Origin of the sequence: Streptomyces sp. NBC_00012, from assembly GCF_045040875.1 — a bacterium.
GTDB lineage: Bacteria > Actinomycetota > Actinomycetes > Streptomycetales > Streptomycetaceae > Streptomyces.
This window is the reverse complement of record NZ_CP108309.1, coordinates 3,662,280-4,574,841: the sequence shown is the minus strand read 5'-3', so window position 1 is coordinate 4,574,841 and position 912,562 is coordinate 3,662,280. Positions and strand designations below refer to the sequence as shown.

The 912,562-nt window shown below is 70.6% G+C and carries 834 protein-coding genes, 24 tRNA genes, 3 rRNA genes, 1 other RNA gene, 11 pseudogenes and 3 riboswitches (1 of these 876 running past the window's edge); of the genes and pseudogenes, 446 read left to right on the top strand and 427 right to left on the bottom strand.

The genetic code is table 11. The features are described from left to right. Positions 1 to 50 precede the first annotated feature (50 nt). A complete protein-coding gene (locus tag OHA19_RS21015) occupies positions 51 to 521 on the top strand; it encodes a hypothetical protein (RefSeq protein ID WP_405714412.1) in 471 nt (156 codons plus the stop codon). Positions 522 to 664: 143 nt separating this feature from the next. Beyond that, a complete protein-coding gene (locus OHA19_RS21010; RefSeq protein WP_405714414.1) occupies positions 665 to 2,695 on the top strand; it encodes a hypothetical protein in 2,031 nt (676 codons plus the stop codon). A gap of 29 nt (positions 2,696 to 2,724) precedes the next feature. Here OHA19_RS21010 and OHA19_RS21005 read toward each other — a convergent pair whose 3' ends face one another. The 3 genes from OHA19_RS21005 to OHA19_RS20995 are packed head-to-tail and all read right to left on the bottom strand — an operon-like array spanning position 2,725 to position 3,856. Further along, positions 2,725 to 3,135 (bottom strand): VOC family protein, encoded by a 411-nt coding sequence (locus tag OHA19_RS21005; RefSeq protein ID WP_405714416.1) that lies wholly within the window; start codon positions 3,133 to 3,135, stop codon positions 2,725 to 2,727. After that, positions 3,042 to 3,719 carry a hypothetical protein gene (locus tag OHA19_RS21000; protein WP_405714418.1) on the bottom strand — a complete coding sequence of 226 codons (678 nt, stop codon included), beginning with the start codon at positions 3,717 to 3,719 and terminating at the stop codon, positions 3,042 to 3,044. Before OHA19_RS21000 ends, OHA19_RS21005 begins: the two co-directional genes overlap by 94 nt. Continuing rightward, positions 3,716 to 3,856 carry a DUF6126 family protein gene (locus tag OHA19_RS20995; protein WP_362450296.1) on the bottom strand — a complete coding sequence of 47 codons (141 nt, stop codon included), beginning with the start codon at positions 3,854 to 3,856 and terminating at the stop codon, positions 3,716 to 3,718. The genes OHA19_RS21000 and OHA19_RS20995 overlap by 4 nt, the downstream gene beginning before the upstream one ends. Before the next feature lie 172 nt (positions 3,857 to 4,028). On the opposite strand from OHA19_RS20995, the gene OHA19_RS20990 reads away from it, so the two are divergent. From OHA19_RS20990 to OHA19_RS20980, 3 genes are all read left to right on the top strand, one after another. Next, positions 4,029 to 5,126 carry an LLM class flavin-dependent oxidoreductase gene (locus tag OHA19_RS20990; RefSeq protein WP_405714421.1) on the top strand — a complete coding sequence of 366 codons (1,098 nt, stop codon included), beginning with the start codon at positions 4,029 to 4,031 and terminating at the stop codon, positions 5,124 to 5,126. A gap of 23 nt (positions 5,127 to 5,149) precedes the next feature. Continuing rightward, positions 5,150 to 5,803: an FMN reductase gene (locus OHA19_RS20985; RefSeq protein ID WP_405721638.1), complete on the top strand. Its 654-nt coding sequence runs from the start codon at positions 5,150 to 5,152 to the stop codon at positions 5,801 to 5,803. Positions 5,804 to 5,923: 120 nt separating this feature from the next. Further along, positions 5,924 to 6,349, top strand: a complete 426-nt coding sequence (locus OHA19_RS20980; RefSeq protein WP_405714423.1) for a universal stress protein — start codon at positions 5,924 to 5,926, stop codon at positions 6,347 to 6,349. Between the two features lie 97 nt (positions 6,350 to 6,446). Here the strand turns inward: OHA19_RS20980 and OHA19_RS20975 are convergent, their stop codons facing one another. Continuing rightward, on the bottom strand, positions 6,447 to 6,857 hold the full coding sequence (locus OHA19_RS20975; RefSeq protein WP_405714425.1) for a hypothetical protein: 411 nt from the start codon (positions 6,855 to 6,857) through the stop codon (positions 6,447 to 6,449). A gap of 117 nt (positions 6,858 to 6,974) precedes the next feature. On the opposite strand from OHA19_RS20975, the gene OHA19_RS20970 reads away from it, so the two are divergent. The 4 genes from OHA19_RS20970 to OHA19_RS20955 all read left to right on the top strand — a co-directional run bounded on the left by OHA19_RS20970 (position 6,975) and on the right by OHA19_RS20955 (position 11,241). Next, a complete protein-coding gene (locus OHA19_RS20970) occupies positions 6,975 to 7,880 on the top strand; it encodes a hypothetical protein (protein ID WP_405714427.1) in 906 nt (301 codons plus the stop codon). Positions 7,881 to 7,995: 115 nt separating this feature from the next. Continuing rightward, positions 7,996 to 8,946, top strand: a complete 951-nt coding sequence (locus tag OHA19_RS20965; RefSeq protein ID WP_405714429.1) for an NADP-dependent oxidoreductase — start codon at positions 7,996 to 7,998, stop codon at positions 8,944 to 8,946. Between the two features lie 62 nt (positions 8,947 to 9,008). Then, positions 9,009 to 9,260 (top strand): DUF2630 family protein, encoded by a 252-nt coding sequence (locus OHA19_RS20960; RefSeq protein ID WP_405714431.1) that lies wholly within the window; start codon positions 9,009 to 9,011, stop codon positions 9,258 to 9,260. Positions 9,261 to 9,282: 22 nt separating this feature from the next. Beyond that, positions 9,283 to 11,241 (top strand): FUSC family protein, encoded by a 1,959-nt coding sequence (locus OHA19_RS20955; RefSeq protein WP_405714433.1) that lies wholly within the window; start codon positions 9,283 to 9,285, stop codon positions 11,239 to 11,241. A gap of 33 nt (positions 11,242 to 11,274) precedes the next feature. Here the strand turns inward: OHA19_RS20955 and OHA19_RS20950 are convergent, their stop codons facing one another. Continuing rightward, the gene (locus OHA19_RS20950; protein ID WP_405714435.1) at positions 11,275 to 11,676 is read right to left on the bottom strand and encodes an RNA-binding S4 domain-containing protein; all 402 of its coding nucleotides are present in this window, start codon (positions 11,674 to 11,676) and stop codon (positions 11,275 to 11,277) included. 61 nt (positions 11,677 to 11,737) lie between these two features. Then, positions 11,738 to 13,372: a hypothetical protein gene (locus OHA19_RS20945; RefSeq protein ID WP_405751127.1), complete on the bottom strand. Its 1,635-nt coding sequence runs from the start codon at positions 13,370 to 13,372 to the stop codon at positions 11,738 to 11,740. A 371-nt stretch (positions 13,373 to 13,743) separates the two neighbouring features. Here OHA19_RS20945 and OHA19_RS20940 point away from each other — a divergent pair, with 371 nt between their 5' ends. Then, positions 13,744 to 15,390, top strand: coding sequence for a VWA domain-containing protein (locus tag OHA19_RS20940; protein ID WP_405751124.1), 1,647 nt, complete (start codon positions 13,744 to 13,746; stop codon positions 15,388 to 15,390). Here OHA19_RS20940 and OHA19_RS20935 read toward each other — a convergent pair. Next, positions 15,324 to 16,544 carry a sensor histidine kinase gene (locus OHA19_RS20935; protein WP_405714440.1) on the bottom strand — a complete coding sequence of 407 codons (1,221 nt, stop codon included), beginning with the start codon at positions 16,542 to 16,544 and terminating at the stop codon, positions 15,324 to 15,326. The two genes, OHA19_RS20940 and OHA19_RS20935, sit on opposite strands and share 67 nt — an antisense overlap. Continuing rightward, complete coding sequence (locus OHA19_RS20930; protein ID WP_405721640.1) at positions 16,541 to 17,194, bottom strand: response regulator transcription factor; 654 nt, start codon at positions 17,192 to 17,194, stop codon at positions 16,541 to 16,543. Before OHA19_RS20930 ends, OHA19_RS20935 begins: the two co-directional genes overlap by 4 nt. Positions 17,195 to 17,374: 180 nt before the next feature. Here OHA19_RS20930 and OHA19_RS20925 point away from each other — a divergent pair, with 180 nt between their 5' ends. From OHA19_RS20925 to metG, 4 genes are read left to right on the top strand one after another with little or no spacing between them, the layout of a single operon-like run. After that, a complete protein-coding gene (locus OHA19_RS20925) occupies positions 17,375 to 17,683 on the top strand; it encodes a trypco2 family protein (protein ID WP_405751121.1) in 309 nt (102 codons plus the stop codon). A gap of 20 nt (positions 17,684 to 17,703) precedes the next feature. Next, positions 17,704 to 21,756 (top strand): trypsin-like peptidase domain-containing protein, encoded by a 4,053-nt coding sequence (locus OHA19_RS20920; protein ID WP_405751118.1) that lies wholly within the window; start codon positions 17,704 to 17,706, stop codon positions 21,754 to 21,756. After that, positions 21,753 to 22,211, top strand: coding sequence for a DUF4913 domain-containing protein (locus OHA19_RS20915; protein WP_405714446.1), 459 nt, complete (start codon positions 21,753 to 21,755; stop codon positions 22,209 to 22,211). Before OHA19_RS20920 ends, OHA19_RS20915 begins: the two co-directional genes overlap by 4 nt. Before the next feature lie 42 nt (positions 22,212 to 22,253). Next, on the top strand, positions 22,254 to 23,867 hold the full coding sequence (metG, locus tag OHA19_RS20910) for a methionine--tRNA ligase (RefSeq protein ID WP_405714448.1): 1,614 nt from the start codon (positions 22,254 to 22,256) through the stop codon (positions 23,865 to 23,867). A gap of 188 nt (positions 23,868 to 24,055) precedes the next feature. Here the strand turns inward: metG and OHA19_RS20905 are convergent, their stop codons facing one another. From OHA19_RS20905 to OHA19_RS20890, 4 genes are all read right to left on the bottom strand, one after another. Further along, entirely contained in the window at positions 24,056 to 24,871 is an 816-nt protein-coding gene (locus tag OHA19_RS20905) for a L,D-transpeptidase family protein (protein ID WP_405714450.1), read from the bottom strand. Positions 24,872 to 25,242: 371 nt separating this feature from the next. Further along, positions 25,243 to 25,740, bottom strand: a complete 498-nt coding sequence (locus tag OHA19_RS20900; RefSeq protein ID WP_405714452.1) for a hypothetical protein — start codon at positions 25,738 to 25,740, stop codon at positions 25,243 to 25,245. Beyond that, positions 25,737 to 27,188 (bottom strand): ATP-binding protein, encoded by a 1,452-nt coding sequence (locus tag OHA19_RS20895; protein WP_405721643.1) that lies wholly within the window; start codon positions 27,186 to 27,188, stop codon positions 25,737 to 25,739. The genes OHA19_RS20900 and OHA19_RS20895 overlap by 4 nt, the downstream gene beginning before the upstream one ends. An 89-nt stretch (positions 27,189 to 27,277) precedes the next feature. Beyond that, positions 27,278 to 27,973, bottom strand: coding sequence for a response regulator transcription factor (locus tag OHA19_RS20890; RefSeq protein ID WP_405714454.1), 696 nt, complete (start codon positions 27,971 to 27,973; stop codon positions 27,278 to 27,280). 135 nt (positions 27,974 to 28,108) lie between these two features. On the opposite strand from OHA19_RS20890, the gene OHA19_RS20885 reads away from it, so the two are divergent. The 4 genes from OHA19_RS20885 to OHA19_RS20870 are packed head-to-tail and all read left to right on the top strand — an operon-like array spanning position 28,109 to position 31,747. Further along, positions 28,109 to 28,765: a hypothetical protein gene (locus OHA19_RS20885; protein ID WP_405714456.1), complete on the top strand. Its 657-nt coding sequence runs from the start codon at positions 28,109 to 28,111 to the stop codon at positions 28,763 to 28,765. Next, on the top strand, positions 28,762 to 29,841 hold the full coding sequence (locus OHA19_RS20880) for a peptidoglycan-binding protein (RefSeq protein ID WP_405714458.1): 1,080 nt from the start codon (positions 28,762 to 28,764) through the stop codon (positions 29,839 to 29,841). Before OHA19_RS20885 ends, OHA19_RS20880 begins: the two co-directional genes overlap by 4 nt. After that, the gene (locus OHA19_RS20875) at positions 29,838 to 30,557 is read left to right on the top strand and encodes an ABC transporter ATP-binding protein (RefSeq protein ID WP_405714460.1); all 720 of its coding nucleotides are present in this window, start codon (positions 29,838 to 29,840) and stop codon (positions 30,555 to 30,557) included. The genes OHA19_RS20880 and OHA19_RS20875 overlap by 4 nt, the downstream gene beginning before the upstream one ends. Then, entirely contained in the window at positions 30,554 to 31,747 is a 1,194-nt protein-coding gene (locus OHA19_RS20870) for an ABC transporter permease (protein ID WP_405714462.1), read from the top strand. The genes OHA19_RS20875 and OHA19_RS20870 overlap by 4 nt, the downstream gene beginning before the upstream one ends. Before the next feature lie 85 nt (positions 31,748 to 31,832). On the opposite strand, the gene aspS is transcribed toward OHA19_RS20870, so the two are convergent. After that, positions 31,833 to 33,659, bottom strand: a complete 1,827-nt coding sequence (gene aspS, locus OHA19_RS20865) for an aspartate--tRNA ligase (RefSeq protein ID WP_405714464.1) — start codon at positions 33,657 to 33,659, stop codon at positions 31,833 to 31,835. A gap of 173 nt (positions 33,660 to 33,832) precedes the next feature. On the opposite strand from aspS, the gene OHA19_RS20860 reads away from it, so the two are divergent. After that, entirely contained in the window at positions 33,833 to 35,935 is a 2,103-nt protein-coding gene (locus tag OHA19_RS20860) for a SpoIIE family protein phosphatase (protein ID WP_405714466.1), read from the top strand. Between the two features lie 36 nt (positions 35,936 to 35,971). Here the strand turns inward: OHA19_RS20860 and OHA19_RS20855 are convergent, their stop codons facing one another. From OHA19_RS20855 to OHA19_RS20845, 3 genes are all read right to left on the bottom strand, one after another. Further along, the gene (locus tag OHA19_RS20855) at positions 35,972 to 37,045 is read right to left on the bottom strand and encodes an AI-2E family transporter (protein WP_405714468.1); all 1,074 of its coding nucleotides are present in this window, start codon (positions 37,043 to 37,045) and stop codon (positions 35,972 to 35,974) included. An 84-nt stretch (positions 37,046 to 37,129) separates the two neighbouring features. Next, entirely contained in the window at positions 37,130 to 38,086 is a 957-nt protein-coding gene (locus OHA19_RS20850; protein WP_405714470.1) for a pirin family protein, read from the bottom strand. Between the two features lie 198 nt (positions 38,087 to 38,284). Further along, complete coding sequence (locus tag OHA19_RS20845) at positions 38,285 to 38,725, bottom strand: SseB family protein (RefSeq protein WP_072487501.1); 441 nt, start codon at positions 38,723 to 38,725, stop codon at positions 38,285 to 38,287. A 170-nt stretch (positions 38,726 to 38,895) separates the two neighbouring features. Between OHA19_RS20845 and OHA19_RS20840 the strand changes: the two genes are divergently transcribed. The 5 genes from OHA19_RS20840 to OHA19_RS20820 all read left to right on the top strand — a co-directional run bounded on the left by OHA19_RS20840 (position 38,896) and on the right by OHA19_RS20820 (position 46,717). After that, positions 38,896 to 40,722, top strand: coding sequence for an acyl-CoA dehydrogenase (locus tag OHA19_RS20840; protein WP_405751116.1), 1,827 nt, complete (start codon positions 38,896 to 38,898; stop codon positions 40,720 to 40,722). 120 nt (positions 40,723 to 40,842) lie between these two features. Continuing rightward, on the top strand, positions 40,843 to 41,454 hold the full coding sequence (locus OHA19_RS20835) for a Uma2 family endonuclease (RefSeq protein WP_405751114.1): 612 nt from the start codon (positions 40,843 to 40,845) through the stop codon (positions 41,452 to 41,454). A 74-nt stretch (positions 41,455 to 41,528) separates the two neighbouring features. Continuing rightward, positions 41,529 to 42,200, top strand: a complete 672-nt coding sequence (locus OHA19_RS20830; protein ID WP_405714475.1) for a hypothetical protein — start codon at positions 41,529 to 41,531, stop codon at positions 42,198 to 42,200. 61 nt (positions 42,201 to 42,261) lie between these two features. Further along, positions 42,262 to 43,560, top strand: a complete 1,299-nt coding sequence (locus tag OHA19_RS20825) for a M18 family aminopeptidase (RefSeq protein WP_405714477.1) — start codon at positions 42,262 to 42,264, stop codon at positions 43,558 to 43,560. A 196-nt stretch (positions 43,561 to 43,756) separates the two neighbouring features. Then, on the top strand, positions 43,757 to 46,717 hold the full coding sequence (locus tag OHA19_RS20820) for a BTAD domain-containing putative transcriptional regulator (RefSeq protein WP_405751112.1): 2,961 nt from the start codon (positions 43,757 to 43,759) through the stop codon (positions 46,715 to 46,717). A 39-nt stretch (positions 46,718 to 46,756) separates the two neighbouring features. Here the strand turns inward: OHA19_RS20820 and OHA19_RS20815 are convergent, their stop codons facing one another. Continuing rightward, a complete protein-coding gene (locus OHA19_RS20815; protein WP_405714481.1) occupies positions 46,757 to 48,583 on the bottom strand; it encodes an NHL domain-containing thioredoxin family protein in 1,827 nt (608 codons plus the stop codon). Positions 48,584 to 48,647: 64 nt separating this feature from the next. Here OHA19_RS20815 and OHA19_RS20810 point away from each other — a divergent pair, with 64 nt between their 5' ends. Further along, complete coding sequence (locus OHA19_RS20810; RefSeq protein WP_405714483.1) at positions 48,648 to 49,139, top strand: LURP-one-related/scramblase family protein; 492 nt, start codon at positions 48,648 to 48,650, stop codon at positions 49,137 to 49,139. 46 nt (positions 49,140 to 49,185) lie between these two features. On the opposite strand, the gene OHA19_RS20805 is transcribed toward OHA19_RS20810, so the two are convergent. Next, entirely contained in the window at positions 49,186 to 49,977 is a 792-nt protein-coding gene (locus tag OHA19_RS20805; RefSeq protein WP_405714485.1) for a carbon-nitrogen family hydrolase, read from the bottom strand. 192 nt (positions 49,978 to 50,169) lie between these two features. On the opposite strand from OHA19_RS20805, the gene OHA19_RS20800 reads away from it, so the two are divergent. After that, on the top strand, positions 50,170 to 50,994 hold the full coding sequence (locus OHA19_RS20800; protein ID WP_405714487.1) for a maleylpyruvate isomerase family mycothiol-dependent enzyme: 825 nt from the start codon (positions 50,170 to 50,172) through the stop codon (positions 50,992 to 50,994). A 75-nt stretch (positions 50,995 to 51,069) separates the two neighbouring features. On the opposite strand, the gene OHA19_RS20795 is transcribed toward OHA19_RS20800, so the two are convergent. Both OHA19_RS20795 and OHA19_RS20790 read right to left on the bottom strand, forming a co-directional pair. Continuing rightward, complete coding sequence (locus tag OHA19_RS20795) at positions 51,070 to 52,380, bottom strand: nitrate/nitrite transporter (protein ID WP_405751110.1); 1,311 nt, start codon at positions 52,378 to 52,380, stop codon at positions 51,070 to 51,072. Then, complete coding sequence (locus tag OHA19_RS20790) at positions 52,377 to 53,084, bottom strand: GntR family transcriptional regulator (protein WP_405714491.1); 708 nt, start codon at positions 53,082 to 53,084, stop codon at positions 52,377 to 52,379. The genes OHA19_RS20795 and OHA19_RS20790 overlap by 4 nt, the downstream gene beginning before the upstream one ends. A 225-nt stretch (positions 53,085 to 53,309) precedes the next feature. Here OHA19_RS20790 and OHA19_RS20785 point away from each other — a divergent pair, with 225 nt between their 5' ends. Further along, positions 53,310 to 54,209, top strand: coding sequence for a D-alanyl-D-alanine carboxypeptidase family protein (locus tag OHA19_RS20785; RefSeq protein WP_405714493.1), 900 nt, complete (start codon positions 53,310 to 53,312; stop codon positions 54,207 to 54,209). 71 nt (positions 54,210 to 54,280) lie between these two features. On the opposite strand, the gene OHA19_RS20780 is transcribed toward OHA19_RS20785, so the two are convergent. After that, complete coding sequence (locus tag OHA19_RS20780; protein WP_405714495.1) at positions 54,281 to 54,715, bottom strand: VOC family protein; 435 nt, start codon at positions 54,713 to 54,715, stop codon at positions 54,281 to 54,283. A 121-nt stretch (positions 54,716 to 54,836) separates the two neighbouring features. Then, on the bottom strand, positions 54,837 to 55,766 hold the full coding sequence (locus OHA19_RS20775) for a class I SAM-dependent methyltransferase (protein ID WP_405714496.1): 930 nt from the start codon (positions 55,764 to 55,766) through the stop codon (positions 54,837 to 54,839). Positions 55,767 to 56,043: 277 nt separating this feature from the next. Here OHA19_RS20775 and OHA19_RS20770 point away from each other — a divergent pair, with 277 nt between their 5' ends. Continuing rightward, entirely contained in the window at positions 56,044 to 56,208 is a 165-nt protein-coding gene (locus OHA19_RS20770) for a hypothetical protein (protein ID WP_405714498.1), read from the top strand. Between the two features lie 47 nt (positions 56,209 to 56,255). Here the strand turns inward: OHA19_RS20770 and OHA19_RS20765 are convergent, their stop codons facing one another. Continuing rightward, positions 56,256 to 56,435, bottom strand: coding sequence for a DUF397 domain-containing protein (locus OHA19_RS20765; protein WP_405714500.1), 180 nt, complete (start codon positions 56,433 to 56,435; stop codon positions 56,256 to 56,258). After that, positions 56,432 to 57,286, bottom strand: coding sequence for a helix-turn-helix domain-containing protein (locus OHA19_RS20760; protein WP_405714502.1), 855 nt, complete (start codon positions 57,284 to 57,286; stop codon positions 56,432 to 56,434). The genes OHA19_RS20765 and OHA19_RS20760 overlap by 4 nt, the downstream gene beginning before the upstream one ends. Positions 57,287 to 57,560: 274 nt before the next feature. Between OHA19_RS20760 and OHA19_RS20755 the strand changes: the two genes are divergently transcribed. Then, positions 57,561 to 58,070 (top strand): ATP-binding protein, encoded by a 510-nt coding sequence (locus OHA19_RS20755; RefSeq protein WP_405714504.1) that lies wholly within the window; start codon positions 57,561 to 57,563, stop codon positions 58,068 to 58,070. Here the strand turns inward: OHA19_RS20755 and OHA19_RS20750 are convergent. From OHA19_RS20750 to pdhA (OHA19_RS20740), 3 genes are read right to left on the bottom strand one after another with little or no spacing between them, the layout of a single operon-like run. Next, on the bottom strand, positions 58,057 to 59,469 hold the full coding sequence (locus OHA19_RS20750; RefSeq protein ID WP_405751107.1) for a dihydrolipoamide acetyltransferase family protein: 1,413 nt from the start codon (positions 59,467 to 59,469) through the stop codon (positions 58,057 to 58,059). The genes OHA19_RS20755 and OHA19_RS20750 overlap by 14 nt on opposite strands. Before the next feature lie 10 nt (positions 59,470 to 59,479). After that, on the bottom strand, positions 59,480 to 60,460 hold the full coding sequence (locus OHA19_RS20745; protein WP_266689878.1) for an alpha-ketoacid dehydrogenase subunit beta: 981 nt from the start codon (positions 60,458 to 60,460) through the stop codon (positions 59,480 to 59,482). Positions 60,461 to 60,462: 2 nt separating this feature from the next. Continuing rightward, positions 60,463 to 61,644 (bottom strand): pyruvate dehydrogenase (acetyl-transferring) E1 component subunit alpha, encoded by a 1,182-nt coding sequence (gene pdhA, locus OHA19_RS20740; protein ID WP_405751104.1) that lies wholly within the window; start codon positions 61,642 to 61,644, stop codon positions 60,463 to 60,465. 340 nt (positions 61,645 to 61,984) lie between these two features. Between pdhA (OHA19_RS20740) and OHA19_RS20735 the strand changes: the two genes are divergently transcribed. The 3 genes from OHA19_RS20735 (at position 61,985) to OHA19_RS20725 (ending at position 64,360) form a co-directional block, all read left to right on the top strand. After that, the gene (locus tag OHA19_RS20735; protein WP_405721645.1) at positions 61,985 to 62,644 is read left to right on the top strand and encodes a response regulator; all 660 of its coding nucleotides are present in this window, start codon (positions 61,985 to 61,987) and stop codon (positions 62,642 to 62,644) included. 108 nt (positions 62,645 to 62,752) lie between these two features. Further along, on the top strand, positions 62,753 to 63,181 hold the full coding sequence (locus tag OHA19_RS20730; RefSeq protein WP_405751101.1) for a pyridoxamine 5'-phosphate oxidase family protein: 429 nt from the start codon (positions 62,753 to 62,755) through the stop codon (positions 63,179 to 63,181). A 162-nt stretch (positions 63,182 to 63,343) separates the two neighbouring features. Next, entirely contained in the window at positions 63,344 to 64,360 is a 1,017-nt protein-coding gene (locus tag OHA19_RS20725) for a phosphotransferase (RefSeq protein ID WP_405753292.1), read from the top strand. 107 nt (positions 64,361 to 64,467) lie between these two features. On the opposite strand, the gene OHA19_RS20720 is transcribed toward OHA19_RS20725, so the two are convergent. After that, a complete protein-coding gene (locus OHA19_RS20720; RefSeq protein ID WP_405714512.1) occupies positions 64,468 to 66,090 on the bottom strand; it encodes a protein kinase domain-containing protein in 1,623 nt (540 codons plus the stop codon). A 292-nt stretch (positions 66,091 to 66,382) separates the two neighbouring features. Between OHA19_RS20720 and OHA19_RS20715 the strand changes: the two genes are divergently transcribed. The 6 genes from OHA19_RS20715 to OHA19_RS20690 all read left to right on the top strand — a co-directional run bounded on the left by OHA19_RS20715 (position 66,383) and on the right by OHA19_RS20690 (position 74,312). Beyond that, the gene (locus OHA19_RS20715; protein ID WP_405714514.1) at positions 66,383 to 68,023 is read left to right on the top strand and encodes a protein kinase domain-containing protein; all 1,641 of its coding nucleotides are present in this window, start codon (positions 66,383 to 66,385) and stop codon (positions 68,021 to 68,023) included. 257 nt (positions 68,024 to 68,280) lie between these two features. Next, positions 68,281 to 69,024, top strand: a complete 744-nt coding sequence (locus OHA19_RS20710) for a hypothetical protein (RefSeq protein WP_405751099.1) — start codon at positions 68,281 to 68,283, stop codon at positions 69,022 to 69,024. Between the two features lie 117 nt (positions 69,025 to 69,141). Beyond that, complete coding sequence (locus OHA19_RS20705; protein WP_405714518.1) at positions 69,142 to 69,756, top strand: PadR family transcriptional regulator; 615 nt, start codon at positions 69,142 to 69,144, stop codon at positions 69,754 to 69,756. A 234-nt stretch (positions 69,757 to 69,990) separates the two neighbouring features. After that, positions 69,991 to 70,770, top strand: a complete 780-nt coding sequence (locus tag OHA19_RS20700) for an ABC transporter ATP-binding protein (RefSeq protein WP_405714520.1) — start codon at positions 69,991 to 69,993, stop codon at positions 70,768 to 70,770. Then, positions 70,767 to 73,628 carry an FtsX-like permease family protein gene (locus OHA19_RS20695; RefSeq protein WP_405751096.1) on the top strand — a complete coding sequence of 954 codons (2,862 nt, stop codon included), beginning with the start codon at positions 70,767 to 70,769 and terminating at the stop codon, positions 73,626 to 73,628. The genes OHA19_RS20700 and OHA19_RS20695 overlap by 4 nt, the downstream gene beginning before the upstream one ends. 135 nt (positions 73,629 to 73,763) lie before the next feature. Continuing rightward, complete coding sequence (locus OHA19_RS20690; RefSeq protein WP_405751093.1) at positions 73,764 to 74,312, top strand: bacterial proteasome activator family protein; 549 nt, start codon at positions 73,764 to 73,766, stop codon at positions 74,310 to 74,312. A gap of 244 nt (positions 74,313 to 74,556) precedes the next feature. Here OHA19_RS20690 and OHA19_RS20685 read toward each other — a convergent pair whose 3' ends face one another. From OHA19_RS20685 to pdhA (OHA19_RS20655), 7 genes are all read right to left on the bottom strand, one after another. Beyond that, a complete protein-coding gene (locus tag OHA19_RS20685) occupies positions 74,557 to 75,543 on the bottom strand; it encodes an NAD(P)H-quinone oxidoreductase (protein ID WP_405714525.1) in 987 nt (328 codons plus the stop codon). Positions 75,544 to 75,731: 188 nt separating this feature from the next. Next, on the bottom strand, positions 75,732 to 76,874 hold the full coding sequence (locus OHA19_RS20680; RefSeq protein WP_405714527.1) for a potassium channel family protein: 1,143 nt from the start codon (positions 76,872 to 76,874) through the stop codon (positions 75,732 to 75,734). Further along, on the bottom strand, positions 76,832 to 78,682 hold the full coding sequence (locus OHA19_RS20675; protein ID WP_405714529.1) for a molybdopterin molybdotransferase MoeA: 1,851 nt from the start codon (positions 78,680 to 78,682) through the stop codon (positions 76,832 to 76,834). Before OHA19_RS20675 ends, OHA19_RS20680 begins: the two co-directional genes overlap by 43 nt. A 239-nt stretch (positions 78,683 to 78,921) precedes the next feature. Beyond that, positions 78,922 to 79,779: a DUF6457 domain-containing protein gene (locus tag OHA19_RS20670; RefSeq protein WP_405751090.1), complete on the bottom strand. Its 858-nt coding sequence runs from the start codon at positions 79,777 to 79,779 to the stop codon at positions 78,922 to 78,924. A gap of 109 nt (positions 79,780 to 79,888) precedes the next feature. Continuing rightward, entirely contained in the window at positions 79,889 to 81,370 is a 1,482-nt protein-coding gene (locus tag OHA19_RS20665; RefSeq protein WP_405751088.1) for a dihydrolipoamide acetyltransferase family protein, read from the bottom strand. After that, a complete protein-coding gene (locus OHA19_RS20660) occupies positions 81,370 to 82,401 on the bottom strand; it encodes an alpha-ketoacid dehydrogenase subunit beta (protein WP_405714535.1) in 1,032 nt (343 codons plus the stop codon). Before OHA19_RS20660 ends, OHA19_RS20665 begins: the two co-directional genes overlap by 1 nt. Then, positions 82,398 to 83,552 (bottom strand): pyruvate dehydrogenase (acetyl-transferring) E1 component subunit alpha, encoded by a 1,155-nt coding sequence (pdhA, locus tag OHA19_RS20655; RefSeq protein WP_405714537.1) that lies wholly within the window; start codon positions 83,550 to 83,552, stop codon positions 82,398 to 82,400. Before pdhA (OHA19_RS20655) ends, OHA19_RS20660 begins: the two co-directional genes overlap by 4 nt. Positions 83,553 to 83,815: 263 nt before the next feature. Between pdhA (OHA19_RS20655) and OHA19_RS20650 the strand changes: the two genes are divergently transcribed. Continuing rightward, positions 83,816 to 84,322, top strand: a complete 507-nt coding sequence (locus tag OHA19_RS20650) for an Lrp/AsnC family transcriptional regulator (protein ID WP_405753290.1) — start codon at positions 83,816 to 83,818, stop codon at positions 84,320 to 84,322. 51 nt (positions 84,323 to 84,373) lie between these two features. On the opposite strand, the gene OHA19_RS20645 is transcribed toward OHA19_RS20650, so the two are convergent. Next, complete coding sequence (locus OHA19_RS20645) at positions 84,374 to 84,967, bottom strand: TetR/AcrR family transcriptional regulator (protein ID WP_405714539.1); 594 nt, start codon at positions 84,965 to 84,967, stop codon at positions 84,374 to 84,376. 123 nt (positions 84,968 to 85,090) lie between these two features. Between OHA19_RS20645 and paaN the strand changes: the two genes are divergently transcribed. After that, positions 85,091 to 86,791 carry a phenylacetic acid degradation protein PaaN gene (gene paaN, locus OHA19_RS20640; protein ID WP_405751086.1) on the top strand — a complete coding sequence of 567 codons (1,701 nt, stop codon included), beginning with the start codon at positions 85,091 to 85,093 and terminating at the stop codon, positions 86,789 to 86,791. A gap of 143 nt (positions 86,792 to 86,934) precedes the next feature. Here paaN and OHA19_RS20635 read toward each other — a convergent pair whose 3' ends face one another. From OHA19_RS20635 to OHA19_RS20625, 3 genes are all read right to left on the bottom strand, one after another. Further along, the gene (locus OHA19_RS20635; protein ID WP_405753288.1) at positions 86,935 to 87,573 is read right to left on the bottom strand and encodes a TrmH family RNA methyltransferase; all 639 of its coding nucleotides are present in this window, start codon (positions 87,571 to 87,573) and stop codon (positions 86,935 to 86,937) included. 128 nt (positions 87,574 to 87,701) lie between these two features. After that, entirely contained in the window at positions 87,702 to 88,955 is a 1,254-nt protein-coding gene (locus OHA19_RS20630) for an HTTM domain-containing protein (protein WP_405714543.1), read from the bottom strand. Beyond that, positions 88,952 to 89,713: a DUF5819 family protein gene (locus OHA19_RS20625; RefSeq protein WP_405714545.1), complete on the bottom strand. Its 762-nt coding sequence runs from the start codon at positions 89,711 to 89,713 to the stop codon at positions 88,952 to 88,954. Before OHA19_RS20625 ends, OHA19_RS20630 begins: the two co-directional genes overlap by 4 nt. Before the next feature lie 115 nt (positions 89,714 to 89,828). On the opposite strand from OHA19_RS20625, the gene paaA reads away from it, so the two are divergent. The 6 genes from paaA to OHA19_RS20595 all read left to right on the top strand — a co-directional run bounded on the left by paaA (position 89,829) and on the right by OHA19_RS20595 (position 94,630). Continuing rightward, positions 89,829 to 90,845, top strand: coding sequence for a 1,2-phenylacetyl-CoA epoxidase subunit PaaA (gene paaA / locus OHA19_RS20620; RefSeq protein WP_405714547.1), 1,017 nt, complete (start codon positions 89,829 to 89,831; stop codon positions 90,843 to 90,845). Continuing rightward, the gene (gene paaB / locus OHA19_RS20615) at positions 90,842 to 91,132 is read left to right on the top strand and encodes a 1,2-phenylacetyl-CoA epoxidase subunit PaaB (protein WP_266731391.1); all 291 of its coding nucleotides are present in this window, start codon (positions 90,842 to 90,844) and stop codon (positions 91,130 to 91,132) included. The genes paaA and paaB overlap by 4 nt, the downstream gene beginning before the upstream one ends. Further along, a complete protein-coding gene (gene paaC / locus OHA19_RS20610) occupies positions 91,129 to 91,830 on the top strand; it encodes a 1,2-phenylacetyl-CoA epoxidase subunit PaaC (protein ID WP_405751083.1) in 702 nt (233 codons plus the stop codon). Before paaB ends, paaC begins: the two co-directional genes overlap by 4 nt. Then, positions 91,824 to 92,330: a 1,2-phenylacetyl-CoA epoxidase subunit PaaD gene (gene paaD, locus OHA19_RS20605; protein WP_405714552.1), complete on the top strand. Its 507-nt coding sequence runs from the start codon at positions 91,824 to 91,826 to the stop codon at positions 92,328 to 92,330. The genes paaC and paaD overlap by 7 nt, the downstream gene beginning before the upstream one ends. Next, entirely contained in the window at positions 92,331 to 93,389 is a 1,059-nt protein-coding gene (locus tag OHA19_RS20600) for a 2Fe-2S iron-sulfur cluster-binding protein (RefSeq protein ID WP_405714554.1), read from the top strand. Positions 93,390 to 93,493: 104 nt separating this feature from the next. Then, the gene (locus OHA19_RS20595) at positions 93,494 to 94,630 is read left to right on the top strand and encodes an acyl-CoA dehydrogenase family protein (protein ID WP_405721657.1); all 1,137 of its coding nucleotides are present in this window, start codon (positions 93,494 to 93,496) and stop codon (positions 94,628 to 94,630) included. 193 nt (positions 94,631 to 94,823) lie between these two features. Here OHA19_RS20595 and OHA19_RS20590 read toward each other — a convergent pair whose 3' ends face one another. The 4 genes from OHA19_RS20590 to OHA19_RS20575 form a co-directional block, all read right to left on the bottom strand. Then, positions 94,824 to 95,168, bottom strand: a complete 345-nt coding sequence (locus OHA19_RS20590; RefSeq protein WP_405751081.1) for a rhodanese-like domain-containing protein — start codon at positions 95,166 to 95,168, stop codon at positions 94,824 to 94,826. Positions 95,169 to 95,214: 46 nt separating this feature from the next. Further along, positions 95,215 to 96,297, bottom strand: a complete 1,083-nt coding sequence (locus OHA19_RS20585; protein ID WP_405714557.1) for a J domain-containing protein — start codon at positions 96,295 to 96,297, stop codon at positions 95,215 to 95,217. 58 nt (positions 96,298 to 96,355) lie between these two features. After that, on the bottom strand, positions 96,356 to 97,807 hold the full coding sequence (locus OHA19_RS20580; protein WP_405751078.1) for a DUF2252 domain-containing protein: 1,452 nt from the start codon (positions 97,805 to 97,807) through the stop codon (positions 96,356 to 96,358). A gap of 148 nt (positions 97,808 to 97,955) precedes the next feature. Beyond that, a complete protein-coding gene (locus tag OHA19_RS20575; RefSeq protein ID WP_405751075.1) occupies positions 97,956 to 99,098 on the bottom strand; it encodes a hypothetical protein in 1,143 nt (380 codons plus the stop codon). Between the two features lie 88 nt (positions 99,099 to 99,186). Between OHA19_RS20575 and OHA19_RS20570 the strand changes: the two genes are divergently transcribed. Next, the gene (locus tag OHA19_RS20570) at positions 99,187 to 99,648 is read left to right on the top strand and encodes a MarR family winged helix-turn-helix transcriptional regulator (protein WP_405714563.1); all 462 of its coding nucleotides are present in this window, start codon (positions 99,187 to 99,189) and stop codon (positions 99,646 to 99,648) included. Between the two features lie 267 nt (positions 99,649 to 99,915). On the opposite strand, the gene OHA19_RS20565 is transcribed toward OHA19_RS20570, so the two are convergent. Further along, positions 99,916 to 99,998: transfer RNA gene (locus OHA19_RS20565), tRNA-Leu, on the bottom strand. 317 nt (positions 99,999 to 100,315) lie between these two features. Here OHA19_RS20565 and OHA19_RS20560 point away from each other — a divergent pair. The 7 genes and pseudogenes from OHA19_RS20560 (at position 100,316) to OHA19_RS20530 (ending at position 109,714) form a co-directional block, all read left to right on the top strand. Further along, positions 100,316 to 101,185, top strand: coding sequence for an FhaA domain-containing protein (locus OHA19_RS20560; RefSeq protein WP_405714565.1), 870 nt, complete (start codon positions 100,316 to 100,318; stop codon positions 101,183 to 101,185). Positions 101,186 to 101,195: 10 nt separating this feature from the next. Continuing rightward, the gene (locus OHA19_RS20555) at positions 101,196 to 101,711 is read left to right on the top strand and encodes an FHA domain-containing protein (RefSeq protein WP_072487556.1); all 516 of its coding nucleotides are present in this window, start codon (positions 101,196 to 101,198) and stop codon (positions 101,709 to 101,711) included. A 129-nt stretch (positions 101,712 to 101,840) separates the two neighbouring features. After that, the gene (locus tag OHA19_RS20550; RefSeq protein ID WP_405751073.1) at positions 101,841 to 103,352 is read left to right on the top strand and encodes a Stp1/IreP family PP2C-type Ser/Thr phosphatase; all 1,512 of its coding nucleotides are present in this window, start codon (positions 101,841 to 101,843) and stop codon (positions 103,350 to 103,352) included. A 22-nt stretch (positions 103,353 to 103,374) separates the two neighbouring features. Further along, positions 103,375 to 104,784: an FtsW/RodA/SpoVE family cell cycle protein gene (locus tag OHA19_RS20545; protein ID WP_405714570.1), complete on the top strand. Its 1,410-nt coding sequence runs from the start codon at positions 103,375 to 103,377 to the stop codon at positions 104,782 to 104,784. Then, positions 104,781 to 106,238, top strand: a complete 1,458-nt coding sequence (locus OHA19_RS20540) for a penicillin-binding transpeptidase domain-containing protein (protein WP_405714572.1) — start codon at positions 104,781 to 104,783, stop codon at positions 106,236 to 106,238. Before OHA19_RS20545 ends, OHA19_RS20540 begins: the two co-directional genes overlap by 4 nt. Positions 106,239 to 106,405: 167 nt before the next feature. Continuing rightward, on the top strand, positions 106,406 to 108,388 hold the full coding sequence (gene pknB / locus OHA19_RS20535) for a Stk1 family PASTA domain-containing Ser/Thr kinase (RefSeq protein ID WP_405751071.1): 1,983 nt from the start codon (positions 106,406 to 106,408) through the stop codon (positions 108,386 to 108,388). 82 nt (positions 108,389 to 108,470) lie between these two features. Beyond that, a pseudogene (locus tag OHA19_RS20530) lies at positions 108,471 to 109,714 on the top strand (IS30 family transposase). 252 nt (positions 109,715 to 109,966) lie between these two features. Here OHA19_RS20530 and OHA19_RS20525 read toward each other — a convergent pair. From OHA19_RS20525 to OHA19_RS20500, 6 genes are all read right to left on the bottom strand, one after another. After that, positions 109,967 to 110,695 (bottom strand): class E sortase, encoded by a 729-nt coding sequence (locus OHA19_RS20525; protein ID WP_405714576.1) that lies wholly within the window; start codon positions 110,693 to 110,695, stop codon positions 109,967 to 109,969. A gap of 27 nt (positions 110,696 to 110,722) precedes the next feature. Beyond that, positions 110,723 to 112,039, bottom strand: coding sequence for a class E sortase (locus OHA19_RS20520; RefSeq protein WP_405753287.1), 1,317 nt, complete (start codon positions 112,037 to 112,039; stop codon positions 110,723 to 110,725). Between the two features lie 218 nt (positions 112,040 to 112,257). Then, positions 112,258 to 112,896, bottom strand: coding sequence for an aminodeoxychorismate/anthranilate synthase component II (locus OHA19_RS20515; protein WP_405751069.1), 639 nt, complete (start codon positions 112,894 to 112,896; stop codon positions 112,258 to 112,260). Further along, positions 112,893 to 113,075: a hypothetical protein gene (locus OHA19_RS20510; protein WP_266914546.1), complete on the bottom strand. Its 183-nt coding sequence runs from the start codon at positions 113,073 to 113,075 to the stop codon at positions 112,893 to 112,895. The genes OHA19_RS20515 and OHA19_RS20510 overlap by 4 nt, the downstream gene beginning before the upstream one ends. A 56-nt stretch (positions 113,076 to 113,131) precedes the next feature. Beyond that, entirely contained in the window at positions 113,132 to 113,857 is a 726-nt protein-coding gene (locus OHA19_RS20505) for a class E sortase (RefSeq protein WP_405751067.1), read from the bottom strand. Between the two features lie 26 nt (positions 113,858 to 113,883). Continuing rightward, positions 113,884 to 114,651 (bottom strand): DUF881 domain-containing protein, encoded by a 768-nt coding sequence (locus OHA19_RS20500; RefSeq protein ID WP_405714584.1) that lies wholly within the window; start codon positions 114,649 to 114,651, stop codon positions 113,884 to 113,886. 140 nt (positions 114,652 to 114,791) lie between these two features. Here OHA19_RS20500 and crgA point away from each other — a divergent pair, with 140 nt between their 5' ends. Continuing rightward, complete coding sequence (crgA, locus tag OHA19_RS20495) at positions 114,792 to 115,046, top strand: cell division protein CrgA (protein ID WP_093548084.1); 255 nt, start codon at positions 114,792 to 114,794, stop codon at positions 115,044 to 115,046. 329 nt (positions 115,047 to 115,375) lie between these two features. Here crgA and OHA19_RS20490 read toward each other — a convergent pair whose 3' ends face one another. Together OHA19_RS20490 and OHA19_RS20485 are read right to left on the bottom strand one after the other, a co-directional pair. After that, on the bottom strand, positions 115,376 to 116,278 hold the full coding sequence (locus tag OHA19_RS20490) for a rhomboid family intramembrane serine protease (protein WP_405721660.1): 903 nt from the start codon (positions 116,276 to 116,278) through the stop codon (positions 115,376 to 115,378). Positions 116,279 to 116,434: 156 nt separating this feature from the next. Further along, the gene (locus tag OHA19_RS20485) at positions 116,435 to 116,962 is read right to left on the bottom strand and encodes a peptidylprolyl isomerase (protein WP_405714586.1); all 528 of its coding nucleotides are present in this window, start codon (positions 116,960 to 116,962) and stop codon (positions 116,435 to 116,437) included. Positions 116,963 to 117,397: 435 nt separating this feature from the next. Between OHA19_RS20485 and OHA19_RS20480 the strand changes: the two genes are divergently transcribed. Then, the gene (locus tag OHA19_RS20480; protein WP_405751064.1) at positions 117,398 to 118,132 is read left to right on the top strand and encodes a DUF5324 family protein; all 735 of its coding nucleotides are present in this window, start codon (positions 117,398 to 117,400) and stop codon (positions 118,130 to 118,132) included. 162 nt (positions 118,133 to 118,294) lie between these two features. Here the strand turns inward: OHA19_RS20480 and OHA19_RS20475 are convergent, their stop codons facing one another. Next, positions 118,295 to 120,670, bottom strand: a complete 2,376-nt coding sequence (locus tag OHA19_RS20475) for a protein kinase domain-containing protein (protein WP_405714590.1) — start codon at positions 120,668 to 120,670, stop codon at positions 118,295 to 118,297. Between the two features lie 2 nt (positions 120,671 to 120,672). Then, positions 120,673 to 122,868: a protein kinase domain-containing protein gene (locus tag OHA19_RS20470; RefSeq protein ID WP_405751062.1), complete on the bottom strand. Its 2,196-nt coding sequence runs from the start codon at positions 122,866 to 122,868 to the stop codon at positions 120,673 to 120,675. A 222-nt stretch (positions 122,869 to 123,090) separates the two neighbouring features. On the opposite strand from OHA19_RS20470, the gene OHA19_RS20465 reads away from it, so the two are divergent. Beyond that, positions 123,091 to 123,696: a hypothetical protein gene (locus tag OHA19_RS20465; RefSeq protein WP_405714596.1), complete on the top strand. Its 606-nt coding sequence runs from the start codon at positions 123,091 to 123,093 to the stop codon at positions 123,694 to 123,696. A gap of 100 nt (positions 123,697 to 123,796) precedes the next feature. Here OHA19_RS20465 and OHA19_RS20460 read toward each other — a convergent pair. Beyond that, positions 123,797 to 123,869, bottom strand: a tRNA-Ala gene (locus tag OHA19_RS20460). 170 nt (positions 123,870 to 124,039) lie between these two features. On the opposite strand from OHA19_RS20460, the gene OHA19_RS20455 reads away from it, so the two are divergent. Next, on the top strand, positions 124,040 to 124,588 hold the full coding sequence (locus OHA19_RS20455; RefSeq protein WP_405714598.1) for a helix-turn-helix domain-containing protein: 549 nt from the start codon (positions 124,040 to 124,042) through the stop codon (positions 124,586 to 124,588). Between the two features lie 82 nt (positions 124,589 to 124,670). Next, a complete protein-coding gene (locus OHA19_RS20450) occupies positions 124,671 to 126,047 on the top strand; it encodes a serine/threonine protein kinase (RefSeq protein WP_405714600.1) in 1,377 nt (458 codons plus the stop codon). A 99-nt stretch (positions 126,048 to 126,146) separates the two neighbouring features. Here OHA19_RS20450 and OHA19_RS20445 read toward each other — a convergent pair whose 3' ends face one another. Continuing rightward, positions 126,147 to 127,490: a hypothetical protein gene (locus OHA19_RS20445; protein WP_405714602.1), complete on the bottom strand. Its 1,344-nt coding sequence runs from the start codon at positions 127,488 to 127,490 to the stop codon at positions 126,147 to 126,149. 373 nt (positions 127,491 to 127,863) lie between these two features. Further along, complete coding sequence (locus OHA19_RS20440) at positions 127,864 to 127,998, bottom strand: DLW-39 family protein (RefSeq protein WP_003958712.1); 135 nt, start codon at positions 127,996 to 127,998, stop codon at positions 127,864 to 127,866. Positions 127,999 to 128,307: 309 nt separating this feature from the next. Between OHA19_RS20440 and OHA19_RS20435 the strand changes: the two genes are divergently transcribed. Next, positions 128,308 to 128,679, top strand: a complete 372-nt coding sequence (locus OHA19_RS20435) for a DUF6344 domain-containing protein (protein WP_405714604.1) — start codon at positions 128,308 to 128,310, stop codon at positions 128,677 to 128,679. Between the two features lie 479 nt (positions 128,680 to 129,158). Here OHA19_RS20435 and OHA19_RS20430 read toward each other — a convergent pair. The 9 genes from OHA19_RS20430 to dnaA all read right to left on the bottom strand — a co-directional run bounded on the left by OHA19_RS20430 (position 129,159) and on the right by dnaA (position 141,998). Continuing rightward, a tRNA-Ile gene (locus tag OHA19_RS20430) sits at positions 129,159 to 129,232 on the bottom strand. A 73-nt stretch (positions 129,233 to 129,305) separates the two neighbouring features. Next, the gene (locus tag OHA19_RS20425) at positions 129,306 to 129,914 is read right to left on the bottom strand and encodes a DUF3566 domain-containing protein (RefSeq protein WP_405714606.1); all 609 of its coding nucleotides are present in this window, start codon (positions 129,912 to 129,914) and stop codon (positions 129,306 to 129,308) included. 93 nt (positions 129,915 to 130,007) lie between these two features. Continuing rightward, a complete protein-coding gene (gyrA, locus tag OHA19_RS20420) occupies positions 130,008 to 132,629 on the bottom strand; it encodes a DNA gyrase subunit A (RefSeq protein ID WP_405714608.1) in 2,622 nt (873 codons plus the stop codon). Positions 132,630 to 132,675: 46 nt separating this feature from the next. After that, positions 132,676 to 134,781, bottom strand: coding sequence for a DNA topoisomerase (ATP-hydrolyzing) subunit B (gyrB, locus tag OHA19_RS20415; RefSeq protein WP_405714610.1), 2,106 nt, complete (start codon positions 134,779 to 134,781; stop codon positions 132,676 to 132,678). Positions 134,782 to 135,193: 412 nt separating this feature from the next. Next, on the bottom strand, positions 135,194 to 135,766 hold the full coding sequence (locus OHA19_RS20410) for a DUF721 domain-containing protein (RefSeq protein ID WP_405714611.1): 573 nt from the start codon (positions 135,764 to 135,766) through the stop codon (positions 135,194 to 135,196). After that, positions 135,763 to 136,893 (bottom strand): DNA replication/repair protein RecF, encoded by a 1,131-nt coding sequence (recF, locus tag OHA19_RS20405; RefSeq protein WP_405714613.1) that lies wholly within the window; start codon positions 136,891 to 136,893, stop codon positions 135,763 to 135,765. The genes OHA19_RS20410 and recF overlap by 4 nt, the downstream gene beginning before the upstream one ends. A gap of 85 nt (positions 136,894 to 136,978) precedes the next feature. Next, positions 136,979 to 137,857 carry a phosphogluconate dehydrogenase (NAD(+)-dependent, decarboxylating) gene (gnd, locus tag OHA19_RS20400; protein ID WP_358946868.1) on the bottom strand — a complete coding sequence of 293 codons (879 nt, stop codon included), beginning with the start codon at positions 137,855 to 137,857 and terminating at the stop codon, positions 136,979 to 136,981. 131 nt (positions 137,858 to 137,988) lie between these two features. After that, positions 137,989 to 139,119 (bottom strand): DNA polymerase III subunit beta, encoded by a 1,131-nt coding sequence (gene dnaN, locus OHA19_RS20395; RefSeq protein ID WP_072487582.1) that lies wholly within the window; start codon positions 139,117 to 139,119, stop codon positions 137,989 to 137,991. A gap of 1,073 nt (positions 139,120 to 140,192) precedes the next feature. Next, positions 140,193 to 141,998, bottom strand: coding sequence for a chromosomal replication initiator protein DnaA (gene dnaA / locus OHA19_RS20390; RefSeq protein WP_405714618.1), 1,806 nt, complete (start codon positions 141,996 to 141,998; stop codon positions 140,193 to 140,195). Between the two features lie 380 nt (positions 141,999 to 142,378). Here dnaA and rpmH point away from each other — a divergent pair, with 380 nt between their 5' ends. From rpmH to OHA19_RS20345, 9 genes are all read left to right on the top strand, one after another. Beyond that, the gene (gene rpmH / locus OHA19_RS20385; protein ID WP_030930485.1) at positions 142,379 to 142,516 is read left to right on the top strand and encodes a 50S ribosomal protein L34; all 138 of its coding nucleotides are present in this window, start codon (positions 142,379 to 142,381) and stop codon (positions 142,514 to 142,516) included. An 18-nt stretch (positions 142,517 to 142,534) separates the two neighbouring features. Beyond that, on the top strand, positions 142,535 to 142,906 hold the full coding sequence (gene rnpA / locus OHA19_RS20380; RefSeq protein WP_405714620.1) for a ribonuclease P protein component: 372 nt from the start codon (positions 142,535 to 142,537) through the stop codon (positions 142,904 to 142,906). Continuing rightward, positions 142,903 to 143,262 carry a membrane protein insertion efficiency factor YidD gene (yidD, locus tag OHA19_RS20375; protein WP_405714622.1) on the top strand — a complete coding sequence of 120 codons (360 nt, stop codon included), beginning with the start codon at positions 142,903 to 142,905 and terminating at the stop codon, positions 143,260 to 143,262. The genes rnpA and yidD overlap by 4 nt, the downstream gene beginning before the upstream one ends. A 3-nt stretch (positions 143,263 to 143,265) precedes the next feature. Continuing rightward, the gene (yidC, locus tag OHA19_RS20370) at positions 143,266 to 144,528 is read left to right on the top strand and encodes a membrane protein insertase YidC (protein WP_405714624.1); all 1,263 of its coding nucleotides are present in this window, start codon (positions 143,266 to 143,268) and stop codon (positions 144,526 to 144,528) included. A 14-nt stretch (positions 144,529 to 144,542) separates the two neighbouring features. Next, positions 144,543 to 145,052, top strand: coding sequence for a R3H domain-containing nucleic acid-binding protein (locus OHA19_RS20365; protein ID WP_266731337.1), 510 nt, complete (start codon positions 144,543 to 144,545; stop codon positions 145,050 to 145,052). Positions 145,053 to 145,162: 110 nt separating this feature from the next. After that, entirely contained in the window at positions 145,163 to 145,879 is a 717-nt protein-coding gene (rsmG, locus tag OHA19_RS20360; RefSeq protein WP_072487588.1) for a 16S rRNA (guanine(527)-N(7))-methyltransferase RsmG, read from the top strand. 290 nt (positions 145,880 to 146,169) lie between these two features. Next, entirely contained in the window at positions 146,170 to 147,246 is a 1,077-nt protein-coding gene (locus OHA19_RS20355) for a ParA family protein (protein ID WP_405721663.1), read from the top strand. After that, positions 147,243 to 148,343, top strand: coding sequence for a ParB/RepB/Spo0J family partition protein (locus OHA19_RS20350; RefSeq protein ID WP_405714627.1), 1,101 nt, complete (start codon positions 147,243 to 147,245; stop codon positions 148,341 to 148,343). Before OHA19_RS20355 ends, OHA19_RS20350 begins: the two co-directional genes overlap by 4 nt. 300 nt (positions 148,344 to 148,643) lie before the next feature. Next, on the top strand, positions 148,644 to 149,261 hold the full coding sequence (locus tag OHA19_RS20345; protein ID WP_405714629.1) for a GNAT family N-acetyltransferase: 618 nt from the start codon (positions 148,644 to 148,646) through the stop codon (positions 149,259 to 149,261). Positions 149,262 to 149,361: 100 nt separating this feature from the next. Here the strand turns inward: OHA19_RS20345 and trxA are convergent, their stop codons facing one another. The 7 genes from trxA to OHA19_RS20310 all read right to left on the bottom strand — a co-directional run bounded on the left by trxA (position 149,362) and on the right by OHA19_RS20310 (position 158,999). Continuing rightward, positions 149,362 to 149,691: a thioredoxin gene (gene trxA / locus OHA19_RS20340; RefSeq protein ID WP_405714631.1), complete on the bottom strand. Its 330-nt coding sequence runs from the start codon at positions 149,689 to 149,691 to the stop codon at positions 149,362 to 149,364. A gap of 47 nt (positions 149,692 to 149,738) precedes the next feature. After that, positions 149,739 to 150,701, bottom strand: coding sequence for a thioredoxin-disulfide reductase (trxB, locus tag OHA19_RS20335; RefSeq protein ID WP_405714632.1), 963 nt, complete (start codon positions 150,699 to 150,701; stop codon positions 149,739 to 149,741). Between the two features lie 133 nt (positions 150,702 to 150,834). Next, positions 150,835 to 151,791 carry an anti-sigma factor family protein gene (locus tag OHA19_RS20330; RefSeq protein ID WP_405714634.1) on the bottom strand — a complete coding sequence of 319 codons (957 nt, stop codon included), beginning with the start codon at positions 151,789 to 151,791 and terminating at the stop codon, positions 150,835 to 150,837. Then, positions 151,788 to 152,489, bottom strand: a complete 702-nt coding sequence (sigM, locus tag OHA19_RS20325) for an RNA polymerase sigma factor SigM (RefSeq protein WP_405714636.1) — start codon at positions 152,487 to 152,489, stop codon at positions 151,788 to 151,790. The genes OHA19_RS20330 and sigM overlap by 4 nt, the downstream gene beginning before the upstream one ends. A gap of 163 nt (positions 152,490 to 152,652) precedes the next feature. Then, entirely contained in the window at positions 152,653 to 154,365 is a 1,713-nt protein-coding gene (locus tag OHA19_RS20320; protein WP_405714638.1) for a protein kinase family protein, read from the bottom strand. A gap of 127 nt (positions 154,366 to 154,492) precedes the next feature. Further along, positions 154,493 to 156,652, bottom strand: a complete 2,160-nt coding sequence (murJ, locus tag OHA19_RS20315) for a murein biosynthesis integral membrane protein MurJ (RefSeq protein WP_405714640.1) — start codon at positions 156,650 to 156,652, stop codon at positions 154,493 to 154,495. 49 nt (positions 156,653 to 156,701) lie between these two features. Then, positions 156,702 to 158,999: a DUF6049 family protein gene (locus OHA19_RS20310; protein WP_405714642.1), complete on the bottom strand. Its 2,298-nt coding sequence runs from the start codon at positions 158,997 to 158,999 to the stop codon at positions 156,702 to 156,704. A gap of 183 nt (positions 159,000 to 159,182) precedes the next feature. Between OHA19_RS20310 and OHA19_RS20305 the strand changes: the two genes are divergently transcribed. Beyond that, positions 159,183 to 160,625 carry a CCA tRNA nucleotidyltransferase gene (locus OHA19_RS20305; protein WP_405714644.1) on the top strand — a complete coding sequence of 481 codons (1,443 nt, stop codon included), beginning with the start codon at positions 159,183 to 159,185 and terminating at the stop codon, positions 160,623 to 160,625. A gap of 139 nt (positions 160,626 to 160,764) precedes the next feature. Here OHA19_RS20305 and OHA19_RS20300 read toward each other — a convergent pair whose 3' ends face one another. From OHA19_RS20300 to OHA19_RS20290, 3 genes are all read right to left on the bottom strand, one after another. Next, positions 160,765 to 162,033, bottom strand: coding sequence for an MFS transporter (locus OHA19_RS20300; RefSeq protein WP_405751058.1), 1,269 nt, complete (start codon positions 162,031 to 162,033; stop codon positions 160,765 to 160,767). A gap of 124 nt (positions 162,034 to 162,157) precedes the next feature. Continuing rightward, positions 162,158 to 163,240, bottom strand: coding sequence for an inositol-3-phosphate synthase (locus OHA19_RS20295; RefSeq protein ID WP_266731319.1), 1,083 nt, complete (start codon positions 163,238 to 163,240; stop codon positions 162,158 to 162,160). Positions 163,241 to 163,302: 62 nt separating this feature from the next. After that, positions 163,303 to 164,010, bottom strand: a complete 708-nt coding sequence (locus tag OHA19_RS20290) for a PadR family transcriptional regulator (RefSeq protein WP_405714647.1) — start codon at positions 164,008 to 164,010, stop codon at positions 163,303 to 163,305. A 399-nt stretch (positions 164,011 to 164,409) separates the two neighbouring features. Here OHA19_RS20290 and OHA19_RS20285 point away from each other — a divergent pair, with 399 nt between their 5' ends. Next, complete coding sequence (locus OHA19_RS20285) at positions 164,410 to 167,121, top strand: transglycosylase domain-containing protein (RefSeq protein WP_405714649.1); 2,712 nt, start codon at positions 164,410 to 164,412, stop codon at positions 167,119 to 167,121. A gap of 103 nt (positions 167,122 to 167,224) precedes the next feature. Next, on the top strand, positions 167,225 to 168,724 hold the full coding sequence (locus OHA19_RS20280; RefSeq protein ID WP_405751056.1) for a glycosyltransferase family 87 protein: 1,500 nt from the start codon (positions 167,225 to 167,227) through the stop codon (positions 168,722 to 168,724). Between the two features lie 81 nt (positions 168,725 to 168,805). Here OHA19_RS20280 and OHA19_RS20275 read toward each other — a convergent pair whose 3' ends face one another. From OHA19_RS20275 to OHA19_RS20265, 3 genes are all read right to left on the bottom strand, one after another. After that, on the bottom strand, positions 168,806 to 169,837 hold the full coding sequence (locus tag OHA19_RS20275; protein ID WP_405714653.1) for an alanine racemase: 1,032 nt from the start codon (positions 169,835 to 169,837) through the stop codon (positions 168,806 to 168,808). 134 nt (positions 169,838 to 169,971) lie between these two features. Continuing rightward, entirely contained in the window at positions 169,972 to 171,090 is a 1,119-nt protein-coding gene (locus tag OHA19_RS20270) for a lipid II:glycine glycyltransferase FemX (protein WP_405714655.1), read from the bottom strand. A gap of 235 nt (positions 171,091 to 171,325) precedes the next feature. After that, a complete protein-coding gene (locus OHA19_RS20265; protein WP_358940793.1) occupies positions 171,326 to 171,640 on the bottom strand; it encodes a hypothetical protein in 315 nt (104 codons plus the stop codon). 276 nt (positions 171,641 to 171,916) lie between these two features. Between OHA19_RS20265 and rpsF the strand changes: the two genes are divergently transcribed. From rpsF to rplI, 4 genes are all read left to right on the top strand, one after another. Next, positions 171,917 to 172,207, top strand: a complete 291-nt coding sequence (gene rpsF / locus OHA19_RS20260; protein ID WP_072487610.1) for a 30S ribosomal protein S6 — start codon at positions 171,917 to 171,919, stop codon at positions 172,205 to 172,207. A 74-nt stretch (positions 172,208 to 172,281) separates the two neighbouring features. Continuing rightward, positions 172,282 to 172,884 carry a single-stranded DNA-binding protein gene (locus OHA19_RS20255; protein ID WP_329820054.1) on the top strand — a complete coding sequence of 201 codons (603 nt, stop codon included), beginning with the start codon at positions 172,282 to 172,284 and terminating at the stop codon, positions 172,882 to 172,884. A gap of 43 nt (positions 172,885 to 172,927) precedes the next feature. Continuing rightward, positions 172,928 to 173,164, top strand: coding sequence for a 30S ribosomal protein S18 (gene rpsR / locus OHA19_RS20250; RefSeq protein WP_003967857.1), 237 nt, complete (start codon positions 172,928 to 172,930; stop codon positions 173,162 to 173,164). A gap of 18 nt (positions 173,165 to 173,182) precedes the next feature. Continuing rightward, on the top strand, positions 173,183 to 173,629 hold the full coding sequence (rplI, locus tag OHA19_RS20245) for a 50S ribosomal protein L9 (protein WP_405714658.1): 447 nt from the start codon (positions 173,183 to 173,185) through the stop codon (positions 173,627 to 173,629). Positions 173,630 to 173,770: 141 nt separating this feature from the next. On the opposite strand, the gene OHA19_RS20240 is transcribed toward rplI, so the two are convergent. Further along, the gene (locus OHA19_RS20240) at positions 173,771 to 175,108 is read right to left on the bottom strand and encodes an MATE family efflux transporter (RefSeq protein ID WP_405714660.1); all 1,338 of its coding nucleotides are present in this window, start codon (positions 175,106 to 175,108) and stop codon (positions 173,771 to 173,773) included. Positions 175,109 to 175,585: 477 nt separating this feature from the next. Here OHA19_RS20240 and dnaB point away from each other — a divergent pair, with 477 nt between their 5' ends. Continuing rightward, positions 175,586 to 177,046, top strand: coding sequence for a replicative DNA helicase (dnaB, locus tag OHA19_RS20235; protein WP_206433546.1), 1,461 nt, complete (start codon positions 175,586 to 175,588; stop codon positions 177,044 to 177,046). A gap of 86 nt (positions 177,047 to 177,132) precedes the next feature. Continuing rightward, positions 177,133 to 178,509, top strand: a complete 1,377-nt coding sequence (locus tag OHA19_RS20230) for a serine hydrolase domain-containing protein (protein WP_405714662.1) — start codon at positions 177,133 to 177,135, stop codon at positions 178,507 to 178,509. A gap of 46 nt (positions 178,510 to 178,555) precedes the next feature. Here OHA19_RS20230 and OHA19_RS20225 read toward each other — a convergent pair. The 5 genes and pseudogenes from OHA19_RS20225 to OHA19_RS20205 form a co-directional block, all read right to left on the bottom strand. Next, a pseudogene (locus OHA19_RS20225) lies at positions 178,556 to 179,805 on the bottom strand (winged helix DNA-binding domain-containing protein). Beyond that, a complete protein-coding gene (locus OHA19_RS20220) occupies positions 179,697 to 180,149 on the bottom strand; it encodes a GNAT family N-acetyltransferase (protein WP_405714663.1) in 453 nt (150 codons plus the stop codon). The pseudogene OHA19_RS20225 and the gene OHA19_RS20220 overlap by 109 nt, the downstream one beginning before the upstream one ends. Before the next feature lie 69 nt (positions 180,150 to 180,218). After that, the gene (locus tag OHA19_RS20215; RefSeq protein ID WP_405714664.1) at positions 180,219 to 180,686 is read right to left on the bottom strand and encodes a MarR family winged helix-turn-helix transcriptional regulator; all 468 of its coding nucleotides are present in this window, start codon (positions 180,684 to 180,686) and stop codon (positions 180,219 to 180,221) included. A gap of 166 nt (positions 180,687 to 180,852) precedes the next feature. Further along, positions 180,853 to 181,722 carry a GNAT family N-acetyltransferase gene (locus OHA19_RS20210; protein WP_405714666.1) on the bottom strand — a complete coding sequence of 290 codons (870 nt, stop codon included), beginning with the start codon at positions 181,720 to 181,722 and terminating at the stop codon, positions 180,853 to 180,855. 5 nt (positions 181,723 to 181,727) lie between these two features. Further along, positions 181,728 to 182,255 carry a DUF2269 domain-containing protein gene (locus OHA19_RS20205; RefSeq protein ID WP_405714668.1) on the bottom strand — a complete coding sequence of 176 codons (528 nt, stop codon included), beginning with the start codon at positions 182,253 to 182,255 and terminating at the stop codon, positions 181,728 to 181,730. Between the two features lie 366 nt (positions 182,256 to 182,621). On the opposite strand from OHA19_RS20205, the pseudogene OHA19_RS20200 reads away from it, so the two are divergent. Then, positions 182,622 to 183,758 (top strand): annotated as a pseudogene (locus tag OHA19_RS20200) (globin domain-containing protein); the annotation flags it as partial. Positions 183,759 to 183,844: 86 nt separating this feature from the next. Here OHA19_RS20200 and OHA19_RS20195 read toward each other — a convergent pair. From OHA19_RS20195 to OHA19_RS20180, 4 genes and pseudogenes are all read right to left on the bottom strand, one after another. Continuing rightward, positions 183,845 to 184,324, bottom strand: a complete 480-nt coding sequence (locus OHA19_RS20195; RefSeq protein WP_405714670.1) for an NUDIX domain-containing protein — start codon at positions 184,322 to 184,324, stop codon at positions 183,845 to 183,847. A gap of 63 nt (positions 184,325 to 184,387) precedes the next feature. Continuing rightward, positions 184,388 to 185,293, bottom strand: a pseudogene (locus OHA19_RS20190) (LysR family transcriptional regulator). Between the two features lie 256 nt (positions 185,294 to 185,549). Next, on the bottom strand, positions 185,550 to 186,674 hold the full coding sequence (locus OHA19_RS20185; RefSeq protein ID WP_405714672.1) for a cystathionine gamma-lyase: 1,125 nt from the start codon (positions 186,672 to 186,674) through the stop codon (positions 185,550 to 185,552). A gap of 82 nt (positions 186,675 to 186,756) precedes the next feature. After that, positions 186,757 to 187,134 carry a phage holin family protein gene (locus tag OHA19_RS20180; RefSeq protein WP_405714674.1) on the bottom strand — a complete coding sequence of 126 codons (378 nt, stop codon included), beginning with the start codon at positions 187,132 to 187,134 and terminating at the stop codon, positions 186,757 to 186,759. A 68-nt stretch (positions 187,135 to 187,202) separates the two neighbouring features. Here OHA19_RS20180 and OHA19_RS20175 point away from each other — a divergent pair, with 68 nt between their 5' ends. From OHA19_RS20175 to OHA19_RS20160, 4 genes are all read left to right on the top strand, one after another. Next, entirely contained in the window at positions 187,203 to 187,520 is a 318-nt protein-coding gene (locus OHA19_RS20175; RefSeq protein WP_072488196.1) for a cupin domain-containing protein, read from the top strand. Positions 187,521 to 187,668: 148 nt separating this feature from the next. Next, the gene (locus OHA19_RS20170) at positions 187,669 to 187,875 is read left to right on the top strand and encodes a DUF5326 family protein (RefSeq protein ID WP_405714676.1); all 207 of its coding nucleotides are present in this window, start codon (positions 187,669 to 187,671) and stop codon (positions 187,873 to 187,875) included. 242 nt (positions 187,876 to 188,117) lie between these two features. Next, positions 188,118 to 188,888, top strand: a complete 771-nt coding sequence (locus tag OHA19_RS20165) for an IclR family transcriptional regulator (protein WP_405714678.1) — start codon at positions 188,118 to 188,120, stop codon at positions 188,886 to 188,888. Positions 188,889 to 188,989: 101 nt separating this feature from the next. Further along, on the top strand, positions 188,990 to 189,427 hold the full coding sequence (locus tag OHA19_RS20160) for an SsgA family sporulation/cell division regulator (RefSeq protein WP_405714680.1): 438 nt from the start codon (positions 188,990 to 188,992) through the stop codon (positions 189,425 to 189,427). Positions 189,428 to 189,506: 79 nt separating this feature from the next. Here the strand turns inward: OHA19_RS20160 and OHA19_RS20155 are convergent, their stop codons facing one another. Next, on the bottom strand, positions 189,507 to 190,829 hold the full coding sequence (locus OHA19_RS20155; protein ID WP_405714682.1) for a YibE/F family protein: 1,323 nt from the start codon (positions 190,827 to 190,829) through the stop codon (positions 189,507 to 189,509). Between the two features lie 70 nt (positions 190,830 to 190,899). Further along, positions 190,900 to 191,033, top strand: a riboswitch (TPP riboswitch). Between OHA19_RS20155 and thiC the strand changes: the two genes are divergently transcribed. After that, entirely contained in the window at positions 191,026 to 192,840 is a 1,815-nt protein-coding gene (gene thiC, locus OHA19_RS20150; RefSeq protein ID WP_405751052.1) for a phosphomethylpyrimidine synthase ThiC, read from the top strand. Its footprint overlaps the riboswitch before it by 8 nt. An 84-nt stretch (positions 192,841 to 192,924) precedes the next feature. Here the strand turns inward: thiC and OHA19_RS20145 are convergent, their stop codons facing one another. The 3 genes from OHA19_RS20145 to OHA19_RS20135 all read right to left on the bottom strand — a co-directional run bounded on the left by OHA19_RS20145 (position 192,925) and on the right by OHA19_RS20135 (position 196,276). After that, the gene (locus tag OHA19_RS20145) at positions 192,925 to 193,749 is read right to left on the bottom strand and encodes a hypothetical protein (protein WP_405714686.1); all 825 of its coding nucleotides are present in this window, start codon (positions 193,747 to 193,749) and stop codon (positions 192,925 to 192,927) included. A gap of 182 nt (positions 193,750 to 193,931) precedes the next feature. Then, positions 193,932 to 194,990 carry a metallophosphoesterase gene (locus OHA19_RS20140; protein WP_405714688.1) on the bottom strand — a complete coding sequence of 353 codons (1,059 nt, stop codon included), beginning with the start codon at positions 194,988 to 194,990 and terminating at the stop codon, positions 193,932 to 193,934. A 173-nt stretch (positions 194,991 to 195,163) separates the two neighbouring features. Beyond that, the gene (locus OHA19_RS20135) at positions 195,164 to 196,276 is read right to left on the bottom strand and encodes a LacI family DNA-binding transcriptional regulator (protein WP_266731277.1); all 1,113 of its coding nucleotides are present in this window, start codon (positions 196,274 to 196,276) and stop codon (positions 195,164 to 195,166) included. A gap of 370 nt (positions 196,277 to 196,646) precedes the next feature. On the opposite strand from OHA19_RS20135, the gene hisC reads away from it, so the two are divergent. From hisC to OHA19_RS20110, 5 genes are all read left to right on the top strand, one after another. Continuing rightward, positions 196,647 to 197,726 carry a histidinol-phosphate transaminase gene (gene hisC, locus OHA19_RS20130; RefSeq protein WP_405714691.1) on the top strand — a complete coding sequence of 360 codons (1,080 nt, stop codon included), beginning with the start codon at positions 196,647 to 196,649 and terminating at the stop codon, positions 197,724 to 197,726. Positions 197,727 to 198,018: 292 nt separating this feature from the next. Next, positions 198,019 to 199,527 carry a cytochrome ubiquinol oxidase subunit I gene (locus OHA19_RS20125; RefSeq protein ID WP_405751050.1) on the top strand — a complete coding sequence of 503 codons (1,509 nt, stop codon included), beginning with the start codon at positions 198,019 to 198,021 and terminating at the stop codon, positions 199,525 to 199,527. Between the two features lie 18 nt (positions 199,528 to 199,545). Further along, the gene (gene cydB, locus OHA19_RS20120; RefSeq protein ID WP_405714695.1) at positions 199,546 to 200,547 is read left to right on the top strand and encodes a cytochrome d ubiquinol oxidase subunit II; all 1,002 of its coding nucleotides are present in this window, start codon (positions 199,546 to 199,548) and stop codon (positions 200,545 to 200,547) included. 107 nt (positions 200,548 to 200,654) lie between these two features. Further along, on the top strand, positions 200,655 to 204,200 hold the full coding sequence (gene cydD, locus OHA19_RS20115) for a thiol reductant ABC exporter subunit CydD (protein ID WP_405751047.1): 3,546 nt from the start codon (positions 200,655 to 200,657) through the stop codon (positions 204,198 to 204,200). 58 nt (positions 204,201 to 204,258) lie between these two features. Beyond that, positions 204,259 to 205,965, top strand: a complete 1,707-nt coding sequence (locus tag OHA19_RS20110; RefSeq protein ID WP_405714699.1) for a GAF domain-containing sensor histidine kinase — start codon at positions 204,259 to 204,261, stop codon at positions 205,963 to 205,965. 137 nt (positions 205,966 to 206,102) lie between these two features. Here OHA19_RS20110 and OHA19_RS20105 read toward each other — a convergent pair whose 3' ends face one another. The 6 genes from OHA19_RS20105 to OHA19_RS20080 form a co-directional block, all read right to left on the bottom strand. Then, positions 206,103 to 206,969: a Cof-type HAD-IIB family hydrolase gene (locus OHA19_RS20105; RefSeq protein WP_405714701.1), complete on the bottom strand. Its 867-nt coding sequence runs from the start codon at positions 206,967 to 206,969 to the stop codon at positions 206,103 to 206,105. Between the two features lie 120 nt (positions 206,970 to 207,089). Then, the gene (locus OHA19_RS20100; protein WP_405714703.1) at positions 207,090 to 207,989 is read right to left on the bottom strand and encodes an LLM class flavin-dependent oxidoreductase; all 900 of its coding nucleotides are present in this window, start codon (positions 207,987 to 207,989) and stop codon (positions 207,090 to 207,092) included. A gap of 145 nt (positions 207,990 to 208,134) precedes the next feature. Then, a complete protein-coding gene (locus OHA19_RS20095; protein WP_405714705.1) occupies positions 208,135 to 208,677 on the bottom strand; it encodes an RNA 2'-phosphotransferase in 543 nt (180 codons plus the stop codon). Between the two features lie 169 nt (positions 208,678 to 208,846). Then, complete coding sequence (locus OHA19_RS20090) at positions 208,847 to 209,824, bottom strand: MerR family transcriptional regulator (protein ID WP_405714707.1); 978 nt, start codon at positions 209,822 to 209,824, stop codon at positions 208,847 to 208,849. Continuing rightward, the gene (locus tag OHA19_RS20085; RefSeq protein WP_405714709.1) at positions 209,821 to 211,602 is read right to left on the bottom strand and encodes an SDR family oxidoreductase; all 1,782 of its coding nucleotides are present in this window, start codon (positions 211,600 to 211,602) and stop codon (positions 209,821 to 209,823) included. The genes OHA19_RS20090 and OHA19_RS20085 overlap by 4 nt, the downstream gene beginning before the upstream one ends. Beyond that, a complete protein-coding gene (locus OHA19_RS20080) occupies positions 211,599 to 212,450 on the bottom strand; it encodes a M24 family metallopeptidase (protein ID WP_405714711.1) in 852 nt (283 codons plus the stop codon). Before OHA19_RS20080 ends, OHA19_RS20085 begins: the two co-directional genes overlap by 4 nt. A gap of 51 nt (positions 212,451 to 212,501) precedes the next feature. Here OHA19_RS20080 and OHA19_RS20075 point away from each other — a divergent pair, with 51 nt between their 5' ends. The 7 genes from OHA19_RS20075 (at position 212,502) to OHA19_RS20045 (ending at position 217,721) form a co-directional block, all read left to right on the top strand. Further along, positions 212,502 to 212,660 carry a hypothetical protein gene (locus OHA19_RS20075; protein ID WP_405751045.1) on the top strand — a complete coding sequence of 53 codons (159 nt, stop codon included), beginning with the start codon at positions 212,502 to 212,504 and terminating at the stop codon, positions 212,658 to 212,660. A gap of 79 nt (positions 212,661 to 212,739) precedes the next feature. Continuing rightward, entirely contained in the window at positions 212,740 to 213,777 is a 1,038-nt protein-coding gene (locus tag OHA19_RS20070) for an ABC transporter ATP-binding protein (protein WP_405721667.1), read from the top strand. After that, positions 213,767 to 214,675 (top strand): ABC transporter permease, encoded by a 909-nt coding sequence (locus OHA19_RS20065; RefSeq protein ID WP_405714713.1) that lies wholly within the window; start codon positions 213,767 to 213,769, stop codon positions 214,673 to 214,675. Before OHA19_RS20070 ends, OHA19_RS20065 begins: the two co-directional genes overlap by 11 nt. Continuing rightward, complete coding sequence (locus OHA19_RS20060) at positions 214,672 to 215,583, top strand: ABC transporter ATP-binding protein (protein ID WP_405714715.1); 912 nt, start codon at positions 214,672 to 214,674, stop codon at positions 215,581 to 215,583. The genes OHA19_RS20065 and OHA19_RS20060 overlap by 4 nt, the downstream gene beginning before the upstream one ends. A gap of 30 nt (positions 215,584 to 215,613) precedes the next feature. Then, the gene (locus tag OHA19_RS20055) at positions 215,614 to 216,333 is read left to right on the top strand and encodes an ABC transporter permease (RefSeq protein WP_405714717.1); all 720 of its coding nucleotides are present in this window, start codon (positions 215,614 to 215,616) and stop codon (positions 216,331 to 216,333) included. Positions 216,334 to 216,625: 292 nt separating this feature from the next. Then, entirely contained in the window at positions 216,626 to 217,324 is a 699-nt protein-coding gene (locus OHA19_RS20050) for a hypothetical protein (protein WP_405714719.1), read from the top strand. 310 nt (positions 217,325 to 217,634) lie between these two features. Further along, positions 217,635 to 217,721, top strand: a tRNA-Ser gene (locus tag OHA19_RS20045). Between the two features lie 84 nt (positions 217,722 to 217,805). Here OHA19_RS20045 and OHA19_RS20040 read toward each other — a convergent pair. The 9 genes from OHA19_RS20040 to OHA19_RS20000 all read right to left on the bottom strand — a co-directional run bounded on the left by OHA19_RS20040 (position 217,806) and on the right by OHA19_RS20000 (position 227,778). Continuing rightward, complete coding sequence (locus OHA19_RS20040) at positions 217,806 to 218,609, bottom strand: HAD family hydrolase (protein ID WP_405714721.1); 804 nt, start codon at positions 218,607 to 218,609, stop codon at positions 217,806 to 217,808. After that, entirely contained in the window at positions 218,606 to 219,895 is a 1,290-nt protein-coding gene (gene serS / locus OHA19_RS20035; protein WP_405714723.1) for a serine--tRNA ligase, read from the bottom strand. The genes OHA19_RS20040 and serS overlap by 4 nt, the downstream gene beginning before the upstream one ends. A 743-nt stretch (positions 219,896 to 220,638) precedes the next feature. After that, positions 220,639 to 221,574: a prephenate dehydratase gene (pheA, locus tag OHA19_RS20030; protein ID WP_405714725.1), complete on the bottom strand. Its 936-nt coding sequence runs from the start codon at positions 221,572 to 221,574 to the stop codon at positions 220,639 to 220,641. A 27-nt stretch (positions 221,575 to 221,601) separates the two neighbouring features. Continuing rightward, a complete protein-coding gene (efeB, locus tag OHA19_RS20025; RefSeq protein ID WP_405751042.1) occupies positions 221,602 to 222,921 on the bottom strand; it encodes an iron uptake transporter deferrochelatase/peroxidase subunit in 1,320 nt (439 codons plus the stop codon). 17 nt (positions 222,922 to 222,938) lie between these two features. Beyond that, positions 222,939 to 224,924: a copper resistance CopC/CopD family protein gene (locus OHA19_RS20020; protein ID WP_405751040.1), complete on the bottom strand. Its 1,986-nt coding sequence runs from the start codon at positions 224,922 to 224,924 to the stop codon at positions 222,939 to 222,941. A 14-nt stretch (positions 224,925 to 224,938) separates the two neighbouring features. Then, positions 224,939 to 225,388 carry a copper chaperone PCu(A)C gene (locus OHA19_RS20015; protein WP_405714731.1) on the bottom strand — a complete coding sequence of 150 codons (450 nt, stop codon included), beginning with the start codon at positions 225,386 to 225,388 and terminating at the stop codon, positions 224,939 to 224,941. After that, entirely contained in the window at positions 225,385 to 226,038 is a 654-nt protein-coding gene (locus tag OHA19_RS20010) for an SCO family protein (RefSeq protein WP_405714733.1), read from the bottom strand. Before OHA19_RS20010 ends, OHA19_RS20015 begins: the two co-directional genes overlap by 4 nt. A 45-nt stretch (positions 226,039 to 226,083) precedes the next feature. Next, positions 226,084 to 226,827, bottom strand: a complete 744-nt coding sequence (locus OHA19_RS20005) for a YcnI family protein (RefSeq protein WP_405714735.1) — start codon at positions 226,825 to 226,827, stop codon at positions 226,084 to 226,086. Between the two features lie 147 nt (positions 226,828 to 226,974). Beyond that, positions 226,975 to 227,778 (bottom strand): hypothetical protein, encoded by an 804-nt coding sequence (locus OHA19_RS20000; RefSeq protein WP_405751037.1) that lies wholly within the window; start codon positions 227,776 to 227,778, stop codon positions 226,975 to 226,977. Between the two features lie 345 nt (positions 227,779 to 228,123). On the opposite strand from OHA19_RS20000, the gene OHA19_RS19995 reads away from it, so the two are divergent. Beyond that, on the top strand, positions 228,124 to 228,762 hold the full coding sequence (locus OHA19_RS19995; RefSeq protein WP_405714739.1) for an ATP-binding protein: 639 nt from the start codon (positions 228,124 to 228,126) through the stop codon (positions 228,760 to 228,762). A 60-nt stretch (positions 228,763 to 228,822) separates the two neighbouring features. Here the strand turns inward: OHA19_RS19995 and OHA19_RS19990 are convergent, their stop codons facing one another. Continuing rightward, positions 228,823 to 230,286, bottom strand: coding sequence for an aminopeptidase P family protein (locus tag OHA19_RS19990; protein WP_405751035.1), 1,464 nt, complete (start codon positions 230,284 to 230,286; stop codon positions 228,823 to 228,825). A 151-nt stretch (positions 230,287 to 230,437) separates the two neighbouring features. Next, a complete protein-coding gene (locus OHA19_RS19985; RefSeq protein ID WP_405714742.1) occupies positions 230,438 to 231,826 on the bottom strand; it encodes a PP2C family protein-serine/threonine phosphatase in 1,389 nt (462 codons plus the stop codon). Positions 231,827 to 232,459: 633 nt separating this feature from the next. On the opposite strand from OHA19_RS19985, the gene OHA19_RS19980 reads away from it, so the two are divergent. Beyond that, the gene (locus OHA19_RS19980; RefSeq protein WP_405751033.1) at positions 232,460 to 233,137 is read left to right on the top strand and encodes a bifunctional DNA primase/polymerase; all 678 of its coding nucleotides are present in this window, start codon (positions 232,460 to 232,462) and stop codon (positions 233,135 to 233,137) included. Positions 233,138 to 234,087: 950 nt separating this feature from the next. Here OHA19_RS19980 and OHA19_RS19975 read toward each other — a convergent pair. The 3 genes from OHA19_RS19975 to OHA19_RS19965 all read right to left on the bottom strand — a co-directional run bounded on the left by OHA19_RS19975 (position 234,088) and on the right by OHA19_RS19965 (position 236,701). Then, complete coding sequence (locus OHA19_RS19975; protein ID WP_405751030.1) at positions 234,088 to 235,053, bottom strand: DUF5926 family protein; 966 nt, start codon at positions 235,051 to 235,053, stop codon at positions 234,088 to 234,090. A 125-nt stretch (positions 235,054 to 235,178) separates the two neighbouring features. Next, complete coding sequence (locus tag OHA19_RS19970) at positions 235,179 to 235,814, bottom strand: ATP-binding protein (protein ID WP_405714748.1); 636 nt, start codon at positions 235,812 to 235,814, stop codon at positions 235,179 to 235,181. 53 nt (positions 235,815 to 235,867) lie between these two features. Then, the gene (locus OHA19_RS19965; protein WP_405714750.1) at positions 235,868 to 236,701 is read right to left on the bottom strand and encodes a glycerophosphodiester phosphodiesterase; all 834 of its coding nucleotides are present in this window, start codon (positions 236,699 to 236,701) and stop codon (positions 235,868 to 235,870) included. 254 nt (positions 236,702 to 236,955) lie between these two features. Between OHA19_RS19965 and OHA19_RS19960 the strand changes: the two genes are divergently transcribed. The 5 genes from OHA19_RS19960 (at position 236,956) to OHA19_RS19940 (ending at position 241,321) form a co-directional block, all read left to right on the top strand. Continuing rightward, positions 236,956 to 238,440 carry a S1C family serine protease gene (locus OHA19_RS19960; protein ID WP_405751027.1) on the top strand — a complete coding sequence of 495 codons (1,485 nt, stop codon included), beginning with the start codon at positions 236,956 to 236,958 and terminating at the stop codon, positions 238,438 to 238,440. A 125-nt stretch (positions 238,441 to 238,565) separates the two neighbouring features. Next, a tRNA-Ser gene (locus OHA19_RS19955) sits at positions 238,566 to 238,650 on the top strand. Positions 238,651 to 238,772: 122 nt separating this feature from the next. Continuing rightward, positions 238,773 to 238,847, top strand: a tRNA-Trp gene (locus tag OHA19_RS19950). A 54-nt stretch (positions 238,848 to 238,901) separates the two neighbouring features. Then, entirely contained in the window at positions 238,902 to 239,039 is a 138-nt protein-coding gene (locus OHA19_RS19945; protein ID WP_405751025.1) for a hypothetical protein, read from the top strand. A gap of 689 nt (positions 239,040 to 239,728) precedes the next feature. Beyond that, the gene (locus OHA19_RS19940; protein ID WP_405714756.1) at positions 239,729 to 241,321 is read left to right on the top strand and encodes an ABC transporter substrate-binding protein; all 1,593 of its coding nucleotides are present in this window, start codon (positions 239,729 to 239,731) and stop codon (positions 241,319 to 241,321) included. 99 nt (positions 241,322 to 241,420) lie between these two features. On the opposite strand, the gene OHA19_RS19935 is transcribed toward OHA19_RS19940, so the two are convergent. After that, positions 241,421 to 242,299: a bifunctional DNA primase/polymerase gene (locus OHA19_RS19935; protein WP_405714758.1), complete on the bottom strand. Its 879-nt coding sequence runs from the start codon at positions 242,297 to 242,299 to the stop codon at positions 241,421 to 241,423. 345 nt (positions 242,300 to 242,644) lie between these two features. Between OHA19_RS19935 and OHA19_RS19930 the strand changes: the two genes are divergently transcribed. From OHA19_RS19930 to OHA19_RS19895, 8 genes are all read left to right on the top strand, one after another. Next, on the top strand, positions 242,645 to 242,956 hold the full coding sequence (locus OHA19_RS19930; protein ID WP_405714760.1) for a hypothetical protein: 312 nt from the start codon (positions 242,645 to 242,647) through the stop codon (positions 242,954 to 242,956). 237 nt (positions 242,957 to 243,193) lie between these two features. Further along, the gene (locus tag OHA19_RS19925) at positions 243,194 to 244,435 is read left to right on the top strand and encodes an acyl-CoA dehydrogenase family protein (RefSeq protein ID WP_405753286.1); all 1,242 of its coding nucleotides are present in this window, start codon (positions 243,194 to 243,196) and stop codon (positions 244,433 to 244,435) included. 14 nt (positions 244,436 to 244,449) lie between these two features. Beyond that, positions 244,450 to 245,421, top strand: coding sequence for a bifunctional MaoC family dehydratase N-terminal/OB-fold nucleic acid binding domain-containing protein (locus OHA19_RS19920; protein WP_405753284.1), 972 nt, complete (start codon positions 244,450 to 244,452; stop codon positions 245,419 to 245,421). 1 nt (position 245,422) lies between these two features. Beyond that, positions 245,423 to 246,541, top strand: a complete 1,119-nt coding sequence (locus OHA19_RS19915) for an acyl-CoA dehydrogenase family protein (protein WP_405714762.1) — start codon at positions 245,423 to 245,425, stop codon at positions 246,539 to 246,541. Next, positions 246,538 to 246,933: a MaoC family dehydratase gene (locus OHA19_RS19910; protein ID WP_405714764.1), complete on the top strand. Its 396-nt coding sequence runs from the start codon at positions 246,538 to 246,540 to the stop codon at positions 246,931 to 246,933. Before OHA19_RS19915 ends, OHA19_RS19910 begins: the two co-directional genes overlap by 4 nt. After that, complete coding sequence (locus OHA19_RS19905; RefSeq protein WP_405714766.1) at positions 246,930 to 248,096, top strand: lipid-transfer protein; 1,167 nt, start codon at positions 246,930 to 246,932, stop codon at positions 248,094 to 248,096. Before OHA19_RS19910 ends, OHA19_RS19905 begins: the two co-directional genes overlap by 4 nt. A gap of 183 nt (positions 248,097 to 248,279) precedes the next feature. After that, positions 248,280 to 248,969 carry a SigE family RNA polymerase sigma factor gene (locus OHA19_RS19900; protein WP_405714768.1) on the top strand — a complete coding sequence of 230 codons (690 nt, stop codon included), beginning with the start codon at positions 248,280 to 248,282 and terminating at the stop codon, positions 248,967 to 248,969. A gap of 154 nt (positions 248,970 to 249,123) precedes the next feature. Next, on the top strand, positions 249,124 to 250,773 hold the full coding sequence (locus tag OHA19_RS19895; RefSeq protein WP_405714770.1) for a long-chain fatty acid--CoA ligase: 1,650 nt from the start codon (positions 249,124 to 249,126) through the stop codon (positions 250,771 to 250,773). 84 nt (positions 250,774 to 250,857) lie between these two features. On the opposite strand, the gene OHA19_RS19890 is transcribed toward OHA19_RS19895, so the two are convergent. Further along, entirely contained in the window at positions 250,858 to 254,724 is a 3,867-nt protein-coding gene (locus OHA19_RS19890; protein ID WP_405751022.1) for a PAS domain-containing protein, read from the bottom strand. A 180-nt stretch (positions 254,725 to 254,904) separates the two neighbouring features. After that, positions 254,905 to 255,369, bottom strand: coding sequence for an SSI family serine proteinase inhibitor (locus OHA19_RS19885; protein ID WP_405751020.1), 465 nt, complete (start codon positions 255,367 to 255,369; stop codon positions 254,905 to 254,907). A 229-nt stretch (positions 255,370 to 255,598) separates the two neighbouring features. Here OHA19_RS19885 and OHA19_RS19880 point away from each other — a divergent pair. Then, positions 255,599 to 255,689: transfer RNA gene (locus tag OHA19_RS19880), tRNA-Ser, on the top strand. 229 nt (positions 255,690 to 255,918) lie between these two features. After that, positions 255,919 to 255,991, top strand: a tRNA-Arg gene (locus tag OHA19_RS19875). A 104-nt stretch (positions 255,992 to 256,095) separates the two neighbouring features. On the opposite strand, the gene OHA19_RS19870 is transcribed toward OHA19_RS19875, so the two are convergent. The 17 genes from OHA19_RS19870 to OHA19_RS19790 all read right to left on the bottom strand — a co-directional run bounded on the left by OHA19_RS19870 (position 256,096) and on the right by OHA19_RS19790 (position 266,968). Next, positions 256,096 to 257,349: a tyrosine-type recombinase/integrase gene (locus OHA19_RS19870; protein WP_405751017.1), complete on the bottom strand. Its 1,254-nt coding sequence runs from the start codon at positions 257,347 to 257,349 to the stop codon at positions 256,096 to 256,098. After that, positions 257,349 to 257,546 carry a helix-turn-helix domain-containing protein gene (locus OHA19_RS19865; RefSeq protein WP_405751015.1) on the bottom strand — a complete coding sequence of 66 codons (198 nt, stop codon included), beginning with the start codon at positions 257,544 to 257,546 and terminating at the stop codon, positions 257,349 to 257,351. The genes OHA19_RS19870 and OHA19_RS19865 overlap by 1 nt, the downstream gene beginning before the upstream one ends. 463 nt (positions 257,547 to 258,009) lie before the next feature. Continuing rightward, positions 258,010 to 259,485 (bottom strand): ATP-binding protein, encoded by a 1,476-nt coding sequence (locus OHA19_RS19860; protein WP_405751012.1) that lies wholly within the window; start codon positions 259,483 to 259,485, stop codon positions 258,010 to 258,012. 3 nt (positions 259,486 to 259,488) lie between these two features. Next, complete coding sequence (locus tag OHA19_RS19855; RefSeq protein ID WP_405751010.1) at positions 259,489 to 260,349, bottom strand: bifunctional DNA primase/polymerase; 861 nt, start codon at positions 260,347 to 260,349, stop codon at positions 259,489 to 259,491. An 82-nt stretch (positions 260,350 to 260,431) separates the two neighbouring features. Next, positions 260,432 to 260,578 (bottom strand): hypothetical protein, encoded by a 147-nt coding sequence (locus OHA19_RS19850; RefSeq protein ID WP_405751008.1) that lies wholly within the window; start codon positions 260,576 to 260,578, stop codon positions 260,432 to 260,434. Between the two features lie 268 nt (positions 260,579 to 260,846). Further along, on the bottom strand, positions 260,847 to 262,997 hold the full coding sequence (locus OHA19_RS19845) for an ATP-binding protein (protein WP_405751005.1): 2,151 nt from the start codon (positions 262,995 to 262,997) through the stop codon (positions 260,847 to 260,849). Between the two features lie 43 nt (positions 262,998 to 263,040). Beyond that, positions 263,041 to 263,361 (bottom strand): hypothetical protein, encoded by a 321-nt coding sequence (locus tag OHA19_RS19840; protein WP_405751002.1) that lies wholly within the window; start codon positions 263,359 to 263,361, stop codon positions 263,041 to 263,043. A 77-nt stretch (positions 263,362 to 263,438) separates the two neighbouring features. Beyond that, positions 263,439 to 263,630, bottom strand: a complete 192-nt coding sequence (locus OHA19_RS19835) for a hypothetical protein (protein WP_405750999.1) — start codon at positions 263,628 to 263,630, stop codon at positions 263,439 to 263,441. Between the two features lie 16 nt (positions 263,631 to 263,646). Then, complete coding sequence (locus OHA19_RS19830) at positions 263,647 to 264,009, bottom strand: DUF6251 family protein (RefSeq protein WP_405750996.1); 363 nt, start codon at positions 264,007 to 264,009, stop codon at positions 263,647 to 263,649. Then, the gene (locus OHA19_RS19825) at positions 264,006 to 264,191 is read right to left on the bottom strand and encodes a hypothetical protein (RefSeq protein WP_405750993.1); all 186 of its coding nucleotides are present in this window, start codon (positions 264,189 to 264,191) and stop codon (positions 264,006 to 264,008) included. Before OHA19_RS19825 ends, OHA19_RS19830 begins: the two co-directional genes overlap by 4 nt. 145 nt (positions 264,192 to 264,336) lie before the next feature. Beyond that, on the bottom strand, positions 264,337 to 264,507 hold the full coding sequence (locus OHA19_RS19820) for a hypothetical protein (protein WP_351251463.1): 171 nt from the start codon (positions 264,505 to 264,507) through the stop codon (positions 264,337 to 264,339). 69 nt (positions 264,508 to 264,576) lie between these two features. Next, positions 264,577 to 264,765, bottom strand: coding sequence for a hypothetical protein (locus OHA19_RS19815; RefSeq protein WP_405750990.1), 189 nt, complete (start codon positions 264,763 to 264,765; stop codon positions 264,577 to 264,579). 17 nt (positions 264,766 to 264,782) lie between these two features. Next, positions 264,783 to 265,112 (bottom strand): RRQRL motif-containing zinc-binding protein, encoded by a 330-nt coding sequence (locus OHA19_RS19810; RefSeq protein WP_405750987.1) that lies wholly within the window; start codon positions 265,110 to 265,112, stop codon positions 264,783 to 264,785. Next, on the bottom strand, positions 265,112 to 265,987 hold the full coding sequence (locus OHA19_RS19805) for a protein spdB (protein WP_405750984.1): 876 nt from the start codon (positions 265,985 to 265,987) through the stop codon (positions 265,112 to 265,114). The genes OHA19_RS19810 and OHA19_RS19805 overlap by 1 nt, the downstream gene beginning before the upstream one ends. After that, entirely contained in the window at positions 265,984 to 266,145 is a 162-nt protein-coding gene (locus OHA19_RS19800) for a hypothetical protein (RefSeq protein ID WP_405750982.1), read from the bottom strand. The genes OHA19_RS19805 and OHA19_RS19800 overlap by 4 nt, the downstream gene beginning before the upstream one ends. Continuing rightward, positions 266,142 to 266,408 (bottom strand): DUF6284 family protein, encoded by a 267-nt coding sequence (locus OHA19_RS19795; protein WP_405750980.1) that lies wholly within the window; start codon positions 266,406 to 266,408, stop codon positions 266,142 to 266,144. Before OHA19_RS19795 ends, OHA19_RS19800 begins: the two co-directional genes overlap by 4 nt. A gap of 89 nt (positions 266,409 to 266,497) precedes the next feature. After that, positions 266,498 to 266,968, bottom strand: coding sequence for a transcriptional regulator (locus OHA19_RS19790; protein ID WP_405750977.1), 471 nt, complete (start codon positions 266,966 to 266,968; stop codon positions 266,498 to 266,500). Positions 266,969 to 267,400: 432 nt separating this feature from the next. On the opposite strand from OHA19_RS19790, the gene OHA19_RS19785 reads away from it, so the two are divergent. Continuing rightward, complete coding sequence (locus tag OHA19_RS19785; RefSeq protein WP_405750974.1) at positions 267,401 to 268,174, top strand: GntR family transcriptional regulator; 774 nt, start codon at positions 267,401 to 267,403, stop codon at positions 268,172 to 268,174. Next, a complete protein-coding gene (locus OHA19_RS19780) occupies positions 268,171 to 268,710 on the top strand; it encodes a GNAT family N-acetyltransferase (RefSeq protein ID WP_405750972.1) in 540 nt (179 codons plus the stop codon). The genes OHA19_RS19785 and OHA19_RS19780 overlap by 4 nt, the downstream gene beginning before the upstream one ends. Before the next feature lie 266 nt (positions 268,711 to 268,976). Here OHA19_RS19780 and gap read toward each other — a convergent pair whose 3' ends face one another. From gap to OHA19_RS19765, 3 genes are all read right to left on the bottom strand, one after another. Then, a complete protein-coding gene (gap, locus tag OHA19_RS19775) occupies positions 268,977 to 269,975 on the bottom strand; it encodes a type I glyceraldehyde-3-phosphate dehydrogenase (protein WP_405714804.1) in 999 nt (332 codons plus the stop codon). Positions 269,976 to 270,082: 107 nt separating this feature from the next. Beyond that, positions 270,083 to 271,036 carry a GlxA family transcriptional regulator gene (locus tag OHA19_RS19770; RefSeq protein ID WP_405714806.1) on the bottom strand — a complete coding sequence of 318 codons (954 nt, stop codon included), beginning with the start codon at positions 271,034 to 271,036 and terminating at the stop codon, positions 270,083 to 270,085. 72 nt (positions 271,037 to 271,108) lie between these two features. Beyond that, positions 271,109 to 271,654: a hypothetical protein gene (locus OHA19_RS19765; protein WP_405714809.1), complete on the bottom strand. Its 546-nt coding sequence runs from the start codon at positions 271,652 to 271,654 to the stop codon at positions 271,109 to 271,111. 166 nt (positions 271,655 to 271,820) lie between these two features. Between OHA19_RS19765 and OHA19_RS19760 the strand changes: the two genes are divergently transcribed. The 6 genes from OHA19_RS19760 to OHA19_RS19735 all read left to right on the top strand — a co-directional run bounded on the left by OHA19_RS19760 (position 271,821) and on the right by OHA19_RS19735 (position 279,621). Next, a complete protein-coding gene (locus OHA19_RS19760) occupies positions 271,821 to 272,708 on the top strand; it encodes a DUF2797 domain-containing protein (protein ID WP_405750970.1) in 888 nt (295 codons plus the stop codon). Between the two features lie 62 nt (positions 272,709 to 272,770). After that, positions 272,771 to 273,649 (top strand): amidohydrolase family protein, encoded by an 879-nt coding sequence (locus OHA19_RS19755; RefSeq protein WP_405750967.1) that lies wholly within the window; start codon positions 272,771 to 272,773, stop codon positions 273,647 to 273,649. Positions 273,650 to 273,733: 84 nt separating this feature from the next. Then, a complete protein-coding gene (locus OHA19_RS19750; RefSeq protein ID WP_405714817.1) occupies positions 273,734 to 274,471 on the top strand; it encodes a response regulator transcription factor in 738 nt (245 codons plus the stop codon). Then, positions 274,464 to 276,029, top strand: a complete 1,566-nt coding sequence (locus OHA19_RS19745; protein ID WP_405714820.1) for a sensor histidine kinase — start codon at positions 274,464 to 274,466, stop codon at positions 276,027 to 276,029. Before OHA19_RS19750 ends, OHA19_RS19745 begins: the two co-directional genes overlap by 8 nt. Positions 276,030 to 276,055: 26 nt before the next feature. Further along, positions 276,056 to 277,399: a glycosyltransferase gene (locus tag OHA19_RS19740; protein WP_405750964.1), complete on the top strand. Its 1,344-nt coding sequence runs from the start codon at positions 276,056 to 276,058 to the stop codon at positions 277,397 to 277,399. Then, a complete protein-coding gene (locus OHA19_RS19735) occupies positions 277,396 to 279,621 on the top strand; it encodes an ArnT family glycosyltransferase (protein ID WP_405750961.1) in 2,226 nt (741 codons plus the stop codon). Before OHA19_RS19740 ends, OHA19_RS19735 begins: the two co-directional genes overlap by 4 nt. A gap of 3 nt (positions 279,622 to 279,624) precedes the next feature. Here the strand turns inward: OHA19_RS19735 and OHA19_RS19730 are convergent, their stop codons facing one another. After that, positions 279,625 to 280,488 (bottom strand): endonuclease/exonuclease/phosphatase family protein, encoded by an 864-nt coding sequence (locus OHA19_RS19730; protein ID WP_405714827.1) that lies wholly within the window; start codon positions 280,486 to 280,488, stop codon positions 279,625 to 279,627. A 131-nt stretch (positions 280,489 to 280,619) separates the two neighbouring features. Between OHA19_RS19730 and OHA19_RS19725 the strand changes: the two genes are divergently transcribed. Further along, a complete protein-coding gene (locus OHA19_RS19725) occupies positions 280,620 to 282,149 on the top strand; it encodes an MFS transporter (RefSeq protein WP_405714829.1) in 1,530 nt (509 codons plus the stop codon). Between the two features lie 94 nt (positions 282,150 to 282,243). After that, the gene (locus OHA19_RS19720) at positions 282,244 to 283,002 is read left to right on the top strand and encodes a TetR/AcrR family transcriptional regulator (RefSeq protein WP_405714832.1); all 759 of its coding nucleotides are present in this window, start codon (positions 282,244 to 282,246) and stop codon (positions 283,000 to 283,002) included. A gap of 71 nt (positions 283,003 to 283,073) precedes the next feature. On the opposite strand, the gene OHA19_RS19715 is transcribed toward OHA19_RS19720, so the two are convergent. The 4 genes from OHA19_RS19715 to OHA19_RS19700 form a co-directional block, all read right to left on the bottom strand. Continuing rightward, entirely contained in the window at positions 283,074 to 283,544 is a 471-nt protein-coding gene (locus OHA19_RS19715) for a PPOX class F420-dependent oxidoreductase (protein ID WP_405714835.1), read from the bottom strand. 57 nt (positions 283,545 to 283,601) lie between these two features. Then, positions 283,602 to 284,417 carry a YceI family protein gene (locus OHA19_RS19710; protein ID WP_405750958.1) on the bottom strand — a complete coding sequence of 272 codons (816 nt, stop codon included), beginning with the start codon at positions 284,415 to 284,417 and terminating at the stop codon, positions 283,602 to 283,604. Between the two features lie 178 nt (positions 284,418 to 284,595). Next, positions 284,596 to 287,109 carry an MFS transporter gene (locus tag OHA19_RS19705; RefSeq protein ID WP_405714841.1) on the bottom strand — a complete coding sequence of 838 codons (2,514 nt, stop codon included), beginning with the start codon at positions 287,107 to 287,109 and terminating at the stop codon, positions 284,596 to 284,598. Between the two features lie 23 nt (positions 287,110 to 287,132). Then, positions 287,133 to 287,654: a MarR family winged helix-turn-helix transcriptional regulator gene (locus OHA19_RS19700; protein ID WP_405714844.1), complete on the bottom strand. Its 522-nt coding sequence runs from the start codon at positions 287,652 to 287,654 to the stop codon at positions 287,133 to 287,135. Between the two features lie 566 nt (positions 287,655 to 288,220). Between OHA19_RS19700 and OHA19_RS19695 the strand changes: the two genes are divergently transcribed. Beyond that, positions 288,221 to 288,433 carry a hypothetical protein gene (locus tag OHA19_RS19695; protein ID WP_388583602.1) on the top strand — a complete coding sequence of 71 codons (213 nt, stop codon included), beginning with the start codon at positions 288,221 to 288,223 and terminating at the stop codon, positions 288,431 to 288,433. A 65-nt stretch (positions 288,434 to 288,498) separates the two neighbouring features. Here OHA19_RS19695 and OHA19_RS19690 read toward each other — a convergent pair whose 3' ends face one another. The 10 genes from OHA19_RS19690 to OHA19_RS19645 form a co-directional block, all read right to left on the bottom strand. Beyond that, positions 288,499 to 289,296 (bottom strand): hypothetical protein, encoded by a 798-nt coding sequence (locus OHA19_RS19690; protein WP_405750956.1) that lies wholly within the window; start codon positions 289,294 to 289,296, stop codon positions 288,499 to 288,501. Positions 289,297 to 289,363: 67 nt separating this feature from the next. Continuing rightward, on the bottom strand, positions 289,364 to 290,224 hold the full coding sequence (locus tag OHA19_RS19685; RefSeq protein ID WP_405714850.1) for an RNA polymerase sigma factor SigF: 861 nt from the start codon (positions 290,222 to 290,224) through the stop codon (positions 289,364 to 289,366). Between the two features lie 236 nt (positions 290,225 to 290,460). After that, complete coding sequence (locus tag OHA19_RS19680) at positions 290,461 to 291,306, bottom strand: RNA polymerase sigma factor SigF (RefSeq protein WP_405714852.1); 846 nt, start codon at positions 291,304 to 291,306, stop codon at positions 290,461 to 290,463. Between the two features lie 199 nt (positions 291,307 to 291,505). Further along, on the bottom strand, positions 291,506 to 291,799 hold the full coding sequence (locus OHA19_RS19675; protein WP_266731157.1) for a Dabb family protein: 294 nt from the start codon (positions 291,797 to 291,799) through the stop codon (positions 291,506 to 291,508). 9 nt (positions 291,800 to 291,808) lie between these two features. Further along, complete coding sequence (locus tag OHA19_RS19670) at positions 291,809 to 291,973, bottom strand: hypothetical protein (RefSeq protein ID WP_356089745.1); 165 nt, start codon at positions 291,971 to 291,973, stop codon at positions 291,809 to 291,811. Between the two features lie 230 nt (positions 291,974 to 292,203). After that, positions 292,204 to 293,262, bottom strand: a complete 1,059-nt coding sequence (locus OHA19_RS19665; protein ID WP_405750954.1) for an FAD-dependent oxidoreductase — start codon at positions 293,260 to 293,262, stop codon at positions 292,204 to 292,206. Positions 293,263 to 293,363: 101 nt separating this feature from the next. Beyond that, positions 293,364 to 293,448, bottom strand: a tRNA-Ser gene (locus OHA19_RS19660). 45 nt (positions 293,449 to 293,493) lie between these two features. After that, entirely contained in the window at positions 293,494 to 293,922 is a 429-nt protein-coding gene (gene tadA / locus OHA19_RS19655; RefSeq protein ID WP_405714859.1) for a tRNA adenosine(34) deaminase TadA, read from the bottom strand. A gap of 90 nt (positions 293,923 to 294,012) precedes the next feature. Next, positions 294,013 to 294,594: a hypothetical protein gene (locus tag OHA19_RS19650; protein WP_405714861.1), complete on the bottom strand. Its 582-nt coding sequence runs from the start codon at positions 294,592 to 294,594 to the stop codon at positions 294,013 to 294,015. Between the two features lie 197 nt (positions 294,595 to 294,791). Further along, entirely contained in the window at positions 294,792 to 295,001 is a 210-nt protein-coding gene (locus OHA19_RS19645) for a hypothetical protein (RefSeq protein ID WP_405753282.1), read from the bottom strand. Between the two features lie 103 nt (positions 295,002 to 295,104). Here OHA19_RS19645 and upp point away from each other — a divergent pair, with 103 nt between their 5' ends. Continuing rightward, complete coding sequence (gene upp / locus OHA19_RS19640) at positions 295,105 to 295,740, top strand: uracil phosphoribosyltransferase (protein ID WP_342285244.1); 636 nt, start codon at positions 295,105 to 295,107, stop codon at positions 295,738 to 295,740. Positions 295,741 to 295,872: 132 nt separating this feature from the next. Here the strand turns inward: upp and OHA19_RS19635 are convergent, their stop codons facing one another. Both OHA19_RS19635 and OHA19_RS19630 read right to left on the bottom strand, forming a co-directional pair. Beyond that, a complete protein-coding gene (locus OHA19_RS19635) occupies positions 295,873 to 296,466 on the bottom strand; it encodes a LytR C-terminal domain-containing protein (RefSeq protein WP_405753281.1) in 594 nt (197 codons plus the stop codon). A 181-nt stretch (positions 296,467 to 296,647) separates the two neighbouring features. Beyond that, complete coding sequence (locus tag OHA19_RS19630; protein ID WP_072488263.1) at positions 296,648 to 296,944, bottom strand: type II toxin-antitoxin system VapB family antitoxin; 297 nt, start codon at positions 296,942 to 296,944, stop codon at positions 296,648 to 296,650. A gap of 102 nt (positions 296,945 to 297,046) precedes the next feature. Between OHA19_RS19630 and OHA19_RS19625 the strand changes: the two genes are divergently transcribed. Then, positions 297,047 to 298,654, top strand: a complete 1,608-nt coding sequence (locus OHA19_RS19625) for a helicase HerA-like domain-containing protein (protein ID WP_405750951.1) — start codon at positions 297,047 to 297,049, stop codon at positions 298,652 to 298,654. A gap of 21 nt (positions 298,655 to 298,675) precedes the next feature. Here OHA19_RS19625 and OHA19_RS19620 read toward each other — a convergent pair whose 3' ends face one another. Next, positions 298,676 to 299,362, bottom strand: coding sequence for an HhH-GPD-type base excision DNA repair protein (locus tag OHA19_RS19620; RefSeq protein WP_405750949.1), 687 nt, complete (start codon positions 299,360 to 299,362; stop codon positions 298,676 to 298,678). Between the two features lie 210 nt (positions 299,363 to 299,572). Between OHA19_RS19620 and OHA19_RS19615 the strand changes: the two genes are divergently transcribed. Further along, the gene (locus tag OHA19_RS19615) at positions 299,573 to 300,388 is read left to right on the top strand and encodes a DUF4157 domain-containing protein (RefSeq protein ID WP_405714870.1); all 816 of its coding nucleotides are present in this window, start codon (positions 299,573 to 299,575) and stop codon (positions 300,386 to 300,388) included. Positions 300,389 to 300,451: 63 nt separating this feature from the next. Here the strand turns inward: OHA19_RS19615 and OHA19_RS19610 are convergent, their stop codons facing one another. Beyond that, positions 300,452 to 301,774 (bottom strand): hypothetical protein, encoded by a 1,323-nt coding sequence (locus OHA19_RS19610; protein ID WP_405714872.1) that lies wholly within the window; start codon positions 301,772 to 301,774, stop codon positions 300,452 to 300,454. A 210-nt stretch (positions 301,775 to 301,984) separates the two neighbouring features. Here OHA19_RS19610 and OHA19_RS19605 point away from each other — a divergent pair, with 210 nt between their 5' ends. The 7 genes from OHA19_RS19605 to OHA19_RS19575 all read left to right on the top strand — a co-directional run bounded on the left by OHA19_RS19605 (position 301,985) and on the right by OHA19_RS19575 (position 310,885). After that, positions 301,985 to 302,611: a response regulator transcription factor gene (locus tag OHA19_RS19605; RefSeq protein WP_405714874.1), complete on the top strand. Its 627-nt coding sequence runs from the start codon at positions 301,985 to 301,987 to the stop codon at positions 302,609 to 302,611. A 248-nt stretch (positions 302,612 to 302,859) separates the two neighbouring features. After that, positions 302,860 to 304,914: an HYR domain-containing protein gene (locus OHA19_RS19600; protein ID WP_405714876.1), complete on the top strand. Its 2,055-nt coding sequence runs from the start codon at positions 302,860 to 302,862 to the stop codon at positions 304,912 to 304,914. Positions 304,915 to 304,978: 64 nt separating this feature from the next. Next, a complete protein-coding gene (locus OHA19_RS19595; RefSeq protein ID WP_405714878.1) occupies positions 304,979 to 305,827 on the top strand; it encodes a DUF4255 domain-containing protein in 849 nt (282 codons plus the stop codon). Further along, positions 305,824 to 307,857 carry an ATP-binding protein gene (locus OHA19_RS19590; RefSeq protein ID WP_405714880.1) on the top strand — a complete coding sequence of 678 codons (2,034 nt, stop codon included), beginning with the start codon at positions 305,824 to 305,826 and terminating at the stop codon, positions 307,855 to 307,857. Before OHA19_RS19595 ends, OHA19_RS19590 begins: the two co-directional genes overlap by 4 nt. A gap of 122 nt (positions 307,858 to 307,979) precedes the next feature. Then, positions 307,980 to 308,759: an alpha/beta fold hydrolase gene (locus OHA19_RS19585; protein WP_405714882.1), complete on the top strand. Its 780-nt coding sequence runs from the start codon at positions 307,980 to 307,982 to the stop codon at positions 308,757 to 308,759. Next, positions 308,756 to 310,036: a cytochrome P450 gene (locus tag OHA19_RS19580; protein ID WP_405750946.1), complete on the top strand. Its 1,281-nt coding sequence runs from the start codon at positions 308,756 to 308,758 to the stop codon at positions 310,034 to 310,036. The genes OHA19_RS19585 and OHA19_RS19580 overlap by 4 nt, the downstream gene beginning before the upstream one ends. A 153-nt stretch (positions 310,037 to 310,189) precedes the next feature. Continuing rightward, positions 310,190 to 310,885: a DUF433 domain-containing protein gene (locus OHA19_RS19575; RefSeq protein WP_405714886.1), complete on the top strand. Its 696-nt coding sequence runs from the start codon at positions 310,190 to 310,192 to the stop codon at positions 310,883 to 310,885. Here OHA19_RS19575 and OHA19_RS19570 read toward each other — a convergent pair. Both OHA19_RS19570 and OHA19_RS19565 read right to left on the bottom strand, forming a co-directional pair. Further along, positions 310,882 to 311,769 (bottom strand): hypothetical protein, encoded by an 888-nt coding sequence (locus OHA19_RS19570; RefSeq protein ID WP_405714888.1) that lies wholly within the window; start codon positions 311,767 to 311,769, stop codon positions 310,882 to 310,884. The genes OHA19_RS19575 and OHA19_RS19570 overlap by 4 nt on opposite strands. Beyond that, entirely contained in the window at positions 311,769 to 314,930 is a 3,162-nt protein-coding gene (locus OHA19_RS19565) for a hypothetical protein (protein WP_405750943.1), read from the bottom strand. The genes OHA19_RS19570 and OHA19_RS19565 overlap by 1 nt, the downstream gene beginning before the upstream one ends. Before the next feature lie 388 nt (positions 314,931 to 315,318). Between OHA19_RS19565 and OHA19_RS19560 the strand changes: the two genes are divergently transcribed. The 13 genes from OHA19_RS19560 (at position 315,319) to OHA19_RS19500 (ending at position 327,424) form a co-directional block, all read left to right on the top strand. Then, entirely contained in the window at positions 315,319 to 316,869 is a 1,551-nt protein-coding gene (locus OHA19_RS19560; RefSeq protein ID WP_405750941.1) for a phage tail sheath family protein, read from the top strand. Between the two features lie 77 nt (positions 316,870 to 316,946). Next, on the top strand, positions 316,947 to 317,390 hold the full coding sequence (locus OHA19_RS19555) for a phage tail protein (RefSeq protein ID WP_072488539.1): 444 nt from the start codon (positions 316,947 to 316,949) through the stop codon (positions 317,388 to 317,390). Further along, positions 317,390 to 317,845, top strand: a complete 456-nt coding sequence (locus tag OHA19_RS19550; protein ID WP_405714894.1) for a hypothetical protein — start codon at positions 317,390 to 317,392, stop codon at positions 317,843 to 317,845. Before OHA19_RS19555 ends, OHA19_RS19550 begins: the two co-directional genes overlap by 1 nt. After that, positions 317,842 to 317,985 carry a DUF6760 family protein gene (locus tag OHA19_RS19545; RefSeq protein ID WP_093896703.1) on the top strand — a complete coding sequence of 48 codons (144 nt, stop codon included), beginning with the start codon at positions 317,842 to 317,844 and terminating at the stop codon, positions 317,983 to 317,985. Before OHA19_RS19550 ends, OHA19_RS19545 begins: the two co-directional genes overlap by 4 nt. Before the next feature lie 29 nt (positions 317,986 to 318,014). Beyond that, positions 318,015 to 319,718, top strand: a complete 1,704-nt coding sequence (locus tag OHA19_RS19540) for a hypothetical protein (RefSeq protein WP_405750938.1) — start codon at positions 318,015 to 318,017, stop codon at positions 319,716 to 319,718. Positions 319,719 to 319,749: 31 nt separating this feature from the next. Then, complete coding sequence (locus OHA19_RS19535) at positions 319,750 to 320,187, top strand: phage tail protein (protein WP_072488542.1); 438 nt, start codon at positions 319,750 to 319,752, stop codon at positions 320,185 to 320,187. 5 nt (positions 320,188 to 320,192) lie between these two features. Continuing rightward, positions 320,193 to 320,993 (top strand): peptidase M23, encoded by an 801-nt coding sequence (locus OHA19_RS19530; protein WP_405714897.1) that lies wholly within the window; start codon positions 320,193 to 320,195, stop codon positions 320,991 to 320,993. Then, entirely contained in the window at positions 320,993 to 322,993 is a 2,001-nt protein-coding gene (locus OHA19_RS19525) for a VgrG-related protein (protein WP_405714899.1), read from the top strand. The genes OHA19_RS19530 and OHA19_RS19525 overlap by 1 nt, the downstream gene beginning before the upstream one ends. A 36-nt stretch (positions 322,994 to 323,029) precedes the next feature. After that, positions 323,030 to 323,323, top strand: a complete 294-nt coding sequence (locus tag OHA19_RS19520; protein WP_405750935.1) for a PAAR domain-containing protein — start codon at positions 323,030 to 323,032, stop codon at positions 323,321 to 323,323. A 6-nt stretch (positions 323,324 to 323,329) separates the two neighbouring features. Further along, the gene (locus tag OHA19_RS19515) at positions 323,330 to 323,743 is read left to right on the top strand and encodes a GPW/gp25 family protein (protein WP_124720016.1); all 414 of its coding nucleotides are present in this window, start codon (positions 323,330 to 323,332) and stop codon (positions 323,741 to 323,743) included. Continuing rightward, a complete protein-coding gene (locus OHA19_RS19510; protein WP_405714903.1) occupies positions 323,740 to 325,698 on the top strand; it encodes a putative baseplate assembly protein in 1,959 nt (652 codons plus the stop codon). The genes OHA19_RS19515 and OHA19_RS19510 overlap by 4 nt, the downstream gene beginning before the upstream one ends. A gap of 5 nt (positions 325,699 to 325,703) precedes the next feature. Next, positions 325,704 to 326,237 (top strand): phage tail protein, encoded by a 534-nt coding sequence (locus OHA19_RS19505; protein WP_405714905.1) that lies wholly within the window; start codon positions 325,704 to 325,706, stop codon positions 326,235 to 326,237. 443 nt (positions 326,238 to 326,680) lie between these two features. Beyond that, positions 326,681 to 327,424: a discoidin domain-containing protein gene (locus tag OHA19_RS19500; RefSeq protein ID WP_405714907.1), complete on the top strand. Its 744-nt coding sequence runs from the start codon at positions 326,681 to 326,683 to the stop codon at positions 327,422 to 327,424. A 110-nt stretch (positions 327,425 to 327,534) separates the two neighbouring features. On the opposite strand, the gene OHA19_RS19495 is transcribed toward OHA19_RS19500, so the two are convergent. The 6 genes from OHA19_RS19495 to OHA19_RS19470 form a co-directional block, all read right to left on the bottom strand. Next, a complete protein-coding gene (locus OHA19_RS19495; protein ID WP_405714909.1) occupies positions 327,535 to 328,881 on the bottom strand; it encodes a diaminopimelate decarboxylase in 1,347 nt (448 codons plus the stop codon). 133 nt (positions 328,882 to 329,014) lie between these two features. Continuing rightward, the gene (locus tag OHA19_RS19490; RefSeq protein WP_405714911.1) at positions 329,015 to 330,775 is read right to left on the bottom strand and encodes a PucR family transcriptional regulator; all 1,761 of its coding nucleotides are present in this window, start codon (positions 330,773 to 330,775) and stop codon (positions 329,015 to 329,017) included. A gap of 28 nt (positions 330,776 to 330,803) precedes the next feature. Then, entirely contained in the window at positions 330,804 to 332,039 is a 1,236-nt protein-coding gene (locus OHA19_RS19485; protein WP_405714913.1) for a cytochrome P450, read from the bottom strand. Between the two features lie 21 nt (positions 332,040 to 332,060). Then, complete coding sequence (locus tag OHA19_RS19480) at positions 332,061 to 333,455, bottom strand: NAD(P)/FAD-dependent oxidoreductase (protein ID WP_405750933.1); 1,395 nt, start codon at positions 333,453 to 333,455, stop codon at positions 332,061 to 332,063. Then, positions 333,445 to 333,681, bottom strand: coding sequence for a ferredoxin (locus tag OHA19_RS19475; RefSeq protein WP_405714916.1), 237 nt, complete (start codon positions 333,679 to 333,681; stop codon positions 333,445 to 333,447). Before OHA19_RS19475 ends, OHA19_RS19480 begins: the two co-directional genes overlap by 11 nt. A 133-nt stretch (positions 333,682 to 333,814) precedes the next feature. Beyond that, positions 333,815 to 334,489, bottom strand: a complete 675-nt coding sequence (locus OHA19_RS19470; protein WP_405714918.1) for a hypothetical protein — start codon at positions 334,487 to 334,489, stop codon at positions 333,815 to 333,817. Positions 334,490 to 334,665: 176 nt separating this feature from the next. On the opposite strand from OHA19_RS19470, the pseudogene OHA19_RS19465 reads away from it, so the two are divergent. The 3 genes and pseudogenes from OHA19_RS19465 to OHA19_RS19455 form a co-directional block, all read left to right on the top strand. Then, positions 334,666 to 334,797 (top strand): annotated as a pseudogene (locus OHA19_RS19465) (carboxylesterase family protein); the annotation flags it as partial. Next, positions 334,774 to 335,289 carry a carboxylesterase family protein gene (locus tag OHA19_RS19460; RefSeq protein ID WP_405753280.1) on the top strand — a complete coding sequence of 172 codons (516 nt, stop codon included), beginning with the start codon at positions 334,774 to 334,776 and terminating at the stop codon, positions 335,287 to 335,289. The pseudogene OHA19_RS19465 and the gene OHA19_RS19460, both read left to right, overlap by 24 nt. Next, positions 335,286 to 335,477 carry a hypothetical protein gene (locus tag OHA19_RS19455; protein WP_405714919.1) on the top strand — a complete coding sequence of 64 codons (192 nt, stop codon included), beginning with the start codon at positions 335,286 to 335,288 and terminating at the stop codon, positions 335,475 to 335,477. The genes OHA19_RS19460 and OHA19_RS19455 overlap by 4 nt, the downstream gene beginning before the upstream one ends. Before the next feature lie 63 nt (positions 335,478 to 335,540). On the opposite strand, the gene OHA19_RS19450 is transcribed toward OHA19_RS19455, so the two are convergent. Next, complete coding sequence (locus OHA19_RS19450; RefSeq protein WP_405714921.1) at positions 335,541 to 336,782, bottom strand: mannosyltransferase family protein; 1,242 nt, start codon at positions 336,780 to 336,782, stop codon at positions 335,541 to 335,543. 211 nt (positions 336,783 to 336,993) lie between these two features. On the opposite strand from OHA19_RS19450, the gene OHA19_RS19445 reads away from it, so the two are divergent. Next, positions 336,994 to 337,326 carry a hypothetical protein gene (locus OHA19_RS19445; RefSeq protein WP_405714923.1) on the top strand — a complete coding sequence of 111 codons (333 nt, stop codon included), beginning with the start codon at positions 336,994 to 336,996 and terminating at the stop codon, positions 337,324 to 337,326. 48 nt (positions 337,327 to 337,374) lie between these two features. Here OHA19_RS19445 and OHA19_RS19440 read toward each other — a convergent pair whose 3' ends face one another. Next, positions 337,375 to 337,872, bottom strand: a complete 498-nt coding sequence (locus OHA19_RS19440; RefSeq protein ID WP_405714925.1) for a SigE family RNA polymerase sigma factor — start codon at positions 337,870 to 337,872, stop codon at positions 337,375 to 337,377. A gap of 1,154 nt (positions 337,873 to 339,026) precedes the next feature. On the opposite strand from OHA19_RS19440, the gene uppS reads away from it, so the two are divergent. Then, positions 339,027 to 339,716: a polyprenyl diphosphate synthase gene (gene uppS / locus OHA19_RS19435; protein ID WP_405721690.1), complete on the top strand. Its 690-nt coding sequence runs from the start codon at positions 339,027 to 339,029 to the stop codon at positions 339,714 to 339,716. 98 nt (positions 339,717 to 339,814) lie between these two features. Beyond that, positions 339,815 to 341,224 (top strand): oxygenase MpaB family protein, encoded by a 1,410-nt coding sequence (locus tag OHA19_RS19430; RefSeq protein WP_405721692.1) that lies wholly within the window; start codon positions 339,815 to 339,817, stop codon positions 341,222 to 341,224. 18 nt (positions 341,225 to 341,242) lie between these two features. Here the strand turns inward: OHA19_RS19430 and OHA19_RS19425 are convergent, their stop codons facing one another. Together OHA19_RS19425 and OHA19_RS19420 are read right to left on the bottom strand one after the other, a co-directional pair. Then, positions 341,243 to 341,980, bottom strand: coding sequence for a response regulator (locus OHA19_RS19425; protein ID WP_405714929.1), 738 nt, complete (start codon positions 341,978 to 341,980; stop codon positions 341,243 to 341,245). Beyond that, the gene (locus OHA19_RS19420; protein WP_405750930.1) at positions 341,977 to 343,218 is read right to left on the bottom strand and encodes a sensor histidine kinase; all 1,242 of its coding nucleotides are present in this window, start codon (positions 343,216 to 343,218) and stop codon (positions 341,977 to 341,979) included. The genes OHA19_RS19425 and OHA19_RS19420 overlap by 4 nt, the downstream gene beginning before the upstream one ends. Positions 343,219 to 343,361: 143 nt before the next feature. Here OHA19_RS19420 and OHA19_RS19415 point away from each other — a divergent pair, with 143 nt between their 5' ends. From OHA19_RS19415 to OHA19_RS19400, 4 genes are all read left to right on the top strand, one after another. Beyond that, positions 343,362 to 344,585 carry a serine hydrolase domain-containing protein gene (locus OHA19_RS19415; protein WP_405714932.1) on the top strand — a complete coding sequence of 408 codons (1,224 nt, stop codon included), beginning with the start codon at positions 343,362 to 343,364 and terminating at the stop codon, positions 344,583 to 344,585. 53 nt (positions 344,586 to 344,638) lie between these two features. Then, on the top strand, positions 344,639 to 345,862 hold the full coding sequence (locus OHA19_RS19410) for a serine hydrolase domain-containing protein (RefSeq protein WP_405750927.1): 1,224 nt from the start codon (positions 344,639 to 344,641) through the stop codon (positions 345,860 to 345,862). Positions 345,863 to 346,193: 331 nt separating this feature from the next. Further along, positions 346,194 to 346,478: a hypothetical protein gene (locus OHA19_RS19405; RefSeq protein WP_405714936.1), complete on the top strand. Its 285-nt coding sequence runs from the start codon at positions 346,194 to 346,196 to the stop codon at positions 346,476 to 346,478. Beyond that, positions 346,460 to 346,873, top strand: coding sequence for a DNA-binding protein (locus tag OHA19_RS19400; protein WP_405714938.1), 414 nt, complete (start codon positions 346,460 to 346,462; stop codon positions 346,871 to 346,873). Before OHA19_RS19405 ends, OHA19_RS19400 begins: the two co-directional genes overlap by 19 nt. A 134-nt stretch (positions 346,874 to 347,007) precedes the next feature. Here OHA19_RS19400 and OHA19_RS19395 read toward each other — a convergent pair whose 3' ends face one another. After that, a complete protein-coding gene (locus OHA19_RS19395; RefSeq protein WP_405750924.1) occupies positions 347,008 to 348,135 on the bottom strand; it encodes a plasmid pRiA4b ORF-3 family protein in 1,128 nt (375 codons plus the stop codon). A gap of 145 nt (positions 348,136 to 348,280) precedes the next feature. Continuing rightward, positions 348,281 to 348,368: transfer RNA gene (locus tag OHA19_RS19390), tRNA-Ser, on the bottom strand. Positions 348,369 to 348,510: 142 nt separating this feature from the next. Between OHA19_RS19390 and ffs the strand changes: the two genes are divergently transcribed. The 6 genes from ffs (at position 348,511) to OHA19_RS19360 (ending at position 357,493) form a co-directional block, all read left to right on the top strand. Continuing rightward, positions 348,511 to 348,607: signal recognition particle sRNA small type (ffs, locus tag OHA19_RS19385), an RNA gene on the top strand. Between the two features lie 106 nt (positions 348,608 to 348,713). After that, on the top strand, positions 348,714 to 350,966 hold the full coding sequence (locus OHA19_RS19380; protein ID WP_405750922.1) for a DNA polymerase III subunit gamma and tau: 2,253 nt from the start codon (positions 348,714 to 348,716) through the stop codon (positions 350,964 to 350,966). A gap of 173 nt (positions 350,967 to 351,139) precedes the next feature. Further along, positions 351,140 to 352,390 carry a phosphoribosylamine--glycine ligase gene (gene purD / locus OHA19_RS19375; RefSeq protein ID WP_405714944.1) on the top strand — a complete coding sequence of 417 codons (1,251 nt, stop codon included), beginning with the start codon at positions 351,140 to 351,142 and terminating at the stop codon, positions 352,388 to 352,390. 311 nt (positions 352,391 to 352,701) lie between these two features. After that, entirely contained in the window at positions 352,702 to 354,630 is a 1,929-nt protein-coding gene (locus OHA19_RS19370) for a hypothetical protein (protein ID WP_405750920.1), read from the top strand. A gap of 265 nt (positions 354,631 to 354,895) precedes the next feature. Next, positions 354,896 to 356,359, top strand: a complete 1,464-nt coding sequence (locus OHA19_RS19365; RefSeq protein ID WP_405714948.1) for a N,N-dimethylformamidase beta subunit family domain-containing protein — start codon at positions 354,896 to 354,898, stop codon at positions 356,357 to 356,359. 222 nt (positions 356,360 to 356,581) lie between these two features. Beyond that, the gene (locus tag OHA19_RS19360; protein ID WP_405714950.1) at positions 356,582 to 357,493 is read left to right on the top strand and encodes a phosphoribosylaminoimidazolesuccinocarboxamide synthase; all 912 of its coding nucleotides are present in this window, start codon (positions 356,582 to 356,584) and stop codon (positions 357,491 to 357,493) included. Between the two features lie 65 nt (positions 357,494 to 357,558). Here OHA19_RS19360 and OHA19_RS19355 read toward each other — a convergent pair. The 8 genes from OHA19_RS19355 to OHA19_RS19320 form a co-directional block, all read right to left on the bottom strand. Next, positions 357,559 to 357,631: transfer RNA gene (locus OHA19_RS19355), tRNA-Gly, on the bottom strand. 22 nt (positions 357,632 to 357,653) lie between these two features. Then, on the bottom strand, positions 357,654 to 358,265 hold the full coding sequence (locus tag OHA19_RS19350; RefSeq protein WP_266689664.1) for a response regulator transcription factor: 612 nt from the start codon (positions 358,263 to 358,265) through the stop codon (positions 357,654 to 357,656). After that, on the bottom strand, positions 358,262 to 359,587 hold the full coding sequence (locus OHA19_RS19345; RefSeq protein WP_405753279.1) for a sensor histidine kinase: 1,326 nt from the start codon (positions 359,585 to 359,587) through the stop codon (positions 358,262 to 358,264). Before OHA19_RS19345 ends, OHA19_RS19350 begins: the two co-directional genes overlap by 4 nt. Before the next feature lie 19 nt (positions 359,588 to 359,606). Further along, positions 359,607 to 360,446, bottom strand: coding sequence for an ABC transporter permease (locus OHA19_RS19340; RefSeq protein WP_405714952.1), 840 nt, complete (start codon positions 360,444 to 360,446; stop codon positions 359,607 to 359,609). Next, positions 360,446 to 361,459, bottom strand: coding sequence for an ABC transporter ATP-binding protein (locus OHA19_RS19335; RefSeq protein ID WP_405750917.1), 1,014 nt, complete (start codon positions 361,457 to 361,459; stop codon positions 360,446 to 360,448). The genes OHA19_RS19340 and OHA19_RS19335 overlap by 1 nt, the downstream gene beginning before the upstream one ends. Positions 361,460 to 361,591: 132 nt before the next feature. Continuing rightward, positions 361,592 to 361,664 (bottom strand) — tRNA-Gly (locus OHA19_RS19330). 98 nt (positions 361,665 to 361,762) lie between these two features. Beyond that, positions 361,763 to 361,834: transfer RNA gene (locus OHA19_RS19325), tRNA-Gly, on the bottom strand. Between the two features lie 133 nt (positions 361,835 to 361,967). Continuing rightward, positions 361,968 to 362,303: an Lsr2 family protein gene (locus OHA19_RS19320; protein WP_405714956.1), complete on the bottom strand. Its 336-nt coding sequence runs from the start codon at positions 362,301 to 362,303 to the stop codon at positions 361,968 to 361,970. A gap of 383 nt (positions 362,304 to 362,686) precedes the next feature. On the opposite strand from OHA19_RS19320, the gene purS reads away from it, so the two are divergent. The 3 genes from purS to purL are packed head-to-tail and all read left to right on the top strand — an operon-like array spanning position 362,687 to position 365,870. Then, complete coding sequence (gene purS, locus OHA19_RS19315) at positions 362,687 to 362,947, top strand: phosphoribosylformylglycinamidine synthase subunit PurS (protein WP_037695153.1); 261 nt, start codon at positions 362,687 to 362,689, stop codon at positions 362,945 to 362,947. Further along, complete coding sequence (purQ, locus tag OHA19_RS19310; RefSeq protein WP_072488574.1) at positions 362,944 to 363,624, top strand: phosphoribosylformylglycinamidine synthase subunit PurQ; 681 nt, start codon at positions 362,944 to 362,946, stop codon at positions 363,622 to 363,624. The genes purS and purQ overlap by 4 nt, the downstream gene beginning before the upstream one ends. Next, positions 363,621 to 365,870 carry a phosphoribosylformylglycinamidine synthase subunit PurL gene (gene purL / locus OHA19_RS19305; protein WP_405714959.1) on the top strand — a complete coding sequence of 750 codons (2,250 nt, stop codon included), beginning with the start codon at positions 363,621 to 363,623 and terminating at the stop codon, positions 365,868 to 365,870. Before purQ ends, purL begins: the two co-directional genes overlap by 4 nt. 94 nt (positions 365,871 to 365,964) lie before the next feature. Here purL and OHA19_RS19300 read toward each other — a convergent pair whose 3' ends face one another. Next, a complete protein-coding gene (locus tag OHA19_RS19300) occupies positions 365,965 to 367,470 on the bottom strand; it encodes an MFS transporter (protein WP_405714961.1) in 1,506 nt (501 codons plus the stop codon). 146 nt (positions 367,471 to 367,616) lie between these two features. On the opposite strand from OHA19_RS19300, the gene OHA19_RS19295 reads away from it, so the two are divergent. From OHA19_RS19295 to purM, 5 genes are all read left to right on the top strand, one after another. Then, complete coding sequence (locus tag OHA19_RS19295; RefSeq protein WP_405714963.1) at positions 367,617 to 368,255, top strand: TetR/AcrR family transcriptional regulator; 639 nt, start codon at positions 367,617 to 367,619, stop codon at positions 368,253 to 368,255. A gap of 72 nt (positions 368,256 to 368,327) precedes the next feature. After that, on the top strand, positions 368,328 to 369,128 hold the full coding sequence (locus OHA19_RS19290; protein ID WP_405714965.1) for a sterol carrier family protein: 801 nt from the start codon (positions 368,328 to 368,330) through the stop codon (positions 369,126 to 369,128). Positions 369,129 to 369,165: 37 nt separating this feature from the next. Beyond that, positions 369,166 to 370,014, top strand: coding sequence for an META domain-containing protein (locus tag OHA19_RS19285; protein ID WP_405750914.1), 849 nt, complete (start codon positions 369,166 to 369,168; stop codon positions 370,012 to 370,014). A 396-nt stretch (positions 370,015 to 370,410) separates the two neighbouring features. Beyond that, entirely contained in the window at positions 370,411 to 371,937 is a 1,527-nt protein-coding gene (purF, locus tag OHA19_RS19280) for an amidophosphoribosyltransferase (protein WP_405714969.1), read from the top strand. Between the two features lie 60 nt (positions 371,938 to 371,997). Further along, the gene (purM, locus tag OHA19_RS19275) at positions 371,998 to 373,071 is read left to right on the top strand and encodes a phosphoribosylformylglycinamidine cyclo-ligase (RefSeq protein WP_405714971.1); all 1,074 of its coding nucleotides are present in this window, start codon (positions 371,998 to 372,000) and stop codon (positions 373,069 to 373,071) included. A 186-nt stretch (positions 373,072 to 373,257) separates the two neighbouring features. On the opposite strand, the gene OHA19_RS19270 is transcribed toward purM, so the two are convergent. After that, positions 373,258 to 373,515 (bottom strand): DUF3073 domain-containing protein, encoded by a 258-nt coding sequence (locus tag OHA19_RS19270; RefSeq protein ID WP_072488579.1) that lies wholly within the window; start codon positions 373,513 to 373,515, stop codon positions 373,258 to 373,260. Between the two features lie 314 nt (positions 373,516 to 373,829). Further along, positions 373,830 to 374,921, bottom strand: coding sequence for a Leu/Phe/Val dehydrogenase (locus OHA19_RS19265; protein WP_405714973.1), 1,092 nt, complete (start codon positions 374,919 to 374,921; stop codon positions 373,830 to 373,832). A 175-nt stretch (positions 374,922 to 375,096) separates the two neighbouring features. Here OHA19_RS19265 and OHA19_RS19260 point away from each other — a divergent pair, with 175 nt between their 5' ends. Both OHA19_RS19260 and bldC read left to right on the top strand, forming a co-directional pair. Continuing rightward, positions 375,097 to 375,942: a hypothetical protein gene (locus tag OHA19_RS19260; protein WP_405714975.1), complete on the top strand. Its 846-nt coding sequence runs from the start codon at positions 375,097 to 375,099 to the stop codon at positions 375,940 to 375,942. A gap of 523 nt (positions 375,943 to 376,465) precedes the next feature. After that, positions 376,466 to 376,672, top strand: coding sequence for a developmental transcriptional regulator BldC (gene bldC, locus OHA19_RS19255; RefSeq protein ID WP_003949541.1), 207 nt, complete (start codon positions 376,466 to 376,468; stop codon positions 376,670 to 376,672). A gap of 493 nt (positions 376,673 to 377,165) precedes the next feature. On the opposite strand, the gene OHA19_RS19250 is transcribed toward bldC, so the two are convergent. The 3 genes from OHA19_RS19250 to hrpA all read right to left on the bottom strand — a co-directional run bounded on the left by OHA19_RS19250 (position 377,166) and on the right by hrpA (position 381,660). Further along, positions 377,166 to 377,399, bottom strand: coding sequence for a DUF6274 family protein (locus tag OHA19_RS19250; RefSeq protein ID WP_405714977.1), 234 nt, complete (start codon positions 377,397 to 377,399; stop codon positions 377,166 to 377,168). Positions 377,400 to 377,537: 138 nt separating this feature from the next. Then, a tRNA-Asp gene (locus tag OHA19_RS19245) sits at positions 377,538 to 377,612 on the bottom strand. 127 nt (positions 377,613 to 377,739) lie between these two features. Then, positions 377,740 to 381,660 carry an ATP-dependent RNA helicase HrpA gene (gene hrpA, locus OHA19_RS19240; RefSeq protein ID WP_405750912.1) on the bottom strand — a complete coding sequence of 1,307 codons (3,921 nt, stop codon included), beginning with the start codon at positions 381,658 to 381,660 and terminating at the stop codon, positions 377,740 to 377,742. Between the two features lie 156 nt (positions 381,661 to 381,816). Here hrpA and OHA19_RS19235 point away from each other — a divergent pair, with 156 nt between their 5' ends. From OHA19_RS19235 to OHA19_RS19225, 3 genes are read left to right on the top strand one after another with little or no spacing between them, the layout of a single operon-like run. Beyond that, positions 381,817 to 382,215 carry a hypothetical protein gene (locus OHA19_RS19235; RefSeq protein ID WP_405714981.1) on the top strand — a complete coding sequence of 133 codons (399 nt, stop codon included), beginning with the start codon at positions 381,817 to 381,819 and terminating at the stop codon, positions 382,213 to 382,215. A gap of 58 nt (positions 382,216 to 382,273) precedes the next feature. Further along, a complete protein-coding gene (locus OHA19_RS19230) occupies positions 382,274 to 383,089 on the top strand; it encodes a DsbA family protein (RefSeq protein ID WP_405750909.1) in 816 nt (271 codons plus the stop codon). Beyond that, entirely contained in the window at positions 383,086 to 383,943 is an 858-nt protein-coding gene (locus tag OHA19_RS19225; protein ID WP_405714985.1) for a cytochrome c biogenesis CcdA family protein, read from the top strand. The genes OHA19_RS19230 and OHA19_RS19225 overlap by 4 nt, the downstream gene beginning before the upstream one ends. A 38-nt stretch (positions 383,944 to 383,981) precedes the next feature. Here OHA19_RS19225 and OHA19_RS19220 read toward each other — a convergent pair. The 3 genes from OHA19_RS19220 to OHA19_RS19210 form a co-directional block, all read right to left on the bottom strand. Then, a tRNA-Phe gene (locus tag OHA19_RS19220) sits at positions 383,982 to 384,058 on the bottom strand. Between the two features lie 22 nt (positions 384,059 to 384,080). Then, a tRNA-Asp gene (locus tag OHA19_RS19215) sits at positions 384,081 to 384,155 on the bottom strand. Positions 384,156 to 384,191: 36 nt separating this feature from the next. Then, positions 384,192 to 384,264: transfer RNA gene (locus tag OHA19_RS19210), tRNA-Glu, on the bottom strand. Between the two features lie 248 nt (positions 384,265 to 384,512). On the opposite strand from OHA19_RS19210, the gene OHA19_RS19205 reads away from it, so the two are divergent. From OHA19_RS19205 to OHA19_RS19185, 5 genes are all read left to right on the top strand, one after another. Beyond that, positions 384,513 to 384,863 carry a metallopeptidase family protein gene (locus OHA19_RS19205; RefSeq protein ID WP_206433537.1) on the top strand — a complete coding sequence of 117 codons (351 nt, stop codon included), beginning with the start codon at positions 384,513 to 384,515 and terminating at the stop codon, positions 384,861 to 384,863. A gap of 183 nt (positions 384,864 to 385,046) precedes the next feature. Continuing rightward, positions 385,047 to 385,637, top strand: coding sequence for a hypothetical protein (locus OHA19_RS19200; protein WP_405714988.1), 591 nt, complete (start codon positions 385,047 to 385,049; stop codon positions 385,635 to 385,637). Between the two features lie 240 nt (positions 385,638 to 385,877). Next, the gene (locus OHA19_RS19195) at positions 385,878 to 388,058 is read left to right on the top strand and encodes a DEAD/DEAH box helicase (RefSeq protein ID WP_405714990.1); all 2,181 of its coding nucleotides are present in this window, start codon (positions 385,878 to 385,880) and stop codon (positions 388,056 to 388,058) included. A 196-nt stretch (positions 388,059 to 388,254) separates the two neighbouring features. After that, positions 388,255 to 389,775: an amino acid permease gene (locus OHA19_RS19190; RefSeq protein WP_405714992.1), complete on the top strand. Its 1,521-nt coding sequence runs from the start codon at positions 388,255 to 388,257 to the stop codon at positions 389,773 to 389,775. A 91-nt stretch (positions 389,776 to 389,866) separates the two neighbouring features. After that, positions 389,867 to 389,939, top strand: a tRNA-Lys gene (locus OHA19_RS19185). Positions 389,940 to 390,050: 111 nt separating this feature from the next. Here the strand turns inward: OHA19_RS19185 and OHA19_RS19180 are convergent. Then, positions 390,051 to 391,445 (bottom strand): FAD-binding oxidoreductase, encoded by a 1,395-nt coding sequence (locus OHA19_RS19180; RefSeq protein WP_405750906.1) that lies wholly within the window; start codon positions 391,443 to 391,445, stop codon positions 390,051 to 390,053. Between the two features lie 227 nt (positions 391,446 to 391,672). Next, the gene (locus OHA19_RS19175; protein WP_405714997.1) at positions 391,673 to 392,092 is read right to left on the bottom strand and encodes an SHOCT domain-containing protein; all 420 of its coding nucleotides are present in this window, start codon (positions 392,090 to 392,092) and stop codon (positions 391,673 to 391,675) included. Positions 392,093 to 392,336: 244 nt separating this feature from the next. Between OHA19_RS19175 and OHA19_RS19170 the strand changes: the two genes are divergently transcribed. The 6 genes from OHA19_RS19170 (at position 392,337) to OHA19_RS19145 (ending at position 398,144) form a co-directional block, all read left to right on the top strand. Further along, the gene (locus OHA19_RS19170; RefSeq protein WP_405714999.1) at positions 392,337 to 392,558 is read left to right on the top strand and encodes a hypothetical protein; all 222 of its coding nucleotides are present in this window, start codon (positions 392,337 to 392,339) and stop codon (positions 392,556 to 392,558) included. A 63-nt stretch (positions 392,559 to 392,621) separates the two neighbouring features. After that, entirely contained in the window at positions 392,622 to 393,833 is a 1,212-nt protein-coding gene (locus OHA19_RS19165; protein WP_405715001.1) for an SPFH domain-containing protein, read from the top strand. A gap of 155 nt (positions 393,834 to 393,988) precedes the next feature. Then, positions 393,989 to 394,062, top strand: a tRNA-Met gene (locus OHA19_RS19160). 192 nt (positions 394,063 to 394,254) lie between these two features. Then, positions 394,255 to 395,415: a PP2C family protein-serine/threonine phosphatase gene (locus OHA19_RS19155; RefSeq protein ID WP_405715003.1), complete on the top strand. Its 1,161-nt coding sequence runs from the start codon at positions 394,255 to 394,257 to the stop codon at positions 395,413 to 395,415. A 283-nt stretch (positions 395,416 to 395,698) separates the two neighbouring features. After that, a riboswitch (cyclic di-AMP (ydaO/yuaA leader) is annotated at positions 395,699 to 395,851 on the top strand. Positions 395,852 to 395,862: 11 nt separating this feature from the next. Next, the gene (locus OHA19_RS19150; RefSeq protein WP_405715005.1) at positions 395,863 to 396,957 is read left to right on the top strand and encodes a M23 family metallopeptidase; all 1,095 of its coding nucleotides are present in this window, start codon (positions 395,863 to 395,865) and stop codon (positions 396,955 to 396,957) included. A gap of 242 nt (positions 396,958 to 397,199) precedes the next feature. Next, entirely contained in the window at positions 397,200 to 398,144 is a 945-nt protein-coding gene (locus tag OHA19_RS19145; RefSeq protein WP_405715006.1) for an aldo/keto reductase, read from the top strand. Between the two features lie 120 nt (positions 398,145 to 398,264). On the opposite strand, the gene OHA19_RS19140 is transcribed toward OHA19_RS19145, so the two are convergent. The 4 genes from OHA19_RS19140 to OHA19_RS19125 form a co-directional block, all read right to left on the bottom strand. Continuing rightward, a complete protein-coding gene (locus tag OHA19_RS19140; RefSeq protein ID WP_405753278.1) occupies positions 398,265 to 399,881 on the bottom strand; it encodes a PrsW family intramembrane metalloprotease in 1,617 nt (538 codons plus the stop codon). Between the two features lie 101 nt (positions 399,882 to 399,982). Beyond that, positions 399,983 to 400,831, bottom strand: coding sequence for a tRNA (guanosine(46)-N7)-methyltransferase TrmB (trmB, locus tag OHA19_RS19135; protein ID WP_405721701.1), 849 nt, complete (start codon positions 400,829 to 400,831; stop codon positions 399,983 to 399,985). A gap of 4 nt (positions 400,832 to 400,835) precedes the next feature. Further along, entirely contained in the window at positions 400,836 to 402,092 is a 1,257-nt protein-coding gene (gene lhgO, locus OHA19_RS19130) for an L-2-hydroxyglutarate oxidase (protein ID WP_405715008.1), read from the bottom strand. Between the two features lie 233 nt (positions 402,093 to 402,325). Then, positions 402,326 to 404,047 (bottom strand): sporulation protein, encoded by a 1,722-nt coding sequence (locus OHA19_RS19125; protein ID WP_405750903.1) that lies wholly within the window; start codon positions 404,045 to 404,047, stop codon positions 402,326 to 402,328. A 1,216-nt stretch (positions 404,048 to 405,263) separates the two neighbouring features. Between OHA19_RS19125 and OHA19_RS19120 the strand changes: the two genes are divergently transcribed. Together OHA19_RS19120 and OHA19_RS19115 are read left to right on the top strand one after the other, a co-directional pair. Next, the gene (locus tag OHA19_RS19120) at positions 405,264 to 407,375 is read left to right on the top strand and encodes an asparagine synthase-related protein (RefSeq protein ID WP_405750900.1); all 2,112 of its coding nucleotides are present in this window, start codon (positions 405,264 to 405,266) and stop codon (positions 407,373 to 407,375) included. Positions 407,376 to 407,440: 65 nt separating this feature from the next. Further along, the gene (locus OHA19_RS19115; RefSeq protein ID WP_405750897.1) at positions 407,441 to 411,202 is read left to right on the top strand and encodes an ATP-binding protein; all 3,762 of its coding nucleotides are present in this window, start codon (positions 407,441 to 407,443) and stop codon (positions 411,200 to 411,202) included. On the opposite strand, the gene OHA19_RS19110 is transcribed toward OHA19_RS19115, so the two are convergent. Further along, complete coding sequence (locus tag OHA19_RS19110; protein WP_405750894.1) at positions 411,189 to 413,177, bottom strand: sigma-70 family RNA polymerase sigma factor; 1,989 nt, start codon at positions 413,175 to 413,177, stop codon at positions 411,189 to 411,191. The genes OHA19_RS19115 and OHA19_RS19110 overlap by 14 nt on opposite strands. A 708-nt stretch (positions 413,178 to 413,885) precedes the next feature. Continuing rightward, complete coding sequence (locus OHA19_RS19105; RefSeq protein ID WP_405750891.1) at positions 413,886 to 414,869, bottom strand: TetR/AcrR family transcriptional regulator; 984 nt, start codon at positions 414,867 to 414,869, stop codon at positions 413,886 to 413,888. Positions 414,870 to 415,208: 339 nt separating this feature from the next. On the opposite strand from OHA19_RS19105, the gene OHA19_RS19100 reads away from it, so the two are divergent. Beyond that, positions 415,209 to 416,687 (top strand): NAD(P)/FAD-dependent oxidoreductase, encoded by a 1,479-nt coding sequence (locus OHA19_RS19100; RefSeq protein WP_405750888.1) that lies wholly within the window; start codon positions 415,209 to 415,211, stop codon positions 416,685 to 416,687. A gap of 187 nt (positions 416,688 to 416,874) precedes the next feature. Continuing rightward, positions 416,875 to 418,674: a SpoIIE family protein phosphatase gene (locus OHA19_RS19095; protein ID WP_405715022.1), complete on the top strand. Its 1,800-nt coding sequence runs from the start codon at positions 416,875 to 416,877 to the stop codon at positions 418,672 to 418,674. Between the two features lie 29 nt (positions 418,675 to 418,703). On the opposite strand, the gene OHA19_RS19090 is transcribed toward OHA19_RS19095, so the two are convergent. After that, positions 418,704 to 420,032 (bottom strand): MFS transporter, encoded by a 1,329-nt coding sequence (locus OHA19_RS19090; protein ID WP_405753277.1) that lies wholly within the window; start codon positions 420,030 to 420,032, stop codon positions 418,704 to 418,706. A gap of 155 nt (positions 420,033 to 420,187) precedes the next feature. Here OHA19_RS19090 and OHA19_RS19085 point away from each other — a divergent pair, with 155 nt between their 5' ends. From OHA19_RS19085 to rrf, 4 genes are all read left to right on the top strand, one after another. After that, the gene (locus OHA19_RS19085; protein WP_405715024.1) at positions 420,188 to 420,745 is read left to right on the top strand and encodes a MarR family winged helix-turn-helix transcriptional regulator; all 558 of its coding nucleotides are present in this window, start codon (positions 420,188 to 420,190) and stop codon (positions 420,743 to 420,745) included. Between the two features lie 684 nt (positions 420,746 to 421,429). Continuing rightward, positions 421,430 to 422,955: ribosomal RNA gene (locus OHA19_RS19080) — 16S ribosomal RNA — on the top strand. A gap of 309 nt (positions 422,956 to 423,264) precedes the next feature. Continuing rightward, a 23S ribosomal RNA gene (locus OHA19_RS19075) occupies positions 423,265 to 426,389 on the top strand. A gap of 76 nt (positions 426,390 to 426,465) precedes the next feature. After that, positions 426,466 to 426,582, top strand: a 5S ribosomal RNA gene (gene rrf, locus OHA19_RS19070). The 16S, 23S and 5S rRNA genes sit together here, the layout of an rRNA operon. A 77-nt stretch (positions 426,583 to 426,659) precedes the next feature. Here the strand turns inward: rrf and OHA19_RS19065 are convergent. The 5 genes from OHA19_RS19065 to OHA19_RS19045 all read right to left on the bottom strand — a co-directional run bounded on the left by OHA19_RS19065 (position 426,660) and on the right by OHA19_RS19045 (position 430,952). Next, positions 426,660 to 427,325 (bottom strand): response regulator, encoded by a 666-nt coding sequence (locus OHA19_RS19065; RefSeq protein ID WP_405715026.1) that lies wholly within the window; start codon positions 427,323 to 427,325, stop codon positions 426,660 to 426,662. After that, a complete protein-coding gene (locus OHA19_RS19060) occupies positions 427,322 to 428,623 on the bottom strand; it encodes a sensor histidine kinase (RefSeq protein WP_405715028.1) in 1,302 nt (433 codons plus the stop codon). The genes OHA19_RS19065 and OHA19_RS19060 overlap by 4 nt, the downstream gene beginning before the upstream one ends. 32 nt (positions 428,624 to 428,655) lie before the next feature. Beyond that, positions 428,656 to 429,477, bottom strand: a complete 822-nt coding sequence (locus tag OHA19_RS19055; protein ID WP_405750885.1) for an ABC transporter permease — start codon at positions 429,475 to 429,477, stop codon at positions 428,656 to 428,658. Beyond that, entirely contained in the window at positions 429,474 to 430,418 is a 945-nt protein-coding gene (locus OHA19_RS19050) for an ATP-binding cassette domain-containing protein (RefSeq protein ID WP_405750882.1), read from the bottom strand. Before OHA19_RS19050 ends, OHA19_RS19055 begins: the two co-directional genes overlap by 4 nt. An 84-nt stretch (positions 430,419 to 430,502) precedes the next feature. Further along, complete coding sequence (locus tag OHA19_RS19045) at positions 430,503 to 430,952, bottom strand: hypothetical protein (RefSeq protein WP_405715034.1); 450 nt, start codon at positions 430,950 to 430,952, stop codon at positions 430,503 to 430,505. A gap of 150 nt (positions 430,953 to 431,102) precedes the next feature. Between OHA19_RS19045 and OHA19_RS19040 the strand changes: the two genes are divergently transcribed. Beyond that, positions 431,103 to 432,362, top strand: a complete 1,260-nt coding sequence (locus tag OHA19_RS19040; protein ID WP_405750879.1) for a sensor histidine kinase — start codon at positions 431,103 to 431,105, stop codon at positions 432,360 to 432,362. Then, positions 432,347 to 432,994 (top strand): response regulator, encoded by a 648-nt coding sequence (locus tag OHA19_RS19035; protein WP_405715038.1) that lies wholly within the window; start codon positions 432,347 to 432,349, stop codon positions 432,992 to 432,994. Before OHA19_RS19040 ends, OHA19_RS19035 begins: the two co-directional genes overlap by 16 nt. A gap of 21 nt (positions 432,995 to 433,015) precedes the next feature. On the opposite strand, the gene OHA19_RS19030 is transcribed toward OHA19_RS19035, so the two are convergent. The 8 genes from OHA19_RS19030 to OHA19_RS18995 form a co-directional block, all read right to left on the bottom strand. Next, complete coding sequence (locus tag OHA19_RS19030) at positions 433,016 to 434,572, bottom strand: type IV secretory system conjugative DNA transfer family protein (protein WP_405750877.1); 1,557 nt, start codon at positions 434,570 to 434,572, stop codon at positions 433,016 to 433,018. 1 nt (position 434,573) lies between these two features. Further along, entirely contained in the window at positions 434,574 to 435,995 is a 1,422-nt protein-coding gene (locus OHA19_RS19025) for an ATP-binding protein (RefSeq protein ID WP_405715042.1), read from the bottom strand. A gap of 87 nt (positions 435,996 to 436,082) precedes the next feature. Beyond that, entirely contained in the window at positions 436,083 to 437,633 is a 1,551-nt protein-coding gene (locus OHA19_RS19020; RefSeq protein WP_405715044.1) for an SCO6880 family protein, read from the bottom strand. After that, positions 437,630 to 438,985, bottom strand: a complete 1,356-nt coding sequence (locus tag OHA19_RS19015; protein ID WP_405750874.1) for a hypothetical protein — start codon at positions 438,983 to 438,985, stop codon at positions 437,630 to 437,632. Before OHA19_RS19015 ends, OHA19_RS19020 begins: the two co-directional genes overlap by 4 nt. Then, positions 438,975 to 439,841, bottom strand: a complete 867-nt coding sequence (locus tag OHA19_RS19010; RefSeq protein WP_405750872.1) for a hypothetical protein — start codon at positions 439,839 to 439,841, stop codon at positions 438,975 to 438,977. Before OHA19_RS19010 ends, OHA19_RS19015 begins: the two co-directional genes overlap by 11 nt. A 178-nt stretch (positions 439,842 to 440,019) precedes the next feature. Continuing rightward, positions 440,020 to 440,328 carry a hypothetical protein gene (locus tag OHA19_RS19005; protein WP_018101695.1) on the bottom strand — a complete coding sequence of 103 codons (309 nt, stop codon included), beginning with the start codon at positions 440,326 to 440,328 and terminating at the stop codon, positions 440,020 to 440,022. A 302-nt stretch (positions 440,329 to 440,630) separates the two neighbouring features. After that, a complete protein-coding gene (locus OHA19_RS19000) occupies positions 440,631 to 441,269 on the bottom strand; it encodes a DUF402 domain-containing protein (protein ID WP_405715050.1) in 639 nt (212 codons plus the stop codon). Between the two features lie 96 nt (positions 441,270 to 441,365). Beyond that, on the bottom strand, positions 441,366 to 441,800 hold the full coding sequence (locus OHA19_RS18995) for a DUF6892 domain-containing protein (RefSeq protein ID WP_405750869.1): 435 nt from the start codon (positions 441,798 to 441,800) through the stop codon (positions 441,366 to 441,368). An 86-nt stretch (positions 441,801 to 441,886) separates the two neighbouring features. On the opposite strand from OHA19_RS18995, the gene OHA19_RS18990 reads away from it, so the two are divergent. Continuing rightward, positions 441,887 to 445,996 carry a hypothetical protein gene (locus OHA19_RS18990; RefSeq protein WP_405750867.1) on the top strand — a complete coding sequence of 1,370 codons (4,110 nt, stop codon included), beginning with the start codon at positions 441,887 to 441,889 and terminating at the stop codon, positions 445,994 to 445,996. A gap of 276 nt (positions 445,997 to 446,272) precedes the next feature. On the opposite strand, the gene OHA19_RS18985 is transcribed toward OHA19_RS18990, so the two are convergent. From OHA19_RS18985 to OHA19_RS18950, 8 genes are all read right to left on the bottom strand, one after another. Then, on the bottom strand, positions 446,273 to 446,842 hold the full coding sequence (locus OHA19_RS18985; RefSeq protein ID WP_405750864.1) for an immunity 49 family protein: 570 nt from the start codon (positions 446,840 to 446,842) through the stop codon (positions 446,273 to 446,275). 242 nt (positions 446,843 to 447,084) lie between these two features. Further along, the gene (locus OHA19_RS18980; RefSeq protein WP_405753276.1) at positions 447,085 to 447,831 is read right to left on the bottom strand and encodes an immunity 49 family protein; all 747 of its coding nucleotides are present in this window, start codon (positions 447,829 to 447,831) and stop codon (positions 447,085 to 447,087) included. 116 nt (positions 447,832 to 447,947) lie between these two features. Then, a complete protein-coding gene (locus tag OHA19_RS18975; protein WP_405750861.1) occupies positions 447,948 to 448,709 on the bottom strand; it encodes a hypothetical protein in 762 nt (253 codons plus the stop codon). Positions 448,710 to 448,711: 2 nt separating this feature from the next. Next, the gene (locus tag OHA19_RS18970; protein ID WP_405750859.1) at positions 448,712 to 450,589 is read right to left on the bottom strand and encodes a hypothetical protein; all 1,878 of its coding nucleotides are present in this window, start codon (positions 450,587 to 450,589) and stop codon (positions 448,712 to 448,714) included. After that, positions 450,586 to 451,011 carry a DUF6507 family protein gene (locus OHA19_RS18965; protein WP_405715058.1) on the bottom strand — a complete coding sequence of 142 codons (426 nt, stop codon included), beginning with the start codon at positions 451,009 to 451,011 and terminating at the stop codon, positions 450,586 to 450,588. The genes OHA19_RS18970 and OHA19_RS18965 overlap by 4 nt, the downstream gene beginning before the upstream one ends. Before the next feature lie 328 nt (positions 451,012 to 451,339). Continuing rightward, positions 451,340 to 451,573, bottom strand: coding sequence for a DUF397 domain-containing protein (locus OHA19_RS18960; RefSeq protein WP_405715060.1), 234 nt, complete (start codon positions 451,571 to 451,573; stop codon positions 451,340 to 451,342). Between the two features lie 91 nt (positions 451,574 to 451,664). After that, on the bottom strand, positions 451,665 to 452,684 hold the full coding sequence (locus OHA19_RS18955) for a GNAT family N-acetyltransferase (RefSeq protein ID WP_405715063.1): 1,020 nt from the start codon (positions 452,682 to 452,684) through the stop codon (positions 451,665 to 451,667). After that, the gene (locus OHA19_RS18950; protein ID WP_405715065.1) at positions 452,684 to 452,884 is read right to left on the bottom strand and encodes a DUF397 domain-containing protein; all 201 of its coding nucleotides are present in this window, start codon (positions 452,882 to 452,884) and stop codon (positions 452,684 to 452,686) included. Before OHA19_RS18950 ends, OHA19_RS18955 begins: the two co-directional genes overlap by 1 nt. 153 nt (positions 452,885 to 453,037) lie before the next feature. Between OHA19_RS18950 and OHA19_RS18945 the strand changes: the two genes are divergently transcribed. Further along, entirely contained in the window at positions 453,038 to 453,475 is a 438-nt protein-coding gene (locus tag OHA19_RS18945; RefSeq protein ID WP_405715068.1) for an ATP-binding protein, read from the top strand. Positions 453,476 to 453,579: 104 nt separating this feature from the next. Here OHA19_RS18945 and OHA19_RS18940 read toward each other — a convergent pair whose 3' ends face one another. The 8 genes from OHA19_RS18940 to OHA19_RS18905 form a co-directional block, all read right to left on the bottom strand. Next, positions 453,580 to 454,842, bottom strand: coding sequence for a DUF4185 domain-containing protein (locus OHA19_RS18940; protein ID WP_405750857.1), 1,263 nt, complete (start codon positions 454,840 to 454,842; stop codon positions 453,580 to 453,582). Positions 454,843 to 454,898: 56 nt separating this feature from the next. After that, entirely contained in the window at positions 454,899 to 455,888 is a 990-nt protein-coding gene (locus tag OHA19_RS18935) for an alpha/beta hydrolase (RefSeq protein WP_405715071.1), read from the bottom strand. Positions 455,889 to 455,905: 17 nt separating this feature from the next. Next, complete coding sequence (locus OHA19_RS18930) at positions 455,906 to 456,868, bottom strand: hypothetical protein (protein WP_405721707.1); 963 nt, start codon at positions 456,866 to 456,868, stop codon at positions 455,906 to 455,908. Between the two features lie 73 nt (positions 456,869 to 456,941). Next, positions 456,942 to 457,940, bottom strand: coding sequence for an LGFP repeat-containing protein (locus OHA19_RS18925; protein WP_405753274.1), 999 nt, complete (start codon positions 457,938 to 457,940; stop codon positions 456,942 to 456,944). Between the two features lie 97 nt (positions 457,941 to 458,037). Next, positions 458,038 to 458,511, bottom strand: coding sequence for an RICIN domain-containing protein (locus OHA19_RS18920; protein ID WP_405715073.1), 474 nt, complete (start codon positions 458,509 to 458,511; stop codon positions 458,038 to 458,040). Between the two features lie 127 nt (positions 458,512 to 458,638). Next, on the bottom strand, positions 458,639 to 460,240 hold the full coding sequence (locus tag OHA19_RS18915) for a serine/threonine-protein kinase (RefSeq protein ID WP_405750854.1): 1,602 nt from the start codon (positions 460,238 to 460,240) through the stop codon (positions 458,639 to 458,641). After that, a complete protein-coding gene (locus tag OHA19_RS18910; RefSeq protein ID WP_405753272.1) occupies positions 460,237 to 461,052 on the bottom strand; it encodes a serine/threonine protein kinase in 816 nt (271 codons plus the stop codon). The genes OHA19_RS18915 and OHA19_RS18910 overlap by 4 nt, the downstream gene beginning before the upstream one ends. A 607-nt stretch (positions 461,053 to 461,659) precedes the next feature. Next, the gene (locus OHA19_RS18905) at positions 461,660 to 462,403 is read right to left on the bottom strand and encodes a DUF4232 domain-containing protein (protein WP_405715077.1); all 744 of its coding nucleotides are present in this window, start codon (positions 462,401 to 462,403) and stop codon (positions 461,660 to 461,662) included. Positions 462,404 to 462,631: 228 nt separating this feature from the next. Here OHA19_RS18905 and OHA19_RS18900 point away from each other — a divergent pair, with 228 nt between their 5' ends. The 7 genes from OHA19_RS18900 to OHA19_RS18870 all read left to right on the top strand — a co-directional run bounded on the left by OHA19_RS18900 (position 462,632) and on the right by OHA19_RS18870 (position 473,039). After that, entirely contained in the window at positions 462,632 to 464,653 is a 2,022-nt protein-coding gene (locus OHA19_RS18900) for a hypothetical protein (RefSeq protein ID WP_405750851.1), read from the top strand. A gap of 154 nt (positions 464,654 to 464,807) precedes the next feature. Further along, on the top strand, positions 464,808 to 465,209 hold the full coding sequence (locus OHA19_RS18895; protein WP_405750848.1) for a hypothetical protein: 402 nt from the start codon (positions 464,808 to 464,810) through the stop codon (positions 465,207 to 465,209). Further along, positions 465,206 to 467,080, top strand: a complete 1,875-nt coding sequence (locus OHA19_RS18890; RefSeq protein WP_405750845.1) for an alpha/beta hydrolase — start codon at positions 465,206 to 465,208, stop codon at positions 467,078 to 467,080. Before OHA19_RS18895 ends, OHA19_RS18890 begins: the two co-directional genes overlap by 4 nt. Positions 467,081 to 467,903: 823 nt before the next feature. Further along, complete coding sequence (locus OHA19_RS18885; RefSeq protein ID WP_405753271.1) at positions 467,904 to 470,210, top strand: alpha/beta hydrolase; 2,307 nt, start codon at positions 467,904 to 467,906, stop codon at positions 470,208 to 470,210. Next, complete coding sequence (locus OHA19_RS18880; protein WP_405715087.1) at positions 470,207 to 470,809, top strand: hypothetical protein; 603 nt, start codon at positions 470,207 to 470,209, stop codon at positions 470,807 to 470,809. The genes OHA19_RS18885 and OHA19_RS18880 overlap by 4 nt, the downstream gene beginning before the upstream one ends. Positions 470,810 to 471,028: 219 nt before the next feature. Continuing rightward, positions 471,029 to 472,039 carry an NlpC/P60 family protein gene (locus OHA19_RS18875; protein ID WP_405715089.1) on the top strand — a complete coding sequence of 337 codons (1,011 nt, stop codon included), beginning with the start codon at positions 471,029 to 471,031 and terminating at the stop codon, positions 472,037 to 472,039. Positions 472,040 to 472,304: 265 nt separating this feature from the next. Continuing rightward, entirely contained in the window at positions 472,305 to 473,039 is a 735-nt protein-coding gene (locus OHA19_RS18870) for a phosphatase PAP2 family protein (protein WP_405715091.1), read from the top strand. 116 nt (positions 473,040 to 473,155) lie between these two features. Here the strand turns inward: OHA19_RS18870 and OHA19_RS18865 are convergent, their stop codons facing one another. Beyond that, positions 473,156 to 474,775: an FAD-binding oxidoreductase gene (locus OHA19_RS18865; protein ID WP_405715093.1), complete on the bottom strand. Its 1,620-nt coding sequence runs from the start codon at positions 474,773 to 474,775 to the stop codon at positions 473,156 to 473,158. Between the two features lie 109 nt (positions 474,776 to 474,884). Continuing rightward, positions 474,885 to 475,073 carry a hypothetical protein gene (locus OHA19_RS18860; protein WP_405750843.1) on the bottom strand — a complete coding sequence of 63 codons (189 nt, stop codon included), beginning with the start codon at positions 475,071 to 475,073 and terminating at the stop codon, positions 474,885 to 474,887. Between the two features lie 134 nt (positions 475,074 to 475,207). Here OHA19_RS18860 and OHA19_RS18855 point away from each other — a divergent pair, with 134 nt between their 5' ends. Continuing rightward, entirely contained in the window at positions 475,208 to 476,182 is a 975-nt protein-coding gene (locus OHA19_RS18855) for a hypothetical protein (RefSeq protein ID WP_405750840.1), read from the top strand. A gap of 144 nt (positions 476,183 to 476,326) precedes the next feature. Next, complete coding sequence (locus tag OHA19_RS18850; protein WP_405722194.1) at positions 476,327 to 476,506, top strand: hypothetical protein; 180 nt, start codon at positions 476,327 to 476,329, stop codon at positions 476,504 to 476,506. A gap of 45 nt (positions 476,507 to 476,551) precedes the next feature. On the opposite strand, the gene OHA19_RS18845 is transcribed toward OHA19_RS18850, so the two are convergent. Next, positions 476,552 to 476,893, bottom strand: coding sequence for a metal-sensitive transcriptional regulator (locus OHA19_RS18845; protein ID WP_405750838.1), 342 nt, complete (start codon positions 476,891 to 476,893; stop codon positions 476,552 to 476,554). Between the two features lie 200 nt (positions 476,894 to 477,093). Here OHA19_RS18845 and OHA19_RS18840 point away from each other — a divergent pair, with 200 nt between their 5' ends. Then, entirely contained in the window at positions 477,094 to 477,714 is a 621-nt protein-coding gene (locus OHA19_RS18840) for a DUF47 domain-containing protein (protein WP_072488031.1), read from the top strand. A gap of 5 nt (positions 477,715 to 477,719) precedes the next feature. Further along, on the top strand, positions 477,720 to 478,718 hold the full coding sequence (locus tag OHA19_RS18835; RefSeq protein WP_317866297.1) for an inorganic phosphate transporter: 999 nt from the start codon (positions 477,720 to 477,722) through the stop codon (positions 478,716 to 478,718). Between the two features lie 234 nt (positions 478,719 to 478,952). Here the strand turns inward: OHA19_RS18835 and pstB are convergent, their stop codons facing one another. From pstB to OHA19_RS18775, 12 genes are all read right to left on the bottom strand, one after another. Continuing rightward, a complete protein-coding gene (gene pstB, locus OHA19_RS18830; RefSeq protein ID WP_388661928.1) occupies positions 478,953 to 479,729 on the bottom strand; it encodes a phosphate ABC transporter ATP-binding protein PstB in 777 nt (258 codons plus the stop codon). A 28-nt stretch (positions 479,730 to 479,757) separates the two neighbouring features. After that, positions 479,758 to 480,843 (bottom strand): phosphate ABC transporter permease PstA, encoded by a 1,086-nt coding sequence (pstA, locus tag OHA19_RS18825; protein WP_405715102.1) that lies wholly within the window; start codon positions 480,841 to 480,843, stop codon positions 479,758 to 479,760. Next, positions 480,840 to 481,835 (bottom strand): phosphate ABC transporter permease subunit PstC, encoded by a 996-nt coding sequence (pstC, locus tag OHA19_RS18820; RefSeq protein WP_405715104.1) that lies wholly within the window; start codon positions 481,833 to 481,835, stop codon positions 480,840 to 480,842. The genes pstA and pstC overlap by 4 nt, the downstream gene beginning before the upstream one ends. Positions 481,836 to 481,991: 156 nt before the next feature. Then, on the bottom strand, positions 481,992 to 483,125 hold the full coding sequence (gene pstS, locus OHA19_RS18815) for a phosphate ABC transporter substrate-binding protein PstS (protein WP_405715106.1): 1,134 nt from the start codon (positions 483,123 to 483,125) through the stop codon (positions 481,992 to 481,994). A gap of 234 nt (positions 483,126 to 483,359) precedes the next feature. Beyond that, positions 483,360 to 483,809, bottom strand: a complete 450-nt coding sequence (locus OHA19_RS18810) for an NUDIX hydrolase (RefSeq protein ID WP_405715108.1) — start codon at positions 483,807 to 483,809, stop codon at positions 483,360 to 483,362. Then, entirely contained in the window at positions 483,806 to 484,801 is a 996-nt protein-coding gene (locus OHA19_RS18805; protein WP_405715110.1) for a CHAD domain-containing protein, read from the bottom strand. Before OHA19_RS18805 ends, OHA19_RS18810 begins: the two co-directional genes overlap by 4 nt. Further along, positions 484,788 to 487,040, bottom strand: coding sequence for an RNA degradosome polyphosphate kinase (locus OHA19_RS18800; RefSeq protein WP_405715112.1), 2,253 nt, complete (start codon positions 487,038 to 487,040; stop codon positions 484,788 to 484,790). The genes OHA19_RS18805 and OHA19_RS18800 overlap by 14 nt, the downstream gene beginning before the upstream one ends. A gap of 271 nt (positions 487,041 to 487,311) precedes the next feature. Then, on the bottom strand, positions 487,312 to 488,271 hold the full coding sequence (locus tag OHA19_RS18795; protein WP_405715114.1) for an ABC transporter permease subunit: 960 nt from the start codon (positions 488,269 to 488,271) through the stop codon (positions 487,312 to 487,314). Then, a complete protein-coding gene (locus tag OHA19_RS18790) occupies positions 488,268 to 489,173 on the bottom strand; it encodes an ABC transporter ATP-binding protein (protein WP_405715115.1) in 906 nt (301 codons plus the stop codon). The genes OHA19_RS18795 and OHA19_RS18790 overlap by 4 nt, the downstream gene beginning before the upstream one ends. After that, the gene (locus tag OHA19_RS18785; protein WP_266416296.1) at positions 489,170 to 489,580 is read right to left on the bottom strand and encodes a GntR family transcriptional regulator; all 411 of its coding nucleotides are present in this window, start codon (positions 489,578 to 489,580) and stop codon (positions 489,170 to 489,172) included. The genes OHA19_RS18790 and OHA19_RS18785 overlap by 4 nt, the downstream gene beginning before the upstream one ends. A 101-nt stretch (positions 489,581 to 489,681) precedes the next feature. Further along, on the bottom strand, positions 489,682 to 490,605 hold the full coding sequence (mshD, locus tag OHA19_RS18780; protein ID WP_405715118.1) for a mycothiol synthase: 924 nt from the start codon (positions 490,603 to 490,605) through the stop codon (positions 489,682 to 489,684). A gap of 58 nt (positions 490,606 to 490,663) precedes the next feature. Further along, complete coding sequence (locus OHA19_RS18775) at positions 490,664 to 490,816, bottom strand: hypothetical protein (protein ID WP_405715120.1); 153 nt, start codon at positions 490,814 to 490,816, stop codon at positions 490,664 to 490,666. A gap of 489 nt (positions 490,817 to 491,305) precedes the next feature. Here OHA19_RS18775 and OHA19_RS18770 point away from each other — a divergent pair, with 489 nt between their 5' ends. After that, positions 491,306 to 493,150 (top strand): bifunctional metallophosphatase/5'-nucleotidase, encoded by a 1,845-nt coding sequence (locus OHA19_RS18770; RefSeq protein WP_405715122.1) that lies wholly within the window; start codon positions 491,306 to 491,308, stop codon positions 493,148 to 493,150. A gap of 99 nt (positions 493,151 to 493,249) precedes the next feature. On the opposite strand, the gene OHA19_RS18765 is transcribed toward OHA19_RS18770, so the two are convergent. Beyond that, entirely contained in the window at positions 493,250 to 493,408 is a 159-nt protein-coding gene (locus OHA19_RS18765; RefSeq protein ID WP_405715124.1) for a hypothetical protein, read from the bottom strand. A 367-nt stretch (positions 493,409 to 493,775) separates the two neighbouring features. Then, positions 493,776 to 494,267, bottom strand: coding sequence for an ATP-binding protein (locus OHA19_RS18760; protein WP_405715128.1), 492 nt, complete (start codon positions 494,265 to 494,267; stop codon positions 493,776 to 493,778). A 245-nt stretch (positions 494,268 to 494,512) separates the two neighbouring features. Here OHA19_RS18760 and OHA19_RS18755 point away from each other — a divergent pair, with 245 nt between their 5' ends. The 4 genes from OHA19_RS18755 (at position 494,513) to OHA19_RS18740 (ending at position 497,382) form a co-directional block, all read left to right on the top strand. After that, complete coding sequence (locus OHA19_RS18755) at positions 494,513 to 495,364, top strand: Scr1 family TA system antitoxin-like transcriptional regulator (protein ID WP_405715130.1); 852 nt, start codon at positions 494,513 to 494,515, stop codon at positions 495,362 to 495,364. A gap of 13 nt (positions 495,365 to 495,377) precedes the next feature. Then, positions 495,378 to 495,572: a DUF397 domain-containing protein gene (locus tag OHA19_RS18750; protein ID WP_189545603.1), complete on the top strand. Its 195-nt coding sequence runs from the start codon at positions 495,378 to 495,380 to the stop codon at positions 495,570 to 495,572. Between the two features lie 310 nt (positions 495,573 to 495,882). After that, on the top strand, positions 495,883 to 496,254 hold the full coding sequence (locus tag OHA19_RS18745) for a hypothetical protein (RefSeq protein WP_405715132.1): 372 nt from the start codon (positions 495,883 to 495,885) through the stop codon (positions 496,252 to 496,254). Between the two features lie 228 nt (positions 496,255 to 496,482). After that, the gene (locus tag OHA19_RS18740) at positions 496,483 to 497,382 is read left to right on the top strand and encodes a phosphatidylinositol-specific phospholipase C (protein ID WP_405715134.1); all 900 of its coding nucleotides are present in this window, start codon (positions 496,483 to 496,485) and stop codon (positions 497,380 to 497,382) included. Positions 497,383 to 497,574: 192 nt separating this feature from the next. Here OHA19_RS18740 and OHA19_RS18735 read toward each other — a convergent pair. Next, a pseudogene (locus tag OHA19_RS18735) lies at positions 497,575 to 497,948 on the bottom strand (nitroreductase family protein). A gap of 121 nt (positions 497,949 to 498,069) precedes the next feature. Here OHA19_RS18735 and OHA19_RS18730 point away from each other — a divergent pair. Continuing rightward, positions 498,070 to 499,362: a hypothetical protein gene (locus OHA19_RS18730; RefSeq protein WP_405715136.1), complete on the top strand. Its 1,293-nt coding sequence runs from the start codon at positions 498,070 to 498,072 to the stop codon at positions 499,360 to 499,362. Between the two features lie 83 nt (positions 499,363 to 499,445). Here the strand turns inward: OHA19_RS18730 and OHA19_RS18725 are convergent, their stop codons facing one another. The 6 genes from OHA19_RS18725 to OHA19_RS18700 form a co-directional block, all read right to left on the bottom strand. Then, complete coding sequence (locus OHA19_RS18725; protein ID WP_405715137.1) at positions 499,446 to 500,873, bottom strand: sensor histidine kinase; 1,428 nt, start codon at positions 500,871 to 500,873, stop codon at positions 499,446 to 499,448. After that, the gene (locus OHA19_RS18720) at positions 500,870 to 501,598 is read right to left on the bottom strand and encodes a response regulator transcription factor (RefSeq protein ID WP_405715139.1); all 729 of its coding nucleotides are present in this window, start codon (positions 501,596 to 501,598) and stop codon (positions 500,870 to 500,872) included. Before OHA19_RS18720 ends, OHA19_RS18725 begins: the two co-directional genes overlap by 4 nt. Before the next feature lie 47 nt (positions 501,599 to 501,645). Then, positions 501,646 to 501,831: a hypothetical protein gene (locus OHA19_RS18715; protein ID WP_405715141.1), complete on the bottom strand. Its 186-nt coding sequence runs from the start codon at positions 501,829 to 501,831 to the stop codon at positions 501,646 to 501,648. 46 nt (positions 501,832 to 501,877) lie between these two features. Then, entirely contained in the window at positions 501,878 to 502,996 is a 1,119-nt protein-coding gene (locus OHA19_RS18710) for a S1C family serine protease (RefSeq protein ID WP_405715143.1), read from the bottom strand. A gap of 191 nt (positions 502,997 to 503,187) precedes the next feature. After that, positions 503,188 to 504,225 carry a LacI family DNA-binding transcriptional regulator gene (locus tag OHA19_RS18705; RefSeq protein ID WP_405715145.1) on the bottom strand — a complete coding sequence of 346 codons (1,038 nt, stop codon included), beginning with the start codon at positions 504,223 to 504,225 and terminating at the stop codon, positions 503,188 to 503,190. Between the two features lie 24 nt (positions 504,226 to 504,249). After that, positions 504,250 to 505,053 (bottom strand): response regulator transcription factor, encoded by an 804-nt coding sequence (locus tag OHA19_RS18700; RefSeq protein ID WP_405715147.1) that lies wholly within the window; start codon positions 505,051 to 505,053, stop codon positions 504,250 to 504,252. Between the two features lie 276 nt (positions 505,054 to 505,329). Here OHA19_RS18700 and OHA19_RS18695 point away from each other — a divergent pair, with 276 nt between their 5' ends. The 4 genes from OHA19_RS18695 to OHA19_RS18680 all read left to right on the top strand — a co-directional run bounded on the left by OHA19_RS18695 (position 505,330) and on the right by OHA19_RS18680 (position 508,844). Then, the gene (locus OHA19_RS18695) at positions 505,330 to 506,235 is read left to right on the top strand and encodes an alpha/beta hydrolase family protein (protein WP_405715149.1); all 906 of its coding nucleotides are present in this window, start codon (positions 505,330 to 505,332) and stop codon (positions 506,233 to 506,235) included. Between the two features lie 40 nt (positions 506,236 to 506,275). Continuing rightward, a complete protein-coding gene (locus OHA19_RS18690; protein WP_072488004.1) occupies positions 506,276 to 506,530 on the top strand; it encodes a MoaD/ThiS family protein in 255 nt (84 codons plus the stop codon). Between the two features lie 10 nt (positions 506,531 to 506,540). After that, positions 506,541 to 508,022 carry a hypothetical protein gene (locus OHA19_RS18685; protein WP_405750836.1) on the top strand — a complete coding sequence of 494 codons (1,482 nt, stop codon included), beginning with the start codon at positions 506,541 to 506,543 and terminating at the stop codon, positions 508,020 to 508,022. A gap of 132 nt (positions 508,023 to 508,154) precedes the next feature. Then, on the top strand, positions 508,155 to 508,844 hold the full coding sequence (locus OHA19_RS18680) for a DUF2993 domain-containing protein (RefSeq protein WP_405715153.1): 690 nt from the start codon (positions 508,155 to 508,157) through the stop codon (positions 508,842 to 508,844). An 88-nt stretch (positions 508,845 to 508,932) separates the two neighbouring features. On the opposite strand, the gene OHA19_RS18675 is transcribed toward OHA19_RS18680, so the two are convergent. Further along, positions 508,933 to 509,325 (bottom strand): SgcJ/EcaC family oxidoreductase, encoded by a 393-nt coding sequence (locus tag OHA19_RS18675; RefSeq protein ID WP_405750834.1) that lies wholly within the window; start codon positions 509,323 to 509,325, stop codon positions 508,933 to 508,935. Between the two features lie 339 nt (positions 509,326 to 509,664). Between OHA19_RS18675 and OHA19_RS18670 the strand changes: the two genes are divergently transcribed. From OHA19_RS18670 to OHA19_RS18655, 4 genes are all read left to right on the top strand, one after another. Further along, the gene (locus tag OHA19_RS18670) at positions 509,665 to 509,772 is read left to right on the top strand and encodes a putative leader peptide (protein WP_350983699.1); all 108 of its coding nucleotides are present in this window, start codon (positions 509,665 to 509,667) and stop codon (positions 509,770 to 509,772) included. A 159-nt stretch (positions 509,773 to 509,931) separates the two neighbouring features. Further along, positions 509,932 to 510,777 carry a sulfurtransferase gene (locus OHA19_RS18665; RefSeq protein WP_405715157.1) on the top strand — a complete coding sequence of 282 codons (846 nt, stop codon included), beginning with the start codon at positions 509,932 to 509,934 and terminating at the stop codon, positions 510,775 to 510,777. A 50-nt stretch (positions 510,778 to 510,827) separates the two neighbouring features. Then, entirely contained in the window at positions 510,828 to 511,115 is a 288-nt protein-coding gene (locus OHA19_RS18660; RefSeq protein WP_018490348.1) for a DUF1416 domain-containing protein, read from the top strand. 148 nt (positions 511,116 to 511,263) lie between these two features. Continuing rightward, positions 511,264 to 511,521 (top strand): DUF3099 domain-containing protein, encoded by a 258-nt coding sequence (locus OHA19_RS18655; protein WP_266730944.1) that lies wholly within the window; start codon positions 511,264 to 511,266, stop codon positions 511,519 to 511,521. A 10-nt stretch (positions 511,522 to 511,531) separates the two neighbouring features. Here the strand turns inward: OHA19_RS18655 and OHA19_RS18650 are convergent, their stop codons facing one another. Continuing rightward, positions 511,532 to 511,894, bottom strand: coding sequence for a DsrE family protein (locus OHA19_RS18650; protein ID WP_124717294.1), 363 nt, complete (start codon positions 511,892 to 511,894; stop codon positions 511,532 to 511,534). Between the two features lie 106 nt (positions 511,895 to 512,000). Between OHA19_RS18650 and OHA19_RS18645 the strand changes: the two genes are divergently transcribed. The 6 genes from OHA19_RS18645 to OHA19_RS18620 all read left to right on the top strand — a co-directional run bounded on the left by OHA19_RS18645 (position 512,001) and on the right by OHA19_RS18620 (position 516,958). After that, positions 512,001 to 512,828, top strand: a complete 828-nt coding sequence (locus OHA19_RS18645; RefSeq protein WP_405715160.1) for a hypothetical protein — start codon at positions 512,001 to 512,003, stop codon at positions 512,826 to 512,828. Further along, complete coding sequence (locus tag OHA19_RS18640) at positions 512,825 to 513,649, top strand: hypothetical protein (protein ID WP_405715162.1); 825 nt, start codon at positions 512,825 to 512,827, stop codon at positions 513,647 to 513,649. Before OHA19_RS18645 ends, OHA19_RS18640 begins: the two co-directional genes overlap by 4 nt. Then, positions 513,646 to 514,512 carry a hypothetical protein gene (locus OHA19_RS18635; protein ID WP_405750831.1) on the top strand — a complete coding sequence of 289 codons (867 nt, stop codon included), beginning with the start codon at positions 513,646 to 513,648 and terminating at the stop codon, positions 514,510 to 514,512. Before OHA19_RS18640 ends, OHA19_RS18635 begins: the two co-directional genes overlap by 4 nt. A gap of 325 nt (positions 514,513 to 514,837) precedes the next feature. Beyond that, the gene (locus tag OHA19_RS18630) at positions 514,838 to 515,410 is read left to right on the top strand and encodes an FABP family protein (RefSeq protein WP_405715166.1); all 573 of its coding nucleotides are present in this window, start codon (positions 514,838 to 514,840) and stop codon (positions 515,408 to 515,410) included. 39 nt (positions 515,411 to 515,449) lie between these two features. Continuing rightward, positions 515,450 to 515,935: a Fur family transcriptional regulator gene (locus OHA19_RS18625; protein ID WP_405715168.1), complete on the top strand. Its 486-nt coding sequence runs from the start codon at positions 515,450 to 515,452 to the stop codon at positions 515,933 to 515,935. 57 nt (positions 515,936 to 515,992) lie between these two features. Beyond that, positions 515,993 to 516,958 carry a YgfZ/GcvT domain-containing protein gene (locus OHA19_RS18620; RefSeq protein WP_405715170.1) on the top strand — a complete coding sequence of 322 codons (966 nt, stop codon included), beginning with the start codon at positions 515,993 to 515,995 and terminating at the stop codon, positions 516,956 to 516,958. Between the two features lie 10 nt (positions 516,959 to 516,968). Here the strand turns inward: OHA19_RS18620 and dtd are convergent, their stop codons facing one another. Next, positions 516,969 to 517,418, bottom strand: coding sequence for a D-aminoacyl-tRNA deacylase (dtd, locus tag OHA19_RS18615; protein ID WP_405715172.1), 450 nt, complete (start codon positions 517,416 to 517,418; stop codon positions 516,969 to 516,971). A gap of 117 nt (positions 517,419 to 517,535) precedes the next feature. On the opposite strand from dtd, the gene OHA19_RS18610 reads away from it, so the two are divergent. From OHA19_RS18610 to OHA19_RS18595, 4 genes are all read left to right on the top strand, one after another. Continuing rightward, complete coding sequence (locus tag OHA19_RS18610; RefSeq protein ID WP_405715174.1) at positions 517,536 to 518,150, top strand: ABC transporter substrate-binding protein; 615 nt, start codon at positions 517,536 to 517,538, stop codon at positions 518,148 to 518,150. Between the two features lie 46 nt (positions 518,151 to 518,196). Next, positions 518,197 to 519,180 carry an asparaginase gene (locus OHA19_RS18605; RefSeq protein ID WP_405715176.1) on the top strand — a complete coding sequence of 328 codons (984 nt, stop codon included), beginning with the start codon at positions 518,197 to 518,199 and terminating at the stop codon, positions 519,178 to 519,180. 76 nt (positions 519,181 to 519,256) lie between these two features. Then, positions 519,257 to 520,507, top strand: a complete 1,251-nt coding sequence (locus OHA19_RS18600; RefSeq protein WP_405715178.1) for a GNAT family N-acetyltransferase — start codon at positions 519,257 to 519,259, stop codon at positions 520,505 to 520,507. Between the two features lie 164 nt (positions 520,508 to 520,671). Further along, positions 520,672 to 521,319, top strand: coding sequence for a TetR family transcriptional regulator (locus OHA19_RS18595; RefSeq protein ID WP_405715180.1), 648 nt, complete (start codon positions 520,672 to 520,674; stop codon positions 521,317 to 521,319). 10 nt (positions 521,320 to 521,329) lie between these two features. Here the strand turns inward: OHA19_RS18595 and OHA19_RS18590 are convergent, their stop codons facing one another. Both OHA19_RS18590 and galE read right to left on the bottom strand, forming a co-directional pair. Then, positions 521,330 to 521,854, bottom strand: a complete 525-nt coding sequence (locus OHA19_RS18590) for a DUF2199 domain-containing protein (protein WP_405715182.1) — start codon at positions 521,852 to 521,854, stop codon at positions 521,330 to 521,332. A gap of 61 nt (positions 521,855 to 521,915) precedes the next feature. After that, positions 521,916 to 522,938, bottom strand: a complete 1,023-nt coding sequence (galE, locus tag OHA19_RS18585; RefSeq protein ID WP_405750828.1) for a UDP-glucose 4-epimerase GalE — start codon at positions 522,936 to 522,938, stop codon at positions 521,916 to 521,918. 104 nt (positions 522,939 to 523,042) lie between these two features. Here galE and OHA19_RS18580 point away from each other — a divergent pair, with 104 nt between their 5' ends. Beyond that, positions 523,043 to 523,405 (top strand): DUF4180 domain-containing protein, encoded by a 363-nt coding sequence (locus tag OHA19_RS18580; protein WP_405750825.1) that lies wholly within the window; start codon positions 523,043 to 523,045, stop codon positions 523,403 to 523,405. 79 nt (positions 523,406 to 523,484) lie between these two features. Here OHA19_RS18580 and OHA19_RS18575 read toward each other — a convergent pair whose 3' ends face one another. The 3 genes from OHA19_RS18575 to OHA19_RS18565 all read right to left on the bottom strand — a co-directional run bounded on the left by OHA19_RS18575 (position 523,485) and on the right by OHA19_RS18565 (position 525,851). Further along, a complete protein-coding gene (locus tag OHA19_RS18575; protein ID WP_405715188.1) occupies positions 523,485 to 524,405 on the bottom strand; it encodes an aldo/keto reductase in 921 nt (306 codons plus the stop codon). A gap of 72 nt (positions 524,406 to 524,477) precedes the next feature. Beyond that, positions 524,478 to 525,008, bottom strand: a complete 531-nt coding sequence (locus OHA19_RS18570) for a hypothetical protein (RefSeq protein WP_405750822.1) — start codon at positions 525,006 to 525,008, stop codon at positions 524,478 to 524,480. A 453-nt stretch (positions 525,009 to 525,461) separates the two neighbouring features. Next, complete coding sequence (locus OHA19_RS18565) at positions 525,462 to 525,851, bottom strand: hypothetical protein (protein WP_405715192.1); 390 nt, start codon at positions 525,849 to 525,851, stop codon at positions 525,462 to 525,464. Between the two features lie 89 nt (positions 525,852 to 525,940). On the opposite strand from OHA19_RS18565, the gene OHA19_RS18560 reads away from it, so the two are divergent. Continuing rightward, on the top strand, positions 525,941 to 526,564 hold the full coding sequence (locus OHA19_RS18560) for a TetR/AcrR family transcriptional regulator (RefSeq protein WP_405750819.1): 624 nt from the start codon (positions 525,941 to 525,943) through the stop codon (positions 526,562 to 526,564). A gap of 260 nt (positions 526,565 to 526,824) precedes the next feature. Here the strand turns inward: OHA19_RS18560 and OHA19_RS18555 are convergent, their stop codons facing one another. Beyond that, positions 526,825 to 527,919 carry a MerR family transcriptional regulator gene (locus OHA19_RS18555; RefSeq protein ID WP_405750817.1) on the bottom strand — a complete coding sequence of 365 codons (1,095 nt, stop codon included), beginning with the start codon at positions 527,917 to 527,919 and terminating at the stop codon, positions 526,825 to 526,827. A gap of 464 nt (positions 527,920 to 528,383) precedes the next feature. Between OHA19_RS18555 and OHA19_RS18550 the strand changes: the two genes are divergently transcribed. From OHA19_RS18550 to OHA19_RS18535, 4 genes are read left to right on the top strand one after another with little or no spacing between them, the layout of a single operon-like run. Continuing rightward, positions 528,384 to 529,139, top strand: a complete 756-nt coding sequence (locus tag OHA19_RS18550) for a TnsA-like heteromeric transposase endonuclease subunit (RefSeq protein WP_229867164.1) — start codon at positions 528,384 to 528,386, stop codon at positions 529,137 to 529,139. After that, positions 529,139 to 531,406: a transposase gene (locus tag OHA19_RS18545; RefSeq protein ID WP_405750815.1), complete on the top strand. Its 2,268-nt coding sequence runs from the start codon at positions 529,139 to 529,141 to the stop codon at positions 531,404 to 531,406. Before OHA19_RS18550 ends, OHA19_RS18545 begins: the two co-directional genes overlap by 1 nt. Beyond that, a complete protein-coding gene (locus tag OHA19_RS18540) occupies positions 531,384 to 532,637 on the top strand; it encodes an AAA family ATPase (RefSeq protein ID WP_189545638.1) in 1,254 nt (417 codons plus the stop codon). The genes OHA19_RS18545 and OHA19_RS18540 overlap by 23 nt, the downstream gene beginning before the upstream one ends. Beyond that, positions 532,634 to 533,869 (top strand): TniQ family protein, encoded by a 1,236-nt coding sequence (locus tag OHA19_RS18535; RefSeq protein ID WP_189545639.1) that lies wholly within the window; start codon positions 532,634 to 532,636, stop codon positions 533,867 to 533,869. The genes OHA19_RS18540 and OHA19_RS18535 overlap by 4 nt, the downstream gene beginning before the upstream one ends. A gap of 130 nt (positions 533,870 to 533,999) precedes the next feature. Here the strand turns inward: OHA19_RS18535 and OHA19_RS18530 are convergent, their stop codons facing one another. Then, positions 534,000 to 534,452 (bottom strand): transposase family protein, encoded by a 453-nt coding sequence (locus OHA19_RS18530; protein WP_189545640.1) that lies wholly within the window; start codon positions 534,450 to 534,452, stop codon positions 534,000 to 534,002. Positions 534,453 to 534,888: 436 nt separating this feature from the next. On the opposite strand from OHA19_RS18530, the gene OHA19_RS18525 reads away from it, so the two are divergent. Beyond that, on the top strand, positions 534,889 to 535,797 hold the full coding sequence (locus OHA19_RS18525) for a hypothetical protein (protein ID WP_405750810.1): 909 nt from the start codon (positions 534,889 to 534,891) through the stop codon (positions 535,795 to 535,797). Positions 535,798 to 536,073: 276 nt separating this feature from the next. Here the strand turns inward: OHA19_RS18525 and OHA19_RS18520 are convergent, their stop codons facing one another. After that, on the bottom strand, positions 536,074 to 536,469 hold the full coding sequence (locus OHA19_RS18520; protein ID WP_229867165.1) for a hypothetical protein: 396 nt from the start codon (positions 536,467 to 536,469) through the stop codon (positions 536,074 to 536,076). A gap of 64 nt (positions 536,470 to 536,533) precedes the next feature. After that, positions 536,534 to 537,130: pseudogene (locus OHA19_RS18515) on the bottom strand (IS701 family transposase); the annotation flags it as partial. Positions 537,131 to 537,394: 264 nt separating this feature from the next. Between OHA19_RS18515 and OHA19_RS18510 the strand changes: the two are divergent. From OHA19_RS18510 to OHA19_RS18490, 5 genes are all read left to right on the top strand, one after another. Then, positions 537,395 to 538,042 (top strand): hypothetical protein, encoded by a 648-nt coding sequence (locus tag OHA19_RS18510; RefSeq protein WP_189545645.1) that lies wholly within the window; start codon positions 537,395 to 537,397, stop codon positions 538,040 to 538,042. 205 nt (positions 538,043 to 538,247) lie between these two features. Beyond that, the gene (locus OHA19_RS18505; protein WP_229867168.1) at positions 538,248 to 538,430 is read left to right on the top strand and encodes a hypothetical protein; all 183 of its coding nucleotides are present in this window, start codon (positions 538,248 to 538,250) and stop codon (positions 538,428 to 538,430) included. A gap of 596 nt (positions 538,431 to 539,026) precedes the next feature. Further along, positions 539,027 to 539,470 (top strand): helix-turn-helix domain-containing protein, encoded by a 444-nt coding sequence (locus tag OHA19_RS18500; RefSeq protein ID WP_405715196.1) that lies wholly within the window; start codon positions 539,027 to 539,029, stop codon positions 539,468 to 539,470. Positions 539,471 to 539,497: 27 nt separating this feature from the next. Next, complete coding sequence (locus OHA19_RS18495; protein ID WP_405750808.1) at positions 539,498 to 540,157, top strand: hypothetical protein; 660 nt, start codon at positions 539,498 to 539,500, stop codon at positions 540,155 to 540,157. A gap of 161 nt (positions 540,158 to 540,318) precedes the next feature. Continuing rightward, positions 540,319 to 540,663 (top strand): DUF2516 family protein, encoded by a 345-nt coding sequence (locus OHA19_RS18490; RefSeq protein WP_405715200.1) that lies wholly within the window; start codon positions 540,319 to 540,321, stop codon positions 540,661 to 540,663. On the opposite strand, the gene OHA19_RS18485 is transcribed toward OHA19_RS18490, so the two are convergent. From OHA19_RS18485 to OHA19_RS18475, 3 genes are all read right to left on the bottom strand, one after another. Continuing rightward, the gene (locus OHA19_RS18485; protein ID WP_405750806.1) at positions 540,645 to 541,994 is read right to left on the bottom strand and encodes a PP2C family protein-serine/threonine phosphatase; all 1,350 of its coding nucleotides are present in this window, start codon (positions 541,992 to 541,994) and stop codon (positions 540,645 to 540,647) included. The two genes, OHA19_RS18490 and OHA19_RS18485, sit on opposite strands and share 19 nt — an antisense overlap. A gap of 434 nt (positions 541,995 to 542,428) precedes the next feature. Continuing rightward, complete coding sequence (locus OHA19_RS18480; protein ID WP_405750803.1) at positions 542,429 to 543,487, bottom strand: C40 family peptidase; 1,059 nt, start codon at positions 543,485 to 543,487, stop codon at positions 542,429 to 542,431. 246 nt (positions 543,488 to 543,733) lie between these two features. Then, positions 543,734 to 544,510 (bottom strand): class I SAM-dependent methyltransferase, encoded by a 777-nt coding sequence (locus OHA19_RS18475; RefSeq protein WP_405750800.1) that lies wholly within the window; start codon positions 544,508 to 544,510, stop codon positions 543,734 to 543,736. A 214-nt stretch (positions 544,511 to 544,724) separates the two neighbouring features. Here OHA19_RS18475 and mshA point away from each other — a divergent pair, with 214 nt between their 5' ends. From mshA to OHA19_RS18460, 3 genes are all read left to right on the top strand, one after another. Continuing rightward, positions 544,725 to 546,077: a D-inositol-3-phosphate glycosyltransferase gene (mshA, locus tag OHA19_RS18470; protein ID WP_405715208.1), complete on the top strand. Its 1,353-nt coding sequence runs from the start codon at positions 544,725 to 544,727 to the stop codon at positions 546,075 to 546,077. After that, a complete protein-coding gene (locus OHA19_RS18465; RefSeq protein WP_405750798.1) occupies positions 546,070 to 546,624 on the top strand; it encodes a YbjN domain-containing protein in 555 nt (184 codons plus the stop codon). The genes mshA and OHA19_RS18465 overlap by 8 nt, the downstream gene beginning before the upstream one ends. Positions 546,625 to 546,831: 207 nt before the next feature. After that, entirely contained in the window at positions 546,832 to 548,574 is a 1,743-nt protein-coding gene (locus OHA19_RS18460) for a glycosyl hydrolase family 28-related protein (RefSeq protein ID WP_405750796.1), read from the top strand. Between the two features lie 25 nt (positions 548,575 to 548,599). Here the strand turns inward: OHA19_RS18460 and OHA19_RS18455 are convergent, their stop codons facing one another. Beyond that, entirely contained in the window at positions 548,600 to 549,610 is a 1,011-nt protein-coding gene (locus OHA19_RS18455; protein ID WP_405750793.1) for a phosphotransferase family protein, read from the bottom strand. Positions 549,611 to 549,796: 186 nt separating this feature from the next. Here OHA19_RS18455 and OHA19_RS18450 point away from each other — a divergent pair, with 186 nt between their 5' ends. Both OHA19_RS18450 and OHA19_RS18445 read left to right on the top strand, forming a co-directional pair. Then, positions 549,797 to 550,594, top strand: coding sequence for a hypothetical protein (locus tag OHA19_RS18450; RefSeq protein WP_405750791.1), 798 nt, complete (start codon positions 549,797 to 549,799; stop codon positions 550,592 to 550,594). Positions 550,595 to 550,709: 115 nt separating this feature from the next. Then, a complete protein-coding gene (locus OHA19_RS18445) occupies positions 550,710 to 551,051 on the top strand; it encodes an SCO0607 family lipoprotein (RefSeq protein ID WP_405715217.1) in 342 nt (113 codons plus the stop codon). A 19-nt stretch (positions 551,052 to 551,070) separates the two neighbouring features. Here the strand turns inward: OHA19_RS18445 and OHA19_RS18440 are convergent, their stop codons facing one another. Together OHA19_RS18440 and OHA19_RS18435 are read right to left on the bottom strand one after the other, a co-directional pair. Further along, the gene (locus OHA19_RS18440; RefSeq protein ID WP_405715219.1) at positions 551,071 to 551,313 is read right to left on the bottom strand and encodes a hypothetical protein; all 243 of its coding nucleotides are present in this window, start codon (positions 551,311 to 551,313) and stop codon (positions 551,071 to 551,073) included. After that, on the bottom strand, positions 551,310 to 551,558 hold the full coding sequence (locus OHA19_RS18435; protein ID WP_124717261.1) for a hypothetical protein: 249 nt from the start codon (positions 551,556 to 551,558) through the stop codon (positions 551,310 to 551,312). The genes OHA19_RS18440 and OHA19_RS18435 overlap by 4 nt, the downstream gene beginning before the upstream one ends. A gap of 136 nt (positions 551,559 to 551,694) precedes the next feature. On the opposite strand from OHA19_RS18435, the gene OHA19_RS18430 reads away from it, so the two are divergent. After that, on the top strand, positions 551,695 to 552,345 hold the full coding sequence (locus tag OHA19_RS18430) for an AAA family ATPase (RefSeq protein WP_405750789.1): 651 nt from the start codon (positions 551,695 to 551,697) through the stop codon (positions 552,343 to 552,345). After that, positions 552,342 to 552,755, top strand: coding sequence for a hypothetical protein (locus OHA19_RS18425; RefSeq protein WP_405715223.1), 414 nt, complete (start codon positions 552,342 to 552,344; stop codon positions 552,753 to 552,755). The genes OHA19_RS18430 and OHA19_RS18425 overlap by 4 nt, the downstream gene beginning before the upstream one ends. 26 nt (positions 552,756 to 552,781) lie before the next feature. Here OHA19_RS18425 and OHA19_RS18420 read toward each other — a convergent pair whose 3' ends face one another. After that, a complete protein-coding gene (locus OHA19_RS18420; protein WP_405715225.1) occupies positions 552,782 to 553,384 on the bottom strand; it encodes a hypothetical protein in 603 nt (200 codons plus the stop codon). Between the two features lie 59 nt (positions 553,385 to 553,443). Beyond that, the gene (locus OHA19_RS18415) at positions 553,444 to 553,749 is read right to left on the bottom strand and encodes a hypothetical protein (protein ID WP_405750786.1); all 306 of its coding nucleotides are present in this window, start codon (positions 553,747 to 553,749) and stop codon (positions 553,444 to 553,446) included. 267 nt (positions 553,750 to 554,016) lie between these two features. Between OHA19_RS18415 and OHA19_RS18410 the strand changes: the two genes are divergently transcribed. Continuing rightward, complete coding sequence (locus OHA19_RS18410; protein WP_405715229.1) at positions 554,017 to 554,694, top strand: GAP family protein; 678 nt, start codon at positions 554,017 to 554,019, stop codon at positions 554,692 to 554,694. 105 nt (positions 554,695 to 554,799) lie between these two features. Here the strand turns inward: OHA19_RS18410 and OHA19_RS18405 are convergent, their stop codons facing one another. Next, positions 554,800 to 555,558 carry a phosphoglyceromutase gene (locus OHA19_RS18405; RefSeq protein ID WP_405715231.1) on the bottom strand — a complete coding sequence of 253 codons (759 nt, stop codon included), beginning with the start codon at positions 555,556 to 555,558 and terminating at the stop codon, positions 554,800 to 554,802. A gap of 229 nt (positions 555,559 to 555,787) precedes the next feature. Here OHA19_RS18405 and OHA19_RS18400 point away from each other — a divergent pair, with 229 nt between their 5' ends. Further along, positions 555,788 to 557,110 carry an MDR family MFS transporter gene (locus OHA19_RS18400; RefSeq protein WP_405715233.1) on the top strand — a complete coding sequence of 441 codons (1,323 nt, stop codon included), beginning with the start codon at positions 555,788 to 555,790 and terminating at the stop codon, positions 557,108 to 557,110. Between the two features lie 149 nt (positions 557,111 to 557,259). Here OHA19_RS18400 and OHA19_RS18395 read toward each other — a convergent pair whose 3' ends face one another. After that, positions 557,260 to 557,409, bottom strand: coding sequence for a hypothetical protein (locus OHA19_RS18395; RefSeq protein ID WP_266689495.1), 150 nt, complete (start codon positions 557,407 to 557,409; stop codon positions 557,260 to 557,262). A 224-nt stretch (positions 557,410 to 557,633) separates the two neighbouring features. Further along, positions 557,634 to 558,311: a phosphate signaling complex protein PhoU gene (gene phoU, locus OHA19_RS18390; RefSeq protein ID WP_124717249.1), complete on the bottom strand. Its 678-nt coding sequence runs from the start codon at positions 558,309 to 558,311 to the stop codon at positions 557,634 to 557,636. A 198-nt stretch (positions 558,312 to 558,509) separates the two neighbouring features. Here phoU and OHA19_RS18385 point away from each other — a divergent pair, with 198 nt between their 5' ends. Then, on the top strand, positions 558,510 to 559,787 hold the full coding sequence (locus OHA19_RS18385) for a sensor histidine kinase (RefSeq protein WP_405715235.1): 1,278 nt from the start codon (positions 558,510 to 558,512) through the stop codon (positions 559,785 to 559,787). Further along, positions 559,784 to 560,464: a response regulator transcription factor gene (locus tag OHA19_RS18380; protein WP_072487966.1), complete on the top strand. Its 681-nt coding sequence runs from the start codon at positions 559,784 to 559,786 to the stop codon at positions 560,462 to 560,464. Before OHA19_RS18385 ends, OHA19_RS18380 begins: the two co-directional genes overlap by 4 nt. A 78-nt stretch (positions 560,465 to 560,542) precedes the next feature. Here the strand turns inward: OHA19_RS18380 and OHA19_RS18375 are convergent, their stop codons facing one another. Next, positions 560,543 to 561,205 (bottom strand): DUF461 domain-containing protein, encoded by a 663-nt coding sequence (locus tag OHA19_RS18375; protein ID WP_405715237.1) that lies wholly within the window; start codon positions 561,203 to 561,205, stop codon positions 560,543 to 560,545. Positions 561,206 to 561,844: 639 nt separating this feature from the next. Between OHA19_RS18375 and OHA19_RS18370 the strand changes: the two genes are divergently transcribed. From OHA19_RS18370 to OHA19_RS18335, 8 genes are all read left to right on the top strand, one after another. Further along, complete coding sequence (locus OHA19_RS18370) at positions 561,845 to 562,327, top strand: CarD family transcriptional regulator (RefSeq protein WP_006380568.1); 483 nt, start codon at positions 561,845 to 561,847, stop codon at positions 562,325 to 562,327. Between the two features lie 377 nt (positions 562,328 to 562,704). Next, positions 562,705 to 563,451: a 2-C-methyl-D-erythritol 4-phosphate cytidylyltransferase gene (ispD, locus tag OHA19_RS18365; protein WP_405715239.1), complete on the top strand. Its 747-nt coding sequence runs from the start codon at positions 562,705 to 562,707 to the stop codon at positions 563,449 to 563,451. Continuing rightward, positions 563,441 to 563,944 (top strand): 2-C-methyl-D-erythritol 2,4-cyclodiphosphate synthase, encoded by a 504-nt coding sequence (gene ispF, locus OHA19_RS18360; protein WP_405715241.1) that lies wholly within the window; start codon positions 563,441 to 563,443, stop codon positions 563,942 to 563,944. Before ispD ends, ispF begins: the two co-directional genes overlap by 11 nt. A 114-nt stretch (positions 563,945 to 564,058) precedes the next feature. Further along, a complete protein-coding gene (locus OHA19_RS18355) occupies positions 564,059 to 564,781 on the top strand; it encodes a GNAT family N-acetyltransferase (protein WP_405715243.1) in 723 nt (240 codons plus the stop codon). 487 nt (positions 564,782 to 565,268) lie between these two features. Then, a complete protein-coding gene (locus tag OHA19_RS18350; RefSeq protein ID WP_405715245.1) occupies positions 565,269 to 565,673 on the top strand; it encodes a PPOX class F420-dependent oxidoreductase in 405 nt (134 codons plus the stop codon). Positions 565,674 to 565,756: 83 nt separating this feature from the next. Further along, complete coding sequence (gene cysS / locus OHA19_RS18345; protein ID WP_405715247.1) at positions 565,757 to 567,160, top strand: cysteine--tRNA ligase; 1,404 nt, start codon at positions 565,757 to 565,759, stop codon at positions 567,158 to 567,160. Between the two features lie 85 nt (positions 567,161 to 567,245). Then, positions 567,246 to 568,202, top strand: coding sequence for a 23S rRNA (guanosine(2251)-2'-O)-methyltransferase RlmB (gene rlmB, locus OHA19_RS18340; RefSeq protein ID WP_405715249.1), 957 nt, complete (start codon positions 567,246 to 567,248; stop codon positions 568,200 to 568,202). Positions 568,203 to 568,342: 140 nt separating this feature from the next. After that, complete coding sequence (locus OHA19_RS18335; protein ID WP_405715250.1) at positions 568,343 to 569,971, top strand: DoxX family membrane protein; 1,629 nt, start codon at positions 568,343 to 568,345, stop codon at positions 569,969 to 569,971. A gap of 83 nt (positions 569,972 to 570,054) precedes the next feature. Here the strand turns inward: OHA19_RS18335 and OHA19_RS18330 are convergent, their stop codons facing one another. The 3 genes from OHA19_RS18330 to OHA19_RS18320 all read right to left on the bottom strand — a co-directional run bounded on the left by OHA19_RS18330 (position 570,055) and on the right by OHA19_RS18320 (position 572,574). Beyond that, on the bottom strand, positions 570,055 to 570,765 hold the full coding sequence (locus tag OHA19_RS18330) for an NDP-sugar synthase (protein WP_405715252.1): 711 nt from the start codon (positions 570,763 to 570,765) through the stop codon (positions 570,055 to 570,057). A gap of 34 nt (positions 570,766 to 570,799) precedes the next feature. Continuing rightward, complete coding sequence (locus tag OHA19_RS18325; RefSeq protein WP_405715254.1) at positions 570,800 to 571,213, bottom strand: hypothetical protein; 414 nt, start codon at positions 571,211 to 571,213, stop codon at positions 570,800 to 570,802. A gap of 224 nt (positions 571,214 to 571,437) precedes the next feature. Next, positions 571,438 to 572,574: a sn-glycerol-3-phosphate ABC transporter ATP-binding protein UgpC gene (locus tag OHA19_RS18320; protein WP_358952922.1), complete on the bottom strand. Its 1,137-nt coding sequence runs from the start codon at positions 572,572 to 572,574 to the stop codon at positions 571,438 to 571,440. A 179-nt stretch (positions 572,575 to 572,753) separates the two neighbouring features. Here OHA19_RS18320 and OHA19_RS18315 point away from each other — a divergent pair. Together OHA19_RS18315 and OHA19_RS18310 are read left to right on the top strand one after the other, a co-directional pair. Beyond that, a tRNA-Thr gene (locus OHA19_RS18315) sits at positions 572,754 to 572,827 on the top strand. 304 nt (positions 572,828 to 573,131) lie between these two features. Then, positions 573,132 to 574,937, top strand: coding sequence for a CocE/NonD family hydrolase (locus OHA19_RS18310; RefSeq protein ID WP_405750783.1), 1,806 nt, complete (start codon positions 573,132 to 573,134; stop codon positions 574,935 to 574,937). A 158-nt stretch (positions 574,938 to 575,095) separates the two neighbouring features. On the opposite strand, the gene OHA19_RS18305 is transcribed toward OHA19_RS18310, so the two are convergent. From OHA19_RS18305 to OHA19_RS18295, 3 genes are all read right to left on the bottom strand, one after another. Then, on the bottom strand, positions 575,096 to 576,295 hold the full coding sequence (locus tag OHA19_RS18305) for a Glu/Leu/Phe/Val dehydrogenase dimerization domain-containing protein (protein WP_405750781.1): 1,200 nt from the start codon (positions 576,293 to 576,295) through the stop codon (positions 575,096 to 575,098). Next, positions 576,292 to 577,926: a thiamine pyrophosphate-binding protein gene (locus tag OHA19_RS18300; protein ID WP_405750778.1), complete on the bottom strand. Its 1,635-nt coding sequence runs from the start codon at positions 577,924 to 577,926 to the stop codon at positions 576,292 to 576,294. Before OHA19_RS18300 ends, OHA19_RS18305 begins: the two co-directional genes overlap by 4 nt. A 126-nt stretch (positions 577,927 to 578,052) precedes the next feature. Further along, a complete protein-coding gene (locus OHA19_RS18295) occupies positions 578,053 to 578,754 on the bottom strand; it encodes a TetR/AcrR family transcriptional regulator (protein ID WP_405750775.1) in 702 nt (233 codons plus the stop codon). A 29-nt stretch (positions 578,755 to 578,783) separates the two neighbouring features. Here OHA19_RS18295 and OHA19_RS18290 point away from each other — a divergent pair, with 29 nt between their 5' ends. After that, positions 578,784 to 579,173 carry a hypothetical protein gene (locus tag OHA19_RS18290; RefSeq protein ID WP_405750773.1) on the top strand — a complete coding sequence of 130 codons (390 nt, stop codon included), beginning with the start codon at positions 578,784 to 578,786 and terminating at the stop codon, positions 579,171 to 579,173. Next, the gene (locus tag OHA19_RS18285) at positions 579,127 to 579,432 is read left to right on the top strand and encodes a hypothetical protein (RefSeq protein ID WP_405750771.1); all 306 of its coding nucleotides are present in this window, start codon (positions 579,127 to 579,129) and stop codon (positions 579,430 to 579,432) included. The genes OHA19_RS18290 and OHA19_RS18285 overlap by 47 nt, the downstream gene beginning before the upstream one ends. A 78-nt stretch (positions 579,433 to 579,510) precedes the next feature. Here OHA19_RS18285 and OHA19_RS18280 read toward each other — a convergent pair whose 3' ends face one another. Further along, positions 579,511 to 580,902 carry an NAD(P)/FAD-dependent oxidoreductase gene (locus OHA19_RS18280; protein WP_405750769.1) on the bottom strand — a complete coding sequence of 464 codons (1,392 nt, stop codon included), beginning with the start codon at positions 580,900 to 580,902 and terminating at the stop codon, positions 579,511 to 579,513. 51 nt (positions 580,903 to 580,953) lie between these two features. Next, positions 580,954 to 581,628, bottom strand: coding sequence for a rhomboid-like protein (locus OHA19_RS18275; RefSeq protein ID WP_405750766.1), 675 nt, complete (start codon positions 581,626 to 581,628; stop codon positions 580,954 to 580,956). A gap of 95 nt (positions 581,629 to 581,723) precedes the next feature. Between OHA19_RS18275 and OHA19_RS18270 the strand changes: the two genes are divergently transcribed. After that, positions 581,724 to 582,200, top strand: coding sequence for a GNAT family N-acetyltransferase (locus tag OHA19_RS18270; RefSeq protein WP_405715270.1), 477 nt, complete (start codon positions 581,724 to 581,726; stop codon positions 582,198 to 582,200). Positions 582,201 to 582,290: 90 nt separating this feature from the next. Further along, on the top strand, positions 582,291 to 582,971 hold the full coding sequence (locus tag OHA19_RS18265) for a pentapeptide repeat-containing protein (protein ID WP_405715272.1): 681 nt from the start codon (positions 582,291 to 582,293) through the stop codon (positions 582,969 to 582,971). Positions 582,972 to 583,031: 60 nt separating this feature from the next. Here the strand turns inward: OHA19_RS18265 and OHA19_RS18260 are convergent, their stop codons facing one another. The 3 genes from OHA19_RS18260 to OHA19_RS18250 all read right to left on the bottom strand — a co-directional run bounded on the left by OHA19_RS18260 (position 583,032) and on the right by OHA19_RS18250 (position 585,576). After that, positions 583,032 to 583,529, bottom strand: a complete 498-nt coding sequence (locus tag OHA19_RS18260; RefSeq protein WP_385818348.1) for a hypothetical protein — start codon at positions 583,527 to 583,529, stop codon at positions 583,032 to 583,034. Positions 583,530 to 583,669: 140 nt separating this feature from the next. Further along, entirely contained in the window at positions 583,670 to 584,299 is a 630-nt protein-coding gene (locus OHA19_RS18255; RefSeq protein ID WP_266730825.1) for a response regulator transcription factor, read from the bottom strand. Beyond that, positions 584,296 to 585,576, bottom strand: coding sequence for a sensor histidine kinase (locus OHA19_RS18250; protein WP_405753269.1), 1,281 nt, complete (start codon positions 585,574 to 585,576; stop codon positions 584,296 to 584,298). Before OHA19_RS18250 ends, OHA19_RS18255 begins: the two co-directional genes overlap by 4 nt. 316 nt (positions 585,577 to 585,892) lie before the next feature. On the opposite strand from OHA19_RS18250, the gene OHA19_RS18245 reads away from it, so the two are divergent. The 4 genes from OHA19_RS18245 to OHA19_RS18230 all read left to right on the top strand — a co-directional run bounded on the left by OHA19_RS18245 (position 585,893) and on the right by OHA19_RS18230 (position 589,715). Next, on the top strand, positions 585,893 to 586,450 hold the full coding sequence (locus tag OHA19_RS18245) for a heme-binding protein (protein WP_405715276.1): 558 nt from the start codon (positions 585,893 to 585,895) through the stop codon (positions 586,448 to 586,450). A gap of 44 nt (positions 586,451 to 586,494) precedes the next feature. Then, positions 586,495 to 587,091, top strand: coding sequence for an ankyrin repeat domain-containing protein (locus OHA19_RS18240; protein WP_405750762.1), 597 nt, complete (start codon positions 586,495 to 586,497; stop codon positions 587,089 to 587,091). After that, a complete protein-coding gene (locus tag OHA19_RS18235) occupies positions 587,088 to 588,239 on the top strand; it encodes a hypothetical protein (RefSeq protein ID WP_405715280.1) in 1,152 nt (383 codons plus the stop codon). Before OHA19_RS18240 ends, OHA19_RS18235 begins: the two co-directional genes overlap by 4 nt. 66 nt (positions 588,240 to 588,305) lie before the next feature. Then, a complete protein-coding gene (locus OHA19_RS18230; protein WP_405715282.1) occupies positions 588,306 to 589,715 on the top strand; it encodes a M1 family metallopeptidase in 1,410 nt (469 codons plus the stop codon). A 27-nt stretch (positions 589,716 to 589,742) separates the two neighbouring features. On the opposite strand, the gene OHA19_RS18225 is transcribed toward OHA19_RS18230, so the two are convergent. Both OHA19_RS18225 and OHA19_RS18220 read right to left on the bottom strand, forming a co-directional pair. Then, positions 589,743 to 591,323, bottom strand: coding sequence for a M4 family metallopeptidase (locus OHA19_RS18225; RefSeq protein ID WP_405715284.1), 1,581 nt, complete (start codon positions 591,321 to 591,323; stop codon positions 589,743 to 589,745). Positions 591,324 to 591,624: 301 nt separating this feature from the next. Further along, entirely contained in the window at positions 591,625 to 592,200 is a 576-nt protein-coding gene (locus tag OHA19_RS18220) for a TerD family protein (protein ID WP_072487943.1), read from the bottom strand. Between the two features lie 183 nt (positions 592,201 to 592,383). Between OHA19_RS18220 and arfB the strand changes: the two genes are divergently transcribed. Then, complete coding sequence (gene arfB / locus OHA19_RS18215; RefSeq protein WP_405715286.1) at positions 592,384 to 592,818, top strand: alternative ribosome rescue aminoacyl-tRNA hydrolase ArfB; 435 nt, start codon at positions 592,384 to 592,386, stop codon at positions 592,816 to 592,818. A 57-nt stretch (positions 592,819 to 592,875) separates the two neighbouring features. Here arfB and OHA19_RS18210 read toward each other — a convergent pair whose 3' ends face one another. Further along, a complete protein-coding gene (locus OHA19_RS18210) occupies positions 592,876 to 593,382 on the bottom strand; it encodes a flavin reductase family protein (RefSeq protein ID WP_405715288.1) in 507 nt (168 codons plus the stop codon). 439 nt (positions 593,383 to 593,821) lie between these two features. On the opposite strand from OHA19_RS18210, the gene cdgB reads away from it, so the two are divergent. Then, on the top strand, positions 593,822 to 595,465 hold the full coding sequence (cdgB, locus tag OHA19_RS18205) for a diguanylate cyclase CdgB (RefSeq protein ID WP_405715290.1): 1,644 nt from the start codon (positions 593,822 to 593,824) through the stop codon (positions 595,463 to 595,465). Between the two features lie 152 nt (positions 595,466 to 595,617). Beyond that, positions 595,618 to 596,571 carry a carbohydrate-binding protein gene (locus OHA19_RS18200; protein ID WP_405715292.1) on the top strand — a complete coding sequence of 318 codons (954 nt, stop codon included), beginning with the start codon at positions 595,618 to 595,620 and terminating at the stop codon, positions 596,569 to 596,571. Between the two features lie 73 nt (positions 596,572 to 596,644). On the opposite strand, the gene OHA19_RS18195 is transcribed toward OHA19_RS18200, so the two are convergent. From OHA19_RS18195 to OHA19_RS18175, 5 genes are all read right to left on the bottom strand, one after another. Further along, positions 596,645 to 597,496, bottom strand: coding sequence for a ketose-bisphosphate aldolase (locus OHA19_RS18195; protein ID WP_405715294.1), 852 nt, complete (start codon positions 597,494 to 597,496; stop codon positions 596,645 to 596,647). Between the two features lie 62 nt (positions 597,497 to 597,558). Continuing rightward, on the bottom strand, positions 597,559 to 598,563 hold the full coding sequence (locus tag OHA19_RS18190; RefSeq protein WP_405715296.1) for a 1-phosphofructokinase family hexose kinase: 1,005 nt from the start codon (positions 598,561 to 598,563) through the stop codon (positions 597,559 to 597,561). 171 nt (positions 598,564 to 598,734) lie between these two features. Continuing rightward, positions 598,735 to 599,889, bottom strand: coding sequence for an N-acetylglucosamine-6-phosphate deacetylase (gene nagA / locus OHA19_RS18185; RefSeq protein ID WP_405715298.1), 1,155 nt, complete (start codon positions 599,887 to 599,889; stop codon positions 598,735 to 598,737). After that, the gene (locus OHA19_RS18180; RefSeq protein WP_405715300.1) at positions 599,889 to 600,821 is read right to left on the bottom strand and encodes an ROK family protein; all 933 of its coding nucleotides are present in this window, start codon (positions 600,819 to 600,821) and stop codon (positions 599,889 to 599,891) included. The genes nagA and OHA19_RS18180 overlap by 1 nt, the downstream gene beginning before the upstream one ends. Before the next feature lie 119 nt (positions 600,822 to 600,940). Further along, positions 600,941 to 601,849 (bottom strand): SIS domain-containing protein, encoded by a 909-nt coding sequence (locus OHA19_RS18175; protein WP_405715302.1) that lies wholly within the window; start codon positions 601,847 to 601,849, stop codon positions 600,941 to 600,943. 344 nt (positions 601,850 to 602,193) lie between these two features. Here OHA19_RS18175 and OHA19_RS18170 point away from each other — a divergent pair, with 344 nt between their 5' ends. Beyond that, entirely contained in the window at positions 602,194 to 603,414 is a 1,221-nt protein-coding gene (locus tag OHA19_RS18170; protein ID WP_405721722.1) for an extracellular solute-binding protein, read from the top strand. A 39-nt stretch (positions 603,415 to 603,453) separates the two neighbouring features. Next, the gene (locus OHA19_RS18165) at positions 603,454 to 603,711 is read left to right on the top strand and encodes a DUF3263 domain-containing protein (RefSeq protein WP_405715304.1); all 258 of its coding nucleotides are present in this window, start codon (positions 603,454 to 603,456) and stop codon (positions 603,709 to 603,711) included. Between the two features lie 37 nt (positions 603,712 to 603,748). Here the strand turns inward: OHA19_RS18165 and OHA19_RS18160 are convergent, their stop codons facing one another. Beyond that, complete coding sequence (locus tag OHA19_RS18160) at positions 603,749 to 604,558, bottom strand: hypothetical protein (RefSeq protein WP_405715306.1); 810 nt, start codon at positions 604,556 to 604,558, stop codon at positions 603,749 to 603,751. A 9-nt stretch (positions 604,559 to 604,567) separates the two neighbouring features. Beyond that, positions 604,568 to 605,053 (bottom strand): hypothetical protein, encoded by a 486-nt coding sequence (locus OHA19_RS18155; protein ID WP_405715308.1) that lies wholly within the window; start codon positions 605,051 to 605,053, stop codon positions 604,568 to 604,570. Positions 605,054 to 605,240: 187 nt separating this feature from the next. Between OHA19_RS18155 and otsB the strand changes: the two genes are divergently transcribed. Next, on the top strand, positions 605,241 to 606,146 hold the full coding sequence (gene otsB / locus OHA19_RS18150; protein WP_405715310.1) for a trehalose-phosphatase: 906 nt from the start codon (positions 605,241 to 605,243) through the stop codon (positions 606,144 to 606,146). Between the two features lie 63 nt (positions 606,147 to 606,209). Here the strand turns inward: otsB and OHA19_RS18145 are convergent, their stop codons facing one another. Continuing rightward, positions 606,210 to 607,637 (bottom strand): trehalose-6-phosphate synthase, encoded by a 1,428-nt coding sequence (locus tag OHA19_RS18145; RefSeq protein WP_405715312.1) that lies wholly within the window; start codon positions 607,635 to 607,637, stop codon positions 606,210 to 606,212. A gap of 67 nt (positions 607,638 to 607,704) precedes the next feature. Beyond that, on the bottom strand, positions 607,705 to 608,661 hold the full coding sequence (locus tag OHA19_RS18140) for a glucosyl-3-phosphoglycerate synthase (RefSeq protein ID WP_405753268.1): 957 nt from the start codon (positions 608,659 to 608,661) through the stop codon (positions 607,705 to 607,707). A 152-nt stretch (positions 608,662 to 608,813) separates the two neighbouring features. Beyond that, positions 608,814 to 608,940: riboswitch (SAM riboswitch) on the top strand. 17 nt (positions 608,941 to 608,957) lie between these two features. Between OHA19_RS18140 and thrC the strand changes: the two genes are divergently transcribed. The 4 genes from thrC (at position 608,958) to groL (ending at position 613,207) form a co-directional block, all read left to right on the top strand. After that, positions 608,958 to 610,268 carry a threonine synthase gene (gene thrC / locus OHA19_RS18135; RefSeq protein WP_405750759.1) on the top strand — a complete coding sequence of 437 codons (1,311 nt, stop codon included), beginning with the start codon at positions 608,958 to 608,960 and terminating at the stop codon, positions 610,266 to 610,268. 30 nt (positions 610,269 to 610,298) lie between these two features. Further along, on the top strand, positions 610,299 to 610,577 hold the full coding sequence (locus OHA19_RS18130; RefSeq protein WP_093895830.1) for a MoaD/ThiS family protein: 279 nt from the start codon (positions 610,299 to 610,301) through the stop codon (positions 610,575 to 610,577). Between the two features lie 421 nt (positions 610,578 to 610,998). Then, positions 610,999 to 611,205: a cold-shock protein gene (locus OHA19_RS18125; RefSeq protein WP_003967346.1), complete on the top strand. Its 207-nt coding sequence runs from the start codon at positions 610,999 to 611,001 to the stop codon at positions 611,203 to 611,205. Positions 611,206 to 611,584: 379 nt separating this feature from the next. After that, positions 611,585 to 613,207, top strand: a complete 1,623-nt coding sequence (gene groL, locus OHA19_RS18120) for a chaperonin GroEL (RefSeq protein ID WP_124717206.1) — start codon at positions 611,585 to 611,587, stop codon at positions 613,205 to 613,207. A 125-nt stretch (positions 613,208 to 613,332) separates the two neighbouring features. Here the strand turns inward: groL and OHA19_RS18115 are convergent, their stop codons facing one another. The 3 genes from OHA19_RS18115 to OHA19_RS18105 all read right to left on the bottom strand — a co-directional run bounded on the left by OHA19_RS18115 (position 613,333) and on the right by OHA19_RS18105 (position 616,420). Further along, the gene (locus tag OHA19_RS18115; protein WP_405715316.1) at positions 613,333 to 613,845 is read right to left on the bottom strand and encodes a hypothetical protein; all 513 of its coding nucleotides are present in this window, start codon (positions 613,843 to 613,845) and stop codon (positions 613,333 to 613,335) included. Positions 613,846 to 614,134: 289 nt separating this feature from the next. Then, positions 614,135 to 615,376, bottom strand: a complete 1,242-nt coding sequence (locus OHA19_RS18110) for a hypothetical protein (RefSeq protein ID WP_405715318.1) — start codon at positions 615,374 to 615,376, stop codon at positions 614,135 to 614,137. 150 nt (positions 615,377 to 615,526) lie between these two features. Continuing rightward, complete coding sequence (locus OHA19_RS18105) at positions 615,527 to 616,420, bottom strand: hypothetical protein (protein ID WP_405715320.1); 894 nt, start codon at positions 616,418 to 616,420, stop codon at positions 615,527 to 615,529. Positions 616,421 to 616,854: 434 nt separating this feature from the next. Here OHA19_RS18105 and OHA19_RS18100 point away from each other — a divergent pair, with 434 nt between their 5' ends. Further along, positions 616,855 to 617,319 (top strand): RICIN domain-containing protein, encoded by a 465-nt coding sequence (locus OHA19_RS18100; protein WP_405715322.1) that lies wholly within the window; start codon positions 616,855 to 616,857, stop codon positions 617,317 to 617,319. Positions 617,320 to 617,602: 283 nt separating this feature from the next. Continuing rightward, entirely contained in the window at positions 617,603 to 618,325 is a 723-nt protein-coding gene (locus OHA19_RS18095; protein ID WP_405715324.1) for a GNAT family N-acetyltransferase, read from the top strand. A gap of 53 nt (positions 618,326 to 618,378) precedes the next feature. Here OHA19_RS18095 and OHA19_RS18090 read toward each other — a convergent pair whose 3' ends face one another. Beyond that, positions 618,379 to 619,848: an MFS transporter gene (locus tag OHA19_RS18090; protein WP_405715326.1), complete on the bottom strand. Its 1,470-nt coding sequence runs from the start codon at positions 619,846 to 619,848 to the stop codon at positions 618,379 to 618,381. A gap of 24 nt (positions 619,849 to 619,872) precedes the next feature. On the opposite strand from OHA19_RS18090, the gene OHA19_RS18085 reads away from it, so the two are divergent. Beyond that, positions 619,873 to 620,343 (top strand): MerR family transcriptional regulator, encoded by a 471-nt coding sequence (locus OHA19_RS18085; protein ID WP_405715328.1) that lies wholly within the window; start codon positions 619,873 to 619,875, stop codon positions 620,341 to 620,343. Between the two features lie 35 nt (positions 620,344 to 620,378). On the opposite strand, the gene OHA19_RS18080 is transcribed toward OHA19_RS18085, so the two are convergent. Together OHA19_RS18080 and OHA19_RS18075 are read right to left on the bottom strand one after the other, a co-directional pair. Beyond that, entirely contained in the window at positions 620,379 to 620,597 is a 219-nt protein-coding gene (locus OHA19_RS18080) for a ferredoxin (RefSeq protein ID WP_405715330.1), read from the bottom strand. Positions 620,598 to 620,602: 5 nt separating this feature from the next. After that, positions 620,603 to 621,793: a cytochrome P450 gene (locus tag OHA19_RS18075; RefSeq protein WP_405715332.1), complete on the bottom strand. Its 1,191-nt coding sequence runs from the start codon at positions 621,791 to 621,793 to the stop codon at positions 620,603 to 620,605. Between the two features lie 112 nt (positions 621,794 to 621,905). Between OHA19_RS18075 and OHA19_RS18070 the strand changes: the two genes are divergently transcribed. Next, entirely contained in the window at positions 621,906 to 622,502 is a 597-nt protein-coding gene (locus OHA19_RS18070) for a TetR family transcriptional regulator (protein WP_405715334.1), read from the top strand. Between the two features lie 74 nt (positions 622,503 to 622,576). Here OHA19_RS18070 and OHA19_RS18065 read toward each other — a convergent pair whose 3' ends face one another. After that, positions 622,577 to 624,187 carry an adenosine deaminase gene (locus OHA19_RS18065; protein WP_405715336.1) on the bottom strand — a complete coding sequence of 537 codons (1,611 nt, stop codon included), beginning with the start codon at positions 624,185 to 624,187 and terminating at the stop codon, positions 622,577 to 622,579. Between the two features lie 192 nt (positions 624,188 to 624,379). Here OHA19_RS18065 and OHA19_RS18060 point away from each other — a divergent pair, with 192 nt between their 5' ends. Next, positions 624,380 to 624,850: a hypothetical protein gene (locus OHA19_RS18060; protein ID WP_405715338.1), complete on the top strand. Its 471-nt coding sequence runs from the start codon at positions 624,380 to 624,382 to the stop codon at positions 624,848 to 624,850. After that, a complete protein-coding gene (locus tag OHA19_RS18055; RefSeq protein ID WP_405715340.1) occupies positions 624,847 to 625,185 on the top strand; it encodes a winged helix-turn-helix domain-containing protein in 339 nt (112 codons plus the stop codon). The genes OHA19_RS18060 and OHA19_RS18055 overlap by 4 nt, the downstream gene beginning before the upstream one ends. Here the strand turns inward: OHA19_RS18055 and OHA19_RS18050 are convergent. Further along, positions 625,172 to 625,381, bottom strand: a complete 210-nt coding sequence (locus OHA19_RS18050; protein ID WP_405750757.1) for a DUF397 domain-containing protein — start codon at positions 625,379 to 625,381, stop codon at positions 625,172 to 625,174. The two genes, OHA19_RS18055 and OHA19_RS18050, sit on opposite strands and share 14 nt — an antisense overlap. Beyond that, positions 625,362 to 626,201 carry a Scr1 family TA system antitoxin-like transcriptional regulator gene (locus tag OHA19_RS18045; RefSeq protein ID WP_405750754.1) on the bottom strand — a complete coding sequence of 280 codons (840 nt, stop codon included), beginning with the start codon at positions 626,199 to 626,201 and terminating at the stop codon, positions 625,362 to 625,364. Before OHA19_RS18045 ends, OHA19_RS18050 begins: the two co-directional genes overlap by 20 nt. A 114-nt stretch (positions 626,202 to 626,315) precedes the next feature. Between OHA19_RS18045 and OHA19_RS18040 the strand changes: the two genes are divergently transcribed. From OHA19_RS18040 to OHA19_RS18030, 3 genes are all read left to right on the top strand, one after another. Next, on the top strand, positions 626,316 to 626,564 hold the full coding sequence (locus tag OHA19_RS18040; protein WP_405715346.1) for a hypothetical protein: 249 nt from the start codon (positions 626,316 to 626,318) through the stop codon (positions 626,562 to 626,564). Beyond that, positions 626,554 to 626,787 (top strand): hypothetical protein, encoded by a 234-nt coding sequence (locus OHA19_RS18035; protein WP_405715348.1) that lies wholly within the window; start codon positions 626,554 to 626,556, stop codon positions 626,785 to 626,787. Before OHA19_RS18040 ends, OHA19_RS18035 begins: the two co-directional genes overlap by 11 nt. A 221-nt stretch (positions 626,788 to 627,008) precedes the next feature. Then, positions 627,009 to 627,614 carry a Uma2 family endonuclease gene (locus OHA19_RS18030; RefSeq protein ID WP_405715350.1) on the top strand — a complete coding sequence of 202 codons (606 nt, stop codon included), beginning with the start codon at positions 627,009 to 627,011 and terminating at the stop codon, positions 627,612 to 627,614. Between the two features lie 72 nt (positions 627,615 to 627,686). Here OHA19_RS18030 and OHA19_RS18025 read toward each other — a convergent pair whose 3' ends face one another. From OHA19_RS18025 to OHA19_RS18015, 3 genes are all read right to left on the bottom strand, one after another. Then, positions 627,687 to 629,213 (bottom strand): PTS transporter subunit EIIC, encoded by a 1,527-nt coding sequence (locus tag OHA19_RS18025; protein ID WP_405715352.1) that lies wholly within the window; start codon positions 629,211 to 629,213, stop codon positions 627,687 to 627,689. Positions 629,214 to 629,261: 48 nt separating this feature from the next. After that, the gene (gene murQ, locus OHA19_RS18020) at positions 629,262 to 630,227 is read right to left on the bottom strand and encodes an N-acetylmuramic acid 6-phosphate etherase (RefSeq protein WP_405750751.1); all 966 of its coding nucleotides are present in this window, start codon (positions 630,225 to 630,227) and stop codon (positions 629,262 to 629,264) included. A 69-nt stretch (positions 630,228 to 630,296) separates the two neighbouring features. Next, complete coding sequence (locus OHA19_RS18015) at positions 630,297 to 631,214, bottom strand: MurR/RpiR family transcriptional regulator (protein WP_405715356.1); 918 nt, start codon at positions 631,212 to 631,214, stop codon at positions 630,297 to 630,299. Between the two features lie 142 nt (positions 631,215 to 631,356). On the opposite strand from OHA19_RS18015, the gene OHA19_RS18010 reads away from it, so the two are divergent. Continuing rightward, positions 631,357 to 631,725, top strand: a complete 369-nt coding sequence (locus OHA19_RS18010) for a hypothetical protein (protein ID WP_405715358.1) — start codon at positions 631,357 to 631,359, stop codon at positions 631,723 to 631,725. Beyond that, positions 631,722 to 632,018, top strand: coding sequence for a DUF4031 domain-containing protein (locus OHA19_RS18005; RefSeq protein ID WP_405750749.1), 297 nt, complete (start codon positions 631,722 to 631,724; stop codon positions 632,016 to 632,018). The genes OHA19_RS18010 and OHA19_RS18005 overlap by 4 nt, the downstream gene beginning before the upstream one ends. A 39-nt stretch (positions 632,019 to 632,057) precedes the next feature. On the opposite strand, the gene OHA19_RS18000 is transcribed toward OHA19_RS18005, so the two are convergent. The 4 genes from OHA19_RS18000 to OHA19_RS17985 all read right to left on the bottom strand — a co-directional run bounded on the left by OHA19_RS18000 (position 632,058) and on the right by OHA19_RS17985 (position 637,772). Continuing rightward, complete coding sequence (locus tag OHA19_RS18000; protein ID WP_405715362.1) at positions 632,058 to 633,290, bottom strand: Cmx/CmrA family chloramphenicol efflux MFS transporter; 1,233 nt, start codon at positions 633,288 to 633,290, stop codon at positions 632,058 to 632,060. 102 nt (positions 633,291 to 633,392) lie between these two features. After that, entirely contained in the window at positions 633,393 to 634,076 is a 684-nt protein-coding gene (locus OHA19_RS17995; protein WP_405750747.1) for a hypothetical protein, read from the bottom strand. A gap of 226 nt (positions 634,077 to 634,302) precedes the next feature. Further along, the gene (locus tag OHA19_RS17990; RefSeq protein WP_405750744.1) at positions 634,303 to 635,394 is read right to left on the bottom strand and encodes a hypothetical protein; all 1,092 of its coding nucleotides are present in this window, start codon (positions 635,392 to 635,394) and stop codon (positions 634,303 to 634,305) included. A gap of 101 nt (positions 635,395 to 635,495) precedes the next feature. Further along, entirely contained in the window at positions 635,496 to 637,772 is a 2,277-nt protein-coding gene (locus OHA19_RS17985; protein WP_405715368.1) for a heavy metal translocating P-type ATPase, read from the bottom strand. Positions 637,773 to 638,019: 247 nt separating this feature from the next. On the opposite strand from OHA19_RS17985, the gene OHA19_RS17980 reads away from it, so the two are divergent. Beyond that, positions 638,020 to 638,709 carry a copper homeostasis protein CutC gene (locus OHA19_RS17980; RefSeq protein WP_405715370.1) on the top strand — a complete coding sequence of 230 codons (690 nt, stop codon included), beginning with the start codon at positions 638,020 to 638,022 and terminating at the stop codon, positions 638,707 to 638,709. 185 nt (positions 638,710 to 638,894) lie between these two features. Here the strand turns inward: OHA19_RS17980 and OHA19_RS17975 are convergent, their stop codons facing one another. After that, positions 638,895 to 641,018: a HelD family protein gene (locus tag OHA19_RS17975; protein ID WP_405715372.1), complete on the bottom strand. Its 2,124-nt coding sequence runs from the start codon at positions 641,016 to 641,018 to the stop codon at positions 638,895 to 638,897. 373 nt (positions 641,019 to 641,391) lie between these two features. On the opposite strand from OHA19_RS17975, the gene OHA19_RS17970 reads away from it, so the two are divergent. Further along, a complete protein-coding gene (locus tag OHA19_RS17970; protein WP_405715374.1) occupies positions 641,392 to 641,583 on the top strand; it encodes a hypothetical protein in 192 nt (63 codons plus the stop codon). Positions 641,584 to 641,652: 69 nt separating this feature from the next. Next, on the top strand, positions 641,653 to 642,081 hold the full coding sequence (locus OHA19_RS17965; RefSeq protein ID WP_405715376.1) for a hypothetical protein: 429 nt from the start codon (positions 641,653 to 641,655) through the stop codon (positions 642,079 to 642,081). A 21-nt stretch (positions 642,082 to 642,102) separates the two neighbouring features. Here the strand turns inward: OHA19_RS17965 and OHA19_RS17960 are convergent, their stop codons facing one another. The 3 genes from OHA19_RS17960 to OHA19_RS17950 all read right to left on the bottom strand — a co-directional run bounded on the left by OHA19_RS17960 (position 642,103) and on the right by OHA19_RS17950 (position 647,027). Then, positions 642,103 to 643,746 carry a DNA repair helicase XPB gene (locus OHA19_RS17960; RefSeq protein ID WP_405715378.1) on the bottom strand — a complete coding sequence of 548 codons (1,644 nt, stop codon included), beginning with the start codon at positions 643,744 to 643,746 and terminating at the stop codon, positions 642,103 to 642,105. 131 nt (positions 643,747 to 643,877) lie between these two features. Further along, positions 643,878 to 644,420 (bottom strand): hypothetical protein, encoded by a 543-nt coding sequence (locus OHA19_RS17955; RefSeq protein WP_405715380.1) that lies wholly within the window; start codon positions 644,418 to 644,420, stop codon positions 643,878 to 643,880. Positions 644,421 to 644,558: 138 nt separating this feature from the next. After that, positions 644,559 to 647,027 (bottom strand): helicase C-terminal domain-containing protein, encoded by a 2,469-nt coding sequence (locus OHA19_RS17950; RefSeq protein ID WP_405750742.1) that lies wholly within the window; start codon positions 647,025 to 647,027, stop codon positions 644,559 to 644,561. A gap of 249 nt (positions 647,028 to 647,276) precedes the next feature. Between OHA19_RS17950 and OHA19_RS17945 the strand changes: the two genes are divergently transcribed. Beyond that, positions 647,277 to 648,353, top strand: coding sequence for a hypothetical protein (locus tag OHA19_RS17945; RefSeq protein ID WP_405750739.1), 1,077 nt, complete (start codon positions 647,277 to 647,279; stop codon positions 648,351 to 648,353). Between the two features lie 22 nt (positions 648,354 to 648,375). Here OHA19_RS17945 and OHA19_RS17940 read toward each other — a convergent pair whose 3' ends face one another. From OHA19_RS17940 to OHA19_RS17925, 4 genes are all read right to left on the bottom strand, one after another. After that, positions 648,376 to 649,368 (bottom strand): ABC transporter substrate-binding protein, encoded by a 993-nt coding sequence (locus OHA19_RS17940; RefSeq protein WP_405715386.1) that lies wholly within the window; start codon positions 649,366 to 649,368, stop codon positions 648,376 to 648,378. 100 nt (positions 649,369 to 649,468) lie between these two features. Further along, on the bottom strand, positions 649,469 to 650,353 hold the full coding sequence (locus tag OHA19_RS17935; protein WP_405721728.1) for an ABC transporter ATP-binding protein: 885 nt from the start codon (positions 650,351 to 650,353) through the stop codon (positions 649,469 to 649,471). Between the two features lie 11 nt (positions 650,354 to 650,364). Further along, positions 650,365 to 651,447 carry a FecCD family ABC transporter permease gene (locus tag OHA19_RS17930; RefSeq protein ID WP_405715388.1) on the bottom strand — a complete coding sequence of 361 codons (1,083 nt, stop codon included), beginning with the start codon at positions 651,445 to 651,447 and terminating at the stop codon, positions 650,365 to 650,367. Beyond that, entirely contained in the window at positions 651,444 to 652,454 is a 1,011-nt protein-coding gene (locus OHA19_RS17925; protein WP_405715390.1) for a FecCD family ABC transporter permease, read from the bottom strand. Before OHA19_RS17925 ends, OHA19_RS17930 begins: the two co-directional genes overlap by 4 nt. Positions 652,455 to 652,598: 144 nt before the next feature. On the opposite strand from OHA19_RS17925, the gene OHA19_RS17920 reads away from it, so the two are divergent. Continuing rightward, positions 652,599 to 653,213, top strand: a complete 615-nt coding sequence (locus OHA19_RS17920; RefSeq protein ID WP_405715392.1) for an HAD family hydrolase — start codon at positions 652,599 to 652,601, stop codon at positions 653,211 to 653,213. A 68-nt stretch (positions 653,214 to 653,281) separates the two neighbouring features. Here the strand turns inward: OHA19_RS17920 and OHA19_RS17915 are convergent, their stop codons facing one another. The 4 genes from OHA19_RS17915 to OHA19_RS17900 all read right to left on the bottom strand — a co-directional run bounded on the left by OHA19_RS17915 (position 653,282) and on the right by OHA19_RS17900 (position 655,856). Further along, positions 653,282 to 654,133, bottom strand: coding sequence for a serine hydrolase domain-containing protein (locus tag OHA19_RS17915; protein ID WP_405715394.1), 852 nt, complete (start codon positions 654,131 to 654,133; stop codon positions 653,282 to 653,284). 221 nt (positions 654,134 to 654,354) lie between these two features. Continuing rightward, positions 654,355 to 654,645, bottom strand: coding sequence for an ATP-binding protein (locus tag OHA19_RS17910; RefSeq protein WP_405750736.1), 291 nt, complete (start codon positions 654,643 to 654,645; stop codon positions 654,355 to 654,357). Positions 654,646 to 654,949: 304 nt separating this feature from the next. After that, positions 654,950 to 655,195 carry a hypothetical protein gene (locus OHA19_RS17905; protein ID WP_405750733.1) on the bottom strand — a complete coding sequence of 82 codons (246 nt, stop codon included), beginning with the start codon at positions 655,193 to 655,195 and terminating at the stop codon, positions 654,950 to 654,952. Positions 655,196 to 655,631: 436 nt separating this feature from the next. Beyond that, positions 655,632 to 655,856, bottom strand: coding sequence for a hypothetical protein (locus OHA19_RS17900; RefSeq protein WP_329590327.1), 225 nt, complete (start codon positions 655,854 to 655,856; stop codon positions 655,632 to 655,634). 250 nt (positions 655,857 to 656,106) lie between these two features. On the opposite strand from OHA19_RS17900, the gene OHA19_RS17895 reads away from it, so the two are divergent. Beyond that, positions 656,107 to 656,490, top strand: coding sequence for a cold-shock protein (locus OHA19_RS17895; RefSeq protein ID WP_037692759.1), 384 nt, complete (start codon positions 656,107 to 656,109; stop codon positions 656,488 to 656,490). Between the two features lie 23 nt (positions 656,491 to 656,513). Here OHA19_RS17895 and OHA19_RS17890 read toward each other — a convergent pair whose 3' ends face one another. The 4 genes from OHA19_RS17890 to OHA19_RS17875 are packed head-to-tail and all read right to left on the bottom strand — an operon-like array spanning position 656,514 to position 660,044. Further along, a complete protein-coding gene (locus OHA19_RS17890) occupies positions 656,514 to 657,407 on the bottom strand; it encodes a 1,4-dihydroxy-6-naphthoate synthase (RefSeq protein WP_405750730.1) in 894 nt (297 codons plus the stop codon). Next, the gene (locus OHA19_RS17885; RefSeq protein WP_405715401.1) at positions 657,388 to 658,092 is read right to left on the bottom strand and encodes a futalosine hydrolase; all 705 of its coding nucleotides are present in this window, start codon (positions 658,090 to 658,092) and stop codon (positions 657,388 to 657,390) included. The genes OHA19_RS17890 and OHA19_RS17885 overlap by 20 nt, the downstream gene beginning before the upstream one ends. A gap of 29 nt (positions 658,093 to 658,121) precedes the next feature. Beyond that, a complete protein-coding gene (locus OHA19_RS17880; protein WP_405715403.1) occupies positions 658,122 to 658,601 on the bottom strand; it encodes a DUF2771 domain-containing protein in 480 nt (159 codons plus the stop codon). A gap of 27 nt (positions 658,602 to 658,628) precedes the next feature. Continuing rightward, positions 658,629 to 660,044: an MFS transporter gene (locus OHA19_RS17875; protein ID WP_405750727.1), complete on the bottom strand. Its 1,416-nt coding sequence runs from the start codon at positions 660,042 to 660,044 to the stop codon at positions 658,629 to 658,631. A 478-nt stretch (positions 660,045 to 660,522) separates the two neighbouring features. Between OHA19_RS17875 and OHA19_RS17870 the strand changes: the two genes are divergently transcribed. The 4 genes from OHA19_RS17870 to OHA19_RS17855 all read left to right on the top strand — a co-directional run bounded on the left by OHA19_RS17870 (position 660,523) and on the right by OHA19_RS17855 (position 667,248). Further along, positions 660,523 to 661,458 carry a DUF3027 domain-containing protein gene (locus OHA19_RS17870; protein ID WP_405715407.1) on the top strand — a complete coding sequence of 312 codons (936 nt, stop codon included), beginning with the start codon at positions 660,523 to 660,525 and terminating at the stop codon, positions 661,456 to 661,458. A 487-nt stretch (positions 661,459 to 661,945) separates the two neighbouring features. Next, positions 661,946 to 665,155 carry a sacsin N-terminal ATP-binding-like domain-containing protein gene (locus tag OHA19_RS17865; protein WP_405753267.1) on the top strand — a complete coding sequence of 1,070 codons (3,210 nt, stop codon included), beginning with the start codon at positions 661,946 to 661,948 and terminating at the stop codon, positions 665,153 to 665,155. A 303-nt stretch (positions 665,156 to 665,458) separates the two neighbouring features. Then, positions 665,459 to 666,340, top strand: a complete 882-nt coding sequence (locus OHA19_RS17860; RefSeq protein WP_405715409.1) for a calcium-binding protein — start codon at positions 665,459 to 665,461, stop codon at positions 666,338 to 666,340. Between the two features lie 134 nt (positions 666,341 to 666,474). After that, positions 666,475 to 667,248, top strand: a complete 774-nt coding sequence (locus OHA19_RS17855; RefSeq protein WP_405715411.1) for a DUF5707 domain-containing protein — start codon at positions 666,475 to 666,477, stop codon at positions 667,246 to 667,248. A 66-nt stretch (positions 667,249 to 667,314) separates the two neighbouring features. Here OHA19_RS17855 and OHA19_RS17850 read toward each other — a convergent pair whose 3' ends face one another. Together OHA19_RS17850 and OHA19_RS17845 are read right to left on the bottom strand one after the other, a co-directional pair. Then, the gene (locus OHA19_RS17850) at positions 667,315 to 669,795 is read right to left on the bottom strand and encodes an HAD-IC family P-type ATPase (protein WP_405715413.1); all 2,481 of its coding nucleotides are present in this window, start codon (positions 669,793 to 669,795) and stop codon (positions 667,315 to 667,317) included. 138 nt (positions 669,796 to 669,933) lie between these two features. Beyond that, positions 669,934 to 670,221 (bottom strand): DUF2530 domain-containing protein, encoded by a 288-nt coding sequence (locus tag OHA19_RS17845; RefSeq protein WP_405715415.1) that lies wholly within the window; start codon positions 670,219 to 670,221, stop codon positions 669,934 to 669,936. A 211-nt stretch (positions 670,222 to 670,432) separates the two neighbouring features. Here OHA19_RS17845 and OHA19_RS17840 point away from each other — a divergent pair, with 211 nt between their 5' ends. After that, on the top strand, positions 670,433 to 671,887 hold the full coding sequence (locus OHA19_RS17840) for an NCS2 family permease (RefSeq protein ID WP_405715417.1): 1,455 nt from the start codon (positions 670,433 to 670,435) through the stop codon (positions 671,885 to 671,887). Here the strand turns inward: OHA19_RS17840 and OHA19_RS17835 are convergent. After that, entirely contained in the window at positions 671,880 to 672,095 is a 216-nt protein-coding gene (locus OHA19_RS17835) for a ribbon-helix-helix protein, CopG family (RefSeq protein ID WP_072485765.1), read from the bottom strand. The two genes, OHA19_RS17840 and OHA19_RS17835, sit on opposite strands and share 8 nt — an antisense overlap. A gap of 145 nt (positions 672,096 to 672,240) precedes the next feature. Here OHA19_RS17835 and OHA19_RS17830 point away from each other — a divergent pair, with 145 nt between their 5' ends. Both OHA19_RS17830 and OHA19_RS17825 read left to right on the top strand, forming a co-directional pair. After that, positions 672,241 to 672,681 carry a MarR family winged helix-turn-helix transcriptional regulator gene (locus OHA19_RS17830; protein ID WP_405715419.1) on the top strand — a complete coding sequence of 147 codons (441 nt, stop codon included), beginning with the start codon at positions 672,241 to 672,243 and terminating at the stop codon, positions 672,679 to 672,681. A gap of 84 nt (positions 672,682 to 672,765) precedes the next feature. Beyond that, positions 672,766 to 674,100, top strand: coding sequence for an MFS transporter (locus tag OHA19_RS17825; RefSeq protein ID WP_405715421.1), 1,335 nt, complete (start codon positions 672,766 to 672,768; stop codon positions 674,098 to 674,100). A 75-nt stretch (positions 674,101 to 674,175) separates the two neighbouring features. On the opposite strand, the gene OHA19_RS17820 is transcribed toward OHA19_RS17825, so the two are convergent. Then, positions 674,176 to 674,760 (bottom strand): Uma2 family endonuclease, encoded by a 585-nt coding sequence (locus OHA19_RS17820; protein ID WP_405715423.1) that lies wholly within the window; start codon positions 674,758 to 674,760, stop codon positions 674,176 to 674,178. A 100-nt stretch (positions 674,761 to 674,860) separates the two neighbouring features. On the opposite strand from OHA19_RS17820, the gene thpR reads away from it, so the two are divergent. Next, entirely contained in the window at positions 674,861 to 675,436 is a 576-nt protein-coding gene (thpR, locus tag OHA19_RS17815) for an RNA 2',3'-cyclic phosphodiesterase (protein ID WP_405750725.1), read from the top strand. Positions 675,437 to 675,575: 139 nt separating this feature from the next. On the opposite strand, the gene OHA19_RS17810 is transcribed toward thpR, so the two are convergent. Both OHA19_RS17810 and OHA19_RS17805 read right to left on the bottom strand, forming a co-directional pair. Further along, positions 675,576 to 675,914, bottom strand: coding sequence for a hypothetical protein (locus OHA19_RS17810; protein WP_405715427.1), 339 nt, complete (start codon positions 675,912 to 675,914; stop codon positions 675,576 to 675,578). Between the two features lie 64 nt (positions 675,915 to 675,978). Beyond that, positions 675,979 to 676,755, bottom strand: a complete 777-nt coding sequence (locus OHA19_RS17805) for an alpha/beta fold hydrolase (protein WP_405715429.1) — start codon at positions 676,753 to 676,755, stop codon at positions 675,979 to 675,981. Positions 676,756 to 676,860: 105 nt separating this feature from the next. On the opposite strand from OHA19_RS17805, the gene OHA19_RS17800 reads away from it, so the two are divergent. Then, positions 676,861 to 677,388 carry a PadR family transcriptional regulator gene (locus OHA19_RS17800; RefSeq protein WP_405715431.1) on the top strand — a complete coding sequence of 176 codons (528 nt, stop codon included), beginning with the start codon at positions 676,861 to 676,863 and terminating at the stop codon, positions 677,386 to 677,388. An 81-nt stretch (positions 677,389 to 677,469) separates the two neighbouring features. Here the strand turns inward: OHA19_RS17800 and OHA19_RS17795 are convergent, their stop codons facing one another. After that, positions 677,470 to 678,465, bottom strand: coding sequence for an aldo/keto reductase (locus tag OHA19_RS17795; protein WP_405750722.1), 996 nt, complete (start codon positions 678,463 to 678,465; stop codon positions 677,470 to 677,472). A 160-nt stretch (positions 678,466 to 678,625) separates the two neighbouring features. Further along, positions 678,626 to 680,698, bottom strand: coding sequence for an N-acetylmuramoyl-L-alanine amidase (locus OHA19_RS17790; RefSeq protein WP_405721733.1), 2,073 nt, complete (start codon positions 680,696 to 680,698; stop codon positions 678,626 to 678,628). 424 nt (positions 680,699 to 681,122) lie between these two features. Here OHA19_RS17790 and OHA19_RS17785 point away from each other — a divergent pair, with 424 nt between their 5' ends. Together OHA19_RS17785 and OHA19_RS17780 are read left to right on the top strand one after the other, a co-directional pair. After that, positions 681,123 to 681,629 carry a hypothetical protein gene (locus OHA19_RS17785; RefSeq protein WP_405715435.1) on the top strand — a complete coding sequence of 169 codons (507 nt, stop codon included), beginning with the start codon at positions 681,123 to 681,125 and terminating at the stop codon, positions 681,627 to 681,629. A gap of 124 nt (positions 681,630 to 681,753) precedes the next feature. After that, positions 681,754 to 683,817, top strand: coding sequence for a serine/threonine-protein kinase (locus tag OHA19_RS17780; protein ID WP_405715437.1), 2,064 nt, complete (start codon positions 681,754 to 681,756; stop codon positions 683,815 to 683,817). Positions 683,818 to 683,854: 37 nt separating this feature from the next. On the opposite strand, the gene OHA19_RS17775 is transcribed toward OHA19_RS17780, so the two are convergent. Further along, positions 683,855 to 684,262, bottom strand: coding sequence for an Imm1 family immunity protein (locus tag OHA19_RS17775; protein WP_405750718.1), 408 nt, complete (start codon positions 684,260 to 684,262; stop codon positions 683,855 to 683,857). A 101-nt stretch (positions 684,263 to 684,363) separates the two neighbouring features. Between OHA19_RS17775 and OHA19_RS17770 the strand changes: the two genes are divergently transcribed. The 3 genes from OHA19_RS17770 to OHA19_RS17760 all read left to right on the top strand — a co-directional run bounded on the left by OHA19_RS17770 (position 684,364) and on the right by OHA19_RS17760 (position 686,459). Next, positions 684,364 to 684,981 (top strand): hypothetical protein, encoded by a 618-nt coding sequence (locus tag OHA19_RS17770; protein ID WP_405715441.1) that lies wholly within the window; start codon positions 684,364 to 684,366, stop codon positions 684,979 to 684,981. Positions 684,982 to 685,059: 78 nt separating this feature from the next. Continuing rightward, positions 685,060 to 685,644, top strand: a complete 585-nt coding sequence (locus OHA19_RS17765) for an isochorismatase family protein (RefSeq protein WP_405750717.1) — start codon at positions 685,060 to 685,062, stop codon at positions 685,642 to 685,644. A 164-nt stretch (positions 685,645 to 685,808) separates the two neighbouring features. Beyond that, the gene (locus OHA19_RS17760) at positions 685,809 to 686,459 is read left to right on the top strand and encodes a hypothetical protein (protein ID WP_405715445.1); all 651 of its coding nucleotides are present in this window, start codon (positions 685,809 to 685,811) and stop codon (positions 686,457 to 686,459) included. An 82-nt stretch (positions 686,460 to 686,541) separates the two neighbouring features. On the opposite strand, the gene OHA19_RS17755 is transcribed toward OHA19_RS17760, so the two are convergent. Then, on the bottom strand, positions 686,542 to 687,480 hold the full coding sequence (locus OHA19_RS17755; RefSeq protein WP_405750714.1) for an oxidoreductase: 939 nt from the start codon (positions 687,478 to 687,480) through the stop codon (positions 686,542 to 686,544). A gap of 104 nt (positions 687,481 to 687,584) precedes the next feature. Here OHA19_RS17755 and OHA19_RS17750 point away from each other — a divergent pair, with 104 nt between their 5' ends. Further along, positions 687,585 to 688,205 (top strand): TetR family transcriptional regulator, encoded by a 621-nt coding sequence (locus tag OHA19_RS17750; RefSeq protein WP_405721736.1) that lies wholly within the window; start codon positions 687,585 to 687,587, stop codon positions 688,203 to 688,205. Positions 688,206 to 688,247: 42 nt separating this feature from the next. Here OHA19_RS17750 and OHA19_RS17745 read toward each other — a convergent pair whose 3' ends face one another. After that, positions 688,248 to 689,012 carry a class I SAM-dependent methyltransferase gene (locus OHA19_RS17745; protein WP_405715449.1) on the bottom strand — a complete coding sequence of 255 codons (765 nt, stop codon included), beginning with the start codon at positions 689,010 to 689,012 and terminating at the stop codon, positions 688,248 to 688,250. Positions 689,013 to 689,390: 378 nt separating this feature from the next. Between OHA19_RS17745 and OHA19_RS17740 the strand changes: the two genes are divergently transcribed. Both OHA19_RS17740 and OHA19_RS17735 read left to right on the top strand, forming a co-directional pair. Then, positions 689,391 to 689,981 (top strand): TetR/AcrR family transcriptional regulator, encoded by a 591-nt coding sequence (locus tag OHA19_RS17740; RefSeq protein WP_405721738.1) that lies wholly within the window; start codon positions 689,391 to 689,393, stop codon positions 689,979 to 689,981. 35 nt (positions 689,982 to 690,016) lie between these two features. Next, positions 690,017 to 690,643: a helix-turn-helix domain-containing protein gene (locus tag OHA19_RS17735; protein WP_405715451.1), complete on the top strand. Its 627-nt coding sequence runs from the start codon at positions 690,017 to 690,019 to the stop codon at positions 690,641 to 690,643. A 12-nt stretch (positions 690,644 to 690,655) separates the two neighbouring features. On the opposite strand, the gene OHA19_RS17730 is transcribed toward OHA19_RS17735, so the two are convergent. Together OHA19_RS17730 and OHA19_RS17725 are read right to left on the bottom strand one after the other, a co-directional pair. Beyond that, a complete protein-coding gene (locus OHA19_RS17730; RefSeq protein WP_405715454.1) occupies positions 690,656 to 691,285 on the bottom strand; it encodes a histidine phosphatase family protein in 630 nt (209 codons plus the stop codon). Between the two features lie 21 nt (positions 691,286 to 691,306). Then, positions 691,307 to 691,993 (bottom strand): GDSL-type esterase/lipase family protein, encoded by a 687-nt coding sequence (locus OHA19_RS17725; RefSeq protein ID WP_405715456.1) that lies wholly within the window; start codon positions 691,991 to 691,993, stop codon positions 691,307 to 691,309. Positions 691,994 to 692,051: 58 nt separating this feature from the next. Here OHA19_RS17725 and OHA19_RS17720 point away from each other — a divergent pair, with 58 nt between their 5' ends. From OHA19_RS17720 to OHA19_RS17710, 3 genes are read left to right on the top strand one after another with little or no spacing between them, the layout of a single operon-like run. Further along, positions 692,052 to 693,041, top strand: a complete 990-nt coding sequence (locus OHA19_RS17720; RefSeq protein ID WP_405750712.1) for a WD40 repeat domain-containing protein — start codon at positions 692,052 to 692,054, stop codon at positions 693,039 to 693,041. Positions 693,042 to 693,086: 45 nt separating this feature from the next. Then, positions 693,087 to 693,620, top strand: coding sequence for a GNAT family N-acetyltransferase (locus OHA19_RS17715; protein WP_405750709.1), 534 nt, complete (start codon positions 693,087 to 693,089; stop codon positions 693,618 to 693,620). Positions 693,621 to 693,662: 42 nt separating this feature from the next. Continuing rightward, entirely contained in the window at positions 693,663 to 694,070 is a 408-nt protein-coding gene (locus OHA19_RS17710; protein WP_405715462.1) for a DUF4259 domain-containing protein, read from the top strand. Here the strand turns inward: OHA19_RS17710 and OHA19_RS17705 are convergent, their stop codons facing one another. The 8 genes from OHA19_RS17705 to OHA19_RS17670 all read right to left on the bottom strand — a co-directional run bounded on the left by OHA19_RS17705 (position 694,071) and on the right by OHA19_RS17670 (position 701,479). Further along, positions 694,071 to 694,682: a Uma2 family endonuclease gene (locus OHA19_RS17705; RefSeq protein ID WP_405750705.1), complete on the bottom strand. Its 612-nt coding sequence runs from the start codon at positions 694,680 to 694,682 to the stop codon at positions 694,071 to 694,073. 146 nt (positions 694,683 to 694,828) lie between these two features. Beyond that, entirely contained in the window at positions 694,829 to 695,947 is a 1,119-nt protein-coding gene (gene serC / locus OHA19_RS17700) for a phosphoserine transaminase (protein WP_405750703.1), read from the bottom strand. Positions 695,948 to 696,043: 96 nt separating this feature from the next. Beyond that, positions 696,044 to 697,252 (bottom strand): cytochrome P450, encoded by a 1,209-nt coding sequence (locus OHA19_RS17695; protein ID WP_405715468.1) that lies wholly within the window; start codon positions 697,250 to 697,252, stop codon positions 696,044 to 696,046. Continuing rightward, positions 697,249 to 698,529, bottom strand: coding sequence for a cytochrome P450 (locus OHA19_RS17690; RefSeq protein WP_405715470.1), 1,281 nt, complete (start codon positions 698,527 to 698,529; stop codon positions 697,249 to 697,251). The genes OHA19_RS17695 and OHA19_RS17690 overlap by 4 nt, the downstream gene beginning before the upstream one ends. Then, entirely contained in the window at positions 698,526 to 699,179 is a 654-nt protein-coding gene (locus OHA19_RS17685; protein WP_405715472.1) for a GTP-binding protein, read from the bottom strand. The genes OHA19_RS17690 and OHA19_RS17685 overlap by 4 nt, the downstream gene beginning before the upstream one ends. Next, positions 699,160 to 699,525 carry a DUF742 domain-containing protein gene (locus OHA19_RS17680; RefSeq protein WP_360539716.1) on the bottom strand — a complete coding sequence of 122 codons (366 nt, stop codon included), beginning with the start codon at positions 699,523 to 699,525 and terminating at the stop codon, positions 699,160 to 699,162. Before OHA19_RS17680 ends, OHA19_RS17685 begins: the two co-directional genes overlap by 20 nt. Next, a complete protein-coding gene (locus tag OHA19_RS17675) occupies positions 699,522 to 699,950 on the bottom strand; it encodes a roadblock/LC7 domain-containing protein (protein ID WP_405715475.1) in 429 nt (142 codons plus the stop codon). Before OHA19_RS17675 ends, OHA19_RS17680 begins: the two co-directional genes overlap by 4 nt. Beyond that, a complete protein-coding gene (locus OHA19_RS17670) occupies positions 699,947 to 701,479 on the bottom strand; it encodes an ATP-binding protein (protein ID WP_405715476.1) in 1,533 nt (510 codons plus the stop codon). Before OHA19_RS17670 ends, OHA19_RS17675 begins: the two co-directional genes overlap by 4 nt. Positions 701,480 to 701,791: 312 nt before the next feature. Between OHA19_RS17670 and OHA19_RS17665 the strand changes: the two genes are divergently transcribed. Beyond that, on the top strand, positions 701,792 to 704,656 hold the full coding sequence (locus OHA19_RS17665) for an FAD-binding and (Fe-S)-binding domain-containing protein (RefSeq protein WP_405715478.1): 2,865 nt from the start codon (positions 701,792 to 701,794) through the stop codon (positions 704,654 to 704,656). Positions 704,657 to 704,683: 27 nt separating this feature from the next. On the opposite strand, the pseudogene OHA19_RS17660 reads toward OHA19_RS17665, so the two are convergent. Further along, positions 704,684 to 704,893, bottom strand: a pseudogene (locus OHA19_RS17660) (VOC family protein); the annotation flags it as partial. Positions 704,894 to 704,898: 5 nt separating this feature from the next. Here OHA19_RS17660 and OHA19_RS17655 point away from each other — a divergent pair. Both OHA19_RS17655 and OHA19_RS17650 read left to right on the top strand, forming a co-directional pair. Continuing rightward, a pseudogene (locus OHA19_RS17655) lies at positions 704,899 to 705,294 on the top strand (MarR family transcriptional regulator); the annotation flags it as partial. A gap of 373 nt (positions 705,295 to 705,667) precedes the next feature. After that, positions 705,668 to 706,063 carry a hypothetical protein gene (locus OHA19_RS17650; RefSeq protein WP_405715480.1) on the top strand — a complete coding sequence of 132 codons (396 nt, stop codon included), beginning with the start codon at positions 705,668 to 705,670 and terminating at the stop codon, positions 706,061 to 706,063. 93 nt (positions 706,064 to 706,156) lie between these two features. Here the strand turns inward: OHA19_RS17650 and OHA19_RS17645 are convergent, their stop codons facing one another. Next, the gene (locus OHA19_RS17645; RefSeq protein WP_405715482.1) at positions 706,157 to 707,059 is read right to left on the bottom strand and encodes a LysR family transcriptional regulator; all 903 of its coding nucleotides are present in this window, start codon (positions 707,057 to 707,059) and stop codon (positions 706,157 to 706,159) included. A 163-nt stretch (positions 707,060 to 707,222) separates the two neighbouring features. On the opposite strand from OHA19_RS17645, the gene OHA19_RS17640 reads away from it, so the two are divergent. Then, positions 707,223 to 708,203 carry an EamA family transporter gene (locus tag OHA19_RS17640; RefSeq protein ID WP_405715484.1) on the top strand — a complete coding sequence of 327 codons (981 nt, stop codon included), beginning with the start codon at positions 707,223 to 707,225 and terminating at the stop codon, positions 708,201 to 708,203. Positions 708,204 to 708,228: 25 nt separating this feature from the next. Here the strand turns inward: OHA19_RS17640 and OHA19_RS17635 are convergent, their stop codons facing one another. Next, positions 708,229 to 708,867, bottom strand: a complete 639-nt coding sequence (locus tag OHA19_RS17635; RefSeq protein ID WP_405715486.1) for a hypothetical protein — start codon at positions 708,865 to 708,867, stop codon at positions 708,229 to 708,231. A 304-nt stretch (positions 708,868 to 709,171) separates the two neighbouring features. On the opposite strand from OHA19_RS17635, the gene OHA19_RS17630 reads away from it, so the two are divergent. Further along, on the top strand, positions 709,172 to 709,603 hold the full coding sequence (locus OHA19_RS17630) for a DUF3592 domain-containing protein (RefSeq protein WP_405715487.1): 432 nt from the start codon (positions 709,172 to 709,174) through the stop codon (positions 709,601 to 709,603). Positions 709,604 to 709,631: 28 nt separating this feature from the next. Here the strand turns inward: OHA19_RS17630 and OHA19_RS17625 are convergent, their stop codons facing one another. Then, complete coding sequence (locus OHA19_RS17625; protein ID WP_405715489.1) at positions 709,632 to 710,150, bottom strand: hypothetical protein; 519 nt, start codon at positions 710,148 to 710,150, stop codon at positions 709,632 to 709,634. 195 nt (positions 710,151 to 710,345) lie between these two features. On the opposite strand from OHA19_RS17625, the gene OHA19_RS17620 reads away from it, so the two are divergent. The 9 genes from OHA19_RS17620 to OHA19_RS17580 all read left to right on the top strand — a co-directional run bounded on the left by OHA19_RS17620 (position 710,346) and on the right by OHA19_RS17580 (position 721,367). After that, positions 710,346 to 711,143 carry a TIGR03084 family metal-binding protein gene (locus tag OHA19_RS17620; protein ID WP_405715491.1) on the top strand — a complete coding sequence of 266 codons (798 nt, stop codon included), beginning with the start codon at positions 710,346 to 710,348 and terminating at the stop codon, positions 711,141 to 711,143. 14 nt (positions 711,144 to 711,157) lie between these two features. Then, on the top strand, positions 711,158 to 712,897 hold the full coding sequence (locus tag OHA19_RS17615; RefSeq protein WP_405721741.1) for an acyclic terpene utilization AtuA family protein: 1,740 nt from the start codon (positions 711,158 to 711,160) through the stop codon (positions 712,895 to 712,897). Between the two features lie 54 nt (positions 712,898 to 712,951). Further along, a complete protein-coding gene (locus OHA19_RS17610; protein WP_405715493.1) occupies positions 712,952 to 714,550 on the top strand; it encodes an acyl-CoA carboxylase subunit beta in 1,599 nt (532 codons plus the stop codon). Between the two features lie 118 nt (positions 714,551 to 714,668). Then, complete coding sequence (locus tag OHA19_RS17605) at positions 714,669 to 716,618, top strand: biotin carboxylase N-terminal domain-containing protein (protein ID WP_405715495.1); 1,950 nt, start codon at positions 714,669 to 714,671, stop codon at positions 716,616 to 716,618. Further along, a complete protein-coding gene (locus tag OHA19_RS17600) occupies positions 716,615 to 717,775 on the top strand; it encodes an acyl-CoA dehydrogenase family protein (protein ID WP_405750700.1) in 1,161 nt (386 codons plus the stop codon). The genes OHA19_RS17605 and OHA19_RS17600 overlap by 4 nt, the downstream gene beginning before the upstream one ends. A gap of 47 nt (positions 717,776 to 717,822) precedes the next feature. Beyond that, positions 717,823 to 719,445 (top strand): 4-coumarate--CoA ligase family protein, encoded by a 1,623-nt coding sequence (locus tag OHA19_RS17595; RefSeq protein ID WP_405715499.1) that lies wholly within the window; start codon positions 717,823 to 717,825, stop codon positions 719,443 to 719,445. Further along, positions 719,442 to 720,188: an enoyl-CoA hydratase family protein gene (locus OHA19_RS17590; protein ID WP_405715501.1), complete on the top strand. Its 747-nt coding sequence runs from the start codon at positions 719,442 to 719,444 to the stop codon at positions 720,186 to 720,188. Before OHA19_RS17595 ends, OHA19_RS17590 begins: the two co-directional genes overlap by 4 nt. After that, positions 720,176 to 720,769 (top strand): TetR/AcrR family transcriptional regulator, encoded by a 594-nt coding sequence (locus OHA19_RS17585; RefSeq protein ID WP_266730638.1) that lies wholly within the window; start codon positions 720,176 to 720,178, stop codon positions 720,767 to 720,769. The genes OHA19_RS17590 and OHA19_RS17585 overlap by 13 nt, the downstream gene beginning before the upstream one ends. 13 nt (positions 720,770 to 720,782) lie before the next feature. Beyond that, positions 720,783 to 721,367 (top strand): hypothetical protein, encoded by a 585-nt coding sequence (locus tag OHA19_RS17580; RefSeq protein ID WP_405750698.1) that lies wholly within the window; start codon positions 720,783 to 720,785, stop codon positions 721,365 to 721,367. A gap of 37 nt (positions 721,368 to 721,404) precedes the next feature. Here the strand turns inward: OHA19_RS17580 and OHA19_RS17575 are convergent, their stop codons facing one another. After that, positions 721,405 to 722,514: a citrate synthase 2 gene (locus OHA19_RS17575; protein ID WP_405715504.1), complete on the bottom strand. Its 1,110-nt coding sequence runs from the start codon at positions 722,512 to 722,514 to the stop codon at positions 721,405 to 721,407. Positions 722,515 to 722,734: 220 nt separating this feature from the next. Here OHA19_RS17575 and pdxH point away from each other — a divergent pair, with 220 nt between their 5' ends. Both pdxH and OHA19_RS17565 read left to right on the top strand, forming a co-directional pair. After that, entirely contained in the window at positions 722,735 to 723,367 is a 633-nt protein-coding gene (gene pdxH, locus OHA19_RS17570) for a pyridoxamine 5'-phosphate oxidase (RefSeq protein WP_405721743.1), read from the top strand. A gap of 353 nt (positions 723,368 to 723,720) precedes the next feature. After that, positions 723,721 to 725,076, top strand: coding sequence for a PAS domain-containing protein (locus OHA19_RS17565; protein ID WP_405715506.1), 1,356 nt, complete (start codon positions 723,721 to 723,723; stop codon positions 725,074 to 725,076). Between the two features lie 155 nt (positions 725,077 to 725,231). On the opposite strand, the gene OHA19_RS17560 is transcribed toward OHA19_RS17565, so the two are convergent. Genes OHA19_RS17560 through OHA19_RS17545 form a run of 4 tightly spaced genes read right to left on the bottom strand, consistent with a single transcriptional unit; the run spans position 725,232 to position 728,849 of the window. Next, positions 725,232 to 726,467: an ABC transporter permease gene (locus tag OHA19_RS17560; protein WP_405715508.1), complete on the bottom strand. Its 1,236-nt coding sequence runs from the start codon at positions 726,465 to 726,467 to the stop codon at positions 725,232 to 725,234. Next, positions 726,464 to 727,267 carry an ABC transporter ATP-binding protein gene (locus tag OHA19_RS17555; RefSeq protein WP_405715510.1) on the bottom strand — a complete coding sequence of 268 codons (804 nt, stop codon included), beginning with the start codon at positions 727,265 to 727,267 and terminating at the stop codon, positions 726,464 to 726,466. The genes OHA19_RS17560 and OHA19_RS17555 overlap by 4 nt, the downstream gene beginning before the upstream one ends. Next, positions 727,264 to 728,304 (bottom strand): peptidoglycan-binding protein, encoded by a 1,041-nt coding sequence (locus tag OHA19_RS17550; RefSeq protein ID WP_405750695.1) that lies wholly within the window; start codon positions 728,302 to 728,304, stop codon positions 727,264 to 727,266. Before OHA19_RS17550 ends, OHA19_RS17555 begins: the two co-directional genes overlap by 4 nt. 14 nt (positions 728,305 to 728,318) lie before the next feature. Then, the gene (locus OHA19_RS17545; RefSeq protein WP_405715513.1) at positions 728,319 to 728,849 is read right to left on the bottom strand and encodes a hypothetical protein; all 531 of its coding nucleotides are present in this window, start codon (positions 728,847 to 728,849) and stop codon (positions 728,319 to 728,321) included. Positions 728,850 to 728,976: 127 nt separating this feature from the next. Here OHA19_RS17545 and OHA19_RS17540 point away from each other — a divergent pair, with 127 nt between their 5' ends. Then, positions 728,977 to 729,765: a response regulator transcription factor gene (locus OHA19_RS17540; protein ID WP_405715515.1), complete on the top strand. Its 789-nt coding sequence runs from the start codon at positions 728,977 to 728,979 to the stop codon at positions 729,763 to 729,765. Further along, positions 729,762 to 730,946, top strand: a complete 1,185-nt coding sequence (locus tag OHA19_RS17535; RefSeq protein WP_405715517.1) for a sensor histidine kinase — start codon at positions 729,762 to 729,764, stop codon at positions 730,944 to 730,946. The genes OHA19_RS17540 and OHA19_RS17535 overlap by 4 nt, the downstream gene beginning before the upstream one ends. A 25-nt stretch (positions 730,947 to 730,971) precedes the next feature. Here OHA19_RS17535 and OHA19_RS17530 read toward each other — a convergent pair whose 3' ends face one another. Next, entirely contained in the window at positions 730,972 to 731,727 is a 756-nt protein-coding gene (locus OHA19_RS17530; RefSeq protein ID WP_405715519.1) for an SIS domain-containing protein, read from the bottom strand. A gap of 216 nt (positions 731,728 to 731,943) precedes the next feature. Between OHA19_RS17530 and OHA19_RS17525 the strand changes: the two genes are divergently transcribed. Further along, on the top strand, positions 731,944 to 732,636 hold the full coding sequence (locus tag OHA19_RS17525; protein ID WP_405715521.1) for a metal-dependent transcriptional regulator: 693 nt from the start codon (positions 731,944 to 731,946) through the stop codon (positions 732,634 to 732,636). Positions 732,637 to 733,409: 773 nt separating this feature from the next. Further along, complete coding sequence (locus OHA19_RS17520; protein ID WP_405721746.1) at positions 733,410 to 734,303, top strand: alpha/beta fold hydrolase; 894 nt, start codon at positions 733,410 to 733,412, stop codon at positions 734,301 to 734,303. 143 nt (positions 734,304 to 734,446) lie between these two features. On the opposite strand, the gene OHA19_RS17515 is transcribed toward OHA19_RS17520, so the two are convergent. From OHA19_RS17515 to OHA19_RS17505, 3 genes are read right to left on the bottom strand one after another with little or no spacing between them, the layout of a single operon-like run. Continuing rightward, positions 734,447 to 736,090 (bottom strand): transporter, encoded by a 1,644-nt coding sequence (locus OHA19_RS17515; RefSeq protein WP_405715523.1) that lies wholly within the window; start codon positions 736,088 to 736,090, stop codon positions 734,447 to 734,449. Continuing rightward, positions 736,087 to 736,935, bottom strand: a complete 849-nt coding sequence (locus OHA19_RS17510) for an ABC transporter ATP-binding protein (RefSeq protein WP_405715525.1) — start codon at positions 736,933 to 736,935, stop codon at positions 736,087 to 736,089. The genes OHA19_RS17515 and OHA19_RS17510 overlap by 4 nt, the downstream gene beginning before the upstream one ends. A gap of 59 nt (positions 736,936 to 736,994) precedes the next feature. Continuing rightward, complete coding sequence (locus OHA19_RS17505) at positions 736,995 to 737,648, bottom strand: bifunctional DNA primase/polymerase (protein WP_405715527.1); 654 nt, start codon at positions 737,646 to 737,648, stop codon at positions 736,995 to 736,997. Positions 737,649 to 738,001: 353 nt separating this feature from the next. Here OHA19_RS17505 and OHA19_RS17500 point away from each other — a divergent pair, with 353 nt between their 5' ends. Then, positions 738,002 to 739,384 carry a transcriptional regulator gene (locus tag OHA19_RS17500; RefSeq protein ID WP_405715529.1) on the top strand — a complete coding sequence of 461 codons (1,383 nt, stop codon included), beginning with the start codon at positions 738,002 to 738,004 and terminating at the stop codon, positions 739,382 to 739,384. Between the two features lie 184 nt (positions 739,385 to 739,568). After that, positions 739,569 to 741,167, top strand: coding sequence for a hypothetical protein (locus OHA19_RS17495; RefSeq protein WP_405715531.1), 1,599 nt, complete (start codon positions 739,569 to 739,571; stop codon positions 741,165 to 741,167). A 63-nt stretch (positions 741,168 to 741,230) separates the two neighbouring features. Here OHA19_RS17495 and OHA19_RS17490 read toward each other — a convergent pair whose 3' ends face one another. Then, complete coding sequence (locus OHA19_RS17490; protein WP_405715533.1) at positions 741,231 to 742,511, bottom strand: ABC transporter substrate-binding protein; 1,281 nt, start codon at positions 742,509 to 742,511, stop codon at positions 741,231 to 741,233. Between the two features lie 117 nt (positions 742,512 to 742,628). On the opposite strand from OHA19_RS17490, the gene OHA19_RS17485 reads away from it, so the two are divergent. Beyond that, positions 742,629 to 743,132: a hypothetical protein gene (locus OHA19_RS17485; protein ID WP_405715535.1), complete on the top strand. Its 504-nt coding sequence runs from the start codon at positions 742,629 to 742,631 to the stop codon at positions 743,130 to 743,132. A gap of 28 nt (positions 743,133 to 743,160) precedes the next feature. Then, complete coding sequence (purU, locus tag OHA19_RS17480; RefSeq protein WP_405715537.1) at positions 743,161 to 744,039, top strand: formyltetrahydrofolate deformylase; 879 nt, start codon at positions 743,161 to 743,163, stop codon at positions 744,037 to 744,039. Positions 744,040 to 744,104: 65 nt separating this feature from the next. On the opposite strand, the gene OHA19_RS17475 is transcribed toward purU, so the two are convergent. Together OHA19_RS17475 and OHA19_RS17470 are read right to left on the bottom strand one after the other, a co-directional pair. After that, on the bottom strand, positions 744,105 to 745,454 hold the full coding sequence (locus tag OHA19_RS17475) for a zf-HC2 domain-containing protein (RefSeq protein WP_405715539.1): 1,350 nt from the start codon (positions 745,452 to 745,454) through the stop codon (positions 744,105 to 744,107). Next, positions 745,451 to 746,026 (bottom strand): RNA polymerase sigma factor, encoded by a 576-nt coding sequence (locus OHA19_RS17470; protein WP_405715541.1) that lies wholly within the window; start codon positions 746,024 to 746,026, stop codon positions 745,451 to 745,453. Before OHA19_RS17470 ends, OHA19_RS17475 begins: the two co-directional genes overlap by 4 nt. A 384-nt stretch (positions 746,027 to 746,410) precedes the next feature. On the opposite strand from OHA19_RS17470, the gene OHA19_RS17465 reads away from it, so the two are divergent. Together OHA19_RS17465 and OHA19_RS17460 are read left to right on the top strand one after the other, a co-directional pair. After that, on the top strand, positions 746,411 to 746,773 hold the full coding sequence (locus tag OHA19_RS17465) for an STAS domain-containing protein (protein WP_405715543.1): 363 nt from the start codon (positions 746,411 to 746,413) through the stop codon (positions 746,771 to 746,773). A gap of 125 nt (positions 746,774 to 746,898) precedes the next feature. Then, complete coding sequence (locus OHA19_RS17460) at positions 746,899 to 747,420, top strand: EF-hand domain-containing protein (protein ID WP_405715545.1); 522 nt, start codon at positions 746,899 to 746,901, stop codon at positions 747,418 to 747,420. 65 nt (positions 747,421 to 747,485) lie between these two features. On the opposite strand, the gene OHA19_RS17455 is transcribed toward OHA19_RS17460, so the two are convergent. Further along, positions 747,486 to 749,024, bottom strand: coding sequence for a class I adenylate-forming enzyme family protein (locus OHA19_RS17455; RefSeq protein WP_405715547.1), 1,539 nt, complete (start codon positions 749,022 to 749,024; stop codon positions 747,486 to 747,488). Between the two features lie 144 nt (positions 749,025 to 749,168). Between OHA19_RS17455 and OHA19_RS17450 the strand changes: the two genes are divergently transcribed. The 4 genes from OHA19_RS17450 to OHA19_RS17435 all read left to right on the top strand — a co-directional run bounded on the left by OHA19_RS17450 (position 749,169) and on the right by OHA19_RS17435 (position 753,536). Beyond that, on the top strand, positions 749,169 to 750,362 hold the full coding sequence (locus OHA19_RS17450; protein WP_405715549.1) for an amidohydrolase family protein: 1,194 nt from the start codon (positions 749,169 to 749,171) through the stop codon (positions 750,360 to 750,362). A 7-nt stretch (positions 750,363 to 750,369) separates the two neighbouring features. Further along, positions 750,370 to 751,530 carry an acyl-CoA dehydrogenase gene (locus OHA19_RS17445; RefSeq protein WP_405715551.1) on the top strand — a complete coding sequence of 387 codons (1,161 nt, stop codon included), beginning with the start codon at positions 750,370 to 750,372 and terminating at the stop codon, positions 751,528 to 751,530. 7 nt (positions 751,531 to 751,537) lie between these two features. Beyond that, the gene (locus OHA19_RS17440) at positions 751,538 to 752,509 is read left to right on the top strand and encodes an acyl-CoA dehydrogenase family protein (protein WP_405750693.1); all 972 of its coding nucleotides are present in this window, start codon (positions 751,538 to 751,540) and stop codon (positions 752,507 to 752,509) included. 517 nt (positions 752,510 to 753,026) lie between these two features. Continuing rightward, the gene (locus OHA19_RS17435; RefSeq protein WP_405715555.1) at positions 753,027 to 753,536 is read left to right on the top strand and encodes an ATP-binding protein; all 510 of its coding nucleotides are present in this window, start codon (positions 753,027 to 753,029) and stop codon (positions 753,534 to 753,536) included. 48 nt (positions 753,537 to 753,584) lie between these two features. Here OHA19_RS17435 and OHA19_RS17430 read toward each other — a convergent pair whose 3' ends face one another. Then, complete coding sequence (locus tag OHA19_RS17430; protein ID WP_405715558.1) at positions 753,585 to 754,511, bottom strand: cyclase family protein; 927 nt, start codon at positions 754,509 to 754,511, stop codon at positions 753,585 to 753,587. 83 nt (positions 754,512 to 754,594) lie between these two features. On the opposite strand from OHA19_RS17430, the gene OHA19_RS17425 reads away from it, so the two are divergent. Genes OHA19_RS17425 through OHA19_RS17415 form a run of 3 tightly spaced genes read left to right on the top strand, consistent with a single transcriptional unit; the run spans position 754,595 to position 757,789 of the window. Beyond that, the gene (locus tag OHA19_RS17425; protein ID WP_405715560.1) at positions 754,595 to 755,509 is read left to right on the top strand and encodes an SDR family oxidoreductase; all 915 of its coding nucleotides are present in this window, start codon (positions 754,595 to 754,597) and stop codon (positions 755,507 to 755,509) included. Positions 755,510 to 755,546: 37 nt separating this feature from the next. Next, on the top strand, positions 755,547 to 756,743 hold the full coding sequence (locus OHA19_RS17420; RefSeq protein ID WP_405750691.1) for an acyl-CoA dehydrogenase family protein: 1,197 nt from the start codon (positions 755,547 to 755,549) through the stop codon (positions 756,741 to 756,743). After that, complete coding sequence (locus OHA19_RS17415; RefSeq protein ID WP_405715564.1) at positions 756,740 to 757,789, top strand: Zn-dependent alcohol dehydrogenase; 1,050 nt, start codon at positions 756,740 to 756,742, stop codon at positions 757,787 to 757,789. Before OHA19_RS17420 ends, OHA19_RS17415 begins: the two co-directional genes overlap by 4 nt. Before the next feature lie 20 nt (positions 757,790 to 757,809). Here the strand turns inward: OHA19_RS17415 and OHA19_RS17410 are convergent, their stop codons facing one another. Next, positions 757,810 to 758,793 (bottom strand): GlxA family transcriptional regulator, encoded by a 984-nt coding sequence (locus OHA19_RS17410; RefSeq protein WP_405715566.1) that lies wholly within the window; start codon positions 758,791 to 758,793, stop codon positions 757,810 to 757,812. Between the two features lie 151 nt (positions 758,794 to 758,944). Between OHA19_RS17410 and OHA19_RS17405 the strand changes: the two genes are divergently transcribed. Continuing rightward, a complete protein-coding gene (locus OHA19_RS17405) occupies positions 758,945 to 760,165 on the top strand; it encodes an MFS transporter (RefSeq protein WP_405721749.1) in 1,221 nt (406 codons plus the stop codon). Beyond that, positions 760,162 to 760,587 carry a DUF2809 domain-containing protein gene (locus tag OHA19_RS17400; RefSeq protein ID WP_405715568.1) on the top strand — a complete coding sequence of 142 codons (426 nt, stop codon included), beginning with the start codon at positions 760,162 to 760,164 and terminating at the stop codon, positions 760,585 to 760,587. Before OHA19_RS17405 ends, OHA19_RS17400 begins: the two co-directional genes overlap by 4 nt. On the opposite strand, the gene OHA19_RS17395 is transcribed toward OHA19_RS17400, so the two are convergent. Beyond that, positions 760,544 to 760,876 (bottom strand): hypothetical protein, encoded by a 333-nt coding sequence (locus OHA19_RS17395; RefSeq protein WP_405715570.1) that lies wholly within the window; start codon positions 760,874 to 760,876, stop codon positions 760,544 to 760,546. The genes OHA19_RS17400 and OHA19_RS17395 overlap by 44 nt on opposite strands. 185 nt (positions 760,877 to 761,061) lie before the next feature. Between OHA19_RS17395 and OHA19_RS17390 the strand changes: the two genes are divergently transcribed. Next, entirely contained in the window at positions 761,062 to 762,396 is a 1,335-nt protein-coding gene (locus OHA19_RS17390; RefSeq protein WP_405715572.1) for an MFS transporter, read from the top strand. 35 nt (positions 762,397 to 762,431) lie between these two features. On the opposite strand, the gene OHA19_RS17385 is transcribed toward OHA19_RS17390, so the two are convergent. After that, positions 762,432 to 763,175 (bottom strand): DUF6585 family protein, encoded by a 744-nt coding sequence (locus OHA19_RS17385; RefSeq protein WP_405715574.1) that lies wholly within the window; start codon positions 763,173 to 763,175, stop codon positions 762,432 to 762,434. Between the two features lie 105 nt (positions 763,176 to 763,280). Here OHA19_RS17385 and OHA19_RS17380 point away from each other — a divergent pair, with 105 nt between their 5' ends. Then, positions 763,281 to 764,183, top strand: a complete 903-nt coding sequence (locus OHA19_RS17380) for a LysR family transcriptional regulator (protein WP_405721751.1) — start codon at positions 763,281 to 763,283, stop codon at positions 764,181 to 764,183. Positions 764,184 to 764,196: 13 nt separating this feature from the next. Here OHA19_RS17380 and OHA19_RS17375 read toward each other — a convergent pair whose 3' ends face one another. Further along, the gene (locus OHA19_RS17375) at positions 764,197 to 764,811 is read right to left on the bottom strand and encodes a flavin reductase family protein (protein WP_405721754.1); all 615 of its coding nucleotides are present in this window, start codon (positions 764,809 to 764,811) and stop codon (positions 764,197 to 764,199) included. Between OHA19_RS17375 and OHA19_RS17370 the strand changes: the two are divergent. Next, a pseudogene (locus OHA19_RS17370) lies at positions 764,801 to 765,616 on the top strand (phosphatase PAP2 family protein); the annotation flags it as partial. The gene OHA19_RS17375 and the pseudogene OHA19_RS17370 overlap by 11 nt on opposite strands. Positions 765,617 to 765,703: 87 nt before the next feature. On the opposite strand, the gene OHA19_RS17365 reads toward OHA19_RS17370, so the two are convergent. Together OHA19_RS17365 and OHA19_RS17360 are read right to left on the bottom strand one after the other, a co-directional pair. Then, positions 765,704 to 766,390: a response regulator gene (locus tag OHA19_RS17365; protein WP_405715576.1), complete on the bottom strand. Its 687-nt coding sequence runs from the start codon at positions 766,388 to 766,390 to the stop codon at positions 765,704 to 765,706. A gap of 79 nt (positions 766,391 to 766,469) precedes the next feature. Then, a complete protein-coding gene (locus OHA19_RS17360) occupies positions 766,470 to 767,903 on the bottom strand; it encodes a sensor histidine kinase (RefSeq protein ID WP_405721757.1) in 1,434 nt (477 codons plus the stop codon). Positions 767,904 to 768,095: 192 nt separating this feature from the next. Between OHA19_RS17360 and OHA19_RS17355 the strand changes: the two genes are divergently transcribed. Then, positions 768,096 to 768,659: a Uma2 family endonuclease gene (locus OHA19_RS17355; RefSeq protein WP_383717445.1), complete on the top strand. Its 564-nt coding sequence runs from the start codon at positions 768,096 to 768,098 to the stop codon at positions 768,657 to 768,659. Between the two features lie 28 nt (positions 768,660 to 768,687). Here OHA19_RS17355 and OHA19_RS17350 read toward each other — a convergent pair whose 3' ends face one another. Beyond that, a complete protein-coding gene (locus OHA19_RS17350) occupies positions 768,688 to 769,518 on the bottom strand; it encodes an enoyl-CoA hydratase/isomerase family protein (RefSeq protein ID WP_405715579.1) in 831 nt (276 codons plus the stop codon). Between the two features lie 121 nt (positions 769,519 to 769,639). Continuing rightward, a complete protein-coding gene (locus OHA19_RS17345; RefSeq protein ID WP_405715581.1) occupies positions 769,640 to 771,871 on the bottom strand; it encodes an acetate--CoA ligase family protein in 2,232 nt (743 codons plus the stop codon). A 240-nt stretch (positions 771,872 to 772,111) separates the two neighbouring features. Here OHA19_RS17345 and OHA19_RS17340 point away from each other — a divergent pair, with 240 nt between their 5' ends. After that, on the top strand, positions 772,112 to 772,255 hold the full coding sequence (locus OHA19_RS17340; RefSeq protein WP_405715583.1) for a hypothetical protein: 144 nt from the start codon (positions 772,112 to 772,114) through the stop codon (positions 772,253 to 772,255). Positions 772,256 to 772,415: 160 nt separating this feature from the next. On the opposite strand, the gene OHA19_RS17335 is transcribed toward OHA19_RS17340, so the two are convergent. Next, complete coding sequence (locus OHA19_RS17335) at positions 772,416 to 773,003, bottom strand: dihydrofolate reductase family protein (RefSeq protein WP_405715585.1); 588 nt, start codon at positions 773,001 to 773,003, stop codon at positions 772,416 to 772,418. 70 nt (positions 773,004 to 773,073) lie between these two features. Here OHA19_RS17335 and OHA19_RS17330 point away from each other — a divergent pair, with 70 nt between their 5' ends. Next, the gene (locus tag OHA19_RS17330) at positions 773,074 to 773,649 is read left to right on the top strand and encodes a TetR/AcrR family transcriptional regulator (RefSeq protein WP_072485676.1); all 576 of its coding nucleotides are present in this window, start codon (positions 773,074 to 773,076) and stop codon (positions 773,647 to 773,649) included. Between the two features lie 380 nt (positions 773,650 to 774,029). Here the strand turns inward: OHA19_RS17330 and OHA19_RS17325 are convergent, their stop codons facing one another. Next, positions 774,030 to 775,217 carry a flavin-containing monooxygenase gene (locus tag OHA19_RS17325; RefSeq protein WP_405715587.1) on the bottom strand — a complete coding sequence of 396 codons (1,188 nt, stop codon included), beginning with the start codon at positions 775,215 to 775,217 and terminating at the stop codon, positions 774,030 to 774,032. Between the two features lie 212 nt (positions 775,218 to 775,429). On the opposite strand from OHA19_RS17325, the gene OHA19_RS17320 reads away from it, so the two are divergent. Further along, complete coding sequence (locus OHA19_RS17320) at positions 775,430 to 775,882, top strand: DoxX family protein (protein WP_405715589.1); 453 nt, start codon at positions 775,430 to 775,432, stop codon at positions 775,880 to 775,882. After that, entirely contained in the window at positions 775,879 to 776,298 is a 420-nt protein-coding gene (locus OHA19_RS17315; RefSeq protein ID WP_405715591.1) for a Zn-ribbon domain-containing OB-fold protein, read from the top strand. The genes OHA19_RS17320 and OHA19_RS17315 overlap by 4 nt, the downstream gene beginning before the upstream one ends. Positions 776,299 to 776,430: 132 nt before the next feature. On the opposite strand, the gene OHA19_RS17310 is transcribed toward OHA19_RS17315, so the two are convergent. The 3 genes from OHA19_RS17310 to htpX (OHA19_RS17300) form a co-directional block, all read right to left on the bottom strand. Continuing rightward, positions 776,431 to 777,018, bottom strand: coding sequence for a DUF1707 domain-containing protein (locus OHA19_RS17310; protein ID WP_405715593.1), 588 nt, complete (start codon positions 777,016 to 777,018; stop codon positions 776,431 to 776,433). A 69-nt stretch (positions 777,019 to 777,087) separates the two neighbouring features. Further along, the gene (locus tag OHA19_RS17305; RefSeq protein ID WP_405715595.1) at positions 777,088 to 777,672 is read right to left on the bottom strand and encodes a hypothetical protein; all 585 of its coding nucleotides are present in this window, start codon (positions 777,670 to 777,672) and stop codon (positions 777,088 to 777,090) included. 10 nt (positions 777,673 to 777,682) lie between these two features. Then, entirely contained in the window at positions 777,683 to 778,624 is a 942-nt protein-coding gene (htpX, locus tag OHA19_RS17300) for a zinc metalloprotease HtpX (protein ID WP_405715597.1), read from the bottom strand. A gap of 214 nt (positions 778,625 to 778,838) precedes the next feature. Here htpX (OHA19_RS17300) and OHA19_RS17295 point away from each other — a divergent pair, with 214 nt between their 5' ends. Further along, positions 778,839 to 780,032 carry a cytochrome P450 gene (locus OHA19_RS17295; protein ID WP_405715599.1) on the top strand — a complete coding sequence of 398 codons (1,194 nt, stop codon included), beginning with the start codon at positions 778,839 to 778,841 and terminating at the stop codon, positions 780,030 to 780,032. Positions 780,033 to 780,103: 71 nt separating this feature from the next. Further along, positions 780,104 to 780,292 carry a ferredoxin gene (locus OHA19_RS17290; protein ID WP_405715601.1) on the top strand — a complete coding sequence of 63 codons (189 nt, stop codon included), beginning with the start codon at positions 780,104 to 780,106 and terminating at the stop codon, positions 780,290 to 780,292. Positions 780,293 to 780,414: 122 nt separating this feature from the next. On the opposite strand, the gene OHA19_RS17285 is transcribed toward OHA19_RS17290, so the two are convergent. Next, positions 780,415 to 781,095 carry a pyridoxal 5'-phosphate synthase gene (locus OHA19_RS17285; protein WP_405715603.1) on the bottom strand — a complete coding sequence of 227 codons (681 nt, stop codon included), beginning with the start codon at positions 781,093 to 781,095 and terminating at the stop codon, positions 780,415 to 780,417. Between the two features lie 86 nt (positions 781,096 to 781,181). Here OHA19_RS17285 and OHA19_RS17280 point away from each other — a divergent pair, with 86 nt between their 5' ends. Further along, the gene (locus tag OHA19_RS17280) at positions 781,182 to 781,304 is read left to right on the top strand and encodes a type II toxin-antitoxin system Phd/YefM family antitoxin (protein ID WP_405715605.1); all 123 of its coding nucleotides are present in this window, start codon (positions 781,182 to 781,184) and stop codon (positions 781,302 to 781,304) included. Positions 781,305 to 781,336: 32 nt separating this feature from the next. Beyond that, complete coding sequence (locus OHA19_RS17275; RefSeq protein ID WP_405715607.1) at positions 781,337 to 781,468, top strand: hypothetical protein; 132 nt, start codon at positions 781,337 to 781,339, stop codon at positions 781,466 to 781,468. A gap of 115 nt (positions 781,469 to 781,583) precedes the next feature. Here the strand turns inward: OHA19_RS17275 and OHA19_RS17270 are convergent, their stop codons facing one another. Beyond that, on the bottom strand, positions 781,584 to 782,753 hold the full coding sequence (locus OHA19_RS17270; RefSeq protein WP_405715609.1) for a thiolase C-terminal domain-containing protein: 1,170 nt from the start codon (positions 782,751 to 782,753) through the stop codon (positions 781,584 to 781,586). Between the two features lie 163 nt (positions 782,754 to 782,916). Here OHA19_RS17270 and OHA19_RS17265 point away from each other — a divergent pair, with 163 nt between their 5' ends. Beyond that, a complete protein-coding gene (locus OHA19_RS17265) occupies positions 782,917 to 784,146 on the top strand; it encodes an acyl-CoA dehydrogenase family protein (RefSeq protein WP_405750690.1) in 1,230 nt (409 codons plus the stop codon). Continuing rightward, positions 784,146 to 784,643, top strand: coding sequence for a nitroreductase/quinone reductase family protein (locus OHA19_RS17260; RefSeq protein ID WP_405715613.1), 498 nt, complete (start codon positions 784,146 to 784,148; stop codon positions 784,641 to 784,643). The genes OHA19_RS17265 and OHA19_RS17260 overlap by 1 nt, the downstream gene beginning before the upstream one ends. Positions 784,644 to 784,854: 211 nt before the next feature. On the opposite strand, the gene OHA19_RS17255 is transcribed toward OHA19_RS17260, so the two are convergent. Next, entirely contained in the window at positions 784,855 to 785,502 is a 648-nt protein-coding gene (locus OHA19_RS17255) for a TetR family transcriptional regulator (RefSeq protein ID WP_124717053.1), read from the bottom strand. A gap of 311 nt (positions 785,503 to 785,813) precedes the next feature. On the opposite strand from OHA19_RS17255, the gene OHA19_RS17250 reads away from it, so the two are divergent. Then, entirely contained in the window at positions 785,814 to 786,698 is an 885-nt protein-coding gene (locus OHA19_RS17250) for a VOC family protein (RefSeq protein ID WP_405715616.1), read from the top strand. A 164-nt stretch (positions 786,699 to 786,862) separates the two neighbouring features. Continuing rightward, positions 786,863 to 789,247, top strand: a complete 2,385-nt coding sequence (locus OHA19_RS17245; RefSeq protein ID WP_405721759.1) for a PQQ-binding-like beta-propeller repeat protein — start codon at positions 786,863 to 786,865, stop codon at positions 789,245 to 789,247. A 57-nt stretch (positions 789,248 to 789,304) separates the two neighbouring features. Here OHA19_RS17245 and OHA19_RS17240 read toward each other — a convergent pair whose 3' ends face one another. Continuing rightward, a complete protein-coding gene (locus tag OHA19_RS17240; RefSeq protein WP_405715618.1) occupies positions 789,305 to 790,012 on the bottom strand; it encodes a hypothetical protein in 708 nt (235 codons plus the stop codon). Positions 790,013 to 790,170: 158 nt separating this feature from the next. On the opposite strand from OHA19_RS17240, the gene OHA19_RS17235 reads away from it, so the two are divergent. Beyond that, a complete protein-coding gene (locus OHA19_RS17235) occupies positions 790,171 to 790,716 on the top strand; it encodes a hypothetical protein (RefSeq protein WP_405715620.1) in 546 nt (181 codons plus the stop codon). 57 nt (positions 790,717 to 790,773) lie between these two features. Here the strand turns inward: OHA19_RS17235 and OHA19_RS17230 are convergent, their stop codons facing one another. From OHA19_RS17230 to OHA19_RS17220, 3 genes are read right to left on the bottom strand one after another with little or no spacing between them, the layout of a single operon-like run. Beyond that, entirely contained in the window at positions 790,774 to 791,547 is a 774-nt protein-coding gene (locus OHA19_RS17230) for an enoyl-CoA hydratase/isomerase family protein (RefSeq protein WP_405715622.1), read from the bottom strand. 6 nt (positions 791,548 to 791,553) lie between these two features. Then, positions 791,554 to 791,994 (bottom strand): Zn-ribbon domain-containing OB-fold protein, encoded by a 441-nt coding sequence (locus tag OHA19_RS17225; RefSeq protein ID WP_405721762.1) that lies wholly within the window; start codon positions 791,992 to 791,994, stop codon positions 791,554 to 791,556. 14 nt (positions 791,995 to 792,008) lie between these two features. Then, positions 792,009 to 793,157, bottom strand: a complete 1,149-nt coding sequence (locus tag OHA19_RS17220; protein ID WP_405721765.1) for a lipid-transfer protein — start codon at positions 793,155 to 793,157, stop codon at positions 792,009 to 792,011. Positions 793,158 to 793,248: 91 nt separating this feature from the next. Here OHA19_RS17220 and OHA19_RS17215 point away from each other — a divergent pair, with 91 nt between their 5' ends. Both OHA19_RS17215 and OHA19_RS17210 read left to right on the top strand, forming a co-directional pair. Then, positions 793,249 to 794,811, top strand: a complete 1,563-nt coding sequence (locus OHA19_RS17215; protein WP_405715624.1) for a FadD3 family acyl-CoA ligase — start codon at positions 793,249 to 793,251, stop codon at positions 794,809 to 794,811. A gap of 103 nt (positions 794,812 to 794,914) precedes the next feature. Further along, entirely contained in the window at positions 794,915 to 795,079 is a 165-nt protein-coding gene (locus tag OHA19_RS17210) for a hypothetical protein (RefSeq protein WP_405715626.1), read from the top strand. 475 nt (positions 795,080 to 795,554) lie between these two features. Here the strand turns inward: OHA19_RS17210 and OHA19_RS17205 are convergent, their stop codons facing one another. Together OHA19_RS17205 and OHA19_RS17200 are read right to left on the bottom strand one after the other, a co-directional pair. Then, positions 795,555 to 795,767 carry a hypothetical protein gene (locus tag OHA19_RS17205; protein WP_405715628.1) on the bottom strand — a complete coding sequence of 71 codons (213 nt, stop codon included), beginning with the start codon at positions 795,765 to 795,767 and terminating at the stop codon, positions 795,555 to 795,557. Positions 795,768 to 795,987: 220 nt separating this feature from the next. Next, a complete protein-coding gene (locus tag OHA19_RS17200) occupies positions 795,988 to 798,945 on the bottom strand; it encodes a BTAD domain-containing putative transcriptional regulator (RefSeq protein WP_405715630.1) in 2,958 nt (985 codons plus the stop codon). Between the two features lie 262 nt (positions 798,946 to 799,207). Here OHA19_RS17200 and OHA19_RS17195 point away from each other — a divergent pair, with 262 nt between their 5' ends. Continuing rightward, positions 799,208 to 800,440 (top strand): amidohydrolase family protein, encoded by a 1,233-nt coding sequence (locus tag OHA19_RS17195; protein WP_405715632.1) that lies wholly within the window; start codon positions 799,208 to 799,210, stop codon positions 800,438 to 800,440. Between the two features lie 163 nt (positions 800,441 to 800,603). Here OHA19_RS17195 and OHA19_RS17190 read toward each other — a convergent pair whose 3' ends face one another. Both OHA19_RS17190 and OHA19_RS17185 read right to left on the bottom strand, forming a co-directional pair. Next, positions 800,604 to 801,431 (bottom strand): MerR family transcriptional regulator, encoded by an 828-nt coding sequence (locus tag OHA19_RS17190; protein ID WP_405715633.1) that lies wholly within the window; start codon positions 801,429 to 801,431, stop codon positions 800,604 to 800,606. Between the two features lie 206 nt (positions 801,432 to 801,637). Continuing rightward, positions 801,638 to 801,841, bottom strand: a complete 204-nt coding sequence (locus tag OHA19_RS17185) for a cold-shock protein (RefSeq protein WP_003967102.1) — start codon at positions 801,839 to 801,841, stop codon at positions 801,638 to 801,640. A 406-nt stretch (positions 801,842 to 802,247) separates the two neighbouring features. Between OHA19_RS17185 and OHA19_RS17180 the strand changes: the two genes are divergently transcribed. From OHA19_RS17180 to OHA19_RS17165, 4 genes are all read left to right on the top strand, one after another. Further along, complete coding sequence (locus OHA19_RS17180; protein ID WP_358944255.1) at positions 802,248 to 803,126, top strand: menaquinone biosynthesis protein; 879 nt, start codon at positions 802,248 to 802,250, stop codon at positions 803,124 to 803,126. Between the two features lie 471 nt (positions 803,127 to 803,597). Beyond that, entirely contained in the window at positions 803,598 to 805,430 is a 1,833-nt protein-coding gene (locus OHA19_RS17175; RefSeq protein ID WP_405715635.1) for a serine/threonine-protein kinase, read from the top strand. Positions 805,431 to 805,502: 72 nt separating this feature from the next. Further along, complete coding sequence (gene mqnC / locus OHA19_RS17170; protein WP_405715637.1) at positions 805,503 to 806,702, top strand: cyclic dehypoxanthinyl futalosine synthase; 1,200 nt, start codon at positions 805,503 to 805,505, stop codon at positions 806,700 to 806,702. A gap of 7 nt (positions 806,703 to 806,709) precedes the next feature. Then, the gene (locus OHA19_RS17165; protein WP_405715639.1) at positions 806,710 to 807,336 is read left to right on the top strand and encodes a hypothetical protein; all 627 of its coding nucleotides are present in this window, start codon (positions 806,710 to 806,712) and stop codon (positions 807,334 to 807,336) included. An 84-nt stretch (positions 807,337 to 807,420) separates the two neighbouring features. Here OHA19_RS17165 and OHA19_RS17160 read toward each other — a convergent pair whose 3' ends face one another. Continuing rightward, positions 807,421 to 808,137 carry a DUF3152 domain-containing protein gene (locus OHA19_RS17160; RefSeq protein WP_405715641.1) on the bottom strand — a complete coding sequence of 239 codons (717 nt, stop codon included), beginning with the start codon at positions 808,135 to 808,137 and terminating at the stop codon, positions 807,421 to 807,423. A gap of 137 nt (positions 808,138 to 808,274) precedes the next feature. On the opposite strand from OHA19_RS17160, the gene OHA19_RS17155 reads away from it, so the two are divergent. Then, positions 808,275 to 808,967, top strand: coding sequence for a demethylmenaquinone methyltransferase (locus OHA19_RS17155; RefSeq protein WP_405715643.1), 693 nt, complete (start codon positions 808,275 to 808,277; stop codon positions 808,965 to 808,967). 121 nt (positions 808,968 to 809,088) lie between these two features. Next, a complete protein-coding gene (locus OHA19_RS17150) occupies positions 809,089 to 811,614 on the top strand; it encodes a zinc-ribbon domain-containing protein (RefSeq protein WP_405750688.1) in 2,526 nt (841 codons plus the stop codon). A gap of 23 nt (positions 811,615 to 811,637) precedes the next feature. Here OHA19_RS17150 and OHA19_RS17145 read toward each other — a convergent pair whose 3' ends face one another. Continuing rightward, on the bottom strand, positions 811,638 to 812,156 hold the full coding sequence (locus OHA19_RS17145) for a GNAT family N-acetyltransferase (protein ID WP_405715647.1): 519 nt from the start codon (positions 812,154 to 812,156) through the stop codon (positions 811,638 to 811,640). Positions 812,157 to 812,253: 97 nt separating this feature from the next. On the opposite strand from OHA19_RS17145, the gene OHA19_RS17140 reads away from it, so the two are divergent. Next, on the top strand, positions 812,254 to 813,540 hold the full coding sequence (locus OHA19_RS17140) for a geranylgeranyl reductase family protein (protein ID WP_405715649.1): 1,287 nt from the start codon (positions 812,254 to 812,256) through the stop codon (positions 813,538 to 813,540). A gap of 210 nt (positions 813,541 to 813,750) precedes the next feature. On the opposite strand, the gene OHA19_RS17135 is transcribed toward OHA19_RS17140, so the two are convergent. The 6 genes from OHA19_RS17135 to OHA19_RS17110 all read right to left on the bottom strand — a co-directional run bounded on the left by OHA19_RS17135 (position 813,751) and on the right by OHA19_RS17110 (position 819,394). After that, positions 813,751 to 814,725 (bottom strand): phosphotransferase family protein, encoded by a 975-nt coding sequence (locus OHA19_RS17135; protein ID WP_405753265.1) that lies wholly within the window; start codon positions 814,723 to 814,725, stop codon positions 813,751 to 813,753. A gap of 354 nt (positions 814,726 to 815,079) precedes the next feature. Then, positions 815,080 to 816,228, bottom strand: coding sequence for an abortive phage infection protein (locus OHA19_RS17130; protein ID WP_405715651.1), 1,149 nt, complete (start codon positions 816,226 to 816,228; stop codon positions 815,080 to 815,082). Positions 816,229 to 816,391: 163 nt separating this feature from the next. Further along, positions 816,392 to 817,609 (bottom strand): MraY family glycosyltransferase, encoded by a 1,218-nt coding sequence (locus tag OHA19_RS17125; RefSeq protein WP_405715653.1) that lies wholly within the window; start codon positions 817,607 to 817,609, stop codon positions 816,392 to 816,394. Between the two features lie 78 nt (positions 817,610 to 817,687). Beyond that, positions 817,688 to 818,098 carry a hypothetical protein gene (locus tag OHA19_RS17120; protein ID WP_405715655.1) on the bottom strand — a complete coding sequence of 137 codons (411 nt, stop codon included), beginning with the start codon at positions 818,096 to 818,098 and terminating at the stop codon, positions 817,688 to 817,690. A 229-nt stretch (positions 818,099 to 818,327) separates the two neighbouring features. Further along, positions 818,328 to 818,528 (bottom strand): DUF397 domain-containing protein, encoded by a 201-nt coding sequence (locus OHA19_RS17115; RefSeq protein ID WP_072485631.1) that lies wholly within the window; start codon positions 818,526 to 818,528, stop codon positions 818,328 to 818,330. Between the two features lie 11 nt (positions 818,529 to 818,539). Beyond that, positions 818,540 to 819,394 carry a helix-turn-helix domain-containing protein gene (locus tag OHA19_RS17110; RefSeq protein ID WP_405715657.1) on the bottom strand — a complete coding sequence of 285 codons (855 nt, stop codon included), beginning with the start codon at positions 819,392 to 819,394 and terminating at the stop codon, positions 818,540 to 818,542. 255 nt (positions 819,395 to 819,649) lie between these two features. On the opposite strand from OHA19_RS17110, the gene OHA19_RS17105 reads away from it, so the two are divergent. The 3 genes from OHA19_RS17105 to OHA19_RS17095 all read left to right on the top strand — a co-directional run bounded on the left by OHA19_RS17105 (position 819,650) and on the right by OHA19_RS17095 (position 821,224). Next, positions 819,650 to 820,114 carry an ATP-binding protein gene (locus tag OHA19_RS17105; RefSeq protein WP_405750686.1) on the top strand — a complete coding sequence of 155 codons (465 nt, stop codon included), beginning with the start codon at positions 819,650 to 819,652 and terminating at the stop codon, positions 820,112 to 820,114. A 133-nt stretch (positions 820,115 to 820,247) separates the two neighbouring features. Next, positions 820,248 to 820,637, top strand: a complete 390-nt coding sequence (locus tag OHA19_RS17100; RefSeq protein WP_405715661.1) for a hypothetical protein — start codon at positions 820,248 to 820,250, stop codon at positions 820,635 to 820,637. Further along, complete coding sequence (locus OHA19_RS17095; RefSeq protein ID WP_405715663.1) at positions 820,634 to 821,224, top strand: TetR/AcrR family transcriptional regulator; 591 nt, start codon at positions 820,634 to 820,636, stop codon at positions 821,222 to 821,224. The genes OHA19_RS17100 and OHA19_RS17095 overlap by 4 nt, the downstream gene beginning before the upstream one ends. Positions 821,225 to 821,290: 66 nt before the next feature. On the opposite strand, the gene OHA19_RS17090 is transcribed toward OHA19_RS17095, so the two are convergent. The 3 genes from OHA19_RS17090 to OHA19_RS17080 all read right to left on the bottom strand — a co-directional run bounded on the left by OHA19_RS17090 (position 821,291) and on the right by OHA19_RS17080 (position 825,133). Further along, positions 821,291 to 822,655, bottom strand: coding sequence for an acyltransferase (locus OHA19_RS17090; protein ID WP_405715665.1), 1,365 nt, complete (start codon positions 822,653 to 822,655; stop codon positions 821,291 to 821,293). Between the two features lie 103 nt (positions 822,656 to 822,758). Next, complete coding sequence (locus OHA19_RS17085; RefSeq protein WP_405715667.1) at positions 822,759 to 823,988, bottom strand: MFS transporter; 1,230 nt, start codon at positions 823,986 to 823,988, stop codon at positions 822,759 to 822,761. Between the two features lie 329 nt (positions 823,989 to 824,317). Further along, complete coding sequence (locus tag OHA19_RS17080; protein ID WP_405715669.1) at positions 824,318 to 825,133, bottom strand: C40 family peptidase; 816 nt, start codon at positions 825,131 to 825,133, stop codon at positions 824,318 to 824,320. Between the two features lie 818 nt (positions 825,134 to 825,951). On the opposite strand from OHA19_RS17080, the gene OHA19_RS17075 reads away from it, so the two are divergent. The 15 genes from OHA19_RS17075 to recQ all read left to right on the top strand — a co-directional run bounded on the left by OHA19_RS17075 (position 825,952) and on the right by recQ (position 844,103). After that, on the top strand, positions 825,952 to 826,311 hold the full coding sequence (locus OHA19_RS17075; protein ID WP_003992243.1) for an NADH-quinone oxidoreductase subunit A: 360 nt from the start codon (positions 825,952 to 825,954) through the stop codon (positions 826,309 to 826,311). Positions 826,312 to 826,329: 18 nt separating this feature from the next. Next, positions 826,330 to 826,884, top strand: a complete 555-nt coding sequence (locus OHA19_RS17070; RefSeq protein WP_030926341.1) for an NADH-quinone oxidoreductase subunit B family protein — start codon at positions 826,330 to 826,332, stop codon at positions 826,882 to 826,884. Continuing rightward, positions 826,881 to 827,609 (top strand): NADH-quinone oxidoreductase subunit C, encoded by a 729-nt coding sequence (locus tag OHA19_RS17065; protein WP_405715671.1) that lies wholly within the window; start codon positions 826,881 to 826,883, stop codon positions 827,607 to 827,609. The genes OHA19_RS17070 and OHA19_RS17065 overlap by 4 nt, the downstream gene beginning before the upstream one ends. Further along, positions 827,609 to 828,931: an NADH-quinone oxidoreductase subunit D gene (locus OHA19_RS17060; protein ID WP_405715673.1), complete on the top strand. Its 1,323-nt coding sequence runs from the start codon at positions 827,609 to 827,611 to the stop codon at positions 828,929 to 828,931. Before OHA19_RS17065 ends, OHA19_RS17060 begins: the two co-directional genes overlap by 1 nt. 29 nt (positions 828,932 to 828,960) lie before the next feature. Further along, positions 828,961 to 829,737: an NADH-quinone oxidoreductase subunit NuoE gene (nuoE, locus tag OHA19_RS17055; protein WP_405721771.1), complete on the top strand. Its 777-nt coding sequence runs from the start codon at positions 828,961 to 828,963 to the stop codon at positions 829,735 to 829,737. Beyond that, complete coding sequence (gene nuoF / locus OHA19_RS17050; RefSeq protein ID WP_405715675.1) at positions 829,737 to 831,113, top strand: NADH-quinone oxidoreductase subunit NuoF; 1,377 nt, start codon at positions 829,737 to 829,739, stop codon at positions 831,111 to 831,113. Before nuoE ends, nuoF begins: the two co-directional genes overlap by 1 nt. Beyond that, positions 831,110 to 833,617, top strand: coding sequence for an NADH-quinone oxidoreductase subunit G (locus OHA19_RS17045; protein ID WP_405715677.1), 2,508 nt, complete (start codon positions 831,110 to 831,112; stop codon positions 833,615 to 833,617). The genes nuoF and OHA19_RS17045 overlap by 4 nt, the downstream gene beginning before the upstream one ends. After that, positions 833,614 to 835,017 (top strand): NADH-quinone oxidoreductase subunit NuoH, encoded by a 1,404-nt coding sequence (gene nuoH / locus OHA19_RS17040; protein ID WP_385825589.1) that lies wholly within the window; start codon positions 833,614 to 833,616, stop codon positions 835,015 to 835,017. Before OHA19_RS17045 ends, nuoH begins: the two co-directional genes overlap by 4 nt. Beyond that, positions 835,010 to 835,675: an NADH-quinone oxidoreductase subunit NuoI gene (gene nuoI, locus OHA19_RS17035; protein ID WP_405715680.1), complete on the top strand. Its 666-nt coding sequence runs from the start codon at positions 835,010 to 835,012 to the stop codon at positions 835,673 to 835,675. Before nuoH ends, nuoI begins: the two co-directional genes overlap by 8 nt. Further along, on the top strand, positions 835,672 to 836,499 hold the full coding sequence (locus OHA19_RS17030; RefSeq protein ID WP_405715682.1) for an NADH-quinone oxidoreductase subunit J: 828 nt from the start codon (positions 835,672 to 835,674) through the stop codon (positions 836,497 to 836,499). Before nuoI ends, OHA19_RS17030 begins: the two co-directional genes overlap by 4 nt. Beyond that, entirely contained in the window at positions 836,496 to 836,795 is a 300-nt protein-coding gene (gene nuoK / locus OHA19_RS17025; RefSeq protein ID WP_093543641.1) for an NADH-quinone oxidoreductase subunit NuoK, read from the top strand. Before OHA19_RS17030 ends, nuoK (OHA19_RS17025) begins: the two co-directional genes overlap by 4 nt. A 14-nt stretch (positions 836,796 to 836,809) precedes the next feature. Continuing rightward, positions 836,810 to 838,705, top strand: a complete 1,896-nt coding sequence (nuoL, locus tag OHA19_RS17020; protein WP_405715684.1) for an NADH-quinone oxidoreductase subunit L — start codon at positions 836,810 to 836,812, stop codon at positions 838,703 to 838,705. A gap of 5 nt (positions 838,706 to 838,710) precedes the next feature. Beyond that, positions 838,711 to 840,282 carry an NADH-quinone oxidoreductase subunit M gene (locus OHA19_RS17015; RefSeq protein WP_405715686.1) on the top strand — a complete coding sequence of 524 codons (1,572 nt, stop codon included), beginning with the start codon at positions 838,711 to 838,713 and terminating at the stop codon, positions 840,280 to 840,282. Next, on the top strand, positions 840,279 to 841,943 hold the full coding sequence (gene nuoN / locus OHA19_RS17010; protein ID WP_405750684.1) for an NADH-quinone oxidoreductase subunit NuoN: 1,665 nt from the start codon (positions 840,279 to 840,281) through the stop codon (positions 841,941 to 841,943). Before OHA19_RS17015 ends, nuoN begins: the two co-directional genes overlap by 4 nt. A 141-nt stretch (positions 841,944 to 842,084) precedes the next feature. Next, positions 842,085 to 844,103 (top strand): DNA helicase RecQ, encoded by a 2,019-nt coding sequence (recQ, locus tag OHA19_RS17005; protein WP_405750681.1) that lies wholly within the window; start codon positions 842,085 to 842,087, stop codon positions 844,101 to 844,103. 21 nt (positions 844,104 to 844,124) lie between these two features. Here recQ and OHA19_RS17000 read toward each other — a convergent pair whose 3' ends face one another. From OHA19_RS17000 to OHA19_RS16985, 4 genes are all read right to left on the bottom strand, one after another. After that, positions 844,125 to 844,733, bottom strand: coding sequence for a Uma2 family endonuclease (locus OHA19_RS17000; RefSeq protein ID WP_405721774.1), 609 nt, complete (start codon positions 844,731 to 844,733; stop codon positions 844,125 to 844,127). Between the two features lie 143 nt (positions 844,734 to 844,876). Further along, positions 844,877 to 846,100, bottom strand: coding sequence for a fumarylacetoacetase (fahA, locus tag OHA19_RS16995; protein WP_405715693.1), 1,224 nt, complete (start codon positions 846,098 to 846,100; stop codon positions 844,877 to 844,879). A gap of 150 nt (positions 846,101 to 846,250) precedes the next feature. Next, a complete protein-coding gene (locus OHA19_RS16990) occupies positions 846,251 to 848,245 on the bottom strand; it encodes a CocE/NonD family hydrolase (RefSeq protein WP_405715695.1) in 1,995 nt (664 codons plus the stop codon). 9 nt (positions 848,246 to 848,254) lie between these two features. Then, a complete protein-coding gene (locus OHA19_RS16985) occupies positions 848,255 to 849,754 on the bottom strand; it encodes a peptide MFS transporter (RefSeq protein WP_405715697.1) in 1,500 nt (499 codons plus the stop codon). Positions 849,755 to 849,910: 156 nt separating this feature from the next. Between OHA19_RS16985 and OHA19_RS16980 the strand changes: the two genes are divergently transcribed. The 6 genes from OHA19_RS16980 (at position 849,911) to OHA19_RS16955 (ending at position 855,761) form a co-directional block, all read left to right on the top strand. Further along, positions 849,911 to 850,921, top strand: coding sequence for a polyprenyl synthetase family protein (locus OHA19_RS16980; RefSeq protein WP_405715698.1), 1,011 nt, complete (start codon positions 849,911 to 849,913; stop codon positions 850,919 to 850,921). A 241-nt stretch (positions 850,922 to 851,162) separates the two neighbouring features. Next, on the top strand, positions 851,163 to 852,437 hold the full coding sequence (locus OHA19_RS16975) for a LolA family protein (RefSeq protein ID WP_405750678.1): 1,275 nt from the start codon (positions 851,163 to 851,165) through the stop codon (positions 852,435 to 852,437). Positions 852,438 to 852,605: 168 nt separating this feature from the next. Next, positions 852,606 to 853,589, top strand: a complete 984-nt coding sequence (locus OHA19_RS16970) for an ATP-binding cassette domain-containing protein (protein WP_405715702.1) — start codon at positions 852,606 to 852,608, stop codon at positions 853,587 to 853,589. Next, positions 853,576 to 854,463 carry an ABC transporter permease gene (locus tag OHA19_RS16965; protein ID WP_405715704.1) on the top strand — a complete coding sequence of 296 codons (888 nt, stop codon included), beginning with the start codon at positions 853,576 to 853,578 and terminating at the stop codon, positions 854,461 to 854,463. The genes OHA19_RS16970 and OHA19_RS16965 overlap by 14 nt, the downstream gene beginning before the upstream one ends. 216 nt (positions 854,464 to 854,679) lie before the next feature. Further along, positions 854,680 to 855,273 (top strand): TetR/AcrR family transcriptional regulator, encoded by a 594-nt coding sequence (locus OHA19_RS16960; protein WP_405715706.1) that lies wholly within the window; start codon positions 854,680 to 854,682, stop codon positions 855,271 to 855,273. A gap of 41 nt (positions 855,274 to 855,314) precedes the next feature. Beyond that, positions 855,315 to 855,761, top strand: coding sequence for a hypothetical protein (locus OHA19_RS16955; RefSeq protein WP_405715708.1), 447 nt, complete (start codon positions 855,315 to 855,317; stop codon positions 855,759 to 855,761). A gap of 74 nt (positions 855,762 to 855,835) precedes the next feature. On the opposite strand, the gene OHA19_RS16950 is transcribed toward OHA19_RS16955, so the two are convergent. After that, a complete protein-coding gene (locus OHA19_RS16950) occupies positions 855,836 to 856,642 on the bottom strand; it encodes an HAD family hydrolase (protein ID WP_405715710.1) in 807 nt (268 codons plus the stop codon). A 305-nt stretch (positions 856,643 to 856,947) separates the two neighbouring features. Between OHA19_RS16950 and OHA19_RS16945 the strand changes: the two genes are divergently transcribed. The 3 genes from OHA19_RS16945 (at position 856,948) to OHA19_RS16935 (ending at position 859,022) form a co-directional block, all read left to right on the top strand. Continuing rightward, positions 856,948 to 857,856, top strand: coding sequence for a nitroreductase/quinone reductase family protein (locus OHA19_RS16945; RefSeq protein ID WP_405715712.1), 909 nt, complete (start codon positions 856,948 to 856,950; stop codon positions 857,854 to 857,856). 86 nt (positions 857,857 to 857,942) lie between these two features. Beyond that, positions 857,943 to 858,233 carry a hypothetical protein gene (locus OHA19_RS16940; RefSeq protein WP_405715713.1) on the top strand — a complete coding sequence of 97 codons (291 nt, stop codon included), beginning with the start codon at positions 857,943 to 857,945 and terminating at the stop codon, positions 858,231 to 858,233. 204 nt (positions 858,234 to 858,437) lie between these two features. Continuing rightward, a complete protein-coding gene (locus OHA19_RS16935) occupies positions 858,438 to 859,022 on the top strand; it encodes an RICIN domain-containing protein (protein WP_405715715.1) in 585 nt (194 codons plus the stop codon). Positions 859,023 to 859,162: 140 nt separating this feature from the next. Here the strand turns inward: OHA19_RS16935 and OHA19_RS16930 are convergent. Then, positions 859,163 to 859,279 (bottom strand): annotated as a pseudogene (locus OHA19_RS16930) (DUF397 domain-containing protein); the annotation flags it as partial. A gap of 55 nt (positions 859,280 to 859,334) precedes the next feature. On the opposite strand from OHA19_RS16930, the gene OHA19_RS16925 reads away from it, so the two are divergent. Then, entirely contained in the window at positions 859,335 to 859,643 is a 309-nt protein-coding gene (locus tag OHA19_RS16925) for a hypothetical protein (RefSeq protein WP_405750675.1), read from the top strand. Between the two features lie 59 nt (positions 859,644 to 859,702). Here the strand turns inward: OHA19_RS16925 and OHA19_RS16920 are convergent, their stop codons facing one another. Next, positions 859,703 to 860,152, bottom strand: a complete 450-nt coding sequence (locus tag OHA19_RS16920) for a VOC family protein (RefSeq protein WP_405750672.1) — start codon at positions 860,150 to 860,152, stop codon at positions 859,703 to 859,705. Between the two features lie 22 nt (positions 860,153 to 860,174). On the opposite strand from OHA19_RS16920, the gene OHA19_RS16915 reads away from it, so the two are divergent. Then, a complete protein-coding gene (locus OHA19_RS16915) occupies positions 860,175 to 860,789 on the top strand; it encodes a CGNR zinc finger domain-containing protein (protein WP_405750669.1) in 615 nt (204 codons plus the stop codon). A 53-nt stretch (positions 860,790 to 860,842) separates the two neighbouring features. Here OHA19_RS16915 and OHA19_RS16910 read toward each other — a convergent pair whose 3' ends face one another. From OHA19_RS16910 to OHA19_RS16900, 3 genes are all read right to left on the bottom strand, one after another. Next, entirely contained in the window at positions 860,843 to 862,402 is a 1,560-nt protein-coding gene (locus tag OHA19_RS16910; protein WP_405750667.1) for an FAD-dependent monooxygenase, read from the bottom strand. Between the two features lie 70 nt (positions 862,403 to 862,472). Further along, on the bottom strand, positions 862,473 to 863,450 hold the full coding sequence (gene rarD / locus OHA19_RS16905) for an EamA family transporter RarD (RefSeq protein ID WP_405715725.1): 978 nt from the start codon (positions 863,448 to 863,450) through the stop codon (positions 862,473 to 862,475). Positions 863,451 to 863,568: 118 nt separating this feature from the next. After that, positions 863,569 to 864,429: an SDR family oxidoreductase gene (locus OHA19_RS16900; RefSeq protein ID WP_405715727.1), complete on the bottom strand. Its 861-nt coding sequence runs from the start codon at positions 864,427 to 864,429 to the stop codon at positions 863,569 to 863,571. Between the two features lie 141 nt (positions 864,430 to 864,570). Between OHA19_RS16900 and OHA19_RS16895 the strand changes: the two genes are divergently transcribed. Continuing rightward, positions 864,571 to 864,969 (top strand): winged helix-turn-helix transcriptional regulator, encoded by a 399-nt coding sequence (locus tag OHA19_RS16895; protein WP_405715729.1) that lies wholly within the window; start codon positions 864,571 to 864,573, stop codon positions 864,967 to 864,969. Positions 864,970 to 865,002: 33 nt separating this feature from the next. Here the strand turns inward: OHA19_RS16895 and OHA19_RS16890 are convergent, their stop codons facing one another. The 6 genes from OHA19_RS16890 to OHA19_RS16865 all read right to left on the bottom strand — a co-directional run bounded on the left by OHA19_RS16890 (position 865,003) and on the right by OHA19_RS16865 (position 874,050). Next, positions 865,003 to 866,958: an APC family permease gene (locus OHA19_RS16890; protein ID WP_405715731.1), complete on the bottom strand. Its 1,956-nt coding sequence runs from the start codon at positions 866,956 to 866,958 to the stop codon at positions 865,003 to 865,005. Positions 866,959 to 867,059: 101 nt separating this feature from the next. Further along, entirely contained in the window at positions 867,060 to 868,118 is a 1,059-nt protein-coding gene (locus tag OHA19_RS16885; RefSeq protein WP_405715733.1) for a 2-oxoacid:ferredoxin oxidoreductase subunit beta, read from the bottom strand. After that, the gene (locus OHA19_RS16880; protein ID WP_405715735.1) at positions 868,111 to 870,066 is read right to left on the bottom strand and encodes a 2-oxoacid:acceptor oxidoreductase subunit alpha; all 1,956 of its coding nucleotides are present in this window, start codon (positions 870,064 to 870,066) and stop codon (positions 868,111 to 868,113) included. Before OHA19_RS16880 ends, OHA19_RS16885 begins: the two co-directional genes overlap by 8 nt. Before the next feature lie 318 nt (positions 870,067 to 870,384). Further along, the gene (locus tag OHA19_RS16875; protein WP_177328130.1) at positions 870,385 to 871,059 is read right to left on the bottom strand and encodes a response regulator transcription factor; all 675 of its coding nucleotides are present in this window, start codon (positions 871,057 to 871,059) and stop codon (positions 870,385 to 870,387) included. 230 nt (positions 871,060 to 871,289) lie between these two features. Then, on the bottom strand, positions 871,290 to 872,645 hold the full coding sequence (locus OHA19_RS16870; RefSeq protein ID WP_405715737.1) for a sensor histidine kinase: 1,356 nt from the start codon (positions 872,643 to 872,645) through the stop codon (positions 871,290 to 871,292). A gap of 181 nt (positions 872,646 to 872,826) precedes the next feature. Continuing rightward, a complete protein-coding gene (locus OHA19_RS16865) occupies positions 872,827 to 874,050 on the bottom strand; it encodes a sensor histidine kinase (RefSeq protein ID WP_405715739.1) in 1,224 nt (407 codons plus the stop codon). 169 nt (positions 874,051 to 874,219) lie between these two features. Here OHA19_RS16865 and OHA19_RS16860 point away from each other — a divergent pair, with 169 nt between their 5' ends. The 12 genes from OHA19_RS16860 (at position 874,220) to htpX (OHA19_RS16805) (ending at position 886,130) form a co-directional block, all read left to right on the top strand. Beyond that, positions 874,220 to 874,621 (top strand): NADH-quinone oxidoreductase subunit A, encoded by a 402-nt coding sequence (locus tag OHA19_RS16860; RefSeq protein ID WP_405715741.1) that lies wholly within the window; start codon positions 874,220 to 874,222, stop codon positions 874,619 to 874,621. Beyond that, on the top strand, positions 874,612 to 875,244 hold the full coding sequence (locus OHA19_RS16855; RefSeq protein ID WP_405715743.1) for an NADH-quinone oxidoreductase subunit B: 633 nt from the start codon (positions 874,612 to 874,614) through the stop codon (positions 875,242 to 875,244). The genes OHA19_RS16860 and OHA19_RS16855 overlap by 10 nt, the downstream gene beginning before the upstream one ends. Further along, positions 875,241 to 876,662 carry an NADH-quinone oxidoreductase subunit C gene (locus OHA19_RS16850; protein WP_405715745.1) on the top strand — a complete coding sequence of 474 codons (1,422 nt, stop codon included), beginning with the start codon at positions 875,241 to 875,243 and terminating at the stop codon, positions 876,660 to 876,662. Before OHA19_RS16855 ends, OHA19_RS16850 begins: the two co-directional genes overlap by 4 nt. Beyond that, complete coding sequence (locus OHA19_RS16845) at positions 876,659 to 877,627, top strand: NADH-quinone oxidoreductase subunit H (RefSeq protein WP_405715747.1); 969 nt, start codon at positions 876,659 to 876,661, stop codon at positions 877,625 to 877,627. The genes OHA19_RS16850 and OHA19_RS16845 overlap by 4 nt, the downstream gene beginning before the upstream one ends. Continuing rightward, a complete protein-coding gene (locus OHA19_RS16840) occupies positions 877,627 to 878,295 on the top strand; it encodes a NuoI/complex I 23 kDa subunit family protein (protein WP_405715749.1) in 669 nt (222 codons plus the stop codon). The genes OHA19_RS16845 and OHA19_RS16840 overlap by 1 nt, the downstream gene beginning before the upstream one ends. Beyond that, positions 878,292 to 878,900 (top strand): NADH-quinone oxidoreductase subunit J, encoded by a 609-nt coding sequence (locus OHA19_RS16835; RefSeq protein WP_405715751.1) that lies wholly within the window; start codon positions 878,292 to 878,294, stop codon positions 878,898 to 878,900. Before OHA19_RS16840 ends, OHA19_RS16835 begins: the two co-directional genes overlap by 4 nt. Further along, complete coding sequence (gene nuoK / locus OHA19_RS16830) at positions 878,900 to 879,307, top strand: NADH-quinone oxidoreductase subunit NuoK (RefSeq protein ID WP_405715753.1); 408 nt, start codon at positions 878,900 to 878,902, stop codon at positions 879,305 to 879,307. The genes OHA19_RS16835 and nuoK (OHA19_RS16830) overlap by 1 nt, the downstream gene beginning before the upstream one ends. Next, the gene (locus OHA19_RS16825; RefSeq protein ID WP_405715755.1) at positions 879,304 to 881,304 is read left to right on the top strand and encodes an NADH-quinone oxidoreductase subunit L; all 2,001 of its coding nucleotides are present in this window, start codon (positions 879,304 to 879,306) and stop codon (positions 881,302 to 881,304) included. Before nuoK (OHA19_RS16830) ends, OHA19_RS16825 begins: the two co-directional genes overlap by 4 nt. 27 nt (positions 881,305 to 881,331) lie before the next feature. Then, positions 881,332 to 882,879, top strand: a complete 1,548-nt coding sequence (locus OHA19_RS16820) for a NuoM family protein (protein WP_405721778.1) — start codon at positions 881,332 to 881,334, stop codon at positions 882,877 to 882,879. Between the two features lie 74 nt (positions 882,880 to 882,953). Continuing rightward, positions 882,954 to 884,501, top strand: a complete 1,548-nt coding sequence (locus OHA19_RS16815) for an NADH-quinone oxidoreductase subunit N (RefSeq protein WP_405721781.1) — start codon at positions 882,954 to 882,956, stop codon at positions 884,499 to 884,501. Positions 884,502 to 884,595: 94 nt separating this feature from the next. After that, positions 884,596 to 885,051 (top strand): MscL family protein, encoded by a 456-nt coding sequence (locus tag OHA19_RS16810; RefSeq protein ID WP_405715757.1) that lies wholly within the window; start codon positions 884,596 to 884,598, stop codon positions 885,049 to 885,051. 215 nt (positions 885,052 to 885,266) lie between these two features. Further along, entirely contained in the window at positions 885,267 to 886,130 is an 864-nt protein-coding gene (htpX, locus tag OHA19_RS16805; RefSeq protein ID WP_124716968.1) for a zinc metalloprotease HtpX, read from the top strand. Between the two features lie 6 nt (positions 886,131 to 886,136). Here the strand turns inward: htpX (OHA19_RS16805) and OHA19_RS16800 are convergent, their stop codons facing one another. Continuing rightward, a complete protein-coding gene (locus OHA19_RS16800) occupies positions 886,137 to 886,538 on the bottom strand; it encodes a YccF domain-containing protein (protein ID WP_405715759.1) in 402 nt (133 codons plus the stop codon). 326 nt (positions 886,539 to 886,864) lie between these two features. On the opposite strand from OHA19_RS16800, the gene OHA19_RS16795 reads away from it, so the two are divergent. After that, the gene (locus tag OHA19_RS16795; protein WP_405715761.1) at positions 886,865 to 887,137 is read left to right on the top strand and encodes a GlsB/YeaQ/YmgE family stress response membrane protein; all 273 of its coding nucleotides are present in this window, start codon (positions 886,865 to 886,867) and stop codon (positions 887,135 to 887,137) included. Here OHA19_RS16795 and OHA19_RS16790 read toward each other — a convergent pair. The 3 genes from OHA19_RS16790 to OHA19_RS16780 form a co-directional block, all read right to left on the bottom strand. Further along, on the bottom strand, positions 887,098 to 887,811 hold the full coding sequence (locus OHA19_RS16790; RefSeq protein ID WP_405715763.1) for an alpha-ketoglutarate-dependent dioxygenase AlkB family protein: 714 nt from the start codon (positions 887,809 to 887,811) through the stop codon (positions 887,098 to 887,100). The genes OHA19_RS16795 and OHA19_RS16790 overlap by 40 nt on opposite strands. Before the next feature lies 1 nt (position 887,812). After that, the gene (locus tag OHA19_RS16785) at positions 887,813 to 888,313 is read right to left on the bottom strand and encodes a methylated-DNA--[protein]-cysteine S-methyltransferase (protein WP_405750665.1); all 501 of its coding nucleotides are present in this window, start codon (positions 888,311 to 888,313) and stop codon (positions 887,813 to 887,815) included. A 160-nt stretch (positions 888,314 to 888,473) separates the two neighbouring features. Next, positions 888,474 to 888,962, bottom strand: a complete 489-nt coding sequence (locus tag OHA19_RS16780; protein WP_072485575.1) for a YajQ family cyclic di-GMP-binding protein — start codon at positions 888,960 to 888,962, stop codon at positions 888,474 to 888,476. 212 nt (positions 888,963 to 889,174) lie between these two features. On the opposite strand from OHA19_RS16780, the gene OHA19_RS16775 reads away from it, so the two are divergent. Beyond that, positions 889,175 to 889,256: transfer RNA gene (locus OHA19_RS16775), tRNA-Tyr, on the top strand. Positions 889,257 to 889,320: 64 nt separating this feature from the next. Next, positions 889,321 to 889,770 carry a DUF523 domain-containing protein gene (locus OHA19_RS16770; RefSeq protein WP_405715767.1) on the top strand — a complete coding sequence of 150 codons (450 nt, stop codon included), beginning with the start codon at positions 889,321 to 889,323 and terminating at the stop codon, positions 889,768 to 889,770. A 50-nt stretch (positions 889,771 to 889,820) separates the two neighbouring features. Here OHA19_RS16770 and OHA19_RS16765 read toward each other — a convergent pair whose 3' ends face one another. Both OHA19_RS16765 and OHA19_RS16760 read right to left on the bottom strand, forming a co-directional pair. Continuing rightward, complete coding sequence (locus tag OHA19_RS16765; RefSeq protein WP_405750662.1) at positions 889,821 to 890,477, bottom strand: SDR family oxidoreductase; 657 nt, start codon at positions 890,475 to 890,477, stop codon at positions 889,821 to 889,823. Positions 890,478 to 890,511: 34 nt separating this feature from the next. After that, on the bottom strand, positions 890,512 to 891,813 hold the full coding sequence (locus tag OHA19_RS16760) for an amidohydrolase family protein (protein WP_405715770.1): 1,302 nt from the start codon (positions 891,811 to 891,813) through the stop codon (positions 890,512 to 890,514). 301 nt (positions 891,814 to 892,114) lie between these two features. On the opposite strand from OHA19_RS16760, the gene OHA19_RS16755 reads away from it, so the two are divergent. From OHA19_RS16755 to OHA19_RS16730, 6 genes are all read left to right on the top strand, one after another. Then, positions 892,115 to 892,187: transfer RNA gene (locus tag OHA19_RS16755), tRNA-Thr, on the top strand. Positions 892,188 to 892,232: 45 nt separating this feature from the next. Continuing rightward, positions 892,233 to 892,305, top strand: a tRNA-Met gene (locus OHA19_RS16750). Positions 892,306 to 892,394: 89 nt separating this feature from the next. Next, complete coding sequence (gene rpmG / locus OHA19_RS16745; RefSeq protein ID WP_003956487.1) at positions 892,395 to 892,559, top strand: 50S ribosomal protein L33; 165 nt, start codon at positions 892,395 to 892,397, stop codon at positions 892,557 to 892,559. 123 nt (positions 892,560 to 892,682) lie between these two features. Continuing rightward, positions 892,683 to 893,135: a MaoC family dehydratase N-terminal domain-containing protein gene (locus OHA19_RS16740; RefSeq protein WP_405715772.1), complete on the top strand. Its 453-nt coding sequence runs from the start codon at positions 892,683 to 892,685 to the stop codon at positions 893,133 to 893,135. Further along, positions 893,135 to 893,563, top strand: coding sequence for a MaoC family dehydratase (locus tag OHA19_RS16735; RefSeq protein ID WP_405715774.1), 429 nt, complete (start codon positions 893,135 to 893,137; stop codon positions 893,561 to 893,563). The genes OHA19_RS16740 and OHA19_RS16735 overlap by 1 nt, the downstream gene beginning before the upstream one ends. A 293-nt stretch (positions 893,564 to 893,856) precedes the next feature. Further along, positions 893,857 to 894,912 (top strand): UDP-N-acetylmuramate dehydrogenase, encoded by a 1,056-nt coding sequence (locus tag OHA19_RS16730; RefSeq protein WP_405750660.1) that lies wholly within the window; start codon positions 893,857 to 893,859, stop codon positions 894,910 to 894,912. A 6-nt stretch (positions 894,913 to 894,918) separates the two neighbouring features. On the opposite strand, the gene OHA19_RS16725 is transcribed toward OHA19_RS16730, so the two are convergent. Further along, entirely contained in the window at positions 894,919 to 895,554 is a 636-nt protein-coding gene (locus tag OHA19_RS16725; protein WP_405750657.1) for an NAD(P)-dependent oxidoreductase, read from the bottom strand. A gap of 87 nt (positions 895,555 to 895,641) precedes the next feature. On the opposite strand from OHA19_RS16725, the gene OHA19_RS16720 reads away from it, so the two are divergent. After that, positions 895,642 to 896,247, top strand: a complete 606-nt coding sequence (locus tag OHA19_RS16720) for a TetR/AcrR family transcriptional regulator (protein WP_405750654.1) — start codon at positions 895,642 to 895,644, stop codon at positions 896,245 to 896,247. 20 nt (positions 896,248 to 896,267) lie between these two features. On the opposite strand, the gene OHA19_RS16715 is transcribed toward OHA19_RS16720, so the two are convergent. Together OHA19_RS16715 and OHA19_RS16710 are read right to left on the bottom strand one after the other, a co-directional pair. Beyond that, positions 896,268 to 897,290: an adenosine deaminase gene (locus tag OHA19_RS16715; protein ID WP_405715781.1), complete on the bottom strand. Its 1,023-nt coding sequence runs from the start codon at positions 897,288 to 897,290 to the stop codon at positions 896,268 to 896,270. 119 nt (positions 897,291 to 897,409) lie between these two features. Further along, positions 897,410 to 898,636, bottom strand: coding sequence for a pyridoxal phosphate-dependent aminotransferase (locus OHA19_RS16710; RefSeq protein WP_405715783.1), 1,227 nt, complete (start codon positions 898,634 to 898,636; stop codon positions 897,410 to 897,412). A gap of 225 nt (positions 898,637 to 898,861) precedes the next feature. Between OHA19_RS16710 and OHA19_RS16705 the strand changes: the two genes are divergently transcribed. From OHA19_RS16705 to OHA19_RS16660, 10 genes are all read left to right on the top strand, one after another. Next, positions 898,862 to 898,934: transfer RNA gene (locus tag OHA19_RS16705), tRNA-Trp, on the top strand. A 106-nt stretch (positions 898,935 to 899,040) separates the two neighbouring features. Next, entirely contained in the window at positions 899,041 to 899,328 is a 288-nt protein-coding gene (secE, locus tag OHA19_RS16700; protein WP_072485564.1) for a preprotein translocase subunit SecE, read from the top strand. A gap of 73 nt (positions 899,329 to 899,401) precedes the next feature. Further along, positions 899,402 to 900,274: a transcription termination/antitermination protein NusG gene (gene nusG, locus OHA19_RS16695; RefSeq protein ID WP_405715786.1), complete on the top strand. Its 873-nt coding sequence runs from the start codon at positions 899,402 to 899,404 to the stop codon at positions 900,272 to 900,274. A gap of 176 nt (positions 900,275 to 900,450) precedes the next feature. Continuing rightward, positions 900,451 to 900,885, top strand: coding sequence for a 50S ribosomal protein L11 (rplK, locus tag OHA19_RS16690; protein WP_006126872.1), 435 nt, complete (start codon positions 900,451 to 900,453; stop codon positions 900,883 to 900,885). An 82-nt stretch (positions 900,886 to 900,967) separates the two neighbouring features. Further along, positions 900,968 to 901,690 carry a 50S ribosomal protein L1 gene (gene rplA, locus OHA19_RS16685; protein ID WP_072485562.1) on the top strand — a complete coding sequence of 241 codons (723 nt, stop codon included), beginning with the start codon at positions 900,968 to 900,970 and terminating at the stop codon, positions 901,688 to 901,690. Between the two features lie 161 nt (positions 901,691 to 901,851). Then, positions 901,852 to 902,754 carry a hypothetical protein gene (locus OHA19_RS16680; protein WP_405750651.1) on the top strand — a complete coding sequence of 301 codons (903 nt, stop codon included), beginning with the start codon at positions 901,852 to 901,854 and terminating at the stop codon, positions 902,752 to 902,754. Positions 902,755 to 903,094: 340 nt separating this feature from the next. After that, entirely contained in the window at positions 903,095 to 903,625 is a 531-nt protein-coding gene (rplJ, locus tag OHA19_RS16675; RefSeq protein WP_266913365.1) for a 50S ribosomal protein L10, read from the top strand. 111 nt (positions 903,626 to 903,736) lie between these two features. Beyond that, a complete protein-coding gene (gene rplL / locus OHA19_RS16670; protein WP_114246089.1) occupies positions 903,737 to 904,120 on the top strand; it encodes a 50S ribosomal protein L7/L12 in 384 nt (127 codons plus the stop codon). Positions 904,121 to 904,739: 619 nt separating this feature from the next. Beyond that, a complete protein-coding gene (rpoB, locus tag OHA19_RS16665; RefSeq protein WP_405715791.1) occupies positions 904,740 to 908,225 on the top strand; it encodes a DNA-directed RNA polymerase subunit beta in 3,486 nt (1,161 codons plus the stop codon). Between the two features lie 129 nt (positions 908,226 to 908,354). Continuing rightward, the gene (locus OHA19_RS16660; RefSeq protein WP_385822532.1) at positions 908,355 to 912,254 is read left to right on the top strand and encodes a DNA-directed RNA polymerase subunit beta'; all 3,900 of its coding nucleotides are present in this window, start codon (positions 908,355 to 908,357) and stop codon (positions 912,252 to 912,254) included. A gap of 80 nt (positions 912,255 to 912,334) precedes the next feature. Here OHA19_RS16660 and OHA19_RS16655 read toward each other — a convergent pair whose 3' ends face one another. Further along, positions 912,335 to 912,562 carry the 3' portion of a M48 family metalloprotease gene (locus OHA19_RS16655; RefSeq protein ID WP_405715793.1) on the bottom strand. It continues 837 nt past the right edge of the window, so the window shows 228 of its 1,065 coding nt (coding positions 838-1,065); its start codon lies beyond the right edge, outside the window; it ends in the stop codon at positions 912,335 to 912,337.

Genomic DNA, 912,562 nt, shown 5'->3' with positions numbered 1-912,562 from the left:
TGCTCGCAGACCAGTCGGCCGCAGGGGCTGCCGGGCCGAGGTAGATCCTGATGATTACAGAGGCTGAACTGCTCAAGACCGACGATCAGCAGCTCGACGAGCTGTTTCGCAAGAGTCCGGCCGGTGAGATCCCCAGAGGACCGATGGAGGGCCTGGCCGTCTTCCCGCAGGCAGGTCCGGCGGGGGCGCGGCTGCTGGCCGGTCTGGTGCGTCTGACCGCGTGGCGAGGCAAGGTCTTCAGCGCGGACGGTTACCTCAGCAATCGGCTCTCGCCGATGGACATCCTGTCCATCGTCGCCATGGTCGGGTTCGGGCCGAGCCGTCTGGACGACCAGGAGTGCGTCGTCATCGACTACTCCCACACGTCCCTGGTGTGCGGAGGCGTACGCGACGAGCTCCGCCAGGTCGGCCCTCATCTGTACCTGGGCCTGATCTGGCTGGCCGGCCACAAGATCGGATGGTTCACGCTGCGCGCCCCGGACAACGGCAACGCACAGGACCCCTCGCGCCGGGACGAATGACGCTCCGATCACGCTCACACCGAGTGCCCGCCGCCGGCAGTGGCTCTCCCTGTGAACGCTCCGCAGGACCGTCAGCGCGTCGGACTCCCGTTCCGAGGACGGGGTTCCGCGGCGCGCGTCGGCATGACGAAAGGGCCGCGATCTTGTTCTCCCCCATCATCCGCCCCCGCAGAGCGACGCCCCGGTCTTCGCGCCGCACGTACCGCACGTACCGCACCGGACTCTCCCGGCATCGCTCAGGCACCGCCCTCGCCGCATCGGCCACCATGGCACTGGCCCTGACGGGACTGCCCGCCGCCACTCCCCCCGGCGCGCCGGCCCCGTTGTACGGAACGGTCACCAGCGCGGGAAGGCCGCTGTCCCACGCCGATGTCACCCTCTTCACCGGAGACCGGCAAGGCGTCCGGGAACTGGGACACTCCACGACCGACGCCAATGGCGTCTTCCGGATCCAGCCCGGCCAGTCCACGGGCTCCGTGCTGTACGTCGACGCCACGCCCACGGGCGACCGGTCGTTGCATCTGCGCTCCGTCGCGGGAGTCGGCTCCGGCGGCGGCGTGCCGCAGCGCTCCGAATCCGCCGTCACGGTCAATGAGTTCACCACCGTCGCCGCCACCTACGCACTGGCCCAGTTCACCGACCAGCACGGCGTAGCCGGGCCGAGCCCAGGCCTGGAGAACGCCGCGGCCACGTCCTACAACCTCGCCGACCCGGTCTCGGGACGGCCCGGCAAGGTCGTCACCGACCAGAACAACGGCAACAAGAACGACACCCGGGCCACCCTCAACACCCTGGCCAACCTCATCTCGCTCTGCGCGCCGGGAGCGGACACCGGGCTGTGCCACGACATGCTGCGCCTGGCCACACCGCAGCGCGGCAGCACTCCGGCGGACACGACGCAAGCAGTGCTCAACCTCGCCCGCAATCCGGAACTGGCCACCGGCAGCCTGCATGCCCTTGCCGGGCAGGCACACACCTACGGCCCCGCACTCACCACGGCACCGACGGCCTGGGTCCTGGCCCTGCACTACACCGCGCCCGAGGTCTACGCCCCCGGACGTCTCGCCATCGATGCCCGGGGCAACGTCTGGGCCACCAACAACTGGCTGCCCGGGACACGGGACCCGAGCCCCTACGTCACCGTGCAGGACCCGGTCGGCAACCCCACCCTGAACAGCCCCATCAGCGGCGGCGGCATGAAGGCAGGCGCCTGGGGCATCGCCATCGACCACCAGGGATCCGTCTGGGCGCCCAGCTACGGCGGCGATGCCATGGCGAAGTACTCGGCGACCGGAAAGCCGCTGTCGCCCAGTACAGGATTCAAGGACGGCGGCCTGAACCACCCGCAGGGCACGGCCGTCGACCAGAAGGGCAATGTCTGGATCGCGAACTTCTACGGCCTGAAAGGCAACCGCGGCCAGGGAAGCGTGATCGTCTACCCTCACGGCGACCCCTCGAAGGCGATCACCATCACCGGCGGTGGCCTCGACCACCCGTTCGCCATCCAGATCGACGGCCACGGCCGGGCCTGGGTCTCCAACGCCCGCTTCAACGGGGCGGAACTCATGGGCACCCGCGCGCCCAAGGGTCATGCGGGCGGCAGCGTCACTGTGGTCGGCCCCGACTTCAGGCCGACCTCCTTCTCCCCCATCAAGGACGCCTCGCTGGACTGGCCGCTCACACTCGCCGTCGACTCCCGGAACAACGTCTGGGTACCCAATTTCGTCAGCAACTCGATCACCGAGATCGGGCCGAACGGAACCATCACAGGCGTATACGAACTCCCCACGACCATCGCCCCCTGGTCCATAGCCATCGACGGATCCGACCGCGTGTGGGTCGCCGGCTTCGGTGCCCCCTCCGTCTCCGTCCTGTGCGGCGTGAACACCGGCGCATGCCCGCCCGGCTCCTCCACGGGCTCCGTGCTGTCACCGCCCGACGGCTACCGCAGCGAATCCATCCAGCACCTCACCGCCGTCCAGCTCGACCAGTCCGGCAACGTCTGGCTGGCCAATAACTGGTCCAGGCTCGTCCCACCCACCGGCGGCACCGGCCTGGTCGAACTCATCGGAGCCGCCACCCCCGTCTGCACCCCCTTGCAGCCTCTGCCGGCCCGCCCGGCATCCACCGGCGCAACCGCCTGCCCCACCCAGACCGGCACGCAGAGCAAGTGACGAAGGTCCGGGCGGCCCCCGCTGCTCCGTCAGGCGTTGCTCCACCCGCGCCGGCACAGGACGAGGCGGTACCCGTCCGGGTCCTCCACGGTGACGCCCCACTCGTTCCAGTACGGGTTCGGCGACGGGACCCGCTTGCCGCCGTGCTCCTCCAGACGGTCCACCATCTCCTCCGGCACCGAACCGTCGAGATAGAGGACGAGCAGGTCCTCGTCGGTGGGGCGGGGGGCGGTGGGGTGGTCGCCGCCGTGGACCAGTTCGAGGTGCCAGGGGGCATCGGGGTGGCCCACCATCAGGAGGTCGTGGGTGCCGGGTGCCCGCTCGGCTCCGGCGCGGTACAGGACGTTCAGCCCGAGGCCGTCCGCCCAGAAGCGTTCGGCTGCGGCCAGGTCCCGGGACGGGCGGGCGATGCGGATGTGGGTCTGTCCGGTGAACGGCACGGCGGGGCTCCTGACCGACGGCGGCACGCCTTGCGCGTACCCGGCCCGCAGCGTAGGCGGACGCAGTACCGGCCCGCATCGGTCCCGGGGCGGGCCGCCCGCCGCCTGCCGTCCTGCAACTGCCCCAGCGCCTCGTCGAACGCCTTGCTCCAGCCCGCCTCCGGGCCCCGGTTGTCCTCCGCCCTCGACAGGAGGAGGCCCCTGGCGGGCACACCGGCCGCCGCGTAGGCGGCGAGCTTGTGGTGGCCGTCCAGGACGGCGGCCACCAGGAAACGTTCGGGGTGCTCGGCCCGCACGTAGATGTCCTCGACCCAGGCCAGGGCCAGGGCGGCGGGGCGGTGGCCTGCCGTGACGGCCGAGGTGTACCGGGTCGCCGTGTCCGCGTCGAGGGCTTCCAGCGGCTGGGACGGGAGCAGTGCGCCGTACGTCGGGGTCTCGCCGGGGATGCGGTCGCGCAGCTGGAAGTGGGCGGTGCCCGGCCAGGGCGGACAGAGCGCTCCAGACGTCGTCCGCCGCGAGCACCGCGTCCAGGCGCGCCCCTGTGGTGCTGTCCATGTCCCCCACCCCGACCCCGCGCACTTCACTTCTTGGCGTGCTCGCCGACGTAGAACAGGATCCAGATGAAGCCCGCGAAGAGGTGCGTGGCGAAGACGTAGACGAAGACGCGCAGCGCCACGCCGCGCTCCTTCCAGCGCTCGCTCTCGCCGCCGTTCCCGCTCACGGTCCCGCCTTCGTCCGGGCGCGGCCGGTGCCCCGGTCCGCGCGTCCGGTCCAGGGTACGCACCGGTCCGGCACTGCCTCGGGGACCACGGAATAGGTCAGGGGGGTGTTCCGTTGTAGGGTGCGTTCAGATAGTTCAAGGTTCAACCAATCTGTTTCTGGAGGCGGGCGCCATGCAGTTCGGGATCTTCACCGTCGGGGACGTCACCACCGACCCCACGACCGGCCGGACGCCGAGCGAGCACGAGCGGATCAAGGCCACGATCGCCATCGCCCAGAAGGCCGAGGAGGTCGGCCTGGACGTCTTCGCGACCGGCGAGCACCACAACCCGCCGTTCGTCCCGTCCTCGCCGACGACCACGCTCGGCTACATCGCCGCCCGCACCGAGAACCTGATCCTGTCCACGTCCACGACGCTGATCACCACCAACGACCCGGTGAAGATCGCCGAGGACTACGCGACGCTCCAGCACCTCGCGGACGGCCGCGTCGACCTGATGATGGGCCGCGGCAACACCGGCCCGGTCTACCCCTGGTTCGGCAAGGACATCCGGCAGGGCATCCCGCTCGCCATCGAGAACTACGCCCTGCTGCACAAGCTGTGGCGCGAGGACGTCGTCGACTGGGAGGGCAAGTTCCGTACGCCGCTGCAGTCCTTCACCGCGACCCCGCGCCCGCTGGACGGCGTCCCGCCGTTCGTCTGGCACGGCTCGATCCGCTCGCCGGAGATCGCCGAGCAGGCCGCGTACTACGGTGACGGCTTCTTCCACAACAACATCTTCTGGCCCATCGAGCACACCAAGAAGATGGTGAACCTGTACCGGCAGCGGTACGCGCACTACGGGCACGGCACCGCCGAGCAGGCCATCGTCGGCCTCGGCGGCCAGGTGTTCATGCGGAAGAACTCGCAGGACGCGGTACGGGAGTTCCGCCCGTACTTCGACAACGCACCGGTCTACGGGCACGGCCCCTCGATGGAGGACTTCACCCAGCAGACCCCGCTGACCGTCGGCTCCCCGCAGGAGGTCATCGAGCGGACCCTGTCCTTCCGGGATGCCGTCGGCGACTACCAGCGCCAGCTGTTCCTGATGGACCACGCGGGGCTGCCGCTGAAGACGGTCCTGGAGCAGCTCGACATCCTCGGCGAGGAGGTCGTCCCGGTGCTGCGCAAGGAGTTCGCCGCACTGCGCCCGGCCGGGGTCCCCGACTCCGCGCCCGTCCACCCGGCCGTCGCCGCCCGCACCGCCACTGCCGCCACGAAGGAGGCCTGACCACCGTGTCCACCACGTCCGGCGTGTTCGCCACCGAGCCCCTGCGCATCGTCGCCGTGTCGGCCGGGCTGAGCAGCCCGTCCTCGACCCGGCTGCTGGCCGAGCGGCTGGCCGGCGCCGCCCGTGAGCGGCTGCTGACCGAGCAGGACCGCACGGTCGAGGTCCGGGTGATCGAACTGCGTGAGCTGGCCGTCGACATCGCCAACCACCTGGTCACCGGCTTCCCGCCGGCCGCCCTGGACGAGGCGATCAAGGAGGTGACGGAGGCGGACGGCCTGATCGCCGTCTCGCCCGTTTTCACCGCCTCGTACAGCGGGCTGTTCAAGTCGTTCTTCGACCTGATCGACAACACGGCGCTGACCGGCAAGCCGGTCGTCATCGCGGCGACCGGCGGCACCGCCCGTCACTCGCTGGTCCTGGAGCACGCGATGCGTCCGCTCTTCGCCTACCTGCGGGCCACCGTCGTACCGACGTCCGTGTACGCGGCGTCGGAGGACTGGGGCTCGTCCGGCGACGAGTACACCGACGGGCTGCCGTCCCGCATCCGGCGGGCGGGCGGCGAGCTCGCGGCCATGATCACGGGCGGCCGGGCGGCGTCCAATGCGCGGCGGACGCTCGGGCTGGACGACGAGGTGGTGCCGTTCGAGCAGCAGCTCGCCGACCTCCGCCTGGACTGAGGACCCGCCGTCCGCAGCCCTGTCCGGTTTGATTAGAGTTGGAACGAAAGATGTGCCGTACGGGATTTCCAGTACGTACGGCACCTCTGCGCACTGAGCCGAAACGAGCTGGAGGCAGAGATGGGCAGGATCGTGGTGGGCGTGGACGGCTCCGAGTCGTCGGTCAAGGCGCTGCACTGGGCGGTACGCCAGGCGGAGCTGACCGGTGACACGGTGGAGGCGGTCAACAGCTGGGAGTACCCCGCGACGAGCTGGGCGTCGATGATGCCCGGCATGCCGGAGGACTTCGACCCGCAGGCCCTGGCGACCGTGGCCCTCAACGAGACGCTGGAGGAGGCCCTGGGCGCCGAGGGCGCCGCGGCGGTCAGCAAGATCGTGGTGATCGGCAACCCGGCCCAGGCCCTGCTGGACCGCGCCAAGGGGGCGAACCTGCTGGTCGTCGGGGCGCGCGGCTACAGCGGCTTCAAGGCGACCCTGCTCGGCTCGGTCAGCCTCCATGTCACCCAGCACGCGCCGTGCCCGGTGACGGTCGTACGCGACGCGTGACCGGTCGGGCGTGAGACAGGGCAGGGCGGGCCCGCACGAACGTGTGCGGGCCCGCCCTGCCGCGTGCAGGACCGAGGTCAGGGACGCGCCGGGCGGCTCACGTCTTCTCGTGCGTGTAGTAGATGTAGAACGTGCTGATGAACATCCCGAGGCCGACCGACAGCCCCAGCGCGGAGGACCGCAGCACACTCGAATCGGTCAGCCCGACCAGCAGGCCGATCGCCGCCGCGGTCAGCGCACCGTAGGCAGTCGCCCGCACCAGGGGCAGCATGGTGTGCTGGATCCGGCCCAGTGCGAAGCACAGGACGGCGAGCACCACCGCCGTGATCAGGCCGTACCAGAACTGCCGGTAGCCGGTCGCGCCGTTGTTGCGGAGGATGAACGAGGCGTAGAGGCCGTACGCCGCGCCCAGCGTGACGGGGATCGCCCAGGAGCTCGTGCCGTGCCCGCGTGCGTGTGACCTCGACCGGGTCCGTCCGCGGGTCGGCATAGCCGCGTGTGTGGACATGCGGGGTTCTCCTTCCGTGGCTCCATTCCTTCCAGGGCACACCCGGCCGCGCCGCCCGGCAACTCGGATGGCGTACGGCCCGGGGCGCGCCGCCCGCGCGCGGGATTCCCTGGGAGGGTGCGGACATATATCTCGGCGGCTCTCTCGGCGGTACTGGTGGTGCTGCTCGCCGTCCTGGTGCCGGTCGGCGCGCTGTCCGCCTGGGTGGACCTGGAGATCGACAACACGGACCGTTATGTCGACGCGGTGGCCCCGCTCGCCTCCGACCCCGATGTGCAGAGCACCGTCACCGACCTCATCACCGACGGGGCGATGAAACAGATCGAAGCCGGGCCCCTCCAGGACACCGTGCGGGACTTCCTGCGCCAGGCGGTGCTGTCGTTCACCACCACCGACGCCTTCCAGGACGCCTGGAACGCCGCCAACCGCACCGCCCACGAGGCCGTCACCGCCGCCCTGGACGGCAACACCGGCGAGGCCGTGACCATCGATCTGGCCCCGGTGACCGAACGGGTCAAACAGAATCTGCAGGAGAACGGCGTGCCGTTCGCCGACCGGATCCCGGTCCAGCACACCGACATCACGCTCATCTCCGCCGACCGCGCCGACCAGTTGCGCCAGACCTTCCGCCTGCTGCGGACCGGCAGCATCTGGCCGGCCGTGGCCACGCTCGTGGTCGCCGTCCTGGCCGTGGCCGTGGCCTGGCTGCGCGGCGGCGGCCCGGGGCGCAGGCGCTCGTTGCCCGCCGCACTGTCGGCCACCGCCGTGGCCGGGCTCGGCTTCGCGCTCGGGGCGCTGGTGCTGCGCGCGGTGCTCGCGTACACCCGCGACCGGGTGCTGTCCGAGGTGCCGGACAGCGAGACGGCGGGGGCGGCGGCGGTGTACGACGCGCTGACGGGCTCGCTGCGCACGACGGTGTGGACCGTGTTCGCCGTGGGGCTGGCGGTGGCCCTGTGCACGGGGCTGGTACGGCTGCGGGTGGGCCGGGGAGGGGCGGGACGGCCGGGTCCGGGCACGGGATGACCCGACCCGCGGGGGCTTGTGCGGGGCCTCTCCCGCTCGACGTGCGGCGGCGGGCGGGCCGGGGAAGAGTGGTTCCCATGACTGCCGGATCGGGGGCGACTGGGAGGTCTTCCGCATGCGAGCCATAGCCGTCGGCGCGTTCCGGGCCGACCCAGCACTGGTGGAGATGGCCAAGCCCGAACCCGAGGCCGGGGAGGTACGGGTCAGGATCGAGTACGCCGCGCTCAATCCGTCCGACTGGCAGACCGCACAGGGCGCCCCGGACGACGGACCGGCACCGCGCGTGTTCCCGATGGTCGTCGGGGTGGACTTCGCGGGCCGGGTCGACATGATCGGCAGCGGCGAGAACCGGTTCCGGGTCGGCGACCCGGTCTTCGGCCGGGTGTCCCGGCCGAACGCGGCCGGCGGCGGCACGTACTGCGACTACGTGTCCGTGCCGCAGGACTCCGCCATCACCGTCGTGCCGCCCGGCCTCCCCCTGCGGGCCGCGGCCGCGCTTCCCTCCGCCGGGATGGCGGCCGCCCAGATCCTGGAGATCGCGGCGTTCCGCGGCCACGAGAGCCTGTTGGTCATCGGTGCGGCGGGCGGCGTCGGCAGCTATCTGACCCAGCTCGCCTCCGCCCGCGACGTACGCGTGATCGCCGCCGTGCGCGGCGACGAACGCACGCGGATGACGGAGCTGGGCGCCACCGTCACGATCGACATCACCGACCGGCCGCTGGAAGCGGCGGTACGGGAGAGCTGCCCGGACGGCGTCGACGCACTGGTCGACCTGGTCTCCACCACCCCGGAGTCCTTCGCCGGACACGCCGCCCCGGTGCGCGGCGGCGGCATCGCCCTCACCACGCGGGGCGTCGCCGCCGGGGCCGGCCTGCCCCCGGGCGTGACCGGTATCGACTTCCGGCTCGAACCCACCCCGGTCCTGCTCGACGTCCTGGCCGCGGGCGCCGCCGAAGGCGTACTGCGGGTGCCCGTCGACATCGAACTCCCGCTGGAGAAGGCCCCGCAGGCCCTGGACCGGAACCGGACGGGCGGCGCACGCGGCAAGACCGTCATCGTGCTCTGAGCCCCCGCCCGCTGCCCGCTGCCCGCTGCCCGCTGCCCGCTGCCCGCCACGAAGGAGACGTCATGGACGACCGGGAACACGACATCATCGACGAGATCGGCGGACTCATCTCCGAGGAACGGAGCCTGCGCGACCGCTCCACCCGGGAAATGGGCCTCAGCGAGGAGGAGAAGTCACGGCTGCGTACCGTTGAGGTACGCCTCGACCAGTGCTGGGACCTGATGCGACAGCGCCGGGCGCTGAGAGAATTCGGCGAGGATCCGTCCGCGGCACAGGTCCGGCCCGCCGACGAGGTCGAGGGCTACCGGAGCTGAACGCACGACCCAGGGGGACGCCTTGACCGACACGGAGGCCGGATCCGGACGGCGGCGGACGGCGCCACCCCCCTGGCTGCTGAGCGGACTGCGCCCGCAGCCGTCCACGCCCATCGCCTGGGCGGCGGTCGCCCGCGCCTCCGTCGCCCTGGCGACGCCGCTCGCCGTCGGCTTCGCGCTGGACCGCCCGGCGTACGGCGCGCTCGTCTCCATGGGCGCGCTCTCCGGCGTCATCGGCGACACCGCCGACGCGTACCGGATGCGGATACTCAACATCGCCGTGCCACAGCTCTTCGGCGCGCTCGGCATCATGCTCGGCACGCTGGTGTACGGAACGGGCTGGGGGGCCGTCGCCGCGCTGACGCTGGTCGGCCTGGTCTCCGGGATGATGTCGACGATCGGCGCGGTCGCCTCGGTATCCGGGCTGCTGCTCCTGCTCAACGCGGTGGTCGGCGCCGGGCTCCCGATGCCCCAGCCCTGGTGGGTGGCGCCGCTGCTGCTCACGGTCGGCGGCCTGTTCGTGCTCACCCTGACCCTGCTGGCCTGGCCGCTGCGGCGGAAGCTTCCGGAGCGGGTCGCGGTCGCGGGCACCTATCTCGCGGCCGCCGACCTGCTCGCCGCCGCGGGCACCGACGCGTACGAGGAGCGGCGCCAGGCCGTCACCCAGTCCCTCAACACGTCCTACGACCTGATCCTGGCCCGCCGGGCCCGCTACCACGGCCGCAGCAACGCCATGGTGCGGCTGCTCGCCCAGCTCAACGTGGTCATCCCGCTCGTCGAGGCGGCCCCCGCCGTCCATGTGCGCCGGCTCACCCTCCCGGACGAGATCCCGGCGGCGGTACGCGAACTGGCCGTCGCCGTCGAGGAGAGCCGCACCGGCCGCCCCGAACTCACCCTGCCCGCACCTGACTCACCCGCCACCCGGGCGGTGGACAGCGCCCTGCGGCACGCGGCGGTCGTGGTGCACAAGGCCGACCCCGACCCGTACAACGTCGACGACCGGCTCGGCCGCCCCGCCGTGCTCGGGGTACGGATCCGCCGGGCCACCCGCGACGTGCTGCTCTCCGGGGCCTCCTGGCGGTACGGGCTGCGCCTCGCCCTCTGCATCGGCCTGGCCCAGGCGCTGACCTCGCTGATCCCGGTGCCGCGCTCCTACTGGGTGGCGCTGACCGTCACGTTCGTCCTCAAGCCGGACTTCGGCTCGGTGTTCTCACGGGCCGTGCTGCGTTCGGTGGGCACGGCCGCCGGGCTCGTGATCGCCGCACCGGTGCTCGCCGCGGTGCCGATCGGCTGGTGGGACGTGCCGGTGATGGTGGTGCTCGCCGCGCTGATCCCGGCGCTCACCGCGAAGGGCTACGCCTTCCAGACCGCGGCCATCACCCCGGTCATCCTGCTCCTGTCCGACCTGCTGAACCACCAGGGCTTCCACCTGGTCTGGCCGCGCTTCCTGGACAGCCTGATCGGCTGCGCCATCGTGCTGGTGGCGGGCTATCTGCTGTGGCCGGAGAGCTGGCACGTACGGATCGGCCACCGGCTCGCGGACGCGGTGGCGGACACCGCCGACTACGTGGCGTGCGCCTTCGATCCCGGCGGCTCCGGCGACCGGGCGGAGCGGGTGCGGGCCCGGCGCCGGATCTACCGCGACCTGTCGGTCGTACGTTCCGAATTCCAGCGCGCCCTGACGGAACCGCCCCCGGTCGGCACCCGGGCCGCGGCGTGGTGGCCGCTGGTCGTCGCGGTCGAACGCATCGTGGACGCGACGACGGCGGCCCGGGTCCGGGTCAACCACGGAGCACCCGAGCCGCCGCCGGCCGAGGTCGCGGAGGTCCGGCGGCAGCTGCGGGAGCTGGCCGAGGGGATACGGGCCAGCGAGGTCCTGGTGGAGGTGCGCACCGAGCTTCCGGGCGACGAGGAGGGCGTACTGGCTCCGCTGCGCCAGGAGGTGGCGGCGGCCCGCGCGATCGCATCGCCCCAGCCGTAGGACCGGCCCGGGGCCGGTCAGCGGGTGGGGCGGTCAGCCGGTGGGGCCGGGCCCCCGGAGCCGTTCCATGTCGCGCCGGTCCCGCTTCGTCGGCCGGCCCGTGCCCCGGTCCCGTACCGGAACCTGGATCGCCGCCTCGCGCGGCGGCGGGGGCGGGCTGTTGTCGATGAAGCACTCCGCCGCCACCGGAGGTCCGACCCGCTTCTTGACGATCTTCGACACGACCACGATCCGGTCGCGTCCGGCGTGCCGGAGCCGTACCTCGTCGCCGACGCGCAGCGCCTGGGCGGGCTTGGCGCGCTCGCCGGCGACCTTCACATGACCCGCGCGGCAGGCGGCAGCGGCCTGCGAACGGGTCTTCGTCAGCCGGACCGACCAGATCCAGACGTCGACCCGAACGCTGCCCTCCGCCTGCGGCGCCTCACCGGAAACCATGTGTCCGACTCTAAGGGCTGTCCCATGAGCCGTCATGGGCTTCGGGGTCAGGTCATGGGCATCAGCCGAAGTCGCTGATCACTTCGGACATGTTGTAGCTGTACACCTCGCGCTTGCACGCCCCGCACCTGCTCGGCGCGTGCTCGCTCAGCGACCACAGCTGCGGCGCGAAGCCGTCGCCGCGCCCGTGCGCGAGGTAGAGGTCCTCGGGCCCGAACGCCGATTCCAGCGTCTTCGCGTTGCCGACGAGCTGGGACGTTCCGCCGACCGTGCCCGGCGTGGCCTGGAGCAGCCGGCCGTTGTCGTAGCCGTTGCTGCGGTGGAAGTACCACTTGCCCTCGTACCGGGTGACCCCCTGGATCTTGTGCCAAAGCGCCTCGCTGTTGAACGTGGCGCCGGTCGGCAGACCGTAGGCCAGGTCGGCGGAGGCGGCCGTGCCGGTGGCGCCCTCGACGGCGGCGGTCAGCTCGGTCATCGGGTACGTGCCGACGCGGCCGGGGCTCGTGCCGCCGTTGTTGGTGTTGCAGTACTCGCCGAGGACCATGTGGTCGGTGTCGGTGCGGTCCAGCGAGATGTACGAGGCCTTCGGGCGGCCGGTGGCGTAGCACTGGTTACCGCTGGTGGTCCCGCCGTTCTTCGCCGTGGTGAACTCCAGCGTGGCGATCTGCGGCATGACGTAGCGGTAGCCGTAGCCGTACCAGACGTTGCTCTGCCGGCCGATCCGCTTCTTGTCCACGACATTGCTGACCAGCCCGTCCGGCGTCGGGTCGTCGGCGTCGGCCTTGTTGTCCGGGTTGAGGTCCATGATCTTGCGCAGGTCGAAGACCCGCATGCCGTTGGCGGTGTCGGCTACGTACAGGTAGTTGCCGTACCAGACCATCCCACCGGCGTGGATGCCGTTCTGCGCGGCACAGGAGGACGTCACCTCGGTGGTGCACTTGCCCTCGCTGGCGTGGAGCGCGTCGAAGGAGATGTGGTCCTTGGAGTTCAGGTACGGCCAGACCAGCAGCACATGGCGGTACATCTTGGTCGCCTGGTTGAAGAAGCTGACCCGGATGCCCTTTTCGTTGCAGGCGTCCGACGCGGAGTCCTGGACGCAGTTGTCGCGGTCCTTGGCGTAGTTGCTGCGGCCCGGGTTCTCCGCGTCGTAACCGGCCACGGCGATCGGCTCGGCGTTGGACGTGCCCCAGTCCTCGTCCTCCTGCGCGTCCGAGACACCGGTGATGGCCTGCGGCACCCACTCCGAGGAGGTGGCGTCGTCACTCTGCCAGCAGACACGGTGGTTGACCGCCAGATCGGAACCGTAGATTCCGGTGGTTCCGCAGGCGCCCTCCCAGTCGGAGGGCCGGTTGGCCTGCTCCATCAGCTCGGTGAGGCCCTGCTTGGGCAGCGCGGCGTCCAGTTTCGTGACGAGACCGGAAATATCGGCGCCCTTCGCCAGCTTGAAGTCGGCGGGCCGGCCGGGGACGGGGGCGGCGGCGGCCGGAGCGGAGGCGCGCGGGGTGGCCGAAGCCGCTGCGGCACCGGTTCCGGTTCCGGTGAAGTCGTCCTGCTCACCCTCGGATTCGTGGTCGAACCCGTCGTCCGGCATTCCCTCGTTGCCCGCTGCGGGGTCGGCGGCGGCCCGCACCGAGGACGGCGGGGCGGCGGCCGGAGCGGCGGCGGCACCGACTGCGGGGACAAGGCCGGAAAGCATCGCACCCGCCGCAACCGCACAGATGGCAAAGCGTGTTCTACGGATTGGTTTTCCCATGCGTAAACCCATCTTGACAACGTGGCCGAACAACGGACAACGGCGTGCCTGACTTCGCGTCAGACACACCGTCCGTTCACGTTAACGAGGCAACTCGGGACCGGGGTGCGCACATTTGGACGACGCACATCAGGCCCGCACGACATGGGCAAAGGACTCGTTCGGGGCTCGGTTGCAGCTCAGTTCCCACACGGGCGGGCCGCACCACCGAAGGGCCGGATCCGGCCGCTAACCTTACGTATCCGCCCTGGCCAGGGATCAATTCCCACAGGTCGGACATTTCTCGCACCCAACTCACGCGAAAGGCCTCGCCCATGGGCATTCGGAGCTTGCTGCGCAAGGTGTTCGGCCGTGACCGCGCGGAGCAGGACGCGCCGACGGCCACGGTCCCGCCCCAGACCGAACGCACCGCGCCCACGGATTCGGAGCCGGCCACGACCACGGCGACCGCGTCCGCCGCGGTGGACGAGCCGGCCACGGTGCTCGAAACCGCCCCGGCCACCAAGGCTTCGATTCCGGCGCCCGCCTCTCCCCGGTCCGCCGGCGACGGCAGCGGCCTGGCCTCGGACCTGGTGGCCGCCGCCTTCGACAAGGCGCACGCCCCCACGGTCCCGGCTCAGGGTTCGGCCCCGAAGCCGGAGTCGACGGAGCCGAAGGCTGCGGAGGTCGTCGAGACCGTGGAGGTCGTCGAGGCTGCGGAGCCGGAGGCTGCTGAGGTCGTCGAGACCGTGAAGGTTGTCGAGGCTGCGGAGCCGGAGGCTGCTGAGGTCGTCGAGACCGTGAAGGTTGTCGAGGCTGCGGAGCCGGAGGCTGCTGAGGTCGTCGAGACCGTGAAGGTTGTCGAGGCTGCGGAGCCGGAGGCTGCTGAGGTCGTCGAGACCGTGAAGGTTGTCGAGGCTGCGGAGCCGGAGGCTGCTGAGGTCGTCGAGACCGTGAAGGTTGTCGAGGCTGCGGAGCCGGAGGCTGCTGAGGTCGCTGAGACCGCTGAGACCGCTGAGGCCTCCGAAGCCCCCGTCGAGGCCGAGGCTGCCGTCGAACCCGAGCCCGAGATCAAGCCCGAGCCCGAGGCCGAGGCTGCCGTCGAACCCGAGCCCGAGGTCAAGCCCGAGGCCCCCGCACCCGCACCCGTAGCCGAGACGGCCCCCGCCGAGCCCGAGACAGCGCCCGCGCCGGAGCCCACCGCCGCCGAGCCCGAGGCGCAGGCCGAGCCCACCACCGAGCCCACCCCCGCCACCGAGGCGCAGGCCGAGCCCGCGCCCGCGGCCGCCCCCAAGCCCGCGCTCGCCCTGGCCAAGGTCAAGTCGCGGGCCCCCGGGCTCGTCGACTCGTACAAGGCAGCCCAGGCCGGGCTGAAGGCGCACGGGCTGACCGGGCTGCGCGCCACCGTCTACCTGGTCCTCGACCGCTCCGGCTCCATGCGGCCGTTCTACAAGGACGGCAGCGCCCAGCACCTGGGCGACCGCACCGTCGCGCTCGCCGCGCACCTGGACGAGAGCGCGACCGTCCCCGTGGTCTTCTTCTCGACGGACATCGACGGCACCGGCACAGTCGGTCTCGCCGACCACGAGGGCCGGATCGACGAGCTGAACGCGGGCCTCGGCCGCCTCGGCCGCACGAACTACCAGCGCGCCGTCGAAGAGGTCGTCGCGCACTACGAGAAGTCGGGGGCGACCGGCCCCGCCCTGGTGATCTTCCAGACGGACGGCCCGCCGGACGCCAAGCAGGCCGCCAAGCAGGCACTGGCCGACGCGGCGCGGCTGCCGCTGTTCTTCCAGTTCGTCGCGTTCGGCGAGCAGGACGCCAAGGGCTTCGACTTCCTGCGCAAGCTGGACGCCCCTAACGCCGGGTTCTTCCACGCGGGCCCCGCACCCCGCGAGGTGGCGGACACCACGTTCTACCGCGAGGTCCTCGCCGCGCTCCCCGCCTGGATCGCGGCCCGCGAGACGGTGACCGCCGACTGATCCACCGGCAGCCGTACGGTCACGGCGAGCCCGCCCCCGGGCCCCGGCACCGCCGTGACCGTACCGCCGTGCGCCACCGCTATGGAGCGCACGATCGACAGGCCGAGGCCCGACCCGCGCCCCATCCGGTCCCTGCCCTCGCCTCGCCGGAACGGCTCGAACAGTCCGGGGATGTCCGCCGCGTCCACCACCGGTCCGGTGTTGCGGACCTCCAGCAGCGCACCGCCGTCGGCCCCGTCGGCCGTCACCAGTGACACGTCCACCGTCCCGTCCGGCACGTTGTACGTGACGGCGTTGGCCAGCAGGTTCGCCACCAGCTGCGCGAGCAGCATCCGGTTCCCCCGCACCGTGCAGAAGTGGGTGCCGGCCCGCACGCCCGGGTGCCGGGCCGTCTCCTCCGCCACCACCTGCGCGAGATCCACCGTCTCCCGCTCGCCCTCGGCGAGCCCGCGCTCACTGCGCGCCAGGACCAGCAGCCCCTCTATGAGCCGCTCGCTGCGCCGGTTGTTGTCCAGGAGCGTCTGCCTGGTCCGTACGAGATCCTCCGGGGTCGGGTCGTCCAGGCCGATCTGGATGGCGGCCCGCTGGGTGGCGAGCGGGGTCCGCAGCTCATGGGAGGCGTTGGCGATGAACCGCCGCTGGCTGTCGAACGCCTTCTCCAGCCGGGCCAGCAGCGCGTCGAGCGTGTCGCCGAGCTCCTTCAGCTCGTCGTCGGGGCCGCTGGACGCGATCCTCTCGTGCAGATTGTGCTCGGAGAGCCGGCGCGCCTTCGCGGTCATGGCGTGGACCGGACGCAGCACCCGCCCAGCGGTCCACCAGCCGACGCCGACGGCGCAGGCGGTCATGACGAGCAGCGCGGCCACGGACCACATCAGCAGCTGATGGCCGGCCGCGTCGCTGACGTTGTCGGTGAGGTCGTAGACGGTGGGCGGCCCGAGACTCCGCCGGGTGATCAGGGGACCGTTCACCGCGTATCCGGGCTGGATGACGGCCGCCGTGCGGGCGATGTCGCGCGCCTGGGAGTCCGTACCGGCGCGGGAGGCGAGGTTGACGGTGGCGAGCAGCGCCGTGCCGAGGACCAGGAACACCCCGCCGTACACGAGCGCGATCCGGGTCCGGATCCTGGAGTGCGGCACACCGGCCGGCCGCCTCACAGCGCGTACCCCACGCCCTGCACCGTACGGATCAGCGCCGGCTCCCCGAGCTTCCCGCGCAGCTTGCTCATGCAGACGCGGACCGCGCCGGTGAAGGGGTCGGCGTTGGCGTCCCAGGCCCGCTCCAGCAGCTCCTCCGCGCTGACGGCCCCGCCGTCCGCCTCCAGCAGCAGCTGGAGCACCGAGAACTCCTTCGGCGAGAGGTCCAGCTCCCGCCCCTCCCGCGAGGCGGTGCGCCGTACGGTGTCGAGCCGGATGCCGTGCCGTTCCAGCTGCGGCGGTACGGGGCGGGCGCTGCGCCGCCGCAGCGCCCGTACCCGCGACACCAGCTCGGGGAACTCGAACGGCTTGCCCAGGTAGTCGTCGGCGCCGAGGTCGAGCCCGGCGACCCGGTCCTCCATGGAACCGGCGGCGGTGAGCATCAGGATCCTGGTCCGCGAGCCGGAGGCGACGAGGCCGCGCGCCACGTCGTCGCCGTGCACCCGCGGCAGGTCGCGGTCCAGGACGACGACGTCGTAGTCGTGCAGCCCCAGGTAGGCGAGGGCGGCGTCACCGCTGTACACCGTGTCGACGGCGAACCCGGCCCGCCGCAGCCCGGTGGCGACCAGCTCCGCCAGGATCTCCTCGTCCTCGGCGACCAGTACCCGCATCGTGATGTCCCCTGCCTCGTACACGCGTGTCCACTCCCTCCCAGGATGCGTCTTTGCTACGGGAAGGGATGTTTCGCAAAGGTCTCCGCGCAGCCGGGAACCGGGCTCCCGGAACCAACTCTGTTCCCAACCGCGTTACGTACTTAAGGTGTTGAACCCAGTTGCGAACGGGGGCTTACGGTGACCGGTTCCACAGACGGCGACGACTGGCTCGACCTGGCGGACGCCCTCGATCTGCTGCGCTCCCAGGTGGCCGAGTCGCAGCGCAGGGCCCAAGGCTCCGAGATCCGCTTCGGTGTGGAGCAGATCACCGTCGACTTCGAGCTGGAGCTGATGCGGACCCGGGAGGGCGGTGGCGGTCTCAGGTTCGGGATCGCCGACGCGAAGGCCCGCCAGGAGAGCGGCCGGAGGTCGGCGCAGCGGGTGAGCCTGACGCTGAAACCGGAGCGGGCGGGCGGCGGGGACGTGCAGATCGGCGACTGGGAGTAGCGGCGGGACGGGGGGCGGCCATGGACGCGGACCGGGTGGTCCAGGTCGGAGTGCGTCACGACAACGGGCGTACGTGCACCGGCTCGGGCTACGTGATCGCGCCCCGCCTGGTGCTCACCGCGGCCCATCTCTTCGGGAAGGGGAACACGGCCGCGGGCCTGGGGACCGTGTCCGGCCCGGCGGAGCGGCGGAGAAGCCGGGTCCGGGTCCTGTGGCGTCGGCTCGACGGCCCGGTGGACGCCGCGCTGCTGGAAGTCACCGATCCGCGATGGCGGCCTCCCGCCTCCTGCTCCGATCAACACCCCCAGAGGTGGGGCCGTCTGGTCACCACTCGGTCGGGTCAGCCCGTCGTCTGCTGCGGATTCCCCCGGATGCAGGCCCCCCGGTCCGGCGGCCGGCACCTGGAACAGCTCTCCACCCGCGTCAACCCGCTGACCGGCGCACCGGCCGCGCGGTATGAGCTGAGCAGCAGCACCGGGCCGTTCGGGCCACTCGACTCGGGCGACTCGCCCTACAGCGGAATGTCCGGCGCGGCAGTCTTCGACGAGCCCAAGGGACACGAGGCCGATCCGCTCCTGCTCGGCGTCGTGAGCGCGGACCGGCTTTCCCGTACCGGAGTACGGCTGACCGCGACCCGGAGCGAGGATCTGCTCGCCGATCCCGGATTCCGGCGCATCATCGCCGAGCACAGCGGCGTACGGCCCGACGCGGAGCCCGTCGAGCTGGCCCGGATGCTGGAACCGGCCGCGCCCCGGCTCGATGTCCGCTCGCCGCTGATGCTGCTGCGCGCGGACGCCGAGGCAGTCGCCTTCCGGGGCAGGGAGGAGACCCTGGCGGAACTGCTCGCCTGGTGCGAGGGCCGCGACAGCACCCCCGTCCGGGTCCTCGTCGGCCCCGGCGGACAGGGCAAGACCCGGCTCGCCCGGCAGCTGGCCGCCGAGCTGCGGGCCCGGGGCTGGGTGGCCGGCCACCTGCGAAGGGAGCTGGCCGACAACGCCCGCGCGGCCACCACGGACCTCCGCCCGCTCAACGATCTCTGCCGGCACGCCCTGGTCGTCATCGACTACGCGGAGACCCAGCCGGGCCGGGTGCAGGATTTCGTCAAGCGGGCCCTGCGAGAACGCGGCCACCGGTTCCGGGTCCTCCTGCTCGCCCGGTCCGCGGGCACCTGGAAATCTGCGAGCCGAGGCGCCGACGCTCATGTCCATGACCTCCTCCACGTCGCTCCGCTCACCCACCTGCTGCCCCTCGACACCACGACGGAGGGGCACACGAGAGCATTCGGGGCGGCGGTGAACGATCTCGCCCGCGCCCTGGGCAGGGTCCGGGGCCACAACCATGTGCGATGGGACGAGGTGGCCCGGCGCGTCCCCGTACCGTCCCGGCCGGGCACGGCCGCGCGCACACCGGACCAGCACCGGCCCGAGGCCGCCCTGACCGTGCAGATGAACGCTCTGGAGGCGCTGCTCCAGAGCGGTCCGAGGCCCGTGGACGCCGTGGGGGGCGCCCCGCACCTCGTGCTGCAGCACGAGGTGCGGTACTGGGAGGAGTCCGCGGTCGCCCTGCTCGGCCTGGGTACGCACCAGCTGCCCCTGCTGAAGTCCGTCGTGGCTGCGGCCGTCCTGTGCGGCGCGGCGGACCGTGCGGAGGCGGTGGCGACCGTCGCCCGGGTACCAGGCGTCCCCCCTGATCTCCACGCGCCGCTGGCCGGCTGGCTGCGCGAGCTCTACCCGGCTCCGCCCGACCGCTACTGGGGGCAGCTGCACCCGGACCGGGTGGCCGAGTTCCACGCGTCCACCGAAGTGCTCGACGCCCCGGACGACCTGCTGCTCCCGCTGTTCCAGGGCGGCTCGGACAGCCAGCGGATCCACCTGCTCGATGTCCTCACCCGCGCCGTCGTCGGTCATGCCAACGCGCGGCGGAGCGAGCGGGCCACCGATGTCCTGGACCGGTTGAACCACGTCCTGGACGAGGTACCCGTCGGCGTGCGCGTGCTCCAGGCGTGCTCCGACGCGCTCCCCGAGCACTCCCATGTGCTGACGCGTTTCTCCGCGCGCGTCGCCGAGGCGCTGAACACCGCGTGCCTCAGCCTCCCGGGCACCCCCGACGTCGTGCTCGCACGCGCCCATCACAACCTGGCGCACCGGTACGCGGCGCTGGGCCGTCGCCACGCGGCAATCGACGCCGCGACGGACGCCATGGCCCTGCGTCGAGTTCTGGCGGAGGACGAGCCGGGAACGCACGACGCGGATCTCGCACGTACGTACTCCCTGTACGCCCGCTGTCTGAAGGAACTGGAGCGCCACCAACCAGCCGCGGACTACGTGAAACGGGCCCTGCGTCTGCACGAGCGACTGGACCACGACGACCCGTTGCTGCACCGGCCCGACCTGGTGCGCGCTCTGCACACCGCGGCCTGGATCCTCAGGGACCACGACCGTCAGGAATCCAACCTGGCCGCCGGAAAGGCCAACGAACTCAGCAACTGGCTGGAGCGGGAGCAGCCCGGCCTCCACCGTGACCTGCTCGCACTCAGCCTGTCCGGTCTCGGTGTCGGCTACTGGCACGAGGGCCGGTACCAGGAATCGGTCCGCGCCGCCGAAAAGGCGGTCTCACTGACCCGCACGCTGGCTGCGACCGCTCCCGACGCCCACACCCCGGCACTGGCCTCGGCTCTCAACTCGCTCGCGGTCGCATACGACGATGGCAGGGCGACCGAGTCCGTGACCTTGCTGAACGAGGCGATCGCGTACCAGCGGTCCCTCGCCGACGACCTGCCCGACGCACACCACTACGGCCTCGCCCGTTCCCTGCACAACCTCGGCATCAGCCGCCGCAGCCTGGGCGAACACGGGGCGGGGCTGCGCGCGCTGGAGGAGGCGGAGAGCATCCGGGCGCAGCTTGCACGCGCCGCCCCGGACCAGCGGAACAATCGGGCGCTCGGCCATTCACGGCACAGCCAGGCGGTCGCGCTCGTCGAGGAGGAGCGTTTGCAGGAGGCGGCCGAGAAGTTCCAGCACGCCCTGGATGCCTACCGGCGTGTCCACCCGCAGGAGGTGACGGACGACGCGCTACTCGCCGACACGCTCTACGAGCTGGGCAAATGCCGAGGCATGCTCGGTCAGCCCTCCGCCGCCGTTCGAGCGCTCCAGGAGTCCGTGACCATCCGCCGCGAGCTGACGGCCGCCGACCCTGCGACGTACGAGGGTGAGCTGTGCAACGGCCTGATCCAGCTCTCCTACCACTATGAGCAGGCCGGACAGGATGTGGCCCAGCGCATCCTGCTGCGGGAGGCACTGGTCCTGATGCGCCCCATGTACCGGACGGACCCCGGCACCTGGGCAGAGCTGCTCGCCTGGTGCCTGAGCAACCTCGGTGCCGATCCGCCTGACGCCCGTCAGGTGATCCCTCTTCTCGAAGAGGCCGTCGCGCTGTACGACGGAATCCTCCGCGACCGGGGCGACGAGGCGACGCGCGTCGCGCTCCTTCTCGCGCTCGCCCGTCTCCGCAACGCCCAGGGTGGCGCGGGCCGCCACCGGGCAGCGGTGCGCACCGGTCTGCGGCTGCTGGAAACGGCCGCGCGGGCCGACGCCCGCCCGGCCATCCGCCGTGCCACCGACCACGCCGGCCTCGCCTCGGCGTACTCGCGGGCGGGAGCGCACGCCGAGGCGCGGGCCCACTCCTGCCGCGCGGTCGCCCTCAGCCGGGCCACCCTCGCGGAAGGTGCCTGCGAGCCCGGCGATCTGGCCTGGCACCTCCTGGAACAGGCCCGGATCCTGGAGCTCGGCAGCCTGCGGGGCGGCTGGCACACCAAGGCCGCCGCCCTCGCGCCGGCCCGCGAGTCGCTCGCGCTGTACGGGCGCCTGGCCCGCAGCGACCCGGCCGGCTACGCCGCGTCGCGGCGGGAGGCGAGCACCGTGGTCGCCGGACTCCTGCTGCGGCTGGGCCGCGTCGCCGAGTCCGACGCCGTCCGGCACCGCCATGCCCAGCGGGACGGCCCCGGGGAACGGCCACCGAGCAGCGGCCGACGAAAACCGACCGCCGAAGAACCGACGAGGAGCGAGCGACGATGACCACCGAGAACCCCTACGACTCCTACGACGCCGACGACGTCACCCGTCAGGAACAGCAGGGCGCTCTGGTCTTCCCGACCCTGGAGGCGTTCGTCACCGAATACCTCGCGGAGATCCTCCGGGACCGCGACGTCACCGCGGTGGGCACCTGGTGTCCGTCCTGGTGGAGGCATCCGGAAGCCATCGTCAGACTCAATGTGCTCTGGCGCACCTTCGAGTATCTCCGGCACGACTCGACGCTCGGCATGTCGCACTGGTGGCTGCACCACGTGGACCCGCACCTGGCCATACTGCTGCACCCGGTGACCGGCCCCTTCAGGAACTGCCGTTCCGGTCATGCCGGCGGCACCGCCCTCCCACTCGACCCTGTCCCGGCCGGGGAGATGGATGATCCCGTCTACTCGGTCCACACGGAGGACCCCTTCCTCCCCCGGTCCGGGGGTGACCGGCCGTAATCGGTGTGAGCCGATCTGCCGCGGGCCGTTAGGATTTCGACCATGGCGGCCACTGGATCCGAGAAGCAAGGGGGCGACGGCGTGAAGAGTTTCTACGTATCGACCCCCATCTACTACGTCAACGACGCTCCTCACCTGGGCCACGCCTACACGACCGTCGCAGGCGACGTGCTCACCCGCTGGCACCGCCAGCGCGGCGAGAAGGTGTGGTACCTCACCGGCACGGACGAGCACGGTCAGAAGATCATGCGCACTGCCGAGGCGAACGACGTCACCCCGCAGGAGTGGTGCGACAAGCTCGTGGAGGAGGCGTGGAAGCCCCTCTGGGAGCACCTGAACATCGCGAACGACGACTTCATCCGTACGACGGAGAAGCGCCACACCGACCGGGTGCAGGAGTTCGTCCAGGACCTGTACGACAAGGGTGAGATCTACAAGGGCGGCTACGAGGGCCCGTACTGCGTGGGCTGCGAGGAGTACAAGCTCCCCGGCGACCTCATCGAGGACGAGAACGGCGTCAAGCTGTGCTCGGTGCACAAGAAGCCGGTGGAGATCCTCAAGGAGGAGAACTACTTCTTCAAGCTGAGCGCCTACGGCCCGAAGCTGATGGAGTTCTACGCGAACAACCCGGACTTCATCCAGCCCGAGTCCGCCCGCAACGAGGTCGTGAACTTCGTCAAGCAGGGCCTCCAGGACCTCTCCATCTCCCGCTCGACCTTCGACTGGGGCGTCCCGGTGCCGTGGGACGACAAGCACGTCATCTACGTGTGGGTCGACGCCCTGCTGAACTACGCCACGGCGGTCGGCTACGGCGCCAACCAGGAGAAGTTCGACGGGACGTTCCCCGCCGACGTCCACCTGGTCGGCAAGGACATCCTGCGCTTCCACGCGGTGATCTGGCCCGCGATGCTGATGGCGCAGGGGCTGCCGCTGCCCGGAAAGGTCGCGGCCAACGGCTGGCTGATGGTCGGCGGCGAGAAGATGTCGAAGTCGAACCTGACGGGCATCAAGCCGCAGGACCTGACCTCGCACTTCGGCGTGGACGCCTACCGCTGGTACTTCCTGCGGGCGATCGCGTTCGGCAGCGACGGCTCGTTCTCCTGGGAGGACTTCTCCGCCCGCTACACCTCCGAGCTCGCCAACGACTACGGCAACCTCGCCTCGCGCGTCGCGGCCATGGTCGGCAAGTACTTCGGCGGGGCGCTCCCGGAGGCCACCGCCGCCGGTGACGCGGAGAAGGCGGTCCAGGAGGGTCTGGCCAGGGCCGTCGCCACGGCCGACGAGAAGATCGGCGAGGCGCTGGACTTCCAGGCCGGCATCCTGGCGATCTTCGACTTCGTGAAGCAGGTCAACGGCTACATCACGGAGCAGGAGCCCTGGAAGGTCGCCAAGGACGACTCCCCCGAGGGCCGGGCCCGCCTCGCGACGATCCTCTACACGGCCGCGGAGTCGCTGCGCGGTGTCGCGGTGCTGCTGAACGCCGTGATGCCGGAGACCTCGCAGAAGCTGTGGGAGTCGCTGGGCGCCGAGGCGTCCCTGGGCGCGCTGGCCGACCAGCGCGTGCAGGACGCGGGCACCTGGGGCCGGCTCGCGCCGGGCGCGACGGTGACGAAGGGCGCGGTGCTCTTCCCGCGCCTGGAGGAGAAGCCCGCGTAACGAAGCATGTGCACGGCGAAGGGCGGGACCGCACTGTCGGTCCCGCCCTTCGCCGTACCGCGGCCCGCGGTCAGCGGACCCGGTTCCTCGAAGACCTCCTGAGCGAGCCCACTCCGCTCGACCACTGTGTTCACCACCCCCTGCGGAACCCGGCCGACGTTCAGCGCACGGGCCCGTCCCCGCCCGGATCACTGCTCCAGGGCCTCCGCGTCCCCCATCACGACGACCGGCTTCTTCGCCGGGTCAAGGGTGCTCAGGAGTTCCCGCATCCGGTCCAGGGGGAGCGAGACGCAGCCCTGGGTCGGGCCGCCGTGGTCGACGTGGATCCAGATACCGCCGCCGCGCTCCTGACCGAGGGGGCGTTCCCGGTCCAGCGGGGTGACGCCGGGGGTGCGGTTGTAGTCGATGGCGACGACGTAGTCGAAGGACCCTTCGAGCGGCTCCCCGTCGAAGCCCTCGCCGCTCACCACGAACGCCGGGTTCCGGTCGTAGGGGAACGCCGTTTCGGGGGGATCGAACAGGCCGCCCGCGTAGGTCAGCCCGTAGACCCCGACCGGGGAGCGGAGGTCGCCCTCCCAGTGCTCGTCGGTCCAGCCGTTCAGCGCGTTGTGCGCCGGCCAGCGGGTCGTGACGGGCAGCCAGCCCAGGGCGGGGTTGTCGCGGGCGTAGAGGACCGCGGTGGACAGGCTGGAGTCATAGTCGTCACCGGTGATGACGAAGACCTGTTTGGAGGACGCCGGGATCGCGGCCCGGGTCTTCGGCCCCAGCGCGGGGATCTCGCGCGGCCGGACGACCGGCGCCTGCGGCCCGGGAGCGGCCCGCTTGCGTGCCCCGTCGACCTGCGGACCCGCGACACCGGCGGAGGCCCGGAAGGCCGGGTTTCCGGTGGCGGTGTCGGCGGTGGTGTCGCCGCAGGCGGTGAGCAGCAGCAGCGCGGCGGCACAGGTGCCGACGTGGACGGCGTACGGGGGACGCCGGACGGCCGACGGACGGAACACGGACACGGGGACTCCTCTGCGGTCGTGGGGTGACGGCGGCACAGGCGAGCTCCCCGTCACGCCTCTTACCGCCGAACCCAGTTAACGCCGCGTCGCGCGAGCGCGAATCCGTACGGGGGCCATACGGCTGTATCCCCGGCCGGACACGCGCGCCGATGGGCTGCGGGACCGTTCCGTGCGTGTAGGTTCCGGGCCCTTCCGTTCCGCGGCGGGCGAGAAGGTCTGATCACGGGTCAGCGGTCCGGGCCGTCGTGGCGCACCGGACCCGCCCGGCCCTCCGACGGTCCATCAGGAGCGGGCCACGACGACCGGGCCCCGTTCGCCGGACCCGCGGTCCGGTGCGGTGTCCTGGGCGCTCACCCGTCGAAGAACGCGGCTCACCCGTTGAGGAACTCCGCGCACCGGTACGGGCCCAGCGCTTCGCCCTCGGACGGTCGCAGGGTGACCTCGACATCGTCGGTCCTGACCTTCGGTTCGAGTACGGACTGGGCGCGCGCCATAGTGCACACCAGCTGACCGGTGCCCTGGTCGCGCCCGGACCCCGGGTACGGGCCGTCCATGCGCACCGTGACGCGGGTGCCCCTGCCGGTCGCCTCGTAGCCGCCGAGCTGGGGGACGAGGGAGATGAGCCCGCCCCGCTGCTCGACCGGCGGCGGCTTCTCGGCGAGCAGCTTCAGCACCGAGATGAGGTCGTCGATCTCCTTGTCGAGCAGGGGCACCGCGCGCAGCCCGGCGGCGGACGCGTAGTACAGCCGCATCCCGCGCGTCGGTCCGGACGCGGGCTCGCCCGCGCCTATCACCCCGGTCGGCTGGACGCCGCAACCCATCAGGGCGGCCCCCAGCGCGGCGGCCGCGATGCCGTGTCGGAGCTTCACTCCGTGTCCTCTCCCGTACGTCGTAGGGGCAGTCGCAGTGTGAACACCGCGCCGTGCCCGGACCCGTCCGCCGCGTCGGCCACCTCGATCGTGCCGCCGTGCAGCCGGGCGTTCTCCAGCGCGATCGCCGTGCCGAGGCCGCTGCCCTGTCCACTGTCGTCGGCCGCGCCGCGGGTGCGGGCCGCGTCCGCCTTGTAGAACCGGTCGAAGACCCGCTCCCGTGCCCCCGGAGGCAGCCCGGGACCGTGGTCGGCGACCTCCAGCGTCACCCACTCCCCGTCCGCCCCGGGGGCCGTCGCGAGCGTCACGGTGACCGGCGGGGCGCCGTGCCGCAGCGCGTTGCCCACCAGGTTCGCGACGATCACGTCGAACCGGCGCCGGTCGACCACCGCCCGCAGCCCCTCGGGGAGGTCGCCCCGCACCCGGTCCGTCCAGCCGCGCAGCGCCAGCGACGCCCGTACGGTGTCGGCGAGATCCGCCTCGGCCGCGTTCAGCCGTACCGCCTTCGCGTCGAAGCGGGAGATCTCCATCAGGTCCTCGACCAGCCGGGACAGCCGTGCCGTCTCCGCGCCGACGGTACGGGCCGCCCGTGCCGCGTCCGGCGGCAGCTGGTCGGCGTCCTCCTCCAGGACGGTCGCCACCATCGTCATCGCCGCCAGCGGCGTGCGCAGTTCGTGCGACACGTCCGCCACGAAGCGGCGCGCCTTCGCCTCCTGCTCGCGCAGCTCCGCGTCGGAGGACTGGAGCGCGTCGGCGGTCTCGTTGAACGTCCGGGCCAGGTCGGCGAGTTCGTCGTGCCCGGAGACGGCGACCCGGGTGCCGAGGTCCCCGGCAGCGAGCTCGCGGGTGGCCCGGCCCAGCTTCCGCACCGGACGCAGGACCGTGCCCGCGGCCAGCAGTGCCAGGACGGCGGCCAGCAGCACCACCGGCACCATGCCCGTCCGTACGGAGTCCAGCAGGGCGGCGGTGTCGTCGCGCTCGGCCCGCAGATCGGTGATCGCGTAGACCTCCAGGCCGGAGGTGCGGCGGTCCCCGTCGGCGAACCGGACGGGCGTGCCGACGACCAGATAGGGATCGCCCCGCCACCGCACCCGCTGGAACCGGGCCTCGTCGCCGGTCATGACGGCGGTGCGCAGCTCGGTGGTGATCCGGGCCCTGGTGTCGGCCAGGGAGTCGGAGACCGCGTACAGGTCCTCGTAGCGGGCGACCACGATCCGCCCGCCGATGCCGTCCGACACCCGGGCCGCGAACCGGGACAGCGACTCCTGGTCGGGCGGTACGTCGAGGTCCGTGGCGACCGCGGTGACCCGCTCCCGGAGGTCGTCCACGGCGGCGTTCTGGGTGCGCTGGAGGACGGCGGTGCGGGCGTCCCGGTAGGCGAGGGCGGTCGCGGTCACCGCGCTGACGAGCGCGACGACGACGAAGGTGACGACGAGCCGGACGCGCAGCCCGCCGACGAGCCGCCGGGAGCGCCGTTTCGCGGTGGCGCCGCGCCGGTCCTTGCCCGTACGGCTCGCGGCGCCCCGCTCCGTACGGTTCACAGCGGCCCGAAGCGGTAGCCGAAGCCCCGCACCGTCTGGACGTACCGGGGCTTGGCCGGTACGTCCTCCAGCTTGGCCCGCAGCCGGCCGACCGCCGCGTCCACCAGCCGGGAGTCGCCCAGGAAGGTGTGGTCCCAGACGGATTCGAGGAGCTGCTCGCGGCTGAGGACCCGGCCCGGGGCGGCCGACAGCTCCAGCAGCAGCCGCAGTTCGGTGGGCGGCAGCGGGACCGGTGTGCCGTGCTTGGTGACGGTCAGTCCGGCGCGGTCGATCACCAGCCCGGCGAGGCCGTCGGTGGCCCCGCGCACCGGCCCGGACGGTTCCGCCCGCCGCAGCGCGGCCCGGATGCGGGCCTCCAGGACGGGTGCGGTGACCGGCTTGACGACGTAGTCGTCGGCGCCCGCCTCCAGGCCGGTCACGATGTCCGAGTCGTCGCCGCGTGCGGTCAGCATGATGACGGGCAGGGTCGACGAGCGGGCGCGGATGCGGCGGCACACCTCGAAGCCGTCCATGCCGGGCAGCATCAGGTCCAGGACGGCCAGTTCCACCCGGGCGCCCCGTTCCCCGGCCAGCAGGGCGAGGGCCTGCTCGCCGGTGGCGGCGGTCTCCACGCCGTACCCGTGCCGGCGCAGCACGAGCTCCATTCCGTCCCGTACGGACGCGTCGTCCTCGATGAGCAACACATGCGGCATGGGGCCGATTATGGGCATGTCCGGACCGCCCGCGTCTGCCCCGGACAGGGCTGGAGGCGCAGGCCGGGGGCATTGTTACGTTCCCATCATGTGGCCATGGAGCGGCCATCATCCGGGGTGGCCAGTGTGCGGCGCATGACCTTTCCCAGGACGAACCCCCGCGCCACCGCCCGGCTGCGCATGACCGCCCTCGTGGCCCTGCCCGTGCTCGCCCTCTCCGTCGGCTGCGGCGGCGGGGACGACGGTGCCGACGGTACGAGGAAGACCGACGTGGTCGCCGACGTGCCGAGGACGCCGACGGCCGGCGGCACCACGAAGGACGCGGGCGGGCCGAGCGCCCCGCCCGCCGGCAAGAGCGCCTTCTACGACGCCCAGATGAAGTACGTCCAGTGCATGCGCGTCAAGGGCGGCTACAAGGACTTCCCCGACCCCAAGCTCAGCGGCTACCTCGACTGGGACGAGGTCAACGAGATCGGCTCGCAGCCGGGCCGCAACGAGGGCATCAAGGGCGGCAGGAACGGTGCCTGCGTGACCGAGCTGCGGGCCTCCATGGACGCCGAGCCCGAGCGCGACCAGCAGAAGTCCTACGAGTCGATGCTCGCGCACGCCAAGTGCATGCGGGACAACGGCGTCTCCCGGTTCACCAACCCGACCATGAGCGGCGGCAACGCCCAGCCGGGCGGCGACCCGAACCCGGCGTCCCCGTCCATCGACACCGACTCACCGGCGTACAAGAAGGCCCGCAAGGCGTGCGAGTCGAAGCTGCTCTACGGTCTGGACGGCATGCAGTGAAGCGCCGTGCCACCCTTCTCACGCTCGGTGCGCTGACCCTCGCCGCCGCCGTCACCGGGGGCGTCCTGTTCCTCGGCGACGGCGACGACACGGGTGCCTCCGCTCGGGGCGGCGACCTGCCGCCCGCCACCGCGACCGTCGTGCGCACCGACCTCGTGCGGTCCACGACGGTCGACGGCAGGCTCGACTTCTCGCAGCGCCGCACCGTCAGGTCCGCCGTCGAGGGCACCGTCACGGTGGCCGCCCCCGAAGGCAGGACGGTCGCCATGGGACAGGCGCTGTACGAACTGAACGACAAGCCCGTCACCCTCCTCTACGGGCCGGTCCCGATGTTCCGCGAGATGAAGGCGGGCGACCGGGGCAGTGACGTGCTCCAGCTGGAACGCAATCTGCGCGACCTGGGGTACGGCTCGCAGCTGTACGTCGACACGCGGTACGACAAGGACACCGAGGCCGCCGTCGAGCAGTGGCAGAAGTCGCTGAACCGCGAGACCACCGGCCGGGTCGGCCGGGGCGACGTCGTCTTCCAGCCCGGCCGGGTCAAGGTGGTCTCCGCCGACGCCTCGCTCGCCGACCAGGTCGGCCCGGACGAGCCGGTCCTGACGATCGCCTCCACCCGGCCCGTCGTACGGGCGGAACTGGAGCAGACCGACGGCGCGCTCACCTCGAAGGGCACCAAGGTCGAGGTCACCCTGCCGAGCGGGAAGACCGTGGCCGGCAAGGTCGCCGGAACGGTGCGCCCCGAGGAGCCGGCCTCCGGCGGCGCCTCGGACGCCGAGGACGGCATCGTCGTCGAGGTCGTCCTGGACGGCGGGGTGAGTGCCGCGTCCGGCGAGGACGCCGGGAAACCGGTGAGCGTGAAGTTCGTCAGCGAGGCGCACGAGGGGGTCCTCGCGGTCCCCGTCGAGGCGGTCGTCGCCCTGCGCGGCGAGAACGGCGGCTACGGCCTCCAGGTCGTCCGGGGGACCACCTCGCAGATGATCCGGGTGGAGACCGGCATGACCGCCGACGGACAGATCGAGGTCAGCGGCCCCGAGGTGCGCGAGGGCCTGAAGGTCGGAGCGGCCGCGTCATGACACCGGCCCCGGTGATCGAACTGCGGAACGCCACCAAGTCGTACCCCGGCGGCGTCCACGCCCTGCGCGGAGTGAACCTCACCGTCCAGGAGGGCGAACTGCTCGCCGTCGTCGGCCCGTCCGGCTCCGGCAAGTCCACGATGCTCAACATCATGGGCACCCTCGACAAGCCCACCACGGGCACCGTCGAGGTCGCCGGGTACGACGTGTCCCGGCTCTCCGACTCCCGGCTCTCCGCACTGCGCGCCCGCCACATCGGCTTCGTGTTCCAGCACTTCCACCTGGCGGCGGGGCGCGACGCGGTGGACAACGTCGCCGACGGACTGCTGTACGCGGGCGTCCCGTCGAAGGAACGGCGCAGGCGTGCCCGGGAGGCGCTCGCCAGGGTCCGTCTGGACCACCGCTGCTCGCACACGCCAGACGAACTGTCCGGCGGCGAGAAGCAGCGGGTGGCCATCGCCCGCGCCCTGGTGGGCGGCCCCCGGCTGCTGCTGGCGGACGAGCCGACCGGGGCGCTGGACACCGCGTCCGGCGAGGTCGTCATGGCGCTGCTGCACGAGCTGAACGCGTCCGGCACCACCGTCTGCGTGATCACCCACGACCACGGGATCGCGGACTCGCTGCCGCGCCGGGTCCGCTTCCGGGACGGCGAGATCGTCTCGGACACGCGTTCCGGGGTGCCCTTGGACCCTCGTACGGAAGGGGCCGGTTCATGAAGAACGACCTCAGGCCCGCCCGTCTCTCCCCCCGCGACGTCCTCCGCGTCGGCGCGGTCGGCCTCCGCGCCCGTCGTGCGCGCGTGGTGCTCTCGGCGCTCGGCATCGCGATCGGCATCGCGACCATGGTCGCGGTCGTCGGCCTGTCCGAGTCGAGCCGCGCCGACCTGATGGCCCGGCTCGACCGCCTCGGCACCAACCTCCTCACCGCCGAGGCGGGCCAGGACGCCATGGGACAGCCGGTCCGGCTGCCGAAGAACGCGGTCGCGATGGTCGAGCGCATCGGCCCGGTACGGCACGCCACGGCCGGCGCCGACGTCGACGCCCGCATCCGCCGCAGCGATGTGGTCCCCGAGGAGCGCACCGCCGGCGTCACCGCCCAGGCGGCCCGCATCGACCTGCTGTCCACGCTCGGCGGCCGGGTCGCGAAGGGCGTCTGGCTCGACCCGGCCCGCGAACGCCTCCCGGTGACGGTGCTCGGCGCGGTGGCGGCGGAGCGCCTGGGCATCACCAGCACCGGCGAGACGATCATGATGAACGACACGCGGGTGGTCGTCGTCGGCATCCTCGAACCGCTCGAACTGGTCCCCAACCTGGACCGGGTGGCCATGGTCGGATTCCCCGCCGCCGAGCGCCACTTCGGCTTCGACGGCCACCCCACCACCGTCTTCGAGCGCTCCACGGACGCCTCGGTCGAGGACGTACGGGCGGTGCTTGCCCGCACCATCAGCCCCGGCAGCGAAGCGGGCATCAAGGTCTCCCGCCCCTCGGACGCGCTGGCCGCCAAGGCCGCCACCGACGAGGGCCTGACGAACCTGATGCTCGGTCTGGGCGCGGTGGCCCTGCTGGTCGGCGGGGTGGGCGTCGCCAACACCATGGTCATCTCCGTGCTGGAACGCCGCCAGGAGATCGGTCTGCGGCGCTCGCTGGGCGCGACCAGGGGTGCGATCCGGCTCCAGTTCCTGACCGAGTCGCTGCTGCTGTCGGCACTGGGCGGGGCGACGGGCGCGCTGCTGGGCGCGGCGGCGACGTACGGCTTCGCGCGGGTCCAGGGGTGGACGGCGGTGGTCCCGCCGTGGTCCATGGCGGGCGGCCTGGCCGCCACCCTCCTGATCGGGGTGGTCGCGGGCCTCTATCCGGCGATCCGCGCCTCCCGGCTCCACCCGACGGTGGCTCTGAGCGCGGCCTGAGACAGCCCGCCGCAAACGCGAACATCCCCCGGCCGACCCCGGCCGGGGGATGTTTCACGTGGAACCGAAGCGGATCCGGTGACGCCTACTTCGCGCCGGTGTCCCTCGCCACGGAGTCCCTGACGTCCTTGGCGTCCGCCTTTTCCTTCACCGTCGCGACCGGCTTGCGGAGCTGGATGTTCAGCTCGCGCAGCCGGGTCTCGTCCAGCTCCGTCGGGGCGCCCATCATCAGGTCCTGGGCGTTGCCGTTGAGCGGGAAGGCGATCGTCTCGCGGATGTTGGGCTCGTCGGCCAGCAGCATCACGATGCGGTCGACGCCGGGGGCGATGCCACCGTGCGGCGGGGCACCGAGGCGGAAGGCGCGGAGCATGCCCGCGAACTCGTGCTCGACGGTCTCGCGGTCGTAACCGGCGATCTCGAAGGCCTTGAGCATCACCTCGGGCTCGTGGTTACGGATGGCGCCGGAGGACAGCTCGATGCCGTTGCAGACGATGTCGTACTGCCAGGCGAGGATGTCCAGCGGGTCCTTCTCCTCCAGGTCCTTCATGCCGCCCTGGGGCATCGAGAAGGGGTTGTGGGAGAAGTCGATCTTCCCGGTGTCCTCGTCCTTCTCGTACATCGGGAAGTCGACGACCCAGCAGAACCGGAAGACGCCCTCCTCGAAGTGGCCGGCGCGCTTGGCGGCCTCGACGCGGACGGCGGACATGATCTTGGAGACCTCGTCGAACTCGCCCGCGCCGAAGAAGACCGCGTGGCCGGGAACGAGGGAGAGACGCTCGGTGAGGGTCTTCACGTCGGTCTCGGTGAGGAACTTGGCGATCGGACCCGCCAGGGTGCCGTCCTCGCCGACGCGGACCCAGGCCAGGCCCTTGGCGCCGTGCTGGACGGCGTAGTCGCCGAGGCCGTCGAAGAACTTGCGGGACTGGCCGGCGGTGTCCGGGACCGGGAGGGCGCGGACGTGCTTGCCGGCGAACGCCTTGAACTCCGAGTCGGCGAAGACGTCGGAGATGTCGACCAGTTCCAGTTTGGCGCGCAGGTCCGGCTTGTCGTTGCCGTACTTCAGCATCGACTCGCGGAACGGGATGCGCGGGAACGGCGAGGTGACGTGGCGGCCGTTGCCGAACTCCTCGAAGAGCTCGGTCATCAGCTTCTCGATCGGCCGGAAGACGTCCTCCTGCTCGACGAAGGACATCTCGACGTCGAGCTGGTAGAACTCGCCGGGCGAACGGTCCGCACGGGCGTCCTCGTCGCGGAAGCACGGCGCGATCTGGAAGTAGCGGTCGAAGCCGGAGATCATCAGCAGCTGCTTGAACTGCTGCGGGGCCTGCGGCAGGGCGTAGAACTTGCCCGGGTTCAGCCGGGACGGGACGACGAAGTCACGGGCGCCCTCGGGGGAGGTCGCGGTGAGGATCGGCGTCGCCATCTCGTTGAAGCCGAGGGCCACCATCTTGGCGCGGATCGAGGCGATGACCGCCGAGCGCAGCATGATGTTGCGGTGCATGCGCTCGCGGCGCAGGTCCAGGAAGCGGTACTCCAGGCGCCGCTCCTCGTTGACCCCGTCCTCGGTGTTGATCGTGAAGGGCAGCGGGGCGGCCTCGCCCAGCACCTCGACCTCGGTGACCTCGATCTCGATCTCGCCGGTCGGGAGCTCCGGGTTGACGTTGTCGGCGCCGCGCGCGGAGACCTTGCCGTCGATCCTTACGACGGTCTCCTTGGTGAGCTTCGCCAGCGCCTCGTTGCCGGGTGTGCCAGGGCGGGCGACCAGCTGCACCAGACCGTAGTGGTCGCGCAGATCGATGAAGAGGATGCCACCCAGGTCTCGGCGATTGTGCAGCCAGCCGCTCAGTCGGACGTCGGTGCCGACGTCAGAGGCGCGGAGCTCGCCGCAGGTGTGGGACCTGTACCGATGCATCGTCGTTCATCCAGTCTTCGCGGTTCGGGGTGGATTCAGCCTCCCCAGGCTACCGCCCGTACCCGCACCGAATCATTGACATTGACATTTCAAGATCATCCGGGGTCCGCCGAGGGGTCTCGGAGGCCCCCCTTCGGTGGCGTCCGGGGAGCAGACCTTCTTAAAGTGGGGCAATGCGCACCGAGGACGTCCTGGCCGCGACCGCGACCGGTCTGTGGCGCTGGGACAACGCAGCCGGGACCGTCACGCTCGACGCGGAGGCGGCCCGGCTCCTGGAGCTGCCCGCCGCGGCCGGTGTCTTCCGCGAGTCCGTGGTGCGCTCCCGCTTCCACCCCGTCGACTGGAACGAGATCTACGGGGTGGTGAGCCTCGCGCGCGCCGAGGGCACGCTCGCCGAGGCCCGGCTGCGCATCGTGGACGTGAGCGGCCGGGTGCTCCGCACCGTGCGCAGCCGCTCCAGGCCGCTCCCGGTCAGGGCGGTCAACAAGACGACGGGCGCCGCGGACTACGTACTGGTCGGCACCCTCCAGGAGGTCGCCGAGCCGCAGCCCGGCGCCACTGGGGCGCACACCCCCATCACCGGGGACTGGCGCCGCTCCCGCGAGGCCTTCCTGCTGGACGCGGGCCGGGCGCTGGCCGAGGCCAGGTCGACCGCGGAGGTGCTGCGGGTCGCCGCCTCACTCTCCATGCCGGGGTTCTCGCCGGACGGCCTGGCGGTCTTCGGCGTCGCGGGCGAGCGGCTGACGATCATCGGGCACCACGGGCACAGCGTGGGCGACGAGGACCCGTTCACCGACATGCCGCTGGAGACCGACTACCCGGCCGCCGAGGTGGTTCGGACGGGGCGGGCGATCTATCTGCCCTCGCCCGAGGACTACAGCCGCCGCTACCCGGTCACCTGGCCGCTCGCCAGCCGTTTCGGGCGCCGCTCCTGGGCCTTCCTGCCGCTGATCGTCGCCGGGCACACCATGGGCGCCTGGATGGCGGGGTTCAAGCACCCGGTGTCGTTCTCGCCGGACGAGCGGTCCGTACTGACGACCGTGGCCCGGATGCTGGCGCAGGCGCTGACCCGGGCCGGGGTCGCCGAGACCGAGCGGGAGCTGTCGCTGGGGCTCCAGCGCTCGATGATGCCGACGCTCGGCCCCGACATCCCGGGGATGACGGTCGCCGCCCGCTACATCCCGACCGGCGGCGGGCTCCAGGTCGGCGGCGACTGGTACGACATGATCCCGCTGCCCAACGGCCGCATCGCCCTGGTCATCGGCGATGTCCAGGGCCACGACGTGCGGGCCGCCGGTCTGATGGGGCAACTGCGGATCGCCCTGCGCGCGTACGCCTCCGAGGGGCACCGTCCGGACGCGGTGCTCTCGCGGGCGTCGCGCTTCCTCTCCGGGCTCACCGACGCGTACGAGGACGGGGAGGAGACCGGGCCGCGCTTCGCCACCTGTCTGTACGCGGAGACCGATCCGGAGACCGGCACGCTCGACATCGCGCGGGCCGGTCACCCCGATCCCGTGGTGATCACCGCCGACGGGACGGCGATGATCCACCAGACCGAGGGCGGAATGCCGCTCGGCATCGAGACGGACGCCGACTATCCGACGAGCCGGCTCACCCTGGGGCCCGGAGAAACGATCATGCTCTGCACGGACGGGCTGATCGAGACCGGCGGCCATGACATGTTCTCCGGCTGGGACCGGCTGCGGCCGGTCCTGGAGCAGCAGACCGCCGACCTGGAGAAGCTCGCCGACGCCCTCGTGCAGGCCGTGCACGGGCCGACATCGCACTACACGACGGGACCGCTGGCGGACCGCCGGGAGGACGACATCGCCCTGCTGCTGCTCCGGTACGACGGGGCGACGCGGCGGCAGCCGGTGCCCCGGCGCACCGCGCTGACCATCGCGCAGGCCGAGCCGGAGCGGATCGCGGCGGCCCGGCAGCAGATGCGGGACCTGCTGCACGACTGGGCGGATCCGGAGCAGGTCGACGCGGCGGTGCTGATGATCTCCGAGATGGCCACCAATGTCCTCGTCCACACGGACGGGGACGCGCTGATGCTCGCGCAGGCGACGGGGGAGCACGGCGAGCGCCGGCTGCGCGTGGAGGTGTCCGACGGCAGCGACGAGCTGCCGCACAAGCGGCGCCCCGGGGAGATGGCCTCCAGCGGCCGCGGGCTGGTGCTGATGGAGATGCTCGCCGACGCGTGGGGGGTGGACCCGCAGGGGGCGGGAAAGTCGATCTGGTTCGAGCTGTACGAGTCGGGGCCGGCGGACTGAGAGCCTGTCGCCGCACCCGTTGCCGGTCGGCCCGGGTCAGGCGCCCTCCGGAGCCGGGCCGGGCCGCGGCCCCGCGCGGTCCCCGCGCAGTTCGCCGAGGACACCGAAGGCCGCCGCACAGACCGGGACCGCGAGCAGCATGCCCAGCAGACCCGCCACACTGGCGCCCGCGGTGATCGCGATCATGATCATGGCGGGGTGCATCTGCACCGTACGGCTCTGGATCACCGGCTGCAGGACATGGCCCTCCAGCACCTGCACGGCGAGCACGACCCCCAGCGCCCAGAGCGCGATCACGAACCCCCGGTCGGCGAGCGCGACCAGGACCGCGACGGCGCCCGAGATGAAGGCCCCGAGGTACGGGATGTAGGCACCGACGAAGACCAGCGCCCCGAGCCCCACCGCGCCGGGAACGCGCAGGATCAGCAGCCCGATGGTGATGCAGAGGGCGTCGATCAGTGCGATGAACGTGGTGCCCCGCATGAAGCCTTCGACGGCCTCGAAGGCCCGCCGCCCCATCGCCTCGACCAGCTCCCCGGTCCCGCGCGGGGCGACCGAGTGGGCGAGCTGCGCGGCCCGGTCGGAGTCGCGCAGGAAGAAGAAGGTCAGCAGGAGGGCGAGGACGCTGGTGGCGATGAGCGAGCCGACCAGGCTGAGCCCGGAGAGCAGCCCGCCCGCGGCGCTCGCGCCGAACTTCTCGACGAGCTTCTGGGCGTTGGCCACCAGGTCGTCCACACTGGTGTTCTTGCCGATCCCGAAGTGGTCGACGACCCACTGCGCGGTGTCCTTCAGCGACCGGACAATCTGGTCACCGGTGTCGACGAGCGCGGTGACGACGATGTACCCGGCGCCGCCGACCACCGCGACGAGCAGTACACAGGTGAGCGCCGCGGCGAGCGAGCGCTTCAGTCCGCGGGCGGTCAGCCAGCGGTGCACCGGACCGAGCAGCGCCGTACCGAGCAGCGCGAGCAGCACGGGAGTGACCGCGGCCTTGAAGATGACGCACAGCCAGATGGCGACTGCGGCGACCCCGGTGACGAGGAGAACCACGCCGCACCATGCAGCTGTGCGCCGCGCGGCATCGGGCAGGAGGGGATTTTGGTTCTGCACCCTCCCACCCAATCACGGCGCGGGTGCGATGTCCCGCTTGTGGGGCTCTATGAATGACGGACTATCACACTCCGACTGCGGGTGTCACATTCCGTGAACCGCGGGCACGGTGCCGAGGCGGCCGGCCTGGAAGTCCTCGAAGGCCTGCTTCAGTTCGGCCTGGCTGTTCATCACGAACGGCCCGTAATGCGCCATCGGCTCGCGGATCGGACGGCCGCCGAGCAGCACGACCTCCAGGTCCGGGGTGTTGCCGTCCTGCTTCTCGTCCGCGCGGACGGTCAGCGAGGAACCGGCGCCGAAGACCGCGGTCTGCCCCATGTGGACGGGGCGGCGCTCCGCACCGACGGTGCCGCGGCCGGCCAGCACATAGGCGAGTCCGTTGAAGTCCTCGCGCCACGGCAGGGTCACCTCGGCGCCGGGGCGCACGGTGGCGTGGATCATCGTGATCGGGGTGTGCGTGACGCCGGGGCCTTCGTGCCCGTCGAGCTCACCGGCGATGACGCGAAGCAGCGCGCCGCCGTCCGGGGAGGCGAGGAGCTGGACCTGACCGCCGCGGATGTCCTGGTAGCGGGGGTCCATCATCTTGTCGGCCTTGGGCAGGTTCACCCAGAGCTGGAGGCCGTGGAAGAGGCCGCCCGACATCACCAGGGACTCCGGCGGGGCCTCGATGTGCAGGAGGCCGGAGCCGGCGGTCATCCACTGGGTGTCGCCGTTCTGGATGGTGCCACCGCCACCGTTGGAGTCCTGGTGGACGAAGGTTCCGTCGATCAGGTACGTGACGGTCTCGAAGCCGCGGTGCGGGTGCCAAGGGGTGCCCTTCGGCTCACCGGCCGCGTACTCCACCTCGCCCATCTGGTCCATCATGATGAACGGATCGAGGTGCTTGTAGTTGATCCCGGCGAACGCACGGCGAACCGGGAAGCCCTCGCCCTCGAATCCGCTCGGCGCCGTGGTCACGGCAAGCACGGGACGGGGCGTCGCGTCGCCGGAAGCGGCGACCTTGGGCAGGGTGAGCGGGTTTTCGACAGTCACTGCGGGCATGGGGGCCACCTCCGGGATCGTCCTGCCTTCAATTTAGTTGAATGGTGAACATCTTGCAAGGCGCACTTCATTCCCGCCGCGCTTCCCACCCGCCCGGAGCATCGGGGAGGGCGGCCGGGGGCAACGGAAAGGGGCTGCGGAAGGGCAACGGAAAGGGCCCGCACCGACGAGCGGTGCGGGCCCCCGGAGGACCGGACGTCAGCCGTACATACGGCGCATCGCGAAGTCGACCATCTGCTCCACGGCCTTCGCGTCGAAGACCATGCGGTGCTCCCCCTCCATGTCGAGGACGAAGCCGTAGCCGGTCGGCAGCAGGTCGATCACCTCGGCCCCGGTGATCACGAAGTACTTGGACTCCTTGCCCGCGTACAGCCGCAGCTCCTTGAGCGTGGTGAACATCGGGATCACCGGCTGCTGGGTGTTGTGCAGCGCCAGGAAGCCGGGGTTGTCGCCGCGCGGGCAGTAGACCTTCGATGTAGCGAAGATCTGCTGGAAGTCCTCGGCGGACAGCGAGCCGGTGGTGAAGGCCCGTACCGCGTCGCCCAGGGACGGCGGCGAGGGCTCGGGATACAGCGGCTGCTCGCCGTAGCCGCCACCCATCTGCTGCTGTGCACCAGGGTTCTGGTCGTAGCCGTACATACCGCAAAGAGTAATCGGACACATCGGGACCTTGAGGGGTTGCGTCTTATTACTGGCGGGTAGCATCATCGTAGAGGTCAGCTGATATACGCACCGCCACCTCGTCGCCCGCCCGGCCCACACCCCGTCCCGGGGCACTGCGCGCCACTGCTATTGATTACGGAGCCTTCATGGGGCACTACAAGTCGAATCTCCGCGACATCGAGTTCAACCTCTTCGAGGTGCTCGGGCGCGACAAGACGTACGGCACCGGCCCGTTCGCCGAGATGGACGTCGAGACGGCGAAGAGCATCCTCGACGAGGTCAACCGCCTCGCCGAGAACGAGCTGGCCGAGTCCTTCGCGGACGCCGACCGCAACCCGCCGGTCTTCGACCCGGAGACCAACACCGCGCCGGTCCCGGCGACCTTCAAGAAGTCGTACCAGGCGTTCATGGACTCCGAGTACTGGCGCCTGGGCCTGCCCGAGGAGATCGGCGGCACCACCTCGCCGCGCTCCCTGATCTGGGGCTACGCGGAGCTGCTGCTCGGCGCCAACCCGGCTGTGTGGATGTACTCCTCCGGCCCGGCGTTCGCCGGCATCCTCTTCGAGGAGGGCAACGAGGCGCAGAAGAAGATCGCCGAGATCGCCGTCGAGAGGCAGTGGGGCTCGACGATGGTGCTGACCGAGCCGGACGCGGGCTCCGACGTCGGCGCCGGCCGCACCAAGGCCGTCGAGCAGGAGGACGGCTCCTGGCACATCGAGGGTGTGAAGCGCTTCATCACCTCGGGCGAGCACGACATGTCCGAGAACATCATCCACTACGTGCTGGCCCGCCCCGAGGGCGCCGGCCCCGGCACGAAGGGCCTCTCGCTCTTCATGGTCCCGAAGTTCCACTTCGACTGGACCACCGGCGAGCTGGGCGAGCGCAACGGCGTGTACGCGACGAACGTCGAGCACAAGATGGGCCTCAAGGCGTCCAACACCTGCGAGATGACCTTCGGCGACCAGCACCCCGCCAAGGGCTGGCTGATCGGCGACAAGCACGACGGCATCCGCCAGATGTTCCGCATCATCGAGTTCGCCCGCATGATGGTCGGCACGAAGGCCATCGCCACCCTGTCGACCGGCTACCTGAACGCGCTGGAGTACGCCAAGGAGCGCGTCCAGGGCACGGACCTGTCGCAGTTCATGGACAAGGCCGCCCCCAAGGTCACCATCACGCACCACCCCGACGTGCGCCGCTCCCTCATGACGCAGAAGGCGTACGCGGAGGGCATGCGCTCCCTGGTGCTGTACACCGCCACCGTCCAGGACGCGATCCAGGAGAAGGAGGCCGCGGGCGAGGACGCCAAGGCGCTGCACGGCCTCAACGACCTGCTGCTCCCGATCGTGAAGGGCTATGGCTCCGAGAAGTCCTACGAGCAGCTGGCGCAGTCGCTCCAGACCTTCGGCGGCTCCGGGTACCTCCAGGAGTACCCGATCGAGCAGTACATCCGTGACGCCAAGATCGACACGCTGTACGAGGGCACGACGGCGATCCAGGGCCAGGACTTCTTCTTCCGGAAGATCGTCCGCGACCAGGGTGCCTCGCTGAACGCCCTCTCCGAGGAGATCAAGAAGTTCCTCGCCGGCGCCCAGGGCAACGAGGAGCTGTCCGGTGCGCTGGACTCGCTCGCCAAGGCTGCCGTGGATCTGGAGGCGATCGTCGGCACGATGATCACCGACCTCACCGCGACCGGCGAGGACGTCAAGAACATCTACAAGGTGGGCCTCAACACCACCCGCCTGCTGATGGCCTCCGGCGATGTCGTCGTCGGCTACCTGCTCCTCAAGGGCGCGGCCGACGCGACGGAGAAGCTGCGGGACGCCTCCGCGAAGGACGTCGCCTTCTACCAGGGCAAGATCGCCGCGGCGAAGTTCTTCGCCGCGAACGTCCTGCCGGGCGTCTCGGCCGAGCGCGCGCTCGCCGAGTCCGTCGACAACTCGCTGATGGAGCTGGACGAGGCGGCGTTCTAGCCCTCTGCTTCGAGGTCGTCAATACGCACCGTCACCCGGACACGCTTCCGGGTGGCGGTGCTGTCGTATCGGCTGGGTACGCTGAGTGCAGGTCCGAGAATCCCGTCCATGGGAGGAACCATGACTGCCGAGGCACCGCCCGACTCGCCGCACCGCCAGCCGGGCGGTTCCAAGTGGCCGGTCCCGCCGTCGGACGGCTACACCGTGGACGACCTGTTCTCTCTTCACGACCTCCCGCCGCACACGGAGCTGATCGACGGGAGTCTGGTTTTCGTGAGTCCGCAGCGGAAGTTCCCCACGCTGGCGATGTATTTGCTGGAACAGGGACTGCGCGGCAGCGTCCCGGAAGATCTGCGGGTCCGCCGCGAGATGGCCGTCGTCCTCGGCAGGCGCAACGCACCGGAACCCGACCTCGTCGTGGTGACGGCCGAAGCGGACGGGGACCAGCTCCAGACCCGCTACCAGGCCGCCGATGTCCTGCTCGCCGTCGAGGTCGTCTCGCCCGATTCCGAGGCTCGGGACCGCGACACCAAGCCGCACAAGTACGCCGGGGCCGGCATCCAGAACTTCTGGCTCGTCGAGATGTCCGCGAGCGGCCGGCCCGTGGTCCGGACGTACGCGCTGGACCCGGTCAACAAGCAGTACGTCGCCTCCGGCGTCCACCACGACCGGCTGAAGCTCTCCGTCCCGTACGACATCGACATCGACCTGACCGCCATCGACCGCCTGTAGACCTGGCCCGCCCCGCCGCACCGGCCTTCTCTAGGATCGGATGTCCAGCAAGCCGGAGGGGGCGGGGTTCACTCATGGGTGGCAAGGGTTTCGCGGGTGCACGAGCGGGTCAGGGGTTCCTGGCGGCCGGAGCGGCGATGCTGCTGCTCGCGGGCTGCGGGGGCGGCGACGCCACGGCGGCGGCGCTCGACAAGGGGCAGGTCGCCTCGGTGTTGCCGGACGCGAAAGCCGTACCGGGCTGGCGGAACCACCTGAAGCCGGAGGCCCAGAAGCCGGTCCCCGAATATCCGCCGTCGGTCTGCGTGGCAAGGACGAAGGAGCAGCGGAAGACGGCCTGTGACCCGGTCACGTCCTGGGGCACCTCGGCCTTCGTGCGCAAGGCGGACGGGACGTCGCTGAATTTCTGGACCCTCGCCTACGAGGACGAGAAGACCGCTGAGGCCGCGTACGACGTCCTGGCCGAGTGGTACGGCGGGGACCGGGTCGGCGTGGGCGCCGAGCAGGTGGACCTCGGCGGTACGGGCGCCGAGCGCGAGGCCAATCGCGCCGCGGTCGGCACCATGGGCGGACCGGCCACGATCGCGCAGATCCGGGTAGGGACGACCGTCCTGGGCGTCAGCACCGGTACCCCGGGCAAATCAGCCGTTGCCGACAAGGAGGTCAAGGCGTTCGCGGCCATGTTCGCCGAGCGGGCGCAGCAGGCCCAGAACGGCGAGAAGCCCTCGGCGACGATCCCGGGGAGCTGAGCGGATGCCCCCGCGCGACGGCGGTGAAGCCACCCGGTCCGGCCTCGTTACAGTGAAGAACATGAGTTCCTCCCTCCGCTTCGACCGCGGGCACACCGACGATCTGATGGCCTTCCTGATGGCCTCCCCCTCCCCGTACCACGCTGTGGCCACCGCGGCCGGCCGACTGGAGAAGGCCGGATTCCGGCAGGTCGAGGAGACCGCGGCCTGGGACGGGACCAGCGGGGGGAAGTACGTCCTGCGCGGCGGTGCGATCGTTGCCTGGTACGTGCCGGAGGGCGCCTCGGCGCACACCCCGTTCCGGATCGTCGGGGCGCACACCGACTCGCCGAACCTGCGGGTCAAGCCGCTGCCCGACACCGGGGCGTACGGCTGGCGGCAGGTCGCCGTGGAGATCTACGGCGGGACTCTCCTCAACACCTGGCTCGACCGGGACCTCGGCCTCGCCGGCCGGATCTCGCTGCGCGACGGCACGCACCGGCTGGTGAACATCGACCGGCCACTGCTGCGCGTGCCGCAGCTGGCCGTGCACCTGGACCGGTCGGCCAACCCCGACGGTCTCAAGCTCGACCGGCAGAAGCACATGCAGCCGATCTGGGGGCTCGGGGACGTCGAGGAGGGGGACCTGATCCGGTTCGTCGCCGAGGAGGCGGGCGTCGACGCCGAGGACGTGACCGGCTGGGACCTGATGCCGCACGCCGTGGAGCCGCCCGCCTACCTGGGCCGGGACCGCGAGCTGCTGGCCGGGCCCAGGATGGACAACCTGCTCTCCGTGCACGCGGCGACCGCCGCGCTCGGCGCGGTCGCCGGGCAGCCGGACGCGGAGCTTCCGTACATCCCGGTCATGGCCGCCTTCGACCACGAGGAGAACGGCTCGCAGTCCGACACCGGCGCCGACGGGCCGCTGCTCGGCACGGTCCTGGAGCGTTCCGTCTTCGCGCGCGGCGGTACGTACGAGGACCGCGCCCGGGCCTTCGCGGGGACCGTCTGCCTCTCCTCCGACACCGGTCACGCGGTTCACCCCAACTACGCCGAACGCCACGACCCGACCCACCACCCGGTGGCCAACGGCGGACCGATCCTCAAGGTCAACGTCAACATGCGGTACGCGACCGACGGCAGCGGCCGGGCCGTGTTCGCGGAGGCGTGCCGCAAGGCGGACGTGCCGTGGCAGACGTTCGTCTCCAACAACTCGATGCCGTGCGGCACCACGATCGGCCCGATCACCGCCGCCCGGCACGGCATCCAGACCGTGGACATCGGCGTCGCGATCCTGTCGATGCACAGCGCCCGTGAGCTGTGCGGGGCGGACGACCCGTACCTGCTGGCCAACGCGCTGACGTCGTTCCTGGCGGGCTGAGCCCGCCCACCGCGAGGCCGTCGACGGGCCGGGTGCGCGAGACGCTCCGGCCCGTCGGCCCGCCGTCGCACAGCGCCCTTCGTGGGCGCACCCCGCCGATCGGGCACGACCCGTCGTCGGCTCCCCGGCACCCCGATACCCTGGGACTTTTCCGTGCCCGGCCCCGGGCGCGTCCTGCCCGGAAGGGAAACCCCCAGTGGAGTTCCGGCTGCTCGGCACCGTCTCCGTCGACACGTTCACCGGGCCGCTGCCGCTCGGTCCCGCCAAGCGCCGCAGTCTGCTCGCCGCGCTGCTGCTGTCCGCCAACACCCCCGTCTCCATCGCCAGGCTGACGGACTCCCTGTGGGACGACACACCACCGCTGCACGCCCGCAGCGTCATCCAGGGCCATGTGTCCCGGCTGCGCGCCCTGCTGGTGGGCGCGGACGCGGAGGCGTACGGCGTGGAGCTGGTCACGCTCGGCGACGCCTATGTGCTGCGGCTGCCGGAGACCCTGCTGGACTCGCAGCGGTTCGAGGAACTGCTGACACTCGCGCGGGGACAGCGCAGCCCCGCCGACGCGGTGCTGATGCTCAAGGAGGCGCTGTCCCTGTGGCAGGGCCCGGCGCTCAGCGGCGCGTTCGCCGGGCGGCCGCTCCAGGCCGCCGCGCACTCGCTGGAGGAGTCCCGGCTGGCGACGGTCGAACAGCTGGCGCGCGCCTACGCGGCGCTGGGAGAGCACAACCGGGCAGCGGCGGTGCTGCGGGCGGAGGCCGTCGCGCACCCGATGCGGGAGTCGCTGGCGGCGGCCCTGATGACGGCGCTGTACCGGGCGGGGCGTCAGTCGGAGGCGCTGGACTGGTTCCACCGCACGCGGCGGCTGCTCGCCGACGAGCTGGGGATCGATCCGGGCCACGAACTCGCGGACGCCTACGCACTGATCCTGCGCGGCGACCCCGGTCCGGACGCCGGCCGGGAGGGCGGACGGAACGCGCCCGACGGGCGGGGGGCGGCGGCCCGCGGTCCGGTCCGGGCGGGCGGTACCGGTGACAGCGGTGGCCGTGACGGCTCCGGCGGCGCCGGGCCCGTGCCTGCGGCCCGTCCGGCGGCGGACCGGCGGACCGGACCGGACGGCGGGGCCGCGGCCGAACCGGCCGGCCGGCCGGACGAGTCGCCCGGCGGTGCGGGCGGCGGTACGGGCGGCGCCCCCAGCCCCGCGCCGCCCCGCCCGATCCCCGTGCCATCCCTCGCGGGCGAGCTGCACCCCACCGATCTGCTGCCCCGCGCACCCCGCGGTTTCCAGGGGCGGACCGCCGAACTGGCCGCGCTGACCCGGGCCGCGGCGGGCGAGGCGCCCGTCTGCCTGGTCACCGGACCGGCCGGGGTGGGCAAGACCGCGCTGGCCCTCCAGTGGGCGCACCGCAGCCCGGCAGCCTTCCCGGACGGGCGGCTCTTCGCCGATCTGCGCGGGTTCAGCGACACCGGTGAGCCCGCGCTCATCGAGGTGCTGCGCGAGTTCCTGCTGGCGCTCGGCGTCGCGCCCCGCCGCGTCCCGGAGTCCGTCGCGGCCGCCGCCGCGCTCTTCCGCTCGCTGACCGACCGGCGCCGACTGCTGGTCATACTCGACAACGCCCGCCACTCCGCCACCGTCCGGCCGCTGCTGCCGGGCGGCACCGACTGCGTCACGCTGGTCACCAGCCGCCACCGGCTGGAGGGCCTCATCGCCTCGGACGCGGCCCGCCCCGTACCGCTCGACGTGCTCGAACCGCCGGACGGCACGGCCCTGCTGGCCGGTGTGCTCGGTGAGGACCGGGTGCTCGCGGAGCCGGTCGCGGCCCGTCGGCTCGCCGAACTCTGCGGCGGGCTGCCGCTCGCGCTGCGGGTCACCGCGGCCCGGCTGGCCGGGCGCCCGTCGTGGACGCTGGCCGGTCTCGCCGACGAACTGGCCGACGAACGCGGCCGGCTGGCGTTCCTCGACGTGGACGACACCGGTGTCTCGGCCGCGCTGCGGCTGACCGTGCAGCAGCTGCCGCAGGACGCCGTCCACCAGCTCGCCCGGCTCGGCCACCACCCCGGCAGCCACTTCGACCCGTACACGGCGGCCGCGCTGGCCGGCACCGACCCGGTCGTCGCCACGGCGGCGCTGGAACGGCTCGCCGCCGCCCATCTCGTCACCGAGACGGTTCCCGGGCACTGGATACTGCACGATCTGGTGCGCCTCTACGCCCGCGGCATGGACCCCGAGGGCGGCCCCGAGGCGCTCATCGGGGTGCTCGACCACTACATCGCCACCGCGCTCGCCGCCGCCGACACGGCCGAGCCCGGGGGCGAGCCCTGCTTCGTCCTGCCGGAGGACTACCACCGCCCCGCGGCCGTACGGGACTTCGTGGACCGGTCGGCGGCGATGCGCTGGCTGGCGGCCGAGCGCGACGATCTGGCCCTGGCCGCCGTCGCGGCCCGGACCGCCGGGTTCCACGACCGGGCGTGGCGGATCATCCTGCTCCAGTGGCCCCAGGTGGTGTGGCGGGTGCGGGACAGCTGGTCCCCGCTGCTGGAACTGGCTCTGGACTCCGCCCGCGCCCACGACGACGCGTACGCCGAGTCCCGGGTGCTCAACCTGCTGGGCTGGGTGCTGACCGAGGAGGGGCGGACCGCCGAGGCCGTCGCCCTGCTGGAGCGCTCGCCGGTGCTGGCCCGTCAGGCCGGCGACCTGCTCGGCGAGGCGACCGCGCTGATCAACCTCGCCGTCGTCCAGGCCGAGCAGGGAGGGCTCGACACGGCACTGGAGGGCTGCGGGCGGGCCGTCGAACTGGCCCGCGAGGAGCAGGACGCGCACACCGAGACGCTGGCGCTCCAGCACCTCGCACGGATGCAGCTCACCGCGAACCGGCCGCACGAGGCCCTCGAATCCGTCCGGGCCGCGCTCGACCTGGGGCCCGAGCACGAGGAGGTCGCCCGCAGGGTGCTGCTGCTGACCACCAGCGGCGAGGCCCGGCTGGCGCTCGGCGAGGAGGGCGAGGGGATCCGGCTGCTGGACCTGGCGGCCGGGGAGGCTGAACACACCGGCTACGACGAGGGCGCGGTGCGGGCCCTCCAGGCGCTGCTGCGGGTGACGGCGGAGCCGGAGTACCGCAAGCGGTACGAGCAGGCGGTACGACGGCTCACCGACAACGGGTGAGACCCCCTGGGCCCGGTCGCGCGACCGGGCCCGCGGTCCTCAGCCCTGCTCGTCCATTCCCGCCAGCACCAGCGGCAGCCTGGACGCTCCCTGGGCGCCCACCCGGACGGGGACGCCCCAGTCCTGCTGGTGGACATGGCAGGCGGGGTACTCGTTCGCGGGGTCGTCGTCGCAGGACGCCGCCATCGCCGACACGTGCAGGACGCCCTCGGTGACGCCGTCGGCCAGGACCAGGTCACGGAACAGGTCCGTCCCCGGCCCCGCACCCTCCGCCAGCAGCTCGGGCGGGGTCGCCGAGACCAGCAGCCGGGTCGAGGGACCGTACCGGGTGTCCAGCTTCTGCCCGGCGGGCGCCTGGAAGACCACATCGAGCCGGAGCGTGCCCGGGGCGATCTCGGTGGCCGCCCGCTGGGTGCGGTGGGCCCGGTCGGCGACGCGCACGGCCTCCTCGGGCAGCCGCAGCCGGGTCAGCCGGTGCCGGGCGGACTCGACGACGACGAGATCGCCGTCGACCAGCACGGCGTCGCTGGGCTCGCGCAGATCCGTGGCCAGGGTGGTGACCTCGTCGCTCGCGGGGTCGTAGCGCCGCAGCGCGTGGTTGTACGTGTCGCAGACGGCGACGGACCCGTCGGGCAGCGCGGTCACCCCCAACGGGTGCTGGAACAGGGCCTGTCCGGCGGCGCCGTCGCGGTGCCCGAAGTCGAAGAGCCCGGTGCCGACGGCCGTACGGACGGCGAAGCCGTCGCCGTCGCGCTCGATGTACCGCAGGGCGGACGTCTCCGAGTCGGCGACCCAGAGCCGCTCCCCGTCGGCGGAGGCGGCCAGCCCGGACGGCTGGGCGAACCAGGCCTCGTCGGCCGGCCCGTCGACCAGTCCCTCGTTGGTGGTGCCCGCCGCCACCCGGACGGTCTGCGTCGCGGGGTCGTACGTCCACAGCTGGTGCACGCCCGCCATGGCGATCCACAGCCGGTCCGCGAACCAGGCGACGTCCCAGGGGGAGGAGAGGTCGACCTCGCGGGCCGGTCCGGACGTCGGCGAGCCCTGCCACCACTGGCGGCCGGTGCCGGCGAGCGTCGTCGTCGCCCCGGTGCCGAGGTCGAGGGCCCGGACGGCGTGGTTGACCGTGTCGGCGACCGCGATCCGGCCGTCGGGCAGCACGGCGAGCCCCTGCGGCTCGGAGAACCGGGCCTCGTCCGGCCCGCCGTCGGCGAACCCTCTGTCCCCCGTACCGATGTGACGGCGGACCGTCTCACCGTCACGCTCGAGCTCGACCAGGCGGTGGCGGGTGGTGTCGGAGACGAGGAAGCCGCCGTCGGGCAGGAGCAGCGCCTTGCCGGGGAAGCGCAGATGCGTGGCGATCGGTTCGGGCGCGACGTAGGGGCCGTCGCCGCGGCGCAGCGTGCCCTTCGCCCCGTGCTCGGCCTCCAGCTCCTCGACCAGCTTCGCGATGGCGTGCGCATGGCCCTCGCCGGCGTGCTGGGCGACGACATAGCCCTCGGGGTCGATGACGACCAGCGTGGGCCAGGCCCGTACGGCGTACTGCTTCCAGGTCGCCAGCTCCGGATCGTCGAGGACCGGGTGGTGGACCTCGTACCGCTCGACGGCGTCGACGACGGCTTGGTGCTCGGCCTCGTGGACGAACTTCGGCGAGTGCACCCCGATGATCACCAAGGTGTCGCGGTGCTTCTCCTCCAGCTCGCGCAGCTCATCGAGGACATGCAGACAGTTCACACAGCAGAAGGTCCAGAAATCCAGGATCACAATACGTCCTCGCAGGTCAGCGAGGGTGTACTGCTGGTCGCCTGTATTGAGCCAGCCGCCCTTGCCGATCAGCTCGGGGGCCCGGACGCGCGCACGTGTTGCCATGTGAACAGTCAACATCACCGTGGCGTCCACGCATTCCGCAGGTACCTCGGGGAACCTGTGAGCCATGAGATTCCTGGTGCGTGAACGGCTTTTCGCCGTCGGTGACGACTACTGGATCGAGGACGCGGACGGCCGCAAGGTGTTCCTCGTCGACGGCAAGGCCATGCGGGTGCGGGACACCTTCGAGCTGAAGGACGCTCAGGGCCGGATCCTGGTCGAGATCCGGCAGAAGCTGCTCAGCCTGCGCGACACGATGCTCATCGAGCGGGACGGCGAGCAACTCGCCAGGATCAAGCGCAAGCGGCTGTCGCTGCTGCGCAACCACTACCGGGTCACGCTGGTCGACGGCACCGAACTCGATGTCAGCGGCAAGATCCTGGACCGCGAGTTCGCCATCGACTACGACGGGGAGCTGCTGGCCCAGATCTCCCGGCGATGGCTGACCGTCCGGGACACCTACGGCATCGACGTCGTACGGGAGGACGCCGACACGGCGCTGCTCATCGCCGTGTCGGTCTGCGTCATCGTGCTCGCGGAGAAGGAGCACGAGGGCTGAGCCCGGAGCCCCGAGTCCTGTTTCACGTGAAACAGGACTCAACGGCCTAGGAGGGCGGATTCAGCCCCAGGCGGCGGTCCTTGAGGGCCGGGAACTGCTCACGGGTCGCGGCCACCCTCGCCGGGTCGAATTCCACGTCGAGCACCTCCTCGGCCGCGCCCGCCTCCGCGAGCACCTCGCCCCACGGGTCGACGACGATGCTGTGTCCGGCCTGCTCGACCCCGGCGTGGGTGCCCGCGGTGGCGACGGCCAGGACGTACGACTGGTTCTCGACCGCGCGGGCCTGGGCCAGCAGCGTCCAGTGGGCGCGGCGCCGCTCGGGCCAGCCCGCCGCGACGATCAGCGTCTCGGCGCCCGCGTCGACCAGCCCGCGGAACATCTCCGGGAAGCGCAGGTCGTAACAGGTGGCGAGGCCGAGGGTGGTCCGCGGCAGGGCGACCGTGACCAGTTCCTCGCCTGCGCCCATCATGACCGCCTCGCCCTTGTCGAAGCCGAAGCGGTGGATCTTGCGGTACGCGGCGGCCCGCTCGCCCTCGGGCGTGAAGACGAGCGAGGTGTTGTAGAGGGTGCCGTCGGCGGCACGCTCGACGAAGGAGCCCGCGTGGAGCCAGACCCCGGCATCGGCCGCGGCCTTCGCCATGATGTCGTGGGTGGGCCCCTGGAGCGGTTCGGCCTCGTCCTCGAAGGCGGTGTACGCGAAGGCGCCGACCGGCCAGAGCTCGGGAAGGACCACCAGATCCGCGCCGCGCCGGCCCGCGACCAGCGAAGCCGCGCGTTGCCTGCGGGAATCGACGGATTCGTCCGGGTCTACTGCGATCTGGATGAGGGAGGCGCGCACACTACCACCGTCCTGGCATTCGAGCCGTCAACACGGGCCTACGATCGTCACACGAAAGCACTGCCGGGGTGCCTGCTCGCAGCGTAACTTAGCGATCGAACCTCCCACGCAGACCGCCGCCCGCAGACCGCCGCCCGCGCCCGCCGCCCAGCTTCTCCAGCCCATGCACCGCAGAACCGCACGAGGGGTCCCGTGACCGTCCATCCCAGCCTCCAGACCTACGCCGATGCCTGGACCCACTCCATCGAGTCGATAGCCGAGCTGGTGAAGCCGCTCGCCGAGGGAGAGTGGAACCGCCGTACGCCGTGCCCCGCCTGGTCGGTGCGTGACATCGTCTCGCACGTCATCGGCATGGAGTGCGAGCAGCTCGGCGACCCGCGCCCGATCCACTCCCTGCCCCGCGACCTCTACCACGTACAGAGCGACTTCGCCCGCTACATGGAGATGCAGGTCGATGTGCGGCGGCACCACACCGCGCCGGAGATGACCTCCGAGCTGGAGTACACGATCATCCGCCGGGCGCGTCAGCTCCGCAACGAGACACGTGACCCCGAGACCATGGTCCGCGCGCCGCTCGGCGCCGAGCAGACCCTCGAACTGGCGCTGCGGATGCGCGTCTTCGACGTCTGGGTGCACGAGCAGGACCTGCGCGCGACGCTGGGCCGGCCCGGCAATCTGGACTCCCCCGGCGCGACGGTCGTCCGGGACACCCTGCTGGAGGCACTGCCGAAGGTGGTCGCCAAGGACGCGGGAGCGCCGGCGAATTCGGCGATCGTGCTCGATGTACACGGGCCGCTGGAGTTCCTGCGCACCGTCAGGGTCGACGCGGAGGGCCGGGGTTCGGTGGACGGTTCGCCGTCGCTCGGGCCCGTGGTGACGCTGGCGATGGACTGGGAGACGTACTTCCTGCTCGCCTGCGGGCGGGTGCGCGCGGGTACGGTCGCGGACCGGGTCAAGGTCGAGGGCGACCAGGACCTGGCGACGGCGATCCTGCAGAACTTCGCCGTGACTCCGTGACTCCTTGACGCCCTGACCGGCGGCGCCCGTCACAGCTGAGGACGGGCGCGCCGCCGGCCCGGCGCGATCCCGCGGTCACACGGGTACGTGCACGGCCTCCACCCGGCTGACCACGTGGTGGTCCCGCTCACGGTGCGTGGCCCTGGAGTGCAGCCGCAGGATCTGCACGACGCCGAGCGCCTCCAGCACGAAGACCGAGGCGAAGGCGATCCGGTAGTTGTCGCCGGTGGCGTCCAGCAGCACACCGACGGCGAACAGCGTGGTCATCGAGGCGATGAAGCCGCCCATGTTGACGATGCCCGACGCGGTGCCCTGGCGCTCCGGCGGGTTGGCCGGGCGGGCGAAGTCGAAGCCGATCATCGAGGCCGGACCGCACGCGCCGAGCACCACGCACAGCACGATCAGCAGCCACATCGGCGCGTGGTCGCCCGGGTAGAAGATGGCCGACGCCCAGAGCAGTGCCGTCACCGCGACCGTGCCGAGGGCCAGCGGTGCGCGGGCCGCGTGGTGGCGGGCGATGATCTGCCCGTAGACCAGCCCGAACGCCATGTTGGAGAGCACCACCAGGGTCAGCAGCTCACCGGCGGTGGCCCGGCTGAGCCCCTGCGCCTCCACCAGGAACGGCAGCCCCCACAGCAGCAGGAACACCATGGCCGGGAACTGCGTGGTGAAGTGCACCCACATACCGAGCCGGGTGCCGGGCTCCCGCCAGGACGCGGCGATCTGCTTGCGCACATAGGCGGCGCCCGCGTGCTCCGCGGGCGGCGGCTCATGCCCCTCGGGGTGGTCCTTGAGGAACAGCACAAGCAGAACGAGGGCGACGACCCCGGCGGCGGAGCTGCCGACGAACGTGGTGGTCCAGCCGAATCCGTGCAGGGCCCGTGCGATGAAGAGCGTGGAGACGAGGTTGCCCGCCATCCCGAAGAGCGCTGCGACCTGCCCGATCAGCGGTCCGCGCCGGGCCGGGAACCAGCGGGCGCCGAGCCGCAGCACGCTGATGAACGTCATGGCGTCACCGCAGCCGAGCAGTGCCCTGGACGCCAGCGCCATGCCGTACGAGGGGGAGAGCGCGAAGCCGAGCTGTCCGAGGGTGAACAGGACGGCCCCGAGGGTGAGGACCTTCTTGGTGCCGAGCCGGTCGACCATCAGGCCGACGGGTATCTGCATGCCCGCGTAGACCAGCAGCTGAAGGATGGAGAACGTGGAGAGCGCGGAGGCGTTGACGTCGAACCGGTCGGCGGCGTCGAGCCCGGCGACTCCCAGGCTGGTACGGAAGATGATGGCGACGAAGTAGACGGCGACGCCGATGCCCCAGACCCACGCGGCACGCCGGCCGCCGGGTGGATCACCGGGCAGGGACAGGGTGGGAGCGGCGGCAGAACTCACCGGTCCTCACCCCTGACCAGCACCTTGACCCGGCCGACATGGCGCCGTACGACCTGCGCGGCACCGTCCGCGTCCCCGGCCCTGATCGCCTCCAGCAGCTCACCGTGCTCGGTGATGTTGGCGGCGATCCTCCCCGGGTGCGCCTCCATCACGGCGACGCCCATCCGCAACTGCCGGTCGCGCAGCTGGTCGTAGAGGCGCGAGAGGATGTCGTTGCCCGCGTTGCGCACGATCTCGGCGTGGAAGCAGCGGTCCTTCACCGACACCGCCGCCAAGTCCCCGGCCTCGGCCAGCTGCCGCTGCTCCTCCAGGAGTTCTTCGAGCCGGCCGATCAGCTGCGCGGAGGCGGGCACGGCCTTGCGGGCCGCGAACTCCTCGACCAGCAGCCGGGTCTCCACCACATCCGCGATCTCCTGCGCGGAGACGGCGAGAACGAGGGCGCCCTTCTTCGGATACAGCTTGATCAGCCCCTCGACCTCCAGCCGCAGCAGCGCCTCGCGCACGGGGGTGCGGGAGACGCCGACGGCCTCCGCGAGATCACCTTCGGTCAGGAGCGTGCCGCCCTCGTAACGGCGGCCCAGGACCGCCTCCTTGATGTGGGCGTACACGCGCTCGGCGGCGGGGGGCTGCTTCGCAGCAGGCTTCACGGCGGACTTCACGGACGACTTCGCGACAGGCTTCACGGCTGGGGGTGCGGCAGGCATGCACACAGCATAGATACAAGATGCGTGCATGACGAAAACAGTCCGCCATGCGGGACGGGCGCCCGCTCCGGACGGCCACGCCGCTTTCCACCACCCACGGCCGGAATCACCCGTATCCCTGAAATTGCCTCAGGAATCAGTACATCCATGCAGCACTCTCGTGAGTCTCATCACCGAGCGGCACCTTCATGTGGCCGCATTCCAGGGGCATTTGGAGCATTCAAGTTGAAAATCGGCATTAAGGGCATAAGTCGCGCCACTGCCACGGCCACCGTGGCCCTGACGGCCGGTGCGGTCATCGCCGGCAGCGTCTTCGCCTCCACCGCGCAGGCCGCGACGCCGCCCACCCCCAAGATCACCGCCGCGGGCGGTTACACGATGAACAACGGCACGGCGAAGTCCCTGTTCGCCAAGGCCGCGGACACCCGCCGTTCCACCGGCTCCACCACCAAGATCATGACGGCGAAGGTGGTGCTGTCGCAGAAGAACCTGAACCTGGATTCCAAGGTCACGGTCCAGAAGGCGTACAGCGACTACATCGTCTCCAAGGGTGCTTCCTCGGCCCGCCTCATCGTGGGCGACAAGGTCACCGTCCGCCAGCTGCTGTACGGCCTGATGCTGCCGTCCGGCTGCGACGCCGCCTACGCGCTGGCCGACAAGTTCGGCTCCGGCTCCACCCGCGCGGCCCGCGTGAAGTCGTTCATCGGCAAGATGAACGCCCAGGCCAAGACCCTCGGGCTGAAGAACACCCACTTCGACTCGTTCGACGGCATAGGGAACGGCTCCAACTACTCGACGCCGCGCGACCTGACCAAGCTCGCCAGCAGCGCCATGAAGAGCTCCACCTTCCGCGCGGTCGTCAAGACCAAGTCGACCAAGCAGAAGGTCACCACGAAGTCCGGCGGCTACCGCTACATGTCGTGGACCAACACCAACACCATGCTCAGCAGCTACAGCGGCGCCATCGGCATCAAGACCGGCTCCGGCCCGACGGCCAAGTACTGCCTGGTCTTCGCCGCCACCCGCGGCAGCAAGACGATCGTCGGCACGGTGCTCGCGTCCACCAACGCGACCAACCGCTCGGCGGACATGAAGAAGATCATGGACTACTCCTTCAAGAAGTAGTCCGGTCCGGCAGCACACGCAAAGAGGGGGCCCGCACCACGCGGGCCCCCTCTCGCCGTACCGGAGGACGCTCAGTCGAGACAGAACTCGTTGCCCTCGATGTCCTGCATGTTGATGCACGACTCGTTGTCCTCGTCGGCATACAGCACCTTCGTGCACACCGCGCCGAGCGCCACCAGCCGATCACGTTCGGCCTCAAGCACGGCCAGACGCTCCGCACCCACGAGCCCGGTACCGGCCCGCACGTCGAGGTGCACCCTGTTCTTGGCGACCTTGCCCTCGGGAACGCGCTGGAAGTACATGCGCGGGCCCTCACCCGTGGGATCGGAGCAGACGAACCAGGCCCCGCGCTCCTCGACCGGCAGCGAGGCGTTGTAGTCGTCCCATGTGTCGAAGCCCTCCGGTACCGGCGGCGCCACGTACCCCAACACCTCGCACCAGAAACGGGCGACACGCTCGGGATCCGCGCAATCGAAAGTGACCTGGAACTTCTTGACCGATGCCATCCGGCCACCTTAACAGCGGGCCTTTGCAGCCCAATTCCCGCTGAGGATTGGTGCGTTCACCATCGTGCGAGCCTGTGCGCGTCCTCGCGGCGCGTTATGCGGGGAAGCAGTGGCCCCGGCCTCAGCCCGCGTGCCGCCACCAGAAGGAGCCCGGGTCGAAGTGCTTGGTCACACCGAGCCGGCGCCAGAGCGGGGCAAGGATCTTCCGAAGTTCCGGGTCGGCGTGGACGAAGGCGTTCGGCAACCGGACGTCGAAGCGCTCCGGCGCGGCGGTGAGCAGCGCGGCCAGGAGGTACTGCTCCGAGTAGAGGCGCCAGCGCCAGGACTCCGGGTAGTCCGCCGGAAGCATGATGTCGTGGACCTGGATGAGCACCCCCGGCTTGACGCGGGGCAGCAGCTCGAAGAAGAACACCATGACGTCGGAGCCCATCTGAAGCCGGTGCGAGCCGTCGACGAAGAGGACGTCGCCCGGCTCCAGTTCGGCGAACACGCCGAGGTCGGCGTCCTGGAGCGGGACACGGATCACGTCGTCGCAGAGGTGATCGATATGGGCCCGGGGCTCCGGGTCGATGGACGTGATTCGGGTGTTCAGACCGAGGTCCTGGATGGCCCGGCGGGCGAACTTGGTGGAGTTCCCGGAGCCGACCTCGAGATAGCGGGCCGGCCTCTCGGAGGCGAGGAAGCCATAGAGCGCGACCGCGTCCAGCGGGGGCAGCCAGGTGTTGCCCCAGTAGGCGGTGGACGCCTTCTCCACCCCCTTCAAGGGGATCCCGGCCAGCTGGTCGGCGTAATCGAGAAAGCCGGTGAGGTGTTCGGCGTAGCACTCCCGGTTCTTCTCCAGGAGCTCGCGCACAGGGCCGAGTTCGGCGCGCGGCTCGGGTGTCACCACATGGTCCAGGAACACCGGCTTGGCCAGCCCGAAAGCCCACATGACCAGGCCGAACGCGGTGGGCTTGCGCTCCAGCCGGTCGAGTCCACGGCGTAATACGGGGAGCCGCTCCAGCAGGGTGGGTGTGGGTTCGGGCACGAGTTTCGGGGACTGCGTGTGCACGGAGGGAAACCTTTCGATCGGTGGGAAGGCCGAGAAGGGCGAGCCACAGGTTCCGCAAGCACTGTTCGACAGGAGACGGTGGACCAACGGAGCCGATGAAGTCGGTGATGCTCCGGACGCCGGTGATCCTTCCCGGATCGTCCTCCGCTATCCCCGACGAACGTCCGTACGGAGCCGGGTAGTTGACGGCGTTCGTACGATGGAGAGGAAACGCATCAACGCCCGCCCCGGGCTGTGAGCCTGGCGGGCCGAGCGGGGGAAGAAAGGTGCGTGCCCGATGCCGATCGGGCTCCTCTCCACGATTGCCGCCGTGTTCTACGGAGGCACGGTCTCAATTCTCGCTCTCACCGCGACCTTCGCCCGGCGTCGCACACTGCGGCGCGAAGCGCGCAGCACCCTCGCCCTGCTGGTACCGGGGAAGGCGGTGGAGTCGCAGCGCTAGCCGGGCGGGCCGGGTCGGTCGGGTCGGTCGGGTCGGTCGGGTCGGTCCTACGACCGGACCAGCCCGGCCCGGAAGGCGTCCCAGGCGGCGGGGCCGAGAACGATGACGGGGCCTTCGGGCCGCTTGGAGTCACGGACGGCGACGGTGCGGGGGATATTGCGGGCGACCTCGACGCACTCGCCGTTCGGCTCGCTGTAACTGGACTTCCTGAAGCGGAACTCGGTCACTCGTTCATCCCCTTGGCAATGTTCTCCATGACCCGCAGCGAGTCGTACGGTGACAGGCTCGTGGCGCAGGTGCGCGCGAACAACTCAGTGTAGGCGGCGCTCTCTTCGGCCCCCTCGACCCAGTTGGTGGAGCGCAGTCCGTCCATGTGCACCACATCCAGAGCACCGGATTCGACGAACGACAGGATGTTGAAGGGCCCTCCACCGCACAAGTGCACCCCTGCCCTGAACGGGAGCACCTGCACGTCGATATTGGGCATCTCGGCCAATGAGCACAGATGCTCGAGTTGTTGCCTCATGACCTGTGGGCCGCCGATCATCTGTCGCAGTGCCGCCTCCCAGATCACCGCATGCACCCGCAGCGGATTGTCACCATGCAGGCGCCGCTGGCGGCGCACTCGCACGTCGACCAGGCGCTCGACCTCGTCGATCCGGTCGGGCGAGACGGCCGCGACCGAGAGGGCCCTCATGTACTCGGGCGTCTGGAACAAGCCTGGGATCAGAGCAAGCTGCCACGTGCGCAGCCTGAGAGCCACATCCTCCATGGCGATGTACTCGCGCAGGCTCCCTTGCGTCAGCGAAGTGGACCACCAGCCCTTTGCCCTCCGCCGTTCCCGGTCCAGTTTGGCCAGCCGAAGCAGAGCGTCCACCGTGTCCGGGCTGTCAACTCCGTACGCCGCGCACAGCGCCACGACGTCCGGGTCCCGGAACGGAACCCAGCCATGCTCCATCTTGGCGACCTTGGCGGCCTGGGAGCTGAGGGCCGCAGCGGCCTGCGTCTGGTTCAGCCCGGCAGCTTCCCTGAAGCCCAGAAGCTGACCGCCCAACTGCCGTGCAAGGACCGTGGACACACGGTTTCCCCTGTCTGCTGGCGACTTCGGCACAGCCCAACACCTCCTGTGGTCGGGGACAGTCTCCAACCGGCGACCGTCACCTCACAATCACTCCGATGGGGATATTTATCCCCGAGAGATTGTGTGCAACGACTCGAGTCGCTACTTTCGGTACCGAACCGCTCACAACGCGGTACCGCCACGGCGGAAGTGCACCGCCCTGCCCCGCGCCGGAACCGGCGCCCCGCAGGCGCGGCATCGCCACCGCCCCCTCATCGAGAGGTACGCGACCATGACCTCAGCCCAGGAGAAGCCCCCCGTCCCCGAACCCGTCCTCCGCGAGGACCGGCTCGACTTCACCCCGACCGCCCAGAGCGTCTCCTTCTCCCGGCGCCGCACCGCGCGGCTCGTCCAGGAGTGGGGCCATCCGGGCCTGTCCGGCGACGCGGCTTTGCTGGTCAGCGAGTTGGCGACCAACGCGTTACTGCACGGCGCCATCCGGGGGCGGCTCTTCCGCGTCCACCTCACGCTCACCGCGACCGCGCTCCGTATCGCGGTCAGCGACCCGCGCGGCGAACACCTGCCGGTCCCGCGCGAGGCGACGGCCGAGGAGTGCTACGGGCGGGGCCTCCTGATCGTCGCGCGGGTCGCGGGCCACTGGGGTGTCGAGCCGCGCACCGTCGGCAAGACCGTGTTCGCCGAACTCGCCCTGCGGCAAGGGCCGGACATGCCGATGGGCCCGCGCGAACTTCGCGCGGGCCCATCTCGCACAGGTACCGAAGTGACTGCTACGCCCAGGTGATCAGGCGCTTCGGCTGTTCCAGGATCGCTGCGACGTCCGCCAGGACCTTGGAGCCGAGCTCGCCGTCGACCAGGCGGTGGTCGAACGACAGGGCCAGCGTGGTGACCTGACGGGGCTTCACCTTGCCCTTGTGGACCCACGGCTGGAGCTTGATCGCACCGACCGCGAGAATCGCGGACTCGCCCGGGTTCAGGATCGGCGTGCCCGTGTCAACGCCGAAGACGCCGACGTTGGTGATGGTCACCGTGCCGCCCGCCATCGCCGCCGGGGACGTCTTGCCCTCGCGGGCCGTGGAGACCAACTCACCCAGAGACGCGGCCAGTTGCGGGAGCGTCTGCTCGTGCGCGTCCTTGATGTTCGGCACGATCAGACCGCGCGGGGTCGCGGCGGCGATGCCCAGGTTGACGTAGTGCTTCTGCACGATCTCCTGGTTCGCCTCGTCCCAGGCGGCGTTGACCTCCGGGTTCCGCTTGATCGCGACCAGGAGGGCCTTGGCGATGATCAGGAGCGGGTTGACCCGCACCCCCGCCATGTCCTTGTCCTCCTTGAGCTCCGCGACCAGCTTCATCGTGCGCGTCACGTCGACGGTGACGAACTCGGTGACGTGCGGAGCCGTGAAGGCGCTGCCGACCATCGCCTGGGCGATGGCCTTCCGTACGCCCTTGACCGGGATACGGGTCTCGCGGGCGCCCACCGTGGTGACCACGGCCGGAGCCGGGGCCTCCGGAGCGGCCTCGGCCGCCACCGGAGCCGCGACGGGCGCGGGGGCCTGTGCCGGTACGGGCGTGGCCGCCGCGTGCACGTCCTCGCGGGTGATGATGCCGCCCTCGCCGGTCGGGACGACCGTCGCCAGGTCGATGCCCAGGTCCTTGGCCAGCTTCCGGACCGGCGGCTTGGCCAGCGGCCGGCTCTCCGGGACGACGGTGGCGTGGCCGTTCATCTCGCTCTGGATCGCGGAAGTGGCCGACGCTGAAGCAGCCGTGCCCTTGCGGGCCCGTCGCTTGGTCGAGCTCTCGGAGACGCCGTAGCCGACCAGGACCGGCTGGCGGCCCTTCGGGGCCTCGGGCTCCGGTTCGGGCTGAGCAACCGGGGCGGGTTCAGCCGCCGGGGCCGCGTCGCCGCTGCCCGGTGCCACGTCCACCGCGATGATCACCTGGCCGACGTCGACCGTCGTGCCCTCGGGGAAGCGCAGCTCGTGCACCACCCCGTCGTACGGGATCGGCAGCTCCACGGCCGCCTTCGCCGTCTCGACCTCGCAGACGACCTGGCCGTCGGTGACGGTGTCGCCGGGCTGGACGTACCACTTGAGGATCTCGGCCTCGGTCAGTCCCTCGCCCACGTCGGGCATCTTGAACTCACGGAAGCGAGCAGCGTTGGAAGTGTCGGTCATCGTTGTCACGTCCCAGTCCTCAGTACGCCAGCGAGCGGTCGACGGCGTCGAGCACGCGGTCGAGACCCGGCAGGTACTCGTCCTCCAGCCGCGCCGGCGGGTACGGGGCGTGGTAGCCGCCGACCCGCAGCACCGGTGCTTCCAGGTGGTAGAAGCAGCGCTCGGTGATCCGGGCGGCGATCTCGGCCCCGGAGCCGTAGAACACCGGCGCCTCGTGGACCACGACGAGCCGGCCGGTCTTCTCGACCGAGCTCTGGATGGCATCGAAGTCGATCGGGGACATCGAGCGCAGGTCCAGGACCTCGATCGACTTGCCCTCCTCCTGCGCGGCCGCGGCCGCCTCCAGGCAGACCTTCACCATCGGGCCGTACGCGACGAGCGTGAGATCGGTGCCGGTACGGGCCACCGAGGCCTTGTGCAGCGGGCCGGGAATAGAGTCGGTCTCGACCTCGCCCTTGTCCCAGTAGCGGCGCTTCGGCTCGAAGAAGATGATCGGGTCGTCGCTCTGGACGGCCTGCTGCATCATCCAGTAGGCGTCGCTCGCGTTGGACGGCGAGACCACCTTCAACCCCGCGACGTGCGCGAACAGCGCCTCGGGCGACTCGCTGTGGTGCTCGACGGCGCCGATGCCGCCGCCGTACGGGATACGGATGACGACCGGCAGCTTGATCTTGCCGAGCGCGCGGGCGTGCATCTTGGCGAGCTGGGTGACGATCTGGTCGTACGCGGGGAAGACGAAGCCGTCGAACTGGATCTCCACGACGGGCCGGTAGCCGCGCAGGGCCAGGCCGATCGCCGTACCGACGATGCCGGACTCGGCGAGCGGGGTGTCGATCACCCGGTCCTCGCCGAAGTCCTTCTGGAGCCCGTCGGTGATCCGGAAGACCCCGCCCAGCTTGCCGACGTCCTCACCCATGATGAGGACCTTGGGGTCGGTGTCGAGGGCCTTGCGGAGCGACTCGTTGAGAGCCTTCGCAATGGACATCTTTTCCATGGCCATGGCTACTTGCTCTCCTCGGCGGTGTCTGCGAACGATGCCTGGTAGGCGGCGAACTGGGCGCGCTCCTCGTCGACGAGGGGGTTCCCGTCGGCGTAGACGTTGTCGAAGATCGCGATCGGGTCGGGGTCGGGCATCGCCCGTACCGCCTCGCGGACCCGCTTGCCGAGGGCCTCGCTCTCCTCGTCCAGCGCGGTGAAGAACGCCTCGTCGGCGGCGCCCTCCTTCTCCAGGTACGTGCGCAGCCGCAGGATCGGGTCCTTGGCCTCCCAGGAGGCCCGCTCCTCGTCGGCCCGGTACTTCGTCGGGTCGTCGGAGGTGGTGTGCGCGCCCATCCGGTAGGTGAACGCCTCGACGAGGGTGGGCCCCTCGCCCCGGCGGGCCCGCTCCAGCGCCGACCTGGTCACGGCCAGACAGGCGAGTACGTCGTTGCCGTCGACCCGGACGCCGGGGAAGCCGAAGCCCTGCGCGCGCTGGTAGAGCGGGACGCGGGTCTGCTTCTCGGTCGGCTCGGAGATCGCCCACTGGTTGTTCTGGCAGAAGAAGACGACCGGGGCGTTGTAGACCGCGGAGAAGGTGAAGGACTCGGCGACGTCTCCCTGGCTGGAGGCGCCGTCGCCGAAGTACGCGATCACGGCCGAGTCCGCGCCGTCCTTGGCGACGCCCATGGCGTAGCCGGTGGCGTGCAGGGTCTGCGAGCCGATGACGATCGTGTACAGGTGGAAGTTGTTGGTGTTCGGGTCCCAGCCGCCGTGGTTCACGCCGCGGAACATTCCGAGCAGATTGGTCGGATCGACCCCCCGGCACCAGGCGACGCCGTGCTCCCGGTAGGTCGGGAAGACGTAGTCGTCGTCGCGCAGGGCCCGGCCGGAGCCGATCTGGGCGGCCTCCTGGCCGAGCAGCGAGGCCCACAGGCCCAGCTCGCCCTGGCGCTGGAGGGCGGTCGCCTCGGCGTCGAAGCGGCGGGTCAGGACCATGTCCCGGTACAGGCCGCGCAGCTCGTCCGCGGTCAGGTCGATCGAATAGTCCGGATGCTCCAGCCGCTCGCCCTCGGGCGTCAGCAGCTGTACGAGCTCGGGCTCGGAACTCTGCGGCGTCTTCGCGGACGTCTTCGCGGTCGTTTTCACGGCGCTGGTCCGCTTGCTGCTGCGTCGCGGTTTGCGCGCGGCAGTGCTCTCCACGGTCACGTGCGTGCTCCTCCGTCGGTCCGGCCCCCGGGGTCTGCCGGGAAGCCAGTGCGGCTCGCCTGTGTCCGTACCCGTGCACGGGGTGGGTGCCGCTCGGTCCGGGAACAGGCGTGACAGGTGCCCCGGCGAGCGCCCTGCCGAATGCACGTTACCCAGTACGCCGCACAACTGCGAAACCCTATCTGACCTGCGATTTTGCTTGGATTTCCAAGTAAATCGAAAAAGTCGGGAAGTCTCGCTGGTCACAGCACTGGTAACAGCCTCGCAGGCCGCCGGAACAACGGCACGTTATCCCGCCGTTCGGCGGCAGGGAAGAGGTGAGTGTGTGAGACTGCGTTTTGTGCGCGAACAAGGAAAAATCACCGTTTTTCTGTTGGACGACCATGAAGTCGTCCGACGCGGAGTCCATGAATTGCTCTCGTCCGAGGACGACATCGAGGTCGTCGGCGAGGCCGGGACCGCGGCGGACGCGCTGGTCCGCATCCCCGCGACCCGGCCCGATGTAGCGGTGCTCGACGTACGGCTGCCGGACGGCAGCGGGGTGGAGGTCTGCCGGGAGGTCCGCTCGGGGGACGAGAACATCAAATGCCTGATGCTCACCTCGTACGCCGACGACGAGGCGCTGTTCGACGCGATCATGGCGGGTGCGTCGGGATATGTACTGAAGGCGATCCGTGGCAACGAACTGCTGAGCGCGGTACGTGACGTGGCGGCCGGGAAGTCGCTGCTGGACCCGGTGGCGACCGCGCGGGTGCTGGAGCGGCTGCGCGACGGCAAGAAGGGCCGGGGCGAGGACAAGCTCGCCGGCCTCACCGACCAGGAACGCAAGATCCTCGACCTGATCGGCGAGGGCCTGACGAACCGGGTGATCGGCGAGCGGCTGCATCTCGCGGAGAAGACGATCAAGAATTACGTCTCCAGCCTGCTCTCCAAGCTGGGCATGGAGCGGCGTTCGCAGGCCGCTGCGTACGTGGCCAGGCTCCAGGCGGAGAAGCGCTGAGAACCGGTGAGAAGTGGCAGGAGGCGATGATCTTCGGGACCTTGGTCCCGGATCAACCGGGGCCGCGGCCTCTTTCTGCGGCTTTCTCCGTGACGGAGAGTGGAGGTCATGTCCTCCGAGGAACTCCAGGCGATCGAACTGCTCGGCCGCGTCCGGTACGGCCGGCTGGCGACCAGCATGCGGGCCCTTCCCTTTCTGTCGGTGGCCCGTCACGTCGTGATCGACGGCCACGTGGTCCTGCGGATGCACAGTGGTTTCGGCTATCACAACGCGTGCGACGGCACGGTCGTGGCGTACGGCGCGGACAACTTCGACACCGCCGTCCCGGGGGGCGGCGGTGATCTGTGGGCCGTGCAGTTCACCGGCACCGCCGAGATCGTGCACCCGTCGCCCGCCCGGCGCAAGCTCTTCGGCGACGGTCCCGCCCGGGTGAACGGGGAGCCCTTCGACCCGGCGTACCTCGGGCTCGAACCGCACTTCGTCTCTGTGCACACTCTGGGCTTCGACGCAAGTCAGCCGATCGGCAACACAGCGTGATCTAACATCTGGTAAGTGCCGCGCTCATTTGTCACCCTTCCGTCCGCTCCGTCGGCCGGCGAGGTCCGGTTCCCGTCCGCACCTCCTCCGCCCGTGTCCCCGGTGGACCGGGCGCTCTTCCCGTCCGTGCCACGGCAGCCGCCGGTGCCTCCGGTGAACGAGGTGCTGCGCCGCTACCCGGACGCCGGTGAGCCTCTGGCCTGCAGACCCGTCACCCAGGGGCTGCTCAACCACGGCTACCGCGTCTCCACCACCCGCGGCTCCTACTTCCTCAAGCACCACCTCGACGACTCCACGGGCGACCGCGCCACGATCGTCCGCCAGCACCGCGCCACCCAGCGGCTCCAGTCACTGGGCGTGCCCGTCGCCCCGCCCGTGCAGGACACCGAGGGCGAAACGGTCACGGAGATCGGCGGGCGGTGCTACGCCCTGCACCCCTGGGTGGACGGGCTGCACCGGGCGGGCGACCAGCTCACCACCGCCCAGTCGGAGCGGCTCGGGGCGCTGCTCGGGGCGGTGCACACCGGGCTCGAACAGGTCATGGGCTCGGGCACCGGGCCCGAACAGGCCATGGGCACCGGGCCCGCGCACCGGCCCTGCGGGTACCGGAGCGCGGATCCCGGCGACACCTTCGCGCTCATCGACGACCTGCTGACGGCCGCGCGCGGACGCCACCGACGGGACTGCTTCGATGAGCTGGCCGAGCACCGCCTGCTGGAGCGGCGCACCCTGCTGGAACGTCACGCCGACCGCAGGCCCCCCACGCCCGCGGCCCCGGCCACCGGCTGGGTGCACGGCGACTTCCACCCGCTGAACGTCCTGTACCGGGGCACGGACCCGGTCGCGATCCTCGACTGGGACCGGCTGGGGGTCCAGCCCAGGGCGGAGGAGGCGGTACGGGCCGCGGCGATCTTCTTCGTACTGCCGGCCGGGAAGCTGGAGCTGACGAAGGTACGGGCGTACGCGCGGGCCTACCGGCGGGCGGCCGGGGCCGGGACGGCGGAACTGGCCGCCGCGGTGCACCGGGTGTGGTGGGAGCGGCTCAACGACTTCTGGATACTGCGCTGGCGGTACTGCCTGGACGACCGAAGGGCCGACCCGCAGTTCCCTGCGGTGTCGGCCCTGGCGGTCTGGTGGACACGCGAGTACGAAACGGTGCGCGAGGCGTTCACGGGGTGATCTCGGGGTGATCTCGCCCGCGAACGGCCGGTCGGTGACGGGTAGTGACAGGTCAGTACCGGGCCGGTGACAGATCATTGCCGGGTCATTGCCGGGTCATTGCCGGGTCAGGGGGTGGTGCCCGTACCGGTTCCGGTCGCCGCTGACGTACCTGTGGTGGCGGTACCGCCGTTGTCCGCACCCGTACCGCCGTTGTCCGCGGTACCGCCGTTGTCCGCGCCCGTGCCGCCGTTGTCCGCGGTACCACCGTTGTCCGCGCCCGTACCGCCGTCGGCCGCGGTACCACCGTTGTCCGCGCCCGTACCGCCGTCGGCCGGGCCTCCGGTCGTCGGGGTGGACGGCTGGGTGGTCGGCGGTTCGGAGGGCTGGCTCGGGGTGGTCGACGGGGAGTAGGTCCGCGGCGGAGGCGTGTCCTGCTGGTTGCCGGTGGAACTCTCCGGCACCTCGGTCTCCTGGCTCCCCTCGTCGGTCGGCTCGGACGAAGTCTTCTCCGGGGACGGCGAACTGGAGACCTCGGTCGGCTTCTTCTTGTGGTTCGAGCCGGTGTCCTGCGCGGCGTTGACCGCGATGGCGACACCCGCCCCGATCGCGATCAGCGCGAGCACGACGAACAGCCACAGCTTGCCGCGGCCGCCACCGCCGTTGTGCCCGCCCTCGTAACCGCCGTCGTCGGGGTTCATCGGCGGCAGGATCGGCCCCTGCGAGGTGTCCCCGTGCGGCGGGTGGCCCATCGCCATCGTGCCCCCGACGACGCCCATGGCCGGGGTGTGCCCGCCTTCGTGCATCGCGACCGGGCCGGTGTTCCACGTACCCGTGTGGCCGCCCTGCACCTGAAGCATCTGGAGGCTGTACTGGACCAGGCCACGCATCTCCTCGGCGCTCTGGAACCGGTCGTCCGGGTCCTTCGCGAGGGAGCGCATGACCAGCCCGTCCAGCTCCGGCGGCACCGCGTCCAGGACGTCGGACGGCGGTACGGGAATGTCCTGGACGTGCTGGTACACCACGGACAGCGGCGTCTCACCCGTGAACGGGGGCCGCATGGCCAGGAGTTCGTACAGCAGGCAGCCGGTGGCGTAGAGGTCGGAGCGGTGGTCGACGGCCTTGCCGAGCGCCTGCTCCGGGGAGAGGTACTGCGGCGTACCCATGACCATGCCGGTCTGCGTCATCGTCGACTGCGCGCCGTGCAGCGCGCGGGCGATGCCGAAGTCCATCACCTTGACCGCACCGGAGTTGGTGATGATCACGTTGGCCGGCTTGATGTCGCGGTGCACGATGCCGTGCTGATGCGAGTACGCGAGCGCTTCCAGCACGCCGGAGACGATGATCAGGGCCTGCTCGGGCGGCGGCGCCTCGGCGCTCATCAACAGGTCGCGGATGGTCCGCCCCTCGACCAGCTCCATCACGATGTAGGGGACGGTGGCACTGCCCACGACGTCCTCGCCGGAGTCGTACACGGCGACGATCGCGTGGTGGTTGAGCCCGGCGACCGACTGCGCCTCGCGCGTGAACCGGGCCTTGGAGACCGGGTCCTCGGCGAGATCGGAGCGCAGTAGTTTCACCGCGACCGTGCGTCCGAGCCTGACGTCCTCGGCCGCGAACACCTCCGCCATGCCGCCCCGGCCGAGGCGGTGGGTCATCCGGTAACGTCCGTCACCGACGACCCCGCCGATGCCCCAGGCGTCGGTGCCATCCGATACTCCGCCGCCGTTTGCTTCGGAATCGGGTGCCATCAGTCCTCGCCGTCGTATCTGTCCGCGCGTCCGCGGGTTCTCACGGTGTCTAGCTGCATTGCCACGTCACGCTACAGCCTCTTCCGGACACACCGTTTCCGAGAGGGACCGGTTATCCAACCGCCCGGCGTGCCGTCCACGCAAATTTCATGCGGTTCCTGTAACGCTTCCGAGACGCTTCTTGTGCGTAGGGTCACGGAACGGGCACCCGGCTTGACGTGTCGTACCCCTCGGGCAGACTTGGCGCGTAATGGATGATCGCGTGTAGTCGCGCGCCGAGGGGGAGCAAGTCATGAGCCAGGACGGCGCACACGGCGCTCAGGGTCGCTATGCGGGCGGTTCGGTCGCCGGCGGCCGCTACCAGCTTCGCGACCTGCTCGGCGAAGGCGGGATGGCGTCCGTATACCTGGCGTACGACACCGCTCTGGACCGCCAGGTCGCAATCAAGACACTCCACACGGAGCTCGGCCGCGAGCAGTCCTTCCGCGAGCGGTTCCGGCGCGAGGCGCAGGCCGTCGCCAAACTGCAGCACACCAACATCGTCTCGGTCTTCGACACCGGTGAGGACGAGCTCGGCGGCGCGCTGATGCCGTACATCGTCATGGAGTACGTGGAGGGGCAGCCGCTCGGCTCCGTGCTCCAGGCGGACATCCGGAACCACGGCGCGATGCCGGCCGACCGGGCGCTGAAGGTGACGGCCGACGTGCTGGCCGCGCTGGACACCAGCCACGAAATGGGCCTGGTCCACCGCGACATCAAGCCCGGAAACGTGATGGTGACCAAGCGCGGCATCGTGAAGGTCATGGACTTCGGCATCGCCCGCGCCATGCAGTCGGGCGTCACGTCGATGACGCAGACCGGCATGGTCGTCGGCACCCCGCAGTACCTCTCCCCCGAGCAGGCCCTGGGCCGCGGGGTGGACGCCCGCTCCGACCTGTATTCGGTCGGCATCATGCTGTTCCAGCTGCTGACCGGGCGGATCCCGTTCGACGCTGACTCCCCGCTGGCCATCGCGTACGCGCATGTCCAGGAGGAGCCGGTCGCGCCCTCCACCATCAACCGCTCGATCACCCCGGCGATGGACGCGCTGGTCGCCCGCGCGCTGAAGAAGAACCCGAACGAGCGCTTCCCGAGCGCGGCGGCGATGCAGGACGAGATCGCCCGGGTGCTGGCCGCGAGCGGCTCCACGGGCGCGCCGGTGATCGTCGCGGGCGGCGGTGCCCCGGTGAACAGCGGCTCGGGCGTCGGCTCGGCGGTCTTCCCACCGGTCGACCAGTCCGGCGCGACACCCCAGAGCGTCCAGACCCCGTACCAGCCGGGTCCGTACCAGTCGGGCGCCCAGCCGGGCCCGTACGGTCCGCCGACCCCGGCCCCCGCCCCGTCGTACGGCTACCCGCAGGCGGCCCAGCCGTACCAGGGCCATGCCCCGGTCCAGCAGACCCCGCCGCCCTACACGATCTCGCCGCAGACGCAGACCCAGTCGCACTCCGGCTCGGGCGGGGGCGGCTCCAAGCGGAACATGCCGGTGATCGTGGGCTCGATAGTGGTCGCCCTGATCGCGATCGGGGGGCTGATCACGGCGCTCTCGCTGAAGGGCAACGACAAGGGCGGCACGACCGCGAACGAGTCGCCGGCCGCGGGCGAGCACAAGGATCCCGAGCGGAACCGGACGATGGACAAGGAGAAGTGCACGGACGCGCTGGAGGACAGCGACGACCCGAACAAGGTCGACGCCCCCAGCTTCCTGTACAAGGACATCCTCTCCGCGCGGGCGTGCGCGGACGCGGCGGGCTGGACCATCAAGATGATCAAGGTGCCGGGGAACACCTACGCGGAGGACCAGGTCATCGACCAGTTCCCGACGTCCGGCACCGCCGTACCGAAGACCGACGCCCACTTCGAGCTGCGCATCGCGACGGGCGACCCGGCCTGACCCGGACCCGGACCCGGCCGGGCTCGTAAGGTCGCGCGCGGCCTCGCGCCGTCGTGTACGGCCCCCGTTCCGTCGTGTACGGCCCCCGTTCCGACGTGCGCGGCCCGTGCGGTCGTATACCGCCTCGTGCCGGTCAGATACGGCCGTCGCGCCGGTCGGGTACGGGAATGCCGCGCATCCGAGATGCCGGACATACCGTCACATGTGACGCTGAGCCCATGGCTTCAGGACTTCTCCCCTCAAGGCCCACGAGGTGCGTGGCCTGGCTCGTGCTGACGGCGGGTGTGGCGCTGGGGGCTGCGGCGGGAGAGGCGCAGGCCGGCCAGGGCTCACCCGGTCAGCCGACGGGGCCGCTCAGCTCCCCGGCGGCGCCGACCACGCACACCTCGGCCAGAACCACCGCCCGGCCTTCCGGCGTCCCCGGCACCGGTCCGTCGACCGAGGAACCGGCCACACCTTCGCCCGTACCGACGACCGTTCCCCCGGACGGCGGACCGGCCGCCCCCGCGCCGCCGGGACCTCCACCGTCGTCCGTCCCGACGTCCGGCTCCCCCGCCGGTTCCGCGACGGCCACCCCCTCGGCCTCACCATCACCCGCCGACGACTCCGACTCCGATTCCGGCTCCGGCTCCGGCTCCGGCTCCGGCTCCGGCTCCGGCTCCGGCTCCGACGAGGAGCCACCGGCTCGTGATGCGCAGCCCCCGCTGGCCGGACGTGGGGCCGGGGAGGGGCGGCTCCGGCCCGGACGGCAGCTCTCGCCGTGGGAGCTCGCACAGCAGGACGGCTCGCTCCAGAACCCCGGCACATCCCCGGCTGCCACCGAACCGGGGCCGGCAACGACACCCGGGGTGAGTACGTCCGCCGGGGCCGACCCGCTCTCGCGGCAGGCCCTGAACGCGCCGACCACGCAGCGGCTGAAGCGGGTGTCGCTGGGTGCGGGAGTCGCGCTGATCGGGCTGGGACTGGGCTTCCTGGCGTTCCGCATGCGCCGCGCGGAATAGGCCCTTCCGGCACTGTTCCGCCAGGACGGTCCTCGCACCGTCCCGGGCCCCTCAACAGCGTCCGCACGCCCGGGGAGGGACTTGCATCGAGCGACATACTCGGTATACATACTGAGTATGTCGATCCGCCACGGGCTGCTGGCCCTTCTGGAGCGGGGGCCCAGATACGGCTCCCAGCTCCGTACCGAATTCGAGTCGCGAACCGGCTCCACCTGGCCGCTCAACGTCGGCCAGGTGTACACGACGCTCAGCCGGCTGGAGCGCGATGGCCTGGTCGTCCAGGACGATGAGGACGACCAGGGCCACACCCTCTACGCGATCACCGACGACGGACGCACCGAGCTGCGGAACTGGTTCGGGACGCCCGTCGACCGCAGCAACCCGCCCCGCGACGAGCTGGCCATCAAGCTCGCCATGGCGGTCGGCGCGCCCGGGGTCGACATCCGCGCCGTCATCCAGTCCCAGCGCCACCACACTCTGAAGGCGATGCAGGACTACACCCGCCTCAAGGCGCAGTCGCTCAGCGACGTCCCGGCCAATCGAGACGAGGTCGCCTGGCTGCTCGTACTGGAGCAGCTGATCTTCCAGGCGGAGGCCGAGGCCCGCTGGCTGGACCACTGCGAGACCCGGCTGGTCCGCCTCGCCGAGGCCGCCGCCACGGAGCCGGACCCCGAGATCCGCACGACCGGCCGCGCCGCGGCCCGCGTCGCCCTCCCGCGCAGCCGACGCTGACCGCAGACCACGGACCGCCAACTGCTGACCGCAGTCCGCCAACTGCTGACCGCGGACCGCGGTCCGTGACGCACAGACCGCCGCGCGCGCACCGCAGCGCGCACACCGCAGCCGGCGCGGAACCCGGGCCGCAGGCCACCCGCGTACGCGCCGGACACCGGCACGGTCCGCCACGGACCGCTCCGCCGTCCGGCGCCGTCGCCCCACACCCGTTCCGAGGGGGAACCACTCATCATGTCCTCGCACGTCCCACCCCGATCCGCGGCGCCGGCCGGCGCACCGATACCGGCCGGCGATCCGGTGCTCGAACTCCGGGCTCTCACCCGCACCCACGGCTCCGGCGTCGCCGAGGTGCACGCCCTGCGCGGCATCGACCTCGCCGTGCACGCCGGTGAACTCGTCGCCGTGATGGGCCCGTCCGGCTCCGGCAAGTCGACCCTGCTGACCATCGCGGGCGGCCTCGACACCGCGACCAGCGGCCAGGTCGTCATCGAGGGCCAGGACATCTCCGGACTCGGCCGCAAGGGCGTCGCCGCCCTGCGCCGCCGCAGCGTCGGCTACGTCTTCCAGGACTACAACCTGATCCCCGCGCTCACCGCCGCCGAGAACATCGCCCTGCCGCGCGAGCTCGATGGCGTCTCCGTCCGCAAGGCCCGCAAGGAGGCCCGGGCGGCGCTGGAGGAGATGAAGCTGCTGGAGCTCGCCGACCGGTTCCCGGACGAGATGTCCGGCGGCCAGCAGCAGCGGGTTGCGATCGCCCGTGCGCTGGTGGGGGACCGGCGCCTGGTGCTCGCCGACGAGCCGACCGGAGCGCTCGACTCCGAGACCGGCGAGAAGGTGCTCGCGCTGCTGCGCAACCGCTGCGACCAGGGTGCGGCCGGTGTGATGGTGACGCACGAGCCGCGGTACGCGGCCTGGGCGGACCGGGTCGTCTTCCTCCGGGACGGTTCGATCGTCGACCAGACGCTCACCTCCGACGCCGACTCGCTCCTCACCTCCGAGGCCGCCAAGTGAGCGTCTTCACCGGCTGGCGCGCCGCCCTCCGGATAGCCCGGCGCGACGCGATGCGGTCCAAGGGCCGCAGCGCCCTGGTGGTCGCGATGATCGCCGTACCGGTGGTCGGCGTCACCGCCCTCGACGTGACGTACCGCAGCGTGTCACCGACCACGGCCGAGCAGTTGACGGCCGACATGGGCTCCGCCGACGCGCTCTTCAGCGACCAGCAGCTCGGCCCGATCGAGCAGCTGCCCGACGGGGACAGGTACGAGCAGGTCGATGAGAACGCGCCGGTGGACGAGAACGCCCCGCCGATCGACATCAGCACCACGTTCCCCAAGGGTTCGCGGGCGATCAGCGTCCAGTCCGTCCCGGCGAGCATCACCACCGGGTACGGCATCGCCGAGACCGACATCCAGGAGTTCCGGACCTCGGACGAGCTGGCCCGCGGCAGGATCACGCTCGTACGCGGTGAATTCCCGCACGGCAAGGACGAGCTGGCCGCCACCGAACCGTTGCTGGAGTCGACCGGCCTGCACATCGGCTCGGTCACCACGGTGCGCAACTTCGGCAAGAAGTACACGATCACCGGTGTCGTCGAGGAACCCGACTCGCTCAACACCAAGGCGCTGTACGCCGACCCGGGAGCGGTCATCGCCCCGTGGAAGGCCAGGTCCGACCACGACAAGAAGGTGCTTCCACCGAACACCCGCTCCAAGGACTGGCTGGTCAAGGGCCCCGAAGGGGTGGGGGTGACCTGGCCGGACGTCATGGCGGCCAATGAGTCCGGCGTCCTCGTCAAGTCCCGTCAGGTCGTCCTCGACCCGCCGCCGGACTCCGAGGTCCCGCTGGCCAAGAAGGGCCGCGAGCCGTACCAGGACTACTCCGAGGGGGAGCCGAGCGCACCGCTCATCACCGTGATCGCCCTGGCGGTCCTGGAGATCGTGCTGCTCGCCGGACCGGCCTTCGCGGTCGGTGCGCGCCGCTCGCGCCGCCAGCTCGGTCTGCTCGGCACCTGCGGCGGGGACCGACGCCATGTCCGGGCCGTGGTGCTCGGCGGCGGTCTGGTGCTCGGTGGCATCGGAGCCGCGAGCGGTGTGGTGGTCGGGCTGGCAGCCACCGCGGTGTTCCGCCCGATGATCGAGACGTGGGCCGGGCACCGCTTCGGCTCTCTCACCCTGAACCCGATGGAGATGCTGCTCATCGCGGTGATCGGCCTGGTCACCGGTCTGCTCGCGGCGTTCGCCCCGGCGATCGTGGCGAGCCGGCAGTCGGTGCTGGAGTCGCTCACCGGCCGCCGCGGCGTCCGCCGCTCCTCCAGGGTGATGCCCGTCCTGGGCGCCTGCGTGCTGGCCATCGGATGCGCCGTCGCCATCTACGGCGGCACCAGTGGGAACTCGTCGCTGGTCGCCGGCGGCTCGGTGACCGCCGAGCTCGGGCTGCTCGCCTGCATCCCGGTGATCGTCGGCTTCCTCGGGCGGCTCGGCCGCAGGCTGCCGCTCTCGCCCCGGCTGGCGCTGCGCGACGCGGCCCGCAACCGTGGCCGTACCGCCCCCGCGGTCGCGGCCGTGATGGCCGCCGTCGCCGGATCGGTCGCCGTCGCCACGTACATGTCCAGCGCCGAGGCCGAGTCCGAATTCAACTACGAGCCCGTCCAGACCCAGGGAACCGTGGTCCTCTCCGCCTTCGCCGCCTCCTCCGGCCCCGACCCCCTCACCCAGCTCCCGCAGGCACGGGCCGCCGTCGAACGGAACATGGCCGTCACCGGCGGGCATGCCGACTTCCGACGGGTCTGGGCGGGCAGCGACTGCGACGTCTACGGCATCGACGAGAACAGCTGCGGCTCGCTCGAACTGGTCAGGCCCGCCGGCAAGGACCGCGTCTGCCCGCTCACCGGCAAGGACGCCAAGAAGCTCGCCGCGCGGCTCTCCGCCGACGAGCACAGGAAGCTGATGCGTTCCCCCGCCTGCCTCGCGGGCACCGCGATGTCGGGCCTCTTCAGTTCCGGTGAGAGCGGCATCGTCGTGGCGGACGAGGACATGCTCGGCACTTATGTGAAGCTCGACGACCCCGCGGCCGCCGAGGCACTGGCGGCGGGCACGCCGGTACTGCTCAACGAGGTGTACGCCAAGAACGGCGAGGCCACGCTCAAGGCGGTCCACCGCTACAGCGAGAAGGACAAGCAGAACCGGAAGCTGCACCCCGGCAAGGCACGGACCACCACGGACCGGCTGAAGGTGTACGTGGCACCCGCGGAGTACGCCGCCACCCCCGGGATCAACATGATCGTCCCGCGCCGGACCGCGGAACGGCTCGGCCTGCAAACCTCGGAGAGCGGCAGCGTGTACACCGTCGCGCACTCGCCTACGGAGGCCGAGCAGCAGCAGACCTACGGCGCGATCGAGCAGGCCGGCGGTGGCGTCCTGATGCTGTCCGATTCCGGCCCCGACGGAGACGTGGATGCCATGCTGCTGATCCTGACGCTGTTCGCCGGGATGGTGACGCTGGGCGCCGCCGCGATCACCACGGGCCTCGCCAAGGCGGACGCGGAGGCCGATCTCAACACTCTGAGCGCGGTGGGTGCGCCTCCGGGCGTGCGGCGGAAGCTGTCCGGCTTCCAGTGCGTGGTGGTGGCGCTCACGGGCGTGGTCCTCGGCACGCTGGCCGGTCTGGTTCCCGCGGTGGCGCTGCGGCTGGTCGATCTGCGCCTGGCGCTGCAAGCGATGCGGCAGACGCCCACGCAGTCCGCGTACACGCCGATCGTGCTCCCCTGGGCCACCCTCGCCCTGCTCGTGGTGGGCATCCCGGTGCTGGCCGGTCTGCTCGCGGCGGCACTCACCCGCTCACGCCTCGCACTGGCGCGAAGGGCCGGGTGACGGCGCGGAAGGCCGGATGACGGCGCGGAAGGCCGGTGGGGCCGACCGGCTGACTCGGTGCCCCCGTGGACGGTGGATCAACCGTTTACGGGGGCACCACAGTGTCGTACGGCAGGTGTGCGAGACAATGGCGCCATGGAGATGCCGAGGAATGAACGGTCGCAGGAGCACCCCCCAGTCCTCGTGGTGGGGCAGGACGGCATGGCGATCGGCGGCGGTGGCACTGACGACGAGTCGCGTGAGGTCCCGGTGACGGAGATGGTCGAGCAGCCCGCGAAGGTCATGCGCATCGGAAGCATGATCAAGCAACTCCTGGAGGAGGTCAGGGCGGCTCCTCTAGACGAGGCGAGCCGGGTCAGGCTGAAGGAGATCCACGCCAGCTCCGTGAAGGAGCTGGAGGACGGCCTCGCGCCGGAGCTGGTGGAGGAGCTGGAGCGGCTCTCCCTGCCGTTCACCGAGGAGTCGGTGCCCTCCGAGGCGGAACTCCGGATCGCCCAGGCACAGTTGGTGGGCTGGCTGGAGGGCCTGTTCCACGGCATCCAGACGGCTCTGTTCGCCCAGCAGATGGCGGCTCGGGCCCAGTTGGAGCAGATGCGCCGCGCCCTTCCGCCGGGCAGCGCGCACGAGGACGAGGACGGCAGCGGGGACCCGCACGGGGCCGTCCGGTCGGGCCCGTACCTCTAGGCGCTCGGCGGCCGGGCCGGTGCCTCTAGGCGCTCGGGCGCTGCGCTTCCGGTTTCCCGGCTCGTAGCCGTACCCGTACACCCGTACCCCCCTGACGGAGAGCAACACCGAGGCCCGGCGCACATGGTCGACGACCTGTGTGCCGGGCCCTTCTCCGCTCTCAGTGGTACGAGCCCGCCGGTACGGGTAGGGCTGCGAGCCCGCCGACAGCGCGACGCGGTCGGGGCGGTCTGCGCGGTCTGCATCAGCCCTTCGGGGCCTGGAGCAGCACCTTCCCGATGTGCGCGCTGGACTCCAGCACCCGGTGGGCCTCGGCGGCGTCCGGCATCGGCACGATACGGTCCACGACCGGCCGCACGATCCCGTCCACGATCAGCGGCCAGACGTGCTCGCGCACGGCGGCGACGATGGCGGCCTTCTCGGCGAGCGGGCGGCCGCGCAGCGAGGTCGCGGTGATGGCGGCCCGCTTGTTCAGCAGGGCGCTCAGATTCAGCTCGCCCTTGATGCCACCTTGAAGGCCGATGATGGCCAGCCTGCCGTTGACGGCGAGCGCCTTCACGTTCCGGTCCAGGTACTTCGCACCGACGATGTCGAGGATGACGTCCGCGCCGGCCCCGTCGGTCGCCTTGCGCACCTCCTCCACGAAGTCCTGCTCCCGGTAGTCGATCAGGATGTCGGCCCCGAGTTCCGCGCAGCGCGCCAGCTTCTCCGGTCCTCCGGCGGTGACCGCGACCCGCGCGCCCACGGCCTTGGCGAGCTGGATCGCCATCGTGCCGATGCCGCTGGACCCGCCGTGCACCAACAGCGTCTCGCCGGGGCGCAGATGGGCCACCATGAAGACGTTGGACCAGACCGTGGCCGTCACCTCGGGCAGCGCCGCGGCCAGGGCCGGTTCGACTCCGTCCGGCACGGGCAGCAGCTGTCCGGCAGGCACCGCGACCTTCTCCGCGTATCCACCGCCCGCGAGCAGCGCACACACCTCGTCGCCGACCGACCAGCCCGTCACGCCGGGCCCGATCGCCGAGATACGGCCCGAGCATTCGAGGCCGGGGTACGGGGACGCGCCGGGCGGCGGGTTGTAGAACCCCTGCCGCTGCAACACATCGGCGCGATTGACCGCGCTGGACACGACATCGACGAGGACCTCTCCCTCGCCGACTACCGGATCGGGCACCTCGGCCCAGACAAGTGCCTCGGGGCCGCCCGGTTCAGGGATCGTGATCGCATACATGGCGGCGAGGCTACTCCGTAGCAGGTGGAGGACCACGAAGGACGCCGCACTGGGCGGCACCGGTCACACGTGGACGCGGAGCGAAGCCGACTCCATCCGGACGGGGCGAAGCCGACCGCATGCGGGGCGAGGCTGTTCGTGTGCGGGGTGGGGCGAGGCGGTTCGTGTGCGGGGCAGGCCGGACCGGATCAGTCGCGCGGGCGCGGCAGACCGTTGGGCGGCCCGTCCGACGGCGACTCGTTCGAGGCACGCACGATGGTGATCAGGCGATCCGTCAACTGCAAAGGGCTGGCCGCCGGATCGTCGTAACCCAGCAGCCGATGCCCCCGCAACACGCTGACCACGAGGTCATCGGTCTCCCGGACGCTCTTGCCCACCTCGGCCTTTATCACCGGTCGTTCGACGAGATCGAGTCCACTGCCCTGCTGGATCAGGTCCTCCATCACCGTGCCCGCGCTGGGGCTGAGGACGGAGAGGCCCAACAGCCGCCCCGCCGCGCTGGCACTGGTGATCACCGCGTCGGCACCGGACTGCCGGAGCAACGGGGCGTTCTCCTCCTCGCGCACCGCCGCGACGATCTTCGCGCCTCGGTTGAGCTGCCGGGCTGTCAGCGCCACCAGCACCGCCGTGTCGTCGCGCTGGGTGGCGATGATGATCTGACGCGCCTTCTGGAGCTCGGCCCGCAACAGCACCTCGCTGCGCGTCGCATCGCCGACCACACCGACGAACCCTTCAGCGTTGGCGATCTCGATCACCTTGGTCGCCGGGTCGACGATGACGATCTGTTCCTTCTTCAGGCCGGTGGCACACAGGGTCTGGATGGCCGAACGGCCCTTCGTCCCGAAGCCGACGACAACGGTGTGATCACGCAAGTTGGTTCTCCAACGCTTCAGCCGAAAGTCCTCCCGGGTCCGTTCGGTGAGGACCTCGAGAGTGGTGCCGACCAGGATGATCAGGAAGAGCACGCGCAGTGGCGTCACGAGCACCACATTGGTGAGCCGGGCGGCGTCCCCGTACGGGGTGATGTCGCCGTAGCCGGTGGTGGAGAGGGTGACCGTCGCGTAGTACACCGCATCCAGCAGATCGACCTTGTCGTCGGCTGCGTCGTGATATCCGCCGCGGTCCAGCCAGACGATCAGCACCGTTGCGGCAAGCACCAGCAGCGCCATCATCAGCCGCTTGGCGACCTGCCGTGCCGGTCCGTCGACCACCCTGCGCGGCAGCAGCACCCGTGTGGGTACGACATGCTCGTCAGCGCGCCTGGCCATCGCGTCGTGGCCGGGAAGTTTCACGTGAAACACCCTTCCGTCCACGGCATCGCCGAGGCCCACGGTAGATCGAGGATCTCCACCTCGGTGCCGGACCGTACCCCGCCCGGCGGCACCACGGCCAGCCCGTCGGCGGCAGCGATCCCGCGAAGCATCGCCGGACCGCTGTAGTGCAGCGGTACGACGTACTCGGCGCCGTTCCCGGTTCCCGCCCCGCCTCTGTCGTACCCGTTGCCCGGCCGACCATCGACGGTGCTGCCCACTCGGTGCACGACAGGCACCAGGCGGGTGTCATGCGGGTGCCCCTGCACCTCGTCGCGCACGACGGCTCGGTACGGCGCCTCCGGCTCCCGGCCCGCCAGTCCACGGAGGAGGGGCTCGGCGAGGGTGAGAAGCCCGGAGACTGCGGCCAGTGGATTGCCCGGCAGCCCGACGAGATACGGACCCTCGTTTCTCTCGACCTCCTCGCCCTCCCTGAGCTCCTCGCCCCCCTCAAGCTCCTCGCCCTTTCCGAACTCCTCGCCCTTCCTGAGCTCCATGCCCTTCCTGAGCCGGGCCAGCAGCATCGGGTGGCCGGGGCGGACGGCGACTCCGTCGACCAGCAGCTCGGCCCCGATCTCGGCCAGGACCGGATGGACGTGGTCGACGGGGCCCGCGGCCGTACCACCAGTGGTGATGACCAGATCGGCGTCGGACGTAATAAGGACGCGCCGCAGGGCGGCCGCGTCATCGCCGAGACGCTGCGGGGGCGAGACCTCGGCACCCAGCGCACGCAGCCATGGGCCGATCATCGGGCCGAGCGCGTCACGGATCAGCCCGTCGTGCGGCAGACCGTCCGTCAGCAGTTCGTCGCCGAGAACGAGGACATCGACACGAGGCCGAGGCACCACGACGAGCGTGTCGTACCCGGCCGCGGCGGCCAGACCGAGAGCGGCGGGCGTCACCAGCGCTCCGGCGGGCATGAGCTGATCGCCGGCACGGCACTCCTGGCCACGGGGCCTGATGTCCTGTCCGGGGAGTACCTGATGCTTCGCGTGAAGCAGCCCCGTGGCCTCGTCCACGCGAGCGTGTTCGCTGCGGATCACCGCATTGGCATCCGCCGGGATGCGGGCACCGGTGGCGATCCGTACGGCGTCCCCATCGGGAAGCGTGGCGGGGACGCTCCGCCCTGCGAGGATGCCCAGGTCCCGGTTCGAGCCGGCATCGGCCTCAACTCTGGTCGCTTCCTCGACCCCGGCCCTGGCCCCGGCGGCTGCGCGGATGCTCCATGGACCCGGTCCTGAGACGACCCAGCCGTCCATGGCAGAGGTGTCGAAGGGCGGCAGATCGGTGAGCGCGACGAGCGGCTCGGCGAGTACGTGTCCGAGCGCCTGGCCGAGGGGAAGCCGAACAGCGCGGACCGCACCGGCCCGCCCGGCCCGCCCGGACGGGCCTGACTGCCCGGACCGGCCTGACAGCCCGGCCCTCCCGGACCGAGCGGCCAGCGCACGCGCCTCCCGCCAAGAGGTCGTAGGTCCGTGTCCGTGCCCATGCCCGTGCCTGCGGTCGTGCTGGTGCCGGCCCCGCCCGGTGGCCGCGTCGCCGGTGCCCGGGCGCGGGGCCGGGTCCGGTGAACGGGGCGCTGCCGCGGCGTCGCCGGCGAGGTGGGACGGCTCCGCGGAGTACGGCGGCTCCGTGCAGTGGGGCGGCTCCGCCGAGCAGCGTGACTGCTCCGGGGAACCGGATGCCGTTTCGGTGGACCGCGGCCGGTCCACGGCGCCGGGCCGATCCGCGGCATGATGCCGACCCGTCGGACGGAACTCACCGGACGACCGGCTGCCGACCAGCGCGAGGGCCTGCTCGACGGCCCGTTCTTCCTCGGCCCCCCGCACCTCCTCGGGAGTCGGGCACCGCTCCCCGCTCCCAGGGCGATCTGGTACCGAATGCCCGCCGCCCACCACAGACCCGGCACCCACCGACAACCCGGCACCTATCGCAGGCCCACCGCCCACGGCAGGCCCGCCGCCCGCCGCAGGTCGACCGCCCGCCGCAGGCCCGCTGCCCGCCAGCGGAATGTCCGCAGCCGAAATGTCCGCAGCCGGAGGCCGGTCGGACCCGCCGCTTCCGGTGGTCATTGCGTCTCGTTCTCGTCCGCCCAGCGAAGGGCGAGCGCGGCAGCCTTCCGGGCTGCCTCGGCCACCGCCGTGGCGCCGTCGCCGCCGTCACCTCCGCCGCTCGCCATGGCCGCCGCGTACCCGACCAGGAAGGTGGTCAGCGGCGCGGCGGGCCGGGCGACGCCGTGGGCGGCGTCACGGGCAAGATCGAGCAGGACATCGGTGTCGACGTCCAGTTCGATGCCGAGTTCGTTCTTGACTGCGGTGATCCATTCGTCCAGCACGGTCCCATGCTCTCTGATGCGGGCCCGCGCGGATGCGATGTCCTCCCAGGTGTCGCAGTCGAAGGAGGCGAGGGGACCGGACTCCACCCGGACAAGGTCGAGCTCATGCGTCAGCAGTCGCAGGGGGAGCCCGGACAGACCGCCGTGCTCGGTGGCGATCAAGGCGAGTTCACGGCGCAGCGGTTCAGCACCGTAGACGGCAACGAGAGGCTGGTCGCGCCCCTCCCGATCAATGCACAGGGCCCCGTCCCGCTGTCCTCCGCCGGCATCGGCCAGCAGCGCTCCGACGGTCCCCGGCCCGAGGAACGGCAGATCTGCGGAGAGCACGAGGACACGTTCCGCCGTGGTACGCCGCACCCCCGCGTCGAGCGCGGCCAACGGACCTCCGCCCGAGGGCACTTCGCGCGTCCAGACCACCGGCCGCACGGTGGGCCGGCGCCCGCCCACCACCACCGTCGTCGACGCGTCGGCGCAGGCCGCGAGCACCCGGTCGAGCAGCGAACGGCCGCCGACCCGGATCCCGGGCTTGTCGGCGCCGCCGAGCCGCTTGGCGGCCCCTCCGGCAAGAACGATGGCGTCATACGCGGTCATGCATCCGAGTATGCGGGCCGCAGGCTTCCGTCGATCCGCCCGGTCGGCGATCGAGCCGATCAGCCGGCCCGAGCGGGGGGAGGAAACGGAAACCTGCGGCTGCTCTCGCCTACAACGTGCGCAGCAGCACCGCCGGTTGTTCCACGCAGTCGGCTATGTAGCGCAGGAAGCCGCCCGCCGTGCCGCCGTCGCAGACCCGGTGGTCGAAGGTAAGCGACAGCTGGACCACCTGGCGTACGGCCAGCTCCCCCTGGTGCACCCAGGGCTTGGGAACGATCCGGCCGACGCCCAGCATCGCCGCTTCGGGGTGGTTGATGATCGGGGTCGATCCGTCGACTCCGAACACCCCATAGTTGTTCAGCGTGAACGTGCCGCCGGTCAGCTCGGCCGGGGTCAGCCGCCCAGCCCGTGCCGCCTCGGTCAGCCGGGCGATCTCGGCTCCGATCGACTCGGCGTTCCTGGCCTGCGCATCCCGCACCACGGGGACGACCAGGCCCCGCTCGGTCTGAGCCGCGAACCCGAGGTGGACCTCCGGCAGTCGCACGATCTCCCGCGCTTCCAGGTCCACCATGGAATTGAGCTCAGGGAAGCGGGCCAGCGCCGCGGTGCAGATACGCGCCAGCAGTGCCAGCACCGACACCTTGGGCCCGGCAGCCGGACCTGCGGCGCCGTTCATCGCGGCACGGGCCGCCATCAGCTCGGTGGCGTCGGCATCGACCCAGCACGTGGCGTCGGGGATCTCCCGCCGACTGCGCGACAACTTGTCGGCGACCGCGCCCCGTACACCGCGCAGCGGAATCCGCTGTGCGGCCGGGCTCGCCACCGAACGGCCCGCGGAAGCCGCCAACGGTGCGGAAACCGCCCCCGACTCCGGAAAGGCCCCTGTCTCCGGCACCGCGACCGGCACCGCGACCCCGGCCGACAGGGGAGCAGCCGTTCCCTCTGCCAGCGCCCTGATCGCGGATTCGACATCGGCCCGCAGGATCAGCCCGGCCGGTCCGGAGCCCGCCAGTTGCCGCAGATCGAGATCATGCTGCCGCGCCAGCTTCCGTACCAGCGGAGAAACCACCGCCACCGGTCCCGGCGCCGCATCCGCCACCGGAGCCACCGGAGCCACCGGAGCCACCGGAGCCACCGGCAACCGTGCCGGAACAGCCGCGGCCACGGCTGCGGGACGGACCCGTCGACGACGCGCCACCGGAGCGCCGGTCCCGTACCCGACCAGCACATTGCCGGACGACTCCGCCTCACGGGAACCAGCCCCGGCCCCGGCCCCGCCCGAACCGGAAGCAGACTCTGCCCCCTCGTCCGCCCCGGCATCCGCCCCCACCGGCTGCGTCGTCTCCACCGAGACCGCCACCGTCAACAGCGGTGCCCCGACCGGCAGTTCCGAGCCCTCCTCACCGAACCGCGCGGTCACCACGCCCCCGTACGGGCACGGCACCTCCACCATCGCCTTGGCCGTCTCGACCTCGACGACCGGCTGGTCGATGGCGACGACATCGCCGACCTCCACCAGCCAGCGCACGATCTCAGCCTCGGTGAGCCCCTCGCCGAGGTCCGGCAGCTTGAATTCGAGTACCTGGGGCATCAGCTCTCCGCCTCCCACTGCAAGCGGGCGACCGCGTCCAGCACCCGGTCCACGCCCGGGAGATGGTGCTTCTCCTGCATCGGCGGCGGATACGGGATGTCGAACCCGGCGACCCGCAACACCGGCGCCTCCAGGTGGTGGAAGCAGCGCTCGGTCACCCGGGCCGCGATCTCACCGCCCGGACCGCCGAACCCGGAGGATTCATGGACGACGACCGCACGCCCCGTACGCCGGACCGAGGCGGCGACGGTCTCGTCGTCGAACGGCACCAGCGAGCGCAGGTCCACGACCTCCAGGTCCCAGCCCTCCTCGACGGCCGCTTCCGCCGCCTCCATGCAGACGGGCAGCGACGGCCCGTACGTGATCAGCGTCGCGCTGCGGCCGGGCCGGCGGATCACGGCCCGGCCGATCGGTTCCACGGCCACCGGTGCCTCCGGCGACCAGTCCGCCTTCGACCAGTAGAGCCGCTTCGGCTCCAGGAACACCACCGGGTCGTCGGAGGCGATCGAGGCCCTCAGCAGCCCGTACGCGTCCTCGACCGTGGCGGGCGTGACGACCTGGAGGCCGGGCGTCGCCATGTAGTACGCCTCCGAGGAGTCGCTGTGGTGCTCGACCCCGCCGATCCCGCCGCCGTACGGCACCCGGACCGTGATCGGCAGCGGCATGGCGCCTGCCGTCCGGTTACGCATCTTCGCGACATGGCTGATGAGCTGCTCGAACGCCGGATAGGCGAAGGCGTCGAACTGCATCTCCACCACGGGCCGCAGCCCGTACATCGCCATGCCCACGGCCGCCCCGAGGATGCCCGCCTCGGCCAGCGGGGTGTCCGTGCAACGGTCGTCGCCGAACTCCTTCGCCAGACCGTCGGTGATCCGGAAGACCCCGCCGAGCGTGCCGACGTCCTCGCCGAGTACGTGCACGGTCGGGTCCTGCGCCATCGAGTCGCGCAGTGCCCGCCCGAGTGCCTGCGCCATGGTGGCGGGCTTGACCTTCGCCGTCCGCTCTCCGGCCGTCGCCGCTGCGGTGGTCATCGGCCTTCCTCCACGTCGTCCTGGCCGTGCTCGGCGTCCAGCTCGACGCGCAGCCGGGCCGCCTGCTCGCGCAGCTGTGCGGTCTGTTCCGCGTAGACATGGGCGAACAGATCCATCGGGTCCAGCACCGGATCGGCGTTCATCCGCTCGCGCAGAGCAGCCGCCATCCGCTCCGCCGCCGCACGCGCCTGCTCGATCCCCTCGTCGCCGAGCAGCCCCCGCCCGGTCAGCTCCCGTTCGAGAAGCTGGATCGGGTCGTGCGCACGCCAGGCCTCGACCTCGCTGTCGACGCGGTAACGGGTGGCGTCGTCGGCATTCGTATGGGCGTCCATGCGGTACGTCACCGCCTCGACGAGCGTCGGACCGCCGCCGCTCCGGGCCCGCGCCACCGCCTCACCGAGGACCTGGTGCACCGCGGCCGCGTCGTTCCCGTCCACCAGCCTGCCCGGCATCCCGTACCCCACGGCCTTGTGCGCCAGCGACGGGGCGGCGGTCTGCTTCGCCAGCGGTACGGAGATCGCAAAGCCGTTGTTCTGCACGAGGAAGACGACCGGGGCACGCCAGACGGCGGCGAAGTTCAGCGCCTCGTGGAAATCGCCCTCACTGGTCCCGCCGTCGCCGACCATGGCGAGCGCCACCACGTCGTCGCCCTTGAGGCGCGCCGCGTGCGCCAGCCCGACGGCGTGCGGCAGCTGGGTGGCGAGGGGGGTGCAGAGCGGTGCGATGCGGTGCTCACGCGGGTCGTATCCGGTGTGCCGGTCGCCGCGCAGCAGCGTCAGGGCCTCGACCGGGTCCAGGCCGCGCGCCACTGCCGCAAGGGTGTCCCGGTAGCTGGGAAAGAGCCAGTCCCGCTCCTCCAGCACCAGCGCGGCCGCTATCTCGCAGGCCTCCTGCCCCGTGCTCGACGGGTAGACGGCGAGCCGGCCCTGCTTGGTCAGGGCGGTGGCCTGCGCGTTGTACCTCCGGCCGCGGACCAGCTCCGCGTAGAGCCGCAGCAGCAGCTCGGGGTCGGCATCGGCCACGGCATCCGTACCGAGCACGCGATACGGCTCGGGGTCCGGGAGCAGCGGCGCGGGGTCGGTGAGCGGCTTCCAGGCCGGGGGCGGCGTGGGCCGGTAAGCGGCCGCGCCGGGCAGCTCTTGGACCGTCATGACAAGCACCTCCTGGCATCGAGGGTTTTCGAGCGGCGTCTGTCGGCATCAGGGGATCGTCCGATGCCGAGGGGTGTCGAAATACATCGAAATGTCGAGCGCTGTCCGAGGCACGGATGTGGGGCGCCTCCCTACCGATTGTTCGGTCGCGAGCGCATTTTGGCTACAGGCACCTTCAGCCTGTGGACAAACGGTTCTCCACAGCCTGGGATAGAGACAGGTCGTCCAGGACGGAGAGGTGGGGGCACATGTCAGCTGAACAAATGGCCGACGGGGGCGAGGACACCGGCCAGGTTCCGCCCGCGCGGCCGCTCGACGCCATCGACCGCGGCATCCTGCGACTGCTCCAGACGGACGGCCGCGCCTCGATACGGTCGGTGGCCGATCGGGTGCACGTGTCCCGGGCCAACGCCTACGCCCGGATCAGCCGGCTCATCGACGACGGCGTGATCCGGGGTTTCACCGCGTGCGTGGACCATGAGCGGGCGGGGCAGGGCGCCTCCGCGTACATCACCCTCAAGATCGTCCAGAACTCCTGGCGCACGGTTCGCGAGGAGCTCCAGGCGCTGCCGGGGGCGACTCATATCGCGCTGGTCAGCGGCGACTTCGATGTCCTGCTGCTGGTCCACACCAAGGACAACAGGTCGTTGCGCGAACTGGTCCTGACGAGGATCCAGGCCATCCCGGAGGTGCTCTCCACCCGCACGCTCCTGGTGTTCGAGGAGACGGACCTGGCCCCGGGCTCGGACAGGCCTCCCGAGCTCACCTGAGGGCTCGCAGGCCGGCCTGCGGCCGTCGAACAGCCTGCGGCCGTCAACGGTTCAACGGCTGGACCGCATCCCCTCGAAGGCCACGCGGACGAGCGTGTCCGCCAGCCGCTCCCCGTCGGCCCCGCCGTCGGGCAGCGGCCGGTACCACTCCACCAGGGAGTTGATCATCCCGAAGAGCAGTCGGGTCACCAGTCGTATGTCCACGTCGGAGCGGAGGTCGCCGTCCGCGACCGCGGCCTTGAGCAGATCGGTCACCCGCTGGTCGAACTCGCGCCGCCGCTCCATGGCCCAGCGCTCCGTCTTCGTATTGCCCCGCACCCGGAGCAGCAGCGTGACGTAGGGCAGTTCGGCTATCAGCACATCGATGGTGCGACGGGTGACGTACTCGACCCGCTCGATCGCACGCCCCTGCGTCGCTCCCGACTCGTCGAGAATCCCGAAGAGCCCGTCCAGCGCACGGCTGACCGCGCGGCGCAGGAGCTCCTCCTTGCCCGCGACGTGGTGGTAGATGGACGACTTGGAGATGCCCGCCGCCTTGGAGAGGTGCTCCATGGACGTGCCGTCGTAGCCGCGCTCGTTGAAGACACGGACGGCAACGGTGAGCAGAGTCTCCGGGGTGTACGTGTCCCGCTTGGCCGTGGTCATGTCCGCGATCCTCCCCTACGAGGTGTCCACAGGTTTGGCGGGCCCCCTTGTCCCGACCGATCGTTCGGTTACTCTAACTCTGTCCGCCCGTCCCTGCCCAGCTCGATGAGGAGTTGGTCCGTCATGGCCGCCGAGCTCTCCCCGCACCTGCTCTCCGAGAAGCACCGCCCAACGCTCGACCAGGCCCTCGACGCGATCCGTACGCGCGCCTACTGGTCCCCGCACCCCGAGCATCCGAAGGCATACGGCGAGGGCGGCGCCCCCGGCAGCCTGAGCGCCGCCGAGGGCAAGGCGGCCTTCGACGCCGTGCTGAACACCCGGCTCGACCTCGGCCAGCCCGGCACCGACGGCTGGACGGGCGGAGAGATCTCTCCGTACGGGCCGGAGCTCGGCGTCGAATACCCGCACGCCGACCTGGACGTCCTGCTTCCGGCGATGCGTGCGGCCATGCCCGCCTGGCGTGCGGCCGGTCCCGAGACCAGGGCCCTGGTCTGCCTGGAGATCCTCGCCCGGATCAGCGCCAGGACCCACGAGTTCGGTCACGCCGTGATGCACACCAGCGGCCAGGCCTTCATGATGGCGTTCCAGGCGGGCGGCCCGCACGCCCAGGACCGCGGCCTGGAGGCGGTGGCGTACGCGTACGAGGAGCAGATCCGCACCCCTGCGAGCGCCGACTGGTCCAAGCCGCAGGGCAAGCGCGACCCGCTCCAGCTGCAGAAGTCGTTCTTCGCGGCACCCCGCGGCATCTCGCTCCTGATCGGCTGCAACACCTTCCCCACGTGGAACGGCTATCCGGGCCTCTTCGCCTCCCTGGCCACCGGCAATCCCGTCCTGGTCAAGCCACACCCCCGCGCCGTGCTCCCGCTCGCGCTCACGGTGCAGCTGGCCCGCGAAGTGCTCGCCGAGGCGGGCTTCGCTCCCGACCTGGTCGCCCTGGCCGCCGAACGACCGGGCGAAGGCATCGCGAAGACCCTGGCCCTCCGCCCCGAGATCAGGATCATCGACTACACCGGGTCGACCGCCTTCGGCGACTGGCTGGAGACCAACGCCCGCCAGGCCCAGGTGTACACGGAGAAGGCCGGGGTCAACACGATCGTCCTCGACTCCACGGACGACTACCGCGGCATGCTGTCCAACCTGGCGTTCTCGCTCTCCCTCTACAGCGGCCAGATGTGCACGACGCCGCAGAACCTGCTGATCCCCCGGGACGGCATCACCACCGACGCCGGCGACAAGACGTACGACGAAGTGGTCGCCGACATCGCCGCCGCGGTCACCGGCCTGCTGGGCGACGACGCCCGGGCGAACACCCTGCTCGGCGCCCTGGTCAACCCCGATGTGAAGGCCCGCCTGGAGGCGGCCGCGGATCTCGGCGAAGTCGCCCTGCCCTCCCGCGAGGTGGCCAACCCGGAATTCCCCGACGCCGTGGTCCGCACCCCCGTCGTCGTCAAGCTGGACGCCACCAAGCCGGACGACGAGCAGCACTACCTGTCGGAGTGCTTCGGCCCGGTCGCCTTCGCGGTAGCGGTCGACTCGACGGCCGACGCCGTGGAACTGCTCCGCCGCACGGTCCGCGACAAGGGCGCGATGACGGTCGGCGCGTACACCACCTCACCGGAGGTGGAACGCGCGGTGGAGGACGTCTGCCTGGACGAGTCGGCCCAGCTGTCGCTGAATCTGACCGGCGGGGTGTACGTCAACCAGACCGCGGCCTTCTCCGACTTCCACGGCTCGGGCGGCAACCCGGCAGCGAACGCGGCGCTGTGCGACGGGGCCTTCGTGTCCAACCGCTTCCGCATGGTGGAGGTCCGCCGCCAGGCATGACCGCGGCCTCCGGCGCCCCGCTCCCCCTCAGCCCCTCCGGGGCCCGGGGAGCCGGGGCCCCGGAGGGGCTAGGGTCTTTCGTTTGGATCAGGCCGGATCAGGGACCGGGGCACGCGAGCCCGGCATGATCCAAACGAGAGGCCCTAGCTCCCCGCCTCAGGGATCTCCGCGTAGCGCTGCACCCAGGCATGCATGGCAATGGCGGCCGCGGCCCCCGCGTTGATCGACCGCGTCGATCCGAACTGCGCGATGGAACACACCATCGCCGCGTGCTTACGGGCCTCCTCGGTGAGCCCGGGCCCTTCCTGCCCGAAGAGCAGTACGCAGCGCCGGGGCAGCACGGTCCGCTCCAGCGGCACCGCTCCCGGCAGATTGTCGATCCCGATGATCGGCAGGCCCTCGGCCTGCGCCCACGCGGTCAGCGACTCCGTGTCCGGGTGGTGCCGCACATGCTGGTACCGGTCGGTGACCATCGCGCCGCGCCGGTTCCAGCGCCGCCGCCCGACGATGTGGATCTCCTTGGCGAGAAAGGCGTTCGCGGTGCGCACCACGGAACCGATATTGAAGTCGTGGCCCCAGTTCTCGACCGCGACGTGGAAGTCGTGCCGCCGCAGATCCAGATCGGCGACGATCGCCTCCCGGGTCCAGTACCGGTAGCCGTCGCCCACATTGCGCCGGTCACCGTGGGCGAGCAGCTCGGGGTCGTACCGCTCGTCCACGGGCCAGGGCAGCGGGTGCGGCCCGACACCGATCTCCGTCCCGAACCCGTCGTCGTACTGCATCGGTTCCGCGGACGCACCGGGCTCCTCCGGCGCCGCGGGCACGACGGACGCCTGAAGCCCGGTGGCCTCCTCGGTCGGCGGTTCCCCGCCGCTGCTGCCTGCGCTGTCCGTGCTGCCGCTCTCACTACTCACCCGACGAGCGTATGACCCTCGTCGCCGCTGTGCTGCGGGGCCTCCTCGTCGTCGCCGTCACGCCGCTGCCCGGGCACCTTGCTCCTGGCCGGGAACAGCAGCCCGCGGGCGAGGGTCACCTGGCCGCCGAGCCAGACCAGGAAGACGGTCGGCAGGAAGACGGAGTCGGCGGCGATCATCGCCATGGAGAAGAACGGCAGCCCGAGCAGCAGGGCGATACCGGCGTGCTCACAGATCATGGCGACGAGCAGAACGTTCTTGACCCGCCGGTTGAAGAGGGTGAAGGGAAACGCGACCTGGACGATGACCGTGCCGTAGGTGAGCACCATCACCATCACGGAGTTGGAGGCGAGGATGTCCGACAGCCCGGGCCAGGGCGTGAAGTAATCGAGCTTGAGCGGGTAGTACAGCGCCGTGCCGTCCTGCCACCGCGAGCCCTGGATCTTGTACCACCCCGCGGTGGCGTAGATCAGACAGACCTCGGCCATGATCACGACGAGGGTCGCGTTGTGGGCGAGGTTGGCGATGACATCGAGCAGGGTGCGCGACTGGCTCTGCGGTGCATAACGGTTCAGCGCCCACCAGGCGCCGTTTCCGACCCACAGGAACCAGAGCAGGGCCGGGAGCCACCAGGTGCCGCCGAGCCCGTCCGTCACGCTGGCCACGATCAGCACAAGGCCGAGCACCACCCAGAGGACCGGACCGGCCACATTGCCGAGCACCGGGCGCCGCGCCCCGTCCGCTTCCGCGCGCGCCTGCCGCGCCGCTCGCCGGGCGTCCAGCGACCAGACCCGCCCGCAGCGCGTGAGCACCAGATAGATCGCCATGAGGTGGATGACATTGTCGCCGCCGTCGCCCATGAAGATGCTGCGGTTCTGCAGGGAGAGCACCCCGACCATGAAGAGAACCGACATGGCCCGGGTGTGCCAGCCGACCATCAGCAGCGCCGCGGAGATCAGCGCGACCGCGTACACGACCTCGAACCAGACGGTGCTGTCCGACCACATGAGCGCGGTGAACGACTGGTTGCCGGATATGAGCTGCTGCGCCATGTCCCAGCGCCACGGGCCGTCGGGGCCGTACATCTCGTGGCGGTGCGGCAGCTCGCGCAGCAGGAAGAACAGATAGGTGGCCGAGAAGCCGATCCGGATGACGGCACTCTGATACTGGCCGAGGACCGTGGAGGTGATGCGCTGGATACCGCGGGCGAGCTTGTGGTCGACCTTGCGGTCGTGGATGGCCGTACTCACTTGTCCGCCCCCTCGGTGCCCTTGGGAAGGTCCTCGGGAGTCACCGTCCACCACGGCAGTACCCGGTAGGACGGCCGCGTACTGATCTTCTCCTCGCTCCACGCGGGCGCCGCGACGGACCGCACCTCGGAACGGATCTGGATGCGCTCGACGGTGCCGCCGTAGTCGTGTTCGCCGAGGCGCAGCATCGCGATGCGGCGGATGTAGCGCTCGGAGAGCTGACCGCGAAGGCCGTTGGCCCGGTTCTCGTTGTCGTGGGAACTGAGGTAGAAGTCCCAGCCTCGGCGGAGTTCGTTCTGATGGACGTGGCTGGGGAGGAGATTGCCGCGTATCGCCTTGGCGTCCTCGCCGGACAGACTCATCCAGGGGGTGGTGCGACGCCCGTCGGCGCCGGCTATCTCGGCCCGGACGTGAACGGCGATGTTCTGCTGGAGCGGATTCGGGGCGAAGAGCTTCCAGTTCTGCTCGAACTCGGGATAGACCCACTCGTCGACCGCTTCGCCGTGCTGCTTGGTCAGGGTGTTGGAGGGTGCGACGTGCAGAAACACCATGACCAACTGTCCACAGGCGATCAGGCCGATGACCGACAGTGCTATCGCGGCAACGATCTGGTACGGAAGAGACAGCGCGGCCATCCCTTCACGAGGGCCTGATTCCAGGATCTGACCAGCACCGGAAGGCTCTTCCTCCCGCTGATCCGGCCCCGGCTCGGCGCTCCCGTTCCCACCCTCGGCACCCCTGCCGTCGTACGAATCCATCCCGCCCCGATCCCCGTCGATCCCCGGTCAGTTATCCACAGGGTTGACACCCTACGGGCCACCGACTCACCATTGAAGACATTGAACCGAACGATCGGTCGGTAGGGAGTCCGGGATGGCGGCAGTGACTGCGGACCAGACAGCGCGAGCGGGAGCGGACAGGCCCGAAGGGGCGGACGAGGCCCTGGAGGCGGTATTCGACGCCGCGGTGGCGGCGGACGAGCGCATCGAGCCACGCGACTGGATGCCCGATGCGTACCGTGCCTCGCTGGTCAGGCAAATGGCCCAGCATGCCCACTCCGAAATCATCGGGATGCAGCCGGAGGCCAACTGGATCTCGCGCGCGCCCTCGTTGCGCCGCAAGGCGATCCTCATGGCCAAGGTGCAGGACGAGGCGGGCCATGGGCTCTATCTGTACAGCGCGGCGGAGACCCTCGGCACCGGCCGCGAGGAGCTGCTCGACAAGCTCCACGCGGGCCGTCAGAGGTATTCATCGATCTTCAACTACCCGACGCTGACCTGGGCGGACGTCGGCGCGATCGGCTGGCTCGTGGACGGCGCCGCGATCACCAACCAGGTGCCGCTGTGCCGCTGCTCCTACGGCCCCTACGCCCGGGCGATGGTCCGCATCTGCAAGGAGGAGTCCTTCCACCAGCGCCAGGGGTACGAGCTGCTGCTCACCCTCAGCAACGGCACCCCTGCGCAGCATGAAATGGCGCAGGACGCGGTGAACCGCTGGTGGTGGCCGTCCCTCATGATGTTCGGCCCGCCGGACGACGCCTCGGCCCACTCGGCGCAGTCGATGACCTGGAAGATCAAGCGCCACTCCAACGACGAGCTGCGGCAGCGCTTCGTGGACATCTGTGTCCCGCAGGCCGAGGCACTGGGGCTCACCCTCCCGGACCCGGACCTCCGATGGAACGAGGAGCGCGGACAGCACGACTTCGGGGCGATCGACTGGAAGGAGTTCCAGGAGGTCCTCAAGGGCAACGGCCCGTGCAACGAGCAGCGCCTCACCCAGCGCCGCCGGGCGCACGAGGAGGGCGCCTGGGTCCGGGACGCGGCGGTGGCCTACGCCGAGAAGCACACAGCAACGCACACAGCAGCAAGGAACGGGGAGGCGACAGCATGAGCAGCTCGACCGAATGGCCACTGTGGGAGGTGTTCGTGCGTTCTCGCCGCGGCCTCTCCCACACCCACGCGGGCAGCCTGCACGCCCCGGACGCGGAGATGGCCCTGCGCAACGCGCGCGATCTGTACACCCGCCGCTCCGAGGGCGTCTCGATCTGGGTGGTCCCGTCCGCGCAGGTCACGGCCTCGTCCCCGGACGAGAAGGACTCCTTCTTCGAGCCGGCCGCCGACAAGCCGTACCGGCATCCGACGTTCTACGAGATCCCGGAAGGGGTGAAGCACCTGTGACCGCGGCCCTCGCCCTGGGCGACGACGCGCTGGTGCTCTCGCACCGGCTGGGGGAGTGGGCGGGCCATGCGCCCGTGCTGGAAGAAGAAGTGGCCCTGGCCAACATCGCCCTGGACCTGCTGGGCCAAGCCCGAGTGCTCCTCTCCATGGTCGGGGACGAGGACGAGCTGGCATACCTGCGCGAGGAGCGTGCCTTCCGCAACGTCCAGCTGGTCGAGCAACCGAACGGCGACTTCGCCCGCACCATAGCCCGCCAGCTCTACTTCTCCTCCTATCAGCGGCTGCTGTACGAGCAGCTGGCATCGGGCGGGAGCGCCTTCGCCGCTCTGGCGGCGAAGGCCGTCAAGGAGGTCGCGTACCACCAGGACCACGCGGAGCACTGGACGCTGCGGCTCGGCGACGGCACGGACGAGAGCCACGACCGGATGCAGCGCGGGGCGGACGCCCTCTGGCGGTTCACCGGCGAGCTGTTCGAGCCCGTCGAGGGCGTGGAGATCGACTGGCAGTCGCTGCGCGGCGACTGGCTGGAGTCCGTCTCCGCGGTGCTGGACCGGGCCACACTGGCGCTGCCGGCCGGTCCGCAGTCCGGGGCTTGGACGGCGGGCGCGGGGCGCCAGGGCATCCACACGGAACCCTTCGGCCGCATGATCGCCGAGATGCAGCATCTGCATCGCAGCCACCCGGGGGCGTCATGGTGACCGAGACACTCCTGGAGGAGGAGCTGCACCGCCTCGCAGGCTCCGTGCCCGACCCGGAACTGCCCGTGCTGACCCTGGACGAGCTGGGGGTGCTCCGGGGCGTGGACGTCCTCGCTCCCGGCAAGGTCACCGTCCGGCTCACCCCGACCTATACGGGCTGCCCCGCGATCGAGGCCATGTCCGCGGACATCGAGCGGGTTCTGCACGACCACGGCATACCGGAGGTCTCCGTGGTCACCGTGCTCTCACCGGCCTGGTCCACGGACGACATCAGCGCGGAAGGGCGGCGCAAGCTGGCGGAGTTCGGCATAGCGCCCCCGCGCCCGCACGATGCCACGGCCCCCGCGGGCGGCCCGGTGCCGCTCACGCTCTCGGTGCGCTGCCCGCACTGCGGCTCGACCGATACGGAGCTGCTGAGCCGGTTCTCCTCGACCGCGTGCAAGGCGCTGCGCCGCTGCGTGACGTGCCGCGAACCGTTCGACCACTTCAAGGAGTTGTAGATGTTCCATCCGCTCCGGGTCCGCGCCGTCGAACGGCTCACGGACGATTCGGTGGCCGTCACCCTCGCCGTTCCGCCCGAGTTGCGCGAGACCTTCCGCCACAAGCCCGGTCAGCATCTCAATGTGCGGTACACAGTCGACGGCGAGGAGATCCGCCGCTCGTACTCGATCTGCTCCCCGGCCGTCGAGGAGCCGGACGACCCGGTGCTGCGGGTGGGCATCCGGCTCGTCGACGGCGGCGCGTTCTCCACGTACGCCTTGAAGGAACTCGCCGTCGGTGACGTGGTCGAGGCGATGTCTCCGATGGGCCGCTTCGTGCTGACGCCCCGCGCCGGACGCTTCGCGGCGATCGTCGGAGGCAGCGGAATCACGCCGGTGCTGTCGATCGCGGCCACGCTGCTGGCGCGGGAACCCGACGCCCGTTTCTGCCTGATCCGCAGCGACCGGACAGCGCTCTCGACGATGTTCCTGGACGAGGTCGCGGACCTCAAGGACCGCTATCCGGACCGGTTCCAGCTGGTCACGGTGCTCTCCCGGGAAGAGCAGCAGGCCGGCCTTCCCTCCGGCCGGCTGGACCAGGACCGTCTCACCAAGCTGCTGCCCGCGCTGCTTCCGATGACCGAGGTGGACGGCTGGTATCTGTGCGGGCCGTTCGGGCTGGTCCTGGCCGCGGACCGGGCGCTGCGAGGCCTGGGCGTCGACCGGACCCGCATCCACCAGGAAATCTTCCATGTGGACGACGGCCCGAGCGCATCCGCCCGACCGAGGATCGAATCGCCCGCTCACAGCCGTCTCACCGCGACCCTGGACGGCCGCTCCGGCACCTGGCCCGTGGAGGAGGGCGAATCACTGCTGGAGACGGTGCTGCGCAGCCGCGCCGATGCACCGTACGCCTGCAAGGGCGGGGTGTGCGGGACGTGCCGGGCGTTCCTGGTCTCGGGCGAGGTGCGGATGGACCGCAACTTCGCGCTGGAGCCCGAGGAGACCGGCGCGGGCTATGTGCTGGCATGCCAGTCGCATCCGGTCACACCGGAGGTGGAGCTCGACTTCGACCGCTGAGCGACCCCGCCGCCTCTCCTCCCCTGTTCCCTTCTCGTAGAACCTGTTCTATCTTGACGATCCGTCAGATTCGGGTGGCCATCGGTCAACGGGAGGCCAGGACAGTGGACTTCACCTTCACCGAAGAACAGCAGGCGGCCGGGGAGGCAGCGCGAGCGGTCTTCTCGGGAGTCGCACCGGACGGGGTGCCCAGCCCCGCTCTCGTGCCGGGCGCGGTGGCCGAGGACATCGACCGCCCGCTGTGGTCCGGGCTCGCGTCGAGCGACCTGCTGAGCCTGACGCTTCTGCCGGAGCACGGCGGGGCCGGGCTCGATCTCGTAGCGCTCTGCCTGGTGTTGCGCGAGTCCGCCAAGGTGCTCGCGAGAGTGCCGTTGCTGGAGACATGCGCGGTCTCGATGGCGCTCCAGCGATACGGAGACCAGGGGCTGGCCGCCGAGTTGCTGCCTCGGATCGGCCGGGGCGAGCTGGTCCTCACCGCCGGGGCCAACGGCCGATCCGGCCACGATCCCGCCGAACTCGCCGTGAAGGCCCGCCGGAAGACAACAGCCGGCTGGGTGCTCGACGGGATGCAGTCAGCAGTGCCGTGGGCGCAGGCAGCGGACTGGATCGCGATTCCGGCCCGCACGGACGAGGGCCGGGCGGTCGTCGCCCTGGTCCAGCCCGCCCAGGACGGTGTCACCCTGGCCGAGCAGGTCTCCACCAGCGGTGAACGGTTCGCCGAGGTCCGACTGGAGTCGGTACGGATCGACGACCGCGCGCTGATCGACGGCTCCGGGGCCTGGGAGTGGCTGCGCGCCCTCCTCACCACCGGAACGTGCGCGCTCGCCCTGGGCCTGGGTGAGGCCGTACTCGCCATGACGAGCCAATACACCGGAAAACGCGAACAGTTCGGCTTCCCGGTGGCGACGTTCCAGTCCGTCGCGGTACAGGCCGCAGACCGGTACATCGACCTGCGGGCCATGGAAGTGACGCTCTGGCAGGCTGCCTGGCGGGTCTCCACCGGGGCCGACGGGGCGCTGCCTGCCGAGGGCGACATCGCCGTGGCGAAGATCTGGGCGTCGGACGGCGTACGCCGGGTCGTGCAGACGGCACAGCATCTGCACGGCGGTTTCGGTGCGGACACGGACTACCCGCTGCACCGCTTTCACGCCTGGGCGAAGCAGATCGAGCTGTCCCTCGGCCCGGCAGCGGCACACGAGGAGGCACTGGGCAGCCTGCTGGCCGCGCATCTCCTCGGCTGACACCGGTCGAACGGCAATCGGACCGGCCGACAGCCGACCGACAACAGAGCCGCCCCGGACCGGGGGTGCCCCTGCCCGGGACACCTCCGGCAGAACAGCGCCCCGGCCCAGAACAGCACCCGGACTCAGAAGAGCTCCCGGGACAGGAAAGACCGACCCAGAAAAGCTCTCCGGACCGGAACGGACCTCCGGTTCAGAGCACGAAGGCCGGGTCGCCGCTGTCTGTGACGATCGGGCGTCCGGAGCCGTCCCAGGCGAGCATCCCGCCGTCGATGTTCACTGCGTCGACGCCCTGCTGCACCAGGTACTGGGTGACCTGGGCCGAACGGCCACCGACCCGGCACATGACGTGCACGCGCCGATCGTCGTCGACGGACTCGGTCAGCTCACCGAAGCGGGCCACGAAGTCGCTCATCGGGATGTGCAGGGCGCCCTCGACATGCCCGGCCGCCCACTCGTTGTCCTCCCGGACGTCCAGCACGAAGCCGTCCGACGGAACCGCCGCGACGTCCACCGAGGGCAGCGGGGCGAAATTCATGGGTCATGCCTTCTCTCGTACGTGCGCGCCAGAGTCACCTGGCACGCTACTGCACCATGCCCGCCAGCTCCGCCTCGCGCTGCGCGACCTCGCCCAGCAGCTGCTCGGCGATCTCGTCGAGCAGCCGGTCCGGATCGTCCGGCGCCATCCGCAGCATGGACCCGATCGCGCTCTCCTCCAGCTCCTGGGCGAGCACCGTCAGAAGCTCCTTGCGCTGGGTCAGCCAGTTCAGCCGGGCGTAGAGCTCCTCGCTCTCGCTGAGCTCCGCCTCCGGGGTCGCCGGACCCGCCGCCCATTCCTGTGCCAGCTCCATCAGGAGCGCCTCGTCCCCCCGCCCGTATGCGGCGTTCACGCGGGCGATGAACTCGTCCCGGCGGGCCCGCTCCGTGTCGTCCTGCGCCAGGTCCGGGTGGGCCTGACGTGCCAGGTCTCGGTAGAGCTTGCGCGCCTCCTCGGTCGGCCGGACCCGTTTGGGCGGCCGGACCGGCTGCTCGGTCAGCATCGCCGCAGCCTCGGGGGAAAGCCCGTCGGAGTCGATCCAGTCGTGGAACAGCTCGTCGACGCCCGGCATCGGCATCACGACCGCCCGGGCCTCCTGCGCCTTGCGGATGTCCTCCGGGTCGCCCGTCCTGGCGGCCCGGACCTCCGCGATCTGCGCATCGAGCTCATCGAGACGAGTGTACATGGGCCCGAGCTTCTGGTGATGCAGCCGGGAGAAGTTCTCGACCTCGACCCGGAAGGTCTCCACCGCGATCTCGAACTCGATCAGCGCCTGCTCCGCCACCCGGACCGCCCTCGCGAGCCGAGCCTCGGGCCGCTCCTCCTCGGCACGGCCATCCGTCCCGCCACCGGCGTACTCGCCCGCTGCCCCATCGGCAGCCCCGTCTCCGGCATGGCCCGCAGCGGCGCCGGAACCACCGTCGGCACCAATCTCCGGACCGGCACCGGTCTCTGGACCAGCAACGGCCTCCGGACCGGCAGCGGCCGGCCGGCCGTGCTGCTCGACCGGCTCGTCCCGGCCCTGCTGCTCAAGCGGCTCGTCCCGGGCGTGCTGCTCGCGCTGCCGGTCGTTGTCCTGCCGGTCATCGTCGTTCCGGGTGGTCGGCACCCCGGCGGCTTCGTGGGTCACCCGTCCAGCGTATGGCCACCGCCCACGTCCCAAGGACGCGCGGTCGGCGCGATACCTCTCAGACGCCCAGCTCGGCGGCTATCCGCCCCGATCCGACGGCCCGCACCAACTCCGCGTGGTCCGCCTCCGTACGGTCCGCGTAGGTCGCCGCGAACGCCGCCACCGCCTCGTCCAGTTCCTCGTTCTTGCCGCAGTAGCCCGCGATCAGCCGCGGATCCGCGCTGTGCGCGTGGGCCCGCGCCAACAGCGCACCGGTCATCCTGCCGTAGTCGTCGACCTGATCGGCCGCCAGCGCCGCCGGATCCACGCTGCCCTTGCGGTTCCTGAACTGCCGTACCTGGAACGCGCGCCCGTCCACCGTCGCCCAGCCCAGCAGGATGTCGCTGACGACCTGCATCCGCTTCTGCCCGAGCACCACTCGGCGCCCCTCGTGCGCCACCTCCGGCACATCGAACCCGACCGCCGGCAAATACGGCGCCAGCACGGAGGGCCGCGCCTCCTTCACCTGGAGCACCAGGGGCTCGCCGCGGTGATCGAGCAGCAGCACCACGTACGACCGGGTGCCGACGCTCCCGGTACCGACCACCCGGAACGCCACGTCGTGGATCGCGTACCGGGCGAGGAGCGGAACCCGGTCCTCCGAGAGCGTGCCCAGATAGTCACCGAGCCCTGCGGCAACTGCGGCGGCCTCCTCGTCCGGTACCCGCCGCAGCACCGGCGGCGCGTCGACGAAACGGCGTCCGCCGTCCCCGGAATCCTCGGTGGACTTGGCCGCGAAGCGGGCGCTGGTGTTGTTGCGGGCCTTCTCCGAGACCCGCTCCAGGGTGCCGAGGAGATCCCGCGCGTCCGTGTGCGAGACCAACTCCTCGTCCGCGATGGCATTCCAGGCGTCGAGCACGGGCAACTTGGCCAGCAAACGCATCGTCCGCCGGTAGGCGCCCACCGTGTCGTACGCGCCCTGCCGGCAGGTGTCCTCATCCGCCCCGGCCTCGCGCCCCGCGAGCACCAGCGAGGTGGCAAGACGCTTCAGGTCCCACTCCCACGGGCCGTACACGGTCTCGTCGAAGTCGTTGAGATCGATGACGAGACTGCCCCTCGCATCGCCGTACAGCCCGAAATTGGCCGCGTGCGCATCGCCGCAGAGCTGGGCCCCCACCCCGCTGACCGGTGTACCGACCAGGTCATGGGCCATCAGCCCGGCCGAGCCGCGCAGAAAGGCAAAGGGCGTGGCCGCCATCCGCCCCACCCGGATCGGGGTGAGAGCGGGCACTCTGCCCCGGCTCGACTCCTTGACCGCCCGCACCGCATCGGGCCGCCCGGCCGGAAGGTCCAGGAAGGCGTGCGAGGCCCTGGGCACCCGCTCCCGCAGCGCCTTGCCCGCCGCCCGCGGCGACTGCGCCGCACCCCCGCCCGCCGCAGCCGCCCGCCGTGCGAATCCGGGCACGACCGGAATCCGCGGCCCCTCTGTCACAGCCCGCTGAACCGGCACCGTCGCTTCGATGTCACCCATGGCGCGCAGCCTCCCCCGCTCTCGCCCTGCGCTTGTGGCCCTACGCCCTGTCGCAGATCAATTGCGACGAAGGTACCGCCGTCGGCCGAAAGCCGTCTGCCCCTGTGGAAAACCCGCCTTGCGGCCTGTGGACAACGATCCGTCCTGGTCAGACGCCAACGGTCTCTTCCATCTCTTCCTCGATCTCCTCCGCGTCGCCGGCCTCGGTCCAGGTTCCGGCCCCGGCCCTGGCGGCATGCCTGGGCCCGTGCGCTCCACCGGCCTCTCCGGAGCCGGCGTCGGCCGCCGCCGTCTCCGCTGCGGCCTTCCGCCGCTTCGACTCGGCCAGCCCCGCCAGACCCATCAGGGCCAGGCCCACCACGAACCAGAGCGCGAGCACCAGCACATGTCCGCCGAGCGCGTGTCCGCCGAAGTACACATGGCTGCGCACGCCCTCGACGAAGCCGGCACCGTTCCAGAAGGAGTGCAGAGAGGAGAAGAAGCCGGGCTGGAGTTCGGGCCGGAAGATACCGCCGGAGCTGGTGAAGTTGAGCATCACGAACAGCACCATCAGGCCGAGCGTCGTCCAGCGCTTGAGGAAGGTGTGGAGTCCGACGCCGATCAGCAGGATGCCCGCGGAGTACAGCCAGGCCATCGCCCACAGGCCACCGAGCCCATGGTCCACGAGGCCGAACAGCGGCCCCGCGAACACCACCCCGATCACGCTCACCACCAGCGACGCGGCGACGGCCAGCGCGGCCCTGATCCGCAGCGCCAGCACGGCACCCGCGCCCCCGATGACCGCGACCGACGCGTAGGAGCCGATGCTCACCGCGACCAGCAGGAAGAAAATGCCCTGGCCGGTCGGATCGCCGTCCGCGGTCGGTGCCGTGTCCGTCACCTTCAGCGGGTCGCCCTGCCCAGCTGCGACCTTGGTGAACACCTTCTCGACCACCGTGGCGCTGGTGTCCGAGGACGCGCTCGCCACGAGCAGCTCGGGATGCTTCCCCGGCAGGTAGGCGCCGTAACTCGCCTGCGTCTTCAGGTGGTCCACCGCCGCGGCCCGGTCGGGAACGGTACGTACGCTCAGCGCCCCGTCGCTCTTGTCCTGCAGCGTCTGCGCGAGCACCTGCGCGCTCGGCCCCGAACCGACCACGTCCACCCGAAGATCGTGCGGCTCCGGGGCGTGGAAGGCCCCGAGATAGGCGAGCCCCATACCGACGCACATCAGCAACGGCGTGACGAAATGGCCCAGCACATGGCGCAGAGCGGCGGCGGTGGAGCCGGTGGCGGCACTCGGGCCTGTGGACATGCGGAACTCCAATAGTTGGCTTTTACAACTCCTAACTCGTTGTACTATACAACTGAAACCCGGAAGCCGCGAAACGGAAGGCGGAACAGTGCCAGGAACCCCGGAAGAACGCGAAGAGTCACTGGACGTCATCCAGCGGGAACTGACCGCCTTCGCGCGCCGCGCGCGAGCCGCGGCGGCCCGACTCCACCCGGAGCTCCCCCTGGTCTCGTACACGCTGCTGGCGCACATCGAAGACCGGCACGGCTGCCGCGCGACGGATCTGGCCGCGCACTACATGCTGGACAAATCGACGGTCAGCCGACAGATCGCCACTCTGGAGAAATTGGGACTGGTCGAGCGCCATCCGGATCCCGACGACCACCGGATCCAGGTACTGCACCCCACCGCGGCCGGAACCCAGGCCCTCGCCTCCACCCAGGCCAGCCGCCGCACGGCCTATCAGGAGCGCCTCGCGGACTGGACGGAGGAAGATCTCGCCCGGTTCGCGGAGTACCTGTTGCGCTACAACTCGGCCGGCGACACCGCCCCACAGGCGCCACGCGCCTGACCCGTCAGCCCCGAGGCACCTCAGGGCACCCCAAACCAGACGTTTCACGTGAAACCAGAATCCGGGAACGAACGGCGCAAGAAATCGCACACACGAACCCCGAACCGAAACCCGCGCCGCCCCTCGGATCGAAAGCCGTACCGACCGGGACCGGGAGCCGTACCGAAAGCCGCACCGACCCCGGACCGAAAACCGCACCAGAACCTGTACCGGACCCCGGGAACGAAGAAGCCCCACAGACCGTTGGCCTGTGGGGCTTCCCTCTTGTGCGCGAGGGGGGATTTGAACCCCCACGTCCCTAAGGACACTGGCACCTGAAGCCAGCGCGTCTGCCGTTCCGCCACTCGCGCAAGAGTGGTGTTTCCAGACTCTCTCTCACCGTTTGGTGCGAGCGCCTGGCGACATCCGGAAGATTAGCACGCTGGACAGGGTGGATTCACATCCGTTGTTTCACCGGCCGACTGAAGGGAAGCGGGAACGCCGAGCGGCCGCCCCCACTCCTCCTGTGTGCACCCCGCGTGCGGGACACTGTGAGGAGGCCGCCTCTACCATCCGTGTGAGAGGTGACACTCATCCACAGGGCAGACAAGGGGAACCAGCCGATTTCCCGACGCGTGGATACGATCAGTAAGCAGTACAGGGACGACTACAACGGAGGAGGTGCCCCATGGGAGTCATGAAGCGTTTCGAGCAGCGTCTCGAAGGTCTGGTCAACGGCACCTTCGCCAAGGTCTTCAAGTCCGAGGTCCAGCCGGTCGAGATCGCGGGAGCCCTCCAGCGCGAGTGCGACAACAACGCGACGATCTGGAACCGCGAGCGGACCGTCGTCCCCAACGACTTCATCGTCGAGCTCAGTACCCCGGACTACGAGCGGCTCAGCCCGTACTCCGGCCAGCTGGGCGACGAACTCTCCGGGCTGGTCCGCGACTACGCCAAGCAGCAGCGGTACACCTTCATGGGCCCCATCAAGGTCCACCTGGAGAAGGCCGACGACCTCGACACCGGGCTCTACCGGGTGCGCAGCCGCACCCTGGCATCGAGTTCGTCACAGCAGGACCCACAAGGCCGCCAAGGACTGCAGGGCCAGCCTCCCCAGCCGGGTCCGGGCCGATCCGCGCAACCCACCGGCGGCTACGGATACCCGCCCAGCTCCGCCCCGCCCATGCCCGCGGCCCCGCCGCCGGGCGCCGGCAGGCCCGGAGCCCCCAGCACCGACCGGCACCCGCCGGCCGGGCCCAGCCCCCTGCCGAACGCGCAGGTGCGACGCTGGATCGAGATCAACGGCACCCGCCATCAGATCTCCCGCCCGACGCTGGTGCTGGGGCGCAGCACCGACGCCGACGTGCGGATCGACGACCCCGGCGTATCCCGTCGGCACTGTGAGATCCGGACCGGAACGCCCTCGACGATCCAGGATCTCGGGTCTACCAACGGCATCGTGGTAGACGGGCAGCACACCACCCGCGCTACGCTCCGCGACGGCTCGCGGATTGTCGTGGGCAGCACCACCATCGTTTACCGGCAAGCCGAAGGGTGAAGCGGGGGCAATGTCAGAGCTGACCCTGACGGTCATGCGGCTAGGTTTCCTGGCTGTTCTGTGGCTGTTCGTCATCGTGGCCGTCCAGGTCATTCGCAGTGACCTGTTCGGAACGCGCGTCACGCAGCGCGGCTCACGCCGCACCGCGAACGACGCGCGGCCTCCACAGGCACGCCAGAATGCTGCGGCGCCGCCGCAGCAACGCCAGCAGCCGGGCCGCCAGCGCCGGGGGGCACCGACAAAGCTGGTCGTCTCCGAGGGCAGCCTCACCGGCACCACGGTGGCGCTCCAGGGGCAGACCATCACGCTGGGCCGGGCGCACGATTCAACGATCGTGCTGGACGACGACTACGCGTCCAGCAGGCATGCCAGGATCTACCCCGACCGTGACGGCCAGTGGATCGTCGAGGATCTCGGGTCCACCAACGGCACGTATCTCGACCGGACCCGACTCACCACCCCGACACCCGTTCCGCTGGGCGCGCCGATCCGGATCGGCAAGACCGTCATCGAGCTGCGGAAGTAATAAGACAATGAGCGAGCGGAGCGAGCGAGTCGCGGCGGTCCGGGCAACGGACCCCGCCCGGCTCCCGACCGGAGGGTGGGCAGTGTGGCTCGAGACCGGCTGTACCCCGAACCGACGGGCGAGGTGCGCATGAGTCTTTCCCTGCGCTTCGCCGCCGGATCGCACAAGGGCATGATCCGGGAAGGCAACGAGGACTCCGGCTACGCCGGGCCACGCCTTCTCGCCATCGCCGACGGCATGGGCGGCCAGGCAGCCGGTGAGGTCGCCAGCTCCGAGGTGATCTCCACGCTCGTCCAGCTCGACGACGACGTCCCGGGCTCGGACATCCTCACCTCGCTCGGTACCGCGGTCCAGCGGGCCAACGACCAACTGCGCATGATGGTCGAGGAGGACCCCCAGCTGGAGGGCATGGGCACCACGCTCACCGCCCTGCTCTGGACCGGCCAGCGCCTCGGCCTCGTCCATGTCGGCGACTCCCGCGCGTACCTGCTGCGCGACGGCGTGCTCACCCAGATCACCCAGGACCACACCTGGGTGCAGCGGCTGGTCGACGAGGGCCGGATCACCGAGGAAGAGGCCACCACCCACCCGCAGCGCGCCCTGCTGATGCGGGCACTGGGCAGTGGCGACCACGTCGAACCCGATCTCTCCATCCGTGAGGTCCGGGTCGGCGACCGCTATCTGATCTGTTCCGACGGGCTGTCCGGCGTCGTCTCGCATCAGACGATGGAAGAGACGCTCGCCAGCTACCAGGGCCCTCAGGAGACCATCCAGGAGCTGATCCAGCTCGCCCTGCGCGGCGGTGGCCCCGACAACATCACGTGCATCGTCGCCGACGTCCTCGACGTCGACAGCAACGACACCCTGGCCGCCCAGTTCAACGACACCCCGGTCATCGTCGGCGCTGTCGCGGAGAACCAGGCCGCACAGATGAGCGACGCCGAGAGCACGGCCGCCATGCAGACCCCCGCCGGACGGGCGGCCGGCCTCGGCCGCCCCGTACCACCGCCCGCAGGGGGCTTCGGCCCGCCCGGAAGCGGCGACGGTGTCGGTGGCGGCTACGGCGGGATGCCCGACGGCTCCTTCGACGCGTACACCGACGACGACTTCATCAAGCCCGGCGGTGGCCGCAAGTGGCTGAAGAGGTCCCTGTACACCGTGCTGGCGCTCGCCGTCGTCGGCGGCGGCCTCTACGGCGGCTACCGCTGGACCCAGAACCAGTTCTACATCGGCGCGAAGAACGAACATGTCGCGCTGTTCCGGGGCGTCAGCCAGGACCTGGCCTGGGTCTCGCTCTCGAAGGTCGAGAAGGACCACCCCGAGATCGAACTCAAGTACCTCCCGCCCTACCAGCGCAAGAAGGTCGAGGCGACCATCGCCGAGGGCAACCTCACCGCAGCCCGCGAGAAAATCGGCGAGCTCTCCGTCCAGGCGTCCGCCTGCAAGAAGAACGCCGAACGACGCGCCGCCGAGAAGGCCAGCGCCGACGAGGGTCAGGCACCGGGTACGGACGCTGCCAAGACATCCAGTGGCGCCAAGACGTCCGATACCGCCAAGCCCAAGCCGACCAAAACTCCCACTCCTGGTCCCAGCCTCTCGGAGGAAGAGACAAAGCTGGTCCCGCAGTGCGGTAAGCAGTAAGCCGTAGGGGGCCTTCAGCACCATGAGCGTTGTCACCAACACGACCACGATCGGCGCGATCGACGCACCGAGCCGTCGCAACACCGAGCTGATGATGATGGGCTTCGCCATCGCCATCTCGGTGTTCGCCTACGCCAACGTCGGGCTAGCCATCGACGGCAAGCTCCCGTCCGGCATGTTCGGATACGGCGCGGGACTCATCCTGCTCGGCGGCGTCGCCCACCTCGTGGTGCGCAAGTTCGCGCCGTACTCGGACCCGCTGCTGCTCCCGCTCGCCACCCTGCTCAACGGCCTGGGCCTGGTGCTGATCTGGCGGCTGGACCAGTCGCAGCGACTGATCCAGCGTGCGGAACTCGCGTACGGCGAATACAGCCCCGACGCCCCCAAGCAGCTGCTCTACTCGGCGATCGGTGTCGCCTTCTTCGTCGCAGTGCTGGTGATCCTCAAGGACCACCGCATCCTCCAGCGCTACACCTACATCTCGATGGCCGTGGCGCTGGTCCTGCTGATCCTGCCGATGTTCTTCCCTGCGGTGAACGGCGCGAAGATCTGGATCAGCCTCGGCCCGTTCACGATCCAGCCAGGAGAGTTCGCCAAGATCCTGATCGCGGTGTTCTTCTCCGGCTACCTCATGGTGAAGCGGGACGCACTGGCGCTGGCCAGCCGCCGCTTCATGGGGATGTACCTCCCGCGCGGACGTGACCTCGGACCGATCATCACCATCTGGGCGCTGTCGATCCTGATCCTGGTCTTCGAGACCGACCTCGGCACCTCGCTGCTGTTCTTCGGCCTCTTCGTCGTGATGCTGTACGTCGCCACCGAGCGGACCAGCTGGATCGTCTTCGGTCTCCTGATGTCCGCGGTGGGCGCGGTCGGTGTGGCCTCCTTCGAGTCGCACGTTCAGGCCCGAGTGAACGCCTGGCTGGACCCGTTCTCCAAAGCGACGATGGCGCAGAGCGACCAGATCGCCCAGTCGCTGATGGCCTTCGGTTCCGGCGGCACGCTCGGCACCGGACTGGGCCAGGGCCACTCGGACCTGATCATGTTCGCGGCCAACGCCGACTTCATCCTCTCCACCGTCGGTGAGGAGCTGGGCCTGGCCGGGATGATGGCCGTCCTGCTGATCTACGGCCTGATCGTCGAGCGGGGCGTCCGCACCGCACTCGCCGCCCGCGACCCCTTCGGCAAGCTGCTCGCCATCGGGCTGTCGGGAGCCTTCGCGATCCAGATCTTCGTGGTCGCCGGCGGTGTCATGGGGCTCATCCCGCTCAGCGGTATGACCATGCCGTTCCTTGCGTACGGTGGTTCGTCCGTGCTGGCCAACTGGGCACTGATCGCGATCCTGATCCGGATCAGCGACACCGCCCGCCGTCCCGCACCTGCGCCCGCACCGTCCCCCGACGCCGAGATGACCCAGGTGGTCCGACCGTGAACAAGCCCCTGCGCCGGATCGCGATCTTCTGCGGCATCCTCATCCTCGCCCTGCTCGTACGGACCAACTACCTGCAGTACGTCCGCGCCGACGAGCTGAACAGTCGCGACGAGAACCGTCGTGTCCGCATCGAGCGTTACGCCCACGAGCGCGGCAACATCATCGTCGACGGCAACCCCGTCACCGGGTCCGTCGAGACCAAGGGCAGCGACTTCAAGTACAAGCGGGTCTGGAAGAACGGCCCCATGTGGGCGCCCGTCACCGGGTACTCCTCGCAGGCGTTCGACGCCTCGCAGTTGGAGAGCCTGGAGGACGGCATCCTCACGGGCAACGACGACCAGCTCTTCTTCGACCGCACCCTCTCGATGTTCACCAACGACAAACAGCAGGGCGGCAACGTCGTCACCACCCTGAACGGCGCCGCGCAGAAGGCCGCGTTCAAGGGGCTCGGCAGCAAGAAAGGCGCCGTCGCCGCGCTCGACCCGCAGACGGGCGCCATCCTCGCCCTGGTGAGCACGCCGTCCTACGACCCTTCGGTCTTCGCAGGCAACTCCGACAAGGACAGCAAGGCCCGGCAGCAGCTCCTGAAGGACAAGGACAAGCCGATGCTCAACCGGGCATTGCGCGAGACCTACCCGCCCGGCTCGACCTTCAAGGTCGTCACCGCCGCCGCGGCCCTGGAGAACGGGCTGTACCAGGGGATCGACGACAAGACGAACTCCCCGCTGCCCTGGCGGCTCCCGCTGACCACCGGCAACCTCGCCAACGAGGGCAACATCCCGTGCGAGAACGCCACGCTCCGGGAAGCGCTGCGGTGGTCCTGCAACACCGTCTTCGGCAAGATCAGCGACGATCTCGGCAACCAGAAGATGATCGACGAGGCCGGCAAGTTCGGCTTCAACAAGGAGATCTTCACCCCGGTACGCGCCGACGCCAGCGTCTACCCCAAGGACAACCGTCCGCAGAACGCCATGGCCGGCATCGGCCAGGCGTCCAACCGCGCGACCCCGCTCCAGATGGCGATGGTCGCCGCGGCCGTGGCCAACGACGGCAAGCTGATGCAGCCGTACATGGTCGCCGAGCGCCAGGCCCCCAACCTGGACGCGATCTACACCCACGAGAAGGAGCAGTTCAGCCAGCCCCTCTCGGGTGAGAACGCGCAGAAGCTCCAGCAGATGATGGAAACCGTCGTCAAGAACGGCACGGGAACCAATGCCCTCATCGATGGCGTCACTGTCGGCGGCAAGACCGGTACCGCCCAGCACGGCCTGAACAACAGTGAGAACCCGTACGCCTGGTTCATCTCGTACGCCAAGACCGACAGCGGCTCCCCGGTCGCCGTCGCCGTGGTCGTCGAGGACAGCCAGGCCAACCGCGACGACATCTCCGGTGGCGGTCTGGCCGCCCCGATCGCGCGGGACGTGATGAAGGCAGTCATCGACAGCAAGAAGTGACGCCCGTCACATCGGGGGCCATATCTGCACATCGGGATACCGGTCAGGTATCAGGTCCGGACTCCGGGCCGATCAGGTAGTGCGCGGCCGGTAGCGTATGCGCGAGCAGCACACCGCCGGACCACACACCGGTGCGGTCGGGACTGACGGAGAGGGCTGGAACTGTTATGGAAGAGCCGCGTCGCCTCGGCGGCCGGTACGAGCTGGGCTCGGTGCTCGGCCGTGGTGGCATGGCCGAGGTCTACCTCGCACACGACACCCGGCTCGGCCGCACCGTAGCCGTGAAGACGCTCCGGGCCGATCTGGCCCGCGATCCGTCCTTCCAGGCCCGGTTCCGCCGTGAGGCCCAGTCCGCCGCCTCGCTCAACCACCCGGCGATCGTCGCCGTCTACGACACCGGCGAGGACTACGTCGACGGGGTCTCCATCCCGTACATCGTGATGGAGTACGTCGACGGGTCGACGCTCAGGGAACTCCTGCACTCCGGCCGCAAGCTGCTGCCCGAGCGCACCCTTGAGATGACCGTCGGCATCCTCCAGGCGCTGGAGTACTCGCACCGCGCCGGCATCGTCCACCGCGACATCAAGCCGGCGAACGTCATGCTGACGCGCACCGGCCAGGTCAAGGTCATGGACTTCGGCATCGCCCGCGCCATGGGCGACTCCGGAATGACGATGACCCAGACCGCCGCCGTCATCGGCACCGCCCAGTACCTCTCCCCGGAGCAGGCCAAGGGCGAGCAGGTCGACGCGCGCTCCGACCTCTACTCGACCGGCTGTCTGCTCTACGAGCTGCTGACGGTGCGACCGCCCTTCATCGGTGACTCACCGGTCGCGGTCGCCTACCAGCACGTACGGGAAGAGCCGCAGAAGCCCAGCAACTTCGACCCCGAGATCACGCCCGAGATGGACGCGATCGTGTTGAAGGCCCTGGTCAAGGACCCCGACTACCGCTACCAGTCGGCCGACGAGATGCGCGCCGACATCGAGGCCTGCCTCGACGGCCAGCCGGTCGCCGCCACCGCGGCGATGGGCGTGGCCGGTTACGGCGGCTACGACGCGTACGGCAACGACCAGCCGACCACCGCGCTGCGCGCCGCGGACCAGAACGGCGCGCCCACGTCCATGCTGCCCCCGGTCAACCCGGACGACGGCGGCCAAGGCTACGACGACCGCCCGGACCGCCGCCGCCAGAAGAAGAGCAACACCTCGACTATCCTGCTGATCGTCGCGGGTGTCCTGGTGCTGATCGGCGCGATCCTGATCGGCCAGTCGGTGTTCAGCGACCGCAACAGCGACGGCGACAAGTTCGATGCGCCGAACATGGTCGGCTCGACGGTGAAGGAAGCCGAGAAGCTCGCGGACAACGCCGGCGTCGTCCTGAAGATCGGCTCGCGCGAACCGTGCGAGGACCAGCCCAAGGGCAAGATCTGCAGCCAGACCCCGACCACCGACGAGACGATGGCGAAGAAGGACACCGTCACGGTCGTCGTCTCCACCGGGGCGCCGAAGGTCGATGTCCCGGCCGTCGTGGAGAAGACCGAGGCGACGGCCCGCAAGGAGCTGGAGGCCAAGGGCTTCACGGTGAACGTCACCGCGGTCGAGTCCGAGAAGACCCCCGGCACGGTCATCAAGCAGAACCCGGACGGCAACACGAAGGCCGAGAAGAACTCCGAAGTCACCATCACGGTCGCCAAGCAGGCCACCCAGAAGGTGCCGAACGTCGCCGACCGGGACTACAACGCCGCCGTGGCCCAGCTCAATGGCTTGGGCTTCACCAACGTCTCCAGGACCGACGTCGATTCGGAGAAGCCGGCGAACCAGGTGATCAGCCAGACACCGCCCGCCGACTCCATGCAGCCGCTGACCACCCAGATCGTGCTGACGGTCTCCAAGGGCCCGCAGCAGCCGGAGCAGACCACGGTTCCGGATCTCCAGGGCAAGACACTCGCGGAGGCGAAGACCCTGCTCGCCGGGGCGGGTCTGCAGCTCGGCCAGGTGCAGGGACCGAACGACGACAAGGCGAGGATCGTCGGCTTCCAGCCCGGCCCGGGCCAGCCGGTCGACAAGAACAGCGCGGTCAACGTCCAGACCATGCCGGGCGGCGGAGACGGCAACATCTTCGGCGGCCCGTCCGGCGGACGGCACTGACCCGGACACACCACGACGAGGGGCCCCGGTCGCCAGTCTTGGGTTCTAGGAGTCGTTGCAACATCCCAGTTCAGGGGATGCGATGGACTTCGGGATCCGCGGTGACCGGACGCCTCAGGGCCCTCGGAAGCTGACCCGGGAACGGGAGGCATACTCCCGTCTCGTGCAGCAGGGCTACAGCAACAAGGAGGCCTGCCGGATCGTCGGGATCGACGAACGGACGGGCCGGAAGTGGCGTAACGGGCGCAAGCCCACCGGGAAACAGAGGAAGGCTCTGCTGCCGCTTCGCGCGGTGGCAGAGCCTTCCGGCTCGTCGCGGTACCTGCACGAGGCCGATCGCATCCACATCGCCGACCGTCTGCGGGAGAAGGCCACCGTGCGGGCGATCGCGGCCGAGCTGGGCCGCAGCCCGTCCACGATCAGCCGCGAGATACGCCGCAACCGGACCGTGGACCCACGTGGCCAGTGGCACTATCGGCCGCACGCCGCCCAGGCCAGGGCGGATGGCCGCCGGCCCCGCCCCAAGCCCGGCAAGATCGGCCGGATGCCCGCACTGCGCGACTTCATCCGGGGGTACCTGGACAGGAAGTGGAGCCCGGAGCAGATCTGTCAGGCTCTGCGGGACACCTTTCCCGACCGGCCGGAGATGCACGTGGTCCACGAGACCGTCTACCAGGCCCTCTACGTCCAGGGCCGGGGCGAGCTTCGCCGCGAGCTGGCCGGTGCTCTGCGCACCGGCCGTGCCCGCCGTATCCCCCACCGCCAGGCTGCCGCCCGCAGACCGCGGTTCGCCGCCCCGATGGTCATGATCAGCGAGCGCCCGGCCGAGGTCGAGGACCGGGCGGTGCCCAGACACTGGGAGGGCGACCTGATCATCGGCAAGAACGGCAGGTCCGCGATCGGAACCCTGGTCGAGCGGGCCACCCGTTACGTGATGCTCCTGCACCTGCCTGGCGACCACGGAGCGAAACCGTCCGGGACGCACCTGTGACCACCGTGAAGACCTTGCCCGCCCATCTGAAGCGGTCCCTGACCTGGGACCAGGGCAGCGAGATGAGCCGACATGGCGAGTTCACCGTCGCCACGGACATCCCGGTCTACTTCTGCGACCCGGCCAGCCCCTGGCAGCGCGGCTCCAACGAGAACACGAACGGCCTGCTGCGGCAGTTCCCGACTTGTATTGGGGCTAACGGTGTCGTGATCGGGTTGGCCGCCCACACCCCCGAACACCTCACCGCCGTCGCCGCCGAACTCAACGGCCGCCCACGCAAAACGCTCGGCTGGGAAACCCCAGCCGAGCGCCTGCATAAACTACTCGCGACTTGATCAAATCAACCACGCGTTGCGACGACCGCTAGAAACCGCCAGTGGCGACCGGGGCCCCTCGTCGTGATCGCCCCCGGCTCGGCACGCCCGCGCCGGGGGCCATGGCCGCCATGCGCCCGCCGGGGCCCGTATTCGCCACGTGCCCGCCGGGATCATGGTCGTCGGCACACCCGCCGGGGACCGTAATCACCGCACGTCCGCGCCAGTGACCGTACTCGCCGCACACCCGCCCGAGGGCTGCGGACCAGGCTGTCAGCGCAGCTCGGCCGGCTTCGTACGGTCCTTGTCCACCTTCTCCGTACGCACCAGCTCGCCCCACACGATGTAGCGGTACTTCGACGTGTAGACCGGCGTGCAGGTCGTCAGCGTGATGTAGCGGCCGGGCTTCTTCGCACCCGAGCCCTTCGGTACCGCCTGCAACACGTCGACGTTGTACTTCGACGTCTCCGGAAGCTCCTTGAAGACTTTGTAGACGTACCAGGTGTCCTTGGTCTCGAAGACGACCGCGTCCCCGGTCTTCACCTTGTCGATGTTGTGGAACTTGGCGCCGTGCCCGTCGCGGTGGGCGGCCAGGGTGAAGTTGCCCTTCTCGTCCCACGGGAGAGCCGACTTCACCGGCTCCGTGTAGTAGCCCGCGATGCCGTTGTTGAGGTTCTTGGTGTCGGTGCCCTTCTTGACCAGCACCTCACCGTTCTTCATCGACGGGACGTGCAGGAAGCCGATGCCGTCCTTCGTGTCCAGCGCGCCCGGTCCGCCCGCCCAGCGGTCGCGGATGGTGTGGCCCTGCTTGGTGGCCTCACGGTCGGCGAGCACGTTCGTCCACCAGAGGGAGTAGACGACGAAGAGTCCGAGCACCAGGCCCGCGGTGATCAGGAGTTCGCCGAAGAGGCTGACCGCCGTCGCGACGGGATGGCGGCCCCCGCGCCGGGGCGGGGGCGCGGACTCACCGGTTCGCTCTTCGTGCTCGGTCCTCGCTGTCACCGCACCCGTCCCTGTCGTGATGATGATTCAGCCCACGAGCGCGTCGGGCTTCCCCTCGCTGCGCGGTCGTTCGTCGACCATCTTGCCCCAGACGATCAAACGGTACGTACTCGTGAATTCCGGCGTACAGGTCGTCAGAGTGATGTACCGGCCCGGCCCTTCGAACCCGGAGCCGCGTGGCACCGGATCGATCACCGAGACGTTGGACGGCGATGTCTGCGGCAGCGTCCTGGCCGTCTTGTACGTGTAGTACGCATCCTGCGTCTCGACCACGATCAGGTCGCCGGGGTTCAGCCGGTTGATGTAGCGGAACGGCTCGCCGTGGGTGTTGCGGTGACCGGCCAGGGCGAAGTTGCCCTGCTTGGCCGAGGGCATCGCGGTGCGGAGCGTGCCCTCGCTGTAGTGGCCGACCATGCCCCGGTCGAGGACCTTCTCCTTGCTGATGCCCTCCGCGATCGGAGCAACCACATCCAGCTTGGGGATGTGGATAATGGCGAATCCCTGCCCCGCTTCGAACACGCCAGGGCTGCGGTCGCCCTTCGCCCAGTCGTCCTGGATCTTGTGCGTCTCCTTGCCGGCGTACTGGCCGGCGCGCACATTCGTCCACCACAGCTGGTAGGTGACGAACAGCAGCATCAGCACGCCGAGCGTGATGAACAGCTCGCCGGTGACGCGGCTGGCCACCACGGCCGGGCTGTCCTTGGCCGCACGTGCCGCGCGCCGTGCCTCCACGCGCGACATCGGCCTGTCGGTCTGCGTGGCGGCCGTCGCCGTCTCCGCCGTCGCCGTCTCCGGCCGCTGATCGGCACGGCGGCGGCCCCGCCCCTTGGCCGCGCGGCGGCGCTCCGCGCGGCCTCCGGTGCGCGGCTCCGCAGCGGTGTCGTCGGAGTCCGGAGCGGGGTTCCGAGTGGCGTTCGGAGCGGGGTTCGGCGCTGAGTCCCGAGCAGGGTCCGGTGCGGAGAACGGAGAAAGGTCCGGTGCGGAGTACGGAGCAGGGTCCGCATCGGGTTCCTCGAGGCTCTCCGCATCGCTCGCGAGATCCGGATCCGGCTGCCGGGTCGGCGCGACCCGGTCGGCCGGGCGACGGGTCTCGGCCGTCCGCAGACCGATCGTCTCGTCGTGGGCCGGGAAGGGAACGGCGAGAGGCTGCGTCAGCGGCTCCGGAGCCGGCTGCGCCACTGGGGCAGGCGCGGGCGCCGGTACGGGCGCCGGTACGGGCGCCTGCTGCCCGTACCAGTCCCGTTCGAACCCCTCGGGGTCGTACCACTCCTGCGGAGCGCCCTGATGGCCCTGGGCGCCGTGTGCCGCCTGCGACCGGGCCGACCCCGGTTGCGTCTGTGCCAGGACGTCCGGGGCACGGTGCTGCCCCTGCCCCGTAGCTGGTTCCTCGGCCGCCCCGGCCGGGGCGTTGCCGGCCCTGAACCACGGCGAGGAGTGCGGCAGCGGATCGTTCAACGGGTCCGCCAGCTGGTCGACCGCCGCCTCGAACGCGCCTGCGGCCCCGTACGCTCCCTGCTCGTACGGGCCGTCCTGATCGGCGTCGTGTCCGGGGCGGAGCTCGGTCACGCGACGGCCTTGCCCACCACCGGCGCGAGTCCCGCCGACCGCGCGACGGCTGCCGTGTCGCCGCACTGTGCCAGCCAGTTGGCCAGCATCAGGTGCCCGTGCTCGGTAAGCACCGACTCCGGATGGAACTGCACGCCCTCCACCGCCAGGTCACGGTGGCGCAGCCCCATGATGATCCCGTCGGCGGTCCGCGCCGTCACCTCCAACTCCGCCGGGACGGTGTCCGGTTCGGCGGCGAGCGAGTGGTAACGGGTCGCGGTGAAGGGGGACGGCAGGCCGGCGAAGACCCCCACGCCCTCGTGGGTCACCTTCGAGGTCTTGCCGTGCAGCAGCTCCGGGGCGCGGTCCACCACGCCGCCGTACGCCACCGCCATCGACTGCATGCCCAGGCAGACCCCGAAGACCGGGACGCCCGTCGCCGCGCAGTGGCGCACCATCTCGACGCAGACGCCCGCCTGCTCCGGGGTGCCGGGACCGGGCGACAGCAGGACGCCGTCGAAGCCGTCCTGGGCGTGTGCCGTGGTCACCTCGTCGTTGCGCAGCACCTCGCATTCGGCGCCGAGCTGGTAGAGGTACTGGACGAGGTTGAAGACAAAGCTGTCGTAGTTGTCCACGACGAGAATGCGGGCACTCACTGGCCGCCCTCCGTCCCGGTCGAGCCGTCGACCGTCACGTCACCGAACGGAAGCAATGGCTCCGCCCAGGGGAAGACGTACTGGAAAAGCGCGTAGACAACGGCCAGTACCAACACGAGCGAGATGAGCGCACGCACCCATGCGTTGCCCGGCAGATGCCGCCAGATCCAGCCGTACATGTTGTCCCCTCCATTCGGTACGAGACCAGACTAAAGGGCGGGGGCAGGAGCGTGGGTCAGCTGTGGAAAGCTGCCGGCTTGCCTTCGGACACGGGCCGGGTGGCGTCGAGGTGGGCCCAGGCGATCAGCCGGTGGCTGCTTCCCCACTCCGGATCGCAGGTGGTCAGCGTCAGATAGCGGCCGTGCCCGTCGAAGCCGGACTTGCGGGGAACCGGGTCGATGACCCCGATGTCGCTCGGCACGGTCCGGTAGGGCGGCTTGTCGATGCGGTACGTGAACCACGTCGTGCCGTCGCTCAGCACCACCGCGTCGCCCGGACGCAGCTTCGGGAAGTCCTTGAACGGGTCCCCGTACGTACGGCGGTGTCCGGCCACCGCGAAATTGCCCGTCGCGCCGAGGCGGGCGGTCCCCGAGTAGTGGCCGAGGCCCTTCTGCAGGGTTCGGACCTCGGTGTTCTCCAGGACGGGCCACTCCCAGTCCTTGCCGAAGCGGGGTATGTACAGCATCGCGAACGGCTTGCCGTCCTGGTAGGCGGCGGGAGCGGGGGGCTGCTTCGGCGCATCCGGTGTCTTCGACGTCCCCGATGCCGGGGAGGACTGCGGCGCGGGTGCGGACACCGTCCCCTGCGCCCACCGGCTGTGCAGGGCATCGATCTGCCCCTCGGTCGCGTCGGCCGCCTTCACCCCGGTCCAGAAAAGCACGTACACCACAAAGAGCACGATCAGGGCACCGGCGGTGATGCAGAGTTCGCTGAACGTCCTGACGATCAGTCGCACCGACACCTGGCCGGCCTCCCCACAGCCGCTCGCTACTCCACGGGCTCCGCATAGTGGAGGTCCACTGTGCCCGAGTAGCCGGGAAGAGTCACCGCCTCGTGCTCATCGACTTTCCAGCCGAGCCCGTACGCCTTCACGTACAGCAGGTAGTTGCTGATCGCCGGAGAGTTGTTGAGCGCCTGCTTGAGCTTGCCCGGGTCACCGACCGCGGTGATCTTGTACGGCGGGGAGTAGACCCGGCCCTGGAGGATCAGGGTGTTGCCGACACAGCGCACCGCGCTGGTGGAGATCAGCCGCTGGTCCATGACCTGGATGCCCCGGGCGCCGCCCTGCCAGAGCGCGTTGACGACCGCTTGGAGGTCCTGCTGGTGAATGACCAGGTCATTGGGTTGCGGGTCGGGGTAGCCGGGGTTGGCGGTGGCGTTGGGCGGGGCGTCGTTGAGGGTGACGGACACCGACCGGCCGGTGAGCTTCGTGGTGCCCCCGGCCCGCTCCAGCTCCTTGAGCCGGGCCTCCTCCGCCCTGGTGCTGCCGTCGTCCCGCTGGACGAGGGCGTCGATGTCGTCGCGCACGGCCGCGGTGGTCTCGTCCAGCTGGGCGTTCTTGTTGCTGCGCTGCTGGATGAGATCGGAGAGCTTCAGCAGCGAGGAGTCGGTGCGGATATTGGTGCCCTTGGCCGTGTTGGCGCTGGTGACGAAGATCAGTCCGGCGAGGGCGAAGACGGCAGCGGTGAGCACGCGGGCCGGGTGCCGGAAGGTGCGCCGGACCGGGCCTTCTGGGGAGTCGGCAGAATTGCTCAACGTACCCTTATCTCCTTCGGCGCCAGGGAAGCACTACGCTAACGGACGCCCGGGGGAGGCAACATTCCCCTCGGGCTCCGCCCCGGCGCCAGCCACAGTTCCCTGCGCGGTCACGCAGCGCATCGACAGGAGAGTTCCTCGTGCCGAAGTCACGTATCCGCAAGAAGGCCGACTTCACGCCCCCTCCGGCGAAGCAGGCAACCAACATAAAGCTGACCAGCCGCAGCTGGGTGGCGCCCGTGATGCTGGCGCTCTTCCTGATCGGGCTGGCCTGGATCGTCGTCTTCTATGTGACCGACGGCGATCTGCCGATCAAGGACCTGGGGAACTGGAACATCGTGGTCGGCTTCGGCTTCATCGCCGGCGGCTTCGGCGTCTCCACGCAGTGGAAGTAGCACCGCGACGGAGGTAGCACCGCGGCGGATGCAGGACCGCGGTGCTCGTAGATGCACAGCGGGACCCTGTACCGCAACCCTTGCCCCGAGTTACCCACAGCGTTATCCACAGGCAGGGGAAAAGGTCAGACGATCTGTGGATAACTCCCTGACGGTTGACACCGATGTGACTGCAGTCTCCCCCATCAGGGGACGGCACGCCCCTTGTCCCTGCTGGAAAAACCCAGCTCAGCGACAAGGGGCACGGTTGTTCCCACAGAATGCACAAGATCCGGTACCCGCTGTGGACAACTGCGGCTGTGGACAAGCGCTCCGGGGACGATACCCGCTCAGGTGAGCGCGGCCGTTCTGGTGACGACGACGAGGATCACGGCCGCCAGGACCAGCGCGCAGGTGCCGTACTGCACCAGCGCGCGCCGCTCTCGAGGTGCGTGCACCATGCCGATCGCCATCAGCGTGCCCGCGACCAGACCGCCGACATGCGCCTGCCAGGCGATCCCGCCCCAGGGGTTGAAGGTGATGACCAGGTTCACCGCGAGCAGCGCGAGGACCGGACGCATGTCGTAGTTGAGCCGGCGCATGAGCACCGCGGTGGCGCCCAGCAGCCCGAAGATCGCCCCGGAGGCTCCGAGCGAACCCTGCGAGGGCGCGGAGAGCCAGTAGGTGAGAGCGCTGCCGGCCAGGCCGGAGACCAGGTACAGCGTGAGGTAGCGGGCACGGCCGAGCGCCGCTTCCAGCGGCCCGCCGAGCCACCAGAGCCCCAGCATGTTGAACGCGATGTGCCACACCTCCTGGTGCAGGAACATCGACGTCACCAGGCGGTACCACTGACCCTCCGCGACGCCTTCGAGCGGACCGCCGTAGTGGGTCGAGGCGCGGCCGAGCAGCATCAGCTCGTCCACCAGCGCGGTGCCTCTCGCCAGCACCGCGATGTACACGGCGACATTGATGGCGAGCAGGATCTTGGTGACGAGGCGGGGATCGGCCGTGATGCTGCCGCCCGCGACGGTGCGCGGCCGGTCGGCGCCCGGCCCGTGTCCCGTACCCGAACCCTGGCGTACGCAGTCCGGGCACTGGAAGCCGACCGAGGCGTCGATCATGCACTCGGGGCAGATCGGGCGCTCGCAGCGGGTGCAGCGGATGTTCGCCTCGCGACCGGGGTGGCGGTAGCAGCTGAGCGCGCCGTCCGCGGCGGCGGACTGGTCACCGCCTCCCGGCGGCTGCTGGTCCATCGGTCCCATCGCTTCCCGGTCCCTTCGGTCCTGGTCATGACGGGCACGGCACGCACGACGCCGCCCTGCTCGTCCGCTATGTATCAGTACGGACGGGCAGGGCGGTTGGTTCCCGAACGGTCAGTCAGTGTGTGATCAGCCGATGACCGCAGGTGATCAACGGGTCTCGATGACGACCGACTCGATCACCACGTCATTCACCGGGCGATCGGTGCGGGGATTGGTCTGGGTCTGGGCGATGGCGTCCACGACCTTCTTGCTGGCGTCGTTGGTGACCTCGCCGAAGATGGTGTGCTTGCCGGTCAGCCAGGCGGTCGGCGAAACGGTCACGAAGAACTGCGAGCCGTTGGTGCCCGGGCCGGCGTTGGCCATGGCCAGCAGGTACGGCTTGTTGAAGGCGAGGTCCGGGTGGAACTCGTCCGCGAACTCGTACCCCGGGCCACCGGTGCCGTTGCCGAGCGGGTCGCCGCCCTGGATCATGAAGCCGCCGATGACACGGTGGAAGACGGTGCCGTCGTACAGCTTGTCCGTCGACTTCTTGCCGGTCTCGGGGTGCGTCCACTCACGCTCACCCTTGGCGAGCTCGACGAAGTTCTTGACCGTCTTGGGCGCGTGGTTCGGCAGGAGCCGGATCTCGATGTCGCCCTGGTTGGTCTTCAAGGTGGCGTAAAGCTGCTCAGCCACGATCTGCCTTCCGTAAGTCTTCGGTGACGTTGAGTCTTCTTCGGTGACGTTGAGTCTTCGGTGACGTCCACCGATCCTCGCACGGACCGCACGCTCCGGCGCTCGGCCGCGACCCGTGGGCGCGTGGCGCTCACCTCCCTGCCCCATTCCACGTCCGGAGGCCCTCGGTCCGCCGCCCGCCGCCCGCCGCCCGCCGCCCGCCGCCCGCCGCCCGCCACAGCAAATGCGGCCAAGTGCGTGACGAAGCGGCGCGATCCGGCATGAACCGTGACATTGTCGACGACAAGCTCCCCTTGCACCGCATTACCCAGAGTGTCACTCATGGCCTGAATGACCCGGATGCCCGCCCCGCATGCCATACAGGAATCCGGCAGGCATGATCTCGAAATGGGTGGAAAGGCGGAGTGTCTACCCGCCACCAAGGAGGAGGATCCCGTGACCCGCATCGACAGCGTGCGCGCCGCAACCGACTCGGCGAAGGACAGCGTGCAGCACGCCGCGGAAGTGGTGGCGCCCTACGCCGACACGGCCAAGGGCCAGGCCGCACATCTCGCGTGCGAGGCCCGCACGCGGCTCGCGCCGAAGGTGTCCAAGGCGGCTCAGCAGGCCCGCGTCCAGTACGACGCGCATCTGGCACCACGTATCGAACTCGCCCTGGCCCATGTGCCGCCCAAGGTCGACGAGGTCGGCCGGCGCGCTGCGGTCCGCACCCGCCGGGCGGCGCGGACCGCAGCGGACTACACCGTGCCGCGCGTCGAACACGCGATGGCCGTCGCCCAGCCGGTGGCCGAGGAGGCCCAGGCCCGCAGCGCCGCCGCGCTGGCCGCGCTGCGCAGCCAGGTCACGGCTGAGGAGATCCGGCAGCTGGCCCGGAAGCACGAGCGGCGGGCGAGGGCCGGCCGGCTGTTCAAGGGGTTCGTCGTGGCCGGCCTCGTCGTGGCCGGCGCCTATGCCGTCTGGCGGTGGTGGGACAAGCAGGCCAACCCCGACTGGCTGGTCGAACCGCCCGCCGCCACGGAGGTCTCCGACCGCGCACCGCTGACCTCGGTCGACGGCAGCGGCCCGAGTCCGCTCGACCCCGATGTCCGGGCCAAGCAGGGCGAGGAAGAGGCAGACGGGACGGACGGCTCGGAGGGCACGAACGGCACCGGCCCTGACGACCGCCGCTGACCCGGCCCCGTACCGGCTCCTCGAACCTCGATCCCGAACCGGCTCCCGCACGACGAACCCGCGCCGGAAGACCCAAGTGGTCTCCGGCGCGGGTTCGGTCTTCCTCGCTTGGCTGGGCCGGCTTCCCCCGCGCCGGGGCCGAGCGGCGGCACGAGGGCCCGCTCAACCGCCTTCGGCGTCCAGAGCGATCAGGCCCTTCTCCGACCCGACGTAGAGCCGCCCACCGCCCGCCCACATCGGGACGTACGTCTCCCACACGGCGTCGGAGCTCGCGGCGAACCCGTAGTTCCATCGCGCCGTACCGCTGTCCGCGTCCAGGGCCCGCACCTGGCCCGTCGACCACACGTACAGGTTGCCGTCCGCGCACTGGAGCCCGATCGGTTCTTCCACGGCACCCGGCAGCCTCCCGGCCCAACGGATCGCGCCGGAACGGGATCCGCGAGCGCGGACGAAGGCCCTGCTCTTCCCGTCGACTCCGGCCTCGTACACGGTCTCCCCGTCCGGAGAGGCGGTCACCGCCATGACCGACAACGAGGATTCGGGGGAGCGCCAAGCCACCTGACCGTTCGCGGGGTCCACGGCGTACAGGCTCCCGGCCAGGTGGAGGAAGAACCCGCCGGCCGAGCAGTGCGGTCCGTCGGACCAGCGGACGCGCAGCGAGTCGATGATCATGGTGAGGGTGCTGTTGCCGCCCGGGGCGGGCTGCTGCCACAGGACCCGGCCGCCCGAATCCGCGTCCAGCGCCGACATCCGCGGTGCGCTCTGATCGGTCCTGGTGCTGCTGCGCCACAGCAGGTGCTCGCCGGACGAGGGCACCATCAGGAGGAACTGGCTCGCCACCTGGTCGAACTCCTTCGTCCAGCGAATCCTCCCGTTCGCGGGGTCCACGGCCCAGACGAACCCGGTCCGGTCGTAGGAGTACCCGGTGACGTACACAAGACCGTCGGGCTTGGCGTGTGCGCCGGCGATCCTGACCCCGTCGGCCGGCCGGCCGAGAGTCCATTTCTGGGTGCCGGTGGCCAGGTCGAGGGCCCTGAGCACGAGGGTCCGACCGGTCGGCTCCAGCTGGTCCGTGTGGTCCACGGCGAACGCCATGTCGCCGTGGAGGACGAGGGGGTTGCCTCCCATGTCCTCGACAGCCGGGTTCGTGGTGTTGCGCAGCGGGCCCCAACGGGGCTTGCCGCCCCGGTCGAAAGCCCGCAGGCTATTGCTGCCGACGGCGACGACCGTCTCGTTCCCGCCCACCACGTGGATGAGCCGTTCGCCGGTCCCAGCCGTCCACAGCGGGGTCGCGACGGTCTTGGTGGCGAGCACCCGCCCGGGGTCCTTCGGGTCCGGGGAACCCGTGGGCTTCCCGCCCTCTCCGTTGCCGGAGGCGCCGCCCGGGGGCCGGCCGCTCAGTGCCAGCGCGAGCAGGGTGCCGCCGCCCGCCAGCGCGCCGCCCGCCAGGCCCAGTACGAGCCTTCGGCGGCTGGGCCCCGGGCCCGCCCCGGAACCCGGCGAGGACGGCAGGGGCCGGGGCGGCGCCGGGGGAAGGGGAGGCGGAGGCGGAGCGATCACGGCGGCCGGTGGGGCGCCGGGCTGCCCGGCCGCGGGGCTCGACGGCGCTTGTGCAGACGGTGGTTCAGGCGGCTCAGGAGACAGGGTGGCCGGGCCCGACGAGGTCATGACCGCCGCCGCCCGCTCGATGGCGGTGATCAGAGAGGCTGGCAGCCACGGACCGGCCGCCGTCGGCAGCCCTTCCCGGGAGAGGAACTCGATCGCCTGCCCGGAAGTCGGGCGGTCGGCGGGACTCTTCGACAGGCAGGCCGCGACCAGCGGCCGCAATGCGTCCGGCACCGTCGAAAGACCGGGTCCGTCGCCGACGACCCGCCGCCGGACGTCCGGGCCGGGCCCCTCGCCGAACACGCTCGACCCGGTCGCGGCGAACGCGAGGGTCGCCCCCAGGGAGAACATGTCGCAGGCCGATGTGAGCGGCTGTCCCGCCGCCTGCTCCGGCGACATGTACGCGGACGTGCCGAGGACAGGGCCCGTACCCGTGGGCCTCGTGCCGTCGGCGGCCCGTGCGATCCCGAAGTCGACGAGGTGCGGCCCGTCCAGGGCGAGGAGCACATTGCCCGGCTTCAGATCCCGGTGGACGAGGCCCGCCGCGTGGATGCCCACGAGGGCCTCGGCGACCCCGATCGCCAGGGCGAGCAGCGCCGGCTCGGGCAGCGGCCCGTGGAGCCGCACGGCCTCGTGCAGCGGGACACCGGGCACGAACACCGTCGCCACCCACGGAGTGACGGCGTCCGGGTCCGCGTCGACGACCGGGGCGGTGAAGGCTCCGGACGCCGCCCGCGCCGCCGTGACCTCCGCACGGAAGCGGGCCCGGAACCCGGCGTCGTGGGCGAGCTCAGCGCGGACCAGCCTGACCGCGACCGTACGGCCGCCGTACGAACGCCCCAGACAGACCACCCCCAGGGCTCCGGCGCCCAGGCGGCCGAGGAGCCGGTAGGGGCCGGCCTGCCGCGGGTCCGCGTCCTCCAGAGGGTGCATTCCTACGCTCCGTTCGCATGCAGCAGGGACACCGTGCGGGCCGTCGGATCCGAGAGGCACAGACGGCCTTCGCCGGCGCTCCAGGCCAGGAAGGCGGGGTTCCTCCCGCGCAGCCCCGTGTACTTCCACCGAGCCTTGCCGTGCGCCGGGTCGACGGCCCAGACAACAGCGTCCGAGGCCATCCAGTACAGGTTTCCGTCCCCGTACAGCATGCGTACGCCGGAGCCCTTGGCGTCCTTCTGCCCGGCCGGGACCGGGGCCTGCCACCGGGTCCTGCCGGTCGCGCTGTCCAGGCAGCGCAGCGAGTGCCCGCCGTCCTCGTCCTGCCACAGGCCGTACAGGAGGCCGCCGCCCTTGTCGATGGCGATGCCGTCGCCATGGGCGGATCCCTCGGCGGCGCCCTCGGCGGTCCACACCCTGTCTCCCGTCGCCGGGTCCAGGGCCTGCAGGGTGTCACGCTCGTCGAGGACGATGACGTGCCGTTCGGTGGCGGCGAGCGTCGCGGTCAGCTTCCGCTCCCATACGGGCTCGCCGTTTCCGTCGAGTGCCCTCAGGCTGCCTCCGGCTGTGAATACGACGTGGTCACCGGTCAACGGCAGAGCCGAGGCGACGGGCCGTTCCGTCTCGCTGTGCACCCAGGCCGTGCGGCGGTCGGCGAGGTCCAGTGCCCAGACGTAGTAGCCCCCGGACGCCGAGCCCGGGTCACCGCCCAGGCCGACGAGATACGCCAGGCCCTCCCGGATCCCCCAGAACCTGAGCACCCCCTTGGCGAACGGCCGGTCCGCGACCACCGTCGACACGGCCTTCCCGCTGACCATGTCGATCGCGGCCACTGCGCCCTTCAGGGCTTTCGAACCCGCCACGTACAGCAGATTCCCGTCCACCCCGGCGACGGTCGTGGGTGTCGCGTCGTGCACCGCGAAGCTGATGCCGTGCCCGCCGGTGCCGCCGTCCACGGTCCATTTCGTGTCGCCCTTGTCGTCGACGCCCCGGACAGCCTCTTCGGAAACACAGGCCACTGCCCCGTTGGCCGAGAGCACCTGCGACGCGGCGGCGGACTGGGTCACCTTCCAGGCCAGCTGCCCTTCGGGAACATCGCCCGAGGGGCGCCGGGTACGGCGCGGCTGCGTCGATCCCCTGTCGGCGCCGGACGCACCGGTGGCCCCTCCGGAACCCCCGCCACCGCCCTTGGCCAGCCAGAGGCCGCCCCCCGCCCCGACCGCCGAGACCAGCGCACCGCCCACCGCGAGGAGCAGCTTCCGGCGACCGGCTGCCGGGGGCTCCTCCACCCTGCCGGGGGCCGGAGGCCTGGCCGTGAGGTCCGTCATGAGGCCACGTACGGCGATGACGTCCGCGACGACCGCACCGGAGAGCCAGCTGCCCGACTCCGGCGGCCTGTTCTGCCGCTCGACGTGATCGACCACCTGTTGGGGGGTGGGCCGTGCGCCGGGCTCGCGGGCCAGGCAGGCCTCGATCAGTGGACGCAGACTCGCCGGAACCGCCTCGATGTCCGGCCGGGTGTGCACGATGCGGTACCCGACCCCGGCTCCATGGCCATCGCCGTACAAATGCGAGCCGAGAGCCGCGAAGGCGACCGTGGACCCCAGGGAGAAGACATCGCTGGCCGGGGTGAGCGCCCGGCCGAGCGTCTGTTCCGGCGACATGTAGGGCGCCGACCCGATGACCGCCCCGGTGCGAGTCAGCGTGGTGCCCTCGGCCGCCCGCGAGATCCCGAAGTCGATGACGCGCGGCCCGTCCAGAGCCAGCATGACGTTCGCCGGCTTGAGGTCGCGGTGGATCAGCCCGGCGTCATGGATGGAGATGAGCGCTTCGGCGAGCCCCGCCGTAAGCGTCCGCAGTGTGTACTCGGGCAGCGGGCCGTGCCTGATGACCGCCTGGAGCAAGGGGACCCCGACGACGAACGCGGTGGCCATCCAGGGGACTTCGGCCTGCGCATCGTCGTCCACCACCGCCGCGGTGAATGCGCCCGAGACCTTTTTCGCCGCGGCGACCTCCCTTGCGAACCGCAACCGGAAGCCGGGATCCCGCGCCAACTCCGCCTGCGCCACCTTCACGGCGACGGTACGTCCCCCGGCCGCGCGCCCGAGGTACACCGAACCCATCCCGCCCGCGCCCAGCCGGCCCATGAGCGTGTACCGGCCGACCTGCCGCGGGTCCGCGGCGCCGAGGTCCTCCATGCACTGGCCTCCTGCCTGCAACCTCGCACAGACTAGGTCCGGAGCGCGGGCCGCATCCCCTGTTCGGGATCGATCCGACCTCGAACTGCCCGAGAAGCCGAGGACAGTTGTACCGGCGGCAGTGTCGCGACGCACGGTTCGGCGGAGACCGTCGAGGCCGGATCGGAACTGAACAAGTGAAGATCCCGGGCAGCCGGGCCGTCACCCGGCGACGATGTCCGCATGGCAGACACTGCAGCGGTCTACGGGTTGGTCGGCGCGTTGGGCGGAGCTCTCCTGGGAGGCGCGGCAACCTTCGCCGTGCCTGTTCTGCAGAACAGGCACACGAACCGTGCGCGACGGCAGTCCCGCGCGGAGGCCAAGTTCAACCGGCTGATGGCTCTGCGCAAGACCACGCGAGAGCTGGTCAGGCTCCTCGACGAGGAACACACGTCACTGCTGGCCGGCCGGGCCGTCGCCCGCGATGCGTCCTGGCCGGCTCTGCAAGCAGCCCTGGACGCGGTGGGAGACGCGACGGACAGCCTCGCGATCGACGGGCTTCACTTCACCCTCTCCAGCAGCAGCCGCGAGGTGAACTCGACCGAGAACAGGTACCTCGAACTTCTGCTTCGCCACGCGTACAACGCCTCCGGCCTCATCCGTGACATCCGCGATGGCGATGGAGAAGGGGAAGCTCCTGATCCGGACCGGCTGAACGCCGCCGTACCCCGACGGGCCTTGCTCGACCGGCTCGCTCGGGAGATCTCGGGCTCGAAGCGAACCCGTGAATCCCTGATGGAACTCGTCTTCGATCACATGGACGGTCTGCGGGACGAGCATCTCCGGTAGGAGCCAGGCACACCACCGGCTGACACCTCAGCGCGGGAAGCCAGCACAAAAAAAGACCCCTCCAACTGCGTTTTTGCAGGTCAGAGGGGTCTTCGCGATGTGGAGCCTAGGAGATTCGAACTCCTGACATCTGCCTTGCAAAGGCAGCGCTCTACCAACTGAGCTAAGGCCCCGAACAACGGACAGCCCCGACGCCCCAGCGTCTTGGCCACCGCCGCAGACAACAGTACCGGGTACTCCCCGGAAACCTGCAAAAAATATGGGGGCTCCCGGTGGGCGACCACTCTCCGTAGGATGCTCGACGAGGTTCGCAGCAGCGAAGCCGCAGCGAAGGGGAGACGCCATGGACGCAGCGCAGCAAGAGGCAACGGCCAGAGCCAGGGAGCTTCAGCGCAGTTGGTACGGAGAGCCGCTCGGTGCGCTCTTCCGCCGCCTGATCGATGACCTCGGCCTGAACCAGGCCAGGCTCGCCGCCGTCCTCGGGCTGTCCGCGCCCATGCTCTCCCAGCTGATGAGCGGCCAGCGAGCGAAGATCGGCAACCCCGCGGTCGTCCAGCGGGTCCAGGCTCTCCAGGAGCTGGCCGGCCAGGTCGCGGACGGCAGTGTCAGCGCGGGCGAGGCCACCGAGCGCATGGAAGAGGTCAAGAAGTCCCAGGGCGGCTCCGTCCTGACCAGCACCGGCCAGACCTCCCACACCGGCGGCGCCCCCACCGTCCGGCGCGTGGTCCGCGAGATCCAGTCGCTGATGCGGTCGGTCGCGGCCGCCGGTGACATCATCGATGCCGCCGACTCCCTCGCCCCGACCCACCCGGAACTGGCAGAGTTCCTCAGGGTGTACGGCGCCGGGCGCACCGCGGACGCGGTGGCGCACTACGAGGGACACCAGAGCTAGGCCTTTCGCCCGGAGCTGGCCGGGCACTTTCCCCGAAAGCCGGCCATGGGCCGAAACAGGAACTGGGAGCGGGCACAGCGCAATGGGTGAGGTCTTCGCCGGTCGGTACGAACTGATCGATCCGATCGGACGTGGTGGGGTCGGAGCCGTCTGGCGGGCCTGGGACCACCGGCGCCGCCGCTACGTGGCGGCCAAGGTCCTCCAGCAGAGCGACGCGCACACGCTGTTGCGCTTCGTCCGCGAGCAGGCGCTGCGGATCGAGCATCCGCATGTGCTCGCCCCGGCAAGCTGGGCCGCGGACGACGACAAGGTCCTGTTCACCATGGATCTGGTGAGCGGCGGTTCGCTGGCGCATGTCATCGGCGACTACGGGCCGTTGCCGCCCCGGTTCGTCTGCACGCTCCTCGACCAGCTGCTGTCCGGGCTGTCCACGGTGCACGCGGAGGGCGTCATTCACCGGGACATCAAACCGGCCAACATCCTGATGGAGGCGACCGGTACCGGACGGCCGCATCTGCGGCTGTCCGACTTCGGCATCTCCATGCGCAAGGGGGAGCCGCGCCTCACCGAGACCAACTACGTGGTGGGTACGCCCGGTTACTTCGCGCCCGAGCAAATGATGGGCGCGGAGCCCGACTTCCCCGCGGACCTGTTCGCGGTCGGTCTTGTCGCGCTGTACCTGCTCCAGGGCAAGAAGCCCGACGCGCAGGCGCTCGTCGAGCACTTCGCCTCGTACGGCACGCCCTCCGCCCCGGAGGGGATCCCCGAGCCGTTGTGGCAGGTCCTCGCGGGGCTGTTGCAGCCGGATCCGCAGGCCCGGTTCCGTACGGCGACGGGTGCGCGCAAGGCGCTGACCGCCGCGGTCGAGATGCTGCCGGAGCCCGGGATCGAGGACGAGCCGGTCGAGGTCTTCGACCAACTCGGGCCGCTGCCCGCCGGCTTCGGCCCCGACGGACCGGCCCCTGTCCCCGCCCAGCAGGACCAGCAGGCCCAGAACGCGCAGAACGCGCAGGCTGCCCCGCAGCCCTACGCCCCGCCGCCGGTCCCCATGTCGGAGACGGGCAGCTTCCACCTCCCGCCGCCTCCGCAGCAGCCCACGACGCCGCCCCAGCAGGCCCAGCAGGCCCATCCAGTCACGCCGCACACCCCGCTCCCGGCGCAGGCGGCGTCCCCGTACGGCGCTCCCGCCCCTGAGCTTTCACAGGCGCCCACGGCCGCCGTGCAGCACGAACCTGCACTCACCCGTGCGTACACCGTCGGACAGCCACAGGCGCAGGCACAGCCTCAGCCACAGGCGGCGGCGCAGGCGGCGGCGCAGGCGCACTCACCGGCGCCCGCTCCTGCGCACACGCCCACCCCGCAGAGGCGTCCGGGACCGCCCCCGAAGGTGGCGGTCCCGGTGCTGCTGGTGGCGTTGCTCTGTTTCGCGGTGGGCATCTGGGCGCTGACCCAGGGCTGAGCCCGGCGGCCCGAACCCCACCGCAGACGAACTCCAGGGGGACCGGGCCCGGGACCGTACGACCGGCCCCGCACCGGCGGCCCGGCTCCGGCAGTCCGGCTACCAGGCCTGCGGCGGGCCCCCGTACGGCTGGCTGCCGCCGGACGGGGCCGCCGGGGCGGTGGCCGCGCGGCGCCGGGCCAGCAGCGTCCACACCCCGAGCCCGAGCACCAGCACCGAACCGGCGCCGATCCCGGCCGCGCCGACCATCTTCATCCGGTCGCTCTTGACCTCCTGCGGAGCGCTCTTGCCCTGCCTCGCCATGTCCTTGTCGTCCTGCGTGACCGAGAAGATGCCGGCGTCCCCCGCGTACGGCGAATTCTTGGCCGTCCCCTCGACCTTGACCCTGAGACTGAGCGGAATCCCCTTCTTGCCGTACGACTTCGCGATCGCCGGGCTGAGCGTCACCGACAGGTAGTACCAGCCGGCGAACCGCATGGCGCTGACGCTGCTGGTGGAGTCGTACCGGTTCTCGTACGCCACCGGGGGCAGCGGATCCAACGAGACGGAAGTGGGCTTGCCGGAGTACGACAGCGGCATCGCGGAGTCGACATGGCCGTGCGCCGGGTTGTCCAGGGACAGTGCGAGCGCGCTGCCGATGTATTCGTCCGAGGCGTTGTTGTTGCTCAGGGTGGCGGTGGCGAAGACCTGCTGGCCCCAGTCCACCGGCACTCGGTAGAAGAGGGTCTGTCCCGGCTTGATGCCGCCCTCCTCCTTCCACTCGCCGGTCTCCAGGCCGGTCGCGTCGTAGTAGCTGGTGCCGCCGGACCGCTTCTGCGGGGCGGTGGTGGGCGGCACGGGCGAGGCCGACGGCCAGTTCTCCGGCGCGTCGGTCGGCATCGAACCGGCCGACTTCAGCTGCGGCTCCGACTCGTAGCGCAGCTCCAGGTCCCACTCGACGGGGGCGGAGGTCTCCTTGCTCTCCCGCTCGATCAGGACGTTGTACGTGCCGGCCTCCTGGCAGGTGCTGCTGTCCTTCTTCACGATCCGGTAGGCGTACGCCGCGATCGGGCGCGGGAACTCCGCCGACTCGAACCGCGCGTCCTCCGAGCTGCACTGCAGGTCCGTGCTGTCGCGGATGCTGACCGTGATCCCGTCCCCATAGGCAACCTGGCCGGCCCCCCTGGGCACGGCCACCGCCGAGACGTACCCGTTCGTCTTCGCGTCGAGATTCAGGCGGTAGTAGAGCTTCTGACCGGGCTTGATCGAACTCCGGTAGACCGATCCCGGCGCCAGCGCCGACGCGTCGGTACTGGCCTCCGCACCGTCGACCTTCTCCGCCCCGGGATCGAAGGTGTACGCGACGGGCTCCCCGGCCGCGTACGCCTGCCCCGGCAGCGCCGCCGCCACGCACATCGCCGCGACCGCGGCCAGCGCCACCCGGCCCCTGTTGCGCTGCCTCATCACGCGCTCCCCCTCGTCGTCTGTGCGGCCCGCCCGCGATGCCCGCGTACGGACACGGGCCCTGCGATCAGCACCACGGCGCCCGCACCGACAGCGGCCGCAATGCCGGTCCATCCTGCCTCGCCCGTACCGCCGCTGTCGCCGACACCGTTCGAAATGCCTCGCTTGTCCGCCTTCGAACGGCGCCCGGCCGATCCACGCCCCCGCGACCACGGGGCGGCGGCGATCCGGCGCCCCTCGACCACCCGGTCGTTTTGCTCACGCAACGTACTGATTTGCCCAGGTGAGCTCAAGAGCACAGGCGTCACGGCCCCGCAACAGCACGAAGCCCCGGCCGCTCAGCGACCGGGGCCCGTAATCAGGCTGTTCTGTCTCACACACCCGAACCTGCGGGCACGGAGTCAGTCGCCTCCGTCCACAGATCCTGCTCGGCGCGATCCGCCTGGATCTGGCGGTACACGAGGAGCCCGCCGATGGCGGCCAGTGCGACCAGGAGAAGCTTCTTCACCGCGCGACCTCGTCTTTCCTTGACGTAGGGGACTTCTGCCGCCCGACTATACACACCGGCCGATATCAACCGGTGACCTGCCCGCAGCCCAACTGGCGCCCGGGTAAAAGCGATCGCCCGAGGGACCGCTCCACCCGGAGGATCCGGTCCCGGCCCGCGGCCCGGCACAAGCCCGTCAGCACCGGTTGAACCATACGAGTGGTGTTCATCCGAAGATCGGCGGATCGGTGGCGTCGGTCCATGAAATCGCGAGCCACATCCACATCATCAGAAAGGTAAGCAAACCGGACCACCCGAAAGCGAGGGGCCATGAGCACCTTCAAGCCCAAGAGCATCTGGACCGCCTTCGTCACCGCCCTCTTCGCGCTGCTCGCCGCGCTGGGATTCATGAGCACCCCGGCGGCGGCCACGGAGCAGAGCGCCGCGGAGCCGACCACCACGAACCAGGAGCACACGGGTGCGACCGCGGCAACCGCGACCACCCCGTCGGTGCGATGGACCCTTCCGCGTGACCGGGCGCTGCCACCCACGATGAAGCAGCGCATCCGCGCCGAGGCACACGGCTCCTCGCCCGCCACCCGCCATCTGTCCGTCGACGCCACGAACGCCACGGACACCAGGAACGCCGCCCGCACCGCCCACGGTGCCCCGGCGGGGGACACGTCCCTGCTACCGCCCTGAGAGCCGCCCCACTGACGTACAGAGCCCCCGGGCCGGTGCACACCGGACGGGGGCTTCTCCGTGCCCTCCAGCGGCCTTCCCGACCACCGGAGCCGGAGGCTGCGCCGCACCGCCCGGGTCGGTGCCCCCGCGCCGACGTCCAATGCTCCGGCGCCGAACACGATGCGCCTAGCGCTCCAGCGCCTGACGCTGCGGTGCCGAACCCGACGGCGGCCTGCGGCGCATGGCGGCCGGTCAGAATTCACGAGCCGCTCGAAGGTTCACGAGCTGCTCGAAGGATTCACGAGCCGCTCGAAGAGGGAAGCAGCTGCCCGGCCTTGCGGACCCCGCCCCCGACGACCACCACGTCCCGCGGGTGCCCACACGGGCGCCCGGCCGGCGACGCGACGAACGCCGTACCCGTCAGCCGCAGCACAGCCGCATTTCCACCGCAACACAGAAGGCCCCCCACCATTGCCGGTGGGGGGCCTTCGTGACTGTGGGGCTAACAGGATTTGAACCTGTGGCCTCATCCTTATCAGGGATGCGCTCTAACCAACTGAGCTATAGCCCCGCCGCGCTGTGCTGCGCTGACTTCTGAAGATTAGCGCACGTCGGGGCCAGTCCCAAAATCGATACCCGGCGCCCTACTCGTCCTCGGCCAGCGTGAGCTCGACACCGCCCACGAAACCCGCCGACAAGTTGTAGATGAAGGAACCCAGCGTCGCCAGCGCGGTCGCCAGGACCACGTCGATCACCGCGATGACCGAGGTGAAGATGAGGACCCTCGGCAGCGACAGGAACGACTGGAGATCGAAGCCGTTGCCCTCGTTCGAACCGGTGGCCTCGCTGATCGTGCCGCCCACCGTCTCGAAGACGCCCATCGCGTCCATCACCATCCACAGCACCGCGGAAGCCACCACCGTGCAGATGCCGAGCGCGATGGACAGCAGGAAGCTGACCTTCATCACCGACCACGGATCGGCCTTGGCCACCCGCAGCCGCGCCTTGCGGGTACGCGGGGTCGTCCGCGCCCCCGTCCGCGGCCGCCGGGCCGCCTGAGCGGCGCCGACGCCCTGTGCACCGCCCTGCGTGCCGTGCGGCCGGCCGCCCTGGGTCCCGCCCGCGGGCGAGGGGTACGCCTGCGGCGGGTGGTACGGCCCGCTCGCCTGTCCCTGCGCGGGCTCACGCTCACCCGGCAACGGCCCGGTCGCGTAGCCCTCGTACTGGGGCTGAGGCCCCCGGGTATCCGTCACAATGCCCCCTTGGGAGTCCGTGGCAGGGCCACGGGCACCGTTCGCTCCTGCTCCGGAAGCGGCCGAACCGGCACCCGTGGCTCCACTCACGCTCTACTCCTCGTGCTCCCCGGCCGAAGACGACGTGCCTTCGACATTGCCCTCGACCGTGCTCTCGGCACCCTCCGCCGTCGCGGCCTCGGAGTCCTCGGACCCCTCGACTTCTTCGGCCTCACGACCGGCTTCGGCGTTACGGGCAATACCGACGACGGCATCGCGCTTGCCCAGATTGATCAGTTGGACGCCCATGGTGTCACGGCCCGTCTCCCTGACTTCATTGACTCGCGTGCGAATCACACCACCGCCGAGCGTGATGGCGAGGATCTCGTCCGTCTCCTCGACCACCAGCGCGCCGACCAGCGAGCCCCGGTCCTCGACGATCTTGGCAGCCTTGATGCCCAGACCGCCACGGCCCTGAACCCGGTACTCGTCGACGGGGGTCCGCTTCGCGTACCCGCCGTCGGTGGCAGTGAACACGAACGTACCCGGCCGGACAACATTCATCGAGAGCAGTTCGTCGCCCTCGCGGAAACTCATGCCCTTGACACCCGAGGTGGCACGGCCCATCGGGCGCAGCGCATCGTCCGTCGCGGTGAACCTGATCGACTGGGCCTTCTTGCTGATGAGCAGCAGATCGTCCTCGGCCGAAACCAGCTCCGCACCGATCAGCTCGTCGTCGGACCCCTCGGCCGTCTCGCGGAGGTTGATCGCGATGACACCACCGGAACGCGGCGAGTCGTAGTCCTTCAGCGCGGTCTTCTTCACCAGACCGCCCTTCGTGGCCAGGATCAGATAGGGCGCGGCCTCGTAGTCGCGGATCGCCAGGATCTGGGCGATCTGCTCGTCCGGCTGGAAGGCCAGCAGGTTGGCGACGTGCTGGCCGCGGGCGTCGCGGCCGGCGTCCGGGAGCTCGTACGCCTTCGCCCGGTACACCCGGCCCTTGTTCGTGAAGAACAGCAGCCAGTGGTGGGTCGTCGACACGAAGAAGTGGTCGACGATGTCGTCTTCCTTGAGCTTCGTGCCGCGCACGCCCTTGCCGCCGCGCTTCTGCGAGCGGTAGTCGTCCGTCTTCGTGCGCTTCACATAGCCGCCGCGCGAGATCGTGACGACGATGTCCTCCTCGGCGATCAGGTCCTCGATGGACATGTCACCGTCGAAGGGCACCAGCTTGGAACGCCGGTCGTCGCCGAACTTCTCGACGATCGCCGCCAGTTCCTCGCTGACGATCTGCCGCTGCCGCTCCGGCGACGCCAGGATCGCGTTGTACTCGTTGATCTTCGCCTGGAGCTCGTCGTGCTCGGCCGTGATCTTCTGGTGCTCCAGCGCGGCCAGCCGGCGCAGCTGCATCTCCAGGATCGCGTTCGCCTGGATCTCGTCGATCTCCAACAGGCCCATCAGGCCCTCGCGCGCCACCTCGACCGTCTGGCTGCGCCGGATGAGCGCGATGACCTCGTCGATCGCGTCCAGCGCCTTGAGCAGACCGCGCAGGATGTGGGCCCGCTCCTCCGCCTTGCGCAGCCGGAACTTCGTGCGCCGGACGATGACCTCGATCTGGTGCGTCACCCAGTGCCGGATGAACGCGTCGATCGAGAGGGTGCGCGGCACCCCGTCGACCAGCGCCAGCATGTTGGCGCCGAAGTTTGTCTGGAGGTCGGTGTGCTTGTACAGGTTGTTCAGTACGACCTTGGCGACCGCGTCCCGCTTCAGCACGACGACCAGACGCTGACCGGTGCGCGACGAGGTCTCGTCACGGACGTCCGCGATCCCGCCGATCTTGCCGTCCTTCACCAGGTCGGCGATCTTCTGCGCGAGGTTGTCGGGGTTGGTCTGGTACGGAAGCTCCGTGACGACCAGGCACTGCCGGTTCTGGATCTCCTCGACCGCGACGACCGCGCGCATCGTGATCGAGCCACGACCGGTGCGGTACGCCTCCTCGATGCCCTTGCGGCCCACGACGAGCGCGCCGGTCGGGAAGTCCGGGCCCTTGATCCGCTCGATCAGCGCCTCCAGGAGCTCCTCCTGCGAGGCCTCCGGGTGCTCCAGGTACCACTGCGCACCGGCCGCGACCTCGCGCAGGTTGTGCGGCGGGATGTTGGTCGCCATGCCGACCGCGATCCCCGCCGAACCGTTGACCAACAGGTTCGGGAACCGCGCCGGCAGGACCGTCGGCTCCTGGTTGCGGCCGTCGTAGTTGTCCTGGAAGTCGACGGTCTCCTCGTCGATGTCCCGGACCATCTCCATGGACAGCGGCATCATCTTGCACTCGGTGTACCGCATGGCGGCGGCCGGGTCGTTGCCCGGGGAGCCGAAGTTGCCGTTGGAGTCCACCAGCGGCATGCGCATCGACCACGGCTGCGCCAGGCGCACCAGTGCGTCGTAGATCGACGAGTCACCGTGCGGGTGGTACGTACCCATGACGTCACCGACGACACGGGCGCACTTGTAGAAGCCCTTCTCGGGCCGGTAGCCGCCGTCGTACATCGCGTACAGCACCCGGCGGTGGACGGGCTTGAGACCGTCCCGTACGTCCGGCAGCGCACGCGAGACGATGACGGACATCGCGTAGTCGAGGTAGGAACGCTGCATCTCCGTCTCGAGCCCCACGGGCTCGACACGCATGCCCACCGCGGCGGCGGGCTCCTCTTCGGGTGTCACAGGGGTGTTCTCGTCGGCCATTGCTGGTCAAAGTCCTTTCGGGCGGCGTCTTGCTGGTACGGCCGACTCAGATGTCGAGGAAGCGGACGTCCTTGGCGTTGCGCTGGATGAACGAGCGCCGCGCCTCGACGTCCTCGCCCATCAGCACCGAGAAGAGGTCGTCGGCCTGCGCCGCGTCGTCCAGCGTGACCTGGCCGAGGACCCGGTGGTCGACGTCCATCGTGGTGACGCGCAGCTCCTCGGCGTTCATCTCGCCCAGACCCTTGAAGCGCTGGATCGAGTCTTCCTTGATCCGCTTGCCGTTCTGCTTGCCCAGCGCGACCAGGGCGTCGCGCTCGCGGTCCGAGTACGCGTACTCGAAGTCGTCCCGACCCCACTTGATCTTGTAGAGCGGCGGACGGGAGAGGTAGACGTGGCCGGCCTCGACCAGCGGACGCATGAAGCGGAAGAGGAACGTCAGCAGCAGGGTGTTGATGTGCTGACCGTCGACGTCGGCGTCCGCCATCAGGATGATCTTGTGATAGCGCAGCTTCTCGATGTCGAAGTCCTCGTGGACCCCGGTGCCGAAGGCCGAGATCAGCGCCTGGACCTCGGTGTTCTGCAGGATCTTGTCGACCCGGGCCTTCTCGACGTTCAGGATCTTGCCCCGGATCGGCAGGATCGCCTGGTACATCGGGTTGCGGCCGGACTTCGCCGAACCACCGGCGGAGTCACCCTCGACGATGAAGATCTCGCACTTCGTCGGGTCGTTGGACTGGCAGTCGCTCAGCTTGCCCGGCAGCGAGGCGCTCTCCAGGAGCCCCTTACGACGGGTCAGATCACGCGCCTTGCGGGCCGCGACCCGGGCCGTGGCCGCCGCGATGCCCTTGCGGATGATGTCGGCCGCCTCGTTCGGGTTGCGGTCGAACCAGTCCGTGAGGTGCTCGTGGACGACCTTCTGGACGAAGGTCTTCGCCTCCGTGTTGCCCAGCTTGGTCTTCGTCTGGCCCTCGAACTGCGGCTCGCCGAGCTTCACCGAGATGATCGCCGTGAGGCCCTCGCGGATGTCGTCACCCGTGAGGTTGTCGTCCTTCTCGCGGAGCAGCTTCTTGTCCCGCGCGTACTTGTTGACCAGCGTGGTCAGCGCGGCGCGGAAGCCTTCCTCGTGGGTACCGCCCTCGTGCGTGTGGATCGTGTTCGCGAAGGAGTAGACGCCCTCGCTGTACTGCGTGTTCCACTGCATGGCGATCTCGGCCGAGAGGAGGCGCTCCTTGTCCTCGGCCTCGATGTCGATCACCGACTGGTGGATGACATCGCCCTTGCGGGAGTTCAGGTACTTCACGAAGTCGACGATGCCGCCCTCGTAGTGGTACGTGACCGTGCGGGCCTGCTCCGCCTCGGCGACCTCGGCCACCTCGGCGACCTCCGCGCCCAGCGTCGCCTTCGCCGACTCGCGCTCGTCGGTGAGCCTGATCGTCAGACCCTTGTTGAGGAACGCCATCTCCTGGAAGCGGCGCGACAGGGTCTCGAAGGAGTACTCGGTCGTCTCGAAGATGTCCCCGTCGGCCCAGAAGGTGACGGACGTCCCCGTCTCGTCGGTGGCCTCATTGCGGGCCAGCGGGGCGGTGGGCACACCGAGCTTGTAGTCCTGGGTCCAGCGGTAGCCGTCCGTCTTGACCTCGACGGCCACCCGCGTGGACAGGGCGTTGACGACGGAGACACCGACACCGTGCAGACCGCCGGAGACGGCGTAGCCGCCGCCGCCGAACTTGCCGCCGGCGTGCAGCACCGTCAGCACGACCTCGACCGCGGGCTTCTTCTCCGACGGCACGATGCCGACCGGGATGCCCCGGCCGTTGTCGATCACGCGAACCCCGCCGTCGGCGAGGATCGTGACGTCGATCGTGTCCGCGTGCCCGGCCATCGCCTCGTCGACCGAGTTGTCCACGACCTCTTGTACGAGGTGGTGGAGACCGCGCTCACCGGTCGAACCGATGTACATGCCAGGTCGCTTGCGGACCGCGTCCAAACCCTCGAGGACGGTGATCGCGCTGGCGTCGTACGAGGCTGCGGCCTCGCCGCTGCCGACTGACTCGCCCGCGGCGACAGCCTCGGCGCTCTCACCGGGTGTGGACGGAATGTTCTCGTTGGGGTTGCCGGAATCGGCCACGAAGCGCCCTTTCTGGCACAGCACAGGCCGTTCTCCGGGCAAACGGGAGCGGCTGCGTGGTTCGGCTGTATCGACGACTCCCGCCACAATGCGGGATTGTCCACCAGTCTACCGGTAGCGCTGACATGAATGGGGGTTTGCCGGTACCTGAGTACGCATGTGCCGCCCTGAATGAGCGGCTGACGACTCCCCATATTCGGGAAGGGCCCTCAGGAGGCTCACGCGGGCCTTGAGCGCTTCGGCCTGTCAACCTCTCGCTACCGTGAGGGACGCCGCACTCTCACCGCGTGGTTTCAACCACCGCAGACCGCACAACACGGACCCGAGGGACAGCCTCTCCGTGCGGACAGGACGGGGCCGAGGCAGGGCCGGGAAGGGGATTCGCGCAGCGCCCGAGAACAGCTCGGCTGCCCGTAGAAAATGGGAAAAGGCCAGGTCAGCCGTATGTATCGCCCGGGCCGGTGCTCCCCGGCGCCCGCAGTGGACCGAACCTGCGCTGCGGGCCACCGGGCCCCAGCACCTTGATCATCCGGACCGTGCCCTGCCCCAGATCCGCGTTCAGCCGGGCCACCAGCTGGGGCGCCAGCAGCCGCAGCTGCGTCGCCCACGCCGTCGAGTCGCACTGCACCGTCAACACCCGCACGTCCGGATCCTCGTCGTACCGCAGAGGCACACAATGTTTGGCCAGATCTTCACCCACGATCTGCGGCCAGCGCCCCATGACCCCGCCCACCGCCGCCGGCGTCTCCCAGCCGCGCTCGGTGATCAGACGGTTGATCGCGGAGCCCAGCGGCTGCGGATCACGACCGTCCGCCCGCGCGCCCGAGCGCAGCCCGCCGCCCCGCCGGGCCTGCTTCTTCTGCTGCGCGGCCGCGCCACGCGCCCGCGCCTGCTCCTTCGCCGCGCGCAGGGCCACCCGCGCCAGGTCGACGCCCGAGGGCTCCGGCGCCTTCCCCGCGCCGGAACGCTCCTTCGACGGCTCCCCGGATCCCTCGCCGCGGCCGCTCACAGCCGCTCCACCTCACCCGCGGACACCGCGAACCGGGTCCCCGCCAGCGCCCCCGGAACGTCGTCGTCCACCGCGGCCGTCACCAGCACCTGCTCACCCGGGGCCACCAGCTCCGCCAGCCGCTCCCGGCGCCGCGCGTCCAGCTCCGCGAAGACGTCGTCGAGCACCAGCACCGGCTCGTTGCCCTCGCTGCGCAGCAGGTCGTACGAGGCCAGCCGCAGCGCCAACGCGTACGACCAGGACTCGCCATGGCTCGCGTATCCCTTGGCCGGCATGCCCCGCAGTCCCAGCAGCAGATCGTCGCGGTGCGGTCCGACCAGTGTCACGCCCCGCTCGATCTCCTGCTTGCGGACATCCGCCAGCGCGGCGATCAGCTGCTCGTACAGCTCCTCGCGGGTACGCGCGGGCTCCACGTCCGCCCCGACCGAGCTGCGGTACTCCAGGGCCAGCGGGCCGCCGCCCGGCGCGACATCCGCGTACGCCTTGTCCGCCAGCGGATGGAGGGTGGCGATCAGATCCAGCCGCTGTGCCAGCAGCTCCGCGCCCACCCGGCCCAGGTGCTGGTCCCACACGTCGAGCGTGGACAGGTCCATCGACCGGCCACCGTGCCGGCGCGCCATCGCCGCCGACTTCAGCAGGGTGTTGCGCTGCTTCAGCACGCGCTCGTAGTCCGAGCGCACACCCGCCATCCGCGGCGAACGGGCCGTGATCAGCTCGTCGAGGAAGCGCCGGCGCTCGCCAGGGTCCCCCTTGACCAGCGCCAGATCCTCCGGCGCGAACAGCACCGTACGGACTATCCCCAGCACGTCACGGGGCCTGACCTGGGACGATCTATTGATACGCGCCCGGTTGGCCTTGCCCGGGTTGAGCTCCAGCTCGATCAGCTGCGAACGCTCGCCCTGCGTCACGGCGGCGCGGATGACGGCCCGGTCCGCGCCCATCCGCACCAGCGGTGCGTCGGACGAGACCCGGTGGCTGCCGAGGGTCGCGAGATAGCCGACCGCTTCGACCAGATTCGTCTTGCCCTGGCCGTTGGCCCCCACGAAAGCGGTGACGCCCGGCTCGAGAGGTACCTCGACCCGGGCGTACGAGCGGAAGTCGGCCAGCGAGAGATGCGTGACATGCATGGGTGTACGCCGACCTTCCCGGCTTCCTGCTCCGTGCTTCGTGGAGCGGGCCGGACGCTCCGGACCGGCCCGCTTCCCGTTGCTGTTACTTCTTGTTCTCGACCGCGTGGCCACCGAACTGGTTGCGCAGCGCGGCGATCATCTTCATCTGCGGGGAGTCCTCCTGGCGCGAGGCGAAACGCGCGAAGAGCGACGCGGTGATCGCGGGCAGCGGCACCGCGTTGTCGATCGCGGCCTCCACCGTCCACCGGCCCTCGCCGGAGTCGGCGGCGTAACCGCGGAGCTTGTCGAGGTGCTCGTCGTCGTCCAGCGCGTTGACCGCCAGGTCGAGCAGCCAGGAACGGATGACCGTGCCCTCCTGCCAGGAGCGGAAGACCTCGCGCACATCGGTGACGGAGTCGACCTTCTCCAGGAGCTCCCAGCCCTCGGCGTAGGCCTGCATCATGGCGTACTCGATGCCGTTGTGGACCATCTTCGCGAAGTGGCCGGCGCCGACCTTGCCCGCGTGGACGGAACCGAAGTCGCCCTCGGGCTTCAGCGCGTCGAAGACCGGCTGGACCTTCGCCACGTTCTCCGCGTCGCCGCCGTACATCAGCGCGTAGCCGTTCTCCAGGCCCCAGACGCCGCCGGAGACGCCGCAGTCCACGAAGCCGATGCCCTTGATGCCCAGCTCGACCGCGTGCTTCTCGTCGTCGGTCCAGCGGGAGTTCCCGCCGTCCACGACGATGTCGCCGGGCGAGAGGAGACCGGCGAGCTCGTCGATCGTGGCCTGGGTCGGGGCACCGGCCGGAACCATCACCCAGACGACCCGGGGACCCTTCAGCTTGCCCACAAGCTCTTCGAGGCTGTGGACATCGGAGACGTCCGGGTTGCGGTCGTAACCGATGACGGTGTGGCCTGCGCGGCGGATGCGCTCGCGCATGTTGCCGCCCATCTTGCCGAGGCCGACGAGACCGAGCTCCATCAGAGATTCCTTAAGCGTTGTGCCGATTCGTACCCGAGGACGAGCCTACGCCCGGCCGGGGACGGAGCGACGGGCATGCTCGGCGTCGAGCGTGCCCGTCGGGAACCGTCATGACAGGACCGATGACCGGATCAGCCGGAGAGGCGGACCGGCATGATCAGGTACTTGTACGCATCGTCCGCCTCGGCGTCCACGGCCGGGCGGCCGCTGAGCAGCGCGGGCTTGGTGGACGTCGTGAAGGAGAGCTGGGCGACCGGGGAATCGATCGCGCTCAGCCCGTCCAGCAGGAAGGTCGGGTTGAAGGCGATCGAGATGTCGTCGCCCTCCAGCACCGCGTCGACCCTCTCCACAGCCTGTGCATCGTCGCTGGAACCGGCCTCCAGGATCAGCACGCCCTGCTCGAAGCTGAGCCGGACCGGGGTGTTCCGCTCGGCGACGAGGGCCACACGCTTGACGGCCTCGACGAACGGCGCGGTCTCGATGACCGCAACCGAGTTGAACTCGGTGGGGAAGAGCGTGCGGTACTTCGGCAGATCGCCTTCGAGCAGCCGCGTGGTCGTACGACGACCGGCACCCTCGAAACCGATCAGCCCCTCACCGGCGCCCGAACCGGACAGCGCCAGGGTCACCGTGTCGCCGCTGGTCAGGGCCTTGGCGGTGTCCAGCAGCGTCTTGGCGGGCACCAGGGCGACCGCGGAGGCGTCGGGGTTCTCCGGCTTCCACAGGAACTCGCGGACCGCGAAGCGGTAGCGGTCGGTCGAGGCCAGGGTGACGGTGTCGCCCTCGATCTCGATCCGCACACCGGTCAGCACCGGCAGCGTGTCGTCGCGGCCCGCGGCGATGGCGACCTGGGCGGCGGCCGAGGCGAAGACCTCGCCGGGGACCGTGCCGGTCGCGGTCGGCATCTCGGGAAGTGCCGGGTACTCCTCCACAGGAAGGGTGTGGAGTGTGAATCGCGAGGAGCCGCAGACCACGGTCGCCCGTACACCGTCTGTGGAAATCTCCACCGGGCGGTTGGGGAGGGCGCGGCAGATGTCGGCGAGCAGCCGGCCGGAGACCAGCACCGTGCCGTCCTCCTCGACCTCGGCGTCCACCGAGACCCGGGCCGAGACCTCGTAGTCGAAGCTGGAGAAGCTGAGGGCGCCGTCCTCAGCCTTCAGCAGAAGGCCCGCAAGAACGGGCGCCGGCGGACGGGCCGGGAGGCTACGGGCCACCCAGGCCACAGCCTCCGCGAGTACATCGCGCTCCACCCGGATCTTCACCGGAACCGCCTCCTGCTGTTGCTCGCTCGCCCTGCTGGCCTTCGTCGTCTGATCGCGTCTTCCGCCGCTGAGGCAGCGAGGACGCCGGGGACCAGTCTGACGTACGGCACCGACACTCGGTGCTGCTCGGGGTCAAGTCGCGACAAGAGGTTCGGAGAGCTCCGGCGCCGAGTTGTGCACAGGCCCCACTTCGAAGCGGATTCCGGGCTAACTCTATGTGGCAGTAGTAGTAGGGCCTGTGGAAACCGTGGATAACGTCGTTTCCGCAGGTCAGGTCCTGTTTTTTATCCACTGCCCCTGTGGGTGGCACCGGTGGACAACACGGTGTTTCTGTGGACACAGGAAAGTTCTGCACACCCGATGCACAGGGCAGGGGGGTTTCTCCCCAGGGCTGTCCCCAGCTTTACCCAGGTTCCCCACAGCCCAACCGACCCTCTTGGTGTGACGCCTTTCACTCGGCGCGGTGAAAGGCGGTCCCGCGTTGCCGAACAGTGGACAGAGATGTGGAGAAGCAGCAGGAAGCTGGGGACAAGGCGGCTCAGCCTGTGGGCTGCCGGTGGACAACTTCATCCACGCCCTGTGGACGAATATTTTGTCCACAGGCTGTGGATCACGGTTGACCACAAATCCCCAACCCCTTGACCTGGCCTGATGGAGTATCGGTAGTCGCCCCTGTGGAAGCAATATGGACAACTTCCGGATCCCCAGGCTGTGGAAGGGGAAAACTCCCCAGATCTGTGGAGAACGGGCGGTCAGCGGCAGGTATTCGAACAGCGCGGCGGTGTCGGAGCGGCGGCAGCGGGTCCCGAGTGGCTCCCGAAGCGGCTCCCGGGGTGGCTACGGACGGCCCCTGAGCGCTGTTCGGGCCGTCTCCGGGGCGTTCTCGGGCCGTCTTCGGACCGCTTCCGGGCGGTCCCCGGACCGTTTCCGGGCGGCCTCCAGACTGCTTCCGGGCGCTCCCCGGACCGCCTCCGGGCGCTTCCCAGGCAGCGAGAAGGGCGCCCGAGGCCCCTGCTGAGGGTTCTTCGGGCGCCCTTCTCGGCGCGTGCGGAGCGTCTGGCGGCGGCGGTGCGTCAGCCGTTCTTGATGCGGTTGGTGAGCTCGGTGACCTGGTTGTAGATGGAGCGTCGCTCCGCCATCAGCGCGCGGATCTTCCGGTCCGCGTGCATCACCGTCGTATGGTCGCGGCCGCCGAACTGCGCACCGATCTTGGGCAGTGAGAGATCGGTGAGCTCCCGGCACAGGTACATGGCGATCTGGCGGGCCGTCACCAGCACCCGGCTGCGCGAGGTTCCGCAGAGATCGTCCACCGTGAGACCGAAGTAGTCCGCGGTCGAGGCCATGATGGCCGTCGCCGTGATCTCCGGAGCCGAGTCCTCGCCACCCGGGATCAGGTCCTTCAGCACATGCTCGGTCAGTCCGAGGTCCACCGGCTGCCGGTTGAGACTGGCGAAGGCCGTGACCCGGATCAGCGCCCCCTCCAGCTCCCTGATGTTCCGGGAGATACGGGAGGCGATGAACTCCAGCACCTCCGGCGGGGCGTTGAGCTGCTCCTGCACCGCCTTCTTACGGAGGATCGCGATCCGCGTCTCCAGCTCCGGCGGCTGCACATCGGTGGTCAGACCCCACTCGAAACGGTTCCGCAGCCGGTCCTCCAGGGTCACCAGCTGCTTGGGCGGCCGGTCGGAGGACAGCACGATCTGCTTGTTGGCGTTGTGGAGCGTATTGAAGGTGTGGAAGAACTCCTCCTGAGTCGACTCCTTGCTCGCCAGGAACTGGATGTCGTCGACGAGCAGGATGTCCACATCCCGGTAGCGCTTGCGGAAGGTGTCGCCCTTGCCGTCGCGGATCGAGTTGATGAACTCGTTGGTGAACTCCTCGGAGCTCACGTACCGCACCCGGGTGCCCGGGTAGAGGCTGCGGGCGTAGTGACCGATGGCGTGCAGCAGGTGGGTCTTGCCGAGCCCGGACTCCCCGTAGATGAAGAGCGGGTTGTACGCCTTGGCGGGCGCCTCGGCGACCGCGACCGCCGCGGCGTGCGCGAACCGGTTGGAGGCGCCGATGACGAAGGTGTCGAAGAGGTACTTCGGATTCAGCCGGGCCGCCGGTTCGCCGGGGCCGGGCGTGGGAGCGGGCTGCGAGCCCATCGGGCCGGTGGCGCCGCCGGGCCGTCCGGTGCCGCCGCCCGGCCGGTGCTGGGGCTGGGGTTCCGGCATGTCGCGGTGGTCGGGGCGCTGCTGCTCGTAGCCCTGGCGCTCGGGCGGCTGCGGGCGGTAGTCGTGCTGCGGCTGCTGGGGGCGGCCGCCGGCGTACGGCTCGCGCCACTGCTCCGAGGGAGCCTCGCGGTCCTGGAACCCGCCGAGCCGGGGCTGCTGCCAGGAGAGATCCTCCTGGGTGCGCGGCCACGCACCGGGTTCGGGGCGCTGCTGCTGGTAGTCGGGGTAGGCCGGCCGGGCGGTCGGCATGCCGTCGTCGGAGGGCCGGTGCCCGTAGCCGTCGTACGCGTCGTTGTGCTGCCGCTCGTCGTGCTGCGGTCCCTGGTAGCGGTGCGGCTGAGGCTGCTGGGACTGGTGCATCGGAGGCGCAGGCGGGCTCGGCGGTTCGCCCGCGGAGTCGTCGACCGTGATCGCGATGCGGATCGGGCGGCCGCATTCGCGGCTCAGCGTCTCGCTGATGAGCGGCGCGAGCCGGCCCTCCAGGACGCGCTTGCCCCATTCATTGGGTACCGCGAGCAGCGCGGTGTCGGCGACCAGGGCGAGCGGCTGGCAGCGCTCGATCCACTGCTTGTCCTTCGGCTCGATGCCCTGCTGGCCCTCCCCGAGGAGTTGCTCCAGCACTCGCGGCCACACTGCGGCAAGATCGGCAGGTACGTCAGCCACAGGGCACGCTCTCTCGCTGGTCCCACGAATGTGTGGTTCTCGGGACGGGATGGGTCGGTATGGGTGAGGACCGGCAGGCAGGAAGAAAAGAACCGGAGCTCAGCCACGGTAGTCAGGGCGACCCGCGTGGTTCAAGTTGTTGTCCACAGCCTGTGCACAGTGGGGGGTGTTGTGGAGCCGGTTTGACCGGATGGCGTAGCCGCGCGTACCGTGACCAGGTCGAGTTGTCGATGGCTGCTGCCGCCTGCCTCCGATGGGCAAAGATCACGATCTGTGATTGTGAAGCGGTGCACTAGAGCGTTTACGCGAGTCTCTCGTGGGCGCACGGTGACAGCCAGGCGATGTCCCGCCAACACACGAGTCATTTCTGGAGCCCCCTAGTGAGCAAGCGCACCTTCCAGCCGAACAACCGTCGTCGCGCGAAGACCCACGGCTTCCGGCTGCGTATGCGCACCCGTGCCGGCCGCGCGATTCTCGCGTCCCGCCGTGGCAAGGGTCGCGCCAACCTGTCCGCCTGATCGCTTACAGGTCATGACGTGCTGCCTACCGAGAATCGGCTGAGGCGGCGCGAGGACTTCGCGACCGCAGTACGTCGAGGACGCCGGGCCGGCCGCCCGCTACTCGTCGTTCATCTACGCAGCGGTGCAACGGACCCGCACGTGACTGGGGAGAGTGTTCCCCCGCCGCGTGCGGGTTTCGTTGTCAGCAAAGCCGTGGGTGGAGCGGTTGTGCGCACAGCGGTGAAGCGGAAGCTTCGCCATCTGGTCCGCGAACGGCTTGCCCTGCTGCCCCCCGGTAGCCTGGTTGTCGTACGAGCGCTGCCCGGAGCGGGCGACGCCGACCATGAACAGCTGGCCCGAGACCTGGACGCCGCTCTTCAGCGGCTGCTGGGAGGGGGCGCGCGATGAAGTACCCGCTGCTGGCTCTTATCAAGCTGTACCAGTGGACGATCAGCCCACTCCTCGGGCCTGTCTGCCGTTACTACCCGTCGTGTTCCCACTATGGATATACGGCGATCGACCGGCACGGAGCGATCAAGGGAACCGCGCTGACGGCCTGGCGCATCCTGCGGTGCAATCCGTGGTCACCCGGTGGCGTGGACCACGTTCCACCACGCAAACGTCCGCGTTGGCATGAACTCCTGCGTAATGCCATACGCGGTGGCAAGGGCGGGGACTCCGCCGCTGATGCGCCTGTCCGGGGATCGGTCTCCGAACCCCCGGGTCAGGCCGCAGAGACTTCGCCCAATGCTCAAGGAGCCTGATTAGTGGACACGATTGCCAGTCTGTTCAGCTTTATCACCTGGCCCGTCTCATGGGTCATCGTCCAGTTCCACAAGATGTACGGGGCGATCTTCGGACCCGACACGGGCTGGGCCTGGGGCCTGTCCATCGTGTCCCTGGTGGTGCTGATCCGGATCTGCCTGATCCCGCTTTTCGTGAAGCAGATCAAGTCGACCCGCAACATGCAGGTGCTCCAGCCGAAGATGAAGGCGATCCAGGAGCGCTACAAGAGCGACAAGCAGCGTCAGTCCGAAGAGATGATGAAGCTGTACAAGGAGACGGGTACCAACCCGCTCTCCTCGTGCCTTCCCATCCTGGCGCAGTCGCCGTTCTTCTTTGCCCTGTACCACGTGCTGTCGGCCATCGCCTCGAACAAGAAGATCGGTGTCATCGACCAGTCGCTGCTCGACAGCGCCCGTCAGGCACACATCTTCGGTGCTCCGCTCGCTGCCAAGTTCATGGACAGCGCGGAGAAGGTCCAGGCTCTTGGTGCCTCGCTGGCCGACGTCCGGGTCGTCACCGCGGTCATGATCGTGATGATGTCGGCCTCGCAGTTCTTCACCCAGCGCCAGCTGATGACGAAGAACGTCGACCTGACGGTCAAGACGCCGTACATGCAGCAGCAGAAGATGCTGATGTACATCTTCCCGGTGATCTTCGCCGTCATGGGCATCAACTTCCCCGTCGGTGTCCTCGTCTACTGGCTGACCACCAACGTCTGGACCATGGGTCAGCAGATGTACGTGATCAACCAGAACCCGACCCCGGGCAGCAAGGCGCAGGACCAGTACCTGGGACGTCTGCTGAAGAGCGTCACCGCTCATGGCGAGGTCCGCGGCAGGACCCGGCGCAACACCGTCAAGCGGATCGTGGCCAAGGGCCCGGACCGCAATGACATCGAGCGGAAGTTCGTCACGGGGCTGGCCAAGCTGGGCCTCGCCGCCCAGGAGGACGGCACCGTGATCAAGAGCGAGACCGCTGTCGCCGAGGCCGAGGGCGGAGCCGCGCAGCGGCGTCAGCAGCCCAAGCGCCAGACCAAGTCCCAGCGCCAGACCGGCACCGCGCAGGCGGGGGCCAAGGACGCCGACTCCACCGAGTCGGGTTCCAAGACCTCCCTCCAGAAGCAGGATGCCGCGCAGGACGAAAAGTCCAAGCCGGCGGGCAAGCCCGCATCCGGTTCCTCACGCCAAGCCAAGTCCGGACAGCGCAAGGGTCCGCAGCGGCCCAAGCACCCGTCCAAGAAGTAAGAAGGAGTCCATCCGTGACGGAAGGCACCACCTCCACGGCCGCTGAGGGCAGCGACACCTTGACCCGCCTTGAGCAGGAGGGCGAGATCGCAGCGGACTACCTCGAGGGTCTGCTCGACATCGCCGACCTCGACGGCGACATCGATATGGATGTCGAGGCGGACCGGGCCGCGGTCTCGATCATCAGCGACTCGGCACGTGATCTGCAGAAGCTCGTGGGCCGCGACGGTGAGGTGCTGGAGGCGCTCCAGGAGCTGACGCGGCTCGCCGTCCACCGGGAGACCGGGGACCGCAGCCGGCTGATGCTGGACATCGCGGGCTTCCGGGCCAAGAAGCGGGCGGAGCTCGCCGCGCTGGGTGCCAAGGCCGCGGACGAGGTCAAGAGCACCGGCGAGCCGGTGAAGCTGGACCCGATGACGCCGTTCGAGCGCAAGGTCGTCCACGACGCGGTCGCGGCCGCCGGGCTGCGCAGCGAGTCCGAGGGCGAGGAGCCGGAGCGCTTCGTCGTCGTCCTCCCGGCCTGACCGGACCCTGGTTCTGTCGGCCCCGTCTGTTCGCAGGCGGGGCCGATCTTTGTCAGCCTGATAGATCAGCCACCCACAGTGCGGTAGTGCGGTATGGAAGGACGGTTCCCGTGACGGCGGAAGTAGAGCTTCCTCAGGCGCCCGAAGGAGCGCGGGCGGTTTTCGGCGAGTTCTTCCCGGAAGCTGTCCGGTACGCGGAACTGCTGGCGGACGCCGGGGTGAAGCGAGGGCTGATCGGGCCGCGCGAGGTGCCGCGGCTATGGGAGCGGCATCTGCTGAACTGCGCGGTGCTCTCCGAGGTCGTGCCCGAGGGCGTCACGGTCTGCGATGTGGGCTCGGGGGCCGGCCTTCCCGGTATCCCGCTGGCGCTGGTGCGCCCCGACCTCAAGATCACCTTGCTGGAGCCCCTGCTCCGGCGCACGAATTTCCTCCAGGAAGTGGTCGAACTGCTGGGCCTGGACCATGTGACGGTTGTACGTGGTCGGGCCGAGGAGGTGCTGGGCTCGCTCCAGCCGGTGCACGTGGTGACGGCTCGCGCCGTGGCGCCGCTGGACCGGCTGGCCGGCTGGGGCGTTCCGCTGCTGCGTCCGTACGGGGAGATGCTGGCGCTCAAGGGGGACACCGCCGAGGAGGAGATCGCCGGGGCGCGTGCGGCCCTGGGCAAGCTCGGCGTGGTGGAGACCGAAGTGCTGCACGTCGGGGAGGGTGTGGTCGATCCGATGTCCACGGTGGTGCGTGTGGTGGTCGGTGAGAGTCCGGGCGGTGTGAGGTTCGCCGCAAAGAGGGCCAAGGCCGCCAGGACGAGCCGCACGAGGCGCCGCCGCTGACGTCTCCGGTCGCCCGGGGTATCGAGTGCTACGTGTGGTTCATGCCGTCCGCCGGTGGCGGGGTCCAGTGCGTAGCTGTATGCCCCATACGGAGTGTCGTGCCCCTGTAGCTAGGCTGCGGGGGCATCGTGTTTCACGTGAAACGTCGCTCTCTGCTGCATGGAATCATCGGCCGCGGTCGCGCGGCTGCCGCGCCGCGGCTTCGCAGGCCCGTTAGGGCTACGGGGTTGTCCACAGAAGTGGATTCATCCACAGAAGAGCGGGCCTCGCTGGTTCACGACCCCGAAAGCATGGCAGGCTCTGCTCATTGCGAGCCTGAAGTCGAGGAGAGTGAATCCTTGCGGTCCGACGCCAACATCGCGGGACCGATGACCGATCCGGTCCCCGGTCCCCGAACCGAATCGGCGGGGGACGGTGTTTCACGTGAAACACCGCCGCCGATGGATGACACACCCATCGGTCGTGCGGCCCAGCTGGCGGTTGAGGCCCTTGGCCGCGCCGGCGAGGGCCTGCCCCGTCCTGACCGGACGCGCGTCATGGTGGTGGCCAACCAGAAGGGCGGAGTGGGCAAGACGACCACGACGGTCAACCTTGCTGCTTCGCTCGCGCTTCACGGCGCCCGTGTTCTGGTGGTCGACCTTGACCCGCAGGGCAACGCCTCTACGGCTCTGGGCATCGATCACCATGCCGAAGTCCCCTCCATCTATGACGTCCTGGTGGAGAGCAGGCCGCTCTCCGAGGTGGTTCAGCCCGTACCGGACGTCGAAGGCCTCTTCTGCGCCCCCGCCACCATCGATCTCGCCGGTGCGGAGATCGAGCTGGTGTCGCTGGTGGCGCGGGAGAGTCGACTGCAGCGAGCGATCCAGGCGTATGAGCAACCGTTGGACTACATCCTCATCGACTGCCCGCCTTCGCTCGGACTGTTGACGGTCAATGCCCTTGTTGCCGGGGCCGAGGTACTGATCCCCATCCAGTGCGAGTACTACGCGCTGGAAGGGCTGGGGCAGCTGCTGCGGAATGTGGACCTGGTACGGGGGCACCTCAACCCCGATCTCCATGTGTCGACGATCCTGCTCACCATGTACGACGGCAGGACCAGGCTTGCCTCGCAGGTCGCGGAGGAGGTGCGCAGCCACTTCGGCAAGGAGGTGCTGCGGACGAACATTCCGCGATCGGTGCGTATCTCGGAGGCGCCCAGCTACGGGCAGACCGTGTTGACCTATGACCCGGGTTCCAGTGGGTCGCTTTCCTACCTTGAAGCGGCGCGTGAGATTGCCCTGCGGGGCGTCGGGGTCCACTACGAGCCCCAGCATGCCCGGACGGGCAGCGGGACCAGCCAGCAGAGCACTTCGGAGGGGATTCAGTGAGCGAGCGTCGAAGAGGGTTGGGGCGTGGGCTGGGTGCCCTGATCCCCGCCGCTCCGCAGGAGAAGCAGATGCCGTCCGCGGGGATGGGATCGACGTCTGCCGGGGCGAATCCCGTGCTGACGGCGGAGCGGGGGGTGGCTGCGGCAAAGGTGGCCGCTCGCGCGGGCGCTCCGATCGTGCCGGAGCCGAGCGGGCCGGTGTCGGGGTCCGGAGCGGCCGCCGAGTTGGTGGGAGCTGCGGGGGCGTACTTCGCCGAGATTCCTATCGGCGACATCACTCCGAACCCCCGCCAGCCCCGTGATGTGTTCGACGAGGACGCGCTCGCGGAGCTGGTGACCTCCATCAAGGAGGTGGGCCTCCTCCAGCCTGTCGTCGTGCGGGAGGTGGGGCCGGAGCGCTACGAGCTCATCATGGGCGAGCGGCGCTGGAGGGCCTGCAGCGAGGCGGGTCTGGAGCGGATTCCGGCTATCGTCCGGGCCACGGATGACGAGAAGCTGCTCCTGGACGCGCTCCTGGAGAACCTCCACCGGGCTCAGCTGAACCCGCTGGAGGAGGCAGCCGCGTACGACCAGCTGCTCAAGGACTTCGAGTGCACGCATGACGAGCTGGCCGACCGGATCGGGCGTTCCCGACCGCAGGTGTCCAACACGCTGCGTCTGCTGAAGCTGTCGGGTCCGGTTCAGAGGAGGGTGGCGGTCGGGGTACTTTCGGCCGGTCATGCGCGGGCCTTGCTGTCCGTGGACGACTCGGAGGAGCAGGACCGTCTGGCCCATCGCATTGTGGCTGAGGGGCTGTCGGTGCGTGCGGTCGAGGAGATCGTGCGGCTCATGGGCTCCAATCCCACGAGCCCTGCCAAGAGCAGGGGGCCGCGGGCCGGCGGCCGGGTGTCGCCCGCACTGTCCGATCTCGCCACCCGGCTCTCTGACCGCTTCGAGACCAGGGTGAAGGTCGACCTCGGTCAGAAGAAGGGGAAGATCGTCGTCGAGTTCGCGTCGATGGAGGATCTGGACCGCATCCTCGGCAGCCTGGCACCGGGCGAGGCGCGCGTACTGGATCAGGCACCCGCCGAGGAATCCGCTGAGGACGACAAGGGCTGACCTTTGCCGACGGGGTTGTCGGGCGGGCTGTGCTCCGGTGGTGACCGGAACACAGCCCGCCCTTTGCTTTCTTTCGGTGTCGGCTTCATCCCTGGGTGGATACGATGCGTTCTGGTATGGCACATCCGACTGGAGCCACCTCGGTAGGGAGGGCCATGCGATCAGTGAGCCGCAGCCGACTGGTGCCAGTGGGCTGGGCCCGGGGGCTGTCGGATGGTTCGTCGGTAGCCTGCTCCTCGAACGGAGTGCACTGACCGTCGCACGCGATGCGGCGGGCGAAGGAAGCGAGGAACAGCCTTCATGGGGCGTCGGCTCGTACCGCTCACACTGGACAACCTCTCCGATCTCCCCAGACGATGCCGCTCATGTGTCTTCTGGGAGCTTGATCCGGTCAGTGGGGAAGCTGCGGTGAAGGCAGGGACACCCGAGCTGGAGAAGGAGGCCTGGATCTCGGCCGTTCTCCTGGAGTGGGGGTCGTGCGGCCGCGTTGTCCATGTCGACGATGTTCCGGTGGGCTACGTGCTCTATGCGCCGCCCGCCTACGTACCGCGGTCGACCGCGTTTCCCACCAGCCCGGTCTCCTCCGATGCCGTGCAGCTGATCACCGCCTGGATCATGCCGGGCTACCAGAGGCAGGGGCTGGGCCGGGTCATGGTGCAGACCGTTGCCAAGGATCTGCTGCGCCGGGGGTTCAAGGCGATCGAGGCCTTCGGCGACGCTCGGTGGAAGGAGCCGGCCTGCGTGCTTCCCGCGGATCATCTGCTGGCAGTCGGCTTCAAGACCGTACGACCACATCCGGTTCATCCACGGCTGAGGCTGGAACTGCGCACGACGCTGTCCTGGAAGGAAGACGTCGAGCTGGCGCTGGACCGGCTGCTGGGCGCGGTGCAGAAAGAGCCGGCGCTGCGGCCGCTGTGATCCGAGATCCCCTGAAGATCCAAGATCCCATGACAACGTGAAACGGGTCCGTCCCTCGGGGACGGACCCGTTTCACGTGAAACAGTGGCGTGCGGTACGCCTAGCCGAGGAAGGGCTCGAGGTCGCGGACGATCGCGGCCTTCGGCTTCGCTCCGACGATGGTCTTCGCGACTTCGCCGCCCTGGTAGACGTTCAGGGTCGGGATGGACATGACGCCGTACTTGGCGGCTGTGGCCGGGTTCTCGTCGATGTTGAGCTTGACGATCTCGATCTGGTCGCCGTGCTCGGCGGCGATGGCCTCCAGGGACGGGGCGATCTGGCGGCACGGGCCGCACCAGGCTGCCCAGAAGTCCACCAGCACGGGCTTCTCGCTCTTCAGGACGACCTCGTCGAAGGAGTCATCGGTCACGTTCTTCAGGGCGCCGGCCACGGCGGCCTCCTTAACTTCTTGGGGTGTAGTGGGGGGAGAGGCGTGGGTCAGACGGTGGCCGCAGCGGCCTTCTCGTCGTCGGCGAGCGCGGCGAGGAAGCGTTCGGCGTCGAGTGCCGCCGAGCAGCCCGTGCCGGCGGCCGTGATGGCCTGTCGGTAGGTGTGGTCGACGACGTCACCGGCACCGAAGACACCGGTCAGGTTGGTACGGGTCGAGGGGGCGTCGACCTTGAGGTAGCCCTCCTCGTCGAGGTCGAGCTGGCCCTTGAAGAGCTCGGTGCGCGGGTCGTGGCCCACCGCGATGAACAGGCCGGTCACCGCGAGCTCGGACGTCTCGCCGGTCTTGGTGTTCCGCAGGGTCAGACCGGACAGCTTCTGCTCGCCCTGCACTTCGGCAACCTCGCTGTCCCAGGCGAACTTGATCTTCGGGTCGGCGAAGGCGCGTTCCTGCATGGCCTTGGAGGCACGCAGCGTGTCCCGGCGGTGGACGATGGTTACCGACTTGGCGAAGCGGGAGAGGAAGGTCGCCTCCTCCATCGCGGTGTCACCGCCACCGATCACGGCGATGTCCTGGTCCTTGAAGAAGAAGCCGTCACAGGTGGCGCACCAGGAGACGCCGCGTCCGGAGAGGGCGTCCTCGTTGGGCAGGCCGAGCTTGCGGTGCTGGGAGCCGGTCGTCACGATGACGGCCTTGGCGCGGTGCACAGTGCCGGCCGTGTCCGTGACCGTCTTGATGTCTCCGGTGAGGTCCACGGAGACGACGTCGTCGGGGACGAGCTCGGCGCCGAAGCGTTCGGCCTGGGCGCGCATGTTGTCCATGAGCTCGGGGCCCATGATCCCGTCCTGGAAGCCCGGGAAGTTCTCCACGTCGGTGGTGTTCATCAGCGCGCCACCGGCGGTGACGGCGCCCTCGAACACCAGCGGCTTCAGAGAGGCGCGTGCGGTGTAAAGGGCGGCCGTGTAGCCCGCGGGGCCGGAGCCGATGATGATCACATTACGGACGTCACTCACGGGTTTCTTCCTCGTCTCTGCAGACTGCCTACTGTCCACGCCTACTGGGGCCGGTTCAACGACTCTCACCCCACCCAACGGATCCTACGGGGGATGCATTCCCCGACGTGCCGGGCTGCTTCCGGCAGGATTCTCAGGGGCGCGGGTAGGTACGGGTCAGCAGGAGTTCACCCGTGCCCTCGGGCTCCGCCCGGACGCAGGCCGCATCGACGACGTACGCCTGTACACGGGTGGCATCGGACGGGTGCGGAAGGACAACGAGGAAGGCGTCCGTGCCTTCGTAGGTGCCTTCTTCCACGGCGAGGGCGGGAGCATGGCGTCCGGTTCCCTGCTCGACACAGGGCGGGACGGGCACGGTGGGGGCGCGCAAGGGCGTCTGGGGCGACTCGGATCCACCGGAGGCGCCTCTGGGTGTCGACTGCGCCTCGGTGGATGGTGCCTGCTTCTCGGCCTCCACACCATCCGCGGACTTCGACGGCTTCGAGCCGGCACTCAGCAGAAGCGTGTGCACCCGGTTCCCGAGCGTGGACTCCGAGAACGCTCCGCCGCTGTTCTCCCCGGCGCTGGAGCTGCGGTCTGCTGCCTTGAGGCTCCCGGAATTCTGGGACGGGTGGACGCTCTGCAGCATGAAGACGCTCACACCGACCACGGCCGCTCCGAGAGCGGCTCCGAGCACGGCTGTGCGACGGCGGCCTCGGACCGGCCGACGGCCGGGGCCGGTGGTCGCCCGGGGACGTCCTGCGGGACGGTCCGAGGGAATGGGCTCCGTGTTCGGCTTCTCCGCCGTCGGCCGCTCTGTTTCACGTGAAACATGCGCCGAGCCGGAAGGCGTCGTGACGCCGAGAGCCGCTTCGGTGGCGAGTGCGGCATCGATGCGGTCCGCGACGTCGTCAGGCATGCGCTGCGGCATGGGTACAGTGCCGAGCAGCTCGCGGATCTCCATGAGAGAGGCATGGACCTCCCCGCAGGGTTCGCAGCCGTCCACGTGTTCGCTTACCTCTGCCGCACGCGATGGTGGGAGCAGCTCCTCCGCCAGGTCGGAGATCTCCGTGACATCCGGATGCTGGGTCGTGTCGGTCGTTGATGTCATGTGCGCCCACCTCCGCCCTTCACTGCAGCGGGATCGCTTGTGCCCGCATCTCTCGGCCCCGATGCCGGTGGGACGGATGCACGTGGCGTCCGGTTCCTTCTGGCCCTCTCGTCGGCTCCTGCGACCTCGCTGCGCAGGTGCGTGAGCAGCGGCGCCAGCCGGGCCCGTCCCCGCGCACAACGGCTTTTTACGGTGCCTGTCGGGACGTCGAGGATGCGTGCCGCCTCGGCCACGGGGTAACCCTGCATGTCCACGAGGACGAGCGCGGCCCGCTGCTCGGCGGGGAGAGTGGCGAGTGCGGCCAGGAGCTCGCGGTGGAGGTCCTGGCGCTCCGCCGGTGCCTCCGCGGATTCGTGTGGTTCCATGAGCTGCTCGAACCGTTCGGTGTCATCGACCGGCGCGGTCCTGCGGGTGGCCGCCTTGCGGACCCGGTCGAGGCAGGCGTTGACCGTGATGCGATGCAGCCAGGTGGTGACGGCGGACTGACCGCGGAAGGTGTGGGCGGCCCGGAAGGCGGAGACAAGGGCGTCCTGGACGGCGTCCGCGGCTTCCTCGCGGTCCCCCAGAGTTCGTATCGCCACGGCCCACAGCCGGTCGCGGTGGCGCCGTACGAGCTCACCGAAGGCGTCCGGATCACCGGCCACATGGCGAGCGAGGAGGTCTGAGTCGCTGAGTGGTTCTGACGGCTCGCCGGCCACCTCCCCTCCCTCCCTTTCGCTGCGTCAAGGTGCGTCTGTCTATCACGATTCGAGCGGACGGGGCAGGGGCGCAGAAGGCACTGTCCGAGACTGAGCGTGGCCACCGGCGCGAGACGCACCGGATACGCGAGAGGCCGGTGGGGGCGACCCACCGGCCTCTCGGTCACTTGAGTACGGAGATCTCCGAGATCCCGCCCCGGTAGCCACCCGTTCCGTCCGAAGGCAGTTCCGTGAGACGGATCAGGACGTAGCGCGTCCGTACCGGCTTGGGGAAGGTCTCCTTCAGATCGCTTCCCACCGTGGCGAGCTTTGTGAGGTGCTGGGGGAAGTCGGAGAGGGACGACGGGGCGGAAGCGCTCGGATCGGCAGCCAGTACCTCGGCCTTCTGGCCGGTGCGGTACATCTTGGCCGAGATACCCGCGACGTCCTGAACGCTGCCCAGGTCGACGACTATGCCGCTGCCGTCCCTGCGGTTGGGGTAATTGCCGAAGTTCGCGTAGCCCCGGTAGCGCGGGGTGACCCAGGCCGTGCTCGCATCGCCGTCGACGGAGTTCGGCACCTGGTCCGGCTGGATCCCCGAGCCGCCGGGCATGAACTCCGTCGCACCGGCGATGCGCAGCGGCTCGGTCGCGGGCTGAGCTTTGTTGTCGCTGTTCTCCGGGTTGGTCTGTGTGCTGTCGCCGGGGTCGGAACTCTTGTCGTGGTTGATGAGCGCCTCGGCGAGCTGCCAGCTGCCGAGGCCCAGAGCGGCGATGAGCAGCGCGGACACGGCCCACTTGAGGGCCTTGCCGGTACGGCTCTGGAGCGGTGCCAGGGGCGTCGCGATCGTGGGCTGAGCAGCGACCGGCCGGGCCGGCGGGCGCCCGTAGGAGCCCTGCTGGTAGGTCGTGCGCTGGTACTCGGGAGGCGCCGTGAAGACGGGCTCCGGAGGACGGATGCGGGGCATCGCGGCGACGGCCTTGGCCAGCTCGTCCGGCGTGGTGCACGGTTGTTCCTGCCGGGAGGCAGTGGCGCCGTCGTTGGCGAGTGCGCGCATGGCGAGCTCGGAAAGTCCGCGGTGGACGCCGGCTCGCACCTGGTCGGGGGCGATCAGCCCCACTCCCTTGGGCAGCCCGGCCAAGCCGTACGCGTCGCTCTCGTACGGCCAGCGGTGGGTCAGCGCGGCGTAGAGGAGGGCGCCGATCGCCTCGGTGTCCGCACGCTGGGGACCGTCGGCGGTGATGCCCCGCAGGGCGGCGTTCACCGCGAGCCCGCGGATCCGGTACTGCCCGGTCGAGCTCCGCAGCACCGCCCCCGGGGTGAGCCTCAGATGCGCGAGGCCTTCCCGGTGTGCTGCCGCCATGGCCTGGGAGACCTGGCTGACGAGCTGGTACGCGTCGTGCGCGTCCATCGGCCCCGAGGCAAGCAGAGAGGTGAGCTCGGTGGCATCGGGGAGCCACTCGTGGACGACGTAGACGAGGTCGTCCTCCTCCACCGCGTCGAGGACCTGCACGAAGCGTGGGTCACCGAGCAGTGCGGAGGAGCGGGCCGCGGCCAGCACGGAGCGGGCACGCGGGTGGTCGGCCGGAAGCAGATGGACCCCCACCGCGCGACGCAGCTTCTCGTCGACGGCGCGCCAGCTGCTGAACCCGTCCAGACGGGTGACGCACTCCTCCAGCCGGTAGCGTCTGGCAAGTTTGTGCCCACTGTGCAGATCAGGGGTCGGCAGGGTGACTTCGGAACCGATGCGTTCACCATCCGTGTCCTGCGGCTTCGTGCCCTTGGTGTCCTGAGCTTCTGCCGTCCCGTCGGTCGTGGCCTCGTCCGCCTTGGCGGTCAGCGGCTCATCACCGCTGTTGTCGGCCACGTCGACGGCAGCCGTGCTACGTTCCGCCACCGTCGTTCCTGCCTCCCCATCCGTTGCGCGATGCCAGCCAGCTCTGCACAGTCACGCCAATTGTGCCCACACTCCGGCGCTATGCACGACACGCAAGGGGTGGTGATGGTTGTGCGGTGGTTGATTCTCAGCGACCGAGCCGCCCACGGACCATACCGACCATGCCGTTGATTTCCTCGATCCGCATCCGCTTGGCGGCGACGAAAAAGACGCCGAGCAGTACGGCTCCACCGCAGATCAGCGCGGCGAGTGAACCGAAGGCGCCCTCGCCGAGGCCCAGGAGCACGGCAAAGCCCACGCCACCGCCGAGTACCGCTGCGGGGGTCGCGGCCAGGCACAGCCGGGCGTAGGTACGCACGACATGGGCACCGTCCAGATCTCCGCCCAGGCGGTTGCGCAGCCGCCGCCAGGCGATGCCCACGCCGACGGCGTAGGCGAGCCCGTACGAGGCGGCCATGCCGACCACGGCCCACCGGGCGGGCAGAACCACGTAGCAGAGGGCCGAGGCGGCCGCGTTGACCGCGGCGACGATGACCGTGTTGTAGAAGGGCGTGCGGGTGTCCTCGTACGCGTAGAAGCCGCGCAGCACGACGTACTGCACGGAGTACGGGATCAGGCCGAGACCGAAGGCCATGAGGATGAAGCCCATGGAGCGGGCGGCCTCGGTGCCCGCGGAGGCGTACAGGAGGGTGCACATCGGCAGGCCGAGTGCGAGGAAGGTGAAGGCCACCGGCACGATCGCGACGGCCGAGTTCCGCAGCCCCTGGGAGATGTCGTCACGGACGGCGCCGGGGTCGTCGTCGTGGGCGGCGCGGGAGATACGGGGCAGCAGGGCCGCCATGACGGAGACGGTGATGATCGCCTGCGGCATGCCCCAGATGAGCTGGGCGTTGGAGTACGCAAGGATGCCGGTGCCGTCCTTGCCGGACAGCTTGCCCGCCGACGTCGCGAGCTGGGTGACGACGAGCACGCCTGCCTGGTTGGCCAGCACGAACAGGACGGTCCACTTGGCCAGCTTGACCGTCTTGCCGAGCCCGTGCCCCTTCCAGTCGAACCGCGGGCGGAAACGGAACCCGGCCTCACGCAGATACGGGACCATGGCCAGGGCCTGTACGACCAGACCGAGCAGCGTGCCGATGCCCAGGAGCCGGACGCCCTCCGGCGGAATGGTCTGGACGCCCATCTGGGACTCGGCGGATGTGCCGTAGACCCAGATGAACATGCCGAACGTGAAGATCATGACGATGTTGTTGAGGACCGGGGTCCACATCATCGCGCCGAACTTGCCGCGGGCGTTGAGGATCTGGCCCATCACGACGTGCACGCCCATGAAGAAGATGGTCGGCAGGCAGTACCGGGCGAAGGTCACGGCGACACTGTTGGCCGCCACGTCGTTGGCGATCGTCGGCGACATCATGTGGATGAGCCATGGAGCGGCGAAGACCGCGAGCGCGACGATCACGCCGAGCGCGACCATGACGAGAGTCAGCAGCCGGTTGGCGTAGGCCTCGCCGCCGTCCTCGTCGTCCTTCATGGAACGGACGAGCTGGGGTACGAAGACCGAGTTCAGGCCGCCGCCCACGGTGAGGATGTAGATCATCGTGGGCAGGGTGTAGGCGATGGTGAAGCTGTCGCCGAGCAGGGCAGCGCCGAGCGCGGCGGTCATCACGAGGCTGCGGACGAAGCCGGTGAGGCGGGACACGAGTGTGCCGGCCGCCATCAGCGCGCTGGACTTCAGTATTCCGGAGGCCCGGCCGCCGGACTTCGGCGGGGTGGGCGCCGGGGCCGGCTCGGGCTCCGCGGGTACGGGGGCGGACCCTGCCGGGCCCTCCTGGTCCCGGAAGAGGTGCGCGAAGGCATCCGGCTGCTCGTCGTTCCGGGAAGCCTGACTGACGAGGTCGTCCACCCCGACGAACTGGGTGGTCGCCGGATTGTCGCCGTACGGCAGGTGCCGCGACGGGCCGTCCGGCTCGGGAGGCGGGGTCTGTGCCCAGATGCGGGGATCGGGCGGGTACTGGGCCGCGGGCGGCTGCTGGTAGAGCGGGTGGGGCTGCTGGTAGGTGCCCGGGGGCGGCGGCGGATGCGCGGCACGGTCGTACAGCGCCTCGGCCACCGGGTCCTGGACGGACAGATCCTGGGCGCGGTAGGGGTCGCGGTCGTAGGCGTCCTGCAGGTACGGATCAGGCGTCGGCGGAACCTGGCCGGGCCCTGGGGGCACCGGTGGCCCGCCGGAAGACCCGGCTCCGCCCGCACCCTGACCGCGGTCACCGTCGTACGGCGCGTTCATCGAAACCCCACCTCATCGTCCCCGGCCGACCGGCCACGACAGACATCGCTCAACGTTCCACTTTCTCACCCGAGCTCGACGGCTCCCCGCTTTCCGGACCGGTGTCCGGAGTCGGGTCACTCGGCTGCTCGGGTTCACCGCCGTCTTCGCCGGGCGCGCCGCCCGCGTTGGCGCGCTTGCGATGGGTGTACATCCTGATGCCCGCGAGGACCAGGAGCAGCAGCCCGCCGGCGATGACCAGCAGCACGGTCGGGGTGAGCTCGGAGACCTTCACGGTGAAGGTCATCGCTTCGCCGTACGGCGTGCCGTCCTCGGTGTAGAGCTGCGCCGTCATCTGCACCTGGCCGTTGACGTTGGCAGCCGCGTCGAACTTCACGGACTGGCTGTGACCGGCGCCGATCCGGATCGGCTGCTCCGCCACGGCCCCGCCGTCGTTCAGCCTGAGGCGTGTCGCGTTCTCCGACTTCAGCCGCAGTACGAGATGGTCCACGCCCTGCAACAGCCGGTTCTGCACGGTCACGGGGATGGTGGCGCTGCGGCCGGACAGGGTGACGTCCGACTTCGCGATGAGCTGGACCTCGTTGGTGAGGTCCAGCAGATAGCCGCGGACCGAGTCCCGGTACTGCTGGGCCTCCAGCGGGCTGCCGCGCCACGACGTCGACATGGAACGGTTGAGCGCGTTGCCGAAGGGGGTCACCACCCGCTCGGGCTGGGTGAGGATGACCTGGAAGCTGTTCAGCGAGACCTGGGTGGACTTGATGTCCTGGAAGGCCTGGGTGGGCAGCTCCTGGCTGCGGAGCTTCCTCGGGTACTGGGAGGTCCCGGGGACGCTGGTCGTCGCGTCCGCGTCGGGCTCAGCCCCGGCCGCGTCCACCAGCCCGAGGGGCTGGGTCCAGCGCCCGTCGTCGAGCCCGTGCAGGGCGCGGGCCATCGACTGGGCCTGAGCCACGGTGGGCATCCGCTGCGGTGCGACGACGATGCTCCGCTCGGCATCCGTGTCCTGCTCGGTCAGGGCGAGGGTCAGAGCGAGGAACTTCTGGACGGCGAGGGTGGACTTTCCCGCCTTCGACATGTCGCCCTGGAAGGCCGTGGAGAGCCGGGCGTCCGCGACGACCGCAGTGGTGCCGCCGCCGATCGGCCGGGCGGCGGTCGGCGTGTACGTCAGACCGCCGGTCTCCTGGAGGCTGTCGCTGCGGGCGATCACCTTGTGGGCCCCGGCCGAGGTGGCGACATCGACGATCGACGGGTCGATCGCCCCGTCGACGGGCCATGCGAAGTCGGTCGACGGCTTCACGTGGAGGATCGTCTGCACCGTCGTCCCGGCCACCTCGGTGGCGGTCTGCAGGTGGCTGAGGGTGCCGGAGACGTTCTTGCCGCGGTGTGCGATGGACGCCAGATCGGGGTCGGCGAACGGCAGCGCGACGACCTTCCCGTCCGACACCGCGGCCTCCAGCGAGGTGAGCCACTGCTTGGCGACGGCCTGGTTCTTCCCGGCGACGGTGGTGTCGCCGGACTTGACGCGGTAGTTCCCCGCCATCGCGTCGACACTGGCCAGCAGATCCGGGTCGATCACCCAGGTCACGGGCAGCTGGCTGCCCAGCGAAACGAGCTGTTCGAGCCGTCCGCCCGGAGCCAGCTCGGCGGCCAGGTCGTCGTCCGTGAACACGGGCGTCCGCTGATCGTCGGTGCCCGTCTCGGCGGTGACGTGGGCCGACGCGATGAGCGGCCAGAGATAGGTGATGTTCGTCCTGGAGTCGCGCTCCTCCTCCTGCCAGGGGAGGAAGGTGCGCTCGATCCCCAGCACCTGGTCGTACTGGACCCGGGAGGTCTGCCCCGACAGCGAGACGCCGAGTTGGTAGACGCCGTCGTCGCCGAGCCCCAGTTTGCCGACCGGAACGGAGAGCGTGAAGTCCTGGCTGATCCCGGAGGGGAGCTTCGCGACCTTCACCGTGTACTTGCCGCCGATCGGGGCGGGGTCGCTGCCGTACACGTACCCGGTGCGCCTGGCGGCGTTGTCGATCTCGGTCCGACTGAGGAGCTTCGGGCCCACCCGCAGGTCGACCGTGGCGTCCCTGATCGTGTCCTTGCCCCGGTTGGTCACGGTTCCGGAGACGGTCAGGGTGTCCCCCTTGACCGGCGCGCTCGGAGCCAACGTGTCCAGGGCCACGTCGACCGTTTCGGACCTTGTGGGGGCCTTGCCGGTCCCGCCGGCCTGCGCCGCGGGTGCGGTCGGACCGGCCAGCAGCGCCGCGACCAGCGGCGCCCCGATGATCAGGGCGGCTGTTCGCCGCAGCCACCGGCGGGCAGGAGAGGGACCGATCCCCTGAATGTCTGCCGCCTCGGCCACGCGCCTACCCGTCCCTCGTCGTCGTCAGCTGGTGTCGATGGTTGTCGGTTCTTGCGTCCACGCATGGTAACGATGTGCGCGGGTGCCAAGTGCTGGGGAGTTCGCTACATGATCGGAAGAGTCTTGCAGGGCGGGCCGAAACCAGGGCGACCGGGCCGGTCCGGGCACGTACCCTTTTCTGTTGTGTCGAACGCCAATGAAGACAGCTCCCGTGCCCTGACCCAGGTGCAGCACCGCGCAGTCAGCGAACTGCTGCGGGTGTCCCCGGTCGCCGACGACCTCGCTCGCCGTTTTCAGGACGCCGGGTTCAGTCTCGCTCTGGTCGGGGGCTCGGTCCGGGACGCGCTTCTCGGCAGGCTCGGGAACGACCTGGACTTCACGACCGACGCACGCCCCGAGGCCGTGCTGAAGATCGTCCGACCGTGGGCCGACTCGGTGTGGGAGGTCGGGATCGCCTTCGGCACGGTGGGTGCCCAGAAGGACGGCTACCAGATCGAGGTCACCACCTACAGGTCGGAGGCGTACGACAGGACCTCGCGCAAGCCCGAGGTGTCCTACGGCGACTCCATCGAGGAAGACCTCGTCCGCCGTGACTTCACGGTCAACGCGATGGCTGTCGCCCTTCCGCGGAAGGAGTTCGTCGATCCTCACGGCGGCCTCAAGGATCTGGCGGAGCGCGTCCTGCGCACCCCGGGAACACCCGAGGAGTCGTTCTCCGACGATCCGCTGCGGATGCTGCGCGCTGCCCGCTTCGCGGCCCAGCTGGACTTCGAAGTCGCTCCCGATGTGGTCACCGCGATGACGGAAATGGCCGGGCGCATCGAGATCGTCTCCGCCGAGCGGGTCCGGGAGGAGCTCAACAAGCTGCTGCTCGCCGCCCACCCCCGCAAGGGGCTGGCGCTGCTCGTCGACACGGGGCTGGCGCAACAGGTGCTGCCGGAGCTCCCCGCCCTGCGTCTGGAAAGTGACGAGCATCACCGTCACAAGGATGTCTACGAGCATTCGCTGACCGTTCTGGAGCAGGCCATCGATCTGGAGCAGGACGGCCCCGATCTCGTCCTGCGCCTTGCCGCACTTCTCCATGACATCGGGAAGCCGAGGACGCGACGCTTCGAGAAGGACGGGCGGGTCTCGTTCCATCACCACGAGGTGGTGGGCGCCAAGATGGTCAAGAAGCGGATGACCGCGCTCAAGTACTCCAACGACATGGTCAAGGACGTCTCGAAGCTGGTGGAGCTTCATCTGCGCTTCCACGGCTACGGCGACGGTGAGTGGACGGACTCCGCGGTCCGTCGCTACGTGCGGGACGCCGGCCCCCTGCTGGAGCGGCTGCACAAGCTGACCCGCTCGGACTGCACCACGCGCAACAAACGCAAGGCTGCCGCCCTCTCACGGACCTATGACGGCCTTGAGGAGCGCATCGCGCAGTTGCAGGAGCAGGAGGAGCTGGATGCCATCCGCCCCGACTTGGACGGCAACGAGATCATGAAGACCCTGGGCGTCGGACCCGGGCCTGTGATCGGCAAGGCGTACGCGTTCCTGCTGGAGCTGCGCCTGGAGCACGGCCCGCTGGAGCACGACGTGGCGGTCGGGAAGCTCAAGGAGTGGTGGGCGGCGCAGGGCTGAGATCGCCAGGGCGGTGGTCATGTTTCACGTGAAACATGACCACCTTCCGGTGCCGCGCTGCGATATGGCGAGGGGCGCTGTTTCACGTGAAACAGCGCCCCTCGCTCTGCTCCGCACTCGCTCTGCTCCGCTTCGGGCGCTAGACGGCTTCTCCGGTGCGGCTCCACCGGAACATCAGCACCGCGACGACCGTGTAGAGAGCGGCCACCCCGATCACCACCACGGCCGATCGCCCATCAGGAGGCAGCACCAGGGCGGAAACTGCGGCGGCTCCCACGAAAGCGACGTTGAACAGAACGTCGTAGAGGGAGAAGACCCGGCCACGGAAGGAGTCCTCCACCGCGGTCTGCACCACCGTGTCGGTCGCGATCTTCGCCCCCTGGGTGGTCAGCCCGAGGACGAACGCCGCGACCAGCATGGGTGCGGGTACGAACCACAGCCCCAGTGCGGGTTCGAGGACGGCCGCACCGGCCGCGCACGCGGTCAGCCAGCGGAGCCGGCCGAGCCGTCCCGCGGCCCAAGGGGTCAGCACGGCCGCCGCGAAGAACCCCGCACCTGAGAACCCCACGGCCAGTCCCAGAAGAGCCAGGCCCTCGGATTCGCTGTCGGTCCAGGCGTACCGGCAAAGCATCAGCACCATGACGGTCAGCGCTCCGTAGCAGAAGCGCATCACGGTCATGGCGGCCAGCGCCCGGGTTGCCTGCTTCCGTTGGGCCAGATGGCGCAAGCCGTCGGCCAGCCCGTGCGTGGTGGCGGTCAGCGCCTGCCTCAGCCCGATCCGGTGTCCGTCCTGATCCGGTCCGAGGAGTCCGGTGGCAAGGGTCAGGGAGGCCAGTGCCGACATGAGGTAGAGCGCCGCGCCCAGCAGTACCACCACGGCATCGGAGTCCGCGACCAGCAGCCTCACGGCGAAGGCGAGGCCGCCGCCCGCCGTGGCCGCGAGCGTCCCGGCGGTCGGTGAGAGCGAGTTGGCCAGCACCAGCCGGTCGGTGTCGACGACACGCGGGAGAGCGGCCGAGAGCCCGGCCAGGACGAAGCGGTTGACCGCGGTGACGCACAGCGCCGAGGCGTAGAAGAGCCAGTCGGGCGCGGAGCCGAGGATGAGGAGCGCCGTGCAGCAGGCGAGCGCGGCACGCAGCAGGTTCCCATACAGAAAGACCTGGCGGCGGGGCCAGCGGTCCAGCAGAACGCCGGCGAAGGGGCCGATGAGCGAGTACGGCAGCAGCAACACCGCCATGGCGGAGGCGATGGCACCTGCCGAAGCCTGCTTCTCCGGCGAGAAGACGACGTGAGCCGCCAGCGCCACCTGGAAAACACCGTCGGCCGACTGGGAGAGGAGTCGTACGGCCAGCAGACGACGGAAGTTCCGAAGCAGCAGAAGAACGCGCAGATCACCCACGACGGCCATGCGATCAAGAGTCACATACGTTGAGGGTCCCCGGGCAGATTGCCCGGGGACCCTCAACAGCACGGAAGGGAATGAGCGTTGCCGCTCAGCACCCGGCCGTGTGGACGCGCCGTGTCCGGCTGCGTCAGTTGGAGACCTCGCCCCTGATGAACTTCTCGACGTTCTCGCGGGCCTCGTCGTCGAAGTACTGCACCGGCGGGGACTTCATGAAGTAGGAGGACGCGGAGAGGATCGGGCCGCCGATGCCGCGGTCCTTGGCGATCTTCGCGGCGCGGACGGCGTCGATGATGACACCGGCGGAGTTCGGGGAGTCCCAGACCTCGAGCTTGTACTCCAGGTTCAGCGGAACGTCACCGAAGGCACGGCCCTCGAGGCGCACGTACGCCCACTTGCGGTCGTCCAGCCAGGCAACGTAGTCCGACGGGCCGATGTGGACGTTGTCCGCACCGAGCTCGCGGTCCCGGATCTGGGAGGTGACGGCCTGCGTCTTGGAGATCTTCTTGGACTCGAGGCGCTCACGCTCGAGCATGTTCTTGAAGTCCATGTTGCCGCCGACGTTCAGCTGCATCGTGCGGTCCAGGATGACGCCCCGGTCCTCGAAGAGCTTCGCCATCACGCGGTGCGTGATGGTCGCGCCGACCTGCGACTTGATGTCGTCGCCGACGATCGGGACACCGGCCTCGGTGAACTTGTCCGCCCACTCCTTGGTACCGGCGATGAAGACCGGGAGGGCGTTGACGAACGCGACCTTGGCGTCGATGGCGCACTGCGCGTAGAACTTCGCAGCGACCTCGGAGCCGACGGGCAGGTAGCAGACGAGGACGTCGACCTTGCGGTCCTTGAGGACCTGGACGATGTCGACCGGTGCCTCGGCCGACTCCTCGATGGTCTGGCGGTAGTACTTGCCGAGACCGTCGTGGGTGTGGCCGCGCTGGACGGTGACGCCGGCGTTCGGCACGTCGCAGAGCTTGATGGTGTTGTTCTCGCTGGCACCGATGGCGTCCGCGAGGTCGAGACCGACCTTCTTCGCGTCGACGTCGAAGGCGGCGACGAACTCGACGTCCCGCACGTGGTAGTCGCCGAACTGGACGTGCATCAGACCGGGCACCTTGCCGGCCGGATCGGCGTCCTTGTAGTACTCGACGCCCTGGACCAGCGAGGCGGCGCAGTTGCCCACGCCGACGATGGCTACGCGAACCGAACCCATTCCGGTTGCTCCCTGTGTGTTTTGGATGTTCCCGATGAAGGCCCCGCGGATCTGCGGGGACCTCACTTTGCGGTGTCGTCGGACGGATCCGGCGGGGTGTCACCCCGACGCCGGGGCAGGCCGTCCGTCTCTCCTGCGGTGTTCTGCTGAGCTTCGCTCCCGGGCGAGGATCGTCGCTGATCCCGTCCCGACCGCTCGCTCTCGATGAGCTCGTTCAGCCAGCGCACTTCGCGCTCCACGGACTCCATGCCGTGTCGCTGCAGCTCAAGTGTGTAGTCGTCGAGGCGCTCACGGGTGCGGGCCAGTGAGGCCCGCATCTTCTCCAGCCGCTCCTCCAGCCGGCTGCGACGGCCTTCCAGCACTCGCATCCGCACGTCGTGCTCCGTCTGCCCGAAGAAGGCGAAGCGGGCTGCGAAGTGCTCGTCCTCCCAGGAGTCGGGGCCGGTGTGCGAGAGCAGCTCCTCGAAGCGCTCCTTACCTTCCGCCGTCAGCCGGTAGACGATCTTGGCGCGGCGCCCGGCCAGCGAGGAGGCGGGGGCGACCGCGCGGCCGGTGGCGGGCGGCTGGTCGACGGGAGCGGCACCCGGCTCCTCGATCAACCAGCCGTTGGCGACCAGCGTCTTGAGGCAGGGATAGAGGGTGCCGTAGCTGAAGGCGCGGAAGATCCCCAACGAGGTGTTGAGTCGTTTGCGCAGCTCGTAGCCGTGCATCGGGGACTCACGGAGCAGGCCGAGAACGGCGAATTCGAGGATGCCGGAGCGTCTGCTCAACTTCGCCTCCTCCGTCTCCGAGTGCGTCCGAGTGCTCCTGCTGGAGCCCGTGCCGGGCCGATGTACCGAGCTGATGTATCGACTCGATACATCACGACGATAGATCGGTCGTCGCGATGCGACAAGAGGAGCCATCGTGAACGGCGTCACATCGTGAATTCGTAGGCGCCGACTTGCGTTGTTTGGGGTGAAGTTCGGCCCTAGGTGGGTTTTGACCGTGCGTAGTCTGTGCGGCATGCAGACCACCGGGAACCGCGTGACGCCCGCGCGCGTCAGTCTTCGCGGAGCAGCCGGACGCATGGCGGACGAGCCTTTCGCAGGGCTGGTCCGTAATTCGGGGGGACCGGATCTCAACTGCCGCTTCCAGGCGCTCTCGCCTGCCCGAGGAGTAGTCGTTCGATGAGCGAGCACCGCCGCAAAACGCCGCAACCACAAGGTGGCGGGCGTGCAGCGGCCAGACGAGCCGCCCAGCAGTCCTCAGGACGCCGCGCCGCACCGTCACGTGGAGTAACTTCCGAGTCACCTTCCGGTTCGCACGGCGGTGACAGCCCGTACGGCGGACGCGCCGAGGCCAGACGTGCCGCCCAGCGGGGCGGCGGGAGCCGTCGCGCCGAGGGCGGCGGAGCGGGCCGCGGGGGCGGGGGCCGCCGTCGCGGTGGCGGCGACGGCGGGCACGAGGAACCGGGCAGGGGGCGGGGCCGGGCCCCCCAGCGCCCTGTCAAGAAACGCTTCATCGACTACCCGCGCGCCGGCAAGTACGGCTTCCGGCGCTGGGTTCCGTCGTGGAAGCTGGTCTCCAGCCTCTGTATCGGCTTCCTCGGCCTGCTCATGGGCCTCGCCGGTATCGCGTACGCGATGGTCGAAAAGCCCAAGGTGAACGAAGCCGCGGTGGCGCAGAACAACGTCTACCTCTGGGACAACGGCAAACAGATGATCGCCACGGGCGGTTCGGTCAACCGCCAGATCATCGGCTTCGAGCAGATCCCCGAAGCGATGCGGGACGCCGTCATCTCGGCCGAGAACAAGTCCTTCGAGCACGACCGGGGCATCGACCCCATGGGTATCGCGCGGGCCCTGTTCAACATGGCCACCGGAGGAGAGACGCAGGGTGGTTCGACGATCACCCAGCAGTACGTGAAGAACTCGCGTCTGTCCCAGGAACAGACCCTGAGCCGGAAGTTCCAGGAACTCTTCATCACGCTCAAGGTCAGCAACGACATGAAGAAGAACCAAATCATGGCGGGCTACCTCAACGTCTCGTACTACGGACGGGGTGCTTCGGGGATCCAGGCGGCGGCCCGTACGTACTACGGCAAGGACGCCATCAACCTGAACCCGAGCGAGTGCGCGTTCCTGGCCACGCTGCTCAAGGGCGCGTCGTACTACGACCCGGCGGGCGCTCCCGACGTCGACCCCGTGCAGGCGACGAAGGAGCTGAACACCGCACGGGCCAAGAAGCGCTGGAAGTGGATCCTCGACGAAGAGGTGAACGACGGGCGGCTCTCGAAGTCGGAGCGCGCCAAGTACACCGAGTTCCCGATGCCCGACCCGCCGAAGAAGGATGCCCAGCTGGCAGGTCAGACCGGTTACCTGGTCGAACTCGCCAGGCAGTACTTCCTCAGCAACAACGACAAGGGCGTCACGGCGGAGATGCTGGCCCGCGGCGGCTACCAGATCCGCACCACCTTCAACAGGGACAAGGTCAAGGAGCTCAACGCCGCGGTCCAGAAGGTCTACGACAGCAAGATCAAGCCGAAGCAGCGCCCGAAGACGGACACCCACGTCCAGTTCGGCGGCGGGTCGGTGGATCCCAAGACCGGCGCCATCGTGGCGATCTACGGCGGTCAGGACGCGACCAAGCACTTCACCAACAACGCCAACCCCACGGGTGCGCAGGTCGGTTCGACTTTCAAGCCGTTCGTGCTGGCGGCGGCGATGGAGTACGGCAAGCGGAACCCCGCGCTCTCGGAGGACCAGGGCGAGTCGGCGCGCACCAAGGTCTCGCCGCTCAGCATCTACAACGCCGACGACAAGCTGAAGATCAAGAAGTACAACGGCGAGATCTGGACCGACGAGAACGGCAAGGAGTGGCTGCAGGCCAACGACGGTCATGAGTCGAGGGGCAACATCACCCTTCGCGAGGCGATGCAGTGGTCCGCCAACTCCCCGTACGTACAGCTGGGCATGGACGTCGGCACCGACAAGGTGAAGGACATCGCCATGGCCGCGGGGCTCAAGGACGACGAACAGATGGCGGATTCGCACGTGCCGTCGTTCTCCATCGGTACGTCCTCGCCCAGTGCGATCCGGATGGCCGGCGCGTACGCGACCTTCGCCGCCAGTGGCCAGCAGCGCGAGCCCTTCTCGGTCTCCGAGGTGAAGCACGACGGCAAGACCATCTACCAGCACAAGAACGTCGCCAAGCGTGCCTTCGACGCGGCGATCGCCGACAACGTCACCGATGTCCTGAAGAACGTCGTGGAGAAGGGCACCGGTACCCCCGCGCAGATCCCCGGCCGGGACGTGGCGGGCAAGACGGGTACGACGGACGACAACAAGTCGGCCTGGTTCGTCGGCTACACGCCCCAGCTGTCCACGGCCATCAGCATGTACCGGCTCGACGACGATGCGTCGAACAAGAACCGCAAGTTCGAAAAGATGTACGGCACGGGTGGCGAGCAGACGATCCACGGTGCGTCGTTCCCGGCCCAGATCTGGCACGACTACATGGTGGGCGCTCTGAAGGGGAAGCCGGTCCTGAGCTTCCCGGAGCCGGGGCCGATCGGTGACAAGGTCTACGGCGGCGGAGCGCAGAGCCCCACGCCGACGCCCACCGCACCGTTGACGCCCTCGCCGTCCAAGTCGGTGACCGAGTCGCCCTCGATGAGCGTGTCCCCGTCAGCGCCCAACCCCAGCCAGACCTGCGGTACGTGGGACTGGGACTGCCAGCACAACAACGGCGGGACCAGCAGCGGCGCGAACGGCGGAGACACCGGTGGTGGCACCGATCCGTCGACGACCCCCGAGCCACCGACCGGCGGGAACGGCAACGGCGGGAACGGCAACGGCGGGAACGGCAACGGCGGAATCTTCGGCGGGCCGGCCGGATAGCGCCCGCACGGCCCGCTGGGCCGACCCGGTCATGAGGGCCGCCGCACCACACGGTGCGGCGGCCCTCGTCGTTTCCACAGCCCGGTACGGCAGGATGAGCGGCATGCCAAGCGCAGAAGACACGAGTGTGCACCAGTCCGCGGAACGGTCGGTCGTACGGCCCACCCACCAGGACGAGGTGGCCGCGGCCGGCAGCGAGCTGATCGGCGGGCGGTCGGGGCGCTGGACACGGCTCGGCAGCACGGCGCTCACGCCCGTGGGCGCCATCGCGCTGGTGGCCCTCGGGATGTTCGCGCTGGGCATGGTGCAGAAGCTGCCCTGCTACAACTGGGCTTGGTTCAGGGGCGCGGGTTCGCAGTACACGCACGCCTGCTACTCGGACATTCCGCACCTCTTCGCAGCCCGGGGCTTCTCCGACGGCCTCGTGCCGTACCTCGACCGGCTGCCCGGCGACATGCAGTTCCTGGAGTACCCCGTCCTGACGGGTGTGTTCATGCAGGTCGCCGCCTGGCTGACGCCGGGCGGATCCGTTCAGCACCGCGAGCAGATGTACTGGATGGTCAATGCGGGCATGCTGATGATCTGCGCCGTGATCATCGCCGTCTGTGTCGCCCGTACGCACCGGCGCCGCCCCTGGGACGGGCTGCTGGTCGCCCTCGCGCCGGCCTTCGCGCTCACCGCGACGATCAACTGGGACCTGCTGGCCGTCGCGCTGACGGCCGCGGCGATGCTCATGTGGTCCCGGGGACGGGTGCTGGTGTTCGGCATCCTCATCGGGCTCGCCACGGCCGCCAAGCTCTATCCCGTGTTCCTGCTGGGGCCGGTGTTCGTCCTGTGCTGGCGGGCGGGCAAGTGGCGGGAGTTCGGCATGGCGACGCTCGGTGCGGCGGTGTCCTGGCTGGTGGTGAACCTGCCGGTGATGGCCCTCGCGCCCGAGGGGTGGAAGAAGTTCTACACGTTCAGCGAGGAACGGGGCATCGACTTCGGCTCCTTCTGGCTGATCATCACCCAGCGGACCGGCGAGAGCATCGAGGTCTCGACCGTCAACACCGTCTCGACCCTGACGACGGTCCTGCTGTGCGCGGCGATCGGTGCACTGACCCTGATGGCGCCGCGTCGGCCGCGCTTCGCGCAGCTCGCCTTTCTCGTCGTCGCGGCGTTCATCCTCGTCAACAAGGTCTACTCGCCGCAGTACGTGCTCTGGCTGATCCCCCTGGCCGCCCTGGCCCGGCCGCGCTGGCGCGACTTCCTGATCTGGCAGGCGTGCGAGGTCATGTACTTCCTGGGCATCTGGATGTACCTCGCGTACACGACGAGCGGGGACAAGCACCAGGGGCTGCCCACGGAGGGGTACCAGCTGGCGATCGTCCTGCATCTGCTGGGCACGCTGTACGTCTGCGCCGTGGTCGTACGGGACATCCTCATGCCGGAGAAGGACGTCGTACGGCGCGACGGGTCGGACGATCCGTCCGGCGGGGTGCTCGACGGGGCCCCGGACGTGTTCGTGCTGGGGCGGGCGGCGCATCCGGCGGACCATGCCCACCCGGCGGTGGAAGGACCACGGGTGGACTGGGGCGCGGCCCGCGGACCGGTCGCCGACTGAGAGCAGAGTCTTGAGAGCCGGCCCCTGAGCGCCGGGTCTTGAGAGCCGGGTCTCTCCCGTGCGGAGGGACCCGGCGCCTGCCTAACGGTCGACGAGGCGGTCGAACTGGGTGGTCGTGTGGCGCAGATGGGCCACCAGCTCGTCGCCGACCTTCGGCTCCTGGGCGTCCGCGGGGACGAACAGGATCGACACCTGCATGTGCGGCGGCTCGGCGAACCAGCGCTGCTTGCCCGCCCAGACGAACGGCGACAGGTTGCGGTTGACGGTGGCCAGGCCCGCGCGAGCGACCCCCTTGGCCCGCGGCATCACACCGTGCAGGGCCTTCGGGGCCTCCAGGCCCACGCCGTGCGAGGTACCGCCGGCGACGACCACCAGCCAGCCGTCCGAGGCGGCCTTCTGCTGGCGGTAGCCGAAGCGGTCGCCCTTGACCACCCGCGTGACGTCCAGGACAGCACCCCGGTACTCCGTCGCCTCGTGGTCGCCGAGCCACAGCCGGGTACCGATACGGGCGCGGAAACGGGTCTGCGGGAACTGCTGCTGGAGCCGGCCCAGCTCCTCGGCGCGCAGATGGCTGACGAACATGGTGTGCAGCGGCAGCCGGGCCGCGCGCAGCCGGTCCATCCAGCCGATGACCTCCTCGACGGCGTCCGAGCCGTCCGTGCGGTCCAGCGGCAGGTGCAGGGCGAAACCTTCGAGCCGTACGTCCTCGATGGCGGCGTGCAGCTGTCCGAGCTCCTCCTCCTTGACGCCGTGGCGCTTCATCGAGCTCATGCACTCGATGACGACCCGCGCGCCCACCAGGGCGTGCACGCCGTCCACGGAGGACACGGAGCGGATGACGCGGTCGGGCAGCGGCACCGGCTCCTCGCCCCGGCGGAACGGGGTGAGGACCAGAAGGTCGCCGCTGAACCAGTCCTTGATGCGGGCTGCCTCGTAGGTCGTTCCGACGGCGAGCGTGTCGGAGCCGAAGCGGATGGCCTCGTCGGCCAGCCGCTCGTGACCGAAGCCGTACCCGTTGCCCTTGCAGACCGGTACGAGGCCGGGGAACTGGTCGAGGACGGATTTCTGGTGCGCCCGCCAGCGCGCGGTGTCGACGTACAGGGAGAGCGCCATGGCCGGTCCGGAACCCTTCTGGTGGCTGCTGTGTGGGAGGTGTGTGAAGCCGAAGCTCCATTGAAACCAATGAAGCCGGTTTCGTCAGCGGGGCGACGCGTATCAGCGGTGCGACGCGTACGGTGCGACGCGGGTCAGCGGCGCGACATGTAGATGTCGAGCGCCTTGTGCAGCAGCTTGTTGAGCGGGAAGTCCCACTCGCCGAGGTACTCGGCCGCCTGGCCGCCGGTGCCCACCTTGAACTGGATCAGACCGAAGAGGTGGTCGGTCTCGTCCAGCGAGTCGGAGATGCCGCGCAGGTCGTAGACGGTGGCCCCCATGGCGTACGCGTCGCGCAGCATCCGCCACTGCATCGCGTTCGAGGGCCGGACCTCGCGCTTGTGGTTGGCGGAGGCACCATAGGAGTACCAGACGTGCCCGCCGACGATCAGCATCGTCGCGGCCGCGACGTTTTCGCCCTCGTGCCGGGCGAAGTACAGCCGCATCCGGTTGGGGTCCTCGTTGTTGAGGGCCGTCCACATGCGCTGGAAGTAGCCCAGCGGACGCGGCCGGAAGTGGTCGCGTTCCGCCGTGATCTCGTACAGCCGCTGCCACTCGTCGAGCTCGGCATAGCTGCCCTGGACCACCTCGACGCCGGCCTTCTCGGCCTTCTTGATGTTGCGTCGCCACAGCTGGTTGAAGCCCTTGTGGACGTCTTCCAGCGAGCGGTTGGCCAGCGGCACCTGGAAGACGTAGCGGGGCTGTACGTCACCGAACCCGGCGCCGCCGTCCTCGCCCTGCTGCCAGCCCATCTTCCGCAGCCGGTCCGCCACTTCGAAGGCGCGCGGCTCGATGTGGGTGGCCTCGACGTCGCGCAGACGCTTCACTTCCGGGTCCTGGATGCCCGACTTGATGGCGGCCGCGTCCCAGCGACGGATGATGACCGGCGGGCCCATCTTCACGGAGAAGGCGCCCTGCTGCTTGAGGTGCGCCAGCATCGGCCGCAGCCAGTCGTCCAGATTCGGGGCGTACCAGTTGATGACCGGGCCCTCGGGAAGATAGGCGAGGTAGCGCTTGATCTTGGGCAGCTGCCGGTAGAGCACCAGCCCGGCGCCGACGAGCTGTCCGCCCTTGTCGAACCAGCCGAGGCTCTCCGAGCGCCACTCGGCCTTCACGTCCGCCCATGCCGGGACCTGCATGTGACTCGCCGCAGGCAGGCTCTGGATGTACGCCAGATGCTGCTCTCGGCTGATGGTCCTCAGGGTCAGGCTCATGCGGGGCGCTCCTCGGCAGGTGTGTCCCCATCGGTCAGGGGCTCCGGCTCTCGCGCCGAAGCCTACTGTGGCCGACGAGCACGCCGTCTGGCCCTATGGGGCCCAGCCGCTCCGCCGCCGTCGCGACCCGGGTTGCCGGGCCCTTGTACAGGGGGAACGGCGCGAGGACCCTGTGTGGTTCCCGCGCCGTTCTGCTTGTCCGGTTATGGATGTCTGTCGGTTGCGGCTCTGCGGGTCAGCCCACCACGCCGCCGAAGAGGCCGCCGTGCGCCATGCCCAGGAAGAAGCCGATGGCGGCCGCGCCCATGCCGATGATCAACGGGAACCGCTCGCGCGTGGTCACCGAGATGTACTGGCCGTACGCGCCTGTGAGGATCCCGATGAGTCCGGCCCACGAACTGATCAGATGCAGGTTGTGGAACATCGCCGTCACGAAAGCGAGCACACCGAGGATCAGCGTCACCGCCACCAGGGTCTCCTGGAGCGGATGGGGCTTGCCGTCCGTGGCGAGCAGGGAGACGGGGGGACGAGGTCGTATTGCCTGTGCCATGGAGTACCTCCTGGCCGAATGGGGCGCGTTGTGGCGCCGCTCACACTCGATGTGTCCAGATTGCGTCTCCTGACCACCGGATTTCAACCGGAAGCCGGTGTGCGGGTACTCTGTACGGTCTGCACCGGTGTCTGCCCAGGCCAGCACGGCAGCCCCTCTCCATGGAGGGTGTTGTCAGTGGCGGCTGTTTTACTCGGAGACACTGATGCTCACGCATCACGACCCTCCTGCCACGGAACGACCGTGGCCGCTGAGTCCAAAGGAGGTGGGTTCCACATGCGTCACTACGAGGTGATGGTCATCCTCGACCCCGATCTCGAGGAGCGCGCTGTCTCCCCGCTGATCGAGAACTTCCTCTCCGTCGTCCGTGAGGGCAACGGAAAGGTTGAGAAGGTCGACACCTGGGGCCGTCGTCGTCTCGCTTACGAGATCAAGAAGAAGCCCGAGGGCATCTACTCGGTCATCGACCTGCAGGCCGAGCCTGCGGTCGTCAAGGAGCTCGACCGCCAGATGAACCTGAACGAGTCGGTCCTCCGGACCAAGGTCCTCCGTCCCGAGTCCCACTGAGCATCTAGCTCAGTGGTCATCGGGTTCGAGTAGCAGCAAGCAGCCAGAAGCAATCCCCGCCGAGAGGTTCATCCATGGCAGGCGAGACCGTCATCACGGTCGTCGGCAATCTCGTCGACGACCCCGAGCTGCGCTTCACCCCGTCCGGTGCGGCGGTCGCGAAGTTCCGTGTCGCGTCCACTCCCCGCATCTTCGACCGGCAGACCAATGAGTGGAAGGACGGCGAAGGCCTGTTCCTCACCTGCTCGGTCTGGCGGCAGGCGGCGGAGAACGTCGCCGAGTCGCTCCAGCGAGGCATGCGCGTTGTCGTGCAGGGCCGGCTGAAGCAGCGGTCGTACGAAGACCGCGAGGGCGTCAAGCGCACGGTCTACGAGCTGGATGTCGAGGAAGTCGGCCCCAGCCTGAAGAACGCCACGGCCAAGGTCACCAAGACCACCGGTCGCGGTGGTCAGGGCGGCCAGGGTGGATACGGCGGTGGCCAGCAGGGCGGCGGCAACTGGGGCGGCGGTCCCGGTGGTGGCCAGCAGGGTGGTGGCGGCGCTCCCGCCGACGACCCGTGGGCCACGAGCGCGCCGTCCGGCGGCCAGCAGGGCGGGGGCCAGCAGGGCGGTGGAGGCGGCTGGGGCGGAAGCTCCGGCGGCTCCGGCGGCGGCTACTCGGACGAGCCTCCCTTCTAGGGCAGCTCGTACCCCCACTTCTTGATCACACAGGAGAAACACCATGGCGAAGCCGCCTGTGCGCAAGCCTAAGAAGAAGGTCTGCGCTTTCTGCAAGGACAAGACCCAGTACGTGGACTACAAGGACACGAACATGCTGCGGAAGTTCATTTCCGACCGCGGCAAGATCCGTGCCCGCCGCGTCACCGGCAACTGCACGCAGCACCAGCGTGATGTCGCCACGGCAGTCAAGAACAGCCGTGAGATGGCGCTGCTGCCCTACACGTCCACCGCGCGATAAGGGAAGGGTGACCGAATCATGAAGATCATCCTCACCCACGAGGTCACCGGCCTCGGTGCTGCGGGCGACGTCGTCGACGTCAAGGACGGGTACGCCCGTAACTACCTGGTTCCGCGTGGCTTCGCCATCCGCTGGACCAAGGGTGGCGAGAAGGACGTGGCGCAGATCCGCCGCGCCCGCAAGATCCACGAGATCGCCACGATCGAGCAGGCCAACGAGATCAAGACCAAGCTCGAGGCCGTGAAGGTCCGTCTGGCCGTTCGCTCCGGCGACGCCGGCCGTCTCTTCGGCTCCGTGACCCCGGCCGACATCGCCTCGGCGATCAAGGCCGCCGGTGGCCCCGACGTCGACAAGCGTCGCGTCGAGCTCGGCTCGCCGATCAAGACGCTCGGCGGACACCAGGTGTCCGTGCGTCTGCACCCCGAGGTCGCTGCGAACCTCGGCGTCGAGGTCGTTGCTGCCTAAGGGCACAGCTCACCTGAGCAGCTGAAGGGCCGTACCCCTCGGGGTGCGGCCCTTCGTCGTGGCCTTGTGGCCTGGCGACCTGGTGGTCTCGCGGTTTCACGGTTTCACGGTTTCACGTGAAACGGGACCACGGGCGGTGGCTCAGCGGGTGGCCCCGGTGACGATCCACTTGCCGGAGCGAGTGCGCAGCCACAGCGTCACCATGCGGACGGCCATCATCAGCGCCATCGCCCACCACAGCGCCGTCAGGCCGCCACCGATCACCGGTACCAGCAGGGCGACCGGAGCGAACACCGCGAGAGTGACGAGCATGGCCCAGGCCAGGTATCGCCCGTCGCCGGCGCCCATGAGTACTCCGTCCAGGACGAAGACCACACCCGCGACCGGCTGGGACAGCGCCACCACCATCAGGGCCGGGAGCAGGGTGTCCTGCACGGCCCGGTCGCCGGTGAACAAGGGCACGAACAGTGGACGGGCAAGGACGATCAGTGCCCCGAACACCACCCCGGAGACGATGCCCCACTGCACCATGCGGCGGCACGCCTCACGTGCGCCCTTGGCGTCGTCGGCCCCCAGATACCGGCCGATGATCGCCTGACCGGCAATGGCGATGGCGTCGAGAGCGAAGGCCATCAGGCTCCAGAGGGAGAGGATGATCTGGTGCGCGGCGATCTCGGTGTCGCCGAGACGGGCGGCGACGGCCGTGGCGATCAACAGGACGGCACGGAGCGACAGCGTACGGACCAGCAGCGGTAGGCCGGCCTGGGCGCTGGCCCTGATGCCTGCCGCATCGGGACGCAGCGAGGCGCCGTGCCGTCGGGCTCCCCGTACCACCACGATCAGATAGGCGACGGCCATCGAGACCTGTGCGATCACAGTGCCCCAGGCCGATCCGGCGATTCCGAGTCCGGCGCCGTAGACGAGTCCCGCGTTGAGGGCTCCGTTGGCCGCGAAGCCTCCGATGGCGACGTAGAGCGGGGTCCTGGTGTCCTGCAGGCCGCGGAGAACGCCGGTCGCGGCCATCACCACGAGCATGGCCGGGATGCCGAGGCTGGAGATCCGCAGATACGTGGTCGCGTAGGGGGCTGCCGTGTCGGAGGCGCCGAAGACATCCACCAGCCAGGGGGCCGTGGGGAGAGCGATGGCGATGACGGCGATGCCCAGCAGGATCGCCAGCCAGATGCCGTCCATGCCCTGCCGGATCGCCGAGGCCAGATCGCCTGCTCCGACCCGTCGTGCCACTGCCGCGGTGGTGGCGTAGGCGAGGAAGACGAAGATGCTGACGGCGGTGGTCAGCAGGGCTGCGGCGACTGCCAGGCCGGCCAGCTGAGGGGTGCCGAGATGGCCGACGATGGCGCTGTCGACCATCACGAAGAGCGGCTCGGCGACGAGTGCGCCGAAGGCAGGAACGGCGAGCGAGATGATCTCGCGGTCGTGTCGTCGACGACTGGGCGGCGGGGGTGCCGGGGCCTGGATCATGGGGGCCAATCTAATCTTCCACAGGTAATAGATGCAATGGCTTTGTGTCCCTTACATTTGCTGACGCTCGGCGTTCCTCCGTGTGCCGTTTGTCGTGATCTTGTGCTGACTCGGAAAGTTTTTCTCCCCCACAGGCCGTGGATGGGAAAATGCCAGGTCAGCGCGCTGGCGGTGCGGGTGCTATGAGTTTGTCCACAGCGCTGTCCCCCGCTCCGTGCACAGGTTCCGCAGAGTTCTCCACAGCATCTGGTCGGTCGTCCACATGCCCTGTGGATAACCAGATTGGCTGACGGTGCCGAGCGGCCTACCGTGGACCGGCGCCCGCACCCCGTTTCGGACTCGGAACCACTCAGAACTCGACGCGCCGGAACCGGAGTCGGGCGTCTTGTTTGTCGGTGCTGTGCCGTAAGAAAGAGTGGCATGGCGAGGTCCGCGGAGCGGACGGGAGGAGGTGGCCCGGTGAGCATTCCCGAGCCTTTGGACGACCCCTGGGCCGAGACCGGTCCCAGCGACCGTCTGCCCGTTTCCCGGCAGCGCCGCGGTGAAGGCAGGGACCGCGGCGAGCAGCATGAACGCGGCAGGGAGAGCGGTGGCTGGGAGGGTGGGTCGCCCGGTTTCGAGCGGGTGCCGCCCCAGGATCTCGATGCCGAGCAGTCGGTCCTCGGTGGCATGCTCCTGTCCAAGGACGCCATCGCAGATGTCGTGGAGATCATCAAGGGCCACGACTTCTACCGCCCCGCGCACGAGACCGTCTACCAGGCGATCCTCGACCTCTACGCCAAGGGAGAGCCGGCCGACCCGATCACGGTGGCGGCCGAGCTGGTCAAGCGCGGCGAGATCACCAAGGTGGGCGGAGCGCCGTATCTGCACACCCTCGTCCAGTCCGTGCCGACCGCGGCCAACGCTTCGTACTACGCGGAGATCGTCCATGAGCGGGCGGTCCTGAGGCGGCTCGTCGAAGCCGGAACGAAGATCACGCAGATGGGATACGCGGCGGACGGCGATGTCGACGACATCGTGAACTCCGCGCAGGCCGAGATCTACGCGGTCACCGAGCAGCGCACCAGCGAGGACTACTTGCCGCTCGGCGACATCATGGAGGGCGCGCTCGACGAGATCGAGGCGATCGGTTCGCGCAGCGGCGAGATGACCGGGGTGCCGACGGGCTTCACCGACCTCGATGCACTGACGAACGGTCTGCACCCGGGCCAGATGGTCGTCATCGCTGCCCGCCCCGCCATGGGTAAGTCCACGCTGGCCCTCGACTTCGCACGGGCCTGTTCGATCAAGAGCAATCTGCCCAGCGTGATCTTCTCCCTCGAAATGGGGCGCAACGAGATCGCGATGCGTCTGCTCTCCGCCGAGGCCCGGGTGGCGCTGCACCACATGCGCTCCGGCACCATGACCGACGAGGACTGGACACGGCTGGCCCGCCGGATGCCCGACGTCTCGGCCGCCCCGCTCTACATCGACGACTCCCCGAACCTCTCCATGATGGAGATCCGGGCCAAGTGCCGCCGTCTCAAGCAGCGCAACGATCTCAAGCTCGTGGTCATCGACTATCTGCAGCTGATGCAGTCCGGCGGCTCCAAGCGTGCCGAGAGCCGCCAGCAGGAAGTCTCGGACATGTCCCGAAACCTCAAGCTGCTGGCCAAGGAGCTCCAGCTTCCGGTCATCGCGCTCTCCCAGCTGAACCGTGGCCCCGAACAGCGCACGGACAAGAAGCCGATGGTCTCCGACCTCCGTGAATCCGGATCCATCGAGCAGGACGCCGACATGGTGATCCTGCTGCACCGCGAGGACGCGTACGAGAAGGAGTCCCCCCGCGCCGGTGAGGCCGACCTGATCGTGGCCAAGCACCGTAACGGCCCGACGGCGACGATCACGGTGGCCTTCCAGGGTCACTACTCGCGTTTCGTGGACATGGCGCAGACCTGACCGGCATCCGCCGGAGGTTCCGGGCGCGTTTCGGGCGCCGTGAAATGGACTCGCCACAGCTTGGTTCTGCGGGTAGTTGTTTGAGCATGACCTACTCATCCGAACAGTTGCTTCCGGGGACGCAGCGTGCTCTGCTGCACCGCATCGCCACCGCTCAGCAGGAGGGCCGGGCGCCCTCGCTCGTCGCCGCCGTGCGGAGGCAGGGACAGACCGTCTGGAGCGGTGCCCGCAGTTGCGTGGACGGCCATGCCCCTGACGGTGACACGCAGTTCAGGATCGGCTCCCTCACCAAGACGTTCACCGCGGTACTGGTGCTGCGCCTGCGCGACGAGGGCCTTCTGGACCTGGAAGATCCGCTGGGGAAGCATCTGCCCGGCACCGGAGTCGGCGATGTGACGATCCATCAACTGCTGGGCCACAGCGCAGGACTCGGTGCCGAGGCGCCCGCGCCCTGGTGGGAGAGGACGCCGGGCACGCTGCGGCCCGAGTTGGCCGATGTACTCGGCGAGCAGACGCGGATGCACACCCCAGGACACCGCCACCACTACTCGAACCCCGGCTACACGCTGCTGGGCGCGCTGGTCGAGAAGGTGCGCGGGGAGAGTTGGGCGGAGGCGCTGCGGCGCGAGATCCTGGAGCCGCTCTCCATGCACCGCACCGGCCCCCACCCGCAGTCACCGCACGCGGGCGGCTGGGCCGTGCATCCCTGGGCCGATGTCATGCTGCCGGAACCGGCGGAGGATCTCGGGCTGATGGCCCCGGCCGGCCAGCTCTGGTCCACGGCCGATGACCTCCTGCGCTTCGCGGCCTTCCTGGCCGAGGGTGACGACCGGGTGCTCGGTGCCGCCTCCGTGGAGCAGATGCGCGTGCCGTCCGCACCGGCCGAGCCCGGCGCATGGCAGTTCAGTTACGGTCTGGGTCTTCAAGTGGTGCGGAGCGGAAGCCGCACCCTCATCGGTCATACGGGGTCGTTGCCCGGCTTCCTGGCCACGCTGTGGATCAGTGTCGAGGACGATGTGGCGGCCGTCGTGTTCGCCAACACGACGGCGGGGCTGATGGTCGGTGGTGTCGCAGCCGACCTCGTGGACATCGTGGCCGAGGCCGAGCCCCGTATCCCGGAGCCCTGGCGCCCGTTGCCGGAGGCGGATGCCGAACTGCTCGCTCTGACCGGTCCTTGGTACTGGGGCACGCACTCGAACGTCCTGCGGATGGCCGCGGACGGTGGGCTGGAACTTGGACCCCTGCAAGGCGCCGGCCGCGGTGCCCGGTTCACCGCACAGCCCGATGGCACCTGGATCGGTCGCGACGGCTACTACGCGGGGGAGACGCTGCGCGTGGTCCGTAACAGCGACGGCAGCGTGAACCACCTCGACCTGGGGTCGTTCGTCTTCACGCGGGAGCCGTACGACCCGGCGGCGGGAGTTCCCGGCGGAGTGGACGAGCGCGGCTGGCGGGGACTGTGAGCCTGAGCGTCACGTTTCACGTGAAACGGCGGAGCGCGGGTCGGGCTCAGGCTGTCAACTCCCGTTCCAGCGGGGTACGGAAGCGCGGAGTGACCCGGGTCTGACCCACCCATCGCGAAAGCCGGGATGCTTCCGCCTCGATCGCGGTGGCAGCATCCCGGCCGACGTCGGACAGCAACCGCCAGACCGGCTCACCATCGGCTTGCTGGGCCCAGCCGCCCACGATCCGGCCGTTCCACCACACGGTCGGGCCGATGTTTCCGGACCGGTCGAAGAGAGCCTGCCGATGCCCGGCCGGTAGGTGGAATCCGCGATCGGCCCACCCCATGGCGCTGGGGTCGAGGGCCGGAAGCAGCGCCGCCCAGGGGTCCGGAGCCGGTTCCGGCGCCATGTCCTCCGGCAGTACCCATCCGGTGGCGCCCAGCCCGTCCACCACTTGAGGTCGGCCTCGGTCGCGGGGCCGTAGGAGCGGAGCCATCGCCGGGTCAGCTCGGCCTGTGCCTCTGCGGGTTCCTCGAACGGCCAGGGCTCGGATGCCGTCCAGCGGAACTGGCTGGAGGTCCAGGAACCGCGTGGGCGGTCCCGGCGGATGCGGCCCTCGGCGGCCAGGATCCGGATGACACGAGAAGCGACGCCTTGTACGGCCTCGGCCCTCCTGCCGGGGAAGAGGGTGATCTTTGTACGCAGGGCGGCCACGGCGGCGGAGAGTTCGGTGCCGGTCGCGGTGCCGCGGTCGGCGAGAACGGCTAGGGTCTGCCGTTCGGTGTCGGCGAGCCAGCGCTCGTCCAGGCCGTTGCCGTCGTCTGCCAGGTGCTTGAGGAAGGTCCGGCGCTCCTTCGCCGCCACGGCCCGGACGTTCGAGGCGTCGACACAGGGGGCGAGCTCCCGCGACACGACAAAGAGGGTGTTCCGCATGGAGAGTTGCCGGACCAGCGAGACTTCCCCGTAGAGAGCCTCTTCCACCAGGGCGACGTCCGCTTCGGTCATGCGGGCACACGCCGAGAGGAAGACGGTGGCGGCGTCGGTGGCGTGCAGCGCGACGACCGCGTCGGCCACAGCGACCGGGGAGACGGTCCGTTCGGATGGGGCCAGAAGGTGGCGTCGTCCGAGCCTGACCCTGCGCTGTTCGTCACTGATGCGGTGCACGGGCGGCCTCCCGGCTGCGGTCTCCGAATTCCGGTCTGCGGTCAGAGTGCGAGCTTGAAGCCCACATGGCTCGCGGTGAATCCGAGCCGCTCGTAGAAGCGATGCGCGTCGGTCCGGGTCGCATCGGACGTCAGCTGGACCAACTGGCATTCCTGGCGCCGGGATTCTTCCACGGCCCACTCGATCAGCCGGGTGCCGAGGCCGCTGCCCCGCTCGTCGGCGTGGATGCGTACGCCCTCGATGACCGAGCGGGTCGAGCCGCGCCGGGAAAGCCCGGGAATCACGGTCAGCTGCAGGGTTCCGACGACACGGCCCTCGCGCACGGCGACCACCAGGTGCTGGTTCGGATCGTCCGCGAGCCGTTGGAACGCGGTGCGGTACGGGGCGAGGTCGTCCGGTGATTCACGCCGGGCACCCAGCGGATCATCGGCGAGCATGGCCACGATCGCCTGGATGTCGGTAAGGGCGGCGGGGCGTATTTCCAGATCGCTCATGATCGGCAGGGTACGCAGACCGGCCGTGCGGTGCACGAGCCCGGCCCGGTCCGGCCGGCCCCGTGCGACTCACGCGACCGGCACGGGGGCCTTCAGTGCTTCGACGGCCTCGACCAGCGGGGCCAGTTCGGGGTTCTTCGCGGCTTCGTCCAACGCGGCACGCAGTGCGCCGTCATTGGTCGGCCGGGCCTCGTCGAGCAGGGTCTGGCCGGCTTCGGTGACATCGGTGTAGATGCCGCGGCGATCGGTGTCGCAGAGATACCGCATCAGCAGCCCGCGGTCTTCCAGGCGGGTGACCAGGCGAGTGGTGGCGCTCTGGCTGAGCACGACTGCGTCCGCGACCTGCTTCATCTGGAGATGCCCGCCGGGGCCGCTGTGCTGCCTGCTCAGAACGTCGAGCAGGGAGTACTCCCGCACGCTGAGCCCGTGCCCGGACTGCAACGCCCGCTCGACGTGGGCCTCGATCTTTCCGTGGAGCAAGGAGAGAGCGCACCAGCCCTGGGAGAGGGCGGTGAGCGCGGGGTCTGTCGCTGTCATGGGGTCTCTCCTATGTGACGGAGCCGTTCCCTCCAGGGTAGGTGACTGTCGAAATAGTCCGCGCTTGCAACTTGTTGCGGGATGCCTTGTCACTCTTCGACACCCTGCCACCGTGCTCGACCGGCCCGCAGTCGATGACGGCTCCGGGCCGTGGAGACGTCGGCGGTCAGCCCATGGCAACGGTCAGCGGGGCATAGCGACGAGTCCAGTCGCCCGGCAGGTCCGCGGCTCCATGTGTCATCACCGTGGTCGTGGAGTCGGGCCGCAGACCGTGCTCCTCGAACCAGTCGAGCAGCTCGGTATGGCGCGCGTCGATGTCCGCGCGCAGCGGCAGATCCGTCGCCTCCGCGAGCGAGGCGACAAGTGCCTCAGCCGTGGCGGTGTCGCGCGCGACCAGCGGGCCGATCGCATGTGTCCGGCCGCTGGGCCAGGCCGCCGCGTAACCGATGAGACGTCCCCCGTCCTGCGCTACCCGGATATGGTCGGCGAACGCGGGCAGCCGGGCGAGGACATGGGTCCGGTCGGCGCCGAAGACATCCGCGTCCAGCAGGACCATGGCTCGCAGATCCTCCGCCGTGGCCGGGCGGACGGTGACGGCAGGGGGCCTGCCGCCGGTCGGCCGGAAGAAACCGGCGACCCGCCGGGAGCGGCCCACGACCGAGAAACCGAGCTGTTCGTAGAGCGGCTGCCCCGAGGCCGTTGCGTAGAGGCTGAGCGGGGTATCTCCGGACTCGGCGATCACGTGGTGCATCAGCTGCCGTGCGACTCCCTGCCGCGCATACCGCTCCGCGACGAGCACCATGCCGATGGCTGCCAGCCGGGAGCCGTAGGAGGTCACCACGCAGCTGGCCATCAGGCCCTTGCCATCGGGGTCGTCCACGCCGTAGCCGGTCCCGGCGGCGAGGAGCAGGCCCCATCTGTGCTCATCGCGTGGCCAGCCACGGTCTTCGCTGAGATCGGCACAGGCGACCAGGTCGCCCGGGGTGAGGCGCCGGACAGGCAGTTCGGTGATCGGGCGGGGCTGTGAGCTGGGCATGAAGGTCAGGCTGTCCGACCCGGTGTTCGCGCGTCCACCCCTTTACCGATTCCGGACGAGCGGCGCAGCCGACGGCCGCGGTGGGTCGGCCCCCAGGGCTTCAGCACCGATATCGCGGTGACGAAGAGGTACGTCGCCGTTGCCACCGACGGCGCGACCACCAGGTCGATGTCGACGGCCCCACGTGCCGCGGCCTCGTCGATGCCGGGCCGCAGGGAGAAGACGGACAGTGCCACGGTGATCAGGGTGAGCCAGAACTTCGTCCAGACCCACCGGTGCCTGGCCAGCCCCCACGGGGTGCCGAGCGCCAGAACGAGACCGCTGAACAGCGAGAACAGGGCGACCGGCACGATCAGCCAGTCCCCGAAGATCTTCATGGAACGGGTAGCAGCCTGCGCGGTGGCGGGATCCCCGGTGGAGAAGGCCGCGATTCCGAGCGCCAGAAGTCCGACGGTCAGTCCCAGCCAGCTCACGGATACCGCGACATGCGCCACCAGGAGGCTGCGGCGGGCGGAGCGTTTGAGTGGTTTCACGTGAAACACGGTGCCGGGAACGGGGAGACAGGGCGTCTGACGACGGGAGTAATCGCGCGTACTAGCCTCGGCGTACGGCATGCGCTTCTCTGCGGGCTTCACTGCCGGGTGAGTTGCCGACCTTCCCGGTACTGACGCGTTCATGAGTGGCTGTCATGGGTTCACGACCCGCCCGTGTCCGCCGCAAGGCATGCTGGCCGGGGGATCGTGCACAGTGGCCGAACAGTGGCCGTCAGCGGGCCCGACTGCGTCCGCGGGCGAGGGGCTGCGGGCCGTGCTGGTGCGTAAGGCGACCATGAGACGTACGAGGCGAGGCACAGTATGGATGCTCCGGCCACCGGGTGGACCGACAACGGAACGAGCAGATCCACCGATGCGACCCTGATCCACCGCACCCTGACCGAGATCTCGCCCGTCGCGGATCAGACGACCTCGTACTTCTACGCACTGCTCTTCGTGCGCCACCCGGAACTGAGGAGTCTGTTCCCGGCTGCGATGGACGTCCAGCGCGACCGTCTCCTCCGTGCGATCCTCACTGCGGCCGACCGGCTGGACGACGCACGCGCACTGGCCGAGTACCTCGGCGGACTGGGGCGGGGCCACCGCAAGTACGGCACGTTGCCCATGCACTATCCCGCCGTGGGGGAGGCGCTCATGGGCGCACTGAGCCGCTACGCGACTACCACCTGGGACGGGGAGACCGAAGCGGCGTGGGTGCGCGCCTACACCGCGATATCTCAGATCATGATCGACGCGGCCGCCGAGGACGAGCAGTGGGCCCCTGCCTGGTGGCATGCGGAAGTCGTGTCGCACGACCTCAGGACCCGTGACATAGCGGTGCTCACGCTCCGCCCCGACCAGGCCTACCCCTTCCGCGCCGGTCAGTACACGGCTGTGGAGACCCCGTGGTGGCCCCGGAACTGGCGGCACTATTCCTTTGCCTCGGCACCCCGACGCGATGGTCTGCTCACCTTCCACGTCAAGGCGGTCCCGGCCGGCTGGGTCTCCAATGCCCTGGTGCACCGGGCCCGGCCCGGGGACGTCCTGCGCCTCGGTCCGCCCACGGGCTCGATGACGGTCGACCACTCCACCCACAACGGTCTGCTCTGCCTGGGCGGAGGCACGGGCATCGCACCCATCAAGGCGCTCGTCGAGGATGTCGCGGAGCATGGCGACCGGCGTCCGGTGGAGGTCTTCTACGGGGCACGCAGCGATTACGACCTGTACGACATCGACACGATGTTGCGGCTCCAGGACACCTTTCCCTGGCTCGTGGTGCGGCCGGTGGTCGCCACCGGTCCGGGAACGGGAAGCGGCCTGATGAGGGGGCTGCTGCCCGAGGCGGTGCGGCAGCGCGGCCCCTGGCACGAGTACGACGCCTATCTCTCGGGGCCGCCCGGCATGATCCGCAGTGGCGTGGACGTGCTCCGGGGCATCGGGATGCCGGCCGAGCGCATCCGCCACGACTTCCTCGACGAACCGGTCGAGACAGACCCTGCCTGACCGACCCTGCGCGACCGACCCTGCCTGACCGGCACAGCGACGTCACGCCGGAGCAGCGGCCGCCGCCTGCCCCGGACCGGCTGCGGTCAGCCCAGATCGGGCGCGTGCATCGCGCGTACGCCCTCGATGTTGCCGTCCAGATAGTGCCGCAGCGACAGCGGTACGAGGTGGACGGCGGCGATCCCCATCCGGCTGAACGGCACCCGTACGATGTCGTACTCCCCGCAGGGATCGTCGATCTCGGGGCCGTGCCGTCGCGACAGGTCCATCGAATCCAGCCGGCAGACGAAGAAGTGCTGGACCTTCACGCCCTTCACCCCGCCGCCCTCGATGTGCTCCACGGTGTCGACGAAGCAGGGGACCACATCGGTGATCTTGGCGCCGAGCTCCTCGTCCACCTCGCGATGCAGGGCGTCGACGACGGTCGCGTCCTCGGGCTCGACGCCGCCGCCGGGCGTGACCCAGTAGGGATCCACTCCGGGCTTGGTGCGCTTGATGAGGATCAGGTCGCTGCCGTCGAGCAGGATGGCGCGTGCGGTGCGCTTGACCACGGGACGTTCGGTCATGGCAAGAGAGTGGCCCGCAGAACCGGTTCTGAAACACCGGACCGGTGCTGGGCGCCCCTGCGCTCACCAGTCGGCGGCGGCACGCAGCAGCCACTCGTGCGCCCGCGCGATGTGGGGCAGCGCGAGTGTGCCGGTCCGCACCGCCAGGAAATAGGTGCGCAGGGGCGGAACCGGAGGGTCCAGGAGGGCCACGACCTCACCCTGCTCCAGCGCCCTCTCGCACAGATAGCGCGGCAGCACAGCGAGTCCGGCGCCCGCCGCAGTGCACTCCAGGACCGCCCGGAGGTCGGGCACGATGACGGTTCCCGCGAGGGCGGGCCGGCTCTCGAAGACGGCGGCTCAGTAGCGCGAGACGAGCGGCAGGCTCTCGTGGACCTCCACGACCGGCAGCCGCTCCAGTAACACCGGCCCGGTGTGCCGCAGGGCCCCTGGGCCGAGGCGCCCGGTCCAGCGCGGCGCGGCGACCAGGACATGTTCTTCGTCGCAGAGCGCGGTCGCGGTGAGCAGCCCACCGCGCGGCCGGGCGGTCGCGATGGCCAGGTCGTGGTGTCCGGCGGCCAGCCCCTCCAGCGCCTCTTCCGCGCCGGTGAAGAAGGAACTGCGCAGGGCCAGCCCCTGGTTGACGAGAGGGGTGAGCGCGGGCAGGGCGCGCATCGATGTGAATTCGGGCGGCCCGGCCAGATGCAGTGTCCGTACGCCCGACTACTCGTCGAGCTCCGCCTCGGCGATCTCGACCAGCGCGTCCAGATGGGGCGCCGCCCGGTGCGCCAGTTCGTCGCCGATGGTCGTCGGGGTCACGCCGCGGGCCCTGCGCAGGAAGAGCGGGCGGCCCAGCTGCCGCTCCAGGTCCGGATCTGCGAGGTGACCGCGGGCTGGGAGAGGCCGAGCAGGGCAGCGGCCCTGGTGAAGGAAACCCGCCCGGTGCACCGTGACGAACGTGCGCAGCAGGGCTGCGGTACCCGACCCCAAGAATCCGGTTAGCTCATCTCGGACGCCGAAGTCGCCGAGGTACCCGAATACACCGCGTTCGCGGGCCGGAAGAAAGCAGACCGGTCATCGTCCGGCTGATCGTGCGCCGGGTGCGTGACCTGGTCAGATCCGTCGTTGCGGGCGAACGAGGAGGCTCGGACTCGCATAAACCACCCGGCGGTCACCGCCCGTACCACCGGCCGGTCCGAGCCCGTACTGCCGGTCGGTCACCACCCGTACCACTGGTCGGTCAGCCCTAGCCCATCGCCGCATCGAGGGCCCTTTCCACATCCGCCACCAGGTCCGCCGGGCTCTCCGCGCCGACCGAGAAGCGGATGAAGCCCTCGGGCACGGCGTCACCGCCCCAGCGCGCCCGGCGCTCGGCGGTGGAGCGCACTCCGCCGAAGCTGGTCGCGTCGTCGACCAGCCGCAGCTCGGCCAGGAAGCGCTCGGCCCGCTCGCGGTCGGGCAGCACGAACGACACCACGGAGCCGAAGCGCCGCATCTGCTGCACGGCCTTGGGGTACGAAGAGTCGGAGGGCAGTCCGGGATAGCGCAGTCCGGTCACCTCGGTCCGCTTGCCGAGCGCCTCCGCCAGCGTCAGGGCGGTGGCGCACTGCCGGTCGATCCGCAGCTCCAGCGTGGCCAGTGACCGGTGCGCGAGCCAGGCCTCCATGGGGCCGGGAATGGCGCCGACCACCTTGCGCCAGCGCCGTACTCCCGCTGTCAGCTCCGGATCACGGCAGGTCACATGGCCGAGCAGGATGTCCCCGTGTCCGGTCATGCCCTTGGTGTCACTGGCGACCGAGAAGTCGGCTCCCAGCTCCAGCGGGCGCTGGCCGAGCGGTGTGGCGAGGGTGTTGTCGACGGCCACCAACGTGCCGGCCGAGTGCGCCGCCTCGACGAGCCGGCGCACGTCGCAGACGTCGAGCCCCGGATTGGACGGGGTCTCGATCCACAGCAGCTTGGCGCCTTCGAGGACCGCCAGCTGGGCATCACCACCGGTCGGCGCGGTCCGCACCTCGACGCCGTACGCCTCCAGCTGCTCGCGCACCAGAGGCAGGGCCTGATAGCCGTCGTCGGGCAGCACGACCACATCGCCGGTACGTGCCTGGGAAAGCAGCACGGCCGAGATCGCCGCCATTCCCGAGGCGAAGACCGTGGTCTCGACGGGCTCCCCCGGTGCCTCCAGCTCACCGATTGCCCGTTCCAGATGGGTCCAGGTCGGATTGGTGTCCCGGCCGTAGGTGTACGGACCGGTCGGCTCACCGGAGAGATGGAAGTGCGCGGCGAAGACCGGACCGGGCAGGGTGGGCTCGAACTGCTCCGGTTCGGGCAGCCCGGCTCGTACCGCTCGGGTTCCGTCACCCATGGTGCTCATACCGCTTCCTCACTTCTCTCACCGGTGCTTCCCTCTCCGGTGTGCCACGGACCTGAACTGCACTGTCTCAGGAGGCGTCGGGTCAGTCCTCGTCGGGCAGGATCACGTTCAGTGCCCACGACACGATGGAGATGATCAGTCCGCCGAGCACGGCGGTCCAGAAGCCGTCGACATGGAAACTCAGGTCGAACAGACCGGCCAGCCAGGAGGTCAGCAGCAGCATGAGCGCGTTGACCACCAGCGTGATCAGCCCGAGCGTGAGGATGAAGAGCGGGAGGGTCAGCAGCTTCACGACCGGCTTGACCAAGAAGTTCACCAGACCGAAGAGCAGGGCCACCACGATCAGCGTGAGCGCCTTGCGTCCGGTGCTGCCGCCGGTCAGCGTGATGTCCTGGATCAACCAGATGGCCACGGCCAGCGCACCTGCGTTGGCGATCGTCTTGACTACGAAATTCTTCATGTGTCTGATCGTGGCAGACCTGATCGGTGGCGGACACCGGCAGTGCAGAGGCAAGGGGCGCACAGGCCATGAAGGCATTCAGACTGGACGAGCTGGAGGCGGAGCGGGCCGCCAACGACGGCGCGTATCTGCAGTTCGTGAAGGAACGGAACATGTCCGTCGGCCTGTACGCACTGGACGCCGGTGAGCTCGACCCGCAGCAGCCGCACAATCAGGACGAGGTCTACCTCGTCGTCAGCGGCCGCGCCTCCATCACGGTCGGCATGGAAACCACGCAGGTGGGCAGAGGAAGCGTGGTGTACGTACCGGCCGGTGTCGCCCACAAGTTCCACCACATCACCGAGGACCTGCGGGTGATGGTGGTCTTCTCGCCCCCGGAGAGCTGAGCCGATCCGCCGGAGGGCGGGGGTCCGGTCTCAGGGATCCCTCAGGGGTCGATCAGGGGACTTCAAGGGCTGTCGGCCCCCCGTCGGCCCCCTCCGCGCCTCTAGCATCGAGGCAGGAACTCATGGAGACGAGGTAAGGACGATGGCCGTGCGGGAGATATTCGCGGGGATGCCCTGGTGGGTGAAGTGGATCGCGGTGCCGGTCATCGCGATCGTCGTGTTCGGCGGTCTGATCGCCAGCGTGATCGGGTTCGTGATCGGACTGCTCTTCAAGGTCCTGGTCTTCGTGATCCTGGTCGGCGGGCTCATCTTCGTCGTACGCAAGTTCATGTCGTCGTCGCGCAGCGACTGGTAGGACGATCGGAAGTCCGCCGGGCGTTAGCCCAGCTGAGCTAAGCGGAAGACGAAACCACGCCCCTCGCGGAGCCCGCGGTTAAGGTGGCAGTTCGCTGCCACCACCTGGGAAATAACAGACCGTCACCATGCTGACCAGTGGTTTGTACGGCGTTCGGCATCAGGACCCCAGCCGTGCGGCAGCCCGTGGGGGCGGCCCCCACAGGCGGGCTGACCACCCGTCACCATGCCTGGGGGTGACTGTTGACCACGGCATCGAGCACTGCTGCCCCGACGCTGATCGGTTCGGTTCAGCGAGCGCTGAGGCTGCTGGAAGCCGTGGTGGCCCATCGCGACGGGGCGCCCGCGAAACAACTGGCCAGGGAAGCGGGCCTGCCTCTTCCCACGGCCTACCATCTGCTGCGCACCCTGACACATGAGGGTTATCTGCGCCGGGAGAACGGCGTCTTCCTCATCGGAACAGCGGCCGAACGCCTGCTCGGCGAAGGGGCGTTGCGGAATCGCCGCAGTGGGATGGCCGAGTCGCTGGGCCGCTGGCGCGACATCATCGGCGCACCGGTGTACTGCGCCGTCTACCGCGAGGGCGAGATCGAGCTCATCGCTGTCGCCGACACCCCCGCCATCCCCGCCGTCGACGAATGGGCCTCCTTCCGGGAGACCGGGCATGCCCACGCGATCGGCCAGTGCTTGCTGAGCCAGCTCGACGAGAAGGCCCGCGAGGACCACCTCGACCGTCACCCCGTGCGTCCGCTGACCCGCTACTCGGTGAAGGACCGCGCCACGCTCCTCCAGCGGCTGCGTTCGCTGGAGCGGACGGAACCTGTCATCGAGCGACAGGAGTACGCCCTGGGAACGGTCTGCGCGGCCATCCCGATCACGGCCGGATTCACCGCTGCCGCGATGGCGATTTCTGTACCCCTGGACCAGGAAAGTCGGTTGCTCCCCGCAGTCGAACAACTACGTGGCGAAGTGGCCAACCTCTTGCGTTCGTTCGTGTTCTCTATCAGTATCTGAAAAATCACTCCTTGTGATCTGCTATCGCGTGCACCACGATGGCGTCAATAGGGCCACGGGGGATCATTCCTGGCCAGATTCATCTACTGCGGGGTTGAACGATGCGCGAGTCGGTTCAAGCTGAGGTCATGATGAGCTTCCTCGTTTCCGAGGAGCTCTCTTTCCGGATCCCGGTGGAGCTCCGGTACGAGGTCTGCGATCCGTATGCGATCCGGATGACCTTCCATCTGCCCGGTGACGCCCCCGTCACCTGGGCATTCGGCCGTGAGCTGCTGCTCGACGGCCTCAACAGTCCCAGTGGTGACGGCGATGTGCACATCGGTCCCACTGAGCCCGAGGGGCTGTCCGACGTACATATCCGGCTCCAGGTCGGCGAGGACCGGGCTCTCTTCAGGGCCGGTACGGCACCGCTTGTGGCGTTTCTCGACCGGACCGACAAGCTCGTGCCACTTGGGCAGGAGCGCACGCTGGGTGACTTCGAGGGCAATCTGGAAGACGCCCTGGGCCGCATTCTCGCCGAGGAACAGAACGCCGGCTGAGCAGAACGGCGCCGCCGACCGGCCCACCGGTCGAACACGGCGCCTGCCGAATGGGTGAATTACTCACCCGCGGAGATGCTCAAGGCCTCGCCCTGCGGCGACGGCGCTTCCCGGTCCGTACGGGTGCCGAAGCTCCGGCTTCCGCGCCGAGCCCTGTGCGGTCCGCGGAGACGACCAACGCGGCGAGCACCGTCGTCACCGGCACCGAGGCGACAAGTCCGATCGAGCCGACCAGCGTCCGTACGATCTCCTCTGCCACCAGCTCGCTGTTGGCCACCGTCCCCACGCTGCTCTGCGCGATGGAGAACAGGAGCAGCAACGGCAGCGCGGCGCCCGCGTAGGCGAGCACCAGAGTATTGACGACCGAGGCGATGTGGTCGCGCCCGATCCTGATCCCTGCCCGGTAAAGCCCCCGCACGCCCAACGTCGGGTTCGCCTGGTGGAGTTCCCAGACCGCCGAAGTCTGGGTCACGGTCACATCGTCGAGGACCCCGAGCGAACCGATGATGACACCGGCCAGAAGCAGACCGCTCATGTCGATGTGCGGGTACAGACCATGGATGAGGCCTGTGTTGTCGTCGGTGTTGCCGGTCAGGCTCGCCCAGCCGATGAAGAGCGATCCGAGCAGTCCGATCAGCAGCAGCGAAATCAACGTGCCGATCACCGCGACCGAGGTGCGGGCGGTCAGGCCGTGGCACATGTAGAGCGCGATCAGCATGATCGCACTGGCCCCGACCACCGCGACGAGCAGCGGATTCGATCCCTGGAGTATGGCCGGGAGGATGAACAGGGTCAGCACGGCGAACGAGACGGCGAGCGCGACCAGTGCCATCACCCCACGCATGCGGCCCACCGCGACCACGACCAGGGCGAAGATCCCGGCCAGCAGGGTCATCGGGAACTTCCGGTTCACATCCGTCACCGAGTACTGCAGATCCCGGGGTGCGTCGGGGGCGTACGCCACGACCACGCGCTGACCGTCGCGCAGCTGACGCGGTGCGTCGGGCTGGACGATCTCGATGAAGGTCCGGCCCTTGTCGTGACCGGTCGTCACTTCGATCTTCGCCTTCCCGCACCTCCCTTGCCCGTTCCCCGCCGAGGGCGTGGTGTCCTCGCCGATCGGCATCTGCGCCGCGTTCACGTCCTTGCAGTCCACCTTGTCGACATTCACCACCCTTCCCTGCTGGGTCTGCCGGTCGAATCCGACGCCGGTCCGTTCGTGCGCCGGCGCACCGCCCGGCCAGAGAGCCACCAGACCCACGAGAACGGCGGTGGCGAACGGGATCAGTACGGCCGCGATGACCTTGCGCAGATGCTTGGATACGGGCGCGGCAGGGCCATGGTTGTGCGAGTGACCGTGCTGCCGGCTCGGCGTTTCGAGGTCGATATGGGGGGAAGTCACCGGCCGATCATCGCAAGAAGAGACGGGCCCACTGTTCATCAGGCCGGACGGGGCGCTAGCGTGGAGGGACCTTTGCACACGCGGGAGCTCGGAGCACCGGGCTGAGAGGGCGCTGATCTCCGTACGTCCGTACGGGACAGGCTGCGCCGACCGCCGAACCTGTTACCGGGTAATGCCGGCGTAGGGAGTAGGTCTCATGACCACATCGGACGCACGCACGCCTGCCTCGAACCAGAGCGACGAGGCCGGGAAGTCCATCGGCTGGCACAAGGGATACGTCCAGGGCTCGCGCCCGGACCTCCGGGTGCCGGTCCGTCAGGTGCACCTCACCAACGGCAAGGACGTGACGTTGTACGACACGTCGGGTCCATACACCGATCCCACCGTCGAGACCGATGTCCGCCGCGGGCTCGCACCGCTGCGAGAGAACTGGATCATCGCCCGCGGCGACACCGAGGAGTACCCGGGCCGCCCCGGCCGCCCCGAGGACGACGGGCTCAAGCACACCTCGCCGCGAATGGGGTCTCCCCTGCTCGAGCAAAGCCGAGAGCCTGGGGAAGGACTGCGCAACCTCGACGCGGTATTCCCCGGCCGCCCGCGGCTGCCGCGCCGCAGCCGGGACGGACAGCCGGTGACCCAGCTCGCGTACGCCCGCCGGGGCGGGATCACCCCGGAGATGGAGTACGTGGCGATCCGGGAGAACGTCGAGCCCGAGGTGGTGCGTGAGGAGATCGCGGCCGGCCGGGCCGTGCTGCCGGCCAACGTCAACCACCCCGAGATCGAACCGATGATCATCGGCAAGCGGTTCCTGGTGAAGGTCAATGCCAACATCGGCAACTCCGCGGTGACTTCCTCCATCGAGGAGGAGGTGGAAAAGATGACGTGGGCGACGCGCTGGGGCGCCGATACCGTCATGGATCTGTCCACCGGCCGCAACATTCACACCACCCGTGAGTGGGTTCTGCGTAATTCACCCGTTCCGATCGGAACTGTCCCGCTCTACCAGGCGCTCGAAAAGGTCGACGGCCGGGCGGAGGAACTGACCTGGGAGATCTACAAGGACACCGTCATCGAGCAGGCCGAGCAGGGCGTCGACTACATGACGGTCCACGCCGGCGTGCGCCTGCCGTACGTGCCGCTGACCGCCCGCCGCAAGACCGGCATCGTCTCGCGCGGCGGCTCGATCATGGCGGCGTGGTGCCTCGCGCACCACAAGGAGTCGTTCCTGTACGAGCACTTCGAGGAGCTCTGCGAGATCCTCGCGACCTACGACGTGACGTATTCGCTGGGCGACGGGCTGCGGCCCGGCTCGATCGCCGACGCCAATGACGAGGCGCAGTTCGCCGAACTGCGCACGCTCGGCGAGCTGAACGCGGTCGCCAAGCGGTTCGGCGTCCAGACCATGATCGAGGGGCCGGGCCATGTCCCGATGCACAAGATCAAGGAGAACATCGACCTCCAGCAGGAGATCTGCGAGGAGGCGCCGTTCTACACGCTCGGCCCGCTGACCACCGATGTCGCGCCGGCGTACGACCACATCACCTCGGGCATCGGCGCGGCGATGATCGCGTGGTGGGGGACGGCGATGCTGTGCTACGTCACGCCGAAGGAGCACCTCGGCCTGCCCAACCGGGACGATGTGAAGACCGGCGTCATCACCTACAAGATCGCGGCGCACGCGGCCGATCTCGCCAAGGGGCACCCGGGGGCGCAGGACTGGGACGACGCGCTCTCCGACGCCCGGTTCGAGTTCCGCTGGGAGGACCAGTTCAACCTGGCCCTCGACCCGGACACCGCACGGGAGTTCCACGACGAGACGCTGCCCGCCGAGCCCGCGAAGACGGCGCACTTCTGCTCGATGTGCGGCCCGAAGTTCTGCTCGATGAAGATCTCCCAGGACATCCGGCGCGAGCACGGCGGTTCGCAGTCGGAGATCGAGGCGGGCATGGCGGAGAAGTCCAAGGAGTTCGCGGCGGCGGGCAACCGGGTCTATCTGCCGATCGCGGACTGATCCGGATCCGGGACGAGGTATCGCCCCGGAGGCCTCCGCCTTCGGGGCGATCGCTCCTGCCGTCCGGCCGGTGCGCGGGCCCGGTCAGTCCAGTTCGTGTTCGGGGCCGCCGAAGTCGGGGCTGGTGAAGTCCGGTGAGGTGAACGTCGGCCGGGGGCCCGCCGCCGGGCCGTCGCCCGGGCTGGAGAAGTCCGGCGGGCTGTAGCCGACCTTCGGGATGCGGTTCGCCGAGCGGACCGGTGTGCGCGAGGCTGGCCCGGCCTCGGGGTCGGCGAGCGCGTCCCGAAGGAACGGCAGGATGCCGCGCTCCAGCAGGGCGTGACGCCACGCCTCTCTGGCCCGTGCCACGTCCTCCGGCAACTCCTCCTCGTCGTCCTCGACGGGCTGCGGCTCCGAGCTGTTGCGCAGTGCCGTGATGAGCAGCCCGACGGCGGCGGCCAGGATCGCCGCGGCCATGACCGCGGCGAAGAACCAGCCCGCGGAGACCATGGTCGAGGCGAAGGACGGAGCCGGGTCGAGCAGCTTCAGCAGGTAGCCGGCCAGCAGGAATATGAACGCGGCGGTACCCGCGAGCACCGGCGCCAGGACCGTGACGACGGCTCCTATGCCGGCGCCCGACTGATGCGAACGGCCCGTGCCTGCGCCGGGCACGGCGTCCTGGTCCGTCCCGTCGGCAGGGCCGCGCAGTTCCTCGCGGGCCTGCACGTAGTGCTTGTACTCGGTGGCGGCGGTCGCGGTGATCAGCTCTGTGGCGTCCAGCGCCATGGTGCGCAGCTGGACGGCGTTGAGCCGTTCGCCGACCGCGGCCAGATCCGGCCGTTCATGGGCATGACGCAGTGCGTCGTCGAGGATCCGCTCGTACTCGGGGCGGTCCTCGGCCAGCAGGTGCGGAGCGCTGTTCATGTGCATCCCCCGATGCTCCGTCGGGCCTGAGTGCCCGTTGGGGACGGACAGTTGGGCGGAAACGGAGGAGAGCCTGCTACTGATAGGCCGATGGTAGAGCGCCCACGGCACGGGGTGACAGGGGGTTTCCGGAAATAGGCCCAGTGGTCGGCGTGGTCTGGTCGTGGGAGCGTCTTCCCGGAAGAGCGTCAGTCATGCAGCGGCAGCTGGACGACCAGTAGCTTTCCGGCCATGGTCACTCCGCCGTCCATGGCGATGGCCAGCCCGTCCGCGTATACGTGCGGACCGTCGACCACGGGGCCGGAGCCGTCCTCGCCGTCCTCCGAGCCGACCTCGCCGAGGAGGTACGGAATGGGGCTGTGACCATGGACGATGCGTTGTCCGCCGTAGGCCGCCATCAGTTCGCGGACGGCCTGCGGACCCGCCTCGTCGCGGAAGGCGAATCGCTTGGTGAGCTTCCGGAAGAGGTCCCAGCACTCATCGGCGTCGTTACGCGTGAGAATGGCGTGCACGGTGTCGTTGACGTCCTCGATGGTGGTGCCGTATTCGAGGTACGCCGTCGTGTCGGAGTGCATCAGCAGATGCCCGTCCTCCTCGACGATCGCGTCGAGCCGGGACATCCACTGGAGGTGGACGTCCTGGAGGCGCTCCATGTCGTTCTTCTGGCCGCCGTTGAGCAGCCAGGCCGCCTGGAAGGTGGCGGTGCCCGCGCCGGAGTTGACCGGGGTGTCGCTGAACCGCTTGGCGCCGAGGAGCAGCAGTTCGTGATTGCCCATCAGGGCCTTGCAGTAGCCGCCGGCTGCCGCGGCCTCGGCGGACAGGCGCATCACGAGGTCGATGACACCGATGCCGTCCGGGCCCCGGTCGGTGAAGTCGCCGAGGAACCAGAGCCGGGCGTTGCCCGCCGACCATTTGCCGTCGGCGTCGATGAGGCCCTGCTCGGCGAGGGCGGCGTGGAGCTCGTCCAGATAGCCGTGGACGTCACCGACGACGTACAGCGGTCCGCGGCCCTGCTCCGGGACGGGGCGCGGGTCGGGGACGGCCGGTACCTCCAGGGTGTCACCGCGGTTGATCACGGGGAGGTCGCGCGCGGTGGGGGTGTATCCGTCCGGCGGCATGTCACCGGGGACGGCGTTTCCCGGGTGTGGTGACGCTGGCGGCACCGGGCTCTGGGCATAGGGCGGTACGCGGAAGTCGCGCAACGTCGCAGTCCGCACCACGGGTTCCTGACCGGCCCCCTGTGTCATCGACCCCTCCACCACCGTCGCGCCGCCGTACACCTGACGGGCCCTGCTGGTCGGGGCGGTCCGCGGTGTCGTGCGCCCATCATAGGAATGCGGATCGTGCTCTGTGACGCACCAGGGGTGGTGAATCCGGACGCACGTCGGGTTCACCGGCCGATTGGTCCGAAATCGCCTGATCAGTCCCCCGCTGGAGAGCGGGGTGCGCTGACTGTGGTGCGAGGTGGACGGCGTTGCGAGGAGGTCCGCACGATGAGTTCGGTCGGTATGACCTGCTCCACCGGCCGGTCCTGGTCCACACCCTCGATGGCGTCGATCAGGAGCTGGACGACCGCGGTGCCGATTCTGCGCGGCTTGAGCGAGAGGGTGGTGATGGGTGGCTCGGTCGTCGCGTACACGGTGGACTCGCTGCAGCAGACCAGCAGCAGGTCCTCGGGGACGCGCAGGCCGTACCGGCGGGCCGCCGCCAGCAGATCGGTGCCGTTGGGGTCGAAGAGCCCGTAGACCGCGTCGGGCCGGTCTGGGCGGGCGAGCAGCCGGTCGGCGGCGACCGCGCCCGCGCACGGGTCGTGGGCGGGGTACGACTCGTACACCGGGTCCTGGCCCACGCGCTCGCACCAGTGGAGGTACGCGGTGGTGGAGAGGCGGGTGTACGTGTCGGTGGTGGTGCCGGTGAGCAGGCCGATGCGGCGGGCGCCGGCGGCGGCGAGATGGTCGAGCAGGTCGAGGACGGCGGCCCGGTGGTCGTTGTCCACCCAGGCGGTGACCGGGAGCGTTCCGGCCGGGCGCCCGTCCGAGACGACGGGCAGCCCCTGGCGCACGAGTTCCGTGACGACCGGGTCCTGGTCGGAGGGGTCGATCACGACGGTGCCGTCGAGGGCGACGTTCGACCAGACGTCGTGTCGCGAGGTGGCGGGCAGGATGACGAGGGCGTAACCGCGGGCGAGCGCGGCGGAGGTGGCGGCTCTGGCCATCTCCGCGAAGTACGCGAATTCGGTGAAGGTGAAAGGTTCGTCCCCGTAGGTCGTCACTGTCAGGCCGATGAGGCCGGACTTGCCGGTACGGAGGGTTCGGGCCGCGGCGGAAGGGCGGTAGCCCAGGCGCTCTGCGACCTCGCGGACATGGCGGCGGGTGGCGTCCGGGAGCCTGCCCTTGCCGTTGAGCGCGTCGGAGACGGTCGTGATGGAGACTCCGGCGGCGGCGGCCACGTCCCGGATTCCCGCTCGTCCCTGCCGGCCGCCGCGCCGGGGTGTGTCCGTCCGGCTCACCTGGTGCTTCCCTGCTGCTGTCATGGCGAGCCGATAGTAGGGCTCGGAGGGGCGGTTGGCCTGATCGCATATTCGCTCGTTGGCAGGCACGTTTCTGCATGATCATTCAAGGTCAAATGCCTTGTAAATAAAGGGTGTTGAAGGGATTGGCCGTAGTGTGACATGTATCGAACCCGATGGGCCTACTGAATGTTCGATGTCTCGAAGAGGTCTCATCTCACCTCTTCGAGGGACGCGCGCCACGGAGTGAGCCACCGGCGCGCGACGGAGCTTGGTGCGCTCCCCCCATTCCTGGTCGCACCGGACGATTGGTCGCTCCGGCCATTCGCAGCGGCGCCCAATCCTCATAAGGTGAGCAGTATTGATGTGTACAGACGATCGAGGAGGACCTGCGGTGAGCGAGACGAGCCCCAAGCTGCGCGCCGAGCTGGATGGCGTTCCCGCCTATGTACCGGGCAAGCCGGCTGCCGCCGGTGGGCCGGTCGCGTTCAAGCTGTCCTCCAACGAGAATCCGTATCCGCCGCTGCCCGGGGTGATGGAGTCCGCCCTGGCGGCGGCCGCGAACTTCAACCGCTACCCGGACATGGCCTGCACCGGCCTGATGAACGAGCTGGCCGACCGTTTCGGTGTGCCCCTCTCGCACCTCGCCACCGGAACCGGCTCGGTCGGGGTGGCGCAGCAGCTGCTCCAGGCCACGTCGGGCCCGGGTGACGAGGTCATCTACGCCTGGCGGTCCTTCGAGGCGTACCCGATCATCACGCAGGTCAGCGGTGCGACCTCGGTGAAGGTTCCGCTGGCCGACGGCGAGGTGCACGACCTCGACGCGATGGCGGACGCGATCACGGACCGCACTCGGATGATCTTCGTCTGCAACCCGAACAACCCGACCGGCACCGTGGTGCGCCGGGCCGAGCTGGAGCGGTTCCTGGACCGGGTGCCGGGCGATGTCCTGGTGGTGCTCGACGAGGCGTACCGGGAGTTCATCCGCGACGTCGAGGTGCCGGACGGCATAGAGATCTACCGGGACCGGCCCAATGTGGCGGTGCTGCGGACCTTTTCCAAGGCGTACGGCCTGGCGGGGCTGCGGGTCGGTTTCGCCGTGGCCCACGAGCCGGTGGCGGCCGCGCTGCGCAAGACGGCGGTGCCCTTCGGGGTCAGTCAGCTCGCGCAGGACGCGGCGGTCGCCTCGCTGCGTGCTGAAGACGAACTCCTGGGGCGGGTGGGCTCCTTGGTGTCCGAGCGCCAGCGGGTGCAGCGGGCGCTGGCCGGGCAGGGGTGGACCGTGCCGGATTCCCAGGCGAACTTCGTCTGGATGCGGCTCGGGGACCGTACAGCCGACTTCGCCGCGGCGTGCGAGCGCGCCGGAGTGGTGGTCAGGCCGTTCGTGGGCGAGGGCGTGCGGGTCACGATCGGCGAGGACGAGGCGAACGACCTGTTCCTGAAGGTGGCGGAGTCGTTCCGCGAAGAGCTGTAGGGCGGCGGCGCAGGCCGCCTGCGCGACGCAGGGCCAAGGCCCCGCACCTCGTTCGACGGGGTGCGGGGCCTTCTCGCTGCCGGGAGTCCGCGTTGCTCCCGGGGCGTCTGGTTCGGGCAGATTGATCGGAACGTCCCAAGAGGGGTACCCCACTCGAACGTCCCGAAAGCCTGTGCGCCATAATGCTTGTGAATGTGAACGCGTTCACAAGCGTGTCCTGTTCCTCCCGTGATTAGTCGGATTTAAAGGGCAAACTGCCGGTGTGACTACGGCGACGTAAGGAGAAGACGACGTGGAGCTAGCTCTGGCGCCGGAGACCCTGGCGCGATGGCAGTTCGGTATCACTACCGTCTACCACTTCCTGTTCGTCCCCCTGACGATCTCGCTCGCCGCGCTCACCGCCGGCCTGCAGACCGCCTGGGTCCGGACCAACAACGAGAAGTACCTCAGGGCGACGAAGTTCTGGGGCAAACTCTTCCTGATCAACATCGCCATGGGCGTCGTCACCGGCATCGTCCAGGAGTTCCAGTTCGGCATGAACTGGTCCGACTACTCGCGGTTCGTCGGCGACATCTTCGGTGCCCCGCTCGCGTTCGAGGCACTGATCGCGTTCTTCTTCGAGTCCACCTTCATCGGGCTGTGGATCTTCGGCTGGGACAAGCTGCCGAAGAAGATCCACCTCGCCTGCATCTGGATGGTCTCCGTCGGTACGATCCTGTCCGCGTACTTCATCCTGGCGGCCAACTCCTGGATGCAGCACCCGGTCGGCTACCGGATCAACAAGGAACGCGGCCGGGCCGAGCTCACCGACTTCTGGCACGTGCTCACCCAGAACACCGCGCTCGCCCAGTTCTTCCACACCATCACCGCGGCCTTCCTGGTCGGCGGCGCGTTCATGGTCGGCATCGCCGCCTTCCACCTGGCGCGCAAGAAGCACATCCCGGTGATGCGGACCTCGTTGCGGCTCGGCCTGGTCACCGTGGTCGTCGCCGGACTGCTGACCGCCATCAGCGGCGACCAGCTCGGCAAGGTCATGTTCAAGCAGCAGCCGATGAAGATGGCCGCCGCCGAGGCCCTCTGGGAGGGCGAGAAGGGTGCGCCGTTCTCGGTCTTCGCGGTCGGCGACGTGGCCAAGGGCCACAACACCGTGGAGATCTCCATCCCGGGGATACTGTCCTTCCTCGCGGACGACAGCTTCACCTCGTACGTCCCCGGCATCAACGACATCAACAAGGCCGAGCAGGAGAAGTTCGGCCCCGGCGACTACCGGCCCAACATCCCGGTCGCGTTCTGGAGCTTCCGCTGGATGATCGGGTTCGGGATGGCGTCCTTCGCCCTCGGCATCCTCGGACTGTGGCTGACCCGCAAGAAGTTCATGCTGCCGCCGGGACTGCGGACCGGTGAGGACGAAGTGCCGAACCTGGTCCTCTTCAAGAACAAGGCACTCAGCCCGAAGTTCGCCAAGTGCTACTGGATCCTCGCGCTCTGGACGCTGCTCTTCCCGCTGATCGCCAACTCCTGGGGCTGGATCTTCACCGAGATGGGCCGCCAGCCCTGGGTCGTCTACGGCGTGCTCCAGACCCGCGACGCGGTCTCCCCCGGCGTCTCGCAGGGCGAGGTACTCACCTCGATGATCGGCTTCACCCTGCTCTACGCCGTACTCGCGGTCGTCGAGGTCAAGCTGCTCGTGAAGTACATCAAGGCAGGTCCGCCGGAGCTCACCGAGGCCGACCTCAACCCGCCCACCAAGATCGGCGGCGACCATGACGACGCCGACCGGCCGATGGCCTTCTCCTACTGAGAGCAGAGGAGCTGAGAGATGGAACTCCACAACGTCTGGTTCGTACTCATCGCCGTCCTCTGGACCGGCTACTTCTTCCTGGAGGGATTCGACTTCGGGATCGGCGTCCTCACCAAACTGCTGGCCCGTGACCGCAAGGAACGGCGGGTCCTGATCAACACGATCGGGCCCGTCTGGGACGGCAACGAGGTGTGGCTGCTCACCGCGGGCGGCGCGACCTTCGCCGCCTTCCCCGAGTGGTACGCCACCCTGTTCTCCGGCTTCTACCTGCCGCTGCTGATCATCCTGGTCTGCCTGATCGTGCGCGGCGTCGCCTTCGAGTACCGGGCCAAGCGGTCCGGCGAGAAGTGGCAGACCAACTGGGAACACGCCATCTTCTGGACCTCGTTGATCCCGGCCGTGCTCTGGGGTGTGGCCTTCGGGAACATCGTGCGCGGCGTGAAGATCGACGCCGACATGGAGTATGTGGGCAACTTCTGGGACCTGCTCAACCCGTACGCCATTCTCGGCGGACTGGTCACGCTCGCCCTCTTCACCTTCCACGGCGCCGTGTTCGCGGGGCTCAAGACGGTCGGGGACATCCGGGAGCGGGCGGGCAGGCTGGCGCTGAAGCTGGGGATCGTCACCGCGGTGCTCGGGCTGGGCTTCCTGGTCTGGACGCAGCTCGACAACGGAGACGGCTGGAGCCTGCTGGCGATGATCATCGCCGTGGTGGCGCTGGTCGCCGCGATCGCCACGATCGCGGCGGGACGCGAGGGCTGGTCGTTCGCGTTCTCCGGGGTGACCGTCGCGGCCGTGGTCGCGATGCTCTTCCTGACACTGTTCCCGAACGTCATGCCGTCCTCGCTGGACGACGCCTGGAGCCTCACGGTCACCAACGCCTCGTCCACCCCGTACACGCTGAAGATCATGACCTGGTGTGCGGGGATCGCCACCCCCCTCGTCCTGCTGTACCAGGGCTGGACGTACTGGGTGTTCCGCAAGCGCATCGGCACGCAGCACATCGCCGAAGCGCACTGAACGCAGCTGGGGCCCGGCCGGCGGAACAGGGGTGGAGCGCGATGCCGACCCTGATCCGCCGGGCGGACCCCGGTCCGAACGACCGAGCTCGCTAGGGGCTGTTTCACGTGAAACCGATCGATCCGCGTCTGCTCCGTTACGCCCGCGCCACCCGTCTCTTCCTGGCGGCCGTGGTGGCGCTCGGAGTCGTCGGGGCGGCGCTGGTCATCGCCCAGGCCATGCTCATCGCCGAAGTGGTGGTGGGCGGGTTCGAGGACGGGCTGACGGTTTCCGGGCTGCGGACCCCGCTGATCCTGCTCGCCGCGGTCGCGCTCGGCCGGGGCCTGGTCGCCTGGCTCACCGAACTGGCCGCGTACCGGGCCAGCGCGGCGGTCAAGTCCGAGCTCCGCGGCCGGCTGCTGGCACGGGCCGCTTCGCTCGGTCCCGGCTGGCTGAGCGGCCAGCGCACCGGCTCCCTGGTGGCGCTCGCCACCCGTGGGGTCGACGCGCTCGACGACTACTTCGCGCGCTATCTGCCGCAGCTCGGGCTCGCGGTGGTCGTGCCGGTGGCGGTCCTGGCCAGGATCGTCACCGAGGACTGGGTCTCGGCGGCGATCATCGTGGTCACGCTGCCCCTCATCCCGCTCTTCATGATCCTGATCGGCTGGGCCACCCAGTCACGGATGGACCGCCAGTGGCTGCTGCTGTCCCGGCTCTCCGGACACTTCCTCGACGTGGTCGCCGGGCTGCCGACGCTGAAGGTCTTCGGCCGCGCCAAGGCGCAGGCCGAGTCCATCCGTACGATCACCTCGCAGTACCGCCGGGCCACGCTGCGGACCCTGCGGATCGCGTTCCTGTCGTCCTTCGCCCTGGAACTGCTGGCGACGCTGTCGGTGGCCCTCGTGGCCGTCACCATCGGCATGCGGCTGGTGCACGGCGAACTCGACCTCTACACCGGTCTGGTGGTGCTGATCCTGGCGCCCGAGGCCTATCTGCCGATCCGCCAGGTCGGAGCGCAGTACCACGCGGCCGCCGAGGGGCTCTCGGCCGCCGAGGAGATCTTCGCGGTCCTGGAGACCGAGCCCCGGCAGGCCGGCACGGCGGACGTACCCGGCTCGCTGCGGCTGGAGCTGGAGGGGGTGACCGTACGGCACGAGGGGCGTACCGAACCCTCGCTCGACGAGGCCTCCTTGGTGGTGGACGAGGGGGAGACCGTGGCCCTGGTCGGCCCCAGCGGCGTCGGGAAGTCCACTCTGCTCGACGTGGTCCTCGGCTTCACGTCACCCGACGAGGGGTGGGTACGGATCGGTGGCGTCGATCTGGCGACGCTCGCGCCCGAGCAGTGGCGGGAGCGGATCGCCTGGGTGCCGCAGCGCCCGTATCTCTTCGCGGGCACCATCGGGGAGAACGTACGGCTGGCCCGGCAGGACGCAGATGACCGCGCGGTGACGGCCGCACTGCGGGACGCCGGGGCGTACGACTTCGTGGCGGAACTGCCGGACGGTGCACGGACGCTCATCGGCGAGGACGGCGCGGGCCTCTCCGCCGGACAGCGCCAGCGGCTCGCTCTCGCACGGGCCTTCCTCGCCGACCGCCCGCTGCTGCTGCTCGACGAGCCGACCGCGAGCCTGGACGGCGAGACGGAGGAGGGGATCGTCGAGGCGGTACGGCGGCTGGCCGTGGGCCGGACCGTGCTGCTGGTCGTGCACCGCCCGGCGCTGCTCTCGGTGGCCGACCGGGTGGTGACCCTGGACCCGGGCGCGACCGAGCGGCCGACGAGGACCGCGGCGTCCGTGGTTGTACCGCGGCCGGCGAGCCCGCCCTCCTTCCCGGACAAAGGGACGCCGGAACCCGCGGCGTTGCGGGAGACCTCGGCCCGCTCCGGACGCGTCCTGGCACGGGTCAGGGAGGCCGCCGGGGCACAGCGCGGCCGGCTGGCGCTCGCGCTGCTGCTGGGCAGCCTCGCCCTGGGCTCGGCCGTCGGGCTCATGGCCGTCTCCGGCTGGCTGATCTCCCGGGCCTCCGAACAGCCCCCGGTGCTCTATCTGATGGTCGCCGTGACCGCGACCCGAGCCTTCGGACTCGGCCGGGCGGTCTTCCGCTACGCCGAGCGCCTGGTGTCGCACGACGCGGTGCTCAAGATGCTCGCCGAACTGCGCGTCGCGGTCTACCGGGGGCTGGAGCGCATCGCACCCGCCGGGCTCCGCCACACGCGGCGCGGGGATCTGCTCTCCCGGCTCGTCGCCGACGTCGACGCCCTGCAGGACTACTGGCTGCGCTGGCTGCTGCCCGCCGGGACCGCCGTGGCCGTCGGCACGGCCGCCGCCGGGTTCATCGGCTGGCTGCTGCCGGCGGCAGGCGTCGTGCTGGCCGCCGGACTGCTGCTGGCCGGGGTGGGAGTGCCGCTGGTCAGCAGCGCCTGCTCCCGCCACACCGAACGCCGGCTCGCCCCCGCACGCGCCGATCTGGCCACCCGGATCACGGACCTGCTCGGCGGGACCGCCGAACTGACCGTCGCGGGTGCCCTGCCCGCCCGTGCGGAACGGACCCGGGACGCCGACGGCGTGCTGACCCGGATCGCCGCCCGCGCGGCGACCGCCAACGCGCTCGGCGGCGGCCTCATCGCCCTGGTCACCGGTCTCACCGTCGTCGCCACCGCACTTGTCGCCCTTCCCGCCGTGCACGACGGCCGGCTCGCGGGCGTGGAACTCGCGGTGGTGGTGCTCACCCCGCTGGCCGCCTTCGAGGCCGTGGCCGGCCTGCCGCTCGCCGTGCAGTACCGCCGGAGGGTCGAGCGGAGCGCGGAGCGGGTGTACGAGGTGCTGGACGCCCCGCTGCCCGTACACGAACCCGAGAGCCCGGCCGAGGCGCCCACGTCGCCCTTCCCGCTGGAGGTACGGGGACTGTCGGCGCGGTACGCGGGAGCGGCGCGGGACGCCCTCGACGGCGTCGACCTGACGTTGACGGCCGGCCGGCGGATCGCCGTCGTCGGGCCCTCCGGCTCCGGGAAGACGACCCTCGCTCAGGTCCTGGTCCGCTTCCTGGACGCACGGGCGGGGACGTACCGGATCGGCGGTGCCGAGGCCGGTGAGCTGGAGGGGGACGCGGTCCGGCGGTTCGTCGGGCTGTGCGCCCAGGACGCCCATGTCTTCGACAGCACCATCCGGGAGAACCTGCGGCTGGCCCGGACCGGCGCGACGGAGGAGGAGCTGCGGGACGCCCTCGGCCGGGCTCGGCTGCTCGACTGGGCCGACGCGCTGCCGGACGGGCTCGACACCCTCGTCGGTGAGCACGGCGCACGCCTCTCCGGCGGCCAGCGCCAACGCCTCGCCCTGGCCAGGGCGATCCTCGCCGACTTCCCGGTGCTGGTCCTGGACGAACCCGCCGAACATCTCGACCTGGCGACCGCGGACGCCCTGACCGCGGACCTGCTGGCCGCCACCGAGGGGCGCACGACCGTCCTGATCACCCATCGGCTGAAGGGGCTCGAAGCCGTCGACGAGGTGCTGGTGCTCGACGAGGGCCGGATCGTGCAGCGCGGCCCGTACGCCGATCTCGCTGCCGGAGAAGGCCCCCTGCGCCGGATGCTGGAGCGCGAGCGGGAGACCACGAGGCGGGTACCCGGGCGGGAGGCCGCACGGACAGCCGGAGAAGCCGTGGGCGCGCCCGCATGAACCGGGAGGGCCCGACAGCCGACTTTCCTCCCCAATCGGGACTAACTACTCTCGGGGTATGCCGGAGCAGGACCCGAAGGACTCACTCGAAGCGGCTACCCAGGCGACCCGCAGCCTGCAGGGCCTGTCCACCGAAATCACCGCCCGCATCCCGCAGCTGCTGGAGGCCATGCGCTCCGTCGGCGCGGGGCTGGAACTGCACTCCACCCTCGACCGGATCTGCGAGACGGCCGCCGAACTCGCCCACTGCCGCTACGCCGCCATCGGAGTCGTCGACGAGGAGGGCGAGGGCCTCTCCGACTTCGTCACCTACGGAGTGCCGGACGAGGTGGCGGACGAGATCGGTCACCGCCCCGACGGGCACCGGGGGCTGCTGGGCGCGCTGATCCACGACCCGGCACCGGTGCGGCTCGCCGATCTGACGGCCGATCCGAGGTTCGCCGGCTTCCCGCCTGGCCACCCCCCGATGCGGACCTTCCTCGGCGTCCCGATCCGGGTGCAGGGAGAGATCTTCGGGAATCTCTATCTGGCCGAGAAGGACGACGAGGACGAGTTCAACGACTACGACCTGCACATGGTGCGGGTGCTCGCCACCGAGGCCGGGATCGCCATCGGCAATGCCCGGCTGTACGAGGCGGCGCGCCAGCGCGAGCGGTGGATCGACGGATCGGTGGCCGTGACCACCGCGCTCCTCTCCGGCGGGGACGCCGACGACGCGCTCTCCGTCGTCGCCGAACAGGCCCGCCGCCTCGCCGACTCCGCCGCCGGGATCGTGCTGCTGCCCACCGAGGACGGCGGGCTGGAGATCGTCGCCGTCTCCGCGGACGACCCCGCCTCCTCACTCGGGGTGATCATCGGGCCCGAGAGCTCGGTGGCGGCGAAGCTGCTGGGCGGCGAGGCGGTCTTCGTGGACGACTCGGCCAGCGACGCCCGCATGGTCACCAGGCTGGCCCACCGGTACGGCCCGAGCATGCTGCTGCCGTTGCACAGCGGTGGGCGGGTGCTCGGCGCGCTCGCCACGCCTCGCGCCCGCGGCGCCCGGCCGTTCACGGAGACGGAGCGGACCCTCGCCACTCAGTTCGCCTCGCAGGCGGCGCTCGCGCTGATGATGGCCGAGGCACAGCGGGACCGGGAGCGGCTGGCGGTCTACGAGGACAGGGACCGGATCGCCCGCGATCTGCACGATCTGGTCATCCAGCGGCTGTTCGCCACCGGGATGATGCTGGAGAGCGCCCAGCGCCGGTCGGACGTGCCCGAGGTGCAGACCGGGGTCGGCCGGGCGGTCGACGAACTGGACGTGACCATCCAGGAGATCCGTACCGCGATCTTCGCGCTCCAGCAGGAACCCGCCGAGGCACCGTCGGGGCTGCGCACCCGGGTCCTGCGCGAGATCAACATGGCGGCGGTCCCTCTGGGCTTCAAGCCCTCGCACCGCTTCCTCGGCCCGGTCGACTCGTTGGTCGGCGAGCTCACCGGCAAGAACTTGATCGCGGCGCTGCGGGAGGCGCTGTCCAATGCCTTCCGGCACGCCGAGGCGTCGTTGATCGACGTGGTCGTCGACGCGACCGCCACGCTGCCCGACGGGAGGGACGCGGTGCGACTGTCGGTCGCCGACGACGGGGTGGGCATCCCCGAGGGCGGCCGGCGCAGCGGACTGCGGAACCTGGCGCGCCGGGCGGAGTCGCTCGGCGGTGCGAGCTGGTTCGGCCCCGGGATCGGGGAGGACGGGGGCGGCACGACCGTGGTGTGGGAGGCGCCTCTCTGAGGTTTCCGTCCGAGGCGTCCGTCCGAGGCGTCCCTCGGAGGGGCGCCTCCGCGTGGGGGCTCGGCGGCCGTGGTCCCTGTCCGGGTTCGGCGTCGCGGTTCCTTACCGGTCCCGGCGCCGCGGCGTTCGGTCCGGGCTCAGCGACCGGCGCCGGCTGCCCGACGCTCGGCGATGATCCGCTCGATGACGACCGCGACACCGTCCTCGCCGTTGGTGGCGGTCCGGCTGGTGGCGGCGGCGAGTGCGGCCGGGTGGGCGTTGCCCATCGCGTACGAGGTGCCCGCCCAGCTCAGCATCTCCACGTCGTTGGGCATGTCCCCGAAGGCGACGACCTCGGCGGGCGAGATGCCGCGCTCGGCGCAGCAGAGCTCCAGGGTGCTGGCCTTGGAGACCCCCGGTCCGCTGACCTCCAGCAGGGACGTGGGGCTGGACCGGGTGAAGGAGGCCCGGCCGCCGGCCGTCGTACGGGCCAGGGCGAGGAACTCGTCCGGGGCCAGCTCGGCATGGTGGGCGAGGAGCTTCAGCACGGGGACACCGGCGCCGGGCGCCTCCTCGTGCAGCAGCTTCTCCGCGACGGCGACCGTGGCGGCCGGGTCCAGGTGGAACGGCGGGTAGTCCGGCTCGTAGTGGATGCCGGTGGCCAGCTCGACGGCGAAGGTGGTGCCGGGAGCGGCGGCGCGCATCGAGCGGACGACGTCGAGGGCGATGGCGCGCTCCAGCGGCCGGATCTTGACCAGCTCGCCGCCGGCGTGCAGATCGGCGACCGCCGCGCCGTTGGCGCAGATCGCCAGGCCGTGGCCGTGCACATGGTCGCTGACGACATCCATCCAGCGGGCCGGGCGTCCGGTGACGAAGAAGACCTCGATACCGGCCTCCTCGGCGGCGGCCAGCGCGGCGACGGTGCGGTCGGAGACCGTCTTGTCGTCGCGGAGCAGGGTGCCGTCCAGGTCGGTGGCGATCAGCCGGATAGCGGCAGGCGAAGGCGAGTCGGTAGCTGAGGTCACCTGCCCATTCTCGCGTACGAGGGTGCACGGGCGTGCGGAGGGGCGCACATCTGAGGATGCACGCCCCTGACCAGGTGAACATGTCCGGTGTATATGCCAAAGGTCCTGATGGCGGGTGGATCAGTGGCCGAGCTGGGCCAGGCCCTCGGTGGCGATGCGCTCGAAGACCTTCTCGTCCGCCGCGAAGTCGGAGTCGGGGATCGGGTTGTGGATGACGATCTCGGTGAAGCCGAGCGCGAAGTGGGTGCCCGCGAAGTCCACGAAGGCGTCGAGGGACTGGAGCGGGCGGTCCGGGGTGAAACCGGTGAGGAGGATCTTGTCCAGCTCGGCGGCATCCCGGCCGATGGACTCGCAGGCGGTGCTCAGCCTGGTGAGCTGCCCGCGGATGGCCTCCACGGACTGCTCCGGGGTGCCCGTCTCGTAGAGCTTCGGGTCGCCCGTGGTGACCCAGGCCTGGCCGTACCGGGCGGCGAGCCTCATTCCGCGCGGGCCGGTGGCGGCCACGGCGAACGGCAGCCGGGGCCGCTGTACGCAGCCGGGGATGTTCCGGGCCTCGTTCGCCGCGTAGAACGTGCCCTCGTACGTCACCGAGGGCTCACGCAACAGCTGGTCGAGCAGCGGTACGAACTCGTCGAAGTGGTCGGCCCGTTCCCGCGGCGTCCACGGCTCCTCGTCGCTCCGGCGCAGTGTCGTGGCGTCGAAGCCGTTGCCGCCGGCGCCGATGCCGAGGGTGAGGCGCCCGTCGGAGACGTCGTCGAGCGTGATGAGGTCCTTGGCGAGCGTGACGGGGTGCCGGAAGTTGGGGGAGGTGACGAGGGTGCCCAGGCGGAGCCGGTCGGTGGCGGCGGCTGCGGCGGTGAGGGTCGGCACCGCGCCGAACCAGGGGCCGTCGCGGAAGGTCCGCCAGGCCAGGTGGTCGTAGGTGTAGGCGGCGTGGAAGCCGAGTTCCTCGGCGCGCTGCCAGACCTTCCGGCCCTCGCTCCAGCGGTGGATCGGCAGAATCACAGTGCTCAGACGCATGGATATGACCATACGGGGCGGGAAACGGACGGGCCCGCTCCGCGCGGGCGCGCGGCTGTGCGGCAGGACCGGACAACCGGGACCGGACGGCTGGCACCGGACGGGCTGGGACCGGGCGGACGGGACCGGGCGGCCGGGTCGCTGGTCAGTCGCGGAACCGCAGGAACGCGGGCGGTACCGAAGCGGTGAGCCAGACGCCGTTGGCGCTGACGTGGAAGGTGTGGCCCGCGCGGTGCATCGCACCCGCGTCCACGGGCAGGACGACGGGCCGGCCACGTCGGGCACCGACCTTGGTCGCCGTCTCGCGGTCGGGCGACAGATGGACGTGCGTGCGGTCCATGGGCCGCAGGCCCTCGTTCCGGATCGACTCCAGCGCATGGCCCACCGTGCCGTGGTAGAGGTACGCGGGCGGTTCGGCCGGTGGCAGGCCGAGGTCCACCGGGACGGTATGGCCCTGGCTCGCGCGGATCCGGTCGTTCTCCACGGCGAAGCGCTGCTTGTCGTTGACGGCGACGACATGGTCGAGCTCGGCCCGGGCGAGGGGGACGTTGTTGCGGGCCATGGCGCGCAACAACGTGTCGATCGGCACCCAGCCGTTCGCATCGAGCGTGATGCCGATCCGCTCCGGCTGATGGCGCAGATGCTTCGAGAGGTACTTGGACACCTTGACGGTGCGTCTTTCGTCCATGCCGCCAGCGTGCCGGTGATCGTCCCGTCGGCGCATCCGGGTTTCGCTCACGATGCGCTGAAGCAATTCCCGGCCGCACTGAAGAAATGTTCGTCCACAGGTTTGATCCACAGTCAACTTGAGTTATCCACAGGCTAATTGGCGATTCTGTGGACAAGTGGAAATGGAATCAGTCGTTTTGGGTAATTCGCCCTATTATGGAGGCAGATGGGGCTAGTGCATCCAATGCCCTTGTCTGTACCTCGCGTTCCGTGGAAGCCGTGACGAAGGCGGCGACGTTCTCTGCGCCAACGAGCTGTTGAACGGCCCGGATCGTCTCGGACGGCAGATCCACGCGGTGCGTCGCGAGCGGCGGGGAGTCCGGTCCGAGGGGCGTGTCCGAGCCGAGGTGGTGATGCAGATGCCGGGTGGCGAACGTCCGCATCGCACGGGCCAGTTCGGCATCGACCGTTTGTTGGGCGAGCGGACGCAGCCTGCGCACCATGGCGGCCGCCTCGGCCGCGTCCGCGTCGGTCGGGGGCCGATGTCCGAGGTAGCGGGCGAAGACGTGCTCGGTGGTGAACTCCAGGAAGCGCGAGGCGATCTGCTCCACCTGGCCGCGAAGTTCTCTGAGGTGTCCGGAGATTGCGCCGAGCGGCACGCCCGCCGAGTACAACTCGACCGCCACCGACAGCTCTTGGGGGCTGGGCACCAGGAACTCGTCGTCCCTGCCCGGGATCGGTTCGAGCACGCCGAGCTCCACCGCCTCGGCGACCGCCTCGTCGTCCGGGACACCGCCGAACTTGCGGTTCAGTTCGTCCAGGGTGATCCGGTCGGCCTGTTCGTCCGTCCAGGGGCCGTGCACCTCCGCCACGAGCCCGAGCACCCCGCCCAGTCCGCGGCCGGTGTCCCAGGCGTCCAGGAGCTCCTTGATGCTGGCCAGCGTGTATCCGCGGTCCAGCAGATCGGCGATCTGCCGGAGCCGGGCGAGATGCGTGTCCCGGTACACATTGGCCCGGCCACGCCGCTCCGGCGTCGGCAGCAGACCGCGGTCCTGGTAGGCACGGATCGTGCGGACCGTGGCCCCGCTCGCGTGCGCCAGGTCCTCGATCCGGTACTCGGCGGCGGACTGCCGGTCCGCCGCCGGTGACCGCCCGGGGCCGCTCACAGCGGTGGCTTCAGCCGGGCGATCCCGCGCAGCGCGCCGGGACTGAACCGGGACAGGAGACGGGCGCCGCGGGCCTCCGGGGTCACCGGCACGACGGCCTGGTTGCGCGCCACCGCCTTGAGGATCGCGTCGGCCACCCGCTCCGGCGGGTAATTGCGGAGCCCGTACAGTCGGCTGCTCCGTTTCCGTAGTCGCTTCTCCTCCGCCGCGTCGGCACCGGCGAAGTGCGTCGTCGCGGTGATGTTCGTGTTGACGATGCCGGGACAGATGGCGCTCACCCCGATCGACCGCTCGGCGAGCTCGGCCCGCAGGCATTCGCTGAGCATCAGCACGGCGGCCTTGGAGGTGCTGTACGCGGGCAGCACCCGGGAGGGCTGATAGGCGGCGGCGGAAGCCGTGTTGACGATGTGGCCACCCTGGCCGCGCTCGGCCATCTGCCTGCCGAAGATCCGGCAGCCGTGGATGACGCCCCACAGATTGACGTCGAGGACGTTCTTCCAGTCCTCGCTCGTGGTGTCCAGGAAGGAGCCGGACAGGCCGATCCCGGCGTTGTTTACCAGTACGTCGACGATTCCGTACTCGGTGGCGACCTTCTCGGCGAGCTTCTCCATCGCCTGTTCGTCGCTGACGTCGACCGCTTCGCCCCAGGCGGCCGGGGCTCCTATGAGCCGGGCCATCTCGGCCGTCCTGGCCGCACCCTCCGCGTCCCGGTCCACGGCCACCACCCGGGCGCCCGCCTCGGCGAACGCGAAAGCCGTGGCCCGGCCGATGCCGCCCGCCGCGCCCGTCACGAGAACCAGCCGGCCGCCGAACCTGTCCGCGTACGCCCCGGTCGGGGCGGTGTTCTGCACCGGACGGCCGTCTTCCTCGGCGGCCTCATTCGCGGCGACGAACTCGCTGATCCAGGAGGCGATCTGGTCCGGCCTGGTGCGCGGCACCCAGTGCTTGCCGTCGAGGGATCTGCGCACCAACTGCGGTACCCACAGCTCCAGCTGGTCGTACAGCTTCTCCGAAAGGAATATGTCACCGGTCGGGGTGATCAGCTGGACCGGCACATGCGCGTAGGCGTCGGTGCGCGGCCGGCTCAGCCGGGCGCGGACGTTGTCGCGGTAGAGCCAGGCGCCGTGCGCCGCGTCGCCGGGCAGGGAGGGCGTCGGGTAGTCGCCCGCCGGGATCTTCTCCAGGCGCTGGAGGATCTTCGGCCACCGCTTGCCGAGCGGGCCGCGCCAGGCGAGCTCCGGCAGGACCGGCGTGTGCAGCATGTACACGTACCAGGACTTGGCGCCCTGGCCGAGCAGCTGGCCGACCCGGCGCGGGGTGGGCCGGGCCATCCGCTGCTTGATCCAGTGCCCGAAGTGGTCCAGCGAGGGGCCGGACATCGAGGTGAACGAGGCGATCCGGCCCTCGGTGCGCTCGACCGTGGCGAACTCCCAGGACTGCACCGATCCCCAGTCGTGCCCGACCAGATGCACCGGCCGGTCAGGGCTCACCGCATCGGCGACGGCCAGGAAGTCATCGGTGAGCTTCTCCAGGGTGAAGCCGCCGCGCAGTGGCTTCGGTGCCGTGGACCGGCCGTGCCCGCGCACGTCGTACAGCACGACATGCCACTGGTCGGCCAGCTGCTTCGCCACCTCCGTCCAGACCTCCTTGCTGTCCGGATAGCCGTGCACGAGGACGACCGTGGGCCGCTCCTCATCGCCCAACTCGACGACACACAGCTCGATTCCGCCCGTGCTCACCCGGCGCTCGCGCGCCCCGGGCAGGCTTCCCGGATTCATGCCGCCACCCTTTCCTCGGCCCAGCGCCGCACATGCGGCAGATCGTCGTCCAGCCAGAAGGCACTCTGCTCCGGGTCCTTGGAGTCGGTGACCACCAGGATCTCCTCGAACTTGGCTCCCGTACCGCGGAATCCGAGATGCGGCTCCACCGCCCACAGACCGGGCTGCGGCGGGTGGTCGGAGAAGCGGTACGGACTCCACAGCGGCGACCAGCCGTCCCGGTGCCCGTGCACCGCGTCGCTCAGCAGGCCCTTGAGGGACTGGGTGCCGAAGCCGAACACGTGCGGGGACCAGCGCCGTTCGGTGACGCGGTCGACCTTGTGGGCTATGACACCGAAGGGGTAGGCGCGATGCCGGTTGGCGTACCCCTGCTTGATCATCAGGCGTTCGACGTCCTCGTATATCTCCCGCAGCGATCGCCGCTCGCGCACCTCGCGCAGTATCAGCTCGCGGTGGGCCTCCAGATCGGCCAGCAGCTTGTCGTGCAGGGGGTTGAGCCCGAGACAGCCGGAGTAGCCGATGTCGGCCGTGAAGCCCTTGTACACCGGGGCCATGTCGAGGATGAAGGGCATCCCCGGCTCCAGCTTCCGGTTGGTCGGGAAGAACTGCAGGGGCACCTTGAAGCCGGCGAACGCCGTGCGGTCCCCGAACCAGGCGAAGGGGAGGTGGAACCAGTCACGCACGCCGCGCTCACGCAGCCAGTCGCGCTGCATGCGAGCCGCCTCGCGCTCGGTCACGCCCGGCTTCAGCCGGCCCGCGACCGCCTCCGCGCAGGCGTACGCGAGGCTTTGGACTTCTCTGAACCCCCGCAGCTCCGGGGCTGTTTCGTCCTTCACTGCCGAGGTCATGCCACCGTCCGTTCCCTGCCGTGTGCGGTACGTGCCCGTAACGTGACACTGATGAATGTGACAATGTCCGGCGACTACGTCAAGGGGCGTGCGGAGACCTGTGGAGAACTCGGCCGGGCCGCCCTGCCGACCGGGCTCCTCATCCTGCGTGGTGGCCCCCTACGGGTCCGTACGTCTGGAGTCGGATGCCGATCCAGCCGCCAGGGCTGACGACCGATGTGGCCCGCGCCACTACCTTCGGACTGTGACTGTGATCGCGACCGAAAGCCTGAGCAAGCGGTTCCCCCGGGTGACCGCGCTTGACCGGCTCTCCTTGGACATCGGCGCCGGTGTGACCGGCCTGGTGGGTTCCAACGGAGCCGGCAAGTCCACATTGATCAAGATCCTGCTGGGTCTGTCCCCCGCCACCGAAGGCCGGGCCGCGGTGCTCGGGCTCGACGTCGCCACCAGTGGCGCCGCCATCCGGGAACGGGTCGGCTACATGCCCGAGCACGACTGCCTGCCACCGGACGTCTCGGCCACCGAGTTCGTCGTCCACATGGCACGGATGTCCGGACTTCCGCCGACGGCGGCGCGCGAGCGCACCGCCGACACGCTCCGGCACGTGGGCCTGTACGAGGAGCGCTACCGCCCCATCGGCGGCTACTCGACCGGCATGAAGCAGCGGGTGAAGCTGGCGCAGGCGCTGGTCCACGACCCGCAGCTGGTCCTGCTCGACGAGCCGACCAACGGCCTCGACCCGGTCGGCCGCGACGAGATGCTCGGACTGATCCGCCGCGTCCACACCGACTTCGGCATCTCGGTCCTGGTCACCTCACACCTCCTGGGCGAGCTGGAACGCACCTGCGACCACGTCGTCGTCATCGACGGTGGCACCCTCCTGCGCTCCAGCTCCACCAGCGACTTCACCCAGACCACCACGACCCTCGCGGTCGAGGTCACCGACAGCGACACCCACCCGGACGGCACCGACGCGCTGCGCCAGGTCCTCACCCGGGCCGGCGTGAAGTTCATCGGCCAGGACGGTCTCGACGAGCAGGGGCTGCCCGGTGCGGGCCACATCCTGCTGGTCGAGGCGGTCGGCGAGGAGACGTACGACATCGTGCGCGACAGCGTCGCAGGGCTCGGGCTCGGCCTCGTACGGATGGAGCAGCGGCGCCACCACATCGCCGAGGTCTTCCGTACCGAAGAGGCACCCGCGTCCGAGCCCGCGAACGCCGGAGCCGTACAGCAGGACGCCACGGAGCGGAACGCCGTACAGCAGGAGCAGCACGCCGTACAGCAGCACGCCGTACAGCAGAAGGGGAGCGGTCGCGATGAGCACTGAGACCGGGACCGTGGCCGGGAGCGACACCTCCCGCATCCACAACATCGGGTACCGCTCCTACGACGGCCCGCGGCTGGGCCGTGGCTATGCGCGGCGCTCGCTGTACTCGCAGTCGTTGCGCGGCGCGTTCGGACTCGGCCGTTCCGCCAAGTCCAAGGTGCTGCCGATGCTGCTCTTCGGCGTGATGTGCATGATCGCGGCGATCATCGACGCCGTCGCCATCGCCAACCCGACGGCGACCGCCCTGCCGATCAAGTACACCTCGTTCGCGATCTATCTCCAGGCCGTGATCGGCCTCTTCCTCGCCGCGCAGGCACCCCAGTCGGTCTCCAGGGACCTGCGTTTCAAGAGCGTGCCGCTGTACTTCTCGCGGCCGATCGAGCGGGTCGACTACGTCGTGGCCAAGCTGGCCGCCATGGCTTCCGCGCTCTTCATCCTCACCGGCGCGCCGCTCGTCATCCTCTATGCGGGCGCGCTGCTCGGGAAGTTCGACTTCGCCGACCAGACCAAGGGATTCGGACAGGGGCTGGTCTCGGTGGCGCTGCTCTCCGTGCTCTTCGCCGCGCTGGGCCTGGTGATGGCCGCGCTGACACCGCGCCGCGGCTTCGGCGTCGCCGCGGTGATCGCCGTACTGACGATCACCTTCGGCGCGGTCTCCACGGTCCAGGCCATCGCCTGGCAGACGGGCTCCGCGGGAGCCGTCGAGTGGCTGGGGATCTTCTCCCCCATCACGCTGATCGGCGGCGTGCAGACCGCGTTCCTCGGCGCCAACTCGGCCTTCCCCGGCGGGGCGAGCCCGGACGCCGGGGTCGGCGTGGTCTATCTGATCGTTGTTCTCGCGCTCGTCGCCGGCTCGTACGCCGTACTGATGCGCCGCTACCGGAGGGTCGGGCTGTGACCACCATCGAGATCGACCACACCTCGCGCTGGTTCGGCAACGTGGTCGCCGTCAACGACGTGAGCATGACGGTGGGACCGGGTGTCACCGGGCTGCTCGGGCCGAACGGCGCGGGAAAGTCCACACTGATCAACATGATGGCCGGATTCCTCGCCCCGTCGACCGGCACGGTCACGCTGGACGGCAGGCCGATCTGGCGGAACGAGGCCGTGTACAAGGAGATCGGAATCGTGCCGGAGCGGGAAGCCATGTACGACTTCCTGACCGGCCGCGAGTTCGTCGTCGCCAACGCGGAACTCCAGGGGCTCGGCGACGCGGAGGCCCGAAAGGCGCTGGCGACGGTCGAGATGGAGTACGCGCAGGACCGCAAGATCTCGACGTACAGCAAGGGCATGCGCCAGCGCGTGAAGATGGCGTCCGCCCTGGTCCACGAGCCTTCGGTGCTGCTGCTCGACGAGCCGTTCAACGGCATGGACCCGCGTCAGCGGATGCAGCTGATGGAACTGCTGCGACGGACGGGGGCAGAGGGCCGCACGGTGCTCTTCTCCTCCCACATCCTCGAAGAGGTCGAGCAACTCGCCTCCCACATCGAGGTGATCGTGGCCGGACGGCACGCGGCGTCCGGTGACTTCCGCAGGATCCGCCGGCTGATGACGGACCGCCCGCACCGCTATCTCGTACGTTCCAGCGACGACCGCGCCCTCGCCGCCGCGCTGATCGCCGACCCGTCGACGGCCGGCATCGAGGTCGACCAGGGGGAACAGGCGCTGCTCGTCCAGGCGGTCGACTTCGGACGCTTCACCGAGCTGCTGCCGAAGGTCGCGCGTGAGCACGGAATCCGTCTGCTGACCGTTTCGCCGTCCGACGAGTCCCTCGAATCGGTCTTCTCCTACCTCGTAGCGGCCTGAGTAGTGGCCTGAAAGGAGCTGTGAATCGTCATGTACGACCCCACAGTCGCCCGGCTCACCTACCGGGCCCTGCTCGGCCGGCGCCGGGCCGCCATCCTGTTCGTCCTGCCGGTACTGCTGGTGGTCATCGCCATCGCGGTACGGACGTTCGCCGGGTCCGACGACCAGGTGGCCTCGGACGTGCTGGGCGGCTTCGCCATCGCCACGATGGTGCCGCTGATCGGTGTGATCGCCGGAACCGGGGCCATCGGTCCCGAGATCGATGACGGATCCATCGTCTACCTGCTGTCCAAGCCGGTGAAACGGCCGACGATCATCTTCACCAAGCTGATCGTGGCCATCGCCGTGACGATGGTCTTCTCCGCGCTGCCCACGATGATCGCGGGCCTGATCCTCAACGGCAACGGCCAGCAGATCGCGGTGGCCTACACCATCGCGGCACTGGTCGCCTCGATCGCGTACAGCGCGCTGTTCCTGCTGCTGGGCACCGTCAGCCGGCACGCGGTCGTGTTCGGCCTCGTCTACGCGCTGGTGTGGGAGGCCCTGTTCGGGTCCCTGGTGCCGGGGGCGCGCACGCTCAGCGTCCAGCAGTGGTCGCTGGCGGTCGCCGAGAAGGTCGGCGGCTCGGGCGCGATCACCTCGGACGTCGGATTGACGACCGCGACGGTCCTGCTGGCGGCGGTCACGGTGGTGGCGACCTGGTACGCGGGCCAGAAGCTGCGCACGCTGAAGCTGGCCGGCGAGGAGTGACTCGCGGTATCCGTCAACCCCCGCCTTCCGGGCGGGGGTTGACGCATTTCGGACAGTCGTACGCGTAACTGTACGGTTATCGGTTCGTTGAGCAGGCCGCGTGGAGGCAACTGGAATCCGTGGTGTCGTGGCTTTCGTGAAAACAGGGATTGCCGATGTCGGCGAGGCAGTGCCCGCCGGGTCGGTCATTGAGTGAGTGGCAACCGTGAGCGTCCTCCGCCCCTCAGGCCCGGGACAGGGCTGTCCGTCGGCGGTTTCGCGAGTCGTCGTTCCCTGATCGGAAGGCATGCCCATGCCCACAGAAGTCGCCCTGCTCGAATCGCGCGCGCTGCGCGTGGAGCAGATGGAGCGCGTCGATGTCCTCGACAAGGTCAAGAGCCTTGTCATGCTCCCGGACGGAATTCACCTTCGCACAGAGGATGTGGCTCGGTACTTCGAAGTATCCACAGTCGCCGTCAGGAGGCTCACCGACCGGCATCAGGTCGAGTTGATGCAGAACGGGATGCGTGTCCTGCGCGGCGCTGACCTGCGCTCCTTCCATAGCGACATGATGTCGCTATGGGCGGGGGAGGTGCCGGAAAGTTATCCACAGGCGGCGACCCGGCTCAGGGTCTACACCCGCAGGACCGTCCTCAACGTCGCGATGCTTCTTCGCGACAGCGACATCGCCCGATGCGTCCGTACGTATCTGCTCGACGCCGAGCAGGAGCTGCGCGCGGGTTACGCCTCGCTCGAACACCGCGTCACCCGGGTGGAGAGCTGCCTGGCCGGAGTCGGTACCGCGCTCCAGGAGCTCGGGCCCGTCCTCAACCGGATGTCGCACCGGCTCGACAGCCTCGACCGGAGGCCGGACGTCACCCATCAGGTCGTCGGCGCCATGAGCGTGCGGCCGGGCCACATGTCCGAGGACATCGTCCGGATCGACGGCAGGATGGATGAACTCGCCCGCAGCCTGAAGGATCTGAGCCGCCGCAGCAACAAGCAGCGCTGATCCGAGGGGAGTTCGAGGCCCTTCGACCCGCCCGGAAAACGGGTGGCTTCGAAGGGCCGTTCCCGGCACAGTGGTTGGTGCGGCACACGCCGACATGAACTGCACACGCTGGCGCGAACGGAACTGCGCCGACATGCACGCCACAGGCCGGGAGAGGAGCGCGACGATGACCGAGAGTCCGAGTCCGTCGAGTTCCCCGCAGGGCGGGCCCGCGCCGGCACCGGAGTAGTCACCGACGACTCCGCCGTGCCGCTCGGAGCGGAACGCCCGGGGCGGCGGCCTTGTCTGCGCATCGCGCGGCCGCCCACCCGGAGGATTGGCCGAGTGGTAAGGCAGCGGCTTGCTAAGCCGTCGTCGGGGCGTGAACCCCGCGCGCGTTCGATCCGCGCATCCTCCGCCGCAGCAGGGCCGCGCACCCGTACGCGACCTTGCGCCGCACACACAAGTGACCCCGCGCCCGCACCTGTACGCGACCCCGCGCCTACGACTGGAGCAGGCGTTCCAGCACCACGGCGATGCCGTCGTCCTCGTTGGACGCGGTGACCTCCTGGGCCACGGCCTTCAGATCCTCGTGCGCGTTGGCCATCGCCACGCCCCGTCGCGCCCAGGCGAACATCGGGATGTCGTTCGGCATGTCGCCGAAGGCCAGGGTGTCCGCGGCCTTCATGCCCAGCCGGCGTGCGGCCAGTGAGAGTCCGGTCGCCTTGCTCAGCCCCAGCGGCAGGATCTCCACCACTCCCGGACCGGCCATGACCACGTCCACGAGGTTGCCGACGGCCGCCCGCGCGGCCTTCGCAAGGGCGTCGTCGTCCAGATCGGGATGCTGTATGTAGACCTTGTTCAGGGGCGCGGACCACAGCTCGGCCGGGTCCTTCACGAAGACCGCCGGAAGCGGACCTTCCTGGACGCGGTAGCCGGGGCCGACCATCACTTCGCCGTCGAGCCCGTCACGGCTCGCCGCCAGGGCCAGCGGACCGACCTCGGCCTCGACCTTGGACAGCGCGAGCCCGGCGAGCTGCCGGTCCAACGTCAGCGAGGTCAGCAGCTTGCGTTCACCCGCGTGGTAGACCTGAGCGCCCTGGCCGCAGACGGCGAGCCCTTCGTAGCCCAGGTCGTCCAGGATGTGACGCGTCCAGGGGACCGCGCGGCCGGTGACGATGATGTGCGCGGCACCGGCCGCGGTGACCGCTGCCAGTGCCTCACGGGTGCGCCCGGAGACCGTGTCGTCGTCACGCAGCAGCGTGCCGTCGAGATCGGTCGCGACGAGCTTGTACGGGAAGGTCACTTGGCGACCGGCTCCAGGACCTCGCGCCCGCCCAGATACGGCCGGAGCACCTCGGGGACCCGGACCGAACCGTCGGCCAGCTGGTGGTTCTCCAGGATCGCCACGATCGTGCGCGGTACGGCGCAGAGCGTGCCGTTCAGCGTGGACAGCGGCTGGAGGACCTTCTTGCCGTCGCGGGTGTCGCGCATCCGGACGGACAGGCGGCGGGCCTGGAAGCCGTTGCAGTTCGACGCGGACGTCAGCTCGCGGTACTTGCCCTGCGTCGGGATCCACGCCTCGCAGTCGAACTTCCGGGAGGCCGAGGCGCCCAGGTCGCCGGTGGCGACGTCGATCACCTGGAAGGGCAGCTCAAGAGCGGTGAGCCACTGCTTCTCCCAGTCGAGGAGCCTGCGGTGCTCCGCCTCGGCGTCCTCCGGGTCGACGTACGAGAACATCTCGACCTTGTCGAACTGGTGCACCCGGAAGATGCCACGGGTGTCCTTGCCGTACGTACCGGCCTCGCGGCGGTAGCACGGCGAGAAGCCCGCGTAGCGCAGCGGCAGCTTCTCGGCGTCGATGATCTCGTCCATGTGGTACGCGGCGAGCGGGACCTCGGAGGTGCCGACCAGGTAGTAGTCGTCCTTCTCCAGGTGGTACACGTTCTCCGCGGCCTGGCCGAGGAATCCGGTGCCTTCCATGGCGCGCGGACGGACCAGCGCCGGCGTGAGCATCGGTACGAAACCGGCCTCGGTGGCCTGCGCGATCGCCGCGTTGACGAGGGCGAGCTCCAGCAGCGCGCCGACGCCCGTCAGGTAGTAGAAGCGCGAACCGGAGACCTTGGCGCCCCGCTCCATGTCGATGGCGCCGAGCTTCTCGCCGAGCTCCAGGTGGTCCTTGGGCTCGAAGCCCTCGGCCCCGAAGTCACGGATCGTGCCGTGCGTCTCCAGTACGACGAAGTCCTCCTCGCCGCCGACCGGCACGTCCTCGTGGACGATGTTGCCGATCTTCAGCATCAGGCTCTTGGCCTCGGCATCGGCCTCGTCCTGTGCGGCGTCGGCGGCCTTGACGTCGGCCTTCAGCTGCTCGGCCTTCTTGAGCAGCTCGGCGCGCTCGTCGGGCGAGGCCTTGGGGATGAGTTTGCCGAGCGCTTTCTGCTCGGAGCGGAGTTCGTCGAAGCGGACACCGGACGACCTGCGCCGCTCGTCGGCGGAGAGAAGGGCGTCGACGAGTTCGACGTCCTCTCCACGGGCGCGCTGGGAGGCGCGAACACGGTCGGGGTCCTCACGGAGCAGGCGAAGGTCAATCACCCCTCCAGGCTACCGGCCTGTACTTGCCCAGCTCGAACCGATATTGCCGAGCGTGTCACTTTGCCCTAATTGCCTGAATTGGCAATGCTGGGGGAGATTGTGTGGCTGAAGTCGATCTCGGCCGTCAATAAAAAGAGCCTACTCCCCTAAATGGGGCAGAAGGCTTCACTCGTCTTGACGCATCCCCCTTGCTCGGAGGGGTAGTTGGCCGTTACTTGTCCACAGGTTCTCGATCTTCCGGAAGTTATCCACAGGCTGTGAGGAAGATCTGTGGACGCCGGAGGTTGGCATTCCGGAAGCTGTGTGATGGCTCGCGGATTTCCCGTTCAAACCCACTTCAGACGCTCGTTCGGGTGGGAATTCCCCCTCCTGAAGAGTTGATCAACGGAATTGAGGCGACAAGGATCAACATGGGGCGGCCCGGGTGGCCTGGCGACCTGTGGATGCATCTGGTGTGACTGGAGTGATATGTCGACCATGTCGCATTGAGGTGTCGACTTGTCCCCAGGTCGAGAACCAGCCCTGTGGATAACTTTGTGGATGCCGAAAGTCGGCAGATAGCACCGGCGGTCGCGCCGTGCCGAGCCCCGAGCACCGATGACGAGGCACCGACGACAGCGCACTGACGAGGCACACCGATGACGGCGCACCGATGACGGAGTACTGACGCGGGGCGCCGACGCCGGTGCCGGCGCCCTGACACGGGGGCAGTTACGCCCTCTCGTCCGCAGGGCGAAACGCCGTCAGCCCCGGCCGTCCAGGTTTCTGGCCAGCCAGTCGGAGGCATCCGTGAACTCCGCGTCCGATGTCCCCGCCCGCAGCGGCCGCACGTCCTGCACCGCCACACCGGCCCGCGGGTACGAGCCCAGGAACCGCACCTTCGGGCAGATCCGCTTGAGCCCCATCAGCGCCTCGCCGACCCGACGGTCCGCGATGTGCCCTTCGGCGTCCACCGCGAAGCAGTAGTTCCCGATGCCCGCCCCCGTCGGCCGCGACTGGATCAGCATCAGGTTCACCCCGCGCACCGCGAACTCCTGGAGCAGTTCGAGCAGCGCACCGGGATGGTCCTCGCCCAGCCAGATGACCACCGACGTCTTGTCCGCGCCCGTCGGCGCCGCCGGCCGGGCCGGGCGGCCCACCAGGACGAAGCGGGTCTGCGCGTTCTCCGCGTCGTGGATCTCGGTCACCAGCGGTTCCAGACCGTAGGTCGCCGCCGCGAACTCACCGGCGAAGGCGGCGTCGTACCGGCCCTCCTGGACCAGCCGGGCGCCGTCCGCGTTGGACGCCGCCGACTCCCACACGGCGTCCGGGAGGTGGGCGGCCATCCAGTTGCGCACCTGCGGCTGGGCGGCCGGGTGCGCGGTGACCGACTTGATGTCGGACAGCTTGGTACCCGGCCGCACCAGCAGGGCGAAGGTGATGGAGAGCAGCACCTCGCGGTAGATCATCAGCGGTTCGCCGGTGGTCAGCTCGTCGAGCGTCGCGGTGATGCCGCCCTCGACGGAGTTCTCGATCGGTACGAGCGCCGCCGCGGCGGCTCCGCTGCGTACCGCGTCCAGTGCCGCCGGTACGGAGACCATCGGGACGAGTTCGCGGGTGGCGGCTTCCGGGAGCGTGCGGAGGGCAACCTCGGTGAAGGTGCCTTCGGGGCCGAGATATGCGTAGCGCGTGGCGGACATACCGTCACCCTAATGCGCCCCGGTGGCTCAGGACTCCAGCAGTCGCTGCCCCACGTATTCACCCTCCGCCGCACCGCCCGGCACCGCGAACAGGCCACTCGCCTCGTGCCGGATGAACGGCGACAGGGCATCACCCCGGTCCAGCTTCCGCTGCACCGGAACGAACCCGCGCAGCGGATCCGACTGCCAGCAGATGAACAGCAGACCGGCGTCCGGAGTGCCGTCCGCCGAGATGCCGTCGTGGTACGAGAAGGGGCGCCGCAGCATGGCCGCACCGCTGTTCTTCTCGGGGGTGGAGATCCGGGCGTGGGCGTTCTCCGGGATCAGGAGCTTGCCGTCGGGGCCCGCCCTGTCGAGGTCCATCGCGGTGGTCCCGGTGCCGCCGCTCAGCGGGGCGCCGTCCTTCTTCCGGCGCCCTATGACCTGCTCCTGCCGTTCCACCGGGAGTTTCTCCCAGTCGTCGAGCAGCATCCTGATCCGGCGCACGACCGCGTACGAGCCGCCCGCGAGCCAGTCGTACGCCGCCTCGGTCCCGCCCGGGGCGGCCGGGACGAAGATGCGGCGGTCGAAGTCGCTGTCGGCCGGTTCCGGGTTGTTGGTGCCGTCGACCTGGCCCATCAGATTGCGGGCGGTCATCGGCCTGGCCGTGGCGCCGGGGGCGCGGTTGAAGCCGTTCATCTGCCAGCGGACCCTGGCGGCCGGGGCGGCCTCCTTCTGTACGGCCCGCAGCGCGTGGAAGGCGACCAGTGCGTCGTCCGCGCCGATCTGGACCCAGAGGTCACCGTTGGAGCGCGCGGTGTCGATGTGGTCGGAGGAGAAGGGCGGCAGCGGGTCGAGCCCCGGTGGGCGGCGGGCGGTCAGGCCCGTGCGTTCGAAGAAGGTCCGGCCGAAGCCGAAGGTGACGGTCAGCGAGGACGGTCCGGCGTCCAGCGCGATCCCGGTGTCGTGGCCCGGGCCGTCCGCGGCGCCGCTCCCGGCGGGCTCACCGGCCATCAGACGCCCGGCCGCGGCCGACCACCGGCGCATCAGGGCGGCGGCCTCCTTCCGTCCGGCGCCGGGCACCAGGTCGAAGGCGACGAGATGGCCGCACGCCTGAAGCGGAGTGGTGATCCCCGGTTGATGTTTCCCGTGAAACATCACCTGGGTGGAGCCGACCGCGGTCAGTGCGGTGGGTGCGTCGGGACGGGTCGCGGCATAGCCGGTGGCACCGCCCGCCGCGCCCAGCACCAGCCCGGCCGCACCGGCCGCGCCCGCGCTGCCGATCAGCCGACGCCGGGAGATGCCACCACCGTCGCGGGCACCGTCGTCCCCGTTGCCGGATGCTTTCTTACTGTTGTCTGCACTCACGATCCTGCTCAACCGACTCAACCGATCTTCATGTTCTTGTCGATGGTCGTCTGATCGATGTCCGACGTACGCACGGTCACAGCGACCTTCCAATTGCCCGCCATCGGGATCTGGACGCCGTCGGCGGTCCAGTGGCCCTCGGCCAGCCGGGCGGGGACGACGGGGAGCGGGCCGATGTCCTTGGACTTCAGGGTGAAGGCGACCTTCACCTCGGGGACGTCCATGGGCTTTCCGTCGCTGCCGTCGACCCAGAGGTGGAGCTCATTGGCGCCGGTACGGGCCGGGGTGATCTCCATCCGCACCGTTCCCTTGCCGTTCGTGCCGCCCGTGTCGAAGGGCAGCTTCATCTCGACCGGGCTCGCCGCCGGGGCCGCCACCGTCGATGCGCGGGCCGCCTCTTCCTCGGTACGCGCCGGCTCGGTCGAGGTCAGCACGGTCGTCACCGCCAGCAGCGCCACGGCGACCCCCACTTCGGCCAGCACCGATCGGCGCAGCCCGGACCGGTCGGGGTCGGCGTCGCGGATCCGCTTCTTCTCGGCGGTGGCCACGGCGGCCTGCTGCCGGGCGAGCTGAGCCGCCCGTGCCGGGTCCTCGGCCGTGGACCCGGAAGCGTCCGGGGCCCCGGCGCTCTCGGGCGCCTGCGCCGAAGGGGGCGTTCCGTCCCCGGCCCCGGCGCTTCCGAGGACCTCCGCCGAAGCGGGCGTTCCGCCCTCCGACTCCGCGCCGCCCCCGCCCGTGACCAGGCGTGCCGTCCACCGCCGCGAGATCCAGGCGATCCCGACCAGGAGGGCGACGAGCCCCACCTTCACGAGCAGCAGCTGCCCGTATCCGGTGCCGGTGAGCGCGGACCAGGTACCGACCTGGCGCCAGGACTGGTAGACCCCGGTCGCGGCGAGCACGACGACGCTGCCGAACGCGATGCCGGAGAAGCGCCGTACGGCCGCCGCATCGATGTCGGGGGTCCGGTAGAGCGCGACCAGCAGGGCCGTGAGACCGCCGAGCCAGGCGGCGACGGCCAGCAGGTGGAGCACGTCGACCGGCATGGCGATGCCGGGCTGGATCCCGGTCGACGCGTGCTCGGCGAGCGCCCACGTACCGGCGATCCCGGCGGCGATCACCGTGCCGCCGATGGCCAGCCCGAAGGTGAGGTCCCGCTTCTCGCGCTCGTCCTCGCGCCTGGGGTAGGTCCCGAAGAGCACGGCGATGAAGAGCGCGGAGGCGCCGAGCAGCAGCAGCCGGGAGACGAGTGCGGCGCCGGGCTTGGTGTCGAGCACGGCCTGCAGGCCGTCGAGGTCGAAGGCGTCCGCGAGCTTCCCGGACCCGGTGTACGGGTTGCGCAGGAGCAGCATGGCCAGGGTGGCGACGGTGAGGGTCATCCAGCCGCGCACGACCAGGCGCTGCAACGGCCGGGCTCCCGCACCGCGCTGCCAGCAGGCCAGCACGAAGGCGGAGCCGCCGGCCAGCAGGATGAAGCCTGCGTACGCGGCGTAGCGCGCGATGCCGTAGAGGGTGCCGACGAGGCCGCCCCCGGCTTTCTCCGTCGGGAGTGCCACGGCGGTCTTCGAGGGGGCTCCGACGGAGAAGGTGAATGCGCCGGACACGGGATGGCTGTCCGCGGACACGGCCTGCCAGGCGACGGTGTACGTGCCGTCGGGCAGCCCGGTGTGCAGCGAGACGCCGTACCTTACGGTGGAGCCGCTCTGCAGATCACGTGGTGCGGCGCCGGTGTCGGCGCGTTTGCCGTCGGGGTCCAGGATCCGGACGGAGTCGTCGCCGAGGGCGACCTGCTCGGAGAAGGTGAGCGTGACCTCCTTGGGAGCGGTGGCGACCACCGCCCCGTCCTGCGGATCGCTCCCGGTCAGTGCGGCATGCGCGGACGCCGGGCCCGCGCCTCCCAGCAACAGGCCGAACACCATGCCGACGAGGAGTGCTGCCGCGGCGAGTGGACGGCGTATCGCGGAGGCCGACGGGGTCGGTCCGAAGTGCGGGGCGGTGGCTGTCATGACGAGTCAGACCCTCACTTCTTCTTCGGGTTGTAGGTCGTCTCCATCACGGGAACGGTGACCTTGACCGGGTCGGCCTTCTCGAAGTGCAGTACCAGGGACACCTTGTCGCCCTGCTTGGGCTGCTGCTTGAGCTTCATGAACATGATGTGGTTCCCGCCGCGCTCCAGATCCAGCTCGCCGCCGGCGGGTACGTCGAAGGACGTCACCATGCGCATCGTCTGGTTCTTCGTCTCGTGGATCGTGACGTTGTCGGAGATGGGGCTGGTGACGGAGGTGAGCCGGTCGGACGTGCCGCCGCTGTTCTTCACGACGAGGAAGCCGGCCGCCATGTCGCTGACGGGCTGCGGCATGAACGCGCCGGTCACCTTCAGCTCGGGCTTGTCGTTTGAGGACGAGCAACCCGCCAGCGCCAGCCCCGTGGTGAGGGCGATGACGCCGGCGAGGGTGGTGCGGCGGTTCACGGAGTCTCTCCCTTGATGATCTCGGGGAGGTCCTTGGTGTAGTCGTCGGGCGAGGTGTCCTCGCTGTAGACGAGGTAGCCCTTGTCGGTCTTCGGGGAGAACGCGATGACCTGGGAGCCGTGCATCGAGACGACCGTGCCGTCCTTCTCCTTCTTCGGCGCGTCTATGCCGATGCCGATCTGGCGTGCGCCCGCCTGGATGGTCGGGAAGTCGCCGGTGAGGCCGATGAAGGAGGGGTCCTGCGACTTGAGCCAGCTGCCCAGCGAGGACGGGGTGTCCCGCTCGGGGTCGGTGGTCACGAAGATGACCTGGAGCTTGTCCTGGTCGGCCTTGGGCAGCGCCTTCTTGGCGATGGCGATGTTGCTCATGATGAGCGGGCAGACATCGGGGCAGTTGGTGTAGCCGAAGTAGATCAGCGTCGGCTTGCCCTTGGTCTGCTCGCGCAGGTCGTACTTCTTGCCGTGGGTGTCGGTGAGCACCAGATTCGGCTTGGTGAACGGCTGGTCCAGGGCCGTCGCGGCCTTGGTCTTCGCCTGGACCGACACGTCGGCGATGGGCTTCTTGGCGCTGTCCTCGCTGCTGCCGCAGGCGGACAGGGTGAGCGCGGCCGCGGCGGCGAACGCCGCGGCCAACACCGTTTTCTTGTACATGGAGCTCTGATTCCTGGTGGTCGGTGGGACAGGTGGCGATGTGGATCAGGCGGTGCGGCGGCGGCCGGCGAGGACTCCGAAGGCCACTCCGGCCACGCCGATGACGATGCCGACGATGCCGAGGACCCGGGCCGTGGTGTCGCTGGCCGACGCGTCCGAAGCGGCCGTGGTCTTCTTGTCCGCGTCCTGAGCACCGGCGTCGGCGCTCTTGGCGTCGGCGGCCGCGCCGTGCTCACCGGTGGCCGGTGCGGTCAGGGCGAGGACCGGCGCCGGGCTCTCGGGCTCCTCGGCGCCCTTCTTCTGCTCCTCGATCCAGCGGACGACTTCCTTGTTGTCGTACGTCTGGATGGCTTTGAACACCAATTGGTCGGTGTCCTCGGGGAGCTGGCCGATGGAGAGCGGGAACTGCTGGAAGTCACCGGGGCGGATGCCGCGCTCGTCCTTGTCGCCCGTGGCGGTCCAGGTGACCTTGGAGACGGCCTCGTTGATCTTCTGGCCGTGCATCTCCATCGGCTTGGCCAGCTTGCTCCTGGTGACCTCGATGTCCCAGCCGGGCACGGCCTGCGGCATGACGGAGGCCAGCGGGTGGTCGGTCGGGAAGTTGACCTCGACCTTGGACGTCGAGGCGTCGTCGCGCTCGTTGGGGACCTTGAAGTTGACGGTGGCGTAACCGCCCTTGGCGGCCTCGCCCTGCGGCTGCACGCTGACGTGCGCGGAGGCGGTCCCGGCGAGGAGCAGGACGGTGGACGCGGCGACGCCGCCGGCGAGGGCGATGCGGGAAACGTTCATGGCAGGTATCACTCCACGGAAGCACGAAGGAAGGTGGTGCGGCGCGCGGGTGCGCGCCGGCATCACGACACCTCTCCCCTCGAACGGCGTGCATGCGCCGGCCGGGTACGGAACGGAGCGGTCCGTGCGCCGGGTGGAGGTGTCGCGTCAGGCTGCGAGTGCGTACGTGAGTGGCGGACCGCGCCTGATCACCAGGTGCTGCAACGGGTCCCCGGTGGCGGGGGCCGGGGCGTCGACCGCCGTACGGGCGGTGCGGGGCCCGGTTGTCGGGCCGCTGGGAAGTCCAGCGCGCAGGGCGTTGACCAGGGCGAGCGCGGCGCGCAGCGCCCGCAGCCGGGCCCCGGCCGCGATCTGCTGGGCGCCGTGCGCGGACAGCCGGACCAGCCGGAAGAGGGCGATCTCGCCGCGGCGCAGCAGCCAGCCGGTGGCCACCGCGGCCAGCAGATGGCCGAGCACCATGGGCAGGTCGGGCAGCAGCGCGGCGAGCGCGGCCGGATCCGTACCGGACGCGGTGGCCAGGTGCTGGTGGCCGCCGCCCGCCACCGCCGCCGGATCGATGCCCGCGGTGGTGACGATGCGGTGGGCCTCGGCGGCGCTCAGCTGCGCCGGACCGGCTCCGCACACGAGACTTGCCGCGAACCGGATCAACGAGTCGTCGCCCGCCGCGGTGTTCGCCGGAGTGCCGTGCGTGCCCATGCCGAACAGGGCGTGCAGGGCGATCTGTCCGCCCGCCAGCGCGGCGGTGATGGACGGCAGTGAACGCTCGCGTCCGGCGAACGGTGCCACCACCGCGGACATACCCAGGAATCCGGCGACCAGGGTCCACCAGGGGACGGGCGCGCAGGAGGCCAGGGCGTGACCTGCCGCGGACAGCGCGACGCAGACCGCGGCGAACACCGCGGTCCTCAGGAGCCGCAGACCGGCTCCGGCGCGTGCGACCGGCATAGACATGGCCGGGCCATCATCGCACCGGGCCCCCGGGTTCCGTACGGCAGGTCCGGAAGGTCGCCTTCCGTCCGATTGGAACGAGCTGGTCGGATACGCACCGGCGGAAGGTGGCCGACCGGCGACATGCCGACCGGAACATGCCGACCGGAGCCCGGGGCCCGGAACGTGCCGCCCGGAACACGCCGGTCTGAACGTGCCGGGGCTCGCGCGGGTGTACGTCGGGCATACACGGGCGCACCTGGAGCTGGTATCCGCCGAATGAGCGGTCTCACATCCGGTCTGCGCTTACGAACGGTGCCGCGCGGCAATAGGTATCGGTATGTCGAGCCGCAGCCAGGAGGCTGGAGCATGAGCATCTGGTGGTCCCTCCATTTGCGGCGTGAGGCTGCGAGCGTTCCACTCGCCCGCCGCTTCCTGCTGGGCACCATGGAGACCGCGGGCGTGGACCCGGACATCTCCTTCGACCTGTCGCTCGCGCTCAGCGAGGCCTGTGCGAACGCCGTCGAGCACGGCGGTGACCGCGGCGTCCATGAGGACCGGGAGGGCCAGGGTGACCAGTTCGGCACCCGGGATCCGTGGGACGTGTGGGACGAGCTGCCTGGCGCCGCCTCGGCGCAGTACCAGGTCACCGCGTATCTGGACGGCGAGAAGTGCCGTATCGAGGTCGCCGATTCGGGGCCCGGCTTCCCCGCCCGGCGCACCCTCCGCGCCTCCGCGGAGCAGCACGGAACGGAGCAGCACGGGACCGGGCAGCAGGGAACGGAGCAGCACGGAATCGGGCAGCCCGAAGCCTGGCAGCAGCACGAGGACCAGCAGCACGAACCCCGGCAGTACCCGCCGCTCAGCGCCGAGGACGGGCGGGGGCTGTGTCTGATCGAGCAGCTCGCCGACCACGTGCACTTCGGCAACCGCCCCGGCCGCGGTGCCGTCGTCAGCTTCGACAAGGTCCTGAAATGGCGGAAGGACGCTCTGCTCATGGTGTCCTGAGCGGAGCGTCCTTCGACGCGTGGTGGGGGTCCGCCTCCGGCCCCCCACGGATGTTCCGGATCAGCCCTTGAGCCGGGCCATCCACGCCTCGACCTCGTCGGACCGGCGCGGCAGCTTGTCGGAGAGGTTCCGGTTGCCGTCCTCGGTGACGAGGATGTCGTCCTCGATCCGGACGCCGATGCCGCGGTACTCCTCCGGCACGGTCAGGTCGTCGGTCTGGAAGTACAGACCGGGCTCGACCGTGAGGCAGACGCCGGGCTCCAGCGTCCCGTCGACGTACGCCTCGGTGCGCGCGGCGGCGCAGTCGTGGACGTCCATGCCGAGCATGTGACCGGTGCCGTGCAGCGTCCAGCGGCGCTGGAGCCCCAGCTCCAGGACCTTGTCCACGGACAGGTCGCCCAGCAGGCCCCACTCGACGAGCTTCTCGGCGAGCACCCGCTGCGCGGCGTCGTGGAAGTCGCGGAAGACGGCACCGGGCTTGACGGCGGCGATGCCCGCCTCCTGCGCCTCGTACACGGCGTCGTAGATCTTCCGCTGCAACGGCGTGAACGTGCCGTTGATCGGAAGGGTGCGGGTCACATCGGCGGTGTAGAGGTCGTTGGTCTCCACGCCGGCGTCGAGCAGCAGCAGCTCGCCGGAGCGCACCGGTCCGTCGTTGCGCACCCAGTGCAGGGTGGTGGCGTGCGGGCCGGCCGCGCAGATCGAGCCGTAGCCGATGTCGTTGCCCTCGATGCGGGCACGCAGGAAGAAGGTGCCCTCGATGTAGCGCTCGCTCGTCGCCTCGGCCTTGTCGAGGACCTTGACGACGTCCTCGAAGCCGCGCGCGGTGGCGTCGCAGGCCTTCTCCAGCTCGGCGATCTCGAAGGCGTCCTTGACCAGCCGGGCCTCGGACAGGAAGACGCGCAGTTCCTCGTCGCGCTCCGCGGTGACCTTGTCGGTCAGTGCGGCCTCGATGCCGGCGTCGTGGCCTCGGACGTTGCGGACCGGGCCGGTGGCCTCGGTCAGTGCGGCGGGGAGTTCGCGCACGTCCTTCGCCGGGATGCCCAGCAGCTGCTCGGCCTCGGCGAGGGAGTGGCGCCGGCCGACCCACAGCTCGCCCTGGCCGTCGAGCCAGAACTCGCCGTTCTCGCGGTCGGAGCGCGGCAGCAGGTGGATGGTCGCCTCGTGACCGTCCTCGGTCGGCTCCAGGACGAGGACGCCGTCCTGGGTCTGGTCGCCGGTGAGGTACGTGTACTCGGTGGAGGCACGGAAGGCGTACTCGGTGTCATTGGAGCGGGTCTTCAGGCTGCCCGCGGGGACGACCAGTCGCTCGCCGGGGAAACGCGCGGAGAGCGCGGCGCGGCGGGCGGCCGTGTGGGCGGCCTGGGCGATCGGTTCGAGGCCGTGCAGTTCGGTATCGGCCCAACCGGACTTCATGTTCGCGGCGAGTTCATCGGAGACGCCCGGGTACAGGCTGTTCTTCCGCTGCTTGACCGTCTCTTCTTCCTCGGTCTCCGGGTTCTCCGGGGTGAGCTCCTCAGCCACGATTTGTCTCTCCTTGATACGACACTGGACCCCGACCATCGTACGGGCGTACGGAAGGGGGCACAGGGCCGGAAGGCCTGTTACACGGCCGGACCGGGGCACGCGGACGGCGCGGGGGAATGCCGCGGGGCCCAGCGGGGCTCGGCGACGCTCAGTCGAAACGCGCGGCCAGCACGACCACGTCCTCGGCGCTGTCACCCCGGTCGGGAGCACTGCCGCTCCGGTCGGGCCCGTCCGGCAGCACGGTGCGCAGCACATGGTCGGCGACGGCTCCGGCGTCGTGGCGCATCGCCTTCGGCACGGACGCGGCCGCCGAGTGGAGCCGGGCGAACGCCCGGTCCGTCGAGCCGCCGGTGCGGCGCAGCAGCCCGTCGGTGTAGAGCAGTACGGTCTCGCCGGGCGCCGGGGTGATCTCCACGCTGGGCGCCTCCCAGCAGGCGAGCATGCCCAGCGGCGCGGAGACCGAGGTCTCGACGAATTCGGTGCGCCGGTCGCCGATCACGAGCGGCGGGGTGTGGCCCGCGCCGGCCAGCAGGATCTTCCGCTCGGCCGGTTCGCAGTAGGCGAACAGCGCGGTCGCCGTACGGGCCGGTTCGGTGAGCCGCAGCAGCAGCTCCAGGTCCGAGAGCACGGCGACCGGATCCTCGCCCTCCATCACCGCGTACGCCCGCAGACCGGCCCGCAGCCGTCCCGTGGCGGCCAGCGCGCTCGGCCCGGAGCCGTTCACCGAGCCCACGGCGAGACCGAGCGCACCCTCCGGCAGGGCGAGCGCGTCGTACCAGTCGCCGCCCTGCGCCGTCCTGCGGTGGCGGGCGGCCAGCTGTACGCCGGGGACCCGGGGCAGCCGGCTGGGCAGCAGCTCCTCCGCGACGGTCGCGACATCGGCCCTGGCCCGCTCCAGCTCCAGCAGCCTGGCCAGGTGCTCACCGGCGTATCCGGCGTAGAGGCCGACGAGATGGCGCTGGCGCTCCAGCGGCTCGGCGGGTTCGTCGTACAGCCAGACCGCGGCACCGAGCCTGCCGGTCGCTTCGGCGGTGATCGGTACGGCGTAGCTGGCGGCGTATCCGAGCCGGGCGGCGACTTCGCGGCGGCGGGGGTCCAGGCCGGGGTCGCCCAGCAGGTCGGGGGTGGTGAGCGCTCCTTCGGTGTCCGGGAGCCCTTCCAGGATCCGGCCGTAGGAGGTGGCGGTGCGCGGCACGGTCTCGATCTGCCCGAGCTCGGCGTGGGCCAGCCCGAGGCCGATGGTGCTCACGGGGCCGCGGCGGTCGGACGGTTCGAAGACGACCAGGCCGCGGCGGGCGCCGACCAGGGCTGCTCCGGCGTCCAGGAGTTCGTGGAGCGCGTCGTCGAGCGTGCTCGTTCTGGCCAGCCGCTCGGTGAGTTCGTGCAACGTGGTGAGGTCGGAGATCCAGCCGGCGAGCCGGTCCTGGATGAAGGCTCCGGGGGCAGAGGGCACTTCGGACAGAGACCCGGCAGTGTGAGCTGAAACCGGAACTGTGGGATCGATTCCAGCCACTTTCGGCAGGTGTGGGGCGCTCATGGCTTCCGGCTTTCCGACCAGTGCGTTCTGTCGAATAGCATCGCAAACCCCCATGTCATTCTGCGCCGCTATAAGTGCATCCGCATGTACACGTAGCACCACATGTACACGCACAAGTGAGGCGATGTCCAGCATTGTCACCACGGGAAATGTGGTGTCCGGGCGGCTGCTAAGTTGGCCAAAAAATGCACCCCGAGGCAAGCATTTGCGGTCGACTGGGTGTGCTCGAACAGGGGGTGTTCTCGGGGTGAAGTCCCGGAGGAGCGTCATTTCGGGCATGCTGGGTACGTAATCGATGAAGGCCAGGGGCAGTTCTGATCGCCCCGGAACCCGGCAGTGGGCCCGGACGTCCTCTCCAGTGACGGCCACGCCCCCACCCCCGAGTGGCGGGGTTTGCACCTTGGTACGGCAGGCGTGACATGCGCGCTGCTCCTCGCCGTGCTTGTCCGGACCTGTCCGTCCGGACCCGTCTCGCACCTGCTCGACTCGGCTCGGCCCATGCTCGGTACCGACGACCCACCCGTACCGCAGATTCGAAGAGCATGTACGCACAGTGAAGTGATGTACACGTACGGAAACTCGCACGTGGTGCGATGTGGACCCTCGGCGTTCAACGGAAAGGAACGAGCGCTCATGCGCGAGATCCTCGGAAGGCGACGCAGGCTCCGGCTCCGGCGCAGAGGAAGGCCCGCCCAGCTCGACGCGGCCCTGACCTGTGCCACCGCATGGCAGTGGCCCGTGCTGCCCGGAGTGAGGCTGGAGGCAGCCGGTGCCCGCGGTGACCGTGGCCGCGGCTGTGCCTGTCCCGATCCCGAGTGCGCCGTGCCCGGCGCGCACCCCTTCGACCCCGGTCTCCTCGCGGCGACCACCGACGAGCGCATGGTGCGCTGGTGGTGGACCAACCGGCCCACCGCCCCGATCCTCCTGGCCACCGGCGGGCGCGCCCCGTGCGCGCTGAGCCTGCCGGCCGTGGCCGCCGCCCGCGCGCTGGTGGAGCTGGACCGGATGCGCGTGCGGCTCGGCCCCGTGGTGGCGACGCCGACCCGGTGGTCGTTGCTGGTCGCCCCGTACAGCCTCGAACGGCTCGGTGAGCTGTTGCACGCCCAGGACTGGGTGCCCAGTTCACTGCGTTTCCACGGCGAGGGCGGCTATCTCGTCCTCCCGCCGTCCGAGGTGGGGGCGGGGCAGGTGCGCTGGGAGCGGGCCCCGGCACCGGACGCGCCGTGGCTGCCGGATGTGGGGACGGTGCTGGACGCGCTGGTCGAGGCGAGCAGCGGCGCACCGGACGGTGGCAGCCGGCTCGCGTACTGACCGGTGCCGGAGTCTCGCGTACCGGCGGAGGACCTGGCTGAGTCGTGCCGGCGGAGGGCCGGGGTGAGTCGCGTCGGCCCGGTATTTCGCCGGGATATCCGGCGGACCGTCAGATACTCATGTGAAGCCGACGGGTGAGGCTCGTCACTATCCGGGTGATCGGTTTCCCGATGCCGCATACATCCCTGGACGGGGTGTCGGATACGACCCCGGATGCGGCATCGCGTACGACCCCGGATGCGGTCGCGGATGTGTCCTCGGTGCGACCCCGGATATGACCTCGGTTACTGCTCTGGATCCGATCTCGGTTCATGCCCCCGCAAATGCAAAGCCTTCCGCTTCCCCGTACTGCAAAGTGCGGCGGCGGAAGGCTTTCTGATGACCTTTCCGGAACGCTTCGGACTGGATTTATCGAATATTCATTCGAGTATTTCTGGTGTGCGGCGGAGGCGTCGGCGGTATTCGCGAAGATCGTCCGACGCCGGGGATCCGGTCCCGGGCGTCCGGTGCCCGGGACCGGTATCTGTCCGAGACCGATCGGTCCTGGCGGGGGTCGAGTCCTCCCGTGCCGCCGTCTGGTAAGCGCTTCCGGCCGTCGCGGGCAAGGCGAGGGCGTGGGGCGGGGCGGGTGAGGTGAGAGCGCGGGGCGGCATCAGGTGGTCGTGGGTACGGGGGCGCGAGCCGTCGTGTCCGGTGAGCCGGGGCGTATCGACGAGGGCTTGTGCGCGGGCTCGTGCGCCGCGTTGCGCGCTGTGCGCCGTATCCGGAAATGAGGATGCCCGATCGCTGGCGACGGGGGATGCACCAGCGACCGGGCTTCTAGAACGGTAACAAGAGATCTGCCGTTCGCAAATTCGATCTCGCGTATTCGGACAGGGATTTACCTGCGAGTACGGGGAGTTGTGACGCGAGTCACCTATTGGGCCCGCCGGGCCCGGGGCTCGTCACCGTCAGCTGAGGGTCACCTGGCGGTTGGTGAGCCCGCCGCGGGCCCGCCGCTCCTCCGCGGTGAGCGGTGCGTCCGAAGCGAGCACCTCGGTCAGTCGCTCCGCGAACTCCGCCGCGGGCTTCTCGCACTCCTCGGCCCCCATCGCGCTCGGCAGGTCCCAGACCGGGACCATCAGCCCGTGCGCTCGGAAGGAGCCGACCAGCCTGGTGCCCTCGCCCAGCGAGGAGGTGCCGGCGGCGTGCAGCCGGGCGAGCGCGTCGAGCAGCCGCTCCTCGGCGTGCGGCATGACCCAGCGAAGGTGGTTCTTCTCCGGGGTCTCGCACCAGTAGGCGGCGTCCACACCGGCGAGCCGGGTCGTCGGGATCGCCGCCTCGTTCGCGCGCTCCAGGGAGGCGGACACCTCGGGCGTGGCGTTGTCCGCGTCCGGAACCCAGAACTCGAAGCCGGAGTGGACGGTCGGCTCGACCGCCGCATCCGGGTCGAGCACGTCCTGCAGCCGGGGGCCGTCGGCCGGCACGCGCTGCGCCGCCACGGGCGAACCGGGCTCGGCGGCCAGCGCCCGCAGCAGGGTGTCCGCGAGGTCGCGGCTGAGGTCACCCGACGGGGTGTCGTTCTGCAGGGCGAGCAGCACCGACCCGTCGTCGCGGCGGAGCGCCGGCCAGGCCATCGGCAGAACGGTCGTGAGCGTCACTGAGGGCACGCCCTCGGGCAGCCCGTCCTTCAGCGTCAGCGTCACCGTGGCGGCGGGCACCAGTTCGCGCAGGGCGACCCAGTCGCACTCGCCGGCCAGTCCCTCGAAGGGACGGTGGACGAGCTCGGTCACGGCCTGGGCGGCGGCGCGGCCGTGACATGCCTTGTAGCGGCGGCCCGAACCGCACGGGCAGGGCTCGCGAGCCCCGACCACCGGGATCTCGCCATCCTTGAGTTGCTGCTTCCCGGCCTTGGTCTGAGGGCGCTTCTTGGCCATGGTGGGCTTTCTCCCGATTGCGACAGTGCGGTCTGGGCCGCGAGCCTAGCCGCCCCCGTCGCGTCCGGGACACAAGTGCCGACGCGCCCCCGCGTGCCCCGGTGTTCGGTGTCCGTGCCGGAACGTCAGCCCACGTCGTCGAAGGCGTCCGCGAAACCCAGCGCGTCGAGCCCCGAAACACCTGCTCCCGGCATGCTCGGCCCTGCCACGCCCGGCACCCCGGACTGCTGCCCGTGTCCCTCGTTGACCAGCACCCAGACGGTCACTTCACCGGACGAGCTGTCGCGTACGCCCCACTCGTCGGCCAGTGCGCTGATGATGTTGAGCCCGCGGCCGCCGCGCGCCGTCACCGAAGGGGTGGCTGGGACCGGGCGGGTCGGACCGCCGCCGTCCGTCACTTCGACGGTCAGACCACCCGTTCTGTCGACGCGCCACGCGGCGCGGACGTCGCCGTCACCCACATCCGTGTGCCGGCCCAGTGGCCTGCCGTGCCGGCAGGCATTGCTGAGCAGTTCGGAAAGAATCAGTACTGCATCGTCGACGACCGAATCCGACACCCCGTGGCTGCGCAATTGCTCGCGCATCCGGTGCCGCGCCTGGCCCACGCCCGCAGGGCCATGGGGTACGGCCATGCTTGACGACGTGGGCACTTCCTGTGCCACCACCAACGCCACCCCCGAGACCTCCTTCGCCCCACGCCACGGAGTGAATGCCCCCCTGGACTGGACCGGAAACCGGCCAATGGACTGCCGGTGACGCACTCGTAACGATCGAATACGGTTCGAATGCGCCGGTGCACTCCGTGTGACTGATGTTAAGAGCGTCCCAGTTGTGACAGAACCTGTTTAGGACGGTTCGTGATGATTGCCTCGATGCCGAGGCCTACGCAGAGTTCGACGTCCGCCGGCTCGTTCACCGTCCAGACGTGCACGCGGTGCCCCGCGCGGTGCAGCCGGTCGATGTATCCGGGGTGATTGCGTACGATCCGCATCCCCGGGCCGGCGATACGGGCCCCGGCCGGCAGCCGCCCGTCGCGCAGCCGTGGCGAGACGAACTGCATCAGATACACGGTGGGCAGCGTGGGGGCCGCGGCCTGGACACGGTGCAGCGAGCGCGCCGAGAAGCTCATGACGCGCACCGGCGACGGGCCGTCGGCCGGGGGCGCGTCGAGCTCGAAGTGCTTCAGCAGCTGGAGCAGCCGCTCCTCGACCTGGCCCGCCCAGCGGGTGGGGTGCTTGGTCTCGATGGCCAGCTGGAGCGGACGCCCGGCGGCCCGGGTCTCGACGACGAGTTCGAGCAGGCGTTCCAGGGTGAGTACGGAGGTGAGCTCCCCCGGCACCGGATCCCAGTCCGGGGACTCCGACTCCTCGCGGTCTTTCCAGGAGCCGAAGTCGAGGGCCGCGAGATCGGCGAGCTCCAGGGCGGAGACGGCGCCGCGGCCGTTGGACGTGCGGTTCACCCGGCGGTCGTGCACGCACACGAGGTGGCCGTCAGCGGTGAGCCGTACGTCGCACTCCAGGGCGTCGGCGCCGTCCTCGATCGCTTTCCGGTACGCGGCCAGCGTGTGCTCGGGGGCGTCGTCGGACGCGCCCCGGTGAGCGATGACCTGGATGGGGTGGTGCGTGGATTGCTGCCGTGCGTGGGTCACCGCGTCATCGTGTCACCGCCGGGTGACCGCTGTGCACACGTCGTGCGGCGCAAGTGCGTAACCCGGGGCGAGGCTGCGGAGCACCCTGCGGTGCGTCTTGTACCCGGGGACCGTTTTGACCGATGTAAAGATTGGTGTGCGGATGCACAGGTCCTGCTTACAGTGGCCTGACGTGCCTTGGGAAAAGCTGTTGTCTTACACGTACACAGCGGATCTCTTGCCGAAATTGATGTGGAACCGAGGAGTAAAGAGCTGTGAGCACAGAGAACGAGGGCAACGAGGGCACTGCGGCCGAGGCCGTTCCGTCCGTTCCGTCCGCACCTCCAGTGCCGGCCGATGCTCCTCAGGGGTCGCCCGGGAGCCCGCCCGAGCCCACCCCTGCCCCGGCGTCCGAGCCCACTCCGGCCCCGGCGGCCGGGCCGCCCACCGCGCCTCCCCAGGCGCCCCACACACCTCAGCCCCAGCCCTACCCCCACGCCACTCCTCACGCACCGCAGTCGGCCGCCGAGGCCAACTGGCCGCCCCCGCCCCCGCCCGCCGTGCCCGCGTACGCGTCCCACGGTGCCGGCGGTGACGGTCCGGTCTGGGGCGCACAGCCCCAGCCGTACGCCTCCGAAGGCCCGCGCAAGCGCGGCATGGGCGGCCTGGTGGCGGCGGTGGCGGCCGCGGCGCTGATCGCCGGCGGCATCGGCGGCGCCCTCGGCTTCTGGGCGGCCGATCACAACGGCGGCTCCGGCTCGACCACGGTTTCGTCCCCGGCCAATCCGCAGGACCTCAAGCGTGATCCCGGCACGGTCGCGGGCGTGGCGGCCAAGGCGCTGCCCAGCGTGGTCACCATCGACGCGCAGGGCGGCGACGGAGAGGGCGGCACGGGCACCGGCTTCGTGTACGACAAGGAGGGCCACATCCTCACGAACAACCACGTGGTGGCCTCCGCGGCGGACAGCGGCCAGCTCACGGCGACGTTCTCCGACGGCAAGAAGTACGGTGCCGAGGTGGTCGGCCGGGCGCAGGGTTACGACGTCGCCGTGCTGAAGCTGAAGAATCCGCCGTCCGGGCTCGCCCCGCTGTCCCTCGGCAATTCGGACCAGGTCGCGGTCGGCGACTCCACGATCGCGATCGGCGCCCCGTTCGGCCTGTCCAACACGGTCACCACGGGCATCATCAGCGCGAAGAACCGCCCGGTCGCCTCCGGTGACGGCTCCGGCGGCAGCAACTCGTACATGAGCGCCCTGCAGACCGACGCCTCGATCAACCCGGGCAACTCCGGTGGCCCGCTGCTCGACGCCCGCGGTGCGGTCATCGGCATCAACTCGGCGATCCAGTCGACCGGCAGCAGCGTCGGCCAGACTCAGGCGGGCTCCATCGGCCTCGGCTTCGCGATCCCGATCAACCAGGCGACGAACGTCGCCCAGCAGCTGATCAAGACCGGCAAGCCGGTCTACCCGGTGATCGGCGCCACGGTCACCATGGACGAGAAGACCGGCGGCGCGGTCATCTCCGACCAGGGGGCGGGCGGTACGGAGGCCGTGTCGAAGGACGGCCCCGCGGACCGGGCGGGCCTCGAGGCGGGCGATGTCATCACGAAGTTCAACGACACCGCGATCGACAGCGGCCCGACCCTGATCGGCGAGATCTGGACCCACAAGCCCGGCGACCGGGTGACGCTGACCTACAAGCGCGACGGCCGGACGGCGACGGCCGAGGTCACCCTCGGGGAGCGCAACGGCGACAGCTGACCGGCCGATCGGCCACGGCGCCCGACTCCGGGAGGGCCTCGCGCCTGCGGGGCCCTCCCGCGCATCCGGACGACGGCCGACTACCGGTACGCTGTAGGCGCTCCGTCACAGGTGGGCGGAGCAGGGGTGGGTTGCCCGAGCGGCCTAAGGGAACGGTCTTGAAAACCGTCGTGGCGCGAGTCACCGTGGGTTCAAATCCCACACCCACCGCAGATGAACGGCCCCTGACCAGGTGAATCGGTCGGGGGCCGTTGTCAGTTCTGTCCGATCGGGCACGGCAGGGGCACAGGCACCCCGGCAGCAGCGGGAGTCCCTAGGATGGCGGACGGGGCGGAGCCGTAGCGCAGAGGTCGTCGCGCGCGGTCTCCACAATCGCGAGGACGCCGGTTCGAATCCGGCCGGTTCTGCCTTGCCGCCCGGCTGTATCAGGCGGGTCTGCCGCGTCCGTCCACGGGCGCGAGTTGACGGTGGTGGGCCTCGACGCGGTCTCGGGGACCCCGGTCATCGACCTGAAGCCGGCGATGGCGGAGTTCTGCCCCGTGGACATCGAGCAGCCGGAATGGGTCAGCCACATGATGTCGGAGTACTTCCAGCTGTAGGCAGGCAGAGTTTGGAGGGGGCGAAGCTCAACGCTGGGCGAGGTAAGGGGGTTACGCCCGCCCAGTCACCAGTCACCAGTCGCCGGCTGCCAGCCGCCGGTCGCCTTCCGTCGGTTGCCGATCCGGTCGAGTGGCGTCGGCATGTGCGTTTCTGTGAGTTTCCCCATGCCGTGCCCCGGAGTTCGCCGTTCTGCCGGGTATGGCCGCGGGGGAGCGCCGTTCCGGGCGGACGGTTCCGGACGGAGTGCGGGAGATTGCGCGACCGTGCGGCCGTGTGGGTCAAGTGGCGTTTGTCCGTGGCGAGTTCGCTGATCAGGGACGTAGCCGCGACGTCCGGGGAGAGCGGTCGGGCGGCACGGTTGGATACCAGCCATTTACGCCCGTGGTACCGACTGTGAGTGACGATTCTTCTCGCAAGATGTGCCACCACACAGCGCTGCGTACTACTAGATTGTCAAAGCACCACGGGACCGATCATGGTCTGCCCTTCGTCGTTGATCAGCTGTCATTCGGCAGTCGGTCACCACGAAGAACCCTGGTGAACACCATGTCCAGGCAGGCTTTCGGTCCGCACCACCGCGCACGGCCGGGCTGACAGTGCTGGACGGTCGCGACGTTCGCAGTAGTACCTGACCTGATCCGGTTGTCCGGGGGCCCCACATCCCGGCCGAGAGTATGAGGCACGTTCTGTGAAGGTTCGTACGAGGCGGTCGGCCACCCTGATCTCCGGCGGAGTGGCTGTGGTGCTGTTGCTGTCGGGTTGCGGCTCCGAGGACCAGATCTGGCCATTCGAGAGCAAGGACACGATGGTTGTCGGCATGTCCGACGGCATCCTGGCGACCGATCCGGCCGCGGGGTACGACCCCGGATCCTGGCTGCTGTTCAACAACGTCTTCCAGTCGCTGCTGAGTTTCCCGCCCGGGGGCTCCATACCGGTGCCGGAGGCCGCCGATGAGTGCGGCTTCTCGGACGGCAGCAGGACCTACACCTGCACCCTGCGCGACGGGCTGAAGTTCAGCAACGGCCACAGCCTCACCTCGGCGGACGTCAAGTACTCCTTCGACCGGGCGATCAAGATCAACGACCCGGCGGGCCCGGCGCCGCTGCTCTCCACCATCTCGTCGATCAGGACCCCGGACGACAAGACCGTCGTATTCCGCCTCAAGGTTCCCGACGCGACGTTCCCGAGCAAGATCGCATCGGGTGCCGGCTCCATCGTGGACCGCCGGGTGTATCCCAAGGACAGTCTGCTCAAGGGCGGCGAAACGGTCGGCTCCGGTCCTTACAAACTGGACTCCATAAGCAAGACGAAAGCCGAATTCTCGGTCTATTCGGGCTATCACGGGACCGCCGATGTGAAGAACTCCGGCGTGACGATGAAGCTTTTCCAGGGCGATCAGCAGGCGCTCAAGACCGCCCTGGAGAAGGGCGACGTCGATATCGCGTACCGCGGTCTCACCGCCAAGACGATCGCCGCCCTGGACACCTCGCCCACCGCCGAGAAGGACGGCATCGACGTCGTCCAGGGCAGCAGCGCGGAGGTCCAGCACATGGTCTTCAACATGAACGACCCGGTGGTCGGAAAGCTCGCCGTGCGCAAGGCCATCGCGTATCTCGTCGACCGCTACGCCCTGGTCAGCAAGGTCTACCAGTCCACGGCGACGCCGCTCTACTCGATCGTCCCGGTCGGCATCACCGGGCACGGCAACTCCTTCTTCAACACCTACGGCGACCGCCCGCAGCCGCAGAAGGCCAAGGGCATCCTGAGGGAATCCGGAATCACCGACAAGGTGCGAATCACCCTCTGGTCCACGCCGAGCCGCTACGGCCCCGCCACCGACGACGAACTCGAGACCATCGCCGATCAGCTGAACAAGAGCGGGCTGTTCGACGCCGACATGAGGTCCGTCCCCTTCGACGAGTACGAGAAGGGCATCGCCCGGGGCAAGTACGGCGTCTACGTCAAGGGCTGGGTTCCTGACTATCCGGACCCCGACAACTTCACCCAGCCGTTCTTCGGTGACGGAAACGTCCTGTCGAACAATTACGAGAACAGCGACATAACCAAGCAGATCATCCCGCAGACCTCATCCATGACCGACCGGTCCAGCACCCGGACGCCGTTCATCAAGCTCCAGGACATAGTGGCGCGTCAGCTGCCGCTCCTGCCGCTCTGGCAGGGAAAGCAGTACGCGGTCGCCAACGAGAACGTCCGGGGTCTGCAGAACTGCCTGGACACGTCCACCGTCTTCCGGTTCTGGGAGCTCAGCACCGCGCCCTGAGGGCTGTCGTCGCACGCCCGCCAGGGATTACGGGACAGCCCTCAGCCGGGACCTGTCATCCCCGTAGCCACCGGGCAGGACCTGCCATCCCCGTAGCCCTCAGTTCTCCGTCGCTTCCGGTGCTGTCGTGGTCAGGCGGGCCGCCGACTCGATCGTGGCGCGGGCCTCGCGTTCAGTGAGGCCGGTGCGGACGGCGGCGTGGGTGAGGGCGTCCGCCAGGGCGTCGCCGTAACCGTGTTCGTAGGCGCGGCAGGCCGCCCAGAAGAGCCGTGTGTTGCGCTGGCCCTCGCGCGCCGCGAGGACGAAGCGGACCAGCCCCCGGCCCCGGTCCGGCCGCCCGGTGCCGGGCCGGCGGCGCGCCGGAGGCATGAGCAGGCGCAGCAGCGCGCGGGGACAGGGGGCCGGAGGCAGGCCGGCGGTGCCCGGGGCCAGCCGGTAGCGGCCGTGCGGGGTGACCGAGCCGGGGCCCACCAGATAGCCGCCGGTGCCCCGGATGTCGATGCCGGGGGCCAGACGGCTCGCGGAGTTCGGTACGGGGATGCCGGGCGGGCCGGTCAGCCAGAGGTGCCGCCCGCCGCTCGGGGTGAGGACCGTGACGGTCGGCGGGATCGTGAACAGGTGGTGCAGGGCCAGCCGCCGGAGCGATGCGGCGGAGTCGTCGCCCGGGGTCTGGACGTCCAGGTCGATGCCGATGAGGTGGTGCGGGGGCCGGCCGCAGGCGATGCCGTAGCCGGTGGCCCAGGGAGCGGCGGCGAAGAGGGCCCGTACGGCGGCCGGGTCCGTGGTGGCGTCGTGGACACCGTGCCCGGGCAGGCCGCACGCGCCCCGGCAGCTGAGCCGGCGGTCGTCGTTCCGGTGCGGGGAGGGCAGCGCGGGGAGCTTGCGGGCGGTCAGCGGGATGACGGGGAGCCCGCGCTCGGCGGCGGAGAGCGCGTGGGCGAGGGCCAGGGTGGCGGTCTGCCGGTCGGTGATGGCCATAGCCCTATTTTCGTTCAGGTGTTCGAGAAGGGGAAGAGGGTGTGGCGCCGGCGGGCCCGGCCGCCGGAACGCTTCTCCTCTTGGGGGGCGTGGCCGGGCGGGCGGGCCGGTTCCCGGTGGCTCCCCGGCGGTTCCACGGTGGGGCGCAGGCGGGGGTGAGCCGGGGCTTTGGGGCGCGTAAAGGTTTATCGGCGCTTCCTCACGCCTGCGGGGGAATCGGGCCGAGTGTGTGGTTCGCGGGGGATCCGGTGGGCAACTCTGGTCTCGCGACGTCGTGACCAATACCGGGGCGGTCGGCCAACTGCCTCGGAACAAGCCGTACTTCCGGTTCCTGGAGGAATTGACATGGCAAGCATCCGTACCGCTCGTGCCCTCGCCGTTGTTGCCGCCCTGCCCCTTGCCGCCGCGCTCTTCAGCGGTGTGGCCCAGGCCGACAGCGGCTCGTTCGCGAACGACGGATCCAACGCGGCCGTTGCGACGGTCGTCGGCAGCGGTGTCGGCGGCGACAACTTCGGCAACTCGTCCACGTCCCAGCAGCAGGCTGTCGGCGCCGGGGCGTCGAACCAGAGCAATTCCGCGCAGGTGAACGGCTCCGGGTTCACCGTGGTCGACCAGGACAACGACAACGTCGCGGTGAACTTCACCAACCTCTGGTGACCCGTGGCCGGTCATGGCCGGTCGGGGGGTCGGGCCAGGACCGGACGGATACGCGACACGGTCCGCGCGAGGGTGCTTCGGCGCCCTTGCGCGGACCGTTTCACGTTGCCGGAGGAGGTGGGTCTCGGGGGGCGGGCGGGCCCCGCGGGGGTGTCGTCGACCTTGACAGCGGACATAGATCTGACGGACAGTCAGAAATCCTGATCCGTACGCCCCGTGTCCGGGAGGCAGCCCGCCGTGCACCTCGCCCAGACGGAACGCCAGCAACAGCTGCGCGCCGAACTCCGCACGTACTTCAGCGAGGTGATGCCCGCGAGGGACGCGGGTACGGCCCCGGGGGCCGAGGACCCGGCCGGGCAGCGGCGGATCCTGCGCAGGATCGGTGCCGACGGGATGCTCGGACTCGGCTGGCCCGTCGAGTACGGCGGCCAGGGACGCGGCGCGGACGATCAGTTCGTCTTCTTCGACGAGGCGTACCGGGCCGGGGTGCCGGTCTCGATGGTCACCCTCAACACCGTCGGCCCGACGCTGATGAAGTACGGAACCGATGAGCAGAAGGCGTACTTCCTGCCCAGGATCCTCAGCGGCGACCTCGTCTTCGCCATCGGCTACAGCGAGCCCGAGGCCGGTACGGACCTCGCCTCCATGCGCACCAGGGCGGTGCGGGACCGCGGGGACGGCGCCCGCTCGGACGCTGCCCGATCCGACGCCGCCCGCCCGGATGCCGCCGAGGGCGGCGGGCACTGGGTGATCGACGGGCAGAAGATCTTTACCAGCAACGCCCAGAACGCGGACTGGATCTGGCTCGCCTGCCGTACGGATCCGGACGCGCCCAAGCATCAAGGCATCTCGGTCATCCTCGTACCGACCGATTCCGCCGGATTCTCCTGGACGCCGATCGAGACCGTGGGCGGGCTCACCACGACAGCCACCTACTACGACGGGATACGGGTGCCGGCCACCAACCTGGTGGGTCCGGAGAACGGCGGCTGGGGGCTGATCACCAATCAGCTGAACCATGAACGGGTGGCCCTCGCCGCGATCGGGATGCAGGCCGAGGACTTCTACGACGCGGCCCTCGCGCACGCCCGCAACCGCGACCCCGTGACGGGCGGGCGTCCGGCCGACGAGCCGTGGGTGCGCGCCCGGCTGGCCGAGGCGTATGCCCGGCTGGCGGCTACGCGCCTGCTCAACTGGCGTCTGGTGGGGGATGTCGGCGCGGGTTCGCCGGCCCCGGGCGAGGCGAGCGGCGTGAAGTTCGCGGGGACCGAGAGCGCCGTCGAGGTGTACCGGATGTGCCAGGAGATCACCGGGGAGACGGGCATGGTGCGGGGCGGTTCGCCCGGCGCCTTCGGGGACGGGGAGCTGGAGCGGATGAACCGGGCGGCGCAGATCAACACCTTCGGGGGCGGGGTGAGCGAGGTGCAGCGGGAGATCGTCGCGACGATGCGGCTCGGCATGAAGCGGGGCAGGCGGTGACGGCCGGGACGGGAGTGCCCGAGGGGCCGGACGGGCTCCGCGGGCGGCTCAAGGAGTTCGAGGGGCCGGACGGGCTCCACGGGCGGCTCAAGGAGTTCGAGGGTCGGGCGGCCGCGACCGCGGGTGCCGGCAAGGACCCGGTCAACGAGCCGATGATCAGGCACTGGTGCGAGGCGATGGGGGACACCGACCCCGCGTACTCGGGGCCGGACGCGGTCGCTCCGCCGACGATGCTCCAGGCGTGGACGATGGGCGGCCTGTCGGGGCACACCGACCGCTCCGCGGCGTACGACGAGCTCTTCGGCCTGCTCGACGGCGCGGGATACACCTCGGTGGTCGCGACCGACTGCGAGCAGGAGTACCTGCGGCCGTTGCGGCCCGGGGACCGGATCACCTTCGACGCGGTCATCGAATCAATCTCGGAGCTCAAGACCACCAAGCTCGGGACGGGGTACTTCGTCACCACGCGCATGGACGTCCGGGCGAATGGCGAACCCGCCGGGACGCACCGCTTCCGGATCCTCAAGTACACCCCGGCGAAGGCGAAGCGGACGGCGAGCGGCGGCGGGAAGAGCCGGCGGCCCAGGCCGGTGATCAACCGGGACAACGCCGGGTTCTGGCAGGGCGTCGCCGAGCACCGGCTGCTGATCCAGCGGTGCGGCGAGTGCGCCACGCTGCGCTTCCCCTGGCTGCCCGGCTGCAACGCGTGCGGCTGCCAGGAGTGGGACACGGTCGAGGCGAGCGGCGAGGGCACCGTCTTCAGCCATGTGGTGATGCACCACCCGCCCTTCCCCGCGTTCGCCGCCGACGGGGCGGGCGGCCCGTACGCGGTGGCGCTGATCGAGCTGGTCGAGGGGGTACGGATGGTCAGCAACGTCGTCGGCGTGCCGTACGACAAGGTGCGGCCGGGAATGCCGGTACGGCTGGAATTCCTGCGCATGGATCCCGAGTTGGAGCTTCCGGTCTTCCGGGGAGGTGAGGGCTGAGATGGATTTCGCACCCACCGAGGAGCAGTCCGCGGCACAGGGGCTCGCGGCGCGGATCTTCGGCGATCTGTCGACGCCCGAGCGCCTGGCAGTGGCAGGCACGGCGACCGACGCCGAGCTGTGGAAGGAGCTCTGCGCGGCCGGGCTGACCGCGGCCGTCGAGGAGACCGGGCTGCTCGGCCTGGTGCTCCTGCTGGAGGAGCAGGGCCGCACGACGGCCCAGGTGCCGTTCGCGGCGAGCTGTGCGTACGGGCTGCTGGCCGTCGCCCGGCACGGCACGGACGAACAGCGGGAGCGGCTGCTGCCTCCGCTGAGGGACGGCACGGCCGTCGCCACCGGAGCCTTCCCGGCACGCGGCGGGATACGGGCGGACGGTGCCGATGTCGGTGCGGGTGCGGGTGCGGATGCGGATGCGGGTGCCGATACCGGTGCTGGTGTCGGTGCCGATGACGACCGCGGTGGTGGCCGACTGAGCGGCAGCGTGCCGTACGTGCCGTGGCTGCGGGACGCCGACCTCGTCCTCGTCCCGGACCGGGAGCACCGGCTGTGGATCGTCCGGACCGGTGATCCCGGAGTGCTGACCGAGCCGGTGGAGACCACGGCGCCGTGGTCGGCGGCGCGGCTCGTCCTGGACGGGGCACCCGGGGAGCGGCTCGGCGGCACCGGGGCGTACGGGGCGGTGCTGGCGGCGGCCCGGACGGCGTTCGCCGGGCTGCAGGCCGGGGTGTGCGCCGGTTCGCTCGCCCGCGCCGTCGCGCACGTCAACACCCGGGAGCAGTTCGGGCGCCCACTCTCCACCAAGCAGGGGGTGCTGCTGCGCGCCGCCGATGCCCATATGGATACCGAGGCGATCCGGGTCACCGCGTACGAGGCGGCCTGGCGGTACGACTCGGGCCTGCCCTGCGGACCGCAGGCGCTGACCGCCGCCTGGTGGGCCTCGGAGGCCGGGAAGCGGGTGGTGCACGCCGGGCAGCATCTGCACGGCGGCACCGGCGCGGACCTCGACCACCCCGTGCACCGCCACTTCCTCTGGGGCCGGCAGCTCGACGCCTACCTGGGATGCGGTGGCGAAGTGCTTCAGGAACTCGGTGATTCGCTGGTGAAGGAGGGATCGGAGTGAAGGCCGGTGACGAGCTGGCGCCGCTGGAGATCGCGGTGACCCGCACCCTGATCGTGGCGGGCGCGATCGCCTCCCGCGACTACCAGGACGTGCACCATGACGCGGAGCTCGCCAGGGAGAAGGGGTCCCCGGACATCTTCATGAACATCCTGACGACCAACGGCCTGGTCGGCAGGTACGTCACCGACCGCCTCGGCCCGTCGGCCGTGCTCCGCCGGGTCGCCATCAGGCTGGGCGCGCCCAACTACCCCGGGGACACCATGGTCCTGACCGGCACGGTGACCGCCGTCGCGGACGACGGGACGGCCGAGGTGGCCGTCGTCGGGTCCAACGGCCTCGGCAGACATGTCACCGGCACGGTGACCGTCGGCGTACCGCGGGGGGCGGCATGAGCGTGCGCAGGGCCGATTCGCTCGGCGGCAGGGCGGCGGTCGTGGGGATCGGCGCCACCGAGTTCTCCAAGGACTCCGGGCGCAGCGAACTGAAGCTGGCCGTCGAGGCGGTGCGGGCCGCCCTCGACGACGCCGGGCTGACCCCCGCCGACGTGGACGGACTGGTCACCTTCACCATGGACACCAGCCCCGAGATCACCGTCGCCCAGGCGGCCGGGATCGGTGAGCTGTCGTTCTTCTCGCGCATCCACTACGGCGGCGGGGCGGCCTGCGCCACCGTCCAGCAGGCGGCGATGGCCGTGGCGAGCGGGGTGGCCGACGTGGTGGTCTGCTACCGCGCGTTCAACGAGCGCTCGGGGCGCAGATTCGGCTCCGGCGTGCAGCAGCGCGAGCCCACCGCCGAAGGCACGGCGCTCGGCTGGAACCTGCCTTTCGGACTGCTCACCCCGGCCTCCTGGGTCGCCATGGCCGCCCAGCGCTATCTGCACGCCTACGGGCTGACGCCGGACGTCTTCGGCCATGTCGCGGTGACCGACCGCCGCCATGCCGCCCGGAATCCGGCGGCGTACTTCTACGGGAAGCCGATCACCCTGGCCGACCACGCGGCGTCGCGGTGGATCGTCGAACCGCTGAGGCTGCTCGACTGCTGCCAGGAGACCGACGGCGGGCAGGCGATCGTCGTCACCAGCGCCGAGCGGGCCCGGGACCTGCCGCAGCCGCCCGCCGTGATCGTGGCGGCAGCTCAGGGGGCCGGACGGGCGCAGGAGCAGATGACGAGCTTCTATCGCGACGACCTGACCGGCCTGCCGGAGATGGGAGTGGTCGCCCGGCAGCTCTGGCGCAGCTCCGGCCTGACCCCCTCCGACATCGACGTGGGCATCCTCTACGACCACTTCACCCCCTTCGTCCTGATGCAGCTGGAGGAGTTCGGCTTCTGCGCCCCGGGCGAGGCGGCCGGCTTCGTCGCGGCGGACGCGCTGCCCCTGAACACACACGGGGGCCAGCTGGGCGAGGCGTATCTGCACGGCATGAACGGCATAGCGGAGGCGGTCCGGCAGATCCGCGGCTCGTCGGTGAACCAGGTGTCCGGGGCGGCCAGGACCCTGGTCACGGCAGGCACCGGCGTGCCCACCTCGGGGCTGATCCTCGGCACGGACGCCTGAGCCCGCCCGGCCCGGGGCGGCGCCCGCACCCGGGCGGAACGTCGGGGCGCGCCCCTGATCCCCGAAGACGACGACTCCACCTACAGGAGGTGGAGCAGGCCCTACCCCTACACCCTGAGGCGGACGCGCTTTCGGGACCTGGGGCCGATCCCCCGGTGCGGTGCCCGCTTCTAGCGTGGAGCCATGACCACGCCAGTCTGCACGGGCAGCTCCGGGGGAGCCGCCACCACCGGACACGCGCCGTACCCGGGGCACATGTCGCACACCCCGCACACCCCCGTGCACGGCTCGTCCGGCCAGCACGCAGTACGCAGCGCACGCCCCGCGTACCCCTCGCGCACGCCGCGCGCCCCGTACGCCCCGTACACCCAGTCCGCCACCTACCCATCGTTCTCCTCCTTCGTCCGGGCGAGAGGGCCCGTGCTGCTGCGGGCCGCGCGCTCGCTCACCGCCAACCCGAGCGATGCCGAGGACCTGCTGCAGACCGCGCTCACCAAGACGTACGTCGCCTGGGAGCGGATCGAGGACCACCGGGCGCTCGACGGCTATGTCCGCCGGGCCCTGCTGAACACCCGGACCTCGCAGTGGCGCAAACGCAAGGTCGACGAGTTCGCCTGCGACGAGCTGCCCGAGCAGGAGGCCGCTCCGGCCCCCGACCCGGCCGAGCAGCAGACGCTGCACGACGCGATGTGGCGTGCCGTGCTGAAGCTGCCGGACCGGCAGCGGGCGATGGTGGTCCTGCGCTACTACGAGGACCTGAGCGAAGCCCAGACGGCCGAGGTGCTCGGGGTGTCCGTCGGCACGGTGAAGAGCGCGGTGTCGCGGGCGCTCGGCAAGCTCAGGGAGGACCCGGAGCTGGCCCCGGTGCGGTGACTCCGGGGGTCGGCGGCGCACCGGGGACCGGGGGCCGGGCCTGATTTTGCCGAACGACACCGATTCGTACTCTCGGAGCTAGTGACATACCGAGCGGTATGTGGGCAGAATCAGGCCAACCTTACTGCCGCGTAGCGCCCACCGGGAGGACGCCGTGCTGAGCACCATGCAGGACGTACCGCTGACTGTCGCCCGCATCCTGAACCATGGGATGACCATTCACGGGAAGTCACAGGTCACGACCTGGACCGGCGAACCCGAGCCGCAGCGGCGCAGTTTCGCCGAGATCGGCCGACGGGCGACGCAGCTCGCCGGCGCGCTGCGCGACGAGCTCGGTGTCGAAGGCGACCAGAGGGTGGCCACCCTCCTGTGGAACAACGCCGAGCACGTCGAGGCGTATCTCGCGATCCCGTCGATGGGCGCGGTCCTCCACACGCTCAACCTCCGGCTCCCCGCCGAGCAGCTCATCTGGATCGTCGGGCACGCCGACGACAAGGTCGTCATCGTCAACGGCTCCCTGCTGCCGCTGCTCGCACCCCTCCTCCCCCAGCTGACGTCGGTCGAGCACGTGATCGTCACGGGTCCGGGCGACCGTTCGCTCCTCGACGGGGCGGCGCCCCGGGTGCACGAGTACGAGGAGCTGATCGCCGGTCGCCCGGCCGACTTCGACTGGCCGGAACTGGACGAACGCCAGGCCGCCGCCATGTGTTACACCTCCGGCACCACCGGCGAGCCCAAGGGCGTCGTATACTCCCACCGCTCGATATACCTGCACTCCATGCAGGTCAACATGTCCGAGTCGATGGGCCTGACCGACAAGGACACCACGCTGGTGGTCGTCCCCCAGTTCCATGTGAACGCCTGGGGGCTGCCGCACTCGACGTTCATGTCCGGCGTCAACATGCTCATGCCGGACCGGTTCCTGCAGCCCGCCCCGCTCGCCGAGATGATCGAGCGCGAGAAGCCGAGCCACGCCGCCGCCGTCCCCACCATCTGGCAGGGACTGCTCGCCGAGGTCACCGCCAACCCGCGCGACCTCAGCTCCATGGCCCGCGTCACCATCGGCGGCGCCGCCTGCCCGCCCTCCCTCATGGAGGCGTACGACAGGCTCGGCGTCCGTCTCTGCCATGCCTGGGGCATGACGGAGACCTCGCCGCTCGGCACCATGGCCAACCCGCCCGCCGGACTGACCGATGAGGAGGAATGGCCCTACCGCGTCACCCAGGGCCGCTTCCCGGCCGGTGTGGAGGCCCGGCTGGTCGGCCCCGGCGGCGAGCACCTGCCGTGGGACAACGAGTCGGCCGGCGAGCTGGAGGTGCGCGGCCCCTGGATCGCCGGGGCCTACTACGGAGGTGCGGACAGCGAGCCCCTGCGCCCCGAGGACAAGTTCAGCGAGGACGGCTGGCTGAAGACCGGTGACGTCGGTGTGATCAGCGAGGACGGCTTCCTCACGCTCACGGACCGGGCCAAGGACGTCATCAAGTCCGGTGGCGAATGGATCTCCAGCGTCGAACTGGAGAACGTACTGATGGCGCACCCCGAGGTGGCCGAGGCGGCGGTCGTCGCGGTCCCGGACGAGAAGTGGGGCGAGCGCCCGCTGGCGACCGTGGTCCTCAAGGAAGGCGCGAGCGTCGGCTACGAGGCGCTGAAGGACTTCCTCGCCACGTCCGGCATCGCCAAGTGGCAGCTGCCGGAGCGCTGGACGGTCATCGCGGCCGTGCCGAAGACCAGCGTCGGAAAGTTCGACAAGAAGGTGCTCCGCAGGCAGTACGCGGCGGGCGAGCTGGACATCACCCAGCTCTGAGAGCCTGCCGGCCGTGGACACGGCGAGGGCGGTACGGATTCGCTCCCGTACCGCCCTCGCCGTGTGCCGCTTTTCGGCCGTGCTTCAGTTCGTACCGATCTTCGCGAGCAGATCGACGATGCGCGCCTGGACCTCTTCGCTCGTGGACCGTTCGGCCAGGAAGAGCACGGTCTCGCCGGAGCCGAGCTTCGGCAGCTCCGAGCCGGTCATGTCGGCGGAGGTGTAGACGACCAGCGGGGTCCGGTTCAACTGGCCGTTCGCGCGCAGCCAGTCGACGATGCCGGCCCGGCGGCGGCGCACCTGCATCAGGTCCATCACCACCAGGTTGGGCCGCATCCGGGTGGCGAGCGACACCGCCTCGCTGTCGGTGGAGGCCCGCGCCACCTGCATGCCGCGGCGTTCCAGGGTCTCCGTCAGCGCCAGCGCGATCTCCTCGTGCTCCTCGATCAACAGCACCCGGGGCGGATGCTGTTCGCTGTCGCGCGGGGCGAGCGCCTTGAGGAGCACGGCGGGGTCGGCGCCGTACGCCGCCTCCCGCGAGGCCTGCCCCAGGCCCGCCGTCACCAGCACCGGAACCTCGGCCGCCACCGCCGCCTGACGCAGCGACTGGAGGGCCTTGCGGGTGATGGGGCCGGTCAGCGGATCGACGAAGAGCGCGGCGGGGAACGCCGCGATCTGGGCGTCGACCTCCTCGCGCGAGTGCACGATCACCGGCCGGTAGCCGCGGTCGCTCAGCGCCTGCTGGGTGGAGACGTCGGGCGCCGGCCAGACGAGCAGCCGGCGCGGGTTGTCCAGCGGCTCCGGGGGCAGCTCGTCGTCGACCGGCTGCGGCGACGGGCGGTTGGCGACCTCGACCGCGCCACCCGGACCGTCCAGCGGCTCCGGCCCCTCGGCGCCCTCGTCGGGGGCGCCTATCGCGTACGCGCGCCCCTCGGCCTCCGGGACGGGGCGCAGCGAGCCCTGCCCCGGGCCCGAGCCCTGTGCGGGGACGGACAGGGACGTCGCCGGCGCGGCGGCCTGCGGGGTGCGCTCGTCCTCCGGCGGTGCGGCGAGCTTGCGGCGCCGTCCGGCGCCGCCGAGCGTCTGGTTCTGCTGGTGTGCGATGTGCTGGGCGAAGGGCACGCCCTGCCCGAGCGTCCGCACGCTGAACGCGCGCCCCTGCGTCGAGTCCGACGAACCACCGGGCATCGGAGCCTCCGCGGGCAGCGGCTGCCTGCGCGCGTCCGACAGGGCCGCGATGCCCGGCGAGCGGCCCTCCGGGCCCTCCGCGGAGCCTGCCGCGACGGACGTGGTGCCCGTGCCATGCGTGGTCTGTCCGTCCGCGGGCGGCTCCGTGCCGTCGCCGGGCAGAACGTCGGCCTGCTCGGCCTGCTCGGGCTGCTGCGGGTCCTCGGAGTGACGGGCCCGGCGCCGGCCGGTCGGTACCGGATGCGGCGGGGTGTGGTCGTCGCCCGGTGCGATGCGGACGGCGTCATGGTGCCCCGGCAGCGAGGCGTCCGGGTCGGCAGCCGGGGCCGGGGACCGGTCGGCCTCCGCCGGCGGCAGCGCGAACGCGGTACGGGGCCCCGCGGGCTCGGCCTGGGCGGTCCGTTCCTGGGCGGCCGCCAGCGCCCGCCGGGCCCGCCGCCCGGTCGGCCGGGGCGCCTGCGACGGCGTGGGCGAACCGGCGTCCGAAGCGGGGCCGACGGCAGAATCCGGGGCGGAGGCGGGCAGAGCCAGCTGCCCCTGGTGCTCAGCACCCTGACGCGCGCGGTGCCCGCCCGCGGGCACCGGCACCGCCAGCTGCCCCTCGGCGGGCACGCCCTGCGGCGGCACGGTCTGACCGAGCTGCGGCCGGCTGCCGCCGCCCTGCGCACCCTCGGCCGCCGTCACCACGGAACCTTCGGACGGGGCGGACGCGGCGGACGGGGACGAGGCCGCGGGCAGCGCCAACGCCTGCCCGGCGCCCTGCTCCTGCTCGGGCGTCTCCGGAGACCCGGGCGACCCGGGCAGCTGGACCCCGGACTCGGCCGGACTCGGCCGCCCCCGCCTGCGCCCCGAGCCGCCGCCCTGCGTGTCCTGCGCCCCCGGCACGGCGCGCTCGTCCTGCGCACCGGGCTCACGACGCGCCCGGCGCCGCCCCGTCGGCTCGGCCGCCGCCGTGTCACCGTCGGACCCGGCACCCGCCCCGGAACCACCCACCGGGCTCTCCAGGAACGCGTCCGTGGACGCCCGCCGCGCGCGTCGCCGCCCGCCGCCCGGCTGCTGCGCCGCCTCGGGCCCGGGAGCGGGCCGCGCACCGGCCTCGGGCTCCGGCTCGGCCACGGGCTCCGTCACCGTCCCCGAACCGGCGCCCAACGGCACTTCGAGCACATACGCGCTGCCGCTCATCCCCGGCACCTCGTGCGTCTGGAGCACGCCGCCGTGCGCCCGCACGATCCCGCGCACGATCGGCTCGTGCACCGGGTCTCCCCCGGCGAACGGTCCGCGCACCTCGATCCGTACGACCTCGCCGCGCTGCGCCGCCGCGACGACGACCGTGGAGTCGACGTACCCGCCGCCCGGCACCACCCGGGCCTTGCCGGTCGAGTCGACCCCGGCGACATCCGCGACCAGATGGGCCAGCGCGGTCACCAGCCGGGCCGCGTCCACCTCGGCCTCGATCGGCGGCGCGTGCACGGCGAACTGGGCGCGCCCGGGACCGATCAGCTCGACGGCCGCGTCGATGCCGGCCGTCACGACCGAGTCGAGCAGCACGTTCGTCTTGACCAGCTTCTCGGCGCCGGCGTCCAGGAGCTGGTAGCCGAGGACGTTGTCGACGAGGGTGGTCATCCGGGCGTAGCCCGCCGCCAGGTGGTGCAGGATCTGGTTGGCCTCGGGCCACAGCTGCCCCGCCGGGTCGGCGGCGAGCGTCGAGAGTTCGCCGCGCAGCTCCTCCAGCGGGCCCCGCAGTGATTCGCCGAGCACGGCGGTGAGCTGGGTGTGCCGGGCGGTCAGCGCCGCCAGCAGGTCGGCCTGTGCCTCCAGTTCGGCCGCGTACCGCTCGGTCCGGTCGGCCAGCTCCGAGCTGTGCCGTTCCGTCAGCTCGGCGACCTCGGCGGTGTGGCCGGCGGTCAGTTCGGCGACCTCGGCCCGGTGCTGCGCGCCGAGTTCCTCGTACGGCCTGCGGTCGGTGAACGTCATGACGGCGCCGACCAGCTGGTCACCGTCCCGGACCGGCGCGGTGGTCAGGTCGACCGGCACCTGCGCGCCGCTCTTGGACCACAGGACCTGCCCGCGCACCCGGTGCTTGCGCCCGGACCTGAGGGTGTCGGCGAGCGGCGACTCCTCGTACGGGAACGGCTCGCCCTCCGCCCGCGAGTGCAGGATCAGCGGATGCAGCTCCTGGCCGCCCAGGTCGCTGGCGCGGAAGCCGAGGATCTGCGCGGCGGCGGGGTTGACCAGGACGACCCGGCCGTCGGTGTCCGTGCCGACGACGCCCTCGGCCGCGGCCCGCAGGATCATCTCGGTCTGCCGCTGCGAACGGGCCAGTTCGGCCTCGGTGTCCACGGTGCCCGACAGGTCCCGTACGACGAGCATCAGCAGCTCGTCGCCCGTGTAGCTGCCGCTGTAGGTGCTCTGGAAGTCGTTGTACGCGGCCTTGCCGTCTTCCAGGCTGGCGCTGGTGACCTCGACCGGGTACTCGGTGCCGTCGGTCCGCCGGGCGGTCATGCGGGTCGGCTTCGTGCGGCTGTGGTTGTCGGCGGCGTCGGCGCGGCGCATCGACCCCGGGATCAGCTTGGAGTCGAACTCGGGCAGCAGGTCCAGGAGCCCGCGCCCGACGAGCGCGGTGCCCGGCGTCTCGAACATTTCCAGCGCGATGGTGTTGGCGTTGACGACCGTGCCGTTGCAGTTGACGAGCAGCAGCCCGTCGGGGAGTGCATCGAGTATGGCTGCGAGGCGAGCAGCGCCTCGGGATGGCCTGCTGCTCACGACGACGCTTCCTCCCTGGTTACCGCACCTTGCCGACAGCGGGCCCCATCTTGCCCCTCGGGCCGCGGGCTGTCACTGGAGGAGTCTAAAGGCAGCGAAGGGGCGTGGGGCTGCGGATGAGGGGGAGCTCTCACCAAGGTTCTGTGCATACGGTGTACGACTCCGTCCGGACAGGGCAGGTCAGCGGAGGTTCGGGAGCACCGGCCGCAGGTTGTTCCACCGGGAGATCTCGCAGCCGTCGGCCGGGTTGAAGACCGTGTCGACGGGCCGCCCCTGCCAGGTCCCGGTGACCCGGGCGGCGGCCGGGCCTCCGTACTGCTGGGTGCACAGCGTGTCCTCGGGCACCGGGGCGAACGGGTCCGTGCCCTCGCCCGCCAGCTCGTCCAGCCGGCCGCAGGCCTGCTCCGCCACCGGATGGCTGCCGCCCGCCGGCGCGCACCGAAGCTCGAAGGTCCCGTCGGCGGCGCCCCCCGCGCCCGAGACGGTGATCGTCAGCCGGGCAGGGGCTTCGCCCTGGAGCACGGGCAGGGGCAGCGGCAGGGGCAGCGGCAGCGGAAGGGTGCCGCTGTCCGCGGTCGCGGCCGGCGCGACGGCGGACAGCACGGCGAGGGAGACGACGGCGGTGAGGGCGAGGCGGCGCAACATTGCGGGCTCCTGTGCTCGTGCACTGCGGCGGGAGTGCCGGTGGAACGGACGGAAGGACGGGAGGACGGTGCCCCCGTCTTCACTAACGCTCCGCACGCCACGGCGTTGCGCAACCGCAGACGCTTTGCCCTAGCGCCCGACTGCCTAGTACCGTAGGCATCGATTGGTGACGCACCGCTCAACTGTGTCATCATCTGCACGCACCACTCGCGCTCGCGCGGGGTGTGCTGGAGGCGTCGCCTAGTCCGGTCTATGGCGCCGCACTGCTAATGCGGTTTGGGTCTTAAAGCCCATCGAGGGTTCAAATCCCTCCGCCTCCGCTTCAACACCGAAGCCCCGTGCCACTGGCACGGGGCTTCGGTCGTATCCGGATCCGGACGCTCCGCCCGCGCCGTCCCGAACGGCCCCGGCGGTACCCGTACGACACCGTCGCGCAGGGTATTTCCGCAGGTCAGGGCTGGTGGAGCTAAAGGATTTCGCGTCCCGGCGCAGGTCATGTAATGTTGTTCTCGCAACGCCGACCGGGGAGAAAAAAACCGGGAAGCACAAGCACTCGTAGCTTAACGGATAGAGCATCTGACTACGGATCAGAAGGTTGCAGGTTCGAATCCTGCCGAGTGCACACAGGTCAAAGGCCCCGCCGGTTCGCCCGGCGGGGCCTTTGACATCAGCCGGTGACATCAACGCCTATATCGGCCGTGCAGACGACGTCATCAAGGCGTCGGACTACAAGACCTCGCCGTTGGCGTCAGGCCCGAGCGCGTCATCCATCCGATCAGCAGCCGCCCGCAGCGTCGTCTGCATGACGTGCGCGTAGGTATCGAGCGTCATCGTGATTGTGCTGTGCCCGAGCGTCTCCATGATCACTCGGGCGTCCACCCCCTGAGCGAGCAGAAGCGACGCGCACGTGTGCCGGAGATCGTGGACGCGGACGCGGCGCACCTTGGCCTTCGTGCACAGAATCGTGAGCATGCGGTTCAGGCTGCGTGGGTCGATGGCCCGCCCCGTGGACGTCGTGAAGATGAGCCCGGTCGGCTGGTGGTCCAGCGGCCTCCACTTCGCACCGGCCACCTTCCGCTCCTTCTCCTGCTTGGCCCGGTGAGCGTGGAGCGCGTCCACGCAGCGCTTGGGGAGCGAGACCGTGCGAATGGACCGGGCGGTCTTAGGCGTACCGAAGAGGAGTTCTCTCTTGATCCGCTGGAGGTTCCGGCGAACCCGGAGCTGTCCTGCCGGCAGGTCCACGTCCGACCACGTGAGGCCGAGAACCTCCCCACGCCGAAGCCCCGTGGAGATGAGTAGGAGCCACAGCGAGTAGAGCCGGTGGTCCCGGGTGGCCCTCAGAAGGAGCCGAGCCTCCCCCGCGTCCAGCGGCCGCACCTCTTCACGCTGCACGGTAGGGGTCTCCACGATCTTGGCGACGTTTCGGGCGATCAGTTCCTCACGGACGGCCTGCTGGAGAGCAGACCGGAGTACCGCGTGGACGTACTGCACGGTCCGGGCCGATGGCCGACGCTCGCAGCACTTCCGTACGGCGCAGCACGTTCGCTCCCCCTCGACCCGGGCCGCGTCGACCCCACGCAGGCAGCACAGGCATCCGTCCTTGAACGCGGCGAGGAAGAGTCGTACGTCGGTGGGGGAGAGGCGGTTCAGCCTCTTCTTGCCGAGCGCGGGCCGGATGTAGAGCCGGGACAGCCCCTCGTAGCTGTTGAGTGTCGCGGGCTTCAGCCGTGCCGGGGCGATCGTGGCGAGCCAGTACGTGAGGTAGTCCCCGAAGGGCATCGCCGACGTGGCAGCCGGGATGCCCTGACGGGTCTTGCTCTGCATCTCGATGAGCTTGTCGCTCACCTCGTCGCGTGTCTTGCCATAGGCGAACTTCCGCGTGCGGGTGCCGTCCGGCCGGTAGACGTAGGCGGCGGCCTGGTAGCGGCCGTCCGAGCGCTTTGTGATGGTGCCTTCGCCGTTGGCGCGCCTCTTGGCCATCAGGCAGTCTCCTCAAGCTTGTTGCGCATGTAGGTGTGCAGGGAGTCGAGCGGGATGCGGCGTGCGCGGCCCTCGGTGTAGCTGGGCAGGGCGCCGGAGCGGAGCAGGTCGTAGATCTTGGAGCGACTGAGCTTCAGCGCGGCCATGGCCTCGGGGACCATGACGGCGACATGAGTGGTGGGCAGGACAGAACTCACTGCGGGCCTCCAAGGGCGAGACATTCGGCGCGGTCCGGGCCGCGTGTGTCCGAGGTGCGAGTTTCTGCGTCACCGCGTCATCTGTGTCACTTATGGGGTCTGAGCTGCGGTTTTGTTGTGACGCAGAGGCGTGGGGGTGCGTCATCTGTGACGCAGGCGTCCGTCACCGTGACACGCGCGGTGACGCAGGTGACGCAGGATGACGCAGCCGAAAGCGCTCTGCGTCACGCCTGTTACAGCAGCTCAGGGGGTGTTTCGGGCCGTCTGGTGACGCTGTGACGCAGCGCTTCCTTTCTTAAGAAAAAAGAGAGGGTGGTTTCTGTTGTGGTGCGGTGCGTCTGAAGGCGTGAATGCGGAGCCGCGAAGCGGCACGTCCTTTGGGCGGCAAGCCGCCGAACAGCAAGAGGAGCACGTCGGTCCGCGTGGCCGGGGGCGTGCTCCTCTTGCTTGTAAGGCGGTTCGGTCAGAGCAGCGGGGGTTGTTCGAGCTCCGACGGGACCGGGCGCCGGGTCATTTCGACGTAGCGCCCTTCTCTGGTGCGTCCCCAGTCGATGAGGACTCCTCGCGCGGCGAGGGTGGGCTGAAGGCGCTTGAGGCGGTCCGAGAGGACTTTGCCGGTGGTGGGCCACCCTTTGGGCAGGGGACGGCAGTCGTCGCCGCTGTAGAGGCCGCTGAGGCTGTACAGCCACTCCGAGGACGTCATGCGCTGCTCCGCGCCCGGGTCCAGGGTGGCGGCGTGCTTGAGGACGGTCTGCGCCATCAAGTCGCCTTCGATGACGTCGTCGTTGAGGTCGTCCAGGCTGGTCCGGTAGGCGTTAAGCGTCTGGAAGCTCATCGCGGCGTCGAGCTGCGCGCACAGGTGCGCGAAGTCCGCCATCCGCAGGTCCGTGGGAGTCTCCGCCTCAGCCGCGCGGACCTTGACCGTGAGGTCAAGCAGTGACCCGAGGATGACGGGCAGTGCCTCCTCGAACTCCGCCCACAGCTCAGCCTCGGTCCGCCGCACCGTGGGGCGCTCCAGACGCAAGGGCAGCAGACGTTCGGCGAGGTCGGGGCGGATGACGCCGACGTCGATGCCGGTCAGCAGCAGCGGTCGGCGGTAGCGGGAGCGCACGACGTCGCCGTCGCTGAACAGCGCGCGCTTGATGCTCTCGGCTCCGGTGACGATGCAGCACATCAGGTCGGACAGGTCCGGGGCCAGGTGGGAGAGGTTGTCCAGGGCGGTGACCCATCCGGCCGCGACGGCCGTGATCAGGTTCTCCTCATCACGCGGGGCGCGGCGCAGGTCGCCGGTCATGCCCTCGATGATCCGGACCAGCATCCGGCCCGCCGTGGACTTGCCGGCGCCCTGGGGGCCGGTGAGGAAAGGGGCGGGGACGGGCACGGACGGCCCGAGGCAGCCGACGAGCCAGGCGAGGGCCAGAGACTCGGTCTCGGCGGTGGCGAAGTTCGTCAGCCGCAGCAGGAGATCGATGCCCTTGCTGTCGGTATCGCGGACAGGCATGGGGAGCTCCCCGGTGAGCTGGGTGCGCCGCCAGCACACCTCACGCGGGTCAGGGACGCGGACATCCCAGCCGTTGGGGTGGATACGGACGGACTGCCCGTCGTCGCGTCCCAGGTCCAGCCACGTCGCCCCGTCGAACCCGGGGGCGACGCGGATGTGCGTGGGCTGCACGTCCTTGCTCAGCGCGAGTGCTTCGATCAAGTCCAACGCCTCCTTGAGTGACGTGCCGTTGAAGACGCCGACCCCGTCGTTGAAGAGGTCGACCATGAGTTCCTGCCGGTGGCTGCCGGTCGTGCCCTGGGAGCGGATCGGGCGGGCCACGGGGTGGCCGATCCGCTGGGCGTAGACGGTTCCCTCGGTGGTGCGGAAGTACCGGAAGTGCGCCTGCGCGTACTCGGTGATGACCTCACGGGCCGGGGTCTTCTCATCCTCGGACATGGCTCACATCCCCAGTGCGGTTCGGGCGTTGGTCCACGCATCGGTGCAGTGCCGGGGCGATTCGCCCTTGGCCTGAGCGGCGGTGAACAGCCGAGCGACGTGGGAATCGGTCAGGCAGCCGCACCGGCCGTGAGCGGACAGCACGGCGAGGAACGTCCGGTACACGGTCGCGTGCACGCCGCTGCGGGTCTCGGTGATGCGCTGCTCGGCCATGGCGATGCCACGCTCCAGATAGGAGGGCATGCGATGACGACACTCCCCGCCCCCGGTAGGTGCGGGTGCCGTGACGGCGAGCGGTGCGGGACGGACCGGCGAGGGCTCCTTCACGGCCAGCGCGCGCACGGCGTCCGGCAGGTCGGTCATGGTGCCGGTGCCGGGGCCGAGCCACCGGGCGTAGGCCATGAGCGACTTGAGGTCGATGCCAGGCCGGACCGCGTTCGCGGACTGCATCGCACCCAGGTAGATCCAGTGCTCCCCGCGAGTCGTGGGCACGGTCCGGGTGGCGGGCAGGGACTCGCGGGCCCAGGCGATGGCGTCGGCGTTGTCGAGGTCGACGACCGTCAGACCGGCGCCGCCAGGGTGGTAGGCGACGGCCTGCGCCTGCTGCCATGCCGATGCCCATGCGGGGGACTGGAGTACGGCGGGGTCGGTGGTGGCGGCGGCCCATCCGTGGCAGGGGTGTGGGCACTGGCAGGGGCCTGGCACCTTCATGTTCGGGCGCCCTCCGCACGCGTTTCCCGTACAGGCGGGGCAGTTGCCGACCGGGCGCTTGCCCGCCCGGAGGGGCAGGACGGGCACGCCCGCTGCCGCCAAGTCGAGGGCGGACCGGAGATGGTCTCGCCGGATGGGGGTGGGTTGGGTCATGCTGGGTGTCTCCAGTTCTCTTGAGTTGTGCTGGATGAGGGCGGCCCCGGTTCTTGGTCGGATGGGGGCCGCTCTCGGCTTTTCAGGAGCCCTTGGGGCCCTGGGGTCGGCGGTTGAGGTCGGGGTACTCGTCGCTTCGCGGGCCGGTGTTGGGGCGGGTGCCGCCGACCGGGTAGCGACGGCCGGGGCCGCTGCTGGCGGGCTCGTGCCTCTTCGCGGGGCGAATCATCGGGGGCCTCCTGATGGGCGATCGTGTCGCTGAGAAGGTGAGTGGCCGTACTGGTCGAGCAGGATGCGGAATTCCCCCAACTGGGCGGTCAGGGAGGCTGGGGCACCCCCTGCCGGGGTGCGCGTGGAGGGGGTTTCAGGGGTGCTGACGTGCGTGCCTCCCTGCCTCCCTGTCTGATCATTTGTGCTGGTCAGACCCAGGGATGGGGGTCAGGGAGGCGGTTAGGGAGTTCTCCCTGCCTCCCTGACCCGTGCGGGTTCGCCTCCCTCTACTCCGAGGCGGAAGCGGAACCGTCGCCGTCGCGGTTGGCGAGGGCGGATGTGACGCGGTCGCGGGCGACGACCATGCGGCCGTCGGACTTGTACGGCTCGGCGCCCGCGTCGTCCAGGACGCGCTTGAGGTCGATGAACGACCAGCCGCCGTAGGTGTCCTCGTCCAGGGCGGCGAGCCGTGTGATGACTTCCTGGGTGCGCACGCGGGCGTCGCTGCCGAGCACGGTCGCGATGTCGGCGAGCGGGTCACGCTCCTCGTCCCGCTCGACGACGTGGAGGGTGGTGACGCCGTTGCGTGCGGCTTTGGCCCGGTCGGCGATCTCGGCGGCCTGGTCGGTGTCGATGTAGTGCGTGCGCACGGTCACCGAGGTCTGGCCGGCGGCGAGCTTGATGCCGTCGCCCGCGACGACGACCGTGCCCTTGTCGAGCCCCTGCCGCAGCTTGTGCGGTGCCGCGCCGCCGTCGATGGCCGCGTCCCCGATCGCCATGCGGGCCTGCGACTCCGTCCCGAGGACCAGCGAGGAACGGATGTGGTTGCCCTCGCGGGACCGCTTGGGCAGGTTCTCGTTCGTCGGGTCCTGCGTGCCTTCCCAGGTGGTGACGTTGACCGCCCGCCCCTGGTCGTGGATCGCCTTGATGGCACGGAAGTACCGGGACGTGGCCTTGGCTCCGCCGAGAGGGATCTTGTTCTTGTCGACGGCCCCGGACCCGTAGGCGACCTGCGCCTCGTCGACGATGACGACCAGCGGCGGGAAGTCCTGGCCGGGGGCCTGGAGGCGCCGGTTCATCTCCCGGGCGGCGTCCTCGACCATCTCCGTCACCTTCAGGACGTGGTCGTCGGTCGGCCCCTGGATCAGGACCGTGGCCAGGCCGTCGAACATGGCCCAGTCACCCACACCCTTGAGATCCCCGATACGGAACTCGACCTTTCTGTCGAACGCCAGCCACAGGGCCAGGGCCCGCAGGGACGCGGTCTTGCCCTGGTTCGACAGGCCGGTGATGAGAAGCATCCGCTGGAACAGGCTGACCAGTGCGGCGTCACCACGCAGATCCTGCCCCCACGGAGCCCGCCCGGTCTTGTAGTTGGCGCTCACGTCGGGGTCGGTGACCAGCGGGGACGGGCCGATCGGCTCGTCCAGCGCGCCGCTGTCCGCGATCCACAGACGGACCGTGCGCGGGGACGGCGGGATGGTGATGAACACTTCGTGCTCGTGACGGTTCAGGTTCTCCGCGAGCTTCCGCCGTCGGTTCTGGATCTCGTCGGTGCTGACACCGGACGGCAGGTGCACATCGACCTCAACACCGCACCCGGCGATCACGATCGGGCTGAGCATCTGCGCCCCGACGTCGCCCATCTCCTTGATGGCCTTCTTCAGGGTGGCCACTCCCAGATCCCGCATGGCGGTGACCACGATCGACGGAGTGATCGGCGCCCCCTCACCGCTGCGGTCCCTGACGGGCAGGGCCCACTGCGGGGCGGCCTTCTGGTGACGGCCGACCGCCCACAGGCCCAGCACGGCCGCCCACGGGCCCAGGGTGACCAGCGGCCCCCAGACCACGGAGATGATCAGGACGATCCACTGCACCAGTTCGATCAACGCCATGGTCGGCGTGGCGAGGTCGGTGAAGTCCTTGTTCGCGATGGCCAGGATGATCCCGAGCAGGAGCAGCCCGCCGGCCGTGACAGCGGCACCGGCCGCCGCACCCTTGGCGAACTTCACCGGGGCGGTGAGCAGATCCATGCGCCGCTGGTGCCGGGCGGCACGGAACTTTGCCCCGCGCTCCTCCCACTCTGTGGCCAGGTCCAGGTTCCCCGCGGCTTCCGCGGCCCGCAGCATCCGTTCGTAGCGGGCGGCGGTACGGCCCTCCCAGGTGCGGCGGGCCACGATTCGGCCCCCGCCCACGACGTACATGCCGTGCCGCACGGTCAGGCGCCCGGCGGTACGGGTCCGCTCGTGGGTGGCCGCCCGCCGGATCGCACGGCCGGACCTAACCCACCGCGACACCTGGGCCGAGGACTTGTCGGCGGGTGCGTCAGCGGGGGCGGCGGTCTTGGTCAGGTCGACCGGGCCCGTGGGGGTGGGGCGGTGGTCGTCCAGGTGGTGCAGGGTGCCCATGTCGGCCCCCTCAACAGCGAGTTCGGTCATGACTGTGCTCCTGCCTGGAACGGTGGGCGGGGTTGTGGGTTCTTCAGCGCTCCGCACGGGCCACGGCGCGCTCGGCGCGGCGCACGGCGTCCTCAGCCTGCTTGCGGGCCTGCCGGGCGGCGGGGCGGTCGGCGCGGGCGGCGGTGCGCTCGGTGGCCTTGGCGTTGGCGAGGGTCTGACGGGCATCGGCCTGCACCTGGTGCAGCGCCCGCAGCTCCTGCGCGCCGCGCTCGGCGGCCCGCTGGTCGATCCGCTCGATCGCCTTCTCAATCTTCGGGTCGACGCAGTCCGCGAGGGCCTGCCGGAAGCCCTTGCGGAACAGGCGGGCACGCTCGCGCTTCTCGGCGGGGGTGTAGCTCTCCATGACGGTGCCTCCCAGATGTGGGCCGGACTGTCCGGCTCCCCGCCCGCCCGGCATTAGACCGGGCGGACAGGCAGCCGTCAGGCGGGCCGCAGCTCGTGGGTGTGGCACAGCACGGGAGCGATCAGCCAGCTGATCCGGTCCACCGTCCACCGGCCCTCGGTCAGCGGGCCGGGCGGGATCTCGTCGACGATGCGGCCGGTCCTGCCGACCGCACGCGGGTCGTCGTCACACGAGACGATCAGCACCTTGGTACCTGCCTTGAACGACATGACGGGCTCCTTCGGGTCAGCGGCGGGTCTTGGAGAGGGACTTGGCGGCGGCCTGGCCGTCCGTACCGCCGATGGACTTCACGACGGTGACCACGCCCCAGGCCAGCACCACCACGAGGAAGGCCAGCAGGGCGATGTTCGCGGCGATCGCGGTCAGGACGCCGACGAGCAGTGGGCCGAAGTAGACGCCGGCCGTGACCGCCCCGGCGCCGACGCCGGAGCCGAGCGCGATCCGCTGCACCGTGCGGTCGGGCGGGGCCTGGTGGATGTGCTGCACGATCTGCTGCGGCGGGTCCTGCGGGGCGGGGAGATTGCTGGTGTAGGCGTAGGTGCCGTCCGGGAGCTGTACGACCTGGACCGGCTCGGGGAGATGGGTCACGGCTGCTTCCTTTCGTCCCGGAGGCGCTTGGTCCAGGTGTTCTGACGGGCGATGAACTCGGCGTGGATCGGCTGGCCTGCGGTACAGGGCTGGTCGTTCTGGCAGGCGGTGCAGGCTCCGACGTGCGTCGTGGACGCCTCGAACGCCTCCATGTAGGCGATGAACTCGGATTCGCGGGCCACGGCTCTCCTCAGGTCGAGGGCAGGGATGAGCCGCCGACGAACGTCGGCAGCGGGTGGCGGTGGAGTGCCCCGGGCCGGATTCGATCCGGCAGCATCACGCCGGGTCCGGGGCGGTGGAGGTCAGTCGTCGGGGCTGTGGGGTGGGTCAGGCGCGGCCGCGAATCGGCTTGCCCGACTGGATGTACGCCACGGCGCGCTCCATCTCGTCGCGGGTCAGGGTCTCCTTGACCAGGAACCGAACGTCGGCGTCGCTCGGGGTAGTCATCGCGGCGGCGACGGCGATCTGAGCACAGCGCTTGTCGGACTTGCGGAACATGCGGGTCTCCTTGGAGCGGTGTGGGTGTGGGGTGAGCGGGAGTAGAGCGGGGCGGCGCGGTGGGGCTGTCTACCGGTCGGTGTCGCTGCTGATGTGGATGCGGCCGTGGAAGGTGCCGCCGGTGATGCCGTGGTTCTCGCCGCCGAAGTGGCCGCCGGTGACCGTGCCGCCGTTGCTCTCGATCGCGTCGCGGATGTCGTCGCCGGACTGGTCGTTGTCGGTGGTGTCGATGGTCACGTTGCCGATGCGGATCTTCATGACTGCCTGCTTCCTGGTCAGTGGTGGGCGGTGTCGTTGCAGGTCACGCACATGCCGAGCGAGCGCGGGATGCAGTACCCGGCGTCGCGGCGGCAGTTGGGGCAGGTACGGCGGGCGAGCATGGCCTTGGCCAGTGCCGCCCGCCGGGCCGGTGTCATCGACCGCACGGGCTTGGCGTGGTCGATGCGGTAGAGGTAGGCGACCAGCGGTTCACGGCGCCGCCTCGGGCGTTCGAGCTGGGCGGCGACGTCCTGCCCGCCGGGCCGGAGCCCGAGGGCGCGGAGCTGTCGGCGGGTGGCGTATCCGTCCGGGGCCAGGCGCCACCGGTAGACAGGCAGCGTCGCCATCAGGCGACCCGCTTCCATGCGGCCCGGAGGCGGGTCTCGGATGCGGAGTAGCCGGAGGCGCGGAAGCGGGCGGCCATGTCGCGGTAGGACAGGGCGGGGGATTCGCTGTGACGGATCTCGTCGACCAGGACGTCCAGGGCGTCATCGGTGAGGGCGGGCCCGCTCTCCAGAGCGGGGACCGGGACCGGCTCCGTGGGGCCCCACACAGGGAGCTCCCACCGGGGCGTCACGCCCGGGGTGTCATCGGGTGTGACGGCCATGGTCACGCTGGTCAGGGCCCTGTTCGTGCCCTTGCCGCCCCTCGCCTGTTCCAGCGTTGACCATGCCTCGGAGAGGGTCCGGGCGGTCTCGGCCTGCACCCGTGCGACGCGTGCCCCGGCCTGCGTCACGGCCGTCAGCCGCGTCTCCTCGGTGCCCGCCTGCGCCCTCAGCCGGGCACGGGCCACAGCCGCGTCATCGCGGGCCTCCTGCTGGATGCCCCGGATCTGGGTCAGGGCACCGGCGGTGAGCGCGGTCCGCTCCCACATGGAATGGACCAGCCACAAAGCCTTGGCCGCGATGGGCAGCCACGCCACGGCCAGCCAGGCACCGGTGGACTCTTCAACGGTCAGTGCATGCGCGATCAGGACGCCGGTGGCGACTAGACCAAAAGACCAACCGACCGCGGTCACCGGCGTGGAGTGGTCACCCTGCGCGGCGAGGCGGCGTTCGTAGGCGAGGGTGGCCAGCCAGCCGCCATCGATCCCGAGACCGACGACCAGCGCGACCAGCCACGGCATCACCGGGCCCAGCCACAACATCACCACGGCCAGAGTCAGCGCCATGGACACCGCCGTCATCGCAACGGCCGGCAGAACGGTCTTCCACGCCCTCATGCCGACCCCTCCTCGCGGACGAGGAGGAGGTGCACGGCGACGACACCGGCTGCGGCGAGAGCCCCGGCGTAGTGGACGTCCTGACGGCCGATGACCAGACCCAGGACCTCCACACCGATGCAGAAGAGGGCCAGGAACCAGAAGGTGAGCAGGTTCATGCCGCATCCCCCGCCAGAGCCGTGACGGTGCGGTTGGTCAGGTCCCGGCGCGCGGCCATGACCCGGTTGCGGGCGCGGCGGATACGCCGCTCGTCCAGCTCGGTCGGCGTGCGGTCCAGGGTCATGATCTGCGCGTCCAGCAACTCGACGTCCGCCAGGATGAGCGGCATCTCCCGCTCGATCGCTTCCAGCTCGGCCTTCGACGGCCCGCCGGTGAGCGAGGCCGCCGTAACGAGGTCCTGAAGTGCGGCGATGGTCTTCATGGGTTGTGGTTCCTCTCGAACGGAACGGCCCGAAACTGCGGCTCCGGTGCTCCAACACCGGGGCCGCGGGCCGTTCGTGGGGTGTGGGGTCAGACGGTGGCGATGAGCACCGAGGCGATCAGCAGCCACAGGTGGTGGAAGGACTGGTCAAGGGCGTAGGCGCCGGTCCCGAGGTGCGCTGCGGGCGTGCCCTCGGCGGTGACGGGGTGCGCCGGGTGGGCGGCGGTGCCCAGGCTGTAGAACTCGGCCTTGCCGGTCACCCGGGCCAGCCAGGCGAGGGTGGTGCGGCGGTCGGCCCACCAGTGCGTGACCGCGTCCACACCCAGCCCGGCGACCAGGCCCAGCGCGGAGAGGCGCAGGCCCAGCAGGAAGGCGACGGGCAGCAGTAAGGCGAGCTTGGTGGCGGTCAGGGTGGCTACGTGGCGGGCGCCGGCCAGACGGCCGGTCCAGCCGGGCAGGCCCTTGTGGGCGGACTGGCAGGACGTCTGCACCCAGTGGTCGCCCACGCTGTGAGCGACGAACAGGGCGGCGAAGACAGCGGCGAACGTGGCGGCATCCACGGAGAACTCCTTGAGGTGAGGAGAAGCAGAAGAGAGCCCCGCCGCGAACGCGGCAGAGGTGGAGTGCCCCGACCGGGAGTCGAACCCGGCCTACGACCATCAGGGCGGTGAAGCGGTGAAGCAGATGTCTCCTTCAGGAGCGCAAGCCCCTGGCGAAGGTGTATGGAGACGTGACCTTGCGGTCTCGAACCCTCCGGTTGACAAGGCCCGGGGCACCTCCCCCCGACCAACGCGGGGCTCCTGTGTCGTGCGACCCGCCGCCCGAAGGCAGAGGGAATAAGCAGCAAGAGGGCAGACTTGAAGGAGCTGCACCGCTTGCTCAACTTGTTGGTACAAGCTGATGCAGTGATGGTGCACCAACGGACTGTTAAGCGTCAAGCGATCGGGGCCCACATGTACCAACAAGTTGAGCGAGTGCGTCATGATGGGGGCATGAGCAAGCAGCCGAAGTACCGGCAAGTCGCGGATGCTCTGCGCCGCGAGATCGACAACGGGACGTATCCGCCCGGGTCGCGGCTCCCCTCGGAGAGCGAGCTGTCCGCGCGCTTCGACGCGTCGCGGAACACCGTGCGGTCTGGGCTTGGCCTACTGGTCACGCAGGGTCTTGTCACGTCCAGCCAGGGCCTCGGCTACGAGGTGGCCAAGCACGAGGTGTTCGAGCTGAACGCCTCTCGGTTCGAAAATCTGAGCTTCCCGCAGAACGGCGATGCCTACAGCACAGACGTCACCGCTGCGGGTCGTCGACCGCACCAGACGTTCCGGGTGGAGGTTCTGCCCGCGCCGGCCGATGTGGCGGAGAGGCTCAAGGTGGACCTCGAATCCCGCGCTGTCCTGCGGTTCTGTCATCGGTACGTGGATGACGTGCCCTGGTCGACGCAGGCCACGTACTACCCGGCGTGGCTGGTCGATGAGGCTCGCCGCCTCGCAGAGCCCGGCGACATCGAAGAGGGGACTACTCGATACCTGGCCGCTCATGGGATTGAACAGGTCGGGTACTTCGACGAGATCTCGACCCGCATGCCGACCCCGGATGAGGCACGACTGTTGGAGGTCGGCGCAGGAGTGCCTGTGCTGCTCTGGATGCGCACGGGATATTCGGCGGAGCGGCCCATTCGCTGCACCATCACGACGTTCCGGGGAGACCTGAACCGGATGAACTACGAGATCGGCGACCAGTCCGCCCGAAGCGAGAATGAGCCCCAGTGAAGATCACCCCCGCCCGCCCGGATGACGTGGCCAAGCTGTTGGTTTTCCGCGAGGAGGCCGCAGCTTGGCTCACGCGCCTCGGCAGCGACCAGTGGCAGCGCCCCTATCCGGCTGACAGGCTGCTTGCCACGATTGAGGCAGGTTCTGTCTTCATGGTCATGGACGGCGACGTCACGGCTGCCACCATTACGCTCACGCCAGAGGCAGAAGAGGGCCTGTGGACGGAGCCGGAATTGAGGGAGCCGTCCACCTTCGTCACTAAGCTGACCGTGGCGCGCACCCATGCTGGACAGAACCTTGGCGGTCGGCTTCTCGATTGGGCGGGCGACAGGGCGTACCGCGCAGGTGCCAAGTGGCTACGCCTTGACGCCTGGACGACGAATGAGGCGCTACAGCGGTACTACCTGCGGCAGGGGTTCGCGTACGTGCGCACTGTCCGGGAGGGCGGTGCGGTGAACGGGGGGCCGCGCGTTTCCGGATGGCTCGCGCAGCGCCCAACGGAACCCGCTGACCATGGCTTCGAAGACAACACCTGACATCAATCCCTGACATCAACGTGGGCATACACAGGGACACATCGGCGCACGAGACAACCTCGATCGAGGGGCCTTGGTAGCCGCCACGGACCGTGGGATGCCAGTGCGCACCCGCCTACGGATCAGAAGGTTGCAGGTTCGAATCCTGCCGAGTGCACAGCAAGTCGAAGGCCCTCAGGAGAAATCCTGAGGGCCTTCGGCGTTATCCGTACTGCGGCGGGCAGCCGGGGCGGCACGGCTCGTCGCCGTGCCGCCCCGGCGTCCGGTCAGCGGGTGGCGAGGAGCTCGAGCGTGTCGATGACGCGGTTCGAGAAGCCCCACTCGTTGTCGTACCAGGCGACCACCTTGATGTGGCGGCCGTCGACGCGGGTGAGGGCCGAGTCGAAGATCGACGAGGCGGGGTTGCCCGTGATGTCGGACGACACGAGCGGGTCGTCCGAGTACTCGAGGACGCCGGCGAGCGGCCCCTGTGCCGCGGTGCGGTACGCCGCCAGCACGTCGTCGCGCGTCACGTCGCGGGCGACGGTCGTGTTGAGTTCGACGATCGAGCCCACCGGCACCGGTACGCGGATCGAGTCGCCCGACAGCTTGCCTTCGAGGTTCGGCAGGACCAGGCCGATCGCCTTGGCGGCGCCGGTCGTGGTCGGCACGATGTTGACGCCGGCGGCCCGCGCGCGACGGGCGTCGCGGTGCGGACCGTCCTGCAGGTTCTGCTCCTGCGTGTAGGCGTGCACCGTCGTCATGAACCCGTGCTCGATACCGGCGAGTTCGTCGAGGACCGCGGCCAGCGGCGCGAGCGCGTTGGTGGTGCAGGAGGCGTTCGAGACGATCGTGTGCACGGCCGGGTCGTAGGCGTCGGTGTTGACCCCGAACGCGAGCGTGACGTCGGCGCCGTCCGACGGCGCGCTGACGAGCACCTTCTTCGCACCCGCGTCGAGGTGGGCGCGGGCGGCCTTGGCCGAGGTGAAGCGGCCGGTGGCCTCCAGGACGATGTCGACGCCGAGTTCGGCCCACGGCAGCTGCGCCGGTTCGCGCTCGGCCAGCACCTTGATCCGGTGGCCGTCGACGACGAGGACGTCCCCGTCGGCGGACACCGGGCGTCCGAGCCGGCCGGCCGTGCTGTCGTAGGCGAGCAGCCGGGCGAGAGTGGCGGGCTCCGTCAGGTCGTTGACGGCGACGATCTCGAGGGCGCTGTCGCGCTCCAGGAGTGCGCGCAGCACATTGCGTCCGATGCGGCCGAATCCGTTGATGGCGATGCGAGTCATGAGTGATGTCCCTTTCCTTCGCCACCAGGCTCGCCCGAGGCGCGCGCCGCTGACAGTGGCGGGATCGCCATGGTTCAAAAGGATCCCGCCATGCGGTGCCGGGCGGGTCACTCGCCCCGGGTGAAGGTGCGCCGGTACTCGCTCGGTGTGGTGCCGAGGATGCGCTGGAAGTGCAGGCGCAGGTTCGCGCCGGTGCCGAGCCCGACGTCGGCGGCGATCTGTTCGACGCTGCGCTGCGAGCGCTCCAGCAGTTCGCGGGCCAGGTCGATGCGGGCGCGCATCACCCACTGCATCGGCGTGTAGCCGGTCTCCTCGACGAAGCGCCGGGAGAACGTGCGGGGCGAGACCTCGGCCTGTCGCGCCAGTGTGTCCAGGGTGAGGGGCTCGCCGAGCCGGTGCAGCGCCCACTCGCGGGTGGCGGCGAACCGCTCGCCGAGTGGCTCGGGGACGCTGCGCGGCACGTACTGGGCCTGGCCGCCGCTGCGGTAGGGGGCGGCGACCAGACGCCGGGCCGCGTGGTTGGACGCGGCCACTCCGAGGTCGCCGCGCAGGATGTGCAGGCACAGGTCGATGCCGGAGGCGGCGCCGGCCGAGGTGAGCACGCTGCCCTCGTCGACGAACAGCACGTTCTCGTCGACCTGGACGAGCGGATGCCTGGCCATGAGTGCCCGCGTGTAGTGCCAGTGCGTCGTGGCACGCCTGCCGTCGAGCAGGCCCGTGGCGGCGAGCGCGAAGGCGCCCGTCGAGATGGCGGCGAGCCGCGCGCCCCGGTCGTGGGCGGCGATCAGTGCGTCGACGACGGCCTGCGGCGGGTCGTCGCGGTCCGGGAACCGGTAGCCGGGGACGAAGACGATGTCGGCCCACGCGAGCGCGTCGAGGCCGTGGGCGACGTAGTACGCGAGACCTTCGCCGCCGGCCACGGGACCGGGTGTCGCCCCGCACACCCGCACCTCGTACGGCATGCTCGCGCGGGTCGTGAAGACCTGCGCGGGAATTCCTACATCGAGCGGCTTCGCCCCTTCGAGTACGAGGACGGCGACGCGATGCAGGCGGGAGGGCACAGGAAGAGGTTACGTGGGGCGTGACTCCGGTGCGCCCCCCGCGCGGACCGGGCGGGACTTTCCGGACACGGCTCAGCCCGTGATGTGGAACGGGGTGTCGGCGCGCTCGTCGCTGTCCAGGCCGCGGGCTTCGAACGACTGCTGCTGGTCCGAATCGACGCTGTCCTCCGGGACCGTGACCTCTGCGGCGAAGCCGCCGTCCGGTCCGGCCGTGACGTCGCGGAGGTCGAGCGTGGCGCCGTACGTCCCGTTGAACGTGATGCGCACCTGTTCTCCGGCCGCGAAACCGGAGCCCGTGATCGTGACGGTGGCTCCTATGGCGGCCGAGTCCGGTCCGGCCATGATGCGGGCGGCCGTGGGGGAGGGGGCCGGGGCCGGTGGTGTGGTCGGAAGGCTCTGCACGGGGCGCGGGGTGGCCGAGGCGCGCTGCGAGACCGGGGGTGCTGTGATGGCGGCGGGTGCCTTCGGGGAGTGGCCGCCCGCCACCGTTGTCGCGATCACGGCGGCGATGACGGTGGCCGAGCCGGTGATGACAGCCGCGATGATCACCGTTCGGTGGCTGCGATCGGTCCTTCCGGCCGGGTCGCCGGTGGTGCGGGTGTCGCCGGAGTCGGACACGTGGATTCTCCAACCGGTCATGTGTGGAACGCAGTTGATCAGAATACTTAGCGCCGTGCTCCGGCGGCCTCCGGTTTTCCTGTCCCGGCGCGGGGCTGCCGCGGCCGTCCATTAACGTCGTTTGACGTCGTTCGGCGTCGCTCAACGTCTTTTCCGGGGGTCGTTCATGGCTGGGGCGTGGCAGTGCACCGGGCTGCGGTGGCCGGATGCGCAGGGGCCGCCCGTGCTGGGCTGGCGGCGGGGCGGGGCCGTACGGGTGAGTGCGCAGGCGTACGGGACGGAGTTCGGGTTCCGGGCCGAGGGGGAGCGGCGGTGCGTCGGGGCGCGCGGGAACGCGTGTCCGGTGGGGGCCGTGGTGTCGGGGCGGAGCACGGGGGCGCGGTGCCCGGAGTGCGCGCGGCTGGACCGGGCGCATTCGGTGGCCGCCGACACGATCGCCGATGACCCGAGGACGTACCGCGTGTATCTCGCCTGGTTCGGGCCGGGGATGGTGAAGGTCGGGATCACCGCCGAGCAGCGGGAGGCGGCGCGGCTGCGCGAGCAGGGGGCCGTGGTGTTCAGCTGGCTGGGGCGGGGACCGTTGATGGCCTGCCGGCGGACCGAGGAACTGCTGCGGTCGGCGCTCGGGGTGCCGGACCGGATTCCGTACGCGAGGAAGCGGGCCGTGCGCGGGGCGCTGCCGGGGGCGGCGGAGCGCCGTGCGGAGGTGGCGGAGCTGTACGGGCGGGCCGTGGCGCTGGAAGGGGCCGGCTGGCCCGAGGCGCTGGAGCGGCTGCCGTTCGAGGCGGTCGACCACACCGGGGTGTTCGGGCTCGACGGCGTGGTCGAGGTGGCGTGGGCCGTCACCGAGTTGGTGGCCGGGGGCACGGTCGCGGGGCGGCTGGTGGCGGCGGCCGGGCCCGATCTGCATCTGGCCACGGCGACGGACGGGGTCGTGGTGCTGGACACCCGGCTGATGACCGGGTGGGAGCTGGTGGCGGCGGACCCGCGGGCCGGGGTGGGGGTGCCGGTGGCGGACATCGGGGGCGGTGGCGTGCAGGGCGGGCTGTTCTGAGACGGTGGAGCGTCCGGGCGGTGAGGACGGACGTGAGGCCGGACGGTTGAGAGGGGCGCGGGATGAGTGGTGACGCCGACGACGTCGTGCGGTTCTGGGAACGGCTGGGGCTGCCCGGGATCATCGATGTCCATACGCATTTCATGCCGGAGCGGGTGCTCAGCAAGGTCTGGGCCTACTTCGACTCGGCGGGGCCGCTGACCGGGATGGAGTGGCCGATCGAGTACCGCCACGACGAGGACGAACGCCTCACGCTGCTGCGTTCGTTCGGCGTGCTCCGGTTCACCTCGATGCTCTACCCGCACAAGGCGGGGATGGCCGCCTGGCTGAACGGCTGGGCGGCCGACTTCGCCCGCCGGGTGCCGGACTGCCTGCACACCGCGACCTTCTTCCCGGAGGAGGGCGTGGAGGGGTATGTGCGCGAGGCCGTCGAGGCGGGGGCGCGGGTCTTCAAGTCGCACCTCCAGGTCGGCGCGTACGACGCCAACGACCCGCTGCTGGAGCCGGTCTGGGGGCTGCTCGCGGAGGCCGGGATCCCGGTGGTGATGCACTGCGGCTCGGGGCCGGCGCCCGGCAAGCACACCGGCCCGGAGCCGGTCGGCCGGCTGCTCGCCAGGCATCCGCGGCTGCCGTTGATCGTGGCGCACATGGGGATGCCGGAGTACGCGGAGTTCCTGACGCTGGCGGAGGCGTACCCGCAGGTGCGGCTCGACACGACGATGGCGTTCACGGACTTCACGGAGGACTTCCACCCGTTCCCGCCGGCCGAGCGGGGGCGGCTCGCCGCGCTCGGGGACCGGATCCTGCTGGGCACGGACTTCCCGAACATCCCGTACCCGTACGCCCATCAACTGCACGCGCTGGAACGGCTGGAGCTGGGGGACGACTGGCTGCGGGCGGTCTGCCACGGGAACGCGCGCGCGTTGTTCGGTGTGGGCTGAGCCTCATCGTGGACCGCCGCTTTTCTCAGGGAATTCACAGAATCGGGTAAGGGGCCTTTCAGAGGAGCCTCACAGGGTTGGGGCATGACGACGACCTCGCCCCAGGGGCGTACCGAACTGCTGAGGGCGGACCGCACCCCGGTCCGTGTGCTGGTGGTGGACGACGAGGCTCCGCTGGCCGAGCTGCTGTCCATGGCCCTGCGTTACGAGGGCTGGGAGGTGCGCAGCGCCGGGGACGGTGCCGGGGCCGTCCGGATGGCGCGCGACTTCCGGCCCGACGTGGTGATCCTCGATGTGATGCTGCCCGACACGGACGGGTTCGCCGTGCTCGGCAGGCTGCGGCGGGAGCTCGCCGAGGTCCCCGTCCTCTTCCTGACCGCGCGCGACGCGGTGGAGGACCGGATCGCCGGTCTCACGGCGGGCGGCGACGACTACGTCACCAAGCCGTTCAGCCTGGAGGAGGTCGTGGCGCGGCTGCGCGGGCTGATCCGGCGCTCCGGCACGGCGGCGGTGCGCAGCGAGTCCACGCTCGTCGTCGGCGATCTGATGCTCGACGAGGACAGCCACGAGGTCAGCCGGGCCGGGAAGTCCATCCACCTCACCGCCACCGAGTTCGAGCTGCTGCGCTTCCTGATGCGCAATCCGCGGCGGGTGCTGAGCAAGGCCCAGATCCTCGACCGGGTGTGGAACTACGACTTCGGCGGGCAGGCGAACGTCGTCGAGCTGTACATCTCGTACCTGCGCAAGAAGATCGACGCCGGACGCTCATCGATGATCCACACCCGGCGCGGGGCGGGATATCTCATCAAGCCCGGTGAGTAGGCGCTCGTTCCGGTGGCGCGGGCCGTGGACGCTGCGGACCCGTCTCGTGGTCTCGGCGGTGACGCTGATCGCGGTCGTCGCCGCGGTCATCGGATCGGTCACCACCATCGCCTTCCACAGCTACATGTACGGCAAGCTCGACGACCAGCTGCGCACCATCGCCCTGCGGGCCGCGAAGCCGCCCGGCAGCGGCGGCGGGCCGATGCCCGCCGGCGCGCCGCACATCGACGACCCGCTCGCCTTCGTCGACGCGCGCGGACTGCCGGTCGGAGCCTTCGGGGCGGTACTGACGGACGGCTCGGTCACCGCGTCGCGCGTGGTCGTGGCGAGCACCACCACGCCCGGACCCGGCTCCGAGGACAGCGGGCAGCCGATGACCGCCGCCCAGCGGAACGCCCTGGCGGCGGCCGGGGTCACCGCCGGGGGCGGGGCGAGCAGCGTCGACCTTCCGGGGCTCGGCACCAACCGGGTGCAGGCGGTCACGGATCCGCGCGGCACGACCGTCCTGGTCGGCCTCCCCGCCGCCGAGGTGGGCTCCGCGCTCACCACCCTGATCCTCGTCGAGGTCTGCGTCACCGGCGCCGGTCTGATCGCGGCCGGGATCGCGGGCGCCGTCATCGTCGGTGTCGCGCTGCGGCCGCTGCGCCGGGTCGCCACGACCGCGACCCGGGTCTCCGAACTCCCGCTGCACAGCGGTGAGGTGGCCCTGCTGGAGCGGGTCCCGCAGGCCCAGGCCGATCCCCGTACCGAGGTCGGGCAGGTGGGCGCGGCGCTCAACCGGATGCTGGGCCACGTCGGTTCGGCGCTGGCGGCCCGGCAGGAGAGCGAGACGCGGGTCCGCCAGTTCGTCGCGGACGCCAGCCATGAGCTGCGCACCCCGCTGGCCTCGATCCGCGGCTACGCCGAACTGCCCCGGCGCGGCCGCGAGGAGACCGGCCCCGACACGCGGCACGCCCTGGGGCGGATCGAGTCCGAGGCGGAGCGGATGACGGGCATGGTCGAGGACCTGCTGCTGCTTGCCCGGCTGGACGCCGGACGCCCGCTCGGCCTGGAGAACACCGACCTCTCCCCGGTCGTCGTCGACGCGGTGAGCGATGCCCGCGCCGCCGGGGAGAGCGGCCACCACTGGCGCCTCGAACTGCCGGACGAGCCCGCGACCGTGCACGGCGATCCGACCCGGCTCCATCAGGTGCTGGTCAACCTGCTGGCGAACGCCCGTACCCACACCCCGCCCGGCACGACCGTCACGGTCCGGGTGCGGTGCGCGGCCGGGGGGCCGTGGGTGACGCTGGAGGTCGAGGACGACGGGCCCGGCATTCCGCCCGAGCTGCTGCCGCACGTCTTCGAGCGGTTCGCGCGCGGTGACGCCTCGCGCTCCCGCAGCGCGGGTTCCACCGGGCTCGGGCTCGCCATCGTGCAGGCCGTGGTCGCCGCGCACGGCGGCCGGGCCGAGGTGGACTCGGTGCCGGGTCGCACGGTGTTCGCCGTCCGGCTGCCCGCGGAGCCCGCGGCCGGTCCTTACTCACAGCGTGGGGACAGGCTCAGCACACGGGCGTGACAGCGGGGTTGGCGAGTGTCGGTCACATGCGAACCGACACTCCTTGGGGCACTCTGCCGGCCCGGGACCACCTCCTCGCCGGAGCGGCCGATGCGGCGGGTGCACCCGTACTCGATGTGGTGATACCCGTCTACAACGAGGAGAAGGACCTCGAACCGTGTGTGCTGCGCCTGCACGACCATCTGGAGCGCACCTTCCCGTACAGCTTCCGGATCACCGTCGCGGACAACGCAAGCACCGACCGGACACCGCAGGTGGCGGCCCGGCTCGCTCAGGTGCTGCCCCGGGTGCGGTCGCACCGACTGGAGGAGAAGGGCCGGGGGCGGGCGCTGCGCACCGTATGGTCCGGCTCGGACGCCCCGGTCCTCGCCTACATGGACGTGGACCTGTCCACCGACCTCAACGCGCTGCTGCCGCTGGTCGCGCCGCTGATCTCGGGCCACTCCGACCTGGCCATCGGTTCCCGGCTGGCCCGTAGCTCGCGAGTGGTGCGCGGATCGAAGCGGGAGTTCGTCTCGCGCGCCTACAACCTGATCCTCCGCTCGTCGCTGGCCGCCCGGTTCAGCGACGCGCAGTGCGGGTTCAAGGCCATCCGGCGCGATGTCGCCGAGCGGCTGCTGCCGATGGTGGAGGACTCGGGGTGGTTCTTCGACACCGAGCTGCTGGTGCTCGCCGAACGCGCCGGGCTGCGCATCCACGAGGTGCCGGTCGACTGGGTCGACGACCCCGACTCCACCGTTCACATCGTCCGGACGGCGACCGAGGACCTGAAAGGCGTGTGGCGGGTGGGGCGGGCGCTGGCGGTCGGCGCACTGCCGCTGGACCGGCTGGCCCGGCCTTTCGGGGACGATCCGCGCGACCGTGCGCTGAGCGGGGTGCCGGGCGGACTGGCCCGGCAGCTCGTCGGGTTCTGCGTCGTCGGCGCGCTCTCCACGCTCTGCTACCTGGCCCTGTACTCGCTCTTCCGGCTGGGGGCCGGACCCCAGCTCGCCAATGGCGGCGCGCTGCTGGTGTCGGCCATCGCCAATACGGCAGCCAACCGGAGGCTCACCTTCGGCGTACGGGGCCGGGGCGGGGCCGTACGCCATCAGGCGCAGGGCCTGGTCGTCTTCGCCATCGGGCTCGCGCTGACCAGCGGCTCACTGGCCGCACTGGGAGCGGCGTCCGGATCTCCGTCGCACGGTACGGAACTCGCCGTACTGATCGCGGCCAACCTCGCGGCGACGGTGCTGCGGTTCCTGCTCTTCCGCGCCTGGGTCTTCCCGGAGCGGGCCGCCGCGGAGGCCCGCCCGGCGCCCGAGGCCGCCCCCGCCGCTCCTTCGGCCGGGCCCGCCGACGACACTCACCACGAACTGGGGAACGTCCGATGACCACGCTGCATCCCGATCACCTTCCGGCCCCGCCGGATCCCCCGACGTCCCCGCCGCCCGCCGCGCCGGTCCACGGACGCCCGAACACGCCCCTGGCGCACCGCGTCCGGCGGGGCAGGCCCGAGGACCCGCGCTGGGCCAGGCCGGCCTTTCTCGCGCTGCTGCTGGTCATCGCGGGCGCGTACCTGTGGAACCTCAGCGCCTCCGGTTACGCCAACTCCTTCTACTCCGCGGCCGCGCAGGCGGGCAGCCGGAGCTGGAAGGCACTCTTCTTCGGTTCGCTGGACGCGGCCAACGCCATCACCGTCGACAAGCCCCCGGCCGCCCTCTGGCCGATGGCCCTGTCGGTGCGGGTCCTCGGCCTCAACTCCTGGGCGATCCTGCTCCCGCAGGTGCTGATGGGGGTGGCCACGGCCGGGGTGCTGTACGCGGGCGTACGCCGCCGTTTCAACGCCGTGGCCGGGCTGATCGCGATGGTGGTGTTCGCGCTCACGCCGGTGACCGCGCTGATGTTCCGCTTCAACAACCCGGACGCGCTGCTGGCACTGCTGATGACCGTCACGGTCTACTGCGTGCTGCGCGCGATGGAGCGCGGGCGCACCAAGTGGCTGGTGTGGGCGGGGGTGGCGGTCGGGTTCGCGTTCCTGACGAAGACGCTGCAGGCGTTCCTGATCCTGCCGCCGCTGGCCGTGCTGTACGCGGTGTGTGCGCCGGTCTCCGTACGCAAGCGGTTCGGCCAGCTCGGGCTCTCGGCCCTCGCGGTGGTCGTCGCGGGCGGCTGGTGGGTCGCGATAGTCGAGCTGTGGCCCGCCTCGTCCCGCCCGTACATCGGCGGCTCGCAAAACAACTCCTTCCTCGAACTGACCTTCGGCTACAACGGCCTGGGCCGGATCAACGGCGACGAGACCGGCAGCGTCGGCGGCGGTGGCGGTCCGGGCGGCGGGTCCGGCGGCCAGTGGGGCGAGACCGGCATCGGCCGGATGTTCAACTCCGAGATCGGCGGCCAGATCTCCTGGCTGCTGCCCGCAGCGCTGATCCTGCTGGTCGCGGGAGTCTGGCTGACCCGGCGGGCGAAGCTCACCGACACGGCCCGCGCGGCGTTCCTCGCCTGGGGCGGCTCGCTGCTGATGACGGCGGTGGTCTTCAGCTTCATGGCCGGCATCTTCCACCAGTACTACACGGTCGCCCTCGCCCCGTACCTCGCGGCGCTGATCGGCATGGGCGCCACGGTCCTGTGGGAGGAGCGCTCCCGCTGGTGGGCGGGTGCCGTGCTCGGCTCCGCGGCCGCCGTGACGGCGTACTGGTCGTACGTGCTGCTGGGGCGGACCCCGGACTACCTGCCGTGGCTGCGCACCGCCGTGCTCGTCGGCGGGCTCGCCGGTGCGCTGGGGCTGCTGCTCGTGTCCCGGACGGGGCTCCGGCCGGCGCTCGTCGCCGTGGGGCTGGGCTTCGCCGCGTCCCTGGCAGGGCCGACCGCGTACGCCGTGAGCACGCTGGACACCGGGCACCAGGGCTCGATCGTCACGGCCGGCCCGTCGGGCTGTGGCATGGGCGGACCCGGCGGCGGTGGGGGCCGGGGCGGTCCCGGTGGCGGGATGCGCTTCCCGGGGCAGGGAAACCAGCAAGGCAATCAGCTGGGAAACCAGCAGGGCAATCAGCAGGGTGGCGGCATGGGGCAGCCCCCGACCGGCACCCCGCCCGGCCAGGGCCAGGGCCAGGGCCAGCCGCAGGGCCAGGGCCAGATGCCGGGCCGGCCCGGCACCTTGCAGAACGGGCAGCAGCCCGGTGCCGTGCCCGGCATGGGCGAGGGCTTCGGGGGCGGCGGCCCGGGACGCGACGGCGGCGGCATGGGCGGACTGCTCAACGGCGCGTCGGTGGGCACCGAGGCCAGGAAGCTCCTGGAGAAGAACGCCGGGGACTACACCTGGGCCGCCGCGGCCATCGGCTCGCAGAACGCCGCCAGCTACCAACTCGCCACCGGCGAACCCGTGATGGCGATCGGCGGCTTCAACGGAAGCGACCCGTCCCCGACGCTGGCCCAGTTCAAGAAGTACGTCGAGGACGGCCGGATCCACTACTTCATATCCGGTGGCCAGGGCGGCGGCATGGGCGGCAACGGCGCCTCCTCGCAGATCTCCTCGTGGGTGGAGGAGAACTTCAAGGAGGTCACGGCCGGCAGCGCCACGTTCTACGACCTGACCCAGCCGAAGAAGAGCGGCTGAGGCTCAGCGCCGCAGCAACAGGTCGGCGACAACGGGGCGGTGGTCCGAGGCAAGCGTCTCGGCCACCGCCGCGTCGCGTACCCGCACGGTGTCCTTCGACACCGCCACGTAGTCGATCCGCTGCACCGGATCCTGCGCCGGGTACGTGGGACCGCCGGGTTCCACGTCGTCAAGCTCCTGCCACAGCGGGGCCAGCTCCGGCGCGGCCGGTGCCGCGTTGAAGTCGCCGAGCAGGATCTGCCGCACCGGCCGCCGCTCCGACACCCGGTCCTCCGCCATGATCCGGCGGGTGTCGGCCACCTGGGCGATCCGGAGGGACGGGTCGCCGCGGTAGTCGAGGTGCGTCGCGTACACGTGCACGGGCAGCCCCTTCACCCGCAGCACCACCTCACCGAAGCCGGGCGCGGGCGCCGGTACCGGGTTCGGGTCCTGGGTGGAGAGCCGGGTGATGTCGTGGTTCTCGGCGCTCACGATCCGGTACCGGGACAGCACCGCGACGCCGAACTCCCGCATCGGCGCACCCGGTGTCAACGGATCGAGGCGGTAGATCGGGGCGAACGACACCTGCATGCCCAGCCGCCCGGCCAGCTCGCCCGCCAGGTCGCGCCATTCGCTGCGGTCGCCCCAGCGGACGTCGACCTCCTGGAGCCCGATCACATCGGCGTCCAGCGAGCGCAGTTCGGCGGTCTGCCGGTCGAGGTCGAAGACGTTGTCCATGCCGGCGCCCGCATGGATGTTGTACGTGGCCACGCGCAGCGGCACCGGGGACTCGTGGGCCAGGCCCGCGGCCGCCGCGGGCGGCGCGAGGGCGCTCCCCAGCAGCCCTGCCGCGACGAGCACTTCCACCGTACGACGACGCAGTGACATACCACTCCAGCCCTTGTCGGATCAGCGGCGAGCACGGTACCGCGCGGAAATGCGTTGTACACCGTACAGGGACCGCTATACGGTGTACGACGCCTGCTACTCGTACACCGTATAAGGGATCAGGAGTCCGTATGACGGCGACCGCCGCCGAGCAGAACCACCTCTCGTCGCCGAGCCATCCGCAACGCTGGCTGATCCTCGGCGTCATCTGTCTCGCCCAGCTCACGGTGCTGCTCGACAACACCGTCCTCAACGTCGCGATCCCCTCCCTCACTCGGGAGCTGGACGCCTCCACCGCCGATGTGCAGTGGATGATCAACGCCTATTCACTGGTCCAGTCGGGGCTGCTGCTCACGGCCGGCAGCTCCGCCGACCGCTACGGCCGCAAGAAGATGCTGATCGCCGGACTCGCCCTGTTCGGCATCGGCTCGCTGGTGGCCGGGCTGGCCCAGACGTCCGTACAGCTGATCGCGGCCCGCGCGGGCATGGGCATCGGCGGTGCGCTGCTGATGACCACGACGCTCGCCGTCGTCGTGCAGATCTTCGACGAGACCGAGCGCGTCAAGGCGATCGGCATCTGGTCGACCGTCAGCTCGCTCGGGTTCGCCGTCGGTCCGCTGATCGGCGGAGTGATGCTCGACCACTTCTGGTGGGGCGCGATCTTCCTGATCAACATCCCGGTCGCGGTCATCGGGCTGGTCGCCGTGGCCCGGCTCGTCCCGGAGTCCAAGAACGCCGCCGGCGAGCGCCCCGACCTGTTCGGCGCGCTGCTCTCCACCATCGGCATGGCATCCGTCGTGTACGCGATCATCTCCGGTCCGGAGCACGGCTGGATGTCGGGACGGGTGCTGCTGACGGCCTTCGTCGGGGGCGCCGTCCTCACCGGATTCGTGCTGTGGGAGCTGCACATCCCGTACCCGATGCTGGACATGCACTTCTTCCGGAACCAGAAGTTCATCGGAGCGGTCGCGGGCGCGATCCTGGTCGCCTTCGGGATGGGCGGCTCGCTCTTCCTGCTCACCCAGCAGCTCCAGTTCGTGCTCGGTTACGGGCCGCTGGAGGCCGGTCTGCGCACGGCCCCGCTGGCGCTGAGCGTCGTCGCGCTCAACCTCACCGGACTGGGCGCCAGGCTGGTGCCCAAGCTGGGTACGCCGGTCACCATCGCGTCCGGGATGGGCCTGCTGGCCGCGGGCCTGGCCGCGATCGCGCTGCTCGGCGGCGACGGCTACGGCGGCATGCTGCTCGGCCTGGTCGTGATGGGCGCGGGCATCGCGCTCGCCATGCCCGCCATGGCCAACGCGATCATGAGCGCCATTCCGCCGGAGAAGGCGGGGGTGGGCGCCGGGGTCAACGGCACCCTCGCCGAGTTCGGCAACGGGCTGGGAGTCGCCGTCCTGGGCGCGGTGCTCAACTCGCGGTTCGCGGCGCTGGTGCCGGCGGCGGTCGGGGCGGCTTCACTGCCCGCCGCGCTCGCCTCGGCGACCGACGCCGGGGAGAGGGCCCGGATCACCGACGCCTTCGCCTCGGGTCTGGAGACCAGCCAGCTCTTCGGGGCGGTCGCGGTGCTGGCCGGCGGATTGCTGGCAGCGGTGCTTCTGCGCCGTGCTGAGCGGGCAGAATCTGCGCCGGCCGACTCGGCCGGGACAGCGGCAGCGGCATAGCATCGAGGCGGGGCGCACTGGATCGTACGAGTCCGCTTCGTGCGCACAGGTACGCATCCGGTCCGTCCCGCCGGCAAGACGAGGAGAGAGTGCCATGGTGTCCGCGGCCGACCGTGTGAAGAACCCCGCCAGGACCAGCGTGTGGCTGGACCGGAAGACACCGTCGCGCAGTCGTAGGACGGACCAGCCGGCAGGTCTCGACCGGGACAGGATCACCGCGGCTTCCGTCCGGCTGCTGGACGCCGAGGGCCTCGCCAAGTTCTCCATGCGCCGGCTCGCCGCCGAGCTGGAGGTCACCGCGATGTCCCTCTACTGGTACGTGGACACCAAGGACGATCTGCTGGAGCTGGCCCTCGACTCGGTCTACAGCGAGATCGGGCCCCCTCACGAGGACGCGCACTGGCACGACCGGCTGCGCGAACTGGCCATTTCCTACCGGGAACTGCTGGTCCGGCACGGCTGGGTGTCGCCGCTCGCCGGGCACTTCCTCAACATGGGCCCCCACTCGATGCTGTTCTCGTACGCCATGCAGGACGTGATCCGGGCGACGGGGCTGCCGCTGCACCAGCAGACGGGGGCGCTTTCCGCGGTCTTCCAGTTCGTGTACGGATTCGGCACCATCGAGGCCCACTTCGTACAGCGCAGCGCGGAGTCGGGGATCAGCCAGGACGAGTTCTTCCAGCAGGCGCTGGGCACCATCCGGAGCCAGCCGCAGCTCAAGGACGTCGTGGAGGCCTCGCAGGACCTGATGGACGCCCGCGGCGGCGACACGGTCGAGGAGATGCGCGACCGGGACTTCACCTTCGCCCTGGACCTGCTGATCGCGGGCATCGAGGCGATGCGGGACCGCTGATGGGCGGGCGGTGCCGCCGAGGGAGTGCTGAGCCGCCGCGGCGCTGTCCGCCCCTCCCGCACCGGCCGCGATCAGCCGTCGGACGCCAGGCGGGCCGGGAAGCCGCCGGTGGCGATCGGCCCCCACCGCTCCGGAGTGATCCGGATGATCGACTTCCCCTGCTTCACCATCGCCGCCCGGTACTCGTCCCAGTCCGGGTGCTCACCCGAGATGTTCCGGAAGTACTCGACGAGCGGCTCGACCGACTCCGGCGAATCGATCACCTCGGCCGCCCCGTCGATCTGCACCCACGGTCCGTTCCACTCGTCCGACAGCACGATCAAACTGACCCGCGCGTCCCGCTTCGCGTTGCGGGTCTTGGCCCGCTCGGGGTAGGTCGAGACGACGATCCGGCCCGCGTCGTCGACCCCGCAGGTCAGCGGGGAGCCCTGGGGGCGGCCGTCGGACCGGGTGGTCAAGAGGATCGCCCGGTGCCGGGGCCGTACGAAGGCCAGCAACTCGTCGAGTTCCACGGCTGTGTTCGTCGCGATATTGGGTGCCATGTCCGCAGACTACGACGGTGAGCACCCACCCCGCCCGTTGACTGCCCCACCCGGTGACTACGACGGCAGGGACTCACCCTGCACGGCCTGGATGTCGAGCTCCACCCGCAGCGTCGTACCGATCGCCGAGATGCCCGCCTGCACCACCTGGTTGTAGTTCATGGCGAAGTCCTCGCGGCGCAGCTCCGCCGTGGCGCTGAAGGCCGCACGCACCCCGCCCCACGGGTCCGGGCCCGTTCCGAGGTAGCTCAGGTTCAGGTCGACCGGGCGTTCGACCCCGTGCATCGACAGTCGGCCGTGGACGGTCCAGCGGTCGGGGCCGGCCGGGGTGAGCCCGATGGAATGGTACGTGATCTCGGGGAAGCGGTCCGAGTCGAGGAAGTCGGGCGACCGCAGGTGCTTGTCGCGCATGCCGTTGCCGGTGTCGATGCTGGCCGCGCCGATGACGGCGTCGACCCGGGACCGGTGGACCTCCTCCGAAATCTCGATCCGGCCGCTGAACTCGGTGAACCGGCCGCGCACGCTGGAGATCCCCAGGTGCTGCGCGACCGCGGCCACCGAGGAGTGCGCCGGGTCCAGCGACCAGGCGCCGGGCGGCGGCAGCTCCACGCCGCCCTGGCGGGCCAGCACCACCGTGCCGGCCTCGACCCGCCCGCTCGCCGTGACGAGGGCGGTGGAGGCGGCGGGGGCGTACCCGACCGCCGTGACGATCACTGTGTAGGCGCCGGCCTGGAGGGGAGTGTCGGTCCGCACCGCCCCGTCCTCGTCGGCAGCGGCCCGCAGCACCTGCGTGCCGGTCATGTCGGTGACCGTCACGACGGCGTGCTGGACCGCCCAGCCGTCCCGCGTCCGTACCTGTGCGCGAAGTCCCATCCCGTTCTCTCTCCTTGCTCCATGACTCAATGAGTCGGGCCCCGGGGCGGGGACGGCAGGCCGTCCCCTGCCTGCCGTCCCCGCCATCGGGGCCCATTTCCACCGGCCGGTACAGCGTCTCCGCTCGAAACGCCGACCCGCCAGGGGTCTGTGATCACTCGCCGGGTCGGGCGAGAATTTACTCGCCGGGGTGGGCGAGCTCGATGTCGTGGCCCTCGGCCCCGCGACCGGCGACGGTCAGCGCGCTCGCCACCGGCGGGTAACCGGTCGCGATGACCGAGTACTCGCCCGCGTCCAGGTCGGTGAAGGCGTACGCCCCGTCCTCCCCGGTCGTCGAGGTGGCGACCACATTGCCCGCCGCGTCGACCAATGTGACCCGGGCGTCCGGCAGCGGCCGCAGCGCCGAACCGGCCCGCACGACACCCTGGACCAGCGCACCGGACTGCAGCGCGGCCTCGACGCGGGTGACGCCCTGGCCGCCGATCTCCACCGGCAGTGCCAGCGGACGGAAGCCGGCGGCGTTCACCGCGACGGTCACCGAACCGGGGACCAGCTCACCGAAGGTGAACTCGCCCGTCTCACCGGACTTGCCGGTGGCCAGCACATCGCCGCGCACATCGGTCACGATGACCATGGCGCCCTCCACCGGGGCGGCGGACTCCGCGGCCCGCACGACGCCGGCCAGTCCGCTCGTACCGGAGAGCAGGATGTCGTACGCGAGCGGCTCGCCACCGACGACCACCGTGGACGCCTGCGGCTGGAAGCCGTCGGCGGAGGCGATCAGGACGTACGAGCCGGAGCCCGGCGCGTCCAGACCGTAGCTGCCGTCGGCCTGGGCGACGGAGCGCCCCAGCTGCCGGCCCGCCAGCGAGATCAGCGTGACGGCGGCCCGGGCGACGGGTGCGCCCTCGGCGCCGCGCACCACACCGTGCACGGACGTGCCGTGCAGGGTGGCGACCGGGGCCTCCAGGGTGTCGACCGAGGTGGCCGTGGCCGTCATCGCCGTGGCCGTCGCCGTCGTCTTCGAGACCGGCGCGTCGGCGATGGTGGCCGGAGCCTCGGCCGCCTCGGCGGCCGGGGCCTCGGTGGCCGTGGCCGGGACCTCGCTCACAGCGTTGCTCTTCAGGGCGACCTCCTTGATGAAGATCGTGACCAGGAAGGCGATCAGCGCGGCCGGAGCGGCGTACAGGAAGACGTCGCCCACACCGTGCCCGTAGGCGCTCTCCACGACCGTACGGAACGGCTCGGGCAGCTTGTCCAGGTCGGGGATGCCCCCGCCGCCGGTGCCGCCGTGACCCATGGCCGCGCCCTTGGGGCCGAGCTCCGCGAGACCGTCCTTGACGTAGTGGGTGACGCGGTTCGCCATGACGGCGCCCAGCGCCGAGACGCCGATCGCACCACCGAGGGAACGGAAGAAGGTGACGACGGAGCTGGCCGCGCCGAGGTCGGACGGATCGACCTGGTTCTGCGTGGCGAGCACCAGGTTCTGCATCATCATGCCGATGCCGAGACCCATGACGGCCATGAAGACCGCGATGTGCCAGTACTCCGTGTCGTACCGGATGGTGCCCAGCAGGCCGAGCCCGGCGGTGACCAGGAAGCCACCGCTGACCAGCCAGGCCTTCCAGCGGCCGGTCCTGGTGATGATCTGGCCGGAGACGGTCGAGGAGATGAACAGACCCGTGATCATGGGGATCGTCATGACGCCCGACATCGTCGGCGACTTGCCGCGCGCCAGCTGGAAGTACTGGCTGAAGAAGACGGTGCCCGCGAACATCGCGATACCGACGAACAGCGAGGCCAGCGAGGCCAGCGTGATGGTGCGGTTACGGAAGAGGCGCAGTGGGATGATCGGCTCGCTGGCCTTGGACTCGACGGCGACGAAGATCCCGCCGAGCACGACGGAACCGGCGACCATCACGGCGGTCTGCCAGGACAGCCAGTCGTACTTGTCACCCGCGAAGGTCACCCAGACGAGCAGCAGCGACACGGCGGCGCTGATGAAGAACGCGCCCCACCAGTCGACCTTGACCTGACGCTTCACGACCGGGAGCTTCAGGGTCTTCTGGAGCACGATCAGCGCGATGACGGCGAACGGCACACCGACGTAGAAGCACCAGCGCCAGCCCATCCAGCTGGTGTCGGTGATGACACCGCCGAGCAGCGGTCCACCGACGGTGGCGACGGCGAACACCGCACCGATGTATCCGCTGTAGCGACCGCGCTCACGCGGGGCGATCATCGCCGCCATCACGATCTGCGCGAGGGCGGAGAGACCGCCGACGCCTATGCCCTGGACGACACGGCAGGCGATCAGCATGCCGCTGCTGGTCGACATACCGGCGACGACCGAGCCGGCGACGTAGATGACGAGGGCTATCTGGACCAGCAGCTTCTTGCTGAACAGGTCGGAGAGCTTGCCCCACAGGGGGGTGGTGGCGGTCATCGCCAGCAGCGAGGCCGTGACGACCCAGGTGTAGGCGCTCTGGCCGCCGCCGAGGTCGGAGATGATCTCGGGCAGTGCGTTCGAGACGACCGTCGACGACAGGATCGCGACGAACATGCCGAGCATCAGCCCGGCCAGTGCCTCCATGATCTGCCGGTGTGTCATCGGCGCGCCGGACGAGGGATCGGAGGATCCCCCGTGCTTGGCGTGGCCGCCCCGCACACCGGTCGGTGTGGTCGTAGCCATTTAAGTCCTTGTCTTTGCTTCTGTTACACGGGTGTACGGGTGTGCGCGTCGTTGTCGCTGTCGGCAGGCCGGGAACGGCAGTCGCCGCTGTGCTTTCCGGGGCCGCACCCGCTGGGCCCGCGACAGACGAAACTGTCGCGCAGCCGGGCCAACAGCGTGTTGAGCTGGCCGACCTCGTCGTCCGACCAGTCGGAGAGGTTGTGGGCGAACATCTCGGTGGTCCGCCGGTTCAGCTCGCCGAGCACGTCACGTCCGTCGGGGGTCAGCCGCAGGATGCGGGACCGCTTGTCCGCCGGATCCGGGGACCGTTCGATCCAGCCACGCTCGGCCACATGGGCGACATGACGGCTGGTCACCGACATATCGACGTCCAGCAGCTCTGCCAGTCGGCTGATCCGCATCTCGCCGTGCTGCCTGAGAAGAGCCAGCACGGCGGCGGAGCCGCCCGGACATTCGGCGGGCAGGATGCGGGCGAGACCCCTCTTGACGGCCCCTACGGCACTCAGCTGCCGGGCCAGTTCTTCGTACTGACTCCGTGCGGCCACGGGACCCCCCAGACATCTCACCGGTTCATCTTGTTGCTTAGGGCAACCATAGAAGCCGTTGGTTGCTGCAGGCAAACGAAAGGGGGCTTGCAGGAGTAAAGGAAAGCAAAAGGCTGTGTACGGCTCGGGTCAAAGGTCCAGCGTGTGGCGTGCGGATGATGAGGGATGTGTCTCGCGCCACAGATGGGGCGGAAGGGGAACTGTCCGGGGTGGGTCCTGAGGGGCCCGTCCGCGTGACGGAACGCGCACGCCGCCGCGTGCCCGGGACGCGGGCCCGAGTCCGCGCGCCGGGCGTCCGGTCGCACCAAGCGCCGTACGCAGTCCGCGAGTGGTCGACCCAAGTCCCGTACGTAATCCGCGAATTGGCGAGACGGCCCGCACCGCATCCCGCAAGTGCCTTGTATACGTACCTGAATCGGCCCCGGAGCACGCCCCGCACACCCCCGACGTGCCCTGCCCCGCAGCAGGGTGCGGTCCGCCTGCTCACCGTGCCCGCGGCCCCGGCTCCGGCCCTTCGCCGACCCGGGGGTTGGGCCGCAACGCCGAGTTCGCTAGGGTCCTGGCCCATGGCACACAACCCCCACGCCCCGCAGGGCCCCGAGGGCAACCACGACCCGGCCGGCAGCACCCAGATGTTCCGCGCCTTCGTCGACGAGGGCGAGCCGCAGCGCAGGCAGCAGCCGGCCGCCGCCTCGTCCGGACCGCGCGTCGGGGTGATCGCCGCCGTCGTCGTGGTGATCGTCGCCCTCGCGGCGGTCGCCTGGCTCGCACTCGGCTAGGCCTCCGGCTCGCACTCGGCCAGGGCCTCGTCCGGCCGCCACCGGGCGCCGCACGCTTCCATCCGTCACTTCGATACGGCGGTGACGTCCCGGGTCTCGACATGCATACCCAGGGGCACCCGCCAGGCGTCCACACAGACGGTGTACGTCGCCGTCCGCGCCGCTCCCGCGTCGATCGGCGCGGGCAGCGGCCCGGTCGACTCGACGGTCGCCCAGTCGACCCCCAGCGCACCGATGACATGCGTGGCGAAGGTGACGGTTCCCGACCGCGCCGGTGATCCTCCGGTGTTCCGGAACTCCACGGTCACCTTCTCGCACCAGCGCTCGTCCGCCGCCGCCCGCACCGGCTCGCCCACTGCCAGCACGGCGGGTCCGGAGGGTGAGCCGGATCCGGGCGCCGAGGGCGTCGAGGGCCCTGCGGAGCCGGATGCGCCCCCTGTACCGCTACCCCCTGTACCGCTACTACCACCACCGTTGCCGCCCACGCCGGTCGTGCCGGACGGCCCGGGGGTTCCGCTCGGGGTGGCCGTGCCGCCGGATCCGTTGACGCCGGCGGAGGCGCCCGGCGAGGGCTCGCGGCCGTCGGAGCGGTCTGCGGCACTCCCACCACCACCGCTGTCGCCACCGGGATCACGCTTCCCGTCGCTCCGGTCCAGCGGGACCAGCGTGACCTTCCCCGATGGCGCGACCGCCCCCGTCGGCGTTCTCCCGGAATCCGGTCCCGCCGCGCCGAGGGCCACGTAGCCCTCGTCCGCCGTACCTCCGCCGCAGGCGGCCAGTACGCCACCCAGACACAGCACAGCCGCCGAGGCGGCGATCACAGTGCCCCGGCGGCCGTTCGATCCGAGCATCTGACGTCGCATCGCGCCAGTGTGGCTGACGGACCGTCAAATCGGAACCCTTGTGCTCCGGTACGGGAGTCCACGGCGGTCAGTCGGCGATGAGCCCTTCCCTGAGCTGGGCGAGCGTACGGGTCAGCAGGCGCGAGACGTGCATCTGCGAGATGCCGACCTCCTCGCCGATCTGCGACTGGGTCATGTTGGCGAAGAACCGCAGCATGATGATCTGGCGCTCGCGCGGCGGGAGCTTGGCCAGCAGCGGCTTGAGCGATTCGCGGTACTCGACGCCTTCCAGGGCCGAGTCCTCATAGCCGAGCCGGTCCACGAGGGAGCCCTCGCCGCCGTCGTCCTCGGGCGAGGGCGAGTCCAGCGAGGAGGCGGTGTACGCGTTGCCGACGGCCAGCCCGTCGACCACGTCCTCCTCGGAGACCCCGAGCGCCTTGGCCAGCTCGGGCACGGTCGGCGAGCGGTCGAGCTTCTGCGCGAGCTCGTCGCTGGTCTTGGTCAGTGCGAGCCGTAGCTCCTGGAGCCGGCGCGGGACGCGCACCGACCACGAGGTGTCGCGGAAGAACCGCTTGATCTCCCCGACGACGGTCGGCATCGCGAACGTCGGGAACTCCACGCCCCGCTCGCAGTCGAACCGGTCGATCGCCTTGATCAGGCCGATCGTGCCGACCTGGACGATGTCCTCCATCGGTTCGTTGCGGCTGCGGAACCGCGCCGCGGCGTACCGCACCAGCGGGAGGTTGAGCTCGATGAGTGTGTCCCGTACGTAGGCACGCTCCGGGCTGTCCGTTCCATCGGGGCCGGGCCCCAGCGCGGCGAGCCGCAGGAACAGGGAGCGGGACAGAGTGCGGGTGTCGATGGCTTCCGACGAGCCGGTGAGCACGACGGGTGCGGGTTCGCTCTTCGTGAGCGTGAGCACCTTCGAGCTGCCCTGTTCTGCGGACATGCCACCCCCTTTGAGGTCGCGGACGGTCGCGTTGAGCCGCGACCATCGGAGGAACGCAGCCTCCACCTGAATACCGGCGGCGAGGCCACGGCAAACGCGGTTCCCGCAGAATGTCACATGTCGGCAACACGCTGTAGTGACATGTCGACAAGTCTTTGTCACGTCTGTGCAGTTAACAAGGGGTGCGGCGGATTCGGGCCGTCTGAACCGGACTTCGAGTGCTCTACCCGATCCGGTTAGGCATCGATCCTGTTTGCGGATCGAAGTCGGGCGAAGCTTCGGGCCAACAGTCTTGACACATGCATCTGGGAGACACCCAGTTCGGCGCTGATCTGGGACTGCGTCAGATTGCTGTAGTAACGCAGCAGAAGGATGCGCTGCTCGCGCTCGGGCAGCTGTACGAGCAGGTGCCGGACGAGGTCGCGGTGCTCGACCCCGGCGAGCGCCGGGTCCTCGTAGCCGAGCCGGTCCAGCAGCCCGGGCAGCCCGTCACCCTCCTGGGCGGCCTCCAGCGAGGTCGCGTGGTAGGAACGGCCGGCCTCGATGCAGGCGAGCACCTCGTCCTCGGAGATCTTCAGCCGCTTGGCGATCTCCGCGGTGGTGGGCGAGCGGCCATGAGCGGTCGTCAGGTCCTCGGTGGCTCCGGTGACCTGGACCCACAGCTCGTGCAGGCGCCGGGGGACGTGGACGGTCCGTACGTTGTCCCGGAAGTACCGCTTGATCTCGCCGACGACGGTGGGCATCGCGAAGGTGGGGAACTGGACGCCGCGTTCGGGGTCGAACCGGTCGATCGCGTTGATCAGGCCGATCGTGCCGACCTGGACGACGTCCTCCATCGGCTCGTTCCGGCTGCGGAACCGCGCCGCGGCGTACCGCACCAGCGGCAGGTTCGCCTCGATGAGGGCCGCCCGCACCCGGCCGTGCTCCGGGGTCCCCGGCTCCAGGTTCTTGAGCTGGCCGAAGAGCACCTGGGTGAGCGCCCTGGTGTCCGCGCCCCGAGTCCTGGCGGGCGTCGTCGTACTGTCGGGCGCCTCGGTCTGGACGGACTGGGGAGGCACTTGAGGCGCTGTACTGGCCGGCACGATGAGGCCACCCCTTTGCGGTCAACTTCGGTCAACTCATCCGTCAAAAGCGGTCATAGCATCACAAGACATGTCCACTGTGTGCAAGCACCGTATAGCGTCGTGTTGGGTTCAACTTGGTTTAAACGCCAAAAAAAGCCCCTCACCGCAATGGTGAGGGGCTCGGTGGCCGTACGGTCCGCACGCGGGACCGGCGGGATCAGAACGGATAGTCGGCGATCACCCAGGTGGCGAACTCGCGCCACTGCCCGGCGGCGGCCTGGTGCGCGGGGTGCTCGATGTACCGCTTCAGAGCGTCCTGGTCGGCGACCGCGGAGTTGATGGCGAAGTCGTACGCGATCGGCCGGTCGGTGATGTTCCAGGCGCACTCCCAGAACGCGAGCTCGGGGATCTGCCCCTCCAGCTCCTGGAAGGCCTTCACCCCGGCGACGACCCGCGGGTCGTCCCGCTCGACGCCGTCGTTCAGCTTGAACAGGACCAGGTGGCGGATCACGGTGTACTCCTACTTCACGAGCTCGGACATGAAGTCGCCGACGCCCTGTGCGGCACTCGAAACGCCTTCGAACCCTACCTGGACGAGATCAGCTGCCCGCTCCGGGGACGTGATGATCGTGTACGCCACGAAGACAACTATCACGTAGAGAGCTATCTTCTTCGCTTGCACCATCAGCCCCCGCCTCCCCTTCGATCCCCTGTTTCGATCCCTTGTGCAGTCGGGCGAGTCTATCCACACGGATGACCGCATCCCCGGGAGCCTTCAGACCCGCTCACGCCACCTTTAGGGACCAAGGACCCGGCGATCGAGGCCCTTTGCCCGCTCGTACGACCCCTGAGCAGGAGCAGGATGGGGAACGAGCCCGACGGATCCGGCAGGTACCCGAGGGCGAGGAACGAGCCTCACCAAGGGCCCACGCCGCGTGCTTCCCCCTGACCGCGACGAGGCCCGAGGGTCCGTTCCCGGGGGAAGCGGCTTGTCCCCCCGATGCCGCTTCCCCCGTCCCTTCGTCCCACACCCCCGGCCAGCAGGTCCCGCGCGTCGTAGTAGGCCCGCAGGGCGGCCTCGCTGCCGGAGCCCAGGGCGGTCATGATGCGTTGGAAGCGGGCCGAGCGGAGGTCGCCGGCCACGATGACGCGGGGATGCTGGGCGGCGGGAGGGCAGTGGCCGGAGGCGTCGCGGACGAGGTCGCCGGGCGGGGCCGTCGGGGTGCTGCCGAGGCTGAGGAACGTGGCGTCGGCTCGCAACTGTTGCCGGTCGCCGTGCCGGTCCAGGACTTCCGCGGTCGGCTGCGTGGCGTTCGGCGGGTGCAGGGTCAGGTGCTCGGTGGGGAACAGCGTGACGCGTGGGTCGTCGCGGATCTCCTCGACCTTGTAGTCGTCGCTCGCCGGATACGCCACCAGCAGACGGGTGCGGGTGCCCGGGTGGGCGCGCAGGAACGTGCCGATCGGCCGGTCGCCGCCGAGGACGAGGAGGGTGCGGCCCTCGGCGTCCTTCGCTTCGGCCCGCCAGAGCGGTGGCAGGGAGGGGAGAGAGGAGGGGGAGGGAGTGGTGATCCAGGGGGTGTCTTGGGGCTGGAGGGGGCCGACTCCGGTGGCGACGATCGCGTATGCGGCGGTCAGGTGGCGTTCGTTGTCGAGGGTGACGGCGATGTGGTCGTCAAAGGCGCGCAACTCGGTGACGGACCGGCCGAGTTCGATGCGGCAGAGCTCGGTGCCGTGCAGTTCCGTGGTGATGGCGGTGGCCAGCGAGGTGCCGTCGGTGTGGCCGCCGAGGACGTTGTCCAGGGCCGGGATCCGGTACAGGTTGCGGCACAGGGCGTCCGGCTCGACCAGGATCGAGCGCATGCCCACGCTCGCGGCCGTACGGGCCGCCGCGCAGCCGGCCGGGCCTCCGCCGGCGATGAGGAGGTCGGCGTCGAAGGAGTCGTCGTGACCGGTGGGGTGCGGTGTGGCGGCCATGGGGTCATTTCAGCACCGTCGCCCCGGCAGGGCGGCCCTTTCCCGGGGTACGGGGAGAAACTCGAAGGGCCCGACGCGATGCGTCGGGCCCTTCACAAGAGCGGTAGCGGAGGGATTTGAACCCTCGGTGAGTTTCCCCACACTCGCTTTCGAGGCGAGCTCCTTCGGCCGCTCGGACACGCTACCGAGAGAGAGCTTAGACCATCCCGGGCCGTGGACAGAAATCGGTTCTCAGGGGGTGCGGAAGAAGGACGTCAGGAGGCTTGCGCACTCCTGCTCCAGGACGCCGTGGATGACCTCGGGGCGGTGGTTGAGCCGGCGGTCGCGTACGACGTCCCAGAGGGAGCCCGCCGCGCCCGCCTTCTCGTCGCGGGCGCCGTAGACGACCCGGTCCACGCGGGACTGGACCAGGGCGCCCGCGCACATCGTGCAGGGCTCCAGGGTGACGACCAGGGTGCAGCCGGACAGCCGCCACCGGCCGAGGGCCGCCGCGGCCCTGCGGATGGCGAGGACCTCGGCGTGCGCGGTCGGGTCGCCGGTGGCCTCGCGTTCGTTGTGGCCCGTGGCGAGCGGGGTGCCGTCCGGGCCGAGCACGACGGCGCCGACCGGCACATCGCCGGCCGCCGCCGCCAGATCGGCCTCGGCCAGGGCGCGGCGCATGTGCGCCCGCCACGGGTCTCTCACGGGGTCGTGCGGTTCTGGCGTTTCCGGTGGTCCTTGCGGGTGCGGTGGTTCGCTCACCCGCGGACCCTAACGGACGGTCTCCAGGACCTCGGCCGCGCCCAGCGCGTCCGCGATCTCCGCCATGGCGTCCGTGCGCAGCATCAGCAGCTCGGCCTCGGGGAGCCCGAGGTCGGCCAGGATCCGGGTGTCGCCGAGCGGGCCCGCCGGTACGGCGTCGGCGTCGAGGTCGTCGTCATCGTCGCTGGAGTCGGAGTCGGAGTCGGATTTGGAGTTGGTGTTGTCGGGGGTGGTGTCCGGGTCGCCGTCCTCCGTGTCGTCGAGGCCGACGAGCTCTTCGAGGGCGGCGATCGTGTCCTCGGCCCCGGGTTCGCGGCCGAGCAGTTCGTCGGTGAGCAGGATCTCCCCGTACGAGGAGCGTGCGGCGGCGACGGCGTCCGAGACGAAGATCCGGGGATCTTCCTCACCGTCCACCCGGACGACGCCGAACCAGGCGTCCTCCTGTTCGATGAAGACGAGCACCGTGTCCTCGTCCACCGAGGCCTCGCGGGCCAGATCCGTCAGGTCGGACAGGGTCTCCACATCGTCGAGCTCCGTGTCGCTCGCTTCCCACCCGTCTTCGGTGCGCGCGAGCAGTGCGGCGAAGTACACCGTGACTCTCCCACTGGTCTTAGGGGTGTCGGTCCGGCGGGAGGGCAGTCGGTGGTCCGGCTGTCCTGGGTCCCGCCCATCGGAATCGTGGCAGAAACAACGGCTCCAGGAGAGGAGTTCGGCCGTTGAGTCGGCCATCAGTTCTGCCGGACGCCGCCACCAGAGGGACGCCGGGGGATGCCGGGACGGCCGGCCGGCTACCAGCGGAAGGTGCGCATACGCATGGCCTGGCGCATCCGGGCCGCCCTGGCACGGCGGGGCTGCACCCGGTCGCGGAGGGCCTTCGCCTCGTGGAGCTCGCGCAGGAACTGGGCGCGTCGTCTGCGGCGCGCCGCGTCGGTCTCCTCCGGGTCCTGCTGGACCTGTGCGTCCTGCGGGTCCCGCTTCCGCTTCTCCCCGTCCGGCATCGGCTCATCACCCCAAGGCTGGGTCCGCATGCCCCCACCTTCCCCCCGAACATGCGGTTGATGCCAGCGCACGGGTGCGGGAGGCACGGTTACTGTTGAGCCCATGCGGATCCACGTCGTCGACCACCCACTGGTCGCGCACAAACTCACCACCCTGCGCGACAGGCGCACCGACTCCCCGACCTTCCGGCGGCTCGCCGACGAGCTGGTCACCCTGCTCGCCTACGAGGCCACCCGGGATGTGCGCACCGAACAGGTCGACATCGAGACCCCGGTCACACCGACGACCGGTGTGAAGCTGTCGCACCCGCGGCCGCTGGTCGTGCCGATCCTGCGGGCCGGCCTCGGCATGCTCGACGGCATGGTGCGGCTGCTGCCGACCGCCGAGGTGGGCTTCCTGGGCATGATCCGCAATGAGGAGACGCTCCAGGCGGAGACGTACGCCACCCGGATGCCGGAGGACCTCTCCGGCCGCCAGGTGTACGTCCTGGACCCGATGCTGGCCACCGGCGGCACGCTGGTCGCGGCCATCCAGGAGCTGATCAAGCGCGGCGCGGACGACGTCACCGCGGTCGTGCTGCTCGCGGCGCCCGAGGGCGTCGAGGTGATGGAGCGCGAGCTGGCCGGTACGCCGGTGACCGTGGTCACCGCCTCGGTCGACGAGCGGCTCAACGAGAACGGCTACATCGTCCCCGGCCTCGGCGACGCGGGAGACCGGATGTACGGCACGGCCGACTAGGGCCTCGTTTGGATCAGGCCGGATCCAAACGAAAGACCCTGGGCCTGTCGTCGAACTGCCGTCTGCCGCGAGGCGTCCGGCACGCACGTTCGGGCCTTCCGCGTACGGCTGCCGGGGTGGCCCCGGCAGCCGTCAGCAGGACGGTGCGGGGGCCGGCTTCGTCAAGGCGGCGAGGGCCGCGGCTGCCGACCCGGGCGTGTTGAACGTCTTGAACTTCGTACCGAGAATCAGATCGACGTCCGCCGTCCTGCGGGCGTCGGTCTTCGGTGTGGCGCCCACCAATTGCGTACCGAGGACCGGGAACGGGCCGTTCGTGGCCGAGGGGGCGCCCAGCAGCACCCCGGGGCCCGGGACCTTCTTGTCGTACGCGGCCGGGGCGTTCCCCACCTTGCCGATGGTGAAGCCGCGCTTCTTCAGCTCGTCGGCCGCCTTCTTGGCGAGCCCGCTGCGCGGTGTCGCGTTGTAGACGTTGACGGTGATCTTCGCGGGCTTCGGCAGCACCTTCGCGGGTGCGGACGGCCTGGCGGTGGGGCAGTCCGTCTTGTGGTCGGCGGCGCTGGCCTTCCGGTCGCCGCCGGTGAAGACGTCGATGAGCTGCATCGTGCCCCATCCGGCCAGCCCTAGGGCGACCACGGAGGCGGTGGCAGCGAGGATCAGTTGGCCGCGACGCCGGGGGCGCCGCATCCGCGGATACTTGTCGCCCGTGATGCGGTACTTTCCGCCCATGCCGGGGGGAGTGAGCATGCTCATGGGCGCAGCGTAGTGCGGCCCGGTGATGATGCCTACTAAATGATCAATGGATCGCACCCGTCCGAGTGCGAAAGCACCCGAACGAACCCCGGAGCGGCCCGTGGGTCGCACAGGGTCTCGCCGGTGCCGCCGGTCCCGCGGCCGGGGCCCGCTTCGGTCAGCCGAGTTCGAGCACTCGGGCGTGGAGTACCTGGCGTTGCTGAAGCGCGGCGCGGACCGCGCGGTGCAGTCCGTCCTCCAGATAGAGGTCGCCCTGCCACTTCACGACATGCGCGAACAGGTCACCGTAGAACGTCGAATCCTCGGCGAGGAGGGTTTCGAGGTCCAGATTGCCCTTGGTGGTCACCAGCTGATCGAGGCGGACCGGGCGCGGCGCGACGTCCGCCCACTGCCGGGTGCTTTCCCGGCCGTGGTCGGGATAAGGCCGCCCATTTCCGATGCGCTTGAAGATCACACGGAAAGCCTACCGGGCAAGAGCCTCGGGGCGCAGCCATGGGGCAGTACTGCAATGCTGGTAAGAACGCCACAAATGCAGGCATTTCGGAATGGGGCCCCGATGAGTGACAGCGAGAGCGCGGCCGAAAGTGCCGGTGGGCTGCCGGAGCCGGCCCGGGAGATCGCCGCCGGGTACGCCGTTTCCGGGGACGCACTCGATCTGGGCGCGCTGCTCTGGGACGGAACCTGCCTGCCGGACGCGCAGATCCGGATCCCGCTGGCCATGCTCAACCGGCACGGACTCGTCGCGGGTGCCACCGGAACCGGAAAGACCAAGACGCTCCAGCTGATCGCCGAGCAGCTCTCGGCGGGTGGGGTCCCCGTCTTCCTCGCCGACATCAAGGGCGATGTCTCGGGCATCGCCGCCCCCGGCGCCCCGGGCGACCGGGTCACCGAACGGGCCGGGCAGGTGGGGCAGGTGTGGGAGGCCGAGGGCTTTCCGTGCGAGTTCTACGCGCTCGGCGGCATCGGCCCCGGCATCCCGCTGCGCGCGACGGTCACCAGCTTCGGCCCCGTACTCCTGTCCAAGGCGCTGGAGCTCAACCAGACGCAGGAGCAGTCGCTCGGCCTGATCTTCCATTACGCCGACTCCAAGGGCCTGGAGTTGGTCGACCTCAAGGACCTGCGGGCCGTGGTCGCCTTTCTCGTCTCGGACACCGGGAAGGCCGAGCTCAAGGGGATCGGCGGTCTGTCCACGGCCACCGCGGGGGTGATCCTGCGGTCGGTCACCGCCTTCGAGCAGCAGGGAGCGGGCGACTTCTTCGGTGAACCGGAGTTCGACACGGCCGAGTTGCTGCGGCAGGCCCCGGACGGGCGCGGGATCGTCTCCGTACTGGAACTGGCGGCGGTGCAGGACAGGCCCCGGCTCTTCTCCACCTTCCTGATGTGGCTGCTCGCCGATCTCTTCCACGATCTGCCGGAGGTCGGCGACCTCGACCGGCCGAAGCTCGTCTTCTTCTTCGACGAGGCGCATCTGCTTTTCGACGGGGCCTCGAAGGCGTTCCTGGAGTCGATTACCCGGACCGTGCGGCTGATCCGTTCCAAGGGCGTCGGCATCTTCTTCGTCACGCAGACGCCCCGCGATGTGCCGGCGGAGGTGCTGGCGCAGCTCGGGAACCGGGTGCAGCACGCGCTGCGCGCTTTTACCCCGGACGATGCGAAGGCGCTGCGGTCGACGGTGAAGACATTCCCCAATTCGCGGTACGACCTGGAGGAGCTGTTGACGCGGCTGGGCATCGGCGAGGCCGTGATCACGGTGCTGAGCGAGAACGGCGCGCCGACGCCGGTCGCCGCGACCCGGCTGCGGGCGCCGCGGTCGCTGATGGGGCCGTGTCCGGCGGCGGAGCTGGATGCTGCCGTGAAGGGGTCCTCGCTGTACGGGAGTTATGCGCAGGCGGTGGACCGGGAGTCGGCGTACGAGAAGCTGAGTGCCGGTCAGGAGGCGGAGCGGCGCTCGGCCGAGGCGGAGGCGGCGGACCGGGCGGCGGTGGAGGAGGCGGTTCGTGGCGAGGGGGTGCGCGGGGCCGGGAAGGCGGGCAAGGAGGAGATCTCGCTGGTCGAGCAGGTGGTGGGTAGCGGGATGTTCCGGTCGCTGGCCCGGTCCGTGGGTACGCAGCTGGGCCGGGAGATCTCGCGGTCGCTCTTCGGTACGGCCCGCCGCAGGCGGTAGCAGGTGGCCGGTGGTGCGGGGTCAGTTCTCGGCGGCGCGTTTGGCCGCCTTGGCCGCCTTGGCCGCCTGCTTCGCGTGCTGCTTGTACGCGCGGACCTCGGCGAGCGATTTTGGGCCGGTGATGTCGGCGACCGACCGGTGCGAGCCGGCCTCGCCGTACGGCCCCGCGGCCTCCCGCCAGCCCTTCGGCCGGACCCCGAACTGCTTCCCCAGCAGCGCCAGGAAGATCTGGGCCTTCTGGGTGCCGAACCCGGGCAGCGCGTTCAGCCGTTTCCGCAGCTCGGCCCCGTCGGGGACGTCGGTCCACACCGCGCTCGCGTCGCCGTCGTACTCGGCAACCAGGTACTGGCACAACTGCTGGACCCGCTTGGCCATGGAGCCGGGATAGCGGTGCAGCGCAGGCTTCGTGGTGAAGAGTTCGGTGAACGCCTCCGGGTCGTGGGCGGCGATCTCATGGGCGTCCAGATCGTCCCCGCCCATCCGCTGCGCCAGCGAGTACGGGCCGGAGAAGGCCCATTCCATCGGCACCTGCTGGTCCAGCAGCATGCCCACCAGCGCGGCGAGCGGACTGCGCGCGAGGAGCTCGTCCGCCTTCGGCTCCTGGGCGATCCGCAGAGTGATGTGCTGGTCCTTGTCGCTCCTGGCCGTGTTGCTTCCGGCTGCGCCGCTCCCGGCCGCGCTGTTCTTGGCCACGTTGCTCTTGGTCATGCCATCGATCATCCCGACGGCGGTGCGGCGCGGCCACTTTGCTGCCCGCCGGTGCAGCCGTTTGCCGTACGGACGGAGCGGGTGCCCGAAGGGGCAGCGCCGGCTGCCCCCGGCCGGCGGGGTCCGGGCTGGACTGGGCAGCGAGGCGTCGTGAAGGTGGAGAGGTGAGGCCATCACGGCGCGCCTTCGACCGGGGCGCGGTCAGGAGAGATGACGATGCACGCACCGGAATGGGACCAGGAACACGGCCACGACCACGAGCGGGATCGCGGGCACGGGCATGAGCACGACGAGCCGGTGCACGCTTCGTGGGCCTCCGGGGGCCGGGAGCCCGCGGACACCCCGCACCTCTACCGTGCGGCGGCGGCCGGGCGGCCCGATGTGGTCGGGTCCGGCGGCATGAGCGTGCTCCAACGGGCGGTCGGCAACAGCGCCGTGGGGTCGATGCTCCAGCGCAAGGAGGAGGAAGAGCGCTCCCCCGTGCACGACGTGGTCCGGTCGGGCGGAGGGCAGCCGCTGGACACCGACACCCGCGCCGACCTGGAGGGGCGGATGGGGGCGGACTTCTCCGACGTACGCATCCACACGGACTCCGCCGCCCACGAGTCCGCGAAGGGCGTGGGCGCCCACGCGTACACCGTCGGCAACAACGTGGTCTTCCAGCGGGACGCCTACGACCCGTCCTCGCCACAGGGCCGCACCACGCTGGCCCATGAGCTGACCCATGTGATCCAGCAGCGCAACGGTCCGGTGGACGGTACGGAGGCGGCGGGCGGGATCCGGGTGAGCGATCCCTCCGACCGGTTCGAGCGGGAGGCCGTCGCGAACGCCGACCGGGTGTTGTCGGACCCGGCTCCGGCGTCGGGCCCGGAGGCGGTTTCGGCTCCTGCTACGGCGTCGGGGGCGGCCGCCGTGCAGCGGGCCGCGACGGAGGACGAGGACGAGCAACCAGCGGATGTGCAGGGCTCGTTCGTGCAGCGCGCGAAGGAAGGGGCCGAGGAGGAGGAAGAGGCCCCGCCCGAGTGAGGGACGGGGCTCCGGCGGGGCGATGGCATCACACAACACCCGCGCCCCTGCCGCCCCGCCCCGTCAGTCCGCCGTGTCCGTCTTCATCGTGCCGCCGAGGAACAGCGACTCCGAGCACCGCGAAGGCGTCGGCGCGTTCACCGGCTTGCCGACCTTCCGGCAGTCCACGGTCATCGAGACCTTGCCGCCGGCGGGCACCAGGATCGGCGTGACGAAGTGGTAGTCCGAGTCCCGGAAGTTCTCCAGCGCCAGCCGGAGCACGGGCGCGTCCCGGCCCGAGGAGACGACGAGCGTTCCCGCGTCGCCCTGCGGGTTCTGGACCACTATGTCGGTCAGCTGGAACGTGTGCCCCGCAGGCACCTGGAGGGCCGTCGAGGAGTTCGACCCGCCACCCACCGAGTCCCTGACCTGCACCTGAGCACTGGTCGGGGCCGCGGCCGACGCATCGGAGTCCGCACCGGGGCTCGGTGAGGGGCTGGGCTTCGGCGAACCCCCGTTCGCCCCGGAGGAGTCGCCCCCGCCCGACGCCGCACCGGCCGAGGACCCCTTTTCGGGCGCCTTGCTCTTGTCGGCCGCGGCGGCGGACCGTACCGCGTCCGGTGTGATCGCCTCGCGGGCCGCCGACTTCACGGCCGGGCGCAGCAGCGCGTACCAGAGCCCCACCAGCGCGATCAGCAGAACGGCCGCGGTGATCAGCGCCCGGGGGAGCCAGCGCGGCAGGATCGGTTCCTGCTGGTACGAGCCGTCCACGACGACGGGGGCGACCGGAGCCTCTCCCTCGGCCACCTCCGGGGTGGCGGCCAGCTGGAAGGGGTGCGTGACCGGGATGCCGCGCCACACGCGTTTGGCGGGCCGGATCCGCACCTTCCCGAACTCCGCCCGCCCCGGCGCGATCACCAGTGCGTCCGCCGCGAACGAGACCCGTGCCCGCTCCGTGCCCGACTGGGCCCCCAGCCGCACGGTGACCGGGGCGTTCCCCCGGTTGTCGACGGCGAGCTGGTGCCTGCCGCGCCAGGCGCCGTGCGAGCTGCGCGGTACCAGTTCGGCGGTCGTCTCGGTGAAGGGGAGTACGGTCACCCGCCCTTCGGGCACCACCGTGTCGCCCTGCTCGCTGGTGGGCACCACCCGTATCCCGAAGGGTGTCTCGCCCGCGAGCACGGTCGAGTCCCGGGGCGGACGCAGTACGAGGGAGACCGTCTGCGAGTCGCCGGGATACAGCGAGAGCGTCGCCGGCTCGACCGTCGACCAGGCGGCACAGGCGCCGGCCACCTCGAAGCGGTACTCCTCGACGGTGCTGCCGGAGTTGAGGATCCGCAAGGGGAGGGCCGTCTCCTCGCCCGGTGCGGCAGTGACGGACGAATCGTCGAGGCTTGCCGTGAGACTCATAGGCGGCACCGTAGGTTCGTCGTTGCGCGCCGACATCGACCGTGAAGGAACACTTCCGGGCAGATTCTGTGCCCGGATCGGCCTTTTTGTTTCCCTGTAGGGATACGCGGGCATCTTTTGACCGCCTCAGACGATTGAGGCACACGAAAACAGCCGTGTTGGTTGTGTTCGCTGCGACGCCATCGGCTGTTGCCCAGGGGGAGCATTGCCATGGAGCGCATCACTGTTGCATTAAGAGCCCAGGATCCGATCTCACAAGCGGGCGTGGCCAGCCAGTTACGTACCCGGCCCGAAGTCAGCGTGACGGAGTGGGGGGAGGGCGACGCCTCTCCTCGGATCGTGATCGTCGTCGTGGACACGGTCGATGAGGCGGTGTTGACGATGCTGCGCCACATCCAGCGCACCAGCACCTCACGCACCGTACTGGTCACCACGGACATCGACGAGCAGAAGCTGGTGAGTGCCGCTGAGTGCGGTGTCGCCGGTGTGGTCAGGCGCTCCGAAGCGACTCCGGAGCATCTGGTGCAGGTCATAGGGACGGTGGCGCGGGGCGAGGGCCATCTGCCGTCCGACCTGCTGGGACGGCTGCTGGAGGAGGTGGGCCGCCTCCAGGGACAGGTGCTCGGCCCGCGCGGGCTGCACTTCACCGGTCTCGCGGCGCGCGAGGTGGATGTGCTGAGGCTGGTCGCGGAGGGGTACGACACCGCGGACATCGCCACGAAGCTGGCCTATTCCGAGCGCACCATAAAGAACGTGCTGCACTCGGTGATGACCAGGCTGCAGCTACGGAACAGGTCGCATGCGGTGGCGTACGCGATGCGGCAGGGGCTTATCTGAGCCGACCCGCGCGGGTGCGTATGCCGCCCCGGTGGAGCCCCCACTGCCCTTTCGGGCAGCGGGGCCTTCCCGAGGGTGTGACTCCCGCACCGCTGTGCGTCCGCCGCCGGTACAGGACCCTGACGTCCGACGGTGTGCCGATCGGGCGAGGGTGGGGGAGGACTTCCGTGCGCTGGTTACAGCGACTTCCGCGGGCGCTGCGGTCGCGGCCGGGCGGGCCGCTTCGGCCACGGCAGACCCGCCCATGGATGTCCCGTCCACCGCAGACCCGGCCAGGGTCGTCCGCCTCGCGTCGCGCCCTCACCGCGCTCCGGATCCCGGCCCTCGCGCTGCTTCTCGTCGTCAGTGGTATCGCCCCCGGTTCCGCCGTGACGTCCGGTGCGCCGACGGTGGCGGTGCCCGAGCCGTGGGTCACTCCCGCAGAGTTCACCGACGCGGTCGACCCGGGCGGCTCCACGGGTGTGGACAAGCAGGTGCGTACGCCGGCGATTCCGCCGAAGCCGGATGTGATCCTGCTGGTGGACGGCACCGCCAGCATGGCCGACCCGATCAAGAGCGTGCAGGACAACCTTCCTCTGATCACTGGCAGGATCCGGGCCGAGCAGCCCGACTCCTGGTTCGCCGTGGCCACGTTCGGTGACCAGGAAGGCGACGTCAACGCCGGTTTCAGTGTGCTTCAGGGGCTGACGGACGACCTCGATGCGGTGCAGAGGGGAGTCAATAAGCTCGACACCGCGCTGGGCGGCAAGAGCCGAGGCCCGTCCGAGGACTGGATCAACGGGCTGTGGCAGATCACGAACGGGGCTGGCGGCCAGACCGCCTTCCGCGACGGGGCGAGCCCGGTCATCGTGCTGGTCGGTGACGCGTCCAGCCACGCACCCAGTAACGGCCACAGCATCGACGACACGATCTTCGATCTCCAGGACAAGGGGGTCCGGGTGATCGGTGTCGATGTGGAGAGCAAGATCGGTGACGGCCTGAACGGCAACGGCGATGCCGGCGATCCCAAATACGTCGAGAACCCGCTCACCACACCCGACCAGGCGACCCGCATCATCAACGCGACCAACGGCCGCCTGCTGGAGGGGATCGACGGTGACAGGGTGGCGGAGGCCATCGCCGACGGATTCAGCAACCTCCCCACCAACGTGAGTTACCGCCTGGACAACTGCGATCCGCATCTGTCCGTCAGCCTCGACCCGCCCACCCAGCAGCTGACCAGCGGGGACACGGCGCATTTCGCGGAGAACATCGACGTCTCCGCGGACGCCCCCCAGGGCACCCGGCTGAGCTGCACCGTCCAGTTCCTGATGGGCACCCAGGTCCCGGGTGCGGACACGATCGGGCCGGCCGCGGCGGCCGACCCCGACTTCCAGGAGCAGATCCACATCGATGTGAACGACATCGACGCGCCCGTCGTCACCGTGGACGATCTGACCGTCCGGGCCAAGGACAAGAACGGGGCGCGCGTGACGTACGACGCCACCGCCCGGGACGCCACCGACGGGACGCTTCCGGTGACCTGCACCCCTGCCTCCGGTTCGCTCTTCCCGGTCGGCGGCACCACGGTGACCTGCTCGGCGACCGACTCGTCGGGCAACACGGGGACGGACACGGCGGAGATCGAGGTGCTGGAGGCCCCCGTCCCGCCCTCGGCGGATGTGGCGATGAAGGTCGACGTCAGCCCGGACCGCACGTACACCGGCCGCCCGGCCCGTGCGCGCTTCGTGGTCACCAATGCGGGTCCGGACCCGGCGACCGGCGTGGTCATCGGTTCCGCCTGGCCGAAGCCGTCCGAGGCGAAGGACCGCAGCCTGCCCGCCCTGACCCGCTGCACGGCGGCGAAGCCGTGCACCATTCCGGCCGGTGGCCGCATCGAGGTGACCCAGACCGCGACGTACCGCGCGGCGATCACCGGGGACGTACGGGCCACCGTGCGCGGCACGCTGCCGGACCGCCGGAAGACCGACAACCAGGACACCGACCGGCTGCGCGTCCTGAAACCCTCGCTGACCGTCACCCCGCAGGTCGCCAAGCCGGGCCAGCCGGTGCTGGCCCGGGGCAAGGACTACCCGCCGGGCGCGACCGTACGTTTCACGTGGAACATCGGGATCACCCCCGGGGGAGCGACGGCCACGGTGGGTCGTGACGGCACCTTCGAGGTGCAGGTCCTGGTCCTGCGCAAGGACAAGCTGGGGCCGCGCGAGCTGAGGGCGGACTCGCGCGACCTCGACCGGCTGAGGAAACCGGTCCTGGTGGTGCAGCGGAATCTCCAGCCACCGGACTTCGCGGGCCGCGCATGAGCGCCGGTGACCACGCAGGAGTGATGCCGCGCATGAACGCCGGTGACCACACGGGAGTGATCGGGTGATCCACGAGGTCGACGACGTACTGCGGGCACTGATCAGGGCGGAGGTGCTCGAAGGCGGCCAGATCGCGGTGGTCTTCGACGCCCCGACCCGGGAATGGGCGGCGAAGGTCAACGCGCCCATGGTCAACCTGTACCTGTACGACATCCGCGAGGACATGCGCAGGCGCGAGCGAGGTCTGCACAACGACTACGACGAGCGGGGCACGATCATCGCCCGCCGCCGACCGCCCCGGTTCTTCAAGCTGTCGTACCTGATCACGGCATGGACGAAGCGCCCGGAGGACGAACACCGGCTGCTCTCGTCGCTGCTCGGCTGCCTGCTGCGTTACGAGGCCCTGCCCCCGGAGCGGCTGGCGGGCACCCTGGCCGAGATCGGGGCGCCGGTCCCGATGTCGATCGCGCTGCCGCCACCGGAGGACCGTTCGTTCGCCGACGTGTGGAGCGCGCTGGGCGGCGAGTTGAAGCCCTCGCTCGACCTGGTGATCAGCGTCCCGGTGACGGCGTCGCCGAGCTATGTGGTGGGCCCGCCGGTGGGGGACGAGGGGCTGCAGACCCGCTTCGGGGACGTACCCGAGGCCACCGAGCCCGTATCGGAGCCGATGCCGGGCCGCGGGGGCCTCCCGGTGTACGGCGGCCGCCCGGGCCGGCCGGCCGGTGGCGCCGCCTCACGCATCCCCGACGCGGAACGACGACGCGGCCTGTCCCTCCGGATCGTGGAGACCCGGGGGGCCGGCACGGAGCCGCGAGAGTCCGGTACGGGGGCCCGTGGGGCCGGCACAGAACCCCGGGAGTCCGGTGCCGGTACGAAGTCCCGCAAGGCGGTTACGGAGGGCAACGCCGAATGACCACCGCGGGCGATCCGAACCTGCGCCACCTCCTCGCCCGCGCGGTAGCGGTGGAGCAGCGCATCCGACGGGCGGTCGAGGCCCGGCAGCTCACCGACCCCGATCCGGACGACGCCTTCCGCGGCCTCTACCTCACGGACGAGAACATCGCCCGTCTGCTGGACGAGGAAGAGGCCCGCGCCTTCCCGTTCCCCGTACCGGACTCCGTCGAGGCGCCGGAAGAGCAGTCCAGACTCACGTCCCTGGCAGCCGAGTTCGGCCTCACCGCCCTCGACGTCGAGATCCTCCTCATCGCGCTCGTACCGGATCTCGACGACCGCTTCGAGGCGTTCTACGGCTACCTGAACGACGACGTCACCCGCCGCCGCCCGTCCATCGGCCTGGCGCTCGGCCTGTGCGGGCTCTCCCCCGCCGACCAGGTGGCACGTGGCCGGCTCGCGGCCCGCGCCCCGCTCCGCGAGGGCCGCCTCCTCCTGGTCGAGGACCTGGACCGTCCGTTCCTGAGCCGGGCGTTGCGCGTCCCCGACCGGGTCACCGCACACCTCCTGGGCGACGACACCCCCGACCCCCGGCTGGCCGACCTCCTCGCTCCCTGGCACGCCGTACCGGGCGTCGGAGACCCGGCGCCGCTCGCCGGGGCTCTCGCCCACGGTGCCTCGCTGGCTTACCTCCGAGAGGACCAGGGCGGAGCGGGCACCGCACTCGCGGCCTCCGCGCTGACCCGTGCGGGCCTCCGGGTGCTGGGCCTGGACCTGGCACGCCTTGCCGAGGACCCGTCACCCGCCGAGGCGGTCCGCTCCCTGGTCCGTGAGGCCCGGCTGACCGGTGCGGGCGTGGTCTGCGCCCCGATCGACGCGGTCTGCCGCGAACACCCGGAGCTCCTCCGGCTGCTCACCGGCACCCCGGTCCCCACGATCCTGGTGGGCCGGGCCCCCTGGGACGCGGCCTGGTCCGCCGCCCCACCGCTGCTCCTGCACGCCCCACGCGTGGAACCCTCGACCAGAGCGGCCCTCTGGACCGACGCGTACGACGCCCCCGTGCCCGGGACCATCGACGTGGACCGGCTGCTCGCGCCGTTCCTCCTCACCCCGGAACAGATCACCCGCGCGGCCCGGGGCGCCGCCCAGACCACTCACCTGGACGGCGGCACCCTCACCCCCGACCACGTCCGCCAGGGCGCCCGCGCCCAGAACGCGGCGGGCCTGGACCGCCTGGCCCGCCGCATCGAACCCACCGTCACCTGGGACGACCTCGTCCTCCCACCGGACACCCATGCCCAGCTCCGTGAACTCACCGCCCGCGCGCGACATCGCGACCAGGTCCTGGGGGAGTGGGGCATGCGCCCCGGCGGCGGCCGTGGCCGGGGCGTGTCCGCGCTCTTCGCCGGAGATTCCGGCACCGGCAAGACGATGTCGGCGGAGGTCATCGCCGCGGACCTGGGCCTGGACCTCTACACGGTGGATCTGGCGACGGTGATCGACAAGTACGTGGGCGAGACGGAGAAGAACCTGGAGCGCATCTTCTCGGAAGCCGCAGGGGTGAACGGCGTCCTTCTCTTCGATGAGGCCGACGCGATCTTCGGCAAGCGTTCCGACGTGAAGGACGCCCACGACCGCTACGCGAACGTCGAGAGCGCGTACCTCCTCCAGCGCATGGAGTCCTTCGACGGCCTCGCGATCCTCGCCACCAACCTCCGGGCCAACCTGGACGACGCGTTCACCCGCCGCCTGGACCTGGTCATCGACTTCCCGGTACCGGACCCCGAACAGCGCCTGGTCCTCTGGGAGCGCTGCCTGGGCCCCGTACTCCCCCGGGGCAAGGACCTGGACCTCGCCTTCTGCGCGGAGAACTTCGAGCTGGCGGGCGGCAACATCCGCTCGATCGCGGTGACGTCCGCGTACCTGGCGGCGGACACGGACGAGCCGGTGACGATGCCGACGCTGATCCACGCGATCCAGCGCGAGTACCAGAAGCTGGGCCGGCTGACCCTGGCCTCGGAGTTCGGCCCGTACCTGGAGCTGCTGACGTGAGGTGCGGCTGCTGAGAGCCGCCCTTGCGCGTGTGCCCTTGCGTGGGGCTGGAGTTGGCGCGACTGTGGTCCGAGGCCGGCCGGTGACCGACCGGACCTCTCCGCACTGTGACGGGAGTCAGCGTGACCGCACTGCCTGTTCTGCCCCACGAACTGCACGGCGACGGCCCGCACAAGGTGATCGCGGTGCACGGCTGGCTCGCCGACCGCTCCGCGTACGCCACCGTGCTGCCGGATCTCGACCTCGGTTCGTTCCAGTACGCGGTGGTGGACCTGCGGGGGTACGGCGAGGCCCGGGACGCGGGCGGCTCGTACACCACGGCGGAGGGGGCGCAGGACGTGCTCGCGCTGGCCGACCTGCTCGGCTGGGAGCGGTTCTCGTTGGTCGGTCACTCGATGGGCGGCTCCGTCATCCAACGGACACTGGCTGCCGCGCCGGACCGGGTACGCAGGATCGTCGGGGTCTCACCCGTCCCCGCGTCCGGCCTGCCGCTCCCTCCCGAGCAGTGGGAACTGTTCGCCGCGGCGGCGCACACCCCGCAGAACCGCCGGATCATCCTCGACACCACCACCGGAGGCCGGCGCCCGGCGGGCTGGCTGGACCGCATGGTGCGCCGCTCGGTCGCATGCAGCGACGCGAAGGCGTTCCGGGCCTGGCTGGACTCCTGGGCGGGCGAGGACTTCCACGACCAGGTCGAAGGTTCACCCGTGCCCGCCCTCGCCGTCGTGGGCGCGCTGGACCCGGCCCTCTCCGCCGAGTTGCAGCGCGTCACCTGGATGCGCTGGTTCCCCCGGGCCGAACTGGTGGAGCTGCCGTCGTGCGGCCATTACGCGATGGACGAGGCCCCGCTCGACCTGATCCGCGTGGTGGAGGACTTCCTGCGGGCGGACGCGGAGGCATGAGTGACCCCGCCCCCGCCGAAATGCCCGTACCGGACGTCTTCGACCCCAGGCAGTACGGGCGGGGCATCCCCCACGACCATTACCGCCTCCTGCGCGACCACCACCCCGTGGCGTGGCAGGAGGAGCCGGAGGTGCTCGGCTGGCCGGCGGGCCCCGGGTTCTGGGCGGTCACCCGGCACGAGGACGTGATCCGGGTCCTGAAGGACTCCGCCACGTACTCCTCGTACCTGGGCGCCACCCAGATCCGCGACCCGGACCCCGCCGACCTCCCGTTCATCCGCCGCATGATGCTCAACCAGGACCCACCGCACCACCGGCGACTGCGCGTACTCGTCAGCCGCGCCTTCACCCCGAAGCGCGTCGACCGCTTCGAGACGGTCGTCCGCGAACGCGCCCGCGCCCTGCTCACCCGCGCGGTGGCCAAGGCGCGGGCAGGCGACGGCACCTGCGACCTCGTCACCCAGGTCACCGACGACTACGCCCTGCTCAACCTCTCCGACCTGCTCGGCATACCGGACACCGACCGCGCGCTCCTCCTCCGCTGGACGCAGCGCGTCATCGGCTACCAGGACCCCGACGAGGCCGGAACCCCGGAACTCGGCCCGGACGGCAACCCGCTCAACCCCCGGTCCCCGTCCGCCCTGCGCGACATGTTCGACTACGCCCACGCCCTGGCCGCCCACAAGCGTCGCCACCCCGCCGACGACGTCATGACGTCCCTGGCCACGGACCCCGAACTGACCGCTCCCGAACTGGAGATGTTCTTCTTCCTGCTGGTGATCGCCGGCAACGACACCGTACGCAGTGCGGTTCCAGGCGGCCTGCATCTCCTGGCGGAGCACCCCGAGGCGTACCGCCGCCTGCGCGCCGGCGAGGTGGGGTTCGCGACGGCCGTCGACGAACTCCTCCGCCGCCACCCCCCGGTCCTCACCTTCCGCCGCACGGCCCGCGAGGACACGGTGCTGGCGGGCACCCGTATCCGCCCCGGCGACAAGGTGGTCGTCATCCACGCCTCCGCCAACCACGACGAACGCGTCTTCCCCGACCCGTACGCCCTGGACCTCTCCCGGTCCCCGAACCCCCACGTCTCCTTCGGCGACGGTCCGCACGTCTGCCTGGGCGCCCACTTCGCGCGCTTGCAGTTGCGCGCTCTGTACGAGGAGGCGTGCCTGGCTCTGCCACCCGGCCCACTCCAACTCGCGGCCCCACCAAGCCGATTGGTGTCCAACTTCATCAATGGGGTGAAGTCGCTGCCGGTGCGGGTGGGCGGCGCCTGACAGCTGGTCCGGCCCCTGGCTTCACTCCCTCGGGTGACTGGCCAGAGAAAGCTGTCTGGTGGCATTCAGACCAAACGTACGGTTCCTGAACCGCTTGAGTCTGGGGGTGAGCCACTCGATGTGTAACGCCGCGGCCTGAGGGAGGTGCCGCTGATGGTGAACAAATTCCGGGACCCGATCCTGACGCCGCTGGAGACCGCGCGGCATCTTCGAATCAACGAGAGAACGCTGTACCGCTGGCTTCACGAGAAGGCAGCCGGCGAGCCGCTGGTCCATGCTGTCGAGGCCGAGAAGAGGGGCGGGCCGTCGGTACCGTTCGTCGCCGTGGTCGAGGCGTACGTGCTGCACGCGCTTCGGGACCTGGGGCTCAGCCTTCACAAGATTCGCGAGGCAGCGGAGGCTGTGCGGCGAGAGTTCGGCGAACCCTATGGGCTGGCCACGCGCAGGATCGCGACCGACGGCGTCGAGATCTTCGTGGACCACGCAGGCGATCTGGCACGGGCTCGCGATGGGCAACGGCCGATCCGCGAGGTCATCGAGGACTACTTGCGCTACATCACGTGGGAAGCCGACGGGCGGACTCCGCAGCGGCTGCGCCTGATGCAGTATCCGGACGTCGCGCCGGTGATCATCGATCCACGGTTCGGCTGGGGGGCGCCAGTGGTTGCGTCCAACAAGGTTCAGGTGGATGCGATCGTCGGCCTCTGGCAGGCGGGCGAGCCGCTGGAGGTCGTCGGCGACGAGTTCGGGTTGGCGGCGGTATCGGACAGGTCCAGCACGAAGCCGTCCACGGCCATCGGGCGGAAGCTGAGATCGTGCAGTGCTGGTTTCGTAGTTCCTCCGTGCTAATGATCTTCAAGAGGATGCAACCAGATACGACCTGTTCGCGGGCTGGAAAGAGAGCTTCCCAAGACAGTCAAAGCAGCTGTTCGGCTTTTTTCGTCGTATACGATATCGAAGTCGGAGAATTCGAACCCCTCGTCTGCCGCGATCGATTGGCGCATCTCGCCCTCTGTGTTGATTGCCATAATTTCTTCTTCTCTCAATATATAGAAGATCTGATTTCGGTAAGCGAGTCGAGGCACCTCGCCGGTAAATTTTGCCATCTTCGGGAGGGGGAAAATAGGCTCATGGCATTGTGGTGTCGACCAGTCCATGAAGCCGATTCCCTGTTCTTCGGCATGGCGGTGGTAAACGAGGCGCTCCGACTCGGCCTCGACCCGATGAACAGTGGACGAGCGGGGGAGCGCCTGTAGCGACCTGTACCAGGAAGGTTCTGCTGCGAGAGCTTGGATTCTCGAGCGCTTGACAAATTTTGGAACTTTGTTCGCCCAGGTCAGCTGAAAGAAAGGTGAATGCATTCCGTTAGTTATCCAGAATGAATCTTTATGCCATGTGTAGCGGATGTCCAAGAGGGGGGAGAATGGTACATCGAGATCCCACCTATCGCCGCTGATGAGAGATATGTAGCAGGCTGAATGAGTCTCTTCGTCAAACAAAAGCACGCTGCTGCCACTAGCGTCGAAGCACCATTCCGTCACTACGCCTGATCTGGCATACCTTGATGTGAATGGAATTGTTTTAATTGGTGCTCCTGACCAAAGGTCCAGAACATGCAGCCCTCTGTAGTGGTCGTTAACGACAATTTGAGGGTGCTGTGGGCGTCTACTGAGGCGGTAGCATGAACCATCCACGGGAATCGCAATGCAGTTCTGGCTGATCTCTTTTCCCATCAGGCCATCTCGTCCTTAATGTCTCGACCATTCACCTTGCCGCTGGCGTCGAAGGTCCCGGACGGCGACATGGTCCCAATGTGTTTATAGGCCGAGTCGTATACTTCAATTTCGGCTCCCTTCCCTCTGTGCAGCGTGTCGCGGTGATAGTATCTGCCGTCAGTACCTCTGTATATGATCGCACCCTTTTTCCTTCGCCCCGTCGACTGATACCTGGCCCTATCCGCCAGCACAGTCTCATTGTCCTGTGGTACCCGGTTCTCGCGAACGTAGGCAGGTTCTTCGTCCGTGGTTTCGGTGGACGTTTTGGTGTGCAGTTCTTCGTGTAGAGTTTCGGCATCATTGAGTAGATCGTTGAGTATTTCTATTACTTGGGGATCGTCGAGCATTTCTCTTGCGTCTCTGGTGTCTTGTTCAAGCTGCTGGAGACGCATCGCAAATTCGTATTTCAGTCGGGGATTCTCTTGGAGGAGAAGTCGCGCTGCGTGTAGTTTGGTGGAGACTTGGGCGGCGAGCTTTGTTGCCGCTTGTGTATCTCCAGTCGTCCTATCGGTGTCATCGCTCTTGCTCGGATTAACCTTTCCAAAAACCGCCCACTTGGCGCCGTTGCGAACAAGTGTTAGTTGGGAAAGCCTGTACCGCGTGCGGATCTTGGACAAAATGGGAGCGAGGGCTCCCTGGTTCACATTTCCTTGGTGCTCATTTACTGCTTTGACGCCATCCCTGACCGCCTTGTCCAGGGATTCCTGTTTCTGCTTCGGCGTCTTTGTCTCGTCGTTTTTTGTTTTGAGTTTTTGCCAGAGTTTCTTGCCTGCTTTGGCGATGAAGCCCACGATTTTGTCGATGGCGCGGTTGACGGGCCGGGCGACGGCGTGGAAGACGGATTTGACCTTGTTGGCGAGGGATCCGATGCCGAGGAGTGAGGCGAGGAAGCCGATCAGTAACGGGACGCTGGCGGCGAGGGCGGCCTCGACCATCTTCGGGACGCCTGCCGAACCCCCGTTGGCGATGGCGATGACCGCGTCGAGGACGGCGTTGACGAACTCCACGATCTGGGCGCCCTGGTTCACGATGAACGTGACGATGTCGATGATTCCCTTGACCGCGCGGACGAAGGCGGAGGCGGGGTTGAGGAGGGAGATGATCCAGGTGATCCCGGCGATGATGACGGTGGGGATCAGGTAGCTGGTGAGTTTTTCGAGGATGGTGGCCTTGAGGTCGCCGGCCTCGGACTCGATTTCCTTGACGGCGCCCGCCGGGCCCTCGGTGGCGAGTTTCTTCGCGACGGGGACGGAGGACTCGACGGCGGTCATGGCCTGGTCGGGGATGCCCTTGCGGGTGATGCGGGCGCGGATGTTGTCCCAGGTCAGGCCGAGCAGGGAGCCGATGAGCTGGATGATGCCCTTGAGGTCGAACTTCTGGGGGAGTTCGAGGCCGGCCTTGACCGCGGTGCCCAGCAGCCAGGACACGACGCCGGTCTTGAGGTGGGTGGCGATGTTGGTGACGAAGAGGTTGAGGCCGGCGCCGACCGCCTTGACGAGGTTGCCGAGGAACCCGATGGGGTCCTTGATGATCTTCATGATGGCGGAGGCGGCCTTGGCGAGGATGCCCAGGAGGAGGTTCTTCAGTTCGTTGATCGTCTTGATGACGCCGACGATCGCGTCCTTCGCCTTGTCGACCAGGCCCTTGTTGGCCTCCTGGAGTTTCTTGATCTCCTCGTCGACCTTGTTCAGGGCGGCGGTGTACTTCTGGGCGAGGTCCTGGACCAGTTGTTCGGACTTCTCGTTGACCGTGGCTTCCAGGTCGTCGAACTTGCCCGCGAAGTCGGTGGCGGCCTCCTGGCCGAACTCGCGTAGGTCTGCGGGGAGTTTGTCTACTTCGGCCTTCAGCTCCGTTCGGCCCTTGGCTATGCGGGCCTTGGCCTTGCCCAGTTCGGTGCCGATGATGTCGGCGACGGACGAGATGACCGTCTGCATCTGCGCCACGTAGAGCTTGCGGGCTTCCTGGAAGAGGTCGTTGGCCTCCTTCGGCATGCCCATCAGCTTGTCCTTGGCCCACTTCGCGGGGCCGAACATGCCTGAGTAGCGCTTGTCCTTGTACTTCTTCATGCGGCGCTTGTGGTCGGCGGTGAACGCGTCGCGGGCCGCCTTCTCGCCCGAGGTGAATGCCTCGTCGACCTTCTTGTCGAGGCCGGACAGGGTGGTCTCGACGTCCTTCTTCGTGCTGTCGTAGACCTTCTGGAGCTTGGCGGTTACCTCGGCGCGCTTCTTCTCGTCCTTGGACTTCGTTTCGCCCTTGCCGCCGTCGACCTGTTTGCCTGCCGAGGTTCTGGTCGCGGTCAACGCGTTCATGGCCTGCGCCCCGGAGGCCGCCGCTCCGGCCTTCGCGGTACTCAGCTGCTGGGCCTCGGCAGCCTTGCCCTTGGCGGGGGCCTTTGCGGAGTCGGCTTCCGCTGTCTTCTTCGTGGACAGGGCCTGGTCGAACTCGGGCTCGTTGCCCTTGGCGAGCTGGTCCTCGGTGACCTCGGCGTCCGCCATCGCCTGGTCATTGGCGGCCGGGCCCGGGGAGAAGTCCGTGACTGCGGCCGGCTGTTTCTCCGGGACCGCGTCGGCCGCGGGCGGGGCGCCGGGGTTGGCGGGTGCCTGGTCCGGGGTGAGGGGTGTGACCTCTTTGTCCTTGGCCGCCGATGTGTCGGGTGGGGCCTTGGTGGCCGTGTCGATGTCCTTGGCGGAGGAGTCCTTGCCGTCCTTGACCTTGCCGTTGACCTCGTCCTTGATCTGGTCGGCCTTGCCGGACTTGGAGAACTTGTCGGCCTGGTCGAGGTTCTTCGGGGCCTGGGAGTCGATCGCCTTGTTCACCGCGTCGATGAACGCCTGCTTGTTGAACTCGCCGGGCTTCGCCGCGTTCATCTTCTCGGCGTTGGCCGCCTTGCCCTGCGCCTCCTTGTCGTCGGGCGGTGCGACCGCCGCGTCCTGGGCGGATTTGGACTCGGCGGCGGCGGGGGTGTGCGCGGCCAGGCGGACCTTCTTGGAGGCCACGTCCGCCTTGATCTTGCGGAAGCCGGGGGCCTGGGCGGGGGAGGGTTTCACCGGGGCCGTGTAGCGCTGGGCGACCAGGCGGGAGACGGCCCTGTTGCCCGCCGCGCGTTGCAGACGTTGCACGCCGCGGGGGTCGGGGGCGGGGCGGTCGCCCGGCGGGCGGTGGGGTGGGGGTGCTTGCGAACGTGACACCTCGGGCTTGGGTGTCACGTTCTCCTGATGGGGTGTGTCTCTGTGGCCGGACGCGGAGGTGGGGTCCTTCTCCGGAACAGCCTTCATCCGCCCTCCCGGCCGCACATGTCCCTGTCGGCGTCCCAGAGTGTGCGCAGCGCCCGCGCGGTGAGCAGGGCAGGCGAGCCGCAGTCGGGGGCAGCGCCCGGCGGCACGTACAGCACGACGGTGTTGCCTGATCGGGCAGGGGCCGGTGCACGGGTGGGCGGCCGTGTGTCCGTTCCCGGTGATCGCCGGTGTCGCGAGAATTGCGGGCGTTCCCGGCCAAGGAGAGACTCACATGCCGTCGTACCTGTCCCCGGGCGTCTACGTCGAAGAGATCGAGTCCGGATCCCGGCCGATCGAAGGGGTGGGCACCTCGGTCGCCGCCTTCGTCGGCTTCGCCCGGAAGGGCCCGTTCGACGAGCCGACGCTGATCACCAACTGGAGCCAGTTCGCCGGCACGTTCGGTGACTTCGTCGACGGTACATATCTGGCGTCCGCCGTGTACGGGTTCTTCGCCAACGGTGGCGGCGTCTGTTACGTGGTGCGCATCGACGACGGTACCGAGCCGCCGGCAGAAGGGGACGACGAAGGGAGCGCCGGGCAGCTGCCCGCGGGGTCGGAGACACGGCTCGGGCCGTACGCGGTGAAGCCCCGCCCCGGCGTGGCCGGAGAGATCACCGTCGAGGTGGCCGAGGTGGAGGGTGACGATCCGCCCTCCGACGTCTTCCAGCTGATCGTGAAGCGGGACGGGCAGGTCGCGGAGACGTACCCGAGCGTCACGACCAAGCGCAGCAAGGAGAACGTCGCCACCCGGGTCAACGCCAAGTCGGAGCTCATCGAGATACGCGAGACCGGGCGCGGCGCCGCCCCGGCCAGGCCCGGGACGCAGAGCGTGACGCTGGCTCCCGCCGCGCCCGCCTCGCCCGCCGCCGGGGCGCTGACCCCCGAGCTGTACGTCGGCGACCCCGACCGCCGGACCGGGCTCGGCGGGCTCGAAGCGGTCGAAGAGGTCACGACCATCGCCGTGCCGGACCTGATGAGCGCGTACGAACGCGGCCTGCTGGACCTGGAGTCGGTCATCGCCGTGCAGCAGGGGCTCATCAGCCACTGCGAGCTGATGGGCGACCGGGTCGCCATCCTCGACCCGCCGCCCGGACTGAGTCCGCAGCAGATCCGCGCCTGGCGCACCGACCGCGCGAACTTCGACTCCAAGTACGCCACGCTCTACTACCCCTGGATCCGGGTCGCCGACCCCTCGTCCGGCCGCGCCCAGCTCGTACCGCCGAGCGGCCACATCGCCGGGGTCTGGGCCCGCAACGACGAGTCGCGCGGGGTGCACAAGGCGCCCGCCAACGAGGTCGTACGCGGTGCGGTCGCCCTGCAGACCCAGCTGACCAAGGGCGAACACGATCTGCTCAACCCGATCGGGCTGAACTGCATCCGGTCCTTCCCCGGGCGCGGCATCCGGGTGTGGGGCGCGCGCACGCTGGCCTCCGACCCGGCCTGGCGCTATCTGAACGTCCGGCGCCTCTTCAACTACCTGGAGGAGTCGATCCTCACCGGTACGCAGTGGGTCGTCTTCGAGCCGAACGACGACGCCCTGTGGGCCCGAATCCGGCGCACGGTTTCGGCGTTCCTGGTCAACGAGTGGCGCAAGGGGGCGCTGTTCGGGCTCACCCCGGAAGAGGCGTTCTACGTCAAGTGCGACCGCGAGACCAATCCGCCGGAGAGCATCGACGCGGGTCAGGTCATCTGCGAGATCGGGGTGGCGCCGGTCAGGCCGGCCGAGTTCGTCGTCTTCCGCCTCTCCCAGCTGACCGGGGGCACCGGCGGGGTCGACGAGTAGCGCCGCCGGGCGCCGGGCCGTAGCGGAACGGCCGTTCAGAGGTCCACCAAGCGGTAAGAGCCGTAAAGGAGCCTGTTGTGCCACTTCCCGATCTCGACAGCACCGTCGGGGCCTCCTTCGGCCTCGAATTCGACAGCGTCGTCATCAAGCAGATCACCGAGGTCAGCGGTCTGAAGATGGAGCAGGACGTCATCGAGCTGAAGCAGAACACCGCCGACGGCCGCTACGCCATCAAGAAGCTCCCCGGCAGGCCGAAGGCCGGTGAGGTGACCGTGACCCGCGGTCTCACCGAGGACAACAGCTTCGAACGGTGGATCAAGGACTCCCGGTTCGGCCGGATGACCGCGGCCCGCCGCAACGGTGCGGTCATCGTGTACGACCACGAGGGCATTGCCATCAAGCGCTACAAGCTCATCAACGCCTGGCCGAAGTCCCTGGAGATCGGGACCCTCAAGGCCGGTGACACCTCGGTCCTGACGGAGAAGCTCGCGATCACGTACGAAAGCATGGAACTCGACTGATGCGACGTACGACAGAGACGCCCGCTCCGGCCCCGGCCTCGGAACCGGCCGGGGGGACGGAACGGCGTTCCGGTCAACGGGAGCCGCTCCGCACCGAGTTCACCTTCGAGCTGCCGCGCGGGTACGTCGACGAGACGGGCGCCGTGCACCACGCGGGAGTCATGCGGCTCGCGACCGCGCGTGACGAACTCGTGCCGTTGCGGGACGACCGGGTGCGTGAGAACTCCGCGTACCTCTCGGTCGTGCTCATCGCCAGGGTCGTCACCCGGATCGGCACCATCGACGATGTCCACCCCGGCATCATCGAGGACCTCTTCGCCTCCGACCTGGCCTTCCTCCAGGACTTCTACCGGCGGATCAACGCCGAGGGACACACCCGCGCCGCCGTCTCCTGCCCGGCCTGCAAGGAGGAGTTCGCGGTGAATCTCGCCGGTGGCCGCCTGGGGGAATCGTGACGTACGCGGCCGACCTGCTCTACGAGGAGGTCGCGTACCTCGCCTACCACTTCCATTGGCCGCTCGATGAGCTGCTGGACCTGGAACACCCGGAACGACTGAGGTTCGTCGCACAGATCGCTCGCCTCAACGGGCAGTAGCGAACAGCGCAGGGAGGGCGGGAAAATCCATGGGCCTGATGTCCTGGCTGCGCGGCGGCGGGCGCACGGAGGCGAGTGCGGGCGCGGCTGCGCCGGCGGCGCCGCGCGAGCGGGTCGACCTGGCTGAACTGCCGCCCATCCAGCGGACCGTGGGCGCACAGGATCTGGTCATCGATCCTTCCGGGTTCCAGGGCTCGCTCTCCACCCGGCAGGACACCTCGCTCGGTACGCCCCTCGGGCACCTGGTCAGCCCGGACGCGCCCACCGGGCTGGTGCACGGGATCACCGCCCCGGCTCCCGCGGAGCGCCCGTCGCCGGTGCAGCGGTCCGTGGAGCGTCCGGGGGAGCCGCCGGTACGGACCGGGTACGTGCCGCTGTCCGTGCCCGTGCCCGTGCAGCGTGCTGTCGCGGCGGGCGCGCCCGCGATGACGTCGGCCGGGGAGTCGTCCGTGGCGGAGTTGCCGGTACACCGGCTGGTGGGCGAGCAGCCCCTCGTAACGGCCTCGGCTCCGGAACCGGCGGCCGAGTCCTCCGCCCCGCCGGCGCTCCCGTCCCCGGCCCCGCCCGTTCAGCGTTCGGTGCTGCCTCCGGCCCAGGACCGGTCCCGGCGGGCGCCCGGTCTCGGTGCGCCGATGTCCGCACTGCCGCCCACGGCGCAGCGGCAGGCGGCCCATGACGGACCGGAGACGTTGGGGACGGGCGGGGGAGCCGGTGAGGTATCCGGTGCCGCCGATGCCTCTGAGGCGGCTGTGTTCTCCGGGGCGTCCGCAGTCCCGGAGCTGGCCCCCGACTCCGGCGGGCCCACCGCGCCGCTGCTCGGCGACTCACCTCTCTTCCCCGCCGCGTCGGAGTCCGTACCGGCGGCTTCCACACCGGCGGTGCAGCGGACGCCCGCCGGGCCCGCCCAGCCGCCCCTCTCGCCGCCCCCGCCCACGGGCCCGGTCGCGCCCCTGCTCGCCGACCGGCCCGTGACGCTCCGGGCCGGGCCGGGCAGCGGTGTGGGCGCCGTGCAGCGTTCCGCCGCGGACGGGGCGGTAGCGGTTCCCGCGGCCGGGACGGGGCCGGTGTCCGGGCCGTCGGCCTCGTCGCCGTTCCCTTCGCCGTCCGCTCCGCCGGATTCCGTTCCGGTGCGCTGGACGTCCGACCGGGAGGGCGTGCCCTCGGTGACGCCGGCCGCGTCCCTTCCGGCGGCGTTGCAACGTACCGCCAGGCCCCACGGGACGGGGGAGGCGGCACGTACGCACTCCCCGTCGCTTCCCGCCCTGCAACGTCAGGCAACCGGGGGGCCGCCGGTGCCGCGTTCATTGCCGGGTTCCGGCGGTCGGGCCGCGTCGCCCACGGCCTCCGCTCCTTCCACGACCTCCTTCACCACGGCTGGTTCGGCCGCCGTGGCCGCCGGCGTCGCCCAGCGGATGGCGGACGGCAGCGTCGTCTTCGGGTCGTCGTCGCCGTCGTACTCGGCGCCCGTCGTGCAGCGCGAGACGGAGAGCGAGGAGCCACCGCCGCAGGAGGCCGCGCCCGAGGCCGAGCCGGAACCGGAACCCGGGCCCACGGACGGGGCCCACGGTGCACCGGGCGCTTCCGTGGCCGGCTCCGGCTCCGGCTCCGGGGGAGCGCCCGTCGTCACCGACGAGCTGGTGCGCGCCCTGTACGCACCGCTCAGCAGGCTCTTCAAGGCGGATCTGCGGCTGGAACGCGAACGAGCGGGATTCCACATCAACACCAGGCACTGACTTCAAGTACTGAGATCGAGAGGTACGGACCATGGCCACCGCCCAGGAGAACGACCCCGCCGTCAGTGTCTGCTTCGTCGTCACGATCGACGACATCGAGCTCGGTTCGTTCAACACATGCGACGGGCTGGGCTGCGAAGTGGTGCTCGAAACCCGTGAGGAGGGCGGCAACAACGGCCATCTGTGGCAGCTGCCGACCCGTCTGAAGTACTCGAACGTCAAGCTGTCCCGGCCGCTCACCAAGGAGACCGAGAAGGTGGCGCGCTGGTTCGCCACCATGACGACCGGGTTCAGCCGCAAGACGGCACACATCGAGGCGCGGACCGGGGACGGGCAGAAGGTGGCCCAGTGGGGGCTGCTGGAGGTCGTGCCGGTCCGCTGGACCGGGCCCTCCTTCACCCCGGAATCGCCCAAGGTCGCGATGGAGACGATCGAGATCGCCCATCACGGCTATGTGATGGAGGGCTGAGCGTCGTGAGCGGTGCCGGTCCCATCGCCTTCAGCGCCGCCGGTACGTCCGGGGCGGCGGCGAAGACGGGCAGGGGAGGTTCGGCCCGGCCCAAGCTGGAGCACGCCTATCTGGAGCTGCGGACCCCGCCGACCGGCGGCGGCCTCACCCCTGGCGGGCCGTGCGGGCGGATCGACTTCCAGTTCAACCCCAAGGAGCTGAGCCTCACCAAGGCCGCCTCCTGGAAGCGGAGTCCGGCCAAGGGCGCGAAGAGCTCCGGCCCGCCGGAGTACCAGGGCTCGCAGCCCAGCAAGCTCACCGTGGAGATGTTCTTCGACGCCAGCGACACCCAGGACACCCGGGTGGTGACCTCCGTGGAGCAGCTCTTCGCCTGCTGCGTGCCGACCAACGAGACCCGCCAGCAGCAGCGGTCCTCGCCGCCGTGGGTGGTCTTCCACTGGGGCGGGCTGACCGGGTTCCCCGGCTACGTCAGCCAAGTGCAGGCGAAATACACCCTGTTCACCACGTCGGGCGTGCCGATCCGGGCCGTCTGCCAGGTGACGATGGAGGAGATCAGCGGCGACACCCCCGGCCAGAATCCGACCTCGGGCGCGCTCGCCGCCCGCCGGGTGCACCGTCTTGACGCCGGGGACTCGCTGCCCTCGCTCGCCCAGCGCGAGTACGGCGACCCGGCGGCCTGGCGGGTGATCGCGGAGGCGAACGGGATCGACGACCCGCTGCGGCTGGCCCCCGGACGGCAACTGCTGCTCCCCGCGCTCGACGAGCTGAGCCGGCTCGCAGAGGCCAGGGACGGAGGGCGGTCCTGATGGCCGGGTCGGGCGTCGCGACGGCGCTGGTGGTGGAGTTCGGCGGCAGCCCGCTGCCGCCGAAGTTCGTGAACACACTGGTCGAGGGGTACGTCGACGACAGCCGGACGCTGCCCGACCTGTTCCTCCTGCGCTTCCGCGACCCGGACCGGGTGCTGCTGGAGCAGACCGGGCTGAAGATCGGCACCGAGGCGCGGCTGCTGGCCCGCGCGGGCGGCGACTCGGCACCGAAGCCGCTGCTCAAGGGTGTCGTCACCGCACTGGAGGTGGAGCTCGACGAGACCGGCACGTTCACCGTCGTACGCGGGCTCGACGAGTCGCACCGGCTGTTCCGCGGCCGCCGGGTGGCCAGCTACCAGAACATGACGCTCGCCGACATCTGCGCTCAGGTCGCCCAGCGCGCCGGACTCAAGCCGGGCAAGGTCGACGTGGCCGGTCCGGTGCTCGAACACATCGCCCAGCCCAACGTCACGGACTGGGAGTTCATCCGGGGCCTGGCCGAGGAGGCGGGCGCCCAGGCGTATGTGCTCGACGGCCAGTTGCACATCACCCGGCCCTCGGAGGCGAGCGGCGCACCGGACGGTTCGGCGCGGGCCGACCGCGATCCGCTGGTCCTGGAGATGGGCAGCAACCTGCTGCGCTGCCGGGCCGGGGTGTCCTCCGCCGAGCAGGTCTCCGAGGTCGAGGTGCGCGGCTGGGACGTCAAGGCCAAGCAGCCGCTGGTCGGGCGGGCGCCCGCCGGGAAGTCGGCGACGCTGGAGCTGGGCGTGAGCGCGGCCGAGGTGTCCGCCCCGTTCGGCGAGGCGCGGTTCGTGGTCACGGACGCGGCGTACGGGGCCCAGGCGCAGGTGGACCAGGCGGCGAAGGCCCTGGCGGAGCGGATCGCCGGGTCGTTCGCGGAGCTGGAGGCGGTGATCCGGGGGAACCCGGAGGTGCGGGCCGGCAGCGCGGTGGCGCTCAACGCGGTGGGTGCGCCGTTCGAGGGGCGGTACACGGTCACGTCGTCCCGGCACGTCTTCGACCCGGTGCGCGGGTACGAGACCTGGCTCACCGTCTCCGGTCAGCAGGAGCGCTCGCTGTTCGGGCTGACCGGCGGAGGGCCGGGCTCCGGCGGGGCCGGAACCGGTGGCGGGTCGCGGTGTGCGGGGCTGGTCAGCGGGACGGTCACGGACACCCATGACCCGGAGGGCTCGGGCCGGGTCAAGGTGCGGTTCCCCTGGCTCTCGGACGAGTACGCGAGCGACTGGGCGCGTACGGCGCAGTCGGGCGGGACGAGCGGCGGCGAGGCGTTCATCCCCGAGGTCGGGGACGAGGTGCTGGTGGGGTTCGAGCACGGACACCTGGACCGCCCGTACGTACTCGCCGGTCTGTACAACGGGAAGGACCGGCCGTCCCAGGGAAGCGGCGGTGGAGGTGCCAGCGGCGGTGGTGGTGGCGGGAGCGGCAGCGCTCCGGCGGGCGCGGCCGGTGCCGTGGCCGGTGCGGTGACCGGCGCCCCGGACACCTCGGGGCCCGCCCCGGAATCCGCCCCCGGCGGCCCCCTCGTCGACCCGACCAGCGGCGCCGTCAACCGGCGCTCGATCGCCTCCAAGAGCGGCAACCAGCTGGAGATCCTGGACGACGCCAACGGCCCGCAGGGCGTACGCCTGCTCACCGGCGACGGAAAGCTGAAGATCGACCTGGACCGCAAGGGCACCGTGATCGTGATCAACAGCGACGGCAGCGTGAACATCGAGGCCAAGCAGCAGGTGTCCATCAGGGCGGCCCGCGGGGTCGCGCTGGACGGCGGGCAGGGAACGCTCGAACTGAGCGGCGACAGCGTCACGGTGAAGTCCCGCAGCGGAGTGAGCGTCGACGGCGGGAACGGCGAGGTCAAGCTCTCCACCGGCGGCACGGTGGCCGTCCGGGGCGCCCAGGTCGCGGTCGACGGAACGCAGCGCACCGACATCAAGGGCGGCGGCTCGCTGTCCATCAACGCACCCATGGTGAAGATCAATTGACGGCGCGGACGCACCGACCGAGAGGAACGCACTGCCATGTCAGCAGCCGCGGCGGCAGCCGCACGGGTCGGCGACCCCACCGGACACCCCGGCACGGTCGGGCCCCCCGGCGTCCCGTCCGTGCTGATCGGCGGGCTCCCCGCCGCCACGGTCGGCACCCCGCACCTGTGCGCGTTGCCGCCGCCCGCGGTGCACGCCCCGTCCGTGATCGCCCCGCCCGGCAGCGCCACGGTGCTGATCGGCGGGCGGCCGGCCGCGCGGGCCGGTGACCGGGCCGCCTGCGGCGCACCGATCGTGTCCGGGTGCCCGACGGTGCTGATCGGAGGCTGAGCGGCCATGGGACAGGAGTTCATCGGCGCGGGCTGGGCCTTCCCGCCGCGCACCGACGCCACCGGGTCCATCGCCCTGGTGCGCGGCGAGCACGAGCTGGAGGAGTCGATCCGGCTGATCCTGGCGACGTCACCGGGCGAGCGGCCGATGCGGCCGGAGTTCGGCTGCGCCGTCAACGACTACGTGTTCGCCCCGGCGGACGCGGGCACGGCCGGGCAGCTCGCGTACGAGGTGCGGCTCGCGCTGGACCGGTGGGAGCCCCGGATCGAGGTCACCGAGGTCGTCGTCCGGTTCGACGAGGCGGACAACGGCGTCCTGTACATCGACATCGGCTACACCGTCCGGGGCGCCAACGACCCCCGGAACCTGGTCTTCCCGTTCTATGTGATCCCGCAGCACGAGGAGGTGGACGGCGCGTGACGCTGCCCAGCCCGTATCTGGACGACCGCCGCTTCCAGGGCCTGGTCGACGAGGCGAAACGGCTCGTCCAGCAGCGTTGCCCCGAGTGGACCGACCACAATGTGTCGGACCCCGGGGTGACCCTCATAGAGGCCTTCGCGACCATGGTCGACCAGCTCGTCTACCGGGTGAACCGTGTCCCGGAGAAGAGCTATCTGACTTTCCTCGACCTGATCGGGGTCCGCCTCCACCCGCCCACGGCCGCCCACGCCGATGTGACGTTCCGGCTCTCGGCGCCGCAGCCCGAGCCGGTACGGGTGCGGGCAGGCACGGAGGTCGCGACCGTACGCACCGAGACCGAGGAGGCGGTGGTCTTCACCACCGTCGGCGAACTGTCCGTAGTTCCCTGCGAGTTCGCCCACCTCGCCACCTGGCCGACGTCCGGCGACGCGCTGGACCGCACCGAGGAACTCGCGCTCGGCCGGTCCGTCCCCTGCTTCGGTGCCACGCCCGCGCCCGGCGACGCGCTCTACGTGGGTCTGTCCGCGGCCGTCCCCTCGGGGGTCGTCGTGCTCCGGCTGGACTGCGCCGTCGAGGGCGTCGGCGTGGACCCGCTGCGGCCACCGCTGGTCTGGGAGGCGTGGGACGGCAGCGCCTGGACGGCCTGCGAGGTCGAGAAGGACGACACCGGCGGCTTCAACCGGTCCGGTGAGCTGATCCTGCACCTCCCCCAGGGCCACACGCCCGCCGTCGTCGTGCGCCGGACCGGTGGCTGGCTGCGCTGCCGCCTGGTGGAGGCGGCCCCGGGACAGCCCACCTACATGGCACCCCCGGTGGTCCGTCGGATCACCGCGTTCACGATCGGCGCGACCGTCGGGGCGGTGCACGCCGAGACCGTGAACGACGAGGTGCTCGGCCCGGCCGAGGGCGTGCCCGGCCAGACCTTCACGATCAGCCGCCCGCCCGTCGTACCCGGCGACTTCGTCGTCGAGGTGGCCGATCCGGCGGGCGGCGCGCAAGGCACGGAATGGACCCGGGTCGACGACTTCGCGCACTCCGGACCCGAGGACCGGCACATCACGCTCGACCCCAACTCGGGGCGGGTCGAGTTCGGTCCGGCGGTACGGGAGCGGGACGGCTCCATCCGCTACTACGGGAAGGTGCCGCCGAAGGGCGCCACCGTACGCGTGCGCTCGTACCGCACCGGCGGGGGCCTGCGCGGCAATGTCGCCCGCTCCACCCTCCGGGTGCTGCGCAGCGCCATCCCGTACGTGGCCCGGGTGGAGAACCGCAGCCCGGCGCTGGGCGGGGTCGACGGCGAGACGGTGGAGAGCGCGCGGGTGCGCGGACCGATGACGCTGCGGACCCTGCACCGGGCCGTCGTGCCGCACGACTATGAACTGCTGGCCCGCGAGGTCGCACCCGACGCGGCCCGGGTGCAGTGCATCCCGGCCGGCGAGGACTCGGCCGTCGAGGCGGGCGGGGTGCGGCTGCTCGTCGTACCGGCCGGGCGCAGCGACGAGCAGGGCCGGATCCGGTTCGACGAGCTCGTCCCGCCGCAGCACACCCTCGCCCTGATCGCGGGACATCTGGACGAACGAAGGCCGATCGGGGCCCGGTTGGTGGTCGAGCGGCCGTTCTACCAGGGGGTCACGGTGGTCGCCACGGTCCAGGCCCGCAGGGGTGTCGTGCTGGAGCGGGTGCGCGAGGAGGCGCTGACCGCCCTCTACAGCTACTTCAACCCGCTGAGCGGCGGACCGGGCCGCGACGGCTGGCCGTTCGGCCGGCCGATCCAGTCGGGCGAGGCGTTCGCGGTGCTGCAACAGGTGGCGGGCGTGGACCTGGTGGAGGACGTACGGCTCTTCCCCGCCGACCCCGTGAACGGGCAGCGCGGCGAGCCCACCACCAAGATCGCGCTGGACCGGCACGCGCTGGTCTTCAGCTACGAGCACCAGCTCCGGGTACGGGAGGCCTGACCACCATGCGCACAGCCGTGACCGGCCTGCCGACACCGCACCCGTTGATCGAACAACTCCCGGCGGTCTACCTGGAGCAGGACTTCCTGCAGCGGTTCCTCGCGGCGCTCGACGACGTACTCGCCCCGGTCCTGCTCTCCATCGACAATCTGCCCGCCCACCTCGACCCCCGCAGCGCGCCCGAGGACTTCCTCGCCTGGCTGGCCCAGTGGGTGGCCGTCGACACCCACTCGGACCAGCCGGTCGAGCAGCGGCGTGCGACGGTGCGCGGCGCGGTCGAGCGGCACAGCCGGCGGGGCACCCGGCGCGGTCTCGCGGAGGCGGTGTTCCTGGAGACCGGGATCGAGCCGGAGATCGTGGAGAGCGGCGGCACGGCGTGGTCGACGACGCCGCACACCCGGTTCCCGGGCGGCCCGCGGCCGTGGGTGACGGTCCGGGTCCGGGCCGCGCAGCCGTACCAGGTCGACCGGGTGCGGCTGGAGGAGCTGATCCGTACGGAGATACCGGCGCATGTGGGCTTCGACCTGGAGGTCTCGTGATCTGCGAGTCGTGCGGGCAGAACAACGCTCCGGGGACGCAGTTCTGTACGTCGTGCCAGGCGTTCCTGGAGTGGGAGGAGCCGGAGAGCGGGACCCCGGCGCCTTCCACCACCCGGCCGCCCCGGGCACATTGGGATCCCCACGTTCCGCCGGTCGCCCCCGCGCCCCGGCCGAATCCGCAGCAGAATCCGCAGCCTCAGCCGAATCCTCAGCCGCAGCCGACCCCCCATCCTCAGCCGACCCCCCATCCTCAGCCGCACCCCACTCCCCAGCCCCAACCGACCCTCCAGCCCCGGCCCGAGCCCTCCCCGCAGTCCCCCGTCGCCGCGACCGCCGCCCCGCGTCGCCCCGGTGACGAGACGAGCGAGCCGGTACCTGGGCCCGAGGCGCTGCCCGACGTACCGCCCGGCCCGGCGAACACACCCTCGGGCCCGCCTCCCGTAGTGCCCGTCCGCTGCCCCAACTGCCGTACGGAGAACGCCCCGGACCGCACCCTGTGCATCCGCTGCGCGCTGCTCCTGGACCCGGGCCCGCCGCCGGATGTGCGGCCGCCCTGGTGGCGCCGGATCTTCCGGCGGCGACCGCGTCAGGCGCCCACCGCGGGCACCCGGCCGAGGCGGCGGCTGTGGCGCCGCCCCGGTCTGGCACTGCCGATCGTGCTGATCGTGCTCGCGTGCGGCGTCTGGTTCGCCCTTCCGCACCTGTCCGGCTGGTTCGGCTTCGCCAAGGACGAGACCGGGACGCCGGAGGCGGTGCCGCCGACCCGGTTCCGGGCCTCCAGCACGGCCCCGGGGCACCCGGCGGGTGCGGCGTTCGATGGCTTCAACAACCGTTACTGGGCGGCCTCGGCCGCCGGGCCCGACACCGGAGTGGGCCAGTACCTGGAGTGCGACTTCGAGCAGCCGGTACGCGTACTGAAGCTGGTCGTCTTCTCGGGCACGTCGGCCAAGATGGACGAGTTCCTCACCCAGGCCCGCCCGGCCAAGGTCACCGTCGTGCTCACCTCCGCCGACGGAACCAGTGTCAGCAAGAAGCTGCGGGTCAAGGACCAGCCGGGCCAGCAGACCTTCGACCTGCGAGGTTCGGAGATCGTCAGGGCCCGGCTCACGGCCGACAGCACGTACGGGGCGGGCCCCGGCCGACGGCTCGCCGTCGCCGAGATCGAGTTCTTCGGCCGCAGGCCGTGAGACCTCGGCTCGTGAGACCGCAGGCCCTGAGCCCGCAGTCCGTGAGCCTGTAGCCCTGAGCCCGCAGTCCGTGAGCCCGTAGCCCCGAGACCGCAGCCCCCGCGAAGGACTCACTCCGTACGCAGGGCCACCAGGTTGTCCGCCTGCGCGAGACCGCTCTCCTGGACGACCTCGCGCACGCTCTGCGCCTCGCGCACCAGCGCGAACCGCACCCGCCCCTCCGCGTCGGTGCGGTAGCCGTACACCGCCGGCCGGGGCAGCGAGTTGTACGAGAAGTGCGAGGAGAAGTAGTACGCCCCGGTGTCGTACAGCGCCACCACGTCGCCCGGCTCGATGGCGGGGAGCTCGGCCCCGGTCGCGGTGAGGTCCCCGGCGAAGCAGCAGGGGCCCGCGATGTCGACGACCTGGGGCGGGCCCTGCTTGGGGCGGCCCGCGGCGTCGAGGACCCCGACGCGCAGTGGCCAGGAGCCGGGCATGAACACGGTACGGGTGGCGACCTGGGCACCCGCGTGCGTGACCGCGATCCGCCGGCCGCCGGCGGACTTGGTGTACTCGACGACGGTGCCGATCGTTCCGCTCTTGGCGAGCAGCGAGCGGCCGAACTCGGTGACCAGGGTGTAGCGGCCGTCGAAGAGCCCCGGTGCGGTCTCGCGGAGTCCGGCGACGTAGTCGGTGTACGTGGGCCGGTCCTCCTCGTCGGCGAAGTTGACGGGCAGGCCGCCGCCGATGTCGATCCCGGTGATCCGGGCGTGGCCCAGCCGGGTGTTGATCCGCTCGGCCAGCTCGTACGCCGTGCGGATGCCCTCGGCGATGAGCGGCAGCGGGCAGCCCTGGGAACCGACGTGCGCGTGCAGCCGGTTGAGCCAGGGGCGGCGCTCGAACGCCTCGGTCACCGCTTCCACGGCCCCCGGGTCACGCAGTGCGACGCCGAACTTCGAGGTCGCGGTCGCGGTGCTCATCGCGCCGATGGCCCCGGCCCCGACCTGGGGGTTCACCCGGAGGCCGATGGGTCCGGCGGCTTCCCGGCCGGCCAGCAGGCGGTCCACCCGGGCCAGCTCCTGGAAGTTGTCCAGGTTGACCGCGATGCCATGGGCGAGCGCGAACTCCAGCTCCTCGACCGTCTTCGCGGGGCTGTCGAAGACCAGCCGGTCGTACCGGAACCCGGCGGCGAGGGCCTGCTCCAGCTCACCGGGCGAGGCCACCTCGCACCCCATTCCCGCGTCCGCGAGCAGCCGCAGCACCGGCACCAGGCCGCACGCCTTGGCCGCGAACGTGTGCAGCACCGGGGCGGGCCCCTCGAACGCCTCGTTCAGCGCGTCCACCGCGGCGAGTACACCGTCCACGTCGAGCAGACCGACCACCGGCGACCGCGGACCCAGCAGCCCGTCCTCGACGGCACGCGCCAGCGCCGCCGTGCGGCGGTCACCGCGCTGCCCGGCCGCCGAGTCTGAAGTCATGCCCATCACCACAACATCCCTCCGTCTGCCTCGCCGTCACATGAGGACAGCTTCGGCGCGCGGGGCCCGGCGCGTCTTCGACCGACACGACGACGCCCGCCCGGATTCTTTGCCCTGCCGGACAGCCGAACGATCAGCGGCGGTCCGTGCCACCCGAACGACGGCCCGTGCCGTGCGGCCGGCGGGCCGCGAGCCGCAGTCCGATCTCCGCCAGGAGCCGGACGGCGGGGTCGGCCGGATCGACGCCGAACAGCTCCCGGGCCCGGCGCAGCCGGTACCGCAGGGTGTTGGGGTGCACATTGAGGCGCCGCGCCGCCGTGCCCGTGTCGCAGGACGCGTCGAGGTACACGGCGACCGAGTCGCCGTACGCCGAACCGTGCGCCCGGTCGTGCTCCACCATCGCGTGCACGGGCCCCGTCAGCGACCCCCACAACGGCTCCACCCGGTCGAGCAGCCGGAGCACCGTCGTCTCGGGGACCACCTCGTCGTACGCCGCCACCGCCGACACCACCTTCCCGGCCGACAGCCTCGCGGCCCGTTCCCGCAGCACCCGCACCACCAGCTCCGCGGCCTCCCGCGAGGCGGGCAGCCCCGACAGCCCGGCCGCCACCGGTCCGGAGCCCGCGAGGACCACGTCGCGCGGCACCGAGCGCGCGGTCGCCAGCAGGGTGCGCGACGGATCGGCCTCCCCGTCCCCGGCCGGGACCAGCACGTACAGCCGCCGCCCGGACCGCGCGGTCACGCACCCCGGCCGGTACGCGGCGGCCTGGAGCGCGAGCACATCCAGCACTCGCTGCCCGGCGGTGACGGCGGACCCGGTCTGCCCGTCGGGCATGTCGTGCACGTCGTACGCCTCCGCGACCACCACCGCGTACGGCCGGTCCGCCGCGACCCCGGCCTCGTGCGCGGACCGGACGTTCCCCTTCAGCAGCGCGTGCACCGCCCCTTCCCGAGCCCTGGCCGCCGCCCGGCCCCAGGTCTGATGGTGGGACAGATGGGGTACGGCGGCCCGCGCCGCGGTGCGCAGCGCCGCCGCCGCGTCCGCGGCGAGCGGCCGCCCGTCGGCGGCGGCCCAGATGGAACCGAGCACCTCGGGCCCGTGGCGGACCGCGATGGCCAGCCGTTCGGCGTACCGCTCGTCGGCGGGCAGCCGCACCACGTCCTCGGTGCTCCACAGCGCCCGGAAGAAGCCGCTCTCGCGGAGCTCCACGACCCGCCAGCGTGGGACCTCCTGGCCGAGGATCGTCAGCCGGCGCATCGGATCGGGCTCGTGGTCCATCCGTGAATAGGCCAGCACACGCGACTGCGGGTCCTCGATGGTGATGGCTCCGCCGACCAGGTCCGCCACCGTGTTGGCCAGGTGGGACAGGTCGCCGAGGAGCAGCGCCCCCACCCCGGCGGTTCCGGCCGCTCCGGCCGGGGCGCTGTGCGCCAGGGCCGTCCGCAGCCGGCCGAGCACCTCCGTCCACTCCTGCCCCGGCCGCCGGGTCAGCAACGCCGTACGCCCTCGGCCCGCCGCCTCCAGCAGCGCGGCCCGCGGTCCCCGGGCGCCCCGCCGCAGCACCACGGCCGCCGCCCCGGCCCGGTCGGCGGCGCGCAGCACGTCGAGCGCCTCGGGCGAGGAGACCTCCACACCGACCGCGAGCAGGACCGGCCCGGCAGCCGCCCGCGCGCCGTCGAGCCGTTCCGTACCGTCGAGCCGTTCCGCGCGGTCGTCCGGCTCCGGGCCGTCGCCCTCCCGCTCCTCGCCGGGGTCGAGCAGCATCACGTCGGTCACCGGCACACCGGTACCGCGCGGCGCCACGACGACATCGAGCATTCCGGGGTCGATCAGCCCGAGGATCTGCTCCAGCGGGGGCCCGGTCTCGCGCCGGTCCGGTTCGTGCGTCGGCATCCGCCCATCATCGTCCGGACGACCGGCTTCAGGAACGGAGCCCGTCGAACGAGACGTTCAGATGACGGGGCCCGCGCAGCACGGCGTTCTGCCGGTACGGGGGCGGGTCCTCCACCAGCCGCGGGGCGTCGAGCCGCTGGGCGAGTGCGGTCAGGGCGAGCTGGGCCTCCAGCCGCGCGAGGGGTGCGCCGAAGCAGTTGTGGATGCCGCTGCCGAAGCCGAGGTGCTGGATGTCCGGCCGGTCGGGGTCGAAGCGGTCCGGGTCGGGGAACCGCTTCGGGTCCCGGTTGCCGGCTGCCAGGACCAGCCAGACGGAGGCGCCCTTGGGGATGGTGGTGCCGGCGATGTCGATGTCCGCGAGGGTAGTGCGCTGCGGGAGCAACTGCACGGGCGGCTCGAAGCGCAGCAGCTCCTCCACGAGCGGGACGGCCAACCGGGAGTCGTCGCGCAGCCGTTCGAGGACGTCCGGGTTGCGCAGCAGGGTGAGCGTCCCGTTGGTGATGAGGTTGACCGTGGTCTCGTGACCGGCGATCAGGAGCAGCGCGGCGGTGCTGAGCACCTCCATCCGGGACATCTGCCCGTCCGGGCCGTGCTGGGTGACCAGCGCGGAGAGCATGTCGTCGCCGGGGGCGCCGCTGCGCTCGTCGATGAGCCCGGACAGGTACATCCCCAGTTCGGTGCGGGCCTCATGGGTGGCGCGGCGCTGCGCACCGGGGTCCCCGCCCGGGTCCGGGTCGAGTCCGGCGGCGATGGTGTCGGCCCAGGAGTGGAAGCGTGCCTCGTCCTCGCGCGGAATGCCCAGCAGCCGACAGATCACGGTGACGGGGAAGGGGTACGAGAAGTCGTCGACGATGTCGACCTGTTTCCGGTCCCCGAACCCGTCGACGAGGCCGTCGACGATGCGGGCCAGTTCGCCGCGCATGCCGTCCACGCGCCGGGGCGTCTCCGGCGGCCCGAACGGGCGCATCGTCATCCGGCGCAGCCGGTCGTGCTCGGGAGGGTCCAGCCGCAGGAAGGCGGGCGGCAGCGGTGAGGCCTCCTCCTCCTGGAGCAGCGTGCCCGAGGCGCCGGGGGAGAGGTTGCGGGCGTCCGAGCTGATCCGGGGATCGTGCAGCAGGCTCTTGATCTCCCAGTACGTGCTGACGACGAACAGTTCGTCGCCCTCCTGCCGCACCGGTTTCTTGCGGAGCTCGGTGTACAGCGGGTACGGGTCGGCGCGGTTGGCGTAGTCGATGATCTGCCGCAGGAGCGTGTCTTGCGTCATGGTGGCGGGATCCTTGCTGGGTCAGGCCCGGGCGGGGTTGAAGGTGATCCGCTGGTCGGTGGGTGAGTAGCCGCTGACGGTGACGGACGGCCCGTGGGTGGGCAGAGAGGGGTCCGGGAAGTCGGCCGGGACCGGCCGCAGGCCTTCGGGGCGGCGGTCCACCGAGGAGTACTCCGGGGGGAACGGCGCGGCCGTCTCGATCTGCCGCTGGTAGAACTCCAGCCACTTCGTCTGGTCGAAGGAGACCGCGGCGATGACCCGGCCCTGGTACCCGTAAACACCGGTGAAGCGGTGGTCGGCGAGCGAGCCCTGGGCGACGATGATCTCCTCGCCCAGCGACGGGACGCCGACCGACTTGATGTTGACCCCGAACTGGGAGGACCAGAAGGCCGGCACCCACAGATGGGGGCGGCGCTCGGAACTGCTGCTGATCATGTTGTGCGCAGCGGTCCCGGCCTGCGTGACGGCGTTTCCCCAGTGCTCCAGGGAGAGGAACTGGTAACCGAAGATCGCGTGCGGGGACCGGGCGACATCACCGGCGACGAAGACGTCGTCGGTCACGATGCCGCGTACGTCGAAGGCCCGGCATCCCGCGTCGCAGGCGATTCCGCGTGGACCGGCGCCGAGCCCGGATCCGGCCAGCCACTCGGTGTTCCGGGTCGCGCCGAGCGAGACGACGGCGACGTCCGTGTCGAGGGTGGTGCCGTCGGACAGATGGGCGCGCCGCAGCCGGCCCGCCGAGTCGCCCTCAAGACCGGTGACCATGATTCCGCAGCGCAGGTCCACCCCGTGCGCGAGCTGGAGTTCCGCGGCCACCTGGCCGACCACCCCGCCGAGCGCGCCCACCAGGGGTGACGCCCCGCGTTCGGCGACGGTCACCGGCAGCCCGCGCTCGCGGCAGGCCGAGGCGATCTCCGAGCCGGTGAAGCCCGCGCCGATGACGAGCACCCGGCGCGGCGACGCGGCCAGCCGCCGCTGGAGCCGGGCCGCGTCGTCGCGGGTGCGCAGCACGAAGACCCCGTCCAGCCCGGCCTCCGCCGGATGCGGCCACGGCCGGGCCCGTACACCGGTGGTGATCAGCAGCCGGTCGTATTCCACCTCGTCGCCGTCGGCCAGCCGCACCCGCCTGGCCGCCATGTCCAGCCCGGCGGCGGCGACCCCGAGCCGCCACTGCGCGTCGAGCCCGTGGAGCCGGGGCAGCTCGGTGCGGTCGGCGGACGCGTGGCCCAGCAGGACCTGCTTGGAGAGCGGCGGACGGTCGTACGGCTCGTGGGGCTCGTCGCCGATCAGCGTGAGCGAACCGGTGAAGCCCTCCTTCCGCAGGGTCTCCGCGGCCCGCAGGCCCGCCAGCGAGGCGCCGACGATCACGATCCGCCCCTCGCGCCGCAGCCGCTCCAGAGCACCGTCACCGGACACCGGACAGCCCCTCTCCCGCCGCGGCCGGTGGCTCGTCCGGGTACTCCACCAGGATGGCCTGCACCGGACACGCGGTGGCGGCACGCAGCACCTGCTCGCGCTGCGCCTCGTCGGCGTGCGGGTTGTACAGGAGGGATTCCTCGCCGTGCATGGCGAAGACATCCGGTGCCAGGAAGGCGCACTGTGCGTACCCCTGGCACCGGTTGAGATCGACGACAAGCCTCATCAAGGGGCCGCCCTTCCGAGTAGTACTCCGAGCACTCCCGCCCCAGCGTGCGAGGGCCGTTCCGGATCCGCGAGCACAGGCGGACCGATGGAGTTATCGCCGGACCGATGGAGTTATCGCCGGGCCGATGGGGTTATCGCCGGACCGGCGGATCCGCCGCACCGGCCACGAGGATGTGGAGGCCGACGGCCAGGGCCCACACGGGGAACACCAGCTCGGACCAGGCGACGCTGCCCGCCGCGAAGAGCAGGGTCAGGCCCACGAGGGCGCCGAGAATCGTGAGCGGGCGCGGCAGGACGCCGAGCCGGTGCGCGATGCCGGAGGTCGAGAAGACGAAGACCGCGGCCATGCGCATCGAGTAGGTGGTCAGCAGGCCGTACGTGAAGTTTCCGCCGAACACCCACAGTTGACCCCCGGGGTCGGCCCCCTTGGTCGACAGCAGGCTGCCGGCCGCCGCTGTGGCTCCGAAGAGGGTCGCGACGAAGACCAGGCCGCTGCCCAGGAAGACAGTGGCGAGGAACTTGTCCTCGGCGTCCCCGATGCGTGCGCGCACGGCCCCCATGAACCACAGGAAGGAGATGCCCGCGAACGGGACGAGTTCGAGCGCCGTCCGCACGGTGCGCCGGCGCGAGGGATCGGTCAGCCACTCACCGGAGCCCTTGCCCGGTTCGGACGGAATCGCCAGCCGGATCATGACGATGGCGGCGGCGAGCAGCAGGGCGAAGACGACCCCGGCCGTTCCCGCGGCCCGCGGAGTGCGCAGAGCCCGGCCCCGCGTATCCGGTCGCGTCTTCCGTCGCGGCTCCATGGGCGGTCGTTCGCCTCCTCCGGCTCCGGGGCCGTCGCCGGCCCGACGCCCCCGGGACCAGCAAGCCCCCGCACGGCGCCCGGTGCCACCCGGACCGGGCGGGAGGGTGAGCCGCGGGTCGGCCGGGTGGCCCGCCGGCCGGCCGCCCGGCCCTCGGCGCGCCCGCCGAGTCCGACGGAAAGCGGCCGGTGATCGTCTGGATCCACGGCGGCAGCCTGATGTACGGCACCGGGGAGATGTACGGGCCCGACCGGCTGGCCGCCGGGGGCGCGGTCGTCGTGTCGATGAACTACCGGCTGGGGGTGATGGGTTTCCTGAGCGGTCCCGCCGTCGAGGGCGCGGACGGCCTCGGCCTGGAGGAGTCCCCCGCCGAGGCGCTGCGCACCGGGAGGTTCAACCGGGTGCCGGTGCTGGTCGGCGTCGACCACGACGAGGAACGCGGCGCGGTCCTCGGCCAGGAGCTGGCGCCCGGGGGTGCGCCCATGAAGCCGGACGAGTACGAGCCCGCCGTCCGCGAGCAGTTCGGGGACCGGGCCGACGCCGTGCTCGCGCGCTACCCGCTGTCCGCGTTCGGCTCGGCCGGCGAAGCCCTGGCGGCGGTCCGTACCGACTCGGCGTGGTCGGTGCCGACGCTGGACACCGCCCGGCTGCTGGCGCAGTGGACGCCGACCCGTATGTACGAGTTCAGCGAGCGCGGCACACCCTGGTTCAGGGGGTATCCGGCACCGGGCTTCGAGCAGCGCGCCCAGCACATGTCCGAGCTGGCCTACCTGTTCGACCTGGACCTGTCCAGGACGTGAAGGCCGGACAGGCCGGGTTCCGCGACCGGATGATCAGCACCTGGGTGGGCTTCGCCGGGTCGGGCCGGACGGACTGGCCCGGCTTCCGCGGCGCGGACGGACATGTGCAGACCCTGGCCTCGGACACCTGGCAGCGCGCGGACTTCGTACGGGACCACCACTACCGGTTCTGGAAGAACCACAGCTGACCACAGCTGACCGCGGTCGGGCCGGACCGGTCGGACCGGGGCGGCCGGACCGGTCCGCGCGGTTCAGCCGGCCCACCGTCCGGAGAGGAAGGTGACGGCGACGATGGTCGTCAGGGGCGCCGCGACGGTGAGGTAGACGGTCCGGACGCGCGGTCGCCGCAGGCTCCAGGCGGCGAGCCCGGTCCACAGGGGCCACCACAGCAAGGTCGCCCGGGGAATGGAGGTGTACCAGTAGGACGTGCCCAGCGCCCACAGGCTGAGCGCGATGTACGCCGCCTCCGCCCAGCGCCGCCGCCGGAGCAGCAGGCCGCACAGCACCAGGCCGACGACCATGGTGAGGAGTTCGGCCTGCGACATGAGGGCGTACCCGGTGGCCTGGGAGTGCCCGAAGGCGGCGTGCCAGGTGTTCCGCCACGCTTCCCAGGGGGCGTGGAAGTCGCGGTACCAGCCGCGTTCCTCGGCGTGTTTCCACGCCATCCAGTCACCGGTGTGCGCGTGCAGGTACCAGCTGTGGAGCAGCGGCGGCAGGGCGGGCAGCGCCAGCCAGGGGAGCCGGCGCCAGTGGGCGGGGGTGCGGGCGGTCACGAGGAAGTGGACCGCGAGGGCCGCCGCGAGGAAGAGCCCGCTGACCCGGACGGTGGTGGCCAGGCAGGTGAGGACGGCCGCCAGCGGCCAGTTGAGCCGCTGGGCGGCCAGCCAGGCCGGGAGGGCGAAGGCGAGGAAGAGCGCCTCGGTGTAGCCGGCGGCGAGGAAGACCGCGCACGGGGACAGCAGGAAGAACAGCGCCGCGCGCGGCCCCGCACCGTCCTGCGACACGTGCGGCCGGGCGATCCTGGCGAGGGCCAGTACGGCGACCCCTCCGGCGACGAACGAGATCAGCGCACCGGCGGCGGGCCAGCTGGGGACGACGACGTGGACGGCCCGCAGCAGGAACGGGAAACCGGGGAAGAATGCCTCCCTGTTGTCCCAGCCGGCCGTCCAGGGACCGGTCCCGTCCGGGAAGTAACCGGACTGGGCTATGTGCAGGTAGTGCCACCAGTCCCACCGCTGCCACGAGGAGAAGAACGAACCGGCGTGGCGGGCCCGCCCGTCGTCGGGGAACAGCCACCGGGTGCAGTACGCGGTGGTCCAGATCCCGGCCCGGGTCAGCAGATACAGCCACAGCACCTCGCGGTCGGCGGCCCCGATCCGCGGGAACCGCCGGCCGGGAGGCCCCGGCACCGCCCTCGGGACAGGACGAGCCGCCCCGAGGCCGCCGGTGCCGGCAACCCGGGGACGCTCCCGCTGCGGGATCGAAAGACTCACTGCACAGTCACCTGATTCACCTGATTCACCTGATTCACCTGATTCACCTGATCCCTCTGACCCACCTGGTTCGCCTCGTTCACCTGGCTCTTCCGCTTCGATCCCGCGCACGCCGAACGCCCGGATGGAGGCCACTGGGGACGGGGCCGTGGCCGGGGACGGGGCCGCGGACGCCGGGAATCCCGGCAGAAGGGATCAGGGAGGCGGCAGCGTGATGCTCCGGCTGGGAGCGGTCCTCGACCCCGACGGGCTCACGCTCTCGCTCTCACCGGAGGAGGGCGTGTGCGTCGGCGGCGGACTGGTCCGGGGCGCGCCGGGCGTTGACGTGGAGGGAACCGGCGAGAGCCGGGGCGACGGAACGGGCGACGGGGTGGTGGCCGGCACGGTGGTATTCCTGCTGTCCGGCAGCAGCGTGGCCACAGCCGCACCCGTACCGGAGAAGACCAGACAGGCCCCCACGGCCAGCGCGACAATCCGGCGCCTGCGTACGCGTTCGCCGCGCTCGGTGATGTACGACGGCGGCGCGGAACGCGCCCGCGACTGACCGGCGGCGGCGGCTTCCTTGAACAGCGACCTCAGCGGGTCTTGGGGTTCAGACACAGGGCCCCTCCTCGGTACGCGGATCCTGCAGACGATGAGAGAGCGTGGCCCGGCCCCGGGCCAGATGTGTCTTGACGGTGCTGGCCGCCAGGCCGGTCTCCGCGGCGACCTGTTCGACGGTCAGATCGCAGACGTAGTGCAGCGCCAACGTGCGGCGCTGCTTGGACGGCAGCTCCCGCAACGCCTCCACCAGGGCCACCGTCTCCGGCCCGGGCGCCTCCGTATGGGGAGGCGCACCGCTGCGCCGCCAGGCATCCGCCGCCCGCCGCCGCCCCCGCCACCGACTCACCGCCAGCCGCCAGGCGACCGTGCGGATCCACGCCTCGGGCTGCCCGTCACGATCGAGCTGACGCCGCCGGCTCCACCCCTTGACGAATGCTTCCTGCACCACGTCCTGCGCTTCGTGCTGGTCGCCGAGCATCACGAACAACTGCCCCGTCAGCCGGGCAGCCGTCTGCGCGTAGAACTCTTCGAACTCCTCGACGGTCAACAAACAACTCCTGGATCTCCTCGGTCTCACCGGGCATACGCCCGACGCCCCTCATCCGGACGACACGGAACCCGAAGAAATCGGGTGACGGTGATCACACGGACTAGGCCCGGGGTGCGTCGGAAGCTCTGCCCCCCGGCATCCAGGCGTGCCAGAGAAATAGGCGGCAAACCCTTGACCAGTGAGAAATATGGAGGAAAATTATCAATACACCAGAAAACCAGAGCGAGCCGCACCCGTCGGCGGAGACGTCCGCCGACCCGAGTGACCCCTCGTTGGCTCTGGCCAGGCCCCCGGCAGCTCCTCCGGACACCAGAGCTTTCAGCGACGGTTGAAAGCCCCGGCACCGAGAAGGACTACCGGGGACTGCATGTGTGCACCTCCGCGAACGCGCCGGGCGGGCCCATCGCCCCCGGCGCGCCTTTGCTGTCCGCAGCACCGGCGGACGGCCGACGGAGTGGCACGGGCGGTGAGCTGCGGATCCCCGAGGTCCACACCGCCCCGAGGCGCGCCCGAGCAGTCGGAGGCAGCCGAGAGCACCCTCGGCGGCTCCGTCGACACAGCCGCCGCCCTCCCGGCCGGCCCCGCCGACGCCCTTCGGGACGCGGCCTTCGACGCCTTCGCCCGGGAGATGCGGATCGCCGCCGTGGCCTGCGTCGTCCTGACGGCGGGCGCGGCCGTTCTCATCGCCGCCCTGCTCCGCTCGACACAGGACACACCCGCCCCGCAGCAGCCCGCAGCAGCCCGCGGCGGATCCGGACGGCCCCGGACTGGGCGGGGGGCGCTCCACGGCAGCCTCATCGTCCACAGAGCTCTCCTGAGCCGTACTGGTGACCGCGCCACGGGGTCGTTAAATCGGACTGACGTACTGAAGGTGAATATGCGGAGATCGCCATGTGTCCGGGGCCGGGCACCGGCACCCTGCTGAGTGTCGATCCGCGCACCGTCCGGTGCCACGGTGACGCGCGGCCGGGGGAGTGGTGCCGAGTGGGTGGGTGCGAGTCGGAGGGGACTGCGCCGTGGCAGCCGGGGGAGCACGCATGACGGTCGAAGGAGCCGATGGCACGTCTGCCCCGCCGTTGGACCGTACGCATCCGGGTCGCCCGGCCGATGAGGACCGGCGCAGAGGTGTTCCGCGCCATGTCGCGTGCGTGATGGACGGGAACGGCCGGTGGGCGGCACGGCGGTCCCTGCCGCGTACGTCGGGTCACCGGGCGGCGGAAACAACGGTGATCGACGTCATCGAGGCGGCGCGGACGGCGGGCGTGGAGTGGCTGAGCCTGTACGCGTTCTCCACCGAGAACTGGCGACGCCCGAGCAGCGAGGTCGACTTCCTCATGCAACTGGTGCGCCGCGTGGTACGCAAGCACGCCCCGCTGCTGCACGCCCGCGGCATCCGCTGCCGGTTCCTCGGAGTGACGGACCCTAGGATTCCCGCGCCGCTGGCCAGGGACTTCGCCGACCTGATGACGCTGACCGACACGAACCGAGGCATGACGCTGACGGTTGCGTTCGACCACGGCGGACGCAGGGACATCGTCGAGGCGGCACGGTCCCTCATCCGCAGCGGGGTGTCGGCCGATGCCGTCGATGAGCGGCACTTCGCCGCTCATCTGCCCTTTTCCGACACACCCGATGTGGACCTCGTCATCCGGACATCCGGCGAACAGCGGATCTCCAACTTCATGCTCTGGCAGGTGGCCTACGCCGAGTGGACCTTTCCGCCGGTGCTCTGGCCCGACTTCCGCGCGCCGCACTTCGTGGAGTGCCTGCACGCCTACCAGCAACGCGATCGCCGCTTCGGCGGCGTGACGCCGCACGCGAACGGAGAACCCCAGCCGTGACGGACCCAGGCAGCAGCCACCCCGGGCACACCCATTCCGACGCCGCCGACCACCACGGTGGCCCCGCACGACCGGCACCCGACGTACCGCCCGGATCCTTGTTCGGTCCCGACTCCCAGTTCCACCGGTTCTTCAACGATCCACGCTGGGGACTGGCCGTGATCAGGGCCACGGTGCTGGAGGCCGCCCACCCGCAGATCGGTGCGGCCCTGATCGACAGCTCGACGTTCGTGGCGCACCCGTGGCGACGGCTGAGCAACACCCTCGTGAGCCTGCAGCGCATGTTCGGCGCCGACGAGCACCAGCGGCAGAGGGAGGCGGCGCGGCTGAACCGCCTGCACGCGCGGCTGAGCGGCACCGACGCGCAGCACCGGCCCTACGACGCGATGGACCCCCAGGTCCGGGCCTGGGTGGTCGCGACGCTCTTCGAGAGCTCCGTCACCATGTGCCGGCTGAGCGGGCAGCCGCTCGACCGGACCACCATGGAACGGCTCTACGCCGAATACCAGGCATTCCTCGCGGCCCTGGGGGACGGGGCCGGCCATCTGCCGCCCACGGTGCAGGAGTTCTGGCAGTACTACGACCACATGGTCCATGAGGAACTGGAGAACACCGAAGCGCTGCGCATCATCCTCTACAAGCTCTTCGACCATCTCCCGGCGCCGCCCCTGCTGGACGGCCTGCCCACCGCGTGGGCGGCGGGCCGCGCGCTCGCGGGCCCTGTCATCGGCACGATCACCGTGGCGTCTCTCCCCGAGCCCTTCCGCCGACGGGCGGGTCTGCCCGAAACCCCCGGTGCCCAGATGCTGATGCAGAGCGTCTACATGGCCGCCGGCCTGGCACGCTTCCTGCCCACCGACTGGATCCGGACCGAGAGTCTCGCCGGCCTGCTCCGCCCGTCCTCGGACAGCGACGCCCATGGGGCCGCGGCGCTCGCCGCGCTGCGTGGCCGGATGAAGCAGGCCGGTGCCCTGTTCCGGCTGGTCACGCCGATTACCGGGCAGCACGGTCGCGCCGAGGAGACCGGGGAGCGGCGCAGCGCCGATGAATTCTTCACCGCAGTGCTGGACCAGACCGGCGACGGTTACCTGGACTGGCCCGATCTCGCTGCCATGGCAAGGGAGTTGTCCTCCCGTCTCGACCTGGACGAACCGGAGGAGACCAAGCTCTACAACGCGTACGCCGAGTGGTGGAGGGAGCTCCAGGCGGCCCTCGACATCGATGGTGACGGCCGCATCAGCAAGGAGGAGTACGCCGCCGCCGTTCCCTCACTCGCCGGGCCCGCGCTGATCAGGGTCGCCGACGTGCTCTTCGACGTCACCGACGCGGACGGCGACCAGTTCATCGACGCGGACGAGTACCGTGCGCTGTTCCGGACCGGGTTCGGGCGCACGGTGTCCGACGCGGACGCGAGGTACTCCCGCAGCGCGTTCGTGAAGGACTTCCTTTCCTTCATGTCGAGCCGCCGGCGTTCGACCGCCTACGACCCGCTGCTCGCCGACGCGTAGGACACCTCGGGGCGCCGGTCAGCCGGTGAAGCCCGGGACCATCAGGCCGGACTCGTACGCGATCACCACCGCGTGGGTCCGGTTCTGCGCGCCGAGCTTGGGCAGTACGTTTCCGACGTGGGTCTTGACCGTCTCCAGGCTCACCGTGAGGGACTGCGCGATCTCCGGATTGGAGAGGCCGGTGGCCATCAGGCGCAGCACCTCCTCCTCCCGTCCGGTCAGGCCGGCCTGCGGCAGGGCCTCGGCGGAGCCCAGCGGGCGGGCGGCGACCATGCGGCCCAGTGCGGCCGGGAAGAGGACCGCTTCGCCCGCCGCCACCACCCGGACCGCCTCGGCGATCCGGGGGACCGGGAGGCGTTTGAGGACGAAGCCGCTGGCGCCCGCGCTGAGGGCGGCGGTGACGTACCCGTCGTTCTCGAAGGTGGTGATCACCACGACCTTCGGTGGGGCGGCCGATTCGGCCAGCAGCTGGCGGGTGGCCTCGATCCCGTTGCGACGCGGCATCCGGACGTCCATCAGGACCACGTCCGGCCGCAGGCTGCGTGCGCGTTCGACCGCCTCGACGCCGTCGGCGGCCTGACCGACCACCGTGATCCCCGGCTGCGCGGCGAGCAGCATGCCCAGGCCGCTGCGGGTCACCTCGTCGTCGTCGGCGATCAGGAGGCTGACGGCGGGGTCGGTGGCGGTGGGGAGGGCGACGGTGGGGCCGGTGGCGGCAGGGAGGGCCTTTCCTTCGTCCGCGCCGGATCCACTCACGTCGACACCCGCACCGGCAGCCGGACGGCCAGCCGCCAGTGCTGCGTCCCGTCGGGGCCGGCCCGGAACTCACCGTGCAGCAGCCGGACGCGCTCGGCCAGGCCGGACAGACCGTGGCCGGAGGCCGGGAAGGCCCCCGGGCCCGGGTCCGTCCGTGCCCCGGTCCGGTTGACCACCGTGAGATCCAGCGCGTCCGGCCCGGCCGCCACCTCGATCCTGATCGGGCCGCCCGCCCCGTGGCGCAGCGCGTTCGTCAGCCCCTCCTGGAGGATCCGGTACGCCGCCCGGGAGAGCGTTCCCTGCACCTGCGTCAACTCGCCCGACAGCTCCGGTTCCACCACCGCCCCCGCGTGCCGCAGACGGTCCAGCAGCCCGGGGAGGTCGGCCAGGGTCCGCGTCGGTGCCGTCCCCGACTGTTCCTCGCGCAGCACTCCGAGTACGTAGTCCAGGTCTTCCAGCGCGGCCCGCGTCGACTCCTCGATGCTGCGCATGGCGGCCCGCGCCGTGGCCGGGTCTGTGGAGAGCACCTCGCCCGCCACCGCCGCCTGGATGGTGGCCGCCGTCAGCGTGTGCCCGATCGAGTCGTGCAACTCGTGGGCAATCCGGTTGCGTTCGGCCAGCAGCATCTCCCGCTCGGCGGCCAGCGCGAGCCGTTCGGCCGCCGACGGCCCCAGCAGCCGTGGCGCCGACCACCGCAGTGTCTTCGTCACCAGTACGCAGATGGCCACCGCCAGCAGGATGAACACGGGTGCCACCACCCAGCTCCACCCGCCCGACGCCTGGAGCGACGTGCCGAACAGACTCACCCGCGCCTCGCCGCCGAGCCAGTTCCCCGGCAGGGCGAGGCCCATGATGAACAGCACCCCGCTCGCCAGTGCCCCCGTCCACCCGACGGCCACGTGCAGCACCAGCCAGACCGGGGTCCGCCAGCGGTCGAGACCGGGTGATCCGGAGGTCCGGCGGCCGGCCACCGGATTCGGCAGCGGTATTTGTAGCAGCCGGCGGGCGGATGCGACCAGCGCCCGCCGTACGGGGCGCGCCAGCCCGGCCGAGCCGACCAGCGCCGCCCAGACCAGCAGGACCAGGGCGATCTGCACGCTCTCGGGTGCGGACGGCCACGACAGCGCGGGCAACAGGGCGAAAGGCAGCAGCGGAAGGCTCGCCAGCGCCCCGCAGTAGGCGAACAGCACACCCGAATACGTGGAGCCGCGCAGCAGCGGCCTGATTCCCCTGATCATGGGCGCCAGTATCGCCGGGCAGCCCACCGGCAGCCTCCCCCGATCGGGGGAGCGATTTCTCCCGCCTTGCCGCGATGCGGTCAAGGGGCCCTGGAAACCAGGATCGTGCCCCGACCATCCTACGATTCTTCAGGAGTTGACTCATGCGTGCTCGGACCCGGCAGGGCCTTCGTTCCTCGACCCGGCAGTGTGGTGGCAAGCGGCGGCGGGCCGTGTCGGCCGCGGCCGCGGTGGCCATCGGTGTCATGACACTGGGCGCACTCGCCCCGCCCGCCTCCTTCGCCTCTTCCGCCTCCTCCGTCTCCTCCGTCTCTTTCGCCCCGGATTCCGTGACCTCCCTCGGGCCCGACGCCGTCCAGCGGGCTCTGAACACGCTGGTGCGTGACGACGGGATGCCCGCCGCGCTGGCGAGCGTCAAGGACCGGAACGGCCGCACCCGCTCCTACACCGCGGGAGTCGGCGACCTGGCCACCGGCTCGAAGGTGCCCAGGGACGGGCAGGTACGGATCGGCAGCAACACCAAGGCGTTCACGGCGGTCGTGGTGCTGCAGCTGGTCGGCGAAGGGAAGGTCGGCCTGGACGCCGACGTCGACACCTACCTGCCCGGCCTGGTCCGCGGGGACGGCATCGACGGGCGCCGCATCACCGTCCGCCAGCTCCTCCAGCACACCAGCGGACTCCCCGAGTACGGCATTCACATCGACGACGACGAGCTCAGGCACCGGTACTTCGAACCGCGCGAACTCCTCGACATCGCTCTCCGGGACAAGGCCGACGCGGCTCCGGGCGAGACGTGGGGATACAGCAACACCAACTACGTCCTGGCCGGCCTGATCGTCCAGAAGGTCACCGGCCGTCCCCTCGCCGAGGAGATCGACCGGCGCGTCATCAAGCGCATCGGGCTGCGCCACACGTACTTCCCCACTCCCGGCGACATGACCATCCGGGAGCCGCACCCCCAGGGCTACCACCGCAACCCGGCGGACGGACCGCTGCGCGACTTCACGAACACCGATCCCTCCGCAGGCTGGGCGGCAGGCCAGCTGATCTCCACCGACTCCGACCTCAACCGCTTCTTCGCCGCACTCCTGGCCGGCCGCCTCCTTCCCCCGGCCCAGCTCGCCCAGATGCGCACGACCGTCCCCGCCGGGACCTCCGGCCTCCGCTACGGGCTGGGACTCACGAGCAGGCCGCTGTCGTGCGGCGGCGTGTACTGGGGCCACGGCGGAGACATCCCGGGATACGAGACCCGGGGCGGAGTCACCGAGGACGGCCGCGCCGTCAACATCACGGTCACCAGCATCCCGACGGACGAGGCGGCCGTGCAGCACGTGAAGGACGCCGTGGACAGGGCCCTGTGCGGATGACTCACGCACCCGCGACCCGGACGACCGTCCTACGATTCTTCAGGAGTTGACTCATGCGTGCTCGGACCCGGCAGGGCCTTCGTTCCTCGACCCGGCAGTGTGGTGGCAAGCGGCGGCGGGCCGTGTCGGCCGCGGCCGCGGTGGCCATCGGTGTCATGACACTGGGCGCACTCGCCCCGCCCGCCTCCTTCGCCTCTTCCGCCTCCTCCGTCTCCTCCGTCTCTTTCGCCCCGGATTCCGTGACCTCCCTCGGGCCCGACGCCGTCCAGCGGGCTCTGAACACGCTGGTGCGTGACGACGGGATGCCCGCCGCGCTGGCGAGCGTCAAGGACCGGAACGGCCGCACCCGCTCCTACACCGCGGGAGTCGGCGACCTGGCCACCGGCTCGAAGGTGCCCAAGGACGGGCAGGTACGGATCGGCAGCAACACCAAGACCTTCGTCGCGGTCGTCGTACTCCAACTCGTCGCGGAGCGGAGGGTGCACCTGGACGCCGACGTCGACACCTACCTGCCCGGCCTGGTCCGCGGGGACGGCATCGACGGGCGCCGCATCACCGTCCGCCAGCTCCTCCAGCACACCAGCGGACTCCCCAACTACAGCGACTACCTCGGGGACGACGTCCGGTACTACACCCCCCGCGAACTGCTCGCCACGGCCCTCCAGCACCCGGCCGACTTCGACCCCGGGACGAGCTGGAAGTACAGCAACACCAACTACGTGCTCGCCGGCCTGATCGTCCAGAAGGTCACCGGCCACCCGCTGGCCAAGGAGATCGACCGGCGCGTCATCAAGCGCATCGGGCTGCGCCACACCTATTTCCCCGCCCCCGGTGACGCGGGCATCCGGGAGCCCCACCCGCACGGCTACTACCGGGAATCGGCGGACGCGCCGCTGCGCGACATCACGGAGACCGACCCCTCCTGGGGCTGGGCGGCAGGCCAGCTGATCTCCACCGGCTCCGACCTCAACCGCTTCTTCAGCGCACTCCTGGCCGGCCGCCTCCTTCCCCCGGCCCAGCTCGCCCAGATGCGCTCCACCGTCCCCGCCGAAGCGACCTTCGGCCCCCGCGCCCGCTACGGACTCGGCCTCGTCAGCAGGCCACTGCCGTGCGGCGGCCTCTCCTGGGGCCACGGCGGCAGCTTCCCGGGGTACGAGACCCGGGGCGGCGCCACCGACGACGGCCGAGCCGCCGGCGTCGCGGTCACCATGCAACTCACCGACGAAGCGGACCGGAGGAACCTCGAGCACACCGTGGACACCGCCCTGTGCCGCTGAATCCCGGCCGAGGACCACGAACGTCGAAGGGCCCCGCAGCAAGCTGCGGGGCCCTTCGACGTATTGCCCGGTGAGAGCAATGGCGGAGGATACGAGATTCGAACTCGTGAGGGGTTGCCCCCAACACGCTTTCCAGGTGTTCGTTTGGGAGTTCGGGGAGGGACGGGGGCGTCCTGACCTGGGGCGGAGTGGACTGTTCAGCGGCGTCCGGACGCGGCTGAATGTAGGCGAATGAGACCAGAACTGAGACCACGAGGTACCGGATGGCTCGCGTCGTTCGGCGGATGCCGCGCCCAGGCGAAATTCCTACTTGTTTGATAATGTCGGTTCCATGAGCGAGATTCCTTACAGCGTCGGCGAAGGGCCGGCCACCAGGGTCAGTCTCTCCCTCCCCGAGGGGACGGCGGAGGCGATTCGCCGACGGGTCGGCAAGCGTGAGTTCTCCGCGTTCATCACCGAAGCGGTGGAGCGCGAGCTGCGCGGTCAGATCTTGGATGAGTACCTGGCCGACTACGAACGCCGCCAGGGGCCGATCTCCGAGCACGAGCAGGAGCGGGTACGCCGGGTCTTCGACGAGGTGTTCGCCGAGGAGGGGCAGTGGCCCGCCGCAAGCTGAGCCACGAAGGCACCCTCGTTCTCGACTGCGAGGGCCTCTCGAAGTTCGTCAGTGATCACGAGCCCGTCGTCGCCCTCATCGCGGAAGCCCGCAAGCGGGGCATGGAGGTGGTCATCAGCGCACTCACCATCATTGAAGCGGTGCATCGTCGGACCGAGAAGGCGCGGCTCGCCTGGGTCCTGTCCGGCGTGCGGATCGTGCACATCGGTGAAGAGGAGGCCAAGGCCGCCTCAGCCGTGCTGATAAATGCTGGGCTTCATGGTCACAAATACGCCATCGACGCCGCCGTGGCCGAGATGGCGCTGCGGCAGCGCCGCCCGGTCGTCATGCTCACCTCGGACATTGACGACATGACGAAGCTGTGCGGCGACAGAGTGCGCCTCGTCGCCGTGTAGTCGACGCCCAAGACCTGAACGTCAGGATGCAAGGTCGGCCCGTACATCTTGTCTCGGCGCGGCGTAGCCGGCTCGGTGGACCAGTCGGTAGCGCCCAGGGCCGCGAACGGTGGCGTGGCCGGACGGCTCGTCCTTCACGGTGCCGTGAGGCGCAGCAGCCGCGCGTTGGCCTCGTCCGGTGCGAAACGGTCCGGGGCGAATTCCGTGGCGGACCGAAGTCCGAGCCGCACCAGCATGGCGTGGTGTTCCTCATGTGCCGGGTCGGCGAGGATCACTTTGAGATCGCTGTAGCCGGGGGTGCCGCCGCAGTCCTCGGGCGGGCACGTCCCGGCACCGTCCATGCAGTACGGATAGTGAAGCCCGGCTGAGGCTGTCCGGACCTGCTCCACGGTGATGAGGTGCTCCCAGGAGTCCCCGAAGTCGTACGTGTACACGAAGTGGGCGCCCGGTTTGAGCAGGGCGGCCAGTGTGGCGGTGCGCTCGTCGCGGAATCCGAGTTCGCCGCCGGGGCGGCCGTACTGGACACCGTCGATGGTGAACGCGTGCATGTGGCAGTTCTGCCAGCCCATCGCGTCCTGGATCACGGAATGAAGCCGGTCCAGGCGGATCGCGGCGGGCACCAGCAACTGCCGCCAAACCGGGGGGTCGTCTACGTCGGCGAGCTCGACGAGGATCCGTAACACCGCGTCGCCGGGCTCGGGCTCGCCGCGCATCCGGGCCGTCTCGGTACGGCCGTCCGCCGTCAACTCGGCGCATTCATCGGCGAGTTGGACAGCGCCCAGGGAGGCCAGGGCCTTCAGGACCCGTTGGATGTCGTGGTCGTTGGCGGTACGCAGATGCCCCAGACGGTCGGGAGACAGGTCGTCGAGCACGTACAGCGGGCTGACCGCCTGCCACACCACCTCGTACAGGTCGCTGAGTGGCACCGGGACGGTGGTCGCGTACAGCCGCTGCAGCAACGCCCGCAGACCCCGGCCGTACTCGTGCGAGAGTAGGGATTCCATCCAGCCGGAGACCGTCACGGCCGGGCCGATGCGCGGCAGTGCGGCGAACAGCGTGCCACGCAGCTCGTCGGGGCGGTCCAGCAGCCTGGCGTTCTTCTTCACCGGCAGCAGGCGCCCGCCCGCGGTCCGCAGCAGTCGTGCCGCCTTCGCCCACTCGACCAGCAGTGTGAGGTGGTACAGCTCCTCGCTGGTTTTCGTCTTGAACGTACGGTCCCCGATCACCGGGTTCATCCGGTCGCCGGTGTCCAGAACCTCCACCAGTGCTCGCGCGTCGGCAAGCGTCGCCGTATGGGTGAAATGTCTTGAATATCGGAAATAACTGAAACCAGGACTGAGACCACCAACGTTGAAGGGCCCCACCGCAAGCGGTGGGGCCCTTCAACGTATTGCCCGGTGAGAGCAATGGCGGAGGATACGAGATTCGAACTCGTGAGGGGTTGCCCCCAACACGCTTTCCAAGCGTGCGCCCTAGGCCACTAGGCGAATCCTCCGCGGCAAACAATACAAGACGTTGAAGGGTGCTCGCGAACCCGTTCTCCCGGAGATCGGTCCGGGATCGTTCCGCGGTCGTCCGGAGTGGTTCCGGAGGATGGGGGAGTGGACCGGCAGGGGTGGGGATCGGCTAAGGTGGGCGTCAGCCCCTCACGTGGCGCTATCTGACTGAACTCCCCCAGGGCCGGAAGGCAGCAAGGGTAGGTCGGCTCTGGCGGGTGCGTGGGGGGCCCTTGTGTTTCCGGGCCTTCGCGGCTCGGGGGCCATTGCGTTCCCCTGGGTGCGGGGCGGTGCTTCGCCCGGTCCGGGGCCGGTTGTCAGTCCGCCCGGATAACCTCGTATGTGTGTCGTCCCTTGCGCTGTACCGCCGCTACCGCCCCGAGTCGTTCGCCGAGGTCATCGGGCAGGAGCATGTCACCGACCCGCTGCAGCAGGCGCTGCGGAACAACCGGGTCAATCACGCGTACCTGTTCAGCGGTCCGCGCGGCTGTGGCAAGACGACCAGCGCGCGCATCCTGGCCCGCTGTCTGAATTGTGAGCAGGGGCCGACGCCCACGCCGTGCGGCGAGTGCCAGTCCTGCCAGGACCTCGCACGCAACGGACCGGGTTCGATCGACGTGATCGAGATCGACGCCGCATCGCACGGTGGCGTGGACGACGCCCGTGATCTGCGGGAGAAGGCGTTCTTCGGGCCCGCGTCGAGTCGTTACAAGATCTACATCATCGACGAGGCGCACATGGTCACCTCGGCGGGGTTCAACGCCCTGCTGAAGGTGGTCGAGGAGCCGCCGGAGCATCTGAAGTTCATCTTCGCGACCACCGAGCCCGAGAAGGTCATCGGCACGATCCGGTCGCGTACGCACCACTACCCGTTCCGGCTCGTGCCGCCGGGGACGCTGCGCGAATACCTCGCCGAGGTCTGCGGCAAGGAGAACAGCCCCGTCGAGGACGGCGTGCTGCCGCTCGTCGTGCGGGCCGGGGCCGGGTCCGTGCGTGACTCGATGTCGGTGATGGACCAGTTGCTGGCCGGCGCGGGCGACGACGGTGTGACATATGCCATGGCGACCTCGTTGCTCGGCTACACGGACGGCTCGCTGCTCGACTCGATCGTGGACGCCTTCGCGGCGGGCGACGGAGCCGCGGCGTTCGAGGTCGTGGACCGGGTGATCGAGGGCGGCAACGACCCGCGCCGTTTCGTCGCCGACCTCCTGGAGCGGCTGCGCGACCTGGTGATCCTGGCCGCCGTGCCGGACGCCGGGGAGAAGGGCCTGATCGACGCCCCCGCCGACGTCGTCGAGCGGATGCAGGCCCAGGCGTCCGTCTTCGGCGCCGCCGAGCTGAGCCGCGCCGCCGACCTGGTCAACGAGGGGCTCACGGAGATGCGCGGGGCGACCTCGCCGCGTCTCCAGGTCGAGCTGATCTGCGCCCGGGTGCTGCTGCCCGCGGCATTCGACGACGAGCGTTCGCTGCAGGCCCGGCTCGACCGGCTGGAGCGGGGCGCCTCCTTCGCGACCACGGGCCCGGGCCCCGCCATGGGGTACGTACCAGGGCCGGAGGCGCTGGCCCACGCACCCGTGCCCACAGGACCCGTGCCCACAGGACCCGTGCCCACAGGACCCGCGGCCCCCGCCGTGCAGCCCGGCACGGGTCCGGCCGTCGCGCGTGCGGCGGTACGGGGCGAGGCTCCCGCGCCCGCACCGGTCCAGGCGCCGCCGCCCGCCGCGGCGCCGTCGGCGGCCCCCGCGGCACCACAGCCGCCGGCCGAGGCGGCCCCGGCTCCCGCGGGCGGTCAGCGTCCCGGTGCCTGGCCCACCGCCGCCGCGCCGGAATCGGGACGGCGCCCCGGCGGCTGGCCGACCGCTTCCGCTCCGGGCCAGTCGCCCGCCCCGCAGCCCGCTCCGGCCGCCGCGCCGGACCGGGCCGCGCCCTCGGCGCCGGTGCCTGCCGCCGCCGAGCCGGGTCCGGGAACGACCCAGGGCGCCGGCCAGGTCCGGAACATGTGGCCGGACATCCTGGAGGCGGTGAAGAACCGCCGCCGCTTCACCTGGATCCTGCTCAGTCAGAACGCCCAGGTCACCGGCTTCGACGGCACCACCCTGCAGATCGGCTTCCTCAACGCGGGTGCGCGTGACAACTTCGCCAGCAGCGGCAGCGAGGAGGTGCTGAAGCAGGCACTCGCCGAGCGGTTCAACGCGCAGTGGAAGATCGAGGCCGTCGTCGACCCGTCGGGCGGCGCCGGCGCACCTCCGCAGACCGGCGGGGGCCGCCCCGCGGCGCCTCCCGCGCAGCAGTACCAGGCCCCCGCGCCCCAGCAGAGTTACGAGCCCCGGCCGACCGCTTCTCAGCAGCAGCACCAGTCCCAGCCGGGCCACCAGCAGCAGCCGGGCTCCGCACCCGCCGCGGAGCCCGCACCGCAGCCGTACTCCGCACCACCGCAGCAGCAGTATTCCGCGCCCGAGCCCCCGCGCTCGGTCGCTCCCGAGGACGACACCCCCGAGGCCGACGACCCTGACCTCGTCGACTCGGCGCTCTCCGGGCACGACCTGATCGTTCGCGAGCTGGGCGCCACGGTCGTCGAGGAGTTCACCAACGAATAGCGGGATCCACCAGGGCTCCCGCCCGGGGCTCCCGTCACGGCGCCCAGGGGGCGTCCATGCATGTGCGTGCGTGACGCCCCGAGGCGTCCACGTACGCGGCGCCAGGGTCCCAAGGGTGTCCACGCAGCGGCGTCCGTCAAGGGCGCCTCGCCCCGGCGGCTAGGCTGCACCCCGTGAAGGTCCTCGTCATCGGCGGCGGCGCCCGCGAACACGCCCTGTGCCGCTCTCTGTCCCTCGACCCCGACGTCACCGCTCTGTACTGCGCTCCCGGCAACGCCGGTATCGCGGAGGTGGCCGAACTGCACCCGGTCGACGCCCTCGACGGCGGCGCCGTCGCGCGCCTCGCCACCGACCTGGGCGCCGAGCTGGTGGTCGTCGGCCCGGAGGCGCCGCTCGTCGCCGGGGTCGCCGACGCCGTGCGCGCCGCGGGCATCCCCTGCTTCGGCCCCTCCGGCGAGGCGGCCCAGCTGGAGGGCTCCAAGGCATTCGCCAAGGACGTGATGGCCGGGGCAGGCGTCCCGACCGCCCGTAGCTACGTCTGCACCACCCCGGCCGAGATCGACGCCGCCCTCGACGCCTTCGGCGCCCCGTACGTCGTCAAGGACGACGGCCTGGCCGCGGGCAAGGGCGTCGTCGTCACCGACGACGTCGAGGCGGCCCGCGCCCACGCCCTGGCCTGCGACCGCGTGGTCATCGAGGAGTTCCTCGACGGCCCCGAGGTGAGCCTCTTCGCGATCACGGACGGCACCACCGTGCTGCCGCTCCAGCCCGCGCAGGACTTCAAGCGCGCCCTGGACGACGACGAGGGCCCGAACACCGGCGGCATGGGCGCGTACTCCCCGCTCCCGTGGGCCGACCCCAAGCTGGTCGACGAGGTCATGGAGTCGGTGCTCCAGCCCACCGTCGACGAACTCCGCCGCCGCGGCACCCCGTTCTCCGGGCTGCTGTACGCGGGCCTCGCGATCACCTCGCGCGGCGTCCGGGTGATCGAGTTCAACGCCCGTTTCGGTGACCCCGAGACCCAGGTGGTCCTGGCCCGTCTGAAGACCCCGCTGGCCGGTGTCCTGCTCGGCTCCGCGAACGGCACGCTCGACGAGCTTCCCCCGCTCAAGTGGCGCGACGACGCCGCCGTCACCGTGGTCATCGCCTCGCACAACTACCCGGGCACGCCGCGCACGGGCGACCCGATCGAGGGGCTCGGCGACGTGGAGTCGCAGGATGCACCGCACGCGTACGTCCTGCACGCGGGCACCAAGCGGGAGGGCGACACGATCGTCAGCGCGGGTGGCCGGGTGCTGTCCGTGACCGCGACCGGCAAGGACCTCGCGGGCGCCCGGGAGCGTGCCTACACGGCGGCGGCCCGCATCCGCCTCGACGGCTCGCACCTCCGTACGGACATTGCCCGGAAGGCCGCGGAGGGCTGACCCTCCTTCGGAGCGCCGAAGGGACCGGTGGCCACCGCCCTTCCCCGCAGACACGCCCCGACGCGTCTGCGACGCCCTGACAAGCACCGACGCGCCGCTGCCCCATGGACAGCGGCGCGTCAGCACCTTTGCCCAAAGCCATTCCATCGAGTGACGGCTGAGCCATCCGGATGACGCCCGCCGAGGCCCCAACTAGGGTGCGGCGCAAGCATTCCGGCACTTGGCCCACTGGCATTGCGATGTCGGTGACGGGTGCCACAGTGGGGGAGTGAACAACACCGCCGCGGGGGCAGAGGGGGTGACGTCCGGACGTGTCCGGTACTGGTGCAAGTGAGGAGCTGGGGGCGCTGAGTGCGCGTGCCCGCGCTCATGCTCTGCTGCGCATCCGCGGCAGGGCGGCAGCCGTGGCGATCCTGCCGGCGGCGGTGGCCGTCGTGCTGCTCGTGGCGGGTGCCCAGGGCCTGGCCGTGGGCAGCGGCTGGGACACGGCGCGCTGGGCCGTGTCGGCCCTCGCGGTGGTCGTGCTGCTCGTCTCCGCAGCGGTCGCGGTCGCGATCGTACGGGCGAGGCCGGCGGTCAGCCCGACCGTTCCGCTCCCGGAGAAGGCCGCCCCCGATCTCTACCGCCTGGTCAGGGACCTGGCCGACCGGCTCGGAGTTCCCGCGCCCTCGGCCATAGCCCTGACCCCCGACTGCGACAGCTGGCTGGAGGACCGCACCCACCCCTCTGCGCAGTCCGCGTCGGGCACCGGCCCGGATCCGGCCGCGCATTCCGCGGCCAGGCCCCGCCGCCGGGTGCAGGCGGCTCCGGTGCTGGTCATCGGTTCGCCGTTCCTGTGGTGGATGCGGGTCGCCGAGCTACGGGCGGTGCTCGCCCCGGTCGTAGCGGGCACGGGTCCGGCCGCGCATCCCGACATAGCCGCCGCCCGTCGCTTCGTACGCGGACTCGACGGCGCGGTCGCCGACGCCGCCGTGCCCGTGCCTGGTCCGCTGGCCGGGCTGCGCAGAGTGCCCCGCGCCTTCGTCGGCCGGATCGCCAGACTGCTGCTGCGCGGCTGCCGCGGCCACGCCGCCGAGATGGAGCGGAGCGTCGCCGCCGCCGCGTCGGTCCGTGCACAGGGTGTGGATTACGGTCTGCGGATCGTCGCCCAGGAGCAGGTCGGCCTCGCCTACGCGGGCTGGGACCGGCTGCTCACCCGGGTCGCCCTGCCCGCCTGGCGGATGGGCCGCTGGCCGTCCCGGCTGGACGCGGGCGTGGTGTCAGCCCTCACCGAGCTGTCCCGGCGCGACCGGCTCGCCGACGGATTCGCCTCGCGGCTCGGCGAGCGCCCCGCCTGCGACCTTCTCGAGGAGCCGGGCGCGGCCGACGAGGCGGCGTCGCTGCTGGCGGCCCGCCTGTTCCACGGCGGCCCGGCCCGTACGGGTCCGGACTGGTCGCCGGTCGACTGGCAGCAGTATCCGGAAGAGGTCGTCGACCGTAAGTGGCGCACTGAGGCCGCCCGTCTGCACCGGGTCCTCGACTCGATCACTCCCGCACCCGCCGCACCCGCCCCAGCCGCCGCACCCGCCGCGCCCACGGCGGGCCCCGCCCCCGGCGGGCCCAAGATCTTCGACGGCCCCGACGGCCCCGACGGCCCCGACGGCCCCGACGGCCCCGACGGCCCCGACGGCCCCGACGGTTTCGAGGGCTCGCGCGACCTGCGCGACCCCCACGCCTCCGACGCCCCCTCCCGCCCCGTCGACCGCCCCGTCGTCTGTTCCGTCGACGCCGGGATGCCCACGCTGGCCCGCGTCGTCGAGCATCTGGCGGGGCGGACCGGGGGCGGCGAGGAGCTCGCCGCAGGGATCAGCGCCGCGGTGGCCCGCGAGGAGGCCGCCGCCCAGCAGCACCGGGCCGCTGACGCATCCGGCCGGGCGGGTACCCCGGCCGCCGCCGGCCCGGGCGAGGACGTCCTGGACCTCTGGGGCCCCGGCCCCCTCCCGCTCCAGCCGCCGCGCACGGGTACCGAGCTGCTCGCCGACCACGTCGCGGCCATGGTCTGCTGCGCCGCGGTGGACACGGCGGGAGCGGCGCCCGGTCTCGACTGGCTCGACGGTCCCGCGCTGCTGATCGACGGCGAGCGCCGGGCGGATCTGGGCATTCCGGTCCTGAGCCTGGTCGAGGACGGCGACGCCGAACCGCTGCGGTCCTGGCTCGCCTCCATCGGCGTACGCACCGACAAGCCCGTCCGCCTCGTCTGAAGCACAGACCCCGGCTGTCACACCGGAAACACCAACGCCCGGAATGGCGCGTTCCGTTCACGTCAATTCGCGACGAACGGTGACGGAGTGCATGCGTTATGTGATGTGCTGGGGATCGACGCTGACAGTCGGCGCATTGCTGTTGGCGCGCCGATGACGCATGACCAGCGGCGATCGGCTGTCCACCATCGGCTATCCGCCATCCACCATCGAACATTCACCATCGACTGTTGTCCCGGGGGACTTGAGGGAGGGAGCCGCCGGTATGGGGACGGAGCAGATTCGACGATGGGAGTCGGGTGCCCTCGCGCATGCCGTCTCCGACCCCTTCGGCCAGGGCCCCCTGCCCTGGCTGCGCGGCAGTGAGAACTACTTCGACGACACCGGACACGTCGTCCCCTGGTACGCCGACCCCTCCCTGACCCGCGGCTCCACCGACGGCGGCACGCACACGGCCGACGACGTGCACCGCCAGATCAAGGGCTTCATCTCCACGGGCGCCGCGGCCCCCGGCGAGGCGATCGACTTCCACATCACCGTGGACCCGCCCCAGCAGTTCTCCGTGGACATCTACCGCATCGGTCACTACGGCGGCGACGGCGCCGCCCAGATCACCACCAGTCCCCGGCTCTCCGGCATCGTCCAGCCCGCGCCGCTCACCGCCGACCGCACGGTCTCCTGCCACCACTGGTGGCAGTCCTGGCGGCTCCAGATCCCCACGTACTGGTCGATCGGCGCGTACGTCGCCGTGCTCACCACGGTGGACGGCTACCGCTCGCACATCCCGTTCACGGTCCGCGACGACCAGCCGGCCGATCTGCTGCTGGTCCTGCCGGACATCACCTGGCAGGCGTACAACCTCTATCCGGAGGACGGCCGCACCGGAGCCAGCCTCTACCACGCCTGGGACGAGCAGGGCCGCCTCCTGGGTGAGGAGGACGCCGCGGTCACCGTCTCCTTCGACCGCCCCTACGCGGGAGCCGGCCTGCCGCTCCACGTCGGCCATGCCTACGACTTCATCCGCTGGGCCGAGCGGTACGGCTACGACCTCGCGTACGCCGACACCCGGGACCTGCACGCGGGCCGCGTCGATCCGGCCCGCTACCGGGGCCTGGTCTTCCCCGGCCATGACGAGTACTGGTCGGTGCCCATGCGCCGTACGGCCGAACGCGCCCGCGACGGCGGCACCTCGCTGGTCTTCCTCTCCGCCAACACCATGTACTGGCAGGTCAGCCTCTCCCCGTCGCCGTCCGGCGTCCCGGACCGCCTGCTCACCTGCCGCAAGCGGCGCGGCCCCGGGAAGCCCGCCCTCTGGCGCGAGATCGACCGTCCCGAGCAGCAGCTCCTGGGGATCCAGTACGCGGGCCGGGTCCCCGATCCGCACCCCCTGGTCGTACGGAACGCCGAGCACTGGCTCTGGGAGGCGACGGGCGCGGGCGAGGGCGACGAGCTCGACGGCATGGTCGCGGGCGAGGCCGACCGGTACTTCCCGCGTACCGCGCTCCCCGAGCACGAGAACCGCATCCTGCTCGCCCATTCCCCGTACCTGGACAGCGAAGGCGTCAAGCGCCACCAGGAGACATCCGTGTACCGGGCCCCGTCCGGGGCGATCGTCTTCGCCTCGGGCACCTTCGCCTGGTCTCCGGCACTCGATCGCCCCGGCCATGTGGACGCCCGCATCCAGCGGGCCACCGCCAACCTCCTCGACCGCATCTGCAAGCGCGACTGAACGCGGCTCGTCGCGGCGAGGGCCGTGGCCCTCACGGCAACACGGGCCGGGGCCCTCGTCCCGACATGGGCCGTGGCCCTCATGGCAACGAGGGCCGGAGCCCTCGTCCCAACGCGGTCCGGGGCCACGGAAGTCGGCGCCACGGACGCCCCCGCCCCACTCCACCGCACCCCGATACGGGAGAATCGGAACGACTCCTGGATCAACCTACGCGGAGGCAGCGTGTCCGGATTTGTAGAAAAGCCCGAGCCGGTGCAGGTCCCGGGCCTCACCCACCTGCACACGGGCAAGGTGCGCGACCTGTACCGGAACGAGGCGGGCGACCTCGTCATGGTCGCCAGCGACCGCATGTCCGCGTACGACTGGGTCCTGCCGACCGAGATCCCGGACAAGGGCCGAGTGCTCACCCGGCTCTCGCTCTGGTGGTTCGACCAGCTCGCCGATCTCGTGCCGAACCACGTCCTGTCCACGGAACTCCCCGCTGGAGCCCCCGCGGACTGGGCCGGCCGCACCCTGATCTGCAGGTCGCTGCGGATGGTCCCGGTCGAGTGCGTCGCCCGCGGCTATCTCACCGGCTCCGGCCTCGTCGAGTACAACGAGTCCCGCACGGTCTGCGGTCTCGCGCTGCCCGAGGGGCTCGTCGACGGCTCCGAGCTCCCGGCGCCGATCTTCACCCCCGCCACCAAGGCGGCCGTCGGTGACCACGACGAGAACGTGAGCTTCGAGGAGGTGGCCCGCCAGATCGGCGCGGAGACCGCCGACCGGCTGCGCAGCGCCACGCTGGACGTCTACGGCAGGGCACGTGACATCGCGCGAGAGCGCGGCATCATCCTCGCCGACACGAAGTTCGAGTTCGGTTTCGCACCCACCGTCGACGGCGGCGAGGAGCTGATCATCGCGGACGAGGTGCTGACCCCGGACTCCTCGCGCTTCTGGCCCGCGGCCACCTGGGAGCCGGGCCGGGCCCAGCCCAGCTACGACAAGCAGTTCGTACGCGACTGGCTGACCTCGCCGGCCTCCGGCTGGGACCGCAAGAGCGAGCAGCCGCCGCCGGCGCTGCCCCAGGAGATCGTGGATGCGACGCGGGCGAAGTACCTGGAGGCGTACGAACTCCTCACCGGTACGTCCTGGTAGGAGGAAGCCCCGGCGGAACATGAAGAAGCCCCCGGCCGAAAGGCCGGGGGCTTCTTGCTGAACCGAGCGGACGACCAGGTTCGAACTGGCGACCTCAACCTTGGCAAGGTTGCGCTCTACCAACTGAGCTACGTCCGCAAGCGCCGAAGCGCGAGACCCACTATACCCATCCGCGCTGCCGTGCGAGACGCACCGCGGCATGGCGATTCTCCGCTCCGAGCTTCGAGGCGGCCGCGGAGAGGTAATTCCGTACGGTTCCCTGCGACAGCGACGCCCGCTCGGCGATCTCCGCGACGGGCGCCCCGTCCGCCGCCAGCTCCAGCACCTCGGTCTCCCGCGCGGTCAGCGGAGAGTCCCCGGCGGAGATCGCGTCGGCCGCCAACTCCGGGTCCACGTAACGGTTTCCGGCGTGCACGGTGCGGATGATCCCGGCCAGCTGCCGGGCGCTGACGGTCTTCGGTACGAAGGCCCGCACGCCCGCTTCGAGTGCCCGCTTGAGGTGCCCGGGCAGTCCATGACTGGTCACGATCATCGTCCGGCAGCCGGGCAGTTCGGCCCGCAACGATGTGGCGACACTCACACCGTCGGCGCCCGGCATCTCCAGGTCGAGGACCGCCACATCGGGCCGGTGGGCCCGGGCCATGGCCAGCGCCTCCGGGCCGGTCGCGGCCTCCGCGACCACCACGAGGTCGTCCTCCAGAGCCAGCAGCGCGGCCAGCGCTCCCCGGATCAGGTGCTCGTCGTCGGCGAGCAGCACCCGCACGGTCGTCATCGTCGTTCCTCCTGAAGGGCGGGTGCCTCCCGGGCGGCAGGCGGCTTGTCGAGGCGGGCCGGGGACGCCGCCGGGGCGAGCGGGATCGTAGCCGTGAGCCGGAACAGGCCGTTCCCCGCCGGGCCCGCGTCCAGCGAACCGTCGACCACCCGCAACCGCTCCCGCAGCCCTGCGAGCCCGGAGCCACCCGGTCCGGAGCCGTCACCCGCCCCGGACCCCCCGTCCGGTCCCGCGGCGGCCACCGCGGCCCCGTCGTTCTCCACCAGCAGCACGACCGCGTCCGCCGAGGACCTGAGGCGGATCGTGCAGCGGCGCGGATCGCCGTGCCGCAGCACATTGGTCGCCGCCTCCCGTACGACCCAGCCGAGCGCCGACTGCACGGGCACGGGCAGCTCCGTGCCGGCGTCCCCGGTCAGCTCGCACTCGATCCCGGCCGCGCTCAACACCCCCCGGGCGCCGGCCAGTTCGGTACTCAGGTCGGCCTCCCGGTAGCCCCGTACGACGTCGCGCACCTCCTGCTGAGAGGTGCGGGCTATCCGCTGCACCTCGACCATCTGGTCCACCGCCTCAGGCCTGCCACGCTGGGCCAGCTCCACGGCCAGCTCGCTCTTCAGCGCGATCACGGCGAGGTTGCGGCCCAGTACGTCGTGCAGGTCCCGCCCGAACCGCAGCCGCTCCTCCGCGACCGCGAGCCGGGCCTGGAGATCCCGGGCCTCCTCGGCCTGCCACATCACGCTCAGGCTCCAGGCGCTGGGCCGTACGGCGATCAGTGTGAGCAGGCAGCCGAAGAGCATTGTCGGCACCACCCCGGCCAGTGCCCCGCCACGCACCCCGACCGCGGCGAGGACGCCGAGGTCCAGCGCGGTGACGGCGAGCGTCTGGATCAGGAAGGTGCGGACCGTGGTCACCAGGACCTGCGTGATCGCGAGCGCCACCGGAGCGTTCATGGTCATGACGAGGAGCCCGCTGTCGGCGACCCCGTCCACCCCGGCCATCGTTGCCAGCAGCCCCAGGCTCACCAGCAGCAGCACCAGTTGCGGCAGCTGCCGCCGCAGGGGGAAGACGGCGGTGCCGAGGTAGTGCGCGTACGACAGCTTCACGTTGCGGTTGCTCAGCAGGCACTGCGCCAGGCTCACGAGCAGCAGTGCCACGCCCAGGGCGATCGGCAGCGGCGCATGGCGGATGTCCGACTTGAAGGGGGCCAGCTGCCACGACAGGGTGAAGAGCCAGGGCATCACCGAGAGGGTCAGCCGCGAGTAGAGATCGATCCGCTCCAGCTTGCTGCGCTGCTGCCAGCTGCGGCGCCAGCCCCGCACGAGCACCGACACGGCACGTCCCCCCTCAGCGTCGCGGATCCCAGCGGAACCACCGCTGCACAGCAAACACGGCGAACCCGGTCCAGGCCAGCCCGGTCAGAGCGGCCACGAGCAGGCCGGAGCCGCCGGCCTCGCCCAGCCAGCCCGTCCGCACGAGCGTCATCACCCCGGTCACCGGCAGCAGCTCGCACACGGACGCCATCGGGCCGGGCATGATCTCCAGCGGCACGAAGAGCCCCGAGCCCATCATCGAGACGAAGAACAGCGGAAGAGTGGTGAGCTGCGCGGTCTGCACGGTGCGGGTCACCGCGGAGGTGGCCGCGGCCAGTGCCGCCAGCAGGACCACGCCCAGCAACAGGCCGGCCAGGAGCAGTTCCGGCCGCTGCGGCGCGGCGAGGCCGAAGAAGGCCGTCCCCGCCACCACGATCACCACGGTCTGGGCCAGAGCCAGCGCGACCGACGGCAGGGCGGTCCCTATGAGGATCTCCGAGTCGGTGACCTCGCCGGTGCGCAGCCGCTTCAGGACGAGGTCCTCGCGCCGTGCCACATAGGACGAGACCAGGTTCATGTAGACGGCCTGGATGAGCACGATGCCGATGCCTCCGCTGAGCGCCGCCGCGGCGACGGACAGGCCGGTCCCGTCGAGAACGGACTGCTTCAGCGTCGACTTCATCGCCAGGACCATGGCCGCGGGCATCAGCAGCGAGACGAACACCGCCGTCCGGTTGCGGGCGAGCAGGGAGACTTCGGCGCGCCCGAGGGCGGTCAGCCGGCCCCGGGGCGTCGTGCCGGCCGCCGTGCCGGTGCCGGCCGTCGCACCGGTCGCACCAGTCGTGCCGGTCGTCGTGGTCGTCGTGGTCGTCATCACGCAGCCACCTTTTCGGATTCCGACGCGCTGTGCGCGATATCGAGAAACGCCTCTTCGAGCGAGGCCGAGCGGGCATCGAGGCCGAGCAGCCGGACGTCCGACTCCCTTGCCCAGGTCAGCAGTTCGTCCAGGGACTCCTGCAAGCGGTGGGTACGGATCTCGATCCGGTGGCCCTCGGCGGCGGCCCGCAGCCCCAGCGGAAGCCGGGCCGCCGGCACTCCCTCCGGCAGCTCGAACCGGATGCGGGCGGGACGGGCGGCCGTCACCTCGGCGGGGGTGCCCGCCGTCACGATCCGTCCCCGGTGCATGATCGCCAGCCGGTCGGCGAGCGTCTCGGCCTCTTCCAGGTAATGCGTGGTGAGCAGCACGGTGGTGCCGCCGTCCCGCAGCTCGCGCACCAACTCCCAGGTGTCCCGCCGGCCTTCGGCGTCGAGCCCGGTGGTCGGCTCGTCCAGGAACAGCACCTCGGGCCGGCCGAGCAGGGCCAGCGCCAGGTCGAGACGGCGCCGCTCGCCGCCGGACAGCTGCTTGACCCGCACCCGCGCCCGGTGGGTGAGCCCCACCAGTTCCAGTGCCTCACCGGTCGGGCGCGCGCCGCTGGTGCAGCCCGCCCACATCCGTACCGTCTCGGTGACCGTCAGCTCGGACGGGAAGCCGCCCTCCTGGAGCATCACCCCGATCCGCGGCCGGACGGCGGCGCGCTCGTGGAACGGGTCGTGGCCGAGCACCCGCACCGAGCCGCCGTCGGGTGCGGCCAGGCCCTCCAGCAGCTCGACAGTGGAGGTTTTCCCGGCGCCGTTCGTACCGAGCAGGGCGAAGAGCTCGCCGCGTGCCACCGAGAAGGAGACACCGGCCACGGCCTCGAAGCCGCCCGCATAGCGCCGCCGCACTCCGGTCGCCTCGATCACCGCATCGGAACGGGAAGCGGAAACGGAGGCGGAGTCGGAGGCGGATATGGCGGGTGCCACATCCCGGTCCACGCGGTTGCTGGGGATGTCGTCGCTGGTCATGCCTACAGATTTCCGCGGCATCGGCGACGGGATCAGTGCGAGCTGTCATCACTGCTCATGACAAACGTCATGTGCGGGCAGGCACGACGAAGGCCCTGGTCGATATCGACCAGGGCCTTCGTTTCGATCAAGAGCGGACGACGAGATTCGAACTCGCGACCCTCACCTTGGCAAGGTGATGCTCTACCAACTGAGCCACGTCCGCATTGCTGCCGCTCATTGTACTCCTCGAGAGGAGTTTCATCGGGCGGTGCGAGCATCACTCTACCCGATCCACCGAAGTGGTCGATAAGAGCGATGCAGAGCGGGTGACAGGAATTGCACACTGCGCCTTCCCCCTGGAAGGGGGATGTTCTGCTACTGAACTACACCCGCACGCTGCGTGAGGTTCGGCTTTGCGGCCTTGCCCCTCGGCGTGCTCCAGACTTTAGCCGACCTGCGGGGGTGTAGCGCAAGTCGGTGCCCGCAGGGTGTCGCCGGAGGGGGTGCCGGGAGCCCTGTCGGACAGTCAACTCGCCTCGCGGAACGCCTCGTAGACCTTCTTGGGGATCCGGCCGCGGGCCGGTACCTCCATCCGGTGGGAGCGGGCCCAGGCGCGCACGGCCGCCGGGTCGGGGGCGAGCGAAGTGTGCCGGTACGACGCGGGGGTCTTGCCGTGCTTGCCGGCGTTCGTCTGCTTCCGGCCCGCCGCCATGTACGGCGCGAGGACCTTGCGCAGTTTCTTCGCATTGGACGTATTGAGGTCGATCTCGTACGACTTCCCGTCCAGGGCGAAGGTGACCGTTTCCGCCGCTGCTCCCCCGTCGATGTCGTCGGAGAGTGTGACCACTACGCGCTGAGCCACGGATATCGGTCCTTTCCTGCGGTATCGGCGCGTCAGGCATGCGCTGATACCGGCCTTCCGGCTGCCGGGCGGATACGGCGTCGACGGCTGCCGACTGTTTAGGGGCAATGCTGCATTCCCCGGTAATCATTTGTACAGCGGTGGGTGCCGCATTGTGAAGCCCGTCCAATTACCTCCGCGTGTCAGCCTTCTATGTGTGCCGTCGGTGAGGATTTTTTTTGCAGGACTTTCCCCGTGTGTTGTCGGGTCCGATATCTGGGCGTGATCAAGACCTCTTGATATCTACCCGCGTAGAATTTCTGGCCAGGTACGCTGAGGGGACCTGCGGGGGTCTGGGGAGCCCCCCGGAGAAACAGCCGCACCACACCAAACCGGGAGTGCCAGTGGCACGCGTCGTAGTCGACGTCATGCTCAAGCCCGAGATCCTCGACCCGCAGGGACAGGCGGTGCAGCGTGCACTGCCCCGTCTCGGCTTCGAGGGAATCGCGGACGTACGTCAGGGAAAGCGTTTCGAGCTCGAGGTGGAGGGGCCGGTCGACGACGCCGCCCTCGGCCGTATTCACGAGATGGCCGAAACTTTCCTCGCCAACACCGTCATCGAGGACTTCACCGTGAAGGTGGAGAAGGCCGAGGAGTCCAAGTGACTGCTCGTATCGGAGTCGTCACCTTTCCCGGCACGCTCGACGACAAGGACAGCCTGAGGGCCGTACGGGTCGCGGGCGCCGAACCCGTATCGCTGTGGCACCGCGACAAGGACCTGCACCAGGTCGACGCGGTCATCCTGGCGGGCGGCTTCTCCTACGGCGACTACCTGCGGGCCGGCGCCATCTCCCGCTTCTCGCCGGTCATGGAGACCGTCATCGAGCAGGCGAAGGCGGGGATGCCGGTCCTCGGCATCTGCAACGGCTTCCAGATCCTGACCGAGGCGCACCTGCTGCCCGGGGCGATGCTGCGCAACAACCACCTGCACTTCATCTGCCGCGACCAGAAGCTGCGCGTCGAGAACGCGGAGACCGCCTGGACCTCGGACTACTCCGCGGGCCAGGAGATCTCCGTACCGCTCAAGAACATGGACGGGCGCTACGTCGCCGACGAGCGCGTGCTCGACGAGCTGGAGGCGGAGGGCCGGGTCGCCTTCCGCTACCTGGACATGAACCCCAACGGCTCGCTGCGGGACATCGCCGGCATCACCAACGCCGCGGGCAATGTCGTCGGCCTGATGCCGCACCCGGAGCACGCCGTCGAGCCGCTGATCGGAACCGGCCGCACCGACGGTCTCGGGTTCTTCACCTCGATCATCAAGAAGCTGGTCAACGCATGAGCCTGGATACGGTCAAGCACGCGGCCGAGACCCCGGACGTCGCGCAGCCCTGGAAGGAGCTCGGCCTCAAGGAGGACGAGTACGCCCGGATCCGCGAGATCCTGGGCCGCCGTCCCACCGGCGCCGAGCTCGCCATGTACTCCGTGATGTGGTCCGAGCACTGCTCGTACAAGAGCAGCAAGGTCCACCTCAAGCAGTTCGGCGAGAAGGTCCCCGCCAACGACGCGATGCTCGTCGGCATCGGCGAGAACGCCGGTGTGGTCGACGTCGGCCAGGGTTACGCGGTCACCTTCAAGGTCGAGTCGCACAACCACCCCTCGTACATCGAGCCCTACCAGGGCGCGGCCACCGGCGTCGGCGGCATCGTCCGCGACATCCTCGCCATGGGTGCCCGCCCGGTCGCCGTCGTCGACCCGCTGCGGTTCGGCGCGGCCGACCACCCCGACACCAAGCGCGTCCTGCCGGGCGTCGTCGCCGGTATCGGCGGCTACGGCAACTGCCTGGGTCTGCCGAACATCGGCGGCGAGGTCGTCTTCGACGCCTGCTACCAGGGCAACCCGCTGGTCAACGCCGGCTGCATCGGAGTGATGAAGCACGAGGACATCCACCTGGCCAAGGCCTCCGGCCCCGGCAACAAGGTGATCCTCTACGGTGCCCGCACCGGCGGCGACGGCATCGGCGGCGTCTCCGTGCTGGCCTCGGAGACCTTCGAGTCGACCGGCCCGGCGAAGCGTCCGGCCGTCCAGGTCGGCGACCCGTTCCAGGAGAAGCTCCTCATCGAGTGCACCCTGGAGATCTTCGGCGAGAAGCTCGTCGCCGGTATCCAGGACCTCGGCGGCGCGGGCCTTTCCTGCGCCACCTCGGAGCTGGCCTCCGCCGGATCCGGTGGCATGCGCGTCGAGCTGGACACCGTGCCGCTGCGCGACTCCTCCCTCTCGCCCGAGGAAATCCTCATGAGCGAGTCGCAGGAGCGCATGTGCGCGATCGTCGAGCCGCAGCACGTCGAGCGCTTCCTGGAGATCTGCGAGAAGTGGGACGTCATCGCCACCGTCATCGGTGAGGTGACCGAGGGCTCCCAGCTGGAGATCTTCTGGCACGGCGAGCAGATCGTCGACGTGCCGCCGCGGTCCGTCGCCCACGAGGGCCCGACGTACCACCGTCCGTTCGCCCGTCCGTCCTGGCAGGACGCGCTCCAGGCCGACGACGCGGGCAGGCTGGCCCGGCCGGCGAACGGCGCGGAGCTGCGCGAGCAGGTCCTCAAGCTGGTCGCCTCGCCGAACCAGGCGTCGAAGTCCTGGATCACGGACCAGTACGACCGGTTCGTGCAGGGCAACACCGTGCTCGCGATGCCCGAGGACGCCGGCATGGTCCGGATCGACGAGGAGTCGAACCTGGGCGTGGCCATGGCGACCGACGGCAACGGCCGGTACGCCAAGCTCGACCCGTACACCGGCGCGCAGCTCGCGCTGGCGGAGTCGTACCGCAACGTCGCCGCCTCCGGAGCCAAGCCGCTGGCCATCTCGGACTGCCTGAACTTCGGTTCGCCCGAGGACCCGGACGTCATGTGGCAGTTCGCCGAGGCCACCCGTGGTCTGGCGGACGGCTGCCTGGAGCTGGGCACCCCGGTCACCGGCGGCAACGTCTCGCTGTACAACCAGACCGGTGAGACGGCGATCCACCCGACGCCGGTCGTGGCCGTGCTCGGTGTGATCGACGACGTCAACCGGCGTACGCCGGTCGCCTTCGCGGAAGAGGGCCAGCTCCTCTACCTGCTGGGCGACACGCGTGAGGAGTTCGGCGGCTCGGCCTGGTCCGAGGTCGTCCACAACCACCTCGGCGGCATGCCGCCCAAGGTGGACCTGGGCCGCGAGAAGCTGCTCGGCGAGATCCTGATCTCGGCCTCCCGCGACGGCATGATCGACGCGGCGCACGACCTCTCCGACGGCGGTCTGATCCAGGCGGTCACCGAGTCCTGCCTGCGCGGCGGGAAGGGTGCGCGGCTGGTCGTGCCGGACGGGCTGGACGCGTTCACCTTCCTCTTCTCCGAGTCGGCGGGGCGCGCGGTCGTCTCCGTTCCCCGGAGCGAGGAGCTCCGCTTCAACGACATGTGCGGGGCCCGGGGTCTGCCCGTCGCCCGGATCGGTGTCGTGGACGGCGAGGAGATCGAGGTCCAGGGTGAGTTCGGCATTCCGCTGAACGAGCTGCGCACCGCGCACGAGGCGACCATTCCGGCTCTGCTCGCCTGAGCAGCAGGTTCCTGACGAGGACGGCCCCGCCCTGTTCCATGGGCGGGGCCGTCCTCGTGTCGTCCGGGTGCGGGAATTCCGGCGGAATTCCGTTTCATCGGTGGAGCGACGCAATTGACGCCGGCGTGGTGAATTCGGCGGCATTTGCGTCCGTCGGTTCCGGTTCGCGCCGGGACGGCAGCCTGGTCGCCAGAACCGTCGCCAGGAGCGTCACTCCGGTCGCGGCCCAGAAGACCACGTTCGTCGAGGCGACGAAGGCGTCCAGCGCCTGCTGGTGGGCGTGGCCGGTCAGCCGGCCGATGCCACTGGTCGTGCCACCGGGGCCGCGGGCCGCGTAGACCCTGCTGAGCACGGTGCCGAAGAGAGCGGCGCCCAGCGCGCCGCCGAGGGTCTGGAAGAACCGGACGCCGGTGGTGGCCACGCCCAATTGCTCGGCCGGTGCGGTGTCCTGGACCAGCTGGATCAGCTGGCCGATGAGCTGTCCGAAGCCGAGGCCCATCAGCAGCAGTGCGGCGCGCACGGTCCAGAGGCTGGTGTCCGTGGAGAGCGTGGCGAGCAGGGCCAGGGCGGCGGACGCGCAGGCGGTGCCGCTGACGACGAAGGTCTTCTGCGACCAGCCCGCCGTGGCGAGCTTGTCGGAGAGCAGGCCGACGGCCGTCATTCCGATCGCCATCGGGATCAGATAGAGCCCGGCCGACGAGGCGGAGATGCCCCGCACGGCCTGGAGATAGATCATCACGTAGACCATCGAGCCCATCATGGCCGCGCCGACCAGGCCCTGGATGGCGAAGCCGTACCGGAGCTCACGGATCCTGAACAGGCCGAGCGGCAGCACCGGTTCGGCCGCGGTGGCCTGGCGGCGTACGAAGAGGACGAGCGCGGCGACGGTCGCCACGAGGAGGCCGACGATCAGCGGGGACGACCAGGCGTGGTCCTTGCCTCCCCACTGGGTGACCAGCAGCAGCATGGTGGAGAAGGCGGCCGCGAGCCCGGCGCCCAGGAAGTCGATCGCGCGGCGGGTGGTGCGTACGGGCAGTTTCAGTACCCGGACCGCCGCGGCCAGGACGGCGAGGCCGACCGGCAGATTGACGTAGAAGATCCACCGCCAGTCGGCATGGTCGGCGAGCGCTCCACCGAGCCACGGCCCGAGCGCCATCCCGGCTCCCGCGATGATCCCGCCGATGCTGCCGCCCTTGCCGCCGTCCTTCTCCTCCGGGCCCTTGAGCTCCCGCAGTACGACCATGGTGACGCTCATCAGTCCGCCGCCGCCGATGCCCTGGAGTGCTCGGGCGGCGATCAGCCAGCCCATGGAACCGGCCATTCCGCACAGTGCCGAACCGGCGAGGAAGGTGGCGACGGCCCCGATGAAGACGTTCTTGGCGCCGAGTACGTCGCAGAGCTTCCCGTAGAGCGGCAGCGCGGCGGTCGCGGCGAGCTGGTAGGCGGCGATCAGCCAGGGGATCTCGTCGACGCCGTGCGCCGGGTCGAGTTCGCTGACGATCGGCACGGTCGCCGACGAGACGATGTTCGTGTCGAGCACGGCCAGCAGGATCGTGGCGATGCAGAGCGCGAAGCCGATGACGCGCTGACGGTGGGTCATGGCTGTTGGTCCGCCTGCGGACATGACGGGTTCCCCCCTTCCGGAGCGGCGTGGTGCCGCTGTGGCCGGGCACCACCATGACCCAAGAAAATGTATCGAGTCAAGAATTAATCCGGGATCAACATTGGTCCTGGTATAGTGACGTCATGACCGAGGGGATGAGCCTGCGCGAGCGCAAGAAGCTCCAGACGCGGCACCGCCTGCTGGCCGCGGCCACCGAACTCTTCGCCGAGCGCGGCTTCGACAAGGTCTCGGTCGCCGAGATCGCGGAGGCGGCCGAGGTATCGAAGATGACCGTCTTCAACTACTTCTCCGGCAAGGAGGACCTGGTCCTCGCTCCCATGGAGGAGCACGTCGGCGACGTCGCGCGCACGGTACGGGACCGGGCGCCCGGCGAATCCGCCCTGGCCGCCGTACGCGGACAGTTCGTGGCCGCCGTCGAGCGCCGCGACCCCTCGGTCGGCATGAGCGACCTGCCGGTGGTACTCGGCGTGCGCCGGCTGATCCAGGAGACCCCGGCGCTGCTCACCCGCGCCCACGGGTTCTCCATGCGCTCCTTCGACCTGCTCGCCGAAGTGCTGGTCGAGGAGGGGGAGGAGCCGGCCATCGCGCGGGTCGCGGGCGCCCAGCTGATCGGCACCCGCAACGCCCTCATCCACGCGAACCAGCTGCGGCTGCTGGCGGGGGAGTCGGCGGACGCGATCGCGGCGGACGCCGTGGCACTCGCCGAGCGCGGTTTCGCCCTGCTCGCCGATGGCCTGGGCGACTTCGCGACCCGGCGCTGAGGCCGTCCGCCCGGTCCGGCGGCCATGGCGGCCGCCCCCAGGGATCACCGGACACCCCTTAGGCTCGCGGACATGCCGCCGTCCCAGAAACGTGCCCGTCGCTACGATCCGGTCAAGACCCGTGCCGCGGTCCTGGCGCAGTTCGCCCATGTCCGGGATGCCGTCCGCACCCTGACGCCCGGACAGCTCGCGCTGCCGACCCGGCTCGGCGACTGGACCGTGCGCGAACTGGCCGTCCACCTGACCATGGCACTCTCCGGCGTCACCCGGAATCTGGAGCTGCCGGAACCCGCCGCGGCGAAACCCGGTCTCACGCTCGTCGAGTGGCCGTTCGCGACCGCCGGCCGGGCGGCCGGCATCGCCGACGACACCAGGACGCTCGCCCTGGACCGCCCCGACCTGGACGCGCTGTACGGGGAGGTCGCGGAGCGGTTCGAGGAGCTGGTGCCCGGGGCCGGCGACGAGCGGCTGCTGGCGACGCGGGTCGGGGTGATGCGGCTGGCCGACTTCCTCGTCACCCGTACCGTCGAACTCGTCGTGCACACCGACGACCTGAACGAGGCGGCCGGCCTCGACATCCCGTACGACCGGCAGGCGCTCGCCGCCTGTACCCGGCTGCTCGCCGACGCCCTCGCGGAGAAGGCGCCGGGCGGCTCGGTCGAGGTGCGGATCCCGCCGTTCGCCGTCGTCCAGTGCGTGCCGGGCCCCAAGCACACCCGGGGCACGCCGCCCAACGTCGTCGAGACCGATCCGCTGACCTGGATCCGGCTCGCCACCGGGCGTACGGAGTGGGCGCGGGCGCTCGACGGGGCGAAGGTCGGCGCCAGCGGGGAGCGGGCCGATCTCGCCGCCCTGCTGCCACTGATGGGATGAGCGGGAACCGGACGTCCGGCCGCACCGTCCCAGGACCATGCGGAATCAGCCCACGCGGAGCCAGTCCACGCGGAATCAGCCGACGCGGAGTCTGCGGACGGCCGTAGGTGTGCTCGCCCTCCTCGCCCTTGCCGCCTGCGGGAACGAGACGACGGCCGACGGCGGCAGCGGTTCGGTACGGACCGGCCCGCGCCTCACCGGCGTCCACTGGAACGTCGATTCGGTGACGGCCGGCGGGCGGAGGACCGAAGCCCCGGACGGCGCCCATGTGGTGATCGGCCCCGAGGGCAGAGCCACGGGGAACTTCGGCTGCAACCGCTTCACCGCCGAGACCCGCACGGACGGCGACACGATCACCGTGCGGCGGGCCACGACCACGGAGATGGGCTGCGAGAAGGACGTCCAGCGGTTCGAGACGGCCATGTCCCGCGCGTTCAGCGGCGAACTCACCGCCGCCGTCACGGGCAGGGCCCTGACCCTGACCACGAGGACCGGCGACTCCATCACCCTGACCTCCGAGCCCCCGGCCCCGCTCACCGGCACCACCTGGACCGTCACCTCCCTGGTGTCCGGCTCGACCGCCTCGTCGCTGCCCTCGGGTACGGAGGAGAAGGCGCGGCTGACCTTCGGCGAGGACGGTTCCGTACGGGGCACCCTCGGCTGCAACCAGTTCCGCTCCACCGCGACGGTCACCGGCTCCACCATCACGTTCGGCCCGCCCGAGGGCACCAAGATGATGTGCCCGGACCCCCGGATGAAGCTGGAGCGCGCACTGCTGGCGGTCCTGGACGGGAGGACGACGTACCGGATCGACCACCGCACGCTGTCCCTCACCGCGGCGAACGGCGAGGGGCTCGGCGCGACGGCCCAGACACCCGGCAGATGACTGTCCACGGCGGCGGTGGTCTCGTGCTGCGGACCCGTGGACCGGAGGGCCGCATCGCGGGCACCGAAGGCCGCATCCCGGGCGTCACGGTGTGAGGCTCGCCACGAAACGCGCGTTCGGTCGGGCTTCCCGCCGGACCGCCGACCGCCTCACCGAGCGCCACCATCCGGCCTGGCGGACACTCCGGCCCGAGTGGCCGGAACCCGACGGTAACCGGGCGCTGATCCGGGCGACCGCCGCCCCGTGGCCCGATCCGCACCCGCCGAACCCCGCGAATGATCACTCCGCGTGACCGACCGGGCGCTCCCTCCAGTCACCCCTGGGAGCGCTTCCCCGATGGTCCGGCCCGGTATCTCGAATTCGGACCAGTGGTCGATCTCGCCTACACTCGGTGGCGTGCCTCGTGGTGATGGACGACTCAACCACGACCTGCTCCCCGGAGAGAAAGGCCCCCAGGACGCTTGCGGCGTCTTCGGTGTCTGGGCTCCGGGCGAAGAGGTCGCCAAGCTCACCTATTTCGGACTGTATGCCCTGCAGCACCGTGGACAGGAGTCCGCGGGCATCGCAGTGAGCAACGGGTCCCAGATCCTGGTCTTCAAGGACATGGGACTGGTCTCGCAAGTCTTCGACGAAACGTCTCTGGGATCTCTCCAGGGCCATATCGCGGTCGGTCATGCCCGCTACTCCACCACCGGTGCCTCGGTGTGGGAGAACGCGCAGCCGACGTTCCGTGCGACCGCGCACGGCTCGATCGCCCTGGGTCACAACGGCAACCTGGTCAATACGGCCAAGCTCGCCGAGATGGTCGCCGACCTTCCCCGCAAGGACGGCCGCGCCACCCAGGTCGCCGCGACGAACGACACCGATCTGGTGACCGCGCTGCTCGCCGGCCAGACCGATGAGGACGGCAAGCCGCTCACCATCGAGGAGGCCGCCGCCAAGGTGCTTCCCGATGTGAGGGGCGCCTTCTCCCTGGTCTTCATGGACGAGCACACGCTCTACGCCGCCCGCGACCCGCAGGGCATCCGCCCGCTGGTCCTCGGTCGGCTGGAGCGCGGCTGGGTGGTGGCCTCCGAGTCCGCCGCCCTCGACATCTGCGGTGCCAGCTTCGTACGCGAGATCGAGCCGGGCGAGCTCGTCGCCATCGACGAGAACGGACTGCGCACCTCGCGGTTCGCGGAAGCGAAGCCCAAGGGCTGCGTCTTCGAGTACGTGTACCTGGCCCGCCCCGACACCGACATCGCCGGGCGCAACGTCTACCTCTCCCGGGTGGAGATGGGCCGCAAGCTGGCCGCCGAGGCCCCGGTCGAGGCCGATCTGGTCATAGCGACACCGGAGTCCGGCACCCCCGCCGCCATCGGTTACGCGGAGGCCAGCGGCATCCCGTTCGGCGCCGGACTGGTGAAGAACGCCTACGTCGGCCGGACCTTCATCCAGCCCTCCCAGACCATTCGGCAGCTGGGCATCCGCCTCAAGCTGAACCCGCTCAAGGAAGTCATCAAGGGCAAGCGCCTGGTGGTCGTCGACGACTCGATCGTCCGCGGCAACACCCAGCGCGCACTGGTCCGGATGCTCCGCGAGGCCGGTGCCGCCGAGATCCACATCCGGATCTCGTCCCCGCCGGTGAAGTGGCCTTGCTTCTTCGGGATCGACTTCGCGACCCGCGCCGAGCTGATCGCCAACGGCATGACGGTCGACGAGATCTCCACGTCGATGGGTGCCGACTCGCTCGCGTACATCTCGCTCGACGCGATGATCGAGGCGACGACGATCGCCAAGCCGAACCTGTGCCGCGCCTGCTTCGACGGTGAGTACCCCATGGAGCTCCCGGACCCGGAGCTGCTCGGCAAGCAGCTGCTGGAGACCGAGCTGGCGGCAGGCCCTGCGGCGACCGCCGCGGCCGACGCACTGCGTCGTCCGTGACGGCCCAGCCGCACACCTCCGGCCACCAGCCCCGTATTTCCACACGAAAGATCCCAGGCAATGTCTGAGACAACAGGTGCTTCCTACGCGGCAGCGGGCGTCGACATCGAGGCCGGCGACCGTGCCGTCGAGCTGATGAAGGAGTGGGTGAAGAAGACGCAGCGCCCCGAGGTCGCGGGCCTCGGCGGCCTCGGCGGCTTCGCCGGGCTCTTCGACGCCTCGGCCCTCAAGCGCTACGAGCGTCCGCTGCTCGCCTCCGCCACCGACGGCGTCGGCACCAAGGTCGACCTCGCCCGCAAGATGGGCGTGTACGACACGATCGGCCACGACCTCGTCGGCATGGTCGTCGACGACCTGGTCGTCTGCGGCGCCGAGCCGCTCTTCATGACCGACTACATCTGTGTCGGCAAGGTGCACCCCGAGCGTGTCGCGGCCATCGTGAAGGGCATCGCCGAGGGCTGTGTCCTCGCGGGCTGCGCCCTGGTCGGCGGCGAGACGGCCGAGCACCCCGGCCTCCTCGGCCCGGACGACTTCGACGTCGCCGGCGCCGGAACGGGCGTGGTCGAGGCCGACCTGCTGCTGGGCCCGGACCGTATCCGTAAGGGGGACGCCGTGATCGCCATGGCGTCGTCCGGTCTTCACTCCAACGGGTACTCGCTCGTCCGGCATGTGTTCTTCGACCGGGCCGGCTGGTCGCTGGACCGCCAGGTCGAGGAGTTCGGCCGCACGCTCGGCGAGGAGCTCCTGGAGCCCACCAAGATCTACTCGCTGGACTGCCTGGCGCTCACCCGCACCACCGAGGTGCACGGCTTCAGCCACGTCACCGGCGGCGGCCTGGCCAACAACCTGGCCCGGGTCATCCCGGACGGACTGCACGCCACGGTCGACCGCTCCACCTGGACCCCCGGCGCGGTCTTCGACCTGGTCGGCAAGGTCGGGCAGGTCGAGCAGCTGGAGCTTGAGAAGACGCTGAACATGGGCGTCGGCATGATCGCGATCGTCCCGGCCGAGTCCGTGGACGTGGCACTGACGACCCTGGCCGACCGCGGGATCGACTCCTGGGTCGCGGGCGAGATCACCGAGCGCGGAGCACACACCTCGGGCGCGGAGCTCGTCGGCGGGTACGCGCGATAGACACGAGGCGGGCCCACCGGGGCGACCCGATGGCCGCTACCAGCCCGACCGCCGGAATTCCAGCAGTTCCGGCGGTCGGGGAGAAGCCTCGGGAACCGGATCCCGCACGAGCGGCCGGACCGGGCCGGGACAACACAGAACCCGGTCCGGGACAGGCCCGGACCGGGTTGATGTGTCAGCGCGAGGTCAAGCGCCGCGGCGCTGTGACGACGGACCGGACTTGTCGTCCTCGTCCTCGTCCTCGTCGTCGTTGTACAGATCCGCGTACTGTGCGTACGGGTCATCTTCCTCGTCGTCGTCCTCGAACGGCTCTGCGTTCGGTGGTTGACTCGAAGGCGATGCGCCCAGCTCATTGGCCAGACGCGACAGGTCAGTCCCGCCGCTGCTGTACTTCAGCTGGCGGGCGACCTTTGTCTGCTTGGCCTTTGCCCGGCCGCGCCCCATGGCTCGACCCCCTCGGTGACGGGGCTCGACGGCCCCAGAGTCTTGACACGCGTTCATGTTTCAGGACGGACTCTCGGCTGAGAGACCGTGCCCGTAGGGCTTTAACGGTACCTGCTTCCGCGGCCATACGGTACGCCGCCCGCATCACACGCCCCGGAAGGAGACCGGCGAGAAGCCCCGTCCTCGCTGGTCAACTGCGATTTTAACCTCTTCTTGGCATGCGACCCGCCGACCGGCGTGAGTCTTGTCTCGCCGGTCGGCGGGTCGGGGGGACCACAGGGCGGCGCGGACGCGAGGTGACGCGTCCGTCACCGTCAGCGGCGGCGCGCTTCGGCCATCCGCTGCTCGGCGATCCGGTCGGCCGCGGCGGCCGGCGGAATGCCGTCGGCCTTCGCACGTGCGAATATGGCCAGCGTGGTGTCGAAGATCTTCGAAGCCTTGGCCTTGCACCGGTCGAAGTCGAAGCCGTGCAGCTCGTCGGCGACCTGGATGACCCCGCCCGCGTTCACCACGTAGTCGGGCGCGTACAGGATCGCGCGGTCCGCGAGGTCCTTCTCGACGCCGGGGTGCGCGAGCTGGTTGTTGGCCGCGCCGCACACCACCTTGGCCGTGAGCACCGCGACACTCTCGTCGTTCAGCGCACCGCCGAGCGCGCACGGGGCGTAGATGTCGAGCCCCTCGGTACGGATCAGCGCCTCGGTGTCCGCGACGACGGCGACCTCGGGGTGCTTGTCGGTGATCCGGCGTACGGATTCCTCCCGCACATCCGTGATCACGACCTCCGCACCGTCCGAGAGCAGATGCTCGACCAGGTGGTGGCCGACCTTGCCGACCCCGGCGACCCCCACTTTTCGGCCACGCAGCGTCGGGTCGCCCCAGAGGTGCTGCGCAGAGGCCCGCATGCCCTGGAAGACACCGAACGCGGTGAGGACGGAGGAGTCGCCGGCGCCGCCGTTCTCCGGCGAGCGGCCGGTGGTCCAGCGGCATTCGCGGGCGACGACGTCCATGTCGGTGACGTAGGTGCCGACGTCGCAGGCCGTCACGTAGCGCCCGCCGAGCGAGGCCACGAACCGGCCGTAGGCCAGCAGCAGTTCCTCCGACTTGATCTGCTCGGGGTCGCCGATGATGACGGCCTTGCCGCCACCGAGGTCGAGACCGGCCATGGCGTTCTTGTAGGACATGCCGCGCGAGAGGTTCAGCGCGTCCGCGACGGCCTCCTCCTCGGAGGCGTACGGATAGAAGCGGGTGCCGCCGAGGGCCGGGCCCAGGGCGGTGGAGTGGATGGCGATGACGGCCTTGAGGCCGCTGGCGCGGTCCTGGCAGAGCACGACTTGTTCGTGGCCACCCTGCTCCGAGCGGAACAGGGTGTGCAATACATCAACAGGCGCGCCGGTCACATCGGTCACTGTGGTGACTCCCAAGTACGAAGCGGCTAAGACCCTCCTGAAGGTGGGGAGGGCCGCGGCCGGGCCGGTATGTCCGGTCCGGCTGGGCAAGAGCGTAAGTCCTACCTGGACGTAGATCTGTTTCCGTGCTCAGGATCACCCCCCTGCGGAGTACGGGCGTGACACGATCTGCTGCATGTCGGTGGTGTCTTCGGTGCTCGTCCCTTATGCGTCCTACCTCCGGGTGTACGAGCCGCTGGCCGCCTTCCCGGAGCCCGAACGCGCCCACTGGGCCCGTTACGCCGGGCGGGCCAGGGTCCCCACGGCCCAGGACGAACTGCGCCGCTCGCTGGCCGACTTGGCCGCCACGCCGCCGGTCGCCGTGCCGGTGCACGAGAGCGCGGACGCCTTCGTCGCCGAGGCCGACGGGGTGGTGTGCGTCTGTCCGTGGCGGACCAGGCTGCGCGGCTGGCTGGCCCTGGAGGAGCTGGCGGAGATGTTCCCCGGGCCGGTGCTCGACGCGGTGCTGCCGCCGGTGGTGCGCGGACAGGCGGTCGCGGACCACGAGCGGTGGGCGGAGCGGAATCCGGACGCCAGGCCGTGGATCCGTACCTCGGTGTGGCAGGTGCCGGTGCGGTGGTTCGTGCTCTTCTCCGACGAGGAGCGGGAGTACGCGGAGGCGGGCGAGGACGGTGCGGCGCCCGTGCTGCGGTACCGGACGCCGATGGTGCAGGCCCGTCGCCGGCTGGCCCGGGCGCTGAGGACGCTGCGGGACTCGGTGGACGAGGGGCCGCTGACCGAGGGGCTCGTGGACGTGGGGCGCTGGCTGGAGGAGTTCCATCCGCGGGCGCTGGTCGAGCTGGACTACGCGGGCCTGGTGCACGCGCTGCCGGCGAAGGAGCTCGCCGGGGACAGGTCGGCCGCCGATGTGGCCGAGGGCATCGCGGCGCTGCGGGCCGGTGACACGGAAGGGGCGAGCGAGGCGTACGGCCGGCTGGCGGAGCGCTGGCGGGCCGTGAGAGATCGTCAGTTCGCGAACTGACCGGACGGTATTTGCGTCTCTCCCTGTGTCCAGTGTGACGCGTGAGAACAAAGAGGCGGAACGGTACTCCTGTGGTCTTAGGACCTACGTCCCGAACCGGGCCTTTGCCTCAAGCGTGATGGATAGCACTAACTGGGCTCTTGCGCCCTTCCCTACTCCTCATGCCAAAATAGGACAAGGAGCCCGGGGAGGGCTCCGTCCGTCCAACTAAGGGCGGAATGCTCAGCATTGCACGCTATGGGGGGTCTGGTGGCTCCTGATCGCTCTGTGACTGATCGTCACGGCGGAGTGACTGTCCGCTATGGCATGGTCCATCGGCTTCCGTCGCTGATGAACACCTGGGAGGGCAATTCCATCGGTTTGGCCGACGCGGCTGGACGGATGGTGTAGTTGTAGTGCCGAGGACAAGCCGTTCGTCCTATAACCGACTCGGCCCGCGTCCGCCATTTCGGGCAACGCGGGTCAAGGTGCAGAATTTAGAGGAAAGAACCGAGATGGTTCGGTTCTCCCGAGGAGGCCGCTCATGACCGCTCGCACCCCTGATGCCGAGCCGCTGCTGACCCCGGCTGAGGTTGCCACGATGTTCCGCGTGGACCCGAAGACGGTTACCCGCTGGGCCAAGGCCGGCAAGCTCACGTCCATCCGCACGCTCGGTGGACATCGCCGGTACCGCGAGGCAGAGGTCCGCGCACTGCTTGCGGGTATTCCGCAGCAGCGCAGCGAGGCCTGACACACCCCCTGTCGCCGCGCAACAACCGGGCTTCCGGGTCCCCCAACCCGTACAGGCCCACCCATAGCTCCAAATGACGGGCGCCCGCCCCAACGGGCGCCATACCTGTGCAATACGGGTGCGTCGTTCGATCGCGCTGGACTCCGCCGGGTCCAGCGCGATCTTTTTTGTGCCCGTGCATCCCTGGGGCCGGGGTCGTCCGCCGGGGCTGGAAACCGCGCGTCCGGTCGGGTCCGGCCGGGATGCCGTGCGGGCTTGGGCGGGTCTGTGCGGGACTGTTCCGGGCTGCCGGAGGAGGTCGGGGAGGCGTGGTTCACATGGTCTCGCAGCACTCCCGTTCGAGCGGTGCAATTGCACATATTAAATTCGCCAGTTGTAGGAAGGGTGTAAGTTCGCCCCTTCCGAAAACTCTTTCAGTGACTCCCGTCACACTGTGCGCGTCTTGCCAAGTACGAGCCTGCCACCGCCGGCAGGCGGAACGCCCAGCCATTGGTCACTCGCCCGGGGGGCTTTCGTCCTCGGCCCCAGGAACGCCCTCCTGGCGTTCTGTACGCGGCGTCGGCGGTTCGGGGGTGGAATGGGTCCGGCGGGCCGTCACGGGCTCCATGGCGAGCCGCAGGAGCCGATGGCAGACCGCGCAGTGGAGGGTGAGATGGCGGCGGCCGGAAGTGGCGGCCAGATGGGCGCGCAGGAGCGCGCGGGTCTCGTGCGTGGCGGACGTCGTCATACGCGCCACCTCCCGGTGGACCGCCGTCCCGCACCGGGAAATCAGGGACGGCCTCTGCTGCCTGAGTACTCGTCGGCAGTTGCCCGAGTCAAGACGCGCGAAAGCCCGGATCCAGAAGGATCCGGGCTTCCGTTACTGCGGTCCTGACGGGATTTGAACCCGCGGCCTCCACCTTGACAGGGTGGCGAGCACTCCAAACTGCTCCACAGGACCAGGTTTTCGCTGCCTTCCTTGCGGCTGGCTGCGAAACCAGACTGTACAGCAGGTCAGAGGGTCAGGTCGAACTCACCGAAGGTGGTGGCTCCGTCACGGCCGATACGGCCCGTCCGAGCAGGCCCTCTCACGGCGCCGCCGCGTCGATCGCCTTCACGATCCGCTTGTCGGAGACGGGGTAGGCCGTCCCCAGCGCGTGGGCGAAATAGCTGACCCGCAGCTCCTCGATCATCCAGCGGATGTCCAGGACCTCCTGCGGTACGGGCCTGCCCTGCGGCATCTGTTCGAGCAGCCAGGCGTACTCGTCCTGCATCTCGTGGACCTTCTCCATGCGCGTGGTGTCGCGCTGGACGGCCGTCGGCATCTGCTGGAGCCGGCGGTCCACCGCGACCAGATAGCGCATCAGGTCGGGCAGCCTGCGCAGCCCGGTCTTCGTGACGAAGCCCGGCGGCACCAGGGCCGCGAGCTGGTCACGTGCGTCGGTGACGTTGTTGACCAGGACCAGGCTGTTGGTGGCCTTCAGGCGCCGTTCGCAGGCCTGCCAGGCGGCCAGCACCTGCTGGACCTGCTTGACCGTGTGCTCGGTCAGCGCGACGAGGTCGGTGCGCACCTTGTCGTACAGCTTCCGGAACGACTCCTCGTCCCAGGCCGGGCCGCCGTGCGCGCCGATCAGCCGGTCGGCGGCCGCCGTCGCACAGTCCTCGAAGAGGGCCTGGATGGAACCGTGCGGATTGCGGGAGAGGGCCAGCTTCTGCTGGTTCGTCAGCTTGTCGGAGGCGAACTTCGCCGGGTTCACCGGCACGTTCAGCATGATCAGCTTCCGGGTGCCCAGCCACATCGCCTGCTGCTGCTCGGCCTCGGTGTCGAAGAGCCGTACGGCGACGGTCCCGCCCTGGTCGACGAGGGCCGGGTACGCCTTGACCGGCTGCCCGGCCCGCCGGGTCTCGAAGACCCGGTTCAGCGTCCCGATCGTCCAGTCCGTGAGGCCCGAGCGCTCGATGGACTCGCCCGAGGGGCCCGCGGTGGCCGCGGCGGCCTTGGAGAGGGCCTGACGGGCCTTGGGGCGCAGCTGGAGCTTCAGTGCCTCCAGGTCCTTGTCCTCGGCCGCCTTGCGGCGCCGCTCGTCGACGATCCGGAAAGTGATCTTCAGGTGGTCCGGGACGCGGCTCAGGTCGAAGTCGTCGGCCGTGACCGGGACGCCGACCATCCGCTGGAGCTCCCGCGCCAGTGTGACCGGCAGCGGCTCCTGGAGCGGTACGGCCCGGTCGAGGAACTTGTCCGCGTAGTTCGGCGCGGGGACGTAGTGCCGGCGGATCGGCTTGGGCAGCGAGCGGATCAGCTCGGTGACCACTTCCTCGCGCAGACCGGGGATCTGCCAGTCGAAGCCCTCGGCGGTGACCTGGTTGAGCACCTGGAGCGGGATGTGGACGGTCACACCGTCGGCGTCCGCGCCGGGCTCGAACTGGTACGTGACCTTGAACTTGAGCTTCCCCTGGCGCCAGGAGTCCGGGTAGTCGTCCTTGGTGACGGCCCCGGCCTTCTCGTTGATGAGCATCGAGCGCTCGAAGTCCAGGGCGTCCGGCTCGTCCCGGCGCTTGTGCTTCCACCAGGAGTCGAAGTGCGCCCCGGAGACGACGTGCTCGGGGATCCGCTGGTCGTAGAAGTCGAAGAGCGTCTCGTCGTCCACGAGGATGTCGCGGCGCCGGGCGCGGTGCTCCAGCTCCTCGACCTCGCCGAGGAGCTTGCGGTTGTCGTGGAAGAACTGGTGGTGGGTCCGCCAGTCGCCCTCGACCAGGGCGTTGCGGATGAACAGATCGCGGGAGGTCTCGGCGTCGATACGGCCGAAATTGATCTTGCGCTGGGCGACGATCGGCACCCCGTAGAGCGTGACCCGCTCGTACGCCATCACCGCCGCCTGGTCCTTCTCCCAGTGCGGCTCGCTGTAGGTGCGCTTCAGCAGATGCTGAGCCAGCGGTTCGATCCACTCCGGCTCGACCTTGGCGTTGACCCGCGCCCACAGCCGGGACGTCTCGACCAGCTCGGCCGACATCACGAACCGGGGCTGCTTCTTGAAGAGCGCCGATCCGGGGAAGATCGCGAACTTGGCGCTGCGGGCGCCCAGGTACTCGTTCTTCTCGGTGTCCTTCAGCCCGATGTGCGAGAGCAGCCCGGCCAGCAGCGAGGTGTGCACCGACTGCTCCGGCGCGTCCTCCTCGTTGAGATCGATGCCCATCTGCTTGGCGACGGTACGCAGCTGCGAGTAGATGTCCTGCCATTCGCGGATGCGCAGGAAGTTCAGATACTCCTGCTTGCACATCCGGCGGAAGCTGGACGAGCCGCGCTCCTTCTGCTGCTCGCGGATGTACCGCCACAGATTCAGGAACGCCAGGAAGTCGGACGTCTCGTCCTTGAAGCGGGCGTGCTGCTGATCGGCCTGGGTCTGCTTCTCCGAAGGCCGCTCGCGCGGGTCCTGGATGGAGAGCGCGGAGGCGATGACCATGACCTCGCGGACACAGCCGTTGCGGTCGGCCTCGATGACCATGCGGGCCAGGCGCGGGTCGACGGGCAGCTGCGAGAGCTTGCGGCCGAGCTGCGTGAGCCGCTTCTTCGGATCCTTCTCCTCGGGATCGAGTGCGCCGAGCTCCTGGAGGAGCTGGACGCCGTCGCGGATGTTGCGGTGGTCCGGCGGGTCGATGAAGGGGAACTTCTCGATGTCGCCGAGGCCGGCCGCGGTCATCTGGAGGATGACGGAGGCCAGGTTCGTACGGAGGATCTCCGGATCGGTGAACTCCGGACGGGTCAGGAAGTCGTCCTCGGAGTACAGCCGGATGCAGATGCCGTCCGACGTACGGCCGCAGCGGCCCTTGCGCTGATTGGCGCTGGCCTGCGAGATCCGCTCGATCGGCAGCCGCTGGACCTTGGTGCGATGGCTGTAGCGGGAGATACGTGCGTTGCCCGGGTCGATCACGTACTTGATGCCGGGGACGGTCAGCGAGGTCTCGGCGACGTTGGTCGCGAGCACGATCCGGCGCCCGGTGTGACGCTGGAACACGCGGTGCTGCTCGGCGTGCGAGAGCCGGGCGTAAAGAGGGAGCACCTCGGTGTGGCGGAGGTTGCGCTTGTTCAGCGCGTCCGCGGTGTCACGGATCTCCCGCTCGCCGGAGAGGAAGACCAGGATGTCGCCCGGCCCCTCCGTCTGGAGCTCGTCCACGGCGTCGCAGATCGCGGTGATCTGGTCGCGGTCGGAGTCGTCCCCCTCCTCTTCGAGGAGGGGGCGGTAACGCACCTCGACCGGATACGTACGCCCGCTGACCTCGACGATCGGCGCCTCGCCGAAGTGGCGCGCGAACCGCTCGGGGTCGATCGTCGCCGAGGTGATGACGACCTTCAGGTCCGGGCGCTTGGGCAGCAGCCTGGCCAGATAGCCGAGCAGGAAGTCGATGTTCAGCGACCGCTCGTGGGCCTCGTCGATGATGATCGTGTCGTAGGCGCGCAGCTCGCGGTCCGTCTGGATCTCGGCGAGCAGGATGCCGTCCGTCATCAGCTTCACGAACGTCGCGTCGGGGTTCACCTGGTCGGTGAAGCGGACCTTCCAGCCGACCGCCTCGCCCAGCGGCGTCTTCAGCTCGTCCGCGACGCGCTCGGCGACCGTACGGGCCGCGATCCGGCGCGGCTGGGTGTGCCCGATCATGCCCCGGACACCGCGCCCCAGCTCCATGCAGATCTTCGGGATCTGCGTGGTCTTGCCGGAGCCGGTCTCCCCGGCGACGATCACGACCTGGTGGTCGCGTATCGCCTCCAGGATCTCGTCCTTCTTCTGGCTGACCGGGAGCTGTTCCGGGTACGACAGGGCAGGCATCCGCGCGGCACGCAGCGAAAGCCGTTCGGCCGCCTTGCCGGCCTCGGCGGCGATCTCGTCGAGCACGGACTGCCTGGCTTCGGGCTTACGGATGCGGCGCGCCCCTTCGAGACGGCGGCCGAGCCGGTGCGCATCGCGGAGCGAGATCTCTCCGAGCCGGTTCTGGAGATCAGCGAAGGAAGTAGACATACGGAGCCCAGGATCTCACCCGGGCCCGATGAACGGCGAACATATTTCGTGCGGTCCGGGTCACCACCCGGGCACCGCGCGGAGGCGCGGGATCACAGCACGTACCATTTCGGGCAGCTGACCACCCGTTGCCCCCGTCCGGAAAGGCCGGTCGCCGTGTCCCGTACGCAGTGGTGCTGCCTGATGGCGGTGCTCGCGGTGGTGCTGGGGCTGTTCTGCGGCCCGGCGACGGCAGTGACCGGCGGCGGTGCGCCCGCCGCCGTCGCCGTGGCCGGGGCCACCGGGGCGGATGCTCCGGCCGACCCCGGCCCGGTGGTGACGGCACCCGCCGACCGGCACCCGACGCCGGGATGCGGCAAGACCAGGAAGCCCGACGGCGAGCCCGCGCTCCCGGGGCGGGCCCGCGCCGCGCACGACCAGGCCCCCGGCCTCGCCGAGTGGGGCCTGCCGGCCGCCACCGGAGAGGGCCCGGTCCACCCACCCGTGCGGCTGAAGCTGCGCACCCCCGCGCCCGCCGCCCCCACTCCCGTCGAACTCTCCGTGCTGAGGGTGTAGCCGGCCGTTCCCGCCCGGCCACCCTCTTCCCTTCCGCCTCACCAGCACGGAGTCCCGCATGCCCAAGTCCCCGTCCACGCCGTCGCGCAAGCCCTCGACCAGGAACAGAAAGCCGCTGGTCTACGGCGCCGGAGTCGTCCTCGCCGCCGCGCTGCTCGGCTTCGTCTCCTACCGGGCCACCGCCCCCGACCACTCGGGTTCCGGCTCCTCCTCGGTCGCCGATGTCACCGCCGACCCGGACGCCGGCGTCTATCCGGAGCTGGCGAAGCTCGCCCGCCGCGACGCCGGTGACAAGCTCGCGCAGGGCCGCGCCGACGCACCCGTGGTCCTCATCGAGTACGCCGACTTCAAGTGCGGCTACTGCGGCAAGTTCGCCCGGGACACCGAACCCGCCCTGGTCAAGAAGTACGTGGACAACGGCACCCTGCGCATCGAGTGGCGCAACTTCCCGATCTTCGGCGCCGAGTCCGAGGCCGCCGCCCGCGCCTCCTGGGCCGCCGGGCAGCAGGACCGCTTCTGGCAGTTCCACGCCGCCGCGTACGCCGAGGGGGCCAAGGAGAAGGGGTTCGGCAAGGCCCGGCTGAAGGAGCTCGCCCGGCAGGCCGGGGTCGCGGACCTCGACCGGTTCGCCCGCGACGCCGACAGCGCCGCCGCCTCCGCCGCCGTCGGCAAGGACCAGGAACAGGGATACGGAATCGGCGCGACGTCCACACCGTCGTTCCTGATCAACGGCCGCCCGATCGCCGGGGCCCAGCCCATGGAGACCTTCACCTCGGCCATCGAGGCGGCGGCCGAGAAGGCCCGCAACACCGAGGACGCCAAGAGCGGCAAGGGCGGCAAGAACGCCGAGGGTGCCGGGGACGACGCGAAATGACCGCCGACATCGGCTACTTCGCGGCCTTCCTCGGCGGGCTGCTGGCCCTGGTCAGCCCATGCAGCGCGCTGCTGCTGCCCGCCTTCTTCGCCTACTCCATCGACTCCGCCTCGCGTCTGCTGGCCCGTACCGGCATCTTCTACGCCGGGCTGGCCACCACCCTGGTGCCGCTCGGCGCCGCCGGCTCGTACGCCGGACGCCTCTTCTACCGCCACCGCGACGCACTGGTCCTCGGCGCGGGCTGGCTGATCATCGCGCTCGGCATCGCGCAGATCGTCGGCCTGGGCTTCGCCTCGCGCCGGATCGCCGCCCTCAGCGGCCGGATCCGCCCGACCACCGCCCTATCGGTCTACGCGCTGGGCGCCGTCTACGGACTGGCCGGCTTCTGCGCGGGCCCGATCCTCGGCAGCGTCCTCACCGTGGCGGCGGTCAGCGGCAGCCCGGTCTACGGCGGACTGCTGCTCGCGGTCTACGCCCTGGGCATGGCGGTCCCGCTCTTCCTGCTCGCGCTGCTCTGGGAACGCTTCGATCTGGGCCGCCGGGCCTGGCTGCGCGGCCGCGCCTTCCGGCTCGGCCGCTTCGAACTGCACACCACGACCCTGCTGTCCGGGCTTTTCTTCATCGCGCTCGGCGCGCTGTTCCTCGCGTACGACGGGACGACGGCGCTGCCCGGACTGCTGGACGTGGACGATTCGTTCGCCGTCGAGCAGTGGGCCCAGCGCATCGGCGAGCACGTGCCGGACGCCCTGGCGCTGGTGGCCGTGGTCGCGGTGGTGCTGCTGGTGCTGGCGGTACGGGCGTGGCGCGGCCGGAAAGGCGTGAACGTGAACCCGGCGGACCGGGAAGAGGTCTGACACGGCGAAGGCCCCGTCCGGTGGACGGGGCCTTCGGGTGGTGGCTGGGGCCGGGATCGAACCGGCGACCTATCGCTTTTCAGGCGATCGCTCGTACCAACTGAGCTACCCAGCCACGCAGCTCATAAGGGCTGCAGCGGTCCTGACGGGATTTGAACCCGCGGCCTCCACCTTGACAGGGTGGCGAGCACTCCAAACTGCTCCACAGGACCAAGCTTTGTGCGACTAAGTGTCGCACAGGTTGTGCGTGCCCCCAACGGGATTCGAACCCGTGCTACCGCCTTGAAAGGGCGGCGTCCTGGGCCACTAGACGATGAGGGCAGAACTGCTGTGCTACTGCTTCCGCATCAGTCGCCCCGGAGGACGTGAGAAGCATGTGGCTTTGCTTCCCCCCAAGAGGTTCCGCTTCTCCTTCAACCTCTTAGGGTTTCAGAACGGTCAAGCCCTGACCGGCGCCCTTGGGCACGTCGCAGACTGTACTACGGCGTTTCTGCGTCAGCCAAACCGAATAGGCGAAGGCTCCGGTCCGGACCGGAGCGCCGGGACCGGCGGTACGGGACAATGGCGGGGTGCTGGAGATGACGCGCGAAGAGTTCGAAGAACTGGTCGCCGAGGCGCTGGACCGGATCCCGCCGGAGCTGACGCGACTGATGGACAACGTCGCGGTGTTCGTCGAGGACGAGCCCGACCCGGGGGATCCCGAGCTGCTCGGGCTGTACGAGGGGACGCCGCTGACCGATCGCGGCGAGTGGTACGCGGGGGTGCTGCCGGACCGGATCACCATCTACCGGGGGCCGACCCTGCGGATGTGCGAGTCCCGCGAGGACGTCGTCGCCGAGACCGAGATCACGGTCGTCCACGAGATCGCCCACCACTTCGGTATCGACGACGCGAGGCTGCACGCGCTCGGCTACGGGTGAGCGAACCGCTGCCCGCCCGGTGGTGTGCGGGCGGGTGGTGCGGAATCGCCGCGGGAGGCGTGGGGGTGGTGTGCGGGACAGGAGTGGGGGCGTGTCCCCGGTGGGGCGGCGGGAGTTGGGCACGACGCCCCCCCGTTTCTCCGTACCGCTCCGCCCCCTCTTCGTACCCTGGAGGTGCCTTCCGTGCGCCAGTTGTCCGTCCCCGTTCGATGGGCGGCCGTCATCGCCGCGACGGTCGCCGCGTCCACCGGCTGCATGAGCATCGGCGACGACGGGGGGAAAGCGGCACCGTCGCCGTCTCCGTCGCCCGGGCACGGGGGGAGCGCCGCCCGGCCGGACGGCGGCACCGTGGCGGGGACCGGCCTGGTCCGTGGTGGTGGCCGGGCCGAGGCGCACTCCGAGCGGGAAGCGGCCGAGTCGCCGGAGCCGAGCGGCTCCGCCGGGGCCCCGGCGGAGCCCGATGACGTACGTCCGGGCGGGGAGCGGGAAGGGGGCGCGGAGCCGGGCCGGGGTGGTCCGGTGCCGACTCCCTCCGCCTCGCGGCCCGGTCCCGAGGTACCGGATCGGCCCACTCCGCCCGCGCCGTCCGGGCCGGCGTCCCCCGAGCCGCCGGGTTCGCCCGAGCCGGAGCCCTCCGGGCCGCCGCCCTCCGAGCCGTCTCCGCAGCCGTCCGCCTCGCCGGCCGCGCAGCTCCGCAACGAGGCGATCGGGGCGTCGGGGGCGTCGGATCCGCTGCGGACTCCCGAGGTGTCGCCCCAGGTGAGGCCGGTCTAGCGAGGGGGTGAGGGAGGGCCGGTTTGCGCGATGTGGGGTGGAGTGCGTATGGTAGTAGATCGTTTGATCCCATTGCCCGGCGCCGAAACAGAAGCGCGCCGTGTGGCGCGTACTCTCCCTTGCCGTGGCTGGACCGCATTGAGGCGGTCGAAATTGCGAATCACGGAGTTACGGGCGCGTGCCGAGACTCCGGAAGGTTTCGCATTTCGCATGTCAATTTCCAGTTCTGACCACACCGTCATGCCCGAGAACATCGAGAACGACGAGCTCGTCGAGGCCGCGGAGGCCGTGGTCGCCGAGACCGCCGGTTCCGTCGAGGCGGACGCCCCCCAGGCCGAGCAGGCCGACACCGACTCCGCCGACGCGGACGCGGAGCCGACCATCACCTTCGGCGACCTGGGCCTGCCCGAGGGCATCGTCCGCAAGCTCGCGCAGAACGGCGTGACGGCGCCCTTCCCGATCCAGGCCGCGACCATCCCGGACGCTCTGGCCGGCAAGGACATCCTGGGCCGCGGCCGTACCGGCTCCGGCAAGACCCTCTCCTTCGGTCTGCCGACCCTGGCCACGCTGGCCGGCGGCCACACCGAGAAGAAGAAGCCCCGCGCGGTCATCCTCACCCCGACCCGTGAGCTCGCGATGCAGGTCGCGGACGCGCTCCAGCCGTACGGCGACGTGCTCGGCCTGAAGATGAAGGTCGTGTGCGGCGGTACGTCGATGGGCAACCAGATCTACGCGCTGGAGCGCGGTGTCGACATCCTCGTCGCCACCCCGGGCCGGCTGCGCGACATCATCAACCGGGGCGCCTGCTCCCTGGAGAACGTCCAGGTCGCCGTCCTCGACGAGGCCGACCAGATGTCCGACCTGGGCTTCCTGCCCGAGGTCACCGAGCTGCTCGACCAGGTCCCGGTCGGCGGTCAGCGCATGCTCTTCTCCGCCACGATGGAGAACGAGATCGGCACGCTGGTCAAGCGCTACCTGGACAACCCGGTGAGCCACGAGGTCGACAGCGCCCAGGGCAACGTCACGACCATGACGCACCACGTCCTCGTCGTGAAGCCGAAGGACAAGGCGCCGGTCACCTCCGCCATCGCCGCCCGCAAGGGCCGCACCATCATCTTCGTCCGCACCCAGCTGGGCGCCGACCGCATCGCCGAGCAGCTCGTCGAGGCGGGCGTCAAGGCGGACGCGCTGCACGGCGGCATGACGCAGGGTGCCCGTACCCGGGTGCTCGCCGACTTCAAGGACGGCTACGTCAACGCGCTCGTCGCGACCGACGTCGCCGCCCGCGGTATCCACGTGGACGGCATCGACCTGGTGCTGAACGTGGACCCGGCCGGTGACCACAAGGACTACCTGCACCGCTCGGGCCGTACCGCGCGGGCCGGCAAGTCCGGTGTCGTCGTCTCGCTGGCGCTGCCGCACCAGCGCCGCCAGATCTTCCGTCTGATGGAGGACGCGGGCGTCGACGCCTCGCGCCACATCGTCGGCGGCGCGGGCGCCTTCGACCCGGAGGTCGCCGAGATCACCGGTGCCCGTTCGCTGACCGAGGTCCAGGCCGACTCCGCGAACAACGCCGCCAAGCAGGCCGAGCGCGAGGTCGCCGACCTGACCAAGCAGCTGGAGCGCGTCCAGCGCCGCGCCGGCGAGCTGCGCGAGGAGGCCGACCGCCTCGTCGCCCGTGCCGCCCGCGAGCGGGGCGACGACCCCGAGGCCGCGGTGGCCGAGGTCGCCGCCGAGGCGGAGGCCGCGATCGAGGCCGCCGTCTCCGTGCCGGAGCAGCCCGCCGCCCGTGACGACCGTCGCGACGACCGGGGCAACTTCGACCGCCGGGACAGCCGTGGCGGCGACCGCGGTGGCTACCGCGGTGGCAACGACCGCCGGGACGACCGCGGTGGTGACCGTGGTGGTTTCCAGCGTCGTGACGACCGCTCGTCCGGTGGCTTCCGCCGCGACAACGACCGTCCGTCCTTCAACCGCGACCGCCGGGACGACCGCGGCGGTGACCGTGGTGGTGACCGTGGTGGTTTCCAGCGCCGTGACGACCGTCCGTCCGGTGGCTTCCGCCGCGACAACGACCGTCCGTCCTTCAACCGCGACCGTCGCGACGACCGGCCGTCGGGCGGCTTCCGCTCCAACGACCGTCGTGACGACCGTGGCGGCCGCTCCTTCGACCGCCGCGACAACGACCGCCCGTCGTTCAACCGCGACCGTCGTGACGACCGCCCGTCCGGTGGCTTCCGCTCCGGTGGCAGCGACCGTCCGTTCAACCGCGACCGTCGTGACGACCGTCCCTCCGGTGGCTTCCGCTCCGGTGGCGGCGACCGTCCGACCGGCCGCCGCGACGACCACCGGGGCACCGGTACCAACACCGGTTCCTTCGGCCGCCGCGACGACAAGCCGCGCTGGAAGCGCAACGGCTGAACGCGCATTGGCTGAGCACGCATCGGCCGAACGCGCTGAGGACCTGCTGAAGGTCCGGTGAAAGGTCTGCGGAAGCGGGCCCGCTCCTCACGAGCGGGCCCGCTTTCTTTTCACGAAGATCGTTGCCCGGCACGTTTTCCCAGTCGTGACCGTGGCGACCGCATGTGTGCCCCGGCGTCAGGGAATCGCTGGGTGCATGACAAAAGACTTGGGCGAGGACCGACCACCACCGGGTGTCTCCGACGAGGAGCGCCTCGCGCAGCTCGGGTACACGCAGACGCTGGCCCGGCGCATGTCGGCGTTCTCCAACTACGCCGTCTCGTTCACGATCATCTCGGTGCTCTCCGGCTGCCTCACGCTCTACCTCTTCGGCATGAACACCGGCGGCCCGGCGATCATCACCTGGGGCTGGGTCGGAGTCGGCCTGATGACGCTGTTCGTCGGCCTGGCGATGGCCGAGATCTGTTCGGCGTACCCGACCTCCGCCGGCCTCTACTTCTGGGCCCACCGGCTGGCCCCGCCACGCTCTGCCGCGGCCTGGGCCTGGTTCACGGGCTGGTTCAACGTCCTGGGCCAGGTCGCCGTCACCGCCGGGATCGACTTCGGGGCGGCGTCCTTCCTGGGCGCTTACCTGAACCTCCAGTTCGGTTTCGAAGTCACCCCCACCCGCACGATCCTGCTCTTCGCCGCGATCCTGCTGCTGCACGGTCTGCTGAACACCTTCGGGGTACGGATCGTCGCGCTGCTGAACAGCGTGAGCGTCTGGTGGCACGTCATCGGCGTCGCCGTCATCGTCGGTGCCCTGACCTTCGTGCCGGACTCGCACCGGTCGGCGTCGTTCGTCTTCACCGAGTTCGTCAACAACACGGGCTGGGGCAGCGGCTTCTACGTCGTGATGATCGGCCTGCTGATGGCGCAGTACACCTTTACCGGCTACGACGCCTCCGCTCATATGACGGAGGAGACCCACGACGCGGCGACGGCCGGCCCGAAGGGCATCGTCCGGTCGATCTGGACCTCCTGGATCGCGGGCTTCGTCCTGCTCCTCGGCTTCACCTTCGCCATCCAGTCGTACGACGGGGCGCTGAACTCGCCGACCGGCGCCCCGCCCGCCCAGATCCTCCTGGACGCCCTCGGCGCCACCACCGGCAAGCTCCTGCTGCTGATCGTGATCGGTGCCCAGCTCTTCTGCGGCATGGCGTCCGTGACCGCCAACAGCCGTATGATCTACGCCTTCTCGCGGGACGGGGCCCTGCCCTTCTCCCGCGTCTGGCACACGGTCAGCCCCCGCACCCGCACCCCGGTCGCCGCGGTCTGGCTCGCCGCGGCGGGCGCCCTCGCGCTGGGACTCCCGTACCTGATCAACGTCACGGCCTACGCGGCGGTGACCTCCATCGCGGTGATCGGCCTCTACATCGCCTACGTCATACCCACGTTGCTCCGCCTGCTCCGGGGCGGCGACTTCGACCCGGGCCCCTGGCATTTGGGCCGCTGGTCCCGCCCGATCGGCATCGTGGCCGTGGTCTGGGTCCTGATCATCACGGTGCTGTTCATGCTGCCGCAGATCTCGCCGGTCACCTGGGAGACGTTCAACTACGCACCCGTCGCGGTGCTGGTGGTCCTGGGCTTCGCGGCGGCCTGGTGGCTGGCATCGGCGAGGCACTGGTTCCTCAAACCGGATCACAAGCGCACGATCACCCCGGACGACCTCGTGTGACGGTCCGGAAATCCACCGTGACGGGGCCCGGTAACCGATACCCGATCGGCGGCCGGGCCCCGGCGGGCTATGCTCAGGGGTGATTCGCCGAGGGCCGTTAGCTCAATTGGCAGAGCAGCGGACTTTTAATCCGTTGGTTGTGGGTTCGAGTCCCACACGGCCTACGTGCGGCAGCGGCGGAGAAGCCTCTCCGGCCCGCTGCGCGGCGCCTCGTCCGGTTCCGGCCGGCCGGGGCGCCGCGTCGTTTCCGGCTCCGGCGTTTCCGGGCCGCTGGGTCAGGCCGCCGGTGCCGGTTGGATGTTCTGGTTGGCGTGGAAGAAGTTGTGCGGGTCGTAGGTGCGCTTGATGGCGGCCAGGCGGTCGTAGTGGTCGCGGTAGGTGGCTCGTATCCGGTCCGGGGTCTCGCCCGCGCCGATGAAGTTCACGTACGTGCCGCCCATGGAGTGCGGGTGCAGTTCCTCCCAGTAGTCGACGCACCACTGCCTGAGCTGCCCGGCGTTGTCCGGGTCTGGGTCGATGCCCGCGATGACGCCGGACCAGACCGCGTCCCGGTAGGCCCAGGCCGTGTCGTCGGGGCCGAGCCGGTGGGCGGCCGCGTCGACCGGGTACAGGTGCGTGGTCGACAGGGCGGTGGGGAGGTTCTCGGCGTACTTGGCGTGTACGTCGATGGCGGCGTCGGTGATCCGGTCGAAGAAGTTGCCGCGCCAGTACCACTGCAGACCCGGGGGGAGCAGTTCGTCGAACATGGCCTGCAGGGCGGTGTACGGCATCGGGGCCATGAAGTGGAAGGCCGGCCGGCCGGGGTCCTCGACGGGCTGGAGGGTGGTTTCGAGGAGTTCGGGGTCGCCGGTCCAGCACCACACCACGCCGCACATCTTCTGACCGTGGATCTCCTCCGGGAACGGGGGACCGGGCGGCACGGTGAGCGCGGCGAAGAAGCCGTTGAGGTCCTCGGGGGCCTGCGGCAGGAAGTCGCGGTACCAGCGCAGCACGTCATGGATCCGGTCGACGGGCCAGACCGTGATGGCGACGCCCACCGTGTCCACCGGATGCAGCCGGAAGGTGAAGGAGGTGACGACGCCGAAGTTCCCTCCGCCGCCGCGCAGCGCCCAGAACAGGTCGGGGTGGGTGGTGCTGTCCGCCCGTACCGACGTGCCGTCCGCCAGGACCACGTCCGCGGCCAGCAGATTGTCGATCGTCAGGCCGTACTTGCGGGTGAGGTAGCCGTGGCCGCCGCCGAGGGTGAGGCCGCCGATGCCGGTGGACGACAGGATTCCGGAGGGGGTGGCCAGCCCGAACGCGTGGGTGGCATGGTCGAGGTCGCCGAGCGTGGTGCCGCCGCCGACCGTGGCCTTCCGTGCGCCGGGGTCGACGTGCGTCCAGCGCATGGGCGAGAGGTCGACGGTCACGCCGTCGTCCACCAGGCACAGGCCCGCACCGCTGTGGCCGCCGCCGCGGACCGCGAGCGTGAGGCCCGCGTCCCGGACGAAGCCGATCGCGGCCATTACGTCCGCCGCGTCGGCGCACCGCACCACCGCTGCCGGACGCCGGTCGATCATGGCGTTGTGGACGGTGCGGGCCCGGCGGTACTCCGGGTCCTGCGGGCCGACGACGGGACCGCGCAGCGCGCTCCGCATCGCGTCCAGGGCTTCGAGCGTGGTGCCGTTCATGGCCGGGCCATCTCCTCGTACGCCGAGATGGGGACCGCACCCCGCTCGGCCTCCCCGCCGGGCCGTCGGTGCGAGCGGATACGCCGTGACCCCGGCACCCGGAGAACCGCGGGTGGAAACGGTCACCGTGGCTGATGTCTCAAGCCTCCCCGCGGTCCTGGCGCCCTGCCAGTTCGCCGGACCGCGCGGAGGGAGACATACGCGCCGGGGCGCAGGTGGAGCAGGCGTCAGACGAGGAGCTTCGCCTTCGCACGCTGGTACTCCTCGTCCGTGATGGCGCCCCGGTCCCTCAGCTCGGCGAGCTTCGCCAGGTCGTCGACGTGGCTTCCCTGTTTCGTGGCGTCGGCGCCGCTCGCGTCGGAGGTGCCGGCGGCTTCCCGTACGTACGCCTTGAAGGCCGCGTCACGGTCCTGGGCTTCCTTGATGTCCCGCTTGCTCATGGACTTGCCGCGCACGATCACGTACACCAGGACGCCGATGTACGGCAGCAGCAGCGTGAGGATCAGCCAGCCGGCCTTGCCCCAGCCGCTGAGGTCGTGGCTTCGGAAGATGTCCGTGATGACCTTGAACAACAGGAACAGCCACATGACCCAGAGGAAGAACCAGAGCATGGTCCAGAAGAGGTCGAGCAACGAGTAGTCGTCCATTGGTTCGCTCCCAGATCAGTGCGAGTTCGTCGCGTCGGCAGGCCAAAAGATAAATCAGTCATATCACCGCATAAGTTCGCCCGCCTGCCGGTCGCCGGACGTTCGTGAGCACCGTCCACGAGGGCGGGCGCGGAGTACCGTGGAAAGATCGAGGGAGGCTGGGGCCTCCAGGAGGCGGTGACCATGAAGCGGTGCGGGACACCGCACGAGAAGCGGCGTGAGCAGGCGTACGCGAGGGCGACGCATGCACAGGGCCGATGAGTCCGCCCGGAGCCCGGTCGGGGCGGTCGGCCGCGTCACCGTGCCGATTCCGTCCGGCGGTCCGGGCGAAGTACTGGTGGCCGTACGGGGTGGGTCCGAGGCCTACACCGCATGGTCGGCGACGTCGATCGACAGGGACGCGCGGGTGGTGGTCGTCGACACGGTCTCGGCGCGCGGCGTGATCGTGGAACGCCTGCCGTCCTGAGCCGGAAAGGTCGGAACCGTCGCGCACACCACCGACGCAGTGACGTACGGCAGGAGTCTTCCCATGTTCTTCTGGCATGTTCCCGCCCCCAACGAGGCGATGCTCATCTCCGGTTCCAAGGGGCAGACCCTGGACACCCAGTTCCGGATCGTCACCGGGCACGGCAGCTTCGTGCTCCCGGTGAAACAGAAGGCGCGCATGCTCTCCCTGGCGCTGCGCGAGGCGGAGATCACCGAGGACTGCGTGACGCAGCAGGGCATCCGCCTCAACGTCCGGGCCGTGGCCGTCTTCAAGGTCGGCGACGACGCCGTGTCCATCGCCAACGCGGCCCGCCGCTTCCTGACCGAGCAGGAACAGATGGAGGAGCTCGTCGGGCGGATCTTCGCCGGGCATCTGCGTTCCATCGTCGGCGGACTGACCGTGGAGCAGATCATCCGTGAACGCAACCGGGTCTCCCAGGAAGTCATCGCCGGCAGCCACGGCGAGATGGAGAAGCTCGGCATCGTCGTGGACGCCCTCCAGATCCAGGAGATCGACGACGCCACCGGCTACATCAAGAACCTCGCGGCCCCGCACGCCGCCGCGGTCGCCAGCCAGGCCCGGATCGCCGAGGCCAAGGCCGACCAGGAGGCCAGCCAGCGCGAGCAGCAGGCCGCCGCGCTCAAGGCGGAGTACGAACGTGACACCGCGATCAAACGGGCCGGCTTCCTCGCCGAGACCGAGCAGTACAACGCCCGCGCCGCGCAGGCCGGGCCGCTCGCCCGGGCCCGGGCCTCGCAGGAGGTCATCGAGGAGCAGACCGCGCTGGCCGAACGGCAGGCCTCGCTCGCCGCGCAGCAGCTGGAGGCGGAGGTCCGGCGCCCGGCGGACGCCGAGGCGTACCGGCAGCGCACCCTGGCGGAGGCGGCCCGGGACCGGGCGAAGTTCGAGGCGGACGGCAACGCGTACACCGAGCGGACCCTCGCCCAGGCGCAGGCCGACGCCAACAGTGTGCGCGCCGCATCGCTGCGTGACGGCAATCAGGAGCTCATCGCGGCCAACCGCATCGTGGAGAACCTGCCGGCCCTGGCCGACGCGGCCGCCCGGGGCATGTCCGGCGCCGACCTCACCGTTCTCAACGGCACCAACGGTGTCAACGAGATGGCGGCGGGCGTCGTCGGCCAGGGGCTGGCGATCCTCCACTCGCTGCAACGGGGTGCGAACCCGGTGAAGCAGCCTTCGGTCCACGGGAAGGCCGCCTCCGCGCCCCGCATCTCCGGGACGGACCGGTCCTGACCCTTCCTGACCCGTCCGTCCTGCCCGTCGCGGATTTCGGCCGGGCGAAGGCCGGATCGAAGGGCGAGACGGAGGGGGTGGAGGGCGGAATCCAGGGTGGGTGAACCCGAGTGGTCAAAAGGGCGCCGGAGATGCCGTAGAGTTGTGTTCATCGACGCGGGGTGGAGCAGCTCGGTAGCTCGCTGGGCTCATAACCCAGAGGTCGCAGGTTCAAATCCTGTCCCCGCTACTGAAGAATTCAGGCTCGGTACGCATACAGCGTGCCGGGCCTGAATCATTTCGCTGTGTGGTGGGTGAAACCGCGGCGCACATTTCCCCCCATTGGCCGATGAGGAGTCGCCGCTCCGTACCGGTCCGGCGAGTCTGAGGGTGGGGCGCGGTACCGTCCGCAGCCGCGCGCGTACCGGGCAGGAGACCACAGGTGTGGAAGCGGGAGAAGCGGCGCGGCAAGCATGCCGGAGGCGGTGCCCGTACCCGGCGGTTCGTACGGATGCTGCCTGCGCTGATGATTCTCGGCGGGCTGTTGTTCGACGCCCTCACCCCGCCCGCCTTCACCGCCATTCCGCTGTTCGTGGCCGCTCCGCTGATCGCCGCCCCGTTCTTCTCGCTGGCCAGCACCATCCGCACCGGTGTCGCCGCGATGCTGGCCGTCGTCGCGCTGCGGCTGTACACCAGTACGTTGCCGAAGGCCGTGCCGTTGATCGAGCTGCTCACCCTGGCCACCGTCTCGGTCCTCGCGGTCGTGATCAACGGGGTGGTGCGGCGCAGCAACGAGCAGCTGGCCTCCGCGCGGTACGTCGCGGAGACGGCCATGCGCGCGGTGCTGCCGCAGCCGTCCGACCGGATCGGCGGACTGCATGTCGCGGCGCGGTACGAGGCGGCGCAGGCGGACGAGTTCGTCGGTGGTGACCTGTTCGCCGTGGCGGACACCCCGCAGGGGGTGCGGCTGGTGGTCGGTGACGTACGGGGGAAGGGGCTCGACGCAGTCGAGACGGTGGCGGTGGCCATCGGGGCGTTCCGCGAGGCGGCCGAGCAGGAATCCTCGCTGGAGGGGGTGGCGGGGCGGCTGGAGCGGGCGCTGGCGCGGGAGGAGGCGCGGCGCGGCGGGCTCGACGTGCTGGAGGGCTTCATCACCGCCGTGCTGGCCGAGATCCCGTACGGGCTGTCCCGGGTGCGGATCGTCAACCGCGGTCACCCCGAACCGATCCTGCTGCATCCGGACGGGGCGCTGGAGGTGCTGAAGCCCTCCGTGCCCGCGCTGCCGCTCGGGATGGGCCTGGGGGTGTGGCCGGAGTGCACGGACGAGTGGGATCTGCCGGCCGGGGCGACCCTGCTCCTCTACACGGACGGTCTCTCCGAGGCGCGGAACGCCGATGGGGTCTTCTATGACCCGGCGGCCCGGCTGCGCGGGCGGATCTTCCCGGGGCCCGAGGAACTGCTGTCCGCTCTGACCGATGACGTGCGCCTGCACACGGGCGGCGAGACGACCGACGACATGGCGTTGCTCGCGGTCGCACGCCCTGCGGAGGGGCAGCCGGACCGGCGAAGGACGGTGCGGATCGTCGGTGCTGAGGAGATATGAGGGGGAGGCGGGGGCGAGGGGTGAGGGGTGAGGACAGTGACGTGGTGGGGTGATGCCACCGTGCGTAACCGAAAGGCGCCACTCCGCATAACATTTGACGCAACGTCAGAAACGGGGTAATGGCTGAAGGTCGGTCAACTCGTCCGATTCCACCCGCTTGTGTCCCGTAAAGTCCAGGCCAAAGAAGTGAACGATCAGTGGGAACAGCTTGGAATACGGCCCCGGTGTCTATTAACGTTCGATAACGCAGCGCGGTCGTCCCAGCCGTCATCAGTGGCGGCACCGTGCGCGAGCGCCGAATTCCGCAAGGGAACCGGGGAACCACCTACATGGGGTGAATCGGACACCTGTGTCTCGTGAGAGACAGAGGGGCCCGTAGGAGACCTTCCTGCTCCGAACCCGTCAGCTAACCCGGTAGGCGAGAAGGAAGGAAAGGAGTGCGCCCCCGTGGCGTCCAACAAGCCTGCCCCCGAGGCCCCGTCCCGGTTCGATTTCGACTACGGCACGGAGCCCGACGGCGACTTCACCGGCAATTTCACGGGTGAGTTCACCAGTGAGCCCGACCGCGGCTGGGACGAGTGGAACCCCACCGAGGAGTCCGTCCGCCCCGTGCGTGGCAGGCACCGCGTCGCCAAGCAGCGCAACGGTCTCGCCCGCAGCTCCACGGTGCTGGGTGTCGGCGTCATAGCGGCGGTCGGCGCGGGCGGCATGGCCTCCGCGCAGAGCAAGCCGCCGGTCTCCATCTCCATGCCCGACGCCATCACGGACAACCTCCCCGACGCCAAGTCCCTTCCCGGCGTGGGCGCCCTGTTCTCCGACGAGTCCGAGGCCGACAAGACCGAGGTCGCGGCCGCCAGCGCCCCGCTCACCACCGCCGGCATCACCACCGCCGAGGCCGAGCAGGGCGCGACGGACGCGGGCGAGGCGCTCCGCGCCCGCATCCTCCAGCAGGCCGAGCAGCAGCAGGACGCCGCCGACGCCGAGGCCAAGGCGGCCGAGGAGAAGAAGGCCGCGGAGAAGGCGGCCGCCGAGGCCCAGAAGCAGCAGGACGAGGCCAAGGCCAAGGCCGCCGCCGAGAAGAAGAAGGCGGAGGAGGAGGCCAAGAAGAAGGCGGAGGCCCTGCGGCTGGCCAAGCTCGCCGCCAGCTACGCCATCCCGACCTTCTCGTACACGATCACCTCGACCTATGGCCAGGCCGGTTCGATGTGGTCCTCCGGCTACCACACCGGCCTCGACTTCGCCGCTCCGACCGGCACCCCGATCAAGGCCGTCCACGGCGGCACGATCAAGTCGGCCGGTCTGGCCGGCTCGTACGGCTACCGCACCGTGCTGGAGTTGGAGGACGGTACGGAGGTCTGGTACTGCCACCAGTCCTCGATCGGCGTCAGCGTGGGCCAGAAGGTCACCACCGGCGAGACCATCGGCCGGGTCGGCGCGACCGGCAACGTGACCGGTCCGCACCTCCACCTGGAGGTACACACCCCCGACGGTGCGGGTATCGACCCGATGGCCTGGCTCCGCAGCAAGGGCCTCACCCCCTGATCCGACGGTTGCCCCGTCCGCCCCGCCCACTTCGTGGGCCGCTTGATCCGAGCCGGTTCGCCGGCCGATGAACCCCGGCAGTCCTGACGCTCACCCCCCGACGTCAGGGCTGCCGGTCTTTTGTGGGCGGTGGGGAGGTCGCGAGCGGCGGGGTGAGGCGGTGAGTACCCGGGGCGGGTGGAGCGGCTGGGGCAGGTGGAGCGGATGGAATAGCGCGCCATCCGGAATCTGTTGATTCATTTATGACTTCTCTTCGCAAGCTGGGCCCCTCCGACCTCCAGGTCTTCCCGCTCGCTCTCGGTGGCAACGTCTTCGGCTGGACCGCCGACGAGGCGCAGTCGTTCGCCGTGCTGGACGCGTACGCCGCGGCCGGCGGCAACTTCGTCGACACCGCCGACGGCTACTCCGCGTGGGTCCCGGGCAACGAGGGCGGCGAGTCCGAGACCGTCATCGGCAAGTGGCTTGCCGCGCGCGGCAACCGCTCCGACATCGTCGTCGCCACCAAGGTCAGCACCCACCCCCGGTACCAGGGGCTCGCGCCCGCCAACATCAAGGCCGCGGCCGAGGAGTCGCTGCGCAGGCTCGGAACCGAGTACATCGACCTCTATTACACGCACTTCGACGACAAGACCGTGCCGGTCGAGGACATCATCACCGCCCTGGACCAGCTGGTGAAGGAGGGCAAGGTCCGGGAGATCGCCGCCTCCAACATCGCTCCCGCGCGGCTCCAGGAGTCCCTGGACTTCTCGGAGCGCGAGGGGCTGGCCCGTTACGTCGCCCTTCAGCCGCACTACAACCTGGTCTCCCGCGACACGTACGAGGGCGAGCTCCAGGACACGGCGGCCCGTGCCGGGCTCGGCGTTGTGCCGTACTTCGCCCTGGCCTCCGGTTTCCTCACCGGCAAGTACCGTCCGGGCGCCTCGGTGGAGAGCGCGCGGGCGGAGGGCGCCCGCGCGCATCTGGAGTCGGAGCGGGGGCAGAAGGTTCTGGCCGCGCTGGACAAGGTCGCCCAGGAGCGCGGTGCGGAGATCGCGACTGTCGCGCTGGCCTGGCTCGCGTCCCGGCCGACGGTGGCCGCGCCGATCGCCTCGGCCCGTACGGTCGAGCAGCTGCCCGCGCTGCTGGCCGTCGCCGAACTCACGCTGACCGAGCAGGAGCTGGCCGAACTCACCGAGGCATCCGCCTGATTGTGCCCGCCTGATCGTGCCTGGCTGTTCGTGCCCGGCCGGTGGCGTGCGTCCGAGTGCGTGTGGCTGCTGCGACGCCCCTGGAGCGCGGTGTGCTCCCGGGGCGTTCGCGCTGCCGTCCTAGTGCGGTGGCTGCTGCGGCAGCAGGTAGGGGTTGTAGCCGGGGCCGGGGCCGGGGTTGTGGCCGTGGCCTTGGCCTTGGGTGGGGCCGTTGAGGTAGGTGCCGTACTGCGTGTGCGGAGGGAACGGTCCGGAGTACGGGGGCGACGGCCGACGGTGGGGGCGCAGGAGGCCCGTCGCCTGCGCCGCGTACGTCAAGGCGGGGGCGGCCACCTCCCTGCGCTGCCAGAGGTGGTGCAACAGCTCCAGCTCGCGTTCGGCGAAGTCCGGGCCGACCGTCCCGCGGCGGGCCTGGAGGCGCAGCGAGGCCAGTGAGGTCGCGAACGATTCGTACTCGGCGACGGTCCGGGCGGCCGCCTTGCCGTGGGCCTTCGCCATGGCTTGTGCCTGCGCCGTTGCCTGGGCAGACGGCCAGGGCGCGGGTCCGGGCACCGCCCCGGACGTGGCTCCGGGGGCCCGGCCGGGCATGGCTCCGGGGGCCCGGCCGGGCCCGTACGGGATCTCCTGGCTCCCCTGGGCGGCGAGGGTGTATCGGCGGCGTGCCGCGTCGCGGGCCAGGCCGCGGGCCCGCATCGTGGAGAGGGCGAGCGGCTCCGCCGGGGTGAGCCAGCCCGCAGCCGCGTAGGAGGGCAGCTCGGCGGCGAGTGTGCGCAGCTCCCGGCGGCGCGACCAGATCGCCAGCCAGGTCACCAGGCCGAAGGCCGGGACCATGAAAACCGCGTACACGGCGTAGAAGCCGTACGGGCTGAAGACCGCCGACCCGTTCCACAGCGAGTGCATGCCCATGGCGAGGACGAGCCCCAGCAGCGGCAGCAGGATGCGGCGGATCCGACGGTGCCGGGCACTCGCCGCGGCGAGCCCGAAGCCTGTGCCGGTCAGCACCGTGAAAAGCGGGTGGGCGAACGGCGACATCACCGCCCGTACGAAGAACGTCGCGGCCGTCACCGACACGACGCCGGAGGTGCCGATCTGCTGGTCCTGTCCGAAGGCGTTGCCGAGGTAGAGGATGTTCTCCGTGAAGGCGAAGCCGCTCGCGGTGATGCCCGCGATCACGATGCCGTCGACGATCCCGTTGAACTCCCGCCTTCGGAACAGGAAGATCAGCAGGACCGCCGCGGCCTTGGCGCTCTCCTCGACGACCGGGGCTATGACCGTGGCGCCGAGGGTGTCGGCGTTCGACGGATCGGCGGTGGTCGTGGCTATCCAGCGGGTGGCGAACGAATTCGCCAGGATCGCGACCAGGGCGGCGGCGAACGCACCCCAGGCGAAGGCGAACAACACGTTCCGCCAGGGGCCCGGATCGACCCGGTCGAGCCAGCGGAACGCCGCCAGCAGAAGTGGCACGGGCAGCACGGCGAGGCCGAGGCCGACGAGGAATCCCTGAGTGCCCGTCTGATCGCGGACCAGGGCCAGGATCGCCAGACCACAGAGCGCCAGCACCGTGAACACCGTCGCGACGCGAAACGTCCGGCTGCGCCACACCATGCCCACGCGGCGCGGCCGGTAGCGCCACTGCCCGCGCTCCGGCACGGCAGCCAGGATCTCGCCGACCCGCTGCTCCTCGAGAAGCGGGACGGCCGGCTGCGACTGCCACTGCTGGACAGACCCGTCGGTCACCACGCAACGACCCTAACCAGCGGCACTGACACCTGACCATGGGGCGCCGGGACCGATAGGACCCGCCGGGACCACTCACCGTGCCGGTCTCGGCGGCAGCCTCAGCTGCGGGCGAAGAGCAGGTCGTGCACGACATGGCCCTTGTCCAGGCCCTGCCCCTCGAACCGGGTCAGCGGCCGGAACGCGGGCCTGGGCGCGTAGCCGCCGTCCGCCTGCGTGTTCTCGAAGAGGGGGTGCGCGGTGAGCACCTCCAACATCTGCTCGGCGTACGGCTCCCAGTCGGTCGCACAATGGATCACCGCCCCCGGCTTCAGCCGTTGCGCCACCAGATCGAGGAACTCCGGCTGGATCAGCCGCCGCTTGTGATGGCGCTTCTTGGGCCACGGGTCGGGGAAGTACACCCGCAGCCCGTCCAGCGAGTCCGGCTTGAGCATCTCGCGCAGCAGGATGATCGCGTCGCCGTTGGCCACCCGGATGTTGGACAGGCCGTTCCGGTCCGCGAGACCGAGCAGATTGCCCTGGCCCGGGGTGTGCACATCGACGGCGAGGATGCCCGTGCCGGGGTCGTCGGCGGCCATCTGCGCGGTGGCCTCGCCCATCCCGAAGCCGATCTCCAGCACGGTCGGCAGCCCGTCGAACAGCTCGGGCAGGTCGAGGACGCGCTGCCCGTCGATGTCCAGGCCCCACTTCGGCCAGAGCCGCAGCAGGGCGTCCTCCTGGCCGGGTGTGACGCGGCTGCGGCGCGGCTGGAAGCTGCGGATCCGGCGCTCGTGGTGCGAGCCGGCCGGGTCGATGGCGGGCCCGCCCGGGAAGCGCGGCTCCTGGCGCAGCCTGCGCTGCCGCTCGAACGAGGCGGCGCGCAGATCGTCCGGAATCCCGGCAGCGGACGAGGAGAGGTGCTCGGAGGAGCTCTCGGGGGAGTCCCCGGAGAGGCTCTCGGAGGGGTTCATGGGCTCAGACACAATGCCCCGATTCTACGGCGGGCGGTCTCCACCCCGTCTCCCGTGCCCGGAGCAGCGCCCTGCGTGCCACCTCCCGCCCGATGGGCAGCGAGGCCGTCGCGGCGGGCGACGGCGCGTTCAGTACGTGGACGGTGTGCGGGGCCTCGCGGATGAGGAAGTCGTCCACCAGGGTGCCGTCCCGCAGCACGGCCTGGGCCCTGACCCCGGCCGGGGCCGGTCTCAGATCGGCCTCCGTCACCTCCGGCAGCAGCCGTCGCACGGCCCGGGTGAACGCGTGCTTCGACAGCGAACGGCGCACCTCGCCCGCCCCGTACCGCCAGTGTCTGCGCGCGATCTGCCAGGTGCCGGGCCAGGCCAGGGTGTCCGCCAGCTCGGCCGGGCGCACGACCGGCCAGCCATACCCCTCGCGGGCCAGCGCCGGCACCGCGTTCGGCCCGACGTGGACGCTGCCGTCGTGGCCCCGGGTCAGATGGACCCCGAGGAACGGGAACGCCGGGTCGGGCACCGGATAGACCAGGCCGCGCACCAGCTCCGGCCGCGACAGTTCGTAGTACTCACCCCGGAAGGGCACGATCCGCATGCCCGGGTCGTCGCCCGCGAGCCGGGCCACCCGGTCGCAGTGCAGCCCCGCGCAGTTGACCAGCACGCGGGCTCGCACCACCGGGCCGTCCGCCGTACGCACCGCCACGCCCCAGGGGCGCCGGTCGATCGCCGTGACCTCCGCCCCGTAACGGATCACCCCGCCGGCCCCGCTCACCTCGGCGGCCAACCGGGCCGCGACCGCGCCGAAGTCGCACACACCGGTCGACCCGACCCGGATCGCGGCGAGGCCGCTCACCCGGGGTTCGTGCTCCGTGATCTGGGCGGGGCCCAGCTCGCGCACCGGCAGGCCGTGCTGCCGGCCGCGCTGGACCAGGGCGTGCAGCCGGGGCAGCTCGGCCCGCTCGGTCGCGACGATCAGCTTGCCGGTCACCGCGTGGGCGATGCCGTGTTCGGCGCAGAAGTCGACCATCTCGGCGGCGCCGCGCACCGCGTAGCGGGCCTTGAGCGAGCCGGGACGGTAATAGATGCCGCTGTGGATCACCCCGCTGTTGCGCCCGGTCTGGTGCCGGGCAGGGCCCCACTCCTTCTCCAGGACCGTCACCCGGGTACCCGGAGCGGTGCGTGTGATCGCGTACGCCGTCGACAGCCCGACGATCCCGCCGCCGATCACCAGCACATCGCAGTCGTATGCCGCGCGCGTCATCATCACGCCACCTCCCACCCCGATAGTGCACTGACCCACTGACAACGCACTCAAACCAGCGGGGCTCAGCGTGGCGCCGAATCCTTACGGCCCGTGGCACAGGGTGTCCGCGCGGATGCCGTGCGTGTGGTCCGTGTGCCGTCCGGGATGTCGCACGGATGCTGCGCCGACACCGCGCGCCTGCCTGCCGACGTCCCCTGCCGACGCCTGCCTGCCGCTGCCCGCCGCCCGTCCGGTTACGCGGGCGCCACCAGCAGCGGCCTGGCCCGCTCACGCAGCTCGGCGACGCGCGGCTCGTGGCCGTACGGTTCGAGCCGGTGCAGCAGATCCCGTACGTACTCCGTGGTGCGTGCCGAGGAGATGCGGCCCGCCACCTCCACCGCCCGGGTGCCCGCGGCGCAGGCGGCGTCCAGATTGCCCGACTCCAGCTCGGCCACCGCCGACACCACGAGCCGCAGCCCGTGGGAGCGGACGAATTCCTCGGTGGGCCTGGAGAGCGCCTGCTCGGTGAAGCGCCGCACCTGCCGGGGCGCCTTCAGGTCGAGGTGGCACTCCGCGGCATCGGCCGCGAACCTGTCGTACGAGTAGAAGCCGAGCCAGGACGGGTCCGCGTCACCGTCCCTGGAGCGCTCCAGCCAGCCCTCGGCGGCCTTCAGTGCGGATCCCGCGGCGGACGCGTCGTTCGCCTTGGCATGGGCACGCGCCTCCACCAGACGGAAGAAGCTCATGGTGCGGGCCGTGGCGAGCCCTCGGTTGCGCTCGACGGCGGCCTGCGCGAGGTCGACCCCCTCGTCGGCGAAGCCGCGGTAGGTCGCCTGGAGCGACATGGACGCGAGCACGTAGCCGCCGAGGGGCACGTCGGCAGCGGCCCGCGCGAGTCTCAGCGCCTGGATGTAGTAGCGCTGTGCGGCCTCCTGCTGACCGGTGTCGAAGGCCATCCACCCGGCGAGCCTGGTCAGTTCGGCCGCTGCGCCGAAGAGTGCCCGGCCCACCTCGTCGCTGTACGAACCGAGCAGCAGCGGCGCGGCGTCGACCCGTAAACACTCGGGAACCATGGAGGAACGCCAGTCCCCGCCACCGTACTTGGAATCCCAGCGGCGGGCGTCCTGGGCCGCCTCGCGCAGCTTGGAGACATCGCTGTGGCCGACCCGCAGCGGGGAGATGTCGCTGGTGGCCCCCGCGGGGATGGTGGTGGATACGGATGCCGACACCGGTGCGGGTGCCGGTGCGGACGGCGACGCCGGTGCCGGTGCGGTGTCCGGGCGGGGCTGGGCGGGGATGGCGGGTGCCTGCAGCGTGCCCAGTGCACCCAGCGTCCCGAGCGCTGTCCGGGCCGCCTGTGCGTTCAGCGCGGCCGGGGCGCCGGGCGGCACCGCCGCCGTGCTCTTCGCCGCCTTGCCCGGCGGGCTCTGCGCCCCTGCACCGCTGTGTGCGCCCCGTGCGCCCTGGGTGTCGAAGGCGGGGACCCCGGCTGCCGTCGCGTCGCGTTCCACCGTCGCGTCGGCGGGGGATATCAGCCAGCGGGACGCGGGCGTCGCGTACGCGCTCACCGAGAACGAACCCGCGAGCGACTGCCAGATCCCGCCGCTGCCCGCCCGCCGCCCGGCCAGATCCAGCCGGTACAGCTCGGTCGCCGAACGGACCGCCTCGCCCACGTCGCGCGGGAAGGCCAGGCCGACCTCCGGCGCCGGGTCGGCGTCCGCGAGCCCGATCTCGTGCAGCGGGACCGGCCGGCCGAGCTTGGCGCCGATCGCCGCGGCGATGAGATGGGGCGCGGCGCCCTGCGGCACCATGCCCTTGGAGACCCACCGGGCCACCGAGGTCTTGTCGTACCGAAGTGTCAGACCGCGCTGCGCCCCGAGGTCATTGACCCGCCGGGCGAGCCCGGCGTTGCTGATTCCCGCGAGGGCGAGAACGGTTCCGAGCTTCTCGTTCGGTCCGCGTTGCTCCCTGGACATGCGCCACCCCTCGACACGCAGACGGCCGCCGCGTCACCATCGCGGTGCGCGGCATTCGTACCGTGTCCTCCCCAGCGACGGTCCCCGGCACTCCGGCCGCACACGCATATGGCCGAGCCCCGAGGAATATGCCTCCTGCAGAGAACCTCAGTAAACCCAGCGTAGTTCGCCGCATCCCTACCGTTAAGGGGCAGACGTCCGTATGGCGGGATTGTTGTCCGTGCCGACGCGGGCGGCGGACCGGACGGTGCCCGGGTGCGCTCGGGACGCGGATCGGGCATGGACCGGACGGGGGCCGGACGCGGTCCCGGAACGGTGTCCGCCGGGCCCGGAGCGCTGCTCGGCGGCGCACGGGAACGGCACGTGAGGGGCGTCGTCCGTGCCTGGTGCCGGCGTCGTGGGCCGAGCCTCGGACGTGCTCCTGGTGTGTGGCCGTGCGCCCGGCCGTGCGCTCTCGTCCGGCGGTTTCGGAAGGGTTTCCATGGGTGCTGCGTGGGTCGGCCCGCTGCACAGGACTCAGTGGGCTGGGGGACACTGCCGCCTCATTCCCCGCAGGCGGCGGACCGGTCCGGGAGGTGAACGACACCTCCCGGACTGTGCGTCGGCGGCCCCGGCGGAGATCTTCCGCGGCTGCCGCGGGGTTCCGGGAGATGTTCGGGAGCGACCGGGGAATGAAGTGGGGCGAAAGGGGACTTCTGATGCGGCGAGTTCCTCGTTGCAAGGTTCCGACCCGCTCCAAGAATGGCCGAATGTCGTCGGTCGCCCGAGGTTGGGCCGCCCGATTCGCGGACATCTCGTCGACCGCCGGAGGGTTGCCCGTCGACGACCCGCGAACGGTCCGTGGCGGCTCGGGCACTGCTTGAGTGTGGCCGGATTTCGGCTGGTGGATCCGGCTCGTACGGGGAAGGCAACGCGCCTGTTCTGTGCGCCAGTTGGTGAATGAGGCGCTTGGCTGTGACCGTGCGTGATGTCCCGCCGTCAAAGCGGCGTCCGGTTTCCGGCGGGGGTGTACGCGCCCGGGGCCGGCCCGGTCTTCCGCCGGCCTCCGGCCCGGCCGGGCCTTTGCCAGGGGCGCATGCCCTTCCGACGTGCGCCGTCCGCAGCCCCTCCTGTGCGCTGTTGTCGTGGCAGCATGTTCGCAACGGCGCCGCGCGTTACCGGTGTTCACCCGATACTTCCTGCTGCGCCGTTTTGTCCACAGCCTGTGGAGGCGGCGATGCGTTGGTTGGTGGGGTGGAGCAGTATCGCCGCGAGCTTCGGCACGGCCGGAGCGGTCGGCCCCAGTGACGAGGGGCGCACGATGCACCCCGTGGGCTCCCAACTCCTTTGGGGCGACCCGGATCCGCTCTGGGCCGTGGGGGACTGGCGTCCCGACGAGATCCGGATCACCACGGTCGAGACCACCGGGGGCGCGCCCACCGCCCGGATGGCCGTCCTCGGCTGCTGCAGCGCCACCGACGAACAGCTGCGCTCGGGCCTCCTCGCCGCCCGCGGCGGCGCCCTGCGCCACCTCACCTCCTGGCCCGGCAGCTACACGACCGTCGTCCAGATCGGCCGCCGGATCACCGTCATCGGCGACCTCGCCGGTGCCCGCCCCGTCTTCTACACACCCTGGGCGGGCGGCACGGCGTACGCGACCGCCGCACTCCCGCTCGCCGACCTCATCGAGGCCCAGCTGGACATCGGTCACCTGGCCGCCCTGCTCGCCTGCCCCGAAACCCCGGAGGCGCTGCGCGACGGCACCCCGTACGCCGGTGTGAAGCGCATCCCGCCGGGCCACGCGCTCATCCTCCGCGAGGGGTCGCGCGAGGTCACCGGTTACGAGGCGGTGGCCTCCCTCGCCGTGGCCGCACCCCAGCTCGACCCGGTCAGCGCCGTCGAAGGCGTGCGCGACGCACTGGTCGAAGCCGTACGCGCCAGACTCCTGGCCCCGCGTCACGCGCCCGAGACCCTGCCGCCCGACCCCGGCCCGGTCCCCGGCATGGGCCCCGCCGACCGGCGCGCCGCCCGTGGCGCACCGGTCCCCGGCATCGGCGCCGATCTGTCCGGGGGCAGCGCCTCCGCCACCCTCGCCCTGCTCGCCGCCGGACTGCCGGGTCTGCCCGGCACGCTCCTCGGCCACGGCACCGGAGCGGGCGAGCGGCTGCTCGCCGTCACCTTGAACGACCTCACCGCGCACGGACACGAGGACGAACTCGAACGCGCCCGCGTCATCGCAGCCAACCCGCGCCTGCACCACGTGGTCGTCGCGGCCGGCGAGGAGGCCCTGCCCTACGCCGACCTGGGCAGCGGCCCGCTCACCGACGAACCCGCCCCGTCCCTCGTCGTCGCCGAGCGCCACCGCCGGCGCCTCGCCTCGGGCAGCGCCGACCACTTCGTCGGCGGCGGCGCCCGCCAGGTGCTCGACGCCCACCCGGCCCGCCTCGCCGATCTGCTGATGGACCGTCGCCGGCGCCATCTGCTGCGCCCGGTGGCCGCGCTCGCCAGGGCGGAGGGCCCGAGCGCGCACTCCCTGTTCGTCCCGATCACCGTCTACCGGGCGGCCCGCCGCCTGTCCCGTACGTCGTACCGCACCGGCCTGGAAGCGGCGGCCGGCCGGCTGCCGGACGCCAACCGGAACGCCCCCGACCTCGACACCCCCGCCGACGCCTCGCTGGCCGCCCTCGCCTGGTCGCGGCCCGGACCCGCCGCCCGCTGGCTCACCGGGGAGGCACTGGCAGAGGTGTCGGTGCGGCTCCAGGAGGCGGCCATCCGCCCCGTCTCCGTCCAGCGCCCCGGCGAGGCCCGCGCCAGGGCCGCCCTGGCCCGGTACGCCGCCGACCACCGGATCCTGGAGCAGGCCGCCGAGAACCGCAGCCAGCGGCTGCACGCCCCGTACCTCGACAACCAGGTCGTGCGCGCCGCCCGCGCGCTCCCCGAATCGCTCCGGGTCCAGCCGGGCGCCCGCGCCGCGATCCTGCGCCGGGTTCTCGCGGGCGCGGGCATCCACGACCTGCCGCCGGGCTGGGGCACCCCCTCCCTCGCCACCTCGAACGCGACCGCCCGCACCGGCCTGCGCGCCGCTCTCCCGGAGCTGATCGCCCTCTTCGACGCCCCGCTGCTCGCCGACGCGGGCCTGGTCGAGGCCCGCGTCGTACGCAAGGCCCTGCGCGCGGCCTCCGAGGGCGAACCGCTCCCGCTGGACGGCCTCGCGCATCTGGCGTCCACGGAGCTCTGGCTCCGCCGGCTGGTGTCGCGGCGCGGCACCTGCTGGACGGGTACGGCGGCGCCCCGCCAGCGCGCGGTCGCGGGCGGCGTCGTCCCGGCCAGGCGGACGCTGCAACGGTAGACGCGGGTGCGGCACGGCCGACGAGAGGCGGGGCGCTCGCCGCGGTCGCGGGACACAATGGCCCGGTGCGGTATCTGATCCTGGGCGTCACCGAGGCGCGAGACGAGAACGGCAGTGCCCTGACCGTGGGTGGTGCCCGGCTGCGCGCTCTCCTCGCCGCCCTCGCGCTGCGCGCCGGACGCCCCGTCCCCGTCGCCGATCTGGTCGACGACGTCTGGGCCGCGGACCCCCCGCACGACGCTCCCGCCGCGCTCCAGGCCCTGGTGGGCCGGCTGCGCCGGGTGCTGGGCAGGGACGCGATCACGAGTGCCCACGGGGGCTACCGGCTGGCGGCCGGGCCCGACGAGGTCGACCTGTACGTGTTCGAGCGGCTCTCCCGCCAGGGGGCCGAGGAGCTCGACGCGGGCGATCCCGCAACGGCCGCGCGCACGCTCCGTACCGCGCTCGCCCTGTGGCGCGGACCCGCGCTGGCCGACCTGCCGGAACGGGACCACGGCCACGCCCTGCGCCCCGAGGCCCACCGCCTGGCCGCGCTGGAACGCCGTATCGAGGCCGATCTGCGGTGCGCGTCGACGGGCCGGGACAGCGGCGCGGGGCCGGACGCGGGGCCGCGGGCCCTGGTGCCCGAACTCATGGAGCTGACGGCCGCCCACCCGTACGACGAACGCTTCCGGGCCCAGTTGATCCGTGCCCTGCGCGCCGAGGGCCGCCAGGCCGACGCGCTGGTCGCCTACGAGGACGCCCGCCACGCCCTCGCCGACGGCCTGGGGGTCGATCCCGGTCCCGAACTGAGCGCGCTGCACCGGGAGCTGCTCGCTCCACCGCAGGTGTCCTCCGCGACGGTGGGGCGGCCGGTGGCGGTCGTGCGGCCGCTCGGCGGGGCCGGCCCCGCCGTCGTGCACGGCAATCTGCGGCCCCGGCTGACCTCGTTCGTCGGCCGGGAGCTCGAACTGCGCTCCATTCGCGCCGATCTGACCCGCTCCCGCCTGGTCACCCTCACCGGCCCCGGTGGCTCCGGCAAGACCCGGCTCGCCGAGGAGGCCGCGGCACACGGAGCCCGGCGGGACGACATATCCGATGCCTCCGCCCCCGCCCCCGCCTCCGCCGCCCCCGCCTCCGCCGCCGCCGATGCCTCCGCCCCCGCCCCCGCCGCCCCCGCCCCCGCCGCCCCCGCCCCCGCCGCCCCCGCCTCCGCTGCATCCGCCTCCGCTGCATCCGCCTCCGCTGCATCCGCATCCGCATCCGCCACATCCGACACGGATGCCTGGATCGCCGAACTCGCCCCCGTGGACGACCCCGCCGACGTACCCGGAGCCGTGCTCTCCGCTCTCGGGCTGCGCGAGACGGCCCTCCTCCGCGACAACAACCGCGACGGACAGCTGCCGCGCACCGACCCGGCCGAGCTCCTCGTCGAGCACCTGGCGCACTGCTCCCGCATCCGCCCCTTCCTGCTCATCCTGGACAACTGCGAACACGTCATCGAAGCGGCCGCCACCCTCGCCGAGACCCTGCTCACCAACTGCCCGCAGCTGCGCATCCTCGCCACCAGCCGCGAACCCCTCGGCGTGCCCGGCGAATCCGTACGCCCGGTCGGCCCGCTCCCGCCCGACCCCGCCCACCGGCTGTTCGCCGAGCGCGCCCGCACCGTACGCCCCGATTTCGACCCCGATCCCGGCCCCGGGCGGGAGGCCGGGCAGGACGCGGACGCCGTGGCCGAGATCTGCCGACGGCTCGACGGGCAGCCGCTCGCCATCGAGCTCGCCGCCGCCCGGCTGCGGATGCTCGGTCCGCGTCAGATCGCGGACCGGCTCGACGACCGGTTTCTGCTGCTGACCGGTGGAGGCCGGACCGTACTGCCGCGCCAGCAGACACTGCGTGCCGTCGTCGACTGGTCCTGGGACCTCCTCGACGAGGACGAACGCACGGCGCTGCGACAAGTCTCCGTCTTCGCGGGCGGCTGGGATCTGCAGGCCGCGGAAGCCGTCATCACACCTGGGGCGGACCCCACCGGAACCGTGTCCTCCGGGCAGATCCCCACCCGGCTCCCCACCCGGCTCTCCACCGCGGACCTGATCGGCGCTCTCGTCGACAAGTCCCTCGTCGTCGCGGCCCCGACCGCCACCGGCGAGATGCGCTACCGCCTCCTGGAGACCATCCACGAGTACGCCACCGAACGTGCCGCCGAGGTCCCGGAGATACGCGCCGCCGCCGCGGGCGCGCACACCGTGTACTTCCTCGCACTCGTCGAGCGGGCCGAGCCCCGCATCCGCTCCGGCGACCAGCTGCCCTGGATCGAACGCCTGGAGACGGAGCTCGACAACATCCGGGCAGCCCTCCAACGGACCGTCGTCACCACCCCGTCCGAAGCGGAAGCCGTACGACTGGTTCTCGGCATGGGATGGTTCTGGTGGCTGCGCAACTTCCGTTCCGAGGGCCTCGTCTGGGCCGAGCGCGCCGCGGCGCTGGGACCGGAGCCGGACGACGCCGACGACTCCCGTTACTGGCCGCGCATGCATCTGGAGATGCTGCGGTACTTCCTCGCCGTGGAGGCCGGGCCCGCCGGGGCGGTCAACGACGACGAGAACTTCCGGGCACTGATGGACCGGGTGGCGGAGGCGTTCAGGTCCTCGGGCCCGCAGTCCGCCCGCTTCCCGGGAATGCTCTGGCCGATGGCCCTGTTCGCGACACGGACGACCACCGAGACCCATGCGCTCATCAACACGGTGGTCGACAACACCCGTACCCACGGCGGCGCCTGGGAGTACTGCATCGCCCTGATGTTCCGCACCCACATGGTCGTCGACATGCCGGGCGGCATGCCCGGGGTCGACGCCGACCTCGCGGAACTGCGCGAGCTGAGCCGCCGCGTCGGCGACCGCTGGATCCGCGCGCAGGTGGCGAGCGCGACCGCGGAGGCGGGTGTGATGCGCGGACTGGTCGCACAGGCCAGGTCGGCGTACGAGGAAGCGCTGATGCTGTCCCGCGAGGTCGGGGCGTACGCCGAGGCACCGTTTCTTCTCGCACGGGTCGCGGAACTCGCCTACCGGGCCGGGGACATGGCGGACTTCGAGCGGACCCTGACCGAGGCGGAGCACGAGGCGGACCGCTACCAGGTGCACGACGCCCGCGCCTACATCCATTTCCTGCGCGCCACCGCCGCCCTGGAGCGGGGCGAGATCGCTCAGGCGCGGGATCTGGTCACCGAGGCGGCGCACGCGATCCGGCAGGGCAGCCCGCCTTCGCACTTCAGCGCCGTGGTCGAGGGGCTGGCCGCCCGGGTGGCGGTGCACGAGCCGGGACCCGGGCGCGGTCCGGCAGCAGGCGTAAGAGGCCTGACGGCGGCACTCCGCGGAGCGCGGGACGCCCAGTGCGCCGAGCTCGTCACCGGGCATCTGGCGGACTGTGTGGCGACCGTGCTGCCGAGTCTGGGCCACCACCGGGCCGCCGTACGGATCCTGGCGGCAGCGGACGGCTGGCGCATGTTCGGCCCCAGGACCGAGGCGCAACAGGCCGAGGTGGACGAGGCCGGGCAGCAGGCCCGCGAGGAGCTGGGCCCTCAGCTGTACGAGGCCGAGCGCGCCGCGGGCAGCGCGCTGACCGTCGACGATGTCATCGAGCTCCTGACCCGCATCACCGAGGAGTTCCCCGAAGAGCCGGGGTGCACGGATGTCCTGGGGCGCGCGGACGCTCGGGGGCGTGCGGGAGCCGCCGGACGCGCGGGAGAGCCGGGGCGCTCGGAAGCCACCGGGCACGCGGAAACCGCCGGGCACGCGGAAGCGCCGGGTTTCACCTCCGGCCTCACCCCGGACCGGCTCACTGGCAACTGATCCTCGAATTCGCCCAGTCGGCGAGGGCCATGACTCCACCGGGACGGGCGCGCTCGACGACGAGCCGGATGCTCTTCTGGCCGGCGATACCGACGCCCACCGGCACGGCCGGATCGTCGCCGTTCATCACGGGGGACTGCCAGAGCCGTGCTCCGTCGCCGTTGAAGACGGAGAAGCGCACCGAGCCGAGCCCCATCGTCATGTCGTCGATCCCGACCATCGCCTCGTACCGAGTGCACTGCTTGTTCAGCTGGATGGTGACGGAGGAATCGCTGCTGACGGTCACCCCGTGCGCGTAGGTCGTGCCGCCGATCGACACGTTGGAGCGCTGCCAGACCCAGCTGCTCTCACCGAGCACCACCTCCGGTTCGGTGTGGTCGCCCAGGAGCGAGTAGCTGAGTTCGCTGACCTGATAGACGGTCGGTGCGGGGGGCGGCGGAGGCGGAGTCCTGGTCGGCGTCGGGGTCGGGGTCGGCGTCGGCGTCGGGGTCGGCTCGGGCTTCGGCGCGGGGGGCGTCGGCTTGGGAGCGGGTTTGGGGGGTGGTGTCGGCTTCGGCACGGGCTTGGGCGGAGGCGTCGGCGCCGGGGGAGCGGGTGCGGCAGGCGGAGCGGGCTTCGGGGGCGGTGTCGGTTTCGGCGCGGGCGGCGGTGTCGGCGCCGGAGGAGCCACGACAGCCGGCTTGGTCGCGGGCCTGGCCTCGGGCTTCGGCTGGTCGTCGCCGACCAGCGCCCAGACCAGCCCGGCCGTGGCGGCGGCGACGACCGCCGCCGCGATGCCGGCCTTCGCCGGGGCCCCGAGCCCCTCCGAGGCCGCGGCACCACCGGCCGCACCTCCGGTGGAGCTTCCCCCGGTGGCTGCCGCAGCGGCACCCGCACCCGCGGCTCCCGCCGCGCCACCGGCGACGATCCCGGCGGCCTTGAGCGAGTATCCGGCGGCGAACCAACCGATGACCGCGACCGGCAGCAGCGCGGGAATCCCGGCGTTGACATGGGCCAGTTCGCCTGCGGCGAGCCGGCACTTCGAGCATTCCTCCAGATGTCCCCGCAGGCCGCGTTCGGCCCGCATGCGGAGCCCGCCGCGGGCGTACGCGCCCAGCCGGTCGGCGTAGCGCGCACAGTCGCCGCCCGCGGTCAGGGACTGGCTCACATGCGCCTGGAGATACGCCTGCTTGAGGCCCTCGCGGGCCCGGCTGGCCAGCACCGCCGTGGCATTGGGGGTCAGCCCGAAGAGCGGGGCGATCTCGCTGGGCGACTCCTCCTCGACGGTGGTGTGCCACAGCACCGCCTGCCAGCGCTCCGGCAGACTGCGGAACGCCTGCATGGCCATCGACTGCTCGGCCTCGTGCATAGCCAGCACATCGGCACCGAGGTCGAGCGTGTCCGCGTCCGACACCTGGGAGGTCTGGGACGCCTGCGCGGCGAACACCGCGAAGTCGTCGACCAGATGCTCCCGCTTCGCGGTCTTGGTCCAGGCGGCGCCGACATGACGGACGGCCGTCATGAGATAGGCCCGCACGGCCTCCTCGGGCCCCTTGCCCCGCCGTACCGCCTGCAGTGTGCGGGCGAAGACCTCGGCCGTCAGGTCGTCGGCCGTGTGGGCGTCCCGGCAGCAGCTCCGTGCGTAACGTCGCACCGCGCCGGAGTGCCGTCGGAAGAGTTCCTCGTACGCCAGGTCGTCGCCGTCCCGCATCTGCCGGATCAGATCGGCGTCGGAGAGTGCGGCGCCGGAGGCATCGGTGGCGCCGGAGCCGCCGCCCTCCCGCTGCATGGGCACCGCGACGTCGGCCTCGGGGCCGGGATCGACCGGTGTCGGCCACGGGCCCGGCAGGACGGTGCCGCCCTCGGCGTCACTGCTCGACCGCCCGGGTCCGGCCTGACTCGGTACCTGCCGGGCGGACAGCCCACCGGCCTCCGTGGCACCGCCCACGACGGAGACGTCGTCGAACGCCTCTTCCTGCTGCCCGTCACCGCTCATCGCGGTAGCCCCCGTATGCGCTGTCGGACCCGAACATCGGGCAAGAGTGCCACATGGCGCAATCACGACGGCCCCTCAGCCCCCGCAACCACTCATCCGGGGCCTTTTTCCGAATGTGAGTACTAACAGCCATTCATTCGGGGAAAGCTTGGTAATCGCTTTCTACACGTGTGAGTTGTCGTCTCGGTCCACGATTCGAGTGCGCCGGGCGCGCCGGACCGCGCTGAGGTGGGAAGTGGCGACGCATTCCAACGGTTTCCGACAGTGCGGGAGGCAACCGCGGACGTCGGAGCGACGTGGTTCGGGGTGGTGGCGGACCATCGACCAGGAACCCATCAAAACGGGCCACATCAACCATTTGCGCTGCCCGCCTCCACGCCCCCGGCATGCAGCGGCGACTCGAAGCGGCGCGCAGGCCCGACTTGACGCGACGCACAGGCCCGACGGCGGCTCAGCAACCCGTTCCCCTGCTGGCCGCGGTACGCCGGGCGCAGCGGCACAAGCCACTGCGCCCGCGCATCCGCAAGGCCACGTTTCCGCGAGCCAGTGCATCAAAGCCCGCGCGTTCATGAGCCCGCGTGCCCGCAGGCCCACACGAGTCCGCAGGCTCGCGCACCCGCAAGCTCACGCCCGCGCGTTCGCGAGCCCGCGTACCCGCAAGTCCACGCATTCACAAGCGTCGTGGGCCCACCGGCCCACGCACTCCGATCAGGCGGCCGGCCGGGAGCGCAGCCCCTCCAGCAGGATGTCCAGGAGCCGGTTCGAAGCGGCGGCTTGCTGTGCCGCGTCAGGCAGCGAAGGCGCCGCCGTCGCTATCACCAGCAGCACGTCCGCGACCGTCACGTCACGCCGCAGTTCACCGGCGGCCCGTGCCCGGTCCACCAGGCGGCCGACCACCTCCAGCAGCTCGCCGGCTCCCGTGTCGTCGTCCTCGATGCCGTTCTCCGCGGCGGAACGCTCGTCGGCCGCCCGGAGGTCGGCCTGACCGGCGCCCTGCCGTTGCTGAGGCACCCGGGCCTCGTCCCGATCGGCGCCCGCCGAGCCCGATATCGTCACCGGTTCACCGGCCGCCGCCAGGTCCTTGCCGTCGGAGCCGCCGGAGCTCCCGGGGCTCCCGGAGCTGTCGGAGCTGTCGGAGCTGTCGGAATCGACATCGACATCGACGCCGACCCGCAGCACCTGCGGCGGCAGCAGCCGGCCCGCGCCCGAGGCCACCGACGTACGCAGGAAGCGCGACAGCGCCGACCACGGCTCGTCCTCCTGACCGAGCGCGGTCCGGGCCTGGTCCGTCAGCCTGGAGGTCTCTTCCTCGGCTATCCGCCTGACCAGCACGTCCTTGCTCGGGAAGCGCCGGTACACCGTGCCGACTCCGACTCTGGCGCGGCGCGCCACGTCCTCCATCGGAGCCCCGTATCCCAGCTCGCCGAACACCTCGCGTGCGGCCCGCAGGACATGTTCCAGATTGCGCTGTGCATCCACGCGCAGTGGAGCCGAGCGGCCATTCGCCCCGGCAGCCCCGGTCACACCGGCTGCCCCGTTTGATCCGCTGGCTCCGCCGGATCCGACCGTGCCGACCGGACTCGTCGTCACCGTCCCGACCGCTCCGTTTCCCATTACTCCCATTCGTCCTGTTCCATCGGACGAATGGGACGGAACCGCAGTCGCGGCCTGCCAAGAATCCTGAATATGCATAACTGTTCCCCCGGTTATGACGTCTCCCCCCGGAGACTTCCCGCCGTTTGGGCCGGAGAGTGGATCATGGTCCCCATCCGACACCCCGACGACATACGAACATAGTTGAGCCCGGCTCAATTCAGAAGGGGGTAGTTCCGCACGGAGCGCCCCCCGATCGGCGCAAGGAGCGGTTGGTCACTGAATCGGCCACGTCCGGAACCATCGCCTCAACCCCTGACCTGCGCGGCTTGCGCATCTCCGCCGAGCCCTGCGGCCACCGCCCGTCAGGAACCTCCGGTCACACAATTTGTCGAGGCTGTGGACAAACCCTTGAGCACGTTGCGTCATGGGGTGGTGATGGCTTCAGATTCCGGGGGAACACCCCCCGGCCCCCCACCGGGTGTGCGCATTCTCGTCATCGGTGGCGGCTACGTCGGGATGTACACAGCGCTGCGTCTCCAGCGGAAGCTGAAGCAGAGACTCAGAAGCGGTGAGGCCGAGATCGTGGTCGTCACCCCCGAGCCCTATATGACGTATCAGCCGTTCCTGCCCGAAGCGGCCGCCGGTTCGATCTCACCGCGCCATGTCGTCGTGCCGCTCCGCCGCGTCCTCGCGCACTGCAAGATCGTGATCGGCGAGGCGCGGTCCGTCGACCACGCCAAGCGCACGGCCACCGTCACCACCCTCGCCACCGGGGAGGACGGCACCGGCGCGGTAGAGATCCCGTACGACGAGCTCGTCCTCGCCCCCGGCTCCGTCTCGCGCACCCTCCCGGTCCCCGGCCTCGCCGACCACGGCATCGGCTTCAAGACCGTCGAGGAGGCCATCGGCCTGCGCAACCACGTCATCGAGCAGATGGACATCGCCTCCGCCACCCGCGACCCCGCCATCCGCGACGCCGCGCTCACCTTCGTCGTCGTCGGCGGCGGATACGCGGGCGTCGAGGCCCTCGCCGAGCTGGAGGACATGGCCCGCTACACCTCGCGGTACTACCACAACATCAAGGCCGAGGACCTGAAGTGGATCCTCGTCGAGGCGTCCGGCCGCATCCTCCCCGAGGTAGGCGAGGCGATGGGTACGTACGCGATCCGTGAGCTGCGCGGCCGCAACATCGACGTACGCCTCGACACCCGGCTGGAGTCCTGCGAGGGCCGGATCGCCGTCCTGAGCGACGGCTCCCGCTTCCCGACCCGAACGCTGGTGTGGACCGCGGGCGTCAGACCCGCGCCGATCCTCGCGGCGACCGATCTGCCGATCGACGAACGCGGCAGGCTCAGGTGCACGGCGGAACTCGCCGTCGAGGGTGTCGAACACGCCTGGGCCGCCGGGGACGCCGCGGCCGTACCAGACCTGACCGCCGCGGAGGCGGGCAGGGAGACCGCGCCCAACGCCCAGCACGCGGTGCGCCAGGCCAAGGTCCTTGCCGAGAACATCCTCGCGTCGCTCGCCCGCGAGCCCCTGAAGGAGTACCGGCACAGCTACGCGGGCTCCGTCGCCTCGCTCGGCCTCCACAAGGGGGTCGCCCATGTCTACGGCCATAAGCTCAAGGGCTATCCGGCCTGGCTGATGCACCGTACGTACCACCTCAGCCGTGTTCCCACGTTCAACCGGAAGGCACGAGTCCTTGCCGAATGGACCCTCGCCGGGCTGTTCAAGCGCGAGATCGTCTCCCTCGGTTCGCTGGAACACCCGCGCGCCGAATTCGAGCTCGCCGCGGGCGGCGGACGCCCCGGTCCGAACGGCCCGCCGGGCCCCGACACCCCGCCCGGCCCCGGCAACTCGCCGGGGCCGGATGCCCGCTCCGGGCCCGACGGCCCGACGGGGAACGGCGGCTGACGGGCCGTCGACCCGCCCGCGTACCCGCCCGGTGGCGGACCGTGCCGACATCTGTCAGTTCGGTCCGCCACACTGGACGTGTGACCATAGGTGGGCCCACATCTGCACAGAGTGAACCGGCCGGCAGTGACCGACAGTGAGCAGCCCGCGAGAGCGGACCAGACCGACACACGAGGCCAGAGATTCCGTGAACTTCACGCGCTGGAGCGCCCGCCTACCTGGAACGCAGCGCCGCGCCGCCGCACGGGACGACCGCAGTTCCGTGCCCTCGGCCCGCGCCGAGTACGCACGGCCCGAGACGGGGCCCCGCCCGCCGGACGGCGACCCGCAGGGCGGCGCGGGCCGCGATCCGCTGGACGACTCGCAGGGTGCGGCTCCCCGGTCGGCCGATCCAGCCCTGGAGGACCTCTCCGCCCGGGACATCCTCGGCCAGCTGCCCGCCCTGGTGGCCCTGGTGTACGGCCCCGACCACCGGATCGCGTACGTCAACGACGCCTACGCCGCCGCCTTCGGGCCCCGCCCGGCCGGCGCCACCGCTGCCGAGGCGATGCCCGAGCTCGACGAGCTGAGCCTGCTGCCCCTCATGGACCAGGTCCTGCGCAGCGGCACTCCCCGTACGGTCAAGTCCCGCAAGGCCCGCAGCGGCAATTCGTACACCGTGACCTGCACCCCGGTTCACCGGGACAGGGACGATGAGGGCGAAGCCGACGACGGCACCGCGCCGAACAGGACCAACAAGTCGAGCAGGACGAACAAGGCCGGCAGGAGCAACAAGAACAACAGAGGCCGAGAGGGCGAGAACGGCGTGCTCGTGTACGCCGCCGATGTCACCGACCACGCCGAAGCCGCCGAACGGCTCCGCGCCAGCGAGCGCCGCCACCGCGAAACGGCCGTCACCCTCCAGCGCTCCCTGCTCCCGCAGGAGCTCGAGCAGCCCGACGACCTCCGGATCGCCGCCACCTACCAGCCCGGCGGCACGGACGCCGCGGTCGGCGGCGACTGGTACGACGTCATCACCCTCGGCGCGGGCCGTACCGCCCTGGTCATCGGGGACGTGATGGGCCGCGGGGTGCGGGCCGCCGCCGTCATGGGCCAGCTCCGCACGGCCGTACGCGCCTACGCCCGGCTCGACCTCCCGCCGCACGAGGTGCTCCAGCTGCTGGACGGCCTCGCCGCCGAGATCGACGCCAGCCAGATCGCCACCTGCGCCTACGCGGTCCACGATCCCAACGAGGGCCGACTCGTCTACGCCTCCGCCGGCCACCTCCCGATCCTGGTGTGCCACGAGGACGGCACGGTCCACCGCGCCGAGGACCCGACGGGGCCGCCGCTCGGCACCGGCGGCTGGATCCACACCTCGGGCACGATCGCGCTGCCGCCCGGTTCCACCGCCGTCCTCTATACGGACGGCCTGGTGGAGCGCCGGAGCGAGGACATCGACGAGGGCGTCGCCGCGCTGGAACGCGCGCTGTCCGGGGCCAAGGGTTCACCACAGGTGGTCTGCGACCGGCTCATCCGTTCCCTCGGCGTGACCGCGGAACACGACGACGACGTGGCGGTGCTGGTGGTCCAGCACCCTGCCCGCACGGGGGCGAGCGCGGAGCTGTTCCACAACGCCTCGCTCGATCTGCTCGGCGGCATCGAGGCGGCCCCGCGCGCCCGTGCCTTCGCCACGGGGGTCCTCACCTCGTGGCGGTTCCCGGTCGAGCTCTGCGACCTGGGCGTCCTGGCCGCCGGCGAACTCGTCGCGAACTCCCTCAAGCACGGCACCCCGCCGATGCGGCTGGGCCTGCGTCGCACCGACCGCCGCCTGATCATCGAGGTGACCGACGGCGACGACCATCTGCCGCGCCGCCGCAGGGCCGACCCGGCGGACGAAGCGGGCCGCGGCATCTCCATCGTCGCGACGATCGCCACGTCCTGGGGAAGCCGTCGCACACCGGGCGGCGGCAAAGCGGTCTGGTGCGAATTCGCCCTGCCGCAGTGAGGGCCCTGTCGCCGACAGGGCCCGGCCGCTCAGTGAGCGGCGGCCGCCGCGGAAGCGGAGGCGGAAGCGGAGGCGGAAGCGGAGCCGGACTCGGCATCCGGCAGTGACACGGCCACCACCCTGGAAGGCACCGTCCCCAGCGAAGGCTGGTCCTGTACGGGGGTGAGCCGTCGGCCGAGCCGCAGCGCCAGAGCCGTGATGCCCAGCGAGAACAGCACGAACGTCACGATGTAGGGACCGTGCAGCGTCGCCCCCATCGGCCCGCCGACAGCCGGACCGACCGCCAGCGCGAGCTGCTTGCACAGGGCGAACGCCGAGTTGTACTGACCGACCATCGACTCCGGCGCCAGATCGGCCACCAGCGGGGCCACGGTCGGCGACAGCATCGACTCACCGAGCCCGAACAGCGCGTACGTGGAGATCATCGCGGCCGTCGCCATGGTCTGGCTGCCGTGCCCCAGCCCCGCGTACCCGGCCACGATCCAGGCGAACGCCCAGATCAGACCGACCGAGGCGATGACCCGGCTGCGCCTGCGGCGCTCGACGAGCCGCAGCACGACGAACTGCGCCACGACGATGACGGCGGTGTTGGCGGCCAGCGCGATCCCGAGCGTCGAGGGTTCCATCCCGGCGGCCTCGGTGCCGTATGCCGCGAGCCCGGACTCGAACTGTCCGTAGCAGGCGAAGAACAGCACGAAGCCCAGCACACACAGCTGAACCATGGCCCGGTGCGAGAGCAGCGCCCGCAGCCCGCCCGGCGCCTTGGACCCGTCGGTGGGCCTGGCGTCCGCGATGGCGGGTGTACGGGACAGCCGCACCGTGCAGGTGATGACACCGAGCACGACGAACATCGCGGCCTCGATGAGGAACAGCAGGGTGAAGGTCTCCGGCCGGCTCGTGTCGACGATCTGCCCGCCGACCAGTCCGCCGAGGCCGAGCCCGAGGTTCTGCAGGAAGAACTGCATGGCGAAGGCGCGCGTACGGGTGGCGGTGCTGGAGCACCACACGAGCATGGTCGCGAGCGCCGGCTGCATGACCGCCGTACCCGCGCCGAGCACCGCGGCCGACAGCACGGACGCGGTCACGCCCGACGAAAGGCCGAGGGCGACGGCACCCAGGGTGGCGATGCCCGAGGCGGCGATGAGCACGGGCAGCGGCCCGCGCCGGTCGATCGCACGCCCGGTGAACGGCAGAACGGCCAGCGCCGCCATGGCGAAGACCGCCAGTACGACTCCCGCGGTGCCAGCACCAAGATCACGTACCTGTGCCACATAGACGTACAGATACGGAACGGTGAACCCCAGCCCGAACGCGCTCAGCGCGCTCCCCAGCTGGATCCGCCGCAGTGCTGCACCCATCTCCCTGGTCACACTCACCTACCTCAAGGTCTCGAAGCGATATGCCGAGCCATCCGAACGACTCGAACCCGAAGACTTTAGCACTAAAGTTAGAACCTCAACAATACAACTCGAAGGACTTCGACGGCTTTGGACGGCGTGCCATACTGCCCGCCATGCCTGACACCACCGAGCAGCCCGGACCGCAGGAGCCGAGCCTCGACGAGCAGATCGCCGCCTACCAGCGCGAGTACCGCGACCTCGACCCGCAGGTCGAACAGGTCGTCTCGGCGCTGGGCCGGCTGAACCGCCGCATGAACGTGGCGTACGGACGCCAGCTCGCCGCCCTCGGCATCAGCAACGCCGAGTGGGAGGTCCTCAAGACCCTGGTCCTGGCCGGTTCCCCGTACCGCCTGGGCCCGGGAGAGCTGGCGAAACGCCTGGGCCTCACCCCGGCGGCGATGACCCACCGCATCGACCGCATGGCGGGCGAGGGCCTGGTCACCCGCGACCGGGACGAGAGCAACCGGGTGCGCGTGATCGTCGAGCTGACGGACGAGGGACGTACGAAGTGGCTGGAGGCGATGCGGATGGCCACCGACTTCGAGGAGGACCTGCTCCAGGACCTCACGCCCGATGAGCGCGGAGGCCTCGGCGACATGCTGATCCGCCTCCTGCGCCGCGTGGAGCACGCCCAGCCGGACGCCGGCGGCCGCCTCACCGACCTGGACTGAAGCCGTGTCCGACACGTGGGAAAAGGGCTTGACCTGGCGGGGTTGACACACTCCAGGTCGATCCGTAAGGTTCTTCGAGTTGTCACGGAGCCGGAACGGTTCTGCGACAGCCGATCCCGCCGCGAATGCGGCAACCAAACTCAGCACGATCTCCCACTCGGGACAATTTCGGCATGCCGAAATTGATTTCGAAGACCCGATTATGAGTCGCCGGGAGAATCCGCTAGAGTTCGGACGTCGGAACGGCCCAACAGCCAGGAAGACAAACCCCGCTGACTGGGAATCAGGCCCGAAAGGATCTGATAGAGTCGGACTCGCCGGAAAGGGAAGCGCGAAAGCGAAGAACTGGAAAGCGAAAGCAGGGCCCGCTTCGACCGGGAATCGGACACGAAAGAGTCTGATAGAGTCGGAAACGCAAGAACGAAGGGAAAAGCCCGGAGGAAAGCCCGAGAGGGTGAGTACAAAGGAAGCGTCCGTTCCTTGAGAACTCAACAGCGTGCCAAAAGTCAACGCCAGATATGTTGATACCCCGGCCTGCTTCGGCAGGTTGGTGGTTCCTTTGAAAGTCCTACGGGGGTCACTGACCCGGTAGGCAATTACACAGCGAGGACGCTGTGAACGACCGGTCTTATTCCGTCCGGTCGTTCCGCTCTCGTGTTGTGTTGTCCCGATCACGGGAAAACATTCACGGAGAGTTTGATCCTGGCTCAGGACGAACGCTGGCGGCGTGCTTAACACATGCAAGTCGAACGATGAAGCCCTTCGGGGTGGATTAGTGGCGAACGGGTGAGTAACACGTGGGCAATCTGCCCTTCACTCTGGGACAAGCCCTGGAAACGGGGTCTAATACCGGATAACACTCTGTCCCGCATGGGACGGGGTTGAAAGCTCCGGCGGTGAAGGATGAGCCCGCGGCCTATCAGCTTGTTGGTGGGGTGATGGCCTACCAAGGCGACGACGGGTAGCCGGCCTGAGAGGGCGACCGGCCACACTGGGACTGAGACACGGCCCAGACTCCTACGGGAGGCAGCAGTGGGGAATATTGCACAATGGGCGAAAGCCTGATGCAGCGACGCCGCGTGAGGGATGACGGCCTTCGGGTTGTAAACCTCTTTCAGCAGGGAAGAAGCGAGAGTGACGGTACCTGCAGAAGAAGCGCCGGCTAACTACGTGCCAGCAGCCGCGGTAATACGTAGGGCGCAAGCGTTGTCCGGAATTATTGGGCGTAAAGAGCTCGTAGGCGGCTTGTCACGTCGGATGTGAAAGCCCGGGGCTTAACCCCGGGTCTGCATTCGATACGGGCAGGCTAGAGTGTGGTAGGGGAGATCGGAATTCCTGGTGTAGCGGTGAAATGCGCAGATATCAGGAGGAACACCGGTGGCGAAGGCGGATCTCTGGGCCATTACTGACGCTGAGGAGCGAAAGCGTGGGGAGCGAACAGGATTAGATACCCTGGTAGTCCACGCCGTAAACGTTGGGAACTAGGTGTTGGCGACATTCCACGTCGTCGGTGCCGCAGCTAACGCATTAAGTTCCCCGCCTGGGGAGTACGGCCGCAAGGCTAAAACTCAAAGGAATTGACGGGGGCCCGCACAAGCAGCGGAGCATGTGGCTTAATTCGACGCAACGCGAAGAACCTTACCAAGGCTTGACATACACCGGAAAGCATCAGAGATGGTGCCCCCCTTGTGGTCGGTGTACAGGTGGTGCATGGCTGTCGTCAGCTCGTGTCGTGAGATGTTGGGTTAAGTCCCGCAACGAGCGCAACCCTTGTTCTGTGTTGCCAGCATGCCCTTCGGGGTGATGGGGACTCACAGGAGACTGCCGGGGTCAACTCGGAGGAAGGTGGGGACGACGTCAAGTCATCATGCCCCTTATGTCTTGGGCTGCACACGTGCTACAATGGCCGGTACAATGAGCTGCGATGCCGCGAGGCGGAGCGAATCTCAAAAAGCCGGTCTCAGTTCGGATTGGGGTCTGCAACTCGACCCCATGAAGTCGGAGTTGCTAGTAATCGCAGATCAGCATTGCTGCGGTGAATACGTTCCCGGGCCTTGTACACACCGCCCGTCACGTCACGAAAGTCGGTAACACCCGAAGCCGGTGGCCCAACCCCTTGTGGGAGGGAGCTGTCGAAGGTGGGACTGGCGATTGGGACGAAGTCGTAACAAGGTAGCCGTACCGGAAGGTGCGGCTGGATCACCTCCTTTCTAAGGAGCACTTCTTACCGGGCTTGCCTGGTCAGAGGCCACTACGTCGGCAAATGTTCGACGGTGGTTGCTCATGGGTGGAACGTTGACTATTCAGTACCTGGTGGTTCAAACGGGTCGTGAGTACTGCTCCTCGGAGCGTGGAAAGCGGGTCGGATGAATTCCGGGTGCTGGGCACGCTGTTGGGTGTCTGAAGGTATGGCCGCAAGGTTGCCTTCAAACGCCGGCCCCAGTGAACTTGCCTGCAAGGGTGAGGTGATGGGTGGCTGGTCGTTGTTTGAGAACTGCACAGTGGACGCGAGCATCTGTGGCCAAGTTTTTAAGGGCGCACGGTGGATGCCTTGGCACCAGGAACCGATGAAGGACGTGGGAGGCCACGATAGGCCCCGGGGAGCTGTCAACCGAGCTTTGATCCGGGGGTGTCCGAATGGGGAAACCCGGCAGTCGTCATGGGCTGTCACCCGCTGCTGAACACATAGGCAGTGTGGAGGGAACGAGGGGAAGTGAAACATCTCAGTACCCTCAGGAAGAGAAAACAACCGTGATTCCGGGAGTAGTGGCGAGCGAAACTGGATGAGGCCAAACCGTATGCGTGTGATACCCGGCAGGGGTTGCGCATGCGGGGTTGTGGGATCTCTCTTCTGCGGTCTGCCGGCCGTGGGACGAGTCAGAAACCGTTGATGTAGGCGAAGGACATGCGAAAGGTCCGGCGTAGAGGGTAAGACCCCCGTAGCTGAAACATTGACGGCTCGTTTGAGAGACACCCAAGTAGCACGGGGCCCGAGAAATCCCGTGTGAATCTGGCGGGACCACCCGCTAAGCCTAAATATTCCCTGGTGACCGATAGCGGATAGTACCGTGAGGGAATGGTGAAAAGTACCGCGGGAGCGGAGTGAAATAGTACCTGAAACCGTGTGCCTACAAGCCGTGGGAGCGTCGCTGTATGTGCTTGCACATGCAGTCGTGACTGCGTGCCTTTTGAAGAATGAGCCTGCGAGTTTGCGGTGTGTTGCGAGGTTAACCCGTGTGGGGAAGCCGTAGCGAAAGCGAGTCCGAATAGGGCGTTTCAGTAGCACGCTCAAGACCCGAAGCGGAGTGATCTAGCCATGGGCAGGTTGAAGCGGAGGTAAGACTTCGTGGAGGACCGAACCCACCAGGGTTGAAAACCTGGGGGATGACCTGTGGTTAGGGGTGAAAGGCCAATCAAACTCCGTGATAGCTGGTTCTCCCCGAAATGCATTTAGGTGCAGCGTCGTGTGTTTCTTGCCGGAGGTAGAGCACTGGATAGGCGATGGGCCCTACCGGGTTACTGACCTTAGCCAAACTCCGAATGCCGGTAAGTGAGAGCACGGCAGTGAGACTGTGGGGGATAAGCTCCATGGTCGAGAGGGAAACAGCCCAGAGCATCGACTAAGGCCCCTAAGCGTACGCTAAGTGGGAAAGGATGTGGAGTCGCAGAGACAACCAGGAGGTTGGCTTAGAAGCAGCCACCCTTGAAAGAGTGCGTAATAGCTCACTGGTCAAGTGATTCCGCGCCGACAATGTAGCGGGGCTCAAGCGTACCGCCGAAGTCGTGTCATTCGTACATTAATCCCCAACGGGAGTACGGATGGGTAGGGGAGCGTCGTGTGCCGGGTGAAGCAGCCGCGGAAGCGAGTTGTGGACGGTTCACGAGTGAGAATGCAGGCATGAGTAGCGATACACACGTGAGAAACGTGTGCGCCGATTGACTAAGGGTTCCTGGGTCAAGCTGATCTGCCCAGGGTAAGTCGGGACCTAAGGCGAGGCCGACAGGCGTAGTCGATGGACAACCGGTTGATATTCCGGTACCCGCTTTGAAACGCCCAGTACTGAGCCCATTAATGCTAAGTCCGTGAAGCCGGCCCGATCTCTTCGGAGTTGAGGGTAGTGGTGGAGCCGATGAACCAAGGTGGTAGTAGGTAAGCGATGGGGTGACGCAGGAAGGTAGTCCAGCCCGGGCGGTGGTTGTCCCGGGGTAAGGGTGTAGGACGCACGGTAGGCAAATCCGTCGTGCATATAGTCTGAGACCTGATGCCGAGCCGATTGTGGTGAAGTGGATGATCCTATGCTGTCGAGAAAAGCCTCTAGCGAGTTTCATGGCGGCCCGTACCCTAAACCGACTCAGGTGGTCAGGTAGAGAATACCGAGGCGTTCGGGTGAACTATGGTTAAGGAACTCGGCAAAATGCCCCCGTAACTTCGGGAGAAGGGGGGCCATCACTGGTGATTGGATTTACTCCATGAGCTGGGGGTGGCCGCAGAGACCAGCGAGAAGCGACTGTTTACTAAAAACACAGGTCCGTGCGAAGCCGTAAGGCGATGTATACGGACTGACGCCTGCCCGGTGCTGGAACGTTAAGGGGACCGGTTAGCTGACTTTCGGGTCGGCGAAGCTGAGAACTTAAGCGCCAGTAAACGGCGGTGGTAACTATAACCATCCTAAGGTAGCGAAATTCCTTGTCGGGTAAGTTCCGACCTGCACGAATGGCGTAACGACTTCTCGACTGTCTCAACCATAGGCCCGGTGAAATTGCACTACGAGTAAAGATGCTCGTTTCGCGCAGCAGGACGGAAAGACCCCGGGACCTTTACTACAGTTTGATATTGGTGTTCGGTTCGGCTTGTGTAGGATAGGTGGGAGACTTTGAAGCAGCCACGCCAGTGGTTGTGGAGTCGCCGTTGAAATACCACTCTGGTCGTGCTGGATGTCTAACCTGGGTCCGTGATCCGGATCAGGGACAGTGTCTGATGGGTAGTTTAACTGGGGCGGTTGCCTCCTAAAGAGTAACGGAGGCGCCCAAAGGTTCCCTCAGCCTGGTTGGCAATCAGGTGTTGAGTGTAAGTGCACAAGGGAGCTTGACTGTGAGACCGACGGGTCGAGCAGGGACGAAAGTCGGGACTAGTGATCCGGCAGTGGCTTGTGGAAGCGCTGTCGCTCAACGGATAAAAGGTACCCCGGGGATAACAGGCTGATCTTCCCCAAGAGTCCATATCGACGGGATGGTTTGGCACCTCGATGTCGGCTCGTCGCATCCTGGGGCTGGAGTCGGTCCCAAGGGTTGGGCTGTTCGCCCATTAAAGCGGTACGCGAGCTGGGTTTAGAACGTCGTGAGACAGTTCGGTCCCTATCCGCTGTGCGCGTAGGAATATTGAGAAGGGCTGTCCCTAGTACGAGAGGACCGGGACGGACGAACCTCTGGTGTGCCAGTTGTTCTGCCAAGGGCATGGCTGGTTGGCTACGTTCGGAAAGGATAACCGCTGAAAGCATCTAAGCGGGAAGCCTGCTTCGAGATGAGTATTCCCACCAACTTGATTGGTTAAGGCTCCCAGTAGACGACTGGGTTGATAGGCCAGATGTGGAAGCCTGGTAACGGGTGGAGCTGACTGGTACTAATAGGCCGAGGGCTTGTCCTCAGTTGCTCGCGTCCACTGTGTTAGTTCTGAAATAACGAACGGCCGTGTTGTTCCGGTGTTGTTTATTTCATAGTGTTTCGGTGGTCATTGCGTTAGGGAAACGCCCGGTTACATTCCGAACCCGGAAGCTAAGCCTTTCAGCGCCGATGGTACTGCAGGGGGGACCCTGTGGGAGAGTAGGACGCCGCCGAACAATCATTGTAGAAAGCCCCGTGCCCTTTGTGGCACGGGGCTTTTCTGCGTTTACGGCCCGACGTTCCACGGGCCCTTTTACGCCGGCGCCACCAGGTGGGTGTCGTAGGCCAGGATGACCGCTTGGACTCGGTCACGGGATCCGGTCTTTGCGAGGATGCGCGTGACATGCGTCTTCACCGTCGATTCGGCGAGGTGGAGCCGTTCGGCAATCTCCGTGTTGGACCATCCCTGACCTATGACGGTGAGGATTTCCCGTTCCCTCTCGGTGAGGGACGCGATGCGTGCGTCCAGGGTGGCGGGGCCGCCGGGAACGGTCGGGAGGTGCTGGACGTACGCGTCCAGAAGGCGGCGGGTGAGGCTGGGGGCCACCACCGCGTCGCCGCCGGCCACGGCCCGGATGCCGGAGAGGAGTTCTTCCGGCATCGCGTCCTTGATGAGGAAGCCGCCGGCACCGGCGCGGAGTCCGTCGTACGCGTACCGGTCCAGGTCGAAGGTCGTGACGATGAGGACGCGGGTGCGGGCACCGGCCTTGATGATGCGGCGGGTGGCTTCGATGCCGTCCAGGAGAGGCATGCGGATGTCCATCAGTGCGACGTCCGGCCGATGTTGCTGGACGAGGCTCAGTGCTTCCAGGCCATTGCCTGCCTCGCCCACCACGGTCATGTCGTCCTGGCTCTCCAACAGCATGCGGAATCCGAAGCGTTGCATCGGCTGGTCGTCCGCGATGAGCACGGTCGTCACGAGGGTGTGTCCTCCAGAGGAAGTCGAAGCCGTACCTGCCAGCCGGTCGTGGGTGCGGAGTCCGGCAGTGGGCCCGCTTCCAGTGTGCCGTCGTAGAGGGACGCCCGTTCACGCATCCCGGTGATTCCCTGTCCGCCGCCCTCGGGGCCCTTGCGGCCCGCGTTGCCGGTGTCCGTGATGACGGCTTCCAGCTCGGTGGCCCGGTAGGTCAGCGTGACCTCCGCGGTCGGTGACGGGGCAGTGCCGCCGTGCTTCAGCGTATTGGTCAGGGCCTCCTGCACCACCCGGTAGACCGTCAGCTGCCGGCCCGCGGTGGGCGGGGCGGACGGGGGCGTGCCGTGGACGCGCAGGCGTACGGGGAGGCCCGCCGTCCGTACGCCGGTGAGAAGTTCGGCCATGTCGTCCAGGGTCGGCTGCGGGGTGCGGTCGGCCGCGGCGGGGTGGTCGCGCAGGACACCGAGCAGACGGCGGAGTTCGGTGAGGGCCTGACGGCTGGTGGTGCCGATCGCTTCGAGGGCCTGGGCGGCCCGTTGCGGGCTCTTGGCGGCCGCGTAGGCGCCGCCGTCCGCGAGGCCCGTGATGACGGACAGGTTGTGCCCGATGATGTCGTGCATCTCCCTGGCGATCCGGGTGCGTTCGGCGGCGGCCGCGAGCCGGGCCTGCTGGTCGCGTTCCAGCTCCAGCCGGTGGGCGCGGTCGACGAGCGCCGCGGTGTGTTCCTTGCGGGTGCGGACCACGATTCCGAGCAGTGCCGAGAGGGCGAAGGCCCAGAAGTGGGGCACGATCAGCGGGTCCCAGCTGTGCGGGCGGTGCACCGCGCCGGCCACCAGAGGGGCGGCCACCAGGGCCCCCGCCCACGCCAGCGCCCGGCCGGGCAGCCGCAGCGCGACGTTGAAGACGACGATCTCCTGGAGGAAGGCGGCCTGGATGACGGCGCCGGACCAGGCGTTCACCAGCGAGACCGGTGCCATGAGCGCCAGCACCGTCAGGGGATGCGTACGCCGCCACAGCAGCGGTGTGGAGAAGGCCACGCTCATCAGCAGCACCAGCGTCCCGGAAACGTCCGGGTCGAGGGCCACGGTGCGCCAGCCGCCCGAGGTGACGTCGAGTACGGCGAACAGGACCCAGGACGTGGTCAGCAGTCCGTCCCAGACCAGCGGCCGCCGCACGTCGAAGGCGCGGACGCGCTGGATCAGGCGTTGGATGTGGCCGGTGAGCGGCGTGGTGCCGGGGGCGGTGCCCGGGTCGGTGCCGGGGGCGGTGTCCGGGGACCCGCTCAGGCCGTCGTCGTTCGTCACGCGTCCATCGTCGCGGGCCGCCGCCCCCGGTGTCATGCGTCCCGTCGGCGCAGCAGCAGTGCGGCCGAGCCCAGGGACGCCCCGGCCCACAGGCACAGGGCGAGCACGGCGCCGCCCGTCGAGGCGTCGCCGTCCAGCGGGGTGGCGGAGCCGAGGACACCGGCCGCCTGGGTGGGGAAGTACTTGATGGCGCTCTCCACCACGTCGTACGGAAGCAGGGAGAGGACCTCCGGCAGGATCATCACGCCGCCGACGTAGGCACCGATCGCCCCCGGTACCGAGCGCAGCAGTGCGCCGAGCCCGAGTGCGATCAGGCTGAGCAGGGTGATGGCCGCCGAGTTGCCGACGATCGCGCCGAACACGCCGGGGTCGCCGAGCGAGGCCGCCTGGTCGGTGTCGTGGAGGAAGAACTGCGCGGCGAGGAAGGTGATCAGGGCGGTGGCGAACATGGTGACGAGGACCGTGACGGTGAAGACCGCCGCCTTCGCCCACAGGACCGGGAGTCTGCGGGGGACCGCGGCGAGCGAGGCGCGGATCAGGCCGGTCGAGTACTCGCCCGCGGTGACCAGGCTGCCCAGGACCACGGTGCACAGCCCGCTGAGCATAGAGCCGTAGAGGACCAGGACCACGGTGTCGACGTCGGAGTCGCCGCCGTCGGAGATGTACGTCGTGCCCATGACCAGGCCGACGGCGAGCATCAGGAACGACGCCGAGGCGAGAGTGATCCAGGAGGAGCGCAGAAACCGGAGTTTGTGCCACTCGGAGCGCAGGACCCGGGCGGGTGTGATCCGGTACGGGCGCTGGTCCCGGCGGTCGTCGGTGCGTTCGTTCGGGAGGGCGGTCGCGGTGGTCATGCGAGGGCTCCGGTCGGCTCGGGGGTGGTGATCCGGTACTCGACCGACTCCTGGGTCAGGTCCATGAAGGCCTGCTCCAGGGAGGCGGTCCGCGGGGTGAGTTCGTACAGCGGGATGGAGTGGGCGGCCGCGGTGCGGCCGATGTGCGCCGCGTCCGTACCGCGTACTTCCAGCTCGTCGGGGGCGGCGGCCGGGCCGGTGGTGACGTCGACGCCGGGGCCGAGGCCGGTGAGGACCTCGCGCAGGGCGTCGGCCCGCGGTGTGACGACCTTGACCGAGGCGCCGCCGGCCGTGGCGACGAAATCGGCGACCGTGGTGTCGGCGAGGAGCCGGCCGCGGCCGACGATGATCAGATGGTCCGCGGTGAGCGCCATCTCGCTCATCAGGTGCGAGGAGACCAGGACTGTACGGCCCTGCTGGGCAAGAGATCTGAGGAGGTTGCGGATCCACAGCACGCCCTCCGGGTCGAGGCCGTTGACGGGCTCGTCCAGGATGAGCGTCGCCGGGTCGCCGAGGAGCGCGGCGGCGATGCCGAGCCGTTGGCCCATGCCGAGGGAGAAGCCCTTGATGCGCTTGTGGGCGACCGCGGTCAGCCCCGCCACGTCGAGTACGTGCTCGACGCGGCCGCGCGGGATGCCGTGGGTATGGGCCAGTGACATGAGGTGGTTGAAGGCGGTGCGCCCGGGATGGACGGAGCGGGCCTCCAGGAGCGCGCCGACCTCGGTGAGCGGTGCGCTGTGGGCGGCGTACGCCCGGCCGCCGATCGTCGAGCGGCCACGGGTCGGCGCGTCCAGGCCGAGCAGCATGCGCATGGTCGTCGACTTCCCGGCTCCGTTCGGGCCGAGAAAACCGGTGACGGCGCCGGGCCGGACCGTGAAGTCGAGGCCCTGGACGACGGTGTTGTCCCCGTATTTCTTGGTGAGTTCGTATGCCCTGATCATGCGGTCGACGCTACGGAGCGGGGCCCCGGCAGGCGTCGGACCCGGGGCGGGACGTGGCGGCGGGCGTAGTACCGGGGTACGACGTCAGCGTGATTCGGGGAGTGCGGCGCGCAGTGCGGAGCCCCGGGTGATGAGCGCGACCCGGATCACGGGCAGCACGCAGACGGTCTGCAGCACGGCGTACCACCACGGGCAGACCCCCGGGATCAGGTCGATGCCGATGATCGCGATCGGCATGACGACGGCGACCGCGCTCACGCGCTCGAAGGCCCGTCGGGATCCCCGGGAGGCGGAGACGGCCAGCCGGTGGACCGGCACGGCGATCACGGGCAGCAGGACTGCCCGGACCCACATGAACGTGTTCACCGTGTGACCGCTGATCGATACCGCGATGACCGCCAGGAGGGCGAGGGCGGCGAGTGCGCCGTAGACCTTGAGGCTGTTCCTCGCCGCGCCGAAGGCGTTCTGGACGCGGGGGTTGTCGAGGTTGCCGAGGGGGGTCGGTCCGGTCGTGGTGTGCTTGTCGGTTTCCATGTCAGCGACGCTACGAAGCGCCCGGCCGGCGCGGTATGCGTCTGGGCCCACGGGTGGGTGGGGCTGGACCCACTACCCGGCCGGCCCGGGTGGTGGCGGGCTCCGCGCGGTGCACAGTGGGAACACCGAACGGGTAGTGGAGGGGGAGCGATGAGGGAGTCGGGTCCGTGGCCGGTGCGTGTCGGTGTGGGTTTCGTACGGGCGTGTGCCGTGGCGGTCGTCGCCATGCTGGTCCCGGCGGTGTGGGCTGCCGCGGTGGCGCTGGGGATCCGGTGGGGAGCGGCGAACCCGTGGTCGTGGGTGATGCCGGCCGTGGTGGTCTGCGTGGGCACGCTCGCCCTCTCCCGCCCGGTGTGCCGGACGGTGCGCTTCCTCGTCGCGCGGTGGACCGGCACCGTCGTTCCGGCCGGATACCGGCAGGCCGGGCCGGTGACGCAGCTGTCCACCGGGTACTGGTGGAACGGCTTCCGTTACGAGCGCAGCAGGCGTGACGCCGTCATGGACCTGAAGTGGCGGGCCCGTTGGAAGGACCCCGCCAACTGGCGCGACCTGCGCTTTCTGGCCGTGGTGCCATTCACCGCGGGTGCGGTCGCGTCGCTTCCGCCGGCCGGGCTGGCCGCGGCGGTCGTCGGACTCGGCGGGCCCGGGGCCGCCGCGCGCGTCGTCGGGGTGCTCGGCCTGGTCGTGGCGGTCGCCGGTGCCCCGTACGCCTGGCGGTGCATCGAGCCGGTGGCCGTCCGCTTCCTGCGGGCGTCGCCCGCGATGGTGCTGGCGGACCGGGTCGCGGAGCTGACGGCCCAGCGTGCGGATACGACGGTCGCGCAAGCCGCCGAGATCCGCCGGATCGAACGGGATCTGCACGACGGGGCGCAGGCCGGGCTGGTCGTGCTCGGGCTCTCCCTGGCGACGGCGGAGAAGTTGATGGAGACCGATCCCGACCGGGCCAGGGCGCTGATGCGGGAGGCACGGGCCGGTGCCGCCACGTCACTGACCGAGCTCCGCGAACTGGTCAGGGGTATCAGTCCGCCGGTGTTGAGCGACCGGGGGCTCGTCGAGGCCGTTCGCGCGTTCGCCCTGGACAGCCCGCTCGAAGTGGCCGTCACCGCCGACCTCCGGCTGCGGCTGGAACCGCCGATCGAGGCCGCCCTCTACTTCGGGATCGCCGAGCTGATGACGAACGCGGTCAAGCACGCCCGTGCCACCCGGGCGCGGATCTCGCTGGCCCGGGACGGCGCCCGCCTGGTCGTCGACGTCGAGGACGACGGCCGGGGCGGAGCCGCGGTGCGCGCCGGCGGTGGACTCGCGGGGCTGCGCCGACGGCTCGCGGTCTTCGACGGCACCCTGGAGATCACCAGCCCGGCAGGCGGTCCGACCCGCGCGAGGATAGTGGTGCCATGCGAATCGTTGTAGCCGAGGATCTCTACCTGCTGCGGGACGGGATGGTCCGTCTCGTCGAGGCGTACGGGCATCAGGTGGTGGCGACGGCGGCCACCGGACCCGAGACGCTCGACGCGCTGCTGGAGTGGCGGCCGGACGTAGCCGTCGTCGACATCCGTATGCCGCCGACCCAGTCGGACGAGGGCTTGCGGGCGGCCCTCGCCGCGCGCGGCGAGGTGCCCGGACTGCCGGTCCTGATCCTCTCCCAGTACGTCGAACAGCTCTATGCCCGCGAGCTGTTGGCCGACGGCGCCGGTGGCATCGGCTACTTCCTCAAGGAGAGCGTGTTCGACGCCGACCAGTTCATCGATGCTCTGGAACGCGTCGCCGGTGGCGGGACCGCGATGGACCCGGCCGTCATCGCCGGACTGCTCTCCAGCGGGTCCTCGAACCGACGGCTGGAGGGGCTCACCGAACGCGAACACTCCGTGCTCGGCCTCATGGCCGAAGGGCTGTCCAACCAGGCCATCGGCAGGCGGCTCTTCCTCAGCGAGAGTGCGATCGGCAAGTACACCACCTCCATGTTCGGCAAAATCGGCATCGTCGATGACGACGACAGCAACCGGCGCGTCCTGGCCGTACTCACCTATCTCAACAACCCGTGACGGGGCCCGGCGTGATGCCGCTCATACGCCCTGGGGCCAGCGGGCGCGGGCCTGTTCCCGGGAGCGGAGGAGGGCCAGGGCCGGTAGCCCCATGTCCCGGCCGTTCGCCAGCAGTTCCGGGAGCCGGGGGAGGGGTGCCACCGCGGCGACGTCGTCGAGCACGAGCGTCATTGGTGGGTCGAGCCGACCGTCGGATGACCGTGCGGCCATGCGGCGGCCGTGCTCGACCACGTGCGAGGCGAGTGCGGTGAGCAGGGGCATTGCTCCCGGCCCCGAGCGGGGGTCCTCGATCGGCTCACCCACCACGTAGAGGGTGCCCCCCTCGGCCGCGAATGATTCCAGCGCGAGCGAATCGGACCGGTTGGGTGTGCAGGCATCGCGGATGTGCACCGACGAGAGCGCGCCGAACGCCCTCACCGTCAACGCCTGTGCCATTTCGCGGCGTTCGGGATGGGCGGTCAGCGCCGACTCCAGCAGACCGGCGAGTCCGGACGCCGCTTTGGGGTGGGTACGGAGCAGGCGCACCGGTTCGTGGGCGCTGCCGCCGAGGGCCCAGCGGTGGACCTGGCGGAAGGGCCGGCCGTCTATGGCGGCGGCGTGCAGCCAGCACTGCAGGAGCGTTTCCGCGGTGTCGGCGGTCGCCGCGTCGATACGGGCCTGCGGCCGGACCGGGGCCAGGAGCGCGGCGGAGCGGGCGGCGGCCGTCTCGGGCTGTTCGCAGCCTGCGGTGGGGGACCAGTGCAGGCGGGCCGGGGTGTCGCAGAGGTGGCCCGGGTCGTAGACGAGGACCGGGCCGAGCTTGGCGCGGGCGTCCTTCGTCTCGGCCCAGACGGTGGGGTCGGAGGTGACGACGAGCGCGGGGCCGTGGGCTTCGTGGATGGCCTGGACGGCGGTGGGACGGCGCGTCGCGGCCGGTCCGTAGAAGACGGGGGCGCGGGGGGAGGGGACTTCGGCTCCGGCCTCGGCGAGAGGAGCGGTCTCGGCCGGTGGGTGCTCCACGGCGACCGCGGGGGCCGCCGGAGCTGCGGGAGCTGCGGGAGCAGGGACGGGGACCGGTGTGGGTGTGGGCGTCTGCGTGTGCGTCGGTGTGGATGCTTGTGCTGCTGTCTGCGGCTCCGGCAGGGATTCCTGCCGCCGTCGTGCCCGTACGGACTCGGCGCCGCTGCCGTCCTCGTCCACGTAATGCCCGTTCCGCTGCCGGGCCCGTACCGCTCGCCAACGGGCCACCACGCCCAGCACGAACACCGTCAGTACCAGCAGCACCATCAGCTCGCCGATGAACAGGCCCCAGAAGAGCCCGTACCCGGAGAGCTCGCCCGCCGGGGTGTTCGGCCAGGCGGCCGGGAGGTCGTGCGGTGCGGTCACGAGCCGGCGCACCGACAGGGGGGTCTCCGCGAGCGTGACCCCCTCCGGCCAGGCGCCGTGCGCGAACAGTCCGGCCAGGCCGGTGGCCGTCCACGCCAGCAGCGTCAGCCCGAGCAGGAAGGCCAGCAGACCGATCAGCAGGCCGTCCGGGATGCCGCCGCCGCTGTTTCCGCTGCTGCTGCCACCAGTACGTTGCTCAGCGCGCCCCGCCATGTCATGCCACCGTTGACTCGGACGAATCGTTCAGCCGTTGTTGGTGCTCGAGCCGTGCCGCGCGCTGCTCCGCCTCCAGGTCCGCGGCGCGTACGTCGTCGGGGAGGAGCTCGGCGGCGGAGGAGGACTCGGTCATCGCGCGGTCGGTGAAGACCAGGGGGCGTTCCGCCTCGGTGATCAGGTGTTTGACCACCTGGACGTTGCCGTTGACGTCCCAGACGGCGATGCCGGGGGTGAGGGTCGGGATGATCTCGACCGCCCACCGGGGCAGGCCGAGCACGCGGCCCGTCGCTCTGGCCTCGTCGGCCTTCTGGGCGTAGATCGTGCGCGTCGACGCCATCTTGAGGATCGCCGCGGCCTCGCGGGCCGCCGCCCCGTCGACGACGTCGCTGAGGTGGTGGACGACGGCCACGAACGACAGGCCGAGGCGGCGCCCGAACTTCAGCAGGCGCTGGAAGAGCTGTGCCACGAAGGGCGAGTTGATGATGTGCCAGGCCTCTTCCACCAGGAAGATGCGCTTCTTCCGGTCGGGCCTGATCCAGGTGTGCTCCAGCCAGACGCCGACGATCGCCATCAGGATCGGCATGGCGATCGAGTTCCGGTCGATGTGGGAGAGGTCGAAGACGATCAGCGGGGCGTCGAGGTCGATGCCGACGCTGGTCGGCCCGTCGAACATGCCGCGCAGGTCACCGTCGACCAGCCGGTCCAGGACGAGGGCGACGTCCAGGCCCCAGGCCCGTACGTCGTCTATGTCGACGTTCATCGCCTCGGCGGACTCGGGCTCCGGGTGGCGGAGCTGTTCGACGATGTCGGTCAGGACGGGCTGCCGGTCGGTGATCGACTCGTTGACGTAGGCGTGGGCGACCTTCAGCGCGAAGCCGGACCGCTCGTCCAGGCCGTGCCCCATCGCGACCTCGATGATCGTGCGGAGCAGGGCGAGCTGGCCGGTGGTGGTGATCGAGGGGTCGAGCGGGTTGAGCCGGATGCCGCCGTTGAGGGCGGCGGTCGGGTCGAGGCGGATCGGGGTGAGGCCGAGCTCCTGTGCGATGAGGTTCCACTCGCCGACGCCGTCCTCGCCCTGGGCGTCCAGCACGACGACCTGGCGGTCGCGGAAGCGGAGCTGGCGGAGCACGTACGTCTTCTCCAGCGCGGACTTGCCGTTGCCGGACTCGCCGAGCACCAGCCAGTGCGGGGCGGGCAGCTGCTGTCCGTACAGCTGGAAGGGGTCGTAGATGTAGCCCTTGCCGGAGTAGACCTCGCGGCCGATGATCACGCCGGAGTCGCCGAGGCCGGGGGCCGCGGTGGGCAGGTAGACGGCCTGGGCCTGACCGGTCGACGTGCGGACGGGCAGCCTGGTCGTCTCCACCTTCCCGAAGAGGAAGGCGGTGAAGGCGTCCGACAGCGCGGACAGCGGATCTCGCATGGCGTGACCGACCTCCCTTTCGGTTCTCTCGGTTGTCCCGGTGACTGTGCTGTGTGGTGCGGTGCTGCGTGGTGGGGCGGGGCGGGGCTAGCGGCGGATGCCGGTGGCGAACGGCAGGGTGTTCACGAAGGCGCGGTGGTGCTCGCGGTCGCACCACTCCAGCTTGAGATACGACTTGCCGGCCGAGGCCCGGATCGTCCGCTTGTCGCGGGCCAGGGCCTCGGGCGAGCGTGACGACACGGTGATGTACCCCACCAGGTTCACCCCGGCCGCGCCGCTCGCGAGATCTTCACCCCGCTGGTCGAGGCGGCCGTGCGCGGCGATGTCGCGGGGGTCGACGGTGCGGTTCATCTTGGCCTGGCGGCTGGCTTCCGCCTCGTCGTTCGTCTTCTCGGTGAGCATCCGCTCGATGGCGACCTCGGTGGGTTCCAGGTCCATGCAGACCGCGACCGTACGGATCACATCGGGGGTGTGGACGAGGAGCGGGGCCAGGAAGTTGACGCCGACGGGGGTCATCGGCCACTCCTTCACCCAGGCCGTGGAGTGGCACCAGGGGGCGCGGGTGACCGACTCGCGGGTCTTGGCCTGGAGGAACGTCGGCTCGACCGCGTCCAGTTCGGCCGGCCAGGCATTGCGCTTGGTCATGGCCTGGATGTGGTCGATGGGGTGGTCGGGGTCGTACATCGAGTGCACCAGGGAGGCGAGCCGGCTCTGGCCGAGCGGCTGACGGACCCGGATGTCGGCCTCGGCGAGGCGGGCGCAGATGTCGGTGAGCTCGCGCGCCATGACGACGGCGAGGCCCGCGTCCCGGTCGAGCCTGCGGCCGGCCTTGGGGCGGGCGGCGCGGGCCATGGCGTTGGCCTCGGCGGCCAGCTCGCGGGTGTAGTGCATGCAGGCCACGAGGTAGGCGCGGTGCTGCTCGCTGGAGGTGGAGACCATGGACTGGAGCTGGTCGTAGGACTCCTGGAGCCAGCCCGGGGATGCCTTGTCGCCGCGCTGGGCGACGTCCTTGGCGTGTGCGTCGGGGTCGGCGGGGAGCGTGCGGGCCAGCATCTGGATGCGGGTCACGAAGCCGTCGCCGTTGGCGACGTGCTTCAGCAGGGTGCCGAACCGGTCGACGAGTGCTTCCTGGTCCTCGCTGTCGCGGAGCCCGACGCCGGGGCCCTCGATCTCGATCGCGGCGGTGACGGTGCGGCGGTCGGCGTGCAGGAGCACGGCGATCTCGTCCGGGCCGAAGGGGGCGGCGAGCCAGTTGATCCGGCCGATGCCGGGGGGCGGTCCGATCTCGACCTCACGCCCGTCGGCGCCGACGCCCGCCTCCATGGCGCCGGAGCGGTAGGCCGTACCGCGGCGCAGGGAGCGCTTGTAGCTGCGGTTGATCTCGAACCATTTGTAGAAGGTGCGGTGCTTGTACGGGAGGTACACGATCGCCAGGGCGAGCATGGGGAAGCCCACGAGCAGCACGATCCGCAGGGACAGGACCGGGACGATCAGCCCGCTCATCATGCCGAGGAACGCGCCGGCGATGATCAGCGCGATCTCGCCGGTCTCGCGGTTCTTGCCGACGATCGCGTTCGGCCGGGCGCGGCCGATGAGATACGTACGGCGGGGCGCGATCGTATGGGACGGAGTCGTCAACGCCCTCCACCTCCCGTGCTGTTGTTACCTGAACTGCCTGATCCGCCACCACGGTGGGAGCGGCTGCCGTGCGGGGTGCCGGAGGTCGGCCCCGATCCGCTGCGCGGCGGAGGTGCGGCGGAGGGGACGGATCCACCGGAGTTGCGGGAGCTGTGCGCGGCGACTCCGCCGCTGACCGCGTTGGCGGGCCGGCCACCGCCGCTGCCGCTGTCGCCGCCGTTCTGGCCGCTGCGGCTGCTGTGGGTCTTGATTCCCTGGGAGACGAGGGCGGCGGGCGAGCTGATCAGCGCGGCGGCCTGGGAGCCGTCGGTGGCCTGCTTGCGGTTGGTGCGGGCGCCCTGGATCTCGTCGCCGAAGCCGGGTACGAAGCGGTAGATCATCGCGGAGGCGAAGATCGCCAGCAGGATGATGGCGAGACCGGACACGACGGCGGAGAACGCGTTCGGCCCGTCGTTCTGGGAGAGCGCACCGGCCAGCCCGAGCACGACGGCGATGACCGGCTTCACCATGATCACCGCGACCATGATGCCCGCCCAGCGCCGGACGTGGCCCCACATGTTCTTGTCGACGAGCCCGGCGTAGACGACGGTGCCGAGCAGGGCGCCGACGTAGAGCAGGGCGGCCCGGATCACGAGCTCCAGCCAGAGGACGCCCGCGGCGAGGATCGAGACGAGCGAGACGACGATCAGCATGATCGGCCCGCCGCCGATGTCGGAGCCCTTCTTGAGTGCTTCGGCGAACGACCCGAAGAAGACGTCGGTCTGGCCGCCCGAGGACGTGGCGATGACTTCGGTGACGCCGTCGGTCGCGGAGACGACCGTGTAGAGGATCAGCGGGGTGAACGCGGAGGCGAGGACCGTCAGCCACAGGAACCCGATGGCCTCGGAGATCGCGGTGGTCAGCGGCACGCCGCGGATCGCCCGCTTGGCTACGGCGAGCAGCCACAGCACGAGCGTCAGGACGGTGGAGGCGGCGAAGACGATCGCGTACTGCTGGAGGAACTTGGTGTTCGTGAAGTCGACGTCGGCGGTGCCCTTCACGGCCTCGCTGAGCTTCCCGACGATCCACGCGGCGGCGTCGGCGCAGCCGCGGGCCAGGGAGGAGAGGGGGTCGAGGGAGTTGTCGACGGTGGAGGGGACGTTGGCCTTGGGGTTGGCGGCGTCGCCTTTTTCGCAGTAGTCCTTGGCGAGCCCGACGATGAGGTCACATGCGTCGTCGCTCTTGCTTGGCGAAGGCGTGGGCGACGGAGAAGGGGCTGCGGCTGCCTGCGAAGCCAGCAGGATCATGGTGGCCGGAAGGCTTCCCAGGACCGCCAGGAGGGAGCGCGCGCTCGGGCGGCGGCTATCGGGCATAAGTGAAGCCTCCGTATCCCTCGACCGCACCAGCGATTTCGTCTGCGGTCGATGCTCTGTTGTCGCCGTTTACGGGTGTGGGGCCCTCCTTCTGGCTCGACGACTCGATTCGCCAGTCGCCCCCGACCCACTTGAGCTTCTCGGAGATGGTGAACCAGGTCGCTGTGACGGGCTTGGTGGAGCCCTGTCCGGCCATTCCGACGAGCCCTGTGCACCAGACCTCGACCGTGGCTGTGTCGCCGCTTCGCTCGATCACCTTTGTGCCGACCGGGATGGTCCGGGAAACGAATGTCAGACCGCTGGGAGTGGTGCCGTCCTCGTTGAGGCCGACGTTCTTGAGGAAGTCCGGAGAGTAGGCCTTCGTCAGGGCAGCAAGCAGGTTGTCCACGACAGCCGGGTCGTGGGTGGTCTGAACGATGCTTCGCCTGGTGTCCGCGCTGAACATCCCGACGGATCCCAGCGCCACCGCATAGTTGGACGCCGCGCTTTGCGCCCCCTGCTCGTCATGCGCGAACCCCGACGGAATCGTGCCATTCTTCCCCGTGACCGGCTTGGTCCCCGTGGCAGCCGTGGATGCCGCCCCCGGCTTGCTCCCCGCGCTTCCCGGATCGCCGTCGTCGCCGTCCCCGCGGCCCCCGCCCATGTTGGCGAACGCGATCGCCGCGATCAGGAGTACGACCACGCCGACCATCGTGACGAGCGAGCGGGAAACGCGGGCCGGGCGGCGGGGGGCGCTGTAGCCGTCGCCGCCCTCGCCGTCGGGCAGGCGGGTACGGGTCTGGCGTGTCCCGCCGATGGTGCTGTATGCATCATCCGTACGGCCCGAGTCGTAGCCGTTGTCATCGCCGTGGCTCATGCCGCGTACGCCCCCTCAACCGTTGCCTGAACCGGGTAGTACGACGGTAGCCGTGCGGGATGCCGCGCGGGCGCGGTGTGGTGACTCGACATCAGGGGACGCAACCTCTGCCGGTGGGCACGACGGACGGATGGTGTGGGGGTGGGCGGGACTGCCCCTGGCGTGGAATGACAGCCGGTCAGACGGCCATTCCGTAGACGATGGTGAACAGAGTTCCGAGCGATCCGATGATGAACACACCGGTCAGACCGGCAACGATCAGCCCCTTGCCCTGCTCGGCGCTGAACGTGTCGCGCAGTGCCGTCGCACCGATGCGCTGTTTCGCCGCACCCCAGACCGCGATGCCGAGGCAGAGCAGGATGGCGATGGCCATCACGACCTCGATCATTACGCGGGCCTCGTTGCCCAAGGTCCCGAACGGCCCCCAGTTCGGGGCGATTCCGCCGATGATGGTGGTGATGTCGCCCTTTTCAGCTGCCAGGATCATGTAAGTCACCGCCCCTGTTGGGTAGTTCATTTCCCCTGCCACACGGCACGGGTCGCTCTCTATCTTCGCTGATGAAACTGCTCTCGCACGACGGCTTGGCGGCTCTCTTTACCCGGATCCCGCACATTTGACCGGTCCGACCGCCCTGACCTGCGGATCGAATCGATGTATGACCGAATACGTATGGTTACTCTGTGTATCACGGGGTGTGACCCCGGGCAATGATTGCCATCCCGCCACCCTGGCCGAGAATTTGCACATGCCCTGGTCAGCGCTCCGGACCAGGTCGGAGCAGGGGCCGGTCAGAGAAGCGGGTGGCGTGGGACGGGGGGTCGGGGCGGCGTAGTCCAGGAGCGTGGCGGCCGGAAATCGCACCAGGTGCCGTCGAAGGGAAACGTTCCGGCCTCGGCGAGCCGGGCCACCGAGGTGCCCTCGTCCCGGATCGCGGACGCCTCGTCCGCCGACCAGTAGACGGGATGACCGGTCTTCTCGGCGAAGGAGTCCTCGTCTTTCCACCGCCAGCTCCGGTCCGGCGCGACGTTGATGTCGAGTTCGTGGTCGGTGATGTCGATGTCGTCACCGCGGTGGATCCGGCGCTCCAGGTTCACGTACCAGCCCCGGAACTTCCGTCTGCGGCCGAACAGCCAGAGCACCGAGTGCGCGGCGCCGGTCGGCTGGTAGAAGAGCGCGCTGCCCATCGGCCAGCGGTCGGCGACCACCGGGTAGCCGCCGGGCGGGCGGTCGTCCGGCGCGATGTCCCGCAGGTGCGCCCCGTTCGGAAGTTCCGTACGCCACATAGGGGTGCCGGTCTCCATCCACACCAGCTGGCCCCGGTCGGTGCGCTCGACGAGGCGTACGGGGACCGACGCACTCAGGTGGCCGCCGATGAAGAAGTTCCAGCGGAGGATCCGGCCCGGCTCGTCGTTCATGCCGTCGTTCATGCCGTTGATCATGCCCGCGCCACGGGGACCGAACACGTGGTCCGATTACCTGATGCCATGCCATCGAAAGGGCGTACGCCGCCCTGAGACGGTGCGTCAGTCGGAGGCGATGCCCCTGGCGGCGAGAATCTCCTCCTTGAACGGGTCGCCCAGCCCGCAGTCCCGGGCGCCGCTGATCCGCCGCAGGTTCGGCAGGAGGCCGAGGTCGTCGAGCGAGCCCACGTCGAACAGGTCGTCCTCGCCGTCCCACACCGGGGAGCACTCGTAGTACACCTGGTGCCCGCCGTCGATGAGGAGGGTCTCCACCGTCGCGAGCAGCTCCTCGCTGATCTCCAGCGCCTCGAAGTAGGCACGGGACTCGTCGAGCACCGTGTAGGCGAGATCGTTGTCGAACGCGTAGAGCTGCGCGTCCGCTATCCCCTTCGCGCGCAGGCATTCGTCGATGCTGAACGCCGGGGTCAGCGTCTCGTCCTCGTACATGAGTTTCTCGATGACCAGCAGCTTGAAGTTGAAGTCGCGGAAGGCAGGCATGGCGGGACCCTACACAAGGCCCGTGGTCCCGGTGCCCGGGGCAGGCGCCGGGGCCGTTGTCAGTGCCGCCTGCCAGACTCGTACGCATGACCAGCAGCACCGGAACTCCCGTCCCGCTCCCGGCCAATCACCGCATCTCCGAGACGTACGCCGACTGGGCGCGCGCCCGTGTTCCCGGTGCCGAGGCCGACGCCCGTGACGTGCTGGAGCGGGCGGGCCGTGGCCGGTACCGGGCCTGGGAGAAGCCCGGGCGGTTCATGGACGAGACGGAGCGCCTGGCCCGGGGCCTGCCGGCCGCCCATCTGCCCTGGTTCTGGGACACCATCGGGCACTGGATGCTGGAGACGCACCGCCGGTCCGCCGCGCGTGCGTACGGGAACGCGCGTGCTGCGGAGCGCACCCACGGGTTGCCCGTCGACCCCGACTGGCGGCTGGCGAATCTTCAGCTGTTCGCCCGGTTCGGCGCGCTTCCCGCCACCGAGCTCAGCGGTGCCCCGGCCTGGCTGGCCGAGGTGTTCGAGCCGGGCGACGCGCACCGCGAGTTCATGCGGTTGCTGACCACCTGGGCGCCCTCGCCGGGTGAGCTGCCCGCCGATCTGGCCCGTCGGGTCCGGGATTCCGTGCGCGCGGCCGGGCTCGGCGCCGACGAGGAGGCGCGGGTGCTGGGCGAGGTGCTCGCGTCCGCTCCCGGCAAGGCCGTGCCGGACCGGCTGCTTGACGCGGCGCTCGGTCCGCTCACCGCTCACCCGCCGGCCGACGACCGGGCCGCCGCGCTGCTCGACCTGTTCCCCGAGTCGAAGAACGACGCGGCCGCCTGGCTGCGGCTGCTCATCGGCTGCGGGGCCGCCGACGCCGCCGCGACCGGCCGGATCACCCCGGAAGGCGGCCTCGGAGAGTGGCTGCGGCGGTACGCCACCCAGTACTCCCACCGCCCCTCCGGCGGCGGGGTGTGCCGTCAGGCCATGCCCGCCGAGCTGTTCGACCTGGTGGCCCGGTTCGCACCGCTGCTGAAGGAGGACGGCACCCCGGTCCGGCTGCACGAGGACCGCTACCAGTGGCCGCACCTGGACGCCGACCTGCTCGACGTCTGCCTCGCCGAGGGCATCCCCGTCCACGACCCCGGCGCCACGGTCTCCCTGGAGTTCTGGGACAAGGAAGCGCAGCGCGACCTCAGGGCCCTCGCCGCCGACCCCGTGTTCGGGTCCCGGCTCGAAGGCACGGTGCACGCCGGGCTCCGGTCCCGGGGAGGCAGCGCCATCAGCCGGCTCCCGCACAATCCGGGCATCGCCGCCGAGGTGCACGGCCGGGTCGAGAAGCTGCTCGACAGCCTGCGCGGCGGCGGCCTCGCCGCCGCCGACGAGGCCGTGGACGAGCTGCACGACCTCCTCGACCGCCCCACCGCCATCGCTCTGGACGGCATCGAGGAGGCCCTCGGCGCGCTGGATCTCACCGGCCCGCTGGCCCGCGCCCTGCGCGCCGGGCTGCCCGAGGAGCTGGGCTGGCCCGCCCTGGAGGAGGCCCTCGCCGAATTCCGGCCGGACGAGACGGTGTACGTCACCTCCACCTGGCCGGTGCTCACCCTGTACGGGGAGACCCGCGCGTTCGCCGTCGACCACGCGGGCCGGCGCGGCGAGCACACCCTGGAGCTGCCGGAAGGCGCCCGCCACCCCACGGCGCACTGGGTCGGAGGCCAGTTCCTCGTCGCCTGGTCCGGCGCGGGCACGGGCGAGCGCAACACGCCCGACACGGCGGCGTACTGGTCGGGCAGCCCCGCCGACACGTTCGTACCGGAACAGTCCTACGGGATGCGCCCCTACGGCGGCAGCATCCGGGGCGGCCTCGGCTATCAGTTCCAGACCCCGGACGGCGGCGGCCGGTTCGACGGCGAGAGCGTCCTGCGCCCCGGCGACACCAAGGGCATCGGCCCCCGCGACTACCAGATGTACGACGGTGAGCACTTCTGGAGCACCGAGGTGTTCAGCGAGGACCGCGGCGGCGGATGGGCCCGGCTGGACCCCGCCACCGGCGAGCCCACGGCCGACCGCACCCTGCCCGCCTTCCACACCCCCGGCTCGCTCCCGGACGGCACCAGGCCCTTCCCCGACCACCGCATCCTCGCCGAACTGCCGCCCGGCGCCCCGCAGTCCCCGCTCGGCCAGGCCGGCCGGCTCACCGGCTGCCGGGTGAACTACCGCACTCCGTACGCCGGTCCCTCGCCCCGCGAGTTCGAGCTGGAGTCCATCGACGGCCGCACCGCGTCCTACCGCACCACCACCTGGGGCCGTCGCCCGTGGGGCATCCTCGGCCTTCCGTCCGGCGGTGAGGACGCCGTCGTGGTCGGCAGCACCACCGTCCGCTGCCACGCCGCCGAGGACAACTCGCTGCTCTGGCAGGTCCGGGGCTTCCCCGGCAGCCACCGCACCGGGCCGGTCCGAGCCACCCTCGGCGAGCAGGCCGGGCCCGTACCGCCGCCCGCCTTCTGGCACTTCCTGACCCCGCGCGACGAGCCCTCCTCCGGCGTACTGCGTGCGGTCACCGACGCGGCCGTGCGCGAGCTGCTGTCGTCCGGCGGCGAGGGCACGCTGCCGGGGGTGACCGACCCCCGGGTCCGGCAGGGCGTGGCCCGCGCCGTGCGGCTCGCCGCCGACGTGCTGCGCCGCCGCCGCGAGCTGTCGCACCGGGTGGCCGTCATGCGCTCCGGACCGGTCGTCGAGCTGTCCGACCCGGAGCCCGACACCCGGCTCGTCCCGGCCCTGCACGGCCTGCTGGCCCAGTTCCGGGGGTACGAGGAACGGCCACCGCAGCCGCAGCCCGCCCTCCTCACCGCGGTCGCCGCCGACGGCCGGTATCTGCGCGGCGAGATCGACGACGAGGTGCGGGTGCTGGCCCTGCCGGCCCCGCCGTCCGAATGGGCGGTGCTGACCGGCCGGATCGATGCCGTGGCCTGGCGGGTCACCGTCGCCGCCACCCCGGACGAGCATCGGCGGGCGCTGGCCGCGCTGCTCGGCGTGTGGAGCCGCCAGCCGTTCGCGGAGCCGGGCACCATCTGGCGCACCGGCCGCGCCCCGGAGCCCGGGATCGCCGAGCTCCGCTCGTCCGGCGCCCCGGTGGCCTCCGGTCCGGTCCGCAGCGACCTCGCCCCCTTCATCCAGCGGGCCGCCGACCCGGCGCCCGCCGGTGCCCAGGAGTGCGAGACCCGCACCATCGCGGGCGACGACGCCACGCGGCTGCCCCGCCTCCTGGCCCTGCTCGCCGAACGCGGCCCGTTGCCGGTGCCCGAGGAAGCGGTGGACCTGTTCCGGTGGCGTACGGGGGTGCCGCGCGCGATCGCCGCCCTGGTCCTCGACGGGTTCGCCGGCAGCGACGACTACGCGGTCCACCTCAAGCTGTGCCGCGCCAAGCCGTACAAGGCCGACCGGGGCCTGGTGCACGAGTACGAGGTCGCGCGGATGAACCTCGGCCCCGAGGGCCGGCGCGCCGTGCTCGCCGCCGCCGTCCCCGCCGACCCGGCGGACCTCTGGGCCCCCGGCGGGATGACCGCCGCCGCCGAGCGGATGGCCACCGAGTGGTCCGAACGGATCGCGGTCACTCCGTACGCCGACGACGGCAGCCACGCCGCCGCGCTGGCCAAGGACCACGACCTGCCCGCGACCTGGGCCACCGCCCTGCTCACCGGCAGCCTGGAGCACGTGGCGGAACCCCCGTTGGACGCCGACGGGATACGGGCCGCCGTCACCGCTCTCACCTGGGCGTTCACCGAGCGGCCGGTCGGCGACCCGGCCGCGGAGGGCGCCCGGGCCCTGCTCGACCGGCTCGCGGACGCCGGGGCCGACCAGCTCACCGCCCTGCGCGCCCTGGCGGACCGCTCGGCAACCACCCCGGTCCCGCCGGGCCAGTACGAGGCCAACCCGCTCTTCAGCGTCCCGGACCTGGTGGACGAGGTGGCCGCGTCCCTCGGCGGCGGCCTCGACGCGGCGGCCCTCCACCTCCAGCTGCACGCCCTCGGCCGCCCGGCCGACCGCACCGTACGCCGCTGGAACACCTGGACCCTCGACCACCACCGCACCGTCCGTAAGGAACTCACCGCGGCGAAGGCGCCCCGCCCCGCCCCGGCTGCTCCGGCCGCCGCCGTCCCGCCGCCCGCTCACGAACGGTTCGCCCGCGCGTGGGCGAACGTCGGCTCCTCTCGGCTGTGAGGCCCGCCCGGCGCCGTCGCCGTCAGACGCCGCCGGGCAACTTGCGTGCTTGCAGCGGGGCGTTGAGGCCGTGCGCCATGTCCTTGGCCGTGTTGTCCGTACGGAACGCGTGGCGGAGAACGGCGGTGGTCATGTGGGCCTTACGTGGGGAATTCGCCGCACCAGTTGCGTCCCAGAAGGGTGGCGGGCAGGTACTCGGACTCGACTTCGATGGGGATGCCCGCGTCGTGGGCGAAGCAGGCCAGGCAAGCGGCGCGAGCGCGACGAAGCCCGAGATCAGGCCGACCCGGGTCTCATCGGTCCAGTACTCCTTGTGCCACTGGAGGGCGGCGCGAGAGCGCGGTTGAAGCCGACGTGGTCGTTGCGGATGACCCGGTGGAACATCTCCATCGGCGGGTAGAGGAGCTTGCCCACCGTCTTCTGGCCGGCGTTGGTGTCCGAGGCCGCGCCGTCGACCGCGGCCACCAGCTTCGAGCCGGAGTCGTCACCGCCGAGCCAGTAGGCCTGGAGGGCATCGATCCAGGCGTACTCGAACTCGTCGTAGTGCGCACCGTTCTTCCGCAGCAGAGACAGGGGCACTCGGCACAGGGCGGTGATCCTGTCCCGTTCCCGGCACACCACGGCGAGGTAGAAGGCGATGAGCCAGGCGCCCGGGGTGACGTACTGCTGCGGACCAGTGGCTTGGAGGGTGCGGTCCGTGTGCGCGATGCGGCACTGGACGTGGCCCTCGGTCGCGGTTACGGCGGCGAACACGGCGGAGCCGATCTGCATTGCGTTCACCCAGGCGTCCCAGGTGGGGAAGATCGATCCTCGCGGGTCCAGCAGGCAGTGCCCTTTCGCCAGCATGAGCGAGGTGTCGAAGGCCTCGCCCAGATCGGTGGAGTCCGCCTCCAGTCCGTCGATCCACCTGCCAGCGCCCTCCTGGAGAACGGCGATGCTCCCTTCCGCGTGCTACGTGGGGGAGGGGTGGCGGGGAATGATCGAGACCAACGCGTTTCTACTCCTGTGCTGATTGACGCAGATTCCTTGACCAGGGCGAAGAACTGACCGTGTCTTCCGGTAGCACTACGGCGTCGTCGCCGGGGGTTTCAGGTGGGGAATTCGCCGAGCCAGGTGTGCTGGAGGAGGTGCTTGGGGAGGTAGTCGGACTCGACGCCGATGGGGAATTTTCCGTCGTATGCGAGGCAGGCGATGGCGAGGGGGCCGAGGGCGATGCTTCCGTTGATGTCGGTGGTGCGTTCTTCGGTCAGGGTCCAGTAGGCCTGGTGCAGTTTCAGAGTTTCGATCAGGGCGGGGGTGAAGCCTTCGGTGTCCCTGGTGACGAAGTGGTAGAAGAGGTTGATCGGCGGATAGAGCTGCCCCTGCAACAAGTCGAGCGGGGCGATCCGGGCGATCGAGGGGTCCGACATCTCGATAGCGGTGGTGAGCTTCTCCGCCAGGCCGGGGCGGCGCAGCCAGTACGTCTGCAGGGTGTCGACCCAGTGGTAGATGTACTCGTCGTACGCCCCTTCCGGGGCCCGCAGCCGCTCCAGCGGGATCTCGCACAACTGCGTCATTCGCTGCTGCTCACGGCAGATGACGGCGAGCCAGAAAGCGGAGAGCCAGTTACCCGCGTCGGCGGACGACTGCGGCCCTCTGGCCGCCGGGAGAGTCCGCAGCTTCCGATTGATCCGGCATTCGACGGTTCCTTCGGCGATGCCGGTCACGGCGAAGAGCGCCGAACCGAGCTGCATCGCGTTGATGGCAGCTTTCCAAGTCTCTGCTGCAGCGACCCTTGGATCGGTGACGCAGTGAGCGTACAAGGACAGGACGGCGGAGTCGAACGTGGAATCGATTGCCTCCGTCGTCTCCTCAAGGGAATCAATATCCCTGAACAGGTATTCGTCCAGTCGATTCGCGAACTGCTCAGCATGGGGCCCGGCTGGCAGGTCATGTCGGGGAAAGGGTGCGGTCATGGGAGGCTATCCTTGCTGATGTCGAACCGTCGGTAGTTGTACCCGGTGTACGTTCCCGTGTTTTTATTTCCCCTGACGACGACGTACTCCAATTTTTCGTACTTCAGGGCATTATTCAATGCTTCTACGACTTCGTTTTCACCTCGCCTCTTCATCACTCTGATGATATCAAGGAAATACTCTCGGCTTCCCTGGGACACCTGCTTACCGCTTGGAAGGGTTCTTCTTCCGAGTTCGGTTCCTGGACTGCTCTTGGCTTCGACGACGATGACTCGGCCGTCCTTGTGTTTCCAGACCTGGTCGAACTGGTCGTTGCCGTTCTTGGGGCCGAGTAGGGGTTGCGAATCGAAATCTGGGTGCTTATCGGCCATGTAGTGAAGCTCGGCCGCCCTTTCTCCGAGGGCTTCTGCGGCGTCACCCATTTGGGTGTGGGCGATTTTGTAATCCTCTATTGCCTTTTTTAGGAGTTCGGCCGACTCATCCGTCTTCAGTGCCGTGTGATTATTACCTGCATCCGATTTCAGCTTCTCCATCATGTTGTCCCATTGGATGGCTTCGAAGCGTCTTCTGGCTATCTCGTTCAGTTTCTTGAGCCTGGACTCGCTCTTGACTGTGTCCTCTCCGACGGGAATGTATTTCTTGTCCAAGTAGTATGGGGTTGGGGGTTGTGGCGCATCCTTGGCGCGGATCCAGGGGTCGTTTTCCGACAGGCGGGTGAGCTGGGGTGGGGCGAATCCGCTCTCGTCGAGCCGCTCCACCCTTATGCGTGTTCCGTCCTTCGCGTAGTAACGCTTGAAGTAATCCGGCTCTTCGTTGGCGCGGTAGACCTGGATTTCCTCGATCTGTTCCTGGGCGAGTGATTTGCGGGAACGGTAGGGATTGGGCCCGTCGTGCATGAATCTGGGGCGCGGCACGGGCTGGCGTCGTGGTGGGGTCGGGCCGTCGCCGAGAAGGGAGCTGGTGCCGGGGCCGCGGGGGTGTGGGGTGTTGGGGTATCTGGGGCCGTTGCCCGTCGTAGGGCTTCCAGGTGGCCGGTGGTGGGGGCTGTGCCTGGTGTGCCGGTGTGGTCGGTGGGGCCGTTGCCGTTCGATCTGCCGCTTGATGGGGTGTTGTCCAGGTGGTTGGTGGGTGGCGCGTGGCCAGGGCTGCCGCCGGGTGTGTGGTTGGCGGTGTGGGTGGTTGCGCCGGTCAGGGCGGGTTCGCGTACCTGGTCGGGGGTTTGTGCGTGGGGGCGGGGTTCCTGGCGGGCCTGGTCGGCTCGTTGGGCGAGGGTGCCGTCTTCCTTGTAGAGGTTGCCGTTGCGGTCGAGGTAGGGGGCGCCCTCGTCGAAGGGTGATCTGACGGTGCCTTCGGGGAGTGCTACGGCGCCTTCGGGGAGTTTGATGGTGCCGTTGGGGAGGGTGGTCGCGCCTTCGGGGACGGTGGTGCCTTCGGGGAGGTGGAGGGTGCCGTCGGGGAGGCGGAGGGTGCCTTCGGGGAAGGTGATGACGTGGTCGGGGAGGGGTGGGAGTTCGATGCGGCCCAGGCCCCCGAGGCCGGCCATCACGTCGCCGATGCGGGTCAGTCCGACGCCCGCGCCCTTGAAGACGTACGTCATGGGGTCCACGGCGCGGGCGGTCCTGCTCGTGAGGGAGAAGGCCTTGGCTGCTAGGCCGGCTTTGCCCGCGCCTGCTGCTGCGCCGCCGGAACCGCCAGTGAAGACAGTGGTCAGGACGTTGAAGGTGACCGCTCCGGCGGCGCGGGAGGGGTTGCTGCCCCACTGGTCCCAGGCCACCAGTGCCTTGCCGGTCTCCTTCACCGCGGTCTGCGAGTCGCGTATCCAGGCCGAGTGGGTGTCGCCGGGCAGGGCGTGCAGGACGAGCTGGGCGGCGGGGGAGAGGCCGGTGGCGAGTTTGGCCAGGCCGGTCCAGGCCTCCTTTGCGGCGTCCCCGCCCTCGAAACCGGCCAGGGTCCCCAGGCCCTTGACGGTTCCCCAGACCCCGTCGACGAGGAAGCCTTTGCCGAAGTCGTAGGCGTGCTCCCACACCTGCCACCAGGGTGTCGACTCCTCGACGGCCTCTCCCCAGGGCAGGCTCTTCGCTTGCTTGAGGGCCTCGGCGTCGTACCCGTAGGTGCCCTTCTTGCCGGAGCCGTCGCCGGTCTTCAGGGCCGTGCCGCCAACCAGGGCGACGATCTTGGCGTGACAGGCCCGTTCCACCTCCTGGAAGGCGGCCCAGACCTCGGCTATCTCATTGCGGCGTTGGTTGTTCTCCTCGACCAGGTCGCCGTCCTCGCGCCACTCGTCGTCGCCTTCGGCCTTCACCCGGAAGGCGACGGCGTCCCTCTTCAGCTCCTTGAGCCTCTCCACCAGCGGGAACGCATCGTCCGAGTACGTGCCCAGCGCACCGGCGATGACGCACAGGTCCGAACTCAGAGACAGCCCGGTCGCCGCGACCGGTGCGGTCGTCGCGAACAGTTGCTCGGCTTCGGGGGCCTTGTAGAAGGCACTCAGCCCACCGAAACTGCGGTGCACGTCACCAGCAGCCGTCGCGATCGCGGTGCCATGGCCGGACAGCGCCGTCACCTTCGTGTCGAGCAGCGCCAGATCACCGGTGAAGACGGGTATGCCGACCGGATCCACCGGCCCGGGACCGCTCACCGCCGGTTTCCGGTGTGGCGCAGGAGATCCAGACGCACGGCCCTGGCCGCGTTCTGGGCGTGCTCGGCGGCCTCCAGATCACCCTGGCAGTACGCGTTCGTGGCATCCACCGCACCCAGAACCGAGGCCTCGGTGCGCTCGGCCATCGACCGGAAGTCCTTTTCGCGTTCCTTCAGATACTCACCCAGCGCCGCAGCCACCGGGCCCATCGCCGCACGCGACAGCGGAGCCTGCCCCGCAGCCACCGGGCCCTGCAAAGGGGTGACCGCCTGCGCACCCGGAACCGCCGTACCCGCCGCCTGCGCAGCCTCCGACACCGTCGCCGTGAGCGCCGTCAGGGCCTTCGCCAGATCGTCGGCATGCGTACCGACCACCCTCAACTGCCCCTGCACACCCTGCGGCCTGATATCCCACCCCACCATGGGGAGGCCCCCTCTTTGTTGCGCCCTGCTGAATCCGGCTGATGGCCGGCTCCAACGACACATGCAGCTGGCCCTGGACGGGGCGAACGATTGTTCGCTTGATCATCCCTATCAATCCGGGCGTCGCTAGCGCAATCAGCAAATCGGCAATTGGCCAACACTGGCTCACTCATGACTTGGTGATGCGTACTGATCGCAGCCTTGCCAGCGTCGGGAGAGGTGTTTGCAGCTATTGATGTGTGTGGAGCCTTCCGCCCGCCCGCGCGCGAGCGGTTCGCCTGTGCTTGGGCAGAGGCCGGATCTCCGCTTCGGCGGTGAGGGCCCGGCTCTAACCGGCGGGTTCGGCGAAGTGGTCGAACTCGCCCGCCATGACGCCCTTGGTGAAGGCCACCCATTTCGTCCGGGTGGTCGTGACGATGTTGGTGGGGTCGCCGGTCTCGCGGAGGTAGACGAGCTCATTCGGCCCGAAGGCGATCTCGATCCAGGGGCCGGGGTGCTCCGAGCTTTCGGGGGCGGCGCGGACCCAGGTCAGGTCGGTCGGGATGCGGGGGGCGTCAGTCACGGGTGGGGTTCTCCTTGGTGGTGCCTGCTAGGTCGGCTACGCGTACGCAGGAGTTGCCCTGGGCGCAGACAGGCAGGTAGGACGACTTCTGCTATTCGTGGGTTGGATGTCCAGCCACCACCGGTGCTTCCACCAGCAGTCTTCCGGAGATCGGCCGGTATCCCAGTGATCGGTTCAGCGCTGTCACGGGCAGGTTCTCCTCGTTGACGGTCGAGGTGACGGCGCGGACTCGGGGGAAGCGCTCGTGGAGCCGGATGGCCTGTTCAGCCTTGATCCATCGGGCCAGCCCCTGACGGCGGTGTTCGGGGAGGACGGCGGTGTCGTGCTGGTCGGCCACGGGGCCACCGCTCGCCGGGACGGTGGCCACTGTGGCGGCGACGACCTCGCCGGAGGCCGAGTGAACGGCGGCGCTCACCATCGGTTGGTCACCACCTGCGGTCATCGTCGCCTCCCATGCGCGTACCGCAGTGGTGTCCCACGTCCGGGACCGCATCTGGAGCGCGGCGCCCGGGGCATCCAGTACATGGCCCATCACGCGCCCGAAAGAGGTGGTCAGCTGCTCGGGCGCCAGTCCGATCCAGTGCTCCAGCCGGTAGGCGGGAGGCCGGCGTGCCACCAATTCCTGGCAGCGTGCCAGCACCCACTCCTGGTCGAGCCGTTGTTCTTGAAGTTCGAGGCTCAGCACAACGCGCAGGCCGGGAACGGTGCGAGCGAAGGACTCTCCGGTGGAGCCAGCACCGGCCAGCGCCGTGCTTTGCAGCCGGTCCATCCCGGCCTCATCGGCAGCTCGCACGGCTTCGAGGAGCAGCGCGGAGCCGATGCCGTTGCGTCGGGCCGACGGCGCAACGAACAGGCGGAGGAATCCAGTACCCGGCTGGTGCGGCTGCGGCCGCAGCTGAGCGACCCCGCTGACCGCGTCGCCGGAACCGGTGCGAGCGGCCCAGCGTATCGCTGGCGGCTCCTCGGCCAGGAGCCGTTCGGCCAGAGCAGATGGCGAGACCGTGCTTCCGGACGAATCCCGGTAGCCGTCGCTGAACACCGCACACCAGGCAGCGAGGTCGGCTGCGGCCGCGTGCCGTGGCAGGAAAGGCTCAATCGTCCCCGTGGTCATCACAGCACTCTGCCACGGGTGCGGTCCTCCTTGATGGTTCGTACGAGCGCGGACCAGGCGGCGGGGGTGGTGTGGAGTATCGCTCCGGTGGGATCGCCGGATTCGGTGAGGTCGACCGCACCGGGGGTGGGGATGGCTACGTGTATGCAGGACTCGCCCTCGCCGCAGTACGAGGACTTCTGCCACATGTGAGTCGGCAACTCGGATCCCTTCACAGGTTCTGGGCGATGTGGTGTATCAGGTCCCGCGACTCGGCAGCACCCAGGGCAAGGGACTCCAGCTCGACGGAGCGGCCTCGTCACCGGGCAATCCGAAGCGCACCATCCGACTCCCCTCCGTGAACGGAGACTTCCATGGTCAGTGCCACGGTATCCCCGCCCTGGACGTACACCCTCCAACTTCCGCAGGATCCCCGCGCCCCCGGCGTCGCCCGTGCCACCCTCCGCAACGTCCTGCGCGTGCACGGCATGCGCGAACTCACCGAGACAGCCGAGCTGTTGGCGAGCGAGCTGGTCACCAACGCCTACCTGTACTCCTCGGGGCCGTACTCGCTCCGATTGCGCGACGCCGGGCGCAGCCGCGTACGAATGAGCGTGTGGGACACCGATCCCCACATCCCCGCCCCGTTCCGGTGGGGCGCCCAGGCGCCGGAGGAACTGGCGGAGCGAGGACGGGGGTTGTACCTCGTCACGCTGCGCGCGGAGTGCTGGGGCGCGTACAGCGTGCGTGCCGGCGGGCTGCCGGGGCAGGGCGGGAAGCTGCTCTGGGTGGAATGCGCGGCGAAGGCGTAGCGGGCGGAGGCGGCACATGGCTCGGGGCGCCACCGTGGTGCTCGATGACGCCCCGACGTGCCTGTCGAGCTGGTGTGGCCGTTACGTGCACGGTGTCCTGCGCGTCAGGGCTGGATGCCGTCGTACTGGAGGACGCGGTAGGGCGTCTTCCCGTGGTTCACGGACTGCCACTGCGAGGCGATCAGGGTCAGGGATGTCGCGCTCGCGCTCCCTGGGTGGATGTATCCGCCGTAGAGGAACGGGAGCTGGGGCTTGCCCCAGTGGTGGGGTGGGAGGCCGTCGCCGACGATCTGGGGCTTGGGGGCGGTCCAGGCGGCGTCCGGGCGGGGCGCGGTGCGGGTGCAGATCGCGTAGTCGTCCACGTCGAAGTAGCTCATGCAGTACGTGTTGCCGATCCGCTTGACGGAGAACTCACCGATCTTGTTCCCGGACAGCATGATCGACGGCCCCACCGCCCTCGTCCACTGCCAACGGCCGTCCAGATAGGCCCAGTTCTCCTGCGCGCCGAAGTTGCCCGCGCGGAATTCGTCCGGCCGGATGCGGAACAGCTGGATCGCTCCGCCGTCGGCGGTGTTCACATGGGTGCCGTTCCAGCGCTTGGAGAAGATGTACAGCCAGCCGTCGGGGTCGATGCCCGCGAACGACCACATCCCGTACATGGACTGGTTCGAGCCCTGGGTGTCGCCGGCCCAGTGGTACGGGTAGTCCTGCCAGGTCACGCCGTAGTCGTCCGAGTAGGCGACGCCCGACATCAGCGAGCCGTCGTACCCGGCCGGGATGTTCTCCCACAGGGCCACGGACGTGTACTGGATGTAGGTGCGGCCCCCGAATTCGATGCAGTCGTTGGGGATGCGGGAGATCTCGAAGCCGTGCCCGTTGTCCGCCCAGTGCGCGTAGTCGAAGCACTGGTTGGCGGCGCCCCCGGTGGGCATCGCCCAGGAGAACGAGATCGGGGACGCGCCGGAGGCGTCGAAGTTCGCCTGGTTCAGGATCACCGGGGAACCCAGGTAGGGGTCGGCCTGGGCGATCCCGCCGAACGCGTCGCCGAACACGTAGCCCCAGGTGTTGTCGTGCTCCCGGTAGTACGGGATCGCCAGATCCCCCGAGCCGAGACCCTGCGCGCTCGCCGAGTCGCCCGGCTGCTCGCACAGCGGGGTGCCGGTCTGGAGCAGCCGCGCGGTCGGGCCGCCGGGGGCGTCGGCCGGTACGGATCTGTCGCTCGCGGCCGCCATGCCGGGGGCGGCACCCAGCAGGCCGGTACCCAGGGCGAAACCCATGCCCGCCTTGAGCGCCGAGCGACGGGTGGCGTGACGGCGGCCGGGCTGCGAGGGCTCCGGGGGGTGTGGCGGCTGCGAGGGGTTGGGCATGTTCGGTCCTCCGTGTGGATGGGATGCGGGGCGACGGGGCAGGGCGGCGGTCCGTGTCAGGCCTTGCGGAGGCGTCCGATGATGCCGTCGAGGTCGCGGAGGAACAGCGGTACGCGGAACTCATGGCTGCCGGGCTCCTCGTGTGCCTCGTACGGGATGCCGGCCCCGTCGAGGAGGCCGCGGAACTCCCGCTGGCCCTGGAGCACGTTGTCCTCGGTGATCTGGCTGAACCAGGGCACGGGCCGGCCACCGGTGCCGGCCACCAGGAAGACCCGCTTGTTGCGGTAGCTCTCGATGCGCTCGACCGGGTTGTCGGCGCTGACCCGGGCCTCGTCCCACAGCGGGGCGCCGTAGACGGTGCCACCCGCCAGATCCGCGGCGGCGGAGGACACATTGGCCCAGTGCACGACCGCGCCGAGGTTGCGGCGCAGGCTGGCCGGGCCGGAGTGTGCGCTCACCGAGGCGAAGTGGCCGTAGTACTTCGCGGCGTACTTCAACGCGCCGAAGCCGCCCATCGAGAACCCGGCGACGGCGCGGCCGTCGTATTCGGCGTACGTACGGAAGTTCGCGTCGATCCACGGGACCAGCTGGGAGATGTGGAAGGTCTCCCAGTTCCGGGCGCCGGTGTTGGAGCCGACCGGGTTGGAATACCAGCCGGCGTGGCCGCCGTCGGGCATCACGACGATGATCGGCTTCCCGGCGGTCCAGTCGCGGACGCCTGCGCGGTCGAACTCGATGAAGTCCGAGGTGAGACCGCCGCCGTGGAAGAGGTAGAGCACGGGGTAGGTGCGGCCGCTGCTGTCGTAGTCGTCGGGAAGCAGGACGTTGACGCCGGGGTTCCAGCCGATCGCGCCGGTCTGGAACCGGTAGTACTTCATGCGGCGATCGCGCTCGTCGTGGTTCACGATGTGCAGCCCGAAGCCGTCACCGGCCGCGCTTGCCGCCGTGGCCGTCGCGAGGACGCTTCCGGCGCCCAGTGCCAGTGCGGCGGAGAGGCCGCCCGCGGTCCTCAGGACGTTCCGGCGGGAGGGGTGCTGCTCGCTCAACGCGATCTCCTAGTTGTCTAGTTGTCGGTGATCCAGGTGCCTTTTTCGGCGGTCCAGTGGATGGTGGCCTTCTGGAATTTCTGTGCTTTGCCGCCGCCTGCTTCGTCGGTTTCGTCGGTGAGGGGGTAGCCGAGTGTGCTTTCGTGTCCGGCGGCGTGGAAGGCGTCGTAGATGGCGCCGTGGACGGTGTGGGCGCCGGTCCGGGGGGACCAGAGGAAGAGTCCTCGTTCGAAGAACTGGTAGCGGCCCTTGGTGCCGTCGGGTGCTTGTGCGGCGTCGGCTTCGTCGGTGGTGGGGAAGCCCCAGCGGCGTTCGGCGTCGGTGTCCCAGAACTTCGTCAGGATGTCGCCGTAGATGGCGTGGGCCTCGTCGGGGTGCCAGATGACGATCCCGTTCTGGAACTGCTGGAAGCGCCCGCCGAGCGAGGAGTCGCGTTCACCCGTGATCGGCCGGCCCAGCGGGCCGTTGGGTCCGCCGGTGCTGTCGTACTTCGCCGCGATGGTGCCGTACGGGATCAGGTCGTCCAGGTTGTTGTAACGGCGGGGGGTGAAGCCCCTGAGTCCGTCGGCCCACACCCGCTCCTCGGCGACGTGCCCGAAGTCGTACTCCTCGCGCACCACCGGCTGGGTGTGGGCGGGGTCGGCCCAGCGGAGGAACAGCGCCACGTGGTCGGTGCCGCCCGAGTCGCGCAGCAGGGCGTCACCGGGTTGCAGGTCGTTCGCGGGGATGTCGAAGGTGACGTCCCACAGTCCCCAGGTCGTCAGGGACGTACCGAGGTTCCAGGCCATCGACACGTAGCCCGAACAGTCCGGCCGATAGCAGCCGAACTGGTTCTGGTGGCACCCGCTCTGGCTGTACGGCACCTGCTCGGCGATCCACGACCACGCGCGGTCCATCGCCTCGCCGCGCCCGATCGGCCCGCCCGGCTCCGACGCGGTCGCCGCCGGTGCCGTGGTGAACATGACCGCGAGGGCCGCCATGACCAGCGTCACCGCCCCGAGCGCACGCCGAAGAGCCGGTCGAAGATTCAGTGAACTCATGGCTGCCTCCCCGTCAGTTGTCGGTGATCCAGGTGCCTTTTTCGGCGGTCCAGTGGATGGTGGCCTTCTGGAATTTCTGTGCTTTGCCGCCGCCTGCTTCGTCGGTTTCGTCGGTGAGGGGGTAGCCGAGTGTGCTTTCGTGTCCGGCGGCGTGGAAGGCGTCGTAGATGGCGCCGTGGACGGTGTGGGCGCCGGTCCGGGGGGACCAGAGGAAGAGTCCTCGTTCGAAGAACTGGTAGCGGCCCTTGGTGCCGTCGGGTGCTTGTGCGGCGTCGGCTTCGTCGGTGGTGGGGAAGCCCCAGCGGCGTTCGGCGTCGGTGGCCCAGAACTTCGTCAGGATGTCGCCGTAGATGGCGTGGGCCTCGTCGGGGTGCCAGATGACGATCCCGTTCTGGAAGAGCTGGAACCGTCCCCCGAGCGAGGAGTCCTCCTCGGCGCGGACCGGCCAGCCGAGCGGCCCGTCGTGGCCGCCCAGGCCGGCGTACTTCGCGCCGATCGTGCCGTACGGCTGGAACGCCTCGGCCATCAGATCGCGGGCGGTGCCCTCCGCCTGCGGGTAGCGCTCCGGGTACGCGGAGCGCTGCACGGCCTGGGCCAGCTCGCCCGCGGTGTCCCAGTCGGGCTCCATCTGCTGGGCCACTTCGAAGAACTTGTTCGCCGCGTAGTCGACGTCGAGGCACTGGGCGGGTTCGCACCAGCCCATCGAGGGCCGCTGCTGGAAGACACCGAGCGAATCCCGGTCCCCGCACGCCAGGTTGTTCATCCGGGACTCGACCCAGCCCGTCTCGAAGCCGGCGAGCATCACCTTGTCGGACACGCCTCGGCGCTGCCCGACCTCGTACACCTTGCGGGTCACGGCGATGTCCCGGTCCGCCGGGATGTCGCAGTACAGCGTGGCCGGGGCGGCGTGCCCGAGGGGGCCCGGCACGTCACTCGCGCTCCGGGCGAATGCCGGGTTGCCGAGGCCGGTCGCGGCGGCCACTACGACCAGCAGGACTGCTGACTTCCATATCGCGCGTCGTTCGGTAGAGCCACGCACGTGCCTGCTCCTTCGTGTCGGAAAAGCCGGGAGGAGAAAGGGAGTTCGGGGGCTCGCGGAGTCCCGGGCGTCAGGACCAGCTCTGGTACGGGGTGTCGTTGCACGCCCAGGTGCGGAAGCCCAGGGAGCTGTCGTCGATGCACCGCAGGGTGGCCTGGTTCTGGAAGCGGACGGTGCCGTCGGCCCAGACCTTGACCCACCAGCTCTGCTCCGGGCTGGAGCTGCACGTGCCGACGGTGCGGAACCCGTTGTCGGTGTCCTCGATGCAGCGGCCCGTGTTGATGTTGCGCAGCTGGCGTGTTCCGTCGTCCCAGGTGTGTACGGTCCACAGCTGCGGGTTGCTTCCGTTGCAGCTCCACGTGCGGAATCCGTTGTCGGTGTCGTCCATGCAACGGCCCGTGGCCTGGTTGCGGAAGCTCTGGATGGCGTCGTCGGCCCGCGCGGGGGACGTCGAGCCGTTCTCGGCGGCCAGGGCGCCGGACGGCGCGGCCAGGGAGGCGAGGGCCAGGACCCCGCCGAGCAGGAGCGAGCGCGTGCCACGCATGGGCTGTTTCCTCTTCCGTCCGTCGGTTCTCGGGCGAGTTGGCGACGGACCGCAACGTAGTGGCGGGGTGCCGGGCCGGACATCCGGAACGATCCGGAGTGACAGCCCGCGACGCGGACGCCGAAACTCAGCGAACAGGCACGGACGCGGGTACGGACGCGGGTACGGAGGTGGGTACGTGCGTGGGTACGGGTGTGCCCGTGGGGCGCGGGCAGTCGGGGACCTGGGGGTGGTCCGCCGTACGCACGGCCGGCAGCCAGGCGGAGGTGACGGCTGAGGCGGTCGAGCCGGTGGAGACGGAAGAGGTCGCGGAGCCGGCCGGCAGGCGGACGTGGTACCACTCCGTGGAGCTGGCGTCCGACTCGTCGATGATGGGGATCCCATGGGGGAGGCGGCAGTCGACGGCGAGGATGTCGCCGTGCCATACCCGTACCGGTACAACGTTGTCGACGGTGTACGGCTGAAGAGGATCGACGGCCAGGCCGAGGCTGCACTGCGGGTTCCGGTCCGTGCGTTCCCTGCACCCGTCGTCGGCGTTGAACACCCGTAGCCGGGCCGGTGGTTCACTCTTCGCGTCGGGAGCGCCGTCGCCGACGGTGTGCGACCAGAGCGTGGCGGCTACCGAGCACACGGCCACGGTCACCAGGGCGGCGCGGGACCTCCATCGGCGGCGTGCGGGGCGGGGCGCCGTCGACCGGACGGTGATGCGTGCAAGGAGGCTCTCGGCGCTGTGCTCGGCGCGGTCGGCGTGGGTCGGGGCCAGGCAGTCGGCGGCCAGGGCGCGCCAGAACGGCGGCAGCGCACTGTCGAGCCGCAGTGGTGCGCGCCCGTCGGCGTACTCCTGCACCGCCGCGCCGCGCGCCACCGGCGTCGCGCCGGGGAACGGCGAGGCACCGGAAGTGAACACCTCGTGGACCATGATGCCCAGGGCCCAGATGTCGGCACTGGGCCGGACCTCGACGCCGTGCTCGCCGAGCGGGGCCTGCCAGCGCTCGGGCGGGAGGTAGTCCAGGGTGCCCATCGGAGGTGCGTACCCGTGGGTGCCGTGGGTGCCGGTCAGTTCGGTGGCGAGCCCGAAGTCCGACAGCTTGAGCGCGCCGTCGGCCATCAGCAGGATGTTCTCCGGTTTGAGGTCGCCGTGCACCCAGCCGCTGCGATGCAGATGGGCCAGGCCTTCGCAGATCTGGGCGAACAGCGGGGCGATGTCCGCCTCCGCGACCCCGGCGTCGAACAGGTCCCGCAGACTGCGCTCGGCCCGCTCCATCACCAGCACGATCGCACCGTCCAGGAACGCCCGGTCAGGGTCGCTGATCACGACGGAGTCCAGCAGGCGGATCAGCCTCGGATGGCCGGCCCGGTGACCGAGCTCGACCTCCCGGCGGGCGGTCTCCGCGACCTTGCGGGCCTGGCGCGGTGCGAGCCCCGCGGTCGGCAGGAACTTGAGCGCGACCTCCGCCGGTCCCGATACCGGTCCCTGCCCCGGTTCCGGTTCCGGTCGCGGTCCCGATCCCGGTCGCGGTCCCTGCCCCGGTTCCTGCCCCGGTCTCCGCTCCGACTCCGGTCGCTGGGGCGAGTTGTCGACCGGGCGGCCCGCGTACACCGTTGCCCAGCCGCCGGACGCGATCGGCTCGGTGACCTCCCAGCCACCGACCCGGTAGCCGCGCGGGAGCAGCTCCGTACGGTCACTTCCCGCCCGGGGGCCGTCGCCCTCGGCGGGCCTGCCGCTCAACTGCCCGTCTCCCGCCCCCGGTTGCGCGTGGTGGTCCGGGGCGGCAGCAGCGCCAGATGCTCTTCCCGTACGAGCCCGAACCGCAGGGCGATCCCGACGAGGGCTTCCCGCTTTCCGTTGCGGCGCGCCCCTCCGGATCCCTGTTCGGCCGGGGCGCTTATCCGCATCTTCTCCTCGGCGAGGTAGTCGATGTGCGAGCTGACCGCCCGCGCCTTCAGCCGGCCGCACGAGGCGTGCCCCTTGAGCCGCTCGACGATCTGCGGGGTGGTCGGCACCGCGACCGGGGACTCGTCGCGCAGCCGGGGTTCGCAGAGTGCGACGAGGATCAGGAAGTAGAGGGCCGTCTCGTCCAGCGAGTACGCCATGACGGTGCGACTGCCCCACTGGCCTGCCGCGCCGTCGGGGCCCGGACAGGGGTCCAGATAGACGTGGTCGGGCGCGAACACCTGGAAGGAGACGCTGGTGTCGCGGCGGGTGGGCAGCACCACCCGGGAGAACTCGAAGGGGATGGGGGCGCCGGCCCGCCGGGGCGGGACCCGCAGATACTCGCCCGCGCCCTCCGGGTTCTCCACCAGGTAGCTCTGGGTCGTGCTGTGGTTGCTCAGCTGCCAGTGGTCGTCCGTCACCCGGATCTCACCGGCCAGCCGGGAGATCGCCTCGTCGTCGAGGCGCAGTTCGACCGGGGTCGTCGCGGAGCCCCGCCCGAAGCGCGCCACTTCTCCCGGGCCGAGCCGCAACGTCACCGGGTCGCCGGAAGCCACCCCTCCCGCGTCGTCGCTCCTCCGCGGCAGATAGACCACGATCCCGCTCAGTGCACCCACCTCGCCCCCGTGTCGGTGACTCCCACTCCGGCCGAACGTTACCCATCCAGGTCAGCCGTTCCGGCCCGGATTCTGGTCGTTTTCGGACTGCCTCCGAACCGGCGTCGGGTCACCACCGGACCGTCCGCCGTGCTGCGGATCCGGCTCGGGAACGGGCGTCGGCGGAGCTCGCGCCGGGCGCCCAGCTTCGGTTTCTCGCGAAGGCCGGAGAGTCCTGGGGCGCCGGGCTCAGCTTTTCAACTCGGTTTGAGGAAAGGGTTATTCACCGTGGAACGCGACTTCGCCCGCTTTGGCGAACTGGCTCGATTTCGCGTATCCGTTGAGCGGATCGGCTAGTGCGCCGAAGCCGCTGAAGCCGCTGAAGCCGTCGGAGCCGGCGGACGCCCCGAGCAATGGAGAGACGATGCGAGCGCGGGGCAGAGGCGCCGGGAACGCCGCGCAGAGGGCCCGGATCCAAGGCGATCCGGGCCCTCTGAGGTGTCTGCGGTGTAAGTGATGGTGCCTGCGGTGCGGACAGTGCGGGTGGTGCGGACGGCGCGTGCGACGTGGGGGAGGAGCTGTGTCCCGCGGAGCTCGTCGTACGCCCTGGTTCAGCAGGTCAGTTGCCCGCCTGCTGCATGGAGCTCACCGCGTCGGCGACAGTGCTCCGGTACAGGCCCAGCTTCGCGTCGCCCACCTTGACGTCCGGGCCGAGCTCGAAGTTCTGCGTGTCCGCGTTGGGCATGTGGTCACCGTCGGGCAGCACGTTCATCTCGTTGACCCAGGTCACGCCGTTCTTGCCGCCCGGGTTGAGGTCGATCACCGCGATGGCGGCCGTCTTGGGCTTGACCGGGTACGCGGGTGCGCCGCCCAGGCCGCCGGGAACCGCCGGCGTGATGTCGCTGCTGTGGTCCGAGGCCTTCGAGGCGCCCAGGCTGACCCGCGGGAAGTAGCTCAGGCCGCAGGAGTTCGCGCCGGTGTTGTTGACCTCGATCACCTGCTGGGTGGTCGAACCCTCACGGGGGTACACGCGCACCGACAGGTCCGAGCTCTTGCACGGGTGCTTGTAGGCATAGCTGTCGCTGGTGTTGCCGCCCGTCGCGCTGCTGCCGCCGGAGGTACCGGTCTTCGAGGTGCCCGTCTTCGTGGCGCCGGTGTTCTGCGCGGCATCGCCGGTCTTCTTGTTGTCCGTGGTCGTCGCGTCGGCGGCGGGCTGGGAGGCGGCGACCGTAGCCTTGTCGTCGGCCGGCCCGGCGGACTTCGTGCCGGTCTCGTCCCCGCTGCAGGCGGTGAGCGCGAGGGCCAGGACCGCGGTGACGGCGCCGAGGGTGGCGGTGTGCTTGCGGCTGCGGAACGTACGCATGGAAATCTCCCAGGATGAGCGTGAGGCAAGGCCCGGATCCTGCGGCGAACCGCTCTCTCTGACCTCTTGACAACATAAGCATCCTGTGGGTCGCTCACGTTCCGCTGACGCCTCACTGACGTCCGGCTGACGTCCCCGAAGTGGCGTACAGGGAAATCTGGTGGTGCGTGGACGGGGGGTCTGTAAGACTCCGCGCATGACTCATGGAATCGAGAACCACCCCGCCCGTTGAACGCCCCGGAAGAGCGCGCCGCGCTCACTCCCGCGTCCACTCCCACCGCCTCCCCCACCTCCGTTCCCTCCGCGCCTGCGCTCTCGCTGTACGCCTACGCGCTGCGCCTTCATCGAGCGGAGCCCGGCGGCAGGCTCCCCGAAGGGGGATACGCCCTGCCGGCCCCACCGGGGCGCCGCAGCCGCCGGACCAGAGCTCCCTGGAAAGCGGCCTGCGCGGCCCTGACGGAGGCGCTGGCCCCTCTGATGGCCGTACCGGGCACGGCTTGGACCGGGGCGGACACGGATCGAGCCGCCCACCGGATTCATCTGCGCCTCGCCGACCTGAGCGTCCGGGAAGGGCATGTCCAGTTCGTGGTCGCCGAGTTGCCGTTGGAGGACGAGGGCTGGGCGCGTGCGCTCGGCCGGTGTCTGACACGTACGGGAACAGGTGTCATGGCGGTCTGCGTCGGCCTCGCCCTCCTGACCCGCCTCGGTGAACCTGAGGACGTCCCGTACCTCAGGACCCTCGGGCAGCTCAAGGACCTCGCCGGCCACGCCGTACGTGCCCTCGACGCCATCGACCGCCCGACTGCGGCTCTCGTATGGCTGGGCCACTACGCCAGTGGTCCGGAGCTGCGCGCCCTGGTCGACGCCCTCGCCGCCGTCGACGATCTCTCCGTCGGCGATGATCCCTCCGCCCGCAGCCGACTGGACGCCGTGCTTCGGAAGGCGGGCGCTGTGCGGCCCGAGACCGCTCGCAGAGTCGCCGAGGCCGTCCGGCTCGCCGACCTCCTGCGGGAGCACGACGCCCGGGACGCGGGGCTGGTGGCCGGGGCGGGACGGCTGCTGCGACGGATGTCGAGCGTGAACGACGACCGGGCCGAGATCCTCGCCTGTCCGGTGGCCGTCGGCCTCTTCGAGGCGTTCGTCGTGCGTGCTGCCGAACTGCCGCCCACCCTCGACCATTACGCGACCCTGCTGTCCGTCGCGCTCGAACTGCACAGCGGCCCGAGCCGCCTGCTGGAGTGGGAGAGGGGCCGACGCGAGGCGCTGCTGGACGGACTGGAGTCCGTGCTGAGCCGGTCGGCCTGCCGGGCGCTCCCGGACGGCGAGCCCGCGGAGGACTCCGGCTCCGGCTCGGGAGCCGACTCCGACTCTGACTCTGACTCCGGCTTCGGCTCCGGCTTCGGCTCGGGAGCCGGCTCCGGCTCCGATGGACAGGGGCGGGTGGAGTGGGCCCGGAGCACGGCCCTCCGGCTGTTCGGCCGCGATGCCGAGCGCGCGGCTTCGGCGGGCCGATTGCGGATCGAGGCCACCGTCCTCGACCCCGTGGATCCGTACGTCGTCGAGACGCGCATCCTGATCGACGGGCTCCCCCTGGTACCGGCGGCCTTCGGCCGGGGCCCCGCGCACAGCCCGGAGTACCTGCTGGACAGCGGCCGCCTGCGGGCCACCGGCGAACCGCGGGAAGTCCAGCTCGCGGAGGCGTACTGCACCGAGGGCTGCTGCGGCGCACTGCACGTCACCATCCGCCGGGACGGGGACCACGTCGTCTGGTCCGACTGGCGCCGCCCGGCCCCGCCTCTCTCCCCGCTGCCCGCGCGCGAGCTTCCCGAGTACCGCTTCGAGGCCGCCGCGTACGACGCGGAGATCGCGCGTGCCGAGAACGACCACTCGTGGACGTGGCCGGCCCGCAGGGCAGCCCGGCTCATCGCGGCGGGCGTGCGTGACCGGCCGGATCTGCTCACCCGCTGGGACGCGGAGCCGTACTGGATCGGCACCGACTTCAGGAACCGGGACATCGTCGCCGTCTCCCTCAGATGCCGTGCGAGACCCGCCGCCGGGGAGAACGGAAGGGACGGAAAGAACGGAGAGAACGGAGGGGATGGAGAGGTCGGCGAGGAAGTCCCCTGGCAGTACGTCATGTGGCACATCCCGGCGGACGGAACCGCTCCCGAGGACCTGGCCGCCGCCGCGCTCCGGCGCCTCGCCACGTCGGACCCGAGGACGTACGGCGGGGGCGGCGGCAGCCGGTAGGGCGGGTGCCCGTCCACCGTTCGGGTGATCCGCTCCGGGGGCGTCGCGTCGGGAGGGCCGGTAACCACGGGCCGCGACGCCCGTCGGCGGTCGGGCGCGTGGCGTGTCGCCCCCGCCGGATTTGGCACAGTGCCGCTCCGCGATCAAGAAACGGGTGGGCGCAGTGGCAGTGGTGGGACAGCCGGAGGGCCGGAAGCGGCCGAGCGATCCGTCGAGCGGCGGCGGGGACGTTGGGGACGTACTGAAGCACAGCGCTGGTGCCTGGCTGCGGGCGGCCGGTGGCGCGGAAGGGATGTGTACGCACCTCGGCCCGGTGAAGTCGGAACTGGAGACCGCGCACGAGGGCCTCCTCGCCGGGACCGGTGGACTGACCGCGATGGCGGAGCTGGGCGCCGTACGGGAGTCGTGGACGCGCAGGTTCGAGGCGGCGCGCGGGGAGTGCCGGGCGCTGGCCGGGAAACTGCGGGCCGTCGCCCGGATCCAGGGCGAGACGGACGAGACCGTGAAGTCCGCCTTCGCCTCGGTGGCTCCCGCCGGTCGGGACGAGGCGCGATGACCCTGACCTGGGCACAGTTACGGGACCTGAAGTGCGACGGACTGGAGGGTGCGGCCGACGGGTGGGGGAAGGCGAGCAACCGCGCCGACGCGGGCCGGGACCGGATCGAGACGCAGCTGCTGAGCGGGTTGCGCGAGACGCAGCGCGGTGAGGCGGCGCGGGCGGCGGTCGGACGACTGCGGCAGATGAGCCGGAACCTGAGCTACGTCTACACGGAGTGCGGCCTGCTCCGTACGACGCTGAACAGCCTGGCACACGAACTTCGCGCCCAGCAGCGGGCGTTGCGGGAGGCGCTGGATGACGCGCAGGCTCTGAAGTTCACCGTGCACGGGGACGGTTCGGTGACGTATCCGGCGGCGGGCGAGGGCCTGATCGACGGCAGGCCGCTGCCGGGCGGGACGGCGTCGACCGGGGACGCGCTGCCCGGCCTGCACGCGCCTTCGGGCCTGGTCGCCCCCAACCCGAACGTGGCGAAGGCACAGGACATCGCGGACCGGGTCGCGAAGGCCGTGCGGACGGCGGCCGAGATCGACTGGCGGTACGCCGGGATCCTGCGGAGGCTGAAGGCCGAAGAGGGCCTGAGGGTCCCGGACTCGACGTGGCAGGACGCGGCGGGCGACGCGGCAGCGGTACGGGACGCGGCACGCGGCTACCTGAAGGACGCGATCCCGTACGACGCGTCACCGGCCGAACGGAACTCCTGGTGGTCCGCCCTGACGGACGAGCACCGCGAGGAGTACCTCGCGGTGTACCCGGACCGGATCGGCAACCTGGACGGCATTCCGGCGCTGGTGCGGGATGCGGCGAACCGGGACAACCTTCAGCTGCTGATGGGGAAGCTGGAGGGGCGGGACGACGCGAAGTCGCAGACGCAGCTGACGGCGCTGCGGGAGATCGACCGGCAGCTGCGGGCGGGCAGCCGCCCTCCGATGTACCTGCTCGGCATCGGGGACGAGGGGAACGGGCGGGCGATCGTCTCCTTCGGGAATCCGGATACGGCGAAGAATGTGGCGGCCTATGTTCCTGGGCTGGGGACATCTCTGGACAAGGAATTTGCAAAAGGTGACTTGAAGCGGGCGAGGGACACCGCGATCGGCGCAAATGAGATGAACCCCGGATCGCCGACCGCCTCGATCGTCTGGCTTGGATATGACGCACCGCAAGTCTCGGTAGGTGATCCCACGGGGAACTTGGACGTCGCGGGCAAAGGTGCGGCATCGGCGGGTGCGCCGGCATACAACCAGTTCATGGCGGGAATTTCGGCAACGCATCAGGTTGGAGATCCGCATGTCACGGCGATCGGGCATTCGTACGGCTCCTTGACGGTCGGTCTGGCCGCCCAGGAGGACGGCGGCATTCCGGGCGCTGACGAAGTCGTTCTGGTGGGCAGCCCGGGGACCGGTGCGCGATCCGCGGAAGAGCTGGGCGTCGGCAGGGAGCACGTGTTTGTGGGGGCTGCGGAGAACGATCCGGTCACCAAGCTGCCCAACAGCGAGGAAGCGAGCGGAATCGGGACCGGTGTCGTTGGCGGGGCATCGACCGGATTTGTGCTGGGGGCAGGCGCTGGGCCGATGGGCGCTGCGATCGGTGGAGCAGCGGGTGGTGTTGCGGGCGGCTTTGCCGGTTACTCGGCGCAGCACGCGCAGACCGACAAGAGCGAAGCCTGGTTCGGAACGGATCCTGCGCACCGGGACTTCGGTGCGAATCGATTCGCGGTGAGCGATGGGCCGCGAATCTTCGAACGGGGACACGACGTGGCGGAAGCCCACTCCAACTACTTCGATCCTTCCAAGGACCAGATGTCGGCGGACAACATTGCACGCATCGTTTCGGGGAAGTCTTCCGAAATTCAGCAGGAGAGTCCCAGGTGAACCCACGCATGGCTCTGCTGGTTTCAGTGCTGCTCCTCCTCGCAGGTTGTGGCGCCGGGGGCGGTCCGTCTGGTGTCGAGAACGGTGGAGGTGGCACAGATATGAACATGCAAGAGGCAGCGGACAGGGCTGACGAGATTCTCGACAGCACTTTTTCCCGAATCAAGCCGGAAGTTCGTTGGGTGCACGGAGAATCCACGGAAGGGAGCTGCGACGTATCCCGGCGACGAGCCGTAGTGACCGTGATCTCCGCAGCCCGCAGAGGCAGTTTCCTCGGAGTCGTGGAGAGAGCGTGGCAGGGCTCCGGCTACCACCGGCTCGGGGTGAACGCCAACTCGGAAAGTCCTGCGACCTACTTCGAGACACCCGACGGGTTTCGGGTGCGGCTTCTCATCGGAGGGAGAGGTCAGGCGTTCTTCGAAGTGGCGACGCCCTGCGTCGATGAATCCCCGGTTGCGCCGCCGGCCCCGGCGCCCGGCGAGGAAGGGCATGTGGATGAGCCCGTGCCCGCCCCCGACGTCCACTCCGACTTCTGGTCAGCCGGGGCGCCCTGACGCTCCATCAATGCTGTCCCCAATGACCCGTAACGGACCGGTCGGTAACAGTACGGGATGGGCCGTGGGTTCGACGTTGAGCCCGGCATTGGGTCCTGGGGCCCATGCCGGGTCTTCGCTGCTGTGGTCGCATACGGATACCGGGGGGGGAACTGTCGCTGCGCCCACTCACAAAGCTGGGGAGACTCGCCGTGTCTGGCATACGAGAACTAGCGGTACCGGGTGGTGCTGACGTGAGCACCGCCGAGGTCCCTCCGGGCAGGCAGCCACTGTCACGCCCCTTGCAGGCGGTACTGATTCTCGTCCGATTGCTCTTCGTCCTCACGGTCGTGGGCGCGTTCGACGCACTGGTCGTGGCCTCGTCCGTCGATGCGGTGGACGGCCGGCTGCTGGGCATGGTGCTGTACGCGTCGCTGCCCGGCATCGCCGGGTTCGTGTTGTCGTTGTTCCTGCGGACCGGTGGCGTCTGGATCCGGCGCGGGCTGCTGGCCGTGAGCGCCTGGCTTCTGCTCGGCGCGCTGGCGACGCTGAACGACGCGGAGAACGGCCGGGGCGTGACGCAACTGGTGCTGCCCGTCGTCATTCTCGTCCTGCTGTTCCGGTCCAGCTCCCGCGCATGGTTCAGGCTCGCGCCCGAACAGCGCGTCGAGCACCAGCCGTTCAGCGTCGTACGACGGATGCTCAAGACGCGTCGGGACAACGGGCAGACCGCGATGGAGTACCTGGGCATGATCCTCGTGGTCGTGGCCCTCATCGGCGGGCTGGTGGCCACGGGAATCGGCGGGCAGGTGTCCGGCCAACTACGCAACGCCATCTGCCAGCTGACCGGAAGTGCCTGCCCGCCCCCCGGTGCCATCGCCGGCGGCGGCAGCAACGGGAACGGCGGCGGGGGCGGGAACGGCAGCGGCGGCGGTGCCGGGTCCGAAGGCGCGACCGTGACCGGTGGAACGGGCTCCGGCGGGTCGGACGCGACCGGGGGCAGTGGCTCCGGGGGCAACGGCTCCGGGGGCAACGGCTCCGGGGGCAACGGTTCCGGTGGGGCCGATGCCTCGGGCGGCGCCGGTGGCGCTGGTGGTTCCGGCGGTGCCGGCGGCGCTGGTGGTTCGGATGGAAACGGCGGTTCTTCTACAGAGGTCAACGCGGGTAGACAAAACCCGGTCCCCGGTTCCACCGACGAATCGAAGGGCGGCTTCCTCACCGGAGTCGTCGGTGACGACGGCCTGCTGGGCGACGTCACCGGGGCCATCGACACGATCGCGCACCCCGCCGACGCCGCCAAGGGTGTCGTCGACCAGTACGCGCAGGCCGCGAACAAGGCCGGCGACAAGTGGGGCAAGGGCAAGTACGTGCAGGCCGCCTGGGACGTGGCTCAGGGTTCCGGCGGAGGCGGCAGCGCGCTCACCGGGCTGCCCGGGTCCGGAACGCGCGTCGAGTCCGCGGTACGGGACGGGGAGCGGAAGTACCTCAACGACCGCATCCCGCACGGTTCCAGCCCGGCAGGCCGCAAGGCGTGGTGGAACGGGCTGACGCAGCAGCAGCGCGATCAGTACCTGGAGCTCTCCCCGGACCAGATCGGCAGTCTCGACGGGATTCCGGTGGCGGACCGCGACACGGCCAACCGCCGCAACCTGCCGAATCTGATCTCGAAGCTGGAGGGCCAGACCGACAAGACGTCGAAAGAACAGCTGGCCGGGCTGCGGGAGATCGACCGGCAGCTGAAGGAGGGCAGCCAGCCCCCGATGTACCTCATCGGCATCGGCGACGAGGGCAACGGACGGGCGATCGTCTCCTACGGGAACCCCGACACCTCGAAGAACGTGTCGGCCTATGTGCCGGGGCTGAACACCGCCCTCGACGAGGAGTTCGCGAAGAGCGGCCTCAAGCGGGCCCGTGACACGGCGATCGGCGCCCAGGGGTACGACCCCTCCAGCGCGGCGATCATCTGGCTCGGGTACGACGCACCGCAGACGCCGGACGGGCTGAGCAGCCTGGCGGTGGCCGGCACCGCGCGGGCGGAGAAGGGCGGCGCGGCGTACAACGACTTCATGGGCGGTATCGTCGCGACCAACCAGAACAAGGACCCGCACATCACGGCCATCGGGCACTCCTACGGCTCGCGCGCCGTCGGTGCCGCGACCCAGCGGCTCGGCGGGATTCCGGGGGTGGACGACATCATCCTGGTCGGCAGCCCCGGGGTGGGCGTGGACCGGGCCGTGGACCTCGGGGTCGGCGCCGGGCACGTCTTCGTCGGCGCCGCGGCCAACGACCCGGTGACCAAGCTCCCGTCCAAGACGCAGGTTGTCGTGGGCGCGATCGGGATGTTCCTGGGCGGTCCGGCCGGTGCTTATGCTGCGGGGGACCTCGCGGACCCGGGCGACGACGACCTCTGGTTCGGCAAGGACCCGGCGAGCGCGGCGTTCGGGGCGAGGCGCTTCCCGGTCGATCCGGGCAAGCCCATGAGCTTCGACTCGCACTCCAACTACTTCACTCCGTCCCGGGACGCCGTGTCCGCCGACAGCATCGCTCTTATCGTGTCGGGGCACTCCGACCGGCTCAAGATTGAGGAGTACCGATGAGCCGCAGGTTCCAGATCGTCGCGGTGGCTCTGGCTGTCGGCTTCGCGTTGTCCGCCTGCGGCAGCGAGAAGGCGCACCCGGGGGCCGACGCGAACACCACGACCACCAGAAGCGCGGGCTCCGAAGGCACCAAGGGGAACACCATGAACATGCAGGAGGCCGCCGAGCGGTCCGACGGCATGCTCGACGACGTACTGAAGAAGATCGACCCCGAGGTGCAGTGGGCGCACGGTCCGACGACCAAGGGCAGTTGTGACGTGACGCGCAGGCGCACCGTCATGACGATCGTGTCCGCGGACCGCAGGCAGGACTTCCTGGACCAGGTCGAGGAGTTCTGGCGGACGAGCGACTACCGCATCAAGGCGAAGAACAAGGACACGGAGTTCCCGGCGGTCTACGCGGTGACGAAGGACGGCTTCGGCATCAGCGTGAGCGTGCGTGCCAAGGGGCAGGTCTTCTTCGAGGCGGACACCCCCTGCGTGAAGGAGTCGAAGGTCGCCGACTCCGCGTCCGAGCCGAACGGACCGGCGTACAAGGGCGTCTACCCGCTCCCCAGCCCCAACGTGCGCTCCGACTTCTGGTCCGCCGGAGCATCCTGACGGTCGCTGAGCGCTGTCCCGGCGATCCGGCCCGCGCATCCCGCGCATCCGGCCCGCGCATCCCGCGCATCCGGCCCGCGCATCCGGTGCGTCCGGTGCGCCGGGCCGGGCGCCCGGTGCGCCGGAAATGCCGGGTCGGCACCCCCCGGTGACCCGGAAGACTCGTACACACCGTCGAAAACGCCCATGAACGCGTCCTCGATGGGGGATGGTTGAGGGGTGCGGAAATTCTGGGTGGTCGGTGGCATCGGTGTCGGCATGGCCATGTGCTTCGTGGCGCTGCTCGTCGTCGGTACGTACTCCGCCGCCGCCGGACTGGGCGGTTCCGGTGGCGGCGGAGCCGTCGCGCTGGCCAAGGGGGCCGTGCCCGCGAAGTACCAGCCGCTGGTGCAGAAGTGGGGCAATCTCTGCCCCGCCATCAACCCGGCCCTGCTCGCCGCCCAGCTCTACCAGGAGAGCGGCTGGAACCCCCGGGCCGAGAGTCCCGCCGCCGCGCAGGGCATCGCCCAGTTCATCCCCGGCACCTGGGCCGGCCACGGGATCGACGGGGACAAGGACGGCGACCGGGACGTATGGGATCCGGCCGACGCGATCCCGTCCGCCGCCTCGTACGACTGCGAACTGGCCGGGTACGTGAAGAAGGTGCCGGGGGATCAGACGGACAACATGCTGGCCGCGTACAACGCCGGCGCGTACCGGGTGATCCGGGCCGGTGGGATTCCGGACATTTCAGAGACCCAGAACTACGTCACCATCATCCGGTCCCTGGAGAAGAGCTTCGCCAGGCCCGTCGGGCGCGTGCAGCCCTCGCAGCAGGCGGCCGGGGCGATCTACTTCGCGCAGAAGAAGCTCGGTACGCCGTACCTCTGGGGCGGGAACGGCACGCCCGAGCAGAACGGGCGCTTCGACTGCTCGGGGCTGACCCAGGCCGCGTACCGGACCGTGGACATCGAACTGCCCCGGGTGGCGAACGATCAGTACAACGCCGGGCCGCACCCCTCGCGGGACGAGCTGCTCCCGGGCGACCTGGTGTTCTTCTCGAACGACCTGGGCAACTCGCGGGCCATCCATCACGTGGGGATCTACGTCGGCGGCGGGTACATGATCAACGCTCCGTACACCGGGGCCGTGATCCGGTTCGACAAGATCGACGCGCCCGACTACTTCGGCGCGACGCGCGTGACCAAGGACGGTGCCGCGGCTCTTCCGACGGCCCGGCCGGAGGCATGACGCGGCGGCGGCGGTGGCCGGAACTCTCTGTGAAGCCTGGGCCCTGAGCTGCGACGACGAGTCTCTCTTCGATAACGTCATGGTGATCATTCGGTGGAGAGCGGAACGCGGGCGCGGGGGACGTCGTTCCCTGGGTGGACCGGAGCGACTGCGCACCGGTTCGTGAAGCGCTGAATCACGCAGTGATCGAACCGACACGGGGGTTCGTCAAAGCGGTGCACACGGGTGTGCCCGCGGCAGCAGACAAGGCAAGGGGCCGCAGCAGATGGCTGGACTCGCACTGGATGGGTCGAACCCCGACGTCAGCCTGCTCTACGACATCAACGGACTCGCGAAGTCCGCTCCCACCTGGTTCGACCGGGTCATGGAGTTCGTCGGTGAGTACGGAATCATGCTCGGCATGGTCCTCGTGGTCCTGTGGTGCTGGTGGAGCGTGCGCCGGCGCGGCACGGCCGACGACTCGGTGGCCGCGGTCTCCGGGCTCGTCTGGGCACCGCTCGCCGCCGGGATCGCGCTCCTGATCAACATCCCGATCCGCGGATTCGTGCACCGCCCACGCCCGTTCAAGGACCACCAGGGGCTGGATGTCCTGGTGGCGGGGAAGAACGACTTCTCCTTCGTGAGCGACCACGCCACGATGGCGATGGCCCTGGCCGTCGGGATCTTCGTGGCCAACCGGAAGTTCGGCATCGCCGCGATCGCGCTCGCCCTCCTGGAGGGCTTCTGCCGGATCTACATGGGCGTCCACTACCCGACCGACGTCATCGGCGGATTCGCGCTCGGCACCGCGGCCGCCCTGCTCCTCGCCCCGCTGGCGATGATGCTGCTGACCCCGCTGGTGGCGGCGGTCTCGCGTTCGGACCGGTTCGGGTGGCTCGTACGGTCGCGCCGGCCCGTGCCGGTGGCAGCGGCCGGGGGCCCGGCCGGGGCGTTCGGAATCCCCGAGCCGCGGCCGGGCACGTGCGGTGGCGGCGACGGAGAGAAGGACCTCGCCGCCTGAGGGCTGCCGTCGCACGCCCGCCGGGGATCACGGGGCGGCCTTTGGCTACTGGACAACTCTTGGCTACGGTGCGGCTCTTGGGCCCTGTCGGTCTGGGGCCCAGGGCTCGGCGGTCCTCAGAGCGCCTGCGGGAAGGCGAGGAGACGGTCGGGGTCGTACTGCTTCTTCAGACCGGCGAGGCGGTCGGCCGCCGAGCCGTAGTAGGCCCGGCGCCAGTCGGTCAGCGTCGGGTCGGTGTAGTTCTGGTAGGCCGCTCCGGACGCGTGCCGACGCATCGCCGCATGAGTGTTTTTCAGCCAGTCCTGCTGGGCGGTGCCCGCCGTGCCGGGGCTCCAGGAACCGATGTACTGCGCGAGCACGCGTGAGCCCCGGTGGACGAAGGCCGTCGACTGCGGGGACACCCGGTTGATCGCCCCGCCGAGCGCGGTGAGCGCGATGGAGCCGCCGCCCCCGGCCTGTGTCACCGGAATCCGGGTGAACGCCTCGGTCCGGTCGAGCAGGGCCCGCACGCCCGCCGGGGACAGCGAGCGGTCGTAGAAGTCGGACGCGGCGGCGTACGTCTCGCGCTGGAGCGTGCCCTGCGTGGTGCGGCCGGGCGTCGTCCCCGGCAAATGGCACTGGGCGTCGGTGATGCCCGAGCAGCCCGCGTACACGAGCATCGACTCCTGGTAGCTGCGGCGGCGCAGCGATACGGAGGAGGCCGGGGCACCGATCCGGTCGGCGAGGCGGTCGACGGCGTTCTGCAGATCGCTGTACGTGCCGAGGCTGAACGCGGCGACCGAGACGGTCGGGTTGCCGCCGCCGGGGCCGGCGGCGAGATGCGCGGAGGACCAGATCTCGTCGGGCTGGTCCGGGCCCCACTCCTGCCAGGCCGAGACGACGGACCGGGCGCGTGACCACGGCCACGACATGTACGCGGTGACGGTCTGCGGGACCGGGCGGGTGCGGAACGTCAGCTCGGTGACCACGCCGAAGTTGGCGTTGCCCGCGCCGCGCAGCGCCCAGAAGAGGTCCGGGTGGTTCTTGGCGTCCACGGTGAGGGTCTTGCCGTCGGCGGTGACGAGGGTCGCCGCGGTCAGGCTGTCGCAGGTCAGGCCGTACGCGCGGGAGGCGACGCCGTGGCCGCCGCCGAGGGTGAGGCCGGAGACGCCGACGGTGGGGCAGGAGCCGCCGGGGATCGTCAGACCGCTGCGGGCGAGGCCCTGGTAGACGTCGATGAGCTTGGCGCCCGCGCCGATCGTGCCGTTCGACCCGACGCGGGACAGCGACGAGACGTCGACGACGAGGCGTCCGTTCCCGCTCGACCAGCCCGCGTACGAGTGACCGCCGCTGCGGATGGAGACGGGGGTGCCCGTGCGGCGGGCGAAGGCCAGGCACTCACGGATGTCCGCCTCGTGCCGGACGTAGGCGACGGCCGCGGGCTTCAGACCGTCGAAGCGGGTGTTGTAGAGCTGACGGGCGGTCGGATAGGAGGCGTCCTGGGGCCGTATGAGACTGCCGTCGAGGCTCTTGGCCAGGGCGGAGAAGTCCGCCGGTCCGGTGGGGGCGGACTTCGACGGTGTCGATGGGGAGCGGGAGGCGCCCGTGCTGCCCGCGGTGCCGGAGGCGCCGGAGTCGTCGGACGGGCCCGTGGAACCGCCGGAAGTGCCGGTGCAGGCGGTGGCGGTGACTCCGGTGAGCACGGCGGCGCCCGCGGTGAGCAGGGTGCGCCGGGCGGGCAGGGGCGGCAGGTTCATCGGATCTCCGGGTCTTGGAGCTCATGGGCCGGCCGGCGGTGGGCGGGGGAGGCCGGGCGTGGGGGGATCGGCTGGAGAGGTCGGGGACGGCGGAAGGGCCGGGGACGGATCAGGGGGCCGCGAGGTGTTCCGCGGCGTCCGTACGTGCCCGGTCCCTGGAGCGGCGGGCCGGGCCGGACCAGCCACAGACGCAGCGCGCGATGCAGAAGGAGCCGCGTTCCACGGTCGTGGGCCGGTGCGCGGCGGACGTGGGGGTGAGGGCGGTCGGCGGGACCTCGTCGGTGCGTCGGTCATACACCCGTCCACGGTACTGGCCACGGCCACCCGGCGGTGTGCCCGGTGGGGGCGGCGTGACGGGGGACACGGGTCGTCGTTATGCGGAACGGATGGGCCTCTCGGGCAGGCGTTACCGGCGTTGGGGGTTGGCAGGCGATGGTGGTGCGGCAGCACAGGTCCAAGGGCGGGGCGCGCGCTGTCTGCGCCCTTGCCGTGGTGGGCGTGATGGCGGCGGCCGCCGGATGCTCGGCGAGCGGTGGCGGTGACGGTGGCGGTGGCTCGGCGGTGGCCGACGAACAGGGCGGGGCTGCCTCCCTCGACGCGGTGCACCGCGCGGCCGCGGTGCTCGCGGGGGCGGCGAGCGGGACGGGATCGGCGGCGGTGGCCGGAGCCACCCCCGGCTCCGGTACCGCACCGAACTCCGGTACCGCACCGAACTCCGGTACCACCCCGGGCTCCGGAACCGTCGCCGGGACCGCCGAGGTGCTCACGTCGATGGAGACCGCGGCGGGCGGGACGCGGGTGACCATCCGGGGCCGGGGCTCGTACGACTTCCGCAGCCGGACCGGCCGGTTCACCGTCGTGCTGCCGAAGGACGCCGCCGGTGAGGACGAGCACCGTCCCATCACCGAACTACTGGCCCCCGGCGCGCTCTACATGATGAACCGCGGCGCCGGAGTGCCCGCCGACAAATGGGTCAGGGTGGACACGGCGACGCTGGAGGACGGCAATCTCGTCACCGGCGGGGTGACCGACCCGATGGCCGCTGCCGAACTGCTGCGCGGGGCACGGCAGGTGACGTACGTGGAGAAGACCGTGCTCGCCGGGGTCCCGGTGCGGCACTACCGGGGGACGGCGGACATCGGGCTGGCCGCGCGGGAGGCCGCGCCCGGCTCGCGCGGGGTGCTGGCCGCGGCAGCGAAAGGGTTCAGCAAGGACACGGTGCCGTTCGACGCGTACCTCGACGAGCAGGGGCGGCTGCGCAAGGTGCGCCACCGGTTCAGCTTCGCCAACGAGGGGCCGGCGGTGGAGGTGGTGTCGACCACACTGCTGTACGGGTTCGGGGTGCCGGTCTCCGTACGGCTGCCGCAGGGCCGTGACATCTACACCGGGGAGATCAGACAGCGGTAGCCGAGCGGCGGGCGGGCGCGGGCGCGGGTGCGGGCGGTGACGTAGGCATGCCGGCACCGGCGAAATGGTCCGTCCGTGCCATGCGCGGCGTGCGGTCCGCTCCCTACGCTAGGAAGCCGGTGACGGCAGTGAGAGGCGAGTGACGTGGTGATGCTCAGCGCGCGGACCGTATCCGACCATGTGGCCCTCGCCGAGATCGAGCTCTGCGGCGAGCTGATGATCGCCGCCTCGGCCGCGATCGGGGAACGGCTCAGTGCGGACCGTATCGACGAGGTGCTCGACGTCCGCGTGATCACCGAGCGGGGCACCGGCCCCCGGCAGTGAGCGCACCGGGGGTGAGCGCGGCGCTGCGGCCCGAAGCCCCCGCCATCAGGTGCGGAGCAGCCGGGCGATCGCCTTCGTGGCCTCCTCGACCTTGGCGTCGATCTCCTCGCCGCCCTTGACCGCCGCGTCCGCGACGCAGTGCCGCAGGTGCTCCTCCAGCAGCTGGAGGGCGAATGACTGGAGCGCCTTCGTCGACGCCGATACCTGGGTCAGTATGTCGATGCAGTAGACGTCCTCGTCGACCATGCGCTGGAGGCCGCGGATCTGGCCCTCGATCCGGCGCAGCCGCTTGAGGTGTTCGGCCTTCTGGTGGTGATAACCGTGTATGCCGCGGTCGTGGTCGGTGATGACGGATTCCGTCTCCGTCGCGGTCCCGGTGGTGGTCATTGCTGCCTCCCGTTTTCCCTTTACCCTGCCGTTTACATACCCCTGGTGGGTATATCCTAACGAATTCATCTGAAACGTGACCGGGGGCCCGTGCTGATCACTGTGCCTGATGCGCGACACTGAAGAACGCCGGTTAGCCGTGGCCGGATGATGCGCCTAGCATCAGCCTGACCGAATCCAAAGCACCCCGAGGACCCCACGTGCGCTTTCGTCTGACCCCCAGGGAGACGAGCTTCTACGACATGTTCTCCGCGTCCGCGGACAACATCGTCACGGGCTCGAAACTCCTGATGGAACTGCTCGGGGCGGACTCTGCCTCCCGAGTCGAGATCGCGGAGCGCATGCGGGCAGCGGAGCACGCGGGGGACGATGCCACCCACGCGATCTTCCACCAGCTGAACTCCTCTTTCATTACCCCGTTCGACCGCGAGGACATTTACAACCTCGCGTCGTCGCTCGACGACATCATGGACTTCATGGAGGAGGCCGTCGACCTGGTCGTGCTCTATCAGGTCGAGGAACTCCCCAACGGCATTGCCCAGCAGATCGAGGTGCTGGCCCGCGCGGCCGAGCTGACCGCCGAGGCGATGCCGGGGCTGCGCACGATGGACAATCTCACCGAGTACTGGATCGAGGTCAACCGTCTGGAGAACCAGGCCGACCAGATCCATCGCAAACTGCTCGCTCATCTCTTCAACGGCAAGTACGACGCCATTGAGGTGCTGAAGCTCAAGCAGATCGTGGACGTGCTGGAAGAGGCGGCCGACGCGTTCGAGCACGTCGCCAACACGGTGGAGACCATCGCGGTCAAGGAGTCCTGAACCACGTGGACACCTTTGCGCTGATCGTGACCATCGGTGTCGCGCTCGGCTTCACGTATACGAACGGTTTCCACGACTCGGCGAACGCCATCGCCACGTCCGTCTCCACGCGTGCGCTCACGCCCCGCGCGGCACTGGCGATGGCCGCGGTGATGAACCTGGCCGGTGCGTTCCTCGGCAGCGGGGTCGCCAAGACCGTCAGCGAGGGTCTGATCGCGACGCCCGAGGGCCACAAGGGGATGGGAATCCTCTTCGCCGCGCTCGTCGGCGCGATCATCTGGAACCTCGTCACCTGGTACTTCGGCCTGCCGTCCTCGTCCTCGCACGCCCTGTTCGGCGGCATGGTCGGCGCGGCGCTGGCCGGCGGGACGCTGGTGCACTGGGACGGGGTGCTCGACAAGGTCGTCATCCCGATGTTCGTCTCGCCGGTCATCGGTCTGGTCGTCGGCTATCTGGTGATGGTCGCGATCATGTGGATGTTCCGGAAGTCCAACCCGCACAAGGCCAAGCGCGGTTTCCGGATCGCGCAGACGGTCTCGGCCGCGGGCATGGCGCTCGGCCACGGTCTCCAGGACGCGCAGAAGACGATGGGCATCGTGGTGATGGCCCTGGTCATCGCCGACGTCGAGAGCCCGAGCGACCCGATCCCGGTCTGGGTGAAGCTGGTTTGCGCGCTGATGCTCTCGCTGGGTACGTACGCGGGTGGCTGGCGCATCATGCGGACGCTCGGCCGGAAGATCATCGAGCTGGACCCGCCGCAGGGATTCGCGGCGGAGACCACGGGCGCGTCGATCATGTTCGGCTCGGCGTTCCTGTTCCACGCGCCGATCTCCACGACGCATGTGATCACCTCCGCGATCATGGGTGTGGGCGCCACGAAGCGGGTGAACGCCGTCCGCTGGGGTGTCGCCAAGAACATCATCCTGGGCTGGTTCATCACGATGCCGGCCGCGGCACTGGTCGCCGCCGCGAGCTACGGGGTCGTGGTCCTGCTCTTCGGCTGACGGCTGACGGGCGTCGGCCGCTGCCACGGCGGTACGGAAATGGGGCCGCCCCCACTCCCTCTGCGGGAGTGGGGGCGGCCCCTTCGCCTTGCGGTGGCACCGCCATGCAGCACCCCAAGGCCGTCTGGGGACGAGGCCGGTTCGCCGGAGGGGTGAGACGGTTCGCCGGTGGAAACCCACCACCGGGCGTAACCACCCACGCCCCCGGCCCACGTCGGCCCCGTTGACGGGTGTCTATCCGAAGCGTCCCGAGATGTAGTCCTCGGTGGCCTGGACGGACGGGTTGGAGAAGATGCGTTCCGTCTCGTCGATCTCGATGAGCTTGCCGGGCTTGCCGACCGCCGCGAGGTTGAAGAACGCCGTGCGGTCCGAGACCCGGGCCGCCTGCTGCATGTTGTGCGTCACGATGACGATCGTGAAGCGCTCCTTCAGCTCGCCGATCAGGTCCTCGATGGCGAGGGTGGAGATCGGGTCCAGGGCGGAGCACGGCTCGTCCATCAGCAGCACGTCCGGCTCGACCGCGATCGCGCGGGCGATGCACAGGCGCTGCTGCTGACCGCCGGAGAGACCGGAGCCGGGCTTGTTCAGCCGGTCCTTGACCTCGTTCCAGAGGTTGGCGCCGCGCAGCGACTTCTCGACGATCTCGGGCAGCTGGCTCTTCTTGTACGAGCCGTTCAGCTTGAGGCCGGCCGCGACGTTGTCGAAGATCGACATGGTCGGGAACGGGTTCGGGCGCTGGAAGACCATGCCGACCGTGCGGCGCACGGTGACCGGGTCGACGTTCGCCCCGTACAGGTTCTCGTCGTCCAGCAGCACCTTGCCCTCGACGCGGCCACCGGGGGTGACCTCGTGCATGCGGTTCAGGGTGCGCAGGAAGGTGGACTTGCCGCAGCCGGACGGGCCGATGAAGGCGGTCACGGAGCGGGGCTCCACGGTCATCGAGATGTCCTCGATGGCGAGGTGGGAGCCGTAGTAGGCGGACAGACCGCTGACGTCGATGCGCTTGGCCATCTGAATCACTGCTTCTTTCGTGCCGCGGTCAGCGGCCGGTCTTCGGGGCCTTCCAGCGGGCGATGCCGCGGGCCACCAGGTTGAGGATCATGACGAAGGCGATCAGGACCAGCGCGGCGGCCCAGGCACGGTCGTACGACTGGTCGGTACCGACCTTGTACTGCTCCCAGATGTAGAAGGGGAGCGAGGACTGTGCACCCTGGAACGGGTTGGGGTTGATCAGCTGGCTGCCGAAGACCAGCAGCATGATCGGCGCGGTCTCACCGGCGATGCGGGCGATCGCGAGCATCACACCAGTGGTGATGCCGCCGATCGCGGTCGGCAGGACCACCTTCAGGATCGTGCGCCACTTCGGGACGCCGAGGGCGAGCGATGCCTCGCGGAGCTCGTTCGGGACGAGCTTGAGCATCTCCTCGGTGGAGCGGACGACGACCGGGATCATCAGGATCGTGAGCGCCAGCGCGCCCATCAGACCGGACGGCTGGGTCTTCGTCATCAGCATGATCGAGAGGATGAAGAGTCCGGCGACGATGGACGGGATGCCCGTCATGACGTCGACGAAGAAGGTCACGGCCCTGGCCAGGGCGCCCTTGCCGTACTCCACCAGGTAGACGGCGGTCAGCATGCCGATCGGGGCGGAGATCAGGGTGGCGATGCCGACCTGCTCCAGCGTCCCGATCAGCGCGTGGTAGACACCGCCGGTCGGCTCGGAGCCGAGCACACCGGCCATCGAGTGGGTCAGGAAGTACCCGTCCAGGCGCTCCGCGCCCCGGCTGATCGTCGTCCACAGCAGCGAGGCGAGCGGCACGACGGCCATCAGGAAGCAGACCCAGACGATGCTGGTGGCGAGCCGGTCCTTGGCCTGGCGCCGGTTCTCGACGACCGAGGTCGCGATGTACGAGATGACGACGAAGAGGAGGGCGGAGAACAGCCCCCACTGGGTGCGGCTCTGCCAGCCGGCCGCGGCGCCGGTGCCCACGCCCAGCGCGAGCGCGACGGCGGCGAAGGCGAACGGGGCCCAGCGGGGGAGTGCCCGGCTGCTCAGGCTGGTCGATCGCGCGGGCACCGTCGGGGCGGGGCGATCCTTCGTGCCGGTGTTGGCTGCCTGGCTCATGCGTTGGCCCCCGAGTATTCCTTGCGGCGGGCGATGATCAGCCGGGCCGCGCCGTTGACCAGCAGGGTGAGGACGAAGAGCACGAGACCCGAGGCGATCAGGGCGTCGCGCCCGAACTCGTTGGCCTCGTCGAACTTCGCGGCGATGTTCTGGGCGAAGGTGCCGCCGCCGGGGTTGAGCACGTGCCCGGAGATGACGAAGCTCGGCGACAGGACCGTGGCGACGGCCATCGTCTCGCCGAGCGCGCGGCCCAGGCCCAGCATCGAGGCGGAGATCACGCCGGAGCGGCCGAAGGGGAGCACCGAGAGGCGGATGACCTCCCAGCGGGTGGCGCCCAGCGCGAGGGCGGCCTCCTCGTTCATCCTCGGGACCTGGAGGAAGACCTCGCGGCTGACGCTGGTCACGATCGGCAGGATCATGATCGCGAGCAGGATGCCGACGGTGAAGAGCGAGCGGGCGACGCCGACCTCGGTCTTCTCGAAGAGGTACGTCCAGCCGAAGAACTGGTCGAGCCAGAGGTTCAGGCCCTCCAGGTACGGGACCAGGACGAGGGCGCCCCAGATGCCGTACACGATGCTCGGCACTGCGGCGAGCAGGTCGACGACGTACGCGAGGGGCGCGGCCAGCTTGCGCGGCGCGTAGTGCGAGATGAACAGGGCGATGCCGACAGCGACCGGGACGGCGATGGCCATCGCGATGATCGAGCTGACGACCGTGCCGAAGAGGAGGACCGCGATGCCGAAGACCGGCGGGTCGCCGGCCGGGTTCCAGTCGAGGGTGGTGAAGAAGTTGCCCTCGTTCCTGGAGACGGCGATCGAGGCGCGGTAGGTCAGGAACACGGCGATCGACGCCATGATCACGAGCAGCAGAATGCCCGAGCCCCGGGAGAGGCCCAGGAAGACCTTGTCGCCCGCGCGGCCGGAGCCGGCGCCTGCGCGCTTGCGCACCACCGGCGGTGCCGGCGGGGTTTCTATCGGTGTGGTGGAAGCCATGGTCTTTCCGGTCTGTGTGGGGGAGCGGTCCAGCTCCCCTGGCGGCGGTGCACCGGATGGGTGGTGGCGGACCGGTCCGGAGGGGTGCACCGGACCGGTCCGCCGGATGTTGCTGGTGTTGCTGAAGGGGTTACGGGCGTCGCTCGCCCGTCCCGGTTACGAGAGGGAGGAGATGGTCTCGCGGACCTTGGCGTTGATCTCGGCCGGGATCGGCGCGTAGCCGGCCTCGGTGAGGAGCTTCTGGCCCTCGTCACCGGCGGTGTAGTTCAGGAAGGACTTGACCGTGGAGAGGGTCTCGGGCTTGTTGCCCTTGTCGCAGACGACCTCGTACGTCACCAGGACGATCGGGTAGGCACCCTCGGCCTTGGTGGTGTAGTCGAGCTCCAGCGCCAGGTCCTTGCCGGTGCCCTTGATCTTGGCGGCGGCGATGGCCTTGGAGGCGTTCTCCGAGGTGGCCTTGACCGGGGTGGCGCCACCGGTGTTGATGTCCACGGTGGAGATCGACTGCGAGGTGGCGTAGCTGAGCTCGAAGTAGCCGATCGAGCCGTCGACCTGCTTCACCTGGGCGGCGACACCGGAGGAGCCGGACGCGGCCTGGCCACCGGGGGCCGGCCACTTCTTCTCGGCCTCGTACTTCCAGTCGCTCGGGGCGGCCGCGCCGAGGTACTTGCCGAGGTTCTGCGTGGTGCCGGAGTCCTCGGAGCGGTGGAAGGCCTGGATCGGCTTGTCCGGGAGCTTCGCGCCGGTGTTGAGCTTGGCGATCGCCTCGTCGTTCCACTTCTTGATCTTGCCGTCGAAGATCTTGGCGAGGGTGGGGGCGTCCAGCGTGAGGCTGTCGACACCCTCCAGGTGGAAGCCGATGGCGATCGGGCCGCCGACCATCGGGAGGTTGATGCCCTGGCCGCCCTTGCAGATCTTCTTCGAGTCGGCGACCTCTTCGGGCTTCAGCGCCGAGTCGGAACCGGCGAAGCCGACGGTGCCCTGGTTGAAGGCGACGATGCCCTCACCGGAGGAGGAGGACTTGTAGTTGATCTCGACGCCGGAGCAGCCGGCCATGTAGTTCTTGGCCCAGAGGTCCATGGCGTTCTTCTGCGCGCTGGACCCGGAGGCGGGCAGCTGGCCCTTGGCGTCGTCGCACTTGATGTTCGACGCGGCGCTCGTCTTCCCGCCGTTGCCGCCGGTCGTGCCGCTGTTGTCGTCCGAACCGCACGCCGTGAGGACCAGGGCGCCGGAGACGGCGAGGGCACCGAGCGCGGTGGCACGAAGCAGGTTCTTGCGCTGAAGCTTCACTTTCGGGTGTTCCTTCCAGGAGCCGCCGAGGCTTTTCGTTCTACGACGGCGTGCGATGTGGTCGGTGCTCCGGCCTTGCGCCGTGCCCCGTGCACTGCCGAAGTTAGGCAGAACAGGTGAAGCGGCCTACGGGGGAGAGTGAACGGAAGGTGAACCGTGTCGGACGGTGCGGTTCTGGCCCCGGACCGGGGCGCCGGATCAGGTTCTGGACCGGGCGCCGGACCGGGCGCCGGATCAGGCGCCCGGCAGGATCGCGAGCAGGGCGTCCAGCAGATCGCGGTCGCGGAGCTGGGTGAGCCGGGTACGGGCCGCGGCCGGGGAGAGCCAGCTCACCCGGTCGACCTCGGCGGTGGGCACGAAGGAGCCGCCGGTCGCCTCGGCCGCCCAGTAGGCGACCTCCTTGGGGCGGCCGTTCGCGAGGTAGCGGACCGTGGGGAGCGTGGCGCCGGGGGCGCAGTGGTGGCCGGTCTCCTCCAGGACCTCGCGCCGGGCGGCGTCCAGCGCGGGCTCGCCGCGCTTCAGCTTCCCCTTGGGGTGCGACCAGTCGTCGTAACGGGGCCGGTGGACCAGACAGATCTCCAGCGTGCCGGAGCGCTCCGACCGGCGCCACAGCACGCACCCCGCGGCGAGCACCGGCTTGTCCGCGGCGGGCTCGGCACCGTGGGCGCCCACCGCCCCGCTCATGGCGCGATCCCCGCCGCGGCGTACGGCCAGCTCGCCCGGAACACGCCGCGGGCCGCCTCCACCTCATGGCGCTGGTCGGCGTGGAGCACCCCCAGGGCGTACGCGGTCGCGGGCGCGATGCGGGGCGTACGGGCCGCCGATGCCGCTGCCGCGGCCGCCTCCGAGGCGTCCCGGTGCAGATCGAGGGCGTGACCCGGCGCGGCCAGGACCGGATCGGGGGCGCCCCGCACCACCTCGTGGGCGTACCGGTGCAGCCGCAGCAGCAGCCGGGTCCGGTGCCAGGGGGCGTCCTGCGCCTCGTTGTACGGCTCGGCCGTCCGGCCGGACGGGAGCGCCGCCACCGCGCCGAGCAGCTGCTGTTCGGCCCGGTCGGCGGGCCCGTGCAGCATCTCCTCGGCCGGGGCCGCGGCCGCCGGGGCGAGCGGGACCTCGGAGGCGAGCAGCGCGACGCCGTCGGCCACCGCGTGGAAGCGGGAGGAGCCGAGCGCCTGGAGCGCGGCGGAGTGGGCGCGGGTCCTGGCCAGGGTCAGCTGCCGTTCGAGGAGAGCTCCGGCGCGGGCCGCGCCGACGCCGAGGGCGGCGCGCTCCTTGTCGGCGGCGCTGTCGGCGCCGGACCCGTTGCGGGCGGTGGGCAGCGAGGTGCCGGACAGAGCGTGCAGCGCTTCGAGGAGCCGGGTCAGCCGGGTCGCGTAGGCGTGTTCTCTGGCCAGGGTGCCGGAGAGCCAGGCCAGTTCGGTGCGGAGCTGCTCGGCCCAGGCGCTGTCCAGCGCCGCCCGGAAGGTGTGCAGCGTGCCGCTGATCCGGCGCGAGGAGCGGCGCAGCGCGCCGGCGGCCTCCTCGGCTCCGTGGGTCCCGGCGTCCGTGGGGGCGCTGTTCTCGCGGTGCAGGCGCAGGCTGCGGAGGAATTCGGCGGCCTGGTCCTGAAGGTAGGGCGCGAGTACCGCGCCCGCCGTAAGGTCCGCCTGCGTCGTCTGGTGGTCATGGCGTCGCACGCCGGCGCCTCCGGGCGTCAATGAGCATTTCCTGTACGTGCCGCAGCGGCTGGCCGTCCGCGTCCGTGGCGTGCCGGGTCCAGTTCCCGTCGGGACCCAGGTGCCAGGAGGAGGTGGTGTCGGCCATGCCGGTCTCCAGGAGACGGCTGAGCGCGGCGCGGTGGGCGGGGTCGGTGACCCGGACCATTGCTTCGATCCGGCGGTCGAGGTTGCGGTGCATCATGTCGGCGCTGCCGAACCACACTTCGGGTTCGCCGCCGTTGCCGAAGGCGAAGAGCCGGGAGTGTTCGAGGAAGCGGCCCAGTATCGAGCGGACCCGGATGTTCTCGGAGAGACCGGTGACGCCGGGGCGGATCGCGCAGATGCCGCGTACCCATATGTCCACCGGTACGCCGGCCATCGCGGCCCGGTAGCAGGCGTCGATGATCGCCTCGTCGACCATCGAGTTGACCTTGATGCGGACGTAGGCGGTCCGCCCGGCCCGCTGGTGGGTGATCTCCTTGTTGATCCGGGTGATCAGCCCGTCCCGCAGGGATTTCGGGGCGACCAGGAGACGGCGGTAGGTCTCGCGGCGGGAGTAGCCGGAGAGCCGGTTGAAGAGGTCGGAGAGGTCCGCGCCGACCTGCGGGTCCGCCGTCAGCAGGCCGAGGTCCTCGTACAGCCGTGCCGTCTTCGGGTGGTAGTTGCCGGTCCCGACGTGCGAGTAGCGGCGCAGCGTGTCGCCCTCCTGCCGGACCACGAGCGACAGCTTGCAATGGGTCTTCAGCCCGACGAGGCCGTAGACCACGTGGCAGCCGGACTCCTCCAGTTTCCGCGCCCACTTGATGTTGGCCTGCTCGTCGAAGCGGGCCTTGATCTCCACGAGGACCAGGACCTGCTTGCCGGACTCGGCGGCGTCGATGAGGGCTTCCACTATCGGGGATTCGCCCGAGGTCCGGTACAGGGTCTGCTTGATGGCGAGGACGTCGGGGTCGGCGGCGGCCTGCTCCAGGAATGCCTGTACGGAGGTGGAGAAGGAGTCGTACGGGTGGTGCAGGAGCACGTCGCGTTCGCGCAGCGCGGCGAAGATGTCGGGCGCGGAGGCGGATTCGACCTCGGCGAGGTCGCGGTGGGTACCGGCGATGAACTTGGGGAACTTCAGCTCGGGCCGGTCCAGGGAGGCTATGCCGAAGAGCCCGGTGAGATCGAGCGGTCCGGGCAGCGGGTAGACCTCGGCGTCGGACACCTTCAGCTCGCGGACCAGCAGGTCCAGCACGTACGGGTCGATGGACTCCTCGACCTCCAGCCGGACCGGCGGGCCGAAGCGGCGCCGCATGAGCTCCTTCTCCAGGGCCTTGAGGAGGTTCTCGGCGTCGTCCTCCTCGACCTCCAGGTCCTCGTTCCTGGTGACCCGGAACATGTGGTGGGCGAGGACCTCCATGCCCGGGAAGAGCTCTTCGAGGTGGGCCGCGATGACGTCCTCTATGGGCACGTACCGCTGCGGCGACGCCTCCAGGAAGCGGGTCAGCAGCGGCGGCACCTTGACCCGGGCGAAGTGGCGGTGGCCGCTGACCGGGTTGCGCACGACGACGGCGAGGTTGAGCGAGAGTCCCGAGATGTACGGGAAGGGGTGCGCCGGGTCGACGGCGAGCGGGGTCAGCACGGGGAAGACGCGCTGCCGGAAGAAGGTGAACAGGCGGGCCTGCTCCTTCTCGGTCAGCTCGGGCCAGCGGATCAGCTGGATGCCCTCGTCGGACAGGGCGGGGGCGATGTCCTGCTGGTAGCAGGCGGCGTGCCGGGCCATGAGCTCGCGCGAGCGGGTCCAGATCAGGTCCAGGACCTCGCGGGGCTGGAGTCCGGAGGCGGAGCGGGTGGCGACGCCGGTGGCGATACGGCGCTTCAGTCCGGCCACCCGGACCATGAAGAACTCGTCCAGGTTCGAGGCGAAGATGGCGAGGAAATTAGCCCGTTCGAGGAGGGGGGTCGCGGGGTCCTCGGCGAGCTCGAGCACCCGTTCGTTGAACGCGAGCCAACTGCGCTCGCGGTCCAGGAAGCGGCCCTGCGGCAGTTCGTCGCCGTCGACATCGGGTTCGTACGCGTCGACGTCGGCGTCGATGTCGGGATCCAGGTCGGCGGCGGTGGACAGCGCGCCGTTGGACGCGGCGGTGGCGACGGCGTGCGGCCGGTGCGCGGCGAGTGAGCCGACCGACGGCTGCACGGTGGACTGGACCGGTACCTCGGAGCTGGGCTGCTGGCTCATGGCCCTATTCTTCCGCGCGGATGGCTCAGGGGGCGCGCCGGAGGGTACGGAGATCGCGGGGAACGCGCGGTTGACGTCGTTCGTGCGGTCTCCGCCGGGATTTCTCCCGTTGCGGGGGGTCGGCACAGCTGGCTGCATCCTGAAAGGGTGGCAAGCGCTTCTGAATGGCTGGTAACGGCGACATGACGTGCAGGAAGCGGTGTGCTGTGCGCGGATTGGTCATACGAATCGATTCCGGGCCCCGGGGAGGGGCCCGGAACCGGTTCGGACGTCAGCCGTGGCGGCGGCGCAGCACTCGGAAGGCGACGGCGACGGCGAGGGCGGCCAGGGCGAGCAGGATGCCGGTCTCGACGAGCTGGAGGGGCCAGAAGTGCGAGGCGGGGTGGTAGTGGGCGAATGCCGTGACGCCGCCCAGGTCGCGCATGCAGGTGGTCATGTCCCCCGCGACCCCGGAGCAGTCCTTCCAGTAGATCGCCTTGCCGGAGGCGGTGAGCATGCCCGTATCGACGAACCAGATGTGGCTGCCCTGCCAGTCTCCGGTGGCGCGGAGGGTCGGCCAGAGATCCTCGCGTACCCGGTTCAGGACCATCACCAGCGGGACGTACGCGAGCACGGTCACGACCATCGCCGCGACCGTGCGCCGCAGCAGCAGTCCTACGAGCGCGCCGAGGGCCAGCATGCACAGGGCGTAGCCGACCGGGACGGTGCCCATCGAGCCGTACACCTCACGCTCGTGCCACACCGGCAGCTGGTGCGCCGCGTTCTTCCGGGTCTGTGCCCAGGTGCAGACGGCCGACAGCGCGGAGACGGAGGCCAGGGTAACGGCGGCGGGCACCGCGAGCTTGGCGGCGAGCCAGCGGGCGGGCGTCACGGACTGCGACCAGGCCAGCCGGTACGTGCCGCTCTCCAGCTCGCGGGCGATCACCGGGCCCGCTACGAAGATCCCGACGAACGCGGGAAGGACCATCATCAGCAGGCCGGACCGGTCCAGGGCCTCCCGCATCCACTGCTGCCGGCCGAGGTACTCGTTGACCGCGTCGGTGCAGCCGGACGTCGTGTGCGTGACCGAGCAGCCGGTCGTGGCGAAGGCGTCCGCGACGTGTTCGGTCCACAGCCAGGTGCCGACCAGCACGACGAATACCAGTACGGGCACCAGGACGGCGATCCGCAGGGGCCACCGGTGCTGGGCGAGGACGACCCGTTCCGGGCCGCGCAGGGCAATCGCGCTCATGCCGCCGCCACCTCCTTGCCGTTCTCGGCGGCCGTCGCGCTTGGCGTCAGCAGCGCCGGGACCTCCGGCGACCGCAGATGCGCCAGCAGCAGTTCCTCCAGGGAAGGCTCGGTGGCCTCCCAGACGTCCGTGTCCACGGGTCCTTGCCTCCGTACGAGTGCGGTCTTCAGACGTCCCGCGGTGCGGGACTCGACGACGGTGTGCGGTGCGGTGTCCCGTACCGGACCGGTGAGCAGGGTGTGCGCGGCGAGGAGGTCCTCCGTCTCGCCGCCGAGGCGGACCCGGCCGCCGTCGACGAGCAGGAGGTAGTCGCAGGCGCCCTCCAGCTCGGTGAGGATGTGCGAGGACATCACGATGGTGGTGGAGTGCTCGGCGGCCTCCGCCATCAGCGCGCCCATCAGCTGGTGGCGGGCGAGCGGGTCGAGGTCGGCCATCGGCTCGTCCAGCAGCAGCAGTTCGGGCCGCTTGCCCAGCGCGAGGGCCAGGGCGAGCCGGGTGCGCTGGCCGCCGGACAGGGCACGGACCGCGGCGTCGCGCGGGAGCTCCCCGGCGATGCGTTCGGCGGTGTCCTGGTCCCAGGTGGCGGGGTTCAGCTCGGCGCCCGCCCAGAGCGTCGCGGCGACCGTCAACTGCGGGTACAGCGGCTTGTCCTGGGCCACGAAGGCCATCCGGGCACGGGCCTGGCCGGGCGCCGCGCCCAGCACCCGTACCGTCCCCTCCGACGGCCGCAGGAAGCCGGCCGCGAGGGCGAGCAGGGTGGACTTGCCCGCGCCGTTGGGCCCGACGAGGGCGCACACCCGCCCGGCGGGCAGCCGGAAGGAGCAGTCGCGCAGCGCCCAGCCCCTGCCTCTGCCCCGGTACTTCATTCCGAGGCCGGTGGCCTCGATCGCAGCGCCTGTCATCCGGCCTGATCCCCCTCGAAAGTCCTGTCCAGTACGGCGGTGAAGAGCGCGCTCACGTCGTCCTTCTCCAGCCCGGCCGCGCGGGCCCGGCGGGTCCAGTCGGCGAGTTCGGCGCGCAGCGGTGCGTCGTCGGCGGCCGCCGCGCCGCCGAGGGTCCGGGTGACGAAGGTGCCGAGCCCGCGCCGGGCCTCGACCAGGCCCTCGCGCTCCAGCTCCCGGTAGGCCTTGAGCACGGTGTTCGGGTTGATCGCGGTGGCTTCGACGACCTCGCGCGCGGTGGGCAGCCGGTCGCCGGGCTCCAGCAGGCCGAGGCGGAGCGCCTGCTTGGTCTGCTGGACGATCTGGAGGTACGTGGCGACGCCGCTGCGCCGGTCGATGCGGTACTCGACCGCTGCGGACTCTGCCATGTTCACCCCTTTCACTAATTGAGTAGTGAAAGAGTGGCGCAAGGAAGGGGCGGCGTCAAGCGACGCCGCCCCCGGGTGAGTTGGGCTTGTAGCCCCTTGCCTCAGGACTCCGTGCGGTACATCAGGTCCACCTCGTGCGTCGCGAAGCCCATCCGCTCGTAGACGGCCAGCGCCGCCTTGTTGTCCGCGTCCACGTAGAGCATCGCGGTCGGCAACGCCTCGGCGGCCAGATGGCGCAGCCCGATCGCGGTGAGCGCCTTGCCGAGCCCGCCGCCCTGCGCGTCGGGCCGGATGCCGACGACGTACACCTCGCCGAGCTGCTCCTCGGCGTGCACCTTCGTCCAGTGGAAGCCGATCAGCTCGCCGTCGCGCTCGGCCAGGAAGAACCCCTTCGGGTCGAACCACGGCTCCGCCTTGCGGTCGTCCAGGTCGCGCTGGGTCAGCGAACCCTGCTCCGGGTGGTGGGCGAAGGCGGCACGGTTCACCGCGAGCCAGGCGGCGTCGTCCTCGCCGGGCACGAAGGTGCGGATGGTGACGCCGGGCGGCAGCACCGGCTCCGCGATGTCCAGCGGGGCCAACGGGCGGCGCAGCTGGCGCAGTTCGCGGAAGAGCGAGAGGCCGAGGACCTGCGCGAGATGCCGCGCGGCGGACTTCCCGCCGTGCGCCCACACCCGCAGCCGCTTCCCGGTCACGGCGAGCAGCGCCGCGCCCAGCGCCCGCCCGTGCCCCTGCCCCCGGTACGCCGGACGCACGACCAGCTCGGCGGCTGGTGCCTCGACGGGGTCGGTGTCCTCCAGCTGTGCGTACCCGACCAGATCCGGCCCGCTGGTCAGCAACAGGTGCCGGACCCCCGCCCGCTGCCCGCCCCGAAGCTGCAGCCGCCCCTGCTCGGAGACGGCCTGCCTGCCGTCGGACAGGGCCGCCTCGGCGAGCAGATCGGACACGGCGTCCGCCTGCTCGGGGGAGAGCACGTCGAGCGTCCGGATCTCACGTCCGGGAGCGGGGAGGGGTGCGTCAGTCGTCATGTCTACGAGCGTACGGGGGCGGGGTGGGTGCCGGGGTGGTGCGCGGGCGCTTCGGGACTCAGTCGGCGGTCTGCGGTGTGTTCAGCACACCGTCGGCGATACGGGAGAGATCTTCGGCGCTGGGCAGCAGCTCGCGCACGCGCTCGGGCAGACCGGCGTAGGTGCTGACGGCCAGCGGCTGGTTGTGGCCGCGCAGCGCGTACTCGACCATCGACCGGTCGCGGCTCTCGGCTCTCGGCGATGAGAATGCCGATGGTGGGCCGGTCGGAGTTGTTGATCGCGGCGGCGTGCGAGAGGTGCAGGGCGTGGTTGATCGCCGGGGTCAGATCGTCCCGGGACCAGCCGTTGCGGACTGCGTGCTGAGCGAGGAAGCCCGGATCGGGGCGTGTTTCGCGGGCGGCCATGAGGGTGACGATGTGGCCCACAGCAATTGCGCAACGGTCTGCTGCGCAAATCGTTCGGGCCATGTTCGAACCATCTGTCGCATGTGCTGAAGGCTCCGCGTGCGGAACCCCGCCGCGTCGGGAACTCCGCTTTCAACCCGGTGACAATGCGGGCGACGACCTTGGCGCCTCACCGCATGGCAACCAGTTCGTAACCCCGGACACCTGTCGCGCTACGCGCGTTGACCCTAGGCTGCGCACGAAGTCTCCAGACTCGTCACCACTTTCGACCTCCCGCTGAACTCACAAGGGGACCGATGTCAGCGACACCGCAGAAGAACCGCGCATCCCGGCGGGTGCTCGCCGCCGCGGCCGGGCTCGCCACCATGGGCGCGCTCGTCGCCGCGATGCCGGCCGGCGCCCAGGACCGCCACGGCCACGGACACGGGCACGGCCACCACAAGCCGGGCCGTACCGTCGACGTACAGCTGCTGTCCTTCAACGACCTGCACGGGAACCTGGAGCCGCCGGCCGGCTCGGCGGGCTCGGTCACCGAGACGCAGGCCGACGGTACGACCAAGGCGATTCCGGCCGGTGGCATCGAGTACCTCGCCTCCTCGCTGCGTACCGCGCGCAAGGGCCACCCGTACTCGATCACCGCGGCCGGTGGCGACATGGTGGGCGCGAGCCCGCTGCTGTCCGGTCTCTTCCACGACGAGCCGACCATCGAGGCGCTCAACGGGATCGACCTCGATGTGACGACCGTCGGCAACCACGAGTTCGACGAGGGCGCCACCGAGCTGGCCCGCCTCCAGAACGGCGGCTGCCACCCGGTCGAGGGGTGCTACGAGAAGGACAAGAAGTTCGAGGGTGCCGACTTCCCCTACCTCGCCGCGAACGTGACGAGCGAGAAGACCGGCAAGCCGATCCTCAAGCCGTACACGGTGTGGAAGAAGAAGGGCGTCAAGATCGGCTTCATCGGGGTGACCCTGGAGGGCACGCCGAACATCGTCACGGCCAACGGCGTCAAGGGCCTGGAGTTCCACGACGAGATCGAGACGATCAACAAGTACGCCAAGGAGCTGAACCGGCAGGGCGTCAAGTCCATCGTCGCGCTGATCCACGAGGGCGGGGCTCCGGCCTCCACCTCGTACAACTACGACTGCGACAGCTCCGGCGCCGGTGACGGCATCTCCGGGCCGATCACCGAGATCGCCAAGGGCATCACGCCCAAGGTCGACGCCCTGGTCACGGGCCACACCCACCAGGCGTACGTGTGCACGATCCCGGACCCGGCGGGCAACCCGCGCATGGTCACCTCGGCGTCCTCCTTCGGCAAGCTCTACACCGACACGACGCTCACGTACGACCGTCGCACCAAGGACATCGTCCGTACGTCGGTGAAGTCGGCCGGTGCCAAGAACCCGAAGTCGGCGAACCACATCGTCAGCCGGGACCAGCCCAAGGCCAACGACATGACGGCCCTGATCGCCCGCTGGAACACCCTCGCGGCGCCCATCGCGAACAAGCCGCAGGGCTACATCACCGCGGACATCAACGGCCGCGGCTCCACGGCCCCCGAGAAGCCGCTCGGCGACCTGATCGCCGACGCCCAGCTGGAGGGCCTGGCCCCGGCGGACAAGGGCGGGGCGGTCGTCGCCTTCATGAACCCGGGCGGCATCCGCGCGGACCTGGTGCACAAGGCGAGCGGCGCCGAGGGCGACGGGGTGGTGACGTACGGGGAGTCCTTCACCGTGCAGCCCTTCACCAACATGATGAACGTCGTCGACCTGACCGGCGCCCAGCTGGTCACCGCGCTCCAGCAGCAGGTCAGCGGCTCCAACGAGGCCAGCCCGAAGATCCTCCAGATCTCGAAGGGCCTCACCTACACCCTGGACATGACGAAGACGGGCGCGGCCCGCGTGGTCACCGACACCATCAAGCTCAACGGTGAGGCGATCGACCCGGCCAAGACCTACCGCGTCGCGATGAACGAGTTCCTGGCGGGCGGCGGCGACGGCTTCGCCGCGCTCGGCGAGGGCACGAACAAGCTGGTCGGCGCCTCCGACCTGGACCTGTTCAACGCCTACCTGGCGGCCCACTCCACGGCCGAGGCCCCGCTGGCCCCGCCGGCGGCGGACCGCATCACGGTCATCCAGTAACTCCCGTACGCGGGTGAGCGGGGCGGTGGGCCGGCGGGCCCACCGCCCTTCCGCGTACGTGGGGTGTTTCCGGAGGCCCGGTGGGTTCGGCGGGCCGTCTCAGAGCTTCCCGAACGTCACCCCGCGCCACGTCCAGCCCGCCGCGAGCACCGCGTCGCGCAACGGGTCCTTCAGGTCCGAGGTGTCGACGCCGAACGTCTCCGTCGGGCCGGGGGCCCCGTCCTCCCCGCGCCCGAGCGTCCATCTCCTGGTGCTCACGCTCACCTGGCCGCGGGTGGATTCGGCGGAGAGTGCCAGGCGGGGGGGGGGGGGGGGGGGCACCCGCCCAGGTGACCTGCCACACCCGGTCCACGGCGCGGACCTCGCGCCTGCCGGGGACCAACCGCAGCCGGATCCGGAGGAGTTCACTCACCTGCGTGCGCAGGAAGAAGGTGCGCCACGCGGGTTCCAGGATCCGCCACTCCGCCACCAGGTCGGCGTCCTGTGCCGCGCCGTCCTGTACCAGCCAGGGCACTTCCGGCCCACCGAGCGCGAGCAGCGCCGCCCGGACCTCGTGGGCGGGCAGCGGCGCCACGCCGTCGGAGGGGTGCCTCGTGCCGGTCAGCTTGTCGAACAGGCCCATCGGTCACTCCTCCCCGGTGCCAGGACGCGCCGTGCCGTCGTCCGTCGACCCGGCTCGGGCGAGCGTGAACCAGACCGCCTTACGGTACGGGAAGCCGCCGCCCAGCACGGTCATCCCCCAGGCGAGCGCCAGCCGCTCCACGAGCAACAGCCCACGCCCGCCCTCGCGTTCTTCCGGCTCACGGAGGACCGGCGGTTCGGGCAGGGCCCAGTGGTCGTCGTCCGCGACGGAGACGGTGACCTGCTTGCGCTGGACGGTCACGAGGACCCGGATCAGGGACGTACGCGTGTGGCGGTGGGCGTTGGTGACGACTTCGGTGACACACAGGCGTGCGTCGTCGACCAGGCCGCGGTGTCTGCTGACGGTCAGCAGGGACGAGAGGAAGTCGCGTGACAGCTTCGCGGCGCTGGACGTGTTCGGCAGCGCGAGCCGGTAGACCTCGCCGCCCGGTGGGCCCGGCGGTGCGGAGTGGGGGGTTGCGTGGACGTGGGGCATGTCGTTCTCCCAACGCGGTGCGGTGTGAACGGTCGCGCTGCTCGTCGTCCGTGGCGATGGCCGTACGCGGGCGTGTCTGAACACGCGTACGCACAGCTGCACTTCGGGTTTACCGACGTGCGGCGCGGTATGCAAGGACGGTAGCGCGGGCGTATCAATTGTTGTGTGAGAGCCCATAATTCTTGCGAGAAGTAGACCCCTTCGAGGGATGCGGCCAGACTGGGTTTCGACAAGAGGAGAGGTTGATGCCACCGAGGAAGCCCCCTACCGCGCGGCAGTGCCGACTGGGTGCGGAGCTGCGCAAGATGCGCGAGCACGCCGGTCTGACGCCGACCGAGGCCGCAGCCCTGCTGGGCACGGACCGCACCACGATCAGCAACACCGAATCGGGACGGTTCGGAGTGAGTGGCGCGCGGGTGCGCACATGGGCTGGGCACTACGCGTGCTCCGATGCGGCCTATGTCGACGCACTCGCCGGCATGGCCGAGGAGCGGATAAAGGGGTGGTGGGAGGACTATCGCGGCGAACTTTCCGGGAGCGCGCTCGACCTGGCGGAACTGGAGCATCACGCGGCGGGCTTCCGGTCGGTTCAGATCATGCATATGCCCGGTCTGCTTCAGACCGAGGACTACGTGCGTGCCGTCTACTCGGAATCCCTGCCCGCGCCGACCCCGTCGAGTCTCCGGCGCAGGATCTCGCATCGGTTGAGGCGCAGGGATGTGCTCGACCGGTCGGACCCGCCTGTCTGCACATTCCTGGTCCACGAGGCGGCGCTGCGGATGCGGTTCGGCGGGCGCAAAGTGGCGCGCGGGCAGCTCGACCACCTTCTGAAGGAGTCGGAACGCGACAATGTCACCGTGCGAGTGATCCCATTCGCGGTGGGCGGCTTTCCGAATGCGGGCAGCTCGACCCACTATGTCTACGGTCCGGTTCCGCAGCTCGACACCGTGCAGACGGATGCCCTGTTGGGTTCCGGTTTCGTCGACGCCGAGGCGCGGCTCCAGGTCTTTCGGGCGGTGCTCGACCGGACGGAAGGGCGATCGCTCGATCCGCAGAGTTCGAGAGACTTCATCAAGGAAGTCGCAGAGCAAGTGTGAAGGCGTGAGAATCATGGAAATTCAGTGGCGAAAGTCGTCCAAGTCGGCCGACGCCGACGGCGACAACTGCCTGGAACTCGCCGAGTGCGGTGGTGAGATCCTCATGCGCGAGAGTGACAATCCGGACGTGATCATCCGTACGAGCCGTGCCAAGCTTCGCGCCTTCCTCGGTGGCGCCAAGGAAGGCGAGTTCGACGATCTGGCCTGAGCTGCCACGCTCTCGCTTCGGGCGGCTCCCACCGGCGCAGGTGGGGGTCGCTCGCTGCTGTGCATCTCATCTGTGGTGGATATTCATCTCACTCGTTAGATACCAAACACTTGATACGGGCTCGCGCAAAGCACTAGTTTCGAGGCGCGCCGAGGGTCGAACCGGCCCCCGAAGGCCGGTTTCCCGGGCGCGCAACTCTGGTCAGCGTTGCGCCAGTTGGCCGGAGTCACGAAGGACCGCCCCGCGCCTGCCGCTCGTCACGCCGGCCGCAGGCGCGGGGCGGTTCCGACGCGGCGTCAGGAGGCATCCCGTGAGCGAGCAACCACCCGTATCGTCCGCAACGCGCGTGTTCTGGTGCGAGCGGGTCACCTACCGCACGATGGAGGCAGACGAGATCGCCGAGGTGTCCCGGCACATGGCGCTCGACCCCGCCGAAGCGATCCGCTTCATCCGGCTGAACGTGCGGACGCTGGCCACCGAGCTGGCACCGCTCGAACGCCACCGGGCGCTGAGCTGGGCCGACGGCGGCGGATGTGTCGGTGCCATCGGCGCGCTCCATCGCGGCGAACCCTGCGGCCTCTCGCTGAGCCACCGCGGCACCTGGATCGAGTGGACCGTGCGTCCCCACCTCCTTTTCTGTCTGGACGAGGCGTCGCTGCTTCCCGTCCTGCACGGTTGTTGACCGGTCGGATCTGCCTCTGCGCCCGAGTGCGCCGAAGCCGAAGCCGAAGCCAATGCATCGCTGATGCACTGAGCTGTTACGGAAAGTGGCATCTCCCGCGCACGGGCGGCCCGCGATTGCCTGCGAGTGCTCCGGTTCCAGGACGGCCGTCGGCCCTGTTCCCGTCGTGACGTGCACCCGCCATAATCCCTGGGTCGACCCCCCACGGCAGACGGAGGCACTCCCCGCATGAGCCCGTACACCGCCACTCGCCGGAACTTCCTGGCCGGCGCCCTCGCCGCCACCGCCACCGTCCTGGTCGGCGCGGGTCCCGCGGGCGCCGCCGACCGACAAGTCCTCGCCGCCCAGGACTGGATGGGCGCCGTGCCCGACGCCACCGCGCTGCAACGCCTCACGATCCCCGGCTCGCACGACTCCGGCGCCCGTTACGGCGGACCCTGGACCGAGTGCCAGAACACCACGATCGCCGAGCAGCTGAACAGCGGCATACGTTTCCTGGACGTGCGGTGCCGGGTCACCGGCGGGTCCTTCGCGATCCATCACGGGGCCTCGTACCAGAACCTGATGTTCGGCGATGTGCTGGGCGCCTGCTGGGACTTCCTGGCGGCGCATCCCACCGAGACCGTGCTGATGCGGGTCAAGCAGGAGTACTCGGAGGAGAGCGACGCGACGTTCCGCGCGGTCTTCGACGACTACCTCGACAACAGGGGCTGGCGGCCGCTGTTCCGTATCGATTCGGCGCTGCCCTCGCTGGGCGGGGCGCGGGGCAAGGTCGTGCTGCTGGCCGACAACGGCGGGCTGCCCGGTGTCCGGTACGCAGACTCGGAGCTCTTCGACATCCAGGACGACTACATGGCGGAGCCGTTCGCCAAGTACCCGAAGATCGAGGCCCAGTTCCGCAAGGCTGCCCAGCAGCCCGGGAAGCTGTACATGAACTACGTCAGCACTGCCGCCCTGATGCCGCCGCGCTGGAACGCGGACCGGCTCAACCCGCAGGTTCAGTCGTTCCTGGACGGCTCGGAGGCGTCGGGCTGGACCGGGCTCGGGATCGTCCCGCTGGACTTCCCCGCCACCCGGTCGGGCCTGGTGGAGTCGCTGATCCGGCACAACCCGGGGCTGGGGGTCTGAGGGCCCTGGACCCTCGCGATCGACCCGGCCCAGCCGGGCTCGCCCAGCAGTACCCGGCACCGCATGGCCACCGCGGTCTGTTGGTCATGCTCGGTCACCGCACGCCGCGAGGGAGGCGGGCCGGCTCCGGCCTGCTCGGGAGCCACAAGGCCGGAGTCGGCGTATGCCCTGTGGATCTCGACCGCCCGGCGGTCACACTCCGATGAAGGTCACTGTTTCTGTCATGTCCGCCCGCCCGGTGCGCAGCCGTGGCACGCCTTCCTTCTCGAATCCCACCGAGACACCGCAGAACAGCACGAGCCCGTCATCGGCCCCGACCATCTGGCTGACGGTCTTGCGATACATCGTCCACATCACCTGGGGGCAACTGCCCTGGCCGTCGCGCGCCTCTTCAGCTCGGCCAAGGGCTCGCCGGTCACGACATACACATGCCATGGCTGGAGGTTCCCGCTCGGCGGAGCCCGCGTCGCTGCGGCCGGCACTCGTTCGAGTACCTCTTCGGGTACCGGCTCATCGCTGAACGCCCGCACTGCCCGGCGACTGTCCACGGCTTCGCACACATCCACGTCTTCTCGTCCTCTCGCCCGACGAAAACCGCCTTTCCAGCAAGGTAGTTTTCATGAACATGCAGGGTTGATGAGGGCGGGGCGGACCGTGAAGAAGTTACTGGCAGGCACACTCGCAGCCATGACCGTACTGACAGTGGCAGGCTGCGGTTCGTCGGACGACGATTCGGGAAGGTCCGGGACGCCCGGCGCGGTGCCGAAGGGATCCTCACCGCAGAAACCCGCAGTGCCTCGGGCAGGGCAGCAGCAGGTCCCGCCCGCGTTCGACGGTGCCAAGGGGTGGGCTGTCATGCAGACGGAGCGGCTGGACCGGCCGACCGTCGCGCCGCACTCGAAACTGGTGCTGCTCCTCAAGACACATGCGGACGGCAAGGCACTCGGTGTGGAAGCACGCGACGCGGCCACCGGTGCCGTTCGCTGGTCGAGCGCACCGTGGAAGCCGAGCCCCCGGCCCGCCGAATTCCGGGCCGAGGACGCGAAACTGGTGGTCACCAGTAAGGACGGGAAGGACTACGTCGTGTTGGCCGCGACAGCCCAGGAGGGCAAGGACGCGATCAACCGCGGGAAGCCCACCGCCCATCTCGCTGTCTATCGCGCGGACTCCTCCGGTACCGACGTGGCCCCGTTGCACCAGGTCACCGTCCCCGGGACGGACAGCGGCGCCATTCCCCACGACACCGACGGCACCGTGGCCGTGGAGACCCGCGACGGAATGGCAGTCGTGGACGCTGCCGACGGCACGACCAAGTCCTTCCCCGGCAAGGACACCCCCGAATTCATGCTCCGTGTAAGGAGTGCCACCTATCCCACGCTCGACGCCTGGACCGGGCGGCAGCAGGTACCTCCGGGCGCGGTTTCGGAGGACGGCATGGACAAGGGAGTGGCCTATGGAGTCCGTGGTGGCTACCTCGTGGCCCGATGGCCGTCCAAGAATCAGGACTACACCGTCTCCGGGCTGGCGATGAACTACGTGTGGGCGGTACACGACGAGCGCACCGGAAAGCCGGCGTTCAGCGTCAAGTGCGACGGCCTGACCGACGCCCTCCCCGCCGGTGGTGAAGCCGACACGCTCCTCAGTGACAACGGCCGCTATCTGGTCAACGGAGATGTGGCCTTCGATCTCCAGGCCAAGAAGGGCTACTGCTTCGGCGAGACGGAGTCCCGTTCCGGGGTGAAGTTCCAGGGTGTCGACAACTCCGGCACGGCGTACGGCGCTGTGACGACGTCCGGATCAGCGGGCCCCGTCGCTCTTGATCTCGCCACCGGGAAGCCCACCGAGCTCGACGGGAACGTGCCGCTCCCGACCCGTGTGACCGGCGATGTAGCGCTTTACGAAGCGACGCCCGTCAACGAGAAGGACCCGGGGGCCGAACCATCTGCCCATGCCATCCTCAGCGTCTATCCCAGACGATGACCCATCGACGGCCCAGCCGTCTCCTGGGAGCACCGCGTACCGGTTTCTGATCCGGCACGACCCGGGGGTCCGAGGCCCCGCGCTCACACCCCAGGCGGCGGCGTCGGTGCCCCCGGCAGGCGGATCGTGGCGATCGTGCCCGGGCCGTCCGCCGCCGGGCGCAGGGTGATCTCGCCGCCCGACTGCTGGACCGTGCGGGCGACGATCGACAGGCCCAGGCCCGAGCCGGGGAGCTGGCGGGCGGACGGGGAGCGCCAGAAGCGTTCGAAGACGTGCGGGAGCTCGTCGGCGGGGATGCCGGGGCCCTGGTCCCGTACGGTCAGTTCGCCGTCGCGCAGGGCGATCTCGATCGTGCCGCGGGCCGGGCTGAACTTGACCGCGTTGTCCAGGACGTTGACGACCGCCCGCTCCAGCGCGGCCGGCTCCGCCCGTACGTACCACGGTGTCAGGTCGGCCCTGATGGTCAGCTCGGGGCCGCGGAGCCGGGCGCGTTCAAGGGCGGTGTCCGCGATGTCGTGCAGCGCGACGACCTGGAGCGGGCCGGGGGCGGGGGCATCCGGTCGGGCCAGTTCCTGGAGGTCGCCGATGAGCGAGGCCAGCTCGGTCATCTGGGCCTTGACCGACTTCATCAGGGCCTTGCGGTCGTCGGGGGGGATGGCGCGGCCGGTGTCGTCGCTGCGGGCGAGGAGCTCGACGTTGGTGCGCAGGGACGTCAGCGGGGTCCGCAGCTCGTGGCCGGCGTCGGCGATCAGCTGGGCCTGGCGGTCGCGGGAGCTGGCCAGGGACGCGGTCATCGAGTTGAAGGAGCGGGACAGCCGGGCGATCTCGTCCTCGCCGTCGACCGGGATGCGGACGGTGAGATCCTCGGTGCGGGCGACGTGCTCGACGGCCTTGGTGAGCTCGTCGACGGGGCGCAGCCCGGTGCGGGCGATCCAGAGGCCGGCCGCGCCCGCGCCGATGACGCCGATGCCGGAGACGGCCAGGAGCATCCAGGCGAGGGTGGAGAGCGGGTCGCCGATCTCGCTCATCGGACGGGCGACGGAGACCGCCAAGCTTCCCGGGACCAGGCCGGGCGCCGGGTTGCGGGTCTCGTACGCGTAGGTGTACACGCGCATCTTCTTGCCGCTCTTCGTGCTGGCCGTGTGCAGGGCGTCGTCCCGCACACCGGCGGCCACGGCGATGTCGGCGGCCGTCACGCCGATCGGCGAGGCCCCGGCGGAGGTGCAGGTGCTCCCGGACACGGTGACGAGTTGCACGGTGTACGTCCCCCCGATCGGCGGGACGGTCGCCCGGTCGGGGTGGGTGCAGGCGATGAACAGCTTCTGCATGTAATCGTCGCTGACCGAGACATTGCGCAGCGAGGAATCCAGCTGGCTCTCCAGCTGCGCCTTCGTCGCGAACCAGCAGGCCGCCGCGACCGCCGCGACCGCGACCGCCACCGCCGTCGCCACCAGCAGCGCGAGCCGCGACCGCAGCGGCAGGGCACGGAGCCGGCGCAGGGCCCCGGTCATCCGTCACCGCCGCCGGAGCGGAGCGCGTAGCCGACACCCCGCACCGTGTGCACGAGGCGCGGTTCGCCGCCCGCCTCCGTCTTGCGGCGCAGGTACATCACGTACACGTCCAGGGAGTTGGAGCTCGGCTCGAAGTCGAAGCCCCACACCGCCTTGAGGATCTGCTCGCGGGTCAGCACCTGGCGCGGGTGGGCCAGGAACATCTCCAGCAGGGTGAACTCGGTACGGGTCAGCTCGACCCGGCGGGTGCCCCGGGTGACCTCGCGGGTGGCGAGGTTCATCCGCAGGTCCGCGAAGGTCAGCTCGTCGTCGTCGGGGACGCCGCCCGCCGCGGCCGCGTACGAGCTGCGGCGCAGCAGGGCCCGGATGCGGGCGAACAGTTCGTCCAGCTCGAAGGGCTTGACCAGGTAGTCGTCGGCACCCGCGTCGAGACCGGTGACCCGGTCGCCGACGGTGTCGCGGGCGGTGAGCATCAGGATCGGGGTGGTGGTGCCCGCGGAGCGGAGCCGACGGGCGGCGGTCAGGCCGTCCATCCGGGGCATCTGGATGTCGAGGACGATGAGGTCGGGGGCGTACGAATCCGCCCTCGCCAGGGCGTCGAGGCCGTCGACGGCCACCTCGGTGCCGTAGCCCTCGAACGCGAGGCTGCGCTGCAGGGCCTCACGTACGGCGGGCTCGTCGTCGACGATCAGGATGCGCTGCGGATCGTCTTCGGCGGGGCTCATCGCTCGTTGTCCTCTTCTCGTTCCCGTACCGCTGTGTCTTCCTGCTCTCAGCCTCGCACGGCTGTGGCACGTCGTCGTGCGGCCCCGCGCTTGCGGGCGGCGGCGGTGCGGACCTCCGGGGCGCGGTCCGCCCCGGAGGAACCGGGCCCGGCCGGTTCGGCGAGCGCCAGGAGCAGCGCGAGGGGCAGGGCCAGGTCGGCCGGGCCGGTGAGGGTGTGGGCGGGGTGGTGCATGACGGTCTCCTCAGGAGCTTCGTGAGTCTCAAGGGCCTCGGGAGCCTCAGGAGCCGTTGCCGGCCCGCAGGGTGTCGAGGTCGGCCTTGAGCGTGTTGACCGGGATGGCGAAGCCGAGGCCCACGCTGCCGGCGCTCGAACCGCTGGAACCTCCGGACGAACTGGCCGAGTACATCGCGGAGTTGATGCCGATGATCTCGCCGTTCATGTTGATGAGCGCACCGCCGGAGTTGCCGGGGTTGAGCGAGGCGTCGGTCTGGATGGCCTTGTACGTGGTGGTGGACTCGCCGGTGTCGCCGTTGAACTGCCGCCCGCCGAACTCGAACGGCCACTGCTCGCCGCCGCTCTGCCCGCCCTGCCCCTGGCTGCCGCCGTCCTCCTTGGCGACGGTGACATCGCGGTCGAGGGCGGAGACGATGCCGCTGGTGACGGTGCCGGTGAGGCCCTCGGGCGAGCCGATCGCCACGACCTGGTCGCCGACCGCGACCGCCGAGGAGTCGCCCAGCGTGGCCGTCTTCAGCCCGCTCGCACCCCGGAGCTTGATCAGTGCGAGGTCCTTGTCGGGGTCGGTGCCGACGACATCGGCGGTGTACGTCCGGCCGGTGCTGAGCGTCACCTTGACCGTCGAGGCGCCGGAGATGACGTGGTTGTTGGTGACGACCTCGCCGTCGGAGGTGATGACCACGCCGGAGCCGGTGGACTCGCCCGCGGTCGAGGTCGCGTTGATCTCGACGATCATCGGGGAGACGGCCTTGGCGACACCGGAGACGGTGCCCTTGCTGCTCTGCGAGACGGTGGTGCCGGGGACGACGTCGGAGGCCGAGCTGTTCGTCCCGCCGCCGGTGAGCTGCTCGATGACGGTGGCGGTGCCGCCGCCGACGATCGCCGCCGCGATCGCCACGGCCGCGAGCAGGGCGACCGGCCGCCTGGCCCGGTGCCGGGGCGCGGCCGGCTCGGGTGTCGGCGGCGGGAAGTCCGGACCGTCGCCGCCCACGCCGCCGCCGTGCCCGCCGGCACTGCCCGCGCCGGGCCACACCGTGGTGCCGGGGCCCGTCGCGATCGGCTGCGCGGGCCGGTACGACGGCGGCGGCGGGTATGCCGCGTCGCCGTTGCCGTACGAGGGGTACATCGGGTACTCGCCGCTCGGGCGCTGGCTCTCTGTCATGCATACGAGCGTGTCCGGCGAAGATGAGAGAAGCCTGAGCACGCGCTGAGAAGCCCGGCAGAAGCTCGTATGCCCGATATAAGGAGCGTTCCCGGCCCGGCGGTGAGCGGCCCTGGCCTCGGCGGTGAGCGGCCCTGGCCCCGACAGGGGGCCCGGCCCGATGAGGAGCGGCCCGCCCGGAGGCCGGTCCGCTACCTGACCGTCGGCTCCCCGCAGCCGCACGAGCGCCGCACCACCAGCGCCGAGGGGAACTGCTTCAGCCTCTCCCGCCGCGACCCAGACACCCGCAACGAGTCGTCGAGCACCAGGTCCACCGCGGCCCGCGCCATCGCCGGACGGTCCGAGAAGACCGTCGTCAGCGGCGGATCGGTCAGCCCGGCTTCCTTCACGTCGTCGAAGCCCGCCACCGCGAGCTCCCCGGGCACATCGATACGCAGCTCGCGCGCGGCCCGCAGCACCCCGATCGCCTGGTCGTCCGTCGAGCAGAAGATCGCCGGCGGCCGGTCCGGCCCGGCGAGCAGCTTCAGCGCCACCTGATAGGCGTCGTAACGGTTGTACGGGGCTTGGAAGAGCCGGCCCTCCGTCGAGCGCCCCGACTCGTGCATCGCCCGGCGCCAGCCCTCGACGTGGTCGGCGACCGGGTCACCGACCGCCGGGGTGGACTCCACGCCGCCCAGACACGCCACGTACTCGTTGCCGTGCTCCAGCAGGTGCCGGGTGGCGAGCTGGGCGCCGCCGACGTCGTCGGTGACGACCGCGACGTCGTCGATCGCCTCCGGCCGCTCGTGCAGCAGCACGACCCGCGCGTCCCACGCCTCTATCTCGGCCGCCGCCCGCTCACTGGGGCCCTGGCTGACCAGGATCAGACCGGAGACCCGCATGCCGAGGAAGGCCCGCAGATAGTGGACCTCGCGCTCGTCGCGGTAGTCGGAGTTGCCGACGAGCACCATTTTCCCGCGCTCGGCGGCGGCCTGTTCGACCGCGTGCGCCATCTCGGCGAAGAACGGCTGCCGGGCGTCCGGCACGATCATCCCTATGAGATCGGTCCGCCGCGAGGCCATCGCCTGGGCAACCCGGTCCGGCCGGTAGCCCAGCTCCTTGATCGCGGCGAGCACCCGCTCGCGCGTGGCCGGGGCGACCGGCCTCGGTCCGTTGTTGATGACGTAGCTGACGACCGCGGTCGACGTCCCCGCCAGTCTCGCCACATCGTCCCGCGTCACCTTGGCCACGCGCGGCAGTCTACGCGGATATACCTACCGCCCGGCAGGCCGGATCTGGGCATCTTCCTTCAGCCCGGCGGCCCGCGACTGCTCCGAACGGGGCACGGCTCCGGCGGCCGCCTTCGCCGCGGCCCGGTCCTTGGCCTCCTCGGCCGCGCGCTCCACCTTCTCGGGTGTCACGAAGCGGTAGCCGACGTTGCGGACCGTGCCGATCAGCGACTCGTGCTCGGGGCCGAGCTTGGCGCGCAGCCGCCGCACATGGACGTCGACCGTGCGCGTGCCGCCGAAGTAGTCGTAGCCCCAGACCTCCTGGAGGAGCTGGGCGCGGGTGAAGACCCGGCCCGGGTGCTGCGCCAGGTACTTGAGCAGTTCGAATTCCTTGAAGGTCAGGTCCAGGACCCGGCCCTTCAGCTTCGCGCTGTACGTGGCCTCGTCGACCGAGAGATCGCCGTTGCGGATCTCCATCGGGGAGTCGTCGGAGCTGATCTGCTGCCGTCCGGTGGCCAGCCGCAGCCGGGCCTCCACCTCGGCCGGTCCAGCCGTGTCCAGCAGCACGTCGTCGATGCCCCAGTCGGCGGTGACGGCCGCGAGGCCGCCCTCCGTCACGACGAGGATCAGCGGACAGCCCGGTCCGGTGGACCGCAGCAACTGGCAGAGCGACCGCACCTGGGGGAGGTCGCGGCGGCCGTCGATCAGGATGACGTCGGCACCGGGGGTGTCGACGAGAGCGGGGCCTTCGGCCGGCGCGACCCGCACGCTGTGGAGCAGGAGTCCGAGAGCGGGGAGCACCTCCGTCGACGGTTGAAGGGCATTCGTCAGGAGCAGCAGTGAACTCATCGCCGCCCACCTGCCTGGGTCGTCGGTCGATGATCGTGCACGGTTCGCTCGCCCATTACGTCGGTCCTCCTCGTTCCCTGCGAGAGGGGCACTCCCGGGCCGGGCCCGGGGGAGTATGCGGCACTTCTTCGTACGTATTGCGTGCTGGTCCCACGGTGCGGTTCCGCGCCCGGGGGCCGCTGAGCTTGTGGAAACGTCGCCGTAACAACGCCTGGAAAGCACAAAAGGACCCGGGGGCTGCTCTGCCCGGATCCTCTTCCCAGCACAATAGCCCACATGAGTTCTGTGTCCGAGGGGCGAATTCGGGGTTCCGCTGTTCCCTCGATCACGCCCGGTCCCCTGCGCGCCACCTTGCGTACCGATGACGGGGTGCGTGTCGAGGCGGTGTACGAGCCGTGCACGGCAGGTGCGGGGGCCGGTGCGGAATCATCCTTCGACGGTACTGCGATCGTGCTCGCGCACGGTTTCACCGGTTCGGTGGACCGGCCCGCGGTGCGGCGTGCCGCAGGGGTGTTCGCCGGGCGTGCGGCCGTGGTCACCTTCTCGTTCCGGGGGCACGGCGGGTCCGGCGGGCGGTCGACGGTGGGCGACCGCGAGGTGCTGGACCTGGCGGCGGCGGTGGCGTGGGCGCGGTCGCTCGGACACCGCCGGGTGGTGACCGTCGGGTTCTCGATGGGCGGTTCCGTGGTGCTGCGGCACGGGGCGCTGTACGCGGGGCGGCCGGTGGGCGACACGGGAGCCGGTGACGTTGTGGAGCTTATGGAGCGCGAGGGGCGCACCGAGGCGCGTACGGAGGCGCACGCGGATGCGGTGGTGGCCGTGAGCGCCCCCGCCCGCTGGTACTACCGGGGCACGGCCCCGATGCGCCGGCTGCACTGGGTGGTCACCCGGCCCCTGGGCCGGCTGGTCGGCCGCTACGGCCTGCACACCAGGATCGACCGCCGCCCGTGGGACCCCGTGCCGCTCGCGCCGGTCGAGGCGGCCGGGCTGTTCGGCCCGACGCCGCTGCTGATCGTGCACGGCGACCGGGATCCGTACTTCCCGCTGGACCACCCGCGCTCGCTGGCCGACGCGGCGGGCGACGGCGCCGAGCTGTGGCTGGAGCGCGGGATGGGGCACGCGGAGAACGCCGCGGACGAGACCTTGCTCACCCGCATCGCCGACTGGGCGGTGACGGCGTGACCCATCATGGACAGCTGACGCGAGAGAGAGGAGTGGCGCCATGCCTGCGGTAACCATCCGCTACTGGGCCGCCGCCAAGGCCGCGGCCGGGACCGCGGAGGAGCCGTACACGGCCGCGACCCTCGCCGAGGCGCTCGACGCGGTGCGTGAACGGCACCCCGGAGAGCTCACCCGAGTGCTGCAAAGGTGCTCGTTCCTCATCGACGGTGACCCCGTGGGCACCCGCGGCCATGAGACCGTACGCCTTGCCGAGGGCGGCACGGTCGAGGTGCTCCCGCCGTTCGCAGGAGGGTGAACCGCAGAACATGAGCAGCAACGATCAGCAGCATCCGTACGGACAGGACCCGGGGCACGGGTACGTCCCCGGCCACGACCCGTCGCACGGCGGGCACCCGCAGGCGCAGCAGATGCAGCAGCCGCAGCAGATGCAGCCGCAGCCGTCGCAGCCGCAGTCGTACGGCGGTCAGTCGTACGGCGACCAGGCCTACGACCACCAGTCCTACGGTGGTCAGCCGTACGGTGATCAGTCCTACGGCCACCAGTCCTACGGCCACCAGTCCTACGGTGCGCAGCAGCCATACGGCCAGCAGGCGCAGGCGCACGGCCAGTACGACCCGAACCAGGCACCTCAGGCGCCCCAGGCACCTCAGGCGGGCTCTGGGCAGGCCTGGCCGGCCGGGTATCCGCAGGAGCCCGCGGCGCCGTCGGCGCACGGTCCGCAGGACCCCGGCGTCGCGCAGACGTGGGAGGGCCAGACCTGGGACACCCAGTACCAGCCGGTGATCCACTCCGCGCAGCCCGTACAGCCCGTGCAGCCGGAGCAGCCCGCACAGTCGGCGCAGCAGCCCGTACAGCCCGTGCAGCAGCCCGTTCCTACCGCGGCCGAGACCGCCTACCTGCAGCCGCAGGGCGCCACGGGCGGGTACCCGCTCCCGCCCGAGGCGCCGGCGCCGGCCCAGGACGCGCCCACCCCTGCTTCCGGGCACGACGCGGCCGGCTACAGCGCCCCCACCACCCTGGGCAACAGCCGCATCACCGACGCCCAGCGGGCCCGCGCCGAGGGCCGCTCGCCCATCATCGCGCCGGGCATGCAGCCCGCCGCGATCACCGCCGGGCTCGGGGTCCTGCTGGCCCTGGGCGCCGCGATCGGGCAGTACGGCCTGGTCGTACCCCTGGTGCTGCTCCAGGCCGTGACCGCGGCCGGCTGGTTCCGGCTCAACGGCATGTGGCCGGCCCGGCAGGGCATCGCGCTCGCGTTCGCGGGCGGCCTGGTCGCCGACGTCGCGCTGCTCGCCGCGGGCCGGGAGAACGGACCGGCCGCCATCCTCGGCACCCTCGGCGTCTGGGTGCTGCTCCCCGTGGTCCTCCAGCTGCGCAGCCACGCGAGCGCCGACGAGCGGATGCAGGGGCTGATGGCCACCATCGCCTCGGCCGCGCTCTCGGTCCTGGCCGCCGGACACCTCGCGGCGGTCCCGGACGCGGTGACAGTGGGCGGGGTGGCCGTCGCGGTCGCCGTGCTCGTCCGCGCGCTGCCGCTGCCCGGACCGGCCTCGGTCGTGGTGGCGCTGCTCGCCGCCACGGGCGGTGGCGCCGCGGCCGGGGTGCTGACCGATCTGGGCGCGAAGGGCGCGCTGCTCGGCCTCGCGGCGGGGGTCTGCGCACTGATCGGGCTGCGGGTGGCGAGCTACGACTATCCGTCGCGCTTCGTCCACATGACCGCCGGTGTGGCGCTGCCGCTCACCGCCGCGGCGCCCGCCGTGTACCTGCTCGGCCGCGCGCTCTCGTAGCGCCGGACCGGGGCGCCCCGGGAACCGAAGAGGGGTTCCCGCTCGTCGATCACCCGGGGCGCCGTGCACGTTCGGTGGACGTGCGGGGCGCCAGGGGTCCGGCCGGATTGCAGGGTGGGGGAAAGAGCGGGCATGCGTGCACTGCGGATACTGCTGGTCATCGTGGTGGTTCTGGGCGGGATCTTCGTCGCCGCGGACCGGGCGGCGGTGTACTTCGCCGAGTCGGAGGCCGCGGGGCGGGTCCGGGTCACCGGTGCCACGATCGGCTCGACGGACATCTCCATCAAGGGTTTCCCGTTCCTGACGCAGGTCGCCGGGAATCAGCTCGACGAGGTCGACGTGGAGATCACCGGCATCGAGACCGATGCCAACGGCCGCAGGCTCCGGATCAGCAGGATGAACGCCGCACTGCACGACGTGAAGCTGTCCGAGGGCTACTCCAGCGCCACCGCCGCCCGTGCCACGGGCACCGCCGTCATCTCGTACGAGGACCTCACCAAGGCCGCCAGCGACGGCGTCGCGGTCGAGTACGGCGGCAACAACAAGGTGAAGGTGACCGGCACGGTCGACCTCCTCGGCCGCCCGATCTCGCGCAGCGTGCTCTCCACCGTCACCCTGGTCGACGGCCACACCCTGCGGGTGCGCGCGGACGAGGTACCGGGTGAGGACATCCCCGGGCTGGAGGGGCTGGTGCGCAAGAAGACCGACTTCGACCGCGAGGTCGGCGGCCTGCCGAGCGGCCTGAAGCTCCAGAAGATCCAGCCGACCGCGGACGGCCTGGAGATCTCGGTCACGGGCACGGACGTGGAGCTCGCCGGCTGAGGGCTTTCCCGCAGTCGCCGGCGGATCACCCCGCGCCATGCCTGGGACGACGATCCGGGCACGGCGCGGTCACCTGATCGTGCGGGTTCTATCCGACCCGCACTTCGGTGTTCTGGCATGCGTGCAGCAGCCACCTCCCGTCATCCTGCTTCGTCATGACGTAGAGCGGAGTGCCTTCCGCCTCGCCCTCCGGCGAGTGGTAGACCTGCCGAACCTTGACGGCCGCCACGTCGGGCCGCAGGAATCGCGTGTGCACTGCCTCGTAGGTGACCTCACCGTCCCAACTGGCCGCAGGCAGCACGGCGCGGGTGAACTCGGCGATCGCGTCGAAACCGATCAGGACCTTGCCGTGGCCGGTGGTCCAGAGAGCTTCGGGGTGGAAGAGCGCGAGGAACCCCTCGACGTCCTTGGCGCGCTGAGCGTGCTCGACAGTGGTGACGACCTGCTCGATGGCTTTGATATCCGCGGTTCTGGTGTCCATGCGGATCACCCTGATACCTCAAGCGGACTTGAGGTCAAGGCCCGGCCGCGAGATTGTCCGGACGGTCCTGGAACCCGTGTCGCCTCGGACCTCCCCGCACGCCCGAGTGCCTCGCACGCCCCGGCGCCCCGGACATCCCGGCGCGCCATGTCGCGTCACCGGGCGGGCCACATATTGAGACGGCCATGTCCGATCTGTAGATGTCCTATGCCCGCCGACGACGAGCGGGCGGCGCGGGGGGTGCTCCGCTCCCACTTGCGTCTCGCATCACGGACGATCGTGTCTCACGATGCGACACGGCGGTGACATGTCCGCCCGTACCTCCCTACGATCGGTCCCATGCAGTGCTCTATTGGCGGTCTCCCTCAGCGGGGACGGGCGGATCTCACGAAGCGGCGGGCAGTGGACCTGTGCCGCGTCGCCGCCATGCTCTGTCGCACTGTCTGAGCGGGAGCCTTCGGCACCCCGCATTCCCCCGGCCCCCGGACCGAGGTCAGGGCCCATCCCGATCGCCGTTGTACGTGTGCCGCACGCCGCGCCGCCGTACACCCGCATCACGCACCGTCTCGCATCATCTCGCCGCAGACTGCCCCGGAGGAGAAAAGAATGAGCCGCAGTGACGTCCTGGTAGACGCCGACTGGGTCGAGGCCCACATCGACGACCCGAAGGTCGCTCTCGTCGAGGTCGACGAGGACACCTCGGCGTACGAGAAGAACCACATCAAGAACGCGATCCGGATCGACTGGACCAAGGACCTCCAGGACCCGGTCCGCCGTGACTTCATCGACCAGGCCGGGTTCGAGAAGCTGCTGTCCGAGAAGGGCATCGGCAACGACACCACGGTCGTCCTGTACGGCGGCAACAACAACTGGTTCGCGTCCTACGCGTTCTGGTACTTCAAGCTCTACGGGCACCAGGACGTCCGCCTGCTCGACGGCGGCCGCAAGAAGTGGGAGCTCGACTCCCGCGACCTCGTCGACGGCGACCAGATCCCGTCCCGCCCGGCCACCCAGTACAAGGCCCAGCCGCAGGACGAGTCGATCCGCGCCTACCGCGACGACATCGTGAAGGCGATCGGCAGCCAGAACCTGGTCGACGTGCGTTCGCCCGACGAGTTCAGCGGCAAGCTGCTCGCCCCGGCGCACCTCCCGCAGGAGCAGTCCCAGCGCCCCGGCCACGTGCCGAGCGCCCGCAACATCCCGTGGTCGAAGAACGCCAACGACGACGGCACCTTCAAGTCGGACGAGGAGCTCAAGGCCCTCTACGAGGCCGAGCAGGTCGACCTGGCGAAGGACACCATCGCGTACTGCCGCATCGGCGAGCGCTCCGCGCTCACCTGGTTCGTGCTGCACGAGCTGCTCGGCCAGGAGAACGTCAAGAACTACGACGGCTCGTGGACCGAGTACGGCTCCCTCGTGGGCGTGCCGATCGAGCTCGGCGCCAACAAGTAACTCCGCACGACCCGGACCAGCACGACCCCCGACCCAGAAGGACGAAACACATGTGTGGAGCAAAGGCCGGCGGCCCCGACGCTTCGACCATCAAGCCCGGTGAGACCACCATCCAGGGCAGCGTGACCCGCGACGGCGAGCCCGTCACCGGCTACGTCCGCCTGCTGGACTCGACCGGTGAGTTCACCGCCGAGGTCCCGACCTCGGCGACCGGACAGTTCCGCTTCTACGCGGCCGAGGGGACGTGGACGCTGCGCGCCCTCGTCCCCGGCGGCAGCGCCGACCGCACGGTCGTCGCGCAGACCGGCGGCCTCTCCGAGGTCGCGATCGCCGTCTAGGGCGCCTCGCGCCGCGACACGGATCGGCCGAAGGGCCGTACCCCAGGGGGTTGGACGCCTTCCTGAACGGGGTACGGCCCTTCGTGCCTTTCGTACGGGCCCGAACGGGACCTGTGCCACCGGCAAGGGGCGGGCCTACGCTGGAGGTATGTACGCCCGACGCCGTCGCGGCTATTTCCTGATGATGGGCGGTTGCATCGTCCTGTTCGTATCGGCCTGGGCCTTTGTCAGGCTGTGGTCGATGCCCGCCGCGATAGCGATGTGCCTCGTCGCGATGGTGATCCCGCCCATCGCGGCCATGGTCGCCAACCGGCGGGGGCCGGACGATCGCTGGTGGGACGATCCGTCCGGCGACCCGAAGTCCGACGAGTGGTGGGACGAGCTCGACGGCAAGAAGCGGCGGTGACGTTCCCGCGTCAGTAGACGAGGGCCTGCACGCCGTCGGCCATGATCTCGCTGACGAAGACCTGGGCACCGGCGATCCGCACGCCCTCCAGGACGTCCTGCTCGGTGATGTCACGACGGGCCGCGCACTGCGTGCACAGAGTGATCCGGCCACCCGCCTGGATCGACTCGATCAGATCCGGCAGCGGCGCGGCATGCGGCAGTTCGAACTCGGCGGCGCGCCCCGGCAGCGCGAACCACGAGGACTCCCCGGTCAGCCAGAGCGAGACCTCCACCCCGCTGGCGACGGCGACCGCGGCCACCGTGAACGCCTGCGAGCAGCGCTCGGCGGAGTCGGCACCTGCGGTCACCTTGATCACGAGCTTCTTCGGCATATGCCGAACTGTAATCGCCGGGTGGGCAACCTCGTCTCCTCGGTGGCAGTCAGGTGTGTGCGCGGATAACGGAATCAGCGCTTCTGGTCTCGTGGGGGGACCCCAATTGGAACCGAAAGACACTATTTCCGACGGGCCGGCGCCCGAGGCCACACCGGTCGCCGCGCCCGTCGCCGCCCCGGTCGCCGCGCCCGTCGCGAAGCGCCCGCGCGGGCGTACGGCGCTGCTCGTCGTCGCTGCCGCGGTGCTCGGCATCGCGGGCGGCACCGCCGTGGGCTACGACGTGCAGGCCGGACGCGCCCCGACCCCGCTGCCCGCCCTGTCGCAGCCCGATCTGGCGTACCCGGCGAAGGCACTGCCCGCGGGCAAGGCCCCCGACCCGCTGCCCGCGGCCCAGGACCGTCGGCTCAGGACGGGCGGCGACCTGCGCAGGCTGATCGCCGACAGGCCCGCGGGCTGGAGCGACGACGACAGGGTGGTGCTGGGCTCCGGCGACGGCTGGCTGGACGCGGACGTCTACGCCGGCACCTTCGACGAGGGGGGCTCCATGTACGAGTACTTCCTGCAGACCGACATACGCCGGATCGCGGGCGCCGCCTGGAAGCGCGGGCAGTACCGCACCGCCGAGACGTATCTCGTGCAGTTCGGCTCGACAACCTTCCAGGGGGCCCGGGACTTCGCCCAGGCCCAGCTCGCGTACATGCCCGGAACCGAGATCGGCGCGGGCAACGACGGCGATGCGATCAAGGGCAGCGGCAACGGCCGCTACTACGTCTACGAGGTCGAGCGGAAGCCGGGCTACATGCCGAACTACCACGCCAGGGCCACCGTGTACCGCGGAGACATCGTGGCCGACATCCACCTCTACGACACCGTACCGATCAGCAAGAAGGACATCCGGACGTTGGCCGAGAGACAACTGGAGCGCCTGTGAACGACGAGACCGCACAGGTGACCACGCCCGACGAGAACACCGGCGCCCCCGGAACCGCTGCCCCCGGAACCACCGCCTCCGGCCGTTCGCGCCGGGTGATCCTCATGGCGCTTCCCGTCGTGCTGGTGGTCGCCGTGGTCGCAGGCGCGGCCGTGTACACCGGGAACGCGGTGGACGGCGCCGACCGCAGCGCCGGAACCGTCCTCTGGAAGAGCCCCGCGCACAAGCCGGGCAAGGACCCGGCCGGTGACGTGGCGCGGGGCCGGACCTCCACCGCGCTCAGCAAACTGCTGCTGCCGGTCCCGGCCGGCTTCCGGCTCGGCCCCGACAACGGCGAGCTGGGCAACGACGGCGAGCAGAGCGGAAAGCAGGCGACCGCCGCCATGAAGCAGAGAGCCCGCGGGCTCGCGGGCAAGGAGCGCCGGGCCCATGAGAAGCGGATCGACAAGCTGCGTATCGAGGGCATCGCCACCCGTTCCTACACCGAGAACACCAACACCCTGGTGATCAGCACCGAGATCATGCGGATGAAGGACAAGAGGGCCGTCCGGAACCTCTACACCTTCGGGACGGGCCTCCGGGAGTCCATCGACGTCTTCCGCACGGAGCCGAGGATCAAGGGGCACACGAGGAACGCCAGGTGCTACGTCCTGCGCAAGGGCGGCAAGGACGACATCGAGTCGATGGACTGCCTGGCGTACGACGGCGAGCTGAGCATCAGCGTCTCGGCGTCCGGCACCAAGCCGTTCGACCGGTCGGCCGTCGCCGAACTCCTGAGGGACCAGCTCGACCACATCGCGTCCCCGGGGGAGTACATATGACCGAGCAGACGACGGAAACCGCCGGGACCGCGCCCGCCGCGCCCGCCGAGGCCACCCCCGTACCGCAGGCGCCCGAGCCCTTCCCGGACCCGGCCCCGGCGCCGAAGCCGTCGCGGCGTGTGCTGCGGGCCGTCGCCCGGTGGACCGTCGCCGCCCTGGTCCTCGGGGGATTCGGTGCCGGTACGGCCTTCGGCATCACCTCGATGGAGCGCACCGACGTGCCCGGCCTGGCCACCGGGAGCGACGGCCGCTGGGACTATCCCGAGCTCAGCCTGCCCGCCCTCCCGGCCGGCTCGCCCCGCCCGTACAGCGACGGCAACGTGGCCGAGATCCACCACGCCGACCTGCGGCGTCTGCTGCTTCCCGCCCCGGCCGGAGCGATCGTGGACAAGAAGCTCGACGGCGGCTGGGTGAGCACGGAGCAGTACCTCTCCGGGTACGTGAAGGGCGAGCGCTCCGACCTCACGCGGACACTGAAGGACTCGGCTCCGCGGCACGTCGCCGCCCGCGGCTGGACCATGCCGGACGGCACGTCGACCCGGATCTATCTCGTCCGGTTCAACTCGACGGCCTTCGCCCAGTACTTCATGGACTCGATCGCCGGCAACGGATCGGATGTGCCGGTCGTCGGGGCGCCGGAGACGGTTCTCGACGAGGGCTGGAGCGGCGCCGGCAAGGTGGAGGGCACCTCCTCGTACGTGTACGAGGAGGCGAAGCCGTACGGCGAGGCGCAGGTCCGTCAGGGCTATGTGGTCGCCGGCGACACGCTCGCGCTCGTCGTCCAGTCCCGCAAGGGCAAGGAGGGCACCCCGGGCGTTCCGTTCCACCAGACGGTGATCCTGCAGAACCAGCTGCTGGGCTGACCTGCCCGTCGGCCGTCCCCGAGCAAACCCCGAACCGGCGGGCCGGGCCCCAACCCATTAGGCTGGGCCCGGCCCCGTACTGCTGCCATAACGCTCGTTGCAAGGAGTTCCCGTGCTTGAGGCATTCTTCTCCGCCCTGCTGGTCCTGGTCTGCGTCGGCGTTCTCGCCTTCGCCGGACTGACCGTGAAGAAGCTGTACCAGGGTCAGCGCTGACCCTGTCCGCAGCCTCCGTCCGCGCGGGTACCCGTCACGACAACGTGACACCTCGCACCCGATGTGTCACGTCCGTAGTCACCACCACCTCACAGATCGTCTGAGCCGCTCATGATCGAGATTCCGTCCGACCTCCACCCGGACCTCGTCCCGCTGGCCTTCCTCCTCGGCAACTGGACGGGCGTCGGCGTCTCCGACTTCCCCGGTGCCGAGCAGTGCAACTTCGGCCAGGAGGTCTCCTTCAGCCACGACGGCCGGGATTTCCTGGAGTACGTCTCGCACACCTGGGTGCTCGACTCCGAGGGCAAGAAGGTCCGGCCGCTGGAGTCCGAGTCCGGCTACTGGCGCATCGACAAGGACCGCAAGGTCGAGGTCGTCATGTCCCGCGACCAGGGCGTCATCGAGATCTGGTACGGCGAGCTGGCCGACAAGAAGCCGCAGATCGACCTGGTCACCGACGCGGTGGCCCGGACCGCGGCCTCCGGCCCGTACAGCGGTGGCAAGCGTCTGTACGGCTATGTGAAGAGCGACTTGATGTGGGTCGGCGAGAAGGCCACCCCCGAGGTGGAGCTGCGCCCGTACATGTCGGCGCACCTGAAGAAGGTCGTCACCCCGGAAGAGGTCGAGGCGATGGCGAAGAGCCTCGGTGACCTCCCGGACGACGGCATCGCCTTCTTCAAGTAGTCAGGCGGGCAGGTGCTCACCCGGTCCTACACTGGGCGTGTGGTGAGCACCGACTGGAAGACCGATCTCCGGCAGCGCGGCTATCGGCTGACGCCGCAGCGGCAGCTTGTCCTGGAAGCCGTCGACACGCTGGAACACGCGACACCCGACGACATCCTCTGCGAGGTGCGCAGGACCGCGTCCGGCGTGAACATCTCCACCGTCTACCGGACGCTCGAACTCCTGGAGGAGCTCGGGCTGGTCAGCCACGCCCATCTGGGGCACGGGGCACCCACGTACCACCTGGCCGACCGGCACCACCACATCCATCTGGTCTGCCGCGACTGCACCGACGTCATCGAGGCCGATGTCGCCGTCGTCGCCGAGTTCACCGCGAAGCTCCGGGACGGTTTCGGGTTCGAGACGGACATGAAGCACTTCGCGATCTTCGGCCGCTGCGCCGGGTGCACGGCGAAGGCGGCAGCCGGGGGCGCCGAGAACAGCGGTCGGCCGTCCACCGAACCGGCCGACGCCCCCCGCCCCTAAGGCCCGGTGGGCGGCCTCTCCGGTCGTACCGTTCAGACCGCGTCGTACGCTGGTCGCATGAAGAGCCCCCTGCTGTCCCTGCCCGGCGCCGTCCCCGCCGAAGGCCGCGACGAAGGCGTCGCCGCGCACTACGGCGATCTGTTCCGCGAGCAGCGCGCCCTCGCCGACGGCTCCGGCCTCGTCGACCTCTCGCACCGCGCCGTCGTCACGGTGACCGGCAGCGACCGGCTGGCCTGGTTGCACCTGCTGCTCACCCAGCACGTCAGCGAACTCGCCCCGGGCCAGGCCACCGAGGCCCTGATCCTCACCGCCAACGGGCACATCGAGCACGCCCTCTACCTCGTCGACGACGGCGAGACCGTGTGGATGCACGCCGAACCGGGCACCCAGGGCGATCTCATCGCCTACCTGGAGTCCATGAAGTTCTTCTACCGGGTCGAAGTCGCCGACCGCACCGAGGACTTCGCCGTGGTGTACCTGCCGGCCGGCTCCATCGCGGAGGTCCCGGACGGCGTGACGGTACGGGAGACGGCGTACGGGCGGGATCTGTTCCTGCCCCGCGCCGCCCTGGAGGAGTACGCGGCGGCGCACGGCCCGGTGGCCGGCATCCTGGCGTACGAGGCGCTGCGCGTGGAGGCGCACCGCCCGCGCCTCGGCTTCGAGACCGACCACCGCACCATCCCGCACGAGCTGGGCTGGATCGGCACCGCCGTGCACCTCCAGAAGGGCTGCTACCGGGGTCAGGAGACCGTGGCCCGGGTGCAGAACCTGGGCAAGCCGCCGCGTCGGCTGGTCTTCCTGCACCTCGACGGCAGCGAGGTACTGCTGCCCGGACACGGCACCCCGGTGCGGCTCGCCGCAGACGGCGCCGAGGGGCGCCAGCTGGGCTTCATCACCACGTCCGCCCGCCACCACGAGCTGGGGCCGATCGCGCTGGCCCTGGTCAAGCGGAACGTCGCGGTGGACGCCGAGCTGCTCGCCGGGGACACGGCCGCCGCCCAGGAGACGGTCGTCGAACCGTAAGGCCCTCGGTTCAGACGTCGACGACGACGGTGAACGGGCCATGGTTCGTGAGCGAGACCCGCATGTCCGCCCCGAACCGGCCCGTCTCCACCTGCGCGCCCAGCGCCCGCAGCTGCTCCACCACCTCGTCGACCAGCGGTTCGGCGACCTCGCCGGGCGCCGCCGCGTTCCAGGTGGGCCGGCGGCCCTTCCGGGCGTCCCCGTAGAGAGTGAACTGCGAAATCACCAGAAGCGGCGCATTCACATCGGAGCAGGACTTCTCGCCCTCCAGGACGCGGAGCGACCAGAGCTTGCGGGCGAGCTGCGCCGCCTTCTCCGGGGTGTCCCCGTGGGTGACTCCCACCAGCACACACAGTCCTTCGCCGACGATCTCGCCGACCACCTCGGGCCCGCCCGCCCCGTCCGCGCCGTCGGTCACCGTGACGCTCGCGCCGTTTACCCTCTGTATCACTGCACGCATACAGACCAACCTATCTTGGGCTGAACGGGTACAGAGCATCCACACAGACCCCACCGGAGTGGCACCATGCTCGGGAGGCGGTGTGCCGACGCACCGGTCGAGGGGATGGACACAAGCATGAGTACCCATGGAACCGGGCAGTCCCCCGGCGCCGTACCGGTCACGCGAACCGGCGCCAGTACCAGCACCAGCACCATCCGGCCACCCGTCCAGCGAACCGGTCACGGTCTGGAGGACGGCCTGTCCGCCGGGCCGCAGCCCGAGCTGGGCACCCTGCGGCTGCCGGAACTGCGCACGCTGCGCCGCGAGTCGCAGCGCGACGAGGCCGACCTCAGCTATGTGCGCCGGCTCGTCCAGGGCCGGATCGACATCCTGCGCGCCGAGCTGGCCCGGCGGCTGGACCCGGAGAAACCGGTGGTGGACCGGCTCTCGGAGATCCTCACCGACCCCCCGTCCCAGCACCGCTCCTCCGCCCGGCACGTCACGCTGACCACGCCCCGCAGCGACGAGTACCGCCGGCTGGCCGCCGAGACGCTCGCCGAGGTCGAGCTGTCCGACCTCGACGCCCGTACGGACGAAGAGCTGCACACCGCGATGGGCCGCCTGGTCCGCTACGAACAGCAGGTCTCCCGCCGCCGTCACCAGCTGCAACGCACCACTGACGATTGCAGCGCGGAGATCGCCCGCAGGTACCGTGATGGTGAAGCACAAGTAGACGACCTGCTCTCCTGAAGCGATCCTTCCGGGGGCGGGTTCCGCTCGCCCCCGGAAGGCCACCATGACCTCCAGCGCCGCCCCCGCCGCACCGTCCGCCATATCCCCCGCTCTCCCCGTCCTGGCCGAGGTCGTACGGTCCGGCTTCGTGGAGGGACACCACCGGGGCTCGCTGGTCGTCCTCGCCGCCGACGGCAGCGTGGAACGGTCCCTGGGCGATCCGACGGCGCCGGTCTTCCCGCGCTCCTCCAACAAGCCGATGCAGGCCGCCGCCGTGCTGCGGGCCGGGCTCGATCTGTCCGGGGAGCGGCTGGCACTGGCCGCCGCGAGCCACTCCGGCGAGGGCTTCCACCTCGGACTCGTCCGCACGATGCTCGCCGAGCACGGACTGACGCCCGCCGATCTGCAGACCCCGCCCGACCTGCCGCTGGACCCGGTCGAGGCGGAGACGTATCTCGCCTCGGGCCAGGTCCGGGACCGGGTCACGATGAACTGCTCCGGCAAGCACGCGGCGATGCTCGCGGTGTGTGCGGTGAACGGCTGGGACCGGGCGTCCTACCTCGACCCGTCGCACCCGCTCCAGCAGCTGGTCCACCGGGTCGTCGAGGAGGCGGCCGGGGAGTCGGTGTCGGCGGTCGGTACGGACGGTTGCGGGGCGCCGCTGATGGCGATCAGCCTGGTGGGCCTGGCGCGGGCGTTCCGTACGTTCGTGCTGGCGGAGCCGGGGACGGCGGAGCGGCGGGTCGGTGACGCGATGCGGGCCCACCCCGAGTACGTGGCCGGGACCCGCCGCCCCGACACCTGGCTGATGCGGGAGGTGCCGGGCACGCTCTCCAAGATGGGTGCCGAGGCGGTGCAGGCGGTGGCGCTGGCGGACGGCCGGGCGCTGGCCTTCAAGGTCGACGACGGTGCGACGCGGGCGCTCGGTCCGGTGCTGGCCCGTTCGCTGCGGCTGCTCGGCATCGACGCCCCGGTGGTCGCCAGGATCGGAAACGCGCCACTGCTGGGCGGCGGCGGCGAGGTCGGCGAGATCCGGGCGGCCTTCTGATCCGTCCGTGCGACGGCGCCGGGAGCGGCGGAAAACAGGGCGACATCCCGTGAGCTCTGTGCATAGCGTGGCTCGCATGGCTCTCGACATCCGCACGGTCACCGCCGACGAGTTCCCCGACTGGCTGCGCGCCAAGCACACCGGCTTCCTGCGCCCGCCGACGGGCACGGAGGAGGAGGCACGAATCCGTCTCCCGCACACGGACCTCGCCCGTACCCAGGGCGCCTTCGACGGCGGGCGCTGCGTGGCCACGTTCCGTTCCTTCGCGCAGGAGCTCACGGCCGTCGGCGGCGCCGCGGTGCCGGCCGACGCGATCTCCAACGTCACGGTGTCGCCCACGCACCGCCGCCGCGGGCTGCTCAACCGGATGATGGCCACGGACCTGGCGGCGGCGAAGGAGCGCGGCGAGGTGGTCGCCACGCTGATCGCCGCCGAGTACCCGATCTACGGGCGGTACGGCTTCGGCCCGGCGACCTGGACCACCCAGTGGGAGATCGACGTACCGAGGACGGGGCTGGACCCGCACAGTCCGGGCCTCTCCGAGCAGGACGGCGGCCGGATCGACCTGGTGAGCGGCGCGGACGTACGCAAGCTGGGCCCGGCGATCCACGACCGGCTGCGCGCCCGGCAGCACGGCGCGGTCGACCGTGACGCGCGCTGGTGGGAAGTCAGCACGGGCGAGGGCCTGCACGACCCCGGCAACTGGACGGAGCCCTTCTACGCGGTCCACAGCAACGCGGCCGGCGAACCCGACGGCCTGATCGTCTACCGGGCCGACGGCAACTGGAGCGACGCCAAGCAGCCGCTGAACCGGGCCACCGTGGTCGGCCAGATCGCCGTCACCCCGGCCGCCGAGCGTGCGCTCTGGCACTTCGTCTGCTCGATCGACTGGATCACCACGGTCCGTTCCGGCTACCGCGCCCCCGACGACCTGCTGCCGCTGCTCCTCCCGGACCCGCGCGCGGCCCGCATCGTCACCCAGGCGGACTGGCTGTGGGTACGGATCCTGGACGTCGCACGCGCCCTGGAGGCCCGCACCTACGCGGTACCCGGCACGCTCACCCTCGACATCCACGACGCCACGGGCCTGACCGCGGGCCGCTACCGCCTGGAGGCCACCACCTCCGGCACGAGCTGCACCAGCACCACGGCGGACGCCGATCTCGCCCTGGACGTAAGGGAGTTGGGCACCCTCTACCTGGGGGACGAGTCACCGGCCCGGCTGGCGGCCCTGGGCCGGATCGAGGAACTCGCGCCGGGCGCGGTGGCGACGGCGGAGTCGATGTTCCGGGCAGCCCGGCGGGCCTGGTGCCCGGATGTGTTCTGACCCTTCCCGCCCTCAGTCGCCGATGTCAACGTGGCTCGCCCCGGTCACCACCTCACCCGGACCCGCCGCCGGTTCGGGCAGCTCCGTCCGGGGCCCGTGGGACCGCTCCCGGACGCCTCCGGACGTCAAGTCCGCTTGAGGTCAAGGGCGTACGCTTCGGGGTCATGGACGGAGAGAAGACCGGGCCCGGGACGGCGGGGGCGGCCCACGAGCAGATGAGCCTGCGGGAGCGGAAGAAGCAGCTGACCTACCAGGCGGTCTCCGAGGCCGCGATCGCGATGTTCCTGGAGCGGGGCTTCGACAAGGTCTCGGTGGCTGAGGTGGCGGCGGCGGCCGACATCTCGAAGCCGACACTGTTCCGGTACTTCCCGGCCAAGGAGGACCTGGTTCTGCACCGGTTCGCCGACCACGAGGACGAGGCGGCCCGCGTGGTCGCCACCCGTGCGGAGAACGAATCCCCGCTGGACGCGCTGCGCCGCAACTTCCTGGACGGACTGGAGCGGGGCGATCCGGTGACCGGGCTCTGCGATGTGCCGCAGGTGCTGGCGTTCCAGCGGCTGCTGTACGGGACGCCGTCCCTGGTGGCCCGCCTGTACGGCTACCAGAGCCGCTCGGAGGCGGCACTGGCCCGTGCGCTGGGCGACCGGGCGGCGGACAGGCTGGCGGCGGGCCAGATCATCGCCGTACTGCGCATCCTCGCCCTGGAGAACTGGCGGCGGATGGACGCGGGGGAGAGCGTGCGGCAGGTGCACGCGGACGCGGTCGAGGCGGCCGAGCTGGCCTTCGCGCAGCTGCGGTCGGGGCTCGGGTAGCAGCGCCGGCTCAGGAGGTCCGGTCGTCCTCGGCGTGCAGCACCGCTTCGGCGATCTCCCGCACCCGGTCCCGGGTGATGCCGGTGCGCTGTTCCACGGCGAGGGGGTGGTCGGTGGGCTCCAGCTCGATGCTGGGGCGCCGGCCGATCGGGCGGGTGTGGGCGTTGGTCCTGAGGTTGGTCGTGCGGGGCGAGTACAGCCCCAGCTCGGTGCTCAGCCAGCCGAAGTACGGCTGCTCGGACTCACGGCCGGGGGTCTCCCACACATCGAGGGCACGGGTGAAGTTCTCCCGGCTGAGCGAGACCCAGACTCCCCAGGAGAAGGGCTCCTCGCTCCCGAGCACGGGTATCTCGATCAGGCCCTTGATGAAGTAGTGCTCGTGTCTGACGATGCACTGGTCGGAGGAGAGCATGCTGTCGGAGTCGCTCTCCAGACCCGCGTCCCAGATGTCGGGTGCCATGGTCGAGTACCCCATCGGGAGTTCCGCGTGGTGTTCGCCGCAGCGGGAGCAGATGTAGCCGGGGTCGATAGCCATGGGCGGATCCTAAGGGCCGGGGCCCGGGCCCTGCGGCCGGACCGCTGTCGGCTGCTTTCCGTCACGTCGGCTGTTGCGCCGAGTCCTTGAGCACGTCCTCGCGTACGGCGGCCCATTCCAGGGAGTGGCGGATGCCCTCCCGCAGCGAGTACCGCGGCCGCCATCCCAGCAGCCGTTCCGCCCGGTCGCTGCGGGTGTACGCCCCCGCCGCGTCGCCCGGCCGTGCCGCGGCGTCGACCGCCGGCACGGGGGTACCGGTCACCTCGTCGAAGGCATCCAGGAGTTCGCGCACGGTGGTGCCCGTTCCGGTGCCCAGGTTGATGACGGTGGACCCCGGCCCCTCTCCCCCTTCGGGCAGGAGGGTGTCGAAGGCGTCGAGCGCGGCCACGTGCGCGGTGGCCAGGTCCCAGACATGGACGTAGTCCCGGATGCCGGAGCCGTCGCGCGTCGGGTAGCCGGTCCCGGTGACCCGGAACGGGACGCCCTCCTCCTGGGCCTGGATCATTTTGCCCAGGGCGTGGCTCGGGCGCCGCAGCTGCAACCCGGTGCGCATTTCCGGGTCCGCGCCGATCGGGTTGAAGTAGCGCAGGGAGACCACCCGGAGCGGCCGGGTGGCGGCGATGTCGGCGAACATCGCCTCGCACACCGCCTTGGTGCGCGCGTACGGGCTCTGCGGGGCGAGCGGGGAGTCCTCGTCGACCGTCAGATCCGCACCGGCGGCGTAGATGGAGGCGGACGAGCTGAAGATCATGCGGGTGCAGCCGTTGCGCAGCAGATGGTCCGCGAAATCCAGGCTCTTGGCCACGTTCGCCCGGTAGTAGCCGACCGGGTCGGCCACCGATTCCGGGACCACGATCAGCGCCGCGCAGTGGACCACGGTGTCGATGTCCGGGTGCTCGGCGAAGACCCGGTCGATCAGGGGGCCGTCCGCGATGTCGCCCTCGTGGAAGGCCCGGCCCCGGGCGAACTCCCGTCTGCCGGTGACCAGGTTGTCGAGGACGACGGGAGTGATCCCGGCGTCCTCGCAGGCGGACGCGACCGTGCTGCCGATGTACCCCGCGCCTCCGGCGATCAGGACCTTCATGCGGTATCCGCCTCTCCGACCGAGTTCGTGAAGGGATCGTAGGCCGAGCAGTGGTCCGGGAAAAGCGATGACCGCGTCCACGTGGGCGATTAGCCTCGATCCCCATGAGCATCCTGCGGACCATCCATGACGTGCCCGTGCTGATGTGTGCCGAGGAGGGCGCGGCCATCGGCGGCGAGCGGGACGCCCTGGATCTGATCGGTGACGCCGGGTACCAGGGGGCCCGGTGGGTCGTCATCCCCGCCGGACGGTTCGACGCGACGTTCTTCCAGCTGCGCACCCGTATCGCCGGCGACATCATCCAGAAGTTCGCCAACTACCGGCTGGGGATCGTCGTCCTCGGCGACATCTCCCGCCACACGGAGGCCAGTCCGGCGCTCCAGGACTTCGTCCGGGAGTGCAACCGGGGGCAGCAGACCTGGTTCCTCGCCGACGCCGAGGAGCTGGGGGAGCGGCTGAAGAAGTAGGGCGCCCGCCCGCCGGACCGTGCCGGGGCGTGCGGCCCGGCACGGTCCGGCACGAGTGCCGCCGAGGGCGGTCCGGCTCTCAGCCTCGGCGTCCGAGCAGCGCCATGTCGTCCTCGTCGAGGACCAGGCGCCCCGCGGCCATGTTCTCCTCCAGGTGGGCGAGCGAGGCGGTGCCGGGGATCTGCACGATCGAGGGCGAGCGGGCCAGGCCCCATGCGATGGCCACCTGGTGCACCGTCGCGCCGTGCCGCTCGCCCACCTTCCGGAGGTTCTCCTCGCCGAGATCGGTGTGACCGCCGCCGAGCGCGAAGAACGGCATGTACGCGATGCCGGCGTCCGCGCACTCGTCGACGAGCGCGGCGTCGGCCTGGTCGAGTACCCCGAAACGGTTCTGGACGGCGGCGACCGGCGCGATCGACCGGGCCTCCGCGAGCTGCCCGCTCGTCACGTTGCTGACTCCCAGCTGCCGGATCAGCCCTTCCTCGCGCAACGCGGCCAGCACGGCGAACCGTTCACCGATCGGCTCCGTGCCGTCAACGCCCAGCCGTCCGACCCGCAGATGCACCAGGTCGAGCGTGTCGACCCCGAGGCCCTCCAGGTTCCGCTCCACCTCCCCGCGCAGCTGATCGGGGCGGGCCTCGGCATACATCTCGCCGCTCTCGTTCCGCAGCGGGCCGACCTTGGTGGCGATGGTGACGTCCGGGGCGTACGGGAACAGCGCCTCGCGCAGCAGGTCGTTGGCCCTGTGGGTGTCGGAGAAGTAGAAGGCGGCGGTGTCGATGTACCGCGCCCCGAGCTCGACGGCGCGCTGCGCCACGGCCACGGCCTTCGCCGGGTCGCCGGCCGGTCCGCTCCACCGGCCCGGCAACTGCATCGCCCCGAAGCCGAGCCGCGGGATGGTGACGGTGCCGCCCAGCTCGAAGACGCCGGGGCCAGGGGTGGCGCCGGTGGTGGACGGGGAACCGGAATCGGGGGTCGGAAAGATCTCTGAGGAGGTCATGGGGGCAGCATCGCGCCCGGAGGGCCGTCCCGTCACCTCCGTGTATCCGTACGACGGTTCCGTTCTTGCGGGTCAGCCGAGCGGCGAGGCGTGGCCCGGCCTGCAGCCGGAGGGGACGCTGTTGCCGCTGATGTCGAAGTCCCCGCAAGTGAGGAAGACATCGTTGAACTTGCCGAGCAGGAAGGCGAGTACGCCGACGAGCGCGACGACACCGATGACCGTCCGGCGCTGGTGCACGGAGAGTTCCGACTCCCCGAACAGCAGGAGCTGGAGGAGCACCCAGGTCAGCAGCGGGGTGCCGACGACGCTGATGATGCCGCCGATCAGGAAGAGCGCCTCGCCCTGCCAGTTGCCGCTGTGCCGCGGCACGACGGCGGCGAGCACGATCCAGACGCTGGGCAGCGACAGGCAGGCCCAGTACGCCCAGCCATGGCGCGGCCCACGCTCGCGCATCAGGTAGCCGGCCAGCAGGACGGCCGTCGACACCGCCCAGAGGGTGAGCATCTGGTAGTAGAAGATGACGTTGTAGGCGCCGAGCGTGAACGCGGGCTCCCAGACCGCCAGCGCTCCGCCGCCCGCGATCACGGCGGTCCTCGGCACCACCGGGGCACCGCCGCGAGCGAGCCCGCTCCCGAGCCCGTGTCCGCTCCCGAGGCCGTGCCCCCGCCCCCGCCTCCGCCCCCGCCCGCGTCCCCGCGCTGCGGGGTCGGTGGCTGCATTCTCGTCGTCCCTGTCGTCAGCCATGAGGATCCGTCTCCGGCACGGGGATATTTCCGGATACGTTACCCAGAACCGGGCTCTTCCCAGGCGTGATCGGGCCGCCGCAGGGGGAACCCCTGCGGCGTTCTTCCCGCGGCGTTCGCTCAGTGGCGGCTCGGCGGCTCGGCGGCTCGGCAGCTCGGTGATCCGGAGGAATCCGTCGCCGCCGTGGGCCTCGGAGGCGTGGACGACATGGGCCATGGAGGACGCCGCCGAGGCGCAGCTGCTGGAGCTGGGCGCGGGCAAACCGGATCACCGGCCTCAGGAGGCCGGCGGGGCGCGGGCCCGTCCGGCGGATCAGGGCCGGACAGGCACCAGCAGTGCGGCGAACGCGATGGGTGCGGCTGTCTGGTACCCGATCCACACCTCACCTCCGGCGCTGTTGCCCTGCCACGCCAGCAGGAGACCGGCGGCGGCCGTCAGCACCCAGCCGCTGTCGTAGGCGGCCATGAGCCGCAGGTAGGTGCGCAACGGTCGCCGGCGCGCGTACCGGATCTCGATCCCGCCACCGACCAGCAGGGCCAGGCCGGATACGGCCATCAGCCAGGCGGGCACGCCGAGCAGCCGGCCGAGCGGGGCGGCGCCGGCGATGTAGACGGCGGCGAGCAGCACCTTGAAGACGCCATCGGCGACGATCCCCACCGTCCAACGGGTCCTCGGCGATGTCTCGACCTGGGTCGTGAGCATGAGCGTTCCTCCCCAAAACTCGTACCGGAGCTAGTAACGCGACTGGTCTGGTTCCGTAATGAGATTACGGCAATAATGAAACTATGAGAATGACGAGAGCGGAGGCCAAGGAGCGCAACCGCCGAGCCTTGCTGGATGCCGCGTTCCAGGTCGTCTCCCGGGACGGGTACCGTGCCAGGCTCGATGAGATCGCCGACCGGGCCGGCCTGACCACCGGTGCGATCTACTCGCTGTTCGGGAGCAAGAACGGCCTGGTGGTCGCCCTGGTCGCCGACCATCTGCGGCCGTACTACGAGGAGATCGAGCGGGCGGTGCCCGCTGAACTGGATCTGCTCGAAGCGGTCGACGCCTTCGCCCGGCACTACCGGCGCGGTTGTGACGCCCCGGACGCGCTGTCGGGTCTGTCGCTCCAGATCACACTGCTGGACATGGCCCTGCACGACCCGGAGCTGGGCGGCCGGCTCGCCACGTCCGTCCGGTCGCAGGAGACCCACCTGATCGCGCTGTTCACCGGAAGGCCGTACAACGGCGGCGTCGTGACGTCGCATCAGGCGCAACGCCTGACCACCGCGCTCAGAGCGCTGTTCGTCGGCCTCACCCAGGGCGTCGCCCTCGGCCTCGCCCCCGGTGCCGACGAGCAGTACTTCGCCGACGCCGCCCGCGCTCTGGTGTCCGGCCCGTCCCTCATCGATCACGACGCGGATCCTTCGTGAGGGGCACCGCGACTCGTACTCGGAGGGATCCTGCGCGGTGGCGGTCCTGGCCCCGGCCAGGCGTGGCATGGCGGCGCGGGACGGGGACGGGACGACCGAGTCGCGCTCGGTCGCCCCGTCCCGCACCACCGCAGGCGGCGCGGTCGTTCACCCGCGCAGCCACTCCGGCGGGCGCCGCGGAGCCGGGACTCGTCGGCCTCGCCGATGAGTTCCCGGGGGTGGATCCGGTGCAGCTCGAACAGCCTGCCGTTCGTTCGCTCCTACTGCCGGAGCTCCACGACGTCGGCGACCACGCAGCTGACGTTGTCGGGGCCGCCGGAGCCGTTGGCGAGGGCGATGAGTTCGAGGACGGCCTGCTCGGGTTCCCCGGTCCCGGAGAGCACCCGGCGGATCTCATCGGTTGTCACGACGGTCGACAGACCGTCGGAGCAGAGCAGGTACCGGTCTCCCTGCCGGGCGTCGTGCAGCGCCATGTCGGGGCTGCCGACGGCTCCTCGGCCCAGGGCCCGTAGCAACAGCGACCGCTGGGGATGTGAGGCGGCCTCCTCCGGGGTGAGGCGCCCCTCGTCGACCATCGACTGCACCATGGTGTGGTCGTGCGTGATCTGGAACAGCTCTCCGTCGCGCAGGAGATGGACGCGGGAGTCGCCGATGTGGACGAGGGCGAGCTGCGATCCGGTCCAGAGCATCGCGGTGAGTGTCGTGCCGGCCTCTTCGGACGAGGAGCCGGTCCCGGCGATGCCGTCCACGGCCTGCTTGGCCTGCTCGACGGCATCTTCGAGGACGTCGAGGAGACCGCCCGCCGGGATGCTGTCCGCTTCGAGGTGCTTGAGCGCGTCGACGGCGGCCGCGCTCGCAGGGGCTCCCTTGTTGCCGTAGCCGTCGGCGACGGCGAGCAGGCGGGCCCCGGCGTAGGCGGTGTCCTGATTGCTCCGGCGGACAAGGCCGGTGTCGGAACGTGCGGCGTAGCGGATTCCCAGGGGCTTGGCGATCGCGGACATGGCGGGGTCCTTCCCGTGCAGATGGCCGATGAGGAAGGAAGCGAGGTTCCGCCGCGCGGCGGTGTCGGCCTCGACCTGGGCCCAGAACGCGCGGACCTCCTGGGCCGCCTCGGCCGACTCCAGCGTGCTGACGTGCCGGATACGGGCCAGTGGCATCCCCAGACGCCGGAGCCAGGCGACCAGCCGGGCCCGGTCCAGTTGTTCCTGTGCGTAGAGGCGATAGCCGCTCACCGGGTCGACGCGGGCGGGGGTCAGCAGGCCGAGCTCGTCGTAGAGACGCAGCGCCTTCGGCGACAGCCGGGACGCCTTCGCGAATGTCCCGATGTCAGCAACCCCATGCTCGCTCCTCCTCATGCCGAGCACATCGCCCGGCCCCACCGATGCTGTGGCTTCCCCCAAGGTGAAGGTCAACCAAGGGCCCGGCCCGACTGCGTCCGATGGTTTCGACGACCGATACCGAGCCGGGCCGAGTCTCGCCGGGCAGAGCCGAGCCGTCCCGTCCCGGCCATGAGTACGGCGCGGTCCACGGGGCTGTGACTTCCAGCGTTAGTTGTCACCAGCGATGACCTCTGACCTGGGATGCTCTCGCGGGATTCCAGCTCTTTCTGTCACCAGAATCACGCGGTAGTTGTCACTTCCGGGCGTTTCCAGGTCGAGTTGTCACCAGGTTCGGAGACTGGTCCGTTTGCCGCCCTCGACCATGGTCGTCTGCTGGTGTGGACGGAGCACATTCCCCTGTACAGCCACCGTCCCCTGCCGCGGCTTGGGGCGGGGGCCTGTGGTCGCACAGCTGCGGGTGGGAGGACCTGCTCGTTCCGGTGTCCGTGGCACCGGGCAGGGACGGTCTTGATCTCGGGGCGGAGTGGACCCGCCGCTGGACGGCGACCTGGCGGACAGCGGGCGGCGAGGTGTCGTGCACCGTGCGGGACCTGGCTCTCACGCGTATCGCGGACGGTACGCCGATGCGTCGGTTTTCCTGGCGCAGGGCCCAGCGGCATCGCCCCAACTTGCAATTCCTCGTCAGCACCGGCCGTCATCACGGGGCCGAAAGTCTGGAGGAGGCACGCCTGCTCCTGGTCCTCGACTTCGCGGCCGGCCTTGTCGACGTGCTGTCGCAGCCCATGCGGCTGCGGTTCGATACCGCGACCGGACGCAGGGGACACATCCCGGACTTCCTGGCGGTGACACGGACTGGTATCTGGCTGATCGACGTACGGCCATACACGCTCATCGCTCCGGAGGACCTGGAGGCATTCGCCGCGTCCGCCGAGATCGCGATGGCCTGCGGCTGGCATTACACCGTCGCCGCGGGCTGGAAAGAGCACGTCACCGCTGCGGTCGACGCCTTCTCCTCCCAGCGTCGACCCCTGTCCGACCCGCTGGGGCTGCGGCCGACGCTTGTGGCTGCGGCCCGCGACGGCGGAACATTCGGCGAGGTCGTGGACACCGCGCCGTTTCCGCCGCTGGCCCGCGCTCAGCTCCTGCATCTGCTCTGGCACCGGCGCCTCGGCTGCGACCTGAGTAGGCGGTTCGGCGACCGATCCGTGGTGACCGACCCAGCTGAGGAGGCGTGATGAGAGCGGCCCGTGTCCTGGACCTGTCTCCCGGTGCTGCTCTGGTACTGGACGGCACGCAATGGACGGTCGAACGCCGGGAGCCGGAACTGGGCCGGGTCCACCTGGTCCGCGACGACGGCACCCGGCAGCCGATGAGCTTCCGCTTCCTTGTCAATCACCCCAACTGCCGTCCCTCCTCCACGACTGCGGCTCGTGGCGCCGACCGGGGCCGTCAGCCCAAGACGCAGGCGGACCTGGAACCGGGACGGCGGGAGATCGCCGCATGCCGGCTGGCTCATCTGCTGGAGGTGGAGACCGGTTTCCGTAGCGGCGACCCGCTGCGGCCGGGGCCGGGGGAGCCGAAACCGGAGTACGACACGGCCACCACGACGCTGACCGCCCGCCGCCTCGCGAAGGTCGCCGAACTCGCCGCCATGGACCGGCAGCAGGCCAAAATCCTGGGCCTGGACCGGGTCGGCTACCGAACCCTGATCCGCTGGGACCACCGACGCCGCGAGGCCGGGCTAATCGGCTGCGCAGACGAGCGCTGGCTGCGTGAGAGCGGAGGCCACCCCAGCATCACCGAGGAGATCCGCGAGGCGATCTTCGCGGTCCGCGCGGAGACCTTGCACCGCTCGAAGGTGACCATGCGGACCCGGACACGCATGATCCACCAGTACGTACGCGAGACCTTCCCCGACCGGGATGTCACCGTCCCCAGCTATCAGACTCTGTGGGGCGTCTGGCGCGAGTGGTTCGGACCGGGAGGGGCCCGCCAGCGCTATGCGCGCTCGGCCGAACTGCCCGCGAAGAACGGGCACGTGCTCGTCCACCGACCCGGCCAGGTGATCGCCCTGGACACAACGGTGCTGCCCGTGATGGTCCGCGAGGGTGTGTTCGGCGACCCGGTGAAGTGCCACCTCACCCTCGCCATGGATGTGCACACGCATTCCCTTTGCGCCTTCCGGCTCACCCTGGTCTCTGACCAGTCGGTGGACGTCGCGATGCTGCTGCGGGACGTCATGCTGCCGCTGCCCATGCGATCCGACTGGGGCGAGGAACTTGAGTGGCCCTACCCGGGCCTGCCCGCCGCGGTGGTCGCAGAGTTCGCCGGGCACAAGGTCGCCGGTCTGCCGTTCTTCGCTCCGGAGACCGTGACCACCGACCACGGGTCTGTTTACCGAAACCACCACCTGGTCGATGTCCAGCGGGTGCTCGGCTGCAACATCCTTCCCAGCCGTGTCTTGCGTCCCACGGACAAGTCCGCCTGCGAGCGGGCGTTCGGCGCGGTCAGGTCGCTGCTGTTCGAGCAGTTGCCCGGCTACACCGGCATCGACCCCGCTGATCGCGGCGCCGACCCTGAAGGCGATGCGGTGCTGACTGTCGACGAGATGGAGCACGTGATCGCCACATGGATCGTTGCCGTCTGGCAACGGCGCCGGCTGGGCGAGTACGCGCCCAGTTGGGACCCCGGAGGCGGTCACAGCCCCAACTCGCTGTTCGCCGCCTCGTTCGCACAGGCCGGCTTCGCGATGGAGGTTCCTTCTCCGGAGCTGTTCTACGAACTGCTGCCTGTTCACTATGTCCAGAAGATCGACGCCCGGCGCGGGGTGAAGATCCGCGGGCTTTGGTATGACAGCCCTGCTCTGGCTTCCTACCGGGGCCAGCGCTCGACCCGTGGCGGCCGGCACAAGGGCCAGTGGGTCATCCGCCGGGACCCCAGAGACCGCCGCAGCGTGTTCTTCCAGGACCCGCTCACCCACGAGTGGCACGCCCTGGCCTGGACCGGCCTGCCGCCCGACGGCCAAGCCCCCGCCTTCGGTGACGCACGCGTACGTGAACTGCTCAAGAAGGCAGAAGCCTGCGGCCTGCGACCCCGTACGGACGATGAACTGCTGCCGGTCCTTGTGGAGTTGCTAGGCTCTCGCGTCCCGGTGAGACAGTGGAAGACCCGGATGCCGAAGGCCGCGCGGATCGAGCACGCCCGCGAAGTCGGCCAGGCACACGCCGCCCAGAGCGACCGCCCGGTGAGCACGACACCGGAAACCCCGGTCCGCCACCAGGCGGTGGCCGGGGCGGTAGTGACCCCACTGCACTGGCCGGAGAGGGCCCGACAGGCCGACGCCAGCATCGACAGCGCACGACGTCACCGCCGCGAACGGGCCGTCCCGACCCGGCCCAAGCCGCCGCCTCCGCTCGGTGCGTCCTCGCGCGCACATGATCTGTTCCTGCTGCCCGAGGACGATGAGGAGGGCCTGCCCGATGGCGGACCGAGCACCAGATGACAGCGGAATCGTCCCGTTTCTGCGGGCCGGACCGCCGCCGGACCGCACCCGTCGCGAAGGCTGGCGCCAGTGGCGCGAGCAACGCGACCTATTCACTCCCGCCCCGAAGCTCTCGCTGGAGCAGTACACGGCCATGAGCCCGCGGCGCCGAGCTCTGCACGACCTGCACCGCACCGCCACCCATATGAACATCGGGCTGCTGGAGACCCCGATGAGCGCGAGGATCACCAAACTCATGCGTGGCCGGCTGCGGAACAACGCGTTGAACTTCGAACCGGGCACCCGCGACGGCCTGATGATCAGCGGCGGCGGCTACCTCGGCAAGACCGAGACGGCCTGCGCCGCCGCGGCCGCCTTCGAGGACGTCTGGCGCGATCTGCACCGCCAGCTCCTGCCCCCACCGACCGAAGGAACCCGGGACCTCTTCGTTCCCGTCGCCTACTGCCGCACCCCGGTGCGTGCCACACCGAAGGGGCTTTGCGCTGTCATCCTCGACTTCTTCGGCGCCCCGCTCCCCAAGACGCTCAACAGCATGATCCGTGCCGTCAGGGACTCCCTGCGCGACCATCGCACCACCACCTTGCTGCTGGACGACATCACCAGGCTCCGCCTCCACCGTGAAGACGACCAGGACACCCTCGACCTCATCCGCGAGCTGATGGACCTGAACGTCACCCTCGTCCTCATCGGCGTTGACATTCCCAACTCTGGCCTGGTCAGGGGTGGTTATCCCGACCCCCGCACGGGTCAGTGGATCGTCCCGCCCGTCAGCACCGGCAAGAGCTTCAACCCGGCCGCCGCCACGCAGACTGAACGCCGCTTCGATCTGGTCGACCTCGACCCCTTCGACTACGACACCACCGACGGCATCGCTGCCTTCCTTGACCACCTCGCCGGGATCGAGGATCGCCTCCGCCTCTTCCATACCTGGCCAGGCATGCTCACCGAGGGCGAGATGCCCGAGTACCTCTACCGCCGCACCCACGGCATCGTCGGCCTGCTCAAAAGGCTCATCGAGGACGGCAGCACGGACGCGATCGAGTCCGGCACCGAGAAAATCACCCCCGAACAACTGGCCGCCATCCCCATCCGGCTGGGCAATATCACCGACCGGGACCCATCCGAGATCCCACCGATCCCTGAGACCACCGAACCAGGCCCCCGCACTCCCCGCCGCCGGGGCCGCAACACCGTCTTCGACGACACCGGCCGAGCCGCGGAAGCAACGTGACCAAGTCCGACCTGCGTGAACTGCCCCGCAGCCTGGCCCCGCTCAGCGACGAAAGCCTGCCCGGCTACCTACTGAGGCTCTCCTGCCGACTCCACGTCCCCGTCGCCCACACAGCGGCCCGCACCGGCCTTGCCCGGCGATCCGGCACCAACTCGAACGTCTTTCTGCCCGTCCGCCTCCTGCACCGGGCCGACGACAGCCCCCTCGCGAACTTCATCCGCACCACTCGCCTCAGCGCTGTCGAGGCCACCAACCTGTTCACGTTCCCGCTCGGAGACCGCTACGGCCCCCTCAACCCCGAACTCATGTCCCACTCCAACTCCAGGCCCCTCGTCCGCAACGCTCGGTGGTTCTTCGGACGATGGACCCGATACTGCCCCGACTGCCTCACCGGCGACGGCAGCCCGATCCAGAACCAACTCGGCGGACCCTGGAAACGGCACTGGCGCCTCCCCACCGTCTTCGCCTGCCCCCACCATCGAGCCCTGCTGCACAACGCATGTCCTCAGTGCGGGAATGCGGCACTCACGGACGCCACGAACTTCCTGCCCCGGGCAGCGGCAGAGCCCCTTCACCCCACCCTTTGCCGCGCTCCGACGCACAACCGCTACCTTCGGGCCCCACAGCCCCCGACCTGCAAAAATGACCTCACAACGACTGCCGGCAGGCCAGTCGACGACGCCACCATGAGCGTCGTGCTCGCGTTGCAGAATCGGCTCCTGGACCTGCACAATCCTCACGGTCCGGCCGTCATCGGCAGTGTCGGCTGGCAGCAGAGCGCCGCCCAGTACTTCCTGGACCTCCGAGCGGTGACCTGGCTGATCCTCCTGTCCTGGCCCGATACCCAGGGCTACGCGCACACCCCGACCCTGGCTGACGCAGTCGCCCGCACCGCGGAGAACGCTCGCATCGCCGCACAGGGGCAAAGGGACAGACCGGGCAAGCGGCACCCTTCCACCGCCTACACCGATCCACCCATCGACCCCTTGGCCGCCGCAGCCGTCTTCGGGATCGCCGAACAACTCCTCGCCACCGACTACGACGCCACGTTCGCCATCTTCAGCCCGCTCATCAGCCGAGCTCGAAGCATCGAACCCACCATGGCCCACCTGCAACGAGCACTCCACGCATCACAGCCGCTGCGGGTCACGCTCAGCCACCACAAACACGACGTCTGGAAGAGGGGCAGAGAACGTCTCGTTCGCGAGCACCCCGAACTCACTCCCATGTGACTGAGCCGCTCCATCTGGCGGGACTCGTTAACTGAAGCGCTGAGCGTGGGAATGTTGCGCCCATGACAGCCGACCAGCATGACGTGCCCGCCGACCTGACTGCCATCGAAGCCGCCCTCGGCCGCATGGTCTACCGTGCCGGAACCCTGGAAACCGCGCGCGGGATCTCGGGCGCTGGTGCCGTTCCGGCCGCGACTTCGGTGACGTATGCGCAGGTCGCTGTGTCCAGGGCGTCGGCGTTCAGGTCGGCGAGCACGCGGCGGAAGGTACGTTCGCTGGGTACGAGGTACTGGCCGGTCAGCGGGTCGTACCGGGCACCGATACGGGCCAGTTCGGCCTGCGGGGCGCGGGCGGCCCACTGCCAGATCGCGGTCATGGGGTCGCCGCCGACCACCAGCGTCGCGCACGCGGCCAGCACCAGGGGATGCCGCCGCCCTCGCTCCGCGCGCCGGTCAGGGACTTGCCGCAGCCTGTCGACCAGCGCAGACTCCGCTGCCACAGGGTCGGAGGCGAGCTCAGCCTCCCACCATGCGAGGTCGGCGAGCTGGTCAAGGGCAGGGCTGATCAGGGAGGATGCGGGCACGAGCGCGGCTCCTGAGACGATCTTCTGGCGTAGGAACCTGAAAGATCATCAGAGGCCGCGCTCGCCTGGCAACCTGCCACCTCACTCCACGGACGAGCAGCCCAAAAAAGATCAAAGGTCAACTATGCCGGGGCCGTGAGGCCAAATGGACTTACAAGGATCCCGTGAAGCAGGTTCCCTCGCCCGTAATACGGCATTCCCTCATTGCAACTCGAAGCGCATAGCCAACCAGTTGGACGACCATCACCAGAAAAAATATGACATGAAAGACAACACACCGGTGCGCAGCGATCCAGGCTCGGACAAGCGCTCTTCCGGCACGCTGACTGCCGCGTAGCAGGGCACTGTCGACCAGGCGATCGAGGCCATCAAGGGCATCACATCCAACGCCAGCTCAGCCGCTTAATGTTCAATTTCCAAGAACGATAGGTTTGCTATGTCTAACGAATACTCCTTCCTTTCCGGCTTCATGCAGAGCCGCAATGTTGGTCGGGTCATCGCCCAAGTCGATGTATTGAAGGAAAGTGGTTCGACCGCCTCCAAACTGCTCAAGTGGGACAGGTCCCAGAACCGCTGGTTCTCCTTCAACCTCGAGTGGCACGCCACGCGAATCTGCGCAATTGAAGTACCGGAAATCATGGTGTTCGCTACAGGCCCGGACGGTATCGAGTCAGTCAGCACAATGTCTGGCTCAACCGAAGAAGAGATCGACGACTCTCTCGATGGCCCTGCTCGTCGCGGTCCTATTCGGGATCTCCAACTCATCGATGGTGTGCCCTACGCCACTGGCATGGGCCGCCAGGTTTATCGTCGCGAGGGCCCAGTCAAATGGACGCGTCAGGACCAGGGAGTAGTTTTACCCAGAGGCGAGATTGAACTATGCGGTTTCAACTCCATCGACGGCCTCAGAGAAGAAAATCTCTATGCCGTCGGATTCAATGGCGAAATCTGGCAACGCCTGGAAGGCAAATGGTTCAAGCGGGAAAGCCCAACCAATCTCGTATTGCATCGGGTCAAGGTAGTTCGCGAAGATTTAGTGTTTATGTGCGGGCAGATGGGCACTTTGCTGCGTGGCAATGGTTCGCAGTGGGAAGCCATTGAACAGGACGCAACCAGCGACGACCTCTGGGGTATGGAGTGGTTCAACGGCGAGCTCTATTTGACCCGTGACTCCGGTCTATTCCGCCTCGACGGCAATGACAATCTGGTTGCAGTCGACATGAAGTTGCCCGGTAAGCCCAGTTGCCGTCATCTCCATGCAAATGATGGTGTTCTCTGGTCCTGCGGACCGAAGAACGTAGTTTGGACCGAGGATGGCCAGAGTTGGACCGAGGTGACCCCGTGATATCGGCCCAGGCAGGCTCAGTTTGATATCCGTACCCATCATCATCGACCAACACGCCGAAGAAGCCCGGCTTCCTCGCTGTCCTGCGCGATTACGCCGTGTGTGCACCGCATTACGACCTCGACGACCTCAGTAAAATCGACAACCGCCTCGTACAACTCGTCGGACAAGGAGGATATGTCTGGCCCCTTCCCCTCACGGCCCCGGCATAGTTGACCTTTGATCTTTTTTGGGCTGCTTCACGGCAGCTGTAGTTCGTGACTCGTGAGGTTCCTGTTATGCGATGGCCACTGCTGTGACGTTGTTCCAGCGGCGGTGGCAGTCGGCTGCGCGATGCTGGTGTCGGCGGCGCCAGTGTGACCAGCGGAGCGCGTGCGTGGGATCGGTTTCCTGGCAGGGGCGGGGCAGGACGAAGGTCCGGAGCAGGGCGCGGAGTTCGCGTGGACTGACGGGCACCATGACCAGGTGGTCCTCGGGCTCGGCGGGGTTGGCGCGTTGCCGCTCGTGGAGGGCGCCGACGGCCAGGAGCGCGTAGGCGATCACCGACATGAGGCTCCAGCGGTGCCAGGAGTTCCAGCAGGTGACCTGGCCGGTGTCGAGGTGGGCCAGGCCCTTGGCTCCTTGAGAGTCCTCCTCGACGCGCCAGCGGCGGCAGACCGCGCTGACCAGCACTGATATCGGTTGCGGGTCGGGGTGCCAGGTGCGGCAGAAGGAGAGGGTGCCGGTGCGGCGGTGGCGCTGGAGGGGTGGTGACGCGGTGGCTGGTGGGCACGGCGATCGCGCAGCCGTAGCCCAGCGTACGGATCCGGCAGCGCAACTCCCGGCCGCCGTAGACCTCGTCGGCCGCCACCCACGCCGTACGGACGCCCGAGGCGTGCGCGTCGGCGAGCATGTCGCCGGCCAGTCGCGGCTTGGTGGCGAATGTCGTCTCGTCGGGCACCCCGGCCAGTTCACGGCGTTCGTCGTCGCCGGCCCACGCCTCACCGAGATAGAGGCGGCGGTCGATCAGCGCGTGGCCCTGCGCGCTCACGTAGGAGAGATGTACCGCGACCTGGCACAGTCCGATCCCGCCCAAGGCTCCGGAGTACTGGCGGCCGGCGCCGACCGCGTCGAGGGACGACTTCTCATCGCCCGTCTCGTCCACCACCAACATCACCTCCCGGTCGCCGAGTTGCTCCACCGTCCAGGCCGCGGCCGACCGGCGTATCGCCTCGGTATCGAAGCGGGCCCGGGACAGGAAGTGCTGCAGGACGTGCGGGCCGGAGTGGCCGATCGCCTCGGCCAGTGACCAGCAGTTCGCCGATTCCTTGACCATCAGCAGCCCCTGAACCATGTTCCGGCAGGTCAGCCGGGTCTCCCGGCGCGGGAAGCAGCTCGCCACCCGGTCCATCAACCCCTCGAAGGACTCGTCCCACAGGGCGTGTACTACCGTGGCCTGCGCGGCCACCGCTTCGTTTTCCGTCTTCACAAACGATCACGATGCAGGTGGTCGCACCTCTGCCCGCAGGCACCCCATCCACCACGCTGACCAGCAGCGTTGCCCTACGCCTCACGAACTACAGCTGCCGTGTCTGACCCGTCATCTAACGTTGCCGGCATGACAATTAACGTCCCGCCCGGCTACCGGATCATTCCTGACGATGAGGCTCAGGAACGCTTCTCCTTGCACGAAGAGCACATGTACGAGTGTGGGGATGTCTGCGACGAGTACGAAATAGAGACCCTTCTCTACGAAGATGGGCTTTCCACCACCAGTGATCTCCGCACCAGCGACGCGTCGGACCTGTGGCGTTACAACGTCATCATCGACGGAGACCTGAACGTAGACGGTGAGCTCCAGTGGGCGGATGGGGACCATCCCAATCTTCTGCTGATCACCGGCTCTCTGCGGACACGAAGCGTGACGGTCAGCTTTGGCACGAACCTGATCGTGAGAGGGGACCTGATCGCCACCCATGCCGTCGAACACCCGGACGGAATCAGCGAAGAGGGTCTCATCATTGTCCGCGGAACCACGTACACACCGGTCGACATCGGCCCCTACACGCTTGTCGTCGACAGTGGCCAGCCTCAGGAGGCCACCTTTGACTACGACGATGACCTGTCCGAGGTCCTTGCGCCTGAAGTGCTGATACCGCACGAGCGGCCGTACAGGAAGGGGAAGGCAGACCGGGACAAGATCTACGAAGCAGCACTCAACGGTCGCCCCATCCTTTGCCCGCCCCCGAACTGCGAGGCGGTCTGACCCACCCAGAGTCTGCGGAAGTCGGCGTCCTGCCACAGGCTGGGGCGGACAGGAGCGGACGGCACAGGCACAGGGCCCCCTTGAACGGCTGAGCAACAAAGGTCCGCCCACCCGGCGTACGAAGGGCGAGGTGCGCCGGTGCGTCAGGCGGAGAGGGGGTCGCTGCGCCACAGATCAAGGGAGAGAGCCCTCGGCACGGATCTGCGTGGAGCACACCATCGGCGAGGAGAAGAAGTGGCGGCCGCTCCAGCGGTACATCGGACGGCGCGAGTACTACGCCGAAACGCACGCTGCCATCGCCGGCCTGATCTCCGACCGCGCGGCGCGCAGGCCCACCCGACGAAGTACCAGCACTGAACTGGTGCTCGTCCGCCCGGCCGCCTGCTGATCACCCACCAGCCAACCCGCCAGGCGAGCACGCCCCGACCTCAATCGCATACCGAGTCGTAATCAACCATCACGAAACCGGACAGAGCAGAACAACGCCGGGGCCGTGCCGCGAGTGGGTGGCTGGTGGCTCCCTCCGACATGGCGAAGCGGGCGCGCTTGTGGCCCTGGGTAAAAGGCGAGAACGCACACTTCTACAACAGGCCGGGTCGTTCCCAGACATGAGGAGACCTGGGCTCTGAGCAGCGGTCCACGGTGCACAAGGGGGCTCCCGCCGGATGGTGGGCTCCACCCACTTCGTCATGCGGAGTGTCAGGTGCGGTCGGAAGGCTGCGAATCCGAGCGGTGCGCAACATGCATTCTGGGCTGCGGCCGCTCGCCGGAAGAACGGAACGCTCGCTGCGGTTACTGGCTGGTCCGCACGGCCGTGAGCGAAGCGCTCAGTCACACTCCGTGTGACCCGTGCACCCACCGGTGACAATAATCGCTGGAAGGTGACATCCATCGCTGGAAGTCACAGGGGCCGTACGAGTGGTGTGGCGCACTTTTGCAAGCGTCTGCTTGCAAAAGTTAGCAAGGGTGGCGCACCATCGGGACATGGCATCCCTCAACGTCGGCAATCTCGGTGAGTACCTGCGCGAGCAGCGGCGCAACGCGCAGCTGTCGCTGCGGCAGCTCGCCGATGCCGCCGGGGTGTCCAATCCCTACCTCAGCCAGATCGAGCGCGGGCTGCGCAAGCCGAGCGCCGAGGTGTTGCAGCAGGTCGCCAAGGCGCTGCGGATCTCCGCCGAGACCCTTTACGTACGGGCCGGGATTCTGGACGAGCGGGAGCGGGAGGAGCTGGAGACACGGGCGGTGATTCTGGCGGATCCGTCCATGAATGAGCGGCAGAAGAGTGTTCTGCTGCAGATCTACGACTCCTTCCGCAAGGAGAACGGGTTCGAGCCCGGACCGGAATCCGGCGTTGCCGCCGGATCGGAGACCGGCGACGAGCCAGGGCCCGACGCCGCGCGTTCAAAGCCCGAGAAACCCTCACACTGAGTCTGATGATCCGGGAGGACCACAGTCATGGCCATCACCGATGACCTGCGCAAGACCCTCACCGACCCGACCCCCCTCTACTTCGCCGCCGGTACGGCCGATCTCGCCGTCGAGCAGGCGCGCAAGGTCCCGGCGCTGATCGAGCAGCTGCGCGCCGAGGCGCCGGAGCGTATCGAGGCCGTACGCAACACCGACCCCAAGGCCGTGCAGGAGAAGGTGACCTCGCAGGCCAAGGAGGCGCAGGCCACCATGCAGGCCAAGGTCACCGAGGTGATCGGGTCGTTCGACAGCGATCTGCGGAAGCTGGGCGAGAGTGCGCAGGACCTGGCGCTGCGGAGCCTGGGAGTGGCCGCGGAGTACGCGGTGCGGGCCCGGGAGACGTACGAGAAGGTCGCCGAGCGCGGCGAGCAGACCGTGAAGCACTGGCGGGGCGAGACGGCGGAGGAGATCGTCGAGATCGCCGTCGTCGTCGAGCCGCGCAAGGAGTCCAAGCCGACGGGCACCGCGCGGACCGAGCCGGTCGCCAAGCCCGGTCCGGCCAAGCCCGGTCCGGCGAAGGCCGCACCGGCGCCCAAGCCCGCGTCGAAGGCCGTCAAGCCGGAGAGCAGGACCCCGGCCGCGCCCGCCAGGAAGGCGCCCGCGCGCAAGCCCGCCGCGAAGAAGACCACTCCGCCGAGCGCGAAGTAGCAGCGGGAGCGGAGCAGGGACCGGCGGCGCCGCAGCACCCCGGCGGTGCTGTGGCGCCGAAGTGTGTGGCGGGGCGCGGGGCGGCACCTTCGGGGGTGCCGGGCCCGTTGTCCCGGTACCTTGGCGCGAGGCGCTCATCCATTTATTAGGCGGTGCACACCATGTTGCTCACAGGGTTCAACGGATTCGTCCTGCTGCTCTACGTGGCCATGATGGTGCTGGCGGTGGTCGCACTGATCATGGCCGCGCTGGCCCGTGAGGACGCCTACCTGGCCGCGGACAAGCAGAAGAAGTCCTTCTGGCTGATCATCCTCGGCATCGCGGTCGCCGTGAACGCGCTGAGCGTCTACACGTCGGTGCTGTTCCTGCAGATTGCGGGCGTGGTCGCGTCCATCGTCTTCCTGGTGGACGTGCGGCCCGCGCTGCGGGCGGTCTCGGGCGGCGGGGGCCGGCGCGGCGGCTCCAGCAGCGACGGCCCGTACGGGCCCTACAACGGCGGGCGCTGAGCGTTCGCGGAGTCCGCGGTGCGGGGCCGGGGTATGCCCCGGCCCCGTTCGCCGTCCGGGGTCCGGCGGCGGACGTTCTCCTGGTCGCGGTCGAGCAGGAGGACCGCGACGTCGTCGGTCAGTTCGCCGCCGTTCAGCTCCCGCACCTGGGCGACCGCGGCCTCCAGGAGATCCTCGCCGGTGAGCCCCTCCCCCAGCTGCCGGTTGATCATCGCGACCATGCCGTCCTGGCCCAGCCGCTGAGTGCCGACCGGGCCCATCCGTCCCTCGATCAGCCCGTCGGTGTACATCATGAGGCTCCAGGTGCCGCCGAGATCCACCTGCCGGCGCGGCCAGCGTGCGCGCGGCAGCAGACCCAGGGCGGGGCCGCCGTCCTCGTACGGGAGCAGGTGCGCGGCCTGTCCCCGCCGGGCGATCAGCGGGGCGGGGTGGCCGGCCAGGCAGAGTCCGGCGCGCCGGCCGTCGGGGGCGATGTCGACGGTGCAGAGCGTCGCGAAGATCTCCTCGCTCTCCCGCTCGTGCTCCAGGACCTGCTGGAGGGTGGAGAGCAGTTCGTCGCCGCAGAGTCCGGCCAGGGTCAACGCCCGCCACGCGATGCGCAGTTCCACGCCGAGCGCCGCCTCGTCGGGGCCGTGCCCGCAGACGTCGCCGATCATCGCGTGGACGGTGCCGTCGGGTGTACGGACCGTGTCGTAGAAGTCCCCGCCGAGCAGCGCGCGGCTGCGGCCGGGGCGGTAGCGGGCCGCGAAGCGCAGATCGGAGCCGTCGAGCAGCGGCGTCGGGAGCAGGCCGCGTTCGAGGCGGGCGTTCTCCTGGGCGCGCAGCGTGGACTCGGTGAGCCGGCGCTGGGCGACGTCGGCCCGCTTGCGCTCGACGGCGTACCGGATGGCGCGGCTGAGCAGCCGGCCGTCGAGTTCGTCGCGGAGCAGGTAGTCCTGGGCGCCGACCCGTACCGCCTCGGCGGCAAGCGCGCTGTCGTCCTCCGCCGTGAGGGCGAGGACGGCGTGGCGCGGGGCGATCCGCAGGACGTGTTCAAGGGTGGCGAGCCCGTCGGGGCCTGCCGCGTCACCGGCCCCGGAGGTGCGGGTCTCCCTGCCGGTGGGCAGGGCCAGGTCCAGCAGTATGCAGTCGATGTCGTCCGTGAGGAGCCGGCCCGCCTCGGTCAGGTTGCGGGCGGTGCGGATACGCACCCTCGTGCCGGCCGTGGCCGGGAGCTCGGGGACGGTGAAGGCGCCCGCCGGGTCGTCCTCGATCACCAGGAGGGTGAGGTCGGCGCCGTGGGAGGCCTCCGCAGCGGCATCGGCGCGTTGCTGCGGTACGGGTACGGGCATCGGTTCGGGTTTCCTTCCCTCCCCCCGAGGGCGCGGCGGATCGACGATCGACGATCCGCCAGACGGGGACGATAGCGGGCTGTGGCGGTGGAACGGAATGGCGTTCCGCGATGGGCCTCCGGCATATGCACAGCCATAAGCCGCGTCAGGTCACGGATCCGGCGAGATGGGCCGGGCCCGGGGCGGGTATCGGGACATGACAAAGGTCACGCGGGTGGTGGGCCGCAGGTGGCGCGGGTCACGCGGGTGCGGGTGCGGGGCGATCAGGGCCGCTCGCGAGGGCGCCCCGCACGTTCGCGGAGGCCGCCCGGAGCTCCGGACGGCCTCCGCGCTGCGGCGCTGCGGACCCCGCGCGGGCGTCCCGCGGAGCTTGCCGAAGCCACCCGGACGCGCCGCGGACGAGGTGCCGGGCGCCCCGCCGAGGCATCCGGCGCCTACTTGTCCGGGCGCACGACCCCGAGTATCTGCATCGAGCCCGCGCCCGCCAGCGTGACATTGCGGCCGGGGCGGGGGGAGTGGACGATCGCGCCGTCGCCGACGTACATGCCCACGTGACTGGCGTCACCGTGGTAGATGATCAGGTCGCCGGGGCGCATGTCCTTGATCGCGATGTGCGGCAGCAGCCGCCACTGTTCCTGCGAGGTGCGGGGGATCGGCCGTCCCGCCGCCAGCCAGGCCTGTGACGTGAGCCCCGAGCAGTCGTACGACTTGGGGCCCTCGGCGCCCCAGACGTACGGCTTGCCGATCTGCGCGGTCGCGAAGGCCACCGCCTCCTTGCCGCGCGCGCTCGCCTCCCGGTTGATGTCCTTGAGGGCGCCGGAGCTGAGCCAGGCCGTCTGCTGCTTGTACTCGGCCTCCTGCTCCAGCTTGAGCAGGCGGGCCAGCTCCTCCTTCTTCAGCTGCGATTCCAGCTTCTTCGCCGCGGCGATCTGCGCGTTGATCTTCTTCTTGGCCTTGGCCTGCTTGATCCGGTTGGCTTCCAGCTTCTTCCAGTTGGTGCTCGCGTCCTTGGTGTACGTCTCCAGGTCCTGCTGGGTCCTGGTCAGTTCGCCGAGCACGCCCTGGGCGGCCTGCTGGCCCTCCCTGACGCGGTTCACCCCGTCCAGGAACAGCTGGGGGTCGTCGCTGAGCATGAACTGGGCGCCGGGCGGCAGCCCTCCGGTGCGGTACTGCTCGCGCGCCTGGGCGCCCGCCTGGCTCTTGATCTCGGCGATCTTCGACTGGCCCACGACTATGGCGCGGGCCAGCTTCACGATCTCGCCGGACTGCTTCTCGGCCTTCTCCTCGGCGAGGTTGTACGCATCGGTGGCCGCCCCGGCCTTGCGGTAGAGGGCGTCGATCTCCTTGCGTACCTCTTCGAGGCTCTTCTCCGGCGCCCCGGGGTCGGAGGAGGCCGGCGGTACGGGCTTGGCGAAGGCCTGGACCGGCGTGATGAGCGCGGACAGCGCGCAGACCAGCGTGATCGCGGCTGAGGCACAGTGACGTCGGTTCACGAGATTCCCCCCGAATGAATCTGATTTACCGTCAGTAACTTTTCGCCGATGTCGAGATCGTGCCATGCCGTACCGAAAAGCAACAGAGGCGCACGGCCGCAGTCCTGACGGTCGCTCTCCCCGGTTCGCCGTGAACCCCCCTCGGAATTCCCCGGCTCCCTCATGTCTGGACGAACGATGCCCCGTCCGCGTTCCCGTCCGCCGCCCCGGACCCGGAGCCGTCGCGCCTGTTCAGTCGGAGCCGGGCTACGGGTTGGGCCGGAGGGCGGCCCATTCCACCGTGACCTCGCCCTGGCGCCACCGCCGTACTCCGTCGGCCAGCGGCCAGTCGCCCGACAGGGACCGCACCGCCGTGATCCAGCGCTGCCGAGCGCCCAGCGAGGCGTACGGGGCCGCCGCGGCCCAGGCCCGGTCGAAGTCCCGCAGGAACGCGTGGACCGGTTCGCCCGGCACATTGCGGTGGATCAGCGCCTTGGGCAGGCGCTCCGCGAGGTCGGAGGGGCGGTCCAGGGAGGCGAGCCGGGCCGCGAACGTGACCGTGCGCGGACCCTCCGGGCCGAGCGCCACCCACACGTGCCGGCGCCCGATCTCGTCGCAGGTGCCCTCGACCAGCAGCCCGCCCGGCGCGAGGCGGGCGCACAGCCGGCGCCAGACCGCGGCGACCTCGCCCTCGTCGTACTGGCGCAGCACGTTCGCCGCCCGGATCAGGTCGGGGCGCTCGGGGAGCGGGATCTCGAAGCCGCCGTGCAGGAAGGTCAGGCCCTCGCGCTCGTACGGCCTCGCCGCCGCGACCCGCTCCGGGTCGATCTCGACGCCGACCACGGCCGTGCGCGGCTCGGCGGTGCGCAGCCGGTGCAGCAGCTCGACGGCGGTCCAGGGCGCGGCGCCGTACCCGAGGTCGACGGCGACGGGGTGGTCGGCGCGGCGCAGGGCGGGGCCGTGGGTGGCGGCGATCCAGCGGTCCATGCGGCGCAGCCGGTTCGGGTTGGTGGTCCCGCGGGTCGCGGTGCCGATGGGGCGCATGACAGCGAGCGTAACGATCTCGCGAGGGGCGGCGGGCGGCGCGGGGGCCGGTCCGGCGGGCGGGTGACGCGTGCCCGGACGCCGCCGGGGTGCGGCACACGCACCGTAATGATTTGGTAAAGCGGAAATGAAAGGAGAGATTCCGCTGTTGCAGCCGTTCGCAGGGGCTCGGGTCCCTCAGCCGTCATGCCCTGAGTGAGGAGGACCGGACGACGTGAGCCAGTACGTCTCCCGGCTCGGCAGCAGCCGGGTCGCACCGCGCCTCAGGTTCCCCGCCGCGTTCCCCGGCGGCCACCGCAGACCCCGCCGCATCGCGATGCTCTCCGTGCACACCTCACCGCTGCACCAGCCGGGCACCGGCGACGCGGGCGGCATGAACGTCTACATCGTGGAGCTGGCCAGGCGGCTCGCCGCGATCAACATCGAGGTGGAGATCTTCACCCGGTCCACCACCGGCGGGCTGCCCCCGGTGGTCGAGCTGGCCCCCGGTGTCCTGGTCCGGCACGTGGACGCCGGACCGTACGAGGGACTGGCCAAGGAGGAGCTGCCCGCCCAGCTCTGCGCCTTCACGCACGGCGTGATGCAGGCGTGGGCCGGCCAGCGCCCCGGCTACTACGACCTCGTCCACTCCCACTACTGGCTCTCCGGGCATGTCGGCTGGCTCGCCGCCCAGCGCTGGGGAGTCCCGCTCGTCCACGCCATGCACACCATGGCGAAGGTCAAGAACGCGGCGCTCGCGGAGGGCGACACCCCCGAGCCGGCGGCCCGCGTCATCGGCGAGACCCAGATAGTCAGCGCGGCGAACCGGCTGATCGCCAACACCACCGGGGAGGCGGACGAGCTGGTCCGCTTCTACGAGGCCGATCCCGGGTCCGTCGCAGTCGTCCACCCCGGGGTCAATCTGGACCGCTTCAGCCCCGCCGACGGGCGGGCCGCGGCACGGGCGCGCCTCGGGCTGCCGAGCGACGCCCTGATCCCGCTCTTCGCGGGCCGCATCCAGCCACTGAAGGCCCCGGACGTGCTGCTGCGTGCGGTCGCCGTCCTGCTGGACCGCGATCCCACGCTGCGCTCCCGGATGGTCGTACCGGTCGTCGGCGGCCCGAGCGGCAGCGGGCTCGCCAAGCCGGAGGGGCTGCAGAAGCTGGCGGCGAGGCTGGGCATCGCCGACGTCGTACGGTTCCAGCCGCCGGTCGGGCAGGAGCAGCTCGCCGACTGGTTCCGGGCCGCCTCCGTGCTGGTCATGCCCTCGCACAGCGAGTCCTTCGGCCTGGTCGCCATAGAGGCGCAGGCGGCGGGCACCCCGGTCGTCGCGGCGGCCGTGGGCGGTCTGCCGGTGGCGGTGCGGGACGGGGTCAGCGGCTTCCTGATACCCGGGCACGACCCGCAGGCGTACGCGCAGGCGCTGGCCCGGTTCGCCGACGCGCCGGAACTCGTCGCCCGGATGGGTGCCGCGGCCGCCGCGCACGCCCAGGGCTTCGGCTGGGACACCGCCGCGTCCGCGACGGCCGACGTGTACACGGCCGCGATGCAGGAACACCGCCGTCGCGTACGCTCGCACCATGGCTGACGTACCCGACTGCGAGCCCGACGGAGCGGCACCGAGCGAAGCGGCGACGGCACGGGCCGCGCAGGTCATCGAGGCGTCTCTGAAGGACGCCGGGCTCGAATGGGAGAGCCCCGCGCCGGGCGATTACGTGGTCAAGCTGCCCGGCACGCGCAAGCTGTCCACCACCTGCTCGCTGCGCGTCGGCCGGCACTCGCTCTCCCTCAACGCCTTCGTCGTCCGCCACCCGGACGAGAACGACGCCGCGGTCCACCGCTGGCTGCTGGAGCGCAACCTCCGCCTCTTCGGCGTGAGTTACGCGATCGACCCGCTCGGCGACATCTATCTGGTCGGCAAGCTGCCGCTCTCCGTGGTCACCCCGCAGGAGCTGGACCGGCTGCTCGGCACGGTCCTCGAAGCGGCCGACGGTTCCTTCAACACCCTGCTGGAGCTGGGCTTCGCGAGCGCGATCCGCAAGGAGTACGAGTGGCGGGTGTCGCGCGGCGAGTCGACGCGAAACCTGGACGCGTTCACGCATCTGACCCAGCGCCCGGCCGACCGGACCGGCTGACTGCACCGCCGTCCGGTCCGGCACTCCGCCCCGGCTGACCGTCATCGCTGAACGTCCGGGAACATCGCTGGACTCCCGCGAACATCGCAGAAGTTCCGCGAGGGCTTCCGAGGGCTCCCGACCGTGGATTCGCCGGTGCGTGCCTCTTTCGGCGCCCCTGGGGGCCGTGGCATGCTCGCCGCCGACGCAGATATGAACGTCGTTCACATGGATGAAAGGCGGCTCGGAATCATGGCGATCGGATTCATCGAGAACAAGGGGCACATCAGCAGGCGCGGGCTGCTGGCCGGCGCCGTGGCCGTCGCCGCGACGGCGGTCGGCGCCACCGGCCCGGCCTCCGCCGCCACCCGGGGGACCACGGCAGCCGCCGCCGGTGCCCCACGGGCGGCCACCCCGCTCTGGCGGGAGTTCGCCGCCGCCCCGTTCACCCACCCGCAGATCCCGTTCGTCGGCCGGGCCGGCTACCGCGGCGGCTCCCGCCCGCCCCGGCACACCGGCCGGGGCTTCACCGCGGACGTCCGGCACTACGGTGCCGAGCCCGGCGGCTCCGCCGACGCCGCCCCCGCGATCAACCGCGCCATCGCCGCCGCCGGAGAGCGCGGCGGCGGCACGGTGCTCATCCCCGAAGGCGCGTACCGCATCGACGACATCATCCGGATCGGCCACAGCGACGTGGTGGTGCGCGGCGCGGGCAGTGGGCGTACCGAGCTGTACGCGACCAGGAACCTCACCGAGCTGATCGGGGCGTACGGCAGCCGGTACGGCGGCGACAAATCCAGCTGGTCCTGGGCCGGCGGCCTCATCTGGCTCTGCCCCAAGGACCGTTGGGCCTCGCTCACCGACGCGATCCGGGCGAAGGACTGGCCCTTCGAGGGCTGGACCGGCAACCGGCGCGACGAATGGCGGACCCTGACCGCCGTCGCCCCGGCACGCCGTGGCGACCGCTCGGTCACCGTCGACGACCCGACGGGGCTGCGGCGCGGCGGACTCGTCCTGCTCCGCCTCGCCGACGACGCCGGCCACACGCTCCTGGAGCACATGGCGGGCGGCGGCCCCGGTCCCGAGACGTACCCCTGGGACGACAAGACCAAGCTGACCTCGTACGTCCCCTACGAGTGGCCGGTCCGCGTCACCTCCGTACACGGTCACCGGGTCACCCTGGAGCGCCCGCTCCCGCTCGACGTCCGGCCCGAGTGGGATCCGCGGCTGACCACCCTCGTCACCCCGCTCACCGGCTCCGGCGTCGAGGGCCTCACGCTCCAAGCGGTCGAGACCCCGCAGTCGCCGCATCTGCTCGACAAGGGGTACAACGGCGTCGCGTTCCAGTGCGCGTACGACTGCTGGGCCGACGACATCACCGTCCGCCACGTGGACAACGGCTTCGGACTGGTCGCCGCATCCGCCTGCACCCTGCGCCGCACCCGGGTCGCCGGCCGGGGCTCGCACCATCCGTACTACTGCCGCGAGGGCTCGCACGACAACCTGATCGAGGACTTCACCGTCGAGCAGCGCACCGTACCGGCGCCCGCCGGGACCCAGCTGCACGGCATCAACGTGGAGGGCCTGTCCAGCCACAACGTCTGGTCGCGCGGCGTGATGGAGATGGGCACCTTCGACTCGCACCGGGGGATGCCGTTCGCCGACGTCCGCACCGACATCACGGTGAACAACAACGGGCGGCATGGCGGCGACGCGAGCGCCGGGCCGCTCTTCGGCGCCCGCTTCACGCACTGGAACATCCGGGTCACCAACGGCCGGGCGGGACTGATGCGGATCGACGGACTGGCCCCGTACAGCGCGACCGTCGGCATCAGCGAGGTGACGGAGTCCGACCAGATCGACGTCCCCGATTTCACCGGCGATCTGCACACCAGGCTGGAGGCGTACGGCACACCGGAGGCGGTGTGGCCGCCCAATCTGTACGAGGCCCAGCGGGCCTTGGACGGCTGAGGCGCACGGGGGCGGACGCCGCGGCTCAGCCCCCGGTCCGCAGTGCCGACTCCACGTCCGCCAGGGCCGATTCGAGCTGCGGGGCGACGTGTGTCCACGCCCAGTCCAGGTCCTCCTGGGCGGCGCGGCGCGGGACGGTCTCCACCAGCATGATCAGGTAGAGGTAGCAGCGGTAGAGCGCGAGCCGCAGCCGCACCGACGCGTCGAACGCCACCGGCCGCCCGCTGCCGTCCGCGTACCCGGCGAGGAAGTCCTCGTCCTCCGCCATGTTCCCGAACAGGGCGAGCGATACGAAGTCGGCGACCGGGTCGCCCCAGAACATCCGCTCGCCGTCGACGATCCCGCCGATGGTCCGCGCACCGGGCTCGCCGTCGACGAGCAGGTTGCCCTGCCACAGGTCGAAGTGGACCAGGGCGGGTCGCGTGACGTCGTCGAGCGCCGGCGACGCGGCGGCGAGCAGGGCGCGGATGCCGGCCGCCGGGCGCGGCAGCCGGGCCCGGTAGGTGTCCGCGTCGGCGAGGACGGCGTCGGTCATCGCGGTGAACGCCTGCCGCCAGGACGGGCTCAACGGGCCCACCGCCAGGGACGGATAGCCGAAGCCGGCGGGGTTGGTGACGGTGTGCAGCCGGGCGACGGTGCGCCCCAGGTCGGTGCGGAGCGTGCGGACTTCCGTGGCGGACAGCGAGCCGGGAGCGAACTCGCTCCAGGGCCGGCCGGGGCAGGCCGACATGACGATGTACGGGCCGGTCGGCGCGGCCGGGTCGAGCTCGCTGTGCAGGAGGCGGGGGACCGGTGCCGAACCGTCCGCCGAGGTGTAGAACACGGCCTCGTTGACCAGCAGGTTGCGCTCGTAGCCCATCAGGGTTCCGGGGGTCGCGGGCGGCGGTATCTTCACCACCCGGTCGCTGCCGTCCGTGAGCGTCACCCGGGAGACCGTGTTGAACGTGCCTCCGGCGAGCGGCGCGCATCGGGTGATCCGGTCCTCCGTCAGTCCAACGGAGCGGAGAACGGCCGAGGTTGTTCCGTCTGTCTGCATGGGAGCGATTGTGTCTCCGCGCCGGGCTCCGGTGTGGATCGCGGCGGCCATGGACGACGCCTTCACAGGATGATCACAGCGCCGTCACGATCACATCCCGTGCCCGACTTGATTGATCATCAAACCAATTTCTGCTCATAGAGTGAGCAAAACCGATCACCCTGCTCATAGAGACGGACCGGACCAATGCGTTCCACCGCCGTACGCCGTACCGCCGTTGCCGCCACCGCGGTGTCCCTGGCCCTGTTCGCCACCGCATGCGGCGGTTCGGACTCCGGTTCCTCCGACAAGGGGGACAAGGGGGCGGGCGCCAAGGGCAAGGACTCCGCGTCCGCCGCGCCCGCGGCCAAGGCGCTGAGCGCCGCCGAGCTGGAGAAGGCCGCGCTGACCCAGGGCGACGTCAAGGGGCACAAGATCTCCAAGGCCGCGGCCAAGGACACGATCGCCGTCGACGACATCAAGACTGGGAAGAAGGTCTGCGCCCCGTTCGCCAATGCGCTGATGGGCGCTCAGATCGGCGAGCCGGGCGCGTTCACCAAGCGCACGGTCGTCAGCGAGCCGAAGAAGGGCGACCTGGCGAAGCAGGACAGCGGAGACGCCGAGGAGGCGTTCAAGGCCGCGTTCGACATCACGACGACGCAGCTGGCCCTCGGTTCGTACGACGGCAAGGGTGCGCAGGAGTCGGTCGCCTCGCTGCGCACCGCGGCCACCGAGTGCGCCGGCGGCTTCGAGTTCACTGCGGCCGGTGAGAAGCAGAAGGTCGCCAAGATCACCGAGGAGCAGGTCAAGGGCGGCGAGGAGGCGGCCGCCTGGACCGTTCAGGTGGAGCAGGGCGGGGAGAAGGTCGAGTTCAAGCTCGTGGCGATGCGTCAGGGCGCCTCGTTCGCCTCGTTCTCCTCGATGAACCTGGCCGCGATGGGCGGTGGCGGGGACTTCGAGCTGCCGACCGCGGTGGTCGAGGCGCAGGCCGCGAAGCTGGCGTAGGGCCGGGTGCGGGGCGGGCGAGTACCGGGCGCCCCGCACGTGAGTATTCGTACTCATGATCGGTGTTTCGCGCTCCGTGCAGGCTGGTAGTACCAGTCAGCAGCGAGGAGCGACCATGTACGGGATCAGCCGAATCAGCCGGGCGGCGTCCGCGAGGCGCGGGCGTCGCCCGAGCCGCGCCGCGGCAGGACTCGCCGTGGCCGCCGCGACCGTGGCGGCACTGACCACGGGCTGCTCGATCGAGGACGCGATCTGCGGCGGTGGCGAGTACCCGGTCATGACGATCGGGGCCACCGGATCGGCCTGCGTGTCCGACGACGAGGACCCGCCGAAGGGGTACGTCCGGTACCCGAAGGGCAAGGTCCCCGAGCACGTGGACGACAAGTGGGACGTGTACTGGCGGACCCACAGCGTGGACAAGGACGGCCGGATCATCGAAGTCCCGGCCGGTTCCTAGGAGTCGGGCCGCCGGCGGTTCAGGGCAGTGGGACGAGCCTCACCACGGTGACGATCAGGACGGACCCGGAGACGTAGTAGAGCACGATCGCCCCGGCGACCGTCGCCTCTCGGCGGTCGTGCTCGCTCTTGACGGCCGACGAGCCGTGTCCGTACGGGTCGAGGCCCAGGGTGCGCGCCATCTCGGTGCGGAAGGTCTCGCCGTCGCGCATCTTGGCCAGGGAGTCGTCGGCGGGCGGTGCGTAGGAGATGCGGAAGCTCAAGCGACGCTCCGCCTCTCGGCCTCGTCCTGCGCCAGTCGGTCCAGGATCTTCTCGGCCTCCGGATCGGGTACGGCCTCCAGCATCCAGTGCCGCATGACCGCCTGGATCTCGCCCACACCTGCGTCGTTGATGGCGCGGTCGAACTCCTCGCGTCTCTCCTCGGGCAACGCGGCACGGATGGCCGGAATGCTGTTGGGCACGTCGACCTCGGCGCCGCCGACGAAGGTCTTCAGGGGCTCGCCCATGATTGCTCTCCCCGCTCTCCTTGCTTCCTCCGCACGGCCCGTCCGGTCGGTTCCGCCGTCGCGCGGGCCGGTGCTCGGGACACCGTAGCGCCAGTGCCGACGGCGAACACGCGACCCCACGCGATACGTTCGCCCCGTGACAGCGACATCATGGGACATATTGCTGATCGGTGGGGCTTCAGGCGTCGGCAAGAGCCGGGCGGCCGCCCAACTGGCCGGAGAACCGGGTGAATCGAAGGGGTTCGTGGTCGAGTTCGACGACGTCGTCAGCGCCGTCGAGGCCATGACGTCGGCCGAACACCACCCCGCACTCCACCACTTCGACGGCATCCCCGACACGGAGCGGCTCGGCGTCGACCGGGTGCTGGACCTCCAGATCGCCACCGCCAGGGCCCTCGAACCCGCGGTGCTGGGCGTGGTCCGCAACCGCCTGACCGTCGACGTACCCGCCGTGATCGAGGGCGACTACCTCACCCCGGCCGCCGCGGCGGAAGCGATCCGGGAGGGACGGGCGGCCGGTCGCCGGGTGCGGGCGGTGTTCCTGCACGAGGGCGACCCGGACCGGATCACCGCCAACTACGCCTCCCGGGAACCCGACAGCGGCGACCAGCGGCACCGGGCGGAGGTCAGTGCCGCGTACTCGCACTGGCTCGCCGGCCAGGCGGCCCGGCACGGACTTCCGGTGGTCGAATGCCGCCCCTGGGACGGCCTCGCGGGGCGCGTGGAGCGGGCGTTGGGACAGGACGGGCCGGTGATGTCAGACCCCGGCCATACGCTCGGACCATGAGCGTTTCTTTTTACTACAGCGCCCGCCGGGCACAGCCGCTGACCGGTGCCGAGTCGGCCGCCGTCGAGCGCGTGGTCGCCGCGCGCGCCGAGTCGTTCCCGTACGAAGATGAGGAGAGCCTCTATCTGTACGGCCTGGGTGGTGACGGTGACCAGGACGACGAGATCTTCGCCGGGTCCACGAAACTGCCGAGCGACCCCGGTCGGTGGCTGCCGGTGACGGCCCATGTGCTCGACTCCGTCACCGAGTTGCGCCGCGCCGTCGGGGGAGCGCAGTGGCACGTCCACATGGACGACGTCGACGTCCCGTGGGACGAGACCGAGGGCTACGCCCTGCCGGGCATGCGGGACGAGGCACTCGCCGCCGAACTGGGCGGCCTCTCCGCCACCCCGGACGAACAGGGCGGGTGAGGGGGCCGGGCGACTGCCGTCCGGCGTCATCGGGGTGGGCCGAGTACCTCGTCGGCGCTGCGGGGTTCTGTCCGCGGCTGCTGGTTGAGCTTGTGGCGCTCGATGGAGGATCGCCGGTAGACCTCCTTGCGGGCCCGCATGATGTTGCCGAGGGGCGCGTGTTCGGCGGTGACCCGCCACGGCGTGAAGGACAGCGCGTCCATCTTCTCCAGGTTCTCCGGGCCGGAGATGTCCTGCCGCGGCAGCCGCAGTTTCGCCACGGTGGTGGACGGTGAGAGCTGCTCGGGCCATTCCACGGTGGTGTCCTCCACAGGCATGCGCTCCAGGTCGGTGCAGAGCTGGACCTGGATGTCGAAGGTGTAGGGCCGCTCCCGCAGTTCGGCTTGCAGAGCCGGCCGGAAGACCTCCTGCGCGGAGGCCGGGTCGATGTCGCGCCGGACCACCGCGGCGGCGGCGGACGGGTCGGGGGTGATACGGACCTTGGCGATGTACTCCCCGTGCCGGACCGCGCCCATCGTCCAGTAGCTCGACAGCAGCAGGTTCGCCGGAGGGGTCTTCGACAGGCGCAGGAAGGCCAGGAACTCGTCCCATGCCCAGTCGTCCTGGTCGAGGGTTCCCTTTCCGGTCACGAAATCGGTGAAGAAGCGACGTGCGCCGGGTCGGCCCTGGGCGAAGTAGGACGGCGCGTTCAGGAACAATTCCTGGATGAACAGGTAGTGCTCGACCGTGTTGCAGAAGAAGACCGGGCCGTTGATGTTGGCGTAGTCGAATGTGCCTGCAGGCGGCGCCGGACCGGCTTCTCGGGGATGGTGACGCTGCCGGTTCCGCCGTGATGCCCGGCCACCGGGTCCTTCTCGCCGGGGTAGCCGATGAAGTTGCCAGCGTTGACCCACTCGGCCTTGATGAACTCGAACCGCCGTTCCAGGTGGGCCCCGATGAAGGCTCCGACCAGGCCGCGGTCGGCACCGTCGTCCTCCAGCACACCCTCGGGCATCAATCCTCACCACGGATGCGCCGCCCCGCATTTCTGGGCGTGAGGGTCACCAGGGGCGGACCCGTGAGAAATTTCGGCACGGCGAAGCCCGGCCCCCTGACCACTTCCCGTTCACCCCGCCGGAGCCGATCGCGTTCCGTGCCGCGTCCGCTCCCGAGGACAGATCGGGCCAGGCGCAGGAAGATGGAACCGGGACATGCCGAGTGCGTATGCGTCACCACTCCTAGCAGCCCCTTTCGCCACCCTGACTGCCGTACGGAGGCAACCATGGGCGAAGTTCTCGGTGACGTACTGGGTTTCTCGGCCGCCGTCGCGGTCAGCCCGCTCCCGATCATCGCCATCATCCTCATACTCGCCACGCCCCGGGGACGTCTCAACGGAGTCCTGTTCACCGTCGGCTGGATCCTGGGACTCTCGGCGCTGGGTGCGGTGATGCTGGCGGTCGCTTCCCCCGCAGGTGCCTCCGCCCACAACCAGCCGGCCACCTGGGTGGGAGCCCTCAAGCTCGCTCTGGGCTTGTTCCTCGTCCTCTTCGGTGCCCGGCAATGGCATCGACGTCCCAAGGATCCCTCGCAGGCCCAGCTGCCGAAATGGATGAGTGCGATCGACCGCCTCGCGCCGGTCAAGGTCTTCGCCCTCGGGCTGGCCCTGGCCGCGCTCAACGCCAAGAACGCCCCGCTGACCATCGCTGCGGGCGCCGCGATCGGCTCGGCCGGACTGCCGGTCGGGCAGCAGATCGCATCGCTGGCGATCTTCGTCCTGATCGCCACCCTCGGCCTGCTGGCCCCGCTGGGGGTCTTCCTGCTCGGGGGAGAACGGGCCAAGACCACGCTCGGCAACTGGAAGGACTGGGCAGCTCAGCACAATGGCGCGGTGATGGCCGTCCTGTTCTTCGTTCTCGGCTTGAAACTGCTCGGAGACGGCATCTCCATCCTCGTCTCCTGAAAGAGTCTCCTGACAGACCTGCCGCCGTCCTCGATACGGCCCCGGGGCAGCGACGAGCCCCCTGCTCGCGGGCAATCCGCAGGCAGGGGGCTCGATCGTTCGGGGCTACTTCTTGCCCTGGTTCTTCACGGCCTCGATGGCGGCCTTCGCCGCGTCCGGGTCGAGGTAGGTGCCGCCCGGCTTCAGGGGGCGGAAGTCGGCGTCCAGCTCGTAGACGAGCGGGATGCCGGTCGGGATGTTCAGGCCCGCGATGTCGGCGTCGGAGATGCCGTCGAGGTGCTTGACCAGGGCCCGGAGGCTGTTGCCGTGGGCGGCGACCAGGACGGTCCGGCCGTCGAGCAGGTCCGGCACGATGTCGTCGTACCAGTACGGCAGCATGCGGTTGACGACGTCCTTGAGGCACTCGGTGCGCGGGCGCAGCTCCGGCGGGATCGACGCGTAGCGCGGGTCGTCGCTCTGCGAGAACTCGGTACCGTCCTCAAGGGCGGGCGGCGGGGTGTCGTAGGAGCGGCGCCAGAGCATGAACTGCTCCTCGCCGAACTCGGCGAGCGTCTGGGCCTTGTCCTTGCCCTGCAGGGCGCCGTAGTGGCGCTCGTTCAGCCGCCAGGAGCGGTGGACCGGGATCCAGTGGCGGTCCGCGGACTCCAGCGCGAGCTGCGCGGTGCGGATGGCGCGCTTCTGGAGAGAGGTGTGCAGGACATCGGGGAGCAGACCGGCGTCCTTGAGCAGCTCACCGCCGCGGACTGCCTCCTTCTCGCCCTTCTCCGTGAGATTGACGTCCACCCAGCCGGTGAACAGGTTCTTCGCGTTCCATTCGCTCTCGCCGTGGCGGAGGAGGATCAGCTTGTACGGTGCGTCGGCCATGGGCCCGAGCGTAATCGAACCCGTACGAGCCCCGCGCGGCCGGTCACAGGGCGGACAAGGGGACGGGCGGCGAGGTCGGGACAGGGGGCGGGGCGGGCGGCCGGAGCCGGGACGATTGACGGTCGGCGTCAATTGACTGGCGAACCGGAATCCAGGATTCGTAACGTTCGTACAGCCACCGGGACTCTTACCGGGGTGTCCGTTCCGCACTTCCCTGGGGGGATTCCGCATGTCTGTCGCCGGTCTCAGACGGGCCGCACACGAATCCGTGTCCGGGCTCCCCAGGCAGTTCTGGTGGCTGTGGACCAGCACGCTGGTCAACCGTCTCGGAGCGTTCGTCGCCACGTTCATGGCGCTGTATCTGACCCTGGACCGGGGCTACTCGGCCTCGTACGCCGGTCTGGTCGCCGCGCTGCACGGGCTCGGCGGGGTGGTCTCCTCGCTCGGGGCGGGGGTGATGACCGACCGGCTCGGCCGCCGGCCCACCATGCTCATCGCGCAGACCTCGACGGCCGTGTCCGTGGCCGTGCTCGGGTTCATGGTCCACCCGGTGGCGATCGCGGTGGTCGCCTTCTTCGTCGGCATGGCGAGCAACGCGTCGCGGCCCGCCGTGCAGGCGATGATGGCCGACATCGTCCGGCCCGAGGACCGGGTACGGGCCTTCTCGCTCAACTACTGGGCCATCAACCTCGGCTTCGCCGTCTCCTCGGCAGGCGCCGGGTTCGTCGCCGAGTACAGCTATCTCGCCGGGTTCCTCGGCGAGGCCGCGATGACGCTGTTCTGCGCCGTCGTCGTCTTCCTGAAGGTGCCGGAGTCGCGGCCGGAGATGTCGGCGAAGCCGGTGGTCTCCGGGGGCGCGGGTGACGACGGCGGGGACGAGGTCCGGCTCTCCACCGTGCTGCGCGACGGCCGGTTCATGAGCGTCGTCGGGCTGTCCTTCGTCATCGCCCTGATCTTCCAGCAGGGGTACGTGGGGCTGCCGGTGGCCATGGGGACGGACGGATTCTCCAGCTCCGACTTCGGCACCGCGGTCGCCGTCAACGGGGTGCTGATCGTGGTGCTCCAGATCCCCGTCACCCGCTTCATCCAGCACCGTGACCCGCGCCGGCTGCTCGTCGTGTCGTCGCTGCTGGCGGGGTACGGATTCGGGCTGACCGCGTTCGCCGGGTCGGTCGCCGTCTACGCGCTGACCATCTGCGTCTGGACGGTCGCCGAGATCGTCAACTCGCCGATCCAGAGCAGCCTGGTCGTCCGGCTGTCGCCGGCCCGGGGCCGGGGCCGCTACCAGGGCATGTACACGATGTCGTGGTCCGCGGCCGCGCTGATCGCGCCGCTGATGTCGGGCCTGGTGATCGACCGGTTCGGGGCGCAGTGGCTGTGGGGCGCGTGCGCCGTCCTGGGGACCGGGGCCGCGCTGGGCTACTGGCTGCTGATGCGGAACCTGTCGGGGGCGGAAGGGGCGTCGGCGCCCGAGGGCGGCAGCCGGGTGGCGGGGAGCGGCGGGGGAGAGCCCGCATCCGGGGCCGAGGCCGCCGTCGAGCGGACGGGCTGAGCGCCGCCCCCGCTCACCGCGTCCGCCCCCGCTCACCGCGTCCACCCCCGCTCACCGCGTCCGCCTCGTCACCGCGTCCGCGCACGGCGGCGCCCCGCGCGGAGCGGTCGTCTCCGCGCGGGGCGCACTCGGCATCGCGTGGCAGCCGGTCAGCCGCAGCAGCCACCGCACTGGCACGGGCCCCCGGACTGGCAGCCGCAGCCGCAGCCCGAGCCGCAGCCGCAGGCACCGAGCAGGGTCAGGTGCACCACTTCGGCGGGTGCCTCCTGCTGAGGGTCGGTCGTGGGGGAATCGGCCATGGTTCCTCCTCAAGGCGTACGACAGGGTCGTACGCCACGAAGACGCGCGTACGACCGGGGCGTACGGACAAGGCGTGCCGCCCCACCCCATTGGATGCCCACCCCGGCGGGCGCATCAACGGCGCACACACGCAGAAACATTTGTGCGACCCGATGCGCCCACGCACGCCCGTACGCGCCCCGGCAACGTTCCTCGGTCACGCGCCCCGGCTACGCGCCTTCGGCTACGCGCCCTCCACCGACGCCTGCTGCTGGATCTCGTCGGCGTGCTCGCCCGTCACCAGGTACACGACCCGCTTGGCGACCGACACCGCGTGGTCCGCGAAGCGCTCGTAGTAGCGGCCGAGCAGCGTCACGTCCACGGCCGTCTCGATGCCGTGCTTCCAGCGGTCGTCCATCAGGTGCTGGAACAGCGTGCGGTGCAGCAGGTCCATCTCGTCGTCGTCCTGCTCCAGCTGGAGCGCGAGGTCGACGTCCTTGGTGATGATCACCTCGGCGGCCTTGGCCATCAGGCGCTGTGCCAGCTGCCCCATCTCCAGGATGGTGGCGTGCAGGTCGTGCGGGACCGCTGACTGCGGGAACCGCAGCCGGGCCAGCTTGGCGACGTGCTGGGCGAGGTCGCCGGAGCGCTCCAGGTCGGCGCTCATCCGCAGGGAGGTGACCACGATGCGCAGATCCGTCGCCACGGGCTGCTGACGCGCGAGCAGGGCGATGGCTCGCGCCTCCAGGTCGTGCTGAAGGTCGTCGACCTTCTGGTCCGCGGCGATCACGCTCTCCGCGAGCTTGAGATCGGCATCGAGCATGGACGTCGTCGCCCGGCCGATCGCCGACCCGACGAGCCTGGCCATCTCGACCAGCCCTTCTCCGATCGAGTCGAGTTCCTCGTGGTACGCGTCACGCATGGAAGTCCCTCTCCAGTCCTCTGTGTAAGGCCGGGGCCAGGTTCGAACCCCACGCTGCCACCCTGAGTGGCGTACGCGTCGGAATCCGGCCGCCCAAGTGAACCAACCCTTGCTCCTCGGTGAACTCTGGGCGACGAGTGTTCGGATACGCACTCGGATGGCTGGGAGAGTCCTCCGGCACCCGCATAACCTTGACGTATGGACGTGAACGCGGCAGTCGCCGCAGCTGCGGCGATCGGCGGTGCGTGTACCGGCGTGATCGCCATGCTGGCGTTCCGTTGGAGCGAGCGCGACCAGAAGAAGCCGACGCGGACCTCCATGCGGCCCGACAGCAACGCACCCCTGCCGCCCGGGGTGGACACGGTCCTGTCCGTGCTCAGCTCCTCGGCGGTCGTGCTCGACGAGAGCGACAGCGTGGTCAAGGCCAGCTCCGCCGCCTACGCGCTGGGACTGGTCAGGGGCGGGCGGCTCGCCGTCGACGCGATGCTGAACATGGCCAGGGACACCCGCCGTGACGGTGAGATACGACAGGTGGAGCTGGACCTTCCGCGGCGCGGTACGGGCCGCGGCGAGGCCCTCGCGGTCTCCGCCCGGGTCGCCCCGCTCGGCTCCCGGCTGGTGCTCCTGCTGGTCGAGGACCTCACCGAGGCCCGCCGGATAGAAGCGGTACGGCGCGACTTCGTCGCCAATGTCAGCCATGAGCTCAAGACCCCGGTCGGCGCGCTCTCGCTGCTCTCGGAGGCCGTGATGGACGCCTCCGACGACCCGGAGGCGGTGGAACGCTTCGCGGGCCGGATGCAGATCGAGGCGACCCGGCTGACCAACCTCGTACAGGAGATCATCGACCTCTCGCGGGTACAGAACGACGACCCGCTGGAGGACGCCGAACCGGTCCGGGTGGACGAGCTGGTGGCCGAGGCCATCGACCGCTGCCGCCAGCAGGCCGGCTCGAAGCAGATCACCATGGCCTCGGGCGGTACCGCGGAGCTCCGTATCTGGGGCAACCGCGGCCAGCTCGCCGCGGCGCTCGGCAACCTCGTCGAGAACGCCGTCAACTACAGTCCCGCCCGCACCCGAGTGGGCATCGCCGCCAGGCGCGTGTCCGTGCCGGGCGGGGACCAGATCGAGATAGCCGTGACCGACCAGGGCATCGGCATCTCGGAGAAGGACCGCGAGCGGGTCTTCGAACGCTTCTACCGCGTCGACCCGGCCCGCTCACGGGCCACCGGTGGCACCGGCCTCGGCCTCGCCATCGTCAAGCACGTGGCCGCCTCGCACGGCGGGGAGGTCACGGTCTGGAGCTCGGAGGGCCAGGGCTCCACCTTCACCCTGCGGCTGCCCGAAGCGGGCTCCGTACGGGAACGGGACCGCAGCTCGGGCGGAACGCCCGTCGTCAACGGCGACGAGGGCGGCCTCCACGGACCCGCTCACCCCGACACCCTTGAACCATTCCCTGCCCCGGAGGTCCTTCCGTGACCCGAGTGCTCGTCGTCGAGGATGAGGAATCCTTCAGCGACGCCCTGTCCTACATGCTCCGCAAGGAAGGCTTCGAGGTCGCCATCGCGGCCACGGGCCCGGACGGGCTTGACGAGTTCGAGCGCAACGGCGCCGACCTCGTACTGCTCGACCTGATGCTGCCGGGCCTGCCCGGCACGGAGGTCTGCCGTCAGCTGCGCAGCAGGTCCAATGTCCCCGTGATCATGGTCACGGCGAAGGACAGCGAGATCGACAAGGTCGTCGGCCTGGAAATAGGAGCCGACGACTACGTGACCAAGCCGTTCTCCTCGCGGGAGCTGGTCGCCCGCATCCGCGCGGTGCTGCGCCGCCGCGGCGAGCCGGAGGAGGTCACCCCGGCCGCCCTGGAGGCGGGCCCGGTGCGGATGGACGTGGACCGTCACGTCGTCACCGTCGCCGGCGGCAAGGTCGACCTCCCGCTCAAGGAGTTCGACCTGCTGGAGATGCTGCTGCGCAACGCGGGCCGGGTCCTGACCCGGATGCAGCTGATCGACCGGGTGTGGGGCGCGGACTACGTGGGTGACACCAAGACCCTCGACGTCCACGTCAAGCGCCTGCGCGCCAAGATCGAGCCCGACCCGGGTGCGCCGCGCTTCCTGGTGACGGTGCGGGGCCTGGGGTACAAGTTCGAGCCGTAAACCCGAAGGTGCGGAGACGGCGGAGGGCGCCCCCCGAGAGGGAGGCGCCCTCCGCCGTCGGCGGTTGTCCGCGTGAGGTCAGTCGGTCTGCGCCGAGGCGGACGCGGAGTCCGTCGGGGTGCCCGAGTCGCTCTCCGAATCCGACGAGCTGTCGCCCTCCGCCCCGGCGGCGGGGGCCGAGGAACCGGTCGGCGTCGCCTCCGACGACTTCTTCGGCGGCTCGGGCAGCGTGCTCGGGCCGAAGCCCGTGAAGTAGCTCTTCGCCGGCACGACGAACGCGCCGAGCGGGACCTCGCCGGCCGAGCTGAACTTGAAGACGACCCGCTGTACGTTGCCCGCCTGGGCGGCCTCGCTGCCGTTCTCGATCACGGCGGAGGCGTTGCCCGCGCCGCCCAGGACCACCGAGCCGCCGGCCGGGACGACGACCGGTCCGGCGCCCTTGGCGGCGTGCAGCTGGACCGAGGCGCTCGAACCGGGCAGCGTGACGGCTTCCAGGGTCTGCGGCTTCGTGCCGTTGTTGAACAGCGTCGCGGAGACGACGGCCGGACCGGTGTCGGTGCGCTCGGGCTGGGTGACGACGTTCGCGTTCTGGATGCTGATCTCACCGATGGTGGTGGCAGCACTGTCCGGCCTGACCTTGAGCGTCGCGGCGTCATTGCCCGCGCCGCACGCGGCGAGCGAGGCGATCGAGAACACGATGGCTGTGGCGGCGAGAGCGCCGTGTCGAAGGCTGCGGCTCACGGCGGCGGCAACTCCTTGAACGTTCGGACTGCGGACGGGTGGGGAGCGACGTAAAGCCGCCCTAAGGGTGTGTCAGCGGCTTCAGGCTACCGAGCCGCCCGCCCGGCCCCGCACCCGACCCGCCCCTGAGGACGATCTCAGTCGTCCCGGCGCTCGTGGGCACTGCCCGCGGTTCTGCCCGTCGGGCGGTCCGCGTCGGCAAAGGTTTGCGGCCCGGCGGCCGCCGAAACGGCCCGACACATGCCGTTCACATATCGCCGGTGATCAATTCATGGAGCGTGGCGCATTCCGTGCGCATAAGCGATCACGCCGGGCCGTTGATCAATTCCATTGATCCGCGACACTTACCTCCGTACGGGTGATCGATCTCCGAACGGAGTACGGAAAGTCCACCATCCGGAACCCGACAAAACGGGACGTTCGGCCCCTTCGGGGGGCGGTTCGGATGCCTGTGACGTGTGCGTTTCGCCCTGCCCGCACAACGGCTCCGACCTGCGAATTCCGCCTCCGGTGAACCTTCCGCAGCACGTGCGTGTTGCTGTTGTCAAGCCCCGAGATATGCCCTGACCTGCGAAAACGCCATTCAGGAGAAGCGGTTCTCGTGTTACTCTTGATAGCCACGGAAGGGGTACCTGTCACATGACGTTCAAGGTTGGCGACACCGTGGTCTATCCCCATCACGGGGCCGCGCTGATCGAGGCTATCGAAACTCGCCAGATCAAAGGCGTGGACAAGACCTACTTGGTGCTCAAGGTCGCCCAGGGCGACTTGACGGTTCGTGTGCCGGCGGACAATGCGGAGTTCGTGGGTGTGCGCGACGTGGTCGGGCAGGAGGGGCTGGACCGGGTCTTCGAGGTGCTTCGTGCGCCGTATGCCGAAGAGCCGACGAACTGGTCCCGGCGCTACAAGGCAAATCTCGAGAAGCTCGCCTCCGGCGATGTCATCAAGGTCGCCGAAGTGGTTCGCGACCTGTGGCGTCGTGAGCGCGAGCGTGGACTCTCCGCAGGTGAGAAGCGCATGCTCGCCAAGGCTCGCCAGATCCTGGTGAGCGAGCTCGCTCTCGCGGAGAACACGAACGAAGACAAGGCCGAGGCTCTGCTCGACGAGGTTCTCGCGTCCTGAACCGGCTCGCGCCGGTCGTAAATCAATGTGCCGCGGTGCCCGCTGACAACCGTATTTCCGGTATGTCGTCGGGCGCTGCGGCATGTTCGGATCCAGCCACGGCATGTCTGAAACCCAGCCATGGAGTGGCTGGATTTCTGGCGCAGCCTGTCCGGATTACGTCCCGACGCACCGATGCGTTGGCTTCATCGGTGAAACCCCCGATACGTTGCTCGCGATCTTGCGCAGCCGATCCCGAGCACCGGTGCGGCTTGTCCGACTTCGACGGGGTGTCACGGAAAGGGCCCCGTCGAGTCAGGGCACGGCGCCCGGCTCGCTTGTGGCCATACCCACGTCGGCTGTGGAAACAAACATGCCGAAGCTCCGGAGTGCAATCGATGTCTGATCAATCGCGTCCGCACCGCACGGCCGCCGTCATTCCCGCAGCCGGCCGCGGCGTACGGCTCGGGCCGGGTGCCCCCAAGGCGCTCCGCGCGCTGGGCGGTACGCCCATGCTCATCCACGCGGTACGGGCCATGGCGGAGTCCCGTGCCGTCTCCCTGGTCGTGGTCGTCGCGCCGCCGGACGGCGCCGGCGAGGTCAAGAACCTGCTCGACGAGCACGCCCTGCCCGAGCGCACCGACTACCTCGTCGTGCCCGGCGGCGACACCCGCCAGGAGTCCGTGCGGCTCGGCGTCGACGCGCTGCCCGAGGACGTCTCCGTCGTCCTGGTCCACGACGCGGCGCGCCCGCTGGTGCCCGTCGACACGGTGGACGCGGTGATCGAGGCGGTACGGGACGGGGCGCCCGCCGTCGTCCCCGCGCTGCCGCTGGCCGACACCGTCAAGGAGGTCGAGCCCGGTGCGCCGGGGGAGCCGGAGCCGGTGCTCGGCACGCCCGTACGGGCCAGGCTGCGTGCCGTGCAGACCCCGCAGGGCTTCGACCGCGACACGCTCGTACGGGCGCACGGGACCGTCGCCGTCAGCGGCGAGGGTGCGACGGACGACGCGGGCATGGTGGAGCAGCTCGGGGCGCCCGTGGTGGTCGTCCCCGGGCACGAAGAGGCGTTCAAGGTGACCCGGCCGCTGGATCTGGTGCTGGCCGAAGCGGTACTCGCGCGCAGGAGGGCGAACGATGGCTTCTGAGGAACGGAACGCTCCCGTGATCCCGCAGGTCGGGATCGGTACCGACATCCACGCCTTCGAGGAGGGCCGAGATCTGTGGTGCGCGGGGCTGCTCTGGGAGGGCGAGGGGCCGGGGCTCGCCGGGCACTCGGACGCCGATGTCGTCGCGCACGCCGCGTGCAACGCGCTCTTCTCGGCCGCCGGGCTCGGCGACCTCGGGCAGCACTTCGGTACCGGGCGGCCCGAGTGGTCCGGCGCCGCCGGGGTGACCCTGCTGACCGAGGCGGCCCGGATCGTGCGGGCCGGGGGCTTCGAGATCGGCAATGTCGCCGTCCAGGTCGTCGGCGTACGGCCGAAGATCGGCAAGCGGCGCGACGAGGCGCAGAAGGTGCTGTCGGCCGCCGTGGGGGCGCCCGTCTCGCTCTCCGCGGCCACCTCCGACGGGCTCGGCTTCACCGGCCGGGGTGAGGGCATCGCCGGGATCGCGACCGCGCTGGTCTACCGCACCAGCTGACCCCTGCACGGCCCTGACCTGCTGTGACCCCCAGGGGCACGGCCTTGTTGCACATCGCTTGCACGTACGCCGGTTCGGCGAGCGATGTGTCGTACGAGGACGGTGGGCTCGCGGATGAGCACGACGACGGTGGCGCCGGTACGGGCCGGGACCGACGGGTACGTACCGCGCACCGCCACCGCCGCCGACCTCGGCGGTGCGCGGGCCGTGATGCTCGACACCGTCTACCGCGACCTGAGGTCCGGTTACGTACCGCGCTGGCACGCCGACATCATCGATCCCGACGGCGCCTACCTGCGCCCGGAGCGCTGCACCCTGCTGGTCGTCGAGTGCGACGGCGAGATCGTCGCCACCGGTGCGGTGCGCGACCGGGGGCCCCAGGCGCCGCCCAATCCGCAGTGGGTCGCGGACCGCTTTCCGTCCGGTACCACCGCCCAGCTCTGCCGGATCTATGTCGCGCCCGGTCGCCGCAGGAACGGACTGGCCCGGCGGCTGGTGCGCGAGCTGTGCGACTTCGTCGCGGCGACCGGCGGAGCCCGCTCCACGGGCGCCGGGCGGTGGCATCTGGCCCGATGCCACCTGCTGCCCGCCGTCGTGCCCCCGGTCCTGCGCCACGCGGTCCTGCGCGTCCCGGCCATCGCGCTGGCCCTCGCCTCCTTCGGCTTCCTCGGCCTGGGCACGCAGGCACCGGCGCCGGAGTGGGGCCGGATGCTGTCGGAGAACATGCCGTACGTGGAACGGGCCCCCGCCGCCGCGCTCGCCGCCCTGGGCGCGCTGGCCGTCCTCACGGCGGCAGCGGTCCGGGGCCGTGTCCGTACCAGGGCAGGCACGGCGTGAACGCCCCGGAGAGACCCAGCCCCCCGGAACCGACGCGGCACCCGGCTGCGTACGGCGCCCCGGTGGCACCGCCTGCCCGCCCACCCGCCCGCACACGCACGACGGCCCGGTCCGGGGCCGTGCAGGGGAGTCCCCGCAGGACGACGAACGGATACCCGGGTTCCCCGCGTACCCGCGGAACGTTCGTCGTCCGAGGAGACGCCCCGGAGGGGCCCCGGACCACCCCGCCGAAACCTTCGGCGGGATGACCCCATGACCGCAGGACCCACCGTCGAGGCGGTCACAAGCACCACCCTCGGCGGAGCGACCCCATGACCACCGAACCCACCACCGGCCCCACCGCCGAACCCACAACCGAACCCACCACCGGCCCCACCGCCGGCCCCACCCTGACCCTTCCGGTGGGCAGGACCGGGAAGCGGGAGGATCGAGACGGGGTTGGGGTACGGGTAGAAACACCACCGATCCCACTGGGAGGACGTACGCCATGACCGCCGCACTCTCCGAAGACCTCAAGGCGCTTCTCGACACCCCCGTCTTCGTCACCGTCGCCACCATCCAGCCCGACGGCAGCCCCCAGCTCTCCCCGGTCTGGGTCAAGCGCGACGGCGACGACGTACTCATCTCGACGACGGTCGGCCGCCGCAAGGAGAAGAACCTGCGCCGCGACCCGCGGGTCGCCGTCGTCGTGCAGCCCTTCGCCTCCCCGTACACGTACGCCGAGATCCGCGGCACCGCCGAGCTGACCAGCGAGGGCGGCGAGGAGCTCATCGAGGAGCTGTCCGCGAAGTACACCGGCAAGAAGTACGCGGAGTTCAACCCCGCCTCCGTCGACGACGCCCAGCGGGTCGTCGTCCGGATCACCCCGCGCAAGGTCGTCGGGAGCATCTGAGACACCCCCGCCGCGACGAACGTGTCCCCGCGATCCCCCCAAGGGGTCGCGGGGCACTGGTGCGCGCCCACTACCCTTGAGGCGTGACTATTCGCCTGTACGACACCAGCGCCCGGCAGATCCGTGACTTCGTACCGCTCACAGCGGGCTGTGTCTCGATCTACCTCTGTGGCGCGACCGTCCAGGCCGCCCCGCACATCGGGCACATCCGGTCCGGGCTGAACTTCGACATCATGCGCCGCTGGTTCCAGTACCGCGGCTACGACGTCACCTTCGTCCGGAACGTCACCGACATCGACGACAAGATCATCGCGAAGTCGGCGGAACAGGGCCGCCCCTGGTGGGCCATCGGCTACGAGAACGAGCGGGCGTTCAACGCCGGCTACGACGCGCTCGGCTGCCTCCCGGTCACCTACGAGCCCCGTGCCACCGGCCACGTCCCCGAGATGATCGAGATGATGCGGGGCCTGATCGAACGCGGTCACGCCTACGCGGCCGACGGCAACGTCTACTTCGACGTGCGCTCGTTCCCCGGCTACCTGGAGCTCTCCAACCAGGACCTGGACGACCTGCGCCAGCCGTCCGGCGACGGCGAGACCGGCAAGCGCGACCAGCGCGACTTCGCCATGTGGAAGGCCACCAAGCCGGGCGAGCCCAGCTGGGAGACCCCGTGGGGCCGCGGCCGCCCCGGCTGGCACCTGGAGTGCTCCGCCATGGCGCACAAGTACCTCGGCACCGCCTTCGACATCCACGGCGGCGGTATCGACCTGATCTTCCCGCACCACGAGAACGAGATCGCCCAGGCCAAGGCGTACGGCGACGAGTTCGCGAAGTACTGGGTGCACAACGGCTGGGTCACCATGTCCGGCGAGAAGATGTCGAAGTCGCTGGGCAACTCCGTGCTGGTCAGCGAGATGGTCAAGGCCTGGCGCCCGATCGTGCTGCGCTACTACCTCGGCACCCCGCACTACCGGTCGATGATCGAGTACAGCGAGGAGGCCCTGCGCGAGGCCGAGTCCGCGTTCGCACGGATCGAGGGCTTCGTCCAGCGCGTCACCGAGAAGGCGGGCGAGACGGTCGAGCCCGCCGCCGAGGTGCCGCCGGCCTTCGCCGAGGCGATGGACGACGACCTGGGCGTCCCGCAGGCGCTCGCGATCGTCCACACCACCGTCCGCCAGGGCAACTCCGCACTGGCCGCCGACGACAAGGAAGCCGCCGTCGCCCGGCTCGCGGAGGTCCGCGCGATGCTCGGCGTCCTCGGCCTCGACCCGCTCGACGAGCACTGGGCGGGCGAGAGCGACCGCGGCGACGATCTGCACGGCGTCGTCGACACGCTCGTACGCCTCGTCCTCGACCAGCGCCAGTCGGCCCGCGAGCGCAAGGACTGGCCCGCCGCCGACGCCATTCGCGACCAGCTCAACCAGTCCGGACTCGTCATCGAGGACAGTCCCACCGGACCGCGGTGGACACTCGGCCCGCGCCAGTAGTCCCCACCGTGTGCCGCCCGGCGTTCCGGGCGGCACACTTCACTTATACGTACGCATGTCTGAGAAGCAACGAAACAGGTAGGTCATGGCCGGGAACAGCCAGCGCAGGAACCGCCGCACGTCCAACAAGAAGGGCATGCAGGTCGGCAGCGGCGGGCAGCGACGCCGTGGCCTCGAAGGCAAGGGCCCGACGCCGCCCGCCGAGGCCCGCAAGAAGCACAAGAAGAACCGCATCGCGACCGCCAAGGCCAAGCAGGCCGCCAACCGCCGCCCCGCGCCCCGGCGAGGCGGCGCCAAGGGCACGTCCGAGATGGTCGTCGGCCGCAACCCGGTCTACGAGGCCCTGCGCGACGGCGTCCCGGCGACGACCCTGTACGTCCAGCAGTACATCGACAACGACGAGCGGGTCCGCGAGGCGCTCCAGCTCGCCGGCGCGCGCGGCAACATCAACCTGATGGAGGCCCCGCGCCCCGAGCTGGACCGGATGACGAACGGCCTGAACCACCAGGGCCTCGTCCTCCAGGTCCCGCCGTACGAGTACGCCCACCCGGAGGACCTCACCGCCGCCGCGTACGACAACGGCGAGGACCCGCTGATCGTCGCCCTCGACGGCGTCACCGACCCGCGCAACCTGGGCGCCATCGTCCGCTCCGTCTCCGCGTTCGGCGGGCACGGCGTGGTCGTGCCCGAGCGGCGCGCGGCCGGGATGACGGCGGGCGCCTGGAAGTCCTCGGCCGGCACGGCGGCCCGTACGCCGGTCTCCCGGGTGACCAACCTGACCCGCGCCCTGGAGGGCTACCAGAAGGCCGGCCTCACGGTCGTCGGCCTGGCCGCAGACGGCGAGCACACCGTCGAGGACCTGGAAGAGCTCGCCGGTCCCGTCGTCATCGTCATCGGCAGCGAGGGCAAGGGCCTCGGCCGCCTCGTCGGCGAGACCTGCGACTACCGGGTCCGCATCTCGATGCCGGGCGGCGCGGAGTCGCTGAACGCGGGTGTCGCGGCCGGGATCGTGCTGTACGAGGTCGCGCGGCGCCGGGCCTGAAATTCCACCCAGCCGGGGGGCGGCCGCCCGGGGCCCTGTCCGGCGGACGGGCCTCTGTCGCCCCCGCCGGACCCCGTTGACGGGCCTCGGACACATCGGGCCCGTCAAGGCAGTGTCCTAAACACAGATCACTCGGTTAGATGAGTGTGGACACCAGAACGCCTCGGTTCGACGAACAACCCGCCCTGAGCATGACCAAGGTGGACTGCGACCCTGCGCAGGTCATCGTCAACCACGCCAGCTTCCGGGTGCAGCTCGCCCCCGGCCAGCGCCCGCGGCTGCGCGGTCCGGCCCCCGCCGGCGCTCTCAGGATCCCCGCCATGAGCGGTGCAGGAGCGGCCCGCGGCAGGCGCTCGCCCGTCGTGTGGAGCGGCAGGTCCGCCCCCGGAGACCCCGGCGCCACCGGCCTCCTCCAGGCCGTACGGAACTCCACCGCGGGCCGCCCGGCCCCGGCCACCGGGTACGACGCGTACGACCCCTACGCCGTCCCGGAGCGCGACGGCGGACCCGGCACGGCCGGCACCCAGCTCATCGACCTCCTCGAAGAGACCCAGCCCACCCCCGTCATCACCGCCCCCCACCAGCCGGGCGGCTACGGCAACGGACCGCTGCTGCCGCCCATGCGCCGGGCGGTCGGCGCCTACGACACCGACGACGGCGCGCCGTACGCACAGCAGGCGTACGACGACGCGGACGGGTTCGACGAGGAGGCCGACGACCGTAGCGGCCGCCAGAGCGGCGACTCGGTCCGGCACGCGTACTACCCCGGCCGCCGGATGAACCTCGGCGTCGTGCTGCTTCCGCTGCGGGTCTTCCTCGGCTTCATCTCCATCTACGCCGGCATGGGCAAGCTGTGCGACCCCGTCTACTTCGACGGCGGCGACCGCGGCTCCATGGTCAAGTGGCTGACCTCGCTGCACCCCTGGGCGCTGGCCGGACCGCTGCGCGACTTCGCGCTCTCCCACCCCGTCGGCGCCGGACTCACCGTCGCCTTCCTCCAGGTCGTCGTCGGCGTCCTCACCGTCCTCGGCCTCTGGCAGCGCGTCGCCGCCTCGTTCGGCGCGCTGCTCTCCGCCGCCCTGCTGGTCACCGTGAGCTGGCGCACCGTCGCCGCCTACGACGCGCCCGACATCATCTACCTCGCCGCCTGGAGCCCGCTGATCATCGCGGGCGCACCCGTCTACTCCGTCGACGGACGACTCGCCGGTGAGGCCTGGCGCAGGCTCGGCCCGCGCTCGGCGATCTGGGACCTGCGCCGCCGGGTGCTGCGCCGGGGCGCCGTCGTCGCCTCCGTGGTCGTCGGTCTCACCCTGCTGGTGGGCTCCGTGCTCGGCGGCGCGGTCCGCTCCACGGAGGTCGTCACCGTGCCCGGCCCGAACACCGACCCGACCAACCAGCTCCCCGGCTCCCCGCTCCCGCAGGAGTCCCGTGGCGGCCGGGCCTCGCACACCCCGGACGGCCGGCGCCCCGCCCCGTCCCGGAGCAGCGCCGCCACGACGCCGTCCACCGCGCCGTCCACGCCCGCCGCGGACACCGTCCGCGAGTCCGGCCAGGTGGCCGGTGCCGGCCGGCCCAGCCAGACGCAGGGCACCGGGCAGCAGACCCCGCAACAGACGGCCCCGCAGCCGCCTCCGTCCAGCAGCTCCGGCCCGTCGTCCTCCGGTTCCACCGGTACGGGTGGCGGCTCCACCGGCGGCTCGGACAGCGGCGGTTCCACCGGCGGTACGTCCGGCGCCGGGCAGAACCCCATCGGCGGCCTGCTCGGCTGAGCCGCAGCCCCGGCCCACGACGAGAGGGGCGGTCACCGGTACGGAACTGGTGACCGCCCCTCTCGCGTACCGAGCGGGTTTCGCTACTGCCCGTCGAGCTCCTTGGCGGCCTCGGTGAGGTCCTTCGCCGTGTCGATGGCCCGCCAGTAGGCGCCGTGCGGGAGCGGGTACCCGGCGAGCCTGCGCTCGCGGGCCAGCCGGGGGAACGTCGTGCGCTCGTGGTCGCCCCGGTCCGGCAGCAGCGTCGTGAACTCCGGGGAGAAGACGTACACACCGGCGTTGATCAGATACGGCGAGGGCGGCGACTCGATGAAGTCGGTGATGTGCCCGAACGCGTCCGTCTCCACGGCACCCCACGGGATCCGGGGGCGGGCCAGGGCCAGCGTGGCGGTCGCGTCGCGCTCGGTGTGGAACGCGGCCATCTCGCGCAGGGAGAAGCGCGTCCAGATGTCGCCGTTGGTTGCGTACCAGGGCTGCTCGGGTTCGGGCAGCCGGGCGGCGGCGTACTTCAGCCCGCCGCCGCGGCCCAGCGGCTCGGACTCCACGACGGTCGTCACGCGCAGCGGCAGCACCGCCGAGTCCAGCCACTCCTGCAGCACCTCGGCCAGATGACCGCACGACACCACGGCGTCGGTCACGCCTTCGGCGGCCAGCCAGGAAAGCTGATGGCCGATGATCGGAGTCCCGGTGCCCGGGATCTCGACCATCGGCTTGGGGCGGTCGTCGGTGTACGGGCGCAGCCGCGACCCCTGGCCACCTGCCAGGACCACGGCCTGCGTCGGATACGTATGCATGCCAGGCACGATATGCGGTGCCCGGAGCGGCCGGTCAGCTGAACCGGGCGACGCCCGAGGCGAAGGACGTGTCGCAGACGGGGCGCGAGAACCGGTGGGCGTGGGTGGGGCCGTACTTCTCGACGGCGGCGCGGCCCAGTGCCCTGGCGATCGACATGCAGTGCCGGGCGAGCGAGGGGCGGCCCTCGACGGAGCGCTGGAGGTCGGTGAGCGCGACCGCCGGGTCCTTCTCCCGGAGCTCCAGGAGCAGCCGGTCACGGAGGGCGTCCTGCGGGGTGCGTGTCTTGGCGGGCTTGGAGATGTCGTGGGCCGACGCGGTCAGCACCTGCGGCTCGGTGCCGTGCGCTGCCCACGGCACGCTGGTGACGGCGAGGGTCCCGGAGAGGACCATCACGACGGGCAGTACGAAGGCGAGGGATCGGCCGATGCGGCGCGCAGTGTGGGTCACGCAGCGAGCGTAGCGGGCAGTGATGATATGGCGACAATTCGTCACTCTTGAGGGGGATGGTTCGAGGATGCTTTTCGAATCCGGTGTTGACGAACGGAGCCGAAATGACCGGTGTGCCGGGGAATCCGGCGCCCTGCGGATCCAAACCCTCCGGCGCCCCACGGCGCGCGAACGGCCCCGCACGCAGAACGTGCGGGGCCGTTGTGTCGCGGGTGTGCGGGACGTCAGTCGGTGAGACGGGCACCCGTCGAGGTCGAGAAGACGTGCAGCTCGTCCGGGCGCGGCACGACGTGCAGCTTGGTGCCCTTCTCCGGAACGGCACGGCCGCCGACGCGGACGACCAGGTCCTTGTCCTGACCGCCGACCCGCGCGGAGCCGTAGACGAAGCCGTCGGCGCCGAGCTCCTCGACGACGTTGACCGAGACGGCCAGACCGGCCGGGGCGTCGGCGCTGTCCTTCGAGAGGGACTTCGCGGCCGCGCCACCGTGCTCGACGATGTCGAAGTGCTCCGGGCGGATGCCGACCGTGACGGTCGTGTCGCCCTTGTCCGCGGCGGCGGAGAGCGCCTCGCGGGAGACCGGGACGACGCTGTTGCCGAACTTCACACCACCGTCGGTGATCGGGACCTCGATCAGGTTCATGGCCGGGGAGCCGATGAAGCCGGCCACGAAGAGGTTCGCCGGCTTGTCGTACATGTTGCGCGGCGAGTCGACCTGCTGGAGCAGACCGTCCTTGAGGACCGCGACCCGGTCACCCATGGTCAGGGCCTCGACCTGGTCGTGGGTGACGTACACGGTCGTGATGCCCAGGCGGCGCTGGAGCGAGGCGATCTGCGTACGGGTGGACACACGGAGCTTGGCGTCGAGGTTCGACAGCGGCTCGTCCATGAGGAAGACCTGCGGCTCACGCACGATGGCCCGGCCCATCGCGACACGCTGCCGCTGACCACCGGAGAGCGCCTTCGGCTTGCGGTCCAGGTACTCGGTGAGGTCCAGCATCTTGGCGGCCTCTTCGACCTTCGCCCGGATTTCGGTCTTGTTGACACCGGCGATCTTGAGCGCGAAGCCCATGTTGTCCGCGACGGTCATGTGCGGGTACAGCGCGTAGTTCTGGAACACCATGGCGATGTCCCGGTCCTTCGGGGGCAGGTGCGTGACGTCGCGGTCACCGATGCGGATCGCGCCACCGTTGACGTCCTCAAGACCCGCGAGCATGCGCAGGGAGGTCGACTTGCCACAACCGGAAGGACCGACGAGGACGAGGAACTCACCGTCCGCGATGTCGATCTCGAGCTGGTCCACGGCCGGCTTGGTGGAGCCGGGGTAGACGCGGGACGCCTTGTCGAACGTGACACTGGCCATGCTGAATCTTCTCCTCCACCGGCAGGAACGTGCCGGACGATCCGAGTGCGGGAGTGGTCTGGTCCACTTGAGTGAACCTTCAGCGACGCTACCTGGCCATTTGGAATCTGTCAGTAGTTCGATGCCCGCGAAATTTTGGGACCGCGCGGGGTGCGACGTTGGTTACACTGCTCCGGCACGCCTCCTTAGCTCAGCTGGCCAGAGCAACGCACTTGTAATGCGTAGGTCGTCGGTTCGAATCCGACAGGGGGCTCTGCCGGAACCCCAGCCCAGAAGACCTCTGAGCTGGGGTTCTCTGCTTCAGCGGACGCGGCGTCGGTGGCGGGGCCTCCCGAAGAGGCCGGGGCCGTTTCCGGACCACGCACAAGCGGCTGTCGCGGTGGGCGGTCGACGTACGTGGCAGCGGATCCTCGCGGCTGTGTCAGCAGCCGCAGACGCCCTTTCGTCCGTTCGGGTCCAACTGGCTGCCCATCGGTTTCGGCCCCGTTGGCCCTGATCATGATCCGCCCGGTGGCGCCCCCTCCGGCGCTCTGACCTTCTAGAAAAGGGCGGTTCGTATGACCACAGCAGATGGAGAGCCGATCGCGTCGATCACTGACGCGACACTCGCCGACATCGCCGCCAACGGCATTTGGCGCAGCGGCGGCCTGGATATCAACCCGTCGGTTCTCGCCGTCTCCAAGGCCCTGCTCGCGGCGGTGCAGGGCACCGCGCCGGCCGGCACGCTCCCCGAGGAGCTGCAGGAGCTGGTGAACCGTGTCCTGCGGGAGGCCGGGATCACCTTCCCGCGCGTTTCCGTGACGGAGGAGATCGGCCTCTCCGCGTTCGCGATCAAGCAGAAGGCCTCGGAGCCGCGCCCGGTGGTGATCGTGCCCGCCGGGTGGAACCCGTACGGCTGGATGCCGTTCATGGCCGGCTACCTCGCGCTGGCGGCGCGCGGTTACCACGTGCTGGCCTACACGCCGCGGGGGATCGGCAAGCCGGACCTGCCGTACACCTCCGAGGGGCTCATCAACATCGCCGGGCCGGACGACTGGGCGGACGGCTCGCGCGTGATCGACCATGCGCAGGAGCTGTTCGAGCCGAGCAGGATCGGGTTCATGGGCCTGTCCTACGGTTCCGGGATCAGCCAGCTGGTCGCCGCGCACGACCAGGAGAACCGAGTCGCCGCCGTGGCCGCGCTCAGCACCTGGGGCAACCTGGCCACCAGCCTCTACGACAACGGCACCCGGCACCTGGAGGCCGTGCGGACACTGATCGACTTCACCGGCGACACGGAGGAGAAGAAGTTCGACGAGGAGACACGGCAGATCCTCCAGGACTTCCGGGACGGCCGGAACATGGAGGGTGTGGTGGCCTGGGGCACCGAACGCGCTCCGGAAACCTACGTGGACGTCACCAACGCGCGGGGCATCCCGACCTTCTACTCGAACACCTGGCACGAGAGCCTGTTCCCGGCCGGCGAGGCGATCGCCGCCTTCGAGAAGATCACCGCCCCCAAGCACCTGAACCTGTGGATCGGCGACCACGGCGCCCCGGAAGGCGCCGGCATCACCGGCCTGGCGACCGGCATGCCCTTCCCCGGCCTGCTGACCCCGATGCGGGAGGCCTACGCCTGGCTCGACCACCACCTGCTCGGGGAGGCCAACGAGGTGCCCGACTGGCCGGTGGTCAACAGCCAGGTGATGTTCACCTACGAGACCGCCCCGGTCATCGGCGGTGGCCGGCGGATCACCGTCCCGGCGCGGCGCGAACCGCTCCGCTCCTGGGCCGAGGCCACCACCGGCAGCGAGGCCTGGTACCTGAGCGGCAACGGCGACGACGGTGACGGCACCCTGTCCGACAAGCCGTCCACGGGCTGGAGCCGTGACTTCACGGCCGGACACGAGACCGCCGCCACCGCCATGGACGAGATCATGGAGACCGGCCAGAAGGAGTGGTTCGGCAACCCCAGGAGCTACAAGCCGGCCGACTTCGAGCGGAACCAGCTGCTGCTCTGGTCCACCGAGGCACTCACGGGCGGCCGCCGGATCCGCGGCGCCACCACCATCCGGCTCTCGATCCGGTCCGACGAGGCGGACGCCGCGACCCTCGTCGCCTACCTCTTCGACGTGGCCGCGGACGACAGCGCCCGGCTCATCACCCACGAGCCCTTCACCACCACGGACCTGCGCCCCGGCACGGACCGGACCGTCAGCTGGGCACTCCAGCCCGCCGCCTACGACCTGCCCGACGGTCACCGCCTCGCCCTGGTCGTCAACAGCCGCGACAAGCTGTACGCGTTCACCGGCAAGCAGGACAGCACCACCACCATCACCTCCCTGACCGGGGAGGAAGCCGTCCTGGAGCTCCCGCTCGGCTGAGCGAAGTCCCCTACGCGAAGGGGCGGATGCGGGCTGCGCAGGTCGCGGTTCGCATCCGTCAGCGGGCTCAGGGAAACCCCGGTTCGGACAGGCTCCGGGCCGGGGTTTCGTCGTTCGCGGTCCGGGGCCAGCCGGCGGTTTCGGGTGGATTCCGGCTGTCAGCGGAATGATCCGAACCGTTCCGCGACGACCGGCAGCCGGTCCGCGGCCAGGGCGTGGGCGGCGGCTCGGGGGGTGGTGCGCTCGGACTCGGCGCGGGCCAGGGTCCGGTCGACCAGGGTGCGCATCGAGCGGCGGGTGTGCGCGAACGCCTCGTCGGCGTCGGCGCCGATGTCGCCGAACAGGGTCCACCACCACCAGGCGTTCGTACCGGAGTTGACGACGACGTCCGGGAGTACGGTGATGCCGCGTGCGGCCAGCAGCGCCTCCGCCTCCGGCACCACCGGCATGTTGGCGGCCTCGACGATCCAGCGGGCGGTGATGCCCGCCTGGTTGGTGGTGTCGATGGCGTACGAGACGGCGGCCGGTACCAGTACCTCGGCGTCGGTGGTCAGCCAGGCGTCGGCCGGCAGTTCGCGGTCCTCGGCGCGGAGTGCGGCGCGGTCCACGGTGCCGTGGCTGTCACGGGCGGCGAGCAGTGCCTCGACGTCCAGGCCGGCGGGGTTGGCGATGGTGCCCTTGATGTCGGCGGCCGCGACGACGCGCAGCCCGGCGCGGGCCAGGAAGCGGGCGGTGGCGCCGCCCATGGTGCCGAGGCCCTGCACCGCGACGCGGGTCTCCCGGTGGGCGACGCCGGCCCGGTCCAGGGCCGTGAGCACCGATTCGGCGACGCCGCAGCCGCCCACCAGTTCGTCCAGGCCGATGCCGTCCACGTCGATGGCGAACGCGTCGGCGAGGCGCCGCCGGGCGGCTTCCTCGTCGTCCAGGAGCGGGTAGACCGCCTGGACGGAGGAGACCAGGCCCGCCTCGGCGGCGGCCCGGTCGACCAGGTCCTGGGTGAGGCCGAGGTCCTCGCCGGTGGTCCAGAAGTGCTCGATGTAGGGGCGTACGGCGCGCAGGTAGCGGACGAGGACGCCGTAGGCGGCGGGGTCGCGCGGGTCGCAGTCGATGCCGCCCTTGGCGCCGCCCAGCGGGATGTAGCGGGCCTGCGGGTCGTAGTGCAGCGCCTCCTTCATCGTCATGCCGCGGGCCAGGCCGGTGACCTCCTCCAGGGTGCAGCCGGAGCGCATCCGCAGGCCGCCGCTGGAGACACCGCGCACCAGGCGGTCGATGACCAGGTGCCCCTGGTGCCCGGTCTCCTGGTCGGTCCAGGTGAGGGAGATCAGGGGAGGGGTGGGGTCGGTGGTGGCGGTGGTCATCGGGGGAACTCCTCGGGGGCGGTGGCCAGGGGGACGGTGATGAGGGTGGGGCCGGGGGTGTTCAGGGCGTGGCGCAGTGCCTCGGCCAGCGCCTCGGGGGAGCCGGCCCGCACGCCGTGGCCGCCGTAGGCGCGGGCCAGGGCGGGCAGGTCGACCGGGGGCAGGTCGACCGCGGTGGGGCGGTTGCCGCGGGACACCATTTCGTCGCGGATCTCGCCGTAGCCGCCGTTGTCGAAGACCACGACCGGCAGGGGGAGTTGCAGCTGTACGGCGGTGGCCAGCTCCTGTACGGAGAACTGGAGGCCGCCGTCGCCGCTCAGGGCGACGACCGGCCGGGCGGGGTCCGCGGTCCTTGCGCCGATGGCGGCGGGCAGCGCGTAGCCGAGTGTGCCGAAGCCCGTCGGGTGCAGGTAGCGGCCCTCCGGGGCGACGGGCAGGTGCGGGATCGCGCCGTAGTAGCAGCACTGGGCGCTGTCGGAGGTGAGCACCGTGTCCGCCGGGAGCACTGACCTGATGGCCGCCAGGTAGGGCAGCAGGGGTGTGTCCTCGCTCCTGGTCTCGGCGTTCCGCTCCGCGCGCAGGGCGGCGACGGCCCGGTGGGTTCCGGGGTGCGCGCGGGCGGCTTCGGGGAGGGTGGCGAGGAGGGCGCGCAGGGTGTGGCGGGCGTCGCCGACCAGGGGGATGTCCGCGGGCAGCCCCGCGTACATCTGCGCCGGATCGATGTCGGCCCGGACGAGGGTGCCGCCGAGTGCGGGCAGGGGTGCCCACAGGTCGGACTCGGCGAGTTCCGTGCCGACGGCGAGCACCACGTCGCGCTCGGCCAGCCAGTGCCGGACGGCCCGGCTGTGCAGGGAGACGCCGAGCGACAGCGGGTGGGTCTCGGCGACGATCCCCTTGCCGTTGGCGGTGGTCACCACGGGGGCGCCCAGCCCTTCGGCCAGCCGCAGGCATTCGGCGGCGGCTCCGCGCGCTCCGCCACCGAGCACGAGCGCGGGCCGGGTGGCCGAGCCCAGTGCCTCGCCGGCCGCCGAGAGCGCGTCCGGGTCCGCCGTCGCGGGGGAGACCGGTGGGGCGGTCCGTACCGGCCCGGCCGGTTCCTCGGCGGTGAGCAGGTCCAGTGGCACCTCGATGTGCACGGGCCGGGGGCGCCGGGTGCGGAAGAGGGTGAAGGCGCGGGCGACCGCCACGCCGATCTCCTCGACCGAGGACACCCGGTGGCTGACGGCCGCGATGCCCCGCAGCGCCTCGGTCTGGCTGCGCATCTCGTGCAGCAGACCGGTCGGCTGGCGGGGGTGGCGCAGCGGCATGCCGGGTGAGACGACGAGCAGCGGGACGCTGTCGGAGTACGCCTGGCCGACGGCGGCCGCGATGTTCAGCAGGGCCGGTCCGGTGGTGGTGATCGCCACGCCGGGCTGCCCGCAGACCCGGGCGTAGGCGTCGGCGGCGTAGCCCGCGCCCTGCTCGTGGCGGGGGTTGAGATGGTCGATCCGGTAGGCGGCCAGGTGCCGGTAGATCTCCAGGCTGTGGGTGCCGGGGATACCGAAGGCCCTGGTCACGCCGTGTGCGGCCAGGGCCCGGACCAGGGCTTCCCCGCCGGTGATCGAGGTGGTGGCGGCGGGGGGATCCGACATGGTGTCTCCAGGCACTGCACAGGCTCCTTACTGAATGAGTGTTCAGTATTTGGAGTGTGGATCGCCCCTGTCAATGCGTGCGGATATTGAACCTTTGTTCAGTTGTCCGACCGTCCGGTGGTGCGGTCAGTGCGGCTGCCGGGGCGGGAGTCGCATCGCCAGTCCGTCCAGGACGACCTCCAGGCCGTACGTGAACTTGGAGTCGCGGATCTCCTCGGGTGCGGTTTCGGAGGGGGCGCCGAAGGAGTCGGCGAGGTGGGCGTGCTCGGCCGCGGCCTGCTGGGCGGCCGGCAGGAGGCGGGCGATGAAGTCGGTCTCGGTCTCGCCGGAGCGGGCGACGGTGGTGAGCCAGGCCGCCTCGGTGGTGCTGATGCCGATGACGTAGGACATCACGGTGTCGATCGCGCGGCTCGGCTCCGGGAAGCCGGCGGCGGCGAACAGGGCTGCCAGCCGTTCGGAGAACGACATCAGGTTGGGGCCCAGGTAGGCCAGGCCCGCCTGGCCCAGCATCGAGGCCAGCCAGGGGTGGCGCAGGGCCGTCGAGCGGAAGGAGCGGGCGGCCTCGGTGGCGGCGGCGCGCCAGTCGGGGCCGTCGGCGGCGGGGATCGCGATCTCGCCGAAGGCCTCGTCCACCGCCAGTTCCATCAGCTCGTCCTTGGTCGCGACGTGCCGGTAGAGCGAGGTCGCGCCGGCGTTCAGCCGGGCGCCGAGCTTGCGCATGCTGAGTGCCTCGATGCCGTCGGCGTCCAGCATCACGATCGCCTCGCGGACGATCGCGGCCCGGCTGAGCGCGGGCTGGTCGGGCCCGCTCTGCCGGCGGGTCCACACGGACGGGATCGGTCCCTACGTTGCCCGGCATGAGGCTGAGACTCACCAACACCGGCAACTACACCGTCACCGAGGCGGATGCCGCACGCGGGACGGTCGTCAACGTGGCCGTCGCGCACGGGCAGTTCGGCCGCACGGATGTGCAGTCGGAGCCCGACGCCGTCACCCTGCGGACCGAACCCGAGACCGAGCCCGGGTTGCGGCTCACCAAGACGGTGGACGACTCGCGCACGTACAAGGTGGGCGACAAGGTGACGTACACGTACACCGTCACCAACACCGGCTCCCGGTCACCAACACCGGCTCCCGGTCACCAACACCGGCTCCCGGGAGCTGACGGGGATCTCGATCACCGACGACCGGGTGACGGGCGTGACCTGCGAGGCGACCACGCTCGCCCCGGCCGGTCAGTCCGGTGACAGCACCACCTGCACCGGCACCTACCGGGTCACGGCGGCCGACGCCGCGCGCGGCGAGGTCGTCAACCGGGCGGAGGCCACGGCCGAGAACGGCACCGTCCGGTCGAACCAGGACCAGGCCCGTATCTCCGTCGAGAAGAAGTCGTGCGAGGGCAAGCATTGCAAGCCCAAGCCGAAGCCATGCCACGACAAGCACGACAAGAAGTGCAAGCCGAAGCCCAAGCCGTGCCACGGCAAGAGCCTCTGCCGCTCGGTGTGACACGCGCGACGCGCCACTGACCGAAGCACTCACGGGCACCCGCCACCACCCGGTGGCGGGTGCCGTCCGTCGTTGCGGTCAGTGCCGGCCCGCCAGCCGGTCCGCGGCCTTCGCGATGGCGTCCGTGACGGCCTTCGGCGAGGTGAGTTCGCGGCGGTCGGCGGCGCGGTAGGCGGCGTACATGCCGTGGACGCCGATCCAGCGGAAGGGCTCCGGCTCCCAGCGGCGGACCTTGTGGCCGACCCAGGGGAGGGTGGTCAGATCGGTGGGGCCCGACTGGCCGGAGTCCTGCTGGACCAGGTCGCGCAGGGTGCGGGCGGCGAGGTTGGTGGTGGCGACGCCGGAGCCGACGTAGCCGCCCGCCCAGCCGAGCCCGGTGGAACGGTCCAGGGTGACCGTGGCACACCAGTCGCGCGGGACGCCGAGGACGCCGGACCAGGCGTGGTCGATGCGGGCACCCGCGGTGGCGGGGAAGAAGCGGACCAGGATGTCCCGGAGGGCCTCGATGGTGGCGGGCTGGGTGCGGCCGTCATTGTCCGTGCCCGAGCCGAAGCGGTACGGGACGCCGCGGCCGCCGAGCGCGATGCGGTCGTCGGCGGTGCGCTGGGCGTACATGTAGGCGTGGGCCATGTCGCCGAGGGTCTCGCGGCCGTCCCAGCCGATGGTGTCCCAGACCGAACGGGGGAGCGGCTCGGTGGCGATCATCGAGGAGTTCATGGGGAGCCAGGTGCGCCGCTGGCCCTTGAGGTTCGCGGTGAAGCCCTCGGTGCAGCGCAGGATGTACGGGGCGCGGACGGTGCCGTACGGGGTGAGGGCGTGCTTGGGCTTGATCTCGGTGACCGGTGTCGACTCGTGGATGGTGACGCCGAGCGCCTCGACGGCCGCGGCGAGGCCCTGGACGAGTTTGACGGGGTGGAGCCGGGCGCCGTGCGGGGTCCAGCTGGAGCCGACAGCTCCGGTGACGTTGACGCGTTCGCAGGTCTCACGGGCGCCGCGCAGCACGCGGTCGGTCTCGCCGAAGGCGATCTCGACGGAGTGGAAGTCCTTGAGCCTGGCCAGCTGCGCGGGTGTGTAGGCGACTTCGAGGACGCCGCCCTGATGGATGTCGGCGTCGATGTTCTCCTCGGCGGCCACCCGTACGACCTCGTCGACCGTCTCGTTCATCGCCTGCTGGAGCCGGACGGCGGCCTCGTGGCCGTGGAGTTTCGCGTAGCGGTCGCGGCCCGCGATGCCGTTGTAGAGCCAGCCGCCGTTGCGCCCGGAGGCGCCGTAACCGCAGAACTTGGATTCCAGGACGGTGATGTTGAGGAAGGGGACGGCCTTCTTGAGGTAGTAGGCGGTCCACAGCCCGGTGTATCCGCCCCCGACGATGCAGATGTCGGCGGTGGTGTCGCCGGGCAGAGGCTCCCGGGCGAGAGGGGTCCCTTGGTCCGCGTACCAGAACGATATGCCGCCGTTGACGGTGCTCATGTTGCCCCTGCTTTGTCCGGTGTGAAGCCCTGTTGGCTCTCGGGCGGGACGTTACTGCGCGGGGGGCGTTCCCGTCCTGTGCCGGGACCGGGCCAATGGGTAGCAGGCGAGGCCGATGAGCACGGCGGTGAGGTGCCCGAGGTCGGTGAACGAGCGGCCGCTGACGAGGGGGATGCCGTAGAGGACGAGGACGGCGAAGAGGTACACGTACCGCCAGGGCGCGGGGATGCGGTACGTGAGCACGGCGACGACCCCCGCGAGCGCGTAACTGACGCCGACGTCGAGGGTGTTCGCGGCCGACAGGGGCACGTGTCCGTGCCGGATCGCCCAGGCCAGGACACCTTCGCTGACGAGCGAGGCGAGGACGTGCGCCAGTACGGCGACGGCGAGCCAGCGCAGGGTGCCGAGCCAGCGCTCGGCGGGGGCGTGGAAGCCGGTGTACAGGACGGCGTAGGGGATCCAGCGGCCGCCGTCGATCCAGAAGGCGCTGGTGACCAGGACGCGCAGCGGGTCCTGGGTGAGTTCGTGGATGTTGGTCGAGCGCTGGCGCAGGAAGTCCTCTTCGAAGTCCGGTGACATCTGGTGGACGATGACCGTGGTGACGAAGAGCGCGGCCAGCCACAGGTAGGTGCCCGGTGCGCTGCGGATCCATGATCCGGCGCTGCGGAGCCACGAGCCGGCGGTGGTGCGGAGCCGGGTGGGCGGTGCGGGGCTGCTCGGAGTCATATCCGATTGACGCACGGCCCGGTGATCGTCGGCGTGATCGACATTCCGGACGGGGCGGGTCCGGCGGCGTACGGGCCCGTGTCTACCCTGCCCTCATGATTCGTACCGCTGTCCCCGCCGACGTCCCCGTCATCCACGCCATGGTCCGTGAGCTGGCCGAATACGAGAAGGCCCTGCACGAGGCGAACGCCACCGAGGAGCAGCTGCACGAGGCGCTGTTCGGCGAGCGGCCCGCCGCGTACGCGCACATCGCGGAGTCGGACGACGGCGAGGCTGTCGGCTTCGCGCTGTGGTTCCTCAACTTCTCCACCTGGCGCGGGGTGCACGGCATCTACCTGGAGGACCTCTACGTACGTCCGCAGCGGCGCGGCGGCGGGCACGGGAAGGCGCTGCTCACCGAGCTGGCGCGGATCTGTGCGGAGCGCGGTTACGAGCGTCTGGAGTGGTCGGTGCTGGACTGGAACGCCCCGTCCATCGCGTTCTACGAGTCGCTGGGTGCGCGGCCGCAGGACGGGTGGACGGTGTACCGGCTGACGGACGGGGCGCTGGCGGAGCTGGGCGGGCAGCGGTAGGAGGGCGGCCGGGCCCTTCGTCCTGGTCCGGGGCGCGTCCGTGACACCGGCGAGGGGGCGTTGTCAGTGGCATGGGCCACGATGGTGGGCATGGCACGTGGCAACAGCAGGAAGACGGACACCATCCCGGCGGCCCGGCGGCCCGAGGTGCGACTCCCACCACTCGTTCCGTACGACGGGACAGGCCTGGTGCCGGACGGGGACTACGACGGTCTGCGGTTCGACGGGACGGATCTCGCGGACGAGTCGGGTCCGGGGGCCCGGTTCATGGACTGCGCGCTGGACGGCTGCCTGCTCGACCGTACGGAGCTGGTCAGGGCCCGTTTCATCGACTCGGTGCTGACGGGCGTACGGGGCGTGGGCGCCGATCTCGCAGGGGCGTCGCTGCGCGACGTGGAGGTGGTGGACGCCCGGCTGGGCGGCGTGCAGCTGCACGGCGGGGTGCTGGAGCGGGTGCTGGTGCGCGGCGGGAAGATCGACTACCTGAATCTGCGGAAGGCGCGGCTCAAGGACGTGGTCTTCGAGGGCTGTGTGCTGTCCGAGCCGGATTTCGGGGACGCGCACCTGGTGCGGGTGGAGTTCCGTGACTGCGTGCTGAAGCGGGCCGACTTCAGCTCCGTACGGATGGAGTCGGTGGACCTGCGCACGGTCGCGGAGCTGGACATCGCGCGTGGCGTGGAGCGGCTGGCGGGCGCGGTGATCAGCCCGGCCCAGCTGATGGAGCTGGCGCCGGCGTTCGCGGCGCAGATCGGGGTGCGGGTGGAGGCGTAGCCGTCCGGGCCGGCCCGGACGGCTACGCCTCCACCGTCCGGGCCGGCCCGGACGCGGGGGTCAGATACGGGGGAAGCGGGCCTGGAGGTCCCAGATCACGGGGTTGTCGGCGAGGCCCTCGTGCATGTCGGCGAGATCGGCGATCAGGTCGTGCAGGAAGTCGCGGGCCTCGCGGCGCAGCAAGGAGTGGCTGAAGGTGAGCGGGGGCTCGTCGCCGGGCATCCAGTCGGCCTCGACGTCGACCCAGCCGAAGCGGCGCTCGAAGAGCATCCGGTCGGACGACTCGGTGAAGTCCAGCTCGGCGAACTGCTGCCGGTGCGAGCGGTTGCCGCGCGGGTCCTGGTCGATCTGCTCGACGATGTCGCACAGCGCCCACGCGAAGTCGAGCACCGGCACCCATCCCCAGGCTGTGGATACCTCGCGGTCCTCCTTGGTGTCCGCGAGGTAGACGTCCCCGGAGAAAAGATCGTGCCGCAGGGCGTGGACGTCCGCGCGGCGGTAGTCGGTCTGCGGGGGATCGGGGAAGCGTCGGGAGAGGGAGTAGCCGATGTCGAGCACGCTTCGATGGTGTCATGCCCGGCGGGGCGCCGGTGCCGGGAGACCCTCTGCCGGGGTCAGGGGCCAGGGGCCTGAGGCCCGGCGCCCGGCGGCGGGGTCTGATCCGCCGGGTGGTCCCTGCGGCAGCAGCCGGGCGGCTCCTACGACAGCAGCCGCTGCTCCTTCGCGACGGCGACGGCGCCCGCGCGGGTGTCGACGCCGAGCTTGTCGTAGATCCGGCCCAGATGGGTCTTGACCGTGGCCTCGCTGATGAACAGGGCGCGGGCGATGTCGCGGTTGCCCAGGCCCTGGGAGAGCTGGGCCAGGATGTCTAGCTCGCGGTCGGTGAGGGTGGGCAGCGGCTTGCGCATCCGCGCCATGACACGGCTGGCCACCGGCGGGGAGAGCGTCGTGCGGCCCTGGGCGGCCGAGCGGATCGCGGCGAAGAGTTCCTCGGGGCGCTCGGCCTTCAGCAGATAGCCGGTGGCACCCGCCTCGATGGCCCGGGTGATGTCGGCGTCCGTGTCGTACGTGGTGAGGACCAGCACATGGACACCGGTGGTGGCGATGCGGCGGGTGGCCTCCACACCGTCGATGCCCTCGCCGAGCTGGAGGTCCATCAGGACGACGTCCGGGGTGAGCTTGGCGGCCAGGGCGACCGCCTCCTCGCCGCTGCCGGCCTCGCCGACGACGTCGATGTCCGGTTCGCTGCCGAGGAGGGCGAGCAGACCGGCGCGTACGACGACATGGTCGTCGCAGAGCAGGATGCGTACGGGCGGCGTCGCGGTCATGCGAGGTCCTCCGGGGCGGTCGGCGGGGCGGCGGTGAGGGGGACGGCGGCGGACAGCACCGTACCCTCGCCCGGTACCGACTCGATCGTCAGCGTGCCGCCGAGCTGCTGGAGCCGGGCCCGGATCGCGGGCAGCCCGTGACCGCGCACGCTGCCGGTGGCCCCGGTGCGTTCGTCGGGTGTGAAGCCCCGCCCGTTGTCGGCGATGTCCAGGACGACCCGGTCGTCGAGGTGGGTCAGCGTCAGCGCCGCCTCCGTGGCGTTCGCGTGCTCCTTCACATTGGCCAGTGCGCCCTGCGCGATGCGCAGCAGTGCGGACTGCACCCGGTCCGGCAGTGCGGTGTGCCGCTCGCCCTCCACGTGGCAGCGGACGGTGAGCCGCCCCTGCCCCTGCGCCGTCTCGCGGCCGGCCAGTGCGTGCAGGGCCGCCTCCAGGCCGCCGCCCTCCGCGAGATCGGCCGGCGCCAGGTCGTGGACGAAGCGGCGGGCCTCGGCGAGGTTGCGTTCCGCGATGCCGGTGGCGGTACGGACGTGGCGGCGGGCGGTCGCCGGGTCTGCGTCCCAGGTGCGGTCGGCGGCCTGGAGCAGCATCTGCTGGCTGGAGAGACCCTGCGCGAGGGTGTCGTGGATCTCCATCGAGAGCCGCTGGCGTTCGGCGAGGGTTCCCTCGCGGCGTTCGGTGGCGGCGAGTTCGCGGCGGGTGCGCAGCAGGTCGTCGATGAGTCCGCGCTGCCGCTCGGACAGTTCGCGCTGGCGCTCGGCCTGACGCTGCATATGGACGAAGACCGCCGTCGCGACCGCCGCCACGGCGGGCGGGGCGAGCACCAGGTTCGGGTCGAAGCCCTCGGCCAGCCGCAGCTGCGCGGCGACGACGAACAAGGTGAGCAGCGCGACGAGCGCGAGTGCGGCGCGCGGCGGGAGGATGCGCAGCCCGGTGAAGAACAGTGGCACCGCGCACCACGCGAAGCTCGGCGCGAGGACGACCAGCACCATCCATACGGCGACCAGCACCCTCAGCCACACCAGGGAGCGCGGAGTCGGACGCGAGCCGAGCACCGGCCCGATCACGTACAGCACGGCGAGGGCGACGGAGAGCGCGATGATCCACGGGGTGCGGGCCTCGCCGGGGTGGCGCAGCAGGAAGCGGGTGAGCGAGGCGCCGAGCAGCAGGAAGAACGCGGCGTGCATCAGGACCGTGAGCCACCGGGCGTCCGGGTCACCGGCCCGGTCCCGGACGGCGTCCCCGGGCGTCCTGCCCGTTCCCGGGCCCGCGCCCATGTCCATGTCGACGCCCATGCCCAGGTCCATGTGCGCGCCCGCGGCGGGTGCCGATCGGCTTCGGTGCTTCACGTCGTACCTCTCGCTCCTCACCATCAGCGGCGCCGCTGAGCTGCACGGATACAGCCATGGTCACCCCGGATGGCCACCCCCGCATCAACCGATCGGCTGACGGGGCCGTCGACCGTCCCGCGTGCGGCGTCGAGCCGGTCCGTCGACGGTGCGGGGCCGCCGGCGGACGGAGGATCGATTCCAGAGCCGAACAGCTCGTCCACCGCCCCACACACGCTCATCCACCGCTGCTGAGGAGTCCACCATGAAGAAGCTGTCGCTGCGCACCCGCGTCCTGACCGGTGCCGTCGCCGTCGCCGCCCTCGGCGCAGGCACCTTCGGCGCCGTGTCCGCCAGCGCCTCCACCCCGGCCGCGGCCCCCGCCGTCGCCCTCAAGGCCGACGCCTCGAACGACAACCTCCAGCAGACCACCCACCTGACCGTGACCGCCGCCGCCAAGGCCGCGCAGGCGACCCTCGACGCCGCGAAGAAGGAGAACCAGCGCGTCTCCGTCGCCGTCGTCGACCGCAACGGCAACACCATCGTCACCCTGCGCGGCGACGGTGCCGGCCCGCAGTCCTACGAGGCGGCCGAGAAGAAGGCGTTCACCGCCGTCTCCTGGAACGCCCCCACCTCCGAGCTCGTCAAGCGCCTGGCCAACGCCCCCACCCTGAAGGACATCCCCGGCACCCTCTTCCTCGCCGGTGGTGCCCCGGTCGCGGCCAAGGGCGCCCCGATCGCCGGCATCGGCGTGGCCGGCGCCCCGTCGGGCGACCTGGACGAGAAGTTCGCCCAGGCCGGCGTCGCCGAGCTCGCCAAGTAGCGGGCAGCCCGGCCCGTCGAGCACACCAGCAACAGGAGTACGCGATGAACGCCCTCGATCGACAACTGCTCGACGCCGCACGCACCGGCGACACCTACCGCGTGCGGTCCGCGATCGAGGGCGGCGCCCGGGTCGACTGCCGCGACGAGGAGCTGCGCACCCCGCTGCTCCTCGCCGTCCACGGCGACCACGTCGAGGCGGCCCGGCTGCTGGTCGAGGCGGGCGCGGACCCCGACGCACAGGACCGGCGCGAGGAGAGCCCCTGGCTGGCGACCGGAGTCACCGGCAGCGTCCCGATGCTCCACGTCCTCCTGCCGGCCGGCCCCGATCTGAAGCTCAGCAACCGCTTCGGCGGCATCGCGCTCATCCCGGCCAGCGAGCGCGGCCACGCCGCCTACGTACGGGAGCTGCTCCGCGTCACCGACATCGACGTCGACCACGTCAACCGGCTCGGCTGGACGGCCCTGCTGGAGGCCGTGATCCTCGGCGACGGCGGCCGGGCACACCAGGAGGTCATCGAGCTCCTGCTGGCCGCCGGTGCGAACGTGGACCTGGCGGACGGCGACGGGATGACCGCGCTGGAGCACGCGGAGCGCCGCGGCTTCGCGGACATCGCCGCACGGCTGAGGGACGCCCGGTGAACGTGCGCCACGCGGTGCCGGCACTCGCCGCGGCGACGGTCCTCGCGGGCTGTGCGGGCGGCGCCCCGGCCACACCCCGTACACCGGACAGCGCGCAGGCGGCCCCGTCCCCGACCGCGGCCGCCGCGTCCTCGCCCTCGTCGAAGCCCTCCGCCGCGGCCACCCCGCACGGCACGCTCCTCGTCGCCGACTTCGGCGCCGACACTGTGACCTTCGTCGACCCCGATCCCCGCCACGACCGGCGCACGCTCGGCTCCGTCGAGGTCGGCACCGCCCCCTACGGCCTCGTCGTCGACGACGAGGGGATCGCCTGGGTGGCGACCGCCGAGGGCGTCGCGGTCGTCGACACGGCGACCCGTACCCGCCTCGCCCGGATCCCGTACGAGACGCGGACCGGCCCGGTCACGACCGGCGAGTACCGGGGCGGTGGCATGGGCATCGCTTTGGCCCCCGGCGGCCGGCACGTCTACGTCGGCGTCAACGTGCCCGGCCGCAACGGTGTGCTGGAGATCGTCGATACCGCGACCCGCAAGGTGACCGACACGGTTCCGGTGGGCCGCCGCCCCTTCGACGTGGACGTCTCGCCGGACGGCACCGAGGTGTACGCCACCGGCCACGACTCCTTCGACGTCACGGCCGTGAACACCTCCAGCCGCAAGACGCGGCGCTTCGAGGTCGCCCCGTACGGCACCGAGGGCGGCCTGGGCTCCTGGCTGAAGCCGCACTACGCCGTCGTGCGTCCCGCCGACGGCAAGCTGCTGCTGCCGTTCGAGGGCGAACGGCTCGTCGTCCTCGATCCGCGCACCGGACGGAGCACCATCGAGCCGATGACCGCCGACACCCACCAGCACGGCGCGACGCTCGCCCCCGACGGCACCCTGCTCGTTGTCGGCACCGGCCCGATCCTCTCCGACGACAAGGGCCCGTCCCTGACCATCCGTACCCCCGAGGGTTCCGAGCGGGTCGTACCGCTGGACGGGCCGCACGAGGACGTGACGGTCTCCGCCGACAGCCGGACGGCGTACGTCACCGAGGGCTTCACCCGCGACGGGTACGGCAACGGCATCACCGTCGTCGATCTCACGGGCAGGAAGCGGCCGTTCGAGCTGGTCGCGGGCGCCCGTCCGCTGGGGATCGCGATCTTCTGAACGGCATCCGAGCGGCCTCCGAGCGGCATACCCCGAATCGGACATCCCCTGCTTAGGATCGCCGACGTGGATCAGCGAACACCCGTACGCCGCACGGCACGTGCCGCCGCTCTCGTCCTGCTGGTGCTGACGACCTCCACCGGCTGCACCGGCGGCGTCGAGGGCACCCCCGGTGCAGCCGGTCTGCGCGATCCGTACTTCCCGAAACTCGGCAACGGCGGCTACGACGTCACGCACTACGACCTCGCACTCGACGCCGACCCGGCCGCCCGGCGGCTGCGCGGCACCGCCACGATCACCGCGCGCGCCACCCAGGACCTCAGTGCCTTCGACCTCGACCTCGCCGGGCTCACCGTGGACTCGGCGACCGTCGAGGGCCGCCCGGCCGCGGTCAACCGGGCGGGGAGCGAGCTGACGCTGCGCCCCGACGCCGAGGTCGCCGGCCGCCTGCGCAAGGGCAGGACCTTCCGTACGGTCGTCCGCTACTCGGGCTCCCCGCGGACCATCACCGATCCCGACGGGTCGAAAGAGGGCTGGCTGAGGACCGCGGACGGCTCGGTCGCGCTCGGTGAACCGACCGGTTCGATGGCCTGGTTCCCCGGCAACAACCACCCCAGCGACAAGGCGTCCTACGACATCGCCGTCACCGTCCCCGAGGGGCTGACGGCGGTGTCCAACGGCGAGCTGGTCTCCCGGCGCGGCTCGGGCACCACCACCACGTACCGCTGGCACGTCCCCGAACCGATGGCGAGCTATCTCGCGACCGTCGCCATCGGACGCTTCGACACGAAGTCCTCGACGACCGCGGACGGCATCGAGGTGTTCACCGCCGCGGACACGACGGTGGCGGCGGACAGCTCGCGGATCCTCGCCAGGATTCCCGAGGTCGTGAAGTGGGAGGCGGAGCGGTTCGGTCCGTACCCCTTCTCCGCCACGGGCGCGATCGTCGAGCGCCACGGGGACGCCGGCTACGCCCTGGAGACCCAGAACCGGCCCTTCTTCCCCGGCCCGCCGGACGCCGGGCTGCTGGTCCACGAGATGGCCCACCAGTGGTTCGGGGACTCCGTGACGCCCGAGAGCTGGCGCGACATGTGGCTCAACGAGGGCTTCGCGACCTACGCGGAGTGGCTGTGGGCGGCCGACAAGGAGGGCGTCCCGATCCAGGACCTGTTCGACGCCGCCTTCGAGGACGACGACAACTGGGCCTTCCCGCCGGCCGATCCGCCGACTGCCGCGGACATCTCGCAGGCGCCGGTCTACGGGCGCGGGGCGATGGTCGTCCACAGGATCCGGCAGGCCGTGGACGACGACCGGCGGTTCTTCGCCCTCGTCAGGGGCTGGACGAAGGCCCACCGGCACGGCAACGCGTCGACCGCCGACTTCACCGCCTATGTGGAGAAGACGACCGGTCAGGACCTGACGGAGCTGTGGGACACCTGGCTGTACGGCAGGAGCCGGCCCGCCTCGAAGGACTGACCGGCTCCCGGAGCAACGCTGTTGGCGCTACTTCACGTTGACACCGCTCCAGGCGGCCTGGACGGAGGTGAGCTCGGCGCTGTCGGCCCCGTACAGGTCGGTCGCCGCCTTCTCAGTCGCCTCACGGGCGCCCGCGTAGTCGGTGGACGAGGTCATGTACTCGGAGAGGGCCTTGTACCAGATCTGGACGGCCTTGTCCCGGCCGATGCCGGTGACGGTCGAGCCGTCGGAGGTCGGGGAGTCGTAGTCGACCCCGTTGATGGTCTTCGCGCCGCTGCCCTCGGACAGCAGGTAGAAGAAGTGGTTGGCGACGCCGGAGGAGTAGTGCACGTCGAGGTCGCCGACGCTGCTGTCCCAGTAGTCGGCCGAGCCGCCGTCCTTGCTCGGCTTGTCCATGTAGCGCAGCGGGGTGCCGTCGCCGTTGATGTCGATCTTCTCGCCGATGAGGTAGTCGCCGACGTCGGTGCTGTTGTCGGCGGCGAACTCGACCGAGGTGCCGAGGATGTCGCTGGTCGCCTCGTTCAGGCCGCCGGACTCGCCGAAGTAGTCGAGGTTGGCGGTGGACGCGGTCAGGCCGTGGCTCATCTCGTGGCCCGCGACGTCCAGGGCGGTCAGCGCGCTCTTGTTGTCGGCGCCGTCGCCGTACGTCATGCAGAAGCAGCTGTCGTCCCAGAACGCGTTGACGTACGCGTCGCCGTAGTGGACCCGCGAGTACGCGGCCTTGCCGTCACCGGCGATGCCGTCGCGGCCGAACGCCGACTTGTAGAAGTCCCAGGTCTGCGCGGCGCCATAGGCGGCGTCGACGGCTGCGGTCTGGCGGTCGTTGCCGGTGCCGTCGCCCCAGGTGTCGTCGTCGTCCGTGACGAGGTCGCCGGTGCCGCTCTCGCCCTGGTTGAGGTCGTACGTCTTGTGGCCGCCGCGGTCGGCGTCGGTCAGCTCGAAGCCGGAACCGGACGCGGTCGTCGACAGCTCGACCTCGCCGCTGTACTGGCTGTTGCCGACGCCGGTCTCGACCGCCTCGTAGCTCTGGAGCTTCTTGCCGGTGATGGCGTCCGTGATGGTGTGCAGCCGGCTCGGCGTGCCGTCCTTCTGCACGCCTGTCTTCACCGTCTCCAGGGCGAGGACGGGCTTGCCGGAGCCCGCCCAGATCACCTTGCGGGCGGCGGCGGCGGTCTTGATCTTCGGCGTGGTGGACGGCACGGATATCCGGGCCTTGGTCGCCTTGGTGACGCCCTTGAGCTTTCCGCTCGGGGCGGTGTGGGTGATGAGGTCGCCGCCGAGGACGGGCAGACCGTCGTAGGTGCGCTCGTAGCGGGTGTGGACGGTGCCGTCGGCGTCCTTGATCACATCGCGGACGACCAGCTTCTCCTTGCCGCCGAGCCCGAGCGACTCGGCGGTCGAAGCGGCCTCGCTCTGCGCCGACTTGATGGCGGCGGTGCGCACCGAGGCCTTGTTCGCGCCGAAGGGGACGACGCTGCGAGTGGCGGAGGGGGCGTCATTTCCGTTGTCCGGCACGGCGTTCGCCGCACCGGTCTGCATGCCTACGACGACCATCGCGGCCACGGCGGCCAGGGCTGCGGCGCGACGGGTGTTCATGTGGGGGGTCATGCGTTCTCCGTTGCTCGTTCCGTGGGGGGTTACGAGCGGAGAGCGTGCCACCGAATGAGCAACATTGACGGTGCACTAACAAATACCTCACATTTTTTTGACCACTTCTTGTCCGAATGGAATACACATGTGTTCGTTAATCGGCAGGAGTTGGGTGCGGATGTCCGGTGAAGCCGCATGCAGGGTGCTTTGTGCCTGCTTCGGCCGTGCGCACGCGAAAGGGTGGTCGCACCCGGGAGGGCCGCGGGCACGCGAAAGCCCCCGGCTGACGGCCGGGGGCTTTCGCGATGGTGCCGGTGCGTCAGAGGTTGACGCCGAAGTCCTGGGCGATGCCGCGCAGGCCGGAGGCGTAACCCTGGCCGACGGCGCGGAACTTCCACTCGGCGCCGTTGCGGTACAGCTCGCCGAAGACCATGGCGGTCTCGGTGGCGGCGTCCTCGCTCAGGTCGTAGCGGGCGATCTCGGTGCCGCCGGCCTGGTTGATGATGCGGATGAACGCGTTGCGCACCTGGCCGAAGTTCTGGCTGCGGGTCTCGGCGTCGTAGATCGAGACCGGGAAGACGATCTTGTCGACGTCGGCCGGCAGGCCCGCCAGGTTGACGTTGATCTGCTCGTCGTCGCCCTCGCCCTGGCCCGTGACGTTGTCACCGGTGTGCACGATGGTCTGGTCGGGCGTCGACTTGTTGTTGAAGAAGACGAAGTGGCCGTCCGAGACGACCTTCCCGGCCGGGTTGACCGCGATCGCCGAGGCGTCGAGGTCGAAGTCGGTGCCGGTGGTGGTGCGGACGTCCCAGCCGAGGCCGACCGTGACGGCGGTCAGGCCCGGGGCCTCCTTGGTGAGGGAGACGTTGCCGCCCTTGGACAGGCTTACAGCCATGGGAAGTCCCTTTCATCGTCGCTTGCGGGCTTCATGCCATCACGAAGCTACCGTCACAGGTCATAACGCGGGCAGGGGACCGAGAGGTTCCTGCTCCCTTTGCTTTCTTTACCCGAATGCTCCGGACGGCCCGGCGGCCGGCATCGCAAAAGAAGGTGACGAACACCCTCGGGTCCGGGGAACATGGGTGCCATGTCCGGGCCCTATGTCATCCGCGGTTCGGTCTCCCTGCCGGAGGCCGAGCTCATGTGGCGTTTCTCGCGGTCCTCGGGGCCCGGCGGGCAGCACGTCAACACCAGCGACTCCCAGGTGGAGCTCCGCTTCGACCTCGCGGCGACCGAGTCGCTCCCCGAGGTGTGGAAGGAGCGGGCGCTCCAGCGTCTGGAGAGCCGGCTCGTGGGCGGGGTGCTCTCGGTGCGCGCCTCCGAGCACCGCTCCCAGTGGCGCAATCGCGAGACCGCGCTCGTGCGGCTCGCCTCGCTGCTCGCCGAGGCGACGGCGCCGCCCCCGAGGCCGCGCCGCAAGACGCGGATCCCGAGGGGTATCAACGAACGCCGGCTGCGCGAGAAGAAGCAGCGCGGCGACACCAAGCGCGGCCGCTCCGGCCGCGACTGGTGACGGCGCGGGTCCTCGTTCCTGCGGCGCGGGTCCTCGTTCCGGCCCCCGCCCCCGTCCTCATCCCAGCCGGCGGTACCGCCCCCGGAAGTACGTCAGCGGCGAACCGTCCCCGCTGGGCAGGGCCGCGCTCAGCACCCGGCCGATCACCAGCGTGTGGTCACCGGCCACGACCCGCTGCTCGGTCCGGCACTCCAGCGTGGCCAGCGCCCCTCCGATCAACGGCGCGGCGGTGACCTCCCCGCGCGCGTAGGGGATGTCCTCGAACAGCAGCCGGTCGCTGATCCGGCCCTTCATCGCGAACCGTCCGGCGACGTGCCGCTGGCTCTCAGCGAGCACGGACACCGCCCACAGCGGCTGCTCCGACAGCAGGTCGTCCATCCGGGAGTCGTTGCGCAGACTGACCATCACCAGCGGCGGGTCCAGCGACACCGACATGAAGGCGGTCGCCGTCATCCCGACGTCCTCGCCGCGCCCGTTCTCGTCCAGCGGTGGCTCCTGGGCGGTGATCAGCACGACTCCGGCGGCCAGCCGGGCGAGGGCGCCTCGGAACTCATCGTTGCTCACCCCCTCAGCATGGGGGATGGGCCGGGGGTGCGGGGTGGGGGTCTTCGTCTGCAACACATCCGGCACGCTAATCGCGCGGCGCGCGCCTCCGCATCGGGCCAGGGGACCAGCCGGGTCCTAGGACCCCCTGGTCCGTCCGGATCCGGCGCGGCGGCGTCGCGGAGTACGGGGGAGGCGGCATCGCCATGCACGGAGGCGGCGTCGGGGCCTGCGGGGGCTGCCCCGCAGCGTACGGATGTGCGTTCAGGAAAAGGACGGGCCGAGTCCACGAGCCACTCGCAACCCTTTACCATCTGTTGTGACTTGAGTCACAGAGAGCAATATTTGTTGACCCTGTGTACCGACTGCACAGCTCACTGTGATTCAGTTGCCGTGACACTGCAGTAAGTACGTCGATATGAAACCTGGAGTGCTGTCGAGGTCTCGGGGAGTGCGAGCAATGGAGGCCGAGTCGGAGCCGTACGTCCGCCTTGCGACGATGCGGCAGCTGCACCAGGCCGTCGCCGATCTCAACACGGCGCGGAGCCTGGCCGACACACTGCAGACCGTGGCCGACGGAATCGTCAACGGTCTCGGCTACGAACTGGCCTGCGTGAACCTGGTCCGCGCCGACGGTGACCTCGTCGTCGCCGCCTTCGCGGGCAACACCGCGGCCGAAGCGCTGATCACCGGCCGGGTCGGCTCGCGCACCTCCTGGGAGCGTCGGTTGACCATGGGGCAGCCCTGGGACGAGCTCCGTTTCATACCGCACACCGACGGCTGGGTCCTCCTCGACGACGACGTACCGCAGTGGCACACCGACGGGCCCGACCCCCGTTTCGAGGACGAGTGGCACCCCCAGGACCGTCTCTACGCCCCGATGTACGCGTCCGGCGGCGACGCCGATCTGCTGGGCGTCATCTCCGTGGACCGCCCGCGCAACGGCCGCCGTCCCGGCGCCTGGGGCCGCGAGGCCCTCCAGATGTACGCGTCGCAGGCGGCCATTGCGATCAGCAACGCCCGGCTGAGGGCAAACATGCAGCGGGCGCTGGTCCGGCTCGAACGGGAGCAGCAGGCGCTGCGGGCCAGCGAGGAGTCCTTCCGCCAGGCCTTCGAGTACGCCCCCAGCGGCATGGCCATCGCCGAGATGGGCGGCGACCAGCACGGCCGGCTGCTGCGCACCAACGACGCGCTGTGCCGACTCCTCGGCCGTCCCGCGTCCGTCCTGCGCCGCTACTCCTTCGCCGACCTCGTCCACCCCGAGGACATCGGCACGCTGCTGCGCACCTCCGCCGAGGGCGGTCGCGCCGAGCTGCGGCTCGGGCGGCGGGACGGCACCTACCTCTGGGTCTCGCTGCGCAACTCCGTCGTCGCCGACACTGCGGACGGCCCGCGCTTCCTGCTCACCCATGTCGAGGACATAGAGGAGCGCAAGCGCCACGAGCTGCATCTGGCGCACCGCGCCTCGCACGACGCGCTCACCGGCCTGCCCAACAGCGCCGAGCTGCGCTCCCGGCTGGGCGCTCGCCTCTGCGAGCGCCCCGACGCGGCGGCCACCACCCCGGTGGAGGCGCTGGACGCGGCTTACGGCGACATCGACGATCCGGACGCGCGGACGCACGGCTATGAGGTGGACTCGGCGCCCGGTGGCCCGTACGACCACCATGTGCACGCCGTCGCACCCGACACCGAGCATGACGACGGGGCGAAGGGGCTCGCGGTCCTCTTCTGCGACCTCGACGGCTTCAAGTCGATCAACGACCGCTTCGGCCACCACACTGGCGACGCCGTGCTGATCGAGGTCGCCCGCCGGCTCACCACCTGTGTCCGCGACGGCGACACCGTGGCCCGGCTCGGAGGTGACGAATTCGTCGTCCTGGCCGACGGGCTCGGCAACGCGGACGCCGCGGACCTGGCCGTACGCCTACGTAACGCCATCATCCCGCCCATCCGGGTCGACGGCCGGGCGGTGCGCGTGGGGGCGAGCTTCGGCATCGGCTGGGCCGCCTGCGGCATGACCGCCGAAGAGGTGCTGCGCTCCGCCGACCAGCGGATGTACGTGGAGAAGCGGTCGCGGTCGAAGGTTCACCGCAGGGCCGGCTGACGTTCACGGTGGCGCGGTCCGCGTGCTCCGACGCGCTTCCCCTGCCACCGACGGCAATTCTCGGTGCCGTTCGTTCGGGGTAGGCTCGGCCGGTCGGCCACGGCTGGCGATATCCGGCGACGGCTGGCGACATGGTGAGGAGTGACCCAGGGATGACGGCCGGCAACAACGGCGCAAACAAGCCCGAGGACGACGATCCGTTCGGCTACCTGTACGAGGACGGACAGGCAGCGGGCGCCCAGCCGCCGCGGCAGGGCGGCTACGGCTATCCGGGGCCGGCGGCCCCGCAGCCGGGTGTGCCCCGGACCTCGTACAACCAGGTGCGCACCGTCGGCGAGCGCCAGTACGGCCAGCAGGTGCCGCAGCAGCAGGCGTACCAACAGCCGAACGCCCAGTACGCCGCCCCGGAGACGTACCCCGGTGCCGCCACCGCGCAGGTGCCGCAGCAGGGCGGCCGCGGCCGGTCCGGCGGCTCCTCCGGCGGCGGGCCGAACACCAAGGGCCTGCTGATCGCCGCGGTCGCGGTGGTCCTGGTCGTGCTCATCGGCATCGGTGCCGCGCTGATCACGGGCAACGGCAACAAGGACAAGAAGAAGGACGAGGCCACCTCCTCCGCCGGCCCCGGTGACCAGGTCGAGGAGTCCCCGAAGCCCAAGGAGTCCGCGAGCTCCGAGGCCCCGGTCGAGCTCCCCAAGCAGGACGCGGCGACGCTGAAACTCGGCGGCTCGGCCCAGCTGGACAACGCGACCAAGGGTGCCAAGAGCTCCAACGGCCAGTACATCAACCTCAACGAGGTCGGCCGGTCGGCGACCTGGTCGGTCGAGGTGCCGAAGGCCGGTCCGTACACGCTGTTCGTGACGTACGGAGTGCCGGGCAAGGATGCCAAGACGTCCCTGACGGTCAACGCCGAGGCTCCCCGCAGCATCAGCATGGAGAACTTCGCCGAGGCCCCTGAGGGCGATCTGGAGAAGGGCTGGACGACCACGTTCTCCTGGATGCAGCTCAACAAGGGCCCGAACACGATCACGATCTCGTGCAACGAGGGTGACCAGTGCGACGCCAACCTGGATCAGCTGTCGCTGAAGGCCGGTCACGTGAAGCGCTGACCATCCCTGGACGCACTCCGGCCCCCTCGCCTCCGGGCGAGGGGGCCGGATCGCTTTCCGGGCGCGGAGCGGCTCAGCCCATCAGACTCAGGAACCCCGCCACCGTCCCCGCCATCGCCTCGCGCCCGGGGGCGATGTACTTCCTCGGGTCCACGCCCGTGGTGTTCTCGGCCAGGTACGCCCGTACCGCGCCGGTGAACGCGGTGTTCAGCGCCGTGCCCACATTGATCTTGACCATGCCGGAGGCGGCGACGGCCCGGCGGATCTCCTCGTCCGGCACGCCGCTGGAGCCGTGCAGTACCAGCGGGACCGGGATGGCGTCGCGCAGCCGGCCGATCAGCTCGTGGTCCAGGGCGGCGGTGCGCTCGGTCATGGCGTGCGAGGAGCCGACCGCGACGGCCAGCGCGTCCACCCCGGTGTCGCGGACGTACGCGGCGGCCTCGGCCGGGTCCGTACGGACACCGGGGGCGTGGGCGTCCAGCGGGGCCTCGCCCTCCTTGCCGCCGACCTTGCCGAGCTCGGCCTCGATCCAGATGCCGCGCTCATGACCCCAGGCCACCGCTTCGGCCGTGGCCCGGACGTTCTCCTCGTACGACAGCTTGGACGCGTCGAACATGACGGAGCCGAAGCCCTCGGTGTGCGCCTGGTGGAGCAGCTCCACGGACTCGACGTGGTCGAGGTGGAGGGCGAGCGGGGCACTGGACGCGCGGGCGACGGCGGCGGCCGCGGCGGCGATGGCGCAGAGCCGTCCGCCGTGGAACTTCACGGCGTTCTCGGAGATCTGGAGGATGGCGGGCGCTCCGGCGCGCTCCGCGCCGGCCGCGATGGCCTCCGCGTGCTCCAGCGTGATGACATTGAAGGCGGCGATCCCGCGTCCCTCGGCCTGGGCGGCGGAGACGAGTTCACCGGTGCTGACGAGCGGCATGCTGACCTCTTGGTGCTTCTTTCGGACCGGCGGACGGGCCGGTCCGGGACGGGCGCGGCCTCTCAGGCCGCCGGTGCGTGTTCCTCGATTCCGACGCGCGGCAGCAGTTCCTCGTAGGCCGCGCGGTCGAAGTCACCGGCCGTCGGGGAGAGCACGGTCGCCGTCGACAGTGCCACCGCCCGCCGCAGCCGGTCCGGCCAGCTCAGCCCCTCGACGAGGCCGGACAGCAGCCCGGCCACCGCGGAGTCGCCCGCGCCGGTCGGATTGCCCAGGACCCTGGCGGGCGGCGCTGCCTGCCAGATTCCGTCGGGGGTGACCGCCAGCATGCCGTCCGGGCCCAGCGAGGCGATGACCCCGTGCGCGCCGCGGCGGCGGGCGTCGCGGGTGGCGCGCATCGGTTCGCGGGAGCCGGTGAGCTGGGCGAGCTCGTCGGCGTTCGGCTTGATCAGGTCGGGACGGGCGGCGATGCCGCGGCGCAGCGGTTCGCCGCTGGTGTCCAGCAGCACGGGGACGCCGGCGGCGCGGGCCGCGCGGACCAGTTCGGCGTAGGCGCCGACGTGGATGCCGGGCGGCAGGCTGCCGCAGAGCGCGACGGCGTCGGCCCCGGCGAGGAGCTCCTCGTACCGGCCGAGGAGGGCGGTCCACTCGTCGGCGGTGACGAGCGGGCCGGGTTCGTTGAGCTGGGTGGTGTCTCCAGTCGCCCGGTCGACGACGGCGATGGTGCGGCGGGTGTTCCCGGCGACGGTGACGAGGGCGTCGGTGATCGGTGCGGGGGCGGTCCTGGGGGCGGTGCCCGGCTCGGGGGCCGTTCCCGTGGCGCGGGCCTCCGTGGGCTCCTGCGGCGACAGGCCGGCCAGCAGTTCACGGAGCACCGCTCCGGTGGCGCCCCCGGCGAAGCCGGTGACCACCGTCCGGTGGCCGAGCGCGGAGAGCACCCGGGCCACGTTCAGTCCCTTGCCACCGGGTCGCTCGGACATCTCGCTGACGCGGTGGCTGGCGTGCGGGACGAGTTCCGGGACGCCGTACGTCAGGTCGAGTGCCGTATTCAGTGTGACCGTGAGGATCACCGCGGCCGCTCCCTCGATCCCTGCTCCGAAGCGCGAGACCGTCGGACGGAATGCGCTTTCTCCAGCTGTTTTCCAGGCGATCATGCCAAAGAGGTGGCGGTCGGCCCAGAGCTGTGGACCAACCGCCGTCTCTTCGTTACTTATTCGACCCGTCGTCAATAATGGGACGGATCAGCCGATTTGAGGCTTCTTGATCCATTCGCCCTTGCGCATGACGCCCTTGAGCGCGAAGTCCGCGTCCAGGACCACCAGGTCCGCGTCCTTGCCCGGTTCCAGCGAGCCGACCCGGTCGTACACACCGAGCAGCCGGGCCGGATTGGCCGAGATGGACTGCACCACGTCGCCGACCGGGATCCGGTCGATGGTCACGGCCCGGTGGAACGCGGTGTCCAGGGTGAGCGTGGAGCCCGCGATCGAGTTGCCCTCGACCAGCCGCGCCACACCGTCCTTGACCTCGACCGCGAGCGGGCCGAGCTGGTAGAGGCCGTCGCCGAAGCCGGCCGCGTCCATGGCGTCGGTGATCAGCGCGACGCGGTGGGCGCCCGCGTGGTGGTAGGCCAGCTCCAGGGCCGCGGGGTGCAGATGCGTGCCGTCGTCGATCAGCTCTACGGTGATCCGCTCGTCCTCCAGCAGCGCCGCGATCGGACCGGGATCGCGGTGGGCGAGCGGCGGCATCGCGTTGAAGAGGTGCGTGGCGACGGTGGCGCCCGCGTCGATCGCCTCGACGGTCTGCTCGTACGTGGCGTCGGTGTGACCGATCGCGGCGATGACGCCGTGCTCGGCGAGCAGCCGCACCGACTCGATGCCGCCCGGCAGTTCGGTGGCGAGCGTGAACATCTTCGCGGTGCCGCGGGCCGCGTCCATCAGCTTGCGGACCTCGGCCGGGTCCGGGTGGCGCAGCAGGTCCTCGCTGTGCGCGCCCTTGCGGCACGGCGAGATGAACGGGCCCTCGAAGTGGATGCCGGCCAGGTCGCCCTGCTCCACCAGCTCGGACAGGACGCCGGCCCGGTGGGCGAGGAAGTCCATCTCGCCGGTGACCGTGGAGGCGACCAGCGTGGTGGTGCCGTGCTCGCGGTGGGTCCGGATGCCGGTGAGGACCTCGTCCACGGTGCCGGAGGTGAAGGACGCGCCGCCACCGCCGTGGTTGTGCATGTCGACGAAGCCGGGGACCACCCAGTGGCCGCTCAGGTCGAGTGTCCGGGTGTTCTCGGGCGCGCTGCCCGCGATCCGGGTGCCTTCGATGATCACCCGGCCGTTCTCGACGGTCCCGGTGGGAAGCACCACCCGGGCACCTGCGAGAACTGTGCTGTCTGCGCGTCCGGCCATCAGGCGGATACCTCCGTGGAGAGAAGATCCCAGGCGAGCAGCCCTGCGCCCAGGCATCCGGCGGTGTCCCCGAGGGCCGCCGGGACGATGTGGGGCAGCTTCTGGAACGTGACGCGTTCCTCGACGGCCGCACGGAGTGGTGTGAACAAGGTTTCCCCGGCCTCGGCGAGACCGCCACCGATGATCAGTGTGCGCGGGTCGAGCAGCGTCAGCGCCGTGACCAGCCCGGCGGCGAGCGCGTCCACCGCGTTCCGCCAGACCTCCACCGCCGCCGGGTCGCCGGACTCGACGGCCTTCGCGCAGTCCGCCGCGTCCGCCTCGGGGTCGCCGGACACGGCGGCCCAGGCACGGCTGACGGCGGAGGCGGACGCCAGGGTCTCCAGGCAGCCGCGCTGTCCGCAGCCGCAGTCCGGCCCGTCCGGGCGGACCACGATGTGGCCGATCTCGCCCGCGTACCCGTGCGCGCCCGCCTCGATCGTGCCCGCGATGCCGATGGCCCCGGCGATGCCGGTGCCCAGCGGTACGAAGAGGAAGCGGTCGGCGCCCTTGCCCGCGCCGATCCGGCCCTCGGCGAGCCCACCGGTGCGTACGTCGTGGCCCAGCGCGACGGGCACACCGCCGAGCCGCTCGCCGAGCAGCCGCCGCATGGGCACGTCGCGCCAGCCCAGGTTCGCGGCGTAGACCGCTATCCCGTTCTCGGTGTCGATGATGCCGGGCACGGCGACACCGGCCGCGACGGCGCTCTCGCCGAGGTGCTCCTCGCCGTACGCCCGCAGATCGGCGGCGAAGGCGAGGATCGACTCCACGACGGCTTCGGCGCCGCGTTCTCTGCCGGTGGCCCGCCGCGCCTCGTACAGCAGGGTGCCGTCGGCCCCGACCAGTGCGGCCTTCATTCCGGTGCCGCCCACATCGAGGGCGATGACGTGTTTCACGGGAAACAGTTTCGCCCGAGGAACCAAAAAGGTCTAGTCCACTATCCCGGTTTGTTGCGGATCCATACAAAATCGTGGCCACGACTTCGCGGCACGGAACCGGGGCCGCCCCGCGGGTCTCAGGGGGAAAGGATCACGCTGCGCGAGAGGTTGCGCGGACGGTCCGGGTCGTACCCCTTCGACTCCGCCAGCTCGACCGCGAGGCGCTGCACCCGGATCAGATCCGCCATCGGGTCCGTCGTGGCACGGGCGACCAGCGTGCCGCCCACCCGGGCCACATCACCGGCCAGCCCCTCGGGCAACCCGCCGAACACCCATGCCACCCGGTGCGGCCCGGTGATCGAGATCGGGCCGTGGCGGTACTCCATCGCCGGGTACGACTCCGTCCAGGCGCCCGCCGCCTCGCGCATCTTCAGCCCGGCCTCCTGCGCCAGCCCGTACGTCCAGCCGCGCCCCAGGAACGTCCACTGCTCGGCCGCGACCACCGCCTCGTCCAGCGGCTCCGTCACCGCCAGCTCCGCGTCCACCGCGGCGGCGGCGACCGTCTTCACCCTGTCCGGAAGCGGGCCCGAGGCCTCCAGACCGGCCCGCAGGAAGGCCAGCGCGGTGGTGGCGAACCGGGTCTGGACGACCGATTCCTCGTCCGCCCAGTCCAGTACGGCCACCGCGTCGGCGGCGTCCATGACCGGCGTCCTCGGGTCGGCGGTCAGCGCGACGGTGGCCACCCTGCCGCGCAGCTCGCCCAGCAGCTCCAGCACCTCGGTCGTCGTGCCGGAACGGGTGATCGCCACCACCCGGTCGTACCGGCGCCCGGCCGGGAACTCCGAGGAGGGGTACGCGTCCGTCTCGCCCTGCCCGGCCGCCTCGCGCAGCGCCGCGTACGCGATGGCCATGAACCAGGAGGTGCCGCAGCCGGTGACCGCGACCCGCTCACCGGGCCGCGGCAGCCCGTCGAACGCCGCCCCCGCCTCGGCGGCGCGCCGCCAGCAGCCGGGCTGGGTGGCAATTTCCGATGCGGTACGCGACATGCTGGACGGCTCCTTGCGGCGTGGGACGTAACGGTGCGGGCGGTACGGCACAGCGGTGGGGCGGGGTCCGGACCCCGAGGGATCCCGAGCCGAAGCCTACTCAGCGGTAGGGCCGCGGCGGGGTCATGGTCCCAGGCCCGGTACGACCGGGTGCGGTCCCGGTTACGTTGCGAAAGCGAGACCCGCTGTGGTGTAGACCATCGGCAATGGCCTGGGGGAGGATCGCACCTCGTCCGGAGAGTCCCACGACGGCGTGGCCGGCGCGGACGATGCCATAGACGAGGACGGACTGGGCTGTGCAGCTGCGCCACCGGGTACTGATCGCGGCAGTGACCGCACTGGGCATGACAGCGACGTTGTCGGGTTGCGGCAACACCGGCGGCGGCTCGGGGGACATCACCCTCAAGCTCGTCGCGGCCGACTACGGCAACGGCCCGGCCAACAGCTCCGAGAAGTACTGGAACAGGCTGGTCGAGGGCTTCGAGGCCGCCCACCCCGGCATCAAGGTCGACGTCAGCGTCTACTCGTGGAAGAAGGTCGACCGAGAGGTGGCCGCGATGGTGAAGAAGGGGCAGGCCCCCGACATCGCCCAGATCGGCGCGTACGCCGACTACGCCGAGGCCGGCAAGCTCTACCGGGCCGACCAGATGCTCTCCATCCGCACCCAGGCCAACTTCCTGCCGTCCCTCGCCGAGGCGGGCAGCGTGGACCGCACCCAGTACGGACTGCCGTTCGTCGCCAGCACCCGGCTGCTCTTCTACAACAAGAAGTTCTTCGCGCAGGCGGGCCTCGCCGCCCCGAAGACCTGGGACGACATACGCGACGACGCGACGGTGCTCAAGCAGCGCGGGGTGTCCTACCCGTACGCGTTGCCGCTCGGTCCGGAGGAGCCGCAGGCCGAGACCGCGATGTGGCTGCTCAGCGGGGGCGGCGGCTTCATGGACGACGGCGGCTCGTACGAGATCGACTCGGCCGAGAACGTCCGGACGTTCGACTGGCTGAAGTCGAACCTGGTCGACAAGGGCCTCGTCGGCCCCGTCGCCCCCGGGAAGCTCGACCGCCGGCAGGCGTTCGACGCGTTCACCGACGGCAAGGTCGGCATGCTGAACGGCCATCCCACCCTGATGCAGGAGGCCGAGCGGAAGGGCGTTTCCGTCGGCATGGTGCCGCTGCCCGGCATCGACGGCCCCAGCGATGCCTCGCTGGGCGTGGCCGACTGGATCATGGGCTTCAAGCAGAACGGCCACCGGGTGCCGCTGGGCAAGTTCTTCGACTACATGTTCACCGACAAGAACGTCATCGACTTCGCCGACGAGTACGACCTGCTGCCGGTCACCGACAGCGCCTCCGCGGCCATGGAGACCGACACCAGGTTCAAGCCGCTGTGGAAGTTCCTGGCCGCGCTGCCGAACTCGCAGTTCTACCCGTTCGGCAAGACGTCCTGGGCCCGGTCCAGCGAGTCGATCAAGGAGAACATCGGCAAGGCGGTCGAGCCGGGCGGTAGCCCCGGGAGCGTGCTGGGGCGGATCGCGCGCGACGCGGCGGCGGCGGAGCGCACGGAGTAGCGGGTGGCGGCCTTCCGGACGGGCGATATGTTGGCTGATATGACCGCCCCCACTCATGGCCCCGACGACACGGACGGCCTCTCCGACCGGGACCGTGCCGTGCTCGCCGTGGAACGGCAGTCGTGGCCCGGTCCCGGGGCGAAGGAGCGGGCGATCCGCGAACAGCTGGGCATCTCGCCCACGCGCTACTACCAGCTCCTGAACGCCCTGCTCGACGACCGTCGCGCCCTGGCGGAGGACCCGGTGACGGTGAACCGCCTGCGCCGGGTGAGGGACGCGAGACGCGAACGCCGCTGAGGCCGGAGTACGGGGCGGGGCCGGAAGCGGCGGCCGCTCAGCAGGAGACGGTGATCAGGACGGGCTCCGCGGTGCCGGTGGCACGGAGCGCCTCGACGAAGACCTCCGTGGTCCAGGCCGCCGCGTCCAGGGACCACATGGGCACCCGGCAGCGGAAGGCCAGGGCCCGGCGCATCCCTTCGGTCTGCACCTTCCCGGTCGGCGACCGGGACAGACCCGGAAGGTTCACGGCGGTGTCCACCGGCTCGACGGCCATCCGCCCGTAGGCGCACGCCAGCGCCTCTTCGCGGACGCGCCCGCCCCGGCCCGGCAGCCCCGCCTCGCGGCCCGACACGGTCACGGTGATGTTCCTGGCCGCGCCCGGATCGGCCAGCTCGTACCAATGCGCGGCGTACAGCAGAGCCGCGGCGGGATCCGGCGCCAGATGCACCGGTGCCACGGTGTGCACTCCGGTGACCCGGACGTCGCCCACCTGCCGCAGCACATCGCCGAGGACCGTCGCCACCGGCAGCACGGGCAGTCGCTGCCGGTTCAGGCCGGAGGGCACGTCCACCTGGAGCCAGCCGACCTCCCGGACGCGCCCGTCCTGCGTCCAGTCCTCCCCCGCGTCGTTGTGCCCCCACCGGCTTCCGCCGAGCTCCATGCCGGCGCCCAGCAGGGTGCTGCTCCACCCGTAGGCCTCGGCCCGGTTCACCGCCAGGCCGAAGACGTCGACGTCTTCGGCCTCCGAGGCGTCCTCGGGCGGGCCGGACGCCGAAGCGCCCTCGGGCGGTGTGAGCCAGGGGTGCCGGGTGAGGACTCCGTGCACGCCCATGAGCAGGGTCGCATCCTGCACCGCATCACCCATTGCCTCTCCCTACACACCCGCGCCGCAGTTGAAGGTCATCGTGGCAGTGACGGCCTTCTCCGGGGAGTCGGCCTCGCCGATGACGTCCACGTCGATCAGGCTCCGCCACTGCGTCTTCTTCCGGCCCTCGCACGTCTTACGGGCGTTGGCCCGATGGGTGCTGCTCGCCTTCCCCTTGGTCGGTTTCACCTTCTTCGACCCGCTGGCCACGGACCTCCACTTGCCGTGCTGGTCCTTCGCCTGGAGCCAGATGGTGACCTTGGCCTTCTCGCCGGGCCTTCCCCCCTTCACCCGCACCCACCAGCCGTGTCCGGACGCCGTCGCCGGGGGCGTACTGGAGACGTGGACATGGTCGCCGTTGGTGTAGAAGAGACCGGCGTCTGCCGCGTGCCGGGCTTTCGGACCGGCCGGTCGGGCCTGAGCCGGGGCGGGGGAGAGGGAAGCACCCGCGAGGAGAGCCGCCAGTACGGTGGAAAGGACAAGAGACCTGCGCATCAGAGCCGCTCCCGGTCGAGGTGGGGGAACTGGTCGCATTGATCGCTGTCCGCACCCCGTGGGCACCACACGCCAGGCCGGGACCGTTCATGCGTTCCCTACCTCATGCTCGCGTGGCGGCCGGCTGCTCCTCGCCCGTCTCGCCGCGGGCGAGCCGGCTCCGGGGCGCCCGCTATAGGCTCGCCCCATGGGCAGCAACCCGGAAGCACCCGCACCCGAACCCGCACCCACACCCACCTCCGCGCCGGCACCCGCACCCGCGCTCCCGGCCCCCACCACGCCACCCGGCCGCGAGGCCCTCGCCGCGATCCTCGCGCGCCCCGACCGCGCCGTGATCGCGCTCGATTTCGACGGCACCCTCGCCGACATCGTCCCGGACCCGGAACAGGCCCGCGCCCACCCCGGCGCCGTCGACGCCCTCGTCGCGCTCGCCCCGAAAGTGGCCTCCATCGCCGTGATCACCGGCCGCCCGGCCGGCGTCGCGGTCCGGCACGGCGGCTTCGCCGGAGTCCCGGGCCTCGACCACCTGGTCGTCCTCGGCCACTACGGCGCCGAACGCTGGGACGCCGTGTCCGGCACCGTCCACGCCCCCGCCCCGCACCCCGGCATCGCCTCGGTCCGTGCCGAACTGCCCGGCGTGCTCGACCGGTCCGGCTCCTGGCACGGCACCTGGATCGAGGAGAAGGGCCGGGCGATCGCCGTCCACACCCGCCGGGCCGCCGACCCGCAGGCCGCGTTCGAGGCGCTCGGCGGCCCGCTCGGCGAGCTCGCCGCCCGGCACGGACTGATCGTCGAGCCGGGCCGGCTGGTCCTGGAACTGCGCCCGCCGGGCATGGACAAGGGCGTGGCGCTCGCCCAGTACGTACGGGAGACGGACGCCGAGTCCGTGCTGTACGCGGGCGACGACCTCGGCGACCTGGCCGCGTACACCGCGGTGGAGAAGCTCCGCACCGAGGGCCCCGACGGCATCCCCGGCCTGCTGGTGTGCAGCGGCAGCGCGGAGGTGCCCGAGCTGGCCGAGCGGGCCGATCTGCTGCTGGCCGGACCGGGCGACGTCGTCGCCTTCCTGGCGGCGCTGGCCGGGCGGATCTGACCGCCCGGCGGCGCAGGCCGGGCGGATCCGACCGGCCCGGCGGGACCTGACAGCCCCGGCGGCTCAGTCCCGCCGCAGCGCGTCCAACTGGTCCAGGAACCACTGCTGCGGCGGCAGCACGACGGCCGCCGCGGCCAGGCGTTCCGTGCGCGCGGCCCGTTCGTCGTCCGCCATCGTCAGGGCCTCGTGCAGCGCCGCCGCCGTCGCGGAGACGTCGTACGGATTCACTACCACCGCGTCGCTGCCCAGCTCCTCGTACGCCCCGGCCTCCCGCGACAGCACCAGCGCGCAGCCGTGGTCGGAGACGACCGGGATCTCCTTGGCGACCAGGTTCATGCCGTCGCGGATCGGGTTGACGAGCGCCACGTCGGCCAGCCGGTACGCGGCGAGCGAGCGGGCGAAGTCGTCCTTGACGTGCAGCACCACCGGCGTCCAGCCCGCCGTGCCGTACGCGGCGTTGATCTCGTCGGCGACCCGCCGCACCTCGGCCGTGTAGTCGCGGTACACCGCGAGGTCCTGCCGGGAGGGGTAGGCGAAGGCGACATGGACGACGCGCTCGCGCCACTCGGGCCGCTCGTCCAGGAGTGCGCGGTACGCGAGCAGGCCGCGCACGATGTTCTTGGACAGTTCCGTTCGGTCCACCCGTACGATCGTCCTCCGGCCGGGGCCGGTCTGCTCGCGCAGCGCCGCCATCCGCTCGTCCACATCCGCCTCGTGGGCCCGGCGGCGCAGGAAGTCCGCGTCCGCGCCGAGCCCGTGCACCCCGATCCTGGTGTGCCCGGTGCCGCCCAGGATCTGGGTGCAGCAGCCGATGAACGCGTCCGCCCAGCGCCGGGTCAGGAACGCCGCCCGGTCCGCGCCCAGGATGCCGTGCAACAACTGCTCGGCGATGTCGTCGGGGAGCAGCCGGAAGTAGTCGACGGGTGCCCACGGGGTGTGCGAGAAGTGGCCGATCCGCAGGTCGGGGCGGAGCTCGCGGAGCATGCCCGGCACCAGCGCCAGGTGGTAGTCCTGCACCAGCACCGCCGCACCCTGCCCCGCCTCCTCGGCGAGCGCCACGGCGAAGGCCCGGTTGTAGGTCTCGAACGACGCCCACTGCCGCCGGAACTCCGCGTCGAAGACCGGCTCCAGCGGCGTCTGGTACAGCATGTGGTGGACGAACCAGAGCACCGAGTTCGCGATGCCGTTGTACGCGTCGGCGTGCACCCGCGCGTCGATGTCGAGCATCCGTACGCCCTGCTCGGCGACCCCGCGCCGGACCGCCTCCCGGTCCCCGTCACCGAGCGCGGCGCACACCCAGAGCTTGTCGTCCACGGCGCTCAGCCCGGAGACGAGCCCGCCGCCGCCCCGTCTCGCGTCGAGCGATCCGTCCTCGCCCAGGGTGTACGAGACCGGGCCGCGGTTGGACGCGACGAGGACCTGGGCATCGGACCGGACGCCGGGCCGCGCACCGGACCGGGCAGCGGGCTGGGCATCGTGCTCGGAGACCATGTTGCGGAATCTAGCCCGATCACGAACCGCCCAAACGTGCGAAGTCAGACTGCTAAGTCGGACCCCGTCAGGCCGCGCGGCGCGAAACGTACTCCTCGATCTCGCACATCGGCGGCCGCTCCTCGGTGTCCACGGCATGGGTGCGCGGCACGAAGCCGTTCTCGCCGCGTTCGAACTGGGTGAGCGCCGGGCGTATCAGGTGGCCGCGGGAGAGCCGCAGCTGCGCGGTCCGGTAGATCGCCGCCGCCATCCGGCCGAGCGCCTGCCCGTCCTGGTGCCGGTGCTTGCGCACCCCCACGTCGACCTGGGCCAGCGCGTCCAGCCCCACCGTGTGCAGCGCGTCGACCAGCAGGCCCAGTTCCACGCCGTAGCCGACGGGGAAGGGCAGCTGTTCGAGCAGCGAGCGGCGTACGGCGTATTCACCGCCCAGCGGCTGCACGAAACCGGCCAGTTGCGGCCAGTGCAGATTGAGCAGCGGACGGGCCACCAGCTCGGTCACGCGACCGCCCTGACCCGCTGTGTCACCGAACGGGCGGTCGTACATGGCCTTCACGAACTGCACGTCAGGGTCGGTCAGCAGCGGGCCGACGATGCCGGAGACGAAGTCCGCCGAGAAGTCCTTCAGGTCGGCGTCGACGAAGCAGACGATGTCGCCACCGGTCACCAGGAGCGACCGCCACAGCACCTCGCCCTTGCCGGGCACGGCCGGTATCCGGGGGAGTATCGCGTCGCGGTGCACCACCCGGGCGCCGGCCTCCCGGGCCACCTCCGCGGTGGCGTCGGTGGAACCGGAATCGATCACCACGAGCTCGTCGACCAGCCGGACCTTCTCCATCAGCTCGCGCCGGATCGTCGTGACGATCTCGCCGACCGTCGCCTCCTCGTTCAGCGCCGGCAGCACGACGCTGACGCTTCCGCGGCCGGTCTCCCCGGCCCTGGCCCTGGCGGCCAGCAGGCGGTCCAGCGGGCGGTCGGCGGCCGACCAGGAACGCCTGGGCAGCCAGCACTCGACCTCTTCCAGCACGGTCGATACTCCCTGTATGTGATCCATCTCGCGGTTCGGACGACTATCTCAAGAGTCCGGTGCTTCGGTTACAGTCTTGAACAACGCGGACGACCATCGCATGCCGGGGCCGTCCGCCGATAAATGCCCGGATCGAAGATCCGGTGCCACAGCGCTCATCCAGAGGGACTGAGGGAACGGCCCGTTGAAGTCCCGGCAACCCCCCCACCGACCGAGAGGTCCGGTGAGGAAGGTGCCAATTCCGTCTCGTGGCGAAACGCGCCGCGAGGAAGATGAGGAGAAAGGGCCTCGCCATCATGGCTGCGCAGACCGTTGCAGTAAGCACCAGTTCTTCCGTCGACGCCGAAGCCGTCGACCTCGGTCCCGCTTCGGGCCTTTCCTGCCGCGAGTGCGGCGAGCGTTTCGAACTCGGTCCCATTTTCGCCTGCGCGTCCTGTTTCGGGCCGCTCGAAGTCGCGTACGACCTGCCGAGCGGCTCCCCCGAAGAGCTGAAGAAGCGCATCGAGGCCGGTCCGGCCAACATCTGGCGCTACGCGCCGCTGCTGCCGGTCCCCGCCGATGTCGCCGAGAAGCCGAACCTGAACCCCGGTTGGACCAAGCTCGTCCAGGCCGACAACCTCGCCCGTGAGCTCGGCGTCGAGCAGGGCAGGCTCTTCGTCAAGGACGACTCCGGCAACCCCACGCACTCCTTCAAGGACCGCGTCGTCGCCCAGGCCATCGAGGCCGCCCGCGCCTTCGGCTTCACCACCCTCTCCTGCTCCTCCACCGGCAATCTCGCCGGTGCCGTCGGCGCCGCCGCCGCCCGGGCCGGCTTCCGCTCCTGCGTGTTCATCCCGCACGACCTGGAGCAGGGCAAGGTCGTCATGGCCGCGGTGTACGGCGGTGAGCTGGTCGGCATCGAGGGCAACTACGACGACGTCAACCGCTTCTGCTCCGAGCTCATCGGCGACCCGCTCGGCGAGGGCTGGGGCTTCGTCAACGTCAACCTGCGTCCTTACTACGGCGAGGGCTCCAAGACCCTGGCGTACGAGATCTGCGAGCAGCTCGGCTGGCAGCTCCCGGACCAGCTGGTCATCCCGATCGCGTCCGGCTCGCAGTTCACCAAGATCGACAAGGGTCTCCAGGAGCTGATCAAGCTCGGCCTGGTCGAGGACAAGCCGTACAAGCTCTTCGGCGCCCAGGCCGAGGGCTGCTCGCCGGTCTCGGTCGCGTACAAGGGCGGCCACGACGTCGTCCGGCCGCAGAAGCCGAACACGATCGCCAAGTCCCTCGCCATCGGCAACCCGGCCGACGGCCCGTACGTCCTGGACATCGCCCGCCGCACCGGCGGCGCCGTGGAGGACGTGAACGACGAGCAGGTCGTCGACGCGATCAAGCTGCTGGCGCGCACCGAGGGCATCTTCGCGGAGACGGCGGGCGGTGTGACGGTCGGCGTGACGAAGAAGCTCATCGAGGCCGGGCTGATCGACCCGTCGCTGACCACCGTCGTACTCAATACGGGTGACGGCCTCAAGACCCTTGACGCGGTGGCCGAAACCTCTCAGGCGACCGCGACGATCCGTCCCAGCCTGGACGCGTTCCGCGCCGCCGGCCTCGCCACCAGCTGACCACCCGAGACTTCAGGAAGGGCACCCACCATGAGCGTCAAGGTCCGTATCCCCACCATCCTCCGTACCTACACGGGCGGCCAGGCCGAGGTCCCGGCCGAGGGCTCGACCCTCTCCCAGGTCATCGAGTCCCTGGAGCAGAACCACCCGGGCATCGCCGCCCGCGTCCTGGACGACCAGGGCAAGCTGCGCCGCTTCGTGAACGTGTACGTCAACGACGACGACGTGCGCTTCGAGGGCGGCCTGGAGGCGGCCACGCCGGACGGCGCCGGCATCTCGATCATCCCGGCCGTGGCCGGCGGCTGCTGACGCCCCGTCCGATCCCTTCGCGTAATCGAATTGCCCCCTCCGCTTCATTCGCGGAGGGGGCAATTCTGCATGGTTGAGCGCGGTAGAGTGTGGGAAGTCCCCCCAGCTGCCCGCGCCGCCCGCATATGAGAATGCGCCCGGACGCGACAAGATGCAGCCAAAGTGTGCGTGGTGCTTGCGGCATAAGTCGCCTTTGCCTGGCCCGACTTGCCCAGGAATCTCATGAATTCCGCATATTCGGGCGTTCGGCGCGGCCGAGAATTCTCGTCCGATTGACCTGTTGCAGAGGGCAGTTGGGCAGATACATTCAGCCGCGGTCGACGCGTTCCGGCGCACACACCCTCTCCTGTCGGAGGGTGAGTTCTGACCCGGGTCCGCGAAGTGCGGTCCTGCGCAAGGGCCAGTAATAGGGGAGTTAGGCATGGCTCAGGGCACCGTCAAGTGGTTCAACGCGGAGAAGGGGTACGGCTTCATCGCGGTCGACGGTGGTGCGGATGTTTTCGTCCACTACAGCGCGATCCAGATGGACGGGTACCGCACCCTCGAAGAGGGTCAGCGAGTTGAATTCGAGATCTCGCAGGGCCAGAAGGGGCCGCAGGCAGACATGGTCAAGCTCGCCGTCGGCTGAGTTCGGCGCGGTCGGCCAACGACACCACTCGCGCGCTGAGGGCCCGTACCCCGGAGGTACGGGCCCTCAGTGCGTCCTGGCATGCCGCCGGGCGTTGTCCGCGTCGCCCGGCATGCCGCCGGGCGTTGTCCACAGCCCTCCGCGACCCTCGTCCACAGCCCTCCGCGGTTGTCCACATCCGGAGGGGGACGCTTGCACTCCCGGGGGTCGAGTGCTAATCATTGGCGTTAGCACTCTCCAGGTGAGAGTGACAGAACTTGGACCGGGCCGGTGAGGCCCGCAGGTCGGTGGGGCAAGGAACCACCGGTCACGCAGGCCGTCCGTCGCGGGCGCCACTCGGTCCGGAGAAATCCACCCCTGTCCGGGAGGACCACTTCACATGGCCAAGATCATCGCGTTCGACGAGGAGGCCCGGCGCGGTCTCGAGCGCGGCATGAACCAGCTCGCCGACGCCGTCAAGGTCACCCTTGGCCCCAAGGGTCGCAACGTCGTCCTTGAGAAGAAGTGGGGCGCCCCCACGATCACCAACGATGGTGTTTCCATCGCCAAGGAGATCGAGCTGGAGGACCCGTACGAGAAGATCGGTGCGGAGCTGGTCAAGGAGGTCGCCAAGAAGACGGACGACGTCGCCGGCGACGGTACGACCACCGCCACCGTTCTCGCCCAGGCTCTCGTCCGCGAGGGCCTGCGCAACGTCGCCGCGGGTGCCAACCCGATGGCCCTCAAGCGGGGTATCGAGAAGGCCGTCGAGGCCGTCTCCGCCGCCCTCCTGGAGCAGGCCAAGGACGTGGAGACCAAGGAGCAGATCGCTTCGACGGCCTCCATCTCCGCCGCCGACACCCAGATCGGCGAGCTCATCGCCGAGGCCATGGACAAGGTCGGCAAGGAAGGCGTCATCACCGTCGAGGAGTCCCAGACCTTCGGTCTGGAGCTGGAGCTCACCGAGGGTATGCGCTTCGACAAGGGCTACATCTCGGCGTACTTCGCCACCGACATGGAGCGCATGGAGTCGTCCCTGGACGACCCGTACATCCTGATCGTCAACTCGAAGATCAGCAACGTGAAGGACCTCCTTCCGCTGCTGGAGAAGGTCATGCAGTCCGGCAAGCCGCTGCTGATCATCGCCGAGGACGTCGAGGGCGAGGCCCTGTCGACCCTGGTCGTCAACAAGATCCGTGGCACCTTCAAGTCCGTCGCCGTCAAGGCCCCGGGCTTCGGTGACCGCCGCAAGGCCATGCTCGGCGACATCGCCATCCTCACCGGTGGCACCGTCATCTCCGAGGAGGTCGGCCTCAAGCTGGAGAACGCCGGTCTCGACCTGCTCGGCCGTGCCCGCAAGGTCGTCATCACCAAGGACGAGACGACCATCGTCGACGGCGCCGGTGACAGCGACCAGGTCCAGGGCCGGGTCAACCAGATCCGCGCCGAGATCGAGAACTCCGACTCGGACTACGACCGCGAGAAGCTCCAGGAGCGCCTCGCGAAGCTGGCCGGCGGCGTGGCCGTCATCAAGGCCGGTGCCGCGACCGAGGTCGAGCTCAAGGAGCGCAAGCACCGCATCGAGGACGCGGTGCGCAACGCCAAGGCCGCCGTCGAGGAGGGCATCGTCGCCGGTGGTGGCGTGGCTCTGCTCCAGGCCTCGGCCGTCTTCGAGAAGCTGGAGCTCTCGGGTGACGAGGCGACCGGCGCCAACGCCGTCAAGCTGGCGCTGGAGGCCCCGCTCAAGCAGATCGCCGTCAACGGTGGTCTCGAGGGCGGCGTCGTCGTCGAGAAGGTGCGCAACCTGGCCGTCGGCCACGGTCTGAACGCCGCGACCGGCGAGTACGTCGACATGATCGCCGAGGGCATCCTCGACCCGGCGAAGGTCACGCGCTCCGCCCTGCAGAACGCCGCGTCCATCGCCGCGCTCTTCCTCACCACCGAGGCCGTCATCGCCGACAAGCCGGAGAAGGCCGCCGCGGCCGCTCCGGGCGGCATGCCGGGCGGTGACATGGACTTCTGATCCTGACGGATCGGTAGTTCCTGTACAGCTTTACGGTGTCGGCCCCCTGGACCAGCTGGTCCAGGGGGCCGACGCTTTCGGTGCCGATGCTCGGGGCCGCCGCCCACCGTTTTGGGGCTGCCGCCTTACTGGGCGAACACCATCTCCGGGAAGCGTTCCGAGGGCCCGTCCAGCAGATGGTCGTCGTGCCCGCGCAGCCACCGGCCGAAGAACGACGCGACGTACTCCCGGTTCGCGGCCAGGGCGCGGTGCGGCGGCACCGTCCCGACCGCCCTGGCGAGCCCTCCCTCCGGCACCGCGCCCTGTCGGGCCAGCCGGGGCAGCAGCACTGCGGCGTCCGTGTACGAGGCGTGCCGCGACCCGGTCAGCGTCACATCGGCCTTCCAGCCGCGGGTGTTCGCCCAGAACGCGGCCCAGGACGGCTGCTGCCGGTAGTCGCCCGAGCTCTCGCTCCCGCTCCCCATCAGCAGCAACGGCCGGTCGAGCCCGTCCAGGGCCACGCCGCTCAGGTGGGTGCCGTCCGGCTCCCGCCCACCGACGTAGTCCATCTCGCCGTCCATGTTGATGCCTGCCAGGAAGCGCCGGTCGTCGTGCATCGTCTGTGCGGCGGTGAACCCGCCCGCGGACTGGCCGAACACGCCGACCCGGCGCAGATCGAGCGCACCGCCGTGGTCAGGAGCGCCGAGGCCGCCAGCCCGGCGACGAGGACCTGACGGCGGTCGAGGCTGCGGCGGCTGCGGTCGCGACTCGGATCGTGCGGGGCAACGGTCATCACGTCGGGCTCCCTGGAGGTCTGCGATGGACGCACCCACGATGCCCGCCGGAGCATCGTGAGCGCGTGATACCGCAGTGCCCATTCCGTCATGGCGTCCTGGCTCCCCGGTATGAGACGGGGTGTCGCGTCGGACGCCGCGCCGCCGCCCCGCCTTACGGCAGGCGGTCGAGCAGCCAGGTGCAGAGTTCCTCCGTCACGAGGGTGTGCCCCTCGTTCCGGGAAGCGAGCTTGAACTCGTCCAGCCCGCCGGTGCCCTCCGGGAGCGAGGAGATGTCCTTGTACAGCTCGTCGTCCGTGTCCGGGTCGGCGACATCGACCGCGCTGACGGACGGTACGAAGCAGTGCGACCGGATACGTACATCGGTCTTGAAGCCGAGGAACGGGTTCAGGGCATTGAAGGCGTCCGCGAGGATGCCGAAGCCCTCCAATGAGCCGCCGGGCGCGCCGTCGATCGACGGGAGCCCCTTCGTACGGACCTCGTTGGTCTTCAGTGTCAGCACCCGCAGCTTCGCGACGAGCTCGTCGAGCCCAGGTGCCTGGGTGTAGAGCTTGGTCCCCGCAACCGTCAGGCCCTTGCCCTCCAGGGCCAGTTCGCCCGCCCGCACATCGGTGCCGGTCCCGTCGGCCGTCCCGTTGGCGACACCGATCAGCCGGGGCCCGCGCGGCCATTCGCCGACCGCCTGCATCTCCGCCAGGAACGCGCCGCGCTCGTCGCTCTGGTCAGGAGTGCTGTCCCACTTCTCGATGTGCCGCCACAGCAGCTGGCGGGCGGCCGGGCTGTTGATCTGGTCGGAGAAGCGGCTGTCGAGGTCCTTGATGTAGTGCGCGAACGCCTGGAGCGCGATCGGGATCCAGGCGCCCCGGTGCGGGCTGTCGTACGAGAAGTACAGCGAGGTCTGGTGGTCGATGCCCTGGCTCTCCATCTTGGCCAGCGCGTGCCGGGTGACGAGCCCGCCCATGCTGAACCCGCCGACCGCCAGCGGTGTGTCGCCCAGCCGCTCCGCGATGGCCCGCGCGATCGCGGCCTGCGCGGTATGGGAGTTGTCCAGAATCGACGCACTGCGCTCGTGATAGCCGAGCAGGACGACATCGTGGCCACGGCGGCGCAGCTCGCTGATGAGCGCGTAGTCACCGAACTCCATGATCTGCCAGGAGAATTCCAGCTCGCTCGGCCCCGTGCTGAAGCCGTCGGAGAAGATCACCGGCCGGACGAGACCGGGGTTCCCCTCGCCGTTGTAGACCCAGGCGGTACCGCCCGGCAGCTCCCACACATCGCTGGGCGGCAACGGAAGGGAGCTGGGCCTCTCGGCGTCCAGGCGGGGGCCGGGGGCCAGTGCGATGGGGGGCCGGTCGTGGAGCCCGGAGACGATCTGCTCATGGGTGGGTTCGGACATGGTTCGTTCCCCTTTGGGCCGGTTGATTACGATCCGCGCCAAGAGGAGCACGGAACGTAGCCATCGGCCGGCGAAGGCGATTCAAACCACTCCCAGGTGGGAGCCGCTTTCGGACACCTGGCGTGGGCCCGGCCCCACAGGGCAATGTGTCTAGCGACTACCCGGCCTGACGGATCGTCGCGCGAGCCCGGCCCGTACGTCGTTCATCCGGTTTCGTACGCCGTCCGCCGGTACGGCCCCGCTGGGCCCGGCGGGTGCGGCGGCCGGTTCGCCCCGGCAGGGCCTGCACCGACCGCCGATCAGGGCCTCCGCGCTGCCCGGTGAGCGGCACTCGCTGCATTCGAGGGTGCGCAACACCGTTCGCTGTTGCGGCGGAGCGACTCGTTCGGGCGGCATCTTGTCGGCGAGCCGCCTGCGGACCAGGGCCGCCGCGTGGTGGACGGGCGAGGGCAGCCCGTCGGTGAGGGCGTGCAGCAGCTCCGCCTCGGTGGCCCCGCGCTCGAACCACTCGCCGACCTGTGGCTCCAGTGCCGCGCAGTCGGCCGCCGACAGCGTGAGTGCGGTCGCGGTACGGCCCAGCGCGGCGAGCAGCGCGAACGCGCGGGACCGGGTGGGGCGTCGGGGCTGTTCGACCGGTACGTCACCCCGGGCGAACGCCGCCCACCACTTGTCGTCCCGCGCGGTCCGGGAGAAGAACGTACGGGTCACCCAGAGCAGAACCTCGTCGTTGGCGACGCACTCGCTGCCGCGCCGCAGATGCCCGGCGTCCTGGAGCCGGTTGAGGGCGGTACGCAGCGCGCACTGCCCGTACGGGAGGTGCTTGGCCAGCGTCTTCACGGAGATGTCGGAGCCCTCGGGCAGCCGGTCGAGATATGCGGCGATGGACGCCTCGCGAGCCGGAAGGTGAGCGAAATCCCGTTCGGCGCGAGGAAGTTGGTCGGGCGCGGACCGCTTGCCGTACCCCGGATTGGCCATCGGGTGCGGGGGTGCTGGCAGGGGTGCGTGCGGCGCGCACGGGGCGGCACTAAGCTGGCCGACAGCCATCAGATCGCTCCTTGTGTAAGCGGTCGAAGTGGTCAGGCCCCTGTTTGGTGTTCCACCACCGGCAGGGGCCGTTCTGCGTCACGGAGCGTCGCTCCGCATTCGGCACGCTAGAGCGTCACCACTGTCGGTGGCAAGTCGGTCACAAGAAGTCAACTCGCCGCTCGGGGTGGGTGGGTGGGAAGTGGCCCACCTCCCATTCCGCTGAAAGAGCGCTCGGACTTCGCGGCTTGAGCCCCGGGCGGAACGCCCCTGGTGAGAGGGGGCGCGCACCCCGATCCGAATGCGCCGAGCGCGCTCCAAATGCGCCTCCGCTGACGGGGTGGACCGACGGGGGCGCGACGCGGGATACGGGAGAGGGGTGGCGGGCCCCTGTGATCTTGGGTGCCGGGCCGATCGGGCCCGAGCATCCCCCCTCAGCTCGTACAAGGAGTCCCGTGCGTATCCGATCCATCCTGTCGCTGGCCGCGTCCGCCGTCGCGGTCCTGGCACTCGCCACCCCTTCCCAGGCCGCCGACGACGGCGCCTACTTCATCCGTGACGCGCGCAGCGGTCAGTGTCTCGCGGGCGGCGAAGGCATGCTCGGGGGCCATGTCGAGCCGTGCAACCTCGGCACCGTGTGGGAGATCCGCAACCAGGGCAACGGCCTGGCCCGGATTGTCGAGGCGCGCGGCGAAGGCCGCTGCCTCGCGCTCTCGCCGGTCCGGATCTACCCGCCGGTGGTGTGGGTGGACCAGTGCGGCAACCGGCCCGACGAGTGGTCGATCCAGGGCCCGGACGACGGTGCGCCGGTTGCCATCGCTCTCGGCCGGGGCGAGTTCGGCTACCTGACCACGGAGGACCGCCGCGTGGTCCTCCTCCCTGAGGGCAGGCCCCAGTGGGTCCTGGAGCGGCTCGCCTAGTCCGCCTCGCATCCCGTGACCGGGCCCGGGCCTTGAGCCCCGGGCCCGGTCACGCTTCTGTGGGGGCGCGGTGTTCCGGGACGGGGAAGACAATCCGTTGTTGCTGTTCTCGGCGTTGGGCGTGGTGGTGGTCGCGGCGGTCGGGGCGTTGCGTCGGTGGGGCGGCGGGTGAACCCCGAGCTGATCCGGTGGGGATGTTCCGGTCGGCTTGGGGTCTTCGGTGCCGGTCCGACCGCATTGAATCCGAGTGCGTGCGAGCCCGCGGCCCTGGAAGGATCGGTTCATGTCCAACGATTCGTTGCTCGTCAGGGCCCAAGGCCTGTGGCAGGAGCTGGCGTCGGCGCCGGTGTCGTTCGGGGCGGCGGGCGAGGCCGGTGTCGTAGCCTCTCCTGATTCGAGGATCTGCCCACCCGGGTGGGTGGGCATCGTGCTCCTGGGCGGAGCGGTCGTCGTGACTGCTCCGAGCGAGAAGTCCGCTGCCCGGATCCGTCAGGCCGTGGCTGAACTGCCTGTCGACAGGCTGACGGACCCGGAAGCGGTGGGGAAGGTTCTCCCGATCGGTGAGGTTCTCGGGCCCGCCGCACTCGCCTATGCAGAGGCCGGTGGCTTCCGGCCAGTGGCACTCGCAGAGCCACGCGTGGAGGTACTGCCCGCCGACCATGCGGGAGTGAGGGCCCTTGAGCAGGTGGCGGGGGCGGAGGACGCCGGAGAGGCATCCCTCGCCGAGATCACCTCACCCGCGTTCGTTCTGCGGGCCGACGATGAGGTTGTCGCTGCTTCCGGATATCGCGTATGGCCGAACTCGACGGCTCACGTGAGCGTGCTGACCTCGCCCGCCTGGCGCGGGAAGGGCTTTGCCCGCGCGACCGGATCCGCCTCGGTCCGGCACGCGCTCGCACAGGACCTGCTGCCGCAATGGCGGGCCCGCGTCCCCGCGTCGAGGAAGGTGGCGGTCGCGCTGGGGTTCAGCGAGCTCGGTTCCCAGCTCAGCATTCGGTTGGCCTGATCGGGACGGTCTCGTAGGTGCTGTGCCGCTCTGCCGCTCTGCCGCGCCGCCGATCACCGGCGGCCGGCAGGGGTGGTTCGAAGCGTCGTGCCGCGGTCCATCTCCTCGAACAGCGTCGCCGTTCGCGTGGCGGTGTCCATGGCCCAGCGACCGGTGCTGAGCAGGCCCAGGGCCGCGATGCCGAGGCCCAGACCGAGCACCAGCCACCACACGGCGTGCTCCGCGTCGATGAACGCCGGTCCGCCGCGGGGCAGGGCCGAAGCCACGATCGTTCCGGAGATGGCGACGCCCAGAGTGGTGCCGGTCTGCCGGCCGGCGGAGGCCAGGGAGGCCGCCACCCCGGCCATCGAGCGGGGCATTCCGGAGACGGCGGTGTTGGTGATCGGCGGGTTCACGGTGCTCAGGAAGACGCCGAACAGCAGGTAGACCGCGAGCAGGGCCGGCAATGGGGTGGCCGGTGTGAGCCAGAGCGATGCGCCGCCGCCCAGCGCCAGCGCGCACCCGGCGACCACCAGCGGCACTCTGGGACCGCGCGTACCGACCAGCCTGCCGGTGAACGGAGAGAGCGCGACGACCAGCCCCCCGACCGGGAGCAGGCACAGCCCGGCCGTGAGCGCCGACATGCCGCGCACGTTCTGCAGGTACTGGGTGGTGACGAAGAGGAACGCGCTGAACCCGCACAGAGCGAAGAGCGCCATCAGGATCGCCGAGCTGAACGGCACGCTGCGGAACAGACGTAGCTCCAGCAGCGGGTCCACCCGGCGCGATTCGTGGCCGAGTATGCCCAGCACGCCGAGGACGGACACGGCGAGCAGGCCCAGGATGACCGGAGAGGTCCAGCCCAAGGCCCTGGATTCGGTGATCGCGAAGACGACGCCACCCAGTACGAGGATCACCAGAGCCTGGCCCACCGGATCGAATCGGCGCACTCGCGGGGCACGGGACTCGGGTACGAACAGCGCGGTGCAGATGATCGCGGCGGCGACGATCGGCACGTTGACCCAGAAGACGGAGTGCCAGCCGAGGCCGTCGACCAGGGCGCCGCCGAGGACAGGCCCCAGTGCCAGCGACAGGCCGGTCATCGAGCCGAACACACCGATGGCCCTGGCCCGCGCGGCCGGTTCGGGGAACGTGGTGGCGACGATCGCCATCGCCACCGGATTGAGCATCGTGCCGCCGACAGCCTGCAGCACACGCGCCGCGACCAGCCAGCCGATGCTCGGCGCCAGTCCGCACAGCAGTGAGCCGAGCCCGAAGGCGGCGAGACCGACCTGGAAGACGCGCCGACGGCCGAACCGGTCCGCGGTGGACCCGGCCAGCACCAGGAAGCCTGCCAGCACCAGGGTGTACGCGTCGACCGTCCACTGCAGGCCGGACACCGAGGCCCGCAGGTCGTGGCGGATCGAGGGCAGGGCGACGTTGACGACAGAGATGTCCATCACCACGACGATCACGCTCGCGCAGCAGATCGTGAGCACCAGGAGCCGACGGCGAGGACTGAGCAAGGGCACGGATTCGGGCATGTCCGGGACGCTAGGTTCTAGAGCGTGGTCGAAGTCAACCAGCAACTTCCCGAGCCCGTACCCGAGTCGGGGCTGAGCATCGCCGAGGCCGCTCGCCGTACCGGGGTGAGCGCGCACACCCTGCGCTACTACGAACGCGCCGGCCTGGTCGTCACCCCCGTGGACCGGACCCACGGCGGCCGGCGCCGCTACCGCGCGTTCGACCTGGAGTGGATCACCATCTGCACCAGGCTCCGGGCGACCGGCATGCCCATCAGAGGAATCCGCCGTTACGCCGAACTCGTCGCGGCGGGCCGGGGCAACGAGGAGCAGCGACTGGAGCTGCTCGAATCGCACCATGACCAGGTGCTCGCCCAGATCGCCGAACTCCAAGAGAACCTGAAGCTCATCGCCCACAAGGTCGACGTCTACCGGGGCAGACTCGCCGCCGGTGACGCCGACCAGCTGTGGGCTCCCAACCGCACACCGCCCGACCGCGCACCGGTCGACCGCTGAGCAAAGCGACCCCGCCGGGCAGGCAGGGGGCGGGGTCAGTCGCGGCGGGGGCCGATCACGGTGTCCCCGTCGTGCACGGTGATCGCCAGGGCCGGGCAGATGTCGGCGGCGTCCAGGACCCGTTCGTCCGGCTCGATCCCGTCGGACCGGCTACGGGCGTGCTCACCGTCCAGGGCGAACACCTCGGGGACCGTCCCGGCGCACATGCCCGAGCCCTGGCAGAGCTGGGGGTCGACGCGTACGTTCCAGGCCATGGCGCTCACCACTCCACCGGCATGACACGCGGGCCGCGCACCAGCATCTCGGACTTCCAGGTCACGTCCCCGGCCGGCCGCAGCTCCGGGAAGCGGGTGATGAGGGCGGCCAGCGCCTCCTGGAGTTCGAGCCGGGCCAGCGGGGCGCCCAGGCAGTGGTGGACGCCGTGGCCGAATCCGAGGTGCTGGTTGCCCTCGCGGGCGATGTCGAGGACGCCCGGGGCGGTGAACCGCAGTGCGTCGCGGTTGGCGGCGCCGACGGCGACCAGGACCGGGCTGCCGGCCCGGACGAGGGTCCCGCCGACCTCGATGTCCTCGGTGGCGTACCGGGGCTGACCGGCACCGCTGCCCAGGGGGACGAAGCGCAGCAGCTCCTCCACCGCGTTCGGGACGAGCTCGGGTTCGGCCCTGAGCCTGGCCAGCTGGTCCGGGTGGTCGAGGAGGGTGAGGACGAAGTTGGGGATCTGGGACGCGGTGGTCTCGTGCCCCGCCACCAGGATGCCCACGCACAGATCGACGAGTTCGAGCTCGGAGAGCCGGTCGCCGCCGTCGCGGGCCTCGATGAGCGCCGTCATCAGGTCGTCCTGTGGTGCGCGGCGGTGCTGGTCGATCAACCCGGCCATGTAGGCGCGCAGTTCCTCGCGGCTCGCGTCGAACTCCTTGGCGGTGAGGGAGCTGGTCGACAGCGCGTCGTCGCTCCACACCCGGAAGCGCGGCCGGTCCTCGGTGGGCACGCCCAGCATCCGGCAGATCACGGCGACCGGCAGCGGCAGTGCGAACAGGTCGACCAGGTCGGCGGGCGGCCCCGCGGTTTCCAGCTCGTCGAGCAGACCGGCGGTCAGCTCCCGGACCTGGGGGCGCAGCTTCTCGACCTGGCGGACGGTGAACGCCTTGGCGACCAGGGAGCGCAGCCGGGTGTGGTCCGGCGGGTCCATGCCGAGGATGCCCCCGTCGCGCTGCCCCTCGGACTGCCGGGGCTCGTCGTGCGAGGCGGCAGCGGCGCGGCTGAAGCGCTGGTCGCCGAGGACGAGCCGGGCGTCGGCGTAGCGGGTGACGAGCCAGGCCGGTTCGCCGTACGGCATCTGGACCCGTAAGAGCCCCGGCCGTTCGCGTACGTGCTCGTAGGCCTCGGCCAGCTGGAGCCCGTCGGGGGTGTTGAAGGGGTAGGCGAGGGGTGCGGCATCTGCTGTGGTCACTGCGGCCTCCCAGATGTAAGCAGCTGCTTACAACGGTAGGAGCGGCCTTCCCGGGCAGTCAACGACGCTTTACGGCCGTTATCCTGACGGGCCGTTCGAGAGGAAAGCCGCCATGGAGACCGCTTCCGCCCCGCAGCCCGAAGAGCGCCGCAGGGACGCCGCGGCCACCCGTCGCCGCTTGCTGGAGGCGGCCCGGGACCTGTTCGCGGAGCGTGGCTACGAGGGGGCGACGGTCCGGGAGATAGCGGCGCGGGCCGGGGTCAACCAGGCCCTGTTGTTCAGGTACTTCGGCTCGAAGCGGGGGCTGCTGACGGAGGTCGTCGCGCTCGGCGGGCTGGAGCAGCTGCGGGCGACGCCGCCGGAGGAGCTGTTCGAGACCGCCCTGCGCGCGATGCTGACCCGGAGCGCGGAGGGGCCGGAGGACCGTTCCCTGGAGGTCTATCTGCGGTCGGTCGGGCGGGGCGACGAGGCGGCCGGAACCCTGCGGGAGCTGGGCGAGGCGTACCAGAGCGCGTTGGCCGGGCTGTCCGGGGCCGAGGACGGCGCGCTGCGTGCGGATCTCGCCATGGCCTGGCTGCTGGGGATCGGCCTGATGCGGACGGTCGTCGCCCGGGAGCCCCTGGCCGGGGCCGATCCGGACGACGTCTGCCGTCTGGTCCTCGGGACGCTCGGCCATCTGTGGGCGGCGCCGGAGGACCACGGCGATTAGCGCCCGTACTAGGTGTGTGGCCGGGCCCCGGGCTCAAGCCCCGTGCCCGGCCACCCGGCCCGGGGCGCTCGGGGTCAGCGGTTGTCGCGCTCGAAGACGGCGAAGGCCGCCTCCTGGCGCCACTCGGTCGCCGCCTTCGGGTTGTCGGCGAGGTAGCGGGCGCAGCGCGAGCTCGGGCGGTCGCTGCCCGGCCGGTTGCCCTGGCAGGCGGAGACCGGGCGGTAGCCGGACGGGGCGGAGCCGGTGGCCCACAGGCTGCGGCCCTCGCGGAACGCGTACTCCAGCGAGGCGCGGGCCAGGTCCTTCAGCTCGACGTAGCCGAGGCCGTACGTCTTGGCCGCGTACTGGTACTCGTGGCTGATGTCGATCCGGGAGACGCCCGGGTCGTCGGTGGCCAGGACGATCGGGACGCCGTAGCGGCGGTAGGCGTTGAACGGGTGGTCGTCGCCCGCGATGCCGAGGATCTGCTTGTTGCTGGAGAACGGCACCTCGACGGCCACGTCGCGCCGCGCCATCGTGCGGGCCAGCTGCCGCCAGTCGTCCTCGTGGACCAGGTCCACGCCGTGGCCGATGCGCTCGGCCCCGGCCACGAGCACCGCTTCACGGATGTGGAAGGTGAGGTCCTCGGGCTTGACCAGGCCGGGGGCCAGTTCACCGGCGTGCAGGGTGAGATGGGAGTCGGGGTACTGGCCGCGCAGGTACTTCAGCATCCGCATCTGGAGGCTGTAGTTGGCCAGCGCACTCTCGCCGTCCTCCGGCTGTACGAGGTTGACCGCGAGGAACCTCGGGTCGCGCTCGGCCAGTCGCATGCCGACCGCCATCTGTGTGAACACCCGTACCGGGGAGCTGCCCCGGGACACCTGGGAGATCCACCTGACGGGGAGCTTGCAGCCCGGGTCGGGGCGGGGCGTGTCGCAGTGCGCGGCCTCGCGGAACTGCACGTCGGTGTCGTCGGCCTCCTGGACCGCCTCGTCCACCACCCGGTCGAGCTGGCCACCGGCCACGAGCTTGGCGTGGAGGGCGGCCAGGTCGGCGTCGTAGCCCACCTTGTCGGCGAGCGCCCTGCTGGCGTCCGAAGCGGGGGTGACCAGGGTCTCCAAGTAGAACTGGTTCTGCTCGACCACGGTGTTGGCCACATTCGCGAGCATCTTGCCGCGGGTGTACCAGGTGGCCATCCCGAACTTGCCGAACGTGTCGAAGAAGTGGTCGTGCCCGGACTGGTCGACCGGGAAGTCCTGCATGGACCAGGCCCGGATGATCCGCTGCCGGAACGCGGCGTCGTGCTGTGCGTCGGCGGCCGGCCTCTTGCCGGGACCGCACGGCGGCGCCACGGCCGTGTCCGTCGCGTCGATGCACAGCCCGGCCTCGCTCGCGAGCTGGATCAGGTACTCGGTGGTGACCGCACCCGACAGGTGGTTGTGGAGGTCACCCCCCTTGGGCAGGGCCTTGAAGAACGCCTTCAGCCTCTCCGGCCTGCCCTGCAACGAGGCGAGGCGCGCGGAGGTCCTGGCCTCGGCCTGGGTCGTGGGGCGGTGCAGCGCCTGCGCTGCGGGCCGCGGCGACGGGTCCTTCGCGGTGGAGGCGGCGGCCGGGATCGCCGGAAGCAGGGTCAGTACGGCGAGTGCGCCGAACCCGGCCGCACGCAGTGACTTGGGACGGTGAGCCGTCCGGAATGTTGAGTTCACCGCCGAATGATCGCGTTCGGCGGGGCCGTTCCTCACTCAAACCGCATATATGGCCTGAAACGTCTACACGATCGGGTGGCAGGGTGGAAGGGCGAGAGGAAAGTACTTTCCTGCTAGGAAAGTAAATGTCAGAATGAGCAGGCGGGCCGCAGACGTAGCGGTGAAGTGATGGGCATCCCGGGAGGAACACACATGAACGCCGACTTGGCAGCCGAAGCTCTGCAGGGCATCGAGGCGTCCAGGGAGCGGGCCCGCCTCACGGCCGGGCTGACTCCCGCGTGGTACGGCCCCGCGGCGGCCGTGGCTCTGATCGTTCCCGCCCTCGTCGACGCCTGGGCCCAGGGGCGGGGCGGATGGGCGGTGCCCCTGTCCCTGCTGGTCGCGTTCGCGGGCCTGGCCGTGCTGGTGGCGCTCGTCAATGTTGTCAGGCGCAGGTCGGGAGTGATGGTGACGCTGCCCTGGTCCGCGCGCCTGCGCAGGGCCGGGGTCCCGCTCCTGATCCTTCTCGCCGCGGGCGGCGCGGCGTACGGGCTGTGCCGGCAGTTCGGTGCCGATCAGGCAGTCGGCAAGATCGCGATGTTCGCCGTCCTGGGGCTGGGCGCCTGGGCGGTGTTCGTCGCACGGAACGCGTCGATCAGGCAGAAGCTCCAGGTGGCCGGATGACCGCCGCCTCCGAGCCGGGCGAGCCCGCGATCGACGCGGCGATCAACCACCCCACCCGGCTGACGGTCGTCGCCTTCCTCTCGGCGTGCGACGAGGCCGAGTTCGCCACCGTGCGCGGCAGCTGCCAGGTGTCCGACTCGATGCTCAGCAAGATCGCCTCCGCCCTGGAGGCGATCGGATACCTCGCCGTCCGCAAGGGCTACGTCGGCAAGCGTCCCCGGACCTGGCTGTCACTCACCCCCGCTGGGCGGCAGGCCCTGGCCCTGCACGTGGCGGCGCTCCAGGGCATCGCCGCCACGGCTCGGAAGGCGGGTGCGGAGGCTAGTCGTTCTTGAGGTCCGAGACGAACGACGTCCAGGCAGCGGCCCGGAACACGAGCGTCGGGCCCTCGGCCACCTTGGAGTCGCGGACGGGGACGATGCCGGGGTGACCGTCGGCGACTTCGAGGCAGTCGCCGCCGCTGCCGTCGCTGTACGTGGACTTGCGCCAAGTCGCGGTGGACAAGTCGAGGTCAGGGCTGTTGAGTTTCATGGGCGTAGTCCTCTGCCATTGACTCGATGAGCGCCAGGGAAGCCTCTGGTGACAAGGCACTGGCTGCGGCGAGATCGTACGACAGCACGCAGCGAGCGACCGTTGCCGGATCGTCCTCCAAGCGCCCGCTTCCCAGCACTTCGAAGTAGGCGAGCGTGGGAGCGGCGGAGAACGACATCAGCTTCACGAGGCCGCTCATGGCCGCGTGGGCGCCCGCGCTGTCCGGCAGCACCTGCACGATGATCCGGCGTTCGCGTGCCAGCTTCGCCACGTGGCGAAGAGCCTCGCTCATGACCGCAGTTCCGCCGACCCTTCTGCGCAGTACGGCCTCGTCAAGCACAACCCGGACGAACGGAGTTGTTGGATCGCTCAGGAGCTGCGCGCGTTCGAGCCGTGCCGAGAGCAGTTCCTCGATGACGTCTTCCGTGGCTGTCGGCTGGTATGCCCAGAACACTGCTCGCGCGTACGCCTCGGTCTGGAGCAACCCTGGAATGAGCTGGGGAGCGTACTGCTTGATCGTCTTGGCCAGGAGCTCAGCCTCTGCGGCTTCGGCGAAGTGATTCGGGTACTTCGACTTCTTCAGGGCCGCGCAGTTCCGCACGAAGAACCCGTCCGCCTTCAGGATCTCGTCCATCTTCTGGGCCTGGTCCAACTGCATCCGGCGTGTACCGGACTCCAGTTGTCCGATGAATGATCCGCTCACGAACAGCGGCTGGCCCAGCTCGTCCTGCGATAGGCCCGCGCCCTCCCTCCGGTGGCGGAGTTCCGCACCGAGCAGGGCGCGTGGAGAGGAGGAGGGATCGAGCTTGGGCCCCGGCATGACAACTCCCTGTGACACATGTGCGGTTGTTGGTTCTGCGCCTCTTCCAGGTTAGCGACGCGTTGGACACGCTGGGTATGCATTGTCATTACTCAGCGTGGAAAGGAATGGATCATGACGATCAAGGAACGGCGCAGGACGGCGGAGGGCAGAGTGCGGGCAGCGGAGGACGCGGTGGCGCGGCTGAAGGAGGGGTTCTCGGGTGTCGGGATCACGCTGCCATCGCTGCGGATCGACCCGGTGTCATGTGCGGGGAGCGACCCGATGTCGCCGCTGGTGGACCTCGGCCGGTGCAATCTCGACACGGTGCTGCGGCTGAGTGTGGTGCTGGAGGCGCAGGGACTGGCCGGCCATGAACGGTGAAGCGCGTGAGTCGTGCGCGCCGGAGCCGGGTTCGTTCGCGGTGGACACCCGGGACGGGCGGGTGGGGCGCGTGATGGGACGCGTCGGGCCGTACGTACAACTGCGGGCGCCGGGCGGTGGGGCGGAGTGGGACTGCCCGCCGGAGTCGGTGCGCCCGGCACCGCTGGGGGAGGTGTTGCGGGCCCGGGTCCGGGAGGTCAACAGGGAGGGGAGACTGCCGTGAAGGCGTCGCTGCGCCGGGGGTGATTCGGCGATGGATATATGGATACAGGGAAGGGCGACACCCTGGTCGGGTGCCGCCCTTCGATCGGGGCGATGAGGCTGGCCGTCGGCGGAGGGTCGCTGCCTTTCTCACACGATCGTGGGACGCTGGTGGGAGCGGCGAACTGCCGCGGAACCGTCGATCTACGCTCCTCTGACAGGCCACAGGAGAAGGGACCCGCGATGACTGCCGCGATGGTCGAGAACGACCAGGCCTCCGAGAGCCGCCCGTGGGATTACCTGCTGCAGACGTGGCGTGAACTGGACGTGCCCGAGGGGTGGCGCGCCGAGATCGACGAAGGGCAGATCGTCTTGGTACCGCCGCCTCATGCGCATCACAACGGCATCGCTGAGTTGGTGCAGGACTGTCTGTACCGGGTACGCCCTGCAGGGGTGGGCGTCTACCAGACCCTCGGTGTGCATGTCGTGCCTCTCGACAAGCTCTACGTCCCCGACCTGGTCGTCATGGAGCGCGAGCTGGTCATGGCCGCCGATTCGGAGGCCAGCGGCCCCATGGACGCGGCGGACGCGCTGCTCATCGTCGAGGTCACCTCGAAGGGCAATGCCCGGGACGACCGGACGAAGAAGTACCGCGCCTATGCCCGCGCGGGCGTGCCGATGTATCTGCTGATCGACCGGTTCGACACGCGCGGGGCGATGGCCACGCTGTTCACGGAGCCCAATGAGGACGGGACGTACAAGCACTCCGACCCGGTGCCGTTCGGAAAGCCGCTCAGCCTGCCCGAGCCGTTCGGTACGACGCTGCTCACGGATGAGTTCCCGGTCTGAGCGGTCTGAGCGGACACGGATGAGGGCGACACCCGGGTCGGGTGCCGCCCTCGGTCATGTCCGCGTGCCGGGTCAGACCCCGGCCGGTTCCTTCGCGGGGGTGTCGGGTGACGCCGGGCCGCCCGTTGCCGCGACCGTGGATTCGGCCGGTTCCTGCGGGACGTTGAACTCCGCCAGCAGGTCCTTGCTGAAGCCGAAGAAGTACGTCGCGAGGAACCCGGCGAGGTAGCCGACCAGCAGGCCGCCCCCGTAGATCGCGGCCGTGGTGCCCAGGCCGTGGTTGCCGTCGAGCAGGGGGAACAGGGCCCAGCCGGACGGGCCGATGGCCGTGGAGCCGACCTTGTCGCCGAGCTGGTTGAACAGGCCGATGAAGCCGCCGCCGAACGCGCCGCCCACGCACGCCGTGATGAACGGGCGGCCGAGCGGGAGGCTGACGCCGTAGATCAGGGGCTCGCCGACGCCCAGCAGACCGGCCGGGAGGGCGGACTTGATGGTGCGGCGGATCGACTCGTTGCGCGGGAGGCGGAAGTAGACCGCCGCGGCCGCGCCGACCTGGCCGGCGCCCGCCATCGCGAGGATCGGGAGCAGCACGGTGTAGCCCTGCTGCTCGATGAGGGTGGTGTGGATCGGGATGAGCGCCTGGTGCAGGCCCAGCATCACCAGGGGCAGGAAGAGACCGCCGAGCACGAAGCCCGCACCCGCGCCGCCGTTGGAGAGCAGCCAGTCGGCGAACGTACCGATGGCGGTGGAGACCTCACCGGCCACGTACATCAGGCCGAAGATCGTCACCAGGCCGGAGACCAGGACCGTGAGGGTCGGGGTGACCAGTACGTCCAGTGCCTCGGGCACCCAGCGGCGGCACCACTTCTCCACGTACACCGCGAGCACCGCCGCACCGAGCGCGCCCAGCACACCGCCCTGTCCGGGGGAGAGCTTCTGGCCGAACGCCTCGATGTTCGCGACGCCCGGGAAGACGATGATCGCGGCGACCGCACCGCCCAGGATCGGCGTACCGCCGAACTCCTTCGCCGTGTTGTAGCCGACGAAGACGGCGATCAGCGCCATGAAGCCGGACGCCATCGCGGCGAGGGCGGGGGTGACCGAGGTCAGCCAGCCCAGGTTCACCAGCAGGCCGTTGAGGCCGGCGATGATGCCGCAGCCGATGAGCGCCGGGATCAGCGGGACGAAGATGTTCGCGATCCGGCGCAGGAACAGCTTGAACGGGGTGGCGTTCCTCGCCTTCCGGGCCGCCTTCATCGCGGCACCCTGGGAGGCCAGTTCGTCCGCCGAGGCGGAGGTGGAGGCGGAGACGGGGGCCGGTGCGGGGGTTGCTGCCCGGCCCTCCTCCACCAACTGCTCGAACTCCGGCGTGACCCGGGCGACGGTCCCCGGGCCGAGGACGATCTGGTACGTGTCGTCCTCGACCACGCCCATGACGGCGGGGACCGCCTTCAGGGCCTCGTCGTCGACGAGCGAGCGGTCGTGCAGACCCAGCCGGAGCCGGGTCATGCAGTGGGCGACGGTGCTGACGTTCGCGGCGCCACCGACGAGCGGAAGGATCGCGGCGGCGGTGGCGCGGTTCTTGTCTTCTGTTGCCATGGTGCGTGGTGCCTTGCTGTGCGGGGGTGCGGGGGCGGAGCGGGTGGTTCAGGTGGTGCGGGGGGCGGCGGCGAGGGCGGCGCGGAGGTGGCCGCCGGACGCGGTCAGGAGGTCTTCGGCGGCGGGGCCGTCCACCTGGCCGAGGATGGTCAGAATGGCGTTCTTCACCTCCCCGTCGGTCGCGGCGAGGGCGGCCTCGATCTCCTCGTCGGAGGCGCCGGTGGCGAGCGAGACGATCCGGCGGGAGCGGGCGCGCAGCTTCTCGTTGGAAGCGCGGACGTCGACCATCAGATTCCCGTACGTCTTGCCGAGCCGGATCATCGTGATCGTCGAGAGCAGGTTGAGGACGAGCTTCTGGGCCGTGCCCGCCTTGAGCCGGGTGGAGCCCGTGAGCAGCTCCGGGCCGACGACGACCTCGATGCCGTGCTCCGCCGCGGCGCCCAGCGCGGAGTCCGCGTTGCAGGAAAGACCGATGGTCAGCGCGCCCTTGCCGCGGGCGTGCTCGACAGCCCCGATCGCGTACGGCGTGCGGCCGGAGGCGGAGATGCCGACCACGGTGTCGTCGGCGGTGAGGTCCAGCGCGTCGAGGTCGGCGGCGGCCAGCTCCTTGCTGTCCTCGGCGCCCTCGACGGCCTTGACCATGGCGGTCGGACCGCCCGCGATCAGGCCGATGACCTCGGAGGGGTCGGTGTTGAAGGTGGGCGGGCACTCGCTGGCGTCGAGCACGCCGAGCCGGCCGGCGGTGCCCGCGCCCGCGTAGATCAGCCGGCCGCCGCGCGCCATGCGCTCCGCCGTGCCGTCGATGGCGGCGGCTATCTCGGGCAGCCGGGCGCCGACGGCGGCCGGGACGGACTGGTCCTCGCCGTTCATGATGCGGGCGATCTCGAGCGTGTCGAGGCGGTCGATCTCGGCGAGCTCGGGACGGAACGCCTCGGTGGTGAGCGTCGCGAGCTGGGCGCGCAGCTCCCCGTAGCCGTCGGAGGCGGTGGGGTCGGCGTCGGTGGTGGAGGTCATGGAGAGCGGCTCTGCTTTCTCGGTCTCGTGCGGTTCAGCGGGTGCGGGGGGTTGCGGGTGCCGGGCCGGTCAGCGCGGGCGTGGGGTGTGGCGGTGGGCGAGCGCTTCGTAGGAGGCGGCGAGGGCCGGTGCGGCCGTCTCGTACGTACGCTGCGCGACGCCTATGAACAGGCAGTCGACGACGAGGAGCTGGCTCGTGCGGCTCGACATGGCGGCGGGCCGCAGCTCGCTCTCCCGGGCGGTGGACGTGGTCAGTACGTGGTCGGCGTACTGCGTGACCGGGCCGTCGGGGCGGCCGGTGATCGCGATGGTCGTCGCGCCGCGGTCGAAGGCGACCCGCAGTGGCTCGATCACGTCGACCGTGGAGCCGGAGTGCGTGATTGCGATGGCGACGTCGCCGGGGCGGAGCTGCACGGCGTTGGTCACCGCGAGGTGCGGGTCCGTGTGGGAGTGCGCGATCAGGCCGATGCGGGCCAGCTTCTGCGCGAGGTCCTGGCCGACGAGGGAGGAGGCGCCCACGCCGTAGATGTCGATGCGCCGGGCGGTGGCGGCGGCGGCCACGGCGGCACCGAGCTGGACGGTGTCGAGCCCGGCGGCCGTGTCGGCGAGGGTCTGCTGCTCGTCGTAGGCCAGCTTGGCGACCACGTCGGCGATCGGGTCGTCGACCGCTATGTCGGCCGTGACGGAAGGGGCCCGGCCGGACTGCTGGTGCGCGGCGAGCCCGGCGAGGGCCAGGCGCAGATCGCGATAGCCGGGGTAGCCCAGCAGGCGGGCGGTGCGGACCACGGTCGCCTCGCTGGTGCCGGTGAGCTCGGCGAGACCGGTGACCGTGAGGGCTGCGCAGCCGGCCGGGTCACCGGCGACGGCCTCGGCGACACGCTGCATGGAACGGGTCATGGACGGCGCGAGCGTACGAACCTTGGCCGCGAGGGCCGCCGGGGCGGGCGGGGAGTCAGCGCTGAAACTTTCCTTCAGGTCATGGGTCACCTTTGAAAGATATTTTCAACCGGGTTGGGCGTCAACCCCCCTTCGTCCCGTCTTCACCGGTCCGCGGCCACTCCCTCCGACAGCGCGGAAACGGTGATGGCGGGCGCGCGAGGCGGATTCGCGGGCAGGTGACAATGGGCCCATGGAGATGAACCCCTTGGAACAGGCGCTGCATACGGCCCGTGCGCTGGTCATGGCCGATCTCGCCGCAGGTGACGTCGCCGAGGCCGGGATCGTCTCGCTGGTCGAGGACGCGGTGACGCACCGCCGCTGGTGGGTCGAGCAGTGGCCCGACGGTGCCGCGTTCGTGGTGGGCCTCGTCGCCCAGGACGTGCAGGACGCGCTGCTCGAACAGTACGGGCGGTGGCCGCTCTGCCCGGTCTGTGACGCCGGCGACCCGCACGCCCTCGACGTCGAACCCGAGCTGGGCCCCGACCCGCACTGGGTGTGCACCAAGGCCGCGGTGGCCGTGGCGCCGGTCGGCTCGCTGAACGGGATACTGCGGCGGTGACCGTCTACATCGACCCGCCCGACTGGCCGGGGCACGGGCGGCTCTGGTCGCACCTGGTCAGCGATGTTTCCTTCGAGGAACTGCACGCCTTCGCGACATCCATCGGCTGCCCGCCGCGCGCCTTCGAGCGGGACCACTACGACGTACCGGAGACGCGGTACGGGGACGCGGTGCGGGCCGGGGCCCGGCAGATCGGCTCGAAGGAGCTCGTCCGCCGGATCACCGAGGCGGGGCTGCGGCGGCCCAAGGGGCGGCCCGCACCGGGCCGAGAACGCTCGGAGCCTGTCGGGTGACCTCCGACCGGGGCGGGCCCGAGGTCACCCGGCAGCCTCTCAGGCGGTCGTCGAGGGCGCGCACGCCTCAGCCGCGTCCCGCGACGCGGCGGCCGGGGCGCCCGCCACCAGCCGGGACGAGGTGGCCCGGCCGCGCTGCAGCCGCAGCGAGAACCCCACGGCCACCAGTGCCAGTACCGTCATCGCCGCCCCGGCCCAGGCGGTCGCCGCGAAACCGAAGTCCGCGTCGATCACCGTGCCGCCCAGCCAGGGGCCGCCGGTGTTGCCCAGGTTGAACGCGGCCGTGGTGGTCGCGCCCGCCAGCGTCGGGGCGGCGCCCGCGACATTGAACATCCGGGCGTTCAGCGCCGGGGCCGTGTAGAACGCAGACAGGCCCAGCAGGAAGGACAGCCCGATCGCAGCGACCTGGTTCGACGCGAACAGGGCCAGCGCGGCGAGGAAGACCGTCGAGGCCGCGATACCGCTCATCAGCACCCCGAAGAGGTGCGCGTCCGCGACCCGGCCGCCGATCGTCGTACCGACCAGCGCCCCGATCCCGAACAGCGCGAGCACCGTCGGTACCCAGCCCGAGTCCAGCCCGGCGACATCCGTCAGCAGCGGGGCCAGATAGCTGAACGCGCAGAACACCCCGCCCGCGGCGAGTGCCGTGATCACGATCGACAGCCACACCTGGCGGTCCCGGTAGATGCTCATCTCCTGCTTGAGCCGAGGCTTCTGCTCCGGCAGCGGGATACGCGGGATCAGCGTCGCCACCCCGACCAGCGCCACGGCGGACGCCGCGCCCACGGCCCAGAACGCCGACCGCCAGCCGAGGTTCTCACCGAGGAACGCGCCCAGCGGCACGCCCAGCACATTGGCGATCGACAGACCGCCGATCATCACGGCCATCGCACGGGCCCGCGAGTTCACCGGCACCATCGCGATGGCGACGGCCGCCCCCACCGCCCAGAACCCGGCGCAGGCGAACGCGCTCACCACTCGGGACGCGAAGAGCACCTCGTACGTCGGAGCCAGCGCGCCCGCCACCTGACCGAGACCGAAGACAGAGATCAGGGCGATCAGAGTGGTGCGGCGGGGCAGCCGGAGCGTGGCCACGGCGAGCAGCGGGGCGCCGATCACCATGCCGATCGCGAAGGCGGATATGAGGAGTCCGGCGCGGGGTATCGACACGTTCATGTCGTCGGCGATGGGCGGCAGCAGCCCGGAGAGCATGAACTCGCTGGTTCCCAGGGCGAAGACCGAGAGACCCAGGATGTACACGGCCAGGGGCATGCGAGAGCGGCGAGCGGCAGAGTCGGGCATGACAGCTGCCAACAGTGATCGAGCCCCGTACATTCCCCGCTGCCGCACGCCAGGGCCTGTCCCGGGCCGGTCTCAGTGGCTGAGCAGCTCCAATTCGGTCATCAGGTTCTGCCGGGCCCGCGGCTCCCAGTGCTCCGCCCCGTACGGCGTGCGGAACAGCCGGGGCAGCCCGAGCAGCTGGCGCAGCACCGTCACCCGCCCCTCGCGGAACGCGTCGTCGGGCACGAAGCCGTACTCCTCGCGCACCTGCGCCGCGTACGCCGCGTACTGGCTCGGGGCCGCCGCGAGGATGGCCAGATCCGCGTCGCAGAGCACCTCGCCGTCGCTGTCGCCGTCCGCCGGGTCGTGGGTGACGGTGAGCCGCACGAGGCGGGCCACCTCGGCCGTGGCCCCGTCCGGCACCCCGGCCTCCGGGAGGGCGCGCTCGGCCAGCGCCGCGCTGCGCTCCTCGTTCTCGGACCGGTCGGGCCGGTACACCGCGTCGTGGAACCAGGCGGCGAGGCGTACCGCGTCCGGATCCGCCGCGTACCCGGCGAGCGTGTCGATGTGATCGAGCACCGCGACCAGATGCGCGGTGGTGTGGTACCGCCGCTGCGGCTCCGCCCAGCGCGCCAGGAGGTTGTCGGCGTACGGCAGCGGGTCGGGCTCGGGGGCACCGCCCCGGGCGCGGGTGAGCGCCTCCTGCCAGCGCTCACGGAGGGAGTCGTCGGTACGGTCCGCCCCGGGGGCACCGTTCGCACGCGAGCTGTCGGTCATGGGACGACCCTAGCCCGGGACCGGACGGCCTCGGAGCTCCGCGACGAGCCCTCGCGGTCGGCGATGCCAGCCGTCTCGGTCATCTCGGCCGTCTCAGCCATGTCGATCGTCCTGCTCGGTCCTCCGGGCGTCGAGCGTGCGCGCCCGGCCGACACGCCGCGTGCCCGCCGGGAGGTGATCCGCTCGCTCCGGCGCGTCCGTGTGCGACCCGGAACGGCCGCAGCCGTCACGACGGGGCGGGCAGCCCGAAGTGGTCCTTGATGATCCGCATGGTCACGGCACCGTCGGCGTTGAAACCGGGGTCGTCGTCGTACGCCGAGGTCTGCCGGCCGACTATCCCGGCGTCCAGCAACTCCCTTATCAGCAGGTCGCCGTGGCGCCGCGACTCGCGGCGCCGGCCGACGTTGAAGTACGACTTCTCGAACCCGCCCCGGCAGTGCATGAACTGGAAGGGGTGCTCGGGGCAGTGCGGAACCATGTAGTTCTGCCCGTGCGGGCACTCGCACGCGGGCGTGGTGGCCAGGAACACCGTCTCCACCCGGCCGGGCCCGCCGAAGCGCTCCTCGTAGCGGAAGCCGGTGATGCGGCTCGCCGTCTCCGCCACCCCCTGCCCCGGCAGGTCCGCCGCGGCGTGCGTCACCCAGGACCAGCCGGCCGATTCGCCCTTCGTGCGGGCGGGATACCCCGCCTCGGCGAAGACCTCGGCCAGCGTGGGCAGGTCCAGGCCCCGGGCGTAGGTGACGAAGGTGGCGGGGGTGATCGGGCCGCTCACCTCCCGCACCACTTCCCGGGAGAGAGGGGGCGAGGGAAGGGCGAAGAAGCCCGCGATCGCCCGCACGAGCCGGTCCTCGTCGTCGTAGTGGTGATCGAAGCAGTCGTGGCCGTCGTCCGTGTCCGCGGCCGCGCACTGCGCGTCGGGGCCTATGAGCCCGGCGGCGAGCAGCTCGGCGGACAGGTGGTCGGGATTCTCGCCGACCCGCTGCCCGACGTCCTCGAAACTGAAGCGGAGGATCAGGCGGCCGTCGCGGATGTATTCGAAGTTGGGGCCGTGCGCCTTGGCGCTGCACGGCTCGGTCTCGAACACCACGAGCTCCGTGCCCTGCGGGCAGATGTGCCGGTAGTCGACGTTGTCGTAGTCCTCGATCTCGTCGTTGAGCATGTCGTGCACCGCCCATGCCCATCCGCCCGCCTCGCCGTGCGCGAGCGGCTCGCGCCGCAGCTCGCGCAGGCCCGCGATGAGCGCGTCGAGCGGCAGACCGCGGGCGAAGACGATGTTCACCTCATGGCCGGGAAACGAATCGTGCATCCAGCTCGTCATACCGAAAAGCCTAAGCACCGCCACTGACAACGCGATCTGCCAGGAGGCCCGTTGGTCTCCTGGCAGATCGAGTCGAGGTGCGCGGTCGCCTACGCCGCTGCCTACGCCGCCGCCCTGAATCCCCGCAGCCGCAGCGAGTTGCCGACCACGAAGACCGACGAGAACGCCATCGCGGCGCCCGCGATCATCGGGTTGAGCAGCCCGGCCGCGGCGAGCGGCAGCGCGCCCACGTTGTAGGCGAAGGCCCAGAACAGGTTCGTACGGATGGTGCCGAGGGTCTTGCGCGACAGCCGGATCGCGTCCGCCGCGGCCCGCAGGTCGCCGCGGACCAGCGTCAGGTCGCCGGCCTCGATCGCGGCGTCCGTGCCGGTCCCCATCGCCAGGCCCAGATCGGCCTGGGCGAGGGCGGCCGCGTCATTGACCCCGTCACCGACCATGGCCACCGAACGGCCCTCGGCCTGGAGCTTCTTGACGACGTCGACCTTGTCCTCCGGCATGACCTCCGCGTACACCTTCTCGATCCCGACCTCGGCCGCGACCGACTCGGCCACCGCCCGGTTGTCGCCGGTGAGCAGGATCGGGGTGAGCCCCAGGGCCCGCAGCCGCTCGATGGCCTCCGCGCTGGTGTCCTTCACCGCGTCGGCGACCTCGAGCACCGCCCGCGCCTCGCCGTCCCAGGCCACCGCGATGGCGGTCCGGCCCGCGGCCTCCGCCTCGGCCTTGCGCCGGGCCAGCTCCACGGGGAGGTGGATCTCCCACTCGGCGAGCAGCTGTTCGCGGCCGACGAGGACGGCGTGGCCCTCGACGACGCCCTGGACGCCGAGGCCGGCGATGTTGGCGAAGTCCTCGGGGGTGGGGAGGGTGGTGCCGGTGCGTTCGGCGGCTCCGGCGGCGACGGCCTGGGCGATGGGGTGTTCGGAGGCGTGTTCCAGGGCGCCCGCGAGGCGCAGTACGTCGGTTTCGGTGGTGTTGTCGGCGGTGTGGACGTCGAGGAGGGTCATGCGGCCGGTGGTGACGGTGCCGGTCTTGTCGAGGACGATCGTGTCGACGCGGCGGGTGGTCTCCAGGACCTCGGGTCCCTTGATCAGGATGCCGAGCTGGGCTCCGCGTCCGGTGCCGACCATGAGGGCGGTCGGGGTGGCCAGGCCCAGGGCGCACGGGCAGGCGATGATCAGTACGGCCACGGCCGCGGTGAACGCGGCGGTCAGGCCCCCGCCGTTGCCGAGCCAGAAGCCGAGCGTGCCGAGCGCCAGGGCGATGACGACGGGTACGAAGACGGCGGAGATCCGGTCCGCGAGGCGCTGGGCCGCCGCCTTGCCGTTCTGGGCGTCCTCGACGAGCTTCGCCATCCGGGCGAGCTGGGTGTCGGCGCCGATCCGGGTGGCCTCGACGACGAGCCGGCCGCCCGCGTTGAGCGTGGCCCCGGTGACGGAGTCGCCGACGCCGACCTCCACGGGAACGGACTCACCGGTGAGCATCGACGCGTCCACGGCCGAGGCACCCTCGACGACGGTCCCGTCGGTGGCGATCTTCTCGCCGGGGCGGACCAGGAACCGGTCCCCGACCTGGAGTTCCGCGGTCGGCACGGTCACCTCACGGCCGTCGCGCAGCACGGTCACTTCCTTGGCGCCGAGTTCGAGCAGCGCCTTGAGGGCCGCGCCCGCCTTCCGCTTGGACCGGGCCTCGAAGTAGCGGCCGGCCAGGATGAACGCGGTGACTCCGGCGGCGGCCTCCAGGTAGATGTTGCCCGCGCCGTCGCTCCGTCCGATGGTCAGCTCGAACGGGTGCGTCATGCCGACCATGCCCGCCGTGCCGAAGAACAGCGCCCACAGCGACCAGAGGAACGCGGCCGTGGTGCCGACCGAGATCAGCGTGTCCATCGTCGCCGCGCCGTGCCGGGCATTGGTGAACGCGGCCTTGTGGAACGGCCAGGCGGCGTACGTGACGACCGGGGCCGTCAGCGTCAGCGAGAGCCACTGCCAGTAGTCGAACTGGAGCGCCGGGATCATCGACATCGCGATCACCGGCACGGCGAGCGCGACGGCGGTCAGCAGCCGCTGCCGCAGGGGCCGCAGCTCGTCGGCCTCGGCGGCCTGGGGGGCGGCGCCCTCCTCGGCGGTACGCGCCGGGGGAGCGGGCTCGTGCGCCGTGTAGCCGGTCTTCTCGACGGTGGCGATCAGGTCCTGTACGGAGATGTCCTCGCCCCGGTAGCTGACCTTGGCCTTCTCGGTGGCGTAATTGACGGTGGCCTCGACACCGTCCATCCGGTTGAGCTTCTTCTCGATGCGGGCCGCGCAGGAGGCGCAGGTCATGCCGCCGATCGCGAGCTCGACCTCTGCGGCGGTGCCGGTGCCGGTTGTGGCGGTGTGCGCGGACACGATGTCCTCCCTGGCGGTGACGTTGATACCCCTGGGGGGTATGTATTGCTGATTCAGGTATACCCCCCTCCCCTATAAAGCGCAAGGGGTGGGTGTGCCTCCGGGGGTGGGTCGTGATCGTTCGATCGCCCGATGTGCGGCTGACCTCACGTATCTTCGCCTGGCGTTGAGGCTGCGCCCTCGGCGTACTGACCCGTAGGCTGGCCATTGGACTAGACCTATTGATGCTTCCTGGAGGATGGGGCCCATGAGCAACCGTGCAGTCCTGGAGGTGATCGCTCTCGACGCGGAGGACGCGGTCGCCGCCCAGGCGGGTGGTGCGGACCGGCTTGAGCTGGTCACCGACATGGCGGCGGACGGCCTGACCCCGTCCTGTGCGACCTTCGCGGAGATCCGGGCGGCGGTGGACATTCCGCTGCGGGTGATGCTCAGGGTGGCGGACGGCTTCGCGGCCGGTGACATCGAGGTGCTGGTGGCGAAGGCGCGCGAGCTGCGCGCGGCGGGCGCCGAGGAATTCGTGCTCGGTTTCCTGGACGCCGAGGGTCACCCGGACCTGGTCGCCGTCGAACGGCTCGTCGCCGAGCTGGACGGCTGCCGCTGGACCTTCCACCGCGCGATCGACCGGGCCGCGGACCGGGACGCCCTGCGCAAGCAGCTGGCGGACCTGCCCGGCCTGGACACGTACCTCACCGCCGGTTCCGCGAAGGGCGTCGACGACGGCATCCCGACGCTGCTGGTGGAGGCGGCGCGCAAGGGCGAGCCCGGTTACGAGCCGCAGATCCTGGTGGGGGGCGGGCTGCGGCTCGAACACCTGCCGGAGCTGCTGGGAGCGGGCATCGACGCGGTGCACATCGGCGGTGCGGCGCGTCCTGGTGGGTGGTCGGGGCCGGTGGACGCGGCGGCGGTGCGGGAGTGGCGGACGGTGCTCGACGCGTAGCGGGGCGGGGGGTGGGTGCGGGGCGGGGCGGGGTGGATCGCCTGCGGCGGGCCTGGTCCCCTGCCCGCCCCTTCCCGTGACCGGGGGCGCTGCCCCCGGACCCCCGCTCCTCAAACGCCGGAGGAGCTGGAAGGATCCAACGCCGGAGGAGCTGGAAGGATCCAACGCCGGAGGGGCTGGAAGGATCAAACGGCGGAAGGGCTTGAAACGGGGCTCACGGGTGCCAGTTCCGCAGGCAACTCCGCCGCGTGCACCACCGTCAGTCCCGACACCGCACGCGTCAGCGCCACGTACAGCCGGCGCAGGCCCGTACGCTCGTCCGGTTCGCCGTCCACCACCGCGGCCGGCTCGTCCAGTACCACGTAGTCGTACTCCAGGCCCTTCGCCAGCGACGCCGGGACCAGGGTCAGACGGGACTCCGCAGTCGTCTCCTCGCCGGGGGAGAGGTATGCGTGCCCCGCCGCCGCCAGGGCCTCCGCCAGTGCCGGGATCCGGGCGTCGGCCGCGATCAGGCCGATCGAACCCTCCTGCTTCAGGGACTCCTCGCACTCCGCCAGCACCGCCGCGTCCAGCTCCGCCGGACCGGCCACCTCCCGCACCTCCAGCGAACCCGGCGACTCACGCACCGACTCCACCGCCGCGAGGCCCGGCGAGATCACCGGCAGCAGGCGGGAGGCGTACGCGATCACCTCGCGCGGCACACGGAAGCCCGCAGTCAGCTCCTCCACCACCGCGTCCGGCTTGCCGAGATGGTGCAGCGCCTGTGCCCAGCTCTCCGTCGACCACGGCGTCGTGCCCTGCGCGAGGTCACCGAGGACCGTCGCCGAACCGGTCGTGCAGCGGCGGCCCACCGCCCGGTACTGCATGGGGGACAGATCCTGCGCCTCGTCGAGCACCACATGGCCGAGCGAGTGCGTACGCGCCACCAGGTCGTTCGCCTCGTCGATCAGCACCGCGTCCGCCGCCGACCACTTCGCCGACTTCACGCTCCGGGCAGCCCTTTTACCGGATCCGGGCAGCGCCCACAGGATCGTCTTCTGCTCGTCCTCGGTGAGCAGCCCCTCCGCGTGGGCGGCCAGGAACTCCGCGTCGGACAGCAGCCGCAGCACCAGCTTCGCCGGGTCGACGGCCGGCCAGATCGCCTTGACGGCCGCCTTCACGGCGGGGTTGCGGGCCACCGCGTTCTGCACCCGGTCGTCGGGCGCCTCGCCCGCCTCCTCCATCCGGACCAGGACGGCGTGCGCGATGCGCTGCGGGAGCGCGTCGTGGGCGGAGCCGTACCGCATGTCGCGGGCCAGCAGCTCGTCGACCATCTCCGCCAGCTCGTACGCGGGCACCCGCCAGCGCCGCGAACCGCGCACCACCACGACCGGCTCCGCCGGGGGCGTCACATGCGAACGGATCGCCCGCCGCAGCACCTCGGCCATCCGGGCATCGCCCTTGACGACGGCGGCGGCCGCCGTGTCCGTGCCGCGCACCTCGATCCCGGCCGTCACCAGATCGTCGACGGTCGCCTGCTGCACCGCCAGCTCACCGAGGGCGGGCAGCACCTGCTCGATGTACTGGAGGAAGGACCGGTTCGGCCCGATGACCAGCGTGCCGGTACGGGCCAGCCGCTCACGGTGCGCGTACAGCAGATACGCCACCCGGTGCAGGCCCACGGCCGTCTTGCCGGTTCCGGGCCCACCCTGCACGCAGACCGTTCCGCCGAGCTCACTGCGGACGATCTCGTCCTGCTCCGGCTGGATGGTCGCGACGATGTCCCGCATCGGACCGACGCGCGGCCGCTCGATCTCCGCCTGGAGGAGCTTGCTCGTCTGCTCGGCCTCGGCGGGGTCGGTGAGGTGCTCGTCCTCGTACGCGGTCAGCTCACCGCCGGTGTAGCCGAACCGGCGGCGCTGCCCCACGTCCTGGGGGTCCTTCCTGGACGCCCGGTAGAACGGCTGCGAGACGGGCGCGCGCCAGTCGATGACCATCGGGTCGCCGTCGGCATCGTGGACATGGCGGCGCCCGATGTAGAACTGCTCTCCCTCCGCGCCCTCGGCCTGCTCGGCACCGACCCGGTGCAGATAGTCCAGGCGACCGAAGAAGAGCGGGGTGTGGGCGAGGTCGGCGAGCGACTTGATGCGCTCGTCGATCTGGGCCTGCAGGACCGCCGCGTTGACCCAGTTCGCGGTGACATCGCGGATGTCCAGGGCCTGGGCGTCCTCGCGCATGGCGCGCAGCGCGGCGCGGGACGCGGTGAGATGGGCGCGTTCGCGAGCCAGGGGATCGGTGGTGGTGTCGCTTTCGTGTTCGTGCGCGGGCACGGTGTTGCCTCCGGCTGTTCAACGCAGGACGGCGGACCGCACCCGGCCCCGGTCGGTGCTCGGGGGCGATGCGGTCCGCTCGGGGATCGATCACGGGTACGCGCAGCGGGTGCGCGTACGGCTGTCGGCCGGTTTCCGTCCGGTCGGCGGCGCTCCCCCGGCTGCCGGCGCGGACCCTCGCGGGCCGCCGGTACCACGGTGCGGGAGGCGGGCAGACCGGCGATTGTATCGACCACGTCCGCCGGTGGCGAGCGAATTGATTTCGGCTCCATCCCGTAGGGGACGGCATGCGACCGCAGACCTACCCGTGCCGCCGGCGGATTCCGTCCGCGGGCCGATGCCCGCACGGGCCGGGCGCAGGACCATGGAACACATGAGCACAGTCCTCCTGAACCCCCGCAGAACCGGCCCCGCGCACGGCGCGACCGCGGCCACCGGTCACCACCGCACCCACCGCGTCGGCGACACGGTCCGCGCCGTCAAGGTCTTCGCCCGCGCCGCGTTCGGCGTGGTCGTGCTCGGCGAGTACGCGGAGGAGGCGGGCGTCCGCCGCGGGTCCCGCTGAGTACCCGGAACCCCGGTATGAGCATCCGACCGGAGGTGGCCCGGCCCTGCCCCGGGATTGGGTAGCGGCATGGAGAATCCCGCCCGGACGAAGCCCACGCCGCCCGAAGACACCCCGTCGGACACCTCGTCGGACCCCTCGGCCACGCCGCCCGAGGACCCCATCCGCCTCGACGGCTGGATCGCCCCCGCCATCGCTACCGTGGCCGCGGTGATCCTCTCCTACGCAGCCCTGATGGTCGTCCTCTTCGCCTTCATGGGCTCCGGCGACTGCGACGTGTACGACGGCTGCTCCTGGGGCGCCGCAGCCACCCGCAACGTCATGGGGACCGCCATCAGCTCGATTCCGTACGTGACACCTTTGGGCCTGTTCGTCACGTGGGTGCTGCCGTGGCGCTCGCGCTGGACCGTGGCCCGTCGGCGGGCCACGGCCTTCGCGTTCCTGCCGCACGCGGTGATCGCGGCGTCCCTGCTGCCTCTGCTGGTCTTCGGCATCTGACCGCCGCCTTCGACCGCTGTCTCAGTTCTCGGTCAGCAGCTCGTCCGCGTCCACGATCCGGTACGCGTACCCCTGCTCGGCCAGGAACCGCTGGCGGTGCGCCGCGAAGTCCTGGTCGATCGTGTCGCGCGCGACCACCGAGTAGAACCGCGCCTCGTGCCCGTCCGCCTTCGGCCGCAGCACCCGGCCGAGCCGCTGCGCCTCCTCCTGGCGCGAGCCGAACGTCCCCGACACCTGAATGGCGACGGTCGCCTCCGGCAGGTCGATCGAGAAGTTCGCGACCTTCGAGACCACCAGGACGTGGAGTTCGCCCTCGCGGAACGCGTCGAAGAGCTTCTCGCGCTGGGCGTTGCTCGTCTCGCCCTTGATCACCGGGGCGTTCAGGTGCTCACCCAGCTCGTCGAGCTGGTCGATGTACTGCCCGATGACCAGAGTCTGCTCGCCGCGGTGCTTGCGCACCAGCGCCTCCGTCACCTTCCGCTTCGTCGCCGTCGTCGCACAGAACCGGTACTTCTCCTCGGCCTCGGCGGTCGCGTACGCGAGCCGCTCCGAGTCCGTCAGATTGACCCGCACCTCGACACAGTCGGCCGGCGCGATGTAGCCCTGCGCCTCGATCTCCTTCCACGGGGCGTCGAACCGCTTGGGCCCGATCAGCGAGAAGACGTCCGACTCGCGGCCGTCCTCACGCACCAGCGTCGCAGTGAGACCGAGCCGCCGCCGGGCCTGGAGATCGGCGGTGAACTTGAAGACGGGCGCGGGCAGCAGGTGCACCTCGTCGTAGATCACCAGCCCCCAGTCCCGGGAGTCGAACAGCTCCAGGTGCGGGTAGACGCCCTTGCGACGGGTCGTCAGCACCTGGTACGTGGCGATGGTGACAGGCCGGATCTCCTTGCGCGTACCGCTGTACTCGCCGATCTCGTCCTCGGTCAGCGAGGTCCGCTTCACCAGCTCGTGCTTCCACTGCCGGGCCGAGACGGTGTTCGTCACCAGGATCAGCGTGGTCGCCTTGGCCTGCGCCATCGCACCGGCCCCGACCAGCGTCTTGCCCGCGCCACAGGGCAGTACGACGACGCCCGAACCGCCGTGCCAGAACCCCTCGACGGCCTGCTTCTGGTACGGCCGCAGCGCCCAGCCGTCCTCGGCCAGTTCGATGGGGTGCGCCTCACCGTCCACGTAACCGGCGAGGTCCTCGGCCGGCCAGCCCAGCTTGAGCAGCGTCTGCTTGATCTGCCCGCGCTCGGACGGGTGCACCGCCACGGTGTCCGGGTCGATCCGCGCCCCGACCAGCGGCTGCACCTTCTTCGACCGTAGGATCTCCTCCAGCACGGGCCGGTCGGTGCAGGTCAGCACCAGACCGTGGACCGGATGCTTGGACAGGGTGAGGCGGCCGTACCGGGCCATCGTCTCGGCGATGTCGACGAGCAGCGCGTGCGGAACGGGGTAGCGCGAGTACTGCACGAGGGCGTCGACGACCTGCTCGGCGTCGTGCCCGGCCGCGCGCGCGTTCCACAGCCCGAGCGGGGTCAGCCGGTAGGTGTGGATGTGCTCGGGTGCGCGCTCCAGCTCGGCGAAGGGCGCGATGGCCCGCCGGCAGGCGTCGGCCTGGTCGTGGTCGACTTCCAGGAGAAGCGTCTTGTCGCTCTGGACGATGAGGGGTCCGGTCACGCGCGTCGGCCCTTTCTGCGGGGTGCGGCCACGGATGCGGCCAAACGTCCAGTGTGCCGCATCCGGGCGCGGTGGTGCCGGGTGCGGGCGCGCCCGCCGTTCAGTGCGCCCACCGGTCAGTCCCCATCCGGTCAGTCCGCCCGGCGGTGGCCCCGTCCTTCGGGGAACCGGCCCAGGTGTACGGCGCTGTGGGCGGTCACCGCCAGTTGCCGGGCGTCCTCGGTGAAGGTGTCGACGCGGATGGTGCGTCCGTCGGTCAGCGTGATCCTGCAGGTGAAGCCCATGCCGCGGGCCTCGGCCAGTGCCCGGCCGTCCTCGCCCTGTGCGCCGACGGACGCGATGTCCTGCCACGGGATCAGAGTGACGGTGCCCGCCACGCGGTGGGTCAGCCCCCGCTCGTGGACGTCGAAGCTCTGCTCGCGGGTGCGGAACCCCTGGAGCAGTCGCCAGATCCCCAGGCCCAGCCCCACCAGCCCGACGCCGAGCAGCAGACCGGCCAGCTCCGGCGCCCCCTCGGTGGTGCCGATCGACGCGATGGTCACCGGCACCCCGAAAGCCATGCCCGCCGCTCCGACGAGGATCATGAGTCCGGCCTGCCGCAGCCGTCTGCCCCCGTCGGTGCGGTGCTCACGGACGAATCCCCCCAGCTGTCTGGCCGCTTCGGTGCGCCGCATGACATCCCCCTCCAGCATCGTGGACACGTCAGAGTGTGCCCTTCGACGGGCCGGCCCGCCCCCGATTCGCACGCACTGCCGAGCCCGGCGGTGACCGATGGGGGCGGGGAGGGGGACGGGGCGGGGGTGCGCCGTGGGTCACGCAGTCTGGTCGTCGGCCAGTTCGGCGACGCCGGTGATGCGGTGCAGCGGGTACGTGCGGACCTCGTCCGCCGTGTGGTCGTACGCCGTGACGAAGCCGCCCTCGACCCGGACCGGGGCGATGACGCGCTGGCTGGCGGCGCCGTCCGCGTTCACGTAGCCGATCCAGAGCGCCGAACCGGTCATCGCGGCGGCCTGGACGGTGGCGAGGGTCTCGGCGGAGGTCGTACGGGGCAGGGCGCCGGGCGCGGTCGCGGGGGCGCCGGGGGATTCCGGGGCGTCCTTGCGGACCACCGTGGCGGCCGTGTCCCCGGCCCGGATCGCCCGGACCGCCGCGCCGAGCAGGGTGCCGTCCGGCATCGGAGGGCCCTCGGGCACGGGGACGGGGGCGGTACGGGGCGGGGTGCGGCGGGCGCCCGCGCGGGTGATCAGGACGTCGCCCTCGGCGGACTCGGCGGCCGGGGCGTAACCCATCTCGCGCAGCCCCTCCAGCAGGGAGGCCGGATCGACCTGGGCGGCCAGGGCGGTCGGTGCGAGGCGGCGCAGCCGCAGGGTGGCCGAGCGTTTGTCGGCCAGGATCTCGTTCAGTACGGCCTCGTCGTCGCAGCGCACGTACGAGGAGGCGGCGCCGATCCGGAGGTGGCCGTGGCGGCGGGCGACGTCGTCGATGAGGTAGCTGAGCGGCTGCGGGACCGGCGTGCGGCTGTGGGCGGCGAGGAAGGCGTGCAGGTCGGCCGCGGACTGCCCGGCGTCCAAGGCGCGGCGTACCGAGCCGGGGGTGAAGCGGTAGACCGTCGCGCCGCCCTTCGACTCGATGTCCGCGAGGGCGGAGAGCATGTCGGCCAGGGGGCGTTCCAGCGGGCCGGGGGCGACGGCCGTCAGGTCGGCCTGGAGCAGCACGTGGTCCAGCGGCTCCGGGATGAGTGGCGCGAGCAGCGCGGCGGCTTCGGCGGGCCCGGCGCCGAGCAGGGCGCGGGTGTGCGTGGCGAGCGCGCCGCGGCCGGTGATGCCGAGGAGTTCGGACTCGTTGAGCGTCCACAGGGCGATCCGGGAACGCAGATCCGTGGTGCTCCCGGCCGAGGCGGAGGCGCCGCGCAGGGGGCGCTCCCAGCGCAGCCGGGCGAGGACGGTCTCCGGGTCGGGGGCGGTGCCGGGTTCCAGGGCGGCGAGGAGGGCGAGGACCCGGTGGCGTACTTCCGGGGCGGCGGTGCGGTCGAGTTCGGGACCCAGCGCGGACAGGGCCCGGCCCTTGGCGTCCTGGCCGCCGACCAGGCCGCAGGTGCGGGTGGCGGCGAGCCAGGCGGTGGCGAGGCGCGTCCAGCGTTCCTGGGCGGGGAGGTCGGCCCAGTCGTCGTAGGCGGGCGTCGGCGCGTACCGCTCGTCGGCCTCCCCGTCGGAGGCCAGCAGCCCGGCCGCGTAGGCGAGTTCGGCCCAGAACGCGGCGACCGGCTCGGGGACCTCCAGGGCGGCGGCGGTCTTCTTCAGTTCGCGGACGCTGAGTCCGCCGGCCCGCAGTATCGGGGGCCCGCCGCCGTTCCAGTTCTTCAGCAGCTCCTCGACGGTGTTCACGGCCAGCAGTGCCTGACCGGCCGCGGCGCTGTCCACAGCCTGTGGATCGCGGTTGGCGACCGCCTCCACGGCCGGCGGCCGCGGCTCCGGTACGCGGTGGGCGCGTCCGGCCCGCAGATGCAGGGCGGCCTCGCGGGGCAGCACCACGGTGCGGGTCGACACCGGCAGCAGCAGCCCGTGGTCGCGCAGCCACTTCACGGGCGGGGTGGGGTTCGGGGTCACCTCCCCGTACGGCGGCCCCCACACCAGCCGGTCCAGCACGGACAGGGCCTCGGCCGGGGCGGAGTCCAGCAGCTCGCCCATCCTGGCCCGGTCGGTGAAGAGCCCGGACAGGGCGGTCACGGCGGAGACCGGGTCGTGCGTGGCGGGCAGCCCGGCCGAGGCCAGGATCTCCTGGAGGCGGCCCGGGGACATGCCGGAGGTCGCCTCGGCGACGGTCGGCCCGAGACCGGTGGGGGAGGCGTGCTGCGGGGACGGCGCGAGGATCTCGCGCGCCGTGCGCACCAGCCGCAGCCGCTCGTCCTCGCCCCAGACGAGGGCCTGTTCGCGCAGCGTGGCCAGGGCACCGGGCAGCGCGTCGGCGATCGCCGCGTCCGCGTCGTCGCGGTGCTCGCCGTCGTCCCGGCCGTCGCCGGTGAGCAGGCCGAGCAGCGTCTCGTACGGGGCGGGGTCGGCGGCCACCGCCAGCGCCTCGGCGGTCTGCAGCGTGAATCTGTCGAGGTGTTCCAGCGCGCGTACGACGGAGGCGCGGGTGCCGGCCCTCGTCGCGAGCTGGGTGATGTCGCCGGGCACCGGGTTGAGGAGATCGGGGCGGGCGCGCAGCAGCCCGGCCAACGACTCGTCGTCCCGGGCGCGGAGAGCTTCGGCGAGCGTCCGCGGTGGTGTGGTCATCCCCATCCGTCCCACGGTAGCCGCTCCGGACAGGCCCGAGAGCCTGCCGGGCGGCCCCCGATCGGATGGCGGACACGGTCTGGTGCGTGCGATTCCAAGGCGGAGGAAGGAGCCGACGCGGAGAGATCGGCGACTGACGACAACGCGGGAAGCACGCGTGCCAGGGATGCCAGGGCATGGCCGTCCGGGCGGGGTCCACCCGGCAGGCTCCGATGGCGCTACCGTCGGTGCAGGGCGGTAGAGGGGAACGATCGCGTGGGGATCGAGAGCGACCAGCTTGTCTACGACTATCTGAGCCGGGTCGGGGACCTGGCACAGCAACAACAGCTGTCCGCAGCCGCCCGGATGAGGCTCGTATCGACGCTCCGGGGCGAGATCGACCGGCAGCGCGGCAAGCAGTCCGGGGACAGTCCGGCGGCGGTCCGCCGCATCATCGGGAGGCTCGGCACACCGGACGAACTGGTGGCCGCCGTGGCCTCGTCGGGCGACGGCACGGTGGAGCTCGCGGAGCGGGCGGAGCCCGCCGCGGACGAAGGGCGGAGCATTCCCCGTCCGCGCAAGGGGATGCTCCGGAAGGACGGAAAAGACAGTTCCGGCAAGGGCGCGTCGCGGCCGCAGGAGCCCGGACCCGGTGCGCCGGACGCATCCGGTGCGCCCGCCGCGCCGGCTGGCCGGGTGCCGTCGCCGCCGCACATGGCCGGTACGGACGAGCTGGGTCCGTTCGGGGGCGAGCCCGACTGGTGGCGGGTCGAGCCGGGCCCGTTCGGTGACGGGGTCGATGTGCCGGGGTTCGTCGGCGGCGTCGAGATCCCGGACATGATGAAGCCGCCGCCGCCCCGGGACGCGGTGCCGCGCCCGCGCGCGGCACAGGACGAGGAGCCGGACGGGGAGCCCGGCACCGAGGAGGAAGAGGAAGCGGAGGAGGCGCCGCGCCGCCGCCGGCTTCTGCGGCTCCGGCGCCGTGCGCCGCGCGAGGACGGGGCGGGCGGCCACGGCTTCTCCCACCCGCTGCTGCTGCTCGCCGCCGTGCTGCTGGTGGTGGGCGTCGTTACGGGATCCTGGCTGGCCCTGGCGGGCGGCTGGCTTCTCGCGTACAGCTCGCGCACGCTGTCCCGTGCGGAGGCGAAGTGGGCGGCGATGGGGCTGCCGGGCGTGGTCGCGGCGGGCGCCCTGGTCTGGCTGTGGGGCCGGACCGAAGGCCGGTGGGGCGAGCCCATCGGGGCCGGGCAGATGGGCGACGCGATCGGCCAGCTGTGGCCGTGGGTGGTGCGGGGGGCGGCCGTGGCCTCCGCGCTCTACCTGGTGTGGCGGTCGCGGAGACCACGGCCGTGACCCGTGGGCTTCGTCCGGGACGTCAGCCGGTCATCTTCGCCTGGAACTCGTCGAGGATCTGGCCCGCGGCGGTGTAGCCGATGCCCGCGATCCACAGCCGGTCGTCGACCTTGAAGACCTTGCCGTCCTTGGACGCCTTCAGCCCCTTCCACAGGCCGCTGTTCATCGTCTTCGCCGTCCCCGCCTTCGCCGGGTCGCCGTACGTCGAAGTGAAGACGACGTCCGCGTCCGCGAGGTCGATCTTCTCGGGTGACACGTCGTACGAGAAGCCGTCCTTGGCCTTGTCGGTGATCGCGGGGCGGCCCATGCCGAGGTCGGCGAGGACCGAGCCGATGTAGTTCTGCTTGCCGTAGATGCGGATGTCGGCGCCCTCGACGAAGCGGACGTAGTTGACGTCGGTGGCGGCGGCCTTCTCCTTGCCGCCGACCGCCTCGGTCACCTTCGCGACGTGGGCGTCGTAATCGGCGACGGCCTTCTTCGCCTCGGCCTGCTTGCCGAGCGCCTCCGCGTGCAGCTGGAAGTTCTCCTTCCAGGCCGTTCCGGTGGACTCCGTCATCACGGTGGGAGCGATCGCCTTCAGCTGCTCGTAGCGGTCGCCGTCCCGGACCTTGCTGGTGAGGATCAGGTCCGGCTTCAGCGAGGCGACGGTCTCCAGGTTGGGGTTGGCGATCTCTCCGACCTCCTTGATGCCCTTGGTCCGGCTCGCCGGCAGGTACGAGGGGAAGCTGTTCTCCGACGCCGAGTGCGTGGCGCCGACCGGCTGCACGCCGAGGGTCAGCGCGGAGTCCAGCTCGCCGGTGTCCAGTACCACGACGCGCTGGGGGTGCACGGGGACCTCGACGTCGCCCATGGCCGTTTTGACGGTGTGAGTCTTCGCTTCTCCGGAGTCGGAGGAGCCGCTGGCGCTCCCGCCGGACTCCGAGAATCCGCAGGCGGTGAGCGTGAGCGCGCCGGCCAGGGAGAGGGCGCCGAGGGCGAGGCGGCGGCGGACGGGACGGCGGACGGAGGGGGCCATCGGGTGCCTTTCGTAGGAATCAGGAGTCAGGGGTCGGGAGTCAGGAGCCAGGGGCCAGGAGTGGGGATGTACGCCGGGGTGGCCGGGGCCGGTGCGCGGCTCACGAGGCCGGTCCGGCCTGCCACGGCGCACCCGGCACGACGAGCGGCGAACCCGTCACCGGGCACGGGACGATCACCGCCTCCAGGCCGAAGACCTCGCGTACGAGACCGGCCGTGACGATGTCCTTCGGGTTGCCCTCGGCGACGATCCGGCCCGCCTTCATGGCGACCAGGTGGTCCGCGTACCGGGCGGCCTGGTTGAGATCGTGGAGCACGGTGACGACCGTCCGGCCCCGGGTGCCGTCCGCCGCCGGGGCGGTGAGCCGGCGCACCAGGTCGAGGACCTCCACCTGGTGGGCGATGTCGAGGTACGTGGTCGGCTCGTCGAGCAGCAGCAGGTCGGTCTCCTGGGCGAGCGCCATCGCGATCCAGACCCGCTGGCGCTGACCGCCGGACAGCTCGTCCACGGACCGGTCGCCGAGCGCGGTGATGTCCGTGCGCTCCATCGCGTCCGTCACCGCCCGCTCGTCCTCGTCCGACCACTGCTGCCACCAGTGCTGGTGCGGCTGGCGCCCGCGGGCGACCAGATCGCTGACGGTGATCGCCTCCGGGGCCACCGGGGTCTGCGGCAGCAGCCCGATCGACTGGGCGATCCTCCGGGTGGGGATCTTCGACAACTCGGTGCCGTCGAGGAGCACGGCCCCGCCGCGCGGCTTGAGCAGCCGGCCGAGCGCGCGCAGGGTGGTCGACTTGCCGCAGGCGTTCGGGCCGACGATGACGGTGACCCGGCCGTCCGGAATGTCGAGGTCCAGCGCGTCGACGACGGTGCGCTCCTCGTACGCGAGCGTCAGCTCCCGTGCGGTGAGCCGGCCGGTGGCGGCAGCCGTGGGGCCGGTCGCGGCCACCGCGGCGTCGGAGATCGGGGTCGAAGCGGTGCCGGACATCGGGGTCGAACTCATGCTGTGCCTCCACTACGGCCGCGACCGCCGCCCTGACCGCGGATGATCAGCCAGATCAGATACGGGGCGCCGACCGCCGCCGTCAGTACGCCCACCGGCAGCTCGGTGGGCGAGAAGAGCCTGCGCGCCAGCAGGTCCGCGAACACCACGATCACCGCGCCGAGCAGCGCCGAGCAGAACAGCGGGATCTGCGCGGTGCGGGTCATCCGGCGGGCGATCTGCGGGGCGAGCAGCGCCACGAAGTCGACCGGCCCCGCCGTCCCGGTCGCCACGGACGCCAGGATCACGCCGAGCGCGACCAGCCCCAGCCGTACCCGCCCCAGCCGCACCCCGAGCGCGGTCGCGGTGTCGTCGTCCATCGTGACGGTGCGCTGGGCGCGGGCGGCCCACAGCACGGCGGGCAGCAGGATCAGCAGCGTCCAGCCGATCGGCGCGGCCTCGGCCCAGCCTCGGCCGTTGAGGGAGCCGGTCATCCAGATGTGCGCCTGCTGGGCGACCAGGTAGTCGCCCTTCGTCAGGAACAGCGTGGTCACCGAGCGCAGCGCGATGGCGAAGCCGATGCCGATGAGGACGAAGCGGGTGGCGTGCAGCCCGCCGCGCCAGGCGAAGGCGTACACCAGCGCCGCCGCGGCCACCCCGCCGATCACGGAGAGGTACGGCAGCACGGTGTACGAGGTGATCCCGAAGGTCATCGCGCCGACCGTGAGCGCGCTCGCGCCCTGGCTGATGCCGATGATGTCGGGGCTTGCGAGGGGGTTGCGCGCGACGGTCTGGATCAGCGCACCGGCGATCCCGAAGGCCGCACCGACCAGCAGCCCCACGGTCATCCGCGGCAGCCTCAGCGTGCCCACGACCAGTTCGTCCGGGGACGGCTGCCCCAGCACCACCTTCACGACCTCGCCCGGCGCGACGAAGCTCTCGCCGACGCAGAGGTACGCGACACAGACGGCGGCCAGCAGCACGACGAGGGCGGTGGCGACCAGGGCCGCCCGCCGGTGCAGCAGGAACCGCCCCCGTGCCCCGATCCGTACGACGCGATACCCGGCGGGCCGCACCCGGACCTCCGTACCGGCACTCATGCGGGCACCGCCTTCCGGCGTACGAGGGTGACCAGGAACGGCACCCCGATCAGCGCCGTCATCACACCCGCCGGGACCTCGCTCGGCGGGAAGAGGACGCGGCCGATCACATCGGAGACCAGCAGCATCACGGGCCCGATCAGCGCCGCCATCGGCAGCACCCAGCGGTGGTCGGAGCCGACGACCGCGCGGGCGATGTGCGGTACGGCGAGCCCGATGAACGCGATCGGCCCGGCCGCCGCGACACCGGCACCGGTCAGCACCGTGGCCCCGAGGCCGCCGACGACGCGGACCGTCGCGACGTTCTGCCCGAGCCCCTTCGCGACGTCCTCGCCGAGCGCCAGCGCGTCGAGCCCCCGGGCGACCGACAGCACGAGCACGGTTCCCAGCAGCAGGAACGGCCAGATCTGCTGTGCCACCTCGGCCTCGCGCCCGGCGATCGAGCCGACCTGCCAGAAGCGGAACTCGTCCAGTGCGGACGCCCTGGTCGTCAGCACCGCCGAGACCACCGACACGAGCAGCGCGTTGATGGCGGCGCCGCCCAGCGCGAGCTTCACGGGGGTGGCGCCGCCGCGCCCGCTCGACGCGATCGCGTACACGGCGACGGAGGCGATCGCCGCCCCCGCGAAGCCGAACCACACGTACCCCGTCAGGCTGTGGACCCCGGCGAACGCGATGGCCAGCACCACCCCCACCGAGGCGCCCTGGCTGATCCCGAGGATGCCGGGGTCGGCGATGGGGTTACGGGTGATGCCCTGGAGCACCGTGCCGGCGATGGCCAGCGCGGCGCCGACCATCAGCCCGATCATGGTGCGCGGCACGCGCATGTTCCGGATGACTTCGGCGTTGTCGGAGTGCCCGCCGTGCAACAGGACGTCGAACACTTCGGACGGGGGTATGGAACGGGCCCCCACGGCCAGGCTGAGGAGTACCGCCACGAGCAGCGCCACGACGGCCGCTGCCGTCGCGAGTGCGCGTCTGGAGCGGCGTGGAGCGGCGGCTGACATCGGACCCAATCAAATGGCGAAGAACATCAAATGGCGAATAACAATGCGAAGGTAAGGCTTGGCTAAGTCTAAGCACCGCCGTTTCGGGCCCGAAGGCCGCACCGGGGGACGGACCCGGCGCCCGCCCCCGCGACAATGGACGTCATGCCCTCACACCCCCTGACGGTCGGCTTCGACCTCGACATGACGCTCATCGACTCCCGCCCCGGAATCAAGGCCGCCTACCTGGCGCTCTCCGCCGAAACGGGGACGCCGATCGATGCCGACCTGGTGGTGAGCAGGCTCGGCCCACCGGTCGAGGACGAGCTGCGGAACTGGTTCCCGGCCGACGCGGTGGCGGCCACCGCCGACCGCTACCGGGAGATCTATCCCACACACGCCATCACCCCGAGCCCGGCGCTGCCGGGCGCGCGGGAGTCGATGGCGGCGATCCGGAAGCGCGGCGGCCGCGCCATAGTCGTCACCGCGAAGCACCACCCCAACGCGGAACTCCACCTGACCCACCTCGGCATCGACCCCGACGCGGTCATCGGCGGCCTGTGGGCCGAGGCGAAGGGCCACGCCCTGCGCGAGCACGGCGCCCACATCTACGTCGGCGACCACACCGGCGACGTACGCGGCGCCCGCACGGCCGGCGCCCTGTCGGTGACGGTCACCACGGGCCCGTGCGACGCCGAGGAACTCCGGGCGGCGGGCGCGGACGTCGTCCTGTCCTCCCTGACGGAGTTCCCGGCATGGCTGGAGGGGTACAGGGGGTAGCGCCTCTCCGGCGGATCATGGGCGGGGCCGCTGCCGGTGGCGGCTCATCGCTGTTCGGCCGGGGCGGATCAGGTCCTGCTGTCGGCGGGGTCGCCGGACGTGGCCCGTCGCAGGAGTTCGATGCCCAGTTCGTCGGTGCGGTCGGCCTGTCCGGTGAGGCGGTGGACCAGCACCCATCTGCCGTCCGGCACGGCCCCGGCGAAAACGGAGGCGTCGCCGGTGGCGCCGTTGTGCCAGAGCAGGGTGCCGGCTCTCTGCCAGGACAGGGCGGGCTCCCCCAGTCTCCGGTCGATGAGGAGCGCGGTCACCAGATCGGCGGTGGCCCGCGGGGTGGCCCAGAGCCCGCCGGCGGGGAGGATGGCGCCGCTCATGGTCCAGGGCCGGCGTGGGCGGCCGAACAGCCCGCGGCTGCAGAGGCGTCTGTCCGGCGGCGGAGCGCCTGTCACCTCGGTGATGTCCAGAGGGGCAAGGACGTAGTGGGCCAGAAGGTCCTGGTAGGGCATACCCGCGGCGGAAACCAGCGCGGCTCCGAGGACGGCGTACCCGAGGTTGGAGTACTCCTCCGTATCGCCCGGGGCAGCGGTGGCGAGGGTGTCCAGCCCCTGGAGCACGGCGTGCAGGGCGGCATCGTCGAAGGCGGCGTACGGGTCGCGCCGTTTCACGCGCGGCGGGAGCCGCGGCAGCCCCGAGGTGTGCTGGGCGAGGTGCTTCAAGGTGATGCCGGTGCCCCGCGGAACGGGCAGGAACTGCTCCAGCGGGTCATCCGGCCGCAGCACCCCCGCGGCGGCCAGCCGGGCCAGCGCGGTTCCGGTGAGCACCTTGCTCAGCGACCCGATCTGGACGTACGCGTCGAGGGCATGCCCATGCAGGACTTGAGGGGCTTCGCTGCTGCCGAGGATGCAGGTGGGGACGGGACGCATGTCCGAGTACTCCTTTGTTCCGGCTCCTTGTGCCTGGCCGGCCTCCGGGAGGTGGCCGGTGCCGGCGCTCCCGAACGTAGTTGGGCCTTTGAACCATGTTGCCCAGTTCGAGCCACGCGCCAGGCGCGGACGACAAGCGGCAACAGCGAACTGTGACTGTGGTGCCTGGCGTACTGCCCATGGGGCCGGCCCGGGACGCGGTTGGCGTGCCGGCGGATCCTCTACACCTTCGCCGCACACTCCACCCAGAGCAGCTTCCCGCCCTGCCCCGGCAGCCCGCCCCGCATCGGGTAGGCGCCCCAGCACTCCGCGTACAGCGTGACGAGGTACAACCCCCTCCCTCGACCGGCCAGTTCCTCAGGCGCAGGCATGCCCCACCGGAACGGGGCGGGGATGCGCGGATCGGTGTCCCACACGCTCAGCCGGACCCGGCTGCGCCCGGCATCGCGCAGGCGGAGGGAGTACGGGCCCGAGGAGTACAGATACGCGTTGGTGACCAGCTCACTGGCCAACAGCTCGGCGACTTCGGTGAGTTCGAATTCCAGTTGCGGTCGCCCTGATCGGCGTCGGTGTCGGCGACATCGACGGAGTTCGGCTCAACGCGCAGGCATGAGGCCAGGGCATCGGAGACTCGGGCCGGCTGCAGGCGGTCGATGGTGAAGAGGTTGTACGTCATCGGCAGGTCCCGTTGCAGAGGTCCAGGTCTACTCGATCACGCGGGAATGTTCCTCGGGCTGGTGGAGACATGCCGCGCGGTACTGCCTTCCCGTTGCTGGATATCACGAGGTTGCAGACCTGTCGGCGGGCGCTTTCTCGTCAGAGTCTGCTGGTCAGGTCGGGGCCCAGGCCGTCCTCGTACGCGTTCGGGGTCGCGAGCCCCTCGGGCGTGGCGGCTCCGAAGTACGTCGGCTCGCCGGGCTCGGGAGGCGCGTCGAGCAGGGCAGCGAGTTCTTCCAGGGCGTCGGTGAGTCGTGGAGCGTTGTTCCGGTGGACCTCGGGGTGCGGGCGTCCCGTGAAGTCGTACCACCCCCAGATGTCGTGGTGCACCGACAGTTCGGCCAAGAGGCCGGTGGGCGGGGTCGAGAGGGACAGGGTGACCAGCTGTGGCTCTTTTCGGGTTGCCCGACCGCGTCGATCCACGTACCCGGGCCGATCACATCGATGTCCGCGATGTCGGCGGTGGGGTGTGCAGAGGGGCGGCTGCCCCGCACCCGCTCCACGACGCTCGGATCCTCCAGTGGTGTGGTGAGCTCAAGGGTGCTTGTGACACCGGTCGGTCCGATGTCCAGGACGTACCAGCTGTACTTGAGCTCGATGGGGGTGAGGAGCTCCAGTCGGGCCCAGCAGCGTTCCGCCCAGGGCCCCGACCACGCCTATGAATGCCGCCAGCACGGCGGCGATGCTCTCGTTCATGAGCACCCTGTCTAGGGCCGGTCACCCTGAACCTGTCAAGCCCGCCCGGGGCTCGTGGCCGAAGCGGCCACCCTGTGTCGCGCTGCTACCGCTTCGCCGCCCCCGCGCGCACCGACCGGATCACGCCCGCCGCGGCGATCAGGAAGCCGACGCCCATCAGCATGCACAGCGACCAGGCGATGGACGGCAGCGGGTGGGTGCCGAGGAAGAGGGGGGCCATGGTGGCCAGGGTGGACAGTGCGCCGACGAAGAAGACGATCGCGCCGATCCGGACCAGCCGGTCACCTGCGCCAGAAGGTGTAGTACTCACCCGGCCAGGGTAGTTCCCGGCGGCGGCGAACCGCCCCGCGGCCGACCGTGCCGTCAGCCCACTGCCACCGGCGCGGAACACAAGCGCCGTTTCCGGACAGAGTCCGGATGACCAGGCTTGACGAGGGGTACTCCCCCTGGGGAGGCTGCTGCCAGCAGGGGAGCACCACCACTGGATAGCCTGACCTGCTGAGGCTTTGTTCCGGGTTCCGGCATACAGGTTGCATACGGGTTGAGATGGGGTGCGTGCTTTGCCGACTGGCAAGGTCAAGTGGTTCAACAGCGAGAAGGGCTTCGGCTTCCTCTCCCGCGACGACGGCGGCGACGTCTTCGTGCACTCCTCCGTGCTCCCCGACGGAGTCGACGCCCTCAAGCCCGGTCAGCGGGTCGAATTCGGTGTCGTCGCAGGTCAGCGCGGTGACCAGGCGCTCTCGGTGGCGATCTTGGACCCGACCCCGTCCGTCGCGGCCGCGCAGCGCCGCAAGCCGGACGAGCTGGCGTCCATCGTGCAGGATCTGACCACCCTGCTGGAGAACATCACGCCGATGCTGGAGCGCGGCCGCTACCCCGACAAGGCGGCCGGGAAGCAGATCGGCGGCCTGCTGCGCGCGGTCGCCGACCAGCTCGACGTCTGATCCGGCCCGGGACCTGCCCGGGATCAGACGAATGACAGTGCGTCGGGGCCGAGGGGCGGCACCAGCCCCTCGGCCGCCGCGCGGGTCAGCAGCCCGCGGATCGCCGCGTAGCCGTCCTCGCCCAGGTCGGCGGTGAACTCGTTGACGTACAGCCCGATGTGCTGGTCCGCCACCGCCGGGTCCATCTCCTGGGCGTGCGCCAGCACGTAGGGCCGGGACGTCTCCGGGTCGTCCCAGGCCATCCGCACCGAGGTGCGCACCGAGTCGGCGAGCAGCTTCAGCGTGTCCGCGCCCAGCGACCGCTTGGCGATGATCGCGCCGAGCGGGATCGGCAGCCCGGTCGTGTCCTCCCAGTGCCGGCCCATGTCGGCGAGGTTGTGGAGCCCGTAGTTCTGGTACGTGAACCGGGCCTCGTGGATGACGAGACCGGCGTCCACCTTCCTGTCGCGCACGGCCGGCATGATCTCGTCGAACGGCATCACGACGATCTCGCCGACACCGCCCGGCACCACCTCGGCCGCCCAGAGGCGGAACAGCAGATACGCGGTGGAGCGCTCGCTCGGTACGGCCACGGTCCTGCCGGTCAGGTCCGTGTCCGCGCCCTCCCTCGTGAGGACGAGCGGGCCGCAGCCCCGGCCCAGCGCCCCGCCGCACGGCAGCAGCGCGTACTCGTCGAGCACCCACGGCAGCACCGCGTACGACACCTTGAGGACGTCGAGCTCGCCGCGCTCGGCCATCCCGTTGGTGATGTCGATGTCCGCGAAGGTGACATCGAGGGCGGGCGCGCCGGGGACCCTTCCGTGCGCCCAGGCGTCGAAGACGAAGGTGTCGTTCGGGCAGGGGGAGAAAGCGATCTGCAGTGGGCCCGACGGGCCGCCCGACGGGGCGTTCGACGGGTCAGGATTCGTGTCGGTCATGGTGGGTCCAACCTTCCAGTACGGGTACGAGCTTCCCGAACGCCTCGGTCAACGCGGCCAGCGCGTCGCCGATGCGCCAGGCGTCCCGGTCGCGCGGGCCCACGGCGTTCGAGACCGCCCTGATCTCCAGGACGGGCAGACCGACGCGCTCGGCGGCCTCCGCGACACCGAAGCCCTCCATGGCCTCGGCGGCGGCCGAGGGGTGCGCGGCGAGCAGCTCGGCGGCGCGTTCGGCGGAGCCGGTCACGGTGGAGACGGTGAGGATGCCGCCGGTGACCGCGCCGGTGGCGGCGGCCGTCGCCCGTACCAGCGACCGGGGCGGGAAATGCCGGACGCGGCCGAAACCGAGCTCGGTGACCGGCACGAAGCCCGTCCCGGTCTCGGCACCCAGATCCGCCGCGCCGATGTGGTCGGCCACCACCAGGGAGCCGACCGGTGCGACGCCGGCGAACCCGCCGCCGATGCCGGCCGAGATCACCAGGTCGTAGCGGTCCGAGGCCAGACCGAAGGCGGCCGAGGCCGCCGCGGCGGCCGGTCCGGCGCCGCCCGCGAGGACGTCGAAGAGGCCCGCGCGGTGGATCTCGGCGCCGGGAACATGGTGCACCGACGTCTCGGGAACGTCCCCGAACGCGCGCGTGACCGCGTCCCGTTCTGCTGGGACAGCGGTCACGACGAGCACACGCACGGGGGAGAGCCTCCGAGGTCAGGAGGGGATCAGGAGGTCTTCTTCAGCTCGAAGTGCCAGATGCCGACGAGCTTCTTGCCCTTCGTCTCCACGATGCTGATCTGCGTCTTGTTCGTCGTCTCGCCGGTCTGGCTGGAGAAGAAGGCGCTGCCCGGGATGGACCGGTAGGTCTTCTTGTACGGCTCCTGCTCGGCCTGCTGACCGTTGATGAACAGGGTCCAGCCGTTCTCCGCGACCTCGGGGTCGACGCCGAAGCGGACCTTGTCGTCCATCGCGACGTCGACGGACTTCTCCGCCTTCTTGTTGAGGCAGCTCTGGTACTCGGACGGCTTGAGCGCCTCGCCGTCGTTGTAGCAGGACGCCTCGGCGCTCACCGAGTTGCCGCCGACCGTTACGGTCGCGAGCGGCGTCGGCTTGTCGCAGGCGGAGAGGACAAGGAGTCCCGCGGACACGGCACCAAGAGCGACGCCGATTCGGCGGCCCTTACCGGAGAAGAACGCAACGGTCATGGGCCGAAGGCTATCGGTCGCTCCGGTTCACGCCACGCGGGGGTGCGGCGAGCCGCGGCGCGCCGCGCTCAGCAGACCCCGTACGGACGTTGCGGCACCGAGGGCGAGGATGCCCGCGGCGACCGACATGCCCAGTACGCCGTTGAGGGGGAGGGCGATGCCGATGCCGCCGCCGACCACCCAGGCCATCTGGAGCACGGTCTCGGACCGGGCGAACGCGGAGCTGCGCACCTCCTCGGGCACGTCGCGCTGGATCATCGCGTCCAGCGCGAGCTTCGACAGGGCCTGGGTGAAGCCCGCGGTGGCGCTGAGCGCGGCGACCATGATCGTGCTGAAGAAGAGCGCGGCGAGCACGGCGACCCCCAGCGCCAGGGCCAGCACCGTCACGACGATCACCTCGGGGCCGCGGGCCCGCAGCCAGGAGCCGACCGCCGTACCGATCGCGTTGCCGGCGCCGGCCGCGACGCCGGCGATGCCGAGCGAGACGGCGGCGCTCTGCCCGGCGAGCGGTTGTTCGCGCAGCAGGAACGCCAGGAAGAAGATCAGGAAGCCGGAGAGCGCGCGGTGCGTGGCGTTGGCCTGGAGTCCGTTCAGCACGGACGGGCCCACGGACCGCAGACCGGGCCGCTTCTCGCCGTTCCGGTCCCGGCGCCGCGCCCGCTTGCCGCCCCGCCCCGACTCGCTCCGGGAGGCCGCCACGCCGTGCGGCGGCACCAGCTGGGCCTTCCGCTCGCCCTTCGCGGAGTCGACCTTGGGCGGCAGCGTGAAGGCGAGCACCGTCCCGCCGAGGAAGATCACGCACGCGCCGTACAGCGGCCAGCCGGATCCGACGGTCTGGAGCCCCGCCCCGATCGGGGCGGCGATACCGGTCGCCAGGAGCCCGGCCAGCGTGACCCGGGAGTTCGCCTTCACCAGGGAGAAACGCGGTGGCAGCAGACGGGGTACGACGGCGCTGCGCACCACCCCGTACGCCTTCGAGCAGACCAGGACGCCCAGCGCGGCCGGATACAGCTCCAGACCGCCGGTGGCGACCGCGCCCGACATGGTGAGCGCGAGCACCGCGCGGGCCAGCATCGCACCGGCCATCGCGGCGCGCCGCCCGTGCGGCAGCCGGTCCAGCAGCGGTCCGATCACGGGGGCCAGGAGCGTGAAGGGAGCCATGGTGACGGCGAGGTAGAGGGCTACGCGGCCGCGGGCCTCGTCCGTCGGTACGGAGAAGAACACCGTCGAGGCGAGCGCGATCGTGATCATCACGTCACCCGCGCCGTTCACGGCATGCAGTTCGATCAGTTTGCCGAGCCCGGACTCCCCGGCGCCATGGGCGTGGGTCGCCTTCCGGATGCCCTTGGCGGTGCCGGTGAACGGTTTGTGGAGGGCATGACCGACCGCCCGGCCCGTCCTGCGGAGCGGGCCGGATTCTTTGTGCGACCTGGCGGAAGTCACTTCGTCATAGTGCCCCAGTCACGGTTGCGGCGAACCGGCATCGCGGCGGGGCGCGGGGCACTTGGTCCTGTCGGGCCAGTGATCCGCCCCGGCCGGACGGGGCCGGCCCGGCCCGGGCGGTGGCCAGGACCAGGGCTTCCGGGGACGGTTCTCGCGGGTGACGAGGCACCGGATCCAGCGGTGTTCGGCACCGGATCCGGCAGTGTTCGGCACGGGATCCGGCGTTGTTTGGGACGGGCAGGTGGGCGGGGGGCGGCGGAGAGGGTAGCGTGCGTAGCGCGCCACCGGCGGTTGTTCTCGGCCGCGCGCCTCTCGGCGATCCCGCAGAATGGGTAGCAGAAGGTGTGCCCGAGGCAGGCAGTAACGGGTGTGGACGTCGACGCGGCCCTCAGGTCCGCTCCGCCCTCACCCGTCATGGCCGAAACCGATGGATGTGCTGGCGCGCTCGTGAGACTGGCGTAGGAGAGAAGCGAGACCTGTGAGTGCTGCGACGACGCGAAGCCGTACGGCCCGTACCCCTGTTCCCGACCGTCTGTGCGCCGAGGCGGTAGACCTGGCCCGCGCGGCGGCCGAGGAGGCAGCCGCGCCGGGGGCCGTCGGTGAGCATGTGGCCGTGGTCTCCGAGGGGGACCGGGTCGTCACGCACTTCTTCGAGTGCGAGGAGCCCGGCTACCGGGGCTGGCGCTGGGCGGTGACGGTCGCCCGCGCCTCCCGCGCGAAGAACGTCACCCTCGACGAAGCAGTGCTGCTGCCCGGCAGTGACGCGCTCCTCGCCCCGGAGTGGGTGCCGTGGAGCGAGCGGCTGCGCCCCGGCGACATGGGGCCGGGCGATCTGCTGCCCACCGAGGCGGACGACATCCGCCTGGAGCCCGGCTACACCGGTGAGGACGAGCCGCCGCCGAACTCCGTGGTCTCCGAGATGTCGCAGGAGATGGCCGACCTCGTCGACGCGGAGGACGCGGAGCTGACGACGCGCCCCGCGACGACGAGCCGGGGCTCGATCGCGGCGGTCGCGGACGAGCTCGGCATGCGGCGGGCGCGGGTGCTGTCCCGGTACGGGCTGCACGCGGCGGCCGACCGGTGGGACGAGGCGTTCGGCGCGAAGACGCCGATGGCCCAGGCGGCCCCTGCCTCCTGCGTCACCTGCGCCTTCCTGGTGCCCTTGGCGGGCTCGCTCAAGCAGGCGTTCGGGGTGTGCGCGAACGAGTTCGGTCCGGCGGACGGGCGGGTCGTGTCGCTGTCGTACGGATGCGGCGGGCACTCGGAGGCGGCGGTGATGCCGAAGCCGCCGAAGCCGACGCCGCACGCGCTGGACACGATGCAGGTGGACGAGTACCCGTTGCGGCCGGCCCGGGACTCCGGCTCCGTCCCGGCGGAGGCGGACGCGCCGACGGAGGACCTCGGCCACTCGTAGGCGGTGGCCGGGGGCGGTGCGGTTCGCCGCGGGTGCGGGGCGCGGGGTCCGGGTTGTTCCGGCGGGCCGGTTGCGTCCTCAAGCGCCGGACGGGCTTGATCATGCCGCTCGGCCGGGAGATCTTGCCGCTCGTCCGAGGGATTTCGCGGCTGCCCGGCGAACCGGTTCCGCCCTCGATCGCCGGGCGGGCTTGAGCGGGATGCCGGGCGACCCCCGCCCCGGCCGGGCCGCTTTGTCCTCGATCGCCGGACGGGCTTGATCGTTCCGCTCGTCCGGGAGATCTTGCCGCCCGTACCGGGAGGCCCCCACCCGTACCGGGAATTCGCCGCCCGCCGGGCAACCTCCTGCCCAGCGGCGGAGCCGAGGGTCCGAACCGGCCGAAGCGCTGTCCGGCGGCCCCGTCCGGTGCGAGGACCCGGTACCTTCGGGCGCACACTTGGCGGCACGGGCAGTGCGCAACCGGAAAGAGCGGAGTCAGAGCGTGAGCATGAATGCGACCGAGGGGGCCGATCCGTTCGGGACCGCACGGCTGCGGCGCGGTGTGCTCGACGCCTGGGGCGCCGGCCCCGCCAGGTTCCGCGAGGACGCCAACGCCGAGGAGGACCTCGCACTCGGCGGCTACCGCGACCGCCTCGTCGTCGAGCTGGCCCAGAACGCCGCCGACGCCGCCGCCCGCGCGCAGGTCCCCGGCCGGCTCCGCCTCACCCTGCACCCGGCGACCCCGGACACCCCCGCCGTCCTCGCCGCCGCCAACACCGGCGCGCCCCTCGACGCCACCGGCGTGGAGTCGCTCTCCACGCTGCGCGCCTCCGCCAAGCGCGAGGGCCACGAAGGCGCCGTCGGCAGGTTCGGCGTCGGGTTCGCCGCCGTGCTCGCGGTGAGCGACGAGCCCGCCGTCGTCGGCCGGCACGGCGGTGTCCGCTGGTCCCTGGCCGAGGCCCGAGACCTCGCCGGGCGGGCGGCCGTCGCCAGCCCCGGGCTCGGCGACGAACTGCGCCGCCGCGACGGCCACGTACCGCTGCTCCGCCTTCCGCTGCCCGCCGAGGGCACCGCACCCGACGGGTACGACACCGTCGTCGTCCTCCCGCTGCGCGACGGCGGCGCCGAGGACCTCGTGGTCCGGCTGCTCGACGCGGTCGACGACGCCCTGCTGCTCACCCTGCGCGGCCTCGACGAGATCGTGATCGAGACCCCGGACACGGTACGGACGCTGCGCCGCTCCGAGCACGGCCCGTACACCCATGTCGAGGACTCCGCGCTCGGTACGAACCGCTGGCGCACCGTCACCCACCACGGCCCCGTCGAGCCCGCCCTGCTCGCCGACCGCCCCCGCGAGGAACGGCTGCGCCCGCACTGGTCGGTCACCTGGGCGGTCCCGGTCGACACGGAGGGCGCCCCGGTCCGCCCCCGTACCCTCCCCGTCGTCCACGCCCCGACCCCCACCGACGAACCCCTCGGCATCCCCGCGCTGCTCATCGCCTCGCTGCCGCTGGACACCGCCCGCCGCCACTTCGCGCCGGGACCGCTCACCGACTTCCTGGTGCAGCGCGCCGCCGACGCGTACGCCGAACTGCTCGCCGGCTGGCAGCCGGTGTCCGTCGACACCATCGACCTCGTACCGGGACCGCTCGGCAAGGGCGAACTGGACGGCGCGCTGCGCGGCGCGATCCTGGAGCGGCTGCCGCGCGTCGCGTTCCTGGCGCCCGCCGCCCCGCGCGACACCACCGCCGCCGAGGCGGACCGGTGGGACACCTGGGACGTGCAGGCGGACGGCCTCCCCCAGGCGGCCACCACCGCGCTGCGGCCCATCGAGGCCGAGGTGCTGGAAGGGGTCGGCGCCGAGACGGTACGGGTGCTCGCCGAGGTCCTGCCGTGTCTGCTGCCCGCCGGACTGGAACGCCGCAGCGAGCTGCGTACGCTCCAGGTCGCCCGGGTCCCGCTGACCGAGGCGATCGACCGGCTCGCCGGCCTGGAGCGCGATCCCGGCTGGTGGCGGCGGCTGTACGACAGCCTGTCCGGCATCGACCCGGACCGCCTCTCCGGCCTGCCCGTGCCGCTGGCCGGAGCGCCGGAGGCCGCGGACGCCGGGATCCCGGCCGTGCCCCGCACCACCATCGGCCCCCGCCAGGTGCTCCTCCCGCTCCCCGGCGCGGCTGCGGGACCGGTGCTGGAACGGCTCGCCCGGCTCGGGCTGAAGGTCGCCCACCCGGACGCCGCCCATCCGCTGCTGGAGAAGCTGGGCGCCTTGCCCGCCACCCCGCGCGCCGTGCTGACGACCCCGCAGGTGCGGGCCGCCGTCGCCGGGTCGCTGGACGCGGGCGAGATCTGGGACGAGGACGCGCTGGACGGCGACGAGCTCGCCGAGACCGTCCTCACCCTCGTGCGGGACGCCGAGCTGGCACCCGGCGACGAGCCCTGGCTCGGCGCGCTCGCCCTCCCCGACGAGGACGGCGAGCCCGCCCCCGCCGGGGAGCTCGTGCTGCCCGGGAGCCCCTTCGCGGCCGTCATGCGGGAGGGCGAACTGGCCCTCTGCGACCAGGAGCTGACCGACCGCTGGGGCGAGCAGCCGCTCACCGCCTGCGGCGTGCTCGCCACCTTCGCCCTCGTACGCACCACCGATGTGGTGCTGGACCCCGACGAACTGGAGCCGCGCGAGGGCGACTTCGCCGAGCCCGACGACGCCGGCCTGCTGGACGCCGTGGACGTGTGGTGCGAGGACATCCTCGACCGGCTGCCCGACACCCCGGTGCCGCCGGTCGCCACCGAGATCGTCGCCGTCCGCGATCTGGACCTGGTCGACGACGACGCCTGGCCCCAAGTGCTCGCCATGCTCGCCCGGCCGCCGCTGCGCGACGCGCTGACCCAGCCGGTGCGGGTGCTGATGCCGGACGGCACCACGCAGTCCGTGCGCCCGTACACGGCCTGGTGGCTGCGCGACCACCCGGTGCTCGACGGCCGCCGCCCCGCCGGGCTGCGGGCCGCGGGCGGCGACCCCCGGCTGGCCGGGCTCTACGACTCGGCCGACGCCACCGGCTTCGACGACGCGCAGGTGCTGCGCGCCCTCGGCGTACGGACGTCCGTGGCCGCCCTGCTGGACGAGCCGGGCGGCGCCGCCGAGCTGCTCGGCCGGCTCGCGGACGAGGACCGCCCGGTCGGCCCCGTCCAACTGCACTCCCTGTACACCGCGCTGGCCGACCTCGACCCGGAACAGGTCACGCTGCCGGACGAGCTGCGGGCCGTGGTCGACGGCGAGGTGCGGGTCGTCGACGCGGCGGACGCCGTGATCGCGGACGCCCCCGATCTGCTGCCGCTCACCGACGGGCTCCCGCTGCTCCCGGTCGCCCCGACGCGCGCGGCGGACCTGGCCGAGCTGTTCCAGGTGCGCCGGCTCGGCGAGAGCGTCGAGGCCGAGGTGTCGACGGAGGGCGAGGAGCACCGGGTGCCGGACGCGGTACGGGTGCTGCTGGGCGCCGGGACCCCGGAGGCGTACGTCGAGCACGGCGAACTGCGCGCGGGCGGCGTCGAGCTGGACTGGCGCCGCACCCCCGACGGCACGGTGCACGCCGCCACGCTGGAGGGCGTCGCGGCGGGCCTGGCCTGGGCGGCGGGGCAGTGGCCGCGCCGCTTCGAGGTCGCGGCGCTGCTGGAGGACCCCTCCCGTACGGAGGAGCTGGCCCGGGACCGCTGGTTCGACTGACGGGCGGTCAGGGGCGGTCGGGGCGGTCAGGGGGCCGGCGGGGGACGGTCTGGAACGCCGGCGGAGAGACCTCAGGTGTGTGCCGACGGAGAGATCCTCGGTGTGCCGGTGGGGGATCTTCGGCATGCCGGCGGGGGATCCAGGGCATGCCGATGGAGCGATCTTCGCAAGAAGTTCATCTCGGTGTACAACCCTTCACATGCCTCGCGGGTCTGGTTTCCCGAGTCAGCAGACTCACAGTCCGAACCAGCCCCGCCGGGGCGCGTCACGCGCCCGCGGGGCCTTTCTCCACTGGGGAAACACATGCGAATTCGTGCCACTGTTGCTGCCGTTTCCGGCGCCCTGGCCCTGTCTGCTCTGGCTGTCCCGGCCGCCCACGCGGGCGACTCCGCCCCGAACCTGAACAAGCCGACGTCGGGTGCCGAGGTCTTCGGCACCGCCGCCCGGGGCGCTTCGAAGGCCGCCGCGGCCACCGCCGCCGACGCCGCGGAACCCGTCATCTCCAAGGTCGTCGTCAACGGCGGCAAGAACGTCGTCCTGGGCACCACCGCCCTGAAGACGATCTCCATCTCCGTCACCGCCTCGCACGCCACCGGTGTCATCGACGCCTACGCCGACCTGTGGCACGGCACCAACCCGGACTCGCCGGACACCATCGACGGCGCGATCCTGCCGAACGAGGACGTGTCGAAGTGCACCAAGGTCAACGCGACGACCTCCACGTGCAAGCTGACGTTCACGATCGACCCGCGCTACGACCTGTACAAGAACTCCCTGGCCGGCACCTGGCACGTCTCGGCGGGCGTGCTCGCCGGTAACCAGGCCGACTTCGCGTACACCGACTACTACAGCACCGCCCGGGTGCAGCGGCTGTCGAAGCTGACGGTCAACGCCTCGCCCGAGCCGGTGAAGAAGGGCAAGACCATCACGGTGACCGGGAAGCTGTCGCGGGCGAACTGGGAGGACCACGCGTACCACGGTTACGCGACGCAGCCCGTGAAGCTCCAGTTCCGCAAGAAGACCAGCTCCACGTACACCACGGTCAAGACGATCAAGACGAGCAGCACCGGCACCCTGAAGACCACGGTCAAGGCCTCGGTCGACGGTTACTGGCGCTACAGCTTCGCGGGTACGTCCACCACCCCGGCCGTCACCACCGCCGGCGACTTCGTCGACGTGAAGTAGTTCCACCCGGACACATCACGGCCACCCGTGGCCACCGCGAGCAGCGGGATCCCTCCGCGAGGGGTCCCGCTGCTCACGCATCCGACCTGTGCATCCTCATCCGGCCCCCAAGGCCTTTCTCCACGGAGAAATCCATGCGCATTCGTGCCACTGTCGCCGCAGTCTCCGGCGCCCTGGCCCTGTCCGCCCTCGCCGTTCCGGCGGCGCACGCGGCAACGGCCGATCCCGTCATATCCAAGATCACCGTCAACGGTGGCAAGGACATCGTCCTGGGCACCACCGCCAAGAAGACCGTCACCGTCTCGGTGACCGCCTCGCACGCCTCCGGCATCGAGACCGGCTGGCTGCTCCTGTGGCACGGCAAGGACCAGGACGAGGGCATGGACGGCGCGCTGCTGCCCAACGAGGACGACGCGACCTGCAAGGCCGCGAGCGCGACCACCAGCACCTGCTCCCTCACCATCACCATCGACCCCAGGGTCGACCTGTACAAGAACGCGCTGGCGGGCTCGTGGCACGTGCTCGCGGGTGCGGAGGCCAAGGACGGCTCCAGCTACTACTCGGACTACGCCGCAACGGCGAAGATCCAGCGGCTGTCGAAGCTGACGGTCAACGCCTCGCCCGAGCCGGTGAAGAAGGGCAAGACCATCACGGTGACCGGGAAGCTGTCGCGGGCGAACTGGGAGGACCACGCGTACCACGGTTACGCGACGCAGCCCGTGAAGCTCCAGTTCCGCAAGAAGACCAGCTCCACGTACACCACGGTCAAGACGATCAAGACGAGCAGCACCGGCACCCTGAAGACCACGGTCAAGGCCTCGGTCGACGGTTACTGGCGCTACAGCTTCGCGGGTACGTCCACCACCCCGGCCGTCACCACCGCCGGCGACTTCGTCGACGTGAAGTAGTTCCACCCGGACACATCACGGCCACCCGTGGCCACCGCGAGCCAGCGGGGGCGGGAGTCCGCGCAGTCACACGGGGAAGCGTCGGCCGACCAGCCGCCAGGCGTACTCCAGGCCGGCCGACGCCACCACCGCGATGCCCACGGCCGCCCACGGCATCGTCGTCCCGACCAGCTTCAGTGCGAAGAACTCCTGGAGCCACGGCACCACCAGCACGATCAGGAACGCCAGCCCCATCGCAGCCACCAGGGCGATCCGCCACCAGGTGTACGGGCGGGCGATGATCGCCAGCACCCACATCGAGACCAGGAACAGCGTGAGCGTGGCCGCGCTGGTCTCCGCTTCGAGGGCACCCGGACCGGAGTAGTGGCTCCGGGCGATCAGATAGGTCGTGAAGGTGGCCGCGGCCGCGATGACGCCCGACGGGATCGCGTACCGCATCACCCGGCGCACGAAGTGCGGATGGGCCCGTTCCTTGTTGGGTGCGAGGGCCAGGAAGAAGGCCGGGACGCCGATCGTCAGCGTCGACAGCAGGGTCAGATGGCGCGGCAGGAACGGGTAGTCGACCTGGGTGCAGACCACCAGGACGGCCAGCAGCACCGAGTAGACGGTCTTGGTCAGGAACAGGGTGGCGACCCGGGTGATGTTGCCGATCACCCGGCGGCCCTCGGCGACCACGGACGGCAGCGTCGCGAAGCTGTTGTTCAGCAGCACGATCTGGGCGACGGCCCGGGTCGCCTCGGAACCCGATCCCATGGAGACGCCGATGTCGGCGTCCTTCAGCGCCAGTACGTCGTTGACGCCGTCGCCGGTCATGGCGACGGTGTGGCCGCGGGACTGGAGGGCGGCGACCATGTCCCGCTTCTGCTGCGGGGTGACCCGTCCGAAGACCGCGTTCTCCTCCATGGCCGTGGCCATGTCGTCAGGGTCGGTGGGCAGCCGGCGGGCGTCCAGGGTGTGCTCGGCGCCCGGCAGGCCCAGCTTTCCGGCGACCGCGCCGACCGAGACCGCGTTGTCGCCGGAGATGACCTTCGTGGCGACCCGCTGGTCGGCGAAGTAGGACAGCGTCTCCGCGGCGTCGGGCCGCAGCCGCTGCTCCAGGACGACCAGCGCGCTCGGTACGGCCCCGGCCGCGATGTCCGGCCCGTCGAGCAGGCCCTCGGCGCGGGCCAGCAGCAGCACCCGCAGGCCCTGCTTGTTGAGCTGCTCGATCTCGGCGAGCGCCGGGTCCTGCTCGGGCAGCAGCACATCGGGGGCGCCCAGCAGCCAGGACGACTCACGGCCGCCGCCCTCGTCGAACGCGGCGCCGCTGTACTTGCGGGCCGAGGAGAACGGCAACGCCTGGGTGCACAGCCACTGCTCGCCGTCCGGGTAGGCGTCCACGATGGCCTGGAGGCTGGCGTTGGGGCGGGGGTCGGAGGACCCGAGGGCGCCCAGCACGCTCCGTATGTACGTGTCGTCCGCACCGCCCAGCGTCCGCACCTCGGTGACGTCCATGCCGCCCTCGGTGAGGGTGCCGGTCTTGTCCAGGCAGACGACGTCGACCCGGGCCAGCCCCTCGATGGCGGGAAGCTCCTGCACCAGGCACTGCTTGCGGCCCAGCCGTACGACGCCGATCGCGAACGCGACCGAGGTGAGCAGCACCAGGCCCTCGGGGATCATCGGGACGATCCCGCCGACGGTCCGGGCGATCGATCCCTTGAGGTCGTTGTCGTTGACCACGAGCTGGCTGATGACCAGGCCGATCGCGGTCGGCACCATCATCCAGGTGACGTACTTGAGGATCGTGGAGATGCCGGTGCGCAGCTCGGACTGGACGAGGGTGAAGCGGGACGCCTCCTCGGCGAGCTGGGCGGCGTAGGCCTCGCGGCCGACCTTGGTGGCGCTGAAGGCGCCGCCGCCGGCGACCACGAAGCTGCCGGACATCACGGGGTCGCCGGGCTTCTTCAGTACCGGGTCGGCCTCGCCGGTGAGCAGCGACTCGTCGATCTCCAGACCGTCGGCCTCGGCGACCGTGCCGTCCACGACGGCCTTGTCGCCGGGGCCCAGCTCGATGAGGTCGCCGAGGACGATCTCGGAGGTGGAGATCTCGGCCGCGACCCCGTCGCGCCGCACCGTGGGTTTGGCCTCACCGATGACCGCGAGGCTGTCCAGGGTCTTCTTGGCCCGCCACTCCTGGACGATGCCGATGCCGGTGTTGGCGATGATCACGAAGCCGAAGAGGCTGTCCTGGATCGGCGCGACGAACAGCATGATCAGCCAGAGCACGCCGATGATCAGGTTGAACCGGGTGAAGACGTTGGCGCGGACGATCTCGCGCACGGAGCGGGACGAGCGGACGGGTACGTCGTTGACCTCGCCGCGGGCGATCCGCTCGGCCACCTCGGCGGCGGTCAGGCCGCGCGGATCCACTGCCGGGGCGGGCAGCCGCACCGGGTGTACCGGGTCGAGCTCGGCCCCGGCGTCGATCATGGCAGAACCCGGATGGCCGGTGGCGCCGTCTGATTCGGGGGTCTGCTCGCCGAAGGAATGGGATGCCCGCTGCGTCATGGTTCCGACGGTACGGGGGGATGGTCCGATTCACCCACTGGGCGGTCCGAAGATCAGACCGGGGGAGGAGGGGAATGGTCCTGTGGTGGTACGGGGCCGGTGCCGGACCCCGAGTACCGGATCCCGAGCGCCGGACCCTCAGGCGGTGGCGCCCTCTCCGGCGCCGCCCGGCGTTTCGGCGGCGGCGGCCGCCCGCTTGAGCGCGGCGTCACGACCCCGCACGTACCAGATGCCGATCAGGCCGAGCCCCGCACCGGCGAGACAGGTCCACAGCCACCACAGGTGGCCGTGGTCGTCGAACCAGCCGTAGAACGGGAGCTGGACCAGGAAGAGGACGAACCAGAGGATCGTGCCGCCGGTGATGGTGGCGACGACGGGCCCCTCCAGGGGCTCGGGTGCCTCGTGCTTCGGTGTCCACTTCGCCATGACCTCAGTGTATGGGGCCCCTTCGCCACCCCGTGAGGACGGCGGTGCCGAAGCCTTTCCGGGCCGGTCGACCCAAGGGTCTACGCGCGGAGATAGCGATCTTCGCCTTATGTATTCATACTGAATCTGCTTGAGGCTGGCTCGAATTGTTCGTGTAAAAGTCCAAAGCTGACTACTTTCTTCCCCCCTCTACGTACGACTGAGGTCATACATGTCCCCCTCGGCCACCGCTCCGGTCGACGCCATGCAGCCCCCGGCTCCCCAGCCACAAGGCGGCCTGGACCGTTTCTTCAAGATCTCCGAGCGGGGGTCGTCGGTCGCACGGGAGATCCGTGGCGGACTCGCCACGTTCTTCGCGATGGCGTACATCATCGTGCTGAACCCGATCATTCTCGGCAGCGCCAAGGACATGTACGGGCATCAGCTCGACAGCGGCCAGCTGGTCACCGCCACCGTACTGACCGCCGCGTTCTCCACGCTCCTGATGGGCGTCATCGGCAATGTGCCGATCGCGCTGGCGGCCGGCCTCGGCGTCAACACCGTCGTGGCCCTCCAGCTCGCCCCCCGGATGAGCTGGCCGGACGCCATGGGCATGGTCATCCTCGCGGGCATCGTGGTGATGCTGCTGGTCGCGACCGGGCTGCGGGAACGCGTGATGCACGCGGTGCCGACATCGCTCCGCAAGGGCATCGCGATCGGCATCGGCCTCTTCATCCTGCTGATCGGCCTGGTCGACTCGGGCTTCGTCTCCCGCGTCCCGGACGCCGCGCACACCACCGTGCCGCTCCAGCTGGGCAGCGACGGTCACCTCAACGGCTGGCCGGTCCTGGTCTTCATCATCGGTGCGCTGCTGACCCTCGCGCTGCTCGTCCGCAAGGTGCCGGGCGCGATCCTGATCTCCATCGTCGCGATGACGGTCCTCGCCGTGATCATCGACGCCGTCGCCGATCTGCCGGCCGGCGCGTGGGGCCTGACCGTTCCGCAGTGGCCGGGCAACCCGGTCGACACCCCGGACTTCGGGCTGGTCGGCCAGGCCAGTCTGTTCGGCGGCTTCAGCAAGGTCGGCGTGCTCACCGGCATCCTGTTCGTCTTCACCGTGCTGCTGTCCTGCTTCTTCGACGCGATGGGCACCATCCTCGGCGTCGGCGACGAGGCGAAGCTGACCGACGCGGAGGGCAACTTCCCCGGCATCAACAAGGTGCTGTTCGTGGACGGCATCGCGGTCGCCGCGGGCGGTGCGAGCTCCTCCTCGGCCACGACCTGCTTCGTGGAGTCCACGGCGGGTGTCGGCGAGGGCGCCCGCACCGGCTTCGCGAGCATCGTGACGGGCCTGCTGTTCACGGTGGCGCTGTTCCTGACACCGCTGGCGACCATGGTCCCGTCGCAGGCGGCCACCCCCGCGCTGCTGGCGGTGGGCTTCCTGATCATCTCGGGCTCGGTGCGGGACATCGACTGGAGCGACTACACGCTCGCCATCCCGGCCTTCCTCGCCATGCTGATGATGCCGCTCACGTACTCGATCACCAACGGCATCGGCATCGGCTTCATCGCCTTCTCCGTGCTGCGCGTGGTCGCCGGGCGCTGGCGCGAGGTGCCGGTGCCCATGTACGTGGTCTCCGCGGTCTTCGTCTTCTACTACGCGATGCCGGCCCTCGGTCTCACGTGACCTCTTCGGCCCTGATCCCCGCGGTCCCTTCCGGGCCGTAGAACCTCTCCGTCTCGTCGACGGCCGCCTTGAAGCGCTCGTCGAAGTCATCGCGAATGAGCGTCCGGACCACATAGTCCTGGACGCTCATTCCGCGTTTGGCGGCATGCTGCCGGAGCCGGTCGAGCAGCTCACCGTCTATCCGCAGGCTGAGCACAGTCGATCCCATGGCAAGCAGGGTTACGGCCCACCGGGTCGTTTCGCGTCACTTTCCGGATCCGACTCACTCGTTCGGGTGATCGATTGGGCGAAGCGCCACAAGCCCCTGTAACACGAATGGTCTTTAGGGCGACTAATGAGTTACGCTAATAAACATGCCTGACCTGATCCACGACGGCGACAGTGCGGCCGCCGTGAGCTCCCTTCGCTCCGCCGTGATGCTGCTCAGCCGGCGCCTCAAGCACCAGCGCGTCGACGAGTCGCTGAGCCCCACCGAGATGTCGGTGCTCGGCACGCTCGCCAGGTGCGGCTCGGCCACGCCGGGCGAGCTGGCCCGCAAGGAGCATGTGCAGCCTCCGTCGATGACCCGCATCGTCGCGCTGCTGGAAGCGAAGGGGCTGGTCAGACTGGAACCGCACCCCGATGACCGTCGCCAGAAGGTGGTCAGCCAGACCGAGCAGGCGGAAGCCATGCTCGAAGAGAGCCGCTCCAAGCGGAACGCCTGGCTGACCGCCCTCGCCGAGGGCCTGGACGAGGACGAGTGGGAGACGCTGCGCAAGGCGGCGCCCGTGCTGGAGAAGCTCGCCCACATGTAGCGGCGCGGGCCGCGCCGGACCACAGCCCGCACCGTCGCACCTCGTCAGTCAGCGAAACGTATACGCCCGAGGAGGCGAACCCTTTTGAGTACGGGATCCGGAGCAGACTCCGCCCCCGCACCGACTTCCACCCACGAGAGCAAGCCCGGCGGGACCTTCTCGTCGCTGAAGATCCGTAACTACCGCCTGTTCGCCACGGGCGCCGTGATCTCCAACACCGGTACCTGGATGTCCCGCATCACGCAGGACTGGCTCGTCCTGAGCCTCACCGGGTCCGCCGCCGCCGTCGGCATCACCACGGCCCTCCAGTTCCTCCCCATGCTTCTGTTCGGCCTATACGGCGGTGTCATCGCGGACCGCCTCCCGAAGCGGAAGCTGCTCCTCGTCAGCCAGGCGGCGCTCGGCCTCTGCGGGATCGCCCTCGCGGTGCTCACGCTCTCCGGTGTCGTCCAGGTGTGGCACGTCTACCTCATCGCGTTCCTGCTCGGCATGGTGACGGTGGTCGACAACCCGGCCCGCCAGTCGTTCGTGTCCGAGATGGTCGGACCCGCCCAGCTGCGCAACGCGGTCAGTCTCAACTCGGCGAACTTCCAGTCCGCCCGGCTCATCGGCCCGGCCGTCGCCGGTGTCCTGATCACCACGGTCGGCAGCGGCTGGGCCTTCATGTTCAACGGCCTGTCCTTCGCCGCCCCGCTCATCGGCCTGCTGATGATGCGTACGAGCGAGCTGCACAAGACCACCGTCGTACCCCGCGCCAAGGGCCAGCTGCGGGAGGGCCTGCGCTACGTCTCCGGCCACCCCGAGCTGATCTGGCCGATCGTCCTGGTCGGCTTCGTCGGCACCTTCGGGTTCAACTTCCCGATCTGGCTGACGGCCTTCGCGGACGAGATCTTCCACGGCGGCGCCGGGATGTACTCCTTCTTCAACATCCTCATGGCGGCCGGCTCCCTCGCCGGTGCCCTGCTCGCCGCCCGCCGCCGCTCCTCCCGGCTGCGGATGCTGGTGGCCGCAGGAACGGCGTTCGGCCTGCTGGAGATCATCGCGTCCCTGTCGCCGTCCGTCTGGCTCTTCGCGATCCTGCTGGTCCCGATCGGCATGATCGGCCTCACGACCAACATCAGTGCGAACACCAGCGTCCAGATGGCCGCCGACCCGGCCATGCGCGGCCGGGTCATGAGCCTGTACATGATGGTCTTCGCCGGCGGTACGCCGGTGGGCGCCCCGATCGTCGGCTGGATCAGCGACGCCTACGGGGTCCGTACGGGCATGGCCGTCGGCGGTGCGTTCTCGCTGGTGGCCGCACTCGGCGTCGGCTTCATGCTGGCCCGCGTGGGCGGCCTGCGCCTCCGCGTCGACCTGCGGCCCGGCCGCCCGCACGTCCGGTTCGTCCCCCGGGAGGAGCTGGCCGCGGCGGCGTGAGCGCCGTCCGACGAGGCACATGGCGCGGCCCCGACCGGTGAGCACCGGCCGGGGCCGCCGTGCGCCGGGGGAGCGTCAGTCGCGGGGGAAGTCGGCGGTTTCCAGGGTGAGGCCCACCACGGTCGAAGTGAGATCGACCGGGGTGCCGAAGTCGAGGCTCAGTACGCTGCGGTACTCGTCCTCCTTCGGGAGTGTGTGGAGGTGCCAGGTACCGGTGTACGGGTCGACGATGAGGTACACGGGTACACCGGCGGTGGCGTAGGTGGCCTTCTTCGATCCGTAGTCGTTGGCGGCGGTGCTCTTCGAGATCACCTCGGTCACGAACTCGATGTCCTGGTAATGGCACTGGCCGTCGGCGTCCTCGGTGGCACCCTCGGTCAGTGCGATGACATCCGAGGCGAAGCCGTTGAGCAGCCCCGGGAAGTCAATGCGCACATCGGACAGCAAGCGCTCCCGGGGGTACCTTGCGCGCAACTGCTCGATGATGTCGAGAATGATCCGCCAGTGTGTGCGCCGTTGCGGCGACATGTAGATGTTCCCCTCGACGATCTCGACCTTGAATCCCTCGGGGGTGGGCTCAAGCCACTCGAACATCATGTCCAGAGTGCGCTTGTCGCTGCTGTCGGCCATGTCGATCCTGTCGGTCTCTGCGACGGTCACCGTGGCGCTCCTCCGCGCTGCCGCGCGGGCGCGGGCAGCCGCGTAGTACAACGATACGTACGGAGGCCGGGACACGTCGGTACGGTGCGACACTCGGCCCATGAGCCGTCTCAGACTCTTCGTCGCCGTGCTGCCGCCCGCCCCCGCCGTCGAGGAACTGCACCGCGCCGTCGCCCCGCTGCACGCGCTGCCCGAGGCCGAGCATCTTCGGTGGACCGGTGTGTCCGGCTGGCACTTCACGCTGGCGTTCCTCGGGCCCGTGGACGAGGGGCTGCTGCCCGAGCTGGAGGAGCGCCTCGCTCGGGCCGCCCGCCGCACCGCGCCCTTCCCGCTGCGGATCCACGGCGCCGGCCGGTTCGGCGGGCGGGCGCTGTGGGCGGGGGCCGCGGGCGCGCTCGACACGCTGCGGCTGCTCGCCGAGCGCGCGGACGCCGCCGCCCGCCGCACCGGCATCCCGATGGACCAGCACCGCGCCTACCACCCGCACGTCACCCTCGCCCGCAGCCGCCGAGCCGAGGTCGATCTGCGCCCCTGCGTCGAGGCGCTCGGAGGCTTCGAGGGCACCGGGTGGGAGGTCGGCGAGCTCGCCCTGGTGCGCAGCAATCTGCCGGACTCCGGGGTGCCGGGCGAGCGGCCCAGGTACGAGGTGGTCGGATCCTGGTCGCTGGGGCACTGAGGGCGGCGGTTACGCTCGACGGGTGGACCCGAAGACCAGAAACCGCATCATGGCGGCCGTGCTCGTGCTGATGTTCGTCGTCGTCGCCGTGGCGGCCGCCGTCGGGGCGTGACCCGGCCGGACCCTCCGGACGCCGCCGTCAGCCTCCGTGCCGCAGTCGGCGGATCCGGCGGCGAAGACTCCGCAGCGCCCGGCGCGCGGGTGTCCGCCGTCGGCGTACGCCCTCCTCGGCGGGCGGCACCGGCCGCCAGGCGCCGTCCGGCGACAGGATCGGGACCTGGCGTTCCGCCTGCGCCCCGATCTCGTGGTACGCCTGGTGGGCGGTGCCCTGGTAGGCCTCGTTGTAGGAGGCCAGGGCGGCACTCAGCGCCGGTCCCACGACGCCGCGCCGCCGGGCGGCGACCGCCAGCCAGGTGAAGAAGCCCATGACGGCGGCCAGCGCGGCGGCGATCACGAGCGGCGGAACGAGTTCACCCATGACACGAGAGTAGGGGCGTCCGCCCCGGCCGGGCATCCCCCTCTCGGGCGGCGGGGGCCCGCTCTCAGGCGGCGAGGGCCCGCGCGGTCTCCTCGGCGAACGCCTCCGGGTTGTCCAGCATGATGTTGTGCCCGCAGTCCGGGACCGCCACGACGCGCACCCCGTGCCCGGCGAGCACCTCCTCGCCGGGCAGCGGCCCGTCGGCCGACGGGCGCAGGAACGTACGCGGGATCTTCAGGCCGAGCAGCAGCTCACGCATCGTCGGCGTCGTCCCGGCGGCGAGGTGCACCGCGCTGCGGTGCAGCGCCTCGGGGCCCGCCAGTCGCATGGTCGCCCACCAGTGCGGTCCCACCCGCTCGCGCACCTCGGACCGGCCGTGCGACAGGAACTCCGCCTCCGAGTAGGCCGCGATGCCGCTGCTGCCCGGCCGGGCGGGGCCGGGGGCGACCGGGTCCAGATTGGCGTCGACCAGGACCAGCCGGGCCACCAGGTGCGGATGGCGCGCCGCGAGCACGATGGCCACCGCGCCGCCCATGCTGTGCGCGATCACGTCCGCGCCGTACGCCCCGGCCGCCTCCAGCGCCGCGGCCACCGCGTCGGCGTGCTCCTCCAGGGTGTAGCCGAACTCCGTGGGGCGGTCGCTGATCCCGAAGCCGAGCAGGTCCATGAGCAGCGAGCGGCTGTCCGCCAGCAGCGGATGGGCGGCGCCCGCGGTGAAGTACGGGCCGGACGAGGCCCCGAGTCCGTGCAGGTAGACCCGGGTCCGGGACCCCCCGGGCCGGCCGGGGAGCTCCACCCACCTGATGCGCGCGCCGTCGTCGGTCACCTGGGCGTTGTGCATGTCGTCCCCCTTGTCGTCGCCATGGCTATGGCCTCGCCATCGCTATGCATCGAGGAGACTATACATAGACGCCGAGGTATTAGCTCCGTCGGGGAGGATACGCACATGCTGGAACTGGCCATCCTTGGATTTCTGTACGAGCAACCGCTGCACGGCTACGAGCTGAAGCGCCGGGTCGCCCACCTCACCGGACACGTCCGCCCCATCGCGGACGGCACGCTGTACCCGGCGATCAAGCGCCTGGAGCGCGCCGGATGGCTGGAGCGCCGTACCGAGCCCGGCACCAGGGCCGCCCCCCGGCACACCCTCACCCTGACCGGCCCGGGGCGCGAGGAGCTGCGGCGACGGCTGCGGGAGGCGGACGAGGTGGACATCAGCGACGAGAACCGCTGGTTCACCGTCCTCGCCTTCCTGCGCCACCTCTCCTCCCCGGCCGAGCAGGCGGACGTACTGCGGCGCCGGCTCGCGTTCCTGGAGGAGCCGAGCAGCTTCTTCTACGAGGGGGAGCGGCCGCTGGGCGCCGAGTCGTTCGACGACCCGTTCCGGCGCGGGCTGCTGAGGATCGCCCGCGCGACCAGCGAGGCGGAGCTGGACTGGCTGACAGCGACCCTGAAGGAACTGGACGCGTCCTGAGCCGGGTACGGAGACGGGCAGCCGCCGCCCCGCCGGAGGCGAGGACGGCAGCGGCCCGTCAGGCGGCCCGTCAGGCGGTCCTCACCAGGCGAACGCCTCCGGCGACGGCCCCGGACCCGGGAAGATCTCGTCCAGCGACGCCAGCAGCTCCGCGGAGAGGTCGAGCTCCAGCGCCCGCAGCGCCGAGTCCAGCTGCTCCTGGTTGCGGGGTCCGACGATCGGCCCCGTCACCCCCGGCCGGGTGAGCAGCCAGGCCAGGCCGACCTCGCCCGGCTCCAGGCCGTGCTGGTCGAGCAGGCCCTCGTACGCCTGGATCTTCTCGCGCTGCGCCGCGTTCTTCAGCGCGTCCGCGCTGCGGCCCGAGGCCGACCGTCCGGCGGTGCCCTTGCGCTCCTTCTTCAGCACACCGCCCAGCAGCCCGCCGTGCAGCGGGGACCACGGGATGACGCCGAGGCCGTACTCCTGCGCGGCCGGGATGACCTCCATCTCGGCGCGGCGCTCGATCAGGTTGTAGATGCACTGCTCGCTGACCAGGCCCAACGAGCCCCGCCGGGCGGCCAGCTCATTGGCCTGGGCGATCTTGTATCCGGCGAAGTTCGACGAACCCGCGTACAGGATCTTGCCCTGCTGGACCAGGACGTCGATCGCCTGCCAGATCTCCTCGAAGGGGGTGTTCCGGTCGACGTGGTGGAACTGGTAGAGGTCGATGTGATCCGTCTGGAGCCGCTTCAGCGAAGCGTCGACGGAGCGCCGGATGTTCACGGCCGAGAGCTTGTCGTGGTTGGGCCAGGCCTCGCCGTCGGCGCCCATGTTCCCGTACATCTTGGTGGCCAGGACCACCTTGTCCCGGCGTTCGCCGCCCTTGGCGAACCAGGTGCCGATGATCTCCTCGGTGCGGCCCTTGTTCTCGCCCCAGCCGTACACGTTCGCGGTGTCGAAGAAATTCAGCCCCGTGTCCAGCGCCGCGTCCATGATGGCGTGGCTGTCCACCTCGTTGGTCTGCGGGCCGAAGTTCATGGTGCCGAGGACGAGACGGCTGACCTTGAGCCCGGTGCGTCCGAGCTGTGTGTACTCCATGGGAATCAAGCCAACGCCTTCGAGTCCGCTCGAAGCAAGGGCGACCGCTCGGAGCAGAGCGACTGTTCGAAGCGGGGGCGACCGCATGCGACTGCCCCCGGCGGAGCAGCGGAGCGCCGGGGGCAGCGCGTGGTGCGCGGTGCGGATCACACGGCGCGGACTACTTCAGGTACACGATGCCGTCGGTGGTGACCGTCGGCCGGCCCGAGGTGGCGACGACGACGATCTTGACGGTGTGCTTGGCACTGGACGACCAGCTCTTCGTCCACAGCGCGTCGCGGTATTTGGTGGTGCTGGACTTCAGATCCACCGTGGACACCTTCACCCCGTCCACATAGACGTACATCTGGCCGGAGGTGGTCGCCCGGGACGCCACCAGGGCGACCGAGCGGCCGGTGAACGTCCAGCTCAGCGAGGCACCCTTCGACGAGCTGGAGTACGACTTGCCGCCGAGGTAGCTCGACGAGGACCGCGTCGTCCACGTACCGGACTTCGTCGCCGAGCTCTCCTGCACGATGACCGGCGTACCGGCGACCGAGGCGGTGGCGGTGTTGCCCGCCCGGTCGTACGCCTTCATGGACCAGGTGGTCGACACCCCGGACTTGGCGGTGTGCGAGGCGCTGGTGGTCGTCGGGCCGTAGGTCTTGGCCACCGGTGCGGTGAGCCGGACCTCCTTGAGCGAAGCGGCGTCGGTGGCCTTCCACTTCAGGGTGAGCGGGACGGCCGTGGTGTTCACCGTGCCGGTGCGCAGCGCCAGGTTCGGCTTGGTGGAGAACGTGGGCGCCGTCTGCTCGGCGACCACGGTGGCCGCCGCCGACGTGGTGACCTTGCCCGACTGGTGGGTGGCGCGGACCTGCACCTGGTGGGTGCCGACGGCGAGGGTGGCCGGCGCGGAGGTCGCGGTGCCCGCGGTGGTGGCCACGGACTTGCCGTCGACCAGCAGCTCGTACTTGGAGATGAACGCGCTCGGCGTGCTCGCCGACCAGCCCACGGTGATCACGGACCTGGTGTAGTACGTCGTGCCCGAGAGCCCGGCGCCGGTCACCGACTTGACGGCCAGCCCGGTGACGGGGCCCGCGGCGAGATCACGGATCGACTTCAGCTGCCCGTACAGCATGTTGCCGGGGCACTGGGTGTTGAAGCCGTCGCGGTGCCCGGAGATCTGCTTGAAGGAGTACTTCGTACCGGCGGTGAACTTCGTGCCGAAGTAGTTGCTGCCGGTGGCGCCCGCGGTGAGCATGGTGCTGCCCGCCGGGTCGCCCTTGTACTGGCCGAGCTTCCACGCGGCGATCCGTGCTACCGACGTGGTCACCGCGCTGGGCGCGGTCGCGTCCGTGTAGGTGCCGATGACCGCGATGCCGGCCGAATCCCGGTTGAAGCCGTAGGTGTGCGCGCCGAAGACCGGCCGGTCCACACCGCCCTTACGGCCCTCGAAGACCGTCCCGCACTTGTCGACCAGGAAGTTGTAGCCGATGTCCTTCCACCCCTCGCTCTTGACGTGGTACGCGTACAGGCTGCGCACCACCGCCGCGGAGTCGGTGCAGGAGTAGGTGTTGCTCCCGGCGGTGTGGTGGACGAAGACGGCCTTGACGCCGTCCAGGTACTCCGGGGCCTCCGGGCTGATCGACTCGTCGGCGCCCCAGCCGGCCCGCGAGACGATCGGCGGCTTCGGCACGGTCGACGGCGGCGCGGGCGGCAGGGTCTCGGCCGGGGAGGAGCTCGGCGACGCCGAGGGGCTCGGGCTCGCCGGGGGAGTGGGCTCCTCGGTGGCCGGTTCGGACGGGGCCGGTGAGTCCGGTTCGGAGGGCGTGGGCTCGGCGGACGGCTCCGTGCCGTCGCCCGGCGCGGCCGGGTCCGACGGGACCGGCTCCACCGGGTCGGTGGAGGGCGTGGCCGACGGGTCCTCGGCGGGCAGGTCGGCCGCGAAGGCGGCCGGTTCCGCGGCGGTCGAGCCGCCCCGGCCCGGGTCCACGGTGTCCAGCCGCAGCCCCGCGGGCAGCTTGGCGGAGACCTTGCCGCCCGCGTTGATCCGTACCTCCACACCGTTGGAGGGCCCCACCCAGCGGGGCTCGGTGCTCCCTCGTACGCCGGCCCGGCCGGTCTCCGTGCGCCCGTCCAGGTCGGTTTCGAGCGGCACCCAGGACGTCCAGTTCCCGCTGGCCGCGGACTTGGTGCGGACCTCCACGGCTCCGGTGACCTTGGCCGCCGGGTCGGTCCAGGTGATGCCCAGCATGCTGAAAGGTGCGGTGTCCCGCTTGCCCAGGACGGCGGACGTGCCGTCGTCGCCGACCTTCAGCGAGGTGGCGCGCACATCGGTCTTCGGCGGGCCGGACTTGGCGTCGGTGTCCACCGAGGAGTTGCCCGTCACCCCCTCGAAGACCAGGACACCGGCGACGGCCGCGGTCGCCACGGCGGCCGTGACCCAGATTCTTCGCTTCGAGAAGGGCTGATCGGTGATTCTGCGCTTCGATCTCAAGTCGTACCCCAAGGATCGTCTTCGATGTTCGTTCCATGAACCGCTGGGGCAGGCGACGGCACAGGTCACAGGTGACCGGTGGGGGGTACGAGTACCGGCGCGCGCATACAGCGGAAGCACAGCTTCCCACGCCCGTACGACAGCCCGGCACGGCCCCCCGGCCGGGCGTAGCCTGGCTGCCGTGACCTCCGTACCGCGCGTTCTTGCCGTACTCGACGAGCTGCTCCGCGAAGCGACCCCCGACCGGCGCGGGGCCCTGTGGCAACTGGCCGAACAGGGCCGTGAATTGGACGCCAACCTGGTACGCCTTCCGCCCGGCGGCGAGGTCGGTGCGCACCAGGAGGACGTACTGGACGTGCTCCTGGTCGTCGTCGCGGGTGACGGCCGGATCGACGCCGGGGACGTTTCGCTGGAGTTGACCCCCACCACCGTCGCCTGGCTGCCCCGCACCTCCCGCCGCGCCCTCGCGGCCGGCCCGGACGGCCTCACCTACCTGACCGTCCACCGCCGCCGCCCCGGCCTCACCATCAGGTCCGCGGCCCCGGCCCCTGCGGTGCCCGAGCCGCCGCACGAGGGCGGCGAGGCGCCCTGCATGCTGGACCTGGTCTGCCCTGAGTGCGGCCGGCTCTCGCCGGACCCGGAGCCGGTGTTCTGCAGCCGGTGCGGGGAGCGGTTCGCGCAGGGGTGACGGGCACGGCCGTCACCGGCCCGGAAGGCGCTCTCGAAGTGGCCGAATCGCAAGTGCTGCGGGCCACTTCGGTGTATGGCCGAGCGTCTAGTCTGTTGTCTCCATGTAGTCCACAGGGGGTCGCATGCACAGCGAGGGTACGGCCGGTCGCGATTCGGACCAGGGGCAGGGCGAAGAGTCCCCCCGCGGCGCCGGCCGCGGTCGGTCGGGCGGCTTCCCCCGGAGCGACTCGACCGAACACGCCCAGTCGTGGCCGGAGCCGGCGGCGGAACGGGCGGCCCCCGCACCGCACCATGTGATCGACGGACGTTACGAGTTGCTGCACAGCCTCGGGCGCGGCGGCATGGGGGAGGTCTGGGAGGCCCTGGACACCCGCCTCGACCGGCACGTCGCGGTGAAGGGCCTGCTGGGCCGGGACGCCATCGGGGCGGCCACGCAGGAGCAGATGATGCAGCGGGCCCGGCGGGAGGCCGCGGCCATCGCCAAGATCAAGCATCCCAACGTGGTGGCGGTGCACGACCGGGTCGAGTCCGGCAACCAGGTCTGGATCGTGATGGACCTGCTCGACGCGCGTTCGCTGGCGGACCTGATGCGTGCGGAGCGGCGGCTGCCGGTGCGACGGACGGCCGCGATCGGTCTCCAGGTGCTGAGCGGGCTCCGGGCGGTGCACGAGGCGCGGGTGGTCCACCGCGATGTGAAGCCGGCCAACATCCTTTTCGCCAAGGAGGACTTCGCGATCCTGGCGGACTTCGGGATCGCGACCTTCGACGGCGCCGCCCCGCTCACCAGGGCCGGTGAGCTCATCGGCACGTTCAAGTACCTGGCGCCCGAGCTGCTCGCCCAGACGGGGCGGGAGAGCGCCGCGACTCCCGCCTCCGACCTGTGGTCCCTGGGCGTCACGCTGTACGAGATGGTCGAGGGCAGGCACCCCTTCGACCGGCCGAACGAGTACGAGGTCCTGGTCGCCGCCTGCCAGTCCGACCCCCTGCCCATGGAACACGGCGGGGACCTGGCCGAGGTCGTGGGCCGGCTGATGCACAAGGATCCGAGCCGTCGGCTGAGCGCCGGGAGCGCGGAGGAGATGCTGCGGAAGGTCCTCCGTGACTCCGCCGCGAAGCCGGACCCCGAGCCCGAACCCGACCCCGTGCCCGAAGCCAAGCCCGAACCCCGGTCCGAGCCCAAGTCCGAGCCGGAGTCCGAGCCCGTGTCCCCGCCCGTACCCCCTCAGGCATCGCCCCTGCCGCCCCGGCAGCCGAAGAAGGGCGTCCCGGTATGGCGGAAGGTCTCGGCGGTCGCGGTGTGCGCGGCGCTGGTGGCCGGTCTCGGATGGTTCGCCGTGGAGCAGATGCGGAAGGACGGCGGGCCGACCGCGGACGACCGTCCGGGCCGCGGCTCCCCGGCGGACCCGTACATCAAGACGCACCCGAAGCTGACGGTGGGCGTCAAGGACGATCAGCCCGGACTGAGCGAGAAGGTCAAGGGCGGCAAGTACCGCGGGTACGAGATCGAGGTGGCCTATGCCATCGCGCACGACATGGGCTACAGCCGCGACCGGGTCACCTTCGTGCCCGTGAGCAGCGAGAACCGGAGCACGATACTGCAGAAGGGCGATGTGGATCTGGTCATCGCCACCTACAGCATCACGGAGGAGCGCAAGCACGCGAAGGCACCGGACTACAGCGTCGCGTTCGCCGGGCCGTACTACGTGGCCAGCCGGAGCTTCATGGTCCGCAAGAAGGCGAAGGCGGGGGCGATCGACGACTCCCGGATGCTGCGGAAGAAGCAGTTCGAAGTGTGCACCGCCAGGAGTTCGACGTACGAGTCGTGGCTGCCCAAGGCGGGCTACAACATGACGGAGTCGCTGCCGAACGGCTACGAACGTTGCGTACGCGACCTGTTGGACCCGACGTCGTCGGTCTACGCGGTGAGCACGGACGACGTCATCCTCGCCGGGTTCGTCAAGAACGACCCCGGCGAGCTGAAGCGGCTGGACAGCGGTCCGGGCGCGGAGGGCTACGGCGTCGCCATGAAGCCGGACGAGAAGGGGCTGAAGGCGGAGGTGTGCTCGGCGCTGAAGAAGATCATGACCGACGGTGTCTGGGAGCAGCTGTACGCCGGCCACCTCGCCCCGCTGCTGAACCGGGCGAGCCCGCCGAACAAGCCGAAGCTGGAGGAATGTCCGTCCTGACACCGTGATCCACGGGCCCGGTCCGGTCGCCGCCGGTTCAGCGGTCGACCGCCCACGCCGCGTCGGCGGGGGGCCGGCCGGTGGCGAGGATGTGGCGGACGATCCGGAGGGCCTCGTCGAGCGGCACGGTGTCCGCGTCGGGGTACTCGTCGCTCTGCCCGTTCGCCAGGACGAACCCGCCGCTCCAGTCCTCCGCCCCGGGGTCCGTGGCGTGCTCGCCCGGGTCACCCGGGTCCGCGAGCAGCATCACCATCGCCCGCTCGGTGTTGCTCACGACGAACAGCGTCCGCCCCGCCGAACTCTCCAGCAGCGATTCGAGCTTCCCGTCCGCGATCCTCGCCCGCAGCGCCTGTGCCACCGAGTCGTCGGACACGGCGACGGCGTCACCGGCAAAACTCCACGACTCCACTGCCCCGACCGTCTCCGCCTCCGCCGAATCCACCATGCGCGGGACGATGCCACACCGCGGTCCGGAGGCGCGATCCGCGGTGTCCACTCGTTGCGCGAACGCGTCGGTGACCTGACCCTGGCCGGTAGCCTCGCGCCATGGGGCTCGACATCACGGTGCTGATCGCCGACTGGTCATGGCTGGCCGAAGCGCCGGAGCGCGAGCGGCTGTCCCGGCTGGAGAACGCCTGGGACGCCGACGAGACAGGGCTGTGGGACCACGACGCCCCGGCCGTCGACGGCGACTGGAAGTGGCCGCAGGGGCCGAACAGCGGCCGCTTCGCCGTCTACGAGTTCCTGCACACCCTGGGCTCGTACAAGCCGCACTTCTGGGCCACGCACCGCTGGGAGCGCGTCCGGGACCACGCCGATCCGCCGGTGCGCGCCGGGCTGGACAGCTTCCTGCTCGGGTTGATCTGGGACGGCATGGACGGCGAGTCGGGCCGGACGGACGTGGACTTCTTCTCCGACGACCCGCCAGGCTCGTACGGCCTGATGATCGCCCGGTCACCGCAGGGCGTCCGGGAGCTCGTCGCGACCTGGGAGGCCGTGCGGCCGCGGCTCGACGGATTGCGCGAGGCGTTCGACGAGCACGCCGCGGTCCCCGACGGCTGGGTCCGCGACTTCGACGGGTTCGCCCGCCTGCTGGCGGAGTGGGGACGCGTCCTCACCGAAGCGGCCGGACGGGGCTGGGGCGTCGTGGGGCTGAAGGCGTAGGGCGGGGCGGCGGGCGGTCCTGCGTCAGGGCTCCAAAACATGTGGAGGCGAACCGGTGCAGGCGGACATGATGACGGCATGAGCGATCGCGCACGTCCCGTACAGGCACTGCTCGTTGTGGACGTCCAGGCGGACGCGGTCGTCGGTGAGCGGGCGGTGCCCGGGGCGGCCGGGCTCGTGGACCGGACGGCGGATCTGATCGCGCGGGCGCGCAAGGACGGGGCGCTCGTCGTGCACGTGCAGAACGACGGGCGGCCCGGGGCGGGCGACGAGCCGGGTACGCCCGGGTGGGAGCTCCATCATCGCGTCGACGCCTCGGACACGGAGGTCGTGATCCGGAAGACCCGGGACGACGGGTTCCACGGGACGCCCCTCGGGGGGCTGTTGACCGACTCGGGGGTGCGGGCGCTCGCCATCTGCGGGGTGATGTCGGAGATGTGCGTACAGTCGACGGCCCGCACGGCCCTGGCGCTGGGGTACCGGGTCGTCATGCCGCACGACGCGCACGCGACGCACGACATCCCGGCCGCGCCCGGGATCAGCGGGCCCGTCCCGGCCGCCGCGGTCTCGCGGGTCGCCGAGTGGGCCCTCGGCAGCGATCTGGAGGTCGTGGCGCGTGCCGCGGACGTGGAGTTCGCCGCGCCGGCCCGGCATGAACACTGAATCGGCCCGGCAGGAACGCTGAGCCGGCCCCGCAGGAGCGTTGAATCGGCCGGAGCGGGAACCGCGGTGCCCGGTCCTGTCGTCATCACGCGCGCGCCACCATGCGCGGGCCACGCCGAGTACTTGTGCGGGCCGCGCCACACACCCGAACCTCAAGGAGCAGCATGAGAGTCAACGGCAGCACGCGACCCCGCAGCGGCAGCCGAAGCAGCACCGATTCCTCGCCGCGACGCAGCTCTCGTGCGGCTCTCCTGAACGGCTCGAAGGCGGTACTGGCCGTCGCACTCGTCCTGGGGGCGGCCACTGCCTGCCAGAAGTCGTCGAGCGACGGGACCCACGAGGCCAAGGACTGGAAGGTCGGCGACTGCGCCGGGCCCGACAGCAGCAAGAAGGACGCCTACCAGCCGCTGGACTGCGACGACTCCAAGGCGACACTCAAGGCCCTGGAGATCAAGGACGGTGCCATATTCTCCGACTCCATCCAGTGCCCGGCCGGTACGGACGCGATCATCTCGGTGAAGGTCTCCTTCGGTTCCGGCGACGCGAGCGCCGGCATCCCCAGCAAGACCATCTGCGGCCGCAACCTGAGCGGCGACCACCCCGGTGACGCCGGTGCGGGCGGCGGGCAGCTGGTAAAGGGCGACTGCGTGAACGACCAGGCCAAGGAGGTCGCCTGCGGCAGTGGCGGCAGCGGTGTGAGCAAGGTGCTCGACCTGACGAAGACCGCCGAGCAGTGCCCGGCCGGCAGCAAGCCGCTGGAGCTGTTCCCGAGCCCGGGGCGGCCGTACGACGCCATCTGCACCGGCAAGGCCTGACCGCCCGGCGCCACGGGGCACCCTGCCCATGGACACACCGCGGCCGGTGGAGCGCATGCTCCACCGGCCGCGGTGTGTCCGGTCACTGGACCGGGGTCGGGAACGTGAACCGGACGCCGGTCAGCCGCTCCGACAGTTCCCACAGACGACGGCCGGTCCCGGCATCCGCCGCCCCGGGGGACAGCCGCACCCTGGTCGGCCCGCCGCGCAGCTCGGCCGGGCCGTCCGGCCCGATGAACTCGCCGCCCCGCACGTCCGGGTGGGTCGCCGCGTACAGCTGGGGCAGGGCGCCGCGCGCCGGCGTCTGGGCGAGCGGGGTGAGTACGCGGCCGTACAGCAGCTTCACCAGGCCGACCGGTGCGCTCGTCTGCAGGTTGGTGGAGGTGTAGCCGGGGTGGGCGAGCAGGCTGCGCACCGGGCTGCCGGACGCGGTCAGCCGCAGGTGGAGCTCCCGGCCGAAGACCGCGTTGGCGAACTTCGACTGGTTGTAGAAGCCCATCGGCGAGTACCTGCGCTCGCCCGAGAGGTCGTCGAGGAAGAGCCGCCCCTGCCGGTGGTTGGCCGAACTCACCGTGACCACGCGGGGGTCGCGCCCGGCGGACAGCAGGTCGAGCAGCAGCCCGGTGAGCGCGAAGTGCCCCAAGTGGTTGCAGGCGAACTGGAGTTCATGGCCCTGTGCGCTCAGTGACCGGGGCGGCGCCATCACTCCGGCGTTGTTGACGAGCACGTCCAGCCGTGGGCGTTCGGCGTGCAGGCGGTCGGCGAAGGCCCGGACCGATTCCAGGTCCGCCAGGTCGAGCCGGCGTACCTCCAGGCCGGCGTCCGGCTGCCCGGCGGTGATCTCCGCGGCCGTCCGGCGGCCCTTCTCCTCGTCGCGTACGGCGAGGATCACATGTCCGCCCCGGAGGGCGAGCGCCCGCGCGGTCGCCAGGCCCAGGCCGCTGTTGGCTCCGGTGACGACGGAGACCCGGCCGGTCTGGTCCGGGATCTGCTCGGTGGTCCACTGCTGTTGCCGTGTCATGTGACACACGTTGCCTTTGCTGGCACTCGGTGTCAAGGTGCGCCTTGGTGTCATGCAAGGCATGGGGTTACCATGGGTGGGTGAGCTCTCGCCCCGAAGTGACCATGGCCCAGCGCAAACGCCTTCTCGTCTCGGGCGAGCTGACCGAAGCGGCGCTGCAACTGCTGGCGTCGAAGGGCTTCGACGCGGTCACCGTCGACGAGATCGTGACCGCCGCCGGTGTGTCCAAGCGGACGTTCTTCCGGTACTTCGCGTCCAAGGAGGACGTGGTCGTCCAGTTCCTGGCCGGCATGGGCGCCGGTATGTGCGAGGAGCTGGCGGCCCGCCCCGCCGGGGAGCGCCCGTCCGTGGCGCTGCTGCGCGCCGTCTCGGTCTCCCTCGCCGCCTGCGCCCACCCCGACCACGCGGAGCGGGCGCTGCGCGTGGTCCAGCTGATCCTGCGTACGCCCGCCCTGCGGGCACGCTTCATGGAGCGTCAGGCGCAGTGGCGCGACGATCTGACGGCGGAGCTGGCGGAGCGTACGGGGCTCGGGCCCGACACGGACATGTACCCGCAGCTGGCCGCCGGAATGGCGCTGGCAGCCTTCGATGCCGTGCTGCGGCGGTGGAGCGACAGCGATGGCGCCGAGGGCCCGGCCGCGCTGCTGGACCGGGCCTTCGCCGTGATCGCCCCGGCGCTGGACGCGGACGCCGAAGCGGGCCGGGGCGGTACCGCGGCTTCCTGATGCCGCGTCCGGGCGGGTCAGTCGGTCATTCGGTCAGGCGGTTCAGGCGGGCCGGGAGGGCTCTGCGGCGGGCCTGCGGAACAGGGCCGTCCAGAGGAAGGGTTCGCCGAACAGCGGGGAGCCGGACGGCTCGTCGCGCATCCGGCGGAGCTCGATCTCCGTCAGGTCGGAGAAGATCCGGCGCAACGACCGAGGCGTGTAGGCGAGTCCGCCCTGGAGTCCGCCCCGGCCGTAGAAGGCCTCGTCGGGGAGTTCGGAGCCCATGCCGCCCTCGCCGGACGCGAAGCAGGTGAGGGCGAAACGGCCGCCGGGGGCGAGAACCCGGTCGAGCAGGGCGAGGTAGCTGACACGGCGGTGCGGCGGCAGGTGGTGGAAGCAGCCGGAGTCGTAGACCAGGTCGTACGGGCCGGTCAGCGTCGGCTCCGTCCGCGTGAGTTCGAAGACGTCGCCGTGGTGGAACCGGATGTCCGCCCCCGCCTCGCGGGCGCGGTCCTGGGCCCAGGCGAGGGCCGACGGGGACAGGTCCACGGCGTCGACCTCGAAGCCCAGGGACGCCAGATGGACGGCGTTGCGGCCGGGCCCGCAGCCGAGTTCCAGAACGCGGCCGGGGGCGATCAGCCCGCGGTCGACGTACGAGGCGAGGTTCTCGTCGGGCTTCGCCACGAAGAACGGAACGGGCCTCTCCCGGTCCGCGTAGAAGCCGTCCCACCAGGCCCCCGCGTCGGCCGTCCACCGGTCGGCGTCCCGTGCGAACAGGCCGTCCATGAGCCGCAGTACGTCATCCGTCGTGCGTATGTTCCGGTCCATGTGGACCCCCTTTCCACCTGGGGAAATCGTAGATTCGCAAGGCGTCCCGGCCCAGTCGGGCAGCGCCCGGCGAAACCGTCCGGGGGCTGCCCGGCGGGCGGGAGCGGCGGGGCCGACAACCCCGGTCGTACGTCCCCGTTCCGGGGGTGGGGGCGCTTGCGCCGAGGCGTGAAGGGGCAGGTCTCGCGCCCCCCGAGGGGTGTTTCTTGGGGAGTTGCGGAGGCGGGCGAGCCGGGGAAGTGATGGAGTCCTCAGTGCGTGGCGGACCCACCACCGGCCGCGGGGAGCGGGAAGAGTGGGGGCAGCGGTACGGACGACGAAGGAGGACCGATGGCGGGTGTCGTGGCGAGCCGGCGGAACGGGGCGGTCGGACAGCCCATGGAGCTTCTGGGAGCACGGGACCGACTCCTGCGGGCAGGGCGTGAGTTGTTCGGTGCGTACGGGTACGCGCACACCGGCGTCGAGGAGTTGTGCGCCCGCGCGAAGGTGCCCGCCCATGTCTTCCAGCAGGAGTTCCTCTCCCGTGAGGTGCTGCTGATGGCGCTCTACGACGAGGTGGCCACACACGGGCTGCGTGCGGCCGAGAACGCCCTCATGGCGGAGGGCATGGAGGACTGCCCGACGGCGGAACGGGTCCGGCTGCTCTTCGCCGCCTACGTGAAGGCGGTCACCGAGGACAAGTGCGCGGCCCGGGTCGCCTTCGTCGAGGTGCTCGGGGTGAGCCGCGAGGTGGACAGACACCTGGCGACCTGGCGGGCGATGTGGATCGAGTTCCTGACGTCCGAGGCCGAGCGGGCCGTGCGCCGGGGCGAGGCGGTGCCGAGCGACCACAAGGTCACCGTCACGGTGCTGAACCACGCGGTGGACGAGCTCATGGCCCACCACGGCCGCCGGCCCCGCCAGGTCGACGCGGAGTGGCTGACCGACGAGCTGACCCGGCTCTCGCTGGCCATGATCCTTTCGTCCTGACGCGCCCGATTGCCGGGACGGCAAATAATGGGGCCATGGAAGACGGCGCGGAGCACACGGAACGACCGGACGACGACGAGATCACGACCGTCCTGACAGGCGTCGGCCCGCGTCTGCGGGCCCTGCGCCAGGAGCGCGGCACGACCCTGGCCCGGCTCGGCGAGACGACCGGGATCTCGCTGAGCACCCTCTCCCGCCTGGAGTCCGGCGGCCGCAAGCCCACGCTCGAACTGCTGCTGCCGCTGGCCAAGGCGTACGGGGTCCAGCTGGACGAACTGGTCGGCGCCCCGGCCACCGGTGACCCGCGCGTCCACTTCCGTCCCTTCGTCCGCGACGGCATGACGTTCGTACCGCTCACCCGGCACCTCGGCGGGCTGCACGCGTACAAGCAGATCCTGCCCGGCGGCCGCGGGTCCACGGGGCCGCTGGAGCAGCGGGTGCACGAGGGGTACGAGTGGCTGTACGTGCTGGCGGGACGGTTGCGGCTGCTGCTGGGCGAGCACGATCTGGTGCTCACCGCCGGTGAGGTCGCCGAGTTCGACACCCGTACACCGCACGCGTGGGCGAGCGCCGGGCCCGATCCGGTCGAGTTCCTCAGCCTGTTCGGGCAGCAGGGGGAGCGGATGCATGTGCGGGCCCGGCCCTCTTCGGACGGCCGGTAGGAAGTCCCGGGCTCAGGCCTGGAGTTCCGGCGGGAATCCCGTCCAGCGCAGCTCGTCGGGCAGATGCCGCATGTCGTTGGAGACCAGGACCGACGCCGGGCGGCCCGGGGCGTAGCGGATCACCGTCAGCGAGGCATTTCCGTGGTTGAGGCCGAGCCAGCGCCACTTCGGCGCGTCCATGGCGTCGCGGATCAGCCAGGACACCAGGAAGCTGTGGGTGACGACGAGTTCGTGGACGTCCTCGTCGCCCTCCGGCGGACCGGTGAGCTCCGCCAGGGCGCGACGCGCCAACTCCGGCCCCCGAACCCGCTCTTCGGCGGTGCACGGTTCCAGGAACCGTATGAAGCGGTCGGCACTGTCGGCAGGCAGTTCCGCCCGGTCCGGGAAGTGCGGAACGTAGTCGTCGGCCGTCTCCGTGACCAGGACGGGGACGTCGTCGAGCTGTTCGCCGATCAGCTGCGCCGTCCGGGCGGCCCGGGGCAGCGGGCCGTGGCGCACCACCGAGATCGGGTGCTCGCGCAGCCGCCGGCCGAGCAGCTCCGCCTGGCGTTGGCCGGCCTCCGTCAGCGTGCAGTCGTCGTCCTCCCCGGCCGCCTCGCCGTGCCGGACGAGATAGAGGTGCCGGGCGGCCGTTCCTGTCATGTCAGTCCCTTTCGTTTCTGCTCATGGCCGGGGTGTGTACGGGCGGCCCAGCCCCCACGCCTGATGCATCGCGTCGGCGAACGAGCCCGCCAGCGCGTGCTCGCCGCTCGGGCCGGGGTGCGTACCGTCGTAGGTGTCCTCGTGGATGTCGTAGCCCGGCGGGCGGGAGGCCAGCAGGACCGGGGACATCGGGTCGTCCAGGTCGGCGACCGCCTTCGCGAGGAGTTCGTTGAAGCGGTCGCACTCGGCGGCGAACGAGGCGTCCGACTCGGCCCGGACGTTCGGTATCACCGGCATCAGGACCATCTTGACGTGCGGGTTGGCCGTGCGCGCCGCCGTGATGAACGCCCGCGCGTTCTCGGCCGTCTGACCACTGTCCGTGTAGAACCCGAGGTCTATCAGACCGAGCGAGACGAGCAGCACGTCCGTGCCGTGCCCGGCCACCGTCCCGGCGATCACCGGCGCCATGTGCAGCCAGCCCTCGCCCCAGCCCGCCAGATGGGCGCGGGCCCCGGCGGGGAAGTCCGGCGCGCCGTACTCGTGGCTGACGGGGGCGCCCGCCACCGTGTCGTACAGCTCGCTGCGTGGTCCGACGATCGAGAACGGCGCTTCGAGGGTGGAGGCGAGGTGCTGCCACATCCGGTAGCGCCAGGTGAAGTCGCCGGCGCAGCCGATGGTCATGGAATCGCCGACAAACGTGAACCGCATGGCGTCATCATCGCGGATCACTCCTGCCGCCTGCGACGTGACGATGGACACTTGTGCCATGCGTTCGTACCTGACTGTGTCCGGAGTTGCCGCGCTGCTCCTGTTCGCCGGGGCGGGACCGGCCGTGGCCGACGACGGAGCCGACCGGAGCTTCACCATCGAGGACCCCCGGATCACCGAGTCCAGCGGCCTCGCCGCCAGCCGCGCCCACCCCGGCATCTACTGGACGCACAACGACAGCGACGACGGGCCGTACGTCTACGCCGTCGACTCCCGGACCGGGAAGACCGTCGCGACCATCACCATGAAGGGGGTGGGCGAACCCCGTGACGTGGAGGCCATCTCGCTGGGACCGGACGGCGATCTGTACGTCGGTGACATCGGCGACAACCTCGACGGCAGCTGGGACCACGTCTGGATCTACCGCTTCCCGGAGCCGAAGGAGCTGAAGGACGCGACGGTCCGGGCCACCCAGTTCGACGTGAAGTACGCGGACGGCCCGCGCAACGCCGAGGCGCTGATGGTCCACCCGAAGACCGGACGGGTCTACATCGCGTCGAAGAACGAGGACGGCGGCGGGCTGTACGAGGGCCCCGCGAAGCTGACCACCGGCGCCGCCAATGTGTTCCGCCGGGTGGGCGAGGTGCCGTGGGTGACGGACGGGGCGTTCTCGCCGGACGGCAAGGAGCTGGTGCTGCGCTCCTACTTCAGCGCCCGCGGCTACGTCTTCGAGAACGGCAGGCTCGGCGCCGACCACGCGGTCCGGGCGCCGATCCAGCGGCAGGCGGAGTCCGTGACGTACACGGCGGACGGCTCGGCGCTGATGTTCGGCTCGGAGGGGGAGCAGAGCGACGTGGAGCGGGTGGATGTGGAGGACGGTGCTGGCGGCGGTACGTCGCCGTCCCGGGGCGGCGACTCGTCGGCCTCGTCCGCCGGAGCGGGGAGCGGGGGCGCCGGGGACGTGAAGGGGACGACCCTGACCGGGGTGCTCGTCCTCGCCGGGATCGGCTTCCTGGTGCTCATGGGGCGGCGCCGGAAGGGGAACTGAGGGCGCGATCCGTCGCACACGTGGGGCCGCGTAGGGTCGGGCCCCATGGAGAGCCGAACAGCCCCCGGGCCCGAGCCGTTCGCCACCGCCCGGCTGGACGCGCTTCCGCTGCGGGTCGCGTACGCGGACGAGATGGCGGCGGTGCTGGACGACCCGGACCTGCACACCTACACCGGAGGCGCCCCGGAGACCGCGGACGGGCTCAGGGCCCGCTACGGACGCCAGACCGCCGGCTCGCCGGACCCCGGGGCGTGGTGGTGGAACTGGGTGCTGCGGGTACGCGACGAGGGCTGTCTGGCCGGATACGTCCAGGCGACGGTGGACGTGCCGGGCGGGGCGGCGGAGATCGCCTGGGTGGTCGGGACGCGGTGGCAGGGGCGCGGGTACGCGAAGGAGGCCGCGACGGGGCTGGTGGCCCACCTGCTGGGGACGGGGGCGGTGCGTACCGTGCTCGCCCACATCCATCCGGACCACAACGCCTCCGCCGCCGTGGCCGGCGCGGCGGGACTGGTGCCCACGGAGGAGTGGTGCGACGGCGAACGGCGCTGGGAGCGCCCCGCCGTTGTCAGTGGTGGCTGAGAGAGTGGCCCACGTACGGACAGCACTTGCGGAGGGGACCTCATGGGCACCTGGGACACCGGCCATTTCGACAATGACACCGCTGCGGATTTCTCCGGGGAGATCGACGACGCGCCGGAGAACCGGCGGGAAGCGGTGATCCGCAAGGCCCTGGAGGCGGTGCTCGTCCCCACGGACTACCTGGACAGCGACGAGGGCGCTCCCGCCGTCGCGGCGGCCGCGCTGGTCGCTTCCCAGTGCCCGGGCGGTGAGCCGGTGACCACCGCGTACGGTCCCGACAAGCCGCTGCCCGTCCTCGCGACGGACCTGCGCCCCCTCGCGGTGAAGGCCCTCGACGCGGTGCTGGGCGAGAATTCGGAGCTGCGCGAGCTGTGGGACGAGGCGGGGGACAAGGCGTGGGCCCCGGGGATGGCCCGGCTCCGGGAGGTCCTGGTGGCGGCGTCCGGCTGATCAGGCGCGGGGGCGGCCGGCCTGGATGAGCTTGTCGACGTCGAGGGTCACCGGGGCGCCGATCGACTCGGGGAGGGTGACGGTCTGCCCGGGGGCGTACACCTGGTGGCTGTCGTAGCCGCCGCCCATGGGCTCGGTCAGGACGTGCACCCGCCCGTGCCTGCGGTCGATGATCACGTACACCGGGATCTTGGCCTCGGAGTAGGCGGCGACCTTGTTGCGCAGGTCGTTGTTGTAGTTGCTGGAGGTGACCTCCAGGACGAGGCGGAAGACGGCGGGGTCGTAGCAGTTGTTCTCGACCAGATGCTCGTCGAGATCGGCGTCGACGACCGCCAGGTCGGGGATGGCGTAGTCGGCCGGGCCGCCGGGGAGCCACACGCCGATCCCTTGAAGGACCTCTGCCTCGCCGTCGTCGAGACCGGCTGCGATGAACGGGCGCATGACCTTGGTCAACACTCGGGCGTGCGGGGCGTCCGGGGATGGGGCCACTGTGATGACGCCTCCGATGATCTCGACGCGGTAACCCGGGTGCTGCTCCATGAGGCTGTTGGCCGTGTCTAGCAGCGATTCCGGCTCACCGTCACAGGGGTGCTCGACTGCTGCTGCAGACATTGCGGGCCTCCTGAAGGGGTGATGTCGAGGTCATCATCGTAGGCCGGTCCGGTCGCCAGTGCCCGAAAGCCGTTCCGCCACCCGACCGAGTGAACGACGAAGGGCCCCGCGCACCGGCGCGGAGCCCTTCGTCCTGCGGGTGCTCGTTACAGCTTCTCGATCACGTAGTCGATGCAGGCGGTCAGGGCCTGGACGTCCGACGGGTCGATCGCCGGGAACATCGCCACGCGCAGCTGGTTGCGGCCCAGCTTGCGGTACGGCTCGGTGTCGACGATGCCGTTGGCGCGCAGCACCTTGGCGACGGCGGCGGCGTCGATCTCGTCCGCGAAGTCGATCGTGCCGATGACCGTCGAGCGCTTCGCGGGGTCGGTGACGAACGGGGTCGCGTACTTCGACTCCTCGGCCCAGCCGTAAAGGTTCTGCGCCGAGGCGGCCGTGCGGCCGGTGGTGAAGTCCAGGCCGCCCTGGGTGTTCATCCAGGTCAGCTGCTCGTTCAGGAGGAACAGCGTGGCCAGGGCCGGGGTGTTGTACGTCTGGTTCTTGAGGGAGTTGTCGATCGCCGTGGGCAGGCTGAAGAACTCCGGGATGTGGCGGCCCGAGGCGTGGACGCGCGCGGCGCGCTCCAGGGCGGCCGGGGAGAAGACGCCGATCCACAGGCCGCCGTCGGAGGCGAAGGACTTCTGCGGGGCGAAGTAGTAGACGTCCGACTCGGTGATGTCGACGGGCAGGCCGCCCGCGCCGGAGGTGGCGTCCACCAGGACCAGGGAGCCCTCGTCGGCGCCCGCGACACGCTTGACGGGAGCGGCGACACCGGTCGAGGTCTCGTTGTGCGTGAAGGCGTACACGTCGACGCCCGCCTCGGCCTTCGGGTCCGGGTGGGTGCCCGGGTCGGAGGCGATCACGGTCGGGTCGGCCAGCCACGGGGCGAGCTTGGCGGCCTTCGCGAACTTCGAGGAGAACTCGCCGAAGTTGAGGTGCTGGGACTTCGTCTCGATGAGTCCGTGCGTCGCGATGTCCCAGAAGGCGGTGGAGCCGCCGTTGCCCAGGATCACCTCGTAGCCCTCGGGGAGGGAGAAGAGGTCGCGCACGCCCTGACGCACCGCGCCGACCAGGTTCTTGACCGGGGCCTGGCGGTGGGACGTACCGAGAAGAGACGTGCCGGTGGCGGCGAGCGCGTCGAGCGCCTCCGTCCGCACCTTGGAAGGACCGGCGCCGAAGCGTCCGTCGGCGGGCTTGATGTCAGCGGGAATCTGGATATCGGCCACGAACCGGAGCGTAGTGCCTCCCGGACACGGCCGAGCACCGTGTCCGTCGGATGAGACGCCCGCGCCGGTCCGTGGACCGCGTACGGAGAGTGCCGGTCAGCCCAGTTCCACCGGCAGGTCGTGCAGGTCGTTCTGGGTGACGATCGGCTTGTTCCGCAGCTCGGACGCGGGTACGGCGAGCTCCAGCTCCGGGAACCGCTCGTACAGCGCGGGCAGCGCCACGCCCGCCTCCAGCCGGGAGAGCGCCGCACCCGGACAGACGTGCGGGCCGTGGCCGAACGCGATGTGGCGGTTGGGGGAGCGGGTGATGTCGAAGTCACCGGCCGTCGGACCGTGCTGCGCCTCGTCGCGGCCGAGCGCGCCGAAGGACACGATGAGCGCCTCGCCCTTCGGCAGCACCTTGTCGCCCACCTCGACGTCCTCGGTGGCGAACCGGATCAGGACGTGCGACGTGGGGGTGTTCCAGCGCAGGGTCTCCTCGATCACGTTCTCCCACGGCACCTCCCCGCCGAGCACCTGCTTGCGCTGCTCGGGGTGGGTCTGGAGCGCGACGACCGCGTTCACGATCAGACTGATCGTGGTCTCGTGACCGGCCGCGATGATCAGCTGGAGGGTGTTGACGATCTCCTCGTCGGTGAGCTGGTCACCGTTCTCGGAAGCCGCGATCAAGGCGCTGGTGAGGTCGTCGCCCGGGTTCTCCCGCTTGCCGTCGACGATCTTCGTGAAGAGCGCGCCGAGGTCCGCCATCATCTGCGGGACCTCCTCGGGCGGCGTCTGCGTCGAGAAGAACTTCTCGAACAGCTCCTTCAGCCGCGGGTGGTCCGCGCTGTCCACGCCCATCAGCTCGCTGATCACGTTCATCGGCAACGGGTAGGCGAACTCCGCCTTCAGGTCGACCCGCTCGCCCTTCGGCAGCGCGGCCAGCCGGTCCAGGCTCGCCGTGGTCAGCGCCTCGATGCCGGCCCGCAGCCGCTCCACCCGCTTCACCGTCAGCGCCTGCGCGACCAGGGTGCGCAGCCGGCGGTGGTCCGCGCCGTCGACCGTCAGCATGGAGCGGCCCGGGTTGGCGAGGCCGATCAGCGGCCAGTCCATCGGTATCTCGCCGCGCTGCCAGGCGTTCCAGACGTTGATGTCCTTCACGATCCGGCTGTCGGTGAGCAGTTGCCGCGCCTCGGTGTGGTGGGTGACCGCGTAGCAGTGCACCCCGCCGGGCAGTTCCACCTCGGCGAGCGGGCCTGCGGCCCGCAGCCGTGCGCTCTCGCCGTCGAGGTCGGTGACAAAAGGGTCGAGCGCGATCCGGGTCATCTCTGGCCTCCGGTTGTGGTTCCCGCGGCGGGTCCGAGTGCGAGGGTGGGAGTGAAGGTCAACGGCAGAGCGGTCAGACCTCGCAGCCACGGGGACGGGCGCCGGGTGAGCTGTCCGGCGGGGACGGCGAGGTCGATGTCCGGGAGCCGGTCGAGCAGTACCTCGATGCCGGTACGGGCGATGACCTCGGCGGTCTCCTGGGCGGTGAACGGACAGCGGTGCTCGCCGTGGCCGAAGGAGAGGAACGCGTTGTTGCCGCCGGTCAGGGTGGAGCCGTCGGTGCGGACCTGCGGGTCGTAGTTGGCGGCACCGATGCCCAGCAGCAGCAGGTCGCCCGCCTGGATGTGGCGGCCGCCGAGGCGGGTGTCGCGCGAGGCCCAGCGGCCCGCGACGTTCTGCGTCGGGGTGTCCTCCCACAGGACCTCGTTCATGGCCTCGGCGACGCTGTGCCGGCCGCCCGACAGGGAGGCGGCGAACCGGTCGTCGGTGAGCATCAGCCGCAGCGAGTTGCCGATCCAGTCGGCGGTCGGCTGGTGGCCCGCGGCCATCATGACCATCAGGTCCTGGGCGACCTCCTCGTCGGTGAAGTGACCGCGGTCGGCGATCATCCGCGAGGCGACGTCGTCGCCGGGCTCGGCGTGCTTGTCGGCCAGCAGCTGGAACATGGACGAGGCGAGGTGCTGCTGACCGGCCAGTGCCCGCTCCCGGCCGTCGATCATGTCGTTGAGCGAGCCGACGAGCGCGTGGGCGACGGTGTCGCCGAAGCCGTAGATCTTCGCCAGGACGAGGGCGGGCAGCAGCATCGCGTACTCGGCGATGATCTCGGATCTGCCGGTGGCGCAGAACCGGTCGATGAGACCGTCGGCGAACTCCTCCGCGCGACGCTTCAGCGCGAACGGGTCGACGGCCTCCAGCGCGTTGCTGATCATCGCGGCGCGCTCGGTGTGCCGGGGCCCGACCGTGTACAGGATCGACGGCTGCTTGCGGCCGATCATCGGCAGCAGCGGCCAGTCGTCGGGGATGCGGTCCCACTGGCTCCACAGGTCGGAGTCGCGGCTGAACAGCACCGGGTCGCCGGTGACCTGGTGCAGTTCGCGGTAGCCGATCACGAGCCAGGCGGGGACGTCGCCGTCGAGGACGACCGGCGCCACGGAGCCGTGGTCGCGTCGCATGTCCCGGTAGAGCCCGGTCGGATCGGTCTGGAACCGGGGGCCGGAGAGCGGCACGCGGCCCTGGGAGACGGGGCAGCCGGAGGGCGGTGCCGGGGGCTGGGTCACGGTGTGGGCTCCGGGGTCTTCTCCGGCGCGATCTCCGGACGGGCGGCGGCGGAACGGGCGGCGGCCCCGCTCCGCGAGAGGGTGTGGAGGTACTCGACCAGCGTGATCAGTACGTACTTGCTGGACGAACGGTCCCGGGCGTCGCACTCCACCAGCGGCACGTCGTCCGAGAGGGCGAGCGCCTCGCGTATCTGCTGCTCGGAGTGGAGCGGGCCGCCGAAGTCGTTGCAGGCCACGATGAACGGCGTGCCGTGGTGCTCCAGCCGGTCGATCGCGTACCAGGAGTCGGCGAGCCTGCGGGTGTCGACGAGCACGACGGCGCCGAGCGTGCCGGAGAACAGCCGGTCCCACAGGAACCAGAAGCGCTCCTGGCCGGGGGCGCCGAAGAGGTACAGCACGGAGCGCTCGTCGAGCGAGATCCGGCCGAAGTCGAAGGCGACGGTCGTGGACGTCTTCGAGTGCACGCCGTCGAGGTGGTCGACGGCCTCGCCCGCGCGGGTCATGGTCTCTTCCGTGTTCAGCGGACGGATCTCGCTGACGGAGCGGACCATGGTGGTCTTGCCGACGCCGAAGCCGCCGACGACGACGATCTTCAGTCCGTTGTCGGCCGTCGCCCGCAGGGCGGCACGGTCAGAGGTTGCGGAGTCCAACGAGCACCTGTTCCAGGATGTCGGGGTCGGGGAGCCGGTCCGCGACACGGGCAGTACGGGGGTGACGGGCGCTGATACGTCCGGTGTCCAGCAGATCGGACAGCATGATCCGGACGATGCTCACGGGCAGGCCGAGTGCCGCCGCGATCTCCACGACCGCGGTGGGCAGTTGGCACATCCGCAGGATCGTGACGTGCTCCGACTGCATGCCGGGGGCCGGCTCGCACTCGGAGACCACCAGCGTCACCAGGTCGAACGCGTCCGAGTCGGACCGGCTGCGCCCTCCGGTGAGGGTGTACAGCCGGTCCGGATCGTCGTCCCGGCCGGGGCGGCGGGGGCGGGTCATACGGTCGCGTCGGCGTCGGCGGCCGAGGAGGAGCGCGGCGGGGCGCTGAGGTGCTCGCCGAGCTGTTCGACGAGCTCGCTCATGTTGTGGCCGATGAGGCCGACGTCGGAGTCCTCGGAGGCGACGACCGCGAGATGGGCGCCCGCGCCCGCCTCGACGATGAACAGCACGCCGCCGTAGAACTCGGCCATCGCGGACCGTACGCCGCCGGTGCCGTCACCGAACTCGACGGACGCGCCGTGCGACAGGCTCTGGATGCCGGCCGAGATCGCGGCCAGCTGGTCGGCCTGGTCGACGGAGAGCTCGGGGGTGCGGCACAGCTTGAGGCCGTCCCTGGACAGGACGAGGGCATGACGAGTGCCGGGGGTGCGCTCCAGGAGCCCCTCCAGCAGCCAGTTGAGCTTCTCGTCGGTGGTGGCGGTCATCGGGTGTTGCCTTCTTCCGGGTGCGGGGAATTGGCCCGAACAGCCTGGCGGAAGCTGCTGAACCGGGCTGCCTGTTCCTTGGGGTCGGAGGTGCGGGGCCGGGGGGTCTCGGCGCCGTCGGTCTGGGCGTTGGCACGGGCCTCGGCGGCGGCGAGAGTACGGCCGCGGGGGCGCTTGGGCAGCCCGCTCTCGCCGAACCGGGGGAGGTTGCCGGTGGTCTCGGAGGCGGAGGAGTCCCCGGCCGGGGCGTGCTGCGGGTGCCCCGCGTCGGCCGTCGCGGTCGCCGTGGTGGTCGCCGTCGTAGCGGTCGTCGTCGTGGTTGCCGTGGGGGCCGGCGCGGTGTCGTGCGAGGGTTCCGGTTCGGGTGCCGGTCGCGACGCCGGTTCCGGGGCCGGAGCGGGGGCGGGGGCCCGGGTGAGGAGCTCCTGCGGGAGCATCATCAGGGCGCCCGTGCCGCCGCGCGCGGAGGGCCGGAACGAGACGGTCAGACCGTGCTTGCGGGCCAGCCGGCCGACGACGGCGAGGCCGAGCCGGGTGCCGGACAGCCCCGTCAGGTCCTGGTCGGTGGCCGAAACCGCACGCTCGGCGCGGCGCAGCTGCACATCGCTCATGACCAGGCCGCTGTCCTCGACGGTCAGGACGATGCCGGCCGGCACCTCCTCGACGTACACATGGACCTCGGCCGTGGGCGGCGAGAAGTTGGCGGCGTTGTCGAGGAGTTCGGCGAGCGCGTGCATGACGCCCTCGGCGGCGTGCCCGGCGACCGCGACATCGCTGGTCGAGTGGAGCCGCACCCGCTGGTAGCCGCTGATCCGGCCCATCGCGCCGCGCAGGATCGACTCCATCACGATCGGCTTCGCCCAGCGCCGCCCGGAGCGGGCACCGGTCAGCACGGCGATGGAGTCGGCGAGCCGGCCCGCCTGGGCGGTGCGGTGGTCCAGGTGGAGCAGATCGCCGAGCACGTCCTCGGCGGAGTGCCGGTGCTCCATGTCGCGAAGGTCGGCGAGCATGCTGGTGGCCAGGGCCTGCATCCGGCCCGCGGCGTTGGCGCAGGCGGCGACCGCGGCGGAGCGCTCGGTCTCGCTGCGGGTCGCGCGGGCGGTGAGCCGCTGGTTCTCGGCGGTGAGGCGTTCGGTCTCGGCGACGGCCTGCGCGGTGATCCGCGCGGTCTCGGCCTCGGCCGTGGACCTGAGCCGCGCGGTCTCGGCCGCCGCGGCGGACTTGATCCGGGCGGTCTCGGCCGTGAACCGCTGGCCCTCGGCCGCGGAGGCGGAGACGAGGCGGCTGATCTCACCGGTGAACCGCTGGGTCTCCGAGGCGAGCCGGGCGCGCAGCCGGCCGGCGTTGGTACGGGCCTGGACGGCGACGGCCACGGCGGCGGACAGCAGCACGGCGCCGGCACCCGCTCCCCAGGCCAGCTCGGTCCGTACCGAGCCGGGGGCGGCGGCGACCGCCCACAGACACAGGGATCCGGTGACGGCCAGCGATATCAGCAGGGCCACTGCGGTCGGCCGGGATGAGGGGCTCAAAGGGAGTCCTTGGGGCGGACGGGTACGGACGGGTACGAACGGGCACGGACGGATCGGGTAAGCGGGACGAGTCGAACGGTCCAGATCAGGACAGTTCGGGACAACGGGACTGAGCGTGGTAACTGGAGCTGACAATTCCAAGCTAAGTCCTGGTCACTATATGAGAATTGACGCTCTCTTTGGGAAGATCTTGTAGCGTTCTTTGTTACGTATGTGACTACGGGTCCGACGTCTTCCGGCGTATTGACGTATTCAGGGGAAACGCGCGGCGCCGGACGGCCGAGTGGCCCGATCAACGGCATCCTGGGCCGCATGGCCGCACATCGGAATCCGACGGAACGCGCCGAACTCGCACAGGCCCTGCGCACCGCGGTCCGCGGCGAGGCCGACTTCGGCACCACCGCCCGCGCGTTGACGACGATGGACGCCTCCAACTACCGCCGCGTACCGCTCGGCGTGGTCGCCCCGCGCGACGCCGACGACGTGGCCGCCGCGCTCGCGGTCTGCCGCGCGCACGGGGTGCCCGTGGTGCCGCGCGGCGGCGGCACCTCCATCGCGGGGCAGGCCACCGGCACCGGCGTCGTCCTCGATCTCACCCGGCACCTGCACCGGATCGTCGAGCTGGACCCCGCATCCCGCACCGCCGTCGTCCAGCCGGGCGTGATCCTGGACGACCTGCGTACCGCCGCCGCCCCGCACGGCCTCACCTTCGGGCCCGACCCGTCCACGCACAGCCGCTGCACGCTGGGCGGCATGATCGGCAACAACTCCTGCGGCGCGCACTCGGTCGCCTGGGGCACCACCGCCGACAACACGCACGCCCTGACCGTGGCCCGCTACGGCGGCGACACCCTGCGGCTGAGCCGGGGAACGGTCCCCGAGGCCCTGACCGGCCTCCCCGAGCTGGTCCGTACCCACCTCGCCCTGCTGCGCACCCGGTTCCCCGAACTCCCGCGCCGCATCTCCGGGTACGCCCTGGACGCGCTCCTGCCCGAGCGCGGCACCGACCCGGCCCGCGCCTTCTGCGGCAGCGAGGGAACGCTCGGCGTGGTGACGGAGGCGACCGTACGGCTGGTCGAGGCACCGCAGGCCCGCGCGCTGGCCGTCCTCGGTTACGCCGACGAGGCCGCGGCCGCCGAAGCCGCTCCCGGCCTGCTCCCGCACCACCCGCTCACCGTCGAGGGCATGGCCGCCGATCTCGTACGGGAACCGGCCGGGCTGCCGCGCGGCGGTGCCTGGCTCTTCGTCGAGACGGGCGGCGCCACCCCGGCCGAGGCGCGGGCGCACGCCGAGCGCGTCCTGCGGGCGGCCGACGCCCTGGACAGCACCGTCGTCACCGACCCCGCCGCGCAACGGGCCCTGTGGCGCATCCGCGAGGACGCGGCGGGCACCGCGACCCGGATGCCGGACGGCACCGAGGCCTGGCCCGGCTGGGAGGACTGCGCCGTACCGCCCGCCCGCCTCGGCCCGTACCTCCGCGACTTCCGCGCCCTGCTCACCGAGCACGGACTGCGCGGCACCCCGTACGGCCACTTCGGCGACGGCTGCATCCACGTCCGGATCGACTTCGACCTGCTGAGCCCGCCGGGCGTCGCCCGCTTCCGCCGCTTCTCCGAGGAGCTCGCGGACCTGGTCGTCGCGCACGGCGGCTCACTGAGCGGCGAACACGGCGACGGCCAGGCCCGCGCCGAACTGCTGCCGCGCATGTACGGGGACGAACTGGTCGCGGTCTTCGCCCGGTTCAAGGACATCTGGGACCCGGACGGCGGCATGAATCCCGGCATTCTCGCCCGCCCCGCCCGGCTCGACGAGAACCTCCGCTTCGAGGTGCTGCCGAAGCACCCGGTGGACGTCACGTTCGGCTACCCGCACGACGGCGGCGACTTCTCGGCGGCGGTACGCCGCTGCGTGGGCGTCGCCAAATGCCGTACGGCCCGGCCGACGGGCACCGGCGTGATGTGCCCGTCGTTCCGGGCTACCGGCGAGGAGGCCCACTCCACCCGGGGCCGGGCCCGGCTGCTGCACGAGATGCTCGCGGGCGAGGCGGGCGGGGTGATCACGGACGGCTGGAGGTCGACGGAGGTGCGCGACGCGCTCGACCTCTGCCTGTCGTGCAAGGGCTGCCGCAGCGACTGCCCGGTGGGCGTCGACATGGCCACGTACAAGGCCGAGTTCCTCCACCACCACTACCGCCGGCGGCTGCGCCCGGCCGCCCACTACTCGATGGGCCGGCTGCCGGCGTGGCTGCGCCTGGCCGCCCCCTTCGCGGGCCCGCTGAACGCCCTGGCCAGGGTGCGCCTCCTCGCCGCCCTCGCCAAGCGGCTGGCGGGCATCGCACCGGAGCGCGGGATTCCGGTCCTGGCGCGGGAGACGTTCACCCGGTGGCTGAACCGGCGTTGGGGCAAGGGCACGTTCATCTTCTCGAACGACGAGGTGGCCATGGTCTGGCCCGACACCTTCACCGAACACCTATCGCCCGAGGTGGGCCGGGCGGCGGTGCGGGTCCTGGAGGCGGCGGGCCGTCACGTGATCCCCGCCGGGCGCGGGCTGTGCTGCGGCTTGACCTACGTGTCGACGGGCCAGCTCGACAGGGCCCGCAAGGTCATGCGCCGCACCCTGGACCGGCTGGGCAGCACGCTCGGCACCCCCGTGGTCGTCCTCGAACCGAGCTGCGCCGCGACCCTCCGTACCGACCTGCCCGAACTCCTCCACGACGACCCGAGAGCCGCCGAACTCGCGGCGTCGGTGCGGACGCTGGCCGAGTACCTGGAGGAGTACGCCCCCGACTGGCAGCCACCCCGCCTGAACCGCCCGGCCGCCGGCCAGACCCACTGCCACCAGCACGCGGTCCTGGGCGACGCGGCGGATCGCCGTCTGCGCGAACGGGCGGGCCTGACCGGCGAGTTGAGCGGCGGCTGCTGCGGCCTCGCCGGAAACTTCGGCTTCGAGCGCGGCCACTGGGACGTGTCGGCGGCGTGCGCGGAGGAGGCCCTGCTGCCCTCGGTGCGGGCGTCGGAACCGGGTACAGCCTTCCTGGCGGACGGCTTCTCCTGCCGGACCCAGCTGGAACAACTGGGCGGTGTACGGGCCCGGCACCTGGCGGAACTGCTGGCGGAGGGCCTGGGAGAGGGTCTGACGGAGGGAGCCGGTGAGGGGAACGGGCCGGCGGCCGGATGACTACGAGGCGCGGCGCGAACCTCGTGACTACGCGGCGCGGCGCGGCGCGAACCTCTCGACGGCCTCCGGAGTGACGGGCGTGAAGAAGTTGACGAGGTTTCCGTCGGAGTCGCGGAACAGCAGCGCGCGGTTCCCCCACGGCATGGTCGTCGGCTCCTTGACGAAGTCGGTGACGAAGCCGGTCAGGTTCCGGTGGATGCGGTCCACGTCGTCGACGAGGAATTCGATGACGACGCTTCGAACCGGAGCCGCAGCCGCAGCCGGGGGCGGCCGTGGGGCGACAGCCTTCTCCCGCTTTTCTCGCGCTGGCCCATCTCGGCCGTGCCGACTCCCGCCTGGCCCTCTCGGCAGCGGACTGTGCGGCGCTGGAGCAGGCGGCCGCCGAGTGGTTCGCGCGTGGCGTGGACGCCGGCTACCTGACGCGCGCCCTCACCGCCGGGCTTCCCGCGTCCGTCGACTCGCCGTTCGGGTTCGTCCGCCGCCGCCTCCGCGACAAGCTCCCGCCCCGCCTGCCCGCCGCAACCCCGGCCGCACGGGCAACCCCCGTACGCCGTCTGATGGTCGAGTGCACCGAGTGCGGCGCCCCTGGACGGCCCCAAGCGTTCCGCGACGGCCTCTGCCGCCCCTGTCGCGAAACCGACCCGACCTGAGCGGCTGCGGCGGCACCCCCTACCAGGTATTCGCCGCCTGCCGGGCCCGGGATGCGGCCTGGCATCACGCTGTGCCCACACGGCAATTCGCGCGGTAGCTTCGACTGCAACATTCTGGCCCACGCCGACGATCACGAGGAATCCACAACCGGCGGTCTCTGCACCCGTGTTCTTCAGGCCGCTGGCGCGGCCACGGTGTCCGAGCCGTTCTGGACCGCTGCCCGTCGGCTCGACGGCAGCCGTGGAGGAGCCCCCGGCGTCGTCATCCGGCCCCGTGCGGGAGTTCCTCGGCAGTCGGCGACCACAGGCCGATGTCACCCCGGATCCAGGTCATCGGGCTCGGCACTACGCTGGGGCCGTGATGAGCAAGAGGACAGGTGGGCGGTGGCTCGTCGCCGTCCTGACCGCTTCCGCGGCATTCATCTCAGGGTGTACGGCCTCCGTCGACGCCGATGAGTTGCCCGGTGTGTACCGCAACGACGAGACGGGCGGCGAGGTCCTGCTCGATTCCGACGGGACGTTCTCCGCCACCGACGTATCGACGGACGAGTTCTCCGGCCCCGCCGACTTCAGTGGCCGATGGGAGTTCCTCGACAACCAGGCGTCCAGCGACTTCGTCTATCTGACGATCGACGACGGTGGACTCGGCAGGACCGGCGGCATCCAGCTCTACACGCGGGGCGAGGGGACGGTGTATTTCCAATACGAGCCGGACGGGCCGCCGACCCTGGTGCTCACCAGGGTCGGCGCACCGTAGATCCTGCGCGCCGGGCCGGGCGCGTGGTGGCGCCACGGCCGCCGTTTCCGGTGCCGGCCACGTGACGTCCTCGGCGGCCCGGCCACGAACCCCTCAGCCGTCGGCGGTGCCCCGTCGCAGGATCTCGTGGGCGAGTGCGGTGAGCGCCGGCAGCGCGGGGTGCCCCGGAACATCCCGCCGGGCGAGCAGCACGGGTACGGACGGGGCGTCGACGAGCGGGCGGTAGGCGACCCCGGAGTGCGGATGCATGTCGGCGGTGGACGCGGCGGAGACCCCGACCCCGCGGCCCGCCGCGATGGCGGTCAGCCAGTCGTCGGTGTTGGCGACGGTGAGAGTGGCGGCGGGCCGGCCGCCCGGCGGCCACAGGTCGACGGTGGTGGTGCCGGAGACGGTGTTGAGGACGACGGTCTCGCCCGCCAGGTCGGACAGCCGGAGCGTGGCGCGGTCCGCGAGCGGGCCGTCCGCCGCCACCGCCGCCACCCGGTCCTCGTCGAACAGCACCTCGGTGACGAGGCCGGGTGCCTCGACGGGCCCCCGCAGCAGCGCGGCATCGACCTCGCCCCGGGTCAGCCCGGCGGTGCGGTCGTCGATCCGCAGCAGTTCGAGCGGGGTCTGCGGATACAGCTCCTGCCAGCGGCGCAGCAACGGTGTGGTGTACGGGCCGAACGCCGACCAGGCGTGCCCGAGCCGCAGCGGCCAGTGGCGCAGCCCGCTGGGATCGAGCGCCTCGTCGAAGGCGGCGACCGCGGCGGCGGCCTTGTCCCGGAACGCGACGCCTTCGGGGGTGAGGACGAGATGGTGGGTGGACCGGTCGACAAGGCGGATGCCGAGGTGCCGCTCAAGGGCGGCGAGGGTGCGGGAGACCGCGGGCTGGGTGAGGCGGAGGCGGGCGGCGGCGCGCGTGACATTGCCCTCGTCGGCCACGGCGAGGAAAGCGCGCAGATGCCGCACTTCGATGCCGCGACCAGCGCTTTGTCCGGAACGCCCCATGCTCATGCGCGGGGAGCATAACCGGAGCTCGGTCGACATTTCACGTGCCACGCGGAGGTACCTACCGTAAGAGGACGTACCGCACGGGCGTAGCGCATAGGTGCAGTGCAGTATCTTCAATCGAACGGTTCATTGTATTGAACTGCCGGATTCGGGAGGAACACCGCAGGTGAACGACCAGCGCAGTGCAGCAGGGGCCGCTGTGGCCGTGGAGCGGGCCGCAGCCGTCGCCGTACCCGAGGCGGCTTCCGCCCTGGGCGACGCGGCGGGCCCCGCACGTCCCAAGGGCCGGGGGGCGGCGCTCGCCCCGGTCGCGCTGGTGGTCGGCGGCTGTCTCTCCGTCCAGTTCGGCTCCGCGGTCGCGGTGCTGCTGATGCCCCGGGCCGGTGCGCTCGGCGTCGTCACCCTGCGTCTGGCCGTGGCCGCGATCGTCCTCATGGTTGTCTGCCGGCCGAAGCTGCGCGGCCACTCGCGCGCCGACTGGGGCACGGTCCTCACCTTCGGGCTGGCCATGGGCGGCATGAACACGCTCTTCTACCAGGCTGCCGACCGCATCCCGCTGGGCGCGGCCGTCACCCTGGAGGTGCTGGGGCCGCTCGCCCTCTCGGTGTTCGCCTCCCGCCGCCTGATCAACGTGGTCTGGGCCGGGCTCGCGCTGGGCGGCGTCGTGCTGCTGAGCGGCGGAGGGCTCGACCGCCTCGATCCGGTCGGCGCCGCCTACGCCCTGGGCGCCGGTGCCATGTGGGCGACGTACATCGTCTTCAGCGCCCGCACCGGCCGTCGCTTCCCCCAGGCGGACGGGCTGGCCCTGGCCATGGTCGTCGCCGCGGTGCTCTCGCTGCCCCTCGGCATCATGGAGTCGGGCTCGAAACTGCTGGTCCCGTCCACGATCGGGCTGGGCGCGGCAGTGGCGCTGCTGAGCTCGGTGCTTCCGTACACCCTCGAACTCATGGCGCTGCGCCGCCTGCCCGCGCCCACCTTCGCGATCCTGATGAGCCTGGAACCGGCGATCGCGGCCGCGGCCGGCTTCCTGATCCTGGACCAGGCCCTGACGACCACCGACGCGCTGGCGATCGCCCTCGTCATCGGGGCGAGCATGGGCGCGGTACGGAGCCAGACGCGGCGCGGGAGGCCCCGGAAGCGCGCCTGACGGACGGGGCGCGGACTGGGCGGGGCTACTCGCCGCCGGCCTTCAGTGGAGCCGGGCCCTGACGGGCGATGCGGTCGCGGACGATGCCGAGGGTGGTCACGGCCTGATCCCTGACGGTGAGATCGTTCTCGGTCTCGCTCACGTATGTCAGCAGGGGCACAAGCTGCGGCCAGTTCAGAAGGGACGCGGCGAGCAGAGCGTTCCGCCGGACCAGCGGCTCGGGGTCGTGAAGTGCCCAGCGCAGCAGTCCGTGCGAGGCATCGTCGAACGCCCTTCCCGCGTAGTTGACGCCCAGCCTGCGCAGAGCTCGCATGAGAGCCATGTCGTCGCGGGTGTTCGCCGTCAACCGAGTCAGGGAATGGTCGGAATGAAGGGGCAGCTCGCCACGCAGCCAGTCGGCGAACGACTCCGGATCGTCTCCTTCGACCGCCAGATAGTCGACCTGGAAGCGCTGGTCTTCGATCCAGTGGACCACCACTGTTTCGACCTCCTCGGTGCTCTCGGGACTGTCGGCGTCGACAAGCCCGAAAGCCCATGCCAGTTCCTCGACGGGTCCCTCGGACATATTCACCTCCGCAGGCGTCCAGCCCTGCTCCTCGGCGAAGGCCTGGATGTCCTCCCGTCCGAACTGTCCGCGCGGAATGAGCTGGATGAGGGGTGTCATGTCGCACTCTCCTGTCGCCTGCACGTCATGGAACCCAGAGCTACCGGCGGTCTGCGTCCAGCCGGGCCCTGGCGCGCTGGGGAGTCGAGTGCACCGCCAGGCGACAGATACCGTACGGCGTCCCGCCCGAAGCTCGACCTCGTCATGCAACTGCCGTGCGAGGGAAACGCGTTGAAGGTTACCGGCACCCCTCCTTGCCGACCGGCCGCACGCACGGGATCATGGCGGGCCGTACGCATTCGGGCATTCGGCCGTCGGGCACCACGGCGAATGGAGCCGGACCGGGAACGCATTGGGGGAGCCCATGATCGTCGTCGCCGCCGTCTATTTCGTCGTCGCCGTGGGTGCGGCGATGGTGTCCGGGAGGAACCTGGACCGTCACCTCCAGGGCCCCCGGCTCCGGGCCGCCTGGGCCGAGGGCCTCACCGCCGAGGCCCGGTGCACCGCCGTGCGCACCGAGGAGGCCCAGGACGCGGAGGGCGGCTCCGTCCTGCACGTCCACCCCACCCTGGAGTTCCGTACCGGCGACGGGCGCACCGTCGTTTTCGAGGAGCGCCAGTCGCGCAGCGCCCCGGCCGAGGGCGACTTCGTGACCGTCCACTACAGCGCCGCGAACCCCGAGGACGCGACCACCAGGGCCCCGTCCTTCGGCATGCGCCACGCCAGGACCGTGATCACCGCGGCGGGCTGCTTCTTCGCCCTGCTCTCGGCGGTCATCATCACCGTGGTCGACTGACCCGCCGGACCCCCGGCCGCGTTCGCCCTCAGTCCGGGTTGACGGTGTCGAAGTACAGGGTGTCCGTCGCCGCGTCGAGGAAGAACCGCCCCTTCGTCAGGCCTTCCACCGGGCCGGGGCCCAGGAGCAGCGCGTCGTAGGAGGCGCTGGTCATCCACCGCGCGTGCGCGGGCAGGAACTCGGCCAGCACGTCCGGTACCCCGTGCGGCGCGGCCGGCCCGAAGGCGTGCGCCGGGTCCGCCACGGTCCGGGCCGCGGTCCCGGAGGGCAGTCGGGCCACACCCACCACCCGGTATCGCGGGTCCGGGCTCGGCAGATACTCACGGCCCTTCGCGTCCCGGTCGTACGCCAGCCAGTGCGCCCCGCCCAGCCGGCCCGCCTCGCCGAACCTGCGCCGCAGCGGAGCGAGGTCCGTCCGTACCCGCTCGCGGTCCGGCACGGGACCGTCGGTGGACGCGTACACCGCCCTCCCGACCGCGGCCGCCGCCGCGACGCCGATGCCCAGTGACAGCCAGGCGCGACGGCTCGGCCCCCTCGAACGCTTCATGTACGTCGCCCCCCGCGCGTCGTGTCGTCGATGGCAACGAGCGTAACGCCGCGCGGCCCGGTGCCCGTTGGGGCGTACGGAGTTCCGCAGGGGCCCCGCAGAACTTCCGCAGAAAATAATGCAAGCATGCTTGCTTGTTTATTGGTCCGCTGCCATGCTCCTGGGCACACCGCCACGCCCCGAGGGGAGCGCACCGTGCCCGATGTCGCAGCCGTGATCGGCGATCTGCGCGACGAGAGCGAGGAACTCGACGGACTTGTACGGGAGTTGAGTGCAGGCCAGTGGGCCACCGCGACCCCCGCCCCCGGCTGGAGCATCGCGCATCAGATCGCCCATCTCACCTGGACCGACGAGGTCGCGCTGCTGGCCGCCACCGATGCCGAGGCCTTCGCGGGGGAGGTGGCCAGGGCTATGGAGGCGCCCGAGTCCTTCGTCGACCGGGGCGCCGAGGAGATCGCCGCCGCCTTGGCCCCGGAGGCATTGCTCGCGCGGTGGCGGGCCGGGCGGGAGCGGCTGGAGGCGGTGTTGCGCAAGGCCCCGGCGGGCACCCGCATCCCTTGGTACGGGCCGCCGATGAGCGTCGCGTCCATGGCGACCGCCCGGATCATGGAGACCTGGGCGCACGGCCAGGACATCGCCGACGCCCTCGGGGTCACCAGGACCCCCACCGCCCGGCTGCGGCACGTCGCCCGGATCGGGGTGCGGGCCCGCGACTACGCCTATCTGGTGCGGGGGATCAAGGCGCCCGAGGAGGAGTTCCGGGTAGAGCTCGAAGCCCCGGGCCACGGGCCGGTCGTCTTCGGGCCGGAGGACGCGCCGCAGCGGGTCACCGGCCCGCTCGTCGACTTCTGCCTGCTCGTCACCCAGCGCGCGCACCGCGACGACCTCGGCGTCCGGGCGGTCGGCCCCGACGCCGACCAGTGGCTCGACATCGCCCAGGCGTTCGCCGGGCCCGCCGGACCGGGCCGCGCACCCCGGGGAGAAGGCAAGTGACCGCACCGCTGCGGATGGGCAACGCCTCCGGGTTCTACGGCGACCGCTTCGACGCCATGCGCGAGATGCTCACCGGCGGCCCCCTCGACGTCCTCACCGGGGACTACCTCGCCGAACTGACCATGCTCATCCTCGGCCGGAGCAGGCTCAAGGACCCCACGCGCGGCTACGCCACCACCTTCCTGCGCCAGCTCGAAGAGGGTCTCGGGCTCGCCCACGAACGCGGGGTGAAGATCGTCGCCAACGCGGGCGGACTCAACCCGGCCGGACTGGCCCACGCCGTACGGGAGCTGGCGCGGAAGGTCGGCGTCCCGGTGCGCGTCGCCCATGTGGAGGGCGACAGCCTCACCGTGCCCGAGGGGTTCCTGACCGCCAACGCCTACCTCGGCGGCGCCGGGATCGCCGCCTGCCTCGACGCGGGCGCGGACATCGTCGTCACCGGGCGGGTCACCGACGCGGCCCTCGTCACCGGACCGGCCGCCGCCCGGTTCGGCTGGGGGCCCGACGACCTCGACGCGCTCGCCGGGGCCGTCGTCGCCGGACACGTCCTGGAGTGCGGCACCCAGGCCACCGGCGGCAACTACTCGTTCTTCCGGGGCCACGACCTGCGCCGGCCCGGCTTCCCCGTCGCCGAGATCCACGCCGACGGCTCGTCCGTCATCACCAAGCACGACGGCACCGGCGGCGTCGTCGACATCGGCACCGTCACCGCCCAACTGCTGTACGAGACCGGCGGCGCCCGGTACGCCGGACCGGACGTCACCGCCCGGCTCGACACCGTACGGCTGACCCAGGACGGACCCGACCGGGTCAGGATCTCCGGCGTACGCGGCGAGGCCCCGCCGCCCACACTCAAGGTCGGGCTGAACCGGCTCGGCGGCTGGCGCAACGAGGTCGTCTTCGTGCTCACCGGCCTCGACATCGAGGCCAAGGCCCAGCTGGTGCGCGAACAGTTCGCGGACGCGCTCGCCCGCTCCGGCGCCGAACCCGACGAGGTGCGCTGGGAGCTGTCCCGGACCGACCGGGCCGACGCCGCCACCGAGGAGACCGCGAGCGCCCTGCTCCGGCTCGTCGTCCGCGACCAGGACCAGGAGGCCGTCGGGCGCGCGGTCTCCGGCGCCGCGATCGAGCTGGCGCTCGGCAGCTACCCCGGCTTCCACGTCACCGCCCCGCCCGGCAAGGGCGCACCGTACGGGGTGTTCGAGGCCCGGTACGTACCGGCCGGTGAGGTCCCGCACATCGCTGTGCTCCCCGACGGACGGCGGGAGAGCCTGGCACCTCCCGCGACGACACAGCCGCTCTGGGACGCCGACGGGCCGCCGCTGCCCTTGCCGCAGCCCCTGCCGGACGTCGACGGGTCGCCGCTGCCCGCACCCCTGCCGGACCCCGGGCCCACCCGGCCCGCCCCGCTCGGCCGGATCGCGGGTGCCCGCAGCGGCGACAAGGGCGGGGACGCCAACGTGGGCGTATGGGCCGTCGACGACGACGCCTGGCGGTGGCTGGCCCATGAGCTGACCGTCGAACGGTTCCGGGAGCTGCTGCCGGAGACCGCCGCACTCACCGTCGTACGCCACCTCCTGCCGAACCTGCGCGCGCTGAACTTCACCGTCCACGGGCTGCTCGGCGAGGGCGTCGCCGCCCAGCACCGGTTCGACCCGCAGGCCAAGGCGGTGGGGGAGTGGCTGCGCTCCCGGCACCTGCCCATACCCGTATCGCTGCTGGAGACCGTCCACGCACCGGAGGCGCACGCATGACCGTCCACGCACTGAAGGCGCACGCATGACCGTCCACGTACCGGAGGCGCACGCATGACCGTCCTGCCCACCGCGCTCGACACCGCGAGCCCCGAATACGCCGCCAACCGCACGGCCATGCTCGCCAAACTCGACGAACTGGCCGGCGAGCACACCAAGGCGCAGGCGGGCGGCGGGGAGAAGTACGTGGCGCGGCACCGCTCGCGCGGCAAGCTGCTGGCCCGTGAGCGGATCGAGCTGCTGATCGACGAGGACACTCCGTTCCTGGAGCTCTCGCCGCTCGCCGCCTGGGGCAGTGATTACACGGTCGGCGCCTCGCTCATCACCGGGATCGGGGTGATCGAGGGCGTGGAGTGCCTGATCACCGCCAACGACCCGACCGTACGCGGCGGCGCCTCCAACCCCTGGACCCTGAAGAAGGCCCTGCGGGCCAACGAGATCGCCTTCGCCAACCGGCTGCCCTGCGTCAGCCTCGTCGAGTCCGGCGGCGCCGATCTGCCGTCCCAGAAGGAGATCTTCATCCCCGGCGGGGCGCTGTTCCGCGACATCACCCGGCTGTCCGCGGCCGGCATCCCCACCGTCGCCGTCGTCTTCGGGAACTCGACCGCGGGCGGGGCGTACGTCCCCGGCATGTCCGACCACACCGTCATGATCAAGGAACGGTCCAAGGTCTTCCTCGGCGGACCGCCCCTGGTGAAGATGGCGACCGGCGAGGAGAGCGACGACGAATCGCTCGGCGGCGCCGAGATGCACGCCCGCACCTCCGGGCTCGCCGACCACTTCGCCGTCGACGAACAGGACGCGCTGCGCCAGGCCCGCCGGATCGTAGCCCGCCTCAACTGGCGCAAGGCACACGCCGATCCGGGCCCTGCCGAACCGCCGAAGTACGACCAGGACGAGCTGATCGGCATCGTGCCCGGCGACCTGAAGGTGCCCTTCGACCCCCGCGAGGTCATCGCCCGGCTCGTCGACGGCTCCGACTTCGACGCGTTCAAACCGCTGTACGGGGCCAGCCTGGTCACCGGCTGGGCGAGGCTGCACGGCTACCCCGTCGGCATCCTCGCCAATGCGCAGGGGGTGCTGTTCAGCGAGGAGTCGCAGAAGGCCGCCCAGTTCATCCAGCTCGCCAACCAGCGCGACATCCCGCTGCTCTTCCTCCACAACACCACCGGCTACATGGTCGGCAAGGAGTACGAGCAGGGCGGCATCATCAAGCACGGCGCGATGATGATCAACGCGGTGTCCAACTCGAAGGTCCCGCACCTGTCCGTGCTGATGGGCGCCTCGTACGGGGCCGGGCACTACGGCATGTGCGGCAGGGCGTACGACCCGCGCTTCCTCTTCGCCTGGCCCGGCAGCAAATCCGCGGTCATGGGCCCGCAGCAGCTCGCCGGGGTGCTCTCCATCGTCGCCCGTGCCTCCGCCGCCGCCAAGGGACTGCCGTACGACGACGAGGCCGACGCCGGGCTCCGCGCCATGGTCGAGCAGCAGATCGAGGCCGAGTCGCTGCCGATGTTCCTCTCCGGACGGCTGTACGACGACGGGGTCATCGACCCGCGCGACACCAGGACCGTCCTCGGGATGTGCCTGTCCGCGATCCACACCGCCCCGGTCGAAGGCGCTCGCGGCGGCTTCGGCGTCTTCCGGATGTGAGCCGGCCCTTCTCCGCGGCTGAACCGCCGCCGCTCCCGCGGAGACGGCCGCCCGCCGCGGGGTTCCTCAACCGATGGTCGCGGTGTCCTACTGGAAAGAGTCTTCCCTCATGCCAGCCATGATTCGATCGCTCCTCGTCGCCAACCGGGGCGAGATCGCCTGCCGGATCTTCCGCACCTGCCGGGCGCTCGGCATCGCCACCGTCGCGGTGTACTCCGACGCCGACGCCGACGCGCTCCACGTACGGGAGGCCGACACCGCCGTACGGCTGCCCGGCGCCGCCCCGGCCGACACCTACCTCCGCGGCGACCTCGTGGTGCGCGCCGCGCTCGCGGCCGGTGCCGACGCCGTCCACCCCGGCTACGGCTTCCTCTCCGAGAACGCCGGATTCGCCCGCGCCGTGCAGGACGCCGGACTCCTCTGGGTGGGCCCGCCGGCCAAGGCCATCGAGCTGATGGCGTCCAAGACCCGCGCCAAGGGACTGATGGCCGCCGCCGGAGTGCCGCTCCTCGCCCCCGTCGACCCGGAACGGGCCACCGCCGACGACCTGCCGCTGCTGCTCAAGGCGGCGGCGGGCGGCGGCGGGCGCGGGATGCGGATCGTAAGCGAACTCACCGAACTGCCCGCCGAGTTGACGGCGGCATCTGCCGAGGCCGCGTCCGCGTTCGGGGACGGCGAGGTCTTCGCCGAGCCGTACGTGGAGCGCGGCCGGCACGTCGAGGTCCAGGTCATGGCCGATGAGCACGGCGGGGTCTGGGCGCTCGGCACCCGCGACTGCTCGCTCCAGCGACGCCACCAGAAGGTCGTCGAGGAAGCCCCCGCCCCCGGACTCGACGACGCGCTGCAAGGCAGGCTGCACGACGCCGCAGTGGCCGCCGCGCAGGCTGTCGGATACCGGGGCGCGGGCACCGTCGAGTTCCTGCTCACCGCCGACGGACGCCCGTACTTCCTGGAGATGAACACCCGCCTCCAGGTCGAACACCCCGTCACCGAAGCGGTCTTCGGTCTCGACCTGGTCGCCCTCCAACTGCGCATCGCCGAAGGCGAACCACTACCCACCACCGCACCCCCCGCACCGCACGGCCACGCCGTCGAGGCCCGCCTCTACGCCGAGGACCCCGCCCACGACTGGCAGCCCCAGACCGGCGAACTGCACACCCTCGACGTGCCGTCCGCACCCGGACTGCGCCTCGACACCGGGTACACCGACGGCGACACCATCGGCGTCCACTACGACCCGATGCTCGCCAAGGTCGTCGCCCACGCCCCCACCCGCACCGAAGCCGTACGCCTCCTCGCCCGCGCCCTGGAACGCGCCCGCATCCACGGCCCGGTCACCAACCGCGAACTGCTCGTACGGTCCCTGCGCCACCCCGACTTCCTCGCCGCCCGCCTCGACACCGGCTTCTACGACCGCCACCTCGACGCCCTCACCCCCGCCCCGGACGAAGCGGAATCACGCCGCGCCGCCCTGGCCGCCGCACTCGCCGACGCCGCCGCCCGGCAGCACGCACCCGGCCCCGGCCCGGCCCGCTTCGGCGCCTGGCGCAACATCTCCTCCCAGCCCCGGACCAAGCGCTACCGCGCCGAACCCGACGGCACCGAACACGAGGCCGCCTACCGCACCACCCGCACCGGCCCCGTCCCCGAGACCGGCGAACGCGTCATCGCCGCCCGGCCCGGCCGCGTCACCCTCGAAACCGGCGGCATCACCCGCCACTTCGACATCGCCGTCCACGGCGTCAAGGCGTACGTGGACACCGCCACCGGCTCGTACACCCTCACCGCCCTGCCCCGCTTCACCGACCCCACCGACCGCACCGAACCCGGCTCACTGCTCGCCCCCATGCCCGGCACCGTCGTCCGCGTCGCGGACGGGCTCACCGAAGGGTCGTCGGTCGAGGCCGGGCAGCCACTGATCTGGCTGGAGGCGATGAAGATGGAACACCGCATCCTCGCCCCCGCCGCCGGCACCCTCACCGCACTCCACGCCGCCCCCGGCCGCCAGGTGGAGGTCGGCGCCCTGCTCGCCGTCGTGCAAGACGTACAGGAGGAACCGAAGCAATGAGCACCGTCCTCGAAATTGAAGAGCACCAGGCCCTGCGCGCCGCCGTAGCCGCACTCGGAAAGCGCTACGGACGCGACTACATGACCTCCGTCGTACGCGACGGCGCCCACCCGCGCGAACTGTGGACCGAAGCCGCCAAGCTCGGCTACCTCGGCGTGAACCTCCCCGAGGAGTACGGCGGCGGAGGCGGCGGCATGGCCGAACTCTCCATCGTCCTGGAGGAGTTGGGGGCGGCCGGCAGCCCGCTGCTGATGATGGTGGTCTCCCCGGCGATCTGCGGCACCGTCATCGCCCGCTTCGGCACCGAGGCCCAGAAGCAGCAGTGGCTCCCCGGCCTCGCCGACGGCAGCCTCACCATGGCCTTCGGCATCACCGAACCCGACGCCGGATCCAACTCCCACCGCATCACCACCACCGCCCGCAGGGACGGCGACGACTGGCTGCTCACCGGCCGCAAGGTCTTCGTCTCCGGCGTCGACATCGCCGACGCCACCCTCATCGTCGGCCGCACCGAGGACGCCAGGTCCGGCAAGCTCAAGCCCTGCCTCTTCATCGTCCCCCGCGACGCCCCCGGCTTCGGCCGCTCGCAGATCGACATGGAACTCCAGGCCCCGGAGAAGCAGTTCGAGCTGGTCCTCGACGACGTACGGCTGCCCGCCGACGCGCTCGTCGGCGATGAGGACGCGGGGCTCCTCCAGCTCTTCGCCGGGCTCAACCCCGAACGCATCATGACCGCCGCGTTCGGCATCGGCATGGGCCGCTACGCACTCGACCGCGCCGTCGAGTACGCGAAGACCCGCCAGGTCTGGAAGGATCCCATCGGCTCCCACCAGGCCATCGCCCACCCCCTCGCCCAGGCCCACATCGAACTGGAACTGGCCCGGCTGATGATGCAGAAGGCCGCCCGGCTCTACGACGACGGCGACGACATCGGCGCGGGCGAGGCCGCCAACATGGCGAAGTACGCGGCCGGAGAAGCCTGCGTCAAGGCCGTCGACCAGGCCGTGCACACCCTCGGCGGCAACGGCCTCACCCGCGAATACGGCCTCGCGTCCCTGATCACGGCGGCCCGCGTCGCCCGGATCGCCCCCGTCAGCCGGGAAATGATCCTGAACTACGTCTCCCACCAGTCCCTGGGGCTCCCCAAGTCGTACTGAGCCACGGCAGTCCGTCTCCCCACACCGCCGCTCCGAAGGGACCCGCCATGGCGCACGTGTTCCACAGCGACTACCCCGCCGTACCGACACTCGACATACCCATCCATGACGCGGTCCTGGGAGAGGCCACCGCCGCATACGGCGACACGGTGGCCCTGATCGACGCGGCGGACGACAGCTCCGCCCTCACCTACCGGCAGCTCGACGCCTTCCACCGGAAGATCGCCGCGGCACTCGCCGAGGCCGGGGTGCGCAAGGGCGACGTACTGGCCCTGCACAGCCCCAACACCATCGCCTACCCGGCCGTGTTCTTCGGCGCGACCCGGGCCGGCGCCACCGTCACCACCGTCCACCCGCTGGCCACGGCGGAGGAGTTCGCCAAACAGCTCCGCGACTCCTCCGCCAGCTGGATCGTCACCGTCTCCCCGCTCCTGGCGACGGCGCGCGAGGCCGCCGCACGCGTCGGCTCGATCGAGCGGATCTTCGTCTGCGACCGGGCCGAGGGACACACCTGCGTACTCGACATGCTCACCACCACCGCCCCCGAACCCCGTATCACCATCGACCCCGGCGAGGACATCGCCGCCCTGCCCTACTCCTCCGGCACCACCGGAACCCCCAAGGGCGTCATGCTCACCCACCGCTCCATGGGCACCAACCTGGAGCAGCTCCGCCCCTTCATCCCCATGGGCCCCGGCGCCCGCATCCTGGCCGTGCTCCCCTTCTTCCACATCTACGGGCTGACCGCCCTGATGAACGCCCCGCTGCGGATGGGCGCCACCGTCGTCGTGCTGCCGCGCTTCGACCTGGACCAGTTCCTCGCCGCGATCGAGAAACACCGGATCACCGGCCTCTACGTGGCCCCGCCGATCGTCCTCGCCCTCGCGAAGCACCCCTCGGTCGACCGGTACGACCTCTCCTCGCTGGAGTACGTCGTCAGCGCCGCCGCCCCGCTCGACGCCTCGCTCGCCGCCGCCTGCTCCCGGCGCCTGGGGCTGCCGCCCGTACGCCAGGCGTACGGCATGACGGAACTCTCGCCCGGCACCCATGTCGTCCCGCTCTCCGCCGGGAACCCGCCCGCGGGAGCCGTCGGCAGGCTTCTGCCCAGCACCGAGATGCGGATCGCCTCGCTCGGCGACGACCCGGAGGACGCCCCGGCCGGCACCGACGGCGAGATCCTGATCCGCGGCCCGCAGGTGATGAAGGGCTACCTCGGCCGCCCCGAGGCCACCGCCGACATGATCGACGCCGACGGCTGGGTGCACACAGGCGACATCGGACACGTCGACGCCGACGGCTGGCTCTTCGTCGTCGACCGGGTGAAGGAACTCATCAAGTACAAGGGCTACCAGGTCGCCCCCGCCGAACTCGAAGCACTGCTGCTCGGCCACGAGGCGATCGCGGACGCCGCCGTCATCGGCGTGTACGACGACGACGGCAACGAGGTCCCCAAGGCGTACGTCGTCCACCAGCCGTCCGCACCGGACCTCACGGCGGACGACGTCCTTTCGTACGTCGCCGAGCGCGTCGCACCGTACAAGAAGATCCGGCAGACCGAGTTCGTCGACGCGATCCCGCGCGCCACCTCCGGCAAGATCCTGCGCCGCGAACTGCGCGATCGGGAGAAGTCCCGCAGGACCACCGACGGCCAAGGAGACCACCGACCATGACGGCGCTCGCCGGCCCCACCCACGACCGGGGCATCACCACGCTCACCCTCGACTCGCCCGCCAACCGCAACGCACTCTCCGCGGCCCTGGTCGGCGAGCTCACCGCCGCCCTGGACGACTGCGCGGCCGACGACACCGTACGGGCCGTCGTCCTCACCCACACCGGCAACACCTTCTGCGCGGGCGCCGACCTGACCGCACCGCCCGACCCGGCGGCCTTCGTCGCCCTGATGCGGCGGATCGTCGCCCTGCCCAAGCCCGTCGTCGCACGGGTCACCGGCCACGTACGGGCGGGCGGCCTCGGCCTGCTCGGCGCCTGCGACATCTCCGCGGCCGGCCCCGGAGCCACCTTCGCCCTCACCGAGTCCCGGCTCGGCCTCGCCCCCGCCGTCATCTCCCTGCCGCTGCTGCCCCGCACCGACCCGCGCGCCGCCGCCCGTTACTACCTCACCGGCGAACGCTTCGACGCCGCCGAAGCCGCCCGCATCGGCCTGATCACCCTCGCCGCCGGGCCCGCCGAGGACATCGACAAGGCACTCGTCCCCGTCCTGGACGGCCTGCGCAAGGCCTCCCCGCAGGGGCTGGCGGCATCGAAGGAGCTGGTCACGGCTACTGTGCTGAAGAGTTTCGACCAGCATGCCGAAGACCTCATCGCCCGCTCGGCGGCCCTCTTCGCCTCCGCCGAGGCCCGGGAAGGAATGACGGCCTTCCTCGAACGACGGGACCCCGCATGGGTGTTGTGACGCCCCCCACCGACCGGACCCCCAAGCAGGACCGCAGCCGTGCCACTCGCCGCCGGCTCCTCGAAGCGGCCGTCGCCTGCCTCGCCGAACACGGCTGGGCGGGCTCCACGGTCTCCGTCGTCGCCGAACGCGCGGGCGTCTCGCGCGGCGCCGCCCAGCACCACTTCCCCACCCGCGAGGACCTGTTCACCGCGGCCGTCGAATACGTCGCCGAGGAACGCTCCGCCGCCCTGCGCGCCCTGCCCGTCCAGGGCCGCACGGACGTGGTCGCCGCCCTCGTCGACCTCTACACCGGCCCGCTCTTCCGCGCCGCGCTCCAGCTCTGGGTGGCCGCCTCCAACGAGGCCCAGCTCCGCCCCCGCGTCACCGAACTCGAAGCCCGCGTCGGCCGCGAGACCCATCGCATCGCCGTCGAACTGCTCGCCGCCGACGAGACGAAGCCCGGCGTACGCGAAACCGTCCAGGGCCTCCTGGACATGGCCCGCGGCCTGGGCCTGGCCAACGTCCTCACCGACGACACGGCCCGGCGTCAGAGGGTCGTGGCACAGTGGGCGCTGCTGCTGGACGACGTACTCGACTGACCGCGGGGGACCTGTGGGCGACCACTTCCAGACGATCGTCGACCTCGACGCCACCGAGCGGGACGCCGAACGGCTCGGCGCAGGGATCCTGGATTGGCTGATCGCCGACGGGATCGTCGCGGCCGAGCGCACCGACTGCGTCCTCGACGGGGACGGCCACGGCAACCCGCCCGGACCGTACTACGCCAGGGCCGTCCACGACCCGGAACCGGTCGACCTCTGGAGCAACGGCCTCTACATCACGACCGGAAGGACCGTCTTCGACAGCGGCCAGGGCGAGCCCCAAGCCGCCACCCGCCCGCTCTGCGCCACCGGTATCCGCCTGGTCGACGACACCTGGTCCCCGGTCGACGACGCCTGGGAACCCTTCGCGGGCCGGTTCGCGGACTGGGAGAAGGGCGGCGAAGGAACCGTGGAATGCCCCTCCTGCCACCGGCCCTCCGGCATCGACCGATGGAGCTGGGAGGACGACTGCTTCGCCTGCGGGCAGCTCGGCCTCACCTTCTGGAACTGGGCGGAGCTCACCCATGACTTCGAGCAGGAGGTGCGGCGCCGCCTCGGCGGACACCGCACCGTCACCCTCCGCGGCAAGCTCTAGAAAGCCGTCCGTAAAGCCGTCCGCCCGGAACCGGCGCTCAGTTCCCCAGATCCGCGAGCTGGTCGTAGCCCTCGATCTCCCGCGGGTCACGCGATCCCGGACCCACGTAACGCGCCGAAGGACGCACCAGCCGGCCCGTCCGCTTCTGCTCCAGGATGTGCGCCGACCAGCCCGCCGTACGGGCGCAGGTGAACATCGACGTGAACATGTGCGCCGGGACCTCCGCGAAGTCCAGCATGATCGCCGCCCAGAACTCCACGTTCGTCGCCAGCACCCGGTCCGGGCGCCGCGCGTGCAGCTCCTCCAGCGCGGCCTTCTCCAGCGCCTGCGCCACCTCGAAGCGCGGCGCGCCCAACTCCTCGGCGGTGCGCCGCAGTACCCGCGCCCGTGGGTCCTCCGCCCGGTAGACCCGGTGCCCGAAGCCCATCAGCCGCTCGCCCTTGTCCAGGGCCTTCTTCACGTACGCGGTGGCATCGCCGGTCCGCTCGATCTCCTCGATCATGCCGAGCACCCGGGACGGCGCACCACCGTGCAGCGGCCCGGACATGGCGCCCACCGCGCCCGACAGCGCCGCCGCCACATCGGCGCCGGTCGACGCGATGACGCGGGCGGTGAACGTCGAGGCGTTCATGCCGTGCTCGGCGGCCGACGTCCAGTACGCGTCGACGGCCTTCACATGCTTGGGGTCCGGCTCGCCGCGCCAGCGGATCATGAACCGCTCGACCACCGACTGCGCCTTGTCGATCTCGCTCTGCGGGACCATCGGCAGCCCCTGCCCGCGCGCCGACTGGGCGACGTACGACAGCGCCATCACGGCGGCCCGCGCCAGATCGTTGCGCGCCGTCTCCTCGTCGATGTCGAGCAGCGGCTTCAGACCCCACACCGGCGCGAGCATCGCCAGCGCGGACTGCACATCGACCCGGATGTCCCCGGAGTGCACCGGGATCGGGAACGGCTCGGCCGGCGGCAGTCCGGGGTTGAACGCCCCGTCGACCAGCAGACCCCAGACGTTGCCGAACGACACATGGCCGACGAGATCCTCGATGTCGACACCCCGGTAACGGAGCGCACCGCCTTCCTTGTCCGGTTCGGCGATCTCCGTCTCGAACGCGACGACTCCCTCTAGTCCCGGTACGAAGTCGGACATGGCGGCTCCCTCGTTCGACGGCTCTGCGGAGGCCAACAGTGGCCTGCCTCAGATACTGGCGGGTCACCCGGGACGCGGGGAAGCGTGACATCCGGCACAGCACCCCGAATCCGCCCCGCCCTGGGCCACCCTCCTTGCCGGGCCCGGCAAGCCGCTGCGGCAGGATGACTCCGTGCCCAACGCAGATTCCCCCTCCGATTCCACCACCGATCCGGCCGCGATGCGCGAGCAGTACCGCTCCGAGGGCTTCACCGAGGACACGCTGGCCGCCGACCCGATGCAGCAGTTCGCCCACTGGTTCCGGCAGGTCGCCGTCGGCGGGCTGCTCCACGAGCCCAACGCCATGGTGGTCTCCACCGCCACCCCCGAGGGCCGGCCGTCCTCGCGCACCGTGCTGCTGAAGAAGTACGACGCGCGCGGCTTCGTCTTCTTCACCAACTACGAATCCCGCAAGGGCCGCGAACTGACCGCCAACCCGTACGTCTCGCTGCTCTTCCCCTGGCACCCGATGGCCCGCCAGGTCATCGTCACCGGCAGGGCGGACCGGATCGGCCGCGACGAGACGGTCGCCTACTTCCGTACCCGCCCGCACGGCTCCCAGCTCGGTGCCTGGTCGAGCCCCCAGTCGACGGTGATCGGCTCCCGCGACGAGCTGCTCGCCCGCTACGAGGAACTGGCGGCCCGCTACCCCGAGGGCGAACACGTTCCCGCGCCCCCGCACTGGGGCGGCTACCGCGTCGTCCCCGACACGATCGAGTTCTGGCAGGGCCACGAGAACCGGCTGCACGACCGGCTGAAGTATGTGCGCGAGGAAGGCAGCGAGGACTGGCGCGTGGAGCGCCTCTGCCCCTAGGGCCTTCCGGACGTGCAGAGACCCGCAGGCTCTGGTCCCTCCTTGCGGAGGAGCCGGCCGGACTTACCGGCGAGCCTGCGGGTCGGTGACTGCTTGGGATTGGCCGACGACCGGCCTGCACTGCAAAGAGCGCGACAACGGGCGTCAGCCCGCAGCCACCTCACGAGTCCGAGAAGAAATCACTTCTGGAACACCTCCTTTCGCGTGTAGCAGCAGCCTAGGAACGCCTCTGGCACCGCACAAGCGAATTAATACGCCGGTCGATTTCCGGGAAGTCGGTGTGGGCTGGGTCACCTTGGAGTTCAATGGTCTGACGTGCGGAAATGCCGGATGCGTCCTGCGGGGGGTACGGGGTGAGTGCGTCCACAAGCAGTGGAACGACCGAGGCGCTCGGGCCCGACGAGGGGCCGAAGGGCGAACCCGGTGCCGTACTGCTCGCCGCGTTGCTCGACGGGATGGACGCCGCGCTCTGCGCGTTCGACGCGGACGGCACGATCACCCACTGGAACCGTGAGGCCGAGCGGATTCTCGGCTGGTCTGCCGGGGAGGCCGTGGGCCGGTCCGGGTTCGCCGGGTGGGCGGTGCGGCGGGCGGATGCGTTGGCGGTGCAGGGGCGGCTGATGGCGGCCATGGGTGCGCCGGGGCGTCAGGTGCATGAGTTCGCGCTGCTGCGCAAGGACGGCGGGCGGGTGCTCGTACGGACCCAGTCGGCCGGGGTCCGGGACGCGGACGGCAGACCGGCCGGGGTGTACTGCGCGTTCAGCGAGGTGCATGCGCAGATCGATCTGGAGCGGTCGATCGCACTGAGCGAGGCGCTGTTCGAGGACGCGTCCTGGGGCGTGGTGCTGGTCGACGCGGATCTGCGGCCGACGGTCGTCAACGCGCACGCGGCACGGGCGCTGGGCGGTGGCCGTACGACGTTGCTGGGGCGACCGCTGGGTGAGCTGATCGGGCAGGGCGTCGAGGATCTGGAGGGCGCGTTGCAGCATGTGCTCGCCGAGGGCGCACCACCGGCGCCCGCCGAGCTGTGGGTGACGCTGCGGACGGCGCAGGGGGAACGGCGGCGGTGCTGGCGCAGCGGTTTTCTGCAGCTGGCCTCGCCGCTCGCCGAGGAGCCGGTTCCGCTGGGGGTGGGCTGGCTGTTCCAGGACGTGACGGCGGAGAAGCTGGCGGCGCAGGAGGCGGACCGGGTGCGGTTCCGGTCGAACCAGCTGCACCGGGCCTCGCGGTCGGCGTCCGAGTGCGAGGACCCGATGGAGGCGGCGACGTCCTGTCTGGACTACGCGCTCGCGGGCTTTGCGGACCATGCGCTGGTCGATCTGGCGGCGGGGGAGCGGCTGGTGCGGGTGGCGGCGACCCCGTCCGGTGAGCCGGGGCCGTGTCTGCCGGTGGCCGGCGGTTCCATTCCGTTGCGGTACGCGGCGGGGCACCCGGCGCTTCAGGCGGTGGACCGTACGGGTTCGGTACGGGCCAGCGCGGGGGCCGGGCCCGGGGCCGGGGTGTGGGCGGCCGAGCGGCAGTGGCCGGGCGATTCCGCGCACGCGCTGTGTTCCGTGCTGCGGAGCAGGGGGCGCACGCTGGGCGTGGTGACCTTCCTGCGCTCGGCCCACCGCACCGCCTTCGAGCGCCCGGACGCGGCGTACGCGGAGACGGTGGCGGCCCGGGTCGCGGCGGCGGTCGACCTGGCGCAGGTGACGAAGGGGCCGTAGGCGACGCGGTCCGGCCAGGGGTGTGCCGGGCCCCGTCGCGGAGCCCGGCACTGCCCCCGGCCGGAGCCCTGGCACCGACCCGGCACCCACCCCGGCCGGAGCCCGGCACCGACCCCCGTCGGAGCCCTGGCACCGACCCCCGCCGGGGCCCGGCCTCACGCCGCGTGCAGCGCCAGCGTCGGTGAGAGGCGGGATGCCCGCACCGCCGGGTAGAGGCCCGCGATCGTGCCGATCACCAGCGTCGCGCCGAAGCCACCGCCGACCGCCCACGGCGGCACCACCCAGGGCAGCCCGCCGGCGTACGCGTACACCCCGGTCGCCGCCGCACCGAGCGCCACGCCCGCCAGGCCGCCCAGGCCGGAGAGCATCAGCGACTCCGTGACGAACTGGATGCGGATCTGGCCCCGGGTCGCGCCGAGCGAGCGGCGCAGCCCGATCTCGTACCGCCGCTCCAGCACCGAGATGATCATGGTGTTGGCGACCCCGACGCCGCCGACGAGCAGCGCGATGCCGCCCAGGCCCAGCAGCAGGCTGCTGAACGCCCCCTCGGTCGCCGCCTTCGCCCGGAGCGCCGACGACGGGTCGGTGACCTTCACGTTCTGCGGGTTCTGCGGGTCGACCGTCGCCGCCATCACCTTGCGTACGTCCTGCACCGCCGCGTCGGCCGAGCGCTCGTACACCGATGTCGGGTGGCCCTCGAAGCCCAGCAGGCGCTTCGCACCCTCCCAGCCGACCAGGGCGGAGCGTTCGATCTCCGGCGCGAGCGGCAGCGGGGCGAGGATGCCGACCACGGTGAAGTACCGGTCGCCCAGCCACACCTGCCGGCCCGGAGCGGTGATGCCGAGACGCTCCGCGGAGACATGGCCGAGCACGACGGAGGGGTAGCGTCCGGTCGCGCTGTTGAGCCAGCTGCCGCTGCGGACCTCGCCGCGCAGCACTCGCAGCAGGTCGCCCGTGGTCGCCTTGACGGTGATCCCGCCCGTATCGTCCTTGTCGATCTTCTCGTTGCGGCGTGCTGTCGCGTCGAGGTCGGCGGTCGCGCCCACCTCCTGGACGCCCTTGATGCGGCCCACCATCCCGACCGCGTCCTCGGGCAGCTCGACGTCCTGCCCGGCGAACATCGAATCGCCGGGGGAGGCCACGAGCAGGTTGGTGCCCAGCTTGTCGAGCTCCCGGAGCAGTTGGGCCTGGCTGGAGGCGGAGATGCCCACCACCGAGATCATCGTCGCGATGCCGATGGCGATGCCCAGGGCGGAGAGCACGACCCGCATCGGCCGGCTGCGCAGCCCCGCCGAGCCGACGTGCAGCACGTCCCGGGGGCGGAGCCGGGCCGCTCTCAGCCGCCCCCGGCCCCGGCCGTCGGCCTCGCGGTCCGCGCGCCGCGCCCTCACTGGTCCGCCCCCGTCGCGGCGGGGGAGAGGTCGTTCCCGGATCCATCGCGCACATCCGTGGATGGACCGCGCATTCCCGTGGACGGATCGGGTGCGTCCGCGGACGGACCGCGTGCGTCCGGCGACGGATTGCGTACGTCCGCGACCACCTGGCCGTCTCGGATGCGCACCTCGCGCGGCAGGTCCCGGGCGATCTCGGTGTCGTGCGTGATGACCGCGATGGTGGCGCCCTCCCGGTTGAGGTCGCGCAGCAGCTCCATCACCGCTTCCCCGGACGCCGAGTCGAGCGCCCCGGTCGGTTCGTCGGCCAGCAGCAGCGCGGGTTCCCCCACGACGGCCCGCGCGATGGCGACCCGCTGTTTCTGTCCGCCGGAGAGCTGGTGCGGCTTGTGGTCGAGACGGTCGGCGAGCCCGACCCGCTCCAGCGCGTCGGCGGCCCTGCGGCGGCGTACGGCTCGGGACAGGCCCGAGTACAGCAGGCCCTCCGCGACGTTGTCGCGGGCGCTGACGCCCGGCACCAGGTGGAACGCCTGGAAGACGAAGCCGACGTGCTGGGCACGCAGTGCGGAGAGCCTGCGGTCGGAGAGCGCCGCCACGTCGTGCCCGGCGATGTGGACGGATCCGGCAGTGGGGCGGTCCAGGGTGCCGATGATGTGCAGCAGCGTGGACTTGCCGGAGCCGGACGGGCCGACGATGCCGAGGAGTTCGCCCTCCTCGACGGTGAGGTCCACCCCGCGCAGGGCGGCGACCGGGCCCGGGTACTCCTTGGTGACGCCCCTGAGGCCGACGACCGTGCTCATATCTTCGGCACCCCGACCTTCATGCCTTCGCGCAGCCCGCCGCCGGACACCTCGACCCGGCCCTCGGCGAACATGCCGAGCTCGACCTTCACGTCGCGGACCGTGCCGCCCCGGACGACCTGGAGGCCGAAGCCGCCGCCGGGCAGCGCGAGCAGCGCGTTCACCGGGACGCTGAGGACGTCCTTGCGCAGCTCGCCGGCCAGGTTCACCGTGACCGGCGCCTGGTCGAAGCCGCCGACCTTGTCCGGCTTGTCGAAGGAGACGGTCAGGGTGACCTTGGGGCTGTTGTCCTGCGGGTCCTTGCCGGGCTTCGCCGTCCGGCCGACCGAGGAGACCGACCCGGCCGCGCTGCTGCCGTCCGGCAGATCGACGGTGACCTCGGTGCCCGCCTTGGCGAGCTCGCTCTCGGCGACGTCGAGCTCGAATGTCACGATGCGCTCGGAGCCGGTCGTGGTGAGGACCGGAGCGCCGGGCTGGGCCAGTTCGCCGACGGCCGCCTCGACGCTCCTGATCCGGACCTCCGCCGGGGAGAAGGCGATGTCCTGCGGCCCCACCGTTCCGGTCCGCTTGCTGTCGTGGGACTTCTGCCAGCGCTTGACGGCGGCCGCGGTCAGCTCGGTGTACTCGTCGTCCGGGGTGAAGCCGGTGTAGCCGAGCTCCGCGAGGTTGCGCTCCAGCTGCTCCACGTCCCGGCCCCGGTCGCCGGGCTTCAACGTCCGGTACATCGGCCCCGAGCCGTACATCAGCCACACCGCCCGGCCGTCGACCTCGTACAGCCGCTCGTTCCGCTTGACGGTCGAGCCGGTGCGCGGGGTCCAGGTCATGGTGCCTGCCGCGCCCGCGTTGACCTTGCGCTGCTTGTCGTATCCGAGCGTCCCGTCCGCCTGGGCGCTGTCGCGCAGGTCGCCGCGCTCGATCGCGGCGGTGGCCGGGGGCAGCCCGGTGTTCTCCGGGCCGCCCGTCTCCCCGGCGGAGCCGAACCGGGTGAGAGCCAGTGACCCGGCCGCCACGGCGAGCACCGCCGCAGCGGCCGCCATGGCCCGTCCGCGCCTCACCGCCCGACGCTTTCGCACGCCGCGTTGGCCTTCTCGAACTTCTTCATGTCCTTCGGCTTCATCGCGGGCGCCGCCTGCATTGCCCCGCCGTCGAACTTCGGGTCGGGCATGTCGAAGCCGTTCTTGCGCATGCACCGGGCGAAGGCGACCGCCTTGTCCTTCTCGGCCTGGGTGAGCTCCTTGCGCCCGCCGCCGACCGCCTTGTCCTGGCAGGCCTTGAACGCCTTCTCCATCTCCTCCTTGCTCTTGCTGCCGCCGCTGATGGTTATTCCGCGGCCGTTCTCACCCGGCTTCGGCTCCGCGACGTCCAGACCCTGCTTCCGCAGGCACTTGCGGTGCTCCAGGGCCTGGTCCTCGTCCGTCTTCTTGGTGTCCGAAGCAGATCCGCCGCTCTTGGTTCCGCTTCCGCCGCCGTCGCCCGAGCAGGCGGTGGCCGACAGGACGACGGCGGCGGCGATCAGGCAGGCGGCGGCGACGCCGCGACTTTGTGTGCGGGAGGTGGTCCGGCGGGAAATGGTCGGGTTCATGAGGGCTCCTCGTCCGTTGCTGACAGGCCGGGTGCGTACGGCCCGAGCGTGTGCGAGGAGGCGGTTTCGTTTCTCTCAGCCCGGATGCTTACACCGACGAAACATCGCTTTCGGCTAAACAGAACCCATGCGTGTGCTGGTGGTGGAGGACGAGGAATTCCTGGCCGGAATGATTGCCGAGGGGCTGCGCCGCGACGCCGTCGCGGTGGACATCGCCCCCGACGGCCTGGCGGCGCTGGACCGGCTTCGGTTCGGCGCGTACGACGTGATGATCCTCGACCGCGATCTGCCGGGGCTGCACGGCGACGAGGTGTGCCGGCGGGTCGTCGGCATGCGCCTGCTGACCCGGATCCTGATGCTCACCGCGTCCGGCACGGTACGGGACCGGGTGGCCGGCCTCGGGCTCGGCGCCGACGACTACCTGACCAAGCCGTTCGCGTACGACGAACTCCTCGCCCGGGTCCTGGCGCTCGGCCGCCGCGCCCGCCCCGCTCTCCCGCCGGTCCTGGAACGGGCCGGGCTGACGCTCGACACCGCCCGCCGCCAGGTCTGCCGCGACGGCCGCTACCTCTCGCTCTCCCGCAAGGAGTTCGCCGTGCTGGAGACCCTGCTGCGGGCCGAGGGCGCGGTCGTCAGCGGCGACGACCTGATCGAGGAGGTGTGGGAGGTGGACACCAGCTACCGCACCAACGCGGTCCGGGTCACGCTGTCCAAGCTCCGCGCCAAACTGGGCGCGCCCCCGGTGGTCGAGACGGTCCCGGGGGCCGGCTACCGCATCGGGGACGGCCTCGCGGACCGGCCGGGGGACCGCGGCCCCGCGAGCGGACCGGTGGGCGGCGACGCGACCGGACCGGTCGACGGGCCGGTGGACCAGCCGGACGACGGCTCCGCGAACCGGCCGGGGGAGAGCCGGTGAGCAGCGAGCGCGCCCGGCTCACCGCGCTGTACGGCGGACTGCTGGTGCTGGCCGGCGCCCTGCTTGTGGGGCTGGTCTACCTGCTGGTCAGCGAGGGCCTCTACGCCAGTGTGCTGACCGCGGTGGCCCCGGCGGTCCCCGCCGGGGCCACCGCCCCCGCCGTCCGGTCGGGCATGGCCACCGCGCCTGCGCTGTCGTCGTCGGACTGGGCGCAGACCGTGGTCATGCAACCCGGGCAGTACGCGGTGGCGCAGCGGGTCAGCACCGCCGCCGGGGACGCCGCGCTCAGCCAGCTGCTGACGGTCTCCGGGGTCTCCCTCGCCGTCTACTCGGCGCTCTCCGTCGCGCTCGCCTGGTGGATGGCGGGGCGGGTGCTGCGGCCGGTCGGCGTCATCACCGCTCGCGCTCGCCGGCTCTCCGGCAGCAACCTGCACGAACGCCTCGCGCTGAAGGCCCCGCCCGGCGAGCTCAAGGAACTGGCCGACACCTTCGACGGGATGCTCGACCGGATCGAGGAGCTGGTCGCCGCCCGGCAGCGGTTCGCCGCCAACGCCGCCCACGAGCTGCGCACCCCGCTCGCCGTGCAGCGGGCCGCAGCCGAGATCGGCCTCGCCGACGACCCGTCGCCCGAGAAGGTCGCCTGGATCCGGGACAAGCTCATCGACACCGCCGCCGACAGCGAGCAGCTCATCGAGGGGCTGCTGCTCCTCGCGGTCTCCGACGAGGGCCTGCGGCGGCGAGAACGGGTCGAGCTGGACGCGACCGCGGCCACGGTGACCGAGGCGCTGGAGGCGGAGGCGAAGGAACGGTCCATCACCGTCGAGGCGGAGGCCCGGCCGCTGTCGGTCGAGGGCGACCCGGTCCTGCTGGACCACCTCGTGCACAACCTGGTCGCCAACGCGCTGCGCCACAACCACCCCGGCGGGACGGTACGGGTCCGGGTGGGGCCGGGCGGTCTGGAGGTCGCCAACACCGGGCCGGTGGTGGAACCGGCGACCGTGCCCCTGCTGTTCGAGCCGTTCCGCCGGGCGCAGGCCCGCCGCCACGCTCCCGGTGAGGGGGCCGGCCTGGGGCTCTCCATCGTGGCGTCGATCGCGAGGGCGCACGGCGGCGAGGTGAGTGCGACGGCGAACCCGGGCGGCGGACTGACAGTCCGGGCCGTGCTGCCGACGTGCCCGTAGCGGGGCGGCCGGCGGCCCGGCGCGATCAGTGGCGGTAGAAGATCCGGTCCCGGTACTCCGTCATGACGCGCCCGTTCCACTCGTGACCGCCGTCGACGTTTCCCGACCGCAGCATCGGCGGTTCGACCCCCCGCGCCACGAGTTGTTCCACCGCGGCGGCCATCATCGCCTGCATCACCGCACTGGTGACGACCGTCGACGCGGGTGCGAACGGCGCCTCGACCCCCTCGGCGGTCAGCTCCGCGTCGCCGATGGAGATCTTGTTGTCGAGCACGATGTCGCAGTGGTCCCGCAGGAAGCCGCCCGAGCCGTGCCGGGACCGGGTGCCGTGCGCGTACGCCACCGAAGTGACGCCGATGACCTTGAGGCCGAGCGCCCGCGCATTCATCGCCATCTCCACCGGAAGCGCGTTGCGCCCGGAGAGCGAGATGATCACGAGGACGTCGCCCGCCTTTGCGGGGCTGGAGTCGAGCACCGCGCCGGCCAGCCCGTTGACCCGCTCCAGTGCCGAGCCGAGGGGCGCCGGCATGACGTCGACGCCGACGCTCCCGGGCACGGCCAGCAGGTTCATCAGGGCGAGGCCGCCCGCCCGGTAGACGACGTCCTGCGCGGCGAGGGAGGAGTGCCCGGCGCCGAAGGCGAAGAGCCTGCCGCCCGCCGCGACGGTGTCGGCGATCGCCGCACCGGCGGCCGCGATGTTGCCGGACTCCTCGTCGCGTACCCGCTCCAGCAGGCCGATCGCTGCGTCGAAGAACTGACCGGCCAGCTTGCTGTCGCTCATCGAGGAGGCCCTTTCCGGCGGGAGGAAGTGTTCACGGGTGTCCGTGCCGCGGATCACGTTGCGGTCTGGACCAGTGACATGTCAATAGCGCCCACGCGGCTCCGCTGCACGGTGTTCGGCCGGTGCGGCACGGTTGTCGGCGGTATGCGTCAGAATTGGGTCAGGGCCAGCGCGCAGCGCTACGACGTTTTCATGTCACAGCATCGAGGGGCACGAATGTCCGGACTGATCGACACCACGGAGATGTATCTCCGCACCATCCTCGAACTCGAAGAGGAAGGCGTGGTCCCCATGCGCGCCCGGATCGCGGAACGGCTGGACCAGAGCGGTCCGACGGTCAGCCAGACGGTGGCGCGCATGGAGCGTGACGGCTTGGTGCAGGTCGCGGGCGACCGGCACCTGGAGCTGACCGACGAGGGGCGCCGCCTCGCGACGCGTGTGATGCGCAAGCACCGGCTCGCCGAGTGCCTGCTCGTCGATGTGATCGGTCTGGAGTGGGAGCAGGTCCACGCCGAGGCATGCCGCTGGGAGCATGTGATGAGCGAGGCCGTGGAGCGGCGGGTGCTGGAGCTGCTGCGCCACCCGACGGAGTCCCCGTACGGGAATCCCATCCCGGGCCTGGAGGAGCTGGGAGAGAAGGCCGAGGCCGACCCGTTCCTCGACGAGGGCATGGTGAGCCTGTCGGAGCTCGACCCCGGGGCGGACGGCAAGACGGTGGTCGTGCGCCGGATCGGTGAGCCGATCCAGACGGACGCCCAGCTGATGTACACGCTGCGGCGTGCGGGTGTGCAGCCCGGCTCCGTGGTCAGCGTGACCCAGTCGGCCGGCGGCGTGCTGGTCGGCAGCAGCGGTGAGGCGGCGGAGCTGGGCACCGAGGTCGCCTCGCACGTGTTCGTGGCCAAGCGCTGAGAGCCTTGCCGCGGAGAGCCACCGCAGGCACGGCGTCGTCGAGGCGGCGCCGGTCATCGGGGTGTGGCTGAGCGGACGCCCGACGGCCGGATTCCGGCTGTCGGGGCGCTGCTTGGCCTGATGTCGCTGCCGGGGCGCCGCCGGAGCGTCGAAGAAGGGCCGCCCGCTTGCCGGATTCCGTCCGGAATCGCAGCGCCCGGACGGATCGCGTGCCAGGCTGTGCCTGAGGCATACCTGAGAGTGTCGGCCAACTGGCCGTGCGGTCGGGGAGGGAGCAGGCGCATGCACCCGTCGTACTGGCGTGTCCGGCATGTCCGGCACGCGCACCGTGAGGTGGCCGCCGCGGTTCGGGCCGTCCGCGAATCGCGTACCGGTGCCGGTGAATCGCACACCGCCGCCCGTGAATCGTGCACCGCCGCTGCCCGGAGCCGGTGCGGCCGTTCCCCCGCGCGCGGTGCCGTCGGCGGCTTCCCGGAAGCAGAAGGCCCCGGCGCCTCGCGGCGCCGGGGCCTGTCCTCCCCCGCTTCGACCTGGAGCCCCGAGCTCTCGAGGTCGATCCCCACGGGCCCTCATCCCCGAGTGGCCCGCCTCCCGGAGAAGGTCTCCCCTCCGCCACCGCGGTCAATCCTTGGAGGTGGTCACTCGAACGAGCGGTGTTGGGTGGCGGAACCCGGTTTTCGAATATGAGTTCGATAGTCTGGCGTGACGCGACCACGTGGTGATCGAGCAGTGATCGAGCGGTGATCGAGGACCAGAAGGGGGTGCCAGGACATATGGTGCGGCGCATCGATGTGACCGGGACCGACGGCGTACGCCTCGCGGCCTGGGAGTTCGCCGACCCGCCCAAGGGGCGCGCGGAGGGCGACCGCGCCCCTGGGGTCTTATTGCTCCACGGCCTGATGGGCCGGGCCGCGCACTGGGCCTCCACCGCCCGCTGGCTCGCGGAGCGGCACCGGGCGGTCGGCCTCGACCAGCGCGGGCACGGCCGCAGCGACAAGCCGGCCGAAGGCCCGTACACCCGTGACGCGTACGTTGCCGACGTAGAGGCCGCGATCGAACAGCTCGGCCTCGCCCCCGTCACCCTCATCGGTCATTCGATGGGGGCGCTCACGGCCTGGCAGCTCGCCGCGAAGCGCCCCGATCTGGTGCGGGCCCTGGTCATCTGCGACATGCGGGCCTCCGCGCTCGGCGCGGCCACGCAGCGCGAGTGGGAGGACTGGTTCAAGTCCTGGCCGGTGCCGTTCGCGACGCTCTCCGACGTACGGAAGTGGTTCGGCGAGGACGACCCCTGGGTGGAGCGGCCCAACCCGGCCCGCGGCGAGTTCTTCGCCGAGGTGATGGCGGAGCGGGCCGATGGCTGGCGCCCCGTCTTCTCCCGCCGCCAGATGCTCAGGTCCCGCGCGACCTGGGTGTTCGACGCGCACTGGGAGGAGCTGGCGCAGGTCCGCTGCCCGACCCTGGTGCTCCGCGGGCTCGACGGCGAGCTGGGCCGTGCGGAGGCCCAGGAGATGGTCCGCGTGCTGCCGCGCGGACAGTACGCGGAAGTGGCCGACGCCGGCCATCTCGTCCACTACGACCAGCCCGAGGGCTGGCGCGCGGCGGTCGAACCCTTCCTGGAGCAGTTCGCCGAAGACCCCCAGAAGGAGTGCGAGCCCGTCTCGCCGTGACGGAGCGACGCGACGGCGAGACGTGTCGGACCGTCGCGGTCGCGGCGGACCGACGCCATGGACCGACGCCACGGACCGACCCGGCGGCCCGTCGCCACGGCCCGACGCAGTCGTACCCGAGGGCCGGGCGGCGGCGGCCGGCCTCAGCCCTTGCTGACCGCCGCCAGGATCTCCGGGAGCCGGTCCGCCGTGCGTGGCGCGGCCACCCGCAGCCCCGCCCAGGAGACCAGCGCCCCGTACACGGCACCCACGGGCAGCAGCAGCCACAGCCACTGCTCGTGGTCCGCGACGTGCAACCAGATCGTCACCGCGATCAGCGGCGCGCAGAGCAGCCCCGCCGAGACCATGCCGCCGAAGATCGAGATCCAGGCGAGCCCGGCCTGCCCCGGCGCCACGTTCTTGAACGCCCCGTCCTGCGGGATCGAGTACGGGAAGTTCGCCGACGCCACCGCGCCCGTCGCCAGCATCCCGCCCAGCAGGGCGAACGAGAGCCCCATGACCTCCGGCAGCGCGGCCCAGTCGCCGAGCACCGCGGCGGTCACCACCGTCACCATGATCGTGTAGGGCAGCGTGATCAGCAGCAACGCCAGCGCCCGCGCCCGCAGTTCCAGGTAGGCGTCCCGGGTGGAGGAGATCGTCAGCGCCACCATCCAGAACGCCGAGGTGTCCTGCCCGAACTGGTTGTACATCTGGATGCCGAGCATCCAGGCGGCGAAGCAGGCGAAGTAGATCGACCCGGTGCCCTGGAGCGCGTTGAGGATCGGCACGATCAGCCCGATCGCCAGCGCCGTGGTCCAGGCGGCCTTGGTCTTCGGATCGCGTGCGATGTACCGCAGGCTGCGCTCCATCACCGTCCCGGTGCGCCCCTGGGGCAGCAGCGCGGCGAGCCCGGAGCCACCCTTGCCGGCCTTCTCGCGGCCCGGCCCGGCGGCGGCCAGGGTCGAACCGTCCGGGGCCGTCATCAGCTTCACCAGACTCCGCTGCCACAGCCACAGCAGCGCGCCCAGCGCCGCGACGGAGAGCAGCAGCTGTACGGACGCCTGCCCGTACGAGCCCCGCGACGCCGAGTCCACCGCCCCGATCGCCGAGGCGGGCGGCAGCCAGCGCACCACGTCCGCGGCCGGGTCGAGCGCGGACAGTCCGCCCGCCCGGCCGAGCCGCTGCGCGCCGAAGTTGACGACCTGGAAGCCCACCGCGATCACCAGCCCGCTGAGCACCGCGAGATCGCGGCCCTTGCGGGACGTCAGCAGCCGGGTGTTGGCCGTGGCCACGGCCCGCGCCAGCGCCACGCACACCAGCAGCGTGAGCGGCGCGGCCACCACGGCGAACACCGCGCCGCCCGCCCCTCGCGCCACCGCGAACACCGACCCGGCCGCCAGGCAGAGCGTGAACAGCGGGCCGATCCCGACCAGCGAGGACGCCAGCAGCGCCGAGATCAGCGGGCGCGGCCGCAGCGGCAGCATCACCAGCCGGCTCGGGTCGAGGGTCTCGTCACCGCTGGGGAAGAACAGCGGCATCACGGCCCAGCCGATCGCCAGCACCCCGGCCAGCAGCACGACCAGGGAGTCCGTGTGGGCGTGCCCGCGCAGCGCGATCAGCCCGATCAGCTGGCCCGCGGCGAACAGCAGGGTGACGACGACGGAAGCGATGTACGCGGCCCGCCGGCCGGCCGACTGCCGCAGCCCGTTGCGCAGCAGGGTCAGCTTCAGCCGTACGAGGACGGGGACGAGGTTCTCGCCCGTGGCCCGGCCGGGGGCGGTCCCCACGGGGGCGTCGAGCACGCTCATCGCTTGCCGCCCAGCCAGTCGAGGGAGCCGTCGGTGGCGCGGGAGCCGGCGCCGACGAGTTCGAGGAAGGCGTTCTGCAGCGAGGGCGCGTCGCCGCGCACCTGGGCCAGGGTGCCCTGGGCCCGGATCCTGCCCGCCGCCATGACAGCCACCCAGTCGCAGAGCGACTCGACGAGCTCCATCACATGGCTGGAGAAGACGACGGTCGCCCCCGAGCGGGTGTACCGCTCCAGGACCTCGCGGATGGTCTGTGCCGAAACCGGGTCGACGCCCTCGAACGGCTCGTCCAGGAACAGTACTTCGGGGTTGTGCAGCAGCGCGGCCGCGAGCCCGATCTTCTTCCGCATGCCGGTCGAGTAGTCGACGACCAGCTTGTGCTGGGAGCCCGCCAGATCGAGTACGTCGAGGAGCTGGGTGGCCCGCTTGTCGACCTCGGCGCCCGGCAGCCCGCGCAATCTGCCTGTGTACGCGAGGAGTTCGCGACCCGAGAGCCGCTCGAAGAGCCGCAGCCCCTCCGGGAGCACGCCGATCCTGGACTTCACCTCGACCGGGTCGCGCCACACGTCGTGGCCGGCGACCTCGACCTTGCCCTGGTCGGGGCGGAGCAGTCCGGTGACCATCGACAACGTGGTGGTCTTGCCGGCGCCGTTGGGCCCGACCAGTCCGATGAACCTGCCCGCGGGCAGCTCCAGATCGATCCCGGCCACTGCGGTCTGTTCCCCGAACCGCTTCCACAGCCCCTGTACGCGAACGGCGGGCGTCGCCTCAACGGCTTCGCCCGCCTCGTCCGCTCCGCCCGCCTCGTCCGCCCGTACCGCTCTGTCGGTCTCTGCGCGGTCACGCATGATGCCTCTGCCTTTCGATGGCCCCGTGTTCCGGGACCAGCCTACGAAAGGGTGTTCCGTCAGAGGCGGGTCCGGGCGTCGGCGGCTTCCCTGGCACAGGCGTAGGCGAGCGGGCTGATGAGTTCCTCCGCGTCCGGCAGCCAGCGGTTGGCGGGGGTGGGCCGGCGGGCCCACTGCACCGCTCCACGACCGCCGACCCGGGTCGGCGGACCCGTGACGTGGTGGCCCTCGCCGCGGACGACCAGATCGATGGCGGCGGCCCGCCAGCCCAACTTTCGTACCAGCTCGACCGACTTGGCCGCCGCGCCCGGCAGCACGAAGAAGAACATCCGCCGGTCGGGACCGCAGGTGACGGGACCCAGCGGCAGACCCATCCGCTCCATCCGGGCCAGCGCCAGGAAGCCGGCGGACTCCGGTACGTCGATCGCGTCGAAGCTGCGGCCGGTGGGCAGCAGGATCGACGCCTTCGGGTGCCTGGACCACATCCGGCGGGCCGCGGCCCCGCTCCCGGTCGCCTGGCCCGCCCAGTCGGGGCCGGCGGGGTGGGCGCCGGGGGCGGCACAGCCGGTGTCGCCGCAGGAGCACCGCTCGCTCCCCTCCGCCGCCTCCAGCCAGGTGCCCGGGCACACGTCCCAGTGCCGCTCCTCCGCGTACCGCACCGCCGCGTCGAGCAGATGCTCGCCCCGCTGCTGGGGGACCTTCACGGCTTCCATGACTCCGACGGACTCTTCGACTGCGATGGGCTCTTCCACGCACAGCACAACTACGGCCAACACCCGGGGTTACGGGCGTGACGGGTGCGGCCACGGCGTATCGATCCGGCACACGGGGCGCATGGATGCATGGGCGGGGGCGCGCGTGAGGCGGTGCCGGGCAGGGCGGGTAGCCACATACGGGCAACCGCCGGACAGCCGTTGTGCGGGTCCGGAACGGTCGGCCTCTGTCATATGCCGACAGGAATGACAAGGAACACGACGCACGTGACGAACACGATGAATCTGTGCATTTTCCGCGTATTCGCCGGGCAGTGATCGGCTCAATGACCACTGCGGCCTCAGGGGGAAACATGGCAGCCAGGCCTCTCGTCGCCCGCCAGCCGAACGAACGGCTCCAGGCGCTCATTCAGGAAGCCGGAAGCTCCAACGCCGGACTCGCCCGCCGCGTCAACATGGTCGGCGCGGAACGCGGGCTCGACCTGCGCTACGACAAGACGTCCGTGGCCCGTTGGCTGCGCGGACAGCAACCACGCGGCAGGGCACCGGGGATCATCGCCGAGGCGCTCGGCCGCAAGCTCGGCCGTACGGTCACGATCGACGAGATTGGCATGGCCAACGGCAAGAATCTGGCGTCCGGCGTCGGCCTCCAGTTCGCCCCGACCGTCATCGGCGCGATCGAGCAGGTCTGCGAGCTGTGGCGCAGCGATGTCGGCCGCCGGGACTTCCTGTCCGGTTCGGCGGTCGCCTCGTCCGCGCTCGTCGAACCCAGCCGTGACTGGCTGATCACCGGTGCCGACCCGCAGGTGGCGAGGTCCGCCGGGGCCCGCGTCGGGATGCCGGACGTGGAGGCGGTGCGGGCGATGACGACCGCGCTGGTCGACCTCGACCACCGGTTCGGCAGCGGACATGTGCGGCCGGTCCTGGTGCACTACCTGAACAGCGTGGTCTCCGGGCTGCTCTCCGGGGCGTACTGCGAATCGGTCGGCCGGCAGCTGTTCGCGGCGGTCGCCCGGCTCACCGAACTCGCCGGGTACATGGCGGTCGACACCGGCCAGCCGGGGCTCGCCCAGCGCTACTACATCCAGGCGCTGCGCCTGGCCCAGGCGGCGGGCGACCGGGCGTACGGCGGTTATGTGCTGGCCGCCTCGATGAGCCATCTCGCCGCGCAGCTCGGCAACCCCCGGGAGATCGCCCAGCTGGCCCGGGCCGCGCAGGAGGGCGCGCGCGGGCGCGTCACCCCGAGGGCGGAGGCGATGTTCTACGCGGCGGAGGCGCGCGGCCACGCCCTTCTCGGCGACGCCCGCACCTGCCAGGCGGTGACGGGCCGCGCACTGGCGGCCATGGAGCGGGCCGAACCGGGCACGGGCGACGACCCCGACTGGATCGCCCACTTCGACCGCGCGTATCTCGCGGACGAGCTGGCGCACTGCCACCGCGACCTCGGCCAGGCGGAGGCCGCCGCGCGCCGCGCGAAGGAGTCCCTGGCCGGCCACCCGGAGTCCCGGACCCGCCGCCGGGGCATCGGTCTGGTGCTGCTGGCCACGGCCCAGGTCCAGATGCGCGAGGTGGAACAGGCCTGCCACACGGGCATCCGGGCGATGGAGCTGCTGGGATCGGTGCGCTCCAGCCGGGGAGCGGAGTATCTGGACGATCTGCAGCAGCGGCTGATCCCGTACGGGGACGAGTCGGCGGTGCGCGAGTTCGGTGCCCGGCTGGAGCTCCAGGCGGCCTGACCGGGCCCGGGATCGGGGCCCGGCCGGTGGACGCGTCCGGGTGCCCCCATAACTGCGTCCTGAGCGCGCTGAGCGTTACAGCGCTTGTGAAGGGCTGGTGAGTGACAACACACGCTTGGCGAACGGCGGTGACCACCCGATAGCGTGAGCCGACGATTCCGTAGGTTCACACGTAGGAGTCCCGGTGACGCAGAGCGGACAGGGTGACGAGCCGCAGCTCCCTGCTGTACGGCCCACGCACGAAGGTGTCGTGCTGCCCGCAGGTGGCGGCGAGCCCTGGATACCGGGGGGGCCGGCGGATCAGGCCGCCCCGGCGGGCGGCCAGCCGTGGGGGCAGCCCTGGGGGCCGCAGGCGGGGCACCAGGACCCCGCGCAGCAGCCGCAGCCCCAGGCGCATGCCCAGGGGCAGGGGGCGTACGGGCAGGGGCAGTACGGCCAGGTGCAGCCGGGGCAGGGGTACGGGCAGCCGCCCGCCCCGCAGCAGGCCCAGATGCCGCAGGCCCAGCCGCTGCCTCCCGTCCAGCAACAGCACATGCAGCAGCAGCACATGCAACAGCCTCAACAGCCGCAGCAGATGCAGCAACCTCAGCAGATGCAGCCGCCGCAGCACATGCAACAGCCGCCGCAGCAGGGGCAGCCGCCGCAGCAGATGCGGCAACAGTCCCAGCCGCCGCAGTCGTTCGTGCAGCCGTTGCCGCCCGAGGCCATGCCCGGGACGGGCATGGGCGGGGACGCGGAGGCCACGCAGTACATCGCGCCGGTGCCCGGTGGGCCCGTGCCGGGCGGGCTGCCGCCGGAGAACCCCGCGGAGTCGACGACGTTCCTCGGCCACGCGGTGCCGCCGCAGCAGCAGGCGTACCAGCAGCAGCCCGGCAACGGCGGTGACGCCGAGGCGACCCAGTTCATCCCGCCGGTCCCCGGCGGCACCCCTTACGGCATCAGGCCCGGAGCCCCGGGCGACCGGCAGCCGCCCGCCGAGTTCGACAACCTGTTCCGCAGCGACGAACCGGCGGGCGCCACCCAGCAGATGCCCCACCTCGACCCCGGGCAGCACCGGGGCGCCCCGCAGTACCAGGGGGCCCCGCAGGCCCAGCACCCCGCGCTGGCCCCGTACCGGCCGATGGACGAGGAGCCGCAGCAGCCGCGCAGGAAGCGGGCCCACGTCACGCTGATCGCGGCCGTCGTGGCCGGCTGCGCCGTCGTCGGGCTCGGCGCGGGTGCGCTGCTGAGCGGCGGTGGCGACGACAAGGGCAAGGACGACAAGCAGCCGGTCGCCGCGGCGAGTTCATCCGCCGATGAGACCTCCACGCAGGCCGCCGCCGATCCGGCGAAGCCGCAGGCCGAGGCGCTCGACAAGCTGCTCGCGGACAGCAACAACAGCCGTGCCGCAGTCATCGGGGCCGTCGAGAAGACCAAGAGCTGCAAGGACCTGGACCAGGCCGTCACCGATCTGAAGGGCGCCGCCCAGCAGCGCCGCGATCTGGTCACCCGGCTGGAGGGGCTGTCCGTCGACAAGCTGCCGAACCACGCCCAGCTGACCGCCTCCCTCACCAAGGCCTGGCGGGCCTCCGCCGCCGCCGACGAGCACTACGCCGCGTGGGCCGGGCAGGCCAAGAACGGCAAGAAGGTCTGCAAGCACGGGAAGGCGCGTACGACCTCCGAGACGCAAGCGGCCACCGTGCAGAGCGGCGAGGCGAGCAAGGCGAAGCGGCAGGCGTCCGGGCTGTGGAACTCGATCGCGTCGAAGTACGGACTGACCAGCCGGGCGGCCACGGAGCTGTGACGGCCCGTCCCGAGACGCCGGTCCCGCGGCGCCCGTCCCGTGAATCCGGGCGGGCGCCGCGGGTCAGCTCATCGAGCTGGCGTCCGACAACGTCTTCGAGACGTCCATGAAGCCCTTCCGGTCCGCGACGAGCCGGCCGTTCCGCACCACCTGATACGTGACCTTGGTGTTGACGATCCGGGGGTACGAGGGCGAGCCCAGCATGTCGTCGAAGCCCCAGCGCAGCACCGGGGTGAGGCCGCCGGTCCTGGCCGGGGTGCCCCGGTTGAGGGCGGAGGAGAGCTTCCAGGGGGTGATCTTCGGGGAGTCGACCGACTTCACGATCTCCTTCAGCACGGTGTACGCGATCCAGGTGGTCTGCACGCCCGTGTCGTCCGGGTCGATCCGGTTGTCGCCGAAGGCGTGCTCGCGGATCACGTCGCGCATCGTGTCCCAGCGGGCGTCGCCCGCGTCCGGGTACCAGCCGGTGATGTACGCCCCCTCGAACGGGCTGTTCCGGCCGCCGGTGCTGTCGATCAGCGGCTGGTCGACGCTGCCCAGCACGGAGGAGATCCGGACGTCCCCGTACTCCGGTTCGAGCCGCCGGAGGGAGTCGAAGAAGGTCTCCGTACGCCTCCCGAGCACGGCCGTCACACAGCCGTCGGACGCCCCTGCCGCCCGGAGCGCGGGGGCGGCGGCCCCCTCGTACGAAGTGGCCGACTCCGGGGCCCGGATGTCGGTGGGCGCGGGCCGGCCGGCCTCGGTGAGGCCGGCCCTGAGGAGCCATGCCTGGCCGTCGCCGCTCACGCTGTCGGGCCGGACCACGGACACCCGCTCGCAACTGCGGGCCAGCTGCCGGGCGTTGCCCGCGAGCAGGGCGGGCTGGCCGCCGTTGACCGGGTAGGAGTTGTAGCTGCCGAACTCCTCGTCGGAAGCGCCGTAACCGCCGATGTAGGGGATCCCGGCGGCCTCCAGCAGCGGCATGAACGCCGTCCCGTGCCGGCTGTACGAGCCGACGACCGCCACCGCCTTCTCCTTGACGGCCCGCCGGGCGCAGTTCGCCGCCCCGGCGGAGGTGTCCTTCTCGTCGCAGGTGACGACGCGCAGCTTGTGACCGTCCAGCCCGCCGTCGGCGTCGGCCCAGCGGGCGTAGGCGCGGGCCATGGCGGTCATGCCCGCCATGTTCACCGCGTCCGGCCCCGTGACCCCGCCGGGGGCCCAGGTCACAACGGTGACGGGCTCCCTGGAGCCCCCCGTGGCCCCAGGGAGTACGCCGCAACCGGTGATCAGCAACGCCCCGGCCGCCGCCGTACATGTGAGGAACTTGTAGGGGCGGGAGGAGGTGGGGCGTCGCCATCCGGTCATGGGCATGAACATTTCCGGCCTCGGGGTAACGCCGCAGTGTGCTCCGCTCAACGTTCGGTGACATCCGGGTGAATTACGGGGGCCGGTACGGGCGGCGAAAAAGGGAACGTACGATCGATGACCGTGCAGCAAGGTTCGGAGAACTCTTCCCGTCGCGGCCGTCGCTCCTCCACCATGGGCGGCATGCCGCTGAATGACATGCCTTGGTGGCGCTGGCGCAGCAACGTGCGCTCGGCGCTGCACATGCTCTCCGACCCCGTCTTCCACCACGAGTGCTGGCTGGCCGGCCGGGAGGGGTACGGCGACGTCACCGACGCCGTGTACCGCCTGGTCGAGGACACCTGGCTGGACAACTGGTCCGCCGAGAAGTACATCGGGACGATCTTCCGCGACACCGACGAGGCCGCTCTCGTGGACGTCGCCGTGCTCCGGGTGCTGCGCATCATGCACCAGGTCGGCGCCGACGCCCCCGTCTCGGCGTACCTGGAGCACCACGGCTGGCAGGAGGCCGTACAGGCCGCCCGCGAGGCCCATGTGCTGCTCGCCGGCAACGACGGCGAGGACCCCGGCACGCCGCCGCGCTCCCTCGACGTGCTCCGCATAATGACCAGGTCGGCCTGATTCCGGGCCGGTGTGGCACGCTACGGGGATGACCGCGCCGCAGCCTGCCGACACCGTCCCCGAGCAGTACGTCCTCACCCTCTCCTGCCCCGACAAAAAGGGCATCGTGCATGCCGTGTCGAGCTATCTCTTCATGACCGGCTGCAACATCGAGGACAGCCAGCAGTTCGGCGACCACGACACGGGTCTGTTCTTCATGCGGGTCCACTTCTCGGCGGACGCCCCGGTGACCGTGGAGAAGCTGCGGGCCAGTTTCGCGGCGGTCGGCGACTCCTTCCGGATGGACTGGCAGATCCACCGCTCCTCGGAGCGGATGCGGGTCGTGCTGATGGTCAGCAAGTTCGGGCACTGCCTCAACGACCTGCTGTTCCGTTCCCGGATCGGGGCGCTGCCGGTCGAGATCGCCGCCGTCGTCTCCAACCACACGGACTTCGCGGAGCTCGTCGCCTCGTACAACGTCCCCTTCCGGCACATCCCGGTGACCAAGGAGACCAAGGCCGCCGCGGAGGCGCAGCTGCTGGAGCTGGTCTGTGAGGAGAACGTCGAGCTGGTCGTCCTCGCCCGCTACATGCAGGTCCTCTCGGACGACCTCTGCAAGCAGTTGAGCGGCCGGATCATCAACATCCACCACTCCTTCCTGCCGAGCTTCAAGGGCGCGAAGCCGTACCACCAGGCGCACGCCCGTGGTGTGAAGCTGATCGGTGCGACGGCGCATTACGTGACCGCGGACCTCGACGAGGGGCCGATCATCGAGCAGGAGGTCGAGCGGGTGGGCCACGGCGTCACGCCGGACCAGCTGGTCGCCATCGGGCGTGACGTGGAGTGCCAGGCGCTGGCGCGGGCCGTGAAGTGGCACGCGGAGCGCCGCATCCTGCTCAACGGCCGCCGTACGGTGGTCTTCGACTGAGGGCTGCCCCGTAACCCCTGGCGGGCGGCCGGCGGATCACGGGACAACCCTTGGCGCGGCACGCCCTACAGGCGGCTCAGCGAGGCCGCGGCGCGGAGCACGTCGCGGATGGCCTCGCGGTCGCCCTCCTGACCGGCCGCCGCCTCGACCGGCGGCACATGACCGGCCACCAGCTGGCAGAACTCCACGCCGTCCAGCGCGACCTGCGCCACGGTGTGCGCGGGGGAGCCGAGCGCGGCCGGGGAGTCCAGCGGGATGTACCAGTCGCCGCCGCCCGAGCCCTCGACCTCCAGGTGGAGCGAACGGCCCGGTGAACCGGCCGTCACCAGCTGCCGGGCGGGCCCGGCAAGACCGGTCCTGCGGCGCTCGGCGAGGACGGCGGGCAGCAGCCGGGCCGCCAGGTCGATCATCCGGTTGAGGTGGGCGGCGGACGGCGCCTCGTACGGATAGTCCACCGCCTCCGCGATGTCGCCGCCGTGCACCCAGCACTCGAAGGCCCGGTCCAGCAGGGCGTCGTGCATCGGAAGGGCGAAGTCCCCGTACGAGACGGAGAGCTCACAGACGCCGCGGCCGGCGAAGGACACCGTGCGGATGAGGGTGTGGCTCTGCGCGCGCCACGGCTCGTGGATCGCGCGGGTGGGTGGCCGCCGGGCGGCGGACCAGTACTTCTCGGTGCGTGCGGTGGGCGAGAGCGGCCAGTCCGCGCCCCGGCCGAGGACTCCTTCGCCGAGCGGCACTTCGAGATCGAGGGCGGTGCCGATCAGTCCGTCGACGGCCATGAGATGGCCGATGACGCCCGCGACCGTGGTCCTGCGGCCGGCCTCCTGCTCGCTCTCGAACCACTTCAGGCGCACCGGGGCGTGCCACTCCGAGCTGCCGATGTCACGGAGCAGCGCGTCGAGCCGCGCGGTCTCCGCGTCGTACGGAGTGGCCCAGTCCGGCACCGGGATGTCGGCCGGGCGGCGGCTCAGGCAGGCGTCGATCACCCGGGTGCGCAGCGTCGGGTCGAGGTCCAGGCTGCGGTCGGTCTGCAGCAGCCCGACGGCGTCACGCAGCCGCAGGGCCTCGTCCGCGCAGGCGGCGCACTCGGTCAGATGTGCCTCGACGGCCTCGGTCTCCTCCGCGGAGCAGGCCGCCAGGGCCCACGCGCCGAGGAGCGCCTTGAGGACGCGGTGGGTCAGCACCGGCGGGTGCGACGGGGCTGATGGGTCCGGTGGTGCCACGGCGGTTTCCGGCGTCGGCCGCCCGGCCGGTCGCGGCTCCTCGGGCGGGGTCACGGGGACGGGCGGTGGCAGGGGTACGGCGGAGAGGTCGAAGTCGTCCGCGGCGGCCCTGGGACCCGGTATGCGCCGTGCGTCCCGCACCTCGTCGTCGCGTCCGTCGTCGCCGCGCCCGCCCGCCTCGTCGCCGTTCACAGGGGCCGTCCGTATCCGGGCGGCGATGTCCCTTCGAGCGGGCGGGTGTGCGCGGTGGAGAGCAGCTGCAGCCCGAGCCGGAGCCGGCGGCGGGCCTCGTCCTCGGTGACCCCGAGGTCGGTCGCGGTCTGCCGGTAGTCCCGGCGCTGGATGTACGCGAGCTCCAGCGCGGCCCGCAGCGGGGCGGGCATGGACGTGACGATGTAGTCGGCGCGGGCCGCGACCGTGGCCCGGTGCACCCGCTCCTCCAGGCCGTTCCCGTCGTGGTCCGGGCCGTCGTGGTGGCCGTGCTCCTCGCGCAGCCGCCGCACGGACTGGCGGTGCGTGAGCCGGGCCACCCAGGAACGCATCGAGCCCTGCTTGGGGTCGTAGGCGTCCGGGTTCTCCCACACGTAGCCGAAGACCTCGCGGGTCACCAGGTCGGCTGCGGTCTCGTCGTCCAGCATCCGGTGGGCCTGGCTGTGCACCAGCGAGGCGAACCGGTCGTAGAGCTCACCGAGAGCCGCCGCCTCACCGCGTGCCAGCCGCTGCTGCATCTTGCGGTCCCAGCGGGGCGGTGCGTTCTTGGCCATGCGACCCCCGACCCGTTTCCTCTGCTCTGTTCCCCTCGTCACATCGAATGTAGTCGGCGGCGTCGGCCGGGCACTTCCATTACGGCAAGTACGCCCCTCAAGAGGCCCGAGATGATAGGGAATGCGGCACCCGGCACCGGCGGAATCAGTCCTGAACAGATCATTTGTGCCCGATTCCCGCTGTGTTCTGCCGGACCGTTCGGTGTTTCATAGGGGTGCGGCTGGGGCAGCCGCGAGAAGGAACGGAAACTTCCGGATCGTCGGAAGCCCCGGAACGAGAGGCCCAGTCGCGTGATCAAGCCTTGCCCTCCCGGAAACCACCCCCGGGCTGCGACCAGCCACGCCCCCCGGCTCACCCAGGAACATTCCCGGAAGCCACTCGAAGTGGCCGAGACCGTGCAGGGCGGGTGGACCGTACTGCGCATATGCGGCGAGCTGGATCTGCTGACATCGCCCGCGGTGCGCCAGTCCGTCCACGACGCGGTCGCCGTCGGCCGCCACGACGTGGTGCTCGACCTCTCCGAGGTCCTGTTCTGCGATTCCAGCGGGGTCGGCGTACTGATCGCCTCCCGCCGGCTGATGCGTTCCTGCGGGGGCCGGCTGCGGCTGGTCCTGCCGGCCCGGGGCGCGGAGGAGGGCTCGCACGTCAACCGGGTGCTCGCCGCCCTCGGCGTACGCCGGCTCTTCGACGTCTACCCCGACCGGTACGCGGCCGTGGACGACCGGGCCCGGCCGCTCTCCGCGTGAGACCGCTCCGGACATCGCTCCGGCACGCCGGGGCGGGACCGCGGGCGGGCGGCGATGACCGGGCCGTGACGACGATGGAGCGCGAAGGTGACACGTGAGGCCTTCCGGCGTCGTACGCTCCCCGCATGGACAGCGCAGAGTACGAGCGCAAGATCGCCCACCGCTTCGCCGCCTTCGACCAGGACGGCAACGGATACATCGATCGCGCGGATTTCAATGCAGCCGCGGCCCGTCTGCTCGCCGAATTCGGCACGACGGCGCGTTGCGACAAGGGCCAGGCGCTCTATACCGGGGCCGAGGCGTTCTGGCAGGGCATGGCGGGCATCGCCGATGTCGACGGGGACCAGCGCGTCAACCGTGAGGAGTTCGTGGGCGGGGCCGTGAAGCGGCTGCGCGACAACCCGGAGCGCTTCGCGGAGATCGCCCGCCCCTTCCTGCGCGCGGCGATCGCGGTGGCGGACCCGGACGACCGGGGCACGGCGGCCGTACCCGCGGTGGAGCGGGCGCTGCGGGTGCTGGGCGCGGACGCCGGGACGGCGCAGCTCGCGGCGCGGAGCCTGGACGCGGACCAGGACGGCTGGATCGCGGAGAACGACGCGGTGTCGGCCTTCGCCGACTACTTCACGGTGATCGCGCCGGACGCGTAGGGCCGAGGGGGCGCGGGGCGCCGCTCCGCCCCCCTCGGGCGGGCTCCACCCGCACCCGCGCCCCGTCAGGCGAACTGCTCCCGCAGCCGGTACTTCAGCACCTTGCGCAGGGCGTCGTTGCGCGGCAGCGCCGCCACCACCTCCAGCCGCTCCGGCAGCTTGTGCACGGAGAGCCCCTCGGCCCGCAGATACCCCGTGACCCGCTCCAGCGTCAGCGGCGCGGCGCCTGCCGGCTGCTCCACGACCGCGCAGACCAGCTCGCCCCGCTCCGGGTCCGGCAGCCCGATCACCGCCGCGTCCCCGACGTCCGGGTGCCGGTGCAGCAGGTCCTCTATCTCCTTCGCGGAGATGTTCTCGCCCTTGCGGATGATGATGTCCTTCAGCCGTCCGGTGAGCACCAGATGCCCGCTCGCCCTGACGTGGCCGACGTCGCCGGTGATCAGGAACCCCTCCGTGTCGAAGACCGAAGCGGACTGCGCCGGGTCCAGATAGCCCTTGCAGACCGCCTCCCCGCGCAGCCGCACCTCGCCGTCCGTGCCGTGCGGCAGCGGCTTGCCGTCCTCGTCGGTGATCCGGATCTCCATGCCGGCGGGCGGCCGCCCCTCCGTCCGGGCGAGGTGTTCCACCGTGTCGTCGGGGGCGCCCATCGTGATCATCGGGACCTCGGTCATGCCGTACCCGTGGGTGAGCTGGACGCCCATCTCCCGGACCACCGCGTGGTAGATCTCCGGCGGTTTCGGCGCCCCGCCGCCGGCCAGCAGCCGCAGGCTGGGGATCAGCTTCCGGTCCGGCTCCTTGCGCTGTTCGGTCAGGAACATCGAGTAGAACGCCGTGGACCCGCCCGCGACCGTCACCCCGTGGCGCCGGTAGTCCGCCAGCGCGTCCGGCATCGCGAAGTGCTCCAGCAGCACCGCCGGGAACCCGTACAGCAGCAGCATCACCGCGTAGTCCGGCCCGCCGACGTGGGCGAACGGGAAGGCCACCGAGCCGATGTCGTCCGCCGTCAGGTGCAGTGCGTGGGCCAGGCAGGAGCCGCCCGCGATCAGGCTTCGGTCGGTGTGCAGCACCCCCTTCGGGTCGGAGGTGGTGCCCGAGGTCCAGTAGATCCAGCGCACCCGTGTGCCGTCGCCGGGCGGCGGCGGCAGCACCGACGGATCGCCGTCCGGCAGTGACGCGTACGCCTCGAACACCGTCACCGGCCGGTCCGCCGTCAGCCGCCGGGCCATCGCCGTGTGGTCGAAGCCGCGCCAGGTGCCCGGTACGGCGAAGAACTCCGCCTTGGACTCGCGCAGCGCGAACCCCACCTCGCGGTCCCGGTAGAACGGGATGACGGGCGACTGCACGGCCCCGATCCGGGTCAGCGCGAACGACAGCAGCACCGTTTCGATCCGGGTCGGCAGCTGCCAGGCGACGACGGTGCCCGGCCGCACGCCCTTCTCCCACAGCCCGGCCGCGACCCGCTCGCCGCGGGTGCGCAGCTCGCCGAAGGTCAGGGTGCGGTCGTCCTGGATCAGGAACGGGCGGTCCGGGGTCAGGCCGGCCCGGCGTTCGACGAGTTCCCAGAAGGTGCCCGATGCACCCAGCGCGTGCGCGGTCCCGGTCACGGCCGACCCCTCTCAGCTGACGGACAGTCAGATAGTGCGGAGAGCGTAGAGCGCTGCGCCTTGTCGGTCCAGGGGTGCGGAGCTAGCCTGATGGCGACATAGATCTGACGGGTCATCAGAAAATCGCGCGCCGGAGGGGACACCATGACGGAACTGCCTCGGATCGTCAGCGTCGACGACCATGTGATCGAGCCGCCGCACCTCTTCTCGACCTGGCTGCCCGCCAAGTACCGCGAGCGCGGCCCGCAGCCGCTCACCGCGGGCATCGGTGAGCTGGCCTACACGGGCGGCAAGTACGTCATCACCATGGACCCGGACGGCCCGCCCACCGACTGGTGGATCTACGAGGACCTGAAGTTCCCGTACAAGCGCAACATCGCCGCCGTCGGCTTCGACCGCGACGACATGACGCTGGAGGGCATCACCCGCCAGGAGATGCGGCCCGGCTGCTGGGATCCGGCCGAGCGGCTCAAGGACATGGACCTCAACCACGTCGAGGCCAGTCTCTGCTTCCCGACCTTCCCGCGCTTCTGCGGCCAGACCTTCGCCGAGGCCCATGACAAGGAGGTCGCGCTCGCCTGCGTGCGCGCCTACAACGACTGGATGGTGGAGGAGTGGTGCGGCGACAGCGGTGGCCGGCTCATCCCGCTCTGCATCATCCCGCTCTGGGACATCGGCCTCGCGGTCGCGGAGATCCACCGGAACGCGGCCCGCGGGGTGCGCGCGGTGACCTTCTCCGAGATCCCCACCCACCTCGGCCTGCCGTCGATCCACACCGGGTACTGGGACCCGTTCTTCGCGGCCTGCCAGGAGACCGGCACGGTCGTCAACATGCACATCGGGTCCAGCTCGCAGATGCCCGCCGCGTCGCCGGACGCCCCGCCCGCCGTACAGGCCAGCCTCTCCTTCAACAACGCCATGGCCTCGATGATGGACTTCCTGTTCAGCGGGGTCCTGGTGAAGTTCCCGCAGCTCAAGCTCGCCTACAGCGAAGGGCAGATGGGCTGGATCCCGTACGCCCTGGAGCGTGCCGACGACGTCTGGGAGGAGCACCGGGCCTGGGGCGGGGTGCGCGGTCTGATCCCCGAGCCGCCGTCCACGTACTACTACCGGCAGATCTTCTGCTGCTTCTTCCGCGACAAGCACGGCGTCGCCTCGCTCGACGTCGTCGGGCGGGACAACGCCACCTTCGAGACCGACTACCCGCACGTCGACTCGACCTTCCCGCACACCAAGGAGGTCGCCCTCGACCACGTCAAGGGACTGGACGACGAGACCGTCTACAAACTGATGCGCGGAAACGCGATCCGGATGCTCGATCTGGACCTCGACAAGTAGGCCCGCGATGGATCTCGCGTACACGGAGGAGGAGCAGGAATTCCGGGCGCGGCTGCGAGAGTGGCTGGCCGCCGTGCTCCCCGGGCTGCCGGCCAAGCCCCGCCCCGAGGACTGGCCGGGCCGCCGCGCGTACGACACGGCCTGGCAGCGGATGCTGTACGACGCCGGATACGCCGGCCTGCACTGGCCCGTCGACGCGGGCGGCCGGGGCGCGACCCCGACCCAGCACCTGATCTTCCTGGAGGAGACGGAGAAGGCCGGAGCCCCGTACGTCGGCGCGAACTTCGTCGGGCTGCTGCACGCCGGCCCGACGATCGCGGCCGAGGGCACGGCGGAGCAGCGGACGCGCTGGCTGCCCCCGGTGCTGCGCGGCGACGAGATCTGGTGCCAGGGGTTCAGCGAGCCCGACGCGGGCTCGGACCTCGCCGCGCTGCGGACCAGGGCGGTGCGCGACGGCGACCACTACGTGGTGAGCGGCAGCAAGATCTGGACCTCGCACGCCGAGGTCGCCGACTGGTGCGAGCTGCTGGTGCGTACGGATCCGGCGGCGCCCAAGCACCGCGGGATCACCTGGCTCGCGATGGAGATGGACGCGCCGGGGGTCACGGTCCGCCCGCTGCGCACCCTCGCCGGGTCCACCGAGTTCGCCGAGATGTTCCTCGACGAGGTGCGGGTGCCGCTCTCGCACCGGGTCGGCGCGGAGAACGACGGCTGGAGGGTCACCATGGTCACCCTCTCCTTCGAGCGCGGTACGGCCTTCGTCGGCGAGGTCGTCGCCTGCCGCCGCACCCTGGACGCGCTGGCGGCCGAGGCCCGGCGCACCGGACGCTGGGACGATCCGGTGCTGCGCCGCAGGCTGGGCAGGCTGAACGCCGAATTCCGGGCGCTGTGGCGGCTCACCCAGTGGAACGTCAGCGAGGCGCAGCGGGCCGGGGACGGCGGCGTGCCCGGGACCGGCGGTTCGGTCTTCAAGCTGCGTTACTCGCACGCCCGCCAGGAGCTGTACGAGGCGGCCGCCGAGGTGCTCGGCGCGGACAGCGCGGACCTGGACCGGGAATGGGTCCTGGACCGGCTCTCCTCGCTCTCGTACACCATCGCCGCGGGCACCTCGCAGATCCAGCGGAACATCGTCGCCGAACGCATGCTCGGCCTGCCGAAGGGGCGCTGACGCACTCATGGACTTCCAGCTCTCGGACGACCAGCGGGCCCTGCGGGCGGGGGTGCGGGAACTCCTCGCCGGGCGCTTCGGCAGGGACCGGATGCGGGCGGCACTCGACGGCGGTACGGGCATCGACCGGGCGCTGTGGCGGGAGCTCGGCGAAGCCGGGTTCTTCGCGCTGCGGCTGCCGGAGGCGGAGGGCGGCGTCGGGCTCGGGCTGCCCGAAGCGGTCCTGCTCTTCGAGGAGGCGGGGCGTTCGCTGCTGCCCGGACCGCTGATCGCCACCCACCTCGCGGCCGGCCGGGTGAAGGGCGCGGCGCAGGGCGGGACGGTGGTCGCCGTGCTCGACCCGGGGCAGCCGGTGGCACACCTCGGGGAGGCGGACGCGCTGCTGGTGCTGGGCCCCGGGGACGGGTCGCGGGCGTCCGGCGCCGCGTCGGTGAACGTCGCCCGGGTGCGGGACGCCGCTGGGGTGCGGGACGCCGCCACCCCCGTACGTTCGATCGACCCGTTCACGCCGCTGTGGCGGGTCGCGGATCCGGTGGAGGCGGGCGAGCCGCTGCCCCGGGGCGGGCGGCTGCGCGACGAGGGTGCCCTGCTGGCCGCCGCCGAACAGCTCGGCAGCGCCGCCCGGACGACCGAGATGGCCGTTCAACACGCCGGTGAACGCGAGCAGTTCGGATCGCCGATCGGCTCCTTCCAGGCGGTCAAACATCTGTGCGCAGGGATGCTGGTCCGCGCCGAACTGGCCCGCTGTGCCGTGTACGCGGCGGCCGTGACCACGGACCCGGTGGAGATCGCGGGCGCCAAACTGCTCGCCGACGACGCGGCGGTCCGCAACGCGCGTGACTGCCTCCAGGTGCACGGCGGCATGGGCTTCACCTGGGAGGCAGATGTTCACCTGCACCTCAAGCGGGCCTGGCTGCGGTCCGGGCAGTGGCTGACGGCGGCGGCGGCCGAGGAGGTGCTTGCGGGGGACCTGTGCTGAAGTCGGACGGGTTCCGTTCAGGCTTCGGGTGCCGGGCGGCGGCTGAATGCGCGGCGCACGCAGGTGACAGGCAGGGGTGCGAGCCTCACGCTGCGGAGTTACGCAGTGCAGTCGGCGGGCGTCGGCTCCGGTTTCCGGATTTCATGTCATCCGTCACGGGGTGGAGTCGGTGCCGGGCTCGGGTACGCTCCGTTGGATGCGACAGGAACTGGAACCGGGCGATCCGGGTGTTGCCCCTGCGGCGACTCCGGGTCCGGAACGGTGCCCTGCTCGCGTTCCAGGCAGAGGTGCCGGGCTCGCCCGGGAGGCGGTTCACACGGCCTCGACGCGCCTCTGTTCGACTCCCCGCAACGTGCGTCGCACAGTATGCATCACGCGTACTCCTTCGCGCTGGAATATGCCCGAAGCGCTTGTTGCGGTGACTGTACGTCAACCATGCTGTCTCGCAGGGGAATCACGTTCCGTGACCCCGAGGAGGCGCGAGGCGATGTGTCCGCCGGTTCGGATGGTGTGAGCGGTGCAGGTGCTTCAGGTTCAGCTGGAGGTCGGGCCGGATCCCGCGGAGGTCGGGCGGGCCCGTAGATGGGCCCGGTCGAGACTGGTCGGGTCAGGGATAAGGGACGACGAGCCACTGGCCGAGACGCTCATCCTGCTGATCTCGGAGCTGGTCACCAATGCGGTGGTGCACACCGGGTGCCCGGCGGTGCTGCGCATGCTGTTCGGCCTGACCGGCTCGGCCGGGACCGTCCGGGTCGAGGTGGCCGACAGCAGCTGTCGGCCGCCGCAGCAGCGCCACGCGGCGGGCGAGGACACCAACGGCCGGGGCCTGGAGCTGGTCGACGGCCTCGCCGACCGCTGGGGCTGGCAGCCGGAGGGTGCGGGCAAGCGCATCTGGTGCGAGGTCGACCGGGGTGCGCCGCTGATTCAGCTGCCGCTGCACTCCGGCGCGCAGGGCGCCGCGCCCCGCGCGGGGGACGCGGCCCGTGATGCGCACAAGGTGTCACGAGCCGTTACGAACCTTGCATAAAGGTTAAAGCAGTTCGTTCGGGCTGCTGTCCGGCGTCGGCCGGTCCCGTCACAGGACCGCGACCGGCGCCACCGGGGTGCCGGTCGCGCCGGTGAACGGCTCCGGCATGGCGGAGAGCAGGAAGGCGTACCGCTTCTCCTGTGCACAGGCTGTGGACAGCGCCTCCAGATTCCAGTTCTGGCCCTGCAGCATGCCCATCTCGACCAGGTCCAGCGCGTGCACGCCCAGCCACAGATCCTCGATCTCCGGCGGGAAGATCTCGAAGGTCAGGGTGTCGTTGGCGACCGCCGCCACATCGCGCGCGCGGAACCACTCGGGCGTCCGGAGGGACAGGCCGGGCGACGGATAGCCGTACGCGTGCTTGTCGCCCGCCAGATACACCTGCACCTGCCCGGTCCGTACGAGCACGATGTCGCCGGACCGGACCCGTACCCCCGCCAGTTCCTCGGCCGCGTCCAGGTCCTCCGGTGTGACGGCGTGGCCGCCGGGCAGCCGGTCCACGCCGTGCGCGCGCGCCACGTCGAGCAGCACCCCGCGCGAGACGATGTGCGGCGCCTTGTCGATCCCGCTGAACTGCGCGCCGCCGTGGGCGGTGATCGTCGATGCCGGGCGGCCGTTGTAGATCTTCCCCGAGTGCGAGGCATGGGTCAGCGCGTCCCAGTGGGTGGCCGTCTGCAGGCTCAGGACCGCGGTGTCGTCGCTGGTGGCGACGGTGCCGGGGCCGAAGAGCTCCTGGTTGATCTGGATCATGGTGTGCAGCGGATTGATCCGCCCGGGGATCAGCCCGCTCTGCACCCCGTCCTGCTGGAGGGGGAGCGCGAGCGGGATCCGCAGACCGGTGCGGACGGTGGCGGCCGCCTCGCGTACGACGGCGTCGGCGATCAGGTTGAGCGTCCCGATCTCGTCGTCGGCGCCCCAGCGGCCCCAGTTGCTGACCCGCTTGGCGATGTCGTGGAACTCGGCCGGCAATGACATGGCGCCTCCTGGGGCTTGTGCTCGTGGACCTGATGGCCCATAAAATCTAACGGTCCGTCAGAAACCGCGGGAAGGGGCCGGGCATGGGGAACTTCTTGGCAGGCAAGGTGGTGGCCGTCACGGGTGCCGGGCGTGGCATCGGGCGGGCGGTCGCGCTCGCGGCGGCGGCCGAGGGGGCGAGGGTCGTCGTCAACGACTTCGGCGTCTCCATCGAGGGCGGCGAACCGAGCAGCGAGGTGGCCGAGTCGGTCGTCAAGGAGATCGGGGCGGCGGACGGCGAGGCGGTGGCGGTCGCCGACGACATCTCCACGATGGCGGGCGGCCAGCGGATCGTGGACACGGCGCTCGCCCGGTTCGGGCGGATCGACGGGGTCGTCTGCGTGGCCGGCATCCTGCGGGAACGGATGCTGTTCAACATGTCCGAGGAGGAGTGGGACCCGGTGGTCGCCACCCACCTCAAGGGCACCTTCACCGTCTTCCGGGCCGCGTCGGCGGTGATGCGCAAGCAGGAGGGCGGCGGCACGCTGATCGGCTTCACCAGCGGCAACCACCAGGGCAGCGTCGCCCAGGCCAACTACAGCGCCGCGAAGGGCGGGATCATCTCGCTGGTGCGGAGCGCGGCGCTCGGCCTGCACAAGTACGGAGTCACGGCCAACGCCGTCGCCCCGGTCGCCCGCACCCGGATGTCCGCCAACGTCCCCATGGAGCTCAAGGAGATCGGCGAGCCGGAGGACGTGGCGGCGCTCGTCGTCTACCTGCTCAGCGAACGGGCCCGCCAGGAGAAGATCACCGGCCAGGTGTACACGGTCGCGGGGCCCAAGATCGCGGTCTGGGCCCAGCCCAGGGAGCTGCGGGCCGGGTACGTCGAGGGGGCGTGGACCCCGGAGCGGATCGCGGACTTCCTGCCGGGGACGGTGGGCACCGACCCGATGCCGATGCTGGCCCGGCTGGAGGAGATGGCCGCGGCGGCCGCGGCGAAGGCGCGCCCGAACGCGTGAGGCCCTGGACGGCGAGCGGCAACAGCAGGAGGCACCCGTGGACTTCAGCTTCGGCCCCGACGACGCCGCCTTCCGCGCGGAAGCACGCGGCTGGCTGGAAGAGCACCTCGTGGGCGAGTACGCGGCGGCGGCCGGCACCGGCGGTCCCGGCAGCGAGCACGAGGGCGTCGCGGTCCGCCGCGCCTGGGAGCGCGAACTCGGCGGGTACGGGTGGATCGGCCTCGGCTGGGACGACCACGGCACCGGCCACGGCAACCGCCGCGCGAGCCTCACCCAACAGGTCGTCTGGGCCGAGGAGTACGCCCGCGCCGACGCCCCCGCCCGGGTCGGCCACATCGGCGAGAACCTCCTCGCCCCGACCCTGATCGCCTACGGCAGCGAGGAGCAGCAGCGGCGCTTCCTGCCCGCCGTGGCGCGGGGCGAAGCGCTCTGGTGCCAGGGCTACAGCGAGCCGGACGCCGGATCGGACCTCGCCGCGGTGCGCACCGCCGCCGTGCCCGACCGGAGCGGCGGCGGCCACCGGGTGACCGGGCAGAAGATCTGGACGTCACTGGCGAAGGAGGCCGACTGGTGCTTCGTGCTGGCCCGCACCGAGCCCGGCTCCCGCCGCCACCACGGCCTGTCGTTCCTCCTCGTACCGATGGACCAGCCCGGCAGGATCGAGGTGCGGCCGATCCGCCAGATGTCCGGGACCAGCGAGTTCAACGAGGTCTTCTTCGACGGGGCGCACGCCGAGGAGTGCGTCGGCGGCGAGGGCAACGGCTGGACGGTCGCCATGGGGCTGCTGGCCCTGGAGCGCGGCGTCTCCACGCTCGTCCAGCAGATCGGCTTCGCCGCCGAGCTGGACCGGGTGGTCCGGGCCGCCGTCGACAGCGGCGCCGTCACCGACCCGGTCCTGCGCGAACGCCTCGTACGGCAGTGGGCACAGCTGCGGACCATGCGCTGGAACGCCCTGCGCACCCTCGGCTCCACCGGCGACCCCGGCGCGCCCAGTGTGGCGAAACTGCTCTGGGGCGGCTGGCACCAGCGCCTGGGCGAGCTGGCCGTGCAGATCAGGGGTACGGCGGCGGCCGTCGGCCCGGACGACTGGTCGGCGAAGGAACCGTACGGACTCGACGAGGCACAGCGCCTGTTCCTGTTCACCCGGTCCGACACCATCTACGGCGGCTCGGACGAGATCCAGCGGAACATCATCGCCGAGCGGGTGCTCGGCCTACCGAGGGAGCCGAGATGAGAGGCGTCGTCTTCGACGGCAAGCGGACCGAGGTCGTCGACGACCTGGAGATACGCGATCCGGGACCCGGCGAGGTGCTGGTGGCGGTGGCCGCGGCCGGGCTCTGCCACAGCGACCTCTCGGTGATCGACGGGACGATTCCGTTCCCGTCACCGGTGGTGCTCGGGCACGAGGGCGCGGGGGTGGTGGAAGCGGTCGGCGCCGGCGTCCGTCATGTGGCGCCCGGCGACCACGTGTCGCTGTCCACGCTGGCCAACTGCGGGGCGTGCGCCCAGTGCGACCGGGGACGCCCGACCATGTGCCGCAAGGCGATCGGGATGCCGGGTCAGCCGTTCACGCGGCGCGGGAAGCCGCTGTACCAGTTCGCCTCCAACTCGGCCTTCGCCGAACGGACCCTGGTCAAGGCCGTGCAGGCGGTGAAGATCCCGGACGATCTGCCGCTGACCTCGGCGGCCCTGATCGGCTGCGGGGTGCTGACGGGCGTCGGCGCCGTGCTCAACCGGGCGAAGGTCGACCGGGGCGACACGGTCGTGGTGATCGGCACCGGTGGCATCGGGCTCAACGTGATCCAGGGCGCCCGGATCGCGGGCGCGCTGACGATCGTCGCCGTCGACGCCAACCCGGCGAAGGAGGCGGCGGCCCGGCAGTTCGGCGCGACACACTTCCTGACCTCGGCGGAGGGCGTGCGGGACATCCTGCCGAACGGCGCCGACCACGCCTTCGAGTGCGTGGGCCGTGCGGAACTGATCCGTACCGCGATCGACCTGCTGGACCGGCACGGCCAGGCGGTCCTGCTCGGCGTCCCGGCGGCCACGGCGGAGGCGTCGTTCCTCGTCTCGTCGCTGTTCCTGGACAAGTCGATCCTGGGCTGCCGGTACGGATCGTCGCGCCCGCAGCGGGACATCGCGCTCTACGCGGAGCTGTACCGGGAGGGCCGGCTGCTCCTGGACGAACTCGTCACCACCACCTACCCGGTGGAGGACTTCGCCAAGGCGGCGGACGACGCGCACCACGGCCGGGTGGCCCGGGGCGTGCTGGTGTTCTGACCGTTCGCGCCGGGCGCCCCTCAGGTCCGCCCGGCGCGGAACGTGCGCCGGTACACCGTCGGGGACACCCCCAGCGCCGCCTGGAGGTGCTGCCGCAGCGACGTGGGCGTCCCGAAGCCCGCGTCCCGCGCCACCTGGTCGATCGACAGGTCCGTCGACTCCAGCAGGTGCCGGGCCCGTTCGACCCGCTGCCGGGTCAGCCACTGGACGGGGCTGACCCCGACCTCCTCCCGGAACCGCCGGGTGAAGGTGCGCACGCTCATCGACTCCTGCTGCGCCATGTCGCGCAGCAGGATCGGGCGCTCCAGCCGCCCGAGCGCCCAACTGCGCGCGGTGGTCGTGGTCGCGAACCGGGCCTCGGGCAGGGGCCGTTGGATGTACTGCGCCTGTCCACCGTCCCGGTGCGGGGGCACGACCGTGCGGCGGGCGACATCATTGGCGACTGCGGTGCCGTGGTCCCTGCGCACGATGTGCAGGCAGAGGTCGATCCCGGCGGCGACCCCGGCGGAGGTCAGGACGTCCCCGTCGTCGATGAACAGGACGTCGGGGTCGACCCGCACCTCGGGGAAGAGCTGCTGGAAGTGGTCGGCGTGCGACCAGTGGGTGGTGGCGGGGCGCCCGTCGAGATACCCGGCGGCGGCCAGCACATAGCTGCCCGTGCAGATGGAGACCATTCGGGTCCCCGGCCTGATGCGGGCGAACGCGGCGGCCAGTTCGTCGGTGAGCGTGCCCTCGTCGAAGACGGGGCCGAGTTCGTAGCTGGCGGGAACCACCACCGTGTCGGCGGTGGCCAGGGCCTCGGGACCGCGTTCGACGGTGATCGTGAAGTCCGCGTCGGTACGGACCGGGCCCGGCGGGCGGACGGAGCAGGTCACGACTTCGTACAGGCCGCGGCCCTTCTCGTGCGGCTCGATGCCGAACGCGCGGCCGAATATCCGCTGGGGGATGCCCAGTTCGAAGGGCAGTAGCCCGTCGAGGGCCAGGACGGCGATTCGGTGCGGCATTGGCGGACTCCCTTCACCCCTAGTGGTATAGACCTCAACCCTGATACATGTCACTCCTGTGAAGGAAAAGTCAGCGGAACACCCGCACATTCCCGCCGTCGAACGCGACGGTGCGCAGCCCCTTCTGGCCGGTTCGTCCGGGGTGCGCACGATGGACGAGGGCCTGGGGAGCGGCCGGTCGGAAGGGCTCTGGAACCGTAACTTCCGGCTCTTCTTCGTCGCCCGCACCGCCGCGCTCTTCGGCGACGGCATGATTCCGGTGGCGCTCACCGCGGGGCTGCTGGGCGCCGGCCGGCCGCACTCCTCGGTGGGGTTCGCGCTCGCGGCCTGGATGGGGCCGCTGGCGCTCTTCGTGCTCTTCGGTGGCGTACTGGCGGACCGGTTCACCCCGCGCCGGATGATGATCATCGCGGATGTGCTGCGGCTGGTCGGCGCCTCGGTGCTGGCGTTCTCCTTCGCCACCGGGAACCCGCCGCTGTGGGCGGTCTACACGCTCAGCGCCGTGGCCGGGGTGGGCGCCGCGCTCTTCCAGCCGGGCGTTGCCTCGACCGTGCCCCGGGTCGCCTCGGACGTGCAGCGGGCCAACGCGGTGCTGCGGGTCTCCGAGGCGCTGATGACCATGGCGGGCCCGGCCTTCGCGGGCATGCTCGTCGGGCTGGCCAGCGCCGGGGCGGTCTACGCGGCGAACGCGTCGACGTTCCTGGTCTCCGGCATCTGCCTCTTCCTGCTCCGGCTTGCCCCGGCCCCCTCGGACGAGGCGCAGCGCGGCGGCTTCGTCGCCGAACTGGTCGACGGGTGGCGGGAGTTCCGGGCCCGCAGCTGGCTGTGGGGAGTGATCGCGATCTGGACGGTGTACGGCTTCACGGTGCTCGGCCCGATGCTGCCGCTCACCGCGGTCGAGGTCACCGAGGCGCACGGCTCGGGGACGTACGGCGTGATGATGGCGGTGAACGGCGCGGGCAGCGTCGTCGGCGGGCTGCTCGCCCTGCGCCTGAGACCCCGCCGCCCGCTCGCGGCGGGCGCGGTCGCGCTGACCGGGGTCTGTGTGAACCTGCTGGTGCTGGGCCTCGGGCTGCCGGTGTTCGCGCTCGGGGCGGGGCAGTTCGCGGCGGGTGCGGCGTTCGCGTTCTGGCTGGTGATGTGGTCGACGACGGTCCAGACCCATGTGCCGCCCGAGGCGCTGAACCGCCTGCACGCGTACGACGTGGCGGGCTCGCTGCTGATGCTGGCGGCGGGCCGGGCACTGGCCGGACCGGTCGCGGACCGGGTGGGCACGCCCGAAGTGCTGCTGGCCGGGGCGGTGATCAACCTGATGGTGGTGGCGGTGCTGCTGGTGGCCCGGCCGATCAGCCGGCTGGAGCGGAACGCGTGACCGGGGGCAAGGGGGCCCGGACGGCCCTGCGCGCCCGTGCGGTCGCGGCCGCCGCCGCGGCGCTGACCGTACTCGCCGGGCTCGGCGTCAGGGCGTCCATGGACGGCGACCTCGCCAAGTACGCCGGGGACGCGCTCTACACCGTGCTGATCTGCGCCCTGGTCGCCGTGATCGCGCCCGGCGCGCGGCCGGCCGTCGTGGCCGGGACGGGGCTGGCGTTCAGCTGGGCGGTGGAACTGCTGCAGCTGACCGGGGTGCCGGCGGAGCTCTCCCGGCACAGCACGGTGGCGCGGCTGGTGCTCGGCTCGACCTTCAACGCACCCGATCTGCTCTGGTACGCGGTGGGAGCGGGGTGCGCCTGGGCGGTGACGGCCCTGGTCACTTCTCCCGGCTGCGCTCCTCGGACTTCTGCATCTCGATGATCTCGAAGACATGGGCGCTGGTCTGCCTGCGCACACTGCCGGCGACCAGCAGCCCCGCACCGAGGACGGACAGGGGCGCGGAGATCCCCAGGATGGTCAGCTGCTTCGGCACGTCGCTCTCCACCTCGCACACCGACGACATGCCGCGGTAGCAGTACATGCCCTGCGGATCCGCCATCAGGAAGCCCAGCCAGACCCACAGGGCACAGGCGATGAGCAGCAGTACAGCGCCCCAGGTCTGCATCAGCGCGGAGCGGTGGTGGAAGTGCTGGCGTGCTGCCCACTGCATGGGATCCCCCCGGATCGGCGCGCGACGAGGCCGACGGGCCCGGCTCGTCGGCCGACTGGTGATCGTACGCGCACATGGGCCCGTCCGGCCGGGCCGGAAGCGACCGTCCCGGTGGCCCGATTCCTTCGAAGGGTGTCCCTCCGGCCACTCGTGAGGAGGCGCGTCGCGACCCGATGCTGAGTGACGTGACCCAGACAACCGAAAGCGCCGCCCGGGACGACGACCGGCAGGCCACCGTCCCGGCAGCCCCCGGGCGCCCTTCCCGCCGACGTGTTCACCGCGCCTGGATCGTTGCCGCCGTCACCTTCGTGACGATCATCGGCGGCGCCGCGTTCAACTCCCTCCCCGGCCTCCTCATCGAGCCGCTCAACGCGCGGTTCGGCTGGTCGCGCGGGGAGATCGGACTCGCCGTCTCCATCGACATGGCGCTGTACGGGCTCACCGCACCGTTCGCCGCCGCGCTGATGGACCGCTTCGGCATCCGCCGGGTGGTCGTCGTCGCCCTCACCACCGTGGCCACCGGGGCGCTGGCCAGCGTATGGATGACGGCCTCCTGGCAGCTGATGCTCTACTGGGGCGTGCTCGTCGGCCTGGGCACCGGCTCCATGGCGATGGCGTTCTCCGCCACGGTCACCAACCGCTGGTTCGTGGCCCGGCGTGGCCTGGTCACCGGCATCCTCACCGCGGCCGGCGCCTCCGGCCAACTGGTCTTCCTGCCGCTGTGCGCCTGGATCGTCGAGCACCACGGCTGGCGCCCCGCCTCGGTGACGGTGGCGCTCGCGGCCCTGGTCGTCGTCCCGTTCGTCTGGTTCCTGCTCCGCGACCACCCGGCCGACGTGGGCCTCGCCCCGTACGGCGGTAGCTACGTGGAGAGGCCGGCGCCCGCGCGCGGGGCGGCGCGGCGGACCCTGCGCGTACTGACCGACGCGGCGCGCACCGGACCGTTCTGGCTGCTGGCCGGTACGTTCGCGATCTGTGGGGCCTCGACCAACGGCCTGATCCGTACGCACTTCGTGCCCTCGGCCCACGACCACGGCATGCCCGTGACCGCCGCCGCCTCGTTGCTCGCCGTCATCGGCGTCTTCGACATCATCGGCACCGTCTTCTCCGGCTGGCTCACCGACCGCTTCGACGCCCGGCGGCTCCTCGCCGTCTACTACGCGCTGCGCGGCGTCTCGCTGCTCTTCCTGCCGATGCTGATGGCGCCGACGGTGCACCCGCCGATGGTGTTCTTCATCGTCTTCTACGGCCTGGACTGGGTCGCCACCGTTCCGCCGACGCTGGCCCTGTGCCGCGAGCAGTACGGGGAGGACAGCGCCATCGTCTTCGGCTGGGTGCTGGCGTCCCATCAGGTGGGCGCGGCGCTGGTGGCGTTCCTGGGCGGGGTGGCGCGCGACGTGTTCGGCAAGTACGACGTGGTCTGGTACGCGTCCGGGGCGCTGTGCGCGATGGCGGCGTTGATGGCGCTGGTGATCCGGCGGGTCCGGGAGCCCTCGGACGCCGTTGCCGGACTCGGCTGACGGCGCTCGCCACCTGGCTGACGGCGCCTGGCGCCTCAGGCCGACGGGCTGTCCGCGCAGAGGTGCTGGGCGACGGCCAGGAGGACGTACAGGTTCGCGATGTCGCCGGCCGCGGCGCTGCACCGGCGGCCGGAGCCACCGGTCCCCATGGCGTTGACCCAGCCCGCTGATACTTGGATCTCCTGGATGTCGGACCAGGGGAGATGGCCCTTCCCCCGGGCGGTCAGGCCGGTGCGGGAGAGCGAGAATTCCCCGAAGTCGACCCTCTCGCCCGCCAGGATCGATTCCAGGGCCGCCGGGCCCTGCGCCTGGAGGACGGCCTGCTGCATATGGGGGCCCCAGGTCTCGGGGCCCTCGTAGAAGTGCGTGATCGTCGCGTGGTCCCGGCCCGGACCCACCGCGGAGTACACGTACTCGGTGGTCGACGGGATGCCGTTGATGATCTTCTGGGTGATGTTCTGGTAGAGCCGTACGGAGTCCCAGCGGATGACGACCACGCCGTCGCCGGACTGCGGGTGCACGATCATTCCGTGCTCGAACAGGTGGAGACGCTTGGCGGCCTGTCCTCGGCTGAAGTCCGGATGCCGGCGCAGCCACCAGAAGAACAGCAGGCCGGGTATCACGAGCATCGCCAGGAGGTAGAGCGTCGTGAAGATGTAGAGGGCGAAGAGCAGTCTGTTCAGGCGCTTGGGGGCGAACGTGCCTTCCAGCGCGCCGAGTCGGTGGGCGGCGGCCAGTTCGGCGGCCTCGGGCGACAGGCGGTTCGGTGCTGCTGCCATGGACGTGTCCTTCGTCTCGAAGCTCGCGAACTCGTGTCGACGCTAGGTCCGGACAAGGCATTCCACCAGCGACTAGATTGCATGTGAGCCATGCCTGGGAGGAATGTGTTCGAGATCGACGCGCTGCGTCTGCTGGTGACGGTGGCCGAAACCGGATCGTTCACGAAGGCCGCGGTCCGGCTCGACTACACGCAGTCGGCGGTGTCCCGGCGGATCGCCTCGTTGGAGAAGGAGTCGGGCGGCCCGCTCTTCGAACGGCTCGCCCGGGGCGTACGGCTGAATCCGGCCGGCCACGCGCTGCACCGCCACGCCGTGGAGGTGCTCGCACAGCTGGCGGGCGCGGAGCACGAGATGGCCTCGATCCGGGCCGGGCGGGGCGGCCGGCTCCGGGTGGGGGCGTTCGCCACGGCCAACATCTCGTTGATGCCCGCCGCGCTGCGGGCGTTCGTGGGGTCCAGGCCGGATGTCGAGGTCGTCGTGGTCGAGGGCCGGTCCCGTGAGTCGATGCGTCGCCTGGCGGAGGGGGCGCTCGATCTGGCCGTGGTCAGCGACTACCCGTCCCGTCTGCCGTCGGCCGACGCCGTCACGACCGAGGTGCTGCTGACGGACGAACTGTTCGTCGTCCTCCCTCGCGACCACCGCCTGGCCGGAGCCGGGGCGGTCGATCTGTGTGAACTGCGCGACGAGACCTGGCTCCAGGACGTGTCCGCCGACCGGCCCATGATGCTCGCCGAGGTCTGCGGACGGGCCGGCTTCCAGCCCAAGCGGATCACCAGGATCGCCGAGTGGACCGGCAAGTTCGGCTACGCGGCCGCCGGACTGGGGGTCGCGCTGGTCCCCTCGCTGGCCGCCGGGGCGGTCCCCGCCGGACTCGCTGTCTGCCGGCTCGGCGACCTCGCCCCGCGCCGGACCGTACATGTCGCGCTGCCCGCCACCGCCCCGCTCCCGGCGGCGCTGGAACTGCGGGATCTGCTGCGGGACGCGGCCCCACGCGGCGCCGCAGGCTGAACGGCCGGTGCGCTCACCCGTCGAGCGGCCCGAACCTTCCGAACGTCCCCCGGTGGAACAGCAGCGGATCGGCCCCGTCCGCCGCTCCCATCGCCGCCACCCGGCCGACGACGATCAGATGGTCGCCCCCGGTGTGGACCGCCTGGATGCGGCAGTCGATCCAGGCCGGTACGGAGTCCAGCAGCGGCGACCCGGTCGCCGGGGCGGCCTCGTACGCCACCCCCGCGAACTTGTCCGCGCCGCTCACCGCGAAGCTCCGGCACAGCTCGCCCTGGCCCGAGCCGAGGATGTTGACGCAGAAGGCCCCGGCGCGCGCGATGCGCGGCCAGGTCGTCGACGTACGGGCGACCATGAACGTGACCAGCGGGGGATCGAGGGAGAGCGAGGCGAACGACTGGCAGGCGAAGCCCGCCGGGCCCTGGGTGTCGTCCGGGTCGTGCGCGGTGACGATGGTGACGCCGCTGGCGAAGTGCCCCAGTACACGGCGGAATTCGCCCGGGTCGACGGGCGGCCGCTCCCCTTCGGCCACGGCTCGCAGATGCGGGCGCGGCAGTGGATCGACCGGTGCCGGCCCTGCGGTGGTGGCGGCGCCGACGGACCTGAGGTACCGGACGGCGATGGCGGCCATGCCTGCGTGTCCCATCACCCTTCGATTAGAGCTGACGCTGCGTCAGATGGGAAGGGCGGAGGACCGGCAGCTTGAACCTGCCGGTGCGCGCGGACGTCGCGGCTGCGTGGTTCCCCGACAGGGCCCACCCCTGACGATCGTCGGGGGTGGGCCCTGCCGTTCGGCCCGGGTCCGCGCCCCACCGCCGCTTCTAGGTTCACCTTCCATGAGACGAGAAACCGGAAGCAGAACCCGGACCGGGCAGCCGCGCCCCCTGCTCGCCTGCGCCGTCCTGGCCTCGGGAGCGGCGGCCGTCATGGCGCTCGCCCCGGGCGGCCTGGGCACGGCCCGTGCCGTGGAGGTGACGGACGGCGCCTCGGCCTCCGTCTACCGCTCGGTGACCCGGGCGGTGGCCGACGCGCCCTCCTGGACGGGACCGCTGCTGGAAGCGGCCACCGACGGAACCCTGGTGGTCCTCGGCCTGCTGCTGGCGTGGGCCTGGTGGAGCGCCGTACGACGCGGGGACACCCGGGTCTCCGCGGGCACGGTGCTCACCGGCATCGGCACCGTGGCGGCGTACGCGGTCAGCGAGGCGGCGAAACTGGTGGTGGACGAGGAACGACCCTGCCGGGCCCTGCGCTCCATCGCGGAGACGGCCGCCGAGTGCCCGCCGCCCGGCGACTGGTCCTTCCCGAGCAACCACGCCACCCTGGCCGTCGGCCTCGCTGTGGGCCTGGCCGTGCTGCGCCCGCGCCTCGCCGCCGTCACCCTGCCGGTGGGCGCGGCGGCGGCGCTGCTGCGGGTCGCGGTCGGCGCGCACTACCCGCACGACGTGCTGGCCGGCGCGGTCCTCGGGGCCTCGGTGGTGGCGGCCGTGCTGCTCGCGTTCCTGCCGCTCGCGCGGCGTGCGGCGTCAGCGATCGAGCGGCGGCTGCGCGGGCGCGACGATCCCGGCCTCGTGGGCGACGACGGCCGCGGCGGCCCGGTTGTCCACGCCCAGCCGGGCCAGGATGGAGCTCACATGCGCCTTGACCGTCCCTTCCACCAGATGGAGTCGCCGGGCGATCTGCCCGTTGGACAGCCCGCTGCCGAGGAAGGTCAGTACGTCGCGTTCCCGGGCGGTGAGCGCGCCGACCCGTTCCCGGGCGGCGGCGCGGCGGCCGGCCAGCGCGCCCGCGCCCGTGGCCGAGAGATGGGCGACGACCCGCGCCGCGACCTTCGGTGACAGATAGGCGGCCCCGTCGGCCACCGCGCGGACCCCCGCGATCAGCTCCTCGGGCTCGCCCGACTTGATCAGGAAACCGGCGGCGCCGCCACCCAGCGCCTGGAGGATGTAGTCGTCCTCGCCGAACGTCGTGAGCATCACGACCCCCGTCTCCGGCACGGTGCGCCGGATCTCGGCCGCCGCCTCGATGCCGTTCGTCCCGGGCATCCGGATGTCGAGCACGGCGACGGCCGGGCGGTGGCGGCGTACCAGCTCCACAGCGTCGCGCCCGTCGGCGGCCTCGGCGACGACGTCGATGTCCGGATCGGTGGCCAGCACGGAGCGCACCCCCGCGCGGATCATCGGCTCGTCGTCCGCGATCAGCACCCGGATCACCGCCCGCTCACCGTTCCTTCCGCGTGCGGCGCGCTCATGGAGGGCGCGCTTGTGGGGGACACGCTCATGGGGGACGTGCTCATGGGGTCAGGGCCTCCTTGGACATCAGACGGCCGTCCCGGAAGCAGAGCCGGTAGGCGTCCCCGGACCGGTCGTCGAAGCGGTCCGCCGTCATCGCGTAGTACCGGCATGCGATGCCCTCTCCCTTCGGTTCCCCGGCCACCGGCCGCTGAGTGGTCTCGCGGTCGGGCAGCAGCCGCCCGACGCTCTCCCGATCCTGTCCCACCCGCAGCCGGGCGTAGTCGCCCGGGTCCAGTACGGACAGCCGGGCCGAGCGGATGTCCCAGGCCATCAGCGCCGCACTCAGCACCGCCCATGCCGTCAGGGGCAGCACGACCGCGACGGCCAGCGCCCGGCGGGCGCGGCTGCGGGCACGCCGGTGTTCCGGGGACAGGGCCGGGGAAGCGGCCGGCGGAACGGCGGGTGCCCGACGGGCGAGTGCGGCGGGCGGGGCGTGCGGTATCCGCGCGGTGACCGCGAAGCCACCCCCGTACGGTCCGTACGCGAACTCACCGCCCGTCAGCCGCACCCGTTCGTCGAGCCCGATCAGTCCCCGCCCGGTGCCGGGGGCGTCCTCGGGGCGGGCCGGCGCGGGCGGGGGCCCGTTCTCCACCCGGACCGTCGTCTCCCCGGCCGCGTACGTCACCCGGACGTCCACCCGCGCCCGCGGCGCGTGCTTGGCCACGTTGGTCAGGGCCTCCTGGACCACCCGGTGGGCGGACCGCGCGGCCGCCGGGGACATGGGGCCGGGCTCCCCCTCGACCCGCAGGCCGACCGCGAGCCCGGCGGCCGCGGCCTCCTCGACCAGCCGGGGAATGCCGCTGCCGGACGGCTGCGTCGGCTGCGGGGACTCCTCGCCCGTCTCCTCGCGCAGCAGGCCGATCACCTCGCCGAGCCGCTCCACCGACGCGGCCGCCCGGGCCCGGATCTCCCCGGCCGCGGCCCGGTGCGCCTCGTCGAGACCGGGGGCCAGCTTGAGGGCGCCGGCGGACAGGGCGATGAGACTGAGATCGTGCCCGAGGACATCGTGCATGTCCTGGGCGATCCTGGCCCGTTCACGGGACCGCGCCTGCTCGGCGACGAGCCGCTGCTCGCGCTCCAGCCGGCCCGCCCGCTCCCAGCCCGCCCGGACGAGCTCCTGGTACTGGCGCCAGAACCGCCCCGCGAACCACGGCAGCATCGCGGCCACCACCACCACAGCGGAGAACCGCCCCGCCATCAGCAGCCAGGAAGGCACCAGGGCCACCGCCACCACACCACCGGCCAGCACCGCCACGAGCACCAGGACCGTGGGCCCGGTCCTCCCCGGCTCCCGCCCCGCGAAGAACGCCGCCACGGCCGCGGGCAGCGCCCACCACATACTGACCGCGCTCAGCCCGACACAGACCGCCGCCGCGACGGCGAGCAGACTCCCCGGGGCGACGAGGGCCCGCCGGAGCGCACCGGTCGACATCACTCTCTCCACCCGACGACCGTACGCAGCCGCGGAGCGCGCCGACACTGCCGAAAGTCACCGTTGCCGACCGCCCGGCGCCGGACAAGCGGGGAACGGCGCCGGGGCGAGCACCCCCCCCGACCACGACCGCACTCGGTTGCGGACCGCTACTCTGAGTCGTCGGACCGGCTGAGCGGGAGGAGACACCGAATGACCAGCGCGCCCGACTACAGCCAGGGCATCGATTCCGAACGCGCTCTGAAGTTCGCGGTGCAGCGGATCCGCGGAGACCGTGCCCAGATCATCGAAGGGATCATCGAGCCCGTGACGCCGACCTGGGACCACGAACGGGCGGCCCGGGTCGTCCGCAGGCAGATCGAGGACCGGGTGGACGAACTCGGCTGCGTCGAGGGCTCGGGCAACCTGGACCTGCCCGGTTCGTCGAACTGGTACGTCCCCGACATCGCCGTCGTGCCCGAGGCGCTGGCGAAAGGGGGCGGGGCCCTCCTCCCCGATCAGACCCTGCTCGTCGTGGAAGTCACGTCGGAGTCGAACGCGGAGACCGACCGTGTGGTGAAGCGGCGTCGCTACGCCGAGTACCGGGCGCCGCTGTACCTCCTCGTCGACCGGATCGAGGGCAGCGTGACCCTCTTCTCCGAGCCCGGTCACCTCGGCTACACCCACGTGGACGGCCCGCATCCGTTCGGCGCGGTCCTGAGGCTGCCGCATCCGTTCGACCTGGACCTGGACACCAGCGGTCTGTCGCCCGCGTGACCGCTCGAAGTCCCCGGGCCGCGCCTGCCTAGATCCCCCGGTACTTCGGCGCTCTCCGCTCCACGAAGCTCGCCACGCCCTCGTTGGCGTCCTGCGTCGTCATGTTGATCTCCTGGGCCATGGCCTCGGCGGCGAACGCCGTCGACCGGTCGGCGTCCAGCGACGCGTTGACGAGCTGCTTGGTGAGGGCGATCGACCGGGTCGGCCCCTCGGCCAGCCGCTGCGCCCACGCCCGCGCCGTCGCCGCCAGCTCCTCTTCCGGCACGACCCGGTTGACCAGCCCCAGGCGTTCCGCCTCCACCGCCGGGAGCGAGTCGCCGAAGAACATCAGCTCCTTGGCGCGCTGCGGGCCGATCAGCCGCGGCAGCAGATACGCACCGCCGCCGTCGGGTACGAGGCCGCGCCGTACGAACACCTCGATGAACTTCGCCGATCCGGCGGCCAGCACCAGATCGCAGGCGAACGCGAGATGGGCGCCGATGCCGGCCGCCGTGCCGTTGACGGCCGCGATGACGGGTTTCTCGCAGTCCAGGACCGCGGCGATCAGACGCTGCGCGCCGAGCCGGATCGTACGGGCCACATCGCCCGGCACCCGGTCGCCGGTCGCCGGGGCGCCGCGCAGGTCGGCGCCCGCGCAGAAACCGCGGCCGGTGGCGGTGAGGACGACGGCCCGGACCGCCGGGTCGGCGGAGGCCTCGGCGAGCAGGCCGATGACGCGCTCCCGCTGCCCCCAGGTGACGGCGTTCATTGCCTCGGGGCGGTTGAGCGTGATCCAGGAGACGCCGTTGTCAGTGGCGTGGAGTACCAATGAATGGAGCGGGTCGGCGGACTCGGTGATGTCTTCGGGGGAGGACGGCATGGGGCAGCTCCTGGGTGGGCGTGGTGACGGTCAAGAAAGCGGTCGATTCGGTCGATCCAGTCGGTCCGGTCGATTCGGGCGATGGTGCCTGCGGTGGCGGGGCCGACGGGGAAAGGACCGGTCAGCGGCAGACGGCGAGCGCGTCCAGCGCCACCGCGCCCTGCCCCCGCCCGAGCACCATCAGCGGGTTGATGTCCAGCTCGGCGAGGTCGTCGCCCAGTTCCAGCGCCATCCGCTGCACCCGCAGCACGACCTCGACGAGCGCGTCCACATCCACCGGCGGACCACCGCGCACGCCCTCCAGCAGGGCCCGGCCACGCAGTTCGGCCAGCATCGACCGCGCCTGGTCCTCGCCGAACGGCGGCACCCGTACCGCCGCGTCGTGCAGCACCTCGACGAGTACGCCCCCGAGCCCGACCGTCACCGTCGGCCCGAACAGCGCGTCCTGGGTGACGCCGACCATCATCTCGACGCCCCGCTCGACCATCTGGCAGACCAGGATCCCGTCCAGCTCGAGGCCCTCGAACCGCGCGATGTCGGTCAGTTCGCGATACGCGTCCCGCACCTGGCTCGCGGAGGTGAGCCCGACCTTGACCAGGCCCAGTTCGGTCTTGTGGGCGAGCCGGGCGCCCGACGCCTTCATGACGACCGGGTAGCCGACCAGCGCCGCGGCCCGGACGGACGCCGCGGCGCTGGTCACCAACTGCTCGCGCGGCACCCGGATCCCGTACGCCCGCAGCAGCTGCTTCGCCGCGTGCTCGCTCAGCTGCTGGCCCGGCCGCATCAGTGCCTGCGCCTTGCGGAACGAGGGCGAGGGCGTGCGCGGCGCCTCGTCGAAGGGGGAGCGGTAGGAAGCGGCGAACCGGTGGTGGTCCAGGTAGGCCTTCACGGCGGTGATGCAGTTGCCGAAGGTACGGAAGGTGGCGACGCGGGACGAGCCGAGCAGCGTCGTGCGGTACGCCTCCTCGGTACCGACGGGCGAGCCCCAGACCACGCACACCAGCTTGTCCGTGGTCTCCGCCGCGTCCACCAGGTCCTGCGCGAGCTTGTCGCTCATCGGCGGGAAGGGGCCGGTGATCGGACAGATCAGCACCCCGACGTCGGGGTCGGCGAGTATCGCGTCGATGATCTTCCGGCCGCGCCAGTCGCCGACCGGATGGCCGCCGTTGTCGACCGGGTTCGCCACGTTCAGATAGCCGGGGATCCACTCGTGCAGCTCGCGCTGCTTCGCCTCGGACAGGGTGGGCAGGTTCAGCCCGGCGCCGGTCGCCAGGTCCGAGAAGTGCGCGCCCGTGCCGCCCGAGATCGAATACACGACGACCCCTTCGGCCTGCGGCTTCCGGGCCCGCGCGAGCAGCGCCGCGGTGTCCTGGAGTTCGTCGAGCCCGTCCACCCGGATCACACCGAACTGCCGCATCGCCGCGTCCACCACCTGGTCGGCGCCGGTCAGCTTGCCGGTGTGTGACGCGGCCATCCTGGCCCCCGTCTCCGTACGTCCCACCTTGACCGCGACGACCGGAACCCCGGCCCGCGCGGCCCGGTCCGCGGCCAGCAGGAAGGAGCGCCCGTCCTTGAGCCCCTCCACGTAGCAGGCGATGGCACCGACCTCGGGGCGCTGAGAGAAGTACGAGATGAAGTCGGCGGTCTCCAGATCCGCCTCGTTGCCCGTGGGCGCCCAGTGCGAGAGCCGCACGCCCAGCTCCTGAAGGGTGTAGACGGGGCGGCCCTGGTGACCGGACTGGGTGATCAGCGCGATGGCCGGCCCGTCCAGATCGTCCCGGAACTCCTCGAAGGCGTTGAGGTTGGTGTTCGGCCCGAGCAGCCGCAGCCCGGACCGTTCCACCGCGGCCGCCAGCCGTGCCTGGGCGGCGGCCCCCTCCTCGCCGGTCTCGGCGAACCCGGAGGCGAAGGCGACGGCGAACCGCACCTTGGCCTGCGCGAGTTCCTCGATCACCGGGAGCGGGTCGCCGACCAGCAGCACGGCCAGATCGACCTGCTCCGGCAGCTGTGCGACGGAAGGAGAACAGGCCAGCCCGAACACGGACTCCCGGGTGGGGTGCACGGGATACAGCCGCGCCCCGACCCGCTCGGCCCAGCGGATCAGCTGCCGGGTGATGCCGGTGTTGGGCCGTCCCTCGGTGTCGGACGCGCCGACGACGGCCACGGAACCGGGCCGGAAGAACCGGTCCAGATCCGGTACGGCCGCGTACAACGGCCGGCCGCTGACGTCCAGCACGCCTTCCGTTGCGGCGGCGACCGTCATGCTGTGGACGGCGGCATGCGGCTCTTCGCCGCAGGCCACCACCCTGGCGCGGAAGTCGGTGGTGAGGGTGCCGTGAGTCGATCCAAGCATCGTTCCGCCCACTCCTGCTCGGGGTCCGTCGGGGTGATCGTGCCCGGCCAGCAAAAGCTGACGCTCTGTCAGGTTACTGAACTGACGGCTCGTCAGGAATGGGTGTGCAGGCAAAGCCTGAGAGAGGGAGGGGCGCGGCGACCGGAGCCGTACAACCTCCAGGTGATCTTGAAGGTCCAAGCGATCGGGCCGGACGCACCGGCCGCCGTTCGCCATCCACGGCCCACCCCTGGGAGAAACATGAGACCCGTCTCCGCCCGGCGCACCGTGCGCCTCGGCGTCTGTGTCGCCGCAGCCGCCGGACTGCTCACCGCCGGACTCGCGGCTCCCGCGTTCGCCGAGGAGCGGACCGATCAGCTCTGGATGCAGGCCCCCGGTGAGTAGAGACTGACGCCCGGCGGCAGCACGTCGGAGGGCGGCCCGCTGGACATCGGGCTCTACCACGACAACGACAACTTCGCCGTCACCGACGGAAACCGGCCGGTGAGCACCGGTCGATGTGCTGACGCTCCGGTGATCGGACCGCTGCTTCACCCTGAACGCGTCAACGCCGAGCGAACCGCGTGATCGTGACGTCGTTGGTGAACGAGGTGCGATCGGCCACCTTGAAGAGAGTGGGGTCGAACTCCCCGTCGAACACCGGGATCCCGGTTCCCGCGACCACGGGGTAGCTCTTGATGAGCAGCTCGTCGATCTCCGGTAGCAGTGCGCCGGCGAGAAGTCCGCCCCCGCAGAGCCAGATGTCCTGGCCCTCCTCCTGCTTGAGGTCGCGGACCAGGGCGAGCGGGTCTTCGCCGACCACCGTGACCGACGGGTCGGTGTCGGGCGCGAGCGTGCTCGACACGACGTACTGGCGCAGGTGGGCGTAGGGGCTGGTGAGGCCTGCCTGCAGGGCCGGGCGATAGCTTCCGAGTCCCATCAGGACGGTGTCGAAGCGCTGGTTCGGGGTGCCCGACAGGCCGTGGGCGGCGCGCATGGCGGTGGGGACTGTCTCGGGGTAGCGGGCATTGACCCACTCGGCATAGGCGGCGGCCTGCTGCTCGTCGCCTTGGGGGTAGAAGTCGAACTCTCCGCCGGGGCCGGCGATGTAGCCATCGATGGTGACGGCGACGTAGTACACGAGCTTCCGCATCTATATAACTCCAGCTGTAGTACTCTGAATGAAGTGGCTTGAAGGTAGTACTACGGATGGAGTGGTGTCAATGGTGCGCAGGAACGACGAGCGAAGGGCTGCCCTCGTTGATGCCGCGATCGAGGTGCTTGCCAAAGAGGGAGCGCGAGGTCTGACCTTCCGGGCTGTGGACGCCGAAGCCGCCGTGCCCGTCGGCACGGCCTCCAACTACTTCGCCAACCGCGATGACCTGCTCACCCAGGCGGGCGCTCGGGTCTACGAACGGCTCCAGCCCGATGAGGCGACGATCGAACGCCAGCGGGCGAGTGCGCCGGGCCGGGAGACCTACACGATGCTGATGCACGAGCTGGTCGGCCGGATCAGTGCTTTCCGCACCGGCTATCTGGCGCTGCTGGAACTTCGCCTCGAAGCCACCCGGCGTCCTGAGCTGCGCGCGGTGCTGACCGAGCGGGTCCGTGCGGACGTCGACGCCAACGTGGCCTACCACGAGCAGTCCGGTCTGCCCGGCGACGCGACTGCCGTCCGGCTGCTCTATCTGGCGTTCAACTGGCTCATCGTCGAACAGCTCACCCTGCCAGGGGTGTTCTCGGAGGCCGAGCGCGAACAGCTCGTCGAGGCCGCGGTCGAACGCATCGTGACGTCGTAACCTCCAGATCTGCCGTGCGGATTCACCTGGGTCCGGAGCGGCGGCGAAAGCGGCGGAGTGCGCGGCGCAGGGGGGTCCATCCCGCGAACGTGACACTCCACCCGGTGATCTGTCACGTTCTCGAACCGCACAGGTGGTCCGCGCCCCGGATCGCCAGTCGAAGTGCGCGTTGATCCACCGGCCCAGGCCGTCTTCGTCGTCCGGATCGACGGGGTGCATCTCCCCGAGGACCAGGAAGCTCCGGAGGTCCGGGTCGCCGAACGGGTGGCGACCGGCAGTGCGACGAGTTCGGCGACCGCGTCGGCGGTCAACGGCCGGTGTGCGAGAGCGTGTACGGGTATCGGCATGCCGCCACTTTCGGGAGCGGCCCCCGCACGGCCTCAGCCCCGGCGCGCCACCCTCTTCGCGATCTTCCGCGCGTCCAGGGCCAGTTCGCGCAGCATGCCGCTGATCGGGTTGGTGAAGCCGGTGAAGTACAGACCGGGGGCCTGCTTGGGGGTGCGGGCGCCGTGGACCACCGGCCGGCCCCGGGCGTCCAGTACGCCGAGATGGCCGACCAGCCCCTCCAAGGCACGCCGGTAGCCGGTCGCCGCGATCACCGCGTCCGGGGTGATCCGTTCGCCGTCGGCCAGTACCACCGCGTCCCCGTCGAACGACTCGACGGCCGCCACCGGCACCACCCGGCCACGCTTCACCGCGTCGATCAGCCCCACGTCCTGCACCGGGATCGCGCCGTCCTTGACCCGTGAGTACAGGCCCGTGTCCGGGCGCGGCAGGCCCTGCGCGGCGAGGTCGGGCACGGCGGCCCTGGCCATCAGGCGCCCGGCCCGGTCGACCAGCCGGACCGGCAGCCGGCGCACCAGGACGGCGGTCGACTGCGCGGGCCAGCCCGCCGTCGAGCGGCGCACGATGTGCGGCACGGTGCGCACGGCGATCCGTACCCGGGACGCCCCACCCTCGACCAGGTCGACGGCGATCTCCGCGCCCGTGTTGCCGATGCCGACGACCAGGACGTCCTTGCCCGCGTACGGGGCGGGGTTGCGGTAGTCGCAGGCGTGGAGCAGATCGCCGGTGAAGGTGTCGAGGCCGGGCCAGCCGGGGATGCGCGGGGTGTGGTTGAAGCCGGTGGCGACGACGACCGCCCGGCCGGTCAGCACCCGGCCACCGGTCGCGGTGAGCTGCCAGCCCCTGCCGTCCGGGGCGCGGTCGATCCGGGACACCTCGACGCCGGTCACCACCTCCAGCTCATGGTGCTCGGCGTACTTGTCCAGATAGCGCACCACGTCGTCCCTGGACACCCAGCGCCCGAACCGGCGCGGCATCGCGAGCCCCGGCAGCGCGGACCGGCTCCGGGTGGTGTGGAGGTGCAGCCGGTCGTAGTGGCGGCGCCAGGACGCGCCCACGTTCCCGGACTTCTCCAGCACGACCGCCCGTACGCCCTGCTCGCGCAGAGCCGCGGCGGCGGCGAGACCGCCCGGACCGCCACCGATGACGTATACGGGCCGGTCCTCGGTGAGGTCGGTCTGGGCCGATATGGAGCTACCGGTGGTAAGTGCGCTGTCGGACATGGTTCGGAGCGTAATCGCGCACCCGATTGATGGGTCTCGGTCAAGACCGGAATCTGTTGCGAATTGGTCACGCGTGTAAGTCATCTGCCGGATCCTGCCCATCTGTTGCTCGCTTCCAGGGCACTCCGTGCGCGCCTCTTGCGCGAGCCGCTCGCCATCGGGTGAACTGACGTACCGTCAGATTCGGTGAACGGTAGGCCACGGGAGGCCCCATGCAGACGATCTGGCTCGGCGGAGCCGAGTGGCTCGCCGTTCTCCGGATAGGCCTCGGCCTGTGGTGGCTGGAGAGCTGGCGGCACAAGGACAAGAAGGGCTGGTTCGAGCGCGGTACGGGTATCGCCTGGGCCGCCGACGTCGCGGACAAGCACCGCTGGGCGGCCGTACGCACCGGCTTCCGGCGGATCGTCGCCCCGCGCCCCAAGGCCATGGCCTATGTCGTCGTGTACGCGGAACTCGCCCTGGGACTCGGCCTGGTCGCCGGCGTCCTCACCCCCGTCGCACTGGTCGCGGGGCTCCTTCTCAACCTTCTCTATCTGGTGCTGATGATCCACGACTGGGCCGAGCAGGGGCAGAACGCGATGATGGCGCTCATCTCGCTCGTCGCGCTGTTCGCGATGTCCTGGCAGACCTGGTCCCTCGACAACGCGATCGGACTCTTTTTGTGACCGCGGCCGCCGTACGCTTCGACCTACCCGAGCCCGACGCCTTCAGCCGCCCGTACTGGGACGCCGCCGCCCGGGGGCAGCTGCTGCTGCGCCGCTGCCGCGCCTGCGGACGCGCGCACCACTACCCGCGCGAGTTCTGCCCGCACTGCTGGAGCGAGGACGTCGCCTGGGAACCGGCGAGCGGCGACGCCACGCTCTACACCTGGTCCGTCGTCCACCGGAACGACCTGCCGCCGTTCGGTCCCCGCGTCCCGTACATCGCCGCCGTGGTCGACCTGATCGAGGGGCCGCGGATGATGACGGAGATCGTGGGGTGCGAGGAGTCCGCCCTCGCCATCGGCATGGCGCTGCGGGTGGGCTTCCGGCGGGAGGAGGGGGAGGAGGCCGTTGCGGTCTTCCACCCCGGGGACTGCTGAGGGTGCGTGGTCCGGGGCCGGGCGCCGGCTCGTCCGGCGATCGCCGCCGGCAAGGGGCCGGTGAGCGTGCCCGGTCGGTCCACGCCGGGTGGGCCCGCCCGCACCGGGCGGGTCGGTGCGGATCGGTGCGGATCAGGACTCGATGGCGCGCAGCTTGCGCCGCTCGCGGAAGTTCGGGTGGCGTACGACCACACCGCCCATGCCGCAGGAGCCGGTCAGCCGGAGGAGCGGGGCGCCGGGGGTCCGCGCGTCCGTGGTCTTCTCCTTCAGTCCGCCGAGTCCGTGGTCCAGGCTGTCGGAGTTCACGGTCCAGCCCTCCGGGATCACGATCTTCACCCCGCCCATCTCGCCGCGCACTTCCAGCGCGATCTCGCGCAGCCGGCACTCGGTGCGGGTGAAGTCGATCAGGACGCCGCCGATGCCGCCCTGGGCGCGGATCACCGGGGGGACCTTCCAGACACCCGAGCGCGTCATGCCGTGCATGCCGCCCTTGAGGACCAGCGGCTCACCGGTGGCCACCTGGATGGGGACCAGGTCCTCGGTGAGGGGCGCCAGTTCGGCGTAGGTCTTGGCGGAGAGCGCCACCCCGAGCCGGGTGTCCAGCTCGTCCATGTCGATGCGGCCCTCGGCCGCCGCTTCGCGCAACTGCTCGACCACCGCCTCGCGATCGGCATCCGAAGCGCGCATACGGGCGGCGGAACGGGCGGGCTCAGCAGTCATGGAAGCGATGATACGGGCGGCTGCCGGGCCGGGCCCCCTGACTCTCGCCCTCGCTCTGCCCTGCCCGCGTCACAGCCCCGGCGCACCCCACACCGGGAACCAGCGGGTCAGGTCCTTCTCCACCCGCAGGTCGTCACCGAGCACCGCTCTGACCTGCAATTCCAGCTGGTTGTCCCGCCTCTCCATGCCGCCGGGCAGGGGCGCGAACGGGTAGAACGTGCCGCGCTTGTAGAGGTAGACGAGGGCCAGCGGACGTTCCCGGGCGTCCCGGAAACCGATCAGGGAACAGAGCAGGTGCGGGCCGAACCCGCCGTCCTGGAGCAGGGTGTTGACCGCGTGCAGGTCGTTGACCAGGGCGGCGGTGTCCTCGGCCGGGCGGCGGGAGAGCAGCCAGGTGTAGCCGTACGCGTCCTGGCTGAACTCCACCGGGATTCCGCCGCGGCCGGTGTCGGCGTCGAGCAGTTCTCGTACGTCCTGCTGGATGCGGGCGAAGGTGCCGCCCTCGACCCCCGCGAAGCAGACCGAGCCGAGACCGGTCGGTGTGAAGCCCGCGCCCGCCTGGAGGGTGAGGGCGGCGGAGGGTACGGCGAAGAGCTGGTCGAGGTCGGGGCGGACCGGTTTGCTGCGGCCGAGGATGGTGTCGAGAAGGCCCATGGGCGTTTCCTTACGGACGGGCGAGTTCGGCGGAGATCCGGGCGAGCTGGTCGAGGCGCTGTTCGAGGGTCGGGTGGGAGGAGAACAGCCGGCTCAGGCTCTCCTTGGAGGAGAACGCGGGGACGAAGTAGAAGGCGTTGTACGGCTCCGCCTTGCGCAGGTCCTCGGTCGGGATACGGGCCATCTGGCCGCTCACCTTGGTGAGGGCGGAGGCGAGCGCGGAGGGGCGGCCGGTGAGCAGGGCGGCGGTGCGGTCGGCGGAGAGCTCGCGGTAGCGGGAGAGCAGCCGGGTCAGCAGGAAGCTCAGGGCGTACACGACCGCGCTGACCAGCGGGATCAGCATGATCGCGATGCCTATGGGGTCATTGCTGCGGCTGTTGCGGGAGAGGCCGCCCCACAGGGCGACGCGGGTGATGATGCCGGCGAGCACGCCGAGGAACGAAGCGATCGTCATGACGGCGACATCGCGGTGCGCGACGTGCGACATCTCGTGCGCGAGCACGCCCTCCAGCTCCGGGGGATCCAGTCTGCGCAGCAGACCGGTGGTGGCGCAGACGAGAGCGGTCTTCTCGCTGCGGCCCGTCGCGAAGGCGTTCGGTACGTCGCTCCGGGCGATCGCCACGCGCGGTTTCGGCATGTCGGCAAGAGCGCAGATCCGGTCGACGGCGCCGTGCAGCTCGGGGGCCTCCTCCGGGGTGACCTCACGGGCGCCCATGCTGAACGCCGCGATGCGGTCGCTGAACCAGAATTGCGCGATGAACATGCCGCCGACGAGGATCAGAATGATCGGCCAGGCACCGCGCAGCACGGCGAGCAGCACGCCGACCAGGACCACGTACAACAGGCCGATCAGGAACATGGTGCCGACCATGCGTGTGGTCAACCCGCTGTCCGGCGCGTAACGCGAACGAGAACGCGTGCCGGTACGGGTGCGGGAACGGGTTCGGCTCATTTTCGCCTCCAGTCCGCCTGATGCCTTCCATATTGCTCCTTTCGAAAGAAGTGCGGAGGCAACCGGGTGGCTCGAAATGCCCGTTCGGTCCGGCGGGCGGACAATGGATCTTCCCGAGGACATTTGGCCGAACAACACCTAGACCCATTAGGTGCCCGAGGCATCTAGTGGGCGGAGATCGGTAGGACTCCCCCATCTCTTTGCGAGGTCCGCCATGGCAGATGCCGAGACCGTCTCCTTCCCGCAGAACCGCACCTGTCCCTACGACCCGCCGACGGGATATCGCGAGCACCGGGGGCAGCGGCCCGTGTCTCCCGCCAAGCTCTTCGACGGCCGCAGGGTGTGGCTGGTGACCGGGCACGCCGAGGCGCGTTCGCTCCTGGTGGACCCGCGGCTCTCGTCCGACCGGGAGAACCCCGCGTTCCCGTTCTTCGCCGAGCGGCTGGCCGAGACCACTGTGCGCCGCGTCGAACTGCTCGGTGTCGACGACCCGGTGCACAACGCCCAGCGCCGGATGCTGATCCCGAGCTTCACGGTCAGGCGGACGGCCGCGCTCCGTCCGCAGATCCAGGAGACCGTGGACCGGCTGCTCGACGCGATGGCCGAGCAGGGCCCGCCGGCCGATCTGGTCGACGCCTTCGCCCTGCCCGTACCGTCCATGGTCATCTGCGCCCTGCTCGGGGTGCCCTACGAGGACCACGAGTTCTTCGAGGCGCAGTCGCGCAAGCTGCTCCGCGGTCCGGCGGCCGCGGACGTCGAGTCGGCGCGGGACGAGCTCGACGACTACTTCCGGGTGCTGATCGAGCGGAAGCGGGCCGCCCCCGGCGAAGGGCTGCTCGACGAGCTCATCGTCAAGCAGCTGGAGACCGGGGGTGTGGACCACGACGAGCTGGTGCGGCTGGCCCAGATCCTGCTCATCGCGGGGCACGAGACGACCGCGAACATGATCTCGCTCGGTACGTTCACGCTGCTCCAGCATCCCGATCAGCTGGCCCGGATGCGTGAGTCCGAGGGGCTGATGCCTTCGGCGGTCGAGGAACTGCTCCGTTTCCTGTCCATCGCCGACGGAATTTCCCGGGTGGCCGTCGAGGAAATCGAGATCGGCGGGGTGACCATTCGCGCGGGGGACGGTGTCATGCTGACCACGTCGGTGATCAACCGGGACGAGGCCGTCTATCCGGCACCGGACGAGCTGGACCTCGGCCGGAACGCGCGCAATCACGTCGCATTCGGGTTCGGAATCCATCAGTGCCTGGGACAGAATCTGGCACGGGCCGAGCTGGAGATCGCGCTGCCCGCGCTTTTCGACCGCCTTCCCGGTCTGCGGCTCGCGGTACCCGCGGAAGAAATCCCGTTCAAGCCCGGTGACACCATTCAGGGGCTGCTCGAACTACCCGTGACCTGGTGATCGAAACGTATTGATCGAAACGTGCTGATCGGAACATGGTGATCGGAATGCGAGCGGAAGGATCTGCCGGAATGCGGATCAGTATCGACAAGGACCGGTGCATCGGCGCGGGCCAGTGCGCCCTCACCGCGCCGAAGGTGTTCACCCAGGACGACGACGGGTTCAGCGCACTGCTGCCCGGCTACGAGGAGGCCCTCGACGGTGCCACGGTGAAGGAGGCCGTCCGGGTCTGCCCGGTGCAGGCGATCACCCTGGACTGACGGACCGCCGCCCGTGCCCGTGGGGCAGGTGCCGCGCGGGCACGGGCGTGGCATGGGTGCACGCGGGCACGGGCTGGCGCAGGCGGGCAAGCGCCGGCGCGGGCGGGGGCGGGGCGCGGGCCTTACGGCCAGAGCAGCTCCCGGGTCCAGGCCGCGTCGTTTCCGGCCGCGTCCTGCCTGCGGTAGCGCAGCCGTACATGCCGGCGCGCCGCGTCGCCCTGGAAGAACTCGACCTCCCGGGCCTCGGCCACGTACCGGGTCCAGCTCGTCACCTCCGCGTCCGGCTCGGCCCGCGCCCGTTCCCAGGCGGCGTCGGCGGTGCGGGTCAGCTCCTCCAGCGAGCCCAGCACCTCGCTCTGCGACCCGGTCAGCGCGGATGCGAGCGCGCCGGTCGAGCGGGCGTGCAGATCGTCCAGGCTCTCGTCGGGTGCGCAAGCGGTGACCGGCCCCCGCACCCGTACCTGCCGGCCCTGCGCCGGCCAGTAGAAGCCGAGCGCCGCATACGGCCGGGCGGCGAGCTGGCGGCCCTTCGCACTGGTGCGATGGGTGGCGAAGTGCCAGCCGCGCTCGTCCGCGTCGTGCAGCATCACCGTCCGCACATCGGGGCAGCCCTCGGCGTCCACGGTGGCCAGCGACATGGTGTGCGGCTCCACCTGCCCGGCGGCCACCGCCTCGGCGAACCAGCTGCGGAAGAGGGGGAGCGGGTCCGGGGGCGCGGTGGCCGGGTCGAAGCCGGGAAGCTCCACGTCCCAGACACGCTGGGCATGGAGGAGGTCCAGGAAGCTCTGGTGTGCGTCGGTCATGCCCCCATTGCAGCGCACGGCACCGTACGGGGCGGGCGAGACGATCGCTGTAGAGCAGCGGGATACGCAGGGCTACCGTGGCGTGCATGAAGACCATCACCCAGCGCGAGTTCCGGAACAACTCCGCCGAAGTCATGAACGCCGTGGAGGCGGGCGAGGTCTTTCACATCACCCGCAAACGGAATCGAGGTCGCCGAACTGCGCGCTGACCCGCAAACGGCAGCTGAGCTCCGAAGAGCGGGTGGCCAGGCACCGCCGGCTGCCCCGTGTGGACGGCGAGCAGATGCGCCGCGAGGCCGATGCGCTCTTCGGAGCCGAGGACCGGGTCGGGGACGACGACCCGTGGGAGCTCGGCCCCGGCGCATGGACCTGATGATCGCGTCCATCGCCTCGGTCAGGGGGCTGCCGCTCTACACGCGCAACGCGGCCGGCTTCAAGGGGCTGGAGGGCGCGCTCACCGTCGTCCCGGTGTGACCGGCCCCCGCCGCTCACCCCCGCCCCAGCACCACCGTCCCCGAGGAGCAGAACCAGCCGCCCGTGCCCGAGGCCACCGCCAGTTCCGGGAGCCGGCCGCCGGCCTTGCGCACCTGGCGTTCGCCCGCCTCGCCGCGGAGCTGGCGTACCGCCTCCACCAGCAGGAACAGCCCGCGCATCCCGGGGTGGCAGGCGGACAGGCCGCCGCCGTCGGTGTTCACCGGGAGCTCGCCGGTCAGCCCGGTCCGGCCCTTCTCCACGAACGCGCCGCCCTCGCCCTTCGCGCAGAAGCCCAGGTCCTCCAGCGTCACCAGGGTCATATAGGTGAACGCGTCGTAGATCTCGGCGAGGTCGATGTCCGAGGGCCGCACCCCGGCCCGCTCGAACGCCAGCCGGCCCGAGACCGCCGCGGGGGAGACCGTGAAGTCGTCCCACTCCGACATGGTGGAGTGCGAGACGCGCTCGCCCGTGCCGAGGATCCACACTGGCGCCTTCGCCGTGTCCGGTACGTACTCCTCGGCGGCCAGCAGCACCGCGCAGCCGCCGTCGCTGCGGATGCAGCAGTGCAGTTTGGTGAACGGGTCCGCGATCATCGGCCCCGACAGCACGTCGTCCACCGTGACCGGGTCCCGGAACATCGCGTCCGGGTTGGCCGCCGCGTTCGCCCGCGCCTGGACCGCGACCTCGGCGAGCTGCTCCAGGGTCGTCCCGTACTCGTGCATGTGACGGCGGGCGGCCATCGCGTACTTGGCGATCAGCGAATGCCCGTACGGCACTTCGAACTGGAGCGGGCCGCGCGCGCCGAAGGAGAGGTTGGAGGTCCGCCGGCCCGCCTTGATGTCCGCGCGCGCCGTCGACCCGTACACCAGCAGTACGGCGTTGGCGCGCCCCGCCGCGATGGCGTCCGCCGCGTGGGCCGCCATCACCTCCCAGGTCGAGCCGCCGACCGAGGTGGAGTCCACCCAAGTGGGTTTCAGGCCCAGGTACTCGGCGACCTCGACCGGGGCGAGCGTGCCGAGTCCGGCGGAGGCGAAACCGTCGACGACGGACCGGTCCAGCCCCGAATCGGCCAGCGCCCGGCGGGCGGCCTGGGCGTGCAGGGCGTACGGCGTGGCCGTCTCGACGCGCCCGCAGTCGGCGAGGGATATGCCGACGACAGCGACCTTGCGGTGGGAAGAAGGCATGAATCTGACGGTACATCAGATTCGCGTGCGGGGGACCGTCCGGCGGGGTGGGGATCTTCCGGTCCCCTCCCGTGCGCGACTCTGGGCATCTGGTGAATTCGCCCCTAACATGACGCACCGTCAGATCGGAGGCCGGAGGCCTCCGAGGGGAAGGAGTCCGACGATGGATGCCGCCTTCACCGCGGAACAGGACGAGATCCGCCGCACCTTGCGTGAACTGCTGGCCGAACACTGCGCACCCGACGACGTCAGGAGCGCCGTACGGACCACCGACGGGTACGACGCGCCCCTGTGGCGACGGCTCGCCCAGGACCTCGGGCTGCCCGGACTCGCTCTCCCGCAGGAGTACGGGGGTGTCGGCTGCGGCCTCACCGAACTGGCCGTCGCCTGCGAGGAGACCGGCCGCGCCCTGCTGCCCTCGCCGCTGATCGCCACCGCCGTGCTCGCCGCGCCCCTGATCGCCGCACTCGGCACCGACGCCCAGCGCACCGCCCTGCTGCCGCGCATCGCGGCCGGCGAACTGACCGCGACCCTGGCCGTTCCCGGCGGCTCGCTCGCCACCGCACTCGGCCTCACCGGCGACCCCACCGACGGCGCCTGGGCGGGCGGCGGCCGTGCGGGCGGCGTACAGGCCCGGCCGGGCGCCGGTGCCGGGGGCTGGCGGCTGTACGGGGAGGCCGTGCAGGTCCTCGACGGGCACAGCGCCGGACTCCTCCTGGTCGCGGCCCACGCCGGGGGCTTCCCGCGCAGCCGTACGCTCCTCTTCCTGGTCCGTCCGGACGCGGCGGCCGGGGTCGTCCGCGTCCGCCGGACCTCGCTCGACGAGACCCGCCCGCTGGCCCGGATCGAACTCCGCGACACCGAGGCCGAACTCCTCGGCGCCGACGACACCGCCGACGTGACCGGCGCACTCGCCTCGGCCGGGCAGTCCGTCGCCGCGCTGCTGGCCGCCCAGGCGGTGGGGGCGGCGAGCGGCGCGCTGGAGCGGACGGTCGAATACGTCAAGACGCGCGAGCAGTTCGGCCGGGCGATCGGCTCGTTCCAGGCCGTGAAGCACCGCCTGGCGGATCTCTACGTACAGGTGCAGGCGGCCCGCTCCGCCGCGTACTACGCGGCCTGGGACCCGGCCGCAGCCGGGGGGCTCGCCCTGGCCCAGGCCCTGGAGGCGCTCCGGACGGCCACCGCCGAGGCCGTCCAGCTGCACGGCGGGCTCGGCTTCACCTGGGAGCACGAGGCGCACCTGTACTTCAAACGGGCCGCGGCCGACGAACTGCTCTTCGGCCCCGTCCACCGGCTCCGGGACCACGCGGCGCGGCAGGCCGGACTGTTCGCGGGACCGGCCGCAACCGGCACGGCCGGCACGGCCGCACCGGCCGAGCGGGTGGCGGTCTGATGGCGCCCGGTGTCCGGCTGGTCCAGAAGGTCTCCTCGACCCGCGTGTTCGCGCGGATCGCCCCGCATGTCGTGCCCGCCATGGACCGTACGGTGCACCGGCTCACGCGCGGCAAGGTGCTGCTCAGCTCCCGGATGCTGCCGGGGCTGATCCTGACGGTGCCGGGGGCGCGGAGCGGACAGCTCAGAACCACTCCGCTGGCCTGCATGCCGGAGAAGGGGACGGAGCGGAGCTGGATCCTGGTCGGCAGCAACTTCGGCCGTGCGGGTCACCCGGCCTGGACCGCGAATCTGCTGGCCGGTCCCGACAAGGCGGTCGTCAACTGGCAGGGCCGGGACGTTCCGGTGCACGCCACGCTGCTGGAGGGCGAGGAGCGGGAAGTGGTGTGGCGGGCGGCGCTGAAGTTCTGGCCGCCGTACGCGACTTACCAGGCGCGGGTGGAGCGGGAGATCCGCCTCTTCAGACTGCGCGGGCGGGACGACGACGCCGCGTCCTGACACCGGGGGACCGGGGGACCGGGGGATGGGGGGTGGGGGGTGGGGGACCGGGAGGGCTGGGGTGGCGGGGCGAGAGGTCCGGGCATCGTGGGAACGGTCCGGGTGCACCGACGGCGGACCGCATGCGTGGCCCGCCGTCGGTGTGACAGGACCTGGGGCGCCCGGGACGGCCGCGCGAAACCCGGTGCGGGAGGGGCCGTCGGCGCCTGTGCTACCTCGTGGGCTTCTTGCCGGTGATGCCCAGATGCACCAACAGGGCGAGGTTGGGCTTGAGTTCGGCCTGCTTCACGCCCCAGGTCGTGAAGCCCTTCTGGTGCGAGGCGACGGCGGCCAGCATCGCGACCAGCGAGCCCGCCATCGCGGCGGCGCTGACCTCCTTGTCGACCTTGCCCTTGGCCTGGAGCTCCTTCACCGAATCGGTGAGGGAGTTGGTGACCGAGTTCAGGATCTTCATGCGGATCTTGTAGAACCGCTTGTCGCCCTCGGCCGCACCGAGGTCGACCACGCGCAGGATCGCGTCGTGATGCCGCCAGAAGTCGAGGAACCCTTCGACGAGTTCCTCGGCCGTCTGCCAGCCGGCCTTGCCGACCCAGGAGCGGCCGGCGACCAGTTCGGTCAACCCGGCGCCCTCCTTGGCCATTTCCTCGGCGATCTCGAGGACGGCGCCCTCGACATCCGGGAAGTACTGGTAGAAGGTCGCGGGTGAAGTCCCCGCCTTCCGGGCGACGTCGATGACTTTGACGTCCCGGTACGGCGAGGAGCTGAGCATCTCGCTGAGGCAGTCGAGCAGCTTCTGCCGCGTCGCCTGTCCGCGTCGACCGGCCACGCGGCCGTCGACGGTGCGCACTTGTCCTGTCATGCCGTCAGCTTACCGAGGGGTGATCGGAGCGCGATTCGGCCGACTGCAAATGGGGATCACCGCAGACGCGGTGGGGGGAGTGGCCGGATTTCGACGTATGCGCACCACGGAGCGATAAGTCTTATCAACAGCCTGTGGATAACTTCCGTGGATAACTTTCCGTGATGCCGTGAGCATGGAACTCTTCTTTCGAAAATGAGTTCGAAGCGGGCGGCCGGGGCGCGTCGCACGCGACCCGCGGTTACGTTTGCTGTGACGAGTATCACTGTCACGACCCGTGAACGAGCGGGCTCACGGAAGGACCCGGGCCCATGGCCGCATTCGCGCGATCCGCGCCGTGCTGGGTGGATGCGCAGCTGCCCGATCTGGAAGCGGGCAAGCGCTTCTACGGTGAGCTGTTCGGCTGGACCTTCCGGGCCGGTGAAGGGCCGTACGCGGACGCCTACAGCGGTGGGAAGCTCGTCGCCGCGCTCGCCGCCAAGCAGGACGGCCGGATGCCCACCGCCTGGGGGATCTACTTCGCCACCGACGACATCGTCGCGTCCGTCGCCCGGATCAGGGAGGCGGGCGGCCAGGTGATCACCGAGCCGGTCCGGGCCGGCCGGGCCGGGGTGCTCGCCCAGGCGGCCGATCCCGGCGGAGCGGTATTCGGACTCTGGCAGGCCGGTGACCGCGAGGGATTCCAGAAGCAGAACGAACCCGGCTCCTTCTGCTGGACCGAGGTCCACACCCGGCAGAAGGACCGGGTGGACGCCTTCTACGAGAAGGTCTTCGGCTTCCAGGGCACCGACATCGACGACTCCGGCCTTGACGACTCCGGCGCGGGACCCGACGACTCCGGCACGGCCGTACCCGCGCGCGCCCCCGCCCCCGCATCCACCCCCACCCCCGCGCCCGCGCCCGCCCCCGCCTTCCGCATGTGGTCCCCGGCGGGCACCGAGCCCGGTCCGGACACCGCGGTCGGCGGCCGCAGCGTCATCACCGACGCGTTTCCGGCGGAGATGCCCAGCTACTTCCTCAGCTACTTCGCCGTCGAGGACTGCAACCGCACCGCCGGGAACGCCGTACGCCTCGGTGGCCGCATCTCCGCGCCGCCCTTCGACATCCCGTACGGGCGGATGGCCGTCCTCCAGGACGATCAGGGCGCCGTCTTCGCCGTACTTCAGCCCCCTGTGTCCGAGAACGGGGCAGAGTGAGCTGTGACACCCCGATCCGCCCCCGGGTTCGCAACCAGAGCCTCAGCCAGGAAGAATCGGGGGTGCGCACCGCCGGGTGGTGCCCAGTGGTGAGACGCCGTACAGGGCGGGTTTTCGCGGGCTTCTGTTCCTGAGGCTCGTACGGGGAGGTGGCAGGGCAAGTGGTGGAGCAGCTGACGCAGCACGACCCGAGGCGGATCGGCCCGTTCGAGGTGCTGGGACGGCTCGGTGCCGGCGGCATGGGGCTGGTCTATCTCGCCCGCTCGGCTTCGGGCCGGCGCGTGGCGATCAAGACGGTCCGTACGGAGCTCGCCGAGGACCAGCTGTTCCGGGTCCGGTTCACGCGCGAGGTGGAGGCCGCCCGCGCCGTCAGCGGCTTCTACACGGCGGCAGTGGTCGACGCGGACCCGCGCGCGGCCGTGCCGTGGCTGGCGACCGCCTACGTGCCCGCCCCCTCGCTGGAAGAGATAGTGAGCGAGTGCGGGCCCATGCCCGCCCAGGCGGTGCGCTGGCTGGCCGCCGGTATCGCCGAGGCGCTCCAGTCGATCCACGGCGCGGGGCTGGTCCACCGCGACATGAAGCCGTCGAACGTGCTCGTCGTCGAGGACGGCCCCCGGGTGATCGACTTCGGGATCGCGTCCGGGGTCTCCAATACCCGGCTGACCATGACCAACGTCGCCGTGGGCACGCCCGCCTACATGTCGCCGGAACAGGCCCGGGACTCCCGCAGTGTCACCGGCGCCAGCGACATCTTCTCGCTCGGCTCCACCCTGGTCTTCGCCGCCACCGGCCACGCGCCCTTCCACGGTGCCAACCCCGTCGAGACGGTCTTCATGCTGCTGCGCGAGGGCCCCGACCTGGAGGGCCTGCCCGGCGAACTGCGGCCGCTGATCGAGTCCTGCATGCAGATGGACGCCGGACTGCGGCCCACCCCCGCCGACCTCCAGGCCCAGCTCGCCCCGCACCTCTTCGCCTCCGGCGGCGACGACAGCGGTACGGCCTCGGCCTGGCTGCCGACCTCCGCCACGGCGATGATCGAACAGCGCCGCGGTGGCCGCAGGCCCGTGGGCCCCGGCCCGGTGCCGCCCCCGGGCCCGCCGCCCGGGCCGCCCCCGGGCATCGACCCCGGCCGGCACGGCAACACCGACCCGCGCCCGCAGGCCCCCGACCCGCGTCCCCAGGCCCCCGACCCGGTGCCCGCGCCCGACGCGGGCGGTCCGGTGCGGCTGCCCGGCGCGAAGGTGCCGATCGGCCCCGGCCCGCGGGCCCACGACGTACGGGCCACCGCCACGGCCACCGCGGACGCGGGCCCCGCGACCGGCTGGGTGCGCCCGCCCGCCGGAGTGAACGGTTCCGCCCCGGCCGCGCCGGTGCCCGGTCCCGCGCATCCGCCGGAGCCGCCGCCCGGCCCGGACCGCTGGCGGCCCTGGCGGTTCCGGATGTCCAACGACGTCTGGGGGACACCCGTCGTCGCCGGGGACCTCCTCTACGTCACGTCGTTCGAGGTGCACGCCCTGGACGTCGGCAACGGGCGGCGCCAGTTCAAGACCCGCGACGTGGCCTGGGTGATGGCCGTCGAGGGCGGCCGGATCCACGCCTCCGACGGACCGTCCCTGTACGCCCTGGACGCGACCACCGGCGCCGAGCGGTGGCGCCTGCAGACGGAGGCATGGGTGTACTCCCTCAAGGCCGACCGCGGCACCGTCGTCACCGGCACCCGGGGCGGCGGCGTCCAGGCGTGGGAGGCGTCCACGGGCGAGAAGCTGTGGGAGAGCAGCGGCGTGCAGACCGACTTCGAGACGGCGGAGGCCGGGCCCGCGGTCCACGACGGCACGGTCTACCTCTGGCAGGACGCCCGGCTGCGCGCCGTCGACGCCCGTACCGGCATCGAGCGCTGGTCGTACCCCATCGGCGACGCGGCCTCGTGCGGCGGGGTGCCGGTCCGGGTGACCGCGGCGCCGGACGGCTTCGTCTACGTCAGCGCGGGGGCCCGGGTCCTCGCCGTGGACACCGTGTCCGGTCATGTGCGCTGGCACTTCGAGTCGCCCGCGGTCTTCCTCTCCCCGCCCGCGTTCGCGCCGGGCCCCGCCGTCACCGGCGGCGGGGTGTACCTCGCCGACTACCTCGGCACGGTGTACGCACTCGACGCCTCGACCGGCAAGGACCGCTGGCGCATCGCCACGGAGGCCCGCCAGTCGATCGAACCGGTGCTGGTGACGGCCGGGAACGTCCATGTCGGCAGCGGCAGCGCGCTGTACACGCTCGACGCGGTCACCGGCACCCCGAAGTGGCGGTTCGCGGCGGGTGGCGAGGTGGTGGGCGCCCCGGTGGTCGCCGACGGCCGGGTCCACTTCGGCTCCGCCGACCACGTCCTGTACACCCTGGACGCGGCGGGCGGGCAGCTCCGCTGGAAGCTGGCGACCGGCGGCGAGATCACGGGCTCGCCGGTGGCGCAGGGCGGTGTCGTGTACGCGTGCAGCAAGGACCGCTGCGTGTACGCGCTGGACGCGCTGAAGGGAACGGGCACGGGCAGCCGGGCCAGGGCGTAGCGCGGCGAAATCCAGCCCGTCCGGCGTTTGAGGACGGAACCCCGGGCGCGGAGGGCCTCAGCCGTGCGGGCGCCCATCTGCATCAGGGCCCTCGTCCGGCGCGACGGGATGCGGGGCGGTGTCGTGCTGGTCCGGGGCCACGTCCCCGTCGTCCGGGGCCGGGCGGCGCCGGTCATCCGTGCCCCGGCTCGCCGGGTCCGGACCCGTGTACAGCTCGGGCTCGGGCTCCGGCAGGGTGCTCGTCTGCACGGACGGCCCCGGCTCCTGCGTGGGCGGCCAGGTGTCCGGGTGCTCCGAGCCGGGCGCCGTGTACGGCTGGTCGCGTCCCTTGCGGGCGGACCGGCGTCCGCCACCGCGCCGCCCCGGCATCACCACCGAACCCAACAGCATCAGCGCCCCGCCCGCCGCCGCCCCGGCCACACCCCACCCCAGCCCGGATCCGTCCCCCGCGATCGCCAGACTGCCCACCGACCCCCCCTGGCGCACCATCCACAGCACGGTGAACCCGAGCACCACCACACCCGCCGCCGCCACCAGCAGCCGCGACCGCAACACCACACCGGCCACCGTCAGCAGGGCGGCGAAGAGGAACGCGAGCAGGACCGAGTCCAGTGGTCCGGGCCGGGCCGCGGTGATTCCGGTGAACAGCTCCGCGATCCGGTAGTGACGCCCGAGACGACCGTCGTACCAGTCACGGAAGGGGCTCAGCACGGCGGCCGCCGCTCCGGCGAGAGCGAGGACCGAGCCGAGGACGTTGCGGATCATCATCGGCCTCCTGCGCGTGCGCGGACCGGCGTCACAGCTCTGCACCGCTCTCGGCTCGACGCTACGCCGGGCCCCTCACGCTCGCCACCTGCGCTAGCGTGACGCACGGTCGTTCGACAACTGCAGAGACGGACAACAACACAAGGGGGGCTGCATCGATGATGCGGCAGCACATAAAGCTTTCCGCGGTGCTGGTCGTGGTGGTACTCGCACTCACCGGTTTCTCGACCTCCAGCCACGGCGGCGGCAGCGGCAAGAGCAAGGGGTCGAGCAGCAGTGGCGGCGGCTGCTCCAACTCCAAGAAGAGCAACAACGGTTACCACAGCAGTGACTACGACGATGACGACTACGACTCGTCGAGCAGCTCGTCCGGAGGCACCGACTACGGCACGCCGACCCCGACCGCCACGGCGTCCGACGAGCCCGAGGCGTATGTCACCCGCTGCGCCCAGCCCCGCAAGGGCAAGCGCAAGGCCGTCACCGCCTCCACCGTCAGGCTCACCGCCGACGCCGGTGCCACCGGCTCCCACACCTACGAGGTCGACGTGACCTTCCTCGACGCGGTCGGCAACACCGTCGACACCGGTGACGCGACCGTGGAGGCCGAGGGCGGCGAGACCAAGACCATCTCCGTGCGGATGGACAACCCGCGCAAGGTCTCCAAGGTGAATACCTGCCGCGTGGATGCCGAGCTCAGCTACTGAGCTGATCCGAGCTGAGCTACTGATCCGAGCTGAGCCACTGAGCCACCGGCCGGCCCGTCAGCGCGTCCGGAATTCGCCCGCGCCCCGCCCCCGGAACAGCTCGGCCTGCCGCTCCGGCGGCAGATTGCCGAGTGCGACGAGGTGCGGGGCGTGGGCCATGGCCTGCGCCCTGGCCGCCTCCCGCGCCGACCACACCGCCCGTACCGTCCCCTGTACCGCCCGGGTCGGGTACGAGGCGATCACGCCCGCCGCCCGCAGCGCCGCGTCCACCGCGCCGCCGGGCGCCGTCAACTCGCTGACCAGACCGGTCTCGTACGCGCGGCGGGCCGAGACCCGTTCCGCCGTCCCCATCAGCGACATCCGGGCCACCTCGCCGAACGGCATCCGCTGTGCCATCGAGATCGCCTCGAACGCGCTGACCATGCCGTACGTGGTGTGCGGGTCGAAGAACGTCGCCTCCTCGGACGCGATCACGAACTCCGCCTCGCCCAGCAGATAGAACGCCCCACCGCAGGCCATCCCCTCCACGGCCGCGATCACCGGCTTCCACAGGTCGTTAGCCTTCGGCCCGATCGCGAGCAGCGGATCGTCGATCGTGTACGGGGACGAGGGCTGCGGCACATCCACGCCCCGGTCGATCCCGGTGCAGAAGGCCCGACCGCCCGCACCGGTGAGGACCACGGCCCGCACTCCGTCGTCGAAGCGGAACGCCCGCCAGGCGGCCGCCAGTTCGGCGGCCGTCGCCAGGTCGATCGCGTTGTGCTTCGCGGGCCGGTCGAGGGTGACGAGCGCGACCCCGGTCTCCTTGTCCGTCTCCGTACGCAGCGTCATCCGCCCCTACCTCTCCAGCTGCCAGCGCACCAGCGTGACCCCGGAATCTGCCGGGCAGAACACCGCCCGCACCGGCGCACCGATCCGCAGCCGCTCCGGATCGACCGAGTCCAGCGGGGCGTCCGGGCCGCTCACCACGTTCCCGACCAGCCTGATCTGCGGGGCGTCCGCCAGCTCGACCACGACAGCGTTGTACGGGGCCTGCGCGGCGTACGCGGGCAGCAGCGGCGGATGCGGCAGTACGTAGGACCAGATGCGGCCGCGGCCGCTCATCGGCTGCCACTCGCTCTCGAACGACTGGCAGTGCGGGCAGCACGGCCGCGGCGGAAAGCGGAGCCGCCCGCACCGAGGGGCGGCGCACGCCTGGACGCGGAGTTCACCGCGGGCCGCGTACTCCCAGAAGGGGGCGCCGTCCTCGTCCACGACGGGCAGCAGCAGTCCATCCATCCCGGTCAACTCCCTCAGCTCCTCAGCAGTACGGCGGATGTGGGGACACCCTCCCCGGCGGTGACGAGGCACGTCCCGGCGTCCGGGACCTGGGCGGTGGAGACGCCGCGCAGCTGCTTGACGCCCTCGTTGATCAGGTTGAAGCCGTGCACGTACCCCTCGCTGAGTCCGCCGCCCCCGGTGTTGATGGGCAGCCGCCCGCCGCTCTCCAGCGCCCCGCCCTCGGTGAACGCGGCGCCCTCACCGCGTCCGCAGAAGCCGTAGCCCTCCAGGGAGAGCGGGATGAGCGGGGTGAACGCGTCGTAGATCTGCGCGACATCCACGTCGTCCGGGCCGAAGTCGGCCTGCTTCCACAGCTGCCGGGCGGCCGTCCAGGCGGGTCCGGTGAGCGGGTCGTCGTTCCAGTAGTTGACCATTCCGTGGTGCTGGGCGGGCAGTCCCTGGGCGACGGAGTGGATGTAGACGGGCTTCTGCCGGCAGTCGCGGGCGCGCTCGGCGGAGACGATGACGCAGGCCAGCGCCCCGTCCGTCTCCAGGCAGTTGTCGAAGAGGCAGAGCGGCTCGCTGATCCAGCGCGAGGTCATATACATGTCGCGGGTCAGCGGCCGCTCGTACATCACCGCGTCCGGGTTCTGGTTGGCGCGGTTGCGGCAGGCGAGGGCGACGTTGAAGAGGTGGTCGCGGGTCGCCCCGTACTCGTGCATGTACCGCCGCGCCAGCATCCCGATCTCGTCGGCCGGCCGCAGCAGCCCGTACGGGCGGGTCCACTGGGCGGGGGTGGGCAGCTGCACGGCGGTGTTCTTCCAGGGCCGGGGCCCCGACCCCCGCTTCCGTGACCGCCAGGCGACACCGACGCTCGCCTGCCCGGTCGCCACGGCGGCGGCGAGATGCGCGATCGTCGCGCAGGAGCCGCCGCCCCCGTACCCCACCTTGCTGAAGAAGGTGACGTCACCGGCCCCGATGGCCTTGGCGACCTCCACCTCGTCGGTCTCCTCCATCGTGTACGAGGCGAATCCGTCCACCTCCGACGGGGCGATGCCCGCGTCGTCGAGCGCCGCGACGATGGCCCGGCAGGCCAAGGTCTTCTCGGACTCCGGCAGTTGTTTCGCGAAGGCCGTCTGTCCTATGCCGGCTATCGCCGTCGCGTCCTTGAGTGCCGTCACCGCCACCTCCCAGGCCGTCATGACTGCTGACAGCGGCTGAGGCTACAGCTAATCTGACGGATAGTCAGCTACTGCGTCAGGAGGGCGAACGATGCGCGGTGACGAGGAGTGGGGCAGCATCCCGAGGCTGATCCGGGCGGCGGCGCGACGGTACGGGGACCGGGAGGCGGTCGTCGAGGGCCGCACCCGGGTCTCGTACGCCGAACTCGGCGACCGCGTGGAGCGGGCCGCCGCCGCGTGCATGGCCTCGGGCGTGGAACCGGGGGACCGGGTCGCGGTCTGGGCCCCGAACACCCTGGACTGGATCGTCTCCGCGCTGGGGGCGGTGACGGTCGGCGCGGTCCTCGTTCCCCTCAACACCCGCTTCAAGGGCACCGAAGCGGCGTACATCCTGCAACGCAGCCGGGCGAAGCTCCTCTTCGTCACGGGCACCTTCCTCGGCACCTCGTACGTGGCGTCGCTGCGCCGGGCGGACGTGCGGCTCCCGCACCTGGAACGCGTGGTGGTGCTCGCCGACTCCGCCCCCGACGACTACGTCACCTGGAAGGACTTCCTGGCGGCGGGGGAGGAGGTGTCCGGGGCCGAAGTGCGCACCCGGGCCGACGCGATCGCCTCCTCGGACCCCTCCGACATCATCTACACCTCGGGCACCACGGGCCGGCCCAAGGGCGCGGTCATCACCCATGCCCAGACCCTGCGCTGCTACGCGATCTGGAGCGAACTGGCGGATCTGCGCGAGGGCGACCGCTATCTGATCGTGAACCCCTTCTTCCACACCTTCGGCTACAAGGCGGGCATCATCGCGTGTCTGATGCGGGGCGCGACCATGGTCCCGCAACCGGTCTTCAACGTGGACACGGCCCTGGCCAACATCGCCGCCGAACGCATCTCGGTCCTGCCCGGCCCGCCCACCCTCCACCAGTCCCTGCTGGACCACCCCGCGCGCGCCGCCCACGACCTCTCCGCCCTCCGCCTGGTGGTGACGGGCGCGGCGGTGGTCCCGCTGAAACTGGTGGAACGCCTGCGCACGGAGCTCGGCATCGCCACGGTCCTCACCGCGTACGGCCTCTCCGAGGCGAGCGGCATCGTCACGATGTGCCGCCGCGGCGACCCGGCCGGGACGATCGCCTCGACGTCCGGCCGCGCGATCCCGGACACCGAGATCCGCGTACTGGCCGATCCCGGTACCCCCGGCGAGGTCCTGGTCCGCGGCTTCAACGTGATGCAGGGCTACTTCGAGGACCCGGAGACCACGGCCGCCTCGATCACCTCCGACGGCTGGCTCCACACCGGCGACGTGGGCGTCCTCGACGAGGCGGGCAACCTCCGGATCACCGACCGGATCAAGGACATGTTCATAGTCGGCGGCTTCAACGCTTACCCGGCCGAGATAGAGCAACTCCTGGGCCTGCACCCGGACGTGGCCGACGTGGCGGTCATCGGTGTCCCCGACCCCCGCCTCGGCGAGGTCGGCAGGGCCTACGTGGTGCGCCGCCCCGGAGCGACGGCGACCGCCGACGACCTGATCGCCTGGTCCCGCCGCGAGATGGCGAACTACAAGGTCCCCAGGACGGTGGAGTTCGTGCCCGAACTGCCGCGCAACGCGAGCGGCAAGGTGGTGAAGGGGGAGCTGCGGGGGCGGGTGGGGGACTGACGGGGTGGGGTGCGCCGGCGCGGTCACTCCATGAGGTGATGTGATCACCGCATGGAGTGAAGTGGGTCGCCATGCGGGCATGCCCGGAAGCATGGTGACTGGCATGGCAACCAAGAAGTACACCGTCACGCTGCCGGAGGAGCTCCCGGAGGAGATCCGCAGCGTGGTCGGCCCCGGTGCGTTCAGCGCGTATGTCACGCGAGTCAGCGCGAGCGCGACCGGCTGGGGGCGCTGGTGGGGCAGCTGGAGGGTGAGTACGGCCCGGTGACCTAGCTAGGGCCTCTCGTTTGGATCAGGGCCCGCGTGCCCCGGTGCCGCACCTCGCCGCGACCGCAGGCGGATCTGGCTGCGGCCGAGGCCGGGCGGCGTGAGATCGAGCAACGGTTCGACGAACAGGAGTCAGGCGTGGACGCGCGCCGGAGTGCGGCCTGATGTCTGACGTCTTCTATGTGCTGGACTGCGAAGGTCTTTCCCGGGCCGCACTCGGAAACCCCGAGATGAAGGCCCGCCTCAAGGATGCCCATCGCTCCGGCCTTCGTGCGGTGACCAGTTCCATGACCTTGATCGAGGCCTACCGGCGGGACGCGCAGAGGGGCACGAGCCGGTGGCTCGTGCCCCTCTGTTGTGCGACCCCGTATTGCGGTCGTGCGTCCCCGTATTGCGGTCGTGCGTCCCCCGGACGTACGGCGGCCGCGACGGCTCCCCCTCCGCGCCGCCGCGGCCGCTCCCCCGTCGAGTGAGGTTCAGGCTGTCTCGGAACCCGCGTGGTTCTCCTGCGTCTTGAGGACGTCCTTCGGCGTGCTGCCGGCGTGGTTCTCCAGAGTCGTGATGTCCTCGCTCACGCTGCCGGCGTGGTTCTCCAGCGGCTTGACGGAGCTGCCACCGCTGCCCGGGCTGCCGGCGTGGTTCTCCTGCGTGGTCGCGGCACCGGTCTTCGGCTTCAGTGCGTCGCTCATGCCTGTCAACTCCCAAAGTTCTTGCTTGCGTGGTCGGCGATGCCCGTCCGGCTGCTCCCCCGTGGGCTGCCGGACGGGCATATCAGGGCCGTTCACCCTAGCGGTGTGGTCCCCCGTGCGACCCGTCTGCCCCCCGACACGACGGGTCGATGGGCTTAAGACTGCCGAGTGGCGATAAACGTTCGATGAACGCCGCCGGTTCTCTGCCGGTTCCGGCCTCTCAGGCAGCGCTGACCGGGGTGAGGAGGACCCGGACCTTGTCGGCCTCGGCAGCCCCGAACTGTTCGTGGATGGCCAGTGCTTCGGTCCAGCATGCATGCGCCCGGTCGATCTGGCCCAGGCGTTCGAGGGCGTGTCCCAGAGTGATCAGAACGTTGCCCCGCATCCATTCGCCTCCGATGACACGCAGGGCCAGCGCCTGCTCCGCGTGCTGGGCTGCCCGCGCCGGGCGCTCGTCGGCCAGGTGCGCCTCCGCCATCCGGAAATGGGTCGAGCCCTCCCAGAGCCGTTGGCGATTGCCCTGGAACACGCGCAGCGCCTCGTCGAGCTCCTTCAGTGCCTCGGCCGGCCTTCCGGCCTGAGTGAGCGCGATGCCCAGCGCGAATCGGCCGTTGGCGGTGCGGAGGCTGAGTCCCATTCCGTCGAAGATGGCCGTGCCCTGCTGGGCGAGCTCGACCGCGCTGGCCGTGCGGTCCATGTTCACGTGGATACGGGAGAGATTGCACAGCGCGGATGCCTCGCCCACCAGGTTTCCGTCCGCGCGGTAGTTGTCTATGGCCTCCTGCAGGAACTTCTCGCCCGCTTCGTGCCTTCCCTGGTAGAACGCGATGATGCCGCGGTCGTTGGGTGCCCAGCACGCGGGGATCGGGTCCTTGGTGCTCATTGCCAGATCCATGGCGTGCCGCGCTTCCTCGTCGGCCAGCTCGAAACGGCCGGAGACGAGATACACGGTGGACAGCGAGGCACGGGCCCGTGCCTCGGCACGGGGTTCTGCGGCAGCCATCGCCGCGTTACGGAGAGCCACGCCGGTCGTCTCGTACTGGCGGGAGTTCGCGCCCGACTCGGCAAGGTCCTTCGCCGCGCAGAGCAGGTCGACGGCACGCTGCAGCATTCCGCTCGACGCGCTCTGATGGGCGCAGGCAAGCAGTGAATCGGCCTCGCTGTACAGCCAGTCCACCGCCTCGTGCCCGTCGGTGAATTCGAGCCCCGGGTGCTCGGTGGCCACCAGGTGGGCGACGGCTCGGTCCCCCGGCCGCTCCAGCGCGTACACCCCCGCCGCCGTCGCCAGATAGAAGTCCAGCAGCCGCGACAGCGCCGACTCCCGTTCCTCCAGGGGCTCTTCGCCGCGCTCCGCGCAAGAACGCGCGTAGAGGCGCACCAGATCGTGGTAGCGGTACCGGCCGGGAGCCGCGGACTCCACGAGGCTGGTGTCGACCAGGGCCTCCAGGAGGTCCTCCGCGGCGTGCACGTCCAGGTTCAGCAGGGCCGCCGCGGCGGCCAGGGAGATGTCGGGGCCGTCCGCCAGCCCGAGGAGGCGGAAGGCGCGGGCCTGGGCGGGTTCCAGCTGGCCGTAGCCGAGTTCGAAGGTGGCCTTCACCGCGAGGTCGCCGGCCTGGAGTTCGTCGAGGCGGCGGCGTTCGTCGGCGAGCTTGGCGGCCAGGACGGAGACTGTCCAGGTGCGGCGGGCGGCCAGGCGGGAGGCGGCGATGCGGATGGCCAGCGGGAGGAAACCGCAGGCGGCGACCACGTCGAGGGCTGCCTCGCGCTCGGAGTCGATCCGCTCCTCGCCCACGATGCGGGTGAAGAGCTGGAGCGCCTCCTCGGGGGACATCACGTCCAGGTCGACGAGGTGGGCGCCGGCCAGGTCGACCATGCGGACACGGCTGGTGACCAGGGCCGCGCAGCCCGCGGTGCCGGGGAGGAGGGGGCGGATCTGGGCCGCGTCGTGGGCATTGTCGAGGAGAACCAGGATGCGGCGGCCGTCGAGCGTGGACCGGTACAGCGCGGCGCGCTCGTCCAGGGAGTCGGGGATCGCCGAGTCCGCCGTGCCCAGGGCGCGCAGGAACGCACCGAGGACCGTCTCCGGCTCCGCCGCCCGTGCGCCCGCGCCCTGGAGGTCCACGTACAGCTGGCCGTCCGGGAAGTGCTGGCGCGCCTGGTGGGCGACGTGCACGGCGAGGGTGGTCTTGCCGACGCCGCCGATGCCGGCCAGCGCCGAGACGGCCATCACCGAACCCTCGGCGGTCGCCAGCCGGTCGCCCAGTTCGCGTACGAAGGAGGTGCGGCCGGTGAAGTCCGGGACGGTGGCCGGGAGCTGGGCGGGGCGCACCGGGGCCGGGGCGGGAGCCGGTTCGTCCGCGGGGCGGGCGAGTTCCTCGTCGGCCTGCAGGATGCGCTGCTGGAGCTGGGCGAGCGCGGGACGCGGGTCGACGCCCAGTTCGTCGGCGAGCAGCCGGCGGGTGTCGGCGTAGACGGCCAGCGCCTCGGCCTGGCGGCCGCTGCGGTACAGGGCGATCATCAGGAGCTCGCGCAGCCGCTCCCGCAGCGGGTGCGCGGCCGTGAGCGCGGTCAGCTCGGAGACCGCCTCCGCGTGGCAGCCGACCTCCAGGTCCAGGTCGAGGCGGGTCTCGGTGAGCTGGAGCCGCCACTCCTCCAGGCGGGTGCGCTGGTTCTCGGCGTACGGTCCGGGCACGGAGGCCAGCGCCTCGCCGTCCCACAGCCCGAGCGCCTTCCCGAGCAGGGCCCGGGCCTGGTAGCGGTCGCCGGACGCACGGGCCTTGTCCGCGTCGGCCGCCAGCTCCTGGGCCACCGTCACGTCGAGGGCGTCGCGGCCGGTCCGGATCGCGTACCCGCCGGCATCGCTGGCCAGTGTCTGCGGGTCGAGGACCTTGCGGAGCCGGGAGGCGTACGTACGTATGGTGGCGAGCGCCTGGGAGGGCGGTTCGTCGCCCCAGATGGCGTCGATGAGCTCCGAGGCGGTGGCCGTGCGGCCGCCGCGCAGCAGGAGCGCCGCCAGCAGCGCGCGCTGCTGCGGCGAACCGGACGACAGGGCTTCGCCGTCCCGCCATGCCCGCACGGGACCGAGCACGGAGAAGCGCAGATCGACGCCGCCCGCCGACCGCTGTTGTGGAGCACGCTGCTCCGGAACACGCACGTGTGGCCCGGTGTCATGGTCCATTGCTGCCCCCTGCCCTGCTCGCCCCGCCTGTGCTGCCCATCGTGCTTGATGCTGTCCGCCCGGATTGCCCGTCCGTGTGCCGGTCCGGGGCGGGTGGATCCGGATTGCTCGGTACCGCTGGTATCGCGCTCAACAGTCTGCCTTGTCTTGGGTGGCACGTCAGCAGTGGGTGATGCTCTGCACAAGCCCTCGACAACGAATACCGAACGGGGTCGGGTCCGGATAGCTGACGGTTCGTCAGATCGACGCTACGGTGGTGTGCATGGAGACCTTCCCGAAGATCATCTCGGTGGACGACCACACGGTGGAGCCCGCTCATGTCTGGCGGGACCGGCTCCCGTCCAAGTACCTCGACCGCGGCCCGCGGATCGTCCGCGCACCGCTCAAGGAAATGACCTTCATGGGCGGGAAGTTCGCTCCCGTGATGGGTGCGAAGGGTGACGACGGGCCGATCGGCGACTGGTGGGTGTACGAGGACCTGCACCGCCCGCTCACCCGGCTCGACACCGCGGTCGGCTACGACCGGGACGAGATCAAGCTGGAGATCATCACCTACGAGCAGATGCGCCCGGGTTCGTTCTCGGTCCCCGAGCGGCTCGCCGACATGGACGTCAACCACGTCCAGTCCGCGCTCTGTTTCCCCACCTTCCCGCGATTCTGCGGCCAGACCTTCACCGAAGCGAAGGATCGCGAGCTGGGGCTGCTCGGGGTGCGCGCGTACAACGACTGGATGGTCGAGGAGTGGTGCGGGCCCGAGGCGCGGGGCCGGCTCATCCCGCTCACCCTGATCCCGCTCTGGGACGCGGAGCTGGCCGCGGCCGAGGTCCGGCGCAACGCGGCGCGCGGGGTGCGCGCGGTGGCGTTCTCCGAGATACCCCCGCACCTCGGACTGCCGTCGATTCACACGGACGAGTGGGATCCGTTCCTGCAGGCCTGTGACGAGACCGGGACGGTGATCGCGATGCACATCGGCTCGTCCTCGAAGATGCCGTCCACCTCGGCGGACGCACCGCCCGCCGTCGGTTCCACCATCACCTTCGCCAACTGCTGCTTCTCGATGGTCGACTGGCTGATGAGCGGCAAGTTCGAAAGGTTCCCGAACCTCCGGATCATGTATGCGGAGGGGCAGATCGGCTGGATCCCGTACATCCTGGAACGCGCCGACGTGGTCTGGGAGGAGAACCGGGCCTGGGGCGGCGTCGCCGACAAGGTCCACCGCCCGCCGTCGGAGCTGTTCGCCGAGCATGTCTTCGGCTGCTTCTTCGACGACGCCTTCGGGCTGAAGAACCTGGACTCGATCGGTGTGGGGAATGTCCTGTACGAGACCGACTACCCGCACTCCGACTCCACCTGGCCCAAGTCGCGAGAGGTCGGCGAGGCGCAGATGGGGCATCTGGACGCCGATGTGGTGGACCGGATCGTGCGCCGCAACGCGATCGACCTGCTGGGGCTGACGGACGACGGGCTGTGGGCGGGGCCCGGCGGAGGACACTAGGCCGACCGGGCCTGGGAGGTGGAAAAGAACGTGACACCTCAGGTATCGAGTGTCACGTTCTTTTCCGGCTACGAGTGTCCGGAGGGGCCTAGGGTCTTTCGTTTGGATCAGGCCGGATCAGGCACCGGGGCACGCGAGCCCGGCATGATCCAAACGAGAGGCCCTAGACCTCGATGACCGGCTCCTGGAGCTCCGTCACCCACTTGTCCCGGTCCTCGGGGCATTCCAGGCTGACCTCCCGGGCGTATCCCGCGGACCGGTAGCCGCTGGCGTCGATCCAGCGGGCCAGGGTCTGGGACGTCGACAGCACGCCGTCCATCGAACCCCGGTGGACGATGGTCGCCGCCTCGAACGGGGGCAGTTCGACCACCGTGATCCCGGTGTCGCCCACCGGGCCCACCGGCGCGGACACCGTGACCCCCGCGTGGACGACGACCGCCCCGCCGCCCTCCGGGGCGTCCTCGTAGTACGCGATCCCGGGGCCGTCGGGAGTGACGCCCGCCGCTCCCAGCAGCGGGAACAGCCGGTCGTACAGCGGCCCGATCACCAAAGTGATGTCCTCCGGCTCGTAACCGGCCGCGGTGCCGGTCAGTTCGGCGACCCGTACTGCGGCAACCTTCTTGATGACCACATCGTTCACGGACATGCTTCCCTCGCTCTCGATCGACCGGAGCCTCGCCTCGATCTGCGTCAGCCGTGCCGCCGCCGCCCGCATGGCCTCCTCCAGCTCCGCCCGGCGCAGCCGCAGCATCCCGCGCAGCTCCTCCGGCCCGACCTGCTCGTCGAGGATGGCCTGCACCTGCTGGAGCGTGAAGCCGAGATCCTTCAGGGCGATGACGCGGTTGAGGCGGGCGAGCTGGGCGGCTCCGTAGAAGCGGTAGCCGGTGTCGGGGTCGGTGCGGTCGGGGTGCAGCAGTCCGATGGCGTCGTAGTGACGCAGCATCCGGGCCGACACCCGTCCGTATCTGGCGAAGTCTCCGATGGTGAACATGATGTGTCCAAGCCCACCGCTTCACACGGTGTCAAGGTCAAGCGCCGCCGCCCGGGGCCCGGCATCGCGAGGAAAAGCGGGAAGGGAAGAGGGGGAGCGGAACGGGGAAAGGGAGAGGAAAAGGCAGGAGCCCCGTTCCCCGCCGAAGCGGAGGAGCGGGGCTCCTTGGGTACTACTAGCCGGCCGCGATCGGCCGACCCGGGCAACTAGGCCGGGGTGACGTTCTCAGCCTGCGGACCCTTGGGTCCCTGAGTGACGTCGAAGTTCACGACCTGGTTCTCCTCGAGGGAGCGGAACCCGGACGCGTTGATCGCGGAGTAGTGGACGAAGACATCCGGGCCGCCGCCGTCCTGGGCGATGAAGCCGAAGCCCTTTTCAGCGTTGAACCACTTGACGGTTCCGGTAGCCATAAGCCCTCCTTGGGCCAAAGGGTTGCCCTGCTCCAGAACCTGCAAAGAAGTCTGAAAACTACAAAAGCCTGCGGGTTACATGCTCCGCAGGCTCTGTACTGCAAGGGAAACCAAACTGCAACTTGCGTCGAGCCTAGCACGCAGCGTGTATCGAAGGGTAGAGGGAAAGATCACTTCACTCGGATGTTTGATTGCCGTGCTGATGAGCTGACGAAGTGGGCGTACGGGAGGGTGTCGTGGAGTCGACTTCCGGGTTACGGAGGGGGCCTCCGGGACCCGGGTGAGGGCTCCGGGCGAGGGCTCCGGGAACTCCGCGAGCGCACTGCGGGTGCTCCCGGGAGTGGGATCGGGTGCGCCCCGCGCCCCCGGTGCCGTCCCGGTCGCTCCACGGGTCTAGCCTCGCGATGTGGACAATTCAACCGTCTCAACCGTCGCAGGCGACGACCGTCGCAGCCGGCCGCGCGTCGGCCACATCCAGTTCCTGAACTGCCTTCCCCTGTACTGGGGGCTGGCACGCACCGGGACCCTGCTCGACCTGGAGCTCTCGAAGGACACCCCGGAGAAGCTCAGTGAGCAGCTGATCAGGGGCGATCTGGACATCGGCCCCGTCACGCTGGTCGAGTACCTGCGCAACGCCGACGACCTGGTCGCCTTTCCCGACATCGCGGTGGGCTGCGACGGGCCCGTCATGTCGTGCGTGATCGTGTCGCAGGTGCCGCTGGACCAGCTCGACCGGGCCCGGGTGGCCCTCGGCTCGACCTCGCGCACCTCCGTCCGCCTGGCCCAGCTGCTGCTCGCCGAGCGGTACGGGGTCAGCCCGGACTACTACACCTGCCCGCCGGACCTCGGCCTGATGATGCAGGAGGCGGACGCCGCCGTGCTGATCGGCGACGCCGCGCTGCGCGCCAACCTGCACGACGCGCCCCGGCTCGGCCTTCAGGTCCACGACCTGGGGCAGATGTGGAAGGAATGGACCGGGCTGCCGTTCGTCTTCGCGATCTGGGCGGCTCGCAAGGACTACCTGGCGGCCGAACCCGACCGGGTGGGCAAGGTCCACGAGGCGTTTCTGGCCTCGCGGGACCTCTCCCTGGAGGAGGTCACCAAGGTCGCGGAGCAGGCGGCGCGCTGGGAGGCCTTCGACTCGGAGGTGCTGGAGCGGTACTTCACGACCCTGGACTTCCGCTTCGGCCCTGACCAGTTGGCGGGCGTGCAGGAGTTCGCGCGCCGGGTCGGCCCGACGACCGGTTTCCCGGCGGACGTGAAGGTCGAGCTGCTCGGCGGCTGAGGCCCGGAAGCGGGGCGCGGTACGAGGGACATGGGCGCGAGCGGCATCGGTACGGGGCGTGGGCGCGGGCGTGGGGACGGGGGTGCGGAGCGCGGGGCGTGCGCCTCGCGCGGGAATGCCCGGGAACATAGGTGAATCCCGTACCTTTCGGGTTCGCTTATCCCTTCCCGCGCCTTCTTCCCGCCGCTTCCGCCTCATGTCCTTTGCCGGTACGGCATGCCCTTCTGTCGGTACGGCCTCGATTCGGGTTAATACGCGTCGAATAGCCGATTCCCGGATGGTGTCGCAGAGTGCCCCGGCCGGCCCCGGAATCGCTCGGGTGAACGACGCATTCACGCCTTTTGTTGTGTCGAAAGTCGTTGTTCGTTCCCTCAGGGGCGAAATAGGCGGATGGTTTCCTCTGTGACCTGATGGCCTTCGCCCCCTAGGCTTCGGTCGGAGGTCGGGCCGGTTTACAGGGGGAGTGTCCATATGCAGCCGCTGGAAGCCGGCGAACCGCTGACCATCGGTGCCTACCGATTGCTCGGCAGGCTCGGTGCGGGCGGCATGGGCCGGGTCTATCTGGGGCGCAGCGCGGGCGGACGCACCGTCGCGGTCAAGGTCGTGCATCCGCATTTCGCGCTGGACGAGCAGTTCCGCGCGCGCTTCCGGCGCGAGGTGGACGCGGCCCGGCGGATCGGTGCGCAGTGGACGGCCCCGGTGCTGGACGCCGACCCGGACGCGCCCATTCCGTGGGTCGCCACCGGCTACGTGGCCGGCCCCCCGCTCTCCGCCGCGGTCGCCGAGCACGGCCCGCTGCCCGAGAACGCGGTGCGGATGCTGGGCGCCGGACTCGGGGAGGCACTGGCCGCGGTGCACGGGCAGGGCCTCATCCACCGTGACGTGAAGCCGTCCAACGTACTTCTGGCACTGGACGGCCCCCGGCTGATCGACTTCGGCATCGCCCACGCCATCGGTGCCACCGCCTCGCTCACCTCCACCGGGGTCTCGGTCGGCTCGCCCGGCTACATGGCGCCGGAACAGATCCGGGGCGTCGACATCTCGGGCGCCGCCGATGTCTTCTCGCTCGGCGCGGTGCTCGCGTACGCGGCGACCGGTACCGCACCTTTCCTCGGCGACTCCTCGGCCGTACTCCTCTACAAGGTGGTGCACGAGGAGCCCGAACTGGGGGAGCTGGAGGGCGACCTGCGGGAGGTCGTCGCCGGGTGCCTGGAGAAGGAGCCCGAGGACCGGCCCACGCCGATGGACCTGGCCCGGCGGCTGGCGCCGGGCGGGGCCGCCGCGCTGGTGGCGGGCGGCTGGCTGCCCGGACCGCTGGTGCGCGAGGTCAGCCGGGCGGCGGTCGCTCTCCTGGACCTGGAGCCGCAGGACGCGCCGGTGCAGTCGGGGCCGGTGCCGTTCAGCGGTGCGGCGTGGGGTGCGGGCGGGGCCGACGGAATGAACGGGGCGAACGGGGGCGGGGGTGTGGGCGGCGGGTACGGTTCGCCGGCCGAGCCCTTCCCCACGCACGACCCGACCCGGCTGTCCCATCCGGGCGTACTGCCCTCGTGGCCCGCGAGCGCGGGCACGGTCGGACCCGCCGGGGCTCCGGGGGCGACCGGGCCGTCGCCGCGGACCGGCGACTCCGGGCTGCCCGGCCAGCGTACGGCCGACCCCCGTTTCTCCGTCACCGTCAGCGCGGACTCCTCCCCGGCCCGGCCGGACGCGAACCGCGGCCGGCGGCTCAGCTGCACCGTCGCCCTCGCGGTGGCGGGTGCGCTCGCCGCCGTGACCGTGGGCAGCGCGTTCCTCTTCGACCTGATGCCGGGCGGCAGCGGCGGGAACAACGCCGAGCACGGCAACGTCGGCAGCACCCCGCCCGCCGCCACGGCGTCCGACCGGCCGTCGCGGCCCGCGGACTCGGGCACGGGGAGCCCGGAGCAGATCGCCGAACTCCCGAAGGAGTTCATCGGCACCTGGAAGGGCCCGGTCACCGAGAAGACCACCGGGCAGCCGCACGGCACGCTCACCGCCGTCTTCACCGCGGGGAAGAAGGGCACGGACGTGGTCCGGATGAACACCGAGGTCACCAGCCTCGGGGTCACCGTCAGCTGCAACAGCGTGGCCAGCCTTACTTCCGGCACCGCAGAGGAACTGACGCTCCATGAACGCGTCGACCCGGACCGGCCCAGCACTCCGGCCCTGTGCACCTCCACCACCACCGACGTCCACTTCACCCTGGCCGACGACGGCACCCTGCGGTTCCGGTCCGAGGAGCGGGGTGCGGGGCTGCCGTACGGCACGTTGAGCCGGTCCGGCGGCTGACCCCACAAGGGGCTGGCGTACGCTGAACCGGTCCGTAGATCCGTTGAAAAACCGCCGAAAGGTGACAGCCCGGTGACCGAGAAGGCCGACCTTCAGCCCATCCTCGACCGAGCCGCCGAGGGCGGTCGGATCTCCCCGGAGGAGGCGCTCGACCTCTACCGTTCGGCGCCGCTGCACGCGCTGGGCGCGGCCGCCGACGCCGTACGCCGCCGCCGTTACGCCGGTACGGAGCACATCGCGACGTACATCATCGAGCGCAACATCAACTACACGAACGTCTGTGTCACGGCCTGCAAGTTCTGCGCCTTCTACGCCGCGCCGAAGGACACCGCCAAGGGCTGGTCCCGCGACCTCGACGACATCCTGCGCCGCTGCGCGGAGACCGTCGAACTCGGCGGCACGCAGATCATGTTCCAGGGCGGGCACCACCCGGACTACGGCGTCGAGTACTACGAGGAGCACTTCTCCGCGATCAAGAAGGCGTTCCCGCAGCTGGTCATCCACTCGCTGGGCGCCTCCGAGGTCGAGCACATGGCCCGGATCTCCGGGGTCTCCGTCGAGGAGGCCATCCAGCGCATCCACGCCGCCGGTCTCGACTCCTTCGCGGGAGCCGGCGCCGAGCTGCTGCCGGTCCGGCCGCGCAAGGCGATCGCCCCGCTCAAGGAGTCCGGCGAGCGCTGGCTGGAGATCATGGAGATCGCCCACCGCCTCGGTGTCGAGTCCACCTCCACCATGCTGATGGGCACCGGCGAGACCAACGCCGAGCGCATCGAGCACCTGCGGATGATCCGCGACGTACAGGACCGGACGGGCGGCTTCCGCGCGTTCATCCCGTACACGTACCAGCCGGAGAACAACAAGCTGAAGGGCCAGACGCAGGCCACGCTCTTCGAGTACCTGCGGATGATCGCCATCGCCCGGATCTTCCTCGACAACGTCGCCCACATCCAGGGCTCCTGGCTGACCACCGGCAAGGAGGTCGGCCAGCTGTCGCTGCACTACGGCGCCGACGACCTCGGCTCGATCATGCTGGAGGAGAACGTCGTCTCCTCGGCGGGCGCCAAGCACCGTTCCAACCGCCTGGAGATCATCGACCTGATCCGCAAGGCGGACCGGGTGCCGGCCCAGCGCGCCACCACGTACGAGCACCTCGTCGTCCACGACGACCCGGCGAACGACCCGGTCGACGAGCGCGTGGTCTCGCACATCTCGTCCACCGCGATCGAGGGCGGCACGGCCCACCCGGAGCTGAAGCTCCTCGACGCCAACTGAGGCAGCCTTGCTGACGGTTCATGCCGCCGACGCGGTGCACGGCGCCCCCGACGGGGCGGACTCCGTGGCCGTGGACGGCGCTGTGGTCGTCGCCGTCGGCGCGTACGGGGAGCTGATCGCCGCCCGTCCGCAGGCCCGGACCAGGCGGTGGTCCGGGCTGATCACCCCCGGGCTGCTCAACGCGGCGGCCCCGGTGCTGCTGGAGGCCGCCTACCACCCGGACCCGCGCGAGGCCGACGAGCTGGGCACCGAACCGCTCACCGGCGACGCCCTCACCGCACTCGGCATGGACGACGCCCGCTGGGGCGCCAGTGCCCGGCGCGGCCTGCAACGGATGCTGCGGCACGGCACGACCGCCGTCCGGGGCCCCTTCACCCGCCCCGCCGTGCGCACCGCGGTCGCCCGTTCGGGCCTGCGCGTCCACGCCCCCGGCCCGGCACCGGAACAGGTTTCGCTCGACCCGCTGGCGTCCGTACCGCGACCGGGCGACGCGTTCGCGACGGCGCTGACCGTCGGCGGGCCCGCGGACCTGGCGGTGTTCGACGTACCGGACCCGGCCGCGCTGCGCACCGAGGGCGCCGGGAGCTGCGTGGCGACGGTGCTCGGCGGGCGGCTGGTCTTCCGCCGCAGCTGACGCGCACGCATCACGGGCGGCCCGGGGCCGCGGCACCGGCGGACGGGCTCGCGGTACGGCACCGGCGGGACGGCTCGGGACGGCTCACGGCGCCGACGGGCCGCCCAGATAGCGGCCCCTCGCGTCGTACGGCCACGCGTTGGCGACGCACCCCTTCAGCCCGTAGATCTGCTGCATCATCGCGGGTGCGGGGCGGCCCTTGCCCGGACAGGTCTCGTGGCCGTGCCCCAGCCAGTGGCCGACCTCGTGGTTGATGATCAGGGCCCGGTACTCGGCGAGCGGGCCGTGGAACTCGGGCGATCCTTGCTGCCAGCGCTTGAGGTTGACCATGACGTCGGCGCCGACCCGGCAGTTGACCTCGCCGTGGGTGTCGAGGCCGCCCTTCCCGCAGATGGCGTCGGTGGTCGCGGGGGTGGCGATCCGGACGACGAGTCCGGCCGGTCCTTCGGAGACCCGGCGGAAGGTGTGCTCGCCGTGGTGCGACCAGCCCCGGGGCGCGGCCAGGACGCGGGCGATCTCGGCGGCGGCCCGGTCCGGATCGACGCCCGATCCGTCCTCCACCTCGACCCGGTACGCCATGCCTCTGCCCCCGTCTCCGCCGGTGTCCTGGGCGCGGGCCACGGTGAACGTGCCGGTGGCCGGCGCCCTCCCGGACGCGGACGACGCCGACGGCTTCTCCTCGGCGCCGGTGCTCCACCGGGGCCCCAGCAGGGCGGCGGCACAGATCAGCGCCGCCGGGACGAGCACGGCGGCGGACAGCCGTCTTCGCCGGCCCTCCGGCCCTGCACCTCGTGCGGACATCTGGGCTCCCCCCTGGATCCCGGCGGCTCGGTGCCCCCTCTGTACTGACCGTCGGCGGAACCGATCGGTTCAGTCCACCCGGGTCACGACTTGCGACCGGCGCCGAGCGGCGCGGACCGGGCTGCTTGAATGGGCGGGTGACCCGAGCATCCCTGGACAAGCAGCCGCACGAAGTCGCCACGATGTTCGACGGCGTGGCGGCCAACTACGACCTCACCAACGATGTGCTGTCGCTCGGCCAGGCCCGGCTGTGGCGCAAGGAGGTCGCGAAGGCGGTGCACGCCCGGCCCGCGGAGAAGATCCTCGACCTGGCCGCGGGCACGGCGACGTCCTCGCTGCCGTTCGCCGCGACCGGCGCGTACGTCGTGCCGTGCGACTTCTCCCTCGGCATGCTCCAGGAGGGCAAGAAGCGCAACTCCTGGCTGCCCTTCACCGCGGGCGACGCCACCCGGCTGCCGTTCCGCGACGAGAGCTTCGACGCGGTGACGATCTCCTTCGGGCTGCGCAACGTCCAGGACACGGACGCGGCGCTGCGCGAGCTGTACCGGGTGACCAAGCCGGGCGGCCGGGTGGTGATCTGCGAGTTCTCGCAGCCGACCTGGGCGCCGTTCCGCACGGTCTACACCGAGTACCTGATGCGGGCGCTGCCGCCGGTCGCGCGTGCGGTGTCGTCCAACCCCGACGCGTACGTCTACCTCGCCGAGTCCATCCGCGCCTGGCCGGACCAGCCCGGACTCGCGGCCGCGCTCCAGCGGGCCGGATGGTCGAAGGTCGCCTGGCGCAACCTCACCGGTGGTGTGGTGGCGCTGCACCGGGGCGTGCGCCCCTGAGGCAACGGTTCGGCGACTTCCGCCGACGGGAACCGGGCGGCGGGGAAGATGTGTCCGTTGAAGCGCACATGTCTTCCCCGACATCGCCGTCCCCCTCCCCGCCGCAGCCGCCGGAGTCCGTATGCCGTTGTACTGCCCCTTCTGTGGAACACAGGCCCCGGACGGGGCGCGCTTCTGTATGAAGTGCGGGCGCGAGCGCCCGACGGTCGCCGACGCGGCACCGGCCGCGCCGCCCGCGATGCCGGACGCACCGCCCCGTTCCGAGCCGCTCGGACCGCCGTCCCACCAGCCTCCGCCGCCCGGACCGGTGTCCCAGCAGCCCCCGCCGCCCGGTCACGCGCCGCTGCCGGGTCCGGTGGTTCCGTCGCCCCTCGGCGCGTTCTTCGGCCGGACCTTCCGGGGCGACTGGGCGGGTTCGGTGAAGGCGGCCGCCTGGCCCACCGGACTGATCCTGGCCCTCGCGGTGGCGCTCGCCATCCCCTCGTACGGGCAGGGCGACGATGTCGTCGTCGGCTGGGGCGACCGGCTGCGGATCGCGCTGGCGGTGCTGCTCCAGGCGTTCGGCGGCGGCTTCGAGCTGGTGGCCACCGGCCCGAGCGGCGACAGCGGTGGCGGCAGCGAATTCGAGGCCGGCTGGTACGACCTCCAAGGAGGCATGTCGCAGAGCGGGGCCTCGCTCTCCGTGGTCCCGCTGACCGTCACCGTGCTGTGGGTGGGCGCGCTGATCCTGGGCGCCCGAAGGGTTCGCGCGCAGGGCGGCGGGCTGGAGGCGGCGGTACGGATCGGCCTGGTGGCGTCCGCCGCCGTCCTGGTCCTGGGGCTGTTCGCCCAGCCCGATGTCGCGGGTGTGTCGGTCTCGTCCGCGCCGCTCCTCGCCATGCTCGGGGCCCTGGTCATCTCGTTGCTCGTCACCGGCGGCGTACTCCAGCGCGACGCCGCGGCGCAGTGGCTGGCCGCTCGTCCGGTGGCGTTCACCACGGTCCGGGCGGTGGGGACGGCGGTACGGGCACTGGGCGCCGTACTCCTGCTGTGCAGCCTGATCGGGTACATCGCGTACGCCAACGCCGACGACGTGGACGGCGAGTCCATGCTGATCGCGCTGCCGCTGCTGCCGAACATCGGCCTGGCGGTGCTCGGGCTCAGCTGGGGAGCTCCGTTCGAGTACGACATCCGCGGGCAGGTGAGCTTCTTCGGCGCGGGTACGGAGCACGGCAGCGTCGGACTGTCCGAACTGGGCGAGGAAGTGAACGGCTGGGCGGTGACCGGCGCGCTGGCCATCGGCGTCGTCTGCGCGCTGACCATCGGGATCTGGGCCGCGCGACGCTCCGCGGACCGGCGTGAACAGGCCACCGCGGGCGCGCTGTTCCTGGCGCTGTTCCTGGTGCTGAGCGGTCTCGGCGGGGTGTCCGTGGAGCTGGCGGGCGGCTTCGGGGACACGGGCGATCAGGGCACGGCGGAGCTGGCGACGAGTGTGTCGGACGCGCTGCTGTTCGGGCTGCTGTGGGTGGGCGGCGCGGTGCTCGTGGCGCCGCACCTGCTGCGGCTGACGGGGCGGGCCACGCCGGTCGCGCCGCAGGCGCCGATGCCGATGCCGGTGTCGATGTCGTTGCCGATGGCTGCGCCTGCGCCCGCGCCTGTGTCGATGCCGACGCCGCCGCTGCCCGGTGCGGCGCCGGAGACCCCGACCACGGTGGTCCCGGCGAACCCGGCTCCGGCTCCGTATGACCCTTCCGCCCCGGCGAACCCGGACTTGCCCCCGACCGAGGCCGTTCAGCAGGCCCCGGCTCCGGCGTCGACCCAGACCCCGACCCAGACCCCGACTCCGACCCGGACCCCGGCTCCGTACGACCCGCAGACCGTCGCCCTTTCCGCGGCGCCCGCGACGCCCGCCGCACCCACCGTGCCCGTGGCCTCTCTCGCTTCCCCGCCCGGCTCCCGCAAGCGCGCCGCCCTCATCTGGACCGGCACCCTCGTCGCGGCGCTGCTCGTCGGCGGCGGCGCGACGGCGGGAGTCCTGGCCCTCACGGACGGTGGGGGCGGGGGCGGAACGGTCGAGGACGACCGGCCCACCACCGAGGCCCGGAGCAGCCAGGAACCCTCGGCCGAGCCGTCGCAGCAGCAGATCCCCTCCGCCGACCCGACCCCCACCGCCTCCGCTGTCTCCGCGAGCCCCTCGGCCCCCTCCGCCCCCACGGTCCCCGAGGGCTTCCGGCTCGTCTCCGACACCGCCGGGTTCTCCTTCGCCGTCCCCACGGTCTGGGACCGGCGGAGCGAGGAGAACAACCAGATCACCTACGCGGGCTCCACCGGACGGGCCGAGCTCAAGGTCGGCGTCATCCGCAACGCCCCGTACAGCTCGTACGAGAACTTCGTGACGCTGGAGCGGACCGCCGACGCCAACCAGAAGAACTACCGCCGCATCGAACTGACGGCCAACTCCTTCCAGGGGCGGCCCGGCGCGATCTGGGAGTACACGTACGAGGACCGGGAGAGCGGCGAGACGATCCACGCGATCGACCAGAGCTACATCGCGGACGACGGCACCGAGTACGCCGTCTACACCACCGAACGCGACACCGAATGGCCCGGCGCCCGGCGGATCTTCGACACTGCCCTGTCCACCTGGATGCTCAACGACATCGACTGACGCCCGAGTTCACGGCGCCAGGGTCACAGGGCCAGCCGGAAGCAGACCACTTCCTGGCCCGTCCCCGGCGTCGTGAAGCTCTCCGCCCGCTCCATCCCCAGCCGCCGGGCCACGGCTGTGGACCGTTCGTTCCCCGCGTCGATCGTCGCCACCACCCGCTCCACCCCGGCCGCGCGCAGCCGCTCCAGCGTGAGGCGCGCGGCGGTGGTGGCGTAACCCCGGCCCCAGGCGGTTCGGGCCAGCCGCCAGCCGATCTCTGTCTCGCCGACCGGCCCGTAATCGGTCCGCGGCCACGGCTGGGCGCCCGTGAAGCCGGCCACCCCGCCGTCCTCGCCCAGCACCGTCCACAGGCAGTAGCCGAGTTCGGCGTCGAGCCGGCGCTGCCGGGCGGTCCACTCCTCGTACATCGAGAGCTCCTCCGACGCACCGCCGAAGAACTCCATCACCTCGGGATCGTCGAACGCGCGATGCCAGGCGAGCGCGTCCTCGTCGATCGGGACGCGCAGCTGTACGGAGGGAGCACCGGGAAGCACGGTCGACATCTGGGAGCCCTTCGGAAAGTTGATCGGCGGACCCCCATAGACTGCACGGGACAGGTGCCGCGCGGCACGTGATTTCGAGTCTTCGGGAGATCCGACCGTGACCGAGCAGCCCCTCTCCGAACACAGCGCGGATGTGATCGTCGTCGGGGCAGGCCCGGCCGGCTCCACGACGGCGTACTACCTGGCCAAGGCCGGACTGGACGTCCTGCTCCTGGAGAAGACGGCCTTCCCCCGCGAGAAGGTCTGCGGCGACGGCCTCACCCCGCGCGCCACCAAGCAGCTCGTCTCCATGGGCATCGACATCTCCGAAGAGGCCGGCTGGCTGCGCAACAAGGGCCTGCGCATCATCGGCGGCGGGGTCCGCCTCCAGCTGGACTGGCCCGACCTGGCCTCGTACCCGGACTACGGACTGGTCCGCAAGCGCGACGACTTCGACGAGCAGCTGGCCCGCCAGGCGCAGAAGGCGGGCGCGCGGCTGTACGAGCGCTGCAATGTCGGCGCCCCGATCATCGACGACCGCACCGGCCGCATCACCGGCGTCAACGCGAAGCTCGGCGAGGAGAAGACCCCGGTCACCTTCCACGCCCCACTCGTCGTCGCCGCCGACGGCAACTCCACCCGGCTGTCGCTCGCCATGGGCCTGCACCGCCGCGAGGACCGCCCGATGGGCGTGGCCGTGCGTACGTACTTCACCTCGCCCCGCCACGACGACGACTACCTGGAGTCCTGGCTGGAGCTGTGGGACCGCCGCGGCCCCCAGGACCGGCTGCTGCCCGGCTACGGCTGGATCTTCGGCATGGGCGACGGCACGTCCAACGTGGGCCTCGGCATCCTCAACTCCTCCTCCGCGTTCAAGGAGCTGGACTGGCGCGAGGTGCTCAAGGCCTGGTGCGCCTCGATGCCGGAGGACTGGGGCTACACCCCGGAGAACATGACGACGCCGATCCGCGGCGCCGCCCTCCCGATGGCCTTCAACCGCCAGCCGCACTACACCAAGGGCCTGCTGCTCGTCGGTGACGCGGGCGGCATGGTCAACCCGTTCAACGGCGAAGGCATCGCGTACGCCATGGAGTCGGGCCAGATCGCCGCGGACGTCATCGTCCAGGCCCACGCCCGCGCGACCCCGGCCCAGCGCGAACTGGCCCTGAACAACTACCCGAAGGTGCTCAAGGAGACCTACGGCGGCTACTACACGATGGGCCGCGCCTTCGTGAAGCTGATCGGCAACCCGAAGGTCATGAAGGTCGCCACCCAGCGCGGTCTGACGCACCCGCTGCTGATGAAGTTCACCCTGAAGATGCTCGCCAACCTCACCGACCCCACGGGCGGCGACGCGATGGACCGCATCATCAACGGGCTGTCCAAGGTGGCCCCGAAGGCCTGAGCCGCGCGCGGCCTGTTCATTTGACGTACGTATACGCATGCCCACGGAGGAGCAGCGACCGCCTGCCGGTCGCTGCTCCTCCGTCGTGTTTCGGCGCCGGCGCAGCGATCGACGACGACGGTGCGCGTAGGTACGGATACTCGGGTCCGGTTCGAGTGGCGGCGACGCGATGGACCGCACGGAGGCCGCGGTCACGCCCCCGGGGGGCGTTCAGGGACGTACCAGCGCCAGCGCCCTGTTCAGGTTGTGCTCGGCGACGCCCGCCATGAACGCCCGGCCCGGGAAGTCTCCGTCGAGCAGTCGCAGCGGCCCCGCTGTCAGCGAGAGCCGCTGCGCCAGCACGTAGAACGCGAGCCGGTCCTCGTCCAGCCCGGCCACCGCCAGCGGCCGGTAGGCGTCGTGCAGGCGGATCCGCAGAAAGACGTGCTCCCACTCGACGTCGAAGTACATCAAGCCCTCGATGTCGATCACCACGGGGTTCCCGTCCGCGTCCACCAGCACGTGGTCCGGACCCAGTTCGCCGTGCACGACCGCGTACTCCGCGCGCGGCCGCACGGCTGCCGCCAGGTCCAGCAGCCGTTCCTCCAGCCGGTCGCGGGCTCCCGCGATCCGCGGATCACGCGACGCCGCCTCGGCGAGGTCGCGCAACGCGCGATCGAGGACGACCCCCTCGCACGAGGTCCCCTGCGACGAACCGCCCCCGTCGACCACGGCCGCCTTGCCGTACGCCGGCGCCCGATGACCACGCATCGCCTCCAGCGCCTCGCCGAGCCGGGCCATGACCGGGGCGGCCGAGCCCGGGTCGCGCGCGAGCAGTTCCTCCAGGTTGTCGCCCGGCAGGTCCTCGACGATCGCGAGATCGGCCGAGCAGTGGGTGCCGTCACGGTCGACGAGACGCATCGCCGGGACGTGGACGCCGAGCGCATTCAGCCGCGCGTGCGCCGCCTCGAACAGGTCCAGCCGGAGACCGGGGGAGAACGGGTCGGTGAGGTCGTCGTCGCCCTCGGCCGTCGGCCAGTAGTTCTCGGCGTCGTCCCACAAGTAGGCGATCGCCGTCGTCGCGTCGTCCATCACCAGGCGGTACACGCCCTTCTTGCTGCCGCCCGCAACCGGCTCGACCGCCTCCAGCCGCCGCCCGCCGCCCAGCGCCGCCCGCGCCGCACCCGCCAATCGCTCCCGCGTCACTGTCCTGGGTGCCACGTCCGAACCGCCTCTCCGCAACGACAGGCTGCGCACTGTACGGGAGCACCGACGTGCATCGCACCCGGTTACGGCTTCGGTCCGCGTGTTCGGGCGGCCGGTCTCGCGACGGGTCGTCAGGGACGGGGGACAGGAGGCTGTGCAGGATCGGACCGGCCGATCCGTCGCCCGTGACGCCCTGCTCGACGACGCACGCCACGGCGACATTGCCGCGCGGCGCGACGAGCCGGCCGTCACGTCGTCGCCGTCTTCACGTCGTCGCCGTCTCCACCCGCACCGCCGCCACGCCCCCCGCGGCCGACGCCGTCATCGGCAAGGCGTCGCTTCCACCGATCCCCGTCAGCGACGATCCGCCCGCCCGTAGCACCGCGCCAGTGCGTGGAAGGCCTGCTTCGGTTCCCAGTGCCAGTCGGACGTCGGGTCGTCGAGCCGGTCCTTGATCGGCTTCACCACGGCGTAGCTCGCCATGTCCAGGTCGTAGCGTGGAACGGAGGAGTGCGGAGCGTCGGCGGTGACGAACTCGAAGGCCATCGCGGCGTACAGGCCCATCTCCTCGAAGACGCCCAGGAGTTCGGTGAGATAGGCGGCCTGGGTGCGCTCGCTGCGGACCAGGTCGCCTTTGATCTCGGGCGGTTGCTTGGTGTAGTCGATGGTGTCCCACCCCATGCCACCCTGCTCGGGCGCCCCCGCGTACGTACATGTGCCGAACTCCGTGATCGCCACCGGTTTGCCCCAGCGCAGGTACGAGCGCAGCTCGCGCACGTAGTCCGCGCGGTCGGGGAAGTACGAGTAGTAGTCGATGCCCACGATGTCGAAGAGGTTCCAGTCGACCTCGTCGTCCTGGGCGGCCGCGTACGACAGGTTGCCGCCGAAGACCGACCGTCCGACCGCGGCGGCCCGCGCCGTGAACGCGGACAGGCGGCGCATCATCTGCTCCGGGTCGAAATTGCCCGCCATCAGATTGCGGATGCGTTCCTGCGCGTTGTCGCCGGGCACGATGCCCGGTACGAACAGCCAGAACTCGCACCCCACGCTCAGGTCGGCCCGCGCCCCCTGGCGACGCAGCCGCTCCAGGTGCCGGCCGGTCTCCGCGAGGTGGTCGAGGATCTCCGACGCGGGGCGGTCGCCCAGGGTCGGCTGGAGCCAGATGTGCAGGCCGAGCTCGGCGGCCTCGGACGCGGTGGCATTGAGACGGTCGACGCCGTCGCCCGTGACCTCGATCGATGTGGCGTGCAGGTCGTTCCTGATGGCGCGGAGGTCCTTGCGCATACGGGCGGTGCTCCACGCGGTGCCGGGGGTCTCGCCCGCGCCGATCGTGTAGCAGATCCCTCGATGCGTCAGTCCGCCGCTGCCTCGGCGGTCGTTCGTGGCCGCCGAGGCCGACGGGCCGGTCAGGAACGATCCGGTGGCTGCCGCCGCCCCGACCGCTCCCGCCCCGGCCAGGAACTTCGCCCGGCTGATTCCTCCACTGCGCTCGTCGCGATGCACTCTGACTCCCCGGATGGTCGGCGGTTCGTGTGTTGCCGCCAGTCTGCGGAGCGGGGGTGGGTGCGGGCGTCCCCCGAAAGTCTGCGGGTGTGCGACCAAGGTGTGAACCGGGCGCAGGGAGCGGCTACTTAGGTTGCGGCTTCCGGCGAGCGGAGTACCCCGGTCACCTGGTCGATACCCGTCGCTCCTCGTCGGCCTCGGCGCGCTTTCCGCCGGTGGCGACCACGCGCCCCCTGGGCCTGCGCGGCAGCAGGCGGCGGGTCAGGCCGGATTCGTAGCGGGGCTGGAGCAGCAGGAACAGGCCCACCGCGCAGACGAGCGCGACCCCGAAGAGCATCCAGGACTTGGCGCCCCGCGCCGAGTAGGCCACGATCCCGAACGAGAACAGCGCCGACCAGAAGTACATGAGCAGCACGGCCCGGCGGTGCGAGTGGCCGAGCTGGAGCAGGCGGTGGTGGAGGTGGCCCTTGTCGGCGGCGAAGGGGGACATTCCGTTCCAGGTACGCCTGATGACGGCCAGTACCAGGTCCGCGACCGGCAGCGCGATGACGGACAGCGGCAGCAGCAGCGGAATGTAGACCGGCACCATCGCGGCCGAGCCGGACCTGCCGTCCATCGACTGGTTGAGGAGGCTCGGGTCGACCTCGCCCGTCACGGAGACCGCGCATCCGGCGATGAGCAGCCCGAGCAGCATCGAGCCCGAGTCGCCCATGAAGATCCGGGCCGGGTGGGAGTTGTGGACCAGGAAGCCCAGGCACATGCCCGCCAGGATCGCGGAGATCAGCGTGGTGGACGCGGCGGCCTCGATGCCGTAGCCGTACCAGAGCCGGTACGCGTACAGGAAGAACGCCGACGCCGCGATGCCCACCGTGCCGGCGGCCAGCCCGTCGAGCCCGTCGACGAAGTTGACCGCGTTGATGGAGATGACGATCAGCCCCACGGTCAGCAGCGTGCCCTGCCAGTCGGAGAGGTAGATCCCGTCGGTGCCCGGCACCGGGAGCCAGAGGATCGTCAGCCCCTGGAACACCATCACCCCGGCGGCGAGCACCTGGCCGCCGAGCTTGACCAGCGCGTCGATGCCCCATTTGTCGTCGAGTACGCCGAGCAGACAGATCAGTGCCGCGCCGGACAGCAACGCCCGTGGCGTCGAGCTCTCGGTGAAGATCTCTTCCAGGTGCGGCAGGTGGGAGGCGACCAGCAGCCCGGCCAGCAGCCCACCGAACATGGCCATGCCGCCCAGGCGCGGAGTGGGCTCGCGGTGGACGTCGCGCGCCCGGACCTCGGGGACCACCCCGATCGTGATGGCGAACTTCCGCACGGGGCCGGTCAGGAGATGGGTCACGGCCGCCGTGATGAACAGCATGAGCAAGTAGTCCCGCACGGGCGGCCTCACATTCCGGCCCAGCGGGCCGATACCTGAGCCTGATCGATGCCCTCGCTGCGCCCAGGCGAGCCTAACTCATACGGATTTCTGTGCGACGGGGCGTGGGGCGGAGCGGTGGTGGGTGCGGACGTCGAGCGATACGTACGTCAGCGGGCGGACGTGCCATTCGACGTGCCGTCCACCCCGCAGCAGGAGCGTGAACCCGCAGGGTTCGCCGCGATGGAGCGCCCCCAGCGCCTGCACCCAGCCGCCCTGGTCCGCCCAGTGGTGGGCGCGGATGAGCTCGCGCGGTGTGAGGCCGAAGAGATGGTTCGCCCGGAGCTGTACGCGGATGGCGCGGACGGCCTCCTGGGGCGTGGCCATGATGCGCAGGTCGATCGGCTCGGGGACGAAGCCGGTGGCGGGGCCGTAGCGGAGGGCCTCGAACCGGTAGCCGCGCTCGACGACCGGTTGTAAGGGGGTGAGGGGTGTACGGGGTGTACGCATCGTCGACCGTCCGATCGCAGTGGGTGCGCCAAGTTGTGTGACAGCAGGGGGAGTTGTTGTGCGGCGCGGCAGGCGGTGGCGGGTGGCTCCCGCGACGGTGCGACGCAGAGCGACGGTAGCGTTACGGGAGCGTGGGGCGCAACCATGCCCCGGGGCATGGTTGCCTCCAGGTAGCAGGAGAGCCTCCGCCCGGTACGGACGGAGGCTCTCCTGCGGCAGGCGGGAGGCGTTACTGGACGAAGTGGTCGAACTCGCCTGCCTTGACGCCCTGGATGAACGCGGCGAACTTGCTGCGGCTCGTCCTGGTCACCACGCGCGGGTCGTCGCTCTCGCGCACCAGGATCTCCTCGGCCTGCCGCGAGACCTCGACACACTGTTCTCCGCCGCCACCGGAGAACGACGACTTCTGCCACTCGATGTCTGCGCTCATGCTGCGGATTATCACAGGTCTCGTGCGATGTGGTGAATGAAGCTCCGCGACTCCTCAGGGGCGAGGCCGACCCGCTGGGCGAAGTCGAGTTGCATGCGGTACCGGTTCAGATCGGCCACGGCGTCCAACTGAACGCCTCCGAACGGGGCGTCGATATGGACGGTGTCCAGCTGCGGCGCGATACCGCCCGCGTACAGCACGGTCTGTGTCACCTCGACGAATTTCTCGCTGGCGAACGGGATCACGCGCACGGTGACGTCCGGTCTGTCGGCCGCCTCCAGGAGGCGCGCCAACTGGCCGCGCGCGACCTCGCGGCCGCCGACCCGCATGCGGAGACCGGCCTCGTGGACGATGACGTCGAACTTCGGCGGCTGCTCACGGTCGAGCACGGTCTGTCTGCGGATGCGGTGCTCGACCCTCGCCTCCACCTCGTCCTCGGGCAGCCTGGGCAGCACTCCTTCGAACAGCGCCCGCGCGTACTGCGGCGTCTGGATCAGCCCCGGCAGCGTCACGGACTGAAGGCAGCGCATATGGCTCGCGTGGTGCTCCAGCTCCGCGATGTCGAGGAAGCCCGGTGCCAGCACGCCGCGGTACTCGTCCCACCAGTACTGGCCCCGATGCTCCCGGGATATGGCGCACAGCGCCTCGATCAGCTCGGCGTCGTCGCATGCGTAGAAGCTGGCCAGGCGGCGGATTCGCGCCTCGCTGATGCCGATGCGGCCCGATTCCATGTGGCTGATCTTCGACTGATCGGTCGAGATGAGTCCGGCGGCCTCGCGAGCCGTTCGGCCGGCCTGCTCCCGCAGCTTCCTCAGTTCGCAGCCCAAGCGTGCTTGGCGTGCGGTCGGATTGTCCCTCGGTGGCATGTCACCATCCTTCGTCCTCGCGCAGTCTTGCGCGGTGCGGCTGCCCCGGTCCACCCGATCGCGTGAAGCAGCAGTGGCAACCTTGCTCCGGGGCATTCTGGCGCCCTATGGTCCCAGTGGGCGACGCTCAAAGGCGTCATCGTCCGAAGTGCAGCCACCCGCAAGCGAGTTGAACGCCCACGGGACCGGCCAATGCCACGGACTACGCCCACCGCACGACGCCCCGGAGACCGCCTCACGCAGGGAGACCGCGCCATGACCCCCGTAACCGCTCCTCCGTCACCCGCCCCCTACCTCCCCCAACGCGGCGAGCGATACCGGATCGTCGCGCCGAACACCCCCACCGCCCCCAGAATCGTGCGGGACTTCGTGGCGACGGTGCTGTGGGCCGCCGGGCACCCACGCCTGGTCGACGACGCCCGGCTCTGTGTGAGCGAGGTCGTCTCCAACACGTACTGCCATACGGACTCGCCGCAGGTCCGGGTGGAGGTCACCGTCAACCACCGGCAGGTGACGGTGTACGTGACGGACGACGAACCCGGCCGCCTGCCCACGCCTCCGCCCCCGCGCACCCCCGGTGCGGATACGGGCGCGGACGAAAGCGGCCGGGGGCTTCTGCTCGTGGACGCGCTCGCCGTCCGGTGGGGGACCACCGCGTACGGGGCACGGTCGCCGCACTCGAAGACCGTGTGGTTCACCCTCGCCGCCTCCGGACGCTGAGGCGCCCCGACGTGCGTCCCGGGGCGGCGCGACCCGCGAGCGCGGCTCACCTCTCCATTTGATTTGGACGACCGTCCAGGACTATCGTCCAAACAACGGCCGACTCCCGCACGTACATGTATCGGAGAGTGAGATGAACCAATCCCTGCTGGCGACCGTGACCGCGGCACTCCTGGTCTGGGAGGCGCTTCTGCTGATTCCCATGGTCCCGGGGAAGCTGATCGATACGCGGGACTTCTCCCCGCTTCCCCGGTGGCAGTACAACAGCTTCAACGTGTATCTGACCTCTCTCGGGCTCGCCAGCTTCGTGGTGGCCGGGTTCGCCATGGCCAACCAGCACTGGGCCTTCGTGGCAGCACTGGTGCTGAGCGTCGGCTACATAGCGGTCTTCGCGGCCGACCTCGGTGCGGTCTTCCCTGTCGTGCCCGACCCCCTGCCGGTGCAATTGCTCGTTCTCGAAGCGATCGCGCTGGCCTCGGCCGGCGTGATCGCCGTGATCGCGATCCAGGGGGTGCGGCTGTGAGGAACGAGTCCACGAACCCCTCGCGCCGGACGGACACACGCGAGAAGATCATCGAAGCCGCTGCCTCCCTGATTCCCGAGCTGGGCTGGGGCGATGTGAGCAGTCGGCGGGTGGCGGAGCGCGCAGGTGTGAACACCGGAGTGATCCACTACCACGTGGGGAGCATCGGCGAACTCCGGCGCATCGCCGCAGTACGGAAAATCCGGACGTTCTTCCTCGACCGGATCGATGAAGCCCTGTCGCAGGAGGATCCGGCCGTAGCCGTGGAAACCATGCTCCGGGCGTTGTCCGCCAATGATCCGCGTGATCCGGAACTGCTGCTGTTGTACGAGTCCCTCGTCGCCGCGAGCCGGGACGACCAGCTGCGCGCCGAAATCGCTGCCTTGCTGGCCGAGTTGCGGCAGCGGCTGTGCGACTGGTTCGCGGCCCGGGGGGTCGCGCGCCCGCTCACCGTCGCGGTGACCCTCACGGCGGCGATCGACGGATATCTCCTCCAGCGGTCGCTCGACCCGTCCCTTGAGCCCGGCCCCCTCATCGAGGGACTGGTCGGCCTGGTCCGGCAACAGCTCGCAGCCGACGGCTCATGAGATGCAGAAGCGCGAGAGCCGCCTCGCGTGCGGGGCGCGCGGGCGCCGTACGCGAGGCGGCCCTCATCAGCTGCCCTGCCGGGAGAGAACCCGGGCACCTTCATGGCGCACCACCGGCTGAACGGGCACGGTGCGAATGCCCTGCGCGGCGTCAGCCTTCGGAGAGCTCTTCTCCCGTACGACGAGCAGCCCGGCCACCACCAGCGCCACCCAGAGCACCGGACCGAGCGGACTTCCGGGGGAAATGAAGCCCTGCGCGGCAAGTCCGAGGAGGCCGCCGGCGGAAAGCACGGCCGCGAGAACGACCTTGCCGAGGCTCATTTCCGATGCCGCACCGGAACGGCGACGGAATTCGAACCGGCCGAACATTCTGGTGAAGCACACCAGGAAGAATCCCGAAACGCCGACCCAAAGCGGTGCCACCGCGAACCACATCGGACTGCTGGGTGTCGGTGTCGAAAAGCCGAGTCCGACAATTGCGATTCCCGCCGTCATCACGAGCGCGGGCATGTGCCAGAGATACAGGGTCATGAATCGGGTTCCGCACCACTGCAGAACGGCGGTGGCCGACGGGCGTTCGGCGAACCGGGTGATGACGGGCTTGAGCGTCAGCCAGAGACCGAGTTGGCCGACCGTCAGCGACAGCATCAGCGCGGTCGGAGGGCTCATGTTGGAGACCGGGGCCCCGGGCATTCCGATCATGGATGCCGGGTAGGGCCCGAAGAACACAGCGGCCGCGGTGAGTCCGAAGCCGGCCGCGGCCAGCCCCGCCGATGCCCATCCGCTTCGCATGCGCAGGCCGCCGTCGGCGTAGTGGAAACCGAGCTGGTGGGCCGCCGGCCAGACGAACAGGGCGTTCAGGAAACCGATCGCGGGGCTGACTTCGAAGCGCAGTACATCGACGACCAGGGCGCAGACGGCGAGTACGCCGATCACACGCCATCCGTGCCGGTGGTACAACCGGAACATCACCGGCGTGAGCGCGACCACGAGCACGTAGACGGCGAGGAACCAGAGCAGCTGGCCGGCTATTTTGCCCGCCATCAGCACCGGTTGCTGAGGGACCCCCGCGCCGATCAACGCGTGGGGCAGCAGCAGCCACACGGCTGCCAGGGGTATGACCGGAACCAGGAGACGCGCAATTCTGCTCCGGAGCCAGATGCGCGCCGATTTCGCCGATCGGAACGAGAAGAAATTGGCGGCTCCGCCGGCGAAGAACACCATGGGCATGACCTGCGTCAGCCATGTGACAATCCACCAGCCGGGGCTCGCGAGCGCATTCCCGGTACTCAAATGCCCATTCTCGTAGGCCAGTACGGGCATGAGCCAGTGCTGGGAAATCACGGCCAGCACGCACAGTGCTCTGATGACGTCTATGAATGGATCACGACCGCGACCGCGAAAGGGTGAATGAGCCTGCGTCTGCTGCATGCAATCATCGTGCTGTCAGCAGACGAATCGGGCAGTAAAGCAGTCCCCCGAATTCATCGGGGTGCCAGCACCGCGCGCCGTGGTGGGGTTCTCCCCACCACGTTCACCCTCGCCGCCCCCGGACGCCGAGGCTCCTGGAGCGTGGCCCCGCCACGACCGCCGCGACCACCGCGAGAGCCGCGACCGCGCCGCCGAGCGGCATGACCGCCGACACGGACACGTGGTCGAGTACGGCTCCGCCCGCCAAGGCGCCGAGGGCGAAGGTCGCTTGGAAGGACGCGGTGAACAGGACGGACGCCGCTTCGGGCGCCTCGGGCGCGGCCTTGGCGAACCAGGTCTGCGAGCAGACCGGCACCGCACCGTAGGCCGCACCCCAGACGGCCAGCAGTACGACGGCTCCGGTCTCCCACCTGCCCAGAAGCGGGAGCAGGGCGGTCGTGGCGGCGATCAGGCCCGCGGCGAGAGAGACCGTGAGGCGCGGGTGGCGCGTCACCAGTGCGCCGCCGACGAAGTTGCCGACGATCCCGGCGGCTCCGTAGACCAGCAGGAACACCGTGATCAGCGCCGGACCGGCGTGCGTGACCCGTTCCAGGAAGGGGGTGACATAGGTGTACGTCGCGAAATGGGACAGAACGATGAGGAAGGTGAGGAGCAGGGCGAACCGGGTGCCGGGCCGGTCGAGCACGGCGCGGAGCAGGCTCGCTCGGGTGACCTGGGCAGGCGGCAGAGCTGGAACCACCAGGAGCATCAGGGCCAGTACGCCCACGCTCAGCACCCCCATGACCACGAACGCCGTCCGCCAGCCGGCCAGGCCGCCGATGAACGTACCGGCGGGGACGCCGAGTACGGAGCCCAGCGGGACGGCCGAGAAGATCACCGCTGTCGCCCGGCCGACCGACGCCGGGCGGACCAGCCGGCCCGCCAGCCCGGCGCCGATGGACCAGAAGCCGCCGATGGTGACCCCGACCATCACCCGGGAGACCAGGACGAGTCGGTAGTCGGTCGCGGCGGCGATGAGGAAGTCGGCCAGGGCCAGCAGGAGCATGAAGGCGCAGAGCATCAGGCGCCGGTCGACACGTGCCGTCGCCACGGTGACCAAGGGGGCGGAGACCGCCGCGAGGAGTCCGGGCATGGTCATCATCAGGCCCGCCGTGCCGTCCGAGACGGCGAAGTCGGCCCCGATCGACGTGAGCAGGCCGATGGGCAGGATCTCGGTGGTGACGATCGAGAAGATGCCCAGCATGACGGAGAGGACGGCGAGCCGGCCGCGTAAAGGGGTGCGGGCCGGGAGGGCGGTGTGTTCGGAGGGGGTGGTGGCCGCGGTGGGGGTCATGGCGGATGCCGTCCTGTGCTCGGTGACGCGAGGGCTGTTCACCTCAGTTCACAAGCGGCGGCGGACGGTGTCCGGCAGGTTCGCGACGTCAACGCTGCCGGCCGGGGGTGATGTCGCGTTTTCGCCGGAGGGCCGGGAGCCCTTCGCCACGACCGGGAAGCCCACCACCACGGCCCAAGCCCTTCACCAGGGCGGGAAGCCCTTCACCACGACCGGAGACTCCTCGCCAGGAACGGAAACGGCGAAGGGCCGTCGCTCCCGAGCGGGGGAGCGACGGCCCTTCGCCGTCTGCACACGCGTTCACGGCGCGCCTCACGCGCGCTTGTGAATCAGAGAACGCGGACCGCGCCGGACGGCGGGTCGTAGGACAGCGGACGCTGCACCACACCGGTGCCGGAGTTCTGCGCACCGACGAACTCGCCGCCGCCCACGTAGATCCCGACGTGGTACGCGCTGCCCGCGCCGCCCCAGTACAGGATGTCGCCCGGCTGGAGGTTGCTCAGGGAGACCTGGGTGCCGGCGGTGGACTGGGACTGCGAGACGCGCGGCAGGTCGATGTTGACCGAACGGAACGCGGCCTGGACGAGGCTGGAGCAGTCCCACGAGCTGGGGCCGGTGCTGCCCAGCACGTACGCGTCACCGAGCTGCGCCTTCGCGAAGGCGATGACGGCCGCTGCGGAGCCGGTCGCGTTCGACGAGGAGACGGAGGACGACGTGGCCGAGCCGGAGGTCGCGCTGAGCGTCGTACGGGCGGTGGAGCGGGAAGCGCGCTCGGCGGCCTCCGCCTTGGCCTTGGCAGCGGCCTCCGCCTTCTTCTTGGCCTCCGCCTTGCGGACCGCCTCGGCCTTGGCCTTCTTGGCGGTCTTGGCCGCGGTGGCGGCTGCGGCGTCCTCCTGGGCCTCCGTCTGCAGGTCCTGGGCGACCTGCTGCGTGGCCTGGGCGGACGCGGCGACGGCGGTGGAGAGCCCGGAGGTGATGGTGGGCATCTCGATGGTCTGGGTCACCGGCTCGGCCTGGGCCGGACCGGCAGCGCCTGCGACCGCGATGGTGCTGAGGACGCCACCGGCAACTCCGGCCCGCAGCGCCGTCTTCGAGGCGTTTCGGCGGGGCTTCCGGTGGCTGGGTATGTGAGCGGTGTGGGACATGAGTACTAGCGCTATCAGGGCCTCGGGGCTCCCATCAAGAAACGTGTGTTGCGACACAGTTACGTACGGAATCTGTGAATCCGCTTCCTGGGGACCCTTATTGACGCCGGAACGGGCAAAAGGGGCGCGCCTGGTCATGGCTGTGATCACGGGCTTTCGGTAATACGCCCGAATTGCCCGCCGCTTACCATCCGTTCACACCGATGGCCAAGCCCGCTTTTATGTGAGCATCGATGGAGTGACGCAGGTCACAGCGTGGGTGCCGGGTGAGGGGTGGTTACGAGCCACGGAGTCAAAGGGGCTCCGAGTGAACGGAGATGTTCTGTTCATCCTGAAGATCGGAAATGCTCTCGCGCGTCCACTTCGCTCCCCGTGGCGACCTCTCCCGGGTGAGGTTCGGGTGGCGGGAAGGGGTCGGGTGGGCCGAGGGAGGGGTGGGGTCCGCTCGGAGGGACCAAGATCGAGAAGGTTCCTCTATCACCCCGGGTCGTCCATCGCCAATTTGCTTGTGCTGGCCATCTCTTGATAGGGCGGCAGCCGTTTGACCAGCGGTAACAGCATCAGATGTCACGTCTCGTGATCACTCGGCCGCTTCGCGTGTGAAGATCACCGCTCATCCGACTTCATGATCCTTCGTCAGGTGGTGGAGATCACAAAGGCGTTGTCGTACCCCGTGTCGCAGATCACAGGATGACGGGCATAGGATGCGGGGCAGTCGGGCTTGTGAACTGCCTCACATGTGCACGATCTTGGTGAGGCGGTGAGCCGGTCGCCCGATGCGGTCCAACGGTCAAGGACGACTGGAAGGAGCGAGGAGCGTGAATGCCTACGCGCCCATCCTCGTGCTCGGCGCCCTCGGGGCAGGGTTTGCGATCTTCTCCGTGGTCATGGCCACGCTTATCGGCCCCAAGCGGTACAACCGGGCAAAGCTCGAAGCGTACGAGTGCGGTATCGAACCCACCCCCACTCCAGCCGGAGGCGGCCGCTTCCCCATCAAGTACTACCTGACGGCGATGCTCTTCATCGTCTTCGACATCGAGATCGTCTTCCTCTATCCCTGGGCGGTCACCTTCGACGCCCTGGGGATCTTCGGGCTCGTGGAGATGCTGCTCTTCGTGCTCACCGTCTTCGTGGCCTACGCGTATGTGTGGCGCCGCGGCGGCCTGGAATGGGACTGAGGGGCTGAGGGGCACACCATGGGACTCGAAGAGAAGCTGCCCAGCGGCTTCGTGCTGACCACTGTCGAGCAGGCCGCCGGCTGGGTGCGGAAGTCCTCCGTCTTCCCCGCCACCTTCGGCCTCGCCTGTTGCGCCATCGAAATGATGACGACCGGGGCCGGGCGCTACGACCTGGCCCGTTTCGGCATGGAGGTCTTCCGCGGATCGCCGCGGCAGGCGGATCTGATGATCGTCGCAGGACGGGTCAGCCAGAAGATGGCTCCCGTCCTGCGGCAGGTCTACGACCAGATGCCCAACCCCAAGTGGGTCATCTCCATGGGGGTTTGCGCATCATCGGGCGGAATGTTCAACAATTACGCCATTGTTCAGGGTGTTGATCACATTGTTCCTGTTGACATCTATTTGCCCGGTTGTCCGCCGCGGCCCGAGATGCTGATGGACGCGATCCTCAAGCTCCACCAGAAGATCCAGGGCTCCAAGCTCGGGGTCAACGCGGAGGAGGCCGCCCGCGAGGCGGAGGACGCGGCACTCAAGGCGCTGCCCCTGATCGAGATGAAGGGGCTGCTGCGGTGAGCGGGAACGACAACCACGACGAACAGGGCAAGAGCAACGGTTTGCCCGCGCCGCGCGCGGACACCGGTGAGGTCATCGGCGTACGCAAGGGCATGTTCGGCGCCGACAACGGCGGTGACACCTCCGGCTACGGCGGCCTCGTCCGCACCGTGACCCTGCCGGGCGCCACCGCCCGACCGTACGGCGGCTGGTTCGACGAAGTCGCCGACGAGCTCGAGGGGGCCCTGGAGGAACAGGACCTGCTTCCGGCCGGCGCTATCGAGAAGACCGTCGTCGACCGCGGCGAGCTCACCTTCCACATCGCCCGTGAGCACCTCGTCCGGGTCGCGCAGACCCTGCGCGACGATCCGGCGCTGCGCTTCGAGCTCTGCACGGGGGTCAGCGGCGTCCACTTCCTGGGCGACAAGGGCCGCGAGCTGCACGCCGTCTACCACCTGCGCTCGATCACGCACGGCCGGCTGATCCGCCTGGAGGTGTCGGCCCCGGACAGCGATCCGCACATCCCGTCCCTCGTCGCGGTCTACCCGACCAACGACTGGCACGAGCGCGAGGCCTACGACTTCTTCGGGCTCGTCTTCGACGGGCACCCCGCCCTCACCCGGATCATGATGCCGGACGACTGGCAGGGCTTCCCGCAGCGCAAGGACTACCCGCTCGGCGGCATCGCCGTCGAGTACAAGGGCGCCCAGATCCCGGCTCCGGACCAGCGGAGGTCGTACTCCTGATGTCTACTCCCCACGCAACGCCTCGGGACACGACCGAGGGGACTGTATATACAGTCACCGGCGGCGACTGGGACGAGGTCGTCGAGTCCGCGGTCAAATCGGACGATGAGCGCATCATTGTCAATATGGGCCCCCAGCACCCGTCGACGCACGGTGTTCTGCGGCTGATCCTGGAGATCGACGGCGAGACCGTCACCGAGGCCCGCTGCGGCATCGGCTACCTCCACACCGGTATCGAGAAGAACCTCGAATTCCGGAACTGGACGCAGGGCACCACCTTCGTCACGCGCATGGACTACCTGACGCCTTTCTTCAACGAGGCGGCGTACTGCCTGGGCGTCGAGAAGCTCCTCGGCATCGAGGACCAGATCCCCGACCGGGCCAGCATCCTGCGCGTGCTCCTGATGGAGCTCAACCGGATCTCCTCGCACCTGGTGTGCATCGCCACCGGTGGCATGGAGCTCGGCGCCACCACGATCATGATCTACGGCTTCCGTGATCGTGAACTCGTTCTCGACCTCTTCGAGCTGATCACCGGCCTGCGGATGAACCATGCGTTCATCCGGCCCGGCGGACTCGCCCAGGACCTCCCGCCCGGTGCGATCGACCAGCTCCGCGAGTTCGTGAAGACCATGAAGAAGAACCTGCCGGAGTACGACAAGCTCGCCACCGGCAACCCGATCTTCAAGGCCCGCATGCAGGACGTCGGCTATCTCGACCTGACCGGCTGCATGGCCCTCGGCGCCACCGGCCCGATCCTGCGCTCCGCCGGACTCCCGCACGACCTGCGCAAGACCGACCCCTACTGCGGGTACGAGAACTACGAATTCGACGTCCCCACCGCCGACTCCTGCGACGCCTACGGCCGCTTCCTCGTCCGTCTGGAAGAGATGCGCCAGTCGCTGCGGATCGTCGAGCAGTGCATCGACCGGCTCGCCCCCGGTCCGGTGATGGTCGCCGACAAGAAGATCGCCTGGCCGGCCCAGCTCGCGCTCGGCCCGGACGGACTCGGCAACTCGCTCGACCACATCAAGAAGATCATGGGCACCTCCATGGAGGCCCTGATCCACCACTTCAAGCTGGTGACCGAGGGCTTCCGGGTCCCGGCCGGGCAGGTGTACACCGCGGTCGAGTCGCCCAAGGGCGAACTCGGCGTGCACGTCGTCTCGGACGGCGGCACCCGCCCCTACCGGGTCCACTTCCGCGACCCGTCCTTCACCAACCTCCAGGCCATGGCGGCGATGTGCGAAGGCGGCCAGGTCGCCGACGTCATCGTCGCCGTCGCGTCCATCGACCCCGTGATGGGAGGCGTCGACCGGTGACCGAAGCACGTCAGGAAGTCAGTCTGGGGATGCCGCAGCTCCCCGCCCCCGCCTACCCGGCCGAGGTGCGCGCCAGGCTCGAAGCGGACGCGAAGGAGGTGATCGCCCGCTACCCCGGCAGCCGCTCCGCCCTGCTGCCCCTGCTGCACCTGGTGCAGTCCGAGGAGGGCTACGTCTCCCGTACGGGCATGGCGTTCTGCGCCGAGCTGCTCGGACTCACCACCGCCGAGGTCACCGCGGTCGCCACCTTCTACACGATGTACCGGCGCAGGCCCAGCGGTGACTACCAGGTCGGCGTCTGCACCAACACGCTGTGCGCGGTGATGGGCGGCGACGCGATCTTCGACCGGCTCAAGGAGCACCTCGGCGTCGGCAACGACGAGACGACCGAGGACGGGAAGATCACCCTCGAACACATCGAGTGCAACGCGGCCTGCGACTTCGCCCCCGTGGTGATGGTCAACTGGGAGTTCTTCGACAACCAGACGCCCGAGAGCGCGACCCGCCTGGTCGACGACCTGATCGCCGGGCGCACCGTCGAGCCCACCCGCGGCGCCCCGCTCTGCTCCTACAAGGAGACCGCCCGGATCCTGGCCGGCTTCCCCGACGAGCGCCCCGGTGCCGTCGAGGCCTCCGGAGGCGCGGGCGCTGCCTCGCTGATCGGCCTCCGCCTCGCCAAGGGCGAGGATCCGCACCCGCGCGTCGTCGCCCCGCGCGGCGAGCGCCCGAGCGGAGAGTCCGGTCACAAGGCCACGCCGCGGGACCTGGGCCACTCGTCCGGCCCGACCGCCGAGGAGGGGGAGTGATGACGTTGACGACCGAGATCAACGACAACGGAAGCGGCAACGGGGGCAGCCCCGAGAAGCTGCTCGCCCCCGTCCTCTCCGCCTTCTGGGACCAGCCGGAATCCTGGACCCTGGAGACCTACCGGCGCCACGAGGGATACGAGGGACTGCGCAAGGCCCTCGCCATGGCGCCCGACGACCTGATCGCCTACGTCAAGGACTCCGGTCTGCGCGGCCGCGGCGGCGCGGGCTTCCCCACCGGGATGAAGTGGCAGTTCATCCCGCAGGGCGACGGTAAACCGCACTATCTGGTTGTCAACGCCGACGAATCGGAACCGGGCACCTGCAAGGACATCCCGCTCCTGTTCGCCAACCCGCACAGCCTCATCGAGGGCATCGTGATCGCCTGTTACGCGATCCGTTCGTCGCACGCGTTCATCTACTTGCGCGGTGAGGTCGTTCCCGTGCTGCGACGTCTGCACGAGGCCGTACGAGAGGCGTACGAGGCGGGTTATCTGGGGACGAACATCCTGGGCTCAGGGCTCGATCTGGAACTCACGGTGCACGCCGGTGCCGGCGCGTACATCTGTGGTGAGGAAACCGCGCTGCTCGACTCTCTCGAAGGACGGCGGGGCCAGCCCCGGCTGCGACCCCCCTTCCCCGCGGTCGCCGGTCTGTACGCCTGCCCCACTGTGGTGAACAACGTCGAGTCCATCGCCTCGGTTCCCGCGATCCTGAACCGGGGCAAGGACTGGTTCAAGTCGATGGGCAGCGAGAAGTCCCCGGGCTTCACGCTGTACTCGCTCAGCGGGCATGTCGCGGGCCCCGGCCAGTACGAGGCGCCGCTCGGCATCACGCTGCGTCAGCTGCTCGACATGAGCGGCGGGATGCGCCCCGGCCACCGGCTGAAGTTCTGGACACCGGGCGGCTCGTCGACCCCGATGTTCACCGACGAGCACCTCGACGTACCGCTGGACTACGAGGGCGTCGGCGCCGCCGGATCCATGCTCGGCACCAAGGCGCTCCAGTGCTTCGACGAGACCACCTGCGTGGTGCGGGCCGTCACCCGCTGGACCGAGTTCTACGCCCATGAGTCCTGCGGCAAGTGCACGCCCTGTCGCGAAGGCACCTACTGGCTCGTCCAGTTGCTCCGCGACATCGAGGCGGGCAAGGGACAGATGTCCGACCTCGACAAGCTGAACGACATCGCCGACAACATCAACGGCAAGTCCTTCTGCGCCCTCGGTGACGGCGCCGCCTCGCCGATCTTCTCCTCGCTGAAGTACTTCCGCGAGGAGTACGAGCAGCACATCACGGGCAAGGGCTGCCCCTTCGATCCCGCCAGGTCGACCGTCTGGGCCGACGACAAGAACGCTCACCAGGGGGTGAACGCATGACAGTCACCACGAGTGCGCCCTCCGGGGGCGGCGAGGCGGCCATCCCGCCCGAGGACCTGGTCACGCTGACCATCGACGGCATCGAGATCAGTGTGCCCAAGGGCACCCTGGTCATCCGGGCCGCCGAACTCCTCGGCATCGAGATCCCGCGCTTCTGCGACCACCCGCTCCTCGACCCGGTCGGCGCCTGCCGCCAGTGCATCGTCGAGGTCGAGGGCCAGCGCAAGCCGATGGCGTCCTGCACCATCACCTGCACCGACGGCATGGTCGTCAGGTCGCAGCTCACCTCACCGGTCGCGGAGAAGGCCCAGAAGGGTGTGATGGAGCTGCTGCTCATCAACCACCCGCTGGACTGCCCGGTCTGCGACAAGGGCGGCGAGTGCCCGCTGCAGAACCAGGCGATGTCGCACGGCGACGCGGACTCCCGCTTCGACGGCAGGAAGCGGACGTACGAGAAGCCCGTCCCGATCTCCACCCAGGTGCTGCTGGACCGCGAGCGGTGCGTGCTCTGCGCGCGCTGCACCCGGTTCTCCAACCAGGTGGCGGGCGACCCGATGATCGAGCTGATCGAGCGCGGCGCGCTCCAGCAGGTCGGTATCGGCGAGGGCGACCCGTTCGAGTCGTACTTCTCCGGGAACACCATCCAGATCTGCCCGGTCGGGGCGCTGACCTCGGCGGCGTACCGATTCCGCTCCCGCCCCTTCGACCTGGTCTCCTCGCCGTCGGTGTGCGAGCACTGCGCGGGCGGCTGCGCGACCCGCACCGACCACCGGCGCGGCAAGGTCATGAGGCGGCTCGCCGCCAACGACCCCGAGGTCAACGAGGAGTGGGTCTGCGACAAGGGCCGCTTCGGCTTCCGTTACGCGCAGCAGCGGGACCGGCTCACCACCCCGCTGGTACGCAACGCGGACGGCGTCCTGGAGCCCGCGGGCTGGCCCGAGGCGCTGGCCGCCGCTGCCGCCGGTCTCTCGGCCGCGCGCGGCCGGACCGGGGTGCTCACCGGCGGCCGGCTGACCGTCGAGGACGCCTACGCGTACAGCAAGTTCGCCCGGATCGCGCTGGACACCAACGACATCGACTTCCGGGCCCGGGTCCACAGCAGCGAGGAGGCCGACTTCCTGGCCGCCCGCGTGGCCGGGCGCGGCAGGGACCTGGACGGCGCGGGTGTCACGTACACCACGCTGGAGAAGGCCCCGACGGTGCTGCTGGTCGGGTTCGAGTCGGAGGAGGAGGCGCCCGGCGTCTTCCTGCGGCTGCGCAAGGCGAACCGCAAGCACGGACAGCGCACCTACGCCGTCGCCGCGCACGCCACCCGCGGTCTCGACAAGGCGGGCGGCACGCTGCTCCCCGCCGCCCCCGGCACCGAGACCGAGTGGCTGGACGCGATCGCGGGCGGCGTCGGGCTCGACGGCGACGGAGCCGCGGCGGCCGAGGCGCTGCGGAGCGAGGGCGCCGTGATCGTGGTCGGCGAGCGGCTGGCCGCGGTGCCGGGCGGGCTCACCGCCGCGGTACGGACGGCCACCGCGACCGGGGCCGCGCTGGTGTGGATCCCGCGCCGGGCCGGCGAACGCGGCGCGGTGGAGGCGGGCGCGCTCCCGTCGCTGCTGCCCGGCGGCCGTCCGGCGACCGACCCGCGGGCCAGGGACGAGGTGGCGGCCGCCTGGGGCGTCGCCGAACTCCCGTCCCGCTTCGGCCGCGATGGCGACCAGATCGTCGAGGCCGCGGCCACCGGCGAACTGGGCGCGCTGGTCGTCGCCGGGGTCGAGCCGGTGGACCTGCCGGACCCGGCACGGGCCCTGGAGGCGCTGGACCAGGTCGGCTTCCTGGTCTCGCTGGAGCTGCGGCCGAGCGAGGTCACCGAGCGCGCCGATGTGGTCTTCCCGGTCGCCGCGGTGGCCGAGAAGTCCGGCACCTTCCTCAACTGGGAGGGCAGGGCGCGGATGTTCGAGGCGGCGCTGAAGCCCGAGCAGATGACGCGCGCGCTCGCGCCGGGCGACGCCCGGGTGCTGCACATGCTGGCCGACGCTATGGACGTCCACTTCGCGCTGCCGGACCTGAAGTCCGCACGCCGTGAGCTGGACCGGCTCGGCGGCTGGGCCGGGGCGCGCGCCACGGAACCGAACGAGTCGGCGCAGCCGCTGCCCAGGCCCGGCGACGGCGAGGCGGTCCTCGCGGGCCACCGGATGCTGCTCGACCTGGGCCGGCTCCAGGAGGGCGACGAGGCGCTGGCCGGAACCCGGCACGCCGCGGTCGCCCGGCTGTCCGCGGCCACCGCCGCCGAGACGGGTGTGAAGGACGGCGATCCGCTGGCCGTCACCGGCCCGGCGGGCAGTGTCGTCCTCCCGTTGAAGGTCACCGACATGCCGGACCGGGTGGTCTGGGTGCCGCTGAACTCCGTCGGGCGGGGCGTTCCGGCCGACACCGGTGCCCGGCCCGGCGGTCTGGTCCGGATCGGCCCCGCCGCACCGGGTACTCCCGACGTCACACCGGAGGTGGGGGCGTGAGTGCCTTCGCTCAACTGGCCGCGGCACCGCACAGTGCCGTACTCGCCGCCGAGGATCTGTCGATGTTCGGCACCGACCCGTGGTGGCTCGTCGTCATCAAGGCGGTGTTCTGCTTCGCGTTCCTGATGGTGACCGTGCTCTTCTCCATCGTGTGGGAGCGCAAGGTCGTCGCCTGGATGCAGCTGCGCATCGGCCCCAACCGGCACGGTCCCTGGGGCATGCTCCAGTCGCTCGCCGACGGCATCAAGCTGATGCTGAAGGAGGACCTGGTCGTCAAGCGGGCCGACAAGGTCGTGTACGTGCTCGCGCCGATCGTCGCCGCCATCCCGGCGTTCATGGCGATCGCCGTGATCCCGTTCGGCCCGTCCGGCAACGAGGTCTCGATCTTCGGGCACCGCACCACGATGCAGCTCACCGACCTGCCGATCGCGATGCTCTACATCCTCGCGGTCGCCTCGGTCGGGATCTACGGCATCGTGCTGGCCGGCTGGTCGTCCGGATCGACGTACCCGCTCCTGGGCGGTCTGCGCTCCTGCGCGCAGATGATCAGCTACGAGATCGCGATGGGCGCCGCGTTCGCCTCGGTCTTCCTCTACTCCGGGTCGATGTCGACCTCGAAGATCGTGGAGGCGCAGCAGGACCGCTGGTTCATCCTGCTGCTGCCGGTCTCGTTCATCATCTACATCGTCACGATGGTCGGCGAGACCAACCGCGCCCCGTTCGACATGCCGGAGTCCGAGGGCGACCTGGTCGGCGGCTTCAACACCGAGTACTCGTCGATCAAGTTCGCGATGTTCATGCTTGCCGAGTACGTCAACATGGTCACCGTCTCCGCGGTCGCCACGACCCTGTTCCTGGGCGGCTGGCGGGCCCCGTGGCCGATCAGCACCTTCTGGGAGGGCGCGAACCACGGCTGGTGGCCGATGCTCTGGTTCGTCCTCAAGGTCCAGCTGCTGTTGTTCTTCTTCATCTGGCTGCGCGGCACGCTGCCCCGGGTCCGCTACGACCAGCTGATGAAGCTCGGATGGAAGGTCCTGATCCCGGTCTCCGTGGTCTGGCTGATGCTGGTCGCGACGGTGCGGGCGCTGCGCAACGAGGGCTACGACTTCACGAGGATCGTGCTGTACGTGGCCGGGGCCGTGATCGCGATCCTGCTGATCTCCTTCGTCGCCGACATCTTCCGCGACAAGAAGGGCCGGGCCGCCGAGGCGGAGGCCGGACCGGAGCCGGCGTTCGACCCGATGGCGGGCGGGTTCCCGGTGCCGCCGCTGCCCGGACAGACCCTGCCGCCGGTGCCGCGCCGCAGGCCGCGGGGCGAGCGGGAGCTCGTTGTCAGTGGCGGGCCGGATACTCAGAGTGACGGAAATTCGAGTGACGGAAAGGAGGCCGACGGTGTCTGAGTCACCAGAGTCCTCGGGGACTTCGGGAGCCTCGGGATCCTCGGGGTCCTCGGAGGAGAAGTTCCAGAACCCCGTCGCCGGCTTCGGCGTGACCTTCAAGGCCATGTTCAAGAAGCGGCTGACCGAGCAGTATCCGGAAACGCCGAAGGTGACGGCGCCGCGCTTCCACGGCCGGCACCAGCTCAACCGTCACCCGGACGGTCTGGAGAAGTGCGTCGGCTGCGAGCTGTGCGCCTGGGCCTGCCCGGCGGACGCGATCTACGTGGAGGGCGCGGACAACACCGACGAGGAGCGCTACTCCCCGGGGGAGCGCTACGGCCGCGTCTACCAGATCAACTACGCGCGCTGCATTCTCTGCGGACTGTGCATCGAGGCCTGCCCGACCCGGGCGCTGACGATGACCAATGAGTTCGAGCTCGCCAACACCACCCGCGAGAGCCTCATCTACACCAAGGACGAGCTGCTCGCGGGCCTGGAGGAGGGCATGGTCGACACCCCGCACGCGATCTTCCCCGGGATGGACGAACAGGACTACTACCAGGGCCTCGTCACCGAGGCCGCACCCGGTACGGAGCCCCAGGTCGCCATCTCCGAGGGCGAGAAGCCGGCCGACGGCCACAGCGAGAACAACGGCTCGGCGCAGGGGGTGGGCGCATGACCGGCCTGGCCGCCGCGGCCTCCCAGACCTCGACCGGCGAGGCCGTCCAGTTCTGGCTGCTCGGCATCGTCGCCGTGATCGGCGCGCTGTCCACCGTACTGATGAAGAAGGCCGTGCACAGCGCGCTGAGCCTCGCCGGGACGATGATCGTCCTGGCGGTGTTCTACCTCGCCAACGGCGCCTATTTCCTCGGCATCGTCCAGATCGTCGTCTACACCGGCGCGATCATGATGCTGTTCCTCTTCGTGGTCATGCTCGTCGGTGTCACCGCGGCCGACTCGCTGAAGGAGACCCTGAAGGGGCAGCGCTGGCTGGCCGCCGGCTGCGGGCTCGGCTTCGGTGTCCTGCTGATCGCGGGCATCGGCAACGCCTCGCTGAACAGCTTCAACGGACTCGGCACCGCCAACACCGAGCACGGCGGAAACGTCGAGGGCCTGGCCAGCCTCATCTTCACCAAGTACGTCTTCGCCTTCGAGATCACCGGCGCCCTGCTGATCACGGCGACGGTCGGCGCGATGGTGCTCACCCACCGGGAGCGCACCGAACGGGCCAAGAACCAGCGGGAGATGTCCGAGGAGCGCGTACGCGGAAAGCAGCTTCCGCCGCTGCCCGCCCCCGGCGTCTACGCCCGGCACAACGCCGTGGACATCCCGGGTCTGCTCCCGGACGGCACGCCCTCCGAGCTCACCGTCATGCAGACGCTGCGCAACCGCGGCCAGATCCGCGATGTGTCGAACGAGTCGCTGAACCAGCTCAAGGCGCTGGAGCAGCGCTCGGAGGAACGGCTCGGCCGTGACAACGAAGAAGAGGAGGTCGCCAAGTGAATCCGGTCAACTACCTCTATCTCGCAGCCCTGTTGTTCACCATCGGTGCGGCCGGGGTGCTGATCCGGCGGAACGCGATCGTGGTGTTCATGTGCGTGGAGCTGATGCTCAACGCCTGCAACCTCGCGTTCGTGACCTTCTCCCGGATGCACGGCAATCTCGACGGCCAGATCATCGCCTTCTTCACGATGGTCGTCGCCGCCGCCGAGGTCGTGGTCGGGCTCGCGATCATCGTGTCGGTGTTCCGTTCCCGCCACTCGGCCTCGGTCGACGACGCCAGCCTGATGAAGCTGTAAGGGGACGTTGAATCGTGGAGAACCTGATCGCGCTGCTCGTCGCGGCGCCCCTGCTCGGAGCGGCGGTCCTGCTCTGCGGCGGCCGACGGCTGGACCGCTCCGGACACTGGATCGGCACCCTGCTCGCCGCTGTGTCCTTCGTCATCGGTGCCGTGCTCTTCCTCGACATGCTGGGGAAGGGCGCGGAGGACCGGGCGCTGCACCAGAAGCTGTTCAGCTGGATCCCGGTCGAGGGCTTCCAGGCCGATGTGGCCTTCCAGCTCGACCAGTTGTCGATGACGTTCGTGCTGCTGATCACCGGTGTGGGCACCCTGATCCACATCTACTCGATCGGCTACATGGAGCACGACGAGCGCCGGCGCCGCTTCTTCGGCTATCTGAACCTGTTCCTCGCGGCGATGCTGATCCTGGTCATCGCCGACAACTACCTGCTGCTGTACGTCGGGTGGGAAGGCGTCGGCCTGGCGTCGTACCTGCTCATCGGCTTCTGGCAGCACAAGCCCAGCGCGGCCACGGCCGCCAAGAAGGCGTTCCTGGTCAACCGCGTCGGTGACATGGGCCTGTCGATCGCGATCATGCTGATGTTCACCACCTTCGGCACCTTCGCCTTCGGCCCCGTCCTCGAAGCCACGGGGGAGACGAGCGAGGGCAAGCTGACGGCGATCGGCCTGATGCTGCTGCTCGCGGCCTGCGGCAAGTCGGCCCAGGTGCCGCTGCAGTCCTGGCTCGGCGACGCGATGGAGGGCCCGACCCCGGTCTCGGCCCTCATCCACGCCGCGACCATGGTGACCGCGGGTGTGTACCTCATCGTCAGGTCCGGCGCGATCTTCAACGCCGCGCCGGACGCACAGCTGGTCGTCGTGGTCGTCGGAGCGGTCACGCTGCTCTTCGGTGCGATCGTCGGTTGCGCGAAGGACGACATCAAGAAGGCCCTCGCCGGCTCGACGATGTCGCAGATCGGCTACATGATCCTGGCCGCCGGGCTCGGCCCGATCGGCTATGTCTTCGCGATCATGCACCTGGTGACGCACGGCTTCTTCAAGGCCGGACTCTTCCTCGGCGCCGGTTCGGTCATGCACGGCATGAACGACGAGGTCGACATGCGGAAGTTCGGCGGCCTCCGGAAGTACATGCCGGTCACCTTCATCACCTTCGGCCTCGGCTACCTGGCGATCATCGGCTTCCCCGGTCTGTCCGGCTTCTTCTCCAAGGACAAGATCATCGAGGCGGCCTTCGCCAAGGGCGGCACCGAGGGCTGGATCCTCGGCTCGGTGGCCCTGCTGGGTGCCGCGATCACCGCGTTCTACATGACGCGCGTGATGCTGCTGACGTTCTTCGGCGAGAAGCGCTGGCAGCCCGACGCGGAGGGGCATGAGCCGCATCCGCACGAGTCCCCGAAGTCGATGACCATCCCCATGATCGTCCTGGCGTTCGGTTCGGTCTTCGCCGGAGGCTTCTTCTCCATCGGCGACCGCTTCCTGAACTGGCTGGAGCCGGTCACCGGCCACAGCCACGGACACGCGCCGGTCAGCGCCACGACGGTCACCGCCGCCACCATGGTGGTACTCGTCATCGGCGTCGCCATCGCCTGGGCGATGTACGGCCGCAAGCCGGTGCCGGTCGTCGCCCCGCGCGGCTCGCTGCTCACCCGGGCCGCCCGCCGCGACCTCCTCCAGGACGACTTCAACCACGTGGTCCTGGTCCGCGGCGGCGAGCACCTCACCCGCTCCCTGGTGTACGTCGACCACACCCTGGTCGACGGCGTCGTCAACGGCACGGCGGCCTCGATGGGCGGGCTCTCCGGCCGGCTGCGCAAACTGCAGAACGGCTACGCCCGCACCTACGCGGTCTCGATGTTCGGCGGTACGGCGGTTCTCATCGCCGCGACCCTGCTGATGAGGGCGGTCTGATCACCATGTCCTTTCCCCTCCTGACAGCGACGGCGGCGCTCCCGGCGATCGGCGCGATCGCCACCGCCGCCGTCCCGGCCGCCCGGCGCACCACCGCCAAATGGCTGGCGCTGGTCGTCTCGCTGGCCACACTCGTACTGGCGGGCATCGCGCTCGCCCGCTTCGAGCCCGGCGGCGACCGCTACCAGCTCACCGAATCGCACGCCTGGATCAAGGACTTCGGCGTCCGGTACGAACTGGGCGTGGACGGCATCGGGGTGGCGCTCATGGCGCTCACCGCCCTGCTGATCCCCTTCGTCATCCTGGCCGGCTGGAACGACGCCGACCCACTGGAGACCAAGTCCTCGCGCTGGCGCCCGACCCAGGGCTTCTTCGCCCTGATCCTGATGGTCGAAGCGATGGTGATCCTCTCCTTCGAGGCCACCGACGTCTTCCTCTTCTACATCCTCTTCGAAGCCATGCTCATCCCGATGTACTTCCTCATCGGCGGCTTCGGGGACCGGGCCCACGCCGGCAGCGACGAGAACGCGGCGGCGCAACGCTCGTACGCCGCGGTCAAGTTCCTGCTCTACAACCTGGCCGGCGGGCTCATCATGCTGGCCGCCGTGATCGGGCTCTACGTGGTCGCGGGGACGTTCTCGCTCTCCGAGATCGCCGAGGCCCGCGCGAACGGCTCGCTCTCCATGGCGACCAGCACCGAGCGCTGGCTCTTCCTCGGGTTCTTCTTCGCCTTCGCGGTGAAGGCCCCGCTGTGGCCGCTGCACACCTGGCTGCCCAACGCGATGGGCGAAGCGACCTCCCCGGTCGCCGTCCTGATCACCGCGGTCGTCGACAAGGTCGGCACCTTCGCGATGCTCCGCTTCTGCCTCCAGCTCTTCCCGGAGGCCAGCAAGTGGGCGACGCCGGTGATCATCGTCCTGGCGCTGATCAGCATCGTGTACGGGGCGCTGCTCGCCGTCGGCCAGCGCGACATCAAGCGCCTGATCGCCTACGCGTCGATCTCGCACTTCGGCTTCATCATCCTGGGCATCTTCGCGATGACCAGCCAGGGCCAGTCCGGCGCCACGCTCTACATGGTCAACCACGGCATCTCGACCGCCGCGCTGATGCTGGTGGCGGGCTTCCTGATCACCCGGCGCGGTTCGCGGCTCATCGCCGACTACGGCGGGGTGCAGAAGGTGGCGCCGATCCTGGCCGGCACCTTCCTGATCGGTGGTCTGGCCACCCTGTCGCTGCCCGGACTCGCCCCGTTCGTCAGTGAGTTCCTGGTCCTGGTCGGCGCGTTCAGCGCGTACCCGGCGGCGGGCATCGTCGCCACGACCGGCATCGTGCTCGCCGCGCTCTACGTCCTCGTCCTCTACCAGCGGACGATGACGGGCCCGGTGAAGGCCGAGGTCCAGGGCATGGCGGACCTCAAGGTCCGGGAGCTGGTGGTGGTCCTTCCGCTGATCGCTCTGCTGCTCTTCCTGGGTGTCTATCCGAAGCCGCTGACGGAGATCGTCAACCCGGCGGTGCAGCACACCATGTCGGACGTCCAGAAGAAGGACCCCCAGCCTGAGGTGGAGGCCGCCAAGTGAGCGCAACAGCTGTCCACAGCCTGTGGACAATGGCGGGCGGGGTGACATCGGCCGCCCCGGCCGAGAAGTTCAAGGCACCGGTCATCGAGTACACCCAGCTGGCCCCGGTCCTCATTGTGATCGGTGTCGCCGTCGTGGGTGTACTCGTCGAGGCCTTCGTGCCGCGCCGGGCCCGTTATTACACGCAGGTCTTCCTCACGGTCGTCGCGCTGGCCGCCGCGTTCGCCGCGGTCGTCGGACTGGCGGCCGGCGGATACGGCACGACGAAGGCGCACATCGCCGCGATGGGCGCCATCGCGATCGACGGGCCGACGCTGTTCCTGCAGGGCACCATCCTGCTGACCTCGCTGGTCGCCGTCTTCACCTTCGCCGAGCGGCGGCTCGACCCCGCCGCGCACGGCAACCACGTCGACTCCTTCGCCGCCCAGGCCGCCTCGGTCCCCGGCAGCGACAGCGAGAAGGCCGCGGTCAAGGCCGGATTCAGCACCACCGAGGTCTTCCCGCTGGTCCTCTTCTCGGTGGCCGGCATGCTCGTCTTCCCCGCGGCCAACGATCTGCTGACGCTCTTCGTGGCCCTGGAGGTCTTCTCCCTCCCGCTCTACCTCCTGTGCGCCGTCGCCCGCCGCAAGCGGCTGATGTCGCAGGAGGCCGCGGTGAAGTACTTCCTGCTCGGCGCCTTCTCCTCGGCGTTCCTGCTCTTCGGGATCGCCCTGCTCTACGGGTACGCGGGCTCCGTCTCGTACGCGGCGATCGCGAACGTGGTCGACGGCTCCGTCACCCAGATCGACCCGGCACTCGCCGACACCATGGGCAACGACGCGCTGCTGCTGATCGGCGGCGCGCTGATCCTGACCGGCCTGCTCTTCAAGGTCGGCGCCGTCCCGTTCCACATGTGGACCCCGGACGTCTACCAGGGCGCCCCGACCCCGGTCACCGGCTTCATGGCCGCGGCCACCAAGGTCGCCGCGTTCGGCGCGCTGCTGCGCCTGCTGTACGTGGTGCTGCCGGGCCTCGCCTGGGACTGGCGCCCGGTCATGTGGGCCGTCGCGATCGTCACGATGCTGGGCGGTGCGATCGTCGCCATCACCCAGACCGACATCAAGCGGCTGCTGGCCTACTCCTCGATCGCCCACGCCGGATTCATCCTCGCCGGTGTGATCGCCACGACCCCGGACGGCATCTCGTCGGTCCTCTTCTACCTGGGCGCGTACTCCTTCGTGACGGTCGGCGCGTTCGCCGTCGTCACCCTGGTGCGCGACGCGGGCGGCGAGGCGACGCACCTGTCGAAGTGGGCCGGGCTCGGCCGGCGCTCGCCGCTGGTCGCCGCGGTCTTCGCGGTGTTCCTGCTGGCCTTCGCCGGTATCCCGCTCACCTCCGGCTTCTCCGGGAAGTTCGCGGTCTTCAAGGCCGCGGCGGACGGCGGCGCGGGCGGACTGGTCGTGGTCGGTGTGATCTCCTCGGCGATCGCCGCGTTCTTCTACATCCGGGTCATCGTGCTGATGTTCTTCAGCGAGCCGAAGGCGGACGGCCCCACGGTGGCCGTTCCGTCCCCGCTGACGATGACGACGATCGCGGTGGGAGTCGCGGTCACGCTGGTGCTGGGCCTGGCTCCGCAGTACTTCCTGGACCTGGCGAGCCAGGCGGGAGTCTTCGTGAGGTAGCGCACTCCCGCGCAGCAGCGACCGCCGCCGGGCGGGCTTGAGAAGTCAAGCCCGTCCGGCGTTGTCGTATGCGGCGCCTATCGTGGCAGGGGACGGTGGCGACACGGACGAAAAAGCGGGACGGACCCGGGGGACAGAGCGATGGGCACGACGGGCGGGACCATGGATGTGACCGAGAGCGACGCACGGCGGACGCTGCACAAGGTATTCGGGTACGAGGCGTTCCGCGGCGAGCAGGAAGCGATCGTCGATCATGTGGTGGCGGGCGGCGACGCCGTCGTGCTCATGCCGACCGGTGGCGGCAAGTCCCTCTGCTACCAGATCCCGGCCCTGGTCAGAGCGGGTACGGGCATCGTCGTCTCACCCCTGATCGCCCTCATGCAGGACCAGGTGGACGCGCTGCGGGCGCTCGGCGTGCGAGCCGGCTTCATCAACTCCACGCAGGACTTCGACGAGCGCCGCGCCATGGAGGCCCAGTTCGTCGCCGGTGAGCTCGACCTGCTCTACCTGGCCCCGGAGCGGCTCCGTCTGGACTCCACGCTCGCACTGCTCTCGCGCGGCGAGATCTCCGTCTTCGCGATCGACGAGGCGCACTGCGTGGCCCAGTGGGGTCACGACTTCCGCCCGGACTACCTGACCCTCTCCGTCCTCGGCGAGCGCTGGCCCGACGTACCGCGCATCGCCCTGACGGCGACCGCGACCGACGCCACGCACCAGGAGATCACCCAGCGTCTGGGCATGCCCGACGCCAAGCACTTCGTCGCCAGCTTCGACCGGCCCAACATCCAGTACCGGATCGTGCCGAAGGCCGACCCGAAGAAGCAGCTGCTCTCCTTCCTCAAGGACGAGCACGCCGGGGACGCGGGCATCGTCTACTGCCTCTCGCGCAACTCGACGGAGAAGACCGCCGAATACCTCTGCCGCAACGGCATCGAGGCCGTCCCGTACCACGCGGGGCTCGACGCGGGCACGCGCGCCGTCCACCAGTCCCGGTTCCTGCGCGAGGAGGGCCTGGTCGTCGTCGCCACCATCGCCTTCGGCATGGGCATCGACAAGCCGGACGTACGCTTCGTCGCCCACCTCGACCTGCCGAAATCCGTCGAGGGCTACTACCAGGAGACCGGCCGCGCAGGCCGTGACGGACAGCCGTCCACGGCCTGGATGGCGTACGGCCTCCAGGACGTCGTCCAGCAGCGCAAGCTCATCCAGGGCGGTGAGGGCGACGAGGCGTTCCGGCGCCGCGCCGCCTCCCACCTCGACTCGATGCTGGCCCTGTGCGAGACGGTCCGCTGCCGCCGCGCCCAGCTGCTGACGTACTTCGGCCAGGAGCCCGCCACGGCGGACTGCGGCAACTGCGACACCTGCCTCACCCCGCCCGAGAGCTGGGACGGCACGGTGGCCGCGCAGAAGCTGCTGTCGACCGTGGTGCGGCTGAAGCGGGAGCGCGGGCAGAAGTTCGGCGCCGGCCAGATCATCGACATCCTGCTCGGCCGCAAGACCGCCAAGGTCATCCAGTTCGACCACGACCAGCTCTCGGTCTTCGGTATCGGCGAGGAGCTGGCCGAGGCCGAATGGCGCGGTGTCGTACGCCAGTTGCTCGCCCAGGGGCTGATCGCGGTCGAGGGCGAGTACGGCACGCTGGTGCTCACGGAGGAGAGCGGCTCCGTGCTCGGCCGGCAGCGCGAGGTGCTGCTCCGCAAGGAGGCGCCCAAGCCCGCGTCGCGCTCCACGAAGGCCGAACGCAAGCCGAAGTCCCAGGCGGCCGCCGTCGATCTGGCCCCCGAGGCCGTCCCGGTCTTCGAGGCGCTGCGGGCCTGGCGGGGAGCCCAGGCGAAGGAGCAGGGCGTCCCGGCGTACGTCATCTTCCACGACGCGACCCTGCGCGAGATCGCCACGGTGCGGCCGGACTCGGTGTCCGCGCTGGGCGGGATCAGCGGCCTGGGCGAGAAGAAGCTGGCGACGTACGGGGAAGGGGTGCTGGAGGTGCTGGCTTCGCTCGGGGAGACCGAGGCGACGACTCCCGCGGCACCGGCACCGGCACCGGCACCGGCACCGGCACCGGCCCGCGAGGCCGCCCCCGCACCGGCCCCGGCGATGCCGGCGGCCCCCGAAGCGGACCCGGAGTTCGGCTGGGACGAGGAGCCGCCCGAGTACGAGTGAGCGCGGACCGGGCGGCCGGACCTACTGCGGGTCGGCCGCCCGGCGGCGTGCGGTGATCGCGTTTAGGTCGAGATCGACCGGGAAGGGGACGGAGACCTTCATCCGGTCGTGGAAGATGCCGGTGGAGGTGTAGGCCCCGGTCGACGGCTCCAGCTCGAAGACGTAGACCACCGCCCGGCCGTCGTGGTTCTCCACTCGCCAGTAGTGGGGGATCTTCGCCCGCGCGTACTTCACGGGCTTGGTCTCCCGGTCCCGGGTCAGGGATTCCGGGGAGACGACCTCGATGGCCAGCTGCACGGACTCGGCGGGGAAGCGGGTCTGGTTCGGATCCTGGATGATCTCGCCGGCCACGACGATCACATCGGGTTCGGGCCGGTTGTAGCGGTCGATGTCGATGGTGAACTCACGCACGACTTCGAATTCGTGCGGCACCAGCGACTGCAGCTGCCATTCGAAGAAGCTGACCGCCCGTGAATGGAACAGGGTCTGCGGACTCACGAAAACAAGGCTCCCGTCGATCAGCTCCGTGTGCGGAGGCAGATTCGGGAGTGTGTCCAGGTCATCAGCGGTCCAGCCGCCCACGGGCGGAACCGCCCACCTCGGCTCGGGGGCCTCGGGTTCGGCGCTCATCAGTGCTCCCATGCACGGAGTCTCGCGGGTCTGAGTCCAGCGTATCCGCCGGAAACCGGTTCCGAACCGCGCGAACAGGTGAACCAATCGTGGGACATTGACGGCCGCACCCCATCAGGAGCACAGCCGTCAACGAGCGGACGTCAGGCCGACGGAACGATCCGTCCCGTGACCTCGCCGAGCCCCACCCGGGTGCCGTCCGGCCCCGGTGCCCAGGCGGTCATCGTCACCGTGTCGCCGTCCTCCAGGAAGGTGCGCTTGCCGTCCGGGAGGTCCAGGGGGTCGCGGCCGTTCCAGGTCAGCTCCAGGAGGGAGCCGCGCTGTCCGGGCTCGGCGCCGCTGACCGTGCCGGAGCCGTACAGATCGCCGGTGCGCAGCGAAGCGCCGTTCACCGTCATCTGGGCCAGCATCTGGGCCGCCGTCCAGTACATCGTGGAGAACGGGGGCTCGGCGACGACCTGTCCGTTGATCGTGACGGAGATCCGCAGGTCGAGGCCGCCGTCCTCGTCCTCGTCCTCCAGATAGGGGAGCAGCGGGAAGTCGCGGGCCGGGGGCGCGATCCGGGCCGACTCCAGGGCCTCCAGCGGTGTCACCCAGGCCGATACGGAGGTGGCGAACGACTTGCCGAGGAACGGGCCGAGCGGGACGTACTCCCAGGCCTGGATGTCCCGCGCCGACCAGTCGTTGAGCAGGCAGAGCCCGAAGACGTGGTCGCGGAAGTCACCGAGCGGGACCGGGCGGCCCTGCTCGGAGCCCACGCCGACGACGAAGCCGACCTCGGCCTCGATGTCCAGCTTCACGGACGGGCCGAAGACCGGGGCCGCGTCGGCCGGCGCCTTGCGCTGTCCGGACGGGCGCACCACGTCCGTGCCCGAGACGACGACGGTGCCGGACCGGCCGTGGTAACCGATCGGGAGGTGCTTCCAGTTGGGCGTCAGCGCGTCGCCGTTCGGACGGAAGATCTTCCCGACGTTGGTGGCGTGGTTCTCGCTCGCGTAGAAGTCGACGTAGTCCGCGACCGCGTACGGCAGATGGAGCGTCACGGAATCGACCGGGTGCAGCAGCGGCTCGATGTCCGCGCGGTGGGCCGGGACCGTCACCCACGCGGTCAGGGCCCGCCGGACGTCCCGCCAGGCGGTGCGGCCGGCCGACAGCAGCGCCGTCAGGTCCGGCTGCGCGAGGAGCCGCGCGTAGGGCGAGCCGAGCGTGTGCGCCGCGGCTCCGGCGTCCAGTACGTGGTTGCCGATGCGGACGCCGACCCGGCGGTCCTCGGGGTGATCGGGGGTGGAGAACACTCCGTAGGGAAGGTTGTGCGGACCGAAGGGGTCGCCCTCGGCCAGATCGAGCGGGCTGCTCTGCTCGGGCATGTGTTGCTGCCTCGCTTTCCAGGTCGCTTGGGGGACACGTTACGTCGCCGCCGCCCCCTCGCGGGAGTGTCCCAACCGCCCCTGATGCCCGGAAAGTTCCGCCGTGCCCCGGGCGTTCGGGGCACGGCGGCGGGCAGCATCCAGGCCCTTTCAGCCGGCCGTGCGCGGGATCCGCTTCTCCCAGGTCCGGTGGAAGACGACCTCGCCGCCCTCCTTGCAGACCACCTCGTCGGTGGTGATGAAGTCGGTGTCGTCCGCACCGATCTCGGAGCGGGTCTCGATCCGTACGTCCCACGCCATCTCGGGCCGGTGCAGCCGGATCGCCCAGTCGGAGCGGGTGCGTGCCGAGAGCGGGTCCTTCTCCTGGATCGTGTACGTCTCCAGCGCGTCCTCGGTGAACTCCAGACCGTCCGGATAGACGCGGGTGCCGCCGTAGCGCGGGTCGACCTCCAGCCGCCATTCGCCCTTGGCGACGTCGCGGACCACCAGCCGCTCCGGGCGCTGTTCGTCGAGCGTCACGGGGTAGACGACGCCGAGCGGCTCCGACTGCTCCGGCTCCTCGAACCGGATCGCGGGGTCCTCGACGGCCCGGCGCACCGGCAGTTCGACGAGGCTGCCGTCGGCGTCCAGGACGAAGCCCACCGACCCGGCCTGCGGCCAGATCCACGGCCAGTACGAGGAGGAGACCGCGAGCCTGATCCGGTGGCCGGGCGGGAAGGTGTGCCCGATGCCGTTCAGCTCGAAGGTCACGTCCTCGGTGGCGCCCACCGGCCAGTCCTCCGACCGGTCGCGGCCATGGCGGGCGGACAGGTTGAGCGCGCCCCGGGTGACCAGCGTGGAGGAGCCGTCCGGTGCGACGTCGCAGAGCCGGGCGATCGCCTGGCCGCGCGGCACGTCCATCCGGATCCGCAGCTTCACCCGGGGGCGGCCCAGGATCTCGATCGGCGTGTCCTCGACCGGGAATTCGAAGCAGACCGACTTGGCGTCCTCGTCGCGCTGGTCGGGCGGCAGGTCGGCGTCGTTGCCGAACGGGAAGAAGCGTCCGGCGTCCAGCCCGGTCTGCTGCGGCGAGTCGACGGTCTGCGGCCCGCCCCCGAGCGCGTACGCGACCGGCGCGACGTTCGGGGACGGCCAGCTGTTCTCACCGACCCAGCGGCCCGGCAGCGTCTCGTACACCGTGGCGGGCCGGTGCGACCCGCTGATCCAGGCCCGCAGCAGCGGCTCGGCCATGACGCCGGTGTCCTCGTCCTTCAGATGCTGGTCCCACCAGCGCAGCGTCTCCTGGAGGAAGCCGATCGACGGCCCCGGCGGCAGACCGCGGTCCGGGTACTGGTGCGACCACGGCCCGATCAGCCCGCGGACCCGGCCGGGGTCCAGGTGCTCGACGAGCCGCAGCACGGTGTCGCGGTACGGGTCGTGCCAGCCGCCCACCGCGAGGACGTTCGCCCGGATCGCGGAGTAGTCCTCGCAGACGCTGCCGTGCTTCCAGTAGTCGTCGCGGGTCTGGTGCGCCAGCCAGGTGTGGATGAACGGGTCGACGGTCTCCAGCCGCTTCAGCCACATGTCCTTCCAGCCGTCGCCGACCTGAGCCGGGTCCGGCGGCCGGGAGACGAAGGCGAGCATGGTGGCCGCCCAGGCGTGCATGTCGACGCCGAGCACCGAGCCGCCCATGTAGTGGACGTCGTTGTCGTAGCGGTCGTCGGTCGAGCAGACGGTGACGATCGCCTTCAGCGGCTCGGGGGCCAGCGCGGCGATCTGGAGCGAGTTGAAGCCGCCCCACGAGATGCCGAACATGCCGACCCGGCCGGAGCACCACGGCTGCTGCGCCAGCCAGTGGATGACGGCGACGCCGTCGGCCAGCTCCGTCGCGTCGTACTCGTCGCCCGGCATGCCCTCGCTGTTGCCGTGTCCGCGCACGTCCACCCGGACGGAGGCGTAGCCGTGGCCCGCGTACCAGGGGTGGCGCTGCCAGTCCCGCGGCGCCGTCCAGTCGCTCAGCCGGTAGGGCAGGTACTCCAGGAGCGCGGGCACCGGTTCGTCGGTGATGGGCCGCCAGATCCGGGCGTACAGCCGGGTGCCGTCCGGCAGCGGGATGCGGACGTCCTCATGGGCGGTGTCGTACGGGAACGTGGTGCGGATGTGCATGGGGGTACCTCAGTGGACGGGGTGCATGGTGCGCTTGAGCCAGGGTGCGGCGGCGATGACGGCCACACCGGCCACCACCGCGATCGCGCCATTGACACCGAAGTAGGCGGGGTTGGAGACCTCGCCGTACAGCTTCACGACCTGGGCCTGGATGCCGTTGGCGAGGGCCAGCGAAAGGAACCAGAGCGCCATCGTCTGGCTGGCGAACGCCTTCGGGGCGAGCTTGGTGGTCGCGGACATGCCGGAGGTCTCCAGCAGGATGTCGCCGAGACCCAGCAACAGGTAGGAGCCGACGATCCACCAGGCGGCCATCTTGTAGGTGTCCCCGGAGTGCCCGGAGGTCGGCAGCACCATCAGCAGGAAGGACAGCCCGCCGAGGATCACCCCGATCGCGATCTTGTTGGAGGCGTGCGGCTGCCGCGGTCCCATCCGGGCCCAGACGGTGGCGACCACCGGGGCGAGCGCGACCTCGAAGGCGCCGAGCGCGGAGGCGTACCAGCTCGCCGGGAAATGGAAGCCGAAGATCTCGGTACGGGCGTTGGTCGACGCGAGCAGCATCATCGTCGAGTACGCCTGGAAGAGGATGAAGTTGAAGACGACGGAGGCCAGGAACAGCACCACGTACGGGCGAAGCCTGCCGCGTTCCTCCGAGGTGACCCGCGGACTGCGGAACATCACCACGAAGTAGACGACCGGGGCGATCACCGAGATCAGGGTGAGCAGGTCGACGAAGCGGTCCATGGTCAGCCAGCCCGCCAGGGCGAGCGCGGTGGCGGCGGCGGCGACCACGACGGCGCCGGCCACGATCAGCCGAATGGCGCGGCGCATGGGTGCTGGTTCCAGCGCGAATTCGGCGCTGTGCTTTCGCCCGGCCAGGTGACGCCGGCCCAGTACGTACTGGATCAGACCGAGCGTCATGCCGAAGGCGGCGGCCGAGAAGCCCCAGTGCCAGCTCGCGTGGTCGCCGAGCCAGCCGGTGACCAGCGGGCCCAGGAACGCCCCGATGTTGATGCCCATGTAATAGAGGGCGAAGCCGGCGTCGCGGCGCTCGTCGTCGGTGCGGTAGAGCTTGCCGACCATGGTTGCCACATTGGGCTTGAGCAGACCCGTTCCGGCGCTGATCAGCCCGAGGCCGACCCACGTCATGGTGTCGGTGGGCACCGCCATGGCGTAATGCCCGCAGGCAATGAGGATTCCGCCGTACAGGACGGCGCGGTAGGAGCCGAGGATCCGGTCGGCCAGCCAGCCGCCCGCGACGGAGACCAGGTAGACCAGGGTGCCGTAGGCGGCCGAGACGGAGGCCGCGGTGCCCGGTTCCATGCCCATGCCGCCGTGGGCGACGGTGTCGGCGAAGTAGAGGACGAGGATCGCCTGCATGCCGAGGAACGAGAACCGCTCCCAGACCTCCAGGCCGGACAGGGTCATCAACCCTCGTGGCTGACCGAAAAAGGCATGGTCGTCTTCGGGCGGCGGCTGACTCGGTTCGATATCGGTGGCCGTGTGGGACAAAGGGATGACTCCTGATCGTATGAGCTGATCCCGAACATACCGGCGGTGGCGGGAAGGCGCCCACGTTGATCCAAAGGGGACCGGATACGCTGACTTGAGTGATGACAGCGACACATCGACATTCCGTGTGATCGTCAGCAGACAGGAGATCCCCTCGTGACCGTCGTCGGGCCGTTCGGGCTGAGCGTGCGGGACCAGGCACTTGAGGCCGATGTCCAGGTCGGGTTGGCTGCTGTCGAGTCCGGGCTGCTCGACGCCACCAAGAGCGGCGTGCCCTTCATCACGGAGGCCGCGCAGCATCTCGTACGCGCCGGGGGCAAGCGTTTCCGGCCGTTGCTGGCGATGCTGGCCTCCCAGTTCGGTGACCCGGACGCGCCGGGCATCGTGCCCGCGGCCGTGGTCGTCGAGCTGACGCACCTCGCGACGCTCTACCACGACGACGTGATGGACGAGGCGGACGTGCGCCGCGGCGTGGACAGCGCCAACAGCCGCTGGGGCAACTCGGTGGCCGTGCTGACCGGCGACTTCCTCTTCTCCCGCGCCTCGCACATACTGGCCGACCTCGGCCCGGAGGCCGTACGCATCCAGGCGGAGGCGTTCGAGCGGCTGGTCACCGGCCAGATCCTGGAGACCGCGGGGCCGGGCGAGGGTGTCGACCCGGTCGAGCACTACCTGGAGGTGCTGCGCGGCAAGACCGGCTCGCTGATCGCGGTGGCCTGCCGGTTCGGCGCGATGACGGCCGGCGCGGACGATTCGGCGATCGACGTGCTCACCCAGTACGGGGAGCGGCTCGGCGTCGCCTTCCAGCTCGCCGACGACGTGCTCGACATCGCGTCCGACTCCCACGAGTCCGGCAAGACTCCCGGCACCGATCTGCGCGAGGGCATCCCGACGCTCCCCGTGCTCCACCTGCGGGCGCAGGCGCTGGCCGACGGGAAGCCGGAGGACCTGGAGCTCGTCGCGCTGCTCGACGGCGACCTCAGCGACGACGCCCGGCACGCCGAGGCGCTGCGCCGGCTGCGCGCCCACCCGGCGCTGGAGCAGGCCAGGCGGGACACCGTCCGGTACGCGGAGGAGGCGCGCGCCACGCTGGCGCCGCTGCCCGACGGCTACGCGAAGACCGCGCTGCGCGAGTTGTGCGACGCGGTGGTGCACCGCGCGGGCTGAGAGCCTGTCGGATGAACCCTGATCCGCCGTCGCGGCGTCCCCTGCCGGACGGGGGAGCCGGTGCCGTGCGGTGTCATACCGAAGAGGTACGCGGAGTTGCTCCCGCGGGCTGACGCTTCCGTGCCACCGGTTTGGTCAGATGGAGAACACAACCACTCCTGACCTGACCGGGTGAGAATGGCGGCACGGAGTGGACGAGTGCAACCGGACGGAAGCCGCCGACCACGGAGGTAGGGCACAGATGGCACCGAACGACAGCGCAGAGACCAACGGCGGGACCAGGGGCGCCGCCGGCCGCCGCAAGGCGGCGCGCTACATCGTCCCGGTCGCGGTGGCGGGAGTAGCGGCCGCGACGATCGGGCTCGTCCCGGCGCTCGCGAGCAGCGGCGACCCCGACCTGCCGAAGATCAGCGCACAGGAACTCATCGAGAGGATCGCCGCCTCGGACACCGAGCAGCTCTCCGGCACGGTGAAGATCAGCACGGACCTCGGCATCCCGTCGCTCGGCGGCCTGGCCGAATCCTTCGCCCCGGGCGGCGGGAGCGGCAAGGGCGGTTCGAGCGCCGACCCGCAGGAGCGGATGACGGAGCTGGCCTCCGGCACACACACCCTCCGGATCGCCGCCGACGGACCCGACAAGCAGCGGCTGTCGATCCTGGACAACGCGTCCGAGTACAGCCTGATCCACAACGGCGACCAGGTCTGGGCGTACGACAGCAAGTCCGACCAGGCGTACCACGCCACCGAGGACCGGGCGGGCAAGGACGCCGGCCGGGACGCCGGTCGGGACGGGAAGAAGTCCGGGCACCCGGTTCCCGAGGGCGTGCCCACCACCCCGAAGGCGCTCGCCGAGCAGGTGCTGAAGGCCGCCGGCCCCACCACGTCGGTGACGGTCGACGGCACCGCGCAGGTCGCCGGACGCGACGCGTACAAGCTGGTCATCAAGCCCAAGCAGAGCGGTTCCACGATCGGTTCGGTCACGGTCGCGGTCGACGCGGAGAGCGGCGTGCCGCTGAAGTTCACGCTGCTGGCGAGCAGCGGCGGCAAGGCCGTCGTCGACGCCGGCTTCACCGGGGTCGACTTCTCGAAGCCGGACGCCTCCTTGTTCACCTTCACCCCGCCCAAGGGCACCGAGGTGACCGAGGCCGACGACGTGAAGGCGGAGCACAAGGCCGACAAGGGCCTCGGCGACCTGATCCCGGGCGCCGACGCCGCGCAGCTGGGCGCAGGCGGGCAGGGCGCGGAGAACACGAAGGTCATCGGCGAGGGCTGGAGCGCGATCGCCGAGATCACCACCCCGGGCGGCACCGGACTCCCCTCGAAGAAGTCGGGCGATGTCCCGGCCGAGGCCCAGCAGTTCCTGGACACGCTGGGCGACAAGGTCACCGGCAAGTTCGGCTCGGGCACGGTCTTCAAGACCCGCCTGGTCAATGCCCTGCTGACGGACGACGGCAAGGTGTACGTCGGCGCGGTCACCAAGGACGCGCTGGTCAAGGCGGCGAACAGCGCCTCCTGACACCGGGGCGCGCCGCGCTCTCCCGCACCGCCGGCCCGCCCCGCCGTACGCTCCGTACGGCGGGGCGGGCCGCCATCGCCCGTCCGGCGGACCGGTGCCGGACAGGCCCCAGGAGGCCCGGCCCCGGTCCGCCGGACAGGACCCCTGCCCGACCCATGGGGAGTACGCATGACAGAGTCCGGGACCGTCGTCGAACCGACGGCGGTGACCGAGCCGGGAGCCGTGATCGAGACCCGGGGCCTCACCAAGCGGTACCGCGGCGGCCAGCTCGCCGTCGACGGCCTCGACCTCACCGTTCCCGGCGGCAGCATCTTCGGCTTCCTCGGCCCCAACGGCTCGGGCAAGACCACCACCATCCGGATGCTGATGGGCCTGATCGACCCGACGTCCGGCACCGCACGGCTGCTGGGCCGGCCCATGCCGGGCGCCGCCCGCACCGTGCTCCCGCAGGTCGGCGCGCTGATCGAAGGGCCCGCGCTGTACGGCTTCCTGAGCGGCCGGGACAATCTGCTGCGCTACGACTCCGCGGACCCGACCGCCGATCCGCGCACCCGCGGGTCCCGGGTGGGGCAGGCGCTGGACCGGGTCGGGCTGGCCGCGGCGGCCGGGAAGAAGGCCAGGGCGTACTCGCTCGGCATGAAGCAGCGCCTCGGCCTCGCCGCCGCCCTGCTCCAGCCGCGCCGGCTGCTCGTGCTCGACGAGCCGACCAACGGCCTGGACCCGCAGGGCATGCGGGAGATCCGCACCCTGGTCAGGGAACTGGCGGCGGACGGCACCACGGTCTTCCTCTCCTCGCACCTCCTCGACGAGATCGAGCAGGTCTGCACGCACGCCGCGGTGATGGCCAGGGGCCGGCTGATCACCCAGGGCCCGGTCGCCGAACTGGCGGCGGGTGCCCGCGGCCGGCTGGCCGTCACCACCCCCGACCCGGGCGACGCCGCCCGGGTCCTCAAGGAACTGGGCGTCACCGGGATCACGGTCGACGGCGACCGGGTGAGCGCCGAGGCCCCGCCGGGCGACGTGGAGCTCGCCGACCTCAGCGCGGCGCTGGTGCACGCCGGCGTACGGCTGAGGTCCTTCGGCGTCGAACGGGCCTCGCTGGAGGACGCCTTCGTCGCACTCACCGGAGAGGGTTTCGATGTCGCAGGCTGAAGCCGCGGTCGCCGCGGCGGGAAGGGCGCCGAGCCCGCTGTGGACCTTCGGGCTGCTGCGCTCCGAGCTGACCATCACGCTCCGTCGCTGGCGCACCCTCGCGCTGCTCGGGGTGCTGGCCGCCGTGCCCGTACTGATCGGCATCGCGGTGCGGATCGAGACGAACGACGGCTCCTCGCCCGGACCGGGCGGTGGTGGGGGAGGCCCGGCGTTCCTCTCCCAGGTCACCAACAACGGGCTCTTCCTGGTCTTCGCGGCCCTCGCCGTGACGCTCCCGGTCTTCCTGCCGATGGCCGTCGGGGTCGTCGCGGGCGACTGTGTGGCGGGCGAGGCGAACGCGGGAACCCTGCGCTACCTGCTGGTCGCCCCGGCCGGCCGGACCAGGCTGCTGCTGACGAAGTACGCCTCGGTGCTGGTGTTCTGCCTGGTCGCGACCCTGGTCGTGGCGCTGTCCGCGCTCCTGGTGGGCTCGCTCCTCTTCCCCGTGGGCGAGGTCACGACCATCTCGGGGACCCGGATCGGCTTCGGTGAGGGACTGCTGCGGGCCGGGCTGATCGCGGTGGTCGTCGCGGCGTCACTGATCGGGTTCGCGGCGATCGGCCTGTTCGTCTCGACCCTCACCGGCAGTGGCATCGCGGCCATGGCGGCCACCGTCGGGCTGCTGATCACCGTACAGATCGTGGACGGCATCCCGCAGTTGAGCGCGATGCACCCGTATCTCTTCCCGCACTACTGGATGTCGTACGCGGACCTGCTGCGCGCCCCCGTCTACTTGGACGAAGTGGTCAAGAACCTGGAGCTTCAGGGCTTGTACGCGGCGGTGTTCGGCTCGGCGGCCTGGGCCCGGTTCACGGCGAAGGACATCACCGCCTGACGCCGGGAACTCCCCGACGCACGGGGTGCAACGCTCGCCCGCGCCGTCGGCCGGGCGAGCCGTCCCCCGATCGGCTCGTCGCGGCACGAACGGCACGAACGGTGCGAATTGTGGGAACGATACGACACGGCACGTTCCGTTTCCGCCTGGGTATTGTTCGACCTCTGGCGACAGGCTGTCAACAAGGGTCGGTTCGAACACGCTTATGCTCACCGAATGATCACATCGCCGAGTTCACTGCGCCGCAGCGAGAGATCACGGAGAGCGACCCTGGAGGCCGCTCTCGCACTGTGCACGGAGAAGGGGTACGGCCGCGTCACCGTCGAGGCCATCGCGGCCAGAGCGGGTGTCAGCAAGAAGACGATCTACCGCTGGTGGCCGTCGAAGAGCGCGGTGATCCTGGAGGCGTTCGCGGACGCGCTGGTCGGCACGACGCCGTTCGCCGACACCGGTGACATCGCCGCCGATCTGCGGACCAACCTGACGGGCGCGGTGAAGCTCATCAACACGCCGCCCTTCGGCCCCGCGTACGCAGGGATCCTCTCCGAGATGCACCACGACGACGAACTCGCGCGGACCGTCCGGGCGAAGCTGGTCGACCCCCGCTTCGACGAGGCGGTCGCCCGCCTGCGCCGGGCCCAGGAGCAGGGGCAGATCCCACCGGACGCGAACCTTCCACTGGCCGTTGAGATGCTGTACGGCCCGATGTACTACCGGCACGTCCTGCGCAAGCCGATTCACGACGAGAAGGAGATCGCGGCCCTGGTCACGCAGGTGCTGCGGGCGATCGGGGTGCCGCCGGAGCCGTGAGGGCGGGGTGGCTGTCGGACCGGCGTGCGAGCATGCGGCGTATGGGAAATCTGTACGACTACTTCAGCGCACCGGACGACCCGACGGCCCTGGCGGCCTTCGACCAGGGCGTCGAGGAGGCCGGCCATCCGGTGCTGCCGGTCAAGGGGATCGACCCTTACGTGCAGTTGGGCCAGGCCGAGGGCCTGCTCACCGGCACGCCGTACGACGAGGTCTCCTCGCTCCCGCGCTTCAACCGGCTGCTCAGCTCCCCCGAGGACGAGTCCCGCTGGCTGGTCACGCTCACCGACGAGCTGCGCGACGCGCTCGCGGCCGAGAGACCCGGCGGGTTCGGTGCGGTGGCCGAAACCTGGTCGCGCATCGAGGAGTTCGGCGGTGTTGTCCCGCCCGACGAGCTGGCCGGCTTCCTCATGGGGCTGGCGGACCTGGCCGAGCGGGCGCGGACCCACCCCGAACCGCACCGGCTCTACTGCCTGATGTCGCTCTGACCTCCTGTGGGCCGGTACGCGCGGCTCGGCCGGTGCGCGAAGCTCGGCCGCACAACTCGACCGGTGCGCGTAACTCAGCCGAACACCCGCTCCAGCACGTCCGCGACCCCGTCGTCCTCGTTCGACGACGTCACCTCGTCCGCCGCCGCCCGTACCTCCGGATGGGCGTTGGCCATGGCCACGCCGTACCCGGCGGCGTGGAACATCGGCAGGTCGTTGGGCATGTCCCCGAAGGCGATCGCGGAGTCCGCGGCCACTCCGAGGTACTCGGCGGCCAGCGCGAGCCCGGTCCCCTTGTCGACGCCGAACGGCTGGAGCTCGACCGTGCCGGGGCCGGAGTGCGTGACGCCGGCCAGATCGCCGACGGCATTGCGGGCCGCCTCGGCCAGCGCGCCGTCCGCGAGCTCCGGGTGCCGGATGAGCACCTTCACCACGGGCGCGGACCACAACTCGTGCCGGTGCCGGGTCCGTTGGGCGGGGAGCGTGGGGTGGGGCATCAGGTACCCCGGCTCGATCAGGGTCCGCCCCTCGGCCCCGTCCTGGTCCACGGCCGCGAAGACCGGCCCCACCTGTGCCTCGATCTTGCCGAGCGCGGTGCCGGCCGCCTCCCGGTCCAGGGTGAGCGCCCGCACCAGCCGCCCTGACCCGGCGTCGTACAACTGGGTCCCCTGCCCGCACACCGCCGGCCCCCGATAGCCCAGTGCGTCGAGCAGCCCGCGTATCCCGGGCACGGGCCGCCCGGTGACCACGAGATGCCGGGCCCCGGCGCGGGCGGCCAGGGCGAGCGCGGCGCGGGTGCGGGGACTCACGGTGTCGTCGCCGCGCAGCAGGGTGCCGTCCAGGTCGGTGGCGACGAGGGCGTATGCGGGTGGGGTGGGCATGGCACAAGACTAGGAGCACCCGGAGCGCGGGCGGGCATGCGTTGACAGGTCCCCGCCGGGGTGCGTGTAATGAACCCGGTGTCGCGTGACGCCGGCCAAAGAGCAGTGGGCCGGCCGGTGCTCGGGCGAACACCCTTCACCGAGGGGCCCGTCATGAGTTCACACTCCGCGCCCTGTATCTGACGCACCTGTATCCGACGTAGCGATGTCCGCTCGTCGCGGTCTGCCGTCCCGCATGCTCCGGCGCCGTGCACCGTCATGGGCCGCGCATCGCGATCACTCGTTCCCATGGAGACACAGAACGTATGCCCACATCTTTCAACCAGTCCGTCATCGAGGAGTTCCGGGCCAACGCAGGTAAGGTCGGCGGCCCCTTCGAGGGCGGGGACCTGCTCCTGCTGACCACCACCGGCGCGAGGTCGGGGAAGCAGACCACCACGCCCCTCGGCTACGTCCGCCACGGCGACGCGTTGCTGGTCGTCGGCTCCAACCTCGGCGCCCCGCACCACCCCGACTGGTACCACAACCTGCTTGCCCACCCCGTGGTCCAGGTGGAGCTCGGTACCCGTACGTTCCAGGCGCTCGCGGTCCCCGCGGAGGGGGCGCGGCGCGAGCAACTGTTCGCGCACGCCGTGCAGGCCGCGCCCGGATACGGCGACTACCAGGACCGGACGACCCGGCCCCTCCCGGTCGTGGTGCTGGAGCGGGCCGAGCCCGACGGCTGGGAGCCGTCCCGCGAGATCAACACCCTCGCCGGCAAGGTGATGGAGATCCACACCTGGCTGCGGGGCCAGTTGCGCCACGTGAAGTCGGAGGTGGACGCCCACTTCGCCGCACGGGCCGCGCACCGGGTCCCCGGTGCGCCACCGGCTCCGGGGCTCGGGCTCCAGATCAGGCAGCGCTGCCTGGCGTTCTGCCAGTCGCTGGAGTTCCACCACGTCAGCGAGGACGAGCACCTGTTCCCCGGCATCGCCCGCCACCACCCGCACCTGACGGACACCTTCGCCCGGCTCGCCGACGAACACCGCACGGTCGCCCGCCTCCAGAGCGAGCTGGTGGCCCTGCTGGCGGACATCGCGACCGCCGACCCCGAGCGCTTCCGTGCCGAACTGGACAGGATGTCCACGGAGCTGAACGCGCATCTGGACTACGAGGAGGAGCAGATCCTGCCCCTGCTGGCCGGTGTCCCGTGGCCTCCCGCACCTCCGGCGTGAGTCACGCTGCGCAATCATTGACTACGCATGGTAATCATTGGCGAGAGGGTGCACCGGGCGCCCTCGTGACAGCCAGGAGAACCCTCATGCGTCGCGCCCTCACCGCGTTCGGCACCCTCGCCGCTGCGGCAATGCTCTCCGTATCGGTCACCCAGTCGGCCGGCGCCGCCACCGGAGACCTGATCATCAACGGGAAGGTCCACAGCAACCCCTCCGGGTGCTTCGACTCCGACCGCTGGCCGCTCGGCGTCGACAACAGAACCGATGACCTGGTGCTGATCTTCGAGGACGCGAGCTGCTCCGGCTCGGTCATCGCGGTCGTCCCACCGGGGTCCCGGCAGGTGTCGGAGTTCGGCGCGAGCGTCTTCGTCCGCTGATCCTGCTCGGCACTCTTCCCTTCCCGAGCCCCGGCGGCCCTCGCGGCCGCCGGGGCTTTCGCCGTATCCGCAGGTCGTGGTGGGGCCGAACGGAGGGACCACGCGCACCGCCCATCCGGGTGAGCGGTACGGCCGCCCGAATGGAAGCGTTTCGCGGATCCTGTTCCGGTCGTGACCCGAGCCCGCAGGGATCGTTCCCCAACCATGAAAATGATCTTGGCTGCCGCCGCGCTCGCCGTCCTGAGTATCGCCGTCGCCGCCCCCGCCCACGCCGCCACCCCCTCGGCGGCGAAGCCCCTGCACGCGAGCTCTGCCGTCGCTCCGATCACGGGGGCGGAGATCCCCGAGTCGAGCAGGTACGTGATCCACAACGCGGGTTCCCCCGCGGGGACGGGCCTCGGTATCGGCCCCGTCCCGCTGATCTACCCGCCGATCGACGTCCCCGTGCGGAACCTCTCGGGCTACTCCGTCGAGCGGTGGGTGGTGAAGCCGGTCGGGAACGGCCTGTACGCGATCACCGCCGGACAGGGGCGGCCCGCCGAACCGGGGCGCCCCGGTGACTACGCCCTCGTCGAGCGGGGCGACGACGTCTTCGTCTCGGCTGTGCAGGAGCCCGGCCAGTGGGCGATCCAGCCGGCCGGCGGCGGCAAGTGGACCATCGGAGTCCCCAACAGCGACAGGGTCATCACCCTGAACGAGGAGGGCGGGTTCCCGCCGGTCGTCCTGGCCCCGAGGGACGGGTCGGTCGCCCAGCTGTGGGACTCGGTGCGCGTCCCGGGTCTCGACTAGGGTTCGTTCCCGCCCGTGGCGCCGGGCGCCGGCAGCCGGGTGCCACGACAGCGTGACCGAAGAAGCCCCGCCATGCCCCCGATTCGGGGGCGTTGCGGGGCTTTCGTCATGACGGGACCGGCGCGCGCGGAGCCCGGTGGTCAGACGGCGCCGAACTCTCCGGCTTTGGCGCCCGCCACGAACGAGGCGAACGAGGCGGCGGAAGTGTTCAGCACCGGGCCGCTCGGGTTCTTGGAGTCGCGGACGGGGACCACGCCGCCCATTTCGCCCGTCCTCGCGCTGCGGTGGCTCGGCGGGCAGGCGTCGTGGATCGTGGACCGGCTCGATCCCGATCCGCAACGGTCGTCGTGGGTACGGCCGTTCATGCTCCTGCCGGCCGCTGCCCCCGCCCTCGACCGCCCTGCGGAACTCCGCGCCTGGTACGAGGACCGCGAGAGCCGGCGCGCCGCCCACGCACACATCAGGAGCGGCGCCCCGCTTCTCCTCGTCGTCCCGGTCGCTGACTGCGCGTACACGCTGTCCGTGCGGCCCGTACGGGCAACCGAACCGCGACCGCCCTGTCGGCCCCTGTCCGGTACGGACGAGGAAGGAATCCGGGCCGCCGTGCCGGGGTCGGAGTGATGCCGCGGCGGACGTCGCCTGCGGGACGCCAACGCCACGCGCCCGTAAGCCGGTTGGTGTCACTGCACGCAGAACTCATTGCCCTCGGGGTCCGCGAGCGTGGTCCAGGTGCCGCCCTGTTCCGCCACTTCGCGCAGCACCCTCGCGCCCAGCCCGACCAGGCGCTCCACCTCGGCCACGCGGCGCTCCGGGCCCGCGTGCACGTCCAGGTGGAGCCGGTTCTTCACCGTCTTGGCCTCCGGGACGCGCTGGAACAGGAGTCGTCGCCCGAGGCCCGCTCCGCTGTCCTTGTCGTACGGGTCGTCGGGGTGTCGGACCCCCGCGAGGTCGCGCCAGGCGCGGCGGTCGTGCGCGATGAGGGTGACGTCCTCGGGCACCGCGCCGAAGCCGAGCAGCCGCTCGATCAGGACGCTGTGGTCCTCCACGAGGTAGCCGAGGGCCTCGCCCCAGAAGGCGGCCTGGGCGTGCGGGTCGGCCGAGTCGATGACGACTTTCCAGTCCAGAGTCATGGAAACCGTTTATAGTGGTTACATGAGCGAGTCGTCAACGGACGCGCCGGGGCTGGTACTTCACACACCGGGGGGCCGCACCTTCCGCTTCGATCCCGGGGCCCTGTGCCTGGAACTGCTGCCCACCGGCGGGTACGCGCGGTACGCGGCGTACGAGGTGCTGCACGCCCCCGAGGACCTGGTGCGCTGGGCGGGGGAGAGCCGGCTGCCGGACGGTCTGTCGCTGTCGGTGAGCGCGGAAGAGCTGGTGCGGGCACACGAGTTGCGTGGAGCGCTGTGGAATCTGACCGCCGACCGGGCGCACGGGCGCCCTCTCGCCCGGTCGGATCTCGCCGTGGTGAACGCGGTGGCGGCCGAGCCGCCGCTCGTCCCCCGCATCGACCCCGGCAGCGGGGCCCTGGCCGTGGCCCCGGGCGCCACCGGAGCCGCCCTGCTCTCGACGGTCGCCCGTGACGCGGTGGAGCTCTTCACCGGTCCCTGCGCCAACCGCGTCCGTGAATGCGGCTCCGACAACTGCAAGCTGCTCTTCGTCGACACCTCGCGGCCGGGCAGGCGGCGCTGGTGCTCGATGGAGCGCTGCGGAAACCTCCACAAGGTGCGGGCGCACCGGGCCCGGCAGGCTCCGACGGAGGCATGAAGCCCCGCAGGGACCGGGAGGGCGGCTGCGGCTCGGGCCGGCGCGCCCCGCAGTCAGGCCGTTGCGGCCAGGCGGTCGAGGTAGTCGCTGATCGCGGTGCCCTGCGAGGCCGGGGCGATCAGGGCCACGTGGTTGTCGGGGCGGACCAGGACGAGGAGGGCGGCGTCCGGGGCGACGCCGTACGCCGTGCGGGCGTGGCCCGCGTCGTCGGTCAGGTCGCGGGGGGCTCCGGCGTCCACCCCGTACGCCCGCACCGTGTCGCCGTACGCCGCTTCCGTCGCCCGCAGGGCTTCCGCGGTGTCCGGGCCGAAGCCCAGGAGGGTGAAGTGCGGGCCCGCGAACGCCTCGAACAGGCGGACCCGCGCGCCCGTCGCGGCGTCGCGGCAGGGGGCGTCCGGGGCGCGGTCGCCCGCCCGGAGCCGGGGGGTGGAGCCGGGGGCGGAGAGGGAGCTCCAGGGGTGGCCGAGGCCCAGGCCCGCCGTGTCCCCGGAGACCGCCGAGTCCAGGCCGCCGCCCGGCCGGCGGATCGCGTCGAGGGTCGCCCGCAGCCGATCGGCGGTGATGTCCAGAGTCCAGGCGGCGACGGGCAGCCGCTCCTCCTCGTAGGTGTCCAGCAGGCGGGCGTCCGACCGGCCCTCGACGACCCGGGCGAGCTTCCAGCCCAGGTTGTACGCGTCCTGGATGCCGGTGTTCATGCCCAGCCCGCCCGCGACGGAGTGCACATGCGCGGCGTCCCCGGCCAGCAGCACCCGGCCCACCCGGTAGCGGTCGGCCATGCGCTCGTTGACCCGGTACGTGGACAGCAGGGCGGCCTGCGAGAGGCGGGCCGCCGGGAGCCGGGTGTGCTTGGCGAACAGGCGCCGGAAGCTTTCGAGCGAGGGCGGTACGAGGGCTCCCGTGCCGTCCCGCTCCGGGCCCGCCTGGAACCACCAGCCCGTGCGGGTACCAGGGATGGGGCACAGCATCACGGCGCCGTCCTCGTCGAACCACTGGTGCCAGAAGCCGCGGTCGAGGCCGTCCACCTCCACGTCCCCGCAGACCATCGCCTGCTCCTCCGTCGTCTTCCCCTCGAACGGGACGCCGAGCATCTTGCGCACCGGGCTGTGGCCGCCGTCGCACCCCACCACGTAGCGCGCCCGGACGCTCCGGCCGTCGGCGAGCGCGACGGTCACCGCATCGGGCCCCTGCGACAGGCCGACCGCCTCGGAGCCGAGCTCCACGTGCACGCCGTACTCCGTCAGGCGGTCCCGCAGGATCTGCTCCAGCCGCCACTGGGCGATGAGCCGGCCGTGGGCGTACGGGGCGTCCGGCGTCGGGTGCGAGGCCTCGGACGGATCGGTGTCGGCGACCGGCAGCCCGTCGCGGTACTTGCGCATCGGCAGCGGCCCCGATCCCGCGGCCAGGACCCGGTCGACGACGCCCAGGTCCTCCAGTACCTCCAGGGAGCGGGGGTTGGGGCCCTTCGCCCGTGAGCTGCGCGGGAACCCGTCGGACTTCTCGATGACCCGCACGCTGACGGAGCGCCGTGCCAGGTCGCAGGCGAGGGTCAGGCCGGTCGGGCCCGAACCGACGATCAGTACGGGGGTGGTGGTGGCGGGCGTGGTCGCGGGCATGCGGGCTCCTCGGTCGCGGTTCCGTGGACACCCAGAAAAACGCAACCGAGTCAAAAAAGCAACTGGGTAACTAAATTTGTGCGCGCGGGGTGGGCCCGTCGGCCGGTGTGTTCGGGTGGGAGGCCTGCTGCGCCGCCTGCCGCGCCTCGTGCATCCGCGTCCTCGTCCGCCGTGCCGCCCGGAACGCGTCCCACGTCAGCAGAGTGAGCGCCAGCCACACCAGGGCGAATCCGGCCCACCGCTCCGGCGGCATCGCCTCGTGGAAGTAGAGGATGCCGAGGGCGAACTGGAAGACCGGCGCCAGGTACTGCAGCAGGCCCAGGGTCGAGAGCGGCACCCGTATCGCCGCCGCCCCGAACAGGACGAGCGGGACGGCCGTGACGAGGCCCGCCGAGGCCAGCAGTGCCGCGTGGCCGATGCCCCCGGAGGTGAACGTCGATTCGCCCCGGGCGCCCAGCCACAGCAGGTAGCCGAGCGCCGGCACGAACACCACGGCGGTCTCGGCGGTGAGCGACTCCAGGCCGCCCATGTTGACCTTCTTCTTCATCAGCCCGTACGTCGCGAAGGAGAACGCCAGGACCAGTGAGATCCACGGCGGACGCCCGTAGCCGATCGCGAGCACGAGCACCGCCGCGAAACCGGTGCCGACCGCCACCCACTGCACGGGGCGCAGCCGTTCGCCGAGGAGCAGCACGCCCATGGCGATGGTGACCAGCGGGTTGATGAAGTAGCCGAGCGACGCCTCGACGACATGGCCGTTGTTCACGGACCAGATGTACAGGCCCCAGTTGACCGTGATCGTGGCCGCGGCCACCGAGATCAGGCCGAGCTTCTTCGGCTGACGGATCAGCTCGCCGATCCAGGACCAGCGGCGCAGCGCCAGCAGCGCGACGGCGACGAACGCGAGGGACCAGGCCATGCGGTGGGCGAGGATCTCGATCGCGCCTGCGGGCTTCAGCAGCGGCCAGAAGAGCGGGACGAGCCCCCACAGACCGTATGCGCCGATGCCGGACAGAAGTCCCGCCCGCTGTTCGTTGATCCCCTTCACGGGCCCTCCAGGCATGTCTGTGTCAACTGCACGAAGGTAGCGCCGGGGAGGGCCTCATGTCATACCCGTATCGCGATACGGTCATGACATGAGGCCCCTGAGGTGCGGGGGAGTGCTGTTACGCCGTGGCCACCGCGGCGGCCACCGTCTCGGCGAGCGGCGTCGTCGGGCGGCCGATCAGCCGGGCCAGATCGCCGCTCGTGGCGGCGAGCAGACCGCGCCCGATCGCCTCGTCCACGTCGACGAGGATCGCCGCGAAGCCCTCGGGCACCCCGGCGTGCTCCAGGATCTCCTGGAGCGCGGCGGCCGGGACGTTCTTGTACTCGATCTCCTTGCCGGTGGCGGCGGAGACCGCGGCGGCGTACTCGGCGAACGACCAGGCGACATCGCCGCTCAGCTCGTAGACCGCGCCGATGTGGCCCTCGCCGGTCAGCACGGCGGCGGCCGCGGCGGCGTAGTCGGCCCGGGCGGCGGAGGCGACCCGGCCGTCGCCCGCGCTGGCGACGACGGCGCCGAACTCCAGGACCGGGGCGAGGTTCGCCGTGTAGTTCTCGGTGTACCAGCCGTTGCGCAGGAAGGTGTGGGGCAGCCCGGAGTCGAGGATCAGCTGCTCGGTGACCTTGTGCTCGGCGGCCAGCTGGAAGTCGGCGTCGGGGCCGCCCAGTACTCCGGTGTACGCGAGCTGGGCGACGCCCGCCGCCTTCGCCGCGTCGATGACCGCGGTGTGCTGCGGTACGCGCTTGCCGACCTCGCTCCCGGAGATGAGCAGGACCCGGTCGCCGGCCCGGAAGGCGTCCTTGAGGGACTCCGGCCGGTCGTAGTCCGCGACGCGGAGCTCGATGCCGCGGGCGGCGAGGGGTGCCGCCTTCTTCTCGTCGCGCACCACGGCGGCGATCCCGCTCGCGGGCACGGTGGCCAGCAGTTCCTCGATGACGAGGCGGCCGAGCTCTCCGGTGGCTCCGGTGACGACGATGCTCATGGGGTTTCTCCTCCTGGGCGGAACTGGCGGCGCTGATCGCACTTGTGGCACTTGCCGTTTGCCCTTGTCCGGGCTCGTACGGCTCACTGTAGGGGGTGCACTAACCAATCGAAAGTACCTACTTTGAAGTAAGGTACTGGTGTGGACGTAAGTGAACGGGGTGCGCGGCCCGATGTGAACCGGCAGACGTGCCCCTCCCGGCTGGTGCTCGAACACGTCACCAGCCGCTGGGGCGTACTGGTACTGGCCGCCCTGCTGGAGCGCTCGTACCGCTTCAGCGAGCTGCGCCGCGAGGTGGGCGGCGTCACCGAGAAGATGCTGGCCCAGACCCTCCGGACGCTGGAGCGCGACGGCTTCGTGCACCGGGACGCGAAGCCGGTGATCCCGCCGCGGGTCGACTACTCGCTCACCGACCTGGGCCGGGAGGCCGGCGAGCAGGTGTGGGCGCTGGCCCGCTGGACGGAGCGGCGCCTGGACGCGGTGCACGCGGCGCGCGAGATGTACGACGAACACAAGGCGCACGCGGAGCGCGAGACGTAGAACCGGTCCCGCCGAGGCGCACGCCCCGCGTGGTCAGTCCGGCTGAGGGGCGCGTCCCTCCTCCAGCGCGTGCAGCGCACGCGACACGTCGAACGGCAGGATCGTCACCGCCACGTGCGGGAGCTGCCCCAGCGCCTTCGCCATCTGCTCGCCCGTGCCCCGGTGCAGCAGCTTCCCGAGCACATTGGTGTACATCCGCCGCGGCACCAGCACCGTCAGCGAGGTCCTGCCGTCCTCTGTGGTGCGGACGGCCAGCTCCTTCATCGCGTGGCGCAGCCGACGGTCCGGGCACTCCACCAGCTCCAGGGCGACGGACGTGGCCGCCGTCGCCTCCCACCGGGCGGCCAACCGCCGGCCGTGCGCCTCGTCGATCGCGAAGTGCACGGCCCGGATCTCGTCGGGGCGCAGTTCGTGTGCGTACCGCAGCGCCTTGATCGTCGCCAGATCCAGCGTCTCGACGAGGACGAAGACCAGATGGCGCAGGTCCCGGGGCCGGTCGGCCCCGGGCGGCTGGAGACTCTGCAGCGCCGCGGCCTCACGCCGGTACTCGCGGTTGATCCGGGTCAGCGCCCACATCCCGAGCGGGAAGACCACCACGACCAGCCAGGCGCCCTCGGTGAACTTGGTGACCGCGAAGATCAGCACGACGGCGGCCGAGATGACCGCGGCGAGCCCGTTGACGGCGATCTTCACCCGGCGGTACGGCTCGCGGCGCCGCAGGTGGTACGCGGTGAGACCGGCCCCGGCCATGGTGAAGGCGGTGAACACTCCGATCGCGTACAGCGCCACCAGCCTGTCCACGCTGGCCCCGGTGGCCAGCAGCAGCGCCAGCGAGACGACGGTCAGCGCGATGATGCCGTTGGAGAACGCCAGCCGGTGTCCGCGCCGGGTCAGCTGCCGTGGCAGGAACCGGTCCTCGGCGACGAAACTGGCGAGGAACGGGAACCCGGTGAACGGTGTGTTGGCGCCGGTGTAGAGGACCAGCGCGGTCGCCAGCTGTACGAAGACCAGCCCGGCCGTCCCGAGCGGCCCGCCGCCGAAGGCGAGATGGGCCTCCTGCGCGATGACCGTCGGGGTGCCGTCGGCGTAGGGGACGGCATGGGTGAAGTGCGCCAGCGTGGAGACGCCGAGAACCAGTACGCCGAGCACACAGCTCATCGCGATCAGGGTGCGGCGGGCGTTGCGGCCCTGCGGTTCGCGGAACGCGGAGATGCCGTTGGAGATCGCTTCGAGCCCGGTGAGGGACGAGCCGCCGTTGGCGAACGAGCGCAGCACGATGAAGAGCGAGGCGCCGTAGAGCCAGCCCTCGCCCGGGGTGCCGAGCGGTACGACTCCGGCGGCGTGCAGGTCGGCGTGCGGCAGCTCGCCCGTGAGCCCGCGCACCGCGGCGACGAGGAGGACGAGACCGACGGCGGCCATGAAGAGATAGGCGGGCAGCGCGAAAGTCCGGCCCGCCTCGCGGATCCCGCGCAGATTCCCGTATGCGAGCAGCACGATGACGCCGACGGAGACCGGGATCTGGAGGTGGTCGAGGCCCGTGAAGTCGCCGCCGATCAGATGGGCGAGCGAGATCAGGGCGTTGGTGCCCGCCGAGACCTGGACGGCGACGGTGACGATGTAGTCGACGAGCAGCGCCACGGCGGCGATCTGCGCGACGTTCGGCCCGAAGTTCTCCCGCGCGACGACATAGGACCCGCCCGCCCGGGTGTAGATCATGACGACATCGCTGTAACAGAGCGTCAGAAGCAGCAGCACCAGCAGGATCGCGCCGGTCACCGGCATCAGCAGGGTGAAGGCGGCGGCCCCGACGACGGGCACGAGGACCCGGAGCATCTCCTCGGAGCCGTACGCGGACGAGCTGATGCAGTCGGAGGCGAGCACCCCGAGCGCCGTCCGGTTGTTCAGCTTCTCCTCACTGATGCGCTCGGTGGTGAGCGGCTTGCCGAGCAGATGCCGTTTGGCGCGGTACGCGGGACGGTCGAGGGTCATGGCCACATCGTGCGCGGCGGCCGGCCGCACGCCCGGTACGCCGTCGCCGGACAGGCCGAAATTCAGCCCGTCCGGCGACGGTGTGATCCAAACGGGACGAATCAGCCGACGACCGTCCAGGTGTCGTTGCCGGCGAGGAGGGCGGCGAGGTCGCCCTTGCCGTTCTGTTCGACGGCGGTGTCGAGCTGTTCGGCCATCAGGGTGTCGTAGACGGGGCGGTCGATGTCGCGCAGGACGCCGATGGGGGTCTGGTGGAGGGTGTCGGGGTCGGCGAGGCGGGAGAGGGCGAAGGCCGTGGTCGGCGACGGGTTGTGGGCGTCGTGGACCAGGATCCGGGACCGGTTCTCCTCGGTGACGGCCACCACCTGGAGGTCTCCGGTGGCGGGATCGCGGACGACGCCCTTGCTGTTGTCCGTGCCGAAGAGGATGGGCTGTCCGTGTTCGAGGCGGATGACCGCGTCCTGGGCCCGTTCCTTGTCCTTGAGGGCCTCGAAGGCGCCGTCGTTGAAGATGTTGCAGTTCTGGTAGATCTCCACCAGCGCCGTGCCCGGATGGTCGGCCGCCGCGCGCAGCACGCTCGTGAGGTGCTTGCGGTCGGAGTCGATGGTGCGGGCGACGAAGGAGGCCTCCGCGCCGATGGCCAGCGAGACCGGGTTGAAGGGGGCGTCGAGGGAGCCCATCGGTGTGGACTTGGTGATCTTGCCGACCTCGGAGGTGGGGGAGTACTGGCCCTTGGTGAGGCCGTAGATCCGGTTGTTGAACAGGAGGATCTTGAGGTTCACATTGCGGCGCAGGGCGTGGATGAGGTGGTTGCCGCCGATGGACAGGGCGTCGCCGTCGCCGGTGACGACCCAGACGGACAGGTCGCGGCGGGAGGAGGCGAGCCCGGTGGCGATGGCCGGGGCGCGGCCGTGGATGGAGTGCATCCCGTAGGTGTTCATGTAGTACGGGAAGCGGGAGGAGCAGCCGATGCCGGAGACGAAGACGATGTTCTCCTTCGCCAGGCCGAGTTCGGGCATGAAGCCCTGTACGGCGGCGAGGACTGCGTAGTCGCCGCAGCCGGGGCACCAGCGGACTTCCTGGTCGGACTTGAAGTCCTTCATGGACTGCTTGGCCTCGGCCTTGGGCACCAGGTGCAGGAGCTGGTTGGCGTCAGGCATCGAGGGCCTCCTTGAGTGCCGTTGCGAGCTGCTCGGCCTTGAACGGCATGCCGTTGACCTGGTTGTAGCTGTGTGCGTCGACGAGGTATCTGGCCCGGATGAGGGTGGCGAGCTGGCCGAGGTTCATCTCGGGGACGACGACCTTGTCGTAGCGGCCGAGGACGTCGCCGAGGTTCTTCGGGAACGGGTTGAGGTGGCGCAGATGGGCCTGGGCGATGGGCTGTCCGGCGGAGCGGAGCCGGCGGACGGCGGCGGTGATGGGGCCGTACGTGGAGCCCCAGCCCAGGACGAGGGTCTTCGCTTCGTCCGGGTCGTCGACGTTGAGGTCGGGGACCTCGATGCCGTCGGTCTTGGCCTGGCGGGTGCGGACCATGAGCTCGTGGTTGGCGGGGTCGTAGGAGATGTTGCCGCTGCCGTCCTGCTTCTCGATGCCGCCGATGCGGTGTTCGAGACCGGGCGTGCCGGGCACCGCCCACGGCCGGGCCAGGGTGTGCGGGTCGCGCTTGTAGGGCCAGAACACCTCGGTGCCGTCGGCCAGTTCGTGGTTGGGGCCGGTCGCGAACCGGACCCGCAGATCGGGCAGCTCCTCGGTCTCGGGGATCTTCCACGGCTCGGAGCCGTTGGCGAGATACCCGTCGGAGAGCAGGAAGACGGGGGTGCGGTAGGTCAGGGCGATCCGGGCGGCGTCGAGCGCGGCGTCGAAGCAGTCGGCCGGGGTCCTGGGGGCCACGATCGGGACGGGGGCCTCGCCGTTGCGCCCGTACATCGCCTGGAGCAGGTCGGCCTGCTCGGTCTTGGTCGGCAGACCCGTGGACGGGCCACCGCGCTGGATGTCGACGACGATCAGCGGCAGCTCCAGGGAGACGGCGAGCCCGATCGTCTCCGACTTCAGCGCCACCCCCGGACCGGACGTGGTCGTCACCGCGAGGGAGCCGCCGAAGGCCGCGCCCAGCGCCGCCCCGATCCCCGCGATCTCGTCCTCCGCCTGGAACGTGCGCACGCCGAAGTTCTTGTGCCGGCTCAGCTCGTGCAGGATGTCGGAGGCCGGGGTGATCGGGTACGAGCCCAGATACAGCGGCAGGTCCGCCTGGCGGGACGCGGCGATCAGTCCGTACGACAGCGCCAGATTCCCCGAGATGTTGCGGTACGTGCCCGGCGGGAAGGCCTGCGAGGCGGGCGCCACCTCGTAGGAGACGGCGAAGTCCTCCGTCGTCTCCCCGAAATTCCACCCCGCCCTGAACGCGGCCACGTTCGCCTCGGCGATCTGCGGCTTCTTCGCGAACTTCGCCCGGAGGAACGCCTCGGTCCCCTCGGTCGGCCGGTGGTACATCCACGACAGCAGACCCAGCGCGAACATGTTCTTCGACCGCTCGGCCTCCTTGCGGGAGAGCCCGAACTCCTTCAGCGCCTCGATCGTGAGCGTCGTCAGCGGCACCGGATGGACGCTGTAGCCGTCCAGGGAGCCGTCCTCCAGCGGAGAGGTCTCGTAGCCGACCTTCGCCATCGGCCGCTTGGTGAACTCATCGGTGTTCACGATGATTTCCGCACCGCGCGGCACGTCGCCGATGTTCGCCTTCAGCGCGGCCGGGTTCATCGCCACCAACACGTTCGGCGCGTCGCCCGGCGTGAGGATGTCGTGGTCCGCGAAATGCAGCTGGAACGAAGAAACCCCCGGCAGCGTGCCTGCGGGGGCGCGGATCTCGGCGGGAAAGTTCGGCAGCGTCGAAAGGTCGTTCCCGAACGACGCGGTCTCCGAAGTGAAGCGGTCACCGGTGAGCTGCATACCGTCTCCGGAGTCACCCGCGAAACGGATGATCACCCGGTCGAGGCGGCGGATCTCCTTGTCGCCGGCACCCGCATGATCGGAGCGGGGGGCACGCTGCCCCCCGACGAGCGCCTCACTGGCCTCATCGGCCTGTTCGGCTGGGCTACTGACCTGGCTGGTCACTGAACTGGACCTCCCTCGGGGCGGCGGCTCTGGTCCCGCCGGCCCGCCGACGGTCCCATTGCCCACCCTACGTCGGTAAGGGTCGCCTTCCCTTGACCGATCACATGGTGGACGCCATTTTGGGACGCGATTTGATACCGGTTTGTCATGCTTTGCAAGCCCCCCAGCCGTTCGATGAAGACGCTGCGCAGTCATCCTTTGGTGCTAGGACGTGTTCTCCGGTCCCGGAGCGTGTCCGCCCCGGGACCCGGTCGTCGCGATGGCCGCGACCGGCTCCCGCGACGACCTTCACCAGGTATCTGACAGGGTGTCAGTTCGTCAGGAGTTCAGGTAGGTCAATACGGCCAGTACCCGGCGGTGATCCCCGTCACTGGGGGACAGGCCCAGCTTCAGGAAGATGTTGCTGACGTGCTTCTCCACGGCGCCGTCGCTCACCACCAGCTGCCTGGCCACCGCGGAGTTCGTCCGCCCCTCCGCCATCAGGCCGAGCACCTCGCGCTCGCGCGGGGTCAGCCCGGCCAGGACGTCCTGTTTGCGGCTGCGGCCCAGCAGCTGCGCCACCACCTCCGGGTCCAGAGCCGTCCCGCCCTGCGCCACCCGGACCACCGCGTCCACGAACTCCCTGACCTCGGCGACCCGGTCCTTCAGCAGGTACCCCACGCCCCGGCTCGATCCGGCCAGGAGCTCGGTCGCGTACTGCTCCTCGACGTACTGCGAAAGGACCAGGACCCCGATCCCGGGATAGTCCTTCCGCAGCCGCACGGCCGCCCGCACGCCCTCGTCGGTGTGGGTCGGGGGCATCCGTACATCGGCGACCACCACATCGGGCAGCGCGTCCTGCCCCGCCAGGTCGCCCACCGTCTTGATCAGCGCCTCGGCGTCCCCCACACCGGCGACGACGTCATGCCCGAGATCGGTCAGCAGCCGGGTGAGTCCTTCCCGGAGCAGCACCGAATCCTCGGCGATGACTACTCGCACCCTGTCCTCCACCATGAAGCCGTTGCCCTCACTGTTCGCTGGTCTCGCGCGTACGGTCCCCAGCATCCCAGTATCGGCGGTGCGGTGTCCTCGGCCGCCGGGTGGACTTCACGGTTGGACTTCACCCGTCCCCGGGTGGATCCACGGGCGGTCTCCCCGGGTGGATCCACGGGTGGATTCCACCGTCCCCGGGTGGATCCACGGGGGGATCCCATCCGCCCCCGCCATGCCGTGTCCGCCCGTCCTCAGCCGCGCCACGGCAGCTCGGCCGTGATCCGGGTCGGGCCGCCCTGCGGGGAATCCACGATCAGGACGCCGTCCACCGCGTCCAGCCGCTCGGCCAGCCCGGCCAGCCCGCTGCCCGCCGCCGCGTCGGCGCCGCCGCGCCCGTCGTCGGTGACCTGGAGCAAAAGCCGGTCCGCCGCCCGCCACACGTCGACCGAGGCGCGGGTCGCACGTGCGTGCTTGCTCACGTTCTGCAACAGCTCGGAGACCGTGAAGTAGGCGATCCCCTCGATCGCCTGGGCCGGCCGGGAGGCCAGATCCACCTCGACCGTGACGGGGACGGTGCAGCGGGAGGCGATGGCGGAGAGTGCGGCGTCGAGTCCGCGGTCGGTGAGGACGGCGGGGTGGATGCCGCGGGCGAGGTCGCGGAGTTCCTGGAGGGCGACCTTGACCTCGCCGTGGGCCTCATCGACCATGCGGGCGGCGGCTTCGGGGTCGTCGGTCAGTTTCTCCTTCGCCAGGCCCAGATCCATGGCGAGGGCGACGAGGCGGGCCTGGGCTCCGTCGTGCAGGTCGCGTTCGATGCGGCGGAGGTCGGCGGCGGCGGTGTCGACGACGACCCCGCGGTCCGACTCCAGCTCCGAGACGCGGGTCGCCAGCCGGGACGGCCCGAGCAGTTCGGCCACCAGCACCCGGTCCACGCTCGTCAGACCGCGGATGATCCACGGCGTGACGAGGACGAACACCAGGCCGAACGCACTGGTCAACGCCATCTCGACGGAGGAGTCGAGGTGGACCTCGTGGCCCTTGTCGCCGTACAGCTGAATGCCGCCGCTGCCCACGTACGCCGGGAAGATCCACTGCCACAGCGGATAGGTGAACGCCGTCCACCCGCACAGCCAGAACGTCACCGAGACCCCGAACGCGAAGGTCGCCCACGGGAGGTACAGCAGCGAGTAGAGCAGATGGCGCCAGGACGCCCCGCTCTTGAGGGCCGCGCCCATCCAGGACATCAGGCCGCCGGTCTTGCCGCGTACCGGCGCCGGGGCCGCCACGTCCAGCTTCAGCAGGCCGCGCGCCCGTGCCCGCTCCATCGCACCGAAGCCGCGGCACATCGCCAGCGTGGCGGCCAGGATCGGCACCCCGAGGAAGGTGATCAGCATGCCGACACCCAGCGACGCCAGGGTGATCGAGAGGCCGAACAGGACCAGCCCGATCGGCAGGCCCAGCAGCAGGTAGGTGAGCTCGCGCCAGGCCCTGCCCTCGACGGGCGCGCGCAGCGCGGCGGGGAAGAAGTGCTTCACCGGGGGGCGGTCCCCGAAACCGGCTCCGGACCGCTGGTGGTCCCGAGTGTCCGGTCCGTATGCCGTGGCCATGGGTGGTTTCCGTTTCGGTGGTCGGCGGGTGCCGGGTGTCGGTTGCCGGGCCGGGTCGTCGGTGCTCGGCGCCTGCTCCGGCCCTTACTGCAAGGGTGCTGTCTCGCGGGCCGGCGCACCATGAGGGGGGTATCCCTCTTCGGCCGGGGGTTTTCCCCACCCCGAGGGCCCGGGCCGCGCCCTACTTCTGCAGGCGCGTCCGCTCACGCTTCTGTTCACGCGTCGGTTCGTGCTTGTGCTCACGGTCCCGCCAGGGCAGTTCCGCCGTGACCGTCGTGGGTCCGCCGACCGGTGAGTCGAGGACGAACAGCCCGTCGACGGCGCCCAGCCGCTCGGCCAGCCCCGCCATTCCCGTACCGCCGTCCATCCGGGCCCCGCCCCGGCCGTCGTCGGTGACCTGGATCAGCAGCCGGTCCCCCGAGCGCCACACCTCGACGGACGCCGAACGCGCCGCGCTGTGCTTGCTCACGTTCTGCAACAGCTCGGAGACCGTGAAGTACGCGATCCCCTCGATCGCCTCCGCCGGGCGCCCCGGCAGGTCCACGCCCACCGTGACGGGGACGGTGCAGCGGGAGGCGATGGCGGAGAGTGCGGCGTCGAGTCCGCGGTCGGTGAGGACGGCGGGGTGGATGCCGCGGGCGAGGTCGCGGAGTTCCTGGAGGGCGACCTTGACCTCGCCGTGGGCCTCGTCGACCATGCGGGCGGCGGCTTCGGGGTCGTCGGTCAGTTTCTCCTTCGCCAGGCCGAGGCCCATGGCGAGGGCGACGAGGCGGGCCTGGGCTCCGTCGTGCAGGTCGCGTTCGATGCGGCGGAGGTCGGCGGCGGCGGTGTCGACGACGACCCCGCGGTCCGACTCCAGCTCGGCGATCCGGCGTTCCAGTTCGTCGGAGGGCGAGAGCAGCGCGCGCACCATCGCCCGGTCCCCGTTGCTGAGGAGCCGGGTGATGTGGGGGAGCAGCGGCCACAGCACGAAGAAGCTCACGAGCGTCACCGCGAAGGTGAGCACGCCCCAGGGCAGCCGGACGAAGGAGTACAGCACCGCCCGCCAGCCCACCGGATCCTTGAGGCTCGACCACAGCCAGGAGAAGAACCCCGTCTCCCGGCGGGACAGAACCGCCGGGCTCGGCTCGTCGATCTGCAACCCGAGCATCGCCCGCGCCCGGCCCCGCTCGGCCTTGCCGATCAGCCGCGCGCCGTGCAGACCGGCGGCTAGCAGCGGCAGACCGATCACCGTGACCGCGAGCCCCACACCGACGCCGATCATGAACACGGTGTAAACAAACCCGGCCAGGGCCATCGGGAGATCGGCCAGGAGATGGCCGATCTCCTTCCAGGTCCACCGGTCGGGGATGAGACGGGCGGGCGGTGGCCGGTCGTTGTCCGGCACCGTGGGGCTCAGGGTCATATGCCCAGCCTGCCGGGCCGGACCGGCGCACGCCATGGGGCTCGTGGGTGGGGTGAAGTGGGGATAACCCCACCCCGTGTCCGATGCGGCTGCTTACCCTCTCTTTAACAGGGCCTAGACTCCCGTGCGTACGGATCACCGGACGGATTCGAGGGAGCGAGGGGCGGACGTGGCGGACCTGCCGGAATCGACCGTTCTCGCGTCGGACTACTTCCACGGCTATTCAGTGGTCGGACTGCTCGCCGTGATCGGCGTGCTGTTCGTCGCCGTCGCCTTCGGGGCCGGCCGACTGCTGCGCCCCGTGGTGCCAACGCCGGAAAAGCTCCTGACGTACGAGTGCGGCGTGGACCCCGTGGGTGAAGGATGGGCACATACCCAGGTCCGTTATTACGTCTATGCCTTCCTGTACGTGATCTTCGCCGTCGACTCGATCTTCCTGTTTCCGTGGGCGACGGTATTCGCCGCCCCCGGATACGGGGCGACCACGCTCGTCGAAATGTTCATCTTCCTCGGTTTCCTGACCGTAGGACTGCTCTACGCATGGAAGAAGGGCGTCCTCGAATGGACGTGACCAGCCCGCAGGCCGACGAGGGTTCCGAACCCCAGCCCGTGCCGACCTTCCTGCCGGAACCCAAGCGGCTCGGCGTCCTGTCGCGCCTGGCGCCCGAGCCGATGAAGGTGGTCCTGAACTGGGGCCGCCGCTACAGCCTCTGGGTCTTCAATTTCGGACTCGCCTGCTGCGCCATCGAGTTCATCGCCGCGTCCATGGCCCGGCACGACTTCATCCGGCTCGGCGTGATCCCGTTCGCGCCCGGCCCGCGCCAGGCCGACCTCATGATCGTTTCCGGCACGGTGACCGACAAGATGGCCCCGGCCGTGAAGCGGCTGTACGAGCAGATGCCCGAGCCCAAGTACGTCATCTCCTTCGGCGCCTGCTCCAACTGCGGCGGCCCGTACTGGGACTCGTACTCCGTGACCAAGGGCGTCGACCAGATCATCCCGGTCGACGTCTACGTACCCGGCTGCCCGCCCCGGCCGGAAGCGCTCCTCCAGGGCATCCTCAAGCTCCAGGAGAAGATCGCCCGGGAGTCGCTGGGCGAGCGGTACGCCACCGGCGGCACCCGTCCCTCCACCACCGCACTGCGCAGCGGCCTGGTCGCCGCCCCGCCGGCCCCGGGGAAGGGCGACGCATGACCACCACCCCTGTCGCAGGCACCCCGTCCGCCGACGACGCCCGCAACGCCTACGACCGCCTGCCGGACGCCGCCGCCGAGCTCTTCGGCGAGGACGCGACGGCGGAGTACGCGTACGACCTGCTGACCGTCGACGTACCCGCCGCCTCCTGGATCGCAGCCCTCGAAACGGCCCGCGACCAGCTGGGCTGCACGTACTTCGACTGGTTGAGCGCGGTCGACGAACCCGGCACCGGCTTCCGGGTCTGCGCCCATGTCGCGGCCCTGGCCGAGGGAAGCGTCCGACGGCTCCTGATCCGTACGACCGTTCCGCACGAGGCGGCGGTCCTCCCCACCGCCATCGACGTCTACGCGGGCGCGGCCTGGCACGAGCGCGAGACGCACGAGATGTTCGGCATCGGCTTCGACGGTCATCCGCACCTGGTTCCGCTGCTGCTCCCCGAGGGCTTCGAGGGCCACCCGCTGCGCAAGGACTTCGTGCTGGCGGCGCGCGTCGCGAAGGCATGGCCCGGCGCGAAGGAGCCGGGCGAGTCGGAACACGGCGGCCCGAAGCGACGCACGATGCTGCCGCCCGGTGTCCCCGACCCGAACGAATGGGGCCCCCTGAAGGGCCAGCTCCCACCCGCCCCCTCCCGCCCGGCCCGCACCCCGCGCGCGGCGGGCGACCGCCCGGTACGCCGCACCCGCAGCGCGAGCGAGGGCTCGGCCGCCCAGCGAGCGGCAGCGACTCCGACGGCTGAGCCCCCGGCGGCTGCGACTTCGACGGCCCCGGCGGCCCCGGACGCGGGCGCGGCGGTGTCCCTCAGCCCTGGGACGCCTCAGCCCACGACCCCGCGCTCCACCACCCCGCGCCGCACCCGCAGCGCCTCACAGGGGTCGGTCAGCCAGCAGCGGGAACGGGGTGCGGCGGAGCCGGGCACGGGTGCCGGCACAGAGGCAGGGCCCGGGGCCGGGGCGGAGGCAAAGGCCGCACAGCCGAGCCCCGAGACCGCGACCGGCGACGCCCCGTGGCACCACGCCCGCCCGGCCTTCGACGCGGGTACTTCTCAGGGTCCCGCAGATGCTTCAGAGGACTCCGGGGGTGCTTCCAAGGACTCTGCGGGCACGTCCGAGGACTCCGCGGGTGCTTCCGAGGACCCCGCGGGCACTCCCGAGGACCCCGCGGGTACTTCTCAGCCCCTCCGGCGTTTGAGGAGCGGGGGTCCGGGGGCGGAGCGCCCGGTTCGGGAAGGGGCGGGTAGGGGAGAAGCCCCGCGCAGCGGCACCCCCACCCCCACCCCCGAAACCGAAACCGACACCACCCCCGCGCCCGAGCCCACCCCCTCGGCGACCCCGGAAACTCCGGAGGCCCGGGAGGCCCGGGAAACCAGCGAGACCCCAGAAACCCCCGACCACCCCGCCGGAGGCGATACCGCGTGAACGACGTACTCGACGTCGCCCTCCGCCTGATCATCGTCTTCGCCGTGTTCATGGTCCTCCCCCTCGTCGTGGGACAGACCGAGCACAAGGTGATGGCCCACATGCAGGGCCGCCTCGGCCCCATGTACGCGGGCGGCTTCCACGGCTGGGCCCAGCTCGTCGCGGACGGTGTGAAGTTCGCGCAGAAGGAAGACATCGTCCCGGCCCAGGCCGACCGCCGTATCTTCCAGCTCGCGCCGGCCGTCGCGCTGCTCCCGTACCTCCTGGTACTCGTCGCCATCCCGATCGGTCCGGGCGAGGGCGCGGTAGGACAGGTCGTCGACGCGGGCATCTTCTTCGTGCTCGCCGTGATGGGCGTCGGGGTGCTCGGCTCGCTCATGGCCGGCTGGGCCTCGGCCAACAAGTTCTCCCTCCTCGGGGGCCTGCGTACCGCCGCCCAGCTGCTCGCGTACGAGCTGCCGATGCTGCTCGCCGCCGCCTCCGTCGCGATGGCGGCCGGCACCGTCTCCCTCCCGGGCATCCTCGATGCCTTCGAGTGGTGGTGGCTGCCCTGGCAGATCGTCGGCGCACTCGTCTTCTTCGTGGCCGGACTCGCCGAGCTCCAGCGTCCGCCGTTCGACATGCCGGTCGCCGACTCGGAGATCATCTTCGGCGCGTACACCGAGTACACCGGCCTGCGTTTCGCGCTTTTCCTGCTCGCCGAGTACGCGGGCATCGTCGTGCTGTGCGGACTGACCACCGTCCTCTTCCTCGGTGGCTGGCACGGCCCGTTCGGTGCCGATGGACTCGGCTGGGTCTGGACGCTGCTCAAGACCGCGGCCCTCGCCTTCGTCGTCATCTGGCTACGGGTGTCCTATCCCCGGCTCCGCGAGGACCAGTTGCAGAAGCTCGCCTGGACCACGCTCATCCCGCTCGTTCTCGCGCAGATCGCGCTCACCGGCATCGTGAAGGTGGCGATCAACTGATGGCTGCGTCGCCCCAGCCCTCCCGGCCCCGCATTCCCGGCTCCGGCCTGGCCAAGGGGCTGGCCGTCACCCTGCGGACGATGACGAGGAAGACGGTCACCGCGCAGTACCCGGACGTCCAGCCCGAACTGCCGCCCCGCTCCCGCGGCGTGATCGCGTTGTTCGAGGAGAACTGCACGGTCTGCATGCTCTGCGCCCGCGAGTGCCCCGACTGGTGCATCTACATCGACTCCCACAAGGAGACGGTGCCCGCCGCCACCCCGGGCGGCCGAGAGCGCAGCCGCAACGTCCTCGACCGCTTCGCGATCGACTTCTCGCTCTGCATGTACTGCGGTATCTGCATCGAGGTATGCCCTTTCGACGCGCTGTTCTGGTCGCCTGAGTTCGAGTACGCGGAGACGGACATCCTCGAACTCACCCATGAGCGCGACAAGCTCCGTGAATGGATGTGGACGGTGCCGGAACCGCCCGCGCTCGACCCGGGCGCCGAGGAGCCGAAGGAGATCGCCGCCGCCCGCAAGACGGCGGAGAAACTCGAAGCCCAGCGCGCCCAGGAAGCCCAACAGGCCCAACAGCCGCAGCAGGACCACCAGACGCACCAGGCCCAACAGCCGCAGCAGGACCACCAGACCCGCCAGGACCACCAGAAAGCAGAGGGGGAGGAGTGACACTCGCAGCCACCGCGGCGCACTCCGCCCATTCCGCCCACTCCCTCCTCGCCGCCCGCCCGGACGCCCCGGCCCCCTCCGGCTTCCTCTCCCCGACCGGCATCGAGATCGCCTTCCTGCTCGTGGGCATCGCCACCCTCGGCGCGGCCCTCGTCACCGTCACGACCAAGCAGCTGGTGCATGCCGCCCTCTGGCTGGTCGTGGCGCTCGGTGGGCTCGCCGTCGAGTACCTCCTGCTCACCGCGGAGTTCATCGCCTGGGTGCAGGTACTGATCTACGTCGGTTCCGTCGTCGTCCTCCTTCTCTTCGGGCTGATGCTCACCAAGGCCCCGATCGGCCGCTCCCCGGACGCAGACTCGGGTAACCGCTGGGCGGCCCTCGCCGTGGCGGCAGCCGCCGCCGGCGCACTCGTCTGGGTCGTCGTCGACGCCTTCCGCACCACCTGGATCGACCTGGACGGACCGGCCCAGGGCTCGACCGAGTCGACCGGCTCCTTCCTCTTCCGGCACTGGGTGCTGCCCTTCGAAGCACTCTCCGTCCTGCTGCTCGCCGCCCTCGTCGGCGCGATCGTCCTGTCCCGCAAGCGCGGTAAGGAGCAGAGCTGATGCACCTCGCCTATCCCGCGGTGCTCGCCGCCCTCCTCTTCTGCACCGGGCTGTACGGAGTGCTCGCCCGCCGCAACGCGATCCTGGTCCTGATGTCCGTCGAGCTGATGCTCAACGCCGTCAACCTCAACCTGGTCGCCTTCGACGTCTGGCTCCGCGACGCACTGCACTCCGGCCAGGCCCTCACCCTCTTCACCATCGCCATCGCGGCGGCGGAGATCGGCATCGGTCTGGCGATCGTCCTCGCCGTGTACCGCAACCGCGGCAGCTCGGACGTCGACCGGCTCCGCGACACCGCCGAGACCGACGCCGCCGAAGCCCTCCCGGACGACGAGTCCGGCACCGGCGCCGAAGACCAGGCCACTGCTGCGGCAGGGAAGGCCAAGAAGGCGGAGGCCACCGCGTGACCACCACGACCCTCGCCGTCCTCGTCCCCCTCCTTCCCTTCCTGGGCGCCGCGGCCGGCCTCCTCCTCGGACGTACCGCCCCCGGCTTCGTACGGCCCCTCGCCGTACTGCCCACCCTCGCCGCCGCCGCGATCGCGGCCGTCGTGGCGGCCCGTCAGGGCGGCGGCCGGGCCATCGACGCCGCGACCCAGCTCACCCCCACCGGCTCGGTCCCGATCGACCTCGCCCTGCACCTCGACGGCTTCGCGGTCCTCGTCGCCGTCCTGGTCGGGCTCGTCGCGAGCTGCGTGCAGATCTACTCGACCGCCTACCTGCGCGACGACCCCCGTTACCCCTCGTACGCCGCACTCGTCTCCCTCTTCACCTCCGCGATGCTGCTCGTCGTCTACTCGGGCGACCTGATGGTGCTGCTGGTCGGCTGGGAGATCATGGGCATCTGCTCGTACTTCCTCGTCGGCCACTACTGGGAGACGCCCGAAGCCCGCGCCGCCTCCCTCAAGGCCTTCCTGATCACCAAGCTCGGCGACGTCCCCTTCCTGATCGGTCTGTTCGCGCTCGCCGCCGACACCGGCACCTTCCGCATCACCGGCATCCTGGGTGCCGTCGCCCACGGCGGCCTGGACCACCCCACCCTCATCGCGCTGCTGCTCCTCGCGGGTGTCGCCGGCAAGTCGGCGCAGTTCCCCCTGCACACCTGGCTGCCCGACGCGATGGCCGGCCCCACCCCCGTCTCCGCGCTCATCCACGCCGCGACGATGGTCGCCGCCGGCATCTACTTCGTGGCCCGGCTCCTCCCCGTCTTCGCCGAGTCCGGCGCCGCCCTCGTCGTACTCGCAGTGATGGCCGCGATCACGATGATCGGCTCGGGGCTCGCCGCCCTCGCCCAGGACGACATCAAGCGGGTCCTCGCCTACTCGACGATCGGTCAGCTCGGCTACATGGCCGGCGCCCTGGCCGTCGGCGACCGCGGGGCCGCCGTCTTCCACCTCCTCTCCCACGGTGCGTTCAAGGCCGTCCTCTTCCTCGCGGCCGGCGTCGTCATCCACGCCGCCGGGACCAACTCGCTGGCCGCCATGTCCCGCATGGGCGGCCTGACGAAGCGCATCCCGGACGCCTACTGGACGATGACCGTCGCCCTGCTCGCGCTCGCCGCCATCCCCCCGTTCGCCGGCTTCTTCTCCAAGGAAGCCGTCCTCGTCGCCGCCGAGCACACCGCGCTCGGGGACCGGCACGTCGCCCCCTCCGCCGCCGGCTGGACCGTACTCGTCGCCGGACTGCTCGCCGCCGTCCTCACCGCCGCGTACGCCACCCGCCTCTGGCTCCTCGCCTTCCGGGGCCGCGGTGCCGAGGCCCCCGACCACGGCAGGCAGCCCGTCGCGATGACCGCCGTCCTCTGGGTGCTCGCCGTCCCCACCATCGCCTTCGGGCTGACCGTCGGCGCGATCACCGACTGGTTCGACGGACACGCCCTCACCCCGACCGTGACCACCGCCGTCCTCTCCACGGGCGTCGGCCTCGTCGGAGGCCTCGTCACCTACGGCGCCTGGCGCCACACCTCGGCGCTCGCCGCCCGCACCCCCGTCGGCACCGTCGTCGCCCACCCCGACGCCGAGCCCGCCCTCGTCGAGGCCCAGGCCATGACGGCACACACCGCCGCCTACGGAGCCGACGGGGACGCCCCCGACCCGGCCGACCCCGGCCGGCTGCTGCTCGGCCCGCTCCACCGCCCGGCCGCCGCGGGCTTCCACCTCGACGCCCTGTACAGGGCACTGTTCGTCCGCCCCGTCCAGGCCGCGGCGAGCCTCGTCCGCTTCCTGGACCGCGAGGTAGTCGACACCTACGTACGCGGCTCCGGAGCCGTCGCACGCGGGCTCGGCGCCGCCGTCCGCCGCGCGCAGACCGGCAACGTGCAGACCTACCTCAGCGCACTGCTCGCCGGTTCGCTGGTCCTGGCGATCGCCGCCGTCGTCTTCGCCAACGCCAACGCCGGGTCGTGAGCCGTGATCGATATCAGTGAATCCGTGATGCAGTTCCTTCTCGCGTTCATCGTCGTCGCCCCGCTCGTCGGGGCCGTGGCCGCTCTCCTGCCGGCCCCGCCCGGGCTCAAGGGATCCGGCCCCGACCGGGCCGTGCTCCGCCACGGCGTGACGGTCACCGGCGCGATCCTCGTCGCCGCGATCGTGCTCGCCGCGGGCTTCGACCACGACCACCCGTCGAAGATCCAGGCCACCACCGACATCAGCTGGATCCCGGCGCTCGACGTCCGCATCCATCTCGGCATCGACGGCATCTCGCTCCCCCTTCTCGTGCTGACCGCGCTGCTGACCTTCCTCTGCGCGCTCTACAGCTACTTCAAGATGCCTGCGGGCCCCTCCCCGAAGGCCTTCGTCGCTCTCCTGCTCGTCCTGGAGTCCGGCACCCTCGCGACCTTCGCCGTCCTCGACCTGCTGCTCTTCTTCCTGGCGTTCGAGATGGTGCTCATCCCGATGTACTTCCTCATCGCCCGCTGGGGCGGTGCGAAGAAGCAGGCCGCCGCCTGGAAGTTCATCCTCTACACACTGCTCGGCTCGGTCGTCATGCTGCTGGGCCTGCTCCTCATCGGACTGAAGAGCGGCACCTTCGACATGGTGGCACTCGCCACTGACAACGGCCGTGGGCTCACCTCGTCCGTGCAGGTCATCGCCGTTCTCGCGATCGGCATCGGGCTCGCCGTGAAGACCCCGATGTGGCCGCTGCACAGCTGGCTGCCGGACGCCCACACCGCGGCCCCGACCGTCGGCTCGGTCCTGCTCGCGGGCGTCCTGCTGAAGATGGGCACGTACGGATTCGTCCGCATCCTGCTCCCCGTCACCCCCGACGGGATGCACACCTTCGCGCCGTACCTCGCCGCCTTCGCGGTCGTCGGCATCATCTACGGATCGCTGGCCTGCCTGGCACTGGTCCGCCCCGGCTCCAAGGGCGACCTCAAGCGCCTGATCGCGTACTCCTCCGTCGGCCACATGGGCTTCGTGCTCCTCGGCATCGCGAGCATGACACCCACCGGGGTCAACGGCGCGCTCTTCGCCAACATCGCCCACGGCCTCATCACCGGCCTGCTGTTCTTCCTGGTCGGCGCGGTCAAGGACCGGTACGGCACCGCCGACCTCGACACCCTCTCCGGGGCCACCGGAGCCGCGCTCTACGGCCGGGCCCCCCGCCTCGGCGGCCTCCTCGCCTTCGCCGCCGTCGCCTCCCTGGGCCTGCCGGGCCTCGCCGGATTCTGGGGCGAGATGCTCGCCCTGTTCGGCTCCTTCGACCCCGCCGACGGACTCAGCCGCCCGGCCTTCCTCACCTTCATGTCGATCGCCGCGTTCGGCACCCTGCTCACCGCCGCGTACATGCTCATGGTCGTACGCCGGGTCTGCATGGGCGAGAAGCGTGAAGAGCCGCAGCTCGCCGACGTCCAGACGTACGAGTTCGCCGCCTGGACCCCGCTCGTCGCGCTCACCGTCCTCGCCGGTCTGTGGCCCGCCGCCCTCCTCGGCCTCACCGACCCGGCCGTACAGAAGCTCCTCGCAGGAGGCAAGTCGTGACCACAGCCGTCGTCACCCCGGGCGCAGTCACCCAGGACCTCGTCACCACCGCGGCCGAGAACACCACCAGCCTCATCCAGTCCGTCGACTGGCTCGCGATCGCACCCCCGGTCGTCGTCGCGGCCATGGCCCTGATCGTCCTGGTCACCGATCTGTTCCTGCCCGAGCACCGTAAGCCGCTCCTCGGCGCGCTGACCATCGGCGGGCTCGTCGCCGCCCTGGCCCTCCTCGTCCCGCTGCGCGCCGGCGACCGCTCCACCTTCTGCCTCAACGCGGCGGCCACCGGACCCGGCTCCGCCAGTGCCTGCAGCTACACCGCCGACCACTTCGCCCTGGTCATCCAGGCGCTCGTGCTCGGCGGCGCCCTGCTCACCGCCCTGCTCTCGCTCGGCGACACCCGTAAACTCCCCGCCGGCGAGTTCTGGTTCCTGCTGCTGTCCTCGGCGTCCGGCGCCGCACTCCTGCCCGCCGCCCGAGACCTCGCCACGCTCGTCGTCGCCCTCGAGGTCGCCTCGCTGCCCGCGTTCGCCCTGGTCGGCATCAAGCGCGGCGACCGGCGGTCCTCCGAGGCCGCCCTGAAGTTCTTCCTCTCCTCGGTCGTCGCCACCGCCGTCATGCTGCTCGGCGTCAGCTTCGTGTACGCGGCCACCGGCACCCTGCACCTCACCGAGATCGCCGCCCGGCTCGACGACGTACCCGGTCAGCTCGACACCCTCGCCAAGGCGGGCGTCGCCCTCACTCTGGTCGGCTTCGCGTTCAAGACGGCCGCCGCGCCCTTCCACTTCTGGGTCCCCGACACCTACATCGGCGCCCCCCTGCCGATCGCCGCCTACCTCTCGGTCGTCGGCAAGGCGGTCGGCTTCTCCGGCCTCATCCTCGTCACCGTGATCGCGTTCCCGGCGTACGCCGACGTCTGGGGACCGGCCCTCGCCGTCCTCGCCGCGCTCACCATGACGATCGGTAATGTCGCCGCCCTGCGCCAGAACGCCGGCCGGACCCGCAGCGCGGTGCGCCTGCTCGCCTGGTCGTCCGTCGCCCAGGCCGGCTACCTCCTGGTGCCGATCGCCGCCGCCGCGTACTCGAGCGACGAGCACATCGGCTCCACCGTCGCGTACGCCCTCATGTACGCCGTCGTGAACCTCGGGGCCTTCGCGGTCGCCGCACTGGTCGCCCGTACCAGCCCGGGCAACCGGCTCACGGACTACCGGGGCCTGTACGCCACCCGACCCCTCGCCGCCCTGGCGATGGCCTTCTTCCTGCTCTGCCTGGCCGGCCTGCCGCCCGGCATCATCGGCCTCTTCGCCAAGGTCACGGTCTTCTCGGCGGCCGTCGACGCCGGACTCGGCTGGCTCGCCGTCGTCATGGCCGTCAACGTCGTGATCGCGCTCTACTACTACCTCCAGTGGACCGCGACGCTCTTCCGCGCCCCGGCGGAGGCCTCGGAGGAAGCTCCGGCGAAGGCCCGCGAAGAAATTCCGGCGGAAGGCGCCGCACCCGCCCCCACCAGGCACGGAGCCCCAGCCTCCCTCACCGTCGCGATCGCGCTCACCGCCGTGGCCGGTGTGGTGCTCTCGGGCGCTCCGCAGACGGTCCTCCGGTTCGCCGCCGTCAGTCTCTTCTGACATACCGAAGATCGGTTTGCCCGGGACGGTCCGTACAGGGCAAGGTCTTGCCGGCACACCCCCCACACGTACGCATTACAGAGGAGCAAGAGCGGTGCTGAACGGGTTCAAGGACTTCATCCTGCGCGGAAACGTCATCTCCATGGCCATCGGTCTGGCCGTCGGAGCGGCGTTCACCGCGGTCGTCACCGGCTTCAGTACGGCCTTCATCACCCCGCTGATCGGCCTCGCCACCGGCTCCGTCGGAGACTTCAGCTCGGCGGAGTTCTCGGTCGAGGGCACCATCTTCCCGTACGGGAAGTTCCTCGCCGCCGCCATCGCGTTCCTGATCACCGCCGCAGTTCTCTACTTCTGCGTCGTCGTGCCCATGGCGAAGGTCCAGGCCCGCTTCGCCAAGGCGGAGAAGCTCGACATCAAGGCCGCCACGCGCGACTGCCCCCGCTGCTACACCGAGATCCCGGCCATCGCCTCCCGCTGTGCCCACTGCACCAGCGAGATCAAGCCGGACCCCGAGGCCCTCGCGGTCGCCGAACTCCCCGCCCAGCGCTGAGTCACCCCGGGGCGGACCGGCACACGCACAGCCACTGACCCGTACGGCCCAGAGCCTGATCCGGCCACAAGCGCCGGACAGGCCCGGCCCTGCGGTGGCGCGCACAAGGGAACTAGCTCCTCTCGCCTGGCGTTGACCGGTACGGGAGGCTCCACTGGGGGAGTGGAGATCACCAAGCAAAGGGTTCCCCTGCTGCACCACTTGGAGGGCGTACCGTGCACCGCCGGCACAACGGGCTGAGAACCGCCGTACTCCTCGGGGGCCTGTCCGCACTCATCATCGTCATCGGAAGCTTCTTCGGACGTACGGGCCTGATCGTCGCGCTCCTCGTAGCCGTCGGCACCAACGCCTACGCGTACTGGAACAGCGACAAGCTGGCGCTCAGGGCCATGCGGGCCCGACCCGTCAGCGAATTCGAGGCGCCACAGCTCTACCGCATGGTCCGCGAGCTCTCCACAGCCGCACGCCAGCCCATGCCCCGGCTCTACATCTCCCCGACGCAGGCGCCCAACGCCTTCGCCACCGGCCGCAACCCGCGCAACGCGGCGGTCTGCTGCACCGAAGGGATCCTGCAGATCCTGGACGAGCGGGAGCTGCGCGGCGTACTGGGACACGAGCTGAGCCATGTCTACAACCGGGACATCCTGATCTCGTCCGTCGCCGGGGCGCTCGCCTCCGTCGTCATGTTCCTGGTCAACTTCGCCTGGCTGATCCCGGTGGGCCGGTCCAACGACGACGACGGACCGGGCATCTTCGGGATGCTGATGATCATGATCCTCGGCCCGATCGCGGCCTCCGTCATCCAGCTGGCCGTCAGCCGCTCCCGCGAGTACGAGGCGGACGCCTCCGGCGCCCAGCTGACCGGCGACCCGCTGGCCCTGGCCAGTGCCCTGCGCAAACTCGACGCAGGAACGAAACAGCTGCCGCTGCCCCCGGAGCCGAGGATCGAGACCGCGAGCCACATGATGATCGCGAACCCGTTCCGCCCCGGCCAGGGCATGTCCAAGCTGTTCTCGACCCATCCGCCCATGGCCGAACGCATCGCCCGACTGGAACAGATGGCCGGCCCTCGCTCCTGAAGCCGTTCAGCGGGCTCCGAAGGCTTCGTCGCTCGGGACGACCTCGCGGCCCAGCGGCATGAGCGAGATCGGGATCATCTTCAGGTTCGCCCAGCCGAAGGGGATGCCGATGATCGACAGGAACAGCGGGATGCTGGTGATCAGGTGTCCCAGCGCGAGCCACCACCCGGCGAAGACGAGCCAGATCACATTGCCGACGAAGGAGGGCGCCCCCGCGTCGGGCCGCTCCACGGTCGTCCGCCCGAACGGCCACAGCACGTAACCGGCGATGCGCAGGGAAGCGATGCCGAACGGAATCGTCACGATCAGCACGAAGCAGATGATCGCGGCGACGACGTACCCGAGGGCCATCCAGAACCCGCAGAACACCACCCACAGGATGTTCAGGATCAGCTGTAGGAGCTTCATGGTCACTCGCCTTCCGGGGGGTCGCCCGTCACCGCTCTGCATGGTCAGTATCAGCCCTGGTCACGGAGAGGAGTAACCGGAGCGGGCCCGTGGAGTGGCCGCCCCGCCGCCCCACCGCAGCCGCCCCGCCGTCCCGTCCGGTCGTCGGCGCCGTCACTGACCATGAACGCATGAACGGCACCGAGTGGTTGCTCGCAGCCCGCTCGCAGCCCGCTCGCAGCCCGCTCGCAGCCCGCTCACAGGCCGCTCACAGGCCGCTCAGGCAACCGCCCGACCGGCGCGGGCGTCTTGGATTCCAGGAACGAGTGACGGGTAGGTTCGCACGCATGAGCATTATTGGATGGATCATTCTCGGACTGGCGGCCGGAGTCATCGCCAAGGTCCTGCTCCCGGGCCGCGACCCGGGCGGCCTGGTCGGCACCACCCTCATCGGGATCGTCGGTGCCTTCCTCGGTGGCTGGATATCGTCGCGCTTTCTCGACCGCCCCATCAGCAACGACTTCTTCGACATGGCTACTTGGGTCGCCGCCATCGGCGGTTCGCTGGTCCTGCTGATCGCCTACCGGCTGCTGTTCGGGAACTCCCGCGAACGCCACTGACCGCCGTCCGTGCCGAAGGTGCCCAACCCGGTCTCGCGCAGGGTCAGATTGAGCCGGCCTTGGCTCATCCCCGTCGCGGGGTCGGCGGTACCGGGGCAGACCTTCGGCACGCCGTGGAAGGCGAAACGCGACGGACCGCCGAAGACGAACAGATCGCCGGAGGCCAACTCCACATCCGTGTAGGGCCTTCCACGGTTCTCCGTGTTCCCGAAGCGGAAGACACAGGTGTCGCCGATGCTGAGCGACACCACCGGAGCGCCGGACCGCTCCTCCTTGTCCTGGTGCATGCCCATGTGCGCCGCTGCGTCGTAGAAGTTGATGAGCGCGGTGTCCGGCGCGTACGTCCGTACCGGGCTCTCGTCCCCGTACGCCGCGACCAGCGCCTCACGTCCCAGCTCGGCCAGCCAGTCGGGAAATCCGGCCACCCGCGCCCCGTTCACGTCGTCGGCCGTCCGCGAGTACCGGTACGGCTGCCAGTGCCACCCCACACAGACCGTCCGCACGGACATCACCCCGCCGCCCGGCAGAACCGTGTGCCGCAGCGGCACCGGCCCGCGCGCCCACTCCCGGCACGCCGCCACCAACTCCCGCTGCCGCTCCGGCGACAGCCACTCGGGCACATGCACGGCCCCCGGCGCGACGACGGCACGAGGTCTCGGGAAGAGTCCGGACATCTCAGCGCACCGCCGGGGCGCCTTCCAGCCGCAGCAGCCGTTCCTTGCGCTCCAGGCCGCCCGCGTAACCCCGCAGCGCCCCGTCCGAGCCGATCACCCGATGGCACGGCCGCACGACCAGCAGCGGATTGCGCCCGATAGCCGTCCCCACGGCGCGTACACCCGCCCCGGGGGTGCCGATGCGTTCGGCGATCTGTCCGTACGACACGGTCTCCCCGTAAGGGACGGCGTCCAGGGCGGTCCACACCCGGCGCTGGAAGTCGGTGCCCACGCCGTCCGCGTACACGATGTCGAAGCGGGTCAGCCGGCCCGCGAAGTACTCCCGCAGCTGAGCGGCGATCCCCGCGAACGCCTCCGGTGCGCGGGCCCATCCGTCCTGGACGACCGCGGCGCCCTTCTGGCCGGGCAGCGAGAGCGAGGCGAGCGCCACGCCGCCGTCGGTCTCCTCGCCGACCAGCAGCAGCTCACCCAGCGGGCTGTCGACCGTTGCGTACATGGTCATGACTCGTCCCTTTCCTGCATGTCACGCCGGGATCCGACCGGATCGTCGCCCGACAGGACAAGTCTGCGTTCCCCGATCCGCCGTGACCGGCGGTTTTCGGACATCGCACCCCGGGTGCGGAGCGGTGCGTCCCGCTCCGCACTCCGGCGAAGGGCGGGACCTACCGGTAGTTCACGAACTGCACGGCGAAGTCGAAGTCCTGGCCCTTCAGCAGCGCCTGCACGGCCTGCAGGTCGTCCCGGCTCTTCGAGCTGACCCGCAGCTCGTCGCCCTGGACCTGCGCCTTGACGCCCTTCGGGCCCTCGTCGCGAATGATCTTCGCCACCTTCTTGGCGTTCTCCTGGGAGATGCCCTCCTCGATCGTGGCGAAGATCTTGTACTCCTTGCCGGACAGCTGCGGCTCGCCCGCGTCCAGCGACTTCAGCGAGATGCCCCGCTTGATCAGCTTGGACTGGAAGATGTCGAGGATCGCCTTGACCCGCTCCTCGCCGTTCGCCTCCATCAGGATCTTCTCGCCGGACCAGGAGATCGAGGCGTTGGTGCCCTTGAAGTCGTAACGCTGCGAGATTTCCTTGGCGGCCTGGTTGAGGGCGTTGTCGACCTCCTGCCGCTCGACCTTCGAGACGATGTCGAAACTGGAGTCGGCCATGACGTGTGGCTCCTTGTATCGGGGGTTCGGGGACGCGGTGCATAAGGGCGGCAACGGGCCTGTCGGCCCCGCGACGCCGATCAAAGCCTAGCCACCCGCGCCCGATCGGGCCGCTGATCAATCCGGTGGCGAAGCACCCCTGGGCATCGGGTATCGTTTACGTCGTTGCCGAGGAGCACCGCCGAAAAGCGGTTCTCACGGCGGCAATCCCTGGCGGTGTGCCCGAGTGGCCAAAGGGAGCAGACTGTAAATCTGCCGGCTCAGCCTACCCAGGTTCGAACCCTGGCGCCGCCACATGGTAAGGCCCCTGTCTCAGGACAGGGGCCTTCTTTGTTTTCTGCTGCGAGGGGCCCCGAACGTGGAATCCGTACTGGTCAGCGCCTGTCTGCAGGGTGTGCCCTGCCGCTTCGACGGCCGTGGCAAGGCCTCCGCCGAGGTGACCGCGGCCATCGGCGACCGCCGCCCCGTGGCCTTCTGCCCCGAGGTCTCCGCCGGACTGCCCACCCCGCGCCGCCCCGCCGAGATCGTCGGCGGCGACGGCCATGACGTGCTGGACGGCCGCGCCCGGGTCGTCGACGACACCGGGCACGACGTGACGGACGCGTTCGTGGACGGCGCGGGCCGGGCGCTGGCGGCCGCGCGCCGGACCGGGTGCACCGAGGCGCTGCTGATGGCGCGCAGCCCTTCCTGCGGGCGCGGAGCGGTCTACGACGGTACGTTCACCGGCGAGCTCCGCGAGGGCGACGGCGTCACCGCCGCGCTGCTGGAACGCCACGGCATCACCGTCCGCCCGGCACCCCGCGCCTGATCCCGGACCACTCGCGCCCGGCGGCCCCGCCGAAGGGCCGGACCGCTCGCTCAGTTGCCCGCGATGTCCTTCACCGCGACCGCCACCGGCACGTTCCCCGAGATGAGCTCCAGCGTCAGCCCCGCCGTCGCCGGGGTCTCCAGCAGCTCCAGCAGCGCCGCCGCCACGTCGTCGCGCGGCACCGGACCGCGGCCGGTCGACACAGTCAGCAGAACCGTCCCCGTGCCCGCGTCGTTCGTCAGCATGCCGGGGCGCAGGATCGTCCAGTCGAGCCCCGTCCTGGAGCGCACGTACGCGTCCGCCGCCCCCTTGGCCCGCAAGTACGCGTCGAAGACCTCGTCGCCCGGGTGGTCGGGGTCGGCGCCCATCGACGAGACCACGACGTAGCGCCGTACGCCCGCCAGTTCGGCGGCGTCGGCGAAGAGCACCGCCGCCCCGCGATCCACCGTCTCCTTGCGTTCCGCGCCGCTGTCCGGGCCCGCGCCGGCCGCGAAGACCACCGCGTCGGCACCGCGCAGCACCTGGGCCACCTCCTGCACGGAGGCGGATTCGAGATCCAGGACCACCGGCTCGGCCCCCGCCTCCCGGAGATCCTTGCCCTGGTCCGGATTGCGGATCACGCCGACGGCCTCGTGCCCGCGCGCGGTGAGGAGCCGCTCCAACCGCAGCGCGATCTGACCATGTCCACCTGCGATGACAATGCGCATGGTCACGACCGTACGCCGCGAGGGCCCGCCGCGCTCAGGGCCCGCCGCAGGAACCGGAATCCGGTCTTCCCTGGCGGGGCAGATCGAGGGCGACGACGGTCTCGGAGTCGCAGTACTCGCGCACCGAGCTCGTCCGCGCCACGACCCGGCCGCGATGCACCACGATCCGGCTGTAGGCGAGCGACAGCACCCCCGGCAGGTGCTCCCCGCGCACGGCGAGCAGCTCGGCCGGGAAGCCCGCCTCGACCCTGACCCCGGGCAGCCCCATCGCGGCCCTGGCGGCCGAGGACACCGCCTCGTACGCCTCCGTGGCCGGCAGGCCGTGCTGCGAGGCCAGCAGGTAGGCCGCCTCCAGCGGATCGCCGCGGCCCACGGGGTTCGCGATGTCCCGCAATGCCCCGCTGCCCGCCGCGACCCGCACCCCGGCCGCCCGCAGCAGCCGTACGGGCGCGGTGCCCAGGCCCTCCACGCCGCAGCAGCCGCCCTGGGGGAGGCAGATCACCGTCACCCCGGCCGCGGCCAGCTGGTCGGCCGCGCGGGCCGCGGCCTGCGGGGGAAGCCGGGAGAGGCCCGCGCACGGGCCGAGGGAGACGCCGGTCCGCAGCCCTCCGGCCATGGCGGCCAGCCGGCCGAGCCGGGCCGGATCGGCGCCGTCCGTGTGGAGGTCGACGGGGCAGCCCTGCTCGGCGGCGACCCCCAGCACGGCCTCCGCGTACCCCGCCGGGTCCGGATCGAGGTCCGGGCAGCCGCCGACCGCGCCGGCCCCCATCTTCACCGCGTCGCGCAGCATGGCCAGGTTGCCGGCGCCCGCGACGCCGGTGAGCAGCCGGGGCACGGCGACAGGGGTCAGGTCGGCCAGCCCGCGCAGCGAACGGTGCGCCTGCAGTACGGCTTCGAGCGGGGCGAGGCCCTGGAACTCCCCGATCCGTACGTGCGAGCGCAGCGCCGTGGCGCCGTGGCCGAGCTGCGTCAGGGCGGCCTCGGTGGCACGGCGCCGGATGTCCTCCGGGCGGTGCGACGCCGGTCCCGGCACGCCGGGGCCCGCGCCGTCGGCGGTCAGCGCGGTGTCGCTGTGGGCGTGGGGTTCGGCGGGGGCGGGGAGCAGCAGGTAGCCGCGCAGGTCCAGTCGCGGACCGGGGGTGGCCAGACTGCCCGCCGTGCCGACGGCCTCGATGCGGCCGCCGTTGAGCCGTACGTCCACGACGCGGCCGTCGGTGAGCCGGGCGCCGCAGAGCACCAGGCCGGTCCCGGCCGGGGCGGCGGTGTCGGGGCTGCCGGTCGCATCGGCCGCGTCGGCGGCACGGTCGTCCGGCTGCCACGGCTGGCTGTCGGGCATCGCGCTCCTGGGAATGGGGACAAGATCACGCAGAGTGAGTCGAGCCTAGGGGCGTGTTCGGCCCGGTTCGAGGAGGAGCGAAATTGTCGTACCGGTGTGGCCCGGGAGGCGCATGGGGCGGGTGGGGCCGACCGTGACGGCGGTGCCCCGCGGGGAGACCGAGGCGCTGCTCAGGCGGCCGGCGGGCGGTCCCGGAGGCTGTTGACCAAGGGATCGGCGAGGTGTCGATCAAGGGCTCCGGAGGGGGCCTCGAAACGGATTTGGGCGATCGGCGAAAGACCGTGTAATGTCTTCATCGCTCGCCCCAATAGCTCAGTCGGTAGAGCGTCTCCATGGTAAGGAGAAGGTCTGCGGTTCGATTCCGCATTGGGGCTCTGGTGATCGGGAAACCCCGCTTCGGCGGGGGGACTCATCATCAAAGCGGTGTAGCTCAGTCGGTAGAGCAAGCGGCTCATAATCGCTGTGTCACCGGTTCAAGTCCGGTCACCGCTACTTACGGTAGCCGATTGTGGGGTCGGTCCTTCGATCGGCTACTCTTTTTTGCGTTCATCCGTCCATCCGTCCGTCCAAGGAGCACTCACGTGGCTGCCACCGACGTCCGCCCGAAGATCACGCTGGCCTGCGTGGAGTGCAAGGAGCGGAACTACATCACCAAGAAGAACCGGCGTAACAACCCGGACCGTCTTGAGATGAAGAAGCACTGCCCGCGCTGCAACTCGCACACTGCGCACCGCGAAACGCGCTGAAACAGGCTCGTACACGAGGCCGTCCCCATTGGGGGCGGCCTCGTGTCGTTGTATGAAGGCTGTCCTTCGGCCTGTTCATCATTTCTTCGGCCTGTTCATCTTTCATCAGGAGGTAGCGAGCTCATGGCGCTCGACCAGTCCTTCGTGGGGCGGACCTATCCGCCCACCCCGCCGTACGAGGTCGGCCGGGAAAAGATCCGCGAGTTCGCCGAGGCGGTGGGCGACGCGAATCCGGCATACGTCGACCCCGAGGCCGCCAAGGCGCTCGGCCACAGCGATGTGATCGCACCGCCGACGTTCGTCTTCTCCATCACATTCAAGGCAGCCGGGCAGGTGATCCACGACCCGCAGCTGGGTCTGGACTACAGCCGGGTGGTGCACGGCGACCAGAAGTTCGCCTATGTGCGTCCCGTGCGGGCGGGGGACCGGCTGACGGTCACCTCGACGATCGAGGCCATCAAGTCGCTGGCGGGCAACGACGTCCTGGACGTCCGTGGCGAGGTCCACGACGAGTCCGGTGAGCACGTCGTGACCGCGTGGACGAAGCTGGTGGCGCGCGCCGCCGAGGAGGCGTGATGACGGCGAAGATCGCATACGAGTCGGTCGAGGTTGGCACGGAGCTGCCGGCGCAGTCCTTCCCGGTGACCCGGGCGACCCTGGTGCAGTACGCGGGTGCCTCCGGCGACTTCAACCCGATCCACTGGAACGAGAAGTTCGCCCGCGAGGTCGGACTGCCGGATGTGATCGCGCACGGCATGTTCACCATGGCCGAGGCGATCCGGGTGGTCACGGACTGGGTCGGTGACCCGGGTGCGGTCGTCGAGTACGGGGTGCGGTTCACCAAGCCGGTCGTCGTGCCGAACGACGAGGACGGCGCTCTGATCGAGGTCAGTGCCAAGGTGGCTGCCCTGCTGGACGACAAGCAGGTACGGGTGGACCTGACGGCCATGAGCGAGGGCAAGAAGGTGCTGGGCATGTCCCGTGCCGTGGTGCGGCTCGGCTGAGACCGTCGAGCGTCGGCGTGAGCCGGGCGTGGCGTGAGGGGCACTGTCCGATTGGGCGGTGCCCCTTCTTGCGGGATCGGTGAACCGATCGCCTTCCGGGCGGTGCCCGGGCACGTCCGGCCCGGTCTTTCGGCTGCCTGCGCCGCCCTGCCGATCCCGCGCCGCCGCAGTACCCCGGTCCCGACGCCCACAGTGGCCGAGAGGCTTGCCAGCGCCGCCGTCCGGGCCTCGGCTCCGCTCCCACGGTCTGTGCCCCGCCCGAGCGGCGGGTGCACGGACCGTACCCTTGTCCCGTGCAGGAACTCCATGACGCCCCCCTCGCCCCCCTGACCACCTTCCGGCTGGGCGGTCCCGCCTCCCGCCTCCTCACGGCGACGACCGACGCCGAGGTGATCGAAGCCGTGCGTGAGGCCGACGAGAGCGGCACCCCGCTCCTCGTCATCGGCGGCGGCAGCAACCTGGTCATCGGCGACAAGGGCTTCGACGGCACAGCCCTGCGCATCGCGACCAGGGGCTTCGTGCTGGACGGCACGACGCTGGAGCTCGCCGCCGGCGAGATCTGGACGGACGCCGTGGCCCGTACCGTCGAAGCCGGTCTCGCGGGCGTCGAGTGCCTGGCCGGAATCCCGGGCTCCGCGGGTGCGACACCGATCCAGAACGTCGGCGCGTACGGCCAGGAGGTCTCCTCCACCATCACGGAGGTCGTCGCCTACGACCGGCGCACCGAGGAAACGGTCACCATCTCGAACGCCGAGTGCGAGTTCTCGTACCGGCACAGTCGTTTCAAGGCAGAACCCGACCGTTTCGTGGTGCTGCGTGTCCGCTTCGAGCTGGAGGACGCGGGCGGTCTGTCCGCACCGCTGAGGTACGCCGAGACAGCCCGCGTCATGGGCGTCGAACAGGGTGAGCGGGTGCCCGCGGCGGCCGCCCGGGAAACCGTACTCGGGCTCCGCGCCGGCAAGGGCATGGTGCTGGACCCGGAGGACCACGACACCTGGTCGGCGGGCTCGTTCTTCACCAACCCGATCCTGGAGGAGGCGGAGTACGAGGCGTTCCTCGCCCGCGCCAAGGACCGGCTCGGCCCGGAGACGACGCCCCCCGCCTTCCCCGCGGACGGGGGACGCGTCAAGACCTCCGCGGCCTGGCTGATCGACAAGGCCGGATTCACCAAGGGATACGGCACGGGACCGGCCCGCATCTCCACCAAGCACACCCTCGCCCTCACCAACTGCGGCGAGGCGACCACCGAGGACCTCGTCGCACTCGCCCGCGAGGTCGTCGCTGGAGTCCGCGAGGCATTCGGCGTCACGCTCGTCAACGAACCGGTGACGGTCGGCGTGAGCCTCTAGGGACTCTCAGTACGCCACGCCCACGCCCTGCTTCACCGATGCCGGTTCGTCGACCAGTGCCAGCATCGCGTGGGCCACATCGGCCCGCGCGATGGTCCTGCCACTGCGCGGAGTGCCGCCGATGGCGGTCCGGTACTTTCCCGTCAGCGGCCCGTTGGTGAGCTTCGGCGGCCGTACGGACGTCCAGTCCGTCGCGCTGCGGGCAAGCGCGGCCTCCATCTGCGTCAGGTCCGCGTAGACCTCCTTGAGCATCGCGCCGACCACCTTGCGGACCAGCCGGTCCAGCAGCGGGTCGTCGGCCGGCCGCGGGCCGACCGGGGCCGCGCTGACCACCAGCAGCCGCCGCACCCCTTCCGCTTCCATCGCCGTCAGCACCGATCCGGTGAGCCGCTCGGCGACCCCGTCCGCCTTCCGGCCGCGCGAGCCGAGTGCGGAGAGCACCGCGTCCCGGCCCGCGACCGCCTCGCGCAGCACCTCCGGCTCGTCCATGCGCGCGACCGTGTGCACCTGTACGTCGGAGAGGGGGACGGGCAGCCGCGCCGGGTCACGGACCACCGCCGTCACCTCGTGGCCCGCCGCCACCGCCTGGCGGACGATCTCCTGACCGACGCCGCCCGTGGCGCCGAACACCGTGATCCTCATTGCGCACTCTCCCAGGGTGGGTAAGTATTCACTCACCCATAGAGTGAGTGGACACTCACCACCTCGTCAAGCTTCGTTGGAGTGCACATGGAGCAGAAGCCGGCCCGCGTCCGCATCATCGACGCCGCCCATCAGCTGATGCTCACCATCGGCCTGGCCCGCGCCACGACCAAGGAGATCGCCAGAGCCGCAGGCTGCTCGGAGGCCGCGCTCTACAAGCACTTCACGAGCAAGGAAGAGCTGTTCGTCACCGTGCTCAAGGAACGGCTGCCCAGGCTCAACCCGCTGCTGAAGCAGCTCATCGCGTCCCCGGGGTCGGGGGAGCGGACCGTCGAGCAGAACCTCACCGAGATCGCCCGCCGGGCCGCGCTCTTCTACAAGCAGGTCTTCCCGATCGCCGCCTCGCTGTACGCCGAGCCCAGACTCAAGGAACGCCACGACGACGCGATGCGGGAGCTCGGTACCGGCCCGCACATGCCCATCAGGGGCCTGGACGCCTATCTGCGCTCCGAACAGGCCGCCGGCCGGGTCCGGGCCGACGCGGACACCTACGCGGCCGCGTCGCTGTTGCTGGGAGCCTGTGCCCAGCGGGCCTTCGCCTACGAGGCCACGGCGGACGGGGAACCGCCTCAGACCCTCGACGAGTTCGCCGCCTCCATGGCGAGGACGCTGATGCGGGGCATCGGGGCGTAACCCCGCGGACCCGCCCCGCGCTACCCCGCGGGCTTCGCCAGCCAGTCGTCGACGCCCGCCAGGAGCTGGGCCTGCACCGCGGCCGGCGCGGCGGAGCCCCGTACCGACTGCCGGGCCAGTTCGGCCAGCTCCTCGTCCGTGAACGCGTGATGACGCCGCACGAGGTCGTACTGCGCGGCCAGCCGCGAACCGAAGAGCAGCGGATCGTCCGCGCCCAGCGCCATCGGCACCCCGGCCTCGAACAACTGGCGCAGGGGTACGTCGGCGGGCTTCTCGTAGACGCCCAGCGCCACGTTCGACGCCGGGCACACCTCGCAGGTCACCCGGCGCTCCGCCAGCGTGCGCAGCAGCCGCGGGTCCTCGGCGGCCCGTACGCCGTGCCCGATCCGGGCCGCGTCGAGGTCGTCCAGGCAGTCCCGCACGCTGGAGGGGCCGGACAGCTCGCCGCCGTGCGGCGCCGCCAGCAGGCCGCCCTCCCTGGCGATGGCGAAGGCCCGGTCGAAGTCCCGGGCCATCCCGCGGCGCTCGTCGTTGGAGAGCCCGAATCCGACCACACCCCGGTCCACGTAGCGCACCGCGAGCCGGGCGAGCGTCCGGGCGTCCAGCGGATGCTTCATCCGGTTCGCCGCGATCACCACCCGGATCGGCAGCCCCGTCTCGCGCGACGCGCTGTCCACCGCGTCCAGGATGATCTCGATCGCCGGGATGAGCCCGCCGAGCAGCGGTGCGTACGAGGTGGGGTCGACCTGGATCTCCAGCCAGCCGGAGCCGTCCGCGACGTCCTCCTGGGCCGCCTCGCGCACCAGCCGCTGAATGTCCTCGGGGGCCCTGAGACAGGACCGGGCGATGTCGTAGAGCCGCTGGAAGCGGAACCATCCGCGCTCGTCCGTGGCCCGCAGTTTCGGCGGCTCGCCGCCGGTCAGGGCATCCGGCAGGTGCACGCCGTACTTGTCGGCGAGTTCGAGCAGGGTCGTCGGCCGCATCGACCCGGTGAAATGCAGGTGCAGGTGGGCCTTGGGCAACAGCCGTACATCACGCTCCATTCCAAGATCCTGCCGCACACCGGGGGTCCAGCGGTAGCCACTTTCCCCATCGAGTTGACCCTCGAACAAGCAACCGGCCCCCGGCAGGGCCGGGGGCCGGTCACTGAATTCAGCAGTTGCTAGGCCTTGGCCTCGCCCAGCAGCTTCTGGAGCCGCGAGACGCCCTCGACGAGGTCCTCGTCGCCCAGCGCGTACGACAGGCGCAGGTAGCCCGGCGTGCCGAAGGCCTCGCCCGGTACGACCGCGACCTCGGCCTCGTCCAGGATCAGCGCTGCCAGCTCGACCGAGGTGGCCGGGCGCTTGCCGCGGATCTCCTTGCCGAGCAGCTCCTTCACCGAGGGGTACGCGTAGAACGCGCCCTCGGGCTCCGGGCACAGCACCCCGTCGATCTCGTTGAGCATCCGGACGATGGTCCGCCGGCGCCGGTCGAAGGCGGTACGCATCTCGGCGACCGCGTCCAGGTTCCCGGAGACGGCGGCCAGCGCGGCCACCTGGGCCACGTTGGAGACGTTGGACGTGGCGTGCGACTGGAGGTTGGTCGCGGCCTTGACGACGTCCTTCGGGCCGATGAGCCAGCCCACCCGCCAGCCGGTCATCGCGTACGTCTTGGCGACGCCGTTGACCACGATGCACTTGTCGCGCAGCTCGGGCACGATCGCGGGCAGCGAGGTGAACTTCGCGTCGCCGTAGACCAGGTGCTCGTAGATCTCGTCGGTCAGCACCCACAGGCCGTGCTCGACGGCCCAGCGGCCGATCGCCGCGGCGTCGGCCTCGCTGTACACGGCACCGGTCGGGTTCGAGGGCGAGACGAACAGGACGACCTTCGTGCGCTCGGTGCGCGCCGCCTCCAGCTGCTCGACGGAGACCCGGTAGCCGGTGGTCTCGTCGGCCACGACCTCCACCGGGACACCGCCGGCCAGCCGGATCGACTCGGGGTAGGTGGTCCAGTACGGGGCGGGGACGATGACCTCGTCGCCCGGGTCGAGGATCGCGGCGAACGCCTCGTAGATGGCCTGCTTGCCGCCGTTGGTCACCAGGATCTGCGAGGCGTCGACCTCGTAGCCGGAGTCGCGCAGCGTCTTCTCCGCGATGGCGGCCTTGAGCTCCGGGAGCCCGCCTGCCGGGGTGTAGCGGTGGTACTTCGGGTTGCGGCAGGCCTCGACCGCGGCGTCGACGATGTAGCCGGGGGTCGGGAAGTCGGGCTCACCGGCACCGAAGCCGATCACCGGACGGCCGGCGGCCTTGAGGGCCTTGGCCTTGGCGTCGACGGCGAGGGTGGCGGATTCGGAGATCGCACCGATGCGGGCGGAGACCCGGCGCTCGGAGGGGGAAGTTGCAGCGCTCATGGTCCCCATGGTTCCAGACCGTGATCCCAGTCGGCACAGCGGTTTCAGGGACCGGACACGACTCGGACAGCATGCGGACAACATGCGACCAGGAGCGGTCGGGACCTATCTGTTCGACGCCGGGCCGCTGAACACGTACACTCACCTGTCGTTGGCCTTCACCAGCCACACCGTTCCTGCACCTGGACCATCCGGGGAGATGCGGTAGGTTGGTGGAAACCACAAAGGGTCGTAGCTCAATTGGTAGAGCACTGGTCTCCAAAACCAGCGGTTGGGGGTTCAAGTCCCTCCGGCCCTGCTACACACTCCTTCGCCAGGATGTGTGCGCATGTACGTACTTCTATGCACCGCCGTGCGGCTCCACCGGGCGCGGCACGGCCATGACCCGGAATCAGGTGAGAAGCGTGACGGACGCCGTGGGCTCCATCGACATGCCTGATGCCGAGGATGAAGTACCCGAGTCGAAGAAGAAGACCCGGAAGGGCGGCAAGCGCGGAAAGAAGGGCCCTCTGGGCCGCCTCGCGCTGTTCTACCGTCAGATCGTCGCCGAGCTGCGCAAGGTCGTCTGGCCGACTCGCAGCCAGCTGACGACATACACCAGTGTGGTGATTGTCTTCGTCGTCGTCATGATCGGTCTGGTTACCGTGATTGACTTCGGATTCCAGCGGGTCATCAAGTACGTCTTCGGCTGATCCCGCGGAGGGCGCCTCATGGGCGCCCCTTTCGCATGTTCCACCCATTTGTAACCAGGAAGAAGCAGCCACCGTGTCTGACCCGAACCTGAACGACGCCGACGAGCCGACGGCGGGCGCCTTCGAGTCCGCCGAGGACGAGCTCGACATCGTCGAGGCGGCGGACGCCGAGGAGCCGGACCAGGCCGAAGCTGCCGACGCCGCCGCAGGTGAGCCCGCCGAGCAGGCCGCCCTGCACGTCGAGGACGAAGAGGAAGAGGCCGCGGAGGCCGGCGCCGAATCCGAGAGCGACGAGGACGACGAGGAAGAGGCCGAGCCGGCCGAGCCCGTCGACGCCGTCACCGCCCTGCGCGACGAGCTGCGCGGCCTTCCCGGCGAGTGGTACGTCATCCACACGTACGCCGGTTACGAGAAGCGTGTGAAGGCCAACCTGGAGCAGCGCGCCGTCTCGCTCAACGTCGAGGACTTCATCTACCAGGCCGAAGTGCCCGAGGAAGAGATCGTCCAGATCAAGAACGGCGAGCGCAAGAACGTCCGCCAGAACAAGCTCCCGGGCTACGTCCTGGTGCGCATGGACCTGACGAACGAGTCCTGGGGCGTCGTCCGCAACACCCCCGGCGTCACCGGCTTCGTGGGCAACGCCTACGACCCGTACCCGCTGACCCTGGACGAGATCGTCAAGATGCTCGCCCCGGAGGCCGAGGAGAAGGCCGCCCGCGAGGCCGCCGAGGCCGAGGGCAAGCCGGCTCCGGCCCGCAAGGTCGAGGTCCAGGTGCTCGACTTCGAGGTCGGCGACTCGGTCACCGTCACCGACGGCCCGTTCGCGACGCTGCAGGCGACGATCAACGAGATCAACGCCGACTCGAAGAAGGTCAAGGGCCTCGTCGAGATCTTCGGCCGCGAGACCCCGGTCGAGCTCAGCTTCGACCAGATCCAGAAGAACTAGCGGCTTCCCGCCAATTTCTGGACATATGCCTACCGAGCAGGTCAGACCGGCTGAGAAGCCCGTCTGACCTGCTCGGTTTTTGGTCGCGCAGCTATACCCGTTATCGTTGTGCGGTATGCCTCCATCCGGATGACCGGAAGGCGGCGAAACACTCTCACTAGGACCCGGAGAGAGCAATGCCTCCCAAGAAGAAGAAGGTCACGGGGCTTATCAAGCTCCAGATCAACGCCGGTGCGGCCAACCCGGCCCCGCCGGTCGGCCCCGCGCTCGGCCAGCACGGCGTCAACATCATGGAATTCTGCAAGGCCTACAACGCCGCGACCGAGTCGCAGCGTGGCATGGTCGTGCCGGTGGAGATCACGGTCTACGAAGACCGTTCCTTCACCTTCGTGACCAAGACTCCGCCGGCCGCGAAGCTGATCCTCAAGGCCGCGGGCGTGGAGAAGGGCTCCGGCGAGCCGCACAAGACCAAGGTCGCCAAGCTGACGGCTGCCCAGGTCCGTGAGATCGCCACGACGAAGCTCCCCGACCTGAACGCCAACGACCTCGACGCCGCGTCGAAGATCATCGCTGGCACCGCCCGTTCCATGGGCATCACGGTCGAAGGCTGATTCAGCCCCTCACATCCCCAGTGGTAGGGCCAAGCGCTGGCCCGCACCACGACTCCACACCCTGAAACCAACAGGAGTAGAAGTGAAGCGCAGCAAGAACCTCCGCGCTGCGGACGCCAAGGTCGACCGGTCGCGCAACTACGCGCCGCTCGAGGCCGTCCGTCTCGCCAAGGACACCGCCTCCACCAAGTTCGACGGCACCGTCGAGGTCGCGTTCTGCCTGGGTGTCGACCCGCGCAAGGCCGACCAGATGGTCCGTGGCACCGTGAACCTCCCGCACGGCACCGGCAAGACCGCCCGGGTCCTGGTCTTCGCGACCGGTGACCGTGCTGCGGCCGCGGAAGCCGCGGGCGCCGACATCGTCGGCGCCGACGAGCTCATCGACGAGGTGGCGAAGGGCCGTCTGGACTTCGACGCCGTCGTCGCCACCCCGGACCTCATGGGCAAGGTCGGCCGCCTCGGCCGGGTGCTCGGTCCGCGTGGTCTGATGCCGAACCCGAAGACCGGCACCGTCACCCCCGATGTCGCGAAGGCTGTCAACGACATCAAGGGCGGCAAGATCGAGTTCCGCGTCGACAAGCACTCGAACCTGCACTTCATCATCGGCAAGGTCTCGTTCGACGACACCAAGCTGGTGGAGAACTACGCAGCGGCGCTGGAGGAGATCCTCCGTCTGAAGCCGTCCGCCGCCAAGGGCCGCTACATCAAGAAGGCCACCCTGGCCACCACGATGGGCCCCGGCATCCCGCTGGACGCCAACCGCACCCGTAACCTCCTCGTCGAGGAGGACCCGGCCGCCGTCTGAGCCCCAGCGCTCGGCAGCAAGCCGCGTCACGTGTGACATTGACGGGCCCCGCAACCTTTCGAGGTGCGGGGCCCGTCCTTGTATCCGTATTGCCAGAGGCTTGTCGTACCCGTGCGTTAGCGTGAGGCACCGACAGAGCCGAACGAGGGGTGGAAGCTGACATGAGGACCAGTACCGTGCGACGCGTGTGTCTGTCGGTGGCGGCGGCAGCGGCGCTGACATCGGTCGCGGCCTGCAGCGGATCGGACAGCGGCAAGAGCGACAACAAGGGCAGAGGCGTAGTCAAGGCCGACCCGATCGCCGCGCTGCTCGATGTGCAGAAGAAGACCGGTGGGGAGAGCTCGGCGAAGGTCGAGGGCACCACGCAGATGGGCGACACCATGTCCATGGAGCAGACCGGCACCATCGACTGGAGCGACGGCCTCACCGGCGCCATGGAGATCACGTACACCGGTGGCAGCATGGCGGACGCCATGAAGCAGAGCGGCGGCACCGGCACGATGCAGGCCCGCTACTTCAAGGACGGCTACGTCGTCAACATGGGCGACGGCTTCGCGAAGCAGACCGGTGGCAAGCACTGGATCCACTACGGCTACGCCGATCTCGCCAAGATGGCGGGCGCCTCCGGCGAGGCGATGAAGCAGCAGATGCAGAACACCACCCCTGACCAGGGCGTGAAGTCGCTGCTGGCCTCCGGTGACGTGAAGAAGGTCGGCAAGGAGGACGTCCGGGGCGTCTCCACCACGCACTACTCCGGCACCGTCGACGTTGCCGCGCTGACCGCGAAGAACTCCGAGCTCGACGCCGATCAGCTGGAGCAGCTGAAGAAGCAGCTGAGCGACGCCGGCATCACCACGGAGACGGTCGACATCTGGGTCGACGACAACGACCTGCTGGTCAAGAAGAGCGAGCGCGGCCAGATGAAGACCGGCGAGCTCAACTCCACGGTGTACTACAGCGACTACGGCACGAAGGCGTCCGTCGAGCAGCCCCCGGCCTCCGACACGGTCGACTTCGCCGAGCTCCTGAAGCAGCAGCAGGGGGCGGGCTCGGGCACGTCCTGAACCACCCGCACCGCCGCTCGGCCCAGTACTCGAACTGCCGCCGTCGCCCGCAGGACGGCCGCGCGGCAGACGACCACAGGGCCGAGCGGGACGGATTTGCTCGGCGCGACCCCGGTCGCGTATTCTCCTACAGAAGCCAAAGACCGCTGGTCGTTGCTGTGCTCTCGCAAGAGAGAACAGCAACCGAAGGATCCGTTGAGTACGGGCGACCTGCGCAGGTGACTGTGGAAAGCTCCCGGGTTTGTTCGGTCGAGCTACGCCCTGGCGCCTGCGCCGGGGCGTTTCGTCTTTCCCGGCCCCTTCTGAGCGGTCCTCATCACCCGGAAGGAGGCCGACGCTCATGGCAAGGCCCGACAAGGCTGCCGCGGTAGCCGAGCTCGCGGACCAGTTCCGCGGCTCGAACGCCGCCGTGCTGACCGAGTACCGGGGTCTCACCGTGGCGCAGCTCAAGACGCTGCGTCGTTCGCTCGGTGAGAACGCCCAGTACGCCGTGGTGAAGAACACGCTGACCAAGATTGCGGCCAACGAGGCCGGGATCACTTCGCTGGACGACCAGTTCACTGGTCCGACGGCGGTTGCCTTCATCACCGGTGACCCGGTGGAGTCGGCGAAGGGTCTTCGTGACTTCGCCAAGGAGAACCCGAACCTGATCATCAAGGGCGGTGTCCTTGATGGCAAGGCGCTGTCCGCCGATGAGATCAAGAAGCTTGCGGACCTCGAGTCCCGCGAGGTTCTGCTCAGCAAGCTGGCCGGTGCCTTCAAGGGCAAGCAGTCTCAGGCTGCTTCGCTCTTCCAGGCGCTGCCGTCGAAGTTCGTCCGCACCGCGGAGGCGCTTCGCGTCAAGCTCGAAGAGCAGGGCGGTGCCGAGTAATTCGGCTCGCGCAATGATCGTCGCCCACTAGGGAGACGGTCGCAGCGGGCCGAACGTACGCCCGCCTACATGTACATCCGGCACCTGCCGAATTAGTGGAAGGACGCCATCATGGCGAAGCTGTCCCAGGACGACCTGCTCGCGCAGTTCGAAGAGATGACCCTCATCGAGCTCTCCGAGTTCGTGAAGGCCTTCGAGGAGAAGTTCGACGTCACCGCCGCTGCGGCCGTCGCCGTCGCCGGTCCGGCCGGCCCGGGCGCCGTTGCCGAGGCCGTCGAGGAGAAGGACGAGTTCGACGTCATCCTCACCGGCGCCGGCGAGAAGAAGATCCAGGTCATCAAGGTCGTGCGTGAGCTGACCTCGCTGGGTCTGAAGGAGGCCAAGGACCTCGTCGACGGCACCCCGAAGCCGGTCCTCGAGAAGGTCGCCAAGGAGGCCGCCGAGAAGGCCGCCGAGTCCCTCAAGGCCGCCGGCGCTTCCGTCGAGGTCAAGTGACTCAGGGAGTCTGCTGACTCCTCCTGACGCCTCCTGCCGTATGGCAGGGACGTCACATCACGAAGGGCGATCACCCATCCGGGTGGTCGCCCTTCGGCGTACCCGAGGCGGCTGCCTTGCTCTTCCGGTGGCGACGAGTATGGTGATCTTCGCCGTTGCCTCTCCGGGGCGGCCGACCGGCGCCGGGAGGCGGTCGGGTGAGGACCTCGGGGCGTTGTCCCCGCAGGGGGGCCTTGACGAACCGCACGCGGCGCGCAATTCTCAGGACGCGTCGTCATATCGATCCGAATCCGAGGCATGGATCGTGGGCGAAGCGGGCAGTAAAGAAGAGCGCACCACGCGCAAGGGCTAGCCATAGGTGTTGAGAACAGCTGTTGAGAGCAACGTGGGTCTCTGAGAACCCCGACTGGACATCAGTGTGCCGTTTGGCTACACTGACCCTTTGCGCTGCCTGTTAGCTGCCTCCTGCCCGTCACCAGGGGCATGCCCTCGCTTGAGCACCGATGACTGATCGTCTCTGACCTGGCCTTATCCGGTCGAATCAGGAACCGACTGTCACCGTGTCCGGCTTGGGACCGGTACGCGCGTAGTGAGTCCGAGCCCTCGGAAGGACCCCCTCTTGGCCGCCTCGCGCAACGCCTCGACCGCGAATACGAACAACGGTGCCAGCACCGCCCCGCTGCGCATCTCCTTTGCAAAGATCAAGGAGCCCCTCGAGGTTCCGAACCTCCTCGCGCTGCAGACCGAGAGCTTTGACTGGCTCCTCGGCAATGCCGCATGGAAGGCTCGCGTCGAGGCTGCTCTGGACAGTGGACAGAACGTCCCGACCAAGTCCGGCCTGGAAGAGATCTTCGAGGAGATCTCGCCGATCGAGGACTTCTCCGGGTCGATGTCGCTGACTTTCCGCGACCACCGCTTCGAGCCCCCGAAGAACTCGATCGACGAGTGCAAGGAGCGCGACTTCACGTTCGCGGCCCCGCTCTTCGTCACGGCTGAGTTCACCAACAACGAGACCGGCGAGATCAAGTCCCAGACGGTCTTCATGGGCGACTTCCCGCTCATGACCAACAAGGGCACCTTCGTCATCAACGGCACCGAGCGTGTCGTCGTGTCGCAGCTGGTCCGCTCGCCGGGTGTCTACTTCGACTCCTCCATCGACAAGACGTCCGACAAGGACATCTTCTCCGCCAAGATCATCCCGTCCCGGGGTGCCTGGCTGGAGATGGAGATCGACAAGCGGGACATGGTCGGTGTCCGCATCGACCGCAAGCGCAAGCAGTCCGTCACCGTTCTCCTGAAGGCTCTCGGTTGGACGACCGAGCAGATCCTGGAGGAGTTCGGCGAGTACGAGTCCATGCGCGCCACCCTGGAGAAGGACCACACCCAGGGCCAGGACGACGCGCTGCTCGACATCTACCGCAAGCTGCGTCCGGGTGAGCCGCCCACCCGTGAGGCCGCTCAGACGCTGCTCGAGAACCTTTACTTCAACCCGAAGCGTTACGACCTCGCGAAGGTCGGCCGCTACAAGGTGAACAAGAAGCTCGGCGCCGACGAGCCGCTCGACGCCGGTGTGCTCACCAGCGACGACGTCATCGCGACGATCAAGTACCTGGTCAAGCTGCACGCCGGTGAGACCGAGACGGTCGGCGAGTCCGGCCGCTCGATCATGGTCGAGACCGACGACATCGACCACTTCGGCAACCGTCGTATCCGCAACGTCGGCGAGCTGATCCAGAACCAGGTCCGTACGGGTCTCGCCCGTATGGAGCGCGTCGTGCGCGAGCGCATGACCACCCAGGACGTCGAGGCGATCACGCCGCAGACCCTGATCAACATCCGGCCGGTCGTCGCCTCCATCAAGGAGTTCTTCGGCACCAGCCAGCTGTCCCAGTTCATGGACCAGAACAACCCGCTGTCGGGCCTGACGCACAAGCGTCGTCTCAACGCCCTCGGCCCGGGTGGTCTCTCCCGTGAGCGGGCCGGCTTCGAAGTCCGTGACGTGCACCCCTCGCACTACGGCCGCATGTGCCCGATCGAGACGCCCGAAGGCCCGAACATCGGTCTGATCGGCTCGCTGGCCTCGTACGGCCGGATCAACGCGTTCGGCTTCATCGAGACGCCGTACCGCAAGGTCGTCGACGACCAGGTCACCGACGAGGTCGACTACCTGACCGCCGACGAGGAGGACCGCTTCGTCATCGCGCAGGCCAACGCGCCGCTGACCGACGATCTCCGGTTCGCCGAGTCCCGCGTGCTGGTCCGCCGCCGTGGCGGGGAGGTCGACTACGTGCCCGGCACGGACGTCGACTACATGGACGTCTCGCCGCGCCAGATGGTGTCCGTCGCGACCGCGATGATCCCCTTCCTGGAGCACGACGACGCCAACCGTGCCCTCATGGGCGCGAACATGATGCGTCAGGCGGTGCCGCTGATTAAGTCGGAGGCCCCGCTCGTCGGCACCGGCATGGAGTACCGCTGCGCCACCGACGCCGGCGACGTGCTCAAGGCCGAGAAGGACGGTGTGGTCCAGGAGGTCTCCGCGGACTACATCACCGTGACCAACGACGACGGCACGTACACCACGTACCGCATCGCCAAGTTCATGCGCTCCAACCAGGGCACCTCGGTCAACCAGAAGGTTGTCGTCTCCGAGGGCGACCGGGTCATCGCCGACCAGGTCCTCGCCGACGGTCCGGCCACCGAGAACGGTGAGATGGCCCTCGGCAAGAACCTGCTCGTGGCGTTCATGCCGTGGGAGGGTCACAACTACGAGGACGCGATCATCCTGTCGCAGCGCCTCGTGCAGGACGACGTCCTCTCCTCGATCCACATCGAGGAGCACGAGGTCGACGCCCGTGACACCAAGCTCGGCCCGGAGGAGATCACCCGGGACATCCCGAACGTCTCCGAGGAGGTCCTCGCCGACCTCGACGAGCGCGGCATCATCCGTATCGGTGCCGAGGTCGTCGCCGGCGACATCCTCGTCGGCAAGGTCACGCCCAAGGGTGAGACCGAGCTGACCCCCGAGGAGCGCCTGCTCCGCGCGATCTTCGGTGAGAAGGCGCGCGAGGTGCGCGACACCTCGCTGAAGGTGCCGCACGGTGAGATCGGCAAGGTCATCGGCGTCCGCGTCTTCGACCGCGAAGAGGGCGACGAGCTGCCTCCGGGCGTGAACCAGCTGGTTCGCGTCTACGTCGCGCAGAAGCGCAAGATCACCGACGGTGACAAGCTCGCCGGCCGTCACGGCAACAAGGGCGTCATCTCGAAGATCCTGCCGATCGAGGACATGCCGTTCCTGGAGGACGGCACCCCGGTCGACATCATCCTCAACCCGCTGGGTGTCCCGTCCCGAATGAACCCGGGACAGGTCCTGGAGATCCACCTCGGCTGGCTCGCCAGCCGCGGCTGGGACGTCTCCGGCCTCGGTGACGAGTGGGCCAAGCGCCTGCAGGCCATCGGCGCCGACCAGGTCGCCCCCGGCACCAACGTCGCCACCCCCGTCTTCGACGGTGCGCGCGAGGACGAGATCTCAGGTCTCTTCGAGGCCACGATCCCGAACCGCGACGGCGACCGCCTGGTGCAGCCCTCCGGCAAGGCCCAGCTGTTCGACGGCCGCTCCGGCGAGCCGTTCCCGGACCCGGTCTCGGTCGGCTACATGTACATCCTGAAGCTGCACCACCTCGTCGACGACAAGCTGCACGCTCGTTCGACGGGTCCGTACTCCATGATCACCCAGCAGCCGCTGGGTGGTAAGGCTCAGTTCGGTGGTCAGCGATTCGGTGAGATGGAGGTGTGGGCCCTTGAGGCATACGGCGCCGCATACGCCCTCCAGGAGCTCCTGACGATCAAGTCCGACGACGTGACCGGCCGCGTGAAGGTCTACGAGGCCATCGTCAAGGGCGAGAACATCCCCGAGCCGGGCATCCCTGAGTCCTTCAAGGTGCTCATCAAGGAAATGCAGTCGCTCTGCCTCAACGTGGAGGTGCTGTCCTCGGACGGCATGTCCATCGAGATGCGCGACACGGACGAGGACGTCTTCCGCGCGGCGGAGGAGCTCGGTATCGACCTGTCCCGGCGCGAGCCGAGCAGCGTCGAAGAGGTCTGACGGGTTGGCCGGCCGGATCTCCGTGATCCGGCCGGCTCTCCCCGGACCCGTTCAGACCATTGCTGAAGTGCCCCGATTTCTCGCCTGACGCGAGGGGGCTCGAACCCCCGAAAGAGGGATTGACGACAAGTGCTCGACGTCAACTTCTTCGACGAGCTGCGGATCGGCCTTGCCACCGCGGACGACATCCGGACCTGGTCCCACGGCGAAGTGAAGAAGCCGGAGACCATCAACTACCGCACGCTCAAGCCCGAAAAGGACGGACTCTTCTGCGAGAAGATCTTCGGTCCGACCCGGGACTGGGAGTGCTACTGCGGCAAGTACAAGCGTGTCCGCTTCAAGGGCATCATCTGTGAGCGCTGTGGCGTCGAGGTCACGCGCGCCAAGGTGCGCCGTGAGCGCATGGGCCACATCGAGCTTGCCGCTCCCGTCACCCACATCTGGTACTTCAAGGGCGTCCCGTCGCGCCTGGGCTACCTCCTCGACCTCGCGCCGAAGGACCTCGAAAAGGTCATCTACTTCGCCGCGTACATGATCACGTTCGTGGACGAGGAGCGCCGTACGCGCGACCTGCCGTCGCTGGAGGCGCACGTCTCCGTCGAGCGTCAGCAGATCGAGAACCGCCGCGACGCCGACCTCGAAGCCCGCGCCAAGAAGCTCGAGACCGACCTGGCCGAGCTGGAGGCCGAGGGCGCCAAGGCCGACGTGCGCCGCAAGGTGCGCGAAGGTGCCGAGCGCGAGATGAAGCAGCTGCGCGACCGTGCGCAGCGCGAGATCGACCGTCTCGACGAGGTGTGGAGCCGCTTCAAGAACCTCAAGGTCCAGGACCTGGAGGGCGACGAGCTGCTCTACCGCGAGCTGCGTGACCGCTTCGGCACGTACTTCGACGGCTGCATGGGCGCTGCCGCCCTGCAGAAGCGCCTCGAGTCGTTCGACCTCGACGAGGAGGCCGAGCGCCTCCGCGAGATCATCCGTACCGGCAAGGGCCAGAAGAAGACCCGTGCGCTCAAGCGCCTCAAGGTCGTCTCCGCGTTCCTGCAGACCAGCAACAAGCCCAAGGGCATGGTGCTCGACTGCGTGCCGGTCATCCCGCCGGACCTGCGTCCGATGGTGCAGCTGGACGGTGGCCGCTTCGCGACCTCCGACCTGAACGACCTGTACCGCCGTGTGATCAACCGCAACAACCGCCTCAAGCGTCTCCTTGACCTCGGTGCCCCCGAGATCATCGTGAACAACGAGAAGCGGATGCTGCAGGAGGCCGTCGACGCGCTGTTCGACAACGGCCGCCGCGGTCGCCCGGTCACCGGTCCCGGCAACCGCCCGCTCAAGTCCCTCAGCGACATGCTGAAGGGCAAGCAGGGTCGATTCCGTCAGAACCTTCTCGGTAAGCGTGTGGACTACTCCGCGCGTTCCGTGATCGTCGTCGGCCCGCAGCTCAAGCTGCACCAGTGCGGTCTGCCGAAGGCCATGGCGCTGGAGCTCTTCAAGCCGTTCGTGATGAAGCGCCTGGTCGACCTGAACCACGCGCAGAACATCAAGTCGGCCAAGCGCATGGTCGAGCGCGGCCGCACGGTCGTGTACGACGTCCTCGAAGAGGTCATCGCCGAGCACCCGGTTCTCCTGAACCGTGCGCCGACGCTGCACCGCCTCGGCATCCAGGCCTTCGAACCGCAGCTGGTCGAGGGCAAGGCCATCCAGATCCACCCGCTCGTCTGCACCGCGTTCAACGCGGACTTCGACGGTGACCAGATGGCCGTGCACCTGCCGCTCTCCGCGGAGGCGCAGGCCGAGGCCCGCATCCTGATGCTGTCCTCGAACAACATCCTGAAGCCGGCCGACGGTCGTCCCGTCACCATGCCGACCCAGGACATGGTGCTGGGCCTGTTCTTCCTCACCACGGACGAGGAGGAGCGCAAGGTCATCGGCCAGGGCCGTTCCTTCGGCTCCACGGCCGAGGCGATCATGGCCTTCGACGCCCGCGAGCTGTCGCTCCAGGCGAAGGTCGACATCCGCTTCCCGGTGGGCACCATCCCGCCGCGCGGCTGGGTGCCGCCGGTCGCCGAGGAAGGCGAGCAGGAGTACCAGCAGGGCGACACGTTCCGGCTGCGTACGTCCCTGGGCCGCGCGCTCTTCAACGAGCTGCTGCCCGAGGACTACCCGTTCGTCGACTACTCGGTCGGCAAGAAGCAGCTCTCCGAGATCGTCAACGACCTCGCCGAGCGCTACCCCAAGGTCATCGTGGCGGCGACGCTCGACAACCTGAAGGCGGCGGGCTTCCACTGGGCGACCCGTTCCGGTGTCACCGTGGCCATCTCCGACGTCGTGGTCCCCGAGGCCAAGAAGGCGATCGTCGCCGGCTACGAGGCGCAGGACGAGAAGGTCCAGAAGCAGTACGAGCGCGGTCTGATCACCAAGGACGAGCGCACGCAGGAGCTCATCGCGATCTGGACCAAGGCGACCAACGAGGTTGCCGAGGCGATGAACGCGAACTTCCCCAAGACGAACCCCATCTTCATGATGGTTGACTCGGGTGCCCGAGGAAACATGATGCAGATGCGTCAGATCGCCGGTATGCGTGGTCTGGTGTCCAACGCCAAGAACGAGACGATCCCGCGTCCCATCAAGGCGTCCTTCCGTGAGGGCCTCACCGTTCTGGAGTACTTCATCTCCACGCACGGTGCCCGTAAGGGTCTGGCGGACACCGCCCTGCGTACCGCCGACTCGGGTTACCTGACCCGTCGTCTGGTGGACGTCTCGCAGGACGTGATCATCCGCGAGGAGGACTGCGGCACCGACCGTGGCCTCAAGCTGAAGATCGCCGTCAAGGGTGCGGACGGTGTGCTCCGCAAGACGGAGGACGTCGAGACCTCGGTCTACGCCCGCATGCTCGCCGAGGACGTCGTCGTCGACGGCAAGGTCATCGCGCCTGCCAACGTCGACCTCGGTGACGTCCTGATCGACGCCCTGGTGGGCGCCGGCGTCGAGGAGGTCAAGACCCGTTCGGTCCTGACCTGTGAGTCCGCGGTCGGCACCTGTGCCTTCTGCTACGGACGCTCGCTCGCCACCGGCAAGCTGGTCGACATCGGTGAGGCGGTCGGCATCATCGCCGCCCAGTCCATCGGTGAGCCCGGTACCCAGCTGACGATGCGTACCTTCCACACCGGTGGTGTGGCCGGTGACGACATCACCCAGGGTCTGCCCCGTGTCGTCGAGCTCTTCGAAGCCCGTACGCCCAAGGGTGTCGCCCCGATCTCGGAGTCCGCGGGCCGGGTCCGGATCGAGGAGACCGAGAAGACCAAGAAGATCGTGGTCACGCCGGACGACGGCAGCGACGAGATCCCCTTCCCGATCTCGAAGCGCGCCCGTCTGCTGGTGGGCGAGGGCGACCACGTCGAGGTGGGCCAGAAGCTCACCGTGGGTGCCACCAACCCGCACGACGTGCTGCGGATCCTCGGTCAGCGCGCGGTCCAGGTCCACCTGGTCGGCGAGGTCCAGAAGGTCTACAACTCGCAGGGTGTGTCGATCCACGACAAGCACATCGAGATCATCATCCGGCAGATGCTGCGCCGTGTGACGATCATCGAGTCCGGCGACGCGGAGCTGCTGCCGGGCGAGCTCGTCGAGCGCTCGAAGTTCGAGACCGAGAACCGTCGTGTGGTCACCGAGGGCGGTCACCCCGCCTCCGGCCGTCCGCAGCTGATGGGTATCACCAAGGCCTCGCTGGCGACGGAGTCGTGGCTGTCCGCGGCTTCCTTCCAGGAGACGACCAGGGTCCTGACGGACGCGGCGATCAACGCCAAGTCCGACTCCCTGATCGGCCTCAAGGAGAACGTCATCATCGGTAAGCTCATCCCGGCCGGTACGGGCCTGTCCCGCTACCGCAACATCCGGGTCGAGCCGACCGAGGAGGCCAAGGCCGCGATGTACTCGGCCGTCGGCTACGACGACATCGACTACTCGCCGTTCGGCACGGGCTCCGGCCAGGCCGTTCCGCTGGAGGACTACGACTACGGTCCGTACAACCAGTAAGCGAGTCGCTTGACCGACCGGAGGGCGGTCACCCCGTTTCGTACGGGGTGGCCGCCCTCCGGCGTTTTCCGGTGGGCCGCTCATAGGTAGTGCCGCAGGTGGTGCAGCCGGGTCGGGACGTCGGGGTGGGTGGAGAGCAGGCGGGCGGGCGTCGACTCGCGTTCCAGCCGCTTTCCCGTGATGGCGAGGGCCTCCTGGTGGGCCCGGGCCTCGTTCGAGTGGATCGTCTCCAGCACCTCAGCCAGTTTCGGCGCGAATCCGAGTGCGGCGGCGTGGCGGTCGGCACGCAATTCGGCGCGGCGTCCCAC

Coding starts and splice junctions, on each gene's coding strand:
- OHA19_RS19695 (WP_388583602.1), top strand. CDS start 288,221: ATGGCACACAACCCCCACGCCCCGCAGGGCCCCGAGGGCAACCACGAC.
- OHA19_RS20965 (WP_405714429.1), top strand. CDS start 7,996: ATGCGAGCCATAGCCGTCGGCGCGTTCCGGGCCGACCCAGCACTGGTG.
- OHA19_RS19730 (WP_405714827.1), bottom strand. CDS start 280,488: ATGTCACTGCGTCGTCGTACGGTGGAAGTGCTCGTCGCGGCAGGGCTG.
- tadA (WP_405714859.1), bottom strand. CDS start 293,922: ATGCGCCGCGCCCTGGCCGAGGCCGATCTGGCGGCGGCGGCCGGCGAT.
- OHA19_RS19170 (WP_405714999.1), top strand. CDS start 392,337: ATGCACAGGGCCGATGAGTCCGCCCGGAGCCCGGTCGGGGCGGTCGGC.
- OHA19_RS17080 (WP_405715669.1), bottom strand. CDS start 825,133: ATGTCCCACACCGCTCACATACCCAGCCACCGGAAGCCCCGCCGAAAC.
- OHA19_RS17610 (WP_405715493.1), top strand. CDS start 712,952: ATGACCGTCCTGCCCACCGCGCTCGACACCGCGAGCCCCGAATACGCC.
- OHA19_RS19055 (WP_405750885.1), bottom strand. CDS start 429,477: ATGACCACCGCGACCGCCCTCCCGAACGAACGCACCGACGACCGCCGG.
- OHA19_RS20990 (WP_405714421.1), top strand. CDS start 4,029: ATGCAGTTCGGGATCTTCACCGTCGGGGACGTCACCACCGACCCCACG.
- OHA19_RS18620 (WP_405715170.1), top strand. CDS start 515,993: ATGAAGAGCCCCCTGCTGTCCCTGCCCGGCGCCGTCCCCGCCGAAGGC.
- OHA19_RS19110 (WP_405750894.1), bottom strand. CDS start 413,177: ATGAGCGGTGACGGGCAGCAGGAAGAGGCGTTCGACGACGTCTCCGTC.
- OHA19_RS16940 (WP_405715713.1), top strand. CDS start 857,943: ATGCGTCGCGCCCTCACCGCGTTCGGCACCCTCGCCGCTGCGGCAATG.
- OHA19_RS17145 (WP_405715647.1), bottom strand. CDS start 812,156: ATGTCGACCGTGCTTCCCGGTGCTCCCTCCGTACAGCTGCGCGTCCCG.
- OHA19_RS17645 (WP_405715482.1), bottom strand. CDS start 707,059: ATGAGCATGGGGCGTTCCGGACAAAGCGCTGGTCGCGGCATCGAAGTG.
- OHA19_RS19470 (WP_405714918.1), bottom strand. CDS start 334,489: ATGGAGCCGCGACGGAAGACGCGACCGGATACGCGGGGCCGGGCTCTG.
- OHA19_RS18095 (WP_405715324.1), top strand. CDS start 617,603: ATGTCCAACGATTCGTTGCTCGTCAGGGCCCAAGGCCTGTGGCAGGAG.
- OHA19_RS18460 (WP_405750796.1), top strand. CDS start 546,832: ATGGATGAAAGGCGGCTCGGAATCATGGCGATCGGATTCATCGAGAAC.
- OHA19_RS20715 (WP_405714514.1), top strand. CDS start 66,383: ATGAGCCAGGACGGCGCACACGGCGCTCAGGGTCGCTATGCGGGCGGT.
- paaD (WP_405714552.1), top strand. CDS start 91,824: ATGGTGACCGAGACACTCCTGGAGGAGGAGCTGCACCGCCTCGCAGGC.
- OHA19_RS19560 (WP_405750941.1), top strand. CDS start 315,319: ATGCCGTCGTACCTGTCCCCGGGCGTCTACGTCGAAGAGATCGAGTCC.
- OHA19_RS19350 (WP_266689664.1), bottom strand. CDS start 358,265: ATGACGACCGTGCGGGTGCTGCTCGCCGACGACGAGCACCTGATCCGG.
- OHA19_RS19885 (WP_405751020.1), bottom strand. CDS start 255,369: ATGTTGCGCCGCCTCGCCCTCACCGCCGTCGTCTCCCTCGCCGTGCTG.
- OHA19_RS17590 (WP_405715501.1), top strand. CDS start 719,442: ATGACGGCGCTCGCCGGCCCCACCCACGACCGGGGCATCACCACGCTC.
- OHA19_RS20850 (WP_405714470.1), bottom strand. CDS start 38,086: ATGCCCGCAGTGACTGTCGAAAACCCGCTCACCCTGCCCAAGGTCGCC.
- OHA19_RS17720 (WP_405750712.1), top strand. CDS start 692,052: ATGCGTTCGTACCTGACTGTGTCCGGAGTTGCCGCGCTGCTCCTGTTC.
- OHA19_RS19415 (WP_405714932.1), top strand. CDS start 343,362: ATGCGTGCTCGGACCCGGCAGGGCCTTCGTTCCTCGACCCGGCAGTGT.
- thpR (WP_405750725.1), top strand. CDS start 674,861: ATGAGCCGTCTCAGACTCTTCGTCGCCGTGCTGCCGCCCGCCCCCGCC.
- upp (WP_342285244.1), top strand. CDS start 295,105: ATGCGGATCCACGTCGTCGACCACCCACTGGTCGCGCACAAACTCACC.
- OHA19_RS17350 (WP_405715579.1), bottom strand. CDS start 769,518: ATGCCGTCCTCCCCCGAAGACATCACCGAGTCCGCCGACCCGCTCCAT.
- OHA19_RS18300 (WP_405750778.1), bottom strand. CDS start 577,926: ATGTCGGATCCCCCCGCCGCCACCACCTCGATCACCGGCGGGGAAGCC.
- OHA19_RS18415 (WP_405750786.1), bottom strand. CDS start 553,749: ATGCCCGAGGGTGTGCTGGAGGACGACGGTGCCGACCGCGGCCTGGTC.
- OHA19_RS17525 (WP_405715521.1), top strand. CDS start 731,944: ATGTCCGGACTGATCGACACCACGGAGATGTATCTCCGCACCATCCTC.
- pknB (WP_405751071.1), top strand. CDS start 106,406: ATGGAAGAGCCGCGTCGCCTCGGCGGCCGGTACGAGCTGGGCTCGGTG.
- OHA19_RS17845 (WP_405715415.1), bottom strand. CDS start 670,221: ATGGCGAAGTGGACACCGAAGCACGAGGCACCCGAGCCCCTGGAGGGG.
- otsB (WP_405715310.1), top strand. CDS start 605,241: ATGGGCAGCAACCCGGAAGCACCCGCACCCGAACCCGCACCCACACCC.
- OHA19_RS20665 (WP_405751088.1), bottom strand. CDS start 81,370: ATGCCCCAGGTACTCGAATTCAAGCTGCCGGACCTCGGCGAGGGGCTC.
- OHA19_RS18605 (WP_405715176.1), top strand. CDS start 518,197: ATGACCTCCAGCGCCGCCCCCGCCGCACCGTCCGCCATATCCCCCGCT.
- OHA19_RS19835 (WP_405750999.1), bottom strand. CDS start 263,630: ATGTCGTTCAAGGCAGGTACCAAGGTGCTGATCGTCTCGTGTGACGAC.
- OHA19_RS17440 (WP_405750693.1), top strand. CDS start 751,538: ATGGACTTCCAGCTCTCGGACGACCAGCGGGCCCTGCGGGCGGGGGTG.
- OHA19_RS18700 (WP_405715147.1), bottom strand. CDS start 505,053: ATGAGTTCACTGCTGCTCCTGACGAATGCCCTTCAACCGTCGACGGAG.
- OHA19_RS20020 (WP_405751040.1), bottom strand. CDS start 224,924: ATGACAGCCACCGCCCCGCACTTCGGACCGACCCCGTCGGCCTCCGCG.
- OHA19_RS17965 (WP_405715376.1), top strand. CDS start 641,653: ATGGAGAATCCCGCCCGGACGAAGCCCACGCCGCCCGAAGACACCCCG.
- OHA19_RS20000 (WP_405751037.1), bottom strand. CDS start 227,778: ATGTCTATGCCGGTCGCACGCGCCGGAGCCGGTCTGCGGCTCCTGAGG.
- OHA19_RS20720 (WP_405714512.1), bottom strand. CDS start 66,090: ATGGCACCCGATTCCGAAGCAAACGGCGGCGGAGTATCGGATGGCACC.
- OHA19_RS20920 (WP_405751118.1), top strand. CDS start 17,704: ATGGACGCGGACCGGGTGGTCCAGGTCGGAGTGCGTCACGACAACGGG.
- OHA19_RS18035 (WP_405715348.1), top strand. CDS start 626,554: ATGAACGGTGAAGCGCGTGAGTCGTGCGCGCCGGAGCCGGGTTCGTTC.
- OHA19_RS18175 (WP_405715302.1), bottom strand. CDS start 601,849: ATGTCGCGTACCGCATCGGAAATTGCCACCCAGCCCGGCTGCTGGCGG.
- paaB (WP_266731391.1), top strand. CDS start 90,842: ATGAGCAGCTCGACCGAATGGCCACTGTGGGAGGTGTTCGTGCGTTCT.
- OHA19_RS17575 (WP_405715504.1), bottom strand. CDS start 722,514: ATGTCCGACTTCGTACCGGGACTAGAGGGAGTCGTCGCGTTCGAGACG.
- OHA19_RS17385 (WP_405715574.1), bottom strand. CDS start 763,175: ATGGCAGCAGCACCGAACCGCCTGTCGCCCGAGGCCGCCGAACTGGCC.
- OHA19_RS17185 (WP_003967102.1), bottom strand. CDS start 801,841: ATGGCTACCGGAACCGTCAAGTGGTTCAACGCTGAAAAGGGCTTCGGC.
- OHA19_RS18305 (WP_405750781.1), bottom strand. CDS start 576,295: ATGACCACCGCCACCACCGACCCCACCCCTCCCCTGATCTCCCTCACC.
- OHA19_RS20455 (WP_405714598.1), top strand. CDS start 124,040: ATGGACGCAGCGCAGCAAGAGGCAACGGCCAGAGCCAGGGAGCTTCAG.
- OHA19_RS17500 (WP_405715529.1), top strand. CDS start 738,002: ATGGCAGCCAGGCCTCTCGTCGCCCGCCAGCCGAACGAACGGCTCCAG.
- OHA19_RS17470 (WP_405715541.1), bottom strand. CDS start 746,026: ATGGCCAAGAACGCACCGCCCCGCTGGGACCGCAAGATGCAGCAGCGG.
- OHA19_RS18145 (WP_405715312.1), bottom strand. CDS start 607,637: ATGGTCTCCGAGCACGATGCCCAGCCCGCTGCCCGGTCCGGTGCGCGG.
- OHA19_RS17840 (WP_405715417.1), top strand. CDS start 670,433: ATGTCCCCCTCGGCCACCGCTCCGGTCGACGCCATGCAGCCCCCGGCT.
- OHA19_RS18385 (WP_405715235.1), top strand. CDS start 558,510: ATGGACGTGAACGCGGCAGTCGCCGCAGCTGCGGCGATCGGCGGTGCG.
- OHA19_RS18775 (WP_405715120.1), bottom strand. CDS start 490,816: ATGGTCGAGTACGCGCTGCGCGGCCACAACCAGCCGCTGGCCGTCAGC.
- OHA19_RS18660 (WP_018490348.1), top strand. CDS start 510,828: ATGTGTGGAGCAAAGGCCGGCGGCCCCGACGCTTCGACCATCAAGCCC.
- OHA19_RS17090 (WP_405715665.1), bottom strand. CDS start 822,655: ATGCAGCAGACGCAGGCTCATTCACCCTTTCGCGGTCGCGGTCGTGAT.
- OHA19_RS20255 (WP_329820054.1), top strand. CDS start 172,282: ATGGCAGGCGAGACCGTCATCACGGTCGTCGGCAATCTCGTCGACGAC.
- OHA19_RS18110 (WP_405715318.1), bottom strand. CDS start 615,376: ATGTCCGAACCCACCCATGAGCAGATCGTCTCCGGGCTCCACGACCGG.
- gyrA (WP_405714608.1), bottom strand. CDS start 132,629: ATGGCCGACGAGAACACCCCTGTGACACCCGAAGAGGAGCCCGCCGCC.
- OHA19_RS19035 (WP_405715038.1), top strand. CDS start 432,347: ATGCGAATCGTTGTAGCCGAGGATCTCTACCTGCTGCGGGACGGGATG.
- OHA19_RS17970 (WP_405715374.1), top strand. CDS start 641,392: ATGAGCACAGTCCTCCTGAACCCCCGCAGAACCGGCCCCGCGCACGGC.
- OHA19_RS19410 (WP_405750927.1), top strand. CDS start 344,639: ATGCGTGCTCGGACCCGGCAGGGCCTTCGTTCCTCGACCCGGCAGTGT.
- OHA19_RS20975 (WP_405714425.1), bottom strand. CDS start 6,857: ATGTCCACACACGCGGCTATGCCGACCCGCGGACGGACCCGGTCGAGG.
- OHA19_RS20445 (WP_405714602.1), bottom strand. CDS start 127,490: ATGAGGCAGCGCAACAGGGGCCGGGTGGCGCTGGCCGCGGTCGCGGCG.
- OHA19_RS19105 (WP_405750891.1), bottom strand. CDS start 414,869: ATGCATATTCAGGATTCTTGGCAGGCCGCGACTGCGGTTCCGTCCCAT.
- OHA19_RS17295 (WP_405715599.1), top strand. CDS start 778,839: ATGGCAGATGCCGAGACCGTCTCCTTCCCGCAGAACCGCACCTGTCCC.
- OHA19_RS19495 (WP_405714909.1), bottom strand. CDS start 328,881: ATGACTTCAGACTCGGCGGCCGGGCAGCGCGGTGACCGCCGCACGGCG.
- OHA19_RS16875 (WP_177328130.1), bottom strand. CDS start 871,059: ATGGTGGAGGACAGGGTGCGAGTAGTCATCGCCGAGGATTCGGTGCTG.
- OHA19_RS20300 (WP_405751058.1), bottom strand. CDS start 162,033: ATGGCCGTCGTGGGTGATCTGCGCGTTCTTCTGCTGCTTCGGAACTTC.
- OHA19_RS18810 (WP_405715108.1), bottom strand. CDS start 483,809: ATGAGCGGGGCGGTGGGCGCCCACGGTGCCGAGCCCGCCGCGGACAAG.
- rplI (WP_405714658.1), top strand. CDS start 173,183: ATGAAGATCATCCTCACCCACGAGGTCACCGGCCTCGGTGCTGCGGGC.
- OHA19_RS18795 (WP_405715114.1), bottom strand. CDS start 488,271: ATGAGCGCGATTGCCCTGCGCGGCCCGGAACGGGTCGTCCTCGCCCAG.
- OHA19_RS17510 (WP_405715525.1), bottom strand. CDS start 736,935: ATGCGTGACCGCGCAGAGACCGACAGAGCGGTACGGGCGGACGAGGCG.
- OHA19_RS18845 (WP_405750838.1), bottom strand. CDS start 476,893: ATGACCACCACCGGGACCGCGACGGAGACGGAATCCGTCATCACCGAC.
- OHA19_RS17615 (WP_405721741.1), top strand. CDS start 711,158: ATGGGCAACGCCTCCGGGTTCTACGGCGACCGCTTCGACGCCATGCGC.
- galE (WP_405750828.1), bottom strand. CDS start 522,938: ATGAAGGTCCTGATCGCCGGAGGCGCGGGGTACATCGGCAGCACGGTC.
- OHA19_RS18220 (WP_072487943.1), bottom strand. CDS start 592,200: ATGGCTGTAAGCCTGTCCAAGGGCGGCAACGTCTCCCTCACCAAGGAG.
- OHA19_RS17280 (WP_405715605.1), top strand. CDS start 781,182: ATGAAGACCATCACCCAGCGCGAGTTCCGGAACAACTCCGCCGAAGTC.
- OHA19_RS20230 (WP_405714662.1), top strand. CDS start 177,133: ATGACCTACTCATCCGAACAGTTGCTTCCGGGGACGCAGCGTGCTCTG.
- OHA19_RS19010 (WP_405750872.1), bottom strand. CDS start 439,841: ATGAGCCACGGCGATGACAACGGCTACGACTCGGGCCGTACGGATGAT.
- OHA19_RS19100 (WP_405750888.1), top strand. CDS start 415,209: ATGGCTTCAGATTCCGGGGGAACACCCCCCGGCCCCCCACCGGGTGTG.
- gap (WP_405714804.1), bottom strand. CDS start 269,975: ATGACTCGCATCGCCATCAACGGATTCGGCCGCATCGGACGCAATGTG.
- OHA19_RS18240 (WP_405750762.1), top strand. CDS start 586,495: ATGAACGCCCTCGATCGACAACTGCTCGACGCCGCACGCACCGGCGAC.
- OHA19_RS16945 (WP_405715712.1), top strand. CDS start 856,948: ATGCCCACATCTTTCAACCAGTCCGTCATCGAGGAGTTCCGGGCCAAC.
- murQ (WP_405750751.1), bottom strand. CDS start 630,227: ATGACCTCCACCACCGACGCCGACCCCACCGCCTCCGACGGCTACGGG.
- groL (WP_124717206.1), top strand. CDS start 611,585: ATGGCCAAGATCATCGCGTTCGACGAGGAGGCCCGGCGCGGTCTCGAG.
- OHA19_RS20175 (WP_072488196.1), top strand. CDS start 187,203: ATGAAGGCATTCAGACTGGACGAGCTGGAGGCGGAGCGGGCCGCCAAC.
- OHA19_RS20790 (WP_405714491.1), bottom strand. CDS start 53,084: ATGCCTGCCGCACCCCCAGCCGTGAAGCCTGTCGCGAAGTCGTCCGTG.
- OHA19_RS19845 (WP_405751005.1), bottom strand. CDS start 262,997: ATGACCGAACTCGCTGTTGAGGGGGCCGACATGGGCACCCTGCACCAC.
- OHA19_RS17540 (WP_405715515.1), top strand. CDS start 728,977: ATGCGTGTGCTGGTGGTGGAGGACGAGGAATTCCTGGCCGGAATGATT.
- OHA19_RS20600 (WP_405714554.1), top strand. CDS start 92,331: ATGTTCCATCCGCTCCGGGTCCGCGCCGTCGAACGGCTCACGGACGAT.
- OHA19_RS17150 (WP_405750688.1), top strand. CDS start 809,089: ATGCCGTTGTACTGCCCCTTCTGTGGAACACAGGCCCCGGACGGGGCG.
- OHA19_RS17750 (WP_405721736.1), top strand. CDS start 687,585: ATGGCCCAGCGCAAACGCCTTCTCGTCTCGGGCGAGCTGACCGAAGCG.
- OHA19_RS19665 (WP_405750954.1), bottom strand. CDS start 293,262: ATGGCCGCCACACCGCACCCCACCGGTCACGACGACTCCTTCGACGCC.
- OHA19_RS19820 (WP_351251463.1), bottom strand. CDS start 264,507: ATGTTCCGCAAGTCCGACAAGCGCTGTGCTCAGATCGCCGTCGCCGCC.
- OHA19_RS18675 (WP_405750834.1), bottom strand. CDS start 509,325: ATGGACACCAGAACCGCGGATATCAAAGCCATCGAGCAGGTCGTCACC.
- OHA19_RS17695 (WP_405715468.1), bottom strand. CDS start 697,252: ATGACCCGGATCGCGCTCGACCCTTTTGTCACCGACCTCGACGGCGAG.
- OHA19_RS16760 (WP_405715770.1), bottom strand. CDS start 891,813: ATGCCCGACAGCCAGCCGTGGCAGCCGGACGACCGTGCCGCCGACGCG.
- OHA19_RS16715 (WP_405715781.1), bottom strand. CDS start 897,290: ATGGAGCGTGATGTACGGCTGTTGCCCAAGGCCCACCTGCACCTGCAT.
- OHA19_RS19015 (WP_405750874.1), bottom strand. CDS start 438,985: ATGCCCGATAGCCGCCGCCCGAGCGCGCGCTCCCTCCTGGCGGTCCTG.
- OHA19_RS19755 (WP_405750967.1), top strand. CDS start 272,771: ATGAGTGGTGACGCCGACGACGTCGTGCGGTTCTGGGAACGGCTGGGG.
- OHA19_RS17730 (WP_405715454.1), bottom strand. CDS start 691,285: ATGACAGGAACGGCCGCCCGGCACCTCTATCTCGTCCGGCACGGCGAG.
- OHA19_RS18155 (WP_405715308.1), bottom strand. CDS start 605,053: ATGCGCAGGTCTCTTGTCCTTTCCACCGTACTGGCGGCTCTCCTCGCG.
- nuoK (WP_405715753.1), top strand. CDS start 878,900: ATGCACCTCGCCTATCCCGCGGTGCTCGCCGCCCTCCTCTTCTGCACC.
- OHA19_RS19005 (WP_018101695.1), bottom strand. CDS start 440,328: ATGATCCTGGCAGCTGAAAAGGGCGACATCACCACCATCATCGGCGGA.
- OHA19_RS18760 (WP_405715128.1), bottom strand. CDS start 494,267: ATGCCCCACGTCCACGCAACCCCCCACTCCGCACCGCCGGGCCCACCG.
- OHA19_RS20650 (WP_405753290.1), top strand. CDS start 83,816: ATGGCCGACGGGGGCGAGGACACCGGCCAGGTTCCGCCCGCGCGGCCG.
- OHA19_RS16850 (WP_405715745.1), top strand. CDS start 875,241: ATGACCACCACCCCTGTCGCAGGCACCCCGTCCGCCGACGACGCCCGC.
- OHA19_RS17955 (WP_405715380.1), bottom strand. CDS start 644,420: ATGCGGCGCACCGAAGCGGCCAGACAGCTGGGGGGATTCGTCCGTGAG.
- OHA19_RS18575 (WP_405715188.1), bottom strand. CDS start 524,405: ATGACCTCCTCAGAGATCTTTCCGACCCCCGATTCCGGTTCCCCGTCC.
- OHA19_RS18665 (WP_405715157.1), top strand. CDS start 509,932: ATGAGCCGCAGTGACGTCCTGGTAGACGCCGACTGGGTCGAGGCCCAC.
- murJ (WP_405714640.1), bottom strand. CDS start 156,652: ATGAACGCGCCGTACGACGGTGACCGCGGTCAGGGTGCGGGCGGAGCC.
- OHA19_RS18475 (WP_405750800.1), bottom strand. CDS start 544,510: ATGCGCCCCATCGGCACCGCGACCCGCGGGACCACCAACCCGAACCGG.
- OHA19_RS17200 (WP_405715630.1), bottom strand. CDS start 798,945: ATGGACCATGACACCGGGCCACACGTGCGTGTTCCGGAGCAGCGTGCT.
- OHA19_RS20050 (WP_405714719.1), top strand. CDS start 216,626: ATGCCCACAGAAGTCGCCCTGCTCGAATCGCGCGCGCTGCGCGTGGAG.
- OHA19_RS18195 (WP_405715294.1), bottom strand. CDS start 597,496: ATGCCGCTCGTCAGCACCGGTGAACTCGTCTCCGCCGCCCAGGCCGAG.
- OHA19_RS19620 (WP_405750949.1), bottom strand. CDS start 299,362: ATGACCAAGAGCAACGTGGCCAAGAACAGCGCGGCCGGGAGCGGCGCA.
- OHA19_RS20930 (WP_405721640.1), bottom strand. CDS start 17,194: ATGCGGGTACTGGTCGCCGAGGACGAGGAGATCCTGGCGGAGCTGGTC.
- OHA19_RS17190 (WP_405715633.1), bottom strand. CDS start 801,431: ATGTTCACCATCGGAGACTTCGCCAGATACGGACGGGTGTCGGCCCGG.
- OHA19_RS18880 (WP_405715087.1), top strand. CDS start 470,207: ATGAGCCGCAGGTTCCAGATCGTCGCGGTGGCTCTGGCTGTCGGCTTC.
- OHA19_RS18750 (WP_189545603.1), top strand. CDS start 495,378: ATGGAAATTCAGTGGCGAAAGTCGTCCAAGTCGGCCGACGCCGACGGC.
- OHA19_RS18105 (WP_405715320.1), bottom strand. CDS start 616,420: ATGGCTGTCGGCCAGCTTAGTGCCGCCCCGTGCGCGCCGCACGCACCC.
- OHA19_RS20660 (WP_405714535.1), bottom strand. CDS start 82,401: ATGACCACCGCAGCGGCGACGGCCGGAGAGCGGACGGCGAAGGTCAAG.
- OHA19_RS19365 (WP_405714948.1), top strand. CDS start 354,896: ATGGGGACGGAGCAGATTCGACGATGGGAGTCGGGTGCCCTCGCGCAT.
- OHA19_RS17635 (WP_405715486.1), bottom strand. CDS start 708,867: ATGACACCCCTCATCCAGCTCATTCCGCGCGGACAGTTCGGACGGGAG.
- OHA19_RS17330 (WP_072485676.1), top strand. CDS start 773,074: ATGGTGCGCAGGAACGACGAGCGAAGGGCTGCCCTCGTTGATGCCGCG.
- OHA19_RS19195 (WP_405714990.1), top strand. CDS start 385,878: ATGCCCGAGAACATCGAGAACGACGAGCTCGTCGAGGCCGCGGAGGCC.
- OHA19_RS17070 (WP_030926341.1), top strand. CDS start 826,330: ATGGGACTCGAAGAGAAGCTGCCCAGCGGCTTCGTGCTGACCACTGTC.
- bldC (WP_003949541.1), top strand. CDS start 376,466: ATGACCGCTCGCACCCCTGATGCCGAGCCGCTGCTGACCCCGGCTGAG.
- OHA19_RS19570 (WP_405714888.1), bottom strand. CDS start 311,769: ATGGGAAAAGAGATCAGCCAGAACTGCATTGCGATTCCCGTGGATGGT.
- OHA19_RS20730 (WP_405751101.1), top strand. CDS start 62,753: ATGTCCTCCGAGGAACTCCAGGCGATCGAACTGCTCGGCCGCGTCCGG.
- OHA19_RS17920 (WP_405715392.1), top strand. CDS start 652,599: ATGCCCTCACACCCCCTGACGGTCGGCTTCGACCTCGACATGACGCTC.
- OHA19_RS18090 (WP_405715326.1), bottom strand. CDS start 619,848: ATGCCCGAATCCGTGCCCTTGCTCAGTCCTCGCCGTCGGCTCCTGGTG.
- OHA19_RS20265 (WP_358940793.1), bottom strand. CDS start 171,640: ATGGCACAGGCAATACGACCTCGTCCCCCCGTCTCCCTGCTCGCCACG.
- OHA19_RS20140 (WP_405714688.1), bottom strand. CDS start 194,990: ATGACACAGGGGGCCGGTCAGGAACCCGTGGTGCGGACTGCGACGTTG.
- OHA19_RS19260 (WP_405714975.1), top strand. CDS start 375,097: ATGTCGGTGGTGTCTTCGGTGCTCGTCCCTTATGCGTCCTACCTCCGG.
- OHA19_RS19580 (WP_405750946.1), top strand. CDS start 308,756: ATGAGTGACCCCGCCCCCGCCGAAATGCCCGTACCGGACGTCTTCGAC.
- OHA19_RS18685 (WP_405750836.1), top strand. CDS start 506,541: ATGAGCAGCAACGATCAGCAGCATCCGTACGGACAGGACCCGGGGCAC.
- OHA19_RS19795 (WP_405750980.1), bottom strand. CDS start 266,408: ATGAAGACCATCGCCGCACTTCAGGACCTCGTTACGGCGGCCTCGCTC.
- OHA19_RS17710 (WP_405715462.1), top strand. CDS start 693,663: ATGGGCACCTGGGACACCGGCCATTTCGACAATGACACCGCTGCGGAT.
- OHA19_RS17490 (WP_405715533.1), bottom strand. CDS start 742,511: ATGACCGGATGGCGACGCCCCACCTCCTCCCGCCCCTACAAGTTCCTC.
- OHA19_RS20085 (WP_405714709.1), bottom strand. CDS start 211,602: ATGAATCCGGGAAGCCTGCCCGGGGCGCGCGAGCGCCGGGTGAGCACG.
- OHA19_RS16935 (WP_405715715.1), top strand. CDS start 858,438: ATGAAAATGATCTTGGCTGCCGCCGCGCTCGCCGTCCTGAGTATCGCC.
- OHA19_RS20005 (WP_405714735.1), bottom strand. CDS start 226,827: ATGAACGTTTCCCGCATCGCCCTCGCCGGCGGCGTCGCCGCGTCCACC.
- OHA19_RS20870 (WP_405714462.1), top strand. CDS start 30,554: ATGAAGAACGACCTCAGGCCCGCCCGTCTCTCCCCCCGCGACGTCCTC.
- cydB (WP_405714695.1), top strand. CDS start 199,546: ATGGAACTCCACAACGTCTGGTTCGTACTCATCGCCGTCCTCTGGACC.
- OHA19_RS16950 (WP_405715710.1), bottom strand. CDS start 856,642: ATGCCCACCCCACCCGCATACGCCCTCGTCGCCACCGACCTGGACGGC.
- OHA19_RS20810 (WP_405714483.1), top strand. CDS start 48,648: ATGAGATTCCTGGTGCGTGAACGGCTTTTCGCCGTCGGTGACGACTAC.
- OHA19_RS18870 (WP_405715091.1), top strand. CDS start 472,305: ATGGCTGGACTCGCACTGGATGGGTCGAACCCCGACGTCAGCCTGCTC.
- OHA19_RS18555 (WP_405750817.1), bottom strand. CDS start 527,919: ATGAGGAGGAGCGAGCATGGGGTTGCTGACATCGGGACATTCGCGAAG.
- OHA19_RS18050 (WP_405750757.1), bottom strand. CDS start 625,381: ATGAAACTCAACAGCCCTGACCTCGACTTGTCCACCGCGACTTGGCGC.
- OHA19_RS17980 (WP_405715370.1), top strand. CDS start 638,020: ATGAGCAACCGTGCAGTCCTGGAGGTGATCGCTCTCGACGCGGAGGAC.
- OHA19_RS17045 (WP_405715677.1), top strand. CDS start 831,110: ATGACAGTCACCACGAGTGCGCCCTCCGGGGGCGGCGAGGCGGCCATC.
- OHA19_RS20825 (WP_405714477.1), top strand. CDS start 42,262: ATGAGTTCCTCCCTCCGCTTCGACCGCGGGCACACCGACGATCTGATG.
- OHA19_RS17110 (WP_405715657.1), bottom strand. CDS start 819,394: ATGCCACCGAGGGACAATCCGACCGCACGCCAAGCACGCTTGGGCTGC.
- OHA19_RS18725 (WP_405715137.1), bottom strand. CDS start 500,873: ATGACCGGGGCCCTGCGCCGGCTCCGTGCCCTGCCGCTGCGGTCGCGG.
- OHA19_RS19785 (WP_405750974.1), top strand. CDS start 267,401: ATGAGCAAGCAGCCGAAGTACCGGCAAGTCGCGGATGCTCTGCGCCGC.
- OHA19_RS19050 (WP_405750882.1), bottom strand. CDS start 430,418: ATGATCAGGGCATACGAACTCACCAAGAAATACGGGGACAACACCGTC.
- OHA19_RS18940 (WP_405750857.1), bottom strand. CDS start 454,842: ATGCCCAACCCCTCGCAGCCGCCACACCCCCCGGAGCCCTCGCAGCCC.
- OHA19_RS18655 (WP_266730944.1), top strand. CDS start 511,264: ATGTACGCCCGACGCCGTCGCGGCTATTTCCTGATGATGGGCGGTTGC.
- OHA19_RS18635 (WP_405750831.1), top strand. CDS start 513,646: ATGACCGAGCAGACGACGGAAACCGCCGGGACCGCGCCCGCCGCGCCC.
- OHA19_RS19475 (WP_405714916.1), bottom strand. CDS start 333,681: ATGAGGCTTGTCGTCGATCTCAACCGGTGCCAGGGGTACGCACAGTGC.
- OHA19_RS16865 (WP_405715739.1), bottom strand. CDS start 874,050: ATGACCCTGAGCCCCACGGTGCCGGACAACGACCGGCCACCGCCCGCC.
- OHA19_RS17790 (WP_405721733.1), bottom strand. CDS start 680,698: ATGCTGGGCATCACCTGGACCGACCCGGCGGCCAAGGTCACCGGAGCC.
- OHA19_RS17675 (WP_405715475.1), bottom strand. CDS start 699,950: ATGACCGCCACCACCGACGAGAAGCTCAACTGGCTGCTGGAGGGGCTC.
- OHA19_RS17855 (WP_405715411.1), top strand. CDS start 666,475: ATGCGCATTCGTGCCACTGTCGCCGCAGTCTCCGGCGCCCTGGCCCTG.
- OHA19_RS20275 (WP_405714653.1), bottom strand. CDS start 169,837: ATGGCGCTCTCCCTGTACGTCGACACCGCGCGCTGGCGGGCGCACCAG.
- OHA19_RS20705 (WP_405714518.1), top strand. CDS start 69,142: ATGTCGATCCGCCACGGGCTGCTGGCCCTTCTGGAGCGGGGGCCCAGA.
- OHA19_RS18690 (WP_072488004.1), top strand. CDS start 506,276: ATGCCTGCGGTAACCATCCGCTACTGGGCCGCCGCCAAGGCCGCGGCC.
- OHA19_RS19045 (WP_405715034.1), bottom strand. CDS start 430,952: ATGGAAACCGACAAGCACACCACGACCGGACCGACCCCCCTCGGCAAC.
- OHA19_RS19025 (WP_405715042.1), bottom strand. CDS start 435,995: ATGCGAGATCCGCTGTCCGCGCTGTCGGACGCCTTCACCGCCTTCCTC.
- OHA19_RS17990 (WP_405750744.1), bottom strand. CDS start 635,394: ATGACGAGCTGGATGCACGATTCGTTTCCCGGCCATGAGGTGAACATC.
- OHA19_RS16725 (WP_405750657.1), bottom strand. CDS start 895,554: ATGAGGATCACGGTGTTCGGCGCCACGGGCGGCGTCGGTCAGGAGATC.
- rplJ (WP_266913365.1), top strand. CDS start 903,095: ATGGCAAGGCCCGACAAGGCTGCCGCGGTAGCCGAGCTCGCGGACCAG.
- OHA19_RS17410 (WP_405715566.1), bottom strand. CDS start 758,793: ATGCCGCACCGAATCGCCGTCCTGGCCCTCGACGGGCTACTGCCCTTC.
- OHA19_RS18755 (WP_405715130.1), top strand. CDS start 494,513: ATGCCACCGAGGAAGCCCCCTACCGCGCGGCAGTGCCGACTGGGTGCG.
- OHA19_RS17290 (WP_405715601.1), top strand. CDS start 780,104: ATGCGGATCAGTATCGACAAGGACCGGTGCATCGGCGCGGGCCAGTGC.
- OHA19_RS19625 (WP_405750951.1), top strand. CDS start 297,047: ATGAGTGACAGCGAGAGCGCGGCCGAAAGTGCCGGTGGGCTGCCGGAG.
- OHA19_RS18435 (WP_124717261.1), bottom strand. CDS start 551,558: ATGGGCGAGCCCCTGAAGACCTTCGTCGGCGGCGCCGAGGTCGACGTG.
- rpsF (WP_072487610.1), top strand. CDS start 171,917: ATGCGTCACTACGAGGTGATGGTCATCCTCGACCCCGATCTCGAGGAG.
- OHA19_RS17250 (WP_405715616.1), top strand. CDS start 785,814: ATGGCCGCATTCGCGCGATCCGCGCCGTGCTGGGTGGATGCGCAGCTG.
- OHA19_RS19520 (WP_405750935.1), top strand. CDS start 323,030: ATGTCAGCAGCCGCGGCGGCAGCCGCACGGGTCGGCGACCCCACCGGA.
- OHA19_RS18060 (WP_405715338.1), top strand. CDS start 624,380: ATGAACGCCGACTTGGCAGCCGAAGCTCTGCAGGGCATCGAGGCGTCC.
- OHA19_RS18455 (WP_405750793.1), bottom strand. CDS start 549,610: ATGCAGACAGACGGAACAACCTCGGCCGTTCTCCGCTCCGTTGGACTG.
- OHA19_RS20135 (WP_266731277.1), bottom strand. CDS start 196,276: ATGACAGCAGCAGGGAAGCACCAGGTGAGCCGGACGGACACACCCCGG.
- OHA19_RS17340 (WP_405715583.1), top strand. CDS start 772,112: ATGAGACCCGTCTCCGCCCGGCGCACCGTGCGCCTCGGCGTCTGTGTC.
- OHA19_RS19420 (WP_405750930.1), bottom strand. CDS start 343,218: ATGATCAGGGGAATCAGGCCGCTGCTGCGCGGCTCCACGTATTCGGGT.
- OHA19_RS17175 (WP_405715635.1), top strand. CDS start 803,598: ATGCAGCCGCTGGAAGCCGGCGAACCGCTGACCATCGGTGCCTACCGA.
- OHA19_RS19505 (WP_405714905.1), top strand. CDS start 325,704: ATGCGCACAGCCGTGACCGGCCTGCCGACACCGCACCCGTTGATCGAA.
- purU (WP_405715537.1), top strand. CDS start 743,161: ATGACCGCGCCGCAGCCTGCCGACACCGTCCCCGAGCAGTACGTCCTC.
- OHA19_RS17215 (WP_405715624.1), top strand. CDS start 793,249: ATGCGCGGTGACGAGGAGTGGGGCAGCATCCCGAGGCTGATCCGGGCG.
- OHA19_RS20100 (WP_405714703.1), bottom strand. CDS start 207,989: ATGCGTCTGAGCACTGTGATTCTGCCGATCCACCGCTGGAGCGAGGGC.
- OHA19_RS18165 (WP_405715304.1), top strand. CDS start 603,454: ATGACCGCCCCCACTCATGGCCCCGACGACACGGACGGCCTCTCCGAC.
- OHA19_RS18025 (WP_405715352.1), bottom strand. CDS start 629,213: ATGGCAACAGAAGACAAGAACCGCGCCACCGCCGCCGCGATCCTTCCG.
- OHA19_RS17595 (WP_405715499.1), top strand. CDS start 717,823: ATGGCGCACGTGTTCCACAGCGACTACCCCGCCGTACCGACACTCGAC.
- OHA19_RS20465 (WP_405714596.1), top strand. CDS start 123,091: ATGGCAGACACTGCAGCGGTCTACGGGTTGGTCGGCGCGTTGGGCGGA.
- OHA19_RS19225 (WP_405714985.1), top strand. CDS start 383,086: ATGACCGCCGACATCGGCTACTTCGCGGCCTTCCTCGGCGGGCTGCTG.
- OHA19_RS18770 (WP_405715122.1), top strand. CDS start 491,306: ATGTCAGCGACACCGCAGAAGAACCGCGCATCCCGGCGGGTGCTCGCC.
- OHA19_RS19850 (WP_405751008.1), bottom strand. CDS start 260,578: ATGATTCGCCCCGCGAAGAGGCACGAGCCCGCCAGCAGCGGCCCCGGC.
- OHA19_RS18250 (WP_405753269.1), bottom strand. CDS start 585,576: ATGGGCGCGGGCCCGGGAACGGGCAGGACGCCCGGGGACGCCGTCCGG.
- OHA19_RS18670 (WP_350983699.1), top strand. CDS start 509,665: ATGCAGTGCTCTATTGGCGGTCTCCCTCAGCGGGGACGGGCGGATCTC.
- purM (WP_405714971.1), top strand. CDS start 371,998: ATGTCTGAGACAACAGGTGCTTCCTACGCGGCAGCGGGCGTCGACATC.
- OHA19_RS17310 (WP_405715593.1), bottom strand. CDS start 777,018: ATGACTGCTGAGCCCGCCCGTTCCGCCGCCCGTATGCGCGCTTCGGAT.
- OHA19_RS18465 (WP_405750798.1), top strand. CDS start 546,070: ATGGCTGACGTACCCGACTGCGAGCCCGACGGAGCGGCACCGAGCGAA.
- OHA19_RS18580 (WP_405750825.1), top strand. CDS start 523,043: ATGAGCATCCTGCGGACCATCCATGACGTGCCCGTGCTGATGTGTGCC.
- fahA (WP_405715693.1), bottom strand. CDS start 846,100: ATGCCCGAGCAGAGCAGCCCGCTCGATCTGGCCGAGGGCGACCCCTTC.
- OHA19_RS17940 (WP_405715386.1), bottom strand. CDS start 649,368: ATGGCCCCCTCCGTCCGCCGTCCCGTCCGCCGCCGCCTCGCCCTCGGC.
- OHA19_RS19175 (WP_405714997.1), bottom strand. CDS start 392,092: ATGGACGACTACTCGTTGCTCGACCTCTTCTGGACCATGCTCTGGTTC.
- OHA19_RS19860 (WP_405751012.1), bottom strand. CDS start 259,485: ATGTCCGAGGATGAGAAGACCCCGGCCCGTGAGGTCATCACCGAGTAC.
- pstA (WP_405715102.1), bottom strand. CDS start 480,843: ATGAGCCAGGCAGCCAACACCGGCACGAAGGATCGCCCCGCCCCGACG.
- OHA19_RS18595 (WP_405715180.1), top strand. CDS start 520,672: ATGGACGGAGAGAAGACCGGGCCCGGGACGGCGGGGGCGGCCCACGAG.
- OHA19_RS17775 (WP_405750718.1), bottom strand. CDS start 684,262: ATGGTGGATTCGGCGGAGGCGGAGACGGTCGGGGCAGTGGAGTCGTGG.
- rplL (WP_114246089.1), top strand. CDS start 903,737: ATGGCGAAGCTGTCCCAGGACGACCTGCTCGCGCAGTTCGAAGAGATG.
- OHA19_RS18040 (WP_405715346.1), top strand. CDS start 626,316: ATGACGATCAAGGAACGGCGCAGGACGGCGGAGGGCAGAGTGCGGGCA.
- OHA19_RS18905 (WP_405715077.1), bottom strand. CDS start 462,403: ATGCGTACGTTCCGCAGCCGCAAGCACACCGCCACCCTCGGCGCCGTC.
- OHA19_RS19525 (WP_405714899.1), top strand. CDS start 320,993: ATGGCCGGGTCGGGCGTCGCGACGGCGCTGGTGGTGGAGTTCGGCGGC.
- OHA19_RS19935 (WP_405714758.1), bottom strand. CDS start 242,299: ATGGCCATCACCGACCGGCAGACCGCCACCCTGGCCCTCGCCCACGCG.
- OHA19_RS16740 (WP_405715772.1), top strand. CDS start 892,683: ATGGCGCTCGACCAGTCCTTCGTGGGGCGGACCTATCCGCCCACCCCG.
- OHA19_RS20875 (WP_405714460.1), top strand. CDS start 29,838: ATGACACCGGCCCCGGTGATCGAACTGCGGAACGCCACCAAGTCGTAC.
- OHA19_RS20240 (WP_405714660.1), bottom strand. CDS start 175,108: ATGATCCAGGCCCCGGCACCCCCGCCGCCCAGTCGTCGACGACACGAC.
- OHA19_RS18045 (WP_405750754.1), bottom strand. CDS start 626,201: ATGCCGGGGCCCAAGCTCGATCCCTCCTCCTCTCCACGCGCCCTGCTC.
- OHA19_RS18425 (WP_405715223.1), top strand. CDS start 552,342: ATGAGCGTTTCTTTTTACTACAGCGCCCGCCGGGCACAGCCGCTGACC.
- OHA19_RS19575 (WP_405714886.1), top strand. CDS start 310,190: ATGGTGAACAAATTCCGGGACCCGATCCTGACGCCGCTGGAGACCGCG.
- OHA19_RS19485 (WP_405714913.1), bottom strand. CDS start 332,039: ATGACGCAAGACACGCTCCTGCGGCAGATCATCGACTACGCCAACCGC.
- OHA19_RS19535 (WP_072488542.1), top strand. CDS start 319,750: ATGGCCACCGCCCAGGAGAACGACCCCGCCGTCAGTGTCTGCTTCGTC.
- OHA19_RS18485 (WP_405750806.1), bottom strand. CDS start 541,994: ATGCCCGTACCCGTACCGCAGCAACGCGCCGATGCCGCTGCGGAGGCC.
- OHA19_RS17585 (WP_266730638.1), top strand. CDS start 720,176: ATGGGTGTTGTGACGCCCCCCACCGACCGGACCCCCAAGCAGGACCGC.
- OHA19_RS18245 (WP_405715276.1), top strand. CDS start 585,893: ATGAAGAAGCTGTCGCTGCGCACCCGCGTCCTGACCGGTGCCGTCGCC.
- OHA19_RS17555 (WP_405715510.1), bottom strand. CDS start 727,267: ATGAGCACGGTCGTCGGCCTCAGGGGCGTCACCAAGGAGTACCCGGGC.
- OHA19_RS20555 (WP_072487556.1), top strand. CDS start 101,196: ATGTCAGAGCTGACCCTGACGGTCATGCGGCTAGGTTTCCTGGCTGTT.
- OHA19_RS17725 (WP_405715456.1), bottom strand. CDS start 691,993: ATGCGGTTCACGTTTGTCGGCGATTCCATGACCATCGGCTGCGCCGGC.
- rlmB (WP_405715249.1), top strand. CDS start 567,246: ATGGCCGGGAACAGCCAGCGCAGGAACCGCCGCACGTCCAACAAGAAG.
- OHA19_RS19550 (WP_405714894.1), top strand. CDS start 317,390: ATGCGACGTACGACAGAGACGCCCGCTCCGGCCCCGGCCTCGGAACCG.
- OHA19_RS17115 (WP_072485631.1), bottom strand. CDS start 818,528: ATGAGCGCAGACATCGAGTGGCAGAAGTCGTCGTTCTCCGGTGGCGGC.
- OHA19_RS20330 (WP_405714634.1), bottom strand. CDS start 151,791: ATGACATCAACGACCGACACGACCCAGCATCCGGATGTCACGGAGATC.
- OHA19_RS17430 (WP_405715558.1), bottom strand. CDS start 754,511: ATGTCATTGCCGGCCGAGTTCCACGACATCGCCAAGCGGGTCAGCAAC.
- OHA19_RS19090 (WP_405753277.1), bottom strand. CDS start 420,032: ATGGGTGCAGCACTGCGGCGGATCCAGCTGGGGAGCGCGCTGAGCGCG.
- OHA19_RS17930 (WP_405715388.1), bottom strand. CDS start 651,447: ATGAGTGCCGGTACGGAGGTCCGGGTGCGGCCCGCCGGGTATCGCGTC.
- OHA19_RS18000 (WP_405715362.1), bottom strand. CDS start 633,290: ATGCCCCTGGCCGTGTACATCCTGGGTCTCTCGGTCTTCGCCCTGGGA.
- OHA19_RS19840 (WP_405751002.1), bottom strand. CDS start 263,361: ATGGAGAGCTACACCCCCGCCGAGAAGCGCGAGCGTGCCCGCCTGTTC.
- OHA19_RS18525 (WP_405750810.1), top strand. CDS start 534,889: ATGTCTAACGAATACTCCTTCCTTTCCGGCTTCATGCAGAGCCGCAAT.
- gnd (WP_358946868.1), bottom strand. CDS start 137,857: ATGGAGCTCGGTCTCGTCGGCCTCGGCAAGATGGGCGGCAACATGCGC.
- OHA19_RS20960 (WP_405714431.1), top strand. CDS start 9,009: ATGGACGACCGGGAACACGACATCATCGACGAGATCGGCGGACTCATC.
- OHA19_RS19870 (WP_405751017.1), bottom strand. CDS start 257,349: ATGGCCAAGAGGCGCGCCAACGGCGAAGGCACCATCACAAAGCGCTCG.
- OHA19_RS18225 (WP_405715284.1), bottom strand. CDS start 591,323: ATGACCCCCCACATGAACACCCGTCGCGCCGCAGCCCTGGCCGCCGTG.
- OHA19_RS19930 (WP_405714760.1), top strand. CDS start 242,645: ATGGCAAGCATCCGTACCGCTCGTGCCCTCGCCGTTGTTGCCGCCCTG.
- OHA19_RS17085 (WP_405715667.1), bottom strand. CDS start 823,988: ATGACCCCCACCGCGGCCACCACCCCCTCCGAACACACCGCCCTCCCG.
- OHA19_RS18955 (WP_405715063.1), bottom strand. CDS start 452,684: ATGACCACGGGGACGATTGAGCCTTTCCTGCCACGGCACGCGGCCGCA.
- OHA19_RS19040 (WP_405750879.1), top strand. CDS start 431,103: ATGAGGGAGTCGGGTCCGTGGCCGGTGCGTGTCGGTGTGGGTTTCGTA.
- OHA19_RS17630 (WP_405715487.1), top strand. CDS start 709,172: ATGATCGTCGTCGCCGCCGTCTATTTCGTCGTCGCCGTGGGTGCGGCG.
- OHA19_RS17865 (WP_405753267.1), top strand. CDS start 661,946: ATGAATGCGACCGAGGGGGCCGATCCGTTCGGGACCGCACGGCTGCGG.
- pstB (WP_388661928.1), bottom strand. CDS start 479,729: ATGGCCAAGCGCATCGACGTCAGCGGTCTGTCCGCCTACTACGGCTCC.
- OHA19_RS17915 (WP_405715394.1), bottom strand. CDS start 654,133: ATGCGTCCCGTCCCCACCTGCATCCTCGGCAGCAGCGAAGCCCCTCAA.
- OHA19_RS18985 (WP_405750864.1), bottom strand. CDS start 446,842: ATGCTGGCGAAAGGGCACTGCCTGCTGGACCCGCGAGGATCGATCTTC.
- OHA19_RS18410 (WP_405715229.1), top strand. CDS start 554,017: ATGGGCGAAGTTCTCGGTGACGTACTGGGTTTCTCGGCCGCCGTCGCG.
- OHA19_RS18680 (WP_405715153.1), top strand. CDS start 508,155: ATGCGTGCACTGCGGATACTGCTGGTCATCGTGGTGGTTCTGGGCGGG.
- dtd (WP_405715172.1), bottom strand. CDS start 517,418: ATGCGTGCAGTGATACAGAGGGTAAACGGCGCGAGCGTCACGGTGACC.
- thrC (WP_405750759.1), top strand. CDS start 608,958: ATGGCTGCGCAGACCGTTGCAGTAAGCACCAGTTCTTCCGTCGACGCC.
- OHA19_RS21015 (WP_405714412.1), top strand. CDS start 51: ATGATTACAGAGGCTGAACTGCTCAAGACCGACGATCAGCAGCTCGAC.
- OHA19_RS16990 (WP_405715695.1), bottom strand. CDS start 848,245: ATGCACATCCGCACCACGTTCCCGTACGACACCGCCCATGAGGACGTC.
- OHA19_RS19605 (WP_405714874.1), top strand. CDS start 301,985: ATGGAGCGCATCACTGTTGCATTAAGAGCCCAGGATCCGATCTCACAA.
- OHA19_RS17160 (WP_405715641.1), bottom strand. CDS start 808,137: ATGTCCGCACGAGGTGCAGGGCCGGAGGGCCGGCGAAGACGGCTGTCC.
- OHA19_RS20690 (WP_405751093.1), top strand. CDS start 73,764: ATGGAGATGCCGAGGAATGAACGGTCGCAGGAGCACCCCCCAGTCCTC.
- OHA19_RS20860 (WP_405714466.1), top strand. CDS start 33,833: ATGCGCACCGAGGACGTCCTGGCCGCGACCGCGACCGGTCTGTGGCGC.
- OHA19_RS20835 (WP_405751114.1), top strand. CDS start 40,843: ATGACTGCCGAGGCACCGCCCGACTCGCCGCACCGCCAGCCGGGCGGT.
- OHA19_RS20065 (WP_405714713.1), top strand. CDS start 213,767: ATGAGCACTGAGACCGGGACCGTGGCCGGGAGCGACACCTCCCGCATC.
- OHA19_RS17520 (WP_405721746.1), top strand. CDS start 733,410: ATGGTGCGGCGCATCGATGTGACCGGGACCGACGGCGTACGCCTCGCG.
- OHA19_RS18710 (WP_405715143.1), bottom strand. CDS start 502,996: ATGACAGAGAGCCAGCGCCCGAGCGGCGAGTACCCGATGTACCCCTCG.
- OHA19_RS18290 (WP_405750773.1), top strand. CDS start 578,784: ATGAGGCTGAGACTCACCAACACCGGCAACTACACCGTCACCGAGGCG.
- OHA19_RS20755 (WP_405714504.1), top strand. CDS start 57,561: ATGACCTCAGCCCAGGAGAAGCCCCCCGTCCCCGAACCCGTCCTCCGC.
- OHA19_RS19800 (WP_405750982.1), bottom strand. CDS start 266,145: ATGAACCTGCTCACCTTCTGGTTCCTGGCCCTCTTCTGCATCGGTGTG.
- OHA19_RS17255 (WP_124717053.1), bottom strand. CDS start 785,502: ATGACAGGACAAGTGCGCACCGTCGACGGCCGCGTGGCCGGTCGACGC.
- OHA19_RS17345 (WP_405715581.1), bottom strand. CDS start 771,871: ATGCTTGGATCGACTCACGGCACCCTCACCACCGACTTCCGCGCCAGG.
- lhgO (WP_405715008.1), bottom strand. CDS start 402,092: ATGATGACGCGCGCGGCATACGACTGCGATGTGCTGGTGATCGGCGGC.
- OHA19_RS18865 (WP_405715093.1), bottom strand. CDS start 474,775: ATGAACCTGCCGCCCCTGCCCGCCCGGCGCACCCTGCTCACCGCGGGC.
- OHA19_RS20295 (WP_266731319.1), bottom strand. CDS start 163,240: ATGGGTTCGGTTCGCGTAGCCATCGTCGGCGTGGGCAACTGCGCCGCC.
- OHA19_RS17830 (WP_405715419.1), top strand. CDS start 672,241: ATGCCTGACCTGATCCACGACGGCGACAGTGCGGCCGCCGTGAGCTCC.
- OHA19_RS19815 (WP_405750990.1), bottom strand. CDS start 264,765: ATGAAGATCCGCATCGGCAACGTGACCATCGACACCACCGACAACGAC.
- thiC (WP_405751052.1), top strand. CDS start 191,026: ATGACCACATCGGACGCACGCACGCCTGCCTCGAACCAGAGCGACGAG.
- OHA19_RS17850 (WP_405715413.1), bottom strand. CDS start 669,795: ATGACGCAGCGGGCATCCCATTCCTTCGGCGAGCAGACCCCCGAATCA.
- OHA19_RS19900 (WP_405714768.1), top strand. CDS start 248,280: ATGACCACGCCAGTCTGCACGGGCAGCTCCGGGGGAGCCGCCACCACC.
- OHA19_RS20890 (WP_405714454.1), bottom strand. CDS start 27,973: ATGCCGCATGTGTTGCTCATCGAGGACGACGCGTCCGTACGGGACGGA.
- OHA19_RS18565 (WP_405715192.1), bottom strand. CDS start 525,851: ATGCTCACGACCCAGGTCGAGACATCGCCGAGGACCCGTTGGACGGTG.
- OHA19_RS16975 (WP_405750678.1), top strand. CDS start 851,163: ATGGCACCGAACGACAGCGCAGAGACCAACGGCGGGACCAGGGGCGCC.
- OHA19_RS17375 (WP_405721754.1), bottom strand. CDS start 764,811: ATGGCCGCCATCGCCGTCCGGTACCTCAGGTCCGTCGGCGCCGCCACC.
- OHA19_RS18695 (WP_405715149.1), top strand. CDS start 505,330: ATGAGTTCTGTGTCCGAGGGGCGAATTCGGGGTTCCGCTGTTCCCTCG.
- OHA19_RS19720 (WP_405714832.1), top strand. CDS start 282,244: ATGGTGTCCGCGGCCGACCGTGTGAAGAACCCCGCCAGGACCAGCGTG.
- OHA19_RS18650 (WP_124717294.1), bottom strand. CDS start 511,894: ATGCCGAAGAAGCTCGTGATCAAGGTGACCGCAGGTGCCGACTCCGCC.
- OHA19_RS19335 (WP_405750917.1), bottom strand. CDS start 361,459: ATGACCAGCGACGACATCCCCAGCAACCGCGTGGACCGGGATGTGGCA.
- OHA19_RS18920 (WP_405715073.1), bottom strand. CDS start 458,511: ATGCGTGGCACGCGCTCGCTCCTGCTCGGCGGGGTCCTGGCCCTCGCC.
- OHA19_RS19615 (WP_405714870.1), top strand. CDS start 299,573: ATGACGATGCACGCACCGGAATGGGACCAGGAACACGGCCACGACCAC.
- metG (WP_405714448.1), top strand. CDS start 22,254: ATGGCGGCCACTGGATCCGAGAAGCAAGGGGGCGACGGCGTGAAGAGT.
- pdxH (WP_405721743.1), top strand. CDS start 722,735: ATGCGCGAGCAGTACCGCTCCGAGGGCTTCACCGAGGACACGCTGGCC.
- OHA19_RS17030 (WP_405715682.1), top strand. CDS start 835,672: ATGACCGGCCTGGCCGCCGCGGCCTCCCAGACCTCGACCGGCGAGGCC.
- OHA19_RS17760 (WP_405715445.1), top strand. CDS start 685,809: ATGAGAGTCAACGGCAGCACGCGACCCCGCAGCGGCAGCCGAAGCAGC.
- OHA19_RS17230 (WP_405715622.1), bottom strand. CDS start 791,547: ATGACGCTGCGTACGGAGACGGACAAGGAGACCGGGGTCGCGCTCGTC.
- cdgB (WP_405715290.1), top strand. CDS start 593,822: ATGGAGGCCGAGTCGGAGCCGTACGTCCGCCTTGCGACGATGCGGCAG.
- OHA19_RS19670 (WP_356089745.1), bottom strand. CDS start 291,973: ATGGTGCAAGCGAAGAAGATAGCTCTCTACGTGATAGTTGTCTTCGTG.
- OHA19_RS16920 (WP_405750672.1), bottom strand. CDS start 860,152: ATGACTCTGGACTGGAAAGTCGTCATCGACTCGGCCGACCCGCACGCC.
- OHA19_RS19285 (WP_405750914.1), top strand. CDS start 369,166: ATGCGGAATCAGCCCACGCGGAGCCAGTCCACGCGGAATCAGCCGACG.
- OHA19_RS19125 (WP_405750903.1), bottom strand. CDS start 404,047: ATGTCCAGGGAGCAACGCGGACCGAACGAGAAGCTCGGAACCGTTCTC.
- OHA19_RS17740 (WP_405721738.1), top strand. CDS start 689,391: ATGGAGCTTCTGGGAGCACGGGACCGACTCCTGCGGGCAGGGCGTGAG.
- OHA19_RS19760 (WP_405750970.1), top strand. CDS start 271,821: ATGGCTGGGGCGTGGCAGTGCACCGGGCTGCGGTGGCCGGATGCGCAG.
- OHA19_RS20815 (WP_405714481.1), bottom strand. CDS start 48,583: ATGGCAACACGTGCGCGCGTCCGGGCCCCCGAGCTGATCGGCAAGGGC.
- OHA19_RS18855 (WP_405750840.1), top strand. CDS start 475,208: ATGGTGGTGCGGCAGCACAGGTCCAAGGGCGGGGCGCGCGCTGTCTGC.
- OHA19_RS17715 (WP_405750709.1), top strand. CDS start 693,087: ATGGAGAGCCGAACAGCCCCCGGGCCCGAGCCGTTCGCCACCGCCCGG.
- OHA19_RS17235 (WP_405715620.1), top strand. CDS start 790,171: ATGATGCGGCAGCACATAAAGCTTTCCGCGGTGCTGGTCGTGGTGGTA.
- OHA19_RS17335 (WP_405715585.1), bottom strand. CDS start 773,003: ATGCGGAAGCTCGTGTACTACGTCGCCGTCACCATCGATGGCTACATC.
- OHA19_RS17755 (WP_405750714.1), bottom strand. CDS start 687,480: ATGACACGGCAACAGCAGTGGACCACCGAGCAGATCCCGGACCAGACC.
- OHA19_RS19490 (WP_405714911.1), bottom strand. CDS start 330,775: ATGCCGACGCACGAACCGGACCGGCGCGAGACCGGGCCCCCGCTGGAG.
- OHA19_RS17835 (WP_072485765.1), bottom strand. CDS start 672,095: ATGGGATCGACTGTGCTCAGCCTGCGGATAGACGGTGAGCTGCTCGAC.
- OHA19_RS16915 (WP_405750669.1), top strand. CDS start 860,175: ATGAGCGAGTCGTCAACGGACGCGCCGGGGCTGGTACTTCACACACCG.
- OHA19_RS18010 (WP_405715358.1), top strand. CDS start 631,357: ATGGAGATGAACCCCTTGGAACAGGCGCTGCATACGGCCCGTGCGCTG.
- recF (WP_405714613.1), bottom strand. CDS start 136,893: ATGCATGTCACGCATCTCTCGCTGGCCGACTTCCGCTCGTACGCCCGG.
- OHA19_RS19460 (WP_405753280.1), top strand. CDS start 334,774: ATGAACTACCGGCTGGGGGTGATGGGTTTCCTGAGCGGTCCCGCCGTC.
- OHA19_RS19600 (WP_405714876.1), top strand. CDS start 302,860: ATGTCCCGTCCACCGCAGACCCGGCCAGGGTCGTCCGCCTCGCGTCGC.
- OHA19_RS16790 (WP_405715763.1), bottom strand. CDS start 887,811: ATGTCCGGACTCTTCCCGAGACCTCGTGCCGTCGTCGCGCCGGGGGCC.
- OHA19_RS18500 (WP_405715196.1), top strand. CDS start 539,027: ATGGCATCCCTCAACGTCGGCAATCTCGGTGAGTACCTGCGCGAGCAG.
- OHA19_RS19300 (WP_405714961.1), bottom strand. CDS start 367,470: ATGACCCACCGTCAGCGCGTCATCGGCTTCGCGCTCTGCATCGCCACG.
- OHA19_RS17665 (WP_405715478.1), top strand. CDS start 701,792: ATGGCCGCACATCGGAATCCGACGGAACGCGCCGAACTCGCACAGGCC.
- OHA19_RS20185 (WP_405714672.1), bottom strand. CDS start 186,674: ATGAGCACCATGGGTGACGGAACCCGAGCGGTACGAGCCGGGCTGCCC.
- OHA19_RS17880 (WP_405715403.1), bottom strand. CDS start 658,601: ATGACCGTTGCGTTCTTCTCCGGTAAGGGCCGCCGAATCGGCGTCGCT.
- OHA19_RS17120 (WP_405715655.1), bottom strand. CDS start 818,098: ATGCGTACACCCCGTACACCCCTCACCCCCTTACAACCGGTCGTCGAG.
- OHA19_RS17935 (WP_405721728.1), bottom strand. CDS start 650,353: ATGTCCGGCACCGCTTCGACCCCGATCTCCGACGCCGCGGTGGCCGCG.
- OHA19_RS19145 (WP_405715006.1), top strand. CDS start 397,200: ATGACTTCTCTTCGCAAGCTGGGCCCCTCCGACCTCCAGGTCTTCCCG.
- OHA19_RS20280 (WP_405751056.1), top strand. CDS start 167,225: ATGCCAAGCGCAGAAGACACGAGTGTGCACCAGTCCGCGGAACGGTCG.
- OHA19_RS20940 (WP_405751124.1), top strand. CDS start 13,744: ATGGGCATTCGGAGCTTGCTGCGCAAGGTGTTCGGCCGTGACCGCGCG.
- aspS (WP_405714464.1), bottom strand. CDS start 33,659: ATGCATCGGTACAGGTCCCACACCTGCGGCGAGCTCCGCGCCTCTGAC.
- OHA19_RS16960 (WP_405715706.1), top strand. CDS start 854,680: ATGATCACATCGCCGAGTTCACTGCGCCGCAGCGAGAGATCACGGAGA.
- OHA19_RS17810 (WP_405715427.1), bottom strand. CDS start 675,914: ATGGGTGAACTCGTTCCGCCGCTCGTGATCGCCGCCGCGCTGGCCGCC.
- OHA19_RS18070 (WP_405715334.1), top strand. CDS start 621,906: ATGGAGACCGCTTCCGCCCCGCAGCCCGAAGAGCGCCGCAGGGACGCC.
- OHA19_RS19250 (WP_405714977.1), bottom strand. CDS start 377,399: ATGACGACGTCCGCCACGCACGAGACCCGCGCGCTCCTGCGCGCCCAT.
- OHA19_RS17305 (WP_405715595.1), bottom strand. CDS start 777,672: ATGGGCCTTCTCGACACCATCCTCGGCCGCAGCAAACCGGTCCGCCCC.
- OHA19_RS17445 (WP_405715551.1), top strand. CDS start 750,370: ATGGATCTCGCGTACACGGAGGAGGAGCAGGAATTCCGGGCGCGGCTG.
- OHA19_RS18965 (WP_405715058.1), bottom strand. CDS start 451,011: ATGGTGGGGTGGGATATCAGGCCGCAGGGTGTGCAGGGGCAGTTGAGG.
- OHA19_RS17240 (WP_405715618.1), bottom strand. CDS start 790,012: ATGATCCGCAACGTCCTCGGCTCGGTCCTCGCTCTCGCCGGAGCGGCG.
- OHA19_RS16885 (WP_405715733.1), bottom strand. CDS start 868,118: ATGCCTGACGCCAACCAGCTCCTGCACCTGGTGCCCAAGGCCGAGGCC.
- OHA19_RS20670 (WP_405751090.1), bottom strand. CDS start 79,779: ATGACCGCGTATGACGCCATCGTTCTTGCCGGAGGGGCCGCCAAGCGG.
- OHA19_RS19645 (WP_405753282.1), bottom strand. CDS start 295,001: ATGCCGGACGGGGAGAAGCGGAAGCGGGACCCGCAGGACGCACAGGTC.
- OHA19_RS18510 (WP_189545645.1), top strand. CDS start 537,395: ATGACAATTAACGTCCCGCCCGGCTACCGGATCATTCCTGACGATGAG.
- trmB (WP_405721701.1), bottom strand. CDS start 400,831: ATGAACCCCTCCGAGAGCCTCTCCGGGGACTCCCCCGAGAGCTCCTCC.
- nuoF (WP_405715675.1), top strand. CDS start 829,737: ATGACGTTGACGACCGAGATCAACGACAACGGAAGCGGCAACGGGGGC.
- OHA19_RS17450 (WP_405715549.1), top strand. CDS start 749,169: ATGACGGAACTGCCTCGGATCGTCAGCGTCGACGACCATGTGATCGAG.
- OHA19_RS16780 (WP_072485575.1), bottom strand. CDS start 888,962: ATGGCCGACTCCAGTTTCGACATCGTCTCGAAGGTCGAGCGGCAGGAG.
- OHA19_RS18275 (WP_405750766.1), bottom strand. CDS start 581,628: ATGACTCCGAGCAGCCCCGCACCGCCCACCCGGCTCCGCACCACCGCC.
- OHA19_RS17320 (WP_405715589.1), top strand. CDS start 775,430: ATGCAGACGATCTGGCTCGGCGGAGCCGAGTGGCTCGCCGTTCTCCGG.
- rplK (WP_006126872.1), top strand. CDS start 900,451: ATGCCTCCCAAGAAGAAGAAGGTCACGGGGCTTATCAAGCTCCAGATC.
- OHA19_RS18130 (WP_093895830.1), top strand. CDS start 610,299: ATGAGCGTCAAGGTCCGTATCCCCACCATCCTCCGTACCTACACGGGC.
- OHA19_RS17780 (WP_405715437.1), top strand. CDS start 681,754: ATGCACAGCGAGGGTACGGCCGGTCGCGATTCGGACCAGGGGCAGGGC.
- OHA19_RS19030 (WP_405750877.1), bottom strand. CDS start 434,572: ATGGCGGGGCGCGCTGAGCAACGTACTGGTGGCAGCAGCAGCGGAAAC.
- OHA19_RS20545 (WP_405714570.1), top strand. CDS start 103,375: ATGAGCGTTGTCACCAACACGACCACGATCGGCGCGATCGACGCACCG.
- OHA19_RS17460 (WP_405715545.1), top strand. CDS start 746,899: ATGGACAGCGCAGAGTACGAGCGCAAGATCGCCCACCGCTTCGCCGCC.
- OHA19_RS19750 (WP_405714817.1), top strand. CDS start 273,734: ATGACGACGACCTCGCCCCAGGGGCGTACCGAACTGCTGAGGGCGGAC.
- OHA19_RS19980 (WP_405751033.1), top strand. CDS start 232,460: ATGCGCGAGATCCTCGGAAGGCGACGCAGGCTCCGGCTCCGGCGCAGA.
- OHA19_RS18610 (WP_405715174.1), top strand. CDS start 517,536: ATGAGTACCCATGGAACCGGGCAGTCCCCCGGCGCCGTACCGGTCACG.
- OHA19_RS18995 (WP_405750869.1), bottom strand. CDS start 441,800: ATGCCTGCCTTCCGCGACTTCAACTTCAAGCTGCTGGTCATCGAGAAA.
- OHA19_RS20160 (WP_405714680.1), top strand. CDS start 188,990: ATGCGCGAGTCGGTTCAAGCTGAGGTCATGATGAGCTTCCTCGTTTCC.
- OHA19_RS17505 (WP_405715527.1), bottom strand. CDS start 737,648: ATGGAAGCCGTGAAGGTCCCCCAGCAGCGGGGCGAGCATCTGCTCGAC.
- OHA19_RS17485 (WP_405715535.1), top strand. CDS start 742,629: ATGACCGTGCAGCAAGGTTCGGAGAACTCTTCCCGTCGCGGCCGTCGC.
- OHA19_RS17745 (WP_405715449.1), bottom strand. CDS start 689,012: ATGGACCGGAACATACGCACGACGGATGACGTACTGCGGCTCATGGAC.
- OHA19_RS19000 (WP_405715050.1), bottom strand. CDS start 441,269: ATGAACGACGGCATGAACGACGAGCCGGGCCGGATCCTCCGCTGGAAC.
- OHA19_RS17515 (WP_405715523.1), bottom strand. CDS start 736,090: ATGAGCGTGCTCGACGCCCCCGTGGGGACCGCCCCCGGCCGGGCCACG.
- OHA19_RS18945 (WP_405715068.1), top strand. CDS start 453,038: ATGGTCAGTGCCACGGTATCCCCGCCCTGGACGTACACCCTCCAACTT.
- OHA19_RS18200 (WP_405715292.1), top strand. CDS start 595,618: ATGACGGCCGGCAACAACGGCGCAAACAAGCCCGAGGACGACGATCCG.
- OHA19_RS20885 (WP_405714456.1), top strand. CDS start 28,109: ATGACCTTTCCCAGGACGAACCCCCGCGCCACCGCCCGGCTGCGCATG.
- OHA19_RS16965 (WP_405715704.1), top strand. CDS start 853,576: ATGTCGCAGGCTGAAGCCGCGGTCGCCGCGGCGGGAAGGGCGCCGAGC.
- OHA19_RS20180 (WP_405714674.1), bottom strand. CDS start 187,134: ATGAAGAATTTCGTAGTCAAGACGATCGCCAACGCAGGTGCGCTGGCC.
- OHA19_RS20345 (WP_405714629.1), top strand. CDS start 148,644: ATGGGGCGTCGGCTCGTACCGCTCACACTGGACAACCTCTCCGATCTC.
- OHA19_RS17735 (WP_405715451.1), top strand. CDS start 690,017: ATGGAAGACGGCGCGGAGCACACGGAACGACCGGACGACGACGAGATC.
- OHA19_RS20645 (WP_405714539.1), bottom strand. CDS start 84,967: ATGACCACGGCCAAGCGGGACACGTACACCCCGGAGACTCTGCTCACC.
- OHA19_RS17925 (WP_405715390.1), bottom strand. CDS start 652,454: ATGTCAGCCGCCGCTCCACGCCGCTCCAGACGCGCACTCGCGACGGCA.
- OHA19_RS20145 (WP_405714686.1), bottom strand. CDS start 193,749: ATGCACATGAACAGCGCTCCGCACCTGCTGGCCGAGGACCGCCCCGAG.
- OHA19_RS19985 (WP_405714742.1), bottom strand. CDS start 231,826: ATGAGCGCCCCACACCTGCCGAAAGTGGCTGGAATCGATCCCACAGTT.
- OHA19_RS18800 (WP_405715112.1), bottom strand. CDS start 487,040: ATGAGCCAGCAGCCCAGCTCCGAGGTACCGGTCCAGTCCACCGTGCAG.
- OHA19_RS20195 (WP_405714670.1), bottom strand. CDS start 184,324: ATGACCGAACGTCCCGTGGTCAAGCGCACCGCACGCGCCATCCTGCTC.
- OHA19_RS18560 (WP_405750819.1), top strand. CDS start 525,941: ATGACGAGAGCGGAGGCCAAGGAGCGCAACCGCCGAGCCTTGCTGGAT.
- OHA19_RS19740 (WP_405750964.1), top strand. CDS start 276,056: ATGCGAACCGACACTCCTTGGGGCACTCTGCCGGCCCGGGACCACCTC.
- OHA19_RS16855 (WP_405715743.1), top strand. CDS start 874,612: ATGGACGTGACCAGCCCGCAGGCCGACGAGGGTTCCGAACCCCAGCCC.
- OHA19_RS16970 (WP_405715702.1), top strand. CDS start 852,606: ATGACAGAGTCCGGGACCGTCGTCGAACCGACGGCGGTGACCGAGCCG.
- OHA19_RS19515 (WP_124720016.1), top strand. CDS start 323,330: ATGGGACAGGAGTTCATCGGCGCGGGCTGGGCCTTCCCGCCGCGCACC.
- OHA19_RS19230 (WP_405750909.1), top strand. CDS start 382,274: ATGCCCAAGTCCCCGTCCACGCCGTCGCGCAAGCCCTCGACCAGGAAC.
- OHA19_RS16735 (WP_405715774.1), top strand. CDS start 893,135: ATGACGGCGAAGATCGCATACGAGTCGGTCGAGGTTGGCACGGAGCTG.
- OHA19_RS20945 (WP_405751127.1), bottom strand. CDS start 13,372: ATGCTTTCCGGCCTTGTCCCCGCAGTCGGTGCCGCCGCCGCTCCGGCC.
- OHA19_RS19290 (WP_405714965.1), top strand. CDS start 368,328: ATGCCGCCGTCCCAGAAACGTGCCCGTCGCTACGATCCGGTCAAGACC.
- OHA19_RS17285 (WP_405715603.1), bottom strand. CDS start 781,095: ATGACCGACGCACACCAGAGCTTCCTGGACCTCCTCCATGCCCAGCGT.
- OHA19_RS19165 (WP_405715001.1), top strand. CDS start 392,622: ATGTTCTTCTGGCATGTTCCCGCCCCCAACGAGGCGATGCTCATCTCC.
- OHA19_RS19610 (WP_405714872.1), bottom strand. CDS start 301,774: ATGAGTCTCACGGCAAGCCTCGACGATTCGTCCGTCACTGCCGCACCG.
- OHA19_RS20635 (WP_405753288.1), bottom strand. CDS start 87,573: ATGCAGTACGACGACGGGTTCGGGACGGAGATCGGTGTCGGGCCGCAC.
- OHA19_RS18280 (WP_405750769.1), bottom strand. CDS start 580,902: ATGAGCACCGTCAACGGCGGCATATCGTTCTGGTACGCGGACCAAGGG.
- OHA19_RS18395 (WP_266689495.1), bottom strand. CDS start 557,409: ATGGCCGATTCCCCCACGACCGACCCTCAGCAGGAGGCACCCGCCGAA.
- OHA19_RS19705 (WP_405714841.1), bottom strand. CDS start 287,109: ATGGCTACGACCACACCGACCGGTGTGCGGGGCGGCCACGCCAAGCAC.
- OHA19_RS17995 (WP_405750747.1), bottom strand. CDS start 634,076: ATGACCGACAGCTCGCGTGCGAACGGTGCCCCCGGGGCGGACCGTACC.
- OHA19_RS18730 (WP_405715136.1), top strand. CDS start 498,070: ATGACCGTACTGACAGTGGCAGGCTGCGGTTCGTCGGACGACGATTCG.
- OHA19_RS17605 (WP_405715495.1), top strand. CDS start 714,669: ATGATTCGATCGCTCCTCGTCGCCAACCGGGGCGAGATCGCCTGCCGG.
- OHA19_RS18400 (WP_405715233.1), top strand. CDS start 555,788: ATGTCTGTCGCCGGTCTCAGACGGGCCGCACACGAATCCGTGTCCGGG.
- OHA19_RS17550 (WP_405750695.1), bottom strand. CDS start 728,304: ATGGCGGCCGCTGCGGCGGTGCTCGCCGTGGCGGCCGGGTCACTGGCT.
- OHA19_RS17625 (WP_405715489.1), bottom strand. CDS start 710,150: ATGAAGCGTTCGAGGGGGCCGAGCCGTCGCGCCTGGCTGTCACTGGGC.
- recQ (WP_405750681.1), top strand. CDS start 842,085: ATGGGCACGACGGGCGGGACCATGGATGTGACCGAGAGCGACGCACGG.
- OHA19_RS18370 (WP_006380568.1), top strand. CDS start 561,845: ATGACGTTCAAGGTTGGCGACACCGTGGTCTATCCCCATCACGGGGCC.
- OHA19_RS18335 (WP_405715250.1), top strand. CDS start 568,343: ATGAGTGTGGACACCAGAACGCCTCGGTTCGACGAACAACCCGCCCTG.
- OHA19_RS20560 (WP_405714565.1), top strand. CDS start 100,316: ATGGGAGTCATGAAGCGTTTCGAGCAGCGTCTCGAAGGTCTGGTCAAC.
- OHA19_RS18405 (WP_405715231.1), bottom strand. CDS start 555,558: ATGGCCGACGCACCGTACAAGCTGATCCTCCTCCGCCACGGCGAGAGC.
- OHA19_RS17650 (WP_405715480.1), top strand. CDS start 705,668: ATGAGCAAGAGGACAGGTGGGCGGTGGCTCGTCGCCGTCCTGACCGCT.
- OHA19_RS17060 (WP_405715673.1), top strand. CDS start 827,609: ATGTCTACTCCCCACGCAACGCCTCGGGACACGACCGAGGGGACTGTA.
- OHA19_RS16955 (WP_405715708.1), top strand. CDS start 855,315: ATGGGAAATCTGTACGACTACTTCAGCGCACCGGACGACCCGACGGCC.
- OHA19_RS20220 (WP_405714663.1), bottom strand. CDS start 180,149: ATGAGCGATCTGGAAATACGCCCCGCCGCCCTTACCGACATCCAGGCG.
- OHA19_RS17680 (WP_360539716.1), bottom strand. CDS start 699,525: ATGACCCGCCCCCGCCGCCCCGGCCGGGACGACGATCCGGACCGGCTG.
- OHA19_RS19085 (WP_405715024.1), top strand. CDS start 420,188: ATGCCTGACACCACCGAGCAGCCCGGACCGCAGGAGCCGAGCCTCGAC.
- OHA19_RS20700 (WP_405714520.1), top strand. CDS start 69,991: ATGTCCTCGCACGTCCCACCCCGATCCGCGGCGCCGGCCGGCGCACCG.
- rpsR (WP_003967857.1), top strand. CDS start 172,928: ATGGCGAAGCCGCCTGTGCGCAAGCCTAAGAAGAAGGTCTGCGCTTTC.
- OHA19_RS19715 (WP_405714835.1), bottom strand. CDS start 283,544: ATGGCACCCAATATCGCGACGAACACAGCCGTGGAACTCGACGAGTTG.
- OHA19_RS16765 (WP_405750662.1), bottom strand. CDS start 890,477: ATGCGCATTGTCATCGCAGGTGGACATGGTCAGATCGCGCTGCGGTTG.
- OHA19_RS18450 (WP_405750791.1), top strand. CDS start 549,797: ATGCGTTCCACCGCCGTACGCCGTACCGCCGTTGCCGCCACCGCGGTG.
- OHA19_RS20770 (WP_405714498.1), top strand. CDS start 56,044: ATGCCGATCGGGCTCCTCTCCACGATTGCCGCCGTGTTCTACGGAGGC.
- OHA19_RS19180 (WP_405750906.1), bottom strand. CDS start 391,445: ATGAACGGCACCACGCTCGAAGCCCTGGACGCGATGCGGAGCGCGCTG.
- ispD (WP_405715239.1), top strand. CDS start 562,705: ATGTCTGATCAATCGCGTCCGCACCGCACGGCCGCCGTCATTCCCGCA.
- OHA19_RS20475 (WP_405714590.1), bottom strand. CDS start 120,670: ATGCACCCTCTGGAGGACGCGGACCCGCGGCAGGCCGGCCCCTACCGG.
- OHA19_RS18930 (WP_405721707.1), bottom strand. CDS start 456,868: ATGGCGGCCCTCGCGGTCATGTTCACCACGGCACCGGCGGCGACCGCG.
- OHA19_RS18055 (WP_405715340.1), top strand. CDS start 624,847: ATGACCGCCGCCTCCGAGCCGGGCGAGCCCGCGATCGACGCGGCGATC.
- OHA19_RS20845 (WP_072487501.1), bottom strand. CDS start 38,725: ATGTACGGCTACGACCAGAACCCTGGTGCACAGCAGCAGATGGGTGGC.
- OHA19_RS19810 (WP_405750987.1), bottom strand. CDS start 265,112: ATGGCGACGCTGCCTGTCTACCGGTGGCGCCTGGCCCCGGACGGATAC.
- OHA19_RS18790 (WP_405715115.1), bottom strand. CDS start 489,173: ATGACAGGCGCTGCGATCGAGGCCACCGGCCTCGGAATGAAGTACCGG.
- OHA19_RS16840 (WP_405715749.1), top strand. CDS start 877,627: ATGGCTGCGTCGCCCCAGCCCTCCCGGCCCCGCATTCCCGGCTCCGGC.
- nagA (WP_405715298.1), bottom strand. CDS start 599,889: ATGGCCGGACGCGCAGACAGCACAGTTCTCGCAGGTGCCCGGGTGGTG.
- OHA19_RS17770 (WP_405715441.1), top strand. CDS start 684,364: ATGGGGCTCGACATCACGGTGCTGATCGCCGACTGGTCATGGCTGGCC.
- OHA19_RS17000 (WP_405721774.1), bottom strand. CDS start 844,733: ATGAGCGCCGAACCCGAGGCCCCCGAGCCGAGGTGGGCGGTTCCGCCC.
- OHA19_RS18310 (WP_405750783.1), top strand. CDS start 573,132: ATGACCACAGCAGATGGAGAGCCGATCGCGTCGATCACTGACGCGACA.
- OHA19_RS19905 (WP_405714766.1), top strand. CDS start 246,930: ATGAGCGTGCGCAGGGCCGATTCGCTCGGCGGCAGGGCGGCGGTCGTG.
- OHA19_RS20510 (WP_266914546.1), bottom strand. CDS start 113,075: ATGTACGGCTGGATCTGGCGGCATCTGCCGGGCAACGCATGGGTGCGT.
- OHA19_RS20095 (WP_405714705.1), bottom strand. CDS start 208,677: ATGGACGAAAGACGCACCGTCAAGGTGTCCAAGTACCTCTCGAAGCAT.
- OHA19_RS20110 (WP_405714699.1), top strand. CDS start 204,259: ATGCCGGAGCAGGACCCGAAGGACTCACTCGAAGCGGCTACCCAGGCG.
- OHA19_RS18255 (WP_266730825.1), bottom strand. CDS start 584,299: ATGACCGCGACGCCGCCCGTACGCATCCTGCTCTGCGACGACCATGTC.
- pstC (WP_405715104.1), bottom strand. CDS start 481,835: ATGGCTTCCACCACACCGATAGAAACCCCGCCGGCACCGCCGGTGGTG.
- OHA19_RS18720 (WP_405715139.1), bottom strand. CDS start 501,598: ATGAGCCCCGCCGAAGACGATCCGCAGCGCATCCTGATCGTCGACGAC.
- OHA19_RS18160 (WP_405715306.1), bottom strand. CDS start 604,558: ATGGGTGATGCGGTGCAGGATGCGACCCTGCTCATGGGCGTGCACGGA.
- OHA19_RS20080 (WP_405714711.1), bottom strand. CDS start 212,450: ATGACCTCGGCAGTGAAGGACGAAACAGCCCCGGAGCTGCGGGGGTTC.
- OHA19_RS20490 (WP_405721660.1), bottom strand. CDS start 116,278: ATGGACCAGCAGCCGCCGGGAGGCGGTGACCAGTCCGCCGCCGCGGAC.
- hrpA (WP_405750912.1), bottom strand. CDS start 381,660: ATGTCTACTTCCTTCGCTGATCTCCAGAACCGGCTCGGAGAGATCTCG.
- OHA19_RS16820 (WP_405721778.1), top strand. CDS start 881,332: ATGCAGTTCCTTCTCGCGTTCATCGTCGTCGCCCCGCTCGTCGGGGCC.
- OHA19_RS19295 (WP_405714963.1), top strand. CDS start 367,617: ATGACCGAGGGGATGAGCCTGCGCGAGCGCAAGAAGCTCCAGACGCGG.
- OHA19_RS17325 (WP_405715587.1), bottom strand. CDS start 775,217: ATGTCCGACAGCGCACTTACCACCGGTAGCTCCATATCGGCCCAGACC.
- OHA19_RS19120 (WP_405750900.1), top strand. CDS start 405,264: ATGCGTTGGTTGGTGGGGTGGAGCAGTATCGCCGCGAGCTTCGGCACG.
- OHA19_RS17805 (WP_405715429.1), bottom strand. CDS start 676,755: ATGCACAACGCCCAGGTGACCGACGACGGCGCGCGCATCAGGTGGGTG.
- OHA19_RS19190 (WP_405714992.1), top strand. CDS start 388,255: ATGACAAAAGACTTGGGCGAGGACCGACCACCACCGGGTGTCTCCGAC.
- OHA19_RS20685 (WP_405714525.1), bottom strand. CDS start 75,543: ATGTATGCGATCACGATCCCTGAACCGGGCGGCCCCGAGGCACTTGTC.
- OHA19_RS18330 (WP_405715252.1), bottom strand. CDS start 570,765: ATGCATACGTATCCGACGCAGGCCGTGGTCCTGGCAGGTGGCCAGGGG.
- OHA19_RS18350 (WP_405715245.1), top strand. CDS start 565,269: ATGACCGCCGCACTCTCCGAAGACCTCAAGGCGCTTCTCGACACCCCC.
- OHA19_RS20950 (WP_405714435.1), bottom strand. CDS start 11,676: ATGGTTTCCGGTGAGGCGCCGCAGGCGGAGGGCAGCGTTCGGGTCGAC.
- OHA19_RS17265 (WP_405750690.1), top strand. CDS start 782,917: ATGGATGCCGCCTTCACCGCGGAACAGGACGAGATCCGCCGCACCTTG.
- OHA19_RS20270 (WP_405714655.1), bottom strand. CDS start 171,090: ATGAGCCTGACCCTGAGGACCATCAGCCGAGAGCAGCATCTGGCGTAC.
- OHA19_RS18630 (WP_405715166.1), top strand. CDS start 514,838: ATGATCGAGATTCCGTCCGACCTCCACCCGGACCTCGTCCCGCTGGCC.
- pheA (WP_405714725.1), bottom strand. CDS start 221,574: ATGTCCGCCACGCGCTACGCATATCTCGGCCCCGAAGGCACCTTCACC.
- OHA19_RS20355 (WP_405721663.1), top strand. CDS start 146,170: ATGGCAGGCTCTGCTCATTGCGAGCCTGAAGTCGAGGAGAGTGAATCC.
- OHA19_RS18170 (WP_405721722.1), top strand. CDS start 602,194: ATGACAGCGACGTTGTCGGGTTGCGGCAACACCGGCGGCGGCTCGGGG.
- OHA19_RS17100 (WP_405715661.1), top strand. CDS start 820,248: ATGAACCAATCCCTGCTGGCGACCGTGACCGCGGCACTCCTGGTCTGG.
- paaA (WP_405714547.1), top strand. CDS start 89,829: ATGGCGGCAGTGACTGCGGACCAGACAGCGCGAGCGGGAGCGGACAGG.
- OHA19_RS20075 (WP_405751045.1), top strand. CDS start 212,502: ATGAATGTGACAATGTCCGGCGACTACGTCAAGGGGCGTGCGGAGACC.
- OHA19_RS17765 (WP_405750717.1), top strand. CDS start 685,060: ATGAGCGATCGCGCACGTCCCGTACAGGCACTGCTCGTTGTGGACGTC.
- OHA19_RS16800 (WP_405715759.1), bottom strand. CDS start 886,538: ATGAAGCTCCTACAGCTGATCCTGAACATCCTGTGGGTGGTGTTCTGC.
- arfB (WP_405715286.1), top strand. CDS start 592,384: ATGGGTGCCATGTCCGGGCCCTATGTCATCCGCGGTTCGGTCTCCCTG.
- OHA19_RS16910 (WP_405750667.1), bottom strand. CDS start 862,402: ATGCCCGCGACCACGCCCGCCACCACCACCCCCGTACTGATCGTCGGT.
- OHA19_RS16680 (WP_405750651.1), top strand. CDS start 901,852: ATGAGGACCAGTACCGTGCGACGCGTGTGTCTGTCGGTGGCGGCGGCA.
- OHA19_RS19725 (WP_405714829.1), top strand. CDS start 280,620: ATGACGGCGACCGCCGCCGAGCAGAACCACCTCTCGTCGCCGAGCCAT.
- OHA19_RS18265 (WP_405715272.1), top strand. CDS start 582,291: ATGGCACGTGGCAACAGCAGGAAGACGGACACCATCCCGGCGGCCCGG.
- OHA19_RS18740 (WP_405715134.1), top strand. CDS start 496,483: ATGAGCCCGTACACCGCCACTCGCCGGAACTTCCTGGCCGGCGCCCTC.
- purL (WP_405714959.1), top strand. CDS start 363,621: ATGAGCCTGGATACGGTCAAGCACGCGGCCGAGACCCCGGACGTCGCG.
- OHA19_RS17195 (WP_405715632.1), top strand. CDS start 799,208: ATGGAGACCTTCCCGAAGATCATCTCGGTGGACGACCACACGGTGGAG.
- OHA19_RS18590 (WP_405715182.1), bottom strand. CDS start 521,854: ATGGCTATCGACCCCGGCTACATCTGCTCCCGCTGCGGCGAACACCAC.
- OHA19_RS20450 (WP_405714600.1), top strand. CDS start 124,671: ATGGGTGAGGTCTTCGCCGGTCGGTACGAACTGATCGATCCGATCGGA.
- OHA19_RS18270 (WP_405715270.1), top strand. CDS start 581,724: ATGATTCGTACCGCTGTCCCCGCCGACGTCCCCGTCATCCACGCCATG.
- OHA19_RS20580 (WP_405751078.1), bottom strand. CDS start 97,807: ATGGGTGACATCGAAGCGACGGTGCCGGTTCAGCGGGCTGTGACAGAG.
- OHA19_RS17260 (WP_405715613.1), top strand. CDS start 784,146: ATGGCGCCCGGTGTCCGGCTGGTCCAGAAGGTCTCCTCGACCCGCGTG.
- OHA19_RS17705 (WP_405750705.1), bottom strand. CDS start 694,682: ATGTCTGCAGCAGCAGTCGAGCACCCCTGTGACGGTGAGCCGGAATCG.
- OHA19_RS19635 (WP_405753281.1), bottom strand. CDS start 296,466: ATGGGCGGAAAGTACCGCATCACGGGCGACAAGTATCCGCGGATGCGG.
- OHA19_RS19270 (WP_072488579.1), bottom strand. CDS start 373,515: ATGGGGCGCGGCCGGGCAAAGGCCAAGCAGACAAAGGTCGCCCGCCAG.
- OHA19_RS16900 (WP_405715727.1), bottom strand. CDS start 864,429: ATGAGCATCGTCGTCACCGGAGCCACCGGAGAGCTCGGCCGCCTCGTC.
- OHA19_RS19915 (WP_405714762.1), top strand. CDS start 245,423: ATGGATTTCGCACCCACCGAGGAGCAGTCCGCGGCACAGGGGCTCGCG.
- OHA19_RS20980 (WP_405714423.1), top strand. CDS start 5,924: ATGGGCAGGATCGTGGTGGGCGTGGACGGCTCCGAGTCGTCGGTCAAG.
- OHA19_RS18445 (WP_405715217.1), top strand. CDS start 550,710: ATGTACGGGATCAGCCGAATCAGCCGGGCGGCGTCCGCGAGGCGCGGG.
- OHA19_RS18890 (WP_405750845.1), top strand. CDS start 465,206: ATGACCCTGACCTGGGCACAGTTACGGGACCTGAAGTGCGACGGACTG.
- mshD (WP_405715118.1), bottom strand. CDS start 490,605: ATGACGACTGACGCACCCCTCCCCGCTCCCGGACGTGAGATCCGGACG.
- OHA19_RS17860 (WP_405715409.1), top strand. CDS start 665,459: ATGCGAATTCGTGCCACTGTTGCTGCCGTTTCCGGCGCCCTGGCCCTG.
- OHA19_RS17105 (WP_405750686.1), top strand. CDS start 819,650: ATGACCCCCGTAACCGCTCCTCCGTCACCCGCCCCCTACCTCCCCCAA.
- OHA19_RS20055 (WP_405714717.1), top strand. CDS start 215,614: ATGTACGACCCCACAGTCGCCCGGCTCACCTACCGGGCCCTGCTCGGC.
- OHA19_RS17270 (WP_405715609.1), bottom strand. CDS start 782,753: ATGCCTTCTTCCCACCGCAAGGTCGCTGTCGTCGGCATATCCCTCGCC.
- OHA19_RS17795 (WP_405750722.1), bottom strand. CDS start 678,465: ATGGAGTACACACAGCTCGGACGCACCGGGCTCAAGGTCAGCCGTCTC.
- OHA19_RS20780 (WP_405714495.1), bottom strand. CDS start 54,715: ATGGCATCGGTCAAGAAGTTCCAGGTCACTTTCGATTGCGCGGATCCC.
- OHA19_RS16720 (WP_405750654.1), top strand. CDS start 895,642: ATGGAGCAGAAGCCGGCCCGCGTCCGCATCATCGACGCCGCCCATCAG.
- OHA19_RS20435 (WP_405714604.1), top strand. CDS start 128,308: ATGAGCACCTTCAAGCCCAAGAGCATCTGGACCGCCTTCGTCACCGCC.
- OHA19_RS17530 (WP_405715519.1), bottom strand. CDS start 731,727: ATGAGCGACAGCAAGCTGGCCGGTCAGTTCTTCGACGCAGCGATCGGC.
- OHA19_RS17395 (WP_405715570.1), bottom strand. CDS start 760,876: ATGCAGTGGGCAGCACGCCAGCACTTCCACCACCGCTCCGCGCTGATG.
- OHA19_RS19710 (WP_405750958.1), bottom strand. CDS start 284,417: ATGGGACTTCGCGCACAGGTACGGACGCGGGACGGCTGGGCGGTCCAG.
- OHA19_RS20470 (WP_405751062.1), bottom strand. CDS start 122,868: ATGGAGGACCTCGGCGCCGCGGACCCGCGGCAGGTCGGCCGGTACACG.
- OHA19_RS20285 (WP_405714649.1), top strand. CDS start 164,410: ATGAGCGAGCACCGCCGCAAAACGCCGCAACCACAAGGTGGCGGGCGT.
- OHA19_RS18785 (WP_266416296.1), bottom strand. CDS start 489,580: ATGGCAGAGTCCGCAGCGGTCGAGTACCGCATCGACCGGCGCAGCGGC.
- OHA19_RS17425 (WP_405715560.1), top strand. CDS start 754,595: ATGGGGAACTTCTTGGCAGGCAAGGTGGTGGCCGTCACGGGTGCCGGG.
- OHA19_RS20215 (WP_405714664.1), bottom strand. CDS start 180,686: ATGACAGCGACAGACCCCGCGCTCACCGCCCTCTCCCAGGGCTGGTGC.
- OHA19_RS17210 (WP_405715626.1), top strand. CDS start 794,915: ATGGCAACCAAGAAGTACACCGTCACGCTGCCGGAGGAGCTCCCGGAG.
- OHA19_RS20915 (WP_405714446.1), top strand. CDS start 21,753: ATGACCACCGAGAACCCCTACGACTCCTACGACGCCGACGACGTCACC.
- OHA19_RS19540 (WP_405750938.1), top strand. CDS start 318,015: ATGGGCCTGATGTCCTGGCTGCGCGGCGGCGGGCGCACGGAGGCGAGT.
- OHA19_RS16785 (WP_405750665.1), bottom strand. CDS start 888,313: ATGACCATGTACGCAACGGTCGACAGCCCGCTGGGTGAGCTGCTGCTG.
- nuoE (WP_405721771.1), top strand. CDS start 828,961: ATGCCGCAGCTCCCCGCCCCCGCCTACCCGGCCGAGGTGCGCGCCAGG.
- OHA19_RS19975 (WP_405751030.1), bottom strand. CDS start 235,053: ATGGCCAAGAAGCGCCCTCAGACCAAGGCCGGGAAGCAGCAACTCAAG.
- pdhA (WP_405714537.1), bottom strand. CDS start 83,552: ATGACGGTCCAAGAGCTGCCCGGCGCGGCCGCTTACCGGCCCACGCCG.
- OHA19_RS20010 (WP_405714733.1), bottom strand. CDS start 226,038: ATGTACAAGAAAACGGTGTTGGCCGCGGCGTTCGCCGCCGCGGCCGCG.
- OHA19_RS18600 (WP_405715178.1), top strand. CDS start 519,257: ATGGCTCTCGACATCCGCACGGTCACCGCCGACGAGTTCCCCGACTGG.
- OHA19_RS19340 (WP_405714952.1), bottom strand. CDS start 360,446: ATGACGACCACGACGACCACGACGACCGGCACGACTGGTGCGACCGGT.
- OHA19_RS19855 (WP_405751010.1), bottom strand. CDS start 260,349: ATGACCCAACCCACCCCCATCCGGCGAGACCATCTCCGGTCCGCCCTC.
- OHA19_RS20840 (WP_405751116.1), top strand. CDS start 38,896: ATGGGGCACTACAAGTCGAATCTCCGCGACATCGAGTTCAACCTCTTC.
- OHA19_RS20210 (WP_405714666.1), bottom strand. CDS start 181,722: ATGCCCAGCTCACAGCCCCGCCCGATCACCGAACTGCCTGTCCGGCGC.
- OHA19_RS18490 (WP_405715200.1), top strand. CDS start 540,319: ATGTTGCTCACAGGGTTCAACGGATTCGTCCTGCTGCTCTACGTGGCC.
- OHA19_RS18495 (WP_405750808.1), top strand. CDS start 539,498: ATGGCCATCACCGATGACCTGCGCAAGACCCTCACCGACCCGACCCCC.
- OHA19_RS19590 (WP_405714880.1), top strand. CDS start 305,824: ATGACCACCGCGGGCGATCCGAACCTGCGCCACCTCCTCGCCCGCGCG.
- OHA19_RS18355 (WP_405715243.1), top strand. CDS start 564,059: ATGAGCACGACGACGGTGGCGCCGGTACGGGCCGGGACCGACGGGTAC.
- OHA19_RS17405 (WP_405721749.1), top strand. CDS start 758,945: ATGGACGAGGGCCTGGGGAGCGGCCGGTCGGAAGGGCTCTGGAACCGT.
- OHA19_RS19405 (WP_405714936.1), top strand. CDS start 346,194: ATGAGCGAGATTCCTTACAGCGTCGGCGAAGGGCCGGCCACCAGGGTC.
- htpX (WP_405715597.1), bottom strand. CDS start 778,624: ATGAGCCGAACCCGTTCCCGCACCCGTACCGGCACGCGTTCTCGTTCG.
- OHA19_RS20625 (WP_405714545.1), bottom strand. CDS start 89,713: ATGGATTCGTACGACGGCAGGGGTGCCGAGGGTGGGAACGGGAGCGCC.
- OHA19_RS17415 (WP_405715564.1), top strand. CDS start 756,740: ATGAGAGGCGTCGTCTTCGACGGCAAGCGGACCGAGGTCGTCGACGAC.
- OHA19_RS19735 (WP_405750961.1), top strand. CDS start 277,396: ATGACCACGCTGCATCCCGATCACCTTCCGGCCCCGCCGGATCCCCCG.
- OHA19_RS18030 (WP_405715350.1), top strand. CDS start 627,009: ATGACTGCCGCGATGGTCGAGAACGACCAGGCCTCCGAGAGCCGCCCG.
- OHA19_RS17800 (WP_405715431.1), top strand. CDS start 676,861: ATGCTGGAACTGGCCATCCTTGGATTTCTGTACGAGCAACCGCTGCAC.
- OHA19_RS18320 (WP_358952922.1), bottom strand. CDS start 572,574: ATGGCCAGTGTCACGTTCGACAAGGCGTCCCGCGTCTACCCCGGCTCC.
- OHA19_RS19995 (WP_405714739.1), top strand. CDS start 228,124: ATGAGCATCTGGTGGTCCCTCCATTTGCGGCGTGAGGCTGCGAGCGTT.
- OHA19_RS17545 (WP_405715513.1), bottom strand. CDS start 728,849: ATGAACCCGACCATTTCCCGCCGGACCACCTCCCGCACACAAAGTCGC.
- phoU (WP_124717249.1), bottom strand. CDS start 558,311: ATGCGTGACGCGTACCACGAGGAACTCGACTCGATCGGAGAAGGGCTG.
- OHA19_RS17355 (WP_383717445.1), top strand. CDS start 768,096: ATGACCAGCGCGCCCGACTACAGCCAGGGCATCGATTCCGAACGCGCT.
- OHA19_RS20590 (WP_405751081.1), bottom strand. CDS start 95,168: ATGAATTTCGCCCCGCTGCCCTCGGTGGACGTCGCGGCGGTTCCGTCG.
- OHA19_RS17890 (WP_405750730.1), bottom strand. CDS start 657,407: ATGACCGACACGAATCCTGACCCGTCGAACGCCCCGTCGGGCGGCCCG.
- OHA19_RS16710 (WP_405715783.1), bottom strand. CDS start 898,636: ATGAGCGCTGCAACTTCCCCCTCCGAGCGCCGGGTCTCCGCCCGCATC.
- OHA19_RS19690 (WP_405750956.1), bottom strand. CDS start 289,296: ATGCGACGTCAGATGCTCGGATCGAACGGCCGCCGGGGCACTGTGATC.
- OHA19_RS18125 (WP_003967346.1), top strand. CDS start 610,999: ATGGCTCAGGGCACCGTCAAGTGGTTCAACGCGGAGAAGGGGTACGGC.
- paaN (WP_405751086.1), top strand. CDS start 85,091: ATGGCCGCCGAGCTCTCCCCGCACCTGCTCTCCGAGAAGCACCGCCCA.
- OHA19_RS20830 (WP_405714475.1), top strand. CDS start 41,529: ATGGGTGGCAAGGGTTTCGCGGGTGCACGAGCGGGTCAGGGGTTCCTG.
- OHA19_RS18080 (WP_405715330.1), bottom strand. CDS start 620,597: ATGGCCTGGAACGTACGCGTCGACCCCCAGCTCTGCCAGGGCTCGGGC.
- OHA19_RS19805 (WP_405750984.1), bottom strand. CDS start 265,987: ATGAGGGCGTGGAAGACCGTTCTGCCGGCCGTTGCGATGACGGCGGTG.
- OHA19_RS18545 (WP_405750815.1), top strand. CDS start 529,139: ATGAGAGCGGCCCGTGTCCTGGACCTGTCTCCCGGTGCTGCTCTGGTA.
- OHA19_RS16870 (WP_405715737.1), bottom strand. CDS start 872,645: ATGGCCACGGCATACGGACCGGACACTCGGGACCACCAGCGGTCCGGA.
- OHA19_RS18715 (WP_405715141.1), bottom strand. CDS start 501,831: ATGCACCACCCCGCCCACACCCTCACCGGCCCGGCCGACCTGGCCCTG.
- OHA19_RS17950 (WP_405750742.1), bottom strand. CDS start 647,027: ATGGGGATGACCACACCACCGCGGACGCTCGCCGAAGCTCTCCGCGCC.
- OHA19_RS20550 (WP_405751073.1), top strand. CDS start 101,841: ATGAGTCTTTCCCTGCGCTTCGCCGCCGGATCGCACAAGGGCATGATC.
- OHA19_RS17600 (WP_405750700.1), top strand. CDS start 716,615: ATGAGCACCGTCCTCGAAATTGAAGAGCACCAGGCCCTGCGCGCCGCC.
- yidD (WP_405714622.1), top strand. CDS start 142,903: ATGAAGTACCCGCTGCTGGCTCTTATCAAGCTGTACCAGTGGACGATC.
- OHA19_RS17360 (WP_405721757.1), bottom strand. CDS start 767,903: ATGTCGACCGGTGCGCTCCGGCGGGCCCTCGTCGCCCCGGGGAGTCTG.
- OHA19_RS20575 (WP_405751075.1), bottom strand. CDS start 99,098: ATGTCCACAGGCCCGAGTGCCGCCACCGGCTCCACCGCCGCCGCTCTG.
- uppS (WP_405721690.1), top strand. CDS start 339,027: ATGGACGGGAACGGCCGGTGGGCGGCACGGCGGTCCCTGCCGCGTACG.
- OHA19_RS16795 (WP_405715761.1), top strand. CDS start 886,865: ATGAGCATTATTGGATGGATCATTCTCGGACTGGCGGCCGGAGTCATC.
- OHA19_RS17225 (WP_405721762.1), bottom strand. CDS start 791,994: ATGGATGGACTGCTGCTGCCCGTCGTGGACGAGGACGGCGCCCCCTTC.
- OHA19_RS19685 (WP_405714850.1), bottom strand. CDS start 290,224: ATGTCCGCAGAACAGGGCAGCTCGAAGGTGCTCACGCTCACGAAGAGC.
- ispF (WP_405715241.1), top strand. CDS start 563,441: ATGGCTTCTGAGGAACGGAACGCTCCCGTGATCCCGCAGGTCGGGATC.
- OHA19_RS16890 (WP_405715731.1), bottom strand. CDS start 866,958: ATGACCCTCGACCGTCCCGCGTACCGCGCCAAACGGCATCTGCTCGGC.
- OHA19_RS18990 (WP_405750867.1), top strand. CDS start 441,887: ATGACCAGCAGCACCGGAACTCCCGTCCCGCTCCCGGCCAATCACCGC.
- OHA19_RS17205 (WP_405715628.1), bottom strand. CDS start 795,767: ATGAGCGACGCACTGAAGCCGAAGACCGGTGCCGCGACCACGCAGGAG.
- OHA19_RS18540 (WP_189545638.1), top strand. CDS start 531,384: ATGGCGGACCGAGCACCAGATGACAGCGGAATCGTCCCGTTTCTGCGG.
- OHA19_RS20745 (WP_266689878.1), bottom strand. CDS start 60,460: ATGGCCATGGAAAAGATGTCCATTGCGAAGGCTCTCAACGAGTCGCTC.
- OHA19_RS17015 (WP_405715686.1), top strand. CDS start 838,711: ATGTCCTTTCCCCTCCTGACAGCGACGGCGGCGCTCCCGGCGATCGGC.